This window comes from Collimonas arenae (assembly GCF_001584165.1).
Classification (GTDB): Bacteria; Pseudomonadota; Gammaproteobacteria; order Burkholderiales; family Burkholderiaceae_D; genus Collimonas; species Collimonas arenae.
In genome coordinates, this window is the sequence record NZ_CP013233.1 from 3,335,052 (window position 1) to 4,257,797 (window position 922,746).

Here is a 922,746-nt window from a genome sequence, read left to right on the forward strand (position 1 = left end):
GCGCCGGACATCCTGCAAGTATTTGAAGTCGGCACTGCCACCATGATGTATTCCAAAGGCGCCATCAAGCCGGTGTCTGAAGTCATGAAACTGGCCGGTGAGCCGTTCGACCCATCTTCCTACGTCCCTGCCATCGGCGGTTACTACGCCGCACCAAAAGGGGGCGGCCTGCTGTCGCTGCCATTCAACAGCTCAACCACGGTCATGTTCTACAACAAGGACATGTTCTCCAAAGCTGGCCTGGATCCAAACAAGCCGCCGGTGACCTGGCAGGAACTCGCCGTCGACGCTGCCAAGCTGAAGGCCAGCGGCGCCAAATGCGCGTACACCACCACCTGGCAATCATGGGTCGAACTGGAATCGTTCTCGACCTGGCATAACGTCGAATTCGCCTCCAGGAACAATGGCTTCGACGGCCTCGACACACGCCTGAAATTCAATAGCCCATTGCACGTCAAGCACATAGAGAACCTGGCTAACTGGGCCAAGCAAGGCTACTTCACCTATGCCGGCCGCAAGGATGAGGCAACATCGAAATTCTATGCAGGCGAGTGCGGCATCCTGACCGGTTCGTCGTCCAGCTATGCGGATATCGCCAAAAATTCCAAGTTCAAGTTTGGCATCGCTACCCTGCCGTATTACAGCGATGTGCCAGGCGCACCGCAAAATACGATGATCGGCGGCGCTTCGCTGTGGGTCATGGGCGGCAAGAAGAACGACGAGTACAAGGGCGTTGCCAAGTTCTTCAAATTCCTGTCGAAGCCTGAGGTGCAAGCCAAGTGGCATCAGGAAACCGGTTACCTGCCGACTACCATCGCGGCTTACGAGATCACCAAGAAATCGGGATTCTATGATCGCAATCCTGGCACCGATGTCCCGGTCAAGCAGATGATCACCAAGACCACCGACAAGTCGCGCGGCATCCGCCTCGGCAACATGCCGCAAATCCGTACCATCATCGACGAAGAACTGGAAAACGTCTGGACCGGCAAGATCACCGCAAAGCAGGCGCTTGATACCGCGGTAGAACGTGGCAACCTGTTGCTGGAGCGGTTTGAAAAGACGAACAAATAATATTACTCAGTCCTGTCAGATAGGATGGGCATAGCAGCCCATCCTATCTGAGAATTCTTGTTGTTGAATGTCGCAGCAAAATGGCGCACGCAAAAGAACACTTTTGACTGCGCCACATAAGCTCTAATTGATTCCCCCGCATTGACGCGGACGATCCAGTCAGAAAGTCCCATCTTGGAAAAACGCGCTCGCTTCAAATCTGCCTGGTTGCCCTACGCGCTGGTGGCGCCGCAGATCATTGTCACCCTTTTGTTTTTCGTCTGGCCGGCAGTGCAGGCGATGTACCAGTCCATGCTTCTGCAGGACGCCTTCGGCGGTTATTCGGAGTTTGTCTGGTTCGACAATTTCCGCGCGCTATTCGCCGACAGTAACTATCTCGCCTCGTTCAAGACCACCGCGATATTCTCGCTGCTGGTCGCGGTGCTCGGATTGTCGCTCTCGCTGATGCTGGCCGCCTTTGCCGACCGCGTCATCAAAGGCGCTTCTATTTACAAAACCTTCCTGATCTGGCCGTATGCGGTGTCGCCTGTGGTGGTCGGGGTCCTCTGGACGTTCATGCTGAGCCCGACCCTGGGCATCGTTTCCAACTGGCTGCATCACTTCGGCATCGAATGGAATCACGTATTGAACGGACGTCACGCGATGATCCTGATCGTGATCGCTGCGGTCTGGAAACAGGTCAGTTATAACTTCCTGTTCTTCCTTGCCGGCTTGCAGGCTATCCCCAAATCACTGATCGAAGCCGCCGCGATCGACGGCGCCGGACCGGTCAAGCGTTTCAGGACTATCGTATTTCCATTGTTGTCACCCACCACTTTCTTCCTGCTGGTAGTTAATATTGTCTACGCCTTCTTCGATACCTTTGCGATCATCGAAGCCACCACTCAGGGCGGTCCCGGCAAAGATACCGAGATCCTGGTCTACAAGGTATTCCTCGACGGCTTCAAGGGCGGCGACCTGGGCGGCGCGGCCGCACAATCGGTGGTGCTGATGACCATCGTCATCGTGCTCACCGTGGTGCAATTCAAGTATGTTGAAAAGAAAGTGCAGTACGCATGAATGAAATCATGACTGATCCCGCCGTGTCATTCCCGCGAACGCGGGAATCCATGATACGGAGCAATTTGGATCCCCGCGTTCGCGGGGATGACGGAATTGTTTGTTATATATTGAAAGAACACGATGATTGAGCGCCGCCCCATACTCGACATGATCAGCCACCTGGTACTGCTGCTCGGCGTCGTCATCATCGCCTTTCCGCTGTATGTCGCATTTGTCGCCAGCACTCAGACCGCGCAAGAGGCCGCGCAAGCACCACTGTCCCTGATGCCTGGCAGCCATTTCATTCAAAACTATGGTGCGCTGCTGACCCAGGGCGCCTCCGGCAACGTTTCGGCGCCGCCGGTGGCGCGCATGCTGTGGGTAAGCCTGGTGTCCGCGTTAGCCATCGCAATCGGCAAGATCTCGATTTCGATGCTGTCGGCGTTTGCTATGGTGTATTTCCGCTTCCCCGGACGGTCGCTGTTCTTCTGGATGATTTTCATGACACTGATGCTGCCGGTCGAGGTGCGTATCACACCGACCTACCAGGTGGTATCCGATTTCCACATGCTCAACAGCTACGCCGGCCTGACGATCCCGTTGATCGCCTCGGCCACAGCGACTTTCCTGTTCCGGCAATTCTTCCTGACGGTGCCGGATGAACTGGCGGAAGCAGCCCGCATTGACGGCGCCGGTCCCCTGCGTTTCTTCAAGGACGTGATCTGGCCGCTGTCACGCACCAATGTTATTGCGCTGTTCGTGATCATGTTCATCTATGGCTGGAACCAGTATCTGTGGCCGTTGATGATTGCGACGAACCAGGACATGTACCCGATCGGTATCGGTATCAAAACCCTGATCGCCGGCGGCGATTCGGCAGTCGAATGGAATATGGTGATGGCGACCCTGGTGCTGGCGATGCTGCCGCCGGGCCTGGTGGTGGTAGTGATGCAAAAATGGTTTGTTAAAGGATTGGTTGATTCCGAGAAGTGATATGGCAAAAGTACACCTAGAAAACGTCAAGAAAACCTACGGCAAGGCGCCGAAGACGGTCGATGTCATCCATGGCATTTCGATCGATATTGCAGATGGCGAATTCATTGTCATGGTCGGCCCTTCCGGCTGCGGCAAATCGACCTTGCTGCGCATGGTGGCCGGGCTGGAAGAGATCACCTCGGGCGATATCGTGATCGGCGACCGCGTAGTCAACAAGCTGGAACCGAAAGATCGCGACATCGCGATGGTGTTCCAGAATTACGCGCTGTATCCGCACATGAGCGTCTATGAAAACATGGCCTATGGTTTGAAAATCCGCGGCTTGAGCAAGGACGATATTGAAGTACGCGTGCAAAAGGCGGCCAAGATCCTGGAGCTCGGTGCCCTGCTGCAACGCACGCCGCGCCAGCTGTCGGGCGGTCAGCGCCAGCGGGTGGCGATGGGACGCGCGATCGTACGCGAACCGGCAGTATTCCTGTTCGACGAGCCGCTGTCCAACCTGGACGCAAAGCTACGCGTCCAAATGCGCCTGGAAATCCAGAAACTGCACCGCACGCTAGGCACCACCAGCCTCTACGTGACGCACGACCAGGTCGAAGCCATGACCCTGGGCCAGCGCATGATCGTCATGAATGGCGGCCGCGCAGAACAGATTGGAACACCGGCCGAGGTCTATGCCAAACCGGCTACGACGTTCGTCGCCAGCTTTATCGGCTCGCCGCCGATGAACCTGCTGAACGGACGGGTAGCGACGGACGGCAACAGCTTCGTGGTGGACAATGCCGCACCGATCCCGCTGCCGTTTACACACAATGCGATTGCCGGTCATGACTGTATCCTGGGATTACGGCCGGAGCACCTGCTGTTCGGCCAGCCTGGGCTGTCGATGCGAGCGGAACTGGTGGAAGCGTTAGGCGCCGATCTGCTGGTGCACGCGTCGATAGGAGATCAAACATTGGTGATGCGGGTACCGGCCGCCACGGCAGTGGAGACCGGGCAGCAAATCACTGCAGGCTTTGAAACGAACTCTCTGCATTGGTTTAATTCGCAAACCACGCAACGTATCGAATTTTCCTGATTCTGCTTGCCGGCGTCTTGCATCGACGCCGGTCAACACACCCGTTGCTATCGCGTGCAACGGCGTCGCTTAATCATCGGTGGCGACGCCACCAGGACATTTCATTCGGTCAGAGCGGCCAGATTATCCACTTCGATCTTGGCAAACTCGACGCTGCTGTCAATTGCCGTACCGCGTGTGGTATGCACGCTTTCGGTATTGGTGCGGCTCGATACGCTGGCCCCGGCTTTCAATATCTGATAACCGTCATGCCACAAATCGTCATGGCCCTGCACCGGCTGGGGCACGATCACATATCCACGGTATTCGACGCTGCCGCTGGTCTGGTCACTCATGTTCACCTCTCTTGCAAGTAAGAGTTCAATCCTAGCACGCGGCTAAAAAATGCACACAGCCGCAAAATCGTGTAACTTGAACTAATTGTTACGTCCGGCGTCGTACCTAGGGCCTGCTAACAGGCCCCGAGTCAGTCATAACCACATGGAGAGATTGATTATGCCCAAAGATCGCGAAGAGAATGCGCATTGGAAAATCGCTGATCTTGATTTTTCGAAATCGATGTCGCACGCGTCAGACCCGATGAAAACCTGTTTTACCTGGTCACCTGCGCTTCGTTTGTCGAAAGCGGATCCGATCTGTATACGCAAAACCTGGTGGATTATTACGGCGACGAGCCTGAAATCTCGGCTTGGCTACGTGAGCAATGGGAAGTCGAGGAGTTGCAGCATGGACAGGCATTGCGTGCCTACGTCAAACACATCTGGCCGGAATTTGACTGGCCGACCGCTTATCGCAGTTTCCTCGACGAATATTCAGGCTACTGCAAAGTCGAACTGCTTGAGCCCAGCAAAGGACTGGAAATGGTGGCGCGCTGCGTAGTTGAAGCCGGTACGGCAACTTTCTATGGCGCACTGTCGCGCAGCACCGACGAACCTGTCTTGCAAGACCTGGCAGCCCTCATCGCCCGGGATGAAGTGAATCACTACAAGCATTTCTTCCGTTATTTCCGCAGTTTCCGGCAACAGGAGCATCTGCGTCGCCACAGCATTTTCGGCGCCTTGCGCCGCCGCACACTGGAGTTGCGCAATGAAGACGCTGCTTGCGCGCTGCGTCACGTCCTCAAGATGAGAGAGCCGCAGCATGCCGACGACCCAATCCGACTGCAACAGATCAGCAGCAAGATGAACGGCACCATCCGCAGCCATGTGACGGCGGACATGACCATCAAGATGATCATGCGTCCGCTTGATCTGCCGCGTGTATTGCAATCGATGGTTGCGTATCCCGCCACGCAAATCATGAACAAGGTGATTCTGCGCTGACAGCCCGTGCGTGCGCTACTACAGGCGATAGAAACGCTGCGCGTTCAAGCCCATGACCTGTTGCCGCTGCAGCGGATCCAGCTTCGACAGTAAGCTCTCCGTGGTGGCAAGCCAACGTCCATAATCGGCGGCCAGATTGACTACCGGCCAGTCGCTGCCCCAAATGACGCGCGATGCGCCAAACACGTCCAGAATGTGATCTGCGTATGGTTGCAGGTCGCCCTCTTGCCAAACGGAGGACGCCTCAGTGACCAACCCGGACAATTTGCAATACACCTGCGGCAGCGCTGCAAACCGGGAGATGTGTTCACGCCATGGCGTCATTTCTGCGCTCGCAATCGGCGGCTTGGCAGCGTGATCGATCACGATCGGCAGGTTCGGGTGGGATTGCGCAAACGCCAGCAGTGCCGGCAAATGACGCGGCAAAATCAACGCATCCAGGCTGAGCCGATGGCGCTGCATGGCGGCAATCGCCGGCTCCAGCAGGGGATCGGCGATCCAGTCATCGGCCAGATCCTGCAGCATCGGTCGCAATCCACGCAATTTCCGATGTGAGGCCAGCAACGCAATCTGCTCAACGGCATTCCTCGATTTCAAGTCGGCCCAGCCGACCACCGCCTGGATGAACGGCGCGCGTTCAGCCAATGCCAGCAGGAACAACGTATCCGTCACGCTGGGCAAGGACTGCACAAGTACCGTGCCGTCAATGCCGTGCTGCTTCAACAAAGGAGCCAATTGCTGCGGCAGGAAATCGCGATGAATAGCCGCCAGTTCCGCGGGCGGCCATTGCCCGCTTCGATTGGCCAGCAGCCAGAAATGCTGATGTGCATCGATACGCAACGGAACGGAGGATTCGGGAACCATGTATTTACTCTACGGTTGGTATGGCAGGCTGTTGACGTCAGCCGGTTGCATATTTTTCCTAGACGCAACAACGCTAAAAGGCCCATTGGCTGGACCAATACTAGCATGCAGTTTTTTGGCAAAGCAACCGAAAAATCATGCATATGGTGATTTAACGGTAGCCAAGTCTCTGCATGCCTCTCATAATCCGCCTCATCACCAAGTGCTGCCCAAGCAGCCACCCAGAGACGGAAACAGATATGCGAATTTTGCTGGTAGAAGACAACAGGCCGCTGTCCGAATGGCTGGCGCTTACCCTGCATCGGAGTAAATATACGGTTGATTGCGTTTATAACGGCGCCGATGCTGATCATTTGCTGCTGACCCAGCAATACGAACTGGTCATTCTCGACTTGTCACTGCCCAAACTGGAAGGTAGCGAAGTGCTCAAGCGACTGCGTGCCCGTCACAACAATGTGCCAGTGCTGATCCTTACCGCCAACAACTCAGTCGAAGGGCGCATAGTTGGCCTCAACAACGGTGCCGACGACTATATGGCAAAGCCGTTCGACGTCAATGAACTGGAAGCGCGCATTCGCGCCCTGCTACGGCGCGCCAATCAGCAAAAAAACCCTATTCTGCAATGCGGCTCATTGAGTTACGACAGCAACAGCCGGATTTTCTCCATCAACGAGGTCGCGCTCACACTGACCCGGCGCGAGCACGCCGTGCTGGAAACCCTGATCATGAAAAGCGGCAAAACGGTCAGCAAGCAGGCCTTGGCGGATAGCTTGTATGCGATGGCGGAAGACGTGTCGCAGGACGCCATCGAAGTGTACATCCATCGAATCCGCAAAAAACTGGAACACGGCGACGCCGCCATCATTACCCTGCGCGGACTCGGTTACCTGCTTAAGCAGCATCATGCCGATTAACAGCCTGCGTATACAGCTGCTGGCGTGGCTGCTGGTGCCGTTGATATTGTTCGTTGCTTTCAATACCTGGGTTACCTACAGCAATGCGGTCGACATGGCGACCGTGGTCCATGATCGAATGCTGCTAGGATCGGCGCGCATCATCGCCGAACAGATACGCTACGAGGATGAGGCGGTGCAGGTCGTGATCCCACCAGCGGCGCTGGAACTGTTCCAGTCTGATTCACACGACCGAGTCTATTACCGCGTCGTGGCGGCGAACGGGACGCTGCTGGCAGGACAACCCGATTTACCTGTTTCACCACGCATGCGGCGTAACGAGGAATCCCAATATTTCAACGCCACGTTCCGCGGCGATCCGGTCCGCATCGTTGCATTTTCGCAGCCTGTTTTCGGTGCTCCTGAACAAGGACCTGTACTGATAGAAGTGGCGCAGACGCAGCATTCGTACAAGACGCTATCCGACCGCATGTGGGAACATACCATGCAGCAGCAGTTGGCAATACTGGTGCTGGTAGGCGCCCTGTTGCTGCTGGGCTTGCGACACGGACTGGCGCCGATGATGCGTCTGCGGGATCGGGTCCAGCGCCGCAAGCCCGGGACGCTGGAAGCACTCGATACGGCGCCGGTACCGGCCGAACTGGCGCCATTGGTGCATGCCATCAACGACTATGTGCAACGGCTGGACGACCATATGTCGGCACATGGCCGTTTCATCGCAAATGCATCGCACCAGTTGCGTACGCCACTGGCGTTGCTCAACACCCAGGTCAGCTACGGTCTTCGCAGCAGCGATGTCGAAGGCAAGGACGCGGCGCTGCGCGCGATCAACAAGGGTGTGCAGCACGGGATACGGCTTGTCAATCAGTTGCTGACGCTATCTAACGCCGAAACCGGCATCGGCCGCCCGCTGCGGCAAACCGACGTCAATCTGATTGAAATTGTCCAGGTCGTATTGGAGGAACTGGCTACGCTGGCGCAGACCAAACATATCGACCTCGGATTTGAATTCGATTGCACCTCGGTCATGGTGCACGCCACCCCGTCCATGCTGGAAGAACTGGTGGCTAACCTGATCGACAATGCATTACGCTATACCCCTGCCGGCGGCCGCGTGACCGTCGCGGTGACAAGCGGAGAGCAGCGGGTTCTGCTGCGGGTCGAGGACAACGGTCCTGGCATCCCTGCAACAGAACGACAACATGTATTTGAACGCTTCTATCGCCTGAACGAAGAGCGTTCGGATGGCAGTGGACTGGGGCTGGCGATCGTGCGTGAGATTGCGCTAGCCAGCAACGCCGAGATTGCATTGTCCGATCCGCAGCAAGGTCATGGACTGATTGTTACCGTCAGTTTTCCCATCGCCGAAAACACGAATCGCACCATGGATCCGGCGCAATATTCACAGCAAAACCCGTGAAACCTCCTCCGGCCAAGCTTACGACCAGCTTTCAAAATCGGTATTTATTTTTCGCCGATGTCGCGCAAACCCCACACCCGGCGAACCGTCATTTGGCCTTCTGAAAGCAGTTAGTAAGCTTGCGAATTTTATAGTTGATCCACTGATCTGCGTGATCAGTAAATCCAACTAAAAATATCTGGAGACAAAAATGAAAAAGTCGCTTTTAGCGCTGGCTGTCCTTGGGACCATGGGATCTGTAAATGCGGCATACGCGCAATCCAATGTCACTATTTATGGCTTGATCGATGCCACCATCAGCACCGTCAATCACGCCGACAGCAACGGCGATCGCCTGACCAGCATCCCGGTCGCCTGGTTCAGCGGCAACCGCATCGGCTTCCGCGGCGCGGAAGATTTGGGCAGCGGCCTCAAAGCCATTTTCAAACTGGAAGCCGAATTCGTAGTAGGCACCGGCGAAATGGATACACCGGGCGTACTGTTTAACCGCGACGCATGGGTTGGCTTGCAAGACAACACTTTCGGCCAGATCACATTGGGCCGCCAAAACACGCTGGCGCGCGATTTTTCGCAGGTCTACGGCGATGCGTACGGCTCCAAGCTCGGATTGGAAGAAGGCGGCTACACCAACAACAACAATTTCAAGCAACTGATTTTCTACTCGGGCAGCGCTACCGGCACTCGCTATGACAATGGCCTGGTCTGGAAGAAAGTGTTCAGCAACGGCATAGTGGCCGGCCTCGGTTACCAGTTCGGCGAAACTGCCGGCGCATTCTCCCGCAACACCACTAAATCGGCGGCCATCGGCTACAACGGATCGAATTTTGTGGTTTCCGGTTTCGTCAACGAAGCAGATGTCGGCAACGGCATCTCCAACAGCACCGAAAAGCACAAGTCCTACTCGCTGGGTGGCAGCTACATTTTCGATCTGGTGCGTTTGAACGCCGGCTACTTCCATTACACGGCAGAGCAAGGTGCTCTCGGCCAGCGTAAGGACAATGCGTACACCGTATCGGCCAAGTTCACGCCACAAGGTTCGTTCGATTATGAAATCGGTTACCAGGTGATGAAGGCTGACAACGCTGCTTACAACGCAGCCGGCACCAGCACACTGAGCGCCTACGCTGACGCCAGCGCCTCGACCGCGACCGGTAGCGGCAACAAGAAAACTCTGTACGGTTCGACCTTCTACCATCTGTCGAAACGTACTGAACTGTATGTCGCCGCCGACTATATGAAACTTAGCGACGGCTATCGCGTCGGTTCCGCCAACGGTTTCAAGAACCAGACTGAATTTGCGCTAGGCATGCGTACCCGCTTCTAATCCCTCACGGTTCTTCCTCTCAGATCATTGAGAGGAAGGCAGCAAGCGAAGCTGGCATTGACCCCGGTCCATGCCAGCTTTTTCATTTCCGACCAGAAATGATCGGCTTATGCGGCCTCAGTAACAGCTAAGTCTCCGCAACTATTCTGTAATACGACGGTCTCAACCCCGCTCATCTGCGCCCCGCCTTACAGCTATCCACGCAGCAAACTCACTGTCATTCAAATATCGGAAATCGATGGAAGAACTCAATCAAACCCTGTTCCTGCTGATCAACGCAAATAAAAACGCCACCCCCAATCCGATCCTGCTCGACGCAGCCCTCGTCTGCGCCGAACTGCTGATCTTCCTGATTCCGATTTCGTTGCTGCTGAGCTGGCTGCGCGGCGGCGAACAGACCCGCAAGCTGATGCTGGAAGCGGTGGTTGCAGGCGTCGTCGGTTTATCGATCAGCCTGGTCATCGGCATGCTGTGGAATCATCCAAGGCCGTTTGTAATCGGCCTCGGTAGCAATTTGCTGGCGCACTCTCCCGATTCGTCATTCCCCAGCGATCACCTGACTTTACAATGGTCGGTCGCCTTCAGTTTCCTGTTGCATCAACGCTTGCGCAAGATCGGCCTGGTGCTGAGCCTGCTTGGACTGCCGATGGCATGGGCGCGCATTTATCTCGGTGTCCATTTTCCACTCGACATGGTCGGTGCGGCGCTGGTCGCCATCATCAGCGCACGGTTGAGCCATCGCTGTGCATCGTGGCTAATCGGCCCCTTGTTTCGATGCGTGTCGCGCATCCATGGCTTTGTATTTGCACCATTGATCCGGCGCGGCTGGATGACGAAATAGCGCCCACTCCATTGCGTAGGACGGTAACGACGATCAAACTACGCCCTGCTCCCGCAGCAGCGCGATCTGCTCAGGATTGCGGCCGATGGATGCCAGCACTACATCCGTATGCTGTCCCAGTTCCGGCCCGACCCAATTGGTCTGTCCCGGCGTCACCGAAAGTTTCGGCACGATGCCTGGCAAGTCGATAGGCTGCCCATCCGGCAACACATGCTGCTGGATCATGTCGCGCGCGCGGAAATGCGGGTCCTGGTGGATATCGGCGGCAGTATAGACTTTGCTACTCGGTACCTCGGCTTGCTCCAGCACCTGCAGCACGTGCTCCAGATCGTGTTGCGACGTCCACTCGGCAATTGCAGCGTCGATCATGTCATTGTTCTGCGCCCGGCCATCGTTGCGCGCCAGGCTCGGATCTTCAGCCAGGTCACTGCGGCCAATGGCATGCATCAGACGCTTGAAGATGCTGTCGCCGTTACCGGCGATGATCACGTAGTGCTCGCCGTTCGCATCACTGCGGCAAGGGTATGTACTGGACGGCGAAATGCCGGGAAAACTGGCGCCTGTGCGCTCGCGCACGAAACCAAACTCGGCGTATTCGGGAATCAGGCTTTCCATCACCCCGAACACCGCTTCATACAAGGCGATGTCGATGAACTGTCCTTTGCCGCCATTTGCCTTGAGATGATGCATCGCCAGCAGCGCACCGATCACGCCATACAGCGACGCCAGCGTATCGCCGATGCTGACGCCGACGCGCACCGGCGGCCGGTCTGGATAGCCGGCCAGGTTGCGCAGGCCGCCCATCGATTCAGCGATCGCTGCAAAACCGGGACGCGCATGATACGGGCCATCCTGTCCATAACCCGAGACCCGGACCATGATCAGGTTCGGATTGATTTTCGATAACTCATCCCAGCCCAGCCCCCAACCTTCGAGTGTGCCTGGACGAAAATTCTCGATCACGATATCGGCATCCTTGACCAGGTCGCGTACGATTTGCTGGCCTTGCGCCGACTTCAGGTTCAGTGTCACCGACTTCTTGTTGCGACTCTGCGAGTACCACCATAGCGAGGTGCCGTTATGCAGCTTGCGCCACTTACGCAAAGGATCGCCGTCTCCCGGCGATTCGATCTTGATCACTTCAGCGCCGAACTGGCCCAGCAGGCTGGCGGCGTAAGGTCCGGCAATCAGGGTGCCGAGTTCGATTACCTTGACACCTTGGAGAGAGGATTGCTGATTGACGGGGACGTTGTTCATTTTCCTGATGGTTTAAAATGTGGATAGAAAGACAGGTGCCAGCCGCGCGCAGATAGCTGCCGTGGCGCAACAGCAACAATCGGCTGCAACCTCGTCGGCTCGCTTCCGAGCACTCTCGCCCCGCCGCGAGGCAATGTGAACAATTCTACAGAATTGCCAACATTTGCAACCAGAAGTAACTCCTTTTGGCGGATATTATGGTGGGGATTATGATTAAATCACTGATAAATGTGTAGGACATATCATGAAGAAACTTGCTCTATTGGTATTGGCCGCTGCAGGGTTGATGGCAACCAGTTCCGCTAGCTTTGCCTATGGCTACGGCTATTATGGGCATGGCGGTTTTTATGGTCCGCGCGTCGGCATCACCATCGGCGGACCGCTGTATTGGGGCCCTCCGCCAGTGTATTATGCGCCGCCGCCGGTGTATTACGCGCCGCCAGTCTACGTAGCTCCCGAACCGCAGACCTATATTGAAAAAGCACCTGACTATGCATACTACTGCCCTAGTCCGGCTGGCTACTACCCACAAATTCCACGCTGCCCGAAGGGCTGGATGAGGGTAGCACCGAACGATTCCCAACCTAGATAAGCATAAGGCGGTGTGTGATGATTAACGGAACAACCAAGGTAATCGCGGCTTCAATGGCCGTGCTGCTGTCCGGCTGCGTTACCGCGCCGACAGGACCAAATGTCATGGCGCTGCCTGGCGCCGGTAAAAGCTATGAACAGTTCCGCAATGATGAGGCAGACTGCCAACGTGCCGCCCAAGACCGTATAGGGCCATACGCGCCGCAGGCCGCTGCCGATAATGCCGTAGGCACTGCCGCAGCCGGGACGGTGATTGGTGCCGCAGCCGGCGCCTTGATCGGCGCAGCAACCGGACGCGCCGGTGCGGGTGCCGCTATCGGTGGCGGCGTTGGTTTGCTGGCCGGCAGCTCGGTCGCCGGCGACTCGGCATCGCGCAGCAGCTATGGCATGCAGCGCCAGTACAACAACGTGTACACGCAATGCATGTACGCCAAGGGCAATCAGGTTCCGGTCTCCGGCGGCTACGCCAACAATCGCCGCCAGTATGCCCCACCGCAGTATGCGCCGGCGCCACAATATTCGACGCCGCCTGATTACTACCCGCCGCAACCACGCGGCAATTACGGTCCACCACCGGATTACGCACCTTACTGATCACGGAAAATCAAACAAAAAGCCTGAATACACGAAAGTGATTCAGGCTTTTTTACGTCAGGACGGGACACAGATCACCCCCGAACAGAACTCACATCACAGGCAGTTCTCGAAAAACCCGGCCAGGTATCTTTTGGCCGGGATTCCCTGCGTGGAATTCCTCCCGTCCCAACTTTCTTGCCTATCCCCTTGCAGGCAAGCGCAACGTTACTTCCAGGCCGCCCTCGGGATGATTGTGCAGTTCGAGCACAGCTCGGTGATTCTCTGCGATGTTGCGGGCGATGGTCAGTCCCAGACCTGTGCCGCCGGTGTCGCGCGAGCGGGATGTCTCAAGTCTGAAGAACGGATCGAATACCACTTCCAGCTGATCTGCCGGAATTCCCATCCCGCCATCGCGAATCGTAATGACGATATCGCTGCCGTCGCGCGCCACCTTCAGACGGGCGTAACGTCCGTATTTGATCGCATTGTCGACCAGATTGGTCAGACAGCGCCGCAACGTATTTGGCTGCGCCATGATCGAGGCGCGGGTGCTGCCTTCCAGCGTCACATCCTGCCTCGCATCGACCGCATCGGCGCAAACACTGTCGAGCAGCGAATCGATGTCCAGCATTTGCATCACTTCCGCGGAATCCATGCTGCGCGCCAGATCCAACCCCTCGCGCACCATGCTTTGCATGACCGCCAGGTCCTCCAGTAATTTATGGCGCAACTCGCCGTCGCTGACTTTTTCCAGACGCAGGCGCAGACGGGTCAACGGCGTTTGCAAATCGTGAGTAATCGCCGCCAGCATGTGGGTGCGATGCTGTATCTGGCGCTTGATGCGCGCTTGCATGGCGTTGAAGGCGGCGGCAGCCTGTCGCACCTCGGTGGGCCCGGTTTCATCCAGTGGCGGCCGGTCGATATCGCTCCCCAGGCTGCCGGCCGCATTGGCAAGATGCTGGATCGGCCGCGCCGTCATTTTGGCCACAATGAATGCCAGAATGCCGATCAGCAGCAGGAACAAGGCGAAATACGGAGACAGGAAAGGCATGCCTGGAGGCCGTCCAGGAGGGCTGCCCGGGTCGCGCATCATCCGCAACTTGACCTTGAGCAAAGCGCCATCCTTGAGACTCACGTAGACCACCTGGCATTCGTCGATGCGACGGAATTCGGGCCCACGGCGATCACGCAATTTACAGTCGGTCTGCTTCGCTACGGTCACGCGGCGGTCCCCGCCGAGCCGGGTTTTCAACAGTGTAGTCAGTGTTGGATTGTCGTCGACTGCATGTTCGGTGTCCTTGACCAGACTCGCTTCAAGGCCGAAATTTTCGCCCGTGCGCAATACAAGCGCGCGCATTTCAGGGCCAACGTTATCGATTGAGTAGACGATTTGCTCAACCCGCTCGGCAATCCGGAATTCATACAACTCCTTGAATGCCTTGCGCTTCTCATTATCGGCCAGCCAGCTGGTAGTGCCGGCGGCGACCAGGATCCCCGCCAGCAAAATCAGGAACACCCGGTTCGCAACCGAGCCAAGAAAATTTCTCACGGACGGCATTCCTTTTCTACTTCCGCCGCGCAGCCGACAACAGAATGGATTGATACAGTCGGCGCATCATGACTCGACTGTCACCGTGGTCGCCAGCACATAGCCCTCATTGCGCACGGTCTTGATGATCACCGGCGTGCGCGCATCGTCGCCTAGCTTCTGGCGCAGGCGGCTGATCTGGATATCGACCGAGCGGTCGAATGGATCGGATTCGCGGCCCTGCGTCAATTCGAGCAACTGGTCGCGATTGAGCACGCGATTAGGATGATCCAGAAATACCTTGAGAATGCGGTATTCTGCCCCCGACAAAGCCACCACCAGTCCTTCGTTGTTGACCAGATGGCGCGCGATGAGGTCCAGTGTCCAGCGTCCAAACTGGATTTGCTGCGCCTCTGGCGACGCCATGTTCGGCGGCAGCGCCTGGGTGCGGCGCAGTACGCTGCGAATCCGCGCAAACAATTCGCGCGGCTCGAACGGCTTGGACAGGTAATCGTCGGCGCCCATTTCGAGGCCGAGAATGCGGTCCAACGGTTCGCCGCGCGCCGTCAGCATGATCACCGGGATATTCGAATCGGCACGCAGGTTGCGGCACAGCGTCAGGCCATCTTCGCCGGGCAATGTCAGATCCAGAACGATCAAATCAACCCGCGCTTCCGACAGCACTTTGCGCATGTCGTTGCCATTGGTCGCGATCAAGGTGCGAAAGCCGTTGGCGTCCAGGTATTCCGCCAACAAGGTGCGGATTTCGTGATCATCGTCGACCACCAGTATGTGAGCAGCAGTTTCCATATGCGTAATTATCCTAGTAACTGCAGTTAAGCCGAACATGCTCCAATAGTACGGCCAAACGAAAAACATCGATATACATGAGATGAATGACGAACTATCCCATGTTAACAATTCCAGCCCCGTCAGGTAACAACATCGCTCCCCGTTGAGATTTCCTGGATTATGACAATTCAGCGCCAGAAAAACGATAGTAATTTGTATATTGGCATATCTGCCACGCGAATGGACACTTTGCGATACAAAGCAAACTCCTCGCCATACACATGGATACAAAGCCGGGGCACCATGAAAAATCGCCGACACACCTCTGCGGTTGAATAGGAATTGTGCGGATTGCACTCAAATTCATGGAAGGATTTCATTATGTTCACGCTTCGCAAACAAATATTGATCGGCGTTACAGCACTGAGTTTTGCTGCCATGGGCGTGACTGCCTACGCACAACAGGCTGACGGTCCTGTCGGCCGCCATGCGCCGACACCGGAACAGCAAGCCAAATTCGCCGCCAATATGGCAAAACGCCAGGCAAAATTGCATGACGATCTGAAGATCACACCAGACCAGGAAGCGGCATGGCAGACGTTCCTGGGCAAGATCAAGCCGGTCCGTCCAGAAGGTGCGCCACCACGTCCGAACAAGGAAGAATGGGCCAAGCAGACCGCTCCAGAGCGCCTGGATCACCAGATGGAATTCCTGAAACGCGCTGAAGCCCGCCTGGCCGAGCACACCGCGGCCGTCAAGGAATTCTATGCAGTTCTGACACCGACACAGCAAAAGACCTTTGACGAGCACTTCAACAAAATGATGAAACATCGCTTCGGTCATCGTGGCTTTCATCAAGGCGGACCGGAAGGCCGTCCATAATTGAAACAAGGAGGATTCCCCTTGGGCAGGCTAAGCGCCAGCCAGATTGAAGGTCACAGAAGCAGCATATCGCGTTGTGCCGGTTCCGGCACAAACAAAGGCGCTTCTGTGACCTCGCCGTTTACCACACAAGTCGATCCAGCCCGCATTGCCGTCCGCCACGTCAGCGACTACACTGCTGCGTTAGCACTCTTTCATTAAATTGAAACAATTTCCAATAAATACACACGGCGGTAAAATTTACTCGCTAAACTCGTGTCTTTAAATTCCGTCTGCTGAGCGCCGGTTTTCAGCAGAATTACGCATTGCATCTGACCCCATTCTGACTGACCTCCTGCCTGCGATGACTACTACACCCACTCCAAAAGCCGATCAACATCCCCCGCTGCAAAGCCGGACCGCCACACTGCAAAATCAACATCAGGGCGGATTCATTCGCGGCTGGATGTGGCTGATAGTGGTTGTTGTACTGGCGCTGGCCGCTTACCTGATCTGGGGACGTAGCCACCAATCCGCCGACGCGACGGCGGCCAAATCGGGGCAAGCGGCCGGAGGCGGCGGCAAAGGCGGCAAGCGCGGCGCATTTGCCGGCGCCGGTGGGCCACTGCCGGTCGGTGTGGCGGCCGCAAAAACCGGCGACATCAACATCTATCTGTCGGGCCTCGGCAGCGTTACTCCTGAAGCCACCGCGATCGTCAAAAGCCAGGTTAGTGGCACATTGATGAAACTGCATTTCAAGGAAGGGCAGATCGTCAAGGCTGGCGATTTGCTGGCAGAACTGGATCCACGGCCCTATCAGGTGTTGGTGAAGGAAGCAGAGGGCCAGTTGATCAAGGACACCGCCCTGCTGAAGGCAGCGCAAATCGATTTGCAGCGCTATCGCACGCTGTTGGCGCAAGATTCCATCGCCAGCCAGCAGGTGGATACCCAGGCGGCGCTGGTCAAGCAATACGAAGGCACCGTCCGATCCGATGAAGGCACACTCGACAACGCTCGCCTGCAACTGACTTATTCCCGGATCACCGCACCGATCAGCGGCCGCCTTGGCCTGCGCCAGGTAGACCTCGGCAATCTGGTGCAGACCAGCGATACGAACGGCATCGTCGTCATTACCCAGCTGCAGCCGATTACGACCGTTTTCAGCATCCCGGAAGACAATATTCCAAGCGTGATGAAGCAGATCCAGGCGGGCAAGAAGCTGCCAACCGATGTCTGGGACCGCGATCAGCGCAACAAACTGGACAGCGGCAGCCTGCTGACCATCGACAACCAAGTTGACAGCACCACCGGCACGGTCAAGCTGAAAGCGGAAACGCCGAATGCCAACTATGCCTTGTTCCCGAATCAGTTCGTGAATGCGCGCCTGCTGCTCGATACACTCCGCAACGCCACCGTCATCCCCAATGCTGCGATCCAGCGCGGCTCCAGCGGCAATTTCGTGTACGTGGTCAAACCCGACCATACCGTCACCATCCGTCAAGTGACAGCCGGTCCGGTCGAAGGTGAATCGACAGCGATCAACAACGGCATCGCCGTCGGCGAAACAGTCGTCATCGACGGTATCGACAAGCTCAAGGAAGGCGCCAAAGTAGAGCCTATCGCACGTGACGGCTCCGTAGCTGCAGCTACTGCCGCAGGCGGCGCTGCGGCAGGCGCCCATAAAGGTGGCCACCGCCATCGGCAAGATGCCAGCGCCGATGCAGCCGCCAGCAGCGCGCCAGCCAGCGCCGCCAATCGCAACGGTCAATAACCGGTTTTGAAGAACGCATGAATCCCTCACGTCAGTTTATTCTTCGGCCGGTTGCCACCTCACTGCTGATGTTGGCCATTTTTCTGGCCGGTATCGTCGCGTACAAACAATTGCCGCTCTCGGCGCTGCCGGAAGTCGATTACCCGACTATCCAGGTAGTCACGCTCTACCCGGGAGCTAGCCCGGATGTCATGACCTCCTCGGTCACCGCGCCGCTGGAACGCCAGTTTGGCCAGATGCCGGGGCTCAACCAGATGTCGTCGACCAGTTCCGGCGGCGCCTCGGTCATTACGCTGCAATTCAGCCTGGACCTGAGCCTGGATATCGCCGAGCAGGAAGTGCAAGCGGCGATCAACGCCGGCAGCAACCTGCTGCCGTCCGACCTGCCGACACCGCCGATCTATAACAAGGTCAATCCGGCCGACACCCCTATCCTGTCGCTGGCGATCACTTCCAAGACGCTGCCGTTGCCGAAGGTGCAGGATCTGATCGACACCCGCCTGGCGCAAAAAATTTCGCAGGTGCCGGGCGTCGGCCTGGTCAGCCTGTCGGGCGGCCAGCGCCCTGCCGTGCGGCTGCAGATCAATCCGCGCGCCGTCGCCGCGCTGGGGCTGAATCTTGACGATATCCGCACCGCCATCGGCAACGCCAACGTCAACCAGGCCAAGGGCAGTTTCGACGGCCCCGCGCGCGCCTCGACCATCGACGCCAACGACCAGCTACGCTCGGCCGACGAATACCGCAACCTGATCATCGCCTATAAGAGCGGTGCGCCGATCCGCGTCTCCGATATCGCCGACGTTGTCGACGATGCCGAAAACGTCCGGCTGGCAGCCTGGGCCAACCAGTCACCGGCAATCATCCTGAATATCCAGCGCCAGCCCGGCGCCAACGTCATCGGCGTGGTCGACAACATCAAGAAGATCCTGCCGCAGCTACAAGACACCTTGCCCGGCGCCATCGATGTCCAGATCCTGACCGACCGCACCACTACCATCCGCGCCTCGGTGTCGGACGTGCAGTTCGAACTGCTGCTGTCGATCGCGCTGGTGGTGATGGTGATTTTCCTGTTCCTGCGCAGCGTCCCTGCCACCATCATTCCCAGCGTGGCAGTGCCGCTGTCGCTGATAGGCACCTTCGGCGTCATGTACCTGACCGGTTTTTCGGTCAACAACCTGACCCTGATGGCGCTCACCATCGCTACCGGCTTCGTGGTCGACGATGCGATCGTCATGATCGAGAATATCTCGCGCTATATCGAAGAAGGCATGAAGCCTTTGCAGGCAGCCCTGAAAGGCGCCGAGCAGATCGGCTTCACCATCATTTCCCTGACTTTCTCGCTGATCGCCGTGTTGATTCCGCTGCTGTTCATGGGCGACGTGGTGGGACGCCTGTTCCGCGAATTCGCCATCACGCTGGCAGTGGCGATCCTGATTTCGGCCGTAATTTCGCTGACCCTGACGCCGATGATGTGCGCCAAGCTGCTGCATCACATCCCGGAAGAAAAGCAAAGCTGGTTCTACCGCAAGAGCGGTGCGTTTTTCGACAACATCATCGCCCGCTACGGCGTCGCCCTGCAATGGGTATTGCGCCATCAGTTCTCCACCCTGATCGTCGCCATCGGCACGCTGGTACTGACCGTAGTACTGTATATCTTCATCCCGAAAGGCTTTTTCCCGGTGCAGGACACCGGCGTCATCCAGGGCATTTCGGAAGCCAGCCAGTCAGTCTCCTTTGCCGCCATGGCGGAACGGCAACAGGCGCTGGCCGCCGTGGTGCTGAAGGATCCCGCAGTGGAAAGTCTGTCTTCCTTCATCGGCATCGATGGCACCAACGCCACCCTCAACAGCGGCCGCATGCTGATCAACCTGAAGCCGCGCGAACAGCGCAACATGAGCGCCAGCGACATCATCCGCCGCCTGCAGCCGGAGCTGGACCGCCAGGTCGGCGGCATCACGCTGTACATGCAGCCGGTACAGGACTTGACCATCGAAGACAGCGTCAGCCGCACCCAGTATCAGTTCAGCGTCGAGGACGCCAATCCCGCCGAGCTCAGCATCTGGGTGCCCAAGCTGATCGAGCGCCTGCGCCAGATCCCGCAGTTGGCCGATATCGCCAGCAACCAGCAGGATCTCGGCTTGCAAGCCTATATCGCGATCGACCGCGACGCTGCCTCGCGTCTCGGCATCACTACCGCGGCGATCGACAACGCCTTGTATAACGCCTTCGGCCAGCGCCTGATCTCGACCATCTACACCCAGTCCAACCAGTACCGGGTGGTGATGGAAGTCAAGCCGGAATTCCAGAAGGGTCCGACAGCGCTGAACAGCATCTATCTGGTGGCCGGCAACGGCAACCAGGTGCCTTTGTCCAGCATCGCCACCATCGAAGAGCGCACCTCGCCGCTGGTGGTCAACCATATCGGCCAGTTCCCCGCCACCACGATCTCCTTCAATCTGGCGGCAGGCGCCTCGCTTGGCGACGCCGTCAAGGCGATCCATGCGGCGGAGCTGGATATCGGCATGCCGGACAGTATCCAGACCCAGTTCCAAGGCGCGGCGCTGGCGTTCCAGGCATCGCTCAGCAACACGCTGATGCTGATCCTGGCGGCCATCGTCACCATGTACATCGTGCTCGGCGTGCTGTATGAAAGCTATATCCATCCGATCACCATCCTGTCGACGCTGCCGTCGGCCGGCGTCGGCGCTCTGCTGTCGCTGATGATCGCCGGCAGCGATCTTGGCATCATCGGTATCATCGGGATTATCCTGCTGATCGGTATCGTCAAGAAAAACGCCATCATGATGATCGACTTTGCCCTGGACGCCGAGCGCAACGAGGGCAAGAGCCCGCGCGATGCGATCTACCAGGCTTGCCTGCTGCGTTTCCGGCCTATCCTGATGACCACCATGGCGGCCTTGCTGGGCGCCTTGCCGCTGATGCTGGGCACCGGCGTCGGCTCGGAACTGCGGCAACCACTGGGGATCACCATGGTCGGCGGGTTGCTGGTATCGCAAGTGCTGACCCTGTTCACCACGCCAGTGATCTACCTGGCCTTCGACAACCTGGCGCGCCGCATGCGCGAACGCTTCGGCAGCAAGGATGCCGACAGCGACGACGACCATAACGACGACGCGGTAGCGGAGCCGGTTAAGCCGTGATCACAGCATGAATATATCGCGTCCCTTTATTGAACGGCCGATCGCCACCACGCTGCTGACCATCGGCGTGGCGCTGGCCGGCATGGTGGCGTTCCGGCTGTTGCCGGTATCGCCCTTGCCACAGGTGGATTTGCCGACCATCTCGGTCTCGGCCGGCCTGCCCGGCGCCAGTCCAGAAACCATGGCGGCCACCGTGGCCACGCCGCTGGAACGGGCGCTCGGCTCGATTGCCGGCGTCACCGAAATGACCTCCTCCAGTACGCTGAGTTCGACCCGCATTACCATGCAGTTCGATCTCAGCCGCGACATCGACGGCGCCGCGCGCGACGTCCAGGCTGCGCTCAACGCCGCCCGTAACCTGCTGCCGACCGGCTTGCCCAGCAATCCGAGCTATCGCAAGGTTAATCCAGCCGATGCGCCGATCATCATCCTGGCACTGACCTCGGACAGCATGACGCAAGGCCAGATGTACGATGCTGCCGACACCATCCTGGCGCAAAAACTGTCGCAGGTGAAAGGCGTCGGCCAGGTCAGCGTCGGCGGTAGTTCGCAGCCTGCGGTGCGAGTGGAACTGAATCCGACCGCACTCAATAAATACGGCATCGGCAGCGCCGACGTGCGCACCGCGATCGCCGCCACCAATGCCAACCGTCCCAAGGGCGTGCTGGAAGACGGCGACAAGAACTGGCAGATCTACGCCAACGACCAGGCCAAGACCGCCGCCGAGTACATGCCGCTGATTGTCGCCTACCGCAATGGCGCGGCCGTGCGGGTCAGCGATGTCGCACAGGTGACCGATTCGGTTGCCAATGTGCGCAACGCGGGCTCGGCCAACGGCAAGCCTTCCGTGCTGGTGATCCTGAACCGCCAGCCGGGCGCCAACATCATCGAAACCGTCGACGAAGTACGGGCCCTGCTGCCGCAGTTGCGCGCCTCGATCCCGGCCGCCATCAATCTTGATGTCGTGATGGACCGCACGCCGACCATCCGCGCTTCCCTGCGCGAGACCGAACGCACCCTGCTGATGTCGATCGGACTGGTGATCATGGTGGTGTTCCTGTTTCTGCGCAACGGCCGCGCCACGCTGATCCCGGCGGTGGCGGTGCCAGTGTCGCTGATTGGCACTTTCGGCGTCATGTATCTGCTTGGTTACAGCCTTGATAACCTGTCGCTGATGGCGCTGACGATCGCTACCGGCTTCGTGGTCGATGATGCGATCGTGGTGCTGGAAAATGTTTCGCGTCATATTGAGCAGGGCAAGAAGCCGTTTGCGGCAGCCATGCTGGGCGCCAAGGAAGTGGGCTTCACGGTGCTGTCGATGAGCATCTCCCTGATCGCCGTCTTCATCCCTATTCTTCTGATGGGCGGCATTGTCGGCCGGCTGTTTCGCGAGTTTGCGGTCACCCTGTCGGTGGCGATCCTGGTCTCGCTGCTGGTGTCGCTGACTACCACGCCGATGATGTGCGCACGCCTGCTGAAACACGAGCCGCACCGCAAGCAGGGCCGTTTCTTCACCGCCACCGAGCGCGCCTTCGATGCCATGCTGCGCGGTTACGAGCGTTCGCTGGCGTGGGCGCTGCGCTTCTCGCCGCTGATGATTATCATCTTGGTGGCCACCATTTTCCTCAACGTCTATCTGTACACGGTCATCCCCAAAGGCCTGTTCCCGCAGCAGGATACCGGCCTGGTGATCGGCGGCATCCAGGGCGACCAGTCGATTTCGTTCCAGTCGATGAAGGTCAAGCTTGATCAATTTGTCAGCATTGTCCGCAGCGATCCGGATGTGCAAAGCGTGATCGCCTTTACCGGCGGCGGCCAGAGCAATCGCGGCAACATGTTCATTACGCTCAAGCCGCTGACCGTGCGCAAGCTCACCGCCGATCAGGTGATCGCACGCCTGCGCGGCAAGCTCAGCCATGTGCCGGGCGCCAACCTCTTCATGCAGTCGGTGCAGGATATCCGCACTGGCGGCCGTTCCAGCGATGCCCAGTACCAGTACACCCTGCAGTCGGACGATCTCAACGAGCTGCGCACCTGGGAACCGAAAATCCGGGACGCCTTGAGCGCCTTGCCGCAGCTAGCCGATGTCAATACCGACCAGCAGGACAAAGGATTGCAGACCACCCTGACCATAGACCGCGAAACCGCCATCCGCAGCGGCGTCACGCCGCAGCTGATCGACGCCACCCTGAACGATCTGTTCGGCCAGCGCCAGGTCTCGACCATTTACAGCGGCATGAACCAGTATCACGTGGTGATGGAAGCCGGACCGCAATACTTGCAAAGTCCGCAAATCCTGCACAATACTTATGTCAGCATCCCTGCCAGCACCGCCAATCTGTCGCCCACCACTTCGGCGCTGGGCACGCCGCCAGCCTTGACCGCGGGTGGCAAGCTGGCGTCCAATTCGTCGCTGGCGCTGACCTTGTCGACTGCGGCCGAACAGCAGATGCCGTTGGCGGCATTCTCCAGTTTCCAGCCGACCAACACCGCGCTGGCAGTGAATCACCAGAGCCAGTTCATCGCCTCGACCATCTCCTTCAACCTGCCAGCCGGCGAATCGCTGTCGGACGCCACGCTGGCGATCAACGACGCCATGGCCAGGATCGGCGTGCCGACTTCGGTGCACGGCAGCTTCCAGGGCACCGCCAACGTATTCCAATCGTCGTTGAGCAGCCAACCGATGTTGATCCTGACCGCGCTGCTGGCGGTCTACATTGTGCTTGGCGTCCTGTATGAAAGCTACGTCCATCCGATCACCATCCTCTCGACCCTGCCTTCGGCTGGCGTCGGCGCCCTGCTGGCGCTACTGGCGACCGGCACCGATTTCAGCCTGATCGCACTGATCGGGGTGATCCTGCTGATCGGCATCGTCAAGAAGAACGCGATCATGATGATCGACTTCGCCCTGCATGTGGAACGCGAGCAGGGGTTGTCGCCGCGCGATTCGATTTTCGAAGCTTGCAAGCTGCGCTTCCGGCCGATCATGATGACCACCATGGCCGCCATGCTGGGCGCAGTGCCGCTGGCGCTGGGCGCTGGCGACGGCGCTGAACTGCGACGGCCGCTGGGTATCGCGATTGTCGGCGGCTTGATCATGAGCCAGCTGCTGACCCTGTACACGACCCCGGTGGTGTATCTGTACATGGATCGCTTCCGCTTGTGGAGCAAGGATAAATGGGAGCGCCGCGGCGGTAGAGCAGCGCCGGACGTAGCCGAAGCGTAGCAACCCGACAAATCAGGAAGCATGGTCGGCGAACAACGATAATCAACGGATCAAACATGAAACACATGCATATACCTACGCACAAAAACCTGATGGCGCTGGCGATCGCGGCAATCTTGTTAAGCGCCTGTGCCGTCGGCCCTGACTACGTGCGCCCGGTGGCCGATGCGCCGGCCGCCTTCAAGGAAAACAAGGACTGGAAAGTGGCTACGCCGCAAGATCAGCCGTTGCAGGAAAAATGGTGGGAAATCTACCAGGATCCACAATTGAACGCGCTGGTCGAGCAAGTGAATATCTCCAACCAGAACCTGGCGCAGGCTGAGGCGCAATTCCGCCAGGCCCGGGCGTTGGTGCAATCGGCAAGGGCATCGTATTTCCCGACGATAGGAGCGAATAGCGGGGTGACGCGCTCGGGCTCGGCCGCGAATTCCAGTAATGGCGGTCGAGTTGCCAACGCCTATTCGCTCGGCCTGAGCAGCAGCTGGGAACCTGACCTGTGGGGTCGCATCAGCCGCACGGTGGAGGCCAATCGTGCCTCGGCGCAAGCCAGTGCTGCCGATCTGCAGGTAGCCAAACTCAGCGCCCAGTCCACCTTGGCGCAGGACTACCTGCAGTTGCGCGTGGTAGATATGCAGCAAAATTTGCTCAATGAGACCGTAGCCGCCTACCAGAAATCGCTGCAGCTGACGCAGAATCAATACGCTGTCGGCGTCGCAGCGCAATCCGATGTAATTCAAGCACAAACCCAGCTCAAATCGGCACAGGCGCAGGCCGTGGACAACGGCGTACTGCGTTCCCAGCTGGAACACGCGATTGCGCTCCTCACCGGACAAGCCGCTTCCAGTTTTTCGATAACGCCAGCACCGCTGGTTGCAGTGCTGCCGACTATTCCAGTCGGCGTACCGTCGGCATTGCTGGAACGCCGCCCGGACGTCATTGCCGCCGAACGCCTGGCTGCGGCAGCCAATGCCCAGATCGGCGTGGCCAAGGCCGCCTACTTCCCGAACCTGACGTTGTCGGCTTCCGGCGGTTTTCAAAGCAGCAGCTTTGGCGACTGGCTGACAGTGCCCAATCGCATCTGGTCGCTTGGACCAGCACTGGCCGCAACATTGTTTGACGGTGGCGCCCGTCGCGCCCAAAGCGATCAGGCAATTGCCGCGTATGACGCCAGCGTTGCCGTGTACAAGCAAGCCGTGCTGACCAGCTTCCAGGAAGTCGAAGACAATCTGGCGGCATTGCGGATTCTGGAACAGGAAGCTTCAGTGCAGAATGAAACTGTCGCATTTGCGCACCGCGCAGTGGAACTCATCCTCAATCAATACAAGGCTGGTACGGTCAATTACTCCAGCGTGGTGACTGCCCAGGCGACCGCATTCAATGCCGACCTGGCTGCGCTGAATATCCGGAACCGGCGCTTTGCAGCCAGTGTGTCGCTGATTAAAGCGCTGGGTGGCGGCTGGAGCCAGGCGGAACTGCCTGACAATGCCATGCTGAACGATCGTGGTCAGGACGGCGCGGTCAAGCCAGTCCAGAAATAAAGATATCGCCTGCAGCAACGCTGCATTCACCAAAGTCGTTCGAGGGGAGGAAAAAAAATGAATTTCGGCTCAAGCTGGCAACTGTTTGCACTCGGTTCTGCATTTTTTGCCGGCCTGACGGCAATCTTCGGCAAATTCGGCGTAACCGGCATGAATTCGAATTTCGCCACGTTCATCCGCACTATCGTCATCCTGTTCGTGATCGCCGCCATCGTCACCTTGCGTGGCGAATGGCAAAAGCCGGCACAGGTGGGCGCCAGCAACTGGCTGTTCCTGGTGCTGTCGGCAATCGCTACCGGCTTATCGTGGCTATGTTATTACCATGCACTGCAAATCGGCCCGATATCGAAGGTGGCGCCAATCGACAAGCTGAGCGTAGCCTTTGCCATCGTACTGGGACTGCTGTTTGCCGGCGAACAGTTGACCTGGCCGGTGGCGATCGGCGGTTCGCTGATCGTAGCCGGGTCGGTGGTGATCATTGCTTTTTAAACGATACTTACGCTATCCGCAATAGCGTTGCAGGCATGGTTCCACGTAAAGCATTACACACCATGATCTGCTCCGCGGCGAGCAAATCCTCCAGGCCCAAGCTGCGTTCGACAGCATTCCAAGCCGGATCATTCAGGACTATGCTGCGCATTACTCCCGGCAGTAATCCAGACCGCAACGGCGGCGTATACCAGTGTCCGTCCAGCTTGACGAAGACACTGCTGCGACCACCTTCGGTAAGCTCACCTTCGCGATTGAAAAACAGCATATCGAACGCGCCCAGTTGTGCCGCGTCTTGCCACGCTTGATCGTAGCACTGGCGCAAGGTGGTTTTATGCCGCAGGAATAAATCGTCGGAATGCGTCAATGTTTGTGCGATCAACAATTTGACTGGCATCTCAAGTGTTCCCAGGTCCGCGCTCTCCAAACTGCAATTGCCACCTGCTGAAAGGGTCAGACGCAAACGTTGGGGAACCGCATCGGACAAGCTGGCGCAATGCGCCTGCACTGCTGCACGCAATATTGACTCGTTGAACGGAAACCCAAAATACACGGCAGATGCCTGCAGCCGCTGCAAATGCAAATCCAGATGCCGGCAACCATCGGCACGGGTAGCGTACATGGTTTCAAATAACGAAAAATCGCCACGCAAGCCTGTCAGGAATTTTGCTTTCAATGCGCATTCGGCATATTCGTCGGCGGCCACGCTATCGTGCACGATGCCGGCACCGACGCCCATCTCACCGCGGCGGATGCTCGCCCCGAACGGACCGTCCGGGCTTGGTGCTTGTAGCATCAGAGTACGGATCGGCACCGACAGGCAAAAATCGCCAAACCGGCGGCCATCGGTGGCCGCATCGAACCAGCCGATCGCGCCGGTGTACAAGCCGCGTGGTTCCGGTTCCAGTTCATCAATGATCTGCATGGTGCGAAGCTTCGGCGCACCTGTAATCGAACCGCAGGGATACAGTGCTTGCACCAGGCCGGCCAGGCTGATATCGTCGCGCACCCTGGCTTGCACCGTGGAAGTCATTTGCAGCACGGTATTGAAGCGGGTGACTTCAAACAGTTTCGGCACCTGGACCGAACCCGGGACCGCAATACGCCCCAGGTCGTTGCGCAGCAAATCCACGATCATCAAGTTTTCCGCCCGGTTCTTGGGATCGGCTGCCAGCGCCAGTGCACTCTGCCGATCTTGATCGGGATCGCCGCTGGCCGCTGCAGTACCTTTCATCGGCCGAGCGGTCAGCCCCCCCCCAGCGTGGCGCACGAACAGCTCTGGCGACAGCGACAGCACCGTGGCGCCGCTCGGCAAGCCGATCAACGCCCCATACGGCACCGGTTGGCGCAGCCGCAATTGCCGATACAACGCTACTGGATCGCCATACATATCGAAACGCAAGCGATAGGTGTAGTTGACCTGATAAGTATCGCCCGCCTCGATGTAGGCGTGAATTTTTGCGATTGCTGCGGCAAACTGATCTGCGTTGACATTCGACTGCAAATTGGCAATGCCTGCGTCGCCACCGCCGCGCTGCGCCGCTTGACGCTGTTCCAGCCAGGACTCCACCTGATCGTCGCCCAATTGGCTGCAATCGGCAAACAGCAGGATTTGCGCCAACGCTTGCGTCGGCCGCTGCCGCCCCGTCCGCTCCGGCAGGACATGCTGCAGTCCAATTCCCAATTCATAGGTAAACAGCGTCACCGCATGCAGGCCGTTCTGCACGGCCTGTTGCATTTGTGCCAGCAACTGCGGCAACTCCTCAGCCCGGAAACATTGCAGACATTCGACCAACCCTGTGTAAAGGCGCGACGCGCCGGCCCGGCCAGACTCGGCACTACGGTCATCCAGCAATGCGAAGCAGGAGGCAAATTCGGCACGTGGGCAATCAAACGTTGTATTCATGATTTTTTGCAAACAAACAGCATGCCGCCGACGCAACAACAAGGAACGCCAGCGACCAAAGCCTGCCATGCTACCTGATCGGCCAAAGATTAGGGCCTATTGACCTTCAATTGGGAGATGCGTTCCAGCCAAAACGCTATAATTATGCACTTTGCCAGCACAGCCGCTTACGATGGCGCCAAGGTCTGTCAAGGCATCATCATCGGCAGTCCGGCCCGGCTCTATCTACCGATCCCACATGGCCATATCCCGCGTTTTCCTCACACCACTGATTGTGGCCTGCGCCCTGTTCATGGAAAACATGGACTCCACGGTCATCGCAACCTCGCTGCCAATGATGGCGCACGACATGGGTGAAAGCCCGATCGCGCTGAAACTGGCCATGACCTCCTACCTGGTCAGCCTGGCGGTATTCATCCCCATCAGCGGCTGGATGGCTGACCGCTTCGGCGCCCGCACCGTGTTCCGTAGCGCCATCGGCGTGTTCATGCTTGGTTCGATCCTGTGCGGCATCTCTAATACGCTTGCCGAATTCGTCGCCGCCCGTTTCCTGCAAGGGGTCGGCGGCGCCATGATGGTGCCGGTCGGACGGCTGGTGATCTTGCGCACCACCTCCAAGGCCGAGCTGGTGCGCGCGCTGAGCTACCTGACCATCCCGGCGCTGCTGGGGCCAGTCATCGGACCGCCGTTGGGCGGCTTCATCACCACCTATTTCCACTGGCGCTGGATTTTCTTCATCAATGTACCGATCAGCATTCTCGGCATTTATCTGGCCACCCGTTTCATCGAAAACCTGCGCAGTGACGACACCGTGCCGCTCGACTGGATCGGCTTCCTGCTGTCGGCGATCGGCTGCTCGTCTCTCATGTTCGGCCTGGCCAGCGCCGGGCGACACTTGGTGGCTGGCGATGTCTCGATGATCTGTGTGATTGTCGGTACGATCAGCTTGCTGGCATATGTCTGGCATGCCTTCCACACACCGCATCCGCTGATCAATTTACGCCTGCTGCAAATTCCTACCCTGCGCATGAACGTGTTCGGCGGCTCGTTGTTCCGGATTGGCGTCGGCGCGCTGCCATTCCTGCTGCCACTGTTATTCCAGCTAGGTTTCGGCCTGACGCCGTTCCAGTCAGGTTTGCTGACTTGCGCTTCCGCCGCAGGGGCGATTTTTGTAAAGACCATGACGACCGTGGTGTTGAAGCGCTTCGGGTTCCGCAATGTGCTGATCTACAACACCGTGCTGGGCACCTTATCAATGGCGGCGTTTGGCGCACTGCAAGTGGATACGCCGCATCTGATCGTGATCCTGATGCTGCTGCTCGGCGGCTGCGTGCGTTCCATGCAATTCACCAGCCTGAACGCGATTGCCTATGCCGAGATCGATCAGCGTCAGATGAGCCAGGCTACCAGCTTGACCAGTGTGGCACAGCAGTTGGCGATCGGCCTGGGCGTGACTGTTGGCGGCTTTGCGCTGCAAGTATCGAATCAGGTACAAGGCCACGCAACGATCGTCAGCGCCGACTTCTGGCCGGCATTTTTGCTGATCGGCTTGATCGCCTTGGCTTCCCTGCCGTTTGCGTTGAAGCTGCAACCGGACGCGGGAGCGGAGCTGTCCGGACGCAGATAGTCGTTCAAAGACGAAGTGCCTGCGGTTGTGTAGCTGTTAATCGAAGCGCAGGTTATACAACACATCCAATCCGTTGATCGTGCCGCCGCGCATGACCATCGACCAGCGTCGCGAAAATTGCCACGTGAGTCGCAGGATACTGGCAGCGCTGGTCAGGCTTTGCTCGTAGCCAAGGTTGATTTTTTCGGTGATGGCTTTACCTAGGCTGACAACCTGTTCGTTGTCGATGCCCGATTCGCTCGATCCGATCGAGAACTCATCGAAGCCGATGCCTTGCGCGATCTTCTTGCCGCCCAGGTTGCCTAGCAACGCCAACGCCTGCCCCGCCGCCTGCCGCTGCCCCAACGCAGAGCTATCGCTCCCGTGGCCGAACATCAGCCAGGATAATTTCTCCTCATCCGACACATTCGGCTCCGACACCAGCTTGACCCGCAGGTTGGATGGCGTACCAGTGATCTCTGCGCCGGCTTCGACGTCCTGATTGCGCTTCATCGCCAGGATATAAATGTTCGGATTGTCGATCGGTCCCTGGAAATTTATCAACCCGCGCTCGATCGCCAGTTTGCGGCCAAACACCTCATAGCTGCCGCTGGCGACACGGATGGTGCCGGTGGCGCGCAACGGTTGATAGGGCTCACTGCGTACCTGCATTGCGCCACGCAGCAACAAATCGGCGCCGCTGCCGCGGAAGCGAAAATCGTCGCCGAAATCAACCTCCACGCTCATCACCGGAGTGGCACCGCCGGCCGGCTTCTCTGCTGCCTTGGCCAGTCGCTCCTTCTCCGTCAACGGCGTAGCGCGTGCCGTCACGTCTTTACGAACGATGATCACGTCGTCGCCCAGCGCCGGTGCACTGCTCTTTGGCAAATCGAACAATGCCTTATCTACCGCGAACTTACCGTCAACATGCAGTTGCTCCTTGACGTTGGCGATCTTGGCCTGGCCGGACAACATCAGTTGCCGGTCCGGGCTGGCAAACAGTTGCAAGTGGTCGGCAATGACATTAGCAGTCAGGTCGGGATTGTCGTGTCCCAATTGCAAGCGACCGGTGGCGCGTATGGTGCCGTCGCCGCCATGGAATTCCAGATGCTGCAAATCGACCACGTTATCGGCCAGGTTGAGACGGGCAATACCGTCCTTCAATTTGATGCCCTGATCGAACAGCGTCACCGCCAGTTGGTCGCCGGTGACAGTACCGGACAACTTCGGCTTGCCAAGCTCGCCGGCCAGACTCAAATCCATGCCGATGCTGCCATCCAGTGCAACCTGCGGCCCGATCAGCGCTCCCATCGACTTCAGTTGCGGCACCTGCAGCCTGGCACGGCCGCTCACTGCCGAGCTGTCGCCGATGCTCCAGCTACCGCCGTTGTTCTGCAAAGCCAGCTGCAACTGAGCCGTCAATGTACCGATGCGTGCCGCAGCCAGTTGGCTGTCGAGCTTGATGTGGCCGTTTTGCAGATCAGCACGCAGCTTGAGCTCGGACAAACCGAGGTTGATGTCGCCCCGTCCGTGGCTGACGCGCAGATCGCCGCTGCGGCGAGCGATTTGCAGGAACCCGCTCATCTTGTCCGCCAACGAAAAATCCCAGCTGCTATCCAGCACCAGGTCCGTCTTCAGCGGTACTTCGGGTGCACCAAACTCATGTGCCAGCCCCAATATTGTCGCGACGTTGAGTGCATTAATCTCCCCTGCCGAACGCATCTTGCCGTTGTCGTAGCTGAAATTCTTCAAATCGATCTGCGCATCGGCCACGCTCAAACGCGTCGCGCCCAGCACCACATGCCCGGCTTCGGCACTGATCGTCAAAGGCGCGCCAAGGCTGATGCGGGGAATTCCCTGGTTCTGCAATTCGCTCAGTTGCCCTTGCCAGCCGTAACCGTTCTTGCCTTGCGTGAGCTGGCCTTGCGCTGCCATCGTCAGGTGCAGGGGCTTGCCACGCAGATTGCCGGCGCTATCCAGTTTCAATGTATGTGCGCCATAGGTGCCCGACAAATTCAGGCTCAGTTTATCGAGGGCGACATCGTTCCCGCTATGCAAGCCGCGGCCATCAATGGTAAGCGACAGCCGATTGCTGCTGGAATTCAACTTGGCGTCGAGATCCGCTTGCACATCGGCCTGACCGGTCAGGCTATCCACACGATGCTCGCCAAACGCCAGTTTGTCAGCGCGGTAGGTTGCTTGCACGCTGGGCCGCTGCAATGTGCCGCTGGCTTGCCCGTCCACGTGCAAGGCGCCGGACACACCGAATCCCAGTCGTTGCAATTCAGGTGCATCGACCTTGAGTTGCAAACGGTCGCCGGCGGCGCCGAAACTGCCTTTGGCACGCACCTCGTTCCCCGCCACCGACAACGCGATATCGCTCGGTAGCAGGCGCTTTCCGGTCAGATTCAACTGGCCGCCGCCGCTCATCGGCAATTGATCGTAGCGGCTATCGTGAATCGCGAACTTGAGCTTGAGGCCGAGTTCCGGCCCCAGATTGCCGGCGGCGTCGAGATCCATATTGATATTTGCCGCGACCGCCTGCGCTTTTGCTTTCGACTTGCCTGGCGTCGCGTTGCTGTTGATCCACAAAAATGGATCAAATGCACGCAGGCTGCCCTTCAGCGCGTAGGGCATTTGTCCATCACGCCCTAACGTGCCACTGGCATCGAGACGCGCCGCGCCGGCCGCCAGTTGCGCATTTTTCAGCGTGATCTGTTTTGCATCCAGAACGGCTTCCAGTTTGGCCTTGTAAGTCGCATCGGCCAGATCCAGCGCAAACTGCTGGTTCTGCGGCGTCAGCTTGACGTTGACCGGTCCGCGGAACTGCGATGGCTGTAATTTGCCATGCAAGGCATGCAGATCCAATCCGGCTACGGTGAAGTTGAACTCGCCGTTATCTTTATCCTTGCCGTCGCTGCGATAAGCCCCCTGGCCGCTGATCACAGCGTCTTTCAACAGTTTGATTTGCAGTTGCGATATCTGCTGTGTCTGCGCATCCAGCCGCACATCGGCGCTGGCGCTAATCAGTGGCAAGCGATCCTGGTCGAGCGTCCCAGCCATCGCGTTGGTGATTCTGATCGGACCGCTGACTGCCAGTGTCGACAAATCGGCGGCAGGCACACTAGCTGTATTTGACGCGGCCGCAGCCACTACCGGCGCAAGCGGCTTCAACTCGACCTGCAAGCTCAAATCGGCCTGCTGCGCGCCGCTGCTGAACAGTTTCGGATTGACGTGTGCAGCCTGCAACGCGACGCTCTGGAACGGGATTGGCGCAAACGGCGTTGCCGCAATCCTGGCGGTGCCGGCCAGCTTGTCACCGCGCGCATTCAAATCGATATCCAGCGCTTCCAGCGTGCCGGACAGACGAGCGTCCACCTGATATTTTTCTTGCTGGTATTCGCCGCCCAACTCAACGCCGCCGCTGAGTGCAAAGGGACGCAAGCCATTCAGGGCGAGCTTGGCGCTGGCCCTGCCGTAAGGCGTATCGAGCCGCTCCAGCACCAACTGATGCTGAAGGCCATCCGACTCGCCGTGCAACTGCAGATGGCTCAGTTCGGTCGTGCTCAATCCTTCATGCACTGCCAGTTGCGCCAGTGAAATATCATTGAGTTCCAGCTGCAACGGCAGCTTGAAGCTGGACGGCAGCACGGTAGGTGTCGACGGCGTCGGTTGCAAGCGAGCATCGACATTGCCGACATGCAGGTAAGCAACCTGAAATTTCAGCGGCGACAGACTGAGATGCCAGCGAGCGTCAATTCGGTCAATCAAATACTCCTGCGTTGCGTCGCGATATGCCAGCTGGCGCAACTGCAGGCCATCTGCCAACGTGCCTCCAGCCACCTGCCCCGACAGGTTGCCGTGCATGGCCCAGGTGGCGAGCTGCCACAAGGCGCGCGTGCCGGCTTCGGAGCGCGCGCTGAAAAACAAGGCGACCGATACCAGCGCCAATAGCACCACCAGCGCCAGTGCTGTACCGGCCAAGGCAGTGAACAGACGCCGCCAACCACGCCCGCGGGCGGGCGTTGGCGGCGTTGCTGGTTCGGGCGAAGTGACAGGCGCTTGGGTCATGCGTTCAATCTTGGAAATGTGAAGAAATCAAAAGGCGATGCCAAGTGAAATATGTGGCCTGAACTGCCTGGCCTGGATGCCATAGGCAAGGTCCAGGTTGACAGTGCCAACCGGGCTCCGATAACGCAGGCCCGCACCAGTGCCGACCCGGGTCTCCTTGTCGACCCAGCTATCGGTGGCGGTACCAATATCGTAGAACAATGCCCCGCCCCACTGCTGAGTAACCCAGTGCTGGTATTCGGCGCTGCCGGTAACCAGGTATTTGGTCGGATAAACCGTGCCGTTCTGGGAGTTGCCGATACTGTCGTAACTATAGCCGCGGATCGATTCGTTGCCGCCCGCGCGAAACAGCAAAGAAGCCGGCACCGCAGCGCTGGAACCGCTGGTGAACACGCCGCCCAGTTCCGTGCGCAAGATCACCACGTCGCGTTTGCCAATCGGCACAAAATATTTGTAGCGGGCGTCAGCTCGGAAAAATGTCTGGTCGGTCAACAAGCCTTTCACGGCGAAACCCGTTTGTATAGAGAAGATATGCCCACTCCGCGGAAAAATCGAATCGTCGACCGCGCGCCGCACCCAGGCGAATCCCGGCACCAGCGCCTGATGCTGTCCCGGCTGGACCACGGTATTCGGCGGCAGGGTCGCGCCGTCGGTCTGTTGCAGGTGATCCCGATAGTAATCCAGGGTCAGGGAGGTGTCATAGTTTTCCAGCGAGCGAGCCCGCTTCAGGCCGACCTTGAGACTACGCAAGTCGACTCCCTGCAAGGTCGTACGGTCATAGGAGCCGTTGACGCCGTTGACAAAACTACGTGTATCCGGCGGCATCGACAAATCCAGCGATCCATACTGGCGGCGCTGCTCGATCTTGGTCTGGGCATCGAATATCCAGGCTTTGCCGAACACATTGTAGTTGGTGTAACGGCCCTGCACCTGCGCCCCGGTATCGGTCGCATAGCCAAGCCCGGCACGCAACCGTTGCGCTGGAAATTCGCTGACCTGGACATTCACCGGTGATTCGCTGGCGTGAGCCGGATCGTCATCGATGCTAACGATCACATTGCCGAAGTAAGACGTATTCTGGATCTGTCGCTGCAGCAGCAGCAATCGGTCAACGCTGTACTCCTCACCAACGAACAGCGGATTGACATTCTCGATAATACTGGCCGGATATCGTTTGGTGCCGGTGACGCGCAATGGCCCGAGCGTGAATCCAGGCCCGCTGTCATATGTGACCCCCAATTCGGCGTCGTTGTCCTCAGGGGTAATGCGCGCCTCAGAGCGTGCAATCTTGGCGGCCGGATAGCGGCGTTTCTGTAAAGCCTGCAGACCGTCATCCTTCGCCTTTGCCCAATCGGCCTGGCGAAACGACTGTCCTACCGGCAAGCCCCAGTTCTGCTTGATTTGTCCGACACGCTCCGGAGTATCGGCAACTGCGCTGCCAATCACGTCGATGACGGCCTGCGACACCATGGTGCGCTGATGGACATCGACTTTCAGATGGATGGTCTTGTGGTCACCCGGCTCCACAGTGACGTTGGTGGTAGCCGAAAAATAGCCTTCGGTCGAGGTCAATTGCGTCACTTGGTCGCCTACCGTATCGATCAGATATTTCAGCTGATCGTCGCTTAGGTCAGTACGATCCTTGTAACGCGACAAATCCAGATGTTGTTCCAGTAAACCCTTGATATCCGAAGGCGCCTCGATTTCGACCCGGTAAGTGGCGCTCGCTAACGGCGCGGCAAGACCGGCGACCAGCGCCAGAAAGCCGAACACAGTGCAGCGGACAGAGGGTGTCAACCAGGCTGCTGGCTTACGAAGACATTTCACCATGCGCCGCAATCCATAAGGACCAGCGCAAAAAATATGTGAATTTCCCTCAAGAAAATCGATAAAGACATAGATAAGGGCAATACAGGCATTAGAGGGACAGCATTCTAACAAACATTATTTTTCAATTGCGAAAATAGCATCTCCCATACGCCACCGCGTGGCAGTCCTGGCTATTCCGGATAAGTCATCTTGACCGGTTGCACCCAATCATTGAATTGCTGCTCGGTCACATAGCCCAGCTCCAGCGCTGCCTGTTTCAAGGTACTGCCGTCGTGATGCGCGTGCTTGGCGATCTGCGCCGCGCGGTCGTAGCCGATATGCGGCGCCAATGCCGTCACCAGCATCAGCGAGCGCTCCATCAATTCGGCGATGCGATCGCGATTGGCGGCTATGCCATCAACGCAATGCTCTTCAAAGCTGGTCATGCCATCCGCCAGCAGGCGCACGCTCTGCAAAAAATTGTGGGCGATCAGGGGCTTGAACACATTCAGCTCGAAATTGCCCGATGCGCCGCCAAAGTTGATCGCGACATCATTGCCGAACACCTGGCAGCACAGCATGGTCAGCGCTTCGCACTGGGTAGGGTTGACCTTGCCCGGCATGATCGAGCTGCCTGGCTCATTCTCCGGAATGCTGATTTCGCCGAGCCCCGAGCGCGGCCCGGATGCCAGCCAACGTACATCGTTGGCGATCTTCATCAGCGCTGCAGCCAACGTCTTCAGGGCGCCATGGGCGGCAACCAGCGCATCGTGCGATGCCAGCGCGGAAATTTATTGTCGGCGCTGCGGAACGGCAAGCCTTCGGCTTTTGCCAATTGCGCCGCCACCCTGCTGCCGAAATCCTTGGGAGCGTTCAATCCGGTGCCGACTGCCGTGCCGCCAGCCGCCAGATCACACAATGGCTCCAGCGCCGCTACGATGATTTTTTCGGCGAGATCCAGCTGCGCCACATAACCAGAGAATTCCTGGCCCAGTGTCAATGGCGTGGCATCCTGCAAATGGGTACGGCCGATCTTGACGATGTCGTCGAAATCGACCGATTTCCTGTGCAGCGTGGCGCGCAGCTTGCGTAATGACGGCAGCAGCGCATTGGCGACCGCCAGCGCTGCCGCCACATGCATCGCGGTCGGGAAAATATCGTTCGACGACTGACTCATATTGACCGCGTCATTCGGGTGTACCAGGCGCGATTCTCCGCGCACGCCACCAAGCAACTCCGAAGCGCGATTGGCCAACACCTCGTTCATGTTCATGTTGCTTTGGGTGCCGGAACCGGTCTGCCAGATGGACAACGGAAATTCCTGCGGATGTTTTCCCGCCACCACTTCCTGCGCCGCCTGGATGATCGCCGCCGCCTGGGTTTTCGGCAGCTTGCCGAGATCCTGGTTGACTTGCGCGCAAGCCTGCTTGACCGCCGCCAGCGCCACGATCAGTTCGGTCGGCATGCGCTCGCTGGATATGTGGAAATGATGCAGGCTACGCTGCGTCTGCGCGCCCCACAAGCGGTCATCCGGAACTTCTATTTTGCCAAAAGTATCACGCTCTGTTCTGGTAGTAGTCATGTCATGCTCCATCAAATAACAGGGATGCGGTCGGCGCAGGTCCGACGGATGCTGGCTTACCGCCTGCGTCGAGGACGCAGCGGCGTGGCTGAATTGTCTATGGTAATACTTTTCCAGCGCGCAGGAGGTCTTCGATAGCCGATGCCGCGATCGGCTCACTGAAGTAGAAGCCTTGCATTTCATCACAACGATGACGCTGCAGGTAGGAAAGTTGCTCTTGCGTCTCGACGCCCTCGGCAATTACCTGCAGGCGCAGGTTATGCGCCAGCGAAATAATCGAAGCAACGATCGCCGCGTCATCCTGGTCAACGGTAATGTCGCGCACAAACGATTGATCGATCTTCAGTGCATCGATTGGAAAACTCTTCAGGTAGGCCAAGCTTGAATAGCCGGTGCCGAAATCATCAATCGATAATTGTACGCCGATCGATTTCAAATCATTGAGGATACCGACCGCCAACTCAACATCGGTCATCACCAGGCTCTCGGTCAATTCGATTTCCAGATAATGCGGCGCCAATCCGGTTTCTTCCAGCACCTGCGCCACCGATTGCACCAGGTTCTGCTGGAAGAACTGACGAGTCGATAGGTTAACCGACATACGCAAGTAGCCCAGGCCCATGCGCTGCCACGCCTTGTTTTGCTCACAGGCGGTATGCATCACCCAGGCGCCGATCTGGACAATCAGGCCGGTCTCTTCCGCCAAATTGATGAAACGTGTCGGCGAGATCATGCCGAGCTGCGGATGCTTCCAGCGGATCAACGCTTCCATGCCAACCACGCGCCCGGTACGCAAATCCACCTGCGGCTGGTAATAGAGCAGTAGCTCCTTGCGTTCCAGCGCATTGCGCAAATCGCCTTCGATACGCAGCCGCTCCAGCGCCCGCTCATTCATGGCAGCAGTATAAAACTGGTAGTTGTTATTGCCCATTTCCTTGGCACGGTACATGGCGATGTCGGCATGTTTGAGCAGGCTTTCAGGATCGGCGCCATCGTTCGGATAAACCGCGACACCGATGCTGCAACTCAGGAAGAAATCATAACCCTCGATCTGCAGCGGCCGCGCGATGGAATCCATCATGCCTTGAATCAAGCCGACGCTCAGTTCCTCATCAAGACGTTCCGGCAGGATCAGGACGAATTCGTCGCTGCCCAGGCGCGCAATCGTATCGGCTTCACGGGTGAAAGCCTTGAGACGCAACGCCACCTCCTTCAGCAGTTGGTCGCCTGCATTGTGCCCCAGCGTGTCGTTGACGAATTTGAAGCGGTCCAGGTCGACAAACACCACCCACACCCGATGCCCGTACAATTCACCGTAAACGATTGCCTGGCTCAGGCGATCACTCAGCACATTGCGGTTGGCCAGGCCGGTCAAGGTGTCGTGCCGCGCCTGGTGCTCCAGTTCGGCTTCATAACTCTTCATTTCGGTAATGTCATACAAGGCCGTCACGAAATGGCTGACGCGGCCCGAACTGTCCTTGACCGGCGCGACATAAAGATCGTTCCAGAACAGCGTGCCGTCCTTGCGATAGCTGCGAATCACCGCGTTGGCGCTACGCTGCTCGCGCAAGGCCGAGCGAATCTCTTCCAGCCCGAACTGGTCATGATCGTTGCCGTGCAATATCTCGAGGTTACGGCCGATCATTTCGCTCGACGTGTAGCCGGTAATACGCTCGAAAGCCGGATTCACATATTCGACCAGGTGGTCGGGCAACTTGGCGCTGGAAATGATGATCGCGTGCGCGCTGGATTCGATAGCGCGCTCACGCAGCTGCAGCGCGTCTTCGGCACGTTTGCGGGCAACGATATCCTCTTTCATCATCTGCGTCGCCAGCCGCACTTGCTGCGTGCGCGCATCAACCAATTGTTCGATACGCTTGGAACGCGTCGACAGGAAATACAGATAGGTGGCGCCGATGAAACTGAGCAGGCTACCCAGCAACAGCACCAGCACCGAACCCGCATTTTTCTTGGTAAAAATTCTTGGCGGCGAGGATGCCTCAATGTACCAAGACTTGCCGGCAAGTTCGAAGTTTTGCGACATGTCTTGCGGCGCATCGTAAAACAACCACGACGGCAGCCATGTAGCCGTCTCTGTCGGAGTCACAGGATTACCCTGGCGATAAACCAGGCTAGCCTCCTCCGGCTTGGCACTCGCATATACCCGGAGAAAAAAATCGTCGCGCGTCTGCGCACCATCCTTAGCTAACACACTGTTGACAAAAGCATCGGCCCACACTGCCGCGCTGGTATAGCCGATCAAGGCACGGCGACGGTCGTCGACGCTATCCAACACGGCGTCATGCTGGTAAACCGGCATCAGGATCATCAATCCCAACTGGCGCCCCTTGTCGCGCCTGGTTAGATCGAACAAATCGGTGGAAGCCGGCAAACCTGTATCGCGCGCGCGCTGCGAGGGCTCCGCCTGGATCTTGCTGGTTGAAACATCGAGCCCGAAAGCCCGTTCGTTGCCCGCCATCGGCTCCATGTATTCGACCACGCGATACTGGTCCCGGCCCGCTGCAGGTTCGGGCTTGCCGTCACCTAATTGCCGAATCGAATAATTGGGATAGTACTTGCGCATTTCCGCTTCAAACGCGGGACGCTGGCTGCAGTCACCAGGCGCTGGAAGCCCAGCGACTTGACATACGGGGAACGCTGCAGCATCGGCGCAGCAAATGTGTGGAACTGTTCGCGAGTGACACCGTCCACCGTGATGAACAGGCGATTGATGGTTTCCAGCTCATGCACCAGCGCATCGAGCCCATCGACCACAGCCTTCAGATGACCGCTGGCAAGGCGCCGAAATTCCGCATCCACTTTCTCGTGCTCGAGATGACGCACCGAGACAAAAAGCCCAAGCGTAATGGCCAGGCCCAATATCAAACTGAATAAAGAGGCAATGGGTACAAAAATTGACGAGCCTCGACGAAACATTTCCACTCCATTGCGAACAATAGCCGAAATATTACACGGACTTTTTGCTCGGTAACGCAGGGATTTGACTTCTTTTTAGTTCCGACTAGAAACTAAAATCCATAACGCAACAATTGTCGCGATATTAATCAGAAATCAAGGGGATTTCGGCGCCTCGGCATCAGGCAAAAGACAGGCATGCACAATTTGCAAATCATTATCTTTGGCAAAATTGACCACAAAATGATAAGCAAGCGGCTCAATCTGACGCAGCTCTTCGTTGACGACGACAGACCGCACGCCATTGAGCAGCACCGGCCTGACATAGGGAGAATATTGCAAGTGAGCGTTGCGCCCTCCCGATCCTTCTGGACGGAAGCAGGCCATCACGCCGCACAGACGCTCCGCCCAATCGCTGGGTCGGAATTGCCTGCCATCACTGGTAATGCCTTGAATGAAAAATTCGCGGGCAGGCGCGTCGGGAGATTGAATAGTATCAGCCATGCGTACAGCTCGTTTCTTCTATAACGCTTGCTACAGACATTTGCTTGGCCTCTTTTGGAAGCAAGCTACAATTTTCGCGCAGCTCATTTACGATCATGAGATCGCTTAGGTTAATTCTTACGTATTATATCTTATATAAGACCGACACGTCACAATGAAATAGAACGATCCCTGCGCCGGCACCTTACCCACAAGCACACACCGACGCAATCGCAAGCGATCAGCCGAACCAGATCGCGGCCGACAACAGCAGCAACAGGAACATCCACAGCAGCAGAGCGCGCCACACCAGGCCAACCGTACTTTGCAACGCGCGCGGAGTTGGTGCATCGCCCGGCGGGCTATCGCCCTCCGCGGTCGTCGAATCTACCGTCGAAGCGTCGATCGGCAGGATCGCGACCGCATTCTCCAACGGCGTGCCAAGCAGAACACCCATCGCTCCACCGCCAGTAGACAGGATGATGCCATCTGTTTCATTTTTCCAGCGCTCGGCAAAATTGCGCCAAGCGTAGATTGCATCCTCAAAATTGCCGACCACCGCAAAAGCCGCCGCCGTCAACCGCGCCGGGATCCAGTCGATCCAGTAAAAAGCCTGGGTTGCAAAACGGCCGAACGCTTCATTCTTCATATGGTCCGGCTCGTTCCAGCCACGCGCCAAATATTCAGCGACACGATACATCACGGCACAGGCCGGACCGACCGGCATCAGGAACCAGAAAAACACGCCAAACACGTGGCGATGCGTCGTAATCAGCGCCTTCTCAACGGCGATACGTGAAATTTCACTGACATCCATGTCAGTCGTATCGAGCTTGGTCCATTCAGCCAATAGTGCCCGTGCGGTTGCCTCGTCACCAGTATTGAGCGCTAGCTGGATCGAACTGAAGTAATGGCTGTAATGACGAAATCCGAGGGTCAGATACACAATCAGTACATTCCACAAAAACGCCGCCCAAAAACCGATATGCACGCACAGCCAATAAATCAACGCAGTCGGCACGGTCAATGCCAGCATCACGCAGAACCAGCCCAAACGACCTTGGCGTGCCTGGCCCGCATTGAACGAATTTTCTATCTTGCTCGCGAAATGCTTGATCCACGCATACACAGGATTGTCTGCACGCAGCGGCTTCAGTTGTTCGATCAATAACGCAAACAGAATGGAGAGGAATGTCATTAACCAGCCTTATAAGTCAACAAACTGCGTATCAAGTCTGCATCGCACCAGCAATCCAGGAGTCGATTTTGCACCAAAACCGAAGTATCCCATACGATAACGCAGCACACCCGCAGAATCAAACTTGTACAGTGTGCTGCCGGTAATTAATTTGGCATTCGGCGGAAATAAGTGCCGCCACATACACCGCTGCCAAGCGAATACACCGCTCAAGCGCGGAGAAAGTGAAACAAATTCCTGAGCATTGCAGCTGTTGCGCCCCAAATGAAGAAGCGCTCATACGGCATCGCATAAAAGGTACGGCGATAGCCATCCGGCAGATCGATGCTGCGCAATTGATGATTCAGGCCATCCATCAGGAACGCCAGCGGCACTTCGAAAATTTCTGCCACCTCATCCGGATCGGCGCGCAAACTGACCGGAGGAACAATCAGGCACACCACCGGCGTGACCCGATAGCCAGTACCAGTAAAATATTCCGGCAAAGTACCGATCACTTCGACCTGGCTCCGCACCAGTCCAATTTCCTCTTCAGCTTCACGCAAGGCCGTCTCGACCGGCGAGGCATCGCTCTGTTCCATCCTGCCGCCAGGAAAACTCACCTGTCCCGCATGATCGGTCAGATGTGCTGCACGCTGGGTGAACAACAACGTCGGCTGCGCCTCATGCATGACGATCGGAATCAGCACCGACGCCGGTGTTACCGGCCTACCCTGCTGCATGCGCTGAATGGCCTGGCTATCCAGATCCTCGGGGTGCCACTCCGGTTGTTGCGCAAAGCGTTGACGCAGCCATGTAGCATTCATCCTTTCAGGCGCCAGCGCTGACTCACCGGCGACGGCATCGACCGGCATCATCAAAGGATCGAAAGTTAACTTAACCAAGAAAATTCCTCAAAAAATCTGTCCTGCACTTTGCTCCGATAACGCCGCATATATCACTACTGACACAGATGATAACAATTAATGTCATTCTCCTTGACCGTTCATCGATACCGATGCCCACCAAGCTGCTCAAATAGTCGATGGCACGCCATACGCCGGGGAAACTGCAGATAAAAAAAGGGGCACCTGACGGCGCCCCTTTTTCATGCAATACCTATGCCTGACTCGACACAACTTACTCTACTGCTGGTGCAGCCTTTGCAGCGTTGCGACGTTGTGGCAATTTTTCCTTGATACGTGCCGATTTACCGGAACGCTCACGCAGGTAGTACAGCTTGGCGCGACGGACATCGCCGCGGCGCTTGACTTCGATCGAAGCGATCAATGGCGAGTACAGTTGGAATGTACGCTCAACGCCTTCGCCGGAAGAGATCTTACGGACGATGAAGTTGGAGTTCAGACCACGGTTACGACGCGAAATGACGACGCCTTCGTAAGCCTGAGCACGCTTACGCGTACCTTCAACCACGTTAACGTTCACAACGACTGTATCGCCTGGTGCGAATTCAGGGATATTTTTGCCGAGGCGGGCAATTTCTTCTTGCTCAAGTTGTTGGATCAAGTCCATTTTTAGCTCCAGATACCATCTTGCTGACGCTGATTGGTGCATATGCACCCGCTCAGTAGAGGATGGGGTTAAACATAGGCGGCCGGTTGGCCTCCCGTTGGTACTACTTTTACTGCTTACTACAACCTGCTTTTCCTAACGGCCACAATCGAGGGTTTCCCTCTCGATTCATACCTATATCAATCTATAGACTCCGCAGGAATTTTTCATCAGCGGCGCTCAGCAAACCTGCCTCACGTATCTTCTGAATCAAATCCGGACGCTTGCTTGCGGTAGCAAGCAGCATCTGCTGGCGTCGCCATTTTTCAATTTCAGCGTGATGCCCGCCCATCAATACCGGCGGCACTGTCATGCCCTCATAAACTTCCGGCCGGGTGTAATGCGGACAATCGAGCAAGCCGTTGACAAAACTGTCTTCGACCGCCGAGGCGCCGTCATTCAGGACGCCCGGCAACTGCCTGATTACCGCATCCATCAATGCCATCGCCGGCAATTCGCCACCGGATAAAACGAAATCGCCGAGGCTGATTTCTTCATCCACGCAACGATCCAGCAAACGCTGGTCCACCGCCTCATAGCGACCGCACAACAAAACCAGACCCGGCTCAGCGGTTAACTGCATGACACGCTGATGCGTCAAAGGCCCGCCTTGCGGCGACAGATACACGACTTTCGGTACGGGTAACTCTAGCTTCAGCTGACGTGCCTTGGCCGCGTCAATCGCGGCTTCCAGCGGCTTTGCCAACATCACCATCCCTGGGCCGCCGCCATAAGGCCGGTCGTCCACGGTGCGATGGTTGTCGGTCGTGAAATCGCGCGGATTCCACATCGCCAGTTCGCATTTTTTTTGTTCAAACGCGCGACGGGTAACCCCCGACTGCGTCAATGCTGCAAACATCTCGGGAAACAGTGTGACGACATCAAATTGCATCCCGCTCACCCTTCTGTTCCGACTCGCAAGCGTTTAAACGATTGCAACTTCAGCTGCACGGACTTAATAATCAAGTCCCCAGTCAACTGTAATTTTCTTGGCTGCCTGATCCACCGTCTTGACGAACTGGTCGACAAACGGGATCAATAATTCTGGCGCCGCCTTTTCTTGATCTGCAACTGCCGGGACAGTGATCCGAAGAATCGGATGTGCGCCGTTGTCCATCAGATCGGCGACTACGCCCAGGTTTTCGCCCTGCAGATTTTCAACTGCCAGGCCGATCAGATCGACCCAGTAGAACTCATCATCCGAGAGCGCCGGGAAATGGCTGCGTGGTACATGCACCACGGTGCCTTTCATGGCCTCGGCTGCATCGCGCCCTGCCACGCCCATCAGGCGCGCCACAATGTCGCCACTGTGATTTTTCGCCTGCATCATTTCAACATCGCGCAGCTCCGGCGAATTCTGCCGGCCCAGCCACCATGTCTTGGCATGCAACAACGCATCTGCATCCGCCGAATACGGTTTGATCCGTACCCAGCCATTGATACCGTAAGCGCCAGTAATGTAACCGACCACCACCAGATCCGAAGGTATTGCAGCTCCAGTCTGCGCTGTGGTCGACAAATTCACTGACGCGTTCAACGGTTCAAACTGCCGAATTAAGCAGTTTTCTTGGCAGCGTCAGCAACCAGACGTGCAACGGTCGGCGACAATTGCGCGCCAACACCTTGCCAATGCGTCAGGCGATCCTGAGCAATACGGAAAGTCTCTTCAGCACCAGACGCTACCGGATTGTAAAAACCGATGCGTTCGATGAAGCGACCGTCACGGCGATTGCGCGAATCAGTAGCTACGATGTTGTAAAAAGGACGCTTCTTTGCGCCACCACGGGATAAACGAATAACGACCATAATGTTTCCAAAAAGTGTTCGAACACGGAAAAAGCCGCAAATTATAACGCATACCAGACCCAACCCGCAACCCGAGCGGGCCACAGGTGTGGTTTCTCCACGTCAAACTAATTTGCAGGACTACCCAAATCGCCTTGCCGGCGACATCCGGAGTAAGGGCAACAGCGACATGCTTGCAACTCAAAGCTGTACACTACGCCCCATTCCATCGCCCTTCCCGGCTCGCGCGATGCGGACAGGAAATACTGAAAGCGACATCCAACCTAGTATATTAACATTTTACCCACCTGATACAAGAAATTGCTGCTTTTTAATGCACATTCCCGAAGATCAATAATCCAAGCGACCAGCAAATGACCACTAGCCACAAGAACAAGACTTGCGCGACTTTCCTTGCCACCGTATTCGGCAGCATCGGCCTGCACCGCTTCTACCTGGGCGGCTTGAAAGATAAATGGGCTGGCTGCACCTGATTTCATTGCCACTCTCGCTACTGGCTTACCTGTTGTGGCGACAAGATCAGTTGGTGCCCTTCCTGTTTGCTCCGCTCGTGATTTCAGGACTGGTTGCCTGCATTGAATCGCTGGTGATCGGCCTGACACCGGACGAAAAGTGGGACGCCAAGTACAACGCCCACTCCGGCAAGAAATCCGACTCTAGCTGGTTTGTCATATTGCTGGTGGTACTGACATTGGGAGTCGGTGCGATTGCCCTGATTGGCGCTATCGCTCGCACCTTCGACCTGCTATTCACCGGTGGCGCCTACGGCTGACGCCCTCGGCAGCACCGTCAGATGAAAAAAAGCAGCCGCTTGGGCTGCTTTTTTTCTTTGCCGGGCTAAACCACCTATCAGAACTGGTCTTCCGTCAACGCCATGACGCCGCTACTGCCTTCAACAATAGAAACACGATAGGCATCGGCCTGGGACAAGATATGGTCGGCAAAGAAACGAGCGGTGCCGATCTTGGACTGATAGAAACTGGCGTCGCCGCCACCCGCCTGCAGCTTGTTCACCGATACCAACGCCGCCCGTCCCAGCTGCCAGCCGCCGAGCACGATACCGGCCAGTTTCAGGTACGGCACGCTACCGGCAAATACGCTCTTGATATCGCTCTTCAGGTTATCCACCACATAAGTGATGACCTGCTCCAACGCATCGGCGCCGCGCGCCAGTTGCTTGCCGATCGCAACCAGGTCAGCCGATCCGCTCGCAGCCAGCTCGGCCTGGGTGGCGCGTACCTGGGCGACGATGCCCTTGGCTACCGCACCACCGTCGCGCACGGTTTTGCGGCCGATCAGGTCGTTGGCCTGGATCGCTGTGGTGCCTTCGTAGATCGTCAAGATCCGTGCATCGCGATAGAACTGCGCGGCGCCGGTTTCTTCGATGAAGCCCATGCCGCCGTGGATCTGCACGCCGGTCGACGCCACATCGATCGAGAGTTCGGTCGACCACCCCTTGACCACCGGCACCATGTATTCATAGAACGCCTGGTTCGACTTGCGAGTCGCCTCGTCGGCATGATGATGCGCCGCGTCGTGGGCAGCTGCGGTAACGTAAGCCAGCGCCCGCGCCGCCTCGACCTGTGAACGCATCGACATCAGCATGCGCCGCACATCGGGTTGATGGATGATAGTTACCGCGCCGGCGGAGCCAGCCAGGTCACGCGACTGCACCCGATCCTTGGCGTAAGCTACGGCTTTTTGATAGGCGCGCTCGGCAACGCTGATGCCTTGCAGGCCAACTGCAAAACGCGCCGCATTCATCATGATGAACATGTATTCGAGACCGCGATTTTCCTGGCCGACCAATGTGCCGATGGCGCCGCCGTGATCACCGAACTGCAGCACTGCAGTCGGGCTGGCCTTGATGCCCAGCTTGTGTTCTAGCGACACGCAATGGACATCGTTACGGGCGCCTGGCGTGCCGTCAGCATTGACCAGGAATTTCGGCACGATGAACAGTGAAATGCCTTTCACGCCTTCCGGTGCGTTAGGCGTGCGCGCCAGCACCAGATGGACGATATTCTCGGCCATGTCGTGCTCACCGTAGGTAATGAAAATCTTGGTGCCGGAAATCTTGAAAGTGCCATCGTCCTGCGGCACCGCGCGGGTGCGCACCAGCGCCAGATCGGAACCGGCTTGCGGTTCGGTCAGGTTCATGGTGCCGGTCCATTTTCCCGACACCAGGTTTTCCAGGTAAATCCGCTTCTGCTCGTCGCTACCGGCTGTCAGCAACGCTTCGATGGCGCCGTCGCTCAGCAACGGGCACAACGCAAACGACAAATTGGCGGCATTCAGCATCTCGATGCATGGGGTTGCGACCAGCTTCGGCAAGCCTTGACCGCCAAATTCGACCGGATGCTGAACACCTTGCCAGCCCGCTTCGGCAAACGCCTTGAACGCCTCTTTAAAGCCTTTGCTGGTGGTGACCTGGCCGTCGTGCCAATAGCTCGGTTCCAGATCGCCGCTGCGATTCAGCGGAGCGACGACTTCGCCGCAAAACTTGGCATTTTCCTGCAGTACCGCTTCCACGGTTTCCGGCGTCGCATCCTCGCAGCCCGGCAGCGCATTGACCTGCTCCAGTCCGGCCAACTCGTTCAGGACAAACAACATGTCTTTCAGTGGGGCGACATAACTCATGACCTACTCCAAAAAAATCGGGTGGCACTACTAGATCTGGCGCTGCCAGTACCTGCAATACCACCCGTTATGATTCCTGACAGAACGTTGAAAATCAATCCGTAGTTTGCTTTTCAACGCCGTGCAACACTATGCAGCTCAGCCCAGTTCGGCTACCAGCTGCGGCACGATCTCGAACAGATCGCCAACGATGCCGTAGTCGGCCACCGAGAAGATCGGCGCTTCTTCGTCCTTGTTGATGGCGACGATGACTTTGGAGTCTTTCATCCCGGCCAGATGCTGGATCGCGCCGGAAATACCGACCGCGATATACAGTTGCGGCGCGACGATCTTGCCGGTCTGGCCGACCTGCCAGTCGTTCGGTACGAAGCCAGCGTCGACTGCGGCGCGCGACGCACCCATTGCCGCGCCAAGCTTGTCGGCCAGCGGTTCCAGGATCTTGAAGTTTTCAGCCGAGCCCATGCCGCGGCCACCGGAAACGATGATCTTGGCGGCTGTCAGTTCAGGACGATCCGACTTGGCGAGTTCGCGTGAAACGAAGGCCGATTTGCCGAAGTCAGCAGCTGCAGCAATGTTTTCCACAGCAGCGGAGCCGCCCGCGGCAGCAGCATCAAAGCCGGTGGTACGAACGGTGATGACCTTGATGGCGTCAGCCGATTGCACTGTAGCGATAGCGTTACCGGCATAGATCGGACGCTCGAAGGTGTCCGGGCTGTCGACCTTGGTGATTTCGGAAATCTGTCCGACATCCAGTTTGGCGGCGACGCGTGGCAGGATGTTCTTGCCGTAGGCGGTAGCCGGGGCCAGGATGTGGCTGTAAGCGGAAGCCAGCGCCAGCACTTGCTCGGCGACGTTTTCTGCGAGGCCGTCAGCGAAATACGCAGCATCGGCGACCAGCACTTTGGTCACGCCGGCAACTTGCGCAGCGGCTTGGGCGGCTGCGCCGCAGTTGCTGCCGGCAACCAGCACGTGGACTTCGCCACCGCATTGGCTGGCGGCGGTAATGGTATTGAGGGTACTGCCTTTTAATGAGGCGTTATCGTGTTCGGCAATGACGAGAGCTGTCATGGTGACTCCTGATTTGTATGCGCGCGCCTGCAATCACTGGATGCGGCACTGCGCGTGGTTCTTGGATGTGAATTGGTTCAGGTTAGTAATCGCTTACAGGACCTTGGCTTCGTTCTTCAACTTGGCGACCAGGGTTGCCACGTCAGGCACCTTGATGCCGGCGCTGCGCTTGGCCGGTTCGACCACTTTCAGCGTCTTCAGGCGTGGTGCAACGTCAACACCGAGATCGGCTGGCTTGAACACGTCCAGAGTTTTCTTCTTGGCCTTCATGATGTTCGGCAGCGTCACGTAGCGCGGCTCGTTCAGGCGCAAGTCAGTAGTGATGATTGCAGGCAGAGTCAGAGCGATGGTTTCCAGGCCGCCGTCGACTTCGCGCGTCACCGTGACCTTGCCGTCTTCCAGCACAACCTTGGAAGCGAATGTCGCTTGCGGCCAGCCCAGCAGCGCAGCCAGCATCTGGCCGGTCTGGTTGCAATCGTCGTCGATGGCTTGCTTGCCGAGGATGATCAACTGCGGCTGCTCTTTGTCTGCGACTGCCTTCAGCAGCTTGGCGACTGCCAGCGGCTGCAGGTCGGTGTCAGCTGTATCGACCAGGATGCCGCGGTCGGCGCCGATCGCCATTGCGGTGCGCAGGGTTTCCTGACATTGCGTGACGCCGCAGGAAATCGCGATCACTTCAGTGACCTTGCCGCCTTCTTTCAGGCGTGTGGCTTCTTCGACAGCGATTTCGTCAAACGGATTCATCGACATCTTGACGTTAGCAATATCTACACCGCTGCCGTCCGACTTGACCCGCACTTTGACGTTGTAGTCGACGACGCGCTTGACTGGTACTAGTACTTTCATCGTTATGCCTTTTATTTAAATAAAGAAATCTGAATTGACGTTAACGTAAATCTGAATTGGGAATTATAAGAGAGAATTCGACCTGACACTGGAATTTAGCACGATCGTTCTATTAAAGAATAGAGCAAACCAACTAATTGCCACAAGTTATTGCAGAACATCTGGGGTCAAATGCCGATTTCGGCTTATCTGAGAGGAATTTTCCGATCTGGGACCAGGCAGCGGGAGGAAGTGGTTAAAGCGGGAGGCGACCAGCAGGATGCTGGTTGCAATGTGTATGTGACAGGTACGACGAAGCCGGCTGAAAGCGCCAAACGCCAGGCAAGTTTTATAGGCGTTTGTTTATTTGCGCTTCATGAAGAAAATAAACTCTTTGTTTTCCTCACTCTGCTCCAGCAAATCATTGCCGGTCTGCTTGGCAAATGCCTGAAAATCCCTGACCGAACCGGAATCCGTCGCCATCACGCGCAGCACTTCGCCACTCAGCATGTCGGCCAGCGCCTTCTTGGTTTTCAAAATCGGCAGTGGGCAATGCAGGCCGCGTGCGTCGAGTTCTTTATTAAATTCCATAACCACTTCGTAATGTAAAGATTTTTAACATTTGCTGCCAATTTGTGATTCTACTCCAAACATACAGCGCTTTGACGCATCGCAACAAACCATCAATCATTTTTACAACAGCTGTCGCAACAATTAAATATGTCTTTAATGCAATCTTTATGTATCGCCCTCATGCTAACATCGAGCTCGCCAGTAACAAATTGTAACAAGCATAACCGGCAGAAATAAGCACCAGCTTCAATGCTGCCCTGAGCGAGCCCCTGAGGAAAAAGCATGTCGGATACCGCTACCGAAAAGCCATATAGGAACATTACGCCATTCTGGCAACGTCTGCCGCAATTTTTCCTGTATCCAGCCCAACCGCAATTGCTCTGGCATCCGGCAGTCTATGCCCTAATCGGCGCAGGCTTGTGGATGCTGGGCGGATACGGCGAGGACGGCGGCTTTTCGCCACTCATCCTGATCATCACGGTATTGGTCGGCATCGGTTTCCTGGTCGACTTGATGCGCCAGGCGTTCCGAGTCCTGGAACAGACCTCGCTCGGCAATCTGCGCCATGCGGATTTCGATGAGCCGAACGACGTGCACAAAATGTCGCCGTACAAATTGCTGCTGGTGGTGCTGGTGCAAGGTTTTTTTGTCGCGATACTTGGCGAGATCCATCCGCTTCTCCTGCTGGCGGGTAACGCTGTGGCCAACCTGATGCTGCCGGCCTGCATCATGGTGCTCGGACACACCCACAGTTTCACCGAGGCGATCAATCCATTCAACGTGTTCAAGATGATCAGGGCGGTCGGCTGGCCTTACCTGGCGCTGTGGGTATTCGGTTTCATACTGAACCAGTCGGCGCCGGTGCTGATTGCACTATTCGTCGGAAAGCTGCCGATCGTGCTGCTGGTCGGACTCGGCATTTTTGCCTTCGCCTACTTCACGTTGGTCGGCTTCAACCTGATGGGCTATACGATGTACCAGTACCATCAGGAGATCGGTTATTCCCCGGATCGCAATTTTGAAATCAACGCGCTGGCCAGCAGCCGCAAAAACCGTCCGCTGACCGACGAAGAAATCCTGGCGCAACAGATCGGCGCGATGATCCGCGACGGCAATATCGACATGGCGATGGAAATGGTGTGGGAAGAACTGCGCTACGATCAGCATAACGCGCAGCTGTGCGGGCACTACGCCAAACTGCTGATGCTCAAAGGCGATACCAAGAAACAGCTTGAGCATGCGCAACGCCATCTGTTTGCGCTGGCCCGCTCGGGCAAGGCCGGGCGCATCGGCGACACCTGGCGGCAGGCGCGCCAACTCGATCCCGAGTTCAAGGTCGACAATCCCGATCACGTACTGGACATTGCTACGGCGGCGGCTTCGATCCGCGAATATCAAGTAGCGCTCGAAATTGTCTCGGGTTTCCACAAACGTGCGCCACGCCACAAGGATGTGCCGGCGGTACTGGTGCTGGCCGGGAAATTACTGTCCGACCATCTGCGCCAGGATACCCGTGCGATGGCTTTGTTCAATCACGTGATTGCGCAGTGGCCCGCAAGCCCTGCAGCCATCGAAGCGCAACAGTACAAGCGCATTATTGAACGCCTTGCCGAACCGTCCTCGCCAGCCTAATACCGGTTACCCGGACTGGAAATCAAACGGCTTTCGTCACTCGTCGGAAACTGTTGCAGCAATAATTTCTGGTATTGCTGCCCTTTATCGTGCCTACCCGCAGCAATGAATCCTCTGGCGATGCAATGCACCAGTTGCGGCAGTTGTTGGTGCTGACGCGCCGTTACCATTAGTATCTGCAAGATATTCTCAGCCGTCTGCGGCTGGCCGTTCAGGGCAAAGCGCTTGGCCAGGGCCAGCGATTGCTCGCTGCTCAGCGACGGCCGCGGCGCGGCACGCGCCACATAATCCAGATACACCTGGTGAACTTTCTCTTCATCGAGCGCACCTTTCGGCAAGCGCAGCAGCATGGCCGCGACTTGATGAAATGCTGACGATGACGGCGCGCCTTTCGACAGGTTGAACAACTGCAGCAGCCAGTCAGGTTGCGGCGTCCTTTTCTGTGCCAGCGTCTTGCTTACCAGGCTGCTGAAATCACGCCGGGCGCGCTCGAAGTCAAGACGGCTCAACGCCGCATAAGCGCTCTGCTGCAAGGTCCGCAGCAACTTGTCATCATCGGCAGGGGCAACATAGTTCGCATGCGCCTGCTCCAGCTTCCGGCGCGCCAGCAAGCGATACAAGAGCGCCAGCAATGCGCCGCCAAGCAGGCCGCCTATATGCGCGTAGTAATTGGTGTTAGACGGGCCGCCGAACCACAGGTCGAAGGCTTCCTTGCCGACCCAGATCGGCAACATGATCAGCGCCGGCGCCGTGAAGAAATCGAAATAGAACAGGAACCAGTAGAAGAAGCGAATCCGGCGCAAGCCATACAGCACGGTGTACATTCCCATGACGCCGGAAATTGCGCCGACGCGCCCAGCGACAAGATCATGCTGTCGCCGCGGAACAACAGATAAAAGGCGGCCGACAGCAAGCCCGAGGCGAGATAGAACAACAAGAACAAACCACCACCAAGCAGTATCTCGACCGCGTAACCGACCATCGCCAGGAACACCATATTGCCCAACACATGCTCGACGCTGCCATGCAGGAACATGTGGGTGATCAAGGTAACTGGGCGTTCGAAAGCCTGGGCCGGAATCAGCGCATAGCGCTCGGTAAAGCTGCGTTTGCGGATCAGCGAATAATGCTCGCGCTGCTCCTTCCACACGGCCAGATCGTCGGCATCGATAGTCCCAAGGACGGCCAGCTTCGGTTGCTGCATCAGCGCCGAAAAAGCCGTATCGGCATCCAGCACATACCAGGCCTGGGCGATTTGCCCGTAATCGTCCAGCGATGCCGTCTTCCCATTGCGTGCGGCGGCCAGGTCAGCGCGCGCACGTATTTGCTGCCAGCGTTCCAAGGCCTTGCGCATGCTGGTTGCGGCAGCGGTCTTGTTGTCGCTTTCCAGATAGCGGGCGTAGGCGGGGAATTCGAATTCCGGCAGGCGCGACTCGACCAGGTAATAGTTGGCAGCCGGCTCCATATGGCTGCGCTCGCCCCACTGTATGCCGAAGTAGATCAGCAAATTGACCAGCACCAGAAAAATGGTAATCAGCGGCGGGCGCCGCCAGTCTGGCTTACGGTCTACCGGAATAATCAGCATGGCGGTTCAGCGGCGCTAAATGAGGTGTTGGAATTGTAATTACGCAATTCTACCCAGTCATTGCCTCATGGCAGCGTTATTTATTTGCAATAAAAACCGCTGTGGCGAGCATGCTACGATTTCAGCGCGGCTTCCGGCGCCGGTTCCAGCAACGGCCGATCGACATATTCAACCGCCAGCCCTTGGCCGCGCATCCAGTCGGCCACCGCATGGCCGGTGCCGGCGCGCCATGGCCGCAATTTGGCCGGTTCCAGCAGACGGTACTCCAGCAGTTCTTCAGACAAGCTGATCGTGCCGGATGCCTTGACATGATAGGCGATGATCAGTTCGTTCTTGCGGATGAATTCATAGACACCAATCAACGTAATCTGCCCGGCGTCCAGGTTGGTTTCTTCCTTCAGTTCGCGCGCAATGCCCTGCTCCGGCGTTTCATCGCGCTCCATGAAGCCGGTGATCAACGCAAACATGCCCTCTTGCCATGCGGCGTTGCGCGCAAGCAGGATCTTGCCGTCGATCTCGACAATCGCGGCCAGCACCGGCAACGGATTGTCCCAGTGGGTCCAGTGCCCTTCGGGACACGCCAGCCGCAATTTCCCGGCTTCGCCTTCATCGGCTCGCTGAATCAGGGACGTTGCACAAACCGGACAGAATTTAAATTCGCTCATGGCTGATGATGTCAGTTGGATGGAATAGAAAAAAGCGGGAAGAATCAATCCGCGATACTACTGCGATTTGATGCTTCCCGCTTTGCTGAACTGCATGGCCTGTATCTCAAGCCATCATTCAAAGCTCATCTTATTCAGGCGCGCTCGCCGACCCATGCCGCAACGCCTTGCAAGGCTGCCGCCAGGCCGCTCGGATCGGTGCCGCCAGCTTGCGCCATGTCAGGACGGCCACCACCCTTGCCGCCGACTTGCTGGGCGACGAAGTTGACCAACTCGCCAGCCTTGACCTTGCCAGTGGCGTCGGCAGTGACGCCGGCAATCAGGCTGACCTTGCCATCCTTGACTGCCGCCAGCACGATGGCTGCGGTTTTCAGCTTGTCTTTCAGCTTGTCCATGGTTTCACGCAAGGTGGCGCTATCGGCGCCTTCCAGCGTCGCCGCCAGCACCTTGATGCCGTTGACATCGACGGCTTGCAGCACCAGTTCATCGCCCTGATTCGCCGCCAGTTTCGACTTCAGGCTGCTCAGTTCTTTTTCCAGCGCCTTGACGTGATCTTGCACCTGCGCGATGCGTTGGGTCAGTTCTTCTGGCTGCGCTTTCAATGCAGCGGCAGCTTCGTTGACGCGATTGCTCAAACTTTGCACCAGCGCCAGGCCGGCTTCGCCGGTCACCGCTTCGATACGGCGAATACCGGCAGCAACGCCACCTTCGCCGACGATCTTGAACAAGCCAATATCGCCGGTGCGGCTGACGTGAGTACCGCCGCACAATTCGCGCGAAGTACCGATCGACAGGACGCGCACTTCATCGCCGTATTTCTCGCCGAACAAAGCCATTGCACCAGCGCCAACCGCGTCGTCAAACGACATCAGCTTGGCTTCGGTAGCGACGTTGGCGAGAATTTCACGGTTAACGATTTCTTCGATACGACGAATTTCATCGGCGCTGACCGGCGCATTGTGACTGAAGTCGAAACGGGTCTTGTCGGCGTCGACCAGCGAACCCTTTTGCGCCACGTGTGCGCCCAGCACTTCACGCAATGCCTTGTGCATCAGGTGGGTCGCCGAGTGATTGCGGATGGTGCGGCCGCGCACGGCGGTATCGACCTTGGCGTTGACCTTGTCGCCAACGGCCAACGAACCGCTGCGCAGATTGCCGTGATGACCGAATACTTCAGCCTGGATTTTCAGGGTATCGGCCACGTCGAACAATGCGCCAGATGCTTCCAGCACGCCGCAGTCGCCAACCTGGCCACCGGACTCAGCATAGAACGGCGTGGTGTCGAGCACCACGATGGCGTCCTGGCCGGCTTCGATTTTCTGCACCGCGCTACCGTCCACATACAGGGCCAGCACTTTGGCTTCATGGGTCAGCTCGTCGTAGCCGACGAAACGAGTCTTGTCGCCGCTGTATTCCACCGCGGCAGCCATCTTGAACTTACCGGCCGCGCGCGCGGTCGTTTTCTGGCGCTCCATCGCAGTGGCAAAACCGGCTTCGTCCAGCTCGACTTCACGTTCGCGACAGATATCCGCAGTCAGGTCGAGCGGGAAACCGAAGGTGTCGTACAGGGTGAATGCAGTTTCGCCATCCAGCTTTTTGGAATTCTTGGCCAACGCTGCTTCCAGTATTTTCATGCCGTGTTCCAGCGTTTCGCCGAAACGTTCTTCTTCCTGCTTCAGGACTTGCTCGACGCGCTCTGCCGCTTCCGGTAGTTCCGGATAGGCGGCGCCCATCTCCAGCACCAGATCCTTGACCAGCTTGTAGAAAAACGGTTTGGTCTGACCCAGCTTGTGCCCGTGGCGCAATGCGCGGCGGATGATCCGGCGCAGCACGTAGCCGCGGCCTTCATTGCCAGGAATGACGCCATCGACCACCAGGAAAGAACAGGCGCGGATATGATCGGCGATCACTTTCAGCGAGTTGTTTGCCAGGTCGGTAGTATTGGTTTCGCGTGCAGCAGCCTTGATCAGACGCTGGAACAAGTCGATTTCGTAGTTGCTGTGCACGTGCTGCAACACCGCAGCCAGGCGCTCCAGGCCCATGCCGGTATCGACGCATTGCTTCGGCAACGGCGTCAACGTCGCTTCGCCGGTCTTCGGATCGATCTGGCGATCGAACTGCATGAACACGTTGTTCCAGATTTCGATATAACGGTCGCCGTCCTGCTCCGGGCTGCCCGGAGGACCGCCCCAGACGTCCGGGCCGTGGTCGTAGAAAATTTCGGAGCAAGGGCCGCAAGGGCCGGTGTCGGCCATCTGCCAGAAGTTGTCCGATGCATATGGCGCGCCCTTATTGTCGCCAATGCGCACGATGCGCTCTTTCGGCAGGCCAATCACCTTGTGCCAGATATCGTAGGCTTCATCGTCAGTTTCATACACCGTGGCCCACAATTTATCCGCCGGCAAGCCATACACCTTGGTCAGCAGCTCCCAGGCCCAGACCAGCGAGTCATGCTTGAAGTAGTCGCCGAACGACCAGTTGCCCAGCATTTCGAAAAATGTGTGGTGACGCGCCGTGTAACCGACGTTTTCCAGATCGTTGTGCTTACCACCGGCGCGCAGGCAGCGCTGTACCGAGGTGGCACGCACATAGTTGCGCTTTTCGGTGCCCAGGAACACATCCTTGAACTGCACCATACCGGAGTTGGTAAACAGCAATGTCGGATCGTTGCCGGGGACCAGGCTGGACGAGCGCACAATGGTGTGGCCTTTGGATTCAAAGAATTTGAGAAACTTTTCGCGGATTTCGGCTGAGTTCATGTTCTTGGGCAAAAAATGAAACGGTGCAAGGAAAAAGGCAATGGGACAAGGTCGCCGCCCTATGCGGATACGATCGATCCACAATGCGAAGGGCAACTATGTTCTTTTGCAAACCTTCGATTATACGTGATACCCGCCGCATCATTCTCTTGCGGCAGGATGAAAAAAGCCCGCCAGGATCGCTCCCGGCGGGCTTTGAATGACAAGAGGTCTGAATTTCGCGAAATCCAGCCCCTTATCAGCCGTACAGCGGGCTATTAGGCGCCCTTATTAACTGGCGTAGCTGTGATCTTGTGGCTCTTCTTGTGATGATGTTTCTTGTGCGCTTTTTTCGCTGGCGCTGCAGGAGCCGCAGCCGCTGGAGCCGCCATTGGAGCCGCAGGAGCAGGAGCTGCTGCAGGAGCATTTTGCGCCATGACAGGCAGAGCGAAAGCAGCAACAACAACAGCAGCCAGCAATTTATTGATCTTCATTTTGACTTCCTTTCAATTATTATAAAAACAAGCAAATTTGACACTTCAAGAGTAAAACTCACGATCAACCACTCGCCTTGTCACGGTGAATATGGCCTGAAACTCGGTTCTGCCCTCTCTTAACGCCCGCTTGCCGATTTAGGTTGACATGATCGATCACACAACTTTGCTTTTATTTCGCCCATGCCACGTGAGACTGGCATATCTCATTCAGCGCTAATCAGATCGATCCGGTCGGTGCAGAAACCGTCCACACCCCAGCCGAGGATCTCGGCGGCGCGATTAGGTGTGTTCACCGTATAGCAAAACAGGCCGTAACCGGCTTGCTTGACTGCCTGCGCCTGGATCGGCGACAGGTATTTATGGTTGGTATGCAGGGCTACCGCGTCCAGCTCCTGCAGCCGTTGCTGCCAGTCGTTTTCGATAGTATCGGTCAGGAAGCCGCGTGGAATATCCGGCGCGGCCACCTGCGCGGCGCGCAGAGCCTCAAATGAAAAAGAGGAAAACAATGGCAACGCCGGGTCGGCCCATGCCCCGTCCGCGCTGGCTACATGTTCCTCCACCTCATGCGCAAAACACTCCTCCGTCAGCTGCGCGACAATACGCCCGGTTTCCACTTCGAATCCTTCGGCCGGTTTGATTTCGACATTCATCCAGATATCGTTCTGCCGGCAAAAATCGAGCGCCTGGCGATAAGTGCAGATGCGTTCGCCGGCAAACTGCTCGCCCAGCCAGCTGCCAGCATCCATCGCAGTCAATTCCTCGGCAGTGAAATCGGATACTTTACCGACGCCGCGCACGGTACGGCCAAACACCGCGTCATGCATCAGGATTGGCACACCGTCACGCGATAGCATGACATCAAATTCGACCGCACGGTATCCGTGCTTCAAGCCACAACGCAGCGCCGCCAGCGTATTTTCCGGCGCCAGCGTGCCACCGCCGCGATGTGCAACTACTTTCGGGTAGGGCCACATGAATGTTTTCTTTCTATTGGATAAATTGGACTAACGGAGGGAAAGCGGACTGCAGCCCCCCTGTTAATGTCAATCTTAATGGATTTGATGTATTTGGCAATCGGCGACCGCCGGCTACCATTCGCGACATGCAATCCAGGTTTCGTCGCATTTCCCTTCCTGACAGCGGCTGGCAACGACACAATCGAGCCATTCCATAAGAAGGAGAATGTCATGAACGATACCAGACCCGACTATCAGGATGCGCAACGCCAGGTCGAGCGCAAAATTGGATTTTTCGTGCATCTGGCAGTTTATTTGATTGTCAACAGCGGCCTGGCGCTGCTCAATTTCTTGCACAACCCTGGTCATCCATGGGTGCTCGGTCCGCTTTTGGGATGGGGAATCGGGTTGCTATTTCACGGCCTTGCGGTATTCTTGCATGCCCCCGGCGCGCAATGGAAACGGCGCATGATCGAACGCGAACTAGATAAAAATAACCCTATTCCTCCTGCATGAAGCCAACCGCTGAAATCGCTTTACCGCAAAACACCGAGCCACTGGCACGGCGCCTGCTGCGAGCTTTCTACCTCAATCTCGGCATCGACATCATCTGCGCCGTGATTGTCACGTACGTGATGCGCATCAGCGACAGTTTCTGGGTGAACCTGGTGTTTTCGTTGTGCATCGGCATGTCGGCGATGGTGCTGATAGAAGCAGGCCGCGTCGTGTTCTGGCGCAATTCAACGCCACGCAAGGCGCATTTCTTGGCCTTCATCCTAGTGGCGGCGGGCATCGCCCAATTTCTCGGCATCCGCCTGGCCGATCTGCTACTCGGGCTGCCCACAGACAATTTTTCCTCTATGTATATGAATGTAAGCGGCCTTGGCCTGATCATCCTGACTGTTTCGGTCTGCGTCGGCGCCACCCTGTTTTTCTGGAACCTGAGCACGCTTGCCGAATTGCGCAACCAGGCGGCAATTGAAAAGGCGCGAGCCACGGCAATCGAAAAGCAGGCGTTACAGGCGCAGTTGCAGATGCTGCAGGCACAGATCGAACCACACATGTTGTTCAACACGCTGGCGACTCTGCAAAGCCTGATCGCCATTGACGCGCCGCGAGCGCAGCAGATGCTGGACCAGTTGATTCAATTCCTGCGCGCCTCGCTCTCCTCTTCGCGCATTGAGCAGACTACATTGGCGCAGGAATTCAGCCTGATGGAAGCCTATCTGGAGCTGATGTCGCTGCGCATGGGCAGCCGCCTCAGTTTCGACCTGCAGTTGCCAGCCGAACTGCGCGATACCGTGATTGCGCCGATGCTGCTGCAGCCGCTGGTCGAAAACGCCATTAAGCACGGCCTGGAGCCGAAGATCGAGGGCGGCCGCGTCGAAGTGGCAGCCAGCCGTCAAGGCGAAATACTGCTGCTTGATGTCAGCGACACCGGCCTCGGCCTGAGCGCGCAATCCGATCTGCAGCCGAACAACCATGCCAGCCATATCGGCCTCAGCAACATCCACGAACGGCTGCAAGCACTGTACGGTTCGCGCGCCAGCCTGACTGTGAAACCGAAATTGCCGCATGGCGTTATCGCCCAACTTCAACTACCCATCCTGACATGACCACACCATCCAATTTGCGCGCCCTGATTGCCGAGGACGAGCCGATCCTGGCGGCGGCCTTGAAGCAATCACTACAGCGCCTGTGGCCAGAGCTGCAGATCATCGCCAGCGTCGACAACGGCCAGGCCGTGGTCGAACAAACCCTCAGGCAGCGCCCCGACATCCTGTTCCTGGATATCAAGATGCCAGGTAAAACCGGTCTCGAAGCAGCCCAGGAACTGGCCGAGGAATGGCCTGATAATGAGGCGTTTCCACTGATCGTGTTTGTCACCGCCTACGACGAATATGCGGTCAACGCTTTCGAGCACGCTGCCGCCGATTATGTACTGAAGCCAATCAGCGATGCGCGCCTCGGTAAAACCATCACGCGCCTGCAGCAGCGGCTGCAACAGAACGACGATAGCAATTCTGCGTTGGAGCGTCTGATCGGCCAACTGAACAACATGCAACCCAAGTCGAGTACAGAGCCGCTGACCATGATCCGCGCCGCGGTCGGCAACCAGATCCGCATGATTCCGATCAACGAGGTGATCTACTTCGAAGCCAGCGACAAATACATCAATGTCGTCACCGCCGACAGCGAATCGCTGATCCGCACCAGCCTCAAGGATTTGCTGCAACAGATCGATGGCCGCCAGTTCTGGCAGGTACACCGCGGTACCGTCGTCAATCACCAATTCATCCAGATGGCGATCCGCGACGAAAGCGGCAAACTCTCCCTCAAACTGCGCGGCCGCAGCGAAGCCCTAGCCGTGAGCCGCGTGTTTGCCCATCTGTTCCGGCAAATGTAAAAGACATCCGTCGCCGACAGGCATCGGCAACGGATCGCCAACCGGCCCCACTCAAGTGAATTTTTGACAACTCTCTGGTTGGCACCGGCCCAACCTTTAAAAGCGTCCCCAGTCGCTGTTCCATCCTGCAACCGCAGTGCAACAAAATCCGCCCGGCCACGCCTGAAACCGCTCCCGCTACGGTAGAATGAAGTACATCCCTACCAATTCAGCAAAGCGTATAAACCAATTCTCCATGAGCACTGACCACACCAACGGCCATACCCCACCTGCACCAGCCTCGTCCAACTTCCTGCGCGGCATCATCGAAACCGATTTGACCGCCGGCTCCTACGCCGATCGCAAGGACAGCCAGGGTCAGCCATTGCCGCCAGTCGTCACCCGTTTTCCGCCGGAGCCGAACGGCTACCTGCATATCGGCCATGCCAAGTCGATCTGCGTCAACTTTGGCCTGGCCCGCGATTACGCCGGCCGCTGCCATTTGCGTTTCGACGACACCAACCCTGAAAAAGAAGAGCAGGAATATGTCGACACCATCATCGACAGCGTGCGCTGGCTGGGCTTCGACTGGAAAGACAATACCGGCGAGCACCTCTACTTCGCCAGTAACTATTTCGACAAATTGTACGAAATGGCGGAATACCTGATTACTGCCGGCCTGGCCTATGTCGACAGCCAAAGCGCCGAACAGATGGCCGCCAACCGCGGCAATTTCGGCGAAGTCGGCAAGAATTCGCCGTTCCGCGACCGCCCGGCGGCTGAATCGCTGGATCTGTTCCGCCGCATGAAGGCTGGCGAATTCAAGGATGGCGAACACATTGTGCGCGCCAAGATCGACATGGCGTCGCCGAACATGAACCTGCGTGATCCCGCCATCTACCGGATCCGTCACGCCCATCATCACCGCACCGGCGACAAGTGGTGCATCTATCCGATGTACGACTACACGCATCCGATTTCCGATGCGCTGGAAAACATTTCGCATTCGATTTGCACGCTGGAATTCCAGGATCACCGGCCGTTCTATGACTGGGTGCTGGAGCACTTGAGCGCCGCCGGCTTCCTGCAAAAACCGGTGCCGCACCAATACGAATTTTCGCGCCTCAACGTCACCTACGTGATCACCAGCAAGCGCAAGCTGCGCCAGCTGGTGGACGAAGGCATCGTTGACGGCTGGGACGACCCGCGCATGTCGACCCTGGTCGGCATCCGCCGCCGCGGCTTCACACCGGAATCGCTACAACTGTTCTGCGAACGCACCGGCGTCACCAAATCCGACGGCTGGATCGACATGAGTTCGCTGGAAGGCGCACTGCGTGAAGATCTCGACCCAAAGGCACCGCGCGCCAATGCCGTGCTGCGGCCGCTGAAACTGGTCATCGACAATTTCCCGGAAGGTGAAACCGTGGATTGCCAGGCGCCGGTCTACCCGCCTGCACACCCGGAACACGCAACTGCATTACGTCATTTCCCGATCAGCAAGACGCTGTGGATCGAACAGGAAGATTTCATGGAAACACCGGTCAAGGGCTACTTCCGCCTGTTCCCGCCAAGCGCCGACAAGGCCGGCAGCCGGGTTCGCCTGCGCCACGGTTACGTGATCGAATGCACCGGCTTTGAAAAAGATGCCGATGGCAAGGTCACCGCGGTCCATTGCACCTATTTCCCGGACAGCAAGAGCGGCACCGAAGGCAGCGCCAATTACAAGGTCAAGGGCAACATCCATTGGGTCAGCGCAGCCCATGCGCTGGAAGCCGAAGTGCGCTTGTATGACCGTCTTTTCACCGATCCGCATCCGGATGCCGGCGGCAAGGATTTCAAGGCCGCCCTGAATCCGAACGCCAAGGAAGTCATCACTGCCTATCTGGAACCAAGTCTGAAGGACGCCAAGCCGGAAGACCGTTACCAGTTTGAACGGCATGGCTACTTCGTCGCCGACCGGGTCGATTCGAAACCAGGCAAGCCGGTCTTCAATCGGACGGTCACCTTGAAAGACAGCTGGGTAAAATAAACGACATTTAATTTTCACGTGGAAAAACAATAAAGACGCCACACCGTTAACCCGGTACGGCGTCTTTATTCATTTGAGGCAAGGTGTTACAGTATCCGATGCATAGACGACAAGATCGTCACCAGAGAGACCGCACACAAGAAAGTAGCTGACGTGAACCGAGCTGTCATACAGGTAGAGATACAGGTACGGGGCATTAATGGCCAAGTAACGCTGCTCAGTGACCGAATCCAGATAAAGCGCGCCGGCGCCATGGCGCGCCTGACGCAAGCCAGGAATGGCGACAAGGATATTTTGATCAGCGCCTTGAACGGTGTTCGCATCCAGTTACCCGGCCTGCTGAGCAACGGCTACATCCGCTTTTATCCGGCCGACGGCAATCCCAACGAGACCAGCCTGGTGCGCGCCGCCAGCGATGCCAATACAGTACTGTTCAACTCCCGCCAGTTGGGCAAGTTCGCCAATCTGAAAACCGAGATCGAGAAAAAAATCGTCACCGCCAGAACGCTGGTGGTTCCGCCGCCGGCGGTTCCCGCCACAATCGACTTCGACCTGCTCGACCAGCTGAACGAACAATACAAGCAAGGCCTGATTTCCAAAGCGGAATGGGTCAGCGCCAAGAAACGGCTGCTGGGACTGTAATCCGGCCGTCGCAGCGAAGTCGACACGCAAGCACTATAATCACCCACCTTTTCGCTCCTTCACACGCCTCAGGCAATAACCAACCAAGGAACATTCATGACCATCTCCATGTACAGCGCTTCAATTCCCGTCTTCAAGCAAATGCTCAACGCCTTGAACGATGTGTTGGCCAAAGCTGAAGCCCACGCCACTGAAAAGAAAATCGACCCGAACGCACTGCTGCAGGCACGCCTGTTTCCAGACATGTTCCAACTGACCCGTCAGGTACAGATCGCTGCCGATTTCGCCAAGAGCGTGCCGGCGCGCCTGGCTGGCGTCGAAGTCCCAGCTTATGAAGACAACGAACAAACCTTCGCCGACCTGCATGCCCGCATCAACAAGACCCTGGCCTTCATCGACGGCCTGAGCGCAGCGCAGATCGACGGCAGCGAAGCCCTGGAAATCGTATTGCGTCCAGGCACGCCGAAAGAAAAGAAACTGAGCGGCCAGACTTACCTGCTCGGTTACGGCCTGCCGCAATTCTTCTTCCACGTGACTACCGCCTATGACATCCTGCGCCATAACGGCGTGGAAGTCGGCAAGCGCGATTTCATGGGCGCGTATTGATTTTCTGCCGTTCCAGGCAATACAAAAAACGCGGCCCACGGGTCGCGTTTTTTTATGTACAGCCCGCAAGCATCATCAGGCCAGCAGACGCGCCGCATCGAGTACGTGATGGATCGAAGTCGAATGCCGCAGCCGTCGAGATTTTGCAAAACACTAGGCCGAAAAAAAGCTGCGCAATGCGCAGCTTTTCCATGTAAACGACTACGGCAACGTGCCTATGCCTTGCGCGGCCGCAGTATGGCGTGAAGAATGATCGCGCCAAAGGTCGCGGTGCCGATACCGCCCAGCGAGAACTGGCCAAGCTTCAGGGTAAAGTCGCCGGCGCCCAATACCAGCGTTACCGCCGCCACGATCAGGTTACGGTTATTCGAAAAATCGACTTTGTTTTCGACCCAGATGCGCGCTCCCGACACAGCAATCAGGCCGAACACCACAATCGAGACGCCACCCAGCACCGCGCCGGGAATGGTCTGGATCACCGCGCCAAATTTTGGCGAAAAACCGAGCACGATGGCCATGCAAGCTGCTACCACGAACACCAGCGTCGAATAGATTTTAGTGACCGCCATCACGCCGATATTTTCAGCGTAAGTGGTGACACCGGTGCCGCCGACGCTGCCGGAGACAATCGTTGCCAAACCATCACCGACAAAGGCGCGGCCCATGTATTTATCGAGGTTCTGCCCGGTCATCGCCGCCACTGCCTTGATGTGGCCGAGGTTTCTGCCACCAGGATGATGGCAATCGGCGCCAGCAAGGCCATCGCGTCGGCCTTGAACACCGGCGCCGAGAAATGCGGGATGCCGAACCAGGCGGCATTGGCGACAATGCCGAAATCGATCGGTTTGCCAAGCCCGGCGCCGTTGGTCAGCAGCGCATAGATGACATATGCCAGCATCAAGCCGACCAGGATCAGCAGACGCTGCAGCATGCCGCGCGCAAATACCGCGACGCCGCCGACGCACAGGACCGTCCCCAGCGCCATCCAGGCATCGAAGTTATTGCCGCTGACACCCTTGACCGCAATCGGCGCCAGGTTCAGGCCGATCACCGCCACCACTGCACCCGTGACGACCGGCGGCATCAGGGTTTCGATCCAGCGCGTCCCGATCGCCATCACCAGCAAGCCGATCAGCGCATACACGACGCCGCAGGCGATGATGCCGCCGAGCGCCACGCCGAGATTGGGATTGAGTCCATGGCCGCCGTAAGCGCTGACCGCGATCACCAGGCCGATAAAGGAAAAGCTGGAGCCGAGATAGCTCGGCACGCGGCCGCCGACCAGCACAAAAACAGCAAGGTGCCGATACCCGACATGAAGATCGCCAGGTTCGGATCGAAGCCCATCAGCAATGGCGCCAGCACCGTCGAACCGAACATCGCCACCACGTGCTGCACGCCCATCGCGAAGGTCTGCGGCCACGGCAAGCGTTCATCGGTAGCAATTACCTGCCCCTGGCCGTCGGCAGTACTTGTGCGCAAACGCCACTTGGGGAAATAGGAACCCGCCATTGAATATCCTCTCTGTATGACGATTCGCCTTGCGTCCGCGCTTGTCGGCCTCGGTGAATTCGTATGATTGATTTTGTTTTTACCGGGGGTAGTGTACGAAGCCGGCCGCAAAATAACAATGCAGGAGACTCAGGAAATCAAAGAAATTGCGGGAGAGAGTCACCGGGATAGAGAAACAGACATTGCAAATCACACAAAAAAACACCGGGCACAAGGCCCGGTGTCGATAGCTGCTAGTCCGATGAGATTATGGAAATACTGGAATATGTTTCTCTACGCCGGAGAAAGACGCTTCCGGATGACGCTTTTCGATCAGCGCTTCGATTTCCGCCACACGCTTGAACGGCACATCCACCACAACAGAATCTTGCTTCTTCAATACCTGCATGGAACGATTTCAGGCGCGAATTAGGCAAAGCCGCTGCTGCCATTCCCGACATCCAACTGCCGAGCACCGCACCTGCCAACGTGGTCGCCACCATCGCCAGCCAATTCAGATGCACCCACTGGGGCGGGAAATAAACCAGCCACATACCCAGAACCAGACCGATGACGCCACCTGCCAGCAGGCCGACTTCGGCACCGTTGGCGAGATCGGTTTTGTGCAATACATTGGCTTCAGGCATATCGGCGGGCAACTTCCCTTCGGTGCCCCAGAAATGGATGTGCTGGATGCCTACTCGGGCCAACAGCAACTCATCCAGCGTGCTGCGTGCACTGGGAATGTCCGGCAACATGAAATAAAGTCTTTGTCTGCCCAACATGACGGTCTCCTTCATGTGACTGTTTATGCTTTCAGCATAGTCAATGGAGCGGCAATCCACAAAGTTTGATTGCCGTCTTGTCAAATTGGACTGGCCGAGGTGAATCGCACCCGTCGCTGAAGCCCTTCGCCAAAAATGCGACAATCCCCCTTCAATCAACCATCACGATGGAAATCCCATGATTCTCGAATTAGCCGATATCCGGATCCAACCGGGCAAACAGCAGGAATTCGACGCCGCCATCCAGCGCGGCGTGGAGCAGGTCATCAGCAAAGCCAAGGGCTTTGCCGGATTCAAGGTGCATAAGGGAATTGAATCGCCGGAGCGATATGTGCTGACGATTTCCTGGCAGACGCTGGAAAACCATACGGTGGATTTTCGCGAATCGCCGGCATTTGCCGAGTGGCGCGCGATTGTCGGGCCATTCTTTGCGGTGCCGCCAACGGTCGAGCATTTTACGCTCTTGACAGAGTCGCACTAAAAATCGGGAAATGTGTCCGGGAAAGTGAAGCAGAGGACGCACTGTGTGAGCAGCGGGGCAGCCCGATCTACGGCCTGTGCCGGTGGGATGCCCTACTGCTACGCAGCGGTATTGATGAACTACAACTACAGTTTGTTGCTTAGACTACTTGCTGGCTACTTGCTAGCTACTTGCGCTACTGAACACATGCTTTTACTGCGTGCTTCACTACAGGTACTTAGGTTGCCGCTCAATATCTTGCTTAGAAACCCTTGAGCCATGCTGCAGTCTGGGCGCTTTCACGATCCAGTTGTTGCATGCGGTATTCCAGGTCGTACAAGTCAACTGCTTCTGCCAGGTAGGCTTCTTTACGTTCTGCTTCCGAACGCTCGTAGGCATTGCCGACGCGCTTGAAAAATGCAGCGACGGCGCTGAAAACACTAGTCGACGATGCTGCTGGGCGGGAGATACTGTTGCTGCTGTTAATGGTCAATGTAGACATGATGATTCCTCTTCGTTTTGCGTTCACCGCAAGCCAATTGTTGCGTCGCACAATCAGAATAGCGTTTCCCCATTAATTATCCAATTTCGATTGCCAATAGCAGTTATCAGTTTTGTGAATTTAAGGGGCTAGGAAGCACTTTTTCGGCCTTCCTGGGATTTCTCTTAAAGTGTTGTAAAACAGCTATACATGCCTCGAAAGTTGCCTGTAAACTGCTGCACCTCTCCCCCATACAAATCCGCGACCGATGTCCAATCACACCTTTCTCTGGCACGACTACGAAACCTTCGGCGTGCAGCCGCGCCGCGACCGTCCGGCCCAGTTTGCCGCGATCCGCACCGATGCCGAGCTTAACGAGATCGGCGAGCCGATCATGCTGTATTGCCAACCGGCAGCCGATTTCCTGCCGAACCCGGAGTCTTGCCTGATTACCGGTATCACGCCGCAACTTTGCCTGGAGCGCGGTATTCCGGAATTCCAGTTCGCCGCACAGATCGAGAAAGCGTTTTCCGAACCAGGTACCATCGGCGTCGGCTACAACACGATCCGCTTTGATGATGAAGTGACGCGCTTCCTGTTCTGGCGCAATCTGATCGATCCTTATGCGCGCGAATGGCAAAACAATTGCGGCCGCTGGGATATCCTCGATGTGGTGCGTACCGCTTACGCGCTGCGCCCGGACGGCATCCAGTGGCCGACCAATGACCAGGGCCGGCCCAGCTTCCGCCTGGAGCACCTGACCGCGGCCAACGGCCTGAGCCACGAAGCGGCGCATGATGCACTGTCCGATGTACGCGCCACGATCGGCCTGGCGCGGCTGATTCGCCAGCATCAACCCAAGCTGTTCGATTTCTGCCTGGCGCTGCACAAGAAAGACCGCGTCGGCGCGGAAATCGGCTTGCCGACGCCGCGGCCGTTCCTGCACATTTCAGGCATGTTCCCGGCTGAACATGGCTGTATCGCCGTGATGTGGCCGCTCGGCGTGCATCCGACCAACAAGAATGAAATCCTGGCCTGGGACCTGGCTTACGATCCAAGCGAAATCTTTTCGATGGATGCCGAGACCGTGCGCACGCGCCTGTTCAGCAAGACCGACGCGCTGCCGGAGGGCATGACGCGCCTGCCGCTGAAGTCGCTGCACATGAACAAATCGCCGATCGTCATCAACAAGCTGCAAACCCTGTCGAGCGACATGGCGGCGCGCTGGGGCCTGGATGTCGAACTGGCGCTGCGCCATGCCGAGATTGCCGCGCGCGCGCCCGATCTCAGCGGACTCTGGCGCCAGGTGTTCCAGCGCGCCGACGAGAGCGGCGTCGATGTCGATGAAGATTTGTACGGCGGCTTCGTCGGCAACAATGACCGTCGCAAGCTCAACGATCTGCGCGCACTACCGCCGCAGAAACTGGCCAGTGCCCACATCAGTTTCGACGACCAGCGCCTGGAAGAACTGGCGTTCCGCTATCGCGCCCGCAATTTCCCGACACATTGAGCGAAGAAGAAACGCAGCGCTGGGAAGAACATCGGGCGGCGCGCCTGTTCGATGGCGAGGGCAATGCCCGCACCGTCGACATGCTGTTTGAGGAAATCGATAATCTGTCGGAAACGGCAGATGAGCGCGGCGAAGAAATCCTTGGTGCGCTGTACGACTACGCAGAGATGATTGCACCGGCACGCGACTGAAACGATGCTGTGTGAAACGAATGGCAAAACGCCTTCGTGGATGAAATGCAAAGCGGGGCCAGGATAATTATCCTGGCCCCGCTTTTTCCATCTATATCGGCACCTCAGGCGGCGTCCCGCCCGAGTGTGCATTTGCTACTTAATTTGTAACTTGATTTGCTGCCGCCTCTGCGGCTGGCGGTTGCTGCGCTTTCAGTTTCTGGATGAAATCGCGCATCGGCTGGTTGATATCGGCAAACAGCGGATTGCTGCGGTTCTTCAGCATCACTTCGGTAAACAACTTCAAGCCTAGCGCCAGCGAAGCGGCGGTATCGGCATCAAACTGTCCGCGGCTGCGCACCTTGTCGATGATCACGAACAGATCATCGTGGTTGCCGGTTTCGAAATCGATGGCGGCATGGATTGCGGCCCCCTCTTTCGGCGTCGCCAGATGTTCCAGGGTGACACGATAACGATGTTCACGCATAGGTACTCCTTATTTCAACATGATTTTCATCATTGGACTGATTCAGTGGCGGCGATATGCCCGCAGCTGCTTCAGGCCCGTTCGATCTTGACTGCCGCCATGTCGATGGCATCGATGATTGCGTACATCTGCTCCTGGCTCAAATCGCCGCGTTCCAGGCGCATATGCACCGCCATCCGGAAATTCTGGATCGCGCGCTTGAGTTCAGGCGCCGAACCGCCAGATGCACGTTGCGCAATTTCCAGGCGCTTCAATGCCGCCGTCAACGCTTCATTGTTGCTGGCCAGGAACTGCTCACCTTCGGGAGTGATGCGATACAGCTTCTTGCCGCCGGCTTCAGCTTCGATTGCCGCGTAGCCCAGCTCTTCCAGCAAGGTCAGGGTCGGGTAGATGACACCTGGGCTCGGGCTGTAATCGCCGCCCACCAGTTCTTCGATGGCCTTGATGACTTCGTAACCGTGACGCGGCTTTTCCTGCAATAAATTGAGGATCACCAGGCGCAAGCTACCTTGCTCGAACATGCGTCCGCCGCGCCCGCCTTCGCGTCGCCCACCACGTTCAAACAAACCGCCGCCGCGATGCGACCTTTCATGTCCTTGATGCATACGGCCGCGTTCGCAGCCTCTGTGACGTCCAAACATGGTTCTTCCTTATCTCATTGAATGAGATTTAAAGATATATCTTAGAAACTACTAAGTCAAGCTTGTTTTGAATTCGCCACAGTTCCAGAAAGCAACGTCGAGCAACAGTGAGCAACATCGAGCGCCCTACATCCCTGCGCGGCAAGCCATCAACGCGGCCGCTTGGCTAGGTATTCCGGCTGGAACATGCACATGCGGATCGCATCGCGATACACGCCGTTGATGAAGAACTCGCTCTTCAATTCGCTTTCCAGTTCAAACCCGCATTTCTGGTAAATGTGGATCGCCTTTTGGTTTTCCTTGTCGACGTACAGATATAACTTGTACAGATTGAGCACGCAGAACGCGTACTCGATCGCCAGTCGGGTGGCGCGCTCGGCGTAGCCGCGGCCTTGGGCGCTGGGCGCGACGATGATCTGGAATTCCGCGCGGCGGTGGATGTGAGTGATCTCGACTAGCTCGACCAACCCCACCATTTCGCCGTTATCGCTTTCCAGGATGAAGCGCCGCTCGCTTTGATCGTGGACGTGCTGGTCATACAGCTGCACCAGTTCGACATAAGCTTCATACGGCTCTTCGAACCAGTAACGCATGATGTGGCTGTTGTTGTCGAGCTGATGCACGAAATGCAGGTCGTTGCGTTCCAGCGGGCGCAATTTGAGGCCCGGTTGCACTAAGGTAGTCATGAATTTTCTCTCTTGCTTGTTGCTATTTTCTTTGGTTATTCAGGCTTGCTGCAGCGCTTGCATGCGCTTTTGTATCGATTCCAACAGATTGAAATCCTGCGGGAAATCATCGACCTGCACGCTGCTGTCGCCATGGCGGGCAAAATCCTGCAGCAGTTGCTGCTCGTCTTCGCTGATGTCGCCGCTGGCGGCAGCAGCAACGATCCAGTGCTGCATGTCGATCAGGCTTTGCGGGATCGGCGCCAGCGTACCGGCCTGGATTGCCGGCTTCAGGCGCGCTTCGATCGCATTGACCTGCAGGATCAACTGGAAAGCCAGTTCACCGGCGGCATGCGGCGATTCACCGGCGACCGACATGTGCATGCCTGCAATCAGGCGATCGCGGCTCTCACCATTGGTTTGCATGTTCCTGGCCACGGTGCTGTCGAGCGCATCGGAAGGCAATTGGTAAGGCCGTCCGAAAGGAAAGGCAACCACCCGCAGCAACAAAGCCAGTGGGCGATTCGGGAAATTCTCGAGTACGCCGAGATAAGCTTCCTGCGCCTGATGCAGCGCATCCTGTATCGCCCAGTGCACATAGGGCAAATCCTCCGTTGGCCGGCCGTCGTCTTCGTAGCGCTTGAGCACGCTCGACACCAGATACAACTGCGACAGGATGTCGCCAAGACGCCCGGAGATCCGTTCGCGGAATTTCAACGAACCGCCCAGAACAAACATCGACATATCACTTAGCAATGCAAACGCCGCCGACATGCGGTTGACGGCCCGATAGAAATGCCGCAACTCAGGCGGCGCTGCGCGTGGCGCCGACGGCAGGCTGCCGCTCGACAATCCGGCCAGCAACGTGCGCGAAAAATTGGCGCAAACAAAACTGATGTGGCCGAACAGCGCCTGGTCGAAATCGTGTAGCGCCTTGCCCTGGTCGGCTTCGCCGGCGGCGGCCATTTCCTTCAGCACATAGGGATGGCAACGAATCGCACCCTGGCCGAAAATGATCAGGCAGCGCGTCAGGATATTCGCGCCTTCGACCGTGATCGCAATCGGCATCTGCTGGTAGCTGCGCGCCATGAAATTGTTTGGCCCCATGCAGATGCCTTTGCCGCCCAGTACATCCATGCCGGCGTTGATCAACACGCGGCCGCGTTCAGTCACATGGTATTTGGAGATCGCGGAAATCACCGATGGCTTTTCGCCGGCGTCAACCGCCAGCGCAGACAGCCGCCGCACCGCATCCATCAGGTACAAGTTGCCGCCCATGCGCGCCAGCATCTCGTGGATCCCTTCGAACTTGCCGATCGGGATCTTGAATTGCTGCCGCATGGCAGCGTAGGCGCTGGTTCCCTGTACCGCCAGCTTGGAAAAACCGACGGTCGACGAAGGCAACGAAATCGCCCGGCCAGCAGCCAGGCATTCCATCAACATGCGCCAGCCCTTGCCGATCTGCTCGCGGCCGCCGATCACCCAATCGAGCGGGATGAAGACATCCTTGCCGGAAGTTGGGCCGTTCTGGAACACGGCGTTCAGTGGCCAGTGGCGACGCCCGGTCACGACTCCTGGATGATTGGTCGGGATCAGCGCGCAAGTAATGCCGAGGTCGATTTCAGCATTGCCATCGGCAACCAGCAGACGCTCCGGATCCTGGACCCGGAATGCCAGGCCCAGCACGGTGGCGACCGGCCCAAGCGTGATATAGCGCTTGTCCCAGGTAAGCCTGAAGCCCAGCATTTCCTGGCCATCGTAACTGCCCATGCAAACCACGCCGACGTCCGGAATCGCCGCGGCGTCAGAGCCAGCGTAGGGGCTGGTCAACGCAAAACAAGGAATTTCCTGACCGGCAGCCAGGCGCGGCAGGAAATAATCTTTCTGCTCTTCGGTACCGTATTGCAGCAGCAGTTCAGCTGGGCCAAGCGAGTTCGGCACCATTACCGAAATCGCTGCCGCCGAGCAATGCGAGGACAGTTTCATGATGACTTGCGAATGCATGTAGGCCGAGAATCCCTTGCCGCCGTATTGCTTCGGGATGATCATGCCGAGAAACCCCTTGTCCTTGACGAACTGCCAGGCTTGCGGCGACAGGTCCTGCCAGATTTCGGTGGTTTCCCAATCGCTGACCAGGCGGCATAGCTGTTCGACTTCGTTATCGAAGAAATCCTGTTCTTCTGCACTTAATTTTGGCGCCGGCAACTGCAGCAATTTTTCCCAAGCCGGTTTGCCGGAAAACAGTTCGGCATCCCACCAGATGGTGCCAGCTTCAATTGCATCGCGTTCGGTTTGCGACATACGCGGCAAAATGCGCTGGAACACCTTTAGCGCTGGCCGGCTCAACAACGCATAACGCAAGGGCTTGATGGCGACGATCAGAGTTGGCGGCACCAACAGCAGCAACAGCAATATCGCTGCCAGCGCGCCAATCCCGGCAAACTGGAAACCGGTACCAATCCATGCCAGAACGGCAACCAGCCAAAGCCAGGCGTTGACCCGCAACTGCATCAATGTCATGGCGCCGATAAACAACGCTACGATCCAATAAAACATGTTTGCTCCCAATTTGACGGTATGACTTGCGGCGAATCTTGTACATGACCGCTACATGACAACGATATGGCTGACAAGATTGCACTGGATGTGGAATGAGTTCTACCGCCCGACGCGGACGGGTATCATGCGTATCTATGAAATGCGTCTCGTGGACGCCCTATCTAAGATATCTCTTTAACCTTTGGTCACTCTTTTGTCGCAGAAAGTTCACAAGAAGCAAATTTAAATGTTAGACAACATTCACTTTTCTTGTTTTTGCATGTTTCATCGCGAAACGCATCGAGATTAAAATATCAATAAAATAACAAAAATGGCTACCTAGACAATAAAAATCCACAAGATGAAACCCTTTGTAAATCTCTGTATCCATTTGTCAACCTTGCTATACAATCGCGCGTTACATTGTTTGTATACTTGCGCCAACTATGAGAACAACAAAATAAGACGGCAAGTAAGGAACAACACACACTGTTTCACCATAAACCAATGCCCCGTAGCCAGCCAAAAAAGGCCGGCAGGTAGCCGTTAACCCGTATCAGAAAAGTTACAAGAGCACACGCTTTCCATGAATAATTTAATTTTGATGACCGGCGCGACCGGCTTTCTCGGTGGTGCAAATGCAGTCGAGGCAATACATCGCGGGCTGGGTAAGAATTTGCTGCTGCTGGCACGCGGCGAAACACCGACTGCGGCACACGCCAGGGTTATCGAAAATCTGCGGTTGCTGGGCGCCAGCGATACCGATATTGCGCAAATCAGCGTCGACCAGATCCTCTGCTCCGACCTCTCCGAGCTTGATAACGTCAGCAACGATCCGCGACTGGACCTGGTATCGGTCGTGATCCATTCGGCCGCGCTGGCTACTTTTTCGAACCATCCATCGCTTGAGAAGATCAATGTCGACGGCACCGTAGCGCTCGGCAAGCTGATGCATCGCCGGCCGGCTCTGAAGCGCTTCATGTACATCGGCACCGCAATGGCTTGCGGTGAAGGCGCCGGCATCAATGCCGTGGTGAAAGAACAGGTCAACTTGCCGCTCGGCGACGAACATCTGGTTCCATACACCCGCTCCAAGGCCATGGGCGAAAAGAAGCTGCGCGATGCATTTCCCGATCTGCCGGTGATATATGTGCGGCCGTCCATCATCGTCGGCCATACCGCCCTCGGTTGCGCGCCATCGCAAAGCATTTTCTGGGTATTCATGGTCTGGCAACTGTTGGGCGCGCTCACGACGGCACTCGACGAAAAAGTCGACGTGGTGCCGGTTGACTGGTGCGCCCAGGCCATCATCGACCTGGCGCAAAAGGAAACGCTGTCGCATAACGTATTCCATATCTCGGCCGGCCTCGGCTCGTGCGTGTCGTTCCGCGAGATCGACCTGGCGCTGGCAGCCGCACGCGGCATCGAGCCGATTGGCGCCACTTACAAGCAAATCACTCCGGATGCCATCGCCACCCTGCTGCCGCGCATGCGTGAGTGTGTTCCGGAATGCAATGATCGCCTGCTGCTGCGCGCGCTCAAGCTGTATGGCGCATTCGCCGGCCTGAATTATGTCTTTAGCAATGAAAACCTGCTGGCCGAGGGAATTCGTCCGGCACCGTTGTTTACCGACTACCTGCCGCTATGCGTCGAATCGGCCAAACACATCCCGATTGCGGAACAGATGAAGTGGGACTTCAAGTAACATTTCGATAGTTCACAGTCGTCTTTTGCTTCTATCCGTTGCCCCTCAATGATGGCGTATTCCGTTAGAATTGCCATCTAAAACGAACAGGGGAAACAGCCATGAAATGGGAAGGCAATCGGGAAAGCGACAATATCGAAGATCGCCGTGGCGATGACGGCGGCGGTGGTGGCTTCGGGGGCGGCCGGTCAATCGGCCTCGGCACCATTGTCATCGCCTTGGTGGCATCCTACTTTTTCGGCATCAGCCCCAGCACGGTACTGAGTCTGCTGAGTGGCGGACCGGTCAGCCAGCCGCAATCACAACAAGCGCCATCACGTGCAGCGCCGGCCGAAGACCGGCAAACCAAATTCGTGCGCACGGTGCTGGCCGATACTGAAGATGTCTGGACCCAAATCTTCCGCGCCAATGGCCAGACTTACGCGCCGCCGAAGCTGGTGCTGTTTTCGGGCGCCACGCAGACCGCCTGCGGCACCGGCCAGACTGCTTCGGGCCCGTTTTATTGCCCGGGCGACCGCAAGGTATACATCGATCTCAGTTTCTATCAGTTGATGCAACAGCGCTTCCACGTGTCCGGCGAATTTGCCCAGGCTTACGTGATCGCCCATGAAGTCGGCCATCACGTGCAAAACCTGATGGGCATCATGGACAAGGTCGACAGCGCCCGCAGCCGGATGTCGGCAACCCAGGCCAACGCCGTTTCGGTACGACTGGAATTGCAAGCCGATTGCCTGGCCGGGGTCTGGGCTTTCCACGCCAACCAGGCGCGCAGCATCCTTGAGCAAGGCGATATCGAAGGCGCGCTGAATGCCGCCACAGCGATCGGCGACGATGCCTTGCAAAAACAGGCGCAAGGCTATGTCGTGCCAGACTCTTTCACACACGGCACGTCGGCTCAGCGGGTACGCTGGTTCAAGCAAGGCATCAGCACCGGCGAAGTCAAATCCTGCAATACATTTGAAGTAAAAACGCTATAAGCGGCCAGCGAACGGAAATTACTGCCAGCATGGCGACAACGCCTGGCGGTTGCATCGTAGCAAGCGCTGAACCCATTCATCCTGCGGAGAACAACTGATGACTATTGCCTACTGGTGTGTGTTGCTAGCCGGATTGATGCCGGTACTGACCGTGGCAATCGCCAAGGCCGGCCGGCCCGATTTTGACAATGCCGAACCGCGCGCCTGGCTGGATAAACAATCCGGCATGCGACGCCGCGCCGATTATGCGCATCGCAACCACTTCGAGGCGTTTCCATTCTTTGCCGCCGGCGTGATCATTGCCCAGCAGGTCCACGCCGCGCAAGGTATGCTAAATCTGCTGGCGCTAGTATTTATCATCGCCCGCATCGCCTACACCGCGCTGTACCTGAACGATCGCCCCTCCCTGCGCTCCGCCGTGTGGGCCATTGCTTTTCTTTCGACGACCGGCTTGTTCGTACTGGCCGGAATGACACACTAAATCCCTACACTCTCTACAAGCATGTCACAGCAAGTCACCATCGCATTACTGCGCGCAGCATTGAACACCTTGCGTACAAGCAGCGACGGCAATGCCGTCGCCGTCTTTTGCCAGACCTGGCGCGCGCAGACGGCGCTATTGTCCGTATTGCCGCCGCGCTTTGCGGAAGTCGCCGAAAACTTCCTCGGCCGGCTCGAAGCCGGTAGCCTGTTCACAGAAGAAAGCTGCTCGTTCAGCCAACAGGATCTGCTCGACAATCTTCAGCTTTGGCTCGACCAGGCTGAACTGGCGCTAGGCCGCACAGCCAACGCCTAACCACTTACCTCAACGGAACACTATGCAACAACTGGAATTACGCCTCAACAGCGACTACGTCGAACTCAATCAACTGCTCAAGCTCACCGGCGTATGCGATAGCGGTGGCGCTGGCAAGGCGCTGGTCGCCAGCGGCGTCGTCTCGGTCGACGGCAAGGTCGAACTGCGAAAAACCTGCAAGATCCAAGCCGGACAAAAAGTTACCATCGGCGACTTGCTGATTTATGTGCTGCCCAAGCGCAGCGGCGGCTGACCTGAATCCGGCATGAACCGGCAACCGGCCAATGCCGAATCAATTCAAATGGAAAACATCCAATCGATCAGGACTTTCTGGTTTGCCGATAATCCGGACGATGCCGTCACCGCCAGGCAGCAGGGCCGCCTGTGGTGGGGCAAGAATTCTGCAGTCGATCTGCAGATCAGACAACGCTTCGAAACGACATTGCTGGCTGCTGGACAAGGGCAACTGGCGGATTGGGAGAAGTCTCCTCAAGGCGTCCTCGCCCTGGTCCTGCTGACCGATCAATTTCCACGCAACATGTATCGCGATACGCCTCGCTCGTTCGCCTTCGATTCGCTCGCACGCCGTTTTTGCCGAATCGGGTTGCAGCCTGATTTTTATTCGGCCTTACGTCCGATCGAGCGCAGCTTCCTGCATTTGCCGCTGACGCATTCGGAACTGCTGGCAGATCAGGAACAGGCGGTTGCGCTGGCCGCGGCATTGGCTGACATCGTTTCTCCCGAACAGCGGGAAATCTTTGCAGGCTACCAGTCATTTGCGATCCGGCACCGCGACATCATTGCCCGCTTCGGCCGCTTCCCGCATCGCAACCGCATCCTGCAACGCCAGCCTACTGCCGAAGAACTGGATTTTCTGCAGCAGCCGGGGTCGTCGTTCTAGGGCCGCAAGCTTTTTACAACGTCAAGTTCAACGGAATTTTCAGATAACTTACGCCATTTTCCTCTTCAGCGGGGAAGACGCCGGCACACACATTGAGCTGGATTGAAGGCAACATCAGGGCGGGCAAAGCCAGGCTGGCGTCGCGTCGATTGCGCATGGCGATGAATTCGCTTTCGCTGATGCCATCGCGCACGTGGATGTTGCTTGCGCGCTGCTCGCCAACGGTTGACTCGCAGGCCGGCTCGCGGCCGTCAGGCGGATAATCGTGGCAGACAAAGAGCCGGGTTGCCGTCGGCAAGCTCAGCAACCTTGTCACCGAGCGATACAAGCCGCTGGCGCTACCTCCGGGAAAATCGCAGCGGGCGGTACCGAGATCCGGCATGAATAAGGTGTCGCCGACAAACGCCACCTTGTCCTCCACCAGATAGGCCATGTCAGCCGGCGTATGGCCTGGAACATGCATGGCTTGCGCACGCAAGTTGCCGATCTGGAAAATCTCGTCTGGCGCAAACAGGTGATCGAACTGGCTGCCGTCCAGCAAGAATTCTGACCGCAGATTGAAAATCTTCTTGAATACTCCCTGTACCTCCCTGATCCGGTCACCAATCGCGATGGCGCCGCCCAAGTGCTGGCGCAGGTATGGAGCCGCCGAAATGTGATCGGCATGGGCATGGGTTTCCAACAGCCATTGCACCTTCAAATCATTCGTCCGCACGAAGGTAATCACGCGATCGGCGTTGGCAGTAGAGGTTCGGCCACTAGCAGGATCGTAATCCAGGACTGGGTCGATGACGGCGCATGCGCCGCCAACAGCCTCGTACACTACATAGGTGAACGTGGCGGTGTTTTGGTCAAAAAGCGCTTCTATGCTTGGGCTTGCCATCAAACATGTCCTCAAATTTAACATTACATAACTATATATATTTTTTATAACATTGACAAATACTTAATTTTTACATTATCATTAACAATTAAACAAGCAATCTCCCTCCGGTACTACACGGCATATTCCCAGCGCGCAAACCATCAAGACGTCGTATTAAGCACAATGGCAATGGTAACGAATATCTCCCCGACTTCCTTCAGGCCATCCGCGGAAGCACAAAAAAATTATTGCTTTCACTTGCCGCAGCTAACACCGGCAGCCCGATCGACCGTGTATCCGGCTAATGGACACGCGTGGGAAAACGCAAGCAACGCCAACCGCCACGATGGAATCCGCATCAATGAATATTCCAGTCATCAAGCATAGCGATTCATTCTCGACGACCAGTCAAATCTGTCGTGAAGACCTGATCGACATTGCCGCTGCCGGCTACAAATCGGTGATCTGCAACCGGCCGGATAACGAAGACGGCGGCCGCCATGTCAGCAGCAGCGAACTGGCTGTGGCCTGTGCCTCGGCCGGCCTTGCCTTCAGCTACCTGCCCGCGCACGCCACCCATATTGACAAAGAACATGGCGAGGCCCTGCGCGCCTTGCTCGCCGAGATGCCTGGCCCGACCCTGGCCTTTTGCCGAACCGGCAATCGCTCGACCAATATTTTTCGAATGGCAAATATCATCGCTGCTCCCGGCGATTCGTTCAGGGCGGAACAGTCAAACGACAAGCCCCAACAGTTTGAAGTCGTGATTGTCGGCGGCGGCTCTGCCGGCATCGCGGTAGCCAGCAGTCTGCTGCGCCGCGCGCCCAATATACAAATCGCGGTGATTGAGCCTTGTAGCCATCACTATTATCAGCCGGCCTGGACACTGGTCGGCGCCGGCGCGTTCAGACATGACAAAGCCGTACGGCCGATGGCATCGTTGATGCCGGAAGGCGTGCATTGGATACGCAACGCCGTGTCGGCATTCCTGCCTGATCACAATCGCCTGCAGCTCGACGACGGCCAATTGATCGGCTATCAGCAACTGATCGTCTGCACTGGCCTGCGACTTGCCTGGGAAAAAATAGAAGGTCTGAAGGAAGCCCTCGGTAAGAACGGCGTCACATCCAATTATCGTCATGATCTGGCGCCTTACACCTGGCAACTGGTATCGCAGCTGAAACGAGGTACTGCACTTTTTTCACAACCCGCAATGCCGATCAAGTGCGCCGGCGCACCTCAGAAAGCCATGTATCTATCGTGCGACCACTGGTTGCGCAAAGGCCGATCCAAGCAGATAGAAGTCGAATTCAACAGTGCCGGCACGACGCTGTTTGGCGTCGCCGCCTTCGTGCCGTCGCTGATGCGCTATGTTGAAAAATATGGCGCGCGGCTGGCATTCGAATCCAACCTGGTCAAGGTCGACGGAGAGAGAAAGCTGGCCTGGTTCGAGGTCACGGATGCTAACGGCAATCTCAGCCGCGAGAGAAAATCGTTCGACATGCTGCATGCGGTGCCGCCGCAAGTGCCGCCCGATGCGGTGCGCAACAGCCCGCTAGCCAACGCCGAAGGCTGGTGCGAAGTCGATCCGGCATCGCTGCGGCATGTACGCTACCGGAATGTTTTTGCATTGGGAGACATCTGCTCAACCGCCAATGCCAAAACCGTGGCGGCAATCCGCAAGCAAGCCGTCGTGGTGGCGGACAACCTGCTCGCGGCATGCGACGGCCTGCCGCTCAGCGCGCGCTATGATGGTTACGGCGCTTGCCCGCTTACCGTCGAAAGAGGCAAGGTGATACTGGCCGAATTCGGTTATGGCGGCAAGCTGCTGCCTACCTTCCGGCTGGATCCGACCGTCGCGCGGCGCAGCCACTGGTTCCTCAAAACCATCGTATTACCCTGGGTCTATTGGAAACTGATGCTCAAAGGCCGCGAGTGGCTAACCAAATCTTCGGAGCCTGCGCAGAAGCCATGATGTGGACCGCAGGCTGCCGGCATCAAGACAACACAAACTCAACGCCATGCACGCAGCAAGCGCATGCCGTTGAACACCACCAGCAAGCTTGCCCCCATGTCGGCGAACACCGCCATCCACAGCGTCGCTTCACCGGTCAAGGCGAGTATCAGGAATACTGCCTTGATGCCTAATGCCAACGTGATGTTCTGCATCAGCACTGCATGCGTCCTTTTGCTCAGGCGGATGAAACCGGCAATCTTGCGCAGGTCATCGTCCATCAGCGCCACGTCGGCAGTTTCCAGCGCCGTGTCGCTACCCGCCGCACCCATCGCAAACCCGATATTGGCCTGCGCCAGCGCCGGCGCATCGTTGATGCCATCACCCACCATGCCGACGTAACCGTGACGCGCGCGCAGATCGTTGATGGCGTTGCGCTTGTCTTGCGGCAGTTGGTCGCCGCGAGCATCGTTGATACCGACCTGCTTCGCGATGGCTTGCGCGGTGTGCGCATTGTCGCCGGTCAGCATCACTGCTTCCACACCGATTTCCTGCAGCCCGGCGACGGCTTCTATCGCAATGTCGCGGATGGTGTCGGCCACCGCAAGTATCAGCAATGGCTTCGATGTCGAGCATAGCACCACCGTCGTCTTGCCTTCGCTCTCCAGCGCCGACAGGCGCTCTTCCAGCTGCGGGCTGCAGATATTCATTTCATGCACCAGGCGATGATTGCCCAGATAGAATTGCTGGTCATCGACCACGCCCGCACACCGCGACCGGTCAATGCTTCGAATCCGCTCACATCAAGCAAGTTGCCAGCATTGCCGGACGCTTGCCAGTGACTGGCCACCGCGCCCGACACCGGATGATCGGAGTGAACAGCCAAGCTCGCCGCCAGGCGCTGTAGCTGCAACAACTCGGACTCTTCGCCGACAACTGCCGGCTGCACCAGTTGTACATCGGTGACGCGCGGCTTGCCCAATGTCAGCGTGCCGGTCTTGTCCAGCGCCAGCGCCTTGATCTTGCGCCCCAACTCCAGATACACGCCACCCTTGATCAATACGCCGTGCCGAGCCGCTGCGGCAAGGCCGCTGACCACGGTCACCGGAGTTGAAATCACCAGCGCGCATGGGCATGCAATCACCAGCAGCAGCAGCGCCTTGTACAACCACGGATAGAACGGCAACCCCAGCAGCAACGGCGGCATGATCGCCACCAACAGCGCCGCCAGCACCACCACCGGAATGTAATAGCGCGCGAACTGATCGACGAAGCGCTGTGTCGGCGCGCGCTCACCCTGCGCCTGCTGCACGCTCTTGATGATGCGCGCCAGCGTCGAATTGCCTTGCAGGGTTGTGACGCGGTACGTGAACGAACCGCGCTCATTGATCGTGCCGGCAAACACCTGGTCGCCGGCTTGCTTGGTCACCGGCATGCTCTCGCCGGTAATTGCCGCCTGGTTGATCGTGGTTTGGCCATCCGTCACAATGCCGTCGAGCGGTACGCGCGCACCTGGCTTGACGCGGATCAGCGCATCCAGCACCACCTCGGCAGTAGCGACCTCACGCCATTCGCCATCGGCACCTTGCACGCTGGCCAGGTCCGGCGCCATCGCCATCAAGCCTTTGATGGCATTGCGGGCGCGATCCAGCGACAGTGCTTCGATCATTTCCGCCAACGCGAACAGGAAGATCACCACCGCCGCTTCCGGCCACTGGCCGATGATGGCCGCGCCGATCACGGCCAGCGACATCAGGAAATTCATGTTGAGGGAAAAATTGCGTAGCGCGATCCAGCCCTTCTTCAGCGTATCCAGACCGCCTGCCAGGATCGCTGCCAGCGCCAGTCCAATGACCAGCCAGGAACTATCCTGGCCGCTGCTCCAGGCCACTACTTCGGCCGCGATGGCACTGATGCCGGAGACCGCCATCAACAGCCATTTCTTCTTCGATATCTTGAAGGCGCCACCGCCCAGGCCGTCAGTCAGGCCGGTGGCGCCGGTCAGCGTGTCCGACTTGAGTGCCGGCTCCATGTCCAGTGCCTTCAGCGTCGCGACGATTGCATCCACCGACGACAAACGATGCAGGACTGTGAGTTCGCGCTGGATCAGATTGAATTGCATGGCTTCGATACCGGCCATGCCTTTGAGGCGGTCACGGATCAATTTCTCTTCGGTCGGACAATCCATTTTCTGGATCAGGAACACCGCCTGTTCTGCACCTGCGGCCAGCGCGGCCTTGAGTTCAGCATGGCCGCCGGCATCCGCCACCGGATGTTGATGCGCGTCCCATGATCATGAGAATGATCGTGGCCGTGCGGATGCTGGCGGTGGTCGTGATGGTCGTGATGGTCGCGGTGGTCATGTTCGCAACGGGCCATATGGCTCTCCTTGATTCAGATATTAAAATTGCAATTTAAGTGTGATTTATTACTCCTTGCATATTTAAAACCCTGTAGCTACTATAAGGTCAAGGATTAATCTTCAAATCACTGAAGAAGGGGAAAACATGAGCGCCAGCGCACTCAAGATCGGCGAATTGGCCAGCCATGCGGGCTGTCCGGTGGAAACCATCCGCTACTATGAGCGCGAGGGCTTGCTGCCGGCGGCGGCGCGTTCGCAAAGCAACTATCGCCTGTACGGTCAGGCGCATATCGAACGTCTGCAATTCATCCGCCACTGCCGTTCGCTCGACATGACATTGGATGAAGTGCGGCGGCTGTTGCAGTTCCGCGATTTACCGGAAGACAATTGCGCCGAGGTCAACACGCTACTGGACCACCATATCGATCACGTGGCCAACCGCATCGCCGAATTGAAAGCCTTGCAAACCCAGCTCAAGCAATTACGCAAGCAATGCCAAAGAAGCCAGGCCGCCAAGGATTGCGGCATCCTCCAAGGACTGGCCAACATGGAAGACGACGCGCCAGCCAATCTTGGCAGCCATGGCGGCGGCGTCCATTGAGATGTCCATGGGATTTTTCACTGAAGCAGCAATTGCACACCAGCCGCCCTACCGCAGCATGCGAACAACAAGATGAACATTCACTCTGACGATCTGCGGATCTTTATCGCCGTGGTTGACTCCGGCACGCTCAGCGCGGCTGCCGAACTACTAGGACAAACCACTTCAGGCCTGAGTCGCGCATTGACGCGGCTGGAACAAAAACTGGCGACTTCGCTGCTGACTCGCACCACCCGCCGCATGGAGCTGACGGAAGAAGGCCGTTTGTTCCTGGACAAGGCGCGTACCATCATTGCAGCTATGGAAGAGGCAGAGGAAGCCATCCAGGTGCGCCACCAACGACCATCAGGACGGCTGCGGGTGGATGCGTCGCCGCCGTTCATGCTGCATTGTGTGGTGCCGCACATCGCCGAATTCCGCAGCAATTTTCCTGACATCACGCTGGAACTGACCAGCAACGACCAGAATATAGACCTGCTGGAACATCGCACCGACATCGCGATCCGTCACGGCGCGCTGCAGGATTCGATGCTGCATGCGCGGCGTTTGGGAGCAAGCCAGCTACATATCGTCGCCAGCCCTGATTACCTGCGCAAACACGGTACACCGGCCAGCATAGAAGAACTGGCGCAGCATCAGCTGCTAGGCTTCACACAGCCGGAGTCGCTGAATATCTGGCCGCTGCGCCAGCAACAGGGTGAGGACCTGACGATCACGCCGACGCTGCTGGCATCCGGCGGCGAAACCCTACGCCAGTTGGCGCTGCACGGCTTGGGAATCGCCTGCCTGTCGGCTTTCATGGTGCGCCAGGATATCGCCCAAGGAGCGCTGATCGACATCCTGGGCAGCCACAACAACGGCTACCGCCAACAGATTCACGCGGTGTATTACCGGAATACCCAACTGGCGCGGCGCATCAGCTGTTTCCTGGATTTCCTGCAACTGAAGCTCTAAAACTTTTAATTCACCAACGCCTGCTTCGCAATCCAGCCATCGATCTGCGCTTCCAGCATTTCCAGCGGCAAGGCGCCGTTGTCGATCACTGCGTTGTTGAAATAGCGCAGGTCGAACTTGTCGCCCAATTCGTGCTGCGCCTTTTCGCGCAAGGCCTTGATCTTCAACTGGCCGATCTTGTAACCCAGTGCCTGCCCCGGATCCATGATGTAGCGATCGATCTCGACCTGGTTGTCATGCGGCGGATTGGCGGTATTCACGTTCATGTAGTCGATCGCCTGCTGCCGCGTCCAACCCAGCGCATGGATGCCGGTATCGACCACCAGGCGCGCAGCGCGGAACAGTTCATCGTTGAGATGACCGAACTTCGAATATGGATCGGTATAGAAACCCATTTCGCCGCCCAAACTCTCCGCATACAGCGCCCAGCCTTCGCCGAACGCGACATACCAGCCGAAGCGGCGGAAATCCGGCAAGCCCTTGATTTCCTGCGCACGCGCAGTTTGCAAATGATGGCCTGGAATCGATTCGTGCAAGGTCAGCGTCTCCATTTCCCACTTTGGACGCGAATCCAGCTTCGACAGGTTGGCGACAAAATAACCGGGCCGCGAACCGTCCGGCGTGCCTGGTTCATAATAGGCGCCCGCCTGGTTTTCCGCTCCCACTTCCGGTACCGGCTTGACATCGACCGGTGCGCGCGGAATATCGGCAAAGAAGTGCGGCAATTGCGCCGCCGATTGCTTGATGATGGCCTTGTAACCGGCCAGCAGATCCTCCGGTTTGGTGTAATAGAAGCGCGGATCGGTGTTCAGGAAAGTGATGAACTCGGCGAACGTACCCTTGAAGCCGGTCTGCCGCATCACTTGCTGCATCTCACCCTGGATCCGCGCCACTTCCTGCAAGCCGATTTGATGGATTTCCTGCGGCGTCATGTTGGTGGTGGTGTTTTCGCGTACCTTATAGGCATAGTAAGCGGCGCCGCCCGGCAGGCTGGAAGCGGCGATACTGTCGCGACAGGCTGGCAGGTAGCTGGTACGGATGTAAGCCTCCAGCTTATTGATTGCCGGCGCCACGCTGTGCTGCAGCAGCTGCTTTCCTTCGCGGGTCAAGCTGGCGCGCTGTGCCGGTGCAATCGTCGCCGGCATGTCGGCAAACGGCGCTGCCAGCGGGCTGCTGTCGATCTTGGCGACAAATTCCTGGAGTTGCCCTGGCACCACGCTCATGGTGACCTTCGGCGCCACCCAGCCGGATGCGACACCCTGCTGCAACTGAGCAATCACACCGTCGACATACTTTGGCAGCGCCCGCAGGCGGCCTAGGTAATTGCGATAATCCTTGGCGTTGTTAAACGGCGTTTGCGCCACCAGTTGCGGAAATTCGAACTGGACACCACTCAACTGAGAAATCGGTTCGGCGTTGTACGGATAGAATTTGGCGGCCTGGATATTCTTCTGCTTTTCATAGATGAACAAGTCATAAGAAAGCAGCTCCTGGCCACTCAGCTTGCTGCGATCTATCAGTTTGGCCTGCGCCAGCATCTGCTCCTGATGCGCATTGGCGACCAGGCTGGCTGCCGGCGATGAATCAGACAAACGATCGTTATAGCGATTATCTCCAACCTCTGTGGCGAACTCCGGCGAGTGGCGCATGCTCCACTGCCAGTCGCTATCGAATAATGTATTGAGTTGTTGTTGCGGGGTGGCCGCATGGCTGAATGGCGCCACAAGGAAGGCAAAAAGGAAAAGAATTTTACACATTACGTCTCCGAAAATTAGCCTGCTATTCTAGCAAACAAAGTCGGAAACATTTCCTGTCGGAAAGCGCAGACTTACAACCGGTCATTGCGCCGATGAGCTGTCACGATAGCTGAGGAGAAGAAGCTTTACGCCACGACGAATTCATTGACCTGACGCGCCGGCATGACCTTATTGCGACCAGCGTTCTTGGCAGCGTATAACTTCTGATCGGCCCGTGCAATCAAGCTCTCTAGATTGTCATCGTCTTCGAAAGACGCCACCCCGAAACTGGCAGAGATCTTCAGCACGACACCGTCATCGAGCTGGAACAGATGCGCATCAATTGCTGCTCGCAATTTTTCCGCGACCGCAATCCCCTGCAACAAATCAATCTCGGGCAGCAACAATAAAAATTCCTCGCCGCCATAGCGCGCCAGCAGATCTACTTTACGTCGTTCGTGGCGACACAGCTCCGCCACATCGCACAATACCCGGTCCCCGGCTTGATGACCGTGCATATCGTTCACGGCCTTGAAATGATCCACATCCATCAGAATCACCACCATTTGCCGCTGATATCTGCGGGTGATGCCGAACTGCTGTTCACCTTGCGCATAGAATGCGCGGCGATTCAGCAGTCCTGTCAGGAAATCGGTGTCGGACGAGGCGCGCAACCGTTTGATTAGCTCTTCCCGTTCTTTTTCGAGACGGATCTTATCCAGGCTATGCGCCTTGAGTACGCGGATCGCCCGCAGCATTTCGCCAATTTCATCGTTATAAAGATGCTCCGGGATGGCCGTCTCAAAGCGCTCGTTGGCAAACGATACGAACAGCTCCGTCGCATCCAGAATAGGGCGCAATACGCGCTGCCGGATCAATCGGATCAGCATCACGAAAATGCCGATGGCAACAATCCCCAGAAGGATTGTCGCCAGCAAAAAATAGCCGGCGCGCTGATTTCGCGATTCCGCCTCCTGGATCAATTCGGCAACAATAAGTTCGCGCAGCTCTGGAATTGAAGACATCATCGGTACGTAGATGGCAGCAATATCGCCGGAACTCAAACCGTAGTTGCCGCTGGTCCGGCCCGCAGCGAACAAGCCGTTCAGAAAATCGACGCCGTCGCCAAAATAGTGCGTGCGGATATTATCCAGTGCGATCTTGAATGCCGGATTCTTGTAGTAGCTGCGCAACTCCAGTTCGATCACCGAATACAGCTGATCTGCTTGTCCGGTCAACCTGGCAAACGCGTAGATCTCTTGGGGAGTCAATGGCCGCTTGGCGATCACTGGTGCAGTAAACGTAGACCCCACCTGGCCGGCGATATCGCGCAACCGGGAGCTCAACTGGGCGCTTTCCACGCCATCATGGAATTGCGGATCCGCGAGTATCACGCGATTGGACAGGCTGCCAATTGTCGAAGAAAAAATTTCAACGGTCGCCACCATCATTTCCACAGACACGCTGACAGAATCCGCATCGCGTTCCGACTTTGGCTTGGCGGCCAGCAGGTCGACCTGTTGGCGCGCCAACGCGAGATTGAGCGTAGTGGCCTTGACGTTTGCTATCAGTGGGGTGAACCAAAGATCCTCTTGCGAGCGCATCGCTTGCAATAAAATTGACAAGGACTGATCGGTCGCCGCGCGGGCTTGCGCCAGCTTGGCTCTGGCATCAGCCGAATCACTCAGGTTCTGCCCTAGTAATATGTTATTGGGTCCACGTTCGGCCGACAGCTTCTCTTCAACTCGCAAGGCGAGCTGAAACTGCTTGATTGCCGGGATACTATTCCTGCCACGCTGATATGTGGTCCATTCGCCGTCCACAATCTTGCCGATCAAGGTCAAGAAAAGCGCTATCAGCAATACGGAGATGAGCCCAAATAAACGATTTAGTGACATGCCAAATATCGAACTTAAATGTAATTCAAAGTTAACAATAGTTATTAACTTTTAATTAAATAAATTCAATAGTCTATTTATATTGATTGCGATCCTATCACAAATAGTGGCGGCCAAAAGTCGCCCCGGCCAACCGCTCCGTCACCAGCCCTATTCGGTTCCCAAGCTCACCTGCCGCGTCATCAGGCCATGCATGTCCAGCACGTCGCGATAGAGCCTTGCGTAACTTTCACCCATCACTCTTGCCGTGAACAGTTTCTGATAGCGTGCGTGAGCGCGGGTGCCCATGGTCGCCGCCAGTACCGGGTCATCCCACAATTGGCGCATTGCCGCCCTGAAGGCATCCGAATCGCTCGGCGGCACCACCAACCCGGTTTCACCGTGATTATTGATATAACTTGTACCGGTGCCGATCTCGCTGGAGATCATTGGCTTGCCGTACATTGCACCTTCCAGCAAGGAAATGCCGAACGCCTCCGAGCGCAGATGCGACGGGAACACCAATGCGTAGCACAACTGCAGCAATGCCACCTTGTCTTCATCGTCAACGATGCCCAGGAAAATCACATTATTCAGGCCCTGCTCACGCACACGTTGCCGCAATTCCTGCTCGATCGGTCCGGCGCCCACGATCACGATCGGATAATTGGTTCCGCGCGCGGCATCCAGCAGGATGTGCAAGCCCTTGTAGTAGCGGATCGCGCCGACAAACAGGAAAAAACGATCGCCGATGCGCTCTTTCCATTCCTGCATCTTGGCCGCCGATGGTGCAGCGTAGTTATTCTTGTCGAGGCCGATCGGGATGACCTGGGTTTTATCCTTGTATCCTGCCAGCACGGAACTGGTTTGCAGGTAATTTGGTGAGGTTGCGACAATCGCATCGACGCTGGACAGGAAACGATGCATCAATGGCTTGTACACCTGCAGCAGCGTCTTGTAGCGTACGATATCGGAATGATAAGTAACGACGCTCGGCTTGTTCATCCGTGTGACGAAGTGAGCAAGGTCCATGAACGGCCACGGAAAATGGTAGTGCACCACATCCGCGTCGGCAACGAGTTGGGCGAAGCGTTTTAGGGCAGAAAATGAGAATCCGGTAGAGGCGATCTGCAGGTCAAGTTTGACGCGGTGTACCTTGTGGCCTTCATACAACAGTTCGGCCGGGTCTGGCGATTCGCTGAGCGTCAGCACTTCACTTTCGATGCCGCTCACAGGTGAACATTTACACAACTGATAGATGGTTTGTTCGATCCCGCCGTACGATTCCGATTGATAGGTTTTATAAAAATGAAGAACCCGCATTGCTCACTCTCTCATGTCTAATCTGCCTTACGCCCTTATGCATCAAGGGGAGCGAGGCAATTTTTCGTTGTTGCAGACTGCCGGTCTCTGGCGGCAATCAAGATATTACCGGGCTGCCGACTCAACTGCTGGCTGCCTGCCGATAAACCTCAGTAGTAATAGTTGCACATTTGGCCCAGGAAAATTCGAGAGATTGTTCCAAACCCGCCTCGCGATGCCCCGCCCAAGCCCCATCGTCTTCAATCATGCGTTGCATATGCTGCGCCAGCCCGATGTCATCCCGAGGATCGACATAGACGGCGGCGGCCCCGCCACTTCCGGCAAGCTGGCGCTGGAAGAGGCGATTACCGGTGTGCCGCTGGCCATTGCCTCAAGCACCGGCAAGCCAAATCCTTCATACCATGACGGAAATACCAGGAACCTGGCGGCTGCCGTCACACAAGCCAGATCCTGCTGATCCAGGTAACCTGCCAGGCGCACATGCCCCGCACTGACGGCCTCGGACAGTGCGCCACTGAATTCATCGGCTTGCCAGCCTGGCATGCCGACCACCAGCAGCGGGAAGCGCGCCCTCAGCGCCACCGGCAAACGCGCATGCGCACGCAAGGTCAACAACAGATTCTTGCGCGGCTCCAGCGTACCGACCGCCAGGATGAAACGGCGATATCCCAGGCCCATGGCCTGCAGGCGTACAGCCAGCTGGTCCGCACTCCTGGGCTGAAAAATCGTAGAACACCCTAATGGCGCTACCACTACCTTGTCGCCAGATAGCCCGAATTGCTGCCGGACTTCCTTGCCGATAAATTCCGAATCGACCAGGATACGGCTGGCGCGCCCCAACGCCGACGGCAGACGCCGCTCAATCTCCTTCAGACGATCCTTCGGCTGCGTTTGCGGATAGTGAATATGCGTCAGGTCATGCAGAGTCATCACCATCGGCCCGTCAAAATCAAGCGGCCACAAGGTGGGCTCGTGATACACATCGGGATGGAGCTTGCGCGCACCTCGGTTAAAACAGCGCTGCTCTACTATCCTGCGTGCACTGTAGGCCCAAGGCAGCGCCCGCTTGACCGCACCAGCCCAACTCGAATATCCAGGCATCGCCGCAGTCGCCAACGTATCTTGCCACCGCAGGCCATAAAAATATTGCAGCCGCAAGCCCGGATCCTGTTGCAACGCCTGAGCGAGCTCAACGACATAGTTGCCGATGCCTGTGCGTGGCGCGAGCAGCGCCTTGCTATTGAGGGCAACGTTCAGGTTCATCAGCGTTGCTTTGCGCACGTTTTTGTGTTTCTACATGATGCAGGATACGCTGTACCAGCTGACGCGTTGCGCTTTCCCAATTGAGCCACGACCAATCCACCATATGACGCGCCGCCGGAAAAACACCACTCTCTTCAAATTGCCGAACCATGTTGCCCAGGGACTCAGGCCGTGCCAAATCGAAATAGCCGATATATTCGCCACCAACTTCATGGAAAACCGGAATATCGCTGGCCAAAACAGGCAAGCCGCGCTGCATGGCCTCGACCAGCGGTAAACCGAATCCTTCGACAAACGATGGAAACACCAAGGCTTTTGCGTGACTATAGCCATACTCCAGCTCAACGTCACTGAGATCATTGAACATGAACAGGCGCCGCTTCAGTTCCGGATGGCTTCTGACGCGCTCGATCAGTTGTTCATTCTTCCAGCCGATACGTCCGATAAAACACAATACGACATCGCTGCCGTTCGCCCAAAGCTGCTCAAAGGCGTCCAGCAGGTAAGCGTGATTCTTGCGCGGTTCGATAGTGCTGACCATCAGGTAGACCGAGCGGCCGGATGTGAACAGCTTTTGCACTGCGGGTCGCACCGACTTGTTCGATTCAAGCAAGTCCAGCTCGGAGCCCAGGTGAAAGAAATCGAACCAGCGCCGATCTGCCTTGTCGCTACCCAATCTGCGCTGCACCTCGTCTCGCACCTGATCGCTGATCGTACTCGAAATGGCGACGAAGCCGTTTGCAGTATTGGCGATCCATTCGAACCAGCGGTCAAACACCTGCACCAGCGAATTATCGCAAAACTGCGGATGCGTCATAGGGATCAGATCATAGATCACCGATACCACCGGTAGACCTTGCTGCTGCAATTTTTCGACCAAGGGGAAAAAATCGGTATGCCACGATGAATCCAGCAGCACCAGGATATCACCGGCATCGCACTCCATTTCGACGGCACGTGACTGATCCTCGATTTTATTCAGGAGCCATTCAACCAGAATCCGCGGCAGCACAAACGATAGGCTACACACGTGAAATACCAGATTTGTCGCCCGGCGCACAAGGCGATAAGTGTTCCACGGCCACAAGCGCATCAGACGCGAATTCAGATGCCAGTAACGGTGTCGTATCTGTATCAGCTTATGCGCTACCTTATTCGCCACTTCCTCCAGTTTTCGATGCGCACGTCCGGGCCAGCCATCCGCATATTTCGGCGTCAGCTGCTTGACCTCAAGTATCTTGCCCTGCTTGAATATGATAGGAACGCAAACAACTTCGTCTTGCACAGATGAGAAATTATTAACGATATTGCGAACGACACGTTGTATCCCGGTGTTCAGTTCGGGATGATTAAATACAAAAGTGCAATCGACCAAGAGTCTGGTCATGGCGTCACTCCATCGATACGAGAATCCGCTTGGTGTTGGGAACGCTCCACTTGCATCACCGCGTCCAGGAACGCGCAGCCGACGAAATCGGGATGCCGCGTATTGACCACGTGGAAGATCAGGCTGTAGTCGCGCCATTCATAGTTGGTGTCGAGATGGGAATCCAGTCGCGACAGGGAAATCGCCACAGAATAGCTACCCTTGCCCAGGTTCACGGGGAAGCGGCAACGGTATACCAACTCCTCGCCCGGCAGCAAATCGGCCTGCGGCATGCCGAGCCGATGCGTGTTGATGCCGAAGATCGACTGTCCGAGTTTGTCCTTGATCATGTAGCCAAGCACCAGCCGCTCTACCGGTCGATTAATCGCTACACGGATTTCCAGCGTCGCATGGCTTCCAACTTCGACCACGTCCAAACTCCTGCCGTCGTCATCGAGCAACGTCACCGCAACAATGCTGGCTTCACCGGTGCCGGATATGGTGCGCAGGCGGCCGTCCGGCAAACGTTCCTGGCGCACGGTTTGACGCTCACGCTCGGCCAACATGGCGTTGTAATAATCCATGACCTCGACCGGATCGCCCTGCATTTCAAGACGCCCGCGATTGAGCAGGATGGCGCGGTCGCAAATGGTCTGTATCGCGTAACGGTCGTGCGACACGATCAGCAAGGTCGTGCCGGCGCGGCGAAATTCCCTGATCCGCTCAAAACTCTTGTGCTGGAAGTACGCGTCGCCTACCGACAACGCTTCATCCACAATCAGCACATCCGGCCGGCTCGCCGTCGCCACGCTGAAGGCAAGCCGCATCTGCATGCCGCTGGAGTAGGTCCGTACCGGCTGGTCCATGTATTCGCCGATTTCGGCAAATGCTTCGATGGCCGGCATCAGGGCTTCGATCTCGTTGCTGCTCAAGCCTTGAAGCTGGCCCGCCATGAAGGCGTTCTGGCGGCCAGTGAAATCTGCGTGAAAGCCCATGCCGAGTTCCAGCAACGCCGCCACCCTGCCCTGGATGTCAACGCTGCCGGCACTGGCTTGACTAGTCCCGGCAATCACTTTCAGCAACGTACTCTTGCCGGCGCCGTTGATACCAACAATGCCAACCGCTTCGCCTGCTGCCAGCTCGAAATCGATATCCTGCAACACCCAATGCAATTGATGCCGCGGCTTGGCAAACGGCAGCACCCACTCCGCCAGACGCGACCAACGGCCGCCGTATGACTTGTAGGCCTTGCCCAAACCTTTTACGTTGACCTTACCCATCAGAGTTCATCCACCATTTCACCCGCATGCCTGCGGAACAGCTGCAGGCCGAACCAGCAAAGCGCCAGGCTAATCAGCGTCACCGGGAGCAAGCTACTCCAATCCGGCCATGTACCGCTGACAAAAATACCCTGATAGGCGACGATCAGCGACGCCATCGGATTCAATTTGAGCAAGGTCTGGATTTTCCCCGGCAAGGTCGAGACCGTATAAACGATAGGCGTGAACCAGAACCAGAATTGCAGCACGATGCCGAACAGTTGGCCGATATCGCGAAAGAACACATTCAGCACGCCGAGAATGATACCGAGCCCGATCGAGAACAGGATCTGGATCAACAGCACCGGCACGATTGCCAGGAATACCCAACCCGGAAAATTGCCGGACAACAGCAGGAAACAGAGAAACAAGCCAAAGATGATGGCGAAATTCAAACCCGCGTTGAGCACCGTAATGATCGGCAGGCAGATGCGCGGAAAACTCAATTTCTTGATCAGGTTTCCGTTCTCCAGGAAAACGTTCTGCATGCGCGATACGACCTCGGTAAAAAATCCCCAGGTCAGCAAGCCCGCACAGAGATAAATACCGTAGGCAAACTGGCTGCTGGCGTTAGGTAGGCGAGCGTGCATCAGCTGCGAAAAAATCACCGTATAGACTACGATCATCGCCAGCGGATTCAGCACCATCCATGCCGCTCCCAGCATTGAATTACGATAGCGCGCCTGGAACTCGCGGCGCACGCTGCCGACGACGAATCCCCGGTAGCGCCACAATGAGTGGACAGCATTTTGCAGTCCTGCTTGGATACCCGTCTGCTGCATTACTTGCACCTGTTGTACTGGTAGTCAACCTGCGCGATATCGCGGCCCGTCAGATCGGCACGCTCCTGTCGGGAGGTGCCGGCATCTGCTACAGTGCTCTTCACCGTATTCGTCATCGCAGTATTTTTCATATATCTCCGCTCATTCTGTTTCTGATCGTTACGCTATATGCCAGCGCATCATTGCGCGGCGGCATCGGCCGCTACACGCGCATCCCAATCGGACAAAATATTTAATAAAGTCTGCTGCATCGGGATACCCGGCTTCCAACCGGTCGTCAATTCAATTTTTTTATTGCAGCCTTTCACGCGCCGCGAACCCGTTGGGTGCATGCCTGTCGGCTCCTGTTCAATCGACGCATCGATCTCGGTCAGATAGAACATGCTGGCGATCAAGTCGCGGATCAGGTATTCCTTGCCTGAGCAGACGTTGTAGACTTCGCCATTCTGCCCGTCGCCAGCAAGGCTAGGTAGGCAGAAATGACATCTTCGACGTCAAGAAAATCGTGACTCTGATCGATATCGCCAACCACAATACGTGGAGCCTGCAAGCCGAGCTTGATACGCGCCATCTGGCGCGCCACGCTAGCAATCACGAAATCCTCACGCTGCCCCGTACCGATATGCTTGAACGGCCGCGCCGTCATGATCCGCCAAGGCAGCTTGCGGCTCCATTGATGGCACAGCAGTTCGGCCGCGACCTTGCTGACAGCGTACTGATTCTGCGGGTGTAGTGCCTGCAACTCAGTAATCGGCAATACGGCCGGATCCACCGGACCATAAACTTCGCTGGAACTGACATACAGGAAACTGCCGTTGAAACCGGTACGTTGCAGCGATTGCAGCAGCATCAGTGTTCCCTGCAAATTGATATCCTCCGTGTCCACCGGATCGCTCAACACTTCCGCAGCGACGTCTTGTCTGTCGAGGTGGATCACTGCGTCCGGCCTGGCATGGTTCAGCACGCGATCCAGCGAATCGGCATCCTGAAGATCGTATGCGCCGCCTGCACTTACCAACTCCCAGCCGTACTGCGCAACCGCGTGCGCACGTAGGCGGTCGAAGGCGCGACCGACAAATCCAGATTCTCCGGTGATAAACAGGCGTCTCATTTGCTTATTCTTTCCAATGATCTTTCCTGTACATGGAAACCACAGCTGTCTCCCGCTCTTTCTGCATCAGTGAATTCAGGGCTTGCGGGCGACAATGACCTGGCATTTCGGCATCAGGTCATTCATGCTTTTCCTGACCTGATTGCCTTGCGGACTGTCCAGCAAGGCTTCCCAGGTCCGGGTCCAGCTATTCAACAACGGGTGCTGTGGATTCGACAGATCGACTTTGCAAACCCAGAAGAACAGCCACCAGAGCGACCAATAGAAACCATAGGAGCCTTGGCGTTCGATGACCAGGCCGGCATCCGTCACCAGCTTGGCAAATTCGTCGCGCTGGATGATCCGCACATGATTCGGCTTCTGGAAATACACCTCCGGCGCCAAGCCCACCTGCAATTGCTCCGCTACCGGATCAGGTACTGTCAGCAGATACTGCGCACCCGGCTTGCCGATGCGTACCAGCTCGCGCAGGAACTGCGCCGGATCGTCGACGTGCTCCATCACTTCCATCGAAATGATCCGGCTTGCAATGCCGTCTCCCAGCAATAAGGGATTGGCATCGCTCACCACGCCCTCCACCTTCCTTGCCGGCGTATCGGCAAGGCGTTGGACGCTTGCCGCAACCTTGGCTGCGTCAATGTCGGCAACGATCACATGCGCGCCGCGATTGGCGCAGAACAAAGCGCAACCGCCTTCACCACAGCCAACGTCGACCACGACGTCATCCACTCCGATTGCGAAACCTTCATATAGTTCGCCGCTTTCGACACGATACCAGCCATCGAAGCCGGCATCTTTCAGACCGATGTCGAAATGGTTGGCCTCCTGCAGAGGTGCAGCGGACGCTGCCGGCGATTGCGGCATCACTGTTGCGGGATTGATTGCCAGCTTCCCGCCGAATAATCTACTGATCAACTTGCGCATGCTAGGGTTTCTCGCTGTCCGCTGTCATCGAAGGACGGCCTCTGAATCTGGAGAGCCACGCCTGGAACCAGCCGGGTTGCAGATTGATGCGATCGGCAAGCCGCTTGCCGCGCTCGCGGAACGGCGTTTCGACGAAGCGATAATTCAACTCGCTGAAAATCAACACCAGCACAATCGCGGTCAGCGCCAGACGACCGTTGTAGTTCTTGCCGAAAATGGTATTCACCGGTTCGATACGGCACCAGATTTCGCGGCTGACCAGATATGCCGGAATATGCGTCAGATACAACGCGTAGGAGCGGCTGCCCAACCACAGAAAAATCTTCTTCAGCGGGTTGTCCGGCATCAGATAGTCTTGGTCATACGATGCAATGAACACCAGCACGATGGAGATCAGCGCCACGGTCCCCACCCAGAAACGCCATGTCGCGAAATGATAGGAGCCGATCGCTCCCAAAGCGGCCACCAATGCGGCCAGCACAATCCAGCGCAACCATGCGCGACTTTTCAGGAACGTCGGCTCAAAACGGCGATAGCTGTCGTGCTGGCTCCATATCGCCAGCAGCACACCGAGCATCAACGCATCCGAGCGGGTTCCCATCCATATCAGGTCGTAATGGCGGTGCGCGCACAATTGCACCACCACAGGAACAATCAATACCCAAGGCAGCCAACGGCGAAAGATAATGATTGCCAGCGGCAGCAACAGATAAAACTGTTCTTCCAGCGACAGGCTCCAGTACGGAAAACTGGCGCCGTATTCAGAGCGTCCGAAAACAGCAATCAGGCGAAAATTCCCGTAATTGAACACGCCGGCCAACGTGGCGTCGAGATTGGTCTGCAACAGACCGAAAGCGCCGGAACGATTGAACGCCACAGTAGCGACCAGGATCAGCGCCAGCCAGAGCCATGCGGATGGCCACAAGCGCGAAGCGCGCCGCACCCAAAAACTCAACAGGGTGGAAAACTGGCGGCCATCGGCGCGCGCCAAGCGCGGAACCAGGTCGCGTGCGATCACGAAACCGGAGATGGCAAAGAACAGATCGACGCCGGTCCAGCCGCCAAAATTCGGATAGAGGTAGGCCAGCAAGCGGTTCGGCTCGCCGAACAGATTGAACTGGGTATGCTCGACCAGCACAAAGAGCACGGCGATACCGCGCAATAATTGAATATCTGCTATCCGTCGATTCATGGTCGGCCTGATCCCGTTATTGATTCGGTACTATGCTGCATTGTTCACCCCGGTTTGCGCGCCACGATGATCTGGCTCTTCGGCATGAAACCATCCAGCTTTTCCTTGACTTTGTCGCCACCCGGCGTCTGTATCAATTGATGCCAGGTGTTTGCCCATTCATTCAACAGCGGCGGATACGGCGCCTTGATCTGATCCAGGGTTGCGCCACCCTGCTTCGGTACGCTGGCCCAATACAGGCACATCCACATGCTCCAGTAAAAGCCTGAAGACTGGCGGCTTTCGATGATCAGCCCTGCATTGGCGATCATTGCTGCAAAGGCATCGCGCTCGAAAATATGGATATGGTTCGGCTTCTGGAAATGGGCGGCGGGCGCCAGCTGTTGCTGCACATGTTCGCCGACCGGGTCCGGCACCGTCAGCAAATACAAGGCCCCTGGCCGGCCGACGCGCACCAGCTCGGCCAACACTTGCGCCGGATCGTCGACATGCTCCAGCATCTCCATGGCGATGACGCGGGTGGCGCGCTGGTCCGGCAGCGGCAACGGATCGGTGTCGCAGACCAATGCCTGTGCCGCGCGCGCAGGCGTATTCTTTACTTGCGTCTCCAGCCGGGCGATCTTGGCGGCATCTGAATCGGAAAAAATCACTTCAGCGCCGCAGCGCGCTGCAAATATCGTTGCCGCGCCGTCGCCGCAACCGACATCGAGCACCACATCTTCGCCAGTGATCTTGAAACCGGCAGCCAGTTCGCCGCTGGCATGATTGAACCAGCCGCTTTGCACGGCATCGATCAAACCACACACGCGCGAATCGACCACGCCTTCCTTCGAAATCAACGGAGCCAGTTCAGGCTCGGCGGAGGCCTTGCCCTTGAACAGGGTAAACAGGCTGGACAGAATCTTCAGCATATCGCGGCCGAATCGTGGGTTTTATCGCTCTTGCCACCCTCGGCGACAAGATGGTCGCTGCCTGCAAGCCCCGGATGCGACGCTAAAAATTCCCGCAGGCGCTGTCCGATCACGGCTTGCGAGCAGTGCTTTTGCAAGCTGCTTACCGCACTCTCACTCATGTGTTCATAGCGTGCGCGGTCTTGCTTGAAGACGCGATAACTCTCCAGGTAGGCGTGGCGCAAACCATCCCAGTCTATACGGTAGCGCAATGTGCGATAGGCCTGGCGCGGATCGTGCGGCCAATGGCTTGGCTCTTCGCTGGACGCGATGACGAACGCATTTTCACGGTCGATGTAGTCGGCCATCGCGGTATTGTCCGGCGCAATCGCAGGTTTGCCGCAAGACATGAACTCCATCAACGGCAAGCATTGCCCTTCACCATGCGACGTATTGACCACGTAACTGGTGGCCGCCACCAGTTTTTCGTATTCGGCATCGGCCAGGTAGCCGTGTATCAGTACGATACGGCATTTGTATGGCGTCAGCTTGTACAAATCCTCCAGCAAGGCATCGATCGCGGTCTTGATGTCATGATGAGTCAGCTTCAACACCAGCGTCGCATCATTGACATCGCGGAAAGCCCAGCAGAACGCGCCGATCATGTCAAACCAGTTCTTGCGGCCGTCATACGGATTGAACACTGAGGTGTACACCACGCCATCAATATGCACCCGGTCCGGTTGCTGGCGCGCCAGTTCCACTGGCCGGATCAGGTCGGGCTTGGGATCGTGCCGATGAGCCGGGCCGAACAAGCTGAGATCAGTGCTGCGGCTATCGATAATCGTACCGGCCACCTGCAACTCGACGCCATCGGGGCGCCCTGCCTGCGCCAGCCGCTGGCGCAATCCGGCAAAGCGATCCCACACTGGGGCCGGAGCGGAAACGATCGGAAACGATGGCGTCATCGCTGCGCGCACCGACGTCACGGTAAATTCAGAATGCGTAATGGCGCAGCCGAGCTTACCGAACACCAGGCGCCAGTCATGGCGCGGTTCGTCCTGCCACATCTCCTGCGGGATGGTATTGAATTCCCAGGCGAACACCGGGATGGTCGGGCACTCCAGGCCGATCACCGTCTTGTGCGGCGGCGAGAACGACAGGAACACACAGGCCTCTCCATGAGCCTGCGCGTTGCGATAAATCGCATCAACCTCACGCGCCGGATCGGTAACCGGCACCACGATGCCCATCCGTTCCAGGATCGGCTTGAATTCTTTCAGCACGAAGTAATAGCTGTACTCCGGCAAACCCAGATTCTTTTCTATTGAGCCGGCATTGGTATCCGAGTAAATGATAATGATCATGTGCAGGTCTATTCAGATCGATCACGCATGGCTTGGCGCCGTCTGCTGGAAGAATTCTTGCAGCTGTTCTTTCACCACGCCAACCGAGGCATACGATTGCAAACGCCGCAGAACACGCTCACTCATCTGCTCATATTTTTCCGGTGCATTCCTGGCTATGTCGTAACTGTCTCGATAAGCGGCGCAAATGGATGCCCAATCGAGGCGGTAGCGCAGTGTACGGAACAGGTCACGCGGATCGTGCGGCCAGACATTGTGCTCCAGTCCTGACTTGACGATGAATGCGACGCTATCGTCGACATAATCTTCCATCGCCGTATGTTTCGGCGCTATCGCCGGCACGCCGCAAGACATGAATTCCATCAGCGGCAGGCACAGGCCCTCGCACAATGAAGTGTTCACGTAATAGGTCGTGGCGCCGATCAATTTTTCGTATGCAGCGTCGTCCAGGAATGCATGCAGCGTGACGACACGGCATTTGAACGGCGCCAGCTGGGACAACAAAGTCATCAGGGTCGGCTGATACGAAGACAAATCGCGATCGTTCATCTTCAACACCAGCGTTGCATCATCCACATCGCGGAAGGTCCAGCAGAATGCGGTGACCATGTCGAACCAGTTTTTCCGGCCATCCTTTGGACTGAATACCGACGTATAAACGACGCCATCCAATTTGACCTGGACTGTCGGCTCTTCCATCACCGTCACAGGCGGTGTCGGCAGCACCGCTAGGGGCGCAGGCCTTGGCCGCACTATCGCATAGCTCTTGCGCGCGGCGCTGGCCGCCGCGTCAGCCAACAATGGCGGCAGCAGGTCGCGCAATGCCTCGCGGTACCAGTCCAGCAGATGCCGTTTGGTTACCCAGAGGCGGTAGCGCAGGGTTTTCTGCGGCAGCGCCGGCGTCAATACCGGCGGCGCTTCCACTACTGGCGGCGGCGGAGGTGCAAGATTGGGGAGCAGGCTGTCGGCAGACAGGCCGAGCACCCGGCTATCGAGTACAGTGCCGCGCAACTGGATCTCGGTGCTGGTGCCTGGGAATCTGCGGCCGAGCCGCGCACGCGCTTCTGCAAAATATTCCCACAGCGGCGCCGGTGCCGCCAGCACCGCAAAATCCGCTCCCATTACGTCCTTGACGGTACGTGCCGTGTAGCCCGACAAGGTGATGGTCCGGCCATGGCTGGCGAACACAGTGCGCCAATCGTTGCGCGGGTCGTCGTCCCACTGTTCATTAGGGATGTTGCTGTACTCCCAGGCGAATACCGACACGGTCGGGCATTTGAGATCAACCAGGGTTTTATTCGGTGGGGAAAAGGACAGGAACACACATTCTTCGCCACGCTGGCGACACGCCTCGAACAGCGGATCGACTTCCGTCGCCGGATCACGCACCAGCGTCACCGAGCCGAGTTCGGCCAATGCGTTGCGGAATGCTTTCAAGACAAAGTAGTAGCTGTACTCTGGCAAACCAAGGCTTTTATTGATAGTGCTTTCGCCAATATCCGAATACAGAATGAAATTCATCAATATCGTACTTTTAATCGAATGTTAATCGTCCAAACTGCGCTGTCTTGGACTCGTCTCGGGCTCCGTAGTGGGCCATTCATTTTATGTATTGAGGAGATGTGGAAGGACTTGCAAAGCACAGCGCCAAGAAAGTTTCCTATCGTACACAGCCATATAACTGGCGATAATACCTGATCCGGCAGGATGTGGGGGCGACCGGCTTGGGCATTAGAGAGCAGTACCTAGTTATAGATACAGATAAAACATGGCCAAAAAGATAATTTTCATCGTCGAAAATGCAATAGCCATGAACCCAGCAGCGGCCATGCGGCAAGCTGTATAGCGTTGATTTTTCAGTAATTTGGCGTCGTTGGACTGACTGTGACGATTGCCCGCGCCTGTGGTTGACATTCAGTGTCCTGGCGATACAGGACACCCAATCCGGCCCTGCCAGGCGACCGGTTGCTGCTTGCTCAGCCCATTTCTTTCTGAGCATCGTTGCTAACCAGCCAAACCCACGATGATGCATGTTCGTCAGCGGCAATTTGCTGAGGGGCCGCGCGCCGCGACGACGCCAGGGCGCGGTCATATATTTTGACGTTGGTGCGACGAATTGATCTTTCGGTATTCTGACGCGTATGCTCGTCCCCAAGCCGCGTAATTGCGCTCAAAATCGTCAGCAACTCTTGATCATCGGCAAGGTTATCGCAAAGTCGCCGCCACACGTCGGCCTTGGTCCAGCGTCGGAAACGCATGTAACTGGTTCGCCACCGGCCGAATTCCGGCGACAGATTGCTCCACGACCCCGATTTTAGCGCCACCCAAAGGACTGCCTCCATAAACAAGCGATTGTCGCGGCCGGACATCCCGGAATCGCCTGGTCGGCCGACCAGCAGCGGCTCCAGCTTCTCCCATTGCGCATCTTGAAGAACACCATTGATTTTTTGCATCTATCTACTCTTTGACTGTTGAAAATGAATCAAGCAATCAGATTTGCCGATTTAACAAATCTACTCTTTTGGAATTTGCTCGGCCAAGTCAAGTTGGCTTCCCCATTCATTATCCATTTGATAATCAGACAAGCTGCTCAAGCACGTAAGCAAAGAGTAAAAGCAAGCCGGGAATGACACCACAACAAAAAGTGATTTTTAACTATCGTTGACACAAATTTACAATTTTTAACTAATAAATGCCGTTAGATGAACACTTATTTGTACTCCCCAGAAACAAAATACTGATTCCGTTTCTCATTGCCAATATTTCTATTATTCGCTCCCAGGGTTCATGGTTACGGCCATGCCTCGATACCAGGGAACGCATCAAATCTGTCCATTCACGCGACAAAAAAGTAACAATTTGAGCAATTTCCATTGCCTCCGTGCGCAAGGTTGATACCCGTTCTCCAAGGTAGAAATCTGCCTATGATCATGCTCAGTTCAAGCGCAAACGCGCCAATATCTGCGTGATGTTGTAACGCATCATGCGCAGATACGTCGGCGCGTCGCCATTTGGTGGCGACAAGGCATCGGCATACAGCTTGCCGCCGGGAGCAACGCCAACTTCATTGCTGATTTGCTGCAGCAGTTGCGGATTACTCATGTTTTCAAAGAACAGCGCTTTGACATGCTGCTGTTTCATCTGCCGGATCAGCGCCGCGATATCCCGTGCACTCGGCTCGCTTTCGGTCGATACACCCTGTGCAGCCAGGAAACGCACACCGTAATGCGCGCCGAAATATTCAAAGGCATCGTGCGAGGTGATCACGGTGCGCTGGGTGCCGGAAATCTGCGCGAACTGCGCCTGCGCCCAATCATCCAGTTGCGCCAGCTGGTGCAGGTATTTGGCGCCGTTCGCCTTGTATATCTCGCTACCGGCCGGATCGACCCGACTCAAGGCGCTGACAATGTTGCGGGTATAAGTCATCACATTGACCGGATCCTGCCATGCGTGCGGATCGGGCCGCAGCGCTGCGTTATTGCCATGTCCCGGACGTTGCCGCGGCTGGATGCCATCGCTGGCCACCGCGATGACGCCATGGTAGGCCGCGGCATTGGCCAGGCGCTCGATCCAGCCCTCGAAACCAAGGCCGTTGATCACCACCAACTTGGCGCGAGCGATCTTCTTCACATCACTTGGCGCCGGTTCGAATACATGGGCATCCTGGTCCGGTCCCACCAGCATCGACACCGCCACGCGCTCGCCGCCGACATTGCTGACAATGTCGGCGAGAATGCTGAAACTGGCGACGACGGGAATCCGCTCAGCCGATACCGCGCTGCCGGATACCAGCAACAATGCGGCTAAAAGCAGGCCGGTTAATTTTTGCACCGTCTTCACATTGACTCCTTGAAATTGAAATACCGATGAAATGCGTTGCAGTCAACCCTGCAAGTGCGGTCGCCTCAGCCATTGCGGCAGCCAGCCGCGCGGAGCCACCAGCAGCGACACCATGTAACAGGCCGCGGCGCAAACAATAATGGTCGGCCCGGAAGGTGCGCCGGTATAGTAGGACAGCAGCAAGCCGGCATAACCGGACAGCGCCGCCTGCAGCGCGCTATTGCATAGCTGCGCCGGCAAGGTGTCGTGCCAGAGCCGCGCCGATACGGCAGGCAGCATCATCAGGCCGACCGCCATCAGCGTGCCCAGCGTCTGGAACGAGGCAACCAGGTTGAGCACCACCAGCATCAGGAACATTTGCTGGAACAGCGCCGCACGATTGCCGCTGGCGGCCAGGAAGGACGGATCGAAACTTTCCAGCAGCAGGCCGCGATAGGTCAATGCGCCCAGCAGCAGGCTGAAGGTGCTGACGCCGGCCACCAGCAACAAGCCGGCCTGATCGACGCCAAGCACATTACCGAACAGGATATGCAGCAGATCCAGCTTGGAACCGCTCATCGAGATCAGCATCACTCCCAGCGCGAGCGCAGTCAGATAGGTCGACGCCAGACTGGCGTCCTCCTTGAGATCGGTATCCCTGCTGATCAGTGCTGCGACCGCAACTACGATCACACCTGCCAGGAAACCGCCGATGCTGAGCGCCGGCAGCGACAGGCCAAACAGAATGAAGCCGATCGCCACCCCCGGTAGCACCGCATGGCTGAGGGCGTCGCCGAACAGGCTCATGCGGCGCAAGGTCAGCAACACGCCAAGCGGCGCGCTGCTGAGCGACAGCGCAAAAATTCCGATCAACGCCCGCCGCATGAAAGCGAACTCTTCAAACGGCGCCAGTGCCAGCCGATACACATCATGGATATGCGACAGCGCGTTCATACCGCCTCCTTGGCCTGGCATGGCGCTGCGTGCGGATCGGTCGCTTCCGGCATGTGCTTGGCCTGATGCAGGTGCGATTCGGTCAGCACTTGCGCAGTATCGCCCCAGGCCACCAGTCGACGCGCCAACAGCAGCGCCTGCGGAAAATGGCGGCGCACCTGTTCATGGTCATGCAACACCGCAATCACGGTACGCTGCTGGACATGCCAGGCATGGATGATCGCCAGCAGGTCTTCGGTGGTTTTGGCATCGACCGCATTGAATGGCTCATCGAGCAGGATCAGCTCGGCATCCTGGACCAGGATGCGCGCAAACAGGACACGCTGGAACTGCCCTGCCGACAAGCTGCCGACCGCGCGCCCTTCAAACCCATGTAGGCCCACCGCCAGCAACGCATCGCGCGCACGCGCCGCCATCGCCTGGCTGATGCCGCCGAACACGCCCTGCTTTTGCCAGTAACCGAGGAATACGCAATCCAGCACCGAAATCGGGAAACTGCGATCGATCTCAGCCTGCTGCGGCAGATAAGCAATACGCTTGCGCGCGACGTTGACCTCAACCTCGCCACTGTCGATTCGCACCAGTCCCAGCAGGCTCTTCAGCAGCGTGCTTTTACCGGCGCCATTCGGCCCCACCACCGCAGTCAACGTACCGTGCTCAAAACGACCGCTGATGTGGTGCAAGGCTGGATGTCGCCGATAAGCAACCGTCAGGTCATGCAATGCGATAGCCGGATTCATCAGACATCTCCCGTCAGGGCCCAGTACACCCCGAGCCATAGCAGCAGGCATAGCGGCAACACCAGCAACACACGCCACCAGGCGGAGCACGCCAGCAAGGGAGTTTTCCTTAATCCCTGAAAACCTGAGCGCACGGTTGCAGGGAATTTCTTGGCTTGCTTCATAGGAATCACTGAGATGGGAAGGATGATTCGATTGAACGGGATGCGGAAATGCAAATATGCAACATAGTTGCATATACGAGATTATAATGCAACCAAGTTGCATTTGAACGGCAGGAATCATTATTCGCCTTCAGGCGCACCACCTCAATCATGTGCAGAGACGGCCGATTGGTGGCGAGGCGAAAAAAAATCCATGCAAAGCTGCATGGATTTCTTGTTCACCGAATTGCCGGTCCTGCTGATTCTATTAGTGCAGGAACCGGCCGTTCCTGGAGATCATGGTCAGGTCGACAAATTCCGAGCCATTGTGATTGGTCGGCGTAAACGTGACGAAATAGCCGCCGACGTCATAATGATTGATGGTTTCCAGTGCGCGCACCAGACTGTCCCGGGTCAGGCTGCTGCCTGCACGCTTCAAACCTTCTACAAACACCTTGGCGGCAATGAAGCCTTCCATGCTGACGTAATCCCATTCGCGCTTGCCGTTTTGCAGGTAATACTTGCGGTATTCCTTGACGATGCCGTTGACCTCGTCCCACGGCGCCGGCATCACTTGGGCGATCTGCACCCCGCTGGCATCCTTGCCCAGCGCGTTAACCAGTTGCTGGCTACCGACGAAGGAGATGTTCCAGAACGACGGCGGCTGCCAGCAGCGATCATCGCCTTGATGAACGCTGCACTGGAATTGTAAGCCGACACTACGATCACCGTCTGCGGCTTGCTTTGACGAATCTTGGCAACCGCATCGGCGACATCGACGCTATTGCGCTCAACCGTTCCGAGCCCGACGACCTCGATATTGCGTTTTTTCAATGCGCGCGTCACCCCTTCCAGCCCAGCCTTGCCATAGGCATCGTTCTGATAGAACACGGCAATCCGATTCAACTTCAAGGTCGTAATCTGCTGAACGATCTTCTCGGTTTCGGCGAAGTAGCTGGCGCGGATGTTGAAGATGCTGCGATTGAATGGCTCGCGGAGCGACTGGGCGCCGGTAAATGGCGCGAAGAATGGGATCTTGGCTTTGCTGATTGCCGGGATCGAGGCGTTAGAGGTCGGCGTGCCGACGTAACCGAACAACGCCAGTACGTCATCCTGTTCAATGAACTGCTTGGTATTGGCCGCCGCCCGCACCGGCTCATAACCGTCGTCCAGCGTCTTCAGGACGATCTTGCGGCCGAATACGCCGCCACTGGCGTTGACCTGATCGAAATATGCCTGGGCGCCATCGTACATGCCCTTGCCCAGCTCCCGCGCGGGGCCGGAAAACGCCGCCGACTGGCCCAGGGTGATGGTGGTCGCCGTGACACCGCTCTCGGCCTGGCTCAAGGTCGCAGTCAGCAGCAAGGATGACAAGACAAGTATTTTATGGAGTCGCATGCGTGGTCCAATCATTCGGTTGGGTAAGTTGATAACGTTGAAGGCTAAAGCAAGAATCCGGCCGATGTTAGCGCTACCCAGATGCACCGTCATGTAGCGCCCGATGAGCTGGGCTGCTTTACGCAAAGTCTGGAGTGAGTTCAGGATCAGGCTTGGGACAGCAGCAAATACGTCATGGCGAACGCTGTGCGCCATGCATTTTGTTGCGGTGCGGGAAATTGCGCTAAGTAAAACGCAAAGCGGGTAATGCTGTCAAGCAAGCTTGGCGATTTTTATGCCTTGCGCTGACAATTTCGACACACATTGTTTCATTGTTTTATGCCGCAAACGCATACAGCGAGCCGCGAATGTATATAATGAGAATCATTATTGATAATGGCTTTTGTATGAGACTTTGCGATTTGCCTCCATTCACGCCCGCGATCATTGAGCACGTAGAAGATGTGCTCACTATCGACCCGATTGCCAAGCGCTTGCGCGAACTCGGTTTTGTCCAGGGTGAAGAGGTCAGCATCGTGGCGCGCGGTCCGATTTCTGCCGACCCGCTGATGATCCAGGTCGGCTTTACCCGTTTCGCCTTGCGTCGCGCCGAAGCGCAGCGAGTGCATGTCCATACTGCTTCCTGAAACAAAGAAACATGTCTTCCAGCGCTTCTTCCTCAGTTTCCCCGGGTTCCTCTCCAGTTGCCTCCTCAATTGCGTCTTTACGGATCGCCCTTGTCGGCAATCCCAACTGCGGCAAGACCGCATTGTTCAACCAGCTGACCGGCAGCCGACAAAAGGTCGCCAACTACGCCGGCGTCACCGTCGAACGCAAGGAAGGTCGCTTCACTGCGCCTTCCGGCCGGCTGTTCCAGTTGCTCGACCTGCCCGGCGCCTACAGCCTGGAAGCGACCAGCCCCGACGAAATGATCACGCGTAAGGTCTGTCTCGGCCAGATGCCCGGCGAAGCCCTGCCTGACCTGGTGGTGTGCGTGGCTGACGCCACCAACCTGCGCCTGCACTTGCGCTTCGTGCTGGAAGTCAAACGCCTGGGACGGCCAATGGTGCTGGCATTGAACATGATGGATGCGGCCCGCAAGCGCGGCATCGTCATCGATCGCGAAGAGCTGGAACGCCGGCTCGGCATCCCGGTGATCGAAACCATTGCGGTGCGCAACGGCGGCGCGCGCGACCTGATCAACCATCTCGATCAGAGTGGCACACCGACGCTACCGGCAGGAAACGTCGACGACGATCTGCATGCGCAGGTGCGCAGCATGCTGGCAGCTGCTGTCACGATGCCGCGCAACACCTCGATGATCGATGATGCGATCGATCGCTGGGTCTTGCATCCGGTGTTCGGCCTGGCGCTGCTGGCGGCGATCATGTTCTTCATTTTCCAAGCTGTGTTTTCGTGGGCGCAGCCGCTGATGAACGGCATCCAGGCCGGCGTCGCCGCAGTCGGCGCCTGGGTCGCCGCAGCCATGCCGGAAAGCCTGCTGCGCAGCCTGATCAGCGACGGCATCTTTGGTGGCCTGGGCACGGTGCTGGTGTTCCTGCCGCAGATCCTGATCCTGTTTTTCTTCATCCTGATGCTGGAAGAATCCGGCTACCTGCCGCGCGCCGCCTTCCTGCTGGACCGGATGATGTTCAAGGCGGGCCTCACCGGTCGCTCCTTCATTCCGCTGCTGTCGAGCTTTGCCTGCGCGATCCCAGGCATCATGGCTACCCGCAGCATCCAGGACCCGCGCGACCGCCTCACCACTATCCTGGTGGCGCCGCTGATGACCTGTTCTGCGCGCCTGCCGGTCTACACGCTGCTGATCTCCGCCTTCATTCCCAACCGTAGTGTCTGGAGCCTGTTCAACCTGCAAGGCATTGTGCTGTTCGTGCTGTACGTGGCCGGCATCTTCAGCGCGCTGGCCGTGTCCTGGATCATCAAGCGCATGCGCAAGGACAAGAGCGAACATGCATTGCTGATGGAACTGCCATCCTATCGTTTGCCCAGCACTCGCAATATCGTCATCGGCCTGTGGGAACGCGCACTGATTTTCCTGCGTCGCGTCACCACTATCATCCTGGCGCTGACCGTGCTGCTGTGGTTCCTCTCCACTTTCCCTGGCCCGCCGGAAGGCGCGACCCTGCCCGCGATCGATTACAGCCTGGCCGGCCGCATCGGCCACCTGCTGGAATACGTATTTGCTCCAATCGGTTTCAACTGGCAGATCTGCATTGCGCTAGTGCCAGGCATGGCAGCGCGTGAAGTCGCGGTGTCGGCGCTAGGTACGGTGTACGCGATGTCCGGCAGCGAAGACGCGATTGCGTCGCAACTGGGCCCGATGATTGCGCATCAATGGTCGCTGGCGACTGCGCTGGCGCTGCTGGCCTGGTACGTGTTCGCTCCCCAATGCATGTCGACGCTGGCAGTGATGCGGCGCGAAACCAACTCCTGGAAAATCGTCGCCATCGCCACCGCCTACCTGTTCGGCCTGGCCTACCTGGCAGCATTCCTCACCTATCAAATTACGAGGCTCCTGACATGACGCCATTTCTCATGGTGCAAGACATCGTGATCGGCATGGCCGTAGTCGCCAGCCTCATCTACGCCTGCCGCCGCCTGATGCCAGCCACCAGCCAACGCTGGCAAGCAGCATTGGCAAACTCCCTGAGCACCGCATCGCGCCCGACATTGCTACGCGCAGTAGGCAAACGCCTGCAACCAACAAGCGCAGCCGGCGGCTGCGGCAGCGGTTGCGGCTCCTGCTCAACCGGCTGCGGCCCGACCTCGCCAACCACAGAACAACCCCTGCAATTCCGCGAGCGTTCCAGCGAATAAACAGCTTGCGGATGCCAAGGCATTCACTCCGTAGTCCGTTAAAAGGGGTCAGAGTAATTTTCGCAAAAGACCGCGAAAAAAACTCTGACCCCATTTAACTGCGTGGGGTTGGTTTTGACGTTGCTTTTGAATTGGCTTTTGCCGTTGCCGTTGCAGTTGCAGTTGCAGTTGCAGTTGCAGTTGCAGTTGCAGTTGCAGTTGCAGTTGCAGTTGCTTTTGACTTTTCGCATGCTGACGTTGCCAAATGGGACGCGCGACAGTCGGGAATTATGGGGCACATGTTTGAGCGAAGCGAGTTTGTGTCCCATCCGACTGGCGCACGGCTCATTTGGGAACCCGCCAACGGCGGGCAACGGCTGTGCGATCGCCTTTTTGCTTACTTTTTGGCGAAGCAAAAAGTGAGCGGCTGCCGGGCCGCTCCCGGCTAGTGCCCACGGAGTAGCGAACGTATTAAATAACGACGAGACGATCCACTTTGAATACCCCACCGCACGTACTTCGTGGTCCGTTAAATGGGTCAGAGTAATTTTCGCAAAAGCCGCGAAAAAAAACTCCGACCCCATTTAACTGCGATGGCTTGGTTTTGACGTTGCTTTTGAATTGGCTTTTGAAGTTGCCGTTGCTTTTGACTTTTCGCATGCTGACGTTGCCTTCCCTTCGGTCCCCGACGGGTGACAGTCGGGAATGATGGGACACATGTTTGAGCGAAGCGAGTTTGTGTCCCATCCGACTGGCGCACGTCTCATTTGGGGACCCGCCAACGGCGGCAACGGCTGTGCGATCGCCTTTCTTTGCTTACTTTCGGGCGCCCGGCTAGGGGCGAAGCAAAGAAAGTGAGTAGCTGCCGGGCTACCCCCGGCTAGTGCCCACGGAGTGGTAACCGTTTTAAGTAGCACCGGACGAACACGACTAATGCGCCACCGCACTTACTCCGTAGCCCGTTAAAAGGGGTCAGAGTAATTTTCGCAAAAAGCCGCGAAAAAAAACTCTGACCCCATTTAACGACTGACCCCATTTAACTAGCGCTCCATTTAACGACCACCGTTTTAACTGCGGGGCATTTCAAACATCCTGCAACGCAAACCGCGCGCAATACTCATCGGTAATCAACCCGACCACCACCCTCCCCGCAACACCGCCCGAATCGCCTCAGCCTTCTTCACGCCGCCAGCCATCCCGATCACCGGCCGCGCAGGTGGCGATGTCAACGGCAAACTGGTCACCCGATTCTCGATAGGCGACGCAATCAAACGCCCATCGCCAGCAATCGCATGCCCGATCATCTCCCCCACCGCGCCATACCCCTGCAACTGCGCAACCTCATCCGCAGTAATGAATCCATCCTCATGCATCGGACAGCCCGGCGCAATCGTCCCGACCCCGATAAAGGTCACGTCTGCCTGTTGCGCCAGGTCAGCCACGATGCGGTACACCCGATGATTGCACCACTGCCGCATATCCTCTGCACTATCGGCCACCAGTGGCGCCGGCAGGAAAAAGAAACGCGCCTGGATTTTGTCGGCAGCAGTCAGCGCCACGTCGTAACGGTTCGATGAGCCGTCAGCCGCAATCGCCCCCACCATCGACACGATCCGATGCTGCGGCCGCTCCATTTCGGTGACAGCCTCCAGCACCGCCTTCAAAGTCCGCCCCGAACCGACATTCACTACCAGTGGCGTCTCCTGCTGCAAGTAACGCTCCATCACCTCGGCGCCGACCACTGCCAGCATCTGCTGCACGCCAGCTTCATCGACCACATTCCCATCGGAACCAAGACTCGGCACCACATGGCATTGCTCAAGACCATAGCGCTGTTGCAGCGCCGCCGCCAGTTCCAGGCAATTCGACACAGGATGCTCGACGCGCACCTTGACCAGCCCCGACTCGCGCGCATAGGCCACCAGCCGCTGCGCCATCTGCCGCGAAATACCCAAGTGGTCGGCGATCTCGTTCTGCGTATTGCCGACCACGTAATACATCCACGCCGCACGTGCGGCTAGATCCAGTTTTTCATTTCTTGATGCCATCTGATTTCCTTTTTTTCGGCGCAAGAGCCTGGTAAACGCATTGACAGCACTAGGGCCTGTTTTTTTGGCATTCGACCCAGAATTGTCCCAGATAGCGCCGCGCCGCAGAACACTTCGACCTACATATATTCCGTAAAAAATCTTGACACGCATCGAATCATGGATGATTATTTGCTCAACGAAAAGTCTTTTGCTCAATATTTTGATCATCAACCGGTAGCAATATCGGAATATGAAACAAAAGACAACGTTATAAAACGTTCCGGGCAGCAAGCGCGGTCGGCTGCATGCCTGAGAAAGTGATAACGCGAAGCCGCGCAAGTCGGCATGGCGAATTAATCATTCCTACAATGGAGACAAACATGAAACGTCGCAGCATCGGCACCAGCTCGTTTTCGACTATCCTCGCCCCCCTCAGCCTGATCCCGATGGCCATGCTCTGCAGCAGCGCCTGGCCGCACCGGTTACCGTCAACATTGCAACGATCAACAATCCAGACATGATCGAATTGCAAAAACTCTCCAGCAATTTCGAAAAAGCCAATCCCGATATCAAGCTGCGCTGGGTGGTATTGGAAGAAAGCGTGCTGCGCCAACGCGTCACGACCGACATCGCCACCGGCAGTGGTCAGTTCGATCTGATGACCATCGGCGCATATGAGGCGCCAATCTGGGCCAAGAAAGGCTGGCTGGCGCCAATGGAAGGCCTGCCGGCAAATTATGATGAAGGCGATTTGATCAAGACCGTACGCGAAGGCCTGACCGAAGGCGGAAAACTGTATGCGCTGCCGTTCTACGCCGAAAGCTCAATGACTTATTACCGCAAGGATCTGTTCGCGGAAAAGGGCTTGAAAATGCCCGAGCACCCAACCTACACAGACATTGCCGGCTTCGCTGAAAAACTGACCGACAAGCAGAACGGCATCGCCGGCATCTGCCTGCGCGGCCGTGCCGGCTGGGGCGAAAACATGGCCATCATCGGCACCATCGCCAACACTTTCGGCGGCCGCTGGTTCGATGAAAAATGGCAGCCGCAGTTGAATACGCCGGAGTGGAAAAACGCCGTCACCACCTACGTCGACCTGCTGCGCAAATACGGCCCGCAAGGCGCCACCTCAAACGGTTTCAATGAAAACCTGGTGCTGTTCTCCAGCGGCAAATGCGGCATGTGGATAGACGCCACCGTGGCGGCCGGCATGATCTACAGCAGCAAGGAATCGAAAGTGGTCGGCAAGGTAGCGTTTGCACCAGCGCCGGTCGCCGTTACGCCGAAGGGCGCGCACTGGTTATGGATCTGGTCGCTGGCGATTCCGAAATCGTCGAAGTCGCAGGACGCCGCCAAGAAATTTGCGGCCTGGGCCACCTCCAAAGAATACATCCAGCTGGTCGCCAAGGAAAAGGGCTGGGGCCTGGTGCCGCCGGGAACCCGCATGTCGACCTATGCCTCGCCTGAGTACAAGCAGGCCGCCCCTTACTCCGATTTCGTGCTGAACGCGATCCAGTCGGCCGATACCAAGGATGCGACATTGCAAAAGGTGCCCTACACCGGTATCCAGTTCGCCACGATTCCTGAATTCCAGTCGCTCGGCACCGTAGTCGGCCAGGCCATTGCGGGCGCGCTGGCAGGCAAATCGACAGTCGAAGCGGCGCTGCAGACCTCGCAGGCGCAAGCGGAGCGGATGATGCGCCAAGGACGTTATATCAAGTAAAGGTCTGCTGGCAATGCTCCGTAAGGTTGGCACATTACACCTATGTGCCAACCTCGCCAATCGGCGTGAAACACAGTAACGAGGTAAATCATCATGCTCACTCAAACCGTCCAGGTCGCCGACGCGGTTGTACCGACGCGGCCTAATCCCGGCAAATTCAAAGCGGTACGCTTGCTGCAAGCGCCATCGGTATCGCTGCTGTTGCTGTGGATGATCGTACCGCTGGCGATGACGCTGTACTTCTCGGTCATTCGCTACAACTTGATGACGCCGGACGAAACCGGTTTTGTCGGGCTAGACAACTATGCATTCTTGCTCAGCGATCCCGCCTTCTGGCCGTCGATTCTCAATACCTTGGTGTTGATCGGTTCGGTGTTGGTCATCAGCGTAGTCGGCGGCACCTTGCTGGCGGTGCTGTTCGATCAGCCGTTTTTCGGCCGCGGCATCGCCCGCCTGCTGGTGATTGGCCCCTTCTTCGTGATGCCGACCGTAGCCGCCCTGATCTGGAAAAACATGATCTTGCATCCGGTGTACGGCCTGCTGGCATGGGCCATGCGCCTGGTCGGCCTGGAGCCGGTCGACTGGCTGGCTGAATATCCGATGCTGTCGGTGATCATGATCGTCGCCTGGCAATGGATTCCATTTGCCTTCCTGATCCTGCTGACCGCGCTGCAATCGCTGGACACTGAACAGAAAGAAGCAGCGCAACTCGATGGCGCCGGTCCGATCCGCGTGTTCTGGTACGTGGTACTGCCCCATCTCAAGCGCGCGATCACGGTCGTGATCATGATCGAAACCATTTTCCTGCTGTCGATCTTTGCTGAAATCTTTACCACCACCGCCGGTGGCCCCGGCACGGCGACCACCAACCTGGCTTACCTGGTGTACTCGATCGGCCTGCAGCAATTCGATATCGGCATCGCCTCGGCGGGCGGCATCATCGCCGTGGTGCTGGCAAATATTGTGTCGTTCTTCCTGGTGCGGATGATGGCAAGGAATCTGAAAGGAGCGAACGAAAAATGAACGCTAAAAATAAAAACCGCCTTTGGCTCGGATTGCTGGCGTGGGCTTGCGCCATCGTCTTGTTCTTTCCGATTTTCTGGGTCGCCATCACCGCCTTCAAGACGGAACATCAAGCCTATGTGCCGACACTGATCTTCTGGCCGACGCTGGAAAGCTTCCATGAAGTGCTGGCGCGCAGCAGCTACATGAACTTCGTCAGCAATTCGCTGATCGTCTCGCTCGGTTCGACCGTGCTGGCGCTGGCGATTGCCGTTCCGGCAGCCTACTCGATGGCCTTCTTCCCGACGGCACGCACACAAAAGTTATTGCTGTGGATGCTGTCGACCAAGATGATGCCGGCGGTCGGCGTACTGATCCCGATCTACCTGCTGGCCAAGAACACCGGCCTGCTCGACACCGTCACCGGCCTGACCATCATCTACACCCTGATCAATCTGCCGATCGCTGTGTGGATGGCGTTCACTTACTTCAACGACGTGCCCAAGGAAATCCTCGAAGCGGCGCGCATCGACGGCGCCAACGCCTGGCAGGAAATGCTGTACCTGCTATTGCCGACATCAATGCCGGGGCTGGTCTCAACAGCGCTGTTGCTGATCATCCTGTCGTGGAATGAAGCGTTCTGGAGCATCAACCTGACCAGCGTCAACGGCGCTCCGCTGACCGTATTCATTGCCTCCTACTCCAATCCGGAAGGCTTGTTCTGGGCCAAATTGTCGGCGGCCTCATTGTTGGCAATCGCTCCGATCATGGTGCTCGGCTGGCTGGCGCAAAAACAACTGGTGCGTGGCCTCACCTTTGGCGCAGTGAAATGAGCCAGGCGATGAACCAAGCTATCAGCCACTTGATCTGCGACTGCGACGGCGTGTTGCTGGACAGCGAAAGTATCGCCCTCGGCGTGTTGCATCGCCAGCTGTTGCCCTACCTCGCTGAACGCAATCCACATACGGAACATGCATTGCACGGCGCGATTGCCGAACGGCTGGGCATGATGACCGACCTGCTGCTGGATGAGCTCGATACCCAGTTCAAGTTCGGCTTGCGCAGCGCGGATTACGCATCGATCAACCAGATCGTCAGCCGCGCATGCAGCGATGAAGTCGCCGCGGTGCCCGGCGTGCGCGAAGTGCTGGCGGCCATGCCCTTGCCCAAGGCAGTCGCCAGCAACAGCAGCATCGCCCGTATCGACGCCGGCTTGCGCCGTTGCGGCTTGTTCGATCTGTTCGACGGCCACATCCACAGCGGCCACGATATGGGCAAGCCAAAACCGGCGCCCGATGTCTACCTGGCCGCAGCCGCCGGCTTTGATGTCGCGCCAATCCAATGCCTCGCCATTGACGACAGTGTCACCGGAGTACGTTCGGCGGTCGCCGCCGGTATCCGTGTATTCGGTTTCACCGGCGTCGCCCATGACCGCCATCAGGCCGGCGCGCGCTTGCTGGCGGCGGGCGCCGAACTGGTATTCGACGATATGCAACAGTTGGCGGATTTGTTGGCGGCCTGAGCAGACCGCGCAACCACGAAGCGGCTTAACTCATTTACAGCATCGCCAACCCGCCCAGCGGCCGGCGATGCAAGATAAAAAACAGAAGGAGATCATCATGGCAGGCGTAAAAATCAGAAATCTCGTCAAGAGCTACGACGACAATGAAGTCATGCGCGACATCAACCTCGACATCGTCGATGGCGAATTCGTCGTCTTCGTCGGCCCCAGCGGCTGCGGCAAATCCACCCTGCTGCGCATGATCGCCGGCCTGGAAGACATCACCAGCGGCGACCTGTTCATCGGCGATACCCGCATGAACGACGTGCCGCCAGCCAAGCGCGGCATTGCGATGGTGTTCCAGTCCTACGCGCTGTATCCGCACATGACGCTGTACGACAACATGGCCTTTGGCTTGAAAATTGCCGGCAAATCGAAAGCCGAGATCGACGCTGCGGTACAGAAAGCGGCCAAGACCTTGCACATCGATCACCTGCTGGACCGCAAGCCGAAGGCCTTGTCCGGCGGCCAACGCCAACGCGTCGCCATCGGCCGTGCCATCACCCGCGAGCCGAGCGTGTTCCTGTTCGACGAACCCTTGTCCAACCTGGATTCCGCGCTGCGGGTCAAGATGCGTCTTGAGTTTTCTCGCCTGCATGATCAGCTCAAGACCACCATGATCTACGTCACGCACGACCAGATCGAAGCGATGACGCTGGCCGACAAGATCGTCGTACTGTCCGCTGGTCGCATCGAGCAAATCGGCTCACCGCAACAGCTCTATCATCATCCGGCCAATCGCTTCGTTGCCGGCTTCATCGGCTCGCCGAAAATGAATTTCATCGATGGCAAGGTAGCCGGCATCGCCGCTGACGGCGTACTGGTCGAACTGGCGCACGGTGGCCGGCAACAGGTCGCGGTCGAGGCCGGCAGCCTGAAGATCGGCGATGCGGTCAGCATCGGCATCCGCGCCGAACACCTGTTGCTCGATCAGCACGCACCGATACTCAAGGCCAAGTTCACGGTACTCGAAGCGCTCGGCGATTTCTCCTATCTGTATGCAGATTCGAACGCCTCCGATGAACCGCTGGTGCTGCGCGTACCCGACACGGTCCAGGTAGCGCACGGCAGTGACATCGGCGTCTCGGCCGACCCGCAACGCTGCCATCTGTTCGATGGCGACGGCCGCGCGCTGCGCCGGCTCGATACCGCAGGCACCGCGCACACCGCCAGCGCCCGGGAAACGGCGCGTGCAGCAGCGGCATAGACACGGGCCAAATCAACATTATTTACTCAGGACACGCCATGCAAGTCACTTCCTCCGATACCGCCGCATCCGATAACATCTGGCTGCACATCGGCGCCGGCTCTTTCCACCGTGCGCACCAGGCAGTTTACCTGCATCATCTGGCAGAGACCGGCGCAAGCGGCTGGTCACTGGCATTGGCCAACATCCGCGACGACATGACTCCGCTGCTCGATGCCCTGGAACGCCAGGGTGGCGCGTACACGCTGGAAACGGTGACGCCGGGCGGCGTGCGCAACTACGAGACGATCCGCTCGATCAAGCACATCGTGCCGTGGGATGCATCGCTGCTGGAACTGACCGCGTTTGGCGCCCGTGCCGCCACCAAGGTGATTTCATTCACGGTCACCGAAGGCGGCTACTACCTCGATCATCACCACCGACTCGACACCAGCAATCCGGATCTGGCCGCCGACCTGCAAGGCGAACTGAATACCATTTACGGCACCATCACTGCCATCCTACGTGCCCGCGCAGCGGCCAACGGCGGCCCGGTGACGCTGCTCAACTGCGACAACCTGCGCCACAACGGCGAACGCTTCCACGACGGCCTGCTGCAATTCCTGGCGTTGCGCGGCGAAACCGCCCTGCAGCAATGGGTCATCAACAATACCCGCAGCCCTAACTCGATGGTCGATCGCATTACGCCGCGCCCTACCGACGAAGTACGAGCACGCGTCGCACAAGCCTGCGGCAAGGCCGACCCTTGCGCGCTCATGGCGGAGTCGTTCATCCAGTGGGTGATCGAAGATAATTTCGCCGCCGGACGTCCAGCGCTGGAAAAAGTCGGCGTCGAAATGGTGGACTCGGTGCTACCGTATGAAGAAGCCAAGATCCGCATCCTCAACGCCACCCACAGCTGCATCGCCTGGGCCGGCACGCTGGTCGGCTTGACCTACATCCACGAAGGCTGCGCCCGCCCCGATATCCGGCAAATGGCGTTCGACTACGTCACGCAAGACGTCATCCCCTGCCTGACGCCGAGTCCGCTCAACCTGGAAAATTATCGCGACACGGTGCTAGAGCGTTTCGGCAATCCGAACATCCAGGACAGTAACCAGCGCGTAGCCGCCGACGGTTTCTCGAAAATCCCCGGCTTCATCGTACCGACCCTGCAAGAATGCATTGCCCGCGGCGTCGTACCGCACGCAACGCTGATGCTGCCGGCACTGTTCTTCCTGTTCCTGCAACGCTGGGCCAACAACGAACTCCCCTACGCGTATCAAGACGGCATCTTCGACGAAGCCGCCACCCGCGCCATGCTCGCATCAGCCGACCCCGTCCGCGCCTATTGCGCCGATCCCGCCTTATGGGGCACACTAGCCGGCACCGTGCAGCTGGAATTGCCGATGCGCGAGGCGTTGATCAAGGCCCAAGAATGGCTGATAAAAGAAGATAACTAAGTAAAAAAACTAAGACAGCACCGGCGCCTCTAGAAACCGTAGCGAGCGCTCCCAAGGTCTGTTCGAGAAGCGCAGCTGTACTGACGTACAGCGAGCATCGCAGGACAGAGATTGGGAGTGCGCAGTAGGTTTATAGAGGAGCTATTAAAAAAAGGATGGGGTTATGTATCTTGGGATTGACCTCGGCACATCAGAAGTCAAGGTAGTTCTGATCGACCAGGCCGGCAACCTGCTGGCCGACGCCGGCAGCACGCTGACCGTATCGCGCCCGCAACCGCGCTGGTCGGAACAAGACCCCGACCAATGGTGGCAAGCCACCTGCGAAACCATCGCCAAGCTGCGCGCCAAAGTCCCGCAACAATTTCGCGCAGTGCGCGCCATCGGCCTGTCCGGCCAGATGCACGGCGCAGTGCTGCTTGATGCGCAAGAGCGCGTATTGCGTCCGGCTATCCTGTGGAACGATTTACGCAGCATCGACGAATGCGCCGAACTGACCGAGCGCACGCCGCAACTGCACCAGATCGCCGGCAATCTCGCCATGCCCGGCTTCACCGCGCCCAAGCTGCTGTGGTTGGCGCATCACGAACCCAACATCTTCGCCGCCATGGCCACCGTGCTGCTGCCGAAAGACTGGCTGCGCCTGAAAATGACCGGCAACAAAGTATCCGAACCCTCCGACGCCGCTGGCACCCTCTGGCTCGACGTCGCCAAACGCGACTGGTCGGATGAATTGCTGGCCGCCACTGCAATGAATCGCTCACACATGCCGCGCCTGGTCGAAGGCGGTGAATCCTCCGGCATGCTGTTGCCCGAGGTGGCCGACGCCTGGGGACTGTCGCCCGAAGTGATCGTCGCTGGCGGCGCCGGCGATGGCGCCGCCAGCGCAGTAGGCATCGGCGCGGTCAATCCCGGTGACGGCTTCGTCTCGCTCGGCACTTCCGGCGTCCTGTTCGTCGTCAACGACCGCTTCCGCCCCAACCCCGCGCAAGCGGTGCACGCGTTCTGCCACGCCCTGCCCGGCCGCTGGCATCAGATGAGCGTGATGCTCTCCGCCGCCAGCTGCCTGCGCTGGTTCTGCCGCCTGGTCAGCGTCGACGAAGCGACACTGCTCGGCGAAATCGCCGAGCTCGACGCAACAGCACTCGAAAACGCCCCGCTATTCCTGCCCTACCTGTCCGGCGAACGCACCCCGCACAACGACCCCTACGCCCAAGGCGTCTTCCACGGCCTGTCGCACGCCCACGGCCGCGCCGCGCTCGGCTACGCCGTCATCGAAGGCGTCACCTTCGGCATGGCCGACGGCCTCGCCGCGCTGCACACCGCCGGCACCGAAGTCAAGGAACTGTCGCTGGTAGGCGGCGGCTCCCGCAGCCCCTACTGGGCCCAACTCATCGCCGACGCCCTCAACGTCCGCATGGTCACCCACATCGGCAGCGAAACCGGCGGCGCCCTTGGCGCCGCACGCCTGGCCTGGCTGGCAACCAACAACCAGCCCAATCAGGAAGCCATCATCTGCGCCAAACCACCGCAACGCGAAGCCTTCACCCCCAACCCACAACGCCACGCCGCATTACTGCCACGCCTCGCCGCCTACCGAGAAATCTACCGCTGCCGCCCGGAACGCATCGCGGATATCAAGCAGGCAACACATTGAAGTTAAAGTGAATTAATTTTCAGATTGATTGCTGCTAAAATCAGTTTTGTGCTTTTGCATATATTTCTTGCAGGAGCAGTGCCGGTGTAGCTCAGTTGGTAGAGCAATTCATTCGTAATGAAGAGGTCGGGGGTTCGACTCCTCTCTCCGGCACCACCGTATATTTCAGACGAAATACATAACGCCGCAAGCCGTGTGAATACATGGCTTGCGGCGTTTTATGCCAATCAGTAATACGGATTTCGAAGTGCGGTCAGAATTATTCAGACCGGGATAGTCGGCACCACTGGTAGGGAGACTTGTCCTTGCCGATATATGCCGAATAGGGTTTGCAGTCGGCATAGTCGACTGCATAGCCATATATTGCCAGTTGCTTTGCCGCGATGGCGACAAACGCCTTGTTCTTGCCGTCGACATCCACAATGTCAGAGGGCAGCACGTTAATAGAGCACTTTGCTTCTCCGACGGGGTGATCCAAAACAGTTATCGATGCATGAAGCTTAAAGCGCACAGTTGCCCATTGAAGCGCAGCGCAGCCTCTTTCGCTTGATGTTATTCCCAGATCGGATGCAGTTTCCCGCAGTCTGGCGACCTGCTCTATCCGGCTGGACTGATTCGTCCCCTGGACAATAGCGAAAACCGGGCCGCCACGTTCGCTCACCATGTCATGGATTCGATTGCCATATGCCGGCATCGCTTCCGGGAAGCTACCCTGCACTTGGGCGAAAGCGACGCTAGCCGGGAATTGCGCCGCAATCCATGCAAAAGGCGGGTCACCGCCAGCCTGGATGACAGTCGTTTTTTCTGGGGCATCAAGCGGTGGCAAATCTACCCGAAACATTTTTTCCGACCACGATGCGTGTCCCCAGGTGCGCACTCCTCCAAGAACCACAATCGCCGACGATATGGCAAGGACCCATATGGCGATCTGACGCGCTCTCTGATAATGCGTTAGCTGCGTCAAGAGAATAAACGTCACCAATGGAAGGCATACCTCGATCGGCACCAGATAGCGCTGGATACTGAAGAGCTTCATCCAGATTACATATCCCACCACAACCACAGCAATGAGATATTTTGAAAAGGGTTGCAGGCCATCTTTGGCGGCCGGATTAGCTGGCTTCTTATTTTTCACGAATGCCATTACGACCCAATAAAAGAAGATGACGTACGCAACCGGCCAAATAATTTGACGCAGGCCGGGCAACTGCGCTGCTCTCGGCGGACTCCATGAAAACACGAACGGCCAGAATGCCGTTTCAACGCCATTTTTTGGTCGAAACACGACATCAACCACCGCGACGGCTTGTGTCAACGGATTCGTAAAGAAAGCGCTGAACTGCGGGAACAACGGATTGCCGAACGTACGCCACATCTCATACAGCCAATATCCGCCTGTGAGCGCCATGCCAACCAGTACGCCGATACCAAAAAGGAATGCCACGCGAAAACGCGCCGCCAAACCGACCGGCACAACAAGGAAACTCACGCACAACGCCACGGCATAGATAACATTCGTCAACTTTAAGCCGGCACCAAGGCCGACGCATAGGCCCGCCGATATTGCAATCAAGGCTGGACGAACGCCGCTGCCAAAAAGCTTATTCCAGCTATTTAAAATAACAAGCAGCGATGCCAGAACGAAAATGGATGTGGTGTCGTCCCCCATCGTGCTGCCGATTTCCGACAGAAAATTCGCCGAGAGACAGCCGAATATGGTGAGGAGAAGTGGAATCCGAAAACGATCGTCTTTCGGCAGATGCGGCAAGGCCTTGTAACATACAGCAGCCAGTAATACAAAATTGATACCGTGTATCGCCCCCATAATAAAACCGACCAATGGCGCCGGTAAATATAAGGTCATCAGATAGTAGGGGACATCGAGTACGGGATTGAAATATGTCTGCATGCCCGCAGCTGCCAAATCCATATGCAATTTGTTATTCAGCAGAGAAAACGCATTGTATATATGGTAATTCTGCAAATCCCAGTTCGTATCTGCACCTAAAAACAGGGAAACGAGACCAAAAAAAATCGGGGAAATAAGGCAGAAATATTTAAATGTATTTTTATTATTTAAGTCGATATTACGCAATCCAATTTTATCTATTGTCTTATAAAAAAAATTCATCTTCTCTACTGACTCTCTTTAAAAATTCGAATGTTTTTATTTTTAAAAAATAGATAACATCACTACCACAATCAAAGGAAACGCCTCTACGCGACGAAAGCGTTAATTATTCCGATGCTACAGGATTTTCAATAAAGACAACAGTTGTGAGAACTGCTTCTACGTTGCTGGGCCAGCATTACTGGCTAAGTAATTCGGACGTTCCCTATCGCGATTTTTCGCAGTCCGAACCGCCTGGATCAATGACTCCAGCGACGATCTAGAAATGGAAAAACATCCTCAAATTGGCCAAAAAAAGCCGCCCAAAACGAAGGCGGCTTTTCTTGAAAAATCATTTAATTTCAATGACTTGTATTCTTGGCGGAGAGAGGGGGATTCGAACCCCCGATAGGCTATTAACCTATACACGCTTTCCAGGCGTGCGACTTCAACCACTCATCCATCTCTCCTGCAACTACAACTGCGTTTCGCTCAATTTGATTTTCGCGAAGCCGCGTATTATAGCAACAAATCGGGAAGAAATAGAAATTTCTGTTTTACGCCATCCATTCTCAAGCATTTGATCGGAAAATTGCGGATTTAACCCGCAACTTCCATCAACGTGCAACATCTGAACAAGCCTATTGCGCTTCCTTGAGCTGCTCCAGGATCGCTGGATTTTCCAATGTCGAGACATCCTGGGTGATTTCCTCACCCTTGGCCAACACGCGCAGCAGGCGACGCATGATCTTGCCGGAACGGGTTTTCGGCAGGTTGTCGCCGAAACGGATTTCCTTCGGCTTGGCAATCGGGCCGATTTCCTTGGCAACCCAATCACGCAATTCCTTGGCGATCTGTTTCGCTTCGTCGCCGGTCGGGCGGCTGCGTTTGAGGACCACGAAGGCGCAGATGGCCTCACCTGTGGTGTCGTCCGGCTTGCCGACCACTGCGGCTTCGGCGACGATGGGGTTGGCGACCAGCGCGGATTCGATTTCCATGGTGCCCATGCGATGGCCGGAAACATTGAGCACATCGTCGATGCGGCCGGTGATGGTGAAATAGCCGGTATCCTTGTTGCGAATCGCGCCGTCGCCGGCAAGGTACAGCTTGCCATCGAACTCGGGTGGAAAATAAGCGCTCTTGAAACGTTCCGGATTGTTCCAGATGGCGCGAATCATCGATGGCCATGGACGTTTGACGACCAGGATACCGCCGTGGCCGTCCGGCAACTCGTGCCCAGCTTCATCGACGATTACCGCCTGGATGCCCGGCAATGGCAGCGTGCATGAACCCGGCACCAGCGGCGTTGCGCCCGGCAGCGGCGAGATCATGTGGCCGCCGGTTTCGGTTTGCCAGAAGGTGTCGACAATCGGGCAGCGCTCCTGGCCGATATGCTTGTGATACCACATCCAGGCTTCCGGATTGATCGGCTCGCCGACCGTGCCCAGCAGGCGCAGTGAGGACAGATCATATTGGGACGGATGGATATTCTTGTCGGCGTCGGCGGCTTTGATCAATGAACGGATCGCGGTCGGCGCGGTGTAGAAAATCGTTGCCTTGTGCCGTTGGATCATGTCCCAGAAACGGCCGGCATTCGGGAAGGTCGGGATGCCTTCGAAAATGACCTGGGTAGCGCCAACCGCGGTCGGGCCGTACGCTATATAGGTGTGCCCGGTAATCCAACCGATATCGGCGGTGCACCAGTAGACGTCGTCAGGCTTGATGTCGAAGACCCACTTCATGGTCAGCGCCGCCCACAGCAGATAACCGCCGGAGGAGTGCTGCACGCCCTTTGGCGTACCGGTCGAACCGGAGGTGTAGAGAATGAACAGCGGATGTTCGGCATCGACCCATTCCGGCTCGCACGTCTCGGCCTGATTGGCAACCAGGTCGTGCAGCCAGATATCGCGGCCGGCGACAAAATTCACATCGCCGCCTGTGCGCTTGTAGACCACCACGTCCTTGATGCTGTCGCAGCCGCCCAGGGCCAGCGCTTCATCGACAATCGATTTCAGCGGCAGGCGTTTGCCGCCGCGCGCCTGCTCGTCGGCAGTCAATACGGCGACGGCGCCGGCATCGATGATGCGTTCCTGCAACGACTTGGCGGAGAAGCCGCCGAAGACCACTGAATGGGTAGCGCCGATACGTGCGCAGGCTTGCATTGCGACCACGCCCTCAACCGACATCGGCATGTAGATGACCACTCGGTCGCCCTTCTTGATACCACGCGATTTCAGTCCATTGGCGAACTGACAGACCCGCTTGTGCAGTTCCTGATAGGTGATCTTGCTGACATCGCCACTGTCGGTTTCAAAGATGATCGCGACCTTGTCGGCATTGCCGTTCTGCAAGTTGACGTCAAGACAGTTGTAGGAGACGTTCAGCTTGCCGTCGTCGAACCATTTGTAGAATGGCGCATTGGATTCATCCAGCACCTTGGTGAATGGCTTGTGCCATTGCAGGTTTTCGCGCGCCAAGCGGCCCCAGAAACCCTCATAATCCTGCTCTGCCTCGGCGACCAGAGCGCGATAGGCGTCCATGCCGGAGATTGCTGCAGTCCTGGAAAATTCTGCGGGTGGAGGAAAAACGCGGGTTTCCTGCGAAAATGTTTCGATGTTGGCCATGCTGTCTCCTGCTTTTAATAGTTGCGGCTAAAGATAATCTTTCACACTTACTTCAGTCTTACATGCTCTGATTTGGCCGAGATCGCCTGCTCGTCCGGCCAAGCCCACCTCAATCGGCTATCATCGCACATTCAGCCCAATACGACATCGCATGCGTCCCACAAGATCCTATATCTACCTCGCCCTGGCCATGATGCTGGTCGGCGCCAATATCGGCTTCGGCAAGGCCATCATCGCCGTGATGCCGGTGGTGGTGTTCGGCTTGCTGCGCTTCGTGATCGCGGTGATCGTGATGGCGCCGCAATTCTTCAAGGCGGCGCCGCGCCTGGAGCGCCATGAATGGCTGACGCTGTTCGGCCAGGCTTTCTTCGGCACGTTCTTATTTACGCTGTGCATGCTGTACGGCGTACAGCACACTACGGCTACTGCCGCCGGCGTGATTACCAGCACCCTACCGGCGGCGGTGGCGATCCTGTCGCGCCTGATTCTCAAGGAAAGACTGGAGCCGCGCACGCTGGCATCGATCCTGCTGGCCATTGCCGGCATTGCCGTGCTCAATCTCAGCAAGACCAATGGCGGCGACACCTCGCTGATCGGCAACCTGTTCGTGATGGCGGCGGTGGTATGCGAGGCCACCTATGTGGTGTTGTCCAAACGCTTGACGCAAACCCTGTCGCCGATGCGCATCACCGCCTATAGCCATCTGTTCGGTTTGCTGCTGATGTTGCCGTTTGGCTTGACTGCTGCGCTATCTTACGATTTCAGCCAGGTCACGGCCGGCATGTGGGCCCTGATCGTCTGGTATGCCTTGGCCGCCAGCGTCATCGCATTCTGGCTTTGGTTGACCGGCACCAAGCATGTGCAAGCCAATGTCGCCGGCATCTTCACCGCCCTGATGCCACTGGCGGCGGCGTTCATCGGCGTGGTGTTTTTGCATGAGAGCGTCAGCTGGGGACATTTCGCGGCGCTGGTGTTGGTGCTGAGCGGAATTGCCGTGGCCAGTTGGCCGCAATCCATGAAAACGGCGCAAGAAGTGTAAAATAGCGACGCCTTATTCCTCTCCAACAATACCAATGAGCAATATTCCCTCCCCTGCGTCGAAAAAAACGATAGGCGTGGTACCGAATCTGATCTTCATGAGCCGCTGGTTGCAATTGCCGCTCTACCTCGGCCTGATCCTGGCGCAGTGCGTTTACGTATTCCATTTCTGGGTTGAACTGACCGATCTGATTGGCGCTGCGTTCGGCAATTCATCGTCGCTGGCGCATATCCTGGACGTAGTCACCATCGAAGGCGCAACGCGCCCGACCAAACTGACCGAAGCCACGATCATGCTGGTAGTGCTGGGGCTGATCGACGTGGTGATGATCTCCAACCTGTTGATCATGGTGATCGTCGGCGGCTACGAAACGTTTGTCTCGCGCATGAACCTGGAGACCCATCCGGACCAGCCGGAATGGCTATCGCACGTGAATGCATCGGTGTTGAAGGTCAAGCTGGCGATGGCGATCATCGGCATCTCGTCTATCCATCTGCTGAAGACCTTCATCAATGCCGGCGCCTACGACGCCAAGACCTTGATGGCGCAAACCGGAATCCACATTACTTTCCTGCTGTCGGCGCTGGCGATTGCCTGGTGCGATCGCATCATGACGGCGACCCAGAACGAGGCCAACGGCGCGCATTAATCGGGCCAGCCGCATCAATTATTTTCCTGCAGTTTGAATGTTGTAATTTCTTACCAAGATTTTTTTACCAAGTTTTCTTACCGAGAAACGCCATGACCACCATCACCACCGTCAAGCAAGAAGATCTCATCGAGTCGGTAGCCGCTGCGCTCCAGTACATCAGCTATTACCATCCGGTCGACTACATCCAGCATCTGGCCCGCGCCTACGAGCAGGAACAGAATCCTGCGGCCAAGGACGCGATCGCGCAGATCCTGACCAACTCGCGCATGTGCGCCGAAGGCAAGCGGCCGATCTGCCAGGACACCGGCATCGTCAACGTGTTCCTGAAGATCGGCATGAACGTGCGCTTCGAAGGCTTCAAAGGTTCGATCACCGATGCAGTCAATGAAGGCGTACGTCGCGGTTACCTGAATCCGGACAACATGCTGCGTGCCTCGATCGTGGCCGATCCGCAATTCGAACGCAAGAACACCAAGGACAACACACCAGCCGTGGTGCACATGGAACTGGTGCCAGGCAATACAGTGGACGTGCAGATCGCTGCCAAGGGCGGTGGTTCTGAAAACAAGACCAAGTTCGTCATGCTCAATCCTTCCGATTCGCTGGTTGACTGGGTCATGAAGACAGTACCAACGATGGGCGCAGGCTGGTGCCCGCCGGGCATGCTCGGCATCGGTATCGGCGGCACCGCCGAACGCGCGATGCTGATGGCCAAGCAAGTGTTGATGGAAGATATCGACATGTACGACCTGCTCAAGCGCGGCCCGCAAAACAAGACTGAGGAACTGCGTATTGAATTGTTCGAGAAGGTCAATGCACTGGGCATCGGCGCGCAAGGCCTGGGCGGCCTGACCACCGTGCTCGACGTCAAGATCATGATGCATCCGACGCACGCGGCATCGAAGCCGGTGGCGATGATCCCGAACTGCGCAGCAACCCGTCACGGCCACTTTGTGCTCGATGGTTCCGGCCCAGCCTTCATGGAACCGCCATCGCTGTCGGAATGGCCGGAAGTACATTGGGTGCCGGACACCGAGAAATCGAAACGGGTCGACCTCAACACGCTGACCAAGGAAGAAGTGGCATCGTGGAAACCAGGCCAGACCCTGCTGTTGAACGGCAAGATGCTGACCGGCCGCGACGCTGCGCACAAGCGGATTCAGGAAATGCTGGCCAAGGGCGAAAAGCTGCCGGTCGATTTCACCAACCGCGTGATCTACTACGTTGGTCCGGTCGATCCGGTACGCGACGAAGTGGTTGGTCCGGCCGGCCCGACGACCGCAACCCGCATGGACAAATTCACCGACATGATGCTGGAGCAAACCGGCCTGATCTCCATGATCGGCAAATCGGAACGCGGCCCTGTGGCCATCGAATCGATCAAGAAGCACAAGTCTGCTTACCTGATGGCGGTTGGTGGCGCCGCTTACCTGGTGTCGAAGGCGATCAAGTCGGCGCAGGTGCTCGGCTTTGCCGATCTCGGCATGGAAGCAATCTACGAGTTCGACGTCAAGGACATGCCGGTAACGGTGGCTGTCGATTCCAACGGCATCTCGGTGCACAACACCGGGCCGAAGGAATGGCAGGAAAAGATTGCGCACGCTGCGTTATCGAAAATTCCCGTGACCACCATCTGATCTAGCTCATCCATGACCAGCAACACTGGGAATATGCCGATGGCGCACGTTGCGCCCATCGGCATTTTTGATTCCGGCATCGGCGGTTTGTCGGTGCTGCGGCATATTCACCAGAATCTGCCACACGAAGATCTTTTATATTTTGCCGATTCCGCTTACGCGCCATACGGCGATAGGTCCGAAACAGAAATTTCCGCACGCTCGCTGGCGGTGACAGAATTTCTACTGCAGCGTGGCGTCAAGGCCTTGGTCGTCGCATGCAATACAGCCACCACCGCCGCCATCAAAGCGATACGCAGCGCCTATCCGGATTTGCCGGTGATCGGCATCGAACCCGGACTCAAGCCGGCGGCTGCGCAAAGCCATAGCAAGATCGTCGGCGTACTGGCCACCAAAGCCACCCTGCTCAGCGCCCGCCTGCTCAGCCTGCAACAGCAGATCAGTGCCGCCAGTGGGGTGCATTTCGAACTGCAGGCTTGCGTCGGCCTGGTTGATCAAATCGAAAAAGGCGAGTTGCGCTCTCCTCAAACCGCGCAGCTCCTACGAGGCTATATCGCCCCCTTGATCGCGCAAGGCGCAGATACCCTGGTGCTAGGCTGTACCCACTATCCATTCGTGCGGCCATTAATTGAAGAAGTCGTCAGCGGCCTCACCACAAGCCCGGTCGCCATTATCGATACCGGGGATGCCGTATGCCGTCAATTGACAAGAGTGTTGAGCGACAACGCGCTGTTGCAAAGTCCACAACGGCAGGGCAACGTGACCGCCTTCACCACAGGCAGCCAAACGACGCTAATAATTGCGTTCAACAGCCTGCTGCAGCTGAATCCGGCGGTCCATCAAGTTGCAACAATAACCCAGCCCGCAGCTATCTCATGATTAGGCATTATTTAATTTGCCAGCTGGCGGGTTACTTTGTATAATAGCGAGCTGTCCTAGTGCGGAACAAGCATGACAGTATTTGCAGTAGTCAGGCAATGGTGGCTGTAGCTCAGTTGGTAGAGTCCAGGATTGTGATTCCTGTTGTCGCGGGTTCGAGTCCCGTCAGCCACCCCAAAGAATTCAATAAAATCAAATACTTAGATTTAATTATTTGATAGTTATTTTGCAAAATTAAAAAGCCCGTCGATTGATGGGCTTTTTTTGCGTTTACGTCGTTCTTTAAGGCATGCCGCCCATCCGGGAGAAGGGATCGACCGTTCACTTCAGTGACGCTGGCGCTTGGGACGATCCAGCAACTCAAACATCGCCATTCCACACAACATCGCCACAACAAATACCCATCCCTTCACTAATCCCGAGCCCAGTAATACCAGTGCCGGGCCGGGACAGATGCCAGCCAATCCCCAGCCAATGCCAAACAACAGGCTGCCGCCAACCAGACGACGATCAATATGTCGAGCCGCCGGAAATTGCATCTGCAGGTTCAGCATCGAGCGCTGGCGTTTTTTGGCGAATGCAAACGTCGGCGCGGCGACAGCAATCGCGCCAGCCATCACAAATACCAAGGACGGATCCCAGTTGCCCGCCAGATCCAGGAATCCAATGACCTTGGCTGGATTGGCCATGCCGGCGACAATCAGGCCGAGGCCAAAAACCAAGCCGGCGACCAGCGCAAACAAGAAATTAAGCATGGCTCATGCTCCCAGCAAATGACGCACGACAAAAACAGTCAGGAAACCACTTGCCATGAAGGACAGCGTTGCTGCCAACGAGCGGGGCGACAATCGCGACATGCCGCATATCCCATGGCCGCTGGTGCAACCGGAACCGTAGCGAGTCCCTACGCCAACCAGCAAACCGGCCACAACCAGCACGCCCCATCCGGCATCGATACGGCTCTCCGGCAATGCGGCAAAAATCCGGTACAACAGTGGCACCGACACCAAGCCGATGACAAAGGCAAGGCGCCAAGCCACATCCACGCGCGAAGGCCGCAGCAAGCCGCCGACGATGCCGCTGATACCGGCGATGCGGCCATTGAACAAGATGAACAGCGCTACCGCCGCACCAATGAGCAGCCCTCCGCCCAACGAGGCCAGCGGCGTAAAATGCGCCCAATCAATCAGCATGACATTCCTCCATGTTCATCAGGGCAATACAGCTCATACAAGCTCTTCAGCAGTGACAGGATTTTAGGATCGGCGACCGTGTAATAGATTCGCTTGCCGTCGCGCCGGGTATTGACCAAGCCATCCGCACGCAGTACTCCAAGCTGCTGCGACAGCGTGGGTTGGCGTATTTCCAGCATATTTTCCAGTTCACTGACCGATTTCTCTCCCTGGCTGATCTGACATAGCAGGAGCAGGCGATCTTCATTAGCAAGTGCACGCAACGCAGCTGTCGCGTCTTTGGCCGCAGCGCGCATGAGTCCTATGTCCAGTACGGTTTTGGGTTTCATGGCTTGATTTGAAATACGCCTTCTATATTATATAATTTAACATTATATAATATTATATATTGATTGCTATCTGAACGCATCACTAACCTGGCAGGCTGACATTACGCTGGCAGATGTGGCGTACAGTCTGTGAAAGGCGCTTCATCGCTTCATTAATGGTTAACACTAGACTGACATGCGCGACGATTCGGCCGCATCCAAATTTGCGATATCAGAAGCAGAAATGACAAAAGGCAGGATTCCTCTAGGGAATCTTGCCTTTTGTTGATTGCCGTTGCGCCCCGGAGCCTAAACGCCCCGATGCATTGGTCGCGATTTACTTCGGCGCGCCGATTTTCTTCGACAGATAGAAACGCAGTGCGAAAGCAGCGGCGACGGCGAGGAGCGGCAGGATTTGGATGATGTTCATGGACAGGACTCCGAATAGATAAGCAGTGTTGATGCATTGCAGCATATAAAAATACGTCAACCATTGCCAATTCTTATTTCTGATTCCTTATATACGTTTCATGAATATCACTGCCAGTTATCTGGTTTGCCAATCCGATCTTAAAATATAAAAAGCCCGCTATCTTTAACGATGCGGGCTTTCCTTGTCTCCTCACCTCTAGAGAGATGGACTCTTTTTTGCGTGGACCGATACTGAGCCAAAACACGTTAACCGTCATCATGCGCCGCAACATAGCGTTGTTTTGCACCAACAAGCATCGATACGACTTGTGCGACTACCCGCTTTTCGCGTAGCGATAACGATATTCGTCGCTGTTGGCATCTTTGAAATAATCCGCATTGGGCAAAAACGCCTCGCGCTTGAATCCCAATTTTTCCACCAGCGCAATAGATGCCTGGTTGCGCGTGTCGATCAGGGCATAAACCGAGCGCACCGCAAAAACAGAGATCAAATGATCCCTGACCCGCTGACACATTTCCGCCGCGTAGCCTTGCCGCTGGTACGGAGTGAAGACGAAATACGCGAGCATCGCCTGCCCGTCCGCCTCAACGCCGGCCTGGGCATACCCCACATAATCATCGCTGCCGGTAAGCCGCACCGCCCAGTTCAACCAAATTTCAGAACCATCCGGCGACGAACGACTTTCCAGGCGACGGTAACGCTGCGTCAGATATGACAACGATTCCGGCGCCTGCTGGGGAATGAACGCATACAGCTCCGGATCGCAAAAATGCGGAAACAGTATTTCGGCGTGCGCGGCAACCAGCGGCTCAATGCTCAGGCGCGGGGTGAACAGAGTTGTGTCACCTGGTTTCAAACAAGATCCAATAAGAGTAATCGACTAGCGACGATTGGAACATCAACGTCCTTGGCGAATAAAGTCGACCGCCTTCTCGGCAATCATGATGACGGGTGCGTTGGTATTACCGCCGATCAGGGTCGGCATAATTGAAGCATCGACAATCCGCAAACCCTGCATGCCGATCACGCGCAAGGTCGGATCCACTACGGCGGCCTGGTCGACGCCCATTTTGCAAGTGCCGATTGGATGGTAAACCGTATCGACGTAGCTGCGCAGCAAGGCTCTGATCTCCTCATCCGATTGCACAGCCGCTGTGCGAATGTCGCGCTTGCTGTAGGCAGCCAGCGCCGGCGCATCAAGTAATTTGCGGGTCATCTTGAACGCGTCCACCATGTCTTCCAGATCCTGCGGATCGTCGAGGAATTTCGGATCGATCAATGGCGCGTCCTGCGGATTGGTATTACGCAAGCGAACATCGCCCACGCTCTTGGGCCGCAACAAGCAAACGTGACAGGAAAAGCCGTGCCCGACATGCAGCTTGCGGGCGTGATTCTCAACGCAAGCCATGACGAAATGCAATTGCAGATTCGGCGCCGGCAAGTCCGCCCGGGTTTTCAGGAAACCGCCGCATTCGGCGAAATTGCTCGTGAGCATGCCGCGCCGTTCATTGCGGAATCGCTGCAGCTCTTTAAACATGCGCAGCGAACCGCTGGCCGAAATGCCGAAAGTATCCAGGCTGTCGGATTTGTGGCAAAACACAAAATCCGGATGGTCCTGCAAATTCTTGCCGACGCCAGGCAAATGATGGCGCACCTGGATTCCCAACTTACGCAGCTCCACGCCATCGCCGATTCCCGACAACATCAGCAATTGCGGCGACTGGAATGCGCCGGCCGCAAGAATCACTTCGCGCCGCGCCCGCAGCACGCGCAACTGGCCGCCTTGCCGGACCTCGACGCCGACCGCCCGCCCCTGCTCAATGACGATGCGTTCAGCATAAGCACCGGTTTCCACATGCAGGTTGCTGCGTTGTCCCAAGTGCGGCAGCAGATAGCCACGCGCGGCGCTCCAGCGCTCGCCATCCTTTTGCGTGACCTGGTAGACGCCGAGCCCTTCCTGCTGCTCGGCGTTGAAATCGGATGTAAGGGGATAACCGGCCTGGCGCGCGGCTTCCAGGTATTGCTGATGGATCGGGTTATCGGTGCGCAGGTCGCTGACCCATAGCGGACCATCCTGGCCATGCCAGGCATTGGAGAATTGCTCGTTGTGTTCAGACTTTTTGAAATAAGGCAGCACCTCGTCGAAAGACCAGCCGCTGTTGCCAAGCTCTGCCCAATGGTCATAATCCGAGCGGTGCCCGCGAATATAAACCATCGCATTGATCGCCGACGATCCACCCAGCGTCTTGCCGCGCGGCTGATAACCTCGACGGCCGTTGAGTCCTGCTTGCGGCACAGTCTCGAAAGCCCAGTTGTTGAGCTTGGTTGGCACCATGGCAAGGGCGCCAACCGGCATTTTCACCGCCCAGCTATCACCACCACCGCCGGCCTCCAGCAGACATACGGAAATTTCCGGATCCTCTGTTAGACGGCCAGCCATCACACTGCCACCCGAACCACCACCAACGACCACAAAGTCAAACTCATCACTCACAATGCGTCTCCCGGTCTTTGTTATATTTGTCGCGCTGACAATCTGCGAGTCAGCTTCGGCAACAAATTTAACAGGTGCGGGATAATCGCGCCATGTGAGCGGCTAGAGCAATTGTTTCAATTCCACAATTCATCCCGGAAGGACAAAGCGCGCAGCCATTTTCAATGCGCTTTCGACATCACCACCAGCCATTTGCGAAACAACAAGATTTCCAAATGACCTGCCTGGATGCCAGCATTGCATTCGATCAGGGGATTACTTCTGTAGAGACGTTTGTAGAAATCGCGACAAATGAACAGTTCACGCTTGCCGAAACGCATCATGATTGAGGAGGGGGTAGACTCCATACCAAAGCGGGAGCCGGAGGTAATATCCAAGTTCGTCATGGCAGCAATTCCAATCTCGTTGAAGGGAATTGCACTGTACCACAACTACTGTATATCCATACAGTGAAATATACTGTGTATCTTTTTGGTCACGCCAAGTCGAAAACCGGCAGGGAACGCGGCATCCGACTCAGTCACTGCATTCTTAACGATGCCAGCCGTGATAGCGCTCGCCATGCCCATACCATCCACGCCCATGCCAATATGCAGGCCGGCCATAGAATGCAGGTGGATAATAACCTGGCGCACCGTACACCACGACAGGCGCCGGACGTACGTACACAGGTGCGGGAGCATAGTACACAGGTGCAGGTGGATAATACACTGGCGGCGGCGGGTAATAGCCAGGCACACCGATATTCACCGCTACGCCGACACGGGCAGCCATCGCCGGGCCGGCCGACATCATCAGGCCGGCGGCAGTCAGCAGGCCAAGCAGGGTAACGCGCATGGAATTTTTCATGGCAGTTCTCGGTTGGTTGAATGAATTGGTCATGACTCCATTTAACTCAACTTTCGCTCGCCTTGCCACGTAGAAGTCGTAAGGCGTGTAACAACATGTATCGCCACGGACGATTTCCCGGCGATTGTAGCTTTTTCGGTACAGCAGATAAGCGACTGAAGGCTACTCGACGCTCAATTCCTTGCGCCTGACTTTGGCAATGGCAACCATCGACAGCGCAATCACGAAAAACCCGATCAACAGCATGAAGGCATTGGCCATGACGCGCGCATAACCCAGGTTGGTCACGTTGAGAAACGGGTAAGGATAAAACCCCGAAGTGCCGCCCCTTATCATCGCCACAACGAAATACGCCAGCGGATAAATCAGCCACAATAGACTGTCTTTTACCTGTAAGTCATCCTTCGCCACATACAGCAGCCAGAACAGCGTAAACAACAGCGGCACAGCAGAATGCAACCCCTCATCCGAAAGCCAATGCAAGCCGGTAAACGGCGCATGATTGCGCAGCAGGATGTTGTACCCCAGGCCGACGATGATGATGTAAAGCGCCAGTGCGGTCAGTACCCCTGGCCGGGAAAAAAATTGGCCGAGCGCCGAATCCGGGGTCGACAAGAGCACCGTGCAGCATACGGCGATCAGGACATTGGTCAGGATTGTCAGATAGCCGAACATGCGCCAGACCGCTTCCCCATACGTCATTCCCTTTGCCAGCAACAAGGGAATTGAAATGGAAAATTGCGCGACAATTGCAAACCACGAAATGATCGCAATCAAGGCCAGCAGCAATTGAGGAGCGATTGTAGAAGTCTTGTTCATATCCGGATTCCGTCGTGCAAAAATGGTCTGTACGTGCAGGCGTCGATGGTCACTTGTGCTTTACGCAATGCCTTGGCCAGCGCTCAGCATCCGTTCGACATAACGTGCAATCAGATCCACTTCCAGATTGACTTGCTTGCCGGCCTGCAGATGCTTCAACGCGGTCACTTCGATCGTATGCGGAATCAGGTTGATCGAAAACAGGCAACCATCGGCAACGTCTTCGACACGATTGACCGTCAGCGAAACGCCGTTGACCACGATCGAACCTTTGTAGGCAAAGTACTTGGCCAGATCGCGCGAAGCCTTGATCACCAGCTCCCAGGATTCGCCGACCGGTTCAAATTTCTGCACCTGTCCCAAACCATCGACGTGACCGGAAACCAAGTGGCCGCCAAGGCGGTCCGCCAGGGTCAGGGCCTTTTCCAGATTAATCTCGCCGACTGCATCGAGGCCGACAGTGCGGTTCAGGCTTTCACGCGAAACGTCAACTTCAAAGCTGCCGGCAGTCTTTTCAACCACGGTCATGCAAGCGCCGTTCAATGAAATAGAATCGCCCAGCGCAACATCGGCAAGCGGCAGGCCGCCGGCATCGACGACCAGCCGGACTCCTGCATCGGCGCCAGCGCCAAGCGGTTTAACGGAAGTAATTTTGCCAATCGCGGCGACAATACCTGTAAACATGATTGAAATATAAAAATTAATGGAATCGTGCAAGGATACGCAAATCCTCGCCGACCTGCTTGATCTCGTGGAATTTCAGCGAGAATTTGTCTTGCAGAGTGGTCAGTGCCGGCAGGTCGAACATGCCACGCCCGTCACCCAGGATGGCAGGCGCCAGGTAGACCAGCAATTCGTCGACGCAGCCCTCGCGGATCAGCGAGGCATTCAGCTTGGAACCGGCTTCGACATGCAGTTCGTTGATCTGGCGTTTGCCGAGCTCCAATATCACCTGCGGCAGATCGACCTTGCCACTCGAGTTCGGCAATACCACCACTTCGGCCCCTTTTGCTCCAGTTGCGCCTGCTTTTCCGCATCGACCACCGCAGAGAAAATCAGATTGCCGCCGCCGACCAGGATCTTTGCGTCCGGGCTGATGCTTAATTTGCTGTCAACGATCACCCGCAGCGGCTGACGCGCCAATTGCACCGCGCGCACCGTCAACTGCGGATTATCTTCCTTGATCGTGCCGATGCCGGTCAGGATGGCGCCGGCGCGGGCGCGCCACATATGGCCGTCGTCGCGCGCCGCCTGCGAGGTAATCCATTGGCTCAGGCCGTTATGCAACGCGGTCTTGCCATCCAGGCTGGCGGCCACTTTCAGGCGAACCCACGGCTTGCCGGACTGCATGCGCGTAAAGAAACCGATATTCAACTCGCGCGCAGGCCCTTCCAGCACGCCGGACTCGACAGCAATCCCCGCTGCCTGCAGGCGCGCCATGCCCTGCCCGGCGACCAGCGGATTGGGATCGATCATCGCCGCCACCACCTTGGCCACGCCGGCACGCACCAGGGCGTCGGCACAGGGCGGTGTGCGGCCGAAATGGCTGCAAGGCTCCAGCGTGACATAGACAGTGGCGCCACGCACATCATGGCCTTTGGCCGCAGCGTCCGCCATGGCCTGGATCTCGGCATGGTTGCCACCGGGCGGCTGGGTGAATCCTTCGCCGATGACTTGTCCATCCTTGACGATGACACAGCCGACGGCAGGATTCGGAGCACAGGAGAACAGACCTTTTTCGGCAAGCCGCAACGCTTGCGACATCAGCATTTCAGCCTGGGTCATGGGGTAAGCGTGAAATTCATGTAAGAGCAATCAGAAAGGAAATATGCAGTGATTGTACAAAATATGCCGCCGCCGTCACTAACAAAACGCTGATGTAGAACATATCGCCTATTCCATCAGCTCCTCAGGCTGTCGTAGCAAGGTGCCGGCCGCACGATTACGCAAGGTGATCACCCGCGTGAGAACCGCTCGCAATTTGCGATCCGTTGCCAGTTTGGCAGTGCTGCTGCAATCCACATACCGCTGCGGCGCCGGCGTCACTTCATATTCGCTGCGTATCAGCAGGCATAATTTGACGCTGACCACCCGACGCCAGTTTTCCTCTTGATCACCCGAGAGAGCATCGACCCGTGACGCCGGCAAGAACTGCACAGGCGTCGCCTCACCCGACTCCGCCACCGCATAAGTCAGACGCATCTCTTCGATGTTGTTGATGATCGGTTGGGCGCTGTCATTGCCGTTGCCGTGACAATACAGGGAGTTGGTAGCTCTACCGGCGCTGGTCGCAACGAAAAACCGATTTCGTGCAATCACCACCTGCGGCGCCAACCGATAGGCGGGATGATCGGTCGGCACAGCGATTGCTGGCGGTTGCGCACCATTGCAGTCGGCGCCACGCCCTGTTGCTGCATCATGGTGGTCATCGACCCGATAGCTGACTTCAAAGCTGGCCATGCCGGGATTGGCGCTACACGAAAAATTTCTTCCTGCCCCCAACGGCCGGACATAACCATTGTCGCAACCGTACAAGCCGGACGCAGTTACGCCATCAACAGGGATAAAATCCGTGACCTGGCTGACGCCCGCTTGGGGATCGGCCAACACCAGTTTGCCGAAACCAGCCTGGCGCACATGGCGCGCCATCAGGTTCAGCGCGTAACTGGCGTCCTGATGCAAACGCATATGTTCGTTATTCAGGCGGAAGCTGGCGCTGCTGCCAATGTACAGCGTCGTAGTCAGCAACAGCAAACCCAGGCCGATCGTAGTGGACACCAGCAATTCAACGATTGAAAATCCGGTTCGCTCAGGCAGCTTCGGCAACGCCACTGTGCCGCCGGCCCCGATCCTCAGCATAAGCTGCTATCCAACTTCAAACTGATCCGGCCTGAACTGGCAATGCATACCGTGCGCGTGTATTCGCTGTTGCTGCTGAAAACCAGTTTGACAAAAGCTCCACTGGCATTGCCGGTCGCATCGTAGGTAATTGAATACTTTGTCGCCTTGACGCTGATGCTATTGTCCAGAGTGCCTTGCCGCCACAAGACCTGCCCACGGTCGCCGGCCTTGACCAGCCATCCAGCTCCCCAGTCTCCGGCATCGCGCCCACCGGTTGCTGCCCCGCTGCATTGATCGCTGCCGGAATCGGCGTTGATACTGCGACAGATGACAACCGGCCGGCCGCGCTTGATGGCTTCGCTGCGCGTCAGAATAGCGGCGGCAATGAATTGATTGGTTGCCGCCGCCAAGTGATTTCGAATCACAAAAGTGCGCATTGAAGGCAACGCAACGACCAGCAAAACGCCCATGATGGCGAGCACAATCATGGATTCCATCAGGGTCACACCTGCGCACCGCACACAACGCGCTTTGACATGCATCGCGATCGAACTCCCCTTGCCTGTTTCAGTTGAACATCCGATTTCAACGCGCATTTTCACAAAAAAAAAGCGCCGATCAAATCGGCGCTCAGTCATTTAAGCAATTGCTTCTTACATTATTTTTTCCGGGAAGGCGGCCCTGAAAACTCTTCGATCATGTTCTGGAACTCAGCAACATCTTCAAAGCTTTTGTAGACCGAGGCAAAACGGATATACGCGATCTTGTCGAGCCGCTTCAATTCGCGCATCACCAGTTCGCCGACGTGGCCGGACAACACTTCGCGTTCGCCGCTGGACAACAGCTTGTCCTTGATCCGCTGCAGCGCTTCATCCAATGCTTCCACCGAGACCGGACGTTTGCGCAGCGCCAGCATCAGGCTGGCGCGCAATTTGAGCGGGTCGAAATCGGTGCGACTGCCGTTTTTCTTGACGATCACCGGCATCGCCAGTTCGATCCGTTCATAGGTCGTGAAACGCTTGTCGCAATGCATGCAGCGGCGCCGGCGACGAATCGAATCGCCCTCTTCCGACACGCGGGTATCGAGGACCTGGGTTTCTTCGTGCTGGCAGAATGGACATTTCATGATGACAGTAATCCGAAGGAGGTTGCGGCTGGCTGTGCGGACATCTCTACATTATTCCTATTCGGGGCCACGCGCCGGTCGCTGACAACCGGTATTTCATTGAGGCTTACTTGGTACGAGGGCCCGTGCAGAGATAAAGCTGCAACGGGCCCACAATTTCCCTGATCGCCGGCCCGCCAAGGCTTGCCAGCAACCAGTACATCAGACTACGGTATTAAGCTGCGTACACCGGGAAGGCATCAGTCAGCTTCTTGACTTCCGCCTTGACGCGCTCGATGGTTGCTGCGTCATGCGGATTATCCAGTACGTCGGCGATCAGGTTACCCACTTTGGTCGCTTCCGCTTCCTTGAAACCACGCGTGGTGAACGCCGGGCTGCCGACACGGATGCCGGAAGTGACGAATGGCTTTTCAGGATCGTTAGGAATCGCGTTCTTGTTGCAAGTCATGTGCGCCGAACCCAGGATCGCTTCAGCTTCCTTGCCGGTGATCTTCTTGGCGCGCAAATCGACCAGCATCACGTGCGACTCGGTACGGCCGGAAACGATGCGCAAGCCGCGCGCGATCAACGCCTTTGCCAGTGCGTCGGCATTTTTCACCACTTGCTGCTGGTAAGCCTTGAATTCCGGTGTCAACGCTTCCTTGAACGCCACTGCCTTGCCGGCGATGACGTGCATCAGCGGGCCGCCCTGGATGCCTGGGAAGATTGCCGAATTGATGGCTTTCTCGAATTCGGCCTTCATCAGGATGATGCCGCCGCGTGGACCACGCAGGGATTTGTGCGTAGTCGATGTGACGAAATCGGCGTGCGGCACTGGGTTCGGATATTCACCCGCAGCGATCAAACCAGCGTAGTGCGCCATGTCGACCATGAAGTAAGCGCCGACTGCCTTGGCGACTTTCGACATACGCTCGAAATCGATGCGCAATGCGTAAGCCGAAGCGCCAGCGATGATCAGCTTTGGCTTCTTCTCGTGCGCCAGGCGCTCGAACGCTTCGTAGTCGATTTCTTCTTTTTCGTTCAAGCCGTAAGACACCACGTTGAACCACTTGCCGGACATGTTCAATGCCATGCCGTGGGTCAGATGGCCGCCTTCTGCCAGCGACATACCCATGATGGTGTCGCCGGGCTTCAGCATCGCGAAGAACACGCCCTGATTGGCTTGCGAACCCGAATTCGGCTGCACGTTGGCGGCTTCGGCGCCGAACAATTGCTTGACGCGATCGATCGCCAGCTGCTCGGCGATGTCAACGAATTCGCAACCGCCGTAGTAGCGCTTGCCTGGATAGCCTTCAGCGTACTTGTTAGTCAGCTGCGTGCCTTGCGCTTCCATCACTGCCGGCGAAGTGTAATTTTCCGACGCAATCAGCTCGATGTGTTCTTGCTGACGGTGGTTTTCCTTCTGGATGGCGCTCCACAATTCTGGATCGACATTGGCAAGGGTGTGATTTTTTTCGAACATGTAATACTCCAATCGATAAGGGTGAGCCTAAATCGAATGAGGGCCAGGAAATTAGGGGAATGCGGCAGCCTCAGTCGTACTTTCCATTCGGGCTGCCCAGGCGCACGGCGGATGAAATCTCACGCTTCCCGGTGGATGCCCACCTTTTACCAAAGCCTGCCGCGATCTTTTGGACCTGCGGCGGTATGGTTTTTTCGCCAGTCACGTGAGACGAAATGGTGCGCTTATTGTAAGCGAAGCACTCGATTTGAGCAAGATTGGCCCGGGCTTCGGCACCGGATGAAAAAAACCGCCCCGGAGGGCGGCTTTTGCATGGAATTTACCAAACAGACAACTAATTTAGATCCTTATATCTTGCCCGCCAAGCTGATCCCAATGGTGCGCGGATCGAGCCGGTAGCCTTCCGATACCGATTGCACGTTCGGACGCTGGATCACCTTGTCGTTATTGAAGGCATTCTTGACGAACAAGGTCAGCTCCCAGCGGTCGAAGGTGGCCCCGATGCTGGCGTCGAAGGTGCTGTAGGCCGGCCGTTGATAATCCGGATCGGTCGCCACCAGCGTACCGTGGCTGCTGCCGGTCCAGTGCGCGGCGGCGCGGGCGAAGCCGTAATAATCGCCAGGCAGGTTGAAATTGTATTGGCCAGTCAGGGTGGCGTTGTATTTCGGCACGCCCTGGATCGGATCGCCGGCGTGCGCATGCAAGGACGGCACATCGGAAGACAGAGTGGCATTGGTGTAGCCGCCGGACAGGCCGAGCACGATGTTGGAAGTCGGCTTGGCCTTGATTTCGAACTCGGCGCCATAGCTGGTGGCGTTGCCGACATTGGTTTCATAGTCGAAGCCGCAACCCGGCAGCGTGACATCCTGCTGCAAGCCGTTCCATTTGATGTAGAACAAGGCGGCGTTGACCTGCAGGCGGTTACCGAGAAAACGCGACTTATTACCCAGCTCGTAGCTCCATAGCTTGTCCGACTTGAACGAGGTCGGCGCCTCGGTGATGCCGAGGTTAGCGAAATCGGCGGCACACAGCGAAGCCGGAATCGGGCGGTCGTTACCGCCGAGGCGGAAGCCCTCGGTGGCTGACGTATACACGGTATTGTTGGGATCAATTTCCCAGGTCAGCGAGAATTTCGGCGTAAAGGCCGAGGACTTGGTGCTGACTGACGAACTGGTCGGGCCGCCATTCCAGTAATCGTCACCGTTGCGACTCAGGCTGTCAGTCGCTTGCAGGTAACGCATGCCGACGGTCGCATGCAGGCTGGGGACGAAATAGTAGTTCAGCTCACCGAATACCGCCTCTTGCTCGGTATGGTAGTGGCGTTCGCTGAAGTACGAATTATCGTTGGGGAAGGCAATCCCGAGCTGGCCAGGATCGGCCGGATTGGCGCCGAACGCCGCATAGGTCGCATTCAGGCCGAAAATCGGTTCGTTGTCGGTGACGTTGGTATGCAGGTTGGCGTAGTAGACCCCACCCAGCCAGGTGAACGGCGATACCTTCTGATCATACGGTTTTGAGGTAACACGCAACTCTTGGGAGAATTGGCGTACTTGGTTTTGCAAGTAGACCGCAGATGGCAAAGCGCCGATTGCGGCCGCCAGCCCGGGGGGCGTATCCGGCACCGCCGATCCCAGGTTGTTGACGGTGGTGCCGTCCTGGGTACGGTTGAAGGTGCGCTGATAGAAACTGGAAACCGACATCAAGTCAGCCTTGCCCATATCGTAATTGACCGTCAGGCTTGGCACCAGCAGACGGTCGTTGCCCGGCTCGCGCACCAGCTTGCCGGTCTGGTTCTTCGGCAAATCCAGGTAGGACGCATCGATATCCTTGGAATTGACTTCCTGGTAGAACACCGAAGGCGTAATGCTGAGTTGCGGCGTTGGCGCCCATTTCATGGCCAGCTTGACCACGCTCGAATCCTGCGCGTTGATACCGCTCGCAATGACGTTGCCGGTAGTCGGCGAGACCTGGTCGATATAGCCGCTTTGATGGCCCGTCTGCACACCGATACGCAGCGCCAACTCACCCGGAATCAGAGGCTGGTTGACGACGCCGTTGACGGTGTAGTTGGTGCTGCCGCCCGCGGTCCCCGACACTTCCGAATAGACACTGGCTTCGCGCTCTTTCAGGTTGGGCTGGTTGCTGATGAACTTGATGGTACCGCCCATCGAGCTGGCGCCGTACAAGGTACCTTGCGGACCGCGCAGTACTTCGATGCGGTCGATATCGAAGAATTTCGGTTCGGAACTGCCGAGGCTGTACAGGTTGCGCGTGGTCATCGAGACATCGTCCAGGTAGACGCCGACCGTGGCCGAACCGGCCGCCGAACTGATGCCGCGGATTTCGATATTGCTGAGACCGGCGCCAGAACCGCTGGCGCCGGAAAACGAGACATTCGGCACGGCCCGCGTCAGGTCGGAAAAATCATTGATATGCGAAGCCTGCAGGTCCTCGCCGCTGATTACCGAGATACTCAGAGGCACCTTGCTCGCGTCTTCCTTGCGCTTTTGTGCGGTGACCAGCACTGATTCGATCTGCTCGCTTGACCGCGCCGTTTTTTTTGCGCCGGGCGCATCGGCCGTATCGACGACGGCATCAGCAGCCTGTTGCGCCGCGGCGCCTGCCGCCCACAACGTGGACGAGGCTGCGGCCATGGCAAGCGCACAGGTAAAACTCCCGGAATAGCGTTTCTTTGTCATCGTTGTGGCTCCCTATAACATTCAGCAATACCCAGCGCTGGAAGCCCGGTTTCAGCAATATTTATGCCATGCAACATTTCATCCCCGCCCTGCAAACGGCAGTAAAACGACTACGGTGCGGCCGTTTGCTGTCATGTTCTGGTGCACTTTGCACCAAAGCAATCACCGCCGACGCCAATGCACGCATGAGATTCAGCGTCGCTGCTCATCGCCACCTAGTTTGTAAGGGCACACCCGGCAAATTGGGCTACAATTTCCCGCTTAGCGCAACGCAACAAATGCATCGCAACAAACCGGTTTGCAATAAAAGGAGCATGGATCATGATTGTCTTGATTACTGGCGCAACAGCAGGCTTCGGCGCCGAAATGGCACGTACATTCACCAAAAACGGCCATCAGGTCATCGCCACCGGCCGCCGCAAGGATCGGCTGGACCAGTTGGCTGCCGAACTGGGTGCGGCGGTATTGCCAATCGTCATGGACGTCACCGACAAGCATTCGATCAGCAGCGCGCTGGCCTCGCTGCCACCGGCATGGCAGGAGATCGACGTGCTGATCAACAATGCCGGCCTGGCGCTGGGTACGGAATCGGCACAGCAAGCTTCGCTCGAGGAATGGGAAACCATGATCGAAACCAATTGCAAAGGCCTGGTGACGATGACACGCCTGGTATTGCCTGACATGGTGAAGCGCGGCCGCGGCACGATCATCAACCTCGGCTCGATCGCCGGCGAATATCCGTATCCGGGCGGCAATGTGTATGGCGCCACCAAGGCGTTCGTCAAACAGTTCACGCTGAACCTGCGCGCCGACCTGGTAGGAACCGGCGTACGCGCTACCGATATCGCTCCCGGCCTGTGCGGCGGCACTGAATTCTCGAACGTGCGCTACCGCGGCAACGATGAAGCAGCCGCCAAGGTTTACGAAGGTACACAGCCGCTGACGCCTGCAGATATCGCCAATACAGCTTACTGGGTCGCCACTTTGCCGGCGCACATCAATATCAATCGCATTGAAATGATGCCGAATTGCCAAGGCTTTGCTGGAATGAGCATTAAGCGCAACTGATATGGCTACCTGTCTGGCTGCGTGCAACACCGCAGCCGGCCTCATCCAATAGATGCCTCGCCACCACCGAATTACCAAGAAACAACGAATTGATGAGCCTGACCACCACCGCCCCGCCCGCCAACTTCAACTGGCGCATCCGTGTGTACTATGAAGATACCGATACCGGCGGCGTCGTGTTCTACGCCAATTACCTGAAATTTTTTGAGCGCGCCCGCACCGAGTGGCTGCGCGCGGCGGGAGTCGGCCAGCGCGCACTGGAGCAGACCGACGGCGTCATTTTCATTGTAAAAAGCACCAGCGTCGATTACAGTGCGCCGGCAAAGCTCGATGACCTGCTCGACATCACGGTCGTCATCGAACGCCTGAGCCGGGTTTCGGTCGATTTTGTGCAGCAGGCCTGGCGCCTGGATGACAACAATCAGCCGACATTGCTGACTACGGGCCGAATAACAGTCGTTTGCGTTGATGCAAAGAAATTTCGACCAACTGCAATTCCGCAACAAGTGCTGGAGAAAATAAGGCCATCAGTCAACGACGTTGGGCTGCCCGCCAACCTATAAATCCTCCCTTGTGGACGTATTTTCAACAAGACAACTACGCAGAACTATCGAGATACTGAACCTTCGGAGTCTTAAGGGAGTCTTAAGCATCGTTGTGTAGACTTGTGACAAAGCAACTGTGCTTACCGAAATTTCCGACAGCAATCGCAAAATTTGCAGTACCCACTTTAGATTACAATTCATCGTTTAAGTCCTTCACTTAAACCTAAGACCATTCCTCAAGACCGCTATCCATGACTGTCACCCAAGATCTTTCGTTTATCACACTTATCACCAATGCTTCCGTATTAGTACAGTTGGTCATGGCGCTGCTGCTGGCAGTTTCCCTGATGAGCTGGACTTATATCTTTCGCAAGATGTTTGCGATCCGCAGCGCCCGTATCCAGACCGAAGAATTCGAACGCGCATTCTGGTCCGGCGGCAACCTGACTACGCTGTATCAGGACGCCACATCGAATCGCCGCAAAGCGGGTCAGACCGGTGCGCTGGAGCGCATCTTCGAAGCCGGCATGGATGAGTTCAACAAGGTCAAGGCATCGCTCGGCAACAAGGCCGGCAACGATTCCGTCGCGCTGCTCGATGGCGCGCGGCGCGCCATGCGTGCTGCTTACCAGCGTGAAATGGATCGCCTGGAATCGCATCTGGCGTTTCTCGCCTCGGTCGGTTCGGTCTCCCCTTACGTCGGCCTGTTCGGTACTGTATGGGGCATCATGAACGCGTTCCGCGGCCTGGCTAACGTTCAGCAAGCGACGCTGGCGGCGGTAGCGCCCGGCATCGCCGAAGCCCTGATCGCTACGGCGATCGGCCTGTTTGCCGCAATTCCAGCGGTGGTTGCCTACAACCGCTTCTCACATGATGTCGATCGCCTCGCCATCCGCTTCGAAAGCTTCATCGAAGAATTCTCCAACATCTTGCAACGTCAGGCGCGCTAATGTCCGGCTCTTCCATGCGCGGGGGCCGTCCCCGCAAATTCAAGGCGGAAATCAATGTCGTGCCGTATATCGACGTGATGATGGTGCTGCTGGTGATTTTCATGGTGTCGGCGCCGTTGACCAACCCGAGCGTCATCAATTTACCGAATGCGGCGAAATCGGCGACCCCGCCGACTGAATACATCGAGATCACCTTGAAGCCGGATCAGCAAACCAGCGTGCGCATCAACGGCCAGAAGAGCGGCACCAGCGTGGCCGAAACCGTGCCGCGTAACGGCCTGAAGCGCAAGCTGCAAGCCCTGCACGCCGACAAGCCCGACATGCCGGTGATGATTTCCGCCGATAAGGACATCAAGTACGACGAAGTGATCCAGGTCATTTCGGAAGCCAAGATGCTTGGCATCAACCGCGTCGGACTGGCGACAAAGTGACGATCAGGTTATGACAGGCAACTCCCCGTATTCCGTACCAAAAGAACCCGGCAGCATACGCGCCATCATACTGGCCGCTGCGGTGCATGCCGCCTTGTTTGCATTCCTGTGGTTCGGCATTCACTGGCAGAGCCAGCAACCGATCGCCGTCGAAGCTGAAGTCTGGAGTCCGGACATCAAGGAAGCTGCACCACAGGCGCCGGAACCAACCCCGGTGCCGCAGCCTACGCCCGAACCCAAGCCTGAACCGGTCGTGCAGGAAACCGCGCCGCCGAAAGTGGTGACGCCACCTTTGCCCGATCCGGAAATTGCGCTGGAGAAGGAAAAAAAGCGCAAAGAGCAGGAGCGTAAGGAACAAGCACGCCAGGAAGAGCTTGAAAAACAACAGAAATTGCAAAAACAGCAAGCCGAACAAGAGCAAAAGGACAAGCTGAAAGCTGAAGCCGAGCAAAAAGCTGCCAAGGAGAAGGCTGCCGCTCAGGAAAAACAGAAACAGGAAGCCGCCAAGAAGCTTGAAGCCGATGCCGCCAAGAAGAAACAGGCTGCCGCCGACGCTGCTGCCGAGAACAAGCGCCACAATGACGAATTGAAACGCATGATGGGTCAGGCAGTCGGCAGCGGTGCAGCCAACAGCACCGGGACTGCTGCCCAATCGCAAGGGCCGCGCGGCGATCCTGGCTATGGGCAAAAGGTGGGCGCCAAGATCAAATCGAACATTAACTTTAATGTTCCCGATGGCCTGCCAGGAAACCCGGCAGTGGAATTTGATGTCCAACTGCTCCCGGACGGTTCGGTAGCAAGCGTGCGTCTCAGAAAATCCTCCGGCGTTCCCGGCTTTGACGAGGCGGTGAAGCGAGCGATCGAGAGATCGGCTCCTTATCCAAAAGATAGCAAATTGGGTGTAGTACCACCTAGTTTCATCGGAATCCATAAACCGAAAGATCAGTAAGCCATGAAAAACAAATTGCTTCACCTACTCGCGGTCATAGGACTGACGGTTACCACATTCGTAGCATCCTCCCCTGCCAATGCGCAGTTGCGGATTGAGACCTCCGGCGTCGGCGCTACGCAAATCCCGATCGCCATTGCCGGATTCAGTAACGAAAACCTGGCGCCGCAACAGATTACAGACATCATCAAGACTGATCTTTCGCGCAGCGGCATGTTCAAGATTATTGATACCGGCGATGTCATCTCCGAAGCCGCCCAAGTCAATCTGGGCGACTGGAAGGCGCGTGGCGCGGACGCCTTGGTGATCGGCAGCGTGCAACGTCTGGCTGACGGCCGCTTCGACGTGCGCTATCGCCTGCTGGATACGGTCAAGTCGGCACAACTGTCGGCCCTGGCCATGGCGGCGGCACCGCAATACACCCGCGTCACCGCTCACAAGATCGCCGACGATATCTATGAAAAACTGGTCGGCGGACGCGGCGCGTTTGCCACCCGCATTGCCTACATCATCAAGTCCGGCAAGGAATACCGCCTGGAAGTAGCCGATTCCGACGGCGAAGGTACGCAAGTGGCCTTGCGCTCCAACGAACCAATCATCTCGCCGGCCTGGTCACCGGACGGCACCAAAGTTGCCTACGTGTCGTTTGAAGCCAAGAAACCAGTGGTGTATGTGCAGAACCTGATCACCAAGCAGCGCATCGTGGTAGCCAACTACAAGGGCAGCAATTCGGCGCCTTCGTGGTCGCCAGACGGCACCAAGCTGGCGATCGCGCTGGCCCGTGACGGCCTGACTCAAGTCTATATGGTCAATGCCGATGGCGGTGGCCTGCGACGCCTGACCAATACCAATGGCATCGACACCGAGCCGCAATTCTCGGCTGACGGCCAGTCCATCTACTTCACCAGCGACCGCAGCGGCGGCCCGCAAATCTACAAGATGAGCGCCAACGGCGGCGAAGCCCAGCGCGTGACATTCGGCGGCAGCTACAACATCAGCCCGCGGATTTCCCCAGACGGCAAGACATTGGCGTATATTTCGCAGCGCGGCGGCCGTTTCCAACTCTATGCACTGGACCTGAGCAACGGCCAGGAACAGCGTTTGTCGGATACCGTCAAGGATGAATCGCCGAGTTTTTCGCCGAACGGCAAATACATTATGTACGCGACAGAATCAGGTCGCAGGGGCTCGCTGGCAGTCGTCTCAGTTGACGGCCGCGTAAAACAGCGTTTAACTATGCAAGCAGGCGATATACGTGAGCCTACTTGGGGTCCTTTCATGAAATAATCACGCAGTAATTTTGAATCGACGTTCGTTTCCCACTTTGGAGAATAAAAATGCTAAATATCAAAAACTTCGCCCTTATCCTTGCTAGCGCCATTTTGCTGGCCGCCTGCTCATCCCCAGTCAAACTGGATGACAAGGCACCAGTCGTAGAAAGCGGCGCCAACACCGGTGCTGATGCACGCTCAGTCAACACAGTTGACGCCGGCTCCAGCGATCCGCTGAACCAGCCAGGCGGCATCCTCTCCAAACGCAGCATTTACTTTGACTTTGACAGCTACATCGTCAAGGATGAATTCAAATCCGTGGTCGAAGCACACGCTCAGTACCTGAACAGCCACAAGAACCGCAAGATCATCATCCAAGGTAATACCGATGACCGCGGTGGCCGTGAATACAACCTGGCACTGGGACAAAAACGTGCAGAAGCCGTACGCAAAGCACTGGTATTGCTGGGCGTTTCCGATACCCAGGTAGAAGCAGTTTCGCTGGGCAAAGAAAAGCCTAAGGCGCTCGGCAATGACGAAGCTTCCTACGCTGAAAACCGCCGTTCCGATATCGTTTATCAATAACAATGATGCAGACGTTCTTCAAAGCCACAATGACTGCGGCCTTCCTGGCCGCAGTTTCCTTCGCCCCGGCGGCTCACGCCGGGTTGTTTGACGACGATGAAGCACGTCGTGCGATATTGGATATCCGCAGCAAGATCGATGCGGTCAATGCGCGGGTGGACACCAAGGCGGACAAGACCAGTTCATTGACCTTGTCCGACCAGAACGAGCACCTGAACCAGGAAATCGCCAAGCTGCGCGGACAGATCGAAGTGCTGACCAACGAGCTGGCCAATACTCAGCAGCGCCAGAAGGATTTCTATGTTGACCTGGATACCCGCCTGCGCAAGCTGGAGCCGCAAAAGATCAGCGTCGACGGTCAGGAAGTCAGCGTTGGCGCGAATGATCAGAAAGCCTACGATGCAGCGCTGGCGACATTCAAATCCGGCGACTACAAAACTGCAGCATCGGCATTTTCTAGTTTCATACGTTCCAGTCCCGACTCGGGCCTGGTGCCATCGGCACAATATTGGCTCGGTAACGCGTATTACGCTCAGCGCGACTACAAGAATGCAATTGCGGCCCAACAGGTTGTCGTCAGCAAATATGCCGACAACCCGAAGGCCGCCGATGCACTCCTGAATATCTCCAGCAGCTATACCGAACTGAAGAACAAACCGGCATCCAAGAAGGCATTGGAACAATTGCTCGCGCAATATCCCAACACGCCTGCGGCGCAAACCGCAAAGGAGCGCTTGAGCTCGCTCAAGTAGCTGCCAAATAAAATTTGGCTGTTTTAGAAAATAAAAGTGCATATGGGTTTGACACCTCATATGCACTTTGTCTATAATAGCGGTCTTTCGGGTCGTTAGCTCAGCTGGTAGAGCAGCGGACTTTTAATCCGTTGGTCGCAGGTTCGAATCCCGCACGGCCTACCACGAATAAAAGCAGTAGAAACAAGCGCCTAGCCCAACTCAATCGAGTTGGGCTTTTTGCTTTTCTGGCCTAGCTGCACAATACCTTTTTCCCATGGGGCGCTCATGCATTTGCCAATGCTGGCACGCAAACCCCTCACGCTTCAGCGTCGGAAGCCATTCCACTCAATGATGCGGATGATTCCACATACGAAGATCACCTCGCGTCGCCCACTTATTTCAGATACTGGAAACTCACCTGTTTCCATGCCTGCGGATCATTGCAGTATCCGGCACTTCCGTCGACAACAGCCGTCAACCCGGTCACGCTCGCCTTTTCATTCGGCACGCACAGCATATCGAACGACCACAGCCCGGCGAAATCATTCTGCTGGTTGCCCTTGAAATTCTGCTCGTTGAACAGTGGCGTAATGACATGCCAAAGGGAATAATCCAGATCGCGGAAATAGTCTGCCAAGACTGAAATAATATTGCCGGTATACGGATTCACATATTCAACGTGACATACGGGCCGATGGCGCAAAATCGTTTCTCTCGCACCTTGCAGGACTTCCAGTTCGAATCCTTCAACATCGGCCTTGAGAAAGTCCACGCGCGGGAGTTCGAATGAATCTATCGCCCTGACAGCGATCCGTTCCATCTGGTGGTAGGAGATATGAAAAGATACCGCGCCAAAATTATTCGGCAGCGAAGGATCAATCACAGGGAACTGCGCTTCGCCATTTTCACGACCTACGGCCATATGGTGCGTAAGCACATTCGTCAGGCTATTCAGCGCAACATTCGCGCACAGCAATTGGAATGCATGCCTTTGCGGTTCAAATGCATGGACGCACCCGCTCGCGCCAGCTGCTCTTGCAAGTGCAACGGTATGAGAGCCGATGTTTGCGCCTGCCTCAATGACTACATCTCCCGGCCTGATAATCTGATTGAACAGAAAAACCTCAGCCTCTGACCATTCACCATAGGCACGTAGACTTTTCCCGACAAATTCATCGTTGACATTGACCAGCATTGCACCGTGTCGGCAAGTCGTTAACTCATTTAGATTTGTTATCATTTTTTATATTATTTTCGTTTTTACGAATCTTGAAGTTCCAAATCGGCAACATGCTGCAATATTAGCAAATCATGCAACGCTTGTGAAACACCGCTGCAAGCATGTCCGATGAAACAGCAATCAGGTTCCGATAATAACCGCCCAGCAATAGCGTCGACGTTGCCGATACGTGCCTATGTTCTACGGTTATACTCGTCCACCAGAGGGCGCGAAAACCCGTGGTGGACGATGCAACGCTGAAGTTGCAGCGTACAACAAATTTTTCGCGGTCTCCGCAGTCGGAGATTCAAAATAACAACAACCATGCCTGGACCTGGCGTCAGACAACTTCAGCGCCTGAACTCAGAGCCTCATGCCGCCGAAAGGATTTTCATGCCAACAGACATCTACACGCTCGTAGCTGCCCGTCACGGCCGGTTTTTCATCAATCGCAACGACACTTACATTGGCCGTAGCCTGCAGCACTATGGCGAATGGTCCGAGCCTGAGATCGCGCTGTTCGAACAGATTGTGCGACCAGGCGATCATGTCGTGGAGGCCGGTGCAAATATCGGCTCGCATACGGTGTGGCTTTCCAAGCGTGTCGGCGAACAGGGCATGGTTCAAGCCTATGAACCGGCCCGGCATACTTTTCAATTACTTTGCGCCAATCTGGTCGCTAACGGATGCCTGAATGTGGCCGCTTTACAACAAGCAATCTCGGCCGAAGCCGGCATATTGGATTTTCCATTGCTGGATCCTCGGCAAAGCTGGAATTTCGGTGGCGCTTCAATGAAGAAAGAGTGGACCCAACAGAAAGAACGGGTTGTTGCCACCACGCTGGACGCACAATCGCTGGAACGACTCGATTTCATCAAAGCCGATGTAGAAGGATTCGAACTGGAATTGCTCGCAGGCGCCCACAGGACTATTGAACGCCAACGCCCGGTCGTCTATATAGAAATCAACACCGCTGAGATTCGCGACCAGGCCGTCGCCTTCTTCGAACCGCTCGGCTATACCTGCTGGTACTACGTGACGCCGATGTTCTCGCCCGACAACTGGCTCGGCAATGCCGACGATATCTTCAACGATTATTCCTTCGACATGCTGTGCGTACCGGCAGATCGTTTCGGGGTCACAGGCATGTCACGTGCCGGCGTCAACGATAACGTAATAAGTTATGCGCCGACACTGATCAAGTGGGCCACGCCTACCTGGGAGCAAGCGCGCGTGCTGCGCACCGCCTGAGAATACGTTCTAGGCCCGCTGCTCAGGTACGAAAAAGGTCGACAGTTCACGCGCCAGCGCCTCAACTTCTTCCTGCGGCATCGTCTTGATGTCTCGCACTGACTGGCCGCTTTCGGTCGCATTGAATGCATCGGCCAATTTGTTGCGCGAATTCGAATCATGGTGCAAATGAATCAGCGGCACGCCGAACGAGTGCCAGCGCACACCCAGACGCGTCGCACGCCGCAGCAATTCGTCGTCCTCGCCACCCACCCTTCCAGTCGTGCGTTATAGCCACCCACTCGAATGTATTCCTGGCGCTTGAATAGCACCACACCACCGTTGGCGGTAGCGTATATCTCGTTGGCATCGGCTGGTAATTCCGGCGCTGTGACCGACGCAAAGATGGCCCGATCCGGGGTTTCCATGAACGCTTGCTTCAACGCTCCTGTCACGTTGATGACATTCCAGTAGGGGCACAACGCATCACTGGCATTCCCGTCAAGCAGTGCATCGACACATCCGCGCAAGGTGTCGGGCTGGGCAATCGAATCCGCATCATGAAAACAGATCACGGGACTGCGAGCCAATCGAACACCGGTGTTATAGAGCATCGATTTGGGAAAAGGCCCGTTGTGATGGATGAATACGTGCCGGATTTTCGGATCGCGCAAGCGATGCCAATCGAAGCTCGGCGCATCCGCCGCCTCCATCAACCACAGCCGGTAGTCGGTATAAGTGCGTGCAAGATGCGCCAGCACAGCATACAGATTCTCGCGCCGCTCTTCGGTTGCTTCCCGATACGACACGATGATATCGATATCCCTTAATGAAATTGAGCTTGTTTCAGACATGATCGATGTTGCGCCTAATGGAATAATGAGAAATGCCCGAAACAGGACTTATACAAAAAGCATCCTGTATTTTATATGATGACGTGGAGGTGATGAATCATGTTTTCATCCCAAGCACCGCAACGTCACCATTTACAGCCAGAGTCGGTGATTGCATCTTTGAGCAACAATGGAATTGCCAGAAGGCCGAGCTGGGCGTGCTCGGTTCGGCAGTCGCTTCGCCTGGCGCTGGCTACCTTGTCGGAGATTTTTTCACTTTCCGTTAATTGCCGATCGGAGCCAGGCAATTGTCTAGGCGCCGTCTCGTGCGCTATCGCGCGTGCTGAGCTCTTCAGCGCATCTAGATTCAATGTGCCTACGGGCGTCTGCTCCCTACCGCCCTGCTCAATGCCGTTCGACGACTGGCTTCCGGGCGACGCATGACTGATTTCCGGTATCGCACTCTCGTTGCTTTCCCGATTTTCCTTGCTGCCTCGGTCTCTACGATATGTGTACGCAACGGCGTCGCGCTTGTTTGCTGGCGATTTCTGCGATGTCGCTCGCTGCCGATCGGCCGTCGGCGGCGCTTGGATCAACATGAGTAATTGTCCTGGCAGCTGCTGTTCAAGGTCGGTTGAAACGGGTCGATCAATGTGGCTCAGAATGCCTGCGATCAAAAGGAAATGTATCGACGCAACCGCCAACCATGTTGCGTACCTGGGCATCGAAAAATTGGAAGCTGAGTAGCGCAATCGTTTTTTGCCTTCAATAGATGAAAGTGGACCGCCTGCTGCGCCATCATCGTCATGGCCTGGAGGCTTTTATCCTCAATGCGGTTCAAGCGTCCTGATTTTACCCGGGAATGGGCTAGCCGCACCTATCCGCCAAACCTTTCCATCCGGAGTAGTGTCGACACCACTCGACGCAGGGAACGAAGGCTTTGAAAGTGGCGCATTCCAAGCCATCTACAGTTTTTCGAATTTTATCTCGCACCTCCTTAAAAATATCAAAAAAAATCTTCAAAAAACTCTTTAAAACTCCCAAAAACCAACACAGAAGCCATTTAGCAGATCATCGATAAATTCGAACATACAAGGGTATTTTTTCCGTTTTTCTTTTACTTTGGCAGAGTGCATACTGCATCCAGTTGATTCAACACGGCATCCATCGCGGCCTTTCCTCCAGTGGAAAAATGGCGGTGCCTGCAGTAACTGACGGAGAAAATCATGCTTCAAATTCGCAAAGGCAACGAACGTGGCGTCGCCGATCATGGCTGGCTCAATTCGCACCATACTTTTTCGTTTGGCCACTATTTCGACGCGCAACATACCGGCTTCGGCCCGCTGCTGGTAATCAACGAGGATCGCGTGCAGCCAGCCCAAGGCTTTGGCACACATGGCCATAGCGACATGGAGATCATTTCCTATGTGCTGGACGGCGCGCTGGAACACAAGGACAGCATGGGCACCGGTTCCGTGCTGCATTACGGCGACGTGCAAAGGATGAGCGCTGGTACCGGCGTACGCCACAGCGAGTTCAATCACTCGTCGACAACGCCGGTGCACTTCCTGCAGATCTGGATCCAGCCGAACGTCAAAGGCATTCCGCCGAGCTATGAGGAAAAGCACTTCACGCCCGAACAGAAACAGGGCAGTTACGCCTGATCGCTTCGGCAGATGGTCGTGACAACTCGGTGTTGATTCATCAGGACGCGTCGATCTATGCCGCCATCCTGAACGGCGACCAGCCGTTACAACATACACTGGCGCCTGGACGCAACGCTTACGTGCACCTGATCCGCGGTCGTCTGCGCGTCAATGGCGTTGACTTGAAAGGCGGCGATGCGCTGAAGGTGACGGCTGAAAACCTGGTCACTCTGGACCAGTCCGACGCTGCAGAAGTATTGTTGTTCGACCTGCCGTATTGATATGAGCAGACCGGCCGGAAGCATTGCGCTTTCCGGCTCTTTTTTAGCTGGCGCCGGGCACGTGCTGGATCAGGCGCGCCATCACATCGGGCTGGCGCATCCGGTCCATCCACCACGCCAGAGCGGCCCCCTCTTCACCGCTGCGCCAGGCCAGCGAAAACGTTTCATCCGGTTTGGGCTCCTCCACCTCCTTGACAATCAGGTCGCCAGAAGCGATCGCTGCGCGTGCACAAGGCTCAGGCAGGAAACCGAAACCGATGCCCGCCAGCTGCAACGCATATTTGCTGCGCATATCGGGAACCGTCAAGGTGTCTTGCCCAAACAGCAGGCCAACCGTACGTGACGCCATCTTGCGCGCCGAATCGCCCACGCTGATGGCGCGATGCGGCAGCAATTCGGCCTTGCCCAACACCTTATTCACCTTGGCCAGCGGGTGCGTCGGCGCCACGACAAACACGAAAGAAATCGTTCCCATCGGCTCGGTATTGTAGCCGCCGCCAGCGGGCCCTTGGCCCGGCGCCGCAATCAGCAAATCGACCCGTCGATCCAGCAATGCCTCCCAGGTACCTGCCAAGGATTCGCGGGCGATGCGCAAGCGGGTTTTGTCGGCAACGGCACAGAAAGCAGCGATATCCGTTTCCAGAGCATTGATAGAAAACAAGGAGTCGATACAGACCGTGATTTCCGTCTCCCAGCCTGAAGCGACACGACGCACGCGGTGCTCCAGGTCTTCCGCCGCCTTCAGCAGGTAGCGCCCTTCCTTCAGCAACTCGGCGCCGGCGCGAGTGAGTACCACTTTCGGTCCTTGCCGTTCGAATACCTGCACACCCAGGTCCTGCTCCAGCTTGGAAACAGTATAGGAAATCGTCGAGGGCACCCGATGCAATTCGGTGCCGGCGGCGGAAAACGATCCGCGCCGGTCGATAGCGTCAAGTATGAGCAACGCATCGAGACTGATTCTGAACATGGGAATTCCCGCTAAAGAATGGACGAAACAGAGCTAGGCGTCGATCGAGTAACCGGCAGCAATCCATGCGTCAATGCCGCCGGACAGCGGCCGTACTTTCTTGTAGCCCTTGAGCATCAGCTGTTTGGCTACCAATGCCGCCGATGCTTCGTTCGGACAGGCGCAATAGACGATGACTTCCTGATCCACTGGCGCATCCAGCACGAAACTGTGGATCTCCTGATGCGAAATGGTCAGTGCACCGGGGATGCGTCCGGCTTGCTGCGAAGCTGGTGAGCGCACATCGACGATGGCTGGCCGTATACCCTGTTGCAACAAGTCGTTCAGCTCCCCGACCGAAATGCGCGCCATGCGCAACGATAAACGGAAGCGGCGCCGCTGCCACCATTTGCTGGCGACAAATACCGCGAAGGCAACGCCGATCAGGATCATGCCGTATTGCCCAAGCTGGGTCAGCACGTTCAGCAAGTCGTCGATGGTGGTGCTGAACAGCGAACCGAGATATATCCAAGGCCAGCCCACAAGGCAGCGCCGATGCCGTCATAGATGACGAAGGTCATGCGTTTGGTGCGCACGGTGCCAGCAAGTGCGCTGGCGATGGAGGCAAAGCCGGGAATGAATTTGGCCAGCAGCAACGAACGCGCGCCCCAGCGGGAGTAGATCGACTCGGTCTGGCGCACGCAGGAATCGGGCGACAGTGAAATGCGGCAGAGTGTCGAGAGCACCCTGCGACCGTAACGCCGGCCGGCCAGATACCAGGCGAAGTCGGCAATCAGCGCCGCGACCACTGCCGTCAGCAGCAATACCGGCGCCGAATATTCGCCGCGGTGCATCAGCGCGCCGGTAATCACCAGTGTCGGATAAGCTGGCACCGGCGCACCCAGCTGTTCCGCAAGCACATTAAAAAATACGATGACCAATCCATATTGTTCAATCAAATGAAACAGATAGGTCATCGCTTTCGTCGCCTCATATTCATGTCAGAAATTGCCAAATAGGCAATATTGAAATGCGGTATCGCATGCCCACAACATTATAAAGTTGATGGCACTATCCTTTCGCTCTTTTCTGCAAGATATTCCCCAATGCAGAGCCAGGCCAGGATCGCCGACGGCAACAACAACCCTAGGAACATTAGCTCCCGATAAGCAAAGGCTCCGGCAACTGCGCCGGCGCCAAACGCTACGACGGGCCAGAAAAATTTGATGCAGCGCTTGCGAACGTCATCGTCGGCAACGCCGCGCAACACATCGACAAAATCGATCACCAATTGGGTGACGTTGCCGGTCATGACCGTGGTCGGCGTCAAATGCTGCATGGTCAATCGGCTGTTGGCATTCTGCACGCCCATGCTGGCCGCGCCGAACATACCGGCCAGCAAAGCCAGCGGCGCGTCCGTATCGTTGACCGGTTCAATCATGTAGCCGAAGCCCATGAAACCCAGTAGAAGCACCAGTTGCAATAGCAAGAGATAAGGCAGCGGTGACTTGCCGGCCCGCTCAAGCCAGACCACTGCCATCCGCGTCAGCGCCACGGCGAATATGAAGGCCGGGAATGCCATGAACTTGATCAGCACGCCATGCGACGGATTAGCCAGCTCGCGACCAATCAACACGAAGTTGCCGGTGACGTGCGCTGTGAACAAACCGAAGAGTGCGATAAAACCCACGGTGTCGACATATCCGGCGAGAAAACTCAGTGCGATCGTCTGGTGCGTCCTGCGATTGATTGACTGCATCATCCTCTCCCGTTAAACATGACCGGCCACCACATAGCCCAGGCTCATCGCCACCACCAGCAAAGCGCCGATCGGCGTCGGCGGCGTAGGCGACGGCAGGTCGTACCAGCGGCACAGCGCGCCGACCAGCAGGCCCAGCACCATGCCCAGCAATAAAGCTATCATGACTGCCTCCCGGCTGCACGCGCGCCGCCAGGTACCGGCCTACCAGCCAGTAGCCGCTGCTCATCATGAATACCAGCACGGCTCCGCTCATCACCGGCGGCGACGGCACCGGAATCTGCGCCAGGCGGCACGCAGCGCCAACTACGAACGACAGCAGCAAACCCAATACTATCTTTGTATAACGCATGATCATCCTCAATCGCCAATCCGGCAGGTCGTTGAATTAAAAAGCGAAGCAGCTGCAACCGAGCGTTCCCCAGAATCCCGAATGATCGGACACCGGCACGCTCGACTTGCGCGCCACATCGTGCGCGTGGGCATGCACGCCGCAAGCGCCGGCACATTGGTGCGGCAACGCGGAGGCCTGACGCTGTTGCGGCAGTTGCCGGTAATGCCCGGGGACTGCTTTCACCGGCGACCAATCCGGCAACACAGGGATCGGTGGCGGCGCCAGCGGACCGAATTCGGCAGCACCGTAGACGATCTTGCCACCCACCACTGTCAGCACCGACTCCAGTCCCTTGATGCTGTCTTCATCGACGCTAAAGAAGTCTGCCGACAGCACCGCCAGGTCGGCCAGTTGTCCTTCCTTGATCTTGCCTTTCTTGCCTTGCTCGCTGGAGAACCAGGCGCTGCCGTTGGTCCACAACTCGATCGCGGTTTCGCGCGGCAACCTGGCTGCGGCATCGTACAACGTCATGCCGCCGACAGTACGCCCCGACACCAGCCAGTACAACGCCGTCCAAGGGTTATAGCTAGCCACCCGGGTAGCATCGGTGCCACCGCCAACTGGTACCCCCATCTCCAGCATGCGCGCCACCGGCGGTGTATGCCTGGCGGCTTCGGCACCGTAGCGCTCGACAAAGTATTCGCCCTGGAACGCCATGCGGTGCTGGATCGCGATACCGCCACCGAGCTCTCGTACTCTTTCGATATTACGCGGCGTGATCGTTTCTGCGTGATCGAACAGCCAGTGCAGGCCGTCGAACGGAATGTCACGGTTTACTTTCTCAAACACGTCCAACATGCGGCTGATCGATTCGTTATAGGTCGCATGCAGACGAAACGGCCAGCGGTTCGACACCAGGTGGCGCACCACCTTTTCCAATTCGTCTTCCATGCCAACGGCCAGGTCCGGGCGTGGTTCCAGGAAATCCTCAAAGTCGGCCGCGGAAAACACCAGCATCTCGCCGGCGCCGTTGTGGCGATAGAAATCGTCGCCGGTGCCTGGTGCGATCATGTCGGTCCATTTCTGGAAATCCTCCAGTTCCTGTCCCTTGCGTTGGGTGAACAGATTGTAGGCGATGCGAATCGTCAGTTGCTGGTCGCGCGCCAACTGGTCGATGATGGCGTAGTCTTCCGGATAATTCTGGAAACCGCCACCGGCGTCGATAGCGCTGGTCACACCGAGCCGGTTCAGTTCGCGCATGAATTGACGGGTCGAGTTGACTTGCTGTTCGTGCGGCAGCGCCGGCCCCTTGGCCAGCGTTGCGTACAAGATCATCGCATTCGGCTTGGCGATCAGCATGCCGGTCGGGTTACCGCTGGCGTCGCGCTGAATTTCGCCGCCAGGCGGATTCGGCGTGTCCTTGGTGTAGCCGACAGCGCGCAGCGCGGCGCGGTTGAGCAACGCCCTGTCGTACAGATGCAGGATGAAAACCGGGGTATCCGGGGCGGCCGCATTGATTTCTTCCAGCGTCGGCATGCGCTTCTCGGCGAACTGGAATTCTGTCCAGCCGCCGACCACACGCACCCACTGCGGATGCGGCGTGCGCAACGCCTGTTCCTTGAGCATGCGCAAAGCGTCGGCCAGCGACGGTACGCCTTCCCAACGCAGTTCGAGGTTGTAGTTGAGGCCGCCGCGGATCAGGTGCAGATGCGAATCGTTGAGGCCAGGGACGACGGTGCGGCCGTTCAGATCGACCACTTGCGTAGCTGCGCCACGATGCCGCATGACTTCTTCGGCGTCGCCGACCGCAACGAACTTGCCGTCCTGGATTGCCACTGCACTCGCCAGCGGCCGCGTCTTGTCGACCGTATGGAAGCGGCCGTTCAATAGAATCATGTCTGCATTCATGGTCTTCCCCAATTCTCAAAGATTTGATGTAGTGCGGCCCCGCTCGAACTGCGACTGAGCCGCTCTGCTTTAATGTGCTTCAGAAGCATTGAACATGGTCTTGGCGTAGATCAGCCCGAGGCCATAACCGCCGCCATGAGCAATCGAGGTAGCCACGGTTTCGTTGTAGGTTTCACCGCGCGCCCAGTCGCGCTGCAGTTCCAGCAGGTACTGCAGCGATGTCATCGGCCGTGCGCCTTGCTGGATCATGCGTTCTACGGCGCGCTGATGCGCTTCGTCGGAGACGTCGCCGCTAGCATCGGTAATCACATACACTTCAAAACCCTGGTCGAGCGCCGACAGTGCCGGACCGACGATGCATACCGAAGTCCACAGTCCGGCCAGCACGATCTTGTCCTTGCCGGCGGCATTGACACGCTCGGCGATACGCGGATCTTCCCAGGTATTCATGGTGGTGCGGTCGATGACTTCCTGCCCAGGAAACACCGATTTGATTTCATCGAAAATCGGCCCGGAAAACGATTTCTCGGCCACTGTAGTGAGGATCGTCGAGACCTTGAACTCCTTGGCGGCCTTAGCGACCAAAGCTGCGTTATTGCGCAACAAAGCCAGGTCGATCGACTTGGTGGCGAACGCCATTTGCGATTGATGATCAATCATGATCAAGGTGTGGTTTGCTGGATTGAGCAGAGTGCGGCCTGGTTGCGCAGTTGCGATTGGCATGATGTTCTCCTAATTAATGTGCAATAAATTCGAAATTGATGATTGGAAATTTTTCTGTATTCTCTCTTTGCTTTCTAGCATATTGGCGTTCACTTATCTGCATCACCACCAATGGATCGCAGTATGTCTGAGTGAAATTCAAAAGAAAAACGGAAAATTTACCGATCAATCGTCGAATTTATCGATGATTAATTAATCAGCAGAAACAAGGGAAAATACATCGACGGAGAAAGCCTGCTTCCGCCTCATGCCACGGCGTCGAGCAAGGCATGGCCATAAACTGCAAAACGGCTCTTGCCCTGCCGCTTGGCCTGGTACATGGCTTCGTCGGCATGCCGCAAGGCCAGGTCCCATTCCAGCTCTTCCGCCTGGCACAAGGCGATACCGACACTGCAGCCGATGCCATCGCCAATGGCGGCGACACGGCTGACAATCCGCTCGGCGACAGCCGTCGCGGTAGATTTGATCGACAACGCGGGCGCCACCAGGCAAACCACGAATTCGTCGCCGCCGACACGGGCGGCGATATCGATATCCCGCAGTAACGAGCGCAATGCAGCGGCCACCTCTACCAACACCGCGTCGCCACGCTTGTGGCCCAGGTTATCGTTAATCCATTTGAAGCCGTCAAGGTCAATGAACAACACTGCCACCGCCTGGCAATTGATCTGGCTGCGGCTGCGCAGCGTTTCCGCCAGTTCAAGGAAGAGCGAACGCCCGGGAAGTCCAGTCAACTCGTCCATCCGCACCTGATCCATCCGTACTTCCAGCATGGCGTTGTTCAATGCCAGGATGCGCGCATCCTGCACCGTCTTCAAATAAACCTGGTTGATTTCGCGCAGATAAATCGTCAGCAATACCGTGGCGGAAATCAGCGCGTTGCAACGCCCCACATACCAGCCAACCGAAAAACGGCTGCCGCCGACCATGGTGATCGCGTTCTCGCACAGCAGCGCAATCAAGGCAACGCCGATCCATACCTGCAGCACGCTCCGAAACCGTGCGGCGCGCCACAGGATCAGCAAACTCATGAAATACATGAATTGCAGCAGCGGACTGAGGCCAAGCGTAATAGCACGACGATAATTGCCGTTCTGGTCGATGATCGGCAACCGGTCGTGATAAACAGTCACCATCGCCAGGCTGCCAATCACCACTACGGTCAACACCGCCGTCAGCAGCATCTCCAGGTAACTGGGGTTGATCAATGCTGGTCCCGGCGGGCGCAGCTGGCAAGTTGCATACATCAGGATACCCAGCGCCAGGCCGGCATGCCACAAGAACCAAAGCCAACTCATCGTTTGCGTACCGCCCAGCAACGCACCTTGCGGCTGGAACATGCCAGGTATGGCCAGAAACTGCACGAGCAGCATTATGGAGGCGTACAGGCAGCCGCCACCAAGGCACAGCAGATCGATCCCTTTGGTGGCGCGATAGTGACCGAGAACCAGATAGGAGATGATTAAATAAGCAACAATCGTTGCAGTTTGATAGGTCGGCAGGAAGGCCGGAATATTCGGCCAGATCACGGCTGCTCCCGGCACAAGCAGCAAGGTCACCAGGAAAATCCCACCGCAGGCCCAGAGCGCCTGGCTGCGCTGGCGCGGCGTCGCCTGCCTGGTTGCTGGCGATAAGCCGGTTGGCTTCGGCAGTTCGCCATTGCCTGGTTTTGTTGCGCTATCGCTCATCGGCTGTACTGTGTAAAGCCCATCGAAGTGTTGGTTTACCCCACCAGAGACATTTTCCAGAAAGCATCGAAATAGTAGCTTGAATATTTCCCATGAGCTAGGGCTTGCAGACATTTAATTTGGATGCATTTCCCAAATTAAATGTCTGCAAGCCCCAATACAGAAAAACTATCGACATGGAAAAAAATGGCAAATTCTGGTTGTCATACAATGACTGATTTACCCAACGGACAAACTCATGCGCGCAATTGAAATCACCCAACCAGGAGGCCCCGACGTCTTGCAGATCTGCGAACGGCCGATCCCGTCTTTCGCTGTGGGCGAAGTATTGATCAAGGTACAGGCAGCCGGCATCAATCGGCCGGACGTATTCCAGCGCACCGGCAACTATTCGCCGCCGCCGGGCGCCTCAGACCTTCCGGGACTGGAGATTGCCGGCGAAATCATCGACGGCGACTTCAGCCAGACTCACCTAAAGAAAGGCGATCTGGTATGCGCCCTGGTGGCTGGCGGTGGCTATGCCGAGTATTGCGTCGCACCGGCAGCCCAATGCCTGCCCTTGCCGAGCGGCTGGAGCGCAGTGGAAGCGGCATCGCTGCCGGAAACCTTCTTCACCGTCTGGAGCAATGTTTTCGATCGCGCAAAGCTGTCCGCCGGCGAGACCTTGCTGGTCCAAGGCGGCAGCTCCGGCATCGGCGCCGCCGCGATCCAGATCGCTACCGCACTCGGCCACCGCGTTTTCGCCACTGCCGGCTCGGATGAAAAATGCCGTGCCTGCGAAGCACTCGGCGCCGAACGCGGCATCAACTACCGCACCGAAGATTTCGCAGCCGTGATCAAAGCTGCCACCGACGGCAAAGGCGTCAATGTGATCCTGGACATGGTAGCCGGCGATTACGTGCCGCGCGAGATCAGTTGCCTGGCCGACGATGGCCGCCTGGTGTTCATCGCCACGCTCGGCGGCAGCAGCGCCAACATCGATTTCCGCCAGATCTTGATGCGGCGTCTGACGATTACCGGCTCAACCTTGCGGCCGCGCCCGATCGCCTTCAAGGCTGCCATCGCCGCGCAATTGCAACAGCGCGTCTGGCCGTTGCTGGCGGCACACAAGATCAAACCTGTGATCTTCCAGACTTTCCCGTTAGAACAAGCGGCACAAGCGCACGCGCTGATGGAAAGCAGCTCGCATATCGGCAAGATCATGCTAACGGTGTGAGCATTGGCAGCAGTCTGGCGACTGCTGTCCTGCCGCGTGGGTACTCCGTGCCCACGCGTTCGCCTAGTCTAGCGGTACCGCCCGATAGCGATTGACTTCGGCAGCGCCGACAATCGGTGCCTTGTTGCCCCAACTATTGCGGATGTAAGACACCACTGCCGCTACCTCGCTATCGTTCAACGCCGGGCCATACGGCGGCATGCCATAGGGACGCGGATTGCCTGTCGTACTCGGCGCAAAACCGCCGTTCAGGATCACCCGGATCGCATTCACCGGCGACGCCATGGTAATCGCATGATTGCCTGCCAGTGGCGGATAAGCCGGCCAAGTGCCCTTGCCGGAAGCCTGATGGCAATCGACGCAGTGTGCTTTATAGATTTTGCCGCCCAGCGCCAATACGCGATCGACTTCATCCGGACTGGCGCGCTCCTTCGATTCCGACGCTTCCTTCTGCCGCGGCAATGACTTCAGGTACACGGCCATCGCCCTGACATCTGGATCGTTCAAATGCTGCAGGCTGGCGCCAACCACTTCCGCCATCGGCCCCAGCACCGTACCGCGCGGTGAGACGCCGTTCTTCAGCAACGCGGTAATATGTTCAATATCCCAATCGCCGAGACCGATTTCCTCATCGGAAGTCAGCGACGGCGCGTACCAGTTGATGACTGGGATGAAGCCACCGCCCAGCTCAGCGTTCAGGTCGCTACCGCCGAGCGCATTGCGGGTGGTGTGACAGGCGCTGCAATGCCCCAATCCCTGCACCAGATATGCGCCACGATTCCACTCCACCGATTGTTCTTTTTCGGGCTGATAGACGCCTGGCCGAAAGTACAGTGCGCGCCAGCCGTACAACAGGATACGGTTGCTGTACGGGAAGCGCAGATCGGGTTGCAGGTTCTTTTGCGACACCGCCGGCACGCTGCGCAGATAGGCGAACATGGCGTCGGCATCGATGCGCGTGACCTTGGTGTAATTCGTGTACGGGAATGCCGGGTACAGCAAGCTGCCGTCTTTCGATTTGCCGTTGTGCAGCGCGCGCCAGAAATCGTCAGCCGACCATTTGCCGATTCCGGTCTCCTCATCCGAGGTGATGTTGGGCGAATAGATCGCGCCGAACGGCGTCTGTATCGCGCGCGCGCCGGCCAGCGATTTTCCGCCGCGCGCAGTATGGCATGCCATACAATCGCCAGTGCGCACCAGATAGGCGCCGCGTTCCAATTGTTCCGCAGAATTCACGACTGCCGCGGACTGTTGTGGTGCGCCGCTGTCGTCGGCATTGAGCATTGCCAATACTGCTACCGCGCCAGCGGCCAGCAGCACCAGAGCGCCGATCACCCAGATCAATATGCGTTTCATGTTCGCTCCGCTGAATCAGTTGGGGACGCTACCGCAAGCCAGCGGCAGTTTGACCGAGGTGGGAGCGACCGCGGCAGCGTCGGCAGGCACCGGCTGCGCAGCCAGCCATGCCGCCACCGCACCGATATCTTCAGCACTCAGGCGCTGCACCACCTGCGCCATGCAATCCGGCGCAACGGCATGGCGTGCACCATTTTTCCAGGCGCCGATCTGACCGACCAGATAATCGCGCGGCAAGCCGAGCAAACCCGGCGTGGCCGGCTGCACACCGGTCATGGCGCTGCCATGGCAGGCGATGCAGGCCGGGATCTTCTTGTCGGCATCGCCCTTGTTGACCAGCATCTCGCCGCGCGCCCGCGTCGCGCTCGACAGATCGAAAGGTTGCGGCGCCGGATAAGGTGGATGCTGGTCGGCGAAATACTGGGCGATTTCCTGCAGGTAGGCGTCGGACAGATGATCGACCAGGTAAGTCATCATCGGATAACGACGGCGCCCCTCGCGGAAATTATGCAGCTGGTTGTACAGGTAGCCGGCCGGTTTGCCAGCGATGCGCGGATAGTAGCCGTCGTTGGTGGCGCGGCCCTGCTCACCGTGGCAGGCAGTACAGGCGGTAAGGCGCTGCTTGATGGTGTCTGGCACCGGGCCGCTGTCAACCTCTGCCGCATGAGCGGCAATTCCTAGCAGGGTCGCAGCAAGAAAAAACAGAAAGCTTGATCGCCCATGCCGCGCGCGACCGGCGGCTGACCATACCCAAAGAGTCGACATGATTCTCCTGCTTTTTTATAGTGCTGCATTTTATAGGGAAGGCATTCATGGCCGATTATAGACCAGCAGGTCGCGACAGCAGCCTCCCGGCTGCGTCTGTTTGGCTGGACAAATTGTCTCAGCAGGCCTGCAGCGCCGCGGCGCCGCAAACATGTCACTTCGGCGGTTTAGGCGGGACCAGCGGCTGATCGATGGTGGTTCCCGGTTCGTTGACGTACATCTGTTCTTCCAGGATATCGAGCTGCTGGCTGCCATCCAGCGCATGGCCGGTCCAGCGGTCCGCAGGGTTCACCGGCTGCATCTTCTTTTTCTTGTCGGGATTGGTTTCGGGTACGACGGTTTTTCTTTTACTCATGACAGTCTCCCTCTCAAGTGGCTACTCTCACTATAGGCTTCCCGTCATCCGGCGCAAAGGAAAGAATCCGCCAGTATCGCCAAAATGCAAAAACGCCGGTTCAGATGTGACTCCGAACCGGCGTTTCATGATGGTGATTTCAAGGCGCAATCAACGCTCGTAATAGCCGCCTTGATAAGGCCGCTGGTAGTAATCACGGCTCACGCGCTCGACATAGACCGGAGCAGGCCGGTAGTACACCGGCTGTGGCTGGTAATACACCGGGGCCGGGCGATAGTAGACCGGAGCAGGCTGGTAATAGACAGGCGCCGGCTGCGCGTAGTAGCCGCGTCCACCTTCGTAGTAACCGCCACGATCGTCGCGATAGCCACCCGAAGTTGCACCGACCGCTGCGCCCAACACACCGCCGACAATCGCACCATTACGGCCACCTACGGCGCCGCCGATGACTGCACCGGCGACCGCACCAATCGCGGTATTGGCGCCATCGTCATAAGCCAGGGCCGAGCTTGAAACTGCAGCGGCAGTGCTAGCCAGTAGTGCAACGCAAATCCATTTTTTGTACAGCATGATTGACTCCTTGAAGGGTCTTAAAGCGGGTCGTAAAGCTATCGATCAAACACATCGACAAACCGTCGTCGAGACGCAACCACGGCTGTTGAGTTGAACTATAGCCGGTCAACCGATTAATCCAATCAATCGATACATACTTTTACATTTGCACAACATGGTTACATCCTCTGCAACTACCATGCATCAGCGCAACTCAGTGCAGTTTCACCGATGGCTTGGCGTGCTTCATCAGGCTGCTGGCGGCAGCTGTCACGCCTGTCCGCACGGGCCCCAGCAATGCGTTCAGATGCATCAGGTGCAGGCTGGTGTACATCATGCGGGCAAAGAAACCGTCGACAAACCAGCCGAGCTTGGTCAGCGATCCCATCAGTGTGCCAATCGATGTGTTCCTGCCGAACGACACCAGCGAGCCATGATCCTTGTAGACATAGGGGCCGTCCGGGGCCGCTTGCCCCCTGATCGAACGGATGAAGGTATCCACCAGATAATCGGCCTGCTGATGCGCCGCCTGGGCGCGCGGCGGCACCATCTTGCCGTCCGGCCGATACACGCGGCACAGTCGCCGAGTGCGTAGATGTTGTTGAAGCCTGTCACCTTGAGGCCACCATCAACCTCCAGTTGTCCCGATTTGATCACCGGCAGCCCGAGCGTCTTGAGGAAATCGGGCGCCTTGATGCCGGCCGACCAGACGCACAAATCGGACGCATAATTATTGCCATTGGAATCGGTCACGAAATTCTCCGCAATGCTGGCGACGCGGCAATCAGTCACCACGCGTACTTCACGATCCTGCAGAATCTTGCTGGCGGCCTTGGAGACCCGCTCGGTCAGCGGCGCCAGCAAGCGCGGTGCGCCTTCCAGAATGGTGATGCGGACATCGCGATTCGGATTCAGGTGCGGAAGTCGTAGTCGGTATAGACGCCGCTGGCATCGCGCAATTCAGCGGCCAGTTCCACCCCGGTGGCGCCGCCGCCGACGATCACGATATCGACGCCGGCATCCGGATTCTGTTCCTTCTTCAAATCCGCCAGCGCCAGCATCTTCAACAAGCGCAGCCTGAAATGTTCAGCATCCGCAGTGGTGTTGAGCGAGATGGTATTTTCCTCGGCGCCGCTGATGCCGAAATAATTGGAAACGCTACCGACTGCAATCACCAGCTTGCCAAACCCGATCTGGCGCGGCGGAATCAGCTCTTCCGCAACCTCGTCGGTAACGGCGTCAACAGTGATCGTATTGTTTTCCGCATCCAGCGCGCTCATGGCGCCATAGACAAACCGAAATTTATTGTCATGCGCCAACATCTGATAAGACAGGCCTTCCTGATGGATATCGCGGGTTCCTGCCGCCACTTCATGTAGCGACGGCTTCCAGATGTGATACAGCGCCCGATCGACCAGCGTGACGTGGCCATGTCCCAATTTGCGGCCCAGCTTGCACGCCAACTCCAGCCCACCGGCGCCACCACCGACAATCACGATTTCATCCGACATCCATCATTCCTTCAAGTCTTTGTATTGATCAATAACGCTTCGACATTCAGCAGCGTCCCGGATGGCGCCAAGCGGCATTACCCGGCAAGTCTACTTTTATAGTGTCGTATAGCGCAATAGTGGCTTACTTTCGCATATTTTTGATAACCCGGCGCCAATTAACGTTATTCGGAAAAAGCCGATATGACTGGCTTGTCCTGCTTTCGTCTGGCGGAAAGCCGTTCGGGCCATCACCAGATCGAAACTATCGATTGGCTGCTGGTTAGCAGCATCAGTCTGCGCTATGATGAAATCAGCAACCATCGCCAACATCGTTTTCAGGAGGGTATATGTACCGGAAAATTCTTGTCGCCTACAACGGCACGCCCGAAAGCCGTTCCGCACTCTATTCCTGCATCCACCTGGCTCCCAGCCCCGAAGTCGAGATCCATCTGCTGGGCGTGATCAATCTGGCGACTTACCTGATGGCCGGCGAATTCGTCGCCGAATCCGCTATCAGGGCTGAGAAAACCCTGCTGGAACAAGAACTGATCAAGGGACACAAACTGCTGGCCGATGCAGGCCTGAAGCCGATCGATCACTTTGAAAGCGGCGAACCTGTCAACGTCATCAGCGACTTGGTCGGCAAGCTGGGGATTGACCTGGTCATCGTCGGCCATTCACGCAAGAAGCCACTGGCGACACGCTGGTGGCGCGGTTCGGTCGACACGCTGCTGGTTGAAAAAGTGCCTTGCAGCGTGCTGGTGGCGACCGATCCTTGCATTCCATAGAGAATTGCCACCCTGCAGGACGCCGGGCTCGGCAGAGATGCATCATAGCGGGCCGGGCGTCTCGGCCAGCATCGTCAACGGCAGTTCGATCTTCACCGTCGTCCCTTTTCCTTCCGCCGCCGTAAACCCGACCTTGCCGCCCAGATAGGTCGCCCTTTCATTCAATCCGCGCAGGCCGTGCGTCGTGGTGTTTTCAAAGCGCTCCTGCGACATGCCAACACCGTTGTCGCGCACCGTCAACGCCAGGCGATCCTCATCAATATCGAGGATCACTTCGACCTGCGTTGCCTGAGCATGCTTGGAGACGTTGTTCAGTATTTCCTGCAGCATCCGATACACCGCAATCTCGATCTTGTGATCAACCGCCACATCCTCATCCGGCAAACTCGATTTGCAGACGATCTCGGTACGCTGGCTGAAGTCCTCCAACTGCTCGGCTATGGCTGCCTTCAAACCGAACAGGTCCAGCATGTTGGGGCGCAATTCGGTCTGGATACGGCGCGTAGTCGCTACCAGGGAGTTAAGCAATGTCCGCATCTGATCCTGCCGGTTCTGCCATTGTTCTGTCGCTGGCAAGACCTTGTAGACGCTCTCCAGATGCATGCTGAGCGCGGTCAGGGAAGCGCCCATGTTGTCGTGCAATTCGCGCGCAATCGCCCGCTTTTCTTCTTCGCGGATGGTTTCCAGATGGTTGGTCAACTCCCGCAGCAATGCAGTGCGCTGGGCGATGGTGCGCTCCAGCTCCAGCTCGCGTCTCCTGAGTGAATCTTCCGCGCGCTTGCGTTCGCTGATGTCGGTGGCAATCCCGATCACGCCCATGACTTGCCCCTGCTGCCCAAACCAGGGCGCCTTGGTTGTCTGGAAAGTGACGATTTCATTCGGCAGCTGTATGGTTTGTTCCAGCGTTTCCGACACGCCGCCGTTCATGATACGGATGTCGTCGACATCGATCCGGTCGGCATCTTCCCTGCGCGGAAAGAGATCGCGGCTGCCGCGACCCTTGGCCTGTTCCCAACTTAACGCCAGCCGTCGCAACGTGGCCGGATTGGCGAAAATCAATCGGCCCTGGCGGTCCTTCACGAAAATCGGATCGTTGGTATTGTCGCTGACGGCGATCAGCAACGCGGTGGCTTCGGCCAGCTCCGCCGCACTCTGTAGGCGGGCGCCATATTCGTGGTCGACTTTGCCGCCAGCGCGCCAGAAAATGAACAGCACCAGCACACTGTCAATCAAGGTCAGCATCGGCGGCAAGATGCTGCGGTCGTAGAAGCCCTGGCGCGCCCCCCAATCGGCCAGCCAATGCAAGACAATCAGCAGGAACAGCATCTGCGGCAGCGAACGGCGCAGCATCTGCCCGCCCGGTGCGTGACGGGTAATGATCGCCATCAGGCGGTGACGTGGGCGCGCCATCAGCAGCGCCATGCCGAACAGCAGGAACGCCAGTGCCGACAATACCGGGATGCTGGTCGAATAAATCATCTGGGTCATCGCGGTCACTCGGTAAAAATAGCCGAGTAACGGAATCGCACTGAAGAAAATCAAGGCAATCGCCAAGTATTCGGCAAGATAGTGCTCTCTCCTGTCGCGCCGATCAAGCAGCAATAAAGTAAGGCTGCACAAGAGAAAACCGATGGCCGCCATCGGATGCAAGCCGCCAAATGCACGCCAGTCGATTTCGGGCGGCAAATCTGCCAGTACGCGATCGAGCCAGTCAATGCCGCCGAGCGCACCGTACATCAATGCAGTCGAGACAAACAACAGTAACACCAATGCCAACCCCTGTGCCACGATCCTGAACGGCCGTCGCAGTCCGGCACTGCCGACACAGCTCAACAGCAAGCTGCAGGTCGCGAGCAGGAAAGCGGCTGCGGTGCCGGCGCGCATGTCAGTCAACTCCGGCAACCTCAAAGAAGGCGCGACCTGATACAGGCAACTGACCAGTGCCAGGACCGCCATCGCCATCACCAATACAGCCAGCCCAATCGCCGCCGCGGTCGTGCGCCAAACGTAGGTCTTGGTCGAGGCCAAGCTTTCGAGTGCGCGCGTCTTCAGCAGGTCCTGGTAATGGGGGCTATCCCGGCCGGAGGTATCGCTTGCTTTTGTATCCACATAACCTCCCCGAACGTTGCTATATGCCGCAGGATGCGAGTCATCTCCATCACCCAACTGGCATATGAAGTCGAGAGTAACAATAGAAAAACCGCTTACGGAAAGCAGGCGGTCATTGATTGGAGCGAGTTCGATGCAAGTCAGTTCAAAAGCTCAGCGCGCAGGCAATCCGGCTCCCAGCGCCGAGAGCAAATCGCGCAGCTTGGCTAGCTCCGAACTCTTATCAAAGAAAAAGCGCACGCCGTACTGTTCGCCTGCGCGTCGAAATGCATTGCTGACATTGTTGCTGAAAATGATCTTGAGCGAATTGAGCGGCTTGCCCGACTCTGCCAGAGCGCGCAACAGACTCATGCCATTTCCCTGCTTGAGTTCGATATCCAGGATCAACACATCGTATGCGCCGACATCAATTTTCTGCAAGGCCTCATCTTCACCTTCAGAAAATCCGGCCAGTACGATGCCCGGAATTTCATTCAGGGTTTCAATCATCAGATTTCTCACATCCAATGAATCTTCCACCAGAAAAACCCGTAGCGGAGCAGCGCTGGCTTCTATTTTTGGAGAGGTTGTCGTATGGTCCATATTGGTTGACGCTTGGAACATCCCTCATGATGATGCATGCATTGAGCCAGTTTTCCGCGCCGGTGGCTGGCCAACCCTGTATCCGGTTGTTAACGATCTGTCGTTTCCCCGCTTGCCGTGCCTGGCGCCTAGTCGATCAAATTATTCTTGATCGCGTAATAAATGATATCCGCATTGCTCGCCATGCTCATTTTCTGCAAGACGCGTGTGCGATAGGTACTGATCGTCTTGACGCTCAAGCACAATTCCTCGGCAATCCGGGTCACACTCTCGCCCTGGCTCAACTTGTAAAAAATCTCGTACTCGCGCGCCGACAAAGTTTCGTGCAACGGCTTGTCCTCATTGCTGGCAGGGTCGGCCGTCAACAGTTCGGCAACGCCGTAACTGATGTATTTGTGGCCCTGCAGTACCGTATTGATCGCCTTGACCAGCTCCGTCGCCAGCGCCTCCTTCTGCACATAGCCGTCGGCACCGCTGCGCAGCAACTGCACTGCATAGCGGCTCTCGGGATGCATGCTGAGAATCAGCACCGGAAGCTTCGGTTTCTCGCGCTTGATCTGCTTGAGCACCTCGACCCCGCTTTTGTCCGGCATCGCGATATCCAACAGCACGATATCGTATTCCTCGGCGCGCACCATGCGCATCGCCTCCTGCGCATTGGCGGCTTCACCGGCGATCTCCATGCCTGGAATCTCTGCCACGAAGAATTGAACGCCGGCGCGAACTACCGCATGATCGTCAACTACCAGGATCTTTATCATCTGTTCTATCGTCGCATCACATGAGTATTTCGGCCCCGTCGTCACCGACTTCGTCGCGTCAAGTTGCAAGAACCTGGCCGAATTCCAATTTCATGACGTCCAGTGTGCCGTTGACGGGCAGCGTTGTAAAGAACGATTAAACTCAGGCAGAAATGCCGGCCGCAACCATTGGCCGCAATTATTTGTCACACTTACTGACCGCGTTCGCTCTCAGCGGCCGTAACGCATGCCTCTTTGGAGGGGCCGGCCAGGCTATCGCACTTGGCGAGCGCAACCTTGTACCGCTCCTCCGCCCGCTCATCACGCACTGCAGCTTTGCTCTGCGACATTTCCTGTTTGGCACGCGCATCGGTTACCGCATTGGCTTCGTCTGCCTTGGCTTTCTTGACGCATACATCCTTGACATTACCTGCCAATGCATTGCATTTTTCCCGGGCGACAGCATAATCGGCCTCGGCTTCTTCCTTGCGCGCGCTCGCCAACGCCTTTGGTGTTTTCTTGTACGCCGCCTTGGCATCCTGCGTCGCGTGTTCACGTGTAGCCTTGGCTTGTTCGACGCATACATCCTTGCCGTTCCCGCTCAGCCCATCGCATTTTGCCAGGTCGGCCTTGTAAGTGGCCTCAGCTGCGTCTTCCACGGCCTTGTAAGTCGCCTTGGCATCGTTTGCGGCCAGCGCCAGCGAGGCGCCGGTGAAACTTGCTGTGCTGATCAGCATAGCAACAATAATTTTTTTGATCGTCATCCGATTGCTCCTTTTCTGTATTAGCGAACGTCGCGTGAAAACGGCCACGCCATCGAGCGCGGCCCGCGCCTTAGAATCGGTGATCCCTGTTGCGCTCTTCAAATTCACGGATCTGCCTTTCGGCGTCTTCCTTGCTCACGCCATAGGCCTCCTGCACGCTGCCGATCAACTGGTCGCGCTTGCCCGCGATCTGGTCGAGCTTGTCGTCGGTAAGCTTGCCCCATTGCTGTTTCACGTTACCCTTAAACTGCTTCCAGTTACCTTGGATGATGTCCCAGTTCATTGCTTGCTCCTTCACGGTTTTGAATATCTCGACAATTCTTGCCAAGAACGGTATGGCAGCGGCACCGATTTGCGAGACCTGGATGATGATTGATGCCGGCCCCGTCAATTCGCCATCGCCGCCGTATTTGCATCGGTGCATCAATACTAACCAGCGCCGGCCATGGGCCGCTATAGGACAGCTGCCGCTTGGCTTGTAGGACAACCGGAAACGGCGACCGACACACGTCTTGCCATCCATGTGTAAAATTGCCAGCTTGTCACTGCGCAGCGGTCCCCGCGCGCAATAGCCTTTGCATTAAGCCCTAGCCTTCACACGTTTTAAAGGAATGAATGATGAGAGTCAGCCGTTATCTGAGCTTCTGGGGAGTGCTGTTACTGACTGTGGTTCTTGCCACCTGCGCTGCGGCTGGAAAAATGGCCTGGTGGTGGACAGTGGTTCCCGGCTTGCTGACCGCGCTGGGCATCTGGGACATGAACCAGCGCAGTCACGCGATCCTGCGCAACTATCCGCTGATGGGACATTTCCGCTTCCTGTTCGAGATGATCCGGCCAGAGATGCGCCAGTATTTTTTCGAAAGTGACAATGACGGCGCACCGTTCACCCGCAAGGAACGCAGCCTGGTCTATCAGCGTGCCAAAGGAGAGGTCGACAGCCGGCCGTTCGGCACCGAGCTTGACGTCAAATTGCGCGGCTACGAATGGGTCGGCCATTCACTGTCGCCGACCATCATCGCCAGCCACGATTTCCGCGTTACCGTCGGCGCCGAACGTACGCAGCCGTATTCGATGTCCGTCTTCAACGTGTCGGCGATGAGCTTTGGCGCACTGTCGGCCAACGCCATCCGTGCATTGAATCACGGCGCAAAAAAAGGCGGTTTCGCACACGATACCGGCGAGGGTTCGATCTCACCATATCATCGTGAATTCGGCGGCGATCTGCTGTGGCAGATCGCTTCCGGCTACTTCGGTTGCCGCAACGGCGACGGCAGTTTCAACGAAGATAAATTCGTGGCGCAGGCAACCTCGCCGCAGGTCAAGATGATTACCGTCAAGCTGTCGCAAGGCGCCAAACCGGGCCATGGCGGAGTACTTCCGGCGGCCAAGATCACGCCGGAAATATCCGCTACGCGCGGCGTACCGATGGGCGTCGACTGCATCTCGCCCGCTACCCATTCCTCATTTACGAACCCGATCGGCCTGCTCGAATTCATCCAGAAACTGCGCACCTTGTCTGGCGACAAGCCGGTCGGTTTCAAGCTTTGCGTCGGCCATCCGTGGGAGTTTTTCGGCATCGTCAAAGCCATGCTGCAGACCGGCATCCTGCCCGACTTCATCGTCGTGGACGGTTCCGAAGGCGGCACCGGCGCGGCGCCGCTGGAGTTCGTCGATCACGTCGGCATGCCGTTGCAGGAAGGCTTGCTGCTGGTGCATAACACCCTGGTCGGCGCCGGGCTGCGCGACCGTATCAAGATCGGCGCCAGCGGCAAGGTGATCACCGCCTTCGACCTGGCGCGCACGCTGGCGATCGGCGCAGACTGGTGCAACTCGGCGCGCGGCTTCATGTTTTCGCTGGGTTGCATCCAGTCGCAAAGTTGCCATACCGACCGTTGCCCGACCGGTGTGGCGACTCAGGACGTCGGTCGACAGAAGGCGCTGGTGGTGCCGGACAAAGCCGAGCGCGTGTACCGTTTCCATGAAAGCACCTTGCATGCGTTGCAGGAGCTGGTGCAGGCTGCAGGCTTGCCGCACGCTTCAGCACTGCGCGCCCACCATATCGTGCGCCGCACGTCCGACCATGAAGTCAAATTGATGTCGGATTTGCTGCACTATCTAAAACCGGGCGATCTGCTGAACCAGAATTATCGCTATCCGGTCTTCGAAAAATACTGGCCAATCTCGCGCGCCGAGAGTTTCCATCCGGCGGAGCCGATCGCGGTGAGCATCCAATAAAAAAAGCCAGGGTTGTTCAAGACCCTGGCTTTTTTATTTGGAATACCTTACTCAGGCTTCCGCATCCGGCTGATTTTGCGGCGCAGCATTGACGAAGGCTTCCAGCTGCTGACAGTTTTCGTAGATCCGCATCAAGGTCGGCATCGCGGACAAATCGCATTTCAAGCGCTGCGCATTGAATATCTGCGGCACCAGGCAGCAATCGGCCAATGTCGGCGTATCGCCGTAGCAAAATTTTCCAGGCCGCTTGTCGCGGGCCAACGTTACTTCCAGTGCTGCCAGGCCACTCTCGCACCAATGACGATACCAGGCGTTCTTGGCATTCTCGTCAACCTTCAGCTCATGCACCAGATAACGCAACACGCGCAAATTGTTGAGCGGGTGCGTATCGCAGGCAATCGCGAGCGCGACGCCGCGCACGAAAGCACGATCCAAAGGCGTCGAAGGCAACAACGCAGGTGTCGGATGAATTTCCTCCAGGTACTCGATCATCGCCAACGATTGCGTCAGTACATGTGGGCCATCGGCGCCGTCGGCATCCTCGACAAGCGTCGGCACCAGACCGTCGCTATTCAGAGTTCGGTACAACTGGCTCAATTGTTCACCGCCGTGCTTCAGCAAATGCACCGGCACGATGTCGTACGGGATACCCTTCAGGTTCAGCGCAATCCGCACGCGATACGAAGCGGAGCTCCGGAAATAGCTATACAGTTTCATCGATTTTTACTCGAATACTAAACCAGGCGCACCCGCAAATCGCCGACACCCGCCACCGAACCCTCCAGCAGATCGCCCTTTACCACCGCGCCAACACCAGCGGGGGTGCCGGTAAAGATCAGGTCGCCGGCCTGCAGTTCGAAATAGGCAGACAGCTGCTCAATGGTTTCAGCGATATTCCAGATCATCTGCTTGATATCCCCGCGCTGGCGCAATGCACCATTGACGTTTAGATGAATATCGCCCTGCTCGATGACGCCGGTGGTGCTCACAGGATGGATCGGCGAGATTGGCGCGGAAAAGTCAAAGCCCTTGCCGGTACACCATGGGCGGCCCAGCTTCTTGGCTTCGCCCTGCAGATCGCGGCGCGTCATATCCAGGCCGACGGCATAGCCCCAGATATGCTTGACGGCTTCGGCAGCAGGAATATTCTTGCCACCGGTACCAAGCGCCACCACCAGCTCGATTTCGTGATGCAGATCCTGCGTCATCGATGGATACGGCATCTCGCCGATACTGCCATGCGCGACCGGCAGCACCGCATCGGCCGGCTTCATGAAGAAGAACGGCGCTTCGCGGCCGCTACTGCCCATTTCCTTGGCGTGCTCGGCATAGTTGCGGCCAACGCAATAGATACGATGCACTGGAAACAATTGATCGTTACCATCGACAGGTACTGCCGCTACGGCTTTTGGGGAAAAGCGAAGTTCATGAAAGCTCCTTTTTCAATACCACCGGCATGCCGGCATGGGGACAATATCCTGCTTAATTCTTGCCTAGGTAGTTACCGAGACGGCGCACCGCTTCCTGCAGATTTTCCATCGAGGTCGCGTACGACAGGCGGATGTAATGCTGCGCGGTGTGTGCGCCGAAATCCAGACCGGACACCATGCTGACGCCAACCCGATTCAGGATGTCCTTGACCAGGCTGTCGGCATCGCCGCCATCCTTGAGCAGATCGCTGCAATCGGCATATACATAGAAAGCGCCGTCGGGAATCACCGGCACCTTGAAGCCGAGCGCAATCAACGCCGGCACCAGGTAATCGCGGCGCCGTTTGAATTCGTCCTTGCGCGCCTCATACAAGGCCAGCGAGTCTTTTTCAAAGCAAGCCAACGCGGCGTGCTGCGCAATCGACGATGGACAGATGAACAGGTTTTGCGCCAGTTTTTCGATAGGCGGCACCAACGCTTCCGGCAGTACCAGCCAGCCGAGACGCCAGCCGGTCATGTTGAAGTATTTGGAAAAACTGTTGATGACGATGATGTCGTCGCCCAGCGACAGCGCCGAAAACGGTTCGGCATCGTAGCTGAGGCCTTGATAGATTTCGTCGACGATGGAAAAGCCGCCCTTGTCGCGCACGGTGGCAATGATCTTGGCCAGTTCGCTGTGCAGGATCGAGGTGCCGGTCGGGTTCGACGGCGAGGCCAGCAGCACGCCTCGCGTGTGCTCGCCCCAATGCTCGCGCACCATGTCATCGGACAATTGGAAACGCTCGGCCGGACCGCTGGCAATCATCTTGGCCTGGCCGTCGAAGGCAGCGACAAAGTGACGATTGCAAGGATAGGAAGGATCAGGCATCAGTACTTCGCTGCCCTTCTCCACCAGCGCCGCACAAGCCAGCAGCAAGGCAGCCGAAGCGCCCGCGGTGACGACGATGCGCTCGGGTGCGATGTCGAGGCCGAACACTTGCCGATAATGCGCCGAAATCGCTGCGCGCAGCGCCGGCAAGCCGGTGGCGGAGGTGTATTGCATCTTACCGTCGGCCATGGCCTTGGCGGCTGCTTCGATGACCAGCGGCGCTGCGGTGAAATCAGGTTCGCCGATACCCATGTGGATGATATGGTGGCCTTCGCGCTCCAGCGCCGCAGCCATTTTTGCCAGCTCCATCACATGGAACGGAGCGATGTTGTCGAGACGTGAAGCCAAGTGCAGGTGCGAGAATGTCATGAATACTTTTCCGAATGGCGCGGCGTCTCAGTCACCAAGCTGACACAAGACTAACGCCGCACCTGAAACACGAAGCCTGTATCGATTCGCAGGCGCAACGAAGCAACCGCTTCGTCACCTGTATTATTTACCGATTCAGGGTTTCTTGCCGGCGTCGATTTCGGTCGCGCGCGCCTTGGCCGCAAACTTGTCCAGCACGCCGTTCACATACTTGTGGCCGTCGATGCCGCCGAACGATTTGGTCAGCTCAACCGCTTCGTTGATGACAACGCGATATGGGATTTCGACGTGGTTTTGCAGCTCGAAAGCGCCGATCAGCAACACTGCGTGTTCCACCGGCGACAGCTCGCTGATCTTACGGTCGATCAACGGCGCCAGGCCGGCTCGCAATGTAGCTGCATCCTTGATCGCGCCGTACAGCAGCGAGTTGAAATGCTCGGCATCGGCCTTGTCGAAGCCATGCGCCTGGCGGATGTTTTCGCTGATCGCGGTCACGTCTTCGTTGTTCAAGAGCCATTGATACAGGCCCTGCAACGCGAATTCGCGCGCGCGGTGACGTGGCGTGCGGCTCTTGCTCGGATTGGCGTGCAAAGTTTTATTGGTCATAATTTTTCCAGCTTGTAGTAAAGCTTATCGATAAAGCTCATTGGTCATTCCAAGGCCAGCCTTGCGGCCGGCCTGCAACTCTTCTTGTACATCGGCCCAGTTATCGATGACTGCAGGGCGCCATTCACTGACGACGAACAAGCAGCCATCGTTCGGACGATTTTATTCTTCGCTGGTGGCTTCTGCCAACTCTTCCAGCGCGATCGACAGATTGGCCATCTCGACCGCTACGCGCGCAGCATCGGTGCCCTTCTCTTCCATGCGGGCTTCGGCTTGCTCGTCGTTCTCCGTGGTCAGCACCGCATTGGCGATCGGGATCCCCGCATCCAGGCCGACGCGTGTGATGCCGGCGCCGGATTCGTTCGAGACCAGTTCAAAGTGATAGGTCTCGCCGCGAATCACCGCGCCAATGGCGATCAGTGCATCGAACTGCATGGTTTCAGCCATCTTTTGCAGCGCCAACGGGATTTCCAATGCGCCCGGAACAGTGACGTGCAGGATGTCTTCATCGGCCACACCCAGATGCTTCAACTCAGCCAGACAGGCCGACATCAACCCGTGGCATACATCTTCGTTGAAGCGGGCTTGCACAATACCGATGCGCAAATCTGCACCATCCAGATTGGTTTCGTAAATTCCGACTGTCATGGTTTTCCTCTTTATACGCACCAGGCGCTTATCTACTAATTGATTTACAAAAAACGTTCAAACATTCCAGCTACTGCACTCTACAACTCAGGCGTTCGGCTTGTTTTGATATCCGGTAATTTCCAGGTCATAGCCCGTCATCGAAGGCATCTTACGCGGGCTGGCCAGCAGCTTCATCTTGCCGACGCCGAGATCCTTGAGGATCTGTGCGCCGATGCCGTAGGTCCGCAGGTCAACCCGCGGCGCCGGCGGTTTGACGCCGCTGCATGCCGCTTCCAGCGCCGCGAACTTGGCGAAAATCTGGTCCGCCGATTCCTCACAGTTCAGCAGCACCACCACGCCACACGGCGAAGCGGCAATCGCCGCCAGCGCCGAGGCCATGTTCCAGGAATGGTTGGTCGCTTCGGTTTCCAGCAGATCCAGGATCGATACCGGCTGATGCACCCGCACCAGCGTTTCCACATCCGGCGACGGTGTGCCGTGCAACAGCGCCAGATGCGCGCCGCCGCTTGGCGTATCGCGATAGGCGATGGTCTTGAAGGTGCCCTGCGCGGTATGCGTGGTGCGCTCGGCGAGCCGCTCAACGATGCTTTCGTGCTGGCCGCGATAATGGATCAGGTCAGCAATCGTGCCTACCTTCAAGCCGTGTTCCTTGGAGAATTCCAGCAAGTCCGGCAGGCGCGCCATGGTGCCGTCTTCCTTGAGGATTTCGCAAATCACGGCAGCCGGCGTCAGGCCCGCCATTTCGGTCAGGTCGCAACCGGCTTCGGTATGGCCGGCGCGCATCAGCACGCCGCCCTTGCGCGCCTTGATCGGGAAAATATGGCCAGGCTGGACGATATCGCCAGCCTTGGCGTCCGCCGCTACCGCAACCTGGATGGTGCGCGCGCGGTCGGCAGCAGAAATGCCGGTCGTCACGCCTTCGGCGGCTTCGATCGAGACGGTGAAATTGGTACCGTAGGCGGTGCCGTTACGGCTGGTCATCATGCCCAGGTTGAGCTGGTCGCAACGCTCTTCGGTCAAGGTCAGGCAGACCAGCCCGCGCGCATGGCGAACCATGAAATTGATCGCCTCAGGCGTCACAAAATCGGCGGCCAGGACCAGGTCGCCTTCGTTTTCACGATCTTCTTCATCCACCAAAATAACCATGCGCCCGGCACGGAGTTCGGCAATGATTTCTTCTGTAGTTGCAATTGACATGCTTAGCCTTGAATTCGCCTTGAAGATAACCGGCCCGCAAGCCGCCTTGTGAGCGGTCTGCGGCCAGCTGGTATTCGCTATAAATCGCGCTGAATTGATAATAGTTCATGGCCTGCGGGCCGCTGCATGGCGGCACTGGCAAGCCAAAATAAACCCGAGGTGGCTATTTTAAAGGATTTAGCAGACTGAAAATGTTTTACGGACACTACTTTGCCGTACTTTCGCCTGAACAACCGATCTACAACGCTCCCGACTCGCTCAAGCTGCCATTGATTGCATTTTAGACAATGCATCCACCAGCAAAATCGGATCGCCCAACGCCAGCCTTTTCGAATCCGACAGCGCCTGCCGGAACGATTTGGCTCCCGGCATGCCGGCCATCAGGCCCAGCATGTGGCGCGTGATGCTGTTGAGGCGCAAACCGTTGCCATCGCGGCCGTACAGGGCCAGTTGCTCCCGGATGTAAGGCAGCATGGCCTCGATCACCTCGGCGCGCGTCTTCGGCACTGCATCGGCATCGCCGAAATAGCGCGCGTCGAAATCGGCCATCAGGTAAGGGTTGTGATAAGCCTCACGCCCCAGCATCACGCCGTCGACGTGTTGCAAATGCGCATCGATTTCAGCGGTGGTCTTGATGGCGCCGTTGATGATGATTTCCAGCTCCGGGAAATCGCGCGCCAGCCGGTAGGCATACTCATACTTCAGCGGCGGGATTTCGCGGTTTTCCTTCGGGCTCAAGCCCTTCAGGATCGCATTGCGCGCATGGACGATGAACGTCTGGCAACCCGCTTCCGCCACGGTGCCGACAAAATCGCGGACAAACTCATAGGACTCCGTCTTGTCGATGCCAATCCGGTGCTTGACGGTGACATCGATAGACACCGCATCCCGCATCGCCTTGACGCAATCCGCCACCAGTGCCGACTCCGCCATCAGGCAAGCGCCAAAAGCGCCCTTCTGCACGCGCTCGGACGGACAGCCGCAATTCAGGTTGATCTCGTCGTAACCCCATTCTTCACCCAGCTTGGCGCTCTTGGCCAGATCAGCTGGCTCGCTACCGCCCAACTGCAAGGCAACCGGATGCTCGACCTTGTCGAAGTTGAGATGGCGCGGCACATCCCCATGCAACAACGCCCCGGTTGTCACCATTTCGGTGTACAGCCAGGTGTGATGGGTGATTTGACGGTGGAACACGCGGCAATGCCTATCGGTCCAGTCCATCATCGGCGCAACAGATATGCGCCGCTTCTTGTAATTACTTGATTTCATTGAGATAAACGACTGTTTTCCGGCATCTTGGTGATGCAAATTATGCGCTGTATTGCTCAGCTTTGTGATTATTTATACAACACCATTGAATCCGATTTGCATCAAGGAACATGGCATGTGTCACAAAACGAGGCGCATCTTGATTCGCGCAAATTCGGCGAAAAGGACGTCAGTTTATCATCAAGTCATTTCTGACTAAGGGAAAGCCGCTGGAATGAACTCGAAAAATCGATGCAAGATCGATACGTTGAATCGTCAAGGTGGGTAACCGTCTCGGCGTTAAGCATCGGGTTAATAGAGCGCCACCCTGAAGTAATTTGGGTTACTGGTGAGACATGAAGTGCGTCATTGCAAGACTTGACCCCGTTTTTTCCATTTTTTTGCTCCTCCCCCGCATCCACCACCTCTACTCGGTACGCCAGATAAATTTCATCCTAGTCCACGAATCCACAGCTATACCATCCACACTTGCAGGCGTGAAATCACATTGACTAAATGCGCTAGTAGTTGCTGAATCCAATAAGGGATGACCACTAGATGACTCAAGTCTTGTCTCAAGTACGCGCCCTTCTTTTGATACATGCAAACTGACGACCACAGCTCCAGTCTCATTTGCAGCCAACGATGGTTTTGGATACTCGGGCTTCTGGCATGAAGATAAATTTACCTTAGGTATTGTCGTTGTCTCGCCACCCATTGGGACGCTATAAGCCGGAGAGAACAAGCACGCAATGATTGAAGCCGTAATTATTTTCAGGCGCATAGAATTTTCAAGAGAGAGAGAGTAAAAATTGAATCGGTTTCTCGTTCGGTAGAAATAACACCGTGCAAAGTTAGCTACACGTCTAAATCAAATCACATAGGCAACTACGGCTTTATTTCTACTACCTGATTCACTGGCACGAAGTCAGAGTCCTTCTTAGCTAGCACAGCAGACAGCGACACAACGCTACCCACTGGCAGAACTACGGTGGCCATGTCATCAAACTCGGCATTGGGTAGGAACATATAGCTCAAAGCGTCTGTCGGCATAAAGTCGATCTTGGCAATTAACTCGCCTTTGTCGATGTCCATCTCCTTACCTGCTTTCACTTCCGGCAGCTTGCGAACCGTCAAATCATAGCTATCATGCTCATTCTGTATGAATTCAATTGTTGAGTTCCGAGGGTTCTTAGATTTCACATGCACAACCAACAGTCGCAAGTCGTCTTTGTACGGTAGCACCTCAGTGGTCATACTGAGATTCACCATCCACCCGTTGTTACCGCCTAAATCAAACTGATACCACGCCCAATAGCCAGCAGTTCCGATTGCGGCTATTGATGCAAGCTTTAGAAGCAACTCGACTAAAGGAGTTATACGAGCAACAACGCCCACTTTAGGCACGGCTTGTTTAAAGTGATTTGGCATATTTCACAAAACTGGCTATCTCAAATAATTACTACTGACAGGGCGGTATTAAAAAAATACCAGTCGATAAATTGCTTGTTAAACGGTAGTGAAAAAATCGATTATTGACTCAATCTCGCCCAGATTTGTATCAAAAAAGAAATAGGGTCAAGTCTTGCAATGACATACATCATGCCTCGCCGGCAACCCGCATTACGTCCAATAGCGATCCATTAATCCGATAGGGTAATGTCAAGAGGGTTCCATTGCTGCTGCAGGCAACTTCTCGAACCGGTTCGTAATGATCGCGTACATTATGAACCTCGCTAGGGAAAGAAAGATGAAAAAAGCAAATCTCCTCATTTCGATTGCCACCCTTTTGGGCGCAACTTTATTACCTGTAAGTGCGATTGCAGAAAACACTCCTCCGGTAAGTATTACAGCTTGGGGAATGCATCGCGGCGGCGTAGTGATATACAAATATCAGATAAAAAACGCCGGTACCAATCCGATCAAGACATTCACAATCGGATTCAACCCTGCCGATACCAGCGTCAACGGCGGAGCTGAATTGGCTACGATGCCAAACTCGAAAAACAAATCGTTCTGGCTCTCTCCCGATGTCGCAACCAGTCCAACCGGATGGGGCGTGGCCTTTAAATTTCCCGACGAGAGTCCTAAATTCTTGCTGGAATGGTCCGAAGGAAACTATGAAGCCAAATTGCGTCCAGGAGCGTCACAAGTGCAAGGAGCGCCAGTTGTCGCCAATCCGGCAAACGACATTCCGCCTGGCGCTAGCTGGGACGGCTTCTCGGTCAATTTGGAAAAGGCAGATTTCAGCTATGTAACCGGACACGCTCTCGTACTATATGGCAACGACACCCTTTCAATTCCAATCAAGAAAGGTGACACTACCCCACCTAAATTGACAGTCTCCATTGGTCAAGTTTCTAAAATCGATGCTGCCAGTTCCGTGCTGAATATCAATGTCGCGACAAGCGACAGCTACGATCCTTCTCCAGAAGTTGCCCTGGTCTCTGTCACCGCAAACCAAGCGCTCAATCCCGGTGATGTTATTGCAGCAATCGGCAAGGACACGCGCCAAATTACTGTCAGCAATGCGCCTGGCAGAATCTACGAAATCAGGTACGCAGCAATTGACGCGTCAGGCAACAAGACGACGCAAAGTGTTTCATATCAAATGCAATGACAAAGCCCGTAGAGATTGGATATGCTTGGGCTTCCAAGCATATCTTCTTATATCCGATCCTCTTTTCGTCAACTTGACTTCCGGCCGACGACCAGCGAAAAGCATGCGCCGGGATGTAACCCGGAATACATTCTTTATGCCGTCGGAAGATCAGGTAATCGGCGCCGGATTGAACAGCGTCAGTGCGTTATGCAATTTGTGATGCTCGGCCCAGGTTTTCTTGCGACCGCTGGCGACATCCAGCATCAAACGGAACAACTCCCAGCCAACATCTTCGATACTGGCTTCACCGCTGGCGATACGGCCGGCGTTGACGTCCATCAGGTCATGCCAGCGCCGCGCCAGGTCGTTGCGCGTGGCGACCTTGATGACCGGCACTGCTGCCAGTCCGTATGGCGTGCCGCGGCCGGTCGTGAACACGTGCAGGTTCATGCCGGCTGCCAGTTGCAAGGTTCCGCAGACGAAATCGCTGGCCGGCGTGGCAGCGTAGATCAAGCCTTTTTGCTTGACCTTGTCGCCAGGAGACAGCACGCCGGAAATGGCGCTGCTGCCGGATTTGACGATCGAGCCCATGGCTTTTTCGACGATGTTGGCCAGGCCGCCCTTTTTATTTCCAGGCGTGGTGTTAGCGCTGCGATCGACGCCGCCGCGGGTCAGGTAATCGTCATACCAGGCCATCTCGCGGATCATGGCTTGCGCCACGTCAGCGTTGACGGCGCGCGACGTTAGTTGGTCGATACCGTCGCGCACTTCGGTGGTTTCAGAAAACATTACGGTCGCGCCGGCGCGCACCAGTAGGTCGGTGGCGTAACCGACGGCCGGATTGGCCGTCACGCCGGAGAATGCATCGCTGCCGCCGCATTGAACACCGACAGTCAGTTCCGACGCCGGACAGGTTTCGCGGCGACGCTTGTTCAGTTCGGCCAGTTGCTCTTCTGCAGTAGACATGATCGACACAATCATCGACTCGAAGCCGACGTGTTCGGCATCCTGCAAGCACACCACACGCAAGCCATCTTCCTTGCCACCGGTGCTTTGAATCGGGATCGAACCTTGCGGGAACATGCGGCCCGGTTGCAGTTTTTCGCAACCGAGGCTGACCACCATGGCCTGGCCGCCGAAGTTGGGATTCATGCTGATGTTGCGCAAGGTGCGGATCGGAATCTCGGCGCCCGGTGCATCGATCGCCACACCACATCCATAGGCGTGTTCGAGGCCGATCACATCATCGACGTGTGGGTACTTGGGCAGCAACTCGGCCTTGATGCGCTTTACCGCATGTTCGACCACCCCGGACACACATTGCACCGTGGTGCTGATCGCCAAAATATTGCGGGTGCCGACGGTGCCGTCGGCATTGCGATAACCTTCGAAGGTGTAACCCTCCAGCGGCGCTGCTGCTGCCGGAACGTGTGTTGAAATCGGCAGGTTGGTCAATTCGCGCGCCGGCGGCATCCGCACCAGCGACTCCTCGATCCAGCTTCCCTGCAGGATCGGCCGTTGCGCATAGCCGATCACCACGCCGTAGCGCACGATGGCTTCGCCTTCGGTCAGATCGCGCAGCGCAAGTTTATGGCCTTGGGGCACCCTGTCGCGTAGCACCAGTCCGCAGGGAAAAATCGAACCGGCCGGCAAGCCGCCGTCATTGGCGACGATGGCGACGTTATCCTGCTCCTGCATGCGAATGTACAGCGGCGCATTACTGCCCGCCGCCAACTTGCCTGCGGCTGGTGTTGCCTCGATCATGATTCCACTCCTGATAATTTCTTGTATGGCTGTCCTGCATCGTCCAATGGCTTGAGTTCGACGCGCTTGATGTCTTTCACTATCACCAGGTAGCTGATCACAGCCAGCAGTGCATTGGCGCCGACGTACACCAGCGCCCATTGGAAGGACCCGGTTTCCTTGATGATATAGCCGATCACGATCGGCGCTGTAATGCCGGCAATGTTGCCAAACATGTTGAACAGGCTGCCGGTAAGACCGATGATTTCTTTCGGCGAGGTATCCGCCACCACCGCCCAACCAATGCGCCGACGCCCTTGCCGAAGAAGGCCAGCGCCATGATGCCGACCACCAGCCATTGGGTATCGACGTAATTGCACAGGATCATGGTGGTCGACAGCAGCAGGCCGGCGACGATCGGAATCTTTCGGACCAAGTCAGCGAGACACCTCTCTTGATCAAGCGATCCGAGATCATGCCGCCCAGCACGCCACCGAGGAAGCCACAAATCGCCGGCAGCGAGGCCACGATGCCGGCTTTCAGGATCGACATGCCGCGTTCCTGCACCAGGTAAATCGGGAACCAGGTCAGGAAGAAATACGTGATGGTGTTGATGCAGTATTGGCCGAGATAAACACCTGCCAGCATGCGGTTGCACAGGAGCTGCTTGAGATAACCGAGCTTGACGCCGCGATTGACCTGGCTACCCTTGCCGGCGGCAATGCCCTGGTCCATCTCGACCAGGCCGCCACCGTCGCGGATATGCGCCAGTTCCGCCGGGCTGATGCGCGGGTGGTCTTTTGGATTATGCATCACCCGCATCCAGATCATGCTGAGCACCAAGCCGGCGACGCCATCACGACAAACGTTTCCGACCAGCCGTAGGCATGCGTGATCCAGGCCATCAAGGGCGCAAACAGCACGGTGGCGAAATATTGGGCGGAATTGAAAATTGCCGAAGCGGTGCCACGTTCGGCGGTGGGGAACCAGGCGGCGACGATGCGGCCATTGGCGGGAAAGAAGGCGCTTCGGCCAGTCCGACCATGAAACGCAACATGAATAATGCGGGAACGGCCCACAACACGCCGAGAAAATGCACGCCGCCTTGCAGCAGGGTGAACAGTGACCAGATGAAGATGCTTGCGGCGTAGACCCGTTTCGAACCGAAGCGGTCCAACAGCCAGCCGCCGGGCAATTGGCCCAGCACGTAAGCCCAACTGAAAGCCGAGAAGATGAATCCCATGGTGACCGCGTCGAAGCCCAACTCGCTCTTCATTGCAGTACCTGCAATGGATAAGATGGCGCGATCGGCGTAATTAAAGGTGGTCACCATGAACAGCATGAACAGGATCATGTAACGCACCCTGCCGCCGTGAGCCTGTGTCGGCGCACCCGTTTTGTCGATATTCAACTACGTCTCCTGTCTTTGCCAGAGCCGACGCTCGCAGGCAGCGGCGCCAAAGCACCGCAAGTTCCTGCTGCCTGGGTCCCGCACCGCATAAGGTACGAGGCCGAGCCAGGCTATTACAAGGCGCCGTTCTTATTGTTATAGATGCTTGGCTTACGCCAAACTCTTGCTATGTTATCAGTCATCCTACAACTTGAATCGTAGTATAATCAGCGAAAAATAATTTGGCAACTGGTTTACCTTTCCGCGGCCCCATCCATGAACACACCGCTCACTCCTCACCTTGCTCCGAGCGCCCCACGCAAAAAACACCGCAACCTGGCGCAGAGCGTGGTCGCCAATATTGCCGAAAGCATCCGTGGCGGCAGCATCAAGCCCGGCGACAAATTGCCGACCGAATCCGAATTGATGCGCACGCAAGGCGTCAGCCGCACCGTAATCCGCGAAGCCATTTCGCATCTGCAGGCCTCGGGCCTGGTGGAAACCCGGCACGGCATCGGCACTTTCGTACTGGCCGCGAGCAGCCCCAGCAATTTCGACATCGATCCGGAAACAGTGATCACCATGCGCGACATCCTGGCCATCCTGGAGTTGCGCATCAGCCTCGAAGCCGAAGCCGCCGGACTGGCTGCGGCGCGGCGCACCGATGCGCAACTGGAGCAGATGCGGACGGCGTTGGACGCCTTCCAGAAGAGCGCACACGAGCGCGGCGACTCGGTTGCGGCCGATGTACAGTTCCATCTGCACATCGCACAAGCCACCGGCAACCGCTATTTTGTCGACATCCTGAGCCACCTCGGCACCACCATCATTCCGCGCACCCGGATCAACTCCGCCCGGCTCGCACACGATGATCCGGCCGCCTATCTCGATCGCGTGCATCGCGAACATGAAGATATTTACAATGCGATCCTGCGCCAGGATCCAGAGACTGCACGAGCAGCGATGCGCACTCACCTGAGCAACAGCCGCGAACGCTTGCGCAAGGTTCAGGACAGCATGGTGATTGCCTCATAAGCAAGCCATGGCAACCCGTAGCACTTCATAACAACCCAACAATGATGACTCTTCTGGCCCGGCCGGCAGAGTCATCAAAGCAGGCAGGCCGCCCTCGCCGCTGAGTGGCATTTCGCAATATCCTGTGCCACCCCCCCCGCTTTTACTCCCACCCTCCGCCCACATCCGCTCGATAACAACATTTTCAGGCTTGCGCACCGCAAATCTTTGTTGTACGATGACTGATAACTTACTCGCCCGGACATCAACGCACTCGTGCGCAACAATGGTGTTCAGTTATCAACCGCAGCACTACACAATACCGAGACCATGAACTATCAAGACCTCAAACAGACTCTTTCCTCCGGCCTGCTGTCCTTTCCAATCACCGACTTCGATGCGCAAGGCAATTTCCGCCCCAGCACCTACGCAAGCCGGCTTGAGTGGCTGGCTCCTTACGGTGCGAGCGCCCTGTTTGTGGCGGGCGGCACAGGCGAATTCTTTTCGCTGACGCCATCTGAATATTCCGACGTGGTGCGCCTGGCAGTCGAAACCTGCCGCGGCAAGGTGCCGATCCTGGCCGGTGCCGGTGGCCCGACCCGCACAGCCATCGCTTTTGCACAAGAAGCAGAACGCCTGGGCGCGCACGGTATCCTGCTGATGCCGCATTACCTGACAGAAGCGTCGCAGGACGGCCTGGTGGCACACGTCGAAGCCGTCTGCAAATCGGTCAAATTCGGCGTCGTGGTGTACAACCGCGGCATCTGCCGCCTGAATGCCGATTCGATGGAGCTGCTGGCGGCGCGCTGCCCTAACCTGATCGGGTTCAAGGATGGTATCGGCGACATCGAACTGATGGTATCGATCCGCCGCCGCCTCGGCGACCGCTTGACCTATCTGGGCGGCTTGCCAACTGCAGAGCTGTTTGCTGCTCCTTACAAGGCGCTTGGCGTACCGGTCTACTCTTCGGCGGTATTCAACTTCATGCCGAAACTGGCAATCGATTTCTACAATGCGGTCAAGAACGACGACCACGCCACTACTGGCCGCCTGATCGACGACTTCTTCCTGCCTTACCTGGCAATCCGCAACAAGAAGGCCGGCTATGCCGTCAGCATCGTCAAGGCCGGTGCAACCATCGTCGGCCATGACGGCGGTCCGGTGCGCACGCCATTGATCGATCTCAACGCCGAAGAATGCGAACAACTGAAAGCACTGATCCTGGCCCAAGGGCCACAATAAGCGCGACAGGACGGCTGGCTCCACGCTACCCGTCCAGGCGCAGCTAAACGTTACAAGGCGGCCGGCATCATGCCTTGCCGCCTATATTGCGTTCATCCACAGTTACAAGGAAAAACATGAATATCACAGGTGAAATGCTCATTGGCCAATCGGCTGTACGCGGTACGGAAGGCACGTTACGCGCGATCAACCCTGCCACCAATGCAAAGATCGGCCCAGATTTCGGCGCCGGCGGCGCATCTGAAGTCGCGCGCGCCTGCATCCTCGCGCAGCAGGCTTTCGACACTTACCGCGAAACCACACCGGAACAGCGCGCGCAGTTTTTGGAAGAAATAGCGAACGGCATCCTGGCGCTCGGACCGGCGCTAATTGAACGCGCCACGCAAGAATCCGGCCTGCCGACGGCGCGCCTGGAAGGCGAACGCGGCCGCACCGTCGGCCAGTTACGCCTGTTCGCCAGCGTGGTGCGCAGCGGGCAGTATCTGAGCGCCACCCTTGATTCGGCATTGCCTGAACGGACTCCGCCGCGTGCCGATCTGCGCTTGCGCAAGATCGCTATCGGCCCGGTTGCCGTCTTTGGCGCCAGTAATTTTCCACTGGCGTTCTCTGTTGCTGGCGGCGATACCGCCGCCGCATTGGCTGCCGGCTGCCCGGTAGTGGTCAAGACGCACAACGCTCATCCCGGCACTTCGGAACTGGTAGGCCGCGTGATCCAGCAAGCTGTCGCCGCGTGCAAACTGCCGGAAGGGGTGTTCTCCCTGATCATAGGCACCGGCAATGAGGTCGGCCAGGCGTTGGTCAGCCATCCGGCGATCAAGGCGGTCGGCTTTACCGGCTCACGCCAAGGCGGCCTGGCGCTCATGCGCGCCGCCGCGCAAAGACGCGAACCGATTCCGGTGTACGCCGAAATGAGCAGCATTAATCCGATGTTCCTGCTGCCCCACGCACTGGCCGCACGGGCCACCCAAATCGGCAGTGCATTCATCGATTCACTGACCATGGGCGTCGGACAGTTCTGCACCAATCCAGGTCTGGTGATTGGCTTGGCTGGCGAACATCTGGTGCAATTCCAGGAAGCGGCACAAAAAGCGCTGCAAGCCAAGGCGGCCGGCACCATGCTGACACCTGGCATTCACAGCGCCTATGTCGATGGCGTCGAGCGCATGGGCAAGATTGCCGGAGTCGATACGCTCGCCCATGGTCTGGCGGCAAGTGCGCCATGTGCGGCGCAGGCGGTATTGTTCAGCACCGACGCAGCGACTTTCCTGGCAACCGAACAGCTGGAAGATGAGATATTCGGCCCTAGCTCACTGATCGTTGCTTGCCGCAACGAAGATGAAATGCGCGCCGTCGCAGAACACCTGGCTGGCCAATTGACCGCCACGCTGCAGCTCGACAGCGACGATCACGCGTTGGCCAGGAAGTTGCTGCCGACGCTGGAACGCAAAGCCGGACGCATCCTGGTGAACGGCTATCCGACTGGGGTGGAAGTGTCCCATGCGATGGTGCATGGCGGCCCGTTCCCGGCAACTTCAGACAGCCGCAGCACCTCGGTCGGTGCCAGTGCGATTGACCGCTTCGTGCGCCCTGTGTGCTATCAGGACATCCCGACCGGGCTGCTGCCGACCGCATTACAGGACGACAATCCGTTGAATCTGGCGCGCACAGTGAATGGCGAGTTGCTACTGGGATAATCGGACAGTAAGAAGCGGCAACATGTAAAGCGCCCTTGTTGCGCAAGGCCACTTTCAGGCATGCCCGAAAGCGGGTGATTACGGTCCGACCACGCCACTTTGCAGGTTCGCGCAGTGCAAAGTGGCTCTATCAGAACCGGGATAAACGTACTAACATCAATAACAAGGATCTGGAATCAGTCACGCACAGGCCAGCAACCGGCCCAGAATATTTCGCTAACGATCACTGAAGATCAGCAAGGAGATGTCATGCCCACACCCCTGAATACCGATCATTTCTGGATGCCGTTTACCGCCAACCGTCAGTTCAAAAGCAAGCCGCGCATGCTGGTTTCGGCCTCAGGCATGTATTACACGACAGATGACGACCGCCAGATTCTCGATGGCACCGCTGGCCTTTGGTGTACCAATGCCGGCCACTGCCATCCAAAAATCGTCGAGGCGATCCAGAAACAGGCCGCGATCATGGACTTTGCGCCGGTGTTCCAGATGGGCCATCCTTTGGCGTTCGAAGCGGCCAGCGCGCTGGTGTCGATTGCGCCGGAAGGCTTGAACCGGGTGTTCTTCTGCAACGACGGATCGGAGTCGGTCGATACCGCGCTGAAAATCGCACTGGCATACCATCGCGTACGCGGCGACGGCCTGCGCACCCGCCTGATCGGCCGTGAGCGCGGTTACCACGGGGTCGGCTTCGGCGGCATCGCAGTGGGCGGCATCGCCGGCAATCGCAAACATTTCGGCCCGACATTGGCCGGCGTCGATCACTTGCGACATCCGCTCGATATCGCGCGCAATGCGTTTTCACACGGCCTGCCGGAACACGGCGCCGAGATAGCCGATGAATTCGAACAACGACTGCTGGCGCTGCACGACCCGGCTACAGTGGCGGCGCTGATCGTCGAGCCGATCCAGGGCTCTACCGGCGTGATCCTCCCGCCCAAGGGTTATCTGCAAAAGCTGCGCGCCATCTGCGACAAGTACGGCATCCTGCTGATTTTCGACGAAGTGATCACTGGCTTCGGCCGGCTAGGCGCACCATTTGCGGCCGATTATTTCGGCGTGGTGCCAGACATGATCTGCTGTGCCAAAGGCCTCACCAACGCCACGGTGCCAATGGGTGCCGTGATCGTGCGACAAGATATCCATGACGCCTTCATGAGCGCCGCCGGCGAAAATGCCATCGAATTCTTCCACGGCTACACCTACACCGCGCACCCGCTGGCAGCCGCGGCCGCCGTGGCGACCATCGATGTCTACAAGAGCGAGAATCTGTTCGACCGGGCGGCAAGCATGGCGCCTTACTTTGAGCAGGCGGCACACGGCTTGAAGGGTTTGCCCTACGTGAAAGACGTGCGCAACCTGGGCCTGGTGTGTGGGATTGAACTGGAACCGATTGTCGGCAAACCAGGCGCGCGCGCCTTCGACGTGTTCCTGAAATGTTTCTGGGAAAAAGGCGTGTTGATCCGCACTACCGGAGACATCATTGCACTATCGCCGCCGTTAATTATTGAACCGGGGCAAATCGATCGGTTGTTTACCGCAATCGGCGAGGTGCTAAAAGCTCAGCATGTAACCAGCCCGACCGTAAGCAGCACCTAGGATGTGTAAAAGCAAAGTTGAAATGTCTACTTTGTTAAGTATGCATCTTGAGTAACACCCGTCATTCCCGCGAACACGGGAATCCACGTTGCGCAAAATGGATCCCCGCGTTCGCGGGGATGACGCAGGTGGTAGCGTTTTCTGAATCGCCAAATAGGACGTGGAACCAGCACCGCCGCCCGCCCCGCAATTTAGATTTCAAATGATCGACTTTCTCCGCGAAGCCATGGGTGCATGCCATCGCCGTTCTCGCAAATAAAAAACCCGCCGATGCGTGCTCTGAACAAGGGCACACATCGGCGGGTTCTTAGTGGACGGGCCCTAGAGCCCGGTTCACTTGACAGCTTACGCTTCGCGCGAAGCCTTTTTACGCTCGTGCTCTTTCAGGAAGCGCTTGCGCAGACGGATGCTCTTCGGTGTGACTTCGACCAGCTCGTCATCGTCGATGAATTCAACCGCGTATTCCAACGACATCTCGATTGGCGGAACCAGGCGCACCGCTTCGTCGGTACCCGACGAACGAACGTTGGTCAATTGCTTGCCCTTGATCGGATTAACCACCAGATCGTTGTCACGCGAGTGGATACCGATGATCATGCCTTCATACACTGGGTCGTTGTGGCTGACGAACATGCGGCCGCGATCCTGCAGTTTCCAGATGGCGTAGGCAACGGCTGCGCCGTCATCTTGCGAGATCAGCACGCCGTTGCGACGACCGCCCAGTTCACCCTTGGAGGTATCGACCGGTGCGTATTCATCGAACACGTGGCTCATCAGGCCGGTGCCGCGAGTCAAGGTCATGAATTCGCCCTGGAAGCCGATCAGACCGCGTGCAGGAATACGGTACTCGAGACGCACACGTCCCTTGCCGTCCGGTTCCATGTTTTGCAGATCGCCACGACGACGACCCAGTTCTTCCATCACGCCGCCCTGGTTGGTTTCTTCGACGTCGACGGTCAGGTTTTCGTATGGCTCATGACGCACGCCATCGACCATCTTGAACACCACGCGCGGACGGGAAACCGCCAACTCATAGCCTTCGCGGCGCATGTTTTCGATCAGGATGGTCAGGTGCAATTCGCCACGGCCCGACACTTCGTAGGTCGAATCGTCGTTTTCAGCTTGTACTACGCGCAACGCCATGTTGGCCTTCAGTTCGCGGTCCAGACGGTCCTTGATCTGACGGGTGGTCACGAACTTGCCTTCGCGGCCAGCCAGCGGCGAGTTGTTCACCATGAAGTTCATGGTCAGGGTCGGCTCGTCAACCTTCAGCATCGGCAGGCCTTCCGGATGGTCCGGTGCGCAGATGGTGGAACCGATACTGATTTCTTCAATTCCGTTGATCAGCACGATGTCGCCAGCCAGTGCTTCGTCAACCAGCACGCGATCCAGGCCACGGAAAGTCAGCACCTGGTTGATACGCGCCTTGGTTGGCTTGTCTTCCGGACCATTCATCCAGACTACGTCTTGCAGGGCTTTGACTTTACCGCGCAGGATACGGCCAACGCCGATCTTGCCGACGTAGGAAGAGTACTCCAGCGAAGTGATTTGCAGTTGCAGCGGGCCGTTAGGATCATCTTCACGCGCTGGAACGTGTTCCAGGATAGCGTCGAACAATGGTTCCATGTTGCCTTCGCGGACGGTGTCTTCCAGACCTGCATAGCCTTTGAAGCCCGATGCGTAGATGATCGGGAAATCCAGTTGTTCGTCGGTTGCGCCGAGTTTGTCGAACAGTTCGAAAGTCGCGTTCACAGCCTTTTGCGGGTCTGCGTTTTCGCGGTCGATCTTGTTCACAACAACGATCGGCTTCAAGCCCAGCGCCAGCGCTTTACGCGTGACGAAACGCGTTTGCGGCATCGGGCCTTCTTGCGCATCGACCAGCAGCAGAACACTGTCAACCATCGACAGTACGCGTTCCACTTCGCCACCGAAGTCGGCGTGGCCGGGGTATCAACGATGTTGATGTGCGTGCCCTTGTATTCGACTGCGCAGTTCTTCGACAGAATCGTGATGCCACGTTCTTTTTCAATTTCGTTCGAATCCATCACGCGTGCATCGACGTGCTGGTTGTCACGGAAGGTGCCCGATTGACGCAGCAATTGGTCAACCAGAGTGGTCTTGCCGTGGTCAACGTGGGCAATGATGGCAATGTTGCGGATGGCGCGAGGTGTGTTTGACATGGTCAGTTTGGAGATTGGAGAACTTAGTAAGTGCGCAGACATAAATGCGCAGGATATTTATTGCTGAATATTTATAACTACATATGCGGCCAAAAATGCTCGCTCAGACACTGCACAGAAGCACGACAGATGTAGCGGAATTTGGGAGGCCGCGCATTATAGCATGACGCGCTGCACTACTTTATGAAAAGCCTTGTATTTTCAAAGGGTTGCTGTCTCAAGCAAGGCACAAATTGTTACTTAAATCACATTTATGTCTGCTGTGCCGTCGCAATCAGGCGTTCCGGCGCCAGAACCCCGTACTCATGCAACTGGGCAGTGCCCAGCAACTGGCGAGATGATGCATCGACAACATCGCCAGGCTGCAGATATACGCGGACCCGCCCTGCCGTTGTCGGCAGCGTCACGCCCTCTTTCGCCAAGGTAAGGCGCTGGCCCTGCAAAAACCGCTTGGCCAAGGCTTCCGGCAGCACCACTTCAGGAAACGACGACAGCAAGTTGTCCACCGGCGCCAGCAAAGCTGCCCGTTCGGCCTCATCTGTCGCAATCAGTTGATCCAGGGTAACGCAGCCATCCAGCGTCAGGTGCCCAACCTGGACTCGCCGCAATTCCTGCAGATGGGCGCCACAGCCCAGTACGGCGCCGATGTCCTCCCCCAGTACGCGAATGTAGGTGCCTTTGCTGCAGGTCACCCGCAGGCGCAGGAATGGCGCTTGGTAATCGAGGAACTCCAGCGTGTGGATCGTCACATCGCGCGCCTCGCGTTCCAGAGTGATGCCGGCCCGCGCGTATTCGTACAGCGGTTTGCCGTCGCGTTTCAGCGCCGAATACATCGGCGGCACCTGCTTGATCGGACCGCGGAACTGCGCCAAAGCCTGGTCGATCTGCTCACGGCTGATGTTGACTTCCTTACTCTCCAGAATCTCACCTTCGGTATCGCCTGTGGTGGTCGTCACACCAAGATGGATCAGGGTTTCATAGGTCTTGTCGGCATCCAGTAAATCCTGGGCGAACTTGGTCGCCTCGCCAAAGCACAGCGGCAGCACGCCGGTCGCAAAAGGATCGAGGGTGCCAGTGTGGCCGGCCTTCTGTGCATTCAACAAGCGCTTGGCCTTGATCAGGGCGTCATTGCTGGAAAAACCGACAGGCTTATCCAGCAGCAATACGCCATTCAGCGGAACACGGATTCGTTTGGGCGCAGTGGATGCCATGGAAAAAACTCAGAGAAGACAAAACAGATGATAAGAAGGGGAAACGGCCTGCCGTTGCCAGCAAGCCGCATCAATCATGTACAGCAAGCTAGCAGCCAGTTTATTCCTGGCCGTCATCCTTGGAGCGCGTCGCATTGGCGATATCGATCAGACGCGACATTTCAACGCCGCGAGCAGTCGAATTATCGTGAATGAAATGCAAGGCCGGCAAAGTGTGGATGGTCAGACGGCGGCCCAGCTGGTTACGCAGGAAACCGGCGGCCTGGGTCAGGCCCTTGACGGTATTCGTGATCGCTTCAGGGTCGTCGTTCAGCATCGTGAAGAACACCTTGGCATGGGCGTAGTCCGGCGTCACCTGTACCTCAGTAATCGTGATCATACCGACCCGCGGGTCTTTCAGCCCGAAAACGATGATTTCGGACAGGTCCTTCTGGATCTGGTCTGCAACGCGCAGGCCACGGCCAGGGATCGATTTACTATGTTTAGCCATACTATTATTCGGCGCTGTTAGGCGCTATATCTTTCACAAATGAACTACCAACAACTTATCACACTAAAACTACGAAATTAAAGTGAATCGCCAGACCTATCGGCTCTAGAAACCCTAGCCTCAGCTACGCTGACCTGGCCCAATGTCTGGTTAAGAAGCGCAGCTGCACAGACGTACAGCGAGCATCGCAAACCGGACAATGGGTTGCGCAGTAAGTTTATAGAGTTGCCTATTACAAAATGAAAATCGGGCTTTTAGGCCCGATTTTCCTGCCTTGCGCACCTGAACTGCATGCGTGTGCTTTGACTATTACAGGGTACGTGCGACTTCTTCAACTTCAAAGATTTCGAGGTGATCGCCTTCTTTGATATCGTTGAAGTTCTTCAGCGTCAGACCGCATTCAAAGCCGGCGCGTACTTCCTTGACGTCGTCCTTGAAGCGTTTCAGCGAATCCAGCTCGCCAGTCCACAGGACCACGTTGTCGCGCAGCAGACGGACCGAAGCGCCGCGCTTGACCAAGCCTTCGAGCACATAGCAACCGGCAATCGCGCCGACCTTGCTGACCAGCAGAACCTGACGAATCTCGACCAGACCCAGGGCCTGTTCGCGCTTCTCAGGCGACAACATGCCAGACATCGCAGCCTTGACCTCGTCAACCGCATCATAAATGATGTTGTAGTAACGAATGTCGACGCCGTTGGCTTCCGCCAGCTTGCGTGCCGATGCATCGGCTCGGGTGTTGAAGCCGATAATCACGGCCTTCGAGGCAACCGCCAGATTGACGTCGTTCTCGCTGATGCCGCCGACACCGGCGTGCACCACTTGTACCCGGACTTCGCTGGTCGACAGTTTTTGCAGCGACTGCGTCAGCGCTTCTTGCGAACCCTGAACGTCGGTCTTGATGATCATTGGCAGATTCTTGACTTCGCCTTCGGCCATCTGGTCGAACATGTTTTCCAGCTTCGCGGCTTGCTGTTTGGCCAGCTTGACGTCACGGTACTTGCCTTGACGGAACTGACCGATTTCGCGCGCCTTGCGCTCGTCTGCCATGACCATGACTTCTTCGCCGGCAACCGGCACTTCCGTCAGGCCCTGGATTTCGACTGGAATCGATGGACCGGCTTCGGTAATTGCCTTGCCGTTTTCGTCAAGCATCGCACGAACACGGCCATAGGCGGAACCAGCCAGCACGACGTCGCCACGCTTCAAGGTACCCGATTGCACCAGGATCGTTGCAACTGGACCACGGCCCTTGTCCAACTTGGCTTCCACCACCAGGCCACGGGCTGGCGCTGCGACGGCAGCTTTCAATTCCAGCACTTCAGCCTGCAGCAGGACTTGCTCCAGCAGATTGTCAATGCCTTCACCAGTCTTGGCCGAAACAGGCACGAACGGCGATTCGCCGCCGTACTCTTCCGGCACGACCTGCTCGGCAATCAATTCCTGCTTGACGCGATCCAGGTTACTGCCCGGTTTGTCGATCTTGTTGATTGCCACCACCAGCGGTACACCGGCTGCTTTCGCGTGGGCAATCGCTTCCTTGGTTTGCGGCATCACGCCGTCATCGGCTGCCACCACCAGAATCACGATATCTGTCGCCTTGGCGCCACGGGCACGCATCGCGGTAAACGCTTCATGGCCCGGGGTGTCAAGGAAGGTGATCATGCCGCGTGGCGTTTCCACGTGATATGCACCGATGTGCTGGGTAATGCCGCCAGCTTCGCCGGACGCCACTTTGGCACGGCGGATGTAATCCAGCAGCGAGGTCTTGCCGTGGTCAACGTGACCCATGACGGTAACCACCGGTGCACGCGGCAGCAATTCTGCGTCGGCATGTTCTTCGCCGTCGATCAGCAGTGCTTCCGGATCATCCAGTTTCGCAGCGTGTGCGGTATGGCCCATTTCTTCGACCAGGATCATCGATGTTTCCTGATCCAGAACCTGGTTAATGGTGACCATCTGGCCCAGTTTCATCAAATGCTTGATGACCTCGGAAGCCTTGACCGACATCTTGTGCGCCAGTTCGGCGACAGTAATGGTTTCAGGAACATAGATGTCCTTGACCACTGCCTCGGTCGGCACCTGGAAATTGCTTTCGTGATCGTCGCCATGCGAGTTGCGGCGGCCCTTCGGACCACCACGCCAGCCATCGCGCCCGCCACCGGTATTGCCGCGGGTCTTGATACCGAGGCCGCGCTTCTTGGCGGCGTCATCCTGCCAGGTCGAAGAGACGTTAGCGGACTTGATCGATTTCTTGTCGACCACGACCTTCTTGTCGTCTTTCTTCTCGCCTGGCTTCTTGTCGGCTGGCTTGTGCAACGTGCCTTCGGCGGTCTTGGCCGGGGCAGCGGCTGGCGCTACCGGCTCAGGCGCCTTGATCACGCGGCGCGGTGCATTCATCATGGCCTTGATCTGCGCCACTTCGTCCTGCACGGCCTTGCGAGCGCGCTCCGTCGCAGCCGACTTCTCGGCAGCTTCCTTAGCGGCTTGCGCAATCTTTTGCTTGGCTTCTTCGTTGGCCAGGCGTTTCTTTTCTTCTGCAGCCGGATCTTCCTGCTTGGCAGGCGCATCAGCACTGGCAGCTACTGGGGCCGGTGCTTGCGCAGCGGCTTTCTTGGCTTCCAGTTCAGCTTTCTTAGCCTCGTTTTCCGCTTTTTGCGCAGCCTTGGCTTGCGCTTCCTTCTCGGCTTCCAACTTGGCCAGGCGTTCTTGTTTCTCGATCAATTCTGCTTCCTGGCGAGCGATCAATTCTGCTTGACGACGAGCTTCTTCCGCCCGGCGTGCCTGTTCCGCTTCGTCGACGACGGGCGCTGCAGGCGCAGCCGGAGCTGCCGCTACTTCGGCAACCGGCTCATCACGCTTGACGAAAGTACGCTTCTTGCGCACTTCAACCTGGATCGTGCGCGACTTGCCGGTGGCGTCAGCCTGCTTGATCTCGGTGGTTTCCTTACGGGTCAGCGTGATCTTTTTCTTTTCGCTATCGGCAACCGCACCGTGCGAACGACGCAGATGTTCCAGCAGGCGATCCTTGTCTTCTTTCGACAAGGCGTCGTCAGTCGAATTTTTCTGGACGCCAGCCGATTGAAGTTGTGTCAGCAGTAAATCTGCTGGCATTTTCAGCTCGGTGGCAAATTGGGCTACATTGTTACTCGCCATTCAGTCCTCTTTTTCTATGTGGCGCGGCAGACGATACGGAACCTCTCGGATCACTCGATCACTTGGCTTCCGCTGTATTCCATGCCTTGGCTTGCAGAGCCTTGGCATGATCATCGTACTTGGCATCGATGAGTTTCATCTCATCGTCGGTCACATCTTTAAACTCTTCTTCAATCAAATGACGTGCACGGTCAGCCGGCAAAGCCAGGATCGCGCCGAATTCGTCATAAGCCAACCCCGCAAACGCCGCCAGTGTCTTGACTCCTGCCAAGCCCAGCTTGCCGGCTGTCGTGCGGTCCATGCCCTCGAAATTGACCAGCGCATCTTCCATGCCTTCCAGTCCTTCTTCCGAAGCAATCGCTTCCGTCACCAAGGCGTCGCGCGCCCGGTTACGCAGTTCGTTGACGGTGTCTTCGTCGAACGAATCGATTTCCAGCATTTCGGTAATCGGCACGTAGGCGATTTCTTCCAGGCTGGCAAAACCTTCTTCCACCAGAATGTCAGCAACTTCCTGGTCGACATCCAGTTTTTCCATGAACATGGCGCGGGTCGCCGCGGTTTCCACAGCCGATTTGTCGGCCGACTCTTCCGCAGTCATGATGTTGATCTGCCAACCGGTCAGTTCTGCCGCCAGACGAACGTTCTGACCACCACGACCAATCGCGATCGCCAGATTTTCTTCGTCGACCACAACGTCCATCGCATGCTTTTCTTCGTCAACCATGATCGACGACACGTTGGCCGGAGCCAATGCACCAATCACGAATTGCGCAGGATCTTCCGACCACAACACGATATCGACGCGCTCACCGCCCAGTTCACCAGTGACGGCCTGGACGCGCGAACCGCGCATGCCGACACAGGTGCCGATCGGATCAATACGCTTGTCTGCGGTATACACGGCGATCTTGGCGCGCACGCCAGGGTCACGGGCCGCCGACTTGATTTCCAGCGAGCCTTGTTCGATTTCCGGCACTTCCAGCTCAAACAGCTTCATGATGAATTCCGGCGCAGTACGCGACAGAATCACTTGTGGGCCGCGGGCATTGCGGTCGATACGCAGAATGAAAGCGCGGACGCGGTCGCCGATCCGCAGGTTTTCCTTTGGAATCGTCTGGTCGCGCGGCAAACGTGCTTCGATCTTGCCCGATTCGACGATGGCATCGCCGCGCTCCATGCGCTTGATGGTGCCGGTTACCAGCGAATCGCCGCGTTCCAAGAAGTCTGCCAGGATCTGTTCGCGTTCAGCGTCACGGATGCGTTGCAGCACAACCTGTTTGGTGTCTTGCGCGAAGCGACGGCCGAATTCAACCGATTCGATCGGCTCTTCGATGTGGTCATCGACTTCAACGTCGTCGATCTGCTCTTTTGCTTCGAACAGCAGGATTTCCTGGTCCGGCAATTGCAGACCAGCTTCATCCGGCACTACGTGCCAGCGACGGAAGGATTCGAACTCACCGGTTTCACGATCGATCGTGACACGGATGTCGACATCGCCTTCATAGCGTTTCTTGGTTGCCTGTGCAAGCGCGTGTTCGAGCGCACCGAACACCACATCTCGATCGACGTTTTTTTCATGCGCGAGCGCATCGACCAACAATAAAATTTCGCGACTCATGCTTTGCGACTCCTAAAATCCACTTGCGGCACCAAGTGTGCCTTGTCTACATCGGCGAGCGTAAAATCCAACATCGCCAACCCATCGTTTGTTTCAAATTCGATTTTCAACTTCTCGCCGTCCGGTTCGCCCAGCACGCCCTGAAATGTCTTGCGATGTGCAGGACCCGGCATCGGAACGCGCAATTTGACGACTGCTTCCTTGCCGGCAAAACGCACATAATCAGCCAGTTTCTTCAGCGGCCGATCAAGGCCCGGCGACGATACTTCCAAACGCTCGTACACGACATTTTCTACCGTCAGCACGTGCAGCAGTTGATGCGTCACTTTTTCGCAATCTTCTACCGTGATCTGACCTTGCTCGGCATTTTCAGGCGTGAAATCGATGTATACGCGCAGCAAGCCACGCGCGGCCTTTTCGAATTCGACCAGCTCGTAGCCCATGCCAACCACGGTTGTTTCAATTAGCTCCAGCAACTGCAAGGCAACTCCCTAATAAAGATCTGCACGTCCTGCCTGAGTCAGGCCCCGCGCAATGCAAAAACCTGCTGAAAACGAAAAGCAAAAAAAAAATGGGCATCTGCCCATCTTCTTATCGTTTGTCATTTAAGCAGTTTCCACGAGATCGGCTGCGAATCAAATCCTGAATTCCGAAGTTTAACCCTGAATCCTGAAGTTTAATTCCATTAATGACTTCTGTTAACTTGTAAATTATAAACGATTGGGCTATGTATCGCAATGCAGGAAATTTGCATTTATTGACAATCCCCGCTTCCCAAGCAATGAATTGATCATTAAAGCAACACTATTTTCCTGCAATGCCACTACTTTTACTCACATCATTACCGACAGGAAAGCAGCGATCCGGGTCAATCAATCAAACCGGATGGCCGACTATCCAATCGACTTAACCGCGTGGGCGACGACGCGGCATTCCTTGCCCGCCATGCTGCCCGCCTTGACCACCATACTGGCCACCGGCTGCCTTGTTTGGCCGTGCCGGGCGGGCAAAGCCATTGCCGCCGCCATTACGCCGCGGCTGTCCAGCATCAGGGAAACCCAACGCAGTCTGCAAAGGATCTGGCTGACGGCTGCGCGCCGGCGCGTTGCCGCCTTGCGGACGCCCTTGGCCGCCACGTCCCTGGTTGCCACGCGACTGACCGAAACCCTGATCGCGGTAACCGCCTGGCCCCTGCGGTGCGCTATTGGCACGATTGCCGTTTGGCTGACGATCCTTGTTGAATTCGGGACGGCCTTTGCCGCCGCCGGCAGCCTGGCCGGCAGGCTTGTCCAGGCCATGCGCTGCCATCATGTCGCGCACTGCATTTTCATCCAACTCTTCCCAACGGCCGCGCTTCAAGCCGCGCGGCAAAGTCATCGCACCGTAACGAGTACGGATCAGACGCGATACCGTCAGGCCGATTGCCTCAAACATGCGGCGCACTTCGCGGTTACGGCCTTCGCCGATAATGACGCGATACCATTTATTGATGCCTTCACCACCACCATCGGCAATTTTCGTGAATTGCGCAACACCGTCTTCCAGTTCGACGCCAGCCAGCAATTTCTGGCGCATGCCCTGCTCCAGCTCGCCCAAGGTACGCACCGCGTATTCGCGGTCGATGCCGTAGCGCGGATGCATCAGGCGGTTCGCCAGATCGCCGGAAGTTGTAAACAACAGCAAGCCTTCGGTATTGAAATCGAGACGACCGACGGCCAGCCATTTGGCAGCCTTCATGTTCGGCAAACGATCGAATACCGATGGACGACCATCCGGGTCGTTATGGCTGACGATTTCGCCTGCCGGCTTGTGATAGACCAGCACGCGTGGCGGCTTCTTGCTCACTTTGCGCTGCAACAGCTTGCCATTGATGCGGATTTGATCGGTTGGCAAGATGCGCTGACCAATATGTGCCGGTTCGCTGTTGACCGAAACCCGGCCAGCGATGATCAGCTCTTCCATATCGCGGCGCGAACCCAGGCCGACGTCAGCCAACACCTTGTGCAATTTCGGTGCATCATCTTCTGCAGTCAGATCACGCCGCACGCTCTTTTGTGCCTGGCGGCCAGCGGCGTCTTCCGTCGTAGCCAGCGTATCGAACGACTCGGAGGTCACGAAAGAGAATACGTCATCTGCATCACCGCCACGCGAACCTGGCTTGCCGCCACGTTGCGCCGGCTTGCCAGCCTGTGGCTTCTTACCCTTTTGCTGGCGATCGCGGGAATTGCGCTCGCCGTTGCGACTGTTGCCATTGTTATTACGATCAGCGCGCGGCTGGCGCGCCTCACCTGCCACGAAAGCAGGAGCATCGCCGCCTTGCGGCGCCGATTCCCGACCTTCTGCGATGGCGACATTGCCGGCTTCGGCAGTGACGTTCACCGACGACTCCTGCGCACGCTGCGCGGCACGGTTGCTGCGCAATGCGCGCGGACCGCGCACGCCGCGCTTGGCTGGCCGCTCACGCGGCGTAGTTTCCGTGTTCAAGAATGGCGCATCGGCAACCGGCGCCGGATCAACCACGAATTCGACAACAGGCGCCGACTCAACTGCAACCTGAACCTTCTTGCGCGGTGCTGCCTTCGGCTTGGCCGGGGCCACTACCTCCGGCGCAACGTTGACGACTTCCGCCGCACCTGCCGACTCATCGGCCGCTGCGACTACTTTCTTGCGCGGTGCACGACGGGCAGGCTTGGCCGGCTCTGACACTTCGGCTGCAGGTGCATCTGGCGCGGCTACCGCATCGGCGGCAACCGTCGCAACCTTGCGCGCTCTTGGCTTCTTGGCTGGCTTCGGTTCGGTGGCGGCGGTCTGGTCGACGACCGGTGCATCATTGGAACTAGGTGGGTTCATTATTCAGGTGTTGGTTATGCCGACCTGGCGTGGCTTCATCATCCGATTCGGACGCACGGTCGTGAGTGTGGGTTTCATTCGATGCAACTGGTGCTTCCTGCGGCGGAACAACTTCATCCTGATCCGCCTCCGTCGCATTTTCCGTCATGACTTCCGATGCGTTGACGCCTGCATCTTCTACTGGTGTAACTGGTTCTGCAACCTGCCCGGCCTCCGCAACTGCGTCGTCCGAAGTATGGCTTGGTGCATCCTGAGCGGCCGCATCGACCGTTTCGGCGATATCGACTTCTTGCTCAGCAGGTGCTTCAACTTCATTTGCTTCCATCGCTGCAGCGGCATCCAGCACCGCCTTGGCTTCAATACTTGCTTCCAGATCGGCTTCCAATGCCTGCAGTTCCAGCAAATTGCCTTCCTGCATCTCATTCCTCGCTACTTGCTGCAGCGGCGGCAATTGATCCAGCGAGGTCAAGCCGAGATCGTCCAGGAACTGCTTGGTGGTGGCGAACAATGCCGGGCGTCCCGGCACATCGCGATGCCCGATGGCTTCGATCCAGCCGCGCTCTTCGAGCATTTTTACCGTCTGCGAATTGACCGTGACGCCACGGATTTCCTCGATGTCGCCCCGGGTTACCGGTTGACGGTAGGCAATGATCGCCAGGGTTTCAAGGGTTGCCCGCGAATATTTCGGCGGCTTTTCGGGATTCAGGCGCTCCAGGTAGATTTTCATCTCCGGGCGGCTCTGAAAACGCCAGCCGGTCGACAAGGCGACTACTTCGATGCCTTTGTCGGACCAATCCTCGCGTAGCTCCTCCAGCATTGACCTGATCGTATCTGCATTGATTTCGCCGTCATCCTCACCGCTATCTTCGCCATTTCGCGCATACAGCTTTTTCAAGTCGTTAAGCGACAGCGGCTCGTGAGCACAGAGCAAAGCAGTTTCGAGGACTTTCTTGGCCTCAATAGTATTCATGTACGACGTATGTTATTTAAATTTTATCAAAAAATTCGCAGAGGTCATGTTCAACGAGCGGCATCGGCAATATGCACCTGATGCCAGGTCAAAAGAAACCTGTTGATACTGCTGTCCAGCGCCCGTTAGAGGAGGATTAATATGAGGGCGGGGACAATAAGACTTGAATAAGAAGGCTAACACTTCTGGTGCGCCACTCGTTCCTTACATTTCGATCCTGCAATCGGTTACAGGAACCGACCTGCCATTTATCGAAAAATGTTGAGGCACAGTTTAGCACAAAGCTTACCGGGAGAGCTATTTGATGTCGCAGATGTGGTTATTTGACGAAAGACGGGCAGTCGGAATTTGCGGATTCCCCTTGCCGAGACCTGCGGGCCGGACATGCGATATACGGCCCGCAGTGGGATTTGCCTGTCAGCTGCCGCGATAGGTCGAATACGACCAAGGGGACACCACCAGCGGCACATGGTAGTTCTGGTCTGCGTGGGCAATGCCGAATGCCAGGGTAACCCGGTCGACAAAGCGCGGGCTTGGCAGCTGGATTCCCTGTGCGGCAAAATAGTCGCCGGCCGAAAAAACCAGTTCGTACTGGCCGGCCTGCATCTCCTCGCCTTGCAGCAGCGGCACATCAACCCGGCCGTCTTGGTTGGTCACTGCATTCTTCAGCAGGCTGCGTCCTGAAGCCGTCACTGCATAAAGTGCAATCTTGACGCCGACGCCCGGCTTGCCTTGGGTAATATCCAGAACATGCGTGCTTAATTTTCCAACGGCGTTTCCCATGACAATTCCCTATATCGATTAGTTGAAAATGAGTATCGAACAAATGATATACCGCAGGGTTCAGGTCAATATACTATCCGGCATATATTAATCATGGCGACAACGCACATAATCCAGAGCACGGCAATTGCAGGCACTGCGGCAGCGGATCCAACGCCAGCGCAGCCGATGATGCCAGCCCGACTGACTAGATAATAAAGACTCCAGGTTAAGCAATGACAACTCATAACGATCCAAACTATCCGCGCGACCTGACCGGCTACGGCCGCACTCCACCGCACCCGCAATGGCCGAACCGGGCTCGCATTGCACTGCAATTCGTCCTGAATTACGAAGAAGGTAGCGAGAACTGCATACTCGACGGCGATGCCGGTTCGGAAACCTTCCTCTCCGAAATCATCGGTGCACAGAGTTTCCCGGCCCGCCACATGAGCATGGAATCCATCTATGAGTACGGTTCGCGCGCCGGGGTCTGGCGTTTGCTGCGCATGTTTGAAGAGCGCCGCCTGCCGCTAACCGTGTTCGGTGTTGCGCGCGCGCTACAACGCAATCCGGAAGCAACCGCCGCTTTCCAGGAACTCGGCCATGAAATTGCCTGCCACGGTTTGCGCTGGATCAGCTACCAGAACATCGATGAAGCCACTGAGCGAGCGCACATCGCCGAAGCGGTCGGCATCATCAAGCAATTGACCGGCAACGCCCCGCTCGGCTGGTATACCGGCCGTGATTCGCCGAACACCCGCCGCCTGGTCATGGAACATGGCGGTTTCAGTTACGACGCCGACTATTACGGCGACGACCTGCCCTTCTGGGAACAGGTCAGCTTCAAGGATGGCAACGGCGTGGCGCAAACCAAGCCGCAATTGATCGTGCCTTACACGCTGGACACCAACGACATGCGCTTCGCCGCCATGCAAGGCTTCAATTCCGGCACCCAATTCTTCGATTATCTGAAGGATGCCTTCGACGTACTGTATCGCGAAGGCGATCCGCATGGTTTGAATCAGCCGAAGATGCTGTCAATCGGCCTGCATTGCCGCCTGGTTGGCCGTCCGGGACGGGCTGCGGCGCTGGCCCGTTTCCTTGATTACGTGCAGAGCCACGGCCAGGTGTGGATTACGCGTCGCATCGATATCGCCGACCACTGGCGCGCCACCCACCCGTTTGCCGCATAGATTTTGATGTTTTTTTTACCCGCCGTGGCGGTTCCACGGATTACCGTTCCAGCACAGATGCAATGAGTTCTACAACAAACCAAACCGGAATTTCACTTTTTCACTTATAAAAAATCAGGAGACAGGGATGTATCCAGCAAAAAACAAGCTTAAAAAGCTGCAACTCGCGGCAGCCCTCGGCGGTGCAATAGCATTGCCGGCCATGGCGCAGACGTCGGTACAAGTAACCGGTCTGGTCGACACTTATGTCGGCTCGCTGAAGTACAGCGGCGACTCGGGACGCACCAGCGTGGTCGACAGCGGCGGCATGACCACTTCTTGGATCGGCTTCAAAGGCACCGAAGATCTCGGCGGCGGACTCAAGGCGAAATTCAACCTGACTTCGTTCTTCCGTTCCAGCACTGGCGCCGCCGGCCGCTTCGACGGCAACGAAACACTGTTCTCGCGCGACGCCAATGTCGGCCTGATCGGCAATTTCGGTGCGATTTCTCTGGGCCGCGACCTGGCGCCAAACTTCCTGCCGTCGATCCTGTTCAATCCGTTCGGCGATTCGTTCAAGCTGTCGCCGCTGATCCTGCACATGGATGTGCCTTGGTTCAATGCTTCCGGCTGGACCAACTCAGTGGCAGGCGATACCGGCTGGAGCAACGAAATCATCTACACGACACCTGATTTCAACGGTTTGAAAGCCAATTTCCACTATCAGTTCGGAGAAGTGGCCGGTAACACCGGCAAAAACAACATCGGCGCCAACGTCTTGTATTTTCATGGCCCGCTGGCCCTGACCGCTTACTACCAGCGCGTCCAGGTCAACAACCCGTTGGAACAGTCGCCAAATAACGTTCAGCCGGCGACCAACATTCCACTGCCAACAGGCATGGTTGCGGCACGCCAGTCGAACTGGTTCCTTGGCGCCACATACGATTTTACCGTCGCCAAGCTGTTCGCCACCTACGACCAGACTTCGCATGATATCGACCTGAAAGACAAGACCTTCCAGCTCGGCACCAGCATTCCTCTCGGCAATGGCGCAATCCTGGCATCGTGGGCAGACACCAAGCGCAACGGCAACGCAATCGGCGAAGCACTCAAGCGCGATACAGCGTCGCTGGGTTACGACTACAACATGTCGAAACGCACCGACCTGTATGCGGTCTACATGTACGACAAGATCACGGATCAAAGTACCGGCAGCAGCGTTGCCTTGGGCATTCGTCATCGTTTCTGATAGTCAGTCAAGGCAAATAAGTACATGAAATAGCAGGGCGTCATCTCCGCGAACGCGGGGATCCATCTTAGGGTCAACATGGATTCCCGCGTTCGCGGGAATGACGCAATTTTATTTACTCATATATGTTGTCGCCCTCGGGCATTTGTTCGTTTTGACATCTGAAATTCAATGACCGCAAATCTCCCCACCATCAGCAGCGCCGAATGGCAGGTGCGCAAGGATTTAGCGGCCTGTTATCGCCTGTGCGCACTGAAGCAATGGGATGACCTGATCTACACCCACATCTCAGCCACCGTGCCCGGCGAGCCGGGACATTTCCTGCTCAATCCGTTCGGCTATCGCTTCGATGAAGTGTGCGCCTCCAACCTGGTCAAGATTGATGCCCAGGGACGCGTCGTCGGCAACTCCCCTTACCAGGTCAACGTCAGCGGTTTTGCCATCCACGGGGCGGTCCACGCGGCGCGACCGGACGCCATGTGCGTGATGCATCTGCACAATACACATGCCATAGCGATCGGCATCCAGGCCGGCGGCTTGCTACCGATTTCACAGCATGCGCTGCGTTTTTATGAACAGATTGCGTATCACGATTATGAAGGTCTGGCGCTGACGCCAACCGAGCAGGGTCGCATGATCGAACGACTCGGAAAATTACCGGCGATGCTGCTGCGTAACCACGGCAGCCTGGTATGCGGCCGCACCATTGCCGAAGCCTACGTGCTGATGGATACGCTCGACAAGGCGTGCGAAATACAGCTCATGGCCAACGTCGGCAACGGCCGCCTGACCTTGCCATCGCATGATGTCTGCCGCAAGACACGCGACCAACTGCTGGGTGATGGCACTCCTGAAGGCGTGCTGGAATGGCCGGCGTTGCTGCGCAAACTGGATGCCATCGATCCCAGCTACCAACACTGACAACTCACAAAAAGGATATTTCTCATGCCAACCTTTAACGTCCAACTCTTCGAAGGCCGCACTGCAGAGCAAAAGCGCGCCTTCGTCAAAGCCATCACCGAAGTCACCTGCAAGACGCTGGATTGTGGACCGGAATCGGTCGATATCATCATCCAGGAAATCAAGCGCGAAAACTGGGCGACTGCCGGCAAGCTGTGGTCAGATTAAACCAACGCTAAATGCCACCATAAAAAATAGCCGCGAAATTCGCGGCTATTTTTTCCCGGGTAATCATCGAATACTTTGCTGATCATCCATTGAAAGCATTACTTGGCGCCGGCAAACTCACCAATCTGCTTGACCACCGCATTGCGTACCGAACCACTGACCACGAACGATTGCGCCACCGCGATATCGTTGTGGAACCAGCGATCGCCTTCCAGGCAAGCTGGGATCTGACGGCGGATTTCCTGATACGCAGCTTGCGTGCCTTTACCCAGCACGAAGCCCGGCAACAAGTCTTCCGTCATGGTCAAGGCCTGCGCCGCCAGCAGCATTTCAACGCCGATGATGTACTGCGTGTTGGCCACCACGGTGGCCGCCTTGCGCGCACACCAGGTCGAGTTCGACACGTGGTCTTCGCTGTTGCCCTTGGCAGGGATGCTGTCGACACTGCCCGGCATGCACAGCGTGCGGTTTTCCATCACCAATGAACTCAACGAGCATTGCACTACCGGATAGCCGGTGTTGACGCCACGCACGCCGCTCATCAGGTTGCGCGGCAAGCCCCACGACAAGGTCGGATCGATCAGGCGTGCGACGCGGCGTTCGCAGATGCTGCCCAGATCGGTGATCGCCATCGCCAGCAAATCCATCGCCTGCGCCAGGTATTGGCCGTGGAAATTGCCGCCGGAGATGATCTCGAAACCGCCGCCTTCCTTGTCAAAGATCAGCGGATTGTCGGTGGCCGAATTGATTTCCTTGTCGACAATATTGTCGATGTAATCGAGCGCATCGAATACCGGGCCGTAGACTTGCGGCGAGCAGCGCAGCGAGTACACATCCTGGATGCGGGCGGTATAAGGGATGTCGGTGCGGCGGCTTTCTTCCGGAAACTGCACCGCGCGCGCTTCGTGCGTGGTGCGGGTGGAACCGGCCAGCAGCTTGCGGATGATGGCGGCGGTCTTGATCTGGCCGGCATGTGGACGGGCTTGCTGGATGCGATGATCGAATGCGGCCATCTCGGCGCGCATCGCTTCCAGCGTCAATCCCAGCGACAGGCAGGCATCGCTCAGCAGATTGCGCGCATCGTGCGCCACCAGTACCGCTACAGCCAGCGAAGCGGTACAACCGTTGATCAGGGCAGACGCATCTTTGGCCTTGAGGTCAAACTTGACCGGACCGACGCCGGACTTGGTGATGGCTTCAGGCGCGCTCATGCGCTGGCCCTGATACATCACTTCGGCTTCGTCAAAACCGGCGATTGCTGCCGCCAGGTAGGACAACGGCGCGAGGTCGCCGGAGGCGCCAACAGAGCCCTTTTGCGGCATGATCGGATGGATGCCGGCATTCAGGAAAGCCAGCAAGCGATCGACCACTTCCACCCGTGGCGCCGAATAATTGCTGGCGAAGGCATTGGCGCGCAACAGCATGGTGGCGCGGCTGACTTCTTCCGAGAACGGTTCGCCGATGCCGGCGCAGTGCGCCTTGATCAATTGGGTCTGGAACAACTCGATGTGCTCGACCTTGATGCGGGTGTCTTTCAGCAGGCCGACGCCGGTGTTGAAGCTGTACATCATCGGCGCTTCATCGTGCATCCAGGTCGATTCAATGTAGTCGCGGCTTTCCTTGAGCGCGGCGCGTGAAGAGTCGGCCAGCGTTACCGGCAGGTGTGGGGCGCGGGCGACGTCGACCACTTGCTGTGCAGTCAGGTTGAAGCCGTCGATGGTGATGGATTGGGACATGCGTACTCCAAAGATTTCTTGATGGGTGGCGGGCGCAGAAAACCGTTGAGCGTTACAGAAACGCTCAACCGGCTTCCGGTTTTGGGAATGACGTGAACTTACTTGGCGCCAGCGGCGTACCAGGCGCCGATCAGGGCGCGTTCTTCGTCAGTGATGTGAGTCATGTTCGCCAGCGGCATGGCCTTCAGTTGCACAGCCTGCTGATAGATCTTGTCGGCGTGTTGACGGATCAGGTCAGGCGTCTGCAGCATGACGCCGGCTGGCGCGGTGGCAAACCCAGGCTGGGTCGGCTGCGCCGAGTGACATGTTGCGCAACGCTGGCCGATGATTTCCTGGATATGCGCCATGTCGGCGACTGGTGCAGCTGAAGTCGCAGCAACGGTAGCGCCCACGGTCGCCGGTGCGCCGGCAGCAGCAACCGGTGCGAGAGGGGCAACCGGCTGGATCGGCTTCGGTGCAATCGCAATCGCTACAATCAACAACAGGGCGACGCCGGCAATCGGATAACCGAGCGAAACGCGGCCGGCATGACGCAGGTTGAAGAAGTGGCGGATCAACGCGCCGGCAGCGATAATTGCGGCCAGGATCAGCCAGTTGTACGGGTGGCTGTAAGTCATACCGTAGTGATTGCTGATCATGATGAACAACACCGGCAGCGTGAAGTAGTTGTTGTGCACGCTGCGTTGCTTGGCTTTCTTGCCGTAGATCGGATCAGGTGATTTGCCGACGCGCATCGCCTCGACCAGCTTGCGTTGGCCTGGAATGATCACCATCAGCACGTTACCCACCATCATGGTGCCGATCATGGCGCCAACGTGGATGTAGGCGGCGCGGCCGCTCAGCAGATGCGTCAGTACATAAGCGGCGGCAACGATGAACAGGTACATGACGATGCCGAGCAAGCCTTCGCGCTTGCCCAGCGGCGAACGGCACAGCAGGTCATACACGGTCCAGCCGATCACCAGCGTACCGAGGCCGACGCCGATGGCTTGCCAGGTGTTCAGATCGGCGACATCCTTGTTGATCATCATTGCCGAAGCATTGAAGTAGTAGACGATGAACAGCATCGCGAAACCCGACAGCCAGGTGGCGTAGGCTTCCCATTTGAACCAGTGCAGATCGGCCGGCAACTCGGCCGGCGCTACCAGATATTTTTGCGGATTGTAGAAACCGCCGCCGTGCACCGCCCACAACTCGCCGGAGACGCCCTTGTTAGCCAGGTCGGAGCCAGGCTTCGGCGGCCGGATCGAATTGTCCAGCCAGACGAAGTAGAAGGATGCACCGATCCAGGCGATCCCCGTGATCAAATGCAGCCAGCGCACCAGCAAATTGAGCCATTCGACTCCGTACGAAACTAATAATGCATCCATGTCTTCCCCAACGATTGTCACTCGTCTGCCACCGCGGGCTCTGCAAACGATAAGAGCGATTGCCCCCAACACGGCCGCGAACTTTTTATAAACCTTGTTTTATATCAGCTCCGCTACGACCAACATGATCGGATAAAGCAAGATACCTGCCTGCCCATCCTTCATTTTCCCCTGCCTGCGCTCAGGTAATAAAAGCGCTTCAGATTCTCGCAAGATAAACGTATTGGCGTTTCAAAACATGGATTTTCAGATATATTTGACATACACATATCCATATAACAAAATGAACTGCGGATAAATGCAAATACAAACAAATACTAATATAAGTAGGAGACAACATGGCCAAGCTGCCGGACCACCTGGATATCCATCTGATACGCATCCTGTATCTACTGCTGTGCGAAAAGAACGTTTCGCGCGTCGCACTCAAACTGAATCAGCCTCAGCCATCGATTTCGGCATCGCTGCGCAAGCTGCGCGAGCTGACCGGCGATCCGCTTTTGGTGCGCGGCGCGCGCGGCATGGTGCCGACCCAACACGGCGAAAGCCTGCTGAAACCAGCCAAGCGCATCCTCGAAGAAACCGAACGCCTGTTCGTGCAAAAGACGGCGTTCGTACCCCAGGCCGAAGCACGCACCTTCCATATCGCGGCGCCAGATTACATGAATACGCCATTCTTCCTGGAAGTGGTGGCGCGCCTGCGTCGCGAATCGCCCAAGAGCCGCATCGTGATCCATGCGCTCGGCCCGGAGACCGACTATGTCAGGCTGCTGTCCGACGGCGATCTCGACCTGGTCATCGCCAACTGGGATGAACCACCACCGCATCTGCATTTATCCAAGCTGTTCGACGATCCTATAGTTTGCCTGATGCGGGCCGACAGCGCCTACGCCAAGCGCACCGAGCCGGACAAGATGACGGTCGAGGATTATCTGTCGCTGCCGCATGTGGCGCCATGGCAGGTACTGCCCGGATACCACGGCATCATCGATTCCTTTCTCGACAGCCAGAATCTCAACCGCAACGTGGTGGTCGAATCGGCCTACTTCGGCATGCTGCCCTACATGGTGGCGCAGACCGACCTGGTGCTGACTACCGGCCGCCAGTTCGCTCGTTTCTATGAAAAGACACTGGCGCTGAAAAGCTTCACGCTGCCGATCAAATTTCCGCCGATGCGTTTTTATCAACTGTGGCATGAACGAGTGCACCAGGCGACCGAGCACAAATGGCTGCGCGAGCAGATCGGCATTGCTGCCAAGAGCATGCTGGCGAAGTAATCAACACAACTAAAAACCACAACTAGATTCTTATGTGGCAACGGGTTTTCCTCATATATCCAAATACGTAAATCAACTATCAGACAAGCTATATATCGTGAAGGGCTGGGCCAAGTAGTATCGGACAGCACGAGCCCTTTTCCAGGATCAGGTGACTTGTGAAGGCTGTGGCGCAGCAAGCCGGTCGGGCAGGAACACCGGGTTGATGTCGCCCATGCACTAACTATAATTAGTACCCAGGAGACACACGATGACCAGCAATACTGAACCGGTAGATGAAAAACTCCCCGTAGGAAAACTCGCGGCCCTCGGCTTGCAGCATGTATTGGTGATGTATGCCGGTGCGATCGCGGTGCCGCTGATCATCGGCGGCGCCCTCAACCTGGCAAAAAGCGACATTGCCTTCCTGATCAGCGCCGACCTGTTCTGTTGCGGCCTGGTGACATTGATCCAATGCCTGGGCTTCTGGAAATTCGGCATCAAGATGCCAGTCATGATGGGCGTTACCTTTGCCGCGGTCGGACCGATGGTGGCGATGGCCGGCAACCCGCAACTGACTATCGTGCACATCTACGGTGCGGTGATTGTCTCCGGCATATTCTGCGTCTTTGCCGCTCCTTACATGAGCCGCCTGATGCGCTTCTTTCCACCGGTCGTGACCGGCACAGTGATCAGCGTCATCGGCATTTCGCTGATGGGCGTCGGCATCAATTGGGCGGCCGGCGGCCAACCGGTGATCGGCACCCTGGTCGACGGCGTATTTACCAAAATCCCGAACCCCGATTACGGTTCGCCGACCAGCCTTGGCATCGCCCTGATCGTGCTGATCTCCATCTTGCTGATCACCAAATACGTTAAAGGCTTTATCGCCAACATCTCGGTGTTGACCGGCATGGGGATCGGTTTCGTGATTGCCATGGCGATGGGAAAGATCAGTTTCTACGGTCTCGGCGATGCGGAATGGTTTGCCTTCATCCGGCCGTTCCACTACGGCTGGCCGAAGTTCGACATCGGCTCCATCATCAGCATGTGCCTGGTGATGATCGTGACCATGATCGAATCGACCGGGATGTTCATTGCGTTGGGCGAAATCGTCGGCAAGAAAGTCGACGACAAGACACTGGCGCGCGGCTTGCGCGTCGATGGCCTGGGCAGCGTCATCGGCGGCATCTTCAATACGTTTCCATACACCTCGTTCTCGCAGAATATCGGCTTGGTCGGCGTCACCGGCGTGCGCAGCCGCTACGTCTGCGCTGCCGCCGGCGTGATCCTGATGTTGTTCGGCCTGTTCCCCAAAATGGCGCACGTTGCCGCGTCGATCCCCCAATTTGTGCTGGGTGGCGCCGGCATCGTCATGTTCGGCATGGTCGCGGCCACCGGCATCAAGATCCTGTCGGGCGTCGACTTCCAGCGCAACCGCAACAACCTGTTCATCGTCGCCGTCAGCTTCGGCGCAGGCATGATTCCGATCGTGGCGCCAAGCTTTTTCGACAAGATGCCGCATTTCCTGTCGACCATCCTGCATAGTGGCATCCTGCTTGCTTCCAGCATGGCCGTACTACTGAACCTGTTTTTCAATGGCAAAGGCAGCAACGAAGACAGCCACGCGCACGCAATGGCGGCTGCGCAAAGCTCCGACCACTAAGTTTTTGAAAGTAAATTGAAGCAATACGGCTCCAACCCGTAAAAACAGAATTGATTTAACCAAGGACGAAGCGGGTTGGACCCGCCGATGATACAAATGACAACACTAGAGCAATTGAATAGCGCCGATGTACAGACCTTCGTTTCGACGCTGCACGGCATTTACGAACATTCGCCGTGGATTCCGGAACGCGCCGCAGCACAACGGCCATTCGCCAACATTACAGCGCTGAAACTGGCGATGCAGGCGGTCGTCAGCAACGCTACCCGAGAAGAACAGTTGGGCCTGATCCGTGCCCACCCGGAGTTGGCGGGCAAGGCGGCCATCTCCGGCGAGCTGACTGTCGAATCGACCGGCGAGCAAGCCAAGGCCGGGCTCCACAATTGCAGTCCGGAAGAGTTCGCCACACTGCAAAAGCTGAATCGAGACTACAACAAGAAATTCGGTTTCCCGTTCATCCTCGCGGTCAAAGGCGCCGACGGCCAAGGCCTGACGCGACAGGCCATCATCGCCACCTTCACCCGCCGCCTGAAAAACCAGTTCGACGACGAGCTGGGCGAAGCGTTGCGCCAGATCGGCCGCATCGCCGAAATGCGCACCAACGATCTGCTCGGCTACACGCCGCAACTGGGCAAGACCATCATGCAATGGGCGGAACAGATCGGCGCCTGGAGCGATGACGACAACGGCCTCACCTGCGCCTACATGACCGACGCGCACCGCCGCACGGCAACGCAAATCGCCGCATGGATGCGCGAAGCCGGCATGCAGGTCGAGATCGATGCAGTCGGCAACGTGGTCGGCCGTTATCTATCCGATAATCCGGCAGCCAAGACGCTGATGACCGGCTCGCACTACGACACGGTGCGCAACGGCGGCAAATACGATGGCCGCGAAGGCATCCTGCTGCCGATCGCCATCGTCAAACACTTGCATGAACGCGGCGAAAAGCTGCCGTTCCATTTCGAGATCGTCGGCTTTTCCGAAGAAGAAGGCGTGCGCTTCAAGAGCACTTTCCTCGGCAGTAATGCGATCATCGGCCAATTCAACATGGAGCTGCTGAATAATCTCGACCGCGATGGCATCAGCATGCGCGATGCGTTATTGAAGGCCGGCCACGATCCAGCAGCAATTCCTGCCATCGCGCGCAATCCAGCCGATTTGTTGGGCTACGTCGAAGTGCATATCGAACAAGGCCCGGTGCTGTTGCAGCGCGACCTGCCGGTCGGCATCGTCACATCGATCGCCGGCAGCTGCCGCTACATGGTGCAACTGAAAGGCGTCGCCAGCCACTCCGGCACCACGCCGATGTCGATGCGCAAGGACGCTGCTGCGGCCGCCGCTGAAATCCTGCTGTATGTGGAGCAGCGCTGCAGCCAAGACCAGCACGCGTCGCTGGTCGGCACCGTCGGCCAATTGCAGGTGCCGAACGGCTCGACCAACGTGATCCCTGGCGCCTGCGTATTCTCGCTGGATATCCGTGCGGCAGACGATACGGTGCGCGATGCTGCAGTGGAAGATGTGTTGCGTCACATCGAGACGGTCTGCGAACGCCGCTGCGTCGAAGCGAATATCGAGAAGATGGTGTCGGCTCCGGCCGCACCGTGCGCCTCGTGGTTGATGGAGCAATTGTCTGCAGCCACCGAGCGGGCTGGCGTAAAACCGTTCAAACTGGCTTCCGGCGCCGGTCATGATGCCATGACCATCGCTAAAATAACCGATGTCGCAATGCTGTTTACGCGTTGCGGCAACGGCGGCATCAGCCACAATCCATTGGAAACAATGACTGCGGATGATGCTGAAGTATCGGCGCAAATCTTGCTGGATTTCCTACGCCGCTTTACATCAAAACCTTGAGCAAGGTAGCTCAAGGTCTTGAACCAGCGTATTTTTTTCCATAGCTCATGTCTAAAACTTTATTGATAAGAAATGCGCGTGTCGTCGTCACCATGGACGACGCGCGTCGTGAAATCGCCGGCGGCGCGGTGTTCATCCGCGACAACATGATCGAACAGGTCGGCGACAGCGCCGACCTGCCGCAATCCGCCGACGAAGTGATCGACGCCGGCAATCACGTCGTCATCCCGGGCTTGGTGAATACCCATCACCACATGTACCAAAGCCTGACGCGCGTGATTCCGGCGGCGCAGAATGGCGAGCTGTTCAACTGGTTGACTAACCTGTATCCGATCTGGGCCAACCTGACGCCAGAGATGATCAAGGTATCGACGTTGACTGCAATGGCTGAACTGATCATGTCCGGCTGCACCACCAGCAGCGATCACCTGTACATCTATCCAAACGGCTGCAAGCTGGACGACAGCATCGAAGCGGCGCAGCAGATCGGCATGCGTTTCCACGCCGCACGCGGCTCGATGAGCGTCGGCCAGTCGAAAGGCGGCTTGCCGCCGGACCGCGTGGTGGAAGATGAAAAGGCGATTCTGCGGGATACCCAGCGCCTGATCGAAACCTATCACGACAGCAACCGCCATGCGATGCAGCGCATCGTGGTGGCACCCTGCTCGCCGTTTTCGGTATCGCGCGACCTGATGCGCGAATCGGCGATTCTGGCCCGCCAGCATGGCGTTTCACTGCATACCCACCTGGCGGAAAACGTCAACGACATCGCCTACAGCCGCGAGAAATTCAACATGACGCCGGCTGAATATGCAGAGGATTGCGGCTGGGTTGGCCATGACGTCTGGCATGCGCACTGTGTGCAGCTGGACGACGAAGGCATCTACATGTTCGGTCGTACCGGCACCGGCATCGCCCACTGCCCTTGCTCCAACATGCGGCTGGCTTCCGGCATCGCGCCGATCCGCAAGATGGTCGACGCCGGCGTACCGGTCGGCATCGGCGTCGATGGTTCGGCATCCAACGACGGCGCCCACATGCTGGGCGAAGTACGACAGGCGATGCTGTTGCAGCGGGTCGGTTTCGGCCCCGACGCGATGACGGCGCGGCAAGCGCTGGAGCTGGCCACGCTCGGCGGCGCCAAAGTGCTCAACCGCGACGACATCGGCGCACTGAAACCAGGCATGTCGGCCGATCTGGTGCTGTTCGATTTGAACAAGGTCGGCTTTGCCGGCGGCTGGCACGATCCGGTGGCGGCGCTGGTCTTCTGCACGCCAGCGGATGTCGCCTACAGTATCATCAACGGCCGCGTGGTGGTGCGTGATGGCCAGTTCACCACGGTTGATCTCGGCAGTGTGCTGGAGCACCACAACAAGCTGGCTCTGTCGCTGGCTGAAGCGGCGCGTTAAGCTGCATTTTCCGGCAATATCAAGGAAAGGCCACGGCGTAAGCCGTGGCCTTTTTCGTAGCTGCTGCGTTTTTGGATAGCGTCATCAAAATGCCGAGAAACGGCGCGCCAGATCATGCTCGCGGAAATGCTCGACGACGTAATCGACAAACACCCGGGTTTTCGCTGGCAGTAATTTTTGCGCGGCAAAATACAAGGACAAGCTACCGCCGTCGACATACCAGTCGGGTAGCACGCGTATCAGGCTCTTGTTGAGCATAAACGGCAGCGCGTTCGGCATACTGACCAAGGCAATGCCAAGACCCATCTGAGCGATTTCGCAGGCCGCTTCCGGATCGCTCATGGTCATCCGCACGCGCAAGGTCACCGGCACCTGCTGGTTGGCGCGGTTGCGCAACGGCCAAGTGCGCACTCTTCCCGTTTGCGGCGAGCGAATGAAGATACCGTCGAGCGCGTCCAGGTCGGTCGGCGATGTCGGCATCTTCTTGCCCTTGAAATAATCCGGTGCCGCCAGCAACACCCGATGCGCCGGCGCCAGTTGGCGCGCAACAACGCCGGGTGGCAACTCAAAACCGCCGCCAAGAGCGGCATCGAAGCCTTGCGCGATCAGATCAACCTGGCGGTTGTCGAAATGCCAGTCCGGCGAGATCGCCGGATACTTTGCCAGGAATGGCGCCAGCAGCGGCACCATGTAGGTACGGCCGAAGCCGGTGCCCATGCTGACCTTGAGTACTCCCGCCGGTTGCCCACCGGCGCTGGCCAGGTTATCGACTGCGGCCTGGATCGACACCAGGCTGTCCCTGACTTCATGCAGGAAACTCTCGCCGGCCTCGGTCAAGGTCAGGCTACGCGTGCTGCGCTGGAACAGGCGCACACCGAGCCCAGCCTCCAGCCGTGCCACATTCTTGCCGACCGCGGCCGATGTCATGCCGAGGCGGCGTGCCGCCTCGGAGAAGCTGCCTGCCTCGGCGCTGCGCACGAAACATTGCATTCCGATCATCGTTTCCATGTCGTTATTTCAAACCTTTGGGATGAAGTGAATATGAAGATTAGCGACTAGTCACAACATAATGATCGTCCGATACTTCGCTTGTCAACTCGCCACTCATCATTTCGATAAGCGGCGCAACCAAACGGAGAAACCTCATGAGCAACAATCAAGAATCCCAAGTACTCGCAGGCAAGGTCGCCTTCATCCAGGGCGGCTCACGCGGCATCGGCGCCGCCGTCGCCAAACGCCTGGCCAGAGATGGCGCAGCCGTCGCCCTGACCTATATCAGTTCAGGTGAGCGCGCCCTGCAAATGGTAAAGGACATCGAAGCTGCCGGCGGACGTGCATTGGCGATCAAAGCTGACAGCGCTGACGCCGAAGCGATCAAGGCGGCCATCGGACAAACCATGACGAAGTTTGGACGACTCGACATCCTGGTCAACAATGCCGGCGTGCTGGCGATTGCGCCGCTGGCCGATTTCAGCCTGGAAGACTTCGATCGCACGCTGGCAATCAATGTCCGCAGCGTCTTCATCGCCAGCCAGGAAGCGGCACGCCACATGGGCGGCGGCGGCCGTATCATCAACATCGGCAGCACCAATGCCGACCGCATGCCGTTTGCCGGCGGCGGCCCTTACGCCATGAGCAAGTCGGCTCTGGTCGGCCTGACTCGCGGCCTGGCGCGCGACCTCGGTCCGCGCGGCATCACCATCAACAATGTGCAGCCTGGCCCAGTCGATACCGACATGAATCCGGCCGGCAGCGACTTCGCCGCCTCCCTGAAGGCAATGATGCCGGTCGGCCGCTACGGCACCGCTGAAGAAGTCGCCGGCTTCGTGGCTTACCTGGCCAGCCCCGAAGCGGCTTACATCACCGGCGCCAGCCTCAGCATTGATGGCGGCTTTGCCGCCTGATAATTCCTTGCACTGAGTTGAATGCAAAAGGCGGTTCAGCATCGTCACGCTGGACCGCCTTTTGCAGCAGATATCGCATATTTTCTACCCTTCAGGACTCGCACCATCCCGCGCGCGGACCGGCTTTCGCCCTCGGATTGCATGCTCCCTGATGTGTATAATGATAATCTCATTATCATAAAAGTCTGCCTATTCCATGGAATCAAAAACTGCACGACTAACCATCCTGATCGATCCCGTGAAAAAGAAGGCGTTTGACGAACTGTGCCTTGCGCAGGACTTGACGCCATCGCAGGTGATACGGCAAATGATCCGCGAATATCTGGAGCGTCATCACGTCGATTACCCAACCAAAGCTGCCGCCAGGACGCCCAAGGCAACTAACAAATAGATCATAACCGCCGCTCGCTGCCGTGAGCGGCAAAACCTTGCGCTTCTGCGCGCCGGATATCCTTCCTGCAAGACAGACAGCCCTGCCTTCTCCACCAACGCATCCGCTATATTCCCGTTTTCAGGATGGCAGAAGCACGCCAGCGCGGATCACAACCCGACAAGAATCGTTGACTGCCCGGACAGCATGCCATCCGCCACTGATAATCTGGCATCTCGGCAACAGCTTTCAAATCGCGTAGAATGAGTATGGTATGTTCATTTAATGATAATGACATTACAATGAAAAGCAATGCGCACATAATCAAGTTCTTCCGGCAACGGATCCCGGCATTTACCTGTGTGCCGGGCTGTCACGACTGCTGCGGACCGGTGCTGGCCTCAACCGAAGAGATGGCCAGGCTGCCGCGCAAGAGTGCGCAGGAACAGGACGCCGCCATGGCCGCACTGAACTGCCCGCATCTGGGCGCCAACGGTTGCCAAGTGTATGAGGAACGCCCGCTAGTTTGCCGCCTGTTCGGCACCACGCCCAAGCTCGCCTGCCCGAACGGCAAACGGCCTGAGGTGATGATCGATCCCCTGATAGAAGATCGGATCTACCGTTATTTCATACAGACGCGCCATGTGCTGGTTTGACACCTCGCCTTACCCGGAGCTTTAGAAAAGACGACCATGCTTCTAGACAATCTTTCCGACCTCGCGAATTTTTCCGCTGACGGCCGTCCTTTCATCTATAAAAACACATACTCGATTTCGCTGCTGTTCGACAGCAGCGCGGTACAAAGTGAGATGTACATGAGCGAACCGGACGAACTGCTGCTAGGCTATACCATCACGATGATGGGCTTTCTACTCTTCAACGATGCGCCGAAGAGGATTGCCATGATAGGTCTGGGCGGCGGTTCGCTGGTCAAATACTGTTATCGTCATCTGCCGCAGTCCGCCATCGTGGTGGCCGAAAACAACCCGGAAGTGATCGCCTTGAGAAAACATTTCCAGATTCCCCAGGATGACCACAGGCTGCAGATTGTCTGCATGGATGGCTGTCAGCTGGTGCGCGACGCTGAGAACGACCACGATGTCCTGCTGGTGGACGGATTTGACCGCAACGGGCAGCCGCCACAGCTATGCAGCCAGGCGTTCTATGACGACTGTTACCAGTCACTGGCGCAGGACGGCATGCTGGTAGTCAACCTGCTCGGCAACAATAGCGATACGGACTTGTATCTCGATCGCATTCAGCGCAGTTTTGGCGGCGCCGCGATTGCGGTCGACGCGAGGGAATCCGGTAACCGAATCGTGTTTGCGTGCAAAGGAAAACGACTCGACACCGCAGAGCAAAGCCTGCTCAAAAAATTGAAAGATCTGTCGCCGCATCATGCACTGATGTTGCGCCTGACCGCGCAAAACATTGTGCAGCAACGCAGAAACGATAAGCTGGCCACAGCGTTCCCCTGAGTACTCCGCCTATTGCAACTGGCACAGCGACAGACTCACTATCACGCCACATGAACACACCCAGCTCTTTTGAACAACTGCTCGAGAAAAGTGGCGGACAACCCTTTGTGTTCGACCATGGCGACATGCGTACGCTGCACTTCGACCATAAATATGTGCAGAGCGCAATGTCGATTGCCGAGCCACACAAACTGTTGCTGAGCTATACCCGGGCGATGATGGGTTTCATGCTGTTTCATGCAGCCCCCAGGCACATCTTGCTGGTCGGCCTGGGTGGCGGTTCGCTCGCCAAGTACTGCTATCGTCATTTCCCCGCCGCTCGCATTACCGTTCTCGAGCTGAGCGCAGAAGTGATCGCCTTGCGCGACGCGTTCATGATTCCCGCCGACGACGAACGCCTGCAAGTGATCCACACCGATGCGGCAGCGTACATGCAAGCCCAGCAAGGGAATATCGCGGATATCATCATGCTGGACGGCTTTTCCGCAGATGGTCCTGCGGATGAACTCAGCACCAGCAGTTTCTATGCAGATTGCCTGCGCAGTCTGACGCCCGGCGGCATCCTGGTATCCAATCTATGGGACCGTCCGGATTTCCTGGTGCAGGCCATCGGGCAGGCGCTGGCCGCATCCGACTGGCGCATCTGGTGGTGCCGCACCAGCGACAGCCACAATTGCATTGCGTTCTTCATCAAAGGCAGCGTGACGCCGCTTTTCAGATCGGAGATCCGTAGTAGAGCGAAAAAACTGGATGCGCAATTTGGATTGCAGCTATTGGAACTGGTGCCATCGTTCCAACTCGTCAGAGACAAGCCGGAAGAAGAACCTACTTAGATGTTGTACCCGGCATAAAAATATCCCCGCCGCTTGCGCATGGGGGATATTTTCCGGCCGCTTTTCTAGCGGAACCGCATCAATTCACCGGCTAACGCCGGTAACGTACCGAATTTATTGTGCCCAGATTTCCGCGAGGCGCAACAGGTTGGTGCTACCCGGCTGACCGAACGGCATGCCCGCAGTGATCGCAATCTGGTCGCCGACCTTGGCAAAGCCTTCCTTGAACGCAGTCTGGCAAGCGGCAGTCACCATTTCGCTTTCGTTATGCACCTGCTCGCTGATGGTCGAATGCACTCCCCACACCAACGCCAGTCGGCGTGCTGTCGACAGCTTCGGCGTGATGCTGAGAATAGGCGCCATCGGCCGTTCGCGCGCAGCACGCAAACTGGTGTGCCCCGAACTGGTATAAGTTACGGTGACCTTGGCGCCAATGATGCGAGTCACATCGCGCAGCGCCGAGCAGATGGCGTCACCGCGGTTCGGCAGCGGCGTTTCATGTTGTGCATCCAGCATGTTCTGGTACAGCGGGTCGCGCTCCACTTCGGTGATGATACGGTCCATGATGGACACCGCCGGGACCGGGTAAGCGCCGCTGGCTGATTCGGCCGACAGCATCACGGCATCGGCGCCGTCGTAGATGGCGCTGGCGACGTCGGAAGCTTCGGCGCGCGTCGGCACTGGTGAGGTAATCATCGATTCCAGCATCTGGGTGGCGATCACGATCGGCTTGCCGTGCTGACGGCAGACACGCAGGATACGCTTTTGCACACCCGGCACGCGCTCCGGCGGCAGTTCCACGCCGAGGTCGCCGCGCGCCACCATGATGGCATCGGAAACCTGGACGATAGCGTCCAACTGCTCCAGCGCCGCAGGCTTTTCCAGCTTCGACAAGATGCTGGCGCGCTCGCCGATCAAGGCGCGTGCTTCCATCACGTCTTCCGGCCGCTGCACAAAGGACAGCGCGATCCAGTCAACGCCAAGTTCCAGCGCGAATTTCAAGTCGCGCTTGTCTTTCTCAGTCAGCGCCGGAATCGGCAATACCGCGTCCGGCACATTGACCCCTTTGCGGTCCGATAGCGAACCGCTGTTGACCACCCGGGTATGGATGGACTGGCCATCGCACGACAATACCTCCAGCCTGACCTTGCCATCGTCCAGCAGCAAAGACTGGCCGCCGGCGATCACTTCAAACAGTTCCGCATGCGGTAAACAGACGCGCTGCTTGTTACCCGGCGCCGGATCGCGGTCGAGCGTGAATTCCTGGCCTGCCTGCAACTCGATCTTGCCATCGGCGAACTGACCGATCCGCAGCTTTGGGCCTTGCAGATCAGCCAGGATGGCGATCGGCCGGCCAACTGCCTGCTCCACCGCGCGCACGATCTCGTAGCGTTGCTGGTGATCGGCGTGGCTGCCGTGGCTAAAGTTGAAACGAAAGACATCGGCACCGGCTTCGAACAATGCCTGGATGGTTTTCTGGTCGGCGCTGGCAGGGCCGAGCGTGGCGACGATTTTTGCTTTACGTTGGCGGCGCATGGTTGGTTTTCTTTCGTAATTCAAGCGGTGAGTCCGACATGAAGCCAGACATGAAGTAACTGAATTCTCGCGTCATTCCCGCGTATGCGGGAATCCATTTTTCGTCAATAATCGGGATCCCGCGTGCGCGGGATGAGGCTACTTGACTGTTTTCTTCATTTCAGCAAAACAGTGAAACCGGCTTCCTAGAGAATCAGGATGGCGCGGAAATCGTTGACATTGGTGCGCGTCGGGCCGCTGACAACCAGGTCGCCCAGCGCGCTGAAGAAACCGTAGCCATCATTATTGTCGAGCATCGCGCGCGGGCGCAGTCCCAGTTCCGCAGCCTTGCGCATCGAGTCCGGCTGGTAGATCGCGCCGGCGTTGTCTTCCGAACCGTCGATGCCGTCGGTGTCGCAAGCAATCGCATGGATATCCGGAAAGCCGTCCAGCGCTGTCGCCAGGCTCAGCAGGAATTCGGCATTACGGCCGCCACGGCCTGTGCCACGCACCGTAACCGTGGTTTCGCCACCGGAAATCACGACGCATGGTTTGCTGAAAGGTTGGCCGCGACGGGAAATCTGTCGCGCCAATGCGGCATGCGCCAGCCCGATATCGCGCGCCTCGCCTTCCATCTCATCGGACAAAATGTGCGGCGTCAGGCCGGCAGCAGTAGCAACCCCGGCTGCTGCTTCCAGCGCATCTTGCGCAGTGGCGATCACATAGTGCTGGTTACGTTCCAGGCGCGGATCACCCGGCTTAGGCGTTTCGCCGGCGCCGGATTCGAGATGCTTGCGGATCGCTTCCGGCGTCTCGATATTGTATTTGCGCAGCACCGCCAGTGCTTCAGCGCAAGTGGTCGGATCGGCCAATGTCGGGCCGCTGGCGATGATGCCGGGATCGTCGCCGGGAATATCGGAAATCATCAGCGTCACTACCCGCGCCGGGGCACAGGCCAGCGCCAGCCGTCCGCCCTTGATGGCCGACAGATGCTTGCGCACGCAGTTCATTTCAAAAATAGTGGCGCCGCTTCTCAGCAACGCCTTGTTGATCGCTTGCTTCTGCTCCAGCGAAATACCGTCCGCAGGCAATGCCAGCAAGGCCGAGCCGCCGCCCGAAATCAGGCATAGCACCAAGTCGTCGGCAGTCAAACCCTGCACCATATCGAGCATCCGTGCCGCCGCCTTGCGGCCGGCTTCGTCAGGCACGGGATGCGATGCTTCGACCACTTCGATGCGCTTGCAATCCGCGCCGTGGGCGTAGCGCGTCACGACCAAACCGGAAATATCGCCCTGCCAATTGTCTTCCACCGCCTTGGCCATCGCCGCCGCACCTTTACCGGCGCCGATCACCAACGTACGGCCTTTACCGGACGGCGCCGGAATCCTGGCCAGATATTCGGGAAGGCACTTGGAGGCGCTGACAGCGTCGACTGCGGCCTGGTACATGTCGAGGAGAAGCTGGCGGGCTTGATGCTGTTCGCGGTAGTCATGCTGTTGTACCTTGATCTATGAAGCGAGTTGTCTCAAAAACTTTTCTGTCCTGCTTTTTTTGTTGCCTCTACCGCGTCGTGCGCGCCGAGTTTGCTGCCATACGTTCGAACAACCATGGGGTGGGCGAGTCTTATTGCCCACTCCATAAACAATAGCAGAAATTACGCCTTGGCGATTTCATGGTTCGACATGATCTCGATCGCACGGCACAGTGCCGAGTGATCGAGGCCGCTCAAACCATTGGCTGCGCAGGAGTTCATCAATTCCTGTGCAACTGCGGTGTTCGGCAGCGACACGCCCAGAGCCTTGGCGCCTTGCAATGCCAGGTTCAAGTCCTTCTGGTGCAGTTCGATGCGGAAGCCTGGGTTGAAAGTACGTTTGACCATGCGTTCGCCATGCACTTCCAGGATGCGCGACGCCGCAAAGCCGCCATCAGGGCTTGACGTACACGCGCTGGATCGGCGCCAGCCTTGGAGGCGAACAACAGGGCTTCAGCAACCGCCTGGATGTTCAACGCCACGATGATCTGGTTGGCCACCTTGGTAGTCTGCCCGTCGCCGTTGCCGCCGACCAGCGTGATGTTCTTTCCCATCAGTTCAAACAACGGCTTGGCATCGTTGAACGCACCTTCGGAACCGCCGACCATGATGGTCAACGATGCAGCCTTGGCGCCGACTTCGCCGCCGGAAACCGGCGCATCCAGGTATTCGCAGCCCAGTGCGTTGATCTTCTTGGCGAAACCCTTGGTGGCGATCGGCGAGATCGAGCTCATGTCGATCACGATCTTGCCAGACGTCAGGCCTTCAGCCACGCCCTTCTCACCGAACAGGACGGCTTCAACGTGCGGGGTATCCGGCACCATGATGATGATAATGTCAGCGCGCTTGGCGACTTCGGCGCCAGATGTACAAACCGTCGCACCGCCATCAATCAGTGCTGCCGGTGGATTCTTCTGGTCATGCAGGTACAGCTTGTGGCCGCCGCGTTGCAGGTTTTCTGCCATAGGCGCGCCCATGATGCCGAGTCCGATAAAGCCAACTTTTGCCATGATATTTCTCCGTAATTTTTAAGGTGTGTCTTTTTGCGAGGATTTACAGGCCGTGCGCAGCGCGCCAGCCAAGTCCTTCTACCGTGCCTGCTTTCGGCTTGTACTCGCAGCCGATCCAGCCGTCGTAGCCGATTTCATCCAGGAACTTGAACAGGTAGTGATAATTGATTTCGCCTGTGCCCGGTTCGAAACGCCCCGGATTGTCCGCCAGCTGCACGTGCTTGATTTGCGCCAGGTTGGCCTTGATGGTGTTGGCCAGTTCGCCTTCCATGCGCTGCATGTGATAGATGTCGTATTGCACAAACAGGTTGCTGGAACCGGTTTCCTTGATCAACTCTAGTGCCTGATGCGTACCCGTCAGGAAAAAACCCGGGATATCAAAGCTGTTGATCGGTTCGATCAACAACCTGATGCCGGCAGCCTGCAACTTGTCAGCAGCAAACTTCAGGTTGCTGACCACGGTGGCACGTGCCAACTCCGTGCTGACGCCTGCCGGCACGATACCAACCAGGCAATTCAGCTGCTTGACGCCTAGCACCTTGGCGTAGCTAATCGCATCATCGACACCGTGCTGGAATTCGCTGACGCGATCTGGATGGCAGGCGATGCCGCGCTCGCCGGCTTCCCAATTACCTGCCGGCAGATTGTGCAGCACCAGTTCCAGGCCGTTGGTGGCCAGCTTGTCGGCGATCTGCTCAGCGCGGAACGCATACGGGAACAGAAATTCGACTCCCTTGAACCCGGCCTTGGCTGCGGCATCGAAGCGATCCAGAAATGGCAGCTCGGTAAACAGCATGGTCAGGTTGGCGGCTAGTTTTGTCATATCGTCTCTCTCCTAAAAACTCAGTCCAGCAACGAAACTGCGGTTGGTGCGTCAACACGGCTCTTGGCCAGTTCTTCAAACTCGTTGACGGCGTCGATCTCGGTGCCCATCGACACGTTGGTCACACGTTCCAGGATGATTTCCACCACGACCGGCACACGGAATTCCTTCATCCAACGCTTGGCTTGAGCAAACGCATCCTGGATGGCGTTCGGATCGGTGACGCGGATCGCCTTGCAACCCAGCCCTTCGACCACAGCGATATGGTCGACGCCGTAGCCATTGAGTTCCGGCGCATTGATGTTTTCAAACGCCAGCTGCACACAGTAATCCATCTCGAAGCCGCGCTGCGCCTGACGGATCAGGCCGAGGTACGAGTTGTTCACCACAACGTGCAAGTAAGGCAGGTTGAACTGCGCGCCAACAGCCAATTCTTCGATCATGAACTGGAAGTCGTAATCGCCGGAGATCGCCACCACTTCACGCTTTGGATCGGCAACGCAGACGCCCAATGCCGCAGGAATAGTCCAGCCCAGCGGACCAGCCTGGCCGCAGTTGATCCAGTGACGTGCGTGGTACACATGCAGGAATTGCGCGGCGGCGATCTGCGACAGCCCGATGGTGCTGACGTAGCAGGTATCGCGACCGAAAGCGCGATTCATTTCTTCGTAGACGCGCTGCGGCTTGACCGGCACGTTTTCGAAATGGGTGCGGCGCTGCATGGTGCGCTTGCGTTCCTGGCATTCTGCCAACCATGCCGAACGATCAGGCAATTTTCCGGCGGTTTTCAATTCCTTGGCGACTTCAACGAACAGCGTCAAGGCTGCCTTGGCATCGGAGACGATGCCGTAGTCAGGACCGAACACGCGGCCGATCTGGGTCGGCTCGATGTCGACGTGAACGAACTTGCGGCCCTTGGTGAATACTTCGACCGAACCGGTATGGCGGTTAGCCCAACGGTTGCCGATACCGAGCACGAAATCGGACGCCAGCATGGTGGCGTTGCCGTAACGATGGCTGGTCTGCAAACCGACCATGCCCGCCATTTGCGGATGGTCGTCAGGAATCGCACCCCAGGCCATCAGAGTCGGGATCACCGGTACGCCAGTCAATTCAGCAAACTCAACTGCCAGATCAGCTGCATCGGCATTGATGACGCCACCGCCGATGGTCAGCAACGGACGCTCGGATTCGTTCAACATGGTCAGCGCTTTTTCGATCTGGGCGCGCGATGCTGCCGGTTTGTACACAGACAACGGCTCGTAAGTATCAGGATCGAATTCGATCTCAGCCATCTGCACGTCGAATGGCATGTCGATCAACACCGGACCTGGGCGGCCGGAACGCATGATGTGGAAAGCCTGCTGGAACACGCGCGGCAGCAAGGCCGGTTCGCGGACAGTGACCGCCCACTTGGTGACCGGCTTGGCAATCGATTCGATGTCGACAGCCTGGAAATCTTCCTTGTACAAACGGGCACGCGGCGCCTGGCCGGTAATGCAGAGGATTGGAATCGAATCCGCCTGTGCCGAGTACAAGCCAGTGATCATGTCGGTGCCGGCAGGACCGGAGGTGCCGATACAGATGCCGATATTGCCTGGGTTGGCTCGGGTGTAGCCTTCCGCCATGTGCGATGCGCCTTCAACGTGGCGTGCCAGTACGTGCTCAATCCCGCCATGCCGTTTCATGGCAGAGTAAAACGGGTTAATTGCGGCACCTGGCACACCAAAGGCTTGTACGCAGCCCTCTTTTGCCAATACGTGCATTACTGCGTCCACTGCCTTCATCTTTGCCATGTTGCCTCCGGAATACTCAATGTAAAAATTGTTGCCACTGCCTACGGTTTGTTTCAGCCGGCTCTCCCGGCTCAATCAGCGTCGTTCACTACGACTTGGCTGAGACTTGGAAGAGAGGCTGACAACTACCGAGTGGATGAAGCACATGCTATAACCAAACATATTGTTTGATAAGAATACAAACAATCGCTTTATTCGATACATGAAGTATGGAATACTATAAAAAACAGGGTATGCGGAGACAAAGATGGACAAACTCAAACAAATCGAAGCTTTCGTCAGCGTGGTCGAAAAAGGCAGTCTGGCGAGTGCGGCGCTTGAGCAAGACATTACTCCCGTCATGCTGGGGCGGCGCATCGATGCGCTGGAGAAGCGGCTCGGCACCAAGCTGATGCATCGCACTACCCGGCATCTGACCCTGACAGAACAAGGCACGGTCTTCCTCGACCATTGCCGCAAGCTGCTGACCGAGCTGGATATTGCCGAGAAATCATTTCGGAAGGTCGTCACAAGGCTACCGGCCATCTGGTGGTGTCGGCCCCGGCTGCATTCGGCCGCAAGCATGTCGCGCCGCATGCGCCAGCTTTTATAGCCACCAATCCGGAAGTACAGATTTCATTCAACCTGACCGACCGCGTGGTCGACCTGGTGCGGGAAGGCTATGACATCAGCATCCGCATCGGCGGCGCCATCGATCCCAATTTCGTCGCGGTAAAGCTGGCCAGCAATCGGCGGGTCGTGTGCGGTACGCCGGAATACTTTCATCGCAATGGCATTCCTAAGACGCTGGAAGACATCGCCAACCACAATTGTCTTTCGTTCAACCTGCAGGGCGGCCAGCAGCGCGGCTGGTACTTCCAGCAAAACGGCAAGCCGGTGATCATCAAGACCGCCGGCAACCTGGATTGCAATGATGGCGAATTGCTGCACCGATGGGTCAGCGAAGGGCTCGGCCTGGGTTGGCGCTCTACTTGGGAAATCGAATCGCAACTGGCGTCGGGCGAACTGCTGACAGTGCTGGATGAGTTTGCGCTGCCGCACTACGACATCATGGCGGTCTATCCGCAACAGCGGCATTTGCCGGCCAAGGTGCGTTTCTTCATAGATCGCCTGAAATCGATCTATGCGCAGCCGGATTACTGGAGCAAGGGCTAAGTTGCTATCAGGCGACATGCCATATTGCCCTCACCGTACATTTATTTTCCTGACTGCAAGAACAAAGCCGTCCCAGCCGCAGTCTGAGATTACTGCGGTCAACCAGGCAGGCCGCAAAATCGTTTTAGTGTGGCGTGCCGCACATTCGCTCGTAAAGCAAAGCACTACACTGGTTAAATCAATTACATCACAGACACTAATCGACTCAATGAGGCACCTTATGACAATCCGCAAAACATCCAAACAAGCTGTGCTGGCAGCACTGATCGGCGGGTCAATGCTGCTCGGCGGCTGCGCGGTTCCTTACGGCGGACAGAACTATGGCAACCAGGGTTACGCCAGCCAAGGCAACCAGGGTTATTACAATCCGCCTCCGCAAGCGACCTATCCAAGCTATCAGCAGCCGCCACGCCGCGACAACTATGGCGTGGTCGATGCAATCGATGCAGTCAACACGCCTAGCCAAGGCATCGGCGGCGCAGTTGTCGGCGGCGTACTGGGCGGCGTGGTCGGCCATCAAATCGGCCACGGCAACGGCAATACCCTGGCGACCATCGCCGGCGTAGTTGGCGGCGCGGTAGCCGGCAATCAGCTGGAACAGCGCGCCAGCCCTGGCACCACTTCCTACAATGTGCGCGTGCGCATGAACAACAACGGTTTCCAAACCATCAGCGTCAGCAATCCCGGCGATCTGCGGGTTGGCGACCGGGTACGTATCGACAACGGTCAGATTTCGCGCTACTGATCACGCGGCGCAGCTGTCGCGCAGCGTGATTTTGCTGGGGCGAACGAATGAAAGCCGTGCATTTGATTAGTCCGTCCGCATGCAGCATCTTGCTGCATGCCATACAACAAGGAGGCATCATGAAAATGCAACTGAAACCGCTGTGGCTATCGCTCTTTATCGCCGCCAACGCTTTTGCGCTGCATGCCAATGCAGCCGAAGAAAACGTGCAGTTCAAGGATCCTCCGCGCTGGAAGATAGAAGACCGGACGCCGCAAGCACGTTTCCAGACCATGAAAAAAGAAAACACGAATGCCTATGCGCAGGCGATGAACGATTGCCGCGCGATGCGTGGACGTGAAGCTGCGGATTGCCGTAAAGAGGCTCGTGCGAATTTTGACCGGGATATGCAACGTGCGCGTGAGATGACTATCGGCAGGAAATAGATTGCGCCTCGCCGAGTAAAGAATCGGTGGGGTGGGCAATTTTGCCCACGCGGAGCGACGATGAATTGATGAGTGAATTCAGCGTGGGCAGAAAATCTGCCCACCCTACAACCCGCAAAACAAAAAGGCCCGCTTGCGCGGGCCTTTTTATTCTGGCGTCCCCAGGGGGATTCGAACCCCGTACTCACCGTGAAAGGGTGATGTCCTAGGCCTCTAGACGATGGGGACAGTAATCTGTCCGTACTGACCTTGTGCTTCTACTGCTGCTTGCAAAAAACAATAAAGGCCGCATTTGGCGGCCTCATCGATTGTATCGAAAACACTCAACACCAATATTCTGCAATCGCTTTCCGACTGCTTTCCTGTCGATGCCAAAAGAATTCTGGCGTCCCCAGGGGGATTCGAACCCCGTACTCACCGTGAAAGGGTGATGTCCTAGGCCTCTAGACGATGGGGACAGCAAGCTGCCCAACTAACTTTACAACCTTACTACTTCTGCTACCAATTTGCTGGTGGAGGTAAGCGGGATCGAACCGCTGACCTCTTGCATGCCATGCAAGCGCTCTCCCAGCTGAGCTATACCCCGTTTGCAGAAGCGAGATTATAGCAAGCTTATTTACGGCTTGTAAATCCCGATTTGCAGATTTATTGCAGATTTAGACCAGATATTGCTGCAAACGCGCAATGACGGCTTCCCGGCCAAACAATTCAAGCACCGCATCGATCGCCGGGGTCTGCAACTGCCCGGTCACCATTAAGCGCAACGGCATCGCGAACTGCGGCATCTTCAGCTTGTGTGTCGCCAGCACTTCCTTGATCATCGGCGCCAAACTTTCCTTGGTCCACTCAATCGTGGCGCAACGTTCCGCAAAGTCGGCCAGCGCCGGTTTGATCGCATCGGTAAAGTGCTGTGCCAGCAGCGCAGCATCCGGCGCCGGCTTACGGTAGAACAGCATCGCTGCAACGCCGATTTCATTGACGGTGTTGGCGCGCTCCTTCAACAGGCCGATCACTTTCGGCAAGTCCGGGGCATTGGTGAAATCAGCGCCGTCCCGCTCCATCAGCGGCTTGACCATGGCTGCCAGGCGCGCGTTGTCGGCCAGTTTGATGTAGTGGTTGTTGATCCACGCCAGTTTTTCAGGATTGAATTGTGCCGGCGATTTCGACAGGTGGTCGAGATCAAACCATTCACAGAACTGTTCCATCGAAAAAATTTCTTCGTCGCCATGGCTCCAGCCCAGGCGCGCCAGGTAATTCAGCATCGCTTCCGGCAGGTAGCCTTGCGCCGGGTAATCCATGACGCTGACCGCACCGTGGCGCTTCGACAGTTTCTCGCCGTCGGCGCCGAGAATCATCGGTACGTGGCCGTACAGCGGCAACGTTGCACCCAGCGCCTTCAGGATATTGATCTGGCGCGGTGTATTGTTGACGTGGTCGTCGCCGCGGATCACGTGGGTGATCTTCATGTCCCAATCGTCCACCACCACGCAAAAATTGTACGTCGGCGTGCCGTCTGGACGGGCGATCACCAGATCGTCCATTTCACGGTTGGAAATGGTGATGTTGCCCTTGACCACGTCGTCCCAGCTGACGTCACCATCGAGCGGATTCTTGAAACGCACCACCGGCTTGCGATCCGCAGGAATCGCAGGCAAAGTCTTGCCCGGCTCTGGACGCCAGGTGCCGTCGTAACGCGGCTTTTCGCCAGCGGCGCGCATGCGTTCGCGCATCGCTTCGACTTCTTCCGGCGACGAGTAGCAGTGGTAGGCCGTGCCTTCCTGCAGCATTTGCGCGATCACTTCGCGATAGCGATCCATGCGGCGCATCTGGTAGAACGGACCTTCGTCATGCTCCAGACCCAGCCATTGCATGCCGTCGATGATGGCTTGCACGGCTTCCGGGGTCGAACGTTCCAGATCGGTATCTTCAATGCGCAACACGAAAGTGCCGCCGAAGTGGCGTGCATAGGCCCAGGAAAACAACGCAGTACGGGCGCCGCCCAGATGCAGGTAACCGGTCGGACTAGGCGCGAAACGGGTACGCACCGGCGATGATGGGGAAGTGGAAGCTGGAGTCGGAGCAGTCATGATAAATAAAAACGGCCTTGGATTGCCAAAGCCGTTATCAAGGAAAACCCCATTTTACCGCGTTGCACCAGTGGATGGAACCGCCGAGCGGATCTGCCTGCTGCCGGCGTTTATTTGACGGTAACGTTGATGGTTTTACTCAGTTCCGGGCCATAGGACTGGTGGGCGCCGTTGGCGAACTGCATGGTCAGCTTATATTTGCCCGGCGGCAGCGTAACGCTGGTTTCGGTTTGGCCCTTGCCGAAATGCAAATGCCTGTCATCGACCGGGATAGCCTGCCCGGCCGGGATGCTGTCTTCGTTGATCAGCAGGTGATGGTGACCGGTCCCCGGCGTCATGTCGCTCGCCGGCTTGACTTCCATGCCGCTGACGCCGAACTTGACAGTGAATGGGCTGCTGACCACCGCACCGTCAGCCGGCTCAATGAACGAGACCGAGGCGGCTTGGGCCATCTGCGGAAGCAGGCCAGCACTCAGCAAAGTTGCGGAAAACAGTACAGAAAGAATCCGTGATTTCATTTTCTGGTCCTTTACATCGAAAATTGACAACACTAACTGCCCATGCGCTCATTGCCAGATGCCTTGGGCAAACCCCGTACAATTTACTGAGTGCAATAATCAATAATACGCGACACCACCGTCAACACCGCCACCCAAAGGACCGACATGCAAGCCAGCTACGGCAATTTATTGAACAACCTGCCGCTCGACAGTTCGGCGGAAGTGTTTGAACTGCTACACGAACGCGCCGGCTTGAAAATCGAACGCATCGTGTCCAATGGACAAGCCAGCCCACCCGGTTTCTGGTATGACAATCCCCAAGAAGAATGGGTGCTGCTGCTCAGCGGCAGCGCCGGCCTGACGCTGGAGGGCGCCAGAGAAGAACATGTCATGCAACCTGGCACTTGGCTGCACATCCCCGCGCATTGTCGCCACCGCATCGAATGGACCGATGCGAACCAGCCTACGATCTGGCTGGCGGTGCATCACGAAATCACCTCGCTTTAATCGTTCTTGATAACGATGCTCGGGAATTTGCTCGACATGTCGCGCGCCTTTTCAGCAACCTTGATCGCCACCTTGCGCGCGATCTCCCTGTAGATATGCGCCACCGCACCATCCGGTTCGGCGACCACGGTTGGCGTGCCGGAATCGGTCTGCTGGCGGATCGACATGGTCAACGGCAACGCGCCCAGGAAATCGACGCCGTATTCGCCGCACATGCGAGCGCCGCCGCCTTCACCGAAAATCGCTTCGGCATGACCGCAGTTCGAGCAGATATGCGTACTCATGTTCTCGACGATCCCGAGGATCGGAATACCGACCTTCTCGAACATCTTCAAGCCCTTGCGCGCATCAAGCAGTGCGATGTCCTGCGGCGTGGTGACGATCACGGCGCCGGTCACCGGAACTTTTTGCGACAGCGTCAACTGGATATCGCCGGTGCCAGGCGGCATGTCGACGATCAGGTAATCGAGATCGCGCCAGTTGGTCTGTTCCAGCAACTGTTGCAAGGCTTGCGTGACGATCGGGCCGCGCCACACCATCGGCTCGTCCGGATCGACCATGAAACCGATGCTCGACACCTGCAGTCCGTGGTTTTCCAGCGGCTCCATGGTTTTGCCATCCTTGGTTTCCGGACGGCCGCTGATGCCCATCATCATCGGCTGCGACGGGCCATAGATGTCGGCATCAAGGATCCCGACCTGTGCACCCTCTGCCGCCAGCGCCAGCGCCAGGTTGACGGCCGTGGTCGATTTACCGACCCCACCCTTGCCGGACGCCACCGCGATGATGTTCTTGACGTTCGCCATCAGCTTGACGCCACGCTGCACTGCGTGGGACTGGATTTTCGAATAGACATGCGGGCTGACCTGGCCGATACCAGGCAACGCGCGAACCGCTGCAACGGCGGCGTCGCCGATCAGCGCAAACTGGCTTTTGGCCGGATAGTCCAGCTCGATGTCGAACGTAACATTGGCGCCATCCAGCTGGATATTTTTAGCCGACTTGCCGGCAATCAGATCCTTGCCGGTATTCGGATCGATGACACCGGCCAATGCTGCCTTGACTGCTTCAATCGTGACGCTCATTACTTTTCCTCTACGTATTTCCAATAAGATGCGGCAAGTCTAAACCATATCGTTGCCATTCCGCTGGCGCGGCGTCGAGTAGGCACTTGTGCCCATGCATGAACTCCTCCACGTACGCGCTTGCACAGGTCGAAACTCCAGCTACAACGGTAACGCGTGGGCACAATGTGTCCACCCTGCGCCACAATTGTCGTCGTTGGCTGCTAAAATCAACCTTTTATTCCAATCCGCAGCACTTAACATTGCCAAATGAGCATCATTTTGACTTCAACTCCCCGCCAATTATTCGTCACTACCGCCCTGCCTTACGCCAATGCAGCGTTTCATATCGGCCACATCATGGAATATATCCAGGCCGACATCTGGGTGCGGTTCCAGCGAATGCAGGGCCATGAAGTCAATTTCGTCGGTGCTGACGATGCGCACGGCGCACCAATCATGATCGCCGCCGAAAAGGCTGGCATCACGCCGCAGGAATTCGTGGCGCAGATCGCGGCCGGCCGCAAGCAGTACCTGGACGGCTTCCACATCGCCTTCGACAACTGGCATTCGACCGACGGCCCGGAAAACCATGAACTGTCGCGCGACATCTACCGCAAGCTGAAAGCTGCGGGCTTTATCGCGACCAAGACCATCGAACAGTTCTACGATCCGGTCAAGAACATGTTCCTGCCGGACCGCTATATCAAGGGCGAATGCCCAAAATGCGGCGCCAAGAATCAATACGGCGATTCCTGCGAAGTGTGCAGCTCAGTGTACGCGCCGACCGATCTGAAGAATCCGTACTCGACCCTGACCGGCGCGACACCGGTGATGAAATCGTCGGAACACTTCTTCTTCAAATTGTCCGATCCACAGTGCGTGGAATTCCTGCGCGGCTGGGCGCTCGGCAATGTCGACGGCAAGCCACGGCTGCAATCGGAAGTTGCCAACAAGGCCAAGGAATGGCTGGAAAGCGACGGCGGCATGGGCGACTGGGACATCAGCCGCGATGCGCCCTACTTCGGCATCGAGATCCCGGATGAACCGGGCAAGTATTTCTACGTCTGGCTGGATGCACCGGTCGGCTACCTGGCTTCGCTGAAGAATTACTTCGGCAAGATCGGGCGCGACTACGACGCCTTCATGGCCGATCCGAAGACCGAGCAATATCATTTCATCGGCAAGGACATCACCTATTTCCATACGCTGTTCTGGCCAGCCATGCTGCATTTCTCCGGTCAAAAAGTACCGAACAATGTGTTCGTGCACGGCTTCCTGACGGTCTCCGGCGAAAAGATGTCGAAATCACGCGGCACTGGCATTTCGCCACTGCGCTACCTTGATCTCGGCATGAATCCGGAATGGATGCGCTACTACATCGCCGCCAAGCTGAGCGCCAAGGTGGAAGACCTGGACTTCAACCCGGATGACTTCGTCGCCCGCGTCAACTCCGACCTGATCGGCAAGTACATCAACATCGCCAGCCGCGCCGCCGGTTTTATCGCCAAGAAATTCGACGGCAAGGTCAGCACTGCCTGGGCCACCCACAGCGATCCTTTCCTGGCCGGCCTGCGCACCGTTGCCGGCGATATTCGTGCACTGTACGACGGCCGTGAATACGGCAAGGCATTGCGTGCCGTGATGGAACAGGCTGATGTGATCAACGCCTACGTCGACGCCAACAAGCCGTGGGAACTGGCCAAGGATCCGGCCAAGGAAGCGGCCCTGCACGAAGTTTGCAGCCGCCTGCTGGAAGCATTCCGCATCCTGACCGTGTACCTGAAACCGGTGTTGCCGGCGCTGGCCGCCCAGGTCGAAGCTTTCCTGCAAATCCAGCCGCTGGTGTGGGCCGATGTGACCAAGCCACTGGCCGATGGTCACCAGATCAATGCCTATACGCACTTGATGACGCGGGTCGAGTCGAAGATGCTGGATGCGTTGTTTGATGCGCCGGCGGCGCCGGCTGCCGCCGCTGCCACCGAAGAGTCGGCTAGCGACACAACTGCCAGCACCATCGAACCGCTGGCCGCAGAAATCAAGATCGATGATTTCGTCAAAGTCGATTTGCGTATCGCCAAGATCGTCAACTGCGAACACGTCGACGGTTCCGACAAATTGCTGCGACTGACGCTGGATGTCGGCGAAGGCCGCCTGCGTAATGTGTTCTCCGGCATCAAGTCGTCCTACCAGCCGGAAGAACTGATCGGCAAGCTGACCGTGATGGTGGCCAACCTGGCGCCGCGCAAGATGAAGTTCGGCATTTCGGAAGGCATGGTGCTGGCAGCGTCTGCGGCGGATAACAAGACCAACGCCGGCATCTACGTGCTCAATCCATGGCCAGGTGCTGAGCCGGGCATGCGCGTCAGCTAAGCAAGCCTATGAACCTGCAAGTCCGCGAAGTCAGCACCGACGATGCCGCACTGATCGCCGAGCTGACACGCGCTTGCTGGGCCGAACGGGTGACCGCCAGTTCCAGCGGCCACCACGAAAGTGCTGAGCGCGTGTTGCATGACCTGCAGCGCGGCGGCGGCTTCATCTTGCAGTTAGATACGCGCCCCGTCGGCTCGGTGCGCTGGCTGCCGTCCGATACCGAAACCGACGTCTGGGAAATCCTGCGCATGGGCGTGTTGCCTGCCTATCGCGGTCAAGGCCTGTCGCAGCATTTGATGGAAGCGCTGATCCATCGCGCCCAGGGTGCAGATATCAATGAACTGCGCTTGGCGGTACGCGCCGATCAGACGCGGGTCGTCGATCTGTATGCGGTGTTTGAATTCGAACTGGCGCCGGAACTGGAATACACTCGCGCCAATCCGCTGGACGAGCCGCCGATTGTGATGCGGCGCTGGCTGAAACGGTAACGTGGGCACGTTGTGCCCACCCTAGTCCGCTTAGTGTCCGTACACCTGCGACACTGAAGTGCCGGTCACCAGCCCGCTGGTGATATCCATGTGAACATTGAAGAAAGCCTGGCTGGCGTCGCTCTGGATATAGCGCCAATCCCAGACTTCCTCGTTCTTGCGGGTAAATTGCACTACCGTGCGCGGCTTGCCCAGCATTTGCCGGACCTCTTCCTTGCTCATGCCGACCTTGATCCTGGCGAAATTCTCTTCCGTCAGCACTTGTTTGTAATCGCTCAGCTTGCCGTCCTTGCCAATATAAAAAATCCAGGTGCGGGCGCCGGCCGGGCCTTTCGGATATTCAAGCGTACGCTCGCCATTTTCCTTTTCCCAGACCGTATCCGGCTGCCCCATGGCATTGCGGACATCAGCCTCGGACGATTCGCCGCGGTGCAGTTTTTCCAAGCCAGCCTCCTGTATGAAATTGCCGTTCTGGTCGCAAGCTGCAATCAGAAATGGCGCAATCACCATTAGCATGGTGCGTAGCCGTTGTTTCATCATTACCTCCTGATAGTGTTCGATGCTGACGCATTGTTGTGCGGGCACGACAGGATAATCCCTGCGGTTGCCGCGCACAAACAGTTCGGCAGCTAGGAAATAGCATAAAATAGCGCCTACTTCCACCGAATTATCAAAGCAACCATGACATTCTCCAAGCAAATTTCAGGCTACGAATCCGATATCACCAAATTCATCGAAGAACTCAAGAAAAAGAACCCGAAATTGGAAGAACAGCAACTGGCCGGCCGCGCTTTGCTGTGGGACAAGACCCCGATCGACCTGGATAGCCAACAGCGCACGCAAGAGTCGCGCGTCGATCAGCAACCCTATGTGTATCAAAACAACCACTAATTTCGCCAACATCAGGTAACGGTTAAATGAGCCAGAACGTGTCGGATGCCGCAGAACTGACGCTGGAAGGACAGCCCGATTCGACGCCGAACGTGATCGACGGCGTCGCCTTTGCGCGCCTGTACGGCGAGCCGCTGTTCCGCATGCCGACCGATCTGTACATTCCGCCGGATGCGCTGGAAGTTTTCCTGGAAGCATTCGAAGGTCCGCTCGATCTGCTGCTATACCTGATCCGCAAGCAGAATTTCAACATCCTCGATATCCCGATGGCGCAGGTCACCCTGCAATATCTGGAATACGTCGACCAGATCCGCATCACCAACCTGGAGCTGGCGGCGGAATACCTGCTGATGGCGGCGATGCTGATCGAGATCAAATCGCGCATGCTGCTGCCGGTGCGCAAGACCGATAGCGAAGAAGCTGAAGATCCGCGTGCCGAGCTGGTGCGGCGCCTGCTGGAATATGAGCAGATGAAGCTGGCGGCGCGCGAAATCGATGCCCTGCCGCAACTCGGTCGCGATTATGTCCGCACCCAGATCTACATCGAACAAAACACCGTCACCCGCTGGCCGGACGTTAATCTGGACGACCTGCAGGCAGCCTGGGCCGATGTGATCAAGCGCGCCAGACTGACCGCCCATCACACCATCAGCCGCGAAGAGCTGTCGGTGCGCGAGCACATGACCGGGATCCTGCGGCGCTTGCAATCGTCGCGCTTTGTCGAATTTGCCGATCTGTTCGATCCTGCGCGCGGCGTGCCGGTGCTGGTGGTGAACTTCATCGCACTGCTGGAGCTGGCCAAGGAAACCTTGATTGAAATCACCCAGGCCGAACCTTTTGCGCCCATCTACGTGCGCCTGGCTTACTCGCCGACCTATTCACCAACTTAGCGCCGACATAATTTCCTGTTTACCTCATTAGGGACGGAGTAATTCGCCATGCCACGGCGATTCTTTAACCTTGTCCCATAAAAATAAGCCATGAAAATCATCTCCTCCATCGAAGAACTCCGCGACCAGTTGCGCGGCCAGCTGCGTACCGCATTCGTACCAACCATGGGCAACCTGCACGATGGCCATCTGTCGCTGATGCGGCTGGCGAAGAAGCACGGCGATCCGATCGTCGCGTCGATCTTCGTCAATCGTCTGCAATTCGGCCCCAACGAAGATTTCGACAAATACCCGCGCACTTTCGCCGCCGACGTCGAGAAGCTGGAAAAGGAAGGCGTCTACGTCCTCTTCGCGCCGACTGAAAAAGACTTGTATCCGGAGCCGCAGGAATTCCGTGTGCGCCCGCCCGACGACCTCGGCAATACGCTGGAAGGTGAATTCCGTCCAGGCTTCTTTACCGGCGTCACAACTGTCGTATTGAAGCTGTTTTCCTGCGTCCAGCCGCGCGTTGCCGTGTTCGGCAAGAAGGATTATCAGCAGTTGATGATCGTCCGCAACATGTCCAAGCAATTCGCGCTACCGACCGAAATCATCGCCGCCGAAACGTTCCGTGCCGACGATGGCCTGGCGCTGTCGTCGCGCAATATGTATCTGTCCACCGAAGAGCGGGCAGAAGCGCCGATGCTGTTCAAGACCCTCAATCAGGTCGCTGACGAAGTGCGCGCCGGCCATCTCGACATCTTCGAACTGGAAAAGCAGGCAATGTCGCAACTCGCCGGACGCGGTTGGCTACCCGACTACATCTCGATCCGCAAGCGCAGCGACCTGCAACCGCCGGCCGCCGGCGATCTGGCGCAAGGCGAAAAACTGGTGGTGCTGGCCGCTGCCAAGTTGGGCGGTACGCGCCTGATCGACAACCTGGAAATTTAAGTAGTACATGCAAGCTCGCCGCCACAGCAGACAACACATCATTTGCCTGGCGGCGCTGCTGAGCCTGGCTATCGCCAGCGCGAATGCCGGCGTCGACAAGATCACAGTCCAAGACGATACGCAACACACCGTCACACTGCCACGCCCTGCACACCGCATCATCAGCCTGGCGCCGCACGTCACTGAACTGCTGTTTGCAGCCGGCGCCGGGCCTTATGTGATCGGGGTCAGCGCCTACAGCGACTATCCGCCTGTGGTAAAGCAACTGCCCAGCGTCGGCGATAGCAATGCACTGGACGCGGAACGCATCATTGCCTTGAAGCCTGATTTGGTGGTGGCCTGGAACAGCGGCAATTCCGCCAGCCAGCTGGCCACCTTGCGCGCCATCGGCATCCCGGTATTCGAAAGCGAACCGCACGACTTCGCCGCCATCGCCTCTTCGCTGGAACGACTGTCGATACTGGCCGGCACCGAAAATATCGGCAAACCGGCCGCCGCAGCCTTCCGCGCACGCCTGGCGATACTTGGCAAGACTTATCAGAAACACCCCAAGGTCCGGGTGTTTTACCAGATATGGCAAAAGCCGCTAATGACGCTCAACGACCATCATTTGGTGTCGAGTGTGATCCGTTTATGCGGCGGCGAGAATATATTCGGCAAGCTGTCGCAACTGGCGCCGACAGTCAGCACCGAAGCGGTGTTGCAAGCCAATCCGGAAGTGATCTTTGCCGCCGATAGCAAACAACCTGCCGATGGTGACAGCGGCGGATGGCGCCGCTTCCCGGCACTCACCGCGGTGATGCGCAACAATCTGTTTGCGTTGACGCCGGATCAAATGAGCCGCCCCGGGCCAAGGATCCTGGATGGCGCTACTGAACTATGCCAGAAACTGGATGTGGCGCGCGCCCGACGCAAGTGAGCATTCACGGCGCAGCCGCAAGAAATCGTCGCCGGCCTCCTGACCTAGGCTGCTCGCCGTCCAGCAATCACAACATCCACAAATTTCCCTATGGAAAAATGACAAAATACGTATAATTTTGCAATCATCAAGATTCAATTTTTTACTGACACCCATGGGGGAAATGAAATGAAAAAAGTGATTGCCGGTTTATCCGCAAGTCTGTTCATGTTGATGTCGAACCTGGCGCATGCCGATGGCGAATGCGACAAATACAAAACCTCCTACGACAAGACCTATTGCATGGCCAAGATATTCATGGAGGCCGACAAGGAATTGAACACCGTCTATAGCGAACTGCGCGGCGTCTTGAAGGAGGATTTAAAAAAACAACTGACTGAAACGCAGCGCGCCTGGCTGAAATATCGGGACAGTTCGTGCGAACAATCCGGCTCTATCGACGTGAGCTGCAATTACAAGGTCAATAAAGAACGCACCGACTATCTGCGTGACCGCTTGCGCGAATGCAAGGCAGGTACTTGCCGCAATGAGTTGATCGCGCAAAAGAACTGGGGCTAATTGCAATGAAGCGAACCTGGCACGCAGCAAACTGGTTTTTTTCGATCAATCTGTTTTTGTTGCTGGCAGGTTCGCTGCATGGCATTTCAGGCTTGGCAAAAGAGGATGTTACGACAGCCCCGATTGTCGTCATCGATGCCGGCCACACGAAAAGCCACCCTGGCGCCTTGGGTGCTGAAGGCGTATATGAGGTTGAGTACAATGACAATCTCGTCGCACAATTGGTGAAGCCGCTTGCCGAAGTGGGAGTGAAGGTGATCCTGACGAAGCAGCCTGGCGAGGAAATCAGCCTGGAAAGGCGCGCGGAGATTGCCAACATCGACCGGGCGAATTTGTTTTTATCGATACATCACGATTCCGCACAGCCGGTATATCTGAATCAAACTACGTTCAACAATCTTCCTGCCTACAAAACCAAGCAGCCCATTGCGGGATTCTCGATTTTCATTTCAACGAAAAATCCTCAGTTCAAAAAATCCGAGGAATTCGCCGAACTGCTGGGTGCAGAATTATTGAAACTTGGAAGGAAGCCGACCTTGCATCACGCGGAGAAAATAGCCGGGGAAAACAGGTTATTGCTCAATCCAACACTTGGCATCTACCAATTCGATGACCTGATCGTGCTGAAGAAGACAAGCGTTCCTGCGGTGCTGCTGGAAGTGGGCGTGATTGTCGACGAGGCAGACGAGAAATATGTTTCAGACAAAGATAATCAGCAACACATCGTCCATGCAATAGTCAATGCCATTCAGAGTTTCAATCGCACGGAATAGGCGTCGCAGGTGACAATGCCTTTTTGAATGAGATTGCGCAGGTAATCTCCACTGCATCTCCGTCATCCCCGCGAACGCGGGGATCCAAATTGCTGAGTGGGATGAAGAAAATGGATTCCCGCGTTCGCGGGAATGACGGGGTTGCCGAGACGGGGACGCCTAGTCGGGGTCGCCGAGAAGGGGTCGCAAAGACCGGTCCCCAATGACGGCGGAAGGGGATCTGCCGCTAGGAAATATCAGCAGTTGGCACAAACAAACGCCGCGCACCGTTTTCCATTACCTCGAACTGGCATCCGAATGCGGTCTGCAATATATCCGGCTGCAATACGCTATCGGCACTGCCCTGCCACGATTTTCCGTCGCCCAGCAACAGTACGTGGGTTGCGTAACGAGACACCAGATTGATGTCATGACAGGCTGCGATCACCGCTTTCTGCGGCGGTAGCGGATTTGCCACCTTATGCAGCAACTCCATCACGACGATTTGCGCCGCCGCATCCTGATGCGCAGTAGGTTCGTCCAGCATCAGCAAGAGCGGGTCCTGCGCCAGCAAGGTCGCCAACGCTACGCGCTGGCGCTCGCCGCCCGATAGACGCAGCACGTCATGATCGCTGAACGCGGCCATCTTGACCTGCTCCAGCGCTTGCATCGCGAGCTCGCGATCGTCTTCCCTGTCCCAGCCGAAACCAAACTGGTATGGATGCCGGCCAGCGATAACCGCCGTCAACACACTGCTGGAAAACGCATCGGCCTGTTGCTGCGCCAGCAGTCCGCGCAGGCGCGCCAACTGCTGCGCCGTCGTGGCCTGAATATCCTGGCCCTGGATCAGCACCCGGCCGCCAGCCGGCTTGTGCAGCCCGGCCAGTGTATGCAACAAGGTGGATTTGCCGATGCCGTTGCGGCCGAGAATGCACCAGAATTGGCCAGGCAGTATCTGCCAGGCCAGTCGCTCGCACAGGACTCTGCCGCCGACGCTGACACTTAACTGTTCGGCTTGCAATAGTGGCGTAATGAGTTCGCTCATGCCCTCCCCCGCGACAACAGCCACAGGAACACCGGCACGCCGACCAATGCGGTGATCACGCCGACCGGCAGCTGGGTCGGTGCGACGACGGTGCGTGCCGTCAGATCCGCCAGCGCCAGAACGGCGCCGCCGCTCATGACGCTGGCTGGCAGCAAGATTCGCTGGTCGTTGCCAACCAGCAGCCGTATCGCATGCGGAACCACCAGACCGACAAAACCGATGGTGCCCGCCACGGTGACTGCCGCCGCCGTTGCCAGCGAAGCCGCAGCCAATGTCAGCAGACGCAAACGCACCACCGGCACCCCAAGCAGTTGTGCAAAACCTTCACCGTGCGCCAGCAGGTTCAGCTGCCGCGCATTGAAAACACTCCATGCCAGAATCAGGAACAATAACAGCGCCGCCGGCACCAGGAAACGACCGTCCTCCAGGTCGCCCATCAACCAGAACAGCATGCCGCGCAATTGACCATCCGGCGCCAACGTCAGCGCCAGCGTGACGATCGCGCCGAAGCCTGCGGCAATCATCACGCCGGTCAAGATCAAGCGATGGCCGCTGTGCTGTGCGACGGTCGGCAAATGTCGCAAGGCCTGGCGCGCCAAACCGAACAACAGCAGCACCGCCAGGCCGGCGCCCAGAGCCGCGCCGAACGCGGCAACGCCGTCGCCCATGAAACCGAAATGCCCGGCGGCCAGCAAAGCCAGCAAGGCGCCGGCGGCAGAACCGCCGGACAAACCCAGTACATAGGGGTCGGCCAGCGGATTGCGCAATAGCACTTGCATCAATGCACCCGCCAAGGACAGCAAGCCGCCGACAATGAAAGCAGCGGCCGCCCGCGGCAATCGCAAGGAAAAATAGAGTTGATCGCCCGCCAATCCGCAACCGCTGCTGCCGCAAGACACCGACAACGCCAGCGCCAGCATCGCAAAAACAGCGAGGCTGCACAGAATGAGAACGGCGCGGCGCGAGGAAGTAGTGCTAGTCAATTTGGTCGAATCAAATCGTTGATGAAGTGGTGAACATACAGCAAGTCGGGTAGGCAGTTTTTTTGCCCACGCGTTCCAATGATAAGCGCTGTCGACGAATCGGAGTAGCGCCCCACATCCTTGCAGTAGCACTATAGGCCGTAGCGAGCGACCCAAGGTCTGGTCGAGAAGCACAACTGTACTTTAGTGCAGTGAGCATCGCAGACCAGAGATTGAGACGCGCAGTAGGCCTATAGCGTTACTGCTGCCAGCTTATGCCAACGAATACGCCGCGCGATGGCTGGTTGTAGCCATACGCGGTTTGGTAGTCGCGATTGAACAGATTCTCGATGCGACCGAACAACGACACTTGCCTGTTCAACTGGTAGCGCGCATTGGCGTTGGTCAGCCAATATGCCGGTAGTTGTGGATTGCCGGGGATATCGGAACGGCTGTCGGTGTACTGCACATCGGTGCCGATGCGCCAGGCGCCGAAGCTCTTGGCTGCTCCCAACGATCCCAGGGTCTTGGCGCGGCGCACCAGGGTCTGGTCAGTCGACTCGTCCTTCGGATCCTGCAAGGTCAGGCTGGCGCGCCAATCGATATCTGCCAGCGTGGCGCTGGCGCTCAGCTCCAGGCCCTGGTTCTTGGCACGCGCGATATTGATGGTCTGGAAGGTCACCGGATCGTAGCCGAACTGGTCACGGGTACGGGTATCAAACAGGGTCGCACGCAGCATGGTTGCACCGGCGGCGTATTGCACACCCAACTCGAAGGACTTGGAACGCTCTGCCTTGAGATTGGTATTGCCATACAACGGGTCATACAATTGTACCGGCGTTGGTGCGTTGAATGCGGTCGATGCGTTGGCGATCAGCTTGACACTGTCGGTCAGCGCATAGCCGTAGCCAAGATAGCCTGTATTGTCCGAACCGGAACCGCCGACATCGTCATGGCGCAGGTTCAACTGCAACTGATTCGCGCCGATTTTGCCGAGGACGCCAGCGTACACGCTGGAGGTCGAACGCGAATAACTGTTGCTGCTGTTGCCGTAGCTGCTGTTGGAGTTGACGTCGGCCTTTTCGCGACCGGCATCGACGCCGGCGGTTGCCGTCCACACCGGCGACAGGCGCAGTTCATTGGCCCATTGCAGCAGGTTCTGCGTACTCTTGTAGCCGTTGCTGCTGTTGCCGAAATTGGTCAGGTCTTCCAGGTTGTCGCGATTGACGTTTTGCGACAGCGTCAAGGTCGAGGTCCAGTCCTGGGTGAACTTGTTTTTCGAGAACACAGCGATCGACTGGCTCTTCGAATGACCGTTGTTCTGGTCGGTCGGCGTACCGTAGGCATCGTCGAAAGTGTACTTGGCATCGTTGGCGTAAATGCGCGCGCCGATTTCATTGCCCTTGCTCCACTCCTGCGATACCGATCCAGATACGCTGGTGTTGCCGTCGCCGTTGCGGTTCGGATTGACGTTCGGGCTTTGCAGCGGATTCTGCGCGGAAAAGCCGTCAGTCTTGAAGCGGGTCAGCGACAGCGCATAACTGGTGTCGCCGCTTTTGCCGCTGACGCCAACATTGCCTTGATACGTGCCGCGCGAGCCAGCCTCGACCGATGCATTGAAAGCCGGGGCGCCGTTGCCGCGCTTGGTGAAAATCTGCACCACACCACCGATGGCGCCGGAACCGTAGATTGCGGAAACGTTGCCGCGCACGATTTCGATGTGATCGATCTGGTCAGGCAGGATATTTTCCAGCGCCGGCAAACCGTAGGAAGCCTGGCGGCGGATCGGCACGCCATCGATCAAGATCAGGGCTTCCGACGAGTTGGCGCCACGCATGAACAGCGATGCCTGCTGGCCGGGGCCACCGACGCGGGTGATCTGGATACCGGCTTCACGTTCCAGCAAAGCCGGCAGGTCAGACGCTTGCGAATTGCGGATGTCTTCGGCGCTGATGACCGTGGTGTGCGGCAATGCGTCGGTTTGCGGCTGCTCGACGCGCGCGGCAGTCACAACGACCGGCACCAGGTTCTGGTCCGGCGCAGTCTGCGCCATGGCTGTGCCGAAACTGGAAGAGAGAATGGCTGAAGCAAGCGCAAGCGGCTTCAAGGTCGCGCCGCAGCGGCGTGATAAAGATAAGGTCATGATTGGATACGATAAGTGTCCCCGGCCTGCTTCCCCGCAAGCCCGGTTGCAACAGTAGCGGCGAATCGGCGCGCTGCGCTTCTTCCCCACTCCCCCTGATCTGGCCGGTATCCGGGCTAACAAGTCGGAGCGTATAACCTTCCCATGTCAGGCCAAGCTGAATGCAGCTGAACTGAGACACAGTGGTAGAAGATACGCCCTGTCGACCGGTAGAAAAGAACAATGGCTTTCAACCGGCGACGCTTGTTTTACCGTTGCGGGGGCAGCACACGTTGTGCCGGCAATCCTGTCGATCGCGCGGCGCCGTGTTTCCCGTTTAACTGCGGACATGGACATGTCCGCGTGCACCAAAACCCCGCCATTGTACGGCCCGCAACGGTTTGCGGCAATTGCGGCATGCTCTGAATGACTCAGACTGTGGTTAGAACTCATTTCATGAATATCCGTGATATGCGTTCTTGCCAGAAAAGGCTCTGGCAAGGCGTGCGACGCGTCCAATAGCGAGCTATTGGCAAGGAGCGCAACGCGGCCAGCGCCTTTTCTGGCAAGAACCCGAAGGGAACGGGCTATTTGGGCGTATTGCTGCGTTGCGCCGCTTGCCAAGGGAACCACCCTTGGCTGCACGACGCGCCTTGCACTACATCCCAAATAGCCGCGTTCGTACTCGCGGATATTCATGAAATGAGTTCTAAATTCGCGTTGCCGCGGTACAAAGCAGCCACCATATCGGACTGCGTCACCATGCCCACCAGGCGGTTTTCATCGTCAACAACCGGTATGTGATGGATGCCCAACGCCGACAAAGGCTGCACCAGTTGGACGATGTGCATGTCATGAGCCGCGCTCTTTACCGCTGAAGTCATGATCTGGCCGACAACTTCCGGCTTGTCCGAATGGGTATTGGTGGTGCGCCGGATGAACTGCTTCAGCTTCCGTTCAAAGCCCGGGTACACCTGCAAATCCGCTTGCCGCATGAAATCGGTCTGGGTCACGATGCCAATCAGGCGCTGCGCCGGGTTGATGACTGGCAAAGCCTTGATGCGATGCTTCAGCAGCAACGCCCAGGCATCTTCCAGCGAAGTTCCGTATTCGACGCTGACGACATCGCGCGACATGATATCGGCACAAGTGATCTCGCCGAAGCGGCGCCGGTACGCATGCATTTCCGTTTGCAGGATCAGGTCTTCGAGGTCATCGCGGCTGACATCGAGCACCTGATTGTACTGTTGCAGCACGTAGTCCAGATCTTCCTGGGTAAAGCCTACGCGCGCACCGCTTGGCTGGTCCTTGGTCTGATGCAGCTTGCCGGGATCGGCATGGGCGATATGCGGATAACGGCGCCGGGTGGCGTTATTAAACAATAGGGCTACCGCCAGCAGCAAGAATGAATTGAGCAGCACCGGCGTCAACACGAAATGAAAGCCCTGGCTAGTGACGGCCGGACCGCCCAGCACTGCGGTCAATGCCACCGCTCCGCTCGGCGGATGCAGACAGCGCAACGCAAACATCGCGCCGATTGCTGCGGAAACCGCAATGGCAGTCGCCAGCACCGGATCGTGAATCCAACGCGCGCAACTGACGCCGATCACTGCCGCCACCAGGTTGCCGCCGATGATCGACCAGGGCTGTGCCAGCGGACTGGCCGGCACGGCGAACAGCAGCACCGCAGAAGCGCCCATAGGCGCGATCAGCAAGGGCAACGCGGCGCCGGGTCCGAGCGCCCAATGACTAATCAGCCCGGTCAGCAATATCCCGAGCAAGGCGCCGCAACAGGCGCGCAGACGTTCGGTGGCGTTGACCACTACTGGTCCTGGAATAAAGCCGCGCAACCATAATTTAAATAAACTCATTATTTTTTCTTGTTGTTTTTACTTGTTGTTTTGTTTCGTGGCGACTAAAAAATCGGCACTCTAAAACGGCTAACCGCCATAAGCGTAGGCGAACTTGTTATTCACAATCCGCCCCATTACGCGCGAGCGCTGGTCCAATCCAACGTGATCCTTGGGATTCATGTTGACTACGCCTTGTGGAATCGTCAGGTCATGCGTATTTTCCAGAGCACTGCGCAGCGCCTCCCGGAACGCCTTGCTGCCGGGTTGTGCGGATTTCAGCGCCTGCGGCACCGCGTTGGCGATCAGCATGTAGGCGCCCCACGCATCGGCGGCGAACTGCGTCATCGTGTCGGCGCCGTAAGCGGCTTCGTAGCGCTTGGTGAAATCGAGCGCGGTCTTCCGTACTGGATTGGCAAGCGGCAGTTGCTTGGCCACCACTGCCGGCCCGGTCGGGAAGAACGTCCCTTCAACATCCTTGCCGCCGACACGCAGAAAATCGGCGGTGGCGATGCCGTGGGTCTGGTAGATGCGGCCCTTGTAGCCGCGCTCGACCAGCGTCTTTTGCGGCAGCACCGCCGGCGTCGCCGAACCCGCGATCAGCACCGCATCCGGCTGCGCCGCCATGATCTTGAGGATCTGCCCGGTCACACTGGTGTCGTTGCGGTTGTAGCGCTCACTGGCCACAATTTTGATTTTCCTGAGCTCGGCCAGATGTGAGAATTCACGCCACCAGCTATCGCCATAGGCATCGGCAAAGCCGATGAAACCGACTGTCCTGATGCCGTTGTCGGCCATGTGCTGGGTCAGAATGGTGGCCATGTGAGAATCGTTTTGCGGCAGCTTGAACACCCAGGCGCGCTTGGCGTCCTGCGGCTCAACAATGGAGGCCGACGCTGCCAGCGCCAACATCGGCGTGTGCGACTCAGCCACCACATCCACCAGCGCCAGTGCGGCCGGCGTGGTATTCGGGCCGACGATCAGATCGACCTTGTCTTCACTGATCAGCTTGCGCACATTGCGCACCGCGTTGGTCGGATCGGAAGCGTCGTCCAGGATGATGTATTCGACCTTCTGCCCAGCGATCTCTTTCGGCCACAGCAGGATGGCATTTTTTGTTGGCGCGCCGATTGCCGCCGCCGGTCCGGTGACGGCGATGTCCACGCCTATCCTGATTTGGGCCAAGGCAGCGCCGCTCCACAACGACAAGAAAATGGCGGATGACAATAGACTGCGGCGCATGAATTGATTCATTGGATGGCGATCCTGATAGCGGTGACGTGACTGGCGGGCATTTCCACAAGGACAGGATTCTACTGGAATGCAATGCGTCCTACCTAGTCCTCCAGGCCCTGCTTGCCATTGCGTTATCCCATATTAATGCGAAAAGCCGAGCCTTCCTTGACGTGCAACAAGAATGGAATCTTCTGCGTTACACATAGGAAACAATGGCTTTGCACAGCCAGGAGCCTTGAAACAGCGCTTGATTTTTCAAATAATTCATATGATGATATGGTCACATTACGATAAAATATGCCGCTGGAAGAGACGAAATGTTCAATAAACTGAATGCCAACAGAACCTCCCTGAGCGACACCGTCGCCCAGGAATTGCTGAAAAAAATCGAAACCGGCGAGTTCGGTCCGGGTGCGAAACTGCCCACCGAACCGGTGCTCTCGGAACAATTCGGCGTCAGTCGCACCGTAGTGCGCGAAGCGATTTCCCGCTTGAAAAATGAAGGCGCGGTCGAACCGCGCCAGGGCAGCGGCGTCTACGTCAGCGAACAAGGCCATTTGCGGCCGTTGCGCATCCAGTTCGATCAGGCCTCGTCGGCCGATGCGGTGCTGCAGATCGTCGAACTGCGCCGCGCCATTGATGCTGAGGTAGCCGCACTGGCTGCCACCCGCCGCACTCCGCGCCAGCTGAAAGCCATCGAAACTGCACTGAAAGGCATCGAAGCCGATGTCAGCGCCGGCGGTGATGGCGTGATGGCCGATGTCATGTTCCATCGCAGCATCGCCGAAGCAACCGGCAATCCGTTCCTGCTGCAAACGCTGGCCTTCCTCAGCCAATACCTGGAAGCTGCCACCGCTGTCACCCGCTGCAACGAAGCCCGACGCGACGACTTCATGCGCCAGGTCTATGAAGAACATGCTGCGATTGCCGCGGCGATTGCCGCCGGCGATGCACTGGCAGCCCGCAATGCGGCGCAAAACCACATGTTCAACGCCGCGCGCCGCCTCGCGCAAGGCGCAGCCGACGCCAAGGCCAAAGCGCCGCAAAAGAGTAAAGCCAAGAGCGCTACTAAAACTCGCTAATCAGATAACCCGTCAATCAGGATCAACAATGACTATCAACGTAGGTGTAATCGGCCTCGGGCCATGGGCCTGGGCGTTGCCCGTTCTTTACTGCGCGCCAACCTGCGCACCCATGCATGCGATGTGCGGCCGGAAGTATTGCAGCAATTCGCCAGCGAAGGCGGAATCGTCTGCCAGACCCCGGCTGAACTCGGCGCCTTGTGCGATGTCGTGATCACGGTAGTGGTCAACGCTGCGCAAACCGAGCAGGTGCTGTTCGGCGTACAAGGCGCAGCTGCGGCAATGCGCCCCGGCAGCCTGGTGATTGCCAGCGCAACCGTGGCGCCGGAATACGCCGTCAAGCTGGGCGAACGCCTGGCCGCACTGGATTTGCTGTTCCTCGATGCTCCACTGTCGGGCGGCGCCGCGCGCGCCGCTTCCGGCGAAATGACCATGATGACCTCCGGCCCTGCCGCTGCTTATGCCAAAGGCAAGACCGTGTTGGCAGCGATCGCCGGCAAGGTTTATCAGCTCGGCGACGCCCACGGTATCGGCTCGAAAGTCAAAATCATCAACCAGTTGCTGGCTGGCGTACATATCGCTGCGGCAGCCGAAGCGATGGCGCTAGGCATGCGCGAAGGCGTCGATCCCGATGCGCTGTACGAAGTCATCACCAACAGTGCCGGCAATTCGTGGATGTTTGAAAACCGCGTGCCGCATATCCTGAAGGCCGATTACACGCCGCTGTCGGCGGTCGACATTTTCGTCAAGGACCTGGGGCTGGTGCTCGATACCGGCCGCACCAGTAAATTCCCGTTACCGCTATCGGCTGCTGCGCACCAGATGTTCATGATGGCATCCACTGCCGGCCATGGCGGCGAGGACGATTCCGCCGTGATCAAGATTTTCCCCGGCATCACGTTGCCGACTGCGCAGGAGTAACCGATGTCAGTACCGCAAACCCAGGCGACAAAACCTCTGCTCGGCTGCATCGCCGATGACTTTACCGGCGCTACCGACCTCGCCAACATGCTAGTGCGCGAAGGCATGCGCACCGTGCAAACCATCGGCGTGCCGGATAGTGCGCCAAAAGATGTCGACGCCATCGTGGTCGCGCTCAAATCGCGCACCGTGCCTGCGGCAGAAGCCGTGGCCGATTCGCTGGCAGCGCTCGACTGGCTGCAACGGCAAGGCTGCCGCCAGTTCTTCTTCAAGTATTGCTCGACCTTCGACTCCACCGCACAAGGCAACATCGGTCTGGTTGCCGATGCGCTGCTACAAGCGCTGGGCAGCGACTTCACCATCGCTTGCCCGGTGTTCCCGGAAACCGGACGCACACTGTATCGCGGCCATCTGTTCATCCAGGACCAGTTGCTGAATGAATCCGGCATGCAGAATCATCCGCTGACGCCGATGACCGATCCCAACCTGGTGCGCGTGCTGCAACAGCAAACGCCGTCCAAGGTCGGCTTGATCGGCTATCCGATTGTTTCCAAGGGCGCCGAACAGATCGCTACCGAGATCGCCACATTGCGCCAACAAGGCGTGCGGATGGCGATTGTCGATGCGCTGGAAAACCAGGACTTGTACGCCATCGGCGCTGCCTGTGCGGATTTGCCACTGGTCACCGGCGGTTCCGGCATCGCGCTCGGCCTGCCCGGCAATTTCATCCGCGCCGGCTTGCTCAAGCCGCAGCAAGGCGCACAGGCTAGCGCACTTCCAGCTGTAGACGGTTTGTCGGTAGTGCTGGCCGGTAGCGCCTCGAAGGCGACCAATGCTCAGGTGAGTGCGTGGATTGAAAAGCACCCCGCATTCCGCATCGATCCACTGGCGCTGGCGCGCGGCGAGCCTGTTGTAGCGCAAGCCCTGGCGTTCGCTCAGCAACATCTGCAACAGCGGCCGGCACTGATCTATGCCACCACCACGCCTGAACAGGTCAAGCAAGTGCAGGCCGAACTCGGCGTCGAACGTGCCGGTCAGTTGATCGAACAAGCGCTGGCCGATATCGCCGCTGCATTATTGAACAACGGCGTGCGGCGCTTCGTGATTGCCGGTGGCGAAACCTCCGGCGCAGTGGTCAAGGCACTCGGAGTGCATGCGTTGCGCATCGGCGCGCAGATCGATCCCGGCGTGCCGGCGACAGCATCGATTGGCGCCTCGCCAATCGCGCTGGCGCTCAAATCGGGAAATTTCGGCAGTGTCGATTTCTTTGAAAAAGCGCTGCGTCATCTTGGTGAGACACGCATATGAACACACCGGCCAACCATCCCAGCGGCAGCGGCTCCCTCAAGGAACAGGCGCTGCGCGAAGAAATCTGCGAGATCGGCGCCAGCCTGTACCGGCGCAATTACACGGTCGGATCGGCCGGCAACATCAGCGCCCGCCTGGATGACGGCTGGCTGATCACGCCGACCGACGCCTGCCTTGGCCGATTGGCTCCGGCGCAGATCGCCAAGGTTGACCTGAACGGTCAGTGGGTCAGCGGCGACAAGCCATCGAAGACATTGACCTTGCACCGTGCGGTGTACGACAACAATCTGCAGATGCAGGCGGTAGTGCATACCCATTCGACCAATCTGGTAGCGCTAACCTTGGCCGGCGTCTGGCATGAAAACGAAGTGCTGCCGCCGATCACGCCGTATCAGGTGATGAAGGTCGGACGCATTCCAATGATTCCATATTGCCGCCCCGGCGATCCGCAGGTGGCGGAGCAGGTCAAAGTATTGGCATCCACCGTGCGCGGCGTGCTGCTGGAACGCCTCGGGCCAGTGGTCTGGCATGAAAGCGTTTCGCAGGCAGCGTTCGCGCTGGAGGAACTGGAAGAAACGGCGCGTCTCTGGATGATGTTGCGAAACAAGCCGGAGTCGCTGAACGCGGCGGCTCTGGAGGAATTGCACCGGGTGTTTGGTGCACGTTGGTAGGTCTTACATGTAGTTAGGTGTCACACATTGGTAAGTTTCAAATAATAGAAACATCCAGTTCTTTTAAATTCATATAAGTGGAGACGAGATGTCAGCAACGATCACGCAGGCTAGCGCCGGCATGGCGGCCGAACAAGCCGAAAATCTGTACAAGAAAGTGTTCTGGCGCTTTGTGCCATTCATCATGCTGTGTTACGTGGTGGCCTATCTGGACCGTGTCAACGTCGGCTTTGCCAAGCTGCAGATGTCGCAAGACCTGGGCTTCAGCGAAACCGTTTTCGGCCTTGGTGCCGGCATATTTTTCCTCGGGTACTTCCTGTTCGAGTTACCCAGCAACCTGCTCATGAACAAGGTCGGCGCCAAACTGTGGATCGCTCGCATCATGATCACCTGGGGCATCCTGTCCGCGTGTTTCGCCTGGGTCCAGACGCCGACCCAGTTCTATGTGCTGCGTTTCCTGCTGGGCCTCGCCGAAGCCGGCTTCTATCCCGGCATCATCCTCTACCTGACCTACTGGTTTCCTTCGCATCGGCGCGCCAAAGTGGTCGCGACTTTCATGGCGGCGATCCCGATTGCCGGTATTTTCGGCAACCCCCTGTCGGGCTGGATCATGCAAGCCTTCCACGGCTCCAGCGGCTGGCACGGCTGGCAATGGATGTTCATGATCGAAGCGATTCCGGCTATCCTGGTCGGCATTGCGGTGGTTTTCGTGATGGATAACAGTATTCGCAAAGCCAAATGGCTGACTGAATCGGAGAAGGATTTCCTGGAAGCGGAAATCCGTGCTGATCAAAAGGATAAGCACAGCCCAAAATCGACCGCGGCCGTATTCAAGGACATCCGTATCTGGCATATGTGCCTGATCTATTTCTGCATCGTCATGGGCCAGTACGGCTTGACGTTCTGGCTGCCGACCCTGGTCAAGGCATCCGGCGTGGTCGGCGATTTCAGGATCGGTCTGATCAGCGCGATTCCGTTCCTGTGCGCAGTGTTCGCAATGATCCTGATCGGCCGCCGCTCGGACCGCTTGCGTGAGCGGCGCTGGCACCTGATCGTACCGGCATTGCTGGGCGCTATCGGCTTCGTGGTATCTGCCATCGCCGCCGACAACACCGTAATCGCCATCATCTTCCTGTCGCTGGCCGCGATGGGTGTGCTGACTTGCTCGCCATTGTTCTGGTCGCTGCCGACCGCGTTCCTCTCGGGCACCGGCGCCGCCGCCGGTATCGCGGTCATCAATTCGGTCGGCAACCTGGCAGGTTTCGTCAGCCCGTTCCTGGTCGGCTGGCTGAAGGATACGACGCATAACAACGAGACCGGCATGTTCATGCTGGCCGGGATGCTGGTGGTCGGCGCGATTGCCATCCTCAAGACGCCGGCCAAGATGGTCAACCGCTAACATGCGATGTAGGGGTGGGCACGCCCACCCTACGAATTATTTTCAGGAGTTTGCAATGCCACGTTTTGCCGCCAATCTCACCATGTTGTACAACGAACACGCCTTTCTTGACCGCTTCTCGGCTGCGGCCAAGGATGGTTTCAAAGGCGTGGAGTTTCTTTTCCCGTATGAATATGCCGCTGCCGATCTGCAAGCGCGATTGCAAGATAATGGCTTGACCCAGGCACTGTTCAACGCCCCGCCGGGCGATTGGGCCGCCGGTGAGCGTGGCATCGCCTCGCTGCCGGGACGCGAAGAAGAATTCAAGCGCAGCGTTGCGACCGGACTGGAATATGCGCAAGTGCTGGGCAACAAGAAATTGCATGTGATGGCCGGCCTGATCCAGCCGCAGCAGGATCGCGCCCAGCATCGCACCGTGTATCTGGAAAACCTGGCTTACGCCGCTGCCCAGGCCGCCGCACACGGCATCACGATTGTCATCGAACCTATCAATACGCGCGACATTCCCGGTTTCTTCCTGAACCGCCAGGATGACGCGCAAGCGATCTGCGCCGAAGTCGGCGCACATAACCTGCAAGTGCAGTTCGACCTGTATCACTGCCAGATCGTCGAAGGCGACCTGGCAGTCAAACTCAAGCGCGACATGGTGCGCCCGCAGGCCGGTATCGGCCATATCCAGATCGCTGGCGTACCGGAACGGCATGAGCCCGATGTCGGCGAAATCAATTACCCCTACCTGTTCGAGCTGATCGATGCGCTCGGCTACCAGGGCTGGGTCGGTTGCGAATATCGCCCGCGCGCTGCTACATCCGCAGGGCTGGGCTGGCTCAAGCCGTGGCTGTAACCGGAACTCATTTTAATCAAGGATTCATCATGCAAATCGTTATCACCGGCGGCGCCGGATTCCTCGGCCAGCGCCTGGCCCGCAGCCTGCTTAAACAAGGCAATCTGCCCGACCGCGATGGCCAATTGCAAACCATCAGCAAGATCATCCTGGTCGATGTAGTCGCCGCAAACGGCTTCGACGATGCTCGTATCGAGCAGATCACCGGCGACATCACCGACAGCGCCTTGCTGGAACGCGTCATCACTACCCAGACTGCTGCCATCTTCCATCTGGCGGCGATTGTCAGTGGCCAGGCCGAAGCCGATTTCGATCTCGGCATGCGCATCAACCTGGACGCTTCGCGTCTGCTGCTGGAACGCTGCCGCGCCTGCGGTCATGTGCCACGTGTGATTTTCACTAGTTCGGTAGCCGTGTTCGGCGGCGTGCTGCCGGCGGTGGTGCAGGACCACACCGCTCTCAATCCACAGTCGTCGTACGGCACCCAGAAGGCAATTGCCGAGCTGCTGCTCAACGACTTCAGCCGCAAAGGCTTCGTCGATGGTCGCGTGCTGCGCCTGCCAACCATCAGCGTACGGCCAGGCAAGCCGAACCAGGCAGCGTCGTCGTTTGCCAGCGGCATCATCCGTGAACCACTCAACGGCCTACCTTCGGTCTGCCCGGTAGCGCCGAATGTGCGCCTGTGGCTGCTATCGCCACGCAAGGTGATTGCCGCTCTGATACACGGCTATTCGCTGTCGGCCGATGCATTGGGTAAAAGCCGCACCATCAATTTGCCGGGCATCTCGGTCACCGTCGCCGACATGGTCGCGGCGCTGGAACGGGTTGCCGGAAAAGACGTGGCGGCACGCGTGGAATGGAAGCACGATGCGGGCATCGACAGGATCATTTCAAGCTGGCCGGGCGCCTGGGATGCCAGCCGTGCCAACGCCTTGGGCTTCACCGGCGACAGAAGCTTCGATGATGTGATTCGCGCCTATATCGATGATGACTTGCCGGCGGCGTAAATACATGCCATCGGCCAAATAAAAAAGCGGCGCCGGGGGGACGGCGCCGCTACAAATCGGCTGTATGAGGAGACTCAAAAAGCCGAATTCACACTTTCTCCATATCGCGCAAGCGCATCAGATCGCCCAGCCACCTGCGTAAAACGCTGCCAGTGCGACGGCAATCGCCACGGTGCCGACGTTCAGCTTGCGATATTCACCGGCGACGATGCGACCGATCACCAGGGTGCAGAAGCCCAGCATGATGCCGGTCACGATATTGCAGGTCAGCACGATGAATACGGCGCATACCAGCCCAGCCATCGCGTCGACGGTATCATCCATGTGCATCCGGCTGACGCTGCTCAGCATCAGCAAGCCGACATACATCAATGCAGGAGCGGTTGCGTACGACGGCACCAGCCCGGCCAGCGGCGAGAAGAAAATCACCGCCAGGAACAACACGCCAACCACGACTGCCGTCAAGCCTGTCTTGGCGCCGGCAGCGGTGCCAACGGTAGATTCAATATAAGCAGCAGCCGGAGCACCGCCGAACAGGCCGGCAAAGATCGAGCTGAGCGAATCTGCAGTCAGCGCCTTGCCGCCATTGTGGATGTATCCCTTTTCATTGACTTGCCCGCCTGGCCGGCGACAGCACGGATCGTGCCGGTGGCATCGAACACTGCCGTCATCACCAGCGCCAGAACGCTAGGCAGCACAGCCATGCTCAATGCGCCCTTGATATCCATCGCACCGATCAGCGAGGCATGGCCTGGAGCGCTCAATGCAGGCCATGCAAACACACCGGTGTACTTGACGGCTGGATCGAAAATCAGGCCGACGACCGACAGGGCGACAATGACCAGCAGGATGCCGCCCGGCACGCGACGACGCTCAAGGCCGAAGATCGCAGCCAGGCCGATGACGCTCATGACGACAGGAAATGCTGTGATATGGCCGAGTGCTACCGGCAAGCCGTCACCGGCGTTCTTCACCACCAGGCCGACTTCGTTCGACGCGATCAACAACAGGAACAGGCCGATGCCGACGCCAGTACCATGCGCAACCCCAGCCGGCAGATTTTGCAGAATCCAGGAACGTACGCCAGTCACTGAAATCGCGGTGAACACCAGTCCCATCAGAAACACTGCGCCGAGCGCAACGTTAGGCGACAGGCCTTTTCCCAGCACCAGGCCGAAGGCGGTGAAGGCGGTCAGCGAAATCGCGCAACCAACCGCAATCGGCAAACGCGCCCACAAACCCATCAGTAGCGAACCGAAGGCAGTCGTCAGACACACGGCAACGAACACCGCGCTGACATCAAAACCAGCCTTGCCCAACATGCCGGGTACCACGAACACGGAGTACACCATAGCCAGGAAAGTGGTGATGCCGGCAACAACCTCACGGCGCTGAGTGCTGCCGCGTGCGCTGATCTGGAAATATTGATCTATTTTGCTTTCGCTGACAGCGATCGCCTCTCCCATGCCCTGGGTGGGCTGGAGTTGTTGTTCAATCATGATCGAATTGCTCCTATGTATATCCGCTGAAGCAGCCGTCACGCGGCTATCGTCAGGGTGTCTCGTCTTATGTTTTGTTCGAAGAGCCAGTTACCAGTATCCCAACCCCTTGGTAACTGCACTGCCGGTCAAATGAATGCAGATAGTTGAACCTGGCGAACAGAGCTTATGGCATTGGGTAGGTCAACCCATCATTTGAGTTGAATAGCTGCCATTTGCATTTTCATATGCGCAAAAAATGATCAGTATCAATCCGACAACATCGGACCCGGTGGCGGCGGTACGGTAAGATCACCACTTTATGACTTATGCCCCGCCGACATGAAAACCTGCCATTTTCGCGCCATTTCGGCCCGCATGTTAACCGGCCTGCTGGTGGTCTTGATGCTTTGCCTGCTGCTGACACACAGCGCCCCAGTTCATGCAGCGCCGGCTGCCGCAACCACGGCAGGCGCCAGCGCCAGCACACCTCCAGCCGCGCCAGCCGCTCCCGCATCGCCGCTGGACTCGCTGTCCAAGGTCTTGCAAAGCTCGCCTGGAACCGGCAGCCTGGTAGCTACGCTGATCCAGGCTGAGCAACAAAACAGCAAAACCTCGCCGACGCAAAAGGGCTTCATCGGACTAATCTCCAATAGTCTCGGCACCTTCCAGACGCACCTGCAGCAGGTGATCACACCGGAAAAATACTGGCGCCAGCAATTCGCGCTGGCCGGGCAGGATTTGTCGACCATACTGGAGCGCCAGGACTCTGAAACCGGACTGCAGGCATTGGCCAATTTTCTGGAAATGCTGGCATTGTTTGGTGTTGTCGCTTTCGCGATTCAGCACATCGGCAGGCGCGTGCATCAACACTTCAAGGTCGATGTCGCCCTGCCGTCCGACCCCAGCATGAAGGAATTGCTGCTGTACATCCTGCGCCATATCGCGCCGATCCTGCTGGCCCTGGTGGTTGTCATCTCGGTGGTGATCAGCCTAGAACCGTCGCTTGGCCGCACCCTGGCTACGGTGCTGCTGTACACATTGATCGGCGGTCGCCTGTTCCAGGCGGTGTGCGCCATCATCTTTTCACTGACGCATGGCGGCCATCGCATGGTGGCCGTGCGCATTCTGTATCAACGCGCCTGGAAACTGCTGTTTGTCATCGGCTGCACCGGCTGGCTTGGCGATGTGCTCGACAATCCGCAAGTCAACGAAATTATCGGCGTGCACCTGTCCAGCGTAGTGGCGACCTTGTCGAGTCTGGTCGCAGCAATCCTGGGGGGCGTATTCGCGTTGCGGTTCCGGCGTCCGGTGGCGCATATCATCCGCAACCGGCCACTGGAAATCCGTCGCAATCATCCTGCGCGCATGGAAACACTGGAGGTCATCGCCGCGCTCTGGTATGTGCCGATACTCCTGTTGAGCATCACGGTCAGCGTCGCCACCATCCTTGATCTGTCCAGCAGCAATTCCGCGCTCAACCATGCCTTGGGCAGCGTCGCTCTCATGGTTGCCACATTCTTCATCAACGCCCTGCTGCGGCGGATACGCAACCGCAAGGCGGCGCCCGTCCCTTTGCGCCGGCAATCGCCTTATATCGAGCGCCTTAAGAATGTCGGTTTCAGCCTGCTGCAACTTTGCCTTTGGATCGGTTCCTTTGAGTTGCTGACCAGGATCTGGGAGCATTCGCTGCTGGAGTTTGCGAACGCCACCCTGATCGGCCAGATGATCGTCTCCGCGATCGGCAAGATCGGCGTCACGCTGGTGGTAGCGTGGCTGGTCTGGATCATGCTCGACACCTTCATCCAGGAAGCGATCAATCCTAGCCGCACCAGCCGCTATTCGCGCCGCAATCCGAGCACTCGCATGCGCACCATCCTGCCACTGCTGCGCAATGCGCTGATGCTCACGATCCTGACGATAACGGCTATCACCACTCTCGCCAATCTCGGCATTAACGTCACGCCGCTGCTAGCTTCGGCCGGCGTGGTCGGTCTGGCGTTCGGCTTCGGTTCGCAATCGCTGGTCAAGGATCTGATCACCGGCGTCTTCATCCTGATGGAGGATTCAATGTCGGTCGGTGATTGGGTCGACGTCGGCAACGGCCATGCCGGCACGGTGGAAAACCTGACTATCCGCACGGTCCGTCTGCGCGACAGCAACGGTTCGGTGCACAACGTCCCCTTTTCGCAAATCACCGCCATTCGAAACGATTCCCGCGAATATACTTACGCCACGCTGAAACTGAACATTACCCACGATTCGGATGTCGACCAGGCGCTGCGCCTGATGCGCGAAACCGGCGCCGAAATGCTGGAAGACCGCCGCCTGCGTCGCCTGTTGCTGCAACCGATCGAAATCTACGGCGTCAACGGTTTCGACCTGAATGGCGTAGCGCTGCTGGCCGGCATCCGCACCAAGCCGCAAACCCAGAGTGAAGTCACGCGCGGCTTTAACCTGCGCATCAAGAAGAAAGTCGACGACGAGCCGACTGTGCATTTTGCCAACGAGTGGGCGAACTTCCCGCTGACTGCAGTGGGACAGCCGGCGCCGGCGGAGTCCGGTGCACCGGACTTGCCGGCCACCGGCGCCAAGACTTGATGAAGATTATTTAATGCGGCAGCTTAGGAGCCAGTAATACTCCAGACGCAAGATGCGCAACTCGCGGGTGATCGGCGAGAGCTTCTTGCGCAAGCCGCTGTCGGTGGGGAAATTCTTCATGATTTCGTAACGCTCGCCGTTGGGTAAGGTACGGAATTGATAGGTATTACCCTCGGCATCGGTGCGTGCAATCGGCGTGCTGACTTCTTCCACGTAGCTGTTGTCGATCATCACCAGCAGGATGTCCTTGCCGAGTTTCTCACGCAGCTTGGCGATGAATTTCACCTGGTCCTGGCGGCCGACGTGCGACCACCAGAATCCCAGGAAGCAAGCGGTGAACTGTCGTTCCGGCTGAAAATCATTGATGTCCTGTAGTGCAAAACTGACCGTGTCGGCTGGCAGATTCTTGGACTTGGCCAACGCGATCATCTCTGGATTGATGTCGGTCGCCAACACAGAATTAGCCGATGCAGCAATCTGTTCGGTCCAGAATCCAGTGCCGCACGCCAACTCCAGCACATCATGGCCTTCCATCAACTCCTGCACGCGCACCTGCAGCGTCAGCAATTCATCCTGACGCTCCGGGCGCTGGTAAATCTCTTCGTAAGTTGCGGCACGTTTGGCGTAGTAAGCCGCCATATCAGTACTAATCATTTTTCCGACTCATTTTCTAATTTTTTAACTTCCATTTTTTCAATATTCTCGACCACTGCCGCTGCTGCCGTCCGATAACGCTCCGACAGCGCGTCATATAGCGGCGGTGCGAAGAACCGCGAGACGCGGCTGGCAATCAATGCCGTCGCCATCAGCGAGATTACCAATGCATGGCCATTGATCATTTCCATCACGATCACGAAAGCCGTGATCGGCGACTGCGTGACCGCTGCCAAGTATCCCACCATCGCCAACGCAATCAGCATCGGCAGCGACGTATGGTCGAACAACTGGTGCAACAGGTTGCCGAAGCCGGCGCCGATCGACAGCGACGGTGCAAAAATACCGCCCGGAATGCCCGGCAGATAGGACGACACCATCGATGCCATTTTCAGGAACGGGTAAAACACCGACAGATGCTGCTGTCCTTCCAGTACGCCCTTGGCTTCGACATAACCACTGCCGAAGGTCGCACCGCCGGCAATGATGCCGATGACCGCTACCAGTAAGCCGCATGCGGCGCCGAATGCGATGGGACGCGCCACGCGGAAATCTCTGACCTGGGCCGGAATCCAGCGCGCGGTATTCAACAGCAGCCAGCAGAATATGCCGCCTGCAACCCCTGTCACCACCCCGGTCACCAGCACTGCCAGCGCCAGCATGTCGGTCAACCTGGTATCGATGTTGATCGTGCCGAAATAGGTGTAATTGCCGTTCAAGCCAAGCGCCACCGCACCGGCGAAGATGATCACGGTAATCACGACGCCGCTGGCCCGATGCTCGAAACTGCGCGTCAGTTCCTCAATCGCAAACACGATCCCGCCAACGGTGTATTGAACGCGGCCGATAAACCGGCTGCCGCGCCTGCCAGTATCAGGCGCCGCTCCAGCGCCGCGCTGGCACGTGGATATAAGCGCCGCAAGTTGAACATCAAGGCCGCCCCGACCTGTACCGTCGGCCCTTCACGGCCGATGGTAAAGCCACCCAGGATGCCGACAAAAGAAATACCGATCTTGCCCATCAGGATTTTCATCGACAGCAGCGACTGGCCGCGCCTGGTGGTGTCCTCTTCCAGCGTCGCGATCACCTGCGGGATGCCGCTGCCTTCGGAACCGGGAAAATAACGGCGCGTAGCCCACACGCAAAAGGCGCCGATCGCCGGCGTGATGAACAACGGCAACCAGAAGTGCGATTGCTGCATCGAGCGAAACAAGCCGAAACCGACATCCATCAGCCAGGCATACAGTACGGCGACCAAGCCAACCAGCACCGCCCCCATCCACAAAATGCCGTATTTACGCCAGGCACGCCGCACCTGGCGCAGCGTCTGATCGGAAAAACTGGGGGGGAGCGGATTCATTGGATTTGCGCGCAAAGACATGATTATAAATTATCCCCGCACCATTCCCGCCAAATTGACCATCGGTATATCGATCAAGACGGCGCGGAAGTCGCACGTCAACGCCACAAAAACATAACAAAAATATAATTTAACATCAGGTTTGAACGATGTGCTCACAGAGCAACAGGCTGTCTAGATGTGATAATTTTTGAGCCAGGCTTTGATGTTTTTGATATCTTCAAATGCCAGCAAATCGCTCTTGAGCGCATTGATGTTTTGCCGGACGTCCTTGGTCGCACTCTTCAGGTGACGCATCGCCAGCGCCGGCGACATCGCCTCTTTCTGATCGAAGTTGAAGCGCATCCGGAACTCTGCCTCCAGCCCGGCGATCTCGTCACGCAGTTCCGCTGACTGCTCGGTCAACACCTTGCTGTAGTGCCGCAGGTGCTGCTCCGACAAGGAATTGATGCGACTCTGGTCGATCTGCTCGATTTCCAACTGAAGCTCCAGCAAGCCGAGCAGATCTTTCTTGTCATAGGCGATATTCACTCTTTGCATCAGTGCTGTCTTGCGCAAGCGTTCCAGCGGATCCTGCTCGCGGTCGGGATGCAAGGCGCTTGCCAGCTTGCGATAGACTTCGCGCACTGACTGGCTGGCGTTTTGCAGTTCTTCCTGTTGCTTGGCCTCTTTGGCGGCAGCCTTGGCCGACTTCTTGCGTTTTGAGGCGTGCTCGCGCGCATATTCCGTCGACGCATGGCGGTCGCTATCTGCCTCTTGCTCGGATGCCTCGAAATCATCCTGCGGCCCTTCCGCTGCGTCGACATCGGCACCGCCATGCATGCGGTAGATTCGTTTCAAATCTGCAGCGTCGCTGTCGCCAATGATGACGGTTCCAACTGAACAGATGATGTGGCTGATTTTTTCCTGGTCATGCCGGCTCAAGCCTCTCACCGAATACGCATCGTCCAGCAAGCGCACCAGCTGCGCCAACAGCCGGTGATAGCTGCGCATCAGGGGCTGGTATTGGCTGACATAGTGTTGCTGATGCAAAGGAATCATTTGCTGCCAGGCAGCCAGCAGCTGGCGCTCGGTCTCCAGTTTCTTGAGCAGCGCATTGAAGCTCTTCTGCGCTGGCGACAGGCTGGCCTGACCATGCTGTTCGACGACATTGAGCGCCTTGGTGTCTGTTTTTTTCATCGCTTGCGTTACTGCTTGTCAGGGTGTGATTTTTCGGATGAAAAATAAGCTTGAGGGCGCGATTATAAGTTGCGGCGGCCGGCGCGCAGCAGAAACCGGCCAAGGGGCGTATGATCTTGTCTGCGCAATAAGTATCAATCCGTATCAAGCTGAAACTCCAAGCTGTGCCTAACAGCAATCAATTACAGACTCCATGCACTGTTCCACCAACCGGCGACTCCGCCGATAAACAACAATATGGCTATCCATTCTGCCTCTGCTCACTCGAGCGACCAGGTTTTACCTTTCCGTGAATCACTGCTTGCCATGCTCGGCATCGCCTTTGTGGTGATGTTGGTGGCGCTCGACTCAACCGTGGTCGGCACCGCGTTGCCGACCATCGTTGCAGAATTGAAAGGCTTCGACCTGTATGCGTGGGTCGCCACCTCATATCTGCTGACTTCTGTGATTACCGTGCCGATATTCGGCCGACTCGGCGACTACTATGGTCGAAAACCGTTCGTGCTGGTCTCAATCATCCTGTTCACTGCCGCCTCAATCCTGTGCGGCATGGCGAACAGCATGCTGTGGCTGGTGATTGCGCGCGGCTTACAAGGCATCGGTGGCGGCATGCTGGTCGGCACAGCATTCGCCTGCATCCCCGACCTGTTTCCCGGCGCCCATGTGCGGCTGCGCTGGCAGGTTCTGATGAGCACGGCATTCGGCATCGCCACTGCGGTGGGTCCCTCGCTAGGCGGCTTCCTGACCCAATACTGGGGCTGGCGCTGGGTGTTCTATGTCAACCTGCCAGTTGGCGTGTTGTCGCTGTTCTTCGTCTACAAATACTTGCCGCACCTGCGCCACACCCACCCGGACGCCAAGATCCGTCTCGACTGGCCTGGCGCGTTGCTGATCACTGCGGCGCTGGGCTGTCTGCAGCTGTTTGTCGAAATGCTGCCCAAGCACGGCCTGTCGCTGGCAATGCTGGGCCTGCTGGCGGCCAGCGTCGTAGCGTTCATCGCGCTCTGGAAATGGGAACATCACACACCGCAACCGATCCTGCCGTTCGACCTGCTGTTCGACAAAAAATTGTCGACGCTCTTCCTGCTGTCTGTGCTGAGCGGATTTTCCATGTTTTCGTTGATGTTCTACGCACCATTGCTGTACCAGGGCGGTTTCGGCCTGTCGCCGCAGGAGGCCGGCCTGCTGATTACGCCGCTGGTGGCTTGCATCATGGTCGGCAGCATTTCCAATGGCCGCATCATCACCAAGCTCAAGAATCCAAACATTATGCTGTATGTCGGGTTCTCGTTGCTGGCGCTATCGTGCCTCGGCGTCGTGATATCGAACCGCTGGACCTCACATGGCGTCATCGCCGGTTTCATGCTGGTCGGCGGATTGGGCCTTGGCTTCATCCTGCCTAACCTGACCATTTTCATCCAGCAGGAAGCTGGTCGTGAACACCTTGGCATCGCGACAGCACTGATGCAATCGCTGCGCATGATCGGCAGCATGCTTGGCACCGCGATCATCGGCACACTGATCAACCACATGTACGCCGGAAGCGTGCATCAGGCATTGAGCGAACAAAAGGCGGACGACTGGTTCAGCAGTTTTTCCGATCCGCAGATCCTGATCAGCCACGACACCCAAACCACGGTGCTGGCGCAATTGGCAAGCGCCGGCCACCAGGGCCAGTTGTTGCTGGTAGCTGCGCGCGAAGCCTTGATCGGCGCCATTCACATGGGTGTCGGACTGGCCGTGATCGTGACCGTGACAGCCCTGTGGCTGGTGCGCAGAGTGCCTGCCATCACCTTGCACAGCAAGCTCGAACCGGCTGTCGTCGCTGAATAATCGTATCGTTCATCCGGACATTTCCCGTCCGGACAATACCTACAAACGGTTACATCTCACACTGTATCGAAGCACATGTAGCAAGATGTTGATGGCATTCTGAAGTCCTGGTAACTCAAACAGGAAAGAAGGCCAAAATGAAAAAGCTCATCGGACTCGTAGTGCTCGGCGTCACCTTGTGTACCGCCGTTACCGGCTGCGTCGTCGTGCCTGCACGCGGCTATTACGCTCCCCACCCTTATTACTACCGCTACTAGCCGAAGCCATCGTTCTACTTTTCGTCATACAAAAATAATCACGGAGCTATCATGAAATTGATCCACAAACTCACACTTTCCCTACTGCTGATTCCGGCCGTCATCCCGCTTGCCGCGCAAGCCGACGAACCAGGCCACCACGGCGCCTATCAGCATGCGCTGGCCGACCTGCACGCAGCCCGCTGGCTGATCGACCATCGTCCCGGCGACAATTGGGAAATGGGCCGAAACGAGCAAGTAGCCTTGTCCGAAATCGATGCCGCCACGCGTGAAATCACTCAGCTTGGAGAGTACGTCGGCAAAGATATGTATCGCCAAGAACGTCCCGACGCCAACCTGGACCACCGCGGCCGCCTGCATGACGCCGCCGATGCCTGGCCCGCGCCCGCAACGACGCCGCCCAACGCGAAGACGACCCACGCGTGCTAGAGCTGCAGCGTCATGCGCTGCATCGTATTGAGGTGGCGTTGCATGCGACGGAAGATGCGATGCGGGATGCTGGTTATTAAGTAACGGCTAAGAAGCATTGAGTGCCACGGTGTGCACTCCGTGGTTCGTTAAATGGGGTCAGAGCTGCGCGGGAAGTGTAATTTTCGCAAAAACCGCGAAAAAAAACTCCGACCCCATTTAACTGCTCGGGGTTGGTTTTGATGCTGTTGTTGGTTTTGATGTTGCTTTTGAATTGGCTTTTGACGTTGCCGTTGCTTTTGACTTTTCGCATGCTGACGTTGCCAAATGAGCCGGGTGACAGTCGGGAATGATGGGACACATGTTTGAGCGCAGCGAGTTTGTGTCCCATCCGACTGGCGCGCGGCTCATTTGGGGACCCGCCGAAGGCGGGCAACGGCTGTGCGATCGCCTTTCTTTGCTTACTTTCGGGCGCCCGGCTAGGGGCGAAGCAAAGAAAGTGAGCGGCTGCCGGGCCGCCCCCGGCAAGCCCCCACGGAGTAGCAACAGTATTAAGTAACGATGATCGCCAGTTGTAGATGCACCACCGCACTCACTCCGTAGGCCGTTAAAAGGGTCTGAGTAATTTTCGGCGAAACCCTGCCGAAAAAAAACTCTGACCCCATTTAACTCTGCCCTATTTAACTAGTTGCCATTTAGCTGCAACAGCGCATGACCGACGATCCTACAACTCGTACATATCCTTCTCGCCATTCATCACCTGCTCGATCAGCTTGCGATTCATCGTCGGCGCCAGCAACTCGATGAAGGTGTAGACATAACTGCGCAGATAAGCCCCCTGCTTCACCGCAGCACGCGAAATATTGCTGCCAAACAGATGCCCGACCGGAATCGAACGCAAACCACTGTCCCTCTCCGCATCGAATGCCATGCCAGCAATAATGCCCACTCCCATACCCAACTCGACATACGTCTTGATGACATCGGCATCAATCGCCTCCAGCAACACATCCGGCTTCAAGTTGCGCAAGGCAAATGCATGATCGATCTTGGTACGGCCGGTGAAGGCGCTATCGTAGGTAATCAACGGGAAAGCCGCGATCTCCTCCAGCGTGATCGCCTTCGACTGCAGCAAAGGATGATCCGGCGGCACCACCACCACATGTTCCCATTGGTAGCAAGGCAAGGTCACCAGGCCATCGGCGTTGACAATTGCCTCGGTCGCCAAGGCCAGGTCAGCCTGGTCGTTACGCACCATGTCTGCCACTTGCTTCGGGTTGCCTTGCAGCAAAGACAAGCGCACTTTCGGGAATTTCTGGGTAAACGCCTGTACCACCTTGGGCAACGCATAGCGCGCCTGGGTATGCGTGGTGGCAATCGTAAAGCTGCCGCTGTCATGCGCCGCGTATTCATTGCCGATGCGTTTCAGGCCGTCGATCTCCTGCATGATCAGTTCGACCGATTTCAGCACCGCCCTGCCCGGCTCGGTCAGACCGCGGATCCGCTTGCCGTGCCGTGTAAAAATATCAACACCAAGCTCCTCTTCCAGCTCGATGATCGCCTTGGAAACACCTGGTTGCGACGTATATAGCGCCTTGGCGGCCTCGGTCAGATTATAGTTTTGCCGCACTGCCTCGCGAACAAAGCGGAACTGATGGAGATTCATGACTTTTCCTTGGTTTTCTATTTTCACTATTTCTATACAAGAATCTGCTCAATATTCCCAACAATAAAATTGGCAAAAAGACAAATCCGGGACCAGACAGCAAACGCATTTGCCGTATTTACATATATCAAATGCGCATATAAGCAAATAAATAGTCTGTAGTTGGAGATAGATGTGAAGTTTATTACGATTCTGGGTGTTTAGTACGAGGTGATATGACTGTTTCTTATGTAGTGAGCGGTTTTGCCGTCGGATTACTAGTGGGATTGACCGGTGTCGGCGGCGGATCGCTGATGACGCCGCTATTGACGCTGCTGTTTGGCATCCATCCCAGCGTGGCTGTGGGTACCGACCTGGCATTTGCGTCGGTGACCAAGGTCGCCGGTACCGTCGCTCACCGCTCGCGCGGCACCGTACGCTGGGACATCGTCAAACGGCTGTCGCTCGGCGCGTTGCCGGCAGCTATCGCCACTGCATTGATACTCAAATACCTTGGCGGCATCAGCGCTGAAATCGGCCAGGTGATCCGCTACTCGATCGCCGTCTCGGTGCTGCTGACCGTGATCGCTCTGCTGTTCAGGGGCAAGCTGCAAACATGGCTGAATGCGCATCCGGAAAGGCATTTACGCGGCCGGAACCTGACGCTTGCAACCGTCTTCGCCGGCGTGGTGCTGGGCGCCCTGGTGACGATGTCGTCGATCGGCGCCGGTGCAGTAGGTGCGACCATCCTGGTGTTACTGTATCCGCGCCTGACGCCGGCAGAAGTTGCCGGCACTGACATCGCCTACGCAGTACCGCTGACCGCGATTGCGGCGCTCGGTCACTGGTGGCTGGGATCGATCGACTGGAGCCTGCTTGGATCGTTGCTGCTCGGCTCGGTGCCAGGGATCACGCTCGGCTCGCTGGCGGCGCGCGCGGTACCGGAAAAATTTCTGCGCGGCCTGCTGGCAGTGACATTGACCAGCGTCGCAGTAAAGTTGATTTACTGAGTTACCAAGGGACTCGCAACAAGAGTCCCAGCATCTATTGATAAAGGCGTGGTGAGGCTGGCCACAACCCATAAGGAAGACGAAGATGTATCGCTACGATCAATATGATCACCAGATAGTCAAGGAACGCGTCGCCCAATACCGCGACCAGGTACGGCGCCGCTTGTCCAATGAATTGGCGGAAGACGAGTTCCGCATCCTGCGCCTGCAAAATGGCCTGTACATGCAGCGCCATGCCTATATGCTGCGGATTGCCGTGCCTTACGGCCTGCTGTCGGCACCGCAAGTACGCAAGTTCGCCCATATCGCACGCAAGTACGACCGCGGCTACGGCCACTTCACCACGCGCCAGAATATCCAATTCAACTGGATCAAGCTGGAAGAGTCGCCAGATATCCTGGCCGAACTGGCAACCGTGGAAATGCACGCGATCCAGACTTCCGGCAACTGCATCCGCAATATCACTTCCGACGAACTGGCCGGCGTGGCCGCCGACGAAGTGATCGATCCGCGCCCGTACGCCGAAATTCTGCGCGAGTGGAGCACCTTCCACCCCGAATTCGCCTATCTGCCGCGTAAATTCAAGATCGCCATCAACGGCTCCGAGGAAGACCGCGCGGCAACTGCCGTGCATGACATCGGTCTGGCAATGGCCAGGAATCCTGCCGGCGACATCGGCTTTCGTGTGATGGTTGGCGGCGGCATGGGCCGCACCCCGATCATCGGCAGCGTGATCCGCGAGTTCCTGCCATGGCAGCATGCGCTCACCTACCTGGAAGCGATCCTGCGCGTGTACAACCAGCACGGCCGCCGCGACAACATCTACAAGGCACGTATCAAGATCCTGGTGAAAGCCATCGGCGCCGAAGAATTCGCGCGCCAGGTTGAGGCAGAATGGATCGACATCAAGGACGGCCCGGGTACGCTCACCGTCGAAGAACTGCAGCGCGTGGCCCAGTATTTCACTGCGCCTGCCTACGAGACATTGCCTGCGACCGATACGGGTTTCGAAACCCGCAAGGCCGAGGATAAAGCTTTCGCCAATTGGATCAAGCGCAACGTCAAGGCGCACAAGGTTGCCGGTTATGCGGCAGTCATCCTTTCCCTGAAAAAGACCGGTGTCCCACCGGGCGACCTCACCGCCGACCAGCTCGATTTCGTCGCCGACCTTTCCGAACGCTACAGCTTCGGCGAAGTGCGCGTCACACACGAACAAAACCTGGTGCTGGCCGACGTCAAGCAAAGCGAACTGTTCGCGCTCTGGCAGGAAGCCAAGGCACAGGGCCTGGCAACTCCAAACATCGGTTTGCTGACCGACATCATCTGCTGCCCCGGCGGCGATTTTTGCTCGCTGGCCAACGCCAAGTCGATCCCGATTGCGCAAGCCATCGCCGAGAAATTCGACAACATCGATTTCCAGCACGACATCGGCGATATCGAGCTGAACATCTCCGGTTGCATCAACGCCTGCGGCCACCACCACATCGGCAACATCGGCATCCTCGGTGTCGACAAGGATGGCGCCGAGTGGTACCAGGTCTCGATCGGCGGCGCGCAAGGCAACAACACCAGCATCGGCAAGATCATCGGCCCGTCGTTCTCGGCACACCAGATGCCGGCTGTGATCGAACGCCTGCTCGACGTCTACGTCAAACAGCGCACCGAAGATGAGCGCTTCATCGACACCGTGCAACGCATCGGCGTTGCACCGTTCAAGGAATTTGTCTACGCAACACCGATCCTGCTGGATCAACCGCATGGAGAGGATGCCTGTGTCTAATTCTGAAATCATCAAGAACCGCGCAGTCGTCGCCGACGACTGGACCGTGCTCCGCCTCAGCGAAGGCGATACTGCCGACAGCGTCACCATCCCGGCCGGCAAAGTGATCCTGCCGCTGGCGGTGTGGCAAGCCCGCCGCACCGAACTGCAGGGGCGCACGCCGCTGGGCGTATGGCTCAACAGCGACGCCCAGGCTGATGCGATCAAAGACGATCTGGAACAGTTCGAAGTCATCGGCATCAACTTCCCGATCTTCACCGATGGCCGCGGCTATTCCATCGCCTTCAACCTGCGCACCCGCTATGGCTACGCGGGCGAATTGCGCGCGATTGGCGATGTCCTGCGTGACCAGTTGTTCTACATGCAGCGCGTCGGCTTCAACGCATTCGCTGTCCGTGCCGACAAGAACATCCATGATGCATTAAAGGGATTGACCGATTTCTCGGAAAAATACCAGGCTTCGTGGGACGAAAAAACACCGCTGTTCCGTCGCGTACAACGCCAACCGGTTACACAGGATTGATCATGAGCAGCCCGGCCTTATCCCTGCACGATCTGATCGCCGCAACCAAGGCGACCCTGGAAAAAATCGCGGCCGAATATGCACCCGCGGCATTTGCCTCCAGCCTGGCGGCCGAAGACATGGTGCTGACCGATTTGATCCTGCGCAACCAACTGCAGGACAGGATCGGCATATTCACCCTGGAAACCGGACGCCTGCATGCCGAGACGCTGGCATGCTCGATCGCATCAAGCAAACCTACGACTACGACGTCACGCCGTATCGGCCGCAACCGGAAGCCGTGGCCGCCTATATCGAACAGAACGGCCTGAATGCGTTCTACGACAGCATCGACATGCGCAAGGAGTGCTGCCGCATCCGTAAGATCGAGCCACTGAACCGCGCCCTGGTCGGCAACAAGGCCTGGATTACTGGTCAACGCCGCGCGCAATCGCAAACCCGCGCCGAACTGCATGTGCAGGAACACGACGCCGCGCATGGAATGGAAAAATTCAATCCGCTCGCCGACTGGTCGGAAGACGACGTCTGGCAATACATCCGCAGCAACAACGTGCCGTACAACCCGCTGCACGACAAAGGTTATCCGTCGATCGGCTGCGAACCTTGCACCCGTGCGATCCAGCCGGGAGAAGATGTGCGCGCCGGCCGCTGGTGGTGGGAAAACCCGGAATCGAAGGAATGCGGCCTGCATGTGGTCGACGGCAAATTGATCCGCATCAAATCCGTCGCACAGCCGAACACCTGAACCATCGCACCTTTACATGACAAGACCTGACATGAACACAGTTGTTGAAAATTTTTTCCTGGACAAGGCCGCCAACCGCCACCTCGACTGGCTGGAATCGGAAGCGATCCACATCATGCGCGAAGTGGCCGCCGAGTGCAGCAATCCTGCGCTGCTCTTCTCGGGTGGCAAGGATTCGGTGGTGATGTTGCGCCTGGCGGAAAAAGCGTTCCGCCCGGGCAAATTCCCTTTCCCTCTGGTGCATATCGACACCGGCCATAATTTTGAAGAAGTCATCACCTTCCGCGACAAGCGCGCAGCAGAGCTGGGCGAACGCCTGATCGTCGGCTCGGTCGAGGATTCAATCAAGCGCGGCACGGTGCGCCTGCGCAATCCGCAAACCGATTCGCGCAACGCCGCGCAAGCAGTCACCCTGTTGGAAACCATCGCCGAATACAAGTTCGACGCCTGTATCGGCGGCGCCCGCCGCGATGAAGAAAAGGCACGCGCCAAGGAACGGATTTTTTCGTTCCGTGACGAATTCGGCCAATGGAATCCGAAAGCGCAACGCCCGGAACTCTGGGACCTGTACAACACCCGCGTCCACCCCGGCGAAAACATGCGCGTGTTCCCGATCTCCAACTGGACCGAACTCGACGTCTGGCAATACATCGCCCGCGAAAAACTGGAACTGCCACCGATCTATTTCGCCCATCAACGCCAGGTAATCCCACGCAATGGCCTGCTGGTACCGCTGACCGACCTGACCCCGGCACGCGAAGGCGAAATCGTGGAAACCCGTGAAGTACGCTTCCGTACCGTCGGCGACATCTCCTGCACCTGCCCGGTAGCGTCCGATGCAGCGACGGTTGAAGCGATCATCGCCGAAACTGCGGTAACGCAAATCACCGAACGCGGCGCCACCCGGATGGACGACCAGACCTCGGAAGCGTCGATGGAAAAACGTAAGAAAGAAGGATATTTCTGATGAACGCCGTTGTGACAAAAGTTGCCGATGCGAGCCATGCAAACACTGCGCCTCTGGAGCGTGGTCTGTTGCGCTTCATCACCGCCGGTTCGGTAGACGACGGCAAGAGCACACTGATCGGCCGCCTGCTGTTCGACAGCAAGGGCATCTTTGCCGACCAGTTGGACGCCATCTCGCGCGCCAAGCACAAGCGCACAGTCGGCGACACCATTGACCTGTCGCTGTTGACCGATGGCCTTGAGGCGGAACGCGAACAAGGTATCACGATCGACGTCGCCTATCGCTATTTCGCGACGCCGAAACGCAAGTTCATCATCGCCGACACCCCGGGCCACGAGCAGTACACCCGCAACATGGTAACCGGCGCGTCGACTGCCGACGCCGTCATCATCCTGATCGACGTCTCCAAGGTAAAGCTCGGCGACGACGGCAGCGTTGAGCTGCTGACCCAGACCAAACGCCATTCGACGATTGCCCACCTGCTACAGATCGAACACGTGATCGTGGCAGTCAACAAGATGGATCTGGTCAACTACGACCAGACCGTCTACAACCGCATCGTCGCTGCCTACCAGGAATTCGCCCAACAGCTCGGCCTGCGCGATGTGCGCCCGATTCCGCTGTCGGCACTGGCTGGCGACAACGTCGTAGTGGCTGGCGACAACATGCCTTGGAACCAGGGCCCGACCCTGATCGAACTGCTGGAATCGCTGAGCGTCTACGACGAATCGCATGACGAACCATTCCGTTTCCCGGTCCAGCTAGTGGCCCGTCACAACGGCCATGAAGCCAACGATTTTCGCGGCTACATGGGCCGCATCGAAGCCGGTAAGGTTAGCAAGGGCGACAAGCTGATCGTGCAACCTAGCGGCCAGAGCGCCACCGTCAAGGACATCCTGGTGCTGGAAGGTTCGCTGCAATCAGCCGTGGTCGGCCAATCGGTGACCTTGCTCCTGGATGAATACCTGGATATCTCGCGCGGCGACATGTTGACTTCGGTTGATCGCGCACCGACTTTGCTGAAGACCGTCGGCGCCGATCTCTGCTGGCTGTCCGAAGAGCCGCTCGACCTGCGCCGCAAATACTGGATGAAACACAGCACCAAGCAAGTCGCTGCACGCATCGCCAAGGTCGATACGCTGCTGGACATCAATACCCAGGAACGCCGCCCGGCCGAATCACTGAAGCTGAACGACATCGCGCGTGTCTCGTTGAACGTGCAGCAAGCGATTGCCGCCGATTCCTACGATGCGATCCGCGCCACCGGCGCCTTCATCCTGATCGATGAAGTGACGCATCAGACCGTCGCTGCCGGCATGATCCGGCTCGACTGACACCACACTGACAGAAGCGCACGCCATGCAAACCACTCGCCCAGCCAGCACCACATCAAGCCCCCTCGGCAAGGTCTACCTGATCGGTGCCGGCCCGGCGCCGCCGACCTGATCACAGTGCGTGGCGCCCGGTTGCTGGCGCAAGCCGAAGTGGTACTGCATGACGCGCTGGTGACCGAGGAAATGCTGGCGCTGTGTCCGCAAGCCGTGAAAATCGCCGTCGGCAAGCGCTGCGGCAAACTGTCTACCGCACAACAGTTCATCAACAAGCAGCTGGTCGACAATGCCCGTAAATATGCGGTAGTGGTACGTTTGAAGGGCGGCGATCCCATGTTGTTCGGCCGCGCCGACGAAGAATTGCGGACGCTGGAGCAGCATGGCATCGAAGTTGAGGTGGTCCCCGGCATCAGCGCTGCGCTGGCGGCAGCGGCGGCTTCGCAACAGCCTTTGACCAAACGCGGTGTGGCGCGCAGCGTTGCCTTCTTTACTTCCAGCACCGCGCCAGGCGAATCGGATCAGGTCAACATGCCATCCTGCGACACGCTGGTGCAGTACATGGGTGGGCGCGAAGCGGCGGCGACGGCGCAGCGCCTGCTGGCGCAAGGCCGCGCTGCTTCAACGCCGGTAGTGGTGGTGGAAAACTGCAGCCGCGACAATCAACATATTTTGCGTCTGCAGCTGGATCAGCTGGAACAAGGTTTGCAGCAATGCGAAGGTCCGGTACTGGTAATGATCGGTGAAGCCTTGGCAACCCGCGCTACGCAAACACTTGAGGACGATCAAGAAAAAATGCAAGAAGCGCCGGCCGAAACGCGGCGCAGCGCGGCTTGACGGATTAACGTGCGGTATGGGCGCTGGGTTGCGACGCCAGCGCCTTTTGCAGGATCGGACCGGATTGCTCGACGCGGTCTTCCGGCGACAAGACATTGATCCAGCTGACCAGGAAGGCGGCTGTCACGATCAAGACTGCGAATACTGCTACTCTCTTATTAAAAAATTCCCATTTCATTGTTTACTCCTAACGTGCAGCATCGCATCTACACCACATGTGGCAAGCGATACACTGTCGCACTCAAATAGCCAGCCATCCCGAGCCATCGAAATGGCATCGGGATAACCTCTTACTACGATTAATAATTTATTGAATATGTTGGCTCAGCGTCCGGAGACGCTACGCGTCGCCAGTACGCCGTACATGCCAACCTGACGATCGGCCTGGCTAACGCCGCGCTTGACGGCTTTTGCGCCGGTGTTGGTGGACAGTACCGATGCCTGGCTAGAAGTCCAGCCGAAGGTCCAATTGCTGCCGTTGTTGACGCTGTTACGATTGTTGGATGTCATACCCAGCAGAGTCTTGATAGTCATCATTTCACCTTTTCATGCCTAGCTTCCCCGACGCTCTTTAACGGACGGGAAGCGGATTGATCATGCAAGGCGATTGCGCATCGTGCCTGCTGCGGCACAAGCGACAGCGACGTGAAACTGGTTGTCGGTTGTCGATTGCGAGCTGTTCAGCTCAGCCAATCGACACGGAAAAGTGGGAGTGGCTATGCTGATGCAGGCAAATGCAGGGACGAAGCCGCCTTGCGATTTTTTATTGCTGATTTTTTTATCCGGTTACCCGGACAACTGGAACAGTCCATTTCAATAGCTCCTGATTCAAAATTTCCGGATTACGCCGGCAATGCTGCGCCCCTGGACGGCGGCACATAGGCCGGTTGTGCGGCACGCGGCGAACGCTGAGGAATGCTTTCCCAACGCACGCTGCGCACACTGACTTCCTGCGCCAGGCGCGTCACCAACTGCACCAGTCCGGCACGTTCGCGCACCGAGCACATCACTTCAACCGTGATGGCGGTGAGATGGGACTGCACCGCAGGCTCATTCGCCTGGTGAGTGACGTCATAGGACGCCAGCAGCCGACGCATCAATTCTTCCAGGTTTGCCACTTCCGAATTGCGGCAAGTCGTGACGATGCGATAAGGCAGCCGCGAAGCCGCTTCGTGCTGATCGCCGCCGGCGACAAAAGTGGAACGATGCTTGCTGAAAAAAGCATGCAGTTTGTTGAATAGCATGATGTACTCCTTCCCGCTGACGTTGCCCGCAGCAGCCGGACGATTTGCTGCAGCCGGTGCCCGACTTGCGCACATGCCAGATATCGGGCACACGCGTAGTCGAACAGATGCAATTCCTGTCCACCCGACGTTGAACATCAAGAAGCCATGGCAAATACAACCGCCACGGGCAAGCCCGACAAGGTTCAAGACGATCTGGAACTGGAATAACACGGCTGAACGCAAACCGCCAAATGGCAGCACGAACAACGGTATTACATTAAACGGATGGGAGTATCGGTGCGGATTGAAACGACGTTGCTACCGCGATACTACAGCTCGCATATACACAAGCTGTAGCGGAGGGAGGTCTGCTATAGACTATGCGTAATGTGCTGGGCTGAGGACCCATCCACGTCTACTACTAGAACAACTGTCCAAGATATGGACCTCCATGTGATGCAATGCCGGGGAGTATATTTCCGACTGTCCAATCTGTCAAGTAAAAAGGCTTTACTTTCGACAAAAAATATGTATCGCCGCGCAACACCCCACGCGTGCTCCTCCCAGTTCTCGCAAATAAAAATGCCGCTCAATCTTCATTGAACGGCACCAGATCAACGAGATCAATATGCGCTGACCTTCATCACCCGCAACGTATGCAGCACCGATCCATGCCGGCACTCCAACACCTTCAGACGCCGCTCCAGATCCTGGTGATCTGCCGCCGCTGCGAGAAAGGCCTGCTCCGCATCCACTGCACCAGCAATAGCCCGGCGCCGCCACGTGCGAGCCAGGAAGGCAAATAATTTAATATTAGAAAAATTATCGGTAACTGACATTCGAAGCTCCCGTCGATGACTGCACGAAATATACTTCGGCAATCATTTTTCATTGCCGGTGCATGTAGAATAAGCCTGCCCCGACTTTCCCCAAAGCCGTATTTTCCATTGGAAATATAAGTTTTTTTAACATGAAGACACGCTTGCCACCTCTCAAGCCATTGCGCGTATTCGAAGCCGTGGTGCGCACCGGCAGCCTGACGCTGGCCGCCGCCGAACTCCATCTGACGCACAGCGCGGTAAGCCAGCAAATCAAATTGCTGGAGCAGCATTTCGACCAGACCTTGTTCATCCGCGGACAGCGCGGTGTCGAGCCGACCGAAGCGGCAAGAGTCTTCTTTGCCGACGTCAAAGCCGGATTGGACCGTATCGCGCTGGCCTCCGAACAGCTGCTCAATACCGGCAAGCAGCGCATCATCCGCGTCAGCTGTACGCCATCGATGGCGATGCGCTGGCTGATTCCTCGGCTTTCGTCATTCCAGATCGAGAATCCACGCGTCGAGATTCGAGTCACCACCTCGACTGTTGCGGTGGACGCCATCAAGGAGCCCTTCGACGTGCTCATACGACGCAGCCCGATGCATCGGGCAGAGTACGAATGCATCCGCTTTCTGGACGACGTGCTGACACCAGTGGCATCGCCACGTTATCTGCAACAGCACAAGTTCGCAGCCCCGGCCGACCTGCTGCAGGCTTCCCTGCTGCATCTGTCGAGCCGCTCGGAAACCTGGACCCGCTGGTTTGGCGAGGTGGGCGTGCCGATCAAAGGTCAGTTACCTGGCCAGATCTACGAGCATTTCTTCTTGAGTCTGCAAGCAGCGCTGACCGATCTTGGCGTGGCGATGGGTTCGCTGGCTCTGATCGAAGATGATCTGGCCCATGGCAGCTTGTTGCCGCTATTTCCGGATCTGCGTTTGCAGGATAAGGGATTTCATTTACTGTTCCGGCCTAGCCATCAAGACCCGGTGTTGGCCAATTTCATCGCGTGGCTGCAATTGAAAGGCAAGCAAACTTCCAACGGCATCAAGGAGGAGAATCAGCAGGCAAAGTAGAAATGCAGTATTGAGCGATGGCGTTGAGCACGTCTGGCTGTTCGCCAACCGCCTGCGCCACGTTGATGGTCATTTGAGGATACTGCTGCCGGGCTTGCGCAATCAATGCCGGCAGGTCGCGCCGTACATGGCCGCCCTGTCCGAGAAAGACCGGCACCACGCTAACCTCGGCGATGCCGTCTGTTGCCAATTGCTGCAGCAATTGCGGTAGATCCGGCTGCATCAACTCCAGGAAAGCCAGCCTCACTTGCAGCGCCGGTAGCTGCCCCTGGATGAGTTGGCGCAAGGATTCAAACGGCGCCGCCCAAGCCGGATCGCGGGCGCCGTGGCCAAACAGCACCAGCGCCTGCGAAACGTTGTTTGATGAGAGTGGCTGCGACATATGCGTCCGGTCCTGTGGCGGCACTACTGCCGCTCGATCTTCCACAGCGCCGCCATGGCGACCAGCAGGAATAAACTGCTCGGCAACGCCGCGGTAATGAAAGGCGGCCAGGTATTGAGCAATCCAAGGTGCGAAAACAGCGTGTTGACCAGTTGGAAGCTGACACCGATCATGATGCCGGTGAAAATCTTCAGGCTGACGCCGCCTGCCCGGAAATGCAGATAGGCGAACGGCAAAGCCAGCGCCATCATCACGAATACCGACAACGGATACACCAGCTTTTTCCAGAACGCGATATCGTATCGCTCGCTGTGCTGGTTATTCTCCGCCAGATGCCTGGAGTAAGACCACAAATTATAGGCCGACATGTGGTCCGGATCGGCGAACAGCACCGACAGGATTTCCGGCGTGATTTCGGAAACCAGATCCTTGCTCGGGAAACTCTTGGTGGCGATCGAACTGGTGATGTCCTCGGTCGAGGCGCCGTTGACGAAATCGGTCTGTACCACCTCGGCCATGCGCCAAACATGGTTGCCTTGGTAGTTGGCGCGCTTCGCATGGAGCTGCGCCGTCATGTGCAGGTTGCGATCGAACTCGTACAGCTTGACTCCCTCCAGCTCGCCGTCAGAGCGAATTTCATCGATATTGATGAAACGTGAACCAATAATGTCGCCAGTGGTGCCGTCGGTCCGGATCACGTCTTTGCTCCACAAGCCAGTCTTGAATTTCTGTGAAATCGATGATCCCTTCGATTGCAGCTTCAGTTGCTCCGCCCATTCCGCACTCTTGGGCGAAACGAATTCGCCGATCAGCACAGTCGCCACGACAAACAGCAGGCCGATCTTGAACAGCGCCTTGGCCGCCATCATGGTCGACATGCTGGAGACCCGCATGATGGTGAATTCAGAACGTGCGGCAAATTGGGAAAGCGTGTAGATGGTGCCGATCAACGCCGCAATCGGCATCAGTTCATAGGCATAGCTCGGCAGTCCCAGCAGCACAACCAGGAAAGCATGCTGCAGCTTATAGCCGCCGCGCCCCACAGACGGAAGTTCGTTCATCAGGTCGAAGAACGCGAACAACGCCAGGAACGCCGCCAGCGTAAACAGCACTGAGCGGACAATCTCGGCCCGGAAATAACGCTGCAGGACCTTCATGCTGCCGCCGATCGCTTGGTTTTAGTCAAATGCGCATGCTTGATGGCAGACCAAATGACCAATGGATGGCAACGGCTATTGACCTTCAGCCGCCACAGGAACAACAAGGTAATGATGACCAGCACCACCAGGTGAATCGGCCACCAGGCAAGGGCGAATGACATGCGTTTCTGCACCACCGCAGCCTGAAATATGTTGATGACGTTGCTATAGGTAACGAACAGCAACAGCGCAATCAACAGGCTGGCTGAACGACCGACACGCGGATTGACGAAGCTCAGCGGGATCGCCAGCAGCATCAAGCACAACGCCATGAACGGCAGCGACAGGCGCCACAGCAACTCGCCCATGTTAAAACTGTTCTGGTCCTTCAGCAGATCGGCGGTCGGCAACGCGCGCGCCGACTTGTCGCCGTTGACTGCTTGCGAGGCGCTGGACACCAGCACGCCATAACGCTCGAACTCCATGATCCGGAATTCATTCTGGGCCTCTAACGCGTCATAGCGCCGCCCTTTCTGCAGGATCAGGAATTTGTCGCCGTTCTTGTCCAGCTCGACCATGCCTTCCTTGGCCACCACGATACTGTTCTTGCCATCCTGCTGGGTATTGACGAAGACGTTCTTGACCTTGGTGCTGTCGCCGGAAATCCCCTCGACGAAGAAAATCCGGTTGGCTGCGGCCGATTCCTGGAATTTGCCAGGCGAAACCTTGGAGATATCTTCGCGTTTTTCAAAGCGCTCGCGGTACTGGGAACTTTGGTTGTTGGCCCATGGCGTCGCCACGAAACTCAGGATGGCGGTCAGCACGATGATCGGCAAGCCGAACAGCAGCACTGGCCGAACCCACTTGACCAGGCTTTGACCGGAGGCGAACCAGACCACCATTTCGGAATCCTGATAGCTGCGCGTGACCACCAGCAGCACCGAGATGTAGCCGGTCAGGATCAGCAGGATCGGCAGGTAGTTCAAGGATTGGAAACCGATCAGCGCAACCACGTCCTGCGACGCAATTTGTCCTCCGGCTGCCTGTCCCAGAATCTTGATCAGCATCACCGTGATGATAATTGTGAAGAGCGTCGTGAAAACGGCACCAGCGGTGCTAATTAATTCGCGTCGGAGTGCGCGCTGAAAGATCATTGGGGAATATAATTGCGGATCAAAAAAGGAGTAAGTGATGGACTTTAGCATAAAAACCAACGACGCAAAAACCTCAATTGCCTCTCTGAAAGCCGGCTGTATCGCAGTCGGGATCTATGAAAACAAGAAACTCTCGCCACAAGCGCAAGCTCTTGACAAATCTGGTGAAATCGCTGCTGCATTAAAGTCCGGAGACATTTCCGGTAAGCCAGGCTCCACCCTGTTGCTGCGTAAAATCGACGGCGTCGCCGCCGAACGCGTATTGCTGGTCGGTCTCGGCCAGGATGGCGAACTGAGCGACAAGGTCATGTCGATGGCAGCCCTGTGCGTAGCGCGCACGCTGTCAACCTTGGGCGGCAGCGATGCCGTGCTGGCATTGCCGTTCGACGGTATCGCCAAGCAAACCCCGGAACGCGACCTGGCCTGGGCGATTCGCAACAGCATCCTGGTGCTGCGCGATAACAGCTATCGCTCGGACACCCTGAAAAGTAAAAAAGAGACAACATCGGGTGGCATCAAGAAAGTTGCTTTCCTGGTCGCCACCGCCAAGGCTGCTGCTGCCAAGGAAGCCCTGGCACAAGGCCTGGCACTGGCCAACGGCATCGACCTGACCAAGGAACTGGGCAACCTGCCTGGCAACGTCTGCACCCCGACCTATCTCGCCAACACTGCCAAGAAGCTGGCCAAGGAATTCAAGTTGTCGGTGGAAGTACTGGACCGCAAGCAACTCGAAGCGCTGAAAATGGGCAGCTTCCTGTCGGTTGCGCGCGGCGGCGGCGAAGCACCAAAATTCATCATCATCAAGCACCTGGGCGGCAAGGCCAAGGATGCGCCGACCGTCTTGGTCGGCAAGGGCATCACTTTCGACACCGGCGGCATCTCCCTCAAGGGCGGCTCCGGCATGGATGAAATGAAGTACGACATGTGCGGCGCCGGCTCAGTGCTGGGCACCATCCGCGCCATCGCCGAACTGAAACTGAAGCTGAATGTGATCGGCGTCATTCCTGCGACTGAAAACATGCCATCCGGCACAGCGACAAAACCAGGCGACATCGTCACCTCGATGTCCGGCCAGACCATCGAAGTCTTGAACACCGATGCTGAAGGCCGTCTGGTGCTGTGCGATGCATTGACTTATGTTGAACGCTTCAAGCCGGCTGCCGTAGTTGACATCGCCACCCTGACCGGCGCTTGCGTGACCTCGCTCGGCCATCACAATTCCGGCCTGTTCACCCGCCACGACAGTGCGCACGATGAGCTCGCCAACGAATTGCTGAGTGCCGGCAAGGCAACCGGCGATACCGCCTGGCGCATGCCGATCGAAGACAGCTACCAGGAACAGCTGAAATCGAATTTTGCCGATATGGCAAACATCGGCGGCCCAGCCGGCGGCAGCATTACCGCAGCCTGCTTCCTGGAACGCTATACCAAGAAGTACACCTGGGCCCATCTGGATATCGCCGGCACTGCCTGGAAAAGCGGTGCAGCCAAAGGCGCCACCGGACGTCCGGTGGCTTTGCTGACCACGTTCCTGATCAACCGCGCCGAGCGCGCTGCTGCAGGCAAGTAACAGGCCAAGTCTCCAGGCAACAAAAAAACGGGCTGTTGGCATGCATTTGCCAACAGCCCGTTTTCACGTCATGCGGGCAATAGAACCCGCCCGCCCTGTAATCATTATTCCAACGTTGCAATCACCGGCGCATGATCCGATGGTTGCTCCCATTTGCGCGGTACCTTGTCGATTACGCAAGCGGTGCACTGTGCCGCTAACGGCGGCGACAACAGAATATGGTCAATCCGCATGCCGCGATTGAGGCGGAAGCCCATCTGCCGGTAATCCCACCAGCTGAACAGCTTCTCCGGCTGCTCGAACATCCGGAACGCATCAACCAGCTCCAGCCCCAGCAAACGCACGAAGGCGGCACGCTCAGGCGGCGACACCAGGTTCTGTCCCACCCATGCAGCGGGATCGTGGACATCGCGGTCTTCCGGCGCGATATTGTAGTCGCCCATCAAGGCCAGTTTTGAATGCTGCCGGCGCTCACTCTGCAACCAGTCGTGCAAGGCATCCAGCCACTTCAGCTTGTACTCGTACTTCTCCGTATCCGGCGCCTGTCCGTTCGGAATGTATGCGCAGACGATCCGTATACCTTCGATGGTACCGGCAATGATGCGCTGCTGCGGGTCTTCATAGAGCGGGTTGTTCCTGACCACATCGGTGATCGGATGGCGTGACAGGATGGCAACCCCGTTATAGGTTTTCTGGCCGCTGAACACCACGTGATAGCCGGCGGCTTCGATTTCCGCAGCTGGAAACTTGTCGTCGGTCAGCTTGGTTTCCTGCAGGGCGAGTACGTCAACCGGGTTCTCGGCCAACCATTGCAGCACTTGCGGCAAGCGCACCTTGAGTGAGTTAACGTTCCATGTTGCCAATTTCAGCATAATTTCAAATCCTTGTTTGATGCGGGTTCCGCACGGCGCCTGGCACTTGCTTGCACCTGCTCCGCCATTCGGCGCCCCCGTTTTAACCCAATGGGTTTCAGAGGTGACGATGTTACCTCACTCGCCGCGTCGCCGGGACACACATCGGTCTTTACATTATTTTTTATACCATTTTCGCCCGACTCGCACCCATTCAGCGCCACAGGCCAAACAGCTGCCACAGCGCAAACCCTATCAGGAACAAGCCGGCCAACTGATTAATCCTGCGCATCGTACCTTGGTCGATCTTGTGGCGCACGACCGAAATTCCGAGTGCCAACGTCAACCACCAGAGCGCCGATCCGCAACCGATACCGAGCACCATGATACCGGCATCGCCGCCGCCGACAGCGGCGTTGCCGCTAATCGACGCGAACACTGCGACGAAGGAGAGGATGGTCATCGGGTTGGTCAGCGTCAGTGCGAATACCGAAGCAAACGCCCGGTGCGGACGCATCGTATCTACTGCCACTGCCGCCTCACCCGCCGGACGGGCGAACAACATCCGGATACCCATCCAACTCAGGAAAAAGGCCCCGCAGAGCGCCAGCGGCGTCGCCAATGCGACAAAAAAATGCGTCACCGCGGCCAGTCCAAATGCGCCGACGGCGCCGTACACGGCGTCCGCCGAGGCCGCCCCGAGTCCGCTGACAAAGCCAATACGCGGGCCGTGCATCAATGTGCGCTGGATACATAGCAAACCGACCGGGCCCACCGGCGCCGCGATTGACAGGCCGATCAGGAGCGCCTTGAGGAACAATATCTTTTCCACGCTAAATCCCTTGTATGTCTGTTCATGTCGACATCGATTATCTCAAGATGAGAATGCTTCAAACATGGAGAAAATCAGGCGAAACTGCTAAATTGCAGTAACTATTTCTGAAAATATGGATTTCACCGGTGAATGCCATGGATATCGATGCCAAAGGACGGAAAATTCTAGCGGCGGTCCAGCGCGACGGCCGCATTTCACTGAAAGCGCTGGCCGACGAATGCGGGCTTTCGCTGCCGGCCACTTCCGAGCGCCTGAAACGCCTCGAGGAATCCGGCGTTGTCACCGGCTATCGCGCCGTGGTGGATGCCGCAGCAGTCGGCCGCGGTGTCATGGCAGTGGTTGGGATCACTGCTGCGCAAGCCTATAAAACGCGCCTGATAAAATTACTGCAATCGATGCCGGAGGTGCTCGAATGCCTGCACGTCACCGGCGCCGATTCGTACCTGCTGCGCGTGGCGACGCAAGACATCAGCCACCTGGAGCGCTTCGTCGGCAGCATCAACCATTACGGCGAAACCCGGACTTCAATCATCATGTCGATGCCGATTCCGCTGCGCCCGATCGCGCTTCCCGACGCCGACTGACCGTCAGCCGTCCTGCCTATCCCAATCTGCCTGTCGCAGTCTGCCTGTCACCAATCTGCAACAACGTCTCCCCGAGCGCGACATCCGGGGAATGAATTTGCAATTCGCTGGTTGACAGAAGTTTCGCAGTATCTATATTATGCATATACATAGATGCATATGCATTAAAAAGGAAAGCGCATGATGGAAAGCCAATGCAGCTGCTCGACCCTACGCCAGCTGACTCGCAAGATGACCAATATCTACGACCATCACCTGGCCGCTGATGGACTCACCATCAGCCAGTATTCGCTGTTGGCTAGGATTGGCAAGTATGGGCCGATCGGCGTGATTCCGCTGGCAAGCGCCATGGGCATGGATCGCAGTACGATGAGCCGCACCCTCAAACCTCTGATCGGCGCCGGCTGGATCGAGAGTGTCGACCTGCCGCTGGACATGCTGACCGACAAACGTTCATTCGGCGTCCAGCTGAGCAACGAGGGACAGCGCAAATGGAAAAAATCCCTGCCCAACTGGCGCAAGGCACAAGATGAAATCAACACGATACTGGGCGATCGCACGCATCAAGAATTGAAACGCCTGGTCGACGACGCCAACGCCAAGTTTGAACAATCCGAAAACGCCATCTCATGAACAAGACCGTACAAGCCATCATGTCACGCACACGCTTCAGCTACGTGTGGATCATCGTCGGCATCACTTTCCTGGTACTGCTTTCCGCCGCCGGCATCCGCGCCACGCCATCGGTGATGATCCTGCCGCTGGAGCATGAATTCGGCTGGAGCGTCACCACCATCTCGTTCGTGATATCGGTCAACATCGCATTGTATGGTTTGATCGGACCGTTCTCGGCGGCCGCCATGCAACGTTACGGCATCCGTCCGATCGTCCTTGGCGCGCTGGTGCTGTTAGCCGTCGGCACCTTCCTCAGCACCTTCATGACAATGCCGTGGCACATGGTGCTGGCCTGGGGCATCCTGGTCGGCGCCGGCAGCGGCGTCGCCGCCAATACGCTGGCGGCAACCATCGTCAGCCGCTGGTTCGAAACCCGGCGCGGCCTGGCGATGGGCTTGCTGACTGCCAGCTCGGCCACCGGCCAGATGGTGTTCCTGCCGCTGATGGCCTACATGGTCGAACATTACGGCTGGCGCTCGGTGGCGATACTGGTTTCCAGCGTAGCCGCACTGGCGATCCCTCTGGTGGCGATCTTCCTGCCAGAGCGGCCACAGGATATCGGCATGAAACGCTACGGCCAGTTCGAGGAACTGCCGCCGGATGCAGTCAGCAAATCGAAAAATCCACTCAGCATCGCCTTCGAAGCGTTGGGCAAGGCAGTAAAAATCCGTGACTTCTGGCTACTGTTTTTCAGCTTCTTCATTTGCGGCATGAGCACCAACGGCTACATCGGCTCCCACTTCATCGCGATGTGCGGCGACTACGGCATTTCAGCCGTCGGCGGCGCCAGCATCCTCGCCACCATGGGTCTGCTCGATCTGTTCGGCACCACCATGTCAGGCTGGCTGTCGGATCGATTCAATGCCCGCGTACTGCTGTTCTGGTATTACGGTCTGCGCGGCATCGCGCTGATTTTCCTGCCGCACGCATTCGGCCTGAGCTATTTCGGTCTGCCGATCTTTGCACTGTTCTACGGCCTCGATTGGATCGCCACGGTACCGCCTACAGTACGCCTCGCAAATGATGTATTCGGTCGCCTGGCCGCACCGATCGTGTTTGGCTGGATCGTCGCCGGCCACCAGCTCGGCGCGGCCAGCGCGACTATGCTGGCGGGCACATTGCGCAACAGCCTTGGCAGCTATACGCTGTCGTCAATGCTAATGGGAACCGCCTGCATGATTGCAGCGGTGATGGTATTGCGGATCAAGGGGCATCATGCTGGTGGCGATTTGATTCCCGCCAGCCCGGGATTGAATCGATGATGAGCGGTCCCCCGCAGAGCCAGCTATTTCCTGACTGCAGCCACGATCTCGTTAGCGACTTGTCGCGAGTTCATGATGACGGTATGGATGGTCGGCAGCAGTTGCAGCGGGAACGAACCTAACTGCACTTCGCTGACTGACAGGATGCCGTCGTTCGGTTCGTCGCCGAACGGCATCCAGCGTCCGCGCGGGCCTTTGATGCCAGCGTAGATCCGCAATGGAACCTGCGGCATCGGCAACGATTCCATGAACTTCTGGTTCGCCAGCAGCTGGCCCATTTCGCCGGTGATCAGCTTGAACAGGCGCCAACGCGACAGCTTGATGGCATAGCTGGAGGCGCGTGTCGGCGGCGCCAGGAAAAAACACATCTGCGGCGCTTGCGCCAGTTGCGGCAATACGGCGCGCGTCAGCACACAACCTAGCGAATGACCGACGACAATGAAACGTTCACCGTTACTGCACGTTGTGATGAAACGCTGCAAGCGATCGACGCAAGGTTGCCAGCGCTCGAATGCGGCCGAGTAAGCAAACAAATGGGGAGTTATTCCAGCGGAACGCAGACGTTTAGCCAACAGTAGCATCGACACCGGCGTGCGCCCCATGCCATGCACCAGGATTGCATGGATGCTTGCGCCAGCGATGGCGGATTGGCTCATGGCGCGAGCTAGTCTTTTTTCTGCAATTGCTTTTCAAACGCGACATCCAGCTTGCTGATGCGCTTCGGCTTTTGCGGACCGTAGGCATTGACGAAGCGCACGAAATCGTCCAGCTCCAACGCTTCACTCAAGCGAATCGGCGCCTCCATGCCGGCGTTCTGGGTCAGGTAAAACAGTTCACCCGCAGTCCGCACCATCGAATAGCGCAGATCTGTGCTGCGGGCATTGAGACGTTCGACCGCAGCGGTGGCTCGGGTTGATCTCATTGCGTACTCCTGGTGTTTTTCATTTTTTCCAAAACCTGTGTTCCTGTACGTTGATTGCGGCCGACGCTGTCACAAGGTGCGAAGACTGGAGAAACGCCGCTCGCGTCCATCCAGCGGATCGATAAAGGCGATCTCGCGCGCCAGCAATTTCAACGGCGCCGAGAAGTCGTCGCCCTTGCAGGGATAGACATCCGGATAAAAGGTATCGTTGATGATGGGTATCCCCAGCGCTGCCAAATGTACACGCAATTGATGCTTCTTGCCGGTCAACGGATGCAAGCGGTACAAGCTGCAGGTGGCGCGCCGTTCGATCAGTTCGATGCGCGTTTCCGAATTCGGCTCGCCCTCAACTTCCTGCATGCGGAAGAACGGCGTGCCATCCACCATCCGGCTGCGATACACCAGCGGCAAGGTGAGCTGCAGTGCAGTCGGCGCCAACGCCTCGTAGGTCTTGTCGACCAGCCGCTGTTGAAACAACGATTGATAAGCGCCGCGGCTAGCGACATCATGCGAAAAGACAATCACGCCGGCAGTTTCGCGATCAAGCCGATGAATCGGCGTCAGATTGGCCAAACCGGTTTTCTTTTTAAGACGTACCAGAAGGGTCTCATGCAAAAAGCGCCCAGTCGGAATCACCGGCAGGAAATGCGGCTTGTCGGCCACCAATAGCCGATCATCCTGATAAAGAATGGCTTCCTCAAACGGAATCGGCGTTTCCGTCGGCGGCTCACGATAATAGAAAATGCAGCTGCCGCGTCGATACGGACTATCCGGCGCCAACCGTAGGCCATCGCCGTCGACCACCTCGCCGCGCGCCATGCGTGCCACCCAGGTGGCGCTGTCGATGGCTGGGAAGCGTTGTTCCAGAAAGCTCAGCAGATTCGACCATTCGCCAACCGGCAGCCACAGATAGCTGGGTGCTACGCCGTCGACAATCGGCAGCGGCGACAGAGCCATCACAACACCCGTTGCCAATAGCCGACGTCGATCCAGCGATCGAATTTCTTGCCGACCTGGGCAAAGTGCGCGACTTTTTCAAATCCCATTTTTTCGTGCAAGGCAATGCTGGCGGCGTTCGGCAACGCTATGCCGCCGATCACCGTATGCACTGGCAATTTTTGCAGTTCGGCGATCAGGGCATGGTACAAGGCGCTGCCCAATCCCTTGCCGCCGGCTGCGCCGGACAAGTACACAGAACTCTCTACCGCATGCTGATAGGCTGCGCGAGCGCGCCACTTGGTGGCGTAGGCATAACCGAGAATCTGGCCATCTTCGACGCATACCAGCCACGGCAGATGTGCCGTGATATCAGCGATGCGCTGGCTCATCTGTTCGGGTGTCACCGGCTCGGTTTCAAAACTGATGGCGGTGTCCAGAATGTAGGGATTGTAGATCTGACAAATGGCGGCAGCATCGGCGATGGTTGCCTGGCGGATAGCGTGGGTCATGGCGATAAATAAGGTTGCACGGGTGAATGCACAATCATACCGTGCAATCGCCTGTGCTTGAACGAATCGGCCAAATCAATGGCATCACCCACTCCACTCTATTCGCGATTACCCACGCAAGGCATCCTTGATCTGCTGCAGCGAAGACGGGTCCTCGATGGTTGTCAGGTCGCCCGGGTCGCGGCCTTCGCAGATCGCCTGGATCGAACGGCGCAGCAACTTGCCGGATCGGGTTTTCGGCAGCAGGCCGACCACATACACCCGCGCCGGCCGGCCGACGCTACCGATCTGCTTGTCGACCACGCGCATGATCTCGGCCTCCAGCGTTGCCCTCCCCTTTGTCGTGTTGTCGGCCACCTTGGGAATCACGAAAGCAACGGCCACCTGGCCTTTGAGCTTGTCCTCAACGCCGACCACCGCCACCTCGGACACATTCGGATGGCTGGAAATGCTTTCTTCGATTTCACGCGTGCCGAGCCGGTGGCCGGCGACATTGATGACATCATCGGTGCGGCCAAGGATGAAATAGTAGCCATCGTCATCGCGAATGCCCCAGTCGAATGTCGAATACATCGGACGTCCCGATTCCGGGGATTGGGTCGTCCAATAGGTATCAACAAATCGCCGGTCGTCGCCATAGATGGTTTGCATGCAGCCCGGCGGCAACGGCCCTTCGATGACCACCACACCCTTCTCATTCGCGCCGCACAACGCACCGGTGGCCTCGTTCAGCAAACGCACCTTGTAGCCGTACATCGGCACGCCAGGACTACCCAGCTTGCACGGCTTGTCTTCGATATTCTTGGCGATGGTCAAGATCGGCCAGCCGGACTCGGTTTGCCAGTAATTATCGACAATCGGGACGCCTAGCGCTTCCGATATCCAGCTGGAAGTCGTTTCATCCAGCGGCTCCCCGGCCAGGTACAAGGCTTGTAACGACGACAGGTCGTATTTTTTCATCAGTTCCGGCGGCTGCTTTTTCAACACTCGGATCGCGGTCGGCGCCGAGAACATGCGCGTCACCTTGTACTTCTCGACGATGCTCCACCAGATGCCGGCGTCCGGGCGGATCGGCAATCCTTCGTACAGCACTGTCGCCATACCAGCAATCAGCGGTCCGTAGACAATGTATGAGTGGCCCACTACCCAGCCGATGTCGGAAGTACAGAAATAGGTGCCACCCGGTTTGCCGCAAAAAATGGCATCCATCGAAGTCGCCAAAGCCACCGCATAGCCGCCGACATCGCGTTGCACGCCCTTCGGTTTTCCTGTGGTGCCGGAGGTGTACAGGATATAGGACGCTTCATTCGATTCCAGCCATACTACCGGCACCTTGGCATCGATATGCAATCGCCGGTGTTCGGCATAGTCGACATCGCGGCCGGCCACCATTTCCATCGGCGCCAAGCCGCGGTCGACCAGCAATACGTGGGCCGGCTTATGCTGCGCCAGCTTGATCGCATCGTCCAGCAAACCCTTGTAGGGCACCACCTTGCCGCCGCGCGAGCCAGCGTCAGCAGAAACGATGAGCACGGGTTGCGCATCGTCGATCCGGCTCGCCAGACTGTTTGAAGCAAACCCGCCGAACACCACCGAATGAATCGCGCCGATACGGGCACAGGCCAGCATTGCAAACGTCGCCTCGGCAATCATCGGCATGTAGATCAGGACCCGGTCGCCACGGCCGACACCGAGCGACTGCATGATGGCGGCGGTGCGGATGACCTCGTCCTGCAGTTCGCGAAAGGAATAGGTCTTTTCAGTATTGGTTTCGGTCGAAATGGCAATCAGCGCAGGCTGTTCCCCGCGCGTCCCGACCCAGCGATCCACAGCGTTGTGGCACAGGTTGGTGGTACCGCCGACAAACCATTTGGCAAACGGCGGACGGCTGTCATCAAGGACTTGCGAAAACGGGTGATGCCAGTCTATCCGCCTGGCTTGCTCGCGCCAGAATGCGGACGGATCGTCAATCGACCGTTGGTAAAAAGTGGCAAAACTCATGCTGTCTCCTGGTTTTCTTATAAAGAATCGTCGGGTGGGAGCCTCTGCGGGCGCCTCGTGCAATGATCAAATTACATACAGGTCAACATATTCGTTGACTGCCATGTCCTCCAGTTTCTTCTGATCCAAAGAAACGTCCAGTATCGCTTGTTGTTGCTTGGCAGGGAGCTGACGCGCCAGGTTGATCTTGAACTTGGCTTCCAGCAGCGGAATGCCCTCCTTGCGGCGGCGCGCATGGCCGAGTGGATATTCGACCACGATTTCCTTTAGCTTCTTGCCATCCTTGAATTCAACCGTCAACGCATTGGCAATCGAACGCTTCTTTGGATCGTGGTAATCCTTGGTGAAATCCTTGTCTTCGACACACACGATCTTGCCGCGCAATGCGTCGATGCGTTTGTCGACAGCGACGCTGTCTTCATAATCGCTGGCGGTCAAGCGGCCGAAGATCAGCGGCACGGCGACCATGTACTGGATGCAGTGGTCGCGGTCAGCTGGATTGTTCAGCGGTCCCTGCTTGTCGATGATCCGGATGCACGCTTCGTGGGTGCGGATCGTGATCTTGCTGATGTCGTCGACCGACCTGCCGCTCTTGGCCAGCCCGGCATGCAAAGTCATCGCCGCTTCAACCGCAGTTTGCGCGTGAAATTCGGCCGGGAATGCAATCTTGAACAGCACGTTTTCCATCACATAGGATGCGTACTTGCGCTGGAACTTGAATGACTGCCCGTCGAACAGCACATCGTAGAACCCCCAGGTCTTGGCGGTCAGCACCGACGGATATCCCATCTCGCCGGTTTTGGCGATCAATGCCAGCCGCACCGCGCGCGAAGTGGCGTCGCCTGCCGCCCAGGATTTGCGCGACCCGGTGTTCGGCGCATGGCGATAAGTGCGCAGCGCCTGGCCGTCGACCCATGCCAGCGACACCGCGTTCAGGATCTCTTCACGCGTCAGGCCCATCATCTCGGCAACCACCGCCGTCGATGCCACCTTGACCAGCACCACATGATCCAGGCCAACCTTGTTGAAGGAATTTTCCAGCGCGATACAACCCTGGATTTCGTGCGCCTTGATCATGGCAGTCAGCACGTCTTTCATCTTCAAAGGTTTCTTGCCTGCGGCGATCGCATTGCGCGAAAGCCAGTCTGCAGTCGCCAGGATGGCGCCCAGGTTGTCGGACGGATGCCCCCATTCGGCTGCCAGCCAGGTGTCGTTGAAATCCAGCCAGCGGATCATGGCGCCGATATTGAACGCGGCTTGAACCGGATCAAGCTGATGCTGGGTGCCCGGCACCTTGGCGCCGTTGGGCACCACAATACCTGGGACGAGCGGCCCCATCAGCTTTTTACAAGCCGGATACGCCAGCGCTTCCAACCCGCAGCCCAGCGTATCGATCAGGCAATTGCGGGCGGTATCGTAGGCCAGCCTTGAGTTGACCTTGTAGTTGGTCACGTAGTCGACGATATCGACCAGCACCTTATCGTATTCAGGGCGAACGTTGGAGATGTGAGCGGACATTGCTTTCCCTCTCAGACAAACATATTGCGACTGGATACATCCGATATTACGTCGTCTCGCGCATCTGCAACGGCATCGCCGCCGTCAATACATCAGCGCACCTTGCATTCGTTCGCCAATTGTTGCCCCAGCTTGGAATTGAGCAGCATCGACTTGGCCGGAATCTGGATCCACACCAGCCCGCTGGCCTTGTCTTCCAGCCGCACCGCGCCGGTAGTCGTAGCGACCGTGGTCATCGAATAGCTGCGCCCTTTCCAGTTCAGCTTGACGTCGCCATTGCTTTCATTGGACAAATCGACGCGATTGCCCAGTTCGCAATAAAAATTACCAACCAGCAAACTGGCTGTCGGTGTCGGCGCCAGGTTCAAGGCATTCGATGCCACTGGTTCCGGTTTGGTCTCGGCCAGGGGCACGCTGGATCCACAGGCCGCCAGCAAGGCCGTGAGTATCAAAGCAGAAGCAATACGGGTGTTCAAAGCAGTCATGTTGTTCCAGTTCTGTGGCATTAGGTTGCATACGGTCCCGCCGCACCGTCAGTATCGGTGCAACGGGTTGATCGGCTGCGCAAACGCAGGTCTTGCCATTCTGCACACAAGCGCTGATTGCAGTTGCCAATCGGGATAAATTTTAAATCTTTCAGGACCACATCATGCGCTGAAGGACGAATAAACCTATTATCTGTCAATTACGATGCGCGGATGTGTGAACTATCGTGAAGAATGACAGGTGCCGAGCCGTTGGGTTGGCAAATTTCTGCCCATCCTACCCGCTCCCGCAAATAAAAAATGCCGCTCAGTCTTCACTGAACGGCATTCAAACTTGCGCTCTCCCTGTTTTATTCCCGCTTCTGACTAATCATCCTTGGCGCCATCGATTCCCAACTCCTGAATCTTGCGCGTGATGGTATTGCGCCCAATACCGAGTCGCACTGCGGCATCGTTCTTGCGGCCATGCGTGTGGCGCAACGCAATCTTGATCAACGCCGATTCGAACTGTCGCCCCAGCACATCCATGACATCTGCATCGCCATTGCTCAGCATGTGGGCCGCTTCGGTTTCAAGCAAGGCAATCCAGTTCTGCCGGTCGATGACCGGCACGCTCGACGGCGCGGCAATCTCCTGATACGGCGCTGTCGCAGCGACTGTCGTCGGCGTCGCCGAGTAATGCGGATCAAACGCCACCGGCCGACTGGCCGGGCTCTCCAATTGCGAACCATGTTCACGGCCGCTGACCAGATCCTGCGGCAAGTCCTTGATTTCGACAGTCTGCCCGGGCGCCATGACGGTGATCCAGTTGCACAGGTTTTCCAGCTGGCGCACATTGCCCGGCAATTCCAAGCTGCTCATGAAACGCATCGCGTTGTCGGATACCCGCTTGCTTTCGACGCCGAGCTGCTTGGCGCTCTGGCTGAGGAAATAACGGGTCAGAATCGGAATGTCTTCGCGCCGTTCGCGCAGGCTCGGCAAGCGTAGCCGGATGACATTCAGGCGGTGATACAAGTCTTCCCGGAACAGGCCTTCACGCACGCGAGTTTCCAGGTTCTGGTGAGTTGCGGCGATAACCCGCACGTTGGCTTTCAGGGACTGGTGACCGCCGACCCGATAGAAATGACCGTCCGACAGCACCCGCAACAACCGTGTCTGCAGGTCGAACGGCATGTCGCCGATTTCGTCGAGGAACAGCGTACCGCCTTCGGCCTGTTCGAAGCGTCCACGGCGCGATGCCTGGGCGCCGGTAAATGCCCCACGCTCATGGCCGAACAATTCAGACTCCAGCAGATCCTTTGGAATCGCTGCGGTGTTGAGTGCAATGAACGGTTGCGACGCGCGCGGGCTGTGCTTGTGCAGCGCACGCGCCACCAACTCCTTGCCGGTGCCTGATTCGCCGGTGATCAGCACCGTCACATTCGATTGCGACAAGCGGCCGATGGCGCGGAACACATCCTGCATCGCCGGCGCCTGGCCGAGGATTTCCGGCGTTTCGGCGGAGGCCTGTTCGACATTGGCTTCGCGCAGGCTTTCTTCCAGTGCGCGGCGGATCAGTTCGACCGCCTTGTCGACATCGAACGGTTTGGCCAGGTATTCGAATGCCCCGCCCTGGAATGCGGCAACGGCGGAATCAAGATCGGAAAATGCGGTAATGATGATGACCGGAACGCCAGGAAATTTGGCCTTGACGGTTTGCAGCAACTCCAGCCCGGATGCGCCCGGCATGCGGATGTCGGAAACCAGCACCTGCGGCGTGCTCGATTGCAGCGCCTCAATCGCATCGCGTGCATTGGAAAAACTCTTGGTGCTCAGGTTTTCGCGGGCCAGCGCTTTTTCAAGCACCCATCGAATCGATTCGTCGTCGTCAACAATCCAGATTGGTTTCATATCTTTTCTCTTTATGCTGCATCAAGAATCCGCTCGCGAACTTGCCTGACTGGTTTGTCATTGCCACGACGGCCGGCGGGTAAGCCGACCGCAAGTTCACGGTAGCGGTATCAGAATTCTGAAATCGGTACATCCCGGCCGACTTTCGCATTCAATGACGCCCATGTGCTGCTGCACGAAGGTTTGTGCCAGCGTCAATCCCAAGCCGCTGCCGCCATCGCGGCCCGATACCAATGGATAGAAAATGCGCTCCTGGATCTCGGCCGGGATACCGGGTCCATTGTCGATGATATGCAAGTCTAGTGCCAGCCGGTAACGGACCTTGGCCAGCGTCACCTGACGCACCACCCGGCTCTGGAAAGTCAGCTCGGCATCGCCCGCCTTGATGCGTTCCTGCAATGCCTGCGCTGCATTATGTGCAATATTCAGGATGGCCTGAATCAGCTGTTCCTTGTCGCCGCGAAACTGCGGGATCGATAAATCGTAATCGCGCTTGATGGTCAGTCCGCTCGGGAATTCGGCCACAATCAGGCTGCGGACCCGTTCGCACACTTCGTGGATGTTGACGTCGCCGACGATCTGCGCCAGCCGGTGCGGTGCCAACAGCCGGTCTACCAGGGTCTGCAAGCGATCGGCTTCCTTGATGATGACTTGCGTGTACTCGCGCAACTCTTTCAGATGGCGCTCCGGCAGCTCCAGCTCCAGCAACTGCGCGGCGCCGCGAATGCCACCTAGTGGATTCTTGATTTCATGTGCAAGATTGCGGATCAATTCCTTGTTGACCTGGCTTTGGTCGATCAGCCTTTCCTCGCGCTCCAGCTTGAGTTGCTGCACATTCTCGCGCAACTCAATCAACACCGGCACGTCAGGATTGTCGAGCGCTGTGACAATCGTATCGACCCACAGCGGCTCGCGGCCCATGCGCTCCAGGATCAGGTCCTGGCGGGAATCGTCGAACTGGTGTTCCAGCGCCTGCTGAAAAATCGCCAGCAACTGTTCCGGGTTGAGGAACAGGTCCGATAGCGTTTGCTGCACCAGCAAGCGGCATGAACTTTCCAGCAGATTTTCGGCGGCGGCATTGGCAAATACCAGGCGTCCCTGCCGATCGAGCAACAGCACGGCAGACGCCAGCAGGTCGAGGCTGGCAAGCGCCGATCGTTCAGCGATTTTTGTGGGCATCCGAGGTTCCTATAAGAAAACGTAGTGCAAGCGCATATCCGGCCGGATTCGACGCCGCCATCAAATCGCATTGAAGATGCTGGAAAACACGATGGCACTGGCGGCATCGGCACGATTCGCTGCATTTGAATGGTGCATTTTCCGAGCATAACAAGCTTTGCGAGCGATGTCGGCATGGAATATACAAGATCGCAACATTATGGTGCGTCCGGCATCAGCCTGATCCGAAAATTGAACCGACTCCTGCCACGCCCTGCAGGCAAAAATAAAGGCCGCAATAGCGGCCTTATGAGTAAAGCAAGGTTGATACCAAGCAGATGGATTACTTCAGATTCGCCAACTCACGGTTAAGCGCCTCGATATTTTTCTCGCTGCGCGAGATATCCTCTTTCATCGATGCCACGCGCTCCTGGTACTTGGCGTAGTTTTTCTCATTGCCTTGGCGCTCGGGTGCACCGTCGTTGTAGTCTTTCTTGAGATCGGCCAGGCGCTGTTGTTCATTTCTCAATTCATCCTGCAAGATCTGGCGGCGATCATTGTCGCGCGCTTTTTGCGTGCCGTTATCCACCTTAGGAAAATCCGACGGCGTGCTGGCTGCCGGCTTGCTCGAAGCTGCACCACCGCCACCACCCGTGCTCGGCTTGCTGGATGAACTGACGGTCAGCGGCGGCAGGCTCACGCGTTTGCAGCCCTTGGTGTCGCCGGTGTTCTTGTATTCCTTGACGCCATTCTGGTCGACACACAGAAACACTTCGCTTTGGGCGTGAACAGTGCCAGCAGCGATGCCGACCACGGCCAGTAGCAGAAATTGCCGGGAAAAACGCAACATAGGACGCTTCATAGATTTTCTTTGCAATTCAATGGAGACGCTAGTTTATGCCAAGAAACTGGCAATGACAAACCATCCTGCAGATTCATATCATTGCCGAAAATCGGTCCCAAAAACAAAAAGGACAGGAAAACCTTTCCTGTCCTTTTATCTTACTGAACTGCCGGCCTTGCATGATGCAAGAGCGGCGGTTCAAACTTGCGAAACGACTTATACCGAGTAGTACATGTCGAATTCGATCGGGTGGGTTGTCATGCGGAAGCGTTGAACTTCCTGCATCTTCAGATCCAGGTAAGCATCGATCATGCTGTCGCTGAATACGCCGCCCGGGTCAGGAACTCACGATCCTTGTCCAACGCTTCCAGTGCTTCGTCCAGCGAAGAGCAAACGGTTGGGATCAGCTTGTCTTCTTCTGGTGGCAGATGGTACAGATCCTTCGAAGCTGCTTCGCCTGGATGGATCTTGTTCTGCACGCCGTCCAGACCCGCCATCAACAATGCTGCGAAGCACAGGTATGGGTTAGCCAGTGGATCCGGGAAACGGGTTTCGATACGACGGCCCTTTGGATTGGCTACGTGCGGAATGCGGATCGAAGCCGAACGGTTACGCGCCGAGTAAGCCAGCTTGACCGGTGCTTCAAAACCTGGAACCAGACGCTTGTACGAGTTGGTGCCTGGGTTAGTGATTGCATTCAGTGCTTTAGCATGCTTGATGATGCCGCCGATGTAGAACAGTGCGAACTCGGACAGACCGGCATAGCCGTCGCCAGCGAACAGGTTCTTGCCGTCTTTCCAGACCGATTGGTGCACGTGCATGCCGGAGCCGTTGTCGCCAACCAGAGGCTTAGGCATGAAAGTAGCAGTCTTGCCGTAGGTGTGAGCCACGTTCCAGACCACATACTTCAGGTTCTGGGTCCAGTCGGCGCGCTCGACCAATGTCGAGAACTTGGTGCCGATTTCATTTTGGCCGGCGCCAGCCACTTCGTGGTGATGCACTTCAACCGGAATGCCCAGGGATTCGAGGATCAGGCACATTTCCGAACGCATGTCCTGGAAGCTGTCGACTGGTGGCACTGGGAAGTAGCCGCCCTTGACGGTTGGGCGATGGCCGGTGTTGCCGCCTTCGAGCTTGGCGCCGGTGCTCCACGATGCTTCTTCGGAACCGATCTTGACGAAGCAGCCCGACATGTCGGCGCCCCAACGGACGTCGTCGAAAATGAAGAATTCTGGTTCTGGACCGAAATAGGCGGTGTCGCCCAGGCCGGACGATTTCAGGTAGGCTTCGGCGCGCTTGGCGATCGAACGTGGGTCACGGTCGTAGCCCTTGCCGTCGGATGGCTCGATCACGTCACATTGCATGAACAATGTGGTTTCTTCCATGAACGGATCGATGTTTGCAGTATTTGGATCCGGCATCAGCAACATGTCGGAAGCTTCAATACCCTTCCAGCCAGCAATAGAAGAACCGTCGAATGCATGACCCGATTCGAACTTGTCGATATCGAAATGGGAGACTGGAACAGTTACGTGCTGCTCTTTGCCCTTGGTGTCAGCGAAGCGAAAATCAACGAATTTGACTTCGTTGTCTTTTGCCATTTTCAAGACTTCTGCGGCCGTCATTGCCATGTGAATCTCCTAAAGATGAAAGTACTTGCATAAAAGTACTGCAGTTTTTAAATTGTGCGCCATGCTCAAGATCTGTTGCGCGCGGCTTGCAGCGTCGCAGTAACATCATGGTCAGGCAGTGAGCAAACTATGACCGGACAGCAATTCAGTACGACCAGAACTCAGTGCAGGATGATAGCAGAATCCATGCCACCATCCGTTTTAAGCGCAAGGCTTATTCGGCCTAGTAATATGCTTGCTTGAAAGGCTTAATATGCCATTTTCCCGTGTCTGGCATGATTACAGACAGGATTGGAGATCACCATATTGGTGCAACATATAATGAAAGCACCATTTTTGTGCATTTATTGAGTGCAAACGCAAATGTGTACGTAATTGGTGCGGATGGCTGGCGTGAGCGTATGTCAGCATTTCAATGCAACAACTTTCTGGAGAGATATGATGACAACCCGTGACGAACTTCTCACCACTGCCAGGCAACGCGGCCACGAAGGCCGTCTGCCCTACGCCGGCGCCGTCACGCCGAACGAAGCCTTTGCCTTGTTGCAGGATGATCCCGCGACAATCCTGGTAGATGTCCGCACCAATGCCGAACGCGACTGGGTCGGTCGCGTGGTGATCAGTGAGCCGCAGCACGCTGCGGTGCAGTGGTCGCAGTATCCCGGTGGCGTCCCGAATCCGGATTTCCTGGCGCAGCTGGCTCAGATTGCGGAAAAAGGCACGCCGCTGCTGTTTCTCTGCCGTTCCGGCGTGCGCTCGCAACATGCCGCCAAATTGGCGACCGAACATGGTTATACCAACTGCTTCAATATCCTGGAAGGCTTCGAAGGCGACAAGGATAACAACGGTCATCGCAAGAACGTCAACGGCTGGTGCAAGGCAGGCTTGCCCTGGCTAGGCGCTTAAGGGCTTAAGTTTTTTGCAGGGCAAGGATACGGTTCTCGTATTTCTGCTCTTCGAATTCGTGCCAGGTCATGCCGATGTCGGCGAAGCCGTAGGCCTTGTAAAAACCCAGGGCCTGCGTATTGCCGGCCCAGGCCGTCAGCCACAGCCGCTCGCCTGCATTCCGGATGGCGTGATCGAGTAGCGCGCGGCCGATGCCGCGGCCATGGAAGTGTTCCTGCACATACAGCGTATCGACCTCGACACCGCCGTAATTGTTCGTGGCGCATGGCGAGTCCAGGTCGAGCAGGATATAGCCCAGCAAATTCTCGTCGCTCACTTCCACGAACAGACGGTAATCCGGATCATTGATCAGGTCTTGGAAGTAGGCTGGCGTAAACGTCGACATTACCTCGCGCGCGAGGTCGTCGCAGACGCCCTCTGTGGCATAGGTATGCAGCCAGACCTGGATCGACAGCGCGGTCAGACTCATGCAGTCCGCTTGCAACGCGTCTCGAATCAAATGCTCTCCTTGTGTCCGTTGGTTAATGGCCGCACGCCTCAGCCGGCCAGCGATGCAATCGCGACTCGCGCAGCTGCCAAATCCCACGCGGCCTGACCAACGGTTTTATAAACCGGTAACAACGGCTGCTGCACAAACCCTTGCGCCAACACATCCGGCAATTCGCGCACCTTATCCCAATCGATCTTTGCCTGCAGCAGATCGCCGGCTTCATGTTTGGCGCCGGCCAGGCAATCGACCACCACCGTACGGCTATGCAAAAGTTCTGCAGGAAACTCCACCATGTCCGGCTTGAATGCGCCGACGCCAATCGCCAACGTGTTCGCCGCGATATTAACCGGGATCACCGCGCTGCGCGAAGTGGTTAACGCTATCATGACATCGACAGGCGGTACGTCGGAGGCCAGCGCAGCAGCTGCCAGCGGTTTGACCGTGATCTGCGGATGGCGCAGCTGCAACGCATCGCAAAATGCCTGGGTCTTGTGCAGATCGCGAGCGGATACCCAGAATTCACCGACACCGAAATAATCGATCAACCCATCGGCATGCGCAATCGCTTGCACGCCGGTACCAATCAGCAATGCCGATTTCGGCTTGACCGGCAACAAAGCCTCGATGCCAAGCAAACTGACGGCGGCAGTGCGGCGCGCGGTGACAGTCGGGCCATGCAACAAGGCCAGGCGGCGGCCGCTGGCGGCATCGAACACCACCACTTCACCTTGAATCGCAGGCAGCTGGTATTGCGCATTGTTGGCGTGCACGGTAATCAGCTTGGTCATGCCGATATCGGCGGCGACAGCCGGCATGCACAGCAGCACGCTGGCCGGATCGATTTCCACCACCATCCGTTCGGGAGCATTGATCTTCCCTTCGCGCAGTTGCTGCGCGACCTCGACCAACGCTGGAACCAGCTCGGAATAGGGCAATGCGGCGGCGGTGCTTGCAGCGTCAAAAATTTTCATGTTCTTCTCTATTATCCAGGCCAGTTCAAAGAACCGCCGCAGTGCAGCGACGCCCTCTCTGATCGGCCCAACCTTCAATCAAGCAAATGGTCAGCGCAGGAAAAAACCTTGCGGAAACGGATCACTGTCTTCCAGCACCCACTGATTGAAACCCATGATGTGCGCATTGCCGGTGACTTCGGTAATCGCAGCGTCGAACTCGCCAACTTTGGCGGTCTCGGTGACCTTTACCCGGAAACAGCTGCCAACGATGCTTTCATTCACCAGAGTCTGATTCAGGGCCAGCTTGCCGCGTAAGAACAATTGCGCAGCGCGGCCCGAGGTGCCGGTGCCGGTTGGCGAACGATCCACTTCACGATCGGCAAAGATGCAGACATTGGCCTGGTCCGCCGCCGGATCGTTCGGCGCGCCATCGATAATGGTGCCGTACAGGCTGTCCAGTCCAGGTTCGAGAGGATGCTGGATCTTCACCTTGGCCTTGACTGCCTGCTTGGTTTCCGCGCCTAACTGGATCAAACCGCGCACCTGCTCCGGCTTGATCTGGACGTTGGCCTGATCGGCGTTCATGTAGTAGTAGAAGGCGCCGCCGAAAACGATATCGCCAGTTACCTTGCCGAAGCTTGGCGTTTCGACTTCGACATCGCGCTGATAGATGAATGCCGGTACGTTACGGAAGGTGACGTCACCCGCGCGCTGACCATCCCACTCGACCTGCGCCTCAATGAAGCCGGCCGGGTATCGAAACCGATGCGCGTCAGCGGCACCGTCCGCTCCACGTGATTCAGCTCCACCAGTACCTTGCCAGTGCGATGATGCCATGGCCGCACATGTCGCTGTAGCCTTCGTTGTGGATGAAGATCACGCCGAAATCGGCGGCCGGGGTGGTTGGCGGCAGCAGATATGCGCCGTACATGTCGGCATGGCCGCGCGGCTCGTTCATCAGGAACTGTCGCACATCATCGCGCTGCTCCTTGAGCCAGCTACGGCGCTCCAGGATCGTCTTGCCGGGGACCGGCGGCAAACCGGAAATCACGATGCGTAGCGGTTCGCCGCCGGTGTGCGCATCGACCGTATGGATTGTGCGTGTGTAACTTAGCATGGGGGATATATTGGGAAACAGGAAAGAATCGCCTGAAAGGCGACATGACAAAGCCAGGCCGGTCATGAAAAAAGCCGACTACGTTTGACGTAGCCGGCCCGGGTAAAGCTTAGTAGCTGGTCAGCGCTTCCGGCACGCCGCCCTTGAAGCGATACACCGTCACTGGCGATTGCTTCAGATCGTGGTTGGCGTCGAATTCATAGACACCGGCCACACCCTTGTAGTGGATCTTTTCCATTGCCGGCAGATATTGCTTCGGCTCTACCGAGTTGGCTTCCTTCATCGCCTGGGCAATCAACATCATGCCGTCATAGAAAGATGCAGCATAGGTTTCCGCAGGACGGTTGTAACGCTTCTGATAATCAGCCGCGAAGGTCTTGCCGGAAGCCAGCTTGTCCAGCAAAGCGCCGCCCTGGGTGCAATACACCTGGTCGGTAATCGCATCGCCGCCCAGACGGCCCATTTCAGGCGCGCAGATGCCGTCGCCGCCCAGCAGCAGGGTATTGACGCCCAGTTGCTTCATCTGACGCGTCATCGGGCCACCTTGCGGCGAGTAACCACCATAGAAAATCGCGTCCGGTTTCTTCGACTTGATGGAGGTCAGGATAGCGGTGAAATCGGTTGCCTTGTCGTTGGTGAAATCGTTGCTGACGACCTGGATGCCGTTAGCCTTGGCAACTTTTGCAAACTCTTCCGCCAGACCTTGGCCATAGGCAGTGCGGTCATCGATGACCGAGACTTTCTTGATCTTCAGTTCCTTGGCTGCGTACAGGGCCATCTTGCCGCCCAGTTGGCTATCGCTTGCCGCTACGCGGAACACCGATTTGAAGCCTTGCAACGTTACCTTCGGATTGGAGGCAACGGTGCCCATCACGATGCCGGCCTCGTTATACACGCGCGATGCAGGGATAGTCACGCCCGAGTTGTAAGGACCGACCACCGCCTTGACACCCATGTCGACCAGCTTTTGCGCCACACCTACACCAGCGCGTGGATCGGCCTGGTCGTCTTCCATTTGCGCTTCAAACTTGATTTTCTTGCCGCCGATAACCATGCCCTGGCTATTCAGCTTGTCGATCGCCATGGCCAGACCGCCTTGGTTGTCGCGGCCGGCCGAAGCCTGAGGGCCGGTCAACGGGCTGCTAAAGCCGATCTTTACTACCTGTGTCTCCTGCGCCATTGCGAGCGCTGGGAATGCTGCCAGCATAACCATCATCAGTTTGGTCCGTGCGTACATGGCTTTTCCTTTCGTCTGTCTTTAATAGTGTTTTTTTAATATCGTTACGCATCGTCGGGCGTGCATAACGGGAAGTCTCTTGCAGATCGAATCCTAGCAGGGACGCCGCCACATTAAATTCTTTTATGCGACGGCTTCCCCGTAGATTCGATGGCAAAAACGTGTGATTCGAGACGGATTTTAGCGATTATCCGTCTGACAATGAATTAAATTACCGTGATGCAAGACAAACAAGCATCAAACGCGGTCAATGGCAATCGGGGACGTTCTGGTCGAGATAGACTTCGAAGGCGACATCGTTGATCCACCTTTTACGGTTGCCGGCCCAATAGCCAGTGCCACTCCACTCCTGCGACAGTTGCTGCAGATAGTCGCCGAGATCGGCATCTGCCCGCCTGACTGCGAAGGTCAGTACCGCCGGACTGGCATCAAGCGGCAGGCTGGCTGAAAATTTTTTCCACTCTGGCAGTGCCAACAAGCCGTTCAACACGGCGTCGTCATGGACGGCGGCGTCGCAAGCGCCGGTCCTGAGCGCCAGCAAGGCGTCGGCCGGCGCCTTGTACACTTTTTCCAGCGCGCCATATTGCGCCGCCAATGAGCCGACATACGCACCGCCTGCCGCCACGCATAGGGTGCGCCCCTTGAGTTGCGGCGAGCGTTTGATGTAGGTATCGCTGCGCATGATCAGCTTGGGGCGTGACTGATACGCGGTAGGCAAAAGCCGCGCGGACGAAGCCAACGCATCGGCATCGTCTTTCTTCAGATTCAGCAGCAGCACGTCGACCTTCTGTTGCGCCAACAACTGCTGCCGATTTTTTGTCGTCACCTTGACCGTCACTAGCTTGACGCCAAGCTGCTTTGCCAATTCCGCCGCGACCGTGCTGTCAAAGCTTTCGGGCGTGCGGTACTTCGTCCCAGCCGTGTACTCCGGCACGACATAGCTGACGCCAACCACCAGTTTGCCGCGCTGCCTGATCTGCTCCAGCGTGCCGGCGGTAGCGGTCACTTGCAGCGCGCAAGCCAGCAGTAGCAATGCTACGGCTTGGCGGAAGAATAATGATGGCGCGTTCATCGAAGTGATTTAGACGTACTGGTAACGCAATACCCGATGCTTCAAGTTTTCCAGGATGACCTGATCGATCAAGGCCGCCAAAATGGCGATGGCGAGAATATTCGTCATCACGCCGACCATGTCGGCAGTTTCCCCCGCATAGGCCAGTGTGCGCCCCAGTCCCTTGCCGAAACCAATCAGCATTTCCGCCGAAATCAATGCGCGCCAGGCATTACCGAACGCCAGCTGGGCGCCGGTAATCAGCTCCGGCATCACAGCCGGCAGATAGACCCGTTTCAGCATTTCCCAGCGCGAGGCACCCATTACGCGGGCGGCAGAGACATGCACCTGCTGCACGCTTTCCGTCGCATTCATGACGCTCAACGCTGCCGGGAAAAATGCCGCGAGCGCCACCACCACCATGATCGGCAAATTGCCGAAGCCCATCAATATCAGGAACAGCGGCACCCAGGCAATCGATGGGATCGATTGCAGGATGATGATGGCCGACTTCAACACTTCGCGGAAGAAAAACAGCACTGCACCGATCAGGCCGAAGCCGATGCCGAACAGCATCGCCGCTGCATAACCGCCGCCGAGGCGGGTCAGGCTACCCCACAATGCGGTGCGAAATTCTGGCGTCTGCACTTCCTGCCACAAGCGCCCCAGCACCGGTAGGACGCCCGGCATCAGGAAGTCGGGCAAGGACCACGCCGCGACCTGCCACAGCAAAAAGATCAACAGGATAGCCAGCAGCATGGCGAGCTTTTTGCGGTAACCGACTAGCCGGCTTTGAGTACTCATAGATGAACCAGGATAATTCGTATTGATTGAAAAATCGCGCTAAACAAGAGCGAAGAACGCGTAAGTCATTCCGAAAGCACGGTTTAGGCGCCCCGTCATTCCCGCGAACGCGGGAATCCATTTTCATGACCCTGCTCAGTAACTTGGGTCCCCGCGTTTGCGGGAACGACATGCTCAAAGCTTGCGATCCTTCTGCCAATCCAGATCGATGATCGCATTGACGTTGAACGGCTTGCCGTCACGCGTCTTCAATGAGCCTTGTTCTTGCAAAATGTTGGCCAGTTCCTGCATCCGCGCCAGCTCCTTCGGTGTCAGTGCGGCGCTGAAAGTCTGACTCTTGATGGCGTCGCGGATCACGGTTTCGCGCGGCAGATCGCCTTGCTTCAGGGTTTTCAGGGTTGGATCAGCGATGAAGTAGCCGGCAATCAGTTTGGATGCCGCCGTCGGATCTTTTTGCAGCAAGTTGATCGCCTCACGCTGCGCGTCCAGCGACTTCCACACCGCGTCGCGACGTTTCGCCAACGTTTCGCCGGAGGTGATCACGACCATGCACGGGAAAGGCCAGACTTCGCCGACTTCATAGATTTGCTTGACCGGCGCCACCAGCTTGGCAATGCTGGCCTGCGGCTCGAACAGGAAGGCTGCATCGACGCGCTTGCCGACCAGCGACTGCACCGCCACTTGCGGACTGACGCCGAGGATGTTGACATCGTCGGCCTTCAGGCCGGCGTTCTTCAGCGTCACGCCTTTGAGTACGGTGTCGGCAGTGCTACCTTCGGCCTGCGACGCCAGCGTATGTCCTTTCAGTCCGGCGACATCCTTGATGCCGCTGTCATCACGCACCACGATTGCGTGATAGCCGTGTTGTGCGCCAGCCACCACCTTGAGATCCGCCCCCTTGGAAGCCCAGGCTGCGGCATTAGTGAAACCCAGCACGCCGCTGTCGAGCTGACCGCCGACGATAGCCTTGATCAGGTCGGTGCCGGATTTGAATTCGATCAGTTCGACATCCAGCCCGTGCTTCTTGTAGAAACCGCCTTCATACGCTGCGATCGCCTGTGCATCGTCCATCACGCGCAAATAGCCGATCTTGAATTTTTCGTTGGCGGACGCTGTCCCTGTCAGCGACAGCAACAACGCCGGAATCAGTAACAACGACTTCAAATTGAATCTCATGCTGCAACTCCCTCTCGTTTTTTTGTGAATTCGTCCTGCTCGGCACGAATCCCCAGCAGGCAAAGAATTTCCCGGCGAATCGCGGCAAATTCAGAAAGATCGTGGGTCTTTTCGTGGTGATTCAGATTGAATTCACGCAGCACCTTGGCCGGGCGCGGGCTGAATACCAGGATGCGGTCAGCCAGGAACAGGGCTTCGTCGACATCGTGCGTCACCAGCAGCACCGTCGGCCGCTCTTCCCGGATCAACTGGCGCAGGGAATCCTGCAACGTCATGCGCGTCAACGCATCCAGCGCGCCGAACGGCTCGTCGAGCAACAGCACTTTCGGCTTGGTGATGAAAGCACGCGCCAGTGCCGCGCGTTGCCGCATGCCGCCGGAAACCTGATGCGGGAAATACGTCTCAAAACCTTGCAGACTGACTTTTGCCAGCCAGTCGCGTGCCTGCAGACGCGCGTCGGCCTTGCCCACCTTCTGCAATTCCAGCGCCAGGGCCACGTTTGCTTCCAGCGTCAGCCATGGATACAACGCGTTTTCCTGGAACATCAACATGCGTTCCGGATGCGGTCCTTTGATGTGCTTGCCATCGGCCAGCACCGCGCCGCTGGTGGGTGCGCCCAAACCGGCGGCCAGATGCAGCAGCGTCGATTTGCCACAACCCGAGGGACCGACCAGCGCAACCAGCTCGCCTTCCTCGATCTCACGACTGAAATCATCAATCACCGGCAAGCCGGAAAATTGCTTGTGGATTTGCTTAAAAGATAACTTCATCGGGAGCTGGCGGCCTTTGCGTCGTTCTTCGCTGCTACTTGTTCTGGGGCGCCCGTCGCGACTGTCTGTGGCGGGCGCTTAGTTGGCTAGCGCATATAAAGTGGATTTTTTGTTTATTTTTCACTTTATCGATCAACTTTCCACCTTACAACAACTTATAACTTCTATGCTTATGCGAAAAACAAATATAGAAATGCCGTCTTGCATCATTCCTGACTAACCACCAAGCTGGCCGCCGCCATCACAGGCAATGCCGTTTGCACATCCGGATAACGCAAACGCACGCCCAACTCCGACTTGATGCGCAGGTTTTGCAGACGGCGCGACTCCGACATGAACGACAACAGCATCGGCGACACCCGTTGCGCCAGTTCGGCGCGCGGCAACCTAGGCGGCGGCGGCAACACAAATGCCTTGGCCACCAGGTCGAAGTAGTCGGCCATCTTCAATTGTGAATCATCACTGGCGTGGTAAATACGCAACGGCGAGGCCCTGAAGATCGCGGCAACGACAATCCGCGCCAGGTCATCAGCATGGATGTGATTGGTATACACGTCATCGGTGGCGACCAGGGCCGGCGTCGCCTTCTGCAGGCGCTCCAGGGGCAACCGCTCAGGGGCGTAAATCCCCGGTACCCGCAGGATCGCCAGATTGCCGGTGCGGCGCCGGGCCCAATGCCGCAGCACCTGCTCCGCATCGACGCGGCGCTTGGCACGCGCATTGTGCGGACTCAGCAGCCGCGTTTCGTCGATCAGCGCACCGCCGCAGTCACCATAGACGCCGGTGGTACTGATGTAAACAAGCGTAGTCCGCTCAGGTAAAATAGCGGCCAGGTTGCGGGTGCGCCGGTCTTTTTCACCTGCAGACTGCGGCGGCGCCAGATGCACAACAATTTTTGCCAGGCGCGCCAATCGTGCCAATGTTGCCGGTTGATCAAGATCAGCCACCAGCGGAACCGCCCCGGCAGCGCGCAGTTCAGCACAACGAGCAGGCTGGCTGGTTACCGCGAATACCCTGAAATGGGGCTTCAGCAAAGGCAGCAGGCGTAGTCCAACATCGCCACACCCAAGAATCAACAGGCGCGGCTTGCCAAACCGGGCAGGCCGAGCGTCATGGTTTTGTTTTATATTTTTCATTACAGGATTGTATGAGTTTCCAGATAACTGTTCAGCCAAGTGGCCGCATATTTAGTTGCGACGAAGGCGAGACCATTCTCAACGCCGCAATACGCGCCGGCGTCGGCCTGCCCTACGGCTGCAAGAACGGCGCTTGCAGTTCGTGCAAGGGCAAGCTGGTGGACGGCAGCATTACCCATGGCGCGCATCAGGAAAAAGCCCTGCCGGTGAAGGAAGAGGAACTCGGTTTCGCCCTGTTTTGCTGCGCTACGCCGCATTCAGATGTCACCATCGAAGCGCGCGAAGTCGCCGGCGTCGGCGAATTCCCGGTGCGCAAGATGCCAACCCGCGTCGCCAAGATCGAAAAAGTCGCCGACGACGTCATCGTGCTGTCGCTGCAATTGCCCGCCAATGAACGCCTGCAATACCTGGCCGGCCAATACGTGGAATTCATGCTGCGCGACGGCAAACGCCGCAGCTACAGCATGGCCAACGCGCCTTACAAGGACGATTACCTGACCCTGCATATCCGCCACATGCCCGGCGGCCTGTTTACCGACCAGGTATTCGGCAGCATGAAAGAACGCGACATCCTGCGCCTGGAAGGGCCGCTCGGCACTTTCTTCCTGCGCGAAGACTCTGACAAGCCGATGGTGCTGCTGGCTTCCGGCACCGGCTTCGCGCCGATCAAGGCGCTGGTCGAACAAGTTATCCATACCGAATCTCAGCGGCCGATCACCCTGTACTGGGGCGGCCGCCGCCCGCAAGACCTGTACATGATGGCCTTGTGCGAAGAGTGGGCCGCCACGCTGCCGAACTTCAAGTTCGTGCCGGTGATTTCGCATGCCCAGCCAGAGGATCAATGGCAAGGCCGCACCGGTTTCGTACATCAGGCGGTGATTGACGACCTGCCTGACCTGTCTGCCTACCAGGTCTATGCTTGCGGCGCGCCGATCGTAGTGGAGTCTGCACAGCGCGATTTCGTCGCCCTGTGTAAACTGCCGGCCGAAGAGTTTTATGCCGATTCGTTTACTTCGGAGGCGGATCTGGCTCAGTAAGAGCCTAGATGGGAACGTGTGACAACAACGACGCAAATATTTTTTGACGCACCACACAAAAGGTCCTAATATTTGTGCCATGAACATGATCAAGACATTGTTGCGACGCCATAGCCCATTGCCATTGCCAGGTAAGCCGTGCGTGTGACCGTTGTCTGATCACGAAGCCACAGGCGATGCCTGTGGTTTTTTTTTGCCCTTTTTTGGAGTAACGATATGGAGCACAGCGTGAAATTCAGCGAATACCCGGTCAACGACCTGATGTACATCACCAATCGCCCGCCGCTGGTGTTTGTCGAGGGCGACGGCATGTGGATGACAGATCACACCGGCAAGCGTTACCTCGACTATCTGCAGGGCTGGGCCGTCAATGCCCTGGGCCATTCGCCGCAGTGCATCCAGGATGCGCTGGTTGCGCAATCCAAGAAAATCATCAATCCATCGCCGGCTTTCTACAATGCGCCGTCGATCGAACTGGCTAACCTGCTGACCGCCAACTCCTGCTTCGACCGCGTGTTCTTTACCAACAGCGGCGCCGAAGCCAACGAAGGCGCGATCAAGCTGGCGCGCAAATGGGGCAAGAAGAATCCAAACAAAGCCGGCCAGAACCGCTTTGAAATCATCACCTTCAACCACAGCTTCCACGGCCGCACTTTAGCCACGATGTCGGCCAGCGGCAAGCCGGGCTGGGACACCATTTTTGCACCGCAAGTACCGGGCTTCCCGAAAGCAGAACTGAACGACCTGGCCAGCGTCGAAAACCTGATCAACGACAAGACCGTGGCAGTCATGCTGGAACCGGTTCAAGGCGAAAGCGGCGTGATCCCGGCAACCCGCGAATTCATGCAAGCCTTGCGCGAACTGACCAAGAAGCACGGCATCCTGCTGATCGTCGACGAAGTGCAATCCGGCATGGGCCGTACCGGTGAACTGTTCGCTTACCAACTGTCGGGCATCGAGCCGGACATCATGACCCTCGGCAAAGGCATCGGCGGTGGCGTACCGCTGGCGGCCTTGCTGGCGCGCGAAGAGATCGCGGTGTTCGAAGCCGGCGATCAAGGCGGCACCTACAATGGCAATCCGCTGATGACTGCGGTTGGCGTGGCTGTCATCAAGACCTTGCTGGAGCCGGGCTTCCTGCAATCGGTCAAGGACAAGGGCGCCTACCTGAGCAGCGAATTGTTGAAACTTACTGCCAAGCACGGACTCGAAGGTGAGCGCGGCGAGGGCTTGTTGCGCGCGCTGAAACTGGGCAAGGATATTGGACCGCAAATCGTCGATATCGCGCGCGATCTGAATCCGGTCGGCTTGCTGCTGAACTCGCCGCGTCCCAACCTGCTGCGTTTCATGCCGTCGCTGAATGTAACGACTGCCGAAATCGATCAGATGATTGCGATGCTGTCGGATGTGCTGACCCAACTGGAAAAGTAAGCGGTACCGTGGAAGTGAAGGATCGCCGATGACGATAAAAAATTTCCTGATTCTCTGTTGCGTGTTGTTGCTGGCCGCTTGCGGCGGCGTCGGTTCGGTTCGCCCTGGCTCGGCTGACAACACGCCTGTCAGCGACAAGGGTAACGATATCGTCATCTATTCGCTCGGCCTGATCGACACCAACTATCGCTTCGGCGGCAAGAACCCGGAAGCCGGGCTCGACTGCAGCGGCATGGTCAGTTACGTGTACAAGCAGGCTGCTGGCCTCAAGGTCACCGGCAGCGCGGCCGACATCGCACGCCAAGGCCGTCCGATCACCAAAGCCGAGTTACGGCCCGGTGATCTGGTTTTCTTCAACACCATGCACCGCGCGTTTTCCCACGTCGGCATCTACATTGGCGACGGCCGTTTCATCAATGCGCCGTCAACCAACGGCAAGGTGCGTATAGACCGTCTCGACAACAACTATTACGCGGCACGCTTTGAAGCGGTCCGCAGATACTTCGACTGATTGATTTCCAAAAATAAAAACGCCGCTCCGATGCAAACCGGAGCGGCGTTTTTTTTGCGAGGTGGGCACAATATGCCCGCCCTACTTCTTTATTTCTTCTTTGGAATGAACAAGTCGGTGATCGTGCCCAAGCCCATTTCAGCCGCAAACATCGGCGTTTCGGACAACGTCGGGTGAGCATGGATGGTCAGCGCCAGATCTTCCAGATCCGCACCCATTTCCATCGCCAGCACGGTTTCCGCCAACAGCTCGCCGGCATTCACGCCAACGATGCCGGCGCCGATGATGCGCTTGGTGCTTGGATCCCACAACAGCTTGGTCATGCCGTCGTCACGGCCCATCGCCAATGCACGGCCGCTTGCCGCCCATGGGAAATTGGCCTTTTCGAAAGGAATGCCCTTGGCCTTGGCTTCGGTTTCGGTCAGGCCCATCCATGCAATTTCCGGATCGGTGTAGGCCACCGACGGAATCGTCATCGCATCGAATTCCACCTTGTGGCCGCCAATCACTTCCGCCGCCACCTTGGCTTCGTTAGTGGCCTTGTGCGCCAGCATCGGATCGCCGCAGATATCGCCGATCGCGAAGATGTGCGGCACATTGGTGCGTTGCTGCTTGTTGGCCGGGATGAAGCCGCGTTCGTTGACAATGACGCCGGCCTTCTCGGCAGCGATTTCCTTGCCGTTCGGACGACGGCCCACGGCCACCAGCACCATGTCGTACAGTTGCGGTTCCGGTGCGGCCGGCGAACTGCTGTCGGCGCCTTCAAAGGTTGCGCGCAGGCCTTCTTTCAAGGCTTCCAGCTTGGTGACCTTGGTCTTCAGGTGGATTGCTTCGTAGCGCTTTTCGATACGCTTCTGCAGCGGCTTGACGACATCGCGGTCGGCCGCAGGAATCAGGCCGTCGGCGAATTCGACCACGGTCACCTTGGAACCCAGCGCGTCATACACGCAAGCCATTTCGAGGCCGATGATGCCGCCGCCGATGACCAGTAGTTTCTTCGGAATCTGACGCAGTTCCAGCGCGCCGGTGGAATCGATCAGACGTGGATCGTCGTAAGGGAAACCAGGGATTTTCGCGACCGAAGAACCCGCTGCAATAATTGCGTTCTTGAAGCCGACCACCTTCGGACCATCCGCGGTTGCCACGGTGATCGTGTTGGCCGAGCTGAATTCGCCCTTGCCGGTCAGCACTTGCACTTTGCGCGCCTTGGCCAGGCCGGACAAACCGCCAGTCAGTTTCTTGATGACGCTTTCTTTCCAGCCGCGCAAGGCATCGATATCGATTTCCGGAGCCGACATCTTGACGCCGAAATGCGCCATTTCTTCCGCTTCGGTAATGACCTTAGCCGCATGCAGCAACGCCTTGGATGGAATACAGCCAACGTTCAGGCAAACCCCGCCGAGGCTAGGATAGCGCTCGATCATGACCACGCTCTGGCCCAGGTCGGCGGCGCGGAAAGCCGCAGTGTAGCCGCCAGGACCAGCGCCCAGGACCACGGTATCGCACTCGATGTCGACCTTGCCGGCATAGCTGGTGGCGGCAGGTGCCGCAACCGCCGGCGCTGCTGCCGGCGCAGGGGCCGCTGCAGCTGCAACCGGTGCAGCAGCGCTGGTGGTTTCCAGCAGCACGACCACTGAACCTTCGCTGACCTTGTCGCCGACCTTGACTTTGACTTCCTTGATGACGCCGGCCTGGCTTGATGGAATTTCCATGCTGGCCTTGTCCGACTCAACCGTGATCAGCGACTGATCCACCTTGACGGTATCGCCAACCTTGACCATCAGTTCGATGACATCAACTTCCTTGACGTCGCCGATATCCGGCACCTTGATTTCAATCGTGCTGGCGACGCCGGCAGCGGCAGGCGCGGCCGGTGCTGCAGCTGGCACAGCCGCCGGGGCAGGTGCAGCCGCCACAGGCGCAGCAGCCGGAGCCGCTGCGGCGCCCGCTGCTTCCACCACCAGCACCAGCGAACCTTCGCTGACCTTGTCGCCGACCTTGACCTTGATTTCCTTGATGACGCCGGCCTGGCTCGATGGAATTTCCATGCTGGCCTTGTCCGATTCAACCGTGATCAGGGACTGGTCAACCTTGACCGTATCGCCCACCTTGACCATCAGTTCGATGACTTCGACTTCCTTGACGTCGCCGATATCCGGGACCTTGACTTCAACCATACTCATAACATTCGCTCCATTCTCAATCTTCCGAGAAATTAATTGATTTAGTGTGGCGCTAAACGACGTGTGGCGTGCTAGCTACGTTTTCATTTCAAAACTGTGAATGCGCAACGGGGTGGCAGAGCTTTTGTCGAATTCGACGCCTGCATGAATGCCGACCTCGGCAATCCGCTGGGCGCTGATATCCTGCTCGTAGACTGCATACATCGCGCCCAGGGCAAAATTGCGGCCACTGCCGATGCCCCAGAAACGATCGAAACTGAATACTTCGCGATACGAATACACGCCGAAAATACCGTAAGGATTGGCGATCAGCGCGGTGATCTGTGATGACTCGTACGGATCGTCCTCGTCTTCCTTGGTATTGAGGAAGTATTGATCCTTGAGGATGGTGTGCACCTTGGAAAAGGTTTCGAACACATCGTCACGATTATTCAGCTTGCAGTCTTCACCCATGCCGGTCAGCAGTTTGCGCATCACCGGGAAGTGGGCGGCAGTGCCGGCCAGCGTGATATACGATTCGCCAACCTGGAATATCTTGTTGTTGACCTCATAGGCATGCGACAAGCGCGTATCGCCGAACGTCACCAGAGAATCCGACGCGATGGCGATCTGCCCATTTTTTTTGACGACAACGCAAGTAGTCATGGTTGCTCTCCAACGATATGCAAATTGACTTGCAAGGCGGGCACCAAGTGCCCGCCCCACATCACAGCAATGTCTTGCGCATGTCGGCCAGCACTTCAGCCAGATAGACGCTGAAGCGCGCACCCATCGCACCGTCAACAACGCGGTGATCGTAAGACAACGATGTCGGCATCATCAAGCGCGGCACGAACTGCTTGCCGTCCCAGACCGGCTTCATCGATGCTTTCGATAAGCCCAGGATAGCGACTTCAGGCGCGTTGATGATTGCGTAAAGGCCGTACCGCCGATGCCGCCCAAGGACGAAATCGTGAAGGTCGCGCCTTGCATGTCGGCCGGCTTCAACTTGCCGTCGCGCGCTTGTGCGGACAGCTCGCCCATTTCCAGAGCGATCTGGCTAATGCCCTTCTTATCGGCATCCTTGATCACCGGTACGACCAGGCCATTCGGCGTGTCGGCGGCAAAGCCGATGTTGTAGTACTGCTTGAGGATCAGGTTCTCACCCTTGCCGTCCAGCGAGGAGTTGAACGCCGGGAATTTCTTCAATGCCGCAACGCTGGCCTTGATCACGAATGCCAGCATGGTCAGCTTGACCGGCGACTTGGCCTTGGCGAAGCTGTCGTTGGCTTGCTTGCGGAATTCTTCCAGCTCGGTGATATCGGCTTCGTCGAACTGCGTCACATGCGGAATCATGACCCAGTTGCGATGCAGGTTCGGACCGCTCAGTTTCTTGATGCGCGACAACGGCAACAACTCGGTCGGACCTTGCTTGCTGAAATCCAGCGATGGCCATGCCAGCAGATCCAGGCCGACGCCACTGCCGCCCTTGCTTGCTGCCGCTGCGCCGTTGGTGTTTGCCGAACCGGCAATCACACCCTTGACGTAGTTCTGTACATCTTCGTGCGTGATACGGGCCTTGATGCCGGTACCGGCAACGCGGCTCAGGTCAACACCCAGTTCACGTGCAAATTTACGCACCGATGGCGATGCATGCGGGATGCCGCCGCTGGTATTGACCGGTGCGGCCGGTGCCGCAGCAACTGGCGCCGCAGGGGCAGGTGCTGGCGCTGCTACCGGCGCAGGAGCCGGAGCGGCTGCGGCCGGTGCAGGTGCAGCCGCTGCTGGCGCACTGGCTGGCGCCGCCGCTGCAGTTGCATCGGCTTCCAATATCAGCACCAATGTGCCTTCCTTGACCTTGTCGCCCAGCTTGACCTTCAACTCCTTGATCACGCCCGCGTGGCTCGACGGGATCTCCATGCTGGCTTTATCGGATTCGACCGTGATCAGCGACTGATCAACTTTTACCGTATCTCCGACTTTCACCATCAATTCAATGACTTCAACTTCACTGACGTCGCCGATATCCGGGACTTTGACTTCCACCATACTCATCGCTTAGCTCCATTCATTCTGCCCGCTGTACATCGCGGGCCTGAGTTTCCTTCCGGAAAATTCAGGCCCGCGTTTCGCAGCCGTGGAAATTTTAATACTGGCTTGATTACCCGTTAATGTGACGCTTGTTATCCAGCTATTAAGACCAGTACCTTATTGCGTGACCGGATTCGGCTTCTCCGGATTGATACCATACTTGGTAATTGCATCGGCGACAACCGAGGCTTTGATCTTGCCTTCGTCGGCCAGCGATTTCAATGCAGCCACCGCGACGTAATAGCGATTGACTTCAAAGAACTCACGCAGCTTGGCGCGGGTATCGGAACGGCCGAAACCGTCGGTGCCCAGCACTTTGTAGGTGCGGCCAGCCGGTACGAACGCACGTGCCTGTTCAGCGAAAGTACGCATGTAGTCGGTGGAGACGATGATCGGGCCAGTAGTGTCTTTCAGGCATTGGGTGATGTGCGCCACGCGCGGTGTTTCCGTCGGGTGCAGCATGTTCCAGCGTTCGACATCCTGGCCGTCGCGAGCCAGCAATGTGAACGACGGCGCCGACCAGACATCGGCATCAACGCCCCAGTCGCTGGCCAGCAGCGCCGCACCTTCGATGACTTCGCGCAGGATCGTGCCGGAGCCCATCAACTGCACACGCAGCTTGTTCTTCTTGCCGCCTTCCTGCAGCAGGTACAAGCCCTTGATGATGCCCTCTTCCGTGCCTTCTTTCAGGCCTGGATGGCTGTAGTTCTCGTTCATCAGGGTCAGGTAGTAGAACACGTCTTCCTGGTTGGTGACCATGCGGCGCAAACCGTCATGCATGATGACTGCCACTTCGTGCGAGAAGGTCGGATCGTAAGGCACGCAGTTCGGGATGGTCGATGCCAGCACATGGCTGTGACCGTCTTCGTGTTGCAAGCCTTCACCGTTCAATGTAGTACGGCCAGCGGTGCCGCCCAGCAGGAAGCCGCGGCGCGCATGTCGCCAGCTGCCCAAGCCAGGTCGCCGATACGCTGCAGGCCGAACATCGAGTAGTAAGTGTAGAACGGGATCATGACCCGGTTATTGGTCGAGTACGAAGTCGCCGCAGCAATCCACGAGCTCATGCCGCCGGCTTCGTTGATGCCTTCCTGCAGGATCTGGCCGGCCTTGTCTTCACGGTAGTACATCACCTGATCTTTATCGACCGGTTCATACAGCTGGCCGACCTGGCTGAAAATGCCGATCTGGCGGAACAGGCCTTCCATACCGAAAGTACGCGATTCGTCGACCATGATCGGCACCACGCGCTGGCCCAGGCTCGGGTCACGCAGCAGTGTGTTCAGGATACGGACGTAAGCCTGGGTCGTGGAAATTTCACGGCCTTCGGCGGTTGGCTCCAACGCGCCCTTGAATGCCGACAATTCCGGCACGATCAGTTCTTCGTCAGCCTTTTGGCGACGTTGCGGCAGGTAGCCGCCCAACTCTTTACGACGGGCATGCAGGTACTGCATTTCCGGGGTGTCGTCGGCTGGCTTGAAGAACGGCACGCTTGGCAGCTGCTCGTCGGAAATCGGCAACTGGAAGCGGTCGCGCATGGCCTTGATGGCTTCGTCGTCCAGCTTCTTGGTGTTGTGCGCGGTGTTGCGCGCTTCGCCCGACTTGCCGAAGCCGTAGCCCTTGATGCTCTTGACCAGCAATACGGTCGGCTGGCCCTTGTGTTCCTGCGCGACCTTGAACGCAGCGTAGATCTTGTGTGGATCGTGGCCGCCACGGGTCAGGTGCCAGATGTCGTCGTCGGACATCTTGCTGACCAGTTCCAGCAATTTCGGATGCTTGCCGAAGAAATGCTTACGCACGAAGGCGCCATCCTTGGCCTTGTAGTTCTGGTATTCGCCGTCGACGGTTTCCATCATCACGCGCTGCAGGATGCCTTCCTTGTCGCGCGCCAGCAGATCGTCCCAACCTGCGCCCCAGATGACCTTGACCACGTTCCAGCCGGCGCCGCGGAAATCGCTTTCCAGTTCCTGGATGATCTTGCCGTTGCCGCGCACCGGACCGTCCAGGCGCTGCAGGTTACAGTTGACCACGATCACCAGGTTGTCGAGACGCTCGCGGCCGGCCATGCCGATCGCGCCCATCGATTCCGGCTCATCCATCTCGCCATCGCCGCAGAACGCCCAGACCTTGCGGTTAGCGGTGTCGGCGATGCCGCGTGCATGCAGGTATTTCAGGAAACGCGCCTGATAGATCGCCATCAACGGACCCAAGCCCATGGATACGGTCGGGAATTGCCAGAAATCCGGCATCAGCTTCGGATGCGGATAGGAAGACAAGCCATTGCCATCGACTTCGCGACGGAAATGCAGCAATTGTTCTTCAGTCAGGCGGCCCTCGAGGAACGCGCGGGCATAGATGCCTGGCGACGAGTGGCCCTGGATGTACAGCAGGTCGCCACCGTGGTTTTCGGAAGGAGCGTGCCAGAAATGGTTGAAGCCGATGCCGAGCATGTTGGCCAGCGAAGCGAAGCTGGACAGATGGCCGCCGAGGTCGCCGTCGAGGCGGTTGGCCTTGACCACCATCGCCATCGCATTCCAGCGCATCCACGAGCGCAGGCGCTCTTCGATTTCCAGATCGCCAGGGCAAGGCTCGCCCATGTGGGCAGGGATGGTGTTGACGTAAGCGGTATTGCTGGAAAACGGGATCTGGGCGCCACGACGACGGGCCAGGTCAACCATTCTTTCCATCAGATAGTGGGCGCGCTCAGGGCCTTCGGTTTCGATGACCGCTTCGAGCGCATCAAGCCACTCTTGCGTTTCAATGACATCTGGATCGTTGGCGGCTTGGGCCAAAACCTGGTCGAGCTGGGCTGACATGCTGAGTCTCCTGAATTTGTGCGCTTGTCCAATTTAGCATCGGACTAGCGGGTTGGGTCGCAAGCATCTACGTCACTTTGTAGACGGGTGCCAAATTCTAACAGGACTTTTTTCGACTTCCAAATAGCGATATGCGATTTCATAATGTAAAAATATGCTGCAGAGCAAGGTAATTTACGAGAGAAATCTGATGCCTTTGGATTCCTTCATGGACGTCATAAGAGAATATTCATCAATATATTCATGACGCGACGCAGCAATAGTTGCTATTGGTTATGATCCAAATACCACTTATAACTATTTCAATATAAGAAATTCCAGAAATCCAAATAAAAAAGCGCTAACCGTTTGCCGGTCAGCGCTTCTTCCGCACTTTCTGTCACTTCCTTACTGGACTGCGGTTCTTGTGCACCAAACCTTATTTGGCAATCTTGACAAAGTCGCCCTTGAAGGCGGCGCCAGCCATGATCGCACCGACGTGGCACTCAAACTCGGTGGAACTGGAGTATTCGTTGTTGTCGTAGTTACTGACAATATTGACGACGGCATTTGCCCCCAGATCGATGGCTCGTTTCTGTAATCGCAACATCGCCGACAAAAATACCCAATGACAGGCTTTCTCGTCGGATTTGCCAAATGCATTGGTCTTCTGACTGGTTTTGTCGCTACCCAATTTGCTCAAGATCGGAGGCGTCGGCTGATTACCGAAGTAAAACCGCACGCTATCACCTAGACGGCTATGTGCATCATTGTCCGCCATCGCCGCCGCCAGCGGCAGCATCACCTTGCGATCCGCGGCCTGCGCCGGCAGCACGTTGAACAGCGTGGCAGCGACCACTGCGCTCAGCAAAATCTTCTTTTTCATTTTTTCCCCTTTTTGACTTCACATTGACAGACCGGTAACGCAGCTAAGACTACACCGCCTTGCCGCCATTTTTCTTGGCGCCGATGCGACTCTCTTTACCAGCCAGCAGGTTGCCGATATTTTTGGCATGGCGATAAATCAGCAAGGCGCTCATCACGACAATCGCCAGCAGAATCATGTCGGGCCCTTCCAGCAAGGTATAGAAGAACGGCGCGAAGATGCTGGCAATCAGGGCCGCCAGCGATGAATAACGAAACGCGTAGGCGATGATCAGCCAGGTGCCGATAGTCGCCAGTCCCAGCCAGGGATTAATGCCGATCAGGATGCCGAGCAGAGTGGCCACACCTTTGCCGCCGGCAAAGCGGAAAAACACCGGCCACAGATGACCCAGAAATACCGCCACCGCAGCCAAGGCAACCGCGCCGTCGCCCAGTCCGAATTGCGGCCCGAACCTTTGCGTCAGCCATACCGCCAGCCAACCCTTGAAGCCGTCGCCCAGCAACGTTAGCGCAGCAGCGGTCTTGTTCCCGCTGCGCAGCACATTGGTGGCGCCCGGATTGTTCGATCCGTAGGTGCGCGGATCGCCCAGGCCAAACACTTTGCTGGTGAGGATGCCAAACGACACCGAACCGATCAGGTAGGCTGCAATGATGAATAACAATGTGTACATGCGTGTCTCTTTCTCTTTATGGGTTCAGGGCCGTCATTCATCCAGCGCACACTGGACAGGCTGCGCCTGCAGCAGATCAACCACGATGTGCGGCGCCAGGCCGATCAGGTAGCCGCGACGGCCGCCGTTAATATAAATCTTCTGCAGCGCCAGGATGCTCTCTTCTATATAGACAGGCATTGCCTTGCGCGTGGCGAACGGCGACGTGCCGCCGATCAGATAGCCGGAATGGCGATTCGCCACTTCCGGCTTGCACGGTTCGATCGATTTGCAGCCGATCTGCCGCGCCAGGTTCTTGGTCGACACCTTGCGGTCGCCATGCATCAGGACGATCAGCGGCTTGGCCGCCTCGTTCTGCATCACCAGCGTCTTCACCACGTGATGTTCATCCACGCCTAATGCGCGCGCCGATACCGTGGTGCCGCCATGTTCTTCATACTCATAGGGATGTTCGGAAAAGACCGCGCCGTGTTTGCGCAGGAATTGCGTCGCCGGCGTCTCTGAAATGTGTTTTGTCATACTGGGCAAGTTGAATACACCGATCGATACCGGGGCATGCAAATAATGTTGTCGTCAAACCTGATGCGGCGACATTATGCAACGAGACAGCGGATTTGTGACATCGTCTTTGATCCGCGCCCCATCCAGTGCATTGCGGCTGATTTTCAAGCAGTCTTATGGTTGCTTCGGCTCGTCGGGAGCAGGCTCGCCGCTACCCGGTTCCTCGGGCTCCATCGTTTCCTCGGATTCGACCTCGGTGGAAGTCCCTTCTCCAGCTTGCGCTTCAGCTTTTCTTCCTTCTTCTTTTTCTTTTCTAATTCTTTTTGCCGTTTTCATATTGAAAATTCGTTTTTGCCAATTGCGCCCCCTAATAAGCTCTTGATAGATGATGTACAGGATACAGGAGAAGCCAGCGCATTGCGGGACAGAGTTTGCGTATCGCCGTAGCACACGACATTTATTTATCGGCAACAAAATAGAGTGGCTCGATATCTAGACTCGCCCATGAGTTATTCAAAAACCAATACTCCCTCACACAACTCGTCTGCGCATTGGCACATATTTCGTCATCCGCGCGGATGATGTTCTTCATGCAATTTCTTCAAGCGTTCGCGCGCCACATGCGTGTAAATCTGTGTGGTCGATATGTCGGCATGCCCCAGCAACAGCTGGACCACCCGCAGATCGGCGCCATGGTTGAGCAAATGGGTGGCGAATGCATGGCGCAGGGTATGCGGCGACAACGGTGCATTGATGGCGGCCCGCGATGCGTATTTCTTGATCAGCGTCCAGAACATCTGGCGCGTCATCGCTCCGCCGCGCGCTGTCACGAATAAAGCATCATCCATCTGGCCGTTCAGGATCTGGCTGCGGGCTTCGTGCAAATAGCGCACGATCCAGCTGCGCGCTTCCTCGCCGAACGGCAGCAGCCGGGTTTTATTGCCCTTGCCGGTCACCCGCAGCACGCCCTCCTTCATGCCGACCTCGATCGTCTTCAGCAGCACCAGTTCCGATACCCGCAAGCCGCTGGCGTACATCAACTCCAGCATGGTGCGGTCGCGCAAGCCGAGCGGCGTGTCGACATCGGGCGCAGCCAGCAATGCCTCCACCTGGGCTTCCGACAATACCTTGGGAAAACGCGGCACCTGCTTGGCCGAGCGCAAGTGCAGACAGGGATCGGTACTGATGCGATTTTGCCGCAACGCCAGCAGATAGAAACGCTTCAACACCGCCAGACGCCGATTCGACGACGTGGCTTTGCTAGTGTCGTGCTTGGCGAGGAAATAGGCGTTCAGATCGGCAGCGTCGATCGCAAACAGTGACTTGCGCTCCGGCTGCTCCTGCAGCCACAGCGCAAACAGCGTCATGTCGCGCCGATACGCCTCCAGGGAATTTTTGGCGAGGCCGTCTTCCAGCCACAGACTGTCGCAAAACTCGTCGATTGCGGTTTGATTGTCGGCGGTCAGCGTCGGCTTCGGTGGTCCATCGGCACGCGGCTTCCTCACAAGCCGACCACGCCTTCGTGCTCCAGCAGCCAGCGTTTGACCCGAATATGAAAACCGTCTTCTTCATCGTGATGGGAAAATCCGCCAATGCCGCCGGCAGCAGTGACCCGATGACAGGGGATCACCAAGGGAAACCAATTCGATCCGCAAGCCTGGCCGACTGCACGCGGCGCCGACTCCACCAGCTTGGCGACCTGGCCGTAAGTGAGCACCTGGCCACGCGGGATCGCTGCAATCGCTTTCCAGACCTTGTGCTGAAAAGCCGTGCCGAGCGGCGCCAGAGGCAGGTCGAAACGGAAATCGGGTTGCTCGAAATAGCGGCCAACCTGCTGCACGACGCGTTCCGCCAGCGCATCGCTCGCATCTTTTTCGTGGAATGAGGAAGGCAGATAGACCAGCTCGCGTACCAGGCCGGCGTCGGTGCGAATGCCGATCGCGCCGAACGGCGCGGCCACGACAGCGGAGAAATGCTGCGCGGGCAGCTGGCCGCCAGTGGCGCGTTTGAGTGGACTATCAGAAATGATATTCATGCTGCAGGGCCTATTCACATATTCACATTTGATTTGAGAGTGCCAACCTGCGGCCAGCACGCGCTTTGCTTGAAACGCCTCTCCTACATCGAATAATGCTAACAGACCTGAGCATAAAATAAAAAAGGCGCATCTGACGATGCGCCTCAAATTGCTTCTATATGCACTCCCGGCTGTTTCGACAGCTTCATTTGGAATGCACGGTCTCCTCAGTATCCCCGGTATCAATACCGTTCTTATGCACCACCACCTTAAAATATTCAATATCGTCGGCGCCGTTCCTGCCGACATGCTCAAAAATCTGAATTCTGTGTCACATACCTACTACTGCCGGAAACCGAAATCCGGTTCAATCTGCCGCACCGTTAAGTAGCAATATCAAATTGTGGTCGCACTGTAACAGGTGTTACTACGATTTAACAAATAATTTATATGAATCATTTTGGTGAAACAACATAGGTTTTCACTAAACCCCTATCAAATAAACACCGTTAATTTCCACGTGGAAATTAATATTAAAGACTTGCGCCAAGACGTTCCCATATAAAATGAGCGGCCAAATGTTCGCATGGTAATTTCCTGTGCAAACTGCGGCCAGACCAGGCTAGCGACATTCAGCTGCCGACACGCAATGCCTTTCACCAATATCCACCACTTCATGTACATCGTCAACCTGCTGCTCCCCGACTTCACACTGATCCTGATTGGAGTCATCCTGCGCCGCCTGAGCAATTGGGGTAGCGATTTCTGGACCGGAGCGGAAAAGCTGGTGTATTTCCTGTTGTTCCCGGCGCTACTGTTCTACTCCACCGCACGCACGCCGCTGCGCTTCGACACCAGCGGCAAGATGCTAGCGGTCGGCTTGCTGGCGCTGCTTGGCGCCATCGTCCTGACCTGGCTCGGCAAGCCGTGGATCAAGGCGGCGCCGATGGATTACGAATCCGGCATGCAAACCGGCTATCGCTTCAATTCCTATATGGCGCTGGCGTTAGCGGCACGGTTGGGCGGCGAGGAGGCCACCGGCATGATGGCGTTACTGATCGGTTTCGGCGTCCCTTTGTGCAATCTGGCTGCGGTGCATGCGCTGGCGCACAAGAATGGCGGCCTGTTCAAGGAACTGGCGCGTAATCCGCTGCTGATCGCTACCGCCTGCGGATTACTGTACAGCTTGCTGGGGTTGCCAATGCCGGAAGTCGCCGGTGCAGTCTTGTCGCGCCTCGGCAGTGCCGCGCTGGCATTGGGCCTGTTGCTGGTCGGCGCCGGTCTGCATTTGACCGGAGTCCAGCGCGCCAAGGCGCTGTCGGCCTATTTACTGGCGGTGAAACTGCTGGCGTTGCCAACTCTGGCTTTCCTGATCGGACAGTGGTTCAGGCTGGCGCCAGCGCAATTGCAGATCGTAGTGCTGTTTTGTGCGTTGCCGACCGCATCCAGTTCCTACATCCTGGCCGCCCGGATGGGTGGCAATGGTCCTCTGGTGGCTTTCCTGATTTCCGCCGGCACCATGCTGTCGGCGCTGACGCTACCGTTCTGGTTGTGGATGCTGCAACACTGAGGAATCGCTGCGAGCCGCTCCGTGTTGCTGCAAGGCCCATTCGACATGCTCGCGCACCAGCTCGGATGGATCGTCGATGCGCGCACGCAGGGCTGCCACAATCTCCTGCGTACTCACATCGGCCGCGGCGGCGTTGCCTAAACCCACCGCCATGTTGCGCAACCAGCGCTGATAGCCGATGCGACGAATCGGACTGCCTTCCATGCGGCTGTTGAATTGCGTTTCAGTCCAGCCGAACAATTCCACCAGCGTGGCCTGATCCAAGCCGTTGCGTACATCGAAATCGCCCAGCGTGGACGGCTGCGCGAATTTGTTCCAGGGACAAAACAGCTGGCAATCGTCGCAACCATACACCCGGTTGCCGATCAGCGGCCGCAACTCAAGCGGGATGCTGCCTTTCAGCTCGATCGTCAGGTAAGAGATGCAACGCCGGGCGTCCAGCCGATAAGGGCCGACAATCGCCTTGGTCGGACAAACATCGATGCAGGCGCTGCACTGGCCGCAATGCGAACTGACCGGCGCATCCAGCGGCAGCGGCAGATCGGTCAGGATTTCACCGAGGAAGAAGAACGATCCTGCCTCGCGGTTGAGCAATAAGGTGTGCTTGCCGCGCCAGCCTAAACCGGCCTTCTGCGCCAGCGCCACTTCCATCACCGGCGCCGAATCGGTGAATACCCGGTAACCGAATTCGCCGATTTCATCCTTGATGCGGTCGGCCAGCTGCTGCAGGCGCGAGCGCAACACCTTGTGATAATCGCGGCCACGCGCATACAGCGAGACCGTAGCCGTAGCCGCCGCCTTCCCCAGCCGGGCTTGCTCACGCAGGCGCCATTGACCGTCATCGCCCTGGTACTCGCGCGGCAGGTAGTCCATGCGCGCCACAATCGCCCGAATCGTTCCGGGCACCAATTCTGCAGGCCGGGCGCGCTTCATTCCGTGCGCTGCCATATAATCCATCTCACCGTGATAGCCAAGCTCCAGCCACGCCTGAAAACCCGCCTCCTGTTGCGCCAGGTCGACGTCGGAAATGCGGATATCAGCAAAGCCAAGCTCCCGCCCCCATGCCTTGATGGTGGTGGCCAGAGCGATTAAATTGTGATCCGTTGCAAGCATCGAGCAGGTATTCCGGGAAGACTTTATATAGAGGACTATGTTACGTGATGCCGCATTTTACTACCCACCTGCATGATGAAGCCGGCACCAACGCCTTGGGCGCGGCATTGGCACGGGCTTTGCTGCCCGGACTTTCGATCCATCTGCAGGGCGATCTCGGCGCCGGCAAGACCGCTCTGACGCGTGCTTTGCTGCACGCCGCTGGCTACCAGGGCCACGTCAAGAGTCCAACTTACACTCTTGCGGAACCTTATGCCATTCAGATCGATCAACAGACGGTCGAATTGATCCATTTCGACTTGTACCGGATGGCGAGTCCAGACGAATTTCTGGAGGCCGGTTTCCGGGAACACTTCAACAGCACCAACGTCTGTATCGTCGAGTGGCCGGAAAAGGGGCACCAGCGTTGCCGGAGCCCGACATTCGTGTATTACTCAGTGTTTCCGGCAAAGGACGTGATGTAGAATTGCAGGCGTTATCTGATAAGGGTAGTCAATGTCTCGCTCGACTGAAATTTGCACCAAACCTCTAAAGTCAAAAATCCGCCGGACTGTCCTCAAGGCCGGCGGCACGTTGCTTATTTCAGTCCTCGCGCCGATGTCCGCGCGCGCCGCGCAAATTGTCGCGGTGCGGGTCTGGCCAGCAGAAGACTACACCCGCGTCACGCTGGAAAATGACGCCGAACTGAAGACCTCCCATTTCCTGGTGCAGAATCCGGACCGGATGGTGGTTGACATCGAAGGCATCGAACTCAATCCGACCTTGAAGGAACTGGTCGCCAAGATCCAGCCTAACGACCCTTACATCAAGCAGGTCCGTGTCGGCCAGAATCGTCCGAATGTGGTGCGGCTGGTGTTCGACCTGAAGGAAGAAGTCAAGCCGCAGGTATTTACCTTGCCGCCGGTTGGCAATTACCAGCATCGGCTGGTATTCGACCTGTACCCGGTCAATCCGCCCGACCCGATCGCGGCGATGATCGAAAAAGGCGAATGGCCGAGCGGCTCTACCGTCGATCCAGCACCGCAGGTGGCTCAAGCGCAGCCGCCGCAACCACAGGCGCAGCCACCAAAACCGCAACCCCAGATACCTCAGCCACAACCCGAGCAGCCGCAAATTGCACGGATCGATCCCAAGCCGGACCGTACCCCGACTCCCGGTCTGACGCGCATGATCACCATCGCTCTCGATCCCGGCCATGGCGGGGAAGATCCGGGCGCCACCGGGCGTGGCGGCAATCGTGAAAAAGACGTGGTGCTGTCGATCGCCAAACGCCTCAAGGCCAAGATTGAGCAGCAGCCGAACATGCGTGTGATGCTGACCCGCGACGCCGATTTCTTCGTCCCGCTCGGCGTGCGCGTGCAAAAAGCGCGCAAGGTGCAGGCTGACCTGTTCGTCTCCATCCATGCCGACGCCTTCGTCACGCCAACCGCGCGCGGCTCATCGGTATTCGCCCTGTCGGAAAAAGGCGCCACATCCACCGCCGCACGCTGGATGGCCAACAAGGAAAACTCGGCCGACCTGATCGGTGGCATCAACATCAAGAGCCATGACAAGCAATTGGCCAGCGTCTTGCTGGATTTATCGACCACGGCCCAGATCAACGACAGCATGAAACTCGGCAGCGCAGTGCTGAGCGAAATCGGCGGCATCAACAAATTGCACAAGGGCGCGGTAGAGCAAGCCGGCTTCGCGGTGCTAAAGGCGCCAGATATCCCAAGCATCCTGATCGAAACCGCGTTCATTTCCAATCCGGAAGAAGAAGCCAAGCTGACCGACAATGCTTACCAGGACCAGATGGCCGATGCCGTCTTGAAAGGCATCAAGAAGTATTTCTCCCACAATCCGCCGTTGGCCAGAAACCGCCTGACCTGACCCTGCATCCAGCGGGGTCTAAAGCAACAAGGGCCTGATGCAATCAATGCATCAGGCCCTTGTTTCATTCCCACAGCGTTATTGCAAACACGTGGGAATTTCTTTGAGCAGATTACGCGCCGCGCAGCTTGCGGTACAGCTTCCAGAGCGCTCCCGCCGCCACCGGAACCACCGCAGCGCCTACACCGATCAGCACAATGGTGTTCAGATGATCGCGGATGATCGGGATATTGCCGAAGAAATAGCCCGCAGTCACCAGACCGACAACCCATAACAGGGCGCCGGTAATATTGAAGAACTGGAATTTCGAGAACGTCATTTCCGATACGCCAGCCACAAACGGTGCGAAAGTCCGCACGATCGGCACAAAACGCGACAGGATGATGGTCTTGCCGCCGTGATGTTCGTAGAACGCATGCGTCTTTTGCAGCGCCGCCTTGTCCAGCCAGCGATAATCGTGGGTATAGACTTTATGCCCGATCAGGCTACCGATCCAGTAATTCAAGGTGTTGCCGGTCGTTGCCGCAATAATCAGCAAACCAATCAGGACCCAGATGTTCATCTCACCGGTCGCACAAAATGCGCCTGCGACAAACAGCAAGGTATCGCCAGGCAAAAACGGCAGCACAACTAAACCGGTTTCGCAAAAAACAATCAGGAACAACACCATGTATATCAGCGTGCCGTATTCCTTAATCAAGAAGCCAAGGGATTTATCGACATGCAGGATGACATCGATGAATTGCATAAAGTCCATAAGTGATTTTCCTCAGTTAGCGCGGGAATAATACACTACGAAAGACAGCAAAAAGACAGATCGACCGCCTGATTATGTTTGCGCTGCCAAAAAAATCCTTTCAACAAGCCAGGTGGCAACTCTCAGCCGGCGCCCGGCGCTTCGGTATAATCGCCACATGAATGCACCGCTCTCCCCTATCCGTCCGATCCAGCAACTGCCGGACAACCTGATTTCGCAAATCGCCGCCGGTGAAGTGGTCGAACGGCCATCCGCCGTGGTCAAGGAACTATTGGAAAACGCGCTCGACGCCGGCTCCAGCCAGATCACGGTGCGATTGGAACAAGGCGGCGTCAAGCGCATCGCCATCACCGACAACGGCCGTGGCATCACACCCGAGCAATTGCCGTTGGCGCTGGCGCGCCACGCGACCTCCAAAATCGCCTCGCTAAACGACCTGGAAAACGTTGCCACGCTAGGTTTTCGCGGTGAAGCGCTGGCCTCGATCGCCTCGGTATCGCAACTGACGCTGACCTCGCGCACCGCCGACGCCACGCACGCCTCGGAAATCGACGGCAGCACGCTGGCCGTGACGCCATCGTCCGGCGCCCAAGGCACCACCGTCGATGTGCAAGACCTCTATTTCAATACGCCGGCCCGGCGCAAGTTCTTGAAATCGGAACAGACCGAATTCGGCCATTGCGCGGAAGTGGTGCGACGGATCGCCCTGGCGCGGCCGGATGTATCCTTCTCGCTGACCCATAACGGCAAGACAATCGACCACTGGAACGTCACCGAAATGGCGAAGCGCAGCGCCAGCATCCTCGGCAGCGAGTTCGCCAACGCCCGCCTGGCGCTGGACGAAGGGGCCGGACCGCTGCGGCTGCACGGCTTTGTCGGCTTGCCGACCGCTTCCAAGGCGCGCGCCGACGCCCAATATTTCTACGTCAACGGCCGTTTCGTGCGCGACAAGCTGCTGGTGCATGCGGTGCGCGCCGCCTATCAGGATGTGCTGCACGGCGACCGCTACCCATCGTATGTGCTGGGATTGGACCTGGACCCGGCGCTGGTCGACGTCAATGTCCACCCATCGAAAATCGAAGTGCGCTTCCGCGACAGCCGCGCCGTGCACCAATTCGTATTCCACGCCGTCAGCCGCGCGCTGGCGCAAACTTCGGCCACCTCTTTTGGCGCGACACCGGCGCCGCTGGCCGCACCCACCGGCGCCATGCCCTGGATTCGCGGCTCGCAGGAGCACTTGCAGGCGATCTTGCAACCAGCAGCGCAACCGCTACAGCACCAGACTTCATTTGGCCCGCAGTTTGCACCGGCCACGCATGGCGTCGCCCAGACCGCCGCCAACTACGGCGCACTGTTTGCCGATGGCGACCGCACTCCAGGCAATACCAATGGCTATGCCGCGAATACTGCGACAGCAGCTCCCGCCGCCAATCAAACCTTGCCGACCGACGATTTCCCGCTCGGCTTTGCACTGGCGCAACTACACGGCATTTATATCCTGGCGCAAAACACCAAGGGGCTGGTGCTGGTCGACATGCACGCGGCGCATGAACGCATCCTGTACGAACAATTGAAAGGCGCACTGGATGAAGATGCGATGCAGGTGCAACCGCTGCTGATCCCGGTGACGTTCTTCGCCGATGCCGTCGAAGTCGGCACCGCCGAAGAAAACCGCGAGACCCTGCATGCACTGGGCTTCGACATCGCCGCCATGTCGCCCACTACGCTGGCGGTGCGCTCGGTCCCGGCCCTGCTGAAAAACGCCGATGCGCAAACGCTGGCGCGCGATGTGCTGCGCGACGTGCGCGAATTCGGCGGCTCCCGGGTCCTGGTCGAGCGTCGCAACGAACTGCTCGGCACGCTAGCCTGCCACACTGCCGTGCGCGCCAACCGCAGCCTGACCATCCCGGAAATGAACGCCCTGCTGCGCCAGATGGAAGCCACCGAACGCGCCGACCAGTGCAACCACGGCCGTCCAACCTGGAGCCAGTTGGCTCTGTCCGATTTGGACAAACTCTTTTTGCGCGGACAGTAAGCAGCATGTCATCCTCTTCTGCATCATCCGCGCGCAAGCCGCTGGTCGTCGCCATCATGGGCCCGACCGCGTCCGGCAAAACCGCCTCCGCCCTGGAAATCGCACGCCACATTCCCTCCGAAATCATCTCGGTCGATTCGGCCCTGGTGTATCGCGGCATGGACATCGGCACCGCCAAGCCCAGCGCCGAGGAACTGGCCGCCGTCCCGCACCACCTGATCGACATCATGGAGCCGACTCAATCCTATTCGGCCATGCAATTCCGCGACGATGCGCTACGCCTTTTCGCGGAAATCCACGCGCGCGGCAAGCTGGTGCTGATGGTCGGCGGCACCATGCTGTATTTCAAGGCCCTGCGCGACGGCCTCGACGAACTGCCGCAAGCCGATCCGGCGCTACGCGCCCGGCTCGACGCCGAAGCTGCCCAGATCGGCGTCCCCGGCATGCACGCCAAGCTAGCCCAGCTCGACCCGGTCACCGCCGCCCGCCTGAAACCCAACGACAGCCAGCGCATCCAGCGCGCGCTGGAAATCATTGAACTCAGCGGCCAGACCATGTCCTCGCTGCTGACCGACCGCCCCGCCCCCGAACTGCCGTTCGACACGTTGCCGCTGGCTTTGGAACCGTCCGACCGCAGCGTATTGCACCAGCGCATCGCCCAGCGTTTCGATTTGATGCTAGGTCAACAACATAACGGTCCGGTGGAGGGGGGATTGACGAAGGGTGGCTTAATACAGGAAGTAGAAACCCTGCGCGCCCGCGGCGACCTGCACCTCGGCTTGCCGTCGATGCGCTGCGTCGGCTATCGCCAGACCTGGGAATACCTGGACGGCCAGTACGGCTACCAGGAGCTACGCGAAAAAGGCATCGCCGCCACCCGCCAGTTGGCCAAGCGTCAACTGACCTGGCTGCGTTCCATGCCGGAACGCATCGTGATCGACTGCATCGGCAACCATGTCGCCGAGACCGTCCTGGAGACAGTCAGCAACGCCCTAAAACGATAATAACGTCACAATTTTTGCCAAAAATTCGGGGCAAAATCCTGTTTTTCTTGACAGCTTTTAACGAAAACCGCATAATTGCGGGCTTGTTTGGTGATATAGCTCAGTTGGTTAGAGCACAGCACTCATAATGCTGGGGTCGGTGGTTCAAGTCCACCTATCACCACCACGAACACGTTTCAAGAAGTCCAGTAACGTACAGAAACCCGCCTCTAGCCTAGTGCTGATGCGGGTTTTTTGTTTTCTGAACGCTTTAACGCCCATTTACATCCACTTGTTTGCTCCCGTACTTACATCCACGTATTACCCCTGAACAGCATGGATGCAAAAAATCTGAAAGCAGCAGGAAATGATCCCGCCCAAGCTAAACGACTTGAAAAAAATTGCACAGAGCGACTTTCAATGCCAATACCTTTGAGGCTGTGGCACATGAGTGGCATGCAAACATGCGCGATACCTGGCAGGCTCGCACGACGACCAATATCCTGCACCGGCTGGAAAAGGACGTTTTACGGCCCCTTTACTCTGCCCTAATAAACTATCGACAAAAATTTGTTGAAGTGGGCAAAGAATGGGGGCTTCTACTGAATGTTTGGACCTTCAATATCCGTTGAAAGCCCTTTGAACAATATTGATAATTCCTTAGGAATCCAACCAGGAACGTCCGGCGCCACATCATTAACAATAGTCCTTAGCAAACTTCCGGTATTTTTGTAATTTCCCAGCAATATCGGAAATACCTGCTTAATTTTATCTTCTAAGAAATGTCCATTTTCTTCCAACATCGCTTTGGGAAGAGAGAGTTTTTTTCCGTCCAAATATTCACATTCAACGCACTCCCCCTCGAAACCCAAGGCCCGCGCTGTGGCAGTCGCGAGGGCTTGCATTCGTGCCACATCTCCACCAACCAAGGAAATATACGTCTCTGTCGCCGCAATTTTAAGTTTCTCTCTTGCTATTTTTATATCCAATTTGGCGATCTTGAGTCCAACCAAGCATGGATCAAAGATACAATTTTCCAAGGAGTATCTACTTCCTTCCGCAAGCACAAAAACACGCCCGTTCGAGATATTGGTTTTATCCCAATCGATGATGCCAAATGTAGATGTATTACCTGCCTTCTCAAGATGACTCACTAAATTCTTTACAACTGTTGCCCCACCATTCTCGTCCGCTACTGACCCAGACTTAGAGGCGCCAGATGCTGCAATAAAATGTAGTGATACTTCCGAATCAAATTGTGGTTTGATAATTTGAAATAATTTTTCGTACATTTCCGCGTCAATTCGACTTTCCACAAACACCTGTCGTCGCCCATCAAAACTAATCGAAAGTGTTGGAATACCGTATGTCAAAAGCCGAACCGCTTTTTCTTTAGATGATTTTTTTAAGCTGTAACTATTGCGCATAACAAATATAGATTCATCCGGCGCAAGAGCTACAGTGGTCGGAGAGTGAGTTGCCAGAATGACCTTAATACCTCTCTGAACTACGAGTTCCTCTTTGATCGTTTCAATCAAGTGTCGTGTCATCGTCGGGTGCAAAGGAGCATCTACTTCATCCAACAAGATTAGTTCAGGGTATTGAATTGCCTGTCGGCTGTCTCTTGCCTGATACAAACATAACGCGAAGGACATCAGAACTTTTTCCCCAGATGAGAGTTGGCCAAACGGGACCTCTATCCCGTTTGATATTTTCGTGAGAACAGGAGTAAAGTCGTCGTAAACATTAGACTTGGGTTTATTGATTCGGAATGGTAACTGCGCTCGCTCCAAAACTGCATTGACGAAATCCCATGGTGATTTACCGTATTGGCTTTCGAATTCAAGCTCCGAAAGCGCCTTAGCATCTGATTGCCGATTCTCCGCCAAATCGAGTTGTTGGAGCTTATTCAAAAGTTGCATATCACGGTATGCGACGAACAATTGCCCTAAGCTTTGTTGAAATACGTTGGCATTTCCCCATAAATCTATAGCTTCGGTCTGCAGATCCTTTTCGCCAATTAGCGCCAACGGAATATTTTTGAGTTTTGAGAATTTCTGAAGCCCCGGACTAATACCGCTCACTCGAACATATTCCGATTCGCGTTGACTCATATGTTGCAAAACTTGTTGGCGCGTCGTTTCAACAAATTCTGTTGTGACCCCTAAGTTTCGCGAGATTGCATTGATATCCCCAATAAGAACGGAAAGAGGATCAGACAATATAAATTGCGCATTGTTTTTCGACGCTTCGGCCATCAACCCTACTAGAAGTCCATTGACCTCATTACGAGCGACTCCCTTTAAATGATTCAACTGTTGTAACGTGGTCTGACGCATCTGGCGCAGAGTAGCGCTTGAGAATGCACCAGTATCTGTAGGCACCAATGACATAGCATCAAAAAATCTGGCGACTCCGCCATTTTTGGCTACCCCATCAACCGAAATATGTCCAGCTTCAATTGCTCTAAGGAGATGTGTCTTGCCTGAACCATTGGGTCCGGTCAAAACAACAAAATCAGGAAGTTCGTCCGAAACTAGCGAATATATAGATTGATACGTCTGAGTGAAATTTAAACGCATGAAATCCAACTCCTAGCAAGTAAGTGGGTGAATGCTTCGATTCAATGTGTAGGAATTGAACAGAGAACATGCCGTGCAAATTTGGATGATTCAATTGCAATCCGACATGATCATAAAGCGTCATTTATACTTCGGTTGGAAATTTGCAAATAAATTTCCCCGAAACAAAATGCGCCTAAACCAAGCTCGGTCTATGCCCAAGTGTTGGCGAATAAGAGGTAATTGGAGATCAACTGCTGTGAGCAAGGAATTTTTTTGCATCCATGTTTTAATCCATGAACAACAAAAATAGATTAGACGCCAAGCATTTATATGACTCTACACAGACTATTAAAGTCAACCTATCGCAAATTGCTCCCACTCATAGACTCTTGATCTTACGCCAAAGCGTAGTACGACTAATACCAAGGTATTTAGCAGCCGCCTCCCGGTTTCCATTAAAACGCGCCAACACTTGCGCAATGCTTTCAGCGTCCTCTGGCGTGGCGCTTGACGCAATCGGCCCGCTTGCCAATGCAGGCGACAATGCCCGCGGAGCAAACTCCGGCGCAACGCTGATAATGAAAGCCGGCGACAGCGCCTGCAACGGCTCAGCTGCCAAAAACAACGCCAGCCTTTCCATCAGGTTACGCACCTCACGCGCATTGCCAGGCCAAGCATACGCGCCGAGCAAGGGTGCGCAGGCGATGAGTTCGGCGTGCAGGTTGGGATGCGGTCTGGCACCGAGCGCGGCCAGCGCTTTTTTCAAACACCATTCAGCCAGAACGATCAGATCTTCCGGACGTTCGCGCAGCGGCGCCAGTGTCAGGCGCAATACGGCGAGGCGATAGAACAGATCGGCGCGGAAGCGGCCTTCGCGTACGCGTTGCTCCAGGTCGCAGTGGGTGGCGCTGATGATACGGACATCGACCGGGATCGGCCGGGTGCCGCCGACTCTTACCACTTCGCGTTCTTCCAGCACCCGTAGCAAACGGGTTTGCAGCGGCAGCGGCATTTCACCGATTTCATCCAGGAACAGTGTGCCGCGATGGGCGGCTTCGAACAGGCCGGCATGGCCGCCGCGACGTGAGCCGGTGAATGCCCCCTCTTCATAACCGAATAATTCCGACTCCAACAGCGACTCCGCAATCGCGCCGCAATTGACAGCGACAAACGGCTTGTTGCCGGCTAGTGCGCGCGGGTTTTCGCGGTGGATGGCCTGGGCGACGAGTTCCTTGCCAGTGCCGGTTTCGCCTTGAATCAATACCGTGGCTTGCGATTTCGCATACAGCACGATCGACTGGCGCAGGGTTTCCATCATCGGCGAATCGCCGCGCAAATCGTTGAGGCCGTGCTTGGCGCGCAGCGTGTCGGCCACCGGCGCATTGCGACCGTGGCCTTGACTACGGCTCGATTCCAGCTGCGTCAGCAGTGCGATTTCCAGCGCGTCATCGAAGGCCTGGCGGATCGATGTGGCGGAATAGACGAAGACCGCAGCCAGACCGGCCTCTTCGGCCAGATCAGTGATCAGGCCGGCGCCGACAATCGCCTTGACGCCGCTGGCCTTGAGCTCATTGATCTGTGCACGCGCATCTTCTTCGGTGGCGTAGTCGCGTTGCTGGATGTTGAAGCCGAAGGCGTTCTGGAATTCCTTGAGCACCGGCATCGTCGACTGGTAAGTGATGATGCCGATGTCGGGCGTGATCTGGCGCGCGCGCGCCAAGGCCTGCAGTACGTCGAAACCACTGGCCTTGGCGATCACGACCGGCACCGACAACCGGCTCTTCAGATAGGCGCCGTTGGAACCGGCGGCGATCACGGCGTCGCAGCGTTCGGTTTCCATCCGCTCACGGATGTAGCGCGCGGCTTCGTCGAAGCCGAGATGAATGGGTTCGATGCTCGCGCGGTCGTCGTATTCCAGCGTGATGTCGCGGAACAGGTCTGACAAGCGCGAGACCGAAACGGTCCAGATCACCGGCTTTTGGCTGGCGTTGGCGGGATCGTGGGCATCGCCGAGCTTACGGCGGGGAGGAAGTGGATGTTGCATGTTTCAAATATGTGGAACATCAATGTTTCAATACACGTAAATGTAACATCGAATGAAACAAATCAATTGCTCAATTTGGCATCAGATGGATTTTACCCTCAACAAAAAATCGTCATAAGCCATTGATTTAATGAAACTATTCAAATACCTGGCACGTTCCCCTGTGAGTCGTTACTTGCGTGGCATGGCGATTGCTTTATCGCAGGAAGATCCATCGTGCAGACATCTGCATGAAACAACCAGCCATTCATCAGGAGAACACATGAGTCAGCATTCCGCAGGCGCCGCCTTCCGCAAGGCGGTACAGGAAGAATCCCCGCTACAGGTGATCGGCGCGATCAACGCCAATCACGCCTTGCTGGCCAAGCGTGCCGGTTACAAAGCCATTTACTTGTCCGGCGGCGGTGTCGCGGCCGGTTCGCTGGGCTTGCCTGACCTTGGCATTTCCAATCTGGACGATGTGCTGACCGATGTGCGCCGCATCACCGATGTCTGCGATCTGCCTTTGCTGGTCGATGTGGATACCGGCTTCGGCGCCAGCGCCTTCAACGTGGCGCGCACCGTCAAATCGATGATCAAGTTCGGCGCGGCAGCGATCCATATCGAAGACCAGGTCGGCGCCAAGCGTTGCGGCCATCGTCCGAACAAGGAAATCGTCAGCAAGCAGGAAATGGTTGACCGCATCAAGGCCGCCGTCGATGCCCGCACCGACGACAACTTCGTCATCATGGCGCGCACCGATGCGCTGGCAGTGGAAGGGCTGGAATCGGCGCTGGATCGCGCGATTGCCTGCGTTGAAGCCGGCGCCGACATGATTTTCCCGGAAGCGATAACCGAGCTGGCGATGTACAAGCAATTTGCCGCCGCGGTCAAGGTACCGGTGCTGGCCAACATCACTGAATTCGGCTCGACGCCATTGTTTACTGTGGACGAACTGAAATCGGCCGATGTCGGCCTGGTGCTGTATCCGTTGTCAGCGTTCCGCGCCATGAACAAGGCGGCAGAAAACGTCTACGCCGCAATCCGTCGCGACGGCACGCAAAAGAATGTGATCGACACCATGCAGACCCGCATGGAATTGTATGACCGGATCAATTATCACGATTTCGAGCGGCATCTGGATGCCCTGTTTGCCGCACAAAAGAAATAACGCCCCGATTTCAAGACACCCCGATTCCCTTCCGTCAGGAGACTAAAAAATGAGTGAAGCACAAGCAACTGCGCAGTCGACCCCCTTTAAGCCAAAAAAATCCGTCGTGCTGTCTGGCGTCACCGCTGGCAATACTGCGCTGTGTTCCGTCGGTAAAACCGGCAACGACCTGCACTACCGTGGCTATGACATCCTGGATATCGCTGACACCTGCGAGTTCGAAGAAATCGCCTATCTTCTGGTGCATGGCAAGTTGCCGACTGCTGCCGAACTCAAGGGTTACAAGACCAAACTGAAATCCCTGCGCGGCCTGCCGGCCAGCGTCAAGGCGGCGCTGGAAGCGTTGCCTGCCGCCTCGCATCCGATGGACGTGATGCGCACCGGCGTGTCGGTGCTGGGCTGCACGCTGCCCGAGAAAGAAGACCACAATGCACCAGGCGCACGCGACATCGCCGACCGCCTGATGGCTTCGTTCGGCTCGATGCTGCTGTACTGGTATCACTTCAGCCACAATGGCAAGCGCATCGAAGTTGAAACCGACGACGAATCCATCGGCGGCCATTTCCTGCACCTGTTGCACGGCAAGAAACCGTCGGCCTCGTGGGAAAAGGCGATGCACGTGTCGCTGATCCTGTATGCGGAACACGAGTTCAATGCCTCCACGTTCACCAGCCGCGTGATTGCCGGCACCGGTTCCGATTTCTACTCTGCCATCACTGGCGCCATCGGCGCACTGCGCGGCCCGAAGCATGGCGGCGCGAATGAAGTCGCACTGGAAATCCAGAAACGTTACGACAATCCGGATGAAGCGGAAGCCGATATCCGCAGCCGCGTAGAGAACAAGGAAGTGGTGATCGGCTTCGGCCATCCGGTGTACACCGTCTCCGATCCGCGCAACAAGGTCATCAAGGAAGTGGCCCGCAAGTTGTCGGTGGAAGCCGGATCGACAGCGATGTTCGACATCGCCGAGCGTCTGGAAAGCGTGATGTGGGAAGTCAAGAAAATGTTCCCGAACCTGGACTGGTTCTCGGCTGTTTCGTACCACATGATGGGTGTGCCGACCGCGATGTTTACCCCGCTGTTCGTGATTTCCCGCACCTCTGGCTGGGCCGCACACGTGATCGAACAACGTATCGACAACAAGATCATTCGTCCATCGGCCAATTATGTCGGCCCGGACAATCTGGAGTTTGTGCCGATCGCTAAACGTTGATCATTTAAGGCAATTTCTAAAAACGCCGTCATCCCCGCGAACGCGGGGATCCAGGTTACGAGTGCAAAATGGATTCCCGCGTTCGCGGGAATGACGGCATCTGTTTTTTTGTCTCGAGCTTTACCTTCTTCTCTGACTGAGCCATGAACACAGCAAACCGCAAACCCCTGCCCGGCACCAAGCTGGATTTCTTCGACACGCGGGCAGCTGTCGATGCCATCCAGCCTGGCGCCTACGACAAACTGCCGTACACCTCGCGTGTGCTGGCCGAGAACCTGGTGCGCCGTTGCGACCCGGCGACACTGACCGACTCCCTGAAACAGTTCATCGAACGCAAACGCGACCTCGACTTCCCGTGGTTCCCGGCGCGCGTGGTGTGTCACGACATCCTCGGCCAGACCGCACTGGTCGACCTCGCCGGCCTGCGCGATGCGATTGCCCTGCAAGGCGGCGACCCTGCCCTGGTCAACCCCGTGGTGCCGACGCAGCTGGTAGTAGATCACTCACTGGCCGTTGAATGCGGCGGCTTCGACGCCGACGCCTTCGACAAGAACCGCGCCATCGAAGACCGTCGTAATGAAGACCGCTTCGATTTCATCAACTGGACCAAGAAGGCGTTCAAAAACGTTGACGTCATCCCGCCTGGCAACGGCATCCTGCACCAGATCAACCTTGAGCGCATGTCGCCGGTGATCCAAGTGAAGGACGGCGTCGCCTTCCCGGATACGCTGGTCGGCACCGACAGCCACACGCCGATGGTGGATGCGCTGGGCGTGATCGCCATCGGCGTCGGCGGCCTGGAAGCGGAAAGCGTGATGCTGGGCCGCGCTTCGTGGATGCGCCTGCCGGATATCATCGGCGTTGAACTGACGGGCAAGCCACAGCCGGGCATCACCGCGACCGACATCGTGCTGGCGCTGACCGAGTTCCTGCGTGCGCAGAAAGTTGTGTCCTCCTATCTGGAATTCTACGGCGAAGGTGCCTCCCACCTGACGCTGGGCGACCGCGCCACCATTTCCAACATGGCGCCGGAGTTCGGCTCCACTGCCGCGATGTTTTACATCGACGAGCAAACCATCAAATACCTGAAGCTCACCGGCCGCGACGATGCGCTGGTCAAGCTGGTGGAGCTCTACGCCAAGGAAACCGGCCTGTGGGCGGACAGCCTGAAGAATGCCGAGTACGAACGCGTGATCCGCTTCGACCTGTCGTCCGTGGTGCGCAATATCGCCGGGCCATCCAACCCGCACAATCGCGTGCCGACTTCGGAGCTGGCAGCACGCGGCATCAGCGGTACGGTAGAAAATGAACCGGGCCTGATGCCTGATGGCGCCGTGATTATCGCCGCCATCACCAGCTGCACCAACACCAACAACCCGCGCAACATGATCGCCGCCGGCCTGCTGGCGCGCAACGCGAATGCGCGCGGCCTGCTGCGCAAGCCTTGGGTAAAAAGCTCGCTCGCACCTGGCTCCAAGACGGTGGCACTGTATCTGGAAGCAGCAGGATTGCTGCCGGAACTGGAAAAACTGGGCTTCGGCGTCGTGGCCTTTGCCTGCACCACCTGCAACGGCATGAGCGGTGCCCTCGATCCGGTGATCCAGAAAGAAGTCGTCGAGCGCGACCTGTACGCCACCGCGGTCCTCTCGGGTAATCGCAATTTCGACGGCCGTATCCATCCTTACGCCAAACAGGCTTTCCTGGCCTCGCCGCCGCTGGTAGTGGCCTATGCGATTGCCGGCACCATCCGTTTCGACATCGAAAAGGATATCCTCGGCATTGACGCTGCCGGTCATCCCGTGACGCTGAAAGACATCTGGCCATCCGATGAAGAAATCGACGCCATCGTCGCTGCCAGCGTCGAGCCTGAGCTGTTCCGCAAAGTCTACGAACCAATGTTTGCCGTGGTTGCCGATAACGGCGAGAAAGTCAGCCCGCTGTACGACTGGCGTCCGCAGACTACCTACATCCGCCGTCCGCCGTACTGGGAAGGCGCACTGGCCGGCGCGCGCACGATGAAGGGCATGCGGCCGCTGGCGGTATTGGGCGACAACATCACTACCGATCACCTGTCGCCATCGAACGCCATCATGCTCGATAGCGCCGCCGGCGAATACCTGGCCAAGATGGGCTTACCGGAAGAGGATTTCAACTCCTACGCCACGCATCGGGGCGATCACCTCACAGCACAGCGCGCCACCTTCGCCAATCCGACATTGAAGAATGAAATGGTAAAGGAAAACGGCAAGGTCAAAGCCGGCTCGCTGACCCGCGTCGAACCGGAAGGCAAGGTCACGCGCATGTGGGAAGCCATCGAGACTTACATGGAACGCAAGCAGCCACTGATCGTGATCGCCGGCGCCGACTACGGCCAAGGTTCTTCACGCGACTGGGCCGCCAAAGGCGTACGGCTGGCTGGTGTGGAAGCCATCGTCGCGGAAGGCTTCGAGCGCATCCACCGCACCAACCTGGTCGGCATGGGCGTGCTGCCGCTGGAGTTCAAGCCGGGTGTGAACCGCAACACCCTGCAAATTGACGGCAGCGAAACCTTCGACGTGCTGGGCGAACGTACGCCGCGCACGACGCTGACGTTAGTCATCAATCGCAAGAACGGCGAGCGCCTGGAAGTGCCGGTAACCTGCCGTCTTGATACAGCGGAAGAAGTATCGATCTACGAAGCCGGTGGCGTGCTGCAACGTTTTGCGCAGGACTTCCTCGAATCGTCGACGTCTGCCTGAGACGCGACAAACGCAATCTAGTTTTCGGCGCGCGTAACACAAAGAGCTAACTGGGGTCAGAGTAATTTTCGCAAAAGACCGCGAAAAAAACTCTGACCCCAGATGACTCTAGGCAACCGCATGGTACAAGCGCAACCACCACTTTTGATCGAAGAAAACATCATTAGGACAACATGATATGACCCACGTACCCCAGATCAAGATCTCCGCCACCTACATGCGCGGCGGTACCAGTAAAGGTGTGTTCTTCCGCCTGCAAGATTTACCCGAAGCAGCGCAGACGCCAGGCCCGGCGCGCGATGCGCTGCTACTGCGCGTCATCGGCAGCCCGGACCCATACGGCAAGCAGATTGACGGCATGGGCGGCGCAACCTCCAGCACCAGCAAGACGGTCATCCTGTCCAAAAGCAGCAAGCCCGATCACGATGTCGATTATCTGTTCGGCCAGGTCGCGATCGACAAGGCATTTGTCGACTGGAGCGGCAACTGCGGCAACCTGTCTGCCGCAGTCGGTTCATTCGCGATCAACAGCGGCCTGATCGACGCCAGCCGCATACCGCAAAACGGCATCGCCACCATCCGCATCTGGCAGGCCAACATCGCCAAGACCATCGTCGCGCATGTCCCCATCACCAACGGCGCAGTGCAGGAAACCGGCGACTTCGAGCTCGACGGCGTCACCTTCCCTGCCGCAGAAGTACAACTTGAATTCATGGCCCGGCTGCCGACGAAGATGGCGCAGGCGGCTCCATGTTCCCCACCGGGAACCTGGTGGACGATCTCGAAGTACCAGGCGTCGGCACGCTCAAGGTCACGATGATCAACGCGGGTATCCCGACCATTTTCCTCAACGCCGAAGCGCTCGGCTACACTGGCACCGAACTGCAAGACGCCATCAACGGCGATACCGCGGCTCTGGCAAAATTCGAAGCCATACGCGCGCATGGCGCGCTGCGCATGGGCCTCATCAAGAAGCTAGAAGAAGCCGCCAACCGCCAGCACACCCCGAAGGTCGCGTTCGTCGCCAAGCCAGCCAGCTACGTATCCTCCAGCGGCAAGCAAGTCGCCGCCGCCGATATCGATCTGCTGGTGCGCGCGCTATCGATGGGCAAGCTGCATCACGCCATGATGGGCACCGCCGCCGTCGCCATCGGCACCGCAGCCGCGATTCCCGGTACGCTGGTCAACCTTGCGGCTGGCGGCGGTTCATTGAACGCAGTGCGCTTCGGTCATCCTTCCGGCACTTTACGGGTAGGTGCGGAAGCCAGCCAGGTCAATGGCGAATGGAGCGTGACCAAAGCGATCATGAGCCGCAGTGCGCGGGTGTTGATGGAGGGATGGGTGCGAGTACCTGGGGACGCGTTCTAAAGCAGAGTAAACAATGTAGCGCATACCAGAACGCATTTCGTTAACTACAAAAGTGGATGCTAAGCATGCTTCGCATTGACTCATGGCGCTTGCGCGGCGCCGTCGGCGCTGCCGCAACGCCATTGAAATCAGCAATATTCACTTCAATGTCCATATATGAAGACATGTCCCGTCCTTCACGCCGTGCAGGAATAAAAGTCGTCGCATAAAACATGGACTCAAGGCGTTCAACCGCAGGAGCATCCATATCGTCAACCTGCAAGACGTGGATATCTTTGACGACCCCGTACTTATCGACGTAAAGACGCAAGCGAATTGGCAAACCGCTGCTTTCCACACCAACAAGCAGTCTGCTATCCGGCTCGGAAACTGGCACGGCGCCAAGGTCCATTTCACTGGATGGCAAGAAGGTCGAAGGCGATTCATCGCGGATGTCATCGGCCTTGTCCGCCAGACCGGCCTTAGGAATGGCATCGCCGATGCTGCCGCTCCCGGGCTGCGATTTACTGGCATCTATGCGGGGTGCCAATTGGATTGGCGGTGGGACCAACTTTGGGATTGCAGGCGGAGTCGCTTCCTTGGCTTCACCGATGCCGACATACAAGGTCATCTGCAGCACATGGGAATTTTCGCGCAAGCGCTGGCCGGACATGATTGTTTTGGCCGCGATCACAATAAGCAGGACGTGCAAGCTGATTGATACGCCAAAAAAAAATAACGATGGACGACTGTACTCCGCCGCCCATCGCTTCACATTACTGCTATCCAGCCATTTCTTCAAAGCGTCACCAGTCACCCCCTACCTGCTGCTATTAGTCTGAGGTAGGAATTTCACGCCAATTCAGACGTTTCAGGGTATTTGCACCACCCAATGCACCTGGGACGTTGCTAACCTGCCCCGAGGAATTACCAGCTTGCACACGTAGCTTACCTCCAACATTAATAATTTCAACATCTGTGATCAAGCCCGTGAGCGAAGTGTTGCTGGTAATGACATTCCCGCTACTATCGGTTGCCACGGACTGGCCTGAGCCAAAATTGAGCACATAAATCTCATTACTGCCAGAGCCACTGCAGACATCGCCGCCCGGCAGATTGGCTGCAAAGGTGACAATACCTGAATTGGCTGCTGGTGGAATATTGACAAGTTCCCCTGCACTCAGATCGAGGTACCAACCCATGGGCTTTGCCGTATCCGGAGTGATCGCCTGAGTATCATCGGTGTTTGCAATCATATTGCTGCGAGTCACAGGGAACGTAATGCCTTTAGGCAAAGTAGATGAAGTGTAAAAGGCACCCGAACCAGACGTACCATCCACGATCGCATAGAAAGTCTGGGTCTGGGTACTTGGCACATCAGTAAATGAGAGCAGGCGGCCGGTGCCAATCAGCACATAGCGCTTGTAGGCATTAGGTTGGACCTCGATGAGTGGCGGCGTTGTTATAGGCTGCGCAGTACCTGACTTGTCAGTCAAAGTGGCAATTTGGGTTGGCGCGGCATACGTGCCGGAAGAAGGCGTCAAATCAAGTCTCCACACATTCCCCAGCAAGTCGCCCGCATAGACCGAATCAGCGGTACCGTCAGTAAAATCTGGAACGTATGCGGAAGCGTGTGCCAGCCCAGCTGGGCTGGTGGTTGAACCTGCGCCGGTAGATACAGTCTCCAGCAACGCGCCGTTTGCCGGATTGACGATAAAGAAATAACCGACGCCATCATCGTTGTTATAACCGGAAGTCAAGATCGCTACCCAGCCATACTTTTTGGTTTTAACCACGACCGGATCGCCATATGAGTACCCCATATGAGTCGTTGTGAACTCCCACAAGACTTTGCTGGCAACATTGGTTTCACTGGTCCAGGCGGTGGGGTCGGTAACGTCTATCGCATAGTACCCTTGGCCACCTTTCCCAAGCCCGCCAATCAGAATAGATTTCCAGGTTGCGGTCGTGGCTGTGGAAGCAGTCAGGGTACCTGTCGCAGATGAAGTATATTGGGTATCAATATCAAAGACCTGCGGCGTGCCATCCACAAGGTAATGATGCGTGAAATCCAGGCGCCCCAGGGATGCCAATCCGCTCGTCGGCGCAGTCGCTGTGGTGCCATATACGAAACTCGGAACGTAAGCAAACAACTCGGAACCGCCCGTGGTAGTGCTTGATGACCCGTCAAAGGCATGCATCATACCGTCATTGGCGCCAACATATACCACGGTAGAGCGGCTTTTGTATTTGCTCTTGAATGCAGCGTAACCGATATTCGTACTGTCCGAGAACGGACTGGCCGGAGCGGCAACAGGATTCACCTTGGAATCAACAATGTCGCCCAACAAAAATGAACGCGTCCGATATATGCCGCCTGTCTTACTGACTTCGAGACTCTGGTTGCCACGCAAATAGGCCAGGTAATTCACGGCGGATTGCGAGGTGGCGCCCACTCCGCTGACGTTGGCGAATGACGCATAGTTGGTGCGAGCATTCAGTTGCGTTGCATCTTTCAAATTGGCATCTTGGAAAGGCAAGCCAGCACCGGCGGTTGTACAGCAAGTGACAATTTGCCGGCTGGTTTGCGTTTGCAGTACATTCCTTGCGTCCCATACCGGCGGCGTGCCATAGGTTGGATTGCCATTTGCATCGTAAGTCACGGTACTGGCAATTACATCCCCGGTCCAGTTATCCGAATATTGCGTCGCATAACTTAGGCTGCCTGAAGGAATATTTGGCGAAGTGCTTGAGAAGGCGCTGCCGGATGCCGTAATTGCATTGGCAATATTGGAAAATGCCGATTGCAAACCACTGACCATTTTATCCGCCTGTCCGGCACTGAAATAGTTATCTGGACGCTTATTGCTGCCAACCGTGTCGGTCGTGGTGTGCCACATCGCATCAGTCAACGCAGTTGTTGTCGCCGGAGTACCGCTAATGGTTAACGTATTCAGGGCATTGGTCGAGGCGTATGGAGCGAAATTCTTAGGAACTGTGAATCCACCATATTTCGTCGCCAGGTAAAATTGATTATTATTTTTATACGTCTGATATTCCTGCACATCCAACCAGTAAGTCGAAATAGTTTGTATCCCGGTCTTGACTCCCTTTGCATTCTTAAAGTCGTTTGGCCGTATATCGTTGACATGCGAATCATAGGCAAGGCCCGCGATGAAATAAGTTGCGGAATCCCCCAGATACATCTGTCCGAGTGGAACGAAAGGAGCCGTTTTGGTGGCGGCAGTACCCAACCCTTCCAGGGTACCAACCATGTTGGTTGCCTTCGTCACGTCGACCGTCGTATCCGTTGGCCTAGTCGCTGTCTCATAGGTAGTATTGCCGATGGTACTTCCCGGCAAATTCGCATCCGCATGGGTGTTGACGTCACCGATACCCAGAATAAAATTCTTTTGGCAGCTATAAATGATTGGATCGACCCACCCTGATACTTTAGATTGATCCGTGCTTGATCCCGTAATCACAGGGAAACCGTCCAGCATTGCTGATGAGCCAGAGGGGATCGACGAATACGTCGACACATCTCCCAAATGCTTGTAATAGCGAATCGCCGCGTAATACAGTTCACTCACCGGATCATAAGTCTTGTAATTCTGGGCAGCTTCGCCAAATTTATTCAGATAGTTCATGACACCGCTATTACTCACACCCGAGGCCGAGGCATCCAGCGGGTTGGGATTAACAACGAAAGTACCATCTGTGGCACTCCATTCAGCTAAGGGATTTGTAATATTTGGCGATCCCGGCACCGGTTGTTGCGGGCCGATATATTTAATATTCGCACGCAACACCCCACCGTCACGTTGAATCGAATTGTCATATAAGTAGCCAAAGGCACCGAATCGAATTTTCATAGCGTACTGCTGCATCAAGCCTTGTGGCTTGTAATTCGAGCCGTACGCAACACAATTTGATTCCACGCCCACGCTGCTATTGCAGACCTGGACCCTGACATTGAGCGCATATACTTGCGTCGGATCCGCTGTACCCGTCACATTAGTGGGACTAATCGTCACGCAAGTCTGAGTAAGACTTTTGTTAGTCAGTGTGCACGTAGGGCCTTGCGTGGTTTTTATCGGGCTTGCATTGTAGGCGGTGGTAGTAGTCGATGTACATGTCGGAGTCCCAAAATTATTGGTGGTTTTGGTCCGCGTAGCAACGCAAGTTTGTACTGGCGTACTGCTCAACGTACCATACTGCCCGGTATAGTTCACGATAGTCGATGCGCTGTCCAAACTTGAGGAACTTATGCCCGAAACCCAGATTTGATTTCCGACGCCCCAAATGCGCGAGGTAACCGTCGACCAGGTAAAGGGGGTCGCCCGGTAACGTCCGTCGCAGTCCCCGTTGATGAAGGAATGGTCTTGTTCGGTGTTTCGCCGTTGCCGCCCTGCCCCGACGCATAAGCCTTTTCAAGAATAGTTGACGTGGCTGTATCGACTGACCGATATCCACCGGTCAGTGCCCAGCGAAATGAATCGATCGTCTGCATGGCCGCCCAATTCAGCCAGTTACCGCTCCAGAGCGGGTTGGTTGAGGTGGAAGTGCAAGCATGACTAGTAGCGTTGCCATACGGCTGGAAATAGCTGCTGGCCGGTGTCGTCGTATTGGCTACATAGGTGTAGCACTTGCCGCCGTCGAAATAACCGAGATATGTGGTCGTCGGTGTATACGGATTCGATGTGTATGGATAGGCTTGACTCAATGCTGTCGGATACTCAACCGACAGGGGCAACATCAGATTTCCTGGAACTACGGTAGACGTAAAAATTGGCTGATCGAACAGCGTAACATCAGCGTAGCTTGAAAAAGACAGTAGCGTCATACAGAAAGCGGCAATGAGTCGAAAAAAACCAGCCGTTCGCCGCAAGAAAGATATGGTCGCCATATTGAAACTCCAGTGATGTTTTTGCATTTTTTGGGACATGCGCGTTCAGATTGAGAACGTTGTTTGCAAATAGGTTTGCGTATTGCGCGGGCCGGTGACACGTACGCTGATCCGATATACCGGTGGGGTAATTCCGGTGGCTCTTTTCGTGTTGGCGGTGCCGCCCTTGTCGCCATATGACCCGACAATACAATTGGCGGTGCTGGCAGCACCGGAGGCCAAGCACAGACGGTCGATCACGTAGCGGATTGTCACCTGGCTCGTCGCGTCAGTAATGTCGTCGCTCGTGCCCAATCCAGCTGTCTTCCAGGTACTGTCGTTGAGCAAGATGGTCGGGATTCCATGTGCATCTGTTGTCTGCAACGATGACAAATAATTGCTGCTGAGCAGATCGCTTTGGCGCGTAGTTTCAGACACCAAAGTTCCCGATTTGATGGACGCAATGGCGGCTGCCATTCCGCGCTCCCCCTGATTGACCAGATCCCGCTTGAAGGCCATATTACCGGCCAATACAAGCGAAGAATCAAACGAGCGTACCAGCGCGATGCCCGAGATCATCAATATGATCAAGGCAAACATGGTAACGATCAGGATGATCCCGCGTTGGCCGTTGCGATAGATTGCCGAACCTGGCTGCGGGCGACGGCGAGAGTATGTGGACGCAGATTTCATGGCTTAATTTAATAGCAGTGAATTGCGAAGTGGGATGGTCGATTCGATGGTCCGATATCGATAATTTTGCTCTGCAGTGGTCAGAGTTCGCGTGTATGTGAGCGTCTTGCCCAAATCCGAAAACAAGGTTAACGGCCCTGTTGTCGCAGGTGGGGCGGGCGATACTGGGGCCTTTTCCTGCAGCGAAGTGCGCATGATCAAGCCGATGCGAATCGCCTTGATTGTCAGCAACGTGTTATTTGCGGCGACCGTTCCGCTTTCCAGCGTGGCATAGTCATAACCCGTCGTCGACGGATCTACCCATTTATCAACCAGACCATCGTTATTTGTGTCCACACCGTACAGTGCATGCATTTCAAAAACACCGTCTGCGGTTGGGATCGCAGTATCGTAAGTTCCGCCCTGCAGCAAATCGTATTGAAACAATACGTTGTTGTCCCCCACACCAAGCAGCTGGAATGATGGCGGGTTACGCGCACTATTGCCAATACCCATGGCAAGGGCGTTATTGGAATAATCCGTCAGATTTCTGATCGCACCACCTTTAGCCTTGATCGAACTTGCGTAGTAGGTACCCGCCAGCGGTAGTGCCGTGGCGTTCGTGCTAGCCGTATAAGCGGAGTCCACCTGTTGAATCATGCAAGGCAACGCTCCTGAGCTACCGGCCTGATCGACAACCAGGACAAGATCATTTGGCTTGAAGGACAAAGTGCTTTGTAAATTAAGCTGTGCCGAGGTCGGAGAATTGGTGAATGCCGTCGGTACCTCGCCATAGCCAGCCGAACCTGACATGATGATCAGGGCATCGGATGTACTGCCGCTCATACCAGGAGTGGTTGCATTCTTCGCGATAATGGCTGGCGCCAGCACGAACGTTCCTCCAAGAGCTGCATTCAACGTATTGAATGGCTGTGCCATGGTGGCCCCGCTAAATGGCAGGATCACGCCATTGGTTGTCTGCTTGGCGAACAACTGGCATCCGAACGATTGCACATAGCTCTGCGAAAACCCGGAGCCTGCAATGCGTACTGTCTTCTCCAGCTGATACATCGCGAAATTGCCCGACTGATCAATATCGTTCACTGAAGTCAGCGTGCGTTTTTTTCCTTCGCTGGTCGACATCACGCCAAAAATTGCAAGCGACATGACCAAGACGATCGCGATCACCACCATCAATTCGATCAGACTAAATCCGTCCTGGCGCTTGCGGGCAAGAAGTAACTGGCTCATGGCATGGCAACCTGGGTAATATAACTGTCTGTAGTTTTGCTCGACGGCTCCTGCCAAGTGATGGTGATCGTCACCACACCATTCGCATCTGCCGCACTGACCTTCCCCGTCGCACTTCCGGGTAGCCCGGAAACTGCCGGATTCGACAAGCGCGATTGCCACGTAGTCGTCGATGGTGAAAGTGTTTTTTGCGTCCACATCGTTGCAATGATTTCGTTTGCCATCAGGGCCGCCCGCGTGCGGTCTTCTGCACCGAATGAAATCTTGACGGCGTTCGCCTGCAAGCCGACCAATCCGAGGATGGCGAATGAAAAGATCAGCATGGAGATCAATACTTCAATCAGCGACATGCCTGACTGGTTAAGGCGTTTGGAGTACATGGTCTTCATGGGCATCCGTCCGGAACTGTTGGGCTCAATGTCCTTGTGGTGTCACACATGCGCACTTGTCCGCCAAGCCCCACCAGCACCCGCAGCGGATGCGTCGCACCGGTGAGCGTGACATCATAGGTAATGTTCCCGGTAGGAGCCGTGCAGGTTGTTCCAAAATTCTTCGTAGTGGTTGCATCATTATTGGCAACCAGCCGCCCCATCGAATTGAAGCAGACCAGGGAAGCTGCAGCCGGCGTGGCGGTAATGTTCACGCCCGGGGCCAAATTGCTGAAGGAACCCCCTTCAACAAAAGGGGTATCGACAGTCTCTCCGGTATAGACGGGTAAGACCTCGATATACCAATTGCTGCCACTACCGGTTGTACTGGCAGGAGTATCGACCTTCGGCGCCGCGCCAGTCAGCACGAAAGCAGTCTGATGGCTGCGTCGGATCGCTTCAGCCTGCGCCGCGCGCAAACCGTTTTGCAATCCCTCGGCAACGCTACGCACCTTTGAGTTGTTCATCCAGCCGACGAATGACGGCACTACCATCAGCAGCAAGATCGTCATCACCGTCAATGTCACCCCGAGCTCTATCAGCGTAAAGCCGCGTTCATCCCGGGAAAGGGATCGCTTTAGCACGTCATGCCTCTCTTGGTTACCCAGCAGGTATAGCTTGCTGCCGGCCATGGGGCTGGGGCGGCGACGCTTGATGCCTGTACATTGGCATCATCGATCGAAAAAGTGAAACCACTGGCGGCGTTGGTACCGGTAGCGGTAATGGTGTAGCTTGTGGCTGTAGATACACAAGCGATCGAAAAATTTTTGAGGCTGCCGCTCAGCGTAGTCATGCTAGTCTTATCGCAAGGTGAAATAATGGTCCCGGCGGTTTGATAGGTACGATTGTCCTGATAGTACTGTTCCATATTGGCGCGTGTCGCCGACAAGATATTGGTCGCCTCGACGAGCTTCCCGCGCAGCACGTAATCACTGTAACTAGGCAAGGCGATTGCCGCCAGGATCGCAACGATCGCCACCACAATCATGACTTCGATGAGTGTGAAGCCCGATTGCGCACGCGATGTGCGTTGAAATGAATTGGCGTACATGTAAATGCCTCGTCTTTATTGAATTTATCTGCGCACTGCGAAAATGAGCGAGCGTTGCTTCCATTTAAAACATATCAAATAGCCATCGCATCACCTACCCAAACAAGCCAATTCCAAACAGGCGCCAATTGAATTCGCCGCGGTTATCGACCTTAGCCAATTATAGAATCTCCATTTCCCCAAAGAAATGGAACTGGGTTCCGCCTGTCTCCAGGCTTATACCGTCCGTCGAAATTACATTCAAAAAAAACATTTTTAAGGAACTTGGATGGGATTTGATTGCCGCTTGAGCACTCCCTCATATGGCGCGGTTAAGTCAAACGCCGCTTGAGCGTCTAACCTCATACCGATGCATTACAAAAGCATGCGCAGCTGTCTTATCGGACACTGAATAAAGTTGCAAATAGGAAATTAAACCGGGCGTCGTTATAAAGCTCTATAACGAGAAAGAAGAAGAAGAAGAAGAAAAAAAAACTCAGACCACCAGCGGGCCTGAGTATGTATGAGCAAACGCCATTTTTCTGGGGCAAATCAATAAAAAAGCTAGCGTCCAGCCCAGCAATCTGCAACAGACGCCGCCGGTGCCCTTCCACCCGTAACTCCCCTTTTGCCGCTGTTATCCAGCGAGAAAGTTCCGCATTTATCGTTTGGCGTCGGCGTAGCCGTGAGCTCGAACGTACTGTTGGTCGAAGCATTGATCTTGTATGCGTATCTTGTGCCACCGTCGGAAACCACCGGCAACGAGAGAGCCGACCCATCCGGCTGACGATAGCTGCTGTTGACCGTGTACTGCTGCTGCATCCAATTGGCGTGTTTCAGCAATGTCGCCATCGCTTGGGCGCGGTAACCGCGTTGCACATATTGTGTGTAGCTCGGTACGGCAATCGCCGCCAGGATGGCAACCACTGCCACCACGACCATGAGCTCAATCAAGGTGAAGCCGCGTTGCATCGATGAAGCATTGCTGTATTTCATGAATATCCCCTGGATTCCAACCATTTTCAATTGATTAATTCGGCTTAATCGACAATTGACGCCAGCGGCGTACCGCCACGCCCGTCACCGAATACTGCAAACAATGTGGTTTTCCGTCTGCACCGATACTATTGATGCAGCGTGGATCATTCGCACCGCCACCACTACCACCACCGACGGACACGGAGCCCGCGGTGCCCGGTATCACTGCAGAACTCAGGTTCGTATTGTCCGGGACGCCTTTGACATACAAATGAAATTTCTCGGAATAGGCGCCACTCAGAAAATTCGCCCTAGAGTTTGGGACGAGCCACCGCCGGCGCATGGATCCGCCGTATTTGGAGTCAACGATGTGTTCAGCAAGATCACGTCGTTCAATATATGCAATGTGCCAACCGTGCGTTCGCCGCTGGTCAGATAATCGATATACCAGCCGCGCTTGGTTCCCCACGCCACCGGATTGCTGCTCAGCGTGCGGCCGAGCGACTGGCCTTCTGCCGAATACACTGCAGTCAGCGTTTGCACCTGCAACTGGCTGCGGCCGGTTACTGCGTCGGCTCCCGGCTTGTCCCAAATGCCGTAAACGCTCTGCGTATTGGTGTTGCCCAAGTCTGCCGTTTCAAAATATTTGCCGGTACCGAACATCACCAGATACCCGCCTAATGGATGAGGAGCGATGACCGGAGTTTGCACGATCGGCTGAGCGATCGGCGTGCTGCTTCCATCTTTTGCGATAAACAATGAACTGCCGGCCCATTGGGCAGTATCGCTGGCGCTGCTCAAATCGAATTTCCAGAGATTACCCTGCAAGTCGCCGGCATACGCAGCAACCACTTGGCGCGATGCATTGAACAGCAATGCCGGCGCCGACAGGCCGTTCGGCGACGCCACGCTACCGACGCCGGTGTCTATTTTTTTGATCAGAACACCAGTCTCTACATCGACCAGATACAGGACCGCACGGCCGCTCACGCTGTTGTAGCCGTTACCGAAAATAGCGGCCCATTTATTGTTCGCCAGCAGCACCACCGCCGGTGCGCCCAGCACATTGCCCATGTCGGTATCGGTTGCGGAATGGTTGTACTCCCACAAAACGCTTTTTTCATCCAGTGATCCGGGTGTAGTCACATCTATCGCGAAGACGCTTTGCGCGCCGGCGCCAGTGCTACCCAGCAAGACGTTTTTCCACCCGCCTTTGATATAGGCATCGCCTTCCGCCAATGGTCCATCGACAAAATAATGATGGCCGTAATTGAGATCGCTCAATGTTTTCAGATTGGGATACACGCTGTTCGGTATGAAGGCGAATTTTTCGACGCCATCGCTATCAAAGCCGTGCAGCATGCCGTCATTCGCACCGACGTAGATCATGCCCTTGCGCGCCGCCTTGGTTGTCAGGAATGCGGCGTAAGTGCTACTGCCGGCGATGCTGGCCGGCAGCGCCGAGTATCCGAAATCGTTTTTCTGGACATAAAGCGGGTTCGAATTGACGATATCCCCGAGCTTATTCTGGCGATAGCGGAATATTCCTGTGCCAGCACCATTCGAGGCTTTCTCCATGGCCGAACTACCTTTGATGTAATCCACGACATTGGCTGATACCAGCGCAGCCTGCTGACTGTTGGCGCCTGAGGTCAGATTCTCCCAGATAAATGTTTTTGCGCTGCTCGTAGAAGGATTCCAAGTCACGATGTTGCGCTTCGTGTAGTCCGGCAGCAATGTCGCGGCATCCCATTTCGATACGTCTCCTATACTGCCGTCTGGATTAGCCGGGCGGGCATTCAAATGCCCGGTCCAACTGCCTGAGTCAAAACTCGGAACATAGTAAATTGCATTCGTGGCTTGCCCCGCTTCTCCCGAAACGGCAGCGTTGCCGCCGGATCCTGTCGCCTTGCCGATTTCCGCCAAAATGCTATTGAGGCCATCTTGCAGACTCTTGGGATTTTTCGCGCTGAAATAGCTGCCGTGACCATTCACCGCTGCGTGCCACAAATCGTCAATCGCTTCCGCCGAATCCGCTTTCGGTGCAGGCCAGTTGCGGCTGCCATTTTTGATATCCACATAATGGCCGCTGGTTGCCGTCTTGTAGTCGGACTGATAGTCGAGCGTACCGTTTGCCCCCAGCCCGATGGTATGCGTCGTCATGTGCTGCCAGGTGGCCGGATCGGTTGAGGTCGCGTTGATTTTTCCGACCGTGCCACCATTGCTGCCACGCACGCCGACGTCGGTAATCCAATATTTCATCGCCGTATCGGCCAATGAATTCGAGTTCGCCGTTTTCCCTTCATAAAATGGCGGCGGGAACGGGTCGCCCGGAGTCAAGGCCGTGCCGGATACTGGATCATGGGAAACCGGTGCGGGCAAGGCAGGTACCTTGCTGTCCATGTTGCCGATCGTGCTTGGTACTGTGCCGTTCCAATACCCGTCGGTTGCAAGAATCGTGTAGTTGGCCTGGCATTTCAACTGGATCGGATCAGGGGTGGATTTGGCGGCGCCGGCCATGCCGTTGCCCATGTAATATTGACCGACCTGATTCAATGCATTGATCAGCGGCGTGCCGCCGCCCGGATTGATCGCATACAGCTTTGCATACCAGGCGGTTTTCTGGCTTGCGCTAAAAGTCGACAGTGGTACAAAGTTGGCCGCGCTGCTATTGGTATTGCTGCTGTTGTCGTTGATGGTTGCGAAGCCGACGCGAAAACGGTCGTTGATGCCGGAAAAGGCGATCCCGAGCGATGTCTTGGTCAGCAGGATGCGCGTCCGATAATACGAAAACCAATTGGCAAAATTCTGGATTTCTTCAGCGTAGGTGCAAGTGGAGGCCGCGGCGCAATCGGTACGGGATGCGGCTTTGGGGTAACTGTTCCGCGATGACAGAATATCCACCCGTTTGTAGTAATTGTCGTTATCCTCGTTTGTCACACCGGTCGGCGTGCCGCTGCCCACCCAGTTGTAGTAAAACGCATATTGCGCCAGCGCGTTCTTGTTGGTTTGGCTCTGCGCCTTGCAATTGCTGTTGCTGGCAAAGTAGTTGCTGGCGGTAGTCGATGCCACGAAGAGCGGTAACGTATATGTCGAATCGTAGTAACAGACTGAATCTATGCTGTTTGGCAGCGTCTTGGAGACCGCCAGGTAGGGATCAATGATCGTCTTGCCAGTGCTGGCATTACCCATCGAGGTGCCGTTGTCTTTCACCGCCGGCGTATACGTTGTGGCCGGATTGTAATAAATCTGATTCCAGGCGCTGGAATAGTAGGAGCGCTGGCTTCTGGCGGCATTGAATTCCGCGGTGGCGTCGGTGCCGGTCACTGTGCCCCAGACCATACTGCCGGAATTGTCCAGCATGTACATGATGTTGGGTGGCGGTGGCACCGGCAGGAACAGCGGCGATTGCGCTATTTCGGCCATCGCCACGCCTGATACTGCCGCCATTCCCAGGCAGATACAATGGGCGGCCAGCTTGACCAGGCGGCCAGGCGACAGCGGTCGCGATACGGTTGTTCTCAACATGACATTCCCCTGGGATCAGAATTTTAAATAGCTTTGCAGCATGACTTTTGCATTCGCCGTTGCAAACGCGGCGTCAGCGCCAAAAGCGGTAATCCGATAGACCTTGACGTTCAAATCCCGTTTGGCTTGCGTTACCCCAAGCGCGATGGTGTCGCTGACGTATTCGATGATGCATTGTGCGGCGCCGCTGGATAGCGACAAGGTGACCGTTGTCGGCGCTGTTGCGGGCCACGTATCCCACGCATTGCCGTTGGCGCTTTTCGGCGTGAACATGACGGCGAGCGCTTTCTCGACATCGCCGACCTTCGCTGCGATCTTGTTTTTCTGCGCGCCGATTTCACAATGACGCAAGCCCTTTTCGGCAGCCTGGAAGGCCAACTGGTGATTCCGCGAATTGGCCGCCATTTTTTCATCCAGCGTCACGTTGCGGATCGCGACCGCGCCAATCAGCATCATCAGGACCAGAAAAATCAACACCATCGGCAGCGCAATGCCGGATTGCGGAAATTTTGTATATGCCATAAATATGTCCGGTAAATATTCGGTTGCCGCTCAGTTGAACAGTCAATTTCTCAATCAGTTGCGCAAGCTGGCGGTAGCGTTATTACGCAAGGTAAAGACGCGCGTCATCGTGGTGTGCAACAAACGGTCGGTGGCAACGGTCGGCGTCGTGGCGTTGCATTTGTAGTAGCTTTGTCCGGCAGTACCCGTGACTACATTGTTTGCGCTGTGCATCTCCAGGCAAACCGTCACCGTCACCACGCGATCCCAACCCATCTTGTTATTGCCATTGATCGCATCCGCTGCGCCTGCTTCCGCCGCGTCCGTCGTCGATTTCGTAGGCGCATAGCGCCCCCCGGTATCCACGCCATAGGTCACCAGCATGTTGTCGACATTGCTCATGATCGGCTGCGGCGTGGCAGTGCCGGCGTAGCCTTTGCAGTACAAGGTTTTGGTTGCAGTATCGAGATAAAAGCTGTTGATGACGACGCCGCCTTGGGTGCTGGTGGCGTTAAACGCTTGAGTCCCGCTGCAATCAGTCCCGGCGCCGCTGATGTTGGTGGCGTCGGAATAGGGTTCGCTGGTATAGGCGACCGTGAATGCGGATGGTCCGCTAATGCTCGACGGCGCAGGAACCGGCATTGGCGCACAAGTTGGAAGTTTGGCGACAGGCATCGCAAAGCCATAGCTGCACCCCGTCAGTCCCTTCAACTTCGCCAACTCACTCGGATTTTGTGGAGGAAAATCTGTGGTATTGCCGGTTTGCATGTGGCCGAATCCGGCCTGCATCAGATTGCGTCCAATCAGGGACAGCGCATAACGGCCGTCTTCCTGTATCCGCGCATTGTCGTCGTTCAGGCGCGAACTGGCGCGGCTGTTGAAATAGAGGCTGCTGAGGAACAACAACAGAATCAGGCCGATCGTCACCGACACCATCAGCTCGATCAGCGTGAAGCCGCGCGCATGACGGCACTGGATGGCCGGGTGCATTGGAATCGTCATCATGGCATCACCGTTGTCTTGAAGCAGCGCATCTGACTCTGCTCAACGCCAGCTGGAAATACCGAGGAATCGCAATCGGAATCCAGTACGCTGGCAAGCGCCCGATCCGGTTCGTTGTAGTACACGGTCACGGTAACGCCCTGGTTAGGACCCGGTGTCGCATTGTAGGCAGATACGGTGCCCCACCCGCCGGCCAACGCGCGGCTAAGCGCAGCGCGCCATTCATAGATATCCTTGTTCACAATATCTTGCGGTGTCGCGCAAGCTGTTCCGGAGTTATTTGCGCAAGACGGGACGTCCGACGGCGGCGTCGGCGAGTATTTATCAGTCGTAACGTAGGTCACGGCGTTCGTGCCGACCGTCGTGGTGACAGAGGTTGCGTTGGCACGCACCCGGTCCGCCATGTCGGCACCCAGCTGGCTGGCCACGGAACGAAAATGCGCCACTTTCTGATACTTCAACGCGGCCATCTGCAAACCCGCCAGCCCCAGCAATGCGAAGGCAGTAATGGTGATCGAAATCAATACTTCGATCATGCCGACGCCGCGCTGGAGATGCTTGGCCTTGGCGTGCGATCGTTTTTTGTTGAGAAAAGCCATATGCCTCATTCCTCCCAAATGTCTGAACGAAGTCATGCCGGACAGCCCTCGGCGCCAGCTGGCAACGAGCTGACCCGTCCGCTTGGAGAAAAGCAGACCTTCCGCAGAAATTCGTTATTGAATGTGAACGTGAAGGAACCTGGCGGGGCCGGCCACGGCGCGCCGCTGGCGGCATAGGTGATTGCCGTCGCGCCCGATGCGGCGGCGATGCTGGCTCCCGTCGCGAAAGCGCCCTGGCGCGCAAGGACTTGATGGCCGGCACTGTTGGGAGAATCTGCTGCGGTGCCGACGTATATCAACCATCCGGTGGACCAGTCGCCATTGGCCTTATTGCAGGAATCCGAACCAGTTTCGGCGCCGGAACTGCGGCATATCGTGACGGCGCCGGCGCGCTGGACGGCCTCTGAACGCGCCAGCATGGTAGCAGCAATGAATTCATTAACGTTACCGGATAAGCGGGTCTTGTTAATGAAACTGCCCATCGACGGTACGGCGATCGCCGCCAATATGGCCGCCACCAGTATGGTGATCATCAACTCGATGGTTGTGATCCCCTTGCAGGCAGAAACAATAAGACGGTCATTTTGATGACTAAAAAACAATAAAATATCAGAATTACTACTTTGCACGTGACATCCCCCCCCCGGAAAATGCTGATTCGACGAATTCTTATTATATAGTCCACATTTCCATATAGAAATGATTCTCAACTCCGTTTATCGCCGTTCTCGTACCGCTTATCTGTAACAAATTGTAATAATGCAACATATTTTAATTATTTGTGCGTAAACACGTTTTATTAATGAATCGCAAGTGCCTGCCAAACCATCCCTGCCCGTCATGAATACAATCGCCGAAATGCTATAATCCGCGCTTCCCGCAGATGGGCCGACATTCGCCCGGAAAGCGGCCCGGCACTGCTGCTGCAAGCGATCGACGTGTCGCAGTCCGGCGATTTGGCTTCCCTGAGCCATCCCTATATACAGTCCTTGTTCAACGTCATGCGCGGATAAGCATGATTTTCATCTGATGGAGTAGTTATGTCGGCAACCATGCGGCCAATCCGCCTGTTAGTGATTTTCCTGCTGGCTACGCTGGCATTCTCCGCAATGGCGATAGAGCGGACTTTCCCGGCGTCGACCTTGCGCGGCAAGCTGACCATCACCAGCTATCCGACCGTGACGATCAATGGCAACACCTTGCGCCTCTCACCCGGCTCGCGGATCTGGAATGCCAATCAACTGACGCAGATCCCGAACTCCCTGGGCAGCGACACTTACCTGGTGAACTACACGCTGAATGCACAGGGCGATGTCGACCGGGTCTGGATTCTGACGCCGGACGAAGCCAGCCAGAAGGTTGATGCGCAGCGCAACAGCAACAAGCAGTAATCAGCAATTAAAAAGTAGTCAAAAAGAGCAGTCATGGAAAAAACGATGCAAAAGAAAGTATTCATCAAGACCTTCGGTTGTCAGATGAACGAGTACGACTCGGACAAGATGGCCGATGTGCTGAACGCGTCCGACGGGCTGGTGAAAACCGACCGTCCGGAAGACGCCGATGTGATCCTGTTGAATACCTGCTCAGTACGCGAGAAAGCGCAGGAGAAAGTGTTCTCCGACCTGGGCCGCCTGCGCGAACTGAAGCGCAACAATCCCGATCTGCTGATCGGCGTCGGCGGCTGCGTGGCGTCGCAAGAAGGTGCTGCCATCGTCAAGCGCGCACCCTACGTCGACATGGTGTTTGGCCCGCAGACGCTGCACCGCTTGCCGGAGATGATCAGCCAGCGCCGTTCCACCGGCCATTCACAGGTCGATATCAGCTTCCCCGAAATCGAGAAATTCGATCACATGCCGCCAGCCAAGGTAGAAGGCGCGACCGCGTTCGTTTCGATCATGGAAGGCTGCAGTAAATATTGCAGTTACTGCGTGGTGCCGTACACCCGCGGTGAAGAAGTCTCACGCCGCTTTGAGGATGTGCTGACCGAAGTGGCCGGATTGGCCGAGCAAGGCGTCAAGGAAATCACGCTGCTGGGGCAAAATGTCAATGCCTTCCGCGGTGAGATGGCAGATGGCGAAATCGCTGACTTTGCGTTACTGATCGAATACATTGCCGAGATCCCCGGCATCGAGCGGATCCGCTTTGTCACCAGCCATCCGAAGGAATTCACGCAGCGCCTGATCGACACCTACGCCAAAGTACCGAAGCTGGTCGATCATCTCTACCTGCCGGCGCAGCATGGCTCGGATCGCATCCTGTCGGCCATGAAACGTGGCTACACCGTGCTGGAATACAAATCGGTGATCCGACGCCTGCGCCAGGTACGGCCGAACATCACGATTTCAAGCGATTTCATCATCGGCTTCCCGGGCGAGACCGATGCCGACTTCGACGCCTTGATGAAACTGATCTCCGATATCGGCTACGACAACAGTTTCAGTTTCATCTTCAGCCCACGGCCAGGCACGCCAGCTGCCAACCTGCAGGACGATACGCCGCATGAAGTCAAACTGAAGCGACTGCAGCATTTGCAGGCTGTGATCGAGGAAAATATCGGCAAGATCAGTGCCGCGATGGTTGGCAGCGTACAGCGGATCCTGGTGGAAGGACCGTCCAAGAAAAACCCGGCCGAACTGCAAGGCCGCACCGAGAACAACCGGGTGGTGAATATTGATGCCGGCCCGAACGGCGCGCGCCTGATCGGCCAGCTGATCGACGTCAAGATCACGGAAACCTACACCTATACATTGCGCGGTGAAATCGTGTTGGCAGAGTGATGTCCAGCCGACGACGCCAGATAAACCAATAACCAGACAACCAGATAAGCACACCACAGCTTGAAAACCAAAACCCCTACCCAGCCGCATTATTTCATCCCGCAACCACTCGACAATACGAGGCTGGCGCATCTGTGCGGACCGTTGGACGAAAATCTGCGGCAGATTTCTGCGGCGCTGGATGTCTCGATTTTCCGTCGCGGCGACAAGTTCATCGCGGCCGGCGCCAATGCCGAGCGTGCGGTGCAAATCCTCGACCAGTTTTATGCGATCGCCAACAAGGTGATTTCGGTCGACGAGATCCAGCTGGCGCTGGTCGAACAGCGCGCCAAGCTGGGGGTTGGCAAAAAGCCGAAAGCGGCCAAGACCAACGGTAGCGGGCCGAGTGACGAATCGACCATCGATCCGGCCGATGCCGAACTGACCGAGACCGACATCGAAAGCCCGATCCTCAAGACCCGCCGCAGCGACCTGCGCGGCCGTACGCCGCATCAAAGCCAGTACATCCGCTCGATCCTGGAGCACGACGTCACGCTCGGCATCGGCCCAGCCGGTACCGGCAAGACCTACCTGGCGGTAGCTTGCGCGGTCGACGCGCTGGAGCGCGACGCGGTCAAGCGTATTGTGCTGACCAGGCCAGCGGTCGAAGCCGGCGAACGCCTGGGCTTTTTGCCGGGCGACCTGGCGCAAAAGGTCGATCCGTACCTGCGCCCTTTGTACGACGCTCTGTACGATCTGCTGGGCTTCGACCGTACCCAGAAGATGTTCGAAAAGCAGGCCATCGAAATCGCGCCGCTGGCCTATATGCGCGGCCGTACGCTGAACCATGCGTTCATCATCCTGGACGAAGCGCAGAACACCACGCCAGAACAGATGAAGATGTTCCTGACCCGGATCGGCTTCGGCAGCAAGGCCGTGGTCACCGGCGACGTCACCCAGATCGACTTGCAGCGCGGCCAGAAGAGCGGCCTGATCGATGCCATGAATATCCTCAAGGATGTGAGGGGTATCGCCTTTACCCGCTTCAACAGCAGCGACGTGGTGCGCCATCCGCTGGTGGCGCGCATCGTCGACGCTTATGAAACTGCATCGCAGGCAGCGCCTGTGGCTTCCACGCATGGCGTGATCGAAGCCGCCACGCCGCCGGCCAAACCCGCCGCCCCGGTCCAGACCGGGATTACCAAGACAGCCCGCAGCCGCCATGCCGCAAAAAAATAAACTCTCGTTGTCGGTGCAATATCCCGATCCGCGCCTGAAAGATATCGTCACGCGCCCGCAATTGCGCCGTTGGGTGCAGGCCGCACTGCTGGCGCCGGCCGAACTGACGCTGCGCTTTGTCGATGCCGAAGAAGGCCGCAGCCTGAACCGCGACTATCGCGGCAAAGACTACGCCACCAACGTGCTGACTTTTGCGTATTCGGCGGACCAGGATGATGACTTCGGCGGCGGCGAGGCCGAAGATGACGGCGTCACCCGCGCCGATATCATTTTCTGCACTGACGTGCTGCAGCGCGAAGCCGTAGAGCAGCGCAAATCGGTAGAAGAACACACCGCCCATCTGGTGGTGCATGGCGTGCTGCACGCGCAAGGCTACGACCATGAGGACGATGAAGAAGCCGCCGAGATGGAAAACCTGGAAATTGAAATATTAGAGGTGTTGGGTTGGCCCAATCCCTACGCGGACCGCTAACCGCCTCTTCCCACCTAAAAAAACGCCGCAATCGCGGCGTTTTTTATTTGGTGGCCCACCCCCTGCGCCGTCATATTTAGTTCCTATAAATCAATTACTTACCACCAAAAAATGGCGCGACGGCAGATAGCGACCTGCCAAAATATTGCCAAATAACAAACCAATATCTTCACTTATCTTTTAAATTAATAAGATTATGATGAATTCATGTAATGAATTGGTTTGGCCTGCGACTAAGCCACATGAAAACGATCATTACACAGCCATCGGAGCCAATCTTGAAGCAAGCCACGCTGCTCTTATTGACCATCCCACTCCTTGCACAGGCGGTCTAAATGTCATCCATCGTCCAAAAGAAAGCAATCGTCCATCCGATCTGGCTGCGCATCACGCACTGGCTCAACGCCCTGGCCGTGATCGTGATGATCCTGAGCGGCTGGCGCATCTACAATGCGTCGCCGATTTTCCCGTTCCGCATTCCCAGCGAATGGACGCTCGGCGGCTGGCTCGGCGGCGCCCTGCAATGGCATTTTGCGGCGATGTGGCTACTGTTTTTCAATGGCTTGATTTACCTGCTGTTCAATGCCGGCAGTGGTCGTTTGTGGAAGAAATTTTTTCCGCTGCGCCCAACCGATGTGATGCGCGACATGATCAAGGCGCTCACCGGCAAGCTGCAGCACGATGCGCTCGACAAATACAACGCTGTACAAAAACTGGCTTATGTCTCTGTCATCCTCGATTTGATATTGCTGGTGATCTCGGGCCTGGCGATCTGGAAATCGGTGCAGTTCCCGTTGCTGCGCGAATTGATGGGAGGCTTCGACACTGCCCGCATCGTGCACTTCTGCGCGATGGCCTTCCTGGTTGCATTCATTGTGGTGCACGTCGTCATGGTGGCACTGGTGCCACGCACGCTGCTGGCCATGCTGCGCGGCCGTTGAGGAAAATATCATGATCAAGAAAAGCCTTCTCATCCCGTCGCAACTCGACACCGAATCGATCCTGAAAGACGCCCGCCGCGAACTGGCGCTACCATCGCGCCGCCTGTTCGCCAAACGCGCGCTCACCCTGGGCGGCCTGTCGCTGCTGACCGGCTGCAACATCACCGACCAGGCCTCCGTCAATCATATGCTGGAGCGCATCTCGCGCATGAACGACGGCGTGCAGGCATGGTTGTTCGATCCGACACGCCTGGCGCCAACCTACACCCAGGCAGAGATGACGCGGCCATTCCCGTTCAATGCGTTCTACGGCATTGACGAAGTGCCGGAAATCGATGGCAGCGACTATCAGCTGGAAATCAAAGGGCTGGTCGCCAACAAGCGCCCCTGGACGCTCGACCAATTGCACAAGCTGCCGCAAAATGAACAGATCACGCGTCATATCTGTGTAGAAGGCTGGAGCGCCATCGGCCGCTGGGGCGGCGTACCGTTTTCGTATTTCCTGAAACAGATCGGCGCCGACCTGAGCGCCAAGTACATCGATTTCCAATGCGGCGACGATTACCACACCAGCATCGACATGCCGACTGCACTGCATCCGCAAACCCAGCTCACGCTGACCTATGACGGCGAGATCCTGCCGGCCAAATACGGGTTCCCGATGAAGCTGCGGATGCCGACCAAGCTCGGCTACAAGAATCCCAAACACATCGTATCGATCGAAGTAACAAACAAGTACCCCGGCGGTTATTGGGAAGACCAGGGGTACAACTGGTTCGGCGGATCCTGAAGGCTGGCTTTGCAACTGCTGCGCGACTCAATCTCGGGACTGCGATGCTCACCGTACCTGCTACGGCTGCGCTTCTCTTCCCGACCTTGAGCCGCTCGCTACGGTTGCAAAGCCAGCCGACTTGCCTGCTGAGTTCTAACGGCGCTTTTGCCACTTTTTTACTGGAGATTCAAAATGAAAAAAAGCCTCACAATTCTGTTGGTTACCGGCCTGATGATGTCTGCCGGCGGTGCTTTTGCCCAAGACGCCATGTCCAAGGATGCGGCTCCTATGGCCAAGGACGCGATGTCGAAAGACGCAATGAGCAAGGACAGCATGTCGAAGGACGCCATGGCCAAGCCACACAAGAAAATGGCAAAGAAAGACGCAATGGCTAAGGACGCCATGTCGAAAGATGCAATGAGCAAGGACGGCATGGCCAAAGATGAAATGAAGAAATAATTATCTTTATTGCAAATGCAACGGGCGGTGCTTTTTGGCATCGCCCGTTTCTTTTTGTGGCGAAATGGCCGCCTGGAAGTGCAATATGACGCTCGAGACATGGGCGTTTCGTCGTCCTGTCACATATTTGTTGTATCCTATTGCTTCCTCAACAATGTACCCCCAAGGCTAACGCCATATGCCAGAGCACCCTAGTAGCGTCAAATCATTTGACGCTAAACCCCACCGGTCACTATTCGAACGCCTGACCGCACTGATTTCCCCTGAACCTGAAAATCGCGCCGAGCTGCTCGACGTGCTGCAAGATGCACATGAGCGCAACCTGATCGACGCCGACGCGCTGTCGATGATCGAAGGCGTGTTCCAGGTTTCCGACCTCTCCGCCCGCGACATCATGATCCCGCGCTCGCAAATGGACATGATCGACGTCACCAAACCGATCGAGGACTGGATGCCGGAAGTCCTGTCGACCGCCCACTCGCGCTTCCCCGCTGTCGATGGCGAACGCGACAAGGTGATCGGCATCCTGCTCGCCAAGGATTTGCTGCGCTACTACGCCGAAGATTCATTCGATGTGCGCGACATGCTGCGCCCGGCGGTCTTCATTCCTGAATCGAAACGCCTTAACGTGCTGCTGCGCGATTTCCGCGCCAACCGCAACCACATGGCGATCGTGGTCGACGAATACGGTGGCGTGGCCGGCCTGATCACGATTGAAGACGTGCTGGAACAGATCGTCGGCGACATCGAAGACGAATACGATTTCGACGAAGAAGAAGACAACATCCTCGCCATCCGCGACGGCGACCACGGCGGCCGCTGGCGCGTCAAGGCGCTGACCGAGATCGAACAGTTCAACGAAACGCTGGACACCGCGCTGGCCGACGAAGATGTCGACACCATCGGCGGCCTGGTCGCCAACCACCTGGGCCGCGTGCCGCGCAAAGGCGACGAATTCACGATCGACAATGTGCGCTTTGAAGTGCTGCGCGCCGACGCCCGTCAGGTGCATGTCCTGCTGGTTGAAAAGCTGCCTGACTCTCCTCGGGAAGAGCCTTAAACCAGCGCCAGGCACGGAAGGCTGCGGCCTTTCCGGCCTGCCGAAAGAAAAACAATACCCCTGCCTATGCACTTTCGCCAGATCACCCTTCCCAGACTCTCCTTGCTGCTGCCGCTGGCGGCCCTGACCGGCGCCGTTAATGTTTTCGCCTTCGCTCCATACGGCCTGTGGCCGCTGCAACTGCTGACCCTGGCATTGCTGATCTTTTGCGTGAACCGTGCGGAGAGCGTCAAACAAGCTGCGCTGGTGGGTTGGGCGTATGGCTTCGGTTGGGTGGCGCATGGGGTTTACTGGTTGTACATCTCGATGCACGATTTTGGCGGCATGCCGGGCTGGCTGGCGGCACTCGCGGTGGCGCTACTGGCGCTGGCCATGGGGCTTTACACGGCCTTGTGTACCGGACTCGCGCTGTGGCTGCATCGCCGTTGGGCCGCTTCGCCACTGCTGCTGGCGCTGGCGATCTTCCCGGCGCTATGGGGCTTGACCGAATGGCTGCGCGGCTGGCTGTTCACCGGTTTTCCCTGGCTGATTTCCGGCTATGCCCACACCGCCAGTCCGCTGGCAGGTTTCGCGCCACTGGTCGGCGTCTACGGCATCGGCTGTATCTCGGCGCTGATCGCCGGTTGCCTGGCGTTGCTGCCGCAACGTCGATTGCCGGCCGTCGCTGCATTACTGATCCTGGTTGCCGGTTTCTGCCTGCATCGGATCGACTGGACTGCGCCAAGCGGCCAACCGATCTCGGTGCGCCTGTTGCAAGGCAACGTGCCGCAAGAAGAAAAATTCGACGAAGCCCAGATCGGCAACACGCTGCGTCTGTATGCCGACATGATCCGCGCCGTGCCGGCCGACTTGATCGCTACACCGGAAACCGCAATACCGATCCTGCAAACCCAGCTGCCGCCGGAGTTCCCGGCCGCTCTGATCGCCTTCTCGCAGCAAACCGGCAGCAACATCGCGCTGGGTATTCCGTATATCGATGGACCCAACCGCTATGCAAACAGCGTCATCGGAATTTCCCCGCAGGGCAACAGCGCCGCCCATCCCGGTTTTCGCTACGACAAACAGCATCTGGTGCCGTTTGGCGAATTCGTGCCGTTCGGCTTCCGCTGGTTTGTCGACATGATGAACATCCCGCTCGGCGATTTCACCCGCGGTGCGCGGGTGCAGGCGCCGTTCTCCGTAAGGGACCAATGGGTGCTGCCCAACATCTGCTATGAGGACTTGTTCGGCGAAGAGATCGCCCGGCAACTGGGCGCCACCATGGCCTCCGGCGCGCCTACCGCGACCATGCTGTTGAACATGTCGAATATCGCCTGGTTCGGCAACACCATAGCGTTGCCGCAGCATTTGCAGATTTCGCAAATGCGCAGCCTGGAAACCGGCCGCCCAATGCTGCGCGCAACCAACACCGGCACCACGGCGGTCATCGACCCGCACGGCAATGTCAGCGCACAACTGCCGCGCTACAGCCGAGGCACGCTGGCAGTGTCGGTGCAAGGCTATAGCGGCAGCACGCCATATATCCTGTTCGGCAACCGCCTGTTACTGGCCGCAGCGCTGTTGATGCTTGCAGGCAGCTGGTGGTGGAGCCGGCGTCGACGCCAATAGGCTCCCTGCCCGGCCAAGCTACATAAAGCAAGCAAAACCCGCTAAAATCGTGGCTTTTAGCGCGTTCTCCTTTGCGCCCCATATTCCGCTGCTTAACTGGCTGCGTATTTAGCTATATCAACCGGCACTTGCCGTATAGAAAAGCAACAAACGATGCTGACATTTCAACAAATCATTCTCAAATTACAAGATTATTGGGATGCTCAGGGCTGTGCCCTGCTGCAACCCTACGACATGGAAGTCGGCGCCGGCACCTCGCACACCGCGACCTTCCTGCGCGCCATCGGCCCCGAGCCTTGGCGTGCCGCCTATGTGCAACCGTCACGTCGGCCGAAAGACGGCCGCTACGGTGAAAACCCGAACCGCCTGCAGCATTACTACCAATACCAGGTGGTGCTCAAGCCAGCGCCGGAAAACATCCTCGACCTGTATCTCGGCTCGCTGGAAGCGCTCGGCCTTGATCTCAAGCGCAATGACGTGCGTTTTGTCGAAGACGACTGGGAAAACCCGACCCTGGGCGCCTGGGGCCTGGGCTGGGAAGTCTGGCTGAACGGCATGGAAGTGACTCAGTTCACCTATTTCCAGCAAGTCGGCGGCCTCGATTGCAAGCCGGTGCTGGGCGAGATCACTTACGGTATCGAACGGCTGGCGATGTATCTGCAGGGCGTGGAAAATGTCTACGACCTGGTCTGGACCGAATGGGTTGAGCATGGCGTCAAGAAAACCCTGAGCTACGGCGACGTTTTCCACCAGAACGAAGTCGAGCAGTCGACCTACAACTTCGAATACGCCAACACCGAATTCCTGTTCCCGCTGTTCGGCAACTACGAAGCCGAAGCCAAACGCTTGCTGGCGGTGCCGCTGGCGCTGCCGGCCTATGAAATGGTGTTGAAAGCGGCGCACACTTTCAATCTGCTGGATGCGCGCGGGGCGATCTCGGTCACCGAGCGTGCCGCCTATATGGGCCGCATCCGCAACCTGTCGCGCGCGGTGGCGCAAGCCTATTACGACTCGCGGGCCAAGCTCGGCTTCCCGATGTGGGAAATCACGCCGGACAATGCCGATCTGTTACTGAAAGAATTTGGAGATGAATACATGGCGGCAGTAGCGCAGCGTGCAGGGGAATCAGCATGAAAGAGATGCTTTTGAGTCAGACCCTGTTAATCGAAATCTTCACCGAAGAACTGCCACCGAAAGCGCTGGCAAAACTGGGCGATGCCTTTGCCATGGGCATTTTCAACGGTTTGAAAGCGCGCGACTTCCTCGACGATGGCGCACTCGCTACCGCATTCGCCACGCCACGCCGCTTGGCCGTCGCCATCAGCAATGTGCGCGCGACCTCGCTCGACAAGACCATGCGTGAAAAAGTGTTGCCGGTATCGGTAGCGCTGGACGCCGAAGGCAATGCGACCGCGCCGCTGGTCAAGAAACTGGCAGCGCTGGCATCACAAACCGGCGCTGCGGTCATCATGCCAAGCGACCTCGAACGCGCGCCAGACGGCAAGAATGAAAGCCTGTTCTACAGCTATACCGCCAAAGGCGTGGCGCTGCACACCGGCCTGCAGACGGTACTGGAAGATACCGTTGCCAAACTGCCGATCCCGAAGGTCATGAGTTACCAGCGCCAGCATGGACACGCAGCCGGCCAGACCGTGCGTTTTGTACGCCCGGCCCATCGACTACTGGCGCTGCATGGCGAACAGGTATTGCCGCTGACGTTGCTCGGCCTGGATGCGGATCGTCTGACGGAAGGCCATCGCTTCCTGTCGCAAGGCGAAATCGCCATTGCCGACGCCGATAGCTATGCGGCGACGCTGGCTGAAACCGGCAAGGTCATCGCCGGCTTCAACGAACGCAAGGAAAAGATCCGCAGCGCCCTGCTGGAAACCGCTGCGGCCGATCAAGTATTGATGCCGGAAGCGCTGCTGGACGAAGTCGCCGCGCTGGTCGAATGGCCGGTGGTGTACGCCTGCAAATTCGAAGACGAATTCCTGAGCGTACCGCAGGAATGCCTGATCCTGACGATGCAGACCAACCAGAAATATTTTGCGTTGACTGACAACGCCGGCAAGCTGCGCTCGCGTTTCCTGATCGTCTCCAACCTGGCGACCGACGAGCCGCAATACATCATCGAAGGCAACGAGCGCGTGGTGCGTCCGCGCCTGTCGGATGCGAAATTCTTCTTTGAGCAAGACAAGAAAAAGAAACTGGCCGAACGCGTGCCGCTGCTGGCCAACGTGGTCTATCACAACAAGCTTGGCGACCAACTGCAGCGTACTGAACGCGTCAAGGCATTGGCAATCGCCATTGCCAAGCTGCTCGGCGGCGACGCTTCCCTGGCGGAACGCGGCGCGCTATTGGCCAAGGCTGACCTGCTGACCGACATGGTCGGCGAATTCCCTGAGCTGCAAGGCATCATGGGTAACTATTACGCGCGTCACGACGGCGAAGCCGACGAAGTCGCGCAAGCCGTCTCGGAACATTATCAGCCGCGCTTCGCCGGCGATGCCTTGCCGACGACCGGCACCGGCACCGCAGTGGCGCTGGCCGACAAACTGGAAACCCTGGTCGGCATCTGGGGCATCGGCCTACAGCCGACTGGCGACAAGGACCCGTTTGCCCTGCGCCGCCACGCGCTGGGCATCCTGCGCATGCTGTTGGAAAAACGTCTACCGGTGGCGCTGTCACAGTTGCTGGCGAACGCCGCCCAGCAATTCGCCGGCAATGCCAACTTCAAGGACCCTGGCAGCGATGTGCTGCCATTCCTGTATGACCGCCTGCGCGGGCTGCTGCGCGAGCGCGGTTATGCGCAGAATGAAATCGAAGCGGTGGTTGCGCAACAGCCGGATCGGCTCGACAACATCATCGAACGCCTGGATGCGGTGCAAGCATTTGCCGCCCTGCCGGAAGCCGAAGCACTGGCTGCCGCTAACAAGCGCATCACCAACATCTTGAAGAAAACGGAAGGCGTCGGCAGCACGGTGCGCACCGAATTGCTGCGCGACAGTGCCGAACAAGCATTGTTTGCTGCGATGAATGCGGTCAAGCCGGATGTCGACGCGGCGTTTGCCAAGGGCGATTTCAGCACTGCATTGAAAGCGCTGGCGCAATTGCGGCAAAACGTCGACGGCTTCTTTAACGACGTCATGGTGATGGCCGACGACGAGCAGTTGCGCAACAACCGCCTGGCGTTGCTGTCGAACCTGCATGTGATGCTGAACCAGGTCGCCGACATCTCCAAGCTGGCTGCCTAACCTTCGGGCGAACCACTATGAAACTGATCATCCTCGACCGCGACGGCGTCATCAACCATGACTCCGACGCCTTCATCAAATCTCCCGAGGAATGGGTGCCGATCAAGGGTTCGCTGGAAGCCATCGCGCGCCTCAACCAAGCCGGTTACCGGGTGGTGGTGGCAACCAACCAGTCGGGCATCGCGCGCGGGCTGTTCGACATGCCGACGCTGACGGCGATCCATCAAAAAATGCATGATGCCGCCCAACATGTCGGCGCCGAAATCGACGCCATCTTCTTTTGCCCACATGCCGCCGACGACAATTGCGATTGCCGCAAACCGAAGGCCGGCATGTTCCACGATATCGGCAAGCGTTTCGACATCAGCCTGCGTGGCGGCGTAGCGACGGTCGGCGATTCCTTGCGCGACCTGCAGGCCGGCTTTATCGCTGGCTGCGCGCCGTATCTGGTGCTCACCGGGAAAGGCGAAAAGACCCGCGAAAAAGGTGGCTTGCCACCCGGTACGCTGGTCTATCCGAACCTGGCTGCAGTGGTAGATTTTTTGTTGAAGAAACCGGTCGAGTTATCGGTTTGATCGCCTTGAGCAGATCATGAGTCACTCCCGCGGTGTCATTCCCGCGCACGCGGGAATCCATTTTTCATCAGTAACCTGGATCTGCTGCCAACGCGGCGACGGTCAGGTTTTGAAATACTTAGAATTATCTGGAGCCTGAATGTCACGCTTTTTCCTGTTTCTGCGTTCGTTGCTGTTTTTCCTATTGATGACGATCCTGACGGTGGTCTGGTCTTTTGCCTGTATCCTGTTTGCGCCGTTTCCGTATGCCCGCCGCTACTACCTGACCTCGCGCTGGAACGTCGCGGTGATCTGGATGGCCAAGGTCATTTGCGGCATTCGCTATCAGGTCAAGGGCATGGAAAACTTCCCCGATGCGCCGGCGATTGTACTGAGCAAGCACCAATCAGCCTGGGAAACCATTTTCCTGCTGCCGATGACGCCGCGCCCACTGGTGTTCGTATTCAAGAAATCCCTCACCTACATCCCATTTTTCGGCTGGGGCATCGCCCTGCTGCGCATGATCCCGATCGATCGCAGCAAGGGCCGCGACGCCTTTGCCCAAGTGGTAGTGCAAGGCCGCAAGCGACTGGCCGACGGACAATGGATCATCATGTTCCCGGAAGGCACACGCATCCCGGTCGGCCAGACCGGCAAATACAAGAACGGCGGCACGCGCCTCGCAGTCGAAACCAATACACTGGTAGTGCCGATCGCACACAATGCCGGCGAGTGCTGGCCGAAGAATTCTTTCATCAAGCAACCCGGACTCATCACGGTCTCGATCGGTAAGCCGATTTACCCGGAAAACCTGGATAGCAGCGAGCTGATGGCCAAAGTCGAAAATTGGATAGAATCTGAAATGCGAGTGATTTCACCGCATGTTTATAAAAAGTAATAATTACCTGAATCCTGGCCGCCATTGAAATTATTGCATCAAAAGCCTTCTAAGCCTCGCCTGGGACCAGATGGTCGGTCCCAAGGGAGGACGCAGCAGCAACTGGCGTTGCAACTGGATCTATTTGCCGACGATTCGACTGCAATCGTGCCACGCGCCGATTTGCCGTCAACCCCGCCTGCGCTACGCTCGACGCCGCCGCAACAACCCCAGCAACCGGAAGTACCCGCAGCACTGGCGCCAGGCAAGCGCCGCCTGCACATTGGTGAACATGTGCTCGATTACACCCTGCTACGCTCGAAACGACGCTCCATCGGCTTCGTAATCAGCGACGACGGCTTGCGCGTCACCGCGCCCAAATGGGTCACGCTGAGCGACATCGAACTCGCCATTCGTGAAAAGAAGCGCTGGATATTGACCAAGCTGAGCGAATACCGCGACCGCTCAACCCGCCGCATGCAGCCGCAAATGCAGTGGCGCGATGGCGAAACGCTGCCCTATCTGGGCCGCAGCATCACCTTGCGTATCCATGCCCCCCAGAGAGCCGGGATTCACTTTGATGAAGCCGCAGACCAGCTCATCGTCTGCCTGCCCGCCGACGCCAGCGAACAGCAATTGAAAGACCGGGTGCTGGGCTGGCTGCAGCTGGAGGCCAAGCGCGTATTTGGCGAACGCCTGCCGCTCTATGCGGAAAAACTCGGCGTTACCTACAAGTCCTTTGCATTGTCGTCGGCCACTACCCAGTGGGGCTCCTGTACCTCCGAGGGCAAGATCCGCCTGAACTGGCGGCTGATGCATTTTGCACTGCCACTGATCGACTATGTCATCGCGCACGAACTGTCTCACCTGCGCGAAATGAACCATAGCCCGCGCTTTTGGGCCACGGTGCAATCGATCTTCCCGGAATTTGAAACTGCCCGTAAGACATTGCGTGACAGCGCGCAAGAAACGCTGCCCGTTTTCTAGCAAACACCGGACGCCCCGGCTGCCAGGCGGCGCAAAGCCAATATTCCCAACACGATGTAAGATATTGGCTTCGATTCGCTGCTTAGAGTCACGCTGAGTTGCAATTTTGGCTCGCGATCTCGCTGCAAGGCTGAATTGCCCACACATCCCCTTCCCAACTTCAGAGAAAATATGCGTATCCTCCATACCATGCTGCGCGTCGGCAACCTGCAACGTTCGATCGATTTCTACACCAAAGTGCTCGGCATGAAACTGCTACGCACCAACGACAATCCCGAGTACAAATACACACTGGCATTCGTCGGTTACGGCAGCAATCCGGATCATGCGGAGCTGGAGCTGACCTATAACTACGGCGTCGAAAGCTATGAACAAGGCACCGCATTCGGGCACTTGGCAGTTGCTGTGGAGGATGCCTACAAAGCCTGCGCCGATGTCAAGACACAGGGCGGCAACGTGACGCGCGAAGCCGGTCCGGTCAAGGGCGGCAGCACCGTCATCGCCTTTGTACAGGACCCGGATGGCTACAAGATCGAACTGATTGAACGCAAAGACGGCACCGGGGCCAGCGAGAAACTATAAGCCCGCCTCGATGACTTATGCGTTGGCAGACAAGGCGTTCGCCAACGCCACGAAACGTTCCATCGGTACCGCTTCAGGCCGCGCCTGCGGATCAACGCCGGCATCGATCAGTTGGCTCTCGCTGAACATCCCAGCCAGGCAATTGCGAATCACCTTACGACGCTGGCTGAACGCTTTCAACACCACCGCCTCCAGTTTCTGCTGATCGCAAACCAGCGGCTGGGCAATCGGGATCATCCTCACAATTGCCGACTCGACCCGCGGTGGCGGATCAAATGCGGTTGGGGCACAATAAACAACAACTCCATGTGATAGCGCCATTGCAGCATCACGGACAAACGGCCGAATGCTTTGCTGCCGGGTTGCGCAACCATGCGTTCCACGACTTCCTTTTGCAACATGAAATGCTGGTCTTGCACCTGCGGTGCGATCTCGGTCAAGTGAAACAGCAACGGGCTGGAGATGTTGTACGGCAGATTGCCGACCACGCGCAGTTTCTTGTCGCCGACCAACGGGATACTGGCGAAATCAAACTTGAGCGCGTCGGCGGAATGGACGTGCAAGCGCGCCGGGTCGAAATTCTTTTGCAGGCGTGCGACCAGGTCGCGGTCTAGCTCGACCACATGTAATTGCTTGAGTGATTCCAGCAACAGGCGTGTCATAGCGGCCAGGCCGGGGCCGATTTCGACCATGTTGTCATCGGCTTGCGGATCGATCGCGCTGATGATGTTGTAGAGGACGGTGTCGTCCGTCAGGAAGTTCTGGCCGAAGCGTTTGCGGGCGATGTGTTTCGTCATGTTTTTCTTTAAAAGCTATTGTCCGAAATCTTGGGTGATAACGTTTTCGGAATCATTGTTTGTTGCATGTCTGGCTGGCAAAGTCGATCACTGCCTGGCAAAAATTCTGTGGAAGAACCGTGCGCCACCACCATGCAGTTAAATGGGGTCAGAGTTTTTTTTCGGCGGTTCTTTGCCGAAAATTACTCTGACCCCATTTAACGGGCCACGGAGTAAGTACGGCGGCGCATCTACAACAACGGTCATCGTTACTTAATATGGTTGCTACTCCGTGGGTGCTTGCCGGGGGTAGCCCGGCAGCTAGTCACTTTTCTTGCTTCGCCCCCTAGCCGGGCGCAAAAAAAGTAACCAAAAGAAGGCGATCGCACAGCCGTTGCCCGCCTTCGGCGGGTTCCCAAATACGGCGCGTGCCAGTCGGGAATTATGGGACACATGTTTGAGCGCAGCGAGTTTGTGTCCCATCCGACTGGCACGCGCCGTATTTGGCAACGTCAGCATGCGAGAAGTCAAAAGCAACAGCACGTCAAAAACAACCACAACCGCAACTTCAACTTCAACACCAACTTCAAAATCAACTTCAACAGCCTTGTTGCATTTTACCGCTGACGAATATTCAAATTAAGCCTTGCCCTGCCTGCCCGCTTGCACCATCTGCGCTGCGGCGTCCAGTGCGGCTAGCATGCTGCCGTGGTCGGCGTGTCCCAGGCCGGCGGCGGCGAGGTCTAGCGCGGTGCCGTGGTCGACTGAGGTGCGGATGAATGGCAGGCCTAGCGTGATGTTGATGCCGTGGCCGAAGCTGGCGTATTTCAGTACCGGCAAACCCTGGTCGTGATACATGGCTAGCACGCAGTCGGCTTCGGCCAGGTATTTTTGCTGGAACAGAGTGTCGGCTGGATACGGGCCGCTGACGGCAATGCCTCTTGCTTTGGCAGCGTCCAGTACCGGTGTGATGATGTCGATTTCTTCGCGGCCAAGGTAACCGCCCTCGCCTGCATGCGGGTTCAAGCCCGTCACCAGGATGCGCGGCTGTTTCAAGCCAAATTTTTTCTGCAGATCTGCATGCAGGATATCGATGCTGCGGCTCAGGCTATCAAAATTGATGGCCGCGGCGACGTCCTTCAATGCCAGGTGCGTGGTCGCCAATGCGACGCGTAGCGGCGGCGTTGTCCTGTCCGTTGCCAGCATCATCACGACTTGTGGCGTGGCGCTGCGTTCCGCCAGGTATTCGGTATGGCCGGTGAACGGCACGCCGGCATCGTTGATCGTGCTTTTCTGCAGCGGTGCAGTAACGATGCCGTCGAAGATTCCTTGCAGGGCGCAGTCAATGGCAAGATCGAGCGTGCGTAATACGGGCCGGCCATTACGTGCATCTAATTTTCCTGGCTGCACATGCGCTTCCAGCTGACAATCGATCACCGCTACCTGGTCCAGGCCGAAGTTGGGCAAGCCATTGTTGCGCAGCGCCTGCTGCGATAACGCCACCAAGCGGATTTTCGGATCTATTTCGGCGGCGATCATGGCCAGGAAGGCCGCATCGCCAATCAGTACACTATTGATTTCGGCGCGCCGCTCCCAGGCGGCCCGGATCGATACTTCCGGTCCGATCCCGGCCGGCTCGCCGCATGTGACCGCCAGTATCGGCCGACGCCGCACAACGGCGGCATTGGCATTACTTGCAAACTGCTCAGGCATTATTCGTCCTCGATACTGGCTTTGTCACGACTCGCTATCAGTGGTCGTCGTTGCGATATTCCACGTACGTGCTATCGCGCAACTGACGCAGCCAGTCGTTGGTGGCTTCTTCTGTTTTACGTTCGCGAATCGCCATCCGCGCGGCAAGGCGCTGACGTTCTTTCGACACATCATTGGTCTTCCGCTCCAGCACTTGAATCAGGTGATAACCGAATGGCGATTCGATCGGCTCGCTGATCTGGCCAGGTTTCAATGCATCCATCGCGCGCTCGAACTCCGGCACGGTATCGCCAGTATAGACCCATCCGAGATCGCCGCCTTTTGATGCCGACAGATCGTTCGAATATTGTTTGGCCAGATCTTCGAATTTCGCTGCGTTGTTGTCGATGCGCTCTTTCAAGTCGAGCAGGCGGCGGCGGGCGTCAGCCGCGGTCACGGTTGGCGTCACCTTGATCAGGATATGGCGCACGTGCGTCTGCTGGATCGCGGCGGCAGCCGTATCAATCGGCGTTGCTGCAGCTGCACGCTTGTTGACCAGCTTGATGATATGAAAACCGTTGGCGCTCTTGATAATCGGCGATACCTGGCCTGGGCTCAGATTGGCCACCGCCTCCACAAACAGGGATGGCAGGCGGTCCTGCGGCCGCCAGCCCATGTCGCCGCCGGTCAGTGCATCACTGGAATCGGAATAGGCGGCAGCTATCGCGGCGAAATTACCACCCGATTTAATTTGCTGCATGGCTTCTTCGGCACGTTTGGCGCGCTGGGCGATTTGAGCGGCGCTGGCATTTTCCGGCACCTGGATCAGGATTTGCGCCAGATCCAGTTCCTGGGCGGTCTGCTTATTGCCGGCTTCGGCAGCTATGTAGTTATCAACTTCAGAATCTGAAATCTGAATCTTGTTGTCGACTTCACGTTCACGTAAGCGCTGTAACAATATTTCCCGACGAATTTCCTCGCGGAAAGCCGGATAAGGAATCTTGTCGTGTTCCAGCTGACGCTGGAAATCCGCCATCGACAACTTGTTCTGCTCAGCAATCCGGCTAATCGCGCGATCCAGCATGACGTCGTCGACTGTGATGCCATTCTCTTTCGCCAATTGCACTTCGGCACGCTCCAGAATCATGCGTTCCAGCAATTGCTTCTGCAACTCGGCCATTGGCGGCAATTCAATGTTTTGCGCCTTCATCCGCAGCACCACGTCGTTCACGCGGGACGCCAGCTCCTGCTGGGTAATCACGTCGGTATTCACTACCGCGACGATCGCATCTACCGTCTGTGGAGTCACTGACCTGGCAACCGGCTTAACCGGCTCGGCGGTGCTGGTCGGCGCCAGTGCCGGCGGCACCGACTGGGTCGACGCGCCTTGCGCCCAAGCGCCGGTGGCGGTAGCTGACAACAACGAAAAAACGATTGCCGCAAGTTGAGTTTGATTGGTTTTACGCATAATTGGAAAAACGTTCATAAGTGAAAATGACTGGTTCAACGGCTAATGAAAGAGTCGGGTTGGTTGACGTTCTGATAACCTGGAACGCTAGTACGCAGGGCTTGCATCGGATTCGAGCCGATACTCGACAAACCATTCAACTCAAGTTGCAGAAATATACCTGTAGTCGTGCGAGTTGACGATGTTGGCGTACGTTGGCCAACTACACGAAAAACCCAGCAATCGGCCTTGTATTCGAGTCCAAGCAGGCTTTGCCCGACTGTTTTTTCCTGCAGGGAATAGCTGACGCGGCCAACGCCGTACCAGCGACGGGACAGCGGCCACTGAGCGGACACGTCAAACTGCTTGAGGTATCGATTCAACGGATCAAGCGGATCGGTGTTTGTATGATCCAGCTGATAAGAGAAATTGATCACCTTTTTCGGACCCGGCTGCCACTTGATGGTGGAGCTGGCGCGTACCCATTGATTATTGCTTTGACTGTACTGAATAGTATTGTCAAGGCCCAGCGACTGCGAAACCTGGCCACCCGCAGACAACAGCAAATCGGAACGGCTAGTGGTGATCGTATCGGTAGGCCCCAGCGCCACGCGCGGCTGGGTAAAGTAGATGCGCTGACCGATACCGAGACGCAAACGTTCCAAACCCGACTCTTGGATGAAACGCGAAATCATCGCAACCGTCAGCTGGTTGGCATCACTGATACGGTCATGGCCGCTATAGCGGTTTTCAGTAAAAATCTGGGCGAAATTGAAATCCGCAGCACCACTATCGAATAACGGATACTCGGTCTGGTCATGATACGGCGTACGCACATAGAACAGGCGCGGCTCCAAGGTCTGGGTTACCGGATTGCCCCAGAACTTCGTATCACGCTCAAATGTCAGGCCGGCATCCAGCGAGAATGTCGGTAACACCCGACTAAATTCATTGCCCAATACCGTACCGCCCGCCACCGTCGGCGCATTCGGTACGCCCAGCTTGTTTGGCGTGATGTTATAGGCTGTCGCATCCAGCTGGATCTTGGGCGTGATGAAATATCCGGGGCGGATGATCGGATAGGACAGTTGCGGATTGAAGTAAACCCGCTCGCCGCCCAAAGGCATCAGGGTGCTGCTGGCTTGCGATGTGCCGATGACTGTCGGGAAATCGTACTGGCTGTTCCAGAAGCGCGCATATTGGGCATTCACGGTCCAGTCAAAACCATAGATATCCTGCTTGCCGGCTGTCAGCGTGATTTGCGGCATCCGGTCATACGGGCGGCTGATGGTCGGCTGTCCGCTGGAATTGAAGTCTTGCAGTACCTGATAGCGCGAGGCCAAAGCCGCCACACTCCAGAAAGACCCGCTGTAGTTCAAATCGAACTCGCGATTCAGCAACCGCGCTGCACTTTGTGTGATGGAATGCGAAAAATCATCAGGATAATTGTTATCCGACGCAAAATTGACATTCCAGCCCATCGTCAGGCCTGGCGCCAGTGTCTGTGAATGAATCGACTGCACCGCATAGCGGTTGGTCTTGGTCAGCATGTCGTCCGGCAAGAACTCGATCTTGGTTTCACCGCTGTACCCAGTGCCCAGATAGCGCGCATCGGCTCCCATTTGCAGGCCCCGCTGCGTAATGATGTTCGGGTACAGCGTCAAATCGCGATTGGGCGCGATATTGAAATAATAAGGGAGATTGAACTCAATGCCACCATTGTTGGTGCTGCCCAGGATCGGCGGCAAAACACCTGACTGACGGTCGTTGGACAGCGGGAACGACATGCTGGGCGCGCCCAGGATCGGTACGCTCTTGAAATACAGAACGCCGTTGTGCGCAACCCCCTCACCCAGGCCGCTATCGATATCCAGCGTGCTCGACTTGATGTACCAGTCCGGCTTGGTGCTCGGGCAAGTGGTATAAGTGCCCTTGACGACCGTGGCCTTGTCTTCATCGATGAAATCGATGCGGTCGGCGTTGCCGTGCCCGTCGTTGGCCAGGAAATGGTAAGTCGGATTGGTCAGGAAACCCTGGCCCGAATCCATGTTCAGGCGCAAATCGTCGCCGGTATATTTGTCGCCATAGCGGTTCATGCGCACGCAGCCGTGGGCCTCGACCTCATTCTCGACAATCCGGTAAGTTGCCTTGTTGGACTGGACTTCCGTCTGACCCCGGGTCAGGTCGACATCGTTATCCAGGTTGATCAGCCGATCCGGACGGCCGGTCATTTGCTCGGCTTCAACATTGGTCGGCGCATCGCTGTCATTGACACGGGCGGGCTTGATGTTGGTTTGCGTGCCGGAAGCAGGCGTAGTTGACGTAGCCGGCAATGTCGCATCGGTTGCTTGTGCCCAGGCCCACATCGGCATCGACGCCGCCGCCACAATGGACGCCACCAGGACGGTCATGCGCCGCAATGCAGGCAATTGGGACGTGGCAGAGCCTGACGCAGCCCGACCTGAACGTGACTGGAATTGCTTGGGGAGCGCTGAGGAGGACCGGGTCATGAAATGAATTTGGCAAACACCATAGCAGGCGATTTTTTGAAATTAATCCCTTATTATATGGGAACTCACAACCAACAGCCGTTTTACTGGATTGCTTAATGTCTTTATCACAGTCTGCCCCTGTTTTACCCGATCTGCGCCAGACTCAAATTGTCGAATGGCTAACTACGCTCAGCAGCAATCCCACATTGCCTGCGACTTTGCGGCCAGCGTCTGCCGATGCCAGCTTTCGCCGTTACTTCAGGGTTGATGTGCCCGCCGGCGGCACCCTGATCGTGATGGATGCGCCGCCACCGCAGGAGGATGTGCGGCCCTTCATCGAGATCGGTGCACTGTTTGGCGGCATCGGCTTGTCGGTGCCGGCGGTGTTGGCGCAAGACGTCGAGCGTGGCTTCCTATTGTTGAGCGACCTCGGCAACACGACTTACTTGCAGCAACTCACCAGTGAAGGCAGCAGCATCGAGAGCGCGCACAAGCTGTACATGGATGCCATCGATGCACTGGTGCTGCTGCAAACCAAGAGCCAGCCGGATGTGCTGCCGGAATATGACCGCGCCTTCCTGCTGCGGGAATTGCAAATATTCCCTGAATGGTATCTGGGCAAGCACCTCAAGGCGACGCTCAGCGACCAGCAGAGCGCCGATCTCAATAAAGTCTTCGATGCCATCTTGGCCAACAACCTGGCACAACCGCAAGTGTTCATCCACCGCGACTACCATTCCCGCAACCTGATGGTGCTCGCGGAAGGCAATCCTGGGGTGCTCGATTTCCAGGGCGCGCTGTATGGGCCGATCAGCTACGACATCGTCTCGCTGCTGCGCGATGTCTACATCCAACGGGATGAAGCCCAGGTGCTGGACTGGATGATTCGCTATTGGGAAAGGGCCAAGCGTGCCGGCCTGCCGGTCGCCCCGGATATCGACAGCTTCTACCGCGATTTTGAATACATGGGATTGCAACGACACCTGAAAATACTCGGGCTGTTCGCGCGCCTGTATCACCGCGACGGCAAGGACGCCTATCTCAACGATATCCCGGTAGTCATGGATTACGTTCGCAAGACGGCATTGCGCTACCGTGAACTGATACCGCTGGTACGCATGCTAGACAAGCTGGAAGACAAGACGGTGCAAGTCGGCTATACCTTCTAACCGGAACAACGTCCCATGAAAGCAATGATATTTGCCGCCGGTCGGGGCGAGCGGATGCGTCCGCTGACCGACACCATTCCCAAGCCTTTGCTCAAGGTCCGTGGCCGGCCGCTGATCGTCTGGCACATCGTCAACCTGGTGCGCGCCGGCATTACCGAGATCGTCATCAACCACGCCCATCTTGGGCACATGATTGAAGAGGCGCTCGGCGATGGCAGCAAATATGGCGCAACGATCCGTTATTCTCCAGAAAGCGTGGCGCTGGAAACGGCAGGCGGCATCGCCAACGCCCGCCACCTGCTCGGAGAAGAACCGTTCGTGGCGATAGCCGGCGATGTTTATTGCCCGCATTTCGATTTCGAGCAGGTCAAGAATACATTGGAAGACAATGACCTGTGGGGCCAGCCTTACCCACTCGACAAGCGCGACGTGGCCTGGCTGTACCTGGTGAAAAATCCGGCACACCACCCGGAGGGCGATTTTGGGCTGCACAGCTTTTCCGTCAGTAACGAACGTGAACCCGGCCATACTTATACCTATTCGGGCATCGGCGTCTATCGTCCCTCGATGTTCGACGCGGTCACTCCTGGCCAGCCGCAAAAGCTGGTCACGCTGATGCGTGAATACGCAGCGCGCGGCCAGCTTGGCGGTGAAGTGTATCGCGGCGCCTGGACTGACGTCGGCACCATCGAACGCCTGGATCAACTCAACGCGCCACTGTAAAAACGGTGCACGACAACCTGTCACAACAATTAGGAATGAGCGCCAGCATGACTCCTTACAGCACACGCCGCAGCAAACTGATCGCGCAAATGCGAGCCATGGGTGGCGGCGTCGCCGTCATATCGACCGCGCCGGAAGCGGCCCGCAATGCCGATTCCGATTTTCCGTACCGCCACGACAGCAGCTTCTATTACCTGACCGGCTTTACCGAGCCTGACGCGGTGCTGGTGCTGGTCGCCGGCAAGGAATCGAAGTCGATCCTGTTCTGTCGCGAGAAAAACCTGGAGCGCGAAATCTGGGACGGCTATCGTTTTGGCCCCGAGGCAGCACAGGCACAGCTCGGCTTCGACGCCGCCTTTGCCATCGATGCAATAGACAGTGAAATGCCGAAGCTGTTGGCCGACATGCCGGCAATTTTCTATACGCTGGGCAAGCAAGCCAACCGCGACGCCCAATTGCAAGGCTGGCTCAACAAGCTCGGCGGCCAGGCCCGCATCGGCATCAGCGCACCGGCCGCCATTCACAGTCTGGAGCCGCTGCTGGCGGAGATGCGCCTGTTCAAGGATGCCAGCGAACACGCGATCATGCAGCGTTCGGGACAGATTGCCGCCAGCGCGCATCGCCGTGCCATGCGTATCGCACGACCCGGCTTGCGCGAATACCATCTGGAAGCGGAAATCCTGCACGAGTTTCGCAGCAATGGCGCCGATTCACCGGCCTATACCTCGATCGTCGCCACCGGCTCCAATGCTTGCGTGCTGCACTATCGCGCCGGCAATACAGAATTGAAGGATGGCGATCTGGTGTTGATCGACGCCGGTTGCGAATTCGAAAGCTATGCCTCCGACATCACCCGCACCTTCCCTGCCAACGGCGTGTTCTCCGGGCCGCAAAAGACCCTGTACGAAATCGTGCTGGCGGCGCAACACGCGGCGATTGCCGCGACCCGCCCCGGCCAGCGCTTCATCGATGGCCACAACGCCGCGCTGCGCATACTGGCACAAGGCATGCTCGATACCGGCCTGCTCAACAAGAACAAGGTCGGCACGCTGGACGACGTGATCGCCAATGGCGATTACCGCCAGTTCTACATGCACAGCACCGGCCATTGGATCGGACTCGACGTGCATGACGTCGGCGCCTATCGCGAACCCGGCGAGAGTGCAGCCGAAGGCGAACAGAAGCCATGGCGCAAGCTGCAGCCCGGCATGGTCACCACGGTCGAGCCAGGCATCTATGTGCGACCGGGCGAAGGCGTGCCGGAGCAATTCTGGCATATCGGCATCCGTATCGAAGACGACATCCTGATCACCGCGGATGGCAATATCAACCTGACCAGCGACGTGCCGACAGCGGTCGCCGAGATTGAAGCACTGATGCGCAAATGACCGGCAACCCGCTGCGGGAAAGCCAGGTCCGGTGCGCGCTGGTATCATGACGACCATGAAAACCGCAACTCCCACCATCGTCGTATTCGATCTCGGCGGCGTACTCATCGACTGGAACCCCGATTACCTGTTCCGCAAGCTGATCGCCGACGAAACCGAGCGCAAGTGGTTCCTCGCCAACGTCTGCAACAGCGCGTGGAATCTCCAGCAGGATGGCGGGCGGCCATTCAGCGAAGCGATCGCCACCCTCAGTGCCGAGCACCCCGAACATGCGCATCTGATCGCCGCATTCCATGCGCGCTGGAACGAAATGATCAACGGCACGCTGGCCGAAGGCATCGCGATTTTCGAGGCGCTGGAAACAGCCGGCGTGCCGCTCTTTGCATTGACCAACTGGTCTGCCGAAACCTTTCCTTACGCGTGGGACAACTTCCCATTCCTGCATCGCTTCAAGGATGTGCTGGTGTCCGGCCGCGAGCAACTGATCAAGCCGGATGCGCGCATTTACGAACGCATGCTGGAACGCATCCGCCTGCACTATCCTGACGCCGAGCCGGCGCAACTCGTATTTATCGATGATGTCAGGAGAAATGCCGATGCCGCGCGAGAACTCGGTTGGCATGCCATCCACCACACTGCTCCAGCCGACACCGTGGCCCAGTTGCGCAACTGGGGCTTGCTGACATGAGCGACTTGGTGAATAACACAAGCAACATCGGCAATCCACATCATCAGACGGATGCCGACATCGCCATCTGCGGCGCCGGCCCGGTTGGCTGAGCCTGGCCGCATTACTGGTAAAGCGCGGCGTTGCCGCAGAACGCATCGCACTGATCGATGGCAAGACCGTAGAGCTGGCAAGGCAAGATCCTCGCTCGCTGGCCCTCTCGTACGGCAGCCGCCAGATTCTGCAAGAGATACAAGCGTGGCCGATCGCCGCCACCGCGATCCACGAAATCCATGTGTCGCGCCGCGGCCACTTCGGCCGCACCTTGATCGAACGCCAAGAATTCCGCTTGCCGGCGCTCGGCTACGTGACGCGCTACGGCACCTTGGTAACAGCCTTGGCGGCCTTACCGACGCTGGCCGATGTGCAATTGCTGCGACCGGTGCAAGTTACCTCCAGCAGCGAGCATGATGACCATGTGGCGCTGCAATTGTCGGATGGCCGCACCCTGCGCAGCAAACTGCTGGTGCAAGCCGAAGGTGGCCTGTTCGGCGCCCAGGATGGCAAATCATTGCAGCGCGATTATCAGCAGATCGGCATCGTCGCCCATGTCCAGGCCGGCGCTCCGGTGGCGCACCGCGCCTTCGAACGCTTCACCGACGAAGGCCCGCTGGCGCTACTGCCGCAGGACGATGGCCACGGCAACAACTATGCGCTGGTATGGTGTGTGCGGCCGGAGAGCGCAACCCGGTTGTTGGCGCTCGACGATGCTGCGTTCCTGGCAGCATTGACGCAAGCCTTCGGCGGCCGGCTTGGGCGCTTCATCAAGACATCGAAACGCAACAGCTTTCCGCTCGGCCTGAATGCCCGCCCTGCCGCATCGCCGCGGGCCGTAGCGATCGGCAATGCCGCGCAAACCCTGCATCCTGTGGCCGGACAAGGCTTGAACCTGGGCCTGCGCGATGCCGTCATCCTGGCGCGCTTGCTGGCAACCGACATTTCGCCCGATGCGCTGCTTCAGTTCGTCGCCGGCAGAAGAGCCGACCGCAGCATCACCATCCACCTGACCGATGTCATGGCGCGCATTTTCGCCAGTGCGCCGGATGGCGCCATGTCGCAAACCCTGCTCGGCCTGTCGCTGGGCCTGGTTGACGTCGTCAAGCCGGCGCGCCATCTGCTGGCACAGCAAATGATGTTCGGTCAACGCTGATCCAAAAAATACTCTCAGCCAAATAAAAAGCCGCGCCGGTTTTACCCGTCGCGGCTTTTTTGCAAAGGCTTGCAAACGCAATCGATGCTATTCGACTGCCTTCACCATATCTTCAATCACCTTCTTGGCATCGCCAAACACCATCATGGTCTTGTCCATATAGAACAGCTCGTTGTCGAGACCGGCATAACCGGCGGCCATCGAGCGTTTGTTGACGATCACGGTCTTGGCTTTATAGACTTCCAGGATAGGCATGCCGGCGATCGACGATTTCGGATCCTTGGCGGCCGGGTTAACCACGTCGTTGGCGCCTAGCACCAGCACCACATCGGCCTGGCCGAATTCGCCGTTGATGTCTTCCATCTCAAACACCTGATCGTACGGCACTTCAGCCTCCGCCAGCAGCACGTTCATGTGACCAGGCATGCGGCCTGCCACCGGATGGATCGCGTACTTGACGATCACGCCCTTGTGGGTCAATTTCTCGGTCAACTCCTTCAGCGCATGCTGCGCGCGTGCCACCGCCAGGCCGTAGCCTGGAACGATGATCACGGTTTCGGCATTACCCATCAGGAAGGCCGCATCGTCGGCAGAGCCGGATTTCACAGGGCGCTGAGCTTGTGCACCGCCACTGGAGGCCGCCGCGGCATCACCACCGAAGCCGCCCAGGATCACGTTGAAGAACGAACGATTCATCGCCTTGCACATGATGTAAGAGAGGATCGCACCGCTCGAACCAACCAGCGAACCGGCGATGATCAGCATCGAATTATTCAACGAAAAACCGATGCCGGCGGCAGCCCAACCGGAGTAGCTGTTCAGCATCGACACCACCACCGGCATATCGGCGCCGCCGATCGGGATGATGATCAGCACGCCCAGGATGAAGGCGATCAATGCCATCAGGATGAACGGCAGCCAGGATTGGGTCAGCACGAAAATGATGCCGAGGCCGATCATCGCCACCGCCAGCAGCAGGTTGATGAAATGCTGGCCGCGGAAACTCACCGGCGCGCCCTGGAACAGGCGGAATTTGTATTTGCCCGACAGCTTGCCGAATGCGATCACCGAACCGGAGAAGGTGATGGCGCCCACGAAGGTGCCGATGAACAGTTCGATGCGGTTACCGGTCGGCAGGGCTTCGCCGTGTGCGGCAATGCCGAAAGCCCAAGGCTCCGACACAGCGGCAACTGCAATACACACCGCCGCCAAGCCGATCAGCGAGTGCATTGCCGCCACCAGTTCCGGCATCTTGGTCATTTCGACGCGCTTGGCCAGGAAGGCGCCGATGCCGCCGCCTACCACGACGCCGCCCGCCACCAACCAAAAGCCCAGGCCGCTACCCTGCGACTCTGCTTTCAATTTGACGATCAGTGCGATCGTGGTAACTACCGCGATTGCCATGCCGACCATGCCGAACGCATTGCCGCGTCGCGCCGATGATGGATGCGACAAGCCCTTGAGCGCCTGGATAAAGCAGACCGAGGCGATCAGGTACAACAGGGTGACCAGATTCATGCTCATTGCTGGGCTCCCTGGTTTGCCGCCGCTTTCACCTTCGGCTCTTTTTCTTGAACATTTCCAGCATGCGCTGGGTGACCAGGAAGCCGCCGAATACATTGACCGCCGCCAGCGCCACAGCCAAGGTGCCGGCAATCTGGCCGACCAGACCTTCAGTCAGGCCTGCAGCCAGCATTGCGCCGATGATGATGATCGCAGAGATGGCGTTAGTGACCGCCATCAGCGGCGTATGCAACGCCGGTGTAACGGTCCAGACCACGTGGTAGCCGACGTAGATCGCCAGAACGAAGATGATCAGGTTGGTGATAGTGTGCGTGACTTCCATGGTTTCCCCTTAAAGCGAGCTTGAATGACTTCCGCTACATAATTACCGCAACACCCATCCCGCGAAAGCGGAAATCCATCTTAGTTGCAACGCTATGCGGCAATTTGGATCCCCGCGTTCGCGGGGATGACGAATTTTTAGATCTTTTTCAAACCGGTAATCTTGTTGTTGTCGTCGACAAACACCACTTTCGGCACATAGCTACGCGCTTCTTCGTCGGAAAGTGGAGCGTAAGTACAGATGATCAGCAAGTCGCCCAGGTGGGCGCAGCGCGCGGCGGCGCCGTTCAGCGAGATTTCGCCGCTGCCGCGCTTGCCGCGGATGGCGTAGGTCGAAAAGCGTTGGCCGTTGTTGACGTTGTACAGTTCGATCTTTTCAAATTCGCGGATATCGGCTGCTTCCAGCAGATCCTCATCGATTCCACACGAGCCCTCGTAGTGCAGGTCGGCTTGGGTAACGGTTGCGCGATGAATTTTGGCGCGCAGCATGATGCGTTGCATATCTTGTTTCTCCAGTCTACGAAATCTCCGGCCGCAGCCGGATGCTTCTTTTACAGCTATTAATTAAATCGGTATTCAGCTACTTGCTGAGTCGGCTTTTCGGGCCGCTTATTTGCGTAGGACTTCGCCGCCGCTGCACAACAGCGTCGCAGCGACGATGTCGTCTTCGCGGTTGATCACCAGGCCGCCTTCGGCGTTGATGATCAGCTTGAGGAAATCAAGCAGGTTGCGCGCATACAACGCCGAAGCATCGGCGGCGACCAGCGCTGCCAGATTGCCTTCGCCGATGATATGGACGCCGTGCTTGATGACGGTCTTGCCGCTTTCCGACAGCGGACAGTTGCCGCCCTGGTCGACCGCCATGTCGAGGATTACCGAACCCGGCTTCATGGCCTTGACGGTTTCCTCGCTGATCAGCACCGGCGCCTTGCGGCCCGGAATCAGTGCGGTCGTGATGATGATATCGGCCTGCTTGGCGCGTTCATGCACCAGTTCGGCCTGGCGCCGCATCCAGTCGGCCGGCATCGGCCGCGCATAGCCGCCGACGCCCTGGGCGATTTCCTTTTCTTCATCGGTGATGAATGGCACATCCAGGAATTTCGCGCCCAGCGATTCGATCTGTTCCTTGACCGCAGGCCGTACATCGGATGCTTCGATCACCGCGCCGAGGCGCTTGGCAGTTGCAATCGCCTGCAAACCGGCGACGCCGGCGCCCATGATCAGCATGCGCGCGGCCTTGACGGTGCCGGCAGCGGTCATCAGCATCGGCATGAAGCGCTGGTAGGTATTGGCCGCCATCAGCACCGCCTTGTAGCCGGCGATGTTGGCTTGCGACGACAACACGTCCATCGATTGCGCCCGTGAAGTGCGCGGCGCCGCCTCCAGCGAAAACGCGGTCAGGCCATGACTTGCCATTACAGCAATATTGTCGGCATCAAAAGGTTCAGCATGCCCACCACCACCGTGCCGCTTTTCAGCAGGGGCAGTTCCTCGGCACTGGGAGCACGCACTTTCAGCACGGTTTCCACGCCGAATGCCGCCGCCGCATCAACCACCTGGGCACCAGCTGCAGCATAGGCTTCATCGGTGATGCTCGATGAAATGCCCGCGCCAGACTGCACCAGCACTTGGTGCTTGGCCGCCACTAGCTTCTTTACTGTCTCCGGAGTCGCAGCAACCCGGGTTTCGCCAGGCCGCGTCTCGGCGGGGATGCCGATTTTCATGTACTTCTCCCATTGGTTTAAGAATTCTTACCGGAATCTTACACGGAAAAATTGCGCGCAAACAACCAGAGTCTTGATGTAGGTTATTTAATGCGAAATTAATTCCCGATTCACATTCTTACTAGAATGACATGCCGCCCTGCCTGCCCCCTGTGAAACTGTGCAGCATCGGGAATTGGCCAAGCACGTTAAAATGTCGGATTATCCGAGGAATTTATGACTGACGTTTGGAAACCTTCTGTCACGGTTGCAGCGATCATAGAACACGAGGCCGCTTCTTGCTCATAGAGGAAGCGACCAGTGACGGCATACGCATCAATCAGCCGGCCGGCCATCTCGACCCCAACGAGTCGCTGGTGCAGGCAGTCGTGCGCGAAACGCTGGAAGAAGCGGCCTACGACTTCACCCCCACCGCACTGGTCGGCATGTACATGGCGCGTTACGTATCGGCACGCACCGGCGAAGCGGTCACTTACTTGCGCTTTGCTTCTGCGGCGATCTCGGCCGGCAGCACGACCAGCCGCTGGATCATGGCATCTTGCGCACGCTGTGGATGTCACGCGACGAACTGGCGGCATGTCCCGAGCGGCATCGCAGCCCGCAAGTGCTGTTATGTATTGATGATTACCTGCGCGGCCAGCGCGCACCGCTGGCGATGCTCAATACGCATCCCAGCGCTTGTGGAGTAGAAAATGTCTCATAAAAAACGCGTTGTGATCGGCATGTCCGGCGGCGTCGATTCGTCGGTGTCGGCATGGCTGCTGAAGCAACAAGGTTACGAAGTGATCGGCCTGTTCATGAAGAACTGGGAAGACGATGACGATTCCGAATACTGCTCGACTCGCCAGGACTGGATCGATGCGGTCAGCGTGGCTGACGTGATCGGGGTCGACATCGAGGCAGTGAATTTCGCAGCCGAATACAAGGACCGGGTATTCGCCGAATTCCTGCGTGAGTACCAGGCTGGACGCACCCCCAATCCGGATGTCCTGTGCAATGCGGAAATCAAGTTCAAGGCCTTCCTCGACCACGCGATGAAGCTGGGCGCCGACCTGATCGCCACCGGCCACTATGCCCGCGTGCGACAAGCCGATTCCGGCCGCTTCGAGTTGTTGAAGGCGGTTGACGCCACCAAAGACCAAAGCTATTTCCTGCATCGCCTGAATCAGGCGCAATTGTCGCGCACGCTGTTCCCGCTGGGTGAAATCCCGAAAACCGAAGTGCGCAAGATCGCCGAGCAAATCCAGCTGCCGAACGCCAAGAAGAAGGATTCCACCGGCATCTGCTTCATCGGCGAGCGGCCGTTCCGCGAATTCCTGAACCGCTACCTGTCGTACAAGCCGGGGCCGATGAAAACACCGGATGGCGATACCGTCGGCGAACATGTCGGCCTCAGTTTCTACACGCTTGGGCAGCGCAAGGGCATCGGCCTGGGGGGCATGAAGAGCCACAAGAATGCCGGCGGCGACAGCGATCCCTGGTATGTAGCCCGCAAGGATGTGGAAAACAACACCTTGTATATCGTACAGGGACACGACCACCCCTGGCTGTTGTCATCAACGCTGCAAGCTGGCCAACTCAGCTGGGTGGCAGGAGAAGCACCGGCCATCGACAGTCTGTCGGCCAAGACGCGCTACCGGCAGGCGGACATGGCTTGCCGTTTCGACAGCCTGGAGGTAGCGGGCGTGGAAAATTTCGCACTGCGTTTCGACGACCCGCAATGGGCGGTTACCCCCGGCCAATCCGCCGTGCTCTACGATGGCGACGTTTGTCTCGGCGGCGGCATCATTGAATCATCCGGCAACGATATCTAAAACACCCTCCTCTTGGCTGGCTGGTTTGACAACCTATCGCAGCAAATCAAGCCAGCCAACCTCCGTTTCGGCGAACGCCACAGAGCCGAGCCGACCTCACCCTGATACTGATCCGGCATGTACTACAGGCAATAAGTTCCCTCTTATTATTCCCAATATAGAAATAGTCAATTGCCAATACTCCTATTTATTGTTGTTAATGGAGTCTCTACACTGAGCTTCATCGATGGGCGCAACACACAAGCAATACGAAAAGTAGCAAGTGCGCCGCTCACCGAGGCAGGACCCGACGGGCTGCTCAACGCCTGTTCCGCCGAGCCCGGTGCCATCCATCAACTTCTTATTGGAGAAAAAAATGAACGCCAAACAACTTATCGCTGGTCTCGCCGTCTTGGCCGCAGCTGGCAGCGCCTTTGCAGTTACCCCATATCCACCTGAAACAACTTTCGTCTCGACCAAATCGCGCGCGGACGTGCAAGCTGAAGTGGCGCAAGCCCAAAAGGATGGCTCGCTGAACCAGGCCCGCAATGCCTATCCTACTGTTGCTGCTGCCGGCAAGCCGGTCAGCCGTACTGAAGTAGTGAACCAGATCGCCAAGACAGAACCGGCCATCTACAACGGCAACTGATCCGCCAAGCAGCCGATACGACACTGACCCAGCTTTTTTTGGGGTTAATCAAAACGCCAGCAATGCTGGCGTTTTGCTATTATCCGATCATATTGTCGTTCGCCGCGACACCCCGGGTTGGGCCAGGCGCGCAGCGCCGTCGACAGGTCATCGTTCACACCAATTTCCTAGCAATAATATTTTGGGGCATCATGCGGTTAACTACCCTCTCCAAGCGTCATTCCTCGGTCAGCCTGTTGCTGGCTTGCTCGCTGACGCTCCTGCTCACTGCCTGCGCCGACTTCTCTGGCATCGATCCGCAATCGAAACTGAACGACGGCAGCAAGCTCGCAGCCGGCAAGGCACTGAACGCCAGCAGCCAGATCGCCTGGCCGACAAGTGCCTGGTGGCAGGTGTATCGCGACCCGCAACTTGACGCACTGGTGCAACAAGCCATCGCCGATAGCCCCAACCTGAAGATGGCCCAAGCGCGCATCCGCCAAGCCACCGCGCTGGCCGGTTCGGCGCGCTCCGCCACCTTGCCCAAGGTCGGCATGGAAGCATCCGCCACCCGCGGCCTGTATTCTTCCGAATATATCTTTCCGCCACCGCTCGGCGGCAGTTGGAACTGGGACAACGAATTCGCGGTCAAGGCCAGCTACGATCTCGACCTGTGGGACAAGGATCGCAGCGCCCTCGAATCGGCGCTCGACACGGTCCAGGTCAGCGCCGCCGAAGCGCGCAGCGCCCAGCTCAACCTGGAAGTCGCGGTCGTACGCGGCTACCTGCAATTGGCAACCCAATACGCATTACGCGACATCGCTGCCTCGACGCTGGCGCAACAAACCGCATTGGCCGACATCGCCCGGCGCCGCCTGGGTGCCGGCCTCGGCACACGACTTGAAGTCAGTCAGGCGGAAACTGTGCTGCCGGACGCCCAAGCCAATATCGAAAAAATCGACGAAAATATCGCGCTGCTGCGCAACCAGATCGCCGCCTTGAGCGGTAAAGGCCCAGGTAGCGGCGACGCCATCCAGCGGCCGGCACTGGCTGCCAACATGATCGGCGCCGACCATAGCAGCTCCCTGCCGATTGGCTTGCCCGACAATGTACCGGCGCACCTGATCGGTCGCCGCCCTGACGTGATCGCCCAGCGCTGGCGCGTAGAGGCGATGAGCAAAAACATTGATGTCGCCAAGGCATCGTTCTATCCGGACATCAACATCTCCGCCTTCATCGGCTTGCAAGCGCTCGGCTTCACCAATTTCCTCAGCGCCGCCTCCGGCGTGCGCGGCGCCGGGCCGGCGATTTCCCTGCCGATCTTCGACGGCGGCGCTTGCGCGCCAATCTCGGCGCCCAAACTGCGGCGCTCGACGGCGCAATCGAAAGCTACAACAACACCCTGGTGCAAGCCTTGCAAAGCGTGGCCGACCAGATCGTCAAACTGAAATCGGAGCAACAGCAGCGGCAGCAATCGGAACAGGCTTTGGCGTTGGCAGGTAAATCCTACGATCTGGCCAAGCGCGGATACCAGGCGGGCCTGACTGCCTACATCAACGTGATCCAGACTCAATTGACTTTGCTGCAGCAGCAACAGCGGGTGGCACAAACCCGCGCATCCTATCTGGATAGCTGGGCACAGTTGATGCAGGCGCTGGGTGGCGGATTAGGCGACGACCTGCCGCAGCCGGGCATGACGGATGTCACCGCCGTCGATGCAAAAAAATGACCCGCGCCGACCATGAGTGACCTTGCAAGCAGCCGTGAAAACTGGCTCAACCACCTGAAACAAGCCGCCGTCATCTGGATCGACAACCACGGCCAGAACCTGCTGTATGTCAGCAAGATCCTGCTGGCGACCCTGATGGCGCTCGGGCTGTCGCTGTTGTTCAATCTGTCCAAACCCGGTACAGCCATGGTCACGGTAATCATCGTGCTGCAGCCGCGCAGCGGCCTGGTATTGGCCAAGGGCTTTTACCGTTTCATCGGCACCACAGTCGGCGTCATCATGTCCGTGATACTGGCCGCAGCGTTCTCGCAGCAGCCAGTGTTATTCCTGGCGGCCGGCGCCTGCTGGCTGGCATTCTGCACCGCCGGCTCGACCATATTCCGCAATTTCCAATCCTATGCATTCGTGCTGGCCGGCTACACGCTGGTCATCGTCGGCCTGCCGGCCGCACTGCAGCCAGACCAGGCATTCGATATCGCCATGACCCGCTTGAGCGAGGTGATGCTGGGGCTATTGTGTGCCGGCGTAGTCAGCGATGTGCTGTTTCCCAAGCATCTGTCCGATGCGCTGCTGCTGACGGTGCGCAAGCGTTTCGCCGATTTCAAGACATTCATCGCGCTGGATGACCTCGACGCCTCGGCGCGACCAGCACGCGAACGGATGGTGCTGCGCTTCATCGGCGAGGTGATCTCGCTGGAAGCGCTGCGCACCTCATCGGTATTCGAAAGCACTACCGGACACCTGCAGAGCCTGCAGCTGCGGCAATTGAACAATGCGTTCATGACCGCCTCCACTACCTTTCACTCGCTGGATCAGCTGTACGGCCGCCTGCAATCCAGCGGCAAACAAAGCACGCTGAATGCGCTGATGATGGAATATCAGGCAATCGTGCGCGCGCTCTCCAGCAAGGATCGCAATTTGCTGAAGCAGGTGCGTAGCCAGTTGCCGCAGCGGCTGCATGCATTGCGACGCGGCCTGGCCGCCAGCCATGAAGGCGATCGCAGCAACCTGCTCGATTTCGATTCCGCTGCTGAGCTGCTGATCCGATTCGCTGGCGAGCTGCAGATCTATGCGCGCATCCACGCGGTGGTGATCCAGGCCGAAATGCACATGCCGGACGATGTCCAGCTGCCTGCGCATTATGTTACCCGTACCGATCCGACATTAATCGTCACGTCAGCGCTGCGCGCCGCGATCGGTTTCGGTATTTCATCGCTGTTCTGGATTCAATCCGGCTGGGTTTCCGGAACCGACGCGGTGGTCATGGCGACCGTCGTCAGCGCCCTTTTCGCTGCTGCGCCGTCGCCGAACAAAGTAGTACGGCAATTCTTGATCGGCGCTGCCATAGGCGGATTTTTCGGTTTTCTGTCCGCTTACTATCTGCAATCGCAAGCTGAAAATTTCACCATGCTATGCATCGCACTGGCGCCGTTCATCCTGGCCGGCGCGTGGCTCACCACCACCCGGAAATATTCCGGCATCGGTACCGGCATCCTGCTGTTTTTCTTTTCCTATGCCAGCATCGGCAGCAACTATCAGTTCGACATGCTGGAGCTACTCAATGGCATGAGTGGCGGCCTGATCGGTGTCGCGGTGGCCTCGGTCATGTACCAGATCATCGATCCGTCAGATAGCCGCTGGATCAAACGCCGCCTGGCGCGAGCCCTGCGACGTCAGGTCGAGGAAGCATGCAGCCGACCGCTGACGGGACTCGCAGGGCGTTTTGAAAGCGGCACACGCGATTTGCTGTCGCGTTTTGCGATTACGCATTCACTGGACAATCCAGACGACCGCGACATCATGACCTGGCTCCTGTCGGTGCTGGAAATCGGCCGCGCCGTGATCCAGCTGCGCCTGGAAATGCTGGAAGTCACGGATTCGCTGGCGCACGAAAAAATAGAACAGACCATACGCAACATCGGCAGTCTGTTTGCCCGTCCCAATCAGGCCCGCCTGCGCACAGCGCTGGATTCCGTGCTGGCGGCGATTGCTGTCTGCGATGGCTTGCCGGCGGTGCTGGCCAACCTGCATCAGATGCGCGGCGCCATGCTGGAACGGGTCACGGTGCTGACGCCGGCCGAAACCTCACCTATCACCTCAGGGAATTGATCATGCCGCGTGAAATTGCATTATTCGATGCGCTCATTCCGACCCTATTGCTGGTCTTCATAGGTTGCCTGTTCCTGCAGATGGCCATCGATTGGGTATTCAGCCGTTTAGGCCTGTACCGTTACGTCTGGCACCCCAGCCTGTTCCGGATCGCTCTGTTCTTTTGTCTTTTCGGCAGCGTCGGGCTGCTGCTGCACGCCATTTAACTTGCTAACTTGCCATAAAAATTTGCTCTAAGGTCGACATGAAATCATCCACCATTTTGAAAACCCTGCTGCAGGTTGCCATCACGCTGATTGTCGTGCTGATCGCCTTTTTGCTGACGCGCGCGCTGTGGGAGCGTTACATGAACACGCCGTGGACGCGCGACGGCCGGGTACGCGCCGATGTCATCAGCGTCGCTGCTGACGTTTCCGGCATCGTGGTGTCGGTGCCGGTGGCCGACAACAGCTACGTGCACAAGGGCGACCTGCTGATGAAAATCGATCCTGTACGCTACACGCTGGCGCTGGCGCAGGCCGAAGCCGTGGTGACCGAACGCCGGGTTGGCCTGACCACCAAACAGCGCGACGCCGCCCGCCGCGCCAAGCTCGACGGCGATGTCATCTCCAACGAAAACCGCGAAAACTCCAGCGCCGACGCTTCAGCAGCCCAAGCCATGTACCAAGCTGCACTGGCGGCGCGCGACAGCGCCAAGCTGAATCTGGAACGCACCGAAGTACGTGCCCCGGCCGACGGCTGGATCACCAACCTCAACGTCCACGCCGGCGATTTCGCCCAGGCCGGGACACCGAAGCTGTCGGTGATCGACGCCAATTCGTTCTGGGTCTACGGCTATTTTGAAGAGAACAAGCTGCCGCTGATGAAGGTCGGCGATGCAGTCGACATGCGTCTGCTAGGCAGCGAACAACTCATCACCGGCCACGTCGACAGCATCTCACGCGGCATCACCGACCGCGACAACGCCCTCGGCACCTACGGCCTGGCCAACGTCAACCCCAGCTTCAACTGGGTCCGCCTGGCGCAACGCGTACCGGTACGCATCCACATCGACAAAGTCCCCGATGGCATCACGCTGGCAGCCGGCATGACCTGCACCGTCATCGTCAAGCCGGGGCAACGGGTGGCAGAGAAAAAATAGTTGATAATCGAGTGCGAGTGTATGCACTCCGTGGTTCGTTAAATGGGGTCAGAGCTGCGCGGGAAGTGTAATTTTCGCAAAAAGCCGCGAAAAAAAACTCTGCCCCCTTTTAACTAAATTGTTCGCAGTGCCTAGTGCTTATCGCATGCGAATGTAGGCAAGGTTTTGAGCGATACGTAACAACGACGAATCAATCCAGCACCGAGACATGCCGCGGCTGCCAGTGCAACTCCCTGCGCGCCCTCGCCGCACTCACCTGGCTATTCGATCCGAACGAATACACCGCGTGCCCAACACCGGCGTAATGCCCAGCGTTGCCACACGCTCAGCCTGCTCCTCGGTGCGAACCAGGCCGCGCACCCGATATCCCTCGATGAGACGCATCGCAACCGAACCGCCGATAAAGCCGCTGGCTCCCGTAACAAATGCATTCGTGATCGATCCCTCAAGGCTAAATATCAGCTAACAGTATGGGCGACCTGTTTATTGAGAAAAATGGCCATCTCAACAAATGATATTTGACTTAAAATCAACAACCAGCCACTTGTCCATTGTTATTGCAAACAAGCGGTTTTGTTGCTCTCCAGCTTCGCGTTGTCGGAGAAACAGCATAAAATAAAAACAAGCAGGTCCACCGTCCGGGAGGCGCATGACAGTTTCACAAACACAACAAAACGACCTGAACCTGCCGCCGCCCGCCAAGCGATTCGCCATCGCCGATTTGATCGCCGGCCTGTCGATTGCTGGTTTGCTGCTGCCTGAAGCGGTCGCTTACTCCAGCATCGCCAACCTGCCGCCGCAAACCGGGGTCATTGCCCTGTTTGCCGGCTTGCTTTGCTACGGCCTGTTCGGCAGCAGCCGCTTTGCAATCGTCTCCGCGACCTCTTCATCGGCCGCAGTGCTGGCCGCCGCAACTGCCTCGCTCGCCAATGGCGACATCGGCTTGCGCATGACGCTGGCGATCGGGCTGGTGATGATTACCGGCGTGTTTTTCCTGCTCGCCGGCTTGGCACGGATGGGCAGCGTCACTGATTTCATCGCCAAACCGGTATTGCGCGGTTTTGCTTTCGGCCTGGCCATCGTCATCATCGTCAAGCAATTGGCGAGCGTAGTCGGCGTCCAGCCTGCACACAGCGACATGACCCGCTTCATTCCAGAAATGCTGGCACAGGTAAGCCACTGGAACTGGGTCAGCGTGGCCGTCGCCGCGGCGGCGCTGGTATTGCTGTTCCTGTTCGCGCGCCTGAAGCGGGTGCCCGGTGCACTGCTGGTGATCGTCATCGGCGTAATTGCCGGCAAGTGGCTTGATTTGCCGCAGTACGGAGTCGGCCTGGTCGGCAGCATCCACCTGCAGTTGGCGACGCCGACGCTGCCCATCCTGTCGCGCGCCGACTGGCTGCGCCTGGGTGAACTGGGTTTTGCGATGGCCATGATTCTGTACGCCGAATCGTATGGCTCGATCCGCAGCTTTGCCATCAAGCACAACGACACGGTCGCGCCCAATCGCGATCTATTGGCGCTGGGCGCATCCAATCTGCTGTCCGGTCTGTTCCACGGCATGCCGGTCGGCGCCGGTTATTCCGCCACCTCTGCCAATGAAGCAGCAGGTGCGACGTCGCGCCTGTCGGGCTGGATTGCGGCGCTAGTGATGCTGGCGATCGTGCTGACCTTGTTGCCCGGCATTGCCTTGACGCCGGAACCAGTGCTGGCGGCAATCGTGATCCATGCGGTCAGCCACACCCTGAACCCGATGATCTTCCGTCCCTATTTCCAATGGCGCCGCGATCGCCTGGTCGTGATCGCCTCGGTGATCGCGGTGCTGCTGCTGGGCGTGCTGGATGGCCTGCTGGCGTCGATTGCGATCAGCCTGTTCATGATGCTGCGGCAATTCTCGCAATCGACCATTTCGGTACTCGGACGGCTCGGCCAAGGCCATGACTATGTCAACATGCGCACCCATCCGGAAGCCAAGCCGGTATCCGGCGTCATCATCCTGCGCCCCAATGAACCGCTGTTCTTCGCCAATGCGGAACGTATCCTGAACCAGGCGCGCGAATCGATCCTCAACGCCGGCGACGCCGTACACACGGTCATCCTCAGCCTGGAAGAATCGCCGGATCTCGACAGTTCCAGCCTGGAATGCCTGCACGATTTTTTCAGTTTTGTCAGCAGCAAGGGCTTGCGGCTGTTGCTGGCGCGCCTCAAGGATCCGGTGTACGACATCATGAAGAACGCCGCTGCTCCGAGCTTTCCAATCGAATCGCTGAGTGCCCTGAGCGTGGCCGAAGCCGTGCACCTGGCATTGGCGGACAAACAGGCAACCAGCCATCCTACCGAGCAGCTAACCGGAGAATAATCATGCGTGCATGCTGGAAAATCTTGGCCGCCTCGCTCTGTGCGGCCTATGCGCTGACAACGGCAACAACAGCGAATTCAGCGGAAATCGCCTTTTCTTCCCAGAGCGATTTCACTGAAATCAATCTGAACATCAAGGATACGTTCAACGCCAATCCGAATGCGTTGGCGCTCGAAGTCACGCTCAGCCCGGACGCCCAGCAGCGCATGCAGGCGGCGAGCAGCGCGGCGCTTGAGCAGAACCTGACTGTCATCATCAACGGCAAGGCGGTCAATACCGCACGCGTCATGAATGTCCTCGACACGCCGCAGCTGCAGATCACCGTTTCCAGGCAGGTCGCGATAGAGCTTCTGCCCGGTTTGATTGGCATCAATCCAGGTGGAAACTTGCCAGCCGATTCGGTAACGACAGCCCCAGTGATCCCGACGCCCGGACCCGCCAGCATTCCGGTGCCTTTGCTGGCGGCAGCACCAATCGCAGTCCAGACGCAACCGGTAACGTCGCCGTCGGTCACCGAATCAGCACCTGGCATTGCCGCAATGCCGGCCGTGGCGCCGGAGCCTCCGGCCGCCGCCACTGATGCCACAGACCCTGTCGCCACGCCGGCTGCACCGATCACATCGGAGGCAACAAACGCAACAACTGCAACAACTTCGGCAGCGTCATTATCGGCCGTCGCAGCATCGACGCCGAACCTGCCACCATCCGCAGCAGCGGTAGAACCCGCTGCCGCGCCAGTAGTCGCCGCCCTGCCGCCACCACCACCGGCACCGCCACCAGTGATTCCCGACTGGGCGCTTGGCGCATGGTTGCCAACCAGCGCCACACCTTCGCAATACGCAGATATCAATGTCGGTGATCCCGTAACCATCTTTGCCAATGCACTGGACGCCATCACCTGCAACAAAGCCCGACTGTCGGTATTGGAAAGCAGCAATGGACGGGTCGTGCTGCAAATGGCCAGGAATAGCCAGTGCGTGATCGGCGGCGTGCTGGTTGACCGGGTGCAGATTTCGCCATCGGTGACCGGCGGCAGGATCGTGATTTCCTTCTTTGCGCAGCAGGATGACCTGAACGGGACACCGGCCAAGCAAAGCGTCTATCGCCGCAAATAACCCCTCCTCCTCCCGGGAATCTCCCTTATCCACACCATGCCGCCAGGATTATTCCTGGCGACAGCCGGCCGACAACAGCATTTGGCAATTTCCGATACCATACCGAATCCGTAGAGACATAAGTAATTACTTAAAGTGATTGTTTCAAGCGCCGCAACGGAAACTCGCGACTCTCTTGCGAGTCATACCTTATCGGCGTGCGGGAATACTCGCGTCGGTGCGCTATGCCCGCGCAGGAATCAATGCCGATAAAACCCCAAACAGATTGATAGATTGATTGAACACGTGACAACAACATCGCTCCCCTTGCAACGCTATACAGTCACGGCCATTGTTCTGCATTGGCTGGTCGCCGTCTTGATCATTGCCACCTTTGCGCTCGGTCTGACCATGGTCGACATTCCCGGCCTGACACCAACCAAGCTGAAGTATTTTTCGTGGCACAAATGGATGGGCGTGACCGTGCTCGCCTTGGCTTGCCTGCGTCTGCTCTGGCGCAAGACACAAGGCGCCCCGGCATACCCTGACAGCATGCAGCCATGGCAGCAACGCGCGGCCCATGCCTTGCATATCCTGTTGTACGTGCTCATTTTTGCTGTACCGATCTCTGGCTATTTCTATAGCCTGGCAGCCGGCGTACCGGTCACCTACCTCGGCATTTTCCCGCTGCCTGTGCTGATCGCGCCGAATCCGGATCTCAAACCAGTGCTGAAATTGGTCCATTACACGCTCAACATGATCATGCTCGCCAGCGTCTGCGTGCATGTCCTTGCAGCGCTCAAACATCACTTCATCGATCGCGACGGCGTGCTCAAACGCATGTTGCCCTGATCATTTTCCGCCCAATCAAAAAGGATCTTTCCATGATGTCTACGCGACTCCTGTTTCGCAATACCGTTTTCTGTGCCGGCCTGATGGCCATGAGCGCCACCATGCCGGCACTCGCCGCACCGCTCAAGCCCGATCTGGCCAAGAGCAACGTCACCATCGTGTTCAAGCAGATGAACGTGCCGGTTGAAGCCAAATTCAAGCAGTTCAACGCCGTCATCGATTTCAACAGCGCGCAGCCGGAAACCGCTAAGGCTAGCGTCGAGATCGCCATCCCGAGTTTCGATCTGGGCGATCCCGAATACAACAAGGAAGTGCTGAAGAAAGAATGGTTCAACGCCCAGCAGTTTGCCAAGGCAACCTTTGTCGCCAGTTCAATCAAGCCGACCGCGGGTGCGCCGGCCGGCAGCAAATACGATGTTGCCGGCAAGCTGACCATCAAGGGCAAGACCACCGATGTGCGCTTCCCGCTGAGCGTGAAGAAAGAAGGTAGCGCACAAGTATTCGACGGCACCTTGCCGATCAAGCGCCTGACTTATAACATCGGCGAAGGCGAATGGCAGGACACCAGCATGGTGGCCGACGAAATCACCATCAAGTTTCACCTTGTAGCGAATTAATCGAATATTTTTTCTCACCGAAAGGATCACCAGCAATGAAACTCAAGCTCATCATCGCCTCCCTGCTGGCTGCCAGCGCCGCCAGCGCATTTGCGGCTGCCGACACCTACACGATCGACCCAACGCATACCTATCCGAGCTTTGCCGCCGATCACATGGGCATTTCCGTATGGCGCGGCAAGTTCGAAAAGACCAGCGGCAGCGTGACGCTGGATCGCGCCGCAAAGACCGGTTCGATCGATATCCATATCGACCCGAGCTCGATCGATTTCGGCATGGCCAAACTGAACGAACATGCATCCGGCCCGGATATGTTCGACGTCAAGAAATATCCTGACATCACCTACAAGAGCAGCTCGATCCAGTTCGACGGCGACAAGCCGGTCGCGGTCAATGGCGAACTGACGCTGCACGGCGTTACCAAGCCGGTGACGCTGACCATCAATTCGTTCAAGTGCCTCCAGCATCCAATGTACAAGCGTGAAGTATGCGGCGCCGATGCCACGGCGGAATTCAACCGCAGCGATTTCGGTATCAGCTACGGCGTGCCAAAGTTTGCGCCGGAAGTGAAACTGGCGATTCAGGTCGAAGCGCTCAAGGCCAACTAAGCTGCAATCAGGCTACAACCCAGCGACATCACCTGACAGTTCCCAATAAAACCGACCAGTCCTGCTGGTCGGTTTTATTTGGTCAACGCGCCCATTATCAATTCATCATCCCGTCATACATGGCCGATAAAATCATTGCTCCGTTTTTCATTCAGCCGAGCAAACCATGTCTTCCAGCCGTTCCCCGTTCTCCAATCGCCGCCATTTCCTGCGCAATGTCACCGCCGGCGCCGGGGCGCTGCTGACCGGTACGGCATTGGGCCCGGCCCTGGCTCAAAGCGGGGCACCGGCTCTGATTACATCAGAAAGGATGCGGCCACAACTTCCCAGCGGCGTCATGAGCGGGGATATCACACGCAACAAGGCGGTGATCTGGAGCCGTACCGACCGCCCGGCAAGGATGGTGGTCGAATATGCCAATAACCAAGCTTTCCGCGATGCCCGTACAGTGAACGGCCCGCTGGCGCTGTCCAGCAGCGATTTCACGGCGCGGGTAGATCTCGGCGGGCTACCTGTCGGTCAAACGGTTTTCTATCGGGTGCGTTTCCAGGATATCCAGAATGCAACGATCTATAGTGAGCCCTTGAGCGGCAGCCTGCCGATTCCGGGTGGCATCGAGCGCGATATCACATTTGCCTTTTCCGGCGATGAAGCCGGCCAAGGCTGGGGTATCAACGAAGCCTGGGGCGGCTACAGAATTTATGAAACCATGCGCCGCTTCAAGCCCGATTTCTTTATTCATTCTGGCGACCAGATCTATGCCGATGGCGTGATCGAGAAAGAAGTCAAGCTGGACGACGGCACGCTGTGGCAAAACCTGGTAACTCCCGCCAAGTCGAAAGTGGCCGAGACGCTGGATGACTATCGCGGCAATTTCGCCTATAACCTGCTGGATCTGAACAAGCGCCGCTTTGCTGCCGAAGTGCCATTTCTGGTGCAGTGGGATGATCACGAGGTGCGCAACAACTGGTATCCCGGACAAACCATCGGTGCTGCCGAAAAGCGTTACCAACAGCGCGACCTGTCGACGCTGGCCGCCCACGCTAAGCGCGCGATGTTCGAATACAATCCTTATCGGATCGAACCCAGCGACCCGGAGCGGGTCTACCGCATGTTCAACTATGGGCCGTTGCTGGAAGTATTCATGCTGGACGAACGCAGCTATCGCGGCGCCAATTCGCCAAATCGCCAAACCGTGCTGAACAAGGATGCCGCTTTCCTCGGCGCCTCGCAGCTGCGCTGGATCAAGCAAGCGCTGTTGCGCTCACGCTCGACCTGGAAAGTGATCGCCAGCGACATGCCGATCTCAATCGTGGTGCCGGATCTCAACCCGGACGTGCCGACAGGCACCTACGAGGCCTGGGCTAACGGCGACAACGGCAAGCCGCTTGGACGCGAACTGGAAGTCGCGGAGTTGCTCAAATTCATCAAACGGCACAATATCAAGAACGTGGTGTGGGTGACCGCCGACGTGCACTACGCTTCTGCTACCTACTACTCGCCGGAAAAAGCCAGCTTCACCGATTTCAAGCCGTTCTGGGAATTCGTCGGCGGACCGCTGCATGCCGGCACGTTCGGCCCCGGTGACATCGACCGCACCTTCGGTCCTGACGTGCGCTACGTCAGCATCCCCAGCGACATGAAGCAAAATCGTCCGCCCAGCGAATTGTTGCAATTTTTCGGCGTCGGCAAGATTGACGCCAGGAGCAAAATAATGAGCGTTTCCTTGCACAATGTCGATGGCAAGGATTTATTCAAGGTTGACCTGCACCCTGAAATTTAGGAGTCCGACAGCATTAGTTTCCGTGCATGCATCAGACAAATATCCAAAAATTTCATCAAATCAACGATTCACCGCACAAATATCACAATTGTTTTCAATTGTAGCGATAAGTTATGTCAGCCATATTGGATATGGCTGCGTTGAATACACACCTCGGTCATTTTGCCAGGTGCGGCGCACAATGCATCGTTTAGTCGTGCTGCAAGTAGACAGATTAATAACCCAGCCTGTGCCGCGTCAGCGGTACATATAAGCATCACTTACCAGATGGAGAAAAAAATGAAGGCATTGTTTATTTCCGCAGCAGTCGCAGCAGCCCTCCTGACTTCCGCCACCAGCTTTGCCCAGGCGCCAGCCGCAGCACCAGCTGGCAGCACCGGCCTGTGCAAGGATGGCAGCTACTCGTCCAACGCTACCAAGAAAGGCGCCTGCGCCGGTCATAAAGGCGTGAAGGAATGGTATACAACAGCAGCAGGCGCGCCGGCCGCAGCCGCTGCGCCTGCTGCTACACCTGCTGCTACACCTGCTGCGGCACCTGCAGCACCGGCCGCCACACCGGTAGCTCCTGCCGCCATGGCTAAACCGGCAGCCCCAGCCGCCACAGCAAAAGCTGCAGGCACTCCAGCTCCTGGCGGTGGCCCTGGCATGGTTTGGGTCAACAGCAGCAGCAAGGTGTACCACTGCCCAAATACCAAGTACTACGGCACAACCAAGGCCGGTTCCTATATGACGGAAGCCGCTGCCAAGGCAGCAGGCAATCACGCCGATCACGGCAAAGCCTGTAGCTAAGCAGCAAACGACAAACGGGGCCATTCATGGCCCCGTTTGTCGTTTGGCGCATCAGTCGAGAACTGATCGTCGCCGTGATTGTTCGTATCGCAGGCTCTCTGGGTTTATCTATCTTTAACAATGTCATTGCCACTTTTAGGCTACTCTTGCCTGGTGGTCAAAAGATGGTCAATATTGAAAGGAAATCTCATGGGCTTTATCGCTTGGTTGATAATTGGCGCGATTGCCGGCTGGCTGGCTGGCGTTCTGGTCAAAGGCGGCGGCTTCGGCGTGCTGGTTGACATCATCGTCGGCATCGTCGGCGCTTTCATCGGCGGCTGGCTGGCGGGCGTGCTCGGCATCCATGTCGGCAGCGGCTGGATTGCATCGATCGTGACAGCTACCATTGGCGCCGTCATCCTGTTGTTCATTCTGCGGCTCATCAAACGAGCCTGAGTCTGACAGACAGCAAAAGATGCATAAGAAACCCGCTTAACCGCGGGTTTCTTCATTTCAGGCTCAGGTAAACCCGGAGACGATCGCCCTCCGACTAAAAGCCACAAGCCATTTGCGACTTCAACGATAAATTCCTGATCGAGTGGTCGCACAAATTTATGTAATCGAGGAAAGAAGGAGCCGGTTGCAAGCCTTCACCGAGCACGCGCTGCTGGTCGAAAACATAATTCAAGCGGGAAAATCGCCCATACAGCCGCAGCGCCTTGCACAGCAAACGGGCATTGAACGGCTCGTAATGCGACGCCTCACCGGCCTTCTGTTGCGCCACGTGCCGCTCACCGAGCGAGAGCGCCATGTTCATCAAGTCGGCCTCCGCCACACGCATGTAGGCCTGCACCTTGCCTTTGCCGCCCAAACCCTGGAATGCCTGCAACAACTCGACCACCATGGTGCTGCTTTGCTGTCCTGCGGAGACATGGTATGCAGAAAAGCTGAGCGATTTCTTCAAGGTCAGCTCGACAATAATGCGTGCGCAATAGTCGACCGGCACGATGTCCAGATAGGCGCTTGGCGGGCAGACAAATCGGTTCAGTTCCGAAATCACTTTCAGCACCCAGAAATTACGGGCGGACGGCTTGCAGCCTAACCAGGAATGGCCGATGACCATCGAGGGGCGCACCGCCACCAACGGCAAGTCGGGAAAGCGCTCCCTGAGTTGATTCTCGGCGCACGCTTTGGAGGCGGTATACGGCGCCAGATGGGCTCTTTCGACCGGCAAGCGCAACGCTTCGGTGACGAGCGGTCCGCGCGCCACGCCGCAGGCCATCGCGGCGCCCACATACACGAAGCGTTGCAAACTGCTGACGCCCGAAAAACGTTGCGCCAGCCGCAAGGTGGCGTCGACGTTGACCGCCCAGATATCCTGCCGATTGGCCAGCGAGGTAATTGCTGCGCCATGAATGACATGGCTAACCTGATCAAGCCTGGCGTCCAAGAATGCCTGCGGATCGTTCAGGTCTCCTACGACAACCTGGCTTTCCGACACGTGCGGCGGCATTTCCGATAAAGAAAAGCGAGCGATGGATTGACGCACCCTTTGCGCGCCTTCCGCAGCTGATTTTGCACGTACCAGAAAAAGCATCTGCTTGAAATGGGGGGTGCCGACAAGCGCTGCGGCGACCGCACCACCGACAAATCCGGTGACGCCGGTAACGAAGATGCGGGCTGGCCCGAGCGCCGACATGCGCGCAGAAAAATCTTGCTCTTCACGCAACCACTTTGACCTTGGGAACAGATTAAACACGATTTTTTACCGCCCGCTCTGATTCGATCAAAATGAATAATTCACGGTTGTGAATCCACCGTAATTGGTTTTGTCCAGGACCAGCGGGCTGTCGGCCGCTTTTTGCATATAATGCGTGGCGCTTAGCATGGTCGAGACCGACCAGCTCTGGTTGAAGCTGTGGGTCCAGACAATGGAAGAGGTCAGCGCGTTCAAGCCTAAGTCGGCCTTATATGCGGCGTAGCCCGAGTTGCGGCTTTGTTCGGCGGTGACGCCGAAGAAGGTCTGGTTGTATTTGGCGCTGCCGAACTCGGCGCTGCCGCTCACGCTTACCTGATCCTTGGCCAAGGTCAGCACGGTGCCGCTCAGTTCGGCGCGATAGGACAAGCCGCGCTCGCGATTGCTGAGCGGCTGTGAAGCGCCGATGGTGAATGTTGCTACATGGCCCAGCTTGATGCCGAGGTCCAGGTTGGCCAGCACCGAGCCCTTGATCTCGCCCATGCCTTTGAGCTTGGCCGATCCTGGCAGCAAGCCGTCGTTGGAATCCTTGCGGCCGCCCCCATAGCCAATGCCTGCGCTGGCGAAAAACAGGTCGCCGATGTCACGCCGGTAGCCGGCGCCCTGCAGGCTGTCGACGAAGAATCCGGTGGGTGTAACGATGCTTAATACCGGCACCGGCACCATCCGATATTCGTTGCTGCCGGCATAACGCGACGCGACGCCGGCGCCCAGACCTAGCGTGACCTTGCTGTCCTGCAGCCAGGATCCTGACTGCGGCTGCGATTGGGTAACCTGTTGTGCAGCGGCCATGCGTGAGGCGAAGATGCCACTCAAGGCGACGACCGCCAATAACCTGATCTGGTGTTTCAAATTTTTCTCCGGTAAGTAAGTCAGGGCATATTCTCAGCAGTCCGGAGCTGTACGTCTGTGGTGCATCGGTAGGGAAACTGTGTCAGTTCACGGTGATTATGTTTTTGTTTGTAATGGCGACATTCGGCATCCGGGTGAAACGCTATGATGCGAAAAAGGGGAAAGAGCAATGAAGAAGGTTTTACTGATCGAAGACGATGCGCGTCTTGCCGAACTGATATCGGAATACCTGTGCCGCTACGATTTTGAGGTGTCGCTGGTCCTGCGCGGCGATCTGGCGCTGGAAGCCATCGAGCGCGAACAACCGGACATCGTGGTGCTCGACCTGATGCTGCCGGGCATGGACGGCATGGATATCTGCCGCGCCATCCGCAAGAATTCGACATTGCCGATATTGATGCTGACCGCGCGCGCCGACATTTTCGATCAGGTCACCGGTCTTGAGATCGGTGCTGACGATTACATGCTGAAGCCGGTCGAACCGCGCCTGTTGCTGGCACATCTGCGCGTGATCCTGCGCCGTGTCGACAGGCACGATCGCAACGCGGCCGATGCGCCGATGCGCTTCGGCGAACTGGAGGTCGACCTGTCGGCGCGCCAGGTATGCTGGAAAGGCAATGAAGTTGATCTCAAGACTGCCGACTACAACCTGTTCGTCATCCTGCTCCAGGCTGCAGGCAAGGTATTGAGCCGCGACGAACTGTTGAAGCGTTGGCGCGGCATCGGCTTCGACGGCATCGACCGCACGGTCGATGTCAGCATTTCCCGTTTGCGAAGGCGTTTCGACGACGACGCCCAGGAGCCGCGCAAGATCAAGACCGTGTGGGGACGTGGTTATTTGTTCAACCCGATCGCCTGGGAGGAGTAATGCTCAGGATTCTGATACGTCTGTATCTGATCGTCGCCACGCTCTCGATCGTTGCCATCGTGTTTGTGCAAAAGGGCTTTCCGTACCTGTTCGAATCTGAATTCAAGGCGCAGATGCTGAGCGAATACAGCAATGAAGTCACGCTGCTGCGTGACTCCCTGGCGCCGCTCAACAGCGCGGAGCAGCAGACTGCACTGGCGCGCATGAACCAGTTGAGTCCGCGGCGCTACACCCGCTTGTCTCCCGAACAAATACAGGAACTGTCGCCATCGGAACGCCGCGAACTGGCGCGTTATCACATGGTCTGGACTGGTCGTGGCGACCATAACCGCATCAGCATCTATGCAGCTCTGGAAGACGGCGGCGTCATAGAAATCCGCTCATACAATTTGGACAAGACGGAAGCCATAGCCTATGTCGTCATTTTCACGGTGATGCTGGCGGCGATGCTGGTGTGGCTGATGCCGCATTGGCGTGATCTGGAAAAATTGCGCGTCACCGCGGCACGCTTCGGCGACGGCGCGCTGGATGCGCGCGCCAAGTTGTCGGAGAATTCATCGATCAAACAGCTGTGCGCCTACTTCAACAACATGGCGGACCGCATAGGCAGCCTGATCAAGGCGCAGCGTGACATGGTCAACGCCGCTTCCCACGAATTGCGCACGCCGCTTGCCAGGCTTGAATTCGGCTTGGTCAATCTGATGGATACGACCGAAGACAACGGCACCCACAAACGCATTCAGGCGATGCGCAAGGATGTGGAGGAACTGGATATCCTGGTCGGCGAACTGCTAACGCTGAGCATGTTGGAACAGTCCTCACTACCGGAACCGAGCGCAACAATCCCGTTGGAAGATTTCCTGCGCGGCGCCACCGGCGTCTCCCAGGAAGAATTGCAGCTACGACACAATACCGTTATCTGGTCGATCTCCCCTGTTCTACGTGAAGTCGTTACCGAACCACGCAGCCTGGCGCGCGCTTTCTCCAACCTGATGCGCAACGCGCTGCGTTACAGCCGCAGCACTATCCGTGTGCGCACTGAAATCGACCGTGCCGGCGGCAGCTGGAACCTGATCGTCGAGGATGACGGTGTTGGCATTCCTGAGCAGGAGCGGGAGCGTGTCTTTGATCCGTTCTACCGGCTCGATCGTAGCCGCGACCGTGCCACCGGCGGATACGGACTGGGCCTGGCCATCGTCAAGAAAATTGCCGAGCGCCTCGGTGGCAGCGCCCGCGTCGGCAGCTCCGATCTCGGTGGCGCAATGTTCGTGTTGCGCTTTCCTTTGCCTGATCGATAAGAGTCATTTTGAGGCGCATCTATCACTTCCTGTTATTCCAAATAAGGCAATCTGACTGACATTCGCAGATTCACCGCATTTACCCGTAACCCGCCAGGGCAAATGCGCTGCGCGCAATACGCATTTCGTTTTTACTTTTTTTATTCATACTATTTCCCTGGCACATCGACGCCCTGCGCGCTAGAATCCCAAGACCAAATTTGGGAGGATTTCACTTGTGATGTGCACTACCCGTCGTTTCACATTAGCCGCTCTCGCTATCAGCATTACCTCATTCAACGCCGCAGCGGCGACCCCGAATGATGCAGCTCCCCTGGGAAAATTACCGCGCTGGGTTCAACCGCTGGCCTACCATCTCGACCTCAGCATAGATCCCCGCCAGACTGATTATTCCGGCAACGCCACCATCGACATCGAACTCAAGCAAGCCGCCGATCACCTGTGGCTGCATGGCCAGGATTTGAGTGTCGGCAAGGTCACGTTGACCGATGCCGCGAAAAAAATTCACTCGGCGCAGTACAAGGCAGTGGCGCCGAAGGAAGGCGTCGCCGAACTCGATTTCGGCAAGATACTTCCAGCCGGACGCTACAGCGTCAGCCTGGAATACAGCGCGCCCTTTAATCAGCAACTGGAAGGCGTGTACAAGGTCAGCAGCCAAGGCGCGCCATACGTGATCACGCAAATGGAAGCAATCAGCGCCCGCTACGCCTTCCCCGGTTTCGACGAACCCGCTTTCAAGACGCCGTTCACGCTGAGCCTGAGCGTCCCTGAAAACCAGGTCGCGGTAGCCAACACGCAGCAGGTCGCCGAACAAAAATTGGAGAACGGTTGGCACAAGCTCAGCTTCGCACCCACCACGCCGTTGCCGACCTATCTGGTGGCGTTCGCGGTCGGTCCTTGGGATGTCGTAGACGGGCCGCAGATCCCGGCCACGCAATGGCGCAAGCAGCCAATCCCATTGCGCGGCATCGCTCCGCAGGGCGAAGGTCCGCGCATCAAACCGGCGCTGGCGCAGACACCGGCGATCATCACCGCGCTGGAAGATTATTTCGGCTTCGGCTATCCGTTCGACAAGGTGGATCTGCTTGCAGCACCTGATTTCGCTGCCGGCGCGATGGAAAATCCCGGCCTGGTGACTTTCCGCGACTACCTGATGCTGCTGGACGCGCACTCTCCCGCCAATAATGTCCGCAGCTCATTTAACGTGGTCGCGCATGAACTCGCGCATCAATGGTTCGGCGACACGGTAACGATGCCATGGTGGGACGATCTCTGGTTGAACGAAGCTTTCGCCACCTGGATGCAAAGCAAGATCACGCAACAGCTACATCCTGAATACCACGCCGACCTGGAATTGATCAGCAGCGCCAACCACGCAATGCAAAGCGACAGCCTGGTCAGCGTGCGCCGCATCCGCCAACCAATCACCAATAACGGCGATATCGAAACCGCGTTCGACGGCATCACCTATCAAAAAGGTGCGGCAGTACTGAACATGTTCGAACGCTATTTGGGCGCCGATGTATTCCGCCAAGGCGTCCGCACCTACATCAAGCAGCATCAGTTCGGCAATGCCACGGCGGACGACCTGGTCAGCGCGTTGGCCAAGGCATCGGGCAAAGACCAGCGCTTCGCCAAGGCCATGCGCAGCTTCCTTGACCAGTCTGGTGTGCCACTAGTAGACACCGCGCTGACCTGGGAAAGCGGCCAGGCTGTGCTGCACCTGAAGCAGCAGCGCTACCTGCCGCTCGGCTCGACCGGTGATGCCAAACGCCTGTGGGGCATTCCGGTATGCGTCCGCTATAGCGTCGACGCCGCTGCGGCCAGCAAGACAAAATGCGAATTGCTGGACCAGGAACAAGGCAAGATGGTGCTGCCGGGAGCGACCGCGGCCAGCTGGTACATGCCGAACGCAGACGCCGCCGGCTACTATCGATTCAACATGGCGCACGCCGATCTGGCGCGTCTGACCGAGAACCTGGCATCGATTCCCGACAACGAGCAACTGGCCTACGCGGATGCCATCAATGCAGGCTTCAATCGCGGCGATCTCGATGCCTCTGCCGTGCTGGCGGCAGCGCCCCGGCTGGCACAATCGGGCAGTCGCGAAGTCGCTACTGCGCTGCTGCCGTCGCTCCAATGGCTGTCGAAATACGAAGCCAGCACCAATCTCCAGCATGCTCGACTGACCGACCTGGCGCGCAAGGTTTACCTGCCGCGCCTACAGCAGCTTGGCTATCAGCGCCGCGCCAACGAAAGCCAGGATGATGCACTGTTGCGCGCCACGCTGGCCGAATTCCTGGCGCTCGACATCAAATTGCCGGAAGTGCGCAAGGCATTGTTGGCGCAAGGCGACCAGGCACTGCAAACAGGCGCCGACGGCAAGCTGGAACTGACACGCGCCAATCCTGACCTGCTGCGCTCGGTGCTGGCGGTCAGCGCGCAGGACCGTGGCACGCCTGCCATCGACATCCTGGTCAAGGCACTCGGCAGCACCAGCGAACCGGCGCAGCGCATGGCCATTTTGGGCGGCCTGGGTGCTGCCACCACATCCGCCAATGCCGAGCGCGCCCGCAACCTAGCGCTCGATCCGCTGGTCAAGGTCGGCGAAATGAGCACCCTGCTGCGCGCCAGCAGGGAAGACGGCGAAGGCCGCGAAGCCATGTGGAAATGGTTCATTGCCAATCATGACCAACTGATCAGCCGCAGCGGCGAATCGTCCGGCGGCAGGTTGCCGGGGCTGGTAGCTGGCGATGCTTGTTCGCAAAGCGAGGCGGATCGCCTGACAGCTTTCTTCGAACCGATGCTTGGCAAATTGACCGGCGCTGAACGCGGATTGGCGCAGACCCGCGAAAACACCTTGCTATGTACAGCATTGCGCGACAAGCAGGATCCCGCGGCGATCCTGCGTTGATAGCGGGCTAGTGTTTTCCTGAAAATGATAAAACGATATAAGATTGTGGTTTGGCTTTTTCAAAAAAGTGTTTAAAACGTGGCAACAAACGGAGTGCATCCTGGTGGGCCGCAGCAGTTCGGTTATAGCAGTCTACCAACCGCGCAATAGATTTTTCAGAATGCCTACAAGGCTGTTTTTCCGACGACTTCTCATAAGGATTACTTACTCGTGAAACGATCTCTCATTTGTGCAGCAGTGCTGACCATGATTGCGGGCTACACAGCCTCCACCGCCAGCTTTGCCCAAACTCAATCGCCGTCGCCACGCACCGTTGCAGCTGCAGTAGTCGCTACAACCCTGGCCAGCGGCATCGACATGCAGAACGCCGACCTGTCGGTGCGCCCGCAGGACGATTTCTATAACTACGTCAACGGCACCTGGCTCAAGAAAACCGAAATCCCGGCGGATAAATCGTCGTGGGGCGCCTTCTACGAGCTGCGCGAAAATTCGTTGAACCAGCTGCATACCATCGTCGATGCAGTTAGCGCTGAAAAAGATCTGACACCAGGCTCCAACAAGCAAAAGATCGCTGACCTGTACGCCAGCTACATGGATGAGCCAGCACTGGAAACGCTCGGCATCAAGCCGCTCGGCGCTGAATTCGCCAAGGTCGATGCACTGAAGGACAAGAAACAGATCGCCGGCCTGATCGCCCATCTGAACAGCATCGGCGTCAACGCACCGTTCGACATCGGCATTCACCAGGATGCCAAGGATTCAACCAGGGTCATCGCCGATCTCGGCCAGAGCGGCCTCGGCCTGCCGGACCGCGATTACTACCTGAAAGCTGACGACGCCAAGCTGAAGGACACACTGAATAAATACCGTGCGCACATCGAGACCATGTTGACGATGTCCGGCGACAAGGCTGCAAAGAAAAATGCCGCCAGCATCGTCGCACTGGAAACCGCATTGGCGAAAGTGCAATGGACCAAGGTCGAGAACCGCGATCCGGTCAAGACCTACAACCGGGTTGAACTGGCACAGCTGCAAACACTGGCGCCACATTTCAACTGGAATGACTACCTGTCCGACGCCGACTTGAAAGACAAGGTGACGTATCTGGTGATCAGCCAGCCAAGCTACATCAAGGGCCTGGACAAGATCATTCAAAGCACGCCGCTGCCGGTCTGGAAGGCTTATTTCAAATGGCATGTGCTGAGCAGCTTTGCCTCCGATCTGTCCAAGGAATATGTTGACCAGAACTTCGCTTTCAAAGGCACTGTGCTGCGCGGCATTCCACAAAACGAGCCACGCTGGAAGCGCGGCATGAACGTGCTGGAAGCCGGCATCGGCGAAGGCCTGGGCCAGCTGTATGTCGAACAGTTCTTCCCGCCGGAAAACAAGGCCCGCATGGAAAAACTGGTAGGCAACCTGATCGCTGCCTACCATCAAAGCATCGACGGCCTGGACTGGATGGGACCGGACACCAAGAAACAGGCGCAAAAGAAATTGTCCACCCTGATGCTGAAGATCGGCTATCCGGATAAATGGCGCGATTACTCCAGCCTGGTCATCAAGCGTGACGACCTGGTCGGCAATCTGATCCGTGCCAACGAGTTCGAATACAAGCGCAACATCAACAAACTCGGCAAGCCGGTCGACCGTACCGAATGGGGCATGACGCCGCAAACCGTGAACGCCTACTACAACCCGGAATTCAACGAAATCGTTTTCCCGGCAGCCATCCTGCAACCGCCGTTCTTCAACGCCAACGCTGACGATGCTGTCAACTACGGCGGCATCGGCGCGGTCATCGGCCACGAAATCAGCCACGGCTTCGATGACCAGGGCAGCCAGTACGACGAAATCGGCAACCTGCGCGACTGGTGGACCAAGGAAGATCACGAGAAATTCGCCGTCAAGACCAAGGCCCTGGTGGATCAGTACAGCGCCTACAGCCCCGTTCCGGGCTACAAGGTCAACGGTGAACTGACTTTAGGCGAAAACATTGCCGACAACTCCGGCCTGGCGATTGCCTACAAGGCCTATCACCTGTCGCTGGATGGCAAGCCGGCGCCAGTGATCGACGGCCTGACCGGCGATCAGCGCCTGTATCTGGGCTGGGGCCAGGTATGGCGCGGCAAGGTACGCGACGCGCAAGCGATCGTCTACGTCAAGACCGATCCGCACTCGCCGCCACGCTTCCGCGGCAACGGCACACTGGAAAACCAACCAGGCTTCTACAGCGCATTCGATGTCAAGCCGGGCGACAAGATGTACCTGCCGCCTGAGCAACGCGTCATCATGTGGTAAGCGCCTGATGCAGTAATTCTGCTCTCAAACTCAAAGCCACCGACTTGTCGGTGGCTTTTTTTTGCGTCGAATCAGCTGCCGATCACTCCAGATAATTGAGGCGGATCCACTGGGCATCGATGTCGGGCGCGTTGCGCAAATAATTCTCCATGCCTGCAATCAATTTAACCCGCCGGATTTCGTACTCTGCATGGAAGGTCCATTTCAGGGCATCTGCATGACGTCAGTTTTGGCCGCCGATTGGCCGGCCGCGGTACATGAGCCGGCACAAATACCACGATTCGCGACGTCTGGTGCAAATAAGCAAATACATTAACTGCTGCCAAACCACCCCCTTCTTTTGTTTTCTTCAAGCAATAACTCTATAATATGCGTTAGGGCAATATTGGGGGATTGCTATATTTCTCCCAACATTGCGCAGTTTGATCAACATCTGAAAGTAGCGTTCATGCATCTTCACCGCCATCTCCTATCGTTTGTGCTGCCGCTGATTGTCGGCATCAGCAGCCCGCTCTCCTCCACCTTTGCCGAATCAGGCGTGACCGATCAGAAAATCGTGCTGGGACAATCTGCTGCATTTACTGGTCCGGCGGCACAATTGGGGATTCAGATGAATGCAGGCGCCAAGGCCTATTTCGATTCCGTCAATGAACAAGGCGGCGTATATGGGCGACGCATCGAGATCATCAAGGCTGACGATAAATACGAGGCAGACCTGGCTGCCGCCAACACCAAACGGTTGATCGAAAAAGACGACGTATTTGCCTTGTTCGGCTATGTCGGCACGCCGACCAGCAATGCTGCCTTACCGATTTTCACCGAAGCCGGCGTGCCGTTCTTCGCGCCGGTCACCGGCGCCCAATCGCTGCGCGAGCCGCTGAACCGCCAGGTCTTCAACATTCGCGCCGGTTACTTTGACGAAACCGAGCACCTGGTTGAAAAGCTGGCGAACGTCGGCATCAAGAGCATCGCCGTGTTCTACCAGAACGATGCCTATGGCCGTGCCGGGCTGGAAGGCGTACAGCGCGCGATGAAAAAATTGAATCTGGAACTGGTTGAATCGGCGACGGTGGAACGCAACAGCACCGACGTCAGCAAAGCCGTGAGCAAGATCCTGCCAAAACGCCCTGCTGCCGTGATCCAGATCAGCGCCTATGCGTCGTGCGCCGCCTACATCAAGGAAATGCGCAAGGCGGGCTATAACGGCCAGTTCTATAACGTTTCCTTCGTCGGCAGCCAGGCGCTGGCCGATGCGCTGGGCAAGGATGGCGAAGGTGTTGTGATTTCTCAGGTCGTTCCATTCCCTTGGAGCTCGTCAGCCCCGGTGGTGGTCGAATATGCCAAGCTGATGGAAAAATCCGGAGTCAAAGAACCCAATTTCTCCAGTCTGGAGGGATTCATTGCGGCCAAGATATTTGTTGAAGGCTTGAAGCGCGCCGGCAAGGATTTGACTCGGGCAAAACTGGTCAAGGCGCTGGAATCGATCAATATGAAGAACTACAACGGCGGCGGTTTCGACATCAACTTTAGCGGTAGCAATCATAACGGCTCGAAGTTTGTCGACATGACCATGATCACCAGGGACAAGAAATTCCTGAATTGATTTGATGTGTTTTGTATTGGCGATCTGACTCCACATAAAAACCCGGTATCAAGCCGTAATGCCGTTCAGTGAAGGCTGAACGGCATTTTTATTTGTGAAAACCGTTAGGGTGTGCAAAGGCAAAGCTGACATGTCCGCTTTTTTAAGCACACCTCCAGAGTAGCGCCTGTCATTCCCGCGAACGCGGGAATCCACGTTACGCAACATAGATCCCCGCGTTCGCGGGGATGACGCAGATGGTAGTGTTATCCGATGTAAAAAATGAAACGTGGGCTTGAGTGGACACTCGTGCGCATGCGGAACGTTGCTTAATCGATGAGAGAATCCAGCGTGAGCAGAAATCTGTCCGCGCCGCTGCCATATAAAAATGTGACGTCTCAAATCGGGGTTAATACCGCCTGCCCTGAAAAATGGCGGTCGGCGTTTTCCAGGAACAAACGCACCGTTTCCGCCACCGACTCCGGCGACCAGCCGGCCACATGCGGTGTCAGCACAGCGTTCGGCAAATCCAGCAGTTCCACCGGCGGCAATGGCTCGCTTTCATAGACATCGAGACCGGCGCCAGCGATCCGCCCTTCGCGCAAGGCCAGCGCCAAGGCAGCGGTATCGATCACGCTGCCGCGTGCGATATTGACGATGAAGCCGCGTGGCCCCAACGCATCCAGTATCTGCCGATTGATCAGGTGTTTGGTGCCGGCGCCGCCAGGCGTGGCGACCACCAGAAAGTCAGCCCATTGCGCCAGTTCAAGTGGAGATGCGAAATATTCAAATGGAATGTCGGCGCGCGCCGAGCGGTTGTGATAGCCGATCGTGATGTCGAAGCCGGCCGCACGTCGGGCGATTTGCCTGCCGATCGTGCCCATGCCGATAATCCCAAGCCGTTTGCCGGAAACGCTTGGCGGCAGCGGCAGCGCGTCGCGCCAGATTCCCTTATGCAAAGCCACGCCCAACTGCGGAATGCCGCGCACTGTCGCCAACAACAGACCCATCGCGTGGTCGGCAACGCAGGCATCGTTGGTGCCGGCGCCGTTGGACACGGTGATGCCGCGTTCGCGCGCTGCGGCAACATCGATATTTTCAAAACCTGCGCCCAGCGCGGAAATCAATTCCAGCTTGGGCAACGCAGCAATTTCCTGTGCCTGCAAGCCGATCGAGCCGATGGTCAGCACTACCTGTATTTCAGCAGCGTGGCTGGCAATGGCGGCACGCCGCAGCTCCGCTGTCGGCGCATACACAATGTGGAAATGCTGGCCGATACGCTGCAGGCTTTCGTCGGACAGGGGATTAAGGATCAGTAAGGTAGAGAGCATCGGATATCGGCGAAGAGGGGTTTAAACAAGGCGCGCCATGCTGACGCTGCATGCAATGATATCCGCGAAAGGCCTTTGCCCGCTGGCCGTCGCCAATTCTGCTTTTGATCAAGCTGCGACAGGCCGGCGATGCGGCTGCATGGGTGTAATTGACAGGTATAATTCGGCGCCGCGCGGCAACGGTGGGCTGAGCCATGGCGCGACCGGTGGCGCTTGACATAACTGTAGCGAAGTCATTTTCAAGGATCGACATGCAAATCTGGTTATTGCAACTTGGCGTCATCATTCTTGCTGCGCTGATCTGCGGCGCTGTGGCTGAACGGCTGGGGCAATCGAGGGTGGTCGGAGAAATCGCCGCCGGCCTGTTGCTGGGCCCGTCGATCCTCGGCGCAGTCGATATCGATCTGTATCACTCCCTGTTTTCCAGTGCGACGATGCCGGCCATGTCGCAACTAGGCGAATTCGGCCTGATACTGCTGATGTTTCAGCTGGGCTTGCACCTGGATGTCAATAGCCTGCAAGGGCGCGCCAGGATGACTGCACCGCTAGCGATTTCGTTACTTGGAATGATTATCCCTTTCGTCCTGGGCTGCGCTATCGGCGTCATCTCCAGGCCAATCGTCGCTCCGCAGGTTACGCCATTGGGCTACATTCTGTTTTGCGGCCTCGCGCTGTCCATTTCCGCGGTGCCGGTGATGGCGCGAATAGTCATGGATCTGCGCATGACCGGCGCACCGGCGGCAACGCTTGCCATGGCGGCCGCCACGTTCACTGATCTCCTCGGCTGGCTGATGCTGGCAGTGATTGCGGCCCTCGCCGCGGGTACATTTTCCTTCGGCCAGACGCTGCGCGATCTCGGCCTGCTGTGCGCGTTTGTCGCCGCCTCCGTGTTGATCGCCAGACCGCTGTGGCAGCGCCTGCTCAATCGTCGCAAGGAAATGGCGATGTCGCCAGCGATATTGGCATGCGTCATCTGCTATGTCCTGCTCTCCTCGTGGATCACGGCAACGATCGGTTTTCACAGCGCCTTCGGCGCATTGATGGCGGCACTGGTCCTGCGTGGCCAGCCCGAACTCGTGCAAGCCTGGCGCCAACGGATAGAAGGCTTTGTAGAGCTGGTCCTGATGCCGGTTTTTTTTGCTTATGCAGGCATCCGCGTTTCGCTGGGCAGTGTGCAATCGGCGGATTTCTGGCCGTGGTTTTTCCTGTTCCTGGCTGCTGCAATCCTGGGAAAATTCGGGGGCAGCTATCTGGGCGCGCGCCTGTCGGGCATCTCGCACCGCGACGCCAGGGTGATTGGCGCGTTAATGAATACCCGCGGCTTGATGGAACTGATCGTACTGACGATCGGTTTGCAGTTGGGCATCTTGCCGGTCCCAGTGTACTCAATGCTGGTGTTGATGGCTCTGGTGACAACAGCCATGACCGTGCCGTTGCTGCGGCGTTGGCAACGGCAGGAAAGTGTTGTTGCGGACGATCGAAAAATGGATGAGGAAGATCCGATGCCGATCTGAGAGCGATTGCAACCGCTCTCAAGAAGCATACAAACCATTCGACATCGACACACATGCTAGTGAAGCAATGCACATCCAGCACAGCCAATTTGCGGTGTCACCTGAGCTTATATGACAATGTTTAACATAAAAATAACAATTTAATATCAAAATTGACAGTTATTTATTATAAAATTTGCATTAAGCAGTAACGTCATCTAGACTGAATCAATGTTTCCAAGCGGAAATTAACTCTAGTGGCAATCGGCCCGCATCAGGGACTTAACGCCATCCATGCTTGCAGCCAAGGTAGCAGCGTCATTATTTTCAAGTGCAAGAGCATTTCGGCAACCGTTTCAAGCATAGAACACAGGACCTCGCGAAGCTTATCTCAACAGGGTCGCACTTAACCCGGCCAGTCGAGGGTGAAATTGAAAGTCCTATCCATCTTTGGTACACGCCCGGAGGCCGTCAAAATGGCTCCGGTCGTCAAGGCGCTCTCGCGCGAAGCAGGCATCGAATCGCTGGTCTGCGTCACGGGACAGCATCGACTCATGCTCCAGCAGGTACTGGACCTGTTTCAGATCAAGGTCGATCACAGCCTGGATGTCATGCTGCCGAACCAGACGCTGAACGGCTTGAGCGCACGCCTGATTTCCTTGCTCGATCCAGTGCTGGAAGCTGTCAAGCCGGATCGGATCCTGGTGCATGGCGACACCACGACGGCGATGATGGCGGCATTGGCGGCCTTTCATCGGCGCATACCGGTGGCGCATGTCGAAGCCGGTTTGCGCACCGGCGATCTGAGCCAACCCTGGCCGGAAGAAATGAACCGCCGCTTTGTCGATGTCGTCAGCGATGTGCTATTTGCCCCGACCGCCGGCGCCAAAGCCAATCTCGCCGGAGAACATCTGGCCGGCCGCATCATTATCACCGGCAATACGGTGATTGATGCATTACGCCTGACCACCGAGCAGATAAGTAAGGATGCGCGGCTGCGCCAAAACCTCGACTCTCACTTCCCCTATCTCGAATCAGGTCGCAAGCTGCTGCTGGTAACCGGGCATCGGCGTGAGAATTTTGGCAATGGTTTTGCGGAAATTTGCGACGCGCTGGCAAAGCTGGCGCGACGCTCGGATATACAGATCGTCTATCCGGTGCATCTGAATCCGAATGTGCAAGGGCCGGTACAAGCAGCGTTGTCGCACCTGCCGAACGTCCATCTGATCGAACCGCTGGATTATTTGCTGTTTGTACGTTTGATGCAGCGCGCCCATGTAATACTGACAGATTCCGGCGGCGTGCAGGAAGAGGCGCCATCATTGGGCAAGCCGGTACTGGTAATGCGCAACGTCACCGAGCGTCCGGAAGCGGTCGCTGCCGGCACGGTACAGTTGGTTGGCACCGATTCGGCGCGTATTGCCGCTGCGGTTGACCGGCTCTACGATGACGACGACGCCTGGCAACAGGCGACCCATCGCCTTAATCCTTACGGTGACGGACGCGCATCGGAGCGGATCGTCGATGTGCTGTGCGAAAGATCCATGGATGAATTCGGGGTGGAGAAGTTTGATCAACTAGAACAAGCGACACTGCTGGCAAAAGCATCTCAATAAATCCGGCAACCGATCAATGCAGGGAGTCGATTATGCGTTACCCGCTTCATGTGCTGCGTCAGGCAGCGAGATACGGATGCTTGTCTGCTCCATGTGCATTATTTCCCGCCATTGCAACGGCATCTGAACAACAAGCACCGCCGTTGCATTTCGACCTGCGCCTGATCGAGCTGGACCTGATTACAGCCATCCTCGGCTTTCTCATCTTCCTGCTAGTCATCTATACGATGCGGCACTACCTGTTCACCGTTAACCGCCTGTTCGGCCGGCAGCGTCAGCCCTATCTCGACATTGAGCAGGCCTCCTGGCCGCAAGTGGTTGTCTGCGTTGCCGCCCACAATGAAGAACGGGTGATTGCCGACGCCTTGCATGCCCTGCTCGAAGTCGACTACCCGCGCGACAAGTTGATCATCATGCCGATGAACGACCGTTCTACCGACGGCACCCGCGAAATCATCGATCGCATCGCTGCAGAAAATCCCGACCGTTTCATGCTGTTCCATCGCAGCGAGGGACGCCCAGGCAAGGCCGCCGCATTGCGCGACGCCACAGAAAAAATCCAGGCTGAAATCATCATCGTGTTTGACGCCGATTATCTTCCGGCGCGCGGCCTGATCAAGCAGTTGGTAGCGCCATTCTTCGATCCGGAAGTCGGCGCCATCATGGGGCGGGTCGTTCCCATCAATGCCGGCGCCAACCTGTTGACACGCCTGCTCGACCTGGAGCGCGCCGGCGGTTATCAGGTCGACCAGGCGGCACGCATGAATCTTGGCCTGGTGCCGCAGTATGGTGGTACCGTCGGCGGCGTGCGACGCTGCGCGCTGGAGGAAATCGGCGGCTGGAATATCGACATGCTGGCCGAAGATACCGACGTCACGTTCCGTCTATTGCAGCACGGCTGGAAAACCGTGTATCAAAACCGTTCCGAATGTTATGAGGAAGTGCCCGAGGTATGGCCTGTCAGAATCAGGCAGATTAGCAGATGGTCGCGCGGCCACAACCAGGTGATGGGCCGCAACCTGATGCGCCTGCTGAGAAATCGCCGCATCAGCCTGCGCGAAAGAATCGACGGCGCATTGTTGCTGTGCGTCTTCATCATGCCGCCGCTGCTGCTGGTTGGCTGGGCGCTGACCATCATCCAGTTCTTCATGACCTCGCACCAGTGGTTGTTCGGCTGGCTGGCTCTGAGCGGCATGGTGGCCTATGGCGCATTCGGCACCAACGCAGCCTTTTTTGAAATGGCCGCCGCCACCTACCTGGACGGCAATCGCAACCGCATCCGCCTGCTGCCACTGAACATATTCGGCTTCTTGATCAGCCTGGTCTCCATCTCTCGTGCAGCGGTCAGCCAAATCCTCGATGCGATACGGAAGCGCGAACTGGTCTGGCACAAAACCGAAAGATTCAGGAGCTCTCCAGCCTCGCCGATCCAGGACCTGATGTCTCCATTGGACAGCACACCGGTCATCGCGCCGACTACGCTCAGCGAGAAGGCATCTTGAACATGTTGTTTCCGGCGCTATTGCTATTCAGCGTGATCTCCATCCTTTTCGTGCCATTCATTCCAGCTGTGGCCGAGTGGCTGCGTCCTACCGACGTTGCGCCGCTGCCGGTGCGCAGGAACGAAGTCAACAATCTGCGTTATTTTGCCGACAGCTTTCGCCAGCGCATTCTCAATATGCCAGACGTCGATTTCACAAAGCTGCGGCTTTTACAAACTGACCGCACCGTCAGCATCGGCGACAACCTGAACATCGTGCACCAGCAGGTCGGCGGCGGCAACGCCGTCGACTACCATCCTGCGACGTTGAACATACTGCAAAAAACGAACGGTATCGTCATTTTCGTGCACGATGCAGTCTTGCCGCCGGGTAGCCAGACCCAAGCTGACCTGTTCGCAGCTTCCAATCTTACCGTCGGCGAAGGCGCAAGCCTGCGCGCCTGCTCGGCGCAAGGCGTCATCACACTTGGCGCCGAAACGGTCGTGCATCGCTGGATCGATGCGCCTTGCATCCATGTCGGCAGCAACGCATCGATTGACGGACGCATTACCGCGCTCACGGAAATCAACTTCTCCACCAACAGCAGATTCGTGCGGGCCGGCGCGCCGGACATGCGCTTCGGCACATCCGTCAGCACCGCCGAAGCAGCACCGCCGGCGCGTTCTTTCCGGGTGCGACATGTTCTCGATGACGGTGCGCAGCAATCGCCGCAGGCTATCCAGAACGGCGATTTCGTGGTGCGCGGGCCCTACCTGATCCGCTCGGGCACAACGGTATTCGGCAACATCAAGACATATGGCGATTTGCAGCTGGAACAAGGAACTGCCATTGCCGGCAGCATCGTTTCTAACAATAATATTGTGCTGGCGCGAGGATGCTCCGTACTCGGCCCGGTGATCAGCCAGAACGATATCGTCATCGGCCCGGATTGCCGCATCGGTACGCCAGATGCCCCCACCACCATGATCTGCAGGAAATTATCCATTGCCGCAGGCTGCATCGTGCATGGCGTGATAACGACCCAGGACGGCGCGACGGTAATACCGACGGAGACAAACCATGCGACCTGATCCGCGTCGCGCGACACGCGTTGTGCAAGCCATGCGAACGACATCGGCGCGGCTGCTTGCAGCCATCGGCTTACTCAGTCTCTGCCACATGATGCCCGCGATCGCGGCAGACAATTCCCCGGACGCTCCCATGTTTGCCGATTTTTCTCTGCCCAATGGCGCCATCACGGTCTTCGCAAAAGGCGATTATGTCGAACCGTATTTCGCGCTGAAAGCCTTGTTGGCAGCGCATCGCCTGGGCGTCGACGTGACCCAGACAACCTCGGCGTTCGCCCATTGGCTACTACCGTTCCAGCAGGCTAACGGCCCCTTCCCTCGGGTCTGCCGCAGCGGCGCCAACGATTGGCTGGCCTGCGGACCAGCCGACGCCGACGATTGGCTGGCCTGCGGACCAGCCGACGCCGACGATTCTCTGGATGCGCTCTGGTGCCTGGCCGTAGCGGAAATCCTGCCGGGCGATAAGGTATTGGCCGCCAGTTGCACCAGGTCGCTGGAAAACCTGGCAACCCTGTGGAATCCTGCGCAGCAAACTTTTCGTGCCTTGTCCGGCGGCAGTGCGGCCTATTTTGCCGATAACGTCGAGGTGATCGGCGCGCTCGCCTATTTGCGCCGCGATCGCGCAGCAAGCAGCCGCTTTGCCGTACAGCTGGCGGCGTTGCCCAGCGTGGCGGGCATGCAAAAAGGGCTGCGTCAAAATTATGGCTACGATCCGAATGGTGCACTCGAGCCGGAACGCGCCAGCGTACCGCCCACGCCCTACGGCTTCTATCCGAATGCGGTGGCGCCGGTTTATCTATGGCTGTACCAGCTACGCAGCGGCGCCAGCGGCGAGCGCTACTGGCAGGTCTGGAAAGAGCGCTACGGTGAAAAATGGCTGGCCGGTGAAAGCGATCATTTCCCGTGGGGGTTGATCGCCTGGGCTGCCTATCTCGCGGGGGATCAGGCAAGCGCACGCGCTTGGCTCAAGAATGCCGATGCCTGGCGCCTTGCGGGCCGCTGGAATATCGTCGAAGAAGGCGTGCGGACGGGCCTGAGCCATGCACTGCAATCTTCCGCCGCGGAGAAATCGCCATGAGCACCGCGGGCCGCAGCAAATGGAACAAGGTATGGTTGACGCTATTGGTGATCGCCATCGTCGGCGCCGCCGCCATCTGGATTGAGCGCATCCGAGAAATCGCTCCGGCGCGCTGGTCGAGCGACGCCATCGCACTGATCCTACCGGACAACCTGTCTGAAGCGAACCGCCTGTATGCATCGGCGTGGCTGGACGCCGCGTCTGAAGAAGGCATCCGGCTGGAAACTGTTACGGCATCGGAATTCGCACGACGTGGCTTACAAGGTGAACGTCCGTTTGCCGGCGCGATACTGCCCGATACCATCCACCGCCAGATCAGCACCGCCTTCGTCAACCAGGTCAGTCGTTTTGTGGAGCACGGCGGCGCACTGATGCTGGTCGGCGATGCCGGCGTACTGGATGAGAACGGCTACTATACGGAACCGGCGTCGCGCTTTTCAACGCTGGCCGGCATCCCCTATGCCCTGTATAGCAAGCTGCACGACAAGATGTCGTTCAACCCCACCATCTCCGGCAGCCCGCAGATGATGCAGGCGTTGAATCTGCCGCCGGGACGCTGGATCGAAAGCGACGGACAGGCTGTCGTATCCGGCTACGGCGAAGATACCTTGCGCTACCCGGTCCTGCACACCGGCGACACCTATACCGGCACGATACGCATGCAGGCCCAGGGAAAAACAGTGATTGCCGGTGAACATGCATTCGGCAAAGGCCAGGTGCTATTCATCAACCTGCCGCTGGGCTACCTGAAACTACGCACCGACGGTATCCTGATGCATGGCTTCCTGCATTATTTTGCCAACCGCATCATGGGCCAGCCGCAATTGTCGGCCGCGCCCGAAGCGATCGGCGGCCTGGTGCTGAACTGGCACTGCGACGCCAAGATATGCATTCCGGCTATGGAACAGCTGATCAAGGCCGGCGTATTCAAGCGCGGCCCGTTCAGCATTCATGTGACTGCCGGGCCGGACCAGCGTGAATTCGGCGATGGCCTTGGCGTCGACCTGAACAATAACAAGCCATTCCAGGAAACACTGCGCAGCCTGCTTGAGCAAGGCAATGAAATCGGCAGCCACGGTGGCTGGATCCATGACTGGTTCGGCAAGCATCTGTCCGACAGCAACGAGGCGCAAATGACCACCTATCTGGAACAGAATGCGGATGCGATCAAGCGCCTGATCGGTCACGACCAGACCGAATATTCTGCACCTACCGGCAACCAGCCGGCCTGGGTCACCGAATGGCTCGATGCGCAGCATGTCGAAGCCTATTATTTCACCGGAAATATCGGCCAGGGGCCGACCCACACCTATCGCGACGGCCGCCGCGATGGTCATATCTGGTCGTTCCCGGTGCAGACCTACGGCCACATCAGCACCATCGAAGAAGCCTACACCGAACATATCCCGGAAAGTGAAATCAGCAGCTGGTTGACTTCACTGGTGAAATTTACAGAGAATACCGGCCAGATACGATTGATTTACTTCCATCCGCCAGGAGCTGTCCTGTATCCCGACGCCATCAACCAGCTGATGCTCGCCGCCGACGCCGCCACCAAGGAGGGCCGGTTCCGCTGGCGTACCATGACTGACCTGGCGAACTTCATGAGTCGCCGCGAGCAGACCGTGTGGAACATTTCCAGCGGCAACCAGGCCGTGGTGATCGACGCCGCCAATGCCGCCTCGCTGAACCAGTTGACCTGGCTATTTTCCACCTCGCTGTACGCGGAGCCGCAAATTATCGCCGGCAACGCCAAGGTAGAACAGCGTGGCGACACCTGGGCGGTGATCGCCGCCGACGTCAAGCAACTGCGCATTTCAACACCGTTGATAAAGAAGGCACCGCATTGAATACTTTCACCCGTAACGAAGGCGTTCGCCATCCCGCTCGCCGCAAGACATCGATTGCAGCAACGGCGCTAGCCGCATTGGGCATCTCCTTCAGCTGTGCAACCTGTGCCGCCGCTGACGACGATTTCCCGGTGCAAGTGCCCGATTTCCAGCACCCACGCCTGCTGTCGACGCAAAACGTGTCAGCAACGCCGGAGGCACAGATCGCTTCGGTTGCGGTCCCTGCTCCAGCGGTTCCGCCTACACAGCCAGCAGCGACAACAATCGATGTTCACACCAATGAAGCCACCCCAGCCGCGCCAGTCGCGCCCAGTGGAGCGCCCGCCAACGCTGTCCCGGCTGTTGCATTCGATGATCATGTCGTCCCTGTCGCGCCAGCCGAAGCGCCTGCCGCCGTACCGGTAGAACTGCCTCCCGAACGCGCTGCGCTCGAACTGATTGGCGGCGACGGCAAGATGACCAACGGCTATGGCTATGCCCGTGCATTCTCGCTACGCGGCATGGCAGTGACGTCGGCCGGTGTGCTACAGGGAGAATTGACGCAGCAGTCCCGCTTCGGATTTTCGGGAAACTATGGCAACGTCTCGCTGACGCACGATTTCTCCGAAGACTATTACACCAATGTCGGCGTCGGCATTGGCAATAGCCCGCTGTTCCCCAGCTGGCGCGTCGACGCCACCGGATACCGCAAATTCGGCAGCGAACGCCAGTACGTCGCCGGCGTTGGCGCTTACTATGCGAAGGGCAATGAAATCGAGCGCTCCGACCAGGGCCTGCTGTTCACCGGCCTGGCCTATTTCAGCGGCATGGTGATAGAAGGCGGCGTGCGCCTGAACTGGGCCAATCCCGGCGACATACTCGGTCCCAGCGAATACGTAGCTGCCACCTTCGGCAACGACGATCATCGCGCCATCATCATTCGTTACGAACACGCCAAGGAAACCTACAAGGTATTGCCGGGCGGTCCTGAACTGGTGAACTTCAAGAGCAACACGATCAACGTCCAGCTGCGTCAAAGAGTAAGCCGGGACAGCATGCTTCTGGCGGGGCTGGAATACTACCTTAGCCCAGTCTACGATCGGCTCTCGCTCAATCTCGGCTGGCGCTGGAGTCTTAGATGAAACCGAAGCAGGATGCTGCGGCCGATGCAACCGACGCGGAGCAACTGTCGGACGCGGCAAGCGGCATGCCTGACGGCGCACTGCCGATCAAACCCGGTAAAAGACAAGCACGTGACAAGCCACGCCGGCGCGCTGTGATCAACCCTCGTTTCGCCGGCTTTGGCGGCCAGTTGATACAAACGCACCGCGCCCTGCGACGTCTACCCTTCCCTCCCGGCCGCTGGGTCGATGTCTTGCTGGTACCGGCCGTCATCTTCTTTTGTACACTGCTGGCCTGGCCCTGGATTGCCGAGCTATGGGCGGCAATCATCAGGTTCTGGGCCGACGGCCTCGGTAGCGAAGTGCTGTTGAAGGCCGACAAGACGTCCTTCCCTGGAATTGACACCGTACCTTACGCCTACGTTCAGGCCGCGCTTCCCGATCCGCTGCAGTGGTGGAGCGGCATGTTGATCACCATCGCGCTGCTGTTCGGCACCACCCTGCTTCCCGCACGCATGTTGCCGATATCGTATGCGTTGCGCGTGGTTGGCATCATCCAGGCGGCAAGCCAGTTCTATTTCTTTTTCTGGGCGGCCGAATTTCCGTATCAGTCGGCCTCGTCCATCTCCGCACTCACACAATCGTCGACCGTGCTGATCCTGCTGACGCCATGGATCTACGCACTGTTGTACAACATCTTCGACTTTGGCATTGCGCGCAAAATACTGCTGGCGCTGATCGCCGTTCTTTATCTGATTGTGCTGACACCCTTCCAGTACACGTTCGCGGCCTGGATCATGCTGGAATATTCGCTGCTGTGGCATCCACTGATCTACCTGCTCGGTTCCAGCCTGCTGCAGTTCGGCGCCTTGGTCGGGTTTTACTCCTGGGCCATGAGCTGGAAGCGCCGCGAATGACATGTCGTTGCTTGCCCTCGCCGTCCCCCGCTGCGCAAATAAACCTGCTGCAAAGCGGCGCGGCTTATACTGCGCGCATCAGCTATTGTTAAACGATAAGGACACGTTATGAAAAAAACTGGAATGGCAAAGAGCGACGCCAAGAAACTCATGGGAAAAATGAGTGCCCCCAACTCGGCCGGATTTGGCAACGGCGAAACCGTTACGCTGGATCGGCGCGAACAACGCAAACGCGATCAGGCGCTTGGCCTGGTGCCGTTTGCGGTCAAGCTCAACAGCGGACTGGTGCTGCAACTGCAAGCACTGGCAAAGGAACGCCAGCTCGACCTCAATGAAGTGGTTGCCGATGTCCTGGCAAAAGGTCTCGCCGCCTGAACCGGAAATGTGCATTGCGGGGGAGTTGGTTCTTGATGGCGCGGCGCGCTGAAGACTTGGCAGAGAGCTAGCAGGCAAGGCCGATGCGGCTTGCCTGCGGCGAGGATCGATTATGAAGGCAGGTACAAGGGATAGAGAATGTTTTCTTCGCGGGTTATGCGGTCAACCAGCACCTTGCCGAGATTTTCAAACTCGCTCTTGAAACCGGTACGCGCATCCGGCCGCAGCAGCCAATCCTTGCCCTGATATTTATCGAAAAATCAAACGCAACGCGCCCGATTCCGTCCATTTCCCTTTTATAGGAACGATACACTTCAAGCAAATTCGGCTCTTCTGCCAGATTGCGCCGCATGTACGAATACAACTTGACGCCTTCGGTCAGCAAATGGCCATACATCGCCATGCGCATTTCGCGCAATGCCCCCGGAATGCTTTCCCAGCTATCGGAGCTCATCTTGTTCGCCACCGACGAATACATCAACAGCAATGCGGCATGATCGCCCTTTAACTGGGAAATCAGTTTTTCGTCGTATTGAATCTGGTTGTTGGCGGAGCTTGCCGCCGGTTGCAGTTCTGGCCGGGCCGGAGCGGCAGCCCTGACTGGCGGCGGGGACGAAGGGGCCGCCGGCGTTCCCGCCGCGCGCAGCCTTTCCTCATCTTGGTCAACGGTTGCGGATTTATTGAAAATGGATTTCAGCCACATGGTTCACCTCCCCCTTTTTACCGATAGGAATTGCGCCGCTCTCGAACACGTTTCAAATTGTCGTGTTTCCGCGAAGATAATACATTAATTCCCAATGGAAACATATTTCTCAAATGTAATTTTTATGTGTGCATGCACGCCTTCCCCCATTCAGCAAATCCGCGGCCGCAGCGTATCCGTTATCCATCTTTTTGGGCGGAGCGCCCGGGTGGAACAGTTGCAGTCCCACCCCGACAGCAGGCTAATTTCTCAGCATGCCTGGTTTACCCGCTACTTCGCCCGGCTTTGCAAGGCGATCAGAAGGCTGTCCCACAACTGATGCCGTTCGTTGATGGCGCTGATCCCTGCCTCCAGCACCTCCCGCAGCTGGATCGGATCGCCCCCGGTAATCTCGTTGATCATCCGCTCCGCTGCTGGACCGTGATCCCCGGAATCCACTTCGATGTGCCGCTCCAGATAGAAATTAAGCTGCGGCACGGCGGCCGGATCAATCTGCCAGGTATTCAACAGCGCCTGGAACATCTCCGGTATGACATTCTCCCGTCCATAAAAAAAACTGCCGACGACCTGATGCGTCTCAGCCCTTTTGCAGGTAGTGATCGTCGCGTTGACAAACCGCTGAACCGCCGGCTCCACTTCAGCCCGGCCCAATGCAGCCGAAAGTGGATCGCCTTTCTTGATGACGTTCAGGAACTGATTGATCTGTCGTGTCGACGCGCCGATTTCGGTCATCGCAGAAAGGTAAAGATCGAAATGCGTCATGGGTCCATGCGGCGTCATGTCGGACTCCTCACCCAGCACGATTTCGTTGATCAGGCGCGCTGCATTAGGATTCGCTGGCGGATACCACGGGATGGACACCGTGGTCAGGTCACACTGGAGCCGTTTCACCAGCGACATGAAATCCCAGACCGCAAAAACATGCCATTCCATGAACACGCGCAAATCGTCCATCGTGCGGATGGCGGAAAAAACTGCATGGTTGGTCAGCAGCGTGTGTTTTTCCTTGATGCTCAGTTGAAGTGACTCAATGGTAGTTGCCATGTTATCTCCACAAGTTAAGTTACACACAATTGTGTGCGTGATAACACTGGCAGATATATTTCCATGTGGCAACTAACAATTTCAAGAATGCAACAAACATCGCGACGCCAAAACTCGGTACAAGGTATTTGCGAAATCTGACATCTTCTGCAAAGATGCAGCAATGACAATCCGCAGGAAAGAGCATCCGCATGAACCTGATCGACAAACTGCTATCGAGAACGGTTGAGTCAAAACCGGCACTAACCGACAAGGTGCTGGTGCGCGTCTATCTGGACACTGCCGGACACGTACGCGACGTAAAAATCAGGAAAAGCTGCGGCGACCCGGAACGCGATGCGCAAGCGCTACGGGAAATTGCCAACATGCGCTTTCCCAGCAAGGCGCGCGGCGCAAAAACCTCTCACAACTGGCACGATCTGGCCTACACCTTTTCATGATGGGATTCCGGCGGCAATAGTTTGAAGCGCCATATCAAATCAGACAAAAATCAGCTTTCAATTTCGCACATGCGTGCTAAACTCCGCTTCATGGATACCCACACCGAAAAAAGTGAGCTTACGCTGGCTGCGATTATCGATACCGCATTGGACATGGTTGCGACTCAAGGCATGGAAAGCCTGTCACTTGGCGAGGTCGCGAAACGGCTGGACATCAGCAAAAGCGGCGTGTTCTCCCGCGTTGGCTCACGTGAAGCCCTGCGTGAAGCAGTGCTCAACGAGTTCGACCGGCGTTTTAGCGAGGCCGTGTTCGAACCGGCGATGACCATGCCGCGCGGCTTGCCGCGCCTCAACGCTCTGGTGATGAACTGGATCGCGCGGGCCTGCAACGTGACAGGATGCATTTATGTCGCAGGCGCTTTCGAGTATGACGATGTGGATAGCCCGATCCGCGAACGCATGCAGCACAACGTGCTGCGCTGGCGCGCGGTGCTGCGCCGCGCCGTGGTGCAGGCGCTGGAGGCAGGCCACTTGCGACCCGATACCGATCCGGAGCAACTGGTGTTCGAGATTTACAGCCTGATGGTCGGGCTGATGCACGACGCCCGCTTTCTGCGCGATCCCAAAGCTCAGGAGCGGGTGCGCAACGCCTATGAACGCCTGACCTCGACGTATCGCAGTTTCAACTATCACGGGTGAAGCGCCGGCTGCATCGGTGCTTCATTTTTTAACGCACAAATTTCGCACACTCGTGCGAATAAAGGAGTCTGCCATGTTCATTCTTGCCGGATGCATTGCCCTCGCCGTAGTTGCCAGTCTTGGCGCATGGCGCTTGCGCCACATTGCGGAATGGAATATCCCGGCCTGCAACGACGATTTCATCTTCTTTTGAAGGCTGTAACCAATTCGCCATTGCCACTCTCAGAAAGCCCTCATGGACATTTCCTCCAATCCGAGCAACCAGATAGCAACCGCTCCCTCAGCCCGCAGAGCGCCGCCATCCGAGCATCTGCTCACATTGTTAAGAGCCGGCTTGCGCATTTCACAAATCATGCCGCCAGATTGGGCCACGCGCGTCGCTGCGCGACTGTTCTGCACTCCGATTCCCAGCAAACTGGCATCGCGCCATTTTTCGCCGCCGCCGGCGTGCGGATTGAATCGCTGCCGTTTGAACAAGCCTCGCTCACGCTCTATCACTGGCCGGCAGCAGAAAATGCACCGCAGTTGCTGATGACGCATGGATGGGGTGGCTGGGGCTTGCAACTGGTGACGTTGGCCGAGGCGTTGGGCGCCGCCGGCTGGGCCGTCGTGCTGATCGACCAGCCCGCGCACGGACGCAGCGCCGCCTGGCGCAGCACACTGCCGCAGTTTGCGCGGGCGCTCAATTATGCAGCCGCACGCCTGGGCCGAGTGCAAGCCGTGGTTGGCCACTCGATGGGCGGCGCGGCTGCCTGCATCGCTGCGGCAAATGGATTGGCCCTGCGCAAGCTGATCCTGATTTCCGCGCCGATTTCAATGATCCAGGTGACGCACGAGTACGCAACAACCTTCGGCCTGCGTGAAAAATTGCGCGCGAGCATGGTGTCTTACCTGGAAGGGCGCGAGGGAATGGTCTTCGAACGCATGGACGCCATCCATACCGCGCCGCGGATCAACGCTTCAACATTGGTAGTGCATGACCGCGAAGACGCCATCGTGCCTTATTCTGCTGCACAAACACTGATCGAGAACCTGCCGGACGCGCAACTGCTTGAAACCAGTGGCTTGGGACATCGGCGGGTGCTGAAAGACCCAGGCGTAATCCATGCCGTGATGCAATTCCTCGGACCAGCCAGCTAGCCGCCTTCACATTGCCATCCTGCCATGCACAGCAATGTCACGACAGGCACGTTTCCATAATGCGCTCTCGGAATGCATGGAAAGCCGCAACACAACCCGCAAATCGCGGCCTGTTTGCTATCATCCTCCCTTTGCACGCCGCCGTTACCGTGGCCGCCTGCCGATCCGATATGGCGGGATTGGGGCAGCCTTCGCGACGCGTAATGCCCATACTCACCGATACGGTAACTTGATGACAGCCTCCATTGCGCACCCTGCTCCCATCAGCCCCCCTTCTGGCATGATTCCAGAAGGGGCGATCGATGCTGCGGAAAAACATCTGCGCGACATTCTTTCGCTTGCCATCAAGCATAGCGACCGGCACCGCGCTCTGGTAGTGACGGATAGCCGCTGCGATCTCGCAGTAGCCCTCACCGAGGCCTACCGGCGCTGCCTACCAGAGGCGCACTTCATCGATTTTGACTCGGTCACGCCGGACACGGTGCTGGCCGCATTTGCCGAATTGGGTGCCGACGATCTGGTGATACTGGTGCAGTCCACCAACTTCCGCCTTGAGGCTTTCCGCATACGCGTCGAACTCTTCAAGCGCTCGCTCAAGGTGATCGAGCATCCGCACCTGTCGCGCATGCCCTGGCCGCAATCGCTTCATTACATCGAGTCGCTGGCGTATGACCCTGCGTATTATCGCGGCGTCGGCCAGGCACTGAAGGCGCGCATCGACAGCGCTGGCAGCGGCATCGTTGACAGTGGCGGAGAACAACTGGTGTTTGCTTCGCCATTCGAATCGGCCAAGCTGAATATCGGCGACTATAGCGGAATGAACAACGTCGGCGGCCAGTTCCCGATCGGCGAAGTATTCACCGAAGCGCAGGATCTGGAGGCCGTCAATGGCCGTGTACGCATTTTTGTGTTTGGCGACACCTCATTCCGGGTCAACCGGCCAACCAAGCCGATCACTCTCGTCATCAACAAAGGCCGCGTGGTCGACGTGATCGATTCCACACCGGATTTCGACCAGGTGCTCGCCAATATTCGCGCAGACGAAGGCGAAGTGTGGCTGCGTGAACTCGGCTTCGGCATGAACCGCGCTTTTTCGCAGGAGCGCATGGTCAGCGATATCGGCACATATGAACGCATGTGCGGCGTCCACTTGTCGCTCGGCGCCAAACACGGCGTCTACAGCAAACCCAACATCAAGCGTGCCAGCGCCAGATACCATATCGACGTCTTTGCAGTAACGGAAGCGGTCTACCTGGATGACGAAATCGTGTACCGGAACGGCGCCTGGCAAGTCTGATCGCCCCTCGGCAGACGATGCGATTCCGGGATCAGTGATGCGCCAATCCTTCCAGAGGTGATGCGGCAGCCAGCACGACCTGATTGAAATAGCGCTGCAGCGCCATGATCTCGCGCGCCACATTCACCGGAAAACCCTGCCGCCCGCCCGGTTATCGAGCAACAGCTGCTCCAGGAATCGCATGCACGCAGCGGGCTTCTCCCATCTCTCGGCCAGATCGTTGGTAATTCTCGGAAAATATCTGGCCAACTCCCACGGCTTTTCAGTTGCGGGAAGTTTGGCAAACCACTGGTAAGTCAGCTCGCGCAAATCCTGATCCCGCCGGTCTTCTTGGCGCCGGAAAAATTCCCAGCGCTTCACCTCGCTTTTCGGCATCGCATCGACGCCGTCGAGCACCGACTTGGCTTCAATGATGGACACCTTTTCAAATGGCAAAGCGTGCAATTCTGCATTTATCGTTTTCATGCCTATCCCGTTTAGTCTACAACTGTCACATTGAGAGTTAACGGCCAAGACACGCGGATATTTAGAGAAAATTTTCCATGATTCCACAGGGAAACAGTGAGCGCATCATCGCCCGCAACCGATGATTGCGAGAGATGATTTGGCGCTCGCTCTGCACATCATGGCAACCGAGTTCAACCACTTTACTTGGAATCGGAAGCAACCGATGTCGAGGAAAAGTCTCGCCGTTGGCGTCCTGCCAGGTAATGTCGACGAAGAGCAATATTGGCCGGTTCGGCAACGTAGCGCGACACCAGCGCCGCAACCACTACCGTTAGACCAAGGAACAAAAACAACCACGGCAGGCTGGCGCCATAGCTCAGCTGATCTTTACTTAGCACGTCCCGCATCAGCCCCAGCACCACGATATGAAAAGGCAGATTTCATAGCTGTGCCGCCCCGGCCAGCGCACGGCGCCGGTCATCCACCCTGTGCTCCAGCCGAGTGCGCGATCGTTTGCAGCGCCAAGTAAAAGCACAACGCGATCAACGAGAAGCCGAATATCTCGTGCCCCCTGATTCCGCGCAAATAGATATCCAAAGGACACATAGTTGAGTGCCAATCGGGGCGATCACTAAGCGAAAATTCAACCGAATAGCCATTACACCGCCACGGAATATCACAGCTTTACACTATTAATTTCGTTTCACCTCGTATTGCAGGCATACGACGCCCGACGGAAAAATTTTACTATTCACCAGCATGAGTGCGGTTTTGTCCTTGATATTTTTGAACAAGGGGATACCTTGCCCCAGCAGTATCGGATTGACGAACAGCCAGTACTCGTCGATGAGGTTTTCCGCCATCAGCGCGTGAGTGGCGGAGGGGCTGCCAAACATCAAGATCTCGCTGCCCGAGCCGTGCTTGAGCTTGTTGATTTCATCGCTCAAATTGCTACTGATGATTTGCGTATTAACGTGATTTTTTTCCGACAAAGTTTTCGACAACACCACTTTGCGTGCAGATTTATACCAGCGTGAATGCTCATGGTCATGCGGGCTGGCGTCAGGCTTATCGGCAGCGGTTGGCCAGTACGACTCCATCATCTCGAAGGTGGTACGCCCGTATAAAGCTGTGTCGGTCTGCTGAATCCGCTGCTCCACGTATTCAAACAAATCAGTGCTGATACTTATCCAGCCGAGGCCCGCCGGGCCCTTCGCAGTGGAAGCAACAAAACCATCTAGTGACACATGTACAAACGAAACGATTTTTCTCATGACTTTCTCCGAGCTCAAGTTTTGATTACATAGCCGGCAAGCCGGGCCAGAGTTTGGTTGCCGCCTTCAATCGCACCAATTCTTTCTACCGCCATATTGCGTGCCTGCGCAGTAGGAAAAAGCAGACGGATCGTCACTTTGGTTTGTCCGCCCACTGCCTCGAACGTCCACATCGCCTCAAACATGGCCTTCGGGTCGCCCTTGTATGTGCCGCCGGTGCAAAACTCGATGTGGTGAGGTTTGTCGATCGCGGTATAGACGCTGCGGCTAGGATAATCTCGTCCATCCGGCCCGTGCATGACATGGTGCCACTCGCCTCCCACGCGAAAATCCAGTTTCTCCAGCGTGTTAGTAAACCCATCCGGCCCCCACCAGTGCACGACATGTTCAGGTTTGGTCATCGCCTCCCATACCAATTCGCGCGGTGCGTCTATCAAACGCGACATGATGATTTCGCGGTCGCTGGCATCAGCAATGTTCGCCGCGTTATTTTTTCTTTCCTGCACTTTTCGCCTCCACAGATTGAAGGTTTTTAAGATACACATCCAGACGATCGAGACTCTGCTCCCAGTGCTGGCGATATTGGCCGATAAAATCGGCAGCCTCGTGCAACGGTGCGGCATTGAGCTGGCAGGGGCGCCATTGCGCCTGGCGACCTTGTGTGATCAGTCTGGCCTGCTGCAACACCTTGAGATGCTTCGTTACGGCTGACGGGCTTATCGAAAACGGCTTGGCAAGCTCGGTAACCGATGTCTCGCCCAGTGCCAGTCGCGCAAGAATGGCGCGACGCGTTGGGTCAGCGAGCGCGGCGAAGGTGATGCTGAGCGAATCAGTATTCATGTTTATTATACCAATTGGTTAATTAATCTAATGGTGTAATATTAGCGATATTAAAATCGGTGTCAATGAAAATTCGCCTATTAGCTGCCTCACATGCGTTGGACCAATCATGAGGAAATCACCGATAGCCACATGGAGGGCTGAACCGCCGATGGCGGAAGTAGCGGCTACGTCGGCTTACGAGCAAAGCGGCCGCTGGCGAAGGATTTATTTTAAGTGTGAAGGACTGCTCATGGTCGTTTCAGGCCAGCCACGATTGCGTTGATTTCATCCCGTTGCAGTCACATCCGACTACGATCTTTGTTTGGTCCGATTCAATTTGAGATTCGGCACTAGTCCAAGCAAGCTACTGCTGATCGTTACTGGCTCAGATTCGAGCGCGGGTAGTTTTTCGCGGGCAAGAGCAATCGCTCCTGCTCTGTCGTTACAGTCAAAAATTAAATCGTCGAATTGATACCCCAGAATTACAAGCTCAGTTGACAAGTCCAGTCCGATGCAATGGCGCGAGGCCCAGTCGACAAACTGCAATGTATCTTCTTCAGAGTTTAGGTCGACAAAGAGTGCTCTAAGCCGAAATTCCTCTTGATAGCTCAACCTGATTGGACGCGGAGGGAATACATATTCAGCTTGCTTAAGGCAGGTGGCTGGCCATCAAGCGACAAATCAATCATTTCTTGTGCTGGTATGCCGGATTTGAGGATTTCCGTATCCGCCCAAGCAATGACATCCTCGCTCGAAGTGAAACCCATTTGCCAAAAAGTTAGCGCCGCAACAATAGCGTTCATGAAAATATCGATCTATCAAAAGGCGGATAATCAAGAGAATTCGTAAGGCTTAATCAATTTCGCCGAACACGCGAAAAATCGCAATTGTCCGCTTTATCCCGACGGCCTCATAGTGGGTTAGGCTCCCCTCCCCCCTTTTCCAAACAAATGCATGCAGTTCATTCGAACAATACCAACCACTCCAACCCATTCATCCCAATGTTGCCATTCGCGATCACCAACGCACCATCATCGTTAGGAAATACCCGTTGCAACAGAGCGAAATAGGCGGCGTTGCGCACGCCGTTTAAGTGTCCGCCATTGCTGTCGTAGTACGGGAAGTTCTCCGGGTGTAGCGTCCATGCGGCAGCTTGCTGATAGGCGGCTGCCAATTTTTTGCCTTGTGGCGTTTGCCAAACACTGCGCCCTGCAATCTCAAAGATGCGCGCCGCTGCCGTGGTTGGCAGTAAGGTGTAGTGCGTGTAGCTGAGGCCGTTGACTCCCCTGTGCGCTCCTCCACAATAATTGTTTGTGTCACTGCGGCAGATTTCCAACGGCAGCGATCCGTCTGGCGCCACTTCACTGTCCATCAGCGCCAGCCAGCGCACTCTAGCCCGCTCGAGCAAGGCGGTATCGCCGGTATATGCGGCGATGGCTGCATTGAGGAAAACACCCCAGTTGGCGTGATTGTTCTTGCGGTCGCTATGCGACAGAGGCAGGGCGATGTCGGTGAGGAGGTGTCGAAATGGCCGATCGTTCCAACCACCCACATCGCGCACCATCGAAGCGGCCAGGATGTACTGCGGCAGGTCGAAATTGATTTCCGATGCCCCCTGCTCTGACTTCACCTCTCGCATGGTATCGGCCCACGCGCCAATGATGGACTGGGCGTGTTTCGCATAAAGTGGATTCTGCGACAGCGCATAGCACAGTGCGGCGCGCCAAGCCATCGCGCCGTCGCTCGAGAAGCGCTTGGACATGTCCGTCTCAACAACCCCGCTCGAGGTGTAGTGCGGCGGCGGAGAAAATACGGAAACGGGGGCAGCGCTCGTATCGATTTCCTTGTCGCAATGCCTGATGAGTGGCGCAATGCGAGGCGGCTGGGCGCGCAAGGACTGAATTTCAGTCTCCGTGAGCCAAAGATTTGCGGTGGCTGTATATGCGGTAGCGATTGGCGATGTCAACGCGATAACTACAGCGACAAACGCGAGGATACGAGTCATGGGCGTGAGTCCATTCGAATCAAAGTGAGGTTACGACTTGGCAGAAATTGTTCGAACATAACCGTCAGCGAGCATATGTGGCTAAATAGCCACTGCATGGAAAAATCGCGAGAACCGGAAAATCGACACACATTTTGCATCGCACTACCACCATCCTTGGTAGAGGAGCGTTGATACAGATCGCGAACTATTGTGCCATCGAGCATCTTGAAGTCGGTCGGTATATCGCACCTATCTGCCGTGGCGTTTGCGAACGTGGAAAAACCCGCCAAAATGGCGATGATAAGAAGGGAAAAGCATCGCTTAAATTTCACGAGCAATGCCGACACGTAGTGGCCTGCAACTTGTGCGGTGAGTAGTGTTCATCGTACGCGTTCCAGGGCAACCTTGACTCCAAGACCAACAAGTATGGCACCAGAAAACTGCTGAAAGCGCTGGAAAAGCTTTGGCTTGGCTAGTAGCCAATGCCGTGCGCGGCCGCCAAGCGCGGCGGTGCAGAGGTTTACCGCGGTGCCCGATGCGATGGAGACTAGGCCAAGAATGGCCGCTTGCAGGCCAGGATTGCCCAGAGACGGATTGATAAACTGAGGAAGAATAGCGAGAAAGAAGAGAGCTACCTTCGGGTTTAGCAGATTGGATGTAGCGCCCTGTGCGAAAGGTGATGCCCGACGGATTCTGGATGGCTCCGTGGCGACAGAGACGGGGCTGCGCAGCATTTGCCAACCAAGCCAGCAGAGGTAGATAGCTCCAATGGTCTTTACAACAACAAATGCCGTGGGTACCGATGCCAGAAACGCAGTGATTCCAAAGGTCGCGGCCCCTGCATGCACTAACGCCGCACAGGCGATGCCAGCACAGACCTGTACCCCGGCGGACGCACCTCGTGAGACTGAATTAGACAGGATGCAGATGACGTCGGGTCCTGGAATCAGAGCGAAGCTCATATTGAGTAGCGTGAAAGCCAGAAGTGTGGAGAGTTCGATCATCTTGAGCCTTAACGTGATTTAAAGTTCACTTTGCAAATTTTACCGGTGCCAAAAAATGGGCGGCGAGTCACTAACCTTTGAACAGTCTTGCGGGCCTAGTTTAAATCTGCCAATATTTTTTTGGACATCTGTGCAATATCTTGAATGACCGTTATTGGCTGTGGATTCAGTCGGGAACCCATGCGCGAACGGACCCATCTGATTGGGAAAGTATCTCCACTAACTAATCTCCTCATTTAACTTGAACGGTCCGCGCCGAACTTCGATTACCATCGCACCATGAAAATATTGCCAATGCAATATTAGGTAGACGTAACCCCAGAACGCCGACTTACGGATGGTCAACGTTGCCGGAATAGGCAGTTGCCATGGCCGAATGCGGACGCGGCGAAAAATTGCTGGGAAAACGGCGATCGCGCAGGCGCATGAAAGGTCGTTCGACCAGGTTGTACATTACCCATCCAACGAGCAGTGCCGCCGCCGAGATGATCAGTATCGCGGTCACCGATCCTGGTGCAATGCCGAACGGGGCCAACTGTGTCGCGATGATCGTGGCAAGCGGCTTGTGGCTCAGGTAGATGGCATAAGACCACAACGCAAGATGGGATGCGCCGGGTACGCGGACTCTGTGCAGCAGTGATGCCGGGCTGAGTGCGGCGAGAACCAGCGCGCCGAAGCACAACGCGATCAGCGAATAGCCGAAGCCGCTCATGAAGTAGCCGTAACCATAGTTTTCGATGAAGTAAAAATTTACGATCAACCAGGCCAACAGAGCGGCGGCGACCAATCCGGCGACAAGGATTGCCTGTCCATGCCGCATCAACCGCTCCCATTGATCGCGGTGAAAATTCTTCAAGAGTGCCAGAGCTACCCCGGGCAGGAATTCGTCGCCGCGGCAGAACGTTGAGTAATACACGTTCGGATAGTAGTTGCCGATGGCGCCGTCGGCAATGCGGCCATATTTGATCCACAGCACGCTTCGCAGCACTACCCCGGCCAGCATCAGGCCGCCCAACAACATCCAGGCCAGCCGAATCGACTTGCCGAAGCGGGCCGCCAACAACACGACGGCCGGCAACAGCAAATAGAACTGCTCTTCGATGCACAAAGACCACGCGTGCGAGAAAGCGGTGCCGGGCGTGAGCTGATAATTCTGAGTGAAAGTCAGGAACCGCCAAAGCGCCGGTGGAGAATTGCCGCCCATGACGACCGGGAACAGAAAATAAAATGCCAGCACCACGTAATAGTTCGGCAGCGTTCGCAGCAGCCGGCGCGCATAAAATGACGGGAGCGACAGTGCGCGCCCACTTGCGAGACCAGCAAATAACTGGTTGCCAATCAGGTAACCGCTCAATACGAAGAAGAGATCGACGCCGACCCAGCCTGTGACGCTCGCCCACCCGAAAGTCGCCTCATGGCTGACGAAACACATGTAGTGATACATGAATACCAAAACAATGGCGATGCTTCTAAGCGTATCCAGGCCGTGTATGCGCGGTCGCGCCGCCGAATTGAGAGGATTTGGTTGTAGGTTCATGCGCAACGGTTTGGATTGATGATTTCGGGACGTCAGATTCGAGGCTGTATGAAACCCCTCAAATAATTGTCGCACGACAATATCCTCATCGTTGATAAATATTCTGCCGCCCGCTCCCAAACAGGCATGTGCGTTTTTGTGAACTGTCTCAATTTAACAAAAAATCATAAAAATTCACAAAATTTATCGCCATTTGCGGCATTCTTACGCCGCAGGGAGAGTTTGATAAAAATCGGGGAATAAAATGTCAAAAAATAATCTAACAGTCGAGGCAAGAGCGGAGTTGGGCCACGTTTCGCCCCTGACAGCATCGCTGGCCGGACTGGAAGAATTCAGGATCTCGTATCCCAAAACCATCGCCCACGTATTGCGCCAGTTCGCACGCCAAATGGATTTTCTGAATATCGCATTCGGACGGCACGGAGAACGCACCGTTACGCGCATCCTTGCGGTAGACGAAAGCAGCGGAACCTTTCATTACGATTACGGCGCCACCGAAATGGAAAATCTGCGCCTGCAGGATTCCGAGGAAAATCTTTTATCCGGCATGCAATCCGGCGTCCATGTCCAATTTATCTGTGGTCGGCCCGAGCCTGTGCTGTACGAGGGCTTGCCGGCATTCAAATCGCAGTTTCCCGAAAGTCTGTATCGCATACAGCGACGCGAAAGTTTTCGGGTGGAAACGCCGATTGCCAACCCTTACATCTGCACAGCCACCCTGCCCGATTCGCGGCGCGTGCGCTTCGAGATTGTCGATCTGTCTTTGACCGGCATCCGCTTGCGTTCCACCGACGCCAGCATCGGCGAACTGGAAATTGGTATGACGCTGACCGGGGCCGCGTTCGATTATCGCGATCTCGGCGTGATGGAATCGGAATTGAAAATTACCTTCATCCACAATAGCCAGACTTTCAGCAATCCGATCTACCATCTCGGTTGCCGTTTTCTGACTTTGCCGAAAGCCAAGGAAGCGAGCTTGCAGCGCCTGATTACCTTTCTGGAACTCAGTAGAAACCGGCGCTGACCCCACCATCAAGCTGTAAACGGCGGCGCTTGGCTTTCAGCCAGCGTCGCTTTTTTTATCCGTAGGCAGTTGGAATCAAGACCAAAACGGCTAGATCCGGAATTTCCGTTCAGCATCGAGAGCGGCTTTATTGTTGGTGTTAAAGAGAAAATCGGAACAGCGAAAGCGCATATCGGTTATGAAAAAAGGATATGAACACACGCTTGTAATCCGGTCAGGATTGAGTAGTCTGAACCTGGATTCATTGAAAGAGGGGTCATCGAAAGATGATTCGGTTTTATGGAAATCGGTCTGGTACTTGTTCTGTTGATTCCGTTCTCAATCATCGTAGCGTGGGTCGTCGATGAGGTGTATCAGGAGTATGTTCTCCACCACTACTATTGAATGCGCGCTTGTGACTAGCCGTGATGCAAATCGCCGCGACAAAGTCGATGCTGCAAAACAAGAGCAATAAAAACCCGGCACCACCATCGTGGCGCCGGGCTTGTTACTGATTCAGCGCTGGCAATTACCAGGTAAAACGCAATCCGACCGTGGCGTTGATGCCGTCGCGCTTTTGTCCCTCTGCATTGTTCAACGCAAATTGATAGGTCGCGTTGGAATACAGGCTGAAGTTCTTGGCCACCTTGGTCGCCAGGCCGCCACCCACCTCGACACGGCCGCCGTTAGCCGCTAATGGCCCGGTCGATGTGCCATCAAGGCATCTGTTTAATTTGGTTCTGCAACCAACACATTGAAGGTATCTGGCAAAAGCGCAGGACGCGGATGAGGATTCGCTGCTGTTGGCGCCGGCACCGCACCGAATTTTCCGCTCACCAGATACACCAGATGGTTTTCTGGATTGAGCGCCAGCGTCCGTGCACCCTTTTGGGTGGCGAGATTAGTCTTTACCGTGTATTTGTTCGCGGTATCCTCATGCACTACCGTCAGCGTTCCACCGCCATTGGAAACAAAAACCAGCCCGGAAGCAGGATCAAAAGCGACGGCATCCGGCTTCTCGCCGATCCCGACAGTCGTAACGACCCGCCCCGACAAGGAATCTACAACCATCATTTTCTGGTTGGCGCACACTGAAAATAACCGATGACGCGCATCGTCGATCGCCAGGCCGCTTGGCCCATCGCACTGAGACATCGTCCAATGCTTGACGATTTTTGACGACTGCGCGTCAATGACAGCAATTTCATTCTTGTCCTCCACATTGAAGAAGATGTGGCCCTGGCTATCGTTGACGGCAAATTCAGGCTGACCGAGGACTGACAGCGTATCAACGACCTTGCGCGTTACGGCATCGATGATCGTCACACTTTTTCCGCGACCGTTGAAACTGTAAATCCGTTGCAATGGCGGGTAGTACAGTATCGAATCAGGGCCTGGGCCAACTGTCTTGATGGTATCGATTGTCTTGAGGCTGTCGAGCTCGAAAACCGTTATCGTGTCCGATCGCCCATTGCTGGTGAAACCCAGTTTCAGATCCTGCGCGATCGCCACGCCGTGCACGCCCGCCGTATCGAGGATATTCGCCACCACTTCGCCCGACTTGGTATCGACAACTTGAACATGATCTGAGCGACTGATGAACAAACGTTCTCGCTTGCTATCGACAGCGATGTAATCCCAACCTTCCGTCCCTGATATCGGGAAACGCGAAACGATCTTGTAATTCTCGGGAGTGGCTGCCTGTGCTGGCAAGACGATCGTCATCTGCAAAAGCGCAAGAACGCCGGCCGCAGCGATGGTTGGTCTGCCGAAGGTGAGATTTTTCATGTATTGGGTATGAGGGTTGATGAATGCCCGGGGGCGAACGGTCGATTCCGCATCATTGCCAAGCCGGATGGCCTGACATGCCGGCATCAGGCTAAAGGGCAACAATTAGCGCAGAATTAGGAAGCGTGCCCTGATGTTCATTGATGACAGCATTGGTTGCCGCATCGCGCTCCGGTTACTTTACCTGTTTCTGCGGCCCCACACCATGTGGAGGTGCACTGAGCTCGGTCTATGTCGTCGCCGGATGCCTGATTGCGCTAGCGTTCGCACTGGCAAGGCTGTTCGAGGATGTGCCGCTGCAGAAAAAATCAAATCGTAAGATGTCGTGTTGTTATGTCTGCCGGTCTATTTGTCTGTCTGGCTGTATATTATCGATGCTTCCTTCACTCATCGAAAAAACAATGACGACACACACCATCCGCACTCTGGAATCCGGGGATTACGAATATGTTTCCTCTGTCGTCGATGAATGGTGGGGTGGCCGCCCTGTTCGCGCATTGGTGCATCGCATATTTTTCGACCATTTAAACGCAACCAGTTACGCAATAGGCCCATCGGACGCGGTGCAAGCATTTCTGATCGGCTTTGTATCCCAATCCAAGCCCAACATCGCATATATCCACTTCGTCGGCGTGACCCCTGCCGCACGTGCCGACGGTCTTGCACGCATGCTCTACGAGCATTTTTTTAATGTAGTCGGCGCCCGAGGCTGCACAGAGGTGCACAGCATCACTTCTGTCGTCAATACCGCTTCTATCGCGTTTCATCGCAAGTTGGGGTTTACGCTTCTTCCCGGATCCGGCGAAATTGACGGGCTCCCGGTTGCCCTCAACTATGCAGGCGAAGGACAGCATCGCGTCCGGTTCCATAAATCGCTGTGAGGCAGAGGAATATCCACGATTCAGCCCGCGGCATCCTGGCCAAGCCGCAATTCTTGCGCATCCAGTGTCCGCGATCGCCCCTGGGCTTTGGCGCTGTATAGCATGACGTCGGCACGCCGCAACATGGCTTCGAGCGTATCGTCAGCGGAGATGCGTACGGTGATGCCAGCGCTGTAGTTCAGCGCATGGCCCAGTTCGCGCGCCGTTGCATCGGCGAGATAGGCACGCATGCGCTGATCGAATGCCTTTGCTGCGGCGCGATCTGCATGATTCAGCAGCACGCAGAACTCCTCCCCGCCATATCGTCCAACGATATCGCCGGTACGCACTGCAGCCTTGAGCGCCCTGGCGACAAACTTGAGCGCGCGGTCGCCGGCCTCGTGGCCTCGGCTGTCGTTGATCTGCTTGAAATAATCGAGGTCCAGCATCAGCACTGCCAGCGGCTTGTCGTAACGCACGCTGTTTGCCAGCTCGACGTTGGACTGCACCAACCATGCGCGTCGGTTGAGCACGCCGGTCAGGTCATCGAACGTCGCCAAACGATCCAGAGCGCGCGCGGCCTCGTCGCGGTGCGCCAGAAGGATACCCGTCAGCGACAGCACGGCGGTCGCATTGGCGACCAGTGCGAAAGCGATATTCACCGGATGCGGCGTGAGAAAAGCCGGGAACTGATCGGTAAAAAACGCCCCCAGCACACCGCGCCAGGCTGTCACCACCATCTGCGCCACCAAGGCGACGACCAGCAGCCAGCGCCATCGGCCCACAGGCACAAGTGGCTCGCGCCACAGCGTCGCCGCCACCATGGCCATCTGCAGTGCGAGCAAGCCGTTGGCCCAGCCCACCCGAAACGCATAGCTGGAAAACCCGATGCCATAGCCAAGTGTGAGCACCACGGCAATGATCGTCGGCGCCCGAGCCAGCGCCGTCCGGCCGCACCACAAGTCGAATGCGGTGGCGTTCAATGCCAAGCCGCCGGCGATGCCTGCCATCGACAGCGTAGAAAGAGCGCGGTCGGTCCACGAGCCGGCTTCGACCAACCCGGAGATCAGCAGCAGCACCCAACCTGCAGCCTGCAGGAAAATGCCAAGCTGCGCCCGCCGCGCCGCCATATTTACCTGCCCCATTACCGAAGGCAGCGCCACGGCCATGGTCAGCATGCTGACAGTCAGTGCGAACAACAGGGAAGCAACGTCGGTGGGCATGGGTAGGCGCGCAGGCGGCAGGATATCGGCGTGGGTATGGTAAAACGTATTCGTTTTTTTTGCATGCCGGGAAACCACATCCAGCCGCCAAAAAGACAGGCCAAAGCCGCGCAAGGATCACTTCCAAACCGGTGAATACAGCGCGAAACGGGGAAGGCATCAAGATCGGCAACGGGTACCGGTCAGAGACATTGAAGTGAAAGCCGAAGCTACTTTCAGGGATGAATCAGTCAGGACAATGCATTTAAAGCAAGCAAGTCTAAGTGCGCGTGCATTGTTTCAGGCTTTTAATCTGTTCAAATACGCGCTCGGATAAGATGTAATCGAACGACTCTTTAGCGAGTTTGATCCTACCCAAGCGCCAACTGTCGCATTCATTTTTTTGGGGCACAGAGTCCATGAAAAAACGACAAGCGATTTGCCCACATGCCGCGGGTTATCTCTTTTGCACGGTCCAGTTTCCGTCTGCTGTCTTGCAAACTGGTATCGACAACGTCTGATCCTGGCCTTTGGCATGAAGCACAATATGTAGTCTGCGGCAGGTCTTGGCGTCTGTCTTGACTGTGTCCGTAGCACTCAACTCAGCATCAATAATCACCGAATTACCCAGGCTTTTATTGGACCATTGCTGGGTCTCGCCATCCGCTTTATTGGTCAGAACACTATCGGCTTCTGCAACCAGCGCAGTCTTGTCTTTCGGCTTCAGGTAGGTAATCGGTGTGTCATTCAAAAATCGCATGTTAGCCGCATGAGAGGCGGTAACTAAACAGCCAACTAAAACGGCACTTACAAAAAACGACGATCGCTTATGCATTTTTGCTCCTCTATATGGCATATTTGGCAACGAATTATTACATATAATGCATTCGAACAATGACAATCAGAAATTTCCCCGCCTCTCCGATCTTGCATTTTTCCGCATAACGCTTGCGGCTCATTGCGCGTCAACGGCGTCATGGTCTTGGGCGCGCCATTCGCGCCGTAAATGCGCCATTCTGTTAAAGGTCGTCCTAGCCAATTTCCACCAGGCGAACGGACGCGGATCGGCCAGCATGCTAAGGGCCCTGGAATAATCGAGCGTCAGCCCCGGCGTCCACGCCATGGTCACCGCACGCTTCCGAATCTGCGCAGCGACCCACAACTCCGGCGTGGCCAGGATGCGAAAGAACACGCGCCACCCCGCGCGATTGCCGTACAGGCGGCCAACGGCGCCGTCAATCGCGGCTTCCAGCGCCTGGGCAACGGTGCTGGAACAATTGCGATGGGTCAGGTTGTAGGTAGCATCGCTACGATAACGCAGCCAGAACGACTGTAGGCGGTGCGGGTCATAGTTCCGGATGCGCACCTGGACGGTTGACGGGCACCATGCTTTGGATTCCGTTGCATAGTCCGGCTGAAAGACACCGGGTACATCGTTCTCGCGAGTAGCGCGCAGCAGGCGCCCGAAATCGTCGGGCGAACGGTCGATCTCCACTCCCGGATACAGGCTGATATAAATTCCCTCCGGCGACTCCAACGCCGCATGCCCGGTGGAGATCACGCCGTTGACATCGACCGCCGCGATATAGCGATCGACAATCGGATAATTCTGAGTCGGCGACTTGGCTGAACCGGTTGGCGTCCAGACATGCACCGTCAGCGCCTGTTCATGGTCTGCCGGCGGGCCGTCCCACTCTACCTGCGCGAAAGCAGAAGCAACTGTCTCATCCGGCTGCATGGCCGGATGCGCCGATTCCGACAGAGCAGGGTTGCCGTTCAAGCGACGCACGCGAGCTGCCAGCCCAATCATGTTGGCGCCACCGAACATCAGGAACAGCCCCAGGCAATACGGTAATGTACCGACATAGTGCGTCGGGTATGGCTGATAAAAGAAAATCGCCAGCAAAATCTCGGCCACGCCCCAGGAAAACGCCACGCGCCAGCGACGATAGCGGACCATGTAGGCAGAGATGCACTGTATGAGTCCATCGGTCAGGAACAGCGTGCCAAAGATCATCGACAACAAGAAATTACCATGGTGATGGCCGGCGAAAATGAGTATCGACGCCAGCACCACGGCGCTGCCTTTCACATATCGCAGGATGCGCTGGCCGCCGACACCAGTCCATGCCACAGCCAGCGTTGCCAAGCCTTCGATCAGGAACAGGTAAGCAAAGAAATTGATCGGGAAGTACATCGCATTGTCGAGCGCATCGACAAATACGACCAAGCCTGCGACCAGCCATATCACTCCGATTACGAGGATGCTGCGCCAGCGCTTGCGCAGATACTCAACTCCCAATAACAGCAACACCAACCGTATCATGAATGCTCCTCCTGTTTTTGCCTGAGGCCGTTACGCTGGTCGATTAGACCAATGCCATTATCGTTACACATTTCATCAAATGCAGCCCCGCCCCGCCGCTAACGTTGTTTTTTGGCACCATTCCAGGGCGTTGTGCCTCATAACGCAGATTCCGAGACGTCGCAGCGCAATCCATTCAGGGCGAAGCAATGGCACGTGTTACCTTGCCTGATGCGGATATTCTTCGATTTCCGCTTTTCACAATCAGCAAGTTAAAGAGCGGGAGCAGGAGGAAGATATGTTCAGTACACCTGACCCAAATCAGAATCATCTCCTGGCAGCGTTGCTTGACACCGAATTCGATCGCCTGGCCCCACATCTGGAATTAATCCCAATGCAGCTGGGCGACTTGCTCTACGATTCCGGCGGCAAGCTGCAGCATGTCTATTTTCCGACAACATCGATCGTCTCGCTGCAATACCTTCTGGAAAACGGCGGTTCCTCCGAAATTGCCGGCGTTGGCAATGAAGGGATACTAGGAATTTCTCTATTCATGGGCGGCGATACCACGCCCAGCCGCGCCGTGGTGCAGACCGGCGGCCATGGCTATCGCCTCAAGTCACACATACTGATTGAAGAATTCAACCGTGCGGGGCCGGTGATGCGCCTGCTGCTGCGCTACACCCAGGCCCTGCTCACACAAATGAGCCAGACGGCAGTGTGCAATCGTCATCATTCGTTGGACCAGCAATTGTGTCGCTGGCTCCTGCTGACGCTGGATCGCCTGCCTTCGAACGAATTGACGATGACCCAGGAATTGATTGCCAACATGCTGGGAGTAAGGCGCGAGGGAGTCACCGAGGCGGCCGGCAAGTTGCAAAGCCTGGGCTTTATCCGCTATCGGCGCGGCCACATCACCGTGCTGAACCGGGCTGGCCTGAACAGCAGCGTCTGCGAATGTTATGACGTCGTCAAAAAGGAATTTGCGCGCTTGCTGTCTGACGTGCACCAGCGTCAGAGTAAACCGGCAGCAATCCGCTCGGACTGACATCACAGATCACCATTACCTTGTTTGAGCCGAGGCTAGCGCTCAGTTGTAAGCCCATCAGAATCCGAATTTATGCCCACGATAGAAATGCCGTCTGCCGAACAACTACCGCAAGCCGCACAGCAACCATTGCTAAAGGCGGGCGCCTTGCAAGACGCCATTTTCAACAGCGCCAATTTTTCCTGCATCGCCACCGACGCCCAAGGGGTGATCCAGATTTTCAACGTCGGCGCTGAGCGCATGCTCGGTTATAAGGCAGAGGACGTAGTAGACAAAATTACGCCGGCCAGTATTTCGGATGCGCAGGAACTGATTGCCCGTGCCGCGTCCCTGAGCCTTGAGCTGGATACCCCGATCACTCCAGGCTTTGAGGCGCTGGTGTTCAAGGCATCGCGTGGCATTGAAGACATCTATGAATTGACCTACATTCGCAAGGATGGCAGCCGTTTCCCGGCGATGGTGTCAGTCACAGCACTACGCGATGCGCAAGAAAAGGTGATCGGCTACCTCTTGATCGGCACCGACAACACGGCGCGCAAACAGGTTGAAGCGGAGCAGGCGCTGCTCGATCAGCGCCTGCGCGACCAGCAGTTCTACACGCGTTCATTGATCGAATCGAATATCGACGCTTTGATGACGACCGATCCGCGCGGCATCATCAGCGACGTCAACCAGCAGATGGAAGCGTTGACCGGCTGCACACGCGATGAATTGATAGGGGCGCCGTTCAAGAATTATTTTACCGATCCTCAACGCGCCGAAGCCGCGATCACTCGCGTGCTGCATGAAGGCAAGGTCACCAATTATGAATTGACCGCGCACGCCAGAGATGGCACGGAAACGGTCGTCTCCTACAACGCCACCACATTCCATAACCGCGACAACAAGTTGCAAGGCGTGTTCGCCGCCGCTCGCGACGTCACTGACCGCAAGCAATTCGAGCATAGGCTGCAAGAAAATAACGTCGAGCTGGAAAATGCAAAGGCCGCCGCGGAAAAAGCCAATTTGGCGAAATCGGATTTCCTGTCCAGCATGAGCCATGAATTGCGTACTCCACTTAATGCCGTGCTCGGATTCGCGCAGTTGATGGCATCCGACATACCGCCGCCGTCATCCGCACAGAAGCTGTCGATCGACCAGATTTTGCAAGCCGGATGGTATCTGCTGCGCCTGATCAATGAAATCCTCGATCTGGCAATGGTTGAGTCAGGCAAAGTGACGTTGTCGCAAGAATCGATGTCACTCACTGAGGTCATACAAGACTGCCAGGCCATGATTGAACCGCAGGCGCAAAAGCGCGGCGTGCAAATGACTTTTCCGCTTCTTGACGATCTCTTTTATGTGCATGCCGATCGGATCAGGGTCAAACAAGTAATGGTCAACCTGTTGTCGAATGCAATCAAATACAACCGGATCGACGGCACAGTCGTCGTCAACTGCGCGATGCGCGGCGCAGATCGAGTCCGGGTAAGCGTTACCGACACCGGGGCAGGCCTGACGCCGGAACAGCTAACGCAACTATTCCAGCCGTTCAACCGGCTCGGGCAAGAGAGCAGTGTAGAAGAAGGCACGGGCATCGGCCTGGTGGTCACCAAACAACTGGTCGAGTTGATGGGCGGCGTTCTCGGCGTCGAAAGCAGCATCGGCGCCGGCAGTGTATTTTGGGTGGAACTGCCCTCATCCAGCGCGCCGGAATTGGCACTTGAGAGCGTCGACAATCACAACGTGGGCAAACAGGATCATGCGGTGGCGCAACCGTCGGGCTCACGGCGCACGCTGCTCTATGTCGAAGATAATCCGGCAAATCTGGTGCTGGTAGAGCAATTGATTGCGCGGCGCGGCGATTTGAAACTGCTGACGGCCATCAATGGCCATCTCGGCATACAGATGGCCCGTGCGCATCACCCCGACGTGATTTTAATGGATATCAATTTGCCCGGCATTAGTGGACATGGCGCCTTGAAAATTTTGCTCGAAGATGTAACAACAGCCCACATCCCGATCATGGCGCTGTCGGCCAACGCCGTCCCGCGCGATATCCAGAAAGGCATCGAGGCCGGCTTCTTCCGCTATTTGACAAAACCAATTGAGGTCATGGAGTTCATGGATGCTCTCGACGTTGCGCTGCGCCACGCAGAACAACATGGCTTGTCGAATAGAACCTAGGTAGTGATGAAATGCCATCTGGTCTCTTTCCAGGTAGGTGAATGATTTTTTTGGGAATAACGCAATGCTTGAAGCATCCGAAATTCTGCAAGCCAGCATCTTGATCGTGGATGATCAGGAAGCGAATGTTTTGCTGTTGGAAAAAATGCTGCGCAATGCCGGTTACCAGCACATCACGTCGACAATGAATCCCCGAACGGTCTGTCCGTTACATCTGGCGCATCGCTACGATTTGATTTTGCTCGATTTGCAAATGCCGGAAATGGATGGATTTCAGGTCATGGAAGACTTGAAGGAAATCGAAACGACAGGATATTTGCCCGTACTAGTCATCACCGCGCAACCCGCCCACAAGCTGCGCGCGCTGCAAGCCGGCGCCAAAGATTTTGTCAGCAAGCCGTTCGACTTGATTGAAGTGCAGACACGCATCCATAACATGTTGGAAGTGCGGCTGCTGTACAGAAAACTGGATAATTACAACAAGATACTGGAACAGACAGTCCAGGAACGCACGGCCGAATTGCGCGAGAGCGAGTCCCGCTTCAAGAGTTTGACGGAACTGTCATCGGACTGGTATTGGGAACAGGATTCGCAAGGAAAATTTACCAAAATCTCCGGACCAGTCTTTGAAATGCTAGGAATCGACGCAGACCACGCATCAGGTACGAGCAGCCTTGCAACGACGGGGCAATGGAATGAGACCGAACGCAAGCAGTTGAACGACAACATTGCCAATCGTCGCCCTTTTCTCGATTTTGTGTATAGCCGCACCAAAGCTGATGGAAGTCAGCAATATCTTCAGGTCAGCGGAGAACCGATGTTCAATGTAAGCAGTCTGTTTATCGGCTATCGCGGCATCGGCATGGATGTCACCGAGCGCATGCATCGCGATCAGGAAGAAAAGCATACGCGCAGTCATGCGCATAAAACCGACGACGGCACGGATTAATTTGAATGGACCGGCACTCCAGATGGCGTGACCGGTTTGCAGTTAGTGGCTTACTTTGGTTTTAATCCACTATTGATGCGCACTGGCAGCCACAGTTAAAGTTCTTCCCATTCGCCGTTGGCGATATTTTTTTTACGCGCGCTGTTACTGGCGACAAGTTCTATCCGGCTCCGCGTAGCGCGCCGCCGAGTTTCCACCTGAGTGAACGCTTCATGTTGTCGATTGGCCATCGGCATGGCGACTACCCCGTGCTTGTCGTTGAGTTTGAACACCCTGACAACCTGCGCCAGATTGTCGGCCTGCTCTTGCAGCGACAAGGTTGCGGCGGCCGCCTCTTCCACCAATGCCGCATTCTGCTGCGTCACCGTGTCCATCTCGCCTATGGCCTGATTGATCTGTTCGATGCCGGCGTCTTGCTCCCTGCTGGCAGAGGTAATCTCCTCCATGATGTCGGTCACCCGCTTGACGCTGGCGACGATCTCGCTCATGGTGCTGCCGGCCTGATTGACCAGATCGCTGCCGGCGTCGACTTTCTCGACCGAATCGCCAATCAACTGCTTGATTTCTTTAGCGGCGCCGGCAGAACGCTGCGCCAGGTTGCGCACTTCCGTCGCCACCACTGCGAAACCACGCCCCTGTTCGCCCGCACGCGCCGCCTCCACCGCCGCATTCAGCGCAAGGATATTGGTTTGGAAAGCGATGCCATCGATGACGCCGATGATATCGACGATCTTCCGCGAAGAATCCTTGATCGAGCTCATCGTATCCACCACCCGAGACACGACCTCTCCGCCCCTAACCGCCACGTCCGATGCCGATATCGCCAAGCGGTTAGCTTGATTGGCATTATCTGCATTTTGTTTAACGATGGAAGTCATTTCCTCCATCGAGGACGCGGTTTCCTCCAACGAACTGGCCTGCTGCTCGGTGCGTGAAGAAAGGTCCTGATTGCCGCTGGCGATCTGTCCCGATGCGGTGGCAATGGTGTCGGTGCCGTTACGCACCTGGCTAATGATATTTTCGAGGCTGCCGTTCATATCCTTCAGCGCCGCCAGTAATTGGCCGGTTTCATCGGTCGAGTCCACCACGATGGTGCTGGTCAAGTCACCATCTGCTACCTTGCGCGCGATAGCAACGGCTCCGCGCAACGGCCGCGTAATGCTGCGCGTCACCAGCACGCCGACCAGTACGCCAATCAACGTGGCCGCGATCGAGAGTAACAACACACCCATGCGTGTTTCGCCTGCTTGTGATTCAGACGCCTTGCCAGATTCCTCCATCAGGCTGGATTGAAAATTGATCAGTTTATCGAGCGTATCCTGATAGCTCAGTTGCGCCGGACGCAAGTCGTTGAACAGTACGCTCGTTGCTTCACCGTTCTTGCCCTCCTTCACAAGCTTGAGGAAGGTCGTTCTCGTGGCGATGAATTTTTGCCTGTTTTCCGTGAGTTCCTTGAGAAGTTCGCGGCCCCTCGGGGTGGTAATGGTTTTGTCCAGTCGATCAATCGATTCGGTGATGACTTTGGAATTTTTCTCGATACCTGAAAATTCCTTATCCCGGCTGTCAGCATCTGTCATTAAAAGAAGATTACGTAGAGAGCGCGCGGTTTCATTCAGCTCATCCTTGATGGTGTGAGCCAGAACCGTTTTGGGATAACGGTCCATATTCGTCAAATTAATATCATTGATCAACCCGCCGATACGAATGTAGGCAAGGGTCGCGAGCAATAGCAGCAATATGATGACGGCACTAAAACTCAGGAATAACTTCTGACCAATTTTCAGGTTTCTAATATTCATTTTATTTTCCTTAGTTGATGAAGTGATTTCATAGGCCGGCCTTTTGACGACACCGCTTCAATTGCCGACATCCGTTGACTGGTGTCAATCAGATACGGAAAGCGATCATCCAAACCGGCGATCTGCCAGACTCCTTTATCGACACAAAATGATCTCGAACCAAAACACTCCGGGCAAGCGCAATCCCCCGGGCGAACTATCAATTCACAGAACCAGGTACAAATGTCGTTGTCGGGCTTGCACCGTTGAATGGAAGTGGATACGCGTTCCCCACGTATTCATGTCCCACGAATACGTTAACGGCAGCATTTGTAAAAACTTTAAGGTAGGCGTCAGCCTAGATGCGGTGGATCTGTCCAGCCGACGCACGCAAAATGAAGGCTAGCGATATTGCCAATGGGCTCTAGCTTGTAGATCAAGGTGAGACGCAAAAGAAATGACGTATTTCCGTTGCCAGAGAACTATCTGGGAGAATCACATGACTCGACAACTTCGTTCGTGTGTCCGCTAGCGCACTTTGATCACGACCTTCCCCTTCGTACGTCCCGTTTCTACGTAGTCCAAGGCCTGTTTGGTTTCCTCGAAGGGGAAGACGCGGTCGACCACCGGCCGGATGTGGCCGGCTTCGATCAAGCTGGTGATTTCACCCAGTTGCTGGCCGTTGGCAATCATGAAGTGGAAGGAATAGCTGGCGCCGCTGCGCCTGGCCGCTTTCCGGATGCCGTAGCTGAGCAATCCCATCACCAGGCGGAGAAAGCCGTTCATGCCGCGCAGCCTGGCGAAATCGGGATCCGGCGGGCCGGCAATGCCGATCAGCTTGCCGCCTGGCTTGAGCACGCTCAGGGATTTTTTCAGTGTATCCCCGCCCTGCGTGTCGAGCACAAGGTCATAGTCCTTCAATTTGCTCGAGAAGTCGTCCTTCTTGTAATCGATGACGATGTCGGCCCCTAGGCCCTTTAGCATGTCAGCGTTGGCTGTGCTGGCGGTGGTGGCGACCGTGGCGCCGATGTGCCTGGCCAGTTGAATCGCTATCGTGCCGACACCACCCGAACCGGCGTGAATCAGCACTTTCTGGCCCTTCTTCAGCTTACCTTTTTCGACCAGTGTCTGCCACGCGGTCAGCGCGACCAGCGGAATCGACGAGGCCTCCTCCATCGTCAGGTTGGCCGGCTTCAGGGCCAGCGATTTTTCCTTGATCGCGATGAATTCGGCAAACGTGCCGATGCGATCGTCATCCGGCCGCGCGTAGACCTCGTCACCCACCTTGAAACGGCGTACGCCCGTACCGACCCGCACTACCACACCGGCCATGTCGTTGCCCAGGATCAACGGCATCTTATATGGCAGCAACAGCTTGAATTCGCCATCCCGGATTTTATTGTCCAGCGGATTGACGCCGGCGGCGTGAATCCGCACCAGGACGTCATCATCACGCAGTCCCGGCTCGGGCAGGTCGCCCGAGGTGAGCATCTCCGATTTGCCGTAGCGCTTGATGAAGTATGCTTTCATATCTTGCTCCTGTTTTATCGTAAATTATTGTGACAGGGCTGTGGCGCGTTTGCGCACTGCCGGCTGGGAGTCAAGCCTCAAGTCCTTACGCACGCCGGCTTCGACCAGCACGGCTGGCGCGAATCGGCGCAGGAAGCTAAGGCGGCCGGCCAGGGCGCCCGAGGTGTAGCGTACTTTCGGCGTCGCCGTTCGCGCTACCTGCACCACCGTCTCGGCCACCACACCCGGAGCATCTGCGCCCTCAAGTGCTTGCTTCACGCGCAGATCCAATCCCGCTCGCAGGTCTCGATACTCGTCGAGCGCCTGGTCGGGCTGCAACTGGTTGGCGTCGAACGGCGACTTGATGTAGGCCGGTTCGACCAACGAAACGCGGATGCCCTGAGTGCGCAACTCCTGGTCTAGAGCTTCCGAATAACCTTCCATTGCGTGCTTGGTGGCCGAGTACAGCGCCATGTACGGCATCGGCACAAAACCCAATACCGAGCTGATGTTGATAATACGCCCGCTCCTGCGCTGCCGCATGTGCGGCAGGACGGCGCGGATCATCCGGACGGCGCCGAAGAAATTGGTATCGAAGATCGCCTGCGCCTGCTGGATCGAGCTCTCTTCGGCCGCTGCAGGCGCGACGCCGAAGCCGGCGTTGTTGACCAACAGGTCGATATGCCCTTCAAGCCGCAGCACTTCGCTGACGGCGGCTGCCACGGATGCGTCGCTGGTCACATCCAGCGCCAGCATCTCGAACGTGCGCTTGCTGCTTTCTCCCTGCGCGCCACGGCGGCTGCTGCCATACACCCTGTAGCCTGCCTTGGCGAGTTGCTCGGCGGTGGCTTCGCCGATACCCGATGACGCTCCGGTCACGATTGCGATCTTGCTGCCCATAGTGCTTCTCCTCAATAGTTCCATTTATATGACGACCATCATATTTTTCATCAAAAAAACCCCCAAATTGGGCTACCAAGCCGGCCTCATTTGCCAGCCTCCGAAAAATGCTTGAGCGCCGCTTTACGCAGCGCCTCGGACAACCTTGGATCATCAACCGCGCGCGCCATCATCATCGTGCCGATCATCGAACTGACCATGAACATGGCCTGTTCGTGCGCACCGGGAGTTCCCCAATCGGGCAACTGGCGGGCCACCACATCGATCATCTCCTTGATGTGGCGGGTGGCCGCATGCCGCACCTCCAGCGCCTGGCGATGCATCTCGGAGCCAAGCGCGGCCACCGGGCAACCATTCTCCACGTCCTCCAGGTGTTGCTGCGACAAATAGGCCTGCATCACAGCCTGCAAGGACTGTCCCGGCGCCGCAGCGGCAGCGATGCCAGCCGACAAGCTGACTGCTTCGGCACCAGCGCGGTCAGCCGCTTCTGCCAGCAGCGTCTCGCGCGAGGCGAAGTGTGCATAAAAACCGCCGTGCGTGAGTCCGGCTTCCTTCATGATATCCGCCACCCCGGTGCCAGCATAACCACTACGCCGGATCGCGCGCGCAGCCACCTCGACGATGCGATCGTGCGTCACTTCCTTGCGGCTCGGGGTGGCACGCTTGCTGCCTTGATAGGTTGATTTCGCTCGCATGACGATCATCATATATTGTTTTCGAAAAGCGCGCATGACTATGCATAGTTTGCCTGTTTAACCACCTGACTTACCATTGCAAAGATGTGTCCTGCACGCCATATTCGAATCGCCAAGCCCCGGGAAACGCAACCGATAAGCGCCCGACCGCAGAGCCAATATTTCGGAGCTTCGAAGTAATGTTTCCGGAGCGCTCCGCAATTCCGACTCTATATATGACGAGGCTTTGTGGTCCATTTCGGCTCCTCAAAAAACGGTAGCGGACCCAGTGGACTGCCGGGGAACAGATAAACTCAGCCTCACATCATAGGAAAACTGAACTATTTACCGATTTGCCGGCTAACGCTATTTTCCTGCTGGTTCAATGTCCGTTGCTCCGATTTAGTAATATGACTACCGTTCTGCGCAGCCATATCGCGTTCTTCTTGTCGAATTTGTTTATCTTCGGTGTGTAGTGTTTTCGCCTGGCCGCGCGTTATTTCGCCTTCTTTGACCTCGTTGTGAATGCGTCGGTTTTGATTTTTGAGCCGATTGTTCACCTGCTCCCGGCGAGGATGATTTTTTGCCAAGTGGTATCCGCATAGCTACTGGTTGCGGCGGTGGCAAATACGCCGACTACCATCATCAAGGCTGCGGCTTTATTCAGATTTTTTACATTCAACATGATGAGAACTCCCAAGGTTTAACTGCGGTGATATACGGCCTCAGTAACAAATGTCACACTCCTAAAAGCGTTCGAACACGACGAGGCGATGACACACGGGATGTATCAATTGTGCCAAATTGTATCCATCTACACCTTCATCAAACCATAGAAAAAAGCCCGCTAACCTTGCGGCGCGGGCATAAAGAACTTCTTCATTGTACCCACCACTAAGAGAGTGGTTTCAATATAAACCAATTAGTAATTTTTGTGACCAATATAACAATATTTCACACATTACATGTCGGCGCTCCTCTTCGCCTCCAGCTCCTTCTGATAGTCATCGCGGCAATCGGTATTGCAGAACAACAGTCCATGGTTGATCTGCTCGTCTCAGCAATAACAACGCCCATCGACCACGCCGCGTCTTGCCTGCATGCGCCATGGCGTTCTCGACTACGAGAAACGGAAACAACGCAAAAACCCGTGCGGCAATAAGTGGAGATTGAAAAGGCAGAAGGTGGTGATGTTTCAGAAAATCCGGCAGCAAAAAATCTTAAAGCCGAGTAAGACGCAAACCAATTATCGCTTGGCTTCTTTGGGCGCGTGGCGCGGATTGCCCGCATGCATCAGGAAAGATTGACCAACAAGGTTTCAAAGAAAAGGCCGGAGTATCGCCACCCGTCCGGGCTTTTACTTGGTTTCAGCGCCAACGATCAAACCTTGATTCGTGATGCGCTGTTGTACCACATAGGCAATTTCTAATTATCGGATTCGCTACCATCGATCTGCATTAGGCAAATCAATCGCCATCAGCGAAACCGCGTATTCAAGAGTTTTTTTATAGTCAGGCATGCTTGGATGCGTACTATTTGCCAATGCTGCCAAACTGCATTCAAAAACCCGTTGATTGATCCTAGGGTCTCCGGTCTTGACCTTCGCCAAATAATAGCGAACATCTTTGATCGCGAGAAGTACCGAGAATCGGACATCCTCGCCATAAAGCGCCAGAGTCGCGCACCTCAAAATTTTATCGATTATCTCATTGAGAAAATTATCGTTGACATAGGTTTCCATTTGACATCTCTTCAAAAGCGATTGCTGGTCAAAATAATCGCTGAAGTTGGTTCAGTGCGTCCAATGTTAAACGTGGATTTTTACAATCGTTTTCAAAAATCTTTCCGAGCAACTTCCTTGTGTATTTCTTCGATTAAAGTCGATTCGAAAAATATGCATCGATCTAGAGCAAAAATAGATAATGGTTCACGGCAGGGAAAATCGCCTCTTCACTCTTTTCGAGGAAAGATTATGTTAGGTAAATTTTGAGTGGGGCAACACCTGGATGCTTGACCAAGTGGGCAAGCGATATTTATGTGCTCCGTGTCGGTAGTAGAGCGCCATGAAAAAACCGAACAGAATGCCCGCCGCAACTGACCCGCCAATGGTCGCAATAACGCTCTTGCCATGGTGAGGAAAATTCCTGGACCACATGAGTAGCGACCATACAATTCCAAACCAGATGGTCGAGAATATAAAATTGAAAGTAAAACGTGCGAAATGCGGGGGTGGAAGCGAAATACCTGCATTCCAGGCCAATCGATACAAAGGTGGCGCGTAGTTGAAGCGCCAAATACCCGTGGCTTCCAATGTCGTCAATGCTGCGCTAACTTCGAACGGATAGGACAAGAGGACACCTTGTAAATTATGGGCAAGGGAATTGGCGTTTAAGGAAAACTCGACCTGAGAGCGCTACGCTTGAAAGGCGTAACACGCTGAAGTAAAGCATAGCAACTGACTCTGCGTCTGAGTTATGGCAAGTTTTGTCGAACAGTGATTTCACCCCAGGCAAAACCAAGCAAAAGCAATAATAAAATGGGAAGATGCGAGAGCACCGGGTGCGACTCCCACCATTTAAAAAATGTGGGCGACATCGCGAAGATTGCTGGTGCAAATATAAAAATAATGAGGCCCACCATGACAGCAATGGTAAGCAGAATTTGCACTCTTTTCATGTCGTCATCTCGCAATTAACGAAACCGCATAGTCGACGGTATTTCTATAATCAGGCAAACTCGGATGTGTCCGATTGCCCACAGCTATTAGAATGTTTTTGAACGTCTGTAGATTCGCATTGAAACTCCCCGTCTTGATCAAAGTCAGGTAGTCACGAACATCGTTGATAACCAGTCGGATGTCGCATCGGACATTGACACCGTACAGCGTCAATGTCGCCAGTCTCAAGATTTTATCGACACTATCATTGAGAAAATTATCGTCAAAAAACGTTTCCATTGATGAGCCTAGCTGTAGTGGTGGATCACAACAAAATGCATCCTAATGACCTACTCCCCCTCAGTCCATTTCTTCCCACACGGTTTAACAATTGTTAATAAATAAAATATCAAATGTGAAATAATGTGTGTATCCTGATACACAAACAGCCGCCACCAAGCGCCTTAAAACGATCTCACAGGCGGATGGTGCTCAGCAGCGAACCAATCAGATATCAATCAAAATAGCGCTAGGCAGTTGGTAACATCTTTACCAATCCGCTACCAGATGCGTTGATTCGAGCAACCCGGCAACATGCGATGCATGACTGCCGACCTCTCCGAACTGCCGCGTTCCTACTCTCGAATCTGATCCCGTTCGGCACCATTACCGACATCGATCACGACATCCAGCGCATCGCACCACGCGCTACGTCGACGGCACCGTGATCCAGTACGACAGCGCACACCTTAAGCGCCACACTTCCGGACGGCGCTAGCGTCACCTTCGCCCCCCCCCCGCGGCAAAGTCGCCTCAAACGCGGCAGATACCGAATGCACTGGCAATCTGGTGGTACCAAGGATTTTGATCGTCAACGGCTTCGCAGCGCTGAACGCTGACATTTCAGTTTTTTGCGGAGCGTTCCGCAATTCCGATGAATTTAGACTATCAGAGACAACTAAATTTAGTTTAAAATCAAGGTCTTGCGGGTGTAGTTCAATGGTAGAACGAAAGCTTCCCAAGCTTTAGACGAGGGTTCGATCCCCTCTACCCGCTCCAGACCAGCGTTGGCACCTGCTATTCGAGGTGCCATTTGTATTTTTGAGGCGTGCAATTGTCTGGCGTTACAATGACGCTGTATTGCTGCAGTACCTTGCGAGCATTCCTGCGTTTGCCTCACCCTAACTTTCTCTATCCAGCATGTCAGAAAACAAATCCGGCAAACCACTTTTTTACGATCCGACCGAGCATCGGATTCGCAGCTTTGTCACGCGCGCCGGGCGGTTGTCGACGGCGCAGGCGCGGGCAATTGAGGAACTGGGGCCGCGTTTTTGTGTTCCTTATGACAAGGCAGTGGTTGATCTCGACCAGGTTTTCGGGCGCAGCGCGCCGACTGTCCTGGAGATTGGCTTCGGCATGGGCGAGACTTCGGCGAAAATTGCTGCCGGCATGCCGGAAAAGAATTTCCTTGGGGTTGAGGTACATACGCCTGGCGTCGGCAGTTTGCTGAAACTGATCGGCGAACAACAGCTGGAAAACTTGCGGTTGATCCAGCACGATGCGGTGGAAGTACTGACCAACATGATTGCGCCAGGCTCGCTGGCCGGCGCCCATGTGTTTTTTCCTGATCCTTGGCACAAGGCGCGTCACAACAAGCGGCGCCTGATCCAGGGGCCGTTGGTGAGTTTGCTGGCATCGCGCATTGCGCCGGGCGGCTATCTGCATTGCGCAACCGACTGGCAGGAGTATGCTGAACAAATGCTGGACGTATTGAGCGCCGAGCCGTTGCTGAAAAATACCGCTGAAACCTATGCGGAGCGGCCCGATTATCGCCCCGTGACCAAGTTCGAGAATCGCGGCCTGCGTCTTGGACATGGCGTATGGGATTTGGTATTTACACGCGTTTGATCTGATGGCCGGCGCTGTTTTTTTACGGCGCGACGTCAGGCAAACGTCTTCTGATAGAAGGTCTGCGGTATGTTGAACATTCGATTTTTTTCCGGTATCGACAACAGATTCGCCAAAATGACGGCATTGATACCGCTATTAGCCCTGTTTCAATTTCCGCTGGCGCAGGCGGGAGAACAGGCGACAGCGCTGCCGCCTGGCACGATAACAGTAGAAGACACACACTATGCGCCGGCCCCTCCCGGCACCAAGGTGCCGCAGATGCCGGTTGCTGCTCACCGGCCGTCGGCTGAGGACATGGTCGATGCCGCGAAACGCAATGTCGGACAGATAGACCGCGACCTGCGCAAGGATGCACCGCCCGCAGGTGAGTCGGCTCCGGCGGCGACAACGCCGCCAAACCGCCAGGAAATACTGGAAAAGGCGCTGGCCGGGCCGGTCGCGCCGAAAGACTCACCTAGGCCTGGTGAAACCACCATGGAAGACATCACGCGGCCGGACGGCCAGCGGGTAACGAAAGTGACGGGGCCGAACGGCACGTATTGCGTGACACAGATTTCGGTCGGCAACACCAAGGGCGAGGATATCATCCAGCGCGGCGCCGTTTCGCGCACCACCAGTTGCGGCTCGCCGTTCTGACGGCGCTTGCGACAGCGTAATCTTGCGGCACGAACAATTCAGCAATTCGGTTGTAAATCGACTGAAAATCGGCTGAAAACGCCCGTCATTCGGTACAATCTGTAGATGTTGTCCGAATTCGACCTAATCTCCCGCTACTTCACTCGCCCGGCGCGCAGCTATATTGCGCAGATTGCCCTCGGCGTTGGTGATGACTGCGCATTGCTGACACCCGCTGCCGGCACCCAAATCGCCATCTCCACCGATATGCTGGTGGAAGGACGGCATTTCTTTCCCGACGCAGAACCGTTCACGCTGGGCCACAAGTGCTTGGCGGTTAACCTGTCCGACCTGGCGGCAATGGGTGCGCGGCCGCTGGCGTTTACCTTGGCGCTAGCGCTGCCTGCCGCCCGCGAAGAGTGGCTGGGGCCGTTTTCCGCCGGTTTGCTGGCCTTGGCCGATTCGCATCATTGCGAACTGATCGGCGGCGATACCACCAAAGGCCCGCTGAATATCTGCATCACGGTATTCGGCGAAACCTTGCCGGGCCAGGCATTGCGCCGCGATGCTGCGCAAGCCGGCGACGACATCTGGGTCTCCGGTACGCTGGGCGATGCGCGGCTGGCGCTGGCGGGTTACCGCAACGAATTGACCGATCAACTGGTAATGGATGCCGAGCAGCATGCGCTGGCGGCAACGCGCATGCACCAGCCGACGCCGCGCGTTGCATTGGGCATTGCATTGCGCGGGATCGCGCGGGCGGCAATCGATATTTCCGATGGCTTGATCGGCGACCTCGGCCATATCCTGGCGCGCTCCGGCGTCGGCGCCACGCTGGCGGTCGACAGCTTGCCAGCAGGCCCGGTCCTGACGCAACAAACCCAGGCGATCCGCCGCCACTTCACATTGGCCGGCGGCGACGACTATGAACTGTGTTTCACCGCCCCCGCTGACCGCCGCGACGCCGTGTTCGCCGCAGGCCAGGCAGCGGCTACCGCCGTGACCCGTATTGGCAGCATTGATGCCGCCAGCGGCTTGCGCCTGCACGATGCCGACGGCGCCGTGCTGAACCTGCAACTTACTTCCTTCGACCATTTTCGCTCCACATGACCACACCGGAAAACAGCACCGCTCCCCGTCCAATCAAGGCCACTGGCCGTTTCATGCTGGCACACCCGGCACACATCATTGCGCAAGGTTTTGGCAGTGGTTTATCGCCAGTGATGCCGGGTACCTTCGGGACCTTGTTTGCGTGGCTGTCGTACGTGGTGATGACCACGCGCTGGCCGGAGATTTTCACGCCGCTGAACTGGCTGGTGATCACCGCCGCCGGTTTCGTGGTCGGCGTCTGGACTTGCCAGGTCACCGGCCGCCACCTACGCGCCCCGATCACGGCAGCATGGTGTGGGATGAAATCATTGCGTTCTGGCTGGTGCTGGTGCTGGTGACGCCGGCCACCCTGTCGTCACAGTTCGCAGCGTTCCTGGTGTTCCGCTTTTTCGACATGGTCAAGCCACCGCCGATTTCTTATTTCGACCGCCATCTCAAAGGTGGCTTCGGCGTGATGTGGGATGACATTGTGGCAGCGTTTTATACGCTGTTGGCACTGGCATTGTGGCGGGCTATTTAACAAGGGTACAAGGCATCAATGTGCCTCATCTAAGCTGTCATAGCCCTGATATTGCCGCGACACCCCCAGTTCACCCCCGTCATTCCCGCGAACGCGGGAATCCATTGTCACGACTTCACTCCGCAACGTGGATCCCCGCGTTCGCGGAGATGAAGAAGCCATGACTGAGACTGCTCGCGTAGCGTGACACAAATGTTTGTCGACCACACCGATTGCATCTACCCACGACAAGTGGCAGTATGTATCGAACCGGGCGGACAAGAGGAGTTGAGACATGAACACGAACAACGTGGTTGAGGACAACACCGAACAAATCATCGATCTCGCAGGACAGGTCGGGCGCGCCTTGCAAGCCAAGGGCTGGTTCCTGTCGACAGCGGAATCCTGCACCGGCGGCGGCATATCGCAGGCCATCACCGAAATCGCCGGTTCATCGGAATGGTTTGATTGCGGCTTCGTGACCTACTCGAACGCCTCCAAGACGGAATTGCTGGATATCCCGGAAGCCGAGATCGCCCAACATGGCACGGTGAGCGAGGAAATCGCCGCGGCGATGGCTGAAGGCGCGCTAGCCAACAGCAATGCCGACGTCACCGTCTCCACCACCGGCATCGCCGGACCTGGCGGCGCAGTTCCGGGCAAACCGGTCGGCACCGTTTGCTTCGGCTGGTCAGTGGGGCATCGCACGCATACCGAGCGGCTGGTGTTTTCAGGTGATCGCCGTGCGGTGCGGGAGCAGACCGTGATTCACGCGCTGCAAGGCTTGTTGCGCTTCCTGAAGTAAGTCGGCTTCGATCCATTGAACGAAGCCGATCTGTTCTGACTTAACTCCGGAAACAATTGATCGCGTCGCGCGTTTCGCGTGCTACGCGGCCTGCTGCCTGGGCAAAATCTTCTCCGGCGGCCTGGTCCGGCTTGGCATACAGGATCGCTCGCGACGAATTGATCATCATGCCTTGGCCGCTGGCAGTCTTGCCGGCATTCACGGTGGCCTGGATATCGCCGCCCTGAGCACCGACGCCCGGCACCAGCAACGGCATATCGCCGATGATGCTGCGCACTTGCGCCAGTTCCTGCGGGAAGGTCGCCCCCACCACCAGGCCGCACTGGCCGTTTGTGTTCCATTTTTCAGCCACCAGACGCGCCACGTGCTGATACAGCGGCACACCGTCGACCGTCAAAAATTGCAGGTCGGAGCCACCGGCATTGGAGGTACGGCACAGTACGATGGCCCCGCGGTCCTTCCACTCCAGGTAAGGTGCGACCGAATCGAAACCCATGTAAGGACTCACCGTTACCGCATCGGCACCGTAGCGCTCGAACGCCTCACGCGCATACTGCTCGGCGGTTGCGCCGATATCGCCGCGTTTGGCGTCCATCACGATCGGGATGTGCGGATAGTTAGTACGCAAATATTCGCAGATGGCCTCAAGCTGGTCTTCCGCGCGTATTGCCGAAAAATAGGCGATTTGCGGCTTGAAAGAGCAGGCTGTATCGGCAGTCGCATCTATAATTGCCTTGCAGAAATCAAAGATGGCATGCGATTTCTGCTGCAGATGTGATGGAAATTTGGCAATATCCGGGTCCAGCCCTACGCACAGCAGGGAGTTGTTGGCGCTCCAGGCGGCGGATAATTTTTCGATGAAAGTCACGATGAAGCCTCAATAATGCGAACCCCGCATTGTAATTCCAAAATCGGCCCCGATTGACTGTCGGCCGGGTATTTAACACTTGAGCAGCTATCAATAGTTTGCTAACGTGCATCACACTTGTTTCTTTTTCAGGGATCCCGAATGAAAACTTTCTTCAAATGGCTGGCAATTGCCTTTCTCGCATCCTTGCTCAGCGCGTGCGGCTATAACGATTTCCAAACCAAGGACGAAGCTGTCAAGGCGGCTTGGGGCGAAGTCGTCAACCAATATCAAGGGCGCGCCGACCTGGTGCCGAAAATTGCCCAGATCGTCAAGGCTTATGCCACTCATGAAGAAGCAACCTTCGAAGCGGTGACCAAGGCGCGCTCGGCAGCAACCAGCTTCCAGATCACGCCGGAAGTGCTGAACGATCCGGCTGCATTCGAGAAATTCCAGCAGGTGCAGGGGCAGCTGTCTTCCGCCCTGTCGCGACTGATGGCCGTCTCCGAAAATTATCCGCAGTTGAAGGCAGACGGCTTGTACCGCGATGCCCAATCGCAGCTGGAAGGCATCGAGAACCGCATCAAGGTGGCGCGTAACCGCTATATCGTCGCCGTGCAGGACTACAACGTACTGGCGCGCAGCTTCCCAACCAACCTGACCGCGATGGCGATGGGTTACAAGGTCAAGCCTTCCTTCACGGTAGATAACGAAAAAGCGATCTCGACATCGCCTGATGTCGATTTCGGCGGCAAAAAATAATGTCCTCCAGCACGATGCCTGCTTTGGCGCGTTTATCCCATTTGTCCCGCCTGGCGTTGGCCTGCTGGCTTGCGCTGCTGGCGGTACTAGCCCTACCCGTCTTGGCCCAAACCATGGCGCAGCAGGTGCCGGTGCCGCCGTTGCAATCACATGTCACCGATCTGGTCGGCATGCTGCAGCCGGATCAGCGCGCTACGCTGGATAACGTGCTGAGCCAGTACGAAGAGCGGACCGGCAGTCAGATTGCGGTCCTGCTGCTGAGCAAGACCGAGCCGGAAGGTATCGAAGATTATGCAGTGCGGGTCGCCGATGCCTGGAAGCTGGGCCGCAAGGGTATCGACGACGGCGTCATCCTGCTGGTCGCCAAGGATAATCCGAAAGCGCTGCGGCGCATGATGATCCTGACCGGGCGCGGCGTGCAGGGTTCGCTAACCGATGCGCAATCGAAGCGCATCCTGCAGGACATCATCGCGCCCTACTTCGTCAAGAATGATTATTACGGCGGCTTGACCGCTGGTGTCTCGGCCATCATGCCGCTGCTCGACAGCGAGCATTTTGCCGCACCGACGCACAAGGCGGCGCAACAGCAGGAACCCACATCCGATCTGCTGGGCACGCTGGCGCCGTTGCTGTTCTTCGGCTTCATCATCCTGATCACGGTCATTTCGCGCGCACGCGGCGCTAGCGGTAATTCGGCCGCGCGCTCAACAGCAATGTCTGGGGCAACGCGGCCGGCGTCATCATCGGCAGCATCCTGAGCCAGGGCGGGCGTGGCGGCGGTGGTGGTTTTGGTGGCGGAGGATTCGGCGGCGGTGGTGGTTTTTCCGGTGGCGGCGGTGGATTTGACGGCGGCGGCGCCTCGGGGACTGGTAATGGCATCGACTCTACAACGCTTCTGGCGCCACCTGACGACAACCCGCGGCAGCGCGCAACGCGCCTTCCCGGCTGCGACACTGAAGGCGATCCAACACAAGATTGCCGAAGGCGAAATCACGCACCGAGCCGAAGTCAAGATGATTGTTGAAGGCTCGCTGAGCCTGCCGGCGGTGCTGAACGGCGTCACGTCGCGCAACCGTGCGCATGAACTGTTTGCCCACTATCGGATTTGGGATACAGAAGAAAATGTCGGCGTGTTGCTGTATGTCAATCTGGCCGACCACAAGGTCGAGATCGTGGTCGATCGCGCAGTTGGCCGTGCAATCAAGAGCGCCGAATGGCAAGCCGTATGCAAAACCATGACCAAGGAATTCGCCAGCGGCGCCTTCCATGACAGCACCCTGGCGGCGCTGGAACAAATGAACGGTTACCTCACCCAGCACTTTCCGGACCAAGGCCGAAAAAAGAACGAGCTGTCGGACAAACCGCTAGTCCTGTAATTACCCTCAATTAAATCGACTCTGACCCCAATAAAATATTTGGGGTCAGAGTCGATTTATTTCCGGCGCAGTTCATCCGCGCATCTCAGCCGTTTTCATATACCCACTGCAACAACCCATCCTGCGCCGCCTGACCCCTGGCCGCGTTGGGGTCGTTGATCAGGCAGACCACCGCGTAGTACTTGCCCGATGCTGCCAGTACATAACCGGCAATCGCGCGCACATCGTTCAGGGTGCCGGTCTTGACGTGGGCCTGCCCGGCCACGCCCTGGTCTTTGAGGCGCTTGCGCATGGTGCCGTCGTAACCGACTAGCGGCATTGAGGAGACGAACTCCGGCATGGTCGGCGATTGGAAGGCGGCGGTCATCATGCGGCCCATGGTCTTGGCCGATACGCGCTCGTTGCGCGACAGGCCGGAGCCGTTCTCGATCACCAGGCCGGTAGCGTCGATGCCCTTGCCGGCCAGCCAGCTCTGGATCGCTCGCGCGCCGCGCTCCGGTGTCGCCGGCAGTTTGAGGATATCGGCGGCGATAGTCAGCAATACCTGGCGCGCCATCACGTTGTTGCTGTACTTGTTGATGTCGCGGATTACTTCCGGCAAGGTGACCGAACTCCATTCGGTCACCAGACGCGCGGTCGGTGGCACCACGCCGTTCTTGACGCTACCGCTGAAGCTGCCGCCAAGGTCGGTCCACATCTGGCGGAATACCGCACCGAAGTATTGGGTCGAACTCATCTTATAAGGATTGACGTACCAGGTTTTCTCACCGCAGGAGGCTGGCAGCGCACCGTTGAAGCTGGCGCCGTCGGCATCCACCGAGGCTTGGAGCTTGCCTTGCCAGTCGTCGCAGCCGCCCTTGCCGAGCCTTGGCGAAGTGACGGCGTAGCCGCTCATGGGCGGATCGATGACGACGCTGACCTGCCGCTTGTCCTGGTCCGGCATGAACTGGAACGTCAGCGTCTTGTAGTTCAGCAGCAAGGCGTCGGGACCAACGTTGTAAGGCTTCATCGGATCGCCGTCGAACTCGGACGGATCATAGGCATTCTGGTCAAACGTGCTGCGATCGAGCAACACGTTGCCACGGATGTCGCGAATGCCCTTGGCGCGGATCTGGCGCAGGAACAGCCAAAAATTCTCCAACACCAGCTTGGGATCGCCGTTGCCCTTGAAGATCAGGTCGCCCTGCAAGGTGCTGCCGATCTGGTTGCCATCGGCATAGGCCTGGGTTTTCCAGCGATAGGTCGGCCCCAGCAACTCCAGTGCCGCATCGGTGGTGAGCAACTTCATGGTCGAAGCCGGATTGAACGGTACACCGGCATTGGCCGAGGCCAGCACGCGGCCGTCGCCGTCGACTTCCTGCACATACACACCGACGCTTTGAGCGGAAATGCCGGCCTGCTGCAACGCCTTGCTGAACGGCGCTGGCAAGGAAGCCGACACATCCTGCGCCTGCGCATTAGCCAGAATGAAGGAGGACAAGACGACACTGAGCGCGTGGATTTTTTTCAAGTGGGCACCGGCGAAAAAGAAATGTTGCCGGGATTATCCCACGCGATCGCGCGATGCAAAGATGGAAGATGAAGATGCGCCTGAAAATGGCGCCGGAATATTTCGACTACAGCACGTCAACTACACGCCTGCTGCGCAGGCACCCCTCCCTGCGGGAAGCAACTCGGTGTCCCGCCCGGATGCAAGGCTGCTGCCGGTCAGAGGAGCGCCGGGATCGATTCCAGGATGATCAGCGCCAGCAAGGCGCCGCACACGGCGCCAATGGCGCGTAAACTACCCCGGACTACCTTTGATGCCACCGGCACTTCACCACACAAAACCAGCCCCGCAATGGCCATCGGCACGAAGAACAGCAGGTTGTGCATAATCAAGTTGACCACGATTGTCTCCTTGGAGCTTGCGGAAAACGCAACCGGCGCGTCTGCAGCAATCTCATTAACTTGCTATTTCAGTATAGGTTTCCGATGCTGGAAGACAAGCTAAAAGTAACCGAATGACAATGAAAAACATGGCCGATAAAACAACAAAAAAGCCGCGCCGGAAAACCTGTTGCTGGCCTGCACAATACTTCTTGACCGCCATGCATGGCGCGGCTACTATCCACCAGTCTAAATTTTATGGAGTCCCTTTAATGGGCACTTGTTCGAGTGACAGTTGTTGCCAGACCCGTTCTGGCGCCGCCTCGGCAAGATAACGCAGGACTTCCCCTGCCGTCATCTCGCCATAGGCGAATGATGGTATCCCCCAGTGTTCGGCGTCCGTTTTTTGGCGTTCGTTTGCGAGCACTTCGTGTTCCACCACCTGATCTTGTTATACCAAGTTGCGCGGCCGCATCGTTTGTTGTGCCTGTCGCCGGCTTGGTGAAACCTGTTCCGACTGCGGCTTTGCGGCTGCGGATGGACTAGTCGAATAGTGCTCCGTTGCCAGGACTCCTGAATCGGGACTCTTGATGTTGTCATCAAGATGTCACCGATCGACTTTACAGTCTGGGCCGCACTGGACGTTTTTTACTTTTGCGATACGCTTGTCATCCACATGGATTGCCAGTCGTTAACATAAAGTTAAAAGCACCCAGATGTACCCTGATCGACGACAGCCGACCGCATTGCATGAAAAAAGAAGAATTCCATGAATCTGAATATTCTCAAAGAAACATTCGTTAGCTTTGTTCACACGCATGGCATGGACCGCCACTTCCGTCGGCTTGCTCCCGACATGTTCCGCAGCACGCCGGTTACCAAAGAAGTGCCGCATACGCTGGCGGAAACCTTGTCAACAGCGGCGCACGTTGACATCAACGAGCTGTTCAAGACCTTACACAGTCGTGCCGATGGCCTGACCGAGGCGGAAGCGGACGACATCCGCGCCACGGTTGGTCCAAATGAGGTCGAGCACGAAAAGCCGATCTCCAAGTGGGTTCACTTGTGGCAATGTTACAAAAACCCGTTCAACCTGCTGCTGACTGTGCTGGCCACCGTGTCTTACCTGACGGAAGACATGAAAGCGACCATCGTCATCGGTTCGATGGTGGTACTGTCGACGCTGCTGCGCTTTGTTCAGGAATCGCGCTCCAACACCGCCGCCGATAAGCTCAAGGCGATGGTCAGCAATACCGCCACCGTGCTGCGCCACGATCTGGCCGAAGACATTGCCGAAGAAGCCCTGCGCTACTTCGACGTGACTCTGCATCCGAAGGGTGCGCGCCGCATCGAATTGCCGATCAAGAAATTGGTGCCGGGCGATATCGTCCAGCTATCCGCCGGCGACATGATCCCGGCCGACCTGCGCCTGCTGACCGCCAAGGACCTGTTTATCAGTCAGGCCGCCATGACCGGCGAATCGCTGCCAGTAGAAAAATTCGTGGTCCATCGCGGCGCTACCACCACCAACCCGCTAGAACTGGATAACCTGTGCTTCATGGGCACCAACGTGGTCAGCGGGTCCGCCACTGCCATTGTCGTTACCACCGGCAACCGCACCTACTTTGGCGCCTTGGCCGAACGCGTCACCGCCTCCGACCGTACGCCGACAGCATTCCAGTCCGGCGTCAACAAGGTTAGCTGGCTGCTGATCCGCTTCATGATGGTGATGACGCCGGTCGTGTTTTTCCTGAATGGCTTGACCAAGGGCGACTGGCTGGAAGCGTTCCTGTTTGCGATGTCGATTGCGGTTGGCCTGACACCGGAAATGCTGCCGATGATCGTTACCTCGACATTGGCCAAGGGCGCAGTCGCCCTGTCGCGCAAGAAGGTCATCGTCAAGCGTCTCGATGCGATCCAGAACTTCGGCGCGATGGACGTGCTGTGCACCGACAAGACAGGCACCCTGACCCAGGACAAGATTTTCCTGGAACGCCACACCGACATCCTCGGCGAACAAGACGACCTGGTGCTGGAATATGCCTATCTCAACAGCCACTATCAAACCGGCCTGAAAAACCTGCTCGATGTCGCCGTGCTGGAACACGCCGAACTGCAGCGCGAAATGGCGCTGGCTTCGGCTTATCGCAAGGTCGATGAAATCCCGTTCGATTTCCAGCGCCGCCGCATGTCGGTGGTGGTCAGCGAACGTGAAGACCATCACGAGCTGATCTGCAAAGGCGCGGTCGAGGAAATCGTGTCGGTTTGTACCCACGCCCGTCACAACGGCGAAGTGGTGCCGTTCACCAAGGAACTGCTGCAGGAAATCTACGAAACTACGTCCAGTCTGAATGCCGAAGGCTTGCGCGTGGTAGCGGTAGCGGCCAAGGATCTGCCGCCGACCAAGGAAGTGTATGGCGTCGCCGATGAAAGCGATCTGGTCCTGATCGGCTACATCGCCTTCCTTGATCCGCCAAAGGAATCCACCAAACCGGCGCTCGACGCACTGAAGGCGCACGGCATTACGGTCAAGATCCTGACCGGCGACAACGAACTGGTGACAGCCAAGATCTGCCGCCAGGTCGGCCTTGCCGTAGACGGCATGCTGCTCGGTAACGACGTCGAGAAAATGAGTGACGCCGACCTCGCGGTCGCAGTCGACACCACTACCGTATTCGCCAAACTCAGCCCGACCCACAAGGAACGCATCGTGCGTGTACTGCACGACAAGGGCCACGTGGTCGGCTTCATGGGCGATGGCATCAATGATGCGCCGGCGCTGCGCGCCGCCGATATCGGCATCTCGGTCGACACCGCAGTCGACATCGCCAAGGAAGCCGCCGACATCATCCTGCTGGAAAAGAGCTTGATGGTGCTGGAAGAAGGCGTGCTGGAAGGCCGCAAGACCTTCGCCAACATGCTGAAGTACATCAAGATGACAGCCAGTTCGAACTTCGGCAACGTGTTCTCGGTACTGGTGGCTAGCGCCTTCTTGCCGTTCTTGCCGATGCTGCCGTTGCATCTGTTGGTGCAGAACCTGCTGTACGATATCTCGCAGATCACGATTCCGTTCGATAACGTCGACAAGGAATTCCTGGAAAAACCGCAGCGCTGGAACGCCGGCGAAATCGGTCGTTTCATGGTGTTCTTCGGTCCGATCAGCTCGATTTTCGACATCACCACCTTCGCCCTGATGTGGTACATCTTCGGCGCCAATACGCCGGAACATCAAACCCTGTTCCAGTCCGGCTGGTTCATCGAAGGCCTGCTGTCGCAAACGCTGATCGTGCACATGATCCGCACCCGCAAGATTCCATTCTTCCAGAGCCGCGCGTCGTGGGCGCTGATGAGCATGACCATCATCATCATGCTGGTCGGGATTCTGCTGCCGATGTCGCCACTGGCGCACTACTTCAAGCTGCAGGCTTTGCCGCTGACCTACTTCCCATGGTTGCTGCTGATCCTGGTGGCGTATGCGGTGCTGACGCAGGCGATGAAGGGCTGGTATGCCCGCCGCTACGGCTGGCAGTAAGAACCGCTGCCAAAGGGTGCGGCGGAAGTGAGCATCTGAACCGGCACTTCCGTCGCCAACAAAAAAGCCAATCGATCGATTGGCTTTTTTACGTCCAGTCGCCGCGCAGAAATTTATCCGACCAGGCCGGCAGCGATATTGATCGACAAGCCCAGGATCGCCGAATTGAACAGGAAGGTCAGCACCGACTGCATCAGGACGATCTTGCGCATCGGCCGGGTCATGATGCTGATATCGGAGGTCTGTACGGCCACGGCCATCGTGAACGAAAAATACAGAAATCCCAGTAATCGGGATTGATCTCATCGTCGGGAAAACGTAGCGGCAGCTTGTCGATGCTGCAGGCATAGAACAGCCGCGCGTAATGCAATGCGAAGATGGTGCCAAGCAGGAACCACGAACCAAGCACAGTCATGCCGGTGAACAGATAGCGCAGTTCTTTTGGCCCCGGCAAGAAATCCTTCGCTTGCGTCAGTCCAAGCACCACGGCGCCGATGCTTGAGACTGCAGCAATGCAGATCAGGACCAGAATCATGGTGTCGTTCTCATCCTCCACCGCAGCGCGCAGTTTGACCTGAGCGCAACTGGCCCGGGTCATCATCCACCAGAGCATGGCCAGGTAGGACCATACGCCGGCGTTCCAGCCAACCAGGGCGCGGGTCAGATGGGAGCCGATGGGAATAACCGCCCAGGCTGCAAAGCCAATCGCCAGCGCGATCACCAGACGCGGGTGGGTGTGAAAAATCAGACGGCTTATGCGCATGGTTCGAATGTCCTTGGTTGAATGCGATATCGATTACGGCACGGCAGGCGGAAAAACCGCTGCATCGTTTTTTAAATCGATAGCATATTGCAACTATGGACTTTCGTGTTGCGCGATGACGTTGAGGGCGATAGCGGCGCGGCGCCGCGAGTTACCAAGCTGGATAACGAAAAATGGATTCCCGCGTTTGCGGGAATGACGCGTACCGAGACGGGCGCCCAAATCGTAGGGTAGATTTCTTCTCCCTATCGATTCTTGAAAATAAAAATGCCGTTCAGTCTTCACCGAACGGCATCATGACAAAGCGCGCTGTTACCTAGGACGGTTTTAGCTCGGACGCCGCAGGGTGAGCGGCCGCAGCGTGTTTCTTCCTGAACTTCTTGGATGTCCACACCAGCAAGTCATCCACATAGGTGAACACGACTGGAATCACCAGCAGGCTCAAGAAAGTGGATGTGACCAGTCCGCCAATCACGGCAATTGCCATCGGTCCGCGGAAGCTGCTATCGGCTCCCCAGCCAATCGCAATCGGCAGCATGCCGGCGCCCATCGCGATAGTGGTCATCACAATCGGCTGGGCGCGCTTGTGGCAGGCATCCATCAATGCATCGAAACGATTCAAGCCGTGATCGCGGCGAGCGACGATGGCGTATTCGACTAGCAGGATCGAATTCTTCACCGCAATTCCCATCAGCATCAACAAACCGATCAGCGACGGCATCGAGAACGAATTGTGCGTAATCAGCAAGGCTGCGAAAGCACCGCCGATCGACAGCGGTAATGCCGCCAGAATTGTCACCGGTTGCAGGAAGCCCTTGAACAGCAGCACCAGCACCATGTACACACACAGCACGCCAGTCAGCATCGCCAGGCCAAAGCCGGAGAACAGTTCTTTCATCACTTCGGCATCGCCCAGCTCGCCGCGCTTGACGTTGGGCGGCAAGTTCTTCAGGTTCGGTAACTGGTTGACCTTGGCCAGCACTTCGCCCAGCTCATGTCCGTTCAATTCGACGTGAATGATGACGCGGCGGTTGCGGTCAATGCGGTCGATGCGCGCCGGGCCGCTGTCGAAGCGAATGTCGGCGACCGAATTCAATGGGACATTGCCCTTCTTCCCTGGCACAGACAGGCGTTCCAGCACGCTGATGTCCTGGCGCGCGGATTCCGGCAGACGCACCCGGATCGGCACCTGGCGTTCCGGCAGATTCAGCTTGGCCAGCGACTGGTCGTAATCGCCGGCGGTTGCTACGCGCAAGGTTTCGCCGATTGCCGAGGCAGTTACGCCAAGATCGGCGGCTTTGGCAAAATTCGGGGTCACGATGATCTCCGGCCGCACCAGGCTGATACTGGAGATGATGTTACCCAGGCCGGGAATCGTACGAATTTCACGTTCCACCGCTTTGGTCACCGCGCTCAATGCCTGCGGATCGTCGCCTGACAGCAACAGTTGCAATTCTTCGCCGTTACCACCGGCGCCGACAGTCACCCGTACGCCCGGCAATTTGCCCAGCATTTCGCGCAGTTCGGTATCCACCTCGGTCTGGCTGCGTTTGCGCTCCGGACGATCTTTCAGCAGCACGGTCAATTTCGAACGTCGCGCTTCGTCGCCGCCGATAGCGCTATACACCTGTTCAACGTCCTTGTTTTGCATGATCAGACGCCGCGCCTCCTCGGAGCTGGCCTTGGTGTCGGCAAGCACACTACCTGGCGGCAGTTCCAGCGATACCTGCGTCTGGCCGCGGTCGCTTGGCGGAATGAAGCCGGTCGGCAGGAATGGGATCATGGCCAACGAGCCTGCAAAAAAGACTGCCGCCATCACCATGGTTTTGACGCGATGATGCAGGCACCAGGAAACGATGGCCAGATACCAGTTCATCAGGCGGCTGTCTTTCTGCGCATGGACGATAGGTTTCAGCAGATAAGCCGCCATCATCGGCGTCAGCAGACGCGCCACCACCAGCGATGCCGTCACGGCAATGGCCGCGGTCCAGCCGAACTGCTTGAAGTATTTGCCGACGATGCCGCTCATGAACGCAGTCGGCAGGAACACCGCCACCAGCGTAAAGGTGGTGGCAACCACCGCCAAGCCGATTTCATCCGCCGCTTCCAATGCTGCCTGATAGGCGGTTTTTCCCATGCGCAGGTGGCGCACGATGTTTTCGATTTCGACAATCGCATCGTCGACCAGGATGCCGATCACCAACGCCAGCGACAGCAAGGTCACGCCGTTGAGCGAAAAGCCGAGGTAATTCATCACCAGGAAGGTCGGGATGATGGACAAAGGCAGCGCCGCGGCGGCCACCAACGTGGCGCGCCAGTCGCGCAAGAACACCCAAACCACCAGCACCGCCAGCAATGCTCCCTCGTACAACAGTGACATCGAACCTTCGTAATTTTCCTGAACCGCATCGACGTTGTTGAACGCTTCCGCGATCTTGACGTGCTTCTCTTTTGCCGTCAGGTCGTCGATGGCCTTGCGCACCGCCTTGGCCACCGTGATTTCACTGGCGCCCTTGCTGCGCGTGATTTCAAAGCCGACGACCGGCTTGCCATCGAGCAGCGTCAGCGCAGTACGCTCGCCGATGCCGTCGGTCACCTTGGCGACCTGATCCAGGCGAATGATGTGACCATCCGGCAAAGCCATTTGCAAGGCGGCGATTTCAGCCACATTGCCCACCGTGCCGATGGTGCGGACCGACTGACGCGCACCGCTGATATCAGCCTTGCCACCTGGCGACTCCTGCTGCACGCGCTGCAGCTGGCGAGAAATATCCGCTGCCGAAACATTCAGCGCCGCCATCCGTTCCGGATCCAGTTCGACCAAGGCTTCACGGTTGACGCCGCCGACACGGGATATCCGTCCGACGCCAGGAACCGACAGCAAAGCCTTGGAAACAGTGTTGTCGACAAACCAGGACAACGCTTCTTCATCCAGTTGATCGGACTTGACCGTATAGGTGAGAATCGGTTGGCCCGAGGTGCTGGCCTTCGAATAGACCGGATCACGCACATCCACCGGCAAATCGCTGCGGATGCGGTTGACGGCATCGTGCACATCGTCCATTGCTTCCTGCAAATCCTTCTCAAGGCGGAATTCAATGGTGGTATCGACCACACCATCATTGATGGTGGTGTAGATGTGGCGGATATCGGTAATGGTAGCGACCGAATTTCAATCTTGCGGGCGACCTCGGTTTCCAGCTGCGACGGCGAAGCGCCCGGCAAGCTGGTGGTCACCGTGATGAACGGAAATTCGATATCCGGGGAATCCTGCACCATCATGCTTTTGAAACTCATCAGCCCCATGACGGTGAGCATGATGAACAGCAGGATGGCCGGAACCGGATGCTTGATCGAGAGAGCGGAAAAATTCATGGCCGGTCCTCGCTTACTTCATTGCCAGCGGCGCGGCATTCACCACGGCCGGCTTGGCTGCCGGTTTGACGACAGGCGCCGATACCGGTGTTGCCGTTGCAGAGGGCACCACGCTCACCGTATCGCCATCAGCCAGGAAGCCGGCACCTTGCGACACCAGCGTCATGTCCTTGGTAATGCTGCTGGCGCCGCTGGTGACTTCAATACGATCGCCGACGCGGCGGCCCAGGGTGATCTTGGTTTGCGTAACCTTGTCGTCCTTGCCCAACTGATAGACGTAACTGAAGCCATCGCGCATCACGACCGCACTCTGCGGCAGGGTCAGCGCCTCGGCATGTCCCAGCACAAACTCGCCAGTGCCAAACATGCCGGCATGGGCGTTGCCCGGCACCGGCAGATCGACATAGACCAGTGCATTACGGGTCACCGGATCGGCCGTCGGCGCAATCATGCGAACCTTGCCATCTACAGTGACACCATTGGTGACATGCAGTTTGACGGCCTGACCCGGTTTGATCTGCAACAGGTCGGTGGCATTCACTTCAGCACGCCACTCAAGGCGATTCTGACGAATCAGCCGGAACAACTCCTGACCTTGCGACGCCACCGCGCCAACTGTTGCCGTGCGCGACGAAATGACGCCATCGTCGGGTGCCACCACCTGCGTCTGACGCAAGCGGATCTCTTGCATGTCCAGGCTGGCCTGGGCCGATAGCAAGCGCGCCTTGGTGCTGCGTTCCGCAATCTCGTATTGCGTGGTCTGCTGCGCACTCAATGCGCCGCTGTTAGCCAGCGTATGGGCACGCTCGGCATTCGATTGCGCCTCCGCCAAGGCGGCCCGCGCCTCCTCCACTGCCGCTTTCTGCTGGGCCACTTGGGCTGCGACGCTTTCGCTGGTGAAGCGCGCCAGCACCTGGCCGCGCTTGACGACGTCGCCGACGTTGACGCGCACTTCCGCCAGCTGGATGCCGCCCAGTTCGCTGCCGACGATGGCTTCCTGCCAGGCGGCGACGCTGCCGTTTGCCGTGAACGACATCGGCCAGTCCGCACTTTGCGGCTTGGTGGTGGTAACCGTCAGCGAGGCCTTCGGTTTGGCGTCGGCACTTGCGGCACTCTTGTCCGTCGTCTTGGCGTGATTCGCCGTCGTGGCCCACAATCCGATCGCGCCCAACACAACGATGACGCCGACCGATGCTGTCTGTTTTAAAGATGGCTTTTTCATGAAAGTACTCTTTGCTTGTCTGGTATTAAGAACGATCGGATTGGGATGTCGCTGCCGGTACTGCAGATAGCTTGGCGTCTTGCTGCCAGCCTCCGCCCAATGCCTTGTACAGTGCGATCCAGGCATTGACGTGATCGCGCTGCACGCTGATCACGGTTTGCTGGGCCGCCAGGAAAGTACGGCGAGCATCTTCCAGTTCAAACAGGCTGCCGCTGCCGGCCTTGAACTTGTCGTCGTTGGCGCGGTAGTAGTTCTCATAGTCACGCGATGCTGCGGCCGCATCGGCCTCACGGCGCGCAGCCGCATCCAGGCGCAACAGCGCCTCTTCGATTTCACGCACCGCGCTGCGCACATGCAACTGATAACCGGCATACGCTTCGTCGTAGCGCGCTTGCGCCAGGTCGACCGCTGCGCGGCGGCGGCCGCCATCGAACAGCGGCAAGCTGATCGACGGACCGAACGACCAGGTGTTGGAACGGCTGTTCTGGCCGTCGAAGCGCAAGCCGCCGACACCGATGCTGCCCATCAGAGAAATCTTTGGATAGCGATCAGCCTGAGCGACATTGATGTCAGCGCTGGCAGCGGCCAGAGTGCGCTCGGCCACCGCGATATCGGGACGCTGCGAGATAGTCTGTGCCGGAATGCCGTCGACCGTGATGCTATGCGGCTGCGGCAAGCGATCGCTGGCGCCGAGCTTGGCGCGCAGGGCCGGTTCCGGGATGTCGGTCAAGGCCACCAACGCTTTGACGTCGAGATCACATTCGGCGCGCTGTACGATCAACTTCTGCCGCGCATCGGCGGTCGAGGCGTTGATCAATGCACCGTCGGCCGGCGCGGTAAATCCAGCCTTGATCTTGAGTGCGGTCAGTTGGGCGGTCTGCTCACGCGACGTCAGGTCCTGCGCCAGCATCGCTGCGGTCGCTTCGCAGGCACGGTAATTGACCAGCGTGCTGCCGACTTCGGCCGCCAGCGAAACCCGGGTGCCGTACCAATCGGCATTGCTGGCTGCCAGGCGTGCATCAGCGGCATCGATCGCTTTGCGTTTACCGCCGAACAGATCGAGCTCCCAGCTGGCGTCAAACGTCGCGCTGCTGCTGGTGGAGACAAAAGCGGTTTCGCCGCTGAACGATTTGCTGCGTGTGCTGCTGGCATTGGCTGCCAGCGACGGATACAGTGCGCTACCGGACGAGGCGGCGTTGGCGCGCGCCTGCGCTATGCGCGCCAAGGCTTGCGCCAGCGTTGGATTACTGGCCTCCACCGCGCCCACCAGCTCACCGACCAGAGGGTCGTCGAATTGCGACCACCAGCGCGTCAGGTCCGTCGTGCCGCGATCCGCCGCCGGTGTCGGCAGCTTGGTCTGGAATTCGGGCAAAACAGCTTTCGATGACACTGCCGGTGTAGGTACCTGGTAGGTAGGCCCAACGACGCAACCGGCGATCGCGGACAGCAGGGGTACGCTGCCGAGAATCTGAAGTAAACGCATCTTTCTCCCTTACTTTTAGTTTTTTGAAGCTCCCAGATGGGATGGGTTATTGGTTTTATGCTCTTTGACTGCGTATGGCTCGATCCCTGCCCCCACTCCCCTGATTTATCCCGGAAAAGTGAGTCTCGCCACTGTAGAGTGGAAAATTGCCGCTTGGTACTTGATTGCGACGATACGCAGGATTTGTGGGACAAATTGACAAAAACGAGGGTCAGAATGCTGGAGGTTGCGCCAGGCCGACTTCCTCGAAAAATTTGCAAAAAAATAATGTATGGCTATAACAACGGCTTCCTGCTGAAACCGACAAATTTCTCGACGGCAATCATAACTTGCTTCGCATCTGTTCCGTAAATATTTACCTAGGGAAAATCAACAAAAGATTAGCAAATCCGGCAATCAGTTTGTGTGTTTTTTTGTTCGCAAGCCTTGATCGCGCAGACCAGCCAGCAACGCGAGATTGATCCGGGTCGATCAGGCTGCTTTGAGCCAGACGAAATGCACCATGAATTCCGACACGATATTTATGTCGGAAGTTTCATATCTTTGAACCATGATTTTAGTCAAATCAATGAGTTACATACCAAAGAATTATCTACTTTTGTCCTCAATATTCACCTAACTTTGAACTTTCACGGTTTTCGTTCATTTAACTCTGAATTTTTGGGTAATTCCTCCGTAGTTTGGTGCGTAAGGCCAGAGCATGCCGAATTTTGCGTTTATGTCGCCACATCGACTGTTTACATAATTTAGTTGAACCCGTCTCACTATACGATTTGGCAAAGTGCCGCTCTCTTGAATCGTCAGCACGCCGCTTTTCTATCTTTGCTCTTAATAGTACGCCGCGCCCTCAGTGGCTGGAGCTCCAGCCACCAACGTGAAAATTGAGCTTGCGAATATAGAGCCTGTTCAAAACTCACGTATCAAACAATCTCCGTGCAAGCAAATTCTTGACTTGCAGGATCGATTTTAATTGCCATTTTGAAATACTAAAGAGACAATTACAATTGCCACTTTTACTCAATTTCAATATTGACTTTGTATCTGGCACGACGACAGCGCCGCCCTCAACTTCCCTTCATACTCCTCAATGGCTACAGCAAAAAAACGAAGTTCATCAAAGCCTCGGCGCCCGATCGGTCTAGTTCGCGGTGCGGTGGGACAAAGAGAATCGAAGCATCTGGCTGCGGCGCTGGACACAGTGAAACGTGCTGGTCTTATCGAGAGATTCTCGGCAACATATGCGCACTCGGCTATCAGCCATCAGTTCGCCACCGTATTTCCTGCTGGGCGTAAGGTCGAGACTCTTGGCCGGCTGGGGTTGGCGAGAGCTCTGGAGCCGGCCTCGTTCGTCCGCGAAATACAATGGGCAGCGGTTGCCTCCTACTACTCCCGCGAGGTATTGAAAGAGTTCATCCCGCTTAGAGAGCTTTTTTTTAAGTCCGTAGCCAAAGGTGACTTTGCTGCTGCAACTACCGCCCTTGACGGTATCTCAGCAAAATGCGGTGAATCGCTTTGGGGACTGGAAAACCGAATCGCATTGCTCAGTCTATTGGATGGCTTCGAGGCACAGACGAAGTTTGTACAAAAGGTAAGCAAAGAATGGCCTCGATCAAATATCTCGTTCATGGCCTCCTCCATCGGCGAGCGCAACGAGCCTCGAGTGACGGCATCGGCATTTCTGCAGCGATTACGTAGCCGTTCAAAATCATGGAAGATCGGAGACGGGCAACGAGCGCATATTCTTTATCGCCTCACGAATGAGATAGAGCCTGTGGACGAGGCGTACGCGTCAGTATTGGCATTCGAGGGAACATATTCGTCGATTGACTTGTATGAGGCACTGCTCGATGTCATAAAGAAATCGAAAGATCACGCAGTGTTTGATGAGCGTTCTTCAGTAGCCGCATTGGATTTTATTTTGGATATTCCAGATTATCGCATTCCCAAGCTGCTCGCATTCGTTCAGGGTGATTCGAAAGTTTCCTCTATGGCCGAGTCGTCCGAAAACGTATTTCACGAACAGTTCCGGCGCGCCGAGTACAAACAGAGTGCTGCCTCGGCGCTTTTGGTCCTTGATGACAACCCGGGCGAACTCGATGCAATCATTACGTGCGCAAAGCTCAAGGCGATGGGGCAACTACCTGAGCAGAGTATGGGGTGGTTTGCGGAACGGATCGTCGACAATCTCGCAATAGTTTACAGCGGGGCATCCGATGCAGTTGACGCTGCCGATTCACTCCTTAAACTGGCCAACAACCTTCGTCATGCGGATTTCAGTGCTGCGATGATAGCTCCGATCGCAATACGTACCTATCGCGGATTTGACAAATTTGAAAGTGTCATCTCTTCCGCAACTGTCTATTTGGATTCAGCGACCTCGTTCGCTGATACCGGAGCACGATCGCTGCACAAGGAATCGACCGAAGCCGAAGTGGATGGAAATAATGATGGCGACCGCTCCGAAGAATTCGAGGCTGCTGTCGCCATGCATCACAAAATTTCGATCTCTGACACCGATGCTGCATTGGAAAACGCGGCTCAGCTGGAATCAAGCGCTAACCTTTACTACCAAGTGTTGGGCCTACATTATGGTGCGCACCTACTGGCGCAAAGCCTGCGCCTGGAAGATGCCATCAAGAAGGCAATAGCTATCGCAATAGCCGACCGCGGTGCCGTACAGTTCACACCGTTGCTTGAACTGATTCGTGGACGCACGTTTCGGGATCTAAAGCTGATGGCAAGTGCGCCTGAACTGGCAGTTGCCTTTTATCTTTACATGGAGAAGACTGAAAAAGTAGATAAGGAAGTCGCTCTAAAGGTAGCATGGAAGCACTACTTGCTGACTGCAAGCGTCGACCGTCCGTCGCTACTTCAACCTCGACAGAGTGGATTTTCCGTAGCAGAAAAGTACTTCCTATCCGAGGTATGTCGCCAAGACACGATGGAGCTCGGTGGTGCTTTTGCATCACAGCTTGACTTAGACAAGGAGCGCATGCAGATTTGCGTGAACCTTGCGCGGCACGATGCTGAAAATGCTGAAATCTATACGCAAGAAATTGTAGATCTAGCCCGGCGAATTAATATCGAAGAGGGCGTTCAATACCTTGAGAGCAGCAGGGTTTTCGTCGATGAAATCGGAATTCAGAAATGGGCGAACAAGCATCTCGAATCCCAATTTCTGCGCTACATCGACTATCTCAAGGCCGGTCTTTTCACTTCGGTGAAGGAACTCGAAGCGGAAATCATAAAAATCGTAGCCACCGCCAGCAATCGTAACCTAGCCATTACCAACTACCTTGATGGTTACGACGTCACGGCAGAGAGCCTACTTGAGGACGTTCTGCGCGCCCTCATGCAAGCATTTCTGGACCTTCCGCGCTTTGGGCTTGACTCATTCCTGAGCTCACGTGTTCGTCATGGGAGTTTCGTCGGTTACTTGCGCGGGCCACTTGAAACTCGGCGAGTTGTCACAAAAAAGGCGGCTGATTCTACGAAATATCACGACAACGATATACTCTTAAATCGGTGGCAAATTTTTGGCGATAAGGAACGGAAAATCGTAAACACAAAATTGGCCACTTTTAGCGAGACTATTGATACTCTTCTTGAACGCTCAGTATCAAAATATCTACACGTCCACAGCGCCGCGCGCCCTGATGGATTGGTCAAATTTGGCGCCGAGCAAGGCACAGGCGCCCATGCGGTCAAGCGGTGGCTACTCCTTCTGAAGTCAACGCTGACCGAGGACACCAGCCTAGAGCAATTAACTAGCTATTGCTTCCACACTTTTTTTTGGCCTGCAGTGAAATACTCCTTGGACAGCGTGCAGTCATACGTCAAAGAGGAATTGCGTGATGAGTTCGACCGGGCAATTGATCATCTCACAAACGGCATCGATCCTGTCCTTGACGCCACTCAGCGCGAAACCGTTCGTGGCGAACTTATCCACGTCCGTCGAGAGATCTCCGTCGCACTGGGGCGCGTCGCGCTGTGGTTCGATCTTCCCAAACAAAGCACCCACCTCTTGTCAATGTCACTGCAACGCTGTCTCGAAATCGGTTTGGTATCGGCGCGGCACATCAAACCGAGTTTCGTTCCAGACGTGCGATGGGATATTTCGGACGGAGCGAACATCTCCATTAATGGGCCGGCTATTGGCTCAATTAACGACATCGCGTATTTAATCTTCGCCAACATTGCGAAACATTCTGGGTTTGAGGACGACGTGGATGGGGAGCAAGTGGCGCTAGGCATCGACGTCAGGATAGCCAGTACTGGCAATCTGGTATCTATCCATATCGAAAGTGACGTACAGGAGTGCAGAGACCTCGAAGAAATCCGCCAAGGTGTTGAGAAGGCCAAGACGCGCATTCGCAATAGAGATTTTGAGAGTGTCACACAACAGGTCAAGGGTACAGGCCTCGTCCGCTTAGCCATGGCTCTAGATCCTGCCGATTCGCCCACACATGGCCCCTGCGAATTCGGTCTTACGCACTCATCACGTTTCTTTGTAAATTTCCAAATTTCAAGAGCATTGTTTAGCGCGGATGAGCCAAAATGATCAGGAAAAAGATTCTTTTTGTCGAAGATGATGAACCTAAACTCGAACAGGTTTTGGCATTGCTTGAGACGTTCACCGAGATCGAAGTTATAGTGGCGAAATCGCTCAACGGTGCCTGTAAATGTATTGACCGCGAGGACTACGACTTGGTTCTCCTCGATATGTCGCTTCCTACTTTTGACAATGGCATGACTGTGGGTGCGTCCGGACGACAAAAGACCTTCGGTGGCAGAGAAATTCTCATGTACCTTTGGGAAAACGAGAAAGACCTGCCAGTGCTGGTCTTGACGCAGTTTAAGGATTTTCCGGGTGATGAAGGCCCAGTAAATTTGCCGCAGCTTCACGCGCAACTAAAAAAAGATTTTCCCGGCTTGTACCGTGATCATATTTACTTTGAGCATAATAATGACGCATGGAAGACCACTCTCACCAATCTCTTATGTGGAATAATGACATGCTAAAAATTCTGATCGTTGATGACAGTCCCGCACGCTTTGCATTTTTCGATGATGACGTTATCGGGAAATTTGCATCCGCCAACAGTGTGGACCACGCTGGAAATGTCAAAGACGCGCTGAGAAAGCTCGGCGAGGTGGCGTATGACGTCTTGATAGTCGATATTATGTTACCCGCTACCTTTTGGGCGAAAGAGCCCGCACCTTTAGGCGGCATAGATCTTCTGACGCACCTGCTAGAAGACGAATGCCTTCACCGGCCCAAATACATCATCGGCGTCACTTCTGCGACCGACCTTGATCCCGTTATATCTACATTCTTCGACGAAAGCCCTTGGGTACTCCTGCGAGATAGTACCTCAATGGGCTCATGGGAGGGTCGACTGACTGCATTGCTGGCCCATGCAGATACGGTGGAGAAGAAAGCGCGAAGTGTTAATTTTGACATCGACATTTGCATCGTAACAGCACTCGCGGACCCGGAACAGAAAGCAATCTTGCAGTGGCCAATCGCTTGGAACACTGATCCTATTCCGGTAGATTCGAATACTAACGTGAGGAAAGGCACTCTCACGTCGGACCAAGGCGAGTCGATGAGCGTAGTACTTGCCTGTTCAAGGCGCATGGGCAGCACAGAATCGGCATGCCTGACCTCCAAGGTGATAGAGCGGTTTCGCCCCAGAATTATCGCGATGGCAGGGATATGCGCTGGTCTGGAAGGCGCAGTCAACTTAGGTGATGCAATCTTGGGTTCGCCAGTATGGGATTGGACAAGTTCCAAATGGGACGTGGACAAGGAAGGAATCCACCGCGCTCTTCCCGCTCCTCATTATATGGAAGTTTCTCCTGAAGTGACGTCGCGTTTTAAGCTTCTTCAAGACGACAAACAATTCCTCGAACGCATACGAACTGCGTGGCCAGCGAGCCCACCATCGACTGCGCTAGGTCTTCATATAGGCCCCTGTGCATCAGGTCCTATCGTAGTCGCGGATGGCAAGACCCTGGAAAAATTAAAATTAGAGCAAAACCGACAGATATTGGGATTAGAAATGGAGGCATATGGCGTCTACTATGCAGCACAGTTCGCGGGGCTCCCACGCCCACTCGTCATGAGTGTCAAGTCGGTATGCGATTTTGCTGATCCACGCAAGAATGACGCAATGCAAAAATATGCCGCTTACACCAGCGCACAAATACTTTATGAATTTCTGCGTCGCCATGCCTCTTCCCTAAAGCAAGTGCATGACAAGTAATAGTCCGTGCTTTTTTTTGCCAGATCATCGTTGAAATCCAAGTGTCGCATGGGAGTCCAAGATATTCATTGCCAAGGAAGCGTTGGTCATATAAGTGCGCCAGTTTTCGGCGCAAATCAACGCCACTGCCAAGTACGTCTTTAAATTTCCACCTGGTTTACGGTCGAAGCGACAAAATTTCACTTCCTCGACAAACTATTGGAGTTGGAAATCTCACGGCATATCAAACTTGCCCCCGATTTTAACTTGGTGCAGTCGGTCGTTATTTCGAGTCCGGAATGTGTTCGTGCCGCGAAATCGATCCCGTCAAAGGAACGTGGATCGAGTGTCCAGCCTAGGGGGGGTAAGTTCAGTGATTTCAAAAAAACTGCCTCCGCGGCTCTTTTGTGAAAATACGCAGGCCAAGGGTATTCAGCATCAAGTTGCTGGGGGCGCGCAAGAGCTTTTGCCAAATACGCGTAGCTCATATCCCATGTGATCACGTGGCTGTTTGGCAATCGCTCTCTAATCAACTTCTCGAAGGTTGCAGAATGTCCCGAACGAGCAGCATCCAGGACATAGCCCGGCGCAAGCAACTCGGCAATCAAACGCCCGTTATCGAAGATTGTGCCTTTTCGAAGGGCCAGATTTTCGCTGGGATTACTTTTGACGATGAAGACAAACACATTTTTTAGATTTCCTCGGACACGTTGCAGCTCATCAAGGATATCCACAATCGAATCCAAACCAGAATTGTCTTGATATCCACCGTCGGCAACAGCGAGCGGGAAATAACCGCTTGGACACGACTTACTTTGTCCATCTCCTTGGGGTGTATGTGGGTCCGCGTCCGCACAAGCTTGTCCCACGGGACTGACAAAAGCAAAGCGGGCACTATCTGACACGGCCTTTGCCAACTTTGCAGAAGGGTCGAGACGCCAAGCCCCCGGGAACCGCGCCTCCACACTACTGTAGACGGCACGTGCACCATCATGCGCTGAGGTTGTATTTATTACCAGCATCGGAAAACTCCCCCGATCTTGCTCCAGTGATTTTACGCTGCGCTGGAACAATCCTTTATCAGAATAAGGGGGGATTGTCTTAAATTCGCTCCTATTCCAAGCATCGTTCCAAGCACCTGCCAATACTTGGTCTCTGGAAGAACCTCCCACGATGATCGGCATTATCGCCAGTGGAATGTCATGTATCAATAGGCTATTCGCCATCGGCGTCACAAAATCACTGGAGTAAAAACGTCTCTGGCGGTTTAAACGCGGATAGTCAGACTGCGCGTCCCGCTGCGAAGTACCTGCGACTGCCTGACCTTCGGAGCGTTGTGCAAGCCAGGAAACTGCTCCCAGAGCCCCTCCAGAGACACCACTTACCGCCAGCACTCGGTCTCCGAATTTTCCGTTTGTCATATCGTCAATCGCAGCAAACGACATCCCGGCATGCGCAGCAGCGCGTAGGCCGCCGCCTGACGCCGCCAACAAAAAAATTGGTCCCGAATCTTCTTCGGTGTCGCCTCGCACCTTCAACCACAGCCGGTAAAACTCCTGAAACCGAGACGACTGTTCCGGTGCTGCTGGCATCGGATCGTCGGGTACCCGATTCGAATCGAGTACCGGTGCGAGGTTCCCGAAAGCGAAAATACATCCTATCAGTGCGCCTAGAAATAGACTGCGGCGTAAAATTTGTAAGCGCGGCGCCTTCAAGAGTCGAATCGAAACCAAAACTACGCCGGTGACCGCACACAAGGTATTGAGCGTAAAAAGGCAGCTCGGATTCAATTTCCCAACTGCCAGAGTGACTAACCAGAATGCGAGTACGATGAAACCAATACGCACACGCGATCCTTCGCGTGGCAGCTTCAACAGCCATGTTACGAGAGCCGATGGAAAAATCCACCAGAATCCAAGCATGAGGGCGTGATAATCAAAGAACGGACCATCGTGAAAACTGATGTCTAGGGTGCTGTGCAAATAGATCGACGCAATCAGCGTCGAAAGCATAACAATTATCAACCCCGAGAAATGATAGAACGATTTTATCCTCGTTGTTTTGTCCCACTGGGTCAATGCAAAAGTCAGCGGAACAGAGGCGGCAATCAGTACCGGTAGCACTACATATTCATGAGCGACCAGCACAACGATTGTCCATATAGCGGCCATGAGAAGCAAGGTCGTCATTGGGTGCTGAGTCCTGGAAGCTACCGCCAACAATACGCTCATGCCGACCCAGCTCAGGTGTATGGACCATTGCCATTGATCGACACTCCCGTGGACGAAGAGCGGCGCCAGAATCAGAAGGTGAGCGACCACGTAGAGCATGCCCTCCCCTATCCAATCCTCCCCACGCACCTGACTCACCGCCCGGCGCCATTAACTACGCGCGGCTTCAAGTACAGCGAAGCGGTCAGTATCACAGCAGAAGAAAAAAACCACCAAGCGTACACCAGACCGTCACTGCCATAAAAGCCACTATTCGACGGCACGTCCCCTCGTTGAGAAAAGATGGCCGTGAGCGAGCGCGTCAGCGCTACCATTTGTTCGGGTACATAAAGTAGGATCAGCAGGCAAGTGACTATTGCTACTGGAATGAATAGTTGCGTGGCGCCGTGCAGCATGCGTCCCCAATATCGCCATACGTCGTGGATCAAATTTAATAAATCTATGCGCATCCGTGCGGAGGCAGTTGGACCGGACAATATTGAGCGGCCAACAGGTAATTTTTTCATCTAATTATTTTTTTGAGGGGGGATGCGAAAATATGATGTGCGTTTGCAGCTCCGTGGTTAGGAGCAATAGCTGATATGACAGACGATTGTTACTTTTTTCTTTGTCCGCTCAAATCAGCAACACTAGCTTGCAGCACCTGCCAACTGATCTTTGCCGTATGCTGATCCGGCCTAAATCCCTGTACGGCCTGTTGGCGCGGGTGAATGTAGTTGCGAAAATCTTTTAAAGTGTGCCCATATTTTTTTACGTCTAAAGACAAAAATCCAACTTCATGTGCAGCATTGATTAAACTTTCCAGTGTCCAGTCATGAAGTTGCCTTACTTTCCCTTCCCTGTCTTTCGGCGCAGATTTTGCCGCGTTAAACTGTTCGGGATGCTTGGTTGCCGCGTCGAGCAAAAGCCCCTCAAGGGTACTTCCACATAAAAAAATGGTCGCCAACGAGGTCTCTGCCTTCAGCGATCTTTGGATCTCGTGTAATCTTTGTTCGATGACCGATTGCAATTGGCCGTCTATATTCAGTCGCGCCAAATCAATGCTCAAGAATTCCTGTTTAAGAAACTCTTCCGCAGATTGCGATGTTGTCCCCGCCACATTTGGCTTTCCTCCCAAACGATTTATTATCAACATCGCCTTGTCGCGATCTATTTTCGGAACGTCTGCTATGGCACAAGCATAGTCAAGCAATGCCGCCAGAATTTGACTAGCGATAGTGTCTGGCTCAATTTCCAAAAATGCGCGTAGTCGCTTCATTTTCGACGAGCCATTGAATTGGTATTTAGTGGCGTTGATATCTATCTTATGTTCGCGAAAAAATGCCGCATACGTTGGCTCGTTAAAGTCCAAAACATATCCACCGCGATCAAATAGTCTCTCAAAGATGACCTTTTCGTGAGCCTTTAAAGTCGACATAAGTAAATCTTCTTATTTTCATGAAAATGTTATTGTTTTCTTTGGCCCGTGCGTCGACAAAGGCCATACCTTGCAATAACTTTATCACATGAACGAACTGGCAAGCCTGAATGCGAAACACCGATAATTTTCGAAACAAAGGTTTGACAATTACCTCGTACAGATTAGCGGCAACATTGGCGTGGATAACAGACCAGCGCCCTCCTGTCTGCGACGGGTCACAGCTAGGCATGATTTACAACCCAGACGCGCTACAATTCGATCATCCCCCAATAGACGCTTATCTTTACAGGCATTCCTCATTCATAATATTCGTTCAGTATGCACACTTCCAGAAAGTGTTATTACGCATGAGGAATGGGAGTCATAATAATGTTGATATCGCGGTACATTTACCCTACGGAGATCAGGCGATGACTCTTAAAATATTTCTCGATACGGAATTCACAAATTTCGCTAATCCGCGTTTGATTAGTATCGGGCTTGTTGCCAGCTCGGGCGAAGAATTTTATGCTGAAATTCCATATCCGCTTGGCGAATGTAGCGATTTTGTGCGAGAAGTAGTCATCCCACTACTTGGTAGCCTGCCGAATTCAGCATGCGCTCGCGACGACCTACGCCCCCAGATCATGACATGGTTGGCGCTCCTCAAACATCGAGATGAAGAAGTAGAAATTTGTTTTGATTACCAAACTGATTGGGATTTATTTTTCGAAGCTCTTGATTGTCGGGTCCCACCTTGGTGCCGGCAACGAATGGTATCTCGCAATATAAATGAACTGCTTCGCTATGATTTCCATCGAAAGTACAAACTGCCGGAACATCATGCACTTTATGACGCACAGGCGAATCGGTATGCCTTTCGAGAACGACCGAGCGTTACATCAGACATCTAAATGTCGTTTTGTATTGAAATTGCGCTCTCTCGATCTTAGTGCATATTCCGGTAAAGTTGACCACTCGGGTCGGTAGTCGTTGACCGGTTCAACTACGCTTCGCTGGCATTGACCATGCTTACCAAGGGTCCGTGGCAGCCATATACGATCGGCCGCGACGGGACGCAATCGACCAGCAGCTCGCTCTCTATAGCTAGCAAGTTCAGAAATAAGGAAAAAATGCGTATATTTTTAGATGATGAACGTCCGACACCAGAAGGATGGATTCGGACGTATTGGCCTAATGAGGTCATTGCTTTGCTAAATGCAGGCGGGGTGACTGAACTCAGTCTTGACCATGATCTTGGCGATGACACACGCGGTACCGGTTACGACGTCATAGTCTGGATAGAAGAAGCAGTGGCAACTAGAAATTTCCGTCCCCCGAAAATTTCGGTCCATTCTGCGAATGCATCGGCACGCGAAAAAATGCTTGCTGGAGTTCGATCAATTGAAACACTCGCGAAACGTTTCTTGTAGATGTCCACAGCTAAAACCTGACGGTCGCACTGCGATGATTCACCGGTTGCGTGCTGCCTTCGTGGCAACACGCATCGGTCAGTCCGTCACGAACCGTAAGGTCAACGCCGTCAAGATAGGTCAACGCCAGCACAGCAAGCTAGCCAGACCTGGCGCAACGGTCAACTCTCCCCAGCACCTGCACTTAGCTGGATCAGTAAGCAACATCCGGATTTTAGGGCCGATTTTCCCGATTTTTATGCGCCTAAGAATACGCGCGATAACTTGCGTTAAGTTCAGGCGTCCAATAGACCGCCGAATGAAAAAATCTGCATCCCCACCCGCCGATGGTCAAGCCACGCCGGCGTTGCGGGCTAGTTGTAATTGCCATAATTGACGACTCCTTGGTCCAACACAAGCTCAATTTTCTGGTCAGTATATCTCCGCGACTGTCACTTCCAACGTCAGAAATTGATTCCACTATGATTTAATAAAATCACACAAGTTATTGATTTCATTGAATATTTCATCTTGACCAAAGCGCTATTCGTGACCTAATCTACTAATAACTCAATTCTTTTATGCGTAGAACATGACACCCTTTTCGATCAGGCTAAGATCACTGCGGGAATCCCGCGGCTTGCTGCAAAAATCCCTTGCAAGCGAACTTGGTGTCGGCGCAACGTATCTGTCTGCTCTTGAGCAGGGTCGAAAACTTCCCCCACAAAATCTCGACTTTTTTGCCCGGCTTCAAAAAAGCATGGGGCTTTCAGCCGACGAGTTTCAAGAATTACGAAATTTAGCAACCGCGCCGGAAAAACTCGCGTCACTTGCAATAGGAACGTCACCACTACAACTAGAAATCGCATTGGATTTTGCTGCACGACTGCATAGTCTGCAGCCTGCGCATATCCGAGCCATCAAAGCAATCTTGGACCTGGTAGAACCACATCCCAAGGTTTTATTTAAATCGCAGGAGAACAACGAGAATGAGGAGATACTTATGAAATCCCCCTGACACACAGGCCACTGGCCTGCGCGTCGGGAGAAGTGACTGGCGTCACTGAAGGACTAGACAACCTCAGTATCGCCACCATTTCCCCGCCCGTCAAGCCGATCCCATCGTTTTTTTAGTTCGCCATCGACAAGGCAGGCATCGGTCCGCCTGTACTTGACCTAAAAATGGCGTCCCAATCACTTGGACGAGTCAACTTCGTTGACCGTCAAGAGGAGAGGTATTTTGTCAAAAAATAGCAATCTCGCGAGAAGGTCTATCAATAGTGATATTGATCTGGATTATCTTCCCAAAAAAGCAGCGCGCAAAGTGGTGACACGCTCACCACACCGATCGGTCGGTATCATGGCTTGTTCATGGATACAGGAGATTGGCATTGAATATGAGTCTCAGCTTGAGCGCCGATTTCTTCAGCTTGCATTAGTATCCCCGCATATAAAAAAAATCATTCACCAGCCATTCAAATTCGAATATACAGAACACGAAAAATCGAGGTCTTACATTCCCGATTTTTTACTGTTTTTCAAGGATGGTGGAAAAATCGTCGTCGAGGTAAAACCCGCTAAATTCGTCGAGAAAAATCGCGGTAAATTCAATTACGCAAAATCTGTTCTCTCGCAAAAAAAAATCCCCTTCGTCGTTGTCACCGACAAACAAATTCATGCTGGTACGGCTGCAAGTAGTGCCGCCCTGCTCCTGCGCTACGCTCGTGGCCAGATTTCCGAGCGAAGCCACGTCAGTTGCATGCAAGTAGCACACGCGGCGACGGGATCCATTTCACTTGGTTCATTGATGAAGGAAGCCGATGTCTCATTCGGCGAAGTATTACATCTAATTGCGCGCGGCCACCTGAGCACTCCAGCTCCCCTTTCCATCGACGTCGCAACACCGATAACCCCCACAGCTCAAGGAGAAGAAAATGGCACTATTTGCTTTTGCAACTGGTTTAACGTTACGCCGTGGTGAACAGCTTCTGGAATTTCGGCGTCATCTTCCAAATGGCCAGGTGCAGTTTGAAGACCCGCTTACCGGTCGCATATATGCTTGGTCAATGGCCAAGATGTATCGGGATATCAATAGCGGTGAACTGGTCATTTTCCGTGGTGATGGAATGCCGCCCGCCACGGCAGAAAATGATGATTCCCCCAAACCACTGCCATTACTGCCCAGCCTGGAGTCCTTACCGGCAAAGCACCGGAAAGGGTTGGAGCGACGACTTGATTATATTAATTCTTGCAAAAAACAAGGACAGACGAGAGGATGTCGCCGGCAATTGCAAAGACTCATCCAAAAAATTGCTGAACGCCGGCAAGAGTCCCCTCCCTCTGCATCATCCGTAATGCAATGGTGGCGCACCTTAGATCAGAACGATGCATGCCCGGCCTCACTGGTTTCTGGCAATCTACACCGCAAGAGGTCGCGTGGATTACCAGAATCTATTATTGCTATTATCAGAAAAATCCTGCGCAAGGAATACTTTACGCGCAAGAGATACCCGCTCACTCGAGCGCATATTCTCATTAACAACACGCTACAGAATCTCCGAGGATCTGATGCAAAAACTAGCGAGATTAGCTTATCGACTGCACGCAGATATGCAAATGAAGTCGGGCCATATTTCAAGGATGTTGCAAGGTATGGTCCTGCTTATGCCCGCAACAAGTGGCGCTATTCACTTGAAGGCACCGTAACGCATCGCGTATTGGAGCGCGTCGAAATAGACCACACCCAACTCGACATGGTGGTAATTTGCGATCGATCCGGACTTCCTCTGGGACGTCCAACCATCACTGTCGTCATTGATGCGCATTCTGGCTACGTACTTTCCTTCTTCATCAGTTTCTGGGGAACTGGCCTGGGACCGTCGCTCAATGCAATAAAAATTGGGATTATGCCCAAAGAAGATTATTGCAACGGTCCCACGGTGCTGAGCAATCCATGGTTGGGATATGGAATATTCGAATTAATTGTGGTGGACAATGGCCTCGAATTTCATTCGCCACAATTCCAACTCGCGGCATGGCATCTTAACGCCGATATCCAGTACTGCGCCGTGAGACAGCCCTGGTTGAAACCATCTGTCGAACGCGTTCTCGGCACTCTCGAACTTTATCTCCCCGCCGAAGGACACGTGCATAAGCCACTAAGCAACTACTTGCCGCCAAATCCAAGAGAAACGGCGAGCATCACGTTCAGTCAGCTTTGCTACGGGTTGCTGAAATGCTTTGTCGACATCCTTCCCATGGAGCCAAACAACCGCACACTAATCGAACCGTTCGAGGTTTTCAGAGATGGCTTCGAACGTCTTCCTCCACCACTTCTACCAAGTTCGTTCAATGAAATCTCCTTGATTAGCGCGATGTCCAAGACAATGTCAGTCGGCAATGAAGGTGTCGTATTTATGTATTTGCGCTACAACAGCGTCGAGCTTCAGAACTTGCGTCGTCGCACAGCCCATACATTTAAAACACTCATTAAATTTCAGCCTGAGGACTTGAACTCTATCTATGTGCAAGACCCGACCACCAAGATGTGGCTTCTTGTTCCCAGTTGCCAACCCGAATATACCTATCAACTTTCAATTGTTCAGCATCACGCAATTCGTAAGCAGCTAAAGGGGCAGCTTGACTCTCGCAATACTGCGGAAAATTTGATCCGAGCAAAGATCGATCTCATTGAGATGTGGGCCGATTTTTTGCGTGGCAATCGTGGTAAAAAAAATATACAAGCCGCGCAAAAATTTGGAACGCTCACCTCGGCCCAAACACTCACTGGTGAAGCCTTTCCCATGGTGATTCCGCGCGAATCTACCTTGATCGTCCCCGAAGATATTGTCATTCCGTCCCGGGAAATACCGCAATTTAGTAGTTTCCAACTCGACTAAGAGGAAAATCATGTCAAAAATTTTAACTGCACAGGTTGCCCGAGAAATTAACTCAGTGATCGTGATGCACCCGCGCTTCAAAAATGCATATGACGGAATACTGCAAATTATTCATCTGGCCAGTCTCGCTGCACTGCCGTTTGGGGCAACCGTCATCGCTCCGTCCGGTTGCGGGAAGACGGCATTAATGACCAGCATCGCACGTGCAATAACAAACGACGATTCTCTCAGTGACAACATACGAAGTGTCAGTGTCGCAGCTGAAGCCAATGCTACTGTCGGACACCTCGTTAAAAAATTGATGAGAGAACTGGGTTATCCCGCAACGGTGCGAGCATCGGCCGTCTATGAACAAAGTTCCTTGATCGCATCCGCTCTGCGTGAGCGCGGGGTAAAAGTACTCTTTATCGACGAATTTCAGCATGTCTGCCGAGGCAAGCGCAACCTATCGGCAGCAGGTATCACGGATTGGATAAAGCAATTGGCTGACGATGGTGGTGTAGTGGTGATCCTATTAGGTACGCGTGAACTCAAGCCATTAATCGAAATCAATGATCAACTGAGTTCCCGAGCGCCGGCGCATTTCGAACTCAAAGAATTTGATCGCAACGCGGAATGGGCTGGACTCCTAAAAGGGCTTTCAGAAAACGTCAAAAGTTATGATCTTTCTACGATCCATTCTACTTTTCAAAAATCATTGCACATCGCTACACGAGGGGCGCTACGGCCATTGAAGCAGTTACTGATGGCCAGTGCAGGCGTAGCAATTGAGGCGGAGAAATCAGCTCTCGACAAAGCGAGTTTGATGATCGGATACGAACGGGTTTTTGGACCTGATTCGCTTGCCGCCAATCCATTCCAGTATGATTAATCTATCCACGTTACCATTTCGTGGCGCCCCATATCCACACGAAAGTGGGATGGGGTTCGCACTGCGCATGTCAAATGTGAATGGTTTAAACGGTCTTTATTGGCTCTATAAACTACTCAATCGAGAGAAACTCAATCACTTTTTGCCCGAAGACATTCCTGCCATCGCTACGTTATTTGGTTGCGATGCCGATGCTTTATCAGAAAAATTTGTCCACCAGGAACATCACGAAGGCGACGTTAGTTATAGTGCGCACATGCATACGATCAATCGCCATTACCTGTTAAGACATTTGCGACCGCAACTTTGTCCCGTCTGCATTTCCGAATTTGGCTACACTCGTTCTGTATGGGATTTTTCCCTAATCGGTGCCTGCCATTTTCACCAGTGCGTGCTAATAGACGAATGTCCAAATTGTGCGAAACGGATTCAATGGGCACGGCCATCTTTGCAGTCCTGTACTTGCGGTTTTCTTTGGCATCAAACAAAGCTACAAAGACTCGATACAAGCCATCCGTGCATCCAATTTTCTCAGGTCATTGATTGCCAACTGCAACCGACATGCGGTATCGCGTTCTCAGAAACTGACGCGATACCCAGATTTCTCACAAACCTTAGTTTGGACGTCGCGTTTCGAATCGTCTGGGCATTTGGAATCAAGACATCGGATTCCGATATCGTTTCAACGGGCGTCAGTAGAACAATCCTCCGTACTCACCAAGCTCGTCATTTTACGGAAAACGCGTTCCGGCGACTAAGCCGCTGTCTACGTGGGGCTATGGATCAGACTTCAACTCTCACCACTCAAATTCATATGCCCTCCCTCTATAAATTGGTCGGTGAATTGGAGAGCCCGTCTGATCTCAACAGCGTAGGACTTCTTCTCTCCTGCTTAGGAGTAAGCACGCAGAAAAATAGAATGCGGTGGCAACACAAGTTCAATCAACTTAACTTATTTTGATAACCACAAACTCCACTCCTATGTCATTCTACTTGCCTGGCATACCTGCGCCGTTTGAAAGCGAATCTCTTGGATCTTGGATACAACGAGCGTGTCAAGTTTACGATTTCACCTTCGATCGATTTCATACGACATTTGGCACAAACCGCGATGTCGATATTGATTTTTGCATGACACCAAGAGACCTACGGAGAGTCGCCATCATTTGCAGAATATCTTTTTCTGCTTTTAAAAATATTGAAATGTCTTTCTGCCGATTTGCAATTCAAGAACGTCAACAGAAATTATTATTTTTCCAGGCAAGTGGAAGGCCCCTCTATCGCTTTTGCCCCGATTGTTGGACCGAAGACAAAATCCCATTTCTACGAATGGCGTGGCGCCTAACTTCTTGCTTATTTTGTCCAATACATAAAATACTATTACCCCACCAGTGCCCTTGGTGTAAGGCGCCGTTGGCCATGCATCGCTCGATATTAGGCGGTTCTGCGATTCCACCGCCAACGTCCAGCATTGCCATTTGCCTGCATTGCGGCACAGACATGCGGTTATATCGCCCGAAGAATGGCCCCGTTAAATTAGATGAGAAGGAGTTGGCGTTCAGCATCGCCTGTCAACAGAGACTAATCGCCGCAATTTTTTATCAGAGTGCTCGCGCTAAAGAGCTCGAAGAACAGCGATACATGCACGATCTATTACAGTTCATTGACGATGCGCTCCCTCCACAAGCAATGGAACAATCCATTCCGGTCCCAGATAGCCGGGCAGAATGGGATTCCGAGGCCTTTGGATGGCTGGTCGAGGATATGTGCGACAAAAGTGGCTGGTACGAGCCACAACATCCTTTGCGCCTAGCCTTGACTCGAACCACCTTTCATCTTTGGAAATCACTCAGATAAATTTCATTAATTCGTGCATCTGATATTTCCTTGTACTTCTGCATATTCCGATAAAGGTAGCCGTCCGCGCCGGTAGTCTTTGACCGGTTCAACTACCTTTCGCTGATATTGACAATGCCAACCGATGGCCTGACACAACCATTTACTGTTAGTTGCGACGGGCCCAACGGCAGAAATCAGCGTTTGCGGCCATTAGTTTTTTACAACGCGGTTATAGATGTCGACGATATTGGCCTTCGTCAGATGACATTCTGAGCGACGGTTCCACTTCGCATAGCTGCCATTTGCCGATTTAAACGACCAATATTTTGGTGTCGCTTCTTTCGAATGGCCGGTTTCTAAACTTTGAGAGACCGGACCCGACCCACAGCGGTCAGTGACATCCAACAAAGCAGACTTTCAACGCCTTAATTGAACTGAGCAGCGAAGTGACTTCAGCTTGAAATGAATTGTTAGGGTCCCTTCGCGTTGTGTCTGGCTATTAGCCTAGAAAGCAGTAACAGTACGGCGGCCTGAGCAAAACCGCAAAAAGTGAGCCACGCGAGTTGAACTAGAGGCATGGAGAAGTGTGCAGTCCACTTTTCATACATCAGCCCGAGCGATAGGGATGAAGGAAGCGACAATAACGCCAAGGTTACATCAGGTAGGAGATGCTCTCGTGGCGAGTGCAGCAAGATTATGTCCATGCACCAAGCCCACGTAGCGCTGATGATGACTGAGGCCGTGTAGAGGATCGATAGTGCGCGAATGCTGTTTGTCACTGCGCCGCTCCCGCAATAATAAATCGTTTCATAGATGCCAATGAGTTTGTATCAGAAATTTAACATGGAATTTTGGCAAAAGCATCTGTGGCAGTGACCGCTTTGACGGCCCTGGCTCCACTGTCTCTTATTGGCCGAGGCTGTGTAAAAACGTAAATCTGACAAAAATTCGTGGGTAGGGACACCCTTGCGGAGGCCGAAAAAATCGCACAGCGGCTGTTTTAAGAAGTCGATTTTTCTTTCAATGAAATTATTTTGCGTTTTTACACAGCCTCGGCCAGAAGCGGACCTCACAGAGAGTTCATAATCCCGATACTTTAATTTTCCCTACCTAATTTAGATGCAATTACACGAACAATTAGAAACCGTCGTTGACGAAACCACATTCCTTGCGTTCGTCGCAGCTCTTGAAAAAGACCGCCGCGCAAGTGCAGGAGGACGCGTTGATGACTTCGGGCGAAATGAACACGGATGGGAAAATCATTCGATTGAGGACTTTCTGGAAGCTGCTCATGCTTGGGCCGAAGATTCAGCATTCGGCTCTAAGCAAGGTTTGGCGTCGGAGTCCCCTTGGAAGAAGTTCGCGGTCTTTCTCTTTTGTGGGAAGATATACGAATGATGCCAAAAGAAAAATAATCCGCAATCGGCCGAGGCTGTGTAAAAAACGCAAAAACATGAAATTTTCGTGGGTAGAGTGACCATTGCCGATATTGAAAAAATCGCTTAGCGGTCGTTTTGAGAGGCCGATTTTTACATGTGCCGAATTTTTCTGAGTTTTTACACAGCCTCGGCCAGTAGCGGACTTTCAATACCGCGGCCCGAAAGCGGTCGCTTGGTGCATACGATACAACTAGTTTAAATACCTTTAGGTGATCTGCACATGCTCGCCCTCCATCGATTCCTGTTTGAACCAAATCGACCTCTGTGGCGCTACTGTTTGCTCGCAGGACCGATCGCATTGTTGCCGTCAGTCGCTCTCCTGGCTGGTGTCTGTTTCATACTCGAAGCGCTGGGCATGAACACCAAAGCCTTCATGCCGTCTGGACCTGATCTAACTCTTGGAGGACTGTTCGGTACGGTGGTTTTCGCTCCTGTACTTGAAACTCTCATCCTCGGATGGCTCCTTTCTGTGCTCACATCGCTCGGTAAAAGCCAAACTTTTGTAGCAATTAGCTCGGCCATCTTGTGGGGTTTTCTACACTCGCTTTATGGATTGCTTTGGTTCTTTGGGACAGTTTGGTCATTCTTTGTCTTTTCCGCAGCGTATCTTGCCTGGCGTCCGACCTCATTCAAACATGCCTTTGTGGCTGCAGCCACAACACACGCATTTGTCAATCTGGTGGCAGTGATCTCGATTTTCGATAATGCGTCCAATCCCTCCTCCGCGAAGGTCGACGTCGACAAATTGACTACTGGGATTCCATTCGCAATCAAGCAACCGTCGTGGGCCGACGCTACATTCCCTTCAACGAGCATTGGCTTTCATAACCGATTAACTGTCCTGGCCGAAAACCGACAGCCGGCTTTCGGCCAGGAGCTGTGATCCGAGGGAGCCAGTAACTTGGTATTATTTTGACAATTTCCCTCGCAGCCGGATACATCAACTATTTTTCGCACGATCAAATCACATGAGAAGACCGTTGCCTATCATTATCACCAAGGTACTAAGTAAAGTTCGGCTAGCCGCGTATTTTGTATGCACGCTGTCTACCCTATGTTTTCCGCCGGCTCATGCCCAACTGCTTAAATACAATAGCGAGGCTGAACTCTTTGGCGCAGCAGCAGTGTCCCCTGACTCGGTATTCCAAGTTCTTCAACGAGTGATTAGTCTTTGCTCAAAGTACAGTCAGCCTCTTCAGTCATTCGGCGAGCACGAGTTGAAAAATTGGGTTTCGCGTCATCGACTATATCTTGAAGAAAGCGCAGTGGCGCGACGGGAGCTGATCGCAATGTTGAACTCCCCATCTCTGGCCGCTGATATGAAACAAAACATTAAGAATTTGCTCGAAGTGGTAAGTCCAAAAATAATAGATAGTCAATTTGAAACTATGAGGATTTATATCGAAGAAGTAGGTGTTAAGGAACTCCAAGCACATGTGTGCAGTGACTATATTCAGTCCATCGCCGATGGCAAGTTTGACCTGAGCAAAAACGACCCGGCGCTTACTGCATATTTCGACCAAAGAATCAGTAGGAGAGGTGGGGAAATCACCACTTCATCCTCGGTGGCTTCTGCGGACCGATTAATTCTCGGGAGATGGCGGCATATTTCGCTGGTTAGGACGTTCGACAAAAAAACTGTCGCACCACAAGTCTCTGATGGAAAGACGATTGTTGGATTCTTCCCGAACGGCACATGGAGCCTCGCAACTGCCTCCAATCTCTCCAGCGGGACATACAGATGGCTTGACACCGATCACATCGAACAAACCATTCTTCAGTCAGGTGTAGCGATTCAAGTAGGTATGGTATCCATCAAGCAGATACGGGTGAATGCAGAAGATCTCGAAATCACCACGGTCCAAACCAGGACGGAGATGGATAAATTGCTGCCCGCCGTTAAACCAGGCGAGCGCCGTGCAAACGAAGTCGTCATTACCTCAGTCTTTTCTCGCGAAATGAATAACCCATAGTGAACGGCTGCAATCGGGCGGCTGCGATGTCCGCTGTGGGTCGAAATCAACCTGTCGCGATCGGCTTAATACGGCCAATTACAGACGTTCGTCCCACCGACCAAGTTGTAACGGTGAAGGAGCACTACATGAAAATTTTGAGTCGTGAGCCACAGCTACGTATTAAGTCGCGCCTTGTCACGCTTACATTGCAATTATTCTTTAGTGCTATCCCATTCCTACAGTACACTGGCGCGGCCCATGCCTTCACCCTTGAGAATCCGTCTGCACTGAAAGGGGAAGTTGACCGGCAGAATCCATCATCAAGTCGATGGGAACCACCTTACCCCTTTACTCCTGAGGAGCTGGAGCAAGAGCTGATATTGATTTTGCAAATTCCTGCAAACGATTTGTCGAAAGAAAAAATAGAAGCCATCTTCGACATGAAATTTCATAATTCGGGAACACTACCTGATTCAATTAGAAATCGTCCTGACCGCGATAGATGGTACATGCGTCATAGCAAATCCGGGGTCGACTGGTTTTTTGCCACAGGCATATCGATTGCCCCCCAAAGAACCAATTTTTTGTTTACGTGGTGGAGCCCTGAGAGCACCCCTGAGCCATACGTAGTACCTATGTGTATAGATACTCGGAAAATTCTCAAAGATATTGAGGCTCTGAACGTCGGCTGGAAAGAGGAAGTGTCGGGCCCGTTGTGGGTATCTCCACATGGCATCAATCCCAGGCATAGTTTTGCGCGAGGGAAAAATGAGTCGTTAAGCGTAGACTATTTGCCAGGGACTACTTGTATGACCGCATTCGCTTTCAATGTAAGGACCACGAACGGAGATTCAACACAATGACGGTAATTTTTGCGAAACCAAGCGGTCCAGACTGCGCAGTGCCACCTAACGACTTTCGTTGAACGACCGCTTTAAAGAAATGTGAACGACGGCTTGGGGTCGAAATCGACCTGTTGCCGTCGGCTCAAAACGGCCAAAAGGCGACTTCCAGAAGCCTCCCATAACGTTCGAAAATTCTAAAAAAAAAAGCGCCCAAGATAGTTGGCGTGTAAATCATAATGTGAGAACCGACGCAGGACAGTAATTGCAAAGGGAAAATGCGGTCATCCCAAAAAACCCACATCATCTCTATCCAGTTGATACTTTTTCACCATTAAAGGTAAGAGCATTTATGTTTAAGAGAATTCTTTTCGCACTGGCTATTTTCTCAATTTGCATGTGGGCAGAGGCTCAGACTTCGCAACAAAATCCTGGCGATAGAACAGATCAGATGAAGCCGATCAGGCATATCGGCATCTTTGTCTCTCCATACTATCAATCGGCTCAAACACCGGAAGGCTATCCGGTAGTGAACGTCGCAAAGGCTTTCGATAATCAATTGGCTTCCAACAAGCGGGAAGACATTCTGGCGGTCCGAGATGCCATTCAGGCACAACCGCAACTTGTTACGCCGATGACACTTATGGTACTGGCGATCAGGCTGTACGACGTTGGGTTCCGCGATGACGCCGTTTTTTGGTTTTACGTTGCAAAGAATCGTTATCTTGCGATGGCGGGAGTTTTAGACGTCAAGTCCCCATCTCTTGCTCAAGTTGAAGATACCATCAGAAATTTTGCAATACTTGCGGGGCCATTCTTCAATAGCTATGCTTTTTGTGATTTGTCGAAACAACGAGAAGCGAATTTGAATTCGATTACTTGGATTGAGCAACATCCATACGAGGCCATGTATATGGCGCAATTACCTGCGCTGCCTGGTGATCGCGCAGAAAATCTTAAGAAATCCATTGCGGATATCAAAGCACGCGCTCGGAAGGAGGCACAGTATTTTGATGACCCCAAAAATCTGGACGAATTTAACAGGAAACGAAAAGAAAATCATGTGCCCGAGCAGTTTTGTTGGGTTCAGTGAGGCACCGTGTTGTCATTCAACTTAATAGGCGGGTCTGCTTCCGGCTAACACCAGTCAGTCGAACTCCTGCTCTAAAGCTGCCATTCGCGTTACTCCCTAGATTGCATTTTGACTGCCATTAACTGTATTGTTGCCAAGCGGACATTTTAATCCTACACTCGCGATGTCATCATCTGTCTGCCTTTCACGGATTTTTATTGACCCGCGACTTTGTCTAGTCCGCTAGAGTTGGTTGAGCGTGACACCGCGGGCACGATATTTACCGGGTGCTGCTGTGCCATGCGGTGCCGTTCACTTTTACGTTATACGTTTTAGATAAGAACATTTATGTTTTCGAGCAATTCAATTTACGTTCAGATTTATACGAGCCGCTTCGTGATTCAAAATATGGACTCCGGCGCCTTAGTCCAGATTCAGAGAGACCAGAAGTTTGCGTCGCCTAGAATGTTGATTGCAGACTTCACAACAGCTGAACATCAGCTTCGCCAAGCAATAAAAGAGGTCCGGCGCGGATTTGTTAGACCAAATGTTTTAATGCACCCGAGGGAATTAATTGATGGGGGAATTACTCAAGTTGAATACAGAGTTTTTACCGAATTAGGCTTAGGTAGCGGGGCAGTCAAGGTGGGAACCTGGAGTGGACACACACTGAACGACGTTGAATCTGTAAGGAAGGCAATACGCGACTACAAGCATTAATCAAACGTATGACACGCTGATTAACAAGGGCGCGTTGCGCCTGCTAGCCGATGATAGGGAGCAGTTCTACGTGCCTGTGAGAACGCTTGCCGGTGCCCGGCTCAAAAAAACTCTACTCTCATGAATCGTACATTTGGACTCGCTGCTTTAGTTGGTTTCATTATTTCGCTAATCGTGCACATATCAGCATTGTTGAGCATTGATGTTTTGACTGATTTTCCCTATGTTTGGCTTCTGCACGTTGGAATTTTTGTTGTATTTATTCCGTTCGTATTCTTAAGCAGGAAGACCCTCGGAGCAAAACCTAAGTTTGCAGAAATCCGAGCGGCCTTTCCATCATGGGTAGTCGTGGTCGGCGCTTTTATATGCGCGTATGCCGTCCTGAATTTTGTGCTATTCATGGTCGCTACTGAGGGCGGTAGTCCCTCGATTCGAGACGGAAAGTACCTTTTACTTAATCATGGCAAGCTAATTCGTGAACTTACTTTCGCCGAATACACTGCTTTCAGAACGAACGAAGTCCGGGGATTCTCTGGTCACTGGTTAGTTTTCTATTTTGTACCATTTGCGTATTTCGCATTCCGGAAGCAGCCAACTCTAGTGCAGTAATTGCTTAGTTGTGGGAGACATCGGATGAGCGATTTGGTATCTGGATGCCGGTAAATATCCGGCAAGCGCTAAGGCCGCTTAGGCGCGATGCCCGACAGTCAGCGTGCGGCCAAATACGAACAGTCGGTAGCTGCTATCGGCCAAATGCGGTCGGTCTAGCTCAGCTCGAAACCAACAGTGCATGCAGCCCAAGACTTACAAAGAATTTAACCGGAGATTGAATCAAATGCATTTATTGTTTCCGTCTGACCCCTTCAATAAGTCGGTCGTGGATGAAGCCTACGAAGAGGAATTCGTTGCACTAGTAGCTCTTGGATTTACCTATTCGTTATTTTCTTTCGAAGATTTTGAAGCGGGAGAATTCAAAGCCCGGCCAGCATTCCCCATTGGTGAGGAAATAATTTATCGTGGATGGATGGTAACGCCGGAAAGATATGCGCGCCTCTATGTGGCCGTAGCAAATAAAGGCGGGGTCCTGAAGACCAATTCCGCACAATATCGTCGTTGCCACTATCTACCAGAATGGTATGAAATATGTGCTGACGTTACTCCAGAAACGATCACCACATACAGGGACGCTGATTTTGTCATAGCCGTAGCCGGCAAACATTGGCCAGGTTATTTCGTTAAGGACTACGTCAAATCTTTGACAACTCAACGTGGCTCAGTCGCAGCTAGGGCGGAGGATATTGCCGAAGTTGTTTCGCTCATAGAACAATACCGAGGTACGATTGAGGGAGGAGTATGCATCCGTAAGTTTGAACATTTAATTTCAGAAACAGAGGAAAGATATTTCGTCCTTGATGGAAAAGCTCATGGTCGAGATGGAATAGTCCCAACTTTTGTGGAAGAAATCGCTCAACGCATCAAAAGTCCATTCTTCTCGATCGATACTGTGTCGTCAGATGCGGGACAATTGCGGTTAATTGAACTAGGCGATGGGCAAGTTTCGGACAGGAAGAAATGGACCGCAAAACAGTTCGCATCTATGTTACGTGGGCTTTAGCAATTGCCGCAATTCGGCCAATTGCGGACGGACGATAGTGTCGGCCAAATTGATGGTGATTCATTACGATCGACTATTTACGTTCAATTAAATTCCACAGATTATGACCATGCCACGCGTATACGCTGATTTCAATGCTATTGAGTATGGTGGTGAAGGCGATTTTTCAGCTGAAATGGCATTGACCGGCTATGGCACACTAGCCAGCTTGGCTAGGCAGAGAATTCGTTTGATCGAAGGCATGTCATTGCTTCTATATGAACCGAACGACATCGAGTGCGAAGCAGTTGCCCATTTTGATAGCTCGCGCAAAGACCCTGCTGGCAGACTCGGAGCGTGGATTGCGAAAATTTCTGACCATCGGAAAATTCGCGATTGCTTTGTGGAGCGTGAATCTTCATATGCGCATCCATGCTTTGTTTGCGGGAACGATTTTGCCGCTCAGTCAAATACCTTGAAAAACCTCCGAGAGGTGTGCATTAATTGCGGAACGAGTGTTATGGAGCCAATGGCACCTCCGCAAAATGTAACTTAACTTTCTGGACGTGCGGTTATGAGAATAACAGATGGCTGCATTGGGTCGAATTTGGCCTGTCGCGACCGGCCCCAAACGGCCAGGAGCCGTCGTTCGTCCCGCATTGAAAATTCACCATAACAAAAAAGGAAATTTTTGTGCTTGAAGGAAAAATTTGTAGTATCCGCCATATTAACGAAGATGATTTGCCCCGCTACCTTGAAATGGTTTGCAGAGTCGACAATCGTGGCGACCATTTTCCGCACCGTGTAAAGTCTCCTGTAAATCTCCGCAAAGAATTCGTGGAAAATGGTTTCTCGCAGGACGACTACGAAAGATTACTCATCATCGGGGAGAACAACGTAGTCGTAGGTGAAATTGTGCACTTTAAAATTCGGACGCCATACACACGTGAAATCGGCTATTGGCTTTTTGATGAAAATTTTCGCGGCCGAGGCTATGTGAGCGAAGCGGTTCAGCTACTGGCCGACCACCTTTTTCGTTCTCGACCTATCAATCGCATCGAGATAATCGCTTCAAGCGAAAATGACGGCTCCAAACGAGTGGCTGAAAAGGCCGGCTTTCGATTTGAAGGCGTATTGCGTCAGTACGTTTTCATGGGTGGAAAGTACCATGACAGTTGCGTTTATTCGTTGCTAAGAGACGAATGGGGTGGAAAGAAAGTGGACAGTGAAAATTCTCTGGCATCTTGAATTAAGAGATTTGACGTGCAATTTAAATCGAAAGGCAAATAGCGGCCAGCTGCGGACATTCGTATCCACCATCAACTAGGCGCTCTATATGTCCCCTGTCATGAACAACACGAAGTGGGAGAAACTGAGATTCGGTATGAGCGGGCTCGGCACACTATCACCTCGGTTTCGCGCGCGCAATTTGCATAGTGGATATGTCAGTGCGTGGGATGGGGAATGGTTCCACCACTTCTATGGACACCACGAAGAGGATGAGTGGGTTGAGATTGCCGTGACATCCGCAGCCCAGCGTGAAGCTGTTCTGCGAGTGCTCCGCTCAGTGCATGTGCCTGGCGTCACGACAGAGACAGGATTCAAAATCTTCGGCTATGTACCCCTTGGCACGCATGTCCAATATCTATAGTCCATGACGCCATTCGGCCAGTAGCAGTTACCGACGACCTCAGCCGAAAGCGGACGTCTGGATGTCATCACTGTATGCTACCGGCTGCAGCTCTTTGCGCCCCAGGTAACTGACCTTGAGTCATTCATCCCTAAATGGCATTAATTAATGTCTTGTACGGCAATTGAACAATTTTTGGCTGTCGAAAGCTTCAGGTCGATTTGACGAGAAAGGGAAAAGCACCATGGAAATGGAAAACCAATGGCTTGCCTATGCGAAGCGCCTACAAGCATTGGCGTCGACATCATTGTATTTCTGCAAGGATGAATTCGATAAGGAACGTTTCACGGAAATCGCCGATATTGCAAATTTAATGCTTGCTCAGCTTGGGAACGTTCCTGTCGAACGAATTACCAACCTTGTCTCAGATTTTGCAATGGGTTATTCAACTCCGAAGGTGGATGTTCGTGGTGCCGTCATTGAAGGCGATAAAATCCTTCTTGTCCGAGAAAAATCAGATGGCAAATGGACGCTGCCAGGTGGCTTTGCTGATGTAGGTTTGTCGCCTGCCGAAAATGTGGTCAAAGAAATACATGAAGAAGCTGGATTGGTTGTTGCGGCGACCAAACTCTTCAACGTGCGCCACAAAGCGAAGGGACCGTACGACCCAGATGCTCGCGATTTCTATAAGCTTTATTTTCTATGTGAATGCGCCGATACGACAAGCCCATTTACCGGCCCTGAAACCTCAGGTGTCGATTTCTTTTCTCTGGATAATCTTCCAGAGCTATCGCTCGGCCGGGTAGTTAAAGCGGACCTGGAGACTGCATTTGCATTTCATCGTGGCATGGTAACGTCCACTTTATTTGATTGATGCAGTCAATGTTTGAGCGCGAACAGCGGCTATCGGCCAGGAGCAGCGTGTCACAACAGCTATGTCGGGTAGATGGCTGCCAACATGTATTTCGTGGGATATTTGGTCTATAGACCAGCGACCGTGATTTAATATACCCAAATCCAATGATTTCAATACCTGCCGATGGGGTGTGCTTGCGGGATTTTCGTCGAGAGGATCTGGCGCAATATCAAAGCCTGAGGAACGATCCGAAGTTTCAGCGTTTTTATAGTGAAGAAGACTCTGCGAGCAACAGAGCGGAGGAGCTTCTAGCTATGTTTATTGAGCAAAGTGGCGAGATCCCGCGAACAAAGTATCAACTCGCAGTTGTTTCACTATCGGGCGAGTTGATGGGCTCATGTGGCATTCGAATAGAGTCGCCAAGGCATGCGTCTATCGGCTGCGAACTGGGCCGGCAGTGGCAAGGAGCCGGTGCGGCACGCGATGCCGGCAATGCGTTGATCGAGTTTGGCTTTGTCTAATTGGGGTTACATCGGATCTACGCGGAGACCATATCTGAAAACAAGGCAGCGATAAAACTTTGCCAAGCATTCGGAATGAAGATCGAATCGGAGCGCGTCAATGACCGATTTTTCAAAGGACGGATGTGGAATACAACTGTCCTTGCCATCAGCGAAAATGAATGGCAAGCACGAAAGAAATCTGACTGAAGCCGTCGGCTGTTGCCGTTGTGTTGATATCCTATCTTTGCGACAGGAGTAGGTGGCCAATTCCAAGCGATTAATAGTGTCTGCCAAGCTGACGGCAATTCAGACTGAGAACAGGGGCCAGAATGGAGATAAAGCTGACTTGTGTAACACCAGCGAAGGCCGAAGATGTACGCCGGCTTATGGAGCATGTGATTGTTGCGAGCGTTAAAAGCGACGTGTCGATACACCATGACATGATCGCCAATGTGAACAAGAACGTGGACTATTGGCTAATTAATCCTGAGAGATGCGTCCACATCGTGGCTACCTTGGAGAGTCGGATCGTCGGTGTCGTGCTCGTGAAGGATTTCTGGAACTTATGTAGTCTCTTTGTGGATACGCAGTTTCAATCGCGAGGTATCGGTCGCATGCTGTTGAAGGCGGCCAGTACAGCTTGCAAGAGCAAAAGCCCTAAGCAAGCTCTCTTTTTGAACGCGGCACCGAACGCCATCGGATTCTATGAGCAATTGGGGTTCGTTTCTAGCGAGTCTGGGCAAATACTTCCAACGGGTTTCAGGACATTGCAGATGGCGCTATGAAGGGCGCCGAGAGTCAGTTATCAGCCAGGAAGAACCGATCGAATCTTGCAATGGCAAGTGGTGTTTCATCTGTTCTGCTGTAAATCTGGCAGAACGACGACGGGAGTTCCAGTCAGTCGTTACTGTGCAAGTTCGTATTTAGGCCGCCCCAGCGGGACGAATTGGTCGGCAAAACCTCGACCGCACCGGTTTGGCTGTTCCGCCGAAACAACAGGCCGGATTGACCGGACAACTGTTTTGCTGCCACAACACTGCCATCAGGCATTTTCACCTTTGTCCCGGCGGTGACGTAAAGGCCGGCCTCGACGATACACTCGTCGCCAAGCGAAATGCCGATGCCAGCGTTCGCACCGAGCAGACTATGCTCTCCGATAGAATTTTTGCTCTTGCCGCCGCCGGATAGCGTGCCCATGATGGATGAACCAGCTCCCACATCCGAATTTCTACCAACTGTCACGCCAGGCGTCACGCGACCTTCGATCATTGACTCGCCGAGCGTTCCAGCGTTGAAATTTACAAAGCCCTCGTGCATCACAGTTGTGCCGGTTGCCAAATGGGCGCCGAGTCTCACCCGGTCCGCGTCGGCAATTCGTACACCTTCGGGCAAAATGTAATCCGTCATGCGGGGAAATTTATCGACCGATGACACCGTGACATGATGATATTCAGACGCGGCTCGATCCCGTAGCTCATCGACGCTGCTTGGGAAGACTGGGCCGGCGGATGTCCAGGCAACATTGGGCAATAGACCAAAGATGCCATCGAGATTGATTTCATTTGGTTTTATGGTTCTATCGGAAAGCAGGTGTAAGCGCAAATAGGCATCTTCTGTGGAAACGGCTGGCGCGCCTAGTGATTCAATCTCCACTTCAACAACATCACCCGAAATAAGGCCGACTTTCTCAGCAAGACAGCTACGCCTTTTAATGGCGCCAGAAGCCGGAAACCAAATGTCGATAGTCTTGCCAGTATTAATATCACGGTACCGGTGACCGGTTCGTTGGATGGTCATCAAAAATCCCTTTTTCGTAATGTGACGAATACCCAGAACGTGCCAGCCGTTGAGGCAAGCGCTCGCAAGAGGTGTCGGATTGCGAAATGATAGCTGAACATCCGTCTTGCGTTCGTATGCAGCGCATTTTGAGGGGCCACTTCACTTTTGGGTGTATGTCGCTCATGGGCAATGGCACTCTGTCCTGACCAGCCGCATGCGGCCAAATCCGGTCATTTGCTCTGCCTAGCAAAACGATGTCACGAGAGAAACTTTCTGGTGATATGATGTATCGATCGATGCCGTCATCGAAAGCAGCTCGCCATTCAATATCTGACTATGCCCATCCAAATGCGACGATTTGTTTGCCTCGTTACCATGTCCGCTGTGCTCCCAGTACTCGCTGCTGACATGACGGGCTATTACCGAACGGATTTGCCTATCGATTGCTTTGAAAATTCCACAAGCCGACATGTATGCCATGTGGAACAAGGACTCAACATAAAGCGTCGCAATGAGTCAAGTTATTACCTGTGGATACATACTGAAGGAAATTACAATCACTTCTGTTCATTTCAAGGGATTGCGCAGATTAAGAAAGGATTGCTAGTTTCTAACGGTGACAATTGCAAGGTGTCTGTTGAAATAAAAGGCAGGGATGCGAGTGTTGGCTCTGCCGGTGAAGGGTGCGCCAATTATTGTGGTGCAAATGTCGAACTGGTTATTGACGGCTTGAAAAAAAAATAGTGATGCATTCATCGGTTGAATGCGCGGCTGAGACCTGACTTTCGGGAATGACGCAATTCGGCCAGAAGCCGCCGCTCAAAAATGGAATCAAATATGCGATTTAAATTAGAGTATGTGTCGACTGGTAGTGCTCCGTACGTATTCGCACGTCAAATGGACGGTGGCAGTTTCACGATAGGTCTCGATTCGCGTCTTGGTGGTGCCCGTATTAAGATGAGTCTTTCACAACCTCGCTCATTGCGCCCTGACGGTACACCAGACCTGACCGTATTTGCTTTTCAATTGTTGGGAGCTTCAGAGGTGTCCGTTTTGAAGGTCGGCGAAATGGTAGATCTGACTCCTGGAGTAGGTCAGTAACGGCCAGTAGCGGCCCCAAGTGCATAGCAGGACCGCTGTCGGCCAAATCCGGTCATTTACTCAGCCCAGCAAAACGATGTCATGCGAGAAACTTTCTGGTGATATGATGCATCGTTCGATGCCATCATCGAAAACATCAGGAAGTCTTATGAAGATAAATGTTGTTCGCCAGGCGTGCTGTGCAGCCGATGACCAAATCAACAGACTTGACGCGGTCTACGAAGTAGATGGAAACACTGCTATCGAGGTTTTAATGCGGAAAATTTGCTCGTCAAAATTTTTACAATACTCGTCCACCCACAATCGACTAAGCGCCGAGGTCGACGGTCGGCAAGTCGCGGAGATATACCCTTCAGGCGACCCGACTTGGACTTTGGGTGTCTTGCCTACCGAACCAGTCTCGTCGGCAATAGGCGACAACACCTTGCATTTTGTCTTCCGACTAAACTCTAGTCGTGCCGAGGGCTAATATCGGCCAGTTGCGGACAGTCGAATGTGCTTACCGCACTGGACGACGTACTGCAATCATTAAAACTCGCTCGGCATTTCAATCAAGTTAATATATAACTATGAAAATACTTCGAATTCTCTTTTCTGCTTCGGTTTTTTTTGTTGCGGGTTCCGTCTTGGCTGGAGAAAGTGGAAGCCCATCCTTTGTCTCGGACAAAAATATTCAAAAAATAGCGGAGACATACGCACTGGATGCAATCCAGCTCGCGAAAACTCAATTGGGAATTAGTCTTGACTGGACCGACGATAGTATCGGCGAGGTAGAAAAGGCGATGACAAGTATTCACACCTCTTACATGACGACATCACCACGGCCAACGGATGAGCAGGTTATGTTGTTCGCAACGCGCTACGGGAGCTATGTAGGTGAAGTTTATCGTCGTAATCATGGAGCCGAATGGGGCATGGTCACACTCGGTGGTCAAAAATTTCCAGGGCTTCAAACCAAGTCCGGAATAAATTTTTGGCCGTGGGCACGAATATCGAATCGCATCGTAGATGGCGCTGAAAATAACGTTCTCGACTATTACAAGGTGCTGTTGAAAAAGTAGGTACGCTTAACCGCCGGTAATCGGCCAATTGCGGACGGTTGAAAGTGCCTACCAAACTAATGGCGATTCACATAATTTTTTTCACTCTAACGCAAGGTGGCAATCATGTTGGCACGGTGGATATTATTAATATGATTCGATTTTTTCTATTCATTTTCGCCGGGGTATTGGCGGCAAATCACGCGACTGCCTCGCCTTTGGACGGAGATTGGAAAGAGGTTTTTCGTGCCAAGGGGCGACCGGACAATATGAAGAATTGTGTAGGTCAGGGGGCAGAGATTATTTCGAGTTAAGACTATGGACACGTGATGGCAAGATTTGTGGTTTCCACGATGCGACTAGTCATTTGGGAAACCGGTCTGATGATGGGGAAAATATCGACGGAAAGCCATCGGTGGTTGGAGTCACGCATGGTAACCAGGCAACGGTGACGTTTCGCAGCACCAGGGTAGAGAATGAAGAGTTCAGCGCAACGATCCGCGTTGTCGGAGACAAATTAATCTGGAAGAAAACAAGCCCTCCCGGCGATGCGTCTTTGTTGCCAGAGAGCTCCACTCTGCTTAGGCTCAACGACACTGAGACTGTAGCAGAAAAAGAATTTCACGAGTGGCAAGCAAGGATTTGCGCAGAATCTCTTTCCCATTGATTCTATGGTTATTAAAAATTTGCACCGCGCAAAACTGTGCGTAATGGCGGCATTCGACATACTTGCACTTCCGCGTACAAACTCGAGACTAGTCTAAACGACGTTGCGAATTCAACGAAAGGGGAAATATGTTGGTAGCTTCGTTATTTTGTTTGGCGATCACCATAGTCGCCGGCTTATGCTCCTCGTTTTTGGGTTTTAATAGGGGTATGGGTGTTTTATTTCTTCTTTTTCTTGTTGCCGGAATTTCGTGTTGGTACATTTCCATTGGAGCATGGACACTGTACATGACTTGTGCGACCTTCGGCCTCCCCTTTGTAATTGGAGCGAGTGCAATTGGCCTCGTGGTGGGATCATTTTTTGGAAAAGATTGAATCGTCTGTGCTTTTGTGCTGGCCCCAGCCCGCCGAGTAATAATGATGACGTGCGAATTCAGAACGACTGGTACGTCGAATCATGACGGTAGCTCAGAGCCAAATTTTGGCCTTCACGAATGGCCGAGTCCGGCCGAGGCCGTGTAAAAACGCTGAATCCATCAAGGGAGCCGAGATCCACGTCATTTTAACGCGACATTGTTGATAATAGAGAGCCCTGCAAACGCGGCGGCTATTTCCCTTGGCCTAGTAAATAGCCGTCTCCAAACATATCTCCTGACGCTAAAAGCGCCTATGCGCTCATCACCTTCATCAAGGTTCCCACGCCCAGCACGTTGATCATCCGCTTCATGTTGTAAGCCAGGACATGCAAGCTCATCTCGGTGCTCACTCGGGCCTTGGTTTTGGTGAGGAAGTGCGTAGCACCCATCCATGCCTTGATGGTGCCGAATGGATGCTCAACCGTTTGCCGGCGTATTCGCATCGCCTTCGGCGTTCGTTCCAACCGCTCCTGCATGGCCTCCAGTACAGACTCATGCTCCCATCGTGTCACGCGCCGTTGAGGACTTGGCGTGCATGCGGATTTGAGTGAGCACTGCTGGCAATTCGAGCTCCAATAGCGGTGCAAATTCAAGCCTTTCTCTTTGCTCGTGAAACGCCAGATCAATCGCTCTCCGGCGGGACACTGATATTCATTGGCGCGTGCGTCGTAAATGAAATCCGCTTTGCCAAACCGACCTTCAGCAGAGGCATTGGAGGTCAGGTTCTTCGGGACGATCACGTTGATGCCGGCTTGTGTGCACGCCAGGATCTCTTCTCCTTTGAAGTAACCACGATCAGCAACTACGGTCAGCGATGCGGTGCCAATCGCTTCTTGCGCTTGCCGGCTCATCGAGTGCAGTTGATCCCGGTCGCTCCCGATGTTGGTCACCTCGTGCGCCACAATCAGATGATGCTTTGCGTCGACCACCGTTTGTACGTTGTAGCCAACGACGCCTGTACCACGCGTCTTCATCGACCGTGCATCAGGATCGGTTTGAGAGACTTGTTGATCCGGCGTCTTCTGGAGTTTTAATTGGATGTCTTCAAGCTCTCGCATCTGCGCCTTGAGCGCTGCGATATTCTCATGCAGTCGAGTTGTCGTGAGTTGCTTGCGGTCCGGCTCTTGGCGATCCGCCGTGTCGAGGGCTGTCAGATAGCGATCAATGCTCGCTGCGATCTCTTCCATGCGCCGTTGCAGCTTGGCGCTGGTGAAGTTGCGGTCGCGGTTGTTGACGGCTTTGAATTTGCTGCCGTCAATAGCGACCAGCGCTTCAGAGAACAGGCCAAGTCGCTGACACAGCACGACGAACTGCTTGCATACATTGGAGATGGCACGGCCATTGTCTTTGCGGAAGTTGGCGATAGTCTTGAAGTCCGGCGTCAAATGCCCTGTCAGCCACATCAGTTCAACGTTACGCTGCGCCTCTCGTTCCAGGCGACGGCTTGATTGGAGCCGATTGAGATAGCCGTAGATGTAAATCTTGAGAAGAACCGATGGGTGATAGGCCGGACGTCCTGTTTGTGCAGGCATTGTTCCTTCGAAACCCATTTGCACCAGGTCCAGTTCATCGACGAAAACATCGACTACCCGCACTGGGTTGCTATCGGCAACGTAGTCGTCCAGTTGCTCGGGAAGCAAAATGCGTTGACTGCGATCCAGCCCTTCAATGAAGCGTTTCATAGGTGTACCTCGAACAGAGTCATCTGTTCGTGTGACATGGATCGCCGCAAATCGTTTACTTCCGATTAGAATTAGCGCTCAACAGCGTTTTTACACAGCCTCGGCCATGAGCGGACAGTCGAAAGCTTCGGCTAATCAAGATGCGATAACGAGGGCGAGAACGAAATGGGGATGAAACCACGTCTATCTTTTATATTTATACTGCTTCTGCTCGTACAGATGAGGGCAGTGTTGGCCGCGCCCGCCAATTGCCTTCGCTACGAACCAGAAACCGTTACGGTGACTGGGAAGTTACATAGGGAGACGTTTCCTGGTCGCCCAAATTATGAAAGTGTGGCGAACGGTGACGAGCCTGAGACTGGATTTTACATGTCGCTCGAGCCGACAATTTGTACCGTTGGCGATATCGGACAAAGCGAAGTGGCGTTTAAGTCCGTTCGAGAAATTCAACTTGTGCTAAACAAGAAGCAATATGCCGAACTCAGACCAAAGCTTGGTGCAGTGGTCCGACTGCGGGGGCAATTATTTTCAGCTTTTACTGGGCATCACCATGCTGATGTACTGCTCAGAGTTTCAGAGTAGCGTTGGCGCGAACCGGCCAGAGGCGGACAATTGAAATTCATATCAAAATATGAAGCCCACCGAAATTTATTTCAGGATCGTTGACTCTGCTGACAGATTTGGCGCGGCGAATCCTCAGTAACTGGAGTTTCTGTGTACTGTGCTATCGAAGGGCAAATCTGACACATTATCTGTCAACCTATTGAGCACTATCCCCGTTTCAACTATTCGGGCCGAGACTGTAGGAAAAAAGACATGAATATGCTTCGAACCATTTCCATATCGGCGTGGCTGGCCATGCTGCCGATGGCGGCCGGTGCCACCGTCGATCCGGAGGTGTTGACGCCGGTCCCCATCGTACAGGACGGGCGCCTGGAAGTCTCCAGCGCGAAAGGCGAAGGTGTCATATCTATCCACGTGTCGCGCGACTGGACGCAGCCGCAACCCGCAGTGACTCGTGCGGTCATCGTGATCCACGGCTGGCCCCGGCGCGACCTGAAGTCGCTGGAACTTGCCGCCGAGCAGTCCGGAACCGCGGCCAACGATGCCATCCTGATCACGCCGCAGTTCCTGATCCAGGCCGACATCGACGCACACCATCTGCCTGCCGATACCTTGCGCTGGGGGCCGAACGCTTGGGCGGCGGGCTACGACGCACGAGGACCGGCCGCCATCAGCTCCTTCGACGCACTCGACGCTATCCTCGCGCGACTGGCGAATCGCCAACTCTTCCCGGCGCTGCGCACGGTCGTGGTCGCGGGCCATTCAGCGGGCGGGCGCTTCGTCCAACGCTATGCCGCGGTCGGGCACGGCCAGGGGCCGCTCCTGCGCCTGGGCGTGCATCTGAGCTATGTGGTTGCCAACCCGTCGGACTACCTCTATCTCACGCCTGAGCGACCGATCGACACCAACCGGCATGCCGATGGTGCATCGTCACAACAATGCCCAGGCGTGAACCGCTGGCCGTACGGCCTCGGTGGCGACCTGCCTCGCTACGTCTCCCAGCCGATCGACCCGCAGGCGCTGGGGCGCGACTATCTTGCGCGCGACATCGTCTATTTGCTCGGCACGGCCGACAACGATCCGGCACACCATCAGTTGGACCGGTCTTGCGCCGCCGAGGTACAGGGCACCACCCGTTTCGACAGGGGTACTCTCTACTTTTCCTATCTGTCGTCACGCCCACGTGGTGAATGGACGCAACGGCTGCTGGAAGTAGCGGGCATCGGCCACAACAGCGTCAAGATGTTTTCCTCCGCCTGTGGTCGCGCGGCGCTGTTCGATCAGGATGGCTGCGCGCCGGACCCGGATGCCGCAGCCTATGGCCAGGCACAGGGCTACCAGGTCGGGCTGCCGCTGAAGCGCCAACAGAACGTGGTCGGCAACTAGGGGGAGACGGTGTCAAGGGAGCGACGGGTTAGGTCTTACAATGACATATTACTCAGTGCCAGAGCAAAAAAATGTGTCACGGCAAGACCTGACTCCATTACCTTCACACATACAGAACAGAAGTCAGAAAACGGCCAGAAGCAGCCGATTGCCGTGACATCCAAAAACGGTTACTCAGCAGCGCCATATAACTATAGGACATATCCGCATGAATCAAACAATATTTTCGCTATTTGTGAGCATGCTTGTGATCGTCACACCTGTCGCTGAAGCCCACCATGCATGTTTGTACTTTAGCTGCAAGGATCTACAAGAGTGCAAAGAGGCTGCCGAATGGATCGTTGAAGCGACTGTCGTCGACATCACTCACACAGGAGGCCAGGAAGAGTGTGAAACTGGTCCATATGGCCCGCTGTGCGGGTATATCGAGAATCCGGAAATTTTGACTCTAGCTAACGCACAGGTCGTCAAAGGTAAATTCGACCTTGGACCTAACGGCGAAGCCTCAGTTTCGCGTAAAGATTCGTGCTTTTCTGGAGCGTTAGCGTCAATGAATGACAAACCTGAACTGGGAACTCAGGGCGAAAGAATTCGGTTGTATGGGGACAATTTAAACCGACCTCCGTTCATCCATCCCGGCTATTTCTTTGTCGAATCTATCGGGAGCCGTCGTGCACCTTAAATCTGCTATCGGCCAGAAGCGGAAATTGGCGGGAAATATCAATTCAAAATCCCCAAAACATATTGACTTAAATAGTTAAAATTTTTTTCAACTAAAAAGGAGTGGCGGTGAGCTTAGAGATTGTTCAGAAATTTATGGAGCTTCCGGTCGACCGAACAAATTGGGATGCTGATGCGTGGAAATTGGTGAGGGATGGGAGTACATTTCTTTCCGTGGATTGGGGAGAAGACACCGAAGAAATAATAAGTTCTTTGAATGACATAGTCGGAGTTCAGCATCCAATTACTGCGAGTTACGAAGTGTCATCCAATCCCGCTGGCTTTACCCATATACTCACTTATCAAGGTCGCACTTTACAAATCTCATATGCGGCGGAAAGACATGATTGCTTTATAGTTGTGTTAACTCTGGCTGAGTTGGTAAAAGAAAATATCGATATTCGTTTCTGTAAATATTCTATTGGAAATAGTGATCTTTGCTTTCTTCCATTGTCACCAAACGAGTGGTTAATGCTGGAAGCAAGTCATGGACAAGAGACTATCAATCACCGCTTTCTAAAGTTTCCCCAATCATTTAACGAATTTGCAACGTACATATCGTAGCTCGGCAGATATTTCACCCCATTTGTCAGCGCAACGGATGTCCGCTGTGGAGAAATCCGAATGACGGCTCAGGGTCGAAATCGACCTGTTGCGGCCGGCTCAAAACGGCCAGGAGCGGCCATTTGTTAATGTATTGCAAAAAGGTACTTCACAGCTTCGGAGGTGCTACAAGCATAGGCTAAATATCTCTAGCCTGTTTTCGCTAGCAATGGCTCAATGAGTAATACGGAGAGTGATTTTGGTCAAAAGAAGAGCAGTATCAATTCTGTGTTGCGTATTGTGGGGAGCCCTTGTGTATTTGGGTACTACGCTCTGTGTTGGCGCAGCTAGACAAGAAGTTGCGGGGTTTCCGAGCACTGGCCAGTTGCGATTCTATATATTGTATCCGTTAGCAATGACGTTGCTCAGCGCTTGTTTAGCTGTTTTTTTGAAAAAACTGCCAAAATCTCTGTTCATTATTCTCTCGTTCTCACTGTTTGCATTGATACCTCTATATTTGTTCTTTTATACCGGTGGAATATAAGACTGTAAGGCGAATATCTGACTCGATTCACTAAAAGTTTTCGGTCATCAAACATTGATAACCAAACCAAACGGCTGCTTTGGAGAAAAGCGTATGGCCGTTTTGGGTTGAAATCAACCTGTGGCGACCGCCTCAAAACGGCCTGAGCGGTCGGTCGCCGACACCCCTTAAGTGCTGATATTTCCGAATATCTGCCAATAAACTATGTGGCCGAATCTGAATGTCGTCGGAAAGAGTCCGCCGTGGCACACGGGAACTGTATTTGTACTAGGACTAATAAATGGAAATTAGGTCACTAAATGGCCACATCTTGGCCATAGTTGAACCCGCCGGCGAGCTTGATGGCCGAACTCTATTGGAGAATGTAAATCTTGAAAATACAGATTTTTGTGCCGCAAACTTAGGCAATATTTTTTTCCAGTCTGGAAATTTTGAAGAGTCCTCGTTTTCAGGCGCGTACTTGAAGGAAACAATCTTTGAAGGCACGTTGCTCATTGGAACGTCCTTTACGAATGCTGATTTGTCCAATGCCACGTTTTACCTTGTGTATGCATTGGGAGCGAAGTTTGTTGATGCTCGCATGGAGAACGCAAAGTTCATGGGAGGGAGCTTTGAGGATTCAGATTTCTCGTTTGCGAATCTACGCGGCTCAACGTTCTCGGCTGACAATATGGGAGGAGAAGTCATACTTTGTGGCGCAGATTTCTCGAACGCCAATCTTGAAGGCGTCATCTTCGAAGGCGCGATTTATGACTCGGATACTATATTCCCTTCTGATTTTAGCCATGAAGGCCACCACGGCCTAACAAAGAGAGCGCCGTAAATTTATCGTAGCCCTAAATGTCTGCTTTGGAGAATCTCGAATGACCGCAACGGGTCGAAATCTGTATTTCACGAATGGCTCAGTCCGGCCAAATCCGGTCATTGACTGAAAAGTATATTTCCTAGGATAGACATGATGCCTAGCATTCCAAACGAATACATCAATTACGTGCGAACCAAGGGGGCATTTGAGGGATTGACTCGTGATGAAACGGAACCGGGTTACGTTGCGCTATGGCCCCTTGAAGAACTCACCAAAAACAATGCTGATATTGAAATTGAGATGTACGCTCCAGGCTTCGTTGCTTTTGGTGGGAACGGAGGTGGCGAAGTGCTAGCATTTGATGCTACCGGAGCTGTCTTCATGCTACCGTTAATTGGCATGGAGTCGAAGTATGCGACACGTATAGCAGAAGATTTTAAAGAACTGACGACTCGATTTGAAATCTGAAATTGGATGCGCAGAGTGCTGCATACGGCCAGAATAGGCCATTGGCAAGGTGGCCCTTCAATATTCATAATCTATTGGACACTCATTATGACTGTAGAGAACGCCGGCGTTATTGATGCAGCGGGTATTGCTAAGGACAGTGGCGAAGTCGTGCTTACGATTTCAGACCATTTACCTTGGCATAATGAACCTGAGCATTTTCGCTTTCTCGAAAGAAAAATCGGCAAGTATCTAGATTTCATTCAAAGCGGTCAATTGCTCGAATCTATTCCGCAAGCAGAAGGCCGCGCAATTCGAATAAGTATTTTCTGCAAATACAAACCGAATGAATCCGCCGCTATTTTCTTAAGAGCCGCTCAGCAGCAGCTAGATGAAGTTGGAGTGGGGTTGTCCTTTGCGACATTGCCGGATGGTTACTGAAAAAAAAGATGTAGGTAGCTGTTACCAACGTCTGCTGTCGGGAAATCCGAATGACAGCAAAGTCGTTTGCTGCCTGTCGCAACACGCATCCAGTCACTCATCACGCACGTGAGGTCAACGAAATCCTTAAGCAGGGTTTCGCGAAGATGTACGCGCAAAGTCGAGCGAACGGCATGGATCCAACTGCTCCTCCGAGCACCGATCGCTCACGTAGTGCAATTCGCGACTCTTCCGCTCCCCACCGTCGGTAGCATGAGACTGCTGAGAGACAGCCAAGTTAAGCCGCGCTGAAATTTGTACTACTCTTTCAGAAATAAAAATAACTTCCTCGGGCTCCAATCATTGCCAATAAACAACCAAAAGCAATAATAGCTTCAAATAATACTTAATATAAAATTAATCATTCCTCATTTATTTCGCTGATATTCACGTGAAGAGCAGTGGCTGCGGCCCTCTTTCTCCATAGAGGAAATTCGCCCTAGACGGCAATGCTGCCATAGGAATAGTTCAGAGTTAGATGACCAAAGTTCAGAGTTAAACGAAATCCGACAATTTAGACGATTCCCACATTAGTTTTGCAAGTCGGCTTGAAAAATCGACAGAGCGTCCCTATACTTAGCACTCGTTAGGAGAGAGTGCTAACAATCTCCCCGACCTAGTCACTGTGCGGCGCATCTATATACAGCAAAGCAGAGCGGTCAGTTCACTTTGCTGCGATGTTGCTGCAAATACAAATAACCTGTTGAATCTAAAGGAGTCACATATGAATCTTCGTCCTTTGCACGATCGCGTCATCGTCAAGCGTCTCGACCAAGAAACTAAAACTGCATCGGGTATCGTGCTGCCGGAAGCGGCTGCCGAAAAGCCGGATCAAGGTGAAGTTCTGGCCGTAGGTAACGGCAAGATTCTGGAAAACGGCAATGTCCGTGCCTTGGCAGTCAAGGTTGGCGATCGCGTTCTGTTCGGCAAATACTCGGGCCAGGCTGTCAAGATCGACGGCAATGAGCTGCTGGTAATGCGCGAAGAAGACCTGTTTGCCGTAGTCGAAGGCAAGTAATTCCGGTCAAACCGGGATTCTCTGATCAGCCGGCGCCTGGCGCTTCTGATCAGCTCCGTACACTACACAATTGAATTCAACGTATTCAGGAGAATAAAACATGGCAGCAAAACAAGTAATTTTCGGCGATGATGCACGCGCCAAGATCGTCAACGGCGTTAACGTTCTGGCTAACGCAGTCAAGGTAACTCTGGGTCCTAAGGGCCGTAACGTGGTTCTGGAGCGTAGCTTCGGCGCCCCAACCGTGACCAAGGACGGTGTTTCGGTTGCTAAAGAAATCGAACTGAAAGACAAGCTGGAAAACATGGGCGCGCAGCTCGTGAAAGAAGTTGCTTCCAAGACTTCCGACAACGCTGGTGACGGTACCACTACCGCTACCGTGCTGGCACAAGCTATCGTTCGCGAAGGCTTCAAGTACGTTGCCGCCGGTTTCAACCCGACAGATCTGAAGCGCGGTATCGACAAAGCTGTTGTCGCCATCGTTGCTGAAATCAAGACTCTGTCGAAGCCAACCACAACTAGCAAGGAAATCGCCCAAGTTGGTTCGATCTCCGCTAACTCCGACACCGACATCGGTGAAATCATTGCCAAGGCAATGGACAAGGTCGGCAAAGAAGGCGTGATCACTGTTGAAGATGGCAAGTCGTTGGAAAACGAACTGGACATCGTCGAGGGCATGCAATTCGACCGCGGCTACCTGTCGCCATACTTCATCAACAACCAAGAGAAACAAGTTGTTGCCCTGGAAAACCCGTTCGTCCTGCTGTTCGACAAGAAAGTATCGAACATCCGTGACCTGCTGCCGATCCTGGAACAAGTCGCCAAGTCCGGCCGTCCACTGCTGATCATTGCAGAAGACGTCGAAGGCGAAGCACTGGCTACCCTGGTTGTGAACAACATCCGCGGCATCCTGAAGACTGCAGCTGTCAAGGCGCCAGGCTTCGGCGACCGTCGTAAAGCCATGCTGGAAGACATCGCTATCCTGACCGGTGGTCAAGTGATCGCTGAAGAAGTCGGCCTGACTCTGGAAAAAGCCACTCTGGCTGAACTGGGCCAAGCCAAGCGTATCGAAATCAGCAAGGAAAACACCACCATCATCGACGGTGCCGGCGAAGCCATCACTATCGAAGCACGCGTCAAGCAAATCCGTGCGCAGATCGAAGAAGCGACTTCGGACTACGACCGTGAAAAACTGCAAGAACGCGTTGCCAAGCTGGCCGGCGGCGTTGCGCTGATCCGCGTTGGTGCTGCAACTGAAGTTGAAATGAAAGAAAAGAAAGCACGCGTTGAAGATGCTCTGCACGCTACTCGTGCAGCAGTGGAAGAAGGCGTTGTGCCAGGCGGCGGCGTTGCATTCCTGCGCGCACGTGCCAACGTCAAGGACCTGAAAGGCGACAACGCCGACCAGGAAGCCGGCATCAAGATCGTGCTGCGCGCGATCGAAGAGCCACTGCGTCAAATCGTATTCAACGCTGGCGACGAGCCATCGGTTGTGATCAACGCGGTATTGGCTGGCAAGGGCAACTACGGTTACAACGCTGCCAACGGCACCTACGGCGACCTGGTTGAACTGGGCGTTCTGGATCCAGCCAAGGTTACCCGTTCGGCATTGCAAAACGCCGCTTCGGTTGCCGGTCTGATCCTGACTACCGACGCAATGATCGCTGAACTGCCAGAAGACAAGTCGGCTGGCGGCATGCCAGGCGGTATGGGCGGCATGGGCGGCATGGGCGGTATGGACGGCATGATGTAATTTTGAAGGACTGGAACATTCCGGTCCTGCAAAGCATTTGTTGTCATGCTTCGAAAAGCCTGCGATGGTTATCCATCGCAGGCTTTTTTGCTTTGGCAAAAAATCAATTCAAGTCAACGGAGTCAATAGGGGACAGAGTTTGTAAGCCGCCGAAGCGCGGCGAGCTACTCTGCCCCCTTTTGACGGCAATCAAAGAAAGAACTGGGGATTTTTATACCGTGCTCCACAACTCCTTAAATGGGGTCAGAGTCGAATTTTTATCGGCCAAAAAAATCGACTCTGACCCTATTTAAATCTCGGGTGCGGTCAGTGTATTGGTAATCTGTATGAGCAAATTTGATTCAGATGTGAACAGCCTCCATTTAGCCACATTTGATAACAATTAAAAGAAGATCAGCAATTGGATATGCAAAAAAGTAATAAAAGCATGTCTAAATGTTCCTTCCCATGCGTATCAAACGCTTATAAAATAAGCACCTACTAAAAATACATAACGGCGGCGAGATTGTTGAAGTTTATGCAATCAGCTGCCTTTTTTCATTCTGAAATGATAGAAATCAAAGCAGTTACCCAGCGTTTCAATGGCGCACGCGGCCCGGTTGATGCAGTCCGCAACGTCAACCTGACGATACGCAAGGGCGAAATCTTCGGCATCATCGGCCGCAGCGGCGCCGGCAAGAGCACGCTAGTGCGTACCCTCAACCTGTTGAACCGCCCTACTTCCGGCAACATCATCGTCGACGGCAAGGACATGACAGCGCTGAACGCCGAGCAGCTGCGTACAGCGCGGCGCGAAATCGGCATGATTTTCCAGCACTTCAACCTGCTGTCGTCGCGCACTGTGTACGACAACATCGCGCTGCCGCTGGAACTGGCGGGTTTGTCGAAAAGCGCTATCGCAGAAAAAGTCACGCCGCTGCTGGAACTGGTCGGCTTGACGGCGCTGAAGGACAGCTATCCGGCGCAAATCAGCGGCGGCCAGAAACAACGCGTCGGCATCGCCCGGGCCTTGGCCAATGAGCCGAAAGTATTGCTGTCCGATGAAGCGACCTCGGCTCTCGATCCCGAAACCACGCGTTCGATCCTGGAACTGCTGCGCAAGATCAATCGTGAACTGGGCCTGACCATCGTCCTGATCACGCACCAGATGGAAGTAATCAAGATGATCTGCGACCGTATGGCGGTCATGGAAAGCGGCGAAGTCATCGAACAAGGCGAAGTACTGGAATTGTTCCGCTCGCCCAAGCACGAAGTAACGCGCGCCCTGATCGGCGACGTGATTGCCCAGGAACTGCCGCAAGGCGTACTGCAGCGACTGCGCGCACGGTTGGCCCAAAGCGATGCAGGCAGCGGCACCGACCATCTGTTCCGCTTTGCTTTTACCGGCTCCGGCGTGGATCAGCCTTTGCTATCGGAAGCAGTGCGCAAGTTCGATCTGGACTTCAACATCCTGCATGGCCAGATCGATGAAATACAGGGACAGGCTTTTGGTTCGCTGGCGATTCTCGCCAACGGCACCAGTGAAAACATCCAGGCCGCCATGGCTTACCTGACGGCCCAGGGCGTCACTGTAGAGGAACTGAACCATGTCATCTGAAATGCTTGATCTGTTTTTATCGTCGTTCGGCGAAACCTTGATGATGGTCGGCATCTCCGGCATTCTCGGCGCCCTGCTCGGCGTGCCGCTCGGGATTGCGCTGCACCTGACCGGCCGCGACGGCATCCTGCCGCATCCGATTTTCAATCGCATCGCCGGCCTGATCGTCAATGCGGTGCGTTCGACGCCGTTCATCATCCTGCTGGTGGCGGTGATTCCGTTTACCCGTTTCTTTGTCGGCACCTCGATCGGTACCGCAGCCGCCATCGTGCCGCTGACGATCGCTTCGGCGCCGTTCATTGCGCGCCTGGTGGAAACGGCGCTGCGCGAAGTCGAGCGTGGCCTGATTGAGGCAGCGCAGGCGATGGGCGCCACCACCTGGCAAATCGTCTACAAGGTATTGGTGCCGGAAGCATTTGCCGGCATCGTCGCCGGCCTGACAATCACCTTCGTCAGCCTCGTTGGCTACTCGGCGATGGCCGGCGCCATCGGCGGCGGCGGCCTCGGCGACTTGGGCATCCGCTATGGCTATCAACGCTTCCTGCCGGAAGTGATGCTGCTGGTGGTGCTGATCCTGATTGTTTTCGTGCAGTTGGTACAGACGCTGGGCGACGTGCTGGTACGACGCCTGAGCCATCGTTGATATTTTTGGGTTCGCATCGGACCCGTCGTGATTTTTGAAAGGTAGATAATGAATCGTCGTCAATTAGTGAATCTTTTCGCCGGCCTGAGCGTCATCGCCAGCCTGGGTGCGGCCGCCCCTGCTTTCACGCAGGACAAGCCGATCAAGATCGGCGCCACCGGCGGGCCACATGCGCAGATCCTCGAAGTGGTCAAGAAAGTCGCCGCCAAGGATGGTCTGAATATCCAGATCGTCGAATTCAGCGATTACGTGCAGCCCAACGCAGCGTTGGCTGCCGGCGACCTGGATGCCAACAGCTACCAGCATCTGCCTTACCTGGAAGCGCAAATCAAGGATCGCGGCTACAAGCTGGTCAATGTCGGCTACACCATCACTTTCCCGATGGGCGTGTATTCGAAGAAAGTCAAATCGCTCAAGGACCTGAAGAATGGCGCTCGCATCGGTGTGCCCAACGACCCAACCAACGGCGGCCGCGCGCTGTTGCTGTTGCAAGCACAAGGCTTGCTGAAGCTCAAGGCCGACGCCGGCCTGAAAGCGACGCCACTGGACATCACCGACAATCCGAAAAAACTGAAGATCGTTGAAATCGATGCGGCGCAACTGCCGCGCTCGCTGGATGACCTGGATGCTGCTGCCATCAACGGCAACTACGCAGAATCGGCCGGCCTCGACCCAACCAAGGACGGCATCGCCATCGAAGGCGCCAAAGGCCCCTACGCCAATGTGATCGCGGTCCGCATCGCCGACAAGGACAAGCCTTGGGTCGCCAAGTTGATCAAGGCTTACCATAGCCCTGAAGTCAAACAATACGTGGTGACGCAATTCAAGAGCTCGGTGATTCCTGCCTGGTAAATCGCAGATACAAAAATAAAGAAGCCCGCGCCGTGGAATACGGCGCGGGCTTTTTTTCGTCCCGATAGCTCTCATCGTCATCGCGCAAAAAAAAAACGCCACGGCATTCTTTCGAAGCCGTGGCGTCTATATTTGAATCCAGATCTCGAGCTATGTGCTCAGACCGGGAACAAACTGCTTACTTCCATTTGAAACCGTAACCAACGCTGAAGCCGGTGTTATTACCCGTCGAACTGACACCCGCTCCCCAGGCGCTATTACCGGTCTTGCTGATGGCCTTGAACTGCAAGGCCAATGCAGCATAACCCTGGTAAGAGCCGATACCGACGCCAACGCCCTTCTCGCCGGCATCTAGAGGCGGCATCACCGCGCCATTCATCGCCATGCTCATCGCGATACCCGAATAAGCGATACGCTGGATATTGCCGATCTGGTTCTGCACGTTGTTCAACTGCGAGACATTCACAGCATCAGTCGGGTTGATACCGGCGGCCACATTGGTGATGCGGCGTTCGCTGCCGGTTGAACCCACCGACACGGTATTGGCCTGGTTCGCCACAGAGTACGCACCCAATGCCACCGAGTTGTTCGCCGTCGCTTGCGCGCCTGCGCCCATCGCTACCGCGTCGTTACCGGACGCCAGCGCATTGTTACCAATGGCCACAGTTGGATCGCCGGTCGCCCGGGCGTTGTAGCCGATCGCCACCGAACCAGCTTGCGAAGCCAAGGCGCGGAAGCCGACAGCGGTGGTATTGGTATCGGTTGCCTGTGCGTTCGAGCCAATCGCGGTTGCGCCATCCTTGGTCGCCTGCGCGCACAAGCCGCTGCCGGTCGAATCCACACCGCTGACGCTGGTACAGGTCGCCGCCACGACGTTGTTGATCGCCGTGCCGCTGGTGCCACGGGTCTGCACCGTACCGTCGCCGTTGGAGGCGCCGATCGTGGTGCCGCCCAATGTCGCGCCATTTGCAGTCGCATTCTTGGAAGCGTCCACCAGCGATGTCAGCGACGTCGACAGCGAGTTGGTGCCGTTGGTGATGTTGCTCAAGCCGGAGGACAACGATGTAACCTGGCTCAGACCGGTCGACAATGACGAGATGCCGGTCGACAGCGAAGAAATGCCGGTCGAGGTTGAGGTCGACAGCGACGATACATTGCTGTTGGTGCCCGACAGCCCGGTCGACAACGAACCGACGCTCGATACGCTGGTCGAAAGACCGGTCGACAACGAATTGATGCCGCTGTTTGCCGAGCTCAAGCCGGTTGAAGTCGAGGTCGACAGCGACGAGACGTTGCTATTGGTCGATGACAAGCCGGTCGACAACGAGTTGAGGCCGGTCGAGGTCGCGGTCGACAACGAATTCAACTGGCTGACGTTGACCGCATCGGTATTCTGTATGCCTGCCGCGACATTAACAATACGGCGCTCGTTGCCGGCAGAACCAACCGACACCACGTTATTGAGCCCGCCGTCAGTCGACCCCGCACCCAACGCCACCGAATTCAGGCCAGTCGCGTTGGCATTCGCGCCGATCGCCACCGAACGCGTACCAGGCGCTACCGTTGCATCATCAGTACCGTTCATTGCACCGTCGGCCTTGAAGTAATTCGCCACACCCGAACCCTGCAGATTGGAAACGCTGGTCGACAACGAACTCACGTTGCTGTTGGTTGTGCTCAGACCGGTCGACAAGGAAGTGATGCCGCTGGTGGCTGTACTCAAACCAGTCGACAACGATGTTACGTTACTGGTGACGGTGCTCAAGCCGGTTGACAGCGAAGTAATGCCGCTGGTCGCGGTGCTCAAGCCGGTCGAGGTTGAAGTCGACAACGACGCGACATTGCTGTTAGTCGTGCTCAAGCCCGTCGACAGCGAAGTGATACCGCTGGTCGCTGTGCTCAGGCCGGTTGAAGTCGAAGTCGACAGCGAAGCCACATTGCTATCTGTCGTGCTCAGGCCTGTCGACAGCGATGTAATGCCCGTCGACGCCGAAGTCGACAACGAGGTTACGTTGCTGTTGGTTGTGCTCAAGCCAGTCGACAGCGAAGTGATACCGCTGGTTGCTGTGCTCAGGCCGGTCGAAGTCGAGGTCGATAGCGAAGTCACATTGCTATCCGTCGTGCTCAGGCCTGTCGACAGCGAAGTGATACCGCTGGTTGCCGTGCTTAGGCCTGTCGACGCCGAAGTCGACAGCGACGTGACGTTGCTGTTGGTTGTGCTCAAACCCGTGGACAACGAAGTGATACCGCTGGTCGCTGTGCTCAGGCCGGTCGATGCCGAAGTCGACAGCGAGGTTACGTTACTGTTGGTTGTGCTCAAGCCAGTTGACAGTGAAGTGATACCGCTGGTCGCTGTGCTCAGGCCTGTCGAAGTCGAGGTCGACAACGAAGCTACATTGCTATCGGTCGTGCTCAGGCCTGTCGACAGCGATGTAATGCCCGTCGACGCCGAAGTCGACAGCGACGTGACGTTGCTGTTAGTCGTGCTCAAACCCGTGGACAGCGAAGTGATGCCGCTGGTCGCGGTGCTCAGGCCGGTCGATGCCGAAGTCGACAGCGAGGTTACGTTACTGTTGGTCGTGCTCAAGCCAGTCGACAGCGAAGTGATACCGCTGGTCGCTGTGCTCAAGCCGGTCGATGCCGATGTCGACAATGACGACACATTGCTGTCGGTCGTGCTCAGGCCTGTCGACAGCGATGTAATGCCGGTCGATGCCGAAGTCGACAACGACGATACATTGCTGTTGGTTGTGCTCAAACCCGTGGACAACGAAGTGATACCGCTGGTCGCTGTGCTCAGGCCGGTCGAAGTCGAGGTCGACAACGAAGCCACATTGCTATCGGTCGTGCTCAGGCCTGTCGACAGCGATGTAATGCCGGTCGACGCTGAAGTCGACAACGACGTGACGTTGCTGTTAGTCGTGCTCAAACCCGTGGACAACGAAGTGATACCGCTGGTCGCTGTGCTCAGACCAGTCGACAGCGAGGTAATGCCGGTCGATGCCGAAGTCGACAGCGAAGTCACATTGCTATCTGTCGTGCTCAGGCCTGTCGACAGCGATGTAATGCCCGTCGATGCCGAAGTCGACAGCGAGGTTACGTTACTGTTGATTGTGCTCAAGCCAGTCGACAGCGAAGTGATACCGCTGGTCGCGGTGCTCAGGCCGGTCGAAGTCGAGGTCGACAACGACGTGACGTTGCTGTTAGTCGTGCTCAAACCCGTGGACAACGAAGTGATGCCGCTGGTCGCTGTGCTCAGGCCGGTCGAAGTCGAAGTCGACAGCGAGGTTACGTTACTGTTGGTCGTGCTCAAGCCAGTCGACAGCGAAGTGATACCGCTGGTCGCTGTGCTCAAGCCGGTCGATGCCGAAGTCGACAATGACGACACATTGCTGTCGGTCGTGCTCAGGCCTGTCGACAGCGAAGTGATACCGCTGGTCGCTGTGCTCAGGCCGGTCGAAGTCGAGGTCGACAACGAAGCCACATTGCTATCGGTCGTGCTCAGGCCTGTCGACAGCGAAGTGATACCGCTGGTCGCTGTGCTCAAGCCGGTCGATGCCGATGTCGACAATGACGACACATTGCTATCTGTCGTGCTCAGGCCAGTCGACAGCGATGTAATGCCCGTCGACGCCGAAGTCGACAGCGACGTGACGTTGCTGTTGGTTGTGCTCAAACCCGTGGACAGCGAAGTAATACCGCTGGTCGCTGTGCTCAGGCCGGTCGAAGTCGAGGTTGACAGCGAAGTCACATTGCTATCTGTCGTGCTCAAGCCTGTCGACAGCGAGGTAATGCCCGTCGACGCCGAAGTCGACAACGACGTGACATTGCTGTTAGTCGTGCTTAAACCCGTGGACAACGAAGTAATGCCACTGGTTGCTGTGCTCAAGCCAGTCGACAACGAAGTGATGCCAGTGGAGGCCGACGTCGACAGCGATGTCACGTTGCTATTGACCGTGCTCAGACCAGTCGACAGTGAGGTAATGCCCGTCGACGCCGAAGTCGACAGCGACGTGACGTTGCTGTTAGTCGTGCTCAAACCCGTGGACAGCGAAGTGATGCCGCTGGTCGCGGTGCTCAGGCCGGTCGATGCCGAAGTCGACAGCGAGGTTACGTTACTGTTGGTCGTGCTCAAGCCAGTCGACAGCGAAGTGATACCGCTGGTCGCTGTGCTCAAGCCGGTCGATGCCGAAGTCGACAGCGAGGTTACGTTACTGTTGGTCGTGCTCAAGCCAGTCGACAGCGAAGTGATACCGCTGGTCGCTGTGCTCAAGCCGGTCGATGCCGATGTCGACAATGACGACACATTGCTGTCGGTCGTGCTCAGGCCTGTCGACAGCGATGTAATGCCGGTCGATGCCGAAGTCGACAACGACGATACATTGCTGTTGGTTGTGCTCAAACCCGTGGACAACGAAGTGATACCGCTGGTCGCTGTGCTCAGGCCGGTCGAAGTCGAGGTCGACAATGACGACACATTGCTATCTGTCGTGCTCAGGCCAGTCGACAGCGAAGTGATACCGCTGGTTGCTGTGCTCAGGCCGGTCGAAGTCGAGGTCGATAGCGAAGTCACATTGCTATCCGTCGTGCTCAGGCCTGTCGACAGCGAAGTGATACCGCTGGTTGCCGTGCTTAGGCCTGTCGACGCCGAAGTCGACAGCGACGTGACGTTGCTGTTGGTTGTGCTCAAACCCGTGGACAACGAAGTGATACCGCTGGTCGCTGTGCTCAAGCCGGTCGATGCCGAAGTCGACAATGACGACACATTGCTGTCGGTCGTGCTCAGGCCTGTCGACAGCGAAGTGATACCGCTGGTCGCTGTGCTCAGGCCGGTCGAAGTCGAGGTCGACAACGAAGCCACATTGCTATCGGTCGTGCTCAGGCCAGTCGACAGCGAAGTGATACCGCTGGTCGCTGTGCTCAAGCCGGTCGATGCCGATGTCGACAATGACGACACATTGCTGTCGGTCGTGCTCAGGCCTGTCGACAGCGAGGTAATGCCCGTCGACGCCGAAGTCGACAACGACGATACGTTACTGTTGGTTGTGCTCAAACCCGTCGACAGCGAAGTGATACCGCTGGTCGCTGTGCTCAGGCCGGTCGAGGTTGAAGTCGACAACGAAGCCACATTGCTATCTGTCGTGCTCAGGCCAGTCGACAGCGATGTAATGCCCGTCGACGCCGAAGTCGACAACGAGGTCACGTTGCTGTTGGTCGTGCTCAAACCCGTGGACAACGAAGTGATACCGCTGGTCGCTGTGCTTAGCCCTGTCGACGCCGAAGTCGACAGCGACGTGACGTTGCTGTTGGTTGTGCTCAAGCCAGTTGACAGTGAAGTGATACCGCTGGTCGCTGTGCTCAGACCAGTCGACAGTGAGGTAATTCCTGTCGACGCCGAAGTCGACAACGAGGTCACGTTGCTGTTGGTCGTGCTCAAACCCGTGGACAACGAAGTGATACCGCTGGTCGCTGTGCTCAGGCCGGTCGAAGTCGAGGTTGACAGCGAAGTCACATTGCTATCTGTCGTGCTCAGGCCGGTCGACAGCGATGTAATGCCCGTCGATGCCGAAGTCGACAACGACGTGACGTTGCTGTTGGTCGTACTGAGTCCTGTCGACAACGAAGTGATACCGCTGGTTGCTGTGCTCAGGCCAGTCGACAGCGAGGTAATGCCGGTCGATGCCGAAGTCGACAACGACGTGACGTTGCTGTTGGTTGTGCTCAAACCTGTGGACAACGAAGTGATACCGCTGGTTGCTGCGCTTAGCCCTGTCGACGCTGAAGTCGACAACGAGGTCACGTTACTGTTGGTTGTGCTCAAACCCGTGGACAACGAAGTGATACCGCTGGTCGCTGTGCTCAGGCCAGTCGACAGCGAGGTAATGCCGGTCGATGCCGAAGTCGACAACGACGTGACGTTGCTGTTAGTCGCACTCAAACCCGTGGACAGCGAAGTGATGCCGCTGGTCGCTGTGCTCAGGCCAGTCGACAGCGAGGTAATGCCGGTCGATGCCGAAGTCGACAACGACGTGACGTTGCTGTTAGTCGCACTCAAACCCGTGGACAGCGAAGTGATGCCGCTGGTCGCTGTGCTCAGACCAGTCGACAGCGATGTAATGCCCGTCGACGCTGAAGTCGACAACGAAGTGATACCGCTGGTCGCGGCGCTCAAGCCGGTCGAGGTTGAAGTCGACAACGAGGTTACGTTACTGTTGGTCGTGCTCAAACCAGTCGACAACGAAGTAATGCCACTGGTTGCTGTGCTCAAGCCAGTCGAAGTCGAGGTCGACAACGAAGCTACATTGCTATCGGTCGTGCTCAGGCCGGTCGACAGCGAGGTAATGCCGGTCGACGTTGAAGTCGACAACGACGTGATGTTGCTGTTGGTTGTGCTCAAACCAGTCGACAGTGAAGTGATACCGCTGGTTGCTGTGCTCAGACCAGTCGACAGCGACGTAATGCCTGTCGACGCTGAAGTCGACAACGACGTGACGTTGCTGTTAGTCGTGCTCAAACCCGTGGACAGCGAAGTGATGCCGCTAGTTGCTGTGCTCAAGCCGGTTGAAGCCGATGTCGACAACGATGTGACGCTACTGTTGGTTGTACTTAAACCAGTGGACAGTGAACTGATACCGCTCGTTGCGGTACTCAATCCAGTTGATGACGAAGTCGACAAAGACGAAAGCTGACTAAAATTCACCGCGTCGGTTGAATTCACACCTGGTGCGACATTTGTAAGAGTCACTGGCGCCGCAGCCCCAACCCCTCCCAAAGTAACGCTGGTATGCGCGGAATTGTCGTACTGGACCGAATTGGCCACCCCCGTTGAAAGAGATGCAATCCCTGTCGAAGCCGAGGTCGACAACAATGTCACATTACCGTTGGTGGTGCTCAGCCCCGTCGACAGAGAAGCTTCTGCAACCCGTGATGTGCTAATACCGGTCGAAGTCGAAGTCGACAGCGATGTAATGCCAGTCGACGCCGAAGTCGACAGCGATGTCACGTTGCTATTGGCTGCGCTTAGGCCACTAGACAACGAAGTGATACCTGTCGAGGCGGAAGTCGACAGCGAAGTAATGCCAGTCGAAGTCGACGTCGACAGCGACGTTACATTGCTGTTGGTCGTGCTCAAGCCGGTCGACGCGGAAGTCGATAGCGAAGTAATGCCAGTCGAGGCTGAGGTCGACAACGACGTGACGTTGCTATTGGCCGTGCTCAGGCCAGTCGACAATGAGGTAATACCTGTCGATGCGGAAGTCGATAGCGAAGTAATGCCAGTCGAGGCTGAGGTCGACAGCGATGTGACGTTGCTATTGGCCGTGCTCAGGCCAGTCGACAATGAGGTAATACCTGTCGATGCGGAAGTCGATAGCGAAGTAATGCCAGTCGAGGCTGAGGTCGACAGCGATGTGACGTTGCTATTCGTTGTGCTCAAGCCGGTCGACAACGAAGTGATGCCAGTGGAAGCCGATGTCGACAGCGATGTCACGTTGCTATTGACCGTGCTCAGACCAGTCGACAGTGAGGTAATACCTGTCGACGCGGAAGTCGACAACGAAGTGATGCCAGTCGAAGCCGACGTCGACAGCGATGTCACGTTGCTATTGACTGTGCTCAGGCCAGTCGACAGCGAGGTAATGCCTGTCGAGGCAGAAGTCGACAGCGAAGTGATCCCAGTCGAAGCCGACGTCGACAGCGACGTTACATTGCTGTTGGTCGTGCTCAAGCCGGTCGACAAGGAAGTCGATAGCGAAGCGATGCCAGTCGAGGCTGAGGTCGACAACGACGTGACGTTGCTATTCGTTGTGCTCAAGCCGGTCGACAAGGAAGTTTCCGCAACCCGTGACGTGCTGATACCGGTCGACGTTGAAGTCGATAGCGAAGTTACGTTGCTATTGGCCGTGCTCAGACCAGTTGACAGCGAGGTAATACCTGTCGAGGCAGAAGTCGACAGTGAAGTGATGCCAGTCGAGGCTGAGGTCGACAACGACGTGACGTTGCTATTCGTTGTGCTCAAGCCGGTCGACAACGAAGTGATGCCAGTGGAAGCCGACGTCGACAGCGATGTGACGTTGCTATTGGCCGTGCTCAGCCCAGTCGACAGTGAGGTAATACCTGTCGAAGCGGAAGTCGACAGCGAAGTGATCCCAGTCGAAGCCGACGTCGACAGCGACGTTACATTGCTGTTGGTCGTGCTCAAGCCGGTCGACGCGGAAGTCGATAGCGAAGCGATGCCAGTCGAGGCTGAGGTCGACAACGACGTGACGTTGCTATTCGTTGTGCTCAAGCCGGTCGACAACGAAGTGATGCCAGTGGAGGCCGAGGTCGACAACGACGTTACATTGCTGTTGATCGTGCTCAGGCCAGTCGACAACGAGGTAATACCTGTCGAAGCGGAAGTCGACAGCGAGGTAATGCCTGTCGACGCTGAAGTCGACAACGATGTGACGTTGCTGTTCGTTGTGCTCAGACCAGTCGACAGTGAGGTAATACCTGTCGAGGCTGAGGTCGACAACGAAGTTACGTTGCTATTGGTTGTGCTCAGGCCAGTCGACAGCGAGGTAATGCCTGTCGACGCCGAAGTCGACAGTGAAGTGATACCAGTAGAAGCCGAGGTCGACAACGACGTTACATTGCTGTTGGCCGTGCTCAGGCCTGTGGAAAGTGAAGCTTCTGCAACCCGCGATGTGCTAATGCCGGTCGAAGTTGAAGTAGACAGCGAGGTCACATTGCTGTTGGCGGTGCTCAAACCGGTGGACAACGAAGTGATACCGGTAGATGTCGATGTCGACAGCGATGTAATGCCGGTCGATGCCGAAGTCGACAAGGAAGTAATTCCGGTCGAAGTCGAGGTTGACAGCGACGTGACGTTACTATTGGTTGTACTCAGGCCTGTTGACAAGGAAGTTTCCGCAACTCGTGACGTGCTGATACCGGTCGAAGTTGAAGTCGACAGCGAGGTCATGTTGCTATTAGCAGTGCTTAGACCCGTCGACAGTGAAGTGATACCAGTAGAAGCCGATGTCGACAGCGACGTTACAGTGCTGTTGGCCGTGCTCAGGCCTGTGGATAGCGATGTCACGTTGCTGTTGGTTGTACTCAGGCCACTCGACAAGGAGCCACTAACGGTCGACAATTGGGCGACATTGACGGCGTCGCCCTGATTGACGCCTGGCGCCACACCCGTGATCGTGCGGGTACCGACGTTGACTTCCCCTAAAGAGTTTTGTGCCGCCGTCAAGCCATAGGCCGTGTAACCGCTTTGAGCGCCCACGGTAGTTGCCGAGCCGGCGCCAAGCGCCACGCTGTTGGCGTTAGTTACAGTCGCTCCAGTGCCGATGGCAACGCCACTGGTCGCTGCGACTGCCACGTTCGATAACTGCCCGATCGCGACCGACATCGCGGCCGTCGCATTTGCACCGCCGGAACCAGTACCAGATCCACCGCCAATAGCGACAGCTGAGGAACCGCTGGATATGGCATCGTCGCCCAATGCAAAGGCGCCAACTCCGGTCGCCTTGGAACCGGAGCCAATTGCGGTTGAACTGCCGCCAACAGCTGTTGCCGAAGCGTTATTACCAATAGCAATGCTGTAGGAAGTGGAGGCGTTTGCGCCACTACCAAATGCGACAGAAGAAGCGCCGCCTGCGCTTGCCCCAACCCCGACGGCACTGGCCCCTGCACCGACTGCGACCGCCCCCGATCCGATGGCGACTGCACTCGAACCGCTTGCATTGGCACCTGATCCAATGGCAGTTGCACTCGAACCGCCAGCGTTGGCGCCAGAACCGAGTGCTGTACCGCCCGTAGAATTTGCCGCGGCAGCTTGCCCCGTGCCGCCGGTCACACTGCCAATGGCAATACCAGTTCCGTTGCCAGCACTTCCTCCTCCGGCGGTATAACTCGCATGCGCAGCCGACATCATCAGCGTCGTCGCGCCAAGCACCGCTGCAGCCACCACCGCTCCCACCTTCGAGCTGCTGCGTTTGCCCCGCGCCGCCGTATTCTCGGAGACGGCAACCCAAATGCCGAGTGCTTCGTTGTAGACGGTGCGGTAAATTTTATTCATGTTTGGCTCTATGTAAAAATTAGTTCGGCTCGCGACAAGGGATCAGACTGATCGCGCAAGCGAGATCACATGGAAACGACGAATGCAAAAAACGGAAAGACTGTGGGCAGTGATGAGCGGGGGAACGACCACCCGTCATCGAGCGACTGCTGCTATGGCGTCATACTGATAACTGACCGACCATCGGTTGCTGCACAACCGGACCAGTGCAGCCCCAGTCGTGCGCCTACGCCAGACAACACATGGAAAATGAGCAGGAACAACCGTTTGAAGTGATTGCGCCAGCTTCGATTTGGCGCAAGGTCCCTTCCCTGCGCCGACCGGCTGTTCGCGCCAGACCACATGATTTGCCTTGTTCATGCTCACCCTTGATATGTAGTTTTTATATTTGCAAAAAACCCTGCCAATTCGCATCAAGGGGAACAGCGCGGAACTACTCGGTTTTCGCGTCAGATCCTGATTCAAAAATTAGGGATTCAAGCGTCTTGCAAGCCGGGCGAATAATCTCACCGTTCTTGCCTCAATTTTTTTAATTAACAATATTTAACTTTAGGTAACAATTGTTGATGTAACGACTTCTGTTTCTCGCCTCTTTCCCAGCATGACCACCGCTAAAACAGATACGCAATCTGCAATATTTCGGTTTCAACTTTCCAGAAAACAGTACAAAAAAACAATTTTTTATTCAAAAAACACCATGAGACCCACGCGCAATGCTTTAACTGTCTACCCGACGATTTGATCCCTGCCTATCAAAAAGCGGTGCACAAAACCTTTGAAAATTATCATTTCAGCACATTCGCTTTTCGTGGTTTGTGTGATGACGGCCTGCGATTCGCTACTTTTTTAACATCATTGGATGTCAAATATCACCGTTTTACTAATGTGCCAAATGTTAATTTCATTTTATATTTATGTCATCTAAATAAGTTCCCGTAAGTCGCAAATAAACAACGGAAAAAATCATATATGACTAAAGAAAATTAAGACAAGATTTGGCCAAGTTGAACAAAAAAAGACCATTCGGACACAAAAACATTTCATAAGTCATTGTAAAAATTGATAATTTTATGCTATTCCCATAACTTATATCAAAAATCAATAGTTTCCAAAATGGAAAATAACTTTGTCGAAAATAACTGAAAAAAATAATTTCGTGGCCGAAAAAAACAAATGACTCACGGCATCTATTTCCAACTGGAAATGATAAATATGTTTCTCAAAAGAAAATTATCAAACAACAAAGGAATGTAAAAGCCGGAGATTTTACAATTACAGAAAATTGGCTGTGACATTGCAAAACAACAACATTGCGGTACCAGCATATCAACGGATTAAATGACAACTATTGATTGACTTGGACATCCGAGAGAAACGCGTGCCTTGAGATAGCACTGTTTGATGTCAATAAAACAGCTATTGATACAGGTCTGCCATCCTTCCTGGAGGATGGCACCGATACAACAATCGGAATACCGCGCGACAACAAGCTGGAAATGTAAAATTCGCCAAGAATCTGCAGGGAGTTGGTGAAAAACCGTCAATGAACAACTGTCAAATCAGCTGTCAAATTTCGCGCCGCTGCGCACAAGAAAAAAGCCCGCAACAACCTGAGGTTGTTCGCGGGCTTTTAACCGTCTTGGCAGGAGACTTACTTTGCGTCGTCCTGATCTTCGTCGCTAGCCGCAGCAGCATCGGCCTCAGCCTGTCTTTGCGCCAGCTCTTCCTGATAACGGGCCAGCAGCGCAGCGCGCGTCTGCGGAGTTTCCAGACTGATGCGCCCGAGCGCGCCGGTCCGGTAATCCTGTAACAGGGTGTGCGCTGCTTTTTCCAGGTCCAGATCACCGCCCTTGAGACGGAATCCGCGACGGGTGGCCACCCCCTCAATCACGCTCACGCCGTCAATCCCGTCGGTCTTGAGGCCATAGCGCGCCGCCAGCAGGGGCGCATAACGGACCAACAACAAATCGGCCAGGAAAGTGGCAACTTCTTCCTCGATCAATGCATTGCTGCCGATTGCATGGCTGGCTGCCAACATCAAGCCGTCGCTCGGATGGGCGATCTTTGGCCACAGCATGCCAGGCGTGTCGATCAACACCATGTTGTTACCCAAGTACAAACGCTGCTGCACCTTGGTCACCGCCGGCTCATCGCCGACAGCCGCGACGCGGCGCTTGAGCAAGGCGTTCATCAACGTCGACTTGCCGACGTTGGGAATCCCCATGATCATCATGCGCAACGGTTTCAGCGGCGTGCCGCGATGCGGCGCCAGCGCCAGGCACAAACCCGGTATCTTGGCGACATCGGACGGCTTCTTGCAGCTCAGGGCAACCGCTTGTACATTTTTTTGCGCGTTGTAATAGCTGATCCAGGCCTGGGTGGCGACAGGATCTGCAAGATCACTCTTGTTGAGAATTTTCAGGCAAGGGCGCTGGCGATGCAGGCGCAACTGCTCGATCATGGGGTTGCAACTGGCTTGCGGCAAACGCCCATCGAGCACTTCGATCACGAGATCGACCTTCTCCATAGCTTCCGCCGCCTTCTTGCGGGCGGCGTTCATGTGACCGGGGAACCATTGTATGGACATGCGTTGTCTTGTCTGGCGAAAATAAACCGCTATTGTACGGACTTATTCCTGTTCCACCGCAAAGCGCGTAGCTAAAGAAGGCCTGGCGTAAGCCTGCATCGGGCCTCATCCAGGCTTCTGGACACTCTCTGTCACTCGAGATCAGCCAATACTTTCAAATGAGCAACCACACTGCGGCCCAGTGCAGACAGATCGTAGCCCCCTTCCAGACAGCTGACGATCCGCCCCTCCGCATGCTGGGCGGCTACGCGCATGACCTGCCGCGTCAGCCAGGCATAATCTGCCTCGACCAATCCCATCTGCGCCATGTCGTCTTCCCGGTGCGCATCGAATCCGGCTGAGACGAATACCATTTGCGGGCGATGTGCATCCAGCGCAGGCAGCCACTTCTCGGTCGCCAGCTGGCGCACCACGCTGCCGTCGCTATAGGCCGGCACTGGGACATTGACAGCATTACCGCCAGCCGGTTCGGCGCCGCTGAATGGGTAAAACGGGTGCTGGAAGAAACTGACCATCAACACCCGCGGATCCTGCGCAAATATCTCCTCGGTGCCGTTGCCGTGATGCACATCGAAATCGACTATCGCGACCCGTTCCAGCCCGTGCATGTCCAGCGCATGGCGCGCCGCTATCGCAACGTTATTGAACAGGCAAAATCCCATCGACGTGGTCGACGTTGCATGGTGCCCCGGCGGGCGAACCGAACAGAATGCGTTGTCGATCTCGCCCTTGATCACGGCATCCGTTGCCGCCAACGCAGCACCCGCCGCCCGCAATGCCGCCTGCCAGCTGTAGCCGTTGATCAGGGTGTCAGCATCCAGCGGATAGCAACCAGGCTTGCCAGTCAGCGCCAGGCTATGCTCCCGGACCAGCCCAATCATCGCAGCACTGTGCACCCGCGCCAGATCGCTCTCCTGTGCCAACGGCACGCTACGGTAGTCCAGCAGTTGATCAATCCGGCTGGCGATCAATTGGTCCTCGATCGCCTGCAGCCTGGCCGGCGATTCCGGATGCCATGATCCCATCTCATGCAGCTTGCAATCGGGATGCGTATAGAAAGCAGTAGTCACTTGATTTCGCCAAAGGCCTTTCTTAAATGTACCCCGGCATCAACACCGGGCATCGCATTTGCGTCTCCAACATCCAATCCATAGTGTACCCAAGAAAGGAGTGATGCCAAGACTATGCGCTGTTACTCCGTTGTTTCTCTTGACGGAAATCAAGCCTACTCCTAAAACTTCTCACATTTCCAAAAAGGAACTAGGTTAATTTCAGGGAAGTTTGTATGATTCTTCTCCACAGTGTCACACCAATCAACAGAACAACAGAAAAGCCCATGTTCGCGAAAATCCACGCAGTTGCAAAGCAGGTCAACCAGGTTGTCGTCGGCAAGGACCATCAAATCCGGCAAGCGCTGGTATGCCTGCTGGCAGGCGGCCATTTGCTGATCGAAGATGTCCCGGGCGTCGGCAAGACCACCTTGGCTCACGCGCTGGCCATTTCGCTTGGGCTGCGTTTCAATCGCCTGCAATTCACCAGCGATCTGCTGCCGGCGGATGTAGTCGGGATTTCCGTGTTTGACCGTGAAAAGACGAGCTTTGTCTTTCATCAAGGCCCGGTGTTCACGCAAGTGCTGCTAGCCGACGAAATCAATCGGGCCACACCGAAAACGCAATCGGCGCTGCTGGAAGCAATGGAAGAGCGCCAGGTCACGGCGGAAGGTATCACCCGCGACCTGCCGGATCCATTCTTCGTCATCGCCACTCAAAATCCTGCGCACCAGGTCGGCACCTTTGCCTTGCCGGAATCGCAACTCGACCGTTTCCTGATGTGTCTCTCACTCGGCTACCCTGACGCCGCTGCCGAGCGCGCGTTACTGATGGGTGAAGACCGTCGCGTCCTGCTGAAATCCATGCCGCCGGTGATGCAACCGGCTGAATTGATCGAAGCCCGGCAGTCATTGAAACAGATCCATACATCAAGCAAGCTGATCGACTACGTACAGGCACTGGCGCATGCATCGCGCCAGAATGGTCTGTTTGCCGAAGGCATGAGCCCGCGTGCAGCGATTGCATTGTTGCAGGCTGCCCGCGCCTGGGCGGCACTGGAAGGCCGTAACCATGTGATTCCGGAAGATGTCCAGGCGGTGCTGGTGCCGGTCACCGCCCACCGCCTGCGCCCGCTCAAATCGCACACCGGCAGCGCGCTTGGCGGTCGCGACCTGGTGCTGCAGTTGATGAAGTCGGTTGCGGTTTAAGGCGCTGCGCATTATCGTCTCGGTCGACTACCCCTATGCTGACCTCACTACGCAAAAAAATCCGGCATTGGCTGAACAAGTCATTGTTTCAGCTGCGCGAAGCTGAACCGGGGGAGGTCTTCCTGACCCAACGCCGCGTGTTCATCGTGCCGAGCCGGCCCGGCCTGGCATTTGCCGTGACCCTGGTGCTATTGTTCCTGGCATCCATCAATTACAACCTCAGTCTCGGCTTTGCTTTGACCTTTCTGCTGGCGGCATGCGCAGTCATCGACATGCACCTCACGTTCCGCAACCTGGCCTATCTGCATCTGTCCGCCGGCAAGGTGGCGCCCGTGTTTTCCGGCGAAGACGCGTTGTTCGAGCTGCACGTGATCAATCGCCGCAAACACCCTCGCTATGCAATCTGGCTGGGCTTTATTGGTCGCGGCTTGCCCGCGCTGGAGCAACCGGTCGATATTGCCGCCCATGCCGCTAGCAACGTAACGCTGGCGGTGACCACCAGCGATCGCGGCTGGCGCCCGGCTCCCAGGATTCGTCTGCAAACCCGTTTCCCGCTTGGTCTGTTGCGGGCCTGGAGCTACTGGCAACCGGATTGCCGGGCGTTGGTCTATCCGCAACCTGAATCGTCGGCATCGGTGCCGCCACTGCCGCTGGCGCCCATGGAAAGAAGCGACGGCAACGGTTCGGCCGGCCACCAGGATTTCGCCGGCATCCGCACCTATCAGTCCGGCGATTCGCTCAAGCACTTTGCCTGGCGCCAAATCGCCAGGCTGGATACGGACGATGACGCCAAACTGATCGTCAAGCAATTCGAGGGAGGAGCGGTGAGCGATCTGCTGATCGATTACGTCTCCCTGCCCTACGGCATGGATATCGAAGCGAAGCTGTCGCGCATGACGCGCTGGATACTGGAAGCGGAAGCGCGCCAGTTGCCCTATGCGTTTCGTCTCGGGGACACGCATTACGAGGCGGCGATCGGTCCCGCTCATCGGCAAGCGTGCCTGCGTGCGCTGGCACTATATGAAGGTGTGGCATGACGACGCCGGTCCAGCACCTCAAGTCAGAGTTGGAAAGTACGCAGATTTTTCGCAGCTCCAGCGCTTACATGCACAACCTGCCGCGCGACAAGAGCGATACCTTGCTGCTGCTTGGCGCCTGCGTCATGGTGCTGCTACCGCATTTTCTGCACCTGTCCTGGTGGACCTCGGCCATCTGCTGCGGCCTGCTGCTGTGGCGCGCCGCGATCACCATGCGCGGCCAGCGCCTGCCGCCGATGTGGCTGCTGCTGCCGCTCGCAGCGTTATCCATGGGCGGCGTCTATCTTGACTTCCGCACCCTCCTCGGCCGCGATGCCGGAGTCGCGATGCTGGTGCTGCTGCTAACCTTCAAGCTGCTCGAGATGCGCGCCCGGCGCGATCTGTTCGTGGTGCTGCTACTGAGCTTTTTCCTGCTGCTCACGACTTTTTTTTATTCGCAATCGCTGCCGTCGCTGTTGTGGATGATCGCCACGCTGGTGCTGATCCTGACGACGCAACTGTCGTTCCAATACACCGGCAAACAACCGCCGCTCAAGCAGCGCCTGCGCCTGGGCGGCATGATACTGGCCATGGCGCTGCCGTTGACGCTCATCCTGTTCTTGCTGTTTCCGCGTATCCAAGGCCCGCTGTGGGGACTGCCGGGCGACGCACATGGCGGCCGCACCGGTTTGTCGGATAGCATGGCGCCGGGGAATATCTCGCAACTTGCCATGTCCGATGACATCGCTTTCCGCGTCAAATTCCTCGACCCGCAGCCAGCTCCCGCCAAGCTCTACTGGCGCGGCGTGGTGCTGACGCATTTTGACGGCAGGACCTGGACCCCGGGCTTGACGAGTCGCGCGACTACCAATGACGAGGCTGCCGCCACACCAAATGCGGCGACATCCGTTCGCCAGCAAATCACGATGGAACCCAACGGCCAGCGCTGGCTGTTTGCCCTCGAAACCCCGCAAGCGCCGCCGGCGCTCGCAGGCATCTCGACCCGCATCACTCCAGAACACCAGATTCGCGCAGCCCGTGTCATCGGCGAGCGGATTCGTTACGATGTCGTTTCAAACCTGGCGCCAGTGGTATCGGAACGCATCAATCCAGTCGATTTGCAGCAAGCGCTGGCCTTACCGCAAAACTACAATCCGCGCACCAGGGAGTTTGCTGTAAACCTGCGGGCCAGAACCCTCGGCGACCGAGCCTTGGTCAACGCCGTCTTGCATTTCTTCCGAAATGAAAATTTCAGCTATACGCTGGAGCCGCCGCTGCTCGGCCGAGACAGCGTCGACGATTTCCTGTTTTCCAGCCGTGCCGGGTTTTGCGAGCACTATGCCAGTTCCTTCGTATTCCTGATGCGCGCCGCCGGCATTCCGGCACGCGTGGTCACTGGTTACCAAGGCGGCGAAACCAATCCGGTCGACAACATGATGACCGTGCGTCAATCGGACGCGCACGCCTGGGCGGAAGTGTGGCTGCCGCCGCATGGCTGGGTGCGCGTTGATCCCACCGCCGCGGTCGCACCAAACCGGATTGAAACGCAGCTCAGCAACGTGCTGCCGCATTCCTTCTTCGGCGGTCTGCTCGGACCTGAGCTCGGCAAAAGCAACTGGTGGTCGGCATTAAGCGACGCCGCATCAATTGCACGCGCCAATTGGGAAGCGTTGGGCAATGGCTGGAATCAATGGGTTCTCAATTACACACCGGCGCGCCAGCAAGGATTGTTGCGCTGGTTGGGCTTGGGCGAGTTCGATTGGCGCAGCCTGACGATCCTGATGCTAGCCATCGGTGCAGTAGCTGCCGGTACGGTTACGCTGCCCTTGCTACTGGCACGAAACAAGGCCAATCCACTTGATACGGTATACTCCGCGTTATGCGCGCAGATGGCGCGACGCGGCCTCCCGCGGCACAAGCATGAGGGGCCGCGCACCTACGAACGCCGCCTGTGCGCCAACGATTCGCCGTTGTCGCCGACGGCAAAACTAGCGGTGCAACGCTTCATGAGTTTGTACGAAATCCTGCGTTATGGCGCTGATTACAGCAACGATGACGGCAAGGATACAATTCCGCCAGCGCCTTTAATGGCAAAACTAAAACTACTGCTCTCCCAATGTCGATGAAATCTTCCGTAGGCCTCCATAAAATCGTCCAGCTATGCGCCATCGTAGCGGCGATCTCGATCAGCCCCAACCTGCAGGCGCAACAAAGCAGCGCAACCAAGTCGCCATCGGCAAAAATGCGCAAAGCCAGCAGCACCGCCGACGACGGCGAATTCGTCAATTTCGCCGAATGGAAGGATGTCTCGGACTTCATCGACCAGATGGTGGAGAAAGACGGTTTCGACAGAGGCGAACTAGTCGCAATGTTCAGCAAGATTCGCCACGTTGACAGCGCAATTCAGCTGATGAAGCCGGCGCCTGCCAGCAAACCCAAGAACTGGGCGGCCTACCGTGCGCGCTTTGTCGAGCCGGTGCGTATCCAGGCTGGCGTGGAATTCTGGAACACCTATGCCGACGCGTTGAATCGGGCAGAGGCGCAATATGGCGTGCCGGCTGAAATCATCGTCGGCATCGTCGGCGTTGAAACTGTATACGGCCGCAACGTCGGCAATTTCCGCGTGATGGATGCGATCACTACGCTGGCATTCGACTATCCGAACACGCCGACGCGCGATGCCCGCATGGCTTACTTCCGCGGCGAGCTGGAAAATACGCTGCTGTTTGCAAGGGAGTCAGGCATTGATCCATTCAGCTTGCTCGGTTCGTATGCCGGCGCCATCGGCTGGGCGCAATTCATGCCAAGCAGCATTCGCCAGTATGGCGTGGATTTTGACGGCAATGGCAGGATCGATCTGCGCAACTCGCCGATCGATGCGATCGGCAGCATCGCCCACTATCTGGCGGAGCATGGCTGGAAAACCGGCATGCCGATCGTGTTCCCGGCGACATTGTCGACCGACACCAGCGTCGAAAACCGCTGGCAGGCATTTATCGGACAAGGGCTGGAGGCGAAATATTCGTTGGACGACCTGATGGCCGCCGGCGTCGTGCCGGGCGTGGTTCCGCCAGCCGACATGCGTTTCGGCCTGATCGATTTGCAAAACGGTCAGAACCCTACCGAATATTGGCTGGGCACAGACAATTTCTTCGCCATCACCCAATACAACCGCAGCTTCTTCTACGCCATGTCGGTGGTCGATCTGGGACGCGCAGTACGCGTCGCGCGCGACCAGCAATGAGGAAAGACTGGGCATGATGAAGTCGCGATAGTGTCAGATTCAGTGGCTTTGCACTCGACTCAACGCCCTGCTGCAACTGAGGGCGCAAATGCGGCGGCGCCATTCGCCGCTAACCGATTCGTGTCGCGCTCTTTAGCGCTTACCTATGCGTTACTGACACTCAGTTCGACTTCGACGGTTTCATTATTGGCGGTAAGCCAGATCTGCCCATCCTGAATCGTGCATTGCAGCTGCATATTGCGTTGCGCCAACCGAGACAACGCCTCACTGCTGGCCGCGGCAATATTGATGACTGTCAGGTTGCGCGCACGCGCCACCTTGCTGCTGATCTGGTTCCACCATATGTGACTGGTACTGCTGTAGCTGTACACCACCACTTGGGCAGCACGTCCGCAGGCTTTCAGGATGCGCTTTTCATCCGGCTGCCCGACTTCTATCCATAGGTCGATGGCGCCGGTCAGGTCCTTGGCCCACAAATCCGGTTCCTCGGCATCCGACAAACCCTTGCCGAAAGTCAACGCGGCCGATGCATGGCGGGCGAAGGCCAACAGGCGTACCATCATGCGCTCGTCGGTTTCAGACGGATGACGGGCAATCGTCAACGCGTGTTCCTGATAATAATGACGATCCATATCGGCAATTTGCAGATCGGCTTTGAAAATAGTTGCTTTAAGGGCCATAACGCCTATTGTTATATATAAATGGATCAAACCCGGCGTGACGCACTCACGGGATCGGAAGAATAACCCGATTTCTTTAAATTGGAGAACATATATGGCCTCGGGGCCGCTTCTGCCACATTCTCCGAGGTGCTAAGGCAGATTTCCATACTTGTCAAAATTGCTTGCAAATAGATTACAAATTAAAAAATGAAAACAGCGACATCGTCAGATCAGGAAGTCTTTTCCAGCGAAGTGATCGCTCACACGAAGCTATGGCTGGAACGCGCCGTCATCGGACTCAATTTGTGTCCGTTTGCCAAGGCCGTCTTCATCAAGGACCAGATACGCTACGTCGTCAGCAGCGCCCAAACACCGGAAGAATTGCTGGCGGACCTGGTCAGAGAACTTAATTACTTGCAGGAGGCAGATCCAGAAAAAACGGATACAACCCTGCTGATCCATCCCGATGCATTGCGGGATTTTCTCGATTACAACGATTTCCTGGATGTTGCCGATGCGGCAATTGAAGAACTAGATCTGGAAGGAGAGCTACAGGTGGCCAGCTTTCATCCTGACTATCAGTTTGCAGATGCCGGGGCTGACGACATCACAAACTATACCAATCGCTCACCCTACCCAACCTTGCACCTGCTGCGCGAAGCCAGCGTTGAACGTGCAGTCGATGCGTTTCCGGAAGCGTCTGAGATTTTTAATAAGAATATGCAAACCTTGAGTCGGCTCGGCTTGGACGGTTGGAGGAAAACACTGCAGGAAGGCTAAGACGACGCCTGGGTCGAAGATTGAGACAAAAACCAAAGTCGATGCATCAATAGCACTGAATTGATACAATCACAATTGTTATATGTTGTAAAACTGATTTTCCTTGTATTTTTTACGGAAAGTTACTAAATAGTAATAGACATCGTAATAAGAAAATTTTAAATTGAGCATGTGCAACTTATTTGTATATTTGGTCACTAAACAAAGATTACCTTGCTTTCTGCCAATTCAATGTGCAATACGCTGTGCGATGTAATTAGCTGTATCGTCGGTCCCATGAAGAAATGAACAGGGAGTTTCTTTATGATAAAAAAGTGCTCAAAAACAGTATAAAATACGGCAACTTGCAATTTAGCCAATAAAACAGGAAGGTGCACTCCGTAATAGCGCAGTCAGCATTACGTAATCACTCTCTATATATCAACTAGGATAACGGAATTAATTGATTATGACTATCAACACTACCCCAGACGCACCTACCAGCAACAAGCTCGATGAGCAGGTGACATATGACCCAAATCATCTACTGGACTCATTGATCGACAAGTTGCATTTGAAAAATGATGCGGCCCTGTCGCGCTCACTCGAAGTTGCACCTCCGGTCATCAGCAAAATCCGCCATCGCCGCCTGCCGGTTGGCGCATCGTTGCTGATCCGCATGCACGAAGTAAGCGACCTGACTATTCGTGAATTGCGCGCCCTGATGGGTGATCGCCGCGAAAAATTCCGTATCAGCGACAAGCAATTCAAGCCAAAAGACAAGATCGAAGCCGAAAAGCTGAAGTAATCAACATGTCGGCTATATCCCTGCACTATTGCGGCATGCTCCTTGGAGCATGCCGCTTTAGGCAGGGAAAACGCCTGTAGACAAGTAACGGTCGCCACGATCGCACACGACGAACACAATCGTCGCGTTTTCAACTTGCTGCGAAATCCTGAGCGCCACTTCACATGCCCCTGCTGCTGAAATGCCGCAGAAAATCCCCTCTTCGCTCGCCAGTCTTCGCGCCATGTGCTCGGACGCAGCCTGGCTCACCGATTCAATCTGGTCCACCCGCGTATTGTCATAAATTTTCGGCAGATAGGCTTCCGGCCATTTTCTGATACCTGGAATTTGCGAGCCCTCTTCCGGCTGCGCACCGATGATGCGTATCTCCGGATTCTGTTCCTTCAGGTAGCTGGACACGCCCATGATGGTGCCGGTGGTTCCCATTGCACTCACAAAATGGGTAATTCGCCCTTCGGTGTCGCGCCAGATTTCGGGCCCGGTCGTTTCATAATGCGCCAACGGATTATCGGGATTGGCAAACTGGTCGAGAATCAGGCCTTCACCGTCTTTCTGCATTTTTTCAGCCAGGTCACGCGCATACTCCATGCCGCCGGTCTTCGGCGTAAGAATGATCTTGGCGCCGTATGCTGCCATGCTTTGGCGCCGTTCCTCGCTCAGGTTTTCCGGCATCAGCAACACCATCTTATAGCCGCGCATAGCCGCTACCATCGCCAATGCAATCCCGGTGTTGCCGCTGGTCGCCTCGATCAGCGTATCACCGGGCTTGATCTGGCCGCGCATTTCAGCATGCTTGATCATCGACAGCGCCGGCCGGTCCTTAACCGATCCAGCCGGGTTATTGCCTTCCATCTTGCCCAGGATAATATTGTTCCGCTGAGCCGCATCGCTGCCGGGAATGCGCTTCAGCTGTACCAGAGGGGTATTGCCGATTGTGTCTTCAATAGTCAGATAAGGCATAGTTTGATCAGGCGTCTCGTGCAAAAAGCCCATTTTAATATGAGACCTTGTTACGCGTATCGATGCCGGGAAATCCTGGCGGAAGAATCCGTCGCCATCCAGCTAATCGCCACGACAAATTAAAAAGCCTCGTGGAGCACCACGAGGCTACGTCAAAGATAAACCATGCCGACCAGGAGAGACGAGGAGCATCTACAACCTACTTCACTTTGGCCGCTGGCTTGGCGGGGGCGGTTGCTGCGAGCGCGTTACTCTTTGGATTGCCCTTTGCATTATTTTTAGCACTCTCCACACCGCCCTTTGCCTTGCCGTTCACCAGCAAGCCGGCCTGCGACAATTGAGAGGCACTTTTTTCTCCAATTCCTGGAACCCGGCTTTCAAAATCGGCCCAATCCTTGAAATTGCCGCCTTTGCTGCGCTCATCAATGATGCGCTTGGCCTTCGCCGCGCCGATTCCCTTGATATTGTTCAGGGCCGCCAGATCGCCTTTGTTGACATCCACCTGAGCCAACGCCAGGCTCGCTGAGGCCATCAATGCGCAAAACACCAGCAGTAGTCTTGTAAACATGTCGAATTTCTCCCGTTGAAATGATGACGATTGAGTATAGTCATCAAACCGGGGGAAATTGCCATTTAAACCATAAACAAGAATTCGCTTAACCGAACAACTCTTCGCGGCTGACAGTCGCCGTGCCCAGCTTGCCGACCACGATGCCGCCGGCGCGGTTGGCCAGGGCGACAGCATCTGCAATTGGCAATCCTGCGCCAAGCATCACTGCCAGCGTGGCAATCACGGTATCCCCGGCGCCAGAGACGTCATACACTTCGCGCGCCATGGCCGGGAAATGCGTAATTTCCTGCGCCGTGTACAAACTCATTCCCTCTTCCGAACGGGTCAGCAACAGCGCTTCCAGTTGCAGGGATTCGCGCAATTTTTGCGCCTTCTCGGTCAGTTCTGCTTCGCTTTTCCAGCTACCGACAATACGGATCATTTCCGACTTGTTCGGCGTCAGCACCGAGGCGCCGACGTAGCGCGAGAAATCGTCGCCTTTCGGATCCACCAGAATGCATTTGCCTGCCTGCTTGGCGGCGGCAATCATGTCCGCGACATTCACCAGGCTGCCCTTGGCGTAGTCGGACAGCACTATCACCTGGTATTCCGGGAGCAATGTGTTGAAGCGAGTCAACTTATCGCGCAACACGGCGTCAGTCGGCGCCTCTTCGAAATCGATACGCAGCAACTGCTGCTGGCGGCCGATTACGCGCAATTTGATGATGGTCGAGATGGATGGATCCCTGGTGAGGAAACGATTGACGCCCATTTCCTCCAGGAGGCTGTCTACCGTGTCGCCAGCCTCATCCTGGCCCACAACCCCGAGCAGGCCTGCCGTGCCACCCAGCGTGGCGATATTGCGCGCCACATTGGCAGCCCCGCCCAGACGTTCTTCGCGCTTTTCGATCCGCACCACCGGCACCGGCGCTTCTGGTGATATACGGCTGACATCGCCGAACCAATAACGGTCGAGCATAACGTCGCCGACCACCAGAATCCGTACCTTGTCAAAGGATGCGGGGACCTTGAAGGATTGTGTATTCATTGTTTTTACTCGCGTACCAGGACGGAACGACCGATGCCGTAGTACTCAAACCCGATATCGCGCATCACCTGCGGTTCATACAGGTTGCGGCCGTCGAACACGATCGGCGCCTTGAGACGGGCCTTGACCTGGTCAAAATCCGGGCTTCGGAAGGTTTTCCATTCCGTGACGATAACCAGTGCATCGGCATCCTGCAGCGCATCGGCCTGGTTGTCGCAAAAACGGATCCGCTGCAATGCGCCGCGATCATCCGCAAAATCCAGTTCCAGCACGCGTTGCGCCTCTGCCATCGCAACTGGATCATGCACCGCCACAGTGGCGCCGCGGTCGATCAGTTCGCGCAGCAGCACCCGCGAAGAAGCCTCGCGCATATCGTCGGTGTTCGGCTTGAACGCCAACCCCCACAGCGCGAAGTGCTTGCCCTGCAGATCCGGGCCGAAACGCTCAGTAATTTTTTGGCCGAGTACATGCTTCTGATGATTATTGACCTGCTCGACGGCGCGCAGGATCAGCAATTCCTGACCGTAGTCGCGCGCGGTGCGCTCCAGCGCCTGCACGTCCTTGGGGAAGCAGGAGCCGCCATAACCGCAGCCGGCGTACAGGAAGCTGTAACCGATGCGTGGATCGGAGCCGATTCCGTGGCGCACGGCTTCGATATCGGCGCCAACCTTGTCTGCCAGGTTGGCCAATTCGTTCATGAATGAAATACGTGTCGCCAGCATGGCGTTCGCCGCATATTTGGTGAACTCGGCGGAACGCACATCCATCCAGTAGGTGCGTTCGTGGTTGCGGTTGAACGGCAGGTATAACTGCTTCATCAGCGTATGGGCTTGCTGCCCTGCTGGGCTGTCGTCGCAGCCGATAACGATGCGGTCAGGCCGCATGAAATCCTCGACCGCCGCGCCCTCCTTCAGGAACTCGGGATTGGAGACCACGGAAAACTGGATCGGTGCGCCGCTCAAATTGCGCGCATCTAGCTCGGCCTGGATCGCCGCACTGACCTTGTCGGCAGTGCCGACAGGTACCGTCGATTTATCGACGATCACCTTGAAGCCAGTCATGTATTTGCCGATGTTGGCTGCAGCGGCCAAGACATATTGCAGGTCAGCGGACCCGTCTTCATCCGGCGGCGTGCCGACAGCGATGAACTGAATCTGGCCATGCGCCACGCTGGCCGCAATGTCGGTCGAAAAATGCAGGCGTCCGGCGGCGCGGTTGCGGCTGACGATTTCCGCCAGGCCCGGCTCGTGAATCGGAATGCCGCCGCTATTGAGCATGGCAATCTTGCGTTGATCAAGGTCCAGGCAAAATACATCGTTGCCCAATTCGGCCAGGCAAGCGCCTGTAACCAAACCAACATAACCGGTGCCAATAATAGTAATTTTCATGTTATTCCGTGTTGCCGTTTTTCTGTGCAATTCAACCGATTGTAGAGTGGACACATCGTGCCCACCCTGCCGTAAAATTAATTCATTACGTTCAATTCTTCTGTCCGGCGCGGCGGATAGGTTTCCCAGCGGCTGCAACCTGGGCATTGCCAATAAAACTGGCGCGCTTTGAAGCCACAATGGCTGCACTGATAGCGCGCCAGTTTCTGCGTGTATCCGTGTACCAGGTTCTTGACCACGGAAAGCTCGGAGTGCATTTCCGGCGTGATCTTCATCAACCGTGCCTCTAGCAGCTTATCCAGTCCCAGCAGGGTCGGTGTACGGCGCAATTCGTCGCTGACCAGCTGATTGGTGGCGTCAACGCCATCAAGTTCAAGAACTGCCTTGAATACAACTTCCAGCAAATCGATCGACGATGCCTCGGCCAGATACGAGCGCAGCAGATTAACGCCCTCATGCGGCCGACCGACGGCGCGGTAGCCATCCATCAGACGCTGCGCTACCAGCGCCACGTGCAGCACACTTTGCTGCTCGACCCGGCGCCAGACCTGCAGAGCAGCCTCGACATCTCCCTTGGCCAGATGGACATCACCTAGCAGTATGGTTGCGCGTACACTGTTACGGTCGTTGCTCAACGCTTTTTCGAGCAGGGACATGGCACCTTCGGGATGGCCGTCAACCAGCTCATCCTGAGCCAGTTCGCAATAGAACTGGGCAATTTCCTTTTGCCGTCCACCGGCGCCCGATTGCTGCAACGCCTGCGCTGCCTCGATGGCGCGCAACCACTCTTTTTCCCGCTGGTAGATTTCCAACAATGCGCGCCCTGCCTGAGCGCCATATTGGCTGCCGGCCAACAGATTGAAGCTTTCTTCGGCGCGATCCAGCAAGCCGGCCTTCAGGTAATCCTGACCCAATTCGTATTGCGCATGCATGCGGTGTTCTTGCGCCAGGTCCGGACGTGCCAGCAAATTCTGGTGAACCCGGATCGCGCGCTCGGTTTCACCACGACGGCGAAACAGATTACCGAGCGCGAAATGCAGCTCCGCAGTTTCAGGATCGAGTTTGACGATTTCGATGAAGGCATCAATTGCCTTATCAGGTTGCTCGTTAAGCAGGAAATTCAAGCCCTTGAAATACCCTTTGGGCAAGCTGCGTGATTCAGATACCAATTGATTGATATCGACCCGTGCGGCGATCCAGCCTAATCCAAAAAAGACCGGGATACCGAGTAACCACCAAATTTCAAATTCCATACGGGCTTGTGATGTGCGTTATGCGTGACGTGTGGGGCAAGTAGGAGGTGCCTGCCATGCAAACGCCGGGGCCTGATCTGCTACCCCGTGCGTTTGATACTTAGCGGCATTATATATTCTTGATGCTGTCCGGTTGCGGAGCTTGTGTTTGTGCCAGACGCTGAGCTTCCTGCTCTTTTTGCATAGTGGTCAGGGCCTTCTTGTTTTTCGATGCATTGCGACGGTGACGGAACACCGATGGCGCCATCGCCAATACGCCGAGAATCGCACCAAAGACGAAAAAACCTAGCAGGAACAGCACTAACGGTCCTGTCATCGTCAGACCGGGGAAAAACTGCAGTTCAACATTGCTTTTGTTTTGCAGAGCAAAACCGAAAAACACGATGAAGAGCAAGATCGAAAGAATTCGGGAAATAATTTTCATGACGCGCTTTCTGTGTGATTAAGTAAAAATTGCTTAGCCGCGACAAATTGATCGCCTACTTCGAATCATATTTGCAGTTCGCAGACGTTATTATTATTGCCTTTTTTGCAAATTTACAACCAACATATGAACAATATTAACTTCAAATGAAGCGAAATTGTACGTGAAAAAAAACGGCATCCGAAGATGCCGTTTCGATTTTGCACTCACAACTCAGTCTTCTTGAATCGGTTGCCCGACCATCGCGTCGACTCGTTCACGCAATTCCTTGCCTGGCTTGAAATGAGGCACCCGTTTTTCAGGAACCATCACCTTGTCGCCGGACTTCGGATTGCGCCCGATCCGCGGTGGCCTGCGATTCAACGCAAAACTGCCAAAACCACGAATCTCGATACGTTGGCCGGTTGCCAGAGCATCCGCCATTGCATCAAGTATGGTTTTGACCGCGTAATCCGCATCTTTAGCGACCAATTGCGGATAACGCTCGGCCAAGCGGGCAATCAGCTCCGACTTTGTCATTAGCTTTACTCGCTTAGTTGTTGCTTAGTTCTTGTTGTCGAGCTTTGCCTTCAACAGTGCGCCCAGGCTGGTCGTACCGGAAGCTGCATTGGAGTCCGAAGACAGCTTTTGCATTGCTTCTTGGGTTTCAACATTGTCTTTCGCCTTGATCGACAACTGGATGCTGCGAGCCTTGCGATCGATGTTGATGACCATGGTTTCGACAGTGTCGCCGACCTTCAGGTGCGTACCGGCATCTTCCACGCGATCGCGGGAGATTTCGGAAGCGCGCAGATAGCCTTCGACTTCATCCGACAACTGGATCACTGCGCCCTTAGGCTCGACCGACTTGACGGTACCGGAAACCAGTGCGCCCTTGTCGTTCATTGCAGCGAAGTTGTTGAATGGGTCGCCTTCCAGTTGCTTGACGCCCAGGGAAACGCGCTCACGCTCAACGTCGATTGCCAGAACGATGGCTTCCAGCTCGTCACCCTTCTTGAAGCGACGAACGGCTTCTTCGCCGGTTTCAGTCCAGGACAGATCCGACAGATGCACCAGACCGTCGATGTTGCCGGCCAGGCCGATGAACACGCCGAAGTCGGTGATCGATTTGATCGCGCCCTTAACTTTGTCGCCCTTCTTGTGGGTAACAGCGAAGTCGTCCCAAGGATTCGCCTTGCATTGCTTCATGCCCAAGCTGATACGGCGACGGTCTTCGTCGATTTCCAGAACCATGACTTCAACTTCGTCGCCCAGTTGGACAACCTTGTTTGGCGCCACGTTCTTGTTGGTCCAATCCATTTCGGAAACGTGGACCAGGCCTTCGATACCTTGCTCGACTTCAACGAATGCGCCGTAGTCGGTGAGGTTGGTGACTTTACCGAACAGACGGGTGCTTTGTGGGTAACGACGCGACAGACCAGTCCAAGGATCGTCGCCCAGTTGCTTGACGCCCAGGGAAACGCGATTCTTTTCTTGATCGTACTTCAGAACCTTGGCAGTGATCTCTTGACCGACTGTCAACACTTCCGAAGGATGACGCACACGACGCCATGCCAGATCGGTGATGTGCAACAGGCCGTCGATGCCGCCCAGATCCACGAACGCGCCGTAGTCGGTGATGTTCTTGACCACGCCGGTCACGATGGTGCCTTCTTTCAGGGTTTCCATCAGCTTTTGGCGCTCTTCGCCCATCGAAGCTTCGATAACCGCACGACGCGACAACACGACGTTGTTACGCTTGCGATCGAGCTTGATGACCTTGAATTCCATGGTCTTGCCTTCGAACGGCGTGGTGTCCTTGACCGGACGGGTGTCGACCAGCGAACCCGGCAGGAAGGCACGGATGCCGTTGGTCAGAACGGTCAGGCCGCCCTTGACCTTGCCATTGACAGTACCGGTAACGATCTCGCCGGACTCCATCGCTTTTTCCAGCGAGAGCCACGATGCCAGACGCTTGGCCTTGTCGCGCGACAGGATGGTGTCGCCGAAACCGTTTTCCAGCGATTCGATAGCGACGGAGATGAAATCGCCGACAGCTACTTCGAGTTCGCCGTTGTCATTTTTAAATTCTTCGATTGGAATGAAGGCTTCGGACTTGAGGCCAGCGTTGACGATAACGAAGTTATGGTCAAGGCGCACGACTTCAGCAGAAATCACTTCACCAGAACGCATGTCTTGACGTGACAGCGATTCTTCAAACAGCGCGGCGAATTCATTCGCGCCGGCAGATGCAGGGGACAGAACAGTGATGGACATAGTTTTGACTAGTTGGCCAGTATTGCCGCGTAATGTAATTACTAAGATGCGGTCAATATTGGGTTAGGTTTTTCAACGCTCGACCGGACTTTGCATCAGATCGAACACCAAGGTGCTGCAAAAAAACAACGCGCTTAACCTCATATGAGGCCAAACGCCTGGAACAATTTCCTACTCAGACCTGTTTGGTAGCGGCGTACCAGCTAAGCACCTGTTCGACAGCCTGATCGGCTGTCATGGCAGAAGTGTCCAGCAAATGCGCCCCTTCCGCGGCTTTCAGCGGCGCAGAGCTGCGATTGGTATCGCGCGCATCACGCTCCGTCAAATCCTTTAAGAGGTCTTCCATAATAGCAGAAAAACCCTTGTCAATCAATTGCTTATAGCGTCGTTGCGCCCTTGCTTCCACACTCGCCGTCAAAAACACCTTCAAGCCGGCATGCGGAAAAATCACAGTCCCCATATCGCGACCATCGGCAACCAGGCCCGGATGTTGGCGAAAGCTCAGTTGCAGACCGTACAAGGCTTGCCGAACTGTTGGTATGGCAGCAATTTTCGAGGCCAGATTGCCGACTGCTTCGGCTCGGATATCGTTCGATACATCCTCGTTTGCCAGGAAAATATGCGCGCCGCTGAAGTGGCAGTGCAAGTGCTCGGCCGCCTTGGCCAGCGCATGCTCGTCATCCAGCGGAACATTGCGGCGCAAGACGGACAATGCCGTTAGCCGGTACAGGGCGCCGGAATCGAGATAATGGAAACCGAGGTGCTGCGCAACCCGTTGCGCAACTGTGCCCTTGCCGGATGCCGTTGGACCGTCGATAGTGATGACAGGAATGTGGGTGTTGGACATGGGAATATTCGGTTGTAATTAAAAATGAAAACAATATTTCTTTAGAGAAATATATTCATGCCTCAGACAAAGGCGCAAAAATCGCCTGCAAGTCGTCCTGCGTCAATCCAATACTCTGGGTTTCGCCCACCGGCGACAACATCGCTTGCGCCAGATCGGCTTTCTTCTGCTGCAGCAACTGTATGCTTTCTTCCACGGTGCCCTTGGCGATCAGCTTGTAGACAAACACCGGCTTGTCCTGACCGATACGCCAGGCACGGTCGGTCGCCTGGCTTTCCGCCGCCGGATTCCACCACGGATCGTAATGGATCACGATATCCGCCGCGGTCAGGTTGAGGCCGACGCCGCCGGCCTTCAGGCTGATCAGGAATACCGGCACTTCACCATCCTGGAACATCCGCACCGGTTCGACGCGATCCTGGGTAGCGCCGGTCAGCAACGCATAACCGATATCGCGTTGATCCAGCTCCGCGGCAATCAGCCCCAGCATACTGGTAAATTGCGAGAACACTAGGATGCGGCGGCCTTCCTGCCGCAACTCTTCCAGCATTTCCAGTAATTCCACCAATTTGGCCGACGGCGCATCGAGCGGCGCCGCCATGCCGTCGTCCAATAGATCGGTCTTGATCAACCTCGGATCGCAGCATGCCTGGCGCAACTTCAGCAACGCTTCCAGAATCACGATATGGCTGCGCGCCACACCTTTTTTCGCAACCTCTTCACGCACCTTCTTGTCCATCACCAGGCGCACGTTTTCGTACAGGTCGCGCTGCGCACCGGTTAAGGTCACGCTACGCACCATCTCGGTTTTCGGCGGCAGCTCCTTGGCCACCTTGTCCTTGGTCCGGCGCAACAGGAACGGTTTGATACGCCGTCCCAGCAACGCGCGCCGGTTGGCGTCGCCCTGCTTTTCGATCGGGTGACGGAAATCCCGGTTGAAGCTTTTCTCGTCGCCCAGCAAACCCGGCAACAGGAAATGGAATTGCGCCCACAGTTCGCCCAAGTGATTTTCCACCGGCGTTCCGGTCAGGCAGAGCCGATGCCGGGTATTCAGCAAGCCCACGCTTTGCGCCACTTTGGAGCGCGGATTCTTGATGTAGTGCGCCTCATCCAGTATCAGCAAATGGAACGCATGCTCGCGCCAGCGCTCTTCATCGCGCGGCAGCAACGCATAGGTGGTCAGCACCAGGTCGTACTGGCCGATCTGTTCGAACTGCTCCAGCCGTTGCTTACCCTGCAACACCAATACTCGCAGATCCGGCGCAAAGCGCGCCGCCTCTTGCTGCCAGTTATCCATCAGGCTGGTTGGCGCAATGACCAGCGCCGGTGCAGTCAAGCGACCACCCTGTTTTTCAAGCAATATATGCGCCAGCGTTTGCACCGTTTTGCCCAGCCCCATGTCGTCGGCAAGGATGCCGGCCAGGTCGTATTCGCGCAGGAATTGCATCCACGCTACCCCTTCCAGCTGGTAGTCGCGCAATGTGGCCTGTAAGCCAGGTGGTGCAGTAATCTTCCGGATGCCGCCGAAGGTGCTCAACTTCTGTCCCATGCTGCGCAAGCGGTCGCCACCGACCCAGCGCAACTTGGCGCCGGCATCGAGCTCCGCCAGGCGCGCGGCATCGAGCGTCGACAAGCGCACCGGACCATCCGCTTTCTCGGCGAAGTACAGCTCGCCCAGCGTGTTCAGGATTGGCTTGATGCGGCCCCATGGCATGGCGACGTGGACGCCGTCGGCCAGGCGCACCAGCAATTCGTCGGCATCGTCGCGCTGCGCCAGCGTGCGCGGATCGAAATCCTGCGGCGCCTGGCGGATCAGATCGACCAGCAGCGGCAGCAACGGCACACGCTGGTGGTTGACCACGATACCGAGTTCGAGATCGAACGATGTGCCGGCAGCCTGCTCGCCAGCCTCATCAATCTCGGCATACCAGTCTTCCACTTCGACGACGTCAAAACGGTATTCGGCGCGCTTGTCAATCTGCCAGCCTTGTGCCAGCAGCGCCGGCAATCCCTCTTTTGCAAAACGCAGCCAGGATGCCTGGTCTGGCAGCATGAACATGCCGGGCATCATCGCCAGCGGATGCTGGGTGCCTTGCAGAGGCAGCATGCCGAGTGCGGTCAGGGATTGCCTGAAGCCTTCTTCGGCAGCCTGGTCGCGCATGATCTGTTCGATACCGGCCTGCGTATTGCGGCTCAGCGCGGGTGTAAACAGCGCCGAGGCCAGTTCGCCGTCATAACGAAAATGCAGCTCGGCAAAATCCTGCATCGCCGGATTGCTGACACTCGGCAAATTGCCCAGGACCAGCAACGGCTGCGGAGTAATATTCTTGCGGATGATTTGCGGAATTTGCGGCGGAAACGGAATCACGTCGTTCAAGCCTTGCGCCAGCAGTTGCTGCGCTACGGCCACACGATCGTCGGAATCGAGCAACGGCGCCTGGATGACCAGATCGTTGAGCGCCTTGCTCGAAATCCGGGCGTCGCGATGCGACAGTTGCAGTTCTCCACACGACAGGTTATCGATGTACCAAGGTGGCTCTGTCGGCAACAGGTAATCGATATTCTTGCGAGCCCGATTCGACATCGTTTGACTATCTGGTTCGGCTTCAAACTGCCATCCGAGCTGCAGCATGTCGCTGCTGACATCCCTGCCGTCATCGCGATCCTGGCTTATCGCCTCATGCCAGACTAGACTGGCGCGGCGCGTAGCTGCCAGTTGCAGAGGATAAGCGGTACCCTTAGCCAAATCCGCCAAAGAATTCGCCCATAGCAGTCGCTGTTGCTGCAGCAGCGACTGCAATAGCTGCGCGCCGAGTTTTCCGCTCAATTCACAAGCCGCATGCTGCGCGTGATTACCGTCATTCTGAGCCACGAACAAGCCGATCAGATCGCGATCTTCGGCGCGCAGGAACACCGACGGATCGGCCAGCAGGCGCGGCACATCGGTTATCGGCTGGGCGGCAGAAAACTGGCCGTTGGGACGCTGCTGCGCCTTGCACAAATGCAGGACTGCCTTCTTGCCGTTATAGGCGGAGGACAGCACAAACACCACATGGTGGGTAGCTGCCTTTTGGCGCAGGCCAGGCTGCTGCGGCGCCGTACCGGTGCCAGCGATTTCGCCCTCGACGCGCGACAGCCATGCTTCCATCGGCCGCGCAAGTGTCGGCGCCGCAAGGGGTTTGGACAAAGCTGCCGGAGGCGGCGCTTGGGGTGGCGGAATTTGTGGTTTGCCAGCGGCGCCGGGGCGTTGCAGGTATTCGATCAACGCCGCTGCCACATGCTTGCAGTTGTTCCCGACCGGGCAGGAACACACGCTCTCGATATCGGGGGCATCGTGAAACATCGACAGCGTTATTTCTTGTCGATAGATATGACTGTCGCTACCCCGAACGGTGGCGTTAAGCACGTCGCCATCCTGCTCGACTGCCAGCACGCGCCGTTGCTGCACATATTCCTGACCACGCTCAAAGGTTGCCTGGTGCAACACCTCGCGCACATCGGCAAGTGTCAAATTCATGCGCGATCCGCCGGCTTACAGCAAGGTCTGCTCGGCGATTTGCGCGAACACGTTGAAATAATCGGGGAAGGTCTTGGCCACGCATTTCGGATCGTTGATGCGCACCGTAGTGCCACGGCGCGCCGCGCCATCGAGCGAAGCCAGCGAGAAGCACATGGCCATCCGATGGTCGTCATAGGTATCGATGGTCGCTGGCTGTAGTTGCGACGGCGGCGTCACACGCAGGTAATCGCTGCCCTCTTCGATGATCGCGCCCAGTTTGCGCAGTTCCGTCGCCATCGCACTCAGGCGATCGGTTTCCTTGACGCGCCAGCTGGCGATATTGCGCAAGGTACTCGGGCCGTCTGCGTACAGCGCGGCCACGGCAATCGTCATCGCCGCATCGGGAATGTGATTGAAGTCGGCATCGATCGCTTTCAAGACGCCATTCGAGGACGACTCGATCCAGTTGTCGCCCATTGCGATCTTGACGCCCATCTGCTGCAGCGCTTCGACAAAACGCACATCGCCCTGGATGCTGTCCTTGCCGACGCCTTCAACCCGCAATGGGCCGCCAGCAATCGCACCGGCCGCCAGGAAATACGAAGCGGAAGAGGCATCGCCTTCGACGTGGATGCTGTGCGGGCTTTGATAGTGCTGCCCGGCCGCTACAGTAAACGACTGCCAACCGTCCCGTTCCACCGTCACGCCAAAACGCTGCATCAAGTTGAGCGTGATTTCAATGTAAGGCTTAGAGATCAATTCGCCGATCACTTCGATCGTCACCGCATCGTGCTTCGCCATCAACGGCGCCGCCATCAGCAGGGCCGTCAGGAACTGGCTCGACACGTTGCCGCGCACTTGCATCCGCTGCGTATGCACCTGGCCGCGCTGGATATGCAAAGGGGATAACCGGCCACGCCAGTGTAGGCAATCCGGGTGCCAACCGCATTCAAGGCATCAACCAAGTCGCCAATCGGCCGCTCATGCATGCGCGCCACGCCATGCAACGTATAGTCGCCACCCATCGCCGCCAACGCTGCGGTCAACGGCCGGATAGCTGTGCCGGCATTGCCCATGAACAGATCGGCCTGATGCACCGGGAAACTGCCGTTACTGCCATGCACGGTATAGGTCTGCGATCCCTCTTTCTGCTCCCACACGACACCCAACTGCTTGAGCGCCATCAGCATCACCAGCGTATCGTCCGACGCCAGCAGATCGTGAATCTGAGTGGTGCCGCCGGCAAGTGCTGCCAACAGAAGGGTACGATTGGAGATGCTCTTGGAACCTGGCAGCCGGACCGTGCCGCGCACATGCGCGACCGGATGCAGATCTATGTAGTGCGGGTAATGCTGTGTTCGTTGGGTACTCATCAATCGCCACCTTCCTTGTTCTGTTGTTCGGCCGCCTCGATGGCGCTGATCCAGCTATGCCTTGCCTGCTGGGCATTGCTGTAGATTGCCTCGATGGCCGGACCGTCGCCGGCCGCCAGCAAACCGCGCAGCCGGGTTAGTTGCACCAGGTAAGCATCCAGCTCATTGAGCAAGGCACCCTGGTTAGCCAATGAAATATCGCGCCACATTTCCGGCGACGAGCCGGCAATGCGCGTAAAGTCGCGGAAACCGCTGGCCGCATATTGGAACAGGTCCGCCGCGTGCGGCTTGTTTGCAATATCGTCCACCAGCGCATAGGCCAGCACATGCGGCAAATGGCTGACGGCGGCAAAAATGGCGTCGTGCTGCTGCGCCGAAAGCCGATGGATCAAGGCTCCACATTGCTGCCATGCAGCCGCCACCTTGGCGACATCACGTTCAGTATTTTCCGGCAACGGCGCCAGCACCACCTTCTTGCCGACGTACAAGTCGGCGAGCGCAGCATCGGGGCCATTCTGTTCGCGTCCGGCGATCGGATGACCAGGTACGAATTGGGCGATCTTGCTGCCCAACGCAGCCCTTGCCGCCAACACGACATCGGACTTGGTACTGCCGGCGTCGGTGACGATTGTCCCAGCTTGCAGATGCGGTGCGATGCTGGCCAGGACGGCTGCCGTCTGCGCCACCGGCGCGGCGATCAGGACCAGGTCCGCGCCACTTACCGCATCCGCAACCGAAGTGGCGGCGGCATCAATGATACCGAGTTCGCGCGCACGCTCCAGGGTGGCGGAATGACGACCAACGCCGACGATCCGCTCCACTGCGCCGGCCTTCTTCAAGGCCAGTGCAAAAGAACCGCCAATCAATCCGACACCGAATATTGCGATTTTCTTGAACACGACTATTGCTTTAAATAGAGATTAAAAATTCAAACCAGGTTGATGCCGCAGCAAATGATCAGGCCAGCAATTTCTTCAATGCGTCGATGAATGCCGCGTTTTCATTCGGCAGGCCGATCGTGACACGCAGCCATTGCGGCAAACCGTAGTTGCCGACCGGACGTACGATGATGCCCTGCTTCAGCAAAGCCAGGTTGACGCGCGCTCCGGCATCGCTATCTTCGCCGACCTTGACCAGCACGAAATTGCCGAACGACGGCACATATTGCAGGCCCAGTTCGTTAAAGACCTGCGTCAGTTGGTGATAACCATCTCGATTCAACTGCGCGCTACGTTGTAGGAAGGCGCTGTCGTTCAATGCAGCAACTGCGGCGGCTTGCGCCAGCGAGTTGACATTGAACGGCTGGCGGATCCGGTTCAGCAAATCGGTGATGACCGGTTGCGCAATCCCGAAGCCAATACGCAAACCCGCCAGGCCATAGGCTTTCGACATGGTGCGCGACACCAGCAGGTTCGGGTATTTGCGGACCCAGGCAATCGACTCATACTGCAGTTCCGGCGGCAGGTATTCATTGTAGGCTTCGTCCAGCACCACCACGGTTTGCGCCGGCACGCGCGCCAGGAACGCTTCGATGTCGGCGGCAGGAATGAAAGTGCCGGTCGGGTTGTTCGGGTTCGCAATGAAGATCAGTTTGGTGTCCTGGGTAATGGCCTTGGCCATCGCATCCAGGTCATGGCCGAAATCCTTGGCCTTGACCACGATTGCGCGAGCACCGACGGCTTGCGTCGCCAATGCGTACACCAGGAAAGAATATTCCGCATACATGGCGGCCTCGCCCGCTTGCACGAAAGCGTGCGTGGCCAGTTCGAGAATGTCGTTGCTGCCGTTGCCCAGCGTGATCCAGTCGGCCGGCACATCGTACTTGGCGGTGATCGCTGCTTTCAGGTCGAAGCCGTTAGCATCTGGATAGCGGCCGATATCGGCGACTGCCTGCTGCATCGCCAGACGCGCCGATTCCGGCATGCCGAGCGGATTCTCATTGGACGCCAGCTTGATGATCTTGGCTTCGTCGAGACCGAACTCACGGGCAACTTCGGCAATCGGCTTACCGCCCTGATACGGAGCGATGGCGCGCACATACTCTGGACCTAATTGAATTGACATTGTCTGCTTTCGAAACGAAATATTGAAAGATTGAAGTAATGAAGAATAGGGTCAGGCCGGATCAAAAACTGCGCGGATACGATCCCAGCAGCTTGTAAAACGCCGCGTTCTGTTTCAACTCAGCCAGCGCCTTGATCACCTTGTCGTCATCCGCGTGACCTTCGACGTCGACATAAAAATAATATTCCCACGCCCCCATGCGCGCAGGCCGCGACTCGAAACGGGTCATCGACACGCCATGCTTGGCAAGCGGCGCCAGCAGGTTGTAAACCGCACCCGCCTTGTTTGCCACCGACAGCACCAACGAAGTCTGGTCTTTGCCGCTGGCCGCAGTTTGCAGGCGGCCGATCACGGCGAAACGAGTGCGGTTGTGCGGATCATCCTGAATGTGGGCGCTGACAATCTGCAGACCATATTTTTGCGCGGCGATCTCACCGGCAATTCCAGCCACCGTCGAGTCTTCACTCGCCATGCGCGCCGCTTCGGCATTGGAAGCCACCGCCTGCCGTTCCAGCAACGGATAATGCTGGTTGAGCCAGGCGTTGCATTGCGCCAGCGCCTGCGAATGTGCGCAAATGCGGGTGACCGCATCCATCGTACCGTCCTTGCTCATCAGGCTGTGATGTACCGGGATCGATACTTCACCGCTGATGCTGAGCGTGGTTTGCAGCAACAGGTCGAGGGTGCGATTGATCACGCCTTCGGACGAATTCTCGATCGGCACCACGCCGAAATCGGCGGTACCGGCTTCGGCCGCACGGAATACTTCGTCAATCGACACGCAAGCAAGACTTTCCACCGCATGCCCGAACTGCTGGTAAACCGCCTGTTCGCTGAAAGTCCCAGCTGGGCCCAGATAAGCCACGGTGACGCGCTTTTCCAGCGCGCGGCAAGCCGACATCACTTCACGGAAAATGGTCTGCACATCACTGCCTTGCAGCGGGCCAGGATTGCGCTCCGCGACCTTGTGCAGCACCTGCGCTTCGCGCTCGGGACGGAACACCGGCGCATTGGTCTCGGCCTTGACGTGGCCAACCTCTTGCGCAATTTGCGCACGGCGGTTGAGTAAGGCCAGGATTTCCGCATCGATGGCGTCAATCTGTTGACGCAAGGGCAGGAGTTTATCTTCGCTCATGATGACTGTATTTCTATCTGTGGTTCTGCTGCTGGGTAAAACCGGCAATCGCCGACAACGATAAAGACTATGCTAATTCCTTAGCCGCGATGCTTTTCAAACTCTTTCAGGTAATCGACCAGCGCCTGCACGCCTTCGATCGGCATCGCGTTATAGATCGATGCGCGCATGCCGCCCACCGACTTATGGCCCTTCAGCTGCAGCAAGCCGTGCTCCTTGGCGCCAGCCAGGAACGCTTCGTTCAGCGCCTCGTCGGCCAGGAAAAACGGCACGTTCATGCGCGAACGGCAATCGCTGGCGATCTTGGTGCGATAGAAATCGGTAGAGTCCAGATACTCGTACAGCAACGTCGCCTTGGCGATATTGCGTTGCTCCATCGCTGCGACGCCGCCCTGTTTCTTGAGCCACTGGAACACCAGGCCGGCGATATAGATCGCATAGGTCGGCGGCGTGTTGTACATCGAATCGTTATCCGCCACGATTTTCCAGTTGAATGCCGACGGGCAAGCCGGCAACGCATGGCCCAGCAAATCTTCGCGCACCACCACCAGCGTCAGGCCGGCAGGGCCGATATTCTTTTGCGCGCCGCCATAGATCACGCCATATTTGGAGACGTCGACCACACGCGACAGGATGTGCGACGACATGTCGGCCACCAGTGGAGCATTGTTGGTCTCGCTCGCAATATCGGGGGTGAACTGGTACTCGACACCGTCGATCGTTTCATTGGTGCAGATATGCACGTAAGCTGGGTCTTTCGACAACTGCCAGCTGTCGCGCGCCGGAATGCGGGCAAAACGCTCCTCTTCCGACGAAGCGGCGACATTGACGTTGCCATAACGCCTGGCTTCTTTCAGCGACTTGGTCGACCAGGAACCTGTATTGATGTAATCAGCGGTTGCAGGCTGGTCTTTGCGCCCCATCAGGTTCAAGGGCACGATCGCATTCTCGGCAATCGCACCACCTTGCATGAACAGCAGCTTGTAATTCGCCGGCACGGCAAACAGCTCGATGAAATCCTGCTGCGCAGCTGCCAGGATCGACATGAACTCCTTGCCGCGATGACTCATTTCCATCACGGACATGCCGCTGCCATGCCAGTCCAGCATCTCGGCCGCAGCCTGTTGCAGCACTTCTTTCGGTAATACGGCGGGGCCAGCGGAAAAATTGTAGATAGGCATGATGAATGTCGTCAGATGAAAGCCAGGATTACAGAAACTGCGAACTACGAGTAGGGGCCAACGGATGGCACTACTGCTTGCTATTGCCGATTTTGCTGCCGGTTTACTGCCAGCCGATGCGAACCTGCTTGATGCATGGCTGCCTGCAAACTTAAAACATAAATACTACAGCGCGATCCGGACCGTGGGGCCGGATCGCGCTGCCGGCCATGTTACTCGGCCGCCGGATCGGCTGCGTCGGCAGCACCACCCGCTTCGCTGTTGCCGGCATCGGCCTCAGTATCTACTTCGGCATCGGATTCGACCACGCGTTGCAAACCGCTCAGCTTGGTGCCATCTTCCACCGCGATCAACGTGACGCCCTGTGTAGCGCGGCCCATTTCGCGAATTTCCGCGACGCGGGTACGGATCAGGACACCGCCGGTGGTGATCAGAATGATTTCATCGCTAGGCTCAACCAATGTCGCGGCGACAACCTTGCCGTTACGTTCGCTGGTCTGGATCGCAATCATGCCCTTGGTGCCGCGGCCATGGCGAGTGTACTCGGTGATCGGAGTACGTTTACCGAAGCCGTTTTCGGTTGCGGTCAATACCGATTGCTGTTCGTTTTCCGCGACCAGCAAAGCAATAACCTGCTGTCCTTCTTCGAGGTTCATGCCGCGCACACCGCGCGCGGTACGCCCCATCGGGCGCACATCGTTTTCGTCGAAGCGCACCGCCTTGCCGGAATCGGAGAACAGCATCACATCGTGCTGGCCATCGGTCAGCGCCGCGCCGATCAGGAAATCGCCCTCATCCAGATCGACCGCGATAATGCCTGCCTTGCGTGGATTGCTGAAGTCGGACAGCGGCGTCTTCTTGACGGTGCCGAGGCTGGTCGACATGAACACATAGCGGTCTTCAGGGAAACTGCGGTTATCGCCCGACAATGGCAGGACGACGGTAATCTTCTCGCCATCCTGCAGCGGGAACATGTTGACGATCGGCTTGCCGCGCGAGTTGCGTGAACCTTGTGGCACTTCCCAGATCTTCAGCCAGTACAGACGGCCGCGATTGCTGAAGCACAATATGTAATCGTGGGTATTGCCGACGAACAGTTGGTCGATCCAGTCGTCGTCCTTGGTCGCCATCGCCTGCTTGCCGCGGCCACCGCGTTTTTGCGCGCGGTATTCCGAGACCGGTTGCGCTTTCATGTAGCCGGTGTGCGACAAGGTCACTACCATGTCTTGCGGCGTGATCAAGTCTTCGGTGCCAAGATCGGTAGGATTGTGCTCGATCTGCGAACGGCGCTCATCCTTGTTGCCGATGCCGTATTCGTTCTTGGCGGCAGTCATTTCATCGGTGATGATGACAGTGACGCGCTCCGGCTTGGCCAGAATATCCAGCAAGTCGGCGATCTGTTCCATCACGTCTTTGTACTCGTTGACGATCTTGTCCTGTTCCAGGCCGGTCAGGCGTTGCAAACGCATCTGCAGGATTTCCTGCGCCTGATCATCGGACAGTTTGTACAAGCCGTCAGCCTGGATGCCGTAATGCTTCGGCAGGTTTTCCGGGCGGAAGGCCTCGACGCCGCCGAGGTTTTCCTCGCCGGTGCGGGCCAGCATTTCGCGCACCATGGACGAATCCCAGGCGCGCGCCATCAGCTCGGATTTCGCGACCGGCGGCGTTGGCGCCGCCTTGATCAGTGCGATGAAATCGTCGATATTGGCCAGCGCCACTGCCAGGCCTTCCAGAACGTGGCCGCGCTCGCGCGCCTTGCGCAATTCGAATACGGTACGGCGCGTCACCACTTCGCGGCGGTGCGACAGGAAGCATTCCAGCATCTGCTTCAGGTTCAGCAGTTTCGGCTGACCATCCACCAACGCCACCATGTTCATGCCAAAGGTATCTTGCAGTTGCGTCTGCTTGTACAGATTGTTCAGCACCACCTCGGCCACTTCGCCGCGCTTGAGTTCGATCACCACGCGCATGCCGGACTTGTCCGACTCGTCGCGCAGATCCGAAATGCCTTCCAGCTTCTTGTCGCGCACCAGCTCGGCGATACGTTCCAGCAACGCCTTCTTGTTTACCTGATACGGCAGCTCATCGATGATGATCGCGGTGCGGCCTTCACGTCCGAATTCCTCGAAGTGGGTCTTGGCGCGCATCACCACACGGCCGCGGCCGGTGCGATAACCGTCGCGCACGCCGGAAACGCCGTAGATGATGCCGGCAGTCGGGAAATCCGGCGCCGGGATGATCTCGATCAACTCGTCGATCGCGCAGTCGGGATTGCGCAGTACATGCAGTGCGCCGTCGATCACTTCGGTCAGGTTATGCGGCGGGATGTTGGTCGCCATACCAACCGCGATACCGGACGAACCGTTGATCAGCAGGTTCGGAATACGCGTCGGCAACACCGACGGCTCCTTTTCCTTGCCATCATAGTTAGGCACGAAGTCGACGGTTTCCTTGTCCAGATCGGCCAGCAGTTCGCCGGCGATCTTGTCCAGGCGGCACTCGGTGTAACGCATCGCCGCAGCGCCGTCGCCATCGATCGAGCCGAAGTTGCCCTGACCGTCGACCAGCATGTAGCGCAGCGAGAAGGGTTGCGCCATCCGCACCAACGTGTCGTAGATCGACGCGTCGCCGTGCGGGTGGTATTTACCCATCGTCTCACCGACCACGCGCGCACATTTGACGAACGGGCGGTTCCAGACGTTGTTCATTTCATGCATGGCGAACAAGACCCGGCGATGCACCGGCTTGAGGCCGTCGCGCACATCCGGCAGCGCACGGCCGACGATCACGCTCATCGCGTAATCGAGATAGCTCTTGCGCATTTCTTCTTCGAGGGAAATCGGGATTGTTTCTTTAGCGAATTGATCCATTAGCGAGTCGGCGAGTCTTTACTTGGGTTGATCGATCACAGATATATATGGCTGGTTGCAGAACAAGGTTCACTACCGCGGAAACGCGGCGAACGCCTCTTCCAGAATCAGCCAGACTGGCATTCAGGGCTGAAATATCGACATATAAGCCGACTAAAGCCCAGAACGACAGTAATTAGACGCATGATTTTAGCACGCGAGGAAGCCGCTTCTGGCATTTCAGGCAAGCAGGGACGCCCATACTTCCGACCGGAAACGCTATCTGCCAAAAAAATATGTTTAAATGCCGCCTTGCCCGGCAATTCGGCAGCGCTTGCATGCGCCCGCCCTGCCACTTCTCTCAGGAAACAATTATGCGTCATATCATTGCGCTGAGCCTTCTGCTAGGTTCGGCCCTCGGCTTCGCGGCCAATTCAAGCTTCGCCCAAACCACCGATGTTCAAGCGGCAACAGAAAAAAGTGCTTATCTGCAGGACGGCCGCGGGCCGATCGTGCGCAGCCAGGATGGCTTGTGCTGGCGCTCCGGTTACTGGGAACAAAATGACGCGGTGACCGGCTGCGACGGTACGCTGACTCCGCCGGTCATGAAAGCAATCGCACCCGCTCTTGCAGAAAACCCATTAGTTGCCAATACAGAAAAAGTGCCTGCGGCAATCGTTGCGCAATGCAACGTCACATTATCGAGCGACCAGACCTTCAGCTTCGGCAAAGCAACGCTGACCAAGATCGCCAAACAGCGCATTGACCAAGAGATAATTGGCAAACTGACAAATTTCTGCGGCAGCGGCACCATCATCGTCACTGGCTATACAGATCGCATTGGCTCGGCGAAATATAACCAAAAGTTATCAAAACAACGCGCAACCAGTGTCGCGGCGTATTTGAAAAGCAAAGGCATCAGCAATCGGATTGACGTCGTCGGCGCGGGCGAATCTGACCCCGTTTCCAGCTGCAGCAAAAAACTTAGCCATAAACGACTGATCGATTGCCTTAGCCCGGACCGCAGAGTCGTAATAAAAATGCAAGGCAATTAAAATAATTTCGATATTTTCCTTATGGCGATGTAATATATTGCCCGTGGGGATGTTTTCATAATGTTATGTTGTATGAAAACAACGAAGCGGGCAAAACGTGTGCTGGATCATTTGGCATCCTTCGCTAGTCATAGCGGCCTGTGGCAGAATGGTGGTCAAGTTCATTGCGTGTGGTCAATCCCTCACGTAACGGCCTGAACCACGTGGTACTATCCAATTTTTGATGTCGTATATTAGTTGCGCAGTTAATCTGCGGATATCTCAACCGAGAGGAGAAACATGAATAAATTAGCAAAACTCGTCTTCGCTGCGTCCGCAGTCGTCGCACTCTCTGCCTCTGCGCAGGAAATCAAAGATATCCAGGCACCTACTCCAAAAAGCGCCTATGTTCAAAGCTCCAACGGCGTAATCGCACGTGACCCATACGGTCTGTGCTGGCACACCGGCTACTGGACACCAGCTGACTCGGTTCCAGGTTGCGACGGCGAAATCGCTCAAGCTGCACCAGCACCGGTTGCACCAGCACCAGCTCCAGTTGTCCCAGCACCAGCTCCAGTATCGCAAAAGGTGACTTTCGCTGCTGACGCATTCTTTGACTTCGACAAAGCTGTCCTGAAGCCAGAAGGCAAAGCTAAGCTGGACGACCTGACATCGAAACTGGGCGCAATCAACCTGGAAGTCATCATCGCTGTTGGTCACACTGACTCGATCGGTTCCGTTGCTTACAACCAAAAACTGTCGGTTCGTCGCGCTGAAGCTGTTAAGGCATACCTGGTACACAAGGGTGTCGAAGCTAACCGTGTTTACACCGAAGGTAAAGGCAAATCGCAACCAGTCGCTGACAACAAGACAGCAGCTGGCCGCGCTAAAAACCGTCGCGTTGAAATCGAAGTTGTTGGTACACGTACTAACTAATCGATTCAAACTCGATCAGAACCCCGCCTCGGCGGGGTTTTTTTTCGCCCGCACGAGATCAGATATAGCTATCGCTGAGAACAGCATCACCGCAAGCCGGTCGTTGCATCACCAGCTTTGATAATCTTTTAATAGGGTTTGAAACCGCAAAACCTTACTTTCCAGCTATGATTCATCCTATGAACGCAGACCCATCAGAACTCAAGAAATTCAGCGACCTGGCTCACCACTGGTGGGACCCTGAATCCGAATTTCGTCCATTGCATGAAATCAATCCGCTACGTCTGGAGTGGATCAATTCGCGCGCCGCGCTTACTGGCAAGAACGTTGTAGACATTGGCTGCGGCGGCGGCATCCTGGCTGAATCGATGGCACGGAAAGGCGCTAAAGTCACCGGCATCGACTTGTCTGACAAGGCATTAAAAGTTGCCGATCTGCACAGCCTGGAATCGGGGATAGAAGTCCGCTATGAAAAAATCGCGGCGGAAGATCTGGCAGAGCGCGAAGCGGGGCAATTCGATGTCGTCACCTGCATGGAAATGCTGGAGCACGTGCCCGATCCGGCATCCATCGTGCGCGCTTGCGCGACCCTGGTCAAACCCGGCGGACAGGTATTTTTCTCCACGCTGAACCGCAATCCAAAAGCCTATCTGCAAGCAGTCATCGGCGCCGAGTACCTGTTGCGCATGTTGCCAAAGGGCACACATGACTACGCCAAGTTCATCACGCCTGCCGAACTGGCACAGTTTGCCCGCAACGCCGGACTGACAGTCGATACCTTGCGTGGCATGAGCTACAACCCGCTGACCCGCATCTATTCGCTTAACAAGGATACCGGCGTCAACTATTTGATGGCGTGCACAAGACCTGCCTAGAATTACCACCGCTGCGCTCCATCGAGCCAGTTCCAATAATGCATGAGTGCGGCGGCCCTTATTTGTCTGATTCGAAAGCGGCTGCGCCTTCAGCCCGTCGCTTTCCGCACTGAGGAACCACCATGCCATTACCGATGCCGCGTGCAATCCTGTTCGACCTCGACGGCACGCTTGCCGATACTGCTCCAGATCTGGCTGCCGCCATGAACCGCGTGCGCAACGATCGCGGACTCGACGACACGCCCTATGAACAGCTGCGCCCACATACTTCTGCCGGCGCACGCGGCATGATCGGCGCCGCCTTCGGCCTCAAACCGGGTGACCCGGGCTTTGATGAGTTGCGGGACGGCTTTCTCGATCATTACGCCGCCGCGCTAGCTGTCAACAGCACGTTGTTCGAGGGTATCCCGGCGCTGCTCAAGGATCTGCGTGAACGCAATCTCGGTTGGGGTGTAGTCACCAACAAGGCGGCCCGTTTCACCGATCCGCTGGTGCGCCAAATCGGTCTCGGAGATGCCGACTGCGTCATCTCGGGCGACACCACTGCCCACTCCAAGCCGCATCCGGAACCATTGCTGGAAGCGGCACGGCGCCTCAATGTCGCGCCACATGAATGCTGGTACGTCGGCGACGACCTGCGCGACATACAAGCCGGGCAAGCAGCGGGGATGGCGACTATTGCCGCTGCCTGGGGTTATTGCGGCGAAACTGAACCCGACTCCTGGGCTGCCGACGCACTAATTGATACACCTCTTCAGCTGCTGGCGTTGCTGTCGGCGCTGCAACCGTAAATTTGACGGACCGGCCCCGGCCTGGCGATGACACTGTGTAAATAAAGCATGACGTCCACGAGCTGGTGCAACGTTTTCTCGGACTCTGATAAATTAGTTGGCAATGCTGTCTGGCGGTATATTGCGGACATCATTGCCCATAAGGAATAAAAATGGCAAATATCCCTCGTCCCTCGTGGCTTCCTCGTGCCATGCGCTGGGCAGGTATCACGGCAGCGGTGCTACTGGTTCTGGCAGTTATCAGCTGGTTCGCAGTCCCCCCTCTCGTCAAACACGTGGCCGAACAACAGGCCGAAGCGCAGATTGGCCGCAAGGTCAGCATCGGCAAGATCGGTTTTAATCCGTTCACGATCACCCTGACGGCGTCCGATGTCACGCTGTACGAACCCGACAAGACCACGCCGGCATTTTCTGCCAAGACGCTGCTGGTCAACGCTTCGTCGGCCTCGTTGTTTCGCCTGGCGCCGGTATTGAATGAAGTCCAGTTGGTCAGCCCGAACCTGCATATCGTGCGCACCAGTGCCGAAGGCATCGGGCGCTACAATTTTTCCGATGTCATCGACCGCATCCTGGCGATGCCGAAGAGCGACAAGCCGGCCATGTTTTCGATCTCCAATATCCAGCTCGAAAACGGCACGATCAAGTTCGATGACAAGGTCACCAACAAGCTGGTCAATATCGAGGCACTGAATATCGGCCTGCCTTATGTGTCGAACTTCCCGAGCAAGGTCGACACCTTTGTCCAGCCACATCTGTCTGCCAAGATCAACGGCACGCCGTTCGATCTGAAGGGTCGCAGCAAGCCGTTCGCCGGCAGCCAGGAAACCGCGCTCGCGATCGATATCGACAAACTCGATGTCGCCAGTTTCGTAGCGTTTTCACCAGTGGCGTTGCCGTTGAAAATCGAGAGTACAAAGCTCTCCACCAAACTCGACCTGAATTTTGTCCGCAACAAGGACAAACCCGAAATCGTCCTGTCGGGTGCGATCAACCTGGCCGACGTTGCGCTGGCCGACAAGAATGCTGCGCCGCTGCTGAAAGCGCAGGCGATCAATACGCAGATACATCAGCTCAACGTCCTCGACGGCAGCGCCGCGCTGGATCAGATCGACATCCAGCAACCGGAAGTCTGGGGCAACCTGAATGCCGACGGCAGCCTCAACTGGGCTGCCTTGAGCACGCCTGCAGCCAAACAGGATATCGTCAAGGACGCGCCGAAAAAGCCGGCAAGCACAGGCCCCGCGCCGGCCATGACGCTGGCCAAGCTGAGCATCCACAACGGCACGGTCAACTGGCTCGACGCCGCCAATGCAACGCCGGCACTGAACCTGCAAGTCAAGAACGTCGCGCTGGATGCCAGCCAACTGTCGATGGCTGCCAATGCCAAACCGGCGACCATCAAACTCTCAACCGGCAGCGACGGCGACCAGCACATCCAGTTCATCGGCCAGATCACTCCAGCCAAGGGCGCAGTCGCCGGCAAGGCCAGCATCGATGCCTTGTCGCTTGCGCAGTACCAACCTTATATCAACCGCTCGCTGGCGGCTGTGCTGTCCGGCAAGCTATCGCTCGAAACCCTGCTCGCCATCAGCGACGGCCGGATCCAGCTGCATCAGCTCGGGATTGACGTCAACGACCTCAAGGTCGCCGCCAAATCGAATGCCGGCGGCAGCATCGGCGTCAAGAAAATCAGCCTGGAAAACGGCAGCGTCGATACTGAAGCCCACACCTTCAACGCCAATGCGTTACGCGTGGCCGGCATCCAGGGCGATGTCCGGCGCGATGCCCAGGGCAGGCTCAACGTCCAGCAATTCGTCGCTACCGGCGCTGCGCCAAAAGCGGCTGTGGCGGCTGCACCGGCCAAGAAAGCCGGACCGGATTGGGTAGCCAACATCAATCAGTTCGCGATCACCGACAGCGCCATCGCCTATCTCGACGATTCCGTGAAGCCGGCGGTCAAGCTGCGTGCCGACGGCTTGAACCTGACGGCAGACAATGTCTCCAGCAAGCTCGACAAGCCGATCAAGATCAGCCTGCGCAGCCAGATCAACAAAAGCGGAAAGCTATCGGTCGACGGCAACATCGCTGCACAAATGAAATCGCTCGACCTCGCCATCGATGCGCAGAACCTGCCGGTGCCGGCGCTGCAACCCTACTTCACCGACTACCTGAACGTGACGCTGACTTCCGGCCTGGCCAGCACCAAAGGCAAACTGACGCTGGTGCCGCCTAGCGGCCGCCAGGAGCTGGCCACCACTTATGACGGCATGCTGCGCCTGGCGAATTTCCGGGTGTTGGACAAGGAAAATTCTGCAGATTTCCTCAAATGGAAACTGCTTGATGTCAGTGGCATCAACGCCAGCATCGGCGGCCCTCGGCAACATGTGACGCTGGCAAAAATCGCGCTGAACGATTTCTATGCACGGATCATCCTGTCCGACAAGGCCAAACTCAACCTGCAGGATATTGTCGTCTCGAAGGATGCCCCACCCGGTGCACCGACGCCGTCCCTGACTTCCGCCGAGGCAGGTGAAGGCATGGGCCAGGGCACGCAAAAAGTCACCAAGCCAACTACCGAGGGCACGGTTACGGTAGCCCCCATCGCTGTTGCCCCGCCAAAGGAAAATGCGCCGGTAATCAAGATTGGCCAGGTGGTGATCAAGGGCGGCAACATCAACTACACCGACAACTTCGTCAAGCCGAACTATACCGCCAACATGACCGGCATGAACGGTACGGTCGGCGCGATCGCATCCGACAAGCCGGCGCCGGCGCCGATCGACCTCAACGGCAAGATCGACAACGATGCGCCGGTCGCGATTTCCGGCTCTCTCAATCCGTTGTTCAAGCCGATGTTCCTCGACATCAAGGCCAGCGCCAACGGCGTTGAGCTGCCGCGCCTGACCCCCTATGCGGCCAAATATGCCGGCTATGCAATCGAGAAAGGTAAGCTGTCGATGGACGTCAGCTATCACATTGAGAACGACAAGCTGGTCGCAGAAAACAATGTGCGCATCGACCAGCTCACCTTCGGCGACAAGATCGACAGTCCAACCGCCACCAAGCTGCCGGTGCTGCTGGCAGTGGCGCTGCTGAAAGACCGCAACGGCCAGATCAACATCAACCTGCCGATTTCCGGCACCTTGTCGGACCCGCAATTTTCGATCGGCGGCATCATTGTCCGTATCTTCGTCAACCTGATCGTCAAGGCTGTCACATCCCCGTTCGCGCTGATCAGTTCCGCCTTCGGCGGCAGCGGCGGTGATGAACTCGGCTACGCTGAATTTGCGCCCGGTTCGGCAACGCTGACTGCCGCAACACAAGGCAAGCTCGATACGATCGCCAAAGCATTGAAAGACCGCCCCGCATTGAAGCTGGATCTGATCGGCCGTGTCGACCCGGTCACAGACACCGATGGCGTACGCCAGCAAATCCTGAACCGCAAGCTGAAAGCGTTGAAACTCAAGGACTCGGTCAATCAAAGCGACGATGCGCAATCTGACGACGTCGCCCTGACCGACGCCGACAAGGAAAAATACATGGGTAAAGTGTACGGTTCCGAAAAATTCGACAAGCCTCGCAACGCCATCGGCTTCGCCAAGTCCCTGCCAACGCCGGAAATGGAAAAATTGATCGTCGCCAATACTCAGGTGACCCAGGACGCCTTAAGCGCCTTGGCAACCCGCCGCGCCGAAGCCGTCCGCTCCTATCTCGAAACCAAAGGCCAGATCCCGCTGGAACGGATTTTCCTGATCGCGCCGAAACTGACCGCCGACGGCATCAAGGATAAAGGACAGCCGAATCGCGTCGATTTCGCACTGAAATAAGCGCAAGCCGCCGGTCTTTCAATACCGGCAACGTCCTGACAGGCAGGCCCCAAGTGCGTTACAATAGCAATCTGCTTGGGGGCGACCTGGTTTCGACGTGGGTTACAAAGCAGCGCAGGGCATACCGAGGACCGACTACCTCGTAAATACAATCGGAATAGATCTAACTGCAAACGATAACTCGTACGCACTAGCCGCTTAATAACCGGTTAGCTCTACACCATCTCGTCCCTGGGGTGGGCTGGTAAAACAGCAGTAGAGTCATTTACAGGGAATCGCTTTTAGTCGGGTTACCTGGCTAACAGTTAAATTTAGGTGACTCGCCTGAACGAAGCGTGTGCGTCCGCGTCGGCTGGGTTAAATCAAATGACAGCACTAAGTATGTAGAACTGTCTGTAGAGGACTTGCGGACGCGGGTTCGATTCCCGCCGCCTCCACCACCAATACAAAAAGGTCACCCGAAGGGTGGCCTTTTTTATTGGTATCGATGCCTCGGAGAATCGAATCCGCGTCCGGCACGGACGCGGGGCGAAGACAGGGTTTCGGCAAGCATGCTTGCCGCTATCTGAGCGGTTTTCGCCTACCAGCGAAAACCCCGGAGATTCCGCCACCGCCAACACATTGATCGACGGCCTTTAGCCACATACAAGAAAATTCTTGATTTATTCAATATTTCAACTATTATTGAAATATGAAAACAAATTCAGCCGTAGCCGCCCTTGCGGCACTTGCCCAGGACTCGCGCCTGGCGATCTTTCGCGCCCTAGTGCAAGCCGGGCCTGCCGGCTTGTCCGCTGGCAAGGTCAGCGAAGCCGTCGGGATATCTCCATCGTCGTTATCGTTTCACATGAAGGAGCTGACGCACGCCGACATGGTGACGTTTCGCAATGAAGGGCGATTCGTCATTTACTCGGCAAACTTTGTCACCATGAACGGCCTGCTCGGCTTTCTGACCGAGAACTGCTGCGGCGGCAATCCCTGCACACCCGTCTGCCTTCCTGCTTGCTCAACATCGGAAGATTCGGCGTCATGAAGCGTGCGCATGCGGCTGGCCGTGCAGACGACCCGTCAAATGCCGATAGACATGCAACAAGCGGCTCCATGAATCTGTTTGAACGGTATCTGACCGTTTGGGTGGCGCTTTGCATCGTCATCGGGGTTTTGCTTGGGCAGCTCTTTCCTGTCGAGGTGCAAGCGATAGGCTCGCTGGAAATCGCCAAGGTCAATCTGCCGGTCGGCGGACTGATCTGGGTGATGATCATTCCTATGCTGCTCAAGATCGATTTCTCCGCCTGGAACCAGGTCAAGGGACATGTGCGCGGCATCGGCGTTACCTTGTTCATCAACTGGGCGGTCAAACCTTTTTCAATGGCATTGCTTGCCTGGGTATTCATTCGTCATTGGTTTGCGCCCTATCTGCCGGCTGATCAGCTCGATTCCTACGTGGCTGGCCTGATCCTGCTGGCCGCCGCGCCGTGCACGGCAATGGTGTTTGTGTGGAGCCGGCTAACGGGCGGTGATCCCTACTTCACGCTGTCGCAAGTTGCGATGAATGATCTGATCATGGTGTTTGCATTTGCACCACTGGTAGCTCTCTTGCTTGGCGTATCCAGCATTACCGTGCCGTGGGCGACGCTGCTGACATCGGTGATGCTGTATATTGTGGCGCCGGTGCTCATCGCTCAGTTCTGGCGCAGATCCCTGCTACGCCACGGCCAGGCCAGTTTCGATACGCTAATGGCGCGCATCCAGCCCTGGTCGATTGCGGCGCTGTTGCTGACTCTGATACTACTGTTTGCATTCCAGGGCAATGCAATCATCGAACAGCCGCTGGTCATCGCGTTACTGGCGATCCCGATCCTGATACAAGTCTTCTTCAATTCCGCGCTGGCTTACTGGCTCAACAAGATTGTCGGAGAAAAGCACGCCGTCGCTTGCCCTTCAGCACTGATCGGCGCCTCTAACTTCTTCGAGCTGGCGGTAGCTGCAGCGATCAGCTTGTTTGGATTCAAATCCGGTGCCGCGTTGGCTACCGTCGTCGGGGTATTGATCGAAGTCCCGGTCATGCTGCTCATTGTGGGTATCGTGAATCGCACCCAGGGTTGGTACGAAGGACGTTGATACATGACCGGCAGGTTAGCCGCCGCTTTAACGAAAGTCGAACCATGAACATTACGATTTATCACAACCCCGAATGCGGCACGTCTCGCAATACACTGGCCTTGATACGCAATACCGGTGTCGAGCCGGAAGTGATCGAATACTTGAAGCACCCACCGTCATTGGCAACGCTCGCCAAACTGATCGCCGACAGCGGCTTGACAGCACGAGAAGCCATTCGGCAAAAAGGAACACCCTACGCAGAACTTGGGCTGGATGCACCGGGCCTGACGGATAGGCAATTGCTGGAAGCCATGCTGGCCCATCCGATCCTGATCAACCGGCCCTTTGTCGTCACGCCAGAAGGTACGCGCCTGTGCCGGCCATCCGAGCTGGTGCTGGATATCCTGTCATTGCCGCAAAAGGCTGCGTTTGCCAAGGAAGATGGCGAGGTGGTGATCAACACGGAGGGACAGCGTGTCAAATAATTTGCCTGATCTACCAAATATCGACGCCGACCTATTTCACACACCGTCTGCGGCAGATTTTGCCAACGTCGCACGCTCAACGCACGCGCCCCGCTTCCTGCTGCTGTATGGCTCCCTGCGTGAAAAATCTTATAGTCGCCTGCTGACGATGGAAGCGGCGCGTCTGTTGAAAGAAATGGGCGGGGAGGTCAGAATATTTGATCCGCACGGCTTGCCGCTGCCCGATGGAGAACCGGAACACCATCCCAAAGTCCTGGAGTTGAGAGACCTGGCGCAATGGGCCGAAGGCATGGTCTGGACCTCGCCCGAGCGGCATGGTGCCATGACCGGCATCATGAAGGCGCAGATCGACTGGATTCCGCTATCCCTCGGTGCGGTACGGCCGACGCAAGGCAAAACACTGGCAGTGATGGAGGTATCCGGCGGATCGCAATCATTCAACGCGGTCAATCAAATGCGTATTCTCGGCCGTTGGATGCGGATGATCACCATCCCCAACCAGTCGTCGGTTGCAAAGGCTTTTCTGGAATTTGATGATGCGGGCCGCATGAAACCGTCTTCCTACTACGAGCGCGTCGTTGACGTGATGGAGGAGCTGTTCAAATTCACCCTGCTTACACGCGACGTTTCTTCTTTCCTTGTAGATCGCTACAGCGAACGCAAAGAAAGCGCGGAAGCATTAAGCAAGCGCGTCAATCAAAAAGTCATTTGAGTTTGACTCATTCGACCGCCACGTATCTGCCTCGGGTTGCACGATCCGTTGCCATTCCACGCAATCAAGGGCAACTCTTTTATTGGTCGGCGGACGCCTTGATAAAATCGATGAACGCGCGCAACGGAGCTGGCACGAGGCGTCGTCCGGGATAGTAAAGAAACGGCCCCGAAAAGCGCGGCCACCACGATTCGAGTACAGGTTCAAGTGCGCCGCTATCAAGATGGGGACGCAGCCAGTCCTCGAAGAGATAAACAATACCGCTGCCGCCGATCGCCGCTTCAACGGCGAGATCCGCGCCGCCGCCAGCCTGTACGATCAGCGGCCCGGTCGGATCAACGCGCAATACCTCTCCCTTCCGCTCAAACTCCCACGCCGGCATTGATCCGCTGGAAAAGCGGCCGCGCAGACAAGCATGGTCGAGCAGTTCGCGAGGGTGTTTCGGTCGGCCACGCCGATCAAGGTAAGCGCTGGACGCGGCGGTGGCAAAACGCTGGACACGCGGTCCGATCGGCACCGCGATCATGTCTTGCTCCAGCCTTTCATCGTAGCGAATGCCGGCGTCGCATCCGGCCGCGATGACGTCAACGAAACTGTCTTCGGCGATGATATCTAGCTGAATGTCGGGATAGGCGGCGAGAAACGGCGGTACGATGCTGCCCAACACCAGCCGCGCGGCACTGACCGGCACATTCAGACGCAAGGTGCCGGCTGGCCTGTCGCGAAAACCGTTCACCACGTCCAGTGCTGCCTCCATCTCGCTCAACGCCGGGCTGAGCCGCGCCAGCAAACCCTCGCCGGCTTCGGTCGGCACGACGCTGCGCGTGGTGCGATTGAACAGCCTCACACCAAGCTGCGCCTCTAGGCGCCGCACCGCCTCGCTGAGCGCGGATGCACTGCCTCCGCTTGCGCGCGCGCCGTCACGAAAGCCTTTGGCACGCGCCACCACGACAAAGGCGTTGAGATCCCCCAGATCAACCTTCATTTGTTCGCCCCTCAACTGTTCGAAAATCAGCACAACCCGTATTGATTGTAGCCAATTATCGTGTAAGTGGAAAACGCCTACTATGAATCATCTTTCATTTACAGGAACTGAATCATGTCTCATATCGAACAATCCGGCAGCTTCGCACTGGGCAGTCATACCGTAAGCCGACTCGGCTATGGCGCCATGCAGCTTGCAGGGCCTGGCGTATTCGGCCCTCCCAAGGATCGTGATACGGCATTGGCCGTATTGCGCGAAGCCGTCGCACGCGGCGTGGATCACATCGACACCAGCGATTTCTACGGCCCTCACATCACCAACCAACTGATCCGCGAGGCGTTGCATCCCTATCGAGACGATCTCCTCATCGTCACCAAGATCAGCGCCAGGCGTGGCGACGATGGTTCCTGGATTCCGGCAATGTCGCGCGAAGAACTGATCCAGGCAGTCCATGACAACCTGCGCAATCTTGGCCTGGATGTGCTCGATGTGGTTAACCTTCGCAGCATGCTCGGCATCCACGGACCTGTCGAAGGCTCAATCGAAGAGCCGCTCACGGTTCTGGCCGAACTGCAGCGTCAGGGGCTGGTGCGCCACATCGGGCTGAGTAACGTCACGCCGAGGCAGATCGCGCAAGGACGCCGTATCTGCGAGATCGTTTGCGTGCAAAACCATTACAACCTGGCGCATCGGGAAGACGACGCCCTGATCGAAGAGCTTGCCCGAGACGACATCGCCTACGTACCTTTTTTCCCGCTCGGCGGTTTTACTCCGCTGCAGTCATTTACCTTGTCGGATGTGGCTGCGCGCCTTGGCGTTACCCCGATGCAAGTCGCGCTCGCCTGGCTGCTTCGCCGTGCGCCCAACATCCTTCTGATCCCGGGTACCTCGTCTGTCGCACACCTGCACGAGAATCTGGCGGCAGGCCAGTTGGTGTTGCCGGACGACGCGATGCAAGAATTGGAGCAAGTGGCGAGCATTAACGCTGCTTAACACACTTGCACGTGAGCATGGCACCGATGTCAGCGCAGTTGTATCCGCTCCCGGCGACAACTGCGCAATCACGGTCACGATTTACTGCTTGTTTTCATGCGGTTTGCCAATGACTTCCGCATGCATTTGCGGTAAAGAGACAGTCCGAAACAATCATCAACTATTCCGTATACAAACTTTCCACACAGACATAGAATCCTGCCCGTAGCAAGTGTTGCAGCGGCGTCTCAAGTCATTGTAAAGATGAAAATGCGGTCGTTCGATCAATTCTGGGAGTCTTCTTGTGAAGCGTTACACCGGTATATTTGCATGCGTTCTTGTCTATTCCATTGCCCTCGCGGGCACGCTATTGCCGGCGGCAGAAAGCCGCGCCGATTCGCTCGATGATATCCAGAGCCGACGCGCGGTCCGAGTTGCAGTGCCCAAGGATACCCCGCCGTTCGGTTCGGAAAATCCATACAAGACACTGGAAGGCTTCGATATCTCGATCGCCAAGATGGTCTCGCTGGAACTTGGCGTCAAGCTTGACATGGTGCCGCTGGCCAGTTCCGAACGCATTCCGCAGTTGTTGAACCATCATGTCGACCTGGTGATATCCAGTCTCGGTAAAAATCCCGAACGCCTGAAACAGATCGATTTCTCGCAAGCCTACGCCCCCTTCTATCTTGGCATCTTCGGCGCCCCTAACCTGGACGTCAAAAGCGCTGCGGGATTGGCCGGTAAAACGATAGCCGTACTCAAGGGTTCGATTGAAGAAACCGAGCTGACCAAGGTTGCCCCGCCGACCACGATCATCAAGCATTTCGACACCAGCCAGGATGTCGTCAAATCCTATCTGTCCGGCGAATCGAAACTACTGGCCGCGGGTAACGTGCTGATTGCCGCCTTTACCGAAAAGCAGGTGGAAGTGACGCAGTTGAAGATCGTGCTGAAGGATTCGCCTTGCTTTATCGGCGTCAACAAAAACGAGCCGGCGCTGCTGGCCAAGGTCAACACCATGTTGACCCACATCAAACAGAACGGCGTGCTCAACATCAATGCCCAGCGTTGGTTCAAGGCACCACTTCCGGACAGTGTGCTGCTGCACGTCGAATAATCCGCCAAACGGCGTGATCCGACAGCAATAACAAGAGGCCCTGCAGCAGGGCCTCTTTTCATTTGGCGACCTGATTGCCTATGATGGCCAAAGCATCGTCGATATGGGTATCATGTGCCGACAAGTATTACGCGACTAACTCAAATCATGTTTTCGAGGCGACAAGACTCAATGAATACGTACGAAGCAATCCCCGTCGCACCCGCCAGCTTGCCTCCGCCATCGGTGAGTTTTCGGGAAGCCTTCAACTTCTGGCTCAAACTGGGATTCATCAGTTTCGGCGGACCAGCGGGCCAAATCGCCATCATGCATCAGGAACTGGTCGAGAACCGCCGCTGGATTTCAGAACGGCGCTTCCTGCACGCGTTGAATTACTGCATGGTGCTACCCGGCCCCGAGGCACAACAACTCGCCACCTACATCGGCTGGTTGATGCATCGCACCTGGGGCGGCATCGTCGCCGGTGCGCTATTCGTGCTGCCTTCGCTGCTGATCCTCATTGGACTTTCCTGGCTGTATATTGCTTTCGGTAACTTGCCGCTAGTTGCTGGCCTGTTTTACGGTATTAAACCGGCGGTCACGGCCATCGTGCTACAAGCCGCCCACAGGATAGGCTCAAGGGCGCTCAAGAACAGCGCATTGTGGGCAATTGCCGCAGCCTCGTTCGTCGCCATTTTTACGCTTGATGTGCCGTTTCCCGCCATCGTCGCCGTAGCTGCGTTGATAGGCTACGTCGGCGGCCGTATCGCACCGGATCGTTTCAAGATCGGCGGAACTCACGGCAATTCCGAGAAATCATTTGGTCCAGCACTGATCGACGATGACACGCCGACACCCGAGCATGCCCGATTTCGCTGGCCCGGATTGATCCGTATCGCAGTGGTCGGAAGCTTGCTATGGGCGGTTCCGATGGGCATGCTGGCCGCTCTTTATGGCTGGCACGGCGCGCTGACGCAGATGGGCTGGTTTTTCACCAAGGCCGCCTTGCTGACCTTTGGCGGCGCATATGCCGTGCTGCCTTATGTCTATCAAGGCGCGGTCGAACACTACAACTGGCTGACGCCGACGCAAATGATCGATGGCCTGGCGCTCGGCGAAACCACGCCAGGACCGCTGATCATGGTGGTGGCGTTTGTCGGTTTCGTCGGCGCTTATGCAAAAGCCTTGTTCGGGCCGTACAGCCTTTTCCTGGCCGGTGCAGTGGCGGCAACCTTGGTAACCTGGTTCACCTTCCTGCCGTCTTTCCTGTTCATCCTGGCTGGCGGGCCGCTGATTGAAACCACCCACAACGACTTGAAATTTACCGCTCCACTCACGGCGATTACCGCCGCCGTAGTCGGCGTAATATTGAACCTGGCGGTGTTCTTCGGCTATCACGTACTTTGGCCGCAGGGTCTCGGCGCTCACTTCGACTGGATATCTGCGTTGATCGCATTAGTCGCCGCGATTGCGCTGTTCCGCTACAAACGCAATGTGATTCATGTGATCGCGGGCTGCGCACTGGCGGGGCTGACACTGAAGCTGTTGCTGGCGTGACGCGAATCTCGCAAGCGCCTGCCGCAGATGTGATAAGTTCAGCAATCAATACGCAATTTAGCAGGGAAAAATATTATGCCAACCGCACGTCTGAATGGTGAACTCATCACCGACTGGGAAAGTTTTCACACCGTATCCGCAGAAGTATTCGGTTTCCCCGAATTTTACGGCCGCAACATGAACGCCTGGATCGATTGCCTCAGTTATCTGCGCGACGAAGACGGCATGAGCAAATTCCGGCTGCGGGAAAACGAGGTGCTCGATATTGAAGTGCAGCACAGCGAAAAATTGCGCCAGAACGCGCCTGAGATTGTCGAGACGCTGGAATTTTGCATCGACGATATCAATGACCGCTATGCTGATTACGGCGAAGCGCCAGCGCTGAAACTGACGCTGCGCTAATCCCCCTGTTCAATCGATAAGATCGTCGCCATCGTAAAACGGATAAGGTCCATCAAACTCGCCGACATACGCGGTGTGACTGATCAATCCCGACTCTGCGTCCCATAGATGCAACTGGAACGCCGGCGGTTCCATCACGAATTGCGACGCCGCCTGCGGACTGAGATCGAGCATCACTTGATGCGCTACACCGGGGCAAGTCGATGCGATGGTGCCGCCGAACCGTACCTGAATGGAGCGATGCAAGTGGCCGCACAGAATCCGCTCCACTTGTGGATGGCGGCGCACCACATCCGCCAGAGCCTGCGGATTTTCCAGACCAATCTTGTCCATGTGACCGATGCCGGTATGGAACGGTGGGTGGTGCATCACGATCACGGTCGGCCGGTCCGGCTGCATCTGCAATACCCGATCCAGCCACACTAGGCTGGCAGGCGCCAGAGCGCCGTTGCTGGCCCGTGGAATGACGCTATCCAGCGCAACGATGCGCAACGGGTGATCGTCGATCACGTATTCGATTCGTTCACCGCCCTGCTGCAGATATGCATGATCGGGAAACGCTGCGCGCAATGCCTCGCGTTCATCGTGATTGCCCGGCAAAAGATAAAAAGGCATCGACAGCGGTTGCAGCAATTGGCGCAGGAATGCGTACTCTTCCGGCAAACCGAAATCGACCAGGTCGCCGGTCAGCACCACCGCATCCGGCCGCTGTCGCAACTGGTTGACCTGGGCCACGCAACGCCGCAGGCTTTCTGCCGTGTCGACGATGCGGTACGACTTCTTGCCATGCGCCTTGATGTGCAAATCGGAAATCTGGCAAAGAATCATGCCGGCACTCCTTCACCAAAATGCAGCAGCGCATGTTGTGGCACGCGCAATGCAATCCGCTCTCCAATCTGCCAGGATACACGTTTGCCGGTCTCGACGATGACGGGCTGTTCGGCCCCGACATCGATTACCAGACGTGTCCTGTCGCCCAGGAAAAAGGTCGACAACACAGCACCCTGCATGTCCGCTGCGTCCATGCTATCTGTGACGACCTCGACGTCTTCCGGCCGAAACATCAGCGTCGCCGTACTCTCTGCTGAAGCTCCGCTGAACGGCAGCGCACCACCGGAAAATCGCAGTTGACCATCTTGCGCAGTGCCGGTCACCCGGTTCATCGTACCGATGAAATCGGCGACAAAATGAGTGGCAGGCCGGTAATAGATATCTCGCGGACTACCGATCTGCGCGATCTTGCCGCGTTCCATCACCACCACTCTGTCGCCCAGCGCCATGGCCTCGCTCTGGTCATGCGTCACATAGATCGCGGTGATGCCAAGCTTGCGCAGCAACTGGTTCAGATCGGCGCGCAGGGTTTCACGCAACTTGGCGTCCAGCGCCGTCAACGGCTCGTCCAGCAGCAATACCCGCGGTTCGACAGCCAGTGCTCGCGCCAGCGCAACCCGTTGCTTCTGTCCGCCGGACAGTTGATCGATGCGGCGCTGACCCAGTCCTTGCAAGTGCACCATCTCCAGCAACGTCTCGATTTTGGCGAGACGCTCCGCAGCTGGAATTTTGCGGATCTTCAAGCCATAGGCGATGTTTTCTCCCACCGTCATGTTCGGAAACAACGCGTAATTCTGGAACACCATGCCAACGCCGCGGCGCTCGATCGGCAAGGCCGTCACATCCTCGCCACCAAACAGAACGCGGCCGCCGGCATCGGGAAATTCCAGTCCTGCAATCATGCGCAAAGTGGTGGTCTTGCCGCAGCCGGACGGTCCCAGCAGCACGACGGTTTCGCCTGGCTGGATTTCCAGATCCAACGGCTGCAGTGCCTGCGCACCGTTGGGAAAGGTCTTGCCGCATTGGACTAATTGAATGGAAACGGCATTCTTCATAAACGGACTCTTGATTGTGTAGTGTGCGTCACCCATTGCATGGCGATCAGCAAAGGAATGATCATCAGGAAAAAAATCAACGTGTAAGCGGAGCCGACTTCGAGCCGCATCGACGCATAGCTGTCGGCGAGGCCGACCGGCAAGGTCATTGTCAGCGGCGTATGCAGCATCCAGGTGATATTGAATTCGCCAATCGACAAGGTCACCACCATCAGCGCACCGGCCAGGATGCCCGAGAATACGTTGGGAATCACCACGCCGAAAAAGCGCTGTCCCAGTCCTGCACCAAGGCTGGCAGCCGCTTCCTCCAGCACCGATAATTGCGACGACTGCATCACCGCCAGCACCGGCCGTACCATGAACGGCAGGGTAAACAACACATGCCCAACCAGGATGAACAACGCGCTGCTGCGGAATTCCCGATACTGGCCGTAAGCCATGATCAAGGCCAGCGCCGTGGCCAGTCCTGGCACCGCCACCGGCATCATCAGCAGTTCCTCAATCGCACGCGCCAGGCGGCTATTGCCGCCCTGATAGCGTGCCAGCATGTATGCCAACGGCACGCCGGCAATCGTGGTGACGACCAGGCAAGCCAGCGCAATTGCAATCGAACGCCAGATAGTCAGCTGATACGTATCCCAGACCTGCCCTACCCAGCGCAGCGTGAATCCGCTCGACAGGCCGACGAAAAAATTATCGGTAATTCCGGCCAGCATCGACAACACAATCGGCACGATCAGGAACGCACACACCAACAGGGTGAACGCCAATTGTACATAAAAACGGAAAGAGTGCTTCATGCTGCGGCTCCTGCTGCACTACCCGACCATGAGCGCGCCACGGCCAGCACCAGCCAGGTCACCGCGCCCAGTACAATCGACAGTGCCGCCGCCATCGAGAAGTTGGCGTAGCTGGTAAATTCGTTATAGATCGCCATCGGTAATACATCAATATTGGTCGCCAGCGTGAAGGCGGTGCCAAACGCACCGACGCTAGTCGCAAAGCAAATCGCGCCTGACGAAATCAAGGCGGGCGACAAGGCCGGCATCACCACATCGGTAAAAATGCGCAGAGGATTGGCGCCGAGTGATCGTGCCGCTTCCTCCAGCGCCGGATCGAGCTTTTCTGCCGCCGCCATCACGGTCAGGATCACGCGTGGAATTGAAAAATAGAGATAGCCGAGAAACAGGCCACCAAGCGAATACGCGAACACCCACGCATCGCGAAACAGCCAGTTGCTGACCACGCCGATCAAGCCTTGGCGTCCGGCCAACATGATCACCATGAAGCCAACCACAACACCGGGAAACGCCAGCGGGAAAGTCAGCATCGACAACAGAATCGCTTTGCCCGGAAAGCGATTACGCTGCAGGAACAACCCCACCAGCGAGGCAATCAGCAGCGTCGCCACAGTGACCGCTGCCGATAACAACAGCGTCGATAGCAGGCTCATGAAATAGTGATGATTGGTCAGCACTGCGAGATAGGCAGCGGCGCCGCTAGGCCCGCTTGCTCCCACCTCGACCAGGCGCAGCATTGGCAGCAGCCAGAACGCCAGGAACAGCGTCAGGCCGGGCGCCGCAAACAACAGATAAATCTGGCGCCCGGCTGCGCTCGCCGTTTTGATACACGCATCTTCACCGCACTTCAGCCTGATAGCGTTCGCTGAATTTGCGCTGGACTTCAGCCATCTTGCCGTAATCAACCGATTTGGCGCGGGCATATTCCGAAGCCGGCAAGAAATGCGCTTGTGCTTCTTTGGAAATCGCGGATGCACGCACCGGCCGTAGATAGGCATTGGCCCAGATCGCCTGTCCTTCGTTGGATAGCAGGAAATCCAGTACCTTCTTGGCGTTGGCGGGGTTCGGACCGTTTTTTACCAGGCTGACCACGTATGGCACTGTCACGGTCCCTTCGGCAGGAATCACGAACGCGACATTGGCCTTGTCCTTGTATTTGGCGCGATAGGCATCAAAGTCGTAACCGAACAGGATCGGGATTTCACCCGATAGCAGGCGCGCATATGAAGTCTGCTTCGGTACCAGCGGCTGATTCTTTTGCAATGCCTTGAAATAGTTGATGCCTGGCGTGAAGTTATCCAACGTGCCGCCCAATGCCTGATTGATCGCCACCGCACCGACATAACCGACAAATGCACTTGCCGGATCGAGATAACCGATCAGTCCCTTGTATTCCGGTTTCAGCAGATCCTGCCAGGAACGCGGCACCGGCTTGCCCTTAAGCGCATCGACATTCACCATCAATCCCATGGTGCCGGAATGGATTGTGAACCAATAGCCGTCCGGGTCTTTCAAGTCATTGGGAATCTCATCCCAGCCAGCTGGCTTGTATGGCGTAATCACGTCACTTTTCTTTGCCTCGATGCCGAAGGTCACGCCGACATAGGTAAAGTCGGCTACCGGGCTGGCTTTTTCAGCGATGATCTGCGACAGCGACTGTCCGCTGTTCTTATTGTCGGGCGGCACAGTGATGCCGGTCTTTGCCTTGATAGCTTTGATCTGCGTCGCCCAGTCAGCCCATTCTGGCGGACAGTTATAGCAAATCGCATTCTGGGCGCCGGCATGGAGCGAGGCTGCTAGGGCGACGGTGGCGACCATCGCATGGAAAACACGTGCTAAGCGCATGCTTGTTCCTTTCTTGAATTTAACTGCGAGAATGAAAAGTTCTAACCGATCCGCCCAGGCGGACGGTGTGCGGCAATATTTGCGAAGTGGCCGGCGCCCGGCCGTCCTGCGGTTCTTCAATCACGCGCACCAATGCGCGCAATGCCTGCTCGCCGATTTGCTCTGATGGTTGCGCAACACTGCTCAGCATTGGATCCATCAAATCACCCAGCGGGATGCCGTCGAAGCCCATCACCGACACGTCGTCAGGCACGCGCAAGCCGAGGGCACGCAAATCGCGCATCGCGCTGAGCGCAAGTAAATCGTTGGAACAAAACAGCGCGCTTGGGCGTTGCAATGGATCGCGGAAGGTTTGCAGGTAAGCGACGGAAAGTGCGGCGGAGGTATGACGGGGAACTTCAATCGGTGTCAGCGCCTGCAATCCATGCTCATGCATGGCCTGCTGATAGCCGTGGAAGCGTTGTAGCGCGCGGTCGGAAGCATGGAACTGTCCAGCCAGCATCTGGATGCGCGTATGCCCGAGCTTGATGAGGTGTATTACCGCGTCGTACGCGGCAGCCCGATTGTCGACCGATACTGATGGCCGCGCCGTCTGTTGCGGCTGGTTGTAAACCAATATGTAGGGGATCCGCTCACGATCAAGCACATCGAGCGTACTGCTAGCGTCGGCGTCGGCGACAGTAAGGATGACGCCATCAACACGATGCGCCAGCAGCAATTCAACCGCCGCGAATTCGTCCTGCTGACGATATTCGGTGGCAGTAAACATCACCGAATAATCGAGTTGGCGCGCAGCGATCTCGACCCCCTGCAGGCATTGCGCGAACACGGTGTTGGATAACGTCGGCACCACTACGCCAACTGTATGCGAACGCCCCTCACGCAAGTTGCGCCCGGTAAAATTCGGTCTGAAACCAAGCGCTTCGATCGCCCGATTCACCTTGCTCGCGGTATCGATGCTGACCGAGTCCGGCTTATTCAGCAAACGCGACACCGTGGCGATAGATACGCCGGCTTCTAAGGCAACCTGTTTGATGGATGGACGCACGATGGAGCAATCTCTGATGTAAACGTTTACATCGTGCCATCCCATTGTTACGCGCTGATGACTGCGCCGGCTTCAATCTCAATTAACTGTCAGATGTTGTATTGCTGATGAGCTGCCACTTCTGACGTATTACTTATAAAAGATCGGAGGAGCATCCCGTTGCCTGCCAAAGCGACAGTGCGTGATCAACGCGCTGCGCGGACATAGTAGATATCCCACTCTTCTTCCGCCACGAATGCAAAGCCATGTCGCTGATAAAAGCGATTAGCTTCGCTGTCCCTCAATGCCCCTACCCGCACTGGCAGCGACAGCGCGTCTGCCTCCATAAACACCTGTGCGAGTACCGCCGCCCCTATACCTTTTCCTTGGTAATCCGGGCGGATATAGAGATGGTCGAGCAGCAATTGATCCTGAGCCGGCTTGACGACCACGAAGCCAATACGTTGGCCATCAACGGTCACATGCCGTGTATATGCGGGCGCGAAACCGCTGCGGAATCGCTCCCTGGCACGTATCGGATCAAAGCGTCCCACTCGCTCCAGGCTTTCGCGCATGGCGGCGATACGCAATGCAACCAGTTCTTCGAAGTCCCCTTCAACTGCGGGGATCAGAGTGACTAACGGCGGGCTCAATACAGTCATGCACATTTCCACGGAACAATTTCAATGAGTTTCCCATTCTAGCCGAATGCGCGAGTCAGACGATTGATTGCCGACCACTAGCGCCGCGCCGTCCGCTAGAGTAGGCTGCTAGTGTTGCCAAGTTGTGCATATGGCCGTTCACAGGTGCCGCTATGGAAAAGACCGCATTTGTATTTGCCGGTGGTGGGAGTCTTGGCGCAATTGAAGCCGGTATGCTGCGCGAACTGATTGCCTCTGGTGTACAACCTGACTTTCTGGTTGGCGCCTCGGCAGGAGCAATCAACAGCGTTTTCTTTGCATTCCAGCCACATGTCGCCGGCACAATGCGCCTGGAATACCTATGGCGAGGCATTCGTCGACAACAGATCATGCCTTGGTCAGCGCTGTCGATCCTGAGTGCATTTCGCAGCCGCGGTAGCCACTTGGTCAGTTCTGCAAAATTACGTGAGCTCCTTTCTGAGCACTATGGCAGCCGCACGCTGGAAGACGCTGATCTGCCAGTATATGTCGTCGCTACGGAAATGAAGACCGGTAACGAGGTCGTTCTCTCTTCTGGTTCGGCAGTCGATGCAGTGCTTGCCAGCACCGCGATTCCCGGTGTTTTCCCGCCGGTCTCATTAGGCGGCAACATGCTGATCGACGGCGGCGTTGCCAACAACACCCCGATCTCCACTGCGATTCGCCTGGGCGCCACTCGCGTCATCGTGCTGACCACCGGCTTTACCTGCGCCGAACGGCGTCAGCCAAAAGGAGCTCTTGAACATGCGATGAGTGCGCTCAACCTGCTGGTGGCGCGTCAATTGGTATCTGACCTGGAGCGCTGGGCATCACACGCGGCGATTGCAGTGGTCGCGCCGCTGTGTCCGCTGGATGTTTCTCCATACGACTACAGCCAATGTGGCCAATTGATAGACCGCGCGGCGACGGAAACCCGACGTTGGCTGGAAGCTGGCGGCTTGAACAGCAAGGAAATTCCGGCTGCTCTCAAGCCGCATACGCATTGAAGCGATTAAATTGCTCTTGCAGGGTGGGTATGAGGCAGCGAGGGGTGATGAGCGAAGCGGAAGAGAGAGGATGTGCAAAGTGTTAGCGCAAAGCAAAAACCCTCTGCACGCTAAGATGCAGAGGGTTTTTTAATAAAAGCCTGACGATGACCTACTTTCACACTGGTTGCAGCACTATCATCGGCGCAAAGTCGTTTCACGGTCCTGTTCGGGATGGGAAGGGGTGGTACCAACTCGCTATGGTCATCAGGCATAACTTGTAACCGTTAGTTGTTCTCCAGTTGGAGCAACAACTAACGCAATCTAGAAGAAGTAGTTTTTTATACCGGGTTCACGAGGGTAAGTGAACCCGGTTGGGTATGAATGCACATTATCTGGCAAACAATAAAAGCTCATCATATAACCTGCTAAGGTTATAGGGACAAGCCTCACGGGCAATTAGTATCAGTTAGCTTAACGTATTACTACGCTTCCACACCTGACCTATCAACGTCCTGGTCTCGAACGACCCTTTAGGGGAATCTAGTTCCCGGGAAATATCATCTTAAGGCAAGTTTCCCGCTTAGATGCTTTCAGCGGTTATCTCTTCCGAACTTAGCTACCCGGCAATGCCACTGGCGTGACAACCGGTACACCAGAGGTTCGTCCACTCCGGTCCTCTCGTACTAGGAGCAGCCCCCTTCAAATTTCCAACGCCCACGGCAGATAGGGACCAAACTGTCTCACGACGTTTTAAACCCAGCTCACGTACCACTTTAAATGGCGAACAGCCATACCCTTGGGACCGGCTACAGCCCCAGGATGTGATGAGCCGACATCGAGGTGCCAAACTCCCCCGTCGATATGAACTCTTGGGAGGAATCAGCCTGTTATCCCCAGAGTACCTTTTATCCGTTGAGCGATGGCCCTTCCATACAGAACCACCGGATCACTATGTCCTACTTTCGTACCTGCTCGACTTGTCAGTCTCGCAGTTAAGCACGCTTATGCCATTGCACTATTAGCACGATGTCCGACCGTACCTAGCGTACCTTCGAACTCCTCCGTTACACTTTGGGAGGAGACCGCCCCAGTCAAACTGCCTACCATGCACTGTCCCCGATCCGGATAACGGACCAAGGTTAGAACCTCAAACAAACCAGGGTGGTATTTCAAGGTTGGCTCCACGAGAACTAGCGTCCCCGCTTCAAAGCCTCCCACCTATCCTACACAGATTGGTTCAAAGTCCAATGCAAAGCTACAGTAAAGGTTCATGGGGTCTTTCCGTCTAGCCGCGGGTAGATTGCATCATCACAAACATTTCAACTTCGCTGAGTCTCGGGAGGAGACAGTGTGGCCATCGTTACGCCATTCGTGCAGGTCGGAACTTACCCGACAAGGAATTTCGCTACCTTAGGACCGTTATAGTTACGGCCGCCGTTTACTGGGACTTCAATCAAGAGCTTGCACCCCATCATTTAATCTTCCAGCACCGGGCAGGCGTCACACCCTATACGTCCACTTTCGTGTTTGCAGAGTGCTGTGTTTTTATTAAACAGTCGCAGCCACCTTTTTATTGCAGCCCTTTCGTCCTTCTGGCGCAGGCCAGTCAAACTACCGGGCGTACCTTATCCCGAAGTTACGGTACAAATTTGCCGAGTTCCTTCTCCCGAGTTCTCTCAAGCGCCTTAGAATACTCATCTCGCCCACCTGTGTCGGTTTGCGGTACGGTCTCGTTAGACTGAAGCTTAGAGGCTTTTCTTGGAACCACTTCCGATTGCTTCGCAAACAAGTTTGCTCGTCCCATACCCTTGAATTACGCTGCCGGATTTGCCTAACAGCCTTCTCTGATATAGGAACCGGGACTTCCAACACCCGGACAACCTTCCGCGATCCGTCCCCCCATCGCATCTAACGACGGTGCAGGAATATTAACCTGCTTCCCATCAGCTACGCATCTCTGCCTCGCCTTAGGGCCGACTCACCCTGCTCCGATGAACGTTGAACAGGAAACCTTGGGCTTACGGCGTGGGGCTTTTCACCCCCATTATCGCTACTCATGTCAGCATTCGCACTTCTGATACCTCCAGCATCCTTTACAAGACACCTTCGCAGGCTTACAGAACGCTCTCCTACCATATCCTTACGGATATCCGCAGCTTCGGTGACTGGCTTAGCCCCGTTACATCTTCCGCGCAGGACGACTCGATCAGTGAGCTATTACGCTTTCTTTAAAGGATGGCTGCTTCTAAGCCAACCTCCTGACTGTTTTAGCCTTCCCACTTCGTTTGCCACTTAGCCAATCTTTGGGACCTTAGCTGGCGGTCTGGGTTGTTTCCCTCTTGACGTCGGACGTTAGCACCCGGCGTCTGTCTCCCAAGCTCGCACTCATCGGTATTCGGAGTTTGCAATGGTTTGGTAAGTCGCGATGACCCCCTAGCCATAACAGTGCTCTACCCCCGATGGTGATACTTGAGGCACTACCTAAATAGTTTTCGGAGAGAACCAGCTATTTCCAAGTTTGTTTAGCCTTTCACCCCTACCCACAGCTCATCCCCTAATTTTTCAACATTAGTGGGTTCGGACCTCCAGTGCGTGTTACCGCACCTTCATCCTGGCCATGAGTAGATCACTTGGTTTCGGGTCTACACCCAGCGACTGAACGCCCTATTCGGACTCGATTTCTCTACGCCTTCCCTATACGGTTAAGCTTGCCACTGAATGTAAGTCGCTGACCCATTATACAAAAGGTACGCAGTCACGGAACAAGTCCGCTCCTACTGTTTGTATGCATACGGTTTCAGGATCTATTTCACTCCCCTTCCGGGGTTCTTTTCGCCTTTCCCTCACGGTACTGGTTCACTATCGGTCGATATCGAGTATTTAGCCTTGGAGGATGGTCCCCCCATGTTCAGACAGGATTACACGTGTCCCGCCCTACTTGTTGCAAGCTTAGTTCCACAATGATCATTTCGTATAAGGGGCTATCACCCTCTATGGCCGACGTTTCCAAGTCGTTCTACTATGTCCACTGCTAAAACTTGCGGCTGTTCCCATTTCGCTCGCCACTACTTTGGGAATCTCGGTTGATTTCTTTTCCTGCAGCTACTTAGATGTTTCAGTTCGCCACGTTCGCTTTGCACACCTATGTATTCAGTGTGCAATGACCTTACGGCCGGGTTTCCCCATTCGGAAATCTGCGGATCAAAGCTTGTTTGCTAGCTCCCCGCAGCTTATCGCAAGCTACTACGTCCTTCATCGCCTGATATCGCCAAGGCATCCACCATATGCACTTATTCACTTGTCCCTATAACTTTAGCCTCTGCCTGCGTTCACAGACAAAGAGCGGTTATAGAGGTATTTCTATGAGTTTAGCGTTTGCCGTATCCAAAGTGTTATCGCATTCTCTATGCAGCTTGCGCCCATAGAGTCTTTTGAGAACTCTTTACATACTTTTTGATTTGATACAATCATACCCATCAATCACCATGTCCACGCTTTCGCATCTTCACGACAATTGACGAATCTTTACTTCTTCTAGATTGTTAAAGAACAGTTATTGCTTTTGATCTTAAAAAGACCAAACCTAAATCTCAGTGCCGACTTCCCGCACCGACTTAGGTTTGACATTTCAGTACCACCAGTAACTGGTGGAGGTTGACGGGATCGAACCGACGACCCCCTGCTTGCAAAGCAGGTGCTCTCCCAGCTGAGCTAAACCCCCGAAATTCTTTGGTGGGTCTGGTTGGGCTCGAACCAACGACCCCCGCGTTATCAACACGGTGCTCTAACCAACTGAGCTACAGACCCGCTTGGATCAGTACGAGCCTACCATCAACTTCAGCACTCTCATGCCGCAGCCTTTGACCGATACCTGTTCTTCTTGATTAACAGACGATAAGTGTGGACGCTTAACTTTCATGCAAACTCTAGAAAGGAGGTGATCCAGCCGCACCTTCCGATACGGCTACCTTGTTACGACTTCACCCCAGTCACGAATCCTACCGTGGTAAGCGCCCCCCTTGCGGTTAGGCTACCTACTTCTGGTAAAACCCGCTCCCATGGTGTGACGGGCGGTGTGTACAAGACCCGGGAACGTATTCACCGCGACATGCTGATCCGCGATTACTAGCGATTCCAACTTCATGTAGTCGAGTTGCAGACTACAATCCGGACTACGATACACTTTCTGGGATTAGCTCCCCCTCGCGGGTTGGCGGCCCTCTGTATGTACCATTGTATGACGTGTGAAGCCCTACCCATAAGGGCCATGAGGACTTGACGTCATCCCCACCTTCCTCCGGTTTGTCACCGGCAGTCTCATTAGAGTGCCCTTTCGTAGCAACTAATGACAAGGGTTGCGCTCGTTGCGGGACTTAACCCAACATCTCACGACACGAGCTGACGACAGCCATGCAGCACCTGTGTTACAGTTTTCTTTCGAACACTCCCAAATCTCTTCGGGATTCTGTACATGTCAAGGGTAGGTAAGGTTTTTCGCGTTGCATCGAATTAATCCACATCATCCACCGCTTGTGCGGGTCCCGTCAATTCCTTTGAGTTTTAATCTTGCGACCGTACTCCCCAGGCGGTCTACTTCACGCGTTAGCTGCGTTACCAAGTCAATTAAGACCCGACAACTAGTAGACATCGTTTAGGGCGTGGACTACCAGGGTATCTAATCCTGTTTGCTCCCCACGCTTTCGTGCATGAGCGTCAGTGTTATCCCAGGGGGCTGCCTTCGCCATCGGTATTCCTCCACATCTCTACGCATTTCACTGCTACACGTGGAATTCTACCCCCTCTGACACACTCTAGCTATGCAGTCACAAATGCCATTCCAGGTTAAGCCCGGGGATTTCACACCTGTCTTACATAACCGCCTGCGCACGCTTTACGCCCAGTAATTCCGATTAACGCTTGCACCCTACGTATTACCGCGGCTGCTGGCACGTAGTTAGCCGGTGCTTATTCTTCAGGTACCGTCATTAGCAAGAGATATTAGCTCTCACCGTTTCTTCCCTGACAAAAGAGCTTTACAACCCGAAGGCCTTCTTCACTCACGCGGCATTGCTGGATCAGGGTTGCCCCCATTGTCCAAAATTCCCCACTGCTGCCTCCCGTAGGAGTCTGGGCCGTGTCTCAGTCCCAGTGTGGCTGGTCGTCCTCTCAGACCAGCTACTGATCGATGCCTTGGTGAGCCTTTACCTCACCAACTAGCTAATCAGATATCGGCCGCTCTATGAGCATGAGGTCTTGCGAGCCCCCACTTTCATCCGTAGATCGTATGCGGTATTAGCTAATCTTTCGACTAGTTATCCCCACTCAAAGGTACGTTCCGATATATTACTCACCCGTTCGCCACTCGTCAGCGGAGCAAGCTCCCTGTTACCGTTCGACTTGCATGTGTAAGGCATGCCGCCAGCGTTCAATCTGAGCCAGGATCAAACTCTTCAGTTCAATCTCTGTTTTGTGGCATTGCTGCCTAGCATCTCTGCTATCGCTCACTCAAAATACTGACAGGCCGTTTAAATAAATTTAAACGCCTATTTTCTTCTTTTGTGAACATTTAATGTTTTAAGTTATACGCCACCGATTTACATCAGCAACGCTGCACTTCCATCAAACGCCCACACTTATCGACTGTTAATTGTTAAAGAACCTTCTACTGCGCGTCACCCAACTACCCGGTTCGCGTTACCAACAAATCGTTTTGTTTGTCAGCAGCAGAGAGATGAGATTATGTAGCGTTTCCAGTTTTTCGTCAACTACTTTTTTACTACTTACCGAAAAACTTTTTACCAACCACACCAACTTCCTGCCCATCTTCCCGTTCCCACTTCGCACTCAAATCAGCACCAATTCCTTGCTGCTCATTCGTTTTATTTCGCGTCGTTCTCAACGGGAGCCGAACTATAGCAATCCCCCACAAACCCCGCAAGTACTTTTAACCAAATTCTTTAAAATATTTCGATTTATTTGATTTAGCCCTATTCCGGGCATTCCTTGCTACTACATGCGCTCTATTAGAGAGCCTATACATCTACCGAATTCAATACCGCCCAACGCGCAGCACTGACACCTTTCTCCAGGCTGACCCGGCTGACAATCTGCTCCAGCTGTAAATGATTGCTAGGAGACGTAATCAGATCCGCGCGCACTTCCAGTTGGGTACCGGACGCCAGGTCTTCGCTGTGCAGCGATTGCACCACCAGGTGCGGCATGCCGTTCAGCATATGCAGCATCAAGGTGCGGACCTGCACCTCATCTTCCGGCCGACATACTATAGAGAGGCGATAGACCTGCTCGATTTCCGTCGCGCTATGCAGATCCTGGCGGTTGATCATATGGGACACACCGCGCAACAACACGTTCGCGCCCAAAATGGCGGCGGCGCCGATGGCCGCTTCCAGCGCATGCCCAAGTCCGCACAGCACACCGACCGCAGCTGAGCACCATAAAGTAGCGGCAGTATTCAACCCCCGCACATTGATACCCTCACGCATGATGACGCCGGCGCCGAGGAAACCGATACCGGATACAACATAAGAAGCAATCCGCGTTGCTCCCTGCGGATCCGACTCGAACGCGGATACCATCACGAACAGCGAGGCACCGATCGACACCAGCGCATTAGTACGCAAACCCGCCATGCGTTGACGCATCTGGCGTTCGGCACCGATCAGGGAGCCCAGGGTCAGGGCGAGCAATACGCGCAGGGTAAATATTTTCCAATCCATCTTCGCTACCTTTCTGCATGCGTCGCCATGCGCACGGCATGACGGCACTTCATTGACGCTCGGCGCCGCTTCAAGAAGTGAAGATCGGCCGGCCAGGCAAATAAACAAGGGATGGGGATAAGTGACGGGAATGCAGGAACACATTCCCGTATGCTACAGCGCTTGACTTCACGAGCTGCAGCGACGAGAGCTTGCTGGCAGGTGAATTACGTCGGGCTGATGGGCGCCCATCCAGGGGTACTGGTACAACTGTCCAAAATTGGGTCTCCTGCAAACATGGTCCACAGGATTCTATTTAGACGGGATGGCAAGTCAAGCCGCAGGGACTGGATCAGCGGCCAGCTTACGCAAGATGTGGCCGGCGGCGACCAGGCCGAAAGTAGCCGTCACCACTACCGCCGAGCCGTAACCGGCGCAATTCAGTCCGGTCACACCCGGCGCCGCCTCACCATCAACCTCACATGCCTGTTCAAGCAGCGGCGCACTGATCGGCTCAGTTGAAAATACGGCGTCGATGCCGAAACGGACCTTGTCGCCGCGCGGGAAGCGGTATTCCGAACGTAAGCGCTTGCGCACCTTGGCCAACAGCGGCTCTTGCTCGGTCTTGGCCAGATCACGCACTTCGATGCAGGTGGCGTCGACCTTGCCGCCGGCACTTCCGATGCTGATCAGGCGAATCCCCTTGTCGCGGCAATAGGCGATCAATGCCGCCTTGGCGCGTACATTATCGATGGCGTCGAGCACATAGTCATAACGCCCTTCGCCTATCATTTCCGGCAGATTGTCGGCGCTGATGAAATCCTCCACTTCAGTGACGTGGCAATATGGATTGATCTGGGCAATGCGTGCCGCCAGCGCGCTTACTTTGGCCTGACCGAGTGTATCGGTCAGCGCATGAATCTGGCGATTGATATTGGATTCGGCCAGATTGTCGAGATCAATCAGGGTCAAATTGCCGACGGCGCTACGCGCCAGCGCCTCGACCGCCCACGAACCGACCCGCCGACGCCGACCACGCACACATGCGCCTGCAGGAAGCGGGACAGCGCGGCCGCGCCATATAAACGGCCGATGCCACCAAAACGGCGATCAAAATCAATCTCGTCAAGATCGACAGTGGTGGGAACGGAGGCGCCGGAAGCGCTGGCTGCAACAGATGAGGACATGATAGGCAACTAAAAGTGAAACGACAGGCATTCAACAAGATAAGCCAGGATAATCTTGATACAGATCAAACTGGATATCACTAGTGCAGCTATTTTACCGGCTCTGCATGACGGATCACTTTTGAAGTGCTTTAATATAAACAGACCGTCAGTCGATCATAAATTATCAAATAGACATTCATCCTTCGATGAGCGCCTCCATCCAATCACGAGATACCCACCATGCCGAACGCACTGATAGCCACCGCGCCAGATTTTAGCCAGCCGATCGCCGTGCTCAAGCATTGCCACGACCGCATCCGCAAGCAACTGGATACGCTGCAAAATCTGCTTGAACACCTGCCTCAACACGGCAACGATGCCCAAGCCCAGCAAGCCGCGCAAAGCATCATGCGCTATTTCAACCAGGCCGCTCCGCATCATCACGCGGATGAAGAAGTCGACCTGCTGCCGATGCTGAGCGTCACCGCCAGCGGAGAAGATGCCGCGCTGCTGCAAAAGCTGATGCCGGAAATCATGGCCGAGCACCAGCAGATGGACAAGCTGTGGCACGCCCTTGACCAGCAGTTGACGTCTATCGCCGATGGCGAATCGACCAACCAGCTGTCGGCGCAGGATGTTCAGCAATTTTCCGCCATCTACTCGGCCCACATGGAAAAAGAAGAAACCTGGATCGCGCCGATGGCGAAGCGGCTTTTTAATGAACAGCAGATGCAACAGCTGGGATCAGCGATGCAACAACGTAGGGGAATTTCAGTATGAATACGCAAAACCAACAGAAAGACAAATCGATTGCAGACCTGCGCATCGACTATAGCCACGCCAGCCTGTCGGAAGCCGATACCGCGACCGATCCGATCACCCAGTTCGGCAGATGGTTTGATGAAGCCATGCACGCCGAAGTGCCAGAAGCCAATGCGATGAGCCTGGCCACCGTCGGCAGCAATGGCCGGCCTTCGTCGCGCATCGTGTTGATCAAGCAGTTCGATGAACGTGGTTTCACCTGGTTCACCAACTTTGAAAGCCGCAAGGGCCACGATCTGGAACAACATCCCTACGGCGCGCTGCTATTTCATTGGATCGCGCTGGAACGCCAGGTGCGCATCGAAGGTCGCGTCGAAAAAGTCAGTGACGACGAGAGCGATGCCTATTTCAACAGCCGCCCCTTGCAAAGCAGACTCGGCGCCATCGCTTCGGCGCAGAGCGAGACCATCGCCAGCCGCGAGCTATTGGAAGCCGAGTACACCAAGGCCGAACGACAATTCGGTGACAATCCACCGCGCCCAAAACATTGGGGCGGCTACAGACTTTTTCCGGATACGGTAGAATTTTGGCAGGGTCGCCGGTCACGTTTGCATGATCGGATTCTGTATACCTTGGATGTCAATGGCGGCTGGTTGCGACAACGTCTGCAGCCCTGACGCCAGGGCATCTTTACCGGCCAATGCGGGCCGCTTGGTACAAGTATTAATTCACCGGAGGAGAAATCGTGTTCTGGGAAAAAAAGCTTGAGAACTGGGTTAATGACATTCGTCACCGCGCCTCACTACCATTGCGGCTCGAATTATGGAACGGTCAGCATTTCGACTTTGGCACATACGTCGCGCCGGATGTCACGGTGCGCGTTCCGCATGCATCCGCCCTGACTTATCTGCTGACGCCTTCGCTCGCCAACCTTGGTGAAGCATATGTCGAAGGGAAAATTGAAGTCGAAGGCAAGATCAAGGAAATCATTGCCGTTGGCAATGCCCTTGCAGCCAACTCGCTCAAGGCGGATGGCAAATTCGCCCGCATCACACGCACCTTCCGCCACAATAAGGAAAAGGATGCCGAAGCGATTCGCTACCATTACGACGTCTCCAACGACTTCTACAAGCTGTGGCTGGATGAGAACATGGTTTACTCATGCGCCTATTTCGAAAATGGCGATGAAGATCTGGACACCGCGCAGCTCAAGAAAATCGACCACATCCTGACCAAAATCCAGATTCAGCCCGGCCAGACTCTGCTGGATATCGGCTGCGGTTGGGCGCGCTGGTACTTCGGGCGGCGCAGAAATTCGGCGCGAAATGCGTCGGCGTCACGCTTTCGGAAAACCAGTATATGCTGGCCAAGGAACGGGTCGCGAAGGCTGGGCTTGAAGACCGGATTGATATTCGCCTGCAGGATTATCGCGACGTCACCGGCACATTCGACCGGATCACCAGCGTCGGCATGTTTGAACATGTCGGCTTGGGTAACCTGCCTATGTATTTTGAGCGCATCAGGACCTTGCTGGCCGATGACGGCATTGCGATGAATCATGGCATCACCACCACCGACATCGACAATGGCGAAACACCATACGGCGGTGGAGAGTTCATCGAAAAATATGTATTCCCGCACGGCGAACTGCCGCACATCGGACTGGTCCTGAAAACCATGCAACAAGGTGGACTGGAAGTATTCGATGTAGAAAATCTGCGGCGCCACTATGCCAAGACTTGCGGTATCTGGGCCGACAACCTGGAAGCGCGGGCCGATGAAGTCAGAAAAGCCGCCGACGACCGGCGATTCCGGATTTGGCGCGTCTATCTGGCGGGGAGTTCCTACGGCTTCGAACGCGACTGGATGTCGCTGTACCAGGTAATTTGCCGCAAAGCCGGCCGCAAAGCCGACACATTGCCGTGGTCACGCAAATACATCTATCAAGGATCGCGCTGACCCGGCTCCAGAGCGTGCACTGTTGTTGCCGATTCATCGGGACAACAACAGTGCGCTTCTTCACTGAATGACTTTATCGAAGAATATCTTGCGCAACTTGGCCACTTTCGGCTCCACCACGAAAGCGCAATAACCTTGCAGCGGATGCTGGCGGAAGTAGTTCTGGTGATAGTCTTCCGCCTTGTAGTAGGTTTCTGCCGCCGTCAGTTCCGTCACGATCGGCGCATCCCAGACATTGGCCATTTCCGCGATAACCTGCTCGGCGTCTTTTTTCTGCTGCTGCGACTGATAATAAATTGCGGAGCGATACTGGGTGCCGACATCATTACCCTGGCGGTTCAAGGTGGTTGGATCGTGGATCGTGAAGAAAATCTCCAGCAATTCACGAAAACTGATCTTGTCCGTATCGAACGTCACGGCCACCACTTCAGCATGGCCGGTCGCGCCATCGCATACCTGCTCATAGCTCGGATTCGCAACATGACCGCCGGTATATCCCGACTCGACGTGCTGCACGCCCTTGAGTTGCTGATAAACCGCCTCCAGGCACCAGAAGCACCCTCCTCCCAACACTGCGACTTCGCTGGCCATGATCGCTACTCCCCGGTTGCCATCCAATAATGCATTAACTGTAACGCAATCCGTCGGCGCTTGTCGATGTGGATATGCCTTGACCTGCATCGCAGATGCGCGATTAGCCACATACAAAAGGCAGCGTCCATGAACGAAAAAGGCCCCGACTCTGCGGGGCCTTTCAAAGAACCTTATCCGACGAATGCGGCGATTTAGAACTTATAGCCGACAGTCAGCACGGAAACCATAGGATTCAGAGTGATCTTGGTAGTAGCGTGCGTTGTCGATCCATCGCTATGATGAGTGGTCAGATCGGCCTTGGTGCTCAATGGGACATATGACAACGAGAAGTTGGCGGACCAGTTCTTGTCGAAATTGTAGGCCATACCAATGTTCGCGACCGGTACGAAAGAGCTGCTCAGGTCTGCACTAGTGGAAGCACCAGGATCGCCACCACCCAAGAGGCCTGTCAGGCTGCTGGTCAGTTTGATATTGGAGTACCAGACATATGCAGCGCCGGCGCCGACATAAGGGCGGAACTGGCTGTTAGCGTCGCCGAAGTAATACTTGGCCAACACGGCTGGGCTCCACTGTGTGGCTGTACCGAGTTGACCCAAGCTATTCAGAGTACCTGAACCACTGAGCTTGAATTTCGGTGGAATACCCAAATCCGTAGTCACAGCGATATTGTCAGTGAAAAAATGCGTGAACTGCAAAATGGCAGTGTCAGCATTGGAAACATGTGCGCCGCTGCCTGGAACCGTGGCCGTGCCAAGTTTCAACGGTTCGCTGGATTGATTGAGGCCGATGTGCGCCCAACCCAGATTAACAACGTTGTCGCCAGCTTGCTGCGCCATGGCAGGAGCGGCAAAGGCTGTCAGCAACGACAGGGCGGCCAGTTTAGGCAATACACCAAATTGTTTTTTCATATGTCTTCTCCAAGATTGCACTTCATTTTTTAGTAGTGGGATCTTTGCCTGCAGCGGATACAGTACAAACCCGTTTTCGGCGCCTTACGGTTCTGGTCCGGCCAGACAGCGCTCTCTTATTCGACTGCATTTTCCTAAGCGCGGATGCATTTGCGGTCTGCAAACATCTTTTCCATGCCCGTACACCCAAAAAGAACGCGCGTGCTATTCTTTTTTTACACTATGCCAGCTTTAGAATGATTTGACTATAGTTGTAGCTTTTTTACCGCAATTATTTTTTAAATCCTGCCAGGACAGCTAAAGAATCGTGCGCAGCACGACGCAAGCGATCATTGATGCCTTGCCAGGAAAGGTCGGATGGTGGCGCTTCGACCACGATCAGGTCGGCCGCAGCATGATCCATGCTACGCAGCGCAGCATACAGATCATGGGCATAGGCTTGCGGTTCGGCGGCCATCGGAAACTGGGCGGCAAGCGGCGGCAGCTTCGCCGCCGGTCCGGAGTAAGCGATCAATGCCAGCTTTTGTCCGGCATGGTGCAATTGCTGCAGAGTCGCCGCCAGTTGTTCAGAAGATACCAACAGCACCGGCGTGCGCGGCGCGTAGTGAGATTCCAATGTGCCGGAAGCGCGCGGCGCCGCAGCATCGGCTGCTTGCACCGGGACGCCAAGCACTGCTGCAATCTGGGCGGCGCTGATATGACCTGGTCGCAACAGCACCGGCCCATGACTTGCGATGCGCGACAGGTCGATGATGGTCGATTCGATGCCGACCTCACTTTGACCACCATCCAATATGCAGGCGATCGGACTATCGCCATCGGCGTCGAACTCGTCGCGCACATGCTGGGCGGTGGTGGGGCTGACATGACCAAATTTGTTGGCAGACGGACCGGCGATGCCGCCTTTGCCGCCCTTGAACTCGCGCAGCAAAGCTTGCGCCACCGGATGCGATGGGCAACGCAAACCGATTGAATTTTGACCACCCGAGACCTGATCCGGAATATGCGCCGCACGCGGCAGAATCAAAGTCAGCGGTCCCGGCCAAAAGGCGTCGATCAGGGCCTGGGCCTGCGGCGGGATTGAAGCTACCCAATAACCAATGTCGGCTTCGGGCGCCACATGGACAATCACCGGGTGATTCGATGGCCGCCCCTTGGCGGAATAGATACTCGCTACCGCGGCAGGGTTTTCAGCGTCGGCGCCAAGACCGTACACCGTTTCAGTTGGAAACGCGACCAATCCGCCGGCTTCCAGCTTGCGTGCAGCCAGGCGGATTGCCGGCAGATCGAGAATCGTGCCAGTCATTAGAGTGCGATGCCGAGGATGGCGCAGGCTGTGGCCAGCTGTTGCTGTGCTTCCGCCAGTGTCGCTGCGACGAAAGTGATATGTCCCATCTTGCGGGCGCGACGCGGCTGGGCTTTGCCATACAAATGCAGGTGCGCGGACGGCAATGCCAGTATCTGGTCCCAGGCTGGTTCGCGCGCCTGATCACTGTCACCTTCAAACCAGACATCGCCTAGGATGTTCAACATCACGGCCGGCGAATGTTGGCGCGTGTCGCCCAACGGCATACGCGCCATTGCCCGCACCTGCTGTGCAAACTGACTGGTGACGCAGGCATCCATTGTGTAATGACCGCTGTTATGCGGACGCGGCGCCATCTCGTTGACGACCAGCGAACCATCTTGCAAGACAAAGAATTCGATGCACAGTACACCGACATAAGCCAGCTGCTCAATGATGACCAGCGCCGCATGCTGCGCGCGTTTCGCAGTTTCATCGCAGACATTTGGACCTGGCACTGTCGTGGTGAACAGGATGCCATCACGATGGACGTTTTCGGCAATCGGATAAACCACGGCCTTGCCGTCGGCGCCGCGCGCCACCAGCACAGACACCTCATAAGCCAGCGGCAGCATCTTTTCCAGCACGCACTCCACCCCGTTCATGCCGGCGAATGCTGCGTGCAGCTCATCCAGGGTACGTACCCGCGCCTGCCCCTTGCCGTCATAGCCGAGGCGGACGGTTTTCAAAATGCCTGGCAACAGATCGGCCGGAACCTGATCGATATCGGCTGCCGATGCAATCAACTGGTGCGGCGCTGGCAATACTGTGGATGCGTTGGCGCAAGCGGTGAAGAAACGCTTTTCCACCATACGGTCCTGGGCTACCGATACGCTGGCCGCAGCCGGGGCCACAAAACTGTTCTGCGCCAGCAGCGCCAGGCTGTCGGCAGCGACGTTCTCAAACTCGGTGGTCACCGCCGCACACAAACTGGCCATCTCGCCCAGGGCGACCGCATCGCTGTAATCGGCCAGGAAATGGCGATCGGCGACGTGTCCGGTCGGGCAATCCTGCTCCGGCTCCAGCACCGCGACTTTGTAACCCATGGCTTGCGCCTCGTGAGTGAACATGCGGCCCAGCTGGCCGCCACCCATCACGCCCAACCAGGTCGGCGGGGTTGTGCTTGGAACAATCGGGGCGATGGAATCTTGTTGCATACGACTCATACCGGTGGCAATTTCATATCAAGGGCAATTTGGGTCTGCTTGGCACGGAACGCCAGCAGCTTGTCGGCCAGCGCCTGGTCGGTGGTGGCCAGCATGGCGATGGCGGACAGTGCGGCATTGGCGGCGCCAGCTTCACCGATGGCATAGGTGGCGACCGGAATGCCTTTCGGCATCTGCACGATCGACAGCAAGGAATCTTCGCCACGCAGATACTTGGATGGCACCGGCACGCCGAGCACAGGCACGATAGTCTTGGCGGCGATCATCCCCGGCAAGTGCGCAGCGCCACCGGCGCCGGCGATGATCGCGCGCAGACCGCGCTCACGTGCACTTTCTGCGTAGGCGAACATCTGGTCCGGCATACGATGCGCCGAAATCACCTGCGCCTCGTGGGCGACGCCAAACTCGGTGAGGATGGCGACTGCGTGCTGCATCACATCCCAATCCGAGGACGAACCCATGACTATGCCGATTACCGGCTTGCTAGCAGTGTCCTTGGTCATCATCAATCCTTCAGCGTTTCGCCTGTCAGGCTGAATAATGCTTCGCGATATTTGGCACCGGTTTTTTCAATCACTTCGACCGGCAAGGCTGGCGCCGGTGCGGTCTTGTTCCAGCTGGTGACGGTTTCCAGGTAATCGCGCACGAACTGTTTGTCGAACGACGGCGGCGAAATGCCAACCTGGTAGCTGGCGGCTGGCCAGAAGCGCGAAGAATCGGCGGTCAGCACTTCGTCCATCAGGTGCAAGACGCCATCTTTGTCGAGGCCGAATTCAAACTTGGTGTCGGCGATGATGATGCCGCGCGTTGCCGCATAATCGGCAGCGGTCTTGTACAGTTCAATACTGACGCTACGAATTTTCTCGGCCAGTTCCTTGCCAATGCGCGTTTCCATTTCGGCGAAGCTGATGTTTTCATCATGCTCGCCCATCTCGGCTTTGGCCGCCGGCGTGAAAATCGGCTCAGCCAGCTTGGCTGCCTGCTGCAAACCCGCCGGTAGCGTGATGCCGCAGATGGCGCCGGTGGCCTGGTAATCTTTCCAGCCCGAGCCGATAATGTAGCCGCGCACCACTGCCTCGACCATGATCGGTTGCAAACGCTTCGCCACTACCGCACGTCCACGCACCTGCTCCACCTCATCCGGCGCCACCACTGATTCCGGTGCAATGCCGGTCAGGTGGTTCGGGACAACGGCAGCCAGCTTATCAAACCAAAAATCGGACATCCGGTTCAACACCTTGCCTTTGCCCGGAATCGGCTCGTTCATGATGACGTCGAAAGCCGACAAGCGATCGGAGGTGACGATCAGGATCTTGTCATCGCCGACTGCATAGTTTTCGCGCACCTTGCCGCGACCGAGCAATGGCAGGGAAGTAATGGTGGATTGGTAGAGGCTTGTCATGGTTATTCCAAAAGTCAGAAAACCAGGTAAAGAACGATGTAAGCATCATCCTGCACCTGGTAAGTTATTGCGCCAAGCCTTGCCTGGCGCCGGTACCACACTGCTTATTAGTGAATCTATTACTGAACGATCTGCGACAGCTCGCCCTTCTTGTACTTCTCTGCGATCTTTTCCAGCGAAACCGGCTTGATCTTGGCAGCCTGGCCTTCGCAGCCGAACGCCAGGAAACGCGCCTTGACCACTGCCTTGGCCGCTTCACGGGCTGGCTTCAGGTAATCGCGCGGATCGAATTTGCTTGGATTTTCCATCAGATAGCGGCGAATCGCACCGGTCATTGCCAGGCGGATGTCGGTATCGATGTTGATCTTGCGCACGCCGTGACGAATCCCTTCCTGGATTTCTTCAACCGGCACGCCATAGGTTTCTTTCATGTCGCCGCCGAATTCGCGGATTTCCGCCAGCAGTTCCTGCGGCACCGATGAGGAGCCGTGCATCACCAGGTGGGTGTTAGGAATGCGGGTGTGGATTTCCTTGATGCGCTCGATCGCCAGGATGTCGCCGGTTGGCTTGCGCGAGAATTTGTAGGCCCCGTGCGAGGTGCCGATGGCAATTGCCAACGCGTCGCACTGGGTCTGCTTGACGAAATCCGCAGCTTGCGAGACATCGGTCAGCAACTGTTCGCGGGTCATCTTGCCGTCCGCCCCGTGACCGTCTTCCTTGTCGCCCATCATGGTTTCCAGCGAACCGAGCACACCCAGTTCCGCTTCCACTGTGACGCCGATGGCGTGCGAGAATTCCACTACCTTGCGCGACACTTCAACGTTGTATTCGTAGCTGGCAACCGACTTGCCGTCTTCCATCAACGAGCCGTCCATCATCACCGAGGTGAAGCCGGACTTGATCGCGGCCATGCAGACTGCCGGCGATTGGCCGTGGTCCTGGTGCATGACGACCGGGATGTGCGGGAACGCTTCAACCGCGGCTTCGATCAGGTGACGCAAAAAGGCTTCGCCAGCATATTTGCGGGCGCCTGCCGAGGCTTGCATGATGACCGGCGCGCCGACTTCATCGGCGGCCTGCATGATGGCAGTGACCTGTTCCAGGTTGTTGACGTTGAAAGCAGGCAGACCGTAGCTGTTTTCGGCAGCGTGGTCCAGCAATTGACGCATGGATACGAGAGGCATGTTGTACTCCGATAATAAAAATCTGTTTTGCTACCTGATACCACGTCATTCACAAGTACGCCAGGCGGTACATGGGTTCTCCGCCTTGGCGACCGCGTATGCGGGAATGACGTTGTATTGAGAAACTAGTTAAGCATCAATACTCGCCGATCTTCATGATCTTCAACGCATTGGTGCCGCCGATCTGGCCCATCGGTTCTCCCCATGTCACCACCACCAGATCGCCCAGTTGCACGACGCCCTTGGCCAGCAGCAGATTCTGCGCGGCCTTCAGCACCGCTTCGCGGTCGGTTGACTTGGCCAGTTCGAAAGTCTGCACATTGCGGTACAGGGCTGCCTTGCGCTGGGTCGCCACACTCGGGGTAATGGCAAAAATCGGGATATCGATGTTGTGACGGCTCATCCACAGTGCGGTGGAGCCAGACTCGGTCAACGCGGCAATCGCCTTGACGCGCAGATGGTGCGCAGTAAACAAGGCGCCGTACGCGATCGACTGATCGACACGGGTGAAACGGACATTGAGGAAATCGGCATCAAGTTTGCAGTCTTCCGATTTCTCGGCCTCCAGGCAAATCGCCGACATGGCTTCCACCGTTTCTACCGGATATTTACCGGAAGCAGTTTCAGCCGAAGTCATCACGGCATCGGTGCCATCAAGCACAGCGTTGGCGACGTCCGACACTTCAGCGCGGGTCGGCACGGCATTGACGATCATCGATTCCATCATCTGGGTCGCAGTAATCGCCAGCTTGTTGGAAATGCGCGCCATCTTGATCATGCGCTTCTGCAGCGCAGGCACGGCGGCATTGCCAACTTCAACTGCCAGATCGCCGCGCGCCACCATGATGCCGTCGGAAGCGTCGAGAATTTCCTGCAAGACCGGGATCGCTTCGGCGCGCTCGATCTTGGCGATCATCATCGGCTTGTGATCGTAAGCTTCGCCGGCGACATTCGCCAATTGGCGGGCCATCTCCATATCGGTAGCATTCTTCGGGAAAGAGACGGCGACATAATCGGCCCGAAAGCTCATCGCGGTCTTGATGTCATCCATATCCTTGGCGGTCAACGCCGGCGCCGACAAGCCGCCGCCCTGGCGGTTGATGCCCTTGTTGTTGGACAGTTCGCCACCGATCTTGACGATGGTGTGGATCTCGTTGCCGATGATTTTTTCGACCGTCAAGACGATCAGGCCATCGTTCAACAGCAATACGTCAGCCGGTTTCAGATCGCGCGGCAAGGCTTTGTAATCGAGGCCGACGCGTTCCAGGCTGCCCATTGCACAGTCAGCATCGAGAATGAATTTTTCGCCATTCTTCAATTCAACCTTGCCTTGTTCGAACTTGCCGACGCGGATTTTCGGGCCTTGCAAGTCGGCCATGATCGCAACCTGCTTGCCGCAGGCCGCAGCTACCTCACGCACCAGCTTGGCGCGATCAATGTGATCCTGCGCCTTGCCGTGCGAAAAATTCAGGCGCACCACATCGACTCCAGCGACGAACATTCGCGCGAGTGTGTCAGCATCGCTTGATGCTGGTCCGATAGTGGCGACGATCTTGGTAGCTCTTTGCATGGACAACCTTTCAGTACAACATGGGTGAATGTACAGCTATTCCATCTCCGCCATTCCCGCGAACGCGGGAATCCATTTTCTTCAACTCATTTAGTTCGTAAGTTGGATCCCCGCGTTCGCGGGGATGACGGGTTAAAAATATTTCTTTGGCTTCTAGTTATTAACTAACGCGTTGCAACAAAATCTCAACTGCCGGCAAGGTTTTTCCTTCCAGGAATTCCAGGAAAGCGCCGCCACCGGTCGAGATGTAGCCGATCTTGTCGGTAATGTTGTACTTGGCAATCGCCGCCAGCGTATCACCGCCGCCGGCAATCGAGAACGCCTTGGAATTGGCAATCGCCAGCGCCAGCGTCTTGGTGCCTTCGCCGAACTGATCGAACTCGAACACACCGACCGGGCCGTTCCAGACTACCGTGCCGGCCTGGGCAATTTGCGCGGCCAGCGTTGCTGCGGTTTTCGGACCGATATCCAGGATCAGGTCATCCTCGGCCACGTCGCCGACATCCTTGATTTGCGCTACGGCAGTTGGAGAAAACTCCTTGGCGCAGACAACGTCGACCGGGATTGGCACCGAAGCGCCGCGCTTGGCCATCATCTCGATGATGGCCTTGGCTTCTTCCACCAGATCCGGTTCGGCCAGCGATTTGCCGATCTTCAGGCGGCTCGCCAACAAAAAGGTATTGGCGATGCCGCCGCCGACGATCAGGTTGTCGACCTTGTCAGCCAAGGCCTTCAATATGGTCAGCTTGCTCGATACCTTGGAACCGGCGACGATCGCCACCAGCGGACGGGCCGGTTGGTTCAGGGCTTTGCCCAGCGCATCCAGTTCAGCTGCCAGCAAAGGCCCGGCGCAGGCGACCGGAGCAAACTTGGCGATGCCATGGGTGGTGGCTTCAGCGCGGTGGGCGGTGCCAAATGCGTCGTTGACGTAGATATCGCACAGCTTGGCGATCTTTTGCGCCAGCTCGTCGCTATTTTTTTTCTCGCCCTTGTTGACGCGGCAGTTTTCCAGCAGGACCACCTGGCCCGGCGCGACATCCACGCCGTCGACCCAATTCTGTTTCAGTTCAACCGGTTGACCCAGCAATTCAGCCAGACGCTTGGCGATTGGCGCCAGCGAATCTTCCGGCTTGAATTCGCCTTCGGTCGGACGGCCGAGGTGCGAGGTCACCATCACTGCGGCGCCGGCGTCGAGCGCCTGGCGGATCGCCGGCACCGAGGCGCGGATGCGCGTATCTTCAGTAATATTGCCCGCGTCATCTTGCGGTACGTTGAGGTCGGCGCGGATAAAACACGTTTGCCTTGCAACTGGTGTTGCGCGATCAAGTCGCTTAGTCGATTGAATTTCATGTCGATCAGACAATATCAGTGAGGAAAAGGGGCTATTTTACTCCACCAGCTCCCGTCAAAACACCGTTTTGCACGCGGAACCGCTGTCAAAAGCCGTATTGCCAAAACCAATATTCTACAGAGTAGGCCACGCCGAATCCGTTAAAATGTCACTTTATACGCCTAGAATTTGCGAAATGCCTCCAGCGAATGCCACTCAATTGACTGAAACAGTATCTCAGCCACATTCCATTGCATCTTAGGCAATTTTTTAATTTATCGGAGAGTTAACTATGTCCATGGACGACCGCGACGGCAAAATTTGGAAAGACGGCAAACTGATCGACTGGCGCGATGCCAACATCCACGTCCTGACGCATTCGTTGCACTATGGCATGGCTGTATTCGAAGGCGTGCGCGCCTACAAGACAGAGCAAGGTCCGGCCATCTTCCGTTTGAAAGAACACACCCAGCGGCTCCTGAACTCGGCCAAGATTTTCCAGATGCAAGTGCCGTATGACCTGCAAACCCTGATCGATGCGCAGATCGAAGTCGTCCGCGAGAACAAGCTGGAATCCTGCTACATGCGTCCGCTGATCTGGATCGGTTCCGAAAAGCTGGGCATCGCCGCCAAGGGAAACACTGTCCACGTGGCGATTGCGGCCTGGCCGTGGGGCGCTTACCTGGGCGAAGACGGCCTGGCCAAAGGCATCCGCGTCAAGACTTCTTCCTTCAGCCGCCACCACGTCAATGTGTCGCTGGTGCGCGCCAAGGCCAGCGGTTATTACATCAACTCGATCCTGGCCAACCAGGAAGCCCTGACCGACGGCTACGACGAAGCGCTGCTGCTGGACACTGACGGCTATGTCTCGGAAGGTTCCGGCGAAAACGTGTTTATCGTCAAGAACGGCAAGATCTATACGCCGGATCTGGCTTCCTGCCTGGATGGCATTACCCGCGATGCGGTGTTGACGATGGCTCGCGACAGCGGCATCGAAGTCATCGAGAAACGCATCACCCGCGATGAAGTGTATTGCAGCGACGAAGCCTTCTTCACCGGCACCGCTGCGGAAATCACACCGATCCGCGAGCTCGACAACCGTACCATCGGCGAAGGCAAGCGTGGCCCGATCACCGAAAAAATGCAATCGATGTTCTTCGACGTCGTGGCAGGCAAATCGGACAAATATCGGCACTGGCTCACCGTCGTGGGCAAATAAGCCGGCACCCGCACAAATTCAGTACAAGTAAATTTGGAGAAGAAAATGACTACAGCAGCAAACACGCAAGCCCCGGTTGAACTCGACGGCAAGGATTTGCCGGCGCATTGCCCTAATCCGCTGATGCCGACCTGGTCGTCGCATCCGCGCGTATTCCTGAATCTGGACAGCAACGGCAACGCTAAATGCCCTTACTGCGGCACGCAATACCGGCTTAAACCGGGCGCCGTGGTTCACGGACATTAAACATATTGATTAAAACAAAAAGGGAGCACAGCTCCCTTTTTTGATGGCAGCAAAGCGTCGTCACATCGTCACCATTCGTTCTACATGTGCGTGAGCACGGAGGCAATATGCCGCATGTCAAATTTATGCATGGTTCAGCCGAAGAAACAGAAACCGCGTTTTACGACGCCATGAGCCGGGCCGATATCGAGGCCATGATGGCGCTGTGGGCGGACGACGACGAGATCGTCTGCATCCATCCGAATGCATCACGGCTGCATGGACATGCGGCGATCCGGGCGGCGTTCGAAGTTCTGTTCGAGCGCGGCGGTGTGCATATCCGGGCGCGCCAGCTGCACGTCACACATAACATGTCGACCAGCATCCACAACCTGGTCGAAGAATTGCACCAGACTACCGAGCACGACCGCGATATGCATATCCTGGCGACCAACATCTACATGAAGACGCCGCGCGGCTGGCGCATCGTGCTGCATCACGCCTCAGTGGCTCCCGGCCCGGCGCCGGAAGAATCCGTGGCGACCACCATGTTGCATTGACATTACTCTCCCAAGCATAGGTTTTAAAGTGTTCGTATGAGTCCCTCCGCTTTCCCATCTTCCTATCCGGCACCGCTGTGGCTCCCCGGTGGCCATCTGCAAACCATCTATCCGGCGACCTGCATCAGCAAGCCGGCCGTCAGTTACCGGCGCGAGCGCTGGGATACCCCGGACGGCGATTTCATCGATATCGATTTTGTCGACGGCCAGCCGGGCCTGCCGCTGGTAGTGCTGTTCCACGGGCTGGAAGGCTCCTCTGACAGCCACTACAGCCGCGCCCTGATGGCGCAACTGGCGGCGATGGGCTGGTCGGGCGCGGTGCCGCATTTTCGCGGCTGCTCCGGCGAAATCAACCAGGCGCCACGTTTCTATCATTCCGGCGACGCCGAAGAAATCGACTGGATACTGCGCCGCCTGTCGGCCTCGCGCGCCGACAAGCAATTCAGCAAATTCTATGCAACCGGCGTTTCACTCGGCGGCAACGCCCTGCTGCGCTGGCTCGGCGAATCGCAGCACGAAGCCAAGATCATCGATGCCGCCTGCGCCATCTCCGCGCCGCTCGACCTGGCCGGTGGCGGCGCCGCGCTGTCGCACGGTTTCAACATGGTCTATACGCGCTCGTTCCTGCGCACCATGAAGAGCAAATCGCTCGACAAGCTACAGCAGTTCCCGCGCCTGTTCGACCGCGAAAAAATGCTCAGTGCGCGCGATCTCTACGAGTTTGACAATGTCGTCACCGCGCCCCTGCATGGCTTTCGCAACACCGAAGACTATTGGCATCGCGCCAGCGCCAAGCTGGTGATGAACGACATCACGATCCCGACGCTGGTGCTCAATGCAAAAAACGATCCCTTCCTGCCGCCGCAGCATCTGCCGCCGAAGGCTGCCTCCAGCGTCACGCTCGAATATCCGGAGCAAGGCGGCCATGTCGGCTTCGCCGTCGGCGGCCCGCCCGGCCGGCTGGATTGGCTGCCGCAACGCATGCTGCGCTTTTTGTCGGAGACCTGATCAGCCATGGATGACATCGTCGAACAGGCAATGCGCAAATGGCCGAACGTGCCACACTGCTACGGCTGGCTGGGATTGGACGCGCGCGGCGCATGGCGCATGCGCGATGAACAGACGCAACGCCAGAATCTACTGGGCGATAAGATCATGCATGCGGCGCTGGTTGGTTTCATCAATCGTAACTACAAAGCAGATGAGCAAGGCTGCTGGTATTTCCAGAATGGTCCGCAGCGGGTGTATGTCGACCTGGAACTGACGCCCTATATTGCCCATACCGATCCGGCCTTGGGCTTTGTCTTGCAGACTGGCGAAGCGATGACCGATATCGAGGCAGTCATGCTGACCGACAAAGGCAGCCTGTTACTGATTGCGCCGGGTCAGGTTGCGGCAATCGATGATCGCGATCTGGCGCAAGCGTTGGCGGCTTTGCGCCTGGATGGAAAAATTGCCAGCGATGACGCTCTATTGGCCTGGATGGAAAATCCATCAGATCAGGGGAGCCTGACTTGGCAGCCCGCGGAGACAGCAATCGCCGTCTCCCACATTGCCACCAGCAACATCGCAACGCATTTCGGTTTTGTCTCTAAACCACGCCAACCCTAGTCAAATGGGGTCAGAGTTTTTTTACGACAGCCTCACCGTCGTAAATTACTCTGCCCCCATTTGACGGGCCAAGAAGAAACAACCTCCACATCCCCAAGTGTCGCTCAACCAAGGTTAGAACGACATTATCTACACTCCACCATCATCCCCCACGAACGCGGGGATCCACTTTAACGGGTATGGCAATAAACATGGATTCCCGCGTTCGCGGGAATGACAGGTCGCAAAAACGGAAACGCTGAAGTCAAATGGGGTCAGAGTTTTTTTACGACAGCCTCATCGTCGTGAATTACTCTGCCCCATTTGACGAACCACGAAGAAACGACCTCCACATCCCCAAATGTTGCTCAGCCAAGGTTAGAACGACATTATCTACACTCCACCGTCATCCCCGCAAACGCGGGGATCCACTTTAACGAGCATGGCAATAAACATGGATTCCCGCGTTCGCGGGAATGACGGGGTCGCCAAAACGGAAACGCTGAAGTCAAATGGGGTCAGAGTTTTTTTACGACAGCCTCATCGTCGTAAATTACTCTGCCCCCATTTGACGGACCACAGAGAAACAACCTCCGCATCCCTACTCCTTGGAAGCCTTCACTTCCTCTTTCCACCGCTCCTGCAACTCCCGTTCACGCGCATCAATCATCGACTGATCGTAAAACCCCGCATCCGGCGAATTACGCGCAATGCGCAACTGATCCAGCGCCGCCGGCACACTACCGGTCAACACGTAAGACTCCGCCAAAGCCATATGCTGCAACGCCCGTTTACCCTGCGCCGAATACGCCTTGGCCAGCAAATCCTGCACGTCCGCATCCTGTCGATAAATCTGCGCCTGTTCGCGCAGGTACTTGGTCACTTCATCCAGCCGTTTGCTGGCAATCAGCACCCTGGCATACTGATGCGCCAATCCGCGCGACAGCGGAAATTGCACTTGCGCCTGCTCCACCAGCTTCAGCGCCTCCGCCTCGCGCTTGGTGGCCAGCATGATTTCGATCCCCAGATCGGTCAGTACCAGGCTTTGCTTGGCCGGCGCAGCAGCCGCCACGGCCTGGTTCAGCAAGTCTTCCGCCTTGGCGTAATCTTCCTTCTTGAACGCCAGGAAAGCCATGCCGTATTTGGCGGCAACGATTTGCTGCTTGGTGTACAGATTCAGCTGCGCTTCGAAGACGTATTGCGCATCGCGCCGGCCCAGCTCGGTATCATCCTGCAGCACTCGGACACGGGCACGTATCAACTGAAAATCCAGGTTATCGGCACGCTGCCGATAGCGCTGCTCGCGGATCCGCGCCTCGATGTCGGCGATGCGTTCGGTGGTCAGCGGATGCGTCAGCAGATACGGCGGAATCGCATCGGAATAATTGCGCGAAGCGGTTTGCATGCGGCCAAAAAATGCCACCATGCCGCTGGTGTCGAAGCCGCCGGAATCCAGGATCGACAGCCCGATCCGATCCGCCTCGCGCTCTGCATCACGGCTGAAGTTCAACTGCCGCTGCATCGCCAGGCCGGTGCCGCCCATCATCACCGCCGCGCCGGCGTCGCCGCTGCCGCGCATCGCCAGCGCACCCAGCAGCATCGAAGCCAGGGCAATCATCGAATCCTGTTTTTGGCTGCCCAGCATGCGCGCGATATGGCGCTGCGCGACGTGGCCGATTTCATGCGCCAGCACCGAAGCCAACTCGGATTCACTCTGCGCCGCCAGGATCAGTCCGGAATGCACGCCGATAAAACCGCCGGGCAATGCAAATGCGTTCAAGACCGGATCGCGTACCGCGAAAAAGAAAAAATCAAAACCCGCTTCGCCGCGTACTTCCGGCCGCGCGGCAACCAGCGTCCAGCCGAAATTGTTCAGGTACTCCAGCAGCGGAGCATCGTTCATGTAATCCGGATCGCGCCGGATATCGTGCATGATCTCCTCGCCGAGCTTGCGTTCCATCAACGGCGGCAGCGATTCGCGCGCAGAATCGCCCAATGTCGGCAGGTTTTGTATGGCCAAGGCGGACGGCAGCGGCAGCGCGCAACACACGCTGACGAGCGCAGCAAGCAGTATCCGTTGTGGCGATTGCAATGGTCGGGCATTGATTACTGGATAGTGTCAAAATCACGATGCTATGATACTAAGCTAGCAAGTAAGTTCGCGTCAGTAATTTTAAATGGGCACCATTCCCGTGAACACGGAAATCCGGCTCGGCCGTAAAATGGCCGCCCGCCTTCGTGGAAACGACGCCACTGATTGCATCACCTAATGAACATATCGCCATGACCGACAAAACACCCGCCCCCGGCAAACTGACACACTTCGATCAAACCGGCCAGGCCCACATGGTCGATGTCGGCAACAAGAACGACACCCACCGCATCGCCGTCGCCAGCGGCCGCATCCGCATGAAGGCCGAAACCCTGGCGCTGATCCAGTCCGGCACCGCAAAAAAAGGCGACGTACTAGGCATCGCCCGCATCGCCGCCATTATGGCCACCAAACGCACCAGCGATTTGATTCCGCTGTGCCATCCGCTGGCGCTGACGCGGGTGACGGTTGATTTCAGTATTGATGAGAGCGATGCCAGCATCGGATGTACCGCACAGGCGGAAACGGTGGGCAAGACCGGGGTAGAGATGGAAGCGCTGACTGCGGTCCAGATCGGCTTGTTGACGATCTATGACATGTGCAAGGCGGTGGACCGGGGGATGGTGATTACCGATGTCCGGGTGATGGAAAAGCATGGCGGCAAGTCGGGGGATTGGGTGGCGGAATAATGCGTTGAAACATCCGCCCCCGCTTCAGAAATAACCGCCGGCCCAAATTCGGGGCCGCAACAGTGGGTGTGGATAGAGTTCTTTTTGCAGATTCTGCTCTTCATAAGCAGGCAAATTCAGAATCTCCGGCCACAAGCCATTGAAGAGAAAATAAATCGACGCCAGCAGAATGACGATGCCACCTACCCTCATCGTCATCGATAACCGCACCGTAGTAACCTGCGCCGCCGGCGTCATTGACGCGGTCCATCCCCAGGCGCAGCCGATGTACAAGGCAATCCACAGCTGACTGGTCGGCATCACGATCAAGCCCGACACCAGTCCATCCACCAGAATCGCCACGCCGATGGTCAACCAGGCAGCCAGCGTCGTGTGGTTTTTGACATCCTTGGTATCCAGATACTGGCGCACCGCCAGCAACCTTTTCAATCCAAGCCCAATCGCCGCCATCAGGCAAAGCAAGGCCGGAATTCCCCATTCGCAGCCGATCTGCAGTATCCAATTATGCGGATGCGCACCGAGTTGCAGATCGCGTCCGTAGTGCGCGAAATGCAAGGGTCCGACACCCAGCCACGGATGCGCCAGCATGAGTTCCCATGCGCGCGCCCACAACGCCCAACGGCTGGAGCTGGGATTTTCCATGGTGCGGTCAACTACGGAAAACAGAAAACCAAATGGCTGCAAACCCAGTGAAAGCGGGACCAAGACGTAAAACAGGATATATATGCCGAGGCCGATTAGCGCGGACCACAGCATTGTTCGGCACCATTGCAGGGCGTCTTTTCGTAGACAAAACCAGGTGACGAACATGCCGGCCAGCAGGCCAATAAAAGTGCCGCGTCCGGCTGTGACAAAGAGCAGCGTCCACCATATTGATGTTACGGCCCAGGCGAATATGTTTTGTTTGCTGCCGCTACTGCGGCATATCAGCAGAGCGAGCAGCGGCAATGTGATTGTTTGAACGTGGTTGAAAAACCGGTAGTTGTCGAAACCGAAAATGAAACTTTCATTCGGCGGTTGAGTACCTTTTATGATCAAGGCCATATAGACAATGATTTCAAGCAGAATATAGGCGGCACATCCAAGCGCGCACAGTCGCAATATCTGATTCAAGAGCGGGGTATTTTTTGTCGCGAGCTCTAACGCAACCAAGTAGAGCATTGCTAACAACAACAGAAAATTTGCCCATTCAAACAAGGCGTATCGCGGTGAATGGGCAAAAATGCTGGAAACGGCTCCAAGCAAAAAAAACAACAAGATCTGGCTAATCAGGTTGCTGTTGCATAGCCGCAAGAAAGAAGCGAATCGGAACAAATAACTGCAACTGAAAATTGCAGTTAAGAGCGTACAGAGAGTTTCAAAAAACCTCTGGTTATCGTAAAAACCGACACCAGGGGCAACACTGAATACCAATATTGTGCTCAACACCCCCGCTATAACGATCAAGTAACTAGCTGTGACTTTGGAGGTCAATACCATGGTTTCAAATTAACCATCTCCAAGATTTCGGCCGAATTGCGATTCACGATGACCACCAAATCACATGCTTTGCCTTTTAGCGGAAGATACGCAACATCAATTTTCAATGCGGTGTATTTGGTTACCAAAGCATCAACTATAGATAACTCATTTTGATTAAATTTTTTTAGTAGGCCTAAAGGCTGACTTTGTTTAAGCACATCTGCTCTTTGTGTCGTATAGGGCACATAGTATTGTGGCATTTGTGGCAAATCGTCACCACCAGACAATGAGCCAAACAAAAGTTCATTACGCGCATTGGTATCGTCCGGTCGGCGCGCTGCTATAACTACAGGACCAAATTTCGGCAAGGACTGATATTCGCGATTTGTTACTTTAGCTAATTTTTCGTCTGTAATATCGTTAGCAAAAGCCAAATCGAAACGATCCGTACTAAATACAACATATACTGGGCGCGCAATGTATACGGCATGCAAACCATATAACAAAGCTGCCGCCTGTACCATTGCCACGATCGCCAGATCACGTTTCAACTCTTTTTTCTTCGGATTGAATACGATCAACGTAATTACAGGCCCCAGTGTCACATCAACCAACAGTAACAACATATAAATGTCGCGTACCCCGTTTGCAAGCGCCAAATATCCTGGATACCACAGTAAAAATACCAGCATTGCAGAAAGCAATGCGACACAAGAAGAGGCTAGTAAGTGCCAGCCGAATGCGTGAAAGCGATTTATATGACTTAACTTCATCATCCATCTCTATGAAAAACGCCGCATATGCGGGCGTTTGCTTCACTTAGCTCCAGTTCTGCTAACTTAGCCGAATTGGATTTGCATCTATTTTACAGTCCACCAAGAACCGCTTGACGGCAGCTCGCTGGGAAATATTTCAAATTAGTTCCTACTGCATCGGTGCCACACGACCAACCCAAAACTGCATCCCCACCAGTTGCCATTGCAGTTTTACGCGCAGCATCGGTTGTAGGTTGCAAAATGATATGAGCAGTGTCCGCACCAGAGCCAGTTCCCTGAATTGCGCCCGAAGTAATTGCTGCAGTCTTGCTATCGACGGACAAACCTTTAGCCATATACTTAGTTGTAACTTGGCTATTACATCCTGCAGCATCTGCATCAGCCGGGAACGCCGCATTAGTTTGCAAGAATTCGGAAACCGCATTTTTACAAGCGCCAACTTGCAAGTTAACTTCTGTAATTTTCGCCCGCGCTGTGTAGTCTTGGTAGGCTGGCAAAGCTACTGCAGCCAAAATACCGATAATCGCCACAACGATCATCAATTCGATCAGGGTAAAACCGCGCTGTGCGCGTTGCTTCATTTGCATCGATTTCATTTGTTTCTCCTGTTAATAAAAGGGGTCTGCACTACACGTGATGTAGAGCAATGTCTGTGCCAGTGGGAAATCCTGGATTTTTTCTGATCGCCGGCCGGAAAGTGAGGAAATTTGGCAGATTTTCGATGTTGCGCTGACAAAGTTTGTCACAAAGAAACTGCGTTAATTCGTCGTCGGCCACTTAATCCGATACCGGCTTGATAGCCAGTTAATGCGATAGACATTTGGCAACATATTTGTCCGTTTCGCTGCGCTACTAAAACACGCGGAGACGGCGTGCCCGTAAAATTCTGGAGTTCTTCCCGCTTAGGAGACGCGTAGTAATAGAACGTGGACTGGGGACCAGTCGCTATTACTAGTGCGTAAATAGATAAAAAGACGTACAGCCAACTGACGCTTAAAGCCGCCTAAACAGCCTTCCAAGAAAATTTCATCATCGTCCCAGCAATATCAATCACATCCTCATCCTTCAACGCCCGCGCACCAGCGCTTAATGGCACATCATTGACCCGTGTATAAGTCTGCCCTTCAACGTGAGTCAATTCGTAACCATGCGGTCGACGCGTGACAATCGCGACCTGAATGCCAGGACGGCCAATCGTGGTCAGCACCTTGGTCAACAGCATTTCCTTACCTGCGCTCGGCCATCCAATACGGTGATCGTGGCATCCGGCCTCGGCACCGGGAACATCTTGGGCGGTTGTCCTTGATTTCTTCTTCGGAATCGACCTGGTAGACCAGTTTGTACCTGGCCATCTGGATGATGTCGTTGTGCTGCAGGAAGTGCTTACTGACCGGGTGGCCGTTGACCTGGGTGCCGTTGGTGCTGTTGAGGTCTTCCAGAAACGAGTCGTTGTAGATAGTGATGATGACGGCATGCTCGCGCTGATGGCGAGGTTATCAATAACCATGTCATTGTGGGCGCGGCGACCGATGGTGGTGCGCTCTTTGGTGAGCGTCATCTCTTGTATCACGGTGCCGCCTTTGGTCAGGATGATCTTCGCCATTCCTATCTCTCTTGGGAAACGCTATCTGTAAGTTGATTAAAACAATACCGCGGGTGGTCTCACGGCTGCTGGCGCTGGTCAAACTTCCGGTTTTACATGCTTCAACGCGCCCTAGTTTAATGTTGTTTAGGGGCAATGATACTCAAAATTTGGGATTTCATGACGCCGGGCCATCTATTCCGCTTGCTGCTCGGCCTCCTGCGGCACTTTGATCAGGATCACCGAGACATTGTCCTGGCCGCCGGACTTATTCGCTGCATTGACAAGCATGGTGCATGCCATCTTCAGGTCGCCCTGGCGTCGTCGATGATATTGCTGATGTCACTGGCGCCGATGCGGTCCGACAAGCCATCGGAGCAGAGCAAATACAGATCCCCTGCGCGCAACTGGTGCTGATGGATTTCCACCACCAACTGGTAATCGATGCCGACCGCGCGCGTGACGATGTTGCGATTGAGGGCGAATTGCGCATCTTCGGCGCGGATCAGGCCGGCGTCGATCTGCTCCTGTAGCAGCGAGTGATCGCGCGTCAGTTGCTCCAGCAGGCCGTCGCGAATGCGATAGGCGCGCGAATCGCCGACATGGGCAATGCTGACGTGGTTTTCCGGCTGGAACCAGGCCACCACCAGTGTGGTACCCATGCCGCGGTATTCGGGCTCGCGGCGTGCTGCATTGATGATGGTGCTATTGGCTTGCCGCACCGCTTGCATCAACCATTGGCGCACCGGCAGTTCGGCTTCGGGCTTTTGCAGGCGGCGGTATTCCTGCAACTGGCTTTCGATTTCTTCCTGGATGGCGACGGTGGCGATGCTGCTGGCGACTTCACCGGCGTTGTAGCCGCCCATGCCGTCGGCCAGTATGGCCAGTTGCAAGGCAGCGTCGACGACGACGGTGTCTTCGTTTTGTACTCGCACCATACCAATATCCGTTTTGGCGGCAAACTCAAGCGGCATATGTCGAGACATGAAGATGGTAGCTAAAAGAATTCTGACCAGGCGGTTGCCTGAGTTCAAGTATTTTCGTTGGTTCTGGCAAGGACGGCAAGATAAATTGCGCCTCAATATAAATGCCCTTGTCGATGATGCTACACCTGCCAACGGAAGTCAGTGTAAACCGGCGATGCAGCAAAACAAAAAGGGAGCCGAAGCTCCCTTTTTGTTTGTTACCTTTGACGCGTTTGTTGCATCAACCAGCGATTACAGCAAAGCCTTCAACAGGCGAGCCATTTCCGATGGGTTCTTGGTCACGGTGATGCCACACGCTTCCATGATATCCAGCTTGGCTTGCGCAGTGTCAGCACCGCCCGAGATCAACGCGCCGGCGTGGCCCATGCGTTTGCCTGGAGGAGCGGTAACACCAGCGATGAAGCTGACCACTGGCTTCTTCATGTTGTCCTTGATCCAGTAAGCAGCATTGGCTTCGTCCGGACCGCCGATTTCGCCGATCATGATGACTGCATCGGTTTCTGGATCGTCGTTGAACATCTTCATGATGTCGATGTGCTTCAAGCCATTGATCGGATCGCCGCCGATACCGACTGCCGACGATTGGCCCAGGCCCAGTGCGGTCAATTGACCGACTGCTTCATAAGTCAGGGTACCGGAACGCGAAACCACGCCGATACGGCCCTTCTTGTGGATGTGACCTGGCATGATGCCGATCTTGATTTCGTCTGGCGTGATCAGGCCTGGGCAGTTAGGTCCGAGCAGCAGGGTCTTGCTGCCGGCCTTTGCCATGCGGTCTTTCAGTGCCAGCATGTCGCGCACTGGAATGCCTTCGGTGATGCAGATGGCCAGGTCGAGTTCGGCTTCGACGGCTTCCCAGATTGCAGCTGCTGCGCCTGCTGGCGGAACATAGATGACCGATACGTTGGCGCCAGTGGCGGCCTTGGCTTCGGAAACGTTAGCGAAAATCGGGATGCCTTCGAAATCTTCGCCGGCTTTCTTTGGATTGACGCCAGCGACAAATGCGTTCTTGCCGTTTGCGTAATCGCGGCAAGCGCGGGTATGGAATTGGCCGGTCTTGCCGGTAATGCCTTGGGTGACGACTTTAGTGTCTTTGTTGATCAGGATACTCATACGATTCCTTTTTAATCCGTCATTCCCGCGCACGCGGGAATCCATGTTAGTTCAATAAACCAGGATATAAATCTTGCCAGTTCGGATTGGATTGTTCGATCAAATGAATTTTCCACATCCGATTCCATTTTTTCAACTGCTTTTCGCGTTTGATTGCCTCGGTCACATCTTCGTGAATCTCGTACCAGACCAAGGATTTCAATCCATGTTTCTCGCAAAAACCATCCACAAAAGCTTCTTTGTGCTGCCAGGTACGTTTGATCAAATCTGAGGTAACGCCGATATACAACGTACCTCGCAACTTGTTCGACATCACGTAAACGTAACTAGCCATTCCGTAAAATGGATTCCCGCGTTCGCGGGAATGACACTATCTATCTTGGTTATTCACCGTTTAAATTATTTACCGTTGGCCGCAGCAACAACCTTCTGCGCCGCTTCTTCCATGCTGTCCGCCGAGATGATCGGCAGGCCGGAGTCGGCCAGCATTTTCTTGCCGATTTCTTCGTTGGTGCCCTTCATGCGGACGACCAGCGGTACTTGCAGCGAAACGGCTTTGGATGCAGTGATAACGCCTTCGGCGATCACGTCGCAGCGCATGATGCCGCCGAAGATGTTGACCAGGATGGCTTTCAGGCCTGGGTTCTTCAACATGATCTTGAACGCTTCAGTGACTTTCTCAGCAGTAGCGCCGCCGCCGACGTCGAGGAAGTTGGCTGGTTCGCCGCCGAACAGCTTGATGGTGTCCATGGTGGCCATGGCCAGACCGGCGCCGTTCACCAGGCAGCCGATATTGCCGTCGAGCGAGATGTAAGCCAGGTCGAACTTGGAAGCTTCGATTTCAGCTGGATCTTCTTCGTCCAGATCGCGGTAAGCGACGATTTCTGGGTGACGGAACAAGGCGTTGGCGTCGAAGTTGAACTTGGCGTCCAGTGCGATGACTTTACCGGAACCGGTAACGATCAGCGGGTTGATTTCAGCCAGCGACGAATCGGTATCCCAGTACGCTTTGTACAGGCCTTGCAATTGCTTGCGTGCGTCGGCGATCGAACCGGCTGGTACGCCGATCTTGGTCGAGATGCTGTCTGCTTCGGCGTCGGTCAGGCCGGTAGCCGGATCGATCACAACTTGGTGGATCTTTTCTGGGTGGCTGGCTGCAACTTCTTCGATGTCCATGCCGCCTTCGCTCGATGCCATCAGCACCACGCGTTGGGTAACACGGTCGGTAACCATACTGACGTACAGTTCTTGCTTGATGTCAGCGCCTTCTTCGATCAGCAAGCGGCGTACTTTTTGGCCTTCTGGGCCGGTTTGATGCGTCACCAGTTGCATGCCGAGGATCTGGTTGGCGTATTCACGCACTTGTTCCAGCGACTTGGCAACTTTCACGCCGCCGCCCTTGCCGCGACCACCAGCGTGGATCTGGGCTTTGACAACCCAAACCGAACCGCCGAGGGTTTCAGCTGCCTTGACCGCATCATCGACGCTCAGGCACGGGATGCCACGCGGTGTTGTCACTCCGAACTGACGGAGAATTTCTTTACCCTGATACTCATGGATCTTCATACGAGCTTCCCTTCTGACACTTAATTAAATGAAATTGCTTGGTTGGATAAATTAGATTGGGAGTCAACTGCTGATGGAGGGCTGATTGCCCACTTCGGATAATATTTGGCGACAACTGCGCCTTCACTACGTAAAGCATGACAACGATCGAGCTGTGGCGGCCTTTTCTGCTCCGCCAGCGGATCTGAAACATTCGGTCGATTTACTTCGCCGCCAAAGGCCTGCAATGCCGCGGTCGGTAATATCTGCGCCAGTTCGGTCAGATGGGTGCAACCAAGCGCGCCGCCGATACGCTCCTTGAGCGCATGACGAAAGCCCTTGACCAGGCTTAAGCCGATCAACTTTTTATAATCAGGACCAATTGTGTTGCAATAACCAGGATATGGCACCGCTTCGGAATTTGCCTCGATGTCGACGACGACAAACTCGCGATCTAGCGTCAATCTTAACCACAGACTATGCAATGGCGCGCCCGCCGGCAAGTTTCCGGAAGGCAATGACAGATCAAAAGGTTTGGTATCGGTAACATGCGCGTCGATATCCCACAAGCCATCATCGCGTACAAAAGCTTCGACGTGAATCGCGCGGGTGTGCTTTAGCGCTCGGCGGGGGATAGAGGGTGTCAGAGACATATCGGTGGACTAATTTGCGTATCGTTACCACAGTTTCTATGGCAACTGCCGCTCCTGCGGTTTGCAAAAACCCCAAAAGTGTAGCACAGCTTATGCCGCCTTACAGATTTTGATCGACTATTGCAAAATAGCCATCGAACGCCGCCGGGACGGGGATGTCGCAATGCATCCCGATTCACTCATCCTCATATTCATCGCCGCCGCCCTTCACCGCGGCCTGTATTGCCCGGTGCGAAAACCCGCGTTGCAGCAGGAAACGCATTTGCTTGGCGCGCTCGGCGGCATCGGCCGGTGGCTGGTTGAATTTCTTGCGCCAGACTTCGCGCGCGCGGCCGACTTCGCCGCTGGCCAGGTCGGCTTTGATATCTACCAATGACTCGGCGTCGATACCATGGCTTTGCAGTTCGGAGAGGATGCGGCTGTTGCCGTAGCGATGGGCGCGGCGGTGGATCAGGGATTCTGAAAAGCGCGATTGGGACAGGAGTTTTGCGGCTTCCAGCGTGTCGAGCAGGGCTTCGATGTCGTCGCCTTCCTGCGCGTAACGCGACAATTTTCGCGCCAGTTCCAGGCGGCTGTGTTCACGCGCCGACAGATAGCGCAGCGCCCTGCCCTTCAGGCTGATTTGCAGTTTGGCCATCTCCGCTTTCCCGGTAATGCTGATTAAATGGTGCTGATTGGTCGTTACTTTGGTCGTTACTTGTCACTTAGCAAATCGCGTTTATTACATAGCGCCTGCTGTGTTCTATCGTGCGCCGCAAACAACAACGCCCTTCAAAAACCCGTTGTGCGGAATTTTATGAAAGGCGTTCTTGATTGACCAGCCTGTTTCTTACTTAACTGCTTAAGCGAGAAGCGAGGCCAGTCAGGATATTAAACCGGCTCTTCCGACTTTGCTGCTGCAGCAGCTGCGGCCTTGTTGGCCTTGGCTGCGGCTTTTTCAGCCTTGTCGCCGCCGTCCGACTTGATCGCGCCGAGTTCTGGCACGCCCAGGGAAGCGCGCACCTTGTTCTCGATTTCACGCGCCAGTTCTGGCCGTTCTTTCAAGTAGGTACGGGCGTTGTCCTTGCCCTGGCCGATGCGTTCGCCGTTGTAGCTGTACCAGGCGCCCGACTTTTCAACGATCTTGGCATCGGAACCGAGATCGAGGATTTCACCTTCGCGCGATGTGCCTTCGCCATACAGGATGTCGAAATGCGCTTCCTTGAATGGCGGCGCGATCTTGTTCTTGACGACCTTGACCTTGGTTTCGTTGCCGATGACTTCGTCGCCGGATTTGATCGAGCCGGTACGGCGGATATCCAGGCGCACCGAAGCGTAGAACTTCAGGGCGTTACCACCGGTGGTGGTTTCCGGATTGCCGAACATGACGCCGATCTTCATGCGGATCTGGTTGATGAAGATCACCAGCGTGTTGGTGCGGTTGATGCTGCCGGTCAGCTTGCGCAGCGCTTGCGACATCAGACGCGCTTGCAGGCCTGGCAGGGAATCGCCCATGTCGCCTTCGATTTCAGCGCGTGGCGTCAAGGCTGCAACCGAGTCGACCACGATCAGGTCAACGCCGCCCGAGCGCACCAGCGCATCGGTGATTTCCAGCGCTTGTTCGCCGGTATCCGGTTGCGAAATCAGCAGTTCGGACAGGTTGATGCCCAATTTCTGTGCGTAACCGACGTCCAGTGCGTGTTCCGCATCGATAAACGCGCAGGTGCCGCCGAGCTTTTGCATTTCGGCGATAGTCTGCAGCGTCAGCGTGGTTTTACCGGACGATTCAGGACCGTAGATTTCGACTACCCGGCCGCGCGGCAAGCCGCCGACGCCCAGGGCGATATCCAGGCCGAGCGAGCCGGTCGAGACCACTTGCACTTCTTCGACCACGGCGCCGTCTTCCATGCGCATGACCGAACCTTTGCCGAATTGTTTCTCGATTTGCGCCAAGGCCGCGGCAAGGGCCTTGCTTTTATCCGGATTGGGTGCGGATTTTTTATCGTCCATAGCTATTCTTTCGGCAAAAATGGTGAGGAATCTGGAACCTGTGCTTTAGCTTCAGGTAGCACTGTATAAAAAAACAGTGATTTATGCAAGCACTGTCGCATTTTTCTACAAATATGGACGTATTGTATGTGCAGAAATCATGGACTGGCATGCGCTCGCTTGAAAATCCGATCAAGAAATCACGCTTTAGGGCGGCACTTAACGCCATGCCGCCAAATTGCATTGGCGCAGTTCATGCTTAATACGCATATCGTTATCCGGATTTGTAAAAAGCATGCCGGGCCGGCAAGAGAGTGCAATAATTGTCGCGCACATCCTCTGTGGCAGCGAACGACCGTCTGCCGACTTACAGTGGGGTCATGCACCAAATTCGAAAGTACGGGCAAGCGGGTTGCCCACTAATAAAAGGGAGAAGGTATGCGTATTACTTATTGGCTTAAACCGTTAGCCGCATCGGCGCTGTTGTTGGGCTTGCTGGGCAACGCCCTGGCGGCTTCGGCGCCGGCAGTCGAGGCGAAGAATGGCATGGTGGTGACTTCGCAGCACCTGGCTTCGCAGGTCGGCGTCGATATCCTGAAGATGGGCGGCAATGCGATTGATGCCGCGGTTGCGGTCGGTTATGCGCAGGCGGTGGTCAATCCCTGCTGCGGCAATATCGGCGGTGGCGGCTTCATGACCATCCACCTGGCCGACGGCCGCGATACCTTCATCAATTTCCGTGAAACCGCGCCCGCTGCGGCCAGCGCCAATATGTACCTGGACGCCAACGGCAAGGCGATCACCAACGCCAGCCTGTTCGGCTACCTGGCGGCCGGCGTGCCGGGCACCGTGCTCGGACTCGACACCGCGCAACGCAAATACGGCAAGTTGACGCGCGCCCAGGTGATGCAGCCGGCGATCAAGCTGGCGCGCGACGGTTACATCCTGAACCGCGGCGACACCGACATCCTCGACACCACCATCGCCCAATTCAAGAAAGATCCGGAAGCTGCGCGCCTGTTCCTGCGTCGCGACGGCACACCATTGCAACCTGGCGATCGCCTGGTGCAAAAGGACCTGGCCAAGACGCTGGAAGCCATCTCGCGCAACGGCCCTGACGCTTTCTATAAGGGCGCCATCCCGGCAGCCGTGGAACGCGCCTCCAAGGCTGGCGGCGGCATCATTACCGCAGCCGACTTCGCCGGTTACAAGATCAGCGAAAGCGCACCGCTGTCGTGCAACTACCGCGGCTATGTATTCGTTTCCGCACCACCACCAAGCTCCGGCGGCGCCACCATGTGCCAGATCCTCAACATCCTTGAGGGCTACGACATGAAGGCGTTGGGCTTCCACTCGGCGTCGGCAGTGCACTACATGACCGAAGCGATGCGCCATTCCTACATGGATCGCAACACTTTCCTGGGCGACCCTGCGTTCGTCAAGAATCCGCTGGACCGCTTGCTGAGCAAGGAATATGCTGCTTCGATCCGCGAAAAGATCAGCGCCGACAAGGCCACGCCTTCGGTCGAAGTACAACCGGGCATGGCGCCGCATGAGAAACCAGAAACCACCCATTACTCGATCGTCGACAAGGATGGCAACGCGGTTTCCACTACCTACACCATCAACGGCCGCTTCGGCGCCGTGGTGATTGCACCGGGCACCGGCTTCTTCCTGAACGATGAAATGGATGACTTCACCGTCAAGGCCGGCGTGCAGAACCTGTTCGGCCTGGTGCAGGGCGCGACCAACTCGATCGCTCCGGGCAAGCGTCCGCTGTCGTCGATGGCACCTACCCTGGTGACCAAGGATGGCAAGACTTACATGGTGCTGGGTTCGCCGGGCGGTTCGCGCATCATCACCATCACGCTGGAAACTGCGTTGAACGTGATCGACTACGGCATGGCGCCACAGGAAGCGGTCGATGCGCCGCGCATCCATCACCAATGGCTGCCGGACGAGGTCTACTACGAAACCCGCGGCCTGTCGCCGGATACCCTGAAGATCCTCGAAGGCATGGGCTACAAGATGAAGGAACAAACCCCTTGGGGCGCGGCTGAGCTGATCATGATCGGCTTGCCAGGCGCTGCGGGTGTGACATCGGCCAGCTCCGGTAATGATTCCGGCGTATCGGGCATCGTGCGTCCTGGCTTCTATTACGGCGCCAACGATACACGTCGTCCTGCAGGCGCTGCGATCGGGTATTGATGCATTAGTCGGTTACGCGTGGGTACAATGTGCCCACGCTACTTCGTTCATTGTAGGGTGGGCAAGTTTTTCTGCACGCCATAAGGACAGCTGCTTCGGCGGCTGTTTTTTTTCGTCCCGCCCAAAGCCAATTGCTCTGTTCATGAGTAAAACGCATGGTTCTAATAGTATTTATCGTTTTATCCGGGGCGAAATCAAATTTACACTGCGCTTATCCTTCCTCGATAAAGAGCGCGCATGTCCACCACCAACCTGCAATTCATGCTGGCGTCCCTGCTGGGCGCCGAGCATGCCAGCCAATTATCTGACCTGCTGCAAATCCCTGAGAGCACATTGCGGCCGCGTTCCGACAAGGTTTCCCGCATCGAGATCGCGCAGGCGCTGAACATGTTGCTGTTCGAGAAACTGCTGAAAGCCGTCCCGCAAGGCAATGACTACGTGCAGGATTCGGTCCGCGCCGGCAACAAGATCCGCTTCGACCACGGCGCCTTGCGCACCGTGCTTGGCATCAGCACCGGCACGCTGCCGGCCGGCGAAGCGGCGTTCACGCGCATCCTGCGGCCGCTTGGCTACCACGTCAACGGCGTCTACCCGCTGCAACGGATCAGCATGACCGGCCGCGCCTACGCGCATGAGGACGATCCTGAAGAAATCGCGCAGTTCTTCCTGAGCGAACTGCATCCGCATCAGTTTTCCCACGCATTCCAGGCGACCGTCAACAAGGTCTTGTCGACCTCACAAGATCCGATCGACTCACACTCGGCGCGTCTGCTGCAGCAACTCGCTGCCGACAAAGCCCTGCCGCTCACCGATGCGCTGGCGCTGCTGCCGGTACTGGTGCGCTGCTTCGATCGCCAGCATGCATTGCCCAGCGTCGCCGAATACCGGATCTTGCTGGCAGAGTCGGCCGAAATGGCCTGGATTTCGACTGAAGGCAATGCGTTCAACCACGCCACCGATCGCGTCGCCCATGTCGAGCAGGTGGCCGATGCGCAGCGTGCGCTGGGACGCAGCATCAAGGACAAGATCGAAGTCTCACGCAACGGCCGCGTGCGGCAAACGGCGTTCCGCGCCAGCATGGTATCGCGGCCGATGCTTGACGATAATGGCCAGTTGGTCGACATGCAGGTACCGGGATCGTTCTACGAATTCATTTCGCGCGACCGCTATCTGGATGAAACCAGCCAAACCTCCAAGCTGGACCTGACCTTCGACAGCGGCAATGCGCAGGGAATTTTCAAAATGACCGCTTCGGCAGAGGCGGCGCCCAACCCGGCGAATGCCTGACATGACCGATATCATCACGCTGCAGCAACGCATCGCCGACCTGCTCGGTCCGCAAGGCTGCCTGTTGCAGCCGGAGCAGCGGCAACTGTATGAAAAAGGCGCGCGCTACGGCGACGGCAAGAGCTTGTGCATCGCCCGCCCGGCCAATGTCGATGAAGCAGCGGAACTGATGCGCCTGTGTGCGCGCGACAAGATCCGGATCGTGCCGCAGGGAGCCAATACCGGCCTGGTCGGCGCCGCATCGCCGGATCGCTCCGGGCTGGACGTGCTGCTCAGCATGGAGCGTATCAAGGGCGTCATCGATATCGATCCGGTTGATCGCGTGGTGCAGGCGTATGCCGGCACCCGTTTATCGGAACTGAATCAGGCGCTGGAAAAACATGACCTGTATTTCCCCATCGATCTCGGCGCCGATCCCTCGCTGGGCGGCATGCTGGCAGCCAATACCGGCGGTGCACGGCTGATCCGCTATGGCGATGTCCGCCACAACACCCTGGGGCTGGAAGCGTTGCTGATCGATCCGCCCGGCGAACGGCTGGATCTCACGAATCGCCTCAGAAAAAACAATACCGGCCCCGACTGGAAACAATGCTTTATCGGCACCGGCGGCGCTTACGGCGTCATCACTCAGGTGGTGTTGCAAGTCCATCCGCGGCCGCAGCAAAGCGCCACCGCGCTGGTGGCGCCGGCCTCAATGGAAGCGGCGGCGCTGCTGCTGCGCGACGTCGAACGCAATTTCGCCGATTTCCTCAGCGCCTTCGAAGGCATTTCGCAAAATGCCTTGCAATCCGTGTTGCAGCATGTGCCCGGCATTGCCGCGCCATTCGAGCCACTACCGCCTTACGCGTTCCTGATCGAACTCAGTTCGGCGCGGCCGCGCAGCGCCGATTTCGACCTGGAAAAACTGTTCGGCGCATGGCTGGAAAGCTGCTTCGGCGATCTCATCCTGGACGCCGTGATCGACAAGCCCGAGGTGCTGTGGCGCATTCGCCATGCCATCAGCGACAGCGTGCGCCAGGAAGGCAAAGTGGTGGCTTTCGATATTTCCGTGCCGCGTTCCAGCTTGGGGCAATTCCGTCAGGAAGCGGCGGCACTGCTGGAACAAAGCCATGCCGGCATCAAGCTCTTCGATTTCGGCCACTGGGGTGATGGCGGCCTGCACTTCAACCTGGCGATTCCCGAACAGCTCATCGCCGATTTTCCACCGCTGCGCATCAACGCCCTGCGCCAGGAAATCTACGACCTCGCGGTGCTGAAATATAAAGGCAGCTTCAGCGCCGAGCATGGCGTCGGTCCGTTCAACCAGCAATTCTACGAGCGTTATACGACGCCCGCACAACTAGCCCTGGCGACCAGAATGCAAAACGTGTTCGACCCCGAGCGGCTGCTGGGGGTGACCAGCTATGGCGCCAAGCAATAACGCGGCTGTCGGATGTCGATTCTGATTGGTGTTTATGCAAGCTAAAGGTGAAGCTGAAAAGCCGCGCGTTTGGTATAGTGCCTGCTCGATAGCAAGCACGGCAGCACATACCTACTCGGCACCACGAAAAATGCGCAGATTCATCCCCTCGACCTCGTGTCTGATCGCTTTTGACACGGCCGCACGCCACCTGTCCTTCACCAAGGCTGCCAACGAGTTGCACATGACGCAAGGCGCAGTCAGCCGACAGGCGGCGATCCTGGAAGACTATCTCGGGGTAAAGCTGTTCGAGCGCATCAACCGCCGCCTGATCCTGACCGAGGCGGGAGTCGAATACGCCAGCCAGGTCGCCACCATCCTCAAGCAGATCGAAATGGCCACCTTCCAGGTCATGGCCCACAAGAATTCGGGCGGCGTGCTCAACCTGGCCACCTTGCCGACCTTCGGCGTCAAATGGCTGATTCCGCGCCTGGCCAAATTCAATGCGGCTTATCCCGATGTGATCCTCAACCTCAGCACCGAGGTGCTGCCGTTCGATTTCAATAGCCGGCCGGTCGATGCCGCGATCCATTTCGGCGAGCCAAACTGGCCCGGCGCGGTCATGGTGCGGTTGATGGGTGAAGAAGTGCTGCCGGTTTGCAGCCAGGAACTGGGGCGGCAGATCAAGCGCATCGAAGACCTGACAGAGATGACGTTATTGCAACACACGACCCGCCCGCAAGCCTGGCAGGACTGGTTCAGCCAGGTCGGCGTGGCCTGTCCCGACGCCCTCTCCGGCCCACGCTTCGAACAACTGTCGATGGTGATCCAGGCTGCCGCTGCCGGCCTCGGCGTGGCGCTGATGCCGAAATTCCTGGTGGAAACCGAGATCGCCCTCGGCCAGCTGCATGTGCCGTTCCCGTTCGCGGTCAAGAGCCCGCAATCCTATTACCTGACTTATCCTGAGAAAAACGCCAGCAAGGCGGCAGTGCTTAAATTCCAGGAATGGATCCTGGGTGAGCTGCCGGAAGCCTGAGCGGCCATTCCAGTGCGATGAACTGCGGCGACACTGCATGATCAAAGGTAATGATGTCCTGATATTTTTTGACTTTAAGAAACCACGACTTATTCCTTATACTCGATGCCATCACCGATAGCAGTTCGCCCACAAGGCGGCACGCAGATCGGCATCCGAACCCCGCAAAGGACATCATGACGCAAATCTCCACCATCTTCGCTGAACTCGGTTTCGATTTCTCCGCCCATGCCGGCAACGATCTCCATTCGCGTTCGCCGCGCGATGGCGCTGCGATTGCATCGCTGCGCGCCCATACCGTGGCGGAAACCGAAGCCGCCATCAAGAATGCCCAGCAAGCCTACGAAAAATGGCGCGTGGTGCCGGCGCCGGTGCGCGGCGAACTGGTGCGCATCCTGGGTGAAGTGCTGCGCGAAAACCGCGAGCCGCTGGGCAAACTGGTGACGCTGGAATCCGGCAAGATCCTGTCCGAAGGTATCGGCGAAGTGCAGGAAATGATCGACATCTGCGATTTCGCAGTCGGCCTGTCGCGCCAGCTGTACGGTCTGACCATCGCTTCCGAACGTCCAGGTCACCGGATGATGGAAACCTGGCATCCGCTGGGCGTGTGCGGCGTCATCACCGCGTTCAACTTCCCGGTCGCGGTGTGGGCATGGAATGCCGCGCTGGCGCTGGTGTGCGGCAATGCGGTGATCTGGAAGCCGTCGGAAAAAACACCGGTGGTCGCGCTAGCCGTGCATGCCTTGTATGAAAAAGCCGTGGCGCGTTTCTCGCAACAGCGTCCGGACCTGCTGCCGTCGAATCTGTGCCAAGTGGTTCTGGGCCGCGCCGAGATCGGCGCTACCCTGTCGGCCTCGCCGCTGGTGCCGCTGATCAGCGCTACCGGTAGCGTGCGCATGGGCCGCAAGGTCGCCACTACTGTAGCCGAGCGCCTGGGCCGCAGCCTGCTGGAACTTGGCGGCAACAACGGCATGATCGTCACGCCGACCGCCGATTTGAGCCTGGCCCTGCGCGCGATTACTTTCTCCGCTGTCGGCACCGCCGGCCAACGCTGCACCAGCTTGCGCCGTTTGTTTGTCCACAGCAGCATTTATGACGATGTGGTCAACCGCATCGAACGCATCTACGCCAGCGTCAAGGTCGGCGATCCGCTGGATGCGGGCACCCTGGTCGGTCCGTTGGTCGACCAGCAGTCGTTCGAAGCAATGCAGACTGCATTGCAGCAGGCCAAGGCCGAAGGCGGCGTGGTCACGGGCGGCGAGCGGGTCGCAGTAGGCGATGGCGAAAATGCGTATTACGTGCGTCCTGCATTGGTGCGCATGTCGCAGCAAAGCGACATCGTGCATCACGAAACCTTCGCGCCGATTCTGTATGTGCTGCGCTACGAAAACTTCGACGATGCGGTGCGCATGAACAATGCGGTACCGCAGGGCTTGTCGTCAGCGATCTTCACCAACGATGTGCGCGAAGCGGAAGCATTCATGTCGGCCAGCGGCAGCGATTGCGGCCTGGCCAACGTCAACATCGGCACTAGCGGCGCGGAAATCGGCGGCGCGTTTGGCGGTGAAAAAGAAACCGGCGGTGGCCGTGAATCGGGTTCCGATTCGTGGAAGACTTATATGCGTCGTGCCACCAACACCATCAACTACAGCCGTACCTTGCCGCTGGCGCAGGGTGTGAAATTCGATATCGACTAAGCGGAGTCGGCTGAAATATAAAAAGCGGGACGAGATAGAAATCTCATCCCGCTTTTTTTGTGAGGTGGACATTTTTGCCCACCCCACGGCTTACATCCCCGGCAAGACTGAAATTATCAGTGCCCGTGATAAATATTAAAAAACGGGGTCGATTTGGCCATGCTTTTTTTCATCATTGGCATGCTTTCATTCATCTTCATCGGCATGTTTTCATCCATCTTGGCCATACCCTCATCCTGACTCGCCATACTCATCTGCGTCATATTCTGGGTAGTCTTTGTTTCACCAGCGGACGCCGTGAACGACGTGAGTGCCATTGCCAAGGTAAATGCTGCGACGATTGCGGTCTTCATAAATGCTCCTGTTTAAAAATAGTGGGATCGTGTCGTAAAAAAACTAAAGCGATGCGCGACACGGGGCTAAGCATCACAAGTTTGCAGCACGCTGGTTAGCGTTTATGCAAACCTGTTACTACCTGAGTCGCGCTGCCGACGCGATCCTTACAAAAATGAAAATATTTTTTGGCGCGCTGCGTTTGATCGTGGATCAGTTCGAAGTGACGTCGTACCAAACGGTGAACACACAAGTGGGAGAATCAGGCGGGAATAAAAACGGGAATGAAATCTGATATTGCATAAGCTTTATTTTCAGGGCGGCATTGCTGTTGCCGATCCGCCCTGTGACTTGCATGCAGTCTTTAAATTCGCAATAAAGTCGGCGCCCGCTGCAGCAGGATGTCTTCCATCCGCACCTGAATCGCCTGCTTCATTTCTGGATGCGTGAGGATGTAAAAGCGCTCCAGGCGAATCGCATCAAACACGTCGTCGGCAACCTGCTGCACCGGAATACCGTTCTCCACAGCCTGCAACACCGCCATACCTACCTTGGCTGCTACCGGATCCAACACTCTGTCAGCATGGGCCGCATTAGCACGATTGCGCTCAGAATGGCCGATTCCGGTCTTGACCCATCCCGGGCACAATACGGATACCTTGATCCGCGACTGGCGCAAAACGAGGTCGTGATGTAATCCTTCGGACACCGTCACTACCGCATGCTTGCTGGCGTTGTAACTGGCCAGGCTGGGCTGCGAGGTCAGGCCGGCCATCGAGGCGGTATTGACGATATGCCCTTCTTCGCCGTGCTTGAGCATGGTCGGGATGAAGGCGCGTAGCGCGTGGGTGACGCCATAGAAATTGACGCCCATAACCCAGTCCCAATCTTTTTGCGTGGTTTCCCAGGCCGGTTTGGCGACCGCGACGCCAGCATTGTTGACCAGCAAATGGACATTGCCGAATTGCGCAAAGGCCTTGGCCGCCAGCGCATTAACCTGCTCTTCGTTGGCGACATCGGTCGGCACGCCAATGACTTCGATGCCCTGTGCCTTGAACTCCGCCACCGTGGTTTCCAGTTTGGCAGCGTTGATATCGGCCAGCACCAGCTTCATGCCCTCCGCCGCCGCGCGTACCGCGATACCCTTGCCGATGCCTTCTGCGCCGCCGGTGATGACTGCGACCTTGCCTTGTAGGTTCTTCATGTGATTTTTCTCTTCTGTTCTTAATTCAACAAATAGCCGCCGTCGACATTCATGCAAACACCTGTGGCATAGCTGGCCGCCGGCGATACCAGATACAGCACTGCGCCCGCCATTTCATCCGGCTGCGCCACACGGTTCATCGGGATGTGCTGCAAGGCCTGTTTCAGGATCGCCGGGTTGTCGATCAGTGCGGCCGCGAACTTGGTCTCGGTGAAGCCAGGCAGCAAAGCGTTGACACGCACGCCGCTGGCCGCGCATTCCTTGGCGAAAGCCTTGGTCATCGAAATCACCGCTGCCTTGGTAATCGAATAGATGCCCTGGAACACGCCAGGCGTCACGCCGTTGACCGAAGCCACATTCACGATCGCGCCGCCGCCGTTCTGCGCCATCAGTTTTGCGCCATAGGACGACATGAAAAAGTAGCCGCGGATATTCACGTCGACGGTTTTCTGGAAAGCCGCCACGTCGGTCTCGACGATTGGCCCGAAATGCGGGTTGGCGGCGGCATTGTTGACCAGGATATCGAGCCGCCCGTGCTTGCTGGCGATGGCTTGAAAGATTGCTTCGATCTGCGCCATCTCACCGATATGGCAAGCCATGACCTCCGCCGATCCACCACTGGCCACAATATCGGCTACCACCTTCTCGCACGCCTCGGCCTTGCGGCTCGATACGATCACATGCGCGCCTTGCTGCGCCAATAGTTTGGCGATCGCTTCACCGATGCCGCGGCTGGCGCCGGTGACCAGTGCGATCTTGCCCTTCAGGTCAAAAATTGTTGTGCTTGTCATGTTCTCTGTCTCCGTTGAAATGGGTAATTTGGCGGGTAACTTGGTTGGTGATTAGCGATAGCTCACCAGCGTCGCATCGCGCGCGTTTTCGAGATGCGCAAAACTGTTCAGGTAACTCAGGCTGACACGCCCGGGGCGATACAGCAATTTGGTGACGCCGGTGTTGACCAGCGACCAGTTCAATTCAAAAATCTGCCGGTCTGGAATCGCCAGCAACCGCTGGCAAATCGCGCTGATCGGGCCGCCCGAAGTAAACACCCAGGCCGACTGACCCGAGCCGATACATTCCAGCAACCGCGCCAACGCAGCGTTGCAACGCGCCTTGAATTGCGGCCAGGTTTCGCTGTAATCCTCATCGTGTTCACCGCCAACCCAGCGTGCCACGGCTTTGGCAAACACTTGCTGGAATGCGCGCGCTGGATTCTCCTGCTCTGCCAGGTAAGCCGCCAGCACGGCACGATCGGCAAACTGCGGCATCAGGCGCAGCAGTACTTGTTGGTGATCAAATTCATCGAAGCCGGGATCTTGCAACTGCTGTTGCGCGCTTGTACCGCAGTTGTGCGACAGCGCTGCCAGGCAAGCCGCACTGCTTTGCTGATGACGGCGATGGCTGCCGGTGACCAGCAACGGCATGTCCTGCCCGGTCTGCGCCAGCCACTGCCCCAGCAATGTGGACTGGCGCACACCCAGTTCGGACAGCTGATCATAGTCAGCCGCACCGAAGCTGGCTTGGCCGTGGCGCACCAGATAGATGGCACTCATGTATTCAACAGCGTCGACTGCGCGATCAGATTCTTGCAGCGCTGTTCCAGATAATTGGTGACGTGGACAAAGAATGAAAACTGCGGATTCTTGGTCTGGCCGTGATGGAAGCGGTAATAGATTTGCTGCACAATCACCGCCAGTCGGAACAGGCCGTAGATTTCATAAAAATCGAAATGATCGGTGCGGTAACCGGTTTTCTCGGCATAGTAGGCCACCACTTCCTTGCGCGTCAGCATGCCCGGCAAATGGGTCGGCTGGCGTCGCATTTGCTTGAATTGCGGTTCGTCGTCGGCCTGTACCCAATAGGCCAGCGCGTTGCCAAGGTCCATCAGCGGATCGCCGAGCGTCGCCATTTCCCAGTCCAGCACGCCGATGACTTGCAGCGGATCGTCAGGATTCAACACCACGTTATCGAAACGAAAATCGTTGTGGATCAGGCAGGTGGCAACATCGCCGGCCGGCATCTTGTCGGCCAGCCAGCGCATCACTTCTTCGAAATCGACCGCGTTATCGGTGCGTGCCTTGCGATAACGCTCGCTCCAGCCGGATATCTGCCGCTGCACATAACCGTCGCCTTTACCCAGGTGCGCCAAGCCGGCAGCCTGGTAATCAACCTGGTGCAGCGCGATCATCTTGTCGATCACGTTCAGGCACAGTTGGCGCGTCTCGGCCTCGCTCAGCGCCAGGCCCTCGGGTAGCTTGTCGCGCAGGACGATGCCGCGCAGCCGCTCCATCACATAGAAATCGCTGTCCATCACCGCGCGATCCTGACAGGTCGCAAACACGCTTGGCACATAGGGATAGACCGGCTTCAGCTCGGTCATGATATTGGCTTCGCGCAGCATGTCGTGGGCCGATTTGGCCTTGGCGCCGAACGGGGGGCGGCGCAGGATCAGCTCGCGGTTGGCGTAACTCAGCAAGTAAGTCAGGTTGGAGGCGCCGCCAGGAAACTGGCTTACTGTCGGCACGCCCTCAAGGTTGTGGTCAACGCCTTTCAGGAAAGCATCGACGGCGGCGACATCCAGTTCTTCGCCGCTGCGCACAGCACCGGCTTGGTCGATCAAGGTCATACAGGCTCTCCTTGTGCAGCAAATTTAGTCGCTTGCGCTTTCAGTTCCAGCTTGGCGATCAGCGCGCGGTGTACCTCATCCGGCCCATCCGCCAAACGCAGCACGCGGGCGTAGGCAAACAAGGCGGTCAGCGGCAAGTCGTCGCAAACGCCGGCACCGCCATGAATCTGGATCGCCTGGTCGATCACCAGTTGGGCCACGCTTGGCGCCACTACTTTGATCTGCGAGATTTCGCTCATCGCCGCCTTGGCGCCGACGGTATCCATCATCCACGCTGCCTTCAAGGTCAGCAAGCGCGATTGCTCGATGGCCATGCGCGCATTGGCGATGATGTCGGCATTACCGCCGAGATCGGCCAGCGGCTTGCCGAAGGCAGTGCGTGTCAATGCGCGCTTGCACAACATTTCCAACGCCACTTCAGCGGCGCCGAGCGCGCGCATGCAGTGGTGGATGCGGCCCGGCCCGAGGCGGCCCTGGGCGATTTCAAAACCGCGTCCCGGACCGGCGATGATATTGGTCAGCGGCACGCGGACATTGGTGAAACTGACTTCGCCATGGCCATACGGTTCATCCAGCGCGCCGAATACCGGCAGCATCCTTTCGATTTTCACGCCGGGCGTCGACATCGGCACGATCACCATCGAATGGCGCGCATGCTTGGGGCCGTCGGGATAGGTCAGGCCCATGAAGATCACGAACTTGCAGTTCGGATGCCCGATACCGGTGCTCCACCATTTGCGGCCGTTGAGCAGCACTTCGTCGCCATCGATCAGCGCGGTGGCGCGCATGTTGGTGGCGTCGCTGGATGCCACCTCCGGTTCGGTCATGCAAAATGCCGAACGGTATTCGCCAGCCAGCAACGGCTTCAGCCATTGCGTCTGTTGCTCGGGCGAACCATACTTGGCCAGCACTTCCATGTTGCCGGTATCGGGAGCGTTGCAGTTGAAGACTTCCGGCGCGATGAACGAGCGGCCCATGATTTCGGCCAGCGGTGCGTAATCGGTATTGCTGAGTCCAGCGCCGAACTCCTCATCCGGCAGGAACAGATTCCACAAGCCAGCCTCCTTGGCTTTAGCCTTCAAGGCCAGCATCACCGGCGGCACATTCCATGGCAGCGGACCGCGTTTCAGCTGGCTGAAATAGTCGGCTTCGGCCGGCAAGACGTGCTCGCGCATGAACGTATTGAGCCGCTCGATATAGTTGCGCGCCTTCGGCGAATAGGCAAAATCCATGGCGTCCTCGACTGTTGAATAGTTCTGCCAAGTGTGCCGCAGTCGCTATAATTCATCAAATGAATGATTTATATAGACAATAATTAATCTCATGCATATCAGCCGCATCGATCTCAACCTGTTCGTGGTGCTCGACACCATCTACGCCGAGGGCAACATCACGCGCGCGGCGAAGGCCCTCAACCTGACCCAGCCGGCGGTCAGCCACGCGCTGGCGCGGCTGCGCGACTTGCTGGGCGATCCGTTATTCATTCGACAAGGCAGCAACATGTTGCCGACACCGATGACGCGTTCGTTGATCGGTCCGGTGCGACAGGCGTTGCAAACCTTGGAAGTCAGCGTCAAGCACGGCAACCAGTTCGATCCCGCGACCACGCGCCGCAGTTTCAACCTGGGCCTGCCGGGCGTGCTGGAGGCGCGCTTGCTGCCGCCGCTGATGCAGCTGTTGCAGGCGAAGGCGCCGCTGATTGAAATCAATTCGGTGCGGGTGGAAAGACGGCAACTGGAATCGGAACTGGCCGCCGGTACGCTGGACATCGCTGTCGATGTGCTGCTGCAGCGCCCCGGTGAAATCCGCAGCACGCCACTATCGCGCGATGCGTTGGTGGTGGTGGCGCGCCAGGATCATCCTGCATTGAAAAAAGGACTGGACCTGGAAACCTACCTGTCCCAAAACCACATCCTGGTCTCCTCGCGCCGCACCGGTCCCGGTGTCGAAGACGTAGAACTGGCCCGCATCGGCCGCCAACGCCACATCGGCTTGCGCTGCCAACACTATTTCGCAGCCTGCCAGGTAGTCAGCAATTCCGACCTGCTCACCACCATGCCCGAACACTACGCCCAAATCGCCAACATCAACCTGCCGAACCGGATTTACCCGCTACCGCTGCCGACACCGCCATTGGATGTCTACCTGTACTGGCACGACAACGCCGAACTGGATCCGGCGAATCGGTGGTTGCGTGGGGTGTTGGGGGAGTTGTTTCCGGAGCAGGGACAACTGGGGAATAATGTGACGGGTTCTGCTGCGCAATAACGGAAGATGCGCCGCTGTATTTACTCCGTGGTTCGTTAAATGGGGTCAGAGCTGCGCGGGAAGTGTAATTTTCGCAAGAAGCCGCGAAAAAAACTCTGACCCCATTTAACTGCTTAGTCGTGGCACACACTTCGACTGCATGCTCGCTGCATGCAATAACCCGACCACAATTTATGCCGATACAAAGATTTAGAAGTAGGTCAAACCCAAAGCCGCCTTGACCTCATCGGCGGTTTTTGCCGCTACTTCACGCGCCTTGGCGGTACCCTCTTTCAGTATCTGCAAGACATGCCCGCGATCCTTCGCCAGCTCCTCGCGCCGCGCCCGAATCGGCGCCAGCAAGTCCTGCAAGCAAGCCTCCAAACGCGCTTTCACCAAACTGTCGCCCAAGCCGCCGCGCACATAGTGCGCCTTCATTTCCGCCAAACCCGCCTGATCCGGATCGAATGCATCCAGGTAAAGGAATGCCACGTTGCCTTCGATATGGCCAGGATCCTCCACCCGCAGATGCAAGGGATCGGTATATACCTTTTTCACCGCCGCCCGAATCTCATCGGCCGTCGCCCCCAGATTGATCGTATTGCCAAGCGACTTGCTCATCTTCGCCTTGCCGTCGATCCCCGGCAAACGCCCGATCTCCGGCACCAGCGCCTTCGCTTCGACCAGAATATCGCGACCAGCGATGCGGTTGAAACGCCGCACGATTTCATTGGTTTGTTCGATCATCGGAATCTGGTCTTCGCCGACCGGCACAATCGCAGCCTTGAACGCCGTGATATCGGCAGCCTGGCTGGCAGGATAAGTCAGGAAGCCGGCCGGAATATCGCGCTCAAAACCGCGCAGGCGGATTTCTTCCTTGACCGTCGGATTGCGCTCCAGCCGCGCCACAGTCACCAGGTTCAGATAATAAAAAGTCAATTCCGCCAACTCAGGAATCTGCGACTGGATCAGGATCGTCGAACGGGTTGGATCGATGCCGACTGCCAGGTAATCCAGCGCCACCTCCACCACATTACGATGTACCTTGTTGGTGTCGTCCATGTTGTCGGTCAAGGCCTGGGCGTCGGCCAGCATGATGAACTGCTGGTAGTCGTTCTGGTAAGCCACGCGATTGCGCAAGCTGCCGACGAAATGGCCTAGATGCAAAGGGCCGGTCGGACGATCGCCGGTCAAAATCACGGCGGAACCCGGGGTCGTCGCTGACGAACTCGCTGGCAAACTCATTGAAACTCCTTTAGCAGTATCCTGAAAACCCCATATTGTGCCACCAGAAAACGAAAAAGCCGCCGGCAATGTGTCGCCGGCGGCTTTCAAACTGCAATTACCTGCTGCTTAATGTCAGCTGATGTCAGCTGATTTGCTCAACTTGCTCGATGCCAGCCAGAATCCAGCCGCCCTGGCCGGCACTTGGTTTGGACAGATTCCAGACCTCGGCGAACGGCGCTGCAACACTGGCGCCGTCTTCCTTGATCATGCCGCTGAAGCGGACACTCGCCAGATATTCATTATCGAGAGTTTCGATGCCGAGCAGTTCAGCATCCAGCGTGACGACGTCGGTATGGTTTTCCGAAGCGCCGCGCTCTTGCAGTTGCATGCGCAGTTCGGCAAACATTTCCGGTGTCGTGAATTCACGGATATCGTTGCTGTCGGCCTTGTCCCAGGCTGCCTGCAAACGCAGGAAGTAGGTCTTGGCGTGACGCAGGAAACCGGCCGTATCGAAATCCGCAGGCACGCCCAGGCTGCCGCACCCATTGCACCGGCGCCGACAGCGGTCGCTGCAGGCGTTGCATCAAATGCGGTGCGTTGCATCGGTTGCTCGATGCGCGAAGCGATTTCCGGCGTGAAGCTGGATGGCGCCGGAGTTGAGAAGGCCGGCTGCATGCCGTTGTTGCCAGTGTTGCCGGCTGCACCATTACCCATTTTGCGACGTACCAGCTTGTAGATGAACATCGCGGCAAATGCGAACAGCGCAATCATCAATATGTTGCTGATCATGCTGGCCATCGCGCCGCCCAAGCCCAGGCTGGACAACAGCGCGCCCAGGCCCAAGCCCAGCAATGCACCGCCCAGCAAGCCTTTCCACATGCTTGGCTTGGCCGCTGCGGCTGCTGCCGGCGCCGCTGCTGCGGCAGCCGGTTTGGCGGCATTCGTTGCCTGGTTTTGCGCCGGCGCTGCCTGGCGGTTCATGCTTTGCGACTTCTTGCCGAACGAGCCGCCACCGCCCATGCGTTTGGCTTCTACGGTTGAGATTCCGGCTGACAGCGTCATGACGACGACGATCAGCGCGACAAATAATTTCTTCATACTTTCTCCTGAGATTTGATGCCATGTCGGACATGGCTATACATGCGTACCGCTGATTTTTGAAACTGCACATGCAAGCCAAGGCGCTGACACGGCTCGGGAAAGACGCCGATCAGCGTACTGAATCAGCACGCCTGACAACGCAATGGATGCATGGATGTGCCGGTTGATTGCCGGCAGATGGGAACGCGCCGACCGCCGGATATCAAATCCGGGCCGGTGAAACGGCGCTTATGCTCTGGGGGGAGGCCCTGCCGGTGGCAGGAACGGTGGTTGGCGCGCCTTGTCGTTGCTCAGCGCGGGCGCTGCAGCGATGGTTGCGGCGGCAAATACAAAGGGGAAAGCCGGTACGGTTTCGTCGCCAAGATCGACATGCATCTCGAGATCGTCGACAAGCGTATCCTGCGAACTGCAATCGTCGGCAATGCTGCACTGTGTTGCAGACTCATGCTGCTGAGCACTAAAAGCCAGCGTCGCCACCACATCCGCCTGAGATGCGGCTGTGCCTGCAAAGACTTGCATTGGCAGCAAACAGATCAGCAGGAGTATCAGGAGTCGTTGCATCGAAGCGGCAAACCGCGTCCGTAGAAATCAAAGGGCACCGATTATACCAAACGGGGAGGATTTCAGAGCGGCCTTGCTGCCAAGAATGAAACGCCATAGACTAGTGGATAGGAGTCAGCGGCAGCGCCGGCCCTGCCCACCTACCGTACACGGAAAATTACACACACCATGCGTATTTTGCTTGCTGAAGACGACAGCGTCCTGGCCGACGGATTGACACGTTCGCTGCGTCAGTCCGGCTATGCCACCGATTGCGTCATGAACGGCATGGAGGCCGATTCCGCGCTGTCGACCCAAGATTTCGATTTGCTGATCCTCGACCTCGGCCTGCCGAAGATGAGCGGACTGGAAGTGCTGCGCCGTTTGCGCGCCAGGAATTCGCGCTTGCCGGTATTGATCCTGACCGCCGCCGATTCGCTGGAGCAACGCGTGAAAGGCCTCGATCTCGGCGCCGACGACTACATGGCCAAACCGTTTGAACTGTCCGAACTGGAAGCCCGCGTGCGGGCGCTGACCCGCCGCGGCGCCGGCGGCGGCCCGACCGTGATCAAGCACGGCCGCTGAGCTATGACCAGGTCGGACGGATCGCCTACATCAACGAGCAGATGCTCGACCTGTCGGCGCGCGAACTCGGCTTGCTGGAAGTGTTGCTGCAACGCACCGGTCGCCTGGTTTCGAAAGAGCAACTGGTCGACCATCTGTGCGAATGGGGCGAGGAAGTCAGCAACAATGCGATTGAGGTGTATGTGCATCGCCTGCGCAAGAAAATCGAAGGCGGCGGCGTGCGCATCGCCACGGTGCGCGGCCTGGGCTACTGCCTGGAAAAAATCGTCGAACCGCAGGTGACCAATGCCCTCAGCGCTGGCACTGCTCCGCCGTTCTCGCCTGACACATCTGGCCGCCGCTGACTGCTGCATCATGCGCGACGCTCAATCCATGGCTGCGCAGCCGGCTCCGTCCAGCCATCCAGTCACGCAAACAGAGGAACGGGTGCAGCGCTCGTTGTTTGGCGAGATCCTGGACTGGATGCTGGTGCCGCTGTTGCTGCTGTGGCCGATCAGCATCGCGATTACCTACGTGGTTGCCAAATCGATTGCCAACCAGCCATTCGACCAGGCGCTGGACGATAGCGTCACGGTGTTGTCGCAACAAGTCGTCACCGTCAACGGCAGGATCACGACACGCCTGAACGGCACCTCGCGCGATTTCCTGCGCGCCGACGATGTCGATAACGTGTATTACCTGATTACCGGCCCGCGCGGCGAATACATTGATGGCGACCGCGAAATGCACCTGCCTCCACTGGAGGAAGAAACCTCGCATCCTGGCGCAGTCAAATTTCTGGACAGCTCCATGCACGGCAGTGACGTACGGATCGCCTACACCTACGTCGACATGCGCAACGCCGCCAGCAGCGCGGACCAGCCGAAATTGGTGCTGGTGCAGGTCGGCGAGACGCTGGAAAAGCGGGCACGCCTGGCGAATGAAATCATCAAAGGCGTGATCCTGCCGCAATTCCTGATCCTGCCCATTGCGCTGGCGTTGATCTGGTTTGCTCTGTCGCGCGGTCTGTCGCCATTGTCCGAATTGCAGCAACGCATTCGCGCGCGTCGCCCCGACGATCTGAGCCCTATCGATTCAGGCCAGGTACCGGAAGAAATTTCGCCGCTAGTGCGCTCGCTTAACGATATGCTTTCGCGCCTGTCGCTGTCGATCCAAACCCAGAAGCGTTTCATTGCTGATGCCGCGCACCAGATGAAAACGCCGCTGGCAGGAATGCGCATGCAGTCCGAGCTGGCGCTGCGCCAGACCAGCGCGCACGACATCCATCGTTCACTGGAACAATTGGCGAAAAGCTCGGAATCGGCAACCCGGCTGGTCAATCAATTGCTATCGTTGGCGCGCGCCGAAAACCAATCGCAGGAGAGCGCACCTTTCCTTCAGATCGACTTGTCCGAATTCGCCCGCGCCGTCGTGCAAGACTGGGTACAGGCCTCGTTCACGCAGCGTATCGACCTCGGCTTCGAACAGGCCGACGAGCCGTTGCCGGTGCTTGGCAATCCACTGATGCTGCGCGAGCTGCTCGGCAACCTGATCGACAATGCGCTGCATTACACGCCGGTTGAAGGCCGCGTCACCGTGCGCGTACGCGGTGAACCGGAAGCCGGACTGGCGATCCTCGAAATCGAGGATACCGGCCCTGGCATTCCACCTGCCGAGCGCGAACACGTCTTCCACCGTTTCTACCGTATCCTTGACAGCAGCCGCGGCGGCAGCGGCTTGGGACTGGCGATCGTGCGCGAGATCGCCCAGCAGCACAATGCCGACGTGACGATTTCATACAATCCGCACAGCAACGATGCCGAACAGCCAGGCAGCCTGTTCCGCGTCAGCTTTCGCTTGCAGCAAAAATCGCCGTTAGACATCAATTCGGATTTCCATTAACAGCAATCGCCCCAACCGAACCCTGGACTCGCATGCAACTATTCAAATCGCATCTACGGCAACCCGCAAGCCACTGGCAAAGCACCAGGCGATTGACGCTGACACTTATGCTGGTCTGGTTCACACTGACCTTCAGCGTCATCTACTTTGCGCGCGAGCTGTCGGGCATGAGCTTGTTCGGGTGGCCTTTGTCGTTTTATATGGTGGCACAGGGATTGGCGCTGGCCTATCTGCTGATCGTGGCGGTCTACACCTGGCAAATGCGAAAAATAGATAAACGTTATCCGGGCGCCGGACAGCAATGAGCGACAGATCTTTTTTCTGGCGCCTGGTCCGCTACTACGGCTGGTACACCGGCGGCTTCATTGTGCTGCTGGTAGTGCTGGCGATCCTCGAGAAGGAAGGCCTGCCACGCACCTGGATCGGCTATCTGTTCATGTTTGCGACCATCGTCCTGTATGCCGGCATCGGCATCATGAGCCGTACTTCGGATGTTTCAGAATACTATGTCGCCGGTCGCCGCGTGCCGGGCTGTTCAACGGCATGGCGACTGCCGCCGACTGGATTTCCGCCGCCACCTTCATCAGCCTGGCCGGCGGCCTCTATCTGCAAGGCTTCGACGGTCTGGCCTACATCGTCGGCTGGACCGGCGGTTACTGCCTGGTGGCGTTGCTGATCGCACCATACCTGCGCAAGTTCGGCCAGTACACTATTCCGGATTTTCTGGCGGCGCGCTACCGCGGCCGCACCAACAGCAATCCGATACGGATACTCGGCGTGATCGCCACGGTGGTGATTTCATTCATCTATGTAGTGGCGCAGATCTACGGCGTCGGCCTGATTACCTCGCGCTTTACCGGCGTCGACTTTTCGGTTGGTATCTTCCTCGGCCTGGCCAGCATCCTGGTCTGCTCTTTCCTCGGCGGCATGCGGGCGATTACCTGGACCCAGGTGGCGCAGTACATCATCATCCTGTTCGCCTACCTGATCCCGGTAGTCTGGCTGTCGGCCGAACATACGAACAATCCGGTGGCGCAGATTTCCTATGGTTCGGTGCTGTCGCAGATCACCGAGATCGAAAAAAAACTCGATACCGATCCGAAAGAGCTGCAAGTGCGGGCGATCTTCAAGGCCAACGCCGACGACTATGACAATCGCGTGCGCAACCTGCCCAAATCCTGGGAACTGGGCCGTATCGAAGCACAACAGCATCTCGAACTGTTGAAACGCAACAACAGCTCCCTGATCGAGATCCGCGCCGCCAACCGAGCGTTAAACAGTTATCCAAAAACACCGGAAGAAGCCGAACGCAAGTGGCTGGAAGAAAAAGCCAGCAACCTGGCGCGCGCCGAACCGCCGGTGCCGCAGGCAACGCCGTTCCCAGGCAGTACGCCGGAAGCGTCGGATATCAAACGCAACAATTTCCTGGCCCTGGTGTTTTGCCTGATGCTCGGCACCGCTTCCCTGCCGCACATCCTGATGCGCTACTACACCACGTCATCGGTGCAGGAAACCCGCAAGTCGGTGTTCTGGACGCTGTTCTTCATCCTGCTGATCTACCTGACGGTGCCGGCGCTGGCAGTGCTGGTCAAATACTATATCTACACCTCGTTGGTGGGTTCACAGTACGCTCACCTGCCTGAATGGGTATCGTACTGGGCCAATATCGACAAGGCCAATCCGCTGGTCAGCATTACCGACTTCAACCACGACGGCATCGTACAACTGTCGGAGATTACGCTGGACGGCGACATGATCGTGCTGGCGACGCCAGAGATCGCTGGCCTGCCATATTACATTTCAGGACTGGTCGCGGCCGGCGGGCTGGCAGCGGCACTGTCTACTGCGGATGGCTTGCTACTGACGATTTCGAATGCCTTGTCGCACGATGTGTATTACAAGATGATCGACCCGCACGCCTCCACTGCCAAGCGCGTGACGGTGTCCAAGCTGCTGTTGCTGGTGGTGGCGTTGCTGGCGGCATATACCGCCTCACTGAAACCGGGCGACATTCTGTCGATGGTGGGCGCGGCGTTTTCGCTGGCGGCTTCGACCTTATTCCCCGTACTGGCGCTAGGCGTGTTCTGGAAACGCGGCAACCAGCAAGGCGCAATCGCCGCCATGGCGGTCGGCTTCAGCACTTGCATCTATTACATGCTGCACACGTATCCAGCACTGGGCGGATCGATCGGCGGCCAATGGTTCCATATCGCGCCGATGGCGGCAGGCATTTTCGGTGTCCCGGCAGGCATGTTGGCGCTGGTCGTCGTCAGCCTGCTGACGCCACCGCCCGACCCACGCGCGGTGACGCTGGTGCATCATGTGCGCGCGCCTTGAGTTCCTGAAAAAAATAGTCAGACCGCAAAACCGAAACCTGGCGCTTCATGCCCAGGCAACACGGTCACCGCCACATCCATGGTTTGCTGGCCGCCGCCGATCAGCACGCCGCGCAGCGGCGAGACGTCGAGGAAATCGCGGCCCCAGCCGAGCGTGATGTGACTGGTGTCTGGAAAAATCCCGTTGGTCGGGTCGGCGTCGATCCAGCTGTTGCCCTCGCCATTGCTGCCGGGACAATACACGGATACCCAGGCATGCGAGGCATCGGCGCCGATCAGGCGCGCTTGTCCGGGTGGCGGTTCTGTCAATAGATAGCCGCTGACATAGCGCGCCGCCAGTCCCAGCGAACGCAGGCAGGACAGCATGAAATGTGCAAAGTCCTGGCACACGCCACGTTGCGTGGCGAAGACTTCGGTGACGGGTGTGGATACGGTGGTGGCCAGCGGATCGAAGGTGAATTCGCGGAAAATCCGTGTCATCAGGGCTTCAATGCCGGCCAGCAAAGGCAGGCCGGGCGTAAAGGATTCCGCGGCGTAAGCCAGGAACTCGCGCTTGATCCTGACGTGCGCCGATTCGAACAGATAACGGCTGGCCTCGAGATCGTCCGGCAGCAGGAAACGCCCCGCCTGATAGGACAGCGTCTCGCGCACCTGCTCCCATGGCAGCGTGGTTTGTGGCAACTGGCGCGGTGTCAGCGTGACCCAGGATTCGGCCAGCGCGCGCAAATCGTTATGATCGCTTTCCAGCGAAAACGATTGCAGCGGATTGCCGAAACTGTCAAGGAACATCCGCAACTGCTGCGGTTCCGGCGTGATGGTGATGCCGTGCGACGTACAAGTCTGCCAAGGCAGCGAACGCGGCGTCAGGCGCAGCATCTGGTGCGACAGGCGCACCGGCAACGAGTACGCGTAATGCGTATCGTGGCGGATGTGATAAACGTGTTCACTCATCAGGAAACTCCCTGGCTGACCGGCGCATTCAACGGCGTAAAGAAATGCCGCGCCAATTCATCTGACAACGCAAAAGCACCGGTGATGGCGTCACGCATCAGTTGCACCAGGCGCGCATTGGCGTCCGTCAGGAACAGCGAATCGTGGCTGAGATCCTGCAGCTCGAACTCGCGCAGCAAGGCCGACAAATGTGCGGGCGTGTCCATGCTGAGCGTTCCCAGCTGTTCCCCGATATCGCTCAGATAGCGCTCCAGCATCTGGAATTGAAACGCAATGCCATGCGGATTGCTGACATCGAACACCAGCAGATGCAACACCGGCAACCACTCCGGCGCGCGCCGATAGCGCACGCGATACGTCACCACGCTGTTGGCAGATTCCAGCAGCCACGGCAGTGCGCGGTTCTGTCGCTCCTCAGGCATGCGCAGGAACAGGCCGAACAATGTCGCTAGATGCGTCATGCGTTCAATGTGCCGTCCCAGCATCAGGAAATGCCAGCCTTCGTCGCGCGTCATGTCATCCAGCGCGTGGCCGGCCAGGCCGACACAGGCCTGGATCACATTGTTCAGCATGTTCATGGCAGCGGCCGGCAGTGTGCCAGCACCGCTGGCCTCCGCAACCAGCCCTGGCATACGGTTGAGCGCCTGCCAGTTATCTAGCGAAAGATGTTCCCGCACCTGGTAACCGCAGTGATGCAAGTGGCGCAGGTTGCCGGCAATGCCGATGCCGGCGCCCGGATTGACGATGGCGGCAATCAGGCCCTGCTGCATCGCGCCGACCGTCGGCCGTCCCGCAGCGGTGGCTTCCGGCAGCGCAATGCCGAGACCACGGCATATCTCGCATAACTGATAGAACGTCTCACGCGCCTCGCCCTGCAGATCCAGGCTGCGTTGCAGGGTGGCTCGCAGCAAATGTGCGAGGTTGTCACACCGTTCAGCATAGCGCCCCATCCAGAACAGGTTTTCGCCGGCATGCGATGAAATATCGACGGTGCTGCGAATCGCATCCAGCGTGCGATGCCGTTCATCGATATGCTCGACCGGCGTACCAATCCCGTCAGTTGCATCAGCCATTTCCGGACGTATCTGTCCAAGCACCCAGACATCCTTGCTGGCGCCCCCTTGCTGCATCGACACCACATCCTTGCGCTGACGGGGCGCAACCCGTGTCAGACCGCCTGGCATCACGTGGTAGCTGCCGTCGGCGGCAGCCACTACGAACACGCGCAAACTCACCGCACGGCTCATCAGGCGATATTCGCCGCTGCGCGACAGCACCGGCGCCTGCGACAGGCGCACCCATTCCTGCGCCACATAAGCGTGCGGCTGCGCATGCAAGCTTTCGATCAGGCGCTGACGCGATTGCGCATTCAGGCTGTGGCCATAGACCGGCTGCATCCGCATCGATGGAAACGCCGGCATGATGACCAGTTGTTCCAGATTGGCCAAGGTGTATTCAAGCGCCGGCTTCTCGCCGCACCACCAGGACGCCACCGCCGGCAGTGCCAGGGGCTGACCAAGCAAGCGTTCGCAGATAGCCGGCAGGAAGCCGTGCAAGGCGCCGGACTCCAGTACGCCGCTGCCGAGCGAATTGGCGATCAGCACATTACCGAGACGCGCCGCCTGTACCAGCCCGGGAATGCCGAGCGCCGAATCGGCGCGCAATTCCAGCGGATCACAATAATCGTCATCGAGCCGACGCAGGATCGCATGCACGCGACGCAATCCGCTCAGCGTTTTCAGATACACCATGTCGCCGCGCACCATCAGGTCGGCGCCCTCGACCAACGGAAAACCGAGCGTGTGCGCCAGGAATGCGTGCTCGGAATAGGTTTCATTGTAAGGCCCCGGCGTCAGCAGCACCACCAGCGGCGCCTCGCCGCCCGCTGGCGCCAACGCGCTCAGGCTACTGTGCAGGGTATGAAAGAATTTCAGCAGCGATTGCACATGCATGTCGCGCACCATGTCCGGCATCGCGCGCGACATGATCTGCCGATTCTGCAACGCGTAGCCGGCGCCCGAAGGCCCTTGGGTGCGATCCGACATGACCCACCAATGGCCATCCGGCGAACGCGCCAAGTCAATCGCGTACAAATGCAGATGAATGCCGCCGGGCGGTTCGATGCCGCGGCACGGCCACAGATAGCCATGCTGGCCGAACACCAGCGCCGGCGGCAGCAAGCCTTCTGAAAGCAATGTTTGCGGGCCGTACAGATCAGCCAGTACCGTATTGAGCAGGCGTGCGCGCTGCGTCACTGCAGCAGACAGTGTCTGCCATTCCTCGGCAGAAATGATCTGCGGCAACAGATCCAATTCCCAGGGCCGGTTGGCTCCCTGTGGATCGGCATAAACATTGTAAGTAACGCCGTCGGCGGCAATGGCTTCGCGCACTTCGCGCGCACGTCGGCGCAGGATTTCCGGCGACAGGTCTTCCAACTGATCGATCAGGGTGCGCCAGTGCGGCCGCAGACGGCCGCCAGGCTCAAGCATCTCGTCGTAGCGATCTGCTTCTGCGGGATAACTCTCGAGTAAACGCCGGTACATGGTTGATCGCTTGCGTCACTTGTATTGGTTAGGGACAACCTGGATCAAGGAGTCGAAAAACTCCGGCACGCCATTCCCGCAAACGCGGGGATGACGTGCTCTTCGAAGATCCTTGACGACAGAGGTTAGTCAGAAGTGACGTAAGTCTAACGTAAATGGGAACTCGATGGACGCTATCGGCGTGCTGACCTGCATCGGTCCCGGCGTGTGATTGAGACGGAAATAGCGTGCCAGGCGCCGGCTTTCCGCTTCGAACGCATTGACCGGGAAGGTCTCGTAGCTGCGTCCGCCCGGATGCACCACGTGATACTGGCAACCGCCCAGGCTGCGGCCGTTCCAGGTATCGACCAGGTCGAAGGTCAGCGGCGAATCGATGCCAATGGTCGGATGCAGCGCCGACGGCGGCTGCCAGGCGCGGTAGCGCACGCCGCTGACGAATTCGCCGACCCTGCCGGTGGGCTGCAACGGCACCGGCACGCCGTTGCAGGTCAGCACGTAGCGATCCGGCGCCATGCCGCTCACCTTGACCTGCAAGCGCTCCAGCGACGAATCGACATAGCGGGCGTTGCCGCCGGAACGGCTTTCCTCACCGAGCACATGCCACGGCTCCAGCGCGGTACGCAGTTCAAGCGCGATGCCATTCACTGCGAAATCGCCGATTTTTGGAAAACGGAATTCAAAGTGCGGCGCAAACCACTCCGGCTTGAGTGCATAACCGGCTTGCTGCATATCATCCATCACGTCGCAGAAGTCCTGCCAGATAAAGTGCGGCAACAAGAAGCGGTCATGCAGCTCGGTGCCCCAGCGCACCAGGCGCGGCGGCGTGTACGGCGTCTTCCAGAAACGCGCCACCAGTGCACGCAGCAGCAACTGCTGGGTCAGGCTCATGCGCGCATGCGGCGGCATTTCGAAAGCACGCAACTCCAGCAGGCCGAGGCGACCGGTGCTGCTGTCGGGCGAATACAGTTTGTCGATGCAGAACTCGGCGCGGTGCGTGTTGCCGGTAACGTCGATCAGCAAATTGCGCAGCAGACGATCGACCAGCCACGGCGCACATTCGCCGACGGCAAGCTGTTTGTCCATTTCGGCAAACGCCAGCTCCAGCTCGACCACGGCATCGTTGCGCGCCTCGTCAACGCGCGGCGCTTGCGAAGTCGGCCCGATGAACATGCCGGAAAACAAATAAGACAACGCCGGATGGTTATGCCAGTAACTGATGAGGCTGCGCAACAGATCGGGCCGACGCAGAAACGGCGAATCGCCGGTAGTGGCGCCGCCCAGCACCAGATGGTTGCCGCCGCCGGTGCCGGAGTGGTGACCATCGAGCATGAATTTCTCGGTGGTCAAACGCGTCTCGCGAGCGACATCGTACAAATAGTTTGTATTGGCCACCAGCTCGGTCCAGCTATGCATCGGCTGGATATTCACCTCGATCACGCCTGGATCGGGAGTAACGCTGAATTTCGCCAGGCGCGGATCGGAAGGTGGCTCGTAGCCTTCCAGCAACATCGGTTGCTGCAACGCCTGGGCGGTAGCTTCGATGGCTGCCACCAGTTCCAGATAATCTTCCAGGCGCGCCAGCGGCGGCATGAACAAATACAAGGTGCCTTGCCGCACTTCCGCACACAATGCGGTTCGTGCGATTTGATCGGCGGATTCGAACGGCCCCGGCACGGCGTGCGTCTCGCCATTGAACGCCGAACTGTATTTTGGTGCGTCACCGGCACCATTGCTTACCGTAGCTTTTGCGGCGGCGAAAGCCGGTGTCGCCAATTGATGGCGAATCTGCTGGGCGATCGGCAGCGGCTGGAACGCCTGGGTCGGATCGGCTTGGTGCACATAGGGAAAGTCGCCTTCCTTGACCCAAGGCTGCGAATCCAGCGGCAAGCGATAGCCCAACGGAGAATCCCCCGGCAGCAGGTAACAATACTCGCTGCGCAAGTACCAGCTGCCACTTTTCCAGCCGCTGTCGTCCGGCGTGCGTGCCAGCGGCAAGACAAACCCGGCGACCTTGCGCAATCCTTGCGAAAACACCCGCGCCAGCCTGGCGCGTTCCTGTTTGTCGTCGAGGCGGGCATCGGATGGATCGACGTTGATCGCCAGGCGGCGCTCGCGCCACAGATAGTAGTAGATGTCTTCGTAAGCTGCGAATACGTACTGGCGATCCAGCACCAGGCGCGCTGCGACGCCTTGCAGAAAACGTTCGGCGACGCCGTCGTCGGGCGCCTGCTGCAATGTTTCATCGGCGATCAGTTCCGGCGTATTCCAGATCGGCTCGCCATCGCGGCGCCAGTAGCAATTGAGCGCCCAGCGCGGCAGCTGTTCGCCCGGATACCATTTCCCTTGGCCGAAATGCGGTAAGCCTTGCGCCGCGTACTGTTGACGCAGGCGGTGATATAGCTGGGCCGCTAAAGGCTTCTTGGTAGGGCCCATCGCGGCAGTGTTCCATTCATCGCCATCGGGATAGTCGAGCGCCACGAAAGTCGGTTCGCCACCCATCGTCAGGCGCACGTCAAGGTCATCGAGATCGTCGTCGATGGCGTGTCCCAGCTCTTCGATCTCCGCCCATTGCTGTTCGCTGTAAGGCTTGGTGACGCGCGGCGATTCCCAGATCCGGCTGACGCTCATCGCATGCTCGAACACCACTTCGCATGGTTCGACCATGCCGCTGACCGGCGCAGCCGACGATGGCTCGGGCGTGCATGACAGCGGGATGTGCCCTTCGCCGGCGAGCAGCCCGGAAGTAGGATCGAGTCCGATCCAGCCGGCGCCGGGCAAATACACTTCGCACCAGGCGTGCAGATCGGTGAAATCGGCTTGCGGCCCGGACGGGCCATCGAGCGACTTCTGGTCCGCCGTCAGCTGGATCAGGTAACCCGACACGAAACGCGCTGCCAATCCCAGATAACGCAGTATCTGCACCAGCAGCCAGGACGAATCGCGGCAGGATCCGGAACCCAGGCGCAAGGTTTGCTCCGGTGTTTGCACGCCGGGCTCCATGCGGATCGTGTAGCTGATCATCTGCGCCAGCTTCTGGTTCAGGTTGACCAGGAAATCCTCGCTGCGCACGCGCTCGCGCGGCACCTGGTCGAGAAATTTCTGCAGCAACGGCGTCAGCGGCAATTTCTTGCGATACGGCTCCAGCTCGTTCTGCAGTTCCGGCGCATACGAGAACGGCACTTTCTCGGCGTAGGGTTCCAGAAAGAAATCGAAAGGATTAAGGACCGACATTTCGGCCACCAGGTCGACCTCAATGCGGAATTCAGTGGTCTTTTCCGGGAACACCAGCCGCGCCAGGTAGTTCGCCTGCGGATCCTGTTGCCAGTTGATGAAATGCGGCTCCGGCAAGATCCGCAGCGAATAGCTGAGGATGCGGGTGCGGCGATGCGGTGCCGGCCGCAGGCGAATGATTTGGGGCCCCAGGCTGATCGGGCGTTCGTAGCGATAGGTGGTGAGATGATTGAGTGCTACGTGAATTGACATGGGTATCCTCTGCAACAATCTATGAACTCAGCTTGAAAACTTCTGCCGCAACGCTTCAGTTAGCCAACAAGGAAAGCGGAAAAAAAATCGCGGGAAATCGTAACCGCTGGCAAACCCTAATGATGACTGTGAATGAAATCCCGCAAGCGCGGATAAATTTCGTTATCCCAGCGCCGGCCATTGAAGACGCCATAGTGCCCGACACCTGTTTGCACGTGGTGCGATTTCATGTACGGACGAATGCCGCTGCACATGTCCTGCGCCGCCACGGTCTGGCCTACCGCACAAATATCATCCTTCTCACCCTCCACGGTGAACAAAGCCGTGCGGCGAATCGCCGCTGGTTCGACGGTGCGCCCCAGCGCCTGCAGCTCGCCCAGCGGCAGTGCGTGATCCTGAAACACGCTTTGCACCGTTTCCAGGTAAAACTCGGCGGCCAGATCCGACATCGCGAAATACTCGGCGTAAAAAGTCTTGATGGTGTTGGCTTTTTCCACCTCCCCTTCGACCAGATAGTTATACAGGTTTTGAAAGGCCTTCATGTGCCGCTCCAGGTTCATGTTCATGAACGCGGTCAGTTGCAGGAAACCGGGATAGACCTGGCGTTGGCTGCCAGCGTAACGACCGGGAACGGTGCTGACCAGATTTTTTCAAACCAGTCGATCGGCTTGCTTTTGGCCAAGTGGTTGACTGCGGTCGGATTGATGCGGGTATCGATCGGGCCGGCCATCAGGGTCATGCTGGCAGGTTGCGCCGAATGGCGTTCCGCCGCCATCAGCGAGACCGCCACGAGCGCCGCCACGGTCGGCTGGCAGACCGCCACCAGATGTGTGCCGGGACCGATTGTCTCGATAAAGCGGATCAGGTGCGCGACATACTCGTCGAAGCCAAAACGACCGTCGCTCAAAGCGACATCGCGGGCATTGTGCCAGTCGGTGATATAGACATCGTGATCGCGCAGCAGAGTTGCCACAGTGCCGCGCAGCAAGGTCGCGAAATGGCCTGACATCGGCGCCACCAGCAGGACGCGAGGCTGCTCTATATTGCTGCTCTTGCTGAAGCGCAACAAAGTACAAAAGGGCGTTTGTTCAATCACCTCTTCATGCACCGAAACCGTGCAACCGTTCTCTTCCACGCTGTCGATCCCGAATGCAGGGCGCTGATGCGTCAACTGGGTGCATGAAAACACTTCGCAGGCTGCCGCCATCTTACGCAGCGCCAGACTGTCCGGCCAACCCGGCCATTTGTTGCTGAACATGGGAGCCGCTGCACCTGCCAGTACGCGCATCGGATCGCTGAGATCCGCATAGCCCTGATATGCCTGGTAAATTTTCGTCATGGGACTACCCTGTTATTGGACTACCCGCATTCGACTCAACTGCAATAACTATGCCCAACTATCTGGCACGGCCTTTGCTCAGCATTATGAAACGGTTTGCCAATCAAAATCGCTTTCGACCCAATACGGAAGAATATTGCCATGCCTAAGACCACCTTGAGCATTACCAGCAAAAACTATTCGTCATGGTCGTTGCGCGGATGGTTGCTGACGAAGTTTTCGGGGCTGGAATTCCAGGAAAACATGATCTCGCCGGACGACCCGGACGCCCGCGCAGAAATCCTCCTGCTATCCTCGTCGATCCTGGTGCCCTGTCTGTATCACGGCAATATTGTGGTGTGGGACACCTTGGCCATCGGCGAATACCTCAATGAAATCCGGCCTAAAGCCGGACTGCTGCCAGCCGATCGTGCAGCGCGCGCCCACTGCCGCTCAATCTGCGGCGAGATGCATTCCGGCTTCAGCGCCCTGCGCTCAGCCCTGCCGATGAATATCAAGGCGCGTTTTCCCGACTTCAAGGTGTGGTCGCGCGCGGAAGCCGACATCAAGCGCATCACTACCATCTGGAAACAGTGCCTGGCGACCTATGGCGGACCTTTTCTGTTTGGCGAGGAACGCTCCATGGCGGACGCCATGTACGCCCCGGTAGCTACCCGATTCCTGACCTACGATGTCAAACTGGATTCCATCTGCAGCGCATATTGCAAGCGCATCATCTCGATGTCGGAAATGCAGGAGTGGATCAAGGCCGCCAAGCTCGAACCGGAAGATATCAATGAACTGGATGTGGAGTTCTGAAACGCTGCAGAGCTTGTACGCTCACTAACCTGGAGGGATAGCCGCGATGGATACAAATACGGAAACCAGCCCACATACCTTGTTTTCCCACGTCTGCGAAGGCGACACCGCATTCGAGTCAGGCGGCTTGCGCGATTTTTTCCTGTATCGCGACCTTGGCATCGCGGCCGCTACCGGCGGCCAGGTTGTCGCCCATCTGGTCAAAGCCAACATGGCGCCGGAAGTCGGCACCGGCTGGCATCGGCATGAAGCGAATTTCCACATCGTGTACATGCTCAAAGGCTGGGCGCGCTTCATGTATGAAGACAAGGAAACCCTGGTCAAGGCTGGCGATTGCGTGCATCAGCGCCCCGGTATCGTGCATTTTTTATTCGACTACTCCAAAGACATGGAGTATCTTGAAATCGTCAGCCCGGCAGCGTTCACCTCAATCGACATGCCCGCACCGTGCGCCGTCCCGGCGCCGAAGCCTTGGGTTTGAGCAGGATCGCCAGCATTTGACACTATTTTTTGCAATCAAATCAACACGGAGGTCATCACCCAGATTACGCAAAATTTGCTAAGAGCGGACGTAGCTGCGCCGAAAACAAATCTATTCAGAACACATTACACCGTGTTAATCTTTGAATAAGATAATGCTTATTAAGCAACCAACGGCAACAGCCGGCGACAAACCGCATGCTACGGGCACGCTTCTTGATAGCTACTTGATAGTTTCCGATCAAACCACAGCAAAGCAAGATCATGGCAAATTTTTTCGATGAAATGTATTCCGATGGCAACTCGTCGGTGCGTCCGCACTATGACGAATTCTCCACTTGGCTGGCAGCGCAAAGCGCTGAAACGATCGCCCGAAAACGCGCCGAAGCAGACCTGATTTTCCGTCGGGTCGGCATCACCTTCGCCGTGTATGGCAACGACGCCGGCACCGAACGCCTGATCCCCTTCGACATCATTCCGCGCATCATCCATGCGCAGGAATGGGCAACTCTGGAAGCCGGCCTGGTACAGCGCGTCAAAGCGCTCAACATGTTCATCCACGACATCTACCACGACCAGAACATCGTCAAGGCCGGCGTGATCCCCGCCGAACAGATTTTCCGCAACGCCCAGTATCGCCCCGAAATGCAAGGCATCTCGGTCGCTTCCGATATCTACGCGCATATTGCCGGCGTCGATATCGTACGGGCCGGCCAGGGCGAGTTCTACGTGCTGGAAGATAACCTGCGGGTGCCGTCCGGCGTGTCCTACATGCTGGAAGACCGCAAGATGATGATGCGGCTTTTCCCGGAGCTGTTCCTGCGCCACAAGATCGCGCCGGTTGCGCATTACCCTGACATGCTGCTCGACAATCTGCGTTCGGTCGCACCGATCGGCGTCACCGATCCTACCGTGGTGGTGATGACGCCGGGGATGTACAACTCGGCCTACTTCGAACACGCGTTCCTGGCCCAGCAGATGGGCGTGGAACTGGTCGAAGGGCAGGATCTTTTCGTCAACGACAACGCCGTTTACATGCGCACCACGCGCGGCCCCAAGCGAGTCGACGTAATCTATCGCCGTATCGACGACGACTACCTCGATCCGCTGGCCTTCCGCCCCGATTCGTCGCTCGGCGTACCGGGCCTGCTGTCGGTGTACCGCGCCGGCAACGTGACCTTGGCAAATGCGATCGGCACCGGCGTCGCCGATGACAAATCGATCTATCCATTTGTACCGGACATGATCCAGTTCTATTTGTCGGAAAAACCGATCCTCAATAACGTCCCCACTTTCCAGTGCAGGAAGAAGGAAGATCTGCAGTACACGCTCGATAATCTCAAGGATCTGGTGGTCAAGGAAGTGCACGGTGCCGGCGGCTACGGCATGCTGGTTGGACCGGCCTCGACCAAGCAGGAAATCGAGGATTTCCGCCAGCGCGTCATCGCCAAGCCGGATGGCTACATCGCACAGCCGACGCTGGCGTTGTCCGCCTGCCCGACCTATGTCGAATCCGGCATTGCACCGCGCCACATCGACCTGCGGCCGTTCGTACTATCCGGCAAGACCGTCTCAATGGTGCGCGGCGGGTTGACCCGCGTAGCGCTCAAGGAAGGCTCGCTGGTGGTCAACTCGTCCCAAGGCGGCGGCACCAAAGACACCTGGATTCTGGAGAAATAACATGCTCAGTCGTACCGCCGATCATTTATTCTGGATGTCCCGCTACACCGAGCGGGCAGAAAACACAGCGCGCATGCTGGATGTACACGTGCAAACCGGCTTGCTGCCGCAATCGGTCGAAGATGCTGAAAAAGGCTGGCGCGCAATCCTCGGCATTTCCGAACTGCAGCAGGCATTCGACAAGAAATACAGCGTCCTGACGCAAAAGGACGTGATCGATTTCATGGTGCGCGATCCCAGCAATCCGTCCTCGATCGCCTCCTGCCTGAAACAGGCGCGCGAGAATGCACGTGCCGTGCGCGGCGCGCTGACCACGGAGGCCTGGGAAATTCAGAATGCCACCTGGATCAAGATGCAGGGTTACCTGCAGACTGATGCGCTGGAGCAGAATCCTAGCGAATTCTTCGAATGGGTCAAGCACCGTTCGCATCTATCGCGCGGCGTCACCATCGGCACCATGCTCAAGGACGAAGCGTTTCACTTCATCCGCCTCGGCACGTTCCTGGAGCGCGCCGACAATACCGCGCGCATCATCGACGTCAAGTTTCACGGCGCCAAGGAAGGTGCGGCCTACAAGAAAAACGGCCAGCAGCAAGTCCAGAGCAAGGAGCAGCAGCACGCCGAAGAGCGCAAGGACGCCATCGCCGAACCGCAGGTCGATTTCTACTACTGGGCGGCAATCCTGCGTTCAGTGTCCGGCTTTGAAATCTACCGCAAGGTGTACCGCGATGTGATCACACCGGCGCGCGTGGCCGATTTGCTTATCCTGCGGCCGGACATGCCACGCTCATTGCTGGCTTGCATGGAACAGGTGGTTGGCAACCTGAAGCATGTGCGCAACGACATTTCGTCCGATACCGAACGCTTCGCCGGCAAGCTACACGCCGATCTGAAGTTCAGCAATCTCGACGAGATCCTCGATGCCGGCCTGCATGACTACCTGACACGTTTCTTCGAGCGGGTTTTCGAACTCGGCAACCGCATCAGCCGCGATTTCCTAGTGCCGTTGAATACATAGCTTTGCAACACCATGACCTGGAAGCGGCAGTTAACGCGGCTTACGCAGTATTTTCAAACCCGTCAGCCAGAAAGCCGGACATGCACTTCACTACCTGCGTCACCGCTGCTTCCAGGACAGAGCCGCCATGCTATTGACCATTCGGCATGAAACGGTCTATCACTACACCGCTCCGCTGACTTACACCATCCAGCAGTTGCGCCTGTCGCCGCGTGCCGAGGTACAGCAGCGCACGCTGGCCTGGAATATCCGTAGCTCGGGCACCCGCCATCCGTTCACCGACGCCTTTGGCAATCTCAGTCATACGCTCACCATCACCCGGCCGCACCACGAGGTGCGCATCATCGCCGAAGGCACTGTGGCGGTTGCGCCTTTGCATTTGGGGCGCCTGCCGCAGCCGGGCGAATTTTCGCCGTTGGTATTTACGGTGCCAACGCAACTGACGCAGCCCACCGTTGCCGTGACGGACTTCGCCCATCGCCATCTTCAGGCGGGCGCCGGCAGCAGGCAATTGCTGGATCTGGCACAGGCCATCTGCGCCGCAGTTGCCTATCAAAGCGGCTCGACCGCCGTGACCACCAGCGCCGATGACGCGCTGGCGCAAGGCCAGGGGTATGCCAGGATCACGCCCACTTGTTCCTCGCTTGCTGCCACACTGTCGGCATCCCGGCGCGCTACGTATCGGGCTATATCGACCCCGGCAACACCAATCACGCGGAAAGTCACGCCTGGGTCGATGTCTGGGTGCAGGAACGCGATTTTTCAGGCTGGATCAGCATCGATGTGACCCATGCCTGCTTTGCCAGCAGCAATTATTGTCGCCTAGCAATTGGACGCGACTACGATTCGGCGGCGCCGGTGCGCGGCGTTCGACGCGGCGGCGGCGAGGAAACGCTGACGGTACAGGTGAATGTTTCCACACTGCCATCAGATCAATGAAATCAGCAGGAGAATGTGTAAAAACTTGTTGCATAACCAATAAAACCGTAGCAACCTGACCAGGAAACGATGTTGGGTTCCTGTAAAATCCTTACTTTGCATTTTTCTCTGACACCATGACTTACTGCGTCGCCCTGCGCCTCGATTCCGGCCTGGTTTTTCTTTCCGACTCACGCACCAACGCGGGTGTCGACCATGTAGCCACCGCGCGCAAGATGAGCGTGTTCGAGAATTCCGGTGATCGCCTGATGGTCCTCATGACCGCCGGCAACCTGTCGATCTCGCAATCGGTCAAGGAAGTCATCGGCGAGCGCATGAATGCCGCCGGCAAAACCATCTGGACTGTCGATTCGATGTACGAAGCCGCGCAAATCGTCGGCGAGGCAATCCGCACCGTACACGACCGCGAAGCGCAGGCACTGGAAAAATTCGGCATCGATTTCAACGTCAGCATCATCTTCGGCGGCCAGATCAAGGGCGAGCGTTGCCGCCTGTTCCAAATTTATTCAGCCGGCAATTTCATCGAATCGCACAACGAAAACACCTATTTTCAGATCGGCGAATCGAAGTACGGCAAGCCGATCCTGGATCGCGTCATCACGCCGGCTTCGTCGCTCGACGAGGCGGCAAAATGCGCGCTGATTTCCATGGATTCAACGCTGCGCTCCAACGTCTCGGTTGGTTTGCCGCTGGATATGCTGTTGTACGAAAACGATACACTGGCAGTGACCCGCTTCGTCACCATCGGTGAAAAGAACCAGTACTTCCAGATGATCCGCGAAAACTGGGGCAAGCAGCTCAAGACCGTATTCGACGGCCTCGCCGATCCGGTCTGGAATGCCGACCCGGAAACCACGGCTAATGTGCTCTCGGCGCAAGGCTCACGCAGCCAGCCGCTGGTGGTGCTGCCACCACAAGGACTGGCCACCGAACATCCACCTGCGCCGCTACAGACGCTGGCACAAGGCAGCGACAGCAAACAACGCTGAAGACCTCATGAAATGAAAACGGCGCCCTGATTCGGCGCCGTTTTCATTTCAAGTTCGCGTAGCAGCGCGGGCTGCCCTCGTAGCAACTGCGTCATCCCCGCGAACGCGGGGATCCAAATTGACTGAATAAGGTCATGAAAATGGGTTCCTGTATTCGCGGGAATGACGACAAACACCGCCACTGCCGCCGGTTTGGTTCAGAAACAATGCTCAGGCGCCGGAAACGACTGATCCTTGACCGCACGCACATACGCCAGCACGGCAGCATCGATGCTGGTCTGGCCTTGCATGAAGTCTTTCACGAAGCGCGCCTTGTGGCCGGGGAAAACCCCCATCAGGTCGTGCATCACCAGCACCTGGCCGGAACAATTCGGACCTGCGCCAATGCCGATGGTCGGGATCGACAGCAGCTCGCTGACTTCCTTGCCGAGCGCCGCAGGAATCGCTTCCAGCACCAGCAGACTGGCGCCCGCTTCCTGCAGCGCCAGCGCATCGGCCTTCAGCTGTTCGGCCGCCGCGTGCGACTTGCCCTGCACCTTGTAGCCGCCCATCTGATGCACCGATTGTGGCGTCAGGCCGAGATGGCCGCACACTGGAATTGCGCGTTCTGTCAGGAAGCGCACGGTCGGCGCCAACCAGGCGCCGCCCTCGATCTTGACCATTTGCGCGCCGGCCTGGATCACTGGCACTGCATTGACAAATGCGCTTTCCGGAGTCGCATAGGCGCCGAACGGCAGGTCTGCCAGCACCAACGCCGTGCGGTTGCCGCGCGCCACGCTGGCGGTGTGATAAACGATATCCTGCACCGACACCGGCAAGGTCGAACTGTGCCCCTGGCATACCATGCCGAGCGAATCGCCGATCAGCAGCGTTTCGACGCCGCAACGATCCATCAACGACGCAAAACTGGCGTCATAGCAGGTCAGCATGGTGATTTTTTCACCTTTGTCGCGCAACGCCTGCAGTGCCGGGATGGTAATCGGTTTAGTGCGCGCAACCGGCGCCTTGCCGTCTGCCGCCGGCTCACCGCCTTGTAAATAGCCTGCCATTGTCATTCTCCACGATTGAAAAATTCACGCTTGCCACGCATGCCATCGATGCGCGCCAAGAGCAAGTTGAAATCGGCGTCGTTGCCGGCCAAATCCAGATGTTCGTTATTGACGATCAGCAAAGGTGCATCGTCGTAATGATAGAAAAAGCTGCTATAGCTCTCACACAGGCGCGCCAGGTACTCGGGTGAAATACCCGCCTCCATCTCGATGCCGCGCTTCCTGATGCGTCCGACCAGGGTTTCCGGTTCGGCCTGCAGGTAGATCACCAGGTCCGGCGTCGCCACCTGCGGCCGCAGATGGTCGTACATTTGCTGGTACAGCTTGAGTTCTTCGTCAGCCAGCGTCAAGCGCGCGAAAATCGGATCCTTGGCCAGCAGGAAATCGGCGATCAGGTGACCGTTATTGTCGAACAGATCTTCCTGCGCAGCGTCACGCAACTGGTTGATGCGCTGGAACAGGAAGAACATTTGCGTCGACAGCGCATAGCGCGGGGCATCGCGATAAAATTTTTCAAGGAACGGGTTTGCCTGCGGCTGTTCCAGCAAAACCTTGCCACCCAGGTGCATGGCGATCTTGTTGACCAGCGTGGTCTTGCCGACCCCGATCGGGCCTTCGACAACGATGTATTTGTAGCTGGCTAGATTCATGTTCGAGAATGTGATCCGGATGCGGAAGGAATGGACAGTGTGCCAGAAGCCGGCGCAGCCGGCAGGCATTCGTCATTAATCGGATTTATGCTTTGCTGATGGACTGGTCCGCGACTAGTGGCGCGAACTGATGCGCCGGACCATGATTCGGGATGACGATGAAGGGATCAATCTGCAACAGCGGAATCAGCACGAAAGCACGTTGCGTCATGCGCGGATGCGGTACGGTTAACACGTCATCGGCGATGCGCGCTTGGCCGTACAGCAGCAAATCCAGGTCAAGGGTACGCGGTGCATTCGGATACGGCCGCTCGCGGCCGAAATCCTGTTCGATCCGCTGCAACCCCTTCAACAACGCATGCGCGCTCAGCCGCGTGCTGACGCAAGCTACGGCATTGATATAATCGTCGCCGCCGGCATCCAGCGGCGCCGTGCGGAACAGGCTCGATTGCGCCGTCAGGCTGGTATCAGGCAACTTGCCGAGCTGCAGGATAGCGCGCTGCACCTGCCCGCGTGCATCGCCGAGATTGGCGCCGAAGCCGATGTAAGCCGTCACCGGATCGGCAATCTTGCTGGAATCCGCCGTCATTGACCACCTGACTCTTTGTTGCCTCCGCCCCCCGGATTGGCCGTCTTGGCGGCGCCACGCGGACCGCGCCGACGCGGCCGCTTCTTAGCCGGTGCAGCTTCCGCCGCCACCTTCGGCTTTTGCGCCAGCAGCTTTTCACGCTGGTCGCCATCACCGTCCATGAAGGCGGTCCACCATTCGCCGATTTCGCTATCGATCTCGCCTGAGGCGCAACGCAGCAGCAGGAAATCGTAGCCGGCGCGCAAACGCAGATGCTCCAGCAGCTTGTACGGCGCCTTGCCGACTCGGCGTTCAAAGCGCGGCTGCATGGCCCAGATATCGCGCATGTCGGACGCAATCTTGCGTTGCAAGGCCAGCTTGTCAGTTTGCGCTTCCAAGACGTCGTCGGCGGCCAGATGCAAGGCTGGGATCGGCAGTTCGCCGGCGGCCTTGTAGGCGCTCCATTTTTCCAGCACCTGATGCCACAGCAGCGATGCAAACAGGAAGCCCGGCGACACCGGCTTGCCCTGCTGTACGCGGACATCGGTATTGGCCAGCGCCAGCGTGACGAATTTTTCGCCCAGCGGCTGCTCCAGCACGACATCCAGCAACGGCAGCAAGCCGTGATGCAGGCCTTCCTTGCGCAGTTGCTGCAAACAAGCCAGCGCATGGCCGCTCATCAACAGCTTGAGCATCTCGTCGAATACCCGTGCCGCCGGCACATTGTCGATCAGCGCCGCCATCACCGGAATCGGTGCCCGAGTGGCCGGATCGATCGTGAATTTGAGCTTGGCGGCAAAACGCACAATGCGCAGCATGCGCACCGGATCTTCGCGATAACGGGCTTCCGGATCGCCGATGATGCGCAAGGTCTTGGCACGAATATCGTCGATGCCGCCATGGTAGTCCAGCACGCTTTCGGTGGCCGGATCGTAGTACATCGCATTGATGGTGAAATCGCGTCGCACCGCATCTTCGTGCTGCTCGCCGAAGGTGTTGTCGCGCAACACGCGGCCATGTTCATCCTTGGGCGAACCGTCGGACGAAGCGCCACGGAAGGTGGTGACTTCGATCAGTTCCTGGCCGAACATCACGTGCACGATCTGGAAGCGCTTGCCGATGATGAAGGCGCGCCGGAACAGGCGTTTGACCTGCTCGGGCGTGGCATTGGTGGCGACGTCAAAATCCTTTGGCTTCACGCCCAACAGCAGGTCACGCACAGCGCCACCGACGATGAACGCCTTGTAGCCGTTATCCTGCAGCGTCTTGGTGACCCTGACGGCATTCGGCGACACCAGCTGCGGATTGATGCCGTGCTGCTTCGGGCCGAGTATCAACGGTTGGGTGGGATCTTTTTTCTTTTTCCCAAGGATGGAACGAATCAGCTTCTTGATCATTGCGCGTCGAATAAATTCAGGATGGGCCAACCGTGCGCGGTGGCATGCGCTTTCAACAGGGAGTTCGGATTGGTGGCAATCGGATCCGTGACCAGCAGCATCAGCGGCAGGTCGTTGTGCGAATCGCTATAGAAATAACTGCGCGGGAAGCTTTTCAGCGTCATGTCCATCGTGGCCAGCCACGCATGGGTATGGACGACCTTGCCGGGGCCGTAGGTCGGCGTGTCCAGCAGTTTGCCGGTAATCTCGCCATCGCCGGTAGTTTCCGGATCGGAGGCGATCAGGAAGTCGACGCCGAGCGCCTTGGCGATCGGTTCCGTCACAAAACTGTTAGTGGCGGTCACGATCGCTACCAGGTCGCCAGCGTCCTGGTGTTTTTGCAGCAACGCGCGCGCCGCAGGTGTGATCTGCGGCTGGATTACTTGCGCCATGAATTGCTCATGCCATGCATCGAGTTGCTTGCGCGGGAATTTGGCCAGCGTGCCGAATGCGAATTCCAGGTATTTGACCGGATCGAGCGTCCCGGCCTGGTATTGGGCAAACCATTCGGCATTGCTCTTTTCAAAGACATCAGGATCCACTGCGCCGATGCGCACCAGGAACTGTCCCCATTCATAGTCGGAGTCGACAGGCAACAGCGTATGGTCAAGGTCGAATAAGGCCAGGTTCATAGAGGTTTATTATCTTCGGATTCGAGTTGCAACAAGCTGCGCAGCAAAGGCAGCGTAATAGGACGCTGAGTCTCCAGCGAATAACGGTCCAATTCATCCAGCATGGCTGTCAAAGACCGCATATCGCGCCGGAAATGCGTGATCAGGTAGGGTAACACGCCACTCGACAGATGCAGGCCGCGTACTTGCGCGGCATGCGTCAGTGCGGCGATCTTTTCTTCATCGCTCAAACCATGCAATTGATAGATCAAGCCCCAGCCGAGACGGGTACGCAAATCTTCGCGCACGCTCAGTTCGGATGGCGGCAGTTCGCCGCTGGTGACCAGCCAGCCGCCATGCTCGCGGATCTGGTTGAACAGGGCGAACGCTTCAATCTGGTCGGTGGCCGACAGCTTGTCGCAATCGTCGATCAGATAGCCGGATACCTCCGGCGAAAAATTGAACACGTCGCCGTTATATTGATTGCCGCGGATCAGGCGGGCCCCGGTGCTGCTGGCCAGGGCATGCAGCACGTGGCTTTTGCCGGCGCCGGCATCGCCCCACAGATAGACGAAGCGGTCGCCTGGTGCGGTGATGGATGTCGTCGACGGCGCGACCAGACGCTGCAAGAACTGTAAAGCTTCTTGATTCTGCCCGACCACAAAAGTGTCGAGAGTCTGCGGTTCTTCCGCAGTAATGTCCAGCGTAAGCTGCCTCATACTTCTTTACCCAAGAGGAGGCTCGACGAACCGGCTGCGCGACACAATATGAGAGCTGCGATGCTCCCCCCTAATTCTGCGTTGCTCGCGACGATTTTTCGAACCCCTTTTTAATTTGTTTAATTAATAATAATTAATGTTTATAAAAACTGCTGTCCAGGTAGTGCGCGCGCACGTGCTTGACCACTACCGACATGATTGCAGAACATGGCAACGCCAGCAGTATGCCGACAAAGCCAAACAGTTGGCCAAAGGCCATCAATGCAAAAATCACCACCAGCGGATGCAGGCCGATGCGTTCACCCACCAGGCGCGGCGTCAGGATAAAACTCTCCAGTACCTGGCCAATGCCATAAATAATGGCAACCGCGATCAGCCCATGCCAGCCCTGGAACTGCAGCATGGCGGCGATCAGCGCCAACACCAGGCCGAGGCCAAAGCCGACATATGGAATAAATACCAGCAAACCGGTAATAATGCCAACAGGCAACGCCACATCAAAGCCCGCAATCGCCAGCCCGGTCGAATAATAAATCGCCAGAACCAACATTACCAGCAATTGCCCCCGCAAATACTGCGCCAGCAGGCTATCGACCTCTTGCGTCATGTTGCCGGTCTTGCCCTGCCAGCGGCGCGGCACCAGCATGCCGACGCGTGCAACGATCTGATGCCAGTCCTGCAACAGGTAAAACAGCACCACCGGCACCAGCAGGATCGTCGCCAGCCACCCCAACACCGCCGTGCCGCCCACCTTGACCGAAGCCAGCACCGAGGTCCAGATTTCATCGCTGCTGGTCGACAGCTGCTTGGTCAGCATTTCCTTGATGCCAGTGCCATCGAGCCGCATGTTGATGCCGAAATCCTGGAGATGCGGACCGATGAAGCCATCCAGCTTGCTGAGGAAATTCGGAATCTGGTCTTGCAACAAAGGAAATTCTTTGCGCAATACCGGGATTACGATCAGGATCACCGCCAGGATCGCAAACACCAGCAGCATGATCACGATCAGCACCGCCAGCGCCCGCGGAAATGGGAACTTGCCGATGCGCCTGCGCGACAGCCAGTCGACGCCCGGATTGAGCGCGTAGGCGAGGATTGCAGAGGCGATGAAAGGGGTCAGGATCGGCCCTAACGCGACCATCAGGGCTATCAGCAACAGGCCAAGTCCAAGCCATAAAGCTGTTTGTTTTTGTTCGTCGGTAAAAGAAAATGGCATGGAATCGAGAGTTTGATGGATCGGTTTGATAAAATACCGCTTTTACCGCGCAATAATCCAGCCGACGCCAGGCGAATGACAAGCTGAGGACAGGCAAAACCTCGTGGAAAAGCAGCATTTTCCGCTTGTTTTGCCCTCGCAAGCCTGTCGCTGGCCGATTATTTCACCCCAAATACAGCAATGTATAGGGAATGCGTGGCCGAATTCCTCTATTTTACCGCCTCTGCCGCCAATCACATCATGACTTCCACTTCAAACGTTTCCAACGTGCCCCTCTCTTATCGCGATGCCGGTGTTGATATCGACGCTGGCGACGCCCTGGTCGAGGCAATCAAGCCCTTTGCTAAGCGCACCATGCGTGAAGGCGTCATGGGCGGCATCGGCGGCTTCGGCGCCTTATTCGAAATCAGCAAGAAATTCAAGGAACCGGTACTGGTCTCCGGCACCGACGGTGTCGGCACCAAGCTCAAGCTGGCCTTCCACCTGAAGCGCCACGACACGGTCGGCATCGACCTGGTCGCCATGAGCGTCAACGACATCCTGGTGCAAGGCGCCGAGCCGCTGTTCTTCCTCGATTATTTCGCCTGCGGCAAACTCGATGTGCCAAGCGCCACCGATGTCATCAAGGGCATCGCCAAGGGTTGCGAACTGGCCGGCTGCGCACTGATCGGCGGCGAAACCGCTGAAATGCCAAGCATGTATCCGGATGGCGAATACGACCTGGCCGGCTTCGCGGTCGGCGCGGTTGAAAAATCCAAACTGATCGACGGCACCAAGATCGTACCGGGCGACGTTGTCCTGGGCCTGGCATCGTCGGGGGCGCACTCCAACGGCTACTCGCTGGTGCGCAAGATCATCGATGTCGCCCAACCGGATCTCGACGCCGACTTCCACGGCCGCAAACTGGCCGACGTCCTGATGGAACCCACCCGCATCTACGTCAAGCCGTTGCTGGCGCTGATGGAGTCGATGGAAGTCAAGGGCATGGTGCACATCACCGGCGGTGGCCTGGTGGAAAACATCCCGCGCGTGCTGCAGGACAATCTGACTGCGGTATTGCATGCCGACAGCTGGACCATGCCACCGCTGTTCAAATGGTTGCAACAACATGGCCAAGTCGCCGATGCGGAAATGCATCGGGTCTTCAACTGCGGTATCGGCATGACTGTGATCGTTGCCAAGGAAAACGCCGACGCCGCCATCGCCCAATTGCAGGCAGCCGGTGAAACCGTCAGCCGGATCGGCGAAATCCGCGCCCGCGCCGAAGGTGAAGCGCAAACCATCGTCATCTGATCTAATCAATCAACTGCGTCGTCCTCGCGAACGCGGGGACCCATTTAAGTCGACATGGATTCCCGCCTTCGCGGGAATGACGGTTATTTTTGCGACGCCAAGATAAGCAACGCAAATGCCAGGTACATAAAAAAACGACCAGATTACTGGTCGTTTTTTTTATTTCGTGGTCGCTGCAATCACTGCATCAATCAATTTCAATCTTCATAACGCTTTAAGCTCGCCGCCATGCCCTTGTCCAGATCGGACATGCAACTTACCGTCACGCCCAGATCGCGCAACAGTCCGTCGCGCAGCCATAGACCCAGCTATGAATGGTCAGTGGCTGGCCGCGCTCCCAGGCGTCCTGGACGATCGTAGTACGGCAGATATTGGCAACCTGCTCCATGGAGTTGAGTTCACACAGGCGATCGTGGCGCAAACTCTCAGGTAACGCTTCGCCCAAATACCGTTCGTGTTTCTGGTGCACATCTTCGACATGGCGCAACCAGTTGTCCGCCAGGCCGACGCGGCGCTTGGTAAGGGCGGCGTGAACGCCGGAGCAGCCATAATGGCCGACCACGAAAACGTGCTTGACCTTGAGTACGTCGACGGCAAACTGCAGCACCGACAGGCAGTTCAGGTCGCTGTGTGCAACCACGTTGGCGACGTTGCGGTGAACGAACAACTCACCCGGCAGCAAGCCCAGCAATTCATTTGCCGGCACCCTGCTGTCGGAACACCCAATCCAGAAATACTCTGGCGTCTGTTGCGCTGCCAGGGTTTTGAAAAAGGCCGGATCGCGGGCGGTAATTGCCGCCGCCCACTCACGGTTTCTCTGGAAAAGATCTTCTCTGGTCAGGGATTGCTTGTTTTTTGCTGTCATTGTTTTCTATTCAATAAAGTTCCATCCGCATACCATTTTGATAACGATATGCAAGACATCCTGGGCCTTATTTTATAGAAAACTGGCAAATCCCATCGGCTTTTATCGGTTTTTGCTTCCTATAGCCGATATTCGCTTTGGGCTTACCTATCCGGCCTGACCCAGCAACGCCTGCTTCAGCTTGCCGTCCGCCGGTTTCTCACCGAGCCAGATTTTCAGCAAGGCATTATAGAAAACCTGATCAGGCAAGGTCTCCGACACTGGCTTGCCGTTAAAGTGGATCTGCGTACCGACGTTGGGAATCCAGTCGGTGGTCAGCACATCGCCTTTTTTCAATTCCGGGATCGAGGCAAACAGCTCGCCGAACTTCAGCAACTGGTTGATGATCTTCGATTTTTCCGTCCTGTCCACGTTGTTCTGGATACCTGCCATGAAAGCACGGCTGAAATCCTCGCTGCTGACGTCACGCAGCATCACCAGCTCGATCCGCCGTGCGCCCGGCGCCGCCAATACATCCGGCACAGTGGTTTTCTTGTCGGCCAGATAGAGCGCCGCCGTATACACCTTGAAAATCACCTTGTAGCGAATACCGGCGCCGTTCAGCTTCAGATCCTGATTACCGACTTTTGCCGTTTCGTCGATCTTGACGCCTGCGACATCCAGCGCGGACGCATTCTGCGCCACGATCAGCGCCGACAATATGCAGGCGCAAGCCCCCGCACGCTTCAAACGAGCAACTATCTTCATGTCTCCTCCTATGGTTTGTATATGGAGTTTGTTTTGTGTTGATCGCTGATATAAAAGAACGATCGTTTTATTATTACCACCTACAGAATAGAGAGGCGCGCAAAATTATGCAATAGAGAAATTGTTAATGGCACCGGCCATATGGAACAACATTTTCCACAAGGAAATTTTTGGCATAAAAAAACGCCAGCCCTCGATGGCTGGCGTTTCCAGAAGGTAAAGCGTCCGTGATCGAAATTATTCGAAGAACTCTTTTACCTTGTCCTTCCAGGACTTGGTTTGCGGGCTGTGCTTGGCGCCGCCTTCACTGGTCAGTTGCTCGAACTCCTGCAGCAATTCCTTCTGGCGCTCACTCAGCTTGACCGGGGTTTCCACCACGACGTGGCAGAACAGATCGCCGGCGTAGCCTGAGCGTACACCCTTGATACCCTTGCTGCGCAGGCGGAAGGTCTTGCCGGACTGGGTGCCGTCGGGGATCGTGAACGAAGCCTTGCCGTTCAATGTCGGCACTTCGATTTCACCGCCCAAAGCCGCTTTGGCAAACGAGATCGGCATTTCGCAATGCAGATCGTCGCCTTCACGCTGGAACACCGCGTGCGGTTTGATGTGAATTTCCACATACAAGTCGCCAGTCGGCCGCCATTCATGCCTGGCTCGCCATTGCCGGAAGAACGAATCCGCATGCCATCGTCAATACCAGCAGGAATCTTCACTTCCAGTGTTTTGTTGCGCTTGATGCGGCCAGCACCGGCGCAAGACGGACACGGCTCGGGAATGATCTTGCCGCTTCCATGACATTTCGGACAGGTCTGCTGAATGCTGAAGAAACCTTGCTGCATGCGCACCTGGCCGTGACCACCGCAGGTCGGGCAAGTGACCGGCTCAGTGCCGGCTTGGCGCCGCTGCCGTGACATGGTTCGCATTCATCCCAGGACGGTACCCGGATGGTAGTGTCGAAACCGTGTGCCGCCTGCTCCAGCGTGATTTCCAGGTTGTAGCGCAGATCGGCGCCGCGATACACCTGTGGTCCGCCACCACGGCCGCCGCGACCACCGCCGCCACCGAAAATGTCGCCGAAGATATCGCCAAAGGCATCGGCGAATCCGCCCGCGCCACCACCGCCGCCACCCATATTGGGATCGACACCGGCATGGCCATAGCGGTCATAAGCATCCCGCTTTTGCGGGTCTGACAGCATTTCGTAGCTTCTTTCGCCTCTTTGAACTTCTCTTCCGCACCCTTGCTATCCGGATTGCGGTCCGGATGATGCTTCATTGCGAGCTTGCGGTACGCCTTCTTGATTTCTTCATCAGAAGCGTTTTTCGCAACACCCAGTATTTCGTAAAAATCACGCTTCGCCATCTTTTTACACCCTCTTGTTTAAGCGAAAACGCCGAACAGGGCATCGCAAGCGATGGCATCTGTCCGGCGCGTCTTCGCGATGCTTGCCGCTCCGATCTACACATCGGATCGGCAGGCCATCGCTGACGAAGAGATTACTTGTCCTTCACTTCCTTGAAGTCAGCATCAACCACGTCGTCTTCCTTCGGCTTGGCTTCTGCACCGGCACCTGCGGCACCAGCTTCGGCACCGCCGGCAGCGGCTTGCTGCGCCTGCATGTCGGCATACATTTTTTCGCCGAGCTTCTGCGCTGCGGTAGTCAAGGCGGCTGTCTTGTTATCGATAGCGGCCTTGTCGCTGCCCTTCAATGCTTCTTCCAGTTCCTTGATTGCCGCTTCGATGCTGGCCTTCTCGCCTGCTTCCAGCTTGTCGCCGTATTCCGCCAGGGATTTCTTGGTCGAATGGACCAATGCATCGCCTTGGTTGTGGGCTTCGGCAACTTCCTTCAGGCGCTTGTCTTCCTCGGCATTCGCCTCAGCGTCGCGCACCATCTTCTGGATCTCTTCTTCGGTCAAGCCGGAGTTGGCCTTGATCGTGATCTTGTTTTCCTTGCCGGTTGCCTTGTCCTTGGCGCCGACGTGCAAGATGCCGTTGGCATCAATGTCGAAGGTCACTTCGATCTGCGGTGTGCCGCGTGCTGCTGGCGGAATACCTTCCAGATTGAATTCGCCCAGGCCCTTGTTGCCTGCTGCCATTTCGCGCTCGCCTTGGAAAACCTTGATGGTCACGGCCGGCTGGTTGTCGTCGGCAGTCGAGAACACCTGGCTGAACTTGGTCGGGATCGTGGTGTTCTTCTGGATCATCTTGGTCATCACGCCGCCCATGGTTTCGATACCCAGCGACAGCGGCGTCACGTCCAGCAACAGCAAGTCCTTACGGTCGCCCGACAAGACCGAACCCTGGATCGCTGCGCCAACGGCAACAGCTTCATCCGGATTCACGTCCTTGCGTGGTTCCTTGCCGAAGAACTCTTTGACCTTCTCTTGCACCTTAGGCATACGGGTCATGCCGCCGACCAGGATGATGTCGTCGATATCGGAAACCTTGACGCCGGCGTCCTTGATTGCGATGCGGCAAGGCTCGATGGTCTTGGCGATCAGTTCTTCAACTAGCGATTCCAGCTTGGCGCGGGTGATCTTCAGGTTCAAGTGGACCGGTGCGCCGTTCGCCATCGCGATGTACGGCTCGTTGATTTCAGTCTGTTGCGACGACGACAGTTCGATCTTGGCGCGCTCGGCCGATGCCTTGATGCGTTGCAAAGCAATCGCGTCCTTGCCGAGGTCGATGCCATTGATCTTCTTGAACTCATCCAGGATGTAGTCGATGATGCGCTGGTCGAAGTCTTCGCCGCCAAGGAATGTATCGCCATTGGTCGACAACACTTCAAATTGCTTTTCGCCATCGACATCGGCGATTTCAATGATCGAGACGTCGAAAGTACCGCCGCCCAAGTCGTACACGGCAATCTTGCGGTCGCCCTTCTCAGCCTTGTCCAGGCCGAATGCCAGCGCTGCTGCAGTCGGTTCGTTGATGATGCGCTTGACGTCCAGACCAGCAATACGGCCAGCATCCTTGGTTGCTTGGCGCTGTGCATCGTTGAAGTAAGCCGGTACCGTGATCACAGCTTCGGTGACTTCTTCGCCGAGGTAGTCTTCGGCAGTCTTCTTCATCTTGCGCAGCACTTCTGCGGAGATTTGTGGCGGCGCCAGTTTTTGATCGCGCACGCCGACCCATGCATCGCCGTTGTCGGCTTTGAGGATCTGGTAAGGCATCAGGGCGATGTCCTTCTGCACTTCTTTTTCGTCGAACTTGCGGCCGATCAGACGCTTGGTTGCGTACAGCGTGTTCTTCGGATTGGTGACTGCCTGGCGCTTGGCCGGCGCGCCGACCAGGATTTCGCCGTCTTCTTGATAAGCGATGACGGACGGCGTAGTACGTGCGCCTTCCGAGTTTTCGATCACTTTAGGTTGACCGCCTTCGATAACTGAAACGCAAGAGTTGGTGGTCCCCAAGTCAATGCCGATAATTTTACCCATGGTGTATGTCCTTTACTGAAATCTGATTAATGTTTTGATGTTCTGAATATAAGGAGAAAAACAGCGCTTTCAAGCGCTCGCCAAGCGATTTTTTGTTATTTTCCTTGCGCAACGACGACCAGTGCCGGACGCAGCAGCCGATCGGCAATGGTGTAACCCTTCTGCAGCACTGTCACTACGGTATTGGCTTCTTGCTCAGCAGGAACCGTCGAGATTGCCTGATGTTTCATCGGGTCGAGTTTCTCACCGACCTCCGGTGAAATCTCCAGCAAACGGTTTCTTTCGAAAGCCGAAGAAAGCTGCTTGAGCGTCATTTCGACGCCTTCCTTCAGCGACTCAATCGATGGCGTTTCGATTTTCAACGCCATCTCAAGGTTGTCCTTCACAGGTACCAAGGCTTCGGCAAAGCCCTCAATCGCAAATTTGTGCGCACGGGCAATATCTTCCTGGGCCCGGCGACGAATGTTTTCCGCTTCGGCCTTGGCGCGCAGGAAAGCGTCCTGCATTTCCGCGATCTTGGCTTGCGCCTCGGACAACTGGACTTCCAGCGCCGACTCGGCGACTACTGTTGCATCTTCAGCAACAGCATTCTTTTCGGGTTGCGCTTGTCCGCTCTGATTTTCCATGTTTTCCATTCAAAAACCTCCAACAATCAATAACTTAGTGGTGTATGCAAAGCCAAATGAGGCTATGTCCCTACTTTTTCAAGGGTTAAAAACATCAGCCATCCAGATTCTGGCAAAAGCAGCGCCAAAGCCACTATCTGCGCCATTTTCCAGCAACAAATTGAAACAAAATTTACCACCTGCAGGTTTGCTGCAACGCGCCATGGGGACTATGCTGAAGACATGGATTCATACACGCAAAAGCGCTCAACAAATCAAGCCGATGAAAGGGGAAAATCGTGAAACTGCCGTTGATTTCCGCATTTCTGGTTGTCTATATCGTGCTGGCAGCCAGCTGGATCAGTTATTCGCAACTGGTCGCGCTGTATTAATTTTTATGTTGATGTCTTGCCAGACTTCCCATCCATTGCCAAACCGATAATATCCTGATCTGAACGCCCAACTGCAAGCTGGGCGCTCATTATAGTTGCGCCCCGCCAGTGTGGCGCACTCCATCTCAAAATTTCTGCCGCCAACCCGCCACAACTCGCGTTGCCCCCTTCATTGGGCAGCGCCCAGGCGCTCGGCGCGCTGCTTCGATGCGTCGGCCTGCAGTTTCATGCCGGTGCGCTCGCTGTCGGTCAGATGCGTCGGCCAACCGATCATGTGCTCCTCGACCAGGCTGGCCATGGCCGAAATCCAGGGCTGGGACTGATTCAGGCAGGCGATGAAATGAAATTCCTTGCCGCCGGCGCCGAGGAAGTCCTGCTTGGCCTCTATGGCGATCTCCTCCAGGGTTTCCAGGCAATCGCTGGTGAATCCAGGGCACATCACATCGACCCGCTTGACGCCCTGCTTTGCCATTTTTTGCAAGGTCGGTGCGGTATAGGGTTGCAGCCATTCGGCTTTACCAAAGCGCGACTGGAAGGTCACCTGATACTGCTCCGGCCCCAACCCCAGTTGCTGCGCCAGCAATCTTGCCGTCTTATGACATTCGCAATGATATGGATCACCGAGCGTCAAGGTGCGCTTCGGCACACCGTGGAAGCTCATGACCAGCTGGTCCGGCATGCCATGCATCGCCCAATGCGCCTGCACCGACTCTTTCAGAGCCTGGATGTACTCCTCGTGATCGTGGTAATGCTTGATCAGGCGCAGTTCCGGCACGTTGCGCACCTGCGCGTAATGGGCAAATACAGCATCGTAAATCGAGGCCGTGGTAGTCGCGGAATACTGCGGATAGGCCGGCAGGACAAGAATCCGCTCACAGCCATCGACCTTCAATTGGTCCAGGACCTCAGTAATCGACGGGCTGCCGTAGCGCATCGCATACGCCACCTTGACCTGATGGCCGCGCTGTCCCAGGTAGCCGCGCAGCAAGGTGGCCTGCTTCTCAGTATGGACCTTGAGCGGCGAACCTTCGTTGGTCCAGATCGACGCATATTTGTGCGCCGACTTGCTGGAGCGGAACGGCAGGATCACACCATGCAGGATCGCCCACCAGATCGCCCGCGGGATTTCCACCACACGCGGATCGGACAGGAACTGCTTCAGATAACGGCGTACCGCTTTGGTGGTCGGCGCATCGGGTGTGCCGAGGTTGACCAGCACTATTGCGGTCTTGGCAACCGTGCCGTGTGTGAATTGCGGTTCTTTGCGAAATGCCATGTGGGATTTCCGGGAAGTTGGACGCGATGGATATCGCGATAATATTAAATGCCGGCGCAAGGTGGGCGCCTGTGCCCACGCGTCACGTTAGGAATCTCTGGTTGCTCTCTGGTTGCACCACGCCACTTATCGTTGCAACGCGTGGGCAAAAAACTTGCCCACCCTTCGGCTTACAGTGCAAGCAGCTCGCGCGCATGCTTGCGCGTCGTCGCAGTAATTTCAAGGCCGCCAAGCATGCGGGCGATTTCTTCGATCCGGTTCTTGGCATCGAGGCCATCGATTGCCGACACCGTTTTGTTGCCCTGACTTTGCTTGCTGACCTGGAAATGCTGGTTGGCCTGGCTGGCTACCTGCGGCAAGTGCGTCACGCACAACACCTGGCGATCCTGCCCAAGCCGCTTCAGCAGCCGCCCGACCACCTCGGCAACGCCGCCGCCGATGCCGCTATCGACCTCATCAAAAATCAGGGTCGGCGTTGCGGTAGAACTGGATGTGATCACCGAAATTGCCAGGGCAATCCGCGCCAACTCGCCGCCGGATGCTACTTTCGCCAGCGCCCGCGGGGCCACGCCGGCATGGCCGGCGACCAGGAATTCGACTTGCTCGACGCCATAACTAGCCGGCTCGCACGGATTCAGGGCAACCGCAAAACGGCCGCCGCTCATGCTCAAGTCCTGCATCGCCGCGGTCACCGCCGTACCCAGCGCGTTGGCCGCCTTGGCGCGCGCCTTCGACAACTTTTGCGCCAGCGCCAGATAGGCCGATTTCAATTTTTCTTCCTGCGCCCGCATGGCGTCGAGATCGCTGGCGTCGGCCAGTTGCCGCAATTGCACCGACAGCGTCTCCAGTTCCTGCGGCAATTCGTCCGGCGCCAGACGGAATTTTCGACCGGCTGAATGAATCACCTCCATCCGGTCTTCCACCTGATGCAGGCGCGCCGGATCGAGTTCGACTCGGCTCAGGTAATCGTTTAACGCGTAGACCGCTTCCTGCAACTGGATGCGCGCCGGCTCCAGCGCTTCCAGCACCGGCTTGAGAGTGCTGTCGACATCGACCAGCTTGCTGATTTTCTGATTCAGCGCCGACAGCTGCGACAGCATCGGCGGCGTGTCGTCTGCGTCATTTTCGGAAATCACGTTGAGCGCTTCCTGCGCGCCTTCGATCAGGCTGGCGGCATGCGACAGGCGGCTGTGCTCGTTGGTGATCTCGTCCCATTCGCCGGGCTTGACCGCCAGTTTTTCCAGTTCACCGACCTGCCATTCGAGCCGTTCGCGCTCCAGCAATACATTCTTGGCGTTGGTTTCGAATTCTTCGCGCTGGCGCGCCAGCGAACGCCAGCTCTTGAAGGCAGCGGCCACCGCCAGCAGGTCATCCTGCAAGCCAGCCTGGCCATCCAGCAGCAGCCGTTGTGCGTCGCTCTTCAGCAACGATTGGTGCGCATGCTGGCCGTGGATATCGACCAGCATTTCACCCAGTTCGCGCAACTGCCCGGCAGTCGCCGCCACGCCGTTGATGAACGCCTTGGAACGGCCGGCATTGTCAATCACGCGACGCATCAGGATCACGCCTTCATCGCTGCTGAATTCATTGTGCTGCAACCAGACGTCGACTTCATCGGCAGCGCCGTTACCGAGCACGAACTCGGCAATCACATCCGCCTTGGCCGCGCCTTCACGCACCACACTGGCGTCGCCGCGGCCGCCCAGCGCCAGTGCCAGCGCATCGATCAGGATCGATTTGCCGGCGCCGGTTTCGCCGGTGAAAACGGTAAAGCCGGCGGCGAACTCAAGCTCGATGGCATCGACAATGACAAAATCGCGGATGGAAAGTGTACGCAGCATGGGAGTCTGGAAATGGCTTAAAAATAGGTACGGGGATTCAGAATAAAACACGACGCCGACCTGAGGCGACGTCGTTATCAAAATGCATCAATGGCTTAACAATGGCGTATTTGCCATTGTCTCGCTCATCAATAGTTTACTTCAGCTTGCCTTCTGCCGACGGATACTCGTTCCAGTGCAGCTTTTGCCGCAAGGTGTCGTAATAGCTCCAGCCGGCGGGATGCAGAAAGGTGATCGTGTGCTCTGAGCGTCGCACAAGTATGCGGTCGCCGTGTTGCAGGCTGGCCAGCGATTGCATATCAAAATTGACACTGATATCGCGGCCGTTGACGATTTCAATCACGATCTCACTACTGTCGGGAATCACGATCGGGCGGTTCGACAACGCATGTGGCGCAATCGGCACCAACACCATGCCGCCCAGCGATGGATGCAGCAACGGACCGCCAGCCGACAGCGCGTACGCAGTGGAGCCGGTCGGGGTTGCCACGATCAGGCCGTCGGAGCGCTGGTTGTACATGAAGCGGCCATCCACCTCGACCATCAACTCCACCATGCCGGAAGCGGCGCCGCGCGACACCACCACATCGTTGAACGCCAGCGCGCTGAAAATCTGCTGGTCCTCGCGCATCACCACACCCTGCAGCAGGCTGCGCCGTTCCGATTCGACCATGCCGTCAAGCATGTCGGCCAGCACCGGCAGCATCCGCTCCAGCGAGATATCGGTGATGAATCCGAGCCGGCCCTGGTTGATGCCGATCAACGGCACATCGTAGGGCGCCAACTGGCGGGCGATACCGAGCATGGTGCCGTCGCCGCCGACGATAATCGCGGCATCGGCCTGCTCGCCGATCTGCGCCGGTGTCATCGCAGCAATGCCAGCCATGGAAACATTCTGTGCAGTCTCGGCTTCGAGCACGACATGATGGCCGCGGCTCTGCAAAAACCCGATGATTTCGGTCAGCGATTCGGAAATGCCGACGGCAAAATACTTGCCGACGATCGCAATGGTTTTTGGCGAAGGATCGGACAAATCCGGCTGAGAAGGTAATTTTATAGGCCACATGCTGGCGATTAGACCATAATTTAGGCTTGCCATGAAGGATACGCACATGCACCGCACGAATAATTCGCCGACTCTGTTCGGCAAGCCGCCTGCCATCAAGGCGGTCCTGTTCGACCTCGACGATACGCTCTGGCCGATCGGCCCGGTGATCGCGCGCGCCGAACAATTATTGTTTGAATGGCTAGTCGACAATGCTCCCGCCGTCACCCGTCAATCCAGTATCGACAGCTTGCGCCAACGCCGTATGGAGCTGGCCGCGACCGACCCGGCGTTGCGGATCGACCTGTGGAAATTGCGCCATGCCGTCCTCACTGAAGCGTTTGCTGGCGTCGGCGAAGATGTCCGTAAGGTAGATGCCGCGATGGACGTGTTTTCCGAAGCACGCCATGCGGTAACGCCATTCGCCGATGTGCAGCCGGCACTGGCCCGGCTGCAGCGTCGCGTGCTGCTGGGTACGGTGTCGAACGGCTTCGCCGATCTCGGCAAGATCGGCTTGGCGCAACATTTCCAGACCTCGATCGCAGCCCACCGCTTCGGCCGCGCCAAGCCCGATCCGGCGATTTTCCACGCTGCCTGTGCCGCGCTGCAAGTTGCCCCCGAAGAAACCGTGTATGCCGGCGACGATCCGCTACTGGACGTGGCAGGCGCCCAGCAAGCCGGGTTGCAGGCGGTCTGGATCAATCGCTTCGACCGGGTGCTGCCGGACGGCATCACGGCACAAGCGAGCTTTACCAGCCTGGAACAGCTGGAGGCGTGGCTAGAGCAAACTAGGGACTGATAACAAAAACAGTGTATAAGTGCATCCATAAGCCGCTGGCAAGCTAACTCGTGGGGTTCTACCATTTTTGATACACCATACTGCCGGTTGGTACACTAAAATACTGATATGCAACTAGATAACCGCGCCCAAACCCTGCTCAAAGCCCTGGTCGAACGATATATCGCCGACGGCCAACCGGTGGGCTCGCGCGCCTTGTCCAAAATTTCAGGCCTGGAGCTGTCGCCGGCGACCATCCGCAACATCATGGCCGACCTGGAAGAGATGGGCTTTGTCGCCAGTCCCCACACCTCGGCCGGACGAGTGCCCACGCCGCGCGGCTACCGCATGTTTGTCGACACCCTGCTGACGGTCGATCCGATCGACGAGACCGCGCTGGAATCGAAAATGCAGGCGCGCCTGCAGCCGAATTCGCAGCAGAAAATCATTACCAACGCGGCGCAGGTGCTGTCCTCGCTGTCACACTTTGCGGGCGTGGTGCTGACGCCGCGGCGCGAATCGATTTTCCAGCAGATTGAATTCCTGCGGCTGTCGGAAAAACGTATCTTGCTGGTGATCGTCAGCCCCAACGGCGATGTCCAGAATCGCTTGCTACTGACCGATGTCGATTACAGTCCCGCGAAACTGGTGCAAGCAGCCAATTACATCAATCAGCATTACGGTGGCCTCAGCATCGATGACGTCCGCCTGCGCCTGCAGAGCGAATTGCGCAAGCTGCGTGACGATATGACTTGGCTGATGCAGGCTGCGGTCGAAGCCGGTAGCGACGCCATGACCGACAACAGCGACGAAGTAGTGATTTCGGGCGAGCGCAACCTGCTCAGTGTGACCGATCTGTCTTCCAACATGGATTCCCTGCGTAAGCTGTTCGACATGTTTGAACAAAAGACCAGCCTGATGCAATTGCTCGACATCTCCGGCAAGGCGACCGGCGTGCAGATTTTCATCGGCGGCGAATCGCAGTTGGTGCCGATGGATGAAATGAGCGTAGTCACGGCGCCGTATGAAGTCAACGGCAAGATCGTCGGCACGTTGGGCGTGATCGGACCTACCCGCATGGCTTACGAACGGGTGATCCCGATCGTCAACATCACCGCGAAGCTATTGTCGAACGCACTGAGCCACAGCTAAGCAGCGTCAACCGCACCGGCACATGTCCCGCAACGACGCGCTCATCGACTACATCCATGAATTGTTGACGCCTCTGGGCGCGATCAGCGTCCGCAGGATGTTTGGCGGCTACGGCATCTACCATGACGGCGTGATGATTGGCATCGTGTTCGATGGCGATCTGTTTCTCAAGGTCGACGACGCAACCCGACCGCAATTTGCCGCCGCCGGCTGCAGGCCGTTCGTCTATGAAAGCAGGGGGAAGCAGATCGAGACGAGCTACTGGTCAGCGCCTGAAGAGGCGCTGGATTCACCCCCGGCGATGCTGCCGTGGGCGCGCTTGGCCTATGCTGCGGCGCTGCGCAAGGCAAATGCCAAGCCAGCAGGCAAGCCGCGCAAACGCTGAAAAACAATCAGATTAAGGACAATCGCCCCTTGAACTATTGACCTTTTTTCTTGCGGCAATCACGGCAATGACCGTACAAGGCCAGCGCATGGTCGGCAATTTCGAAACCGTGGTCCTTGGCGACGATTTTCTGGCGCTTTTCAATTTCTTCGTCGTAAAACTCTTCGACCAGGCCGCAGTCCAGGCAAACCAGATGGTCGTGATGCGAGCCTTCGTTGAGCTCGAACACAGCCTTACCGGTTTCAAAGTGGTTGCGCTGCAACAGTCCAGCTTGTTCAAATTGGGTCAATACGCGATAGACAGTTGCCAAACCGACATCGAGATTATCGCTCAGCAAAATTTTATACACGTCTTCAGCGCTCAGGTGACGCACCTCGCTATTCTGGAAAATTTCCAGGATTTTAAGTCGTGGCAACGTGGCTTTGAGGCCGCTGGCTTTCAGTTCGGATGGATTGTTCGGCATGTTTTGGTCACAAATGGATGATCTGCTTTATCATATAGCGTTTTAGCACAGTTGCTCAATCAATTGAGATCCTTATGCGAATGTTGCTCTCCCCTGTCCGTACCTCCGCTTTGACCGCTGCAGTTGTCTTGATGGCCGCTTTGGCCGGCTGCGCCTCGAAAAATCCCTTGATCGACGGCTCTCCCGCCGCAGCGCCAGTCAATACCGACGCTGCCTTGGCACCGGCACCTGTTGTCAGCACAGACGACGGCAGCGGTGTCCAGACCGTCAAGCATCGTCGCTTCCTTGGCATTTTTTCCCCATATCGCATCGATATCCAGCAAGGAAACTTTGTCTCGAAAGAAATGCTGGCGCAAGTTAAAGAAGGCATGACCCGCGAACAGGTGCGCTTTGCGCTGGGCACGCCGTTGCTGACGGATATTTTCCATGCTGATCGCTGGGATTACGTGTTCCGCCTGCAAAAAGGCAATGGTGAAGTCACTTCCAGCAAAGTGACCGCGTTCTTCAATGGCAATCTGCTGAGCCGGATCGAAGGCGGCAACCTGCCGACCGAAACCGACTACCTGGCGCGGATTTCCGGCGGCGCCGCAGAAGCCAAGAAGAGTGTGAAGAATGTCGAGATAGCGCCGTCGGTGCCGGCAGCTCCCGCTCCTTCGAAAAACTGATTATTTTTTGTTGCGGGACAGGATGCAGGCAACGCCGCAATGCGGCGGGCTTGGCTGTCTCCAATCAGACTGCAAGTTAACAGACCAACCGTACAGATCGTCGATTTAATAATGACTCAGATGAAAATTGCCGTTGCAGGTGCTTCGGGGCGCATGGGGCGCATGCTGGTGGAAGCTATCCAGAACGCCGACGATGCAGTACTCGCCGGTGCGCTCGGCGTACCGGATGCGCCGGAACTGGGCACCGATGCCGCTGCATTTCTCGGCCAGCCCGCCAACGTCCTGATCGAATCCGACCTGGCCAAAGGCCTGGCTGGGGCTGACTACCTGATCGACTTCACCCGTCCGGAAGGAACGCTGAAGCATCTCGAATACTGCGCCGCCCACGGCATCAAGATGGTCATCGGCACCACCGGTTTCGACGAAGCCGGCAAGGCAGCGATTGCCGCCGCCGGCAAGAAGACCGCAATTGTGTTTGCCCCAAACATGAGTGTCGGCGTCAACGTCACGATGAAGCTGCTGGAACTGGCCGCCAAGAGTTTTTCGCACGGTTACGATATCGAAATCATTGAAGCGCATCACCGCCACAAGGTCGACGCCCCATCCGGCACGGCATTGATGATGGGTGAAGTGATCGCTAACGCACAGGGCCGCAAGCTGGACGATGTCGCGGTCTACGCGCGCGAAGGCGTCACCGGTGAACGCGATCCGTCATCGATCGGCTTTGCTGCGATCCGCGGCGGCGATATCGTTGGCGATCACACCGTCCTGTTTGCAGGCATCGGCGAACGCATTGAAATCACGCACAAGTCTTCCAGCCGCGTCACTTACGCTCACGGCAGCTTGCGCGCGGCACGTTTCCTGCGCGACAAGAGTAGCGGCTTGTTCGACATGCAGGATGTGCTGGGTCTGCGCTGAAATGCCGATGAACCTGAATCGGCACAATTGACTCCAACTGCGTGTAGATAGGCGGCGACAAGTCGCCTGCCGCACGCTGATGCTGGTTTTGCAATAAATACTTTCTCGGATCGACGACATGGATCAATCTCTCGGACTGGCGCGATATTGGGCGCAAACTGACGCGGTTTCTCACTCGGTGGCTTATGTGCTGGTGCTGATGTCGGTGGTCAGCTGGTTTTATATCCTGTCGAAAACCTGGAGTTCCTGGCGCATCCGCCGCAGCGCAGCAGCACTGGACGATTTTTGGCAAGCCTCGACGCTGGAAGTCGCGATTGCCGGCATCAAGCCTTTCGATACCGAAAATGTCTATTCGCCGCTCGCCAGCCAAGCGGCCGATGCCGCCGCCATCAAACCGCCGGCGCCCGGCACGCCCGCAGCATCGCTGAACGCTGCATCCGATCCGGGTGAGCTGATCACGCGCACCCTGCGCCGCGAAATCAACCGCGTTTCCTCGCGCCTGGAAAGCGGCCTGACCTTGCTGGCATCGGTCGGTTCGACCGCGCCGTTCGTCGGCTTGTTCGGTACGGTCTGGGGCATTTATCATGCACTGGAGGCGGTTTCCAGCGCTGGCACCATCCAGATCGACAAAGTCGCCGGCCCGGTGGGCGAGGCGCTGATCATGACCGCGCTGGGCCTGGTGGTAGCGATACCTGCGGTGCTGGCCTATAACGCATTCACCCGGGTCAATCGGATCACGCTGGCTGAGCTCGATGCTTTTGCGCACGACCTGCATGCTTTCCTGACAACCGGCAGCCGGGTCGGCAAGTAATCATTTGCCCATCTGCACGTAGCGACTAAGAGGAGCAAACCATGGCTTTCGGCGGTTTCAACGACAATCAGAACCAGGCGCCAATGGCGGATATCAACATCACGCCGATGGTCGACGTCATGCTGGTGCTGCTGGTGATCTTCATCATTACCGCGCCGCTCTTCACGCACGCGATCAAGGTTGACCTTCCTACCGCGCAGTCGGCGCCGGCGCCGGAAAAACCGGAGACGATATCACTGTCGATCGACCGCGCCGGAAAAATGTTCTGGAATGATCAGCCGGTGCAAGAAGCCGACCTGGAAAGCCGCCTGGTTGAGGCCGCCCAGCACCAACCGCAACCGGAATTGCAGCTGCGCGCGGACAAGGACACCCGCTATGAAACCCTGGCTCAGGTCATGTCACTGGCACAAAACAACGGTCTGACCAAGATCGGCTTCGTTACCGTCCCAAGTAAAACTGCGGCTGCCAAGTAATCCTTGGCGCCGTGCGGACGGCGGCTATAGGCTCTCTTCCGACACCATTCCCGTCGCCGATCTGCAACAAATCCCGCCCCGCAAATGCCCGAAAGCAAGAAGGCGCGTGGCATCGACCGAACGCATAGTCCAGGCTGCGCCGGCCGCTTTTGCGGCCACATTCGACGACGCCTGAACCGCCCTCCCCCACTGCGTCGCGCGACTCCACGAGCCCTATACGCTAAAGCGGCATCCGAACCAGTATAATCACCGGTTCGGGGTCATGATTTAATGATCCGGCAAGTTCCCATTCCGCTTCGCATCAGGAACGACCAGAATTCGCGAGTTCGTCGCGGCTGCTTGGCTTATCGCCGTCGGCCCGACGTCTGGTTCGTCTGATACCGCGAGCGGAATAACATTCACCTTTTAGCCACATCCCGTCATGCAAGAAAAATACAGCCCAATCGATGTCGAAAAATCAGCGCAAGACCATTGGCAATCGATAGACGCCTACAAAGCGGTCGAACACGCCAAGGACAAGAACGGCCAGGAAAAGAAGAAGTTCTACGCCTGCTCGATGTTGCCCTACCCTTCGGGCAAGCTGCACATGGGCCATGTGCGCAATTACACGATCAATGACGTGATGTACCGCTATCTGCGGATGAACGGTTATAACGTGCTGATGCCAATGGGCTGGGACGCGTTCGGTATGCCGGCGGAAAACGCCGCGATGGCCAATAACGTGCCGCCAGCGCAATGGACCTATGCCAACATCGCCCATATGAAGAAACAGATGGAAGCGATGGGCCTGGCGATCGACTGGTCGCGCGAAATGACTGCCTGCACGCCAGAATACTACAAGTGGAATCAGTGGATGTTCCTGAAGATGCTGGAAAAGGGCATCGTCTACAAGAAGACCGGCACCGTAAACTGGGATCCGATCGACCAGACCGTGCTGGCCAACGAGCAAGTGGTCGACGGCCGCGGCTGGCGCTCCGGTGCCTTGATCGAGAAGCGTGAAATCCCGATGTACTACGCCAAGATCACCGACTACGCCGAAGAGTTGCTGGATAACGTTGAAACCAAGCTGCCGGGCTGGCCGGAACGGGTGCGTCTGATGCAGGCCAACTGGATCGGCAAGTCGACCGGCGTGCGCTTTGCCTTCCCGCACAAGATCGAAGAAAACGGCCAACTGATCCAGGACGGCAAGTTGTGGGTTTTCACCACTCGCGCCGACACCATCAAGGGCGTGACCTTCTGTGCGGTGGCGCCAGAACATGCGCTGGCCACTTTCGCCGCCAAGAGCAATCCTGAACTGGCTGAATTCATCGCCGAATGCAAGAAGGGCAGCGTCATCGAAGCCGATATGGCAACGATGGAAAAGAAAGGCATGCCGACCGGCCTGTATGTATCGCATCCGTTGACTGGGCAGCAGATCGAAGTATGGGTCGGCAATTATGTCCTGATCACCTACGGCGATGGCGCCGTGATGGGCGTACCGGCGCACGACGAACGCGACTTCGCTTTCGCGCAGAAATACGTATTGCCGATCCGTCCCGTCATCGCTATCGAAGGCAAGACCTATTCCGACGAAAGCTGGCACGAATGGTATGGCGACAAGGAAAACGGCGTCTGTGTCGATTCTGGCAAATACGACGGCCTCAACTACCAGCAAGCCGTTGACGCGGTGGCTGCCGACCTGGCGGCGCATGGCCTGGGTGAAAAGAAAATCACCTATCGCCTGCGTGACTGGGGCATTTCACGCCAGCGCTACTGGGGCACCCCGATCCCGATCATCCATTGCGGCGATTGCGGCGACGTTCCTGTGCCGGAAAAAGATCTGCCGGTGATCCTGCCGGAAGACTGCGTGCCGGACGGCAGCGGCAACCCGCTCAACAAGCACGAGAAATTCCTGCATGTCGACTGCCCGAAATGCGGCAAGCCGGCGCGCCGTGAAACCGACACGATGGACACCTTCGTCGATTCGTCGTGGTACTACATGCGCTATTGTTCGCCGAACAACAATGAAGCCATGGTCGATTCGCGCAACGATTACTGGATGCCGATGGACCAGTACATCGGCGGCATCGAGCATGCAGTGCTGCATTTGCTGTATGCGCGCTTCTGGACCAAGGTCATGCGCGACTTCGGTCTGGTCAAGTATGACGAGCCGTTCACCAACCTGCTGACGCAAGGCATGGTGCTCAACGAAACCTATTTCCGCGAAGACGCCAGCGGTAAAAAGACCTGGTTCAACCCGGAAGATGTTGAACTGACTTTCGATGACAAGGGACGGCCGTTGACGGCCACCCTGAAATCGGATGGCCAGCCGGTGGAAATCGGCGGCACCGAAAAAATGTCGAAGTCAAAAAACAATGGTATCGATCCGCAAGCCCAGATCGACCAGTACGGCGCCGACACCGCGCGCCTGTTCACCATGTTCGCCTCGCCGCCGGAACAAACCCTGGAATGGTCCGGTACCGGCGTCGAAGGCGCGAACCGTTTCCTGCGCCGAGTATGGTCGTTCGGCCATGCGCGCAAGGACAACATCACGCCAACCGTCAATGCCGATTTTTCTGGCTTGAGCGACGTGCATAAAACCTTGCGACGTGAAGTGCACAAGATCTTGCAGCAAGCCGATCACGACTTGAAGCGGATCCAGTACAACACGGTCGTGTCGGCTTGTATGAAGATGCTCAACACGCTGGATGGCGCCAAGCTCGACCAGTCGCCGGCCAGCAATGCGGTGCTGACTGAAGGCCTGTCGATTTTCCTGCGGGTGCTCAACCCGGTGGCGCCGCATATCACCCACGCGCTGTGGCAGGAACTCGGCTTCGCCGCGGTGCATGGCGATCTGCTTGATGCGGAATGGCCGCAGGTCGACGCCAAAGCGCTGGAGCAGAGCGAAATCGAAATGATGATCCAGATCAACGGCAAGCTGCGCGGCAGCATCACCGTTGCCAAGGATGCCGACAAGGCCAGCATCGAAGCAGCTGCGCTGGCCAACGAGAATGTACAGAAGTACCTCGAAGGCGCACCGAAGAAAATCATCGTGGTGCCCGGCAAGCTGGTCAATATCGTCGCGTAACTCGCGGTGCGGCCGGACTAGCCAGTCCGGCCTTCAATCTTGAAACAAGGAATGCCCGAATGCTGAATAGAATGTCTCTCGGAATGTCTGCAGCCTCCCGTTCTTGGTTGCGCTGGCCGTTGCTGCTGCTTACGGCGCGCTGCTGTCTGCCTGCGGCTTCCATCTGCGCACTTCGGCAAACCTGCCATTCAAATCGATCTACATGACCTTCGGCGCGACCTCGCCGCTCGGCGTGGAATTGAAGCGCAATATCCTGGCCAGCGGTAATACGGTCGTGCTGCCGACTGAGGAAGGCGCCGAGGCGACCTTGCAAGTGCTAGCTGAAACCCGTGAGAAAGTCGTTCTGATCCTTAACAGCCAAGGCCGGGCCAGCGAATATCTGCTGTATTACAAGCTGACCTTCCGTGTGCTCGATGCCAACAAGAAAGAATTGCTGCCACCGACACAGATCACGTTGAAGCGCGATATCAGTTATAACTCGTCGCAGGAATTGTCGAAAGCTGCGGAAGAGGTGCTGCTGTACCGCGACATGCAGACCGACATGGTCCAGCAGATCCTGCGCCGTCTGGCCGCGATCAAGAGCGGCGTGCCGACCCAGGTCGAACCGTCGGAGCAACCGCCGGCCGGCAATCAAGCAGATCAGCAAGCAACACCGGCGCCTGCTGCTGCGCCGGCAGTTAAGTAACAGGATCCGGCAATGCAACTGCGTTTTGACGCGCTCGACGGCCATCTGGCCAAAACTCTAGCGCCCTTGTATGTGATCACCAGCGACGAGCATCTGCTGGCGCTGGAGGCATCCGACAAGATTCGCAAGAGCGCACGCGCCAACGGCTGCAGCGAGCGCGATGTGCTGGTGGTCGACCGCAGCTTCAAATGGGGCGAATTGCTGGCGGCCAACCAGTCGCAATCGCTATTCGGCGACAAGAAACTGGTCGAACTACGGATTCCCGGCGGCAAACCCGGCAAAGACGGCGGCCAGGCCCTGCAAAACTACGCAGCCACACTGAATCCAGACAACGTCACGATCATCAGCCTGCCCAAACTCGACTGGGCCACGCAAAAGGCGGCCTGGGTCGCCAGCCTGCAGCAGGCTGCAGTGTATATCGACATTCCGCTGGTGGAGCGCTCCCATCTGCCGAGCTGGATCGGCGTGCGGCTGGCGGCACAACAGCAAAGCGCCGACCGCCAGTCGCTGGATTTCATCGCCGACCGGGTCGAGGGTAACCTGCTGGCAGCGCACCAGGAAATCCAGAAACTGGCTTTGCTGCACCCACCCGGCAAGTTGAGCTTCGAACAGTGCCACGATGCAGTACTCAACGTCGCGCGCTATGATGTATTCAAGCTGAACGAAGCCATGCTGGTCGGCGATGCGACGCGCCTGGTGCGCATGATGGACGGCCTGAAAGGCGAAGGCGAAGCGCTGCCGCTGGTGCTGTGGGCGGTCTCGGAAGAAATCCGCACCTTGCTGAAATTGAAATCGGCGGCTGCGCAAGGACGGCCGATTGCAGCGCTGCTCAAGGAATACCGGATCTGGGGGCCGCGCGAACGCCTGATGGAACCGGCGTTACGGCGCCTGAGCGTGGCGACGCTGGAAGCCGCGTTGAAAGACGCGGCGCAGGTCGACAAGATGGTCAAGGGCTTGCGCGCCAAGGCGTTTTCCGGCGATGCATGGGATGCCTTGCTGCAGCTCGGGCTGAAAGTTGCACGACCTCAGTGATGCATTGCGCATGACGGCCGGATCCTGGCGGCCACAGAAGGCAGGAAAACCAGACGCTTAAAAACCGAGCTATATCAACAGAGATGTATAGACAGAGATACATAGACAGATGACCATCCAGCAATACATGACCGAAGTCGGACAACGCGCCCGCGCCGCATCGCGCGCCATGGCACGCGCCGACACCGCCGCCAAGAACCGCGCGCTGGCGTTGATCGCCGCCGCCATCCGCCGCGATGCCGCGCTGTTACGCAGCGCCAACCAGCTCGACCTCGACGCGGCGCGCGCCAACGGTCTGGCGCCGGCCATGCTTGATCGCCTGACGCTATCGGACAAGGCGATCGACACCATGGTCGCCGGGCTGGAGCAAATCGTTGCCCTGCCCGATCCGATCGGTGAAATCTCGAACATGAAATACCGCCCCACCGGCATCCAGGTCGGCCAGATGCGAGTGCCGCTCGGCGTCATCGGCATCATCTACGAAGCCCGGCCGAACGTCACCGTGGATGCCGCCGGCCTGTGCATCAAGAGCGGCAATGCAACCATCCTGCGCGGCGGTTCGGAAGCCCACCATTGCAACCAGGCGCTGGCTAAATTGGTCAAGGAAGGTCTAACCGGCGCCGGCTTGCCGGAAGATGCGGTGCAGGTGGTCGACACCACCGACCGCGCTGCGGTAGGCGCCCTGATCACCATGCCGCAATATGTCGACGTGATCGTGCCGCGCGGCGGCAAGGGCCTGATCGAACGCCTGATCAAGGAAGCCACCGTGCCAATGATCAAGCATCTGGACGGCATTTGCCACGTCTACATCGACGACCAGGCAGACCTCGACAAGGCGCTGCCGATCGCCTTCAACGCAAAATGCCACCGCTACGGCACCTGCAACACCATGGAGACCCTGCTGGTGGCGCGCGCCATCGCGCCCCGGGTTTTGCCGGCGCTGGCGCAGCTGTACCGCGCCAAGGAAGTAGAGCTGCGCGCCGACGACGAAGCGCGTGCCCTGCTGCAAGGCTATCCTCACCTGAGCGCGGCCACCGAAGAGGACTGGAGCACCGAATACCTGGCCGCGATCCTGGCAGTCAAAATCGTCGCCGATGTTGATGAGGCGATTACGCACATCAACACCTATTCGTCGCAGCATACCGACAGCATCGTTACCGAAAACTACTCGCGGGCAATGCGCTTCCTGCGCGAAGTGGATTCGGCTTCAGTCATGATCAATGCGTCAACGCGCTTTGCGGACGGCTTCGAATTCGGCCTGGGCGCCGAGATCGGCATTTCCAACGACAAGCTGCATGCACGCGGACCAGTTGGCCTGGAAGGCCTGACCTCGCTGAAGTATGTGGTGTTTGGACAAGGACAGGTACGCGAATGATTCCGTCGCGGCATGCTTCCTTATTAAGTAGGCAGCATATGTCGGCGGCATTGAGAAACCATTAAACCGATATATTGAGTCGGGCTACAGCAGTTTCGCGCCATCGAAACCGACACTGCTGCCCCGTTCAAGCTATTGGTCCGGCGCACAAGGACCCGGACTGCCTGACGTCATCAGCAAACGCATCGCCCTTCCCGCAATAATCAAAAAGGAAACTTCATGCTCTGGATCAAATCGCTACATATCGTCTTCATCGCCTCCTGGTTTGCCGGCTTGTTCTATCTGCCCCGCATCCTGGTCAACCTGGCGCAGGAAACTGAAACCGTGGCGACCCAGCGCCTGTTGCTGATGGCCCGCAAGCTGTATCGCTTCATGTCGCTACTATCGATTCCGGCCATACTGTTCGGCGCCTGGCTATGGCTTGGTTACGGCATCGGCAAGGGGCCGGGCAACGGCTGGATGCACGTCAAGCTGTTGCTGGTGATTTTTGTCATTGGCTACCACCATGCCTGCGGCAGCTTGCTGAAGAAATTTGAAAACGGCGTTAACACACGCAGCCACACCTGGTTCCGCTGGTTCAACGAAGTACCGGTGATCCTGTTGCTGGCAATCGTGATCCTGGTTGTGGTCAAACCGTTCTAACCCTGTCCAAGGACTCGCCATGAGCAAGCTTTGTGAATATTATTTTGCGCCGCATTCGCCGTTCGCCTACCTGGGCCATGCACGCTTGCTGGAGCTGGCCAAGCAACATAACGTCAAGATCGCGCTGAAGCCGTGCGACCTGTCGAAAGTTTTCAGCATCTCCGGCGGTCTGCCGCTGGCCAAGCGCTCACCGCAGCGCCAGGCCTATCGACTGGCGGAACTACGACGCTGGAGCGAATACCTGCAAGTGCCACTGAACCTGCAACCGACTTTCTTCCCGGTGCAAAGCGACGATGCCGCAAAGCTGATCATTGCGACGCAACTGGCGCACGGTACCGAAGCCGCGCTAGCGCTAACCAGCGCTATAATGCGCGCAGTCTGGGCCGAACAACGCAATATCGCCGACGGCGCTACCCTGATCGCGATTGCCACCGACCTCGGCCATGACGGCAAGACCCTGCTGAAATCGGCCGAAACCGCCAGCATCCAGAATGAATTCGACCGGTTTACCGAAGAGGCGATTTCCGCCAATGTATTTGGCGCCCCCTGGTATGTGGTCGACGGCGAAGGATTCTGGGGCCAGGACCGGCTGGATTTTGTGGAGCGCGCCTTCGCCAGATAAATTGTTTTTTATTAGTAATAAAGGGCCTCGAAAAACCGTAGCCTCAGCTACGCTGACATGGTCCAAGATCGGCAGGAGAAGCGCAGCCGTACGAAAGTACGGTGAGCATCGCAGTGCCGAGATTGAACCGCGCAGTAGGTTTATCGAGGTCCGATCGTCAACGGATAAAGGGTATCCCTCATGTCACACCAAGCTACAGATAAACACTCCTATTTTTGCCCCTGCCCACGCGGCCTGGAGGGCGCTCTGGCAGAAGAGCTGAATGAAATTGCGCAGTTCAGCGCCCCTGCCGTGACGCTCAAGGTCCATACCCAGGTTCCAGGCGGCGTCCATTGTTCCGGCTTGCTGAGCGATGCCTGGCGCATCAACCTGCATTCGCGCATCGCCAGCCGGGTGCTGCTGCGCCTGACGCATGGCGCATACAAGACCGAAAACGATATCTACGACATGACGCTCGAACAGGAATGGGAAAGCTGGTTTCCGGTCAGCCACACCATTCGCGTCGACGTCACTGCAGTGAAATCGCCGTTGCGCAGCCTGCAATTCACCACCTTGAAGATCAAGGACGGCATCTGCGACCGTTTCCGCGACTTGTACAACGAACGTCCTTCGGTCGATACCGGCACGCCGGACATGCGCATCGTCGGCTTTCTCGATGCCCATAATTTCACGCTCTATCTGGACACTTCGGGTGAAGCGCTGTTCAAGCGCGGCTGGCGCGCGGAAACCGGCGATGCGCCGTTGCGCGAGAACCTGGCTGCCGGCCTGTTGCGCACCACCGGCTGGAAACCAGGCACGGTACTGTTTGATCCGATGTGCGGGTCCGGCACGATCCTGGTCGAAGCGGCACAGATCCTGGCCGGTATCCCGGCCGGTGCCCGGCGTCACTTCGCCTTTGAAAAATTCAACGATTTCGAAAGCGACAAATGGCTAGCGATCAAAGGTAGCTTCAAGCCTAATCCGTTGCCGACCACACCAACCATTTTCGGCAGCGACATCTCAGGCGACATGGTGCAAATTGCCATCAACAACCTGCGCAATGCCGGCATCTTGTTTGAAGTACCGATCAAACAGATCGAAGCGCAGGAAGTCAAACCGCCGAGCGATGCCGAAGGCGGCATCATGCTGACCAACCCGCCCTATGGCGAACGGATTGGCGTGCGCGGCGACAGCACCTTGAGCAGCGACGATTTGCTGACCGCGTTCTTTACTGCCTTTAGCACCACCCTGAAGCAGCGCTTTGCCGGCTGGAGCATCTTCCTGTTCTCGGCCGACCTCGGCTTGCCGAAGCTGCTGCGCCTGAAAGAAGCGCGCAAGACGCCTTTCTTCAACGGCGCACTGGAATGCCGCCTGTTCCGCTTCGACATGGTGGCCGGCTTCAACCGGCGCGAAGCGGCCAAACCAAAAACCGAATAAGCACGCCAACCGCTTTATAGCCTCTCCTAATAAACAGGCGCAATCCAGTCGATTGCGCCTGTTTCATTTCTGCCAGCCGAATGCCGCAACACGGCCGCTACACCTTCCCTCCCATTGCTCGTTAGACACAACCAGCTTGAATATAGCCGTCGTATCTTGCGCATGCTGATTGTGCTTACAGAATTTACTGTCAAATAAATAATAAAACAGATGAATATTATCTCTGGGGAAACCGCCTGCGGGCGGCACGCACCCCGAGCGTCAAAAGCGCTTGCATTCCCCGTTCAAGTGGAGAATAATACAAATACGAATTGTTCGCATTTACAGAAAGGACTATAATGAGCCACTCGATACGACGCGAAACTCCAGTTGATAAAGACTCGGTGTCCAGCATCACAAAGTCAGTTGCGTCAGCAGTCACGCGAATCAAGAGCCAGGATCTGTTCAAGCAAATGCGCGAACTGGAAATCGATCATGGCGGCAGAATTTACAAGCTCCGGTTGACCCAGTTGAACAAGCTGATCCTGACTGCCTGAGCGCATTGCAATAACAGGAAAAGCCGTTTTTAAAAGCCATTACTTGTGAAGCCCGCCTGTCGCAACTGCCAGCCAGCGAGATACTGATAGAGGAGTACTGAATGGTCTCTGAGAAAATCAATCCGGCTTTCGTGGAGCCAAACGGCGCACCAGCACAGCCGGAGTTGCTGGTTTCAGCGGTGCTGCACCTGATGTCGCATTACACCGCACACAGCCAGGAAAGCAGCGGCTGCGTCAAGCTGGCATCTGTAATCGAGCGGCATTTGAAAGCATTGGCCGACTTGCCGAATCTGGCGCCTGTGCTGCGCGCAACCTGCCAGCAATTGTCGGAGCAATGGGGCAGCGTCGTCGAAAACACGATGCCGCGCCCCCAGAAATACACGTTGCTAGGCAGATTCAGCGCCGGCAACAGAGTTTGCTAAAGCCATATCGATAAACCAACCGGCCGCAATCGCATTTTTTTCGGCCTGCTTTTATTTTTAATCTGCCTTCCAACTATGGCAGTAGGATACAAAATGATTGTTTGTGTTTGCAATAACGTCTCTGATCGAAAAATCCGGCAGGCCGTCGATTCGGGCATGACTTCGATGTCTGAACTGCGTGAGAACCTGGGTATCGCAACCTGCTGCGGGAAATGCCATACCTGTGCAAAAAGCCTCTTGCGTGAATGCCTGGATAACCGCGCCCCGGCAGCCCTTCGACATGTTCAGGCACTGGTGTTCCAGCCAAACGTACAAGCCGCGTAACCGGGCGAAGTCCGCATAATCATGTCGTCAGCAACAATCCGTCCACCCGCGCGTCCGCCTACGCTTACGTGGAAAAAAGTCAAACGTATCGGCCCGCTGGGCACGATCCTGCTGTTGCATGTTGCCTTTTTCTGGGCGCTGGAAAACGGTTTGATTCATCAAGCTGCCCAAGCACTGCCGAAAGAAATCATCGCCAGTTTCATCACGCCTGAGAAAGCGCCCGAACCGACACCGCCGAAGCCACAACCGGCACCACCCAAAACTGTCGCAGTGGTGAAGAAAAGCATTACACCGCCGCGCCCTACCCCGGTCGTCAACAATACCCCGTCAGAAACTGCCATTTCGGTGCCGACGCCGCCACCGCAACCTCCGCAACGCGAAGAGCCGGTCGCTGTCGCAGCGCCGCCCCGGCACCGGTTGCCGCTCCGGCGCAGCCGCGCACCATCACCTCCGGCGTCGAGTACATCCAGCCGCCTGATGTGAAATATCCAGCGGTCTCCAAACGCATGGGTGAGGAAGGCAAATCGGTGATCCGCGTCTTGATCAATGATAAAGGCCGCGCCGAACGTGTCGAAATACAGAAGTCATCCGGCTCCAGCCGTCTCGACGAGGCGGCGAAGCAGGCAGTGATGCGCGCTTTGTTCAAGCCATATACGGAAGACGGCAAGGCAATGCCGGTATTTGCCATCGTGCCGATCAATTTCCAGTTGTCCAGTTAATTACAGTCCAGTCATGGCGTTTTTTGGCGCATCGCGCCAATTCAGGCGCAATCAATTCAAAGATACAAGGGGAGTTCATCATGGAAGCAAGTCCATACGGGTTAGAAGCGCTCTGGGGTCAGGGCGACTTTGTCATCAAGAGCGTCGCCGTCCTGCTGGTCGCGATGTCGATTGCATCTTGGTACGTCATCCTGACTAAGGCGTTACAGATTCTGCGTTTCCAGCGTGCCGCGCATGCCGCCGGTCATCAGTTCTGGGATACCACCAGCCTCCCTGAGGGAATCGCCACACTTGGCACCGAGAATCCGTTCGCCGAGGTAGCGCAAGCCGGCGTGTCCTCAATGCGCCACCACGCTGCCCATAAAGGCCACCTGCACGACCAGTTGTCGGTCAGCGACTGGGTCACGCTGTCGCTGCGCCAGGCTATCGATGAGGTTTCCGGCAAATTGCAGGCCGGCATGGCGGTACTGGCTTCGGTTGGCTCTACAGCGCCGTTTGTCGGCTTGTTTGGCACTGTCTGGGGCATTTACCATGCGCTGGTGTCGATCGGCACCTCCGGCCAGGCCAGCATCGACAAGGTCGCCGGCCCGGTAGGCGAAGCGCTGATCATGACTGCGCTGGGCCTGGCAGTCGCGATTCCGGCCACCTTCGGTTACAACGCGCTGGTGCGCGGCAACAAGACCATCATCGCCAAACTGAACAAGTTTGGCTTCGACCTGCACGCCCTGTTCGTCACGGGATCCCGTTCGAGCAATAACGAACCCGACCAAGCGAACGGTTCGGGCAATGGCGCCAAACTGGTCGCCGTGAAAGGTGCATGATGGGAATGGGCTCACTGTCCGATTCGGACGACGATTTCAATCCAGAAATCAACACCACGCCGCTGGTCGATGTGATGCTGGTACTGCTGATCATCTTCATCATGACCATTCCGGTCATGAACCACGCGGTCAAGATAGATCTGCCGCGCGCCAGTAATCAGCCAGACCAGACCAAGCCGGAAAACATCAACCTGGCGATCGATGCCGACGGCAAAGTATTCTGGAACGAAGAGCCGGTTGACCATAATGAACTGGCCTTACGCATCGCGACAGCGGCGCAAAAACAGCCGCAACCAGAGTTGCATCTGCGCGCCGCCCGCACCGTGCAGTATGAAAAAGTGGCGCAGGTGATGGCCGCTGCGCAATCCGGCGGTCTCGGCAAGATCGGTTTCGTGACGGAGCCGGATACAAAATAGGGCCTAGTTCAAATCGATATGGCGCCAAATATTTATCGATCACTTGTAAATTTCTATAGCTGACCACTATCGGCAATTTGCAACGGCTACAACACAAAGAGCCCACCCATCCGACGATGCGCGGGCTCTGTTTGCATGTGGGCATGACTACTCGCCCCCTCAGCGGACTGGTGCACAAATCACAATGAAAATGATTCGCGCTATCTGAAGATGAAAAAGCACGGGGCATGCGCTATCATGGCTGCGATTTCGGTTGCAGCACACCGATCGCGCGAGGATACGGCATGAAAACCGCCAGTAGCACCCGGCGTACAGCCCTCCTCGTCCCGCTCCCCCTATCATCAAGAGGTTCCCATGCAAGGCGAAAAACAAATCATCACGCTGCTCAATGCACAACTGACCAACGAACTGACTGCCATCAATCAGTATTTCCTGCATGCGCGCATGTATAAGCATTGGGGCCTGGAAAAGCTCGGCAAGAAAGAGTACGAAGAGTCGATCGGCGAGATGAAGCATGCCGACAAGCTGATCGATCGTATCCTGATGCTGAACGGTTTGCCGAACCTGCAGGCATTGCACAAGCTGATGATCGGCGAATCGACGCCGGAAATGCTGGAATGCGATTTGAAACTGGAGCAAGGCGCGCAAAAAACCGTCAAGGAAGGCATTGCGGCTTGCGAGAAGGCTGGCGATTACGTCTCGCGTGAACTGTTCCGCGAAATCCTGGAAGATACCGAAGAGCATATCGACTGGCTGGAAACCCAGATCGACCTGATCGACAAGGTCGGCCTGCAGAACTATCTGCAAAGCCAGATGGACGCCTGAGCCGGCGTCTTTCAGCGCACCCAACCTCTAGGCGCCCGGCGCCACAGCAGGAAAGCCTGGCCAAGCGACTTCCGATATCTTTATCGGAAGTCGTTTTTACTTTAAGCGAAGCTATTGCGCATCTACCAGTAACGCACGCATGACGCTCTCGACTGTCAATCCGGCACCGAGCACTTCCACCATTTTCCGTTTGCTGGTGAGGCCGTGGCTGATGTTGATCCTGCTACGCGGCACATCGAGCAACTCCGCCAGGAAACGCACCAGCGCCTCGTTCGCCTTGCCTTCAATAGGCTGCGCCTGCAAGCGCAGTTTAAGTACGTCTTCCAGCGGACCGATTACCTGGCTCTTCTTGGCATTGGGCGTCACCTGCAACACCAGCCGGACGCCACCGGCAATCTCACTGCACCAGGAACCGCCAGACGCGGCAGCGGGTGCATTGCGGCTCATGCCAGCGACATGATCAGATAAATCACCAGTTGATGCACTACCCGCAGCAGTATCAAGGCCGCCAGAGGCGACAGGTCGACATTGCCGATCAACGGAATGATCCGGCGCAAAGGACGCAGCAGCGGCTCGTTCAACGCTCGTACGAAGGGCGCCAAAGGTGCATGCGGATTCACCCAGCTGAAGATCGCCTCGATAATCAGCAATGCGATCAAGCCATAGAACACCCATTGAAAAAACAGCAGCGCCGACAAGCTGAAAATCAATGACGCATTCAGCGCGGACCTGACGCCCAGTTCAAGCAGGATACAGATCACCGCGACCAAGATTGCGCCAATCAGACTAGCCCAATCGTAGCCGCCGAGCCCCGGCAGCAGCTTGCGCATTGGGCGCACCGCCCAGTCGGACAGGGTAAAGATGAATTGCGCCAGTTGTTGCGGCGGACGTACCCGAACCGCCTGTATCCAGAACCGAAGCAGCAATACACCGCCCAGGACGCTAGCAATCGTTTCGATAATCAAGGTAAAAATATTCTGCAACACGAAGCGTTTCCTTTTCCAGATTGGACATGCAGGTTCCAAGCTACGACACGCCATAGCGTTTGTCGCCCGACATGCCGATAACTTACCCGAATTCAGTTGAAAAATGTGAGCCAGGCTGCAGCACCGTATCGAATGTCAGGGATCAGGCAAACAGCAGGAATCTCATCCTACCAGCTATTTCCGCTTTGCCCGGCCCAGTCGGCAGCGTTGGAGGAGCAGACCGTGCAACATGGTCGTGCCCGCCGCATCAGCTTTTTTCAATAGTGGCTGTCAAAATAAAAACCCGCTGGATAGCGCTAGGCTATACAGCGGGCGATACGCCTGAAGCTGCTCAGGCGCACTGACAAACACTAATTACGGACGTGTGCCAGTCGGGAACGGCCAAGCTGCTGCCGGGTTGAGCACTGTCTTTACTGCTGGCTCAGCTGCCGGTTTAGCTACCGGCTTTTTTGCTGCAGGCTTAGCTGCGGCTTTCTTAACAGCCGGCTTAGCAGCTGCAGGCTTGGCGGCAGGTTTAGCTGCTGCCTTAGCTACTGGCTTTTTTGCTGCTGGCTTAGCCGCGACTTTCTTCACTGCCGGCTTTTTGGCCGCTGGTTTCGCTGCTGCCTTAGCTACTGGCTTCTTGGCTGCTACTGCTTTCTTAGCTACTGGCTTTTTAGCCGCAACAGCTTTCTTAGCAACTGGCTTCTTAGCTGCTGGTTTTGCTGCTGCTTTCTTAGCTACTGGCTTTTTAGCCGCAACAGCTTTCTTAGCAACTGGCTTCTTCGCCGCTGCTGGTTTAGCTGCTACTTTCTTGGCTACTGGCTTTTTGGCCGCGACAGCTTTCTTAGCAACTGGCTTCTTAGCTGCTGCTGGTTTAGCTGCTACTTTCTTAGCTACTGGCTTTTTGGCCGCGACGGCTTTCTTAGCAACTGGCTTCTTAGCTGCTGGTTTTGCTGCTGCTTTAGCTACCGGCTTTTTCGCTGCTACAGCTTTCTTAGCAACTGGTTTCTTAGCTGCTGGTTTTGCTGCTGCTTTAGCTACTGGCTTCTTGGCCGGCGCTGCCTTCTTCGCAGCGGGTTTCTTCGCTGCGGGTTTCTTTGCTGCTGTTGCCATTTTGTTTCTCCTTCACGTGATGGAAAAAATCAAGCTCCAAGTTGGAAACCCGACGAACCCATCGCGATGGGTACGGCGGATTATTCATCGGCACAATCAATTCTGCTTGTGCTAATGAATTCGGCACCAGCTGAACTGCTCCATCCCCTCATTGATGCAGCACTTCAGCCATCATTGGCCGGAGTCTGTCGCAGCACCTATCTGCCGCGCTCCTGGGCCAAAAAACGCCGGCGGTTACGCCAGCGTCGGAATTCTATTGCAGAGACACTTTGCTTTTCCCAAAGAAAACGCCGCCAAACCCGATTGAATCGGGGTAAGCGGCGACAACAGATAAGAACGAAGCTGTCTTTGACTGTTCATTAAATTTGGAAATCACCTTTCAGTTGCGCACTCTTTTTTATGTACTAAGCGCTGCAGGTCTCCGTCTACCTCGTCCAACCACCTCGTTATTCTTGTCCGAGATCTGAAGCCTTTATTCCCAGTTCAGTGCACCGCCGGTTTGATATTCGATTACACGAGTCTCAAAAAAGTTGCGTTCTTTTTTCAGATCGATCATCTCACTCATCCAGGGGAAGGGATTTTCTTCCTGAGGGAACATTGGGTCCAGTCCGATCTGTTGCGCGCGGCGATTTGCGATGAACCGCAAATACCCTTTGAACATTGGCGCATTCAAACCGAGCACTCCACGCGGCATTGTATCCTCTGCGTAGCGATATTCCAACTCTACTGCGCTTAAAAACAACGCTTTAATCTCATCACGGAATTCCGGTGTCCACAAATGTGGGTTTTCCATCTTGATCGTGTTGATCAAATCGATCCCGAAATTGCAGTGCATCGACTCGTCGCGCAAGATGTATTGATACTGTTCGGCAGCGCCCATCATCTTGTTCTGACGGCCCAGCGCAAGGATCTGCGTGAAGCCGACGTAGAAGAAAAGCCCTTCCATGATGCACGCGAAGACGATCAGCGAGCGCAGCAGTTTCTGATCGTTTTCAGTCGTGCCGGTCTTAAACTCTGGATCGGTCAGCGTATTGATGAAAGGGATCAGGAACTCGTCCTTGTCGCGGATCGATTTGACTTCGTGATAGGCGTTGAATATCTCTGCCTCGTCCAGACCGAGCGATTCCACGATGTACTGGTAGGCGTGAGTGTGAATCGCTTCTTCAAACGCCTGGCGCAGCAGATATTGGCGGCATTCCGGCGCCGTGATGTGGCGATAGGTGCCGAGCACGATGTTGTTGGCTGCCAGCGAGTCGGCGGTGACGAAGAAACCCAGGTTGCGCTTGACCAGACGGCGTTCGTCTTCGGTCAGGCCGTTCGGGTTCTTCCACAGCTCGATGTCGCGCTGCATGTTGATTTCCTGCGGCATCCAGTGGTTAGCGCAGCCGGCCAGGTACTTGTCCCAAGCCCATTTGTACTTGAACGGCACCAGCTGGTTGACGTCAGTATGGCCGTTGATGATGCGCTTGTCGGCCGCATTGACGCGATGCGTGGTGTCGACCGCAGGCGCTGCTGCTTGTCCCATCACTGCCGGATTGAAAGCGGTATCGGACATTTGCGGGCGGCCCGAAGGGATAAACCCTGGCTGCGCCGGCGGGGTACGAGGAGCAGGCGCCGAACTTTTTTCTTCATCCCAGGAGAGCATTCTTTATTCCTTTATCTTTGTAGGGTGGGCAGCCGTGCCCACGCGTGACGTCAAATCCGCCACCAGGTTTATTTCGGTAACGCGTGGGCAAAAAACTTGCCCACCCTACTTTTCATTATTTCGTTTTATATCTGAACAGTATTACTGGCAAGCTTCGCATTCTTCAAAACCAGGATCACCAGGGCGCATGGTGCACGCCGGGCCGTCCAGTTCCTGTGGCGCCGCTTCCGCTGGCGCGGTACCGTAACTCGCTGCAGCACCACCGCTCATGCCGCCATCGACTGCCACCGCATTCAATGCGCCGGTTTTCGAAGTCGACTTCTCGGTATGCGTTGCGCCGATGGTACGCAGGTAGTAGGTGGTCTTGAGACCACGCAACCATGCCAACTTGTAGGTTTCATCCAGCTTCTTGCCGGATGCGCCTGCCATATAGATATTCAGCGACTGTGCCTGGTCAATCCATTTCTGACGGCGCGATGCCGCTTCCACCAGCCAGGACGGCTCAACTTCGAATGCGGTGGCATAGATATCGCGCAAATCCTGCGGGATACGATCAATCTTGGCCAGACTGCCGTCGAAATACTTGAGGTCGGAGATCATCACTTCATCCCACAGACCGCGCGCTTTCAGGTCACGCACCAGATACTCATTGATTTCGGTGAACTCGCCGGACAGGTTCGATTTCACGTACAGGTTCTGGTAAGTCGGTTCGATACATGCCGATACACCGATGATGTTCGAGATCGTCGCTGTCGGCGCAATCGCTACGCAGTTCGAATTGCGCATGCCGAATTCCTTGATGCGGGCACGCAGTTCGGTCCAATCCAGCGACTCGGACATGTCGGTTTCAAGATAGCCGCCGCGCTCTTCCGCCAGCAGTTTCAACGAATCTTGCGGCAGGATGCCACGGTCCCACAAGGAGCCGCGGTAGCTGCTGTAACGGCCGCGCTCTTCCGCCAGTTCGGTCGACGCCCAATAGGCGTGGTAGCAGACTGCTTCCATCGAACGATCGGCGAATTCGACCGCTTCTTTTGATGCATAAGGTACGCGCATCATGTGCAGGCAATCCTGGAATCCCATGATGCCGAGGCCAACCGGACGGTGACGCAGGTTGGAATCGCGCGCCTTCTTGACTGCATAATAGTTAATATCGATCACATTATCCAGCATGCGCATCGCAGTATTGATGGTTTTCTGCAATTTGGCGCGGTCCAGCTGGCCGTCTTTCATGTGTGCCGGCAGGTTGACCGAACCCAGGTTACAGACGGCGATCTCGGATTCATTGGTGTTCAACGTGATCTCGGTGCACAGGTTTGAGCTGTGAACCATGCCGACGTGCTGCTGCGGCGAACGGATGTTGCATGGATCCTTGAAAGTGATCCATGGGTGGCCGGTTTCGAACAGCATCGACAGCATCTTGCGCCACAGGTCAAGCGCCTGGACCTTCTTGAACAGGCGCAATTCACCACGTGCAGCCTTGGCTTCGTAGCCGGTGTAAGCTGCTTCGAAGGCCTTGCCAACCTTGTCATGCAGGTCCGGCGCATCGCTTGGCGAGAACAGGGTCCACTCGCCCTTTTCCATCACACGCTTCATGAACAGGTCAGGAATCCAGTTGGCAGTGTTCATGTCGTGGGTACGGCGGCGGTCATCGCCGGTATTTTTACGCAGGTCGAGGAATTCCTCGATGTCCATGTGCCAGGTTTCCAGGTAGGCACAGACTGCGCCCTTGCGCTTGCCGCCCTGGTTGACTGCCACGGCGGTATCGTTGACCACTTTCAGGAATGGCACCACGCCTTGCGACTTGCCGTTGGTGCCCTTGATGTGGGCGCCCAGCGAACGTACTGGCGTCCAGTCGTTGCCGAGGCCGCCGGCGTACTTCGCCAGCAAGGCGTTTTCCTTGATCGCTTCGTAGATGCCGTCGAGATCGTCGGCCACCGTTGTCAGGTAGCAGGACGACAGCTGCGAGCGCTGGGTGCCGGAGTTGAACAGGGTCGGCGTCGAGCTCATGAAGTCGAAGCTGGACAGCAGGTTGTAGAACTCAATGGCGCGCGCTTCGCGGTTGACTTCATTCAGCGCCAGGCCCATCGCCACGCGCATGTAGAACGCTTGCGGCATTTCGATGCGGATATCGCGGACGTGCAGGAAATAACGGTCATACAGCGTCTGCAGGCCGAGGTAACCGAATTGCAGGTCGCGCTCCGGCTTCAACGCCTCACCCAGCAAAGCCAAATCGAATTGCGCCAGCTTGGCATCGAGCAAATCTGCTTCAATACCCTTTTTAATGAATTTCGGGAAATATTCCAGGTATTCGGCCGGTGCGTCGGCTTGGGCCACTTCCTTGCCGAACACTTCCTTACGAATCGTGTGCATCAGCAGACGCGCGGTAACCGTGCTGTAGGCAGGGTCTTTTTCCATCAACGCACGCGCCGCCAGGATCGCAGATTTGTGCAACTCTTCAACCGGCACACCGTCGTACAGGTTCTTGACAGTTTCGGCCAGGATTGCTTCAGCATCGACGTGCTTTTCCAGACCGATACAGGCCGCGGTGATCAGGCCGCGCACCTGGCCCATGTCCAGCGCGCGGCGCTGGCCATCTTCAGTGACAAACAATTCGGTACCGCCGACAGCTGGCTTGCTGCCGGTCTGCTGTTGCGAACGCTCTTCCATGCGCTTGGCGCGATATAGCACGTAGGCACGCGCCACATCGTGTTCGCCGGAGCGCATCAAGGACAGTTCGACCTGATCCTGGATGTCTTCAATATGGAATGTGCCGCCATTCGGCTGGCGGCGCACCAGCGCCGCAACCACATTCGAGGTCAGTTGTTCGACCAGCTCGCGCACGCGCGCCGAGGCTGCACCCTGGCCGCCGTTGACAGCCAGGAAAGCCTTGGTGACGGCGATCGAAATCTTGGATGGTTCGAAACCGACCACAGCACCGTTACGGCGAATGATCCGGTAATCGCCGAAGCTGCTGGACACCTTGACGGGAGAGCCGCTACCGGCCGATGGCGTGACACCAGCAACATCGGCTGATGATTTGACGGAAATTTCTTGAGTAGATTGCACTGAGCCTCCCGAGACTGTGAAAGCAGGCGAACTCATTACGCCTGCTGTTATTAATTAGAACCTTGGAACCGGTAAGGGTTCACCGGTGCAGATACAACGCATGCCATTTCTACATCAGTCAGATACTGCATCGAACCTGCCTTCATGCTGTGGCAGCAAGACTTGATACCCATGACTGACATCGCAACGGAATGACTGGAAATGCACGAACCTAAGTTGAAAATACGTTGAAAACAAGATGAAAAAATGAGTGCCAAATACAACCAATAGCAAACTCGACCAACTGGGAAACCGCCCTGCCGCCTATCCGGCACCTGCATCTGCACTACATCTATATATGTACGATATAAAGCATTCAAATATGCAGAGAGACAACAAAACAGCCAAATGCGAGACACAAAAAACACTACATATAGTTTTCTGGATTTGATTTTTACTAATTGTAGTGCCTAGAAGTCGCTGGCGCAATCTTTAAAAGTGATCTTTTTTATGTGCAAAAATCAAGAATGCAATTGACTTTTTCAGTCTATAACAGGGAAGCGGAGCGGCGGGGTGCTGAGCGCTTGCGGCATATGCCCGGCTAACGCTTGCTGGTATTGGGTCCAGTCGAAAAACGGACCCGGATCGGTCTTGCGGCCTGGCGCAATATGCTCGTGCCCGGTCACCGCGGCGAGAGGATAACGCAAGCGCAACGCATGGGTCAATGTTGCCAGCGCTTGATATTGCAGATCAGAAAATTGTTCGAAATCGCTGCCCTCCAGTTCGATGCCGATCGAAAAATCGTTGCAACGTTCACGACCCTCGAAACTGGATACCCCTGCATGCCAGGCGCGATCATTGGCTGACACGAACTGGACCACGCCGCCATCGCGTAGTATCAGGAAGTGGGACGAGACCCGCAATGGCCGCAGCTGATCAAAATAAGGATGGGCATCATAGTCGAGCCGGTTGCTGAACAGATCGGCAATATAGGGGCCGCCGAACTGCCCCGGCGGCAGGCTGATATTGTGTATTACCAGCAGATCGGCGCTGCAGCCGGCGGGTCTGGCATCGCAATTCGGCGACGAATGCCGCACGACTTCATCGGGCGGCACCAGCCGTCGGCGCCAACCTCGAAGTAAGGCCGAACCGGTAATGCTGCATTCTTTTGCGGCTCCGTCATGGTCACAATCAATTAATCCTGTTCGTGAATCGACAATCGCTGCATCCTGTAGCGCAACTGGCGGAAGCTGATGCCGAGCAGATCAGCCGCCTTGGTACGGTTGAAGTGCGTACGTGCCAATGCTTGCCGGATGACATCGCGTTCGATGTCATCGAGATAATCTGGCAGCGACGGCGGTAACTCCAGGCCGGCGCGCTGCATCCCCGCACCCGCTACAGCCGTTTCGGAGGCCGTCATCGCGGCGCTGGCGATTGGAGCACCAACACCAGCCAAGGCATCGATCTCGCCATCGTCGAACATCGATGCCTCGGCGGGCCTGGCGCCAGCCACTCCCTTCAACCCAAGATCGGCCACTTCGATCAAGCCGTCATTGGCAAACGCCAATGCGCGCTCCAGGATGTTTTCCAGTTCACGCACATTGCCGGGAAACGCATAGGCCCGCAACGCCTCCAATGCTGCCGGCGTCAGGCTGGCCTGTTCTGCCTGCGGCGCAAACACTGATAAACGTCCCAGAATTGCAGCTACCAGCAGGCTGATATCGTCCAGTCGTTCCCGCAACGGCGGCAGTTTTAATTCAATGACATTCAAACGATAGTACAAATCCTGTCGAAATCTACCTGATTCGACACACTCGGACAGATTCTGGTGGGTGGCGCTGATCAAACGAACGTCAACCGCCTCCTCTGCCGTCGCGCCGACTTTGCGTACTCGCCGCTCCTGGATTGCGCGCAGCAACTTGACCTGCATCGCCAACGGCAGGTCGGCGACTTCGTCCAACATGAGGGTGCCGCCGTTGGCGGCCTGAAAGAAACCGTCGCGATCGTCGGCAGCGCCGGTGAAAGCGCCTTTGCGATAGCCAAAGAACTCGGCCTCCATCAAGGCCTCCGGGATAGCACCGCAATTGACGGCAACGAAGGGTTTGTCGGCGCGCGGACTGAGTGCATGAATATCGCGTGCAGCCAGTTCCTTGCCGCTACCGGACTCGCCGGTGATCGCCACCGGCGCCATGCTGCGCGCCAACCGGACTATCTGGGTGCGCAACTCCTGCATCGCCGCCGACTGGCCGATCAGGCGCAAGCCGGGGCCGCCACGGACCCGCGCATCCGGCTGCGGACGGTTCTGCTCGGCCGGCTTCCCGATGCGCAATGCCGACTGCACCATCAAACGCAGTTGATCGAGCGCCACCGGTTTCGACAGATAATCGAAAGCGCCGGCCTTTAACGCCATGACGGCATTGTCGGCGCTGCCATAGGCGGTAATCACCGCGATCGGTATGACCTTTTCGCCGCAGGTGACTTCGCGTACGAGTTCGATCCCCAGCCCGTCCGGCAGGCGCATATCGGTCAGGATCAGCGCATAGTCGTGCTGCGCCAAACGGGCGCGCGCTACGGTCAGGTTTTCGGCGCTGTCGACGTCAAGCCCCATTTTGACCAGTGCAATTTCCAGCAATTCGCGCAGATGGGCTTCGTCATCAACGACCAGAATACGAGGTGAAGTCATGGAAATGGTCTTTTTTTCAGTCAGTTTTAATCGTTTAGGAGCAGGATAACGCCGCTTGCCACTCTGCCCCTCAAGTCATTACAAAGGATCATCGGGGGCAAACGCAATAACAAAACGGCCACTTACGTGGCTGGAATTCTGTCCATGAACGTCGTGCCGGTATTCATAATCGAGTAGCGCGCCATTATTCAAGCATAGTTCGCGCGCCAAAAACAATCCCAGTCCGGTGCCCTTGCTGGATGTGGTGTAGAACGGTTCGAACAAATGCGCGCGCACTGCCGGAGAGATCGGTTCACCATCGTCCTGCACATGCAACTCCAGGCGGCCAGCCACGTTCGACATCACGTGCAAACGCATGCCGCCAGGCTGGCCACTGGCGTAACGTACTGCATTTGAGAGCAGGTTTGCAACCACCTCGCGCAAGTGCAAGGGATCGAACCACACCTGATGGCGGTCGGCGGCGTCGACCTGGAGCGCGATGCTCTCCGCCGCAACCGCATGGGTCTGCCGGAAATCCTTGACGATGTCCTGCAACAGCGGCGCCAGCAGGATCGGCTCAAGCTGCCGCTGTGCCTTGCGCGACAGCTTCAGGATATCCTCGATCATGCGGTTCAGGCGTGCCACATTGTCATCGATAATCGTCAGCAGGCGCTCTTGCGACTGATTGGTTTCCTCTTCCGACAGCAGGGTCGAGGCATAGGAAATGGACGCCAGTGGATTGCGTACCTCATGTGCGATGCTAGCCGTCAGGCGCCCCATCGACGCCAGCTTGAGCTGCTGCGCCTGGTTTTCGATTTCGCTGACGTCCTGCAAGAAAATGACGGCGCGATACTCGCTCAGGTCGCGCATCCGGACTGCCGCAAAGCGCACTTTCAAATGCGCCACTAGCTCGCGGCGCCCGGCCCAATCCATACCCGCCGGATCCGGCCCGAGGTCTTCGGTATGCTTGATGGTGACGAACACTGCCTCGCCGGCGATCGGCGACACCGTTCCGGGCAGATCGCCGACCCGCGACTCCCAGGCAAACAGTGCATCGGCGATCGGCGCCAGCAGCGTCGAATCGCCGAGCTTGAGGCGCGGCTCATCATCCGGCAACGACAAACCCAGCATCCGTTCGGCGGCCGGATTGGCCATGATCAGCGTGCCGACCGGATCGACCACCAGCAAACCGTCACCCATATCCTTAATGGCGATGCGATTGATGTCCATTTGCACCCGCAGGTCCCGGCCGCGCTGTGTCGCCAGTTCTTCCTGTTTGATCAGCTTGTCGGCAAGGCGGTTGATCACCAGCACAGAAAAGAAGAAGGCGCTGCCGTACAAACCGGCGTGCATGGTCGAAATATCAGGTGTCGACTGCAGTATCTGGTAACCGGTTTCGGCCAGCAACACCATGGTCGCAACCGAGACGAACAGCAACGCCACCAGTAGCGGCGCCAGGATCGCCGCGCCGGCCAGCGGAAACAGATAGAGGATAGCCAGGCCGCCTTTGGCGCCGCCGGAGCCGACGTACAGGATCGACACCGCGACGATATCGACGCTGATCGGCAACACGATCTGCAGCATGTAATGCCGCCGGTGATACGCGGTCACCAGCGTGAAGAGGATGGCGCAGAGCAGGTAGACGCTGCAGGTTTGCGCGCTCGTGAACAGCTGGGAGAACCAGATTTCGTTCTTGTTCTGGGTGCTGAGATAAGCCAGCATCACCATCGCCACGACAATCCGGGTCACATTGAAGGTTTGCAGCGAGCGCCAGAAAGTCTCGGGTTTATCGTTGGGCTGGTGGCGCCTGGCGTTGGTCATGCGTATTTATCCTGTCTCGCTACAATCGGGGAATCACCTTCGTACACCTTAGGCTGGATGCACTCGGCGCAGTCAGGGATAAAACCTAGGAAGCATGAAGTCGACGATGCTCGGCACTGCAGAATATTGCACCGGAAGAATCGGCAATCGCTTCCGATGCCGGGAAATGCATGCCGCAGTGAACGCAGGCAACCATCGCCTCAACCTGCGTCGGCTCGGGTGCGGTGGCTGCCGGCGCACCGCCCGGAAAAGGCGCTCCACCGGACGACGGACGACCGCGGCCAAGGTTTTTTTCAAGCGCTGGAACCAGACAATCACGGCCAGCAGGATCACCACCAGAATAACAAATCTCATACCAACACCCGATGCAATACAACTTCAAGCACGAAACGGCTCCCAACATATGCCAGCAGCAAAATGGCAAACCCGGTCAAGGTAAAACTCAGCGCGGTGCGACCGCGCCAGCCCTGCCACTTGCGACCGGCCAGCAACAGGCCGAACAAAGCCCAGGACAGCATGGTGAAAATGGTCTTGTGATCCCATTTGAACGCCTTGCCAAACAACTGTTCGGAGAACACCACGCCTGACAGCACAGTCAGCGTCAGCAGCGCGAAACCGAAGGCAATCAGGCGGAACAATAATTTTTCCATGGTCAGCAAGGCTGGCAAACGATCCAGTGCTGCGCCGAACCAGCCTCCCTTGGCACCGCCCGGCCGGGTATGCAGGCGCGACTCCTGCAACACCATCAGCACTGCATGGAAAGCGGCGATAGTCAGCGTGCTGTAGGCCAGGATGGAAATCACGATATGCCACAGGAATACAGGCGATTTGCCATCCAGCGGCACCATGTTGCCAGGGAATATTGCCGGCAGCACAGCCGCCAGGGCCGCCATCGGCAATACCAGGACCCGCAGCCCGTCCAGCGTGTAATTACGATTCTCCAGCCAGTAGGCCGCCACCGACACCCATAACGTTGCCGACAGCATCATCGAAAATCCGACACGCAACTCTTCCGGTCCGACAACGTCGGCCCACAACACGCCGCCGTGCAGCAACCATGCTGCGGCAACGATGAGGGAAATGGCCTGGCGCCGGCTGGACGGCAAAAAGGTGCAGCCTATATATAGCAGCGCCACCAGAACGAAAAGATATGTTTGCATCGTGTAAGTTTACAGCAAGTGACGCGACAGCGGCGTGATGACAACACGCAATGATAGCGTAACCTCGGGCAACATTTCGCGTCAGTCGCCATGTGTTGCAAAGTCGGACAGGCCCGCGGCATGGCAATGTATTAGTATTTATATATCGTGATTGTGGGACAGCACCATCGGACGCATTGCCATTTATGAACAAGCCTTGATAACGCGCACCCAGCCAGGGCGCAGATTTTGCCCGGCATCGGGTAAAATGGCTGGCTACAAGCATTACCATATTCATTTTTAATGCGAATTGGCGTGCGATTCATATGAAATTTGCACGCAACCCGAGTCGCATCGACCGATTGCACCTCTTCTGGAAACGCTGTTACCCATGCTCGACAATCTTACCCAACGCCTCGCCAAAGTCGTCAAAACCATGCGCGGCGAAGCGCGCCTCACCGAAGCCAACACCGCGGACATGCTGCGCGAAGTCCGCCTGGCACTGCTGGAAGCCGACGTTGCCCTGCCGGCGGTGCGCGAGTTCATCGCCAACGTCAAGCAAAAGGCGCTTGGCGAAGAAGTGATTGCATCGCTGACCCCTGGCCAGGCCCTGGTCGCGTGGTGCAACGCGAACTGGCTTCGCTGATGGGCGCCGACCTCGGCCCGGAAGCTTCGCAATTGAATTTTGCAACCCAACCGCCGGCGATCATCCTGATGGCCGGCCTGCAAGGCGCCGGTAAAACCACTACGGTCGGTAAACTCGCCAAATACCTGCGCGAGCAAAAGAAGAAAAAGGTATTGACGGTTTCCGCCGACGTCTACCGGCCAGCCGCGATCGGCCAGCTGCAAACCGTGACAGCGCAGGTCGGCGCCGATTTCTTCCCGACCACGCCGACAGACAAACCGGTCGAGATCGCACTGGCCGCACTGGATTACGCCAAGCGCCATTACCACGACGTGCTGATCATCGATACCGCCGGACGTTTGGGTATCGACGAAGCGATGATGCTGGAAATCAGCGCTATCCATGCCGCCGTCAAGCCGATCGAAACCCTGTTCGTGGTTGACGCCATGCTCGGCCAGGACGCCATCAATACCGCCAAAGCCTTCAATGATGCGCTGCCGCTGACCGGTATCGTGCTGACCAAGCTGGACGGCGATGCCCGCGGCGGTGCCGCGCTGTCGGTGCGGCATATCACCGGCAAGCCGATCAAGTTTGCCGGCGTCGCAGAAAAACTGGATGGTTTGGAAGCTTTCGACCCAACCCGCATGGCGAACCGCATCCTCGGCATGGGCGACATCCTGGCGCTGGTCGAAGAAGCGCAAAAAGGCGTCGACGTCGAAGCGGCCAAGGATCTGGCGCACAAGATCAAAGGAGGCGGCAAATTCGACCTGAACGACTTCAAGGCGCAACTCGGCCAGATGAAGAAAATGGGCGGCTTGTCGAACCTGATGGACAAACTGCCAGCCCAGTTCCAGCAAGCGGCAGGCGGCGCCAATATGGACCAGGCTGAAAAGCAGGTGCGCCGGATGGAAGGCATCATCAATTCGATGACGGCCCAGGAACGCGCAAAACCGGAACTGATCAAGGCTTCGCGCAAACGCCGCATCGCCGTCGGCGCCGGGTCCAGGTGCAGGAAGTCAACCGCATGCTGTCACAGTTCGACCAAATGCAATCGATGATGAAAAAACTTAAAGGCGGCGGCATGATGAAAATGATGCGCAGCATGAAGGGCATGATGCCAGGCATGCGCTAAGCGCAAACCGACGCCCTGGTTGCAAGTCCGCTGTAAAGAATCGACGGAAAACGCGCCAAAAAGCCTTGCAAGTCATTGACTTGCAAGGCTTTTTGCATAGTTATCAGCCCAATTCGCATACCTCGGCCGTCAGTTGCGGCTATCTGTTACCTTCGCCGAAGCCTATCCGGCGCTGCCAATCGCCGGGTTCAAGCCGCCAATCCGGCGCAGACACTGGCTCCGCCGGGCATTCCTCTTCCGTATCAAAACCCGCACAAACCCATAAAAAACACTTGCATCGCCAGGAAAAGCGCAACACTATTAGCGATGCGTGCTTGACGCATTTTCTCAATATCCCTGAAGGAGGCTCAAAGATGGCCACAGCAGCAAAAAAACCAGCGGCAAAGAAAGCTGTCGCACCCGCCAAGGCACCGACCAAATCGGCGCCAAAAGCAGCTCCTAAAAAAGTAACTGCAACCGGTACTGTAGCGCGCAAGCCTAACGCTGCATTCATGAAAGCTCTGACGCCATCAGCTGTCCTGGCCGCCGTAGTTGGCGCAGCACCGCTGCCACGTACGGAAGTGACCAAGAAGGTTTGGGAATACATCAAGAAGCACAATCTGCAAAACCCGGCAAACAAGCGCAACATCCTTGCAGATGAAAAACTGAAAGCTGTCTTTGGCGGCAAAAAGGAAGTGTCGATGTTTGAAATGACAAAGCTCATTTCCGACCACCTGAAATAATGCTTGGGGCCTAGCAGAACTTGGTTCAACGCGAGTTCAACGTGCCGCCCTGAGTGCCAAACAAAAACGCCCGCATCGCGCGGGCGTTTTTGTTTCTGCAAGATATTCGCTTCAATCCAGCAAGTCCGAATAATCAACATCGGCATAGCCAGCAGCGTCTTCCAAGGCAATGGATTGGGTGCCTCGATCAGAGTCACTCGCGTTTCGCGCCGCACATGTCCATGCGTATCGCTCGATTCGACCCGCCGCGGATACTGGCCTTTGACATCCCAACTGACGCGCACCGTTACATCCCCGCGCTTGCTTTCATAGTTCTGCACACCATTGCTGACCGCTCCGACTGCGCGCATTTTTTTCAGGCTCTGCGGATCGCTCAGATAGAAAATACTGCCCCAGTTGCCGTTGAATCCAATATTGCCGTAGTACTGCGGATCGACCTTGACGGTACGACGCTGGTGCCGCTCGACCAGCCGCGCATCAAGCGAGCCGTCAGCCTGGCGCCGCACCCACATCGGAGAACTGCCGGCATCCGGATGATTGTGCCCCGCGTGATCGTGTTCGGCCTCGACTGCCGCTTCGGCCGGTATCAGGCGCTCCGTCCAGACCTCGCCGTTGCGACGGTACACGCGCTCGGTGAATGTGGTTTCGCGCTTGACGCCGTCGCGTCCCAACGTCATTGAATAGTGCTGTATCTGGAGATTCTGATCGGGCGCGCTAACAGTATTCGCGGCCAGCGTGCCCGGCGCGATCGAAAGCAGGAACCATGCCGCGGCAGCCAGCTGCATGCCATGCATTCTTTTTTGAAATAAGTCATTTTTCATCCAAAAAATTGCCGCCATCAGTGCGATGGCGGCCAAAAACCACTCAGGAACACCTGCATTGCGGCCGTGGCCGGCGAACCGGCAATCCGCAATGCGATGCACCTGGCTTATTCAATTACGTCACAAGCCAAGCGCACTTTTTACCTTGCCGAATACCTTGATGTTCTCAAATGTGCCCTTGAAATTGTCGCTGCCGGCACCTGCAGAAAACAGCATCACATCGCCGCCGCCATGCGTTTCCGATCCCGGCGACCCGGCAAAACGCACGCCGACCTGCTGCAGATAGTCATCACCTTCGGTGTCGACATTGGTCAGATCTGCATCTTCCGGCCGACGCGGCGCGCTGCCGTTACCAAACACCAACGTGGTGTACGGCTTGCCATCAGTTGCCAGCGCCAGCTTGCCGTCGTAGTAATTGGCGACCTTACCAAGAATCGGATTGCCACGTTTCGGATAACCATTGAACCCCATCGCGTGATCATGATCGGCGGTGACGACGATCAAGGTGTCTTTCAAGTCGACCAGTTCCAGCGCCTTCTTGATTGCGGCATCGAACGCTAAGGTATCTTCCAGCGCGCGCTTGGCATTGGTGCCGTGCAATGCGTGGTCGATGCGGCCGCCTTCAACCATCAGGAAATAGCCGTTCGGATTTTTCTTCAGAACGCCGATGGCTTTCTCGGTCATCTCTGCCAGGCTCGGCTGATCCAGCTTTTTCTTGACTCGGTCTAGTTCGTAATCCATGTCGCTGGCGGTGAACAAGCCAAGCAATTTGCTGACATTGGCGGGATTGACGTTCTTCAGTTCTGAACCCTTGGCAACGTAGGTATAACCTGCTGCCTTGAACATACTCAGCGGATCGAGATTATCGTTGCGCTTGCTGGCCGGATTCGACTTCGGCAAGAAATGACGCAAGCCTCCACCCAGCAACACGTCGACGCCATCCTTCAATGCGATGTTATAACCCGGGGCACCCGGTGTCACCTGTTCGGTGATGGTGTTGTAGGCGTCACGGTTGCAGACGTGGGCGTAAGTAGCCGCCGGCGTCGCATGGCTGATGCGCGTGGTACTGACCGCCCCAACCGCCTTGCCGGCACCCTTCGACAACTCCAGTAAGGTCTGTACTGCCTGGCCATTGCCTGCCACGCAAGTGGAGTCAGCATTGTTCTGGTATGGCTTGCCGTTGGCGTCGTAAGGATTGGTGTCGGACGACATCGAAATCACGTCGTTCTTCATTTTTACGCCGGTCATGTAAGCCGCCATCGACGGTGCGCTGTCGGTGGTCTGGGCATCCAGGGAGAAGGTCTTGACGCGCGCCGTGCGCGTCAGCGTTTCCATCGTCAGGCGACCGGATTCGCCGTGGCCGTAGATACGCGCCGCTGTCACCGTCACCGGGCCCATGCCGTCGCCCAGGAAGAAAATGACGTTCTTTGCCTTGGCCGCGACCGCATCGGCGGCCACCACATTGCCGGCCGCCAGTGCCGAGAGTGCGGACAATACGCACACCGTCGCGCAACGATAGGCGCGCTGGCTGATTTGCTGTTTCTGTTGCTTGATGATCTTCATGTCTATCCCTTGTACTTGATCTGATCGACTGCTTCTCAATTCGCCTCGATTGCCTCTCAACCTGCGCTCAGCCAGTTGAGAACGGGCATCACAGGCCGACGGCTTTCTTCACCAGGCCGAATACCTCGGTGTTATCGAGGACGCCGCGGATATTTCCGCACCCAAGCCTTGCGCTCCGATAAAGACGTTGGTGCCGCCGTGGGTTTCGCCGCCTGCTTCGGTTGGCACTACTGCTTCCTGCATGTAGTCTTTGTCAGCCACTTGCATGTCGGACAAGGCGCCGCGTGTAGCCAGATGATTCGGGCCGTTGCCAAAGCCGATCACGGTATAAGGATTGTTGTTGATGTCGCGTTCAGGCTGACCTGTCAGCACGTTCTTCACCAGGCCGAGCACGCCCGGCTCGCTCGCGGTGGTCTTGCCGGTGCGTTTGGCGTAACCATTCAATAGGATCGAATGGTCATGGTCGGCGGTAACTACGATCAGGGTATTTTTCAAGCCCGGATCGACTTGCTGCATCTTGTCGAGCGCGACCTTGATCGCATCATCGAATGCCACGGTTTCCTGCAACGCACGGCGCGCGTTGGTGGCGTGCAGTGCGTGATCGATGCGGCCGCCTTCGACCATCAGGAAGAAACCGCTCTTCTTGTTGTTCAGCAGATCGATCGACTTGGCAGTCATTTGCGCCAGGCTCGGCTCCTTGCCGGCATCGCGATCCAGGTCGTAGGTCATGTGATCCTTGTTGAACAGACCGACCACCTTCGCAGTGGAAGTGCCGATCTTGTCGAACTCGGAGAAATTGCTGGCATAGGTGTAGCCGGCAGCCTTGAATTCGGCCACCAGGTCGCGACCATCGGTGCGCTTGCTGTCGGCATCGGTCTTCGGCAGGAAATGCCGGCGGCCGCCGCCGAAAATCACGTCGACGCCGTCGCTCAGCTTGCTGTTGAACCCGGCACCCTTCGGTGTCAGTTGCGCGGCGATGTTGTTCTCGCCGTCGCGATGACAGATATGCGAATAGGTGGCGGCCGGTGTCGCATGCGTGATCCGCGTGGTCGTCACGACGCCGGTGCTGTAACCGCGCGCTTTCATGAGTTCCAGCAGCGTATCGACCGGTGTGCCGTTGCCGCTCGGGCAGGTGCTGTCGGCGCCGTTGACGTAGCCCTTGCCGCTGGCGTCACGGGCACTGGTGTTAGCCGACATCGAAATCACTTCATTGTTGGCTTTGACGCCGGTCATGTAGGCTGCCATCGACGGTGCGCTGTCGGTGACCTGCGCATCGTTTGAATAGGTCGTGACAAAGCCGGTTTCCGGCAAGGTGTCGATCGTCAGGTCGCCCTCTTCGCCAACCTTGTAAATGCGAGCCGCGGTCATCGTGGCGATGCCCATGCCATCGCCCAGGAAAAAAATCACGTTCTTGCCGACCGGCTTCGTCTCAGGCCGCTCAATCGGCGCGTCCGCATGCGTGCTGCTGGAGCCGCTGCACGCAGTCAGCGCCATGGATGCCAAGGCGCCAGCAATCAGAATACTTAATTTCATTACCCCTCCGCGTTATCGATAAAATATGTAAGTAGTTGTAACATTTGTTACAACTGTAACCGGTGCTTGTTACAGGGCGATGACGAAAAAGGTTTTTTTCAGCGTGAGATGGAAGTCAGCGAAAGTTGGAGATAAGAGAAACAGCTATCGCGCCGAGAACAGCGAAAGCAATTGCGCCAATGACGCAGCAAGATGGAAGACTGGCGCCCGCACCCACACGACCCCAGAAAAATCCAGGGCACGCGTTTCGTCAGATGATTGATTTGCGTTAGATCTGGCGTGGACAATATTGCCCACGCGATGAGAATGTTGCGAGGAAATTACTGGCGTGCAGAAACAGCGTGGATCGGTAACTCGTCCTTGTACTCCCAGCGCTTCCAGGCGGCGAGCACCGCGTTCGGATATTCAGGACGGCCACGGCTGCCGTTATAACGGCCTAGCGCGAGATAGAGATTACCCTTTTCCATGTCGATATACATGCGCAAGATCGAGCAGCCATAACGCAAGTTGGTTTGCATATCGAACAGCTTGCCGCGATCGGCATCGCCGATCACGCGGGTCCAGAATGGCATGACCTGCATGTAGCCGTGGGCGCTGACGCTCGACAGCGCATATTTGCGAAACGCCGATTCAACCTGGATCAGGCCCAGCACCATGCCTGGATCGAGACCGGCGCGCTTGGCTTCGTACCAGGCAGTTTCCAGGAACTCGATGCGCATCTGCGAATCCGGCAATTTCTTCTTCAGGCGCTCGGACATTTCGCCGAGCCAGTACAGGTACTGGATGCGCTGGTCGATATCGGAAAACTTGGGTTTCGGCGGGCGCGCATCGTTGATGGCGCGCGACAGGGCGACACGTACCGAGTCTGCCAACTCTTCTTCTTTTTGATTGCCGGCATGCGCCACGCTGCCAAACAGCAACAACATTGACAACAAGCCAAGAAAAAAACAATTAGGCAAACGCAAGCGATACTCCCTGGTAACAACTATTTATTTTGTCAGGAGTATACAAAGAAAATGGCGGGAGAAACTACCTCGCCGCCATTTTCGTTGTTTTTAGGAAACTTTACCTACATTTCCTGTTTATCAAAATGCTATGCCAGACGCGCCTTGATGAATGCCGTCATTTCGGTCAGCGGTACGGTAGTGGCTTCGGTATCACGTCGCCCCTGGTATTCCAGCTGGCCATCCTTCAAACCACGGTCGCCGATCACGACACGATGTGGCACGCCGATCAGTTCCCAGTCGGCAAACATCGCGCCCGGGCGCTCGCCGCGGTCGTCCAGGATGACGTCAACACCGGCAGCCTGGAGTTCCTCGTACAGCTTGTCGGTCTCGGCCTTGACGGCCTCGCTGCGGTCGTAGCCCATTGGGCACAGCACCACTTCAAACGGCGCGATCGAGAGCGGCCAGATGATGCCTTTGTCGTCGAAATTCTGTTCGATCGCCGCGCCCAGGATGCGGGTGATGCCGATCCCGTAGCAGCCCATCTGCAGCAATTGCGGCTTGCCGTTTTCGTCCAGGTAAGTGGCTTTCATTGCTTCCGAATAGGCGGTGCCCAACTGGAACACGTGGCCGACTTCGATGCCGCGCTGAATCGCCAGCACACCCTTGCCGTCCGGCGAAGGATCGCCCTCGACCACATTACGGATGTCAAATACCAGCGGTTCCGGCAAGTCCCGGCCCCAGTTGACGCCGGTGTAGTGGAAATCCACTTCGTTGGCGCCGACGACGAAATCATGCATATTGGCGACCGTGACATCGGCCACCACCTTGACTGGCTTCTTGGTATTGAGCGGCCCCAGATAACCAGGCGGCGTGCCGAAATACTCGACGATTTCCTGCTCGGTAGCGAAGCGATAGCCCTCCAGACCAGGCACCTTGTTGGCCTTGATTTCATTCAGCTCATGGTCACCGCGCAACATCAGCAGCCAGACTTCCTTGCTCGCCGGCTCCTTGTCGGATGCCTCTTTCTCGACCGTCAGGACGATCGACTTGATGGTCCGCGCCAGCGGCAATTGCAGCAACTCGGCAACCGCTTCGCATTTGGCCTTGCCCGGCGTCGGCGTCTTGACCAGCGCTTCGCTCGCCACAGCGCGGGTCGGATTCAATGGCAGCGATTCCGCCGCTTCCATATTCGCCGCGTATTCGGATGTTGGGCAATACACGATGGCGTCTTCGCCGGTAGCCGCGATCACATGGAATTCATGCGAGCCGGTACCGCCGATGGCGCCGTTATCGGCTGCCACTGCACGGAATTGCAGGCCAAAGCGCTGAAAAATGCGCGTGTAAGCGTCGTACATCACTTGATAGGACTGCTTCAGGCCATCCAGGTCGCGATCGAACGAATAGGCATCCTTCATCGTGAATTCGCGCCCGCGCATCAGGCCGAAACGCGGACGGCGCTCGTCGCGGAATTTAGTCTGGATATGGTAAAAATTCACCGGCAGCTTGCGATAGGAACGCAATTCGGTGCGGGCGATGTCAGTAATCACTTCTTCCGAAGTCGGCTGGATAATGAAATCGCGGCCGTGGCGATCCTTGACGCGCATCAGTTCGGCGCCATACTTCTGCCAGCGCCCGGTTTCCTGCCACAGTTCGGCCGGCTGCACTACCGGCATCAGCAACTCAACCGCGCCAGAGCGGTTCATCTCTTCGCGCACGATGTTCTCGACCTTGCGGATCACACGCAAGCCGATCGGCATGTAAGTATAGATACCCGAACCCAGGCGTTTGATCATGCCGGCACGCATCATCAGTTTGTGGCTGACGATTTCAGCGTCGGATGGAGCTTCTTTGAGCGTGGAAATAAAAAAACGGGAGGCGCGCATAACGATGAATTCTTTTTAAAAAGAGAGGGTTATAATCAACTCAATTTTAAAGGATTAGCTGGCTGATGCGCCCACTCTTTGCACAATTGATTGATGTTCTGGCCATTATCACTACCGGCCGGGGCTAATTGCGTATCTAATTAATGAAGGACAGCGGAATTCGCCGGGCTTCTATGGCTGATGACCCCTGTGCTGGAGTTGATAAGTTTGTTGGAAAGATGGAGCAACTTGCCGCGAGGCTTGCCTGGCGGTTCATGGGCTCCATTCTGCAACGGCGAAGATTTCGCAATAATTGATATTTTGGCATGAGGACCGTCCGGCCGCAGAAAGTTTTGAGGTAACAACATGCTTGACCGTGAAGGCTTTCGCCCGAACGTCGGCATTATCTTGCTCAATACCCAGAATGAAGTCTGGTGGGGCAAGCGCGTGCGTGAACACTCGTGGCAATTTCCACAGGGCGGCATCAAATATGGTGAAACGCCGGAGCAGGCCATGTTTCGCGAGCTCGAAGAAGAAATCGGGCTAAAAGCGGAACATGTCAAGATCATCGGCCGCACTCGCGACTGGCTGCGCTATGAGGTGCCCGATCATTTCATCAAGCGCGACGTGCGTGGCCATTATCGCGGCCAGAAACAGATCTGGTTTTTGCTGCGCATGGTAGGCCGCGATTGCGATGTCAATCTGCGCCTGACTGAACATCCTGAGTTCGATGCATGGCGCTGGCATGACTATTGGGTGCCGCTCGACGTCGTGATCGAATTCAAGCGTGATGTGTACCAGCGCGCATTGCAGGAATTGTCGCGTTTCCTGACCCGGCCGGCGCAAGCCACCCCGCATCATGCCCGTCATTTGCGCACTGGCCACGGGCCGCGTGCATCAAACCCACCCAATCCGGCCAATGCCGATCCCGAAAAAAAGTGAGTGTTTCCATGGCTTTTGATTTTGCTTTCCGCATTCCCTGCACTACCAGGAAAATATCGCAGCTCTTGGCAGCCAGTCTGATGTTGCTGGGTCCTGCGGCGCAGGTGCATGCCGCCAGCGATCCGTTCTATCCAAGCGCTGTGTCGACGCCTGGTTCCGGCTTGTCCGATGAAGATTTCGACGACGACGGCAAATCCTGGCAGGAAGTCAAAACCGAAATCCCGCCGGCGCCACAGGCGGCTAACCTGGTGTCGTTCTACGTCAGCCCGACTGCCACCATGAATTTCTTCATCGATCTCAGTTCGATTACGGCCGGCGCCGATGGCGTGGTCCGCTATACCATGGTGAGCAAGAGTCAGGCCGGCGCTGAAAATATCAGCTATGAAGGCATCCGCTGCCAGACTTATGAAAACAAGCTGTATGCGTTCGGCCAGAAGGACGGCAGCTGGTCGCGGGCGCGTTTGAGCGGCTGGAAACAGATCAGTGAATCATCCGGCAACCGGCAGCACGCGGCGCTCGCAAAGACTATCTGTGCCAGGATGGCATGATCGCCGGCAAAGTCGACGAAATACGCGGCAGGATTCGCAACAATCGTCCGATCAAGCCAGGCAGCTGATCATCCCGCCCTTTACCCCAAATGAAAACGGCTCCTGCATGATGCGGAGCCGTTTTTTGTTTTCAGGGCAAACACTTGCGCCCAGCCCAAGTTCGGGATTACAGCAGGACCATGTTATCGCGATGAATCAGCTCCGATTCCTCGACAAAACCCAGGATAGACTGGATTTCAGAGGATGGGTGACGCATGATGCGGCGTGCTTCGGAACTGGTGTAGTTGCTGATGCCACGCGCTATCGCACGGCCATCGATATCGGTGCAGGTGATGACGTCGCCGCGGCCGAATTCGCCCGACACGCTGGTGACGCCGATCGGCAACAGGGATTTCCCTTCGTGACTCAGCTTTTGCACTGCGCCGGCGTCAAGGACTACCTTGCCGGCGGTTTTCAGATGATCCGCCATCCATTGCTTTCGTGCGGTAAGCTGCGCGGTTTGCGCGGTCAATTGCGTACCGATTGCTTCGCCGCCGGCCAGGCGAGTCAATACGGCATCTTCCCGCCCCCATGCAATCACCGTATGTGCGCCTGACGTTGCGGCACGCTTGGCGGCCAGTATCTTGGTAATCATGCCGCCACGGCCGATGCTGGTGCCGGCGTCGCCTGCCATCACTTCCAACGCCGGGTCACCGGCCTTCGCTTCGTGCACGAACTCGGCCTCGGGAACCTTGCGCGGATCGGCGGTGTACAGGCCTTTCTGGTCGGTCAGGATGATCAGCGCATCGCCTTCGATCAGGTTGGCGACCAGCGCGCCCAGCGTATCGTTGTCGCCGAACTTGATTTCATCGGTGACCACGGTGTCATTCTCATTGATGATCGGCACCACGCCAAAACGCAGCAGCGTAAACAATGTTGATCGAGCATTCAGGTAGCGTTCGCGATCAGCCAAGTCGGCATGTGTCAGCAAAACTTGGGCGGTGCGCAGATTGTGGGCGCGGAAACTGGTTTCGTAGATTTGCGCCAATCCCATTTGGCCCACAGCGGCGCAGGCCTGCAATTCGTCGATGCTGGTTGGACGCTTGTCGAACCCGAGCCGCTGCATACCCTCGGCCACGGCGCCGGAACTGACCAGCACGACTTCCTTGCCCATCGCCCGCAATTCGGCAATTTGCGTCGCCCATTTGGCAATGGCGCCTGCATCGAGACCTTTGCCATCGTTGGTCACCAGGGAAGATCCAACTTTGATGATGATGCGCTTGGCGTTCTGAATGACGGAATTCATAGTTATCTATCGCGGCCGCGGCGACGGCTCATGCAAGACTAGGTGGGAGGCAAGGATAAGGCCGATGTCGGCGCGCGGCAACCAGTGTGTATCGCCGCTGCGACATCGGTCTTTGGATACTTGTTTAATCCAGTATCTTGAAACGAGGATCGTCCGGATCGATCGACAGGATGGCTTGCGCTTCCGCCACCATATGCGTCTCTTCCGAGCGAGTTTCCTGTTGACGCTTCTCTGCCAGGTAACCATATATTTCAGTGACCAGTTCCTGGCAACCGTCGCGGTTCAGCGCCGAAATTTCAAATACCGGGCCTTTCCAGCCGAAACGCTTGATGAAGTCCTTCACGCGCTTGGCGCGTTCACCTTCCGGAATCACGTCGATCTTGTTCAGCACCAGCCAACGCGGCTTGTCGAACAACGATTGATCGTATTTCTTCAATTCCTTGACGATCGCCTTGGCTTCCTTGACCGGATCAACAGTGTCTTCGAACGGCGCCAGATCGACAATGTGCAACAGCAAACCGGTACGCTGCAAATGTTTCAGGAACTGGATACCCAGCCCGGCACCTTCCGCCGCGCCTTCAATCAGGCCCGGGATATCGGCGATCACAAAACTCTTTTCGTGACTGACGCGGACCACGCCCAGATTCGGATGCAAGGTGGTGAATGGATAATCGGCGATCTTCGGACGGGCATTCGACACCGCCGTAATGAAGGTCGACTTGCCGGCGTTCGGCTGACCCAGCAGGCCGACGTCGGCCAGCACTTTCAATTCCAGGCGCAATTCGCGGCGTTCGCCTTCCTTGCCATCGCTTTTCTGGCGCGGCGCACGGTTGGTCGAGGACTTGAAGTGGATGTTGCCCCAGCCGCCCTCGCCGCCCTTGGCCAGCAACACTTCCTGGCCGTGGTCGGTCAGGTCGGCAATCGCTTCGCCGGTGTTGATGTCGACAATCAGCGTACCGACCGGCATGCGCAGCTTGATATCGTCGGCGCCCTTGCCGTAGCAATCCGAGCCGCGACCGTTTTCGCCACGACCGGCGCGATGCATCTTGGAGAAGCGATAGTCGACCAGGGTGTTGATGTTACGGTCGGCAACGGCCCAGATGCTGCCGCCTACGCCGCCATCACCACCGTCCGGGCCGCCAAACGGGCGGAATTTTTCACGGCAAAAACTCGCAACCCCATTGCCGCCATCGCCGGCAATGACTTCGATTTTTGCTTCATCTATAAACTTCATTCGAAGGTCCTAATGAGGTTGGAGGTTAAATTCTTATTGAAATGCACAGGTAACTTTACCGATTTTTGTGCATTGTTGCAGCGAAGACGCTGGCCGACATTGCAATTGCAACAACCCTGCCAGATGCAATCCGCTGCCGCGATATGTCACATACGTCACTCGCCGCGCGTTCCTTGCTGTTTGAGCAGTGTTTTACGACCAGAAACTAAAAAGGCTCTACCAGCGGCAGAGCCTTTCGCAGCAAGGCCAGCGGCCCTGCTTTTGTCGACGCTTAGGGTATTGCTTAAGCTGCTACGACAGTAACGTAGTTGCGCTGGGTAGCGCCTTGGTTACGAATTGTACTTTGCCGTCGATCAGTGCGAACAGGGTGTGATCCTTGCCCATGCCAACATTTTCGCCTGGATGCGTCTTAGTGCCGCGTTGACGAATGATGATGCCGCCAGCGTTGATCGCTTGGCCACCGTAGACCTTGACGCCAAGTCGCTTTGACTCTGAGTCACGGCCGTTGCGCGTAGTGCCGCCGCCTTTTTTATGTGCCATTTAAAACTCCTGGTATCTAGTTAAGTCAATCGACACTATTAAGCGTTGATCGAAACGATTTGAATTTCGGTGTAATTTTGACGATGGCCTTGATGCTTCTGATAATGCTTACGACGACGCATTTTGAAGATCTTGACTTTATCGTGGCGACCTTGCGCCAATACCTTAACCGACACCGTTGCACCTTCGACCAGCGGTGCACCAAACTTAATGGTGTCACCAGCGCCAACTGCGAGCACTTGATCAATAGTGAGTTCGGTGCCAATGTCTGCAGGTATCTGTTCTATTTTGAGTTTTTCGCCGGCAACAATCTTATATTGTTTGCCACCGGTTTTTATGACCGCGTACATATGAAACCTCATCGAAATGATTGAAGACTATTAAAAAAATTTCTGTCCTTAACCGCCATCAACAAACAAACTTCAGCAATGAACAAACGCTAAATTGCTGGGCGGAATCGGGAGAACCTGAGATTGTACATGGACTCGGCACTTTCGTCAAAATCTCTTGACAAGTGCGAATTACGCCACACTTTTACGCTGCCACTCGGCAACTGTCGACAAACATTGTCATTCAGACACTTACCAAGCAGAGTCTGTCCAGCAGCAGAAGCGTCTTTTTCATATAATGGCGGTATTCTGAAACTTTTTAAGGTATTGCCATGAGCGATGTACAAGCGTGGATCAAGGAAACCGTGACCAGCAACCCGGTCGTGCTGTTCATGAAGGGAACCGCGCAATTTCCACAATGCGGCTTTTCCGGCCGCGCCATCCAGTTGTTGAAAACCAGCGGCGCTGAAAACATCGTCACCATCAATGTGCTGGAAGACCCGGTCGTGCGCCAAGGCATCAAGGATTACTCCAACTGGCCTACCATCCCGCAACTCTACGTCAAAGGCGAATTCGTCGGCGGCTCTGACATCATGAATGAGATGTTCGAATCCGGCGAACTGCAAACCTTGTTGAAGGGCTGAGACCGCCAGTGGTCTCTTCCAGCCGCCAGCCAGCCGACGTCGGCCAACCGCCGCGCCGCCTGATTGTCGGCATCACCGGCGCCACCGGCGTCATCTATGGCGTGCGGCTGCTGCAGCTGCTGCGCGACCTTCCCGGTGTCGAAACCCATCTGATGATTTCCGACGCCGGCGTCCTGAATCTGCATCAAGAGCTAGACATGCGCCGCAAGCAGGTAGAAGCACTGGCGCATGTGGTACACAACGTGCGCGATGTCGGCGCCGCCATCGCCAGCGGCTCGTTCCAATCGGAGGGCATGATCATTGCGCCCTGCTCGATGAAAACCCTGGCTTCGGTCGCCAACGGCCTGTCCGACAACCTGATCGCGCGTGCCGCCGACGTGGTCCTGAAAGAACGCCGACGGCTGGTGCTGATGGTGCGCGAAACGCCGTTCAACCTGGCGCATCTGCGCAACATGACCAGCGTCACCGAAATGGGCGGCATCATCTTCCCGCCGCTGCCCGGCTTTTACCATCGCCCGCAAAGCATCGCCGAGATGGTAGATCACACACTGGGGCGCGTGCTGGATCTGTTCGCCATCCAGCACACGCTAACGCCGCGCTGGCAAGGCATGAAAGCCGATTAAATATTAAAAAGGGCCGGACAAACTGCTCCGGCCCTACTTGTTGCATCAACTTCTTCAATCCATTCCGGTAACGATCAGCGTGCGCTACGCCCGCTCAACCACGCGCTACGCATGGCCGCACCAACGGCCGGCTTGAGTTCCGCATCCATGGCAATCTGTGGCGCAGCATCTGCCAGCAGGCGGACGCTAAACGTCAGCAGCTCATCGCGCCGGAAGGCGTGGATCGTCACACTGTCGCCGACCCGGTAACGAGCCAGCAGCGTATCGAGGTTATTCGACACCCGTATGCCTTCGAGTGCGACCAGCACATCGCCGGCCGACAAGCCGGCGCGATGCGCAGCGCCACCTTCGTATACGTTCGCCAACCTGCAATCGCCGCCACTTTGCGCAGTACGCACACTCAGCGAAGGCTTGCCCGGCTTGCGTCGGTCGGTCAGCACGATGCCCGTCGGTGCCAGCAACTTGGCCAGCGGCAGATCATCAGTAGCGCGCACATAACGATCAAAGAAACGCTTCAGCTTGAGCCCGGTGACTTCATCGAACAAGGCCTCTACCGCAGCTTCGCTAACGCCGCGTCCGCTCAGCGCATTATCGGCATAGAAATCGCGGCCATATCGCTGCCACAAAGCGCGCATCACATCGTCCAGCGATTTGCGGCCCTTGGTTTCGGTGCGGATGGTCAAGTCCAGCGCCAATGCCACCAGCGAACCCTTGGTGTAATAGCTGACGATCGCATTCGGCGCGTTTTCATCCTGGCGATAATATTTGACCCAGGCATCGAAGCTAGAATCGGCCACGCTTTGCTTGTGGCGGCCGCTGCCGAGCAGCACGCCATTGACGGTTTTTTCAATCAGCTTGAAGTACGCCGACTGGTCGATCAAGCCGCTGCGCAGCAGCATCAGGTCATCGTAGTAACTGGTGAAGCCTTCGAACAGCCACAGCAACGGCGTGTAATTTTCCACCTGCAGGTCGTACGGTGCAAACGCGGCCGGCTTGATGCGCTTGACGTTCCAGGTGTGGAAATATTCATGGCTGCACAAACCCAGGAAAGTACGGTAACCGTCGCTCATTTCCGGCTTCCCCTTGACCGGCAGATCTGCGCGCGCGCAGATCAATGCGGTCGACGCGCGATGTTCGAGTCCGCCGTAACCATCGCCGACTGCCAGCGTCAGGAATACATAGCGTTGCATCGGCGCGCGCTTGGCGAACTTGCTACCGGCCGGTTCGAAAAAGGCGATCTGGGTTTCGCAGATCTTTTTCAGGTCCGCACTCAGACGCGCGATATCCAGATTCGGCACGTTTCCGGTAATCGCGATCTCATGCGGGACGCCATGCGCCTTGAAGCTGGCCAGCTGGAAATTACCCATCTCGACCGGATGATCAATCAGCTCATCGTAATTGGCGGCGACATAAGTACCGAAGGAGCCGCGCTTGGCCTTCAACGTCGGCAACGCGGTGGCGATGCGCCAGGTTTCAAACGCATCACCCTGCGGACGCTGGATATCGACCACATGCGGCGCGTCTTCCTGGCCGACCACGCGCAGGAAGACGCTGGTGCCGTTGAAGAAACCGTGGGTCTGGTCCAGATGTGCAGCACGCACCGAAAGGTCCCAGGCATACACCTGGTAATGCAAGGTCAGCGGCCCTTCGCACGGTGCCGCCTGCCAGGAATGCTTGTCAAGCTTCTTGAGTGCGATCTTGCGGCCGTTCGATTCGGCGCGAATCTGCACGATGTTGCGTGCGAACTCACGGATCATGTAGCTACCGGGAATCCAGGCCGGCAGGGCCACGGTCTGGCCGACTGCGGACGGTTCGGCGATATGCAGTGTGACGGCAAACAGATGCGCCGCCGGATCGGCCGCGATGATGCTGTACGACAGACCACGCTGGGCGGACTTGCCAATGGATTTTCCAGTATTCTTTTTCATCTTATCCTCGCACGTTGCCGGCAATTACAGTCAGCATCAGCGCCACTACCGCGACGCAAGTCAATTTGAAGCGCAGCTCAATAAACCAGGTCGGCAGGCCGTACCAGGTAAACAGCCGCTTGTCAGCCTGATAGGCGGCGATGAAACCGGCCATCAACAGCGCAAAACCGAAGCCTCCGGCCATGGTTGAGAACCAGGCGATGATGGTTGGCACCACGCCCCAGGCCAGCGCCCGTTTGGTGTGATCGGCCGACAGGTCGGCGCGCAGCACCACTGCCCCCCAATGGATACCGCCCAGAAAGGACAGCGCGGCAATACCATAGGCCAACTGGCCGCGAATGAACTCGTGCAGCCAGTCGGGGCTAACCAGCCAGCAGGCAAGAGTCAGCAACACGAATGGGATCAATCCGGCAAAGCCAAGCAAATGAATAATACGTTTGTTCAGGAAATGTGGGTTCATCAAGAGGATGTCGATAAGCGCCGCCGGCCGCCCCCATGGCGTCGTCGCGTTGCGCGAAAAGACGATAGTGTAGCGGGATTGCTCGCTTTCGGCCTGTGCCTCGGTGACATGGCGCGCAAAAGACCGGCGGATTGATTGCTTCAGGCTGGCGATTGTCGTATATCGGAGACGGTATCGATATCCAGGTGAATGCCGGGATCGCCTACCACCACCTCCACCACAGGCAACGACTGCAGCAGGCCGCGTGCACCCTGATCGCCGCGCAAGGTCAGCAAGCGCGGCAGATGCCGTCGACTGAATCCGACCGGATTGCCGCGCCTGCCTTGATAGACCGGCACCGCGATGTCGGCACCGCGACGCAGTGCTAAAGCCAGTGCCGCAATGGTCGCGCTCTGCACGTAAGGCATATCACCCAATGCAATCACCCAGCCATCGGCGTCGCTGGCGTGCTGCAGTCCGCATACCAACGACGCCGCCATGCCTTCGTCAGCGTTGGCACAATGCACATAGTCGCAATCGCCAAGTTGCGCCAACAGCTCTGGCGCCTGGTCCCGCATCACAATGCATGTCGGCAGCGCGGCAGCCAGATGGTGAGCTGCGCTTGCCAGCACCGTGTGGCCAGGCGCCGCCGGCAGCATTTGCAGCAATTTGCTAAGCGCGCCGCTCGGATCGAAGCGCCGACCGCGACCGGCGGCCAACAGCAGCCCTACTATCTGCCCGTGATATCGTTGGCCGCTCATGGTTGATGTTGGAGAGAAGGATGTCGGGTTGATCAATCTCGCCGGCACTGCAGCGAGTGCAATCTACTTCAGAGACGTAAACTTGGCTTCCATGGCCTTGGCATCGATCCAGCCTGGCGCCCGCGTACCATCAGCAAAGATAATCGTCGGTGTACCAGTGACATTCAATTTCCGGCCGAGCGCCAGCACCTTGTCGTTAGGGGCCTGACATGCCGACGACGCCGCTGCCGCAGCCTTGCCGTCGACCATCAGCTCAGTCCAGGCCTTGGCCTGGTCCGCGCTGCACCAGACATTGCGTGACTTGACAGCCGAGTCTTCGGCCAGGATGTTGTACAGGAAAGTGTAGATGGTGACGTTGTCGACTTCTTGCAACGTGGTCTTGTGCAAGCGCTTGCAGTAGCCGCAGTTCGGATCTTCAAACACCGCGATCACGCGTTTGCCATTACCTTTGACTTTTTTCATTGCCAGGTCCAGCGGCAAATCCGAGAACTTGACCTTGTTGATATCATCGATCCGTTCACGCGTATAGTCGCGGGAAGTTTTGGCATCCATCACACGGCCGACAAAGACGTACTTGGCGCCGGCATCGGTATAAAAAATATCATTGCCGACCGTACTTCAAATAACCCACCATAGGGCGTCTTGGTGACCGAATCTACCTTGACGCCGTCGCCCAGCTGCGGCTCTATCATTTTTTTGACCGCAGCCTCTTGCAAGGTTTCCGCGCCGGCGACCGACATCCACAAACCAAAAACGGCCACCAACAGCAAGCTTATTTTTTTCATCACTTTTCCAATTATTCTTTGTCGAATGCACGACCCAGGGCGTGAGTCATCAGTTGTCTCTTTAAGACAGGAATCTTGTCCAGCAAGTTCAACCCGGCGTTGCGCAACCAACGCAATGGGCCGAAATCGGCGCCGAACAACCGCTCCAGGCCATCGGTCGTCACCTGCATCAACAATATCTCTTCCTTGCGCATACGAGCGTAGCGAGCGAGAACACCGGCATCCCCGCAATCGCGATGCGCGCCGCGCTCGGACAACACCTTGACCAAGGCCGCGACATCGCCAAACCCCAGGTTCATCCCATGTCCAGCCAACGGATGCACGACATGACCGGCATCGCCGATCAGCGCAACGCGCGGCGCCACCAGCGCATGGGTGCGCAGCAGCGACAATGGAAATGCCTGCGCCAGCTCCGGTTGCAGCGGTTGCAATTGCCCCAGCGTGTCAGTTGTCAGCAACGACAGGCGTACGGCCAGCTGCGACAGCGACTCATCCATCAATGCCTGCGCCAGCGCATCCGGCGCCGACCACACCAGCGAGACCCGCTGTCCGGGCAACGGCAGCAGCGCGACAATCCCTTCGCCTCCGGTAAACCATTGGTAAGCGACACCATGATGCGGCAGTTCACAGGCGAAATTGGCAACCACGCCGCGCTGATGATAGGAACGGTAGTCGATGCCGATCTCGCATTGGCTACGCACCCACGACTGCGCCCCGTCGGCGCCCACAACCAGGGCCGCGCTAATGGTCTCGCCCGATTCCAGTTGCAGGATTGCCGCTGTCGCATCGACCTGAAGCGCTTTGGCACGACCGCCAAGCAACTGCAGATTCGGCGAGAATTTGAGCGCAGCATCCAGCGCCTGATTAAGATTGCCGTCTTCGACAATCCAGGCCAGTGCATCGACATGCGCACTGTAAGCATCGAACATCAGATGGCCGGCCGCACTGTCGGCGCCGCCTTTCACCACCATGGCTTCGACCGCGGCTACCCGCGCAGCATCCAGCGCATCCCACACCTTAACCGTCGACAGCAGGTTGCGCGCAACGTGATTCAACGCGTACACACGCGTGTCCCAAGCCTGCCCCGGTGCGGCCGCAGTCGACACAGCTGACATACCCAGCAAGACAACGCGCAATCCAGCTTGCGCCAGGCCCAGCGCCGCCGCCTTGCCGACGGCGCCATTGCCGACGATGCATATATCGCATTGATGGGTGGCCATCGGCGCGACGCCGGTGCTCTTCGCAATTGATCCGATATCTTTCATATCGACATTATAGCGACTACAGTTCCACTGGCCCCGTCAATCGACTGCGAGCATGCCTTATCGAAACAATACGGCTGCATATATATATAGTGATGACGCCGCAGCGCGAGCGAAATCGGAACAAGAAAATCGAGCGCCGCAAAGTTTTTTTAAGAAGTTTCAACAAGGGGCTTTGCGAATCAAAAATGTTTTGCTATACTCCTGTCCCTTGGCCTGGTAGCTCAGTCGGTAGAGCAGAGGATTGAAAATCCTTGTGTCGGTGGTTCGATTCCGCCCCGGGCCACCAAGAATAGAAAAGGGCTTAGCTTCGGCTAAGCCCTTTTTGCGTTTGCGCAGCATATTTCAACTACGGGTAAATCGCGATGCCGGCGGCAGGAAAGCCACACTTGTGGAATGCTTTTTTTGTTATCACTCCGGGATTTGGTAAGATCACAAACTAAGACAATATTAAACATATCTTTTAACGAACCAATTGCCCTATCGACGCTCTATAAGCCAATTCGCCGGTGCATTCTGCCGTTTTGTTGGCCCGTCCATTCACCTCGCTGCTTTATGCTCAAAACAAATCCCGCAAGCCGATTGAAATAAAAATTGCAACTGTGGTGGCCGTCTCTGCCATCTTGCACGATGCAGATCCGATGGCCTTGGAAGCAGCGCTCCAGGAAATGACCGGCGGCGTCGCCGATTTCTTCGACAACGAATTCGCCGTCATTGACGTTAGCGGATTACCACCCGACCGCACCAGCATCGATTGGCCGCAATTGATCGGGCTGCTCAAGAAGTACCAATTGAATGCAGTCGCGGTACGCAATGCGCCGGCCGAAATGGAGGCCGGCATCATCGCCAGCGGCCTCAGCATCGACAACGTCAGTGTCGCTCGCCAGGAAGCGCCGGCGCCGGCGCCCGCTCCCGCGCCAGCCCCGGTCGCACAGAAAGTTGCCGCCAGCACCATGATCATCGACACGCCGATACGCGCCGGGCAACGCATTTACGCACGCGACGCCGATCTGGTGATCACCGCGACAGTCAACAATGGCGCCGAAATCATCGCCGACGGCAGCATCCACGTCTACGCGCCGTTGCGCGGACGGGCGCTGGCTGGCGCCAGCGGCGACACGTCGGCGCGTATTTTTGCGGCCAGCATGGAAGCAGAACTGGTATCGATTGCCGGCATTTATCGCACCTTTGAAAACGGCTTGCCGCCGGAACAGAAGGGGCAGCCGGCACAAATTCGCTTGAGCGGCGACCGGATTGACGTACTATCGCTCAATTCTGCATCACGCAATTAACCGAATTCGACATCGTAAAATTTTAATTTTTTATCTAATCAGTTGAGGATGGGACCGCACGGATAGTGCAATGCGCCGCGCTTCAGTGGCTCTTAAACCCTGCCCCTCAATGTATAAGGAGCTCTTCGTGGCAAAAATCATCGTTGTTACGTCCGGCAAAGGCGGAGTTGGCAAGACCACCTCCAGCGCAAGTTTTGCATCGGGTCTGGCCATGCGCGGCCACAAGACTGCGGTACTCGATTTCGATGTCGGCCTGCGTAACCTGGACCTGATCATGGGTTGTGAGCGCCGCGTCGTATATGACCTGATTAATGTCGTCAACAAGGAAGCCACGCTGACCCAGGCCCTGATCAAGGACAAGCATTGCGACAACCTGTTCATCCTGCCCGCATCGCAAACCCGCGACAAGGATGCGCTGACCGAAGAAGGCGTCGAAGCTGTCCTCAACGATCTCATCAAGATGGATTTCGAATTCATCATCTGTGATTCGCCGGCCGGCATCGAGCGCGGTGCGGTGATGGCGCTGACCTTTGCCGATGAGGCGATCGTGGTGACCAACCCGGAAGTCTCATCGGTACGCGATTCCGACCGCATCCTTGGCATCATTCAGGCCAAGTCGCGCCGCGCACAAAATGGCGGAGAGCCGGTCAAGGAACATCTACTGATCACCCGTTATTCACCGAAACGCGTCGAAGCTGGCGAAATGCTCTCGTATACCGATGTCCAGGACATCCTGCGCATCCCGTTGATCGGCATCATTCCTGAATCGGAATCCGTCTTGCACGCCTCTAACCAGGGCAATCCGGCAATCCACATCAAGGGCAGCGATGTGGCATTAGCCTACGAAGACGTCGTCTCGCGCTTCCTCGGCGAAGAGGTCACCCTGCGTTTCACTTCCTACGAGAAACCGGGTTTCCTGCACCGCATCTTTGGAGGGAAATAACATGGCATTGCTCTCGTTCTTATTCAACAGCAAGCCGAAGACGGCATCGGCCGCCAAGGAGCGACTGCAGATCATCATCGCCCGCGAGCGCAACGGACGCAGCGGTCATGACTTCCTGCCGGCGCTGCACAAGGAGCTGATCGAGGTGATTTCCAAATACACCAAGGTAAATGCCGACGACATCAAGATTTCTCTGGACCGCCAGGGCAATCTGGAAGTGCTCGATGTCAACGTTGTGTTGCCAGACGCATAACCAGAACAGAAATCCGGCTCCGGTCCGGCGCGTTTTGCACCATTTCACCGGCTGCTGCCGGCCAATTGCAATGTAGCGGGCATCTAGCAGGAAATATTGATATGCTTGCCCCTTGGACTGACGCTGATCCGTTGACTCGAATCGGCGTCCTTCATTACTGCCGCCCAAAAGGTGGAATTTTACAAATCCCGTCATACACTGTATTCCAGCGGGCCCAGAGCACTCCAAGACAAACCCGTCGCCGAGCAGCACTCTGACCAAGGCAATTCAAAATCCAGCCGACATGGCTTATTGTTTTTTTAATTTTTTTGTGACGAACTGAAAGCGCTGGAAAAAAATAAAATATTTGTCTACAGCAATGTGGCAATAAGATTAATATACTCCTTGCAATCGCCACAACTTCGACTCCGACCCTTGGGGCGGATGTCACCTAACATATACAAAATATGAGAATTGCTGTCCTTGATGACGATCCCAGTCAAACCGATCTAGTTTGCCAGGTGCTCACATCCAGTGGGCATACCTGCCATCCATTTCAAAGTGGAAAAGAGATACTGAACCAGTTGCGTCGAGAGAGCTACGACATGCTGGTCCTTGATTGGCAAGTCCCAGACCTGAGCGGGCCCGAGGTGCTGCGCTGGGTCAGAGACAAACTGCCCAAGACGATCCCTGTCTTGTTCATCACCAGCCGCTCCGGCGAAGACGATATCGTTGAAGGCTTGGCCGCCGGTGCCGACGATTACATGATCAAACCGATCCGGCGCAGCGAGCTGGTTGCGCGCGTGCAAGCACTGTTGCGACGTGCCTATCCAATTCAGAATTCGAGTGAACAAATCGTCTTTAACGACTATCTGTTTGAAACCCGTTCCGGGCGCCTGACCTTAGCCGGTAAGCCGATTGAGATCACGCAGAAGGAATTTGACCTGGCGCTGTTGTTTTTCCGCAACCTAGGGCGCCCACTCTCACGTGCCTATATTCTCGAAGCAGTATGGTCGCGCGATGTGGACATCCCTTCCCGAACCATGGACACGCACGTTTCGCGGGTACGGAGTAAGTTACAATTGCGACCAGAAAATGGCTACCGACTCGCTCCTGTCTATAGCTATGGTTATCGATTAGAACAACTCACGGGATAAAGCGCCTCTTTGTTGCGCTGACAGACAATATGCGCAGCACACTCAAAAAAATAGGTTTCCTGCTGTTTTGCTTCGCAGGTTCTACACAGCTTTTTGCAGCTGCACCCGCACTCGACCCTGGCTCGCTGCAGGTCGGTGCGGCCACCATTACCTACCGGGCCCAGCTTGGCGATACCTTGGGCGTCATCGCCGAGCAGTTGACCTCGAACAAGAACAACTGGGTACAGCTGGCAAAACTCAACAACATCCACAATGACCGGACCATTCCGGTCGGCACCGCCATCATTATTCCGGTGGCGCTACTGCCGGATGATCCGAGCAGCGCCCAGGTCGCCGCCATGTCCGGTACCGTCAACGCTACTGCGGCCGACGGCCGCACGATTGATATCAGCATCGGTACCACGCTGACTGAGGGCACCGTCATCAATACCGGCAGCAATAGCTTCCTGACGCTGGCCCTGCCCGATCAATCGCATATCGCCTTGCCGTCCAACAGCCAGGTCAAGCTGACGAAACTCCGCACCGCGCGCTATACGAATAGCCCGCGTACTGAAATCACGTTGCAGAAGGGACGGGTCGAATCCAGGGTTTCGCCGCTGGACAAGAACAAAGGCCGCTTTGAGGTACATTCGCCGCTCGCCGTCGCTGGTGTGCGCGGCACCAATTTCCGGGTTGACCTGGTCGGCGATCGCGTCATGACGGAAGTGTTGAGCGGCGGCGTGGCTGTCGCCAAGACCAACAAGCCGGTAACGCTAACGCTCCACGCTGGTCAGGGCAACGTCACCAGCATCAAAGGCGTCGGCAAAGCCGTCGCCTTGCTGCCGGCGCCCAAGCTCTCAGGCTACCCTGAACTGCAAGAGCGGCCCACAGTACGCTTCTCCGTTATCCCAGTCGGCGGAGCGCACGGCTATCGGGCGCAAATCACCACGGATGCAGACGCCCGCAATATCATCAGCGAAACGGAATCGAATACCAGCGACCTCAAGATTGATGGCCTGCAAGACGGCAACTATTTTGTGCGGATTGCCGCGCTTGACGATTTCGGATTGCAAGGCGTCCCGCAAACCACCGCGTTCAAATTGAAGGCGCGACCTGAACCACCGTTCAACGTTGAGCCCAAAAATAAATCGCGCAGTGAGAACGTTCTGTTCGGCTGGACCGAAGCCACCAATGCCAAGGCCTATCACCTGCAAGTTGCCAGAGACGCCGCCTTCCGCGATCTGGTGGTTGACGAGCCGGCGCTCACAGCGACGCAATTCACTGCCGGCAAGCTGGCGTTGGGAAATTATTTCTGGCGCGTAGCAACGATTGTGGAACAAGCCGATGGCGACGATCAGGGCCCCTATGGAGATCCGCAGGGCTTTGCCTTGCTGCCAGCCCTGCAAATCCCCAAGATTGCCGATGCAATCGACGGCGATCTATCGTTCAGTTGGCCGTCCGAGCCGCAGCAAAAATTCGTGGTTGAGATTGGCCGCGATGCCGGCTTTTCGGCGCTGCTGCTGACACAGGAAACAGCGACGCCGGAAATCACCGTGCCGCGCCCTGCCACTGGCACCTATTACATCCGCGTCAAGGCGATTGATTCCGACGGCTACGTCGGGCCGTTCTCGGCGCCGCAAAAAGTGTACGTAGGCAGCCGCTGGGTCAGCGGCGATGGTTCGCCGCTGCTCAATCTAGGCGGCAGCACCCCCGCAGGATATTAATGAATCACCACCGATGAGAGCCCTCATACACCCGTCATGATCAAGCAAGTCATTCCACTCCTGCGACGGGTGGCGTTTCGCCAATGGATGGCGATTGCCATCCTGATGCTGATGGTGGCGGGCGGCATGGGCTACATGAACGGCCTCGGCCGCCTCGACAGAACCTTGTACGACCAGTTCATGCGCGCCGATTCACGACCGGCACGGGACGATATCATCATCGTCGCCATCGACGATTACAGCATCAGCAAACTGGGCCGCTGGCCGTGGGAACGCAGCCTGCATGCCAAGCTGCTGAACCGGATCATGCGCGCCAATCCGTTGGCGATCGGCCTCGACGTCATCATGCCGGAAGCCGAGCACGACCAATCGCCCGGCCAGCGCGCCGACGACCGCGCACTGACCAAAGCGCTTGCAGCCAGCAAACTGACCGTACTGCCGATCGTGGTCGCGAGCGCCGGTCCTGGTCTCAAGGCCTTGCCGCCAATGCCGGACTTCCTCAACGCGGCACGCGGCGTCGGCCATATTCATCTAGAACTCGATCCGGACGGCGTGGTACGCAGCGTGTTCCTGCAAGAAGGCCAGGACGACAAATGGTGGCCGCATTTTGCCGTGTCGCTAGCGAACGTGGCCGGCCAAAAAATCACCGATACCAACGGCAACTTGCCCGGAGCACGTATGGCCCCTATCCCGGCCGGCAGCGAAGCCAGCCCCCACGACAGTTGGCAGCGCGACTATCAGATCCAGATTCCGTTTGCCGGCGGCAGCGGCCATTTCCGCTCGGTGCCGTATGCTGCGGTGTTGCGCGGCGATGTCCCAGATCAATTCTTCACCGGTAAATATGTGCTGATCGGCGCCACCGCGATCGGCATGGCGGACACTTTCCCGACACCGGTGTCGGGTACCTCCGGCGTCATGCCCGGCATCGAAATCAACGCCAACATCCTGGCCGGGCTGCTCGACCACAAATCGATCAGCATCGCGCGTCCATTACAAACCGCGCTATTCAGCATCGTGCCGGTATTGATCGCGCTGTCGAGCTATCTGCTGTGGACGCCGCGTATCTCGCTGCTTATCACCGCCGCTCTGATGGTGCTGACGATGGCCGTCAGCTATTTGCTGCTGACGCTGGGGATATGGATTGCACCGACCGCGGCCCTGATCGCGCTGGCGATTGCCCATCCGTTATGGAGCTGGATCCGCCTGGAATCGGCGATTTCCTATCTCGGCCAGGAATTCATGCTGCTCGACCAGGAGCCGCACCTGCTGCCGGAAGTGAATACTGAACGGGCGCCGCAGCAGGTCGAAGACCTGCTTGAGCAACGTATCAACGCCATGCGGGTCGCCGCGCGCCGTGTGCGGGATTTGCGCCAATTCATTTCCGACAGCCTCAACAGCCTGCCCGACGCAACCCTGATCACCACGATCGACGGCCATGTGCTGGTATCGAACCAGTTCGCCCGCGATTACTTCGCTGCGGCCGGCATCCGCAATATCGACGGCGCGCTACTGCCTTATCTGTTTTCCAACATGAGCACGCCGCAGGCGACCAACACCTCGGCCAACCACACATTCAGCTGGTGGGACCTGATCGACCTGGAGCACGTCTCCACGCTCACCAGCGGCACGTCGGTGCAAGACCAGCAGGGCGTGACCTGCTGATCAAGAGCGGCCCTGCCATTCGGCTCACCAAGTGCTGACCGGCTGGATCGTCAGCATTGTCGACATCACGATCATCCGCGCCGCCGAACGCAGCCGCGACGAAACCTTGCGCTTCCTGTCGCACGACATGCGCGCACCGCAGGCGTCAATTCTGGCGCTGCTGGAATTGCAGGGCAATCCTTCTTCGGCCCTGCCGCAGAAGGAATTCTTCTCGCGCCTTGAACAAGCGGCGCGCAAGACGCTCGGACTGGCGGACAACTTCGTGCAATTGGCGCGCGCCGAATCGTCGGAATACCGCCTGGAAGAAGTCGACTTCCAGGACGTGCTGTACGACGCTGTCGATGAAATGTGGAGCCTCGCGCACAACAAGAAGATCGATCTGATCACCGATATCGAGGGTCAGGAATTCCTGGCCAATGTCGATCGCTCCCTGATGGCGCGCGCGCTATGCAACCTGATTTCCAATGCGATCAGCTATAGCTTGCCCGAAACCCGCATCACCTGCACCCTGCGCCTGAAATATGTGAAGTTGCTGCCGCAGGTAGTGTGCAAGATTACCGACCAGGGTTTCGGCATCGCGCCGCACGATCAGATCAAGTTGTTTCAACGCTATCAACGCGTTAGTGCCCGGGGCAACCTCGTTCGGACGGCACCGGCCTCGGCCTGGTATTCGTCAAGACGGTTGTTGAGCGCCATTTCGGCGAAATTTCACTGGAAAGCACGATCGGCGAAGGCAGCACCTTTACCGTGACGTTGCCGGCGCTCACTATTTAAGATTCGGGATCTTGGCCGTTGCAAGAGCGGAATTTCCCTGGCGGCGACTAAGAGTATAATCACGGGTTAACAACGATTACCCGAACGATTACCCTTCCCGCTCCCACATGCACCTGCTGACCGTCGGACTCAACCACACCACCGCGCCTGTTTCCTTGCGCGAAAAGGTGGCATTCCCGGCCGACCAGATCGGCCAGGCAGTGATGGCGGCGCGCGCCTGGTTCAGCGGCGGCAATGCGGTCAACATGTCGGATGAAGCAGCGATCCTGTCGACCTGTAACCGCACCGAACTGTACGCCGCGGGCGATTTGCAGAACGGCGCCGGTGCCGCAATTGACGCCGCAATCGACTCGACTGCACATTTCCTGGCCCATTATCATCAGCTTCCCTACGCCGACCTGCGTCCGCATCTGTACACATTGCCGCAAGATAATGCGGTACGCCATGCGTTCCGCGTTGCTTCGGGACTTGATTCAATGGTGCTGGGTGAAGCGCAGATCCTCGGCCAGATGAAGGACGCCGTGCGTCACGCGGAAGCGGCGGGCGGGCTCGGCACCTATCTGCATCAATTATTCCAGCGCACGTTCGCAGTCGCCAAGGAAGTGCGCAGCACCACCGAAATCGGCGCCCACAGCGTTTCAATGGCAGCCGCAGCCGTGCGGATGTCGGAACGAATTTTCGATACCGTCGCCGGCCAGCACGTGCTGTTCATCGGCGCTGGTGAAATGATCGAATTGTGCGCCACGCACTTTGCTGCGCAAAATCCGAAATCCCTGACGGTCGCCAACCGCACCCTGGAACGCGCCGAACTGCTGGCGCACCGCTTCAGTGGCCAGGCCATGCGGCTGGCCGATCTGCCGAACCAACTGGGCAACTACGACATCATCGTCTCCAGCACCGCATCGAGCCTGCCGATCATCGGTCTCGGCATGGTCGAGCGCGCCGTCAAGGCGCGCCGCCACAAACCGATGTTCATGCTCGACCTGGCGGTGCCGCGCGATATCGAAACCGAAATCGGCCGCCTTGACGACATCTTTCTCTACACCGTCGACGATCTCGGTTCGGTGGTGCAGACCGGCATGGAAAACCGCCAGGCTGCTGTCGCACAAGCCGAAGCCATCATCGAAACCCGCGTGCAGTCGTTCATGCATTGGGTCGACAACCGCGCCGTTGTACCAGTGATCCAGGACTTGCAGGAATCCAGCGAGGCGATGCGTCGCATGGAGCTGGAACGTGCGCGCAAGATGCTGGCCAAGGGCGAAGACATCGAAGTCGTGCTGGAAGCACTCTCCAAAGGCCTAACCGCCAAATTCATGCATGGCCCGCAACAGGCCCTGCACAACGCTCACGGCGACGAACGCGCGCGCCTGGCGACCCTGCTGCCGCAACTGTTTCGCACCAAACGTTAGCGCTCCTGCGCAATTCACGCACATGGCCACGGTTTGTCCTGCCGCCTTGTGCAGCATGCGGCGTCGCTGCCGGCGCCTTGACTCCGCCCCGCCCTCTCTTCCTCTGATTGAAATACGCAATGAAACCATCCATGCTCGCCAAGCTCGACCAACTCGCCAATCGCCTGGTCGAAGTCAACGATCTGCTCAACCAGGAAGAAGCTACCGCCAACATGGACAGTTATCGCAAGCTGACCCGTGAACATGCGGAGCTTGGTCCGCTGGTGGAGTTGTACCAGGCCTACCAGCAGGCCAATGCTGATATCGAGGCGGCCCAGGAAATGCAGTCAGATCCAGACATGAAGGAATTCGCCCAGGATGAAATCCAGGCCGCCAAGGCGCGCATGGAGCAGTTGGAAGGCGATCTGCAAAAGATGCTGCTGCCGAAGGATCCCAACGACGAACGCAATATTTTCCTGGAAATCCGCGCCGGCACCGGTGGCGACGAATCGGCGCTGTTTGCCGGCGACTTGCTGCGCATGTACACGCGCTTCGCCGAACGTAACCGCTGGCAAGTGGAAATGGTGTCCGAATCGCCATCGGAAATTGGCGGCTACAAGGAAGTCATCGTGCGCGTGATCGGCTTCGGCGCCTATTCCAAGCTGAAGTTCGAATCCGGCGGCCACCGCGTGCAGCGGGTGCCTGCTACCGAAACCCAGGGCCGCATCCATACTTCTGCATGCACAGTGGCGATCATGCCGGAAGCTGACGAAGTGGGCGATGTCGAGATCAATCCAGCCGACATCCGCATCGATACCTACCGCGCCTCCGGCGCTGGCGGCCAGCACATCAACAAGACCGATTCGGCGGTGCGTATCACGCACATCCCGACCGGCATCGTGGTCGAATGCCAGGACGACCGCAGCCAGCACAAGAACAAGGCGTCGGCATTGAAAGTGCTGGCGGCGCGCATCAAGGATGGCCAGCTGCGCGAACAACAATCGAAGGAAGCGGCGACCCGCAAATCGCTGATCGGCTCGGGCGACCGCAGTGAACGGATCCGCACCTACAATTTCCCGCAAGGCCGTATGACCGACCATCGCATCAACCTGACTTTGTACAAGCTCGATTTCATCATGGACGGCGACCTGCAGGAATTGACCAATGCATTGGCCGCGGAACACCAGGCCGACCTGCTGGCCGCGCTTGGCGACGCCATCTGATTGAATTGTCTGGGCGACCAGGTAAGTAACTAAATAAGTGACTAAGTAGGCGCAACGCGTTGCCGGGCAATCGCGCGACTATTCGGAAAATCGAATATGCTGATGCCTGGCAACGGAACCAAGCTTTAGCGCCAGCTATCATATGCAATCGGATATGCGGTGGCTGACTTCCTTGGCGCCGTTCAACAAACAATCGGCCTGCACGTCACATCAACCCTCATCGACTTACAAAAATGAAAACATCCAAATCGGTCCTGCTTATCGTTGCCTTCATCTCCCTGGCCATTCTGGGTGCCGCTCTTTATCTGCAGCACGTCGAGGACATGCAGCCTTGCCCGCTGTGCGTGATCCAGCGCTATGCATTTGCCGCGATCGCACTGGTTTGCCTGGTTTGCGCAGGCTTGCCTAACGGCGCGCAAAAAGCCGGCGCCAGCCTCGGCATCCTGGCCGGACTGGGTGGCGCCGGTACCGCGATCTGGCACCTGTGGTCATTGCCCATCCATCGACTTCCTGCGGCCGCGATGCATTGGAAGCACCGATGAATGCGCTGCCGCCGGCGACACTGCTACCGTCAGTGTTCAAGGTGGATGCATTTGCGCTTTGCACGACCGCCTACGATGCGATCCTCGGATTGTCGATTCCGCAATGGTCACTGCTGTGGTTCGTAGTGCTGGTCGTGATTCTGGTTGCCGCGCTGTTCAAACGCAACGATGCCGGCAATCGCCGCTACTAAACGGTCTCGGTTCCATGACAGGTACTTCCAACACGTCGGCGGCAATCATCGAAGCCGGCAGCAGCATTGCAACGGTATTGAAGCAATCGCCGCTGCCTCCGCTGGAAAGCCGTATCCTGTTGATGCACGCGTTGCAGCTGACGCGCATACAGCTGATCACCCGGGACGAACGCTGCATCGATACCGAACAGGCGCAACAGCTATCCGACCTGTTCCGACGGCGCCAGCTGGGCGAACCGATTGCCTACCTCGTCGGCCACCGCGAGTTCTATGGCCTGCAACTGGAAGTCACACCCGACGTGCTGATCCCTCGTCCCGAAACCGAATTGCTGGTTGATCTGGCGCTGCAACAGCTGCCAGCCGACGCCGATGCTCCTCTGCGCGTTCTGGATCTCGGCACCGGTTCCGGCGCCATCGCGATTGCCATCGCCCACAGCCGGCCAGGCCTTCAGGTGACGGCGTTGGACGTCAGCGCTGCATCGCTGGCAGTAGCGCAACGCAACGCAGCACGACATCTGGCGCGAGGCATGTCGCCACTGGAACTGCTGCAAAGCGATTGGTATGCAGCACTGGGACAGCACCGCTTCGATGTCATCGTTTCCAATCCGCCGTATATCGTTGCCGGCGACCGTCATCTGAGCGAGGGCGACTTGCGTTTTGAGCCGCAGGATGCGCTGACCGACCATGCCGACGGCTTGAGTGCGCTACGCATTATCGTTGACGGCGCGCCCGCTTACTTGAAAGACGGCGGCTGGCTATTGATGGAACATGGCTATGACCAGGCGCCGGCAGTACGCGAACTGTTGCATGCGCAATCCTTCGACCAGATACAGAGCTGGCAAGACCTGGCCGGGATCGACCGTGTCAGCGGCGGCAGATGGCGATTGCCCGGTTAGAGGAAGAAGCAGGAACAAAAAAAAGAAAATAAAAAAGCGCGGCATGCCGCGCTTTTTTCATCGAACGAACATCCCGACGTCAGTCTTTCTCACCCCAGATCGCCGGATATACAATCCCGGCAATCAGAGCGCCAACCAGCGGCGCAACCCAGAACAGCCACAGCTGCTGCAAGGCCCAACCGCCGACAAACAGGGCCTGGCTGGTGCTGCGAGCAGGATTGACGGACGTATTGGTGACGGGGATGCTGATCAGATGGATCAGGGTCAGGCACAGACCGATTGCAATCGGTGCAAAGCCGGCCGGAGCACGCTTGTCGGTCGCTCCCAGAATCACGATCAGGAACATGAAAGTCATGACCACTTCCGAGATCAGCGCCGCGTTCATCGAATACAGTCCGGGCGAATGCTCACCGTAGCCATTGGCGGCAAAACCGCCGATCTCCGCACCGGGCTTGCCGGTAGCGATCAGATACAGGATGCCGGCTGCAATGATGCCGCCGATAACTTGCGCAACCCAGTAGGGCAGGATTTCACTCTTGGGAAAACGTCCGGCGGTAGCCAGTCCGATTGTCACGGCGGGGTTCAGGTGGCAACCGGAAATATGGCCGATGGCAAAGGCCATCGTCAACACGGTCAGGCCGAAAGCCAGCGCCACGCCATGGAAGCCAATTCCCAATCCGGGGAATGCCGCCGCCAGGACCGCGCTGCCGCAGCCGCCGAGAACCAGCCAGAATGTACCTAGAGCTTCCGCTCCCAGACGCTTAGAAAGATGCATGTTCGACTCCTGAAAAAAACAACAAGTGATTTATGTTGACTAGCTAAGGACAAATATCTTGATCCTGCACATCACGGCCCACAGCATATTTGCGGAACCGTGCACAAACAAGAAAAAATTTATCATTTAACAATTCTTTTCAATTACGACCAACCCATCTACTCTTTGTCAGGCACGGATAGCAATCTCCGGAAGCATCCTGGCAATTCAAATAATACTACCAAGAAATATGACGTTCGGATGCATGATGCATTTAATAATAAAAATATTCGTAGCTTGCGGCGACAGACGCAGAATCCGACGAAACAATGCATTGTACAAACAACATCTTTATTATGGATTTTTCAGTCCCGTTTCTTTTCGGGCTGTCAAGACTGGCGAAATTATCTGGATTGCGTATGATCCAACGCTTGATTTTCACTATTAAGACTTTCCATGCTGCCTTCGATCGAACAACGCCTCGCTCTTGAACTTGCCGCCAAACCGGCACAAGTCGCCGCTGCCGTCGCCCTTCTGGACGAAGGCGCCACCGTGCCATTTATCGCGCGCTACCGCAAGGAAGCGACCGGTGGCCTGGATGATATCCAGCTGCGTTTGCTGGAAGAACGCCTGCGTTATCTGCGTGAGCTGGAAGCGCGCCGTAGCGCGATTCTGGCCTCGATCGAAGAACAGGGAAAAATGACGCCGGCGCTACTGCAGGCGATCACGCTGGCCGAAGACAAGACACCGCTTGAAGACTTGTATCTGCCGTACAAACCCAAGCGTCGCACCAAGGCGCAGATCGCTGCGGAAGCAGGCTTGACTGAACTGGCCGATGCGCTGCTGGCCAATCCGGATCTGCATCCGGAACAGGAAGCCGAGAAATTCCTGAAGCCAGCGTTCAGCACCGACAACGGCGACAATCCTGGCGTCGCCGACGCCAAAGCCGCGCTCGACGGCGCGCGCCAGATCCTGATGGAGCGCTTTTCGGAAGATGCGGCATTGCTGCAGGCGCTGCGCGAATACCTGACAGAACACGGCGTGGTGGAATCCAAAGTGGTCGAAGGCAAGCAGGATGCCGGTGAAAAATTCGCCGACTATTTCGATTACTCGGAAACCATCGGCACCATTCCGTCGCACCGCGCGCTGGCGCTGTTCCGCGGCCGCCGTGAAGAAATCCTGAACGTGGTGCTGCGCCTCGACACCGAAGAAGAAAAACCGAAATGGGATGCGCCGCACAATCCATGCGAAGGCCGCATCGCCGCCCGTTTCGGTATCAGCAACAAGAGCCGCGCCGCCGACAAATGGCTGAGCGATACGGTGCGCTGGAGCTGGCGCGTCAAGGTCTTCATGCATCTGGAAACCGAGCTGATGACCAAGCTGCGCGAAACCGCCGAAGTCGAGGCGATCAACGTTTTTGCGCGCAACCTGAAAGCCTTGCTCTTGGCGGCCCCCGCCGGACCGCGCGCGACCATGGGCCTCGATCCGGGCTTGCGTACCGGCGTCAAGGTGGCGGTGATCGACGCCACCGGCAAGGTGGTCGACACCACCGCGATTTATCCGCATCAGCCGCGCAACGACTGGGACGGTTCGCTGCACACGCTGGCGCAGCTGGCGGAAAAACACAAGGTCTCGCTGATCTCGATCGGCAACGGCACTGCCTCGCGTGAAACCGACAAGCTGGCACAGGATTTGATCAAGTTGCGTCCGGAACTGAAACTGACCAAGATCGTAGTGTCGGAAGCCGGTGCGTCGGTCTACTCGGCTTCCGAATTTGCCTCGCGTGAATTGCCGGACATGGATGTCTCGCTGCGCGGTGCGGTATCGATTGCACGCCGCCTGCAGGATCCGCTGGCAGAACTGGTGAAGATCGACCCGAAATCGATCGGCGTCGGCCAGTACCAACACGATGTCGGCCAAACCCAGCTGGCGCGCTCCCTGGACGCGGTGGTGGAAGACTGCGTGAATGCCGTCGGCGTCGACGTCAACACCGCCTCGGCGCCGCTGCTGGCGCGCGTCTCCGGGCTGAACGCCAGTGTCGCGCAAAGCATCGTTACCTATCGCGACATGAAGGGCATGTTTGCCTCGCGGGCTGCGTTACGCGATGTGCCGCGGCTGGGCGACAAGACGTTCGAACAGGCCGCAGGATTCCTGCGCATCATGAACAGCGACAATCCGCTGGACGCGTCGGCGGTCCACCCTGAATCCTATCCGTTGGTGGAAAAAATCCTGGCCGATATCAAGAAAGACGTCAAGGGCGTGATCGGTGACGAGAAACTGCTGAAGTCGCTCAATCCAGCTAAATACGCCGATGAGAAATTCGGCGTGCCGACCATCGCCGACATCATCAAAGAACTGGAAAAGCCGGGCCGCGATCCGCGCCCCGAATTCACCACGGCCACCTTCAAGGAAGGCGTCGAGGAAATCCGCGACCTGCGGCCGGACATGATCCTGGAAGGCGTGGTCACCAATGTGGCGGCATTTGGCGCCTTTGTCGACATCGGCGTGCATCAGGATGGCCTGGTGCATATTTCCGCCTTGTCGAACACCTTCGTCAAGGATCCGCACACCGTGGTCAAGGCAGGCCAGGTGGTCAAGGTCAAGGTTCTGGAAGTCGACGAAAAGCGCAAGCGCATTGCATTGACCATGCGCCTGACCGATAACGCCCCGGTAGCAGGCGCCAAACCTGAGCAGCGCGCCGACCGCAACGATGCCAAGCGCATGTCGCAACAGCGGCAAGCTGCACCGGCGCCTGCCAACAGCGCAATGGCGGCGGCCTTTGCAAAGTTAAAAGGATAACAAGCACTGGCTGGACGTGGCTGTGGGGCCGACATGACTCCACAGCACGACCGGTGTAATGACAAAGTCCCGCGCTCCGACAAAATCAGTCGTCACCCGATTTAATCGGGGCGGTCATCGTATAATCACGGCACACTCGATTTCCAACAGGTTTTATTTTGTCAGCCGCTCCCAATACTTCACACCAACAATCCATGATGTCTCCGATCGCGGCCGATATGGAAGCGGTCAACGCGGTGATCCGCCGGCAATTGCATTCGGAAGTGCCGCTGGTGAACCAGATCGCCGAATACATCATCAGCGCCGGCGGCAAACGCCTGCGCCCGGTCCTGGTCTTGTTGATGGCCCAGGCTTACGGCTATTCGGGCAACAAGCATCACGAACTGGCCGCGGTGATCGAGTTCATCCATACCGCCACCCTGCTGCATGACGACGTGGTTGACGAATCGTCGCTGCGGCGCGGGCGCCAGACCGCCAATGCCTTGTTTGGCAATGCCGCCTCGGTGCTGGTTGGTGATTTCCTGTATTCGCGCGCCTTCCAGATGATGGTCTCGGTCGATAACGCCCGCGTGATGCAAATCGTCGCCGACGCCACCAACGTGATTGCCGAAGGCGAAGTACTGCAACTGCTGAACATGCACAATCCTGATGTTTCCGAGGAAAGCTACCTGCAGGTGATTCGCTCCAAGACGGCCAAGCTGTTCGAGGCGGCGGCCCAGCTCGGCGTCTTGATCGCCGGCGCCGGTGATGACGTGATTGAAGCTGCGGGCGAATATGGCCGCTCGCTCGGCACCGCATTCCAGTTGATCGACGATGTCCTGGATTACTCCGGCAACGCGACAGACATCGGCAAGAACGTCGGCGACGACTTGCGCGAAGGCAAACCGACCCTCCCTCTGATTTACCTGATGGAAAACGGCACACCCGAGCAAAAGGCGTTGGTGCGCAGCTGTATCGAAAACGGCGACGAACAGCATTTCAATGAAATCCTCACCGCCATCACCAGCTCGGGCGCGCTGGACTATACCCGGCACGAGGCGGAGAAGGCGGCCCAGCGAGCGGCAACCGCAATTGCAGCCTTGCCAAATAGTCAGTTCAAAGATTCTTTGCTACAATTATCTGCCTTCGCGGTGGATCGCAATCATTAAACGGAATCACTGAGAATGCATCGAAGAGCTGCTGCATAGGTTACAACCGGAAGGAGGTACCGGCAGCAGCTTTAAAAAACCTGTTCAAGATATTGAACAGCTAGATCGGGGTGTAGCTTAGCCTGGTAGAGCGCTACGTTCGGGACGTAGAGGCCGGAGGTTCGAATCCTCTCACCCCGACCATCGAAGACTCCAGTCACGTCGAACGGTTGCGAAGGGGCGGAATGAGCGCAGCACAACACAACAATCCCAATAATCAGCAGTACCTCACTTTACGGTGACCCTTTGGATGCCGTGCCCATATGGGTGCAGATTCTTGCACTAGCCTTACTCATCTTCCTGTCGGCCTTTTTTGCAATGGCGGAAACCGCACTGGTTGCCGCCAACAAGCATCGCCTGCGCCATCTGGCCAAACGCGGCAGCAAATCCGCGACCACCACTTTGTGGCTGCTGGAGCGCACCGACAAACTGCTGTCGCTGATCCTGATCGTCAATACCTTGGTCAACGCACTCGCCACCGCCCTTGTGACCGCGATTGCGATCACTACTTTCGGCAACCATCAGCGCGTCATCACCGTCGCCACGGCAGCCGTGGCCTTCCTGTTGATCGTGTTTGCCGAAATCACGCCGAAAGTGATCGGTGCAACCTATCCGGAACGCATCGCCCTGCCGACCAGCTTCGTACTCAAGCCACTGATGGGCATCGCCAAGCCCCTGATCTGGTTTGTGAATCTGTTCGTGTCGGCGATCCTGAAAATCCTGCGAATCAAAACCGGCAAGCACGTGCAGGAGCAACGCGTATCACCGGAAGAACTGCGGTCAATCGTGCTGGAAGGCGGCAATTTCATGCCGCAGAAGCACAAGAGCATCTTGCTCAATCTGTTCGACCTGGAAAAAATTTCGGTTGAAGACGTCATGACGCCGCGGGCGCAAGTCGAGGCCCTGAATCTGTCGGCCTCGGTTGACGACATCAGGCACCAGCTGACCACTTGCTATCACAACAAATTGCCTGTCTATGAAGGCGAAATCAACCAGATCGTCGGCATCCTGCATGTGCGTAAAGCCATGGCGCTGTTGAACCAGGAAGCTGAATTGACGGTCGAGCATTTCCGGCAGCTGCTCAGCACGCCTTACTTCATTCCGGAAGACACCGACGTCTTCACGCAGCTGCAATATTTCCAGGAGAACCACGAGCGGCTCGGCATCATTGTCGATGAATACGGCGAGGTGCAAGGTTTGGTGACGCTGGAAGACATCATTGAAGAAATGATTGGCGAATTCACCACGTCCAAGCCAGGCGCAGCACGCGCCGACAGTTTTTCCTGGAATCCGCAGGGGCAGTGCCAGCTTGAAGGAACGACAACCTTGCGCGACATTAACAAACGCCTTGGCCTGAACTTCCCGCTCGATGGACCAAAAACCTTAAATGGTCTGCTGCTGGAGTGGCTGCAAGATATTCCGGACAATAATGTCAGCCTGAAAATTGCCGGATGCATCATAGAAATTGTACAAGTGCAAAATCAGGCAATTAAGGTTGCCAAACTGTTTCGCCCGAATAAACTACAGCAATGAGATTAATGCTGCCCAAAGGCAATTTTTACGACACATTTCTTCACAAATCCTTTACAAGTGAGTTTCCCCTAGGGCATCATTGATCGGTTTGAATGGTTCCGCACATCTTTTGGCATTGACCCCTTATGGCAGCAGTCTTTCCGAACTCAAGTTCCAGCAGTCCGATCTCCGGACTTGCCCGTGCATTGCTCCAGGCGGGCCGCCTTTCTGCGGCACAAGTCGAGACGCTACACAAGAAATCAAGCGGTGATCAGACGCCGTTCATTGCCGCCTTGCTGGAAAGCGGCCACCTGAATGCACGCGACCTGGCGCTGTTTTGCGCAGAGACTTTCGGCTATCCGCAGCTGGACCTGAACACGCTGAACTTGAGCTCGCTGCCGGAAAAGGCGATCGACGCCAAGTTGATGGAAAGCCATTCGGTTCTGGCGCTGGCCAAGCGCGGCAATAAGATCTATGTCGCGTTTTCCGATCCGACCAATATGCAGGTGCTGGACCAGATCAAGTTTCAGACCGAGCTGACGGTCGAGCCGATCATTGTCGAGCATCCGGTATTGCTGAAGCAAATCCAGAAACTGGTGAAGTCGGCCGAGCAAAGTCTCAGCGAGATGGTCGGCGACGAGCAGGAAATCAATTTCGTTGAAGAAGATGCCGCTGCCGTTGCCGATGCCGCGGCAACCGATATCGACGATGCGCCGGTGGTGCGCTTCCTGCAAAAGATATTGACCGACGCCATCAACCAGGGCGCGTCTGACTTGCATTTCGAACCATTCGAAAAATTCTACCGGATTCGATTCCGGGTCGATGGCGTACTGCGTGATATGGCCCAACCGCCGCTGTCCATCAAGGAAAAACTAGCGTCGCGCATCAAGGTCATCTCCAAGCTGGATATCTCCGAAAAGCGGGTGCCGCAGGATGGCCGCATGCGCCTGGTCGTTTCCAAGACACGCGCCATCGATTTCCGCGTCAGCACTTTGCCGACATTGTTCGGCGAAAAGATCGTCATGCGTATCCTGGATCCGAGCCAGGCACAGATGGGGATCGATGCGCTGGGTTACGACCCGGACCAGAAAGCCATCTTGATGGATGCCATCCAGCGTCCGTACGGCATGGTGCTGGTGACCGGGCCGACCGGCTCCGGCAAAACCGTATCGCTGTACACCTGCCTGAACATCTTGAACCAGCCGGGCATCAATATCTCGACCGCCGAAGATCCGGCCGAAATCAATTTGCCCGGCGTGAACCAGGTCAATATCAACGACCGTGCCGGACTGACATTCCCGGTCGCGCTCAAAGCTTTCCTGCGGCAGGATCCTGACATCATCATGGTCGGTGAAATCCGCGACCTGGAAACCGCTGACATTTCGATCAAGGCGGCGCAAACCGGGCATATGGTGTTTTCCACCCTGCATACCAACGATGCGCCGTCGACGCTGACGCGCCTGATGAACATGGGTGTGCCGGCTTTCAACATCGCCTCGTCAGTCATCCTGATTACCGCGCAACGACTGGCGCGGCGCCTGTGCAGCTGCAAACAGCCAATCTCGATCCAGGACGAAGCCCTGCTCGAAGCCGGCCTGACTGAAGATGACATCGACGGCACCTGGATGCCTTACAAGGCAGTGGGCTGCGAGCGCTGCAACGGTACCGGCTACAAGGGGCGGGTCGGCATTTATCAAATCATGCCGATTACAGAAGAAATCGAACGCATCATCCTGGCCCACGGCACAGCGCTGGAAATTGAAGCGCAGGCGAAGCGCGAGGGTGTCAAAACCCTGCGTCAATCGGGGCTCATGAAAGTGAAACAAGGGTTGACCAGCCTCGAGGAAGTGCTTGGCTGTACCAATATCTAAAAGTGCTTGGCTGTACCAAAGTTCCAAATTTAAATTAGGGGAAATAGTTCATGGCAACTGCCGCACCACGCAGCGCCTCCAGCGCACGCCAAGTCAAAGAGTGGGTCTATCTTTGGGAAGGCAAGGATAAAAAGGGCAAAGCCGTGCGCGGCGAATTGCGCGCGGGCAGCGAAACGGTGGTTACCGTCACGATGCGTCGCCAGGGTATCCTGGTCACCAAGATCAAGAAAAAAACCTTCCGTAGCGGCAAGAAGATTTCCGACAAGGACATCTCGCTGTTTACGCGCCAGTTGGCGACCATGATGAAGGCCGGCGTGCCATTGCTGCAATCGTTCGACATCGTGGCCAAGGGGCATGCCAATCCGTCTGTCTCGAAGCTGGTCAATGAAATCCGCGGTGATGTCGAAACCGGAACCAGCCTCAGCCAGGCATTCCGCAAATATCCGTTATATTTCGATCCATTGTTCTGCAACCTGGTCGGCGCCGGCGAACAAGCCGGTATTCTTGAAGATCTGCTGGAACGGCTGGCAATCTACAAGGAAAAAACCCTAGCCATCAAGGCCAAGATCAAGTCCGCCATGTTCTATCCAGTATCGATTCTGGCGGTGGCATTTATTGTTACCGCGGTCATCATGATTTGGGTGGTGCCTGCGTTCAAACAAGTATTCTCAAGCTTCGGCGCCGATTTGCCCGGTCCGACGCTGGTGGTGATGGCTATCTCAGATTTCGTGGTTGCCAACTGGTACATCATCTTTGGCGGCCTATTTGCTGCCCTTTACCTGTTCTTCCAGTCCTGGCGGCGCTCGCTCAAGGTGCAACGTTTCATGGACCAGTTGCTGCTAAAAGCGCCGATTTTCGGCCCAGTCATCCGTAAAGCCACGATCGCCCGCTGGACTCGTACTCTGGCCACCATGTTTGCCGCCGGCGTGCCTCTGGTTGAGTCACTGGACTCGGTTGGCGGCGCTGCCGGCAATGCGGTCTATCTGGACGCCACAAAAAAAATCCAGAGCGAAGTCAGCACCGGCACCAGCCTGACTGCCGCCATGGAAAACGCTGATGTGTTCCCCAACATGGTGACGCAGATGGTATCGATCGGCGAAGAATCCGGTTCGCTGGACCAGATGCTGGGCAAGGTTGCCGATTTCTATGAAGCCGAAGTTGACGATGCGGTTGCATCGTTGTCGAGCCTGATGGAGCCGTTGATCATGGTGATCCTCGGCGTGCTGATCGGCGGCTTGGTGATCGCCATGTATTTGCCAATTTTCAAACTGGGTTCGGTGGTCTGATGCAAGATGGGATTTTTTTCCTGGCGGCGGGAAGCTTGCTTCCCACCGTCATGGCAGCAATTTTTGGCTTATTGGTCGGCAGTTTCCTGAATGTGGTGATTCACCGGCTGCCGATCATGATGCAACGCGAGTCGGACAATTATGTTGCCCACGAAAGCGGACAACCGCTGCCACATACGGATCGCTACAACCTGCTGGTGCCGCGTTCGGCCTGCCCGCAATGCAAACACCAGATCGGTGCGTTGGAGAATGTGCCGGTCTTTAGCTATCTGGCGCTGCGCGGCAAGTGCCGGGCCTGCAAGACTCCGATCTCGGCGCGCTATCCAATTGTCGAGACACTGACCGGCGCCCTGTCTGCACTGCTGATCTGGCACTTTGGCAGCGGCTGGAGCGGCCTGGCGTCCCTGGTCTTTCTCTATCTGCTGATCGCCATGACGTTCATCGACGCCGATACGCAACTGCTCCCAGACGACCTGACATTGCCCTTGCTTTGGATCGGCCTGTTGCTCAACCTGTCAGGACTGTTCGTGCCACTGAACGAAGCCGTGATTGGCGCTGCTGCCGGCTACTTGGCGTTATGGTCAATCTATTGGATATTCAAGCTGCTGACCGGCAAGGAAGGCATGGGATACGGAGACTTCAAATTGCTGGCCGCGCTGGGCGCCTGGATGGGCTGGAAAATGCTGCCAATCATTATCCTGTTTTCATCGCTGGTGGGAGCGGCAGTCGGCCTTGCGCTGATCATATTCTTCCGTCACGGGCGCGACAAACCGATTCCTTTCGGCCCATATCTGGCCGCTGCCGGCTTACTGGCCCTGCTCTATGGCCACACAATCATGGAAACTTATTTCGGTTTTGTTGCCTAAGCCAGTATGAAGCAACATGATGCCGATCACCACAGCCCCTCTCAGGCCAAGTTTTCCGTTGGCCTGACCGGTGGCATCGGCAGCGGCAAGACAACCGTTGCGGACATGTTTGCCAAGCTCGGCGCGTCCGTCATCGACACCGACGCCATCGCCCACCAGTTAAGCGCAGCCGGCGGCATCGCCATCACGCCGATCATTGCCGAATTCGGCGCCGACTTCATCGATGCCAGTGGTGCGATGGACCGCGCCAGGATGCGCGCGCTGGTGTTCTCCGACTCTGATGCCAGGCACCGGCTCGAATCGATCCTGCACCCGTTGATCCGCACCGAGACCGCACGCGCCGCGGAACAGGCTGAAGGCCCCTATCTGATCTTCGTCGTTCCGCTCTTGATCGAATCCGGCAACTGGAAACGGCGCGTTGAGCGCATACTGGCAGTGGATTGCGACGAACAGGTCCAAGTGCAGCGCGTGATGCAGCGCAATGCAATGTCCGAATCACAGGTGCGCGCCATCATGGCGACGCAAGCCTCCAGGCAGCAACGTCTGCAAGCCGCCGACGACGTGATTGTCAATGATGGAGACCCGGCAGCGCTATTGCCGCAAGTAGCGCAGTTACATACGCGTTATCTATCATTTGCTCGATTGTTATAAATGGTATAAAACTGACTCCGGGATATGAAATAACGTGCGCCCAGTCGACCGGCAAGCTGCAAAGAGGACTTGGGCGATAACCAAGGCGTAACGATCTCTCAGAAATTTCAGAGGTTATTTGTAATTTCCTGTTGCATCGTTCAGAATCATGCCTTGTCCGGCTCAAATTTTTAAGGGATGTCACTTTGATCGTCTACGAATATCCTTTCAACGAGCGCATCCGTACCTTGTTGCGGCTGGAAGACCTGCACGAGAGATTCGTTTTCTTCGTGCAGCAAGAAAATCCCCTGCAGCATCATATCGCGCTCTCCACCATTTTTGAAATGCTGGAAGTGGCCGGACGCGCCGATTTGAAATCGGATTTACTACAAGAACTGGAACGGCAGCGCCAGACCCTGCTCGGCTTCAAGTCCAATCCGAATGTTGCGCCGGATATGCTGGACGCCATATTGCAGGAACTGGATCGCGTCAGCACTTCGCTGATGGCGACCCAGGGCAAGACCGGCCAGCACATCCGCGACAATGAATGGCTGATGAGCATCCGCGGCCGCACCATCATTCCGGGCGGCGCCTGCGAATTCGATCTGCCCTCGTATTACGCCTGGCAGCAGCATCCAGCTGAAAAACGCTACGCCGATATCGTAGGCTGGTTCGCACCGTTGGCGCCGTTGTTCGATGCTATCGGCATCGTATTGCGTTTACTGAGAGAAACGGGAAGTTCGGTTAAAATCAATGCTGAAAACGGCAGTTACCAGCAAATGCTGCAAGGAAAGTCCTACCAGATGCTGCGCCTGATCATTGATGAGCAGCTGGCTGCCATCCCCGAAATATCGGCCAACAAATACATGCTATGGGTACGCTTCACCTCGCAAGGCGGCGACCTCAAACCCAAAGCCTATGAAGGCGATGTGCCGTTTGAACTGACCCTGTGCAATTTTTAACCTGAGTTTGAATAGATTTGTATGACTACTACCGTCGATTGCCCGACCTGCGGCGCTAAAGTTGAATGGATTGCCGCTAATCGCTTCCGCCCATTTTGCTCGGAACGATGCAAGCAGATTGACTTGGGCGCCTGGGCCGAAGAAAAATACACGATTCCTGCTGTCAATCTGCCCGACGACCTGGACCAAGAAGGCAATATCCCGCAATAACCATCAACATCGGCCAACTGTGGCGAATTCTTCGCCGCAGTAAAATCCAAGCACTCTTCGGCCTTATCCTACCTGTTCCTTGCGCAATTCATCCAGCCACTCGATCAGCGGAATCGCCGCCGGCAGCAGCGGCTCGACACCGACACTGCCTTGCCACGAAAATGCCTGACCTTCAAGGCTCTGCGGTTCGCCACGCCAATCCCTGCTGATATAGAAATGCAGGCGCACGTGGGCGTGCGAATATTGATGTTCAATCCCGCACCACGGCTCGGCAGAGGTAATCTCCACTCCCAGCTCTTCCAGCAGTTCGCGCTTGAGCGCATCGAAAATGGATTCGCCAGGCTCAACCTTGCCACCAGGAAACTCCCAATATCCAGCCATCGGCTTACCTGCCGGCCTCTGCCCCAGCAGTACGTCGCCATTAGGTTTCATCAAGATGCCAACTGCGACGTTGACTGGTGAGACAGATGCTGTGGTCATGGTAGGGAATTCAGGGCGATTTAAAAAACAATCAGTTAAATTAATAAAAACCAATATTGCGCATGGTCAGCCGCACAGCCGCTGAAGCGGACTACTTGCCGCCTGCTGACATGCGACCGGCATGGTCGCGGGCAAATTGCCAAGCCACCCGGCCCGAACGCGATGCACGCTGCAAGGCCCAGCGCAGGGCATCTGCGCGCGCTTCGGCGATCTGCTCGGCGTTGCACCCGAAATGGCTGAGCCAATGGGCAACGATATCCAGGTAATCGTCTTGCTTAAATGGATAAAACGACACCCACAAACCAAAGCGTTCCGAAAGTGAAATTTTTTCCTCTACGGTTTCACCTGGATGCAAATCGCCATCTTCAGTGGTTTTATAGCTGGCGTTGTCGGACATCCGCTCCGGCAGCAAATGGCGGCGATTCGAGGTGGCGTAGATCAGCACATTGTCCGACTGCGCGGCGATGCTGCCGTCAAGCGCTACCTTGAGCGCCTTGTAGCCGCTCTCGCCTTCCTCAAAGGACAAGTCGTCGCAAAAAATGATAAAGCGCTCAGGGCGCGCAGAAACCAGGTCGACAATATCCGGTAAGGCGGCCAAATCATCCTTGTCCACCTCAATCAGGCGCAAACCCTGGGCCGCATACTGGTTCAGGCAAGCCTTGATCAGCGACGATTTGCCGGTCCCGCGCGCGCCCGTCAGCAAGACATTGTTGGCCGGCCGGCGCTCGACGAATTGGCGGGTGTTCTGGTCGATCTGCTGTTTCTGAATTTCGATATTGTGCAAATCCGACAAGGCAATATCAGAGATATGGCCCACAGCCTGCAGATAGCCGCCCGCCTGGCCGCCGCCACTGCCCTTATGGCGCCACCGGAAAGCGGTGGCAGCCTGCCAGTCAGGCTCTGCATTGGCTTGCGGCAGGATGGTTTCAAGGCGCGCCAGCAGCGCCTCGGCACGGATCAGGAATTGGTCTAATTGGGTCATGGCGCGTGAGGTCGATAACAAATGATGGTCAATGAGCACCATTCTGACGCAAAGCAAAACGACGCAGGGTGAATATTATTCGTCGCAACGGACTTGCGGCCTTAGCCTGCTACTCTGGCAGCAGAACGCCAGGTGTTGAAATCGACTTGCGCCGCCCTCTCAACACCCGGTAGTGCAAAGCCGATCAGGAACGGTAGTCGGCGTTGATCGACACGTAGTCATGCGACAAATCGCAAGTCCAGATGGTCGCCGCAGCCTCACCACGCGCCAGTTGCACGCGCACGGTAATTTCGCTCTGCTTCATTACTCGCTGGCCATCCGCTTCCTGGTATTCAGGATTGCGGCCGCCACTCTTGGCGACCAGTACGTCGTCCAGGTAAAGATCCAGCTTGCTGACATCCAGGTCGTCAACGCCGGCATAGCCGATCGCCGCCAGGATCCGGCCCAGGTTTGGATCGGAAGCGAAAAAGGCGGTCTTGACCAGCGGCGAATGGGCGATCGAATAAGCGATCTTGCGGCATTCGGCAACGTTGCTGCCCTGCTCTACGGTGACCGTGATGAACTTGGTTGCCCCTTCGCCGTCGCGGATGATCATCTGCGCCAGATGCTGCGAGATATCGGTGACTGCCGCTGCCAACGCCGCGTATTCCGGGCTGTCGACGCTGTTGACTTCAAGTTCGCCGGCGCCGGTGGCGATCAGCATGAAGGAATCGTTGGTCGACGTGTCGCCGTCGATCGTGATGCAATTGAACGAGCGGTCGGCAGCCTGGCGCACCATGTGCTCCAGCACCGGCTGCGCAACCTTCGCGTCGATCGCCAGGAAACCCAGCATGGTTGCCATATTCGGCTTGATCATGCCCGCGCCTTTGCTGATGCCGGACATGATCACTGTCTTGCCGTCGATGACCAGGCTGCGCGAGGCGGCCTTTGGCTGGGTATCGGTGGTCATGATGGATTCGGCGGCGTTGAACCAGTTGTCAGCCTGCAGGTTGCCGATTGCTTGCGGCAGTCCAGCGGTAATGCGCTCCACCGGCAGCGGCTCCAGAATCACACCGGTCGAGAACGGCAGGATTTGTGCGGCATGGCAGCCCAGCAGCTCGGCCAATGCGTCGCAAGTGGCATTAGCGGCAGCCAGGCCGGCTTCGCCGGTGCCGGCATTGGCATTGCCGGTATTGATCAGCAATGCCCGGATCGGCTCGCCGGAGATTTCAGCGGCAGCCAGATGTGCTTTGCTGACTTGTACCGGAGCGGCGCAAAAACGGTTCTGCGTGAATACGCCGGCCACCGTCGCGGTTGGCGCCAGCTTCATGACCAAGACATCCTTGCGATTCGCTTTACGTACGCCGGCTTCGGCGTGTCCGAGTTCGATGCCGGCTACTGGAAGCAGGTCGGCGGCGACAGGAATAGGGGAATTGACGGCCATGAGAGTCCTTGATAACTAGGTAAGAATGTTAGCGGCGCTTGCTCGCCGGGATTAAATGATGGGGCCTTGATTTCAGCTGACTATTTTAAAGCCGATCGCGCCGGCAGGAGCATATCTGCCGCGCAAAAAATAAAGGGCGGGTTTCCCCGCCCTTCTTGATCAGTCGCCGACCATGTCGATTTACATCAACTGGCCATGGCACTGCTTGTATTTCTTGCCGCTGCCGCAAGGGCATGGATCGTTACGGCCAACCTTCGGCACCGCGTTGACATTCTGCTGTGATTCGTCGCTATGCGCAGTCGGGGCCAGCAAGGCTTCCGGTGCGGCATTCGGGTCAAAGTCGGCATGCTGGTAATGGACATTCTCAACGTGAGATTGCGCCAGCTCTTCTTCCACCGCAGCGATTTCTTCGCGGCTTTCGATGCGCACTGTCATCACCACCTTGACCACTTCATTCTTGATCAGGTCCAGCATCTGCCCAAACAGTTCAAACGCTTCACGCTTGTATTCCTGCTTCGGATTCTTCTGCGCATAGCCACGCAGATGGATACCCTGGCGCAGATGATCCAGCGCCGCCAGATGTTCGCGCCAGTGGCTGTCGACGCTTTGCAACATGACGCTGCGTTCGAAACCGGCAAACGATTCCTTGCCGACGATTTCCGTCTTGGCGGCGTATGTGCCCTCGGCGGTTTTCAGTACGCGTTCCAGCAATTCTTCGTCTGTCAGGTTCGGCTCGGCCTTCAACATCTCGCCCAGCGGCACTTCCAGATGCAGCTCGTTGGCCAGAGTGGCTTCCAGCGCTGGAATATCCCATTGCTCTTCCAGCGACTCTTCCGGCACGTGGGTGCGGAAGGTATCGCTCAGAACGCCTTCGCGCAACGAGGCGACAGTTTCCGATACGCCTTGCGATTCCAGCAACTCATTACGCTGTTGATAGATCACCTTGCGCTGGTCATTGGCGACGTCATCGTATTCGAGCAGCTGCTTACGAATATCGAAGTTACGTGCTTCCACCTTGCGCTGGGCCGATTCAATCGAACGCGACACGATGCCGGCTTCGATCGGCTCGCCTTCCGGCATTTTCAAGCGGTCCATGATGGCGCGCACGCGGTCGCCGGCGAAAATCCGCAGCAAGGCGTCGTCCAGCGACAAATAGAAACGCGAAGAACCCGGATCGCCCTGGCGTGCGGCACGGCCACGCAACTGATTGTCGACGCGACGCGATTCGTGGCGTTCGGTACCGATGATATGCAGGCCGCCGGCATTGACCACGTGGTCATGCAGCGATTGCCATTCGTCGCGCAGCTTGTCGGAGCGCAATTGCTTCTCCGTATCGCTCAACGCTGCATCGGCCTCGATGAACTGGATTTGTTTCTCAACGTTGCCACCCAGGACTATGTCGGTACCGCGACCAGCCATGTTGGTCGCGATGGTGATCGCTTGCGGACGGCCGGCCTGCGCAATGATTTCCGCTTCACGTGCATGCTGCTTGGCATTCAGCACGTTGTGCGGCAATTTCGCCTTGGTCAGGATGCCCGACAGCAGCTCCGAGTTTTCGATCGAGGTGGTGCCGACCAATACCGGCTGGCCGCGCTCGTAGCAATCCTGAATATCCTTCAGCATTGCATTGTATTTTTCCTGCGAAGTCTTGTAGACCTGATCCTGGCGATCCTTGCGCTGGTTCGGCCGGTTCTGTGGGATCACGACCGTTTCCAGGCCGTAGATTTCCTGGAACTCGTAGGCTTCGGTATCGGCGGTACCGGTCATGCCGGCCAGCTTGCCGTACATGCGGAAATAGTTCTGGAAAGTGATCGAGGCCAGCGTCTGATTCTCGTTCTGGATCTTGACGCCTTCCTTCGCTTCCACCGCCTGGTGCAAGCCATCCGACCAGCGGCGGCCGGTCATCATGCGGCCGGTGAACTCATCGACGATAACAATTTCGCCGCCCTGCACCACATAGTGCTGGTCCTTGAAGTACAGCGAATGCGCGCGCAAGGCTGCGTACAAATGGTGGATCAGGCTGATGTTGGCGGCGTCGTATAGCGACGCGCCTTCTGCCAGCAGGCCCATATTGGTGAGGATCTGCTCGGCCTTGTCGTGACCAGCCTCGGTCAGCAAGACCTGGTGTGCCTTCTCATCCTTGGTGTAATCGCCAGGCACTTCAATCTTGCCCTTGCCGTCCGGTGTTTCTTCACCGATTTGCTGGATCAACAGCGGCGGCACTTCATTGATCTTGTAATACAGATCGGTATGATTTTCAGCCTGGCCGGAAATGATCAGCGGAGTACGCGCTTCGTCGATCAGGATCGAGTCAACTTCATCGACGATGGCGAAATTCAGGGTGCGCTGCACGCGATCTGCCGCGTCATACACCATATTGTCGCGCAGATAATCGAAACCGAATTCGTTGTTGGTACCGTAAGTGATGTCGGCGCCATAGGCAACCTGCTTGGCATCGTGCTCGACCGACGACAGATTGACCCCGGTAGTCAGGCCCAGCCAGCCATACAGACGCCCCATCCACTCGGCATCGCGTTGCGCCAGGTAATCATTGACGGTCACAACATGCACGCCCTTTCCGGACAGTGCATTCAGGTAGGCCGGCAATGTCGCCATCAGCGTCTTGCCCTCACCAGTGCCCATTTCGGCAATTTTCCCGTAATGCAAAACCATTCCGCCGATCAACTGAACGTCGAAATGGCGCATTTTCAGGACCCGCTTGCCGGCTTCCCGGCAAACCGCAAATGCTTCCGGCAACAGGTCGTCAAGCTTTGCACCGTCGGCAATCCGTTGCTTGAATTCTGGCGTTTTAGCCTGCAGCTCGGCATCAGTCAGCTTTTCGAGAGCTGGCTCAAGCGCGTTGATCTGGCGGACGACTTTTTATATTGTTTGAGCAGGCGCTGGTTGCGGCTACCGAAAATCTGGGTCAGTAATGACATGCTTGGATTCTAAAAAAGAGCGCCGGCGACATTCCGTGACCATCTCATGGATTGACACGAAACCGGGCTGTGGCTAAATAATCGGTGAATTTTATCATGCAGTCCCCGACACATTGGGGTTATACGGCCGGAAACAATAGCAAGTTGCGCAAATTGTGCCGCGTATTTGTTCTGCATCGACGACTATCCCGGCCTATGTTGCTGGTACCACAACAAATTCATTACTTTCCAGACAGTGTTGCCACTTTAGCCAGATCGGTACCCGCATTGAGGAACTTGCGCGGATCCTGCGCCACGCCTTTGATTCTTACCTCGAAATGCAAGTGCGGGCCGGTCGAGCGCCCGGTTGTGCCGATATCTGCGATGTGCTGGCCGCGCTGCACGATATCACCAACCTTGACCAGCAAGCGCGAGGCGTGCGCATAGCGGGTGATGATGTCGTTGCCGTGGTCGATATCGAGCATGTTGCCGTATTGCGGATGATATTCGGCTGCAATCACGACCCCAGCAGCAGCAGCCACAATCGCGGTGCCAACCGACGCCGGGAAATCCAGTCCCTCATGGAACGCACTGCGGCCGGTGAACGGATCGACCCGCCAGCCAAAACTCGACGAGTTGTAGCTGACGTTGACCGGCTGGTTGGTTGGCAACAATTTGGATTTGATCTTGTCGCTCATCAATACGGTTTCGACCACGTTCATGTAGTCAGTGCGATAACCGATGTCGCGCGACATGGCAGCCAGCGCCTGCTGGAACTCGATCATGGTCAGGTCGTGCGGCCGATGGTCGGCATCGAGACTGGTCGGTTCGGCACCGCCTCGCCCAGGTGCTTCCTTGAAATTGAATTCCTCCGGCTTGACCCCGGCCAGCCCCTGGACCCGTTCGCCCAAGGCATCCAGGCGCATGATCTGCGCCTGCATTTCACCCAGCTTGACCGCCATGGCTGCCAGGTTTTCCTTCAGATATTTGTCTTTATCCGTAGCACCGGCCGCCGTATTGGCGGCAGCCACGGAGCCGAGAAACGGCAAGTTTCCCGCGTAACGGAGAGTGACGTAATACAGCAGGGCCGCAGCCAGCAGGACTGCCAGCAAAAATGCGGCGATCATCAGCACCAGATGTTTGGCGCCCAACGTGATGGATTTTGCGCGATTAAAGCGCGGATGCAGAAGAATTACCTGCATTGTGTCCCCTGTGACTCGCTGGCAGCGCCGCAGGTGTGATAAGGTTTCAGGATCATGCGTAGACTCTCATCTTCTTCTTACCGGCCAGCGATAACCGGCTCCAGGACTCCAATACAGACATCCAGGGACGTCGCAGATTTTTTACGGGGGAATGACAAAATGGCGGCGCTTCTGCCTGCTGTCACACGCATGGCGGCACTGCAAAAACAATGTGCCGCCGAGCTGCCATCCATGTTCAGTGCTTGCGAGGTATTGCAATTCGAAGCCGGGCAACTCGTACTGTCTGCACCCAATGCCGCTCTTGCAACAAAATTGAAGCAGCAACTGCCACGCCTGCAAAGTCAGCTGCAGTCAGGGCACTGGCAGATTAATGCAATCCGAATCAAAGTGCAAGTTAGCCAAAATCTTAACAAACCCGCGCCAGCCAAGCAGTTGCACTTCCCGTCGAAGGCGGTATCAGCCTTCTCCTCATTGATGGAAGAATTGGGGCAATCGTCTGGAAACGATGCATTGAAAAACGCCATCGCGGCGATGGTGCAACGCTACAGCGAAAAAAAATAAGGCCGCCGCGGCGACCTTATTCAATGAGAAACTTTTCAAACGAGTAGGTAATCTCCGCTCAGTTCAGGGCCCACTCTTGTCCAACCTGGCGCTGATAGGCGCCGGGCGCCTCCGCCAGCTCATCGAAACTGACCACTTCATAGGCGTGCGGCTGGGCCAGCAACGCACGCAACAACTGGTTATTCAATCCATGGCCCGACTTGTGCGCAGTGTAGCTGGCCAGTAGCGGATGGCCGATAAGATACAGGTCGCCGATGGCGTCAAGAATCTTGTGACGCACGAATTCGTTTTCATAACGCAGGCCATCGCTGTTCAAGATACGGTACTCATCCATCACGATCGCGTTTTCCAGCGAACCGCCGCGTGCCAATCCAAGGCCGCGCATGGTTTCCACATCCTGCATGAATCCAAAAGTACGCGCGCGCGCCACTTCCTTCACATACGATTCAGTGCTGAAATCCACCTCTGCGGTCTGGCCAGTGCCATCCACAGCAGGATGATTGAACTCGATGAAAAACTTCAGCTTGAAACCGTTGCACGGTTCCAGCCGCGCCCATTTTTCACGATCGCCCTGGCCTTCACGCACTTCCACAGTTTTCTTGATGCGGACAAATTTCTTGGCGGCGTTCTGTTCTTCCAGCCCGGCTTGCTGCAGCAGGAATACGAACGACGATGCAGAGCCGTCCATGATCGGAATTTCTTCCGCGGTCACGTCAACATACAAGTTATCGATGCCGAGCCCGGAACAGGCCGACATCAAGTGTTCGATGGTCGATACGCGCACCCCATCCTTGACCAGCACCGACGCCATGCGCGTATCGCCGACTTCGGTCGCTTTCGCAGGAAAATCGACAGGCGGATCGATATCGACACGACGGAAAATGATTCCGGTATCGATGGCAGCAGGACGCAAGGTCAACTCGACCTTGGTGCCGGAATGGACGCCAATGCCTGTCGTCTTGACAATTTTCTTGATAGTGCGTTGTTTCAACATGATGACATTATAAGTCTGACTGATAATTATTCTGTAACGATGTGTAGTCGCTGTTGGGTAAAAAATACGCAATGATTTTTTGCCAATAAACAAAAAGCGGCGCCTGAAGCGCCGCTTTGCTTATCCAGGGCCTGTTGACCCTGGCAGGATGAATGATCAGCCCAGTTGCGCCAGCAGGGTTTCTGCATTGGACACTTCAAACTTGCCGCCTTCTTCTACGTTCAATTGCTTAACCACGCCGTCTTCGACCAATGCCGAGAAGCGTTGCGAGCGAACGCCCATGCCGAATTTGCCGAAATCGGCATCCAGGCCTAGCGCCTTGACGAAATCGGCATTGCCGTCGGCCAGCAAACGGACGATGCCGGTGGCTTTCTGGTCACGGCCCCATGCGCCCATGACGAACGCGTCGTTGACCGAGATTGCCCAGATTTCATCGACGCCCTTGGCCTTGAAGTCTGCTGCATGCTGGATATAGCCAGGCAAATGCTTGGCCGAGCAAGTTGGAGTGAATGCGCCTGGTACGGCGAACAAGGCGATTTTCTTGCCCTTGACTAGGTCGCTGACGTTGAACGAATTCGGTCCGAGCGAGCAACCTTCGGTTTCGGTTTCGATGAATTCTGCTAATTTGCCTTCTGGCAGGCGATCGCCGATCTTGATAGTCATGATAAATCCTTGTCTAGGTGATGAGGTCTCCAGCAATCTGTCGCGCAAGCCCAATCGGTATCTCGGAAATTCCTGCAACGCCATCCCGCGAGCGCTGGATGAGCAGGGTTTTAGAGCTACCTCAAGCCGCACAACCGATTCCTGGCAACCCCGAATAGTAATGTATGGGGACTACAAAAGAAAACGCCGCGCCTTGCGACGCGGCGTGGAATCCGCAGTATGCCTTGTTCCGCAAATTCATGCAGAAGCCGGTCATTGATACCGGGTATATAAAACCCCAGGTAGCGCCGGCCGGCGCACTACATTTATCTGCTTAGTCCGCCTGTTTGCGCAGGAAAGCCGGGATGTCATAAGTTTCCATGCCATTTTTTTCCAATGCACGTACGGTGTCGGAAGCCGACTCGCGACGCCATACTGCCGGCGCCTTCATGCCTTCGAACGACGAGCTGCCGTGACCTACAGATGCCTGACCATGCTGCATCATCGGCTCATTGTGTGTACCGGTACGCATCATCGGCGCCTGCACCAGCTGCACCGCCTTGCGAGCACGGCCCAGACCAGTGGCAACCACGGTCACGCGGATATCGTCGCCCATGGCTTCATCGTAGGCGATACCTTGTGCGATCGACGCATCCGGCGCAGCAAAAGCGCGCACGGTCGCCATGACTTCCTTGATTTCCTTACCCTTCAGGCTACGGCTGGCAGTGACGTTGACCAGCACGCCGCGCGCGCCGGACAGATCGATGCCATCCAGCAGCGGCGAGGCAACCGCCTGCTCCGCCGCCAGGCGTGCGCGATCCACGCCGGATGCCGTTGCGGTGCCCATCATCGCCTTGCCTTGTTCGCCCATGATGGTCTTGACGTCATTGAAGTCGACGTTGATGTGGCCAGGCACGTTGATGATTTCAGCAATACCGGCAACCGCATTGTTGAGCACATCGTCAGCGTGTTGCAGCCATTCCATCATGCTGTCGTCTTCATAAATCTCTTCGAGCTTCTCGTTGAGAATGATGATCAGCGAATCGACATGCTGGGACAACGCTTCCAGGCCTTCATCGGCGATGTCCATGCACTTCTGGCCTTCATACGAGAACGGCTTCGACACCACCGCCACGGTCAACGCACCTTGCTCCTTGGCGATCTGCGCTACCACCGGCGCAGCACCGGTGCCGGTACCGCCGCCCATGCCTGCTGCGATGAATACCATGTGCGCGCCACGCAACGCATCTTCGATGCGGCCGCGTGAGTCCTCGGCTAACTGACGGCCAACCGAAGGCTTCATGCCGGCGCCCAAACCGGTCTCGCCGATCTGGATGACGTTATGCGCCTTCGATTGCTTGAGCGCCTGTGCATCGGTATTGGCGGCGATGAACTCGACCCCCGACACCCCTTTATTGATCATATGTTGGACCGCATTGCCGCCAGCACCACCGACGCCGACGACTTTAATCACGGTACCCAAAGTTGCATTGTCAAGCATATCGATTTCCATGATATTTCCTCATAAAGTTGCAGCATTCAGTCAGTAGGCATCACGCGCTGTGAGGCCTAGCAACTGACAACTGCGTTTTACACAAACAACATTAAAAATAAAACTTAACCAAATAACCAAATACGCGTCACACCAACTAGTTACTAGAAATTCCCTAAAAACCATTCCTTCATGCGTTGCCAGATCGCTTTCGCCGAGCCCTCTTGGCGTGTCACGATGTAGCCGCGCAGGTATTGCTTTTTCGCTTCCAGCAGCAAACCCAGTACGGTCGAATAACGCGGGCTGCGCACCACATCGGCCAACTGACCGTGATATTCCGGCGTGCCCAGACGTGCCGGCTTGAGGAAAATATCCTCGGCGAGCTCAATCATGCCGGGCATCATCGAAGACCCACCGGTCAGCACCACGCCGCTCGACAACACTTCTTCGTAGCCGGACTCGCGCACCACCTGGTGCACCAGCGCGAACAATTCCTCGACACGCGGCTCAATGACTGCCGCCAGTGCCTGGCGTGACAAGGTACGCGGATTGCGATCACCCAATCCCGGCACTTCCAGCGTCTCGCCAGGGTCGGCCAGGATCTGCTTGGCCACGCCGTAACGCAATTTGATTTCTTCCGCTTCGGTGGTCGGCGTGCGCAAGGCCATCGCGATATCGTTAGTGATCTGGTCGCCGGCAATCGGGATTACCGCCGTATGCCGAATCGCGCCTTCCGTGAACACAGCAACGTCGGTCGTACCGCCACCGATATCGACCAACACCACGCCCAACTCTTTCTCATCGGGAGTCAACACCGCGTCGGCCGACGCCATCGGCTGCAAGATCAAGTCCGACACTTCCAATCCGCAACGACGGATACATTTGACGATATTCTGTACGGCAGAAACCGCGCCGGTGACGATGTGCACCTTGACTTCAAGTCGGATGCCGCTCATACCGATTGGTTCGCGCACATCTTCCTGGCTATCGACAATAAATTCCTGCGGCACGGTATGCAGCAACTGCTGGTCGGTCGGGATGTTGACCGCCTTCGCCGTTTCTATAACGCGCGAGACATCGGCTGCGCTGACTTCCTTGTCCTTGATCGCCACCATACCGCTCGAATTGAAGCTGCGGATGTGGCTGCCGGCGATCCCGGTGTACACGTTACGGATCTTGCAGTCGGCCATCAGCTCGGCTTCTTCCAAAGCGCGCTGGATCGACTCGACGGTAGCCTCGATGTTGACCACCACGCCCTTTTTCAAGCCCTTTGATTCCGCCTGCCCCAGGCCGATGACTTCATGGCGTCCATCCGACAATACCTCGGCTACCACGGCCACCACCTTGGAGGTGCCGATGTCGAGACCGACGATCAAATTTTTTGCGTCTTTTGTCATAATGTTTCGCTTATTTTTTCTTGCTTCCCAATCCGCCAGACAAGCCGCTCGCCTTCAGCGCCAAGCCATTCGGATACCGCATATCCACACTCTCAATCCGGCCCTGCAAACGCGACTTCAATTGCGGATAAATCTGCACCAGCCGCGCCACACGATCTTTCAGCGTGTCCTTGTTTTGCTCACGCCCCAGCTCCACCGTCATGCCGTTGTCCAGCTTGAGGGTCCACGCATATCGACTTGATAAATCGACTTCTACCGGATTCAATTCAAGCGGCCCGAACCAGCGACGGAAATCCGCCAGCCGCGCCACCACATCCTTTTCGCTGCCATCCGGACCGGACAGGCGTAGCAACTCGCCGTCTTCTTCCGCCTCATCCAGATTGGCAGTAAACAAATCACCATGCACCGACAGCAAACGTCCATCATCGTCCCAGGTCGCCAACGGCTGATGCTCTTCGATCGACACGATCAGCTTGTTCGGCCATTCGCGCTGCACCGATGCCTTGCGCACCCAGGGCACAGATTCGAAGGCGGCGCGGACGGTGTCCAAGTTGGCGGTAAAGAAATTGCCCTTGATGCGCGGTAGCGCACTGGCGCGGATAATCAACGGATTGACCCGCCGCAATTCGCTCTGCCCGGCGCCTTCGACGCGGATTTCCCTCAACGTGAACATCGGCCTCTGCGCCAGCCACCAGATGCCAGACGCCAGCAATGCGAGCGCAGCCAGGCCCAGCAGGGCATTGGAGATTGCGTTCAGCATTTTGATGTCTTGCCACATGGTTATCGACTTTATCGTCCGAATCGTTAGGTATTGCTTTAAATATTTTCTTTAAATCTTCGCGTGTTCGTTACTTGCCATTCACTCCGGCTTCCAATCTGCGTTAGGATTCAAATCCAGCGCCGCAGAAGCCAGTATCTCAAGACACAGGTCTTCGTAACTGACGCCATCCGCCTTGGCCGCCATCGGCACCAGCGAGTGGCCGGTCATGCCCGGCGAGGTGTTGATCTCAATCAGGAATGGCTCATTGTCCGAAGCGCGCAACATGAAATCCACCCGCGCCCAACCTTCGCATCCGATCGCCTTGTAGGCCTGCACTGCCAGCGACTGTATGCGCTCGGTCAATGCGGCATGCAGCGGCGCCGGGCAGAAATACTTGGTGTCGTCGGTAAAATATTTATTCTGATAGTTGTAGTTGCCCTCCGGCGCCCGAATCTCGACGATAGGCAGCGCTCGCGCCGTGCGGCCTGCGCCCAGCACTGGCACGGTCAATTCGCGACCGCGGACGAACTCTTCCGCCAACACCACGTCATCATATTTGGCGCACAATGCAAAGCCTTCACCCATGTCGGAATAACCCGCCACTTTGCTGATGCCGATGGTCGAACCTTCATGCGGCGCCTTCAGCATCAACGGCAAACCCAGCACATCCGGCACCTGGCGCAGTTCTTCACGCGTGGCGGTATGCGCATCCAGAACAAGGAAGCGCGGCGTGGGCAAATCCACGCTGCGCCAGATGCGCTTGGTCATCACCTTGTCCATCGCAATCGCCGATGCCATGACGCCCGGGCCGGTGTAAGGAATGCCGAGTTGCTCCAGCGCTCCTTGCAATGTGCCGTCTTCGCCGTAGCGGCCGTGCAGGGCGATGAACACGCGATCAAATTTTTCTGCGGCCAGTTCCGCTAGGCTGCGCTCGGCCGGATCAAACAGATGGGCGTCGACGCCATGGCTTTGCAATGCCTTCAGCACGCCATTTCCAGACATGATGGACACTTCGCGCTCGGCCGAACGTCCGCCGAACAGTACGCCGACTTTTCCGAATTGCTTGCCTGTCATTTTTTTGCTCATCTCTTCACCCACGCCTATTGCTCTACCTGTTGCGCCAACTTGCCCGGTACGCCGCTAATCGATCCGGCTCCCATGGTCATCACCACATCGCCGTCGCGCACGATATTCAGGATCGAGGTCGGCATATCGTTGATATCTTCCACAAACACCAGCTCGGCCATGCCGGCAACCCGCAACGCATGTGCCAGCGCACGACCGTCAGCGGCAACAATCGGCGATTCTCCGGCAGCGTATATTTCGGCCAGCACCAGTACATCGACGGTCGACAGCACCTTCACAAAATCCTCGAACAGATCGCGGGTGCGCGTGTAGCGATGCGGCTGGAACGCCAGCACCAGACGGCGTCCTGGATAGGCACCGCGCGCAGCCTGGATCGTCGCCGCAGTTTCCACCGGATGGTGGCCGTAGTCGTCAACCAGCGCGAATTCACCGCTCGGCTTGCCTGCCGCGTCATGCAGTTTGATTTCACCATAGCGGGTGAACCTGCGGCCGACGCCGTTAAATTCAGTCAATGCCTGCTGGATCGCCGCATCTGCCACACCCAGTTCGCGCGCAATCGCAATTGCGGCGCAAGCGTTCTGGACGTTGTGCATGCCGGGTTGATTCAGGCTGATCGGCATCGCCGGATAGCCTTTTTGAATCACGGTGAATTGCATGTGGCCGGCGACCGCCTTGGCATCGATGGCGCGCACATCGGCTTCCTCATGGAAACCGTAAGTGGTGATCAGCTTGGAGATCTGCGGCATGATTTCGCGCACATTGGCGTCGTCCATGCACAACACTGCGACACCGTAGAACGGCAGGCGCTGTGTGAATTCGACGAAGGCCTGCTTCAGCTTGCCGAAATCGTGATCATAGGTGTCCATGTGATCGGCATCGATATTGGTGATCACTTCGATCACCGGCGACAAGTTCAAGAACGAAGCATCCGATTCATCGGCTTCAGCCACAATAAAATCACCCGAACCCAGCTTGGCGTTGGCGCCGGCACTCGTCAGGCGGCCGCCGATCACGAAGGTCGGATCCAGGCCGCCTTGCGCCAGCACGCTGGCCACCAGGCTGGTGGTGGTGGTTTTACCGTGCGTACCGGCAATCGCGATGCCGCGTTTCAGGCGCATCAATTCCGCCAGCATGACTGCACGCGGCACGATCGGAATATGCTTCTCACGCGCGGCAACCACTTCCGGATTATCCGGCTGTACCGCAGTCGACGTGACGATTGCGTGGGCCTGGTCGATGTTCGCGGCTGCATGCCCTCGGCTCACCTTCGCGCCAAGACCGACCAGACGACGGGTCGCGGCGTTGTCGCCGAGATCTGAACCGGAAATCGTGTAGCCGAGATTAAGCAGCACCTCGGCGATGCCGCTCATGCCGCTGCCGCCGATGCCGACGAAATGGATATTTTTAACTTTATGTTTCATGCTACGTCCCTGCCAATTCTTCAAGGACCTGCGCGATGGCTTGATTCGCATCGCGTCGGCCGTTTTCATATGCTGCCTGCGCCATTGTCTGGCAGTCCTCGCGCGAGATCCGCGTCAATAACGCAGCCAGGCGTTCTTTAGTCAATTCTGTTTGCGGCAAATGGATAGCCGCTTTCTGGCTCGCCATCCATTTGGCATTGTCACGCTGGTGCGACGTGGTCGACGCCACCAACGGCACCAACACGCTGGCGACACCGGCAGCGGTCAGTTCCGACACCGTGATGGCGCCGGCACGGCAGATCACCAGATCGGCATCCGCATAACGGCGCGGCATATCGTCGATGAACGCCACCACTTCCGCGCTAACGCCCGCCGCAGCATAAGCGCTGCGCAAGGCTTCAATATGCTGCTTGCCGGACTGATGCGTGACGCTGGGGCGCGATTCGGCGGGAATCAACGCCAACGCCGCAGGCAAGCAATCATTCAACGCTTTCGCGCCAAGGCTGCCGCCCACTACCAGCAAACGCAATGGGCCGATACGCCCGCCGTAGCGCTGCTCAGGCAATGGCAAGGCCATGATTTCCTTGCGCACCGGATTGCCGGTGACCAGCGCCTTGCCGGCCGCCTTGCCAAAATCGGCCGGGAAGCCGAACAACACGCGTTTGGCCAACGGCGTCAGGGTCTTGTTCGACAGCAGCAAAGCCGCATCGGCATTCACCAGCACCAGCGGTATACCGCGCAAGCGCGCCATTGCGCCGCCCGGCACCGTCACGTAGCCGCCCATGCCCAATACGACATCGGCCTGACGCTTCCCCAGAATGCGGAAGCAAGCCGGAAAGCTCAACAACATGCGCCAGACGCCACGCACCGTGTGCGCCAGCCCTTTGCCGCGCAGGCCGGCAAATACAATCTTGTCCATCTCGACGCCATGCTGCGGCACTAGGTCTGATTCCATGCCGTGCGTGGTGCCGAGCCAGGTCACTTGCCAGCCGCGCGCACGCATGGTGTCGGCAATCGCCAGGCCAGGGAAGATATGGCCGCCGGTGCCCGCGGCCATGATGACCAGACGTTTCATCGTCGCTGTCATGCCCGGCCTCCGCGCATCAGAACCCGGTTTTCATAATCGATGCGTAGCAGGATCGCCAGGCCGATGCAATTGATCAGCACGCCGGATCCGCCATAGCTCATCAGCGGCAAGGTCAAACCCTTGGTCGGCAGCAAGCCGAGATTGACGCCCATGTTGATGAAGGTCTGCACACCAATCCAGATGCCGATGCCTTTGGCGGTCAATCCGGCAAACGTCTGTTCCATCGCAATCGCCTGACGGCCGATTTCAAACGAACGCTTGATGATCCAATAGAACAACATGACCACCACCAGCACGCCGACAAATCCCAATTCCTCGCCGATCACCGCCAGCAGGAAGTCGGTATGCGCTTCCGGCAGGTAATGCAACTTCTCGACGCTGGCGCCAAGACCGACGCCGAACAATTCACCGCGTCCAAACGCGATCAGCGAATGCGATAACTGATAAGCCTTGCCCAAAGCATTTTCTTCCGCCCACGGATTCAGATACGCGAAAATCCGTTCACGACGCCATGGCGACAACCAGATCACCATCGTAAACATACCAGCCAGCATCGCACCGATGCCGCCGAACCAGATACCGTTGATGCCACCCAGAAACAGGATGCCCATGGCGATGCAAACGATCACGCCGAGCGCGCCGAGATCCGGCTCCAGCATCAACAACAGGCCGACCAGCCCGACTGCGGCAGTCATCGGCAGGAAGCCTTTGGTCAGCTTGTGCATCACTTCCTGTTTGCGCACCGTGTAATTGGCGGCGTACAGGACGATGAACAGCTTCATCAATTCCGATGGTTGCAGGTTGAAGACGCGGAACGACAGCCAGCGCTTGGCGCCGTTGACGCCACGGCCGAGGCCCGGCACCAGCACCGCTGCCAGCAGAATCAGCGTGACCACAAACAGGTATGGCGCCCAACGCTGCCAGGTCGCAATCGGAATGCGGAAAGTCAGCATTCCGGCAAACAGCGAGACGCAGATGAAAATCGCCTGCCGCACCAGGAAATGGGCATTCGTATAGTTCGCATATTTGGGCGAATCGGGCAACGCGATCGAGGCCGAATACACCATTACCAACCCAAACAGCATCAACAGCACGACCACCCACACCAGCGGCTGGTCGTACTCCATCATTTTCGAACGCTGAACGCCGTGCTTCTGGCTGTCGAGCGGACGCGACCGCGCTGCCGGCGCAGCCTCGGGTTTCGCTGAAAATGATGGGAAGGCGAATTTCATAGTCCGACCTCGCCACGCGACAAGGCCAATTCACGTACGGCGTCAACAAACACCTGCGCCCGGTGCGCGTAATTGCGGAACATGTCAAAACTGGCGCAAGCAGGCGACAGCAACACGGCATCGCCAGGCTGGGCCAGTTCAGCGGCGCGGGTGACGGCTTGTTCCAAGGTATCGCAGGCGACAATCTCGATTCCGGCAGTTTCCAGACGGCTGGCGACGGCGGCACGGATTGCCGGCGCGTCGCGGCCGATCAGCAGCAGTGCGCGGCCGTAGGCTGCCAGCGGTTCCGCCAGCGGCGCAAAATCCTGCCCCTTGCCTTCGCCACCGGCGATCAGCAACAGGCGGCTGGCATTGCCGTCGCCATCCGAGCCGCGGCCAAGGCCGTTCAATGCCGCCACTGTAGCGCCGACATTGGTGCCCTTGCTGTCGTCGTAATATTCGACGCCGCCAATGGTGGTGACCAGTTCAACCCGATGCGGCTCGCCGTGATATTCGCGCAGGCCGTGCAACAGCGGCGCGAAAGGCAAGTCAATCGCCCGGCACAAAGCCAGCGCCGCCAAGGCATTCGCCGCATTGTGACGGCCACGGATGCGCAGCGCATCGGCCGGCATCAAACGCTTGAGCGTGACCGGCAGCAATGCCAGTTGTTCTTTCTTGCTACGCCGTTTCTCGACCCGTTCCTCTTCGTCTCCCGGCACCGCTACCGACAGCCACTGCATGCCGTTATCGCTGATCAGGCCGAAGCAATCGCCATCGAGCGGCTCATCGAAGCCGAAGCTGAGGCTGCTGCCGGTATTGAATTGCATCGTCAACGGATCGTCGCGATTCAGCACGCGAATCGTGTTGGCGCCGAAAATACGCGCCTTGTCGGCGACGTAGGAATCCATATCGCCGTGCCAATCGAGGTGATCCTGGCTGATGTTCAGGATGGTTGCGGCATAAGCTTGCAGGCTGCAGGTTGCGTGCAGCTGGAAGCTCGACAGCTCCAGCACCCAGACCTGCGGCAGTGCATCTTTTTCCAGCGCACTGCGGAGTACATCCAGCGCAGCCGGGCTGATATTGCCTGCCACTTGCACGGTCAGGCCGGCGCGTTCGCACAGCAAGCCGGTCAGGCTGGTGACGGTGGTTTTGCCGTTAGTGCCGGTGATCGCGATCACTTTCGGCGCATAACCCTGGCTCTCGCGCAACGCCGCTAGTGCTTGCGCAAACACTTCGATCTCGCCCCATACCGGGATATTACGATCGGTCGCCGCCGACAAGATATCTTTCAATTCACCGGTTGGCGCCAAGCCAGGGCTGGTGACGGCAAAGTCGACGCCATCCAGCAGGCTGGCAGCAAACCCGCCGCCATCACCGGATGCAACGAATTCCACAGCTGGGATTGCCTGCTGCAGCAGCGGCAGGCGTTCCGGTGCGCTGCGCGTATCGGCCACGCGCACGGTGGCGCCGCAATGTGCCAACCACAATGCGGATGCCAGGCCCGATTCGCCCAATCCTAATACCAGAACATGTTTACCCGTATAGTTCATTACCGCAGCTCACTACCTTAACTTCAGAGTTGAAAGTCCAAACAACACCAGCATCATCGAGATGATCCAGAAACGCACCACAACCTGCGTTTCTTTCCAGCCTTTTTGTTCATAGTGATGGTGCAACGGCGCCATCAGCAATACGCGACGGCCGACGCCGAAACGCTTTTTCGTGTATTTGAAATACATTACTTGCAACATCACCGATAAGGTTTCAACCACGAAAATACCGCCCATAATGAACAGCACGATTTCCTGGCGCACGATGACGGCAACAGTGCCCAATGCACCGCCCAATGCCAGCGCGCCGACGTCGCCCATGAATACCTGGGCCGGATAGGCGTTGTACCAAAGGAAGGCCAGCCCCGCGCCAGCCATCGCGCCGCAGAAGATCAGCAGTTCGCCAGCGCCGGGAATATGCGGGATCAACAGGTATTTGGCGAAAGTCACGTTACCGGTCAGATAGGCGAACAATCCAAGCGCCGCCCCACCATGACGGTCGGCATGATCGCCAGGCCGTCCAGGCCATCGGTCAGGTTCACCGCATTGCTGGTGCCGACGATGACGAAGTAGGTCAAGGCCATGAAACCCCAGACGCCAAGCGGATAGCTGACCGTCTTGAAGAACGGTACGATCAGGTCAGCCTTGGGCGGCAGATCCAGGCTGAATCCGGATTCAACCCAGGCCAGAAACAGATCCCAGACCTGTGTGTTATTAGGCGCCGATACCGAAAACGCCAGGTAAATCGCAGCAACCACGCCGATCACTGATTGCCAGAAATATTTTTCGCGCGAACGCATGCCGTTCGGATCCTTGTAGACCACCTTGCGATAGTCGTCGACCCAACCAATGGTGCCAAAACCCAGTGTCACGATCAGGACGATCCAGACAAAACGGTTGCTCAGGTCGCTCCACAGTAAAGTCGAAATACCGATCGCGATCAGGATCAGCACGCCGCCCATGGTCGGCGTGCCGGATTTGATCAGATGCGTTTGCGGGCCATCGGTGCGCACCGCTTGCCCGACCTTCAGGCGCGCCAGCATGCGGATCACGCCAGGTCCGGCGATCAGCCCGATCATCAACGCCGTCAACGTCGCAAACACCGCACGGAAGGTGATGAAGTTGAATACGCGCAGGAAACTGAAGTCCTGCTGAAAATTTTGTGCCAGCCAAAGCAACATGTTAGTGAGTCCCCTCGGAAGTTGTACCGACCAGATGCTGAACTGCGCGCTCCATTTTCATGAAGCGCGATCCCTTGATCAGCACCGTGGTGTCTGGTGTCATGACGGCATCGAGCGCGGCTAGCAACGCTGCGATGTCGATAAAATGTTTTGCCTGCGGACCGAAGGCGGCACTAGCGTCCGCCGCCAGGTCGCCCAGCGTAAAGAATTGGGTAATGCCGCGCTGCTGCGCGTAGGCGCCGATTTCCTGATGGAATTTGCGACCTTCGTTGCCAACTTCGCCCATGTCCCCCAGCACCAGCAGCCGCGGCGCATTGGCCTGAGCGAGCACATCGATGGCCGCCCGCACAGAATCCGGATTGGCGTTGTAGGTGTCATCGATGACCAGTGCGTCGCGGCAACCAGCGACAGTTGCCAGCTTACGCTGCAAACGACCGCTGACCGGAGCAAACGATTCCAGGCCACGCTTTATCGCCGCGATGTCAACGCCGATGGCCAGCGTGCAGGCAATCGCAGCAAGCGCATTGCGCACATTGTGCTCGCCAGCCGCCGCCAGTTGCACCACGAACTTCTGGACACCGGCGACCGTCATGGCGGTCACCGCCAGCTCGCTGCCAAAGCCATTGGCCGCAGCGGCATAACTACAGCTGACATCCGCATTCGCACTCAGTCCGAACGTGATACTGCCAGCCTTGTCGGCGGCATAGCTGCGCCACAAGTCTGTGTACGGATCGTCAGCCGGGTACACAGCGATACCGCTTGCCGGCAGGCCGCGGATCACATTGCCGTTCTCCGCGGCAACCGCAGCCACGCTCGCCATGAACTCCTGATGTTCGCGCTGGGCATTATTTACCAGCGCCACCGCCGGCTCTGCAATTGCCGTCAGCACTGCGATTTCACCGGGGTGGTTCATCCCCAGCTCAACCACCGCGGCCCGGTGGCCTGCATCGAGCAGTAGCAGAGTTAACGGTAAGCCGATCTCATTATTGAAGTTGCCGCGCGTCGCCAGCGCTTTGTCAACGCCAAACGCTGCGACCAGGATCGCAGCAATCATTTCCTTGACGGTGGTCTTGCCGTTGCTGCCGGTGACGGCAATCAACGGCAGCGCGAATTGACGGCGCCAGCGATTGGCTATCGCACCCAAGGCGGCCCGAGTGTCCGGCACGACCAATGCCGGCACCGATAGCCCGGCCGGGGCACGCTCAACCAATACCGCGGCAGCACCTTTCACGATCACCTGATCGAGGAAATCGTGGGCGTCGAAACGCTCCCCACGCAATGCCACGAACAGATCGCCGGAGGTCACCGCACGGCTGTCCGTGGACAAACCACTGATCTTCAGCTGCGCATCATCCCCGGCAACAGCGGCCAAGCCTAGCCAGGATTGCAATTGAGCCAATGACGTATTCATGCGTGACCGCCTTTCATCGTGGCCCGTGCAGCGAGAGCAACTGCGGCGTGGTCTGCATCCAAAAACGGCAATTTCTTTCCTTTTATTTCCTGATAAGTTTCATGTCCTTTGCCGGCCAGCAGCACCACATCGGCCTTGGCCGCATGGCGTACCGCCCACAGGATTGCAGCGGCCCGGTCTTCCAGCGCCTGCGCGTTATGCGGCGCTTTCATTCCGGCCATGATCTGGGCGATGATGGCGCCCGGCTCTTCGCTGCGCGGATTGTCGCTGGTGACAATCACGTGATCCGCCAACTCAGCGACAGCGCCCATCTGCGGCCGCTTGCCGGGATCGCGATCGCCGCCGCAGCCGAACACGCACCACAACTCGCCGCCGCGCTGCTGCGCGACCTGGCGCAAGGTAATCAGGGTTTTCTCCAAGGCATCGGGCGTATGTGCATAATCGATAACAACCAGCGGCGCATCCTGGCCGCCGAATTGCTGCATTCGACCGGGTACTGCGACCAACAGTTCAATCGCCTTGAGCGCAGCGTCCCATGCGACACCTTTGGCCAGCAGCACCCCCAGAATTCCCAATGCATTGCTGACATTGAACAAGCCCACCAACTGCGTTTTTACCTGGCCGGAACCGAACGGGGAATCAATGTGGAACGCCGTGCCGCTGGCATTGGTGCGGATCGCCGAGGCACGTAATACTGCTACGCCCGGCGCCTCTGCATCGCCCAAGGTATATCCGATCAACGACATGGCGGCTTTTTTCTGCTGCAGATGCGTCACCAGACGCAAACCCATCGCGTCATCAAGATTTAGCACTGCCTGCTGCAATCCGGGCCAGTCGAACAGCATGCGCTTGGCAGCTTCGTAATGCTGTTCGTCGCCGTGGTAATCTAGATGATCGCGCGTGAAATTGGTAAATAGGGCGATATCGACATGCATGCCGCTCAGGCGCCCTTGGTCCAGGCCTATCGATGATGCTTCGATGGCCAGCGCACGAACGCCTTTGCCGCGCATGTCGGCCAGCGCCCGTTGCAGCAGGACCGCATCGGGCGTGGTGTAACCGGTTTCCTCGAATTCGCCGCGCTGGCCCTGCGCGAAAATGCCGACGCCCAGCGTACCGATGACGCCGGTAGTTTGCCCCAGCTGCGACAACGCATGTCCCAGCCATTGGTGCAGGAAGTCTTGCCGTTGGTGCCGGTGACGGCAACAATCTGCATGTCCTTGTCAGGTTGTCCATAATGGCTGTTGGCAATCATGCCGGCCAGCTTCTTGAGGCCGGCCACCGCCAAGTGCGGTACGCTCCATGCGGCATCCCAGTTAAAATCCGTCGTCTCATACAGCACCGCGGATGCGCCGTTTTTCAAGGCTTGCCCAATGTACGCGCGACCATCGGCGGCATCGCCCGGGTACGCAAAGAACACGTCGCCGGGCTTGACCCGGCGCGAATCGGACACCAGCTCCGCACCAGCCTGGATGACCCCGGCCAGCCATTGCCGCACGTCCTGCAATTGCGATGTTTTGCGCGTCATCACAAGCCCTCCTGCGGGCCATCCGCGGGAATGATGATGTCCGTGACATTGGTGTCAGGCGGCACATTCAAGGCCCGTAGCGCATTCGCGGCAACTGTCGCAAACACCGGCGCGGCGACGTCACCGCCGAAATGGGAACCGACTGTCGGTTCATCCACCATGACGGCAATAATCAGGCGCGGATCGGAGGCCGGCGCAAAGCCGACAAAATCGGCAATGTATTTCCTGACGTATTTACCGCCCTCAATCTTGTAAGCAGTACCTGTTTTTCCGCCGACCCGGTAACCGGGCACCTGTGCTTTCGGTGCGGTGCCGCCTGGCGCCGTCACCCGCTCCAGCATGGCCCGCATGGTCAACGCCGTCTTTTCAGAAACCACGCGCTGGCCGACCGGCGGTTCAGTGACTTTCTGGAACGACAGCGGGATCAGGTCGCCATTACGTGCAAAAATCGTATAGGCGTGCGCCATCTGGATCAGGGACACGGAAATGCCATGGCCGTAGCTCATGGTCGCCTGTTCGATCGGACGCCAGGATTTGGCCGGACGCACGCGCCCCGCCACTGCACCCGGGAAGCCGAATTTCGGCTGCTGACCGAGGCCGACGGTAGTAAACATCTCCCACATTTCCTCGGCAGGCATCTTCAATGCAATCTGCGCAGTACCGAGATTGGATGATTTCTGGATGATCTGCGCCACACTCATGGTCAGCAAACCGTGCGGATGCGAATCGCCAATGGTGGCGGTGCCGATGGTCATCTTGTCCGGTACCTGGAAGGTCGTGGTGGCCTGCACCCGGTTAGTATCCAGCGCCAACGCAATGGTGAACGGCTTCAAGGTCGAACCCGGCTCGAAGGTGTCGGTCATCACGCGGTTGCGCAATTGCGCACCGGTCAGCACCGAGCGGTCGTTAGGGTTGTAGCTGGGCAGGTTAGCCAGCGCCAGCACTTCGCCGCTTTTCGCATCGACCACGACAATGCCGCCCGCCTTGGCCTTGAACTTCTCCACCGCCTCCTTGAGCTGGGTGAAGGCAATGTACTGGATCTTGCTGTCGATCGACAGCACCAGATCCTTGCCGTCATGCGGCTCCTTGACCGCCTCGATATCCTCGACGATACGACCGAGCCGATCCTTGATGACGCGCCGGCTGCCGGTAGTGCCGGCCAATGTCTTTTGCTGCGACAGCTCCATGCCATCCTGGCCAGCGTCTTCCACATTGGTAAAGCCGACGACGTGCGCCATCACCTCGCCTTCGGGATAGAAACGCTTGTATTCCTTGCGGGTTTCAATGCCGTCGATGCCGAGCTTGACGATCTTGTCGGAAGTCTCTTGCTCGACCTGGCGCTTGAGGTAAACGAAATTGCGATCGGAATCGAGCTTCTTGTTGAGCTCGGCGTCGCTCATGTCAAGCAGTTTGGCCAGGGCTTGCAGCTTTTCCTTCGGCGCATCCTTGAGGTCGTCAGGGATCGCCCAGATCGCCTTGACCGGCACCGATGAAGCCAGCACTTGGCCGTTGCGATCGAGGATCTTGCCGCGTGTGGCCGGCAGTTCCAGCGTGCGCGCATAGCGTGAAGCACCCTGCTTCTGCAGGAAATCGGTGGACATGCCTTGCAGCCACAACGCCCGCGCGATCAGGGCCAGGAATGCGGCGAACAGGGCAAACAGCACGACGCGCGAGCGCCATACCGGCAACTTGACTTTCAGCACTGGGCTGGACGAAAAAGGTACGCCTTTGCCGGCTGCGACGCGCGCGGTATGAGAGGTGCGCGGAGGATTTCGCGTCATTTCTCCCCCACCGTCAGGTATTGGGTACGGGCCGGCGTCAACGGCACCATGTTCAGGTCGCGGGTTGCGCTGGCTTCGATCCTGGCGTTCTTGCCAAGGGTCGATTGATCGAGTTGCAACTGCGCCCACTCGATATCCAACTGGCGCGACTGGCTGGCCGAACGCTCAAGTTCAATGAACAGCTGGCGCGCCTGGTACTGCGCGTTGACAAGCGCCAGCGCGCATAGCACCAAGGCCAGCGCCAGGACAAAATTGAGACGCCCGCTCACGTACGGGCTCCGTTAGATGCAATGCCGGCCAGGCGCTCGCCGACGCGCATGATGGCTGAGCGCGCGCGCGGATTTTCCGCAACCTCGGCGTCGGAAGGCTTGATCCGCGCCAGCAGTTTCATTTCCGGCTGAGGCAGGTCGACAGCACGAATCGGCAGGCGACGGTCGGGCTGCGGCAGCCTGGCTTTGGAAGCCATGAACTGCTTGACGATCCGGTCTTCCAGCGAATGAAAGCTGATCACGACTAATCTCCCTTGCTGGGCCATCTGCCGAAATGCCTGGTCCAGTACTACCTCGAGTTCTTCAAGCTCTTGATTGATGAAAATCCGTATAGCCTGAAAGGTGCGAGTGGCCGGGTCTTTGCCTTTCTCGCGGGTCTTGACGGCGCCTGCCACGATCTGGGCAAGCTGTCGGGTCCCAGTGATGGGCCGGACTGCCCGGCCAGCAACAATCGCCTTTGCAATCTGAACAGCAAACCGTTCTTCCCCATAATCACGTACCACCTTTCCGATTGTTTGTTCATCCGCGATTGCCAGCCATTCCGCTGCCGACATGCCGCGCGTCGTATCCATGCGCATGTCGAGCGGACCATCAGCCCGAAAACTGAAGCCACGGCTGGCATCGTCCACCTGCGGCGATGAAATCCCCAGATCCAGCAGGACGCCATCCACCTTTTCAATTCCTTTTTGCTGCAGCGCCTGCGCCATCGTGGCAAAGCTGTCGTGCACGATCTCGAAGCGCGGATCGGCAATCCCGGCCGCAGTGGCGATCGCTTGCGGATCCTTGTCGAAGGCGATCAGGCGGCCGCGCGGCCCGAGGCTTTCGAGGATCTTGCGGCTATGCCCGCCACGCCCGAAGGTGCCGTCGACATAAATACCGTCCGCCCGCACGCCTTCGATTGCCAACGCACTGACAGCCTCGTCCAATAACACGGTGCGGTGCTGGAATTCGGGCACCACTTGTTCACTCATGGCAGGTCCGTCAGAACGAAAAATTACTTAACACTTCGGGCATGCCAGCCGCAACTGCTTGCGACTCGCTCTCGGCCAGCTTGGCCGCGTCCCAAATCTCGAAATGGCTTCCCATGCCCAGCAACATAACTTCACGTGTCAAACCGACCGCGGAGCGCAATTCCGGCGCGACCAGGATTCGTCCAGCGGAATCGAGTTCAACGTCAGAGGCATTACCCAAGAAAATACGTTGCCAGGCGCGCGCCGACATCGGCCACGCCGCGATTTGCTCGCGATGGCTTTCCCAGGTCGGGCGCGGGAACAACAACAAGCAGCCGTGCGGGTGCTTGGTGAGAGTCAAACGACCTTCACACTGAACAGTGAGCGCGTCACGATGCTTGGATGGCACCGCCATCCGTCCTTTCGCATCGAGATTTAATGCCGACGCCCCCTGAAACACCGCACACGCTCCTTTTTTGAATTGCTAAATTCCGGAAAAGTCTTCTTTGCGAATCGCAAAATACCCCACAAAAAAACACTTTTCCACACTTTCACCCACTTTAGAGGATGCACTATTCTAGGTCAAGCCATTTACGGCGGCCTCATCCAAAATATTCGAGTAAAGTCAATGACTTAGCGCGACTATTTAAAGATGCACCAATAAGCCCCTTACATTGAATTATCAAATAAATGAAGGACTTACCAGATGATGTAAAAGTCAGCTCTTAGATATATACATGTATCTGTTCCGGCAACCGCGAAACAATGATTCACAATTGGAAGGGGACATCGGAGGCTCAAAATGCGACAGATCGTGGATAAAGAAGGAAGTTGACAGGCTGTTGGTGCGGGATGAACGGCGCGGAAGCGTGGACGACAAGAACACTCACTGAACAGCAGAAAACATACAAACACAATATATACCAGTCGGCAGTGCTACAGATTTATCCGATCAAGCGTCCTCCGCGTACTCGCAAACCTTTTTTTGCCAAACCGGGCGCCAACGCGCCCAAGTGCGCCAACGCATCGCCGCTGTGCGCATGGCAAATCGCCACGGCCAACGCATCCGCAGCATCGGTTCCGGGCAGGCCGGGCAATAACAGCAAGCGCTGCACCATATCCTGGACCTGCTGCTTTTGCGCCTTGCCGTGTCCGGCCACCGCTTGCTTGATCTGCAAGGCCGTGTATTCCGCCACCGGCAAGTCAGCGCTTACCAGCGCGCAAATCGCTGCACCGCGCGCCTGCCCGAGAAGGAGTGTCGATTGCGGATTGACGTTGACGAAGACTTTTTCGATTGCCGAGCAGTCCGGCGTGTAAGTACGGATGACTTCCGAAACGCTCGCCAATATGACCTTCAGGCGCTGCGGCAAATCGGCATCCGGGGTCTTGATCGTGCCCGACGCGATATAGCTGAGTTTATGGCCCTGCTTGTCTATGATGCCAAAGCCGGTGGTCCGCAGTCCGGGATCGATGCCGAGGATTTTCATATATTACTTACGCAAAAACCCTGCAGGGCGGACAAATCGTGTCCGCCCTGTCCATCGGCGCATGACCTGCCGATGATCGAGTCCGACATCAAGAACCAAGGGCTGATCCGCTCTTAGTGGCGGAAATGGCGGGTGCCGGTCAGCAGCATGACGACGCCATGCTCATCCGCTGCATCGATCACTTCCTGGTCACGCATCGAACCGCCCGGCTGAATCACGCAAGTGGCGCCCGCGTCGACCACCACATCCAGGCCGTCGCGGAACGGGAAGAATGCATCCGAAGCGACGGCCGAACCTACCAGCGACAAGCCGGCGTTCTGCGCCTTGATCGAAGCGATGCGAGCGGAATCGACCCGGCTCATCTGGCCGGCGCCAACGCCCAATGTCATACCGTTGCCGCAGAACACGATGGCATTCGACTTGACGAACTTGGCAACGCGCCAGGCAAACATCAGATCCTGCAATTGCTGCTGGGTTGGCTGTTTCTTGCTGACCACCTTCAATTCGCTCAAGGCAACGTTGCGTGCGTCCGGCGACTGCACCAGCAAACCGCCGCCGACACGCTTGAAGTCGTGCAGGTTGATGTCATGCGCCAGCGGAATTTCCAGCAAGCGGACGTTCTGTTTGGCGACGAACACCTGCTTGGCTTGCTCGGTGAACGATGGCGCAATGATCACTTCAACGAATTGCTTGGCCACCGCTTCGGCGGCATTGCCGTCCAGTTCCTGGTTGAAGGCGATGATGCCGCCAAAAGCCGAGGTCGGATCGGTTTGCAGCGCCTTGCTGTAGGCTTCCAGCGGATTGCCGCCGATGGCGACGCCGCAAGGATTGGCGTGCTTGATGATGACGCAGGCGGTTTCGTTGAAGGTCTTGACACATTCCCAGGCAGCATCTGCATCAGCGATGTTGTTGTAAGACAGTTCCTTGCCCTGCAACTGCTTGTAGTTCGCCAGCGCGCCTTCGACATGACGGGTGTCGCGGTAAAACGCCGCCGACTGGTGCGGATTTTCGCCGTAGCGCATTTCCTGCACTTTTTCGAAATGCAGGTTCAGCGTTGCCGGATAAGCACTGCGGGTCGCATGCTGCTTGTCTTCGCCCAGCGAAGTAAAGTAGTTGGTGATCGCGCCGTCGTATTGCGCAGTGTGGGCAAACACCTTCTTCGCCAGCGCAAACTTGGTGGCGTAGCCGACTTCACCGTCATTGGCCTTCAACTCGCCCAGTACAGCGGCGTAATCGCTTGGATCGCACAGGACGATCACGTCCTTGTGGTTCTTGGCCGACGAACGCAGCATGGCCGGGCCGCCGATGTCGATATTCTCGATCGCATCTTCCAGCGAGCAATGTTCCTTGGCAATGGTTTGCTGGAACGGGTACAGGTTGACCACTACCATGTCGATGGTCGGAATCTGGTGTTGCGCCAAGGCGGCAACATGCTCCGGAAAATCGCGACGCGCCAGGATACCGCCATGCACCTTTGGATGCAGAGTCTTGACCCGGCCGTCGAGCATTTCCGGAAAGCCGGTGTAATCCGCCACTTCAGTTACCTTGATGCCGTTATCGGCCAACAGCTTGGCGGTGCCGCCGGTCGACAGAATATTCACACCCAGCGCCGACAACTCTTTTGCGAAATCAAGTATCCCGGTTTTGTCGGATACGGAAATGAGGGCTTGTTTAATCATAATGAAAACTCTGGAAGTGAAGATGAATGACGGGAAGGGAAACGAATAAATGCATCATTGCGGGGAAAACGCTGCGTCCCGTGACGGGAACTGCGGCATGCTACCGGCGTTAATCCTGATTGTGCCTGACCTTATTGCCTGACTTTACTACCTGTTGAGCGGGCGTGACCGGCACGCCCGCGGCTCTGCCTGAAAATTACAAAAGACCGTGTTGCTGCAGCTTCTTGCGCAAGGTATTGCGATTGATGCCCAACATTTCGGCCGCATGCGACTGGTTACCCTCGGCGCGCGCGATCACGGCTTCCAACACCGGCTTTTCAACCGTGGAAATCACCATGTCGTAGACGTTCGACGGCGGCTGCTCGCCCAGATCCTTGAAATATTTTTCAAGGCTTTGCTTTACCACGTCTTGGATACTTTCTTTACTCATTCTTTTGACTGTTCTTTTTTTTTGAGGACTTACGCAGAATTTCGCCAGCGGTCCGATACCGCATTGCCGTGCGCCATTGCCATCAGCGCAGGCGGGTGTCGCCAACGACGTGCAACGTAAGTCTTGTTGATCTGATTCAGGCCGCCAGCATCTGCTCGGCCACCCCGTATTGTAACCTCTCCCCAAACGCAAACTGCGATTCAAAGAAGCTATTTACCGCAGCCAACTGCTGGCCGCAGTCTTCCAGCAGGTTCATGCGTTGCCGAAATGCCTCTCCGCCAGGCAAATCGCGCACGTACCAGCCAATATGCTTGCGGGCGGTGCGCACCCCCAAGTAATCCCCATAAAATCCGTAATGTCCACGCAAATGCTCGTCCATCAGGTGTTGCACTTCCGTCACCAGCGGCGCCGGCAGATACTCGCCGGTACGCAGGTAATGATCGATCTCGCGGAAAATCCACGGCCGCCCCTGCGCCGCGCGGCCGACCATGATGGCATCGGCCTTGGTGAACTCAAGCACCTGGCGCGCTTTTTCCGGCGTCGTAATGTCGCCGTTGGCCACCACCGGAATCGACACCGCGGCCTTGACCGCCGCAATCGTCTGGTATTCGGCATCGCCGCTATAGCCATCGGCGCGCGTACGGCCATGCAAGGTCAGCATGGCGATGCCGCTGGCCTCCGCCAAGCGCGCAATATTCAAGGCATTTTTGTTGAGGCGATCCCAGCCAGTCCGGAACTTCAGCGTGACCGGCACGTCGACCGCGTTCACCACGGTCTCCAGGATCTGCGCCACCAATTGTTCATTTTGCAACAATGCCGAACCGCACCAGCTGTTGCAGACTTTCTTGACCGGGCAACCCATGTTGATATCGATGATTTGCGCGCCATGGTCAACGTTGTATTTTGCGCACTCCGCCAGCATCAGCGGGTCGGCGCCGGCAATCTGCACAGCGCGTGGCTCCATTTCGCCATCATGGTTGATCCGACGAGAGGTTTTCTCGGTCTGCCACAGGCGCGGATTGGATGCCGCCATTTCGGAAACGGCGTAGCCGGCTCCCAACTCTTTGCAAAGCTGCCGGAAAGGCCTGTCCGTGACGCCCGCCATGGGTGCCACAAAAACATTGTTGCGAAGGATGTAAGGGCCAATATTCACGGCGGTTTCGATAACTCGGATTGAAATTGCAAGGGAAAGGCGTCATTTTATCGCGATTGCCGCAACAGGCGGATTATTCTGAGCCGATACCGTCAAATCAGATTTCCGCTTCCGGCGCGCTGCTCGAACTTCGCAGATGCTGTGTCGCGTAGTGAATCAACTCATCCAGTCCGCGTCCATCGGCACCATAAGTGGCGACACCAATCGACAACGCCAGCCGGATCGACCAGTTTTCTATGTTGACCGGGTGATGCATGAAATGACTCAGGAATGCTTCGGCCAGATTCTCCGCATCAACCGCATCTGTGGCCGGCAACACGTACAGGAATTCCGTCGCATTCCAGCGACCGCCGCTGTCGGCCTTGCGCAACTGGGCACCGGTGTCTTTGGCGAAAGCGGCGAGGATGTTGTCCGCCACCGCCCAGCCGTACAGATCGTTGATCTTGTGAAAATCGTCCAGCTGGCAATACAGGATCGAGAGCGGCGACTCGTCCATCGCCGTGGCCGCCACCGCCTCTTCATAAACATGCACGATGCGTCGCCGCGTCAACAGTCCGGTGAGGGAATCAAGCTGTGCCTGACGCGTCAACAGGTGCGACAGATTGGATTGTTTCCAGATCACTTCGCAGATATGGCCGAAGGCCTGGAACGAGGCAAACCCGGTTTCCGAAAAATAATCCTCGCTATCGGCATAAAACACCATCATGCCGTGCATGCGCGCCTTTTCCGAACGTAGCGGAATCGCCAGCGCGGCCTTGGCGGAACAAGCTTCGGGATGCGCCTGCCAAGGTGCGAACAATGCGTGGAAGTCGCTTTCGTGGCCGGCATCCCAATCGACAGTCTGGGCAAACGGCGCTGCGTAGTCGAAACAATCCTTGGCCAGATGCCAATGTTCGGCCTCGCCCACAGCCCTGCCGATCACTGCCGCCGGCTTGATCGTCGGCCCCGAATCGTCCTGGCAAAACCCTACCCATACCAGCCGGATATGCGGACTGGCTGGCAAGATCATCTGGCATAGCCGCTTGATGCTTTCGCGGCCGCTATAGGCTTGCGGCAAGACTTGCAGCAGTTGATGCAATACGCCCACCAGCTTCATCTGCTCATCGCTGGGCGTCAATGCAGGCGGCAAGGTTTTTTTTGCCCCCGTCGATTCCGCCAACGGCTCTGTATCAGCGCCGCGCTGGGTCCGGGGAAAGAGATTGAGTTTCATGCTGGCACCTGAGCCCCAATATTGTTTTAGTTCTTGCCAGCAAGGTTAGCACAAGCACACCGTTTTTATTGTGACTGATTGTGCACTTTCTTATACAGATTTATAGCGGTTCCCAGCGCTACAACGAGATAGCTGACATAAACGCTCCGATGCCAATCTGCACCATCATTTGAAGCGCGCGTGCTCAGCCGATTTCATCTAGCGAAATGTCGTCCAGATGCGTCACGTCCGCCCAGCCGTCGACCCGCAATTGCCGCGGCTGTTCGGCCTGCCAGGTCAGACGGTTGATGCTGGCGTTAAACACATCGCAACTGCGCGGCTGATCCAGTGGCAGGTTGTGGGCGTAGCGGTAAATGCAATCAAGCACGCCGCCGTGGGTAACCACCGCGATGCGGCGAAAACTCCCGCTCTCCAGCATGCGCAGCAAGGTATCGACCGTGCGTCGGGAAAACTCGCGCACGGTTTCGGCGACATGTACCCCGGCAGGAAAGCGGACATCAAGGTCGCGCGCCATGAGCGCCGCATAGGCTTCGGGATAACGCTCGGCGGCCTCCGTATAGCGCAAACCTTCCAGCGCGCCGTAGCAGCGTTCACGCAATCCACGATCGATCGTCACGCCGATACCAAGCAGTTGCGCCAACGGCAATGCGGTTTGCTGCGCGCGCTGCAAGTCGCTGGCAAAAATGCCGTCCAGCGCAACACCGTCCAAATGCCTGGCCAGCGCCTGCGCCTGACGCTGACCTTCCGCATTGAGCGGGATGTCCAGATGGCCTTGCAGGCGACGCTCCAGGTTCCAATCGGTTTCGCCGTGGCGGATCAGTAGGATTTCGGTAGTTGACATGAATTGATGCGTTGCCTCGGGATGCTTTTACAAAGCAGGGTTCAAGGTGTAAATGCTGACGATCGACGCCTCGCCCAGGATATGCCCGCGCATCGCCGCCAGTGCCTGCTGTCCGGTGAACTTGCCCTCCACCGGCAGACGCGCAATATCCAGCGCATAGACAGTAAAAATGTAGCGGTGGATGATTTCATCGTTCCACGGCGGGCACGGTCCGTCATAACCGAAGTAGTCGCCGCCCATCGCCGGATCATCGGCAAACCAGCTAGTGTAATCGTTCAAACCATGGCGCGCGCCGGCAATCGGGCTGTTATGGATTTCCGGGCCGGATTTGCCACGCGAAGTGATGCGATCGCTGAACGAAGCGGCTTCGATCGATGCCGCATGCGGCGGCAGGTCGATCAGCACCCAGTGGAAGAAATCGACGCGCGGCAAATCTGCCGGCACGGTCTTGCCCTCCTGGTTGACGTCATCGCCGCGCGACGGTACATCAGGGTCGTGGCAAATCAGCACCAGCGACTTTGTGCCGGCCGGCGGCTCGCCCCAGCCAAGATGCGGATTATGGTTGGCCGACAAGGTGATATGGGTTTCGGGATTAACGACCGCGAAGGCGAATTCGCCCGGGATATACGCGCCGTCATTGAAAGAATGGCTCCAGAGTTTCACGGTGATCTCCTGTCGATGAATGCGAAGTTGTCAGCAGAATTGCCAGACTACAGCAAAAACCGCTTACGCTTTTACTAGCGTCGGCTTTACCTGCAACCAGAATGTCACCGGGCCGTCATTGGTCAGCGACACTTTCATGTCGGCGCCAAACTGGCCGGTTGCCACTTGCGCATGGCGACTCGCAGCTTGTGCGACGAAATAATCGAATAAGCGGCGGCCATCTTCGGGCGCTGCCGCCGGCGTAAACGACGGCCGGGTGCCCGATTGCGTATCCGCCGCCAGCGTGAACTGCGGCACCAGCAGCAAACCGCCGCCGATATCGCTGACGCTGCGGTTCATCTTGCCGGCATCGTCGCTGAACACGCGATAGGCGAGCAGCTTGGTCAGTAAAGCATCGGCCTGCTTCTCGCTATCGCCGCGCTCGGCGCACAGCAGCACCATCAAACCGCCTTCGATGGCGCCGACCGTGGCGCCATCCACCACCACGCTGGCGTGACTAACTCTCTGCAACAAACCAATCATGCGACGATCAAGCCAAGGTCACGCGGGCGAACTTGCGCTTGCCGACCTGGATCACGAAGGTCGATGCTTCGACTTTCAAGCCCTTGTCGCTGACTACGGCGCCATCGATGCGCACGCCGCCCTGCTCCACCATGCGCAGCGCTTCCGACGTCGACGGGCACAGGTTGGCTTGCTTCAGCAACTGGCCGATACCGATTGGTGCACCGCTCAATGTCAGCTCAGGGATGTCGTCCGGAATGCCGCCCTTGGCGCGATTGTTGAAGTCCGCCAACGCATCTTCTGCCGCCTGCTGGCTATGGAAGCGCGCCACGATTTCCTGGGCCAGCGCCACCTTGATGTCGCGCGGATTCTGGCCGCCCTCGACCTGCGCCTTGTAGCTGGCGATCTGCGCCAGCGACTTGAACGACAGCAGTTCGTAATAACGCCACATCATCACGTCGGAAATACTCATCACCTTGGCGAACATGGTATTGGCCGGCTCGGTGATGCCGATGTAGTTGCCCTTCGATTTCGACATCTTTTCGACGCCGTCCAGGCCTTCCAGCAGCGGCATGGTCAAGATACATTGCGGCTCCTGGCCGTAATCCTTTTGCAGCTCGCGCCCTACCAGCAGGTTGAACTTCTGGTCGGTGCCGCCCAGTTCCAGGTCCGACTCCAGCGCCACCGAATCGTAACCCTGCATCAGCGGATATAGCAGTTCATGCACCGAAATCGGCGTGCCGGCCTTGAAGCGTTTGGTGAAATCTTCTCGCTCCAGAATACGCGCCACGGTGTACTTGGCCGACAGTTCGATCATGCCGCGGGCGCCGAGCTTGTCCGACCATTCCGAGTTGTAGCGAATTTCCGTACGCGCTGCGTCCAGCACCAGGCTAGCCTGCGCAAAATACGTCTTGGCGTTTTCCTCGATCTGCTCACGGGTAAGCGGCGGCCGCGTCACATTGCGTCCGGACGGATCGCCGATCATCGAAGTGAAATCGCCGATCAGGAAAATCACGTTGTGGCCAAGATCCTGCAGCTGCCGCATCTTGTTCAGCACCACCGTGTGGCCAAGGTGCAGGTCCGGTGCAGTAGGGTCCAGGCCCAACTTGATGCGCAACGGCTTGCCGGTTTGTTCAGAACGTTGCAGCTTGCGCGCAAAATCGCTCTCGATCAGCAGTTCGTCGACGCCGCGCTTGGTAATCTCCAGCGCCTCTTTGGTCCGGTCCGACAGGATCAGGGGGTGTTTTCAACAGCAGTCCCTGCTGCCGTCGGTGATGCGTTTTGAGAATCGTGAGCCATATATCCAGCGAAAGTAAAATCTAAAAAATGGTGCTTGCGTCTGCACGTGAAACAGCAGGAATTGGTCGCTAGCGCAAATCAGACCAATCCTATAAAGTGCCCCAGACCGGTAAGGTATAATCCGTGATCCCTTTTAATCCCGCCGCAAGTCGTTCCAACAAGCAACAGCACGAGAATCGGTAGCAAACGGCAAATTTTAACGTATTGCATGTCTCCTAAAGATAAATTCATTCACTTGCGCTCCGACATCAAGTTGCTTTTCAGGCTAGCGGTCGCACGAATCACTGATTCCTCGCGCAAAACCCGCATTGTCACCGCCTCTGCAGCTGCGCTGACATTGATTGCCTTCGGGGCTGCCGGCGTTGCTCCAATTGCAACAGATCCTGACGATATCCAGGTTCGGGCGATTTCCGCAGAACTGGAATTGCCAAGCCTCAATGAGCAGATTGCCAAGCTTGAAGCCCAGCAGCAACTGTACATCGCCGAAGACAAGATGCGCGCCGGTGACACATTGGCAACCTTGCTGACACGGCTCGGGGTTGACGACGACGCTGCCAGCAGCTTCATCAAGTCCGACAGCGCCGCGCGTGCCATATTGCGTCTCAAGCCCGGCACTACGGTGCAGGCGCAAACCAGCAACGACGGCGTGCTGCAAACGCTGCGCGCCACCATCGCCGACGGCGGCGACACCACCAAGAATCTGCTGATTCGCCGCGACGGCGACAAATTCAGCGTCAGCCTGGAAAACGCCAGCATTGAACGCCGCGTCGAAATGCACACTGGCGTGATCCGTTCCTCCTTGTTTGCAGCGACCGATGCCGCAGACATCCCGGATAGCGTGGCATCACAGATCGTCTCCATGTTCGGCACCAACATCAACTTTGCTTCCGACCTGAAGCGTGGCGACCACTTCAATGTCGCCTATGAAACATTCTGGCAAAACGGCCAATTCCTGCGCGCCGGGCGCATCCTGGCCGGCGAGTTCGTAAATGGCGGCAAGCCCTTCCAGGCAGTCTGGTTTGATGACCCGAGCAACGCCCAGGGCGGCGGCTATTACGGTTTCGACGGCAAGTCGCTGAAAAAAGCCTTCCTCAAGTCACCCCTCACCTTCACCCGCATTTCATCCGGCTTCTCGATGCGTATGCACCCGATCCTGGGTAAATGGAAAAAGCACACCGGCGTCGATTTCGCCGCTACCACTGGGACGCCGATCCATGCCACAGCAGATGGCACCATCGATTTTGCCGGCGTCGAAACCGGTTACGGCAATGTCGTCATCATCAAGCACGATGGCAAATATTCCACCGTGTACGCACACATGAGCCGCTTTGCGCCAACTTCACGCAAAGGCGCCAAGGTCAGCCAGGGCGACGTAATCGGCTATGTCGGCATGACCGGCTGGGCTACCGGCCCGCATCTGCACTACGAATTCCGTGTCGACAACCAGCCGCGCGATCCGTTGTCGGTGGTGGTGCCTACCGTGACGCCGCTAGCTGGCGTCGAGTTGCAGCGCTTCCGTACGGTTGCAGCCGATATCACGCATCGCTTCAACCTGTTGAGCGGCAGTGAAATCGCAACGGCGCCGACCGCAAAACTGGCGTCGAAATAGACCAACGCCGATTGCCCGGCAACTAAGCAAATACCAGGCACATCTGGAATAAACATAGAACCGTTGTTGGAGCGCTAGTAAAATTAGCCAACCCCACAACGGTTTTATTATGCCTACTCCAACTCCCCATAGCGCTCTCTACATCGGATTGATGTCCGGCACCAGCCTGGACGGCGTCGATGGCGTCATCGCAGCCTTCCCGAGCACGCCGACGCAACATCCTGTGACCACTCTGGGATCGGCCTACATGCCGTTTTCAGCTCCATTGCGACAGGAGCTGATGGCGCTGCAAAGCCCAGGCGCCAACGAAATTGAGCGCGAAGCGCTGGTCGCCAATACCCTGGCCACTCACTACGCGGCCTGCGTAGAGCGCCTGTTGGCCGATGCCGGCTTGCGGCCGGACCAGATCCGCGCCATCGGCGTCCACGGCCAAACCATTCGCCATCGTCCCGAACTCGGCTTCACGCGCCAGGCCAACAACCCGGCGCTGCTGGCTGAATTGACCGGGATCGACGTGATCGCCGACTTCCGCAGCCGCGACATTGCCGCCGGCGGCCAAGGCGCGCCGCTGGTACCGGCCTTTCACCAGGCCGTCTTTGCCGATCCGCAGCAAACCCGGGTCGTTGTGAATATCGGCGGCATCGCCAACATCAGCGTACTGCACAGTCACGCCAGTTGTGATGTGATCGGCTTCGATACTGGCCCGGGCAACGTGCTGATGGACCTCTGGATCAAACGCCATCAGGGCAAGGATTACGATGCGAACGGCCAGTGGGCGGCCAGCGGACAACAGTCACAGGCTCTACTTGACGCGCTGTGCAAGGAAGACTATTTTGCCGCACCGCCGCCAAAAAGCACTGGCCGCGACCTGTTCCACGCAGCATGGCTGGACAAGCATTTGGCAAGCTTCCCGCAGATTTCCAGCGCTGATGTGCAGGCAACACTGGCCGCGCTGACTGCCAACACCATCGCCGACGCAATAGCGCGCCACGCCGCAGATGTGAAAACGGTAAATGTCTGCGGCGGCGGAGCATATAACCCTTATCTGATGTTGCAACTTGCGCAAGGGCTGCAAGCGCGTGGCCTGACGGCGACGGTGCAATCGACGGAAGCGTTGGGGATTGCGCCGAACCACGTCGAGGCAATCGCATTTGCCTGGCTGGCCCTGCGTTTCGACCAGCGCTTGCCGGGTAATTTACCGTTGGTGACGGGGGCGCGCGATTTCCGGATTTTGGGCGCACTGTATCCTGGAAGCTGACGGGAAGCAGGACTGCATAAAAAAAGGACGCCCGAGGATTTCTCCCCGGCGTCCTTTTTTAACGAGCCTTAAAAATCAGGCCGAGAACGAAGAACCGCAGCCGCAAGTAGTCGTTGCGTTCGGATTCTTGATCACGAATTGCGCGCCTTCCAGATCGTCCTTGTAGTCGATTTCAGCGCCGACCAGGTACTGGTAGCTCATCGAATCGATCAACAGTTGCACGCCGTTCTTGCTCATTGTGGTGTCATCTTCGTTGACGATTTCATCAAACGTAAAACCGTACTGGAAGCCAGAGCAACCGCCACCCTGCACGAAAACGCGCAATTTGAGGTCTGGATTGCCCTCTTCTTCGATCAGCTGCGCAACCTTCGAGGCGGCGCTATCGGTAAAGACGATAGGGGATGCAACGGCATCTTGGATTTCTGCGACAGCATTCATTTTTGGCTCCTGCGGGGGGACATACAATACTGCATTATAGGCGCTTGGCTGAAATCATGCAGCGCAACGCCGAAACTGCGGTTTTAAGGCAACGATCAGGCGGATTGCGACATGGCAAGTTTCAACACCGGTTCGGCCGTACTTTGTTCATGGGTCAGTTTGCCGCTTACCAGGGCGCCGCTATGCATTTCCAGCGCCTTGTAGTTGACATCCCCAGTTATGCGGGCTTTCGGCTGCAATTCAAGCAGTTCGGATGAATGGACATTGCCAACGATCTCACCGTTGACCACCAGATGCGCCACCCGCACTTCGCCTTCGACCTTGGCGCTCTCGGAGATGACCAGGACGCTAGCCTGGCCAGCCTCGGCTACTACGTTGCCCTTGACGTGGCCGTCGATACGCAGGCCACCCTTGAAATGGACATCGCCATGAATGCTGGTCGAGGAACCAATCAAACTCTCAATCGTGCTCTTTGCCTTACGGTTGAACATGCTGTTTCCTTTACAAATTTGTGGTTTGCTGCGCCCGCGTCTGTCCTTTTTCAAGGACCTTGGCCTGAATTGCCTTGACGACAGCGCCTTCCGGCAAAGGCAGGATAGCCTCGACCCGCTGGTAATACTTGAAATCCAAACGATAGGCAGCCTTGTCAGCAGCCACGGCATTCGCAGCAGGAAACGTCAGCACTGTGCTTTTTCCAGCTACCGTTGCCGTCACCAGCAATTGCACTTCACCGACAAAATCGCTGCTGCTCTTGCCGCCTTGCATAATCAGCATCCGATAACGCAATTGCGTCGGCGTCAACAGTTCGGCCGACAGACGCTGGATCGTGATGCCCTGGCTGCCGGTTGCGTTAGGCAGCAAACCTTCGAAAAACGCCAGATCCTCTTTCAGTTTGGCATTTTCCCCTTCCAGCGTCCTTATCTGCTGGCTTAATTGTTCCTGCGTCGCCTTCTCGATATTGAGCTGGCTTTCTGCCGCATTGACGGTCGTCGAGAAGCGATCCCTTTCGGCCGTCAATGCGCTGATTTTGTCATTCAATTCGGCCAACTGCTGCTTGCTGACACCTGATTTATGACCGGTAAAGTCGCGCCCGAGATCGTAGATCGACATTGCCAGCGCACCGCCGACGCCCAACACCAGCGCCAGGAACGCAGCCTTCAGCGGCCAAGGCAGATGGCTTTTCACAGTCATTTTCGGCGCCGAAATCGACATGCGCCGAACCCACAACTTGTACTTCATCGCGACAGGATCCGCCGCTCAGCGAGATCGACAGGCAACGCCCCGGTCGAGCGCATCATGGCAGGACCGGCACGTGCATCAGACCAGTGGTTTCCTCCAGTCCAAACATCAGGTTCATGCATTGCACCGCCTGGCCTGCCGAACCCTTGACCAGATTGTCCTGCACCACCAGTACGACCACGGTATCGCCGTCATTCGGCCGATGCAGGGCAATGCGCAGCATGTTCGAGCTACGGGTGGAACGGGTTTCCGGATGCGAACCGAATGGCATGACGTCGACAAATGGTTCATTCTTGTAGGCGTCTTCAAATAGCGTCTGCAGCGTAGCGTTGTCGATATCCTTGGTCAGGCGCGCATAGATGGTCGAATGCATGCCGCGGATCATGGGCACCAGATGCGGCGTAAACAACAGGCCAACTTTCTTGTCGGTCAGCTTGCCCAGTTGCTCCAGCGTTTCCGGCGAATGCCGGTGGCCGGAGACGCCGTAGGCCTTGAAATTGTCGCTGGCTTCCGAAAACAGCATGGCGACTTCGGCCTTGCGGCCAGCGCCTGAGACGCCAGATTTGCAATCAGCGATCAGATGCGAGGCGTCAACCACGTCAGCCTTCAGCAGCGGCGCCAGGCCAAGCTGCATCGTGGTTGGATAGCAACCGGGATTGCCGATAATGCGCGCGCCCTTGATGGCTTCGCGGTTCAGCTCCGGCAAGCCATACACGGCTTCTTTCAGCAATTCTGGGCAGCTATGCGCCAGCTTGTACCATTTCTCGAAAACTGCGGTGTCCTGCAAGCGGAAATCGGCGGCGAGATCGATCACCTTGACGCCGGCTTCCAGCAGCTCAGGCGTTTGCGCCATGGCGACACCGTGCGGCGTAGCAAAAAACACAACATCACAATCAGTCAGGCGTGCCTTTTCAGGTACAGAAAATGCCAGCGAAACGCGCCCGCGCAACGATGGATACATGTCCGCCACCGGCATGCCATCTTCTTTGCGCGACGTCACCGCTTCCAGCTGCACATTCGGATGGGTCGCCAGCAAGCGCAGCAACTCGACTCCGGTATAACCCGTACCACCTACAATCCCGACTTTGATCATCATTTTTCCTTGCATGAAACTGTACTTGTTGCGTACTTGTTGCGTACTTGTTGCGTACTTGTTGCGTACTTGTTGCGCACTTGTGTCGTACTTGCTTCGTACTTGTTTATTTAGAACTCATTGCATCCATATCCGCGAGCAAAAATTGCACGACCACTTTGACCCTGCACGCCAGACAAGTTGCAGTCCAGAGCGAACTATTTTATCAGCCTATGAATTGTTCGGGCGGGTTAACATTCACCACAGCAACAGCCAACGCCCCTAGACATGGCAACGGCTCGTTCAATGTTACGTTTCAGGAAATACTTACAGCAAAAAAAACAAAAAGCCGCCAGGCGCGAACCTGGCGGCTTTTTGATATTCTGAAAGCGTAGATTAGCGCTTGGAGAATTGTTTCGCGCGACGTGCCTTGCGCAGACCAACTTTTTTACGTTCAACTTCACGTGCATCACGTGTAACGAAGCCGGCTTTCGACAGTTCCGATTTCAACGTTGCATCGTAGTCGATCAGAGCACGAGTGATACCGTGACGAACCGCGCCAGCTTGGCCGGACTCGCCGCCGCCGCTAACGTTTACCTTGATGTCGAAAGTTTCGACATGGTTGGTCAGTTCCAGTGGTTGACGGATCACCATCAGGCCGGTTTCGCGCGAAAAATACTCATTCGCTGGCTTGCCGTTGACGACGATCTGGCCCGAGCCGGACTTGATGAAAACGCGAGCCACTGCACTCTTGCGACGGCCGGTTCCGTAATTGTAGTTACCGATCATGTCTATTCCTTAGAGTTCAAGTGCTTTAGGTTGCTGCGCAGTGTGCGGATGGCTACCATCTGCGTACACTTTGAGCTTCTTGATCATTGCGTAGCCAAGCGGGCCCTTAGGCAGCATGCCCTTGACCGCTTTTTCCAACGCACGACCTGGAAAACGCTGTTGCATTTTCTGGAAATTTGTTTCGTAGATGCCGCCTGGGTAACCGGAGTGACGGAAATATGTCTTGTCGGTTGCCTTGGCGCCAGTGACGCGCAGTTTGCCTGCATTGATGACGACGATGAAATCGCCGGTATCAACGTGTGGAGTAAATTCCGGTTTGTGTTTGCCGCGCAGTCGGAGTGCCACTTCGCTGGCAACACGTCCGAGGACTTTGTCCGTCGCGTCAATCACGAACCAATCACGCTGGACTTCATGGCCCTTAGCGGAAAAAGTTTTCATGTTGACTTCCTAACTAGTTTAATTCGCTCAAATGGTGGTTCCATCGCTATCGGAGACCGGGTTGTTACACCCAATTTTCGTCCTGCATTAACGACAGACTCTTCCTTGTTATCTTTTCCTGAGCAAACGGAAAAGCCGTAAATTATAGCCTTTTCAAGGACTTGGCGTCAAATTGATTGAATAAATTTGCCATTTGCGCTAGGGATTGTTGTAAATCCGTTCGCACTACCGTGCAATTGCAGGAACCCAGCGTCCCGGACAAAAGAAAACCCGATCTGCGATGAGGCATCGGGTTTAAATCCACTCCCGAGGAGGGTGGAGGAGACATTGCAATAATTGCCAAAGGTCAATCAGGCAATTGATGAATTGATCTTAGCAAACGAAATTGTGCATCGCAAGGCAACAAAACCTTCTTTTACCAAAATTTACAGATATCACCCGGCTTGCAGCCAATTAATTAAAGAAAACACAAATATCAGTACCTCGGCGCGACAAACCCGTTGCGCCAAGAGCAGTTAGAATATTGTGACACTACAATCACTCAGCGAGATTTTATGGAATGCACAGTACGCTGGACCGGCTCGTCCGGCATGACTTTCTTGGCCGAGACCGGTTCCGGCCATATGTTGGCAATGGACGGCGCCCCTGATGGCGGCGGCCGTGACCTGGCGCCGCGGCCGATGGAAGTGGTGCTGGCCGGCACCGGCGGCTGCACCGCTTATGACGTGGTGCTGATCCTGCGTAAAGGCCGCCAAGACGTGCGCGGCTGCGATGTCTCGCTGAAGGCGGAACGCGCTGAAACCGAGCCGAAAGTCTTCACCAAAATCCACTTTCATTTCACCGTGCGTGGCCGCGACCTGAAACCCAACCTGGTTGAGCGGGCCATCAAGCTGTCACACGAGAAATATTGCTCGGCTTCGATCATGCTGGAAAAAACCGCCGTGATGACCCATTCCTTCGACATCATCGACGATCTGGCCGAACCAGCGGCCAGCGCCTGATATGCTGCCGGGCAGGAAAGGGCGCTACCCGGCAAAATCAGATGTGGTAAGCAACTGTCGTCATCACCTTGGACATTGCCTGCATCGCTTTTTTTACCGGCAAGGGCATTTCCGTTCCGCCCAGAATGCGTGCGGCCTCGCCATGGGCGATTTCATCGTCCCGCATCTGCTCGACAATGGCGCGTGATTTGGCATCTTGCAGCGGCAATTTTTCCAGATGGCTGCTCAAGTGCTTTTCGACCTGACGCTCGGTTTCCGAGACGAACCCAAGGCTGCGTGCATCACCTAGGCGCGCTGCGATCGTGCCCAGCGCGTACGAGCCCGCGTACCACAGGGGATTGAGCAGACTGACGTGCGAACCGAGTTCGCGCAGGCGCTCGGCAGTCCACGCCAGATGATCTTCTTCTTCCCTGCCCGCTTCTGCAAACTGCAGCTTGATCGGCTCGCCTTGGGCGAAACGCCCCTGGGCGTCATACAACGCTTGCGCGCAGACCTCGCCAACATGGTTGACCCGCATGAGGCCGGCGCTATGGCGCTGCTCGGCGGCATCCAGGATGCCATCCGGCGCCTGCAACGCCGGATTTGGACGCGATGCCGAGGCTTGCCCGGTGATCACGCGCAGGGCGTTGTCGAAATCGGCGATGGCTTTGTCTATGAATGTCATGCTCAGGATCGATTATGAGAAAGTAGATGCCCGAATTTTATCAGGCTAGTAGCGATTAACGGATATCAACCAGCGCGCTTCGGCCGGAACACCGTCGCATCGGCATAAAAATCGCTATCTTGAACGCATGCCCAACCCGGCACACCCAGCACTGGCAGCGGCGTCAGACGCCTGACCGGTGCACCTTGCTGTTCCAGGTCGGCTGCAACATGCTGGTCAATCCAGATACGCCTGGCATCTTCCGTTAGGGAAAAAACATGCGCCGGGACACTGATTACCAACGTATGCGCGGTAATCGCCTTGTATGGCCGCACCAGCTTTTCCAGCAAGGCATGGCCGAACAGCCAGACTTCGGCATCCCCGCCAAACATGTCGCGCTGTTCCAGAAACGCCTCCTGCCACAGGTGGTTGCGCAAGACAGCAATCAACGCCTGCCCAGCCGCGTTGTCGCGCACCAGCAGCAGTGCCGCATTTTCATCGAAAATAGTGACGGCATCGCGCGCCGCGCCGCGTGGCTTGCTGCTGCCGGACAGCGTCCCCGCCTTCGCCAACTCCGCAGCTTGCAGAGCATTCAATTGGGCTTTTATCGATGGGAACGAAAGCCATATCAAGGCATTAAGAAAATCGTGAAGGTTGTCGCGCGTCGGCACCTTGCCGCTGCTGCCGATGAATGCTTCGTAGGCCGTCGCCGCCGGCAATTCGGCTTGCTCGACAAAGCGAATCGGCAAACCCAGGTAATTGCGGATGTCACGCGCAAGGGCCAACGCATTCAGGGCACCTCGCCAGTCGGCGCTCGCCGTCAATTGCCAGCCAAGTGTGCGAAACGGTTTCAGCCAGGGCTGTTGCCAATCAATAGCAGCAAGAAACGATGGGAGATGGGGGGCGGCGGGAGTATCCATTTGCCGCGCATTTTACCCCGCGTGCAGCTATCAGCCAACGCTCGCTGTATCAGCCCAGCGCCAGTTGCAAGCCGTCCAGCTCAATGGCTCCGAGTGCATCGGCGTAACGCACGGCTTCGCCGACGACGATGATGCTGGGGCTGCCGAGACCACTGTTGTGCAAATCCTGCGACAGGCGCTCCAGGGTCGTCTGTAACCGAACTTGCGTCGGCAACGTTGCCGACTGGATCACCGCAACCGGCATCGATCTGGCCATGCCAGCCTCCAGCAAGCTGCTTTGCAATTGGCGACAGCGGGCGATACCCATGTAAATCACCAGCGTCATGTTCGCATCCACCAACGCCTGCCAGTTTGGCTGCACCGAATCGTGTTTGCTGTGGCCGGTAACGAAAATCACGCCTTGGCTATGTTCGCGATGAGTGACTGCGATCCCGGCGCTGGCCGCTGCCGCCATGCCGCTGGTAATTCCAGGCACTACCTCAACCGTCACCCCCTGCGCCAGCAAATGCGCCCGCTCCTCGCCGCCGCGGCCGAACAGGTAGGGATCACCTCCCTTCAGCCGCGCCACGCACTGGCCGGCCGCGCTTCCAGCGCCATCAGGCGTTCGATGAATTCCTGCGACGTCGACTGGCAACCGCCGCGCTTGCCGACATGAATTACGCGAGCGGCCCGCTGCGCGTGCTGCAAAATCTCTGGATTGACCAGATCATCTACCAGCAGCACATCGGCCTGGGCGATAGCCTTGACCGCCTTCAGTGTCAACAGATCGGGATCGCCGGGACCGGCGCCGACCAAAAATACCTTACCATACTGTGCCGTCATCTTTCCTCCAAAATCATCGCCGCGGCTTGCCGCTCAAGCCGCCTGCGCCGCCGGATGCGCCTGTTTGCGATAAAGGAATTCCAGTACCGACGTCCGATATTCGGCATACAGTGCGTCCTGCGCGAGCGCTACCCTTTCACGCGGCCGCGACAGGCGCACCTGGACAATGTCGCCGATGGAGGCAGCTGGGCCGTTGGTCATCATGACGATACGGTCCGACAGCAGTACCGCTTCATCGACATCATGCGTCACCATCACCACCGTCGATCCGGTCTTGGCGACAATCTTCAATAACTCGTCCTGCAAATGCGCGCGCGTCAACGCGTCGAGCGCACCGAACGGCTCATCCATCAGGAGCACCTTTGGCTCCATCGCCAATGCCCGGGCAATACCGACCCGCTGTTTCATGCCACCGGAAATCTCGTGTGGGCGTTTTTGTCCGGCCGCGCTCAGCCCGACCATCGCCAGCGCTGCCTTGGTGCGCTCCTTCAATGCACTCTTGTTTTCGGTAGTGGCGAATACCCGCTCTACACCAAGGTAAATATTTTCGTGGCAAGTCAGCCATGGCAGTAGCGAATGGTTTTGAAACACCACTGCTCGCTCTGGGGACGGGCCGGCGATTTCACGCCCAGCGCAAATCAGCACGCCATCGCTCGGCATCAGCAACCCGGCAATCAAATTCAGCAGCGTCGACTTGCCGCACCCGGAGTGACCGATCAAGGTGACAAATTCGCCCTTGCGCACCGTCAGGTTGATATCGCGTAGCGCATGGAACTGTCCCTTGCGGGTATTGAACACCATTTCAGCCTGGTGGATATCGATGAATTTAGCGTCGCGCTGTTCCATACTTTCGCCCCCCCCCAATTAGCTTGCAACCTGTTCATAGGTAAACGCTTTCGCCAAAGCTACCAGCAATTGCTCCAGCAGCAACCCGACCACGCCGATCACGACAATTGCGATGATGATGTGCGGCACATTAAGATTGTTCCACTCATCCCAAACCCAGAAGCCGATGCCAACGCCGCCGGTCAGCATTTCGGCGGCAACGATCACCAGCCAGGCAGTACCAATCGCCAGCCGCACCCCGGTCAACATGTACGGCAGCACCGACGGAAACAGAATCTTGCTGATGATTTTCCACTCCGACAGGTTCAGCACGCGGGCGACGTTCATGTAGTCCTGCGGCACCCGTTGCACGCCGACTGCGGTGTTGATGATCATCGGCCAGATCGAACAAATGAAGATCGACCAGATCGCCGCCGGATTGGCCGATTTGAATACCAGCAGGCCAATCGGCAGCCACGCCAGCGGCGATACCGGCTTCAACAAACTGATGATCGGACCGAACATGCTGGACAGGAATTTGAAGCGACCGATCATGAAGCCCAAGGGGATCCCGACCAGCGCCGCCAGACCGAAACCAACGCCGACCCGCTGCAGCGAAGCCAGGATATTCCAGCCTATGCCCTGATCGTTGGGACTGGTGCGGTAGAACGGATCGGCGAACAGCTTGAGTGCTTCCTGCAAGGTCAGCAACGGTGTCGGAAACTGGCTGTTGCTCATTGCGATGATCTGCCACAGCAGCACCAGGAATGCCAAGCCCAGCACGGGCGCGACAATCTGCATCAGCCATGGCGGCATGGTGCTGCGTCGACTGCCTGTTCTCGCCAACCGCCGGACCGCAACACCATCGGTTTCAGTTGGCGCCTCGGCAGAAGTGTCGACTGTCTCGCCCTGCACTAGCGCTGCCTGGCGATTCGCATTTGCCGCTGTGTCCATGATTGCACTCATATTGGCTCCCAGGTAAATCGCAGCTCCAGATTAGCCACGCCTACGCGTGGATCTTGAAGGAAGCGGCGTAAGCTGTTGGATTCTTTCCGTCCCACACGGTGCCGTCCATCAGCTTCGAGGTACGCAGCACGTCTTTCGGCACCGGCGTCTTGCTCATCGCTGCGGCATCCTTGTACAGATCGATCTGGCTAACCGATTTGGCCACCGCCAGATAATCCGGATCGCTCTTCAACAAACCCCAGCGCCGATGCTGCGTCATGAACCACATGCCATCTGACAAATAGGGGAAGTTGACCAAGCCGTCGTTGTAGAACTTCATGTAGTTGGGATCGTCCCAAGTCTTGCCCAGGCCGTTCTGGTAGCGCCCCATGATGCGCTGGTCGATCACATCCTTGCTGGTGTTGACGTAGGATTTATCGGCGATGGCTTCGGCCATCTTGTTCTTGTTGGCAAGCGAGGCATCGATCCATTTGCCGGCTTCCAGCACGGCGGCAATCAAGGCGCGACAAGTGTTGGGATTCTTGGCGGCGAATTCGGCAGTGGTGCCGAGCACTTTTTCCGGATGGTCTTTCCAGATTTCCTGGGTGGTGATCGCCGTGATGCCAACGCCGTCGACAATCGCCCTGTGCCCCCATGGCTCGCCAACGCAAAAGCCATCCATGTTGCCAACCCGCATATTGGCCACCATCTGTGGCGGCGGCACAGTAATCACCTTGGCATCCTTGAGCGGATTGACACCATTGGCGGCCAGCCAGTAATACAACCACATCGCGTGCGTGCCGGTGGGGAAAGTCTGGGCGAAAGTGTATTCGCGCTTGTCGCTTGCCATCAGCTTGGCCAGCGACGGCCGTCTACGGCACCCTTGTCTGCCAACTTTTTGGAGAGCGTGATGGCCTGGCCGTTGTTGTTGAGGCCCATCAGAATCGCCATGTCCTTTTTCTGGCCGCCGATTCCCATTTGCACGCCGTAGATCAAACCCGACAGCACATGCGCGGCGTCCAGCTCGCCATTGCACAGCTTGTCGCGCACACCGGCCCACGATGCCTCCTTGCTGAGGACTATCTTGATGCCGTACTTTTTGTCGAAGCCAAGCAACGACGCCATCACCACCGAGGCGCAGTCCGTCAACGGGATGAAACCGATCTTGACCTCGGTCTTCTCCGGCTTGTCCGAGCCGGCGGCCCATGCCCCGGCGCTTGTCAGTCCCAACATGCTGGCTCCTGCCGCGATCGTCGCGGTTTGTAGTAGTTGACGGCGCTTGCCATCGACAGGCGCATTTGAATCAAGGATATCGTCGTGCGGCAGTGCTTTTTCCAAATCCATCGCATGGCTCCACATGGTTTTCGGCAACAAAAAAGGTGTCGTCCCGCAATGACCCAGTCATGCGGAAAGACACCTTTGTCTTATGTGGAAAAGACCGCCGTTAGCCCATTCCAGCGGCGCCAACGTTGGCGCTTGCAAATAGCAATGCAAACCACATGCCAGGATTTTTGCGTCAAATCGATGGGTTTTCAGCAGGAAACTGCACCTGTCTTGTGCATCGCACCAAATATGCTCGCTTTCTTTGGGCATTCCGGCCCGATGAATAGGTGTTGAGCGCGTCGAATCAACCCAGTAAATCGGCGGCGTCGATAATCCGTTGCGCCACCTCTGATAATTTCAGGTTCTTGTCCATCGCCAGCCGCCGCAGCCGTTGGTAGGCCTCCTGTTCGCTCAGCTTTTGATGTTCCATCAGCAGACCTTTGGCACGCTCCAGCACCTTGCGCTCGGCCAGCTTCAGCTTGGTGTCGGACAGTTCTGCCAACAGTTTCTGCTCCTGCCGGAAGCGCGCCAGCGCCACGTCCAGCACCGGCTTGATACGCGCCGATTGCAACCCGGCAACGATATAAGCGGAAACGCCGGCAGCCATGGCGGCTTCCATGCTTGAGGTCTTTTCATCTTCGGTAAACAGGACAATCGGGCGGCGCGCATCGCGGGTCGCCACCACGACATGCTCTAACACATCGCGGGCGTCGGATTCGGCGTCGACAATAATCATGTCAGGTTGCAACTGGGCAATCCGATCCGGTAAATAGAGGTCTGCCGGCAGCGACGCGATAATGTTGTAGCCAGCTTGCAACAAGCCGATACGCAAAGCCTTGCCACGCGCTGCCTGCGCTTCGAACGCAGGATCATCGTCGCCCTCGATGGCGACTGGATTGACAACAACTATGCGAAGGCTTTGCATGCTTGAAACCCGAGTCCAGGAGTGAAGCGGTGAGCTAAGGTTAGACCGGATGGAGGTACTGCATTATCCACACCCTCCGTTGGAGCATGCAAAAATCGCACCATGTCGATGCGAATAGCAGATAAAAGTGTAATTGAGACAGGGTCAAACCACTCGCTCCGTCATTCCCGCGCACGCGGGAATCCATTTTGAGAGACGGTAAATAAAGTAAATCCCCGCGTGCGCGGGGATCAGGGAGTGTCAAATCCGATGTTAGATGCGGTTATGCCATCTGCCATTCAATCGTTTCGCCGCCATTCAACGGCACCACCGTGGCATCGCCCAGCGGCAGCTCGGCCGGCAGCGTCCACGGCTGGCGCTTCAGGGTAACGCTGCCCTGGTTGCGCGGCAGATTGTAGAAAGCCGGGCCATTGAAACTAGCGAAGGCCTCCAGCTGGTCCAGCGCGCCGGCTTGGTCAAAGGCTTGTGCATACAGCTCCATCGCATGCAGCGCGGTGTAGCAACCGGCACAACCGCAGGCGTGTTCCTTCAGGCCCTTCGGATGTGGCGCCGAGTCGGTGCCGAGGAAGAAACGCGTGCTGCCGGATGTCACTGCGCGCACCAATGCCTGGCGATGTTCTTCACGTTTCAGCACCGGCAGGCAATAATAATGTGGGCGAATCCCGCCTTTGAAGATTTCGTTGCGGTTATATAGCAGGTGATGTGCCGTGACGGTAGCGGCGACCGGACCTTCCGCACTTTCGACATACTGCGCGGCATCCTTGGTGGTGATGTGTTCGAATACCACTTTCAGTTCCGGCATGTCGCGCCGCAACGGCAGCATCACGCGATCGATGAAGACCGCCTCGCGATCGAAAATGTCGATGGCCGGATCGGTCACTTCGCCGTGCACCAGGAACGGCATGCCCAGCTCTTGCATCACTTCCAGCGTCTTGTAGCATTTGCTGAGATCGGTGACGCCGGCATCCGAATTGGTGGTTGCGCCGGCCGGATACAGCTTGACCGCGTGCACGAAGCCGCTCTCCTTGGCGCGTCGGATTTCGTCGGGCGGCGTGTTGTTGGTCAGGTACAGCGTCATCAGCGGTTCGAATCTCATCTCCGGTGGCAGCACCGCCAGGATACGTTCGCGATAGGCAACTGCCTGGGCCGTGGTAGTTACCGGCGGCTTCAGGTTCGGCATCACGATGGCGCGGGCGAACTGGCGCGCACTATGTGGCAGCACGCTGGCCAGCGCCACGCCATCGCGCAGATGCAAGTGCCAGTCGTCTGGCCGGGTAATGGTCAAGGTATCAGTCATTTTCGTTCTCTTCTGCAAAAAGTCGTTCCAGCATGCCTGCCGGATTGTTCAGGAAATGGCGTGTGGTCGTATAGTGTTCCGTGTCTTCATAGCGGGTTTCCGTCAAGCCGCTCTGGTCCAGCAAATAAATCCTGGCGTACGGATAAGCCAGCAGAATCGGCGAATGCGTGGCGATAATGAACTGGCAGCGATTTTGCGCCAGTTTATGAATGATCGCCAGCGCCGTCAGCTGGCGATTGGGCGAAAGCGCGGCCTCGGCTCGTCCAGCATGTAGAAGCCATCGGGCTGGAATTTGTTTTGCAGCAGTGCCAGGAACGATTCGCCGTGCGATTGCCGATGCAACCCTTTGTCGCCGTATGACGGATGCTGGCCGCCATCCATGTTTTCCTCATAAGTGGCGAAATTGAAGAAGCTTTCGGCACGCAAAAAGTACCCGGCTCTGGGGCGTTTGAAGCTTTTCACCGTCCGCAGGTAACGATGCAGATCTGAATGGGCGTCCGCGGTCGAGAAATTCGCATTCCGGGTGCCGCCCTCGGCGTTGAATCCCCATGCAACAGCGATCGCCTCCAGCAAAGTCGATTTGCCAGCGCCATTTTCACCGACCAGGAATGTGACTTCAGGATGAAAATCGATCTGTTCCAACTCCTGCACAGCCGGAATGTTGAACGGATAGGCATCGAAATCAATCGCCATGTCGGGATTGAGCTTCAGGCTGCGGAGATAGGGTTTAATGGAAAGCATCATACTGCGGCAGGTTTGTTGTGCGACATTTTACAGCAGCCGCGGAGGCCGGCCTGAATTGCGGCAGATGTGCCCATGCCACGAGGCCAATACGCGAATTGCGATCAATAAAAAAGCCGCCGGGAGATTATCCCAGGCGGCTTCTTGTCCTGCAAAAACACGGATCAGTGAATGATCTTGGCCAGGAAATCGCGTGCGCGGTCGGAACGCGGTGCACCAAAGAACTCTTCCTTCGTGCAATCTTCCACCACCAAGCCGCGGTCCATGAAGACCACGCGATTCGCTACCTTCTTGGCGAAGCCCATTTCATGCGTTACCACCATCATGGTCATGCCTTCTTGCGCCAGGCCAACCATGACGTCCAGAACTTCATTGATCATTTCCGGGTCGAGCGCCGAAGTCGGTTCATCGAACAGCATCGCGATCGGATCCATCGACAACGCGCGGGCAATCGCCACACGTTGCTGCTGGCCACCGGACAATTGTCCAGGGAACTTGTCCTTCTGCGCGATCAGGCCGACGCGATCCAGATATTTCAGACCTTTTTCGGTCGCTTCGTCAACGCTGCGGCCGAGCACCTTAACCTGGCCGATGGTCAGGTTTTCACGGATCGACAGATGCGGAAACAGTTCGAAATTCTGGAACACCATACCGATGCGCGCACGCAATTTCGAGAGGTTGGTTTTCGGATCGCCAACCGAGATACCGTCGACAATGATCTCGCCCTTCTGGAACGGCTCAAGGCCGTTGACGGTCTTGATCAGGGTCGATTTACCGGAACCCGATGGTCCGCAGACCACGACCACGTCGCCCTTGGCCACTTGCGTGGTGCAATCTGTCAGAACCTGGAACTGGCCATACCATTTGCTGACGTTGTTAAGTTTAATCATCTTGTTTCTCCTAATTCCTGAATTCTGTTTTGCAAGTCAGGCGCCGCCGCGATCTGCATCGGGCGGCGCACTGCACACTATCGAATAATCGCGACCCTTTGCTGCAGCTTCTTGACCAGCGTCGACAGACCGAAGCTCATCACGAAGTACACCACGGCGACAAACATGTACATTTCCACCAGACGGCCGTCACGCTGCGCAATCTTCGAGGCGACGGTAACGAAGTCCGGCACCGAACCCAGCACGTAAACCAGCGAGACGTCCTGGAACAACACGATGGTTTGCGTCAGCAGGATCGGGATCATGTTGCGGAATGCCTGCGGCAGCACCACATTGCCCATCATCTGCCAGTAATTCATGCCGAGCGCGTAGCCGGCAGAAATCTGGCCGCGTGGAATCGACTGGATCCCGGAGCGCATGATTTCGCAATAATAAGCTGCTTCAAACAGAATGAACGTGATCAGGGCCGAAGAAAACGCGCCAACCTGCACCGGTTGCGATGCACCCGTGATCCAGGCGCCGATGAACGGCACCAGGAAGTAGAACCAGAAAATCACCAGCACCAATGGCACCGAGCGAATCAGGTTGACATAGCTGGTAGCAACGAACGAGATCACCTTGTTGTGCGATAGACGCATCATTGCCAGCACAGTACCGAACAGAATGCCGCCTATCATCGCCACCACGGTCAGCGTCAGCGTGAACTTCATGCCGGTGGTGAACAGGTAGAACCAGGAACGCTGGATGACATCAAAGTCGAAATTCGAAAACATGATTAATGACCTCCTGTATTCGCACTGCCGGAGGCAATAAACCCTGGAATCGCAATCGCTTTTTCAAGCCAGCGCGCCAGTAACAAGGCGATTCCTGAAATGATCACGTAAATCACCGTGGCGCCGGTCAGGGACTCGAACGTCTGGAAGGTGAATTCACGCATCGAGTAGGTGGCGGCGGTCAGTTCGACCAGGCCAATCGTCAATGCGACCGAGCTGTTCTTGATGATTGCTGCAAATTCGTTGGTCAGCGACGGAATGATGATCCGAAACGACATCGGCAACAATACGTAACGATATGTTTGTGGCAACGTCAAGCCAAGTGCAGTACCCGCCAGCTTTTGGCCACGGGGCAGTGCATTGATGCCAGCGGAGACTTGTACAGCGATCCGCGACGACGTAAAGAAACCCAGCGCCAGGAAGGCTGTGACGAATGATGCGTTTGGCAGGCTCTTGAGCCAGTTGCCAATGCCCGCAGGGACGATTTCCGGCATGACGAAATACCAGAGAAACATCTGCACGATCAGCGGGATGTTACGAAATAATTCAACGTAGCCGTTGGCTACGCGCACCGCCCATTTGTTCGGCATGGTACGAATCGTACCGATTACCGTACCGATAATGAGCGCCATGATCCAGGCCGAGATGGACAACGCAAGCGTCCACTTCAGCCCGGCCAGCAAGGTGTCCATGTAAGTACTGACACCGTCGGGAGACTCTTGCCAGAAGATGCCCCAGTTCCAGTTGTAATGCATATTAAGTCCCCTCTTATTACTCAAATCCTCACTGCTACCGTCTGAATCCGGCGCACAAACAATGAATTTGTGCGCCGCAGCAATTCGAATCCAGAAACAAAACGGGAGGCTTTCGCCTCCCTATTCAGTTCTCTAGATTGCCAATCTTATTTTTTCTTCGAAGATTGTTTTTGCGCTTCAGGCACGGCAGCATACGCAGCTGGATCGCCAGAATCGGTTGGATTGGCAAATGCAGCCTTCAACTGCGGGCTCATTGGCACGTTCAGGTTGACACCCTTTGGCGGGATTGGCTTCAAGAACCATTTTGCGTAGATGTCATTGACCTGGCCCGATTTGTACAGAGTAGCCAATGCAGTGTCGACTGCCTTCTTGAAGGTAGGGTCGTCCTTACGCTCAATGATGCCGTACGGCTCAACCGACAAGGCTTCCGAAGTGATCGCGTAGTCGTTAGGAGCGCGCGAGCTTGCAGCCAACGACGCCAACAGGATGTCATCCATCACGAATGCCACTGCGCGGCCGGTTTCAACCATCAGGAACGCTTCAGCGTGGTCCTTGGCTGCCAGGATGTTCATGCCGAGGTTGCGCTCGCCATTCAGGATGGTGATCTGCTTCAGGTTCGATGTGCCGGAAGTCGATACGACTGTCTTGCCCTTCAGGTCATCCAAAGTCTTAATGTTGGATGATTTCTTGGCCAGGATACGATTAGCGGTAACAAACATGGTCGGCGCGAAGGAAACAACCTTCTGGCGGTCGGCGTTGTTGGTTGCGGAGTCGCAGGACAGGTCAATCGTGCCGTTGGAGATCAGCGGAATACGGGTGGCCGAAGTCACAGGAACCATCTTGACGTTCAGCGCTGTCATGCCCAGTTGCTTCTGGATGGCAGTTGCAGCTTTCAGGCAGAGGTCGATCGAATAGCCTTGATAGGATTGCTTATCATCAAGATAAGAAAAGGGAATGGACGAATCGCGCACACCCAGAGTAATGGTGCCGGTGTCCTTGATTTTCTTGAGGGTACCGGTCAATTCTTGCGCTTGCACGGCGCCAGCCATGATGCCCAGGCCAACCAAAGCAACAACTAATTTTGATGACTTCATAACAACTCCCGAAAAAATTATCTGTATAGTTTAACAAATGTCTGCTTCAAAAGCGGACTTAAACTGATGCTTATTTTTTATTCTTGCCACTCCTCCAAAAACACTCATCTCCCTCACTTTATAAAACATTCAATTACATCGATTTCTCTACTTCGGTACAGTGAACATCATGATGCACCCCTCATCATGATGCGCACCTTGTTACTGCAATTTCTTGCTCAATCATTCCAAATTTGCCACGCTGCGGTGGCTCTTAAACGTTATTCCGCACTCTATTAGTTTCCCACCTGATCCGACGGAAACCGCAATGACTCTCTGAAAAGATAGCCCATAGGCATGTTCAGCGTAAGATTATTTTTATTCGGTATCGGGCTCAGGAACCACTTGGTGTACAGCTTGTAAATCTCTCCATCGTGAATGATGCGGCCCATTTCACGGTCAACCAGCGCCTTGTATGCCGGGTCGCCTTTCGGCAGCATGATGGCATACGGCTCGGTAGTCAAAGGCTCACCGACGATGGCATAGGCGGCAGGATTCTTGGCTGTGGCTTTCAAGCCATAGAGCAGCACGTCATCCATCACGAACGCGTCGGCAGTCTTGTCTTCCACCATCTTGAACGATTCGTTGTGATCGTGGCCCTCCAGCACAGTCATGTTCAGCGAACGCACCTGACCGCGGTCTTCCAGCGACTTTACACTCGTCGTACCCTTGGTCGTCACCACTTTCTTGTTGCGCAGATCAGGCCAGTTCTTGATCTTGTCGTCAACTCGGACGATCATGCGCGACGATGCCATGAAATGTGCGATAGTGAAATCAACACGCTTGCGGCGTTCCGCATTATTGGTCGTCGAACCGCATTCCAGATCGGCCTTTCCGCTTGCAATCACGTCAATCCGATTGGACGAAGTCACCGGAACATACGCGATATTCAATTGCGGCAGCTTTAGCTGCTGCTTGACCGCATCAGCTATCTTGAGGCACAAGTCGATCGCATAGCCAACCGGTTTTTTGTCCTGATCCAAATAGGAGAATGGGAAAGAAGCCTCCCGATAAGCAAGTGTAATCGTCTTGCTATCACGTATTTTTGCCAATACATCCTCGGCACGGGCAGCTGTCGCCATAACACTGAGCAACAACGCTAACGCCACGCCATAGCCGGAATTGCGCCACACGGCATGATCGGTCCCTTACATTCCCTAGTCACCACATTACTCTCCTGTTAATTTGCGCTACTGATGTCGAAATATCTTTTATGCAATGGACGTGCTTAAACATGCAATATTCAAGCCAGCCAATTTATTTTCTTTTGGCAACTTAATTGTGTCGCCGAATGGAATAATGGCCCGGATTCTACCGGAGCCAGATTGCAAATACGCGCAACTGGCGATGTAGCATGCCAGTTGCGCGTGAGAAAAATATTTCGACTATAACGCAACATCAATCAAGGATACAAACCGCGCATTTCGCGCGCCTGCAGTACGCGGGTACATGCGACGATAAATGCCGCGGTACGGAGCGAGACTTTCTTCTCTTCAGCCAACTGCCATACGGCCGTAAAGGCTTCGCGCATGATCCGGGTAAGACGAAGATTAATTTCATCTTCGGTCCAGAAAAAGCTGGAGAAATCCTGTACCCATTCGAAATAGCTGACCGTCACACCACCGGCGTTGGCGATCACGTCTGGCACGACCAACACACCCTTTTCATGCAGGATGTCATCTGCGGCTGGACTGGTCGGACCGTTCGCGCCTTCGAGAATGATCTTGGCGCGGATCGACGAAGCGTTTTCCACGGTGATTTGCTGCTCCAATGCTGCAGGCACCAAAATATCACAGTCGACTGCCCAAAACTGCGCACGATCGCTGATCTCTTCGCCGCCCTTGAAGCCGGCGACGCTGCCGGTTTCATTGACGTGCGCTTGCAATGCCGCCACGTCCAGGCCGCTGGAACGCACTACTGTGGAAATATGGTCCTGCACCGCCACCACTTTGGCGCCGGCTTCCGAGAACAAACGCGCAGCGATGCCGCCGACGTTACCGAAACCTTGCACCGCAACTTTGGCGCCATGGATATTCAAGCCGCGCTTGGCAGCCGCTTCGCAGCCGACCACAAACACGCCGCGGCCGGTAGCTTCACGCCGTCCCAGGCTACCGCCCAGGGAGATCGGCTTGCCGGTCACCACGCCAGATGCCGTGCTGCCTTGGTTCATGGAATAGGTATCCATCATCCAGGCCATGATCTGTTCGTTGGTGTTGACGTCCGGCGCAGGGATATCCTTGTTCGGTCCGATGATGATGTTGATTTCGCTGGTGTAGCGGCGTGTCATACGCTGCAGCTCGCCTTGCGACAGGGTCTTCGGATCAACCCGAATACCGCCTTTGGCACCGCCGTATGGCACGTTGACTGCCGCGTTCTTGACGGTCATCCAGGCCGACAGGGCCATCACTTCCGACAAGGTCACGTCCTGGTGGAAACGGACGCCGCCCTTGCCTGGACCACGCGAAGTGTTGTGCTGTACGCGATAACCTTCGAAGTGAGCGATGGTACCGTCGTCACGCTCGATTGGCACGTCGACGACCAGGATCCGCTTGGGACGCTTCATCGTCTCGACCCAGCGGGCCAGATTTCCGAGATAGGGAGTTACACGGTCAATTTGTTCGAGATAGTCGCCCCATGGACCAATGCCATGTTGCGTCAGATAGGATGGGACTTCATGCTTGATAGTCATTCTTTGCGCGCTCCTGAGATTGCAGGCCGGCCCCTTTTAAGGAGACTACACCGGGGCTAAATCGGTCTAGTCGCAGATCGTAGGGCAACGACGCAGGGCAAAGCCAATGCTTTGTGCGCATGTAACTATGCATTTTTTGCATTGATATGAATAATACAATCCGGGCGGCAAGAATCTCCCCGGCGGACTCCTGCCGCGGATTGACGGCAATCGAACGATTACGAGATGGGACTCGAAGCGGGATTAGCGGTTTTACGCTTACTGCTCCTGGCCGCAGCTTCCTGCTGTTGCAGCAGATAAGCCCACAACCTGGCCACCACCGGCTTGCCCGGCCTCTGCACCGTCGGACGTTCTCGGTACAAACGGATTTCCATCGTCGCTTCCCACTCCGGCGCATCCTGGTCAACGCTCGCCAACTGCTTCAGCTTGACCTCGCGCGTCACCGCCGACTCCGGCAAAAACGCTACACCATGCCCTTCCAGCGCCATCATTTTCAACCCTTCCGCCATGTCGGTCTCATAGCGTTTTTCCAGGTACAAGGGCTTCTTCGAATCTGCCAGGATCAGCTCAACCATGCGACCGAGGTAGGCATTACTGGTATAGGACAGAAATGGCAACGGCGCGCTGGCGCTGCCGGGGAACAGGTAGTCAGGAACACCGGCCTTGTTGCAATGCGCATAGGCGCGCAGCACTTCGCTGCGAGCGTAATCAAATCGTAGCGACCGGTGTCAAGCTGCACTGGCTGGCGCGGATGGTGGTAGCACAACAGCAGATCACAACCGCCGTCTACCATCGCCATCACCGCATCGTGCACATTCAGCGCCAGCAAGCGCGTGTTGAGGGGGCCGAAGCCCTCTTCCAGCACCCGTATCCAGCGCGGCACATAGGTCAGCGACAAGGTATGCGGCACCGCGAAATCGACCGTGCTCAGCGCCGTAGGCCGCTTGCCGCGCATCAGCGCACGCGCATTGTTGATCTGCCCGAGCATTTCCAAGGCCTGCTCGTAAAACACTTCGCCGGCCGCGGTCAGGCGCGTCGGATATGAGGTGCGATCAATCAGATCGGCGCCTAGCCACGCCTCCAGCGATTGGATCCGGCGTGAGAACGCCGGCTGCGTGACGTGACGCAATTCTGCGGAGCGGCTGAAACTGTGGGTTTCCGCCAATGAGATGAAGTCTTCTAGCCATTTGCTTTCCATCCCGCTATCGTAACGCGAGTCGGGAATTCCAGCATCGAAAATCGGTACGCGCGTTGTGCCGCTACACCATCCGCACCACGTTGTCGGGATAGTCGTCGGCGTCGGATTGCGCCGGCGACGTGCTGCCAATCTCTTCCGGATGCGCCTGCTGGCGCAACCACATTTGCGCGTAAGCGCCGTTTGCCGCCAGCAACTGGGCATGCGTACCACGCTCGACAATCCGGCCGTGATCGAGCACCAATATTTGCGCTGCGTCGGCAATCGTCGACAACCGATGCGCAATCACCAGCGTGGTCCGGTCTTTGGCGATTTCCTTCAGCTGCGCCTGGATTGCTTGCTCCGACTTCGAATCGAGTGCCGAAGTCGCTTCATCAAATATCAGCACCGCAGGATTCTTCAACAAGGTGCGGGCGATGGCGACGCGCTGCTTTTCACCGCCCGACAATTTCAGGCCGCGCTCGCCGACCATCGAATCATAGCCATCCGGCAGCGACTCGATGAAATCGTGAATATGCGCCGCCTTGGCGACAGCGATGATTTCATCCTTGCTGGCGCCAGGCTTGCCGTAGGCGATGTTGTACTCGATGCTGTCATTGAACAGTACGGTATCCTGCGGCACGATGCCGATAGCTTGACGCAGCGAGGCTTGCGTGACATCGCGCAAATCCTGGCCGTCGATAGTGATATGGCCGCTATTGATGTCGTAGAAGCGGAACAGCAAGCGCGACAAGGTCGACTTGCCGGAACCGCTGTGCCCGACCACCGCAGTGGTGGTGCCGGCGGCGATCGTGAAATCGACATCGAACAGAATCTGGCGCTTGCTCTCGTAGCTGAAATCGACATGCGAAAAACGCACTTGGGCACCGCCAGTAAGCAGCGGCCGTGCGCCTTCGGCATCGGCGATTTCGCGGTTCTCATCGAGCAGGTGGAACAGCCGCTCCATATCGGCCAGGCTCTGCTTGATCTCGCGATAAATCACACCGAGGAAATTCAACGGGATATAGAGCTGGATCATGAACGAGTTGACCAGCACCAGGTCACCCAGCGTCATCTTGCCGTCGATCACGCCCTGCGTGGCGCGCCACAGGATCAGCGTTACCGCGATCGCAATGATCAGTGATTGTCCCGTGTTCAGCAGCGACAAGGAAGTCTGCGATTTCACGGCTGCAGTTTCATAGCGCATCAAGCCGTCGTCGTAGCGCCTTGCTTCGTATTCTTCGTTGCCGAAATACTTGACGGTTTCGTAGTTGATCAGCGAATCGACAGCCTTGGTATTGGCGCTCGAATCGAGTGCATTCATGGCGCGGCGGAAATGCGTACGCCACTCGGTCACAGTGACCGTGAATACGATATAGCTGACCAACGCCACCAATGTGATGCCGGCAAACCAGATGTCGTAATGCAGCATCAGATAGCCCAGCACCAGCGAGATTTCAATCAGGGTCGGCAAGATGCTGAACAGCGCGTATGACACCAGCGACGAAATGCCGCGCGTGCCGCGTTCGATATCACGCGTCATGCCGCCGGTCTGGCGATTCAGGTGAAAACGCAGTGACAGCGAATGCAGATGCCGGAACACCTGCAGCGCAATGGTGCGGACGGCGCGCTGGGTAACGCGAGCAAAGACGAACTCACGCAATTCGGTAAACAACGTGGTGCTCAAACGCAGGGCGCCATACGCCACCAGGATACCCAACGGCAAGACCAGCATCGCCTGCGGATGGCTGGCGGTGATGGTCATGCTGTCGACCAGCTTTTTCAACACTAATGGCACGCCAACGTTGGCCAGCTTGGCGCCGAGCATGAACAGCAACGCCAGCGAGACTCGCCACTTGTACGTCCACAGGTAAGGTAGCAGGGTCTTGATGGTGGCCCAGTCGCTGCGTTTGGGCTCGGCCGCCCCGGCAGGAGCAGCGTCCGACGGACCTGAAGAATGGTGGCGCATGAATGACAATCTGAAAGAATGGTTTAAGCTACGAAGGTTAATTGTAGCCCTCGGGGAAAATAAAAGATGACTGACCAAAAAGACAACAAACTGCCGCATGGCGCCGTGCCACAACTGCGCGTAATGCCAATGCCGGCGGATGCCAATATCCACGGCGATGTGTTCGGCGGCTGGATCATGGCACAAGTCGACATCGCCGGCTCGCTGCCGGCCACGCGCCGCGCCAACGGCCGTGTCGCGACGATTGCAGTGAATTCGTTCCTGTTCAAGCAACCGGTATTTGTTGGCGACCTGCTGTCGTTTTATGCCGATATCGTCAAGGTCGGCAATACCTCGATCACGGTCAACGTCGAAGTCTATGCCGAGCGCAACCGGTTGCAGACGGAAATCGTCAAGGTCACCGAAGCGACGCTGACTTATGTCGCTACCGATTCAGATCGCAAGCCACGCCAGTTGCCGCCGCTAGCAAACTGAACACCCCTCTAACGGGCCGCGCCGAGCTCGCTTGAAATGCGGGCCGCCGCGGCTTGCACCACCGCGATCAGCGACTGCATCCGCTTGAGCGGCATATACGGCACGGTGCTGGAGACACTGATCGCAGCCACTATCGCGTGACTGGCATCGTAGATTGGCGCCGCCACGCAGCGTATCGACGGTTCATTGTCTTCCAGATCAAAAGCATAACCACCTTTGGCGTACTGCCGCATCTGGTCGCGAAATTCGCTCCAGCTGCGCTTCGGCAGCCGCCGCGAGGTATCGACGCTGGTAGCCGAACTGCGTTTCTGATACAAGCTTTTCCAATCTTCCTCATCCATGCCCAACATCAAGGCCTTGCCGACGCCGGTGGTCGCAATCGGCATCCGATGGCCGACGCGCGAGCGCATTTCCAAGCCTTTCTTACCTGGTATCTTATCCAGGTACAGCACGTCATCATCATCCTGCAAAGCCAGGTGTATGGTGTCGCCAGACTGCTCCGCCAATTGTTCCAGATAGGGCCGCGCTACCACTGCCAGCGAGACTTCGTCACGCGCCTGGAAGCCCAGCTCGATCAATTTCGGCCCCAGTACATAACCGGCATTCGGCGTAAACCGCAGATAACGCTCCTGCACCAGGCAGCTTGCGAGCCGATGCGTAGTACTGCGCGTGGTTCCAAGCAGTTTTGCGATTTCTTTCAAATCGCGCGCGCCGCCAGCGACTGCCTGCAGCACTGCCAAGCCGCGCGTCAGCGTCTGGGTGCCGCTTGGCGCCGCCGTAGCTTGGTCATCGGTATGTGTACTGGCGGCCTTGGAGTCGAGCGTATCGAGTATTTTGCGCATTGCATGTGCCTGTCAAAAACAATTAAAATCCCACATATTGGGACACGATATCATATATTGACAGAAAATTGCAGCCAGAATAAAGTACGCCACGCTACTTCTGCCCTGCAATTTCGCCGACAATTTTCAAACTGACAAGACTCATGCATCCAGCCTCGCAACAAACGCGCTTGATCGCCCTCGACTGGGGTACCTCATCGCTACGCGCATATCGGCTTGGGACAGGTGGACAAACCCTGGAAATGCGTGCGTTGCCGTGGGGCGTGATGCAATTGCCTGAAACCGTTGCTGGTGCCGGCGAAAAAGACGGTTTCGAGGCGGCCTTCGAGCAGGCTTGTGGCGACTGGCTGCAAGCCGCGCCAGCCACACCGGTGATCGCTGCGGGCATGGTCGGCAGCCGCCAGGGATGGCTTGAAGCTCCCTATTTGTCAGTGCCGATCGCTGTCGCAGACATCGGCGGCAACTTGAGCATCGTCCGCAATCGCCAAGGCCAGTTGATCCACATCGTGCCCGGCCTGATCCAGAATGTGTTGCTGCCGAACGTGATGCGCGGCGAAGAAACCCAGGTTGTCGGCGTCCTCAGTGCACTTGGCAAGCAGGCCACGCTACAGGATGAAATTCTGATCGGCTTGCCCGGTACGCATTCAAAATGGGTGCAGATCCGGCGCACAGACGCACAAGCCGAACTAACGCATTTCGACACCTTCATGACCGGCGAAGTATTTGCCGCGCTCTGCGGGCACACCATCCTCGGCCGCGGGATGCAAACAACGGAAAACGTACATGCCAGCGCCACCGCATTCGAGCGCGGCCTGCGGGTGCCGCAAACCGCCGCCGGCCGTGCCGGCGTACTATCGACCATATTCAGCACGCGCACGCTGGGATTGACTGGCGAACTGGATGGCACCGGCCAGCGCGAGTATCTGTCGGGGCTACTGATCGGCCACGAAATCTCGGCGTTGCAGGATCTGCTGCGACAGCATGAGCGACAGCCGTCGCGCGTCATCCTGGTCGGCGAGTCCGCTTTATGCGAGCGCTATGCAAGCGTGCTGCGCGCCTATGGCTTTGCGCGAACAGACGTCATGGCGCAGGCTACCGAACGTGGCTTGTGGCAGCTTGCGCTGACCGCCGGTTTGCTGAAGACAGTGTGATATACGCCCAATTTCCAGGAACGCACCATGCTAAAAAATGCAATGAAACAATGTGGGCTGATCGCCATCCTGCGCGGCGTCCAGCCACATGAAGTAGCGGCGATAGGCGTCAGGTTGTACGAGGCCGGATTCAGGATCATCGAAGTGCCGCTCAATTCACCCGAACCTTTCAACAGCATCTCCACGCTACGCAACACCCTGCCTGCCGACTGCATGGTCGGCGCCGGTACTGTGCTGACAGTGGATCAGGTTGTCTCCGTCAAACAAGCTGGCGGAGAAATCATCGTGATGCCGCACAGCGACGCCAGTGTGATCGCTGCCGCCAAACAGGCCGGACTGGCATGCGCACCGGGAGTCGCCACAGTAACGGAAGCCTTTGCCGCACTCGCCGCTGGCGCCGATGTGTTGAAAATGTTCCCAGCCGAGCAACTCGGCCCCGCAGTCGTCAAGGCCTGGCGCGCCGTGATTCCGCACGAGGTGGCCTTGCTGCCGGTCGGCGGCGTCACGCCGGACAACCTGGCAACATTCATCAGCGCCGGCGCTTCCGGATTCGGCCTGGGATCGGCGCTGTACAAACCCGGCTTGAGCGCCGAGCAGGTCGGCCATAATGCAAACAAATTCGTCGCCGCCTGGTGTGCGACGCAAGAGAAAAATTAACCGGGTGCGGGCCCGTCCCGACGCCAGCAATGGATTCTAGGAGATAACATTAATGAAAATCACCAAACTGACCACTTTCATCGTACCGCCGCGTTGGTGCTTCCTCAAGATCGAAACCGACGAGGGCGTGGTTGGCTGGGGCGAACCGGTGGTGGAAGGCCGCGTCCATAGTGTGGCGGCGGCGGTCGAAGAGCTGTCCGACTACCTCATCGGCAAGGATCCGCGCCATATCGAAGACCACTGGACAGTGCTGTATCGCGGCGGTTTCTATCGCGGCGGCGCAATCCACATGAGCGCGCTGGCCGGCATCGACCAGGCGTTGTGGGATATCAAGGGTAAAGCGCTCGGCGTATCGGTCAGCCAATTGCTGGGCGGCCCAGTGCGCGACAGCATCCGCGTCTATTCCTGGATCGGCGGCGATCGTCCGGCCGACACCGCGGCTGCGGCCAGGGACGCAGTGGCGCGCGGATTTACTGCGGTGAAGATGAACGGCACAGAAGAATTGCAGTTCGTCGATTCGTATGAAAAGGTCGAGGCGACGCTGGCAAACGTTGACGCAGTGCGCGAAGCGGTCGGCCCGCACATCGGCATCGGCGTTGATTTTCACGGCCGGGTGCACAAGCCGATGGCCAAGATCCTGATCAAGGAACTGGAGCCGTACAAGCTGATGTTCATCGAGGAGCCGGTTCTCAGCGAAAACTATGAAGCGCTGAAGGAACTGGCGCCGCTGACCAGCACGCCAATCGCCCTTGGTGAACGGCTCTACTCGCGCTGGGATTACAAGCGCGTCCTCAGCGAAGGCTATGTCGACATCATTCAGCCCGATGTCTCGCATGCCGGTGGCATCACGGAAACCCGTAAGATCGCCACCATGGCCGAAGCCTACGACGTTGCGGTGGCGCTGCACTGCCCGCTCGGTCCGATCGCACTGGCGGCCTGCCTGCAAGTCGATGCGGTATCGTACAACGCCTTCATCCAAGAGCAAAGCCTGGGCATCCACTACAACGAAAGCAACGACTTGCTCGACTACGTGAAAAATCCCGACGTGTTTGCCTACGACAAAGGCTATGTCACCATTCCGCAAGGGCCAGGACTCGGTATCGAGATCAACGAGGAGTACGTCAAGGAACGCGCCGCCATCGGCCATCGCTGGCGCAATCCGATCTGGCGTCACAAGGATGGCAGTTTCGCTGAATGGTGACCTAGAAAGGTAAAACGCCGATCTGCAGCGCTAAAAAAACAAACCCCGGATGTGCTTGTGGCCCATCCGGGGTTTTTACTTCACAACCGTGGCGTCCGGCATGATGCCACTTCGTTCAAACTATTAAGCCGCCTGCTTTTGCTCAACCGGCTTTTCGTCGCGTAGTTCGCGGCGCAGGATCTTGCCCACATTCGTCTTCGGCAGTTCAGTGCGGAACTCGATATATTTCGGACGCTTGTAACCGGTCAGCTGTTCACGGCAATATGCCATCAGCTGCTCAGCCGTCAATGCCGGATCCTTGCGCACCACGAAAATTTTCACCACTTCGCCGGCATGCTCATCCGGCACGCCGACGCAGGCGCATTCCAGCACGCCAGGATGCTGCACCACCACGCCCTCGACTTCATTCGGATACACATTGAAACCGGATACCAGAATCATATCTTTCTTGCGGTCGACAATTTTGGTGTAGCCACGCTCATCCATGACGCCAATATCGCCCGACTTGAAGAAGCCGTCCGGCGTCATGACTTTTGCCGTTTCATCCGGACGGTTCCAGTAGCCGCTCATCACCTGCGGACCGCGAATCGCGATCTCGCCTGGCTGGCCAAGCGGAACCGGGTTGCCGGCATCGTCCAGGATAGCGATCTCGGTCGATGGCAAAGGCAGGCCGATAGTGCCGCTGTACTCGGTGATGGTGCATGGATTGGCGCAGGCGATCGGTGAGGTTTCGGACAAGCCGTAACCTTCGATGATCGGGCAACCGGTCACTTCCATCCATTTGTCCGCCACCGCCTTTTGCACCGCCATGCCGCCACCGACACAAACGCGGTAACCGGAGAAGTCCAGCTTGGCGAAATCAGGGTGATGCAGGAGCGCGTTATACAGCGTATTAACGGCCGGGAAAGTATTGATCTGGTACTTCGACATTTCCTTGATCAGGCCTGCGATATCGCGTGGATTGGGAATCAACAGGTTCAACGCGCCTTCGCGCATGCCCAGCATGCCGCATACCGTGAGCGCAAAAATATGGTACAGCGGCAGCGCGCAGACAAACGCCAGCTGCTCGACCTTCGGCCCCTTGGCCAGGCCAGGCGACAGCCAGGCTTCCGCCTGCAGCACATTGGCCACCACGTTCCGATGCGACAGCGTCGCGCCCTTGGAAACGCCTGTGGTGCCGCCGGTGTATTGCAGGAAGGCGACGTCGTCTGGCGTCAGTGCAACCGGCTTCAGCTGCATTGACGAAGCTTGCGACAAGACGGTATTGAACGGCACCGAACCCGGTAGGGAAAAACTCGGCACCATCTTCTTGACATGGCGCACCACCAGGTTCACCAGCAAACCTTTGACGCCCATCAGGTCGCCCATGCTGGCCACCACGACATGCTTGATCTTGGTACGCGCGACCACCTGCTGCAAGGTGGTGGCAAAATTCTCAAGGATGAAAATGGCTTCCGCGCCGGAGTCGTTCAACTGGTGCTCAAGCTCGCGCGGCGTGTACAGCGGATTGACGTTGACCACGGTATAGCCGGCGCGCAGGATGGCGGCGATCGCTACCGGATATTGCAACACGTTCGGCATCATGATGGCCACGCGTGCGCCCTTTTGCAGGCCCTTGGCTTGCAGCCAGGCGCCAACTTTGCGCGACAGCTGGTCAACTTCGGCGTAGGTCAGGTACTTACCCATGCAAGCGTAGGCATTGCGCGCCGCGTACTTCTGGAACGCCTCTTCCAGCAACTGCACCAGGGACTGATATTGAGTGTAGTCAATCTCGGTCGACACGCCTTCAGGATACGATTTGAGCCAAAATTTATCCATGTTCTGCCTTTAGTCTCTGCTTGTTATAAATGCATTGTTTTTTTGGCCTGCTCCACTTCGAGAGAGGAAAAACACGCCGATAGGGGGATAGCAACTGGGTCCGCTAAAAAAGCACGGTTGTATTTTTTTGTTCTATCGCGATGCTATCGGGCAAAGCCTCGGCATGCAAGCGTTTTGATGCGTATTTGAGCAATTCTTCGACGCTCACCTTCATGTTGTGATGCAACAAAACCTCGGCGCGCAAGTGGTTAACGCCTTCATCGTCAGGACTCCACTTGACGTGCACCACCGCCACCGCAGGATGTTCGAACAGGATTTCCTCGATCTGCCGTGGGAATACCCGCTGGCCGCCTCGTATCAACATATTACTCTTCCGGTCGATAATCGAAACAAAACCGTCCTCATCAATGCTGGCCACATCGCCAGTGGCGAACCAACCGTCGTGCAAGCGTTCTTTGCTTATTTTTTTGGCAATCAGATTCAAGGCAGTCACGCTGTGCGTTGGCAAGCCAGCGTGCGCGTGATCGTAGCCGGAAAACAGCTGCGGCCCGCGCACCCACAACTCGCCCAGCGTATCTGGCGGCAGATCGGCGTCATTATCCAGATCGACAACTTTCACCTCAGTGTCCGGTAGTGGTACACCGACCACGCCAGGATGCGGCCGCGCCGACAGCGGCATCGCCAACACCGCAGGCGATGCTTCGGTCAGGCCATAGGCTTCGACCAGGCGGCCACGCGTCAGCTTTTCAAACTCTTCGCGGATTTCCTGCGCCAGCGGCGAACCACTGACTGCGCAAACCCGGATCGAAGCCAGGCCGTAACGCCGCACGCCGGCGGTATGTGCCAGTTCGCGCACCATGCGCGGCGTGGTCGGGAAATAGGTCGGGCGCATTTTCCTGACAGTCTTCAGCAGAGGTTCCAGCTCAGCGCCTGGCAACAGGATCAGGGTGGCGCCAAGATAGACGCCAAGATGCAGCAAGCCGGTCAGGCCATAAGCACTCGTCAGCGGTTGCTGCGCCAGGAAGCGCTCATCGCCGGGCCGCGATTCCGGCAGCCAATGGCGCAGTTGCAACGCATTGGCCGCCAGGTTGCGATGCGACAGCGCCACCGGCAGCGGTGTCCTTGTGGTTCCATAGGTGTATACCACCACAGCGATATCGGCAACGTCCTGCGCCACCTCCGGCACATAGTTGTTGCCGCGTCCCAGCACCTGCTTGAACTTCAGATAGCGCCGTTCTTGCCTGCGATGCTGCGAATCCTGGCGGAACCATGGCAGCCAATGTCCTTCCTGGACGTGATGCAGCAACGCAAATTTCAATTTTTCGCGCCAGCCCAGATGATCGATCATTGAGGCGAATATCACGCGCCGCAAGCCGGCTGCGCGCGGGTCGGTCTGCAGTTCATCGCGCAATTCATCGTAGCGGTTGGTGGTGGTGATCAGCACGACCGCTGCGGCATCGACAATCCGGGTCAGCAACACTTCCGGCGATGTCGCAGCATCGCTCAACACGGCAACGGCGCCGGCCTTCAGTACGCCGAAATAGGCGATCACCAGCGACGGCATGTTCGGCAGCGCCAGCAGGACCCGCTCACCGGGCTTGATGCGCATGTTGATCAAGCCGTGCGCGAACCGATTCGCTTGCCGATCCAGTTCACGCCAGTTGATCTTGCCGCCGCCATACGACAATGCCGTAGTCTTGCCAAAACGCCGGGCGGTGCCTTCCAGCAAACGCGGCAACGGCACAGTCGGTAACTTGATGCGATATGGCGTGCGGGAATCGTAGAATTTCAGCCATGGCCGCTCGGCCTCGAGCTGCTTGCGCGCGGCGCGTCGTTCCGCCTTCTGCTGCGCGCGCCGCTCAGCCAGTTGCAGCGGATCGGATTGCATCTGCAGGAAGCGTTCGATGGCGCGATTGACGGCATCCGGCCGCTCCACCATCACCTGATGCGCCGACACCGGCACCACCACTTCTTCCGCGCCGGGAATCAGGCGCGCCACTTCCTTGTAGGCTTCTTCATCGAACAGGATGTCGCGGTGCCCAAGGATCACCAGCGTCGGCACATTGATCGCACGCAGATATTCACGGCCATCCCACGGCAGCAACGCATTTTTATTTTGCAGGTACACCACATGCGACGGCGGATAGATGCGTGCCGCATTGATGCCGAGATAGGGCATGATACGGCGCGCCAGATCGAATATCCGCGGCGGCATGCGCAACAGCATCCGACCCGCCAGACGCAGGCGAAAACGTGCTGCCGACGCAATCACGACCAGTGCCGAAACACGTTCCGGGAAATGCTTGAGGAAGTAAGAAGACAGGGCGCCACCGAATGAATGGCAAACCAGAATGAATTGCGGTGGCAAGTCCAGCTGATCGAGCGCAGCGACGATATCGGCGACCAATTCCGGCACATCGTAATGCGCGCCTTCCGCCTCCGTCGGCGCATCGGTGTAGCCATGCCCGCGCAGATCAAGCGCGATCACCCGGTAATCAATCTGGAATTGCTCCAGCTGGTACTCCCAGTATGCCGCGCGGCCGCCGAAGCCATGGATGAACACCATGGTCGGCTGCTGGTTGCGTGGTCCGCGCCCGTACTCGGGCCCGGCATCGAGCACACTCATTTCCAACGCGCTGTCATAGACCCCATTACGCGCCAGGCGATTGGGCAATTTCAACGTACTGCGATGCAGGTCGGCGTTAAATGTCATTCAGACATTGTAACCAAGGAATTTACATCGGTGCCTTTTTTTGCCAATTCATCCAGTTGACGATGTCTTTCGTCTTTACTGAGTTCCGCCAGTTTGGCGACAGCCGCATAGAATCTGGGGAAGGTCTTTTGTTGTGCCAGCAAAGCGCGGAAACCGGGCACCAGATCGTAATAGGTTGCCACCAGCGCCAGGTGCGCATTCGACAACGGCTCGGCAAACCAGCGATCGAACCCGGTGTACCCGCCCCACTTCAGCTTGAGCTGCTGATAATCTTCCTGCAGTGCCGAAAATATGGCGGCCTTGCGCTGCAGCTTTTGCGCATCGCTGACATCGCTCGCGTAATTGGCTGCTAACTGTTTGCGACACTTCAAGAGCAGCGCCAGGAAATCCTCCTTGCGTCCTTCGAACTGGACATAGGCGTCGCGCATCTTTTGATTGCCGACCGCCTGCAGCCAGCGCTCGACGCCCGCCTGCTCGACCGTTATGGCGAACGACTCATTGAATTGCGTATCGTCCTTGGCGTAAACCGTCTGGTGCGCCAGCTCGTGGAAGATCAAGCGCGCCAGTTCGCCATCGGGATATTTGATGAAAGTCGACAGCAAAGGATCGTTGAACCAGCCGAGCGTCGAGTACGCCGGCACACCGCTGACCTGCACGTCAAAGCCCTGCTCGCGCAAGCCCATGGCAAATTTCTGTGCAGCGGTCTGGTTGAAATAGCCGCGGTAATTGACGCAGCCGGCGATCGGAAAACACCATTGCTTCGGTTCCAACGACAAGGCCGGCGCCGCCACCACATTCCACAGCGCGAATGGCCGCTGCAGATCGGCGTATTCAGTGTAGCTGCGGTTGTCCGGCAGACCCAGTTCGCTGATCGCAAAACGACGCATCTGCTTGGTGCGCGCCAGCTTGGCCTTGAGTCCGGCATCGGCGCCCGGATCGGCTAGCCAGTCGTCAATCGGACGAGCGCGATCAAGCAGCGAAAACTCGCCGTGCGCGGCCTGGCCGTAATAAGCAACCTGCGCACAGCCCGATGCCAGCAAAACGAGGCAAAGAACCAGGCGCAGACGCGTGCTCATGTTTCGGCGCTACTCTCGGCGGGTATTTTTTCCACTTCCACCAACACGTCGTAGAAGGTCGGCGCCCTGCCCATATCGGTCAGCCGCTGGCTAGTCACCTCGTTGGCATTCTTGCCGTCGCTAGCCATTTTTTTCCACCAGATCGACAGGCCAACCACCAGGCCGATGCGCGCCTTATCAGTCACCCTCAGTTTGGCGTTGAAACTGCCGCGGTCGTTGTAGATGCGCACGGTATCGCCGCTGACCACGCCACGTTGCGCGGCATCTGCCGGATGCATGTCGAGATGCGGTTCGCCTTCGGTATCGCGCAGGCTTTTGACATTGACGAAACTGGAGTTGAGGAAATTACGTGCCGGCGGTGAAATCATCGCCAGCGGATATTTGCTGGCCAACTGCGGATTGCTGACACGCGATTCATACGGTGCAATATAAGTCGGCAGCGGATCAAGTCCATCCTTCTGCATCTGTGCGCTGTAAAACTCGCATTTCCCCGACGGCGTCGGGAAGCCGCCATTAGCGAACGGTGCATCGGAGATGTTCAGTTTTTGCCAGCCTTTTTGCTTCAGTGAATCCCAATCAAAATGGACCGCACGCAGGTTGTTGCGGTCGAACGCCTGTGCAGCGATTTCATCATCGCTCTCCCGGAAACAAGCATCGTCGAAGCCCATGCGGGCCGCCAGCAGACGGAAAATTTCCGTGTTCGGCTTGGCTTCGCCGAGCGGCATAATGGCCGCATTGTTGGCCAGCATGTACAAGTGGCCGTAGGCCGAATGGGCGTCGACATGTTCCAGCTGCGTTGTTGCCGGCAGCACGATGTCGGCATAGTCGGCGGTATCGGTCTGGAAATGCTCCAGCACCACGGTGAACAGGTCTTCGCGCGCGAAGCCTTGGGCGACCACGCCGGATTCCGGCGCTATCGCCACCGGATTCGAGTTGTACACGATCAAGGCCTCAATCTTTGGGCCGAACTCAGCGGATGATTCGCGCAGCAAATCGTCGCCGATGGTGCTCATGTTGATGGTGCGCGGCGCCACACCGTTGCGGATCAGGAAATCGGGGCGCTGCAAAGCCTGGTTGTTTTTCGGGAAGCTGTCCGATGACGACAGCTGCACGCCGCCGGCAGCATGGCGCCAGGCGCCGACCAGCGCCGGCAGGCAAGTGATATTGCGCACCGCCATGCCACCGCCGTGCACCCGCTGCAAACCGTAATTGACGCGAATCGCCGCCGCTTCGCCACGCTGCGCTGCGCCGCCATAGGCGCGCGCCAGATCCAACACCTCGTCGGCGCTGATGCCGCACACCTCGGCAGTCTTGTGCGGCGTCCATTCCTGTACACGTTGCTTCAACTGGTCAAAACCCAGCGTGTACTGCGCGATGTAATCATGGTCAAGCAAGTTCTCGGCAATCAGAACATGCATCATGCCCAAGGCCAGCGCCGAGTCTGTGCCCGGCAACAGCGCGATATGCTGATGGCATTTATCCGCCGTCAGCGAGCGGTAAGGATCGATCGCGATCAGCTTGGCGCCGTTGCGCTTGGCTTCCTGCGCGCGCATCCAGAAATGCAGGTTGGAAGCAATCGGATTACCACCCCAGATCAGGATCAGCTTGGCGTTCTGAAACTGCTCCAGATCGGTGCCGATCCGCGCGCCCAAGGTGTATTTGTAACCGGTGCCGCCAGCCGAAGCGCAAATCGTGCGATCCAGCAGCGAAGCGCCGATGCGGTTGAAAAAGCGCATCGACATCGATTCGCCCTGTACCAGTCCCATGGTGCCGGCATAGCTGTAAGGAAGAATCGCTTGCGGATTGCGTGCGGCGATGTCGCCCAGCCGTTCAGCGATGATAGCGATCGCCTCTTCCCAGCTGATCCGCTCGAACTTGCCCTCACCCTTTTTACCGACGCGCTTGAGCGGATGTAGCAGTCGATCCTTGTGATAGGTGCGTTCGGTATAGCGCGAGACCTTGGTGCACAGCACGCCAGCGGTGGTCGGATGGTCGGGATCGCCACGCACCTCGGTGGCGACACCGTCGGTGACCGTCACCAGCAGCGCACAGGTATCGGGACAATCGTGCGGGCAAGCGGCACGAACGGTAGTAGTAGTCATAATGTCATCAAGCCAGGATGCTTCAATACGCTACTGTAGCAAAATCCAGACTGCCCTGATGCATTTAGTCCACCCGGCTTAGTCGCGCAAGCGCATCTCTGGATCCATCAGGCGCAGCATGAACGCTTCGCATTGCGCCAACTGCTCCAGCGCCACGAATTCATTGGGGCGGTGCGCCTGCTCAATGCTGCCCGGGCCGCATATCACGGTCGGGATGCCGGCGCGCTGGAACAGGCCGGCTTCGGTGCCATACGACACCGCCCCATGATTCTTGTTGCGCGCCAACGCGGCGGCCAGCTGCACCACCGCGGCGTCCGGCTGCATGTTCAATCCCGGCGCCGAAGCCAGCCACTCGAAGTCGATCGCCGCATTCGGTTCAACCCGCTGCATTTCCGGCAACAGCGTGGCCGCGAAATCCTGGATTTCCCGATACAGCTTTTCGACATCGACGCCCGGCATGGTGCGCGCTTCGAACTCGAATTTACAATCCTTGGGCACGATGTTGGATGCCAGCCCGCCCTTTATCAAACCGGTCTGCATCGTGGTGTACGGAACGGTGAAACCGTAATCACGGGTTTCCAACTGTGCGAAGCGATCCGCCATCTGCCGGATATAGACAATGATGCGCGCCGCGTATTCGATCGAATTGACACCCATGGTGGTATAGCTGGAATGGGCCTCGCGTCCGCGAATGCAGCAGCGGAAGCGATGCGTACCCTTGTGCGCGATGATCGGCTGCATCGAAGTCGGTTCACCGACAATGCAGCCGGCCGGCTTCAAGCCCAGTTCCTGCAGATCCTTGATCAACCCCTGTACGCCGATACAACCGACTTCCTCGTCGTACGATAGCGCAAAGTGCAAAGGCGCATCCATTTTTGCGGCCAGGAATTGCGGCGCCAGCGCCAGCGCGGTGGCGATATAGCTCTTCATGTCGGCCGAACCGCGGCCATACAACAACCCATCCTTGATGGTCGCCTGGAACGGATCAGTATCCCAGGCCTGGCCGTCGACCGGCACCACGTCGGTATGACCAGACAGGATCAGGCCAGGCTTAGGGCCGTCACCCAACGTCGCAAACAGGTTGGCCTTCTTGCCTGTCGCATCATAGGTCAGACGCGACGACACGCCGAGGCCGGCCAGATAATCGCGCGTCCATTCGATCAATCCCAGGTTGGAATCGCGCGAGACGGTCTGGAACGCGATCAGGCGCTCAATCATCTCCATGACAGCGCCGGATGGCCTCAAATCGGTGTGGGTTGTGCTGCTCATATTGCGGTCCTTATAATGTCCAGGCGTCACTCGACACCTACGCTCCTGCCGCGTCGTTCAGGTGGCAGGCAGAAAAATGTTTAGGGCTGATTTCTTTCAGCTCCGGTTTATCCGTTTTGCAGCGCCCCATCGCATGCGGGCAACGCGGATGGAAATGGCAACCGCTCGGCGGATGCAGCGGCGACGGAATCTCTCCCTTCACCGCGAAGAATTCGGTCCTGCGCACTTCCAGTTTCGGCGCTGAAGCCAGCAGTGCTTGCGTGTAGGGATGGTTGGCGCGGGCAAACACGGTATCGGTCGAGGCCGATTCGACAATCCGGCCCAGGTACATGATAACCACCCGGTCCGACAAATGTCGGACCACGCCCAGATCATGGCTAATGAACAAGTATGTCAAATCAAGTTCGTCGCGCAATTTGATGAACAAGTTCAGCACCTGTGCCTGGATCGACACGTCCAGCGCCGCCACCGCTTCATCACATACCAGGAATTCCGGTTTGACTGCCAGCGCACGGGCAATCCCTACCCGCGCCCGCTGGCCGCCGGAAAACTGATGCGGAAAACGGCGCAGCATGGCACCATCGAGCCCGACTCGTTGCAGCAGGCTTTCCACATATTCGCGCTGGTGTGCGGCATCGACCATGCCATGCACCAGCGGCGCCTCGCCAACGATGTCCTGCACCCGCATGCGCGGATTCAGCGACGCATACGGATCCTGGAAAATCATCTGGATCGCCAGCTGTTTTTTGCGTCTTGCCGCAACGTCCAGCTGCTCCAGCTGTTCGCCTTTCCAATAACGCGCGCCGGCACTCAAACTGTGCAGTCCAACCGCCATCCGCCCCAGCGTCGACTTGCCGCAACCAGATTCGCCAACCAGGCCGACCACCTCGCCGCGTTCAACGCGCAAGCTCACCTCATCAACCGCATGCACCACTTCTTGCTGCATGCCTGCGCCGAATACGTTGGCGATACGCGCCGCATTGTCCAGCGTCTTGACGAAGCGCTTGCTGACTGCCTTCAGCTCAAGCAACGCGGTTGCCGGTGCTGCGTCCACCGCCTCCACAATGTTCTCGTTCATCATCTGACTCATTGCACCGCCTCCGTCACGCGCGCGTGCAAGGGATGATAGCAACGCAACATGCGTTGCTCCACCGCGCGCAGTTCAGGCGTGTGTTCGCACTCGGCGCTGGCATAAGTGCAGCGCGTGCGGAACGCACAGCCCTGCGGCAAATTCAGTAGCGATGGTGTCATGCCGGGAATCTGCTGCAATGGCTGGCCACGCGGATTGCGCGAAGGTGCCGAGGCGATCAAACCATGTGTGTACGGATGGCGCGGCTGCTCCAGCACCTGTTGCACCGTGCCGCTTTCAACGATACGGCCGGCATACATCACCGAAACCGTATCGGCCAATCCGGCCACCACCGACAAATCATGCGTGATCCAGATCAGCGCCGTACCGGACTCGCGGCACAGCTTCTGCATTTCATACAAAATCTGTCCTTGTATCGTCACATCCAGTGCGGTGGTCGGTTCATCGCAGATGATCAGGTCCGGCTTGTTCAGCAAAGCAATCGCAATTGCTACGCGTTGCCGCATGCCGCCGGAAAATTGGTGCGGGTATGCCTCCAACCGCTCGTCGGGCGCCGGAATGCCAACCCGCACTAGCGCTTCGCGCGCCATTTCGTGCGCCACCATCCGGCTGACATCCTGATGCGCCCGCACCGCTTCCACCATTTGCGTATCGATGCGCAAGACCGGGTTCAGGGTCATCATCGGATCCTGGAAAATCATCGCGATCCGGTTACCACGAATCTTGCGCATCGCTTCCGCAGGCAGGCCGCGCAAATCGCTGCCGTGCAGCAGGATTTCACCACCGACGATTTTTCCAGGCGTATCGATCAAGCCCATGATCGAATAACCGGTCATCGATTTTCCCGAGCCGGATTCGCCGACCAATCCCATGATTTCGCCGCGATTGATCGAAAACGATACCTGGTCGACCGCCTTCACCAGTCCCGCTCGGGTGGTGAATTGGGTCTGCAGATTATTGACGACCAGCGTCGCTGTGTTTTGCATGCTCATTCGCTTTCGCACCGTGGCTTCATGTCATTTCTACTGCGTTTGCAAACGCGGGTTGAGAACATCGCGCAGCTGGTCCGCGACCAGGTTGATAGTCACTACCGTCACCAACAAGGCGATGCCAGGGAACACGCTGATCCAGTATTTTCCCGACAGCAGATATTGAAACCCATTGGCAATCAGCAAACCAAGCGAAGGTTCGGTAATCGGTAGGCCGAGGCCGAGAAACGACAAGGTCGCCTCCAGAGAAATCGCTGACGCTACCTGCAGTGCGGCGATCACGATCAACGGCGGCAGGCAGTTCGGCAGCAGATGGCGGAACATGATGCGCAACGGCGACAAGCCCAGCGCTGTAGCGGCTTCGATATATTCCTTCTTACGCTCCACCAGCGCAGCGCTGCGCGTGGTGCGTGCGTAATACGCCCACTGCACAGCCACCAGGGCGATAATGATCTTGTCGACCCCGCGCCCGGTCAGCGCCAATAAAATCAAGGCAATCAGGATCGGCGGAAACGACAGCTGGATATCCGCCACGCGCATGATGAATGCTTCAGTACGGCCGCCGGCATAGCCCGCCAATAATCCCAAGGTCAGGCCGAGCGACAGCGCAATGACGGTACTGACCACGCCGACCATCACCGAGATGCGGATCCCGTACAAGATCGCCGACAGCATGTCGCGGCCCTGATCGTCGGTACCGAGCAGATAGGTCATGCTGCCATCAATCGACGTCTTGCCCGGCTCCAGCCGCGAATCCATCACGTCAAGCTTGGCAAGGTCATACGGATTCTGCGGTGAGATGACCGGTGCAAAGATCGCCGCCAGCACAATCAACACCAGCAAGATGAAACCGACAGTCGCGATCTTGCTATCAAAAAAATTCCCTACGAAACGCTTCCATGGCGTCTCTGCATGATTGAATGCTTGCGTCAATTCCATTTCAGCCTTTGCTTTCTGCCAGACGTACGCGTGGATCAAGCACTGAATACAACAAGTCGACCACAAGATTGATCAATATGAAAATGGTGACGATCAACAGCAGATAGGCAACAATCACCGGCCGGTCCAGCACACGGATCGAATCGATGATCAACTTGCCCATGCCAGGCCACGCAAATACCGTTTCGGTGACGATCGAGAAAGCGATGATCGAACCGAATTGCAGCGCAATCACAGTGACGATCGGAATCAGAATATTTTTCAGCACGTGGACACCGATAATCCGGCTATTGCGCAGGCCCTTGGCGCGGGCGAATTTGACATAGTCTTGCATCAGCGCCTCTTGTGCGCCGGAACGGGTCAGGCGAATCACCAGGGCGATGTTGAACAAGGCCAGGTTGAATGCCGGCATCAGCAAATGCTTCAAGCCGTCCCAGTTGAGGAAGCTGACCGGTACGCCGAATAGCAATGCGGTCTCGCCGCGGCCGCTGGTCGGCAGCCAGCCGAGTTGCACCGCAAACACCATGATCAGCATCAGTCCAACCCAGAAGGTCGGCAGCGAAAAACCGAGAATCGATACCGCCATGATGCTCTTGCCGATCACGCCGTTGGGCCGCAGGCCGGCGATCAGGCCAAGTGGCAATCCCAGCACGATAGATAGCAGAATCGCCGCCGACGACAATTCCAGTGTGGCCGGCATACGCTCGAGAATCAGCGCCAGCGCTGGTGTCGAATAGGCAAACGAACGCCCCATGTCGCCCGTCACCGCGTTCTTCAGAAAAATGAAATACTGCAGCCACAGCGGCTTGTCGAGACCGAACGCAACGATCACTTTGGCGCGCTCGATCTGGTCCGCATCGGGGCTGATCAGCACGTCGACAGGATTGCCGATCGCATACACCCCAATGAATACCAGCAGCGACATGACAAGCAGCACGGCAACACTTTGCAACAGGCGGCGAATAATAAAAGCCAGCATCGATTAATCCATAAAAAATCCGCTCTCCATGATCGGCGAGCGGATATCCGCGATCTTCTTATTGCGGATAGAAACCGTAAGCGTGGGTACGCTCATCGGTACGCGGGATATATACGATACCTTTTTTTGTAGCCCACGTGGTCACTTGCTGGTGAATCGGAATCACGCCGCCATCATCAATGACGATTGCTGTGGCCTGTTGCAGCAAATTCGAACGCTCCTTGTCGTCGACCGTTGTCAATGCCTTGGCCAGCACCGTATCCATGTTCTGGTTGCAATACTTCAGCCAATTTACCGCGCCCATCCCTTTTGCCGGATTATCGCAAGCCACCATCGCCCGCAATGGCGACGACACTTCACCGGTCTGCGCGCCCCAGCCCAACAGACCAATCGAGTATTCGCCCTTGGCACCGCGTGCCGCATACACCGACATCGGCGCCCCCTCAACCTTGGTGGCGACGCCAATGCGCGACCACATCTGGGCAATCGTCTGCGCAATCTTTTCGTCGTTGATATAGCGATTGTTCGGCGTATGGAGGGTCAAGCCGAAGCCATTCGGATAACCGGCGTCGGCCAACAATTTCTTCGCCGCTTCAGGATCGTACTTGGGCGGCTTGAGACTCGGGTTATGGCCGAACAGCGCCGCCGGCACCAGGTTGACGGTGGGTTCCGACAAGCCTTCCATGACACGGTCGCGGATCGCATCGCGGTTGATGGCGATTGACAGCGCACGACGCACCCGGACATCCATCAGCGGATTCTTATCGAGTGGCTTCCCGTCTTTGTCGGTGACGAATGGCGATTTTTCCCGGCGCGTGTCGGGATACAGGTAGATGACACGGTGCGATACCTTCGAATAAAAACTCAGGTTCTTGTCGGCCCGGACTTTAGCCAGATCCGGCGTTGGCACGTTTTCGATTGCCTGCACATCGCCGGCCAGCAACGCCGCCAGGCGGGTCGCATCGTTGGGGATGAAGCGCAACGTGACTTTGCTCCAGGCCGGCTTCTTGCCCCAGTAGTCATTATTACGCTCCAGCTCGACACGGTCATCGCGCTGGAACTTGACGAATTTGAACGGCCCGGTGCCGAGCATGCCCTTGCCGCTGGCGAAATCGTCGCTGCTGATGCCCTGCGTAGCTTTTTTGGAAACGATATAAATTGATGTCAGATCTGCCAGCAGCAATGGATATGGTTCCTTGGTGGTCAGCTGTATAGTGTAGGGATCGATGATTTTCTTGTTAATGATCGCCTTGGTATAGGTGTCGAATTTGCCAGGACTGCCAACTATCGTCGCAGGCCGGTCCAGCGACCATGCCACGTCTTCCGCCGTCATCTCGCTACCGTCGTGGAACTTGACACCTTTACGCAGCTTGAATTCCCATGTCAGGTTGTTCACCAGTTTCCACGATTCCGCCAGCTTGGGGATGATGTGGCTGTCCGCATCCATCGCGACCATCTGCTCGAAAATATGGTCAGAAACGTTGATATTTGGAAAGAGATTGTAGAAGTGAGGATCCATCGACGTTGGCGGAGAACTCATCGCCAGTTTGAATTCCTGCGCCGTAGCGGGCGTCAGGATTGGCGCAAACAACGCCAGGCAGAAAACCATCTGTAATACACGCAATCCCATAGCTGGCCATGACATCAGACGCATAATGCTTCTCCTGTGAGTGAACACCGACGGACCGTGTAGGCGTAATATACACAAACTGGACGTTACGCCACTAACCATTTTTGTAGGCAAAAGGCGTGCCATCGATATCAGGAAATATCAGGAGCAGAATATGAATTTGATCGATCCCATCATCGGCTTCCAGGCCGAGTTACAAGCCATCCGACGCGATCTGCATGCACATCCCGAACTCAGCTACGAAGAACAGCGGACTTCCGACGTCGTCGCGCGCAAACTCACAGAATGGCAGATCCCTATCCTGCGCGGCCTAGGCGTCACCGGCGTGGTCGGCATTGTGAAAAACGGCAGCAGCGACCGCGCCATTGGCTTGCGCGCCGACATGGATGCATTGCCGATGCAAGAATTGAATACTTTTGCCCACGCCTCCCAACATCAGGGCAAGATGCACGCTTGTGGGCACGACGGCCACACCGCCATGCTGCTTGGTGCGGCGCATCACCTGGCCCAACACCGCAATTTCGACGGTACCGTGTACCTGATTTTCCAGCCGGCGGAAGAAGGCGGCCGCGGCGCCCAGCGCATGATCGACGATGGCCTGTTCGAGAAATGCCCGATGGAAGCGGTGTTCGGCATGCATAACTGGCCTGGTGCGGCCGCCGGTAGTTTCGGCGTGAAGCCGGGTCCGATGATGGCCTCCAGCAACGAGTTCGAAGTGATCGTCAAAGGCAAGGGCTCGCATGCGGCGCAGCCGCACAAGAGTATCGATCCTGTCATGGTTGCGGTGCAGATCGCGCAAAGCTGGCAGACTATCGTGTCGCGCAATATCAATCCGAACGATCCAGCGGTCTTGTCCGTGACACAGATCCACAGCGGCAGCGCCACCAACGTGATCCCGGATGAAGCAACCTTGATCGGCACCGTGCGCACATTCTCGGTCGCGGTCCTCGACACCATCGAAACGCGCATGCGCGACATTGCGCAGAACACCGCCGCCGCTTTCGACGCCGAGGTGGATTTCCGCTTCCATCGCAATTATCCACCGCTGGTCAATCACGCCAAGGAGACGGCATTTGCGGTCGAAGTGCTGCAGGCCATGGTGGGCGCCGACAACGTCAATGCGCAAGTCGAGCCGACCATGGGCGCCGAAGATTTCGCCTTCATGCTGGAAAACAAGCCAGGTTGCTATGTATTTATTGGCAATGGCGACGGCGATCATCGCGCCGGCGGTCACGGCTTGGGACCATGCAACCTGCATAACGGCAGCTATGACTTCAACGACGACTTGCTGCCGATCGGCGCGAGTTATTGGGTTAATCTTGCCGAAGCCTACCTGAAGAACAAATGATTTCTTGCCCGGCGTCGCCGGGCAAGCACAGCAATACTTGTCGGCCACCGCTCCTTATCCAATGGTGGCCGTTGTACGATCCATTACCCTGACTCCCATCCCATGACACCAATTGAAGTCGCATACGATATTCCCATGCAGCTAGGCGAATGCCCTCTCTGGCATCCTGAAGAATCCGCACTGTATTGGGTCGACATCTCAGCCATGCAAGTGCATCGGCTGCGCCCCGCCGACGGTAGTCACAACATGTGGCAACTAGACGCCGAACCAGGATGTATCGGCCGCAGCGCCGACGGCGGCCTGATCGTCGCCATGCGTAGCGGCTTGGCGCACCTGGACACGATAAGCGGCAAACTGACCAGCATCGCCGACGCGCCGTACGACACCACAACCACCCGTTTCAACGACGGCCGCTGCGACGCCGCCGGCCGATTCTGGTCCGGCACCATCTACGAACCGCGCGATCACGCCGGCGCCCAACTGTATGCGGTCGAGCATGGTGTCGTGCGCGCTGCTGGCAATCCCGTCACGGTATCAAACGGCCTTGGCTTCAGCGGCGACAATCGCACGCTCTACCATAGCGACACCACCGCCCATCGCATCAGCAGCTACGATTTTGATTTGGCCAGCGGGAAAATCGGCAATGGCCGCGTACTAAAGCAATTTGCGATGGACAAGAGCGCCGCCGATTACGGCGGGCGACCTGACGGCGCGGCGGTCGACAGCGAAGATGCGTACTGGTGCGCGATGTACGAAGGCGGCCGGTTGCTGCGCCTGTCCCCTAACGGTGAAGTGTTGCAGGAAGTCGCTCTTCCCGTGCGCTGTCCAACCATGATGGCATTTGGCGGTGACGATTTGCGCACCTTGTACATCACCAGCGTGCGTGAAAAAAGAAGCGCCGCCGAGCTTGAGAAATTCCCCTTGTCGGGCTGCGTGCTGTCATTGCGGGTCGACGTTCCCGGCAGAATCGAACCGGCTTACCTGCCGTGAACGGCTGCGCCAAGCGGTTTTTTGCACGCCGGGCAGTTCTCGTTTTACGACACAATTTGCCTGTAGTTCGGCAGTATTCCTGGTTTTCGACTATCCTTTAGGGCTGTAGCCGCGCGCCGCCGGCTTGTCGGTTGGGGGAGCTTTGCACGACCATCGACATCCGTTGCGACAAGTAGCCAAAGGAGTGATGCGACGACCAGTTTGTCATTCGCTTTTTATATTCTTACGCTCGAAAGCCCTCTATGCAAAAAAAACAAACCGGACTCAAAATCCTAGCCGCTACCTGCCTGTTGGCTGGCGTGCACTCAACCAGCTTCGCCGTTGACTCCGCGTCTTTCGAACTCGGTACCGGCAACAAGAGCCAGCTGGCCAGAGTTGCCGCCCAATGGAACTGGAATTCGCCACTGTGGCAAGGTAGCAGCACACAACTCGGCGGCTACTGGGATTTGAGCCTGGCGGAATTCCGTCAAAACCAATATCAGAATATTCCTGGCCAGTCGAAAAACCTGACCGATATCGGCTTCACGCCAGTCTTCCGCTTCCAAAGCAACGATAAAAAGGGCCTGTACGGCGAAGCCGGTATCGGCGTGCATCTGATGTCCAGCCTGTATGACAACAATAGCCGCCGCTTTTCCACCGCTTTTGAGTTTGGCGACCATATCGGTACCGGCTATGTATTCAACAACGGTCTTGATGTCGGCCTCAAGTTGCAACATTTCTCCAACGGAGGCATCAAGAAGCCGAATAGCGGTGCAAACTTCGCCGTGTTGCGGGTAGCTTATCCATTCTAATTTTGGTCGTTAATCAACGATTCAAAAATCAGATAACAAGCAAGAAAGCCAGTCGCGAAAGCTGACTGGCTTTTTTTATTTTTTGAGCATGCTACGAGAAATATGGGAGCAATGTCGCATTTAAGACGCCAATTCCGTATTTTTTGCAGCTTGGATTGCCACCAGATGTACGGGGAGCACGCGCATTGAAGCGATTAAATTGCTCTTGCAGGGTGGGTATGAGGCAGCGAGGGGTGATGAGCGAAGCGGAAGAGAGAGGATGTGCAAAGTGTTAGCGCAAAGCAAAAACCCTCTGCACGCTAAGATGCAGAGGGTTTTTTAATAAAAGCCTGACGATGACCTACTTTCACACTGGTTGCAGCACTATCATCGGCGCAAAGTCGTTTCACGGTCCTGTTCGGGATGGGAAGGGGTGGTACCAACTCGCTATGGTCATCAGGCATAACTTGTAACCGTTAGTTGTTCTCCAGTTGGAGCAACAACTAACGCAATCTAGAAGAAGTAGTTTTTTATACCGGGTTCACGAGGGTAAGTGAACCCGGTTGGGTATGAATGCACATTATCTGGCAAACAATAAAAGCTCATCATATAACCTGCTAAGGTTATAGGGACAAGCCTCACGGGCAATTAGTATCAGTTAGCTTAACGTATTACTACGCTTCCACACCTGACCTATCAACGTCCTGGTCTCGAACGACCCTTTAGGGGAATCTAGTTCCCGGGAAATATCATCTTAAGGCAAGTTTCCCGCTTAGATGCTTTCAGCGGTTATCTCTTCCGAACTTAGCTACCCGGCAATGCCACTGGCGTGACAACCGGTACACCAGAGGTTCGTCCACTCCGGTCCTCTCGTACTAGGAGCAGCCCCCTTCAAATTTCCAACGCCCACGGCAGATAGGGACCAAACTGTCTCACGACGTTTTAAACCCAGCTCACGTACCACTTTAAATGGCGAACAGCCATACCCTTGGGACCGGCTACAGCCCCAGGATGTGATGAGCCGACATCGAGGTGCCAAACTCCCCCGTCGATATGAACTCTTGGGAGGAATCAGCCTGTTATCCCCAGAGTACCTTTTATCCGTTGAGCGATGGCCCTTCCATACAGAACCACCGGATCACTATGTCCTACTTTCGTACCTGCTCGACTTGTCAGTCTCGCAGTTAAGCACGCTTATGCCATTGCACTATTAGCACGATGTCCGACCGTACCTAGCGTACCTTCGAACTCCTCCGTTACACTTTGGGAGGAGACCGCCCCAGTCAAACTGCCTACCATGCACTGTCCCCGATCCGGATAACGGACCAAGGTTAGAACCTCAAACAAACCAGGGTGGTATTTCAAGGTTGGCTCCACGAGAACTAGCGTCCCCGCTTCAAAGCCTCCCACCTATCCTACACAGATTGGTTCAAAGTCCAATGCAAAGCTACAGTAAAGGTTCATGGGGTCTTTCCGTCTAGCCGCGGGTAGATTGCATCATCACAAACATTTCAACTTCGCTGAGTCTCGGGAGGAGACAGTGTGGCCATCGTTACGCCATTCGTGCAGGTCGGAACTTACCCGACAAGGAATTTCGCTACCTTAGGACCGTTATAGTTACGGCCGCCGTTTACTGGGACTTCAATCAAGAGCTTGCACCCCATCATTTAATCTTCCAGCACCGGGCAGGCGTCACACCCTATACGTCCACTTTCGTGTTTGCAGAGTGCTGTGTTTTTATTAAACAGTCGCAGCCACCTTTTTATTGCAGCCCTTTCGTCCTTCTGGCGCAGGCCAGTCAAACTACCGGGGCGTACCTTATCCCGAAGTTACGGTACAAATTTGCCGAGTTCCTTCTCCCGAGTTCTCTCAAGCGCCTTAGAATACTCATCTCGCCCACCTGTGTCGGTTTGCGGTACGGTCTCGTTAGACTGAAGCTTAGAGGCTTTTCTTGGAACCACTTCCGATTGCTTCGCAAACAAGTTTGCTCGTCCCATACCCTTGAATTACGCTGCCGGATTTGCCTAACAGCCTTCTCTGATATAGGAACCGGGACTTCCAACACCCGGACAACCTTCCGCGATCCGTCCCCCCATCGCATCTAACGACGGTGCAGGAATATTAACCTGCTTCCCATCAGCTACGCATCTCTGCCTCGCCTTAGGGGCCGACTCACCCTGCTCCGATGAACGTTGAACAGGAAACCTTGGGCTTACGGCGTGGGGGCTTTTCACCCCCATTATCGCTACTCATGTCAGCATTCGCACTTCTGATACCTCCAGCATCCTTTACAAGACACCTTCGCAGGCTTACAGAACGCTCTCCTACCATATCCTTACGGATATCCGCAGCTTCGGTGACTGGCTTAGCCCCGTTACATCTTCCGCGCAGGACGACTCGATCAGTGAGCTATTACGCTTTCTTTAAAGGATGGCTGCTTCTAAGCCAACCTCCTGACTGTTTTAGCCTTCCCACTTCGTTTGCCACTTAGCCAATCTTTGGGACCTTAGCTGGCGGTCTGGGTTGTTTCCCTCTTGACGTCGGACGTTAGCACCCGGCGTCTGTCTCCCAAGCTCGCACTCATCGGTATTCGGAGTTTGCAATGGTTTGGTAAGTCGCGATGACCCCTAGCCATAACAGTGCTCTACCCCCGATGGTGATACTTGAGGCACTACCTAAATAGTTTTCGGAGAGAACCAGCTATTTCCAAGTTTGTTTAGCCTTTCACCCCTACCCACAGCTCATCCCCTAATTTTTCAACATTAGTGGGTTCGGACCTCCAGTGCGTGTTACCGCACCTTCATCCTGGCCATGAGTAGATCACTTGGTTTCGGGTCTACACCCAGCGACTGAACGCCCTATTCGGACTCGATTTCTCTACGCCTTCCCTATACGGTTAAGCTTGCCACTGAATGTAAGTCGCTGACCCATTATACAAAAGGTACGCAGTCACGGAACAAGTCCGCTCCTACTGTTTGTATGCATACGGTTTCAGGATCTATTTCACTCCCCTTCCGGGGTTCTTTTCGCCTTTCCCTCACGGTACTGGTTCACTATCGGTCGATATCGAGTATTTAGCCTTGGAGGATGGTCCCCCCATGTTCAGACAGGATTACACGTGTCCCGCCCTACTTGTTGCAAGCTTAGTTCCACAATGATCATTTCGTATAAGGGGCTATCACCCTCTATGGCCGACGTTTCCAAGTCGTTCTACTATGTCCACTGCTAAAACTTGCGGCTGTTCCCATTTCGCTCGCCACTACTTTGGGAATCTCGGTTGATTTCTTTTCCTGCAGCTACTTAGATGTTTCAGTTCGCCACGTTCGCTTTGCACACCTATGTATTCAGTGTGCAATGACCTTACGGCCGGGTTTCCCCATTCGGAAATCTGCGGATCAAAGCTTGTTTGCTAGCTCCCCGCAGCTTATCGCAAGCTACTACGTCCTTCATCGCCTGATATCGCCAAGGCATCCACCATATGCACTTATTCACTTGTCCCTATAACTTTAGCCTCTGCCTGCGTTCACAGACAAAGAGCGGTTATAGAGGTATTTCTATGAGTTTAGCGTTTGCCGTATCCAAAGTGTTATCGCATTCTCTATGCAGCTTGCGCCCATAGAGTCTTTTGAGAACTCTTTACATACTTTTTGATTTGATACAATCATACCCATCAATCACCATGTCCACGCTTTCGCATCTTCACGACAATTGACGAATCTTTACTTCTTCTAGATTGTTAAAGAACAGTTATTGCTTTTGATCTTAAAAAGACCAAACCTAAATCTCAGTGCCGACTTCCCGCACCGACTTAGGTTTGACATTTCAGTACCACCAGTAACTGGTGGAGGTTGACGGGATCGAACCGACGACCCCCTGCTTGCAAAGCAGGTGCTCTCCCAGCTGAGCTAAACCCCCGAAATTCTTTGGTGGGTCTGGTTGGGCTCGAACCAACGACCCCCGCGTTATCAACACGGTGCTCTAACCAACTGAGCTACAGACCCGCTTGGATCAGTACGAGCCTACCATCAACTTCAGCACTCTCATGCCGCAGCCTTTGACCGATACCTGTTCTTCTTGATTAACAGACGATAAGTGTGGACGCTTAACTTTCATGCAAACTCTAGAAAGGAGGTGATCCAGCCGCACCTTCCGATACGGCTACCTTGTTACGACTTCACCCCAGTCACGAATCCTACCGTGGTAAGCGCCCCCCTTGCGGTTAGGCTACCTACTTCTGGTAAAACCCGCTCCCATGGTGTGACGGGCGGTGTGTACAAGACCCGGGAACGTATTCACCGCGACATGCTGATCCGCGATTACTAGCGATTCCAACTTCATGTAGTCGAGTTGCAGACTACAATCCGGACTACGATACACTTTCTGGGATTAGCTCCCCCTCGCGGGTTGGCGGCCCTCTGTATGTACCATTGTATGACGTGTGAAGCCCTACCCATAAGGGCCATGAGGACTTGACGTCATCCCCACCTTCCTCCGGTTTGTCACCGGCAGTCTCATTAGAGTGCCCTTTCGTAGCAACTAATGACAAGGGTTGCGCTCGTTGCGGGACTTAACCCAACATCTCACGACACGAGCTGACGACAGCCATGCAGCACCTGTGTTACAGTTTTCTTTCGAACACTCCCAAATCTCTTCGGGATTCTGTACATGTCAAGGGTAGGTAAGGTTTTTCGCGTTGCATCGAATTAATCCACATCATCCACCGCTTGTGCGGGTCCCCGTCAATTCCTTTGAGTTTTAATCTTGCGACCGTACTCCCCAGGCGGTCTACTTCACGCGTTAGCTGCGTTACCAAGTCAATTAAGACCCGACAACTAGTAGACATCGTTTAGGGCGTGGACTACCAGGGTATCTAATCCTGTTTGCTCCCCACGCTTTCGTGCATGAGCGTCAGTGTTATCCCAGGGGGCTGCCTTCGCCATCGGTATTCCTCCACATCTCTACGCATTTCACTGCTACACGTGGAATTCTACCCCCCTCTGACACACTCTAGCTATGCAGTCACAAATGCCATTCCCAGGTTAAGCCCGGGGATTTCACACCTGTCTTACATAACCGCCTGCGCACGCTTTACGCCCAGTAATTCCGATTAACGCTTGCACCCTACGTATTACCGCGGCTGCTGGCACGTAGTTAGCCGGTGCTTATTCTTCAGGTACCGTCATTAGCAAGAGATATTAGCTCTCACCGTTTCTTCCCTGACAAAAGAGCTTTACAACCCGAAGGCCTTCTTCACTCACGCGGCATTGCTGGATCAGGGTTGCCCCCATTGTCCAAAATTCCCCACTGCTGCCTCCCGTAGGAGTCTGGGCCGTGTCTCAGTCCCAGTGTGGCTGGTCGTCCTCTCAGACCAGCTACTGATCGATGCCTTGGTGAGCCTTTACCTCACCAACTAGCTAATCAGATATCGGCCGCTCTATGAGCATGAGGTCTTGCGAGCCCCCACTTTCATCCGTAGATCGTATGCGGTATTAGCTAATCTTTCGACTAGTTATCCCCCACTCAAAGGTACGTTCCGATATATTACTCACCCGTTCGCCACTCGTCAGCGGAGCAAGCTCCCTGTTACCGTTCGACTTGCATGTGTAAGGCATGCCGCCAGCGTTCAATCTGAGCCAGGATCAAACTCTTCAGTTCAATCTCTGTTTTGTGGCATTGCTGCCTAGCATCTCTGCTATCGCTCACTCAAAATACTGACAGGCCGTTTAAATAAATTTAAACGCCTATTTTCTTCTTTTGTGAACATTTAATGTTTTAAGTTATACGCCACCGATTTACATCAGCAACGCTGCACTTCCATCAAACGCCCACACTTATCGACTGTTAATTGTTAAAGAACCTTCTACTGCGCGTCACCCAACTACCCGGTTCGCGTTACCAACAAATCGTTTTGTTTGTCAGCAGCAGAGAGATGAGATTATGTAGCGTTTCCAGTTTTTCGTCAACTACTTTTTTACTAACCACCGAAAAACTTTTTACTAACCACACCAACTTCCTGCCCATCTTCCCGTTCCCACTTCGCACTCAAATCAGCACCAATTACTCGCTGCTCATTCGTTTTATTTCGCGTCGTTCTCAACGGGAGGCGAACTATAGCAATCCCCCACAAACCCCGCAAGTACTTTTAACCAAATTCTTTAAAATATTTCGATTTACCTGTTTTTACCTAAATCCCAACGCACGATCGACTCGCCACTAGCGGTTGTCTTGGGTACCGGGCGGAACGCATGTCCATAGACAATTTCAAAGGTGAGCGGCAGTTTGCCGTCCGCACGACGAGTCGCCTCCAGCGCCGCCCGCAAGCGGGCGGCCGCGGTGCGCCCCAACAGGCCTCGGCCGCGGGTCGCCAGCGGATTGCCGCCCCAGGCGCGGACATCAGCCAGCAACTTCTCGACCGTATCGTAAGTGACGGTAATGGTTTCCATATCCATAACCGGGGTAGAGAAGCCGGCATTGACCAGCATGTCGCCGAAATCGTGCATATCGACGAACGGTAATATATGAGCGCCGTCGTCGATACTAGCAAACGCATTGCGTAATTCCTTGAAGGTGTCAGGACCGAAACAGGAGAACATCAGCAAACCATCTACCCGCAACACGCGGCGCCATTCAGCAAACACGCGATCTGGCTGCGGATGCCAATGCAACGCCAGATTGGACCAGACCAGGTCAACTGTATTCTGGCCCAGCGGTAACTGTGCGAAATCGCCACAAATTAAACCAGATGCCTGACCGCCGCCGCTACCTGTAAATGGAAGCCACTTCTTTAAGAGGCGATTGACCGACATTTGCGCACTTTGCCGTTGCTCTTTTGCCATCGACAACATGGCTGGAGAGGCATCCAGGCCAAAAACCGCGGCTTCGGTGAAACGCTGCTGCAATGTATATATATCAGGACCGGTGCCGCAACCGGCATCCAGCACATGCTGCGGCACCAGTTTCACCAAGGCAAGACGCTCGTGCATGCGAGTGGAAATTTCGCGGCGCATGAACTCAGACTCACGCACCAACGCTGGCTGCGAAAATAATTGACGCACCCTGCGCAAGTCGATCGGCGCGCTTTGACTGGTTTCAGAAGGGGAAGAAGAAGTAGACATCAGAATCCGGCTGGTAAAGTGAAATGCGATAATCGCCAGTAGTTTACACGCTTGATTGCCTGTAGGCTGTTTGTGCACCCTTTCGCAGGAACAAGAGCTATCCTTTGCTATTTTCACAATTACACCGGTGGTCGCAACAGCAACTTGCACGCATGCTTGCGGGGATGCCGTCATGCTGCGCGCTATGCGGAAATACCGGCAGACAAACTATTTGCGATGATTGCCGTCAGGATTACTTCGCGACAGATCTGTCACGCTGTCGGCAATGCGCCAATAAAATACGGCTGCCTTCCATATTGTGCGGCAGCTGCCTCAAGCATCCGCGGGCATTCGACGCCACTTTCGCCGTCATCGATTATGCTGCACCGGTCGACCAGCTGGTTCTGGCGCTAAAATTCGGCGGGCGACTGGCGCTGGCGCCGATGTTTGCAGAAATGCTGGGCAATACGATACAGCAACATCTGATGATCGCAGCCAATGATTCGACACTACCCGACGTATTGACCGCAGTACCGCTGAGCGCCACACGCCTGCGGCAGCGTGGCTTCAATCAGGCCCTGGAAATCGCCAAGCCTTTGGCGCACCGGCTGTCGCTGCCGCTGCGACACGATCTCGTGCGACGGCAACGTGACACCTTGCCGCAATCACTGGTACGTGACCTGGAGCATCGGCGCAGCAATTTGCGCCAAGCGTTTACCATACCGTCCGAGGCTATTGAACAAATACGCGGCCGTCATATCGGGGTAGTCGACGATGTCATGACTACCGGCGAGACACTGCATGAATTTGCAAGGACGCTGCGGCGAGCGGGAGCACGACGCGTCACCAACCTGGTCTTTGCCAGGACCCCATAGCCATCGTGTGCGCATCACTTATATCTATTCAAGGAGAATCACGTTGTTCCATGTCGTACTGGTTGAGCCGGAAATCCCACCGAATACCGGCAACATCATCCGCTTGTGCGCCAATACCGGCGCGCAGCTGCATTTGATCGAGCCGCTCGGCTTTCCGCTTGACGACACGAAAATGCGTCGGGCGGGCCTGGATTACCATGACTATGCCACCATGAAGGTGCACGCCAATTGGGATGCCTTCGTCGCCAGCATGCGCAGCACCGGCAGTTACGATGCCAGCCGGATGTTTGCGATGACGACCCACGGCTCGACGCCGTTCGCCAGCCTTCAGTTCCGGCCCGGCGACATCTTCGTATTCGGCTCCGAGACGCGCGGCCTTGATCCGGCACTGCGTGAATCCTTTGCGCCGTCGCAGCGCATCCGCTTGCCGATGCGCCCGGACAATCGCAGCCTGAACCTGTCCAACACGGTGGCGGTAGTGGTGTATGAGGCTTGGCGCCAAAATGGCTTTAGCGGCGGGGCCTGACAAAACTCGGATTCCCGCGAAACAATGTGCGGTGGCGATTGCTATAATCGGCCAGCGCACAACTGAAACACAGCAGCCGAAACAAAACCAAGTCCATAAATATTCGCTGTTCGTCGCTATTCAACCCTACTAAAGGAGCATCATGTCTTTGCGTTCCGCCTCGCTGTTTGTCTGCGCCCTGGCGCTCAGTATCTCCGCCCAGGCGCACGAATACCAGCTCGGCAAGCTGCATATCGGCCATCCCTACGCGCGCGCTACCGTGCCGGGGCAGCCGAGCGGCGGCGCCTTCCTGAGCATCGAGAATACCGGCCAGGAAACCGACAAGCTGATCGACGTCAGTTCGCCGGCGGCCAAAAGCACGGAGATCCACACCATGTCGATGGATGACAACATCATGAAAATGCGCCAGGTCAATGACATTGAACTGAAACCGGCAAGCAAGCTCGATATGACCCCAGGCAACGGCTACCACATCATGCTGATCGGCCTGACTCAGCCCTTGAAGGCAGGCGACAAATTTCCATTGACGCTGACCTTTCAAAAGGCCGGCAAGATTGAAGTCTCCGTACATGTCACCGACATGAGCGGCAAGCAAGGTGAAGCGACGCACCAGCACTGATTGCAAATCGCCATCACATAAAAAAAGCGCGAAATTCGCGCTTTTTTTATTCCACTACCAGAGCAGTTGCCCGGCCATTAGAAATTCTGCCGCACCTTGTTCAGCAACTTGCTGGTCGAACGGTCATGCTCAAAAGGGATTGCTACCACTTGGCCGCCGTAGGCGAGCACTGCCCGCCCTTCTGGAATGGCATCCATCTGGTAGTCCCCGCCTTTGACGTACACGCCGGGCTGGGCTTCCTGCACGACTTCCAGCGCGGTATCTTCGTCAAACTCAACCACCAGGCTGACCGCTTCCAATGCCGCCAGTACGGCCATGCGATCGGCGCAAGTGTTGATCGGACGGTCGTCGCCCTTGCCCAGGCGCTTTACCGATGCGTCGGTATTCACGGCCACGACCAGCGATGCGCCCTGCTCACGCGCCTGCGCCAGATAGGTGACGTGGCCGCGATGCAGGATATCGAACACACCGTTGGTCAGCACTACCGGCTGCGGCAACGCAGCAACGCGCGCCTTCAGTTCGGCGCGGGTGGAAAGCTTGGTTTCGAATTTAGGCATGGCTATAAAGAGAAAAGCCGCAACAATTTTGCGGCTTAGATTAAATCGATTGATCTATCGTCGGTAGGCCCAACCGGAGCTGGCGCCTGAACCATCAAACTGCTTCGGCTGGCTTCACTGCCAAGCGGGCGACGACTTCCTTGCGATAGCGGTTCAGTTCCTGCACCGTATCGAAGGTACGTTCGAACAATAAAGACATGTTGTGCAAGATGCGATCGACGACCTTCTTTTCCCATACGCCATCGAATTTGATCTGATCATCGAGCCAGCGTTCCAGCCATTCCGGGTCCGGCAGACGGCTCTGTACCGTATCGTTCGGGAACAGCGACTGGTTGACGTGCAGATTGGTCGGATGCAGCGGCTTTTCGGTGCGCCGCGCCGATGCCATCAGCACGCCGATCTTGGCGAATGCCGCGGAAGCGCTATCGCCCACCTCAGACAAGGCTTTCTTCATATAGCGCAGATAGGCGCCGCCGTGACGGGCTTCGTCCTGGCTGATGATCTTGTAGATTTGCTTGATCACCGGCTCGGTGTGCCAATCGGAGGCGCAACGGTACCAGTGGTTGAGACGGATTTCACCACAGAAATGCATCATCAGGGTTTCCAGCGGCGGCGCCGGGTCGAATTCGAAACGTACCTTGTCCAGCTCGGCTTCGGTAGGCACCAGTTCCGGTCGGAAGCGGCGCAGGTATTCCATCAGGACCAGCGAATGCTTCTGCTCTTCAAAAAACCAGACCGACATGAAGGCGCAAAAATCGCTATCGCCATGGTTATCACGCAAAAACATCTCAGTTGCAGGCAGCGCCGACCATTCCGTAATCGCATTCATGCGAATAGTTTGAGCTTGTTCGTCGGACAACTTAGCGGCGTCAAACTTGTCCCATGGAATATCGGTCTCCATGTTCCAGCGGACTTGTTCAAGCGATTTAAACAGTTCTGGATACAGCATACATACCTTAGCAAGTGAGTTAACTATTCGATTTTACCAAGAAATTGTTACAAACCCGTTTTTAAACCTGCCGGTGATCCATTTTTGCCAAAAAAACGAACCAAACCGCAACAAAGTCAAGCCTTCGCTTAGAACTCTCAATCGGATAACGGCTTTTTGTCACTCAATTTTTACGGCGATCCCAGGAATTTGGATTCAACCATCAACATAATTGTCTTGTTGAGACCGTTAGCGCGAGTTGTCATTTTTTAAATTCTGTTTTTGAATCCGATTTCTGCTTCCCTGCGTATCACTCTACAGACCCCCGCTCCTGGGGCAGCCATCGAATGATATTTCCCGCAGAAAGCAAGCAGATGAAAATCGCGGTCATTGGTTCGGGCATTGCCGGACTCTCTTGCGCCTACCGACTGACCAAGTCGGGTCAGCAGGTCACGCTCTATGAGGCCAACAACTACTTTGGCGGCCATACGAACACCGTCGACGTGACGCTGGACGGCCAGACCTACGGGGTGGATACCGGGTTCCTAGTCTTTAATCATCGCACTTATCCGACACTAGTCAAGCTGTTCGACGAACTGGGATTGCCACTGCGGCAACAGACATGTCGTTCTCGGTGAAGATGCCGATTGCTGCCGGTGACCGCATGCGCCTGCTGGAATGGGCTGGCTCCAATCTGGACAGCGTCTTTGTCCAGCGCCGCAATCTGTTGAGCCCGCGCTACCTGCTTATGCTGCGCGACATCCTGCGCTTCAATCGGCAGGCGACCGCGCTGGCGCTTGGCGACTATACAGGCCAGACATCACTGGGGATGTTTCTGGAACAGCACCGCTACAGCCAGCCATTTCGCGACTGGTATCTGTTGCCGATGGCCGGCTGCATCTGGTCTTGCCCGACCGAACAAATGCTGGCATTCCCCGTTGCGAGTTTTGCCAGGTTTTGCCATAACCACGGATTGCTACAAGTCAGCGACAGGCCGCAGTGGCGCACGGTACAGGGCGGCGCCCGTCATTACGTCGAGAAAATGCTGGCCGCGATCCCGCACAAGCATCTACAAACTCCGGTAACAGCGATATCCCGCATCGGCCATGGCGCCAACTGGCAAATCCATCTCGAAACCCGCAATGGCAGCCACTGCTTCGACCATGTCGTCATGGCCGGGCACAGCGATCAGAGCTTGCGCCTGCTGAAAGACGCAACAGCACAAGAAGCCGAGTTGCTGGCGGCGATCAGCTATCAGCCGAACCGGGCGGTGCTGCATACCGACGCCAGCCTGCTGCCGCAGCGGCGCAAAGCCTGGTCGGCCTGGAACTATCAGAGCTCGGGCGGTCAGGAGCAAAAAGTGTGCGTCCACTATCTGCTTAACCAACTGCAGCCGCTGCCGTTCAAGACGCCGCTGATTGTTTCGCTGAACCCGATCGAAGCGCCGGCGCCGGAGACCGTGATCGAAAGCTTCGACTATGCGCATCCGGTATTTGATGCCGCCGCCGTCGACGCCCAACGCCAGTTCGCCGCCATCCAGGGGCAACGCAACACCTGGTTTGCCGGCGCCTGGATGGGCTATGGCTTCCACGAAGACGGCTTGAAGTCCGGTCAGGCTGTGGCGCAGGCGATCCAGAAAATCGCCGTGACTGCAGTGTCGGATCTGCATGGCATGGCCGCCTGAGCCGCGACACAGATTAACGGACCCGCCATGCAACCGATCCCTCATCAGCCCCAACTATGCTTCGGCACAGTCCGCCATCTGCGCCTGAAGCCCAAACGCAATGCATTCAGCTACGGCGTCTATTACCTGCGTCTACCGCTACGCACGCTCGCCGCCGACGGCTTCGACAACCTTTTTTTCTCGCGCAACCGTTTCAATCTTTTGTCGTTTCACGACGAGGACTACGGCGATGGCAAACAAACACCACTGGAATGGATCGACGCCTTGCTGCATGCTGAAGGAATACATGACGCCAGCGGCGAGATCTGGCTGCAGACGTTTCCGCGCGTGTTCGGCTACGCCTTCAATCCGATTTCATTCTGGTTCTGCCATCGTGTCGATGGCGCCCTACGCGCGGTCTTGTGCGAAGTGCGCAATACATTTGGCGAAAAGCACTGCTATCTGCTGGAGGGACCTGGCGGAGCGGAGATCCCCTTCGGCCTTGAATTGCGTGCCGATAAAGTTTTTCACGTATCGCCATTCTGCCGCGTCGAAGGCATTTATCGCTTCCGCTTCATGCGTACCGAGCGCAGCGCCGAGCACCGGCAATACGAACACACCACAGCCCGCATCGAATACGAAGATGGCGGCGGCCCGCTGCTGATCACCAGCATTTGCGGTCGTGCGGCTACAACAGCAGCGATTTCCAACGGTGCAATTGCCCGGGCGATGCTCGGTTACCCGTTGATGACGTTCGGCGTGATCCTGCGAATTCATTGGCAAGCACTCAAATTGTGGCTCAAGCACATTCCCTTTTTCAGCAAACCCGTTCCGCCATCCAGTGAGGTGACAAAATGAATTCCGATTCTACCCATTCCAACGCATTCGACTTCAGCCCGAACACCGGTTATTTGTCGACCGAATCGTATCCGGCGCAGGCAAGATTCATCCTGCAGATGCTTGGCAAGCTCGAACATGGCGCACTGACGATGCAATTTCCGGATGGCCAGAGCGCGACGTTCGGCAAGGTGAACGAGCAACATCCAAGGCCGTTGACGATGACCTTGAAAAACTGGGATGTCTGCCACGCCGCGCTCAAATCCGGCGATATCGGCTTTGCCGAAACCTATATCGACAAACACTGGACTACCGACAACCTGCACGGCCTGATCGAATTATTCATCCGTAACCGGCAAGCGGTCGAATCGGTCATCTACGGCAACTGGTGGGGCAATCTGCTATATCGCATCAAACATCTGTTCAACAACAATAGCAAAGCCGGCAGCCGCAAAAACATCCATGCTCACTACGACATCGGCAACGATTTCTATCAATTGTGGCTGGACCCTTCAATGACCTATTCCAGCGCCCTGTTTTCCGACGGTCACGTTGAAAACCTGCAAGAAGCACAGCTAGTCAAATACCATCGCATTCTCAAGCAGCTCAACATAGGCGACGGCGCGCGTATCCTGGAGATTGGTTGCGGCTGGGGCGGCTTTGCAGAAATCGCTGCGCGCGAAGCGTCGGCCCATGTGACCGGGCTGACCCTGTCCACCGAACAGCTGCAGTTCGCCAATCAACGCCTGCAGCAAGCCGGTGTCGTCGACCGGACCGAGATGCTGCTGCAAGACTATCGCGACATTGACGGCCAGTTCGATGCCATCGCGTCGATAGAAATGTTTGAAGCGGTCGGCGAAAAATACTGGCCTGGATATTTCTCCTGCGTCTCGCGCAATCTGAAGGCCGGCGGACGCGCCTGCATACAAAGCATCGTCATCGCCGACGAACTGTTCGAGCGCTATCGCAAAAGCACCGACTTTATCCAGCAATATATTTTCCCGGGCGGCATGCTGCCTTCGCCCTCGGTCTTTTGCCGCAACGCCGAGCAGCACGGATTGAAAGTGGTCGATACGCTGTTGTTCGGCATCGACTATGCACGCACCCTGGCCGAATGGCGGCAAGCGTTCAAGCAGCAACTGCCGCGCCTGTTAACGCAAGGATTCGATGATCGTTTTCTGCGTACCTGGGATTTTTACCTGGCGTATTGCGAAGCAGGTTTCCGCGCCGGCAGCATCAATGTCGCGCAATTCACTTTGCAAAAAATCTAACCTGCGGAGCGCCACATGCCGATCCGATTGCTTTCCGTATCGCTGCTGACCATGTTGACCGTGAATAGCGCCAGCTCTAATAGCAGCGATGCGCTAGAGACGCGCATCGCTGCGCCACCGCATGTCCAACGGGCGGTCCCCGACGCACGCCTTGCCGGCCAGGGCAGCTTTCGCTGGTTCGGCCTGCTGGTCTACGATGCGCAGTTCTGGGTGGGGCCACAAGGCTATCAGGCAAGCGCTCCCGATATAGCGCCATTTGCGCTCGACCTGCACTATGCGCGCTCCTTAGATAGCGACAGCATCGCCGAAACCAGTATTGAAGAAATGAAAAAAGTCGGCACTCCCGGCGATGCTCCCTACGACCGCTGGTTGTTGCAGATGAAAGGCGTGTTCAAGAACGTCGTCAAAGGAACGCATATCACCGGCATCTTCCTTCCCAATTATGGCGCGCGCTTTTTCCTGGACGGCAAGGCGCTCGGCGACATTGCCGATCCGCAGTTTTCCCACGCATTTTTTTCCATCTGGCTCAGCCCGAAAACCAGCGCCCCGGCATTACGCAAGAAATTAATCGCCGACGCCGAGCAGCGCTGATGGACACCTATCGCTTCCCGGCGCTGTTGGCATACGGCCTGTTCGGTATGCCGCTGGCGCTGGTGGCGTTGCCGGTATATGTCTACGTGCCGCATTTCTACGCCCAGCATTTCAATCTGTCGCTATCGGCGATCGGCGGCATCTTGCTGGCCGCCCGCCTGTTTGACGCTTTCCTCGATCCGGCGCTGGGTAGCTGGCTCGACCGCTCCGGTAGCGCAGACCGCTACGGCAGGGCCATCAATATCTCGTTGCCGTTCCTGGTAGTGGGCCTCTGCGGCTTGTTCCTGCCGCCGGCCATGGCCGCAAACTTCCCGCTGCCGTGGCTGCTTGCTACGTTGCTGGTGGTGTACATCGGCTTCAGCATGGCGACCATCGCCCATCAAAGCTGGGGCGCCGCCCTGACCCAGAGCCAGGCACAGCGCAGCCGCCTGACGGCAACCCGCGAATCTTGTGGCCTGCTCGGCGTCATCCTCGCGGCCATCTTGCCCGGCACGCTGGGCATGCAATGGCTGCCGCTGATCTTTGCCCTGATTCTTTTTTCCAGCGCCCTGGTGTTGCGCACTGCGCCGCGGCCGCTGCTGGTAACTGGAAGCAAACCAAGGTCGGCGGCCGTTGCTGCATTCGAGCCCTTTCGCAATAGCCGCTTCCGCTGGCTGTTTGCCATCTTCCTGCTCAATGGCATTGCATCGGCAATTCCGGCGACGCTGTTCCTGTTTTTTGTCGACGACCGATTGCAACTTGCATCCTGGGGCGGTGCGCTGCTGGTGCTGTACTTCGTTGCCGGTGCGGCGTCGATGCCAGGCTGGTATTTGCTGGCAAGGCGCTATGGCGAAGCCCGCGCCTGGCTGACGGCGATGCTGCTGGCGATCTGCATATTTATCTGGGCTTACGCCTTGTCAGCCGGCGACCTCTTGCCGTTCGCCGTGATTTGCACGATGTCCGGCGTCGCCCTCGGCGCCGATCTGGCCTTGCCGCCGGCATTGCTGGCGGCAGTGATCGGCAAGGCAGGACACAGCGGCCAAAAAGAAGGCGCCTATTTCGGACTCTGGAACTGGGGAACCAAAATGAACCTGGCTCTGGCCGCCGGCATCTCGTTGCCGCTGCTGCAGTTTCTAGGATACGTGCCGGGAAGTGCAGACCACCGTGGCGTACAAGCACTGTCATGCGCTTATGCGTTTTTGCCGTGCGCCCTCAAATTAATTGCCGCGTTCACGCTGTGGCGAGCGCCTCTTCGTGACATCTGAATAACGCCAACATATGGAGCAATCATCATGCAATACCTAAAATCCACTTTACTAGCACTGACCATGCTGCTGACAGCCTGCAGCACGCCGGTGGAACCGGCATATTACGCAGATCAAAAGCCGCTCTTGAGCATGCAGGATTATTTCAATGGCACACTTGATGCCTGGGGCATGTTTCAAGATCGTTCGGGCAAAGTGGTCAAACGCTTCACCGTGGTCATCGACTGCAAGTGGCAAGGCGATACTGGCACCTTGGATGAACACTTCACCTACGCCGACGGCAGCACTCAACAACGCATTTGGACGATCAGGAAGACCGGCGACAATACCTACATCGGCAGCGCCGCCGATATCGTAGGCGAAGCCATCGGCCACACTGGCGGCAATACCTTGCATTGGGCTTATGTGTTGGCCTTACCGGTCGATGGCAGGGTAATCAACGTTACGCTGGACGACTGGATGATACTGATGAACGACAAGATCATGCTCAATCACGCAGTGATGAGCAAATATGGCATCAAACTGGGCGATATCACTTTGTCGTTCAGTAAGCGCCGCCAGGATAAATGAAAATGAAACCCCTGAATCCTCCCATCAAGGAATGGCGCAACCTGCGTGTCTGGATCATTGGCGCGTCGAGCGGCATCGGCGCCGAGACGGCGCTGCTACTTTTGCAGAAGGGTGCCCGCGTCGCCCTGTCCGCACGCAATACGGGGGCATTGGAAAACATCACGCAAGCGCATCCTGCGGCGCTGACATTGACGCTGGATATCACAATTCCCGCGAGCGTCGCTGCGGCGCGCGATGTCATCATGCAGCGGTGGCAAGGTATTGATCTGATGCTGGTTGTGGCCGGCGCCTACAATGAAATGCGCGCCGATAATTTCGACCTGAAAATCGCCAATCACCTGCTGGACACCAATCTGCACGGCGTCTTCAACTGCCTGGATGCAACCCTGCCGATTCTGCTGGCGCAGGGTGCGGGAGCAATCGGCATCGTCGCATCGGTGGCGGGATATAGCGGCTTGCCGAAAGCGATGGTGTACGGGCCGTCGAAGGCCGCATTGATCAATTTGACGGAATGCCTGTTCCTCGACCTGCGGCCGCGCGGCATCGGGGTGTATCTGGTGAATCCGGGCTTCATCGACACACCTCTGACGGCCGGCAACGATTTCAAGATGCCGGCGCTGATGCCCGCCGCTGATGCCGCATCGGCGTTGGTCAAAGGCCTGGAATGCGGCGACTTCCACCTGCACTTTCCGAAGCGCTTTACCAACTGGCTGCGGCTGGCGCGTCTGCTGCCATATCGCGCTTATTTTGCATTGATCCACAAGGTGACCGGATTATGAGCATCACTTCACATCAACATGTATCACGCGTGGTGGATTTCTTTGAAAATCTGTCTCCGGACAATTTATCCAGCATACCGCTGATCTATGCCGACAATGCCTGGTTCAAGGATCCGTTCAACGAAGTGCGCGGAGTGGTGGAAATCAATAGGATCTTCGCTCACATGTTCTTACAGGTCGACGTTCCGCGTTTCGTTGTCACCAGCCAGACGGTAGAAAACCAGAGCGCCTTCCTGACCTGGGATTTCCGGTTCAGGATGAAACGTTTTTCAACCACAGGACAGTCGATACGCGGCGCCACACATCTGCATTTCAACGATGCCGGACTGGTCACCTATCATCGCGACTATTGGGACGCGGCGGAGGAGTTGTATGAAAAACTTCCGCTACTGGGTGGCTTGATGCGCCTGCTGAAACGCGCAGCGCGGAACTGATCGCCGGCGTTTCCAGTATTCGAATTACTTGGTAGCCGTTTTAGCTTTTCCTGTCCGTGCCCCAGGTTTGACTGCGGTCTTCTTGACGACCTGCTTCGGCGCTGCCTTGCTGCGCGGCTGGGCGCCTGCTTTGGCGGCGCTCTTTGCAGCTGGCTTTTCCACCGGCCGCGAGGCCTTTTCCGTTGCAGCCACACTATTGACGGCTTGCTTGAACTGATTCTGCAGCAGATCCCACCAGGCGTTGGCGTTCCCCAGGGAGGCAGCTTCGGCTGTGGTTTGTGCGTTTTCAGGCGCTGAGGGAGCGGCAACCGGCTCGGGTTCTTCCTCTGGCTCGGCTTGCTTCGCCACTGATGCCGCATCGGCACCCTGCCCAGGATTCATGAACGAAAATGGAAATCCGGGCGGCATCGTCCATGCGTTGGCGGCTGGCTCATCGGCGCCGCTGTCCCGGCTATCAGTGCTCGACTGGCTGACTGCCGCCATCGCTTGCAGCGCAGTCAGGGTCGCGCTTTGCACTTCCAGCGCCTGAATTGTGGTGCGCAACATGTTCAGGTTCAGGTTCAACCATGACTCCACCGCTTTCAGGTCGGCGATCTTCTTGTTGATCTCGTCCACCGATAAGGTCGGTACAACCATGCCAGGCACACCCATGCCGCCCCACATCTTCTTGATAAACTCGAGACTGTCCTGCATTGCATCAACTCCTGGAATATTTGAATGACTCATTACAATCTCCTTCAGAGATAGACTGTCCGACAAACGCTTGCGCCGGCATATCAGGGCCGCTGCATCTTGCAGGTAGTGGGCATTGCCGTTGCCGCAGGTGCCAGATAACGCTCGGTTCTGAAACCGTAGCCACTGCCCTCATTATCAAACCGGATACCGCCATCGGCAAGCTTTTGCATCACGGCGACATACAGCGGCTGAATCAGCTGATGATCGTCCGCACGCATGCTGGCTTCGTGGAAAGCACTCTTGTAACGCGCGCCTTCCAGCGCCCGCGCCACCGCCACCGCATCGGTGCTTTGCGCTTTCTCGATTGCCGCCGCCAACATGTCGATCATGACATCCATCCGCAAAAACAGATAGTCGTCTTTTGGCAGCGGATAACGCTGGCGGAAACTACGATAAAACGCATCGCTAGCGCTGTTGCTGATGCCGTCGGCAACATTCGGATGCCACTCGGCAACCGCGCGCACCGTTCCGACGCCGGCATCGCCGATCGCTGCCGGCGCCCCCAGGCTATTGGCATAGAAAGTATAGAACTTGAGGCGCAACCCGGCTTCCTTTGCAGCCTTGACCAGCAAGGTCAAGTCGTTACCCCAGTTGCCGGTGATGACCGTATCGGCACCGCTGGCGCGGATTTTGGCAATGTACGGCGCAAAATCCTTGATCTTGCCGATCGGATGCAATTCATCGCCGACGATCTTGATATCCGGCCGCGCCACCTCCAGCTGACGACGCGCGGCCTTGGCGACCTGTTGGCCGAAACTGTAGTCCTGGCCGATCAAGTAGACGCTTTTTGCCTGGCGGTCGCCCTTGATGACTTCAATCAATGCACGCATGCGCATGTCGGCATTGGCATCGAAACGGAAATGCCAGAAACTGCACTTTTCATTGGTCAATGCCGGATCGACCGCCGAGTAGTTCAGGAACAACACACGGTTGTTCGGGGTCCTGGCGTTGTGTTTGTTGATCGCCTCGACCAGCGCGCCGGCCACCGCAGAACTATTGCCCTCGAGCACGAACGGGATTTTCTGGTCAGTCAATTGCCGCAATTGCAAGAGCGCGTCCTCAACGCCCTGCTTGCTATCGAATACGGTCAAGGCCAGAGGATGACGGCCATCCGGCAAACGTACGCCGCCGCGCGCGTTGACCTGCTCCACCGCGAACCGGATATTGCGCTCCACCGCCTCGCCAGCGTTGGCAAAGGGACCCGACATGCCTTCGATCATGCCAAGCCGGATCGGCGGCAAGTTGGTAACCGCAGGTGCGGCAGATGCGGGCAACGCTGCGGCGCAAAGCACCGTAGCGCATACCAGGGCGATACTGGCTACATGACGAAGACGATAAAACATCGGCGGTTATTCTTCTTTGATGGAAATGCAATATTTTACGTGGTTTATCGAAACCTCCCCCTGTGTTGTCGGGTCAATCACGGCGGATACGTTTACACTATGCGGATGTCGTCGCCTTCTTCTCCCCCTACAACTTCAGACTACACCTTGACCGGCCGCCGCTGGCTGTGGGTGCTGGTGCTAACGATCGTGTTGCACGTCTTGCTGATTAGCTGGGGCAGCCGCCAGTTCAGCGTTTCGCAGCCGGTAAATCGGCCGGAGCAAATCATCCTGGCCGACCTGGTGCCATTGCCACCGGTCGAAAAGCCGGTGATGTTGCCACAACCAGACAAGCCCAAGACCAGCGCACCCAAACGCGCCGCGCCGGCAGCCAAGCCGCGTCCGGCACCGATTGAGCAGGTGCCGGATACACCAATCAGGGAGACTGTTACCCCCATCGTCGACGTTGCTGGCGCCCCTGGGAACGACGCCGTTGCCGGTGCCGCCGCTCCCCCTGAAGCTGCGCCGGCCGCAACCGAACCCGCAGCGGCGCCAACCGAAACGGCCACCAAGGCAGGCAAGCAATACCGGACCAACCCGCCGCCATCTGCCGAGTTGAAATATGACGTGGAAGCGCTGAACAAGGGCCAGAATTACCATGGCAGCGGCAAAATCACCTGGCATACCGATGGCGGCAGCTACACCATGAACCTTGAAGCCGGCGCGCTGTTCTTCACTGTCCTTGACGTTAAAAGCGAAGGTGAAATCAATGGCTTCGGCATCTCACCGATTACCTTTACGCAAAAGCGTTTCCGCAAACAACCGACCATCACGACCTTCCATCGCGAGCTCAATCAGATCGTGTTTTCAGATTCCAACAATAGCTATCCGCTCAGCGGCGGCGAGCAGGATCGCTCCAGCGTGGTGTGGCAACTGGCCAGCATCGGCCGTGGCGACAGCAGCCAGTTTGCTCCAGGCGCGGTGATCGACATGTTCGTAGCCGGCCCCAAGGATGCCGAAACCTGGCGCATGCAAGTGATCGGTGAAGAACAGATTAGCGTCAACGGCGACAATACCGACGTGTGGCACGTGATCCGTATCCCGCTGGCAGGCTCCCACGAACAGCGGCTCGATATATGGCTAGCGCCACAGCAGGAATGGTATCCGGTCAAACTGCGCTTTACCGAAACCGATGGCGACTATACGGACATGTCGCTATCCAAATTGAAGCGGCTCGATACTGCCGCGGCGAACTAATTTCTTGTTATTGCCGTCTGACACCAAGACCCGCACTCAATATCTGCATCATTTTTTGGAAAACCATGAAATCAACCTTACTCCGTCTATCCCTCGCCACGGCACTATGCGCCAGCACGCTGACTGCCTTCGCAGCAGACGCCGATCACCCGACGCACAAATACAAGATTGACCTGCCGCCGTCGGCCGACCTCAGCTATACGATCCAGGCCAAGCAAGGCGGCATGACGATCAGCGGCGAAGGCTCGCTCAAATGGCAAGTCGGCGACAAGCATTTCAGCGTCAATTCGGAAACCCGCGCCATGATCGTCGGCAAAATCCTGGAAGCATCCAGCGAAGGAGCGATCGACGATTATGGCCTGGCGCCAACCCAATTCGTCAACAAGCGCTTTCGCAAGGAAGCTACCACCACTACTTTCCATCGCGATAGCGGCACTATCGGATTTTCCGAATCCGCCGACAGCTATCCGCTGAAAGGCGGCGAGCAGGACCGCACCAGCATCATCTGGCAATTGATTTCGGTTGCGCGCGCTGCGCCGAAGCAATTCAAGCCGGGATCGGACTGGACCTTCTTTGTGGCCGGCATGCACGATGCGGAGCCATGGACATTCAAGGTCATCAAGAATGAGAAGATCAGCACGCCGATGGGTGAGCTGGAGGCCGTGCACATTTTCAAGGCGCCGCCGCCGGACGCCAAGGATCAACAGGTGGATATCTGGCTGGCGCCATCGCTGGAATGGTATCCGGTGCGGCTGCGTTTCACCGAACCGAACAACGACTACGTCGAACAGAACCTGCGGCAGGTGAGCAACAAGGCCGTCAAATGACGGCATTTGCAGCAGCCATGGCTGCGGCGGCATAAAATCACCCTATTCAACATTGATACAGTAAATCCTATGACTACACCAAACGGCGCCATCGTCCTGTTCAGCGGCGGCCAGGACTCGACCACCTGCCTGGCCTGGGCTTTGTCGCGCTACGAGCGGGTCGAGACCATCGGCTTCGATTATGGCCAGCGGCACGCGATCGAACTGACCGTGCGCCCGGTCCTGCTGCAAAAAATCCGCGAGCAGTTCCCGCAATGGGCCGGAAAACTCGGTGAAGACCACATGATCGACCTGTCGCTGATTTCGAAGATTTCATCGACGGCGATGACCGAGGACGTCGAAATCGTCATGCAGGAAAACGGTTTGCCGAACACCTTCGTACCCGGCCGCAACCTGCTGTTCATGACGGTCGCCGCCACCGTAGCCTACCGGCGCGGCTTGAATGTGCTGGTCGGCGGCATGTGCGAAACCGATTTCTCCGGCTATCCCGATTGCCGCGACGACACCATGAAGGCGTTGCAGGTCGCGCTGAACCTCGGCATGGCAACGCAGCTCAAACTGGAAACGCCACTGATGTGGATCGACAAGTCGGAAACCTGGAAACTGGCTCAAGACCTCGGCGGCGAAGCACTGGTAGACCTGATCCGCGCCGACACCCATACCTGTTACCTGGGCCAGCGCGGCGCGCTGCATGACTGGGGCTACGGCTGCGGCACCTGCCCGGCCTGCGCGTTGCGGGCGCGCGGCTACCAGCAATTCAAGCAGACTGGCGGCGCCTGAAGCAATTCGACAACCCGGCGGCAAACCCGCAGGCAAATAAAAACGGCTGGTAGATATTCTCTACCAGCCGTTTTTTTCAACGCTCACTTCAACACTAAACCTCGCGCATCATCAAGCTGCAATCGATCGTGCCAACTCACCTTTTTTCTCGGCGGCAGGATTGTGGAATTGCGCCAGCAACTGTGCTTCCTTGGCGCGTGCCGCTGTCAGATGGCGTTCCTTGACATGGCCATAACCGCGAATTTCTTCAGGGATGCTGGCGATCGCCACGGCGGCAGACAGGTTATCGACGCTCAATTTCGTCAACAGAGAAGCGACGGTTTCCTTGTAGCGTGCAATCGAGCTGCGCTCTTCCTTGCGCTCCGCGGTGTAACCGAAGATGTCGAACGCGCCGCCACGCAGGAACTTGAGCTTGGCCAGCATGCCGAACGCACGCATCATCCATGGACCGAATTCCTGCTTGATCAAATGCCCGTGTGCGTCGTGCTTGGCCAACAGCGGCGGCGCCAGGTGGAACTTGAGCTTGTAGTCGCCTTCGAACATGCCGGCAACCTTGGCCTTGAATGCGCCATCGGTGTACAGCCGCGCCACTTCGTACTCATCCTTGTAAGCCATCAGCTTGAACAGATACGTCGCCACCGCCATACTCAGGCGCTGCGCTGCGCGTGCACCGTCGGTTTGCGGCAATTGGCGTTCAGCGGCTGCGACCTGCTCAACGAAGCTGCGGTATTGCTCGGCGTAAGCCGCATCCTGATAGGAAGTCAGGACTGCCACGCGACGCTTGATCAAGTCATCCAGATTCGGTGCGCGCTTGAACTCGATGACCTGGGCCGGCGTGTCGCTGAGGCGGGTGCGTTTCTCCAGCGAAGCCATATCGCAAGCCGCAGTGCGGCCCAGACAAAAGCCTGCTTGTTGAACGCGACCTGCAGCGCATTCAATTCAATCGCCCGCATCAGCGATGCTTCTGTCAGCGGCACCCAGCCTTTTTGCCATGCATAGCCGAGCATGAACATATTGGTCGCAATCGCATCGCCCATCAATGCAGTGGCAATCCGGCCAGCGTCGATGAATTCGACGCGGTCGCTGCCGCAAGCGGCGCGAATGTCTTGTTCTGCTGCGGCATCCGGGAACTGCCAATCCGGATTCTTGACGAAGGCGGCGGTCGGCGTGCGGGTCGAATTGATCGCCGCGTAAGTGCGACCCTCGCCCATCCGCGACAACGCATCGCGGTTGGCGCTGACGATCGAATCGCAACCGATCACCAGATCGGCGTCGCCGGTGCCGACGCGTGTCGAATAGATATCGTCCGGATGATCGGCCAGTCGCACGTGCGACATCACCGGCCCACCCTTTTGCGCCAGGCCGCTCATGTCGAGCACCGAGCATCCTTTGCCTTCAACGTGCGCCGCCATCGCCAGGATCTGACCGATAGTCACCACGCCGGTGCCGCCAATGCCGGTCACCAGGATGCCATATGGCTTTTCGGTATTCGGCAGGATCGGCTCCGGCAGGCTGGCCACCGGCGCTTCAGCAACACCTGCTGCAACCGTCACCTTGGCCGGCTTCTTCAGGCTACCGCCTTCGACCGTGACAAAGCTCGGGCAGAAACCGGTGACGCAAGAGAAGTCCTTGTTACACGACGATTGGTTGATCTGCCGCTTGCGACCGAACTCGGTTTCCAACGGTTCCACCGACAGGCAATTCGACTGCACGCTGCAATCGCCGCAACCTTCGCACACGGCTTCGTTGATCACTGCGCGCTTGGCTGGATCTGGATATTCGTTGCGTTTCCGGCGGCGACGTTTTTCCGACGCGCAGGTCTGGTCGTAAATCATGGCCGAGCAGCCTTCAATCTCACGCAATTCACGCTGCACGGCATCCAGTTCGCTACGGTGACGAATCGTCACACCCGGCGCCCAGTCCATGCTGGATCCATATTTCTCAGGTTCATCGGTGACCACGATAATCGGCGTCACGCCTTCCGCAGCGATCTGACGCGAAATCATCGCGGGATCAAGCGGACCGTCGAAGGCCTGGCCACCAGTCATGGCAACCGCATCGTTGAACAGGATCTTGTAGGTGATATTGACCTTGGCGGCGACCGATGCGCGGATCGCCAACAGACCGGAGTGGAAATAGGTGCCGTCGCCGAGATTGGCGAACACGTGTTTTTCCGATGTGAACGGTGCCTGGCCGACCCAGGTCACGCCTTCGCCGCCCATGTGGGTAAATGTCGACGATTCGCGATCCATCCACAACACCATGTAGTGGCAGCCGATACCGGCCAGGCCACGGCTGCCATCAGGCAGCTTGGTCGAGGTATTGTGCGGGCAGCCAGAGCAGAAATGCGGCACGCGATCCTTGGCCGGATCTGGCTTGCTGCTGATGTTCAGCAGCGCTTCCTTGGCTTCCAGATAGGCAACTCGTTGCTGCACCCGTTGCGCCACAGGATGACCGGCGAAATATTTCGAAATGCGGGTGGCGATCGCACGAGCGATCTGCGCCGGATTCAACTCATAGGTCGCCGGTAACAGCCAATCGCCGTGACCTTCGCCGGTGCGATTGCTCCACTCTCCGGTGTCATCGAATTTGCCGACCACGCGCGGGCGCACATCGTCACGCCAGTTGTACAACTCCTCCTTGACCTGGTATTCCAGGATCTGACGCTTCTCTTCGACCACCAGGATTTCTTCCAGGCCCTGCGCAAACTCACGCACACCTTCCGCTTCCAGCGGCCAGGTCATGCCGATCTTGTACAGCCGGATACCGATGTCGCGCGCGACGTTTTCGTCGATGCCGAGGTCAGCCAATGCCTGGCGCGTGTCGAGATACGATTTGCCAGCAGTGATGATGCCGATCTTGGCGCGCGGGCTGTCCCAGATGATCTGGTTCAGCTTGTTGACGCGGGCATAGGCCAGCGCCGCGTACCACTTGTAGTTGTTCATCCGTGCTTCTTGTCCCAGCACGGTATCGGGCAAGCGGATATTCAAGCCATCCGGCGGCAATTCAAGATCGGCAGCGGTCGGCAGTACGATCTTGACGCGGTCCGGATCGAGGTCCACCGAAGCGCCGGATTCAACCAGGTCGGTGACACACTTCATCGAGACCCACAGGCCGGTATAGCGGCTCATGGCCCAGCCATGCATGCCGTAATCGAGGTATTCCTGCACCGACGACGGATACAGCACCGGGATGCCGCAGGCTTTCAGGATGTGTTCGCTCTGATGCGCAGTGGTCGAGGATTTCGCGGCGTGATCATCACCGGCCAATACCAGCACGCCGCCGTGCTTGGAGGTGCCAGCCATGTTGGCATGCTTGAAGACATCGCCGCAGCGGTCAACGCCAGGGCCTTTGCCGTACCACAAGCCGAAGACGCCGTCGTATTGGGCGCCAGGGAACAGATTGACCTGCTGCGTGCCCCAGACACTGGTCGCGGCCAGGTCTTCGTTCATGCCAGGGTGGAATTTGACGTGATGCGCTTCGAGATATTTTTTCGCCTTGGCAGCCGTCATGTCGATGCTGCCTAGCGGTGATCCGCGGTAGCCGGTCACATAGCCGGCGGTGTTCAAACCTACCAAGACATCGCGCTGCCGTTGCAACATTGGCAAGCGAATAATGGCTTGTGTGCCCGTCATGAAAGCACGGCCACGCTCTAGTGTAAATTTGTCATCCAGGGAAATATTGCCAGCTTCAGACGCTTGCGCCGATTGAGTAGGCAGCAAGGCTTGCGCCGTTTTGAGTGGTGCGTTCATTCAGTCTCCGTGCCAAAAATTATGTTTTTGATTGCACTGCGTGGAGGTTATCCGACGCGGAAAAAACGTCTCTGCCTTGTGGGCAAATCGTTCTTTTAATTGCAGCAGCCACAGTATCACAAGCAGCTACCCTACTCAATGCACGCCGCAACAAATAGCGGGTGTTGCCGTCGGGGAGGGTAACAACTGTAACAACTAGTAAATCAAGTAGGAAAGGCGAACAGCGAGGGGTGTAATGACAACTTGTCTGATATGGCTGAATTACCTCCCCTGGACCAGCCATGTCGGGCATTCCTCCCTCTAGTGTTCCCATTATCACTAGTTTGCGGATTCTGCTCTCCCCGGCAGGATCCGCTTTTTTATTGGGCGGCAGGTTTACCTGGGAGCGCAGGAGTGATTGCGCGCCACTGTGGCGGAGAGGGTGGGCGCCTCACCAGCGGCAATGCGGCAACGGCATTGCCGCTGATTTTTATACGGCGAGATTGCTTTCGCCCGACAACAGGGCATTGGCCGGCAAGGTTTCAAGCGCCTTCAATTTTTGGTAGATCGGCGTGAAATCCGGTGCGGTGTCGTTGAACAGCTGCTGGAAATCGTTGATAACGAAATAAGTTTCCTGGTAAGAGTCGATCTTGTACAGGGTCCGCATCACACGCTCGACATTGAACGGCAGGCGCAGTGGCGCCGGATTGCTCAGGCAGTATTCGATTTCGCCACCCGACGACAGAATCCCCGCACCGTAGACACGCAAGCCTTCCGGGCTTTGGATCAAGCCGAATTCGACCGTGTACCAGTACAGGCGCGCCAGCATCGACAAACCATCCAGTTTCATCGCCTTCAGGGCGCCCTTGCCGTATTCCTGCAGGTGGTCGGCAAAAATCGGATTGAACAGCAGCGGAACGTGGCCGAAAAAGTCATGGAACACGTCCGGTTCGACGATATAGTCGAACTCTTCCGGATCGCGCAGCCAGACTGTGACCGGAAAACGGCGATTGGCCAGGTGCTCGAAAAAAGTATGGTCAGGCACCAGTCCCGGCACAGCTACCAGACGCCAGCCGGTAGCCTTGAACAGCAACTCTGAACTCTCTTCGAATTTCGGGATGCCGTCGCCGATGTTAAGCAGCTCCAGGCTTTCAATGAACACGTCGCAGGCCCGGCCCGGGATCAGCTTGGCCTGGCGTTGATACAAGCGGCGCCACAACGCGTGCTGCTCCGGCGTGTAGGCATCCCAGTCCTGCGCCACCACGTACTGGGCGTCGATCTTGCTATAGTCGCCGCGCAGCTTGGCGCCGTCCGATTTTTCCGCCACTGTGGCAAAAAAATCGTCGGTACTGACGTTTGTATCCATTACATTTGCATTCATTTCCATATCCTAAACTGGCTGTCCGACGCGCGCGAGCGCATTTCCATCTGCAAGCAGACATGGGCATGACCGACCAGCAGCCATGCCCACGCTCAATTCTACCGCTACCCCGGATTAGCTGGAGGCAACCTGCTTGTCGTCGGTCAGTACGCCGCGGCGGATCTGATCCAGCTCGATCGATTCGAACAACGCACGGAAATTGCCTTCACCGAAACCTTGATCGCCCTTGCGCTGGATGATCTCGAAAAAGATCGGCCCAATGACATTTTGGGTAAAGATCTGCAGCAAGAGTTCGCGGCTCTTGGCGTTGCTGTTGCCGTCGATCAGGATGCGCAGGCGCTTCAAGTCTGCCAAACGCTCGCCATGCTCCGGCAGGCGACGGTCGACCAGATCATAGTAGGTCTCGATGGTGTCCTGGAACTCGACCAGACGCGCCTTCATTTCGCTTACGCTGGTGTAGATATCCTCGGTGCCCAGCGCAATATGCTGGATCCCTTCGCCATGGTACAGATCGAGATATTCTGCGATTTGCGATTTATCGTCGGATGATTCATTAATCGGGATACGGATTTTCCCACAAGGCGAGGTCATTGCCTTGGATTTCAGGCCGGTTAATTTGCCTTCGATGTCGAAATAGCGCACTTCGCGGAAATTGAACAACTGCTCATAGAAATCCGCCCACTCTTTCATGCGGCCGCGATGCACGTTATGCGTCAGGTGGTCGATGTAGTTCAGGCCGCAACCCTTGGGATTGGCTTGTGCGCCCGGGATCGCCACGAAATCGACGTCGTAGATGCTGATATCGCCGATGGCGCCAGCTTCGACGCCATTGTCCTTTTCCTTGCCGCGCCAACGGTCAACGAAATAGATCAGCGAATCGCCAACACCCTTGATGGCCGGGATATTCAGCTCCATCGGGCCGGTGCGGTTATCGAAGCCCCAGGCGCCCAGTTCCAGCGCGCGCTTGTAGGTGTAGGCCGCATCCTTGACGCGGAATGCAATTGCGCACACTGAAGGGCCGTGCTGGCGCGCAAAGCGCTGCGCAAACGAGTCCTTTTCAGCGTTGATGATGAAATTGATATCGCCCTGGCGATACAGAGTTACATCCTTATGGCGATGCCGTGCAATCGCGGTAAAACCCATTTTTTCGAACAGCGCACCCAGCGCCTGAGGATCCGGAGCGGCATACTCGACAAACTCGAAACCGTCAGTGCCCATCGGGTTTTCCCAAGGTTGAAACTCCATTTCCATCTCCAATTTGGTGGTTGTAATTGTCTACAGTATAGAGGCGAGTCCGAGGCAGGAAATTGCAAACTCAGCCCCACACGCATAAATTTACGCAGTAATATTGCTTAAATAATTCAATTTAAGGTGATTTATGCCAAGTATTGCAATGGATGCAACAGATCGCAAAATTTTGGCGATCCTGCAGGAGGACGGCCGCCTGAGCAATCAGGAGGTGGCGGAACGGGTCAACCTGTCGCCGTCGCCCTGCCTGCGACGTATCAAGCAACTGGAACAGGCCGGCGTGATACGCCAATACGTGGCGCTGCTGGCGCCGGAAAAGATCGGCCTCGGCCTGCTGGCCTACGTCAACGTCCGGCTGGAAAAACATAGCGACCCGCAATTCAGCGGCAGCACGCGGACGGCGGCACACACCGCGCACTCGCCGCGCGCCGATTTTTCAGCAGCGATCGAACACTGGCCGGAAGTCGTTGCCTGTTATGCGATGACTGGCGAGATGGATTATTTGCTGCGGGTGCATGTGGAAGACATGGCGCACTTCTCGCGCTTCATGATGGAAACCTTGCTGCGCCACCCGGCGGTTCTGGACGTCAAATCCAGCTTTGCCCTGCAGCGCATCAAGGATACGACGGCGTTGCCGCTGCTGTAACGGCTGACTTGGCAAGACCATCACCAACGATGATCCGCTCGCGTATGGCGGATCGTTGGACAAGCAATCCGAATCAGTCGCGCTTGATGCCCGGCAAGTTGCCGAGCCATTTCAGCAAGGCACGCAGGTTTGCCTTCAAGGTGTAATCGAGCGTTGCAACCTGCTCCTGGACCGCTTCCTGCAACACGCTGGCAGGATTGGCCGGCGGCAGCTTCAGATAGGCGTCGGCTTCGCCGTAGTCGCGATGGATCGCCATGCCAGCCTTCTTGGCGATATGCATCATCACCTTGTTCGACGACAGGCAATGCATGTACAAGGTATCGATATCGACATTGCGGCAGCGTATCGCGGCGCGTTCAAACAATCGGCTGCCGACACCCATGCCGCGCGCAGAAGCATCAACCGAGACGCCGAATTCCGCCACGCGCTCTTTGGTGGTGGAGGCGCTCACTGATGGTAGCGCCTCGCGCGGCGCGAACGCCAGATGGCCGACACCCAGCAGACGCAGTTTGCGGTCGTACACGCCAAACACCGTGTCGCGCGAAAAATCGATATTTTCGACGTAGCGAGTGATCAGGTCATCGGATAGCACCGAACCGAAACGCAACAGCCGATCGCCGCTGCTCAACGCCAGGAAATGGCGCAGCAGACGCTTACGGGCGCGCCGCGACAACTCCTTGACGAAAATGGTCGGCCGCGCGGCCTTGCTCTTGTCCGTACTGGCGGCGCCGGGATTGTTTGGCGGGTTGCCGGCGGACGGTGTCGAGTCATTGGTCAATGTCATCACCTCTCCTGTCGGACAAGATTACCCGGATCATGCGCGTTGTGCTTGCACGACCTGATCGACCACTTCGACACGAGCGGCATGAATCGCATCCGGGATCCGTTGCGGCTGCTGCTGGAACATGCCGGCAATCACGCCGGCGTTGACTGACTGCGCGGCACGCAACGCCGCTTCCAGATAGGCGAACTGCGGGAATGGCCGCTCGGCATAACCGGTGCGGCCACGATAATCGCACTCGGTGGCGCGCAGCATGTCGATAAAACGCTGCGGCTTGCGGAACGCATCGCAGCGGCCGAACAAGTTGACGATGGTATTGGCGCGCAACTCGAAAGCGCGGCCGACATTGCCATGCTCACGCGCCGTCATCAGCGCCAGGTCGCGCACCTCGCCCGGCACCTTGAGCCGATGGCAAACCCGTTCCACCAATTCGACGCCAAGCCCTTCATGACCGTGATGACTGGGCCAGGCGCCCGGCGGCGTCACGCCCTTCCCGAGATCGTGCACGAGCGCGGCGAAGCGCACCGGCAATGCATAATTTTCCTGGGCGGCGGTGTCCACCACCATCATCACATGGACTCCGGTGTCTATTTCCGGATGATATTTCGCCGGCTGCGGCACGCCCCACAAGGCGTCCAGCTCGGGCAGGATGCGCGCCAGCGCACCGCAAGCGCGCAGCACTTCGAACATTCGCGAAGGCTGTGCTTCCATCAAGCCGCGCGCCAGTTCCTGCCATACCCGTTCCGGCACTAACGCATCCACCTCGCCTGCCGCCACCATGCTCTGCATCAGCGCGTTGGTTTCCGGCGCCACCGTGAAATCGGTAAAGCGCGCGGCAAACCTGGCCACGCGCAAAATCCGCACAGGGTCTTCGGCGAAGGCATCGGAGACATGGCGGAACACCCGTTGCTGCAAATCCTGTTGGCCGTTAAACGGATCGGCGAGCGTGCCGTCATCGGCACGGGCGATGGCGTTGATGGTCAGGTCACGCCGCACCAGATCTTGTTCCAGCGTGACATCCGGATCGGTGTGAAACACAAATCCCTTGTAGCCTGGCGCGGTCTTGCGCTCAGTGCGCGCCAGCGCATATTCCTCGTGGGTCTGCGGATGCAGGAATACCGGGAAGTCTTTGCCAACCGGACGAAAGCCTTGCGCCAGCATGTCGTCCGGCGTCGCACCGACCACCACGTAATCGCGGTCCTTGACCGGCAAACCCAGCAATTCGTCGCGTACTGCGCCACCCACCACAAAAATTTTCATGTTGACGATTGCATCTTGTCAGTCCGGCAGCACTTCGGTTTCTGCGACCGCTTCGCGCATCCAGAGCGCCACTGCTGGATGTGCCTGAACACGGTCCGCATAAGCCTGCAGCGCCGGCGCCAGCGATACACCATAACTACGGAAGCGCATCACCACCGGCGCGAAGTAAGCGTCGGCAATCGAGAAGGCGCCGAACAGAAATTGATGATGACCGAATTCGGACAGGCAGGTTTCCCAGATTTCCACGACCCGGGCGATGTCTGCCTGTGCGCCGGCGGTGCGCCCAAAGCCAGGCTTATCGGCGCGAATGTCCATTGGCATCGCGCTACGCAACGCAGCAAATCCGGAATGCATTTCGGCACAGATCGAGCGTGCGGTGGCGCGTGCCAGCACATCCTGTGGCCACATGCCGAGATCGGGAAACTGGTCAGCCAGATATTCGCAAATGGCAAGCGAGTCCCAGATCGGCGTCTCGCCCACCATCAGGATCGGCAGGCGTCCGCTGGCCGAATAATGCGCGATTTCGTTGGCGGTAGTGGCCTGCCGGAGCAAGATCCGATGCTCCTTGAACGGGATGCCGAATGCCGTCATCGCCACCCACGGCCGCATCGACCATGAAGAATAATTTTTATTGCCGATCACCAGCATCAGCCCGTCCTTGCCGGCTTTTTTCAAGGCGGCAGACAAGCTGGGATCAAGTTCAGTAGTTTGCATGGACAATTCCGGATATCGAGATTCTATGCCGCGCCGTCCTGGTGCCAATCATGGCAACCCGGCACATCAAGGCAGCGCCGATTCGACAAAACCTTTAGGCGCCACGGTGCCAAGACGCGCCTTCAGAGATTGCGGCTTGCCATCGAACAGCGCCGCGTAATACGTCGCATTGGACAGCACATTCTTGACGTAGCCACGAGTCTCGCTGAACGGAATCGACTCGGCGAACACCGCGCCCTCGACCGTACCTGGCAAGGTCGAACGCCATGCCCGCGGCCGGCCCGGACCGGCATTGTAGGCGGCCGACGCCAGCGCCTGCGAACCATCCAAGTCGTTCAGCACCATGCTCAGGTAGTTGGTGCCGAGCAGGATGTTGGTATTGACGTCGGAAATCTGATCGCTGGTAAATCCACTCAAGCCGATTTTCTTGGCGACATAGCGTGCAGTCGCCGGCATCACCTGCATCAATCCGCTGGCGCCGACATTCGAGCGTGCGCTTCTGATGAAGCGTGACTCTTGCCGGATCAGGCCGTAAACCCAGGCCATGTCGAGTCCCAGGTTTTGGGTATTGGTGGTCATGACATCGCGATGCGGGGACGGAAAACGCTGGGTGAAATCGACTTCGACCTTGGTCCGGTCGGAAGTATTCACCATGCGATCCAGCACGTTGTTTTGACGCGCAAACTCGGCTGCGGCAAGCAACTGACGATCGGTCATCTTGCGCAGTTCCCAATTCCATTCGCGCACGCCTTCGAAGCGCAGATTCATGTCGAAGAAACGCAGTGCCCGGCGGAAGCCCTGATTATTCGCCATCGGCGCCATTTCTGCCGGACTAAAAGCCTGGGTCGAGGAAACGGCAATAATTTTCTGTCCCAGTTCTTCCAACGCCAACTGGCCATAGAAATTCGTCTGGTCTGCAATGCTTTGGAATCTCTGCTGGGCCAGATCGACTTTTCCTTCAGCCTGATAGGCACGCGCCAGCCAGTAGACCCAGGTCGAGTCGGCACGTAAAGCCTCCGGCATCGCCTCGACGCCGCTCTTGACCAGTTTCCAGTCGCCCGCCCGCAAGGCTGAACGGACGCGCCATTGATAAGCGTCCGCCGACAGCGGAGCGCTATTTTTTACCTGCCGCCAATAATCGATAGCCTGCGGTTCCAGCTTGAGCGACGATTGCAACGCGATCTGCGCCCAGGCCAGCGATCGTTCCGTTGAATTCAGTTGATCGGACGATCCGCTCAGTGCCGCTGCCGCCCTGCCGGTATCGTTTTTGGCAACCCGTCCCAAGGCAATGATGAATAGTTCGTGGCCGGCGCGGCCAGCTCCCGGGCCGCGCGCGACGACCAGCGCGGACTTGTCGATGGCCTGCGTCACCTGCGAGTCATCTGCATCGATAAATGGCGTCATGCGACGAGCGACGCCGGCGAAGCCCGACTCCACCGCCTGGCGAATCTGGAACCACACATCATCCGCGGTGAACTGTCCATTTTGCGCCAACAAGCCGATCAGGCCGGTACAGCCTTGGCCGAAATCCTTCGGCGTCGTCAGCAACGCCCGCGCATCCGCGGCAACATTGTTGCCTTTCAGCGCCGCTGAAGTCAGCGCATAACATTTCAACTGGGTGTCATCGTCCAGCACGAATTTCGGGTACTGTTCATCGAAAGTGGCCCAGTCCCCTGCCTTGCCCAGTTCTAACAGCCAATCATTACGCAGGCGGTCGGCAATGGCGCTGCCGTCATAGCGCGTCAGGTAATCGCGGATATCGGATTGCGGCGCGACCAGATCCTTGATCAGCGGTTTCAAGCGGTAATAATCAACATATGAGGGGATGTCATAATCGCTAAGAGTCGAAGCCAGAAGCTCTGCCTTGTCGGCATTGTTGGCGCGCGCGGCGTCGCGCAATGCCAGAAATGCATCATCCTGGCTGGCGAAATTGGGCGCGGTGGCGCTTCCTGCGGAACGCTTTTGGGCATAAGCTGCTTGAGACAAGGCAACCGAGGAAACCACGGCGACGGCGACGACAGCAAGCCATTTCTTTTTAAACATATAACTAGCCAACCTTAAATTTACGAATGCGAATGATGATGTCTAGCATAGCATGTGATGCCAGTGATGCAACACCAGAAAGCGGGCCGGACAAAGCCTTGTTGCGGCGCGCACTATTGGCGGCGCGGCAAGCGCTCGATGGCACAATGCGCCGGGAGTGGGATGCAGAACTGGGCCGGCGGGTGATCGCATGGGTCGCGCAGTGGCGCAAGGCCAACCCGAATGGCGTGCTAGGCGTATATTGGCCGATCCGTGGCGAACCCGACCTGCGGCCGGCCTATGCAACGCTGTCGGCCAGTGGCCTGCAACTGGCATTGCCCGTGGTGGTTGGCGCCGACATGGCATTGCGCTTCGTCGCCTGGACTCCGGGCGAGATCATGCAGAAGGACAGCTTTGGCGTATCGATCCCGACTAGCGATACAGCCGTAGCGCCAACAGTGCTTCTGATTCCTTGCGTCGGGTTCAATCAGCACAGGATACGGCTCGGTTACGGCGGGGGATTCTATGACCGGACATTGGCAGCTGAGCCACGCCCGCAAACGATCGGGATCGCCTATTCCTGCGCATCGGCCGAGTTTGACGGAGCCGCGCATGACGTTGCGCTCGACACCATTATTACTGAAGCAGTGAATTTATAGCGCTATAGGGATGCCGCGTGGATGGCATACCTGCCACGCGCGCTCCCCGACAGTCTACCGGCGAAACCGCCTATAGCTTGAGCCGTTGCCAGATCGCAATCGTCGCCGGCGACTGGTTCAGCGTGTAGAAATGCAAGCCCGGCGCGCCACCTGCCAACAGCCGCTCACACAGCTGCGTCACCACATCCAGCCCGAACGCACGGATCGAATCGGTATCGTCGCCGTAACTGGCCAGCTTGAGACGTATCCAGCGCGGAATTTCCGTGCCGCACATATCGGAAAAACGCATCAGCTGCGAGTAGTTGGTGATCGGCATGATGCCGGCCACTACCGGTACGGTCGCACCCATTTTCTGGGCCTCGTCGACAAAGCGGAAATACGCATCCGCATTATAGAAATATTGGGTGATGGCGCCGTTGGCGCCGGCTTTGACCTTGCTGACGAAGCGCTGCACGTCATCCAGCGGCGACTTCGCCTGCGGATGCATTTCCGGATAGGCCGCGACTTCAATGTGGAACCAGTCGCCGGTTTCGGCGCGGATGAATTCCACCAGCTCATTCGCATAACGGAATTCGCCGGATGAAATATCCATCGCGCCGTAACCGCTCGGCAAATCGCCGCGCAAGGCCACCAAGCGCTTGATGCCATGACTCTTGTATTGCGTCAGGATCTCCCGCAACGATTCGCGCGAACTGCCCAGGCAAGACAAATGCGGCGCCGCCTCATGGCCTTCGCTGCGAATGTCCAGGACCGTATCGAGCGTGCCTTTCTGCGTCGAACCGCCGGCGCCGAAAGTCACCGAGAAATATTTCGGATGCAACTCGGCCAGCTTGGCGCGCGTCACCCGCAGTTTTTCAGCGCCCTCGGGAGTCTTGGGCGGGAAAAATTCAATGCTGAAATTCTTTCGCGACATTTAATTCTTCTTCAGTAACAAGGTGGACAAGGCCCACGAAACGATGCTGTACAAGATGGCGCCGCCGACTGCCGACCAGAAGCTGGCCACATAGAAACCGCTCACCAGGTGCGACACCAGCCAGAACATCAGGCCGTTGATGATGAAGATGAACAGGCCCAGCGTCAGCAGGGTTGCAGGCAGGGTCAGCAACAGCAGGATCGGGCGGATCAGCGTGTTGACGAAACCGAGCACCAGCGCCGCGATCAATGCCGCGCCGAAGCTGGAAAACTGCACCGAATGCATCAGGTAAGGCACGGCCAGCAACGCCAGTGTGTTAATCAGCCAGGTAATCAGTAAGCGCATCGGAGATCCTCTTGATGATGGGATGTTTGCTGCGTCGGCATTTCGAATCAGCGAGATGCCGACGCACAGTACAACTCAGGCAATTGCCGTAACGGCGGCCTAATTAATAACGATAGTGCTCTGGTTTGTACGGACCGGTTTGCTTGACGCCGATGTAGGCGGCCTGCTCTTCGGTCAATACCGACAACTGCGCATTCAGTTTCTTCAACTGCAGGCGCGCGACTTTTTCATCCAGGTGTTTCGGCAACGTGTACACGCCGACCGGATAGGCCTTGGTGTTCACGAACAGCTCGATCTGGGCGATGGTCTGGTTGGCGAACGACGAACTCATCACGTAGGACGGATGGCCGGTACCGCAACCCAGGTTCACCAGGCGGCCTTCGGCCAACAGGATGATGCGCTTGCCGTCCGGGAAAATGATGTGGTCGACTTGCGGCTTGATGTTTTCCCAGGTGTACTGCTTCAGGGCGGCGACTTCGATTTCATTGTCGAAGTGACCGATGTTGCAGACGATTGCCTGGTCTTTCATCTTTGCCATGTGCGCATGCGTGATGACATGGTAGTTGCCGGTGCAGGTGACGAAGATATCGCCATGCTCAGCCGCATAATCCATGGTGACCACACGATAGCCTTCCATCGCAGCCTGCAATGCGCAGATCGGATCGACTTCAGTTACCCAGACTTGCGCCGACAAGGCGCGCATCGCTTGTGCCGAACCCTTGCCGACGTCACCGTAACCGGCGATCACGGCAACCTTGCCAGCGATCATGACGTCAGTGGCGCGCTTGATGCCGTCAACCAGCGATTCGCGGCAACCGTACAGGTTGTCGAATTTCGATTTGGTCACCGAATCGTTGACGTTGATCGCAGGGAAAGCCAGCTTGCCTTCCTTGTGCATCTGGTACAAACGATGCACGCCAGTGGTGGTTTCTTCGGTCACGCCCTTGATCTGGGCCAGACGTGTGGAGTACCAGTTCGGTGCTGTGGCCAGTTTTTTCTTGATCGCATTGAACAGACAGATTTCTTCTTCCGAACCTGGGTTGTTCAGGACCGAAGCATCCTTTTCAGCACGAGTGCCGAGATGCAGCAGCAATGTTGCATCGCCACCGTCGTCCAGGATCATGTTGGCTTGTTCTTCGCCCGGCCATTCGAAAATGCGGTGTGTGAATTCCCAGTAGTCGTCCAGCGATTCGCCCTTGAATGCGAACACCGGCGTGCCGGCAGCGGCAATCGCGGCAGCGGCGTGGTCCTGGGTCGAATAGATATTGCAGGATGCCCAACGCACTTTGGCGCCCAAAGCTTCCAGGGTCTGGATCAGCACTGCAGTCTGGATCGTCATGTGGATCGAACCGGTAATGCGCGCGCCCTTCAGCGGCTGGGCAGCAGCGAATTCCTCGCGGATGGCCATCAGGCCAGGCATTTCGGTTTCGGCGATCTTGATTTCTTTGTCGCCCCAGCCGGACAAGCTGATATCGGCAACGATGTAGTCTTGGGTGGAAGATGTCGTGGAGTTCATTACAGCGGCGTTCATCACGCCCTCCTTTCGTTAGAAAAAAAGTAACGTGAGCGCAGTTGCGTATTGACCGTTCCAAGCCTGGCAGACCATGTCTGTCGCAACGCTCCTTGGAAACGAGCCGTCATTTTAAAGCAAAACGGCGGATTTTCGGCTGACTGAAACACATATTCCGGCTATCCGCATAATGCAATAGCCGGCGCCATGTCAGATCAGACCCACCCCATCTCATGCAACTCGCTCTTGATATAAGCATAGTAAATCGGCGCTGCCACCAGTCCCGGCAAGCCAAACGCAGCTTCAGCCAGGATCATCATCAGCAGCATTTCCCAGCTGCGTGCATTGATCTGCGAACCGACTATCCGCGCATTCAGGAAATATTCCAGCTTGTGGATCACCACCAGGAACACCAGCGCCGCCAATGCCACGTAAATCGACACCGACATCGCAACCAGCACGATCAACGTATTGGAAATCAGGTTGCCGATCACCGGCAGCAAACCCGCCAGGAAAGTGACGATGATCATGGTCTTGGTCAACGGCAGATGAATACCGGCCAGCCGCAGCACCACCTCCAGGAAGATCGCTGTCAGTACCGTATTCAGCAATGAAATCTTGATCTGCGCAAACACTACGCGGCGGAACGCCTCGGCCAGCAAATGCGCCCGCCCCAGCAATTCGCCGGCAAGCGGCTGCAACAGCGGCATCGGGTGCGCGGCGTTCATGGCAATCATGGCGCCCAGCACCATGCCGATCAGCACATGCACGAATACCTGCACCGCTTCCTTGCCAGCCAGTTGCACTTCGCCGCTATGCGATTGCAGCCAGTCGCCGACGATCTGGCGAATGTCATCGACATCATCCGGTAGATATTGCTGCAGCCAGGCTGGCAGTTGCGTGCGCGCCTGGTCCACCACAACCATCAATTTCGTTTGCAGCAACTGCAAGCGGTCGGGGCCGCCATGAAAGAAGGCAACCAGGCCGACGATGACCAGCGTCAGCAATCCGATAATGATGGTGGACAGGAACACCACGGAAATCAGGTGCGCCCGCTCGCTGGTCAGGCGGCGCTGGACGAATGGCGTCAGCGCCCGCACCAGTTCATAGACCAGCAAACCAGCCAGCAACGCCGTCAGCATGTGCAAGGCCATCACCAGGAACAGCACGGCGATCGCCACCAGCCACGCGGCCAGCCGAAATCGTGGCAACTCCGTAATTACCGGGCGCAATTGCAGGCCATCGGGATGCGATTCAGAACCGTTTTTTGATTGGGAGGCCATGTGGAGACTTGTTTAGACCCAAGCGCCTACTTACTAGTACGTAGGACTAGTACATAGGGCTTCTTGAATCTGCAGCTTATCGTAGTCACTAAAGCGACCAGTGTAACAAGTCGTTACCATAGTGCAAAGCACGATCGGAGTCGGTAACAGCCGGGATGGGATCAGGCCGCCATGGCCAAGACTCGATCCCGACCATGGCTTTGAAGTGCTATTACAGCGCGGCGGCTTTCAGGGCGGCAGCCTTGTCGGTGCGTTCCCAGGTGAATTCCGGCTCTTCGCGGCCGAAGTGGCCGTAAGCTGCGGTCTTCTGGTAAATCGGACGCAGCAGGTCGAGCATCTGCACGATGCCCTTCGGGCGCAGGTCGAAATGTTCCAGCACCAGTTGCGCCAGCTTTTCGTCGCTGATCTTGCCTGTGCCGAAAGTGGTGACCATCACCGAAGTCGGTTTGGCGATGCCGATGGCATATGAGATCTGAATCTGGCAACGTTCCGCCAGACCGGCGGCGACGATATTCTTCGCAACGTAACGGCCTGCGTAAGCAGCCGAGCGGTCAACCTTGGATGGATCCTTGCCGGAAAACGCGCCGCCACCGTGTGGGGCTGCGCCGCCGTAAGTGTCGACAATGATCTTGCGACCGGTCAGGCCGCAATCGCCTTGCGGGCCGCCGATGACGAAACGGCCGGTCGGGTTGATCAGGTAGCGCGTATTCTGCAACCACTCTTTCGGCACCACCGGCTTGATGATTTCTTCGATTGCTGCTTCCTCAATCGCACGATGCTCCATTTCCGGTGCATGCTGGGTCGACAACACGATGGTATCGATCGCCACCGGGCGGCCGTCAACGTACTTCAGGGTAACTTGCGATTTGGCGTCCGGACGCAGCCAAGGCAGGCGGCCATCCTTGCGCAATTGCGATTGGCGCTCGACGATACGGTGCGCGTAATAAATCGCGGCGGGCATCAGCTCCGGCGTTTCATCGCAGGCGTAGCCGAACATCAGGCCCTGGTCACCGGCACCTTGGTCGAGGTCGAGGCCTTTGCCTTCGTCCACGCCCTGGGCGATATCCGGCGATTGCTTGTCGTAACCGACCAGCACCGAGCAGCTCTTGTAGTCGATGCCGTAGTCAGCGTTGTCGTAACCGATACGCTTGATGGTTTCGCGCGCAACGGCGATGTAATCGACATTGGCATGTGTGGTGACTTCACCGGCGAGCACGACTAACCCAGTGTTGCAGAGGGTTTCCGCGGCTACGCGTGCAAGGGGATCCTGAGTGAAAATTGCGTCGAGAATCGCATCCGAGATTTGATCTGCGACTTTGTCCGGATGACCTTCCGAGACGGATTCCGAGGTAAAGAGGTATTCATGTGCCATAGCAAGCTCCAACAAAAAACAGTGGTGACCATGTCGCAGTCAATCCTGTTGAGCCTGCGACGCTTTAGCGAAATTTGTATGCCGCCTCGCAAGTTGTCTATTAACTCGGCGGATAATGCTGAAGACTATATATTAAGATATTGCATTCAAGCATTCGATCTGAATCCAAAAATGCTGTTTCAACACCATTTCGAGATCGGACTATTGTGCTATTTTACGCCACTTGAAAAAAAATCGCCAAAACCCGACGTTTTTGGTGCTAATCCGGTTCCTTATTTGGCTCCTCCTGGGCTTCTCCAATGCTTGTAACGCTTTTCCGCCTGCTGTCGACACTGCCGCTATCTTTCTTGCACGCAATAGGGAGCGCATGCGGCTGGCTGGTTTACCTGGTGTCAGCCTCGTATCGCAACAAGCTCAAGGACAACCTGTTCCGCGCCGGCTACCCGAATCACCTGTCGCAAGCCATCAGCGAATCCGGCAAGAGCATGTTCGAGCTGCCGTTCATCTGGTGCGCCTCGCCGCAGCGGGTATTGCGCACTGCCACCATCGAAAACTGGGAACTGGCGCAAGCGGCGCTGGACGCCAAGACCGGCGTGATTTTCCTGACGCCGCACCTCGGCTGCTTTGAAATCATCGCCCAGGCGATCGCCGCCAAGACATCCCTGACAGCGCTGTACCGGCCGCCCCGCAAGGATGCACTCAAACCATTGATCGAAGGTGCGCGTGGACGCCACAACCTGTTGCTGGCGCCGGCCAACCTGGCGGGTGTCCGCACTTTGTTCAAGGCCTTGAAGAAAGGCCAGGCAATCGGCCTGCTGCCGGACCAGGTGCCGCAGAATGGCGAGGGCATCTGGGTCGATTTCTTCGGCCGCCCGGCCTACACCATGACGTTGCCGGCCAAGCTGCAGCAGATGAGCGGCGCGCCGCTGATCCTGTCGTATGCGGAGCGCCTGCCCTTCGGGCGCGGCTATGTCATTCGCTTCGTGCCGTTCGAAGGCAACCTGGGCGATACGCCTGAGCAGCAGACGCTGGCCATCAACCGTGCCATGGAACAACTGATTGCGCGTTGCCCAGCCCAATATATCTGGAGCTACAACCGCTACAAGACACCACCCGGTGTGGAAGCGCCGCCCGCGACTGCCGCGACAACAAAGGTGGATGCATGAGGGCCTTGATCGGCTTGTTGTGGCTGGCGCACTTCCTGCCGCTGTGGATCCTGGGACCGGTCGGCGAAACGCTGGGCTCGCTGCTGTTCATCATCATGAAACCGCGCCGACACATCACGTTGACCAATCTCGCCACCTGCTTCCCGGATATGCCGGAAGCAGAACGCCGAGATCTGGCGCGCCGCCATTTCCAGGCTTATTCGCGCAGCGTGCTGGAACGCAGCGTGTTGTGGTGGGCGTCGGAAAAACGTTTGCGACGCCTGATCCAGATCGATTCGGCGCTGCCGCTCGACACCTTGCAGGCCGGTCCGACAATCTTGCTTTGTCCGCATTTCGTTTGCCTGGAAATCCCCGGCATCGCGCTGGTGCTCAATTCGTCGCTGTCGATCTGCACCATCTATACGCGCCAGCAGGACGCTGTGGTCGATGCCGCATTGCTGAAGGGCCGTTCGCGTTTCCGCCCGGTCAAACTGTTTTCCCGTGAGCAAGGCGTCAAGCCGATCATCCGGGCGATGCGCGAAGGTTATCCGTTCATCATGCTGCCGGACATGGATTTTGGCTTGAAAGACGCCGAGTTCGTGCCGTTCTTCGGCGTCCCGGCGGCAACCCTGACGGCGACCGCGCGCATTGCCGCCGCCACCAAGGCAAATGTGGTGCCGATGATTGCCACCTTCCTGCCCGGCTACAAGGGTTGGAAAGTGACCTTCTATCCGGCCTGGGAAAACTATCCGGGCGACGACATCGTCGAAGCCACGCGTCGCATGAATGCCTTTATCGAGGAGCGCGTGCTGGAAGCACCGGCTGAGTACTTCTGGGCGCACAAACGATTCAAGACGCGTCCGCCGGGGGAAGCAAGTATTTACTAACTGCGTACTGAGCGTAATCCGGCGGTGACCTGCCGAAGCGTTGTAATTTCCCGCGCTGCACAGCATTGCGTCGCTGTTTCCCGCATAATAAAGCCATGAAACTCAAATTCACCAAAATGCACGGCGCCGGCAATGATTTTGTCGTCATCGATGCGATTCATCAGCACATCGACTTCACGCCGGCCCAATGGCAATTGCTGGCCGACCGCCGCTTTGGCGTCGGCGCCGACCAGATGCTGGTGGTGGAAAAGCCGCAGGCCGACAATGTCGATTTCCGTTACCGCATCTACAACGCCGATGGCGGCGAAGTCGAGCAATGCGGCAATGGCGCCCGCGCATTCGTCAAATTCGTCACCGACAAGGGTCTGACCGACAAGCGTCAGATCCGGGTGCAAACCATGTCCGGCATCATCGAACCGAAACTGGAGAGCGACGGCCGCATCACGGTCGACATGGGCGCGCCGATCCTGGCGCCTGCTGAAGTGCCGTTCGATGCGCGCAATCTGGCTGGCCAGGCACTGGGGGACGATATAGCCTGGCCGCTGGAAATCCATGGCAAGCAGGTGCTGATGTCGGTGGTATCGATGGGCAATCCGCACGCGGTGCAAGTGGTCGATGACAGCGAGGCGGCGCCGGTTCTGACCGACGGCCCGGCGATAGAACACCACCCGCGCTTTCCGAAACGCGTCAACGCCGGCTTCATGCAGGTTATCGATCGCCATCAAATCAAGCTGCGCGTGTTTGAACGCGGCGCTGGCGAAACGCTGGCCTGCGGCACCGGCGCTTGTGCAGCGGTGGTGGCGGGGATTCGCCGCGGCCTGCTGGATTCACCGGTCAAGGTGCAAACCCACGGCGGTGAGCTGTCGATTGCCTGGGCAGGAAACAATCGGCCGGTGCTGATGACTGGCCCGGCTGTTTCCGTCTTCGAAGGCGAAATCGAGATCGGCGCGGCCGGCTGACTATCCGCGCTGTTATCACCCCGCTCAGTCGGAGTCGGCCTCTTGCGCCGCTTCCGGCACGGCGGCCTTGAAACGATACAGGCGCTGCCGATAATTCCCCTCCGGCCCGTTCGGACCGCAATCGACATCCTCGAACAAGCGCGCAATCCGGCTCAGCGCCTGGCGCTCGTCGCCAGTCTGAATCAATATCAGGCGCCGTTTGCTGCGTGCGTATTGGGAGCGGATATCAACCGCCAGGCAGTGGCCGCAATCGGCCAGATTCAAATCCAGTAGCAAGGCTTCCGGCCGGCTCAGGCCGAACAAGGTTGCCAGCTCGATCCGCGCCGCCAGAAATGGATGTGCCTTGGACTGTTCGCGCGTCAGTTGTCGCTGAGCTGCTTCGGCCCATGCCGCCGGCTGTGCGCTATCGGCAATCTTCGCCAACAAATCGGCCGCTTCGCTGCTTCCTTGGGCAGCAGCTTTCTGCAACCAATAAACCGCACGGACATCGTTGGTCAATGTCTCGCGACGGTTGCGCCAGGCACTCAAACCGCATTCCAGCTGCGCGGCGCAATGCCCCATCTCGGCGGCGTGCTCCAGATGGCGCTGCATATCCACCAGGTTGCGTTGGGAAAATTCGGATTTCAAATATATGCGCGACAACGCATACCAGGCATCGGCCAGACCGGCTTCACCGGCCAATGTCAGCCAGCGGATTGCTTTTTTGTAATTTGCCGAACCGCTCCCGACCTGCAAACGCTGGCCGTCGCTGTTCATGCGGGCGAACCATAAACCCAGCGCCAGTTGTGCGCCTTTGTCGTCGCCGTAAGCCGCCAGTTCGAGAAATTGCTGAACTTCCGCGGCATCAAACACTTCGCCGGCCTGCAACACCTGGGCGGTACGTATCAACAAGGCCAGATTCTCGTCTCCAAGCTGACGCGCCAGCGTTTCCGACGGCACATTCAGCTGCGCCAGGGTCGCCGCATATTGCTCCGACAACGCCCGCGCCAGTGGTAATGCACGCTCCAGAAACACCGGCCAGTCGGCTTTTTCCCAGGCGATCTGGGCCAAGGACTGCTGTGCTTGCATGACGCCGGCGTTCGCGGCACGCGAGGTCCATTCCAGCGTTGCTTCTTGTTCTGTTTTCGCTTCGGACTGATTGCCGGTAGCTTGCGTGGCGATGCGAACGCGGTCGGACACCTCGCTAGTGGCACTGTCGGCATGCTGCGCCAGCAGCCACTGGGCTTCGGCAACTCCCGAATGGGCGACAGTTTCAAGCGCTTTGATGGCTTTGCTTCGCAAGGCTTGAAGCACGCCAGGATCTCGCGACGTCAACACCAATTGGGCGAACACGAGGCCCGCCTCCATCAAACCGGCGTCAAAGGCTCGCTCATACCAGATACACAGGTCGAACGGACTACTGGAATTGATCGCCACCTCAAGCGGAATATGGCTGCCGATCAGCATCCAAGCTTCAGATTCTTCCTGTTGGGCGGCGCGACTCAGCCAGTGCAACGCGGTCGACAGGCTTTGCGGCAATCCATTGCCGCCAAACAGATAGCGCTTTCCCAACGCCAGCTGAGCAGCGGCCTGCCCGGCACGGGCTGAGCGAATAATCGCCAGATCTTCACGTTTAGCCATAAAGCATTCATTACAAAAACGTAAATTATGCTTGATAAATGGATTGGATTTTATTTCGACTCAATTTTTACAGAATATGTATCTTCTTCACAACAAAACCTCCTTCACACCCACTGTCGACATACGGATTTTCCCCACAGAAAGTCTGGGCAGTTTTCAAACGGAGGAAGCATACCAATGCGACCCGGAAAATTTGATTTGCCTGTTTGCGAGGGCTATATACGTAACCAAAAAACAACACAATTGGCAATTTGCATAATCTTTTACCAATTATCATAAAGCTAATAAACGAAATTTATGGTTTTTTTGGCAAGTCGAGTTAACTTTGCCATCTCCGGCGAGATGTACGGATCTTACAGCCCGCTTTTAAAGCCAGTTTTCAAATGAAGGACGTTAAATGAAGAAATCACTCATCGCATTGGCCGCTCTCGGTACGATTGCAAGCGCAGCACAAGCTCAAACTGCAGTCACCATCTACGGTACTGTCGATACAGGCATTACTTATTCGAACCACAACGCCACCACCAACGGCGACGGCGGCAGCAAATTCGGCGTAGGTTCCGGCAACATCGACACTTCGCGCCTCGGCTTCAAGGGCGTTGAGGATCTGGGCGGCGGCTTGAAAGCGCTGTTCCAATTGGAAGCCGGCTTCAACAATGATACTGGCGCAACAGAACAAGGCACTACCCTGCTCAACCGTAAATCGGTGGTTGGCCTGGGCGGCAACTTCGGTACAGTCTTGCTGGGTCGTCAATCCGACATCCTGGACGACGCCGGTCACCAATACACTTCCATCAAGGACTTCGGCAATTTCGTCGGCAGCCCGCACGCGCTGGATCGCCTGGAAGGCATCCGCACACAAAACTCGATTCGCTACGACTCGCCAAACGTACAAGGCTTCAAGGGCAGCCTGATCTATGGTTTCGGCGAACAAGCTGGCCAAAACTCGGCAGGCCAATCCTTCGGTGCCGGCGGTACATATGACAATGGCCCATTGGGCCTGTATCTGGGTTACTACCAGTCAAAATTTGGTTCGAACCCAAGCGACACCTTGATCTCCAGCATCGCTGCCGCAAGCGGCCTGACGCCGGCAGATCTGAGCGGCGCCAACCTAGACGGCACAACAGTCAACAAGACATTCAGCCTGGGCGCCAGCTATCAAGCCGGTCCTGCACGCCTGTACGGCAACTGGTCGCGCGTCAATGTCCCGGATGCCCTCAAGCAAAACGTGTTCGAACTGGGTGCAGACTATGCCGTAACAGCACCACTGCATTTGTTGGCCGCGGTTCAGCATACCAACACGTCGATCAATGGCTACGATGGCTCCAAGCCATCCGTGACTCAAGTCAACCTGGGGCTGGACTATTACCTGTCCAAGCGTACCGATCTGTACACTCTGGCGTCCTACGCAAAGGGTAACAACGGCGCGTTGGTTGGCAATATTTACTCCCCTGCGGTGCAAAACGACGATGGCAAGAGCAATCAGACTGCCGTTGCAATTGGCATTCGTCACAAGTTCTAAGACGCATGACATGATTGCAGTTTAGCAAGCTGTTTTGCAATGCTGCATAGGGCTACATGTCCTTCAACCTTCCCGATTCCGCTGTACCCCCCCTCGATCGGGAAGGCAAATTATCAGCATGTAGTCCGACATTAATTAGTAATAAGAAATTTTGACGTATTTTATCGTCATCAGAATCGAAATTGAGCAGCATGAAAATGCACTACTTTGCCGTACCGAATGCCCCTTGGCCGCAGTAGCATGCCAAACCGCAAATAACTCCCACCCACCCTCCGGCCCCTCTTTTTCCTCAATCGGAAACTTCAAGCCCTGCCAAGCCCTAGGCCGCTCCCGCTCGCCTACCGGGTGTCACAAAAATACAACACAATTAACATTCTTCCCCAATTTCGACCAATTTATAACCTCACAGCAAACCAAACCGCAGGCATGGACAGCTAGACACCTTAATGTTCATCCATCCGGCAAGATGTACGGATCCTTAAGACAGTTTTCTAAATAAAGGACGTCAAATGAAGAAATCACTAATCGCACTGGCCGTACTCGGCGCAATCGCAGGTGCTGCACAAGCTCAAAGCTCCGTAACCATCTACGGTATCGTTGATACTGGTATCGTCTACACAAGCAAGGTTTCGACTGCAACTGGCGCCAATGGCCTGTCCTCGAACAACGGCAGCAAATTCAGCGTCAACTCCGGCATCATCCAAGGTTCGCGTCTGGGTTTCAAGGGCGTTGAAGATCTGGGCGGCGGTCTGAAGGCTCTGTTCCAATTGGAAGCTGGCTTCGCTAACGACACTGGCGCCCTGCAAGGCGACAAGGGTTCCACAACTCTGTTCCGTCGTAAATCGGTGGTTGGTCTGGGCGGCAACTTCGGTTCCGTTCTGCTGGGTCGTCAAACTGACATCCTGGACGACGTTAGCCAATGGACTTCGGTTCAAGACTTCGGCGGCGTGACTGGTGCAGTTGGCCATAACCTGGACCGTTTGGAAGGTACACGTACCAACAATTCGATCCGTTACAACACACCAGACGTATCGGGCTTCACAGCTAGCGCAATCTACGGCTTCGGCGAAACAGCTGGCCAAACATCGAGCGGTCAATCGTTCGGTCTCGGCGGTCAGTACGCAAACGGCCCACTGGGTCTGTTCGCTGCTTACTACCAATCGAAACTGGGTACTACACCTAGCGACGTTTCCCTGACCAACAGCGCTCCAGTATTCGCTGGTGCGCACGCTGGCGACACAGCTCTGAAGACATTCTCGTTGGGCGCTAGCTACCAAGCTGGTCCAGCACGTCTGTACGGTAACTGGTCGCGCGTTAAGCAACCTCTGGCATACAGCTCGACTGCTAACACAACCGGCGTTATCCAACCAGGTAGCTTCACTATCGGCAGCTTCAATAACCAAAAGCTGACATCTTCGAACTGGGCGTGAACTACGCTGTTACAGCTCCTCTGCACCTGTTGGCTAGCGTTCAATACAGCAAGCTGACTTTTGCTGATGTTGGCTCGGACAAGGGCAAGCTGACCCAAATCAACCTGGGTACAGACTACTTCCTGTCGAAGCGTACTGACCTGTATGCGTTTGTTTCGAACCTGCGCGCTAAAGATGCTGTCAATCCAGGCGTCCTGGGTGACAGCACCGGTTCCGACAACAACCAAACAGCAGTTGCTGTTGGTATCCGTCACAAGTTCTAATTTAGGCTGACCTAACCCGCTGTATTTGGCGGACCAGGTTGCTTGACTAGAAATGAAAAGACCCACATGGGAAACCATGTGGGTCTTTTTTATTGCATTGCGCATTCGCGCAAGAGCTAGTTGCCCCATAAAGTTGTCATGCACTGGGATAGCGGTGTACCCTAGGCCATTCTCCGCTGTTCTTTCATTTTCCTCATCACCGAACTCATCCACACCACATGACCACCCATCTTGATCCCGATACTGTCGCCCAATATCTGATCGACTCGCCGCATTTTTTTGAAGAACACGCAGAACTGCTTGCCAAGATCAGGCTGACCAGCCCGCTGCTGGGGCGCGCCGTATCGCTGCAGGAGCGCCAGATGGAAGTGCTGCGCGAAAAAATAAAAGTACAGGATTTGCGCCTCGCCGATATGGTCCGCAACGCGCAAGAAAATGACGCGATCACGCACAAACTGCATACCTGGACGCGTAGCCTGCTGCTGGCCCGCAACGATGTTGATCTGCCGCATACGCTGGTCGACGGGCTGCGCACCACGTTCGCCGTGCCGCAGGCTACCTTGCGCATCTGGGGTGTTGCCGACGCTTATGCACATACGTGGTTTGCCGTGCCGGCATCGGATGACGCCAAGATTTTCGCCAACGGCCTGAGCATGCCATTTTGCGGTGGCAACAACGACTTCGAGGCAGCTTCCTGGCTAGAACCGGGTGTCCAGTCGATCGCCATGCTGCCGTTGCGGAGCGGTTCGACAACCTTCGGCCTGCTGGTGCTTGGCTCTCCCGACCCACAGCGCTTCGGTGCCGATATGGCGACCGACTTCCTGGTGCAAATCGGCGAGACGACCAGCGCCGCGTTGACCTGCCTGCTCGAATAACCCTCTTTTGCCCGACACCGTGAGCCGCGCCGCCAACCAGGCCTATCTGACCGCCTATCTGAGCAGCCTGGCCGGTCAGCGCCAGCTGTCGCCGCACACGATCAGCAATTACACGCGTGACCTGGACGAACTCGCCGGCCTGACGCAAGGGCTTGGCGAGGGCTGGGACTATGCCGCAGTCACGCACTTCCATATCCGCAAATTCGCCGCGCAATTGCACTCCCGTGGTTTGAGCCCAAACTCGATCGCCCGCAAGCTGTCCGCCTGGCGCGGTTTCTTCGAATGGCTGGCGGAACAAACCACGCTGGCCAGCAATCCGGTCGATGGCGTAAAAGCGCCCAAGCGCGCCAAGCCATTGCCCAAGGCCCTGGCGGCGGACGATGCGATACACCTGGTCGCCAGCGGCAACCCGCTTGCCGAGGCAGGATCGAGCCTGGCCTTGTGCAACCAGGCGATGTTCGAATTGCTGTATTCCAGCGGCTTGCGGGTGTCGGAACTGGCTGGCCTGGATCTGCGCTACACCCGCCAGGACGGCCATGAATCGGCGGGCTGGATCGATTTTGATGCGGCGGAAGTAACCGTGACCGGCAAAGGCAACAAGATGCGCAACGTCCCGGTAGGAAAGCCGGCGTTGCAGGCGATTGCCGCGTGGTTACCACAGCGGGAAACACTGCTCAAAGGCGATCAGGTCAACGATATTTCTGCATTGTTCCTGACTGAACGTGGCACTCGCATGTCGCCACGGGTGATTCAACTGCGCCTGAAACACCACGCGCAATCCCTCGGCATCGCCAGCAATGTCCATCCGCACGTGTTGCGCCACTCCTTCGCATCCCACATGCTGCAAGGCTCGGGCGATTTGCGCGCGGTGCAGGAATTGCTGGGCCACGCGTCGATTGCCGCCACCCAGGTCTACACCGCGCTCGATTTCCAGCGCTTGGCGCAAGTCTATGACGCGGCCCATCCGCGGGCTAAAAAAATCCCGGATAAATGATGTAATCCCAGATTTCAATGACATTTCGCGGGCACTACCTCATCACGACTCCGTCATCCTCGCGAACGCGGGGATCCAAATTACAGAGCAGAATGAGAAAAATGGATTCCTGCGGTCGCGGGAATGACGCAGCTAACTGGAGCGCGGCAGCATCCGCTCGCACTCATTTGGCGCATTTGTCACATCAAATATGCAACTGAATTGCATTTTGGGGCATAATTGAACTCTTCCCTCTTACCATCGCGGCCATGAACCCAAGTCAAAAATCCAAATCTGCCGGTGCTCAAGCTGCAACAGCAGCCAAGGACAGCTCTCATCAGCATGCTGCGGCACTGGCTGAGGCACAGCTGCGCGAGGTTGCCGTGCGCATCACGCCGGCTCGCACAAAAGTATTGGCAACCCTGCTGGAAGCGCGCTGCGCTTTCTCTCATCAGGACATGCAAGACCAGTTCGTCGACATGGACCGGGTGACGCTGTATCGCGCGCTCGATTGCCTGACCGATGCCGGCCTGGCCCACAAGATCGCCGGCGACGACCGCGTGTTTCGCTACAGCGCGGGCGCCGAGCATAGCGATTCCGGTCACCATGGCGATCCAGGCCACCACGCCCAGCACCAGCACGGACATTTCAAATGCACGCGCTGCGCCAAGGTGTTTTGCCTGGATGGCAGCGGCGACGCCAATTTCCTCGATAGCGTACTGGCCGCCGGCAGCAGCAACGACGGCGCCAGTCCGGCCGCACTGCGCAAGCAATTGCAGCAGACCTTGCAAGAGACGCTTGGCAAAGGCTTCCAAGGCCACGAGATCGAACTGACCATCAAAGGCTGGTGCGCCGACTGCGTTCACTGATCCGGAGCCGACACGCGCATTACCTGGCGACTCCATCCCCTTTCTTCGTTTTTCCTTTTTCCGACTATCACTATGGCACTGATCCCGACCACCATCCTGACCGGCTTTCTCGGCGCCGGCAAAACCACCCTGCTCAACCGCATCCTGCAACAGCAGCACGGCCACAAGATCGCCGTGATTGAAAACGAGTTTGGCCAGGAAAATATCGACAATGAAATCCTGGTACAGGACAGCACCGAGCAAATCGTTGAAATGAACAACGGCTGCATCTGCTGCACTGTGCGTGGCGACCTGATCGTCGCGCTGACCACGCTGGCGCGCCGCCGCACCGCAGGCGAACTCAATTTCGACCGGGTGATCATCGAAACCACCGGCATGGCCAATCCCGGCCCGGTGGCGCAAACCTTCTTCGTCGATGACGAAGTGGCGATGCATTTCATGCTGGACGCGATCGTCACCGTGGTCGACGCCAAGCATGCGATGTCGCAGCTCGACCAGCAGGAAGAAGCGCAGCGCCAGGTCGGTTTTGCCGACAAACTGCTGCTGTCCAAAACTGACCTGGTCGATGCCGAAGAGGTCGCCGCCCTGACGTCGCGCCTGAAACGCATCAATCCGCGTGCGCCGATCATTACGCTCGATCCGCAGCACACGCCGATTGAAGAAATCCTGGATATCCGCGGCTTCAACCTCAACGCCAAACTGGAGATCGACCCCGATTTCCTGGAAACCGAAGAACACGCGCACGATCACAGCGGCGACGATTGCGACCATCCTTCGCATCAGCATGACGGTGAGCATGACGGTGAGCACGACGGCCACCACGACAGCCACCACCATAACCACCATCAAGCGCACCACGACGATGAAATCGCCGCTTTTGTTTTCAAAAGTGAAAGGCCTTTCGATACCGCCCGCCTGGATGAATTCCTCGGTGGCCTGGTGCAAGTCTACGGACCGCGCATGTTGCGCTACAAAGGCGTATTGTTGATGGATGGCGCAGACCGCAAAGTCGTATTCCAGGGCGTGCATCAAATCATGGGCAGCGATGTCGGCGGCAAATGGGACGCAAATGAGACACGCGGCAGCAAAATGGTCTTCATTGGCAAAAATCTACCAAAAGACATCTTTATTCGCGGTTTGGAGCAATGTTTGGTATAAACTATGGCAGTTTTGCGCTGGGAAATCACTGGATAGCACACCCGAAACATGATGGCATGACTGCTGATTTACGGGATTGTTGAGAACCAGACTGGATAGATGGACAGTCACAACTGGATGCGCAGCAAGGCGCCGGCGCGCCGATACAGCAATGCACCAGTTACGACCGACACCAATGTTCAATCTGGATCCCGACAAGCCGCAAGGGAGAGGACCATGAACCTGACCGTTAAGAAGACTGTCGCCAAGCAAGCTCCGGCGGCGCTGGATAAATTGACTGCGTCAAGCAAAGCCCAGGCCGCGGGTAAGGCCAGTGTTCCCTCCAACAAAGCAGCGACAACTGAAAAAGCAGTTGAGAAAACCCGGAAGCTTTCCGCCAAGGCGGAGCGCAAGACCGAGACGCCCACTGCTACCGCATCAAAAGCATTGCCCAAAGTTGCCAAACCCAGTCCCAAACCTGTTGTAAAATCCTTAGCCAAGAAAACGGCGACTGCCAAGTCAGTATCGAAATCAAGTCCCGCCGCTGACGAGGCAACGCGCAATACAACGGTGAAAACCAGTAGTTCTGTTACAAAGAAACTGAATTCCCCAACGGCCAGATCCGGCGCTGGCAGCATCAGCGACAAGCCCGCAAGTGCCGGATCAACGGATAAAATTGAAAAAACGTCGTATCGAAAGCAAGCGAAGTGGCTACTAAAACAACCAAACCGACCCAAGAAACCGTTCTGTTGACCGAAGAGCAAATCCTCAAGATGGGCGAAAAGGATTACATGAACGAGGCGCAACTGGCTTTCTTCAAAGCGCGCTTGCAGCAGTTGGAAATCGACCTGCTCAAGAACGCCGGAGAAACCACGGAACATTTGCGTGAGACTGTCCTGGTGCCGGATCCGGCAGATCGCGCCACCATCGAAGAAGAACATGCGCTGGAATTGCGCACCCGCGACCGCGAACGCAAGTTGCTGAAAAAGGTGCAGCAGTCGATCGCATCGATCGATGCCGGCGAATACGGCTGGTGCGAAGAAACCGGCGAACCTATCGGCATTCCACGCCTGCTGGCCCGTCCGACAGCGACCTTGTCGCTGGAAGCGCAGCAACGCCGCGAACTGAAACAGAAACTTTACGGCGACTGATCCTCAATCTCGATCGGATATCGGATAACGCGCCCGGCAATCCAGCGGCGCGTTTTTCCTTGCATCTGTCCTGATTTCCGAACGCTGCATACTGCCTCTTCAACGACTTCCGTTATCCCACGCCATCTGATGTCAGCGTCGTCACATCGCTCCAGACGTTTCGGGCACGCCGCTCTCGCGCCGCTGCTCGTATTGACGATCCTGTTCGCGCAGTGGCTGGGCTTGACGCACAGCGTCGTCCATGCGGCCTGGGAAAACAAGCAATCGACCCAGCTGACGCACCTGACGTCGGTTATCGAAAAGGCTATCGAAGGCGGCGGCAAGGCGCATCACTCCTGCGCCGCTTTCGACGATGCCACCCTGGCTGCGGTCATCTACACTGTGCCGCTTATCTTGCCGCCCATGCCGGGCAAGCATGTCCTGGCAAAGTGGCAGGCATTCGCTTCATGGGATGCGCCGTTCACCTGCCATTTTTCACCGCGCGCCCCACCCAGCCCTGACAGGCTTTGACGCCATCGGCACCGCCCAGCGGCGCCCTCCAGAAGATCCGGCCGGACCGGATCGCCAATCATTTATTGCCGCCGCGAACAACCTTCTTTGCGTTCGATGACGCTTAGCGGCGTACCTGTGTCGCATGGCCATTGCCGTTGCGGTCGATCTGCGTCGACTGTAGTGGTGAAGCCGGCAACGTATGGGTGCGCCTTGCGTCAGAACATCCGCATTGCACATTGCAGCCAACGGCGGCAGCAGCCTGTCAAGGAATCATCATGTTTGTCCAACGTACGCTTTTATCCAGTGCGGTTCTGTCCGCACTCGCCGCTCTCTCGTCCGGCGCTTCCGCCCAAACCGCCACCAGCGAAACGCCCAGGCAACTGGCGCCGATCACGGTCACGGCAAGTCCGCTCAACGCCAATCCCGACACCCAGATACTGACGCCCACCAAAGTGTTGTCCGGCGAAGAATTGCGCAACAAGGTCGGCACCTCGCTAGGCGACACCCTGGCGCAAGAACTCGGCGTATCGGCATCCGGCTTCGGCGCCGGCGCTTCCCGTCCGATCATCCGCGGCATGGAAGGTCCACGCGTCAAAATCCTGCAAAACGGCATGTCGGTGGCGGACGTCTCCAGCTTGTCCAACGATCACGCGGTAGCAACTGAGGCGGCTACTGCGCGCCAGATTGAAATCCTGCGTGGACCGGCCGCCCTGCTGTATGGCTCAGGCGCCATCGGCGGCCTGGTCAATGTGATCAACGATCGCATCCCGACTGAGTTACAAAAAGGCATCAGTGGCGAGGCCGAAGCGCGTTACAGCAGCGTCGACAACGGTCGCAGCACATCGCTGGTGCTGGATGGTTCGGCTGGCCCGGTCGGTTGGCATCTGGACGGTGATTGGCGCGATACCGGCAACTACAAGATCCCCGGCCACGCCACCCGGAACGACCCAGATTCGCCTTCAGGCCGGCTGCCGAACTCCTTCACCCATGAGACCGGGGTTGGCGCTGGCGCCTCGTATATCAGGTCCTGGGGCTATATCGGCGCATCGGTAGCGACACTGGACGATCACTATGGCATTCCCACCGCAGAAAAGTCCTTCATCGACCTGCATCAGACCCGCTACGACATCGCCGGGCAGGTCGACGCCCCGTTCGCCGGTTTCGAAAAACTGACGTTCAAGGTGGGCCACACCGACTACACCCACACGGAGAAACAGGAAAACGGCGATCCCAATACCATTTTTTCCAACAAATCAACGGAAACCCGCTGGGAACTGGCCCACAAGCCGTTGGCCGGCTGGCATGGCACCTTCGGCATACAGACCGAAGACACGCGCTTTTCCGCGCTGGCTGCCGAGAGCGGCCTGCCGGATACCGTGCCGCGCACCAAATCCACATCGTTTGCCGCCTTCCTGGTGGAAGAGCGGAATTTTGGCCCGGTGCTGACGAGTGCCGGCTTGCGCCTGGAATCGGTCAAGCGCCGGCCTGACGGCGATTCAGGCTTGGTCGACCGCAAGTTCAACCTGGCATCCTATTCGGTGGGCGCCTTGTGGGGCTTCATGCCGGGTTACGGCTTCGGCCCGACGGTCTCCATTGCACAACGCGCACCAGCTGCCGAGGAACTGTACTCAAACGGCCCACACGAATCGACGGCGACGTTCGACATCGGCGATCCCGGCTTGAAAAAGGAAACCTCGCGCAATATCGAGCTGACTCTGCAGAAAACCTCGGGCTTGATCCGCTGGAAAGCCAATCTGTTCCAGAACCATGTCAGCAATTACGTGTTCGGCCGCAATGCCGGCCAGGTTGATGAAGACGGTGCAGCGAATCCGGATGGCGAATTCACCGAGCGCTTCTGGTCGCAGGCGGACGCCACCATCCGCGGTGCCGAAGCTGAGATCAGCTATAACCTGCGCGGCGAAGGATTTTCAGTGCGCGGCTTTGCCGACACGTCGCGCGGCAAGCTGGACCAGATGGGCAACCTGCCGTTACAGCCGGCCACCCGCTACGGCGTGGAAGTCGGGTACCTGCAGGGGCCATGGCGTAGCGGCATGACCATCATGCGGGCGCAGCAGCAGGATCGCCTTGCGACCTTTGAAAACAGCGCAACGCCGGCCTACACTAAAATCGACGCCAACCTGTCCTATACGCAGCACCTCGGCAATACGCAGGTGACCTGGTTTGCATTGGTCAAGAACCTGCTGAACCAAGACATCCGGCTGGCGACATCGGTACTGAAAGATGTTGCGCCGCAGCCGGGGCGCAGCCTGATTCTTGGCGTTCGTACAAGGTTCTGATTTTCGCCTGATTATCAGAACTGCTCGGATTGTCATGCCAAGTCATGTCACATGGCAATCCGGGCGAGCAATGCAAATTTTTACTTATTGAATTGCCTTATGGAAATATTTGTGTAACAATTTATCACGCCAATGACATCTTTCCTGAGTTCCTTTGTGTTACCTTTAGCGGTATCGATTGATCGTGCTTTTTTAGTGTAAAAATTGCTAAAAAGCCGAGGCAGGGATGTGAGAAAATAACAATAAGACAACAGCGAGTGATCCGAACGCATTGGCAAAAGCGCCCTCGGAATTCGCGAATCGGTAACCGGCAGCAGCGCAGCCGACCTCCCGCCCGGCACACGTTCTCAATCAGGCAGGGCTAGTCATACAGCTTTCACCGCAACTTACTTTCAGGGTTAATACGTGGGGATTTTCTCGCTCTTCGGCAAAAATAATCGTCCAAACGGCGCACCACCGGAGGATGACAAAGTACCAGCCGCAGCAGACAATCAAACGCCGATTCTGTATGGTGACACCGTGGAGCGATCGACCAATTCGATGACTCTGCGCGATAGTGCGTCCCGCAGCACGACCTCGATGAAAATCGATGCCATCGAATCGGAAATGTCTTCCGAATTCGTCCACTTGCCGCCTACAGGCAAATCTGCCAGCGAAACCGACCTCGCGCCGACAACCACGACGCAAGGCTCCAACACCACCCAATTGACTTTACCGGTGATGAGCAGGACCACCGAGTACCTGGACAACGAATCCCGTAGTGGCAGCATTGAAGTGTCGGTTTCCGACACGCCTGAAGTCATCGAAGAAGCTGCGGTTCTGTTCGCCAGCGATCAAAGCGAGATCGCCGAACAGCTGCTGCTCAATGCGATTGCCGATAACGATCTCGGCGCATCAACCCACATCGTCTGGTGGATGTTGCTGGACTTGTATCAAATCACCGGCAAGCAACAGGAGTTCGACAACCTGTCAGTCGACTTTGCCAACAAATTCGAAACCTCGCCGCCGACCTGGATCGACATCCTGACCCTCGATCCGCAGGCCAAGAATCTAGAGCGGCCGGGAAGCATTCCGGCGGTAGCATTTTCCGGCAAGCTCGATGCCAACATCGGCAAGCAACTGGAACGCGCCCAGAAACTCAGCGCCAGCCACCCGGCACTGCGCCTGGAATTCACACGTGTCAGTTCGGTCGATCCGATCGGTTGCGGTCTACTGCTGCGCATGTTGAAGAAACTGCAAAAGGCCGGGCTTGACCTGACTCTGGTCGGCGCCGACGAACTGGCCGAACGAATCCGCGAAATCCTGCAGGTCGGGCGTCGCGACGAAACTGCCGCCCCCTGGCTGCTGTTGCTGGAAATCCTGCATCTGCTGAATCTCGAACAGGCTTTCGAAGACGCCAGCATCGATTATTCGATCACCTTCGAAGTTTCGCCACCGCCATTCATTGCGCCGCATAACAAAGTCATCACCGCCGCCGAGGAAAATATCCCGTCTCCCGGTATTCCGGCCGGCAATACTCTGCTGATGCCAACGCTGATCGAAGGTCGTACCGACGAGTTGCTGACAAAAATACAGACCCATGCCAACGCTCACAGCCCGGCAATCATGGATTGTTCACGCCTGATCCGGGTCGACTTCAGCGCGGCGGGCGAGCTGCTGAATGGTTTGGCGGTGCTTGCCAGCAACGGCAACGCTATCGAATTCCATGGCGTCAACCACCTCATTACCGCCTTGTTCAAGGTGGTCGGCATCCACGAAATCGTCCGCGTAGTGCCGCGCAAAAACTAAAGACTATCGAAAACAAGTTGGCTGTTTGGCAAAAATGAAGCCTCTCTTCTTGCCGTAGCTACAACAACATTAATTCCACACAAATTTCCGCTTGCAATCAAGCAGGCCGTCCCCATTTTTTCCGAACAATATCGATTTATCGATCGATAATGAATCACATGCAGCGTGGCCGCATTCGCGCCCTGCATGATTTCTGAGGCTCGTAAAATGGAACAATTTCATGGCACCACCATCCTTTCGGTACGGCGCGGCAACAGCGTTGCATTGGGCGGAGACGGTCAAGTAACGCTCGGCAATGTCGTGATGAAGGGCACCGCGCGCAAAGTGCGCAAGCTGTATCAGGGCAAGGTCCTGGTCGGCTTCGCTGGCGGCACCGCCGACGCATTCACCTTGCTCGACCTGTTTGAGGCAAAACTGGAGAAACACCAAGGCAACCTGATGCGCGCCTCGGTTGACCTGGCCAAGGAATGGCGTACCGATCGCATGCTGCGCCGCCTGGAAGCCATGCTGCTCACCGCCGACCGCGAAACCACATTGGTCATCACCGGCAACGGCGATGTGCTGGAGCCGACCGACGGCATTGGCGCAATCGGCTCGGGTGGCACGTTCGCCCAGTCCGCAGCCAAGGCGCTACAGGAAAACACCGAGCTGTCACCAGCCGAGATCGTCAAGAAATCGCTGGTGATTGCCGGCGAGCTCTGCATTTACACCAACCAGTCGCACATTATCGAAACCCTCGATTAAGCCTTCATCCAATCTCGACTGTGAAGCACTGCGCCAAATCGACTGCATGCCTGCCTGATTCAATCATGAGTCAGGCGACAGCGACATGCCCGCAGGCTTCCAAACAACACGCGGAAAAATCATGAACATGACTCCCCAAGAAATTGTCTCCGAACTGGACAAACATGTCGTCGGCCAGGATCGCGCCAAACGTGCGGTGGCGATCGCCCTACGCAATCGCTGGCGCCGCCAGCAAATCGCCGAACCGCTGCGCCACGAGATCACGCCAAAGAATATCCTGATGATCGGCCCGACCGGCGTCGGCAAGACCGAGATCGCACGTCGCCTGGCCAAACTGGCGGATGCGCCGTTCATCAAGATCGAAGCGACCAAATTCACTGAAGTCGGGTACGTCGGCCGCGACGTCGACACCATCATCCGTGATCTGATCGACATCGGCATCAAGCAAACCCGTGAAGCTGAAATGCGCAAGGTGCGCGCCCGTGCCGAAGATGCGGCCGAAGATCGCGTGATCGATATCCTGGTTCCGCCGGCACGCGACTTCGGCTTCCATCCGGAGCCGAACGAAATCGACGCCAGCGCCGACAAGGGCAACAGCACGCGCCAGACATTCCGCAAGCGACTGCGTGAAGGCGCGCTCGACGACAAGGAAATCGAGATTGAATTGTCGGAAGCGGCATCACAAATGGAAATCATGGCGCCACCCGGCATGGAAGAAATGACCGAGCAGATCAAATCGATGTTTTCCGGGATCGGCAGCAACCGCAAGAAAAATCGCAAGATCAAGATCAAGGATGCGATGAAGGTCCTGATCGAGGAAGAAGCAGCGAAACTGGTCAATGAAGATGAGCTCAAGCAAAAAGCCATCAGCAATGTCGAACAGAACGGCATCGTGTTCCTGGATGAAATCGACAAGATCGCCACCCGTTCGCAAAATGGCGGCGCCGATGTCTCGCGCGCGGGTGTGCAGCGCGATCTGCTGCCGCTGGTCGAAGGCACCACGGTCAACACCAAATACGGCATGATCAAGACCGATCACATCTTGTTCATTGCTTCCGGCGCTTTCCACCTGGCCAAGCCATCGGACCTGATCCCGGAGCTGCAGGGCCGCTTCCCGATCCGGGTTGAACTGGATTCCCTGTCGATCAGCGATTTCGAAAGAATCATGACCGGCACCGACGCCTGCCTGACCAAGCAGTACGAAGCCTTGCTGGAAACCGAAGGTGTAAAGCTGGAATTTGCCAAAGAAGGGATCCAGCGGTTGGCGGAAATCGCGTTCTCGGTCAATGAGAAAACCGAAAACATCGGCGCACGCCGCTTGTACACGGTGATGGAAAAATTGTTGGAAGAGATCTCGTTCTCGGCCACCAACGCCACCGAAAAAACCATGGTGATCGACGCAGCCTATGTCGATGAACGCCTTGGTGCGCTGGTCGTCAACGAGGATTTGTCACGGTACGTACTGTAACTCCAGCGTAGCGGGCCCGGGATCGCATTGCAGGTAGCCGATCCCGGATCTCGAATCACTTGAATTCATTATTTATCCTGAGCTGCCGAGGCCGGCCCTTCGACGGCGCTTTCCTGGGTAGTCATAGCAGGAGCCGGCGCTGACGCTGGCACTGGCATTTGAGTCGGCGTCAGGATCGGCGAAGCGGTCGCCATTCCCGTCTGCGGCTGCGGATCTTGCGGCAACATCACGCGCTTTAACACGCCCCCTTCCGACAACAAAACGTATGTCGCATGCACTTCCTTGACGCTGGTCCCCGGCAGCAAATCCTTGCCTTGCCGCACTGCTTGCGGCGGCTTGCCGTCGGCGCTCAGGATCGCCACGCTCTCTTCACCCTTTTTTGCCGCAACCACGCCCAACAATTGATAATTGCTGGCGACAGTTACCGCTCCCCGTCCACCAAACAGCCCTGCCGCCAATGACACGTCGACTTGCTGCTCTTCCGCCTGCGGCGGCGCCGCAACGGCGCGCAGTGGCGGCTTGATCAATTGCATCACCCAGTAAGCGATGCATGCGCACAGCAGCATGAATAGCAGCAGGCTGACCAATCCCGGCAGGCGCTTTGCATGCCTGCCCAGTTTCTTGCTAATTTGTCCGTTCACGTTTGTCCTAGCCTCGTCCTAGCGCACCAACTGGTTAATTTCAATAATCGGCATCAATACCGCCAGCACAATCAGCAATACCACCACACCCATCGCCAGGATCAGGATCGGCTCCAGCAGGCCGGCAATCGTCATGGCGCGGCGTTCCAGATCCTGCTCCTGGGCGCTGGCTGCACGCTCCAGCATGGCGGGCAACTCACCGGTGACTTCGCCGGCACGGATCATGTGGATCAGCATCGGCGGAAAATGCTTGTGCGCGGCCAGCGCACGCGCCAGGCCAACTCCTTCACGCACACTGGTCGCGGCGGTATCCACTTGCTGTCGCATGGCGACGTTGGAAAGCGTATCGCGGCTGGTTTGCAGCGCTTTCAGGATGGGTACGCCGGAACCGGTAGTGATCGCCAACGTGCTGGCGAAGCGGGCGGTGTTCAGACTGCGTTCGAACTTACCATACAGCGGCGCACTGAGCAGCCAGGTGTGCCAGCGCATCTTGGTCGCCGGATTCTTCAGGGCGGTGCGCCAACCGTAAAACAGCGCAATCACCGCGATCAGCACCATCCAGCCGTAATTGCGCACGAAATCGGAAGTAGCCAGCATCATCACCGTCAACATCGGTAGCTTCTGCTTGGTATTGGCGAATACCGAAACGATCTGCGGCACCACGTAGGTCAATAGGAAGATCACGATCACGAACGCCACCACGGTGACAATAGCCGGGTAAGTAAAAGCCAACTTCACCTTCTGCACCAGCGAATTGCGACGCTCGATATAGTCGGCGAGGCGCGACAGCACGCGCGACAACTGGCCAATCTGTTCACCCGAGGCGACCAGCGCCCGGTAGATTTCAGCGAAATCGCGGGGATGGCCTGCCAGCGCAGCGGATAAGGAGGCGCCGCCCATGACTTCCGAGCGGATCGATGCGATCAGGTCGCGTTGGTAGGTGCGCTCAGCCTGCTCCAGCAACGCCGTCAAGGCCTGTTCCAGCGGCAGGCTGGCTTCCAGCAGGCTGGCCAACTGGCGCGTGAACAGGGCGATCTCGACGGTCGACAAATGCTCGCCGAAACCACGCCGCTGCATATTGCCGGCGGCATCCACCTGCTGCGCAATCGCCTCCACCGTCAGCGGCAGCAAACCCTGGGCGCGCAGGTCGGCGCGCGCCATCTTGGCGCTGTCGGCATTGACCACGCCTTTGGTGGTGCTGCCGGCGGCATCTACCGCTTCGTAACGAAATGCTGGCACTCTGCTCCTCGCTTATTCTTTGGTCACGCGCAGCAATTCGGCCTGCGTGGTGACGCCATCGGCAAGCCAGCGCTCGCCGTCCTGGCGCATGGTGCGCATGCCGTCGCGCTGCGCCACCTGCAAAATCTCGGCTTCGGAAGCGCGGTTGTGAATCTGCGCCTGTATCTCATCGGTGGTCAGCAACAATTCATAGACCCCGACGCGGCCATGATAGCCAGTATGCCCGCATTGTTCGCAGCCGACTGCGTGCCACATCTGGCCATCGTGCCGGCGGCAGTGAACACACAACTTGCGCACCAGCCGCTGCGCCACCACGCCCAGCAGCGAGGACGACAACAGGAACGGTTCGATACCCATATCGAGCAGCCGCGTGACCGCTGCCGCCGAATCGTTGGTATGCAGGGTCGCCAGCACCAAATGGCCGGTGAGCGATGCTTGCACGGCGATCTGGGCGGTTTCAAGATCGCGGATTTCGCCGATCATGATGACGTCCGGATCTTGCCGCAAGATCGCTCGCAAGGCTTTGGCGAACGTCATGTCGATGCGGGCATTGACCTGGGTCTGGCCGACGCCGGCCAGCTCGTATTCGATCGGATCTTCCACTGTCAGGATATTGGTGCTGCTGGTATTCAAGCGCGACAGCGCTGCATACAGCGTAGTGGTCTTGCCCGAACCAGTCGGCCCGGTAACCAGCACGATGCCGTGCGGCTGCGCGATCAGGCGATCGAATTGCGGCAGCACCGCCGGGCTCATGCCCAGATGCTGCAGGTCAAGTCGGCCGGCTTCCTTGTCGAGCAGACGCAGCACGGCGCGTTCGCCGTGACCGGTGGGCAAGGTCGAGACCCGCACGTCGACCGGTTTGCCGCCAACACGTAACGTGATGCGGCCGTCCTGCGGCAGGCGCTTTTCGGCAATGTCGAGCTGCGCCATGATCTTGATGCGCGAAATCAGCGAAGCATGTACCGCTTTCTTCGGCCGCACCACATCGCGCAGGCTGCCGTCAATGCGGAAGCGCACCACCGATATCTGCTCGAACGGCTCGATATGGATGTCCGACGCGCCCTCCCGCAGCGCCTGCGTCAGCAGCACGTTGATCATACGGATCACCGGTGCATCGTCAGATGATTCCAGTAGATCCTCGATTGCCGGCATATCCTGCATCAGCTTGGCCAGGTCAAGATCGGATTCGAACTCATCCACCACTTGCGCGGCGTCGCCGCCCGCACCGGCATAAGCCTTGGCAATCGCTTCATCCAGCGCATCGCGCGCCATTGAGCGGAACGTCACACGGCCAAAACGGCGACTGATTTCGGCGATGGCGGTCGGCTGGGTAGCATCGGAAATCCACACCTCGACCGGATTGTCGGCACCATTGGTATCTTCGATGCGCTGCGCCAACACCGAAAAATTGCGGGCGAACGCATATGGCAGCAAGCGCGCGTCAGTCATTCTGGGATCGCTCATGGCGCTCTGTCGTTAATGAAACCCGGCGCCGGCGAAGCTTTAGCAGGCTTAGGCATCACGAGGACAGGTGCGGCCTGGTCGGGTGTGGATGCATCCGCTGCAGCACCCTGTTTGCGCAAGTCGAGGAAAGGGCCGCCATCCTCCGGCTTGGCCATCACTGCCGGGCCGAAATCGGTCAGGATGCTCTTGCCCGGCTGCACGCTGATCTGTTGCTTGCGCATGTAATCGTAGCGATCGACCGACACCAGGTTGCTCTGTTCCTTGTCGCGGATGATCGTCGGCCGCAGGAAAATCATCAGATTGGTTTTGGTGCGTGAACCGGATTGATACTTGAAAAAATTGCCGATGAATGGCAGGTCGCCCAGCAGCGGCACCTTCTGGATACTGCTCTCGTTGTCGTCGCCGATCAGGCCGCCGAGAGCAATGATCTGGCCATCGTCAACCAACACGTTGGTATCCAATGAACGCTTGGTGGTGGACGGTCCGTTCTGATTACCAGCAGTTGCCTGTATCACTTGCGACACTTCCTGCGAAATCTCCAGGCGCACCGTGCCGCCTTCCGAGATATGCGGCTTGATCTTCAGCGCGGTGCCGACGTCCTTGCGGTCAACGGTGGTAAACGGATTGGTCGTAGTGCCCCCGGTAGTGGCGTACGAACCAGTGACGAACGGCACGTTCTGACCGACGACGATCTTGGCTTCTTCATTATCCAACGTCAGCAGGTTCGGCATCGACAGCACGTTGCCGCCCGTCGTATTGTTCAAGGCGCTGGCCAGTGCCCCCAGACCGATCTTGCCGGCAATCTGGCGGAACACACCGAGCTGCAGACCGCTGCCGATAGTCGGCACGGTGCTGGTGCTCGTACCAGAATTGATTGCCTGGCCGATTGCGGTATTAAACAGATTGCCGCTGGTGATGCCTGAATTGGTGCCGGTAAAACCTGTACCGCCGCCGACCCGGTAATTGCTGTTACTGTCGCCGGTCAGGGCCAGCCATTGCACGCCGATTTCGCTTGCTGCGGTGTCGGTGACTTCGACGATCAACGCCTCCACATACACCTGCGCCCGGCGCGTATCGAGCTGATCGATGACGCCACGAATATTCCGGTAGACCGGTTCGCTGGCGGTAATGATGAGCGTATTGGTCGTATCGTCGGCCTGGATGAAACCGGCTGCATTGCTGCCGCCGGACGATTGCGATGAAGCGTCGTTGGCGGGCGATGGCGTCGACGTCGACGTGCCAAGCGAATTGCTGTTCGAGCTTTGCAGCATACTGCCCGAATTGCCGCCAGCACTGGCGTTCTTGCTGGACGAATTGCTGGTCGGTAGCGAAGTATCCGCAGAAACGATGGCGCGCAGGGTCTTGGCCAGCTTTACCGCATCGGCATTTTTCAGGTAGACCACATGCACATTGCCGGCATTGGTAGTCGGCTGATCAAGCTTGGCAATCAGCGACTTGGCCAGGTTGGCGCGTCCTGCCGAAGGCGCACGGACGATCACCGAATTGGTCCGCGAATCGGCCATGATGATGGTGCGCGAACCATCGCCGGCGCCCGGCGCAGCCGAACCGGGATCAAGCAGCTTGCTGGCCATGACGGCAATATCGCTGGCTACCGCGTAACGTATCGGCACCACATCCAGATCACTGACGGCGGGTACGTCGAGAGCAGCAATCATCTTACCCAGGCGCTGCAGATTCTCGGCGTAGTCGGTTACCACCAAGGTGTTGTTGCCTGGATTGGCGTTGATCGTATTATTCGGAGAAATCAGCGGACGCAGCACCGGCAGAATATTCGTGGCCGACTCGTAGTTCAGCGAGAATATCTGTGTCGCAATCTGGTCGCCGCGAACGCCAGGTGCGCGTGCGCTGCCGGAGACTGCACCGAGCTGCAGCTTGGCGTCGGCTTCAGGCACGACCTTGACGAAGCCGTCGCCACGCACCACGGCATAACCTTGCAGGCGCAAGGTCGATGCCAACAGATCGAAAGCCTGGGCCTTGCTCAACGGCTTTTCCGACACCAGGTTGATGGTGCCCTTGACGCGCGGATCGATGATGAAAGTCATGTTGGTGTACTGGCCAACTGCCTTGATCACCGACTCGATATCGGCGCCGACAAAATTCATCACTGCCTGGCCGCTCACCCCCTCGACGGGGCTGATTGCGGTATTCGCCGCCAGCACCGGTGGCACCGCGGCAACGACGGCGCAGGTCAGCAAAGTGATGGCAGCGGCGCTACGCCAGTTGCGTGCTTCAAATGTCGAGAGTATTGCGAAATACATTTTATCTTTCATGATTTGAACTCTAGTCCGATAACATTCTTGCCGTTCATCTGGCGACGCTGGCCCAGCAAACTCAGTAACGTGGCCAACTTTTCCTCTTGCCCTGCCGCCGCTTGCGCGGTCCCTGAAAACTGCAAATGCCCGTTACGAAGATTGCCGCTGCCATCCAGCAGCATTGCTCCGCTCAATGTCTCCAGCTTCAACCCTGCTTGGCGCCCGCGCCAGTCGAGGTGCATGCGATAGCTGCCAAGTGGCTTGACAGGCGACAAGCGCGACGCCATCGACAGCATATCGAGCGTCATGACGCCGGTCAGATCGACGCCGCTCGCGCTGCGCGCCAGTTCGATCTGCTGCCAAGACAGCAACATCCTGCCGGATGGCTGTAGCGTGTTCAACGGCGCACCCAGCGCCGTCAGCCGCTCTGCCGGCAATGCCAGGCTGGCCGGGCTGATGCTCCATGCATGCCAGCCGCCGCGAATAGTCACCGGCTGCGAAAGCACTTGTGCGTTAGCCAGCGACGCATCCACCCGCCCCACTAGCACCAGCGGCGATAACTTCCAGCTGAAGCGTCCCGGCAGCAACGCCGCTACTGCTTCTCCGCCGCTCGGCGCCGCGCCGATAAATGCCGATCCGCGCCACAAAGATCCCTGCGCGTCGCCCAGCGTAATGCGTCCGTGGGTCTGGCTTTCCAGCAACGGCGCCAGCCATGCGGCCGGAAAAAACGCCAATACCGTCACCAGCACGCTCAAGAGTGCAGCCGCGGACCACATTACCGTAATGCCAAATCGCCGCATCAGTAGTCCATGACATGAAAAAACCAAGCATTACTCATGCTTCTGCTGCCACAAGGTAATCGACGCATTGACGGTACCCGGCTGAACATTAGCCCCGGCGGGGACGCTGATGTTGGCGTCCACCACTTGCCACTGACTGTTTTTCTGCGCGTCGTCGAGCCAGTCAAGCAGGCCGGCAAACGCGACTGCGGACAACTCCACCTTGGCCATGTCGCCGCTGAGCACCACGCCTTTCGGATTCAGACCTTTGCTTTTCAATGCCGTCTCAACCGCTTCCTTGCTCAGTGGCGTGGCTGGCCGTTCGGCCTGCTGGCCTGCCAAAGATGCTGCCTTGGCGGTCAGCGATTGCAACTCGGCTGCCTGCTGGCGCAACACCGGCAGATCCTTTTGCAAACGGATACGGCCGCTCCAGGCAGGAACAATCAATAACTGATAGACGCATGCGAGCAGGATCAATGCTGCGGCAGAGCCAAGCAAACGGCGTTCGCGCTGATTGCGTTGCGACCAGTAGGCGGCCGCCGGCGTGCGGATTTTTCCCCAGGCTTGCTGCATTGGATTCATTGCCGGCATCACTTGCCACTCCCGATTTGCCATACGCCGGTTGCCGGCTTGCTCAATGTCAGCCGGTTCGGCTGCAGCGCAGCTTTGATCTGTGCCTCAACCGCATCTGCATCGGCGGAGTTCTTCAGACGCACCAGTAAATGATGGTCACGATATTCCAGCGCTGCAATAGCGCCGGCGTCAGCGCTTTGCGGTACACCGGCCCAGGCTGCGCCGAACGCTGCCGCAAGCGCGATGAAATCATCCGGCGCCAATTGGCCGCCACTACGCTCCGAGGCAGCGATTTTTTGCTTGGCCTGGGCGACCGGATCGACAATCACGGTTTCTTTAGGAAAGGCGGCGCGATAGTTTTGCATCATGCCGGCACGCAAGCTGCCGGCTTCGCGCCGCATGCGTAACCAGTCGTAATTCAGGCTGATCACGTTTACCAGCAGCAACGCTGCCGCCAGCCCCAGCGGCCAGCGCCAGCGATGCCAGCTGAATTCAGTACCGGCGGCGCTGGCCGTCAAACCACCCATCAAGTCGATGCCGTCGCGCGACAATTCCTGTACCCCAGCGACCCAGTGCGACCAGTCATCCGGCTGCACAGTAACCCGTTCGGCCCCCAATTCCTGATAAGCCGCCACGTTCGATTGCGGCACGTACAGAGTAAGCGCCTGCTGCGGCGCCACCGCAGCCAGCGAGCCCAACACTTCATGCGCCACCGATTGTCCAGATACCGGCGCCAGCGACCAGCCCAACCCCTGCTCTTTCGAGGTCCGCAGCGCCACATCGATATCGCCGCCGTGATCGGTGATGGCGGCAACCGACATGTTCGGTTCGCGCAACGGCAAGCACAACTGGCCCGGCCAGGCTTGCAATTGATTCGCCCCCAGCGCACGCAGGGTCTTGACCAGCAACTCCAGCCAATCGCGCTGTATCACGGCGATCAACCGGGAGTTGTCGGCAGCACCACGTTTGCGGCCGGCAACGATCACGCAATCGGACGGATCGGCCAATAATTGTTCTTCCACCAAATTCGGCAATGCCAGTTTCAACTTGGCATCGCTCAATGGCGGCACTTGCAACTGCAGCAAGTTGACATCGGCGGCAGCCAGGATCAGCACCACCCGCGTGGCGGCGGCGATCGGCTCGGCCAGGCCGGACAGCTGCTCGCTGCCCTGGCGCGTAATGCGGCCCTGGTCGGATACCAGCGCGAAGCGGCAATCCGGCATCGGCACTGCCGCCACGCTGTCCAGCGTGGTTCTTGCAGGTAGGCGGATGTATAAAGTGCTCAAGACGTTTTATCCATTTATTGTTCTCGGATCCACACGATGATGCTGCCGGTACGATTATTAATGCGCTGTAGCAAGGATACGGTATTGAGCCCTGCCCGCCCCATGCGAACCTTGCCATTCACCAAAAAAAAGTTGCTGGCGACGCTGACCAGGCTGGGATTTGAGGCTTCCGGGAATGACTTGCCAAATAACTGCGTCATTTGCGCCGACAAACTGTTCGTGTCGAGGAACGGCGCCGTGCGCCGTGCAGCTACCAGGGTATTTGCCTCCGTCAAGGATAGATTGGCGAAGCGGGCGGCCAACACCTCCGGCGGCGCGGTATTCACATTGACCGGCGTCGGCGCCGCCGCACTGGTCGGCAGCACCACCACGAAATCCTTTAACTGACGCACCATCGCCGGCTGGAAACCGGGCAATGCCAGCAGATCGTCAACGTGCTGCATCGGCAGTGTGGCATTGCCGGAATTGGCCGGCGCCTGCTGCCCTGCCGGCGTTGTCCGCGGCTGGCTGCCGGCGATCGCCTGCGCCACGACGGTGGCCAGGCCGGTTGAAAGGCGCAGGTTGGATAAAAGACGCTGAAACATGAGCAACTCGGTCGGACTGACGATGCCGTTGACGCTGAGATTATTCAGGTTGTAGCGCGACTGCGCATCAACGATGCTGCCGGATAGCACCGCATCACCGGCATCGTCCGCCGACTGGGCGTCATCGGCATACTGGTCGAGGCGGGTTTCGGCCAGCGGCGCCGCCCAGGGTTGTCCCAGGTGATCGTAGTTGAACTGGCGGCCACTGGCGCGCAGGATCATGCTGGCCCAGTCCAGCGCACCGCGCATGATCCAGTCTTTCTGCAGTTGCAGGCGCTGGTTTTCGATCGATCGCACCTGGACCTGCTGTTGCCAGAACAGGCTGGCGACGATGGTCACGGCCAGCGTGGTCAGCAACAGCGCAGTCACTACAGCCACGCCGCGTTGGGCGTATTGTTTTCTGGCTAACCGGCTCATGCAGCCCCCAGCAGGAAAGTCTTGAGCATGCTGCCGTTATGGCCGCGCAGCTGCAACGCAACCTGCAGGCCGGTCCATTGATTTGCATTGGAGCCGGTGTCCTGGCTACCGGCACTGGCCGCAGCAGGCGGCCGCCAGCCCTGGCCATCGCTGCCCCACAATTGCATCTGCATTGAAGCAAGATCTGATTGCAGCGTCACTGCCTGGCTATTCTCGGGATGATCGCCGGCGTCGTTGAGCGCGCTTTGCCATAACCCATCGAGCACGTTCAGGTCGCGCGTCGCCAGCGATTCCTGACGCGTCAGCACGCCGTTGCGCAGGCGATAGTCGATCACTTGCACGCGGGTCGGCTGCTGTTCCGCAAATACCTGTCGCACCATCAGCAAGCGGTCCTGCGTTGCCAGCAAGGTCGGGCGGGTCAGCATCAGGCTGGCTGGCGCCAACTGGGCGCAATCACTTTGCAACTGCGCGAAAGTCAGTTGCATGCCGCGCGTCTGCTCCATTTCAGTGGTCAACGCTATCCGTGAACGGACAATGCCATCGAGCCCGCGCCACCCGAGTATCGCCACCATCGCCAGGATGGTGATCGCGATGATCATTTCAACCAGCGTAAAACCGGCGGAAGATTTCTGCGGCGCCCGGTTAACGCACATTAGGCACCACCTGCGATAAGTTAACGATGCGCCGTTCGGCGTTGCCGGCATCGAACACCGAGACTTCGACACGGCGAAAATAAGGATTCGGCGTGCCCATCACGTGCTCTTCGCAGCGCAGTTGCAGCTCTCCCTGCGAGCAATCGAAGGAACGATTGCCAATGCCCGGCCATTCGTGGCCAAGGCGGATTTGCGTCAGGCGATTTTCAGCCGACCAGGTCGCCATCATTGCCGCCCGCAGGCCGTTACTGTTTTGCGTCAGGCTGCCGACCGCACGCAGGCTGGCGCCGAGTGCGGTACCGACAATGACCAATGCGACCAGCACTTCCAGCAGGGTGAATCCGGCTTTGCGGCGACCAAAAGACGCGAATGGGATAGGCATCTATTCAACCGCAAAATGGCCGATGCCATCGGCGCGGATCACGACACTGGTGTCGCCGCTGGCCATGGTCAAGGCAAAGGGCTTGTCGACCGGTTCGCGGCCGAAGGTGATGCGCAGGGAGTTCGGGGCGCCGTTTTCCAGCGGCGGTGGCGTCATCGACAATTGCATCGGCGTCCGTTTGAAATCGCGCTGGCGCAGCATCTCATCCTGGGCCAGTGGTTGCCAGCCGTTTTCTTCGCGCACCAGGAAGCGATAGCCGTTGGCATCGGCTTCGAATGCTGTCGGCCGATTACGCAAAATGGCCTCTTCGCGCGTCAGCTGCAGCAGCAGTGCGATACGTTGCGCATCGTTCTGCATGACTTGGCGGTCACTGCGAAAAGCGTTAAGCGAGACCACGCCCAGCGTGATGCCGGCGATGACCACCACCACCAGCAACTCCAGCAACGTAAATCCATTGGGTGCAATGGCTGGCATCTGGCGCGCGCGCAAATTGCGATGCGCCACGACAGGCATTACAGGTCCCACGAGCCGATATCGGCGTCGACACCTTCACCGCCCGGCTGACCATCGGCGCCGTACGAAAACACATCGACTTCGCCCTTGATCCCAGGCGACAGGAATTGATAGGGATTGCCCCACGGGTCCTTCGGCAACTTGTCGATATAACCACCGGTTTTCCAGCCGTTGGCGGCCGGGCCGCTGGTCGGCTTGGTGACCAATGCCTGCAGCCCCTGCTCCGTCGTCGGATAGCGCTGGTTGTCGAGCTTGTACAGCTTGAGCGCCTGCATCAGCGTGCCGATATCCTGGCGCGCGGCCTGGATCCGCGCATCGTCGGTACGCCCCATCAGTTTGGGCACGACCAAAGCAGCAAGAATGCCCATGATCACAACGACCACCATGATTTCAATCAGCGTGAATCCGCGTTGCATGACAGCTGCGGAGCGATGTCGAATAGACGGGTACATTGTGTTCAGCATTTCTTTCCTTATCAAAAAGCCATGGCCATATTTGGAAAGGCCGATTATATGCCGCAATCCTTGCCTACAAGCATGAAAATATACTTAATTCTAAAGAGTGTATCTACTGGAATTTTGTCACTGTTTTGACACATAGAAATGGTATTACTGCCAGGACGCATTTCATCACCATTTGCGGGCCGCATTCTTGCCGGTACAGCGACATTGCATCACTGGGTCCGAACGCGCGATCAAGGACCGCGCGCCGGCATTATGCAAGATTGATCAGAGCGATTCTTCACGCGGATTGCGCGACCACAGCAACTCCATCACGGCTTGCAGCGAATCGCCATCGAACAGCAGACCGGCTACCGCATTGGTGATCGGCATATCGACACCGCGCTCCTGCGCCAGCGCGCGCACTGCAGCGGCGCAACGAACCCCCTCGGCCACGTGACCGAGTTCGGTCACGATCGATTCCAGTTTCTTGCCTTGCGCCAGCCCCAACCCGACTCGGCGATTACGCGACAGGTCGCCGGTGCAGGTCAGGATCAGATCGCCGACGCCCGACAATCCCATGAAAGTTTCGCTGCGGCCGCCAAGCGCCACGCCCAACCGCGTGATTTCTGCCAGGCCACGGGTAATCAGCGCCGCCCGCGCGTTGAGGCCGAGTCCCAAGCCATCGGCAACGCCAGTGGCGATCGCCAGAATATTCTTTACCGCGCCACCAACTTCGACACCGACCAGATCATCGGTCGAGTAGACCCGGATATGCCCGCCATGCACAGCCGCAACCACTTGCTCGCACAACCCCGCGTGTCCGCTGGCGACCGACAACGCACACGGCAGGCCGCGTGCGACTTCCTGCGCGAAGGAAGGCCCGGACAGTGCCGCGGCAGGAATCGCCGAACCCAGGACCTGCTGCACGATCTGGTGCGGCAACAGACGGGTGCTCTCTTCGAAGCCTTTGCATAACCAGACGATATTGGGGATCGGATGTGCCTTCAATTGCTGCGCCAGTTCGCGCAAGCCGGCCACCGAAGACGCCACGATCAGCAGCGCTTCGCTGTTGGCGGCAACGGCCTCGGTCGTCACATGCTGGACGGCTTGCTCGAAATCGGCGCTGAGCACCAGATTGTCCGGCAGCGGGAAGCCTGGAAGATAAGCAGTGTTTTCGCGCTGCGCGGCAGCGGCGGCCATGGTATCCGGATTGCGCCCCCACAGCATTACCCGATGCCGCTGCGCCAACGCGATCGCCAGCGCAGTACCCCAGGCTCCGGCGCCAAGCACGGTGATATTCATGGAAGGGATGGTAAGGTCAGATGACACGGGTGGCTACTCGCGGTTTCTATAATTCAGGCACAAGGACCGAGAAGATACCTGTCAGCGCGATGCAATGACGGTCTTGTGCCCGATTTGGTTGGTGAATTGGGAATTATCGGTAACAGGCCTGAACTCAGTCGCCCCACACCTCGGTCGCCTTGACATACCCGGTCTGGCCGTCGCGATGACGCACCTTGGCCCAGCCGGACGCCACTGGATCAACCAATTCCAGCAATACGCCTTTATCCGCGCTGAATACTACCGGCGCTGCATCGTCAGGATTGGCGCGGATCTTGGCGTTGGCGACGCTGACCTGCAGATTGCGTTTGGCGACAAGACCCTTGGACTGCAGCCATGACAGATCGCCGCTGGCATCGCGCACCTTCGTCCATTCGCCGTAAGTCAGCACCACTTCGACCGGCATGCCGCGCGGTGCGACTGCTACGCGACGGCCTTTTTCAGACGGCGCATCGTACAGGATCACCGGCGCAGCGCCAACCGCCTTGAAATCGAGCGCATGCGCAGAATTGGCGAGACCAAGCAGGCTTCCCAGCAACAGCGTGGCGGAAGCGGCTATGCGTGCAAATTTCATCTAATGGTCTCCAAATGTGGCTCTTGCTGGCCGGGACGGATAACGTTGCGCTCGCCGTCCTGCTCGTGCCTGCCAGTTTTTCCCTGTGCCCGAAGCCTGAGACCTGCTTGCATCAAGCAAAGTTTCCCCGCAACCGACAACTTTACGGTCTGCTCAACCAACAACTGCAGAGGGCCAGCTCATCGCGCAGACGCGTGGCTTGGCCCTGTTTTGTTCCACAACGGCTAAGGGCACCTCTAAAAATCTACTGGATGCGACGATTTTTCGAGGCTTCCCAAAGCCACGCGGGATTAGTTGATTGCGGTCGAGCCGTCAACTGCGATGCTGTCGCCGCTACCCTTTTGCTGTTGCTCAGCCAGTGCTTGCAGGCGCTGCTGGTAGAACACTTCAAAATTGATTTCGGCCAGGTGGATCGGCGGGAAGCCGGCGCGAGTGATGGCATCGGCCAGGTTGGCGCGCAGGTAAGGGTAAACGATGTTCGGGCAGCCGATGCCGAGCAGCGGATCCAGCTGTTCGGTCGGGATATTGCGCAGTTCGAAAATACCGGCTTGCTTGCCTTCAACCAGGAACGCTACCTTATCCTTGACCTTGGCGGTCACTGTGACTGTCACGGTCGATTCGAAAATGCCTTCGGCCAACGCTTCGGCGCCAACGTCTACCGCGACTTCGATCTGCGGAGCGTCCTGCTCAAGGAAAATGGCCGGCGAATTCGGTTGTTCAAGCGACAAATCCTTCAGGTACACGCGTTGAATCTGGAACACCGGTTGTGCCGCTTGTTCTGCTTGTTGGTTCTCTTCAGCCATGACACTCTTTCAGTTAATTTTAAAATAAGTTAAATAACGGCAAACGCCATCCCTTGCAACCGGTAACAATAACAGCTATTACCGAAAATCAGGCATTTTGCAGCAGGGGCTCAAGCTTGCCATCACGATCAAGCGCATGCAAGTCATCGAAGCCGCCAACGTGCGTTTCTCCGATATATATTTGCGGCACGGTGCGACGCCCGGTCTTCTGCATCATCGTATCGCGCTGGGAAGGATCGAGGTCGATTCTGATCTTTTCGATATTTTCCACACCTTTAGCCTTTAACAATTGTTCGGCGCGGATGCAATATGGGCATACGGCAGTGCTATACATTACAACGTGAGCAGTCATGACTCTTCCTTTCAGGGCCTGGGCCGGGCAGTAATCACTCCGGTCCAGCTTATTCAATCCGCATGGGGCGCAGGGTGGGTAAAAAAGCTATCCAACTTACCTACTCCAGGACGGGGTAATTTATTTGACGGTCGGCAAACCCTGAGTCTGCCAGGCGGCAATCCCGCCTTCCAGGCTATACGCCTGTGCAAAGCCAGCCTGGGCCAGCTGTGCAACGGCTTTCGACGACTGGGTTCCGGTCTGGCACACCACCACTACAGTCTTTGCTTTAAACTTGTCCAATTCGGCGATACGCTGCGGCAAGTCCTTTAACGGAATGTTCTTGGCGTCGATCAGGTGGCTGGCGGCAAAGGCATCGCTATCGCGCACGTCCAGTATCAATGTTTTACCCTGATTAATGAATTGGGTCGCTTGCAGGGTCGTTACCCGATTACCGCGTTTTTGCAACAATGGCAGCAACAGTGCGCCACCAGACAAAATTGCTACGGCAACCAGAAAAATGTTATCAATCAAGAATTTCACAGGGATCCAATGGTATTAGTCAATCCCGCCATTATAAAATAGAAGCTGCAGCGCCATTCAATTCGTATCGGGTCCCGCGAAAAAGTCTGGTGCGTTGTTGCTATTGCATCGTGGCCAACAAGCATGAATTTTGCAGTTTCGCAGTTTATATCTCATGCTTTCTTTGTAATTTAACCTTTTATCTGATCAGTTGAGGACAGAGTAATTCGCCACGCTGCGGTGGCTCTTAAACTCTGTCCCGCAATTTACTATGTATAAAATCGTATTGATGCGCCACGGCGAATCCACCTGGAACCTGGCCAACCGCTTCACCGGCTGGGTCGATGTTGACCTCACAGAAAAAGGCGTGGCCGAAGCCAAGCAAGCCGGGAATTTGCTGAAACAGGCCGGCTTCACCTTCGACCTGGCGTACACATCGGTGCTCAAGCGCGCCATCCGCACGCTGTGGGGCACACTCGACGAAATGGATCTGATGTGGCTGCCGGTCAAGCACAGCTGGCGCCTCAACGAGCGCCACTACGGCGCGTTGCAAGGCTTGAACAAGGCAGAAACCGCGGCCAAGTACGGCGACGAGCAAGTCATGGCGTGGCGCCGCAGCTACGACACCCCGCCGCTGCCGCTGGAACCAAGCGATCCGCGTACCTCTTACAACGATCCGCGCTACGCCGGCCTGAAACGCGAAGAAATCCCGCTGACCGAATGCCTGAAGGATACTGTGGCCCGCGTCCTGCCATTCTGGAACGACGAAATCGCACCGGCAATCCGCAGCGGCAAGCGCATCATCATCTCGGCCCATGGCAACAGCCTGCGCGCCATGATCAAGATGCTGGACGGCATCTCCGACGATGATATCGTCGGCCTCAACATCCCCAACGGCCAGCCGCTGGTGTATGAACTGGATGCCAACCTGAAGCCAATCAAGAGTTACTACCTGGGCGACCAGGCCGCGATCGAAGCGGCGATGAATGCGGTCGCCAGCCAGGGGAAAGCGAAATAAATATCTCGCTGGAGAAAATCCTGGGCATCTGCGTACAGGGCCGTGCCGCCAAGCGGCGGCTGGCGGCTGCCGCGCTGATCCTGGCAGCAACGCTGGGAGGAGTGCTGCCGCTCCCGGCCCAGGCCGCTCCCAAAGCGACCGAGCGCAGCAAGCAGAAACAGGCGGCAGAAGCGCAGCGGGCCGACTTGCGCGAAAAACTCGACGTCCTCAAGCGCGACATCAGCCAGACCGAAACTGAAAAAGACAATGCCAGCGACGCCCTGGCCGATTCCGAAAGCGCCATTTCCAAGGCCAACCGCTCGTTACGCGACCTGAGCACGGAGCAAAGCCAGACCCAAGCCAAACTGGCCCAGCTGGCGAAGAAACACGACGAACTCAGCAAGACCGTGACAACCCAGCAGACCCAACTGGCCAACCTGCTGCGCCAGCAATACTTGGCTGGCAACGAAGACCGCATCAAACTGCTGCTGTCGGGCGACAACCCGAACCGCATCAACCGAGATCTGCAATACATGGGTTATGTGTCGCAGGCGCAAGCCAAGCTACTGGAATCGCTGCGCGCCAACCTGGCGGCGGTCGAAGCCAACCAGACCGAAACCCAGAATGCCAAGGATGACCTGGATGAAATTGCCCAGGAACAACGCGATCAAAAGACCTTGCTGGAAAAAGAAAAATCCAAGCGTGCGGCGCTGCTGACCCAGTTGTCAGGCAAATTGGCCAGCCAGCGCAAGGAAGTCGGCAATATCCAGCGCGACGACCAGCGCCTGTCGGGCCTGGTCGACCGCCTCGACCAATTGATCGAGGCGCAAAAGAAAGCCGATGCCGCCGCCCGCGAGAAACTGCGCCAGCAACAATTAGCGCAGGCTCAGGCCCAAGCGCAAGCCAAGGCTCAGGCCGCACGCGAGCGCCAGAAAGCATTGGAGCAGCAACGCGCTGCCGCGCTGGCGCGGAAAACGCCGCCGGCGAGCGATACCCGGGACAAGCCAAAAACAGTTAATCCGGATGCCATCGACGACGACCAGCCGCCGCCGACTGCGGCCGTGACCAAGCCGGTACCGGCGCCACCGGTGGTAGAAACCGCGCCGACCGCAACCGACCGAAACGAACTGACGCCACTGCCTGACGCCAAGGATGGCGCCTATGGGCGGCCGTTCGAATCGCTACGCGGCCAGTTGCGGCTACCGGTGCGCGGCGACCTGATGGCGCGCTTCGGCTCCAAGCGCGGCGACGGTCCGACCTGGAAAGGACTATTCATCCGTACTGCGGAAGGCGCCGAGGTCAAGGCGGTCGCCGCCGGCCGGGTGGTCTTTGCGGACTGGCTGCGCGGCTTCGGCAATCTGATCATTGTCGACCATGGCAACCAGTACATGACCATTTACGGTAATAATCAGGCATTATTGAAGCGGCCCGGCGACGCGGTCAAAACCGGCGACGTGATTGCCAGTGCAGGCAACAGCGGCGGTAACGAACAATCGGGTTTATACTTCGAAATTCGGCATCAGGGCCGTGCGTTTGACCCACTCGGATGGGTAACTACTAGGTGAAACATGGGCAGTAAACTCAAGAATATCGGTCTCATCAGCTTGGGCGTGATCGCAGGGATCGGCGCTTCAATCCAGTTCGACGCCATTGCGCAGAAGAGCGCGGCCGCTCCGTTGCCGCTGGAAGAACTGCGGCAACTGGCCGATGTATTCGGACTGATCAAGTCCGACTACGTCGAACCGGCGGATGACAAAAAACTGCTGACCGAAGCCATTTCCGGCATGGTAGCGTCGCTCGATCCGCACTCGGCCTATCTGGACAAGAAAGCTTACAAAGAGTTGCGCGAGAGCACGCAAGGCAAGTTTGTCGGTCTCGGCATTGAAGTCGGCATGGAAGACGGCTACATCAAGGTTGTGTCGCCGATCGAAGATTCACCGGCCTACCGGGCCGGGATCAAGGCCGGCGACCTGATCACCCGCCTCGATGCAACTCCGGTCAAGGGCTTGACCCTGGACCAGGCGGTCAAGCGCATGCGCGGCGAACCGAACACCAAGATCACGCTGACCATTTCCCGCAAGGATGAAGACAAGCCGTTGATCATCAGCATCACGCGCCAGGAAATCAAGGTCCAGAGCGTCAAGGCCAAAGTAGTCGAACCGGGCTATGCCTGGCTGCGGGTAACTCAGTTCCAGGAACCGACGGTTGACGACATGGCCAAGAAGATCGCTGCGATCTACGCGCAGGAGCCGAATCTGAAGGGTCTGGTGCTTGACCTGCGTAACGATCCGGGCGGCGTACTGCCGGGTGCGATCGGCGTCTCTGCCGCCTTCCTGCCGAAGGATTCGGTAGTGGTCACCACCAACGGCCAGTTGCCAAGCTCGAAGGCGTCGTTCTACGCCAAGCGCGAATACTATGCGAATCCAGGCAGCGATCCATTGGCGAAACTGCCTGAAGCGCTGAAGAAGGTGCCGATGGTGGTGCTGGTCAATACCGGTTCGGCCTCTGCCTCGGAAATCGTCGCCGGCGCGCTGCAGGATTACAAGCGTGCGACCATCATGGGCACCCAGACCTTCGGCAAGGGTTCGGTGCAATCGGTGATCGCATTGCCGCCGGACCGCACCACCGCGGTCAAGCTGACCACTGCGCGCTACTACACGCCGAACGGCCGCTCGATCCAGGCCAAGGGCATCGTGCCGGATGTGATGGTCGATGAATACGCCGACGGCGATGGCCTGAACGGACTGCGTCTGCGTGAAGCCGACCTGACCAAGCATTTGAGCAACGACACCGACAAGGGGCCGGAAGTAACCTCGCCAAAAGTCGATGAGCTGGAAGAAGCACAACGGATTGCCGCTGCCGAGAAAAACGCAAGCCGCTGGAATACGGCAGCAAAGACGATTTCCAGTTGGCGCAGGCGCTTAACCAGCTGAAGGGCTTGCCGGTCAAGATCTCCAAGGTGAAGCCGGAAAGCCGCAGCGACGCCGAAAAGGATGACAAGGACGACAAGACGCCGCTCGACGATGACAAGGCCGGTGGCGGCGCCATCATCAAGAAAGAGCAGAAAAAATAAAACTTTTTTCAGCTACACTAAGGCCGCAGCGATGCGGTCTTTTTTTTCGCCCCGTCACTCTGCACTTCCGGACTTTATCGACAGCATCCTATGAACGACCAGCAACTACTCCGCTACTCGCGCCACATCCTGCTGGATGACATCGACATCGAAGGCCAGGAGAAAATCCTGGCGGCGCGCGCGCTGGTCATCGGCGCTGGCGGACTCGGCTCGCCGGTGGCGCTGTACTTGGCTTCGGCCGGCGTCGGCAGCATCACGCTGGTCGACAACGACACGGTCGACCTGACCAACCTGCAGCGGCAAATCCTGCACACCAGCGACCGCGTCGGCCAGGCCAAGGTAGCTTCCGGCAAGACCGCATTGGCGCAGATCAATCCGGATATCAAGGTCGTCGCACTGGCCGAGCGCGCCGACGAAACGCGTCTTGCGGAACTGATCGGTAACGCAGACGTGGTGATCGATTGCAGCGACAATTTCGCCACCCGGCACGCGATCAACCGTGCCTGCGTTGCGCACAAGGTGCCGCTGGTATCGGGCGCGGCGATCCAGTTTGATGGTCAGATCAGCGTATTCGATGCACGTGACGAAAGCTCGCCCTGCTACGCCTGCCTGTTTCCGCCGGATCGGGAATTTGAAGAAATCGCCTGCGCCACCATGGGCGTGTTCGCGCCACTGGTCGGCATCATCGGCAGCATGCAGGCCGCCGAAGCGCTCAAGCTGATCGCCGGTATCGGCACGCCGCTGGTCGGCAAGTTGCTGATGCTGGATGCACGCAGCATGGAATGGAGCCGCATCGGCGTTGCGCGCGATGCCGGCTGCCTGGTGTGCGGAACGCATCCACACTCCTGATTTAGGCCCTCGGTCATCGCCCACCGTTAGCCCGGCAGGCGATGGCGGATTACGCAATTTATGCGCTGTGCAGCGCCCGTGCCGAATTGGCAGGCTGTTGCAGTGCCTTCAAGGCACGCACCTTCTGGATCGTATCGGCACAGGCGCGCGCTGCCTCCGCGCCCTTGACCAGGAAATGCTCATAGAAATATTTGTGGTGTTCTTCGCCGCCATGGAAATGGTGCGGCGTCAGCACCGCCGACAGCACCGGCACCGCCGTTTCCAGCTGCACCTGCATCATGCCGCTGATCACTGCCTGCGCGACAAATTCATGACGATAGATGCCACCGTCCACCACTAAGCCGGTAGCGACGACAGCTGCATAGTTGCCGCTGTTTGCCAGCAATTTGGCATGCAGCGGAATTTCATAGGCGCCGGCGACTTCAAAGAAATCGATATCGTTTTCGGTGTAGCCGGACTTGGCGATTTCGGCAATGAAGGAGATGCGGCATTGATCGACGATATCGCGGTGCCATCCCGCCTGGATAAAAGCGATGCGCTCGCCAGCGACGGCGGTTGGTGCTTTGAATTTGATATCGACTGGGTGATGTTGTTGCTGTTGTGACTGTTGCATCTGACTGACTCCTGTTTAATCAATAAAAACAGGGCGCGTTGGATCGAAAGGAGGCAGGAATTTACACGACAGGCAATCGCAGTGCGGCACGCGTCCGCCGCGCGCAGCAACACTCAAGCCCGTCCAGGCAAACACCGGACCGCCTGTTCTCTCTTTATCCGGACTATACCGTCGGCCCCGGGATCACACCGGGTCTGCTGACCTTGTCGCTACTCCGACAAGCGCTCGCGGGCTATGCGCATTGCACGCAATTACCGCCGGTGGGGAATCGCACCCG

General features: G+C 56.7%; 771 protein-coding genes, 14 tRNA genes, 6 rRNA genes, 1 other RNA gene, 65 pseudogenes and 4 riboswitches (2 of these 861 running past the window's edge). Of the genes and pseudogenes, 393 read left to right on the top strand and 464 right to left on the bottom strand.

What is annotated here, in order from left to right; all coding sequences use genetic code 11:
• From ugpB to CAter10_RS15315, 4 genes are all read left to right on the top strand, one after another.
• Positions 1 to 1,074, top strand: the 3' portion of a protein-coding gene (gene ugpB / locus CAter10_RS15300) for a sn-glycerol-3-phosphate ABC transporter substrate-binding protein UgpB (protein WP_061534083.1). Its footprint begins 240 nt before the window's first position; the window shows 1,074 of its 1,314 coding nt (coding positions 241-1,314); its start codon lies off the left edge, out of view; it ends in the stop codon at positions 1,072 to 1,074.
• A gap of 174 nt (positions 1,075 to 1,248) precedes the next feature.
• Positions 1,249 to 2,133: a sn-glycerol-3-phosphate ABC transporter permease UgpA gene (gene ugpA, locus CAter10_RS15305; protein ID WP_061534084.1), complete on the top strand. Its 885-nt coding sequence runs from the start codon at positions 1,249 to 1,251 to the stop codon at positions 2,131 to 2,133.
• A 123-nt stretch (positions 2,134 to 2,256) separates the two neighbouring features.
• Positions 2,257 to 3,108, top strand: a complete 852-nt coding sequence (ugpE, locus tag CAter10_RS15310; protein WP_061534085.1) for a sn-glycerol-3-phosphate ABC transporter permease UgpE — start codon at positions 2,257 to 2,259, stop codon at positions 3,106 to 3,108.
• A gap of 1 nt (position 3,109) precedes the next feature.
• Complete coding sequence (locus tag CAter10_RS15315; RefSeq protein WP_061534086.1) at positions 3,110 to 4,189, top strand: sn-glycerol-3-phosphate import ATP-binding protein UgpC; 1,080 nt, start codon at positions 3,110 to 3,112, stop codon at positions 4,187 to 4,189.
• A gap of 101 nt (positions 4,190 to 4,290) precedes the next feature.
• Here CAter10_RS15315 and CAter10_RS15320 read toward each other — a convergent pair whose 3' ends face one another.
• Positions 4,291 to 4,524 carry a hypothetical protein gene (locus CAter10_RS15320; protein WP_061534087.1) on the bottom strand — a complete coding sequence of 78 codons (234 nt, stop codon included), beginning with the start codon at positions 4,522 to 4,524 and terminating at the stop codon, positions 4,291 to 4,293.
• A gap of 160 nt (positions 4,525 to 4,684) precedes the next feature.
• On the opposite strand from CAter10_RS15320, the pseudogene CAter10_RS15325 reads away from it, so the two are divergent.
• Positions 4,685 to 5,511: pseudogene (locus tag CAter10_RS15325) on the top strand (ferritin-like domain-containing protein).
• Between the two features lie 18 nt (positions 5,512 to 5,529).
• Here CAter10_RS15325 and CAter10_RS15330 read toward each other — a convergent pair.
• Positions 5,530 to 6,375 (bottom strand): amidohydrolase family protein, encoded by an 846-nt coding sequence (locus CAter10_RS15330; RefSeq protein ID WP_061534088.1) that lies wholly within the window; start codon positions 6,373 to 6,375, stop codon positions 5,530 to 5,532.
• A 239-nt stretch (positions 6,376 to 6,614) separates the two neighbouring features.
• Here CAter10_RS15330 and CAter10_RS15335 point away from each other — a divergent pair, with 239 nt between their 5' ends.
• From CAter10_RS15335 to CAter10_RS15350, 4 genes are all read left to right on the top strand, one after another.
• On the top strand, positions 6,615 to 7,289 hold the full coding sequence (locus tag CAter10_RS15335) for a response regulator (protein WP_061534089.1): 675 nt from the start codon (positions 6,615 to 6,617) through the stop codon (positions 7,287 to 7,289).
• Positions 7,279 to 8,709 carry a sensor histidine kinase gene (locus CAter10_RS15340; protein WP_061534090.1) on the top strand — a complete coding sequence of 477 codons (1,431 nt, stop codon included), beginning with the start codon at positions 7,279 to 7,281 and terminating at the stop codon, positions 8,707 to 8,709. Before CAter10_RS15335 ends, CAter10_RS15340 begins: the two co-directional genes overlap by 11 nt.
• A gap of 190 nt (positions 8,710 to 8,899) precedes the next feature.
• Positions 8,900 to 10,033 (top strand): porin, encoded by a 1,134-nt coding sequence (locus CAter10_RS15345; RefSeq protein ID WP_061534091.1) that lies wholly within the window; start codon positions 8,900 to 8,902, stop codon positions 10,031 to 10,033.
• A gap of 238 nt (positions 10,034 to 10,271) precedes the next feature.
• A complete protein-coding gene (locus CAter10_RS15350; RefSeq protein ID WP_061534092.1) occupies positions 10,272 to 10,874 on the top strand; it encodes an undecaprenyl-diphosphatase in 603 nt (200 codons plus the stop codon).
• A gap of 33 nt (positions 10,875 to 10,907) precedes the next feature.
• Here CAter10_RS15350 and CAter10_RS15355 read toward each other — a convergent pair whose 3' ends face one another.
• Positions 10,908 to 12,131 (bottom strand): CaiB/BaiF CoA transferase family protein, encoded by a 1,224-nt coding sequence (locus tag CAter10_RS15355; protein WP_061534093.1) that lies wholly within the window; start codon positions 12,129 to 12,131, stop codon positions 10,908 to 10,910.
• A gap of 244 nt (positions 12,132 to 12,375) precedes the next feature.
• Between CAter10_RS15355 and CAter10_RS15360 the strand changes: the two genes are divergently transcribed.
• Together CAter10_RS15360 and CAter10_RS15365 are read left to right on the top strand one after the other, a co-directional pair.
• Positions 12,376 to 12,723: a hypothetical protein gene (locus CAter10_RS15360; protein ID WP_061534094.1), complete on the top strand. Its 348-nt coding sequence runs from the start codon at positions 12,376 to 12,378 to the stop codon at positions 12,721 to 12,723.
• A 17-nt stretch (positions 12,724 to 12,740) separates the two neighbouring features.
• Positions 12,741 to 13,316: a glycine zipper family protein gene (locus CAter10_RS15365; RefSeq protein ID WP_061534095.1), complete on the top strand. Its 576-nt coding sequence runs from the start codon at positions 12,741 to 12,743 to the stop codon at positions 13,314 to 13,316.
• Positions 13,317 to 13,497: 181 nt separating this feature from the next.
• Here CAter10_RS15365 and CAter10_RS15370 read toward each other — a convergent pair whose 3' ends face one another.
• Positions 13,498 to 14,847: an ATP-binding protein gene (locus CAter10_RS15370; protein ID WP_128083096.1), complete on the bottom strand. Its 1,350-nt coding sequence runs from the start codon at positions 14,845 to 14,847 to the stop codon at positions 13,498 to 13,500.
• Positions 14,848 to 14,913: 66 nt separating this feature from the next.
• Complete coding sequence (locus tag CAter10_RS15375) at positions 14,914 to 15,636, bottom strand: response regulator (RefSeq protein ID WP_061534097.1); 723 nt, start codon at positions 15,634 to 15,636, stop codon at positions 14,914 to 14,916.
• A gap of 363 nt (positions 15,637 to 15,999) precedes the next feature.
• On the opposite strand from CAter10_RS15375, the gene CAter10_RS15380 reads away from it, so the two are divergent.
• The 6 genes from CAter10_RS15380 to CAter10_RS15405 all read left to right on the top strand — a co-directional run bounded on the left by CAter10_RS15380 (position 16,000) and on the right by CAter10_RS15405 (position 26,664).
• Positions 16,000 to 16,500, top strand: a complete 501-nt coding sequence (locus tag CAter10_RS15380; RefSeq protein ID WP_061534098.1) for a Spy/CpxP family protein refolding chaperone — start codon at positions 16,000 to 16,002, stop codon at positions 16,498 to 16,500.
• A gap of 343 nt (positions 16,501 to 16,843) precedes the next feature.
• Positions 16,844 to 18,250 (top strand): MdtA/MuxA family multidrug efflux RND transporter periplasmic adaptor subunit, encoded by a 1,407-nt coding sequence (locus tag CAter10_RS15385; protein ID WP_061534099.1) that lies wholly within the window; start codon positions 16,844 to 16,846, stop codon positions 18,248 to 18,250.
• 17 nt (positions 18,251 to 18,267) lie between these two features.
• Entirely contained in the window at positions 18,268 to 21,411 is a 3,144-nt protein-coding gene (locus CAter10_RS15390) for an MdtB/MuxB family multidrug efflux RND transporter permease subunit (protein ID WP_061534100.1), read from the top strand.
• A 7-nt stretch (positions 21,412 to 21,418) separates the two neighbouring features.
• A complete protein-coding gene (locus CAter10_RS15395; RefSeq protein ID WP_061534101.1) occupies positions 21,419 to 24,637 on the top strand; it encodes an efflux RND transporter permease subunit in 3,219 nt (1,072 codons plus the stop codon).
• Positions 24,638 to 24,693: 56 nt separating this feature from the next.
• Positions 24,694 to 26,175: an efflux transporter outer membrane subunit gene (locus CAter10_RS15400; RefSeq protein WP_082797942.1), complete on the top strand. Its 1,482-nt coding sequence runs from the start codon at positions 24,694 to 24,696 to the stop codon at positions 26,173 to 26,175.
• 57 nt (positions 26,176 to 26,232) lie between these two features.
• Entirely contained in the window at positions 26,233 to 26,664 is a 432-nt protein-coding gene (locus tag CAter10_RS15405) for an EamA family transporter (protein ID WP_061534102.1), read from the top strand.
• 7 nt (positions 26,665 to 26,671) lie between these two features.
• On the opposite strand, the gene pabB is transcribed toward CAter10_RS15405, so the two are convergent.
• On the bottom strand, positions 26,672 to 28,570 hold the full coding sequence (gene pabB / locus CAter10_RS15410; RefSeq protein WP_061535387.1) for an aminodeoxychorismate synthase component I: 1,899 nt from the start codon (positions 28,568 to 28,570) through the stop codon (positions 26,672 to 26,674).
• 172 nt (positions 28,571 to 28,742) lie between these two features.
• Between pabB and CAter10_RS15415 the strand changes: the two genes are divergently transcribed.
• Entirely contained in the window at positions 28,743 to 30,197 is a 1,455-nt protein-coding gene (locus CAter10_RS15415; RefSeq protein WP_257722344.1) for an MFS transporter, read from the top strand.
• Positions 30,198 to 30,233: 36 nt separating this feature from the next.
• Here the strand turns inward: CAter10_RS15415 and CAter10_RS15420 are convergent, their stop codons facing one another.
• From CAter10_RS15420 to rpsP, 12 genes and pseudogenes are all read right to left on the bottom strand, one after another.
• Positions 30,234 to 34,247, bottom strand: a complete 4,014-nt coding sequence (locus CAter10_RS15420; RefSeq protein WP_231878999.1) for a translocation/assembly module TamB domain-containing protein — start codon at positions 34,245 to 34,247, stop codon at positions 30,234 to 30,236.
• Positions 34,248 to 34,274: 27 nt separating this feature from the next.
• On the bottom strand, positions 34,275 to 36,077 hold the full coding sequence (locus CAter10_RS15425; RefSeq protein ID WP_082797943.1) for an autotransporter assembly complex protein TamA: 1,803 nt from the start codon (positions 36,075 to 36,077) through the stop codon (positions 34,275 to 34,277).
• A 170-nt stretch (positions 36,078 to 36,247) separates the two neighbouring features.
• Positions 36,248 to 37,638, bottom strand: a pseudogene (gene fumC, locus CAter10_RS15430) (class II fumarate hydratase).
• Positions 37,639 to 37,735: 97 nt separating this feature from the next.
• Positions 37,736 to 40,222, bottom strand: coding sequence for a bifunctional diguanylate cyclase/phosphodiesterase (locus tag CAter10_RS15435; RefSeq protein WP_335340161.1), 2,487 nt, complete (start codon positions 40,220 to 40,222; stop codon positions 37,736 to 37,738).
• Positions 40,183 to 40,575, bottom strand: coding sequence for a hypothetical protein (locus CAter10_RS24345; protein ID WP_335340162.1), 393 nt, complete (start codon positions 40,573 to 40,575; stop codon positions 40,183 to 40,185). The genes CAter10_RS15435 and CAter10_RS24345 overlap by 40 nt, the downstream gene beginning before the upstream one ends.
• Before the next feature lie 135 nt (positions 40,576 to 40,710).
• Entirely contained in the window at positions 40,711 to 41,058 is a 348-nt protein-coding gene (locus tag CAter10_RS22055) for a DUF3579 domain-containing protein (RefSeq protein WP_082797944.1), read from the bottom strand.
• Between the two features lie 220 nt (positions 41,059 to 41,278).
• Positions 41,279 to 42,235 (bottom strand): CobD/CbiB family protein, encoded by a 957-nt coding sequence (locus CAter10_RS15445; RefSeq protein WP_061534107.1) that lies wholly within the window; start codon positions 42,233 to 42,235, stop codon positions 41,279 to 41,281.
• Between the two features lie 209 nt (positions 42,236 to 42,444).
• Positions 42,445 to 43,119: a CoA pyrophosphatase gene (locus tag CAter10_RS15450; protein WP_197467130.1), complete on the bottom strand. Its 675-nt coding sequence runs from the start codon at positions 43,117 to 43,119 to the stop codon at positions 42,445 to 42,447.
• Positions 43,120 to 43,354: 235 nt separating this feature from the next.
• A complete protein-coding gene (rplS, locus tag CAter10_RS15455; protein WP_061534108.1) occupies positions 43,355 to 43,747 on the bottom strand; it encodes a 50S ribosomal protein L19 in 393 nt (130 codons plus the stop codon).
• A gap of 184 nt (positions 43,748 to 43,931) precedes the next feature.
• Complete coding sequence (gene trmD / locus CAter10_RS15460; RefSeq protein WP_061534109.1) at positions 43,932 to 44,678, bottom strand: tRNA (guanosine(37)-N1)-methyltransferase TrmD; 747 nt, start codon at positions 44,676 to 44,678, stop codon at positions 43,932 to 43,934.
• Between the two features lie 63 nt (positions 44,679 to 44,741).
• Positions 44,742 to 45,323 carry a ribosome maturation factor RimM gene (rimM, locus tag CAter10_RS15465; RefSeq protein ID WP_236905382.1) on the bottom strand — a complete coding sequence of 194 codons (582 nt, stop codon included), beginning with the start codon at positions 45,321 to 45,323 and terminating at the stop codon, positions 44,742 to 44,744.
• A 17-nt stretch (positions 45,324 to 45,340) separates the two neighbouring features.
• Positions 45,341 to 45,592 carry a 30S ribosomal protein S16 gene (rpsP, locus tag CAter10_RS15470; RefSeq protein WP_061534110.1) on the bottom strand — a complete coding sequence of 84 codons (252 nt, stop codon included), beginning with the start codon at positions 45,590 to 45,592 and terminating at the stop codon, positions 45,341 to 45,343.
• 353 nt (positions 45,593 to 45,945) lie between these two features.
• Here rpsP and CAter10_RS15475 point away from each other — a divergent pair.
• A pseudogene (locus CAter10_RS15475) lies at positions 45,946 to 46,364 on the top strand (NINE protein).
• Positions 46,365 to 46,441: 77 nt separating this feature from the next.
• Here CAter10_RS15475 and CAter10_RS15480 read toward each other — a convergent pair.
• From CAter10_RS15480 to CAter10_RS15495, 4 genes are all read right to left on the bottom strand, one after another.
• The gene (locus CAter10_RS15480) at positions 46,442 to 48,232 is read right to left on the bottom strand and encodes an acyl-CoA dehydrogenase (protein ID WP_061534111.1); all 1,791 of its coding nucleotides are present in this window, start codon (positions 48,230 to 48,232) and stop codon (positions 46,442 to 46,444) included.
• A gap of 138 nt (positions 48,233 to 48,370) precedes the next feature.
• The gene (locus tag CAter10_RS15485) at positions 48,371 to 49,300 is read right to left on the bottom strand and encodes an electron transfer flavoprotein subunit alpha/FixB family protein (protein ID WP_061534112.1); all 930 of its coding nucleotides are present in this window, start codon (positions 49,298 to 49,300) and stop codon (positions 48,371 to 48,373) included.
• Between the two features lie 93 nt (positions 49,301 to 49,393).
• Entirely contained in the window at positions 49,394 to 50,146 is a 753-nt protein-coding gene (locus tag CAter10_RS15490; protein WP_014005149.1) for an electron transfer flavoprotein subunit beta/FixA family protein, read from the bottom strand.
• 342 nt (positions 50,147 to 50,488) lie between these two features.
• Positions 50,489 to 50,716 carry a sulfurtransferase TusA family protein gene (locus CAter10_RS15495; protein WP_061534113.1) on the bottom strand — a complete coding sequence of 76 codons (228 nt, stop codon included), beginning with the start codon at positions 50,714 to 50,716 and terminating at the stop codon, positions 50,489 to 50,491.
• A gap of 264 nt (positions 50,717 to 50,980) precedes the next feature.
• Between CAter10_RS15495 and CAter10_RS15500 the strand changes: the two genes are divergently transcribed.
• Positions 50,981 to 52,330 (top strand): tetratricopeptide repeat protein, encoded by a 1,350-nt coding sequence (locus CAter10_RS15500; protein ID WP_061534114.1) that lies wholly within the window; start codon positions 50,981 to 50,983, stop codon positions 52,328 to 52,330.
• Here CAter10_RS15500 and CAter10_RS24595 read toward each other — a convergent pair.
• The 5 genes and pseudogenes from CAter10_RS24595 to ugpQ all read right to left on the bottom strand — a co-directional run bounded on the left by CAter10_RS24595 (position 52,327) and on the right by ugpQ (position 58,789).
• Positions 52,327 to 53,915: pseudogene (locus CAter10_RS24595) on the bottom strand (rhomboid family intramembrane serine protease). The gene CAter10_RS15500 and the pseudogene CAter10_RS24595 sit on opposite strands and share 4 nt — an antisense overlap.
• A 113-nt stretch (positions 53,916 to 54,028) precedes the next feature.
• On the bottom strand, positions 54,029 to 54,580 hold the full coding sequence (locus tag CAter10_RS15515) for an NUDIX domain-containing protein (protein ID WP_061534117.1): 552 nt from the start codon (positions 54,578 to 54,580) through the stop codon (positions 54,029 to 54,031).
• A 134-nt stretch (positions 54,581 to 54,714) separates the two neighbouring features.
• The gene (gene alaS, locus CAter10_RS15520; RefSeq protein WP_061534118.1) at positions 54,715 to 57,339 is read right to left on the bottom strand and encodes an alanine--tRNA ligase; all 2,625 of its coding nucleotides are present in this window, start codon (positions 57,337 to 57,339) and stop codon (positions 54,715 to 54,717) included.
• Positions 57,340 to 57,596: 257 nt separating this feature from the next.
• Positions 57,597 to 57,812, bottom strand: a complete 216-nt coding sequence (locus tag CAter10_RS15525; protein ID WP_061534119.1) for a hypothetical protein — start codon at positions 57,810 to 57,812, stop codon at positions 57,597 to 57,599.
• A gap of 206 nt (positions 57,813 to 58,018) precedes the next feature.
• Positions 58,019 to 58,789, bottom strand: coding sequence for a glycerophosphodiester phosphodiesterase (gene ugpQ / locus CAter10_RS15530; RefSeq protein WP_061534120.1), 771 nt, complete (start codon positions 58,787 to 58,789; stop codon positions 58,019 to 58,021).
• A gap of 213 nt (positions 58,790 to 59,002) precedes the next feature.
• Here ugpQ and CAter10_RS15535 point away from each other — a divergent pair, with 213 nt between their 5' ends.
• The 6 genes from CAter10_RS15535 (at position 59,003) to CAter10_RS15560 (ending at position 64,437) form a co-directional block, all read left to right on the top strand.
• On the top strand, positions 59,003 to 59,287 hold the full coding sequence (locus tag CAter10_RS15535; RefSeq protein WP_061535390.1) for a 2TM domain-containing protein: 285 nt from the start codon (positions 59,003 to 59,005) through the stop codon (positions 59,285 to 59,287).
• Entirely contained in the window at positions 59,284 to 60,387 is a 1,104-nt protein-coding gene (locus tag CAter10_RS15540) for a sensor histidine kinase (protein ID WP_061534121.1), read from the top strand. The genes CAter10_RS15535 and CAter10_RS15540 overlap by 4 nt, the downstream gene beginning before the upstream one ends.
• Positions 60,384 to 61,178 (top strand): LytR/AlgR family response regulator transcription factor, encoded by a 795-nt coding sequence (locus CAter10_RS15545; protein ID WP_061534122.1) that lies wholly within the window; start codon positions 60,384 to 60,386, stop codon positions 61,176 to 61,178. Before CAter10_RS15540 ends, CAter10_RS15545 begins: the two co-directional genes overlap by 4 nt.
• A gap of 235 nt (positions 61,179 to 61,413) precedes the next feature.
• Complete coding sequence (locus CAter10_RS15550; protein WP_061534123.1) at positions 61,414 to 63,189, top strand: glutamine--tRNA ligase/YqeY domain fusion protein; 1,776 nt, start codon at positions 61,414 to 61,416, stop codon at positions 63,187 to 63,189.
• A 153-nt stretch (positions 63,190 to 63,342) separates the two neighbouring features.
• Positions 63,343 to 63,831: a DUF4429 domain-containing protein gene (locus CAter10_RS15555; protein ID WP_128083097.1), complete on the top strand. Its 489-nt coding sequence runs from the start codon at positions 63,343 to 63,345 to the stop codon at positions 63,829 to 63,831.
• 96 nt (positions 63,832 to 63,927) lie between these two features.
• Positions 63,928 to 64,437: a DUF1993 domain-containing protein gene (locus tag CAter10_RS15560; RefSeq protein WP_061534125.1), complete on the top strand. Its 510-nt coding sequence runs from the start codon at positions 63,928 to 63,930 to the stop codon at positions 64,435 to 64,437.
• A 215-nt stretch (positions 64,438 to 64,652) separates the two neighbouring features.
• Here CAter10_RS15560 and CAter10_RS15565 read toward each other — a convergent pair.
• A pseudogene (locus tag CAter10_RS15565) lies at positions 64,653 to 65,949 on the bottom strand (solute carrier family 23 protein).
• A 233-nt stretch (positions 65,950 to 66,182) separates the two neighbouring features.
• The gene (locus tag CAter10_RS15570) at positions 66,183 to 66,728 is read right to left on the bottom strand and encodes a DUF1269 domain-containing protein (RefSeq protein WP_236905384.1); all 546 of its coding nucleotides are present in this window, start codon (positions 66,726 to 66,728) and stop codon (positions 66,183 to 66,185) included.
• A 163-nt stretch (positions 66,729 to 66,891) separates the two neighbouring features.
• On the opposite strand from CAter10_RS15570, the gene CAter10_RS15575 reads away from it, so the two are divergent.
• Complete coding sequence (locus CAter10_RS15575; RefSeq protein WP_061534126.1) at positions 66,892 to 67,194, top strand: antibiotic biosynthesis monooxygenase family protein; 303 nt, start codon at positions 66,892 to 66,894, stop codon at positions 67,192 to 67,194.
• A gap of 241 nt (positions 67,195 to 67,435) precedes the next feature.
• Here CAter10_RS15575 and CAter10_RS24045 read toward each other — a convergent pair whose 3' ends face one another.
• A complete protein-coding gene (locus tag CAter10_RS24045; RefSeq protein WP_061534127.1) occupies positions 67,436 to 67,675 on the bottom strand; it encodes a DUF3563 family protein in 240 nt (79 codons plus the stop codon).
• Between the two features lie 247 nt (positions 67,676 to 67,922).
• Between CAter10_RS24045 and sbcB the strand changes: the two are divergent.
• Positions 67,923 to 69,355: pseudogene (gene sbcB, locus CAter10_RS15585) on the top strand (exodeoxyribonuclease I).
• 139 nt (positions 69,356 to 69,494) lie between these two features.
• Here sbcB and CAter10_RS15590 read toward each other — a convergent pair.
• From CAter10_RS15590 to CAter10_RS15605, 4 genes are all read right to left on the bottom strand, one after another.
• Positions 69,495 to 69,821: a DUF3861 domain-containing protein gene (locus CAter10_RS15590; RefSeq protein WP_061534128.1), complete on the bottom strand. Its 327-nt coding sequence runs from the start codon at positions 69,819 to 69,821 to the stop codon at positions 69,495 to 69,497.
• A gap of 71 nt (positions 69,822 to 69,892) precedes the next feature.
• Positions 69,893 to 70,462, bottom strand: a complete 570-nt coding sequence (locus tag CAter10_RS15595) for a PadR family transcriptional regulator (protein WP_061534129.1) — start codon at positions 70,460 to 70,462, stop codon at positions 69,893 to 69,895.
• A gap of 149 nt (positions 70,463 to 70,611) precedes the next feature.
• The gene (gene speG, locus CAter10_RS15600) at positions 70,612 to 71,148 is read right to left on the bottom strand and encodes a spermidine N1-acetyltransferase (protein WP_061534130.1); all 537 of its coding nucleotides are present in this window, start codon (positions 71,146 to 71,148) and stop codon (positions 70,612 to 70,614) included.
• A gap of 39 nt (positions 71,149 to 71,187) precedes the next feature.
• Entirely contained in the window at positions 71,188 to 73,683 is a 2,496-nt protein-coding gene (locus tag CAter10_RS15605; RefSeq protein WP_061534131.1) for an acyl-CoA dehydrogenase, read from the bottom strand.
• A 568-nt stretch (positions 73,684 to 74,251) separates the two neighbouring features.
• Here CAter10_RS15605 and CAter10_RS15610 point away from each other — a divergent pair.
• The 6 genes from CAter10_RS15610 to CAter10_RS15635 all read left to right on the top strand — a co-directional run bounded on the left by CAter10_RS15610 (position 74,252) and on the right by CAter10_RS15635 (position 78,044).
• Entirely contained in the window at positions 74,252 to 75,370 is a 1,119-nt protein-coding gene (locus CAter10_RS15610) for an SDR family oxidoreductase (protein WP_061534132.1), read from the top strand.
• Between the two features lie 101 nt (positions 75,371 to 75,471).
• A complete protein-coding gene (ypfJ, locus tag CAter10_RS15615) occupies positions 75,472 to 76,347 on the top strand; it encodes a KPN_02809 family neutral zinc metallopeptidase (protein ID WP_061534133.1) in 876 nt (291 codons plus the stop codon).
• A gap of 97 nt (positions 76,348 to 76,444) precedes the next feature.
• The gene (locus CAter10_RS15620) at positions 76,445 to 76,828 is read left to right on the top strand and encodes an MAPEG family protein (RefSeq protein ID WP_061534134.1); all 384 of its coding nucleotides are present in this window, start codon (positions 76,445 to 76,447) and stop codon (positions 76,826 to 76,828) included.
• A 21-nt stretch (positions 76,829 to 76,849) separates the two neighbouring features.
• The gene (locus CAter10_RS15625) at positions 76,850 to 77,143 is read left to right on the top strand and encodes a hypothetical protein (protein ID WP_061534135.1); all 294 of its coding nucleotides are present in this window, start codon (positions 76,850 to 76,852) and stop codon (positions 77,141 to 77,143) included.
• A gap of 22 nt (positions 77,144 to 77,165) precedes the next feature.
• The gene (locus tag CAter10_RS15630) at positions 77,166 to 77,396 is read left to right on the top strand and encodes an RNA-binding S4 domain-containing protein (protein ID WP_061534136.1); all 231 of its coding nucleotides are present in this window, start codon (positions 77,166 to 77,168) and stop codon (positions 77,394 to 77,396) included.
• 48 nt (positions 77,397 to 77,444) lie between these two features.
• Positions 77,445 to 78,044: a DUF924 family protein gene (locus CAter10_RS15635; RefSeq protein WP_061535391.1), complete on the top strand. Its 600-nt coding sequence runs from the start codon at positions 77,445 to 77,447 to the stop codon at positions 78,042 to 78,044.
• Between the two features lie 13 nt (positions 78,045 to 78,057).
• Here the strand turns inward: CAter10_RS15635 and CAter10_RS15640 are convergent, their stop codons facing one another.
• The gene (locus tag CAter10_RS15640; protein WP_061534137.1) at positions 78,058 to 78,927 is read right to left on the bottom strand and encodes an MBL fold metallo-hydrolase; all 870 of its coding nucleotides are present in this window, start codon (positions 78,925 to 78,927) and stop codon (positions 78,058 to 78,060) included.
• Between the two features lie 349 nt (positions 78,928 to 79,276).
• Here CAter10_RS15640 and CAter10_RS15645 point away from each other — a divergent pair, with 349 nt between their 5' ends.
• Positions 79,277 to 80,884: a bifunctional protein tyrosine phosphatase family protein/NAD(P)/FAD-dependent oxidoreductase gene (locus CAter10_RS15645; RefSeq protein ID WP_417924727.1), complete on the top strand. Its 1,608-nt coding sequence runs from the start codon at positions 79,277 to 79,279 to the stop codon at positions 80,882 to 80,884.
• 38 nt (positions 80,885 to 80,922) lie between these two features.
• On the opposite strand, the pseudogene CAter10_RS15650 reads toward CAter10_RS15645, so the two are convergent.
• A pseudogene (locus CAter10_RS15650) lies at positions 80,923 to 83,242 on the bottom strand (heavy metal translocating P-type ATPase).
• Between the two features lie 128 nt (positions 83,243 to 83,370).
• Here CAter10_RS15650 and cadR point away from each other — a divergent pair.
• Positions 83,371 to 83,826: a Cd(II)/Pb(II)-responsive transcriptional regulator gene (gene cadR / locus CAter10_RS15655; RefSeq protein ID WP_061534138.1), complete on the top strand. Its 456-nt coding sequence runs from the start codon at positions 83,371 to 83,373 to the stop codon at positions 83,824 to 83,826.
• Positions 83,827 to 83,898: 72 nt separating this feature from the next.
• Complete coding sequence (locus CAter10_RS15660) at positions 83,899 to 84,780, top strand: LysR family transcriptional regulator (protein ID WP_061534139.1); 882 nt, start codon at positions 83,899 to 83,901, stop codon at positions 84,778 to 84,780.
• 5 nt (positions 84,781 to 84,785) lie between these two features.
• Here CAter10_RS15660 and CAter10_RS15665 read toward each other — a convergent pair whose 3' ends face one another.
• From CAter10_RS15665 to CAter10_RS23995, 22 genes are all read right to left on the bottom strand, one after another.
• Positions 84,786 to 86,537, bottom strand: coding sequence for a DUF885 domain-containing protein (locus CAter10_RS15665; protein WP_061534140.1), 1,752 nt, complete (start codon positions 86,535 to 86,537; stop codon positions 84,786 to 84,788).
• A 125-nt stretch (positions 86,538 to 86,662) separates the two neighbouring features.
• On the bottom strand, positions 86,663 to 88,378 hold the full coding sequence (locus CAter10_RS15670) for a GGDEF domain-containing protein (RefSeq protein WP_061537351.1): 1,716 nt from the start codon (positions 88,376 to 88,378) through the stop codon (positions 86,663 to 86,665).
• Between the two features lie 186 nt (positions 88,379 to 88,564).
• Positions 88,565 to 89,716, bottom strand: a complete 1,152-nt coding sequence (locus tag CAter10_RS15675) for a glycosyltransferase family 4 protein (protein ID WP_061534142.1) — start codon at positions 89,714 to 89,716, stop codon at positions 88,565 to 88,567.
• Positions 89,717 to 89,959: 243 nt separating this feature from the next.
• The gene (locus CAter10_RS15680) at positions 89,960 to 90,997 is read right to left on the bottom strand and encodes a glycosyltransferase family 4 protein (RefSeq protein WP_205630268.1); all 1,038 of its coding nucleotides are present in this window, start codon (positions 90,995 to 90,997) and stop codon (positions 89,960 to 89,962) included.
• On the bottom strand, positions 90,954 to 92,366 hold the full coding sequence (locus tag CAter10_RS15685; protein WP_061534143.1) for a glycosyltransferase family 4 protein: 1,413 nt from the start codon (positions 92,364 to 92,366) through the stop codon (positions 90,954 to 90,956). The genes CAter10_RS15680 and CAter10_RS15685 overlap by 44 nt, the downstream gene beginning before the upstream one ends.
• On the bottom strand, positions 92,363 to 93,625 hold the full coding sequence (locus CAter10_RS15690) for an ABC transporter ATP-binding protein (RefSeq protein WP_061534144.1): 1,263 nt from the start codon (positions 93,623 to 93,625) through the stop codon (positions 92,363 to 92,365). The genes CAter10_RS15685 and CAter10_RS15690 overlap by 4 nt, the downstream gene beginning before the upstream one ends.
• Positions 93,625 to 94,446, bottom strand: a complete 822-nt coding sequence (locus CAter10_RS15695; protein WP_061534145.1) for an ABC transporter permease — start codon at positions 94,444 to 94,446, stop codon at positions 93,625 to 93,627. Before CAter10_RS15695 ends, CAter10_RS15690 begins: the two co-directional genes overlap by 1 nt.
• Entirely contained in the window at positions 94,446 to 94,577 is a 132-nt protein-coding gene (locus CAter10_RS24055) for a hypothetical protein (protein ID WP_257722345.1), read from the bottom strand. Before CAter10_RS24055 ends, CAter10_RS15695 begins: the two co-directional genes overlap by 1 nt.
• Positions 94,578 to 94,625: 48 nt before the next feature.
• Complete coding sequence (locus CAter10_RS23730; protein WP_236905386.1) at positions 94,626 to 94,841, bottom strand: hypothetical protein; 216 nt, start codon at positions 94,839 to 94,841, stop codon at positions 94,626 to 94,628.
• Between the two features lie 8 nt (positions 94,842 to 94,849).
• On the bottom strand, positions 94,850 to 95,557 hold the full coding sequence (locus CAter10_RS15700; protein WP_236905388.1) for an NAD-dependent epimerase/dehydratase family protein: 708 nt from the start codon (positions 95,555 to 95,557) through the stop codon (positions 94,850 to 94,852).
• A gap of 75 nt (positions 95,558 to 95,632) precedes the next feature.
• Positions 95,633 to 96,481 carry a class I SAM-dependent methyltransferase gene (locus CAter10_RS15705; RefSeq protein ID WP_061534146.1) on the bottom strand — a complete coding sequence of 283 codons (849 nt, stop codon included), beginning with the start codon at positions 96,479 to 96,481 and terminating at the stop codon, positions 95,633 to 95,635.
• 1 nt (position 96,482) lies between these two features.
• Positions 96,483 to 97,673: an acyltransferase family protein gene (locus tag CAter10_RS15710; protein WP_082797948.1), complete on the bottom strand. Its 1,191-nt coding sequence runs from the start codon at positions 97,671 to 97,673 to the stop codon at positions 96,483 to 96,485.
• Positions 97,674 to 97,717: 44 nt separating this feature from the next.
• Positions 97,718 to 98,584: a class I SAM-dependent methyltransferase gene (locus CAter10_RS15715; RefSeq protein WP_082797949.1), complete on the bottom strand. Its 867-nt coding sequence runs from the start codon at positions 98,582 to 98,584 to the stop codon at positions 97,718 to 97,720.
• Positions 98,578 to 99,930 carry a glycosyltransferase gene (locus tag CAter10_RS15720; RefSeq protein WP_061534147.1) on the bottom strand — a complete coding sequence of 451 codons (1,353 nt, stop codon included), beginning with the start codon at positions 99,928 to 99,930 and terminating at the stop codon, positions 98,578 to 98,580. The genes CAter10_RS15715 and CAter10_RS15720 overlap by 7 nt, the downstream gene beginning before the upstream one ends.
• 21 nt (positions 99,931 to 99,951) lie before the next feature.
• On the bottom strand, positions 99,952 to 101,451 hold the full coding sequence (locus tag CAter10_RS15725; protein WP_061534148.1) for a glycosyltransferase: 1,500 nt from the start codon (positions 101,449 to 101,451) through the stop codon (positions 99,952 to 99,954).
• Between the two features lie 228 nt (positions 101,452 to 101,679).
• Positions 101,680 to 101,844, bottom strand: coding sequence for a hypothetical protein (locus tag CAter10_RS22900; RefSeq protein ID WP_156477143.1), 165 nt, complete (start codon positions 101,842 to 101,844; stop codon positions 101,680 to 101,682).
• Positions 101,845 to 101,906: 62 nt separating this feature from the next.
• Positions 101,907 to 102,383: a transposase gene (locus CAter10_RS22065; protein WP_082797950.1), complete on the bottom strand. Its 477-nt coding sequence runs from the start codon at positions 102,381 to 102,383 to the stop codon at positions 101,907 to 101,909.
• A gap of 481 nt (positions 102,384 to 102,864) precedes the next feature.
• Positions 102,865 to 103,770 (bottom strand): metal ABC transporter substrate-binding protein, encoded by a 906-nt coding sequence (locus CAter10_RS15735; protein ID WP_061534149.1) that lies wholly within the window; start codon positions 103,768 to 103,770, stop codon positions 102,865 to 102,867.
• Positions 103,771 to 103,812: 42 nt separating this feature from the next.
• A complete protein-coding gene (locus CAter10_RS15740; protein WP_061534150.1) occupies positions 103,813 to 104,703 on the bottom strand; it encodes a metal ABC transporter permease in 891 nt (296 codons plus the stop codon).
• Entirely contained in the window at positions 104,700 to 105,443 is a 744-nt protein-coding gene (locus CAter10_RS15745) for a metal ABC transporter ATP-binding protein (protein ID WP_061534151.1), read from the bottom strand. The genes CAter10_RS15740 and CAter10_RS15745 overlap by 4 nt, the downstream gene beginning before the upstream one ends.
• 411 nt (positions 105,444 to 105,854) lie before the next feature.
• Positions 105,855 to 106,175, bottom strand: a complete 321-nt coding sequence (locus CAter10_RS23990) for an ABC transporter substrate-binding protein (protein WP_250637112.1) — start codon at positions 106,173 to 106,175, stop codon at positions 105,855 to 105,857.
• A complete protein-coding gene (locus CAter10_RS23995; RefSeq protein WP_250637113.1) occupies positions 106,157 to 106,984 on the bottom strand; it encodes an ABC transporter substrate-binding protein in 828 nt (275 codons plus the stop codon). Before CAter10_RS23995 ends, CAter10_RS23990 begins: the two co-directional genes overlap by 19 nt.
• A gap of 386 nt (positions 106,985 to 107,370) precedes the next feature.
• On the opposite strand from CAter10_RS23995, the gene CAter10_RS15760 reads away from it, so the two are divergent.
• From CAter10_RS15760 to CAter10_RS22550, 4 genes are all read left to right on the top strand, one after another.
• On the top strand, positions 107,371 to 107,610 hold the full coding sequence (locus tag CAter10_RS15760) for a FeoA family protein (RefSeq protein WP_061534153.1): 240 nt from the start codon (positions 107,371 to 107,373) through the stop codon (positions 107,608 to 107,610).
• A gap of 11 nt (positions 107,611 to 107,621) precedes the next feature.
• Entirely contained in the window at positions 107,622 to 109,508 is a 1,887-nt protein-coding gene (feoB, locus tag CAter10_RS15765; RefSeq protein ID WP_061534154.1) for a ferrous iron transporter B, read from the top strand.
• A complete protein-coding gene (locus CAter10_RS15770) occupies positions 109,505 to 109,801 on the top strand; it encodes a DUF6587 family protein (RefSeq protein WP_061534155.1) in 297 nt (98 codons plus the stop codon). Before feoB ends, CAter10_RS15770 begins: the two co-directional genes overlap by 4 nt.
• A 114-nt stretch (positions 109,802 to 109,915) precedes the next feature.
• Positions 109,916 to 110,203 (top strand): hypothetical protein, encoded by a 288-nt coding sequence (locus CAter10_RS22550; RefSeq protein ID WP_128083098.1) that lies wholly within the window; start codon positions 109,916 to 109,918, stop codon positions 110,201 to 110,203.
• Between the two features lie 660 nt (positions 110,204 to 110,863).
• On the opposite strand, the pseudogene CAter10_RS15780 reads toward CAter10_RS22550, so the two are convergent.
• A pseudogene (locus tag CAter10_RS15780) lies at positions 110,864 to 111,828 on the bottom strand (sugar-binding transcriptional regulator).
• Between the two features lie 362 nt (positions 111,829 to 112,190).
• Between CAter10_RS15780 and CAter10_RS22905 the strand changes: the two are divergent.
• The 9 genes from CAter10_RS22905 (at position 112,191) to CAter10_RS15825 (ending at position 120,558) form a co-directional block, all read left to right on the top strand.
• Positions 112,191 to 112,331, top strand: a complete 141-nt coding sequence (locus CAter10_RS22905) for a hypothetical protein (protein WP_164840458.1) — start codon at positions 112,191 to 112,193, stop codon at positions 112,329 to 112,331.
• A complete protein-coding gene (locus tag CAter10_RS15790; protein WP_128083099.1) occupies positions 112,328 to 113,536 on the top strand; it encodes an ABC transporter substrate-binding protein in 1,209 nt (402 codons plus the stop codon). The genes CAter10_RS22905 and CAter10_RS15790 overlap by 4 nt, the downstream gene beginning before the upstream one ends.
• A gap of 93 nt (positions 113,537 to 113,629) precedes the next feature.
• Positions 113,630 to 114,559 carry a carbohydrate ABC transporter permease gene (locus tag CAter10_RS15795; protein WP_061534159.1) on the top strand — a complete coding sequence of 310 codons (930 nt, stop codon included), beginning with the start codon at positions 113,630 to 113,632 and terminating at the stop codon, positions 114,557 to 114,559.
• Positions 114,556 to 115,371 carry a carbohydrate ABC transporter permease gene (locus CAter10_RS15800; protein WP_061534160.1) on the top strand — a complete coding sequence of 272 codons (816 nt, stop codon included), beginning with the start codon at positions 114,556 to 114,558 and terminating at the stop codon, positions 115,369 to 115,371. Before CAter10_RS15795 ends, CAter10_RS15800 begins: the two co-directional genes overlap by 4 nt.
• An 8-nt stretch (positions 115,372 to 115,379) precedes the next feature.
• Complete coding sequence (locus tag CAter10_RS15805) at positions 115,380 to 116,060, top strand: HAD family hydrolase (protein ID WP_128083100.1); 681 nt, start codon at positions 115,380 to 115,382, stop codon at positions 116,058 to 116,060.
• 97 nt (positions 116,061 to 116,157) lie between these two features.
• A complete protein-coding gene (gene ugpC / locus CAter10_RS15810; RefSeq protein ID WP_061535394.1) occupies positions 116,158 to 117,306 on the top strand; it encodes a sn-glycerol-3-phosphate ABC transporter ATP-binding protein UgpC in 1,149 nt (382 codons plus the stop codon).
• A gap of 38 nt (positions 117,307 to 117,344) precedes the next feature.
• On the top strand, positions 117,345 to 118,748 hold the full coding sequence (gene dalD / locus CAter10_RS15815) for a D-arabinitol 4-dehydrogenase (RefSeq protein WP_061534162.1): 1,404 nt from the start codon (positions 117,345 to 117,347) through the stop codon (positions 118,746 to 118,748).
• Positions 118,749 to 118,911: 163 nt separating this feature from the next.
• Entirely contained in the window at positions 118,912 to 120,402 is a 1,491-nt protein-coding gene (xylB, locus tag CAter10_RS15820; RefSeq protein ID WP_061534163.1) for a xylulokinase, read from the top strand.
• Between the two features lie 80 nt (positions 120,403 to 120,482).
• Positions 120,483 to 120,558 (top strand) — tRNA-Thr (locus CAter10_RS15825).
• Positions 120,559 to 120,661: 103 nt separating this feature from the next.
• Here the strand turns inward: CAter10_RS15825 and CAter10_RS15830 are convergent.
• From CAter10_RS15830 to acs, 3 genes are all read right to left on the bottom strand, one after another.
• Entirely contained in the window at positions 120,662 to 122,533 is a 1,872-nt protein-coding gene (locus CAter10_RS15830; RefSeq protein WP_061534164.1) for a hypothetical protein, read from the bottom strand.
• A gap of 358 nt (positions 122,534 to 122,891) precedes the next feature.
• Positions 122,892 to 122,982, bottom strand: a tRNA-Ser gene (locus CAter10_RS15835).
• A gap of 171 nt (positions 122,983 to 123,153) precedes the next feature.
• Positions 123,154 to 125,136, bottom strand: a complete 1,983-nt coding sequence (acs, locus tag CAter10_RS15840) for an acetate--CoA ligase (protein WP_061534165.1) — start codon at positions 125,134 to 125,136, stop codon at positions 123,154 to 123,156.
• Positions 125,137 to 125,287: 151 nt separating this feature from the next.
• Between acs and CAter10_RS15845 the strand changes: the two genes are divergently transcribed.
• The 5 genes from CAter10_RS15845 (at position 125,288) to CAter10_RS15865 (ending at position 129,520) form a co-directional block, all read left to right on the top strand.
• The gene (locus CAter10_RS15845) at positions 125,288 to 126,175 is read left to right on the top strand and encodes a DMT family transporter (RefSeq protein WP_061534166.1); all 888 of its coding nucleotides are present in this window, start codon (positions 125,288 to 125,290) and stop codon (positions 126,173 to 126,175) included.
• Between the two features lie 34 nt (positions 126,176 to 126,209).
• The gene (locus CAter10_RS15850; protein ID WP_061534167.1) at positions 126,210 to 126,824 is read left to right on the top strand and encodes a YqhA family protein; all 615 of its coding nucleotides are present in this window, start codon (positions 126,210 to 126,212) and stop codon (positions 126,822 to 126,824) included.
• A gap of 101 nt (positions 126,825 to 126,925) precedes the next feature.
• Complete coding sequence (locus tag CAter10_RS15855; RefSeq protein ID WP_061535395.1) at positions 126,926 to 128,464, top strand: fumarate hydratase; 1,539 nt, start codon at positions 126,926 to 126,928, stop codon at positions 128,462 to 128,464.
• A 12-nt stretch (positions 128,465 to 128,476) separates the two neighbouring features.
• The gene (gene murI / locus CAter10_RS15860) at positions 128,477 to 129,343 is read left to right on the top strand and encodes a glutamate racemase (protein ID WP_231879002.1); all 867 of its coding nucleotides are present in this window, start codon (positions 128,477 to 128,479) and stop codon (positions 129,341 to 129,343) included.
• A 101-nt stretch (positions 129,344 to 129,444) separates the two neighbouring features.
• Positions 129,445 to 129,520 (top strand) — tRNA-His (locus CAter10_RS15865).
• Positions 129,521 to 129,669: 149 nt separating this feature from the next.
• Here the strand turns inward: CAter10_RS15865 and CAter10_RS15870 are convergent.
• The 15 genes and pseudogenes from CAter10_RS15870 to CAter10_RS15945 form a co-directional block, all read right to left on the bottom strand.
• Positions 129,670 to 130,098, bottom strand: coding sequence for a YeeE/YedE family protein (locus tag CAter10_RS15870; RefSeq protein WP_061534169.1), 429 nt, complete (start codon positions 130,096 to 130,098; stop codon positions 129,670 to 129,672).
• Between the two features lie 3 nt (positions 130,099 to 130,101).
• The gene (locus CAter10_RS15875) at positions 130,102 to 130,536 is read right to left on the bottom strand and encodes a YeeE/YedE family protein (RefSeq protein WP_061534170.1); all 435 of its coding nucleotides are present in this window, start codon (positions 130,534 to 130,536) and stop codon (positions 130,102 to 130,104) included.
• Positions 130,530 to 130,865: an ArsR/SmtB family transcription factor gene (locus tag CAter10_RS15880; RefSeq protein WP_061534171.1), complete on the bottom strand. Its 336-nt coding sequence runs from the start codon at positions 130,863 to 130,865 to the stop codon at positions 130,530 to 130,532. The genes CAter10_RS15875 and CAter10_RS15880 overlap by 7 nt, the downstream gene beginning before the upstream one ends.
• A gap of 725 nt (positions 130,866 to 131,590) precedes the next feature.
• Positions 131,591 to 132,133 (bottom strand): GNAT family N-acetyltransferase, encoded by a 543-nt coding sequence (locus CAter10_RS15890; protein WP_164840459.1) that lies wholly within the window; start codon positions 132,131 to 132,133, stop codon positions 131,591 to 131,593.
• 42 nt (positions 132,134 to 132,175) lie between these two features.
• On the bottom strand, positions 132,176 to 133,771 hold the full coding sequence (locus CAter10_RS15895; RefSeq protein WP_061534173.1) for a GMC family oxidoreductase: 1,596 nt from the start codon (positions 133,769 to 133,771) through the stop codon (positions 132,176 to 132,178).
• A gap of 161 nt (positions 133,772 to 133,932) precedes the next feature.
• The gene (locus CAter10_RS15900; protein ID WP_061534174.1) at positions 133,933 to 134,157 is read right to left on the bottom strand and encodes a hypothetical protein; all 225 of its coding nucleotides are present in this window, start codon (positions 134,155 to 134,157) and stop codon (positions 133,933 to 133,935) included.
• A gap of 145 nt (positions 134,158 to 134,302) precedes the next feature.
• Positions 134,303 to 134,620 (bottom strand): hypothetical protein, encoded by a 318-nt coding sequence (locus tag CAter10_RS15905; RefSeq protein WP_231879004.1) that lies wholly within the window; start codon positions 134,618 to 134,620, stop codon positions 134,303 to 134,305.
• Positions 134,621 to 134,782: 162 nt separating this feature from the next.
• Entirely contained in the window at positions 134,783 to 135,439 is a 657-nt protein-coding gene (locus CAter10_RS15910; RefSeq protein WP_061534175.1) for a Pr6Pr family membrane protein, read from the bottom strand.
• Positions 135,440 to 135,499: 60 nt separating this feature from the next.
• On the bottom strand, positions 135,500 to 136,123 hold the full coding sequence (locus tag CAter10_RS15915) for a riboflavin synthase (protein WP_061534176.1): 624 nt from the start codon (positions 136,121 to 136,123) through the stop codon (positions 135,500 to 135,502).
• A 16-nt stretch (positions 136,124 to 136,139) separates the two neighbouring features.
• Positions 136,140 to 137,203 (bottom strand): annotated as a pseudogene (ribD, locus tag CAter10_RS15920) (bifunctional diaminohydroxyphosphoribosylaminopyrimidine deaminase/5-amino-6-(5-phosphoribosylamino)uracil reductase RibD).
• 129 nt (positions 137,204 to 137,332) lie between these two features.
• On the bottom strand, positions 137,333 to 138,298 hold the full coding sequence (locus tag CAter10_RS15925) for a PilW family protein (RefSeq protein ID WP_061534177.1): 966 nt from the start codon (positions 138,296 to 138,298) through the stop codon (positions 137,333 to 137,335).
• The gene (locus CAter10_RS15930) at positions 138,292 to 138,918 is read right to left on the bottom strand and encodes a GspH/FimT family pseudopilin (RefSeq protein ID WP_061534178.1); all 627 of its coding nucleotides are present in this window, start codon (positions 138,916 to 138,918) and stop codon (positions 138,292 to 138,294) included. Before CAter10_RS15930 ends, CAter10_RS15925 begins: the two co-directional genes overlap by 7 nt.
• Positions 138,919 to 138,938: 20 nt before the next feature.
• Positions 138,939 to 139,406, bottom strand: a complete 468-nt coding sequence (gene nrdR / locus CAter10_RS15935) for a transcriptional regulator NrdR (protein WP_061534179.1) — start codon at positions 139,404 to 139,406, stop codon at positions 138,939 to 138,941.
• Between the two features lie 214 nt (positions 139,407 to 139,620).
• On the bottom strand, positions 139,621 to 140,868 hold the full coding sequence (gene glyA, locus CAter10_RS15940) for a serine hydroxymethyltransferase (RefSeq protein ID WP_061534180.1): 1,248 nt from the start codon (positions 140,866 to 140,868) through the stop codon (positions 139,621 to 139,623).
• 87 nt (positions 140,869 to 140,955) lie between these two features.
• A riboswitch (ZMP/ZTP riboswitch) is annotated at positions 140,956 to 141,083 on the bottom strand.
• A 132-nt stretch (positions 141,084 to 141,215) separates the two neighbouring features.
• Complete coding sequence (locus CAter10_RS15945) at positions 141,216 to 143,567, bottom strand: TonB-dependent receptor (protein WP_082797952.1); 2,352 nt, start codon at positions 143,565 to 143,567, stop codon at positions 141,216 to 141,218.
• Between the two features lie 321 nt (positions 143,568 to 143,888).
• Here CAter10_RS15945 and CAter10_RS15950 point away from each other — a divergent pair, with 321 nt between their 5' ends.
• From CAter10_RS15950 to CAter10_RS15990, 9 genes are all read left to right on the top strand, one after another.
• On the top strand, positions 143,889 to 144,635 hold the full coding sequence (locus CAter10_RS15950; RefSeq protein ID WP_061534182.1) for an SDR family oxidoreductase: 747 nt from the start codon (positions 143,889 to 143,891) through the stop codon (positions 144,633 to 144,635).
• A gap of 92 nt (positions 144,636 to 144,727) precedes the next feature.
• Positions 144,728 to 145,198, top strand: a complete 471-nt coding sequence (gene ybgC / locus CAter10_RS15955; RefSeq protein WP_061534183.1) for a tol-pal system-associated acyl-CoA thioesterase — start codon at positions 144,728 to 144,730, stop codon at positions 145,196 to 145,198.
• A gap of 233 nt (positions 145,199 to 145,431) precedes the next feature.
• Positions 145,432 to 146,130: a protein TolQ gene (tolQ, locus tag CAter10_RS15960; RefSeq protein ID WP_061534184.1), complete on the top strand. Its 699-nt coding sequence runs from the start codon at positions 145,432 to 145,434 to the stop codon at positions 146,128 to 146,130.
• Entirely contained in the window at positions 146,130 to 146,561 is a 432-nt protein-coding gene (locus CAter10_RS15965) for an ExbD/TolR family protein (protein ID WP_061534185.1), read from the top strand. Before tolQ ends, CAter10_RS15965 begins: the two co-directional genes overlap by 1 nt.
• A 10-nt stretch (positions 146,562 to 146,571) precedes the next feature.
• Entirely contained in the window at positions 146,572 to 147,510 is a 939-nt protein-coding gene (tolA, locus tag CAter10_RS15970) for a cell envelope integrity protein TolA (RefSeq protein ID WP_061534186.1), read from the top strand.
• A gap of 3 nt (positions 147,511 to 147,513) precedes the next feature.
• Entirely contained in the window at positions 147,514 to 148,797 is a 1,284-nt protein-coding gene (tolB, locus tag CAter10_RS15975; protein ID WP_128083101.1) for a Tol-Pal system beta propeller repeat protein TolB, read from the top strand.
• 50 nt (positions 148,798 to 148,847) lie between these two features.
• The gene (pal, locus tag CAter10_RS15980; RefSeq protein WP_061534187.1) at positions 148,848 to 149,366 is read left to right on the top strand and encodes a peptidoglycan-associated lipoprotein Pal; all 519 of its coding nucleotides are present in this window, start codon (positions 148,848 to 148,850) and stop codon (positions 149,364 to 149,366) included.
• A gap of 5 nt (positions 149,367 to 149,371) precedes the next feature.
• Positions 149,372 to 150,118, top strand: a complete 747-nt coding sequence (gene ybgF / locus CAter10_RS15985; RefSeq protein WP_061535399.1) for a tol-pal system protein YbgF — start codon at positions 149,372 to 149,374, stop codon at positions 150,116 to 150,118.
• An 89-nt stretch (positions 150,119 to 150,207) separates the two neighbouring features.
• Positions 150,208 to 150,283, top strand: a tRNA-Lys gene (locus CAter10_RS15990).
• A gap of 211 nt (positions 150,284 to 150,494) precedes the next feature.
• Here CAter10_RS15990 and CAter10_RS15995 read toward each other — a convergent pair.
• Positions 150,495 to 151,295, bottom strand: a complete 801-nt coding sequence (locus CAter10_RS15995) for an FkbM family methyltransferase (RefSeq protein WP_231879005.1) — start codon at positions 151,293 to 151,295, stop codon at positions 150,495 to 150,497.
• A 417-nt stretch (positions 151,296 to 151,712) separates the two neighbouring features.
• Between CAter10_RS15995 and CAter10_RS16000 the strand changes: the two genes are divergently transcribed.
• Positions 151,713 to 152,570, top strand: a complete 858-nt coding sequence (locus CAter10_RS16000) for an FkbM family methyltransferase (protein WP_061534189.1) — start codon at positions 151,713 to 151,715, stop codon at positions 152,568 to 152,570.
• Positions 152,571 to 152,579: 9 nt separating this feature from the next.
• Here the strand turns inward: CAter10_RS16000 and CAter10_RS22555 are convergent, their stop codons facing one another.
• From CAter10_RS22555 to CAter10_RS16010, 3 genes are all read right to left on the bottom strand, one after another.
• The gene (locus tag CAter10_RS22555) at positions 152,580 to 152,774 is read right to left on the bottom strand and encodes a hypothetical protein (RefSeq protein WP_164840461.1); all 195 of its coding nucleotides are present in this window, start codon (positions 152,772 to 152,774) and stop codon (positions 152,580 to 152,582) included.
• On the bottom strand, positions 152,744 to 153,403 hold the full coding sequence (locus CAter10_RS16005) for a glycosyltransferase family 2 protein (RefSeq protein WP_061534190.1): 660 nt from the start codon (positions 153,401 to 153,403) through the stop codon (positions 152,744 to 152,746). Before CAter10_RS16005 ends, CAter10_RS22555 begins: the two co-directional genes overlap by 31 nt.
• Positions 153,404 to 153,528: 125 nt before the next feature.
• Positions 153,529 to 154,059, bottom strand: a complete 531-nt coding sequence (locus tag CAter10_RS16010; RefSeq protein WP_164840394.1) for a hypothetical protein — start codon at positions 154,057 to 154,059, stop codon at positions 153,529 to 153,531.
• 549 nt (positions 154,060 to 154,608) lie between these two features.
• Between CAter10_RS16010 and CAter10_RS16015 the strand changes: the two are divergent.
• Positions 154,609 to 155,309: pseudogene (locus CAter10_RS16015) on the top strand (pirin family protein).
• Positions 155,310 to 155,352: 43 nt separating this feature from the next.
• Here CAter10_RS16015 and CAter10_RS16020 read toward each other — a convergent pair.
• The 8 genes and pseudogenes from CAter10_RS16020 to CAter10_RS16050 all read right to left on the bottom strand — a co-directional run bounded on the left by CAter10_RS16020 (position 155,353) and on the right by CAter10_RS16050 (position 162,667).
• Positions 155,353 to 156,276, bottom strand: a complete 924-nt coding sequence (locus CAter10_RS16020) for a LysR substrate-binding domain-containing protein (RefSeq protein ID WP_061534192.1) — start codon at positions 156,274 to 156,276, stop codon at positions 155,353 to 155,355.
• Positions 156,277 to 156,309: 33 nt separating this feature from the next.
• Positions 156,310 to 157,232: pseudogene (locus tag CAter10_RS16025) on the bottom strand (rhodanese-like domain-containing protein).
• A gap of 77 nt (positions 157,233 to 157,309) precedes the next feature.
• Entirely contained in the window at positions 157,310 to 158,014 is a 705-nt protein-coding gene (locus CAter10_RS16030; protein ID WP_061535400.1) for a YoaK family protein, read from the bottom strand.
• Positions 158,015 to 158,026: 12 nt separating this feature from the next.
• The gene (locus CAter10_RS16035; protein WP_061534193.1) at positions 158,027 to 158,179 is read right to left on the bottom strand and encodes a XapX domain-containing protein; all 153 of its coding nucleotides are present in this window, start codon (positions 158,177 to 158,179) and stop codon (positions 158,027 to 158,029) included.
• Positions 158,180 to 158,228: 49 nt separating this feature from the next.
• A pseudogene (locus CAter10_RS23735) lies at positions 158,229 to 158,372 on the bottom strand (XapX domain-containing protein); the annotation flags it as partial.
• A gap of 30 nt (positions 158,373 to 158,402) precedes the next feature.
• Positions 158,403 to 160,256: an amidohydrolase gene (locus CAter10_RS16040; protein ID WP_061534194.1), complete on the bottom strand. Its 1,854-nt coding sequence runs from the start codon at positions 160,254 to 160,256 to the stop codon at positions 158,403 to 158,405.
• 69 nt (positions 160,257 to 160,325) lie between these two features.
• Positions 160,326 to 160,979, bottom strand: coding sequence for a hydrolase (locus CAter10_RS16045; RefSeq protein WP_061534195.1), 654 nt, complete (start codon positions 160,977 to 160,979; stop codon positions 160,326 to 160,328).
• Positions 160,980 to 161,224: 245 nt separating this feature from the next.
• Complete coding sequence (locus tag CAter10_RS16050; protein ID WP_061534196.1) at positions 161,225 to 162,667, bottom strand: GGDEF domain-containing protein; 1,443 nt, start codon at positions 162,665 to 162,667, stop codon at positions 161,225 to 161,227.
• 238 nt (positions 162,668 to 162,905) lie between these two features.
• On the opposite strand from CAter10_RS16050, the gene CAter10_RS16055 reads away from it, so the two are divergent.
• On the top strand, positions 162,906 to 163,883 hold the full coding sequence (locus CAter10_RS16055) for an NAD(P)H-quinone oxidoreductase (protein ID WP_061534197.1): 978 nt from the start codon (positions 162,906 to 162,908) through the stop codon (positions 163,881 to 163,883).
• Positions 163,884 to 163,946: 63 nt separating this feature from the next.
• On the opposite strand, the gene CAter10_RS16060 is transcribed toward CAter10_RS16055, so the two are convergent.
• The 6 genes and pseudogenes from CAter10_RS16060 to CAter10_RS16085 all read right to left on the bottom strand — a co-directional run bounded on the left by CAter10_RS16060 (position 163,947) and on the right by CAter10_RS16085 (position 168,734).
• Positions 163,947 to 165,239, bottom strand: coding sequence for a c-type cytochrome (locus tag CAter10_RS16060; protein WP_061534198.1), 1,293 nt, complete (start codon positions 165,237 to 165,239; stop codon positions 163,947 to 163,949).
• Between the two features lie 15 nt (positions 165,240 to 165,254).
• Positions 165,255 to 166,004, bottom strand: a complete 750-nt coding sequence (locus CAter10_RS16065) for a c-type cytochrome (RefSeq protein ID WP_128083104.1) — start codon at positions 166,002 to 166,004, stop codon at positions 165,255 to 165,257.
• Positions 166,005 to 166,158: 154 nt separating this feature from the next.
• Entirely contained in the window at positions 166,159 to 166,359 is a 201-nt protein-coding gene (locus CAter10_RS16070) for a hypothetical protein (RefSeq protein ID WP_061534199.1), read from the bottom strand.
• Positions 166,360 to 166,509: 150 nt separating this feature from the next.
• Positions 166,510 to 166,929: a glycine zipper domain-containing protein gene (locus CAter10_RS16075; protein ID WP_061534200.1), complete on the bottom strand. Its 420-nt coding sequence runs from the start codon at positions 166,927 to 166,929 to the stop codon at positions 166,510 to 166,512.
• Positions 166,930 to 167,125: 196 nt separating this feature from the next.
• A pseudogene (locus CAter10_RS24600) lies at positions 167,126 to 168,422 on the bottom strand (NAD(P)/FAD-dependent oxidoreductase).
• Positions 168,423 to 168,518: 96 nt separating this feature from the next.
• Entirely contained in the window at positions 168,519 to 168,734 is a 216-nt protein-coding gene (locus tag CAter10_RS16085; protein ID WP_061534201.1) for a hypothetical protein, read from the bottom strand.
• A gap of 17 nt (positions 168,735 to 168,751) precedes the next feature.
• Here CAter10_RS16085 and CAter10_RS16090 point away from each other — a divergent pair, with 17 nt between their 5' ends.
• Positions 168,752 to 169,192 carry a universal stress protein gene (locus CAter10_RS16090; RefSeq protein WP_061534202.1) on the top strand — a complete coding sequence of 147 codons (441 nt, stop codon included), beginning with the start codon at positions 168,752 to 168,754 and terminating at the stop codon, positions 169,190 to 169,192.
• A gap of 42 nt (positions 169,193 to 169,234) precedes the next feature.
• Here the strand turns inward: CAter10_RS16090 and CAter10_RS16095 are convergent, their stop codons facing one another.
• From CAter10_RS16095 to CAter10_RS16115, 5 genes are all read right to left on the bottom strand, one after another.
• The gene (locus CAter10_RS16095) at positions 169,235 to 171,301 is read right to left on the bottom strand and encodes a sensor histidine kinase (RefSeq protein WP_231879006.1); all 2,067 of its coding nucleotides are present in this window, start codon (positions 171,299 to 171,301) and stop codon (positions 169,235 to 169,237) included.
• Positions 171,302 to 171,454: 153 nt separating this feature from the next.
• On the bottom strand, positions 171,455 to 171,883 hold the full coding sequence (locus CAter10_RS16100) for a response regulator (RefSeq protein ID WP_061535403.1): 429 nt from the start codon (positions 171,881 to 171,883) through the stop codon (positions 171,455 to 171,457).
• A gap of 128 nt (positions 171,884 to 172,011) precedes the next feature.
• Complete coding sequence (locus CAter10_RS16105) at positions 172,012 to 172,644, bottom strand: response regulator (RefSeq protein ID WP_061534203.1); 633 nt, start codon at positions 172,642 to 172,644, stop codon at positions 172,012 to 172,014.
• A gap of 191 nt (positions 172,645 to 172,835) precedes the next feature.
• Positions 172,836 to 173,387, bottom strand: a complete 552-nt coding sequence (locus CAter10_RS16110; protein ID WP_061534204.1) for a hypothetical protein — start codon at positions 173,385 to 173,387, stop codon at positions 172,836 to 172,838.
• A gap of 70 nt (positions 173,388 to 173,457) precedes the next feature.
• Entirely contained in the window at positions 173,458 to 173,670 is a 213-nt protein-coding gene (locus CAter10_RS16115; RefSeq protein ID WP_061535404.1) for a CsbD family protein, read from the bottom strand.
• Positions 173,671 to 174,005: 335 nt separating this feature from the next.
• Between CAter10_RS16115 and CAter10_RS16120 the strand changes: the two genes are divergently transcribed.
• Complete coding sequence (locus CAter10_RS16120; RefSeq protein ID WP_061534205.1) at positions 174,006 to 175,622, top strand: FMN-binding glutamate synthase family protein; 1,617 nt, start codon at positions 174,006 to 174,008, stop codon at positions 175,620 to 175,622.
• Positions 175,623 to 175,673: 51 nt separating this feature from the next.
• Here CAter10_RS16120 and maiA read toward each other — a convergent pair whose 3' ends face one another.
• The 9 genes from maiA to CAter10_RS16160 all read right to left on the bottom strand — a co-directional run bounded on the left by maiA (position 175,674) and on the right by CAter10_RS16160 (position 183,422).
• Complete coding sequence (maiA, locus tag CAter10_RS16125) at positions 175,674 to 176,339, bottom strand: maleylacetoacetate isomerase (protein WP_061534206.1); 666 nt, start codon at positions 176,337 to 176,339, stop codon at positions 175,674 to 175,676.
• 17 nt (positions 176,340 to 176,356) lie between these two features.
• Complete coding sequence (locus CAter10_RS16130; RefSeq protein WP_335340164.1) at positions 176,357 to 176,983, bottom strand: fumarylacetoacetate hydrolase family protein; 627 nt, start codon at positions 176,981 to 176,983, stop codon at positions 176,357 to 176,359.
• Between the two features lie 121 nt (positions 176,984 to 177,104).
• Positions 177,105 to 178,289 (bottom strand): pyridoxal phosphate-dependent aminotransferase, encoded by a 1,185-nt coding sequence (locus CAter10_RS16135; RefSeq protein ID WP_061534208.1) that lies wholly within the window; start codon positions 178,287 to 178,289, stop codon positions 177,105 to 177,107.
• A 135-nt stretch (positions 178,290 to 178,424) separates the two neighbouring features.
• Entirely contained in the window at positions 178,425 to 178,895 is a 471-nt protein-coding gene (nusB, locus tag CAter10_RS16140; RefSeq protein WP_061534209.1) for a transcription antitermination factor NusB, read from the bottom strand.
• Positions 178,896 to 179,057: 162 nt separating this feature from the next.
• Positions 179,058 to 179,543, bottom strand: a complete 486-nt coding sequence (ribH, locus tag CAter10_RS16145) for a 6,7-dimethyl-8-ribityllumazine synthase (RefSeq protein WP_061534210.1) — start codon at positions 179,541 to 179,543, stop codon at positions 179,058 to 179,060.
• 87 nt (positions 179,544 to 179,630) lie between these two features.
• Positions 179,631 to 180,743 carry a bifunctional 3,4-dihydroxy-2-butanone-4-phosphate synthase/GTP cyclohydrolase II gene (ribBA, locus tag CAter10_RS16150; RefSeq protein WP_061534211.1) on the bottom strand — a complete coding sequence of 371 codons (1,113 nt, stop codon included), beginning with the start codon at positions 180,741 to 180,743 and terminating at the stop codon, positions 179,631 to 179,633.
• Between the two features lie 258 nt (positions 180,744 to 181,001).
• Positions 181,002 to 182,012: a tRNA dihydrouridine(20/20a) synthase DusA gene (dusA, locus tag CAter10_RS16155; RefSeq protein ID WP_061534212.1), complete on the bottom strand. Its 1,011-nt coding sequence runs from the start codon at positions 182,010 to 182,012 to the stop codon at positions 181,002 to 181,004.
• 406 nt (positions 182,013 to 182,418) lie between these two features.
• Positions 182,419 to 182,775, bottom strand: coding sequence for an energy transducer TonB (locus tag CAter10_RS24605; protein ID WP_082797957.1), 357 nt, complete (start codon positions 182,773 to 182,775; stop codon positions 182,419 to 182,421).
• A 104-nt stretch (positions 182,776 to 182,879) separates the two neighbouring features.
• Complete coding sequence (locus CAter10_RS16160; protein ID WP_061534213.1) at positions 182,880 to 183,422, bottom strand: hypothetical protein; 543 nt, start codon at positions 183,420 to 183,422, stop codon at positions 182,880 to 182,882.
• A gap of 319 nt (positions 183,423 to 183,741) precedes the next feature.
• On the opposite strand from CAter10_RS16160, the gene CAter10_RS16165 reads away from it, so the two are divergent.
• The gene (locus tag CAter10_RS16165) at positions 183,742 to 184,611 is read left to right on the top strand and encodes a hypothetical protein (RefSeq protein WP_128083105.1); all 870 of its coding nucleotides are present in this window, start codon (positions 183,742 to 183,744) and stop codon (positions 184,609 to 184,611) included.
• Positions 184,612 to 184,761: 150 nt separating this feature from the next.
• Here CAter10_RS16165 and garD read toward each other — a convergent pair whose 3' ends face one another.
• Positions 184,762 to 186,357, bottom strand: coding sequence for a galactarate dehydratase (gene garD, locus CAter10_RS16170; RefSeq protein WP_061534215.1), 1,596 nt, complete (start codon positions 186,355 to 186,357; stop codon positions 184,762 to 184,764).
• A pseudogene (locus CAter10_RS16175) lies at positions 186,354 to 187,690 on the bottom strand (MFS transporter). Before CAter10_RS16175 ends, garD begins: the two are co-directional and overlap by 4 nt.
• A gap of 312 nt (positions 187,691 to 188,002) precedes the next feature.
• On the opposite strand from CAter10_RS16175, the gene CAter10_RS16180 reads away from it, so the two are divergent.
• The 4 genes from CAter10_RS16180 (at position 188,003) to aptA (ending at position 193,275) form a co-directional block, all read left to right on the top strand.
• Complete coding sequence (locus CAter10_RS16180) at positions 188,003 to 188,761, top strand: FadR/GntR family transcriptional regulator (RefSeq protein WP_061534216.1); 759 nt, start codon at positions 188,003 to 188,005, stop codon at positions 188,759 to 188,761.
• 309 nt (positions 188,762 to 189,070) lie between these two features.
• Entirely contained in the window at positions 189,071 to 189,982 is a 912-nt protein-coding gene (gene kdgD / locus CAter10_RS16185) for a 5-dehydro-4-deoxyglucarate dehydratase (protein WP_061534217.1), read from the top strand.
• Between the two features lie 116 nt (positions 189,983 to 190,098).
• Positions 190,099 to 191,676, top strand: coding sequence for an aldehyde dehydrogenase (NADP(+)) (locus CAter10_RS16190; RefSeq protein ID WP_061534218.1), 1,578 nt, complete (start codon positions 190,099 to 190,101; stop codon positions 191,674 to 191,676).
• Between the two features lie 249 nt (positions 191,677 to 191,925).
• Positions 191,926 to 193,275 (top strand): omega-aminotransferase AptA, encoded by a 1,350-nt coding sequence (gene aptA / locus CAter10_RS16195; protein WP_061534219.1) that lies wholly within the window; start codon positions 191,926 to 191,928, stop codon positions 193,273 to 193,275.
• 345 nt (positions 193,276 to 193,620) lie between these two features.
• On the opposite strand, the pseudogene typA reads toward aptA, so the two are convergent.
• From typA to uraH, 9 genes and pseudogenes are all read right to left on the bottom strand, one after another.
• Positions 193,621 to 195,455: pseudogene (gene typA / locus CAter10_RS16200) on the bottom strand (translational GTPase TypA).
• 251 nt (positions 195,456 to 195,706) lie between these two features.
• Entirely contained in the window at positions 195,707 to 196,666 is a 960-nt protein-coding gene (truB, locus tag CAter10_RS16205; protein ID WP_061534220.1) for a tRNA pseudouridine(55) synthase TruB, read from the bottom strand.
• Positions 196,667 to 196,766: 100 nt separating this feature from the next.
• Positions 196,767 to 197,156, bottom strand: a complete 390-nt coding sequence (rbfA, locus tag CAter10_RS16210; RefSeq protein WP_061534221.1) for a 30S ribosome-binding factor RbfA — start codon at positions 197,154 to 197,156, stop codon at positions 196,767 to 196,769.
• 309 nt (positions 197,157 to 197,465) lie between these two features.
• On the bottom strand, positions 197,466 to 200,312 hold the full coding sequence (gene infB / locus CAter10_RS16215) for a translation initiation factor IF-2 (protein ID WP_061534222.1): 2,847 nt from the start codon (positions 200,310 to 200,312) through the stop codon (positions 197,466 to 197,468).
• Positions 200,313 to 200,370: 58 nt separating this feature from the next.
• Positions 200,371 to 201,930 (bottom strand): transcription termination factor NusA, encoded by a 1,560-nt coding sequence (gene nusA, locus CAter10_RS16220; protein ID WP_061534223.1) that lies wholly within the window; start codon positions 201,928 to 201,930, stop codon positions 200,371 to 200,373.
• On the bottom strand, positions 201,927 to 202,412 hold the full coding sequence (gene rimP / locus CAter10_RS16225) for a ribosome maturation factor RimP (RefSeq protein ID WP_061534224.1): 486 nt from the start codon (positions 202,410 to 202,412) through the stop codon (positions 201,927 to 201,929). The genes nusA and rimP overlap by 4 nt, the downstream gene beginning before the upstream one ends.
• A 424-nt stretch (positions 202,413 to 202,836) precedes the next feature.
• A complete protein-coding gene (gene rluB / locus CAter10_RS16230; RefSeq protein WP_061534225.1) occupies positions 202,837 to 204,780 on the bottom strand; it encodes a 23S rRNA pseudouridine(2605) synthase RluB in 1,944 nt (647 codons plus the stop codon).
• Entirely contained in the window at positions 204,767 to 205,750 is a 984-nt protein-coding gene (gene scpB / locus CAter10_RS16235) for an SMC-Scp complex subunit ScpB (protein ID WP_061534226.1), read from the bottom strand. The genes rluB and scpB overlap by 14 nt, the downstream gene beginning before the upstream one ends.
• 417 nt (positions 205,751 to 206,167) lie before the next feature.
• Complete coding sequence (uraH, locus tag CAter10_RS16240; protein ID WP_061534227.1) at positions 206,168 to 206,533, bottom strand: hydroxyisourate hydrolase; 366 nt, start codon at positions 206,531 to 206,533, stop codon at positions 206,168 to 206,170.
• A 215-nt stretch (positions 206,534 to 206,748) separates the two neighbouring features.
• Here uraH and puuE point away from each other — a divergent pair, with 215 nt between their 5' ends.
• The 4 genes from puuE (at position 206,749) to CAter10_RS16260 (ending at position 210,064) form a co-directional block, all read left to right on the top strand.
• Positions 206,749 to 207,708, top strand: coding sequence for an allantoinase PuuE (gene puuE, locus CAter10_RS16245; RefSeq protein ID WP_061534228.1), 960 nt, complete (start codon positions 206,749 to 206,751; stop codon positions 207,706 to 207,708).
• A gap of 127 nt (positions 207,709 to 207,835) precedes the next feature.
• Positions 207,836 to 208,936 carry a porin gene (locus CAter10_RS16250; protein WP_061534229.1) on the top strand — a complete coding sequence of 367 codons (1,101 nt, stop codon included), beginning with the start codon at positions 207,836 to 207,838 and terminating at the stop codon, positions 208,934 to 208,936.
• A gap of 171 nt (positions 208,937 to 209,107) precedes the next feature.
• Positions 209,108 to 209,857, top strand: a complete 750-nt coding sequence (locus CAter10_RS16255) for a class II aldolase/adducin family protein (protein ID WP_061534230.1) — start codon at positions 209,108 to 209,110, stop codon at positions 209,855 to 209,857.
• Between the two features lie 24 nt (positions 209,858 to 209,881).
• On the top strand, positions 209,882 to 210,064 hold the full coding sequence (locus tag CAter10_RS16260; protein ID WP_061534231.1) for a 4-oxalocrotonate tautomerase: 183 nt from the start codon (positions 209,882 to 209,884) through the stop codon (positions 210,062 to 210,064).
• A 98-nt stretch (positions 210,065 to 210,162) separates the two neighbouring features.
• Here CAter10_RS16260 and CAter10_RS16265 read toward each other — a convergent pair whose 3' ends face one another.
• Positions 210,163 to 211,800, bottom strand: a complete 1,638-nt coding sequence (locus CAter10_RS16265) for an HAL/PAL/TAL family ammonia-lyase (protein WP_061534232.1) — start codon at positions 211,798 to 211,800, stop codon at positions 210,163 to 210,165.
• Positions 211,801 to 211,898: 98 nt separating this feature from the next.
• The gene (locus tag CAter10_RS16270) at positions 211,899 to 213,170 is read right to left on the bottom strand and encodes a urate hydroxylase PuuD (RefSeq protein WP_061534233.1); all 1,272 of its coding nucleotides are present in this window, start codon (positions 213,168 to 213,170) and stop codon (positions 211,899 to 211,901) included.
• Positions 213,171 to 213,508: 338 nt separating this feature from the next.
• Between CAter10_RS16270 and CAter10_RS16275 the strand changes: the two genes are divergently transcribed.
• From CAter10_RS16275 to CAter10_RS16290, 4 genes are all read left to right on the top strand, one after another.
• On the top strand, positions 213,509 to 214,447 hold the full coding sequence (locus CAter10_RS16275; protein WP_061534234.1) for a LysR substrate-binding domain-containing protein: 939 nt from the start codon (positions 213,509 to 213,511) through the stop codon (positions 214,445 to 214,447).
• Positions 214,448 to 214,697: 250 nt separating this feature from the next.
• Positions 214,698 to 216,092: a nucleobase:cation symporter-2 family protein gene (locus tag CAter10_RS16280; protein ID WP_061534235.1), complete on the top strand. Its 1,395-nt coding sequence runs from the start codon at positions 214,698 to 214,700 to the stop codon at positions 216,090 to 216,092.
• Positions 216,093 to 216,188: 96 nt separating this feature from the next.
• The gene (locus CAter10_RS16285; RefSeq protein WP_061535405.1) at positions 216,189 to 217,949 is read left to right on the top strand and encodes an allantoate amidohydrolase; all 1,761 of its coding nucleotides are present in this window, start codon (positions 216,189 to 216,191) and stop codon (positions 217,947 to 217,949) included.
• Between the two features lie 47 nt (positions 217,950 to 217,996).
• Complete coding sequence (locus tag CAter10_RS16290) at positions 217,997 to 219,358, top strand: 8-oxoguanine deaminase (protein ID WP_061534236.1); 1,362 nt, start codon at positions 217,997 to 217,999, stop codon at positions 219,356 to 219,358.
• An 84-nt stretch (positions 219,359 to 219,442) separates the two neighbouring features.
• Here CAter10_RS16290 and CAter10_RS16295 read toward each other — a convergent pair whose 3' ends face one another.
• Entirely contained in the window at positions 219,443 to 220,366 is a 924-nt protein-coding gene (locus CAter10_RS16295) for a LysR family transcriptional regulator (protein WP_061534237.1), read from the bottom strand.
• 137 nt (positions 220,367 to 220,503) lie between these two features.
• On the opposite strand from CAter10_RS16295, the gene CAter10_RS16300 reads away from it, so the two are divergent.
• The 5 genes from CAter10_RS16300 to CAter10_RS16320 all read left to right on the top strand — a co-directional run bounded on the left by CAter10_RS16300 (position 220,504) and on the right by CAter10_RS16320 (position 223,943).
• The gene (locus CAter10_RS16300; RefSeq protein ID WP_061534238.1) at positions 220,504 to 221,262 is read left to right on the top strand and encodes a 3-oxoacyl-ACP reductase family protein; all 759 of its coding nucleotides are present in this window, start codon (positions 220,504 to 220,506) and stop codon (positions 221,260 to 221,262) included.
• Between the two features lie 196 nt (positions 221,263 to 221,458).
• A complete protein-coding gene (locus CAter10_RS16305) occupies positions 221,459 to 221,653 on the top strand; it encodes a ribbon-helix-helix protein, CopG family (RefSeq protein ID WP_061534239.1) in 195 nt (64 codons plus the stop codon).
• A gap of 281 nt (positions 221,654 to 221,934) precedes the next feature.
• On the top strand, positions 221,935 to 222,288 hold the full coding sequence (locus tag CAter10_RS16310; protein ID WP_061534240.1) for a YkgJ family cysteine cluster protein: 354 nt from the start codon (positions 221,935 to 221,937) through the stop codon (positions 222,286 to 222,288).
• Between the two features lie 36 nt (positions 222,289 to 222,324).
• Positions 222,325 to 223,110 carry a fused MFS/spermidine synthase gene (locus tag CAter10_RS16315; protein ID WP_061534241.1) on the top strand — a complete coding sequence of 262 codons (786 nt, stop codon included), beginning with the start codon at positions 222,325 to 222,327 and terminating at the stop codon, positions 223,108 to 223,110.
• Positions 223,111 to 223,160: 50 nt separating this feature from the next.
• Positions 223,161 to 223,943 (top strand): fused MFS/spermidine synthase, encoded by a 783-nt coding sequence (locus tag CAter10_RS16320; protein ID WP_231879014.1) that lies wholly within the window; start codon positions 223,161 to 223,163, stop codon positions 223,941 to 223,943.
• 114 nt (positions 223,944 to 224,057) lie between these two features.
• Here the strand turns inward: CAter10_RS16320 and pyk (CAter10_RS16325) are convergent, their stop codons facing one another.
• The 5 genes and pseudogenes from pyk (CAter10_RS16325) to gcl form a co-directional block, all read right to left on the bottom strand.
• The gene (gene pyk, locus CAter10_RS16325) at positions 224,058 to 225,479 is read right to left on the bottom strand and encodes a pyruvate kinase (RefSeq protein WP_061534242.1); all 1,422 of its coding nucleotides are present in this window, start codon (positions 225,477 to 225,479) and stop codon (positions 224,058 to 224,060) included.
• A 185-nt stretch (positions 225,480 to 225,664) separates the two neighbouring features.
• The gene (locus tag CAter10_RS16330) at positions 225,665 to 226,906 is read right to left on the bottom strand and encodes a glycerate kinase type-2 family protein (RefSeq protein ID WP_061534243.1); all 1,242 of its coding nucleotides are present in this window, start codon (positions 226,904 to 226,906) and stop codon (positions 225,665 to 225,667) included.
• 206 nt (positions 226,907 to 227,112) lie between these two features.
• Positions 227,113 to 227,999: pseudogene (locus CAter10_RS16335) on the bottom strand (2-hydroxy-3-oxopropionate reductase).
• Positions 228,000 to 228,042: 43 nt separating this feature from the next.
• The gene (hyi, locus tag CAter10_RS16340) at positions 228,043 to 228,822 is read right to left on the bottom strand and encodes a hydroxypyruvate isomerase (protein WP_061534244.1); all 780 of its coding nucleotides are present in this window, start codon (positions 228,820 to 228,822) and stop codon (positions 228,043 to 228,045) included.
• A 20-nt stretch (positions 228,823 to 228,842) separates the two neighbouring features.
• Positions 228,843 to 230,618: a glyoxylate carboligase gene (gcl, locus tag CAter10_RS16345; protein ID WP_061535407.1), complete on the bottom strand. Its 1,776-nt coding sequence runs from the start codon at positions 230,616 to 230,618 to the stop codon at positions 228,843 to 228,845.
• A 247-nt stretch (positions 230,619 to 230,865) separates the two neighbouring features.
• On the opposite strand from gcl, the pseudogene CAter10_RS16350 reads away from it, so the two are divergent.
• From CAter10_RS16350 to CAter10_RS16360, 3 genes and pseudogenes are all read left to right on the top strand, one after another.
• Positions 230,866 to 231,773, top strand: a pseudogene (locus CAter10_RS16350) (LysR family transcriptional regulator).
• 220 nt (positions 231,774 to 231,993) lie between these two features.
• A complete protein-coding gene (locus CAter10_RS16355; RefSeq protein ID WP_061534245.1) occupies positions 231,994 to 232,518 on the top strand; it encodes a glycine zipper 2TM domain-containing protein in 525 nt (174 codons plus the stop codon).
• Between the two features lie 119 nt (positions 232,519 to 232,637).
• A complete protein-coding gene (locus tag CAter10_RS16360; RefSeq protein WP_128083106.1) occupies positions 232,638 to 232,943 on the top strand; it encodes a hypothetical protein in 306 nt (101 codons plus the stop codon).
• Positions 232,944 to 233,096: 153 nt separating this feature from the next.
• Here the strand turns inward: CAter10_RS16360 and CAter10_RS16365 are convergent.
• The 4 genes from CAter10_RS16365 to CAter10_RS16385 all read right to left on the bottom strand — a co-directional run bounded on the left by CAter10_RS16365 (position 233,097) and on the right by CAter10_RS16385 (position 235,548).
• Positions 233,097 to 233,171 (bottom strand) — tRNA-Glu (locus CAter10_RS16365).
• Between the two features lie 155 nt (positions 233,172 to 233,326).
• Positions 233,327 to 233,401, bottom strand: a tRNA-Glu gene (locus CAter10_RS16370).
• Between the two features lie 198 nt (positions 233,402 to 233,599).
• Positions 233,600 to 235,030, bottom strand: a complete 1,431-nt coding sequence (gene gltX, locus CAter10_RS16380) for a glutamate--tRNA ligase (protein WP_061534247.1) — start codon at positions 235,028 to 235,030, stop codon at positions 233,600 to 233,602.
• Between the two features lie 110 nt (positions 235,031 to 235,140).
• Positions 235,141 to 235,548, bottom strand: a complete 408-nt coding sequence (locus CAter10_RS16385; RefSeq protein ID WP_128083107.1) for a DUF4399 domain-containing protein — start codon at positions 235,546 to 235,548, stop codon at positions 235,141 to 235,143.
• A gap of 147 nt (positions 235,549 to 235,695) precedes the next feature.
• Between CAter10_RS16385 and CAter10_RS16390 the strand changes: the two genes are divergently transcribed.
• A complete protein-coding gene (locus tag CAter10_RS16390) occupies positions 235,696 to 236,037 on the top strand; it encodes a cupin domain-containing protein (RefSeq protein WP_061534248.1) in 342 nt (113 codons plus the stop codon).
• Here CAter10_RS16390 and apbC read toward each other — a convergent pair.
• Entirely contained in the window at positions 236,034 to 237,122 is a 1,089-nt protein-coding gene (gene apbC / locus CAter10_RS16395) for an iron-sulfur cluster carrier protein ApbC (RefSeq protein WP_061534249.1), read from the bottom strand. The genes CAter10_RS16390 and apbC overlap by 4 nt on opposite strands.
• A gap of 249 nt (positions 237,123 to 237,371) precedes the next feature.
• Here apbC and metG point away from each other — a divergent pair, with 249 nt between their 5' ends.
• Together metG and CAter10_RS16405 are read left to right on the top strand one after the other, a co-directional pair.
• A complete protein-coding gene (gene metG, locus CAter10_RS16400) occupies positions 237,372 to 239,474 on the top strand; it encodes a methionine--tRNA ligase (protein WP_082797958.1) in 2,103 nt (700 codons plus the stop codon).
• Between the two features lie 8 nt (positions 239,475 to 239,482).
• Positions 239,483 to 239,962 (top strand): GNAT family N-acetyltransferase, encoded by a 480-nt coding sequence (locus tag CAter10_RS16405; protein ID WP_061534250.1) that lies wholly within the window; start codon positions 239,483 to 239,485, stop codon positions 239,960 to 239,962.
• A 30-nt stretch (positions 239,963 to 239,992) separates the two neighbouring features.
• Here the strand turns inward: CAter10_RS16405 and bamE are convergent, their stop codons facing one another.
• Positions 239,993 to 240,499 (bottom strand): outer membrane protein assembly factor BamE domain-containing protein, encoded by a 507-nt coding sequence (bamE, locus tag CAter10_RS16410; RefSeq protein ID WP_061535410.1) that lies wholly within the window; start codon positions 240,497 to 240,499, stop codon positions 239,993 to 239,995.
• Positions 240,500 to 240,643: 144 nt separating this feature from the next.
• On the opposite strand from bamE, the gene CAter10_RS16415 reads away from it, so the two are divergent.
• The 6 genes from CAter10_RS16415 to CAter10_RS16440 all read left to right on the top strand — a co-directional run bounded on the left by CAter10_RS16415 (position 240,644) and on the right by CAter10_RS16440 (position 244,923).
• Positions 240,644 to 240,853, top strand: a complete 210-nt coding sequence (locus CAter10_RS16415) for a DUF3460 family protein (RefSeq protein ID WP_061534251.1) — start codon at positions 240,644 to 240,646, stop codon at positions 240,851 to 240,853.
• A gap of 26 nt (positions 240,854 to 240,879) precedes the next feature.
• A complete protein-coding gene (locus CAter10_RS16420) occupies positions 240,880 to 241,743 on the top strand; it encodes a segregation and condensation protein A (protein WP_061534252.1) in 864 nt (287 codons plus the stop codon).
• Between the two features lie 90 nt (positions 241,744 to 241,833).
• Positions 241,834 to 242,673, top strand: coding sequence for a pantoate--beta-alanine ligase (panC, locus tag CAter10_RS16425; RefSeq protein ID WP_061534253.1), 840 nt, complete (start codon positions 241,834 to 241,836; stop codon positions 242,671 to 242,673).
• Between the two features lie 7 nt (positions 242,674 to 242,680).
• Positions 242,681 to 243,592, top strand: a complete 912-nt coding sequence (locus CAter10_RS16430) for a cobalamin-binding protein (protein ID WP_128083108.1) — start codon at positions 242,681 to 242,683, stop codon at positions 243,590 to 243,592.
• 168 nt (positions 243,593 to 243,760) lie between these two features.
• Positions 243,761 to 244,150 (top strand): lysozyme inhibitor LprI family protein, encoded by a 390-nt coding sequence (locus CAter10_RS16435; protein ID WP_061534254.1) that lies wholly within the window; start codon positions 243,761 to 243,763, stop codon positions 244,148 to 244,150.
• Between the two features lie 5 nt (positions 244,151 to 244,155).
• Positions 244,156 to 244,923, top strand: a complete 768-nt coding sequence (locus tag CAter10_RS16440; protein WP_061534255.1) for an N-acetylmuramoyl-L-alanine amidase family protein — start codon at positions 244,156 to 244,158, stop codon at positions 244,921 to 244,923.
• Between the two features lie 226 nt (positions 244,924 to 245,149).
• Here the strand turns inward: CAter10_RS16440 and CAter10_RS16445 are convergent, their stop codons facing one another.
• The 5 genes from CAter10_RS16445 to CAter10_RS16465 all read right to left on the bottom strand — a co-directional run bounded on the left by CAter10_RS16445 (position 245,150) and on the right by CAter10_RS16465 (position 252,135).
• Entirely contained in the window at positions 245,150 to 245,947 is a 798-nt protein-coding gene (locus tag CAter10_RS16445; protein ID WP_061534256.1) for an ABC transporter ATP-binding protein, read from the bottom strand.
• Positions 245,944 to 246,930, bottom strand: coding sequence for a FecCD family ABC transporter permease (locus tag CAter10_RS16450; protein ID WP_231879016.1), 987 nt, complete (start codon positions 246,928 to 246,930; stop codon positions 245,944 to 245,946). Before CAter10_RS16450 ends, CAter10_RS16445 begins: the two co-directional genes overlap by 4 nt.
• A 238-nt stretch (positions 246,931 to 247,168) precedes the next feature.
• On the bottom strand, positions 247,169 to 249,052 hold the full coding sequence (locus CAter10_RS16455) for a TonB-dependent receptor plug domain-containing protein (protein WP_061534257.1): 1,884 nt from the start codon (positions 249,050 to 249,052) through the stop codon (positions 247,169 to 247,171).
• Between the two features lie 85 nt (positions 249,053 to 249,137).
• Positions 249,138 to 249,419: riboswitch (cobalamin riboswitch) on the bottom strand.
• 307 nt (positions 249,420 to 249,726) lie between these two features.
• Positions 249,727 to 250,902 (bottom strand): HPP family protein, encoded by a 1,176-nt coding sequence (locus CAter10_RS16460; protein ID WP_061534258.1) that lies wholly within the window; start codon positions 250,900 to 250,902, stop codon positions 249,727 to 249,729.
• Positions 250,903 to 250,971: 69 nt separating this feature from the next.
• Positions 250,972 to 252,135 carry an ABC transporter substrate-binding protein gene (locus tag CAter10_RS16465; protein WP_061534259.1) on the bottom strand — a complete coding sequence of 388 codons (1,164 nt, stop codon included), beginning with the start codon at positions 252,133 to 252,135 and terminating at the stop codon, positions 250,972 to 250,974.
• Positions 252,136 to 252,434: 299 nt separating this feature from the next.
• On the opposite strand from CAter10_RS16465, the gene CAter10_RS16475 reads away from it, so the two are divergent.
• The 7 genes and pseudogenes from CAter10_RS16475 (at position 252,435) to denD (ending at position 259,349) form a co-directional block, all read left to right on the top strand.
• The gene (locus CAter10_RS16475) at positions 252,435 to 253,199 is read left to right on the top strand and encodes a FadR/GntR family transcriptional regulator (RefSeq protein ID WP_061534261.1); all 765 of its coding nucleotides are present in this window, start codon (positions 252,435 to 252,437) and stop codon (positions 253,197 to 253,199) included.
• 28 nt (positions 253,200 to 253,227) lie between these two features.
• A pseudogene (ltnD, locus tag CAter10_RS16480) lies at positions 253,228 to 254,120 on the top strand (L-threonate dehydrogenase).
• 3 nt (positions 254,121 to 254,123) lie between these two features.
• On the top strand, positions 254,124 to 255,428 hold the full coding sequence (otnK, locus tag CAter10_RS16485; RefSeq protein ID WP_061534263.1) for a 3-oxo-tetronate kinase: 1,305 nt from the start codon (positions 254,124 to 254,126) through the stop codon (positions 255,426 to 255,428).
• Complete coding sequence (otnC, locus tag CAter10_RS16490) at positions 255,425 to 256,099, top strand: 3-oxo-tetronate 4-phosphate decarboxylase (protein ID WP_061534264.1); 675 nt, start codon at positions 255,425 to 255,427, stop codon at positions 256,097 to 256,099. Before otnK ends, otnC begins: the two co-directional genes overlap by 4 nt.
• Positions 256,100 to 256,187: 88 nt before the next feature.
• Complete coding sequence (locus CAter10_RS16495; protein WP_061534265.1) at positions 256,188 to 257,498, top strand: MFS transporter; 1,311 nt, start codon at positions 256,188 to 256,190, stop codon at positions 257,496 to 257,498.
• Positions 257,499 to 257,553: 55 nt separating this feature from the next.
• On the top strand, positions 257,554 to 258,342 hold the full coding sequence (otnI, locus tag CAter10_RS16500; protein WP_061534266.1) for a 2-oxo-tetronate isomerase: 789 nt from the start codon (positions 257,554 to 257,556) through the stop codon (positions 258,340 to 258,342).
• 29 nt (positions 258,343 to 258,371) lie between these two features.
• A complete protein-coding gene (gene denD / locus CAter10_RS16505; RefSeq protein ID WP_061534267.1) occupies positions 258,372 to 259,349 on the top strand; it encodes a D-erythronate dehydrogenase in 978 nt (325 codons plus the stop codon).
• 117 nt (positions 259,350 to 259,466) lie between these two features.
• Here denD and CAter10_RS16510 read toward each other — a convergent pair.
• A pseudogene (locus tag CAter10_RS16510) lies at positions 259,467 to 260,815 on the bottom strand (NCS2 family permease).
• A 354-nt stretch (positions 260,816 to 261,169) separates the two neighbouring features.
• Here CAter10_RS16510 and CAter10_RS16515 point away from each other — a divergent pair.
• Positions 261,170 to 263,428: a mechanosensitive ion channel family protein gene (locus CAter10_RS16515; protein ID WP_061534268.1), complete on the top strand. Its 2,259-nt coding sequence runs from the start codon at positions 261,170 to 261,172 to the stop codon at positions 263,426 to 263,428.
• Positions 263,429 to 263,434: 6 nt separating this feature from the next.
• On the opposite strand, the gene CAter10_RS16520 is transcribed toward CAter10_RS16515, so the two are convergent.
• The 3 genes and pseudogenes from CAter10_RS16520 to CAter10_RS16530 all read right to left on the bottom strand — a co-directional run bounded on the left by CAter10_RS16520 (position 263,435) and on the right by CAter10_RS16530 (position 266,621).
• On the bottom strand, positions 263,435 to 264,082 hold the full coding sequence (locus CAter10_RS16520; RefSeq protein ID WP_061534269.1) for a class I SAM-dependent methyltransferase: 648 nt from the start codon (positions 264,080 to 264,082) through the stop codon (positions 263,435 to 263,437).
• Positions 264,079 to 265,463, bottom strand: a pseudogene (locus CAter10_RS16525) (chloride channel protein). The gene CAter10_RS16520 and the pseudogene CAter10_RS16525 overlap by 4 nt, the downstream one beginning before the upstream one ends.
• Positions 265,464 to 265,616: 153 nt before the next feature.
• Entirely contained in the window at positions 265,617 to 266,621 is a 1,005-nt protein-coding gene (locus CAter10_RS16530) for a hypothetical protein (protein WP_061534270.1), read from the bottom strand.
• Positions 266,622 to 266,858: 237 nt separating this feature from the next.
• Between CAter10_RS16530 and CAter10_RS16535 the strand changes: the two genes are divergently transcribed.
• Entirely contained in the window at positions 266,859 to 268,454 is a 1,596-nt protein-coding gene (locus CAter10_RS16535) for an MDR family MFS transporter (protein WP_061534271.1), read from the top strand.
• A 308-nt stretch (positions 268,455 to 268,762) separates the two neighbouring features.
• Positions 268,763 to 269,140, top strand: coding sequence for a hypothetical protein (locus CAter10_RS16540; RefSeq protein ID WP_061534272.1), 378 nt, complete (start codon positions 268,763 to 268,765; stop codon positions 269,138 to 269,140).
• Between the two features lie 703 nt (positions 269,141 to 269,843).
• Here CAter10_RS16540 and CAter10_RS16545 read toward each other — a convergent pair.
• Entirely contained in the window at positions 269,844 to 270,785 is a 942-nt protein-coding gene (locus CAter10_RS16545) for a CysB family HTH-type transcriptional regulator (RefSeq protein WP_061534273.1), read from the bottom strand.
• A gap of 215 nt (positions 270,786 to 271,000) precedes the next feature.
• Here CAter10_RS16545 and CAter10_RS16550 point away from each other — a divergent pair, with 215 nt between their 5' ends.
• The 7 genes and pseudogenes from CAter10_RS16550 to cobA (CAter10_RS16580) all read left to right on the top strand — a co-directional run bounded on the left by CAter10_RS16550 (position 271,001) and on the right by cobA (CAter10_RS16580) (position 277,954).
• On the top strand, positions 271,001 to 271,774 hold the full coding sequence (locus tag CAter10_RS16550) for a sulfite exporter TauE/SafE family protein (RefSeq protein ID WP_061534274.1): 774 nt from the start codon (positions 271,001 to 271,003) through the stop codon (positions 271,772 to 271,774).
• A gap of 85 nt (positions 271,775 to 271,859) precedes the next feature.
• Entirely contained in the window at positions 271,860 to 273,554 is a 1,695-nt protein-coding gene (locus CAter10_RS16555; RefSeq protein WP_061534275.1) for a nitrite/sulfite reductase, read from the top strand.
• On the top strand, positions 273,541 to 274,077 hold the full coding sequence (locus tag CAter10_RS16560; RefSeq protein WP_061534276.1) for a DUF934 domain-containing protein: 537 nt from the start codon (positions 273,541 to 273,543) through the stop codon (positions 274,075 to 274,077). The genes CAter10_RS16555 and CAter10_RS16560 overlap by 14 nt, the downstream gene beginning before the upstream one ends.
• A gap of 2 nt (positions 274,078 to 274,079) precedes the next feature.
• A pseudogene (locus CAter10_RS16565) lies at positions 274,080 to 274,822 on the top strand (phosphoadenylyl-sulfate reductase).
• A gap of 31 nt (positions 274,823 to 274,853) precedes the next feature.
• The gene (gene cysD, locus CAter10_RS16570) at positions 274,854 to 275,789 is read left to right on the top strand and encodes a sulfate adenylyltransferase subunit CysD (RefSeq protein ID WP_061534277.1); all 936 of its coding nucleotides are present in this window, start codon (positions 274,854 to 274,856) and stop codon (positions 275,787 to 275,789) included.
• Positions 275,789 to 277,123, top strand: coding sequence for a sulfate adenylyltransferase subunit 1 (locus CAter10_RS16575; RefSeq protein WP_061534278.1), 1,335 nt, complete (start codon positions 275,789 to 275,791; stop codon positions 277,121 to 277,123). Before cysD ends, CAter10_RS16575 begins: the two co-directional genes overlap by 1 nt.
• Before the next feature lie 25 nt (positions 277,124 to 277,148).
• Positions 277,149 to 277,954: pseudogene (gene cobA / locus CAter10_RS16580) on the top strand (uroporphyrinogen-III C-methyltransferase).
• Positions 277,955 to 277,958: 4 nt separating this feature from the next.
• Here the strand turns inward: cobA (CAter10_RS16580) and CAter10_RS22910 are convergent.
• The 4 genes from CAter10_RS22910 to CAter10_RS22560 form a co-directional block, all read right to left on the bottom strand.
• Entirely contained in the window at positions 277,959 to 278,132 is a 174-nt protein-coding gene (locus CAter10_RS22910; protein WP_156477147.1) for a hypothetical protein, read from the bottom strand.
• A gap of 146 nt (positions 278,133 to 278,278) precedes the next feature.
• The gene (locus tag CAter10_RS16585) at positions 278,279 to 278,488 is read right to left on the bottom strand and encodes a hypothetical protein (protein WP_128083109.1); all 210 of its coding nucleotides are present in this window, start codon (positions 278,486 to 278,488) and stop codon (positions 278,279 to 278,281) included.
• A gap of 308 nt (positions 278,489 to 278,796) precedes the next feature.
• Entirely contained in the window at positions 278,797 to 279,198 is a 402-nt protein-coding gene (locus CAter10_RS16590) for a hypothetical protein (RefSeq protein ID WP_061537374.1), read from the bottom strand.
• A 605-nt stretch (positions 279,199 to 279,803) separates the two neighbouring features.
• Entirely contained in the window at positions 279,804 to 280,019 is a 216-nt protein-coding gene (locus CAter10_RS22560) for a hypothetical protein (protein WP_061537375.1), read from the bottom strand.
• A gap of 131 nt (positions 280,020 to 280,150) precedes the next feature.
• Between CAter10_RS22560 and CAter10_RS16595 the strand changes: the two genes are divergently transcribed.
• The gene (locus CAter10_RS16595) at positions 280,151 to 281,071 is read left to right on the top strand and encodes a LysR substrate-binding domain-containing protein (RefSeq protein ID WP_061534281.1); all 921 of its coding nucleotides are present in this window, start codon (positions 280,151 to 280,153) and stop codon (positions 281,069 to 281,071) included.
• Here CAter10_RS16595 and CAter10_RS16600 read toward each other — a convergent pair.
• The 3 genes from CAter10_RS16600 to lptF are packed head-to-tail and all read right to left on the bottom strand — an operon-like array spanning position 281,043 to position 283,746.
• Positions 281,043 to 281,453 (bottom strand): sirohydrochlorin chelatase, encoded by a 411-nt coding sequence (locus CAter10_RS16600; protein WP_061535413.1) that lies wholly within the window; start codon positions 281,451 to 281,453, stop codon positions 281,043 to 281,045. The two genes, CAter10_RS16595 and CAter10_RS16600, sit on opposite strands and share 29 nt — an antisense overlap.
• A 23-nt stretch (positions 281,454 to 281,476) precedes the next feature.
• Positions 281,477 to 282,610, bottom strand: a complete 1,134-nt coding sequence (gene lptG / locus CAter10_RS16605; RefSeq protein ID WP_061534282.1) for an LPS export ABC transporter permease LptG — start codon at positions 282,608 to 282,610, stop codon at positions 281,477 to 281,479.
• Positions 282,607 to 283,746 carry an LPS export ABC transporter permease LptF gene (gene lptF / locus CAter10_RS16610; RefSeq protein ID WP_061534283.1) on the bottom strand — a complete coding sequence of 380 codons (1,140 nt, stop codon included), beginning with the start codon at positions 283,744 to 283,746 and terminating at the stop codon, positions 282,607 to 282,609. The genes lptG and lptF overlap by 4 nt, the downstream gene beginning before the upstream one ends.
• Positions 283,747 to 283,783: 37 nt before the next feature.
• Between lptF and CAter10_RS16615 the strand changes: the two genes are divergently transcribed.
• Complete coding sequence (locus CAter10_RS16615) at positions 283,784 to 285,316, top strand: leucyl aminopeptidase (protein WP_061534284.1); 1,533 nt, start codon at positions 283,784 to 283,786, stop codon at positions 285,314 to 285,316.
• A gap of 104 nt (positions 285,317 to 285,420) precedes the next feature.
• Here CAter10_RS16615 and xth read toward each other — a convergent pair whose 3' ends face one another.
• The gene (gene xth / locus CAter10_RS16620) at positions 285,421 to 286,185 is read right to left on the bottom strand and encodes an exodeoxyribonuclease III (protein ID WP_061535414.1); all 765 of its coding nucleotides are present in this window, start codon (positions 286,183 to 286,185) and stop codon (positions 285,421 to 285,423) included.
• A gap of 196 nt (positions 286,186 to 286,381) precedes the next feature.
• Positions 286,382 to 286,999 (bottom strand): LysE family translocator, encoded by a 618-nt coding sequence (locus CAter10_RS16625; protein ID WP_061534285.1) that lies wholly within the window; start codon positions 286,997 to 286,999, stop codon positions 286,382 to 286,384.
• 137 nt (positions 287,000 to 287,136) lie between these two features.
• Between CAter10_RS16625 and CAter10_RS16630 the strand changes: the two genes are divergently transcribed.
• The 3 genes from CAter10_RS16630 to CAter10_RS16640 all read left to right on the top strand — a co-directional run bounded on the left by CAter10_RS16630 (position 287,137) and on the right by CAter10_RS16640 (position 289,523).
• Positions 287,137 to 287,586: an Lrp/AsnC family transcriptional regulator gene (locus tag CAter10_RS16630; RefSeq protein WP_061535415.1), complete on the top strand. Its 450-nt coding sequence runs from the start codon at positions 287,137 to 287,139 to the stop codon at positions 287,584 to 287,586.
• A gap of 180 nt (positions 287,587 to 287,766) precedes the next feature.
• Entirely contained in the window at positions 287,767 to 288,219 is a 453-nt protein-coding gene (locus CAter10_RS16635; RefSeq protein ID WP_197467136.1) for a MarR family winged helix-turn-helix transcriptional regulator, read from the top strand.
• Positions 288,216 to 289,523 (top strand): MFS transporter, encoded by a 1,308-nt coding sequence (locus CAter10_RS16640; protein WP_061534286.1) that lies wholly within the window; start codon positions 288,216 to 288,218, stop codon positions 289,521 to 289,523. The genes CAter10_RS16635 and CAter10_RS16640 overlap by 4 nt, the downstream gene beginning before the upstream one ends.
• A 23-nt stretch (positions 289,524 to 289,546) precedes the next feature.
• Here the strand turns inward: CAter10_RS16640 and CAter10_RS16645 are convergent, their stop codons facing one another.
• The 11 genes and pseudogenes from CAter10_RS16645 to glnA form a co-directional block, all read right to left on the bottom strand.
• Positions 289,547 to 290,179, bottom strand: coding sequence for an esterase/lipase family protein (locus tag CAter10_RS16645; RefSeq protein WP_082797959.1), 633 nt, complete (start codon positions 290,177 to 290,179; stop codon positions 289,547 to 289,549).
• An 8-nt stretch (positions 290,180 to 290,187) separates the two neighbouring features.
• Positions 290,188 to 290,445, bottom strand: a complete 258-nt coding sequence (locus CAter10_RS16650; RefSeq protein ID WP_061534287.1) for a hypothetical protein — start codon at positions 290,443 to 290,445, stop codon at positions 290,188 to 290,190.
• 69 nt (positions 290,446 to 290,514) lie between these two features.
• Positions 290,515 to 291,402 (bottom strand): RluA family pseudouridine synthase, encoded by an 888-nt coding sequence (locus CAter10_RS16655; RefSeq protein ID WP_061534288.1) that lies wholly within the window; start codon positions 291,400 to 291,402, stop codon positions 290,515 to 290,517.
• Complete coding sequence (locus CAter10_RS16660; protein ID WP_061534289.1) at positions 291,402 to 291,893, bottom strand: arsinothricin resistance N-acetyltransferase ArsN1 family B; 492 nt, start codon at positions 291,891 to 291,893, stop codon at positions 291,402 to 291,404. Before CAter10_RS16660 ends, CAter10_RS16655 begins: the two co-directional genes overlap by 1 nt.
• 108 nt (positions 291,894 to 292,001) lie before the next feature.
• Positions 292,002 to 293,894 (bottom strand): propionate--CoA ligase, encoded by a 1,893-nt coding sequence (locus CAter10_RS16665; RefSeq protein ID WP_061534290.1) that lies wholly within the window; start codon positions 293,892 to 293,894, stop codon positions 292,002 to 292,004.
• Positions 293,895 to 293,960: 66 nt separating this feature from the next.
• Positions 293,961 to 295,412, bottom strand: a complete 1,452-nt coding sequence (locus CAter10_RS16670) for a bifunctional 2-methylcitrate dehydratase/aconitate hydratase (protein WP_061534291.1) — start codon at positions 295,410 to 295,412, stop codon at positions 293,961 to 293,963.
• A gap of 92 nt (positions 295,413 to 295,504) precedes the next feature.
• On the bottom strand, positions 295,505 to 295,897 hold the full coding sequence (locus CAter10_RS16675) for a hypothetical protein (RefSeq protein WP_061535418.1): 393 nt from the start codon (positions 295,895 to 295,897) through the stop codon (positions 295,505 to 295,507).
• A gap of 366 nt (positions 295,898 to 296,263) precedes the next feature.
• Entirely contained in the window at positions 296,264 to 297,787 is a 1,524-nt protein-coding gene (gene ntrC, locus CAter10_RS16680; protein ID WP_061534292.1) for a nitrogen regulation protein NR(I), read from the bottom strand.
• A 96-nt stretch (positions 297,788 to 297,883) separates the two neighbouring features.
• Positions 297,884 to 298,966 carry a nitrogen regulation protein NR(II) gene (glnL, locus tag CAter10_RS16685; protein WP_061534293.1) on the bottom strand — a complete coding sequence of 361 codons (1,083 nt, stop codon included), beginning with the start codon at positions 298,964 to 298,966 and terminating at the stop codon, positions 297,884 to 297,886.
• A 322-nt stretch (positions 298,967 to 299,288) separates the two neighbouring features.
• Positions 299,289 to 299,807 carry a hypothetical protein gene (locus CAter10_RS16690; RefSeq protein ID WP_061534294.1) on the bottom strand — a complete coding sequence of 173 codons (519 nt, stop codon included), beginning with the start codon at positions 299,805 to 299,807 and terminating at the stop codon, positions 299,289 to 299,291.
• Between the two features lie 198 nt (positions 299,808 to 300,005).
• Positions 300,006 to 301,420 (bottom strand): annotated as a pseudogene (gene glnA, locus CAter10_RS16695) (type I glutamate--ammonia ligase).
• Between the two features lie 441 nt (positions 301,421 to 301,861).
• Between glnA and CAter10_RS16700 the strand changes: the two are divergent.
• Positions 301,862 to 302,326 carry a rhodanese-like domain-containing protein gene (locus CAter10_RS16700; protein ID WP_061535419.1) on the top strand — a complete coding sequence of 155 codons (465 nt, stop codon included), beginning with the start codon at positions 301,862 to 301,864 and terminating at the stop codon, positions 302,324 to 302,326.
• A 4-nt stretch (positions 302,327 to 302,330) separates the two neighbouring features.
• Here the strand turns inward: CAter10_RS16700 and CAter10_RS16705 are convergent, their stop codons facing one another.
• The 9 genes and pseudogenes from CAter10_RS16705 to CAter10_RS16745 all read right to left on the bottom strand — a co-directional run bounded on the left by CAter10_RS16705 (position 302,331) and on the right by CAter10_RS16745 (position 311,060).
• A complete protein-coding gene (locus CAter10_RS16705) occupies positions 302,331 to 302,795 on the bottom strand; it encodes a GNAT family N-acetyltransferase (RefSeq protein WP_061534295.1) in 465 nt (154 codons plus the stop codon).
• Positions 302,796 to 302,863: 68 nt separating this feature from the next.
• Positions 302,864 to 303,787 carry a delta(1)-pyrroline-2-carboxylate reductase family protein gene (locus CAter10_RS16710; RefSeq protein ID WP_061534296.1) on the bottom strand — a complete coding sequence of 308 codons (924 nt, stop codon included), beginning with the start codon at positions 303,785 to 303,787 and terminating at the stop codon, positions 302,864 to 302,866.
• 90 nt (positions 303,788 to 303,877) lie between these two features.
• Positions 303,878 to 304,886, bottom strand: a pseudogene (lhpH, locus tag CAter10_RS16715) (trans-3-hydroxy-L-proline dehydratase).
• A gap of 109 nt (positions 304,887 to 304,995) precedes the next feature.
• Positions 304,996 to 306,123 (bottom strand): branched-chain amino acid ABC transporter substrate-binding protein, encoded by a 1,128-nt coding sequence (locus CAter10_RS16720; protein WP_061534297.1) that lies wholly within the window; start codon positions 306,121 to 306,123, stop codon positions 304,996 to 304,998.
• 247 nt (positions 306,124 to 306,370) lie between these two features.
• The gene (locus CAter10_RS16725; RefSeq protein ID WP_061534298.1) at positions 306,371 to 307,195 is read right to left on the bottom strand and encodes a transporter substrate-binding domain-containing protein; all 825 of its coding nucleotides are present in this window, start codon (positions 307,193 to 307,195) and stop codon (positions 306,371 to 306,373) included.
• A gap of 9 nt (positions 307,196 to 307,204) precedes the next feature.
• A complete protein-coding gene (locus tag CAter10_RS16730) occupies positions 307,205 to 307,978 on the bottom strand; it encodes an ABC transporter permease (RefSeq protein WP_061534299.1) in 774 nt (257 codons plus the stop codon).
• A gap of 174 nt (positions 307,979 to 308,152) precedes the next feature.
• Complete coding sequence (locus CAter10_RS16735; RefSeq protein ID WP_061534300.1) at positions 308,153 to 309,154, bottom strand: ABC transporter substrate-binding protein; 1,002 nt, start codon at positions 309,152 to 309,154, stop codon at positions 308,153 to 308,155.
• Entirely contained in the window at positions 309,151 to 309,924 is a 774-nt protein-coding gene (locus CAter10_RS16740) for an ABC transporter ATP-binding protein (RefSeq protein WP_061534301.1), read from the bottom strand. Before CAter10_RS16740 ends, CAter10_RS16735 begins: the two co-directional genes overlap by 4 nt.
• Positions 309,925 to 310,130: 206 nt before the next feature.
• Complete coding sequence (locus CAter10_RS16745) at positions 310,131 to 311,060, bottom strand: SDR family oxidoreductase (RefSeq protein ID WP_061534302.1); 930 nt, start codon at positions 311,058 to 311,060, stop codon at positions 310,131 to 310,133.
• A gap of 11 nt (positions 311,061 to 311,071) precedes the next feature.
• Between CAter10_RS16745 and CAter10_RS16750 the strand changes: the two genes are divergently transcribed.
• The 3 genes from CAter10_RS16750 (at position 311,072) to CAter10_RS16760 (ending at position 314,039) form a co-directional block, all read left to right on the top strand.
• Positions 311,072 to 312,097, top strand: coding sequence for a CDP-6-deoxy-delta-3,4-glucoseen reductase (locus tag CAter10_RS16750; RefSeq protein WP_061534303.1), 1,026 nt, complete (start codon positions 311,072 to 311,074; stop codon positions 312,095 to 312,097).
• A 228-nt stretch (positions 312,098 to 312,325) separates the two neighbouring features.
• On the top strand, positions 312,326 to 313,528 hold the full coding sequence (locus CAter10_RS16755) for an acetylornithine transaminase (protein ID WP_061535420.1): 1,203 nt from the start codon (positions 312,326 to 312,328) through the stop codon (positions 313,526 to 313,528).
• Between the two features lie 28 nt (positions 313,529 to 313,556).
• The gene (locus tag CAter10_RS16760) at positions 313,557 to 314,039 is read left to right on the top strand and encodes a C40 family peptidase (protein ID WP_061534304.1); all 483 of its coding nucleotides are present in this window, start codon (positions 313,557 to 313,559) and stop codon (positions 314,037 to 314,039) included.
• An 89-nt stretch (positions 314,040 to 314,128) separates the two neighbouring features.
• Here the strand turns inward: CAter10_RS16760 and lpdA are convergent, their stop codons facing one another.
• The 10 genes and pseudogenes from lpdA to CAter10_RS16805 form a co-directional block, all read right to left on the bottom strand.
• Entirely contained in the window at positions 314,129 to 316,222 is a 2,094-nt protein-coding gene (lpdA, locus tag CAter10_RS16765; RefSeq protein ID WP_082797960.1) for a dihydrolipoyl dehydrogenase, read from the bottom strand.
• A 75-nt stretch (positions 316,223 to 316,297) separates the two neighbouring features.
• Entirely contained in the window at positions 316,298 to 316,867 is a 570-nt protein-coding gene (locus tag CAter10_RS16770; RefSeq protein ID WP_061534305.1) for an Ntn hydrolase family protein, read from the bottom strand.
• Positions 316,868 to 316,928: 61 nt separating this feature from the next.
• Positions 316,929 to 318,256: pseudogene (gene aceF, locus CAter10_RS16775) on the bottom strand (dihydrolipoyllysine-residue acetyltransferase).
• Positions 318,257 to 318,409: 153 nt separating this feature from the next.
• A pseudogene (gene aceE / locus CAter10_RS16780) lies at positions 318,410 to 321,105 on the bottom strand (pyruvate dehydrogenase (acetyl-transferring), homodimeric type).
• A 418-nt stretch (positions 321,106 to 321,523) separates the two neighbouring features.
• A complete protein-coding gene (locus tag CAter10_RS16785) occupies positions 321,524 to 321,970 on the bottom strand; it encodes a hypothetical protein (RefSeq protein WP_061534306.1) in 447 nt (148 codons plus the stop codon).
• Positions 321,971 to 322,019: 49 nt separating this feature from the next.
• Positions 322,020 to 322,640 carry a glycerol-3-phosphate 1-O-acyltransferase PlsY gene (gene plsY, locus CAter10_RS16790; protein ID WP_061534307.1) on the bottom strand — a complete coding sequence of 207 codons (621 nt, stop codon included), beginning with the start codon at positions 322,638 to 322,640 and terminating at the stop codon, positions 322,020 to 322,022.
• A gap of 33 nt (positions 322,641 to 322,673) precedes the next feature.
• Entirely contained in the window at positions 322,674 to 323,159 is a 486-nt protein-coding gene (gene ybaK, locus CAter10_RS16795) for a Cys-tRNA(Pro) deacylase (RefSeq protein ID WP_061534308.1), read from the bottom strand.
• A gap of 156 nt (positions 323,160 to 323,315) precedes the next feature.
• The gene (locus CAter10_RS22565; RefSeq protein WP_236905393.1) at positions 323,316 to 323,477 is read right to left on the bottom strand and encodes a hypothetical protein; all 162 of its coding nucleotides are present in this window, start codon (positions 323,475 to 323,477) and stop codon (positions 323,316 to 323,318) included.
• A gap of 230 nt (positions 323,478 to 323,707) precedes the next feature.
• Positions 323,708 to 324,646: a site-specific tyrosine recombinase XerD gene (gene xerD / locus CAter10_RS16800; RefSeq protein WP_082797961.1), complete on the bottom strand. Its 939-nt coding sequence runs from the start codon at positions 324,644 to 324,646 to the stop codon at positions 323,708 to 323,710.
• Positions 324,643 to 325,176, bottom strand: a complete 534-nt coding sequence (locus CAter10_RS16805) for a methylated-DNA--[protein]-cysteine S-methyltransferase (RefSeq protein WP_061534309.1) — start codon at positions 325,174 to 325,176, stop codon at positions 324,643 to 324,645. Before CAter10_RS16805 ends, xerD begins: the two co-directional genes overlap by 4 nt.
• A 658-nt stretch (positions 325,177 to 325,834) precedes the next feature.
• Between CAter10_RS16805 and CAter10_RS16810 the strand changes: the two genes are divergently transcribed.
• The gene (locus CAter10_RS16810) at positions 325,835 to 326,728 is read left to right on the top strand and encodes an AEC family transporter (RefSeq protein WP_061535423.1); all 894 of its coding nucleotides are present in this window, start codon (positions 325,835 to 325,837) and stop codon (positions 326,726 to 326,728) included.
• On the opposite strand, the gene queG is transcribed toward CAter10_RS16810, so the two are convergent.
• Positions 326,696 to 327,841, bottom strand: coding sequence for a tRNA epoxyqueuosine(34) reductase QueG (gene queG / locus CAter10_RS16815; protein ID WP_061534310.1), 1,146 nt, complete (start codon positions 327,839 to 327,841; stop codon positions 326,696 to 326,698). The two genes, CAter10_RS16810 and queG, sit on opposite strands and share 33 nt — an antisense overlap.
• A 47-nt stretch (positions 327,842 to 327,888) precedes the next feature.
• On the opposite strand from queG, the pseudogene tsaE reads away from it, so the two are divergent.
• A pseudogene (gene tsaE / locus CAter10_RS16820) lies at positions 327,889 to 328,373 on the top strand (tRNA (adenosine(37)-N6)-threonylcarbamoyltransferase complex ATPase subunit type 1 TsaE).
• Complete coding sequence (locus CAter10_RS16825) at positions 328,337 to 329,713, top strand: N-acetylmuramoyl-L-alanine amidase (RefSeq protein ID WP_061534311.1); 1,377 nt, start codon at positions 328,337 to 328,339, stop codon at positions 329,711 to 329,713. Before tsaE ends, CAter10_RS16825 begins: the two are co-directional and overlap by 37 nt.
• Before the next feature lie 112 nt (positions 329,714 to 329,825).
• Here the strand turns inward: CAter10_RS16825 and CAter10_RS16830 are convergent, their stop codons facing one another.
• A complete protein-coding gene (locus tag CAter10_RS16830; RefSeq protein WP_061534312.1) occupies positions 329,826 to 330,470 on the bottom strand; it encodes a VTT domain-containing protein in 645 nt (214 codons plus the stop codon).
• Positions 330,471 to 330,627: 157 nt separating this feature from the next.
• Between CAter10_RS16830 and mutL the strand changes: the two genes are divergently transcribed.
• The 4 genes from mutL (at position 330,628) to CAter10_RS24610 (ending at position 334,120) form a co-directional block, all read left to right on the top strand.
• Positions 330,628 to 332,505, top strand: coding sequence for a DNA mismatch repair endonuclease MutL (gene mutL, locus CAter10_RS16835; protein ID WP_061534313.1), 1,878 nt, complete (start codon positions 330,628 to 330,630; stop codon positions 332,503 to 332,505).
• A gap of 5 nt (positions 332,506 to 332,510) precedes the next feature.
• Positions 332,511 to 333,509 (top strand): tRNA (adenosine(37)-N6)-dimethylallyltransferase MiaA, encoded by a 999-nt coding sequence (gene miaA / locus CAter10_RS16840; RefSeq protein ID WP_061534314.1) that lies wholly within the window; start codon positions 332,511 to 332,513, stop codon positions 333,507 to 333,509.
• Between the two features lie 89 nt (positions 333,510 to 333,598).
• Positions 333,599 to 333,675: transfer RNA gene (locus CAter10_RS16845), tRNA-Met, on the top strand.
• A 253-nt stretch (positions 333,676 to 333,928) separates the two neighbouring features.
• Positions 333,929 to 334,120, top strand: a complete 192-nt coding sequence (locus tag CAter10_RS24610; RefSeq protein WP_417924728.1) for a hypothetical protein — start codon at positions 333,929 to 333,931, stop codon at positions 334,118 to 334,120.
• Here the strand turns inward: CAter10_RS24610 and CAter10_RS16850 are convergent.
• Complete coding sequence (locus CAter10_RS16850) at positions 334,088 to 336,070, bottom strand: AAA family ATPase (protein ID WP_061537380.1); 1,983 nt, start codon at positions 336,068 to 336,070, stop codon at positions 334,088 to 334,090. The two genes, CAter10_RS24610 and CAter10_RS16850, sit on opposite strands and share 33 nt — an antisense overlap.
• A gap of 361 nt (positions 336,071 to 336,431) precedes the next feature.
• Positions 336,432 to 338,096, bottom strand: a complete 1,665-nt coding sequence (gene prpR / locus CAter10_RS16855) for a propionate catabolism operon regulatory protein PrpR (RefSeq protein ID WP_061534316.1) — start codon at positions 338,094 to 338,096, stop codon at positions 336,432 to 336,434.
• A 262-nt stretch (positions 338,097 to 338,358) separates the two neighbouring features.
• Between prpR and prpB the strand changes: the two genes are divergently transcribed.
• From prpB to prpF, 4 genes and pseudogenes are all read left to right on the top strand, one after another.
• Positions 338,359 to 339,246 carry a methylisocitrate lyase gene (gene prpB / locus CAter10_RS16860; RefSeq protein WP_061534317.1) on the top strand — a complete coding sequence of 296 codons (888 nt, stop codon included), beginning with the start codon at positions 338,359 to 338,361 and terminating at the stop codon, positions 339,244 to 339,246.
• Positions 339,247 to 339,295: 49 nt separating this feature from the next.
• Complete coding sequence (prpC, locus tag CAter10_RS16865; RefSeq protein ID WP_061534318.1) at positions 339,296 to 340,459, top strand: bifunctional 2-methylcitrate synthase/citrate synthase; 1,164 nt, start codon at positions 339,296 to 339,298, stop codon at positions 340,457 to 340,459.
• Positions 340,460 to 340,602: 143 nt separating this feature from the next.
• Positions 340,603 to 343,197 carry a Fe/S-dependent 2-methylisocitrate dehydratase AcnD gene (gene acnD, locus CAter10_RS16870; protein ID WP_061534319.1) on the top strand — a complete coding sequence of 865 codons (2,595 nt, stop codon included), beginning with the start codon at positions 340,603 to 340,605 and terminating at the stop codon, positions 343,195 to 343,197.
• Positions 343,198 to 343,375: 178 nt separating this feature from the next.
• Positions 343,376 to 344,565, top strand: a pseudogene (gene prpF / locus CAter10_RS16875) (2-methylaconitate cis-trans isomerase PrpF).
• Between the two features lie 40 nt (positions 344,566 to 344,605).
• Here the strand turns inward: prpF and CAter10_RS16880 are convergent.
• The 14 genes from CAter10_RS16880 to CAter10_RS16940 all read right to left on the bottom strand — a co-directional run bounded on the left by CAter10_RS16880 (position 344,606) and on the right by CAter10_RS16940 (position 359,954).
• Entirely contained in the window at positions 344,606 to 345,346 is a 741-nt protein-coding gene (locus CAter10_RS16880; protein ID WP_061534320.1) for a hypothetical protein, read from the bottom strand.
• A gap of 31 nt (positions 345,347 to 345,377) precedes the next feature.
• A complete protein-coding gene (locus CAter10_RS16885; protein WP_061537383.1) occupies positions 345,378 to 348,419 on the bottom strand; it encodes a pilus assembly protein in 3,042 nt (1,013 codons plus the stop codon).
• A 392-nt stretch (positions 348,420 to 348,811) separates the two neighbouring features.
• Positions 348,812 to 349,453 carry a hypothetical protein gene (locus CAter10_RS22570; protein ID WP_128083111.1) on the bottom strand — a complete coding sequence of 214 codons (642 nt, stop codon included), beginning with the start codon at positions 349,451 to 349,453 and terminating at the stop codon, positions 348,812 to 348,814.
• A 45-nt stretch (positions 349,454 to 349,498) separates the two neighbouring features.
• Positions 349,499 to 350,032, bottom strand: coding sequence for a hypothetical protein (locus CAter10_RS16890; RefSeq protein WP_231879019.1), 534 nt, complete (start codon positions 350,030 to 350,032; stop codon positions 349,499 to 349,501).
• 96 nt (positions 350,033 to 350,128) lie between these two features.
• Complete coding sequence (locus CAter10_RS16895; RefSeq protein ID WP_061534323.1) at positions 350,129 to 351,355, bottom strand: PilW family protein; 1,227 nt, start codon at positions 351,353 to 351,355, stop codon at positions 350,129 to 350,131.
• On the bottom strand, positions 351,352 to 351,750 hold the full coding sequence (locus CAter10_RS16900; protein WP_128083112.1) for a type IV pilus modification PilV family protein: 399 nt from the start codon (positions 351,748 to 351,750) through the stop codon (positions 351,352 to 351,354). The genes CAter10_RS16895 and CAter10_RS16900 overlap by 4 nt, the downstream gene beginning before the upstream one ends.
• Entirely contained in the window at positions 351,741 to 352,367 is a 627-nt protein-coding gene (locus tag CAter10_RS16905) for a prepilin-type N-terminal cleavage/methylation domain-containing protein (protein ID WP_082797962.1), read from the bottom strand. The genes CAter10_RS16900 and CAter10_RS16905 overlap by 10 nt, the downstream gene beginning before the upstream one ends.
• On the bottom strand, positions 352,361 to 352,834 hold the full coding sequence (locus CAter10_RS16910; protein ID WP_061534326.1) for a type IV pilin protein: 474 nt from the start codon (positions 352,832 to 352,834) through the stop codon (positions 352,361 to 352,363). The genes CAter10_RS16905 and CAter10_RS16910 overlap by 7 nt, the downstream gene beginning before the upstream one ends.
• 543 nt (positions 352,835 to 353,377) lie before the next feature.
• Positions 353,378 to 353,809 (bottom strand): type IV pilin protein, encoded by a 432-nt coding sequence (locus tag CAter10_RS16915; protein WP_061534327.1) that lies wholly within the window; start codon positions 353,807 to 353,809, stop codon positions 353,378 to 353,380.
• Between the two features lie 279 nt (positions 353,810 to 354,088).
• Positions 354,089 to 357,319: a pilus assembly protein gene (locus tag CAter10_RS16920; RefSeq protein WP_061534328.1), complete on the bottom strand. Its 3,231-nt coding sequence runs from the start codon at positions 357,317 to 357,319 to the stop codon at positions 354,089 to 354,091.
• A 15-nt stretch (positions 357,320 to 357,334) separates the two neighbouring features.
• Positions 357,335 to 357,841 (bottom strand): pilus assembly PilX family protein, encoded by a 507-nt coding sequence (locus CAter10_RS16925; protein ID WP_061534329.1) that lies wholly within the window; start codon positions 357,839 to 357,841, stop codon positions 357,335 to 357,337.
• 54 nt (positions 357,842 to 357,895) lie between these two features.
• Entirely contained in the window at positions 357,896 to 358,825 is a 930-nt protein-coding gene (locus CAter10_RS16930) for a PilW family protein (protein ID WP_061534330.1), read from the bottom strand.
• Positions 358,822 to 359,421, bottom strand: a complete 600-nt coding sequence (gene pilV / locus CAter10_RS16935) for a type IV pilus modification protein PilV (protein ID WP_061534331.1) — start codon at positions 359,419 to 359,421, stop codon at positions 358,822 to 358,824. The genes CAter10_RS16930 and pilV overlap by 4 nt, the downstream gene beginning before the upstream one ends.
• Positions 359,422 to 359,453: 32 nt before the next feature.
• Positions 359,454 to 359,954, bottom strand: a complete 501-nt coding sequence (locus CAter10_RS16940) for a GspH/FimT family protein (protein WP_061534332.1) — start codon at positions 359,952 to 359,954, stop codon at positions 359,454 to 359,456.
• A 507-nt stretch (positions 359,955 to 360,461) separates the two neighbouring features.
• Here CAter10_RS16940 and CAter10_RS16945 point away from each other — a divergent pair.
• From CAter10_RS16945 to gloA, 15 genes are all read left to right on the top strand, one after another.
• A complete protein-coding gene (locus CAter10_RS16945) occupies positions 360,462 to 360,812 on the top strand; it encodes a hypothetical protein (RefSeq protein ID WP_061534333.1) in 351 nt (116 codons plus the stop codon).
• A gap of 45 nt (positions 360,813 to 360,857) precedes the next feature.
• Positions 360,858 to 362,198, top strand: coding sequence for a tRNA (N6-isopentenyl adenosine(37)-C2)-methylthiotransferase MiaB (gene miaB / locus CAter10_RS16950; protein ID WP_061535424.1), 1,341 nt, complete (start codon positions 360,858 to 360,860; stop codon positions 362,196 to 362,198).
• A 60-nt stretch (positions 362,199 to 362,258) separates the two neighbouring features.
• Positions 362,259 to 363,416, top strand: a complete 1,158-nt coding sequence (locus CAter10_RS16955) for a PhoH family protein (protein WP_061534334.1) — start codon at positions 362,259 to 362,261, stop codon at positions 363,414 to 363,416.
• On the top strand, positions 363,400 to 363,888 hold the full coding sequence (gene ybeY / locus CAter10_RS16960; protein WP_061534335.1) for an rRNA maturation RNase YbeY: 489 nt from the start codon (positions 363,400 to 363,402) through the stop codon (positions 363,886 to 363,888). The genes CAter10_RS16955 and ybeY overlap by 17 nt, the downstream gene beginning before the upstream one ends.
• A gap of 335 nt (positions 363,889 to 364,223) precedes the next feature.
• Entirely contained in the window at positions 364,224 to 364,829 is a 606-nt protein-coding gene (locus CAter10_RS16965; protein ID WP_061534336.1) for a cytochrome b/b6 domain-containing protein, read from the top strand.
• Between the two features lie 10 nt (positions 364,830 to 364,839).
• Positions 364,840 to 365,619 (top strand): molybdopterin-dependent oxidoreductase, encoded by a 780-nt coding sequence (locus CAter10_RS16970; RefSeq protein ID WP_061534337.1) that lies wholly within the window; start codon positions 364,840 to 364,842, stop codon positions 365,617 to 365,619.
• Between the two features lie 174 nt (positions 365,620 to 365,793).
• Complete coding sequence (locus CAter10_RS16975; protein ID WP_061534338.1) at positions 365,794 to 366,060, top strand: pentapeptide MXKDX repeat protein; 267 nt, start codon at positions 365,794 to 365,796, stop codon at positions 366,058 to 366,060.
• Between the two features lie 178 nt (positions 366,061 to 366,238).
• Positions 366,239 to 367,120: an HlyC/CorC family transporter gene (locus tag CAter10_RS16980; RefSeq protein ID WP_061534339.1), complete on the top strand. Its 882-nt coding sequence runs from the start codon at positions 366,239 to 366,241 to the stop codon at positions 367,118 to 367,120.
• A gap of 66 nt (positions 367,121 to 367,186) precedes the next feature.
• A complete protein-coding gene (gene lnt, locus CAter10_RS16985) occupies positions 367,187 to 368,728 on the top strand; it encodes an apolipoprotein N-acyltransferase (protein WP_061534340.1) in 1,542 nt (513 codons plus the stop codon).
• A 153-nt stretch (positions 368,729 to 368,881) separates the two neighbouring features.
• Positions 368,882 to 369,862 carry a glycine--tRNA ligase subunit alpha gene (glyQ, locus tag CAter10_RS16990; RefSeq protein ID WP_061534341.1) on the top strand — a complete coding sequence of 327 codons (981 nt, stop codon included), beginning with the start codon at positions 368,882 to 368,884 and terminating at the stop codon, positions 369,860 to 369,862.
• An 11-nt stretch (positions 369,863 to 369,873) separates the two neighbouring features.
• Positions 369,874 to 371,982 (top strand): glycine--tRNA ligase subunit beta, encoded by a 2,109-nt coding sequence (gene glyS, locus CAter10_RS16995; RefSeq protein ID WP_061535425.1) that lies wholly within the window; start codon positions 369,874 to 369,876, stop codon positions 371,980 to 371,982.
• A gap of 17 nt (positions 371,983 to 371,999) precedes the next feature.
• On the top strand, positions 372,000 to 372,557 hold the full coding sequence (gmhB, locus tag CAter10_RS17000) for a D-glycero-beta-D-manno-heptose 1,7-bisphosphate 7-phosphatase (protein ID WP_061534342.1): 558 nt from the start codon (positions 372,000 to 372,002) through the stop codon (positions 372,555 to 372,557).
• 139 nt (positions 372,558 to 372,696) lie between these two features.
• A complete protein-coding gene (locus tag CAter10_RS17005) occupies positions 372,697 to 373,434 on the top strand; it encodes a lysophospholipid acyltransferase family protein (RefSeq protein WP_061534343.1) in 738 nt (245 codons plus the stop codon).
• 24 nt (positions 373,435 to 373,458) lie between these two features.
• On the top strand, positions 373,459 to 374,400 hold the full coding sequence (locus CAter10_RS17010; RefSeq protein WP_128083114.1) for a M48 family metallopeptidase: 942 nt from the start codon (positions 373,459 to 373,461) through the stop codon (positions 374,398 to 374,400).
• 171 nt (positions 374,401 to 374,571) lie between these two features.
• Positions 374,572 to 374,982 (top strand): lactoylglutathione lyase, encoded by a 411-nt coding sequence (gene gloA / locus CAter10_RS17015; protein ID WP_061534344.1) that lies wholly within the window; start codon positions 374,572 to 374,574, stop codon positions 374,980 to 374,982.
• A 15-nt stretch (positions 374,983 to 374,997) separates the two neighbouring features.
• Here the strand turns inward: gloA and rsmA are convergent.
• Positions 374,998 to 375,779: pseudogene (gene rsmA, locus CAter10_RS17020) on the bottom strand (16S rRNA (adenine(1518)-N(6)/adenine(1519)-N(6))-dimethyltransferase RsmA).
• A gap of 432 nt (positions 375,780 to 376,211) precedes the next feature.
• Between rsmA and CAter10_RS22915 the strand changes: the two are divergent.
• Positions 376,212 to 376,385 (top strand): hypothetical protein, encoded by a 174-nt coding sequence (locus CAter10_RS22915; protein WP_156477151.1) that lies wholly within the window; start codon positions 376,212 to 376,214, stop codon positions 376,383 to 376,385.
• A 12-nt stretch (positions 376,386 to 376,397) separates the two neighbouring features.
• Here CAter10_RS22915 and pdxA read toward each other — a convergent pair whose 3' ends face one another.
• Genes pdxA through CAter10_RS17035 form a run of 3 tightly spaced genes read right to left on the bottom strand, consistent with a single transcriptional unit; the run spans position 376,398 to position 381,308 of the window.
• Positions 376,398 to 377,471 (bottom strand): 4-hydroxythreonine-4-phosphate dehydrogenase PdxA, encoded by a 1,074-nt coding sequence (pdxA, locus tag CAter10_RS17025; protein WP_061534345.1) that lies wholly within the window; start codon positions 377,469 to 377,471, stop codon positions 376,398 to 376,400.
• Positions 377,472 to 377,508: 37 nt separating this feature from the next.
• Positions 377,509 to 378,918 carry a peptidylprolyl isomerase gene (locus CAter10_RS17030; RefSeq protein WP_061534346.1) on the bottom strand — a complete coding sequence of 470 codons (1,410 nt, stop codon included), beginning with the start codon at positions 378,916 to 378,918 and terminating at the stop codon, positions 377,509 to 377,511.
• Positions 378,919 to 378,953: 35 nt separating this feature from the next.
• Positions 378,954 to 381,308 carry an LPS-assembly protein LptD gene (locus CAter10_RS17035; RefSeq protein WP_061534347.1) on the bottom strand — a complete coding sequence of 785 codons (2,355 nt, stop codon included), beginning with the start codon at positions 381,306 to 381,308 and terminating at the stop codon, positions 378,954 to 378,956.
• 197 nt (positions 381,309 to 381,505) lie between these two features.
• On the opposite strand from CAter10_RS17035, the gene CAter10_RS17040 reads away from it, so the two are divergent.
• The 5 genes and pseudogenes from CAter10_RS17040 to CAter10_RS17060 all read left to right on the top strand — a co-directional run bounded on the left by CAter10_RS17040 (position 381,506) and on the right by CAter10_RS17060 (position 386,546).
• A complete protein-coding gene (locus CAter10_RS17040) occupies positions 381,506 to 382,558 on the top strand; it encodes an aminoglycoside phosphotransferase family protein (RefSeq protein WP_061534348.1) in 1,053 nt (350 codons plus the stop codon).
• Between the two features lie 15 nt (positions 382,559 to 382,573).
• Positions 382,574 to 383,281 (top strand): N-acetylmuramate alpha-1-phosphate uridylyltransferase MurU, encoded by a 708-nt coding sequence (gene murU, locus CAter10_RS17045; protein ID WP_061534349.1) that lies wholly within the window; start codon positions 382,574 to 382,576, stop codon positions 383,279 to 383,281.
• Positions 383,282 to 383,316: 35 nt separating this feature from the next.
• Positions 383,317 to 384,669 carry a Xaa-Pro aminopeptidase gene (gene pepP / locus CAter10_RS17050; protein WP_061534350.1) on the top strand — a complete coding sequence of 451 codons (1,353 nt, stop codon included), beginning with the start codon at positions 383,317 to 383,319 and terminating at the stop codon, positions 384,667 to 384,669.
• A gap of 55 nt (positions 384,670 to 384,724) precedes the next feature.
• Positions 384,725 to 385,357 carry an HAD family hydrolase gene (locus CAter10_RS17055; RefSeq protein ID WP_061535427.1) on the top strand — a complete coding sequence of 211 codons (633 nt, stop codon included), beginning with the start codon at positions 384,725 to 384,727 and terminating at the stop codon, positions 385,355 to 385,357.
• Positions 385,354 to 386,546, top strand: a pseudogene (locus tag CAter10_RS17060) (UbiH/UbiF/VisC/COQ6 family ubiquinone biosynthesis hydroxylase). The gene CAter10_RS17055 and the pseudogene CAter10_RS17060 overlap by 4 nt, the downstream one beginning before the upstream one ends.
• Before the next feature lie 87 nt (positions 386,547 to 386,633).
• On the opposite strand, the gene CAter10_RS17065 reads toward CAter10_RS17060, so the two are convergent.
• From CAter10_RS17065 to CAter10_RS17080, 4 genes and pseudogenes are all read right to left on the bottom strand, one after another.
• On the bottom strand, positions 386,634 to 388,070 hold the full coding sequence (locus CAter10_RS17065) for an NAD(P)(+) transhydrogenase (Re/Si-specific) subunit beta (protein WP_061534351.1): 1,437 nt from the start codon (positions 388,068 to 388,070) through the stop codon (positions 386,634 to 386,636).
• A 28-nt stretch (positions 388,071 to 388,098) separates the two neighbouring features.
• The gene (locus CAter10_RS17070) at positions 388,099 to 388,392 is read right to left on the bottom strand and encodes an NAD(P) transhydrogenase subunit alpha part 2 (RefSeq protein WP_061534352.1); all 294 of its coding nucleotides are present in this window, start codon (positions 388,390 to 388,392) and stop codon (positions 388,099 to 388,101) included.
• A gap of 137 nt (positions 388,393 to 388,529) precedes the next feature.
• Positions 388,530 to 388,892 (bottom strand): aspartate 1-decarboxylase, encoded by a 363-nt coding sequence (gene panD, locus CAter10_RS17075; RefSeq protein ID WP_061534353.1) that lies wholly within the window; start codon positions 388,890 to 388,892, stop codon positions 388,530 to 388,532.
• 108 nt (positions 388,893 to 389,000) lie between these two features.
• A pseudogene (locus CAter10_RS17080) lies at positions 389,001 to 390,115 on the bottom strand (Re/Si-specific NAD(P)(+) transhydrogenase subunit alpha).
• A 216-nt stretch (positions 390,116 to 390,331) separates the two neighbouring features.
• On the opposite strand from CAter10_RS17080, the pseudogene CAter10_RS17085 reads away from it, so the two are divergent.
• From CAter10_RS17085 to CAter10_RS17160, 15 genes and pseudogenes are all read left to right on the top strand, one after another.
• Positions 390,332 to 390,818: pseudogene (locus tag CAter10_RS17085) on the top strand (NUDIX hydrolase).
• The gene (gene mnmA / locus CAter10_RS17090) at positions 390,808 to 391,929 is read left to right on the top strand and encodes a tRNA 2-thiouridine(34) synthase MnmA (RefSeq protein WP_061534354.1); all 1,122 of its coding nucleotides are present in this window, start codon (positions 390,808 to 390,810) and stop codon (positions 391,927 to 391,929) included. The pseudogene CAter10_RS17085 and the gene mnmA overlap by 11 nt, the downstream one beginning before the upstream one ends.
• A 355-nt stretch (positions 391,930 to 392,284) precedes the next feature.
• On the top strand, positions 392,285 to 392,557 hold the full coding sequence (locus tag CAter10_RS17095; RefSeq protein WP_061534355.1) for a DUF4148 domain-containing protein: 273 nt from the start codon (positions 392,285 to 392,287) through the stop codon (positions 392,555 to 392,557).
• Positions 392,558 to 392,748: 191 nt separating this feature from the next.
• Positions 392,749 to 394,265: pseudogene (locus tag CAter10_RS17100) on the top strand (efflux transporter outer membrane subunit).
• A gap of 12 nt (positions 394,266 to 394,277) precedes the next feature.
• Entirely contained in the window at positions 394,278 to 396,374 is a 2,097-nt protein-coding gene (locus CAter10_RS17110; protein WP_061534358.1) for an FUSC family protein, read from the top strand.
• 2 nt (positions 396,375 to 396,376) lie between these two features.
• Positions 396,377 to 396,580 (top strand): DUF1656 domain-containing protein, encoded by a 204-nt coding sequence (locus CAter10_RS17115; protein ID WP_061534359.1) that lies wholly within the window; start codon positions 396,377 to 396,379, stop codon positions 396,578 to 396,580.
• 38 nt (positions 396,581 to 396,618) lie between these two features.
• Positions 396,619 to 397,515: an efflux RND transporter periplasmic adaptor subunit gene (locus CAter10_RS17120; protein WP_061534360.1), complete on the top strand. Its 897-nt coding sequence runs from the start codon at positions 396,619 to 396,621 to the stop codon at positions 397,513 to 397,515.
• Between the two features lie 649 nt (positions 397,516 to 398,164).
• Positions 398,165 to 399,871: a SulP family inorganic anion transporter gene (locus CAter10_RS17125; protein WP_082797964.1), complete on the top strand. Its 1,707-nt coding sequence runs from the start codon at positions 398,165 to 398,167 to the stop codon at positions 399,869 to 399,871.
• Positions 399,872 to 399,873: 2 nt separating this feature from the next.
• Positions 399,874 to 400,986, top strand: a complete 1,113-nt coding sequence (locus CAter10_RS17130) for a hypothetical protein (RefSeq protein WP_061534361.1) — start codon at positions 399,874 to 399,876, stop codon at positions 400,984 to 400,986.
• Positions 400,987 to 401,292: 306 nt separating this feature from the next.
• Positions 401,293 to 401,817, top strand: a complete 525-nt coding sequence (locus CAter10_RS17135) for a cytochrome b (protein ID WP_061534362.1) — start codon at positions 401,293 to 401,295, stop codon at positions 401,815 to 401,817.
• Positions 401,818 to 401,900: 83 nt separating this feature from the next.
• Positions 401,901 to 402,434, top strand: coding sequence for a YceI family protein (locus tag CAter10_RS17140; protein WP_231879313.1), 534 nt, complete (start codon positions 401,901 to 401,903; stop codon positions 402,432 to 402,434).
• 35 nt (positions 402,435 to 402,469) lie between these two features.
• Complete coding sequence (locus CAter10_RS17145) at positions 402,470 to 403,042, top strand: YceI family protein (RefSeq protein WP_061534363.1); 573 nt, start codon at positions 402,470 to 402,472, stop codon at positions 403,040 to 403,042.
• Positions 403,043 to 403,208: 166 nt separating this feature from the next.
• Complete coding sequence (locus CAter10_RS17150) at positions 403,209 to 404,825, top strand: alkaline phosphatase D family protein (RefSeq protein ID WP_061534364.1); 1,617 nt, start codon at positions 403,209 to 403,211, stop codon at positions 404,823 to 404,825.
• A 279-nt stretch (positions 404,826 to 405,104) separates the two neighbouring features.
• Positions 405,105 to 405,614 carry a DUF3761 domain-containing protein gene (locus tag CAter10_RS17155; protein WP_061534365.1) on the top strand — a complete coding sequence of 170 codons (510 nt, stop codon included), beginning with the start codon at positions 405,105 to 405,107 and terminating at the stop codon, positions 405,612 to 405,614.
• A gap of 189 nt (positions 405,615 to 405,803) precedes the next feature.
• A complete protein-coding gene (locus CAter10_RS17160) occupies positions 405,804 to 406,049 on the top strand; it encodes a GlsB/YeaQ/YmgE family stress response membrane protein (RefSeq protein WP_061534366.1) in 246 nt (81 codons plus the stop codon).
• A 94-nt stretch (positions 406,050 to 406,143) separates the two neighbouring features.
• Here CAter10_RS17160 and CAter10_RS17165 read toward each other — a convergent pair whose 3' ends face one another.
• Both CAter10_RS17165 and CAter10_RS17170 read right to left on the bottom strand, forming a co-directional pair.
• Positions 406,144 to 407,352: an SDR family oxidoreductase gene (locus tag CAter10_RS17165; protein WP_128083116.1), complete on the bottom strand. Its 1,209-nt coding sequence runs from the start codon at positions 407,350 to 407,352 to the stop codon at positions 406,144 to 406,146.
• A gap of 27 nt (positions 407,353 to 407,379) precedes the next feature.
• Entirely contained in the window at positions 407,380 to 408,201 is an 822-nt protein-coding gene (locus CAter10_RS17170) for a MipA/OmpV family protein (protein WP_061537391.1), read from the bottom strand.
• Between the two features lie 169 nt (positions 408,202 to 408,370).
• On the opposite strand from CAter10_RS17170, the gene CAter10_RS17175 reads away from it, so the two are divergent.
• The 5 genes from CAter10_RS17175 (at position 408,371) to CAter10_RS17195 (ending at position 417,182) form a co-directional block, all read left to right on the top strand.
• Positions 408,371 to 409,069, top strand: coding sequence for a response regulator (locus tag CAter10_RS17175; protein ID WP_061534369.1), 699 nt, complete (start codon positions 408,371 to 408,373; stop codon positions 409,067 to 409,069).
• A complete protein-coding gene (locus CAter10_RS17180) occupies positions 409,069 to 410,367 on the top strand; it encodes an ATP-binding protein (RefSeq protein WP_061534370.1) in 1,299 nt (432 codons plus the stop codon). Before CAter10_RS17175 ends, CAter10_RS17180 begins: the two co-directional genes overlap by 1 nt.
• Before the next feature lie 220 nt (positions 410,368 to 410,587).
• Entirely contained in the window at positions 410,588 to 413,281 is a 2,694-nt protein-coding gene (locus CAter10_RS17185; protein ID WP_061534371.1) for a M1 family metallopeptidase, read from the top strand.
• A gap of 210 nt (positions 413,282 to 413,491) precedes the next feature.
• Positions 413,492 to 415,579, top strand: coding sequence for a M13 family metallopeptidase (locus CAter10_RS17190; RefSeq protein ID WP_061534372.1), 2,088 nt, complete (start codon positions 413,492 to 413,494; stop codon positions 415,577 to 415,579).
• A 448-nt stretch (positions 415,580 to 416,027) separates the two neighbouring features.
• Positions 416,028 to 417,182: an ABC transporter substrate-binding protein gene (locus CAter10_RS17195; protein ID WP_061535430.1), complete on the top strand. Its 1,155-nt coding sequence runs from the start codon at positions 416,028 to 416,030 to the stop codon at positions 417,180 to 417,182.
• Positions 417,183 to 417,559: 377 nt separating this feature from the next.
• On the opposite strand, the gene CAter10_RS17200 is transcribed toward CAter10_RS17195, so the two are convergent.
• The gene (locus CAter10_RS17200; protein WP_061534373.1) at positions 417,560 to 418,492 is read right to left on the bottom strand and encodes a 2-hydroxyacid dehydrogenase; all 933 of its coding nucleotides are present in this window, start codon (positions 418,490 to 418,492) and stop codon (positions 417,560 to 417,562) included.
• 251 nt (positions 418,493 to 418,743) lie between these two features.
• Here CAter10_RS17200 and CAter10_RS17210 point away from each other — a divergent pair, with 251 nt between their 5' ends.
• The 9 genes from CAter10_RS17210 to CAter10_RS17250 all read left to right on the top strand — a co-directional run bounded on the left by CAter10_RS17210 (position 418,744) and on the right by CAter10_RS17250 (position 429,490).
• A complete protein-coding gene (locus CAter10_RS17210; RefSeq protein ID WP_061534375.1) occupies positions 418,744 to 420,006 on the top strand; it encodes a cation:proton antiporter in 1,263 nt (420 codons plus the stop codon).
• 455 nt (positions 420,007 to 420,461) lie between these two features.
• Positions 420,462 to 421,601: a non-hydrolyzing UDP-N-acetylglucosamine 2-epimerase gene (gene wecB, locus CAter10_RS17215; protein WP_061534376.1), complete on the top strand. Its 1,140-nt coding sequence runs from the start codon at positions 420,462 to 420,464 to the stop codon at positions 421,599 to 421,601.
• A gap of 143 nt (positions 421,602 to 421,744) precedes the next feature.
• Entirely contained in the window at positions 421,745 to 423,103 is a 1,359-nt protein-coding gene (locus CAter10_RS17220; RefSeq protein WP_236905398.1) for a glycosyltransferase family 2 protein, read from the top strand.
• Positions 423,100 to 424,173 carry a polymer-forming cytoskeletal protein gene (locus CAter10_RS17225; RefSeq protein WP_128083118.1) on the top strand — a complete coding sequence of 358 codons (1,074 nt, stop codon included), beginning with the start codon at positions 423,100 to 423,102 and terminating at the stop codon, positions 424,171 to 424,173. The genes CAter10_RS17220 and CAter10_RS17225 overlap by 4 nt, the downstream gene beginning before the upstream one ends.
• Positions 424,163 to 425,248, top strand: coding sequence for a hypothetical protein (locus CAter10_RS17230; protein ID WP_231879026.1), 1,086 nt, complete (start codon positions 424,163 to 424,165; stop codon positions 425,246 to 425,248). The genes CAter10_RS17225 and CAter10_RS17230 overlap by 11 nt, the downstream gene beginning before the upstream one ends.
• Positions 425,245 to 427,098, top strand: a complete 1,854-nt coding sequence (locus CAter10_RS17235) for a polysaccharide deacetylase family protein (protein WP_061534378.1) — start codon at positions 425,245 to 425,247, stop codon at positions 427,096 to 427,098. The genes CAter10_RS17230 and CAter10_RS17235 overlap by 4 nt, the downstream gene beginning before the upstream one ends.
• Positions 427,095 to 428,219, top strand: coding sequence for a YaiO family outer membrane beta-barrel protein (locus CAter10_RS17240; RefSeq protein WP_061534379.1), 1,125 nt, complete (start codon positions 427,095 to 427,097; stop codon positions 428,217 to 428,219). The genes CAter10_RS17235 and CAter10_RS17240 overlap by 4 nt, the downstream gene beginning before the upstream one ends.
• Positions 428,216 to 429,115, top strand: coding sequence for a hypothetical protein (locus CAter10_RS17245; protein WP_231879027.1), 900 nt, complete (start codon positions 428,216 to 428,218; stop codon positions 429,113 to 429,115). Before CAter10_RS17240 ends, CAter10_RS17245 begins: the two co-directional genes overlap by 4 nt.
• A gap of 108 nt (positions 429,116 to 429,223) precedes the next feature.
• A complete protein-coding gene (locus tag CAter10_RS17250; protein WP_061534380.1) occupies positions 429,224 to 429,490 on the top strand; it encodes a hypothetical protein in 267 nt (88 codons plus the stop codon).
• A 154-nt stretch (positions 429,491 to 429,644) separates the two neighbouring features.
• Here the strand turns inward: CAter10_RS17250 and CAter10_RS17255 are convergent, their stop codons facing one another.
• Both CAter10_RS17255 and CAter10_RS17260 read right to left on the bottom strand, forming a co-directional pair.
• Positions 429,645 to 430,193 carry a hypothetical protein gene (locus tag CAter10_RS17255; protein ID WP_061534381.1) on the bottom strand — a complete coding sequence of 183 codons (549 nt, stop codon included), beginning with the start codon at positions 430,191 to 430,193 and terminating at the stop codon, positions 429,645 to 429,647.
• 270 nt (positions 430,194 to 430,463) lie between these two features.
• A complete protein-coding gene (locus CAter10_RS17260; protein WP_061534382.1) occupies positions 430,464 to 431,237 on the bottom strand; it encodes a DUF3050 domain-containing protein in 774 nt (257 codons plus the stop codon).
• A 191-nt stretch (positions 431,238 to 431,428) separates the two neighbouring features.
• On the opposite strand from CAter10_RS17260, the gene CAter10_RS17265 reads away from it, so the two are divergent.
• From CAter10_RS17265 to CAter10_RS17285, 4 genes are all read left to right on the top strand, one after another.
• Entirely contained in the window at positions 431,429 to 431,677 is a 249-nt protein-coding gene (locus CAter10_RS17265) for an energy transducer TonB family protein (RefSeq protein WP_061534383.1), read from the top strand.
• Between the two features lie 90 nt (positions 431,678 to 431,767).
• The gene (locus CAter10_RS17270) at positions 431,768 to 432,376 is read left to right on the top strand and encodes a TetR/AcrR family transcriptional regulator (RefSeq protein ID WP_061534384.1); all 609 of its coding nucleotides are present in this window, start codon (positions 431,768 to 431,770) and stop codon (positions 432,374 to 432,376) included.
• Between the two features lie 363 nt (positions 432,377 to 432,739).
• Positions 432,740 to 433,516 (top strand): alpha/beta fold hydrolase, encoded by a 777-nt coding sequence (locus CAter10_RS17280; protein ID WP_061534386.1) that lies wholly within the window; start codon positions 432,740 to 432,742, stop codon positions 433,514 to 433,516.
• 232 nt (positions 433,517 to 433,748) lie between these two features.
• Positions 433,749 to 434,813, top strand: a complete 1,065-nt coding sequence (locus CAter10_RS17285; protein ID WP_061535434.1) for a M29 family metallopeptidase — start codon at positions 433,749 to 433,751, stop codon at positions 434,811 to 434,813.
• Positions 434,814 to 434,936: 123 nt separating this feature from the next.
• Here CAter10_RS17285 and CAter10_RS17290 read toward each other — a convergent pair whose 3' ends face one another.
• The 9 genes from CAter10_RS17290 to CAter10_RS17325 all read right to left on the bottom strand — a co-directional run bounded on the left by CAter10_RS17290 (position 434,937) and on the right by CAter10_RS17325 (position 441,884).
• The gene (locus CAter10_RS17290; protein WP_128083119.1) at positions 434,937 to 435,233 is read right to left on the bottom strand and encodes a hypothetical protein; all 297 of its coding nucleotides are present in this window, start codon (positions 435,231 to 435,233) and stop codon (positions 434,937 to 434,939) included.
• Between the two features lie 227 nt (positions 435,234 to 435,460).
• Positions 435,461 to 435,658: a hypothetical protein gene (locus tag CAter10_RS22580; RefSeq protein WP_128083120.1), complete on the bottom strand. Its 198-nt coding sequence runs from the start codon at positions 435,656 to 435,658 to the stop codon at positions 435,461 to 435,463.
• A gap of 294 nt (positions 435,659 to 435,952) precedes the next feature.
• A complete protein-coding gene (locus tag CAter10_RS17295; protein WP_061534388.1) occupies positions 435,953 to 436,534 on the bottom strand; it encodes a dihydrofolate reductase family protein in 582 nt (193 codons plus the stop codon).
• Positions 436,535 to 436,548: 14 nt separating this feature from the next.
• Positions 436,549 to 437,040 (bottom strand): SRPBCC family protein, encoded by a 492-nt coding sequence (locus CAter10_RS17300; protein WP_197467139.1) that lies wholly within the window; start codon positions 437,038 to 437,040, stop codon positions 436,549 to 436,551.
• Positions 437,021 to 437,374 carry an ArsR/SmtB family transcription factor gene (locus CAter10_RS17305; RefSeq protein ID WP_061534389.1) on the bottom strand — a complete coding sequence of 118 codons (354 nt, stop codon included), beginning with the start codon at positions 437,372 to 437,374 and terminating at the stop codon, positions 437,021 to 437,023. Before CAter10_RS17305 ends, CAter10_RS17300 begins: the two co-directional genes overlap by 20 nt.
• 590 nt (positions 437,375 to 437,964) lie before the next feature.
• A complete protein-coding gene (locus tag CAter10_RS22585) occupies positions 437,965 to 438,159 on the bottom strand; it encodes a hypothetical protein (protein ID WP_128083121.1) in 195 nt (64 codons plus the stop codon).
• Positions 438,160 to 438,317: 158 nt separating this feature from the next.
• Positions 438,318 to 439,361, bottom strand: coding sequence for an alginate lyase family protein (locus CAter10_RS17315; RefSeq protein WP_082797968.1), 1,044 nt, complete (start codon positions 439,359 to 439,361; stop codon positions 438,318 to 438,320).
• 362 nt (positions 439,362 to 439,723) lie between these two features.
• Complete coding sequence (locus tag CAter10_RS17320; protein ID WP_061534392.1) at positions 439,724 to 440,347, bottom strand: LysE family translocator; 624 nt, start codon at positions 440,345 to 440,347, stop codon at positions 439,724 to 439,726.
• Positions 440,348 to 440,678: 331 nt separating this feature from the next.
• The gene (locus CAter10_RS17325; RefSeq protein ID WP_061534393.1) at positions 440,679 to 441,884 is read right to left on the bottom strand and encodes an acyltransferase family protein; all 1,206 of its coding nucleotides are present in this window, start codon (positions 441,882 to 441,884) and stop codon (positions 440,679 to 440,681) included.
• Positions 441,885 to 442,128: 244 nt separating this feature from the next.
• On the opposite strand from CAter10_RS17325, the gene CAter10_RS17330 reads away from it, so the two are divergent.
• The gene (locus CAter10_RS17330) at positions 442,129 to 442,908 is read left to right on the top strand and encodes a flagellar brake protein (protein WP_082797970.1); all 780 of its coding nucleotides are present in this window, start codon (positions 442,129 to 442,131) and stop codon (positions 442,906 to 442,908) included.
• 508 nt (positions 442,909 to 443,416) lie between these two features.
• On the opposite strand, the gene CAter10_RS22920 is transcribed toward CAter10_RS17330, so the two are convergent.
• Together CAter10_RS22920 and CAter10_RS17335 are read right to left on the bottom strand one after the other, a co-directional pair.
• Complete coding sequence (locus CAter10_RS22920; RefSeq protein WP_164840462.1) at positions 443,417 to 443,557, bottom strand: hypothetical protein; 141 nt, start codon at positions 443,555 to 443,557, stop codon at positions 443,417 to 443,419.
• Between the two features lie 59 nt (positions 443,558 to 443,616).
• Positions 443,617 to 444,675, bottom strand: a complete 1,059-nt coding sequence (locus CAter10_RS17335; RefSeq protein ID WP_061534395.1) for a YncE family protein — start codon at positions 444,673 to 444,675, stop codon at positions 443,617 to 443,619.
• A gap of 143 nt (positions 444,676 to 444,818) precedes the next feature.
• Here CAter10_RS17335 and CAter10_RS17340 point away from each other — a divergent pair, with 143 nt between their 5' ends.
• Positions 444,819 to 445,556, top strand: coding sequence for a GNAT family N-acetyltransferase (locus CAter10_RS17340; protein ID WP_231879028.1), 738 nt, complete (start codon positions 444,819 to 444,821; stop codon positions 445,554 to 445,556).
• A 20-nt stretch (positions 445,557 to 445,576) separates the two neighbouring features.
• Here CAter10_RS17340 and CAter10_RS17345 read toward each other — a convergent pair whose 3' ends face one another.
• The 3 genes from CAter10_RS17345 to CAter10_RS17355 form a co-directional block, all read right to left on the bottom strand.
• Complete coding sequence (locus CAter10_RS17345; protein ID WP_061535437.1) at positions 445,577 to 446,758, bottom strand: GGDEF domain-containing protein; 1,182 nt, start codon at positions 446,756 to 446,758, stop codon at positions 445,577 to 445,579.
• 436 nt (positions 446,759 to 447,194) lie between these two features.
• A complete protein-coding gene (locus CAter10_RS17350) occupies positions 447,195 to 447,572 on the bottom strand; it encodes a DVU3141 family protein (RefSeq protein WP_061537398.1) in 378 nt (125 codons plus the stop codon).
• 120 nt (positions 447,573 to 447,692) lie between these two features.
• On the bottom strand, positions 447,693 to 449,063 hold the full coding sequence (locus CAter10_RS17355) for an HdeD family acid-resistance protein (RefSeq protein WP_061534397.1): 1,371 nt from the start codon (positions 449,061 to 449,063) through the stop codon (positions 447,693 to 447,695).
• 277 nt (positions 449,064 to 449,340) lie between these two features.
• Between CAter10_RS17355 and CAter10_RS17360 the strand changes: the two genes are divergently transcribed.
• The 3 genes from CAter10_RS17360 to CAter10_RS17370 all read left to right on the top strand — a co-directional run bounded on the left by CAter10_RS17360 (position 449,341) and on the right by CAter10_RS17370 (position 453,205).
• Positions 449,341 to 450,090 (top strand): Crp/Fnr family transcriptional regulator, encoded by a 750-nt coding sequence (locus CAter10_RS17360; RefSeq protein ID WP_061534398.1) that lies wholly within the window; start codon positions 449,341 to 449,343, stop codon positions 450,088 to 450,090.
• A gap of 72 nt (positions 450,091 to 450,162) precedes the next feature.
• Positions 450,163 to 452,256 (top strand): hybrid sensor histidine kinase/response regulator, encoded by a 2,094-nt coding sequence (locus CAter10_RS17365; RefSeq protein WP_061534399.1) that lies wholly within the window; start codon positions 450,163 to 450,165, stop codon positions 452,254 to 452,256.
• 64 nt (positions 452,257 to 452,320) lie between these two features.
• Positions 452,321 to 453,205, top strand: coding sequence for a response regulator (locus CAter10_RS17370; RefSeq protein WP_061534400.1), 885 nt, complete (start codon positions 452,321 to 452,323; stop codon positions 453,203 to 453,205).
• A gap of 95 nt (positions 453,206 to 453,300) precedes the next feature.
• Here the strand turns inward: CAter10_RS17370 and CAter10_RS17375 are convergent, their stop codons facing one another.
• The 5 genes and pseudogenes from CAter10_RS17375 to CAter10_RS17395 all read right to left on the bottom strand — a co-directional run bounded on the left by CAter10_RS17375 (position 453,301) and on the right by CAter10_RS17395 (position 458,712).
• Positions 453,301 to 455,004: a methyl-accepting chemotaxis protein gene (locus tag CAter10_RS17375; RefSeq protein WP_128083123.1), complete on the bottom strand. Its 1,704-nt coding sequence runs from the start codon at positions 455,002 to 455,004 to the stop codon at positions 453,301 to 453,303.
• Positions 455,005 to 455,511: 507 nt separating this feature from the next.
• Positions 455,512 to 456,513: an NADP-dependent oxidoreductase gene (locus CAter10_RS17380; RefSeq protein ID WP_061534401.1), complete on the bottom strand. Its 1,002-nt coding sequence runs from the start codon at positions 456,511 to 456,513 to the stop codon at positions 455,512 to 455,514.
• 24 nt (positions 456,514 to 456,537) lie between these two features.
• On the bottom strand, positions 456,538 to 457,392 hold the full coding sequence (locus CAter10_RS17385) for an oxidoreductase (RefSeq protein ID WP_082797971.1): 855 nt from the start codon (positions 457,390 to 457,392) through the stop codon (positions 456,538 to 456,540).
• A gap of 86 nt (positions 457,393 to 457,478) precedes the next feature.
• Positions 457,479 to 458,099 carry a TetR/AcrR family transcriptional regulator gene (locus CAter10_RS17390; protein ID WP_061534403.1) on the bottom strand — a complete coding sequence of 207 codons (621 nt, stop codon included), beginning with the start codon at positions 458,097 to 458,099 and terminating at the stop codon, positions 457,479 to 457,481.
• Positions 458,100 to 458,407: 308 nt separating this feature from the next.
• Positions 458,408 to 458,712: pseudogene (locus tag CAter10_RS17395) on the bottom strand (hypothetical protein).
• 624 nt (positions 458,713 to 459,336) lie between these two features.
• Between CAter10_RS17395 and CAter10_RS24615 the strand changes: the two are divergent.
• Positions 459,337 to 459,495 carry a phage virion morphogenesis family protein gene (locus CAter10_RS24615; RefSeq protein WP_082797972.1) on the top strand — a complete coding sequence of 53 codons (159 nt, stop codon included), beginning with the start codon at positions 459,337 to 459,339 and terminating at the stop codon, positions 459,493 to 459,495.
• Between the two features lie 12 nt (positions 459,496 to 459,507).
• On the opposite strand, the gene CAter10_RS17400 is transcribed toward CAter10_RS24615, so the two are convergent.
• The 3 genes from CAter10_RS17400 to CAter10_RS17405 all read right to left on the bottom strand — a co-directional run bounded on the left by CAter10_RS17400 (position 459,508) and on the right by CAter10_RS17405 (position 460,742).
• On the bottom strand, positions 459,508 to 459,807 hold the full coding sequence (locus tag CAter10_RS17400; protein ID WP_061534404.1) for a hypothetical protein: 300 nt from the start codon (positions 459,805 to 459,807) through the stop codon (positions 459,508 to 459,510).
• 234 nt (positions 459,808 to 460,041) lie between these two features.
• Positions 460,042 to 460,416 (bottom strand): DUF6404 family protein, encoded by a 375-nt coding sequence (locus CAter10_RS22595; RefSeq protein WP_128083125.1) that lies wholly within the window; start codon positions 460,414 to 460,416, stop codon positions 460,042 to 460,044.
• Positions 460,417 to 460,538: 122 nt separating this feature from the next.
• Positions 460,539 to 460,742, bottom strand: a complete 204-nt coding sequence (locus CAter10_RS17405; RefSeq protein WP_061534405.1) for a hypothetical protein — start codon at positions 460,740 to 460,742, stop codon at positions 460,539 to 460,541.
• 965 nt (positions 460,743 to 461,707) lie between these two features.
• On the opposite strand from CAter10_RS17405, the gene CAter10_RS17415 reads away from it, so the two are divergent.
• From CAter10_RS17415 to CAter10_RS17440, 6 genes and pseudogenes are all read left to right on the top strand, one after another.
• Positions 461,708 to 461,781 (top strand) — tRNA-Gly (locus CAter10_RS17415).
• A 141-nt stretch (positions 461,782 to 461,922) separates the two neighbouring features.
• Positions 461,923 to 462,630, top strand: coding sequence for a tRNA (guanosine(46)-N7)-methyltransferase TrmB (trmB, locus tag CAter10_RS17420; protein ID WP_061534407.1), 708 nt, complete (start codon positions 461,923 to 461,925; stop codon positions 462,628 to 462,630).
• 117 nt (positions 462,631 to 462,747) lie between these two features.
• Positions 462,748 to 463,269, top strand: a complete 522-nt coding sequence (locus CAter10_RS17425; RefSeq protein ID WP_128083126.1) for a hypothetical protein — start codon at positions 462,748 to 462,750, stop codon at positions 463,267 to 463,269.
• Between the two features lie 105 nt (positions 463,270 to 463,374).
• Positions 463,375 to 464,358 carry a thiamine-phosphate kinase gene (gene thiL, locus CAter10_RS17430; protein WP_061534409.1) on the top strand — a complete coding sequence of 328 codons (984 nt, stop codon included), beginning with the start codon at positions 463,375 to 463,377 and terminating at the stop codon, positions 464,356 to 464,358.
• Positions 464,355 to 464,878: pseudogene (locus tag CAter10_RS17435) on the top strand (phosphatidylglycerophosphatase A family protein). Before thiL ends, CAter10_RS17435 begins: the two are co-directional and overlap by 4 nt.
• 274 nt (positions 464,879 to 465,152) lie before the next feature.
• Positions 465,153 to 465,662 carry a CinA family protein gene (locus CAter10_RS17440; protein WP_061534410.1) on the top strand — a complete coding sequence of 170 codons (510 nt, stop codon included), beginning with the start codon at positions 465,153 to 465,155 and terminating at the stop codon, positions 465,660 to 465,662.
• A 40-nt stretch (positions 465,663 to 465,702) separates the two neighbouring features.
• Here the strand turns inward: CAter10_RS17440 and pyrF are convergent, their stop codons facing one another.
• Positions 465,703 to 466,530, bottom strand: coding sequence for an orotidine-5'-phosphate decarboxylase (gene pyrF / locus CAter10_RS17445; protein ID WP_061534411.1), 828 nt, complete (start codon positions 466,528 to 466,530; stop codon positions 465,703 to 465,705).
• A gap of 141 nt (positions 466,531 to 466,671) precedes the next feature.
• On the opposite strand from pyrF, the gene CAter10_RS17450 reads away from it, so the two are divergent.
• From CAter10_RS17450 to CAter10_RS23165, 3 genes are all read left to right on the top strand, one after another.
• Positions 466,672 to 467,271, top strand: coding sequence for a LemA family protein (locus CAter10_RS17450; RefSeq protein ID WP_061534412.1), 600 nt, complete (start codon positions 466,672 to 466,674; stop codon positions 467,269 to 467,271).
• Positions 467,271 to 468,029, top strand: coding sequence for a TPM domain-containing protein (locus tag CAter10_RS17455; protein ID WP_335340165.1), 759 nt, complete (start codon positions 467,271 to 467,273; stop codon positions 468,027 to 468,029). The genes CAter10_RS17450 and CAter10_RS17455 overlap by 1 nt, the downstream gene beginning before the upstream one ends.
• Positions 468,030 to 468,143: 114 nt before the next feature.
• Entirely contained in the window at positions 468,144 to 468,647 is a 504-nt protein-coding gene (locus CAter10_RS23165) for a TPM domain-containing protein (RefSeq protein ID WP_061534413.1), read from the top strand.
• A gap of 85 nt (positions 468,648 to 468,732) precedes the next feature.
• Here the strand turns inward: CAter10_RS23165 and dacB are convergent, their stop codons facing one another.
• A complete protein-coding gene (dacB, locus tag CAter10_RS17465; protein WP_061534414.1) occupies positions 468,733 to 470,157 on the bottom strand; it encodes a D-alanyl-D-alanine carboxypeptidase/D-alanyl-D-alanine endopeptidase in 1,425 nt (474 codons plus the stop codon).
• 197 nt (positions 470,158 to 470,354) lie between these two features.
• Positions 470,355 to 470,537 carry a hypothetical protein gene (locus CAter10_RS17470; protein ID WP_061534415.1) on the bottom strand — a complete coding sequence of 61 codons (183 nt, stop codon included), beginning with the start codon at positions 470,535 to 470,537 and terminating at the stop codon, positions 470,355 to 470,357.
• A 748-nt stretch (positions 470,538 to 471,285) separates the two neighbouring features.
• Between CAter10_RS17470 and mgtA the strand changes: the two genes are divergently transcribed.
• On the top strand, positions 471,286 to 474,048 hold the full coding sequence (mgtA, locus tag CAter10_RS17475; RefSeq protein WP_061534416.1) for a magnesium-translocating P-type ATPase: 2,763 nt from the start codon (positions 471,286 to 471,288) through the stop codon (positions 474,046 to 474,048).
• A gap of 113 nt (positions 474,049 to 474,161) precedes the next feature.
• Here mgtA and CAter10_RS17480 read toward each other — a convergent pair.
• From CAter10_RS17480 to CAter10_RS17495, 4 genes and pseudogenes are all read right to left on the bottom strand, one after another.
• A pseudogene (locus CAter10_RS17480) lies at positions 474,162 to 474,811 on the bottom strand (DUF1345 domain-containing protein).
• 316 nt (positions 474,812 to 475,127) lie between these two features.
• A pseudogene (locus tag CAter10_RS17485) lies at positions 475,128 to 478,186 on the bottom strand (efflux RND transporter permease subunit).
• Positions 478,187 to 478,199: 13 nt separating this feature from the next.
• Positions 478,200 to 479,408 carry an efflux RND transporter periplasmic adaptor subunit gene (locus tag CAter10_RS17490; protein WP_061534417.1) on the bottom strand — a complete coding sequence of 403 codons (1,209 nt, stop codon included), beginning with the start codon at positions 479,406 to 479,408 and terminating at the stop codon, positions 478,200 to 478,202.
• A gap of 25 nt (positions 479,409 to 479,433) precedes the next feature.
• Entirely contained in the window at positions 479,434 to 480,891 is a 1,458-nt protein-coding gene (locus tag CAter10_RS17495) for an efflux transporter outer membrane subunit (RefSeq protein WP_061534418.1), read from the bottom strand.
• A 1,087-nt stretch (positions 480,892 to 481,978) separates the two neighbouring features.
• On the opposite strand from CAter10_RS17495, the gene CAter10_RS17500 reads away from it, so the two are divergent.
• From CAter10_RS17500 to CAter10_RS17510, 3 genes are read left to right on the top strand one after another with little or no spacing between them, the layout of a single operon-like run.
• On the top strand, positions 481,979 to 485,452 hold the full coding sequence (locus CAter10_RS17500; protein WP_128083127.1) for a hypothetical protein: 3,474 nt from the start codon (positions 481,979 to 481,981) through the stop codon (positions 485,450 to 485,452).
• Complete coding sequence (locus tag CAter10_RS17505) at positions 485,449 to 485,913, top strand: response regulator (protein WP_061534420.1); 465 nt, start codon at positions 485,449 to 485,451, stop codon at positions 485,911 to 485,913. The genes CAter10_RS17500 and CAter10_RS17505 overlap by 4 nt, the downstream gene beginning before the upstream one ends.
• Positions 485,907 to 487,160 carry a phosphorylase family protein gene (locus CAter10_RS17510; RefSeq protein ID WP_061534421.1) on the top strand — a complete coding sequence of 418 codons (1,254 nt, stop codon included), beginning with the start codon at positions 485,907 to 485,909 and terminating at the stop codon, positions 487,158 to 487,160. Before CAter10_RS17505 ends, CAter10_RS17510 begins: the two co-directional genes overlap by 7 nt.
• Before the next feature lie 179 nt (positions 487,161 to 487,339).
• Here CAter10_RS17510 and CAter10_RS23755 read toward each other — a convergent pair whose 3' ends face one another.
• The 3 genes from CAter10_RS23755 to CAter10_RS17525 form a co-directional block, all read right to left on the bottom strand.
• Positions 487,340 to 489,370, bottom strand: a complete 2,031-nt coding sequence (locus CAter10_RS23755) for a hypothetical protein (RefSeq protein WP_236905401.1) — start codon at positions 489,368 to 489,370, stop codon at positions 487,340 to 487,342.
• A gap of 134 nt (positions 489,371 to 489,504) precedes the next feature.
• Positions 489,505 to 489,876: a hypothetical protein gene (locus tag CAter10_RS17520; RefSeq protein ID WP_128083129.1), complete on the bottom strand. Its 372-nt coding sequence runs from the start codon at positions 489,874 to 489,876 to the stop codon at positions 489,505 to 489,507.
• A gap of 89 nt (positions 489,877 to 489,965) precedes the next feature.
• Positions 489,966 to 490,787 carry a hypothetical protein gene (locus CAter10_RS17525; protein ID WP_061534424.1) on the bottom strand — a complete coding sequence of 274 codons (822 nt, stop codon included), beginning with the start codon at positions 490,785 to 490,787 and terminating at the stop codon, positions 489,966 to 489,968.
• A gap of 413 nt (positions 490,788 to 491,200) precedes the next feature.
• Here CAter10_RS17525 and CAter10_RS17530 point away from each other — a divergent pair, with 413 nt between their 5' ends.
• The 23 genes and pseudogenes from CAter10_RS17530 (at position 491,201) to CAter10_RS17630 (ending at position 510,186) form a co-directional block, all read left to right on the top strand.
• Positions 491,201 to 491,683: a 3'-5' exoribonuclease gene (locus CAter10_RS17530; protein WP_061535438.1), complete on the top strand. Its 483-nt coding sequence runs from the start codon at positions 491,201 to 491,203 to the stop codon at positions 491,681 to 491,683.
• Between the two features lie 114 nt (positions 491,684 to 491,797).
• Positions 491,798 to 492,202, top strand: coding sequence for a cyclic-phosphate processing receiver domain-containing protein (locus CAter10_RS17535; protein ID WP_335339698.1), 405 nt, complete (start codon positions 491,798 to 491,800; stop codon positions 492,200 to 492,202).
• 571 nt (positions 492,203 to 492,773) lie between these two features.
• Positions 492,774 to 493,199 (top strand): helix-turn-helix domain-containing protein, encoded by a 426-nt coding sequence (locus CAter10_RS17540; protein WP_061534425.1) that lies wholly within the window; start codon positions 492,774 to 492,776, stop codon positions 493,197 to 493,199.
• A 222-nt stretch (positions 493,200 to 493,421) separates the two neighbouring features.
• The gene (locus CAter10_RS17545; protein WP_128083130.1) at positions 493,422 to 494,162 is read left to right on the top strand and encodes a TnsA endonuclease N-terminal domain-containing protein; all 741 of its coding nucleotides are present in this window, start codon (positions 493,422 to 493,424) and stop codon (positions 494,160 to 494,162) included.
• Entirely contained in the window at positions 494,116 to 496,080 is a 1,965-nt protein-coding gene (locus CAter10_RS22095; RefSeq protein ID WP_061537404.1) for a DDE-type integrase/transposase/recombinase, read from the top strand. Before CAter10_RS17545 ends, CAter10_RS22095 begins: the two co-directional genes overlap by 47 nt.
• A gap of 10 nt (positions 496,081 to 496,090) precedes the next feature.
• The gene (locus CAter10_RS17555; RefSeq protein WP_061534428.1) at positions 496,091 to 496,951 is read left to right on the top strand and encodes a TniB family NTP-binding protein; all 861 of its coding nucleotides are present in this window, start codon (positions 496,091 to 496,093) and stop codon (positions 496,949 to 496,951) included.
• Positions 496,944 to 497,912: a TniQ family protein gene (locus CAter10_RS24620; protein ID WP_082797974.1), complete on the top strand. Its 969-nt coding sequence runs from the start codon at positions 496,944 to 496,946 to the stop codon at positions 497,910 to 497,912. The genes CAter10_RS17555 and CAter10_RS24620 overlap by 8 nt, the downstream gene beginning before the upstream one ends.
• 20 nt (positions 497,913 to 497,932) lie before the next feature.
• Positions 497,933 to 498,322, top strand: a pseudogene (locus CAter10_RS24625) (TniQ family protein); the annotation flags it as partial.
• A gap of 48 nt (positions 498,323 to 498,370) precedes the next feature.
• On the top strand, positions 498,371 to 498,808 hold the full coding sequence (locus CAter10_RS23760; protein WP_231879038.1) for a hypothetical protein: 438 nt from the start codon (positions 498,371 to 498,373) through the stop codon (positions 498,806 to 498,808).
• A gap of 1,101 nt (positions 498,809 to 499,909) precedes the next feature.
• The gene (locus tag CAter10_RS22110; RefSeq protein ID WP_082797976.1) at positions 499,910 to 500,188 is read left to right on the top strand and encodes a DUF7660 family protein; all 279 of its coding nucleotides are present in this window, start codon (positions 499,910 to 499,912) and stop codon (positions 500,186 to 500,188) included.
• 396 nt (positions 500,189 to 500,584) lie between these two features.
• A complete protein-coding gene (locus CAter10_RS23170; protein WP_197467141.1) occupies positions 500,585 to 501,112 on the top strand; it encodes a CPBP family intramembrane glutamic endopeptidase in 528 nt (175 codons plus the stop codon).
• Between the two features lie 97 nt (positions 501,113 to 501,209).
• On the top strand, positions 501,210 to 502,202 hold the full coding sequence (locus CAter10_RS17570; protein ID WP_061537405.1) for a hypothetical protein: 993 nt from the start codon (positions 501,210 to 501,212) through the stop codon (positions 502,200 to 502,202).
• Between the two features lie 128 nt (positions 502,203 to 502,330).
• The gene (locus CAter10_RS17575) at positions 502,331 to 503,047 is read left to right on the top strand and encodes a hypothetical protein (protein ID WP_128083131.1); all 717 of its coding nucleotides are present in this window, start codon (positions 502,331 to 502,333) and stop codon (positions 503,045 to 503,047) included.
• A gap of 244 nt (positions 503,048 to 503,291) precedes the next feature.
• Complete coding sequence (locus tag CAter10_RS17580; protein ID WP_128083132.1) at positions 503,292 to 504,119, top strand: cytochrome-c oxidase; 828 nt, start codon at positions 503,292 to 503,294, stop codon at positions 504,117 to 504,119.
• 327 nt (positions 504,120 to 504,446) lie between these two features.
• Positions 504,447 to 504,818: a hypothetical protein gene (locus CAter10_RS23175; RefSeq protein WP_061537407.1), complete on the top strand. Its 372-nt coding sequence runs from the start codon at positions 504,447 to 504,449 to the stop codon at positions 504,816 to 504,818.
• Between the two features lie 120 nt (positions 504,819 to 504,938).
• Complete coding sequence (locus CAter10_RS17590; protein ID WP_061534434.1) at positions 504,939 to 505,427, top strand: hypothetical protein; 489 nt, start codon at positions 504,939 to 504,941, stop codon at positions 505,425 to 505,427.
• Between the two features lie 181 nt (positions 505,428 to 505,608).
• Positions 505,609 to 506,433 (top strand): ATP-grasp domain-containing protein, encoded by an 825-nt coding sequence (locus CAter10_RS17595; protein ID WP_197467142.1) that lies wholly within the window; start codon positions 505,609 to 505,611, stop codon positions 506,431 to 506,433.
• A 103-nt stretch (positions 506,434 to 506,536) separates the two neighbouring features.
• A complete protein-coding gene (locus tag CAter10_RS17600) occupies positions 506,537 to 506,968 on the top strand; it encodes a hypothetical protein (RefSeq protein ID WP_061534435.1) in 432 nt (143 codons plus the stop codon).
• Positions 506,969 to 507,105: 137 nt separating this feature from the next.
• Positions 507,106 to 507,660 (top strand): GNAT family N-acetyltransferase, encoded by a 555-nt coding sequence (locus CAter10_RS17610; RefSeq protein WP_082797977.1) that lies wholly within the window; start codon positions 507,106 to 507,108, stop codon positions 507,658 to 507,660.
• 100 nt (positions 507,661 to 507,760) lie between these two features.
• Positions 507,761 to 508,063 (top strand): DUF6678 family protein, encoded by a 303-nt coding sequence (locus CAter10_RS24375; RefSeq protein ID WP_335339700.1) that lies wholly within the window; start codon positions 507,761 to 507,763, stop codon positions 508,061 to 508,063.
• A gap of 223 nt (positions 508,064 to 508,286) precedes the next feature.
• Entirely contained in the window at positions 508,287 to 508,916 is a 630-nt protein-coding gene (locus tag CAter10_RS17620; protein ID WP_231879039.1) for an NUDIX hydrolase, read from the top strand.
• Between the two features lie 146 nt (positions 508,917 to 509,062).
• Complete coding sequence (locus CAter10_RS17625; protein WP_128083133.1) at positions 509,063 to 509,419, top strand: GNAT family N-acetyltransferase; 357 nt, start codon at positions 509,063 to 509,065, stop codon at positions 509,417 to 509,419.
• A gap of 311 nt (positions 509,420 to 509,730) precedes the next feature.
• The gene (locus CAter10_RS17630; RefSeq protein ID WP_061534439.1) at positions 509,731 to 510,186 is read left to right on the top strand and encodes a GNAT family N-acetyltransferase; all 456 of its coding nucleotides are present in this window, start codon (positions 509,731 to 509,733) and stop codon (positions 510,184 to 510,186) included.
• Positions 510,187 to 510,298: 112 nt separating this feature from the next.
• Here CAter10_RS17630 and CAter10_RS17635 read toward each other — a convergent pair whose 3' ends face one another.
• Positions 510,299 to 511,198 (bottom strand): DapH/DapD/GlmU-related protein, encoded by a 900-nt coding sequence (locus CAter10_RS17635; RefSeq protein ID WP_061534440.1) that lies wholly within the window; start codon positions 511,196 to 511,198, stop codon positions 510,299 to 510,301.
• 390 nt (positions 511,199 to 511,588) lie between these two features.
• Here CAter10_RS17635 and CAter10_RS22600 point away from each other — a divergent pair, with 390 nt between their 5' ends.
• Together CAter10_RS22600 and CAter10_RS17645 are read left to right on the top strand one after the other, a co-directional pair.
• A complete protein-coding gene (locus CAter10_RS22600) occupies positions 511,589 to 511,924 on the top strand; it encodes a hypothetical protein (RefSeq protein ID WP_128083134.1) in 336 nt (111 codons plus the stop codon).
• A gap of 926 nt (positions 511,925 to 512,850) precedes the next feature.
• Positions 512,851 to 513,342 (top strand): hypothetical protein, encoded by a 492-nt coding sequence (locus CAter10_RS17645; protein WP_061534442.1) that lies wholly within the window; start codon positions 512,851 to 512,853, stop codon positions 513,340 to 513,342.
• A gap of 1,312 nt (positions 513,343 to 514,654) precedes the next feature.
• Here CAter10_RS17645 and CAter10_RS17655 read toward each other — a convergent pair.
• Complete coding sequence (locus CAter10_RS17655; RefSeq protein WP_061531847.1) at positions 514,655 to 516,085, bottom strand: IS1182 family transposase; 1,431 nt, start codon at positions 516,083 to 516,085, stop codon at positions 514,655 to 514,657.
• 165 nt (positions 516,086 to 516,250) lie between these two features.
• Here CAter10_RS17655 and CAter10_RS17660 point away from each other — a divergent pair, with 165 nt between their 5' ends.
• The 12 genes from CAter10_RS17660 to CAter10_RS17715 all read left to right on the top strand — a co-directional run bounded on the left by CAter10_RS17660 (position 516,251) and on the right by CAter10_RS17715 (position 527,437).
• Positions 516,251 to 516,667: a DUF4431 domain-containing protein gene (locus CAter10_RS17660; RefSeq protein WP_061534444.1), complete on the top strand. Its 417-nt coding sequence runs from the start codon at positions 516,251 to 516,253 to the stop codon at positions 516,665 to 516,667.
• Between the two features lie 234 nt (positions 516,668 to 516,901).
• Positions 516,902 to 518,035 (top strand): alpha/beta hydrolase, encoded by a 1,134-nt coding sequence (locus CAter10_RS17665; RefSeq protein WP_128083136.1) that lies wholly within the window; start codon positions 516,902 to 516,904, stop codon positions 518,033 to 518,035.
• Between the two features lie 208 nt (positions 518,036 to 518,243).
• Entirely contained in the window at positions 518,244 to 518,717 is a 474-nt protein-coding gene (locus CAter10_RS17670; RefSeq protein WP_061534445.1) for a hypothetical protein, read from the top strand.
• A 107-nt stretch (positions 518,718 to 518,824) separates the two neighbouring features.
• The gene (locus CAter10_RS17675; RefSeq protein WP_128083137.1) at positions 518,825 to 519,319 is read left to right on the top strand and encodes a hypothetical protein; all 495 of its coding nucleotides are present in this window, start codon (positions 518,825 to 518,827) and stop codon (positions 519,317 to 519,319) included.
• An 833-nt stretch (positions 519,320 to 520,152) separates the two neighbouring features.
• A complete protein-coding gene (locus tag CAter10_RS17680; RefSeq protein ID WP_164840468.1) occupies positions 520,153 to 520,665 on the top strand; it encodes a pentapeptide repeat-containing protein in 513 nt (170 codons plus the stop codon).
• A gap of 135 nt (positions 520,666 to 520,800) precedes the next feature.
• Positions 520,801 to 521,115 carry an SMI1/KNR4 family protein gene (locus CAter10_RS17685; RefSeq protein ID WP_128083138.1) on the top strand — a complete coding sequence of 105 codons (315 nt, stop codon included), beginning with the start codon at positions 520,801 to 520,803 and terminating at the stop codon, positions 521,113 to 521,115.
• Positions 521,116 to 521,202: 87 nt separating this feature from the next.
• Entirely contained in the window at positions 521,203 to 521,535 is a 333-nt protein-coding gene (locus tag CAter10_RS17690; protein WP_128083139.1) for a DUF6572 domain-containing protein, read from the top strand.
• A 763-nt stretch (positions 521,536 to 522,298) separates the two neighbouring features.
• On the top strand, positions 522,299 to 522,592 hold the full coding sequence (groES, locus tag CAter10_RS17695) for a co-chaperone GroES (RefSeq protein WP_061534450.1): 294 nt from the start codon (positions 522,299 to 522,301) through the stop codon (positions 522,590 to 522,592).
• A 100-nt stretch (positions 522,593 to 522,692) separates the two neighbouring features.
• Positions 522,693 to 524,345 (top strand): chaperonin GroEL, encoded by a 1,653-nt coding sequence (gene groL / locus CAter10_RS17700; protein WP_061534451.1) that lies wholly within the window; start codon positions 522,693 to 522,695, stop codon positions 524,343 to 524,345.
• A 547-nt stretch (positions 524,346 to 524,892) separates the two neighbouring features.
• On the top strand, positions 524,893 to 525,942 hold the full coding sequence (locus CAter10_RS17705) for a methionine ABC transporter ATP-binding protein (RefSeq protein WP_061534452.1): 1,050 nt from the start codon (positions 524,893 to 524,895) through the stop codon (positions 525,940 to 525,942).
• Positions 525,932 to 526,585, top strand: coding sequence for a methionine ABC transporter permease (locus CAter10_RS17710; RefSeq protein WP_061534453.1), 654 nt, complete (start codon positions 525,932 to 525,934; stop codon positions 526,583 to 526,585). Before CAter10_RS17705 ends, CAter10_RS17710 begins: the two co-directional genes overlap by 11 nt.
• Positions 526,586 to 526,633: 48 nt before the next feature.
• Positions 526,634 to 527,437: a MetQ/NlpA family ABC transporter substrate-binding protein gene (locus CAter10_RS17715; RefSeq protein ID WP_061534454.1), complete on the top strand. Its 804-nt coding sequence runs from the start codon at positions 526,634 to 526,636 to the stop codon at positions 527,435 to 527,437.
• A gap of 178 nt (positions 527,438 to 527,615) precedes the next feature.
• On the opposite strand, the gene CAter10_RS24630 is transcribed toward CAter10_RS17715, so the two are convergent.
• The 3 genes from CAter10_RS24630 to CAter10_RS17745 form a co-directional block, all read right to left on the bottom strand.
• Positions 527,616 to 537,506, bottom strand: coding sequence for an ESPR-type extended signal peptide-containing protein (locus CAter10_RS24630; RefSeq protein WP_128083219.1), 9,891 nt, complete (start codon positions 537,504 to 537,506; stop codon positions 527,616 to 527,618).
• A 1,651-nt stretch (positions 537,507 to 539,157) separates the two neighbouring features.
• Positions 539,158 to 540,093, bottom strand: a complete 936-nt coding sequence (ylqF, locus tag CAter10_RS17740; RefSeq protein WP_082797979.1) for a ribosome biogenesis GTPase YlqF — start codon at positions 540,091 to 540,093, stop codon at positions 539,158 to 539,160.
• A gap of 131 nt (positions 540,094 to 540,224) precedes the next feature.
• Positions 540,225 to 541,163, bottom strand: a complete 939-nt coding sequence (locus CAter10_RS17745; protein ID WP_061534459.1) for a histone deacetylase family protein — start codon at positions 541,161 to 541,163, stop codon at positions 540,225 to 540,227.
• A 266-nt stretch (positions 541,164 to 541,429) separates the two neighbouring features.
• On the opposite strand from CAter10_RS17745, the gene CAter10_RS17750 reads away from it, so the two are divergent.
• The 4 genes from CAter10_RS17750 to mltB are packed head-to-tail and all read left to right on the top strand — an operon-like array spanning position 541,430 to position 546,610.
• Positions 541,430 to 542,350, top strand: a complete 921-nt coding sequence (locus tag CAter10_RS17750; RefSeq protein WP_061534460.1) for an AAA family ATPase — start codon at positions 541,430 to 541,432, stop codon at positions 542,348 to 542,350.
• 35 nt (positions 542,351 to 542,385) lie between these two features.
• Positions 542,386 to 543,387: a DUF58 domain-containing protein gene (locus CAter10_RS17755; RefSeq protein ID WP_061534461.1), complete on the top strand. Its 1,002-nt coding sequence runs from the start codon at positions 542,386 to 542,388 to the stop codon at positions 543,385 to 543,387.
• The gene (locus CAter10_RS17760; RefSeq protein WP_061534462.1) at positions 543,384 to 545,492 is read left to right on the top strand and encodes a transglutaminase TgpA family protein; all 2,109 of its coding nucleotides are present in this window, start codon (positions 543,384 to 543,386) and stop codon (positions 545,490 to 545,492) included. The genes CAter10_RS17755 and CAter10_RS17760 overlap by 4 nt, the downstream gene beginning before the upstream one ends.
• Positions 545,483 to 546,610 (top strand): lytic murein transglycosylase B, encoded by a 1,128-nt coding sequence (gene mltB / locus CAter10_RS17765; RefSeq protein WP_061534463.1) that lies wholly within the window; start codon positions 545,483 to 545,485, stop codon positions 546,608 to 546,610. Before CAter10_RS17760 ends, mltB begins: the two co-directional genes overlap by 10 nt.
• Before the next feature lie 143 nt (positions 546,611 to 546,753).
• On the opposite strand, the gene CAter10_RS17770 is transcribed toward mltB, so the two are convergent.
• Positions 546,754 to 547,290 carry a YaeQ family protein gene (locus CAter10_RS17770; protein WP_061534464.1) on the bottom strand — a complete coding sequence of 179 codons (537 nt, stop codon included), beginning with the start codon at positions 547,288 to 547,290 and terminating at the stop codon, positions 546,754 to 546,756.
• A 189-nt stretch (positions 547,291 to 547,479) separates the two neighbouring features.
• Between CAter10_RS17770 and CAter10_RS17775 the strand changes: the two genes are divergently transcribed.
• Positions 547,480 to 548,052: a DUF1415 domain-containing protein gene (locus tag CAter10_RS17775; RefSeq protein WP_061534465.1), complete on the top strand. Its 573-nt coding sequence runs from the start codon at positions 547,480 to 547,482 to the stop codon at positions 548,050 to 548,052.
• A gap of 448 nt (positions 548,053 to 548,500) precedes the next feature.
• On the top strand, positions 548,501 to 548,839 hold the full coding sequence (locus CAter10_RS17780) for a hypothetical protein (RefSeq protein ID WP_061534466.1): 339 nt from the start codon (positions 548,501 to 548,503) through the stop codon (positions 548,837 to 548,839).
• Between the two features lie 57 nt (positions 548,840 to 548,896).
• On the opposite strand, the gene cysM is transcribed toward CAter10_RS17780, so the two are convergent.
• From cysM to gyrA, 16 genes and pseudogenes are all read right to left on the bottom strand, one after another.
• Entirely contained in the window at positions 548,897 to 549,799 is a 903-nt protein-coding gene (gene cysM, locus CAter10_RS17785) for a cysteine synthase CysM (RefSeq protein ID WP_061535443.1), read from the bottom strand.
• Positions 549,800 to 549,998: 199 nt separating this feature from the next.
• Positions 549,999 to 550,544 carry a ComEA family DNA-binding protein gene (locus tag CAter10_RS17790; protein ID WP_231879316.1) on the bottom strand — a complete coding sequence of 182 codons (546 nt, stop codon included), beginning with the start codon at positions 550,542 to 550,544 and terminating at the stop codon, positions 549,999 to 550,001.
• Entirely contained in the window at positions 550,456 to 551,397 is a 942-nt protein-coding gene (gene rfaE1 / locus CAter10_RS17795) for a D-glycero-beta-D-manno-heptose-7-phosphate kinase (protein WP_061534467.1), read from the bottom strand. Before rfaE1 ends, CAter10_RS17790 begins: the two co-directional genes overlap by 89 nt.
• 5 nt (positions 551,398 to 551,402) lie before the next feature.
• Positions 551,403 to 552,785 (bottom strand): UDP-glucose dehydrogenase family protein, encoded by a 1,383-nt coding sequence (locus CAter10_RS17800; RefSeq protein ID WP_061534468.1) that lies wholly within the window; start codon positions 552,783 to 552,785, stop codon positions 551,403 to 551,405.
• A gap of 77 nt (positions 552,786 to 552,862) precedes the next feature.
• Positions 552,863 to 554,038: a lipopolysaccharide assembly protein LapB gene (gene lapB, locus CAter10_RS17805; RefSeq protein ID WP_061534469.1), complete on the bottom strand. Its 1,176-nt coding sequence runs from the start codon at positions 554,036 to 554,038 to the stop codon at positions 552,863 to 552,865.
• Positions 554,039 to 554,147: 109 nt separating this feature from the next.
• The gene (locus CAter10_RS17810; protein ID WP_061534470.1) at positions 554,148 to 554,462 is read right to left on the bottom strand and encodes a LapA family protein; all 315 of its coding nucleotides are present in this window, start codon (positions 554,460 to 554,462) and stop codon (positions 554,148 to 554,150) included.
• A 213-nt stretch (positions 554,463 to 554,675) separates the two neighbouring features.
• On the bottom strand, positions 554,676 to 554,981 hold the full coding sequence (locus CAter10_RS17815) for an integration host factor subunit beta (RefSeq protein ID WP_038492951.1): 306 nt from the start codon (positions 554,979 to 554,981) through the stop codon (positions 554,676 to 554,678).
• A gap of 24 nt (positions 554,982 to 555,005) precedes the next feature.
• Positions 555,006 to 556,718 carry a 30S ribosomal protein S1 gene (gene rpsA, locus CAter10_RS17820; RefSeq protein WP_061534471.1) on the bottom strand — a complete coding sequence of 571 codons (1,713 nt, stop codon included), beginning with the start codon at positions 556,716 to 556,718 and terminating at the stop codon, positions 555,006 to 555,008.
• Positions 556,719 to 556,893: 175 nt separating this feature from the next.
• A complete protein-coding gene (cmk, locus tag CAter10_RS17825) occupies positions 556,894 to 557,565 on the bottom strand; it encodes a (d)CMP kinase (RefSeq protein ID WP_061534472.1) in 672 nt (223 codons plus the stop codon).
• A 55-nt stretch (positions 557,566 to 557,620) separates the two neighbouring features.
• Positions 557,621 to 561,082 carry a DEAD/DEAH box helicase gene (locus CAter10_RS17830; RefSeq protein ID WP_061534473.1) on the bottom strand — a complete coding sequence of 1,154 codons (3,462 nt, stop codon included), beginning with the start codon at positions 561,080 to 561,082 and terminating at the stop codon, positions 557,621 to 557,623.
• Positions 561,083 to 561,097: 15 nt separating this feature from the next.
• Positions 561,098 to 562,437: pseudogene (gene aroA / locus CAter10_RS17835) on the bottom strand (3-phosphoshikimate 1-carboxyvinyltransferase).
• Entirely contained in the window at positions 562,437 to 563,336 is a 900-nt protein-coding gene (locus CAter10_RS17840; RefSeq protein WP_061534474.1) for a prephenate dehydrogenase, read from the bottom strand. The pseudogene aroA and the gene CAter10_RS17840 overlap by 1 nt, the downstream one beginning before the upstream one ends.
• 58 nt (positions 563,337 to 563,394) lie before the next feature.
• The gene (hisC, locus tag CAter10_RS17845) at positions 563,395 to 564,501 is read right to left on the bottom strand and encodes a histidinol-phosphate transaminase (protein ID WP_061534475.1); all 1,107 of its coding nucleotides are present in this window, start codon (positions 564,499 to 564,501) and stop codon (positions 563,395 to 563,397) included.
• A 61-nt stretch (positions 564,502 to 564,562) separates the two neighbouring features.
• Positions 564,563 to 565,636 carry a prephenate dehydratase gene (gene pheA, locus CAter10_RS17850; protein WP_061534476.1) on the bottom strand — a complete coding sequence of 358 codons (1,074 nt, stop codon included), beginning with the start codon at positions 565,634 to 565,636 and terminating at the stop codon, positions 564,563 to 564,565.
• Positions 565,637 to 565,716: 80 nt separating this feature from the next.
• Positions 565,717 to 566,817 carry a 3-phosphoserine/phosphohydroxythreonine transaminase gene (serC, locus tag CAter10_RS17855; RefSeq protein WP_061534477.1) on the bottom strand — a complete coding sequence of 367 codons (1,101 nt, stop codon included), beginning with the start codon at positions 566,815 to 566,817 and terminating at the stop codon, positions 565,717 to 565,719.
• A 212-nt stretch (positions 566,818 to 567,029) separates the two neighbouring features.
• Positions 567,030 to 569,687, bottom strand: coding sequence for a DNA gyrase subunit A (gyrA, locus tag CAter10_RS17860; protein ID WP_061534478.1), 2,658 nt, complete (start codon positions 569,685 to 569,687; stop codon positions 567,030 to 567,032).
• A 353-nt stretch (positions 569,688 to 570,040) separates the two neighbouring features.
• Between gyrA and CAter10_RS17865 the strand changes: the two genes are divergently transcribed.
• The 10 genes from CAter10_RS17865 to arsH all read left to right on the top strand — a co-directional run bounded on the left by CAter10_RS17865 (position 570,041) and on the right by arsH (position 580,429).
• Entirely contained in the window at positions 570,041 to 570,721 is a 681-nt protein-coding gene (locus CAter10_RS17865; RefSeq protein ID WP_061534479.1) for an OmpA family protein, read from the top strand.
• Positions 570,722 to 571,000: 279 nt separating this feature from the next.
• Complete coding sequence (ompA, locus tag CAter10_RS17870) at positions 571,001 to 571,636, top strand: outer membrane protein OmpA (RefSeq protein ID WP_061534480.1); 636 nt, start codon at positions 571,001 to 571,003, stop codon at positions 571,634 to 571,636.
• Positions 571,637 to 571,815: 179 nt separating this feature from the next.
• A complete protein-coding gene (gene ubiG / locus CAter10_RS17875; RefSeq protein WP_061534481.1) occupies positions 571,816 to 572,511 on the top strand; it encodes a bifunctional 2-polyprenyl-6-hydroxyphenol methylase/3-demethylubiquinol 3-O-methyltransferase UbiG in 696 nt (231 codons plus the stop codon).
• A 122-nt stretch (positions 572,512 to 572,633) separates the two neighbouring features.
• Positions 572,634 to 573,302 (top strand): HAD family hydrolase, encoded by a 669-nt coding sequence (locus tag CAter10_RS17880; protein WP_061534482.1) that lies wholly within the window; start codon positions 572,634 to 572,636, stop codon positions 573,300 to 573,302.
• Between the two features lie 152 nt (positions 573,303 to 573,454).
• Entirely contained in the window at positions 573,455 to 577,129 is a 3,675-nt protein-coding gene (locus CAter10_RS17885; protein ID WP_061534483.1) for a DUF748 domain-containing protein, read from the top strand.
• Positions 577,130 to 577,206: 77 nt separating this feature from the next.
• Positions 577,207 to 577,569: a transfer-messenger RNA gene (gene ssrA / locus CAter10_RS17890) on the top strand.
• Positions 577,570 to 577,820: 251 nt separating this feature from the next.
• Complete coding sequence (locus CAter10_RS17895; RefSeq protein WP_061534484.1) at positions 577,821 to 578,162, top strand: ArsR/SmtB family transcription factor; 342 nt, start codon at positions 577,821 to 577,823, stop codon at positions 578,160 to 578,162.
• A gap of 68 nt (positions 578,163 to 578,230) precedes the next feature.
• Complete coding sequence (gene arsB, locus CAter10_RS17900; RefSeq protein WP_061535444.1) at positions 578,231 to 579,250, top strand: ACR3 family arsenite efflux transporter; 1,020 nt, start codon at positions 578,231 to 578,233, stop codon at positions 579,248 to 579,250.
• A 44-nt stretch (positions 579,251 to 579,294) separates the two neighbouring features.
• The gene (arsC, locus tag CAter10_RS17905) at positions 579,295 to 579,717 is read left to right on the top strand and encodes an arsenate reductase (glutaredoxin) (RefSeq protein ID WP_061534485.1); all 423 of its coding nucleotides are present in this window, start codon (positions 579,295 to 579,297) and stop codon (positions 579,715 to 579,717) included.
• Positions 579,707 to 580,429, top strand: a complete 723-nt coding sequence (gene arsH, locus CAter10_RS17910) for an arsenical resistance protein ArsH (RefSeq protein ID WP_061534486.1) — start codon at positions 579,707 to 579,709, stop codon at positions 580,427 to 580,429. The genes arsC and arsH overlap by 11 nt, the downstream gene beginning before the upstream one ends.
• A 79-nt stretch (positions 580,430 to 580,508) precedes the next feature.
• Here arsH and CAter10_RS17915 read toward each other — a convergent pair whose 3' ends face one another.
• Positions 580,509 to 581,414, bottom strand: a complete 906-nt coding sequence (locus tag CAter10_RS17915) for a LysR family transcriptional regulator (protein ID WP_061535445.1) — start codon at positions 581,412 to 581,414, stop codon at positions 580,509 to 580,511.
• A 114-nt stretch (positions 581,415 to 581,528) separates the two neighbouring features.
• Here CAter10_RS17915 and CAter10_RS17920 point away from each other — a divergent pair, with 114 nt between their 5' ends.
• From CAter10_RS17920 to CAter10_RS17935, 4 genes are all read left to right on the top strand, one after another.
• Positions 581,529 to 582,407, top strand: coding sequence for an aldo/keto reductase family oxidoreductase (locus CAter10_RS17920; protein ID WP_061534487.1), 879 nt, complete (start codon positions 581,529 to 581,531; stop codon positions 582,405 to 582,407).
• Between the two features lie 283 nt (positions 582,408 to 582,690).
• Positions 582,691 to 583,503, top strand: a complete 813-nt coding sequence (locus CAter10_RS17925) for a transporter substrate-binding domain-containing protein (protein ID WP_082797981.1) — start codon at positions 582,691 to 582,693, stop codon at positions 583,501 to 583,503.
• Positions 583,504 to 583,674: 171 nt separating this feature from the next.
• Positions 583,675 to 585,039: a chromate efflux transporter gene (chrA, locus tag CAter10_RS17930; protein WP_061534488.1), complete on the top strand. Its 1,365-nt coding sequence runs from the start codon at positions 583,675 to 583,677 to the stop codon at positions 585,037 to 585,039.
• A gap of 75 nt (positions 585,040 to 585,114) precedes the next feature.
• Positions 585,115 to 585,441: a barstar family protein gene (locus CAter10_RS17935; RefSeq protein ID WP_061534489.1), complete on the top strand. Its 327-nt coding sequence runs from the start codon at positions 585,115 to 585,117 to the stop codon at positions 585,439 to 585,441.
• Positions 585,442 to 585,450: 9 nt separating this feature from the next.
• On the opposite strand, the gene CAter10_RS17940 is transcribed toward CAter10_RS17935, so the two are convergent.
• The 7 genes from CAter10_RS17940 to CAter10_RS17970 all read right to left on the bottom strand — a co-directional run bounded on the left by CAter10_RS17940 (position 585,451) and on the right by CAter10_RS17970 (position 591,661).
• Positions 585,451 to 586,269 carry a phosphodiesterase gene (locus CAter10_RS17940; RefSeq protein WP_061534490.1) on the bottom strand — a complete coding sequence of 273 codons (819 nt, stop codon included), beginning with the start codon at positions 586,267 to 586,269 and terminating at the stop codon, positions 585,451 to 585,453.
• A complete protein-coding gene (locus tag CAter10_RS17945) occupies positions 586,266 to 587,327 on the bottom strand; it encodes an ABC transporter ATP-binding protein (RefSeq protein ID WP_061534491.1) in 1,062 nt (353 codons plus the stop codon). The genes CAter10_RS17940 and CAter10_RS17945 overlap by 4 nt, the downstream gene beginning before the upstream one ends.
• Positions 587,324 to 588,127 carry an ABC transporter permease gene (locus tag CAter10_RS17950; RefSeq protein ID WP_061534492.1) on the bottom strand — a complete coding sequence of 268 codons (804 nt, stop codon included), beginning with the start codon at positions 588,125 to 588,127 and terminating at the stop codon, positions 587,324 to 587,326. Before CAter10_RS17950 ends, CAter10_RS17945 begins: the two co-directional genes overlap by 4 nt.
• Positions 588,124 to 588,954, bottom strand: coding sequence for an ABC transporter permease (locus tag CAter10_RS17955; protein WP_128083220.1), 831 nt, complete (start codon positions 588,952 to 588,954; stop codon positions 588,124 to 588,126). The genes CAter10_RS17950 and CAter10_RS17955 overlap by 4 nt, the downstream gene beginning before the upstream one ends.
• Positions 588,955 to 588,964: 10 nt before the next feature.
• Positions 588,965 to 589,972 carry an ABC transporter substrate-binding protein gene (locus CAter10_RS17960; RefSeq protein WP_061534493.1) on the bottom strand — a complete coding sequence of 336 codons (1,008 nt, stop codon included), beginning with the start codon at positions 589,970 to 589,972 and terminating at the stop codon, positions 588,965 to 588,967.
• A 19-nt stretch (positions 589,973 to 589,991) separates the two neighbouring features.
• Complete coding sequence (locus CAter10_RS17965) at positions 589,992 to 591,020, bottom strand: LacI family DNA-binding transcriptional regulator (protein WP_061535448.1); 1,029 nt, start codon at positions 591,018 to 591,020, stop codon at positions 589,992 to 589,994.
• Between the two features lie 185 nt (positions 591,021 to 591,205).
• Complete coding sequence (locus CAter10_RS17970) at positions 591,206 to 591,661, bottom strand: GNAT family N-acetyltransferase (protein ID WP_197467144.1); 456 nt, start codon at positions 591,659 to 591,661, stop codon at positions 591,206 to 591,208.
• A gap of 152 nt (positions 591,662 to 591,813) precedes the next feature.
• Here CAter10_RS17970 and CAter10_RS17975 point away from each other — a divergent pair, with 152 nt between their 5' ends.
• Positions 591,814 to 592,665 (top strand): patatin-like phospholipase family protein, encoded by an 852-nt coding sequence (locus tag CAter10_RS17975; RefSeq protein ID WP_061534495.1) that lies wholly within the window; start codon positions 591,814 to 591,816, stop codon positions 592,663 to 592,665.
• Positions 592,666 to 592,803: 138 nt separating this feature from the next.
• Here the strand turns inward: CAter10_RS17975 and rrf (CAter10_RS17980) are convergent.
• From rrf (CAter10_RS17980) to tcdA, 7 genes and pseudogenes are all read right to left on the bottom strand, one after another.
• Positions 592,804 to 592,916, bottom strand: a 5S ribosomal RNA gene (gene rrf, locus CAter10_RS17980).
• Between the two features lie 166 nt (positions 592,917 to 593,082).
• A 23S ribosomal RNA gene (locus tag CAter10_RS17985) occupies positions 593,083 to 595,951 on the bottom strand.
• 341 nt (positions 595,952 to 596,292) lie between these two features.
• A tRNA-Ala gene (locus CAter10_RS17990) sits at positions 596,293 to 596,368 on the bottom strand.
• A gap of 9 nt (positions 596,369 to 596,377) precedes the next feature.
• Positions 596,378 to 596,454 (bottom strand) — tRNA-Ile (locus CAter10_RS17995).
• A 123-nt stretch (positions 596,455 to 596,577) separates the two neighbouring features.
• Positions 596,578 to 598,104, bottom strand: a 16S ribosomal RNA gene (locus CAter10_RS18000).
• The 16S, 23S and 5S rRNA genes sit together here with 2 tRNA genes alongside, the layout of an rRNA operon.
• A 575-nt stretch (positions 598,105 to 598,679) precedes the next feature.
• A complete protein-coding gene (locus CAter10_RS18005; protein WP_061534496.1) occupies positions 598,680 to 599,384 on the bottom strand; it encodes an MgtC/SapB family protein in 705 nt (234 codons plus the stop codon).
• 312 nt (positions 599,385 to 599,696) lie between these two features.
• Positions 599,697 to 600,550: pseudogene (gene tcdA, locus CAter10_RS18010) on the bottom strand (tRNA cyclic N6-threonylcarbamoyladenosine(37) synthase TcdA).
• Positions 600,551 to 600,772: 222 nt separating this feature from the next.
• Between tcdA and CAter10_RS18015 the strand changes: the two are divergent.
• From CAter10_RS18015 to CAter10_RS18025, 3 genes and pseudogenes are all read left to right on the top strand, one after another.
• Positions 600,773 to 601,312: a hemerythrin domain-containing protein gene (locus CAter10_RS18015; RefSeq protein ID WP_061534497.1), complete on the top strand. Its 540-nt coding sequence runs from the start codon at positions 600,773 to 600,775 to the stop codon at positions 601,310 to 601,312.
• On the top strand, positions 601,309 to 601,971 hold the full coding sequence (pdxH, locus tag CAter10_RS18020) for a pyridoxamine 5'-phosphate oxidase (RefSeq protein WP_061534498.1): 663 nt from the start codon (positions 601,309 to 601,311) through the stop codon (positions 601,969 to 601,971). The genes CAter10_RS18015 and pdxH overlap by 4 nt, the downstream gene beginning before the upstream one ends.
• A gap of 68 nt (positions 601,972 to 602,039) precedes the next feature.
• A pseudogene (locus CAter10_RS18025) lies at positions 602,040 to 603,253 on the top strand (class I SAM-dependent methyltransferase).
• Between the two features lie 60 nt (positions 603,254 to 603,313).
• On the opposite strand, the gene msrA reads toward CAter10_RS18025, so the two are convergent.
• The 9 genes and pseudogenes from msrA to CAter10_RS18070 form a co-directional block, all read right to left on the bottom strand.
• The gene (msrA, locus tag CAter10_RS18030; protein ID WP_061534499.1) at positions 603,314 to 603,844 is read right to left on the bottom strand and encodes a peptide-methionine (S)-S-oxide reductase MsrA; all 531 of its coding nucleotides are present in this window, start codon (positions 603,842 to 603,844) and stop codon (positions 603,314 to 603,316) included.
• A gap of 194 nt (positions 603,845 to 604,038) precedes the next feature.
• Positions 604,039 to 604,755 (bottom strand): OmpW/AlkL family protein, encoded by a 717-nt coding sequence (locus CAter10_RS18035; protein ID WP_061534500.1) that lies wholly within the window; start codon positions 604,753 to 604,755, stop codon positions 604,039 to 604,041.
• A 271-nt stretch (positions 604,756 to 605,026) separates the two neighbouring features.
• On the bottom strand, positions 605,027 to 606,061 hold the full coding sequence (locus CAter10_RS18040; RefSeq protein WP_061534501.1) for an L-threonylcarbamoyladenylate synthase: 1,035 nt from the start codon (positions 606,059 to 606,061) through the stop codon (positions 605,027 to 605,029).
• Positions 606,061 to 607,266 (bottom strand): 5-(carboxyamino)imidazole ribonucleotide synthase, encoded by a 1,206-nt coding sequence (locus CAter10_RS18045; RefSeq protein ID WP_061534502.1) that lies wholly within the window; start codon positions 607,264 to 607,266, stop codon positions 606,061 to 606,063. The genes CAter10_RS18040 and CAter10_RS18045 overlap by 1 nt, the downstream gene beginning before the upstream one ends.
• Complete coding sequence (gene purE / locus CAter10_RS18050; RefSeq protein ID WP_061535449.1) at positions 607,263 to 607,769, bottom strand: 5-(carboxyamino)imidazole ribonucleotide mutase; 507 nt, start codon at positions 607,767 to 607,769, stop codon at positions 607,263 to 607,265. The genes CAter10_RS18045 and purE overlap by 4 nt, the downstream gene beginning before the upstream one ends.
• A gap of 2 nt (positions 607,770 to 607,771) precedes the next feature.
• Positions 607,772 to 608,668, bottom strand: coding sequence for a phosphoribosylaminoimidazolesuccinocarboxamide synthase (locus tag CAter10_RS18055; RefSeq protein WP_061534503.1), 897 nt, complete (start codon positions 608,666 to 608,668; stop codon positions 607,772 to 607,774).
• 119 nt (positions 608,669 to 608,787) lie between these two features.
• Positions 608,788 to 609,852, bottom strand: coding sequence for a class II fructose-bisphosphate aldolase (gene fba / locus CAter10_RS18060; protein WP_061534504.1), 1,065 nt, complete (start codon positions 609,850 to 609,852; stop codon positions 608,788 to 608,790).
• Between the two features lie 136 nt (positions 609,853 to 609,988).
• On the bottom strand, positions 609,989 to 611,422 hold the full coding sequence (pyk, locus tag CAter10_RS18065) for a pyruvate kinase (RefSeq protein ID WP_061534505.1): 1,434 nt from the start codon (positions 611,420 to 611,422) through the stop codon (positions 609,989 to 609,991).
• Between the two features lie 160 nt (positions 611,423 to 611,582).
• A pseudogene (locus CAter10_RS18070) lies at positions 611,583 to 612,772 on the bottom strand (phosphoglycerate kinase).
• A gap of 272 nt (positions 612,773 to 613,044) precedes the next feature.
• On the opposite strand from CAter10_RS18070, the gene CAter10_RS18075 reads away from it, so the two are divergent.
• The 5 genes from CAter10_RS18075 (at position 613,045) to CAter10_RS18095 (ending at position 616,367) form a co-directional block, all read left to right on the top strand.
• Complete coding sequence (locus tag CAter10_RS18075; protein WP_061534506.1) at positions 613,045 to 613,971, top strand: branched-chain amino acid transaminase; 927 nt, start codon at positions 613,045 to 613,047, stop codon at positions 613,969 to 613,971.
• 45 nt (positions 613,972 to 614,016) lie between these two features.
• Positions 614,017 to 614,217, top strand: coding sequence for a zinc-finger domain-containing protein (locus CAter10_RS18080; protein ID WP_061534507.1), 201 nt, complete (start codon positions 614,017 to 614,019; stop codon positions 614,215 to 614,217).
• Positions 614,218 to 614,324: 107 nt separating this feature from the next.
• The gene (locus CAter10_RS18085; RefSeq protein WP_061534508.1) at positions 614,325 to 614,756 is read left to right on the top strand and encodes a YybH family protein; all 432 of its coding nucleotides are present in this window, start codon (positions 614,325 to 614,327) and stop codon (positions 614,754 to 614,756) included.
• 36 nt (positions 614,757 to 614,792) lie between these two features.
• On the top strand, positions 614,793 to 615,764 hold the full coding sequence (locus tag CAter10_RS18090; RefSeq protein WP_061534509.1) for a YheT family hydrolase: 972 nt from the start codon (positions 614,793 to 614,795) through the stop codon (positions 615,762 to 615,764).
• A 6-nt stretch (positions 615,765 to 615,770) separates the two neighbouring features.
• The gene (locus CAter10_RS18095) at positions 615,771 to 616,367 is read left to right on the top strand and encodes a DUF2946 family protein (protein ID WP_061534510.1); all 597 of its coding nucleotides are present in this window, start codon (positions 615,771 to 615,773) and stop codon (positions 616,365 to 616,367) included.
• Between the two features lie 580 nt (positions 616,368 to 616,947).
• Here CAter10_RS18095 and CAter10_RS18100 read toward each other — a convergent pair.
• On the bottom strand, positions 616,948 to 618,438 hold the full coding sequence (locus tag CAter10_RS18100) for a beta-barrel assembly-enhancing protease (RefSeq protein ID WP_417924695.1): 1,491 nt from the start codon (positions 618,436 to 618,438) through the stop codon (positions 616,948 to 616,950).
• Between the two features lie 191 nt (positions 618,439 to 618,629).
• Between CAter10_RS18100 and moaC the strand changes: the two genes are divergently transcribed.
• Complete coding sequence (gene moaC / locus CAter10_RS18105; RefSeq protein ID WP_061534511.1) at positions 618,630 to 619,127, top strand: cyclic pyranopterin monophosphate synthase MoaC; 498 nt, start codon at positions 618,630 to 618,632, stop codon at positions 619,125 to 619,127.
• Positions 619,128 to 619,151: 24 nt separating this feature from the next.
• Here moaC and CAter10_RS18110 read toward each other — a convergent pair whose 3' ends face one another.
• The 11 genes and pseudogenes from CAter10_RS18110 to recA all read right to left on the bottom strand — a co-directional run bounded on the left by CAter10_RS18110 (position 619,152) and on the right by recA (position 629,232).
• The gene (locus CAter10_RS18110) at positions 619,152 to 620,606 is read right to left on the bottom strand and encodes an O-antigen ligase family protein (protein WP_082797982.1); all 1,455 of its coding nucleotides are present in this window, start codon (positions 620,604 to 620,606) and stop codon (positions 619,152 to 619,154) included.
• Positions 620,597 to 621,364, bottom strand: a complete 768-nt coding sequence (gene tfpZ / locus CAter10_RS18115) for a TfpX/TfpZ family type IV pilin accessory protein (protein ID WP_128083142.1) — start codon at positions 621,362 to 621,364, stop codon at positions 620,597 to 620,599. The genes CAter10_RS18110 and tfpZ overlap by 10 nt, the downstream gene beginning before the upstream one ends.
• Before the next feature lie 89 nt (positions 621,365 to 621,453).
• The gene (locus CAter10_RS18120) at positions 621,454 to 621,951 is read right to left on the bottom strand and encodes a pilin (protein WP_417924730.1); all 498 of its coding nucleotides are present in this window, start codon (positions 621,949 to 621,951) and stop codon (positions 621,454 to 621,456) included.
• A 416-nt stretch (positions 621,952 to 622,367) separates the two neighbouring features.
• Positions 622,368 to 622,967: an FHA domain-containing protein gene (locus CAter10_RS24690; RefSeq protein WP_470294997.1), complete on the bottom strand. Its 600-nt coding sequence runs from the start codon at positions 622,965 to 622,967 to the stop codon at positions 622,368 to 622,370.
• Positions 622,968 to 623,251: 284 nt separating this feature from the next.
• Positions 623,252 to 623,884 carry a protein phosphatase 2C domain-containing protein gene (locus CAter10_RS18135; RefSeq protein ID WP_236905410.1) on the bottom strand — a complete coding sequence of 211 codons (633 nt, stop codon included), beginning with the start codon at positions 623,882 to 623,884 and terminating at the stop codon, positions 623,252 to 623,254.
• 279 nt (positions 623,885 to 624,163) lie between these two features.
• Positions 624,164 to 625,045: a succinate--CoA ligase subunit alpha gene (gene sucD, locus CAter10_RS18140; protein ID WP_061534516.1), complete on the bottom strand. Its 882-nt coding sequence runs from the start codon at positions 625,043 to 625,045 to the stop codon at positions 624,164 to 624,166.
• 46 nt (positions 625,046 to 625,091) lie between these two features.
• A complete protein-coding gene (locus CAter10_RS18145; RefSeq protein ID WP_061534517.1) occupies positions 625,092 to 625,379 on the bottom strand; it encodes a GIY-YIG nuclease family protein in 288 nt (95 codons plus the stop codon).
• Between the two features lie 65 nt (positions 625,380 to 625,444).
• Positions 625,445 to 626,617 (bottom strand): annotated as a pseudogene (gene sucC / locus CAter10_RS18150) (ADP-forming succinate--CoA ligase subunit beta); the annotation flags it as partial.
• 14 nt (positions 626,618 to 626,631) lie between these two features.
• Positions 626,632 to 627,243 (bottom strand): DUF2889 domain-containing protein, encoded by a 612-nt coding sequence (locus CAter10_RS18155; protein WP_061534519.1) that lies wholly within the window; start codon positions 627,241 to 627,243, stop codon positions 626,632 to 626,634.
• Positions 627,244 to 627,418: 175 nt separating this feature from the next.
• Entirely contained in the window at positions 627,419 to 627,880 is a 462-nt protein-coding gene (gene recX / locus CAter10_RS18160) for a recombination regulator RecX (protein WP_061534520.1), read from the bottom strand.
• A 233-nt stretch (positions 627,881 to 628,113) separates the two neighbouring features.
• Positions 628,114 to 629,232, bottom strand: coding sequence for a recombinase RecA (gene recA, locus CAter10_RS18165; protein WP_061534521.1), 1,119 nt, complete (start codon positions 629,230 to 629,232; stop codon positions 628,114 to 628,116).
• 525 nt (positions 629,233 to 629,757) lie between these two features.
• Between recA and ggt the strand changes: the two genes are divergently transcribed.
• From ggt to amaB, 5 genes are all read left to right on the top strand, one after another.
• Positions 629,758 to 631,419: a gamma-glutamyltransferase gene (gene ggt, locus CAter10_RS18170; RefSeq protein ID WP_231879318.1), complete on the top strand. Its 1,662-nt coding sequence runs from the start codon at positions 629,758 to 629,760 to the stop codon at positions 631,417 to 631,419.
• Positions 631,420 to 631,656: 237 nt separating this feature from the next.
• Positions 631,657 to 632,706, top strand: coding sequence for a DUF1338 domain-containing protein (locus CAter10_RS18175; RefSeq protein ID WP_061534523.1), 1,050 nt, complete (start codon positions 631,657 to 631,659; stop codon positions 632,704 to 632,706).
• A gap of 1 nt (position 632,707) precedes the next feature.
• Positions 632,708 to 634,126 (top strand): FAD-binding oxidoreductase, encoded by a 1,419-nt coding sequence (locus CAter10_RS18180; protein ID WP_061534524.1) that lies wholly within the window; start codon positions 632,708 to 632,710, stop codon positions 634,124 to 634,126.
• Positions 634,127 to 634,256: 130 nt separating this feature from the next.
• Positions 634,257 to 635,141 carry a transcriptional regulator GcvA gene (gene gcvA / locus CAter10_RS18185; RefSeq protein WP_061534525.1) on the top strand — a complete coding sequence of 295 codons (885 nt, stop codon included), beginning with the start codon at positions 634,257 to 634,259 and terminating at the stop codon, positions 635,139 to 635,141.
• 176 nt (positions 635,142 to 635,317) lie between these two features.
• Positions 635,318 to 636,838: an L-piperidine-6-carboxylate dehydrogenase gene (gene amaB, locus CAter10_RS18190; protein WP_061534526.1), complete on the top strand. Its 1,521-nt coding sequence runs from the start codon at positions 635,318 to 635,320 to the stop codon at positions 636,836 to 636,838.
• Between the two features lie 116 nt (positions 636,839 to 636,954).
• Here amaB and CAter10_RS18195 read toward each other — a convergent pair whose 3' ends face one another.
• The 6 genes from CAter10_RS18195 to CAter10_RS18220 form a co-directional block, all read right to left on the bottom strand.
• Positions 636,955 to 637,191 carry a hypothetical protein gene (locus CAter10_RS18195; protein WP_061534527.1) on the bottom strand — a complete coding sequence of 79 codons (237 nt, stop codon included), beginning with the start codon at positions 637,189 to 637,191 and terminating at the stop codon, positions 636,955 to 636,957.
• Between the two features lie 344 nt (positions 637,192 to 637,535).
• Positions 637,536 to 638,375 carry an SDR family NAD(P)-dependent oxidoreductase gene (locus tag CAter10_RS18200; RefSeq protein WP_061534528.1) on the bottom strand — a complete coding sequence of 280 codons (840 nt, stop codon included), beginning with the start codon at positions 638,373 to 638,375 and terminating at the stop codon, positions 637,536 to 637,538.
• A 20-nt stretch (positions 638,376 to 638,395) separates the two neighbouring features.
• Complete coding sequence (locus CAter10_RS18205; protein WP_061534529.1) at positions 638,396 to 639,166, bottom strand: SDR family oxidoreductase; 771 nt, start codon at positions 639,164 to 639,166, stop codon at positions 638,396 to 638,398.
• 51 nt (positions 639,167 to 639,217) lie between these two features.
• Positions 639,218 to 639,928, bottom strand: coding sequence for a histidine phosphatase family protein (locus CAter10_RS18210; RefSeq protein WP_061534530.1), 711 nt, complete (start codon positions 639,926 to 639,928; stop codon positions 639,218 to 639,220).
• Positions 639,925 to 641,001 carry a phosphotransferase family protein gene (locus CAter10_RS18215; protein WP_061534531.1) on the bottom strand — a complete coding sequence of 359 codons (1,077 nt, stop codon included), beginning with the start codon at positions 640,999 to 641,001 and terminating at the stop codon, positions 639,925 to 639,927. Before CAter10_RS18215 ends, CAter10_RS18210 begins: the two co-directional genes overlap by 4 nt.
• A complete protein-coding gene (locus tag CAter10_RS18220) occupies positions 640,998 to 642,233 on the bottom strand; it encodes an acyl-CoA dehydrogenase family protein (protein ID WP_061534532.1) in 1,236 nt (411 codons plus the stop codon). The genes CAter10_RS18215 and CAter10_RS18220 overlap by 4 nt, the downstream gene beginning before the upstream one ends.
• 91 nt (positions 642,234 to 642,324) lie before the next feature.
• Here CAter10_RS18220 and CAter10_RS18225 point away from each other — a divergent pair, with 91 nt between their 5' ends.
• On the top strand, positions 642,325 to 643,269 hold the full coding sequence (locus tag CAter10_RS18225; protein WP_061534533.1) for a LysR family transcriptional regulator: 945 nt from the start codon (positions 642,325 to 642,327) through the stop codon (positions 643,267 to 643,269).
• Between the two features lie 189 nt (positions 643,270 to 643,458).
• Here the strand turns inward: CAter10_RS18225 and trpS are convergent, their stop codons facing one another.
• The 3 genes and pseudogenes from trpS to CAter10_RS22130 all read right to left on the bottom strand — a co-directional run bounded on the left by trpS (position 643,459) and on the right by CAter10_RS22130 (position 646,095).
• Entirely contained in the window at positions 643,459 to 644,493 is a 1,035-nt protein-coding gene (trpS, locus tag CAter10_RS18230; RefSeq protein WP_061534534.1) for a tryptophan--tRNA ligase, read from the bottom strand.
• Between the two features lie 124 nt (positions 644,494 to 644,617).
• Positions 644,618 to 645,573, bottom strand: a pseudogene (locus tag CAter10_RS18235) (Tim44 domain-containing protein).
• Positions 645,574 to 645,804: 231 nt separating this feature from the next.
• Positions 645,805 to 646,095 (bottom strand): hypothetical protein, encoded by a 291-nt coding sequence (locus CAter10_RS22130; protein ID WP_236905412.1) that lies wholly within the window; start codon positions 646,093 to 646,095, stop codon positions 645,805 to 645,807.
• Positions 646,096 to 646,305: 210 nt separating this feature from the next.
• Between CAter10_RS22130 and CAter10_RS18245 the strand changes: the two are divergent.
• The 4 genes and pseudogenes from CAter10_RS18245 (at position 646,306) to CAter10_RS18260 (ending at position 650,919) form a co-directional block, all read left to right on the top strand.
• Positions 646,306 to 647,045, top strand: a pseudogene (locus tag CAter10_RS18245) (response regulator).
• 10 nt (positions 647,046 to 647,055) lie between these two features.
• Complete coding sequence (locus tag CAter10_RS18250; protein WP_061535453.1) at positions 647,056 to 648,582, top strand: sensor histidine kinase; 1,527 nt, start codon at positions 647,056 to 647,058, stop codon at positions 648,580 to 648,582.
• Between the two features lie 32 nt (positions 648,583 to 648,614).
• Positions 648,615 to 648,887 carry a DUF4212 domain-containing protein gene (locus CAter10_RS18255; protein ID WP_061534536.1) on the top strand — a complete coding sequence of 91 codons (273 nt, stop codon included), beginning with the start codon at positions 648,615 to 648,617 and terminating at the stop codon, positions 648,885 to 648,887.
• Positions 648,884 to 650,919 (top strand): annotated as a pseudogene (locus CAter10_RS18260) (sodium:solute symporter family protein). The gene CAter10_RS18255 and the pseudogene CAter10_RS18260 overlap by 4 nt, the downstream one beginning before the upstream one ends.
• A 17-nt stretch (positions 650,920 to 650,936) precedes the next feature.
• Here the strand turns inward: CAter10_RS18260 and CAter10_RS18265 are convergent.
• The 4 genes and pseudogenes from CAter10_RS18265 to CAter10_RS18280 form a co-directional block, all read right to left on the bottom strand.
• Positions 650,937 to 651,869, bottom strand: coding sequence for a transglutaminase family protein (locus CAter10_RS18265; protein WP_061534537.1), 933 nt, complete (start codon positions 651,867 to 651,869; stop codon positions 650,937 to 650,939).
• Positions 651,869 to 654,412, bottom strand: a complete 2,544-nt coding sequence (locus CAter10_RS18270; protein ID WP_061534538.1) for a circularly permuted type 2 ATP-grasp protein — start codon at positions 654,410 to 654,412, stop codon at positions 651,869 to 651,871. Before CAter10_RS18270 ends, CAter10_RS18265 begins: the two co-directional genes overlap by 1 nt.
• Positions 654,413 to 654,541: 129 nt before the next feature.
• The gene (locus CAter10_RS18275; RefSeq protein WP_061534539.1) at positions 654,542 to 657,895 is read right to left on the bottom strand and encodes a transglutaminase family protein; all 3,354 of its coding nucleotides are present in this window, start codon (positions 657,893 to 657,895) and stop codon (positions 654,542 to 654,544) included.
• A gap of 116 nt (positions 657,896 to 658,011) precedes the next feature.
• Positions 658,012 to 659,234 (bottom strand): annotated as a pseudogene (locus tag CAter10_RS18280) (polyhydroxyalkanoate depolymerase).
• A gap of 141 nt (positions 659,235 to 659,375) precedes the next feature.
• Here CAter10_RS18280 and CAter10_RS18285 point away from each other — a divergent pair.
• The 6 genes and pseudogenes from CAter10_RS18285 (at position 659,376) to CAter10_RS18310 (ending at position 665,138) form a co-directional block, all read left to right on the top strand.
• A complete protein-coding gene (locus CAter10_RS18285) occupies positions 659,376 to 660,032 on the top strand; it encodes a glutathione S-transferase family protein (protein WP_061535454.1) in 657 nt (218 codons plus the stop codon).
• 46 nt (positions 660,033 to 660,078) lie between these two features.
• A complete protein-coding gene (locus CAter10_RS18290) occupies positions 660,079 to 660,513 on the top strand; it encodes a cupin domain-containing protein (protein WP_061534540.1) in 435 nt (144 codons plus the stop codon).
• Between the two features lie 263 nt (positions 660,514 to 660,776).
• Positions 660,777 to 662,192, top strand: coding sequence for a circularly permuted type 2 ATP-grasp protein (locus CAter10_RS18295; RefSeq protein WP_061534541.1), 1,416 nt, complete (start codon positions 660,777 to 660,779; stop codon positions 662,190 to 662,192).
• A 1-nt stretch (position 662,193) separates the two neighbouring features.
• Complete coding sequence (locus CAter10_RS18300; protein WP_061534542.1) at positions 662,194 to 663,210, top strand: alpha-E domain-containing protein; 1,017 nt, start codon at positions 662,194 to 662,196, stop codon at positions 663,208 to 663,210.
• Positions 663,211 to 663,337: 127 nt separating this feature from the next.
• Positions 663,338 to 664,149 (top strand): annotated as a pseudogene (locus CAter10_RS18305) (transglutaminase family protein).
• A gap of 116 nt (positions 664,150 to 664,265) precedes the next feature.
• Positions 664,266 to 665,138 (top strand): proteasome-type protease, encoded by an 873-nt coding sequence (locus CAter10_RS18310; RefSeq protein ID WP_061534543.1) that lies wholly within the window; start codon positions 664,266 to 664,268, stop codon positions 665,136 to 665,138.
• Between the two features lie 197 nt (positions 665,139 to 665,335).
• On the opposite strand, the gene panB is transcribed toward CAter10_RS18310, so the two are convergent.
• The 7 genes from panB to CAter10_RS18345 form a co-directional block, all read right to left on the bottom strand.
• Positions 665,336 to 666,187, bottom strand: a complete 852-nt coding sequence (panB, locus tag CAter10_RS18315) for a 3-methyl-2-oxobutanoate hydroxymethyltransferase (RefSeq protein WP_061534544.1) — start codon at positions 666,185 to 666,187, stop codon at positions 665,336 to 665,338.
• Between the two features lie 2 nt (positions 666,188 to 666,189).
• Positions 666,190 to 666,837 (bottom strand): deoxynucleoside kinase, encoded by a 648-nt coding sequence (locus CAter10_RS18320; RefSeq protein WP_061535455.1) that lies wholly within the window; start codon positions 666,835 to 666,837, stop codon positions 666,190 to 666,192.
• Positions 666,838 to 666,922: 85 nt separating this feature from the next.
• Positions 666,923 to 667,426 carry a 2-amino-4-hydroxy-6-hydroxymethyldihydropteridine diphosphokinase gene (folK, locus tag CAter10_RS18325; protein WP_061534545.1) on the bottom strand — a complete coding sequence of 168 codons (504 nt, stop codon included), beginning with the start codon at positions 667,424 to 667,426 and terminating at the stop codon, positions 666,923 to 666,925.
• Positions 667,423 to 668,802 carry a polynucleotide adenylyltransferase PcnB gene (gene pcnB, locus CAter10_RS18330; protein WP_061534546.1) on the bottom strand — a complete coding sequence of 460 codons (1,380 nt, stop codon included), beginning with the start codon at positions 668,800 to 668,802 and terminating at the stop codon, positions 667,423 to 667,425. The genes folK and pcnB overlap by 4 nt, the downstream gene beginning before the upstream one ends.
• Positions 668,799 to 669,473 (bottom strand): histidinol-phosphatase, encoded by a 675-nt coding sequence (locus CAter10_RS18335; protein ID WP_061534547.1) that lies wholly within the window; start codon positions 669,471 to 669,473, stop codon positions 668,799 to 668,801. Before CAter10_RS18335 ends, pcnB begins: the two co-directional genes overlap by 4 nt.
• Positions 669,470 to 670,171 carry a DnaA regulatory inactivator Hda gene (gene hda, locus CAter10_RS18340; RefSeq protein ID WP_061534548.1) on the bottom strand — a complete coding sequence of 234 codons (702 nt, stop codon included), beginning with the start codon at positions 670,169 to 670,171 and terminating at the stop codon, positions 669,470 to 669,472. The genes CAter10_RS18335 and hda overlap by 4 nt, the downstream gene beginning before the upstream one ends.
• Positions 670,172 to 670,304: 133 nt before the next feature.
• On the bottom strand, positions 670,305 to 671,387 hold the full coding sequence (locus CAter10_RS18345) for an AI-2E family transporter (RefSeq protein WP_061534549.1): 1,083 nt from the start codon (positions 671,385 to 671,387) through the stop codon (positions 670,305 to 670,307).
• A 240-nt stretch (positions 671,388 to 671,627) separates the two neighbouring features.
• Here CAter10_RS18345 and purM point away from each other — a divergent pair, with 240 nt between their 5' ends.
• Positions 671,628 to 672,680, top strand: coding sequence for a phosphoribosylformylglycinamidine cyclo-ligase (purM, locus tag CAter10_RS18350; protein WP_061535456.1), 1,053 nt, complete (start codon positions 671,628 to 671,630; stop codon positions 672,678 to 672,680).
• Between the two features lie 197 nt (positions 672,681 to 672,877).
• Here the strand turns inward: purM and can are convergent.
• The 5 genes and pseudogenes from can to grpE all read right to left on the bottom strand — a co-directional run bounded on the left by can (position 672,878) and on the right by grpE (position 678,364).
• Positions 672,878 to 673,545 (bottom strand): annotated as a pseudogene (gene can / locus CAter10_RS18355) (carbonate dehydratase).
• A gap of 147 nt (positions 673,546 to 673,692) precedes the next feature.
• Positions 673,693 to 674,292 (bottom strand): chalcone isomerase family protein, encoded by a 600-nt coding sequence (locus CAter10_RS18360; RefSeq protein ID WP_061534550.1) that lies wholly within the window; start codon positions 674,290 to 674,292, stop codon positions 673,693 to 673,695.
• Between the two features lie 237 nt (positions 674,293 to 674,529).
• A pseudogene (dnaJ, locus tag CAter10_RS18365) lies at positions 674,530 to 675,654 on the bottom strand (molecular chaperone DnaJ).
• Positions 675,655 to 675,788: 134 nt separating this feature from the next.
• The gene (dnaK, locus tag CAter10_RS18370; RefSeq protein WP_061534551.1) at positions 675,789 to 677,729 is read right to left on the bottom strand and encodes a molecular chaperone DnaK; all 1,941 of its coding nucleotides are present in this window, start codon (positions 677,727 to 677,729) and stop codon (positions 675,789 to 675,791) included.
• 95 nt (positions 677,730 to 677,824) lie between these two features.
• Positions 677,825 to 678,364, bottom strand: coding sequence for a nucleotide exchange factor GrpE (gene grpE / locus CAter10_RS18375; protein WP_061534552.1), 540 nt, complete (start codon positions 678,362 to 678,364; stop codon positions 677,825 to 677,827).
• Here grpE and CAter10_RS22940 point away from each other — a divergent pair.
• On the top strand, positions 678,354 to 678,776 hold the full coding sequence (locus CAter10_RS22940; protein WP_164840395.1) for a hypothetical protein: 423 nt from the start codon (positions 678,354 to 678,356) through the stop codon (positions 678,774 to 678,776). The genes grpE and CAter10_RS22940 overlap by 11 nt on opposite strands.
• A 119-nt stretch (positions 678,777 to 678,895) precedes the next feature.
• On the opposite strand, the gene hemH is transcribed toward CAter10_RS22940, so the two are convergent.
• The 3 genes from hemH to CAter10_RS18390 form a co-directional block, all read right to left on the bottom strand.
• Positions 678,896 to 680,002, bottom strand: a complete 1,107-nt coding sequence (gene hemH / locus CAter10_RS18380) for a ferrochelatase (RefSeq protein WP_061534553.1) — start codon at positions 680,000 to 680,002, stop codon at positions 678,896 to 678,898.
• A 170-nt stretch (positions 680,003 to 680,172) separates the two neighbouring features.
• Positions 680,173 to 681,843, bottom strand: coding sequence for a DNA repair protein RecN (gene recN / locus CAter10_RS18385; RefSeq protein ID WP_061534554.1), 1,671 nt, complete (start codon positions 681,841 to 681,843; stop codon positions 680,173 to 680,175).
• Between the two features lie 136 nt (positions 681,844 to 681,979).
• Positions 681,980 to 682,909, bottom strand: a complete 930-nt coding sequence (locus CAter10_RS18390; RefSeq protein ID WP_061534555.1) for an NAD kinase — start codon at positions 682,907 to 682,909, stop codon at positions 681,980 to 681,982.
• Positions 682,910 to 682,940: 31 nt separating this feature from the next.
• Between CAter10_RS18390 and CAter10_RS18395 the strand changes: the two genes are divergently transcribed.
• From CAter10_RS18395 to CAter10_RS18405, 3 genes are all read left to right on the top strand, one after another.
• Positions 682,941 to 683,687 carry an HAD family hydrolase gene (locus tag CAter10_RS18395; RefSeq protein ID WP_082797984.1) on the top strand — a complete coding sequence of 249 codons (747 nt, stop codon included), beginning with the start codon at positions 682,941 to 682,943 and terminating at the stop codon, positions 683,685 to 683,687.
• Between the two features lie 108 nt (positions 683,688 to 683,795).
• Complete coding sequence (hrcA, locus tag CAter10_RS18400; protein WP_061534556.1) at positions 683,796 to 684,818, top strand: heat-inducible transcriptional repressor HrcA; 1,023 nt, start codon at positions 683,796 to 683,798, stop codon at positions 684,816 to 684,818.
• A 22-nt stretch (positions 684,819 to 684,840) separates the two neighbouring features.
• The gene (locus CAter10_RS18405; RefSeq protein WP_061534557.1) at positions 684,841 to 685,203 is read left to right on the top strand and encodes a TfoX/Sxy family protein; all 363 of its coding nucleotides are present in this window, start codon (positions 684,841 to 684,843) and stop codon (positions 685,201 to 685,203) included.
• Between the two features lie 34 nt (positions 685,204 to 685,237).
• Here CAter10_RS18405 and fur read toward each other — a convergent pair whose 3' ends face one another.
• Positions 685,238 to 685,666, bottom strand: a complete 429-nt coding sequence (gene fur, locus CAter10_RS18410; protein ID WP_061534558.1) for a ferric iron uptake transcriptional regulator — start codon at positions 685,664 to 685,666, stop codon at positions 685,238 to 685,240.
• A gap of 74 nt (positions 685,667 to 685,740) precedes the next feature.
• On the opposite strand from fur, the gene CAter10_RS18415 reads away from it, so the two are divergent.
• The 19 genes from CAter10_RS18415 to bfr all read left to right on the top strand — a co-directional run bounded on the left by CAter10_RS18415 (position 685,741) and on the right by bfr (position 701,435).
• Complete coding sequence (locus tag CAter10_RS18415) at positions 685,741 to 686,331, top strand: outer membrane protein assembly factor BamE (protein ID WP_061534559.1); 591 nt, start codon at positions 685,741 to 685,743, stop codon at positions 686,329 to 686,331.
• 111 nt (positions 686,332 to 686,442) lie between these two features.
• Complete coding sequence (dapB, locus tag CAter10_RS18420; RefSeq protein WP_061534560.1) at positions 686,443 to 687,249, top strand: 4-hydroxy-tetrahydrodipicolinate reductase; 807 nt, start codon at positions 686,443 to 686,445, stop codon at positions 687,247 to 687,249.
• 118 nt (positions 687,250 to 687,367) lie between these two features.
• On the top strand, positions 687,368 to 688,060 hold the full coding sequence (locus CAter10_RS18425; RefSeq protein ID WP_061534561.1) for a MotA/TolQ/ExbB proton channel family protein: 693 nt from the start codon (positions 687,368 to 687,370) through the stop codon (positions 688,058 to 688,060).
• Positions 688,061 to 688,101: 41 nt separating this feature from the next.
• On the top strand, positions 688,102 to 688,533 hold the full coding sequence (locus CAter10_RS18430; RefSeq protein ID WP_061534562.1) for an ExbD/TolR family protein: 432 nt from the start codon (positions 688,102 to 688,104) through the stop codon (positions 688,531 to 688,533).
• 421 nt (positions 688,534 to 688,954) lie between these two features.
• A complete protein-coding gene (leuS, locus tag CAter10_RS18435) occupies positions 688,955 to 691,600 on the top strand; it encodes a leucine--tRNA ligase (RefSeq protein ID WP_061534563.1) in 2,646 nt (881 codons plus the stop codon).
• Between the two features lie 103 nt (positions 691,601 to 691,703).
• Positions 691,704 to 692,285: an LPS-assembly lipoprotein LptE gene (locus tag CAter10_RS18440; protein ID WP_236905413.1), complete on the top strand. Its 582-nt coding sequence runs from the start codon at positions 691,704 to 691,706 to the stop codon at positions 692,283 to 692,285.
• 12 nt (positions 692,286 to 692,297) lie between these two features.
• The gene (gene holA, locus CAter10_RS18445) at positions 692,298 to 693,317 is read left to right on the top strand and encodes a DNA polymerase III subunit delta (protein ID WP_061534564.1); all 1,020 of its coding nucleotides are present in this window, start codon (positions 692,298 to 692,300) and stop codon (positions 693,315 to 693,317) included.
• Between the two features lie 109 nt (positions 693,318 to 693,426).
• Positions 693,427 to 694,692 (top strand): glutamate-5-semialdehyde dehydrogenase, encoded by a 1,266-nt coding sequence (locus CAter10_RS18450; RefSeq protein WP_061534565.1) that lies wholly within the window; start codon positions 693,427 to 693,429, stop codon positions 694,690 to 694,692.
• Between the two features lie 219 nt (positions 694,693 to 694,911).
• A complete protein-coding gene (locus tag CAter10_RS18455; protein ID WP_061534566.1) occupies positions 694,912 to 695,334 on the top strand; it encodes a CopD family protein in 423 nt (140 codons plus the stop codon).
• Positions 695,335 to 695,353: 19 nt separating this feature from the next.
• Positions 695,354 to 695,956 carry a 2-hydroxychromene-2-carboxylate isomerase gene (locus CAter10_RS18460; protein ID WP_061534567.1) on the top strand — a complete coding sequence of 201 codons (603 nt, stop codon included), beginning with the start codon at positions 695,354 to 695,356 and terminating at the stop codon, positions 695,954 to 695,956.
• Positions 695,957 to 696,136: 180 nt separating this feature from the next.
• A complete protein-coding gene (locus tag CAter10_RS18465; protein WP_061534568.1) occupies positions 696,137 to 697,372 on the top strand; it encodes a THUMP domain-containing class I SAM-dependent RNA methyltransferase in 1,236 nt (411 codons plus the stop codon).
• 350 nt (positions 697,373 to 697,722) lie between these two features.
• A complete protein-coding gene (gene hemP, locus CAter10_RS18470; RefSeq protein ID WP_197467261.1) occupies positions 697,723 to 697,908 on the top strand; it encodes a hemin uptake protein HemP in 186 nt (61 codons plus the stop codon).
• A gap of 101 nt (positions 697,909 to 698,009) precedes the next feature.
• Positions 698,010 to 698,330: a hypothetical protein gene (locus CAter10_RS18475; protein WP_061534570.1), complete on the top strand. Its 321-nt coding sequence runs from the start codon at positions 698,010 to 698,012 to the stop codon at positions 698,328 to 698,330.
• Positions 698,331 to 698,423: 93 nt separating this feature from the next.
• Positions 698,424 to 698,654 carry a (2Fe-2S)-binding protein gene (locus CAter10_RS22135; protein WP_082797985.1) on the top strand — a complete coding sequence of 77 codons (231 nt, stop codon included), beginning with the start codon at positions 698,424 to 698,426 and terminating at the stop codon, positions 698,652 to 698,654.
• 21 nt (positions 698,655 to 698,675) lie between these two features.
• Positions 698,676 to 699,137, top strand: a complete 462-nt coding sequence (locus CAter10_RS18480) for a hypothetical protein (protein WP_335340168.1) — start codon at positions 698,676 to 698,678, stop codon at positions 699,135 to 699,137.
• A complete protein-coding gene (locus CAter10_RS24380) occupies positions 699,134 to 699,373 on the top strand; it encodes an energy transducer TonB (protein ID WP_335340169.1) in 240 nt (79 codons plus the stop codon). Before CAter10_RS18480 ends, CAter10_RS24380 begins: the two co-directional genes overlap by 4 nt.
• Positions 699,374 to 699,453: 80 nt before the next feature.
• Positions 699,454 to 700,194 carry a MotA/TolQ/ExbB proton channel family protein gene (locus CAter10_RS18485; RefSeq protein WP_061535458.1) on the top strand — a complete coding sequence of 247 codons (741 nt, stop codon included), beginning with the start codon at positions 699,454 to 699,456 and terminating at the stop codon, positions 700,192 to 700,194.
• A complete protein-coding gene (locus CAter10_RS18490) occupies positions 700,194 to 700,610 on the top strand; it encodes an ExbD/TolR family protein (RefSeq protein WP_061534571.1) in 417 nt (138 codons plus the stop codon). Before CAter10_RS18485 ends, CAter10_RS18490 begins: the two co-directional genes overlap by 1 nt.
• Positions 700,611 to 700,964: 354 nt before the next feature.
• Positions 700,965 to 701,435 carry a bacterioferritin gene (gene bfr / locus CAter10_RS18495; RefSeq protein ID WP_061534572.1) on the top strand — a complete coding sequence of 157 codons (471 nt, stop codon included), beginning with the start codon at positions 700,965 to 700,967 and terminating at the stop codon, positions 701,433 to 701,435.
• Positions 701,436 to 701,546: 111 nt separating this feature from the next.
• Here the strand turns inward: bfr and CAter10_RS18500 are convergent, their stop codons facing one another.
• The 10 genes from CAter10_RS18500 to CAter10_RS18545 form a co-directional block, all read right to left on the bottom strand.
• On the bottom strand, positions 701,547 to 701,882 hold the full coding sequence (locus tag CAter10_RS18500; RefSeq protein ID WP_061534573.1) for a DUF167 domain-containing protein: 336 nt from the start codon (positions 701,880 to 701,882) through the stop codon (positions 701,547 to 701,549).
• Complete coding sequence (locus tag CAter10_RS18505; RefSeq protein WP_061534574.1) at positions 701,879 to 702,421, bottom strand: YggT family protein; 543 nt, start codon at positions 702,419 to 702,421, stop codon at positions 701,879 to 701,881. Before CAter10_RS18505 ends, CAter10_RS18500 begins: the two co-directional genes overlap by 4 nt.
• 354 nt (positions 702,422 to 702,775) lie before the next feature.
• Positions 702,776 to 703,516: a histone H1-like DNA-binding protein gene (locus CAter10_RS18510; protein WP_061534575.1), complete on the bottom strand. Its 741-nt coding sequence runs from the start codon at positions 703,514 to 703,516 to the stop codon at positions 702,776 to 702,778.
• 472 nt (positions 703,517 to 703,988) lie between these two features.
• Positions 703,989 to 705,161, bottom strand: coding sequence for a ribonucleotide-diphosphate reductase subunit beta (locus CAter10_RS18515; protein ID WP_061534576.1), 1,173 nt, complete (start codon positions 705,159 to 705,161; stop codon positions 703,989 to 703,991).
• Positions 705,162 to 705,302: 141 nt separating this feature from the next.
• Positions 705,303 to 708,227 carry a ribonucleoside-diphosphate reductase subunit alpha gene (locus CAter10_RS18520; RefSeq protein WP_061534577.1) on the bottom strand — a complete coding sequence of 975 codons (2,925 nt, stop codon included), beginning with the start codon at positions 708,225 to 708,227 and terminating at the stop codon, positions 705,303 to 705,305.
• A 521-nt stretch (positions 708,228 to 708,748) separates the two neighbouring features.
• Positions 708,749 to 709,321: a 1,6-anhydro-N-acetylmuramyl-L-alanine amidase AmpD gene (gene ampD / locus CAter10_RS18525; protein ID WP_236905414.1), complete on the bottom strand. Its 573-nt coding sequence runs from the start codon at positions 709,319 to 709,321 to the stop codon at positions 708,749 to 708,751.
• An 80-nt stretch (positions 709,322 to 709,401) separates the two neighbouring features.
• Positions 709,402 to 710,889 (bottom strand): sigma-54-dependent transcriptional regulator, encoded by a 1,488-nt coding sequence (locus CAter10_RS18530; protein ID WP_061534578.1) that lies wholly within the window; start codon positions 710,887 to 710,889, stop codon positions 709,402 to 709,404.
• A 78-nt stretch (positions 710,890 to 710,967) separates the two neighbouring features.
• On the bottom strand, positions 710,968 to 712,689 hold the full coding sequence (locus CAter10_RS18535; protein WP_061534579.1) for a sensor histidine kinase: 1,722 nt from the start codon (positions 712,687 to 712,689) through the stop codon (positions 710,968 to 710,970).
• 85 nt (positions 712,690 to 712,774) lie between these two features.
• Positions 712,775 to 713,092, bottom strand: a complete 318-nt coding sequence (locus tag CAter10_RS18540; RefSeq protein WP_335340170.1) for a PP0621 family protein — start codon at positions 713,090 to 713,092, stop codon at positions 712,775 to 712,777.
• Positions 713,040 to 713,849 carry a cytochrome C assembly family protein gene (locus CAter10_RS18545; protein WP_061534581.1) on the bottom strand — a complete coding sequence of 270 codons (810 nt, stop codon included), beginning with the start codon at positions 713,847 to 713,849 and terminating at the stop codon, positions 713,040 to 713,042. Before CAter10_RS18545 ends, CAter10_RS18540 begins: the two co-directional genes overlap by 53 nt.
• A gap of 370 nt (positions 713,850 to 714,219) precedes the next feature.
• Here CAter10_RS18545 and ffh point away from each other — a divergent pair.
• The 3 genes and pseudogenes from ffh (at position 714,220) to CAter10_RS22145 (ending at position 716,987) form a co-directional block, all read left to right on the top strand.
• Positions 714,220 to 715,585 (top strand): annotated as a pseudogene (gene ffh / locus CAter10_RS18550) (signal recognition particle protein).
• 353 nt (positions 715,586 to 715,938) lie between these two features.
• A complete protein-coding gene (locus CAter10_RS22140) occupies positions 715,939 to 716,307 on the top strand; it encodes an SWIB/MDM2 domain-containing protein (protein ID WP_061537577.1) in 369 nt (122 codons plus the stop codon).
• A gap of 53 nt (positions 716,308 to 716,360) precedes the next feature.
• Positions 716,361 to 716,987 (top strand): hypothetical protein, encoded by a 627-nt coding sequence (locus tag CAter10_RS22145; RefSeq protein WP_128083144.1) that lies wholly within the window; start codon positions 716,361 to 716,363, stop codon positions 716,985 to 716,987.
• Between the two features lie 261 nt (positions 716,988 to 717,248).
• Here the strand turns inward: CAter10_RS22145 and CAter10_RS18560 are convergent, their stop codons facing one another.
• From CAter10_RS18560 to CAter10_RS18575, 4 genes and pseudogenes are all read right to left on the bottom strand, one after another.
• Positions 717,249 to 718,691 (bottom strand): alkaline phosphatase, encoded by a 1,443-nt coding sequence (locus tag CAter10_RS18560; protein ID WP_082797987.1) that lies wholly within the window; start codon positions 718,689 to 718,691, stop codon positions 717,249 to 717,251.
• Between the two features lie 88 nt (positions 718,692 to 718,779).
• A pseudogene (locus CAter10_RS18565) lies at positions 718,780 to 720,224 on the bottom strand (alkaline phosphatase).
• A gap of 320 nt (positions 720,225 to 720,544) precedes the next feature.
• Positions 720,545 to 721,150 (bottom strand): lytic transglycosylase domain-containing protein, encoded by a 606-nt coding sequence (locus CAter10_RS18570; protein ID WP_061534583.1) that lies wholly within the window; start codon positions 721,148 to 721,150, stop codon positions 720,545 to 720,547.
• 167 nt (positions 721,151 to 721,317) lie between these two features.
• Positions 721,318 to 723,054 (bottom strand): proline--tRNA ligase, encoded by a 1,737-nt coding sequence (locus tag CAter10_RS18575; protein ID WP_061534584.1) that lies wholly within the window; start codon positions 723,052 to 723,054, stop codon positions 721,318 to 721,320.
• A 345-nt stretch (positions 723,055 to 723,399) separates the two neighbouring features.
• Here CAter10_RS18575 and CAter10_RS18580 point away from each other — a divergent pair, with 345 nt between their 5' ends.
• Positions 723,400 to 723,975 carry an RNA pyrophosphohydrolase gene (locus CAter10_RS18580; RefSeq protein ID WP_061534585.1) on the top strand — a complete coding sequence of 192 codons (576 nt, stop codon included), beginning with the start codon at positions 723,400 to 723,402 and terminating at the stop codon, positions 723,973 to 723,975.
• Between the two features lie 65 nt (positions 723,976 to 724,040).
• Positions 724,041 to 724,523 (top strand): CNP1-like family protein, encoded by a 483-nt coding sequence (locus CAter10_RS18585; RefSeq protein ID WP_164840470.1) that lies wholly within the window; start codon positions 724,041 to 724,043, stop codon positions 724,521 to 724,523.
• 166 nt (positions 724,524 to 724,689) lie between these two features.
• Here the strand turns inward: CAter10_RS18585 and proB are convergent, their stop codons facing one another.
• The 4 genes from proB to rplU form a co-directional block, all read right to left on the bottom strand.
• The gene (gene proB, locus CAter10_RS18590) at positions 724,690 to 725,808 is read right to left on the bottom strand and encodes a glutamate 5-kinase (protein WP_061534587.1); all 1,119 of its coding nucleotides are present in this window, start codon (positions 725,806 to 725,808) and stop codon (positions 724,690 to 724,692) included.
• Positions 725,809 to 725,932: 124 nt separating this feature from the next.
• A complete protein-coding gene (obgE, locus tag CAter10_RS18595) occupies positions 725,933 to 727,042 on the bottom strand; it encodes a GTPase ObgE (RefSeq protein ID WP_061534588.1) in 1,110 nt (369 codons plus the stop codon).
• Positions 727,043 to 727,333: 291 nt separating this feature from the next.
• Positions 727,334 to 727,582, bottom strand: a complete 249-nt coding sequence (gene rpmA, locus CAter10_RS18600) for a 50S ribosomal protein L27 (protein ID WP_061534589.1) — start codon at positions 727,580 to 727,582, stop codon at positions 727,334 to 727,336.
• Positions 727,583 to 727,620: 38 nt separating this feature from the next.
• Positions 727,621 to 727,932, bottom strand: coding sequence for a 50S ribosomal protein L21 (gene rplU, locus CAter10_RS18605; RefSeq protein WP_038493216.1), 312 nt, complete (start codon positions 727,930 to 727,932; stop codon positions 727,621 to 727,623).
• A gap of 311 nt (positions 727,933 to 728,243) precedes the next feature.
• On the opposite strand from rplU, the gene grxD reads away from it, so the two are divergent.
• Positions 728,244 to 728,555, top strand: a complete 312-nt coding sequence (grxD, locus tag CAter10_RS18610; RefSeq protein WP_061534590.1) for a Grx4 family monothiol glutaredoxin — start codon at positions 728,244 to 728,246, stop codon at positions 728,553 to 728,555.
• Between the two features lie 8 nt (positions 728,556 to 728,563).
• Positions 728,564 to 729,178, top strand: a complete 615-nt coding sequence (locus CAter10_RS18615; RefSeq protein WP_061534591.1) for a UbiX family flavin prenyltransferase — start codon at positions 728,564 to 728,566, stop codon at positions 729,176 to 729,178.
• 74 nt (positions 729,179 to 729,252) lie between these two features.
• On the opposite strand, the gene CAter10_RS18620 is transcribed toward CAter10_RS18615, so the two are convergent.
• The 5 genes and pseudogenes from CAter10_RS18620 to CAter10_RS18640 all read right to left on the bottom strand — a co-directional run bounded on the left by CAter10_RS18620 (position 729,253) and on the right by CAter10_RS18640 (position 734,356).
• On the bottom strand, positions 729,253 to 731,106 hold the full coding sequence (locus CAter10_RS18620) for a M61 family metallopeptidase (RefSeq protein ID WP_061534592.1): 1,854 nt from the start codon (positions 731,104 to 731,106) through the stop codon (positions 729,253 to 729,255).
• Between the two features lies 1 nt (position 731,107).
• Positions 731,108 to 731,566, bottom strand: coding sequence for a DUF3429 domain-containing protein (locus CAter10_RS18625; RefSeq protein WP_061534593.1), 459 nt, complete (start codon positions 731,564 to 731,566; stop codon positions 731,108 to 731,110).
• A 140-nt stretch (positions 731,567 to 731,706) separates the two neighbouring features.
• Complete coding sequence (locus tag CAter10_RS18630; protein WP_061534594.1) at positions 731,707 to 732,306, bottom strand: nucleotidyltransferase family protein; 600 nt, start codon at positions 732,304 to 732,306, stop codon at positions 731,707 to 731,709.
• Between the two features lie 63 nt (positions 732,307 to 732,369).
• Positions 732,370 to 733,091, bottom strand: a pseudogene (locus CAter10_RS18635) (DsbC family protein).
• Positions 733,092 to 733,102: 11 nt separating this feature from the next.
• Positions 733,103 to 734,356 (bottom strand): FAD-dependent monooxygenase, encoded by a 1,254-nt coding sequence (locus CAter10_RS18640; RefSeq protein WP_082797988.1) that lies wholly within the window; start codon positions 734,354 to 734,356, stop codon positions 733,103 to 733,105.
• 210 nt (positions 734,357 to 734,566) lie between these two features.
• Between CAter10_RS18640 and CAter10_RS18645 the strand changes: the two genes are divergently transcribed.
• The 13 genes and pseudogenes from CAter10_RS18645 to prmC all read left to right on the top strand — a co-directional run bounded on the left by CAter10_RS18645 (position 734,567) and on the right by prmC (position 746,356).
• Positions 734,567 to 734,642: transfer RNA gene (locus CAter10_RS18645), tRNA-Phe, on the top strand.
• A gap of 313 nt (positions 734,643 to 734,955) precedes the next feature.
• A complete protein-coding gene (gene minC, locus CAter10_RS18650) occupies positions 734,956 to 735,645 on the top strand; it encodes a septum site-determining protein MinC (protein ID WP_236905415.1) in 690 nt (229 codons plus the stop codon).
• A 127-nt stretch (positions 735,646 to 735,772) separates the two neighbouring features.
• Positions 735,773 to 736,588: a septum site-determining protein MinD gene (gene minD / locus CAter10_RS18655; RefSeq protein WP_061535462.1), complete on the top strand. Its 816-nt coding sequence runs from the start codon at positions 735,773 to 735,775 to the stop codon at positions 736,586 to 736,588.
• 1 nt (position 736,589) lies between these two features.
• On the top strand, positions 736,590 to 736,841 hold the full coding sequence (minE, locus tag CAter10_RS18660) for a cell division topological specificity factor MinE (protein ID WP_038493233.1): 252 nt from the start codon (positions 736,590 to 736,592) through the stop codon (positions 736,839 to 736,841).
• A 446-nt stretch (positions 736,842 to 737,287) separates the two neighbouring features.
• Positions 737,288 to 737,977 (top strand): response regulator transcription factor, encoded by a 690-nt coding sequence (locus CAter10_RS18665; protein ID WP_061534595.1) that lies wholly within the window; start codon positions 737,288 to 737,290, stop codon positions 737,975 to 737,977.
• A 29-nt stretch (positions 737,978 to 738,006) separates the two neighbouring features.
• Positions 738,007 to 739,680, top strand: coding sequence for a FecR domain-containing protein (locus CAter10_RS18670; protein ID WP_061534596.1), 1,674 nt, complete (start codon positions 738,007 to 738,009; stop codon positions 739,678 to 739,680).
• A gap of 36 nt (positions 739,681 to 739,716) precedes the next feature.
• On the top strand, positions 739,717 to 741,342 hold the full coding sequence (locus CAter10_RS18675) for a CHASE2 domain-containing protein (protein ID WP_236905416.1): 1,626 nt from the start codon (positions 739,717 to 739,719) through the stop codon (positions 741,340 to 741,342).
• A gap of 433 nt (positions 741,343 to 741,775) precedes the next feature.
• Positions 741,776 to 741,901 (top strand): annotated as a pseudogene (locus CAter10_RS24385) (hypothetical protein); the annotation flags it as partial.
• Between the two features lie 104 nt (positions 741,902 to 742,005).
• Positions 742,006 to 742,116, top strand: a complete 111-nt coding sequence (locus tag CAter10_RS23805; protein WP_236905555.1) for a hypothetical protein — start codon at positions 742,006 to 742,008, stop codon at positions 742,114 to 742,116.
• Between the two features lie 107 nt (positions 742,117 to 742,223).
• Positions 742,224 to 743,525, top strand: a complete 1,302-nt coding sequence (hemA, locus tag CAter10_RS18680; protein ID WP_061534597.1) for a glutamyl-tRNA reductase — start codon at positions 742,224 to 742,226, stop codon at positions 743,523 to 743,525.
• Positions 743,526 to 743,644: 119 nt separating this feature from the next.
• Entirely contained in the window at positions 743,645 to 744,727 is a 1,083-nt protein-coding gene (gene prfA / locus CAter10_RS18685) for a peptide chain release factor 1 (protein WP_061534598.1), read from the top strand.
• A gap of 233 nt (positions 744,728 to 744,960) precedes the next feature.
• A pseudogene (locus CAter10_RS18690) lies at positions 744,961 to 745,460 on the top strand (disulfide bond formation protein B).
• 14 nt (positions 745,461 to 745,474) lie between these two features.
• On the top strand, positions 745,475 to 746,356 hold the full coding sequence (gene prmC / locus CAter10_RS18695; protein ID WP_061534599.1) for a peptide chain release factor N(5)-glutamine methyltransferase: 882 nt from the start codon (positions 745,475 to 745,477) through the stop codon (positions 746,354 to 746,356).
• A 79-nt stretch (positions 746,357 to 746,435) separates the two neighbouring features.
• On the opposite strand, the gene aqpZ is transcribed toward prmC, so the two are convergent.
• A complete protein-coding gene (gene aqpZ, locus CAter10_RS18700; protein WP_061534600.1) occupies positions 746,436 to 747,131 on the bottom strand; it encodes an aquaporin Z in 696 nt (231 codons plus the stop codon).
• Positions 747,132 to 747,566: 435 nt separating this feature from the next.
• Here aqpZ and CAter10_RS18705 point away from each other — a divergent pair, with 435 nt between their 5' ends.
• The 10 genes from CAter10_RS18705 to CAter10_RS18750 all read left to right on the top strand — a co-directional run bounded on the left by CAter10_RS18705 (position 747,567) and on the right by CAter10_RS18750 (position 758,433).
• Entirely contained in the window at positions 747,567 to 749,909 is a 2,343-nt protein-coding gene (locus CAter10_RS18705; RefSeq protein WP_061534601.1) for a Tex family protein, read from the top strand.
• 197 nt (positions 749,910 to 750,106) lie between these two features.
• The gene (gene ispB / locus CAter10_RS18710; protein ID WP_128083221.1) at positions 750,107 to 751,057 is read left to right on the top strand and encodes an octaprenyl diphosphate synthase; all 951 of its coding nucleotides are present in this window, start codon (positions 750,107 to 750,109) and stop codon (positions 751,055 to 751,057) included.
• A gap of 106 nt (positions 751,058 to 751,163) precedes the next feature.
• A tRNA-Pro gene (locus CAter10_RS18715) sits at positions 751,164 to 751,240 on the top strand.
• A gap of 102 nt (positions 751,241 to 751,342) precedes the next feature.
• Positions 751,343 to 752,629, top strand: a complete 1,287-nt coding sequence (locus CAter10_RS18720; protein ID WP_061534603.1) for an HlyC/CorC family transporter — start codon at positions 751,343 to 751,345, stop codon at positions 752,627 to 752,629.
• Positions 752,630 to 752,754: 125 nt separating this feature from the next.
• On the top strand, positions 752,755 to 754,479 hold the full coding sequence (pilB, locus tag CAter10_RS18725; protein WP_061534604.1) for a type IV-A pilus assembly ATPase PilB: 1,725 nt from the start codon (positions 752,755 to 752,757) through the stop codon (positions 754,477 to 754,479).
• Positions 754,480 to 754,529: 50 nt separating this feature from the next.
• The gene (locus CAter10_RS18730) at positions 754,530 to 755,765 is read left to right on the top strand and encodes a type II secretion system F family protein (protein WP_061534605.1); all 1,236 of its coding nucleotides are present in this window, start codon (positions 754,530 to 754,532) and stop codon (positions 755,763 to 755,765) included.
• Positions 755,765 to 756,631 carry a prepilin peptidase gene (locus CAter10_RS18735; RefSeq protein ID WP_061534606.1) on the top strand — a complete coding sequence of 289 codons (867 nt, stop codon included), beginning with the start codon at positions 755,765 to 755,767 and terminating at the stop codon, positions 756,629 to 756,631. The genes CAter10_RS18730 and CAter10_RS18735 overlap by 1 nt, the downstream gene beginning before the upstream one ends.
• Positions 756,632 to 756,637: 6 nt before the next feature.
• A complete protein-coding gene (coaE, locus tag CAter10_RS18740) occupies positions 756,638 to 757,282 on the top strand; it encodes a dephospho-CoA kinase (RefSeq protein WP_061534607.1) in 645 nt (214 codons plus the stop codon).
• Between the two features lie 185 nt (positions 757,283 to 757,467).
• Positions 757,468 to 758,223 carry a cell division protein ZapD gene (gene zapD, locus CAter10_RS18745; RefSeq protein WP_061534608.1) on the top strand — a complete coding sequence of 252 codons (756 nt, stop codon included), beginning with the start codon at positions 757,468 to 757,470 and terminating at the stop codon, positions 758,221 to 758,223.
• 21 nt (positions 758,224 to 758,244) lie between these two features.
• Positions 758,245 to 758,433, top strand: a complete 189-nt coding sequence (locus CAter10_RS18750) for a DNA gyrase inhibitor YacG (RefSeq protein WP_061534609.1) — start codon at positions 758,245 to 758,247, stop codon at positions 758,431 to 758,433.
• 63 nt (positions 758,434 to 758,496) lie between these two features.
• On the opposite strand, the gene CAter10_RS18755 is transcribed toward CAter10_RS18750, so the two are convergent.
• From CAter10_RS18755 to CAter10_RS18775, 5 genes and pseudogenes are all read right to left on the bottom strand, one after another.
• A complete protein-coding gene (locus CAter10_RS18755; RefSeq protein ID WP_061534610.1) occupies positions 758,497 to 758,913 on the bottom strand; it encodes an NUDIX domain-containing protein in 417 nt (138 codons plus the stop codon).
• Positions 758,914 to 759,004: 91 nt separating this feature from the next.
• A complete protein-coding gene (locus CAter10_RS18760) occupies positions 759,005 to 759,895 on the bottom strand; it encodes an ATP-binding protein (RefSeq protein WP_061535463.1) in 891 nt (296 codons plus the stop codon).
• Between the two features lie 184 nt (positions 759,896 to 760,079).
• Positions 760,080 to 761,318, bottom strand: coding sequence for a bifunctional glutamate N-acetyltransferase/amino-acid acetyltransferase ArgJ (gene argJ / locus CAter10_RS18765; RefSeq protein WP_061534611.1), 1,239 nt, complete (start codon positions 761,316 to 761,318; stop codon positions 760,080 to 760,082).
• Between the two features lie 180 nt (positions 761,319 to 761,498).
• Positions 761,499 to 764,257, bottom strand: a pseudogene (gene secA, locus CAter10_RS18770) (preprotein translocase subunit SecA).
• A gap of 221 nt (positions 764,258 to 764,478) precedes the next feature.
• Positions 764,479 to 765,438, bottom strand: a complete 960-nt coding sequence (locus tag CAter10_RS18775) for a M23 family metallopeptidase (protein ID WP_061534612.1) — start codon at positions 765,436 to 765,438, stop codon at positions 764,479 to 764,481.
• A gap of 159 nt (positions 765,439 to 765,597) precedes the next feature.
• On the opposite strand from CAter10_RS18775, the gene CAter10_RS18780 reads away from it, so the two are divergent.
• Positions 765,598 to 765,999, top strand: a complete 402-nt coding sequence (locus CAter10_RS18780; protein ID WP_335339702.1) for a DciA family protein — start codon at positions 765,598 to 765,600, stop codon at positions 765,997 to 765,999.
• A gap of 58 nt (positions 766,000 to 766,057) precedes the next feature.
• On the opposite strand, the gene lpxC is transcribed toward CAter10_RS18780, so the two are convergent.
• The 26 genes and pseudogenes from lpxC to tyrS form a co-directional block, all read right to left on the bottom strand.
• Positions 766,058 to 766,993 (bottom strand): UDP-3-O-acyl-N-acetylglucosamine deacetylase, encoded by a 936-nt coding sequence (lpxC, locus tag CAter10_RS18785; RefSeq protein WP_061534614.1) that lies wholly within the window; start codon positions 766,991 to 766,993, stop codon positions 766,058 to 766,060.
• Positions 766,994 to 767,149: 156 nt separating this feature from the next.
• Positions 767,150 to 767,656 carry a peroxiredoxin gene (locus CAter10_RS18790; RefSeq protein ID WP_061534615.1) on the bottom strand — a complete coding sequence of 169 codons (507 nt, stop codon included), beginning with the start codon at positions 767,654 to 767,656 and terminating at the stop codon, positions 767,150 to 767,152.
• A gap of 313 nt (positions 767,657 to 767,969) precedes the next feature.
• Positions 767,970 to 769,148, bottom strand: coding sequence for a cell division protein FtsZ (ftsZ, locus tag CAter10_RS18795; RefSeq protein ID WP_061534616.1), 1,179 nt, complete (start codon positions 769,146 to 769,148; stop codon positions 767,970 to 767,972).
• Positions 769,149 to 769,291: 143 nt separating this feature from the next.
• A complete protein-coding gene (gene ftsA, locus CAter10_RS18800; protein WP_061534617.1) occupies positions 769,292 to 770,524 on the bottom strand; it encodes a cell division protein FtsA in 1,233 nt (410 codons plus the stop codon).
• A gap of 10 nt (positions 770,525 to 770,534) precedes the next feature.
• Positions 770,535 to 771,302, bottom strand: coding sequence for a cell division protein FtsQ/DivIB (locus CAter10_RS18805; RefSeq protein ID WP_061534618.1), 768 nt, complete (start codon positions 771,300 to 771,302; stop codon positions 770,535 to 770,537).
• Between the two features lie 81 nt (positions 771,303 to 771,383).
• On the bottom strand, positions 771,384 to 772,358 hold the full coding sequence (locus tag CAter10_RS18810) for a D-alanine--D-alanine ligase (RefSeq protein ID WP_231879049.1): 975 nt from the start codon (positions 772,356 to 772,358) through the stop codon (positions 771,384 to 771,386).
• A gap of 26 nt (positions 772,359 to 772,384) precedes the next feature.
• Complete coding sequence (murC, locus tag CAter10_RS18815) at positions 772,385 to 773,791, bottom strand: UDP-N-acetylmuramate--L-alanine ligase (RefSeq protein WP_061534620.1); 1,407 nt, start codon at positions 773,789 to 773,791, stop codon at positions 772,385 to 772,387.
• A gap of 1 nt (position 773,792) precedes the next feature.
• Positions 773,793 to 774,866, bottom strand: coding sequence for an undecaprenyldiphospho-muramoylpentapeptide beta-N-acetylglucosaminyltransferase (gene murG / locus CAter10_RS18820; protein ID WP_128083222.1), 1,074 nt, complete (start codon positions 774,864 to 774,866; stop codon positions 773,793 to 773,795).
• A gap of 8 nt (positions 774,867 to 774,874) precedes the next feature.
• Complete coding sequence (gene ftsW / locus CAter10_RS18825; RefSeq protein ID WP_061534622.1) at positions 774,875 to 776,110, bottom strand: putative lipid II flippase FtsW; 1,236 nt, start codon at positions 776,108 to 776,110, stop codon at positions 774,875 to 774,877.
• Entirely contained in the window at positions 776,107 to 777,639 is a 1,533-nt protein-coding gene (gene murD, locus CAter10_RS18830) for a UDP-N-acetylmuramoyl-L-alanine--D-glutamate ligase (RefSeq protein ID WP_061534623.1), read from the bottom strand. Before murD ends, ftsW begins: the two co-directional genes overlap by 4 nt.
• Positions 777,640 to 777,651: 12 nt before the next feature.
• Positions 777,652 to 778,820 (bottom strand): annotated as a pseudogene (gene mraY, locus CAter10_RS18835) (phospho-N-acetylmuramoyl-pentapeptide-transferase).
• Between the two features lies 1 nt (position 778,821).
• Entirely contained in the window at positions 778,822 to 780,231 is a 1,410-nt protein-coding gene (locus CAter10_RS18840) for a UDP-N-acetylmuramoyl-tripeptide--D-alanyl-D-alanine ligase (RefSeq protein ID WP_061534624.1), read from the bottom strand.
• Positions 780,228 to 781,756, bottom strand: a pseudogene (locus CAter10_RS18845) (UDP-N-acetylmuramoyl-L-alanyl-D-glutamate--2,6-diaminopimelate ligase). The gene CAter10_RS18840 and the pseudogene CAter10_RS18845 overlap by 4 nt, the downstream one beginning before the upstream one ends.
• Positions 781,756 to 783,537: a peptidoglycan D,D-transpeptidase FtsI family protein gene (locus CAter10_RS18850; RefSeq protein ID WP_061534625.1), complete on the bottom strand. Its 1,782-nt coding sequence runs from the start codon at positions 783,535 to 783,537 to the stop codon at positions 781,756 to 781,758. Before CAter10_RS18850 ends, CAter10_RS18845 begins: the two are co-directional and overlap by 1 nt.
• Positions 783,534 to 783,806 (bottom strand): cell division protein FtsL, encoded by a 273-nt coding sequence (gene ftsL, locus CAter10_RS18855; protein ID WP_061534626.1) that lies wholly within the window; start codon positions 783,804 to 783,806, stop codon positions 783,534 to 783,536. The genes CAter10_RS18850 and ftsL overlap by 4 nt, the downstream gene beginning before the upstream one ends.
• The gene (rsmH, locus tag CAter10_RS18860) at positions 783,803 to 784,777 is read right to left on the bottom strand and encodes a 16S rRNA (cytosine(1402)-N(4))-methyltransferase RsmH (RefSeq protein ID WP_061534627.1); all 975 of its coding nucleotides are present in this window, start codon (positions 784,775 to 784,777) and stop codon (positions 783,803 to 783,805) included. The genes ftsL and rsmH overlap by 4 nt, the downstream gene beginning before the upstream one ends.
• Before the next feature lie 10 nt (positions 784,778 to 784,787).
• Complete coding sequence (mraZ, locus tag CAter10_RS18865) at positions 784,788 to 785,216, bottom strand: division/cell wall cluster transcriptional repressor MraZ (RefSeq protein WP_061534628.1); 429 nt, start codon at positions 785,214 to 785,216, stop codon at positions 784,788 to 784,790.
• A gap of 484 nt (positions 785,217 to 785,700) precedes the next feature.
• The gene (gene ruvC, locus CAter10_RS18870; protein WP_061534629.1) at positions 785,701 to 786,243 is read right to left on the bottom strand and encodes a crossover junction endodeoxyribonuclease RuvC; all 543 of its coding nucleotides are present in this window, start codon (positions 786,241 to 786,243) and stop codon (positions 785,701 to 785,703) included.
• A 113-nt stretch (positions 786,244 to 786,356) separates the two neighbouring features.
• A complete protein-coding gene (gene purH / locus CAter10_RS18875; protein ID WP_061534630.1) occupies positions 786,357 to 787,922 on the bottom strand; it encodes a bifunctional phosphoribosylaminoimidazolecarboxamide formyltransferase/IMP cyclohydrolase in 1,566 nt (521 codons plus the stop codon).
• Between the two features lie 196 nt (positions 787,923 to 788,118).
• Positions 788,119 to 788,352: a Fis family transcriptional regulator gene (locus tag CAter10_RS18880; protein WP_014007929.1), complete on the bottom strand. Its 234-nt coding sequence runs from the start codon at positions 788,350 to 788,352 to the stop codon at positions 788,119 to 788,121.
• A 136-nt stretch (positions 788,353 to 788,488) separates the two neighbouring features.
• Positions 788,489 to 789,505: a tRNA dihydrouridine synthase DusB gene (gene dusB / locus CAter10_RS18885; protein WP_061534631.1), complete on the bottom strand. Its 1,017-nt coding sequence runs from the start codon at positions 789,503 to 789,505 to the stop codon at positions 788,489 to 788,491.
• 97 nt (positions 789,506 to 789,602) lie between these two features.
• Entirely contained in the window at positions 789,603 to 790,715 is a 1,113-nt protein-coding gene (locus CAter10_RS18890; RefSeq protein WP_061534632.1) for a GGDEF domain-containing protein, read from the bottom strand.
• A 184-nt stretch (positions 790,716 to 790,899) separates the two neighbouring features.
• Complete coding sequence (locus tag CAter10_RS18895) at positions 790,900 to 791,556, bottom strand: histidine phosphatase family protein (RefSeq protein ID WP_061534633.1); 657 nt, start codon at positions 791,554 to 791,556, stop codon at positions 790,900 to 790,902.
• A 27-nt stretch (positions 791,557 to 791,583) separates the two neighbouring features.
• Positions 791,584 to 792,219 (bottom strand): YbhB/YbcL family Raf kinase inhibitor-like protein, encoded by a 636-nt coding sequence (locus tag CAter10_RS18900; RefSeq protein ID WP_061534634.1) that lies wholly within the window; start codon positions 792,217 to 792,219, stop codon positions 791,584 to 791,586.
• 63 nt (positions 792,220 to 792,282) lie between these two features.
• Complete coding sequence (dtd, locus tag CAter10_RS18905; protein WP_061534635.1) at positions 792,283 to 792,741, bottom strand: D-aminoacyl-tRNA deacylase; 459 nt, start codon at positions 792,739 to 792,741, stop codon at positions 792,283 to 792,285.
• Between the two features lie 7 nt (positions 792,742 to 792,748).
• Positions 792,749 to 793,951 carry a tyrosine--tRNA ligase gene (tyrS, locus tag CAter10_RS18910; RefSeq protein WP_061534636.1) on the bottom strand — a complete coding sequence of 401 codons (1,203 nt, stop codon included), beginning with the start codon at positions 793,949 to 793,951 and terminating at the stop codon, positions 792,749 to 792,751.
• A gap of 276 nt (positions 793,952 to 794,227) precedes the next feature.
• Here tyrS and CAter10_RS18915 point away from each other — a divergent pair, with 276 nt between their 5' ends.
• Together CAter10_RS18915 and CAter10_RS18920 are read left to right on the top strand one after the other, a co-directional pair.
• Positions 794,228 to 795,628 (top strand): M23 family metallopeptidase, encoded by a 1,401-nt coding sequence (locus CAter10_RS18915; protein ID WP_061534637.1) that lies wholly within the window; start codon positions 794,228 to 794,230, stop codon positions 795,626 to 795,628.
• A 109-nt stretch (positions 795,629 to 795,737) separates the two neighbouring features.
• Positions 795,738 to 796,886 (top strand): anhydro-N-acetylmuramic acid kinase, encoded by a 1,149-nt coding sequence (locus CAter10_RS18920; protein WP_061534638.1) that lies wholly within the window; start codon positions 795,738 to 795,740, stop codon positions 796,884 to 796,886.
• A 75-nt stretch (positions 796,887 to 796,961) separates the two neighbouring features.
• Here the strand turns inward: CAter10_RS18920 and erpA are convergent, their stop codons facing one another.
• The 6 genes from erpA to rplM all read right to left on the bottom strand — a co-directional run bounded on the left by erpA (position 796,962) and on the right by rplM (position 800,862).
• A complete protein-coding gene (gene erpA / locus CAter10_RS18925) occupies positions 796,962 to 797,324 on the bottom strand; it encodes an iron-sulfur cluster insertion protein ErpA (protein WP_061534639.1) in 363 nt (120 codons plus the stop codon).
• 95 nt (positions 797,325 to 797,419) lie between these two features.
• On the bottom strand, positions 797,420 to 797,815 hold the full coding sequence (locus CAter10_RS18930) for a bactofilin family protein (RefSeq protein ID WP_061534640.1): 396 nt from the start codon (positions 797,813 to 797,815) through the stop codon (positions 797,420 to 797,422).
• 10 nt (positions 797,816 to 797,825) lie between these two features.
• Complete coding sequence (locus tag CAter10_RS18935; protein ID WP_231879051.1) at positions 797,826 to 798,515, bottom strand: DUF6776 family protein; 690 nt, start codon at positions 798,513 to 798,515, stop codon at positions 797,826 to 797,828.
• A gap of 103 nt (positions 798,516 to 798,618) precedes the next feature.
• Positions 798,619 to 799,656 carry an N-acetyl-gamma-glutamyl-phosphate reductase gene (gene argC / locus CAter10_RS18940; RefSeq protein WP_061535464.1) on the bottom strand — a complete coding sequence of 346 codons (1,038 nt, stop codon included), beginning with the start codon at positions 799,654 to 799,656 and terminating at the stop codon, positions 798,619 to 798,621.
• 375 nt (positions 799,657 to 800,031) lie between these two features.
• Complete coding sequence (gene rpsI / locus CAter10_RS18945; RefSeq protein ID WP_061534642.1) at positions 800,032 to 800,424, bottom strand: 30S ribosomal protein S9; 393 nt, start codon at positions 800,422 to 800,424, stop codon at positions 800,032 to 800,034.
• Positions 800,425 to 800,433: 9 nt separating this feature from the next.
• Complete coding sequence (gene rplM, locus CAter10_RS18950) at positions 800,434 to 800,862, bottom strand: 50S ribosomal protein L13 (protein ID WP_014007943.1); 429 nt, start codon at positions 800,860 to 800,862, stop codon at positions 800,434 to 800,436.
• Positions 800,863 to 801,416: 554 nt separating this feature from the next.
• Here rplM and CAter10_RS18955 point away from each other — a divergent pair.
• A complete protein-coding gene (locus tag CAter10_RS18955; RefSeq protein WP_061534643.1) occupies positions 801,417 to 801,863 on the top strand; it encodes an OsmC family protein in 447 nt (148 codons plus the stop codon).
• A gap of 37 nt (positions 801,864 to 801,900) precedes the next feature.
• Here the strand turns inward: CAter10_RS18955 and coq7 are convergent, their stop codons facing one another.
• The 18 genes and pseudogenes from coq7 to CAter10_RS19040 form a co-directional block, all read right to left on the bottom strand.
• Positions 801,901 to 802,527, bottom strand: coding sequence for a 2-polyprenyl-3-methyl-6-methoxy-1,4-benzoquinone monooxygenase (gene coq7, locus CAter10_RS18960; protein ID WP_061534644.1), 627 nt, complete (start codon positions 802,525 to 802,527; stop codon positions 801,901 to 801,903).
• Between the two features lie 65 nt (positions 802,528 to 802,592).
• Entirely contained in the window at positions 802,593 to 803,426 is an 834-nt protein-coding gene (locus CAter10_RS18965; protein WP_061534645.1) for a DUF3025 domain-containing protein, read from the bottom strand.
• 49 nt (positions 803,427 to 803,475) lie between these two features.
• A pseudogene (gene cobA, locus CAter10_RS18970) lies at positions 803,476 to 804,248 on the bottom strand (uroporphyrinogen-III C-methyltransferase).
• Positions 804,249 to 804,281: 33 nt separating this feature from the next.
• Entirely contained in the window at positions 804,282 to 805,094 is an 813-nt protein-coding gene (locus tag CAter10_RS18975) for an ABC transporter ATP-binding protein (protein WP_061534646.1), read from the bottom strand.
• 18 nt (positions 805,095 to 805,112) lie between these two features.
• On the bottom strand, positions 805,113 to 805,874 hold the full coding sequence (gene ntrB, locus CAter10_RS18980; RefSeq protein WP_231879323.1) for a nitrate ABC transporter permease: 762 nt from the start codon (positions 805,872 to 805,874) through the stop codon (positions 805,113 to 805,115).
• A gap of 205 nt (positions 805,875 to 806,079) precedes the next feature.
• Positions 806,080 to 807,362: pseudogene (locus CAter10_RS18985) on the bottom strand (CmpA/NrtA family ABC transporter substrate-binding protein).
• 283 nt (positions 807,363 to 807,645) lie between these two features.
• Positions 807,646 to 808,266, bottom strand: coding sequence for an ANTAR domain-containing response regulator (locus CAter10_RS18990; protein ID WP_061534648.1), 621 nt, complete (start codon positions 808,264 to 808,266; stop codon positions 807,646 to 807,648).
• Positions 808,267 to 808,528: 262 nt separating this feature from the next.
• Positions 808,529 to 809,563 carry a dihydroorotase gene (gene pyrC, locus CAter10_RS18995; RefSeq protein ID WP_061534649.1) on the bottom strand — a complete coding sequence of 345 codons (1,035 nt, stop codon included), beginning with the start codon at positions 809,561 to 809,563 and terminating at the stop codon, positions 808,529 to 808,531.
• Complete coding sequence (locus tag CAter10_RS24390) at positions 809,556 to 809,687, bottom strand: hypothetical protein (RefSeq protein ID WP_335340171.1); 132 nt, start codon at positions 809,685 to 809,687, stop codon at positions 809,556 to 809,558. Before CAter10_RS24390 ends, pyrC begins: the two co-directional genes overlap by 8 nt.
• Positions 809,688 to 809,788: 101 nt before the next feature.
• Complete coding sequence (locus CAter10_RS19000; RefSeq protein ID WP_335340172.1) at positions 809,789 to 810,307, bottom strand: AAA family ATPase; 519 nt, start codon at positions 810,305 to 810,307, stop codon at positions 809,789 to 809,791.
• A gap of 161 nt (positions 810,308 to 810,468) precedes the next feature.
• On the bottom strand, positions 810,469 to 811,194 hold the full coding sequence (locus tag CAter10_RS19005) for an amino acid ABC transporter ATP-binding protein (protein ID WP_061534650.1): 726 nt from the start codon (positions 811,192 to 811,194) through the stop codon (positions 810,469 to 810,471).
• Between the two features lie 77 nt (positions 811,195 to 811,271).
• The gene (locus tag CAter10_RS19010; RefSeq protein ID WP_061534651.1) at positions 811,272 to 811,967 is read right to left on the bottom strand and encodes an amino acid ABC transporter permease; all 696 of its coding nucleotides are present in this window, start codon (positions 811,965 to 811,967) and stop codon (positions 811,272 to 811,274) included.
• 2 nt (positions 811,968 to 811,969) lie between these two features.
• Positions 811,970 to 812,722, bottom strand: coding sequence for an amino acid ABC transporter permease (locus CAter10_RS19015; RefSeq protein WP_061534652.1), 753 nt, complete (start codon positions 812,720 to 812,722; stop codon positions 811,970 to 811,972).
• Between the two features lie 146 nt (positions 812,723 to 812,868).
• Entirely contained in the window at positions 812,869 to 813,816 is a 948-nt protein-coding gene (locus CAter10_RS19020) for an amino acid ABC transporter substrate-binding protein (RefSeq protein WP_061534653.1), read from the bottom strand.
• Between the two features lie 275 nt (positions 813,817 to 814,091).
• Complete coding sequence (locus CAter10_RS19025) at positions 814,092 to 814,937, bottom strand: amino acid ABC transporter substrate-binding protein (protein WP_082797989.1); 846 nt, start codon at positions 814,935 to 814,937, stop codon at positions 814,092 to 814,094.
• Positions 814,938 to 815,257: 320 nt separating this feature from the next.
• On the bottom strand, positions 815,258 to 816,544 hold the full coding sequence (locus tag CAter10_RS19030) for a Glu/Leu/Phe/Val family dehydrogenase (RefSeq protein WP_061534655.1): 1,287 nt from the start codon (positions 816,542 to 816,544) through the stop codon (positions 815,258 to 815,260).
• Between the two features lie 218 nt (positions 816,545 to 816,762).
• A pseudogene (locus CAter10_RS19035) lies at positions 816,763 to 817,742 on the bottom strand (LysR family transcriptional regulator).
• 61 nt (positions 817,743 to 817,803) lie between these two features.
• Positions 817,804 to 819,687, bottom strand: coding sequence for an ABCB family ABC transporter ATP-binding protein/permease (locus CAter10_RS19040; protein ID WP_061534656.1), 1,884 nt, complete (start codon positions 819,685 to 819,687; stop codon positions 817,804 to 817,806).
• Positions 819,688 to 819,753: 66 nt separating this feature from the next.
• Here CAter10_RS19040 and CAter10_RS19045 point away from each other — a divergent pair, with 66 nt between their 5' ends.
• Positions 819,754 to 820,161: an acyl-CoA thioesterase gene (locus CAter10_RS19045; protein ID WP_061534657.1), complete on the top strand. Its 408-nt coding sequence runs from the start codon at positions 819,754 to 819,756 to the stop codon at positions 820,159 to 820,161.
• 8 nt (positions 820,162 to 820,169) lie between these two features.
• Here CAter10_RS19045 and CAter10_RS19050 read toward each other — a convergent pair whose 3' ends face one another.
• Complete coding sequence (locus tag CAter10_RS19050) at positions 820,170 to 821,003, bottom strand: IclR family transcriptional regulator (RefSeq protein ID WP_061534658.1); 834 nt, start codon at positions 821,001 to 821,003, stop codon at positions 820,170 to 820,172.
• Between the two features lie 143 nt (positions 821,004 to 821,146).
• Between CAter10_RS19050 and CAter10_RS19055 the strand changes: the two genes are divergently transcribed.
• Genes CAter10_RS19055 through dgoD form a run of 3 tightly spaced genes read left to right on the top strand, consistent with a single transcriptional unit; the run spans position 821,147 to position 824,012 of the window.
• The gene (locus CAter10_RS19055) at positions 821,147 to 822,154 is read left to right on the top strand and encodes a 2-dehydro-3-deoxygalactonokinase (protein ID WP_061534659.1); all 1,008 of its coding nucleotides are present in this window, start codon (positions 821,147 to 821,149) and stop codon (positions 822,152 to 822,154) included.
• A gap of 27 nt (positions 822,155 to 822,181) precedes the next feature.
• Positions 822,182 to 822,811, top strand: coding sequence for a 2-dehydro-3-deoxy-6-phosphogalactonate aldolase (locus CAter10_RS19060; protein WP_061534660.1), 630 nt, complete (start codon positions 822,182 to 822,184; stop codon positions 822,809 to 822,811).
• 52 nt (positions 822,812 to 822,863) lie between these two features.
• Positions 822,864 to 824,012, top strand: coding sequence for a galactonate dehydratase (gene dgoD, locus CAter10_RS19065; RefSeq protein ID WP_061534661.1), 1,149 nt, complete (start codon positions 822,864 to 822,866; stop codon positions 824,010 to 824,012).
• Positions 824,013 to 824,135: 123 nt separating this feature from the next.
• On the opposite strand, the gene CAter10_RS19070 is transcribed toward dgoD, so the two are convergent.
• The 10 genes from CAter10_RS19070 to CAter10_RS19115 form a co-directional block, all read right to left on the bottom strand.
• On the bottom strand, positions 824,136 to 825,830 hold the full coding sequence (locus CAter10_RS19070) for a long-chain fatty acid--CoA ligase (protein WP_061534662.1): 1,695 nt from the start codon (positions 825,828 to 825,830) through the stop codon (positions 824,136 to 824,138).
• Between the two features lie 103 nt (positions 825,831 to 825,933).
• A complete protein-coding gene (locus CAter10_RS19075; RefSeq protein ID WP_061534663.1) occupies positions 825,934 to 828,543 on the bottom strand; it encodes an alpha/beta fold hydrolase in 2,610 nt (869 codons plus the stop codon).
• The gene (locus tag CAter10_RS19080; protein WP_061534664.1) at positions 828,540 to 829,619 is read right to left on the bottom strand and encodes an aminopeptidase; all 1,080 of its coding nucleotides are present in this window, start codon (positions 829,617 to 829,619) and stop codon (positions 828,540 to 828,542) included. Before CAter10_RS19080 ends, CAter10_RS19075 begins: the two co-directional genes overlap by 4 nt.
• Complete coding sequence (locus CAter10_RS19085; protein ID WP_061534665.1) at positions 829,616 to 831,721, bottom strand: molybdopterin-containing oxidoreductase family protein; 2,106 nt, start codon at positions 831,719 to 831,721, stop codon at positions 829,616 to 829,618. The genes CAter10_RS19080 and CAter10_RS19085 overlap by 4 nt, the downstream gene beginning before the upstream one ends.
• Positions 831,722 to 831,799: 78 nt before the next feature.
• The gene (gene argE, locus CAter10_RS19090; protein WP_061534666.1) at positions 831,800 to 832,990 is read right to left on the bottom strand and encodes an acetylornithine deacetylase; all 1,191 of its coding nucleotides are present in this window, start codon (positions 832,988 to 832,990) and stop codon (positions 831,800 to 831,802) included.
• A gap of 37 nt (positions 832,991 to 833,027) precedes the next feature.
• Complete coding sequence (locus CAter10_RS19095) at positions 833,028 to 834,068, bottom strand: ABC transporter ATP-binding protein (RefSeq protein ID WP_417924696.1); 1,041 nt, start codon at positions 834,066 to 834,068, stop codon at positions 833,028 to 833,030.
• Positions 834,069 to 834,076: 8 nt separating this feature from the next.
• The gene (locus CAter10_RS19100; protein WP_061534668.1) at positions 834,077 to 835,072 is read right to left on the bottom strand and encodes an ABC transporter ATP-binding protein; all 996 of its coding nucleotides are present in this window, start codon (positions 835,070 to 835,072) and stop codon (positions 834,077 to 834,079) included.
• 30 nt (positions 835,073 to 835,102) lie between these two features.
• On the bottom strand, positions 835,103 to 836,008 hold the full coding sequence (locus tag CAter10_RS19105) for an ABC transporter permease (RefSeq protein WP_061534669.1): 906 nt from the start codon (positions 836,006 to 836,008) through the stop codon (positions 835,103 to 835,105).
• 1 nt (position 836,009) lies between these two features.
• Positions 836,010 to 836,987, bottom strand: coding sequence for an ABC transporter permease (locus CAter10_RS19110; protein ID WP_061534670.1), 978 nt, complete (start codon positions 836,985 to 836,987; stop codon positions 836,010 to 836,012).
• Positions 836,988 to 837,045: 58 nt separating this feature from the next.
• On the bottom strand, positions 837,046 to 838,617 hold the full coding sequence (locus CAter10_RS19115; RefSeq protein WP_061534671.1) for an ABC transporter substrate-binding protein: 1,572 nt from the start codon (positions 838,615 to 838,617) through the stop codon (positions 837,046 to 837,048).
• A 154-nt stretch (positions 838,618 to 838,771) separates the two neighbouring features.
• Between CAter10_RS19115 and CAter10_RS19120 the strand changes: the two genes are divergently transcribed.
• The 3 genes from CAter10_RS19120 to CAter10_RS19130 all read left to right on the top strand — a co-directional run bounded on the left by CAter10_RS19120 (position 838,772) and on the right by CAter10_RS19130 (position 841,746).
• Entirely contained in the window at positions 838,772 to 839,965 is a 1,194-nt protein-coding gene (locus tag CAter10_RS19120) for a M20 aminoacylase family protein (RefSeq protein ID WP_061534672.1), read from the top strand.
• Between the two features lie 102 nt (positions 839,966 to 840,067).
• Positions 840,068 to 840,955: an SMP-30/gluconolactonase/LRE family protein gene (locus CAter10_RS19125; protein WP_061534673.1), complete on the top strand. Its 888-nt coding sequence runs from the start codon at positions 840,068 to 840,070 to the stop codon at positions 840,953 to 840,955.
• A gap of 242 nt (positions 840,956 to 841,197) precedes the next feature.
• Positions 841,198 to 841,746 (top strand): acyloxyacyl hydrolase, encoded by a 549-nt coding sequence (locus CAter10_RS19130; protein ID WP_061534674.1) that lies wholly within the window; start codon positions 841,198 to 841,200, stop codon positions 841,744 to 841,746.
• A gap of 327 nt (positions 841,747 to 842,073) precedes the next feature.
• Here CAter10_RS19130 and rrf (CAter10_RS19135) read toward each other — a convergent pair.
• From rrf (CAter10_RS19135) to CAter10_RS19160, 6 genes are all read right to left on the bottom strand, one after another.
• Positions 842,074 to 842,186 (bottom strand): 5S ribosomal RNA (rrf, locus tag CAter10_RS19135).
• A 166-nt stretch (positions 842,187 to 842,352) separates the two neighbouring features.
• Positions 842,353 to 845,223, bottom strand: a 23S ribosomal RNA gene (locus tag CAter10_RS19140).
• Between the two features lie 341 nt (positions 845,224 to 845,564).
• A tRNA-Ala gene (locus tag CAter10_RS19145) sits at positions 845,565 to 845,640 on the bottom strand.
• A 9-nt stretch (positions 845,641 to 845,649) separates the two neighbouring features.
• Positions 845,650 to 845,726, bottom strand: a tRNA-Ile gene (locus CAter10_RS19150).
• A gap of 123 nt (positions 845,727 to 845,849) precedes the next feature.
• A 16S ribosomal RNA gene (locus tag CAter10_RS19155) occupies positions 845,850 to 847,380 on the bottom strand.
• Positions 847,381 to 847,895: 515 nt separating this feature from the next.
• Positions 847,896 to 848,840, bottom strand: a complete 945-nt coding sequence (locus tag CAter10_RS19160; protein ID WP_061534675.1) for a methyltransferase domain-containing protein — start codon at positions 848,838 to 848,840, stop codon at positions 847,896 to 847,898.
• Positions 848,841 to 849,136: 296 nt separating this feature from the next.
• Here CAter10_RS19160 and CAter10_RS19165 point away from each other — a divergent pair, with 296 nt between their 5' ends.
• From CAter10_RS19165 to CAter10_RS19175, 3 genes are all read left to right on the top strand, one after another.
• On the top strand, positions 849,137 to 849,694 hold the full coding sequence (locus CAter10_RS19165; protein ID WP_231879056.1) for a ComF family protein: 558 nt from the start codon (positions 849,137 to 849,139) through the stop codon (positions 849,692 to 849,694).
• Between the two features lie 43 nt (positions 849,695 to 849,737).
• Positions 849,738 to 850,220 (top strand): tRNA (uridine(34)/cytosine(34)/5-carboxymethylaminomethyluridine(34)-2'-O)-methyltransferase TrmL, encoded by a 483-nt coding sequence (gene trmL, locus CAter10_RS19170; protein ID WP_061534677.1) that lies wholly within the window; start codon positions 849,738 to 849,740, stop codon positions 850,218 to 850,220.
• A gap of 142 nt (positions 850,221 to 850,362) precedes the next feature.
• Positions 850,363 to 850,839, top strand: coding sequence for a copper chaperone PCu(A)C (locus CAter10_RS19175; protein WP_061534678.1), 477 nt, complete (start codon positions 850,363 to 850,365; stop codon positions 850,837 to 850,839).
• A gap of 77 nt (positions 850,840 to 850,916) precedes the next feature.
• On the opposite strand, the gene rfaE2 is transcribed toward CAter10_RS19175, so the two are convergent.
• Positions 850,917 to 851,396 (bottom strand): D-glycero-beta-D-manno-heptose 1-phosphate adenylyltransferase, encoded by a 480-nt coding sequence (gene rfaE2, locus CAter10_RS19180; RefSeq protein ID WP_061534679.1) that lies wholly within the window; start codon positions 851,394 to 851,396, stop codon positions 850,917 to 850,919.
• 94 nt (positions 851,397 to 851,490) lie between these two features.
• Positions 851,491 to 852,345, bottom strand: coding sequence for a ferritin family protein (locus CAter10_RS19185; protein ID WP_061534680.1), 855 nt, complete (start codon positions 852,343 to 852,345; stop codon positions 851,491 to 851,493).
• Positions 852,346 to 852,698: 353 nt separating this feature from the next.
• Between CAter10_RS19185 and CAter10_RS19190 the strand changes: the two are divergent.
• The 8 genes and pseudogenes from CAter10_RS19190 to CAter10_RS19225 all read left to right on the top strand — a co-directional run bounded on the left by CAter10_RS19190 (position 852,699) and on the right by CAter10_RS19225 (position 859,713).
• Positions 852,699 to 854,008: pseudogene (locus CAter10_RS19190) on the top strand (NAD(P)/FAD-dependent oxidoreductase).
• A gap of 27 nt (positions 854,009 to 854,035) precedes the next feature.
• Complete coding sequence (locus CAter10_RS19195) at positions 854,036 to 854,845, top strand: DUF1365 domain-containing protein (protein WP_061534681.1); 810 nt, start codon at positions 854,036 to 854,038, stop codon at positions 854,843 to 854,845.
• The gene (locus CAter10_RS19200; RefSeq protein ID WP_061534682.1) at positions 854,842 to 856,095 is read left to right on the top strand and encodes an SAM-dependent methyltransferase; all 1,254 of its coding nucleotides are present in this window, start codon (positions 854,842 to 854,844) and stop codon (positions 856,093 to 856,095) included. The genes CAter10_RS19195 and CAter10_RS19200 overlap by 4 nt, the downstream gene beginning before the upstream one ends.
• Before the next feature lie 15 nt (positions 856,096 to 856,110).
• Positions 856,111 to 856,686: a chalcone isomerase family protein gene (locus CAter10_RS19205; protein ID WP_061534683.1), complete on the top strand. Its 576-nt coding sequence runs from the start codon at positions 856,111 to 856,113 to the stop codon at positions 856,684 to 856,686.
• Positions 856,686 to 857,930, top strand: a complete 1,245-nt coding sequence (locus CAter10_RS19210) for an MFS transporter (protein WP_082797990.1) — start codon at positions 856,686 to 856,688, stop codon at positions 857,928 to 857,930. Before CAter10_RS19205 ends, CAter10_RS19210 begins: the two co-directional genes overlap by 1 nt.
• 27 nt (positions 857,931 to 857,957) lie before the next feature.
• A complete protein-coding gene (locus CAter10_RS19215; protein ID WP_082797991.1) occupies positions 857,958 to 858,500 on the top strand; it encodes a DUF3833 domain-containing protein in 543 nt (180 codons plus the stop codon).
• Positions 858,501 to 858,502: 2 nt separating this feature from the next.
• Complete coding sequence (locus CAter10_RS19220; protein ID WP_335339703.1) at positions 858,503 to 859,279, top strand: SDR family NAD(P)-dependent oxidoreductase; 777 nt, start codon at positions 858,503 to 858,505, stop codon at positions 859,277 to 859,279.
• On the top strand, positions 859,276 to 859,713 hold the full coding sequence (locus tag CAter10_RS19225) for a nuclear transport factor 2 family protein (protein WP_061534686.1): 438 nt from the start codon (positions 859,276 to 859,278) through the stop codon (positions 859,711 to 859,713). The genes CAter10_RS19220 and CAter10_RS19225 overlap by 4 nt, the downstream gene beginning before the upstream one ends.
• A 24-nt stretch (positions 859,714 to 859,737) precedes the next feature.
• Here the strand turns inward: CAter10_RS19225 and CAter10_RS19230 are convergent, their stop codons facing one another.
• Complete coding sequence (locus CAter10_RS19230; protein ID WP_082797992.1) at positions 859,738 to 860,439, bottom strand: PhaM family polyhydroxyalkanoate granule multifunctional regulatory protein; 702 nt, start codon at positions 860,437 to 860,439, stop codon at positions 859,738 to 859,740.
• 50 nt (positions 860,440 to 860,489) lie between these two features.
• Positions 860,490 to 861,791 (bottom strand): branched-chain amino acid ABC transporter substrate-binding protein, encoded by a 1,302-nt coding sequence (locus CAter10_RS19235; RefSeq protein ID WP_061534688.1) that lies wholly within the window; start codon positions 861,789 to 861,791, stop codon positions 860,490 to 860,492.
• 105 nt (positions 861,792 to 861,896) lie between these two features.
• On the opposite strand from CAter10_RS19235, the gene CAter10_RS19240 reads away from it, so the two are divergent.
• The 3 genes from CAter10_RS19240 to queC all read left to right on the top strand — a co-directional run bounded on the left by CAter10_RS19240 (position 861,897) and on the right by queC (position 864,634).
• Entirely contained in the window at positions 861,897 to 863,027 is a 1,131-nt protein-coding gene (locus CAter10_RS19240; RefSeq protein ID WP_082797993.1) for a DUF3108 domain-containing protein, read from the top strand.
• A gap of 65 nt (positions 863,028 to 863,092) precedes the next feature.
• Positions 863,093 to 863,854, top strand: a complete 762-nt coding sequence (locus tag CAter10_RS19245) for a DUF3108 domain-containing protein (protein WP_061534690.1) — start codon at positions 863,093 to 863,095, stop codon at positions 863,852 to 863,854.
• A gap of 69 nt (positions 863,855 to 863,923) precedes the next feature.
• Entirely contained in the window at positions 863,924 to 864,634 is a 711-nt protein-coding gene (gene queC / locus CAter10_RS19250; RefSeq protein ID WP_061534691.1) for a 7-cyano-7-deazaguanine synthase QueC, read from the top strand.
• Positions 864,635 to 864,745: 111 nt separating this feature from the next.
• On the opposite strand, the pseudogene CAter10_RS19255 reads toward queC, so the two are convergent.
• The 3 genes and pseudogenes from CAter10_RS19255 to hppD form a co-directional block, all read right to left on the bottom strand.
• Positions 864,746 to 868,386, bottom strand: a pseudogene (locus CAter10_RS19255) (indolepyruvate ferredoxin oxidoreductase family protein).
• Positions 868,387 to 868,855: 469 nt separating this feature from the next.
• Complete coding sequence (phhA, locus tag CAter10_RS19260; RefSeq protein WP_061534692.1) at positions 868,856 to 869,731, bottom strand: phenylalanine 4-monooxygenase; 876 nt, start codon at positions 869,729 to 869,731, stop codon at positions 868,856 to 868,858.
• Between the two features lie 129 nt (positions 869,732 to 869,860).
• Positions 869,861 to 870,991: a 4-hydroxyphenylpyruvate dioxygenase gene (gene hppD, locus CAter10_RS19265; protein WP_061534693.1), complete on the bottom strand. Its 1,131-nt coding sequence runs from the start codon at positions 870,989 to 870,991 to the stop codon at positions 869,861 to 869,863.
• 133 nt (positions 870,992 to 871,124) lie between these two features.
• On the opposite strand from hppD, the gene CAter10_RS19270 reads away from it, so the two are divergent.
• Positions 871,125 to 871,640, top strand: a complete 516-nt coding sequence (locus CAter10_RS19270; RefSeq protein WP_061534694.1) for an Lrp/AsnC family transcriptional regulator — start codon at positions 871,125 to 871,127, stop codon at positions 871,638 to 871,640.
• A gap of 73 nt (positions 871,641 to 871,713) precedes the next feature.
• Here the strand turns inward: CAter10_RS19270 and CAter10_RS19275 are convergent, their stop codons facing one another.
• The 4 genes from CAter10_RS19275 to CAter10_RS19290 form a co-directional block, all read right to left on the bottom strand.
• Positions 871,714 to 872,424 (bottom strand): GNAT family N-acetyltransferase, encoded by a 711-nt coding sequence (locus CAter10_RS19275; RefSeq protein WP_061534695.1) that lies wholly within the window; start codon positions 872,422 to 872,424, stop codon positions 871,714 to 871,716.
• 30 nt (positions 872,425 to 872,454) lie between these two features.
• The gene (locus CAter10_RS19280) at positions 872,455 to 873,681 is read right to left on the bottom strand and encodes a multifunctional CCA addition/repair protein (protein WP_061534696.1); all 1,227 of its coding nucleotides are present in this window, start codon (positions 873,679 to 873,681) and stop codon (positions 872,455 to 872,457) included.
• A gap of 18 nt (positions 873,682 to 873,699) precedes the next feature.
• Positions 873,700 to 874,395 carry a glutathione S-transferase family protein gene (locus CAter10_RS19285; protein WP_061534697.1) on the bottom strand — a complete coding sequence of 232 codons (696 nt, stop codon included), beginning with the start codon at positions 874,393 to 874,395 and terminating at the stop codon, positions 873,700 to 873,702.
• Positions 874,396 to 874,461: 66 nt separating this feature from the next.
• Complete coding sequence (locus CAter10_RS19290; protein WP_061534698.1) at positions 874,462 to 876,438, bottom strand: lytic transglycosylase domain-containing protein; 1,977 nt, start codon at positions 876,436 to 876,438, stop codon at positions 874,462 to 874,464.
• A 38-nt stretch (positions 876,439 to 876,476) separates the two neighbouring features.
• Here CAter10_RS19290 and CAter10_RS19295 point away from each other — a divergent pair, with 38 nt between their 5' ends.
• A complete protein-coding gene (locus tag CAter10_RS19295) occupies positions 876,477 to 877,076 on the top strand; it encodes a 5-formyltetrahydrofolate cyclo-ligase (protein WP_061535466.1) in 600 nt (199 codons plus the stop codon).
• A 70-nt stretch (positions 877,077 to 877,146) separates the two neighbouring features.
• Here CAter10_RS19295 and metF read toward each other — a convergent pair whose 3' ends face one another.
• The 5 genes from metF to metK all read right to left on the bottom strand — a co-directional run bounded on the left by metF (position 877,147) and on the right by metK (position 882,499).
• A complete protein-coding gene (gene metF / locus CAter10_RS19300) occupies positions 877,147 to 877,989 on the bottom strand; it encodes a methylenetetrahydrofolate reductase [NAD(P)H] (RefSeq protein WP_061534699.1) in 843 nt (280 codons plus the stop codon).
• On the bottom strand, positions 877,990 to 878,334 hold the full coding sequence (locus CAter10_RS19305; protein WP_061534700.1) for a phage holin family protein: 345 nt from the start codon (positions 878,332 to 878,334) through the stop codon (positions 877,990 to 877,992).
• Between the two features lie 103 nt (positions 878,335 to 878,437).
• Positions 878,438 to 879,865, bottom strand: a complete 1,428-nt coding sequence (gene ahcY / locus CAter10_RS19310) for an adenosylhomocysteinase (protein ID WP_061534701.1) — start codon at positions 879,863 to 879,865, stop codon at positions 878,438 to 878,440.
• Between the two features lie 26 nt (positions 879,866 to 879,891).
• A riboswitch (S-adenosyl-L-homocysteine riboswitch) is annotated at positions 879,892 to 879,965 on the bottom strand.
• A gap of 94 nt (positions 879,966 to 880,059) precedes the next feature.
• Complete coding sequence (locus tag CAter10_RS19315) at positions 880,060 to 881,127, bottom strand: AI-2E family transporter (protein ID WP_082797994.1); 1,068 nt, start codon at positions 881,125 to 881,127, stop codon at positions 880,060 to 880,062.
• 211 nt (positions 881,128 to 881,338) lie between these two features.
• Entirely contained in the window at positions 881,339 to 882,499 is a 1,161-nt protein-coding gene (gene metK / locus CAter10_RS19320; RefSeq protein WP_061534702.1) for a methionine adenosyltransferase, read from the bottom strand.
• Positions 882,500 to 882,798: 299 nt separating this feature from the next.
• On the opposite strand from metK, the gene CAter10_RS19325 reads away from it, so the two are divergent.
• The 3 genes from CAter10_RS19325 to dapF all read left to right on the top strand — a co-directional run bounded on the left by CAter10_RS19325 (position 882,799) and on the right by dapF (position 885,490).
• Positions 882,799 to 883,665: a lysophospholipid acyltransferase family protein gene (locus CAter10_RS19325; RefSeq protein WP_061534703.1), complete on the top strand. Its 867-nt coding sequence runs from the start codon at positions 882,799 to 882,801 to the stop codon at positions 883,663 to 883,665.
• Positions 883,662 to 884,531, top strand: a complete 870-nt coding sequence (locus CAter10_RS19330; RefSeq protein ID WP_061534704.1) for an LpxL/LpxP family acyltransferase — start codon at positions 883,662 to 883,664, stop codon at positions 884,529 to 884,531. The genes CAter10_RS19325 and CAter10_RS19330 overlap by 4 nt, the downstream gene beginning before the upstream one ends.
• Before the next feature lie 95 nt (positions 884,532 to 884,626).
• Entirely contained in the window at positions 884,627 to 885,490 is an 864-nt protein-coding gene (gene dapF, locus CAter10_RS19335) for a diaminopimelate epimerase (RefSeq protein WP_061534705.1), read from the top strand.
• A 24-nt stretch (positions 885,491 to 885,514) separates the two neighbouring features.
• Here the strand turns inward: dapF and CAter10_RS19340 are convergent, their stop codons facing one another.
• Complete coding sequence (locus CAter10_RS19340; protein WP_061534706.1) at positions 885,515 to 887,110, bottom strand: tetratricopeptide repeat protein; 1,596 nt, start codon at positions 887,108 to 887,110, stop codon at positions 885,515 to 885,517.
• A gap of 397 nt (positions 887,111 to 887,507) precedes the next feature.
• Between CAter10_RS19340 and CAter10_RS19345 the strand changes: the two genes are divergently transcribed.
• The 13 genes and pseudogenes from CAter10_RS19345 (at position 887,508) to hslU (ending at position 902,119) form a co-directional block, all read left to right on the top strand.
• The gene (locus tag CAter10_RS19345) at positions 887,508 to 888,632 is read left to right on the top strand and encodes a porin (RefSeq protein WP_061534707.1); all 1,125 of its coding nucleotides are present in this window, start codon (positions 887,508 to 887,510) and stop codon (positions 888,630 to 888,632) included.
• 509 nt (positions 888,633 to 889,141) lie between these two features.
• Positions 889,142 to 890,325 (top strand): annotated as a pseudogene (locus CAter10_RS19350) (porin).
• Between the two features lie 218 nt (positions 890,326 to 890,543).
• Positions 890,544 to 891,200 (top strand): DUF484 family protein, encoded by a 657-nt coding sequence (locus tag CAter10_RS19355; RefSeq protein ID WP_061534708.1) that lies wholly within the window; start codon positions 890,544 to 890,546, stop codon positions 891,198 to 891,200.
• A 19-nt stretch (positions 891,201 to 891,219) separates the two neighbouring features.
• Complete coding sequence (gene xerC / locus CAter10_RS19360; protein ID WP_061535468.1) at positions 891,220 to 892,194, top strand: tyrosine recombinase XerC; 975 nt, start codon at positions 891,220 to 891,222, stop codon at positions 892,192 to 892,194.
• A gap of 248 nt (positions 892,195 to 892,442) precedes the next feature.
• Positions 892,443 to 893,042 carry a Fur family transcriptional regulator gene (locus CAter10_RS19365; RefSeq protein WP_061534709.1) on the top strand — a complete coding sequence of 200 codons (600 nt, stop codon included), beginning with the start codon at positions 892,443 to 892,445 and terminating at the stop codon, positions 893,040 to 893,042.
• 72 nt (positions 893,043 to 893,114) lie between these two features.
• The gene (locus CAter10_RS19370; protein WP_061534710.1) at positions 893,115 to 894,200 is read left to right on the top strand and encodes a CobW family GTP-binding protein; all 1,086 of its coding nucleotides are present in this window, start codon (positions 893,115 to 893,117) and stop codon (positions 894,198 to 894,200) included.
• A 216-nt stretch (positions 894,201 to 894,416) separates the two neighbouring features.
• Entirely contained in the window at positions 894,417 to 894,932 is a 516-nt protein-coding gene (locus CAter10_RS22615; RefSeq protein ID WP_128083146.1) for a hypothetical protein, read from the top strand.
• Positions 894,926 to 895,330: an RNA polymerase-binding protein DksA gene (dksA, locus tag CAter10_RS19380; protein WP_041743743.1), complete on the top strand. Its 405-nt coding sequence runs from the start codon at positions 894,926 to 894,928 to the stop codon at positions 895,328 to 895,330. Before CAter10_RS22615 ends, dksA begins: the two co-directional genes overlap by 7 nt.
• 129 nt (positions 895,331 to 895,459) lie before the next feature.
• Positions 895,460 to 895,840 carry a hypothetical protein gene (locus CAter10_RS19385; RefSeq protein WP_061534712.1) on the top strand — a complete coding sequence of 127 codons (381 nt, stop codon included), beginning with the start codon at positions 895,460 to 895,462 and terminating at the stop codon, positions 895,838 to 895,840.
• A 257-nt stretch (positions 895,841 to 896,097) separates the two neighbouring features.
• Positions 896,098 to 898,119, top strand: coding sequence for a TonB-dependent receptor (locus tag CAter10_RS19390; RefSeq protein WP_061534713.1), 2,022 nt, complete (start codon positions 896,098 to 896,100; stop codon positions 898,117 to 898,119).
• A 519-nt stretch (positions 898,120 to 898,638) separates the two neighbouring features.
• Positions 898,639 to 899,907: an STAS domain-containing protein gene (locus CAter10_RS19395; protein ID WP_128083147.1), complete on the top strand. Its 1,269-nt coding sequence runs from the start codon at positions 898,639 to 898,641 to the stop codon at positions 899,905 to 899,907.
• Positions 899,908 to 900,114: 207 nt separating this feature from the next.
• Positions 900,115 to 900,651: an ATP-dependent protease subunit HslV gene (hslV, locus tag CAter10_RS19400; protein WP_061534715.1), complete on the top strand. Its 537-nt coding sequence runs from the start codon at positions 900,115 to 900,117 to the stop codon at positions 900,649 to 900,651.
• Between the two features lie 121 nt (positions 900,652 to 900,772).
• Positions 900,773 to 902,119, top strand: coding sequence for an ATP-dependent protease ATPase subunit HslU (hslU, locus tag CAter10_RS19405; RefSeq protein WP_061535469.1), 1,347 nt, complete (start codon positions 900,773 to 900,775; stop codon positions 902,117 to 902,119).
• Between the two features lie 68 nt (positions 902,120 to 902,187).
• On the opposite strand, the gene CAter10_RS19410 is transcribed toward hslU, so the two are convergent.
• The 17 genes from CAter10_RS19410 to CAter10_RS19490 all read right to left on the bottom strand — a co-directional run bounded on the left by CAter10_RS19410 (position 902,188) and on the right by CAter10_RS19490 (position 916,958).
• A complete protein-coding gene (locus CAter10_RS19410; protein WP_061537450.1) occupies positions 902,188 to 902,760 on the bottom strand; it encodes a type II secretion system protein N in 573 nt (190 codons plus the stop codon).
• Between the two features lie 18 nt (positions 902,761 to 902,778).
• Positions 902,779 to 903,999, bottom strand: a complete 1,221-nt coding sequence (gene gspF / locus CAter10_RS19415) for a type II secretion system inner membrane protein GspF (RefSeq protein ID WP_061534717.1) — start codon at positions 903,997 to 903,999, stop codon at positions 902,779 to 902,781.
• Between the two features lie 12 nt (positions 904,000 to 904,011).
• Positions 904,012 to 905,463 (bottom strand): type II secretion system ATPase GspE, encoded by a 1,452-nt coding sequence (gene gspE, locus CAter10_RS19420; RefSeq protein ID WP_197467148.1) that lies wholly within the window; start codon positions 905,461 to 905,463, stop codon positions 904,012 to 904,014.
• On the bottom strand, positions 905,460 to 907,754 hold the full coding sequence (gspD, locus tag CAter10_RS19425; protein ID WP_061534719.1) for a type II secretion system secretin GspD: 2,295 nt from the start codon (positions 907,752 to 907,754) through the stop codon (positions 905,460 to 905,462). The genes gspE and gspD overlap by 4 nt, the downstream gene beginning before the upstream one ends.
• Positions 907,751 to 908,512, bottom strand: a complete 762-nt coding sequence (locus CAter10_RS19430; protein ID WP_231879059.1) for a type II secretion system protein N — start codon at positions 908,510 to 908,512, stop codon at positions 907,751 to 907,753. The genes gspD and CAter10_RS19430 overlap by 4 nt, the downstream gene beginning before the upstream one ends.
• A gap of 54 nt (positions 908,513 to 908,566) precedes the next feature.
• Positions 908,567 to 909,130, bottom strand: coding sequence for a type II secretion system protein GspM (gspM, locus tag CAter10_RS19435; RefSeq protein ID WP_082797995.1), 564 nt, complete (start codon positions 909,128 to 909,130; stop codon positions 908,567 to 908,569).
• Positions 909,106 to 910,374, bottom strand: coding sequence for a type II secretion system protein GspL (gene gspL / locus CAter10_RS19440; RefSeq protein WP_231879060.1), 1,269 nt, complete (start codon positions 910,372 to 910,374; stop codon positions 909,106 to 909,108). Before gspL ends, gspM begins: the two co-directional genes overlap by 25 nt.
• A gap of 14 nt (positions 910,375 to 910,388) precedes the next feature.
• Positions 910,389 to 911,375, bottom strand: coding sequence for a type II secretion system minor pseudopilin GspK (gspK, locus tag CAter10_RS19445; RefSeq protein ID WP_061534723.1), 987 nt, complete (start codon positions 911,373 to 911,375; stop codon positions 910,389 to 910,391).
• Positions 911,372 to 912,028 carry a PulJ/GspJ family protein gene (locus CAter10_RS19450; RefSeq protein WP_061534724.1) on the bottom strand — a complete coding sequence of 219 codons (657 nt, stop codon included), beginning with the start codon at positions 912,026 to 912,028 and terminating at the stop codon, positions 911,372 to 911,374. The genes gspK and CAter10_RS19450 overlap by 4 nt, the downstream gene beginning before the upstream one ends.
• Entirely contained in the window at positions 912,018 to 912,410 is a 393-nt protein-coding gene (gene gspI / locus CAter10_RS19455; RefSeq protein WP_061534725.1) for a type II secretion system minor pseudopilin GspI, read from the bottom strand. Before gspI ends, CAter10_RS19450 begins: the two co-directional genes overlap by 11 nt.
• A complete protein-coding gene (locus CAter10_RS19460; RefSeq protein WP_061535470.1) occupies positions 912,411 to 912,884 on the bottom strand; it encodes a GspH/FimT family pseudopilin in 474 nt (157 codons plus the stop codon). It lies immediately after the preceding gene.
• Between the two features lie 38 nt (positions 912,885 to 912,922).
• Entirely contained in the window at positions 912,923 to 913,339 is a 417-nt protein-coding gene (gspG, locus tag CAter10_RS19465; protein WP_061534726.1) for a type II secretion system major pseudopilin GspG, read from the bottom strand.
• A 312-nt stretch (positions 913,340 to 913,651) separates the two neighbouring features.
• A complete protein-coding gene (locus tag CAter10_RS19470) occupies positions 913,652 to 914,668 on the bottom strand; it encodes an NAD(P)H-dependent glycerol-3-phosphate dehydrogenase (protein ID WP_061534727.1) in 1,017 nt (338 codons plus the stop codon).
• A gap of 154 nt (positions 914,669 to 914,822) precedes the next feature.
• Positions 914,823 to 915,281 (bottom strand): SH3 domain-containing protein, encoded by a 459-nt coding sequence (locus CAter10_RS19475; protein WP_061534728.1) that lies wholly within the window; start codon positions 915,279 to 915,281, stop codon positions 914,823 to 914,825.
• A 290-nt stretch (positions 915,282 to 915,571) separates the two neighbouring features.
• On the bottom strand, positions 915,572 to 916,084 hold the full coding sequence (secB, locus tag CAter10_RS19480) for a protein-export chaperone SecB (protein ID WP_061534729.1): 513 nt from the start codon (positions 916,082 to 916,084) through the stop codon (positions 915,572 to 915,574).
• A gap of 88 nt (positions 916,085 to 916,172) precedes the next feature.
• Positions 916,173 to 916,436 carry a glutaredoxin 3 gene (gene grxC, locus CAter10_RS19485; protein ID WP_061534730.1) on the bottom strand — a complete coding sequence of 88 codons (264 nt, stop codon included), beginning with the start codon at positions 916,434 to 916,436 and terminating at the stop codon, positions 916,173 to 916,175.
• 120 nt (positions 916,437 to 916,556) lie between these two features.
• On the bottom strand, positions 916,557 to 916,958 hold the full coding sequence (locus CAter10_RS19490; RefSeq protein ID WP_061534731.1) for a rhodanese-like domain-containing protein: 402 nt from the start codon (positions 916,956 to 916,958) through the stop codon (positions 916,557 to 916,559).
• A 250-nt stretch (positions 916,959 to 917,208) separates the two neighbouring features.
• On the opposite strand from CAter10_RS19490, the gene gpmA reads away from it, so the two are divergent.
• The 4 genes and pseudogenes from gpmA (at position 917,209) to CAter10_RS19510 (ending at position 921,856) form a co-directional block, all read left to right on the top strand.
• Positions 917,209 to 917,955 carry a 2,3-diphosphoglycerate-dependent phosphoglycerate mutase gene (gpmA, locus tag CAter10_RS19495; protein ID WP_061534732.1) on the top strand — a complete coding sequence of 249 codons (747 nt, stop codon included), beginning with the start codon at positions 917,209 to 917,211 and terminating at the stop codon, positions 917,953 to 917,955.
• Positions 917,956 to 918,056: 101 nt separating this feature from the next.
• Positions 918,057 to 919,499: a murein hydrolase activator EnvC family protein gene (locus CAter10_RS19500; RefSeq protein WP_231879062.1), complete on the top strand. Its 1,443-nt coding sequence runs from the start codon at positions 918,057 to 918,059 to the stop codon at positions 919,497 to 919,499.
• A gap of 3 nt (positions 919,500 to 919,502) precedes the next feature.
• Positions 919,503 to 921,007, top strand: a pseudogene (locus CAter10_RS19505) (S41 family peptidase).
• Positions 921,008 to 921,097: 90 nt separating this feature from the next.
• On the top strand, positions 921,098 to 921,856 hold the full coding sequence (locus CAter10_RS19510) for a HesA/MoeB/ThiF family protein (RefSeq protein WP_061534734.1): 759 nt from the start codon (positions 921,098 to 921,100) through the stop codon (positions 921,854 to 921,856).
• A 58-nt stretch (positions 921,857 to 921,914) separates the two neighbouring features.
• On the opposite strand, the gene CAter10_RS19515 is transcribed toward CAter10_RS19510, so the two are convergent.
• Positions 921,915 to 922,469 carry a 6,7-dimethyl-8-ribityllumazine synthase gene (locus CAter10_RS19515; RefSeq protein WP_061534735.1) on the bottom strand — a complete coding sequence of 185 codons (555 nt, stop codon included), beginning with the start codon at positions 922,467 to 922,469 and terminating at the stop codon, positions 921,915 to 921,917.
• 143 nt (positions 922,470 to 922,612) lie between these two features.
• A riboswitch (FMN riboswitch) is annotated at positions 922,613 to 922,746 on the bottom strand (it continues 14 nt past the right edge of the window).

Coding starts and splice junctions, on each gene's coding strand:
- CAter10_RS15525 (WP_061534119.1), bottom strand. CDS start 57,812: ATGAAGATCAATAAATTGCTGGCTGCTGTTGTTGTTGCTGCTTTCGCT.
- CAter10_RS18210 (WP_061534530.1), bottom strand. CDS start 639,928: ATGAGTGCCATCTATCTGGTGCGCCACGGCCAAGCCAGCTTCGGTGCG.
- CAter10_RS19040 (WP_061534656.1), bottom strand. CDS start 819,687: ATGCGCCACCATTCTTCAGGTCCGTCGGACGCTGCTCCTGCCGGGGCG.
- ftsW (WP_061534622.1), bottom strand. CDS start 776,110: ATGAAATTCGCCTTCCCATCATTTTCAGCGAAACCCGAGGCTGCGCCG.
- CAter10_RS16265 (WP_061534232.1), bottom strand. CDS start 211,800: ATGTCCCAATCCATCACCATCGACGGCTTCAACCTGACTGCACAGCAA.
- CAter10_RS17715 (WP_061534454.1), top strand. CDS start 526,634: ATGAATCGTCGTCAATTAGTGAATCTTTTCGCCGGCCTGAGCGTCATC.
- tolB (WP_128083101.1), top strand. CDS start 147,514: ATGAAAAACAAATTGCTTCACCTACTCGCGGTCATAGGACTGACGGTT.
- CAter10_RS16320 (WP_231879014.1), top strand. CDS start 223,161: ATGAACACACCCAGCTCTTTTGAACAACTGCTCGAGAAAAGTGGCGGA.
- CAter10_RS15905 (WP_231879004.1), bottom strand. CDS start 134,620: ATGAAAAATTCCATGCGCGTTACCCTGCTTGGCCTGCTGACTGCCGCC.
- CAter10_RS24620 (WP_082797974.1), top strand. CDS start 496,944: ATGATTAATCTATCCACGTTACCATTTCGTGGCGCCCCATATCCACAC.
- CAter10_RS23165 (WP_061534413.1), top strand. CDS start 468,144: ATGGCATCGACTCTACAACGCTTCTGGCGCCACCTGACGACAACCCGC.
- pyk (WP_061534242.1), bottom strand. CDS start 225,479: ATGCGCCGCCAACGTAAAGCAAAAATCGTCGCCACGCTCGGCCCTGCC.
- ntrC (WP_061534292.1), bottom strand. CDS start 297,787: ATGAAACCAATCTGGATTGTTGACGACGACGAATCGATTCGATGGGTG.
- CAter10_RS23995 (WP_250637113.1), bottom strand. CDS start 106,984: ATGCGACTCCATAAAATACTTGTCTTGTCATCCTTGCTGCTGACTGCG.
- CAter10_RS17630 (WP_061534439.1), top strand. CDS start 509,731: ATGGAGATAAAGCTGACTTGTGTAACACCAGCGAAGGCCGAAGATGTA.
- CAter10_RS19130 (WP_061534674.1), top strand. CDS start 841,198: ATGCAAAAAAAACAAACCGGACTCAAAATCCTAGCCGCTACCTGCCTG.
- CAter10_RS16385 (WP_128083107.1), bottom strand. CDS start 235,548: ATGAAATCACGGATTCTTTCTGTACTGTTTTCCGCAACTTTGCTGAGT.
- ftsA (WP_061534617.1), bottom strand. CDS start 770,524: ATGACAAAAGACGCAAAAAATTTGATCGTCGGTCTCGACATCGGCACC.
- CAter10_RS16530 (WP_061534270.1), bottom strand. CDS start 266,621: ATGAAAAAAACAGACACCAAGGCGCTCAATGTCGTCGAACAGCATGGT.
- CAter10_RS18320 (WP_061535455.1), bottom strand. CDS start 666,837: ATGAATCTAGCCAGCTACAAATACATCGTTGTCGAAGGCCCGATCGGG.
- CAter10_RS17115 (WP_061534359.1), top strand. CDS start 396,377: ATGCCGCGTGAAATTGCATTATTCGATGCGCTCATTCCGACCCTATTG.
- CAter10_RS16690 (WP_061534294.1), bottom strand. CDS start 299,807: ATGAAGCGTCCTATGTTGCGTTTTTCCCGGCAATTTCTGCTACTGGCC.
- CAter10_RS16750 (WP_061534303.1), top strand. CDS start 311,072: ATGAGTTTCCAGATAACTGTTCAGCCAAGTGGCCGCATATTTAGTTGC.
- otnI (WP_061534266.1), top strand. CDS start 257,554: ATGCCACGTTTTGCCGCCAATCTCACCATGTTGTACAACGAACACGCC.
- ruvC (WP_061534629.1), bottom strand. CDS start 786,243: ATGAAAATCCTCGGCATCGATCCCGGACTGCGGACCACCGGCTTTGGC.
- CAter10_RS17620 (WP_231879039.1), top strand. CDS start 508,287: ATGGAAATGGAAAACCAATGGCTTGCCTATGCGAAGCGCCTACAAGCA.
- arsC (WP_061534485.1), top strand. CDS start 579,295: ATGAACATTACGATTTATCACAACCCCGAATGCGGCACGTCTCGCAAT.
- CAter10_RS18480 (WP_335340168.1), top strand. CDS start 698,676: ATGTCGTCAGCAACAATCCGTCCACCCGCGCGTCCGCCTACGCTTACG.
- CAter10_RS17960 (WP_061534493.1), bottom strand. CDS start 589,972: ATGCGCTTAGCACGTGTTTTCCATGCGATGGTCGCCACCGTCGCCCTA.
- CAter10_RS16270 (WP_061534233.1), bottom strand. CDS start 213,170: ATGGATGCATTATTAGTTTCGTACGGAGTCGAATGGCTCAATTTGCTG.
- CAter10_RS16825 (WP_061534311.1), top strand. CDS start 328,337: ATGTCTCGCTCGACTGAAATTTGCACCAAACCTCTAAAGTCAAAAATC.
- lpdA (WP_082797960.1), bottom strand. CDS start 316,222: ATGAGTATGGTTGAAGTCAAGGTCCCGGATATCGGCGACGTCAAGGAA.
- arsB (WP_061535444.1), top strand. CDS start 578,231: ATGAATCTGTTTGAACGGTATCTGACCGTTTGGGTGGCGCTTTGCATC.
- CAter10_RS17330 (WP_082797970.1), top strand. CDS start 442,129: ATGTCAAAAAATAATCTAACAGTCGAGGCAAGAGCGGAGTTGGGCCAC.
- recN (WP_061534554.1), bottom strand. CDS start 681,843: ATGCTGCGTACACTTTCCATCCGCGATTTTGTCATTGTCGATGCCATC.
- cadR (WP_061534138.1), top strand. CDS start 83,371: ATGAGCGCCAGCGCACTCAAGATCGGCGAATTGGCCAGCCATGCGGGC.
- CAter10_RS17345 (WP_061535437.1), bottom strand. CDS start 446,758: ATGCCCACCGACGTTGCTTCCCTGTTGTTCGCACTGACTGTCAGCATG.
- CAter10_RS16700 (WP_061535419.1), top strand. CDS start 301,862: ATGACAACCCGTGACGAACTTCTCACCACTGCCAGGCAACGCGGCCAC.
- hda (WP_061534548.1), bottom strand. CDS start 670,171: ATGAGGCAGCTTACGCTGGACATTACTGCGGAAGAACCGCAGACTCTC.
- rfaE2 (WP_061534679.1), bottom strand. CDS start 851,396: ATGCCTAAATTCGAAACCAAGCTTTCCACCCGCGCCGAACTGAAGGCG.
- CAter10_RS17235 (WP_061534378.1), top strand. CDS start 425,245: ATGAGCACCGCGGGCCGCAGCAAATGGAACAAGGTATGGTTGACGCTA.
- CAter10_RS16555 (WP_061534275.1), top strand. CDS start 271,860: ATGTATCGCTACGATCAATATGATCACCAGATAGTCAAGGAACGCGTC.
- CAter10_RS17945 (WP_061534491.1), bottom strand. CDS start 587,327: ATGAAGAATGCCGTTTCCATTCAATTAGTCCAATGCGGCAAGACCTTT.
- glyQ (WP_061534341.1), top strand. CDS start 368,882: ATGCTGACATTTCAACAAATCATTCTCAAATTACAAGATTATTGGGAT.
- CAter10_RS17970 (WP_197467144.1), bottom strand. CDS start 591,661: ATGACTGTATTGAGCCCGCCGTTAGTCACTCTGATCCCCGCAGTTGAA.
- CAter10_RS18085 (WP_061534508.1), top strand. CDS start 614,325: ATGCCGCATGTCAAATTTATGCATGGTTCAGCCGAAGAAACAGAAACC.
- serC (WP_061534477.1), bottom strand. CDS start 566,817: ATGCCTATCTACAATTTTTCCGCTGGCCCCGCCGTATTACCGAAAGAA.
- CAter10_RS18045 (WP_061534502.1), bottom strand. CDS start 607,266: ATGAGTCGTATGCAACAAGATTCCATCGCCCCGATTGTTCCAAGCACA.
- CAter10_RS15910 (WP_061534175.1), bottom strand. CDS start 135,439: ATGAACAAGACTTCTACAATCGCTCCTCAATTGCTGCTGGCCTTGATT.
- recA (WP_061534521.1), bottom strand. CDS start 629,232: ATGGACGATAAAAAATCCGCACCCAATCCGGATAAAAGCAAGGCCCTT.
- CAter10_RS18285 (WP_061535454.1), top strand. CDS start 659,376: ATGCCTAAGACCACCTTGAGCATTACCAGCAAAAACTATTCGTCATGG.
- CAter10_RS19055 (WP_061534659.1), top strand. CDS start 821,147: ATGCATCCAGCCTCGCAACAAACGCGCTTGATCGCCCTCGACTGGGGT.
- CAter10_RS15630 (WP_061534136.1), top strand. CDS start 77,166: ATGCAACAACTGGAATTACGCCTCAACAGCGACTACGTCGAACTCAAT.
- CAter10_RS19005 (WP_061534650.1), bottom strand. CDS start 811,194: ATGATTAAACTTAACAACGTCAGCAAATGGTATGGCCAGTTCCAGGTT.
- argE (WP_061534666.1), bottom strand. CDS start 832,990: ATGAGCAGCACAACCCACACCGATTTGAGGCCATCCGGCGCTGTCATG.
- CAter10_RS19285 (WP_061534697.1), bottom strand. CDS start 874,395: ATGCAAACTACTGAACTTGATCCCAGCTTGTCTGCCGCCTTGAAAAAA.
- CAter10_RS18220 (WP_061534532.1), bottom strand. CDS start 642,233: ATGGATTTTGCCTATTCGCCGAAGGCGCGCAACTATATCGAGCGGCTC.
- dalD (WP_061534162.1), top strand. CDS start 117,345: ATGCAAGTCACTTCCTCCGATACCGCCGCATCCGATAACATCTGGCTG.
- aqpZ (WP_061534600.1), bottom strand. CDS start 747,131: ATGCATCTTTCTAAGCGTCTGGGAGCGGAAGCTCTAGGTACATTCTGG.
- CAter10_RS22585 (WP_128083121.1), bottom strand. CDS start 438,159: ATGAACGCTATTGTTGCGGCGCTAACTTTTTGGCAAATGGGTTTCACT.
- CAter10_RS19510 (WP_061534734.1), top strand. CDS start 921,098: ATGAACGACCAGCAACTACTCCGCTACTCGCGCCACATCCTGCTGGAT.
- CAter10_RS16900 (WP_128083112.1), bottom strand. CDS start 351,750: ATGCCCATGAAGACCATGTACTCCAAACGCCTTAACCAGTCAGGCATG.
- CAter10_RS15610 (WP_061534132.1), top strand. CDS start 74,252: ATGAATAATTTAATTTTGATGACCGGCGCGACCGGCTTTCTCGGTGGT.
- CAter10_RS16305 (WP_061534239.1), top strand. CDS start 221,459: ATGGAATCAAAAACTGCACGACTAACCATCCTGATCGATCCCGTGAAA.
- CAter10_RS16460 (WP_061534258.1), bottom strand. CDS start 250,902: ATGAGTTTATTTAAATTATGGTTGCGCGGCTTTATTCCAGGACCAGTA.
- CAter10_RS18530 (WP_061534578.1), bottom strand. CDS start 710,889: ATGACTTCACCTCGTATTCTGGTCGTTGATGACGAAGCCCATCTGCGC.
- CAter10_RS15550 (WP_061534123.1), top strand. CDS start 61,414: ATGAGCACTGACCACACCAACGGCCATACCCCACCTGCACCAGCCTCG.
- CAter10_RS18200 (WP_061534528.1), bottom strand. CDS start 638,375: ATGAAGAACCTACAAGGCAAGGTCGCAGTCATCACCGGCGGCGCAGAA.
- CAter10_RS19225 (WP_061534686.1), top strand. CDS start 859,276: ATGAGCATCACTTCACATCAACATGTATCACGCGTGGTGGATTTCTTT.
- CAter10_RS18295 (WP_061534541.1), top strand. CDS start 660,777: ATGGCAAATTTTTTCGATGAAATGTATTCCGATGGCAACTCGTCGGTG.
- CAter10_RS15675 (WP_061534142.1), bottom strand. CDS start 89,716: ATGCGGGTTCTTCATTTTTATAAAACCTATCAATCGGAATCGTACGGC.
- CAter10_RS18415 (WP_061534559.1), top strand. CDS start 685,741: ATGCGAATGTTGCTCTCCCCTGTCCGTACCTCCGCTTTGACCGCTGCA.
- CAter10_RS16405 (WP_061534250.1), top strand. CDS start 239,483: ATGAACCTGCAAGTCCGCGAAGTCAGCACCGACGATGCCGCACTGATC.
- CAter10_RS15950 (WP_061534182.1), top strand. CDS start 143,889: ATGATTGTCTTGATTACTGGCGCAACAGCAGGCTTCGGCGCCGAAATG.
- CAter10_RS15795 (WP_061534159.1), top strand. CDS start 113,630: ATGCTCACTCAAACCGTCCAGGTCGCCGACGCGGTTGTACCGACGCGG.
- otnK (WP_061534263.1), top strand. CDS start 254,124: ATGTCAGTACCGCAAACCCAGGCGACAAAACCTCTGCTCGGCTGCATC.
- CAter10_RS19365 (WP_061534709.1), top strand. CDS start 892,443: ATGAACCCAAGTCAAAAATCCAAATCTGCCGGTGCTCAAGCTGCAACA.
- CAter10_RS16100 (WP_061535403.1), bottom strand. CDS start 171,883: ATGGACCATACGACAACCTCTCCAAAAATAGAAGCCAGCGCTGCTCCG.
- CAter10_RS18090 (WP_061534509.1), top strand. CDS start 614,793: ATGAGTCCCTCCGCTTTCCCATCTTCCTATCCGGCACCGCTGTGGCTC.
- secB (WP_061534729.1), bottom strand. CDS start 916,084: ATGGCTGAAGAGAACCAACAAGCAGAACAAGCGGCACAACCGGTGTTC.
- gspE (WP_197467148.1), bottom strand. CDS start 905,463: ATGAGCGATCCCAGAATGACTGACGCGCGCTTGCTGCCATATGCGTTC.
- CAter10_RS18895 (WP_061534633.1), bottom strand. CDS start 791,556: ATGTCAACTACCGAAATCCTACTGATCCGCCACGGCGAAACCGATTGG.
- CAter10_RS15875 (WP_061534170.1), bottom strand. CDS start 130,536: ATGCTGATTGATTGGGCGCATTTTACGCCGCTGGCCTCGTTGGGCGGA.
- murD (WP_061534623.1), bottom strand. CDS start 777,639: ATGAACTATACGGGTAAACATGTTCTGGTATTAGGATTGGGCGAATCG.
- ybgF (WP_061535399.1), top strand. CDS start 149,372: ATGCAGACGTTCTTCAAAGCCACAATGACTGCGGCCTTCCTGGCCGCA.
- CAter10_RS16475 (WP_061534261.1), top strand. CDS start 252,435: ATGTTCAATAAACTGAATGCCAACAGAACCTCCCTGAGCGACACCGTC.
- CAter10_RS19095 (WP_417924696.1), bottom strand. CDS start 834,068: ATGAACGAGAACATTGTGGAGGCGGTGGACGCAGCACCGGCAACCGCG.
- CAter10_RS16160 (WP_061534213.1), bottom strand. CDS start 183,422: ATGCCAAATCACTTTAAACAAGCCGTGCCTAAAGTGGGCGTTGTTGCT.
- CAter10_RS22570 (WP_128083111.1), bottom strand. CDS start 349,453: ATGGCGACCATATCTTTCTTGCGGCGAACGGCTGGTTTTTTTCGACTC.
- CAter10_RS19010 (WP_061534651.1), bottom strand. CDS start 811,967: ATGTTTTCGAATTTCGACTTTGATGTCATCCAGCGTTCCTGGTTCTAC.
- CAter10_RS18120 (WP_417924730.1), bottom strand. CDS start 621,951: ATGCAAATGAAGCAACGCGCACAGCGCGGTTTTACCCTGATCGAATTG.
- CAter10_RS19220 (WP_335339703.1), top strand. CDS start 858,503: ATGAAACCCCTGAATCCTCCCATCAAGGAATGGCGCAACCTGCGTGTC.
- groES (WP_061534450.1), top strand. CDS start 522,299: ATGAATCTTCGTCCTTTGCACGATCGCGTCATCGTCAAGCGTCTCGAC.
- rbfA (WP_061534221.1), bottom strand. CDS start 197,156: ATGGCTAAACATAGTAAATCGATCCCTGGCCGTGGCCTGCGCGTTGCA.
- CAter10_RS18290 (WP_061534540.1), top strand. CDS start 660,079: ATGGATACAAATACGGAAACCAGCCCACATACCTTGTTTTCCCACGTC.
- CAter10_RS16970 (WP_061534337.1), top strand. CDS start 364,840: ATGATCAAGAAAAGCCTTCTCATCCCGTCGCAACTCGACACCGAATCG.
- CAter10_RS19460 (WP_061535470.1), bottom strand. CDS start 912,884: ATGCCAGCCATTGCACCCAATGGATTTACGTTGCTGGAGTTGCTGGTG.
- CAter10_RS16255 (WP_061534230.1), top strand. CDS start 209,108: ATGACCGCAAATCTCCCCACCATCAGCAGCGCCGAATGGCAGGTGCGC.
- CAter10_RS22110 (WP_082797976.1), top strand. CDS start 499,910: ATGCAATTACACGAACAATTAGAAACCGTCGTTGACGAAACCACATTC.
- dnaK (WP_061534551.1), bottom strand. CDS start 677,729: ATGGGTAAAATTATCGGCATTGACTTGGGGACCACCAACTCTTGCGTT.
- CAter10_RS17005 (WP_061534343.1), top strand. CDS start 372,697: ATGTCACGCTTTTTCCTGTTTCTGCGTTCGTTGCTGTTTTTCCTATTG.
- murC (WP_061534620.1), bottom strand. CDS start 773,791: ATGAAACATAAAGTTAAAAATATCCATTTCGTCGGCATCGGCGGCAGC.
- CAter10_RS18840 (WP_061534624.1), bottom strand. CDS start 780,231: ATGAATACGTCATTGGCTCAATTGCAATCCTGGCTAGGCTTGGCCGCT.
- lptG (WP_061534282.1), bottom strand. CDS start 282,610: ATGAAGGTCCTGCAGCGTTATTTCCGGGCCGAGATTGTCCGCTCAGTG.
- grxC (WP_061534730.1), bottom strand. CDS start 916,436: ATGACTGCTCACGTTGTAATGTATAGCACTGCCGTATGCCCATATTGC.
- CAter10_RS16415 (WP_061534251.1), top strand. CDS start 240,644: ATGACATTCTCCAAGCAAATTTCAGGCTACGAATCCGATATCACCAAA.
- CAter10_RS15400 (WP_082797942.1), top strand. CDS start 24,694: ATGAAACACATGCATATACCTACGCACAAAAACCTGATGGCGCTGGCG.
- CAter10_RS17145 (WP_061534363.1), top strand. CDS start 402,470: ATGAAACTCAAGCTCATCATCGCCTCCCTGCTGGCTGCCAGCGCCGCC.
- CAter10_RS15665 (WP_061534140.1), bottom strand. CDS start 86,537: ATGTGTAAAATTCTTTTCCTTTTTGCCTTCCTTGTGGCGCCATTCAGC.
- CAter10_RS17780 (WP_061534466.1), top strand. CDS start 548,501: ATGACTATCAACACTACCCCAGACGCACCTACCAGCAACAAGCTCGAT.
- obgE (WP_061534588.1), bottom strand. CDS start 727,042: ATGAAGTTTATAGATGAAGCAAAAATCGAAGTCATTGCCGGCGATGGC.
- CAter10_RS18920 (WP_061534638.1), top strand. CDS start 795,738: ATGCCTACTCCAACTCCCCATAGCGCTCTCTACATCGGATTGATGTCC.
- mutL (WP_061534313.1), top strand. CDS start 330,628: ATGAATGCACCGCTCTCCCCTATCCGTCCGATCCAGCAACTGCCGGAC.
- CAter10_RS15710 (WP_082797948.1), bottom strand. CDS start 97,673: ATGAATCGACGGATAGCAGATATTCAATTATTGCGCGGTATCGCCGTG.
- maiA (WP_061534206.1), bottom strand. CDS start 176,339: ATGAAACTGTATAGCTATTTCCGGAGCTCCGCTTCGTATCGCGTGCGG.
- pcnB (WP_061534546.1), bottom strand. CDS start 668,802: ATGATCAAGAAGCTGATTCGTTCCATCCTTGGGAAAAAGAAAAAAGAT.
- CAter10_RS17070 (WP_061534352.1), bottom strand. CDS start 388,392: ATGGAAGTCACGCACACTATCACCAACCTGATCATCTTCGTTCTGGCG.
- CAter10_RS16465 (WP_061534259.1), bottom strand. CDS start 252,135: ATGAATCAATTCATGCGCCGCAGTCTATTGTCATCCGCCATTTTCTTG.
- CAter10_RS16520 (WP_061534269.1), bottom strand. CDS start 264,082: ATGATTAGTACTGATATGGCGGCTTACTACGCCAAACGTGCCGCAACT.
- CAter10_RS17670 (WP_061534445.1), top strand. CDS start 518,244: ATGAATCAAACAATATTTTCGCTATTTGTGAGCATGCTTGTGATCGTC.
- CAter10_RS18475 (WP_061534570.1), top strand. CDS start 698,010: ATGGTCTCTGAGAAAATCAATCCGGCTTTCGTGGAGCCAAACGGCGCA.
- CAter10_RS16910 (WP_061534326.1), bottom strand. CDS start 352,834: ATGTACGCCAATTCATTTCAACGCACATCGCGTGCGCAATCGGGCTTC.
- gltX (WP_061534247.1), bottom strand. CDS start 235,030: ATGACTGCTCCGACTCCAGCTTCCACTTCCCCATCATCGCCGGTGCGT.
- pyrC (WP_061534649.1), bottom strand. CDS start 809,563: ATGACTGATACCTTGACCATTACCCGGCCAGACGACTGGCACTTGCAT.
- CAter10_RS19015 (WP_061534652.1), bottom strand. CDS start 812,722: ATGCATTACAACTGGAACTGGGGCATCTTCTGGCAAGAGTCTCCCGAC.
- CAter10_RS17655 (WP_061531847.1), bottom strand. CDS start 516,085: ATGAAACGCTTCATTGAAGGGCTGGATCGCAGTCAACGCATTTTGCTT.
- CAter10_RS19275 (WP_061534695.1), bottom strand. CDS start 872,424: ATGACATTGACCAATGACTCGACACCGTCCGCCGGCAACCCGCCAAAC.
- purM (WP_061535456.1), top strand. CDS start 671,628: ATGACTTCCACTTCAAACGTTTCCAACGTGCCCCTCTCTTATCGCGAT.
- CAter10_RS16495 (WP_061534265.1), top strand. CDS start 256,188: ATGTCAGCAACGATCACGCAGGCTAGCGCCGGCATGGCGGCCGAACAA.
- murU (WP_061534349.1), top strand. CDS start 382,574: ATGAAAGCAATGATATTTGCCGCCGGTCGGGGCGAGCGGATGCGTCCG.
- CAter10_RS22055 (WP_082797944.1), bottom strand. CDS start 41,058: ATGGCTGATACTATTCAATCTCCCGACGCGCCTGCCCGCGAATTTTTC.
- CAter10_RS18935 (WP_231879051.1), bottom strand. CDS start 798,515: ATGACTGTGAAAAGCCATCTGCCTTGGCCGCTGAAGGCTGCGTTCCTG.
- CAter10_RS16930 (WP_061534330.1), bottom strand. CDS start 358,825: ATGATGACGATTCCAATGCACCCGGCCATCCAGTGCCGTCATGCGCGC.
- CAter10_RS17305 (WP_061534389.1), bottom strand. CDS start 437,374: ATGAATACTGATTCGCTCAGCATCACCTTCGCCGCGCTCGCTGACCCA.
- CAter10_RS18975 (WP_061534646.1), bottom strand. CDS start 805,094: ATGGAACAGCGCGACGCTAAATTCATCGATATCCACCAGGCTGAAATG.
- CAter10_RS15425 (WP_082797943.1), bottom strand. CDS start 36,077: ATGGTGAAATGTCTTCGTAAGCCAGCAGCCTGGTTGACACCCTCTGTC.
- CAter10_RS16120 (WP_061534205.1), top strand. CDS start 174,006: ATGAGAGTCAGCCGTTATCTGAGCTTCTGGGGAGTGCTGTTACTGACT.
- CAter10_RS16260 (WP_061534231.1), top strand. CDS start 209,882: ATGCCAACCTTTAACGTCCAACTCTTCGAAGGCCGCACTGCAGAGCAA.
- CAter10_RS16940 (WP_061534332.1), bottom strand. CDS start 359,954: ATGATCACCATACTGGTGGCGGCCATATTGGCGGCGATCGCCGTACCG.
- CAter10_RS24345 (WP_335340162.1), bottom strand. CDS start 40,575: ATGTTTCGTCGAGGCTCGTCAATTTTTGTACCCATTGCCTCTTTATTC.
- sucD (WP_061534516.1), bottom strand. CDS start 625,045: ATGAGTATCCTGATCAACAAAGACACTAAAGTCGTCACCCAAGGCATT.
- rpsI (WP_061534642.1), bottom strand. CDS start 800,424: ATGATCGGTAACTACAATTACGGAACCGGCCGTCGCAAGAGTGCAGTG.
- CAter10_RS18040 (WP_061534501.1), bottom strand. CDS start 606,061: ATGACTGGCACGATTCTCGATCTGCCGGCAATCCGCCTGGCTGCACGC.
- CAter10_RS19370 (WP_061534710.1), top strand. CDS start 893,115: ATGGCACTGATCCCGACCACCATCCTGACCGGCTTTCTCGGCGCCGGC.
- chrA (WP_061534488.1), top strand. CDS start 583,675: ATGAATACGTACGAAGCAATCCCCGTCGCACCCGCCAGCTTGCCTCCG.
- CAter10_RS17175 (WP_061534369.1), top strand. CDS start 408,371: ATGAAGAAGGTTTTACTGATCGAAGACGATGCGCGTCTTGCCGAACTG.
- tfpZ (WP_128083142.1), bottom strand. CDS start 621,364: ATGATGAAGTTAAGTCATATAAATCGCTTTCACGCATTCGGCTGGCAC.
- CAter10_RS16040 (WP_061534194.1), bottom strand. CDS start 160,256: ATGAATGCAGACATGATTCTATTGAACGGCCGCTTCCATACGGTCGAC.
- otnC (WP_061534264.1), top strand. CDS start 255,425: ATGAACACACCGGCCAACCATCCCAGCGGCAGCGGCTCCCTCAAGGAA.
- CAter10_RS18310 (WP_061534543.1), top strand. CDS start 664,266: ATGACTTACTGCGTCGCCCTGCGCCTCGATTCCGGCCTGGTTTTTCTT.
- CAter10_RS16455 (WP_061534257.1), bottom strand. CDS start 249,052: ATGACCTTATCTTTATCACGCCGCTGCGGCGCGACCTTGAAGCCGCTT.
- CAter10_RS15925 (WP_061534177.1), bottom strand. CDS start 138,298: ATGCTGAGGATCGGGGCCGGCGGCACAGTGGCGTTGCCGAAGCTGCCT.
- CAter10_RS18575 (WP_061534584.1), bottom strand. CDS start 723,054: ATGCGCGCCTCCCGTTTTTTTATTTCCACGCTCAAAGAAGCTCCATCC.
- CAter10_RS19270 (WP_061534694.1), top strand. CDS start 871,125: ATGCCAAGTATTGCAATGGATGCAACAGATCGCAAAATTTTGGCGATC.
- CAter10_RS17380 (WP_061534401.1), bottom strand. CDS start 456,513: ATGAAAGCATACTTCATCAAGCGCTACGGCAAATCGGAGATGCTCACC.
- CAter10_RS16965 (WP_061534336.1), top strand. CDS start 364,224: ATGTCATCCATCGTCCAAAAGAAAGCAATCGTCCATCCGATCTGGCTG.
- CAter10_RS17555 (WP_061534428.1), top strand. CDS start 496,091: ATGTCAAAAATTTTAACTGCACAGGTTGCCCGAGAAATTAACTCAGTG.
- rplS (WP_061534108.1), bottom strand. CDS start 43,747: ATGGACTTGATCCAACAACTTGAGCAAGAAGAAATTGCCCGCCTCGGC.
- CAter10_RS18270 (WP_061534538.1), bottom strand. CDS start 654,412: ATGTACCGGCGTTTACTCGAGAGTTATCCCGCAGAAGCAGATCGCTAC.
- CAter10_RS17210 (WP_061534375.1), top strand. CDS start 418,744: ATGCAAATCTGGTTATTGCAACTTGGCGTCATCATTCTTGCTGCGCTG.
- CAter10_RS22560 (WP_061537375.1), bottom strand. CDS start 280,019: ATGTCAGTTACCGATAATTTTTCTAATATTAAATTATTTGCCTTCCTG.
- CAter10_RS17335 (WP_061534395.1), bottom strand. CDS start 444,675: ATGAAAAATCTCACCTTCGGCAGACCAACCATCGCTGCGGCCGGCGTT.
- CAter10_RS16030 (WP_061535400.1), bottom strand. CDS start 158,014: ATGCAGTCAATCAATCGCAGGACGCACCAGACGATCGCACTGAGTTTT.
- CAter10_RS15830 (WP_061534164.1), bottom strand. CDS start 122,533: ATGAATTTTTTTTATAAGACAATAGATAAAATTGGATTGCGTAATATC.
- queG (WP_061534310.1), bottom strand. CDS start 327,841: ATGCTTGCAACGGATCACAATTTAATCGCTCTGGCCACCACCATCAAG.
- infB (WP_061534222.1), bottom strand. CDS start 200,312: ATGGCGAGTAACAATGTAGCCCAATTTGCCACCGAGCTGAAAATGCCA.
- CAter10_RS19160 (WP_061534675.1), bottom strand. CDS start 848,840: ATGTCTACTTCTTCTTCCCCTTCTGAAACCAGTCAAAGCGCGCCGATC.
- CAter10_RS22065 (WP_082797950.1), bottom strand. CDS start 102,383: ATGCAAAAAATCAATGGTGTTCTTCAAGATGCGCAATGGGAGAAGCTG.
- CAter10_RS18175 (WP_061534523.1), top strand. CDS start 631,657: ATGTCCACCACCAACCTGCAATTCATGCTGGCGTCCCTGCTGGGCGCC.
- CAter10_RS19515 (WP_061534735.1), bottom strand. CDS start 922,469: ATGCAACAGTCACAACAGCAACAACATCACCCAGTCGATATCAAATTC.
- gcl (WP_061535407.1), bottom strand. CDS start 230,618: ATGGCAAAGATGAAGGCAGTGGACGCAGTAATGCACGTATTGGCAAAA.
- proB (WP_061534587.1), bottom strand. CDS start 725,808: ATGAATTCCGTCATTCAGAACGCCAAGCGCATCATCATCAAAGTTGGA.
- mltB (WP_061534463.1), top strand. CDS start 545,483: ATGTCGATGAAATCTTCCGTAGGCCTCCATAAAATCGTCCAGCTATGC.
- CAter10_RS15360 (WP_061534094.1), top strand. CDS start 12,376: ATGAAGAAACTTGCTCTATTGGTATTGGCCGCTGCAGGGTTGATGGCA.
- CAter10_RS18250 (WP_061535453.1), top strand. CDS start 647,056: ATGCGCGACGCTCAATCCATGGCTGCGCAGCCGGCTCCGTCCAGCCAT.
- CAter10_RS18625 (WP_061534593.1), bottom strand. CDS start 731,566: ATGAACCCACATTTCCTGAACAAACGTATTATTCATTTGCTTGGCTTT.
- CAter10_RS16915 (WP_061534327.1), bottom strand. CDS start 353,809: ATGAAATACAGCAATGCTTCATCGATGCAACGCGGCTTCACCTTGATT.
- CAter10_RS18880 (WP_014007929.1), bottom strand. CDS start 788,352: ATGAGTAAAGAAAGTATCCAAGACGTGGTAAAGCAAAGCCTTGAAAAA.
- CAter10_RS17400 (WP_061534404.1), bottom strand. CDS start 459,807: ATGGAAACCTATGTCAACGATAATTTTCTCAATGAGATAATCGATAAA.
- CAter10_RS15390 (WP_061534100.1), top strand. CDS start 18,268: ATGAATCCCTCACGTCAGTTTATTCTTCGGCCGGTTGCCACCTCACTG.
- glnL (WP_061534293.1), bottom strand. CDS start 298,966: ATGCCCACAAAAATCGCTGAACGATCGGCGCTTGCCAGCCTCGACCTG.
- CAter10_RS17645 (WP_061534442.1), top strand. CDS start 512,851: ATGAAAATACTTCGAATTCTCTTTTCTGCTTCGGTTTTTTTTGTTGCG.
- CAter10_RS17810 (WP_061534470.1), bottom strand. CDS start 554,462: ATGAAAATTATTTCCCGAATTCTTTCGATCTTGCTCTTCATCGTGTTT.
- CAter10_RS15315 (WP_061534086.1), top strand. CDS start 3,110: ATGGCAAAAGTACACCTAGAAAACGTCAAGAAAACCTACGGCAAGGCG.
- CAter10_RS16045 (WP_061534195.1), bottom strand. CDS start 160,979: ATGCCAATCGCAACTGCGCAACCAGGCCGCACTCTGCTCAATCCAGCA.
- CAter10_RS17195 (WP_061535430.1), top strand. CDS start 416,028: ATGCATCTTCACCGCCATCTCCTATCGTTTGTGCTGCCGCTGATTGTC.
- CAter10_RS16595 (WP_061534281.1), top strand. CDS start 280,151: ATGAAGACACGCTTGCCACCTCTCAAGCCATTGCGCGTATTCGAAGCC.
- CAter10_RS19045 (WP_061534657.1), top strand. CDS start 819,754: ATGACTGACCAAAAAGACAACAAACTGCCGCATGGCGCCGTGCCACAA.
- CAter10_RS18345 (WP_061534549.1), bottom strand. CDS start 671,387: ATGCCATTTTCTTTTACCGACGAACAAAAACAAACAGCTTTATGGCTT.
- cmk (WP_061534472.1), bottom strand. CDS start 557,565: ATGTCCAACACCCACATTCCTGTCATCACTATCGACGGTCCAACGGCA.
- CAter10_RS17160 (WP_061534366.1), top strand. CDS start 405,804: ATGGGCTTTATCGCTTGGTTGATAATTGGCGCGATTGCCGGCTGGCTG.
- denD (WP_061534267.1), top strand. CDS start 258,372: ATGCAAATCGTTATCACCGGCGGCGCCGGATTCCTCGGCCAGCGCCTG.
- fba (WP_061534504.1), bottom strand. CDS start 609,852: ATGCCTCTCGTATCCATGCGTCAATTGCTGGACCACGCTGCCGAAAAC.
- truB (WP_061534220.1), bottom strand. CDS start 196,666: ATGGCATCCACTGCGCCCAAACGAATCCGTGTTCCGCTGAATGGCGTA.
- trmD (WP_061534109.1), bottom strand. CDS start 44,678: ATGCAATTTGATGTCGTCACACTGTTTCCCGAGATGTTTGCAGCATTG.
- fur (WP_061534558.1), bottom strand. CDS start 685,666: ATGCCGAACAATCCATCCGAACTGAAAGCCAGCGGCCTCAAAGCCACG.
- puuE (WP_061534228.1), top strand. CDS start 206,749: ATGACAACTCATAACGATCCAAACTATCCGCGCGACCTGACCGGCTAC.
- CAter10_RS16575 (WP_061534278.1), top strand. CDS start 275,789: ATGAACGCCGTTGTGACAAAAGTTGCCGATGCGAGCCATGCAAACACT.
- CAter10_RS17340 (WP_231879028.1), top strand. CDS start 444,819: ATGACAGCATTGGTTGCCGCATCGCGCTCCGGTTACTTTACCTGTTTC.
- CAter10_RS15660 (WP_061534139.1), top strand. CDS start 83,899: ATGAACATTCACTCTGACGATCTGCGGATCTTTATCGCCGTGGTTGAC.
- trpS (WP_061534534.1), bottom strand. CDS start 644,493: ATGAGTTTGCCAGCGAGTTCGTCAGCGACGACCCCGGGTTCCGCCGTG.
- rluB (WP_061534225.1), bottom strand. CDS start 204,780: ATGAACCCACCTAGTTCCAATGATGCACCGGTCGTCGACCAGACCGCC.
- ugpE (WP_061534085.1), top strand. CDS start 2,257: ATGATTGAGCGCCGCCCCATACTCGACATGATCAGCCACCTGGTACTG.
- gspM (WP_082797995.1), bottom strand. CDS start 909,130: ATGGCAAATCGGGAGTGGCAAGTGATGCCGGCAATGAATCCAATGCAG.
- CAter10_RS15715 (WP_082797949.1), bottom strand. CDS start 98,584: ATGCTGAAGATTCTGTCCAGCCTGTTTACCCTGTTCAAGGGCAAGGCC.
- CAter10_RS15540 (WP_061534121.1), top strand. CDS start 59,284: ATGAAGCCAACCGCTGAAATCGCTTTACCGCAAAACACCGAGCCACTG.
- CAter10_RS17455 (WP_335340165.1), top strand. CDS start 467,271: ATGTCCTCCAGCACGATGCCTGCTTTGGCGCGTTTATCCCATTTGTCC.
- CAter10_RS15575 (WP_061534126.1), top strand. CDS start 66,892: ATGATTCTCGAATTAGCCGATATCCGGATCCAACCGGGCAAACAGCAG.
- CAter10_RS16515 (WP_061534268.1), top strand. CDS start 261,170: ATGAAAACCTGCCATTTTCGCGCCATTTCGGCCCGCATGTTAACCGGC.
- CAter10_RS15870 (WP_061534169.1), bottom strand. CDS start 130,098: ATGCTTAATTTCTTGTTTGCGCTGGTCGCCGGCTTGGTTTTTGGCCTC.
- CAter10_RS17935 (WP_061534489.1), top strand. CDS start 585,115: ATGCCAACCGCACGTCTGAATGGTGAACTCATCACCGACTGGGAAAGT.
- CAter10_RS18775 (WP_061534612.1), bottom strand. CDS start 765,438: ATGCAGGTAATTCTTCTGCATCCGCGCTTTAATCGCGCAAAATCCATC.
- CAter10_RS17815 (WP_038492951.1), bottom strand. CDS start 554,981: ATGACAAAGTCGGAGCTGATTGCCCGCTTGGCCGAGCGTTATCCGCAA.
- CAter10_RS15945 (WP_082797952.1), bottom strand. CDS start 143,567: ATGACAAAGAAACGCTATTCCGGGAGTTTTACCTGTGCGCTTGCCATG.
- CAter10_RS19215 (WP_082797991.1), top strand. CDS start 857,958: ATGCAATACCTAAAATCCACTTTACTAGCACTGACCATGCTGCTGACA.
- CAter10_RS18275 (WP_061534539.1), bottom strand. CDS start 657,895: ATGTCAATTCACGTAGCACTCAATCATCTCACCACCTATCGCTACGAA.
- CAter10_RS17265 (WP_061534383.1), top strand. CDS start 431,429: ATGAACCTGATCGACAAACTGCTATCGAGAACGGTTGAGTCAAAACCG.
- CAter10_RS15330 (WP_061534088.1), bottom strand. CDS start 6,375: ATGGTTCCCGAATCCTCCGTTCCGTTGCGTATCGATGCACATCAGCAT.
- CAter10_RS15595 (WP_061534129.1), bottom strand. CDS start 70,462: ATGTTTGGACGTCACAGAGGCTGCGAACGCGGCCGTATGCATCAAGGA.
- CAter10_RS19175 (WP_061534678.1), top strand. CDS start 850,363: ATGTCTTTGCGTTCCGCCTCGCTGTTTGTCTGCGCCCTGGCGCTCAGT.
- CAter10_RS16085 (WP_061534201.1), bottom strand. CDS start 168,734: ATGTTGGCGATGGTTGCTGATTTCATCATAGCGCAGACTGATGCTGCT.
- CAter10_RS18135 (WP_236905410.1), bottom strand. CDS start 623,884: ATGGTGCGAGTACAAAACGAAGACACCGTCGTCGTCGACGCTGCCTTG.
- metK (WP_061534702.1), bottom strand. CDS start 882,499: ATGGCACATGAATACCTCTTTACCTCGGAATCCGTCTCGGAAGGTCAT.
- ugpQ (WP_061534120.1), bottom strand. CDS start 58,789: ATGTGGCCCTACCCGAAAGTAGTTGCACATCGCGGCGGTGGCACGCTG.
- tolQ (WP_061534184.1), top strand. CDS start 145,432: ATGACTGTCACCCAAGATCTTTCGTTTATCACACTTATCACCAATGCT.
- minE (WP_038493233.1), top strand. CDS start 736,590: ATGGCATTGCTCTCGTTCTTATTCAACAGCAAGCCGAAGACGGCATCG.
- CAter10_RS15485 (WP_061534112.1), bottom strand. CDS start 49,300: ATGACAGCTCTCGTCATTGCCGAACACGATAACGCCTCATTAAAAGGC.
- prfA (WP_061534598.1), top strand. CDS start 743,645: ATGAAACCATCCATGCTCGCCAAGCTCGACCAACTCGCCAATCGCCTG.
- CAter10_RS17125 (WP_082797964.1), top strand. CDS start 398,165: ATGACAGTTTCACAAACACAACAAAACGACCTGAACCTGCCGCCGCCC.
- CAter10_RS17450 (WP_061534412.1), top strand. CDS start 466,672: ATGAAAACTTTCTTCAAATGGCTGGCAATTGCCTTTCTCGCATCCTTG.
- CAter10_RS17180 (WP_061534370.1), top strand. CDS start 409,069: ATGCTCAGGATTCTGATACGTCTGTATCTGATCGTCGCCACGCTCTCG.
- CAter10_RS15590 (WP_061534128.1), bottom strand. CDS start 69,821: ATGCGTGAACATCGTTATCGTGTCACCCTGGAACATCTGGCGACGCCG.
- CAter10_RS18255 (WP_061534536.1), top strand. CDS start 648,615: ATGCAACTATTCAAATCGCATCTACGGCAACCCGCAAGCCACTGGCAA.
- CAter10_RS19050 (WP_061534658.1), bottom strand. CDS start 821,003: ATGCGCAAAATACTCGATACGCTCGACTCCAAGGCCGCCAGTACACAT.
- prpB (WP_061534317.1), top strand. CDS start 338,359: ATGAGTCAGCATTCCGCAGGCGCCGCCTTCCGCAAGGCGGTACAGGAA.
- rpmA (WP_061534589.1), bottom strand. CDS start 727,582: ATGGCACATAAAAAAGGCGGCGGCACTACGCGCAACGGCCGTGACTCA.
- lnt (WP_061534340.1), top strand. CDS start 367,187: ATGCACTTTCGCCAGATCACCCTTCCCAGACTCTCCTTGCTGCTGCCG.
- CAter10_RS24375 (WP_335339700.1), top strand. CDS start 507,761: ATGAACAACACGAAGTGGGAGAAACTGAGATTCGGTATGAGCGGGCTC.
- CAter10_RS15415 (WP_257722344.1), top strand. CDS start 28,743: ATGGCGCCAAGGTCTGTCAAGGCATCATCATCGGCAGTCCGGCCCGGC.
- CAter10_RS15570 (WP_236905384.1), bottom strand. CDS start 66,728: ATGAAGGAGACCGTCATGTTGGGCAGACAAAGACTTTATTTCATGTTG.
- CAter10_RS18665 (WP_061534595.1), top strand. CDS start 737,288: ATGAGAATTGCTGTCCTTGATGACGATCCCAGTCAAACCGATCTAGTT.
- CAter10_RS22900 (WP_156477143.1), bottom strand. CDS start 101,844: ATGTCAACCACAGGCGCGGGCAATCGTCACAGTCAGTCCAACGACGCC.
- CAter10_RS16945 (WP_061534333.1), top strand. CDS start 360,462: ATGTCGGCAACCATGCGGCCAATCCGCCTGTTAGTGATTTTCCTGCTG.
- purH (WP_061534630.1), bottom strand. CDS start 787,922: ATGATTAAACAAGCCCTCATTTCCGTATCCGACAAAACCGGGATACTT.
- CAter10_RS17920 (WP_061534487.1), top strand. CDS start 581,529: ATGTCTCATATCGAACAATCCGGCAGCTTCGCACTGGGCAGTCATACC.
- CAter10_RS16830 (WP_061534312.1), bottom strand. CDS start 330,470: ATGGACTTTATGCAATTCATCGATGTCATCCTGCATGTCGATAAATCC.
- CAter10_RS17370 (WP_061534400.1), top strand. CDS start 452,321: ATGCTTGAAGCATCCGAAATTCTGCAAGCCAGCATCTTGATCGTGGAT.
- CAter10_RS19200 (WP_061534682.1), top strand. CDS start 854,842: ATGAATTCCGATTCTACCCATTCCAACGCATTCGACTTCAGCCCGAAC.
- CAter10_RS16640 (WP_061534286.1), top strand. CDS start 288,216: ATGAACAAGACCGTACAAGCCATCATGTCACGCACACGCTTCAGCTAC.
- CAter10_RS18580 (WP_061534585.1), top strand. CDS start 723,400: ATGCTTGACCGTGAAGGCTTTCGCCCGAACGTCGGCATTATCTTGCTC.
- CAter10_RS22905 (WP_164840458.1), top strand. CDS start 112,191: ATGAAACGTCGCAGCATCGGCACCAGCTCGTTTTCGACTATCCTCGCC.
- ribBA (WP_061534211.1), bottom strand. CDS start 180,743: ATGTCAATTGCAACTACAGAAGAAATCATTGCCGAACTCCGTGCCGGG.
- CAter10_RS16665 (WP_061534290.1), bottom strand. CDS start 293,894: ATGAGTTTTGCCACTTTTTACCAACGGTCGATTGACGATCCGTCCGCA.
- panC (WP_061534253.1), top strand. CDS start 241,834: ATGAAAATCATCTCCTCCATCGAAGAACTCCGCGACCAGTTGCGCGGC.
- CAter10_RS16770 (WP_061534305.1), bottom strand. CDS start 316,867: ATGACTACTTGCGTTGTCGTCAAAAAAAATGGGCAGATCGCCATCGCG.
- CAter10_RS17315 (WP_082797968.1), bottom strand. CDS start 439,361: ATGACTCGTATCCTCGCGTTTGTCGCTGTAGTTATCGCGTTGACATCG.
- CAter10_RS17885 (WP_061534483.1), top strand. CDS start 573,455: ATGGCAAATATCCCTCGTCCCTCGTGGCTTCCTCGTGCCATGCGCTGG.
- glyA (WP_061534180.1), bottom strand. CDS start 140,868: ATGTTCGAAAAAAATCACACCCTTGCCAATGTCGATCCAGAATTGTGG.
- CAter10_RS17260 (WP_061534382.1), bottom strand. CDS start 431,237: ATGGCAACTACCATTGAGTCACTTCAACTGAGCATCAAGGAAAAACAC.
- CAter10_RS19075 (WP_061534663.1), bottom strand. CDS start 828,543: ATGACATTTAACGCCGACCTGCATCGCAGTACGTTGAAATTGCCCAAT.
- CAter10_RS18460 (WP_061534567.1), top strand. CDS start 695,354: ATGAGCAAGCTTTGTGAATATTATTTTGCGCCGCATTCGCCGTTCGCC.
- CAter10_RS18620 (WP_061534592.1), bottom strand. CDS start 731,106: ATGAAAAAGAATACTGGAAAATCCATTGGCAAGTCCGCCCAGCGTGGT.
- CAter10_RS15880 (WP_061534171.1), bottom strand. CDS start 130,865: ATGAAACCCAAAACCGTACTGGACATAGGACTCATGCGCGCTGCGGCC.
- CAter10_RS16615 (WP_061534284.1), top strand. CDS start 283,784: ATGGACTTTAGCATAAAAACCAACGACGCAAAAACCTCAATTGCCTCT.
- CAter10_RS17880 (WP_061534482.1), top strand. CDS start 572,634: ATGCCATTACCGATGCCGCGTGCAATCCTGTTCGACCTCGACGGCACG.
- CAter10_RS15500 (WP_061534114.1), top strand. CDS start 50,981: ATGTCGGATACCGCTACCGAAAAGCCATATAGGAACATTACGCCATTC.
- CAter10_RS16710 (WP_061534296.1), bottom strand. CDS start 303,787: ATGAAAATTTTTGACGCTGCAAGCACCGCCGCCGCATTGCCCTATTCC.
- CAter10_RS18670 (WP_061534596.1), top strand. CDS start 738,007: ATGCGCAGCACACTCAAAAAAATAGGTTTCCTGCTGTTTTGCTTCGCA.
- CAter10_RS17055 (WP_061535427.1), top strand. CDS start 384,725: ATGAAAACCGCAACTCCCACCATCGTCGTATTCGATCTCGGCGGCGTA.
- CAter10_RS16740 (WP_061534301.1), bottom strand. CDS start 309,924: ATGAAGTTATCTTTTAAGCAAATCCACAAGCAATTTTCCGGCTTGCCG.
- CAter10_RS18915 (WP_061534637.1), top strand. CDS start 794,228: ATGTCTCCTAAAGATAAATTCATTCACTTGCGCTCCGACATCAAGTTG.
- CAter10_RS24605 (WP_082797957.1), bottom strand. CDS start 182,775: ATGCGCCTGAAAATAATTACGGCTTCAATCATTGCGTGCTTGTTCTCT.
- mnmA (WP_061534354.1), top strand. CDS start 390,808: ATGTCTCATAAAAAACGCGTTGTGATCGGCATGTCCGGCGGCGTCGAT.
- CAter10_RS24055 (WP_257722345.1), bottom strand. CDS start 94,577: ATGAAAAATACTGCGATGACGAATACGGTGAAGAGCACTGTAGCAGAT.
- ubiG (WP_061534481.1), top strand. CDS start 571,816: ATGAACGCAGACCCATCAGAACTCAAGAAATTCAGCGACCTGGCTCAC.
- rpsA (WP_061534471.1), bottom strand. CDS start 556,718: ATGTCCATCACTGTTCTGTCCCCTGCATCTGCCGGCGCGAATGAATTC.
- CAter10_RS18465 (WP_061534568.1), top strand. CDS start 696,137: ATGTCACACCAAGCTACAGATAAACACTCCTATTTTTGCCCCTGCCCA.
- CAter10_RS16730 (WP_061534299.1), bottom strand. CDS start 307,978: ATGAGTACTCAAAGCCGGCTAGTCGGTTACCGCAAAAAGCTCGCCATG.
- ypfJ (WP_061534133.1), top strand. CDS start 75,472: ATGAAATGGGAAGGCAATCGGGAAAGCGACAATATCGAAGATCGCCGT.
- lpxC (WP_061534614.1), bottom strand. CDS start 766,993: ATGTTGAAACAACGCACTATCAAGAAAATTGTCAAGACGACAGGCATT.
- rfaE1 (WP_061534467.1), bottom strand. CDS start 551,397: ATGAATACACAATCCTTCAAGGTCCCCGCATCCTTTGACAAGGTACGG.
- dapB (WP_061534560.1), top strand. CDS start 686,443: ATGACTCAGATGAAAATTGCCGTTGCAGGTGCTTCGGGGCGCATGGGG.
- CAter10_RS17660 (WP_061534444.1), top strand. CDS start 516,251: ATGGGGATGAAACCACGTCTATCTTTTATATTTATACTGCTTCTGCTC.
- CAter10_RS18015 (WP_061534497.1), top strand. CDS start 600,773: ATGCCGAACGCACTGATAGCCACCGCGCCAGATTTTAGCCAGCCGATC.
- CAter10_RS16850 (WP_061537380.1), bottom strand. CDS start 336,070: ATGCGTTTAAATTTCACTCAGACGTATCAATCTATATATTCGCTAGTT.
- CAter10_RS17595 (WP_197467142.1), top strand. CDS start 505,609: ATGCAGCCCAAGACTTACAAAGAATTTAACCGGAGATTGAATCAAATG.
- CAter10_RS16885 (WP_061537383.1), bottom strand. CDS start 348,419: ATGAAAATTCGATTCGGTGCCTTTGGCTACTTATATGACAATTCGATT.
- CAter10_RS17940 (WP_061534490.1), bottom strand. CDS start 586,269: ATGATTCTTTGCCAGATTTCCGATTTGCACATCAAGGCGCATGGCAAG.
- CAter10_RS17710 (WP_061534453.1), top strand. CDS start 525,932: ATGTCATCTGAAATGCTTGATCTGTTTTTATCGTCGTTCGGCGAAACC.
- CAter10_RS17425 (WP_128083126.1), top strand. CDS start 462,748: ATGACGGCATTGATACCGCTATTAGCCCTGTTTCAATTTCCGCTGGCG.
- cysM (WP_061535443.1), bottom strand. CDS start 549,799: ATGCCTTATCTGACTATTGAAGACACAATCGGCAATACCCCTCTGGTA.
- CAter10_RS16585 (WP_128083109.1), bottom strand. CDS start 278,488: ATGACTATCAAGACTCTGCTGGGTATGACATCCAACAATCGTAACAGC.
- CAter10_RS16760 (WP_061534304.1), top strand. CDS start 313,557: ATGACGATAAAAAATTTCCTGATTCTCTGTTGCGTGTTGTTGCTGGCC.
- CAter10_RS16070 (WP_061534199.1), bottom strand. CDS start 166,359: ATGAGTAAAAGAAAAACCGTCGTACCCGAAACCAATCCCGACAAGAAA.
- CAter10_RS16330 (WP_061534243.1), bottom strand. CDS start 226,906: ATGTACCAGGCCGCAGTCGACGCTGTCAGCGCCTCCAAGTGCCTTCCC.
- ybeY (WP_061534335.1), top strand. CDS start 363,400: ATGCCGCAAAAAAATAAACTCTCGTTGTCGGTGCAATATCCCGATCCG.
- CAter10_RS17760 (WP_061534462.1), top strand. CDS start 543,384: ATGACGACGCCGGTCCAGCACCTCAAGTCAGAGTTGGAAAGTACGCAG.
- CAter10_RS16895 (WP_061534323.1), bottom strand. CDS start 351,355: ATGAGCCAGTTACTTCTTGCCCGCAAGCGCCAGGACGGATTTAGTCTG.
- CAter10_RS19000 (WP_335340172.1), bottom strand. CDS start 810,307: ATGATGCTTTCCATTAAACCCTATCTCCGCAGCCTGAAGCTCAATCCC.
- apbC (WP_061534249.1), bottom strand. CDS start 237,122: ATGAGCGTCACGATTGAAGCAGTCAAGGCAGCATTGGCCGGTGTCATC.
- CAter10_RS17350 (WP_061537398.1), bottom strand. CDS start 447,572: ATGCATAAGCGATCGTCGTTTTTTGTAAGTGCCGTTTTAGTTGGCTGT.
- acs (WP_061534165.1), bottom strand. CDS start 125,136: ATGGCCAACATCGAAACATTTTCGCAGGAAACCCGCGTTTTTCCTCCA.
- pal (WP_061534187.1), top strand. CDS start 148,848: ATGCTAAATATCAAAAACTTCGCCCTTATCCTTGCTAGCGCCATTTTG.
- CAter10_RS22140 (WP_061537577.1), top strand. CDS start 715,939: ATGGCCACAGCAGCAAAAAAACCAGCGGCAAAGAAAGCTGTCGCACCC.
- speG (WP_061534130.1), bottom strand. CDS start 71,148: ATGACTACCTTAGTGCAACCGGGCCTCAAATTGCGCCCGCTGGAACGC.
- CAter10_RS18850 (WP_061534625.1), bottom strand. CDS start 783,537: ATGACGCGAAATCCTCCGCGCACCTCTCATACCGCGCGCGTCGCAGCC.
- CAter10_RS18300 (WP_061534542.1), top strand. CDS start 662,194: ATGCTCAGTCGTACCGCCGATCATTTATTCTGGATGTCCCGCTACACC.
- CAter10_RS16675 (WP_061535418.1), bottom strand. CDS start 295,897: ATGACTGCTTTGAACACCCGTATTGCTTCTGCTTTGATACTCACGGCC.
- rplM (WP_014007943.1), bottom strand. CDS start 800,862: ATGAAAACTTTTTCCGCTAAGGGCCATGAAGTCCAGCGTGATTGGTTC.
- CAter10_RS16980 (WP_061534339.1), top strand. CDS start 366,239: ATGCCAGAGCACCCTAGTAGCGTCAAATCATTTGACGCTAAACCCCAC.
- CAter10_RS18110 (WP_082797982.1), bottom strand. CDS start 620,606: ATGGTATTGACCTCCAAAGTCACAGCTAGTTACTTGATCGTTATAGCG.
- CAter10_RS18515 (WP_061534576.1), bottom strand. CDS start 705,161: ATGCTCTCCTGGGATGAAGAAAAAAGTTCGGCGCCTGCTCCTCGTACC.
- rpsP (WP_061534110.1), bottom strand. CDS start 45,592: ATGGTCGTTATTCGTTTATCCCGTGGTGGCGCAAAGAAGCGTCCTTTT.
- hyi (WP_061534244.1), bottom strand. CDS start 228,822: ATGACAAAACTAGCCGCCAACCTGACCATGCTGTTTACCGAGCTGCCA.
- gyrA (WP_061534478.1), bottom strand. CDS start 569,687: ATGGATCAATTCGCTAAAGAAACAATCCCGATTTCCCTCGAAGAAGAA.
- coaE (WP_061534607.1), top strand. CDS start 756,638: ATGAAGCAACATGATGCCGATCACCACAGCCCCTCTCAGGCCAAGTTT.
- scpB (WP_061534226.1), bottom strand. CDS start 205,750: ATGAATACTATTGAGGCCAAGAAAGTCCTCGAAACTGCTTTGCTCTGT.
- CAter10_RS18145 (WP_061534517.1), bottom strand. CDS start 625,379: ATGGCTAGTTACGTTTACGTGATGTCGAACAAGTTGCGAGGTACGTTG.
- CAter10_RS18965 (WP_061534645.1), bottom strand. CDS start 803,426: ATGGATACTCCCGCCGCCCCCCATCTCCCATCGTTTCTTGCTGCTATT.
- CAter10_RS16035 (WP_061534193.1), bottom strand. CDS start 158,179: ATGATAGCTTTATTGCTGGGCATGGTGCTGGGCCTGCTGGTCGGCGCG.
- CAter10_RS19325 (WP_061534703.1), top strand. CDS start 882,799: ATGCTTGTAACGCTTTTCCGCCTGCTGTCGACACTGCCGCTATCTTTC.
- CAter10_RS17590 (WP_061534434.1), top strand. CDS start 504,939: ATGAATCGTACATTTGGACTCGCTGCTTTAGTTGGTTTCATTATTTCG.
- miaB (WP_061535424.1), top strand. CDS start 360,858: ATGCAAAAGAAAGTATTCATCAAGACCTTCGGTTGTCAGATGAACGAG.
- ompA (WP_061534480.1), top strand. CDS start 571,001: ATGAATAAATTAGCAAAACTCGTCTTCGCTGCGTCCGCAGTCGTCGCA.
- CAter10_RS17705 (WP_061534452.1), top strand. CDS start 524,893: ATGATAGAAATCAAAGCAGTTACCCAGCGTTTCAATGGCGCACGCGGC.
- CAter10_RS15375 (WP_061534097.1), bottom strand. CDS start 15,636: ATGGAAACTGCTGCTCACATACTGGTGGTCGACGATGATCACGAAATC.
- CAter10_RS15760 (WP_061534153.1), top strand. CDS start 107,371: ATGAGACTTTGCGATTTGCCTCCATTCACGCCCGCGATCATTGAGCAC.
- CAter10_RS16310 (WP_061534240.1), top strand. CDS start 221,935: ATGAAAAGCAATGCGCACATAATCAAGTTCTTCCGGCAACGGATCCCG.
- prmC (WP_061534599.1), top strand. CDS start 745,475: ATGACAGGTACTTCCAACACGTCGGCGGCAATCATCGAAGCCGGCAGC.
- CAter10_RS16560 (WP_061534276.1), top strand. CDS start 273,541: ATGCCTGTGTCTAATTCTGAAATCATCAAGAACCGCGCAGTCGTCGCC.
- panB (WP_061534544.1), bottom strand. CDS start 666,187: ATGGCAGGCTATTTACAAGGCGGTGAGCCGGCGGCAGACGGCAAGGCG.
- CAter10_RS18540 (WP_335340170.1), bottom strand. CDS start 713,092: ATGTTGGGAGCCGTTTCGTGCTTGAAGTTGTATTGCATCGGGTGTTGG.
- CAter10_RS22940 (WP_164840395.1), top strand. CDS start 678,354: ATGTTTTCCATTCAAAAACCTCCAACAATCAATAACTTAGTGGTGTAT.
- CAter10_RS16285 (WP_061535405.1), top strand. CDS start 216,189: ATGACAACACTAGAGCAATTGAATAGCGCCGATGTACAGACCTTCGTT.
- CAter10_RS18335 (WP_061534547.1), bottom strand. CDS start 669,473: ATGAACCTGGCCTTATTCGACCTTGACCATACGCTGTTGCCTGTCGAC.
- CAter10_RS18535 (WP_061534579.1), bottom strand. CDS start 712,689: ATGACCAACGCCAGGCGCCACCAGCCCAACGATAAACCCGAGACTTTC.
- CAter10_RS16050 (WP_061534196.1), bottom strand. CDS start 162,667: ATGAGCGATAGCGCAACAAAACCAGGCAATGGCGAACTGCCGAAGCCA.
- ugpC (WP_061535394.1), top strand. CDS start 116,158: ATGGCAGGCGTAAAAATCAGAAATCTCGTCAAGAGCTACGACGACAAT.
- CAter10_RS22615 (WP_128083146.1), top strand. CDS start 894,417: ATGAACCTGACCGTTAAGAAGACTGTCGCCAAGCAAGCTCCGGCGGCG.
- CAter10_RS16060 (WP_061534198.1), bottom strand. CDS start 165,239: ATGAAACGCATATTGATCTGGGTGATCGGCGCTCTGGTGCTGCTGGCC.
- grxD (WP_061534590.1), top strand. CDS start 728,244: ATGAGCGATGTACAAGCGTGGATCAAGGAAACCGTGACCAGCAACCCG.
- CAter10_RS16115 (WP_061535404.1), bottom strand. CDS start 173,670: ATGAACTGGGACATCATCCAAGGTAACTGGAAGCAGTTTAAGGGTAAC.
- coq7 (WP_061534644.1), bottom strand. CDS start 802,527: ATGACATTCATAGACAAAGCCATCGCCGATTTCGACAACGCCCTGCGC.
- CAter10_RS16805 (WP_061534309.1), bottom strand. CDS start 325,176: ATGAATATCATTTCTGATAGTCCACTCAAACGCGCCACTGGCGGCCAG.
- ftsZ (WP_061534616.1), bottom strand. CDS start 769,148: ATGGAAATCGATATGCTTGACAATGCAACTTTGGGTACCGTGATTAAA.
- CAter10_RS15625 (WP_061534135.1), top strand. CDS start 76,850: ATGTCACAGCAAGTCACCATCGCATTACTGCGCGCAGCATTGAACACC.
- CAter10_RS17250 (WP_061534380.1), top strand. CDS start 429,224: ATGAAAAAAACTGGAATGGCAAAGAGCGACGCCAAGAAACTCATGGGA.
- CAter10_RS16890 (WP_231879019.1), bottom strand. CDS start 350,032: ATGTTTGCCTTGATCATATTGATGATCTCGGGCATCGCGCTGGTACGC.
- folK (WP_061534545.1), bottom strand. CDS start 667,426: ATGACGGCGGATTCCAGCAAGATTGCCGATCCGGTGACGGCTTACATC.
- CAter10_RS16810 (WP_061535423.1), top strand. CDS start 325,835: ATGTACATCGTCAACCTGCTGCTCCCCGACTTCACACTGATCCTGATT.
- CAter10_RS16315 (WP_061534241.1), top strand. CDS start 222,325: ATGCTTCTAGACAATCTTTCCGACCTCGCGAATTTTTCCGCTGACGGC.
- CAter10_RS22565 (WP_236905393.1), bottom strand. CDS start 323,477: ATGAAAACGGCAAAAAGAATTAGAAAAGAAAAAGAAGAAGGAAGAAAA.
- CAter10_RS16535 (WP_061534271.1), top strand. CDS start 266,859: ATGGCTATCCATTCTGCCTCTGCTCACTCGAGCGACCAGGTTTTACCT.
- CAter10_RS15800 (WP_061534160.1), top strand. CDS start 114,556: ATGAACGCTAAAAATAAAAACCGCCTTTGGCTCGGATTGCTGGCGTGG.
- CAter10_RS18450 (WP_061534565.1), top strand. CDS start 693,427: ATGACCATCCAGCAATACATGACCGAAGTCGGACAACGCGCCCGCGCC.
- CAter10_RS16670 (WP_061534291.1), bottom strand. CDS start 295,412: ATGTCCGCTCACATCTCCAACGTTCGCCCTGAATACGATAAGGTGCTG.
- kdgD (WP_061534217.1), top strand. CDS start 189,071: ATGAACTATCAAGACCTCAAACAGACTCTTTCCTCCGGCCTGCTGTCC.
- CAter10_RS19345 (WP_061534707.1), top strand. CDS start 887,508: ATGAAGAAATCACTCATCGCATTGGCCGCTCTCGGTACGATTGCAAGC.
- CAter10_RS15350 (WP_061534092.1), top strand. CDS start 10,272: ATGGAAGAACTCAATCAAACCCTGTTCCTGCTGATCAACGCAAATAAA.
- CAter10_RS15805 (WP_128083100.1), top strand. CDS start 115,380: ATGAACCAAGCTATCAGCCACTTGATCTGCGACTGCGACGGCGTGTTG.
- CAter10_RS16000 (WP_061534189.1), top strand. CDS start 151,713: ATGCCAACAGACATCTACACGCTCGTAGCTGCCCGTCACGGCCGGTTT.
- CAter10_RS17065 (WP_061534351.1), bottom strand. CDS start 388,070: ATGAGCATGAATCTGGTCACCCTGTTGTACCTGATCGCCTCGGTCTGC.
- holA (WP_061534564.1), top strand. CDS start 692,298: ATGCAACTGCGTTTTGACGCGCTCGACGGCCATCTGGCCAAAACTCTA.
- ggt (WP_231879318.1), top strand. CDS start 629,758: ATGGTGGTGACTTCGCAGCACCTGGCTTCGCAGGTCGGCGTCGATATC.
- CAter10_RS17530 (WP_061535438.1), top strand. CDS start 491,201: ATGACTCTTAAAATATTTCTCGATACGGAATTCACAAATTTCGCTAAT.
- CAter10_RS18675 (WP_236905416.1), top strand. CDS start 739,717: ATGATCAAGCAAGTCATTCCACTCCTGCGACGGGTGGCGTTTCGCCAA.
- CAter10_RS15740 (WP_061534150.1), bottom strand. CDS start 104,703: ATGAACGCGCTGTCGCATATCCATGATGTGTATCGGCTGGCACTGGCG.
- bfr (WP_061534572.1), top strand. CDS start 700,965: ATGCAAGGCGAAAAACAAATCATCACGCTGCTCAATGCACAACTGACC.
- CAter10_RS18430 (WP_061534562.1), top strand. CDS start 688,102: ATGGCTTTCGGCGGTTTCAACGACAATCAGAACCAGGCGCCAATGGCG.
- wecB (WP_061534376.1), top strand. CDS start 420,462: ATGGCTCCGGTCGTCAAGGCGCTCTCGCGCGAAGCAGGCATCGAATCG.
- CAter10_RS23175 (WP_061537407.1), top strand. CDS start 504,447: ATGTTTTCGAGCAATTCAATTTACGTTCAGATTTATACGAGCCGCTTC.
- CAter10_RS22095 (WP_061537404.1), top strand. CDS start 494,116: ATGGCACTATTTGCTTTTGCAACTGGTTTAACGTTACGCCGTGGTGAA.
- CAter10_RS19470 (WP_061534727.1), bottom strand. CDS start 914,668: ATGAATATCACCGTGCTTGGCGCCGGAGCCTGGGGTACTGCGCTGGCG.
- CAter10_RS17155 (WP_061534365.1), top strand. CDS start 405,105: ATGAAGGCATTGTTTATTTCCGCAGCAGTCGCAGCAGCCCTCCTGACT.
- CAter10_RS19105 (WP_061534669.1), bottom strand. CDS start 836,008: ATGGAATTGACGCAAGCATTCAATCATGCAGAGACGCCATGGAAGCGT.
- CAter10_RS18490 (WP_061534571.1), top strand. CDS start 700,194: ATGGGAATGGGCTCACTGTCCGATTCGGACGACGATTTCAATCCAGAA.
- CAter10_RS17685 (WP_128083138.1), top strand. CDS start 520,801: ATGCCTAGCATTCCAAACGAATACATCAATTACGTGCGAACCAAGGGG.
- groL (WP_061534451.1), top strand. CDS start 522,693: ATGGCAGCAAAACAAGTAATTTTCGGCGATGATGCACGCGCCAAGATC.
- CAter10_RS17390 (WP_061534403.1), bottom strand. CDS start 458,099: ATGATGATCGTCATGCGAGCGAAATCAACCTATCAAGGCAGCAAGCGT.
- CAter10_RS19290 (WP_061534698.1), bottom strand. CDS start 876,438: ATGTTTAAAAAGAAATGGCTTGCTGTCGTCGCCGTCGCCGTGGTTTCC.
- CAter10_RS16660 (WP_061534289.1), bottom strand. CDS start 291,893: ATGACCCACGCTATCCGCCAGGCAACCATCGCCGATGCTGCCGCCATT.
- CAter10_RS19245 (WP_061534690.1), top strand. CDS start 863,093: ATGAAATCAACCTTACTCCGTCTATCCCTCGCCACGGCACTATGCGCC.
- murI (WP_231879002.1), top strand. CDS start 128,477: ATGACCAGCAACACTGGGAATATGCCGATGGCGCACGTTGCGCCCATC.
- CAter10_RS19070 (WP_061534662.1), bottom strand. CDS start 825,830: ATGGATAAATTTTGGCTCAAATCGTATCCTGAAGGCGTGTCGACCGAG.
- CAter10_RS16735 (WP_061534300.1), bottom strand. CDS start 309,154: ATGAGATTCAATTTGAAGTCGTTGTTACTGATTCCGGCGTTGTTGCTG.
- CAter10_RS15320 (WP_061534087.1), bottom strand. CDS start 4,524: ATGAGTGACCAGACCAGCGGCAGCGTCGAATACCGTGGATATGTGATC.
- CAter10_RS18205 (WP_061534529.1), bottom strand. CDS start 639,166: ATGACAAGCACAACAATTTTTGACCTGAAGGGCAAGATCGCACTGGTC.
- amaB (WP_061534526.1), top strand. CDS start 635,318: ATGACGCAAATCTCCACCATCTTCGCTGAACTCGGTTTCGATTTCTCC.
- CAter10_RS16190 (WP_061534218.1), top strand. CDS start 190,099: ATGAATATCACAGGTGAAATGCTCATTGGCCAATCGGCTGTACGCGGT.
- CAter10_RS17625 (WP_128083133.1), top strand. CDS start 509,063: ATGATTTCAATACCTGCCGATGGGGTGTGCTTGCGGGATTTTCGTCGA.
- CAter10_RS19025 (WP_082797989.1), bottom strand. CDS start 814,937: ATGGCGACAGCTGCCCGTGCCGAGGATGTATTGGCAAAAATACGTGAT.
- CAter10_RS15335 (WP_061534089.1), top strand. CDS start 6,615: ATGCGAATTTTGCTGGTAGAAGACAACAGGCCGCTGTCCGAATGGCTG.
- CAter10_RS15700 (WP_236905388.1), bottom strand. CDS start 95,557: ATGAGACGCCTGTTTATCACCGGAGAATCTGGATTTGTCGGTCGCGCC.
- CAter10_RS18705 (WP_061534601.1), top strand. CDS start 747,567: ATGCTGCCTTCGATCGAACAACGCCTCGCTCTTGAACTTGCCGCCAAA.
- queC (WP_061534691.1), top strand. CDS start 863,924: ATGACTACACCAAACGGCGCCATCGTCCTGTTCAGCGGCGGCCAGGAC.
- CAter10_RS17185 (WP_061534371.1), top strand. CDS start 410,588: ATGTGCACTACCCGTCGTTTCACATTAGCCGCTCTCGCTATCAGCATT.
- CAter10_RS19210 (WP_082797990.1), top strand. CDS start 856,686: ATGGACACCTATCGCTTCCCGGCGCTGTTGGCATACGGCCTGTTCGGT.
- CAter10_RS17490 (WP_061534417.1), bottom strand. CDS start 479,408: ATGAAAAAGCCATCTTTAAAACAGACAGCATCGGTCGGCGTCATCGTT.
- CAter10_RS19305 (WP_061534700.1), bottom strand. CDS start 878,334: ATGCGCTTACTGATTACCTGGCTGATTAACACACTGGCGTTGCTGGCC.
- CAter10_RS19205 (WP_061534683.1), top strand. CDS start 856,111: ATGCCGATCCGATTGCTTTCCGTATCGCTGCTGACCATGTTGACCGTG.
- CAter10_RS15915 (WP_061534176.1), bottom strand. CDS start 136,123: ATGTTTACAGGTATTGTCGCCGCGATTGGCAAAATTACTTCCGTTAAA.
- nrdR (WP_061534179.1), bottom strand. CDS start 139,406: ATGAAATGTCCATTCTGCCAGCACGAAGAAACCCAGGTCCTCGATACC.
- CAter10_RS24045 (WP_061534127.1), bottom strand. CDS start 67,675: ATGTCTACATTGACCATTAACAGCAGCAACAGTATCTCCCGCCCAGCA.
- CAter10_RS17635 (WP_061534440.1), bottom strand. CDS start 511,198: ATGACCATCCAACGAACCGGTCACCGGTACCGTGATATTAATACTGGC.
- CAter10_RS19100 (WP_061534668.1), bottom strand. CDS start 835,072: ATGAGCATGCAAAACACAGCGACGCTGGTCGTCAATAATCTGCAGACC.
- CAter10_RS16920 (WP_061534328.1), bottom strand. CDS start 357,319: ATGTTGAGAACAACCGTATCGCGACCGCTGTCGCCTGGCCGCCTGGTC.
- metG (WP_082797958.1), top strand. CDS start 237,372: ATGAGCATCATTTTGACTTCAACTCCCCGCCAATTATTCGTCACTACC.
- CAter10_RS15385 (WP_061534099.1), top strand. CDS start 16,844: ATGACTACTACACCCACTCCAAAAGCCGATCAACATCCCCCGCTGCAA.
- CAter10_RS19430 (WP_231879059.1), bottom strand. CDS start 908,512: ATGTGGTCCGCGGCTGCACTCTTGAGCGTGCTGGTGACGGTATTGGCG.
- pilB (WP_061534604.1), top strand. CDS start 752,755: ATGGCAGCAGTCTTTCCGAACTCAAGTTCCAGCAGTCCGATCTCCGGA.
- CAter10_RS16065 (WP_128083104.1), bottom strand. CDS start 166,004: ATGTCGACTCTTTGGGTATGGTCAGCCGCCGGTCGCGCGCGGCATGGG.
- CAter10_RS22135 (WP_082797985.1), top strand. CDS start 698,424: ATGATTGTTTGTGTTTGCAATAACGTCTCTGATCGAAAAATCCGGCAG.
- CAter10_RS19475 (WP_061534728.1), bottom strand. CDS start 915,281: ATGAAATTTGCACGCATAGCCGCTTCCGCCACGCTGTTGCTGGGAAGC.
- CAter10_RS18890 (WP_061534632.1), bottom strand. CDS start 790,715: ATGAAACTCAATCTCTTTCCCCGGACCCAGCGCGGCGCTGATACAGAG.
- dapF (WP_061534705.1), top strand. CDS start 884,627: ATGAAACTCAAATTCACCAAAATGCACGGCGCCGGCAATGATTTTGTC.
- CAter10_RS18405 (WP_061534557.1), top strand. CDS start 684,841: ATGTCCCGCAACGACGCGCTCATCGACTACATCCATGAATTGTTGACG.
- CAter10_RS18510 (WP_061534575.1), bottom strand. CDS start 703,516: ATGGCAACAGCAGCAAAGAAACCCGCAGCGAAGAAACCCGCTGCGAAG.
- ispB (WP_128083221.1), top strand. CDS start 750,107: ATGTCTCCGATCGCGGCCGATATGGAAGCGGTCAACGCGGTGATCCGC.
- CAter10_RS17500 (WP_128083127.1), top strand. CDS start 481,979: ATGGCTACAGCAAAAAAACGAAGTTCATCAAAGCCTCGGCGCCCGATC.
- CAter10_RS19125 (WP_061534673.1), top strand. CDS start 840,068: ATGACACCAATTGAAGTCGCATACGATATTCCCATGCAGCTAGGCGAA.
- CAter10_RS16020 (WP_061534192.1), bottom strand. CDS start 156,276: ATGTTCAGAATCAGTCTCGATGCGTTGCTCATACTTGACGCTATCGAC.
- CAter10_RS17895 (WP_061534484.1), top strand. CDS start 577,821: ATGAAAACAAATTCAGCCGTAGCCGCCCTTGCGGCACTTGCCCAGGAC.
- CAter10_RS18500 (WP_061534573.1), bottom strand. CDS start 701,882: ATGAGCCGCAATGCACCCGCTGCCGCGTCTGGCGGTTCCTGGTGCAGT.
- CAter10_RS17790 (WP_231879316.1), bottom strand. CDS start 550,544: ATGCTGTCGCCCTGGCCAACCGCGCCGGCGGCATCGTGGTCGGCAAGC.
- CAter10_RS16355 (WP_061534245.1), top strand. CDS start 231,994: ATGACAATCCGCAAAACATCCAAACAAGCTGTGCTGGCAGCACTGATC.
- CAter10_RS22600 (WP_128083134.1), top strand. CDS start 511,589: ATGACGGGCTATTACCGAACGGATTTGCCTATCGATTGCTTTGAAAAT.
- argC (WP_061535464.1), bottom strand. CDS start 799,656: ATGATCAAAGTCGGGATTGTAGGTGGTACGGGTTATACCGGAGTCGAG.
- CAter10_RS17600 (WP_061534435.1), top strand. CDS start 506,537: ATGACCATGCCACGCGTATACGCTGATTTCAATGCTATTGAGTATGGT.
- CAter10_RS18790 (WP_061534615.1), bottom strand. CDS start 767,656: ATGACTATCAAGATCGGCGATCGCCTGCCAGAAGGCAAATTAGCAGAA.
- dusA (WP_061534212.1), bottom strand. CDS start 182,012: ATGAAATCAAGTAATTACAAGAAGCGGCGCATATCTGTTGCGCCGATG.
- CAter10_RS15745 (WP_061534151.1), bottom strand. CDS start 105,443: ATGAATCCGGCTATCGCATTGCATGACCTGACGGTTGCTTATCGGCGA.
- CAter10_RS19185 (WP_061534680.1), bottom strand. CDS start 852,345: ATGCTGTATCCAGAACTGTTTAAATCGCTTGAACAAGTCCGCTGGAAC.
- nusA (WP_061534223.1), bottom strand. CDS start 201,930: ATGAGTCGCGAAATTTTATTGTTGGTCGATGCGCTCGCGCATGAAAAA.
- prpR (WP_061534316.1), bottom strand. CDS start 338,096: ATGCAACATCCACTTCCTCCCCGCCGTAAGCTCGGCGATGCCCACGAT.
- CAter10_RS16745 (WP_061534302.1), bottom strand. CDS start 311,060: ATGAAAAATATAAAACAAAACCATGACGCTCGGCCTGCCCGGTTTGGC.
- CAter10_RS19080 (WP_061534664.1), bottom strand. CDS start 829,619: ATGAGCACGCGTCTGCGCCTGGTTCTTTGCCTCGTTTTGCTGGCATCG.
- CAter10_RS19390 (WP_061534713.1), top strand. CDS start 896,098: ATGTTTGTCCAACGTACGCTTTTATCCAGTGCGGTTCTGTCCGCACTC.
- CAter10_RS17800 (WP_061534468.1), bottom strand. CDS start 552,785: ATGAAAATTACTATTATTGGCACCGGTTATGTTGGTTTGGTTACAGGC.
- CAter10_RS15355 (WP_061534093.1), bottom strand. CDS start 12,131: ATGAACAACGTCCCCGTCAATCAGCAATCCTCTCTCCAAGGTGTCAAG.
- CAter10_RS17915 (WP_061535445.1), bottom strand. CDS start 581,414: ATGAAGGTTGATCTGGGGGATCTCAACGCCTTTGTCGTGGTGGCGCGT.
- CAter10_RS18640 (WP_082797988.1), bottom strand. CDS start 734,356: ATGAAAGATATCGGATCAATTGCGAAGAGCACCGGCGTCGCGCCGATG.
- CAter10_RS18755 (WP_061534610.1), bottom strand. CDS start 758,913: ATGACCACAGCATCTGTCTCACCAGTCAACGTCGCAGTTGGCATCTTG.
- hemA (WP_061534597.1), top strand. CDS start 742,224: ATGCACCTGCTGACCGTCGGACTCAACCACACCACCGCGCCTGTTTCC.
- CAter10_RS17255 (WP_061534381.1), bottom strand. CDS start 430,193: ATGTGGCTGAAATCCATTTTCAATAAATCCGCAACCGTTGACCAAGAT.
- CAter10_RS19110 (WP_061534670.1), bottom strand. CDS start 836,987: ATGCTGGCTTTTATTATTCGCCGCCTGTTGCAAAGTGTTGCCGTGCTG.
- CAter10_RS18780 (WP_335339702.1), top strand. CDS start 765,598: ATGGCGGCGCTTCTGCCTGCTGTCACACGCATGGCGGCACTGCAAAAA.
- CAter10_RS16650 (WP_061534287.1), bottom strand. CDS start 290,445: ATGAGATCAACCCGAGCCACCGCTGCGGTCGAACGTCTCAATGCCCGC.
- CAter10_RS15705 (WP_061534146.1), bottom strand. CDS start 96,481: ATGCGCAAGTTGATCAGTAGATTATTCGGCGGGAAGCTGGCAATCAAT.
- CAter10_RS16300 (WP_061534238.1), top strand. CDS start 220,504: ATGAGCAACAATCAAGAATCCCAAGTACTCGCAGGCAAGGTCGCCTTC.
- CAter10_RS17575 (WP_128083131.1), top strand. CDS start 502,331: ATGAAAATTTTGAGTCGTGAGCCACAGCTACGTATTAAGTCGCGCCTT.
- CAter10_RS15850 (WP_061534167.1), top strand. CDS start 126,210: ATGAGCAATATTCCCTCCCCTGCGTCGAAAAAAACGATAGGCGTGGTA.
- CAter10_RS17510 (WP_061534421.1), top strand. CDS start 485,907: ATGCTAAAAATTCTGATCGTTGATGACAGTCCCGCACGCTTTGCATTT.
- CAter10_RS18735 (WP_061534606.1), top strand. CDS start 755,765: ATGCAAGATGGGATTTTTTTCCTGGCGGCGGGAAGCTTGCTTCCCACC.
- CAter10_RS17535 (WP_335339698.1), top strand. CDS start 491,798: ATGCTTACCAAGGGTCCGTGGCAGCCATATACGATCGGCCGCGACGGG.
- CAter10_RS18080 (WP_061534507.1), top strand. CDS start 614,017: ATGACTACAGCAGCAAACACGCAAGCCCCGGTTGAACTCGACGGCAAG.
- CAter10_RS17440 (WP_061534410.1), top strand. CDS start 465,153: ATGAACACGAACAACGTGGTTGAGGACAACACCGAACAAATCATCGAT.
- CAter10_RS18930 (WP_061534640.1), bottom strand. CDS start 797,815: ATGTTCAACCGTAAGGCAAAGAGCACGATTGAGAGTTTGATTGGTTCC.
- CAter10_RS19030 (WP_061534655.1), bottom strand. CDS start 816,544: ATGACTATCAAGCATGAAGTCCCATCCTATCTGACGCAACATGGCATT.
- CAter10_RS18560 (WP_082797987.1), bottom strand. CDS start 718,691: ATGAAGATCATCAAGCAACAGAAACAGCAAATCAGCCAGCGCGCCTAT.
- CAter10_RS17865 (WP_061534479.1), top strand. CDS start 570,041: ATGCGTCATATCATTGCGCTGAGCCTTCTGCTAGGTTCGGCCCTCGGC.
- CAter10_RS17755 (WP_061534461.1), top strand. CDS start 542,386: ATGCTGACCTCACTACGCAAAAAAATCCGGCATTGGCTGAACAAGTCA.
- CAter10_RS18360 (WP_061534550.1), bottom strand. CDS start 674,292: ATGAAGATAGTTGCTCGTTTGAAGCGTGCGGGGGCTTGCGCCTGCATA.
- CAter10_RS16430 (WP_128083108.1), top strand. CDS start 242,681: ATGCAAGCTCGCCGCCACAGCAGACAACACATCATTTGCCTGGCGGCG.
- CAter10_RS15340 (WP_061534090.1), top strand. CDS start 7,279: ATGCCGATTAACAGCCTGCGTATACAGCTGCTGGCGTGGCTGCTGGTG.
- CAter10_RS15900 (WP_061534174.1), bottom strand. CDS start 134,157: ATGACGAACTTGGATATTACCTCCGGCTCCCGCTTTGGTATGGAGTCT.
- CAter10_RS15445 (WP_061534107.1), bottom strand. CDS start 42,235: ATGACATTCCTCTCCATTCTGTTTGCGTTATTGATCGAACAACTGAAG.
- CAter10_RS23170 (WP_197467141.1), top strand. CDS start 500,585: ATGAACACCAAAGCCTTCATGCCGTCTGGACCTGATCTAACTCTTGGA.
- CAter10_RS16600 (WP_061535413.1), bottom strand. CDS start 281,453: ATGTCGCAGCCACTCTCATCAAACAACGTTTCGCAGGCGCTGGTGCTG.
- CAter10_RS17540 (WP_061534425.1), top strand. CDS start 492,774: ATGACACCCTTTTCGATCAGGCTAAGATCACTGCGGGAATCCCGCGGC.
- CAter10_RS19385 (WP_061534712.1), top strand. CDS start 895,460: ATGTCAGCGTCGTCACATCGCTCCAGACGTTTCGGGCACGCCGCTCTC.
- CAter10_RS15490 (WP_014005149.1), bottom strand. CDS start 50,146: ATGAAAGTACTAGTACCAGTCAAGCGCGTCGTCGACTACAACGTCAAA.
- CAter10_RS16725 (WP_061534298.1), bottom strand. CDS start 307,195: ATGAACGCGCCATCATTATTCTTCCGCCAAGCCGTAGCATTGCTACTG.
- ntrB (WP_231879323.1), bottom strand. CDS start 805,874: ATGCAGATTGTCGCGCCCGTGCTGGGCTTGGCATTCCTGGTGCTGCTG.
- CAter10_RS18955 (WP_061534643.1), top strand. CDS start 801,417: ATGGAATGCACAGTACGCTGGACCGGCTCGTCCGGCATGACTTTCTTG.
- CAter10_RS15635 (WP_061535391.1), top strand. CDS start 77,445: ATGGAAAACATCCAATCGATCAGGACTTTCTGGTTTGCCGATAATCCG.
- trmB (WP_061534407.1), top strand. CDS start 461,923: ATGTCAGAAAACAAATCCGGCAAACCACTTTTTTACGATCCGACCGAG.
- hrcA (WP_061534556.1), top strand. CDS start 683,796: ATGCAACTAGATAACCGCGCCCAAACCCTGCTCAAAGCCCTGGTCGAA.
- gspK (WP_061534723.1), bottom strand. CDS start 911,375: ATGAGCCGGTTAGCCAGAAAACAATACGCCCAACGCGGCGTGGCTGTA.
- CAter10_RS15770 (WP_061534155.1), top strand. CDS start 109,505: ATGACGCCATTTCTCATGGTGCAAGACATCGTGATCGGCATGGCCGTA.
- CAter10_RS16975 (WP_061534338.1), top strand. CDS start 365,794: ATGAAAAAAAGCCTCACAATTCTGTTGGTTACCGGCCTGATGATGTCT.
- CAter10_RS18195 (WP_061534527.1), bottom strand. CDS start 637,191: ATGAAGACCGCAATCGTCGCAGCATTTACCTTGGCAATGGCACTCACG.
- CAter10_RS15995 (WP_231879005.1), bottom strand. CDS start 151,295: ATGCTGGTCAATGTCAACGATGAATTTGTCGGGAAAAGTCTACGTGCC.
- leuS (WP_061534563.1), top strand. CDS start 688,955: ATGCAAGAAAAATACAGCCCAATCGATGTCGAAAAATCAGCGCAAGAC.
- CAter10_RS16135 (WP_061534208.1), bottom strand. CDS start 178,289: ATGACATTCTCGCACCTGCACTTGGCTTCACGTCTCGACAACATCGCT.
- CAter10_RS15405 (WP_061534102.1), top strand. CDS start 26,233: ATGAATTTCGGCTCAAGCTGGCAACTGTTTGCACTCGGTTCTGCATTT.
- CAter10_RS18390 (WP_061534555.1), bottom strand. CDS start 682,909: ATGTGGCCTATAAAATTACCTTCTCAGCCGGATTTGTCCGATCCTTCG.
- CAter10_RS15620 (WP_061534134.1), top strand. CDS start 76,445: ATGACTATTGCCTACTGGTGTGTGTTGCTAGCCGGATTGATGCCGGTA.
- CAter10_RS16630 (WP_061535415.1), top strand. CDS start 287,137: ATGGATATCGATGCCAAAGGACGGAAAATTCTAGCGGCGGTCCAGCGC.
- CAter10_RS15435 (WP_335340161.1), bottom strand. CDS start 40,222: ATGCGCAAGTACTATCCCAATTATTCGATTCGGCAATTAGGTGACGGC.
- ylqF (WP_082797979.1), bottom strand. CDS start 540,093: ATGTCCATACAATGGTTCCCCGGTCACATGAACGCCGCCCGCAAGAAG.
- CAter10_RS18545 (WP_061534581.1), bottom strand. CDS start 713,849: ATGCAAACATATCTTTTCGTTCTGGTGGCGCTGCTATATATAGGCTGC.
- CAter10_RS18005 (WP_061534496.1), bottom strand. CDS start 599,384: ATGGATTGGAAAATATTTACCCTGCGCGTATTGCTCGCCCTGACCCTG.
- CAter10_RS15790 (WP_128083099.1), top strand. CDS start 112,328: ATGATCGAATTGCAAAAACTCTCCAGCAATTTCGAAAAAGCCAATCCC.
- CAter10_RS18810 (WP_231879049.1), bottom strand. CDS start 772,358: ATGACAGGCAAGCAATTCGGAAAAGTCGGCGTACTGTTCGGCGGACGT.
- CAter10_RS17200 (WP_061534373.1), bottom strand. CDS start 418,492: ATGCTCTCTACCTTACTGATCCTTAATCCCCTGTCCGACGAAAGCCTG.
- gpmA (WP_061534732.1), top strand. CDS start 917,209: ATGTATAAAATCGTATTGATGCGCCACGGCGAATCCACCTGGAACCTG.
- alaS (WP_061534118.1), bottom strand. CDS start 57,339: ATGAACTCAGCCGAAATCCGCGAAAAGTTTCTCAAATTCTTTGAATCC.
- CAter10_RS18570 (WP_061534583.1), bottom strand. CDS start 721,150: ATGTTGTTGCTGTTTGGCAGCGTGGCGCATGCCGGCAATCAAAAAGAA.
- CAter10_RS18180 (WP_061534524.1), top strand. CDS start 632,708: ATGACCGATATCATCACGCTGCAGCAACGCATCGCCGACCTGCTCGGT.
- CAter10_RS17130 (WP_061534361.1), top strand. CDS start 399,874: ATGCGTGCATGCTGGAAAATCTTGGCCGCCTCGCTCTGTGCGGCCTAT.
- gspI (WP_061534725.1), bottom strand. CDS start 912,410: ATGCCTATCCCATTCGCGTCTTTTGGTCGCCGCAAAGCCGGATTCACC.
- CAter10_RS16005 (WP_061534190.1), bottom strand. CDS start 153,403: ATGTCTGAAACAAGCTCAATTTCATTAAGGGATATCGATATCATCGTG.
- hslU (WP_061535469.1), top strand. CDS start 900,773: ATGAACATGACTCCCCAAGAAATTGTCTCCGAACTGGACAAACATGTC.
- CAter10_RS17365 (WP_061534399.1), top strand. CDS start 450,163: ATGCCCACGATAGAAATGCCGTCTGCCGAACAACTACCGCAAGCCGCA.
- CAter10_RS17095 (WP_061534355.1), top strand. CDS start 392,285: ATGAACGCCAAACAACTTATCGCTGGTCTCGCCGTCTTGGCCGCAGCT.
- cysD (WP_061534277.1), top strand. CDS start 274,854: ATGAACACAGTTGTTGAAAATTTTTTCCTGGACAAGGCCGCCAACCGC.
- pabB (WP_061535387.1), bottom strand. CDS start 28,570: ATGAATACAACGTTTGATTGCCCACGTGCCGAATTTGCCTCCTGCTTC.
- CAter10_RS16110 (WP_061534204.1), bottom strand. CDS start 173,387: ATGACGATCAAAAAAATTATTGTTGCTATGCTGATCAGCACAGCAAGT.
- prpC (WP_061534318.1), top strand. CDS start 339,296: ATGAGTGAAGCACAAGCAACTGCGCAGTCGACCCCCTTTAAGCCAAAA.
- CAter10_RS18630 (WP_061534594.1), bottom strand. CDS start 732,306: ATGAGCGGCCAACGATATCACGGGCAGATAGTAGGGCTGCTGTTGGCC.
- CAter10_RS22910 (WP_156477147.1), bottom strand. CDS start 278,132: ATGAAATGGGAATTTTTTAATAAGAGAGTAGCAGTATTCGCAGTCTTG.
- CAter10_RS17830 (WP_061534473.1), bottom strand. CDS start 561,082: ATGAATTTGACACTTGCCGATGTGCGCGAGGTGTTGCACCAGGCAACC.
- CAter10_RS17110 (WP_061534358.1), top strand. CDS start 394,278: ATGAGTGACCTTGCAAGCAGCCGTGAAAACTGGCTCAACCACCTGAAA.
- plsY (WP_061534307.1), bottom strand. CDS start 322,640: ATGTACACATTGTTATTCATCATTGCAGCCTACCTGATCGGTTCGGTG.
- CAter10_RS16635 (WP_197467136.1), top strand. CDS start 287,767: ATGATGGAAAGCCAATGCAGCTGCTCGACCCTACGCCAGCTGACTCGC.
- CAter10_RS19355 (WP_061534708.1), top strand. CDS start 890,544: ATGACCACCCATCTTGATCCCGATACTGTCGCCCAATATCTGATCGAC.
- CAter10_RS17690 (WP_128083139.1), top strand. CDS start 521,203: ATGACTGTAGAGAACGCCGGCGTTATTGATGCAGCGGGTATTGCTAAG.
- CAter10_RS18990 (WP_061534648.1), bottom strand. CDS start 808,266: ATGCAAAGCCTTCGCATAGTTGTTGTCAATCCAGTCGCCATCGAGGGC.
- CAter10_RS17770 (WP_061534464.1), bottom strand. CDS start 547,290: ATGGCCCTTAAAGCAACTATTTTCAAAGCCGATCTGCAAATTGCCGAT.
- CAter10_RS15495 (WP_061534113.1), bottom strand. CDS start 50,716: ATGGAATTTAATAAAGAACTCGACGCACGCGGCCTGCATTGCCCACTG.
- tolA (WP_061534186.1), top strand. CDS start 146,572: ATGACAGGCAACTCCCCGTATTCCGTACCAAAAGAACCCGGCAGCATA.
- CAter10_RS17355 (WP_061534397.1), bottom strand. CDS start 449,063: ATGATACGGTTGGTGTTGCTGTTATTGGGAGTTGAGTATCTGCGCAAG.
- bamE (WP_061535410.1), bottom strand. CDS start 240,499: ATGAAACAACGGCTACGCACCATGCTAATGGTGATTGCGCCATTTCTG.
- CAter10_RS18730 (WP_061534605.1), top strand. CDS start 754,530: ATGGCAACTGCCGCACCACGCAGCGCCTCCAGCGCACGCCAAGTCAAA.
- CAter10_RS15720 (WP_061534147.1), bottom strand. CDS start 99,930: ATGATCATTATCATTTACTCGGATACCAATGCCGGCTCAATAGAAAAG.
- CAter10_RS17285 (WP_061535434.1), top strand. CDS start 433,749: ATGACAGCCTCCATTGCGCACCCTGCTCCCATCAGCCCCCCTTCTGGC.
- metF (WP_061534699.1), bottom strand. CDS start 877,989: ATGTCGCGAAAGAATTTCAGCATTGAATTTTTCCCGCCCAAGACTCCC.
- purE (WP_061535449.1), bottom strand. CDS start 607,769: ATGACCAAGGACACTGCTAGCAAGCCGGTAATCGGCATAGTCATGGGT.
- CAter10_RS16090 (WP_061534202.1), top strand. CDS start 168,752: ATGTACCGGAAAATTCTTGTCGCCTACAACGGCACGCCCGAAAGCCGT.
- gmhB (WP_061534342.1), top strand. CDS start 372,000: ATGAAACTGATCATCCTCGACCGCGACGGCGTCATCAACCATGACTCC.
- CAter10_RS23755 (WP_236905401.1), bottom strand. CDS start 489,370: ATGAGCGTATTGTTGGCGGTAGCTTCCAGGACTCAGCACCCAATGACG.
- nusB (WP_061534209.1), bottom strand. CDS start 178,895: ATGACCAATAAAACTTTGCACGCCAATCCGAGCAAGAGCCGCACGCCA.
- CAter10_RS16075 (WP_061534200.1), bottom strand. CDS start 166,929: ATGCTGTACAAAAAATGGATTTGCGTTGCACTACTGGCTAGCACTGCC.
- CAter10_RS18215 (WP_061534531.1), bottom strand. CDS start 641,001: ATGACCTTGATCGACCAAGCCGGTGCTGTGCGCAGCGGCGAAGAACTG.
- CAter10_RS17505 (WP_061534420.1), top strand. CDS start 485,449: ATGATCAGGAAAAAGATTCTTTTTGTCGAAGATGATGAACCTAAACTC.
- CAter10_RS18225 (WP_061534533.1), top strand. CDS start 642,325: ATGCATATCAGCCGCATCGATCTCAACCTGTTCGTGGTGCTCGACACC.
- gspD (WP_061534719.1), bottom strand. CDS start 907,754: ATGAAAGATAAAATGTATTTCGCAATACTCTCGACATTTGAAGCACGC.
- CAter10_RS15395 (WP_061534101.1), top strand. CDS start 21,419: ATGAATATATCGCGTCCCTTTATTGAACGGCCGATCGCCACCACGCTG.
- CAter10_RS15725 (WP_061534148.1), bottom strand. CDS start 101,451: ATGAATTTCATTCTGTATTCGGATATTGGCGAAAGCACTATCAATAAA.
- pheA (WP_061534476.1), bottom strand. CDS start 565,636: ATGAGCGAAGATAAACTCCTGCCCTTGCGTCAACAGATTGACGCCATC.
- CAter10_RS19195 (WP_061534681.1), top strand. CDS start 854,036: ATGCAACCGATCCCTCATCAGCCCCAACTATGCTTCGGCACAGTCCGC.
- phhA (WP_061534692.1), bottom strand. CDS start 869,731: ATGGATACAAACGTCAGTACCGACGATTTTTTTGCCACAGTGGCGGAA.
- rsmH (WP_061534627.1), bottom strand. CDS start 784,777: ATGAGTGAACAAGTGGTGCCCGAATTCCAGCACCGCACCGTGTTATTG.
- CAter10_RS15930 (WP_061534178.1), bottom strand. CDS start 138,918: ATGACTGAGCGCCGATTTGATCGGCGCTTTTTTTTTGTGAAAATGCGC.
- CAter10_RS19060 (WP_061534660.1), top strand. CDS start 822,182: ATGCTAAAAAATGCAATGAAACAATGTGGGCTGATCGCCATCCTGCGC.
- CAter10_RS15545 (WP_061534122.1), top strand. CDS start 60,384: ATGACCACACCATCCAATTTGCGCGCCCTGATTGCCGAGGACGAGCCG.
- CAter10_RS15345 (WP_061534091.1), top strand. CDS start 8,900: ATGAAAAAGTCGCTTTTAGCGCTGGCTGTCCTTGGGACCATGGGATCT.
- CAter10_RS15640 (WP_061534137.1), bottom strand. CDS start 78,927: ATGGCAAGCCCAAGCATAGAAGCGCTTTTTGACCAAAACACCGCCACG.
- CAter10_RS19235 (WP_061534688.1), bottom strand. CDS start 861,791: ATGTTTTATCGTCTTCGTCATGTAGCCAGTATCGCCCTGGTATGCGCT.
- hisC (WP_061534475.1), bottom strand. CDS start 564,501: ATGTCAATTCAATTAGGTCCAGAGTATGTGCGCGCCATCGCTCCGTAT.
- CAter10_RS15690 (WP_061534144.1), bottom strand. CDS start 93,625: ATGGGTAAGGTCAACGTAAAAGGTTTGGGCAAGGCCTACAAGTCATAC.
- hppD (WP_061534693.1), bottom strand. CDS start 870,991: ATGGAGTTTCAACCTTGGGAAAACCCGATGGGCACTGACGGTTTCGAG.
- CAter10_RS17325 (WP_061534393.1), bottom strand. CDS start 441,884: ATGAACCTACAACCAAATCCTCTCAATTCGGCGGCGCGACCGCGCATA.
- CAter10_RS16180 (WP_061534216.1), top strand. CDS start 188,003: ATGAACACACCGCTCACTCCTCACCTTGCTCCGAGCGCCCCACGCAAA.
- CAter10_RS18455 (WP_061534566.1), top strand. CDS start 694,912: ATGCTCTGGATCAAATCGCTACATATCGTCTTCATCGCCTCCTGGTTT.
- CAter10_RS18075 (WP_061534506.1), top strand. CDS start 613,045: ATGTCCATGGACGACCGCGACGGCAAAATTTGGAAAGACGGCAAACTG.
- CAter10_RS16165 (WP_128083105.1), top strand. CDS start 183,742: ATGAAAAAAGCAAATCTCCTCATTTCGATTGCCACCCTTTTGGGCGCA.
- CAter10_RS15515 (WP_061534117.1), bottom strand. CDS start 54,580: ATGAGCGAATTTAAATTCTGTCCGGTTTGTGCAACGTCCCTGATTCAG.
- CAter10_RS15535 (WP_061535390.1), top strand. CDS start 59,003: ATGAACGATACCAGACCCGACTATCAGGATGCGCAACGCCAGGTCGAG.
- CAter10_RS18155 (WP_061534519.1), bottom strand. CDS start 627,243: ATGTCTCTGACACCCTCTATCCCCCGCCGAGCGCTAAAGCACACCCGC.
- CAter10_RS17375 (WP_128083123.1), bottom strand. CDS start 455,004: ATGAATATTAGAAACCTGAAAATTGGTCAGAAGTTATTCCTGAGTTTT.
- moaC (WP_061534511.1), top strand. CDS start 618,630: ATGACCGACAAAACACCCGCCCCCGGCAAACTGACACACTTCGATCAA.
- CAter10_RS15695 (WP_061534145.1), bottom strand. CDS start 94,446: ATGCAGCAGACGGGTATCCAAGCAGGACTGCAAAATGCTGTCCACTCA.
- CAter10_RS16785 (WP_061534306.1), bottom strand. CDS start 321,970: ATGAAAAAGAAGATTTTGCTGAGCGCAGTGGTCGCTGCCACGCTGTTC.
- CAter10_RS17950 (WP_061534492.1), bottom strand. CDS start 588,127: ATGAAGCACTCTTTCCGTTTTTATGTACAATTGGCGTTCACCCTGTTG.
- CAter10_RS15365 (WP_061534095.1), top strand. CDS start 12,741: ATGATTAACGGAACAACCAAGGTAATCGCGGCTTCAATGGCCGTGCTG.
- acnD (WP_061534319.1), top strand. CDS start 340,603: ATGAACACAGCAAACCGCAAACCCCTGCCCGGCACCAAGCTGGATTTC.
- CAter10_RS16705 (WP_061534295.1), bottom strand. CDS start 302,795: ATGAGTCTGACCGCGCTGTCGATCCAGGTCTGGCTGCATACCTATGCC.
- lapB (WP_061534469.1), bottom strand. CDS start 554,038: ATGGAATTTGAAATTTGGTGGTTACTCGGTATCCCGGTCTTTTTTGGA.
- murG (WP_128083222.1), bottom strand. CDS start 774,866: ATGAAACGTCTGGTCATCATGGCCGCGGGCACCGGCGGCCATATCTTC.
- ahcY (WP_061534701.1), bottom strand. CDS start 879,865: ATGAACGCCGCTGTAATGAACTCCACGACATCTTCCACCCAAGACTAC.
- rplU (WP_038493216.1), bottom strand. CDS start 727,932: ATGTACGCGGTCATAAAAACCGGTGGCAAACAATATAAGATTGTTGCC.
- CAter10_RS18425 (WP_061534561.1), top strand. CDS start 687,368: ATGGATCAATCTCTCGGACTGGCGCGATATTGGGCGCAAACTGACGCG.
- CAter10_RS15380 (WP_061534098.1), top strand. CDS start 16,000: ATGTTCACGCTTCGCAAACAAATATTGATCGGCGTTACAGCACTGAGT.
- CAter10_RS24690 (WP_470294997.1), bottom strand. CDS start 622,967: ATGGCGAAGATCATCCTGACCAAAGGCGGCACCGTGATACAAGAGATG.
- CAter10_RS19315 (WP_082797994.1), bottom strand. CDS start 881,127: ATGGCCTCCCAATCAAAAAACGGTTCTGAATCGCATCCCGATGGCCTG.
- CAter10_RS16275 (WP_061534234.1), top strand. CDS start 213,509: ATGGCCAAGCTGCCGGACCACCTGGATATCCATCTGATACGCATCCTG.
- argJ (WP_061534611.1), bottom strand. CDS start 761,318: ATGGCCGTCAATTCCCCTATTCCTGTCGCCGCCGACCTGCTTCCAGTA.
- CAter10_RS22915 (WP_156477151.1), top strand. CDS start 376,212: ATGTTTGAGCGCAGCGAGTTTGTGTCCCATCCGACTGGCACGCGCCGT.
- CAter10_RS18265 (WP_061534537.1), bottom strand. CDS start 651,869: ATGAGTGAACACGTTTATCACATCCGCCACGATACGCATTACGCGTAC.
- CAter10_RS18485 (WP_061535458.1), top strand. CDS start 699,454: ATGGAAGCAAGTCCATACGGGTTAGAAGCGCTCTGGGGTCAGGGCGAC.
- dtd (WP_061534635.1), bottom strand. CDS start 792,741: ATGATTGGTTTGTTGCAGAGAGTTAGTCACGCCAGCGTGGTGGTGGAT.
- gcvA (WP_061534525.1), top strand. CDS start 634,257: ATGCGCAGATTCATCCCCTCGACCTCGTGTCTGATCGCTTTTGACACG.
- CAter10_RS17230 (WP_231879026.1), top strand. CDS start 424,163: ATGCGACCTGATCCGCGTCGCGCGACACGCGTTGTGCAAGCCATGCGA.
- CAter10_RS18035 (WP_061534500.1), bottom strand. CDS start 604,755: ATGAAAAAACAATTTGGTGTATTGCCTAAACTGGCCGCCCTGTCGTTG.
- lptF (WP_061534283.1), bottom strand. CDS start 283,746: ATGATCTTTCAGCGCGCACTCCGACGCGAATTAATTAGCACCGCTGGT.
- pdxA (WP_061534345.1), bottom strand. CDS start 377,471: ATGCCTGAGCAGTTTGCAAGTAATGCCAATGCCGCCGTTGTGCGGCGT.
- CAter10_RS15685 (WP_061534143.1), bottom strand. CDS start 92,366: ATGACCAGACTCTTGGTCGATTGCACTTTTGTATTTAATCATCCCGAA.
- pyk (WP_061534505.1), bottom strand. CDS start 611,422: ATGCAAAGAGCTACCAAGATCGTCGCCACTATCGGACCAGCATCAAGC.
- ybaK (WP_061534308.1), bottom strand. CDS start 323,159: ATGACAAAACACATTTCAGAGACGCCGGCGACGCAATTCCTGCGCAAA.
- feoB (WP_061534154.1), top strand. CDS start 107,622: ATGTCTTCCAGCGCTTCTTCCTCAGTTTCCCCGGGTTCCTCTCCAGTT.
- mgtA (WP_061534416.1), top strand. CDS start 471,286: ATGAATCTGAATATTCTCAAAGAAACATTCGTTAGCTTTGTTCACACG.
- CAter10_RS16720 (WP_061534297.1), bottom strand. CDS start 306,123: ATGTACGCACGGACCAAACTGATGATGGTTATGCTGGCAGCATTCCCA.
- CAter10_RS18805 (WP_061534618.1), bottom strand. CDS start 771,302: ATGTGGCAAGACATCAAAATGCTGAACGCAATCTCCAATGCCCTGCTG.
- CAter10_RS15420 (WP_231878999.1), bottom strand. CDS start 34,247: ATGACCCAAGCGCCTGTCACTTCGCCCGAACCAGCAACGCCGCCAACG.
- pepP (WP_061534350.1), top strand. CDS start 383,317: ATGAGCGCCAGCATGACTCCTTACAGCACACGCCGCAGCAAACTGATC.
- CAter10_RS16545 (WP_061534273.1), bottom strand. CDS start 270,785: ATGAATCTCCATCAGTTCCGCTTTGTTCGCGAGGCAGTGCGGCAAAAC.
- uraH (WP_061534227.1), bottom strand. CDS start 206,533: ATGGGAAACGCCGTTGGAAAATTAAGCACGCATGTTCTGGATATTACC.
- CAter10_RS19115 (WP_061534671.1), bottom strand. CDS start 838,617: ATGGGATTGCGTGTATTACAGATGGTTTTCTGCCTGGCGTTGTTTGCG.
- CAter10_RS15605 (WP_061534131.1), bottom strand. CDS start 73,683: ATGTTTTATTGGATCGTAGCGTTGTTTATCGGCGCCATGACATTGATG.
- grpE (WP_061534552.1), bottom strand. CDS start 678,364: ATGGAAAACATGGAAAATCAGAGCGGACAAGCGCAACCCGAAAAGAAT.
- thiL (WP_061534409.1), top strand. CDS start 463,375: ATGTTGTCCGAATTCGACCTAATCTCCCGCTACTTCACTCGCCCGGCG.
- CAter10_RS16540 (WP_061534272.1), top strand. CDS start 268,763: ATGAAATTGATCCACAAACTCACACTTTCCCTACTGCTGATTCCGGCC.
- msrA (WP_061534499.1), bottom strand. CDS start 603,844: ATGGCCAGCGAAGTCGCAGTGTTGGGAGGAGGGTGCTTCTGGTGCCTG.
- CAter10_RS19340 (WP_061534706.1), bottom strand. CDS start 887,110: ATGGCTAAACGTGAAGATCTGGCGATTATTCGCTCAGCCCGTGCCGGG.
- CAter10_RS17665 (WP_128083136.1), top strand. CDS start 516,902: ATGAATATGCTTCGAACCATTTCCATATCGGCGTGGCTGGCCATGCTG.
- CAter10_RS15965 (WP_061534185.1), top strand. CDS start 146,130: ATGTCCGGCTCTTCCATGCGCGGGGGCCGTCCCCGCAAATTCAAGGCG.
- CAter10_RS18095 (WP_061534510.1), top strand. CDS start 615,771: ATGGATGACATCGTCGAACAGGCAATGCGCAAATGGCCGAACGTGCCA.
- CAter10_RS19230 (WP_082797992.1), bottom strand. CDS start 860,439: ATGAGTCATTCAAATATTCCAGGAGTTGATGCAATGCAGGACAGTCTC.
- CAter10_RS19120 (WP_061534672.1), top strand. CDS start 838,772: ATGAATTTGATCGATCCCATCATCGGCTTCCAGGCCGAGTTACAAGCC.
- dgoD (WP_061534661.1), top strand. CDS start 822,864: ATGAAAATCACCAAACTGACCACTTTCATCGTACCGCCGCGTTGGTGC.
- recX (WP_061534520.1), bottom strand. CDS start 627,880: ATGGCCAAACTGCAAATCAGCCTGAAGGGCAGGGCGCTGCGCTATCTG.
- CAter10_RS19240 (WP_082797993.1), top strand. CDS start 861,897: ATGTCGTCGCCTTCTTCTCCCCCTACAACTTCAGACTACACCTTGACC.
- aptA (WP_061534219.1), top strand. CDS start 191,926: ATGCCCACACCCCTGAATACCGATCATTTCTGGATGCCGTTTACCGCC.
- CAter10_RS17525 (WP_061534424.1), bottom strand. CDS start 490,787: ATGTCGACTTTAAAGGCTCACGAAAAGGTCATCTTTGAGAGACTATTT.
- CAter10_RS16250 (WP_061534229.1), top strand. CDS start 207,836: ATGTATCCAGCAAAAAACAAGCTTAAAAAGCTGCAACTCGCGGCAGCC.
- CAter10_RS16645 (WP_082797959.1), bottom strand. CDS start 290,179: ATGAGCCAATCCGCCATCGCTGGCGCAAGCATCCATGCAATCCTGGTG.
- CAter10_RS16435 (WP_061534254.1), top strand. CDS start 243,761: ATGAAAAAAGTGATTGCCGGTTTATCCGCAAGTCTGTTCATGTTGATG.
- hemH (WP_061534553.1), bottom strand. CDS start 680,002: ATGGCATTTCGCAAAGAACCGCAATTCACACACGGCACGGTTGCCAAG.
- gspG (WP_061534726.1), bottom strand. CDS start 913,339: ATGCAACGCGGATTCACGCTGATTGAAATCATGGTGGTCGTTGTGATC.
- pilV (WP_061534331.1), bottom strand. CDS start 359,421: ATGGCTTTTCTCAACAAAAAACGATCGCACGCCAAGGCCAAGCATCTC.
- garD (WP_061534215.1), bottom strand. CDS start 186,357: ATGATCGAGGCAACACCAGCCGCAGGCAAGTTGGCGGCGGGCAGTAAT.
- CAter10_RS19450 (WP_061534724.1), bottom strand. CDS start 912,028: ATGTGCGTTAACCGGGCGCCGCAGAAATCTTCCGCCGGTTTTACGCTG.
- CAter10_RS17295 (WP_061534388.1), bottom strand. CDS start 436,534: ATGAGAAAAATCGTTTCGTTTGTACATGTGTCACTAGATGGTTTTGTT.
- pdxH (WP_061534498.1), top strand. CDS start 601,309: ATGAATACGCAAAACCAACAGAAAGACAAATCGATTGCAGACCTGCGC.
- CAter10_RS19085 (WP_061534665.1), bottom strand. CDS start 831,721: ATGACTACTACTACCGTTCGTGCCGCTTGCCCGCACGATTGTCCCGAT.
- CAter10_RS17035 (WP_061534347.1), bottom strand. CDS start 381,308: ATGACCGTCCTGGTGGCGTCCATTGTGGCGGCGGCGTCGATGCCGATG.
- CAter10_RS16420 (WP_061534252.1), top strand. CDS start 240,880: ATGAGCCAGAACGTGTCGGATGCCGCAGAACTGACGCTGGAAGGACAG.
- CAter10_RS16445 (WP_061534256.1), bottom strand. CDS start 245,947: ATGAGCGAACTCATTACGCCACTATTGCAAGCCGAACAGTTAAGTGTC.
- CAter10_RS16390 (WP_061534248.1), top strand. CDS start 235,696: ATGCAAGCCAGCTACGGCAATTTATTGAACAACCTGCCGCTCGACAGT.
- CAter10_RS17030 (WP_061534346.1), bottom strand. CDS start 378,918: ATGCGTAAAACCAATCAAACTCAACTTGCGGCAATCGTTTTTTCGTTG.
- CAter10_RS19020 (WP_061534653.1), bottom strand. CDS start 813,816: ATGAAGTCATCAAAATTAGTTGTTGCTTTGGTTGGCCTGGGCATCATG.
- CAter10_RS15480 (WP_061534111.1), bottom strand. CDS start 48,232: ATGAGTTATGTCGCCCCACTGAAAGACATGTTGTTTGTCCTGAACGAG.
- ribH (WP_061534210.1), bottom strand. CDS start 179,543: ATGACAGTCGGAATTTACGAAACCAATCTGGATGGTGCAGATTTGCGC.
- CAter10_RS17040 (WP_061534348.1), top strand. CDS start 381,506: ATGTCTTTATCACAGTCTGCCCCTGTTTTACCCGATCTGCGCCAGACT.
- CAter10_RS16550 (WP_061534274.1), top strand. CDS start 271,001: ATGACTGTTTCTTATGTAGTGAGCGGTTTTGCCGTCGGATTACTAGTG.
- CAter10_RS15560 (WP_061534125.1), top strand. CDS start 63,928: ATGACCATCTCCATGTACAGCGCTTCAATTCCCGTCTTCAAGCAAATG.
- CAter10_RS16280 (WP_061534235.1), top strand. CDS start 214,698: ATGACCAGCAATACTGAACCGGTAGATGAAAAACTCCCCGTAGGAAAA.
- CAter10_RS17750 (WP_061534460.1), top strand. CDS start 541,430: ATGTTCGCGAAAATCCACGCAGTTGCAAAGCAGGTCAACCAGGTTGTC.
- CAter10_RS18055 (WP_061534503.1), bottom strand. CDS start 608,668: ATGACAAGCCTCTACCAATCCACCATTACTTCCCTGCCATTGCTCGGT.
- hslV (WP_061534715.1), top strand. CDS start 900,115: ATGGAACAATTTCATGGCACCACCATCCTTTCGGTACGGCGCGGCAAC.
- CAter10_RS16590 (WP_061537374.1), bottom strand. CDS start 279,198: ATGCTATTCAACAAACTGCATGCTTTTTTCAGCAAGCATCGTTCCACT.
- CAter10_RS17140 (WP_231879313.1), top strand. CDS start 401,901: ATGGCCATGAGCGCCACCATGCCGGCACTCGCCGCACCGCTCAAGCCC.
- CAter10_RS17775 (WP_061534465.1), top strand. CDS start 547,480: ATGAAAACAGCGACATCGTCAGATCAGGAAGTCTTTTCCAGCGAAGTG.
- CAter10_RS17120 (WP_061534360.1), top strand. CDS start 396,619: ATGAAATCATCCACCATTTTGAAAACCCTGCTGCAGGTTGCCATCACG.
- CAter10_RS17975 (WP_061534495.1), top strand. CDS start 591,814: ATGGAAAAGACCGCATTTGTATTTGCCGGTGGTGGGAGTCTTGGCGCA.
- CAter10_RS19280 (WP_061534696.1), bottom strand. CDS start 873,681: ATGAAAATTTTTGTGGTGGGTGGCGCAGTACGCGACGAATTGCTGGGT.
- CAter10_RS17320 (WP_061534392.1), bottom strand. CDS start 440,347: ATGATCGAACTCTCCACACTTCTGGCTTTCACGCTACTCAATATGAGC.
- CAter10_RS18750 (WP_061534609.1), top strand. CDS start 758,245: ATGACTACTACCGTCGATTGCCCGACCTGCGGCGCTAAAGTTGAATGG.
- CAter10_RS22130 (WP_236905412.1), bottom strand. CDS start 646,095: ATGCAAGTCTTTGCAGGCACAGCCGCATCTCAGGCGGATGTGGTGGCG.
- CAter10_RS18395 (WP_082797984.1), top strand. CDS start 682,941: ATGAAGGATACGCACATGCACCGCACGAATAATTCGCCGACTCTGTTC.
- CAter10_RS16295 (WP_061534237.1), bottom strand. CDS start 220,366: ATGGAAACGATGATCGGAATGCAATGTTTCGTGCGCAGCGCCGAGGCA.
- CAter10_RS19330 (WP_061534704.1), top strand. CDS start 883,662: ATGAGGGCCTTGATCGGCTTGTTGTGGCTGGCGCACTTCCTGCCGCTG.
- CAter10_RS17495 (WP_061534418.1), bottom strand. CDS start 480,891: ATGCGTTTACTTCAGATTCTCGGCAGCGTACCCCTGCTGTCCGCGATC.
- gloA (WP_061534344.1), top strand. CDS start 374,572: ATGCGTATCCTCCATACCATGCTGCGCGTCGGCAACCTGCAACGTTCG.
- CAter10_RS16440 (WP_061534255.1), top strand. CDS start 244,156: ATGAAGCGAACCTGGCACGCAGCAAACTGGTTTTTTTCGATCAATCTG.
- xylB (WP_061534163.1), top strand. CDS start 118,912: ATGTATCTTGGGATTGACCTCGGCACATCAGAAGTCAAGGTAGTTCTG.
- CAter10_RS16925 (WP_061534329.1), bottom strand. CDS start 357,841: ATGGCATATACAAAATTTCCGCAATCCGGCATTGCGCTGCCGATGGTG.
- CAter10_RS18760 (WP_061535463.1), bottom strand. CDS start 759,895: ATGACCCAATTAGACCAATTCCTGATCCGTGCCGAGGCGCTGCTGGCG.
- CAter10_RS23760 (WP_231879038.1), top strand. CDS start 498,371: ATGCATCGCTCGATATTAGGCGGTTCTGCGATTCCACCGCCAACGTCC.
- CAter10_RS17360 (WP_061534398.1), top strand. CDS start 449,341: ATGTTCAGTACACCTGACCCAAATCAGAATCATCTCCTGGCAGCGTTG.
- CAter10_RS17520 (WP_128083129.1), bottom strand. CDS start 489,876: ATGAAAAAATTACCTGTTGGCCGCTCAATATTGTCCGGTCCAACTGCC.
- CAter10_RS17150 (WP_061534364.1), top strand. CDS start 403,209: ATGTCTTCCAGCCGTTCCCCGTTCTCCAATCGCCGCCATTTCCTGCGC.
- CAter10_RS16360 (WP_128083106.1), top strand. CDS start 232,638: ATGAAAATGCAACTGAAACCGCTGTGGCTATCGCTCTTTATCGCCGCC.
- CAter10_RS17270 (WP_061534384.1), top strand. CDS start 431,768: ATGGATACCCACACCGAAAAAAGTGAGCTTACGCTGGCTGCGATTATC.
- CAter10_RS15845 (WP_061534166.1), top strand. CDS start 125,288: ATGCGTCCCACAAGATCCTATATCTACCTCGCCCTGGCCATGATGCTG.
- miaA (WP_061534314.1), top strand. CDS start 332,511: ATGTCATCCTCTTCTGCATCATCCGCGCGCAAGCCGCTGGTCGTCGCC.
- CAter10_RS17245 (WP_231879027.1), top strand. CDS start 428,216: ATGAAACCGAAGCAGGATGCTGCGGCCGATGCAACCGACGCGGAGCAA.
- erpA (WP_061534639.1), bottom strand. CDS start 797,324: ATGAATGCTGTCGCAGAAATCCAAGATGCCGTTGCATCCCCTATCGTC.
- CAter10_RS16105 (WP_061534203.1), bottom strand. CDS start 172,644: ATGATAAAGATCCTGGTAGTTGACGATCATGCGGTAGTTCGCGCCGGC.
- CAter10_RS16290 (WP_061534236.1), top strand. CDS start 217,997: ATGTCTAAAACTTTATTGATAAGAAATGCGCGTGTCGTCGTCACCATG.
- CAter10_RS17405 (WP_061534405.1), bottom strand. CDS start 460,742: ATGAAAAGAGTGCAAATTCTGCTTACCATTGCTGTCATGGTGGGCCTC.
- ybgC (WP_061534183.1), top strand. CDS start 144,728: ATGAGCCTGACCACCACCGCCCCGCCCGCCAACTTCAACTGGCGCATC.
- panD (WP_061534353.1), bottom strand. CDS start 388,892: ATGCAACGCATCATGCTGCGCGCCAAAATTCATCGCGCAACCGTTACC.
- CAter10_RS17385 (WP_082797971.1), bottom strand. CDS start 457,392: ATGGGCAGCAAGATCGCAATCGTGACCGGAGCGTCATCGGGTATCGGC.
- CAter10_RS19295 (WP_061535466.1), top strand. CDS start 876,477: ATGTCTAGCATAGCATGTGATGCCAGTGATGCAACACCAGAAAGCGGG.
- CAter10_RS16055 (WP_061534197.1), top strand. CDS start 162,906: ATGCGCGCAATTGAAATCACCCAACCAGGAGGCCCCGACGTCTTGCAG.
- CAter10_RS24630 (WP_128083219.1), bottom strand. CDS start 537,506: ATGAATAAAATTTACCGCACCGTCTACAACGAAGCACTCGGCATTTGG.
- CAter10_RS16655 (WP_061534288.1), bottom strand. CDS start 291,402: ATGGCTCTGTCGCCGCTGCCGATTGTCGACGGCGTAGCACCCAGCTAT.